We start from the raw sequence: 674,132 nt of genomic DNA on the forward strand, positions 1-674,132 counted from the left end.
TTGGCATCAGGGCCTGGAATCCACCGAACCAGATACCTGCAATTGCCATGTGCTTGACTTCAGTTTTTTCTACGGACAGCCCCTTACAGACTGAAACCGCAAATGCATCCATTGATAATCCTGCTGCTAATAATAGTAATTCAATAATTCCCATAGTTTCCTCCAAAAATTGTTCAAAAAAAGACTCATGTATAGAGTGATCCCTATACATGAGTCTCGTTTTTTAAGATAAGCCAGACCTTGCGGTCAGTATGTTGACGTACCACACAGATGTGCAAACTACTCCCTCACAGTTTTTTTATAATAACCTAATTCTACCAGCTTGTCAAGATTTTATTTTTTTAATGACTTCCTGAATGTCATGGGGCAGAGGCGCTTCTACGGTCAGACGTTTGCCGGTTACCGGGTGGTTAAAAGATAGTTTGTAGGCGTGCAGAGCCTGTCTGTCTAGGAGCCATGGAGCTTCTCCTCCGTAAAGATAATCTCCTACGAGAGGATAACCGATGTGGGACATATGGACTCTGATCTGATGTGTTCTGCCAGTTTCCAGCAGCAGCTCCACCATGGTGTAACCCTTGCCCTTTGGAAAAGACTCCAACACTTTGACGTGGGTCACAGAAGGGTATCCACCTTCCAGCATGACGCCGCGAGCCACATTCTCCGGATCTGGGCGGCCGATAGGAAGATCGATTGTAAATGCGTCTTCCTTGACAATGCCGTTTACTATGGCTATGTAACGTTTCTCTATGGTGTTTGCTTTCATCTGTTTTGTCAAGTCATCTTGAGAATGGGAGTTTTTGGCCACGATCAAAAGACCAGTCGTATCCATATCCAGACGATTGACAAAGCGAATTTTAAATGTCTGTCCTGTGTCTTGCATATATTTCATCAAGCCATTGGCAATGGTGTGAAGGGGATGTCCCTTAGTCGGGTGGACGATAACGCCTGGCTGTTTATTTAAGATCAACAGGTCATCGTCCTCAAAGACTGGATAAATAGGTATATCTTCCGCAGGGAAATCACTTTTTTCTTCTGGCAGCTTAATGGAGAGAATGTCGCCGATTTGAGGCGTAATCCAACCGGCAACCTCCTCGCCGTTTAAAAAAACCAGATGTTGGTACTTCAATTTTGTCAGCAGCCTGGATGAAAAGCTGAATTTTGTCCGAAGGAGCCCTTTGACAGGAACTCCTTCGTCTTCTTTAGTCACTGTGTATTCAAATTTTGCCATAATTACCTTTCTAGTTTCAAAAAATTGGGGCAGCTCCATTTGCAGTCAGCCCTGAGCCAATCGAACTTCGTCTGCACTCGTTCTCTTAAAGAGTGATTGCATAAGGTCTGTCCATCGATTTCTTACAGAAATCGGGACCAGAACCATTATACGACTAGCGCCTGACCACTCATTCTTTTCGTGGGGCGCTAAAGCATAAGGTCTGTCCATCGATTTCTTACAGAAATCGGGACCAGAACCATTATAAAAACTTGCTCTTTACCTTGGTCCAGAAATCGTAATTCTCAAAACGCATCAAATTGACTTGAATATCGGAAAAAGAAACCTCGATTTCCTTGATGTCCTCGTATTCTATAGAAAAACCATCGTAGACGACACATATCTTGTGCTTTGAGTCGTCCATATCAGGTACGATTCCTAAAGACAAATCTGACGGCAGCATGATGCTGGAAGTAAAAGACCGGTAAGCCGTAGTATTCATCGGAGCAATGGGCGTCACCTGCAGAATACTTAGCCGCGGATCCACGATGCTTCCGCCTAGTGAATAGTTATATGCCGTACTGCCGGCCGGTGTTGCAATTAAAAGTCCGTCACCGCTGAATCGTTCGATAAAACTGCCGCCGATAGAAATATTCAAATGAATAGAGTAGGTGGAATTTGCTTTGATGAGCACTTCGTTCAGACCTACATGCTCATAAATGGTTCCTCCGGCGTTGACCTTTATTTTAACTGTAGAGAGCTGCTGAATAGAGTATTTACCCTGGGTGTAGTTAAAAATGAAGTCGTCTAACATGGCCGGCATGATTTCCTGAAAGAATCCTAAATGACCTGTGTTGATACCGATGATGGGCATCGTAGGAAAATGGAATTCGTGTATGGTATGCAGGAAGGTGCCGTCGCCGCCGATGCAGACCAAAAGGTCCGCGTCATCACTGTAAGAGGACAGTAAAACAAAGCCGGAATTATCCAGCTTTTGTTTTAACTTCTTTTCTGTTCTCTTTGATGTTTCGCTATCGTTAGCGTAAATAAATATTTTTTTACTCATAACAATCCCATATTACAATAGTTTTTCGAATTCATCAACCAGCTTTTTAAATGTTTCCATTGCCATGACGACAGGTTCTTTGCTGCTCATATCAACTCCTGCTATTTTGAGCAGCTCAACAGGATAGTCGCTGCTGCCGGTCTTTAGGAATTCTTTATAAGCGTCACGGGCTGGTGTTCCTTCTTCTAAGATTTTCTTGGAAATTGCTGTTGCGGCTGAATAACCGGTTGCGTACTGATAGACATAGAAACCTCTATAGAAATGAGGAATTCTCGCCCACTCGTATTTGATATATTCATCTTCTGCCAGAGCAGGACCGAAGTAAGCACTGTTCAGCTTGCCATATTCTTCAGACAGCCACTCTGCGGTTAAGCTGCCGCCTTCTTCCACGTATTTGTGTGTCATGTTTTCAAACTCTGCAAACATGGTCTGTCTGAACAGCGTAGTGCGGAACTCTTCGATATACATGTTCAGAATATACTTGCGCATGTCTGGATCTGTCTCTTTTTTCAAAAGGTGCTGCATTAACAGAGATTCATTGACGGTAGAGGCGACTTCAGCTGTAAAGATGGAGTGATCCCCGTAAGTGAAGGGCTGGGATTCCCTGGTATAGCTGGAGTGCATAGAGTGTCCCATTTCGTGAACCACGGTGAACACATCTTTTAGGGTATCTGTATAGTTGAGCAGGATATATGGAAAACTGTCATAAGAACCGAAGCTGTAAGCGCCGCTGGTCTTTCCTTCGTTTTCATAGACGTCAATCCAGCCTTCTTCTACACCTTGAGAAAGTCGCTGAATATATTCTTCTCCTAAAGGAGCTAAACCTTCTTTCATAATCTCAATCGCTTCTTCGTATGGAACGACACGCTTTGGAACTTCCACAAGAGGAACGTAAACGTCATACATCTTCAGCTCATCTACGCCTAGAACCTTCTTACGAAGTGCAGTATATTTGTGAAGGACAGGCAGATAATCATGAACGACAGAAATCAGATTATCGTAAACTGATTCCGGGATATTTCCACTGGAGAGAGCCGCACTTCTGGCAGATTTGTAATGTCTGATTCTTGCACCGACCACATCAGTCTTTACGTTATAATTATAGGTTGCCGAGATTGTGTTCACAAGAGATTTGTATGCTTCATAAACGTTTGAAAATGCAGATTTTCTGACATTTCTATCATGGGATTCCATAAAAGAAATGTAGTTTCCATGGGTGACTTCTACTTCGTCGCCATCTTCGTCAATAATGGTGCCGAACTTGATATCGGCGTTGTTGAGCATAGTGAAGATGGTATTGGTGGCGTCTGTCACTTCGCTCATCTGTGCTAATAAGTTTTCCTGCTCTGCAGGCAGTACGTGTTCTTTTTCGCGCAGAACGTCTCTGATGACGAATTCATACTGAGAGAGCGCCGGCTCTTCTTTGATATAAGAGAGCAGTGTTTCTTCTGAAGCAGACAGCAGCTCTGGCGTAAAAAAACTCATTGATGCGGCGACCTTGGCGATGATGGTATTCATCTTGTCGTGCATACCTTGCTGCTTTGCGACCCGGTTATCTTCGTCTAGTTTCATCCTGGCAAAGACGTAGGCCTTCTCTAGTTTCTGCCATATTACATCTTTCTCCTGTAAAGCTTCGGCCAGGGTGCTGGCGCTTTCTGTCAGCTTACCCTGATATTTGGCAAAGTACTCGGTCAAGGTCAGAGCCTCTTCAATATCGCTTTCCCAATCAGCATCATTTTTGTACATTTCTTCGATGTTCCACTTATATTTCTGATCAATTTCACTGCGGTTTTTTAATTTCTTGTTTCCCATTTTTACCTCCTGTAGTATAATGGTTTCACGATCCTACGACGTTGTCGCAAAGTAGAAACCATTGAATCATGACTTCCAATCGTATATGCAAAGGAATCGTCATGGTATAATGGTTTCACGATCCTACGACGTTGTCGCAAAGTAGAAACCATTGAATCATGACTTTCAATCGTATATGCATAAGGAAAGACATGGTATAATATTAATCTAATGACTAGTATAACACAAAACTGAAAGGAATAACATAAATGGATAATAGACCGATTGGTTTTTTTGATTCAGGATTGGGTGGTCTCACAAGCATTCCCCATATCATGAAACAATTACCCAATGAAAAAATCATTTTTTTCGGCGATACAGCCAGGACGCCTTATGGCTCAAAATCACCAGATACCATCAGACAGTTTACCATGCAGATTGGAGATTTCTTGGTAAAAAACAATGTCAAGATGATTGTCATCGCCTGTAATACGGTGAGTGCAACCTGTTTGGAAGACCTTCGCAAAGCATATCCGGATATTCCCATTATCGGAGTCATTTCGCCTACGGCCAAGGTTGTGGCTAAGGAATGTGAAGACGAAGATCACATCGGTATCATAGCCACAAAGGTCACCATCAAAACTAATGCATACGAAAAGAAAGTCCATGAGAAACGCCAGGGGCTTCAGCTTTTTTCAAAAGCCTGTCCGGCTTTCGTGCCTCTGATCGAAGAAGGCATCATCAAAAACGACATTATGGATCTGACGATCAAATATTATCTGGATGATTTTATCAAAGCGAACAAAATCAATACTCTCGTTCTGGGCTGCACTCACTATCCTTTGATTGGTGAAAACCTGCGGCGTATTTATCCGGGACTCAAGATAATCAGCTCTTCTAAGGAGGTCGCGACGGCGGTAAAAATAGAACTGGAGAAGAGAGACATGTTTGCAGAAGAAACGCAGCTGAAGAATGTATTCTATGCCAGCGACCTTTCAGAGAACTTTGTCAACATGATTCAAAACATACTCGGTAAAGAAGAAGACGAACTGAACATTAAATTCAAGAATTTAGATATATAGGAGATAAAAATGGACAGAGATGAACTATTTGCCCTGTTGGACATTGAGACAGGAGAAGACTTCCAATACTTTGAAAACTTTGCGGACTTTGTTGAGAACGAAGGCGCGATTGATGAGGATGCGATTTACGAACTTGTACGAGAAATCGATATGAAGACTTTTGCAGAACTCTGTGAAAGCTACTTTTACGAAACCTTAGAAAATATGCCGGGAGATCAGATTGACGCTTATAATTTGGTGGAAAATATTAAAAGGGTTTTGGTCGGATTATCAGAAGCAGTCAGCAAAGGGGAAGAGAACGCTGATATAAAATTAGCCGACGAGCTGAATAAATTCAGACTGTGGTTTTCAGCAGACAGTGAAGTGGAGTGCCGGAATGTGGCAACTAACGAGGTGGATTATATGCCCGTAAGAGATGCACTGGCACTTTCTCGTCTGGAAAAACTGGAAGGTGATGAATACCGTTACGATTTTACAGATGCTCTCGAATATGAGCTGGAAGAATATATTATGACTTATGGTGATTTAGCTGATGCGACAAATGATTAACATTTTTTGTACCTCCTGCATATGATAAATATACAAAGATATGGAGGTACTATATGGGCGAATTCAGAAGCGATTGCTGCGATCCTAAGCCGGATTGCTGCTGCAGACCTCAGAATGATTGCTGCAATGACGGCAACAGCATATGGGGAATACTTATTTTATTAGCTGTCCTTTATTTTCTGTTTTGCGGGAATAACGACAGAGGCGGCGGCCTCTTCGGAGGACTGTTTTAATCAAAGAGAAGCAAGCGTAACGCTTGCTTTTCTTTTTGTACAATGATAGAATTGAAATAGTAAATTTCGGTAATTCATAGAATATGGAGGAGGTGTCTCATGGAGCGTTTGCAAATGGATGACAGGAACACGTACAAAATCGGACTGATCAGCGTGTTATGCTGTAATACTTTTTGGGGATTTCTTCCTATCTACTGGCAGGCCTTAAAACCCATTGACTCAGCAGTCATTATCTTTTACAGAATCGCACTGATGTTTCTCGTATGTTTCGCCGCCTGTGCATTTCGTACAAATATAAAGGAACTGTTTAAACCCATGTTTGAGTCAAGGAAAAAGCTGTTCGTTTATGTGGCTGCAGGCATTGTCATTACCTTGAACTGGAGTCTGTACATCTGGGCAGTCAATGCGGGCTATGTGATACAGACTTGTATGGGATACTTCCTGGAACCTCTGGTAGTCTGCTGCTTTGGGGTTGTTTTTTATAAGGAAAAGGCAAACAAATGGAAAAAAATCTCCATGATCTTTGCTTTTTGCGGTCTCATGGTCATGATTATCGGTTATCGTGAGATACCATTCATCGCTTTAGGGTTGGGGCTTTCTTTCGCTATTTATTCGGCTATCAAAAAAAGCGTCTTCCTGAATCCTATTCAGTCGCTCTTATATGAGACGCTGTTTCTTACGCCTATTGCCTTGATTGTCATTGTATATCTCGAAAACAGCGGCAATGGCGCCTTGGAGACTGCTGGAGGATTTAAATTCTTTCTCCTCATGTTTGCAGGACTGGCTACGGCGATTCCCATGGGGCTCTTTTCCTTTGCAGCCAACAAATTACCCTTGATTACACTGGGGTTATGTGAATATATCGCGCCGTCGATTACGCTGATATTGGGTATCTTCCTCTTTAAAGAACCCTTCGATCTCATTCAATTCAGCGCTTTCGTAGTCATTTGGATTGGGCTCATTTTCTTCACGTATGGTGAATTTGCAGATATGAAAAAAACGTAAAGCAGGAGGAAAACATTGAAAGAAAAAAAGTTGAATTATTTTCATGTAGCTGTCATGTATGTCGGCACCATTATGGGTGCCGGTTTTGCTTCTGGCAGAGAAGGCTGGCAGTTCTTTGGAATTTTTGGTCAAAAAGCTTACATCGGTATTGCCCTGGCAGGATTACTGTTTATGGTATTAGGTATGATGGTAAGCTATATCGCAAGAAGCCTGAAAACCGACGATATGGGTAAGGTGATTGTCTTCACCGACAATCCTAAAATTACCAATGCCGTTGGTTATTTCATGGCAGCTATTCTCTATACCATCATCATTTCCATGTCTGCCGCCGGCGGCTCTCTTTTAAACCAGCAGTTTGGCATCAGCAAGGCAGTCGGCGGCGCGATGATTGCCGTTCTTGTCATTCTCACAGTTTTGGGTAATTTTGACAGAGTATCAAAGGTTTTTAAGCTGATCATTCCGGTGCTGTTCATCATCGATATCGGCTGCTGCTTTTTGGTCATGGCATCTGATATCGAGCAGAGTGGGGCGACTTCTGGCTTTCCGCCCAGCGCAATGGCGCCTAACTGGTTTATCGCGGCGATTTTATTTATTTCCTATAATATGTTGGGCATGATTCCTATCATTGCAACTTCTTCCATACAGTCAAAAGACAAGAAGAACGCCATTTTGGGTTCTGGATTGGGCGGTGTTTTGCTGGCTTTTCTGACTTTAGTTTTGGTTTTTGCGCTGCAAAAGGACATGGCCTACACCCAGAGCATGGATCTGCCGATGTTAGCTTATACCTCGAGAATTTCCAAAGTGGTCAATCTCCTCTTTGGCTTGGTGCTCTTTGCTGCTATTTATTCGGCGGCTACCAGTACGTATTTTGGTTTTTCCACCAAAATCAAAGAGTCGCCAAAGAAAAAGTACATCATCATAATCGGCGCCTGTATCGGATTTATCTGCGGGTTGACCGGGTTTAAGACCATTGTCGCCTATCTGTATCCCGTCGAAGGGTACATCGGTTTTGCGATTATTTTGATGATTGCTGCCAATTTTTTCAGAGTCTATAAAAACAACGCTATGGAGAAAGAAATGAAACATGATAGTGAAGCCTTCCAAAACTTTGATAGCTATGACCGTTTTGCATATCCTGATGATATCGTGAGGGTGACTGCTGGGTTTGGCGGAGAGGCGCTGCTCGTCTTCGGCAGTGAAAAAACAGCGCTCTACGACTGCGGTATGGCATATTGTCATGACCAGCTTCTCAAAAATATCTCTGCTGCATTGCAGGCAAGAGGCAGAGAGAGATTGGATTATGTGCTGCTGTCTCACACGCACTACGATCATATCGGTGCGCTGCCATATATCACAAAGAGATGGCCTGAGGTTGTTGTCTGTGCTGCAGCCAAGGCAAAGTCTGTCTTTAAAAGTGAAGGGGCAAAAGGGACAATGAAACGCTTAGGAGAAGCGGCGAGAGATGAATTCTCTGCGTCTAAGGCTCCTGTCAGTGTAGATGGTCTGCGTGTTGACCGGGTGGTAAAAGATGGCGACCAAATTTCCATCGGCTTTGAATATTTTGCAGTTTTGGAGACGCCGGGCCATACTGCCTGTTCCATGACGTATGTGCTGGAGCCCGCAGGTATCATGTTTACATCGGAGTCAACGGGCGTACTGAAGAATCCGCAGTGCGTGGAGACCTCTGCTTTGAAAAGCTATCAGGATACCATCGTTTCTGCGGAGAAGTGTAAGACCTATCATGCGAAACAGATCATATGTCCTCACTTTGGTATTTTCCCAGAAGGCTTTGTCGATGCATACTTCGATATGTACGTAAAGTTTGCAAAAGAAGAGAAGGACTTCATTCTTTCACTTGCTTATGAAGGATACACTTATGAGGAGATATTGAAAGAGTATGAGAAAAAATATTGGACTGTTCAGCGAGGCAAGTCACAGCCCAAACCGGCTTTTTTAGAGAATGCAAAGCATATCATCGGACATATAGTCGACACATTTGGTCCAGATAATGGAAAGACTACCAGTGCCGAGTAGTTTATGATATGATAATTACAAATATGAATGGAGGTATGGAAGTAAAATGTTAGATTTATTGATAAAGAACGGACAATATCCTGACTTTAGTGAAGGACGAATGAAACAGGGCAATATAGGAATCACTGATGGAAAGATTACATATATAGGGCCAGAAGAACCAGACACAAAAGAAGGCCTTGATGCCCGTGGCAAAGTGGTTTCCCCTGGATTTATCGACATCCATATGCACGAGGAACACTTTGCGGAGGAAGGCGAGCATTACGTCATCGCCCAAATGATGCTGGAAATGGGTGTAACCACGGCCGTAGGCGGAAATTGCGGTATGCAGAATCAAAATCTCTCCTACTTTAAAGAGGTACTGGACAGGCTTGGCGGCAGTCCAGTTAACTATATCATGCTGGCTGGTTATAACACTTTTCGTTATGAGCTAGGCATCGGTCGTTATGAGACTGCCAGTCAGGAACAGCGAGAGACGATCAGGAACCTGCTGCAGAGGGAACTGAATGAAGGCGCTTATGGCATTTCTTTCGGTATTGAATACGATCCGGGAATTACCACAGAAGAAATTCTCTATGCCATCGGCGTAACGGAAGATCCAAATCTGCTGGTTTCTGCTCATTATAGGGAGGATTGTCTGCAGCATATCAATCCAGTCCAGGAGATGATCGAGATTGCTGAAAAAATTCCGATGAAGTTTCAAATTTCCCATCTCTCCAGTTGTTCTGCCATGGGGCTGATGCAGGAGTCTCTTGACGCCATCAATGAAGCCATGAAGAGGAATCCTAAATTAAATTACGACACTTACCCTTACAACGCGTTTTCCACTCATATGGGGTCGGCAGTCTTTGAAGATGGATGTATTGAAGGCTGGCACAAGGACTACAGCGATATCCTTTTGACAGATGCTCCATACAAAGATATTCGCTGCACAAAGGAAATCTTTGAGAAAGTGCGAGAAGAATATCCGGACATGTTGGCAGTCGCCTTTGTTATGAATGAGGAAGAGATTGCCGCCGCCATCGCCAATCCAAACGGTATGGTCGCCAGCGATGCGATTATCAATAACGGCAACGGACATCCGAGAGCGGCAGGAACATTTCCAAGAGTCCTCGGAAAATACGTGAGAGAGGATAAGGCGCTTCCATTGATTGACGCCATCAGAAAGATGACTTTAGAACCTGCGAAACGAATGGATCTTGACCAGAAAGGCAGAATAGAGTTGGGGTGTGATGCAGATTTGACCATTTTTAACCCAGATACGATCATAGATGGCGCAACTTTCTCTAATCTGCATATTCAGCCAGAAGGGATTGAAGCCGTATTTATAGATGGAAAATTGGCTTTGAAGAATAAAGTCACTATAAATAACAGACTGGGCAAATATATAGCCTATAGATAACTCGTAAGAACTAGAATATTAGATTGAGATGAAACGCAAAGTATTTACTGTCGAACATAAAATGCTTTGCGTTTTTAAGTGGAGATAAATCATAGTGCATAATTATTCACGGTGGCGCATGTAATTTAGGGTCGCTGATTAACCATAAAACATGAGCGCAAGAACCATATATTGTTTAAGTAAATATTAGAAAACTAATCCTTTTGGATTGTGTAAACACGTGGGTTCGATTGGAAATTGTACAAATTATCTGACTGTTTTTGTAGATTTTTAAACTGTATCCTTATTTACTTTTTTGTATAACAGGAGTATAATAAAACCGTTATTTTGATATTTGGTCGAATATGGTCAGATATTGTTAGTTATTTATTTTTCTCACAGATTCGACAGACAACTGTCGTTGAACTGAGAAGGTGGTCCGAGTATTCGGACTGATAAGGAGGTATTATTAATGGAAGAAACCAAGAAAAAGAAATTTGCGGTACCTCATGTCTATATCCTGTTATTTGCACTCATTGCAATTTGTAGTATTTTGACTTACATCATTCCAGCAGGATCTTACGACATGATGATGGTGGATAAGCGTGAGGTAGTAGATGCATCTACTTTCCACAACGTGGCGCAGACGCCAGTGACTTTGATGCAGTTCCTGACCGCAGTACCGAGAGGTATGATCGAATCCGCACAGATCATCTTCTTCATCTTTATCGTCGGCGGAACGATGGGTGTGCTTCAGGAAACCAGATCTATCGAGGCAGGCATGGGAAGGTTGATTAAGGCGATGAAAAACGCGTCGATTTTAATCATTCCAATTGTTATGTTGTTCTTCTCCATCTGCGGTTCTGTATTTGGAATGTGTGAAGAGACCATCCCGTTCATTCCAATCTTCGTATCGCTGTGTATTGCCATGGGCTTCGACTCCATAACTGGTGTAGCCATCGTGTTCTGCGGCGCGGGCGCAGGTTTTGCAGGTGCCTTCATGAATCCGTTTACGGTTCAGGTTGCACAGGGCATCGCAGAACTGCCGCCATTATCCGGCATGAAATTCAGAATCGTCATGTACGCATGTTTCGTACTTCTGGCAATCGCATTTGTCATGAGATATGCAATCAAAGTTAAAAAGAACCCGCAGTTATCTTCAATGCATGCTTTTGACCAGACGAGAGAAGACGGCGTGGATTTAGACGATCTGCCAGCTTTCGGCGGAAAAGAGAAGGCGATTCTGATCATCTTCGTAGCAGCCATCGTTTTGCTGGTATACGGCGTCATCAAATGGGGCTGGTACATGAATGAAATCGCAGCCCTGTTCCTGGGCATGTCCTTCATCGTTGCCGTCATCGCTAGAATGGGCTTCAACAACTATGCCAACGTACTTGGTAAGGGCATGGCTGATATCGCCTCCGGCGCTTTGGTTGTTGGTTTCGCAAGAGGTATTTTGGTTGTTATGACAGACGGACAGATCTTACATACGATTCTTCATGCGGCTGCAGAAGGGCTTTCCAAGCTGCCTTCCATGGTTTCCGCTGTCGGCATGTACATCTTCCAGTGCTTGTTGAACTTCATCGTTCCATCAGGTTCCGGTCAGGCTGCTGTTTCCATTCCAATCATGGCTCCACTGGGAGATTTGGTAGGTGTAACTAGACAGACTGCAACGATTGCGTTCCAGTTAGGAGATGGTATTTCCAACATCTTCACGCCGACTTCAGGTTACTTCATGGCTGGACTTGCCATCGCAAAGGTACCTTGGGCGAAATGGGCAAAATGGATTCTGCCGTTAGTTGGACTTCAGTATCTGCTTGGCGCAATTTTCGTAGTCATCGCGCAGGCAATGCAGTTAGGACCATTCTAAACAAAAATGAGACGACTGAAAAATGGCATATTGTTTCGATATGCCATTTTCTTTTAAAGAGAGAAGGGTATTATGAACTATCATGAATTAAAGGAGAGAATTTATTCTGAGATTGAGAAGAACAAAGCGGAATTGACAGCGCTCAACGACGATATTGCAGATCACCCTGAAATTTCAGGAGAAGAATATGAAACATCAAAGAAGATTGTCAAGCTGCTAGATAAGCACGGATATCACACAGAGTATCCGTTCGCCGGTTTAGACACGGCTTTTAAAGCAGTATACGGAGATAACAATCATAAATACAAGATCGCGATTTTGACAGAGTATGATGCGCTGCCGGAAATCGGCCATGCCTGCGGACATTGCCTCAGCGGTTCCATCAGCGTTCTATCAGGCCTTGCAACAAAAAATCTGCAGGACGAACTGGACGCAGATATTCACGTCATCGGCACACCGATTGAAGAAACAGACGGCGCGAAGTGTACCATGGTAAAAAAGGGCGTCTTTGACGACTATGATATGGCGATTATGGTGCATCTGTACAATTCCAATATCGTAGCGCCAACACTGCAGGGATTAGCTTCCTATATGTATCAGTTTCACGGAAAAGCTGCTCACGCCTCCGCGGCTCCTTGGGACGGTGTAAACGCTTTCAACGCGGCACAGCTGATGTTTCACGCGGTGGACATGCTGCGGCAGCACTGCAAACCCGATGCGCAGTTCCACGGAATCATCAGAAACGGTGGTGAAGCGCCAAATATCGTACCAGAAGAAGTGACTGCAGAATTCTATATCAGAGCATTAGATAAACATTATCTGCAGGAACTAGTACAGAAAGTAGACGATTGTGCCAAAGGTGCGGCCATCGCCACACAGACCACTTGGGATAAATATGCCACGGCAGAGGTTTATGATAATCTGAAAAAAAATCCGACAGGCGTTTCTTCTTTAGAAGAAGTCTATGACGAGCTTGCGATTCCTATCAATGGCGATTCTAATAAGATTTTTGGCTCCTCAGATGCCGGCAATGTCAGCTTCGCTTGTCCGGCATTTCATCCGTGTCTGCAAGTCGTCGACGCCGATACGCCGATTCATACCAGAGGTTTTGCTGAGGCGATGAAAACAGAAAGAGCGCACCAGGCACTTGTGACGGGCGCTAAAATTATCAGTCTGCAGATTGCAAAAATTTTCAGTGATGAAGATAAAATCAACAGATTGAAAGCTGACTTTGAAAGGGATTAGTCATGTCTTATATAGTATTCTTTTTGCCGCCGGTGGTAGCGGTAATCGTGTTGCTTGTAGCGATTAAAAACGGATTTAACAAGCAAGCCTTTATGGTATCGGCTGGAATCACCATGGTAATCAACATGTTCGCAATGCATAAATTGACTTGGTATGGGCTGCTCTGTACGCTGACCGTACCCCTTGCCGCAATCTACATTTTGATTTGCCTATGGCTTTCCATCAGAGAACGCCGCGGTGACAGAGAATAGGAGGCTGACAATGGGAATCTTCGGTATCATCATGATTCTGGCCGTAATACAGCTTTTTGCTGTAGGCTCTATTATTCAGAGAGGAAATGCCTCTCTAATTCCTAATTTCTTGCTGGAAAAGATCACGAATCTTCCGGAATACTGCCGCATATTCGGCAATCGCTTAATTTTATTGGCGCTGGTTGGAATTGCATGTGCAGTCATGTCCTTTACATCAGTAGAATTCAGTACTCGGCCAATTTTAATCTTTGGTCTGGGCATCCTTCTGGTCATTGTTCTTCTGATTTTGGACCACAAGAAGTTTACAAAGTGAAACCGGGCTGTCTCTTGGATTTTGATAACCTTCGACAGCATGAGTGCATAGGAATCTTTGATTCCGTCATGCACTCTTTTTTTATGCATTTTTAAAATCGGTTTACACAGATTTCACACAATTTATTTATCTTAGTGACAAAGTAGGGTCATGGAAATTCCTTTTTTTACCCCTATAATGAAGATGCAGACACAGGAAAGGGGACATTAAAATGACATACCAAAACAACTTTAAACGTTATGAAAAGAAATACTTGATAGATGAGAAGCAATACAGGGACTTAATCGCCTTGATTTATTGTAAACTGGAGTACGACAGATATAAAAAATACAAAATCTGCAATATCTATTTTGATACACCCCAGTTTGATCTGATCAGGGAATCCATAGAAAAACCACTCTACAAGGAGAAGCTCAGGCTTAGAAGCTATGGCACGCCTGATCCGGAGGACTTTGTTTTTCTTGAAATTAAGAAAAAGTTTGACGGCATCGTCTACAAGAGAAGAATTTCTCTGCCATATCTGCAGGCGGTAGATTACTGTATCAATGGGAACCAGCCAGAGACCCATAATCAGATTACCAATGAAATCGATTGGCTCATGTCGAAGTATCAGCTTTATCCGATGTTATATCTATCTTATGATCGGCTGGCTATGAGGGGGATAGAGGACCCGCAGCTTCGAATCACCTTTGACAGCAACATCATATGGAGGGTCAATCAGCTTGACATGACGAAGGGGGATTTCGGCAATGTCAAAATGCCGTCAGGACAGTATATCATGGAAATCAAGACTAACGGAGCGATGCCGCTCTGGCTTTCAGGTGCTCTGAATGAACTGGCAATCTATCCTAAATCGTTTTCAAAGTATGGGACGATTTATAAAGAAGAACTATTCCAAAACATGTTGTTAGAAGAAGGAGGATTTTGTTGTGTTGAATAGTGTTTTAACAACAGATGCTGGTCTGGCCAGTGTCACAGCGCTGCAATTTATGGAATGTACGTTAGCGTCCATCGTGCTGGGGGTATTTTGTGCAATTATCTATATGTATCGAAACCGCTATAATAAAAGCTTTGTCGTTACCCTGGCATTGATGCCGCTGATTGTACAACTGGTGATCATGCTGGTCAACGGAAATTTGGGCGCTGGCGTGGCTGTCATGGGCGCCTTCAGTCTGGTCAGATTCAGATCTATTCCAGGAACAGCGAAGGACATCGGCAGTATCTTCTGCGCCATGGCGGTAGGGCTGGCCACAGGTATGGGATACCTTGCAGCGGCCTTGGTATTCCTGGTTTGCTTCTCTATCGTCAACGTGATACTCAATATGAGTAAGTTCGGAGAAAGGAATCAGGGAGAGAAACAATTAAAAATTACCATACCGGAGAATCTGGATTATATGGGGATTTTTGATGATCTATTTGAAAAATATACCAAGGGTTATCAGTTGACACAAGTGAGAACTACCAATATGGGCAGTCTTTTTGAACTGACTTATACCATTAATCTCAAGTCCGAGCAGGAAGAGAAGCAGTTTATCGACGACATCAGATGCCGTAACGGTAATTTAAAAATCGTCTGCGGGTTAAACCCAGAGAACAAAGAAATGATATAGGAGTGTGCAATGAAAAGGATTGGAAAATATATCGCTTCTGTACTGCTGGTTTCCCTTTTGACGATCGGTCTGGCAGCTTGCGGCAAAGCAGAAAATAACAGTCAGTCTGGTGAAAACAGCGACGATACCATCATCTCGGGGAAGGTCGACGTAAAATATACGAGCAGAGATTTAGCAGGCACATGGCGGGAGGAGAACGCGACGAAAGTGAAGCTTTCTGGCGATTCCTATACCATCAAAGAAGCTGGCGTTTATGTTTTTTCAGGAACTCTGAAAGATGGGCAGATTATCGTAGAGGCTGGAGACACGGACAAAGTGCAGATAGTACTGAACGGAGTGGACATCAAATGTGCAGACGGTCCGGCCATCCTGATAGAGAATGCCGACAAAACGTTTATCACCCTGGCTGAAGGATCGGAAAACACAGTAGCCGATGGTAAAACTTGCGCGTCTGCTGAAGACCAGCCTTGGGGCACAATCTTCAGCAAAGATAATTTAACCATTAACGGATCAGGGAAGCTGGTGGTAAAAGGAAACTATAGACACGGCATCGTTTCCAAAGATGATTTGAAAGTGACCGGAGGTGAAATAGAAGTCACTGCCGTAAAAGACGGCCTGAGAGGAAAGGACAGTGTAAGAATTTACGATGGCAGGATTACAATTTCCGCCCAAGGAAATGGAATCAAATCTAATAATGAGAAGGATGAAAACAAAGGGTTTATTTCGATAGACGGCGGGGAAATCGACATAAAAGACGTCTCCAGTCAGGGAATGGAAGCCTATCAGGTGGCTCAGATGACAGGCGGCACGCTGAACATCGACAGCAGTAACGAAGGAATACAAGCAAAGAATATCTACATCAAGGACGGCACGCTCAACATCAATGCAGCAGATGATTGCCTAAATGCAGCGGACAGTCAGTCGACCGGATCGGAAGAAAAGCAGGACGGTGTAAATTTAGAAATTGTAGGCGGAATATTGAACCTGTCAACCACTGCAGGCGATGGACTGGACTCTAATGGCGATTTGACTGTCAGCGGCGGTACGACGATTTTACAGGGTTCTTCTGGCGGTGTAGAAGTGAATCTGGATTACAACGGAGAAGGTACCATCAGCGGTGGTACGGTGATCGGCGTAGGGAATACGCAGATGGCACAAAACTTTGGAGAGAACTCCACCCAAGGAGCAATTCTATATGGCGGCAGCAACTACAGTGCAGGCACCACCGTGACGTTAACCGATGCCGACGGTAAAGAGCTGGCTTCAATGAAAGCAGAGAGGAGCTTCTCCTGCGTGCTGGTCAGCGCACCAGGTATGATAAAAGGGGACACCTATAAATTGAAAATCGGTGATGACACGACAGAAGTCCAACTATCTTCAATCGTCGTAAGCGAGGGTATTTCCGGACAAATGGGCGGCGGAGGACGCGGCCCCGGCGGAGATAGGAACGGCACTCCCGCAGAGATGCCTGAAGAAGGTCCCCAGGGAAGACCTGATTAATTGAAAAAGAGTGGCAGTTTGCAGATTGACATGATAAAATATAGCTAAAATGTCAATGATTACATTAAAGGATACGAGATATGAAAAAGAAAATTATTTTCATCTTGCTGCTGACTGCCGTCGCTTTGTTCAGTTTCACAGGCTGTGCAGACGAAAACAGGGCGTATCAGGTCATAAAAAAGGATATTATGTTAAAAAACGAGGAGGGTACCTATACCAAAGCCCAGGTCATCGCTCCCTCAGACTTTGAAGAAAAAAGCTATCCTCTGGTGACCTTAAGTCACGGCTTTCGAGGCAGTATGGATACTGCAGGAGGAGAGACTCTGGCTGAGAACCTGGCAAAAGCCGGATTTGCCACCATTAGAATGAACTACAGTCACTACACAGACCAGGAGAAGGACGAGCAGACCGATCAGTATACCGTAGAAACCATGATTAGCGATCAGCTCCTTTGCATCGATTACATGATAAAAAACTATCATGTCGATCAAAGGAGAATCGGTTTATATGGCAGAAGCCTGGGCGGCAGAGTTGCCATGATTATGGCAAACGAAAACAGGGGCGAATATGATTATAAGGCCTTAGCCCTCATTGCACCGGCCGGCAATGAAAATGCGCTGCAATATTATATGGGTGGTGAAAAAAAGTGGCAGAAGATGAAAAGGGTGGCCGAAGAAAAGGGCAGTATTACCCACCAAGGCGTTGTGCTCACACCTGATTTCTTTCGCACCATAGAAGAGAACGTTCCTTCTCAGAGCGGGGAGAAATTCAAACATCCAGTGCTGGTCGTCTATAATACGGAGGATTATGTAGTGTTGCCAGAGACCAGCCTTGCATGTGCTAAAGCTTACAAAAATGCAGAGGTGACGAAAGTAACGTCTGAAAAAAGTCCCCATGGATATGAGATGAGTTTCAAACATTCAAAATTAAAAGAACAGCTGACAGAAAAAATCATTGAGTATTTCAGAAAAAATCTATAGGAAATACGTCCTCCGGATGACATTTCTTATGTTATAAATAAAAGGGCTTGAACCCTGTTGGTCACAGGATTCAAGCCTTTTATCATTTTAATAGATGATTATCTTCTTGGCTGCGGTCTCTTTGGTGGAGGACACTCGCATTCACATTCTTTTTCATCTTCGCAGTTCTGTGTATCACATTCTTTAATTCCTGCAGGGAACAGACTTGGGAATGTTGTGCAGATGGAATTTCTCTGCAGCGGCGCTTCTGCATAACCAGTAGACAGGACGCAGAGCTGAACAGGAACGACGATTTTCTTTTCGCAAGTCAGGCAGATTGCTACGATTAAATTACCGCAGACATTTCCATCTGGCTCGATGTTAAGATCTCTTCCAAAGTTGTTGGTTGCAAGTCTGGCTTCACAAGCGGAATTGCAGAATTCTGTAAAACGCGGCAGGAAGGCCGTGTCGATCGTGGAAGGCAGACAAATTTCGAAGAAATTAGTAAGTACCATCGGCTGATCTTTTGTCGCGATGTTGACATTTGCACAAACTGTGAAAATAACTTCGTTATTGCAGCTGTCGCAGAGGAGCAGATCCAGTTCGATCAGCACGTTTCCGTGGATACAAACTGTCTGTGTGCCGAAAACCGGCGTACCCATGCATTTTTCATCGCAGTCAGAAGTCTCTGCATACATGATTCTTTCTGAATATGTACCGTCAGCGCCGACTACGCTTAAGTAATTACCTTTCGCATCTTTCAGGAAGGAAGCTCCTGAAATGCTGGTATCCACATCCAAAGTCAAATTCTTTGGATCCTCGACATTTGTTGGATTGAAAAACCTCTTACATCTGATATCTATCACGCGTTTAATTCTGTGTCCGACAGGAATGCATGGCGTAAATACCTGATCGTTAAATGTTTTCATCCCCTGTAGGTTGAACTTCACAGCATCGAACACCTGCTGCACATAAATCGGCGCAGTGACAATGCTGCTCATGTCTCCGTCGAACTCACACAAATTACTGGCATTACAACAGTTTTGATAGAGGTCCGGTGTTACTCTAGTGCCAAAGCAACTCATAATTTTACCTCCTTGTAGGTTACATAATCTTTCGTGATTAGTATATGAATTAGAGAGTTTTTGTGTTACAATAGAATATTAAAGAAGTAAACAAAAAACTCTATATATTAGTATATGGCAGACCATGGTGAAAGGATAACAAAATGGACAGAGAAGATGAAAAAAAAGACGAAAAACTTTTAAATGACGAAGAAGAACGTCATGGAGCCAGGCATGCCAGCATAGCTATTCTTATCATCGTACTAGCTATTTTTGCTGCAATTGTTTTATTTAGTGGAATTCTGGGTAATTTTTTTGGTAAGAAGGCAGAAAATATCGTATTAATCATCATAGCCGTCATCCTGGCAGTTATGTTATATAAATCGAAGAGGAGTTAAAATCATTATGATCATCAATAAAAAATTAAACTCTGGCATCAGAATGGTATTGGAAGAGATTCCTTACGTCCAATCTGTCGCTATCGGAATCTGGGTCAAGACCGGAGCCGTAGATGAAGATGAAAAATACGCAGGTATTTCACATTTCATCGAGCATATGATGTTTAAAGGGACAACGAATAGAAGCGCCAAGAAAATTGCCGAAGACATCGACAGAATTGGCGGGCAGATCAACGCTTTTACCGGAAAAGAAGCGACCTGCTACTATGTAAAAGCCATTGACAGCAATTATAAGGAAGCGGCAGACGTTTTGATCGATATGCTGACCCAGTCTTTATTAGATAAAGAAGAAATGACAAAAGAGCGTCAAGTCATCTGTGAGGAAATCAAAATGACCCAGGATGCGCCTGACGATTTGGCCCACGATACCATTACCGCTATGATTTTTAAGGGAAATGATCTGGGCAAGTCTATCATCGGAACACCGACCTCCTTAAAGCGCATCACGCGCAGTGTTATGAGCAATTATTTTGCAAAAGAGTACACCAGGGATAACATCGTCATTTCCGTCTCAGGAAATTTTGATGTCGATGAAATCTGTGAGTACTTTGACGATAAGTTTATGGAGCTGCTGCCGTCGAAGGAGGAGAAGAATCCTGCCTTTGCGCCTTATGCACCTTCTTATAAGAGCATCACAAAAGAAATTGAGCAGTCTCACATCTGTCTTGCTACAAAGGGCATTCCTCTGGGCGATGACAGATATTATGCTTTCTCCATCTTAAACAACATCATGGGAGGCAGTATGAGTTCGCGGTTCTTCCAGAACATCAGAGAAGAAAAGGGGCTTGCTTATTCCGTCTATTCCATGAACGGAGCTTTCAGCGGCGACGGTTACTATAACATTTATGCAGGCGTCAGTCACGACAAAATCAAAGACGCCATCTGCGGCATCAGAGAAGAACTGGCCCTCCTTGACGAAAAGGGCATCAGTGCTGAAGAACTGGAGTCCTCCCGGGCACAGCTGAAGGCGGCCTACGTCTTTGGTCAGGAAAATGTAGCAGGCAGAATGTTTAAGAATGGAAAGAACACCATTCTCACCGGCAAGATCAGTACGCCGGAAGAGGTCGTCAAAGGATTCGACGATGTGACCATGGACGATATCGAAAATATGAAAAGGCTCATCTGTGACTTTTCCAGCTATTCTGCAGTGGTCGTATCAAAAAAGCATATTGAATTAAAGCGAATTATGAAGGGGGCCCTATGAAAATAAGAATTATCAGCAAAAGCGGGGTCATTCCCGAATACAAAACCTCTGGGTCAGCAGGGTTCGACCTGCCTGCCTATCTTGAGGAATCCATCACGTTAAAGCCTGGCGAAAGAAGACTGGTCCCCACAGGTATCTTTATGGAACTACCGCCTGGATATGAAGCCCAGGTGAGAGCGAGAAGCGGCCTTGCCATCAAAAACGGTATCGGATTAGTGAACGGTATCGGAACGGTGGACTCCGATTACAGAGGCGAGCTGCTTGTTCCCATGATTAACTGGGGGGAAAAGGATTTTACCATAAGAGACGGGGATCGTATTGCCCAGGTCGTCATTACCAAGTATGAGCAAGCCACGTTTGAGCTATCAGAGAGTTTAGACAATACAGAGAGAGGCGCTGGCGGTTTCGGACATACAGGAGTTTAATTATGCTGTATCGAGAAGATTTAGAAAAAAGAGAAGCGTTGTTAGCACCTTTGGCCTGCAGATCGTCTGCGTCCAAAGGCAGAGAAGTCTATGAAGAACCGTGTAAGTTCAGGACAGAGTTCCAGAGAGATCGGGATCGAATCATCCACTCCAAGGCTTTTCGGCGCCTGATGCATAAGACACAGGTTTTTCTTGCGCCGGAGGGAGATCATTATCGCACCAGGCTGACGCATACCCTTGAAGTCACGCAGGTTGCCAGAACCATAGCCAGAAACCTGGGTCTCAATGAGGATTTGACCGAGGCTATCGCCATGGGACATGATTTGGGCCATACGCCTTTTGGTCACAATGGAGAGATGGTGCTCAACAGCATCCATCCAGGCGGGTTTCGGCACAACGAGCAGAGTTTACGAGTTGTCGAGGTCCTTGAATCTACGCCAAGCAGAAAGGGAATGAATTTAACTTTTGAAGTAAAAGACGGCATTCTCAATCATACCGGGAGCCTGCCTGCTGCAACTTTGGAAGGGCAAATCGTAAAAATCAGTGATAGAATCGCCTATATCAATCACGATATCGACGATGCCATCAGAAGCGGCGTCATCTCGCTGGCGGATCTTCCTGAAGAACCCCTCGCGTTATTTGGCACGGGGCACAGAGAAAGAATTGACTGCATGGTCTCCAATGTGGTGACCTATAGCGATGGGAAAGACAGTGTGTCAATGGATGCCGAACATGCCAGGCAGCTGAATACTCTGCGGAACTTCATGTTTTCTAACGTCTATAAGAGTAAAAAAGTCAAAAAAGTAGAAGACTTGACAAAGGTAGAAGAAGTCATTGGCTCTCTCTATCACTATTTTCTAAATCATCCGCAAAAGCTGCCGGAAGATAATTATGAACAGCTGGAGCGGGACGGCATTCACGTTGTAGTGAAAGATTATATAGCGGGAATGACCGATAGATACGCATTAAATTTATATGCAGAAATAATTTTAAAAAAATAAAGGAAACACCTTTATCGTGTAGAATAATATTTTATAAGGGAAGTGGAAATGTTAATTTCCAAGGCAAAAAATCAGGAGACAATCATGGGCTTTTCTTTTTCGAATTCTACAATTGAAAATTTGAAAAACCAGATAAACATTATCGATGTAGTCGGACGGGTTGTCCCGCTGAAGAGGGCTGGCAGCAACTATAAAGGTGTTTGTCCATTTCATAATGAAAAGACACCTTCTTTTGTTGTTTCTGAACAAAAACAAATTTTTACCTGCTTTGGCTGCGGGGCTACTGGCGACGCCATCGAATTTGCCAAACGATATTATAACTTGGACTTCTCTGAGGCAGTAGAAAAACTGGCGGGTGAATATGGCATTTCTTTGGAGAAAAACACCTTTCACGACAATAGAGAAATCTATTACAAGGTTAACAAGCTGGCCGCAAACTTTTTCTATAAAGCTTTTACGGAAAAAGCCAACAAAGGTTATGCTTATATGAAGCGTCGAGACATTTCACCAGCAATCCTCAAAAAGTTCGGTATCGGTTACGCCGATGCACAGTGGGACAGCCTGTATAAATATCTGCTGTCACAGGGTGTTGACAAGAAAATCATGCTGGAACTGGGACTGGTATCAGAGAGCAAAGGCAAATATTATGACAAATTTAGAAATCGCGTGATTTTCCCCATCATCAATACCAGCGGCAAAGTCATCGGTTTTGGCGGCAGGGCAATTGACGCAGAGGATAATCCAAAGTACCTGAATTCAGCTGAAAGCAAAATCTTCCAGAAGAAATACAATCTTTACGGCCTGAACATTTCCAGGCAGAGCGTAGGAAAAGAGGGATTCATCATATTGGTGGAAGGGTATATGGATACCATCGCCCTTTATCAGAGCGGCATTGAGAATGTGGCAGCCTCCCTTGGAACTGCCCTGACAGAAAATCAAGCCAAATTGATCAAACGTTATACGAAAGATGTAATTTTGTCCTATGATGCTGACGGCGCCGGCAGAGCTGCCGCTCTCAGAGGTTTGGACATTCTGCGAAAAGAAGAGTGCAAAGTCAAGGTCCTGCATGTAACTGACGGAAAGGACCCTGATGAGTACATAAAGAAAAACGGCAAACAGGCATTTCTCAAACTGGTCGAAAATGCGCTCCCTTATGGCGATTATAAACTGGAATCAGCGAAAAAAGGCTTTGATTTATCGAAAGATGAAGACAAAATTGATTATATAAAAAAGGCCACGGATATAATAAGACAGTTAAGTCCTGTAGAACAGGAAATTTATATAAAAAAAACTGCAAAAGATTTGAAGATTGCCGAAGGTGCGATTAGAATGGAACTTTTAGGCAATGATAGTACTGAAAAAGCTTCATTTACTCCTGTTCGTGAGGAAAAAGAAGAAGTTTTGAATTCTGAAATCACACCGATTGAAAGGACTTTGCTGAAGGTAATGCTGACTGACGAATCATATATCAGCAGAATATCTGATTTTCCACAGATTCTGGAAAGTGATTTTGCCATTAAAATATTTGAAATACTAAAAGAAGAATACCTGAAAAATCAATTTATTGATTTGAACAAAATCATGGACGGCCTGACAAGTGAAGGCGCCGCCTGTCTTCAGGAAATTGTAGATGATGTAATCGTAGGAGGCAATGAAGAACAAGTATTCAACGATTGTATCAGAACCTGGAAAGACAAAAACTTAGCAAAAGAAGAACAGCGACTGATTAGCTTATTGTCTATGGCAGATGAGGAAGATAATCAGGAAAGAATAAGAGAACTGACAGATCAGTTAATGAAAGTGCAAAAAGAACGAAAAACCAATAGTAGGGGGATATAGAATGAGCACAGATGGAAAAAAAGAAGTTAACAATTTAAATGAAGCATTTGCCAACATGACTCCTGATCAGATCAAGAAAGAGTTGATTACACAGCTTGCCAAGAAAGCGAAAACAAAGAAAAATGTTTTAACTTATACGGATATGGCTGATTATCTCGATGCTTTTGATTTGGACAAGAATGTCGTTGACGAAATCTACGAATCACTTCTCGCAAAAGACATAGAAATTGCCAGTGAAACTGAACCTGAAGATTTTGCCAGCATTTTAGATGGCGACGACGATGACTTGGATGCAAATGAAGACGACGGCATCGTCGTTACAGAATCCGGAGAAATCGATATCGAGGCGACTCTGCCAAAGGGTATCGCAGTTGACGACCCAGTGAGAATGTATCTAAAAGAAATCGGAAAAGTTCCTCTACTAAGCGCTGACGAAGAAATTTTACTTGCACAGAAGATGGAAGCCGGCGACGAAGAAGCAAAGAAAAAGCTCTGTGAGGCAAACTTGAGATTGGTTGTCAGCATAGCGAAAAGATATGTAGGCAGAGGGATGCTCTTTTTAGACTTGATTCAGGAAGGAAATTTAGGACTGATCAAAGCCGTCGATAAATTCGACTACAGAAAAGGATACAAGTTCTCAACCTACGCCACTTGGTGGATTAGGCAGGCCATTACCAGGTCCATCGCAGACCAGGCGAGGACGATCAGAATCCCTGTGCATATGGTAGAGACGATTAATAAGCTGATTCGCGTTTCCAGACAGTTGCTGCAGACGTATGGAAGAGAGCCGACGCCGGAAGAAATTGCTAAGGAAATGGGCATTTCTGTAGATAAGGTGAGGGAGATTCAGAAAATCGCTCAGGAACCGGTTTCTTTAGAAACGCCTATAGGCGAAGAAGAAGACAGTCATCTTGGAGACTTTATTCCAGACGACGATGTTCCTGCACCGGCAGAGGCTGCCGCATTCTCTATGTTAAAGGAGCAGCTGGTAGAAGTGCTGGATACTTTGACCGAGAGAGAACAGAAGGTTTTGAAGCTGCGGTTTGGTCTTGAGGACGGGCGTTCCAGAACGCTTGAGGAAGTAGGCAAAGAATTCGACGTAACAAGAGAGAGAATCAGGCAGATTGAAGCGAAAGCACTTCGAAAACTTAGACATCCGAGCAGAAGCAAAAAGTTGAAGGATTATTTGGAGTAATTTTGATGAAGCTTAGTGAAAGATTACAATTGATCGCTGATGAAATCAATAAAGGAGAAACCATGGCCGACATTGGTACTGACCATGGTTTTTTGCCGTTATACCTGCTTGAAACAGGCAAATGTCCCCATGTAGTGATGGCGGACATCAGTTCGGGATCTTTAAAAAAAGCGGAAGACAACTGCAGGGCACTTCATCCTGAGCGAGAGTATAATCTGCGTCTGGGCAACGGCATCGACGTTTTGCAAGACGGCGAAGTCGATGTGGTAGTGATCGCAGGCATGGGAGGACTTCTGATCGCAGATATTCTGGAATGGAATCTGGCAAAAAGTCGTTCCATCAAGCGGTACATCCTGCAGCCGAGAAATCATGTGGGCAGACTGAGACATTGGCTCGCTGATAACGGGTTTCTTATTACAAAAGAAAGTTTAGTGAGGGAAGGAAAATTTATCTGCGAAATTTTGACAGTTAACAGCGGATTTCCCCAATCAAAAGAAGCAGCGCCGTACTCGGCTGCCTTCGATTATCCCGACAGTCTTTTGACCTTCCGAAACCATTTGACGAAAGAATACTTAGAAAGAAAACTGGAAATTGAAGAGAAAATATATAAAAATATTTCTGCGCACAGCAAGTCTGTAGAAACTGAGACAATCAGCTGCAGGGAAAGAATCAATCGATTGGAGCACTTGCTGGAAAAATTATATGACGAAAACCATGGCGCAGAAGCAAGCCTGTAGGAGAAAGAAAATGAAAAAGAATGAATTAATTAAAACAATCGAAGCTTTCTGTCCCTCTGCAACAGCAGAAGACTGGGATAACTGCGGTTTCCAGGTGAATTGCGGAAAAGAAGAGATTGCATGTGTGTTAGTTTCATTGGAGGTGACCAACGAAATTATTGACGAGGCTATAGAAGAGGGTGCGGATTTTATTCTCACTCATCATCCGCTGCTGTTCCAAGGTATCAAGAAGATAGACAATAACGATGTAATTGGAAACTATATTATTCGTTTAATTCAGAATCAGATTTCAGTTTACTCCTGCCATACAAGCTTTGATAAGCTGCCGGGAGGCAACAATGACTATATTGGAACACTGTTAGAGCTTTCCAACGTCAGACCCTTCGACAATGATAACGGGTTCTGCCGAAAAGGGAACACGCTCTTCGAAACCACTTTTATTGAAGTGGTGCATAAGGCAGCTGAATGCTTTGATATCGACGAAAAATACTTTAAGTGCGTAGGGGATCTGACCACGGCCATCGATACCATCGGTTGGTGCAGCGGTGCAGGCAGCGACTTCATAAAAGCGGCGGCGGCAGAAGGCTGCGACCTCTATATTACTGGCGATCTCAAGTATCATGAAGCGCAGTTGGCAAAGGAGATGGGCATTTGTATTCTCGATGCGGGTCATTATGGCAGCGAAAAAATCTTTGCAGAAAATATGGCCGATTTCTTACGGTCGGGCTGCAAAGATGATGAGATAGAAATATTGGAATCCATGACAGATATCAATCCGTTTATATAAAATAGTGGATTTTTTTTCTGAACTATGATAAAATTACATGGTTATGGGTAAGCCAGACAATCGCGTGCAGAGATGCATGAGGAAAGTCCGGGCTCCGCAGGGCAAGGATGCCGGATAACGTCCGGCGTAGGTAACTATAGGGAAAGTGCAACAGAAACATTCCGCCGAAACGGGTAATGCCGTGGTAAGGTTGAAATGGTGAGGTAAGAGCTCACCGGCGTCATGGAGACATGACGGCCGTGTAAACCCCATCCGGAGCAAGGCCAAAATGGGCACAAAAGGTGGCTGCCCGTCACCGCCCGAGAGGTAGGCCGCATGAGCGTGCAGTAATGTTACGCCATAGATAGATGATTGTCTAATACAGAACCCGGCTTATAGGCTTGCCCATACTACTTTAACGCCTCGGCGTTAGTCATATAAAGGAAAATTTAAACAATAAAAAAGGAAGTGAGGTTTGCGGATGACGACAGAAATTGACGACAAAGACAAAAACAATAAATTACAGAATGACAACGAAGCAGATAAAATGGGGACCGCCCCGGTCGGCAAACTCCTCGCATCTATGGCTTGGCCAGCGATTCTGTCTATGACTATCAATGCGCTTTATAACGTAGTGGACAGTATGTTTGTAGCTATGGTCAGTCAGAAAGCGCTGACTTCAGTGTCCCTAGTACTGCCGATTCAACTGTTGATGATTTCTCTTGCAATCGGAAGCGGTGTCGGTGTCAACTCTCTGATATCGCGGAGGCTTGGCGCTAAACGTTTTGACGAAGCTGATAAAGCAGCTGGAACCAGTATTCGAATTGGACTCTTTAACTTTATTATCTTCGCCTGTGTAGGCATTTTCCTAGCGAAGCCATTTATGCAATTATATACCGATGACCAGGAGATCTTTGATGGTGGTGTGACTTATCTGAAAATCATCACGATCTTTTGTTTTTTCAGCATGGTAGAGGTACAGCTGGAGAAAGTACTACAGGCCACTGGCAATATGATCGCGCCGATGATTATCAGCCTCAGCGGTGCAGTGACAAATTTGATACTTGACCCGATTTTAATTTTCGGTCTGTTCGGTGCTCCAAAGCTGGGAATCGCAGGAGCAGCCATTGCTACGGTAACTGGTCAGGCAGTAGCTTTATGTGTAGCGATTTTCATGGTGTTTAAAAAAGAGCACGACGTAAAAATACAACTGAAAGGATTTAAGATGGACTGGAAGGTTGTAAAAGATATTTACGGCGTTGGACTTCCTTCTATCATTATGCAGTCCATCGGTTCCGTCATGCTCCTCGGCTACAATGCAATCCTGGTAGCTTCACCGACAGCTGTGGCAGTGCTAGGCGTATATTTCAAACTGCAGTCGTTTATATTCATGCCTGTATTTGGTCTCAATCAGGGAGCCATGCCGATTATGGGATATAATTTCGGAGCCAAGAACAGAAAAAGGCTGATGCTGGTTTACAAGAATTCACTGATTACGGCAATCGTAATCATGACCATTGGTACGATTCTTTTTCAGGCTTTTCCGGGCGTCTTCCTAAAGATGTTCAGCGCAGATGCCCAGATGATGGAAATGGGTGTGCCTGCTCTAAGAATCATCAGCATCTGTTTTATTCCGGCCGCTTTCGGAATTATGACATCTACCCTGTTTCAAGGAACGGGACACGGTGTATATAGTCTAATGGGATCATTGATCAGACAGCTTATTGGAATTCTGCCGCTAGCATATATTATCTATCATATGGCTGGAATTACAGCATCCTGGGCATCTTTCCCATTGGCTGAAATTATCGGATTAATTTATTCAGCTGTGATGCTGAAGGTGTTATACCAAAAAGAAATAAAGACCTTGTAGTCACTCTTCAAGGTCTCTATCTTTTGAATCTTGTTTTACAAGATCATAAATCAAAGGATCTCTGATCAAATGTTTCCAACATGTATATGTGGCTTGGATAAATTTGGGATCCAGAGGGAATTCTTCCTCGATGAGAGGGCATTCATAGGGGAGCGCTGTGTCGTTCCACACGAGGGATAATACTTCGTTATCATCAATATGAGGGGTCAAAGGAAAGGTTCTGCATTGCATGGGCCTTTTTTCTCTAGGACAGATTGGCGGCGTCTTACAGCGTACGAAGTAGACCTTCCCTTTCCACGAGTCAGGAAAATCAAAATCTTCCGCTTTTTCGCTGCTCCAGTGAAGCCAGCTCTCATCGTGCAGATGCAGTTTATCTTCTCCCGGAAGCAGATAGATTCCCAAATCCTCATCATCATTGCCGCAGTTGCAGCAGGCCGCATTGCAGAGGTTCCCGCAGTCAAAGGGGACGGGGGATACTAGATCCAATAGTCTGTATATTGCTTGATAGGTGCTTTTTCTGATAGTGCTTTTTATCATTTTATGCTGATTCCTTTCTTGTGACAAGGTAATTATACCACATGCATACCGCTGAAAATGGAATTGAAGCATGTGATTCAATAGTTCTTTCCTTTCGACAACGTCGGAAGATCGTGGAACTATTATACCACATGCATACCGCTGAAAATGGAATCGAAGCATGTGATTCAATAGTTCTTTCCTTTCGACAACGTCGGAAGATCGTGGAACTATTATACCACATGCATACCGCTGAAAATGGAATCGAAGCATGTGATTCAATAGTTCTTTCCTTTCGACAACGTCGGAAGATCGTGGAACTATTATACCACATGCATACCGCTGGAATGGAATCGAAGCATGTGATTCAATAGTTCTTTCCTTTCGACAACGTCGGAAGATCGTGGAACTATTATACAATAAAAAGCAAATATATAGTGAAAAAACATAAAAATAGTGTTAAAATAAACAGGTTATTGGATTAACGGATTTCATGGAAAATTAATTAAGAGGTAAACGATGAAACTAGGAATTGATATTGGTTCAACTACAGTCAAACTTGTATTGCTGGACAATAATGATTCGATTGTATTTTCAAGATACGAACGTCATATGTCCAATGTGTTTGACAAAGTCAAAGAATTAATTGAAGATATGTACAGAGAATATGGAGATATAAGCATCAGGCCGGTTATCACTGGTTCTGGCGGTTTATCTCTGGCAAAGCTTCTCGGCATTCACTTTGAGCAAGAGGTCATCTCCTGCAGTAAAGCGGTAGAAGTTTTAATTCCCGAAACTGATGTCGCTATAGAATTGGGCGGAGAAGACGCAAAGATTACGTTCTATGGCGCTACGATAGAACAGAGAATGAACGGTACCTGTGCAGGCGGTACGGGCGCTTTTATTGACCAGATGGCGGTATTGCTGAATACGGATGCCGGCGGTCTCAATGAGGCGGCAAAGCTGGAAAAAATGATTTATCCCATCGCTGCCCGCTGCGGTGTCTTCGCCAAAACAGACATTCAGCCGCTAATCAACGACGGCGCAGCGATTGAGGACTTATCGGCTTCAATTTTTCAGGCTGTAGTCAATCAGACCATCAGCGGTCTTGCCTGTGGTCATACCATCAAAGGGAAAGTGGCATTCCTCGGCGGCCCGTTGTCTTTCTTGTCAGAGCTGCGAAAAAGATTTATTGAAACATTGGAATTAACGCCGGATGAGGTCATTTTTCCGGAAGATTCCAAATATTTTGTTGCCATCGGCGCCGCCATGTTGGCAGATCATCGAGAAAGAGTTTCTTTAAAGACGATTGTAGACAGAATGCAGAACGCTGACCAAGGGCAAATGGCAGAAACAAAACACATCGAACCTCTGTTTAAAGATAAAGAAGAATTCAATGCCTTTATGATGCGTCACAATCAGCATAAGATCAGAAGGAAAGATATTCGCAAAGCAAAAGAAGAGACTTTCCTCGGTATTGACGCTGGTTCTACGACTACAAAGGCGACATTAATAGACAGTGAAAAGAATTTACTCTATTCTTTCTACAGGAGCAACGAGGGAAATCCGGTGGAAGCGACGAGAACGATGCTGAAAGAGTTATATTCACAGCTGCCTGATAATGCGGTCATTGCCAATACCTGTGTCACGGGATATGGGGAAGGTTTAATTAAGGCTGCCTTCAAGGCGGATTTGGGCGAAATTGAGACCATGGCGCACTACAAAGCGGCAGAAGCCTTTTTGCCAGGAGTAGACTTCATTCTCGATATCGGCGGTCAGGATATGAAGTGCATGAAGATCAAGGATAATGCAATCTACAACATCATGCTCAACGAGGCCTGCTCCTCAGGCTGTGGTTCGTTTTTAGAAACCTATGCGAAGTCAGTCAATCTGGACCCAGATGCCTTTGCTGAAGAAGCCCTCTTTGCTGATAACCCCGTAGATTTGGGAACGAGATGCACGGTGTTTATGAATTCCAAGGTTAAGCAGGCACAGAAAGAAGGCGCGTCCATCGGTGATATTTCCGCCGGACTTTCCTATTCAGTCATCAAAAATGCCCTATACAAAGTAATTAAGCTTCGCAATACAGATGAAGCTGGTGACAAGATTGTCGTGCAGGGCGGAACATTTATGAATAACGCCGTCCTCAGAAGTATTGAAAAGATTATCGGAAAGAATGTAGTCAGACCCGATATTGCAGGTCTCATGGGCGCATACGGTTCCGCTTTGATCGCCATGGAGAACTACGTAGAAGGGACAGAATCTTCTATTCTGACCCGAGAAGAACTGGACGATTTTTCTGTAGAACATACCAATGGAAGATGCAACGGCTGTGAGAACCGCTGCATTCTGACCATCAATAAGTTCAGCGACGGATCAAAATTTGTCACGGGAAACAGGTGTGAAAAAGGGGCGGGCGGCGCACAGCATGCCAATAAGCTGCCTAATCTCTATGAATATAAATTCCAGAGACTGTTTGGTTACAAGCCGATTTCTGATTTTGATGCGACAAGAGGAACTGTGGCCATCCCCAGGGTGCTGAACATGTACGAGGATTATCCTTTTTGGTTCACGTTCTTTACAGAGCTGAAGTTCAGAGTGGTATTATCGCCGCCATCCAGCAAGGCGATTTACGAGATGGGTATGGAGACCATCGCTTCTGATACAGCCTGCTACCCGGCGAAGCTGGTCCACGGTCATATCAAGTGGCTGGTAGACAACGGAGAACAGTGGATTTTCTATCCTTGTCTGAACTACGAAAGAAACGAAGATCCTTCGGCCCCTAACCACTACAATTGCCCTATTGTCGCTACATACCCCGAGGTCATAAAGAATAACATGGATGATCTTTTCCAGGATAATCTGGTAAGATTTTCGCAGCCGTTCCTGCCATATGACAATGACCTGAGGTTGGCGGACGTTCTGACAAAGGATTTAAAGCCGAACCATATTTCTAAAGAAGAAATCATGCGGGCTGTATCCAAGGCGAGAAAAGAGCAGATCAGATTCAAAAACGATATTAAAAAGCAGGGAGAATATGCGCTGAAATATGCCAGATCACACGACAAGAAGTGTATCGTTCTTTCCGGCAGACCGTATCACTTGGATCCGGAGATCAACCACGGCATCGACAAGCTGATCAATTCCTTCGACATGGTCGTTCTGACGGAGGATTCTGTGGCACATATGGGTATACTGGAGAGGCCGATTCGTGTTCTGGATCAATGGGTTTACCACTCCAGACTTTATAAGGCCGCAGAATTTGTAGGAACCTGTGACGATGTTGAACTGATACAGCTCAACTCCTTTGGCTGCGGACTGGATGCGGTGACTACCGATCAGGTGGAAGAGATCTGTCGGAGCCACAACAAGTTATATACCGTTTTAAAAATAGATGAAGGCTCCAATTTAGGGGCGGCTAAGATCAGGATTCGTTCTCTAAAAGCCGCCATGGATGAGAGAGAAAAAAACGGTGTAAAGGCTGTTACCGACAGAAAACCTTACGAAAGACAAGTATTTACTGAGAATATGCGCCTAAAGTACAACATTTTGGTACCGCAGATGTCGCCTATTCATTTTACCTATCTGGAAGAAGCCATGAAAGCCTGCGGCTACAATGCGGTGCTTCTGCCTCCGGTTGACAAGAACTCTGTGGAAGAGGGCCTCAAGTATATTAACAATGACGCCTGCTACCCGACCATCGTCACCCTGGGACAGATCATCTCCGCTTTGAAATCCGGAGAATATGACCTGGATAAAACTGCGGTATTCATGTCGCAGACGGGAGGCGGCTGCAGAGCCAGCAATTACGTTGCACTCCTCAGAAAGGCGCTGAAGGATCTGGGTATGGAGCAGGTTCCAGTGGTGTCGTTTAATACGGTCGGGCTGGAGAAGAATCCAGGCTTTAAAATTACGCCGCAGATGGGTATGCGCCTGGCGGTCGGTGTTGTTTACGGCGACCTGATTATGAGGGTGCTTTATGCTACCAGACCTTACGAAAAGGTACCGGGGACCTGTCAGGCCATCTTAGACAAGTGGCACGACAAAATCGTCAGAAACGTAATCCACTTTAACAAGAGGGACTATTATGCAAATCTGAAGGGCATCACGGAAGATTTTGACCGGGTTGAGCGAACCGGGGAAAAGAAACCGAAGGTGGGGGTAGTCGGCGAGATTTTAGTAAAGTATCATCCAAATGCAAATAACAATATTGTCGATATCATTGAGTCTGAAGGCGGCGAAGCAGTCGTCTTAGATCTGCTGGACTTTTTCCTCTATGGAATGTACAGCAAAAAGTTCAACTACGAACGGCTGTCCGGCTCCTATAAGCAGATGTGGGTCAACAAGCTTGGCATCATAGCCGTTGAATGGCTGCGAAAACCCCTGCGAAAGGCGCTGCGGGAAAGTGAACATTTTGACGAGCCGTCTCACATTGAAGAAGCTGCTGAAGCAGCATCTCAGATCATTTCTATCGGTAACCAATGCGGCGAAGGGTGGCTGCTCACAGGAGAGATGGTAGAACTGATTCATAGTGGAGTTGAAAATGTCGTCTGCTTACAGCCGTTCGCTTGTCTGCCTAACCACGTGACGGGAAAGGGCATGATGAAAGCCATTAGAAAAATGAACCCCAAGGCAAATATTGCGGCCATCGACTATGATCCTGGCGCCAGCGACGTCAATCAGCTCAACAGAATCAAGCTGATGATGGCAACGGCCCACAAAAATATGATTGAAACAAAATAGATATTGTAGTATACTATTAAAGTTAAAAATACTAAAGAATAAGATAGGAGGTGTCTCCATGGGAAGACACGGTACAATTGCCGGCAGAAAAGCGGCACAGGATTCAAAGAGAGCTGCAATGTTCACAAAATACGCAAAAGCGATTACAGTAGCAGCAAAAGATGGTGGGGATCCTGAGTACAATGCCGGACTCAGAGTGGCAATCGAAAAAGCTAAGGCAATCAGTATGCCTAACGATAATATTCAGAGAGCGATCAAAAAAGGAACTGGAGAGCTGGGAGGAGCTTCATATGAGGAACTTTCCTTCGAAGGTTACGGCGCTGGCGGTGTTGCAATTATCGTTGACTGTCTGACAGACAACAATAATAGAACGACGTCGGCAGTGAGATCTACTTTTGACAAGCACGGCGGCAATCTGGGCACTCCGGGCTGCGTATCTTATATGTTCTCAAGAAAAGGCGTTCTCATCATTGAAAAAACCGATGAAATTGACGAAGATGTTTTGATGGAAGCTGCTTTGGAAGCTGGCGCTGAAGACATGATTACAGAAGAGGACAGCTTCACTATTTATACAGACCCATCGGCATATACCGACGTCTATCAGGCTTTGGCAGCTGCCGGTTATGCATTTGTAGAATCCGATGTGGAGTTCGTTCCATCGATGGAAAGTACACCGACTGATGAACACGATATCAAAAAACTGAAGAAATTGATCGAAGTTCTGGAAGACAACGACGATGTGCAGAAAGTACATACGAACTGCGCAATAGATTTGTACGAAGACTAATCCAATGGGGGTATTCTGCCAGTCAGGATATCCTCAAATTTTAAACCATATGTTTTAAAGAACGTATCTTGTGAATATTCTCTCCTTGCAGGCTTCATATGGAGATAAGAATCTTTGATTTTGTCATTTCCGCGTTTATATAAGTAGGTTTCGGAAAAAAAACATAAATTTACAGTGATATTTTCTTCAATATGTATTATAATATATTTAGCCTAGAGCATTCGTTAAGGATTCATAATTGAACCTACACTTTAACATCGGGAATCCGAGTTCATTCGGCCTATGTCAAGCCGCCAACTAGAGTGGAAGACAGAAGTCGGTGACAGGGTACCCACCTATCATTATGATAGGGCGTCAATTATATCCTGACGGTGCATCTGGGTTTTTAATTTTTTGGAAAAGATTGACGAATTGCTGAGAGATGTTATAATATTTCCAACATCTGAATGCGGCGTTGCCGCAAAGTAGCGTATTTTTGTAATGAGGTATAGCATGCAGCAATTAAAACCAGCAGAGATATTAGAAGTAACAATACAGTCAGGGGTCAACAGGGCAGCATACAGCTTTCGGCAGCTAATTATGCTCGGATTCCTTGCTGGTGCATTTATTTCATTAGCAGGGGCAGGCGCCAATATGGCAGGATTTTATTTTCTTGCCGATCCGGCAACTAGCGGTATTGGCAGAATGATATCTGGTATCATATTTCCGTCAGGATTAATCATGGTGTTTTTGGCAGGGGGCGAGCTCTTCACAGGAAATAATATGATGATTGCCGCCGTCTTAGATAAGAAGATTTCAATCAGTTCCATGCTTAGAAATTGGCTGGTTGTTTACTTGGCTAATTTAATCAGTTCTATGATAATCGCTTGGCTGATCGTTTACAGCGGCATGTTGAACGCTGGCGATGGTCTGCTAAACGAAGTCACAGTCGGCATCGCTGTATCAAAAGTTTCACTTTCCTTTGGACAAGCTTTTGTGAGAGCAATCTTCTGCAATTTCCTCGTCTGTCTGGCGGTTTGGATTGCAAACGGCGCTGATTCGACCATCGGAAAAATCTTTGGTATTTTCTTTCCGATTTTGCTCTTCGTTACCGCTGGATTTGAACACAGCGTTGCAAACATGTTTTCTATACCGATAGGTATTTTTGCGGATAGTGGTGCGACAGCAGGTTTAACCTGGACTGCCTTTTTGGTCAATAACCTGCTTCCAGTAACACTGGGAAATATCGCCGGAGGCGGTTTCTTTGTTACAGGTACATACTATCTGGCATATAAACGTTATGAAAAGGCATAGAGCCCCTGCGGGCCTGGGACCTTTTTATAAAATAAACTTCATAAAGGAGAAAACAAAATGAAAGGTAATCAACTTACCGTACGCGGCATGGTGATCGGTGTCATCGGTTCTGTAATCATCACTTGCAGTTCCATGTTTATCGCACTGAAACTAAGCTCGCTGCCATGGCCGATTATGTTCGTGGCACTATTTTCTATGTTAGCACTCAAAGCCTTAGGGAAGACCAATCTCAACGAGATTAACGTGACCCATACTGCCATGTCGGCAGGAGCAATGGTAGCAGGGGGAATGGCCTTTACAATACCGGGTATCTATATTCTCAACCCCGATGCCCAGGTCACCACGTGGCAGCTTCTCGTCATTGCCCTGGCAGGCGTGACTTTAGGGCTAATTTTTACAGCTTTGATTAGAAAGTATTTTGTTGAAACCAAAGAACTTCCTTACGCCATGGGACAGGCGGCGGCAGAAACGCTGCAAATTGGAGACGAAGGCGGTAAAAAAGCAGGCATGCTCTTCTCCGCCATGGGTTTGGCCGGAATTTTTGCAGTGCTGAGAGACTGGTTCTGCAAGATTCCAGTGACCTGGTTCAGCGATAAAATGCTGAAGTACGGCTCTTACGGTGGACTCTATATTTCACCGATGCTGGTGGCCATCGGTTATATCGTCGGTCCGATTTTCATCGGTGTCTGGTTTTTAGGCGCATTGATCGGAGATGTAGGCATTCTCATCGTCGGACAAAAGCTGGACTTTTGGAATTTGACAGAAGCCGCCAGTATCAAACAATCTTTAGGAATTGGCATGATGGTTGGAACCGGAGTCGGCATCCTGGTCAAAGGCATTCTTCCCAAAGCAAAGGAAATTTTTGGAGGTATGTTCAGCAAAGATCGGATTGGGGACTCTATCATTGCCATGAGATGGGCGCCCATTGCAATGGTACTCTTTGCTGCAATTTTGACTACCGTATGTAAAATGGGTGTCGTTGCTTCCTTTATTACGATTTTAGGTGTTTGGCTTGCTACCTCCATGTCAGCCCAGTGCGTAGGGCAGTCAGGTGTGAACCCGATGGAAATTTTCGGCATTATCGTTCTTCTTGCAGCAAAGGCTGTTACCTCTATCGGACAGACAGAGGCTTTCTTTGTTGCTGCAGTTGTAGCGGTAGCCTGCGGGCTTGTAGGCGATGTCATGAATGATTTCAAAGAAGGATACATATTGAAAACAAATGCAAAAGCACAGTGGATCGCAGAAGCCATCGGCGGTGTCTGCGGCGCATTCGTTTCTGTTTTCGTATTGTCGTTTATATTAAAGGCTTATGGGACGGGTGCCTTTGGCGGCGAGTTGTTCCCGGCAGCACAGGCCAGTGCCGTTGCTGCCATGGTGGGCGGTATCTCTAATGTACCGGTTTTCTGGGCTGGATTGATTATCGCCGCACTTCTCTACTGTGTCAACTTTCCGGTTATGACCCTTGGCCTAGGCATTTATCTTCCATTTTATATGTCTGCCACGGCCTTTATCGGGGGCGCCCTGCGATTTGTCACAGATAAATTCTTTCCAAGCTTTGAGAAAGAAGCCAAAGGGCAGATTATCGCCTCTGGTGTTTTAGGAGGAGAAGCCATTGTCGGTGTCGTCATTGCAATCATCATCGCATTGAAGGCGATATCATAAGAAGGTGATAAAATGAAAGATATAAATATCAGTGAGATTAAAGGTTTTCAAATCGGTTCTGCTGAAAATACAGCAGCAGCCACAGGTGTGACTGTAATTATCAGCGAAAGGGGCGCAGTCGCCGGCGTAGATGTTCGCGGCGGCGGTCCGGCAACTAGGGAGACCGACTTGCTGAAACCGGAAAATATGGTGCAGGAAATCAACGCAGTCACGTTATCCGGCGGCAGCGCCTATGGCCTCGAAGCAGGCTGCGGCGTCATGGAATTTCTCGAAGAGAAGGGCATTGGCTTTGATGTAGGCGTGGGTCTCGTACCTATTGTTTGCGGCGCTTCCCTATTTGATCTGGTAGTCGGTGACGGAGCTGTGCGGCCGGACAAAGAAATGGGACGTAAGGCCTGTGAAAATGCTTTTGCCGGCATCTTTGAAGAAGGAAATCACGGTGCCGGCACAGGCGCATCAGTAGGCAAATACCGAGGTCCTGACCGTATGATGAAGAGTGGACAAGGTGCATCTGCAATTGAAATAGGAAACCTGCAGGTGGGTGCAGTTTCTGCTGTCAATGCGCTGGGAGACGTTTTTGACGAGAAGGGAAAACAGATTGCTGGAATTCTGTCTGAAGATGGGAAGAAATTGCTGTCCACATCAGATATCATCAAGGAAGATATCATGAAGCAGTTCGATATATTTAAAGGGAATACCACGATCAGCTGTATTCTGACCAATGGCAGACTGACGAAGGCGCAGTGTACGAAGCTGGCAGCCATCGCCCACGACGGTTATGCCAGAGCAATAAAGCCTGTTCATTCTACGGCTGACGGAGATACCATCTTCGTCATGGCTACAGGAGAAATAGAGGTGAATTTTGACGCGCTTGCAGTTTTGGCGACAGAGCAAATAGCAAAAGCGATTCAAAATGCAGTGTATACAGCAGAGTCTGCCTATGGCCTGAAATCGGCCAGCGATTTTGCTTAAGCATATGATCTTGTAGGAAAAGGAGCGATATACCGAAAAAGGTGTATTGCTTTTTTTCTTTGTTGTAAAATCCGTCATTCTGCCTTATACTAATAGTTAGAAATTTAAAGGAAAAGGATTAGCAAAATGGGAAAAAGAATTGTCATTATTGACGGAAACAGTCTGATTAATAGAGCTTATTATGCGATGCAGCGTCCGATGATAACCAAAGAGGGGATTTACACACAGGGTATTTACGGATTTATCAATATGCTGACGAAGATACAGGATGACTATGCGCCTGACTATATTACCGTAGCTTGGGACCGGAAAGCGCCGACCTTCCGGCACGAAGAATACAAAGAGTATAAGGCTGGACGAAAAAAAATGCCGCCAGAATTGGCCATGGAGATTCCTCTGATGAAGGATATTTTGACAGCTATGAACATTGAGAATTTAGAAATTGACGGTTTTGAAGCTGACGATATTATAGGAACCGTAGCGCGAATTTCCGAAGAAGAGGGATTAGAGCCTCTGATTATTACTGGTGATAAAGACGCGTTACAGCTGGCTACAGACGTGACACAGATTCTCATCACCAAAAAAGGAATTTCAGAATTCGATCTCTACGACAGAGAGAAGATGATTGAGCGATATCAGCTGACGCCGGAACAGTTTATCGATTTGAAAGGACTGATGGGAGATCAGTCTGATAATATTCCCGGCATACCAGGGGTAGGCGAAAAGACTGGCATCAAGCTATTGACCCAATTTGGCAGCGTAGCTAATTTGCTTGCTAACACAGATCAGATCAGCAACGCAAAACTGCGGACAAAGGTAGAAGAAAATGCCCAGTTGGCTGCCATGAGCAGAAGACTTGCAACAATCAATCAATATGTTCCGCTGGATATAGAAATCAATCAGTATAAGGTGATGCAGCCAGATTATAATGCCTTGATTAACCTCTACGTCAAGCTGGAGTTCAACAGCTTTTTGAAGCGGCTTCACATCGAGGATAATCCGGAGATGTCCATGGACTTTGAAGATAGCGACGTTGAGTATCGTAAAACGGAAATCAGTGACCCGAAAGGACTGCAGTTTCTCAAGGAGCTGAACCAGAGCACGCCGGTTATTATCAAGGTGTTCAGCGACAATAGTCATATCGACGCACCGTCGATTTTTGGCATGGCGTTTTTGATAAATGATAATTATTATTATGTAAACCTTGATATGGCAGATATACTGGGTGAGCTCGTTGACCTGCTCAACGAAAAACGGCTAAAGATCATCGGTCATGATTTAATTAAGGACTATTATGCGCTGATGTACAAAGGCTTTACCGCTCCGGATACAGAGTTTGATACAGCCATTGCACAGTACGTCATTGATCCAACAAAGTCCAACTATAACATGAAAACCTTGGCTTTTGAGAACCTTCATTACGAGCTGAAAGATGAAAAAGAGTTTATGGAAGAGAGCGGGCAGATCGACCTGTTGGGCGGTAGCACTTCAAAATATATAGACTACGGTTTTGACTGGTGCCTAGCTGTCAAAAGACTGATGCAGCTGCAGCAAAAAAACCTTGCTGACAACCAATTGGAAAGAGTCTTTAAACAGGTGGAGCTTCCTCTGATCGAAGTGCTGGCGTCCATGGAAGTTGAGGGTTTTAATGTGGACAAGGCCACTTTGGAAAATTTTGGTCTTGTTTTAAAAGAGGAAATAGTACAGCTGGAAAAAAGTATTTACACCCTGGCAGGTACGGAATTTAACATCAATTCCCCGGCGCAGTTAGGCGAAATTCTATTCGAAAGGCTGGAACTTCCAGCCGGCAAGAAGACAAAACGAGGATATAGTACGAGCGCTGACGTGTTGGAGAAAATCCGCGATAAGCATCCAATTGTAGATATGGTACTGCAGTACAGAACCTTGACCAAACTGAACAGTACCTATGTGGAGGGACTGAAGCCGCTGATCGGAAAAGACGGAAAAATCAGAGCGCATTTACAGCAGACTGTCACTGCTACAGGGAGAATCAGTTGTACAGAACCGAATCTGCAGAACATTCCAATCAGACAGGATTTAGGAAGACAATTGCGGAAAGCCTTTGTTCCAGGCTGCGAAAACTGTACTCTTGTAGGCGCCGACTATTCACAGATTGAACTGAGAATATTGGCTCATCTTTCTGGCGATGAGAATCTGATTGACGCTTTTAACAATGGCGATGACATCCACCGAAACACAGCTGCCAGAGTGTTCAATTTAGATTACGATGCTGTAACGCCCCTGGACAGAAGCAGGGCCAAAGCAGTAAATTTCGGCGTCATCTACGGTATGAGCGGCTTTGGACTGTCTGAAGAACTGCAGATAACCAGAAAAGAAGCAGAAAAATATATTAAAGATTACTTTGATAAGCACCTTGCTGTTAAGAATTATATGGATGAACAGGTTGCAAACTGCAAGGCCAACGGTTATTCTGAAACGATTATGGGACGTAAGCGTTATATTCACGAAATCAATTCTTCTAATTATATGACCAGGCAGCTGGGCGAGCGTTTGGCAATGAATTCACCGATTCAAGGCAGTGCGGCGGATATCATTAAAATCGCTATGATCAAAGTGTATCGGGAGCTGACGGAAAAAAATTATCAATCAAAGTTGATTTTACAGGTTCATGATGAACTGATTATCAAGACTTATCAAAGTGAGATTGATGAAATTAAAGAACTTTTAGTCAGGAACATGGAAAATGCTATGGATTTGAAGGTGAAATTAGAAAGCGATTTGAACCAAGGGGATACTTGGTACGATTTAAAGTAATCACGTTTCAGCAGGAGAGAGTAAATGAAAGTAATAGGACTGACAGGCGGAATTGGCGCCGGTAAATCTACAGTGACGAACTATCTGAGGAAGCAAGGTTATCTCGTCATCGACGCCGACGCCATCGCCCACCAGATTACAGAAAAGGGCAGCCCCGCCTTAAAAAAAATCGCCCTCTGCTTTGGTGCAGAAGTTTTGTATGAAGACGGAAGTCTCAATCGGAAAAAACTGGCTGCTTTCGTATTCAGTGATGAAGAGAAGAAAAGACAATTGGAACAGCTTACCACGGTTGAGGTCGTTTACATTATCAAAACTCAACTCGAAGATTTACGCAAAAAAGGAAAACAGGATATCGTCTTTGTCGACGCACCGCTGCTCTTTGAAACTGGCGCAGACAAGCTGACAGATATGGTCTGGCTTGTAGACGCCGACATGGAGGCCAGAATTTCAAGAGTGATGGACAGAGATGGGACTTCAAGAGAAGCAGTCGTAAGCAGAGTTCAAAATCAAATGGACAGCAGTGAGAAAAAGAAGCTTTCGGCAGAAATTATTGATAATTCAAAGGGAAAGGAAGAACTCTACCAGCAGATAGAGTATTTACTGATGAGGTATGTTAAAAAATAAAGGGAAAAGAGCATATAGAGTATTAGATTTTTTACACGAACACGTTATCGCAATCATCATCGCAGTCGTTGTGCTGGCAGGAGTGATTTCCACCATTGCCATTGTCAAAGGCGATGTGAAGACGAGCTCTGAAAAAGAAAACAGTATCCAGTACGAGGAAATGAGTACGATTTACTTTGCAATGGATCCGGTAAAATCGCTGAATCCGCTGTCCTCACAGGATCGAGATGTATATTACATTTCGCAGCTGATGTTCAGCAGTCTGTTTAAATTAAATGAAAATCTGAACATAGAGCCAGATCTGGTATCTTCTTATACAGCTAATTCTGGCAGCGGAACCGTTTCTATCAAGCTGAGAGAGGACGCAAAATTCAGTGATGGATCAAGGGTAACGGCAGAGGATGTTCGCTATACAGTCAGCCAAATCCTCAGAATTGGGGATGAGAGTCCTTACTACGAATACGCATCTAAGATTGATTCTGTAAAAACCTCTGGCAGCTACAGCCTTACAATCACTTTTGAGAATCCTAATGACGCAGCTCTCGATAATTTGGTGTTTCCAATCGTTTCCAGCAGCAGTTATGATGACTCCGCTAACAAAATCGTCGGCAGCGGTCAGTATGCCTATGACAGCTACGACAGTATGAAATTATTGAAGCTGAAACCAAATACCTATTATTATGGCGGTGTGCCTCAGAACAGGATTCAGTTTAAAATCATTCAGGACAAGACAAAGACAACGGGTCTTATGACGACGGATGCAATTACAGCTTATGTCAGCACAGCGCAAGACGCAGATTCTGACGCTGAGGATAAAAAACTCAAGGTCACCAAGATTCCTTCCAGTGAACTTGAATATCTAGGTTTCAATTTTGATAACAAATACCTTGCAAAAAAAGAAGTAAGACAGGCCATTGCTCTTGCAATCGATACAGAATCTCTGATTCAAGATAACTATGGCGGTGCAGGCATAACATCAGATTCCGTCTATTTCCCAGGATTCCTAGGAACCGAGAATAAAGGGGATTTTTATAAGCAGGATCAGAAGGGGGCATCGGAACTCTTACAAAAATCCGGCTTTAAGGACTCAAACGAAGACGGCATTTTAGAAGACAGTAAAGGACGCGACTTTCAATTGACGATTTTGGTAAACAGCAACGATGGCAGCCGCAGCGACACTGCCTCCAGCATATCAGAAGCATTGAATCAGATTGGAATCAAAGCTTCTGTAAAGAAGGTATCCTGGGCAGAATATCGCAGTGAAGTGCGCAGCGGAGATTTCGATCTCTTTTTGGGCGGCTACCAATTCGATAAAAAATACGACTTAAGATCTCTGTTCAGTAAAAGTAATTACTTAGGCTACAAAAATGATCGGATTCTTGCCAGCGTAAAAAAACTGGAAACTTGTATTTCTGCGGAGCAGCAGAAAGAAACCTACGAGAAATTAAAAACTATGCTGCAGGAGGAACTGCCGTATTACAGCCTATGCTACAAGACTTACTCTTTTATTACCGTAAAGGAGTTTACCAGTACCGAAACGCCGACGTTCTTTGATATGTACCGCGGCTGTGATACATGGAAATGGAAAAAAGTAGTGGTGACAGAACAAAAAGATGACAAATAGAAAATTTTTTTCTATTTAGGTGTTTACAAAGTTTATTCCTTAGTGTATAATAATTTTCGCGGTCAGAAATTGGCTGACCGCGACGATATGCGGCTGTGGCGGAATGGCAGACGCGCACGGTTGAGGGCCGTGTGGGTAACACCGTGCTGGTTCAAGTCCAGTCAGCCGCACCAGAAGAATAAGTCGATTGCTTGATGGCAGTCGACTTATTTTATTTTGTCGAAGTTTAGAGGAAATTGTTGCTTTTCGTAAATTTATTAGATATAATATGAACAAGGACTAGCATTTTGTTACTCCTAGTTTAATTTTTACCATACGAAAAGAAACATCAGCTAGATTCAGCTGATGTTTCTTTTTAATTATAGTTTTAGGAACTTTATTATGGTATAATGAACACAATGATCTGACGGCATTGCCGTAATGTAGTGTTCATTGAATCATGACTCACGATTCTATTTCTAAAGGAATCGTCATGGTATAATGAACACAATGATTTGACGGCGTTGCCGCAATATGGCGTTCATTGAATCGTGATGTGCAATTATATCTTCAAAGGAGGCTTGAATGCAATATACCAGCAGTCAGGAACAGACAATTTACCGCAGTCTTGCGGGCCAGCTGCAGCTTGGATTTTTTCAAGATGGGGAAAGGTTTCCTTCCGTTCAGGATATCGCTTCCTATTATCAAGTTTCTTATTGTCCTGCACAGAGAGCGTTAAAAGCCCTTGAGAGAAACGGGCTGATTCAGCTTTGCCGCGGAAAAGAAACGGTCGTTTTAGCAAAACCTCATGAGAATTATTTAGATAGCCATACATTTCGGCGCCGTTTAACAGCCTTGATCGATTTAAGCCAAGCCCTTGAGCTGCTCTCGCCATGTATTTGTCTGCAAGGATTTTGCGCTATGGATCAAGACACCTATTCAGATTTCCTAACCAAAGCAAAACAGTCCAATCATCCAGCTAAACGACTTTATCAATCGTATGACCAGGCACTTCGATCCCTGGGGAACCAAACGATTTTAAGTTTATATTATGATATCGGCGCTTTTTTAGAAAGCAGTTTTCTGGATATCCTAACAGAGAAACAAGGCAAAGAAGCGGGCCAATGCTTCTTAGAATCTCTAACCAAGTCTCTATGCGACAGTCTGAAGGATTGTCAAGAACATCGTTACGACGCAGCAGAAAGAAGGCTGAATAAACTGCGAACACATTTCTTTCAAAATACAAAGCAGTATTTTGAACAATTGCAGAATAGATTTCACTGTGAAGAGCAGGAAACCTTCATATGGGAACCTCATAAAGGCCGGAAGAAATACTGTGATCTCGTTGCGATCGACTTAGTGTGCAGAATCAACGAAGGCAGATACCCTATAGGTGTTAAACTTCCAAGCAAGGCAGTATTAGCGAATCGTTATCACGTGTCTGAAATAACGATTCGCCGAACGATAGACTTGTTAAATCAATTAGGCATCACCAGGAATATCAACGGGATCGGTACGGAGGTCATTTCTACAGGAGACTTATCCTTGACAGATGAATTCAAACCGTTGATGATTAGCGAACATTTGCGGACCTTTTTGGAATCACTGCAATTGCTGGCGCTTACTTCAGAAGCCGTCATCAGTTATACATTACCGCATTGTTCAGCAAAATCACTGGAATCCATCACACATGCTATCAAGAATGCACCGACAAATCTAGGGTCCATGACAATGATTCACAGCGCATGCCTTCAAGTGGTTATCGACGACTGTCCAAACGCCGCGATACGTGAAATCTATGAAAAGATGCTGTTGCTGCTCCTGAACGGAAGTATCCTCAGGTTCAACGGCGAACAGCTCATCTCACAATGGACGGATGTTTATAAAGAACTATCGGACAGTTTTGATGCTGGCGATTATCAAAGCTTCGCAAAAGCTTATGGGCATATGGCGCAGCATACTTTTAGAGAACTGAAGGAGAGACTGAGAACAGAGGGCATGCATGAAGTAGAAAAGATTGCAGATTTGATCAATTCAGAGAGGAGTAGCTATGGAGACAATTATGCTGGAGGGAACAGATAATATCAGAGATTTCGGCAATACAGTAAACAGAGAGGGGTGTCGTATCAAACCAGGACGGCTCATTCGAAGCAGGCATCTTCATGCATTGACAGACAGTGACATTCTAATACTGAAAGAAAACTATCATCTGTCAGAGATCATCGACCTTCGTACAGTCACTGAGATGCAAGACAAACCGGATCGAGAAATTCCGGGGGCTTTCATGGCACAAATTCCTTTAATTGAGGAAAAAACTGTCGGCATCACCCATGAGGCTGCAACAGATCGAACTGCCGGAGAATGGGTACTGCCTGATATGACGCAGCTTTATCGCAGAATTGTAACCGATGACTTTTCTATCAGTCAACTGTCCAGGGCGCTGAAGAAAATTATAAGCTGTGATGACGGGGCAGTTCTCTGGCACTGCACAGAAGGGAAGGATCGCTGCGGCATTGTATCCGCTTTAGTTTTATCCCTGCTGGATGTTAGCCGCGAAATAATCTTCGCAGATTATCTGATAACCAACAAGACGGCAGCAAAGCGGGCAGAAGCCGTTATGCAGATGGTGTTGAAAAAGACGGGAAGTGAGGAGAAGGCTCTGGCAGTCCGTCAGGTCTTTCTTGCTGATGAGAAGTATCTTCAAGCAGCCTTTGATGCCATTGAAGAGCAGAACGGTTCCACATCAGCGTTTTTCAGCAAAAGTTTGAATATCAGTGCGGCAGAAAAGACACGCTTTCAAGAAAAATGCCTTATCAGATAAAATCAGCTTGAAAACACCTCATGGTTTATGATATTATATTCTATGTTGAAATGCGGACATAGTTCATTGGTAGAATATCAGCTTCCCAAGCTGAGGAGGCGGGTTCGATTCCCGTTGTCCGCTCCATTAGTTCTAAATGGAGTAAAATGTAAAAGAAGTATTGACGAGTCTTTCGCCTTATGCTAAAATACTATTATTGCGCCGGCGTGATGGAATTGGCAGACGTGCGGGATTCAAAATCCCGTGGTGGTAACACCGTATGGGTTCGACCCCCATCGCCGGCACCAAATTGATAATGCTTTAAATTAACATATTCTTAAACGCATTGTAGGAGGAAAAAATGAATCAATTAACAGTTCAGGTAGTTATTTTAGTTGTCTTTATCGGAGCTATGTATCTTTTGCTGATCAGACCGCAGAAGAAGAAAGAAAAGACGATTCAGAATATGAGAAACAGCCTGCAGGTTGGAGATGAAATTATTACAATCGGCGGCATCTGCGGAAAAGTCGTCAAGACCAAGGAAGACTCCATCGTAATCCAGGTCGGCGCAGACAAAGTCAAATTTGAAATGATGAGATGGTCTATCTCTTCTGTCGTAAGTTCAAGCAAATCTGCTTCTAAGTCAGAAAAAGAGGTTGAAGAAGAGACCAAGAAGGTTATGCCTAAGAGATTGAAGAAATCGGCCGATGACGAAGAAGAGACCATTCCTGAAGACGAAAAGTAAAAAAGTGATTGAAAATGAAACCCCTAAGTAGTTAGGGGTTTTTCTGTTTTTCTATTTTTAAACAGAAAAGTCTACATTTTCCTTGCCGAACCATTGAAAACGTAGTAGAATAAAGAGTAAAATAAAATGCCGTAACTATGGGCAAATTAGTGACTATAATAGAAGGTGAGAGGATTAAAATGAATTCAAAACTAAAGAAAATTTTGGCCAGCTTAGTTGTCATTGCGGTTCTTTTCGGCTGGTACGTTACCGTATTCGGTATCGGATCAGTCAATTCAATCAAAGACGTGATGAAATTCGGCCTTGACATCAATGGCGGTGTCTATGTCGTAATGGAGGCTGACAAAGAGGACATAGCTGATCTTTCAAGCCAGGAATTAGCAGAGGTTATGGAACAGACCAGAACTGTATTGAATAACAGAGTCAACGCCATGGGTATCTCTGAGGCTACCGTTTCCCTTGAAGGAAACAATCGTTTGAGAGTAGAGATGCCTGGTGTCGAGGACGCCCAGGAAGCCATCGACCAGATCGGCCGGACGGCACAGATGCAGTTCCTTTTAGCTGACGGTACTGTAGTACTGACTGGCAACGAAGTAAAAAACGCTGCCATCGATACAGACTCGCAAAACGGTGGTTACAAGATCAACTTAGAGTTCACTGCTGAAGGATCGGACAAGTTCGCTCAGGCGACAAAGAAAGCCGCCAGTCAGCAAGTTACAGTATCCAAGGCATTCCAAAAGGCAAATGTGCAAAAGAATGCGGTCATCATTATGCTAGACGATGAAATCGTAACCGCGCCTACAGTTGATCAAACGATTAATAGCACCACCTGTGAAATCACACAGAGAGGCGGCGGCTATTCCAAAGAAGAAGCTTCTACAACAGCTGCTCTGATCAGAGGCGGTGCGCTGCCAATTTCCCTGCACGAAGTGACATCATCTGTCCAGACGGCTACGATCGGCGTAGATGCCCTGAACAAGAGTGTCGTTGCTGGTATCATCGGTCTGGGACTGGTATTCCTGCTGATGATTCTGATGTATAACGTATTGGGACTTGTGGCAGACGTTGCATTGCTGCTCTACGTACTGATCGTACTTTGGGTCATGGCAGGCATGGGAAGCGTATTGACACTGCCTGGTATTGCAGGTATCATCCTGTCTATCGGTATGGCGGTGGACGCCAACGTCATCATCTTTGCGAGAATCAAGGAGGAAATTGCCGCCGGCAAAACCATTCGTGTTGCTGTAGACCAGGGCTTCAAACACGCTTTGACTACAGTCCTCGATGCACAGATTACAACATTGATCGCTTCTATCGTACTTTACGAGATTGGGTCCACTTCCGTAAAAGGTTTTGCGCTGACACTGATGATCGGTATCATCGTAAGTATCTTTACAGCCGTTGTCATTACGCAGCTGTTTATCAGCCTGCTTGCCAACAGCAAGACCTTTGCAAAGAATAAATTCTTTGGCGTCAACGAAGATGGAACGCCGAAGAGCATTATTAAGAAAGAGTTTAAATTTATCGGCAACAGAAAGATTTTCTATTGTATCAGCGCCGGTGTGGTTATTTTAGGACTGGTATTCTCTGTCGTAAGAGGATTCAACTATGGAATCGACTTTACAGGCGGCACCATGATTCAGATCAAGATGGGCAAGACTGTAGAGACTGAGGAAGTAAAGGAGACTTTGGCAAAATATGAGATGAAAGACTTGTCCGTGGTTCTGAGCGGTGACAACAAAGATGAAGTCATCATCAAGACGACTAACGCTCTGGGCAATAAAGCGAGAGCTGACGTCGTAGACTCCTTAGGCAAAAAGTTCGGTGTTAAACAGAAAGACGTGTTATCGTCAGAGGAATTCGGACCAACTGTCGGCCAGGAGTTGAAGACCAACGCACTGAAGTCTGTACTAATCGCGGCCATCGGTATGTTGATCTACATTATCTTCAGATTTAAGTCTTGGAAATACGGCGTATCATCTATCGCAGGTATATTCCACGACGTACTGATTGTATTAGCCTTCTATGCTATATTTAATGTTACAATTAATAATCCGTTTATCGCAGGTATTTTGACCGTTGTCGGATACTCCATAAACGATACTATAGTTATTTTTGATAGAATTAGGGAAAATAAAAAGATTTACAGGAAAGACACCAACGAGGTAGTCATCGACCGCAGTGTCAACCAGACATTGAACAGATCAATCATGACATCACTGACGACCCTGATTTGTATGGTACCGCTCTTCTTTATGGTTTCAACTTCCATTAGAGAGTTCGTATTGCCGCTGATGGTCGGCGTATTGGTAGGAACCTATTCCTCCATCTTCCTGTGCAGTCCGCTGTTCTACGAATTCAGCAAGAGTGAGGATAAGTCAAAATATCTCACTGCTCAGAAAGCAAAAGAAAAGAAGGAAGCAAAGACTTCAAAAAAGAAAAAATAGATCAATTCAGCAGGAGCATAACGATTCATGGAAACAAGAGCAAAATTTTTAGAAGAGATTACAGACATCAATGAAAATTATAACACCGACTTAATCGGCAGGGCTTTTGAAACAGCCAGAGGACTGCACGACGGGCAGCTCCGCAAGAGCGGAGAACCCTATCTGATCCATCCCATCGCTGTGGCCAAAATACTGGCCCAGCTGGGCATGGACGATGAGACGATTGTCGGTGGGCTTTTGCATGACGTCGTTGAAGACACAGAGTATACCAGAGAGCAGCTAGTTGAAGATTTCAGCGAAGAAGTTGCTCTTCTGGTAGACGGTGTCACCAAGCTGGGTGCAATCAAATTTGACACAAAAGAAGAAGCACAGGCAGAAAACCTGCGCAAGATGTTTCTCGCTATGTCGAAAGACATTCGTGTTCTCATCATCAAATTAGCCGACAGGCTGCACAATATGAGAACCTTGGAGTTTATGAGGGCAGAGAAGAAGCTGGAAAAAGCCAGAGAAACTCTGGATATCTATGCGCCCCTTGCCAGCAGACTTGGTATTTATACAGTAAAGTTTGAACTGGAAGACATCTCTCTGAAGTATCTACATCCAAGAGAATACGAAACACTGGAAATCGAAGTATCGGAAAAAAAAGAACAGAGAGTACAGTTTATCAATCAGGTTATAGATGAAATTAAAGAAGCATTAGATCAGATGAACATGCAGTACGACATTTCCGGCAGGTCTAAGCATCTATACAGCGTCTATAAAAAAATGGTCTTACAGCATAAACAATTAGACGAAATCTTTGATCTTACTGCCGTACGAATCATCGTAGAAAACGTAAGGGACTGTTACGCTGTGTTGGGACAGGTGCACACCATGTGGAAACCCCTTCCTGGCAGATTCAAAGATTATATCGCTATGCCGAAACCAAATATGTATCAATCCCTGCATACCACCGTATTAGGAGATAACGGCGAACCGTTCGAAATACAGATTAGAACTTATGAAATGCACCGGGTTGCTGAATACGGTATTGCCGCCCATTGGAAATACAAAGAGGGCAATACGAAGAGCGACCAAAATAACGAAGATATGAAACTGGCGTGGCTGCGCCAGACTTTAGAATGGCAAAAAGAACTCAATGATCCTAAAGAGTTTATGGAAACTCTGAAAATGGATCTTTTCTCCAGCCAGGTATTTGTTTTTACCCCAAAAGGAGAGGTCATCGACCTGCCTGCAGGCTCTACGCCTTTAGATTTTGCATTTAAAATCCATACGGCTGTAGGCTGTAAATGCGTAGGTGCAAAAGTCAATGGCAAAATGGTAACGATTGACCACACGCTGAACAACGGCGATATCGTAGAAATCGTCACATCTTCCAATTCCAGCGGTCCAAGCGTAGACTGGCTCAAAATTGCGAAGAGCTCCACGGCCAGAAACAAAATCAGGCAGTGGCTTAAAAAAGAAAACAAATCCGATGATGTTGCCAAAGGCAAAGATTCCTTGGATAAATATATAAGAAAAAAAGGCTTCGATCCGCAGCAGGTAGGAAAATCCAGCTATCTCTCCAAAGCAATGAGAGAAATGAATATCGCTACCATGGATGAAGTTTATGCCCAGATCAGTAAGGGCGGAACAGTTCTCAGTAAATATGCCAACCTCATCTTTGGTTACTTTGCAGAAGATAAGAGAATAGAACAGAGAAAAGAAGAGGAGAAGCAAAAGGCGCTTCTTGCTAACGACGCCAAAAAAGAAAAATTAGATCGCTCTCGAAGGGAAAATCCGGGTATCATCGTAAAAGGGGCAGATAATCTTATGATCAGAGTATCAAGATGCTGCAACCCAGTTCCCGGTGATGAAATCATCGGATTTATCACTAAGGGAAGAGGTATTTCCGTCCATAGAAAGGACTGCTCCAACATCACTTCGCTGCCAGAAGAAGAAAAGGCAAGATTCATCGACGTCGAGTGGGAGGATTTAAAGGTAGGCAAGGCCTATAATGCAGATATCTGCATCATTAGTACTGACAGAAAAGGAATGTTTTCCGATATATCAAGGGCTTGTGAAGACATGGACGTTCATATTTCAGGTGTTAACGCAAAGAGTGGAAAAGACGAAACCGTCAATATCACTTTGACACTTTCCATCTCCAGTACCCAGCAGATGCAGAAAGTGCTTCGAACCCTGAGAAACGTACCAGGCGTATCTAACGTTTACAGAGCAAAAAGCTAATAGATTTAGTCGTGAAAAAACGTGATAAAGAAAAGGAGTTAATGAATGAAGGTTTATAGATTTTTGACATGTCCAATTCAGGTAAATACTTACTTGGCATTCGACGAAACAAAAAAGGGATTTATCGTTGATCCGGGAGGCTACAGCGCACAGCTGACAGCAAAAGCAAAGCAGGAAGGCGTCTGCGTTGAATACATCATCCTGACCCATGGTCACGGCGATCATATCAGTGGAATTGCCGACTTTAAGAAGGATTTTCCCAATGTGAAGATCGTTGCTTTTGAGGCGGAAAAAGAAATGCTGCAGGATGCTAATCTTAATGAATCCATGGGCATCTGCGGTTATGCAGTAACCATCGATGCCGACATCTACGTAAAAGATCGACAGACTATGATGATTGGAGAAACAGAACTCACTTTTGTGCATACACCAGGTCATACAAAAGGCGGCATGTGCATCATTGCTCCAGGTTACGTCTTCAGCGGCGACACTTTGTTCAGAGCTTCGATTGGCAGGACCGATTTCTATGGCGGAGATTTTAACGAAATCATCAAATCCATCCGAGAGAGGTTGTTCGTTCTTCCTGATAACACCGTTGTTCTTCCAGGGCATATGGGCGAAACGACCATTGCTTATGAAAAGGAGCATAATCCTTTTGTATAGAATCAAGATATTGAACTTTGAGAAAAAATATTTGCTAGACGAGTTAATTAAAATTTTTTTACGGCCAGATCAATACGTGCTGATTGAAGAAGAGGATCAGGACGTAGATTTGGTGTTTAACGAAGAAAACTTTTCTGATAAGCAGTCGATATATAGACAGATTTACGATCAATTGTCAGCAGCGACTGGGAAAAGGCCGGAATGGGGAATTCTAACTGGAATCAGACCGGTAAAGCTCTGTGGGGAGCTTTACGAAAAAAATCAAGATGTAAAAAAAACGCGGGATATTTTAACATCTGAATATTATCTCAGCGAAGAGAAAGCACAGCTCATTATGGACACCTATCTTCATCAAAAGAACTTCTGCGGCGCAGCGCCAGATAGGTCGGCCGGTATCTATATTGGGATTCCTTTCTGTCCTACCAGATGTGTCTATTGTTCTTTTGCTTCAAATCAAGTTCCAGAAAGTGAGATTGTCAAATATCTTGCAGCATTACATAAAGAAATTGAATATACAGGCAGGCGAATGAAAGAGTGCGGAATTACACCCGAAACCATTTATATAGGCGGCGGCACACCGACCACTCTGCGCGCGGATCAATTAAAAGCCTTAATAGAGCAGATCAAAAACTTCTTTGATTTATCCAAACTCAAAGAGTTTACCATAGAAGCCGGCAGACCTGATACGATTACAGACGAAAAACTAGAGACAATCAAAAAGCAGGGTATCCAGCGAATCAGCATCAACCCCCAGTCCATGAAACAGCATACACTGGACTTGATCGGACGCAGCCATAAGCCGGAAGATATCACCAGCGCCTTTGCTCTGGCCAGCAGTTACCGGTTCCAATCTATTAATGCGGATATCATAGCCGGGCTGCCAGAAGAAAACACAGAAGACTTTATAAATACCTTAGAAGAGCTGATTGGTCTGAACCCGGAAAACATTACAGTCCATTGCCTAGCCGTAAAAAGAGCATCTAAACTAAAGGATATCGATAAAGATTTTCATTATAAACAAGCTGAGATTGTCGCCGAAATGCTGGAGGCAAGTCGTAAAATCCTCGGTGATGCAGGCTACATACCGTATTACATGTATCGGCAGAAGCACATGGCTGGTGCCTTTGAGAATACGGGTTACTGTAAAAAAGATAAAGATTGCATTTACAATATACGAATTATGGACGAACATCAGACCATTATTGCACTTGGTGCCGGTGGTATCACGAAGGTGTATTATCCGGCTGAAAACCGCCTGGAGAGGGTGGCTAACGTGACCAACTATCAAGAATATATAAATCGTATAGATGAAATGCTGGATAGAAAAGAAAAGAATTTATTTATGGAGGTATAAAAATGGCAATTATTGCACCAAAAGGAACTAAAGATACGTTACCGTCACAGGTGTACAAATGGCATTACGTAGAAAAAAAGTTCTCTGAGATTTGCGACAAGTACGGATTTAAAGAAATCAGAACCCCTGCTTTTGAGCATACAGAACTTTTTCAAAGAGGTGTAGGAGATACCACAGATATCGTTCAGAAGGAAATGTACACCTTCAATGATTATGCAAACAGAAGCATTACCTTAAAACCAGAAGGCACTTCTCCGGTCGCAAGAGCGTTTATCGAACACAAACAGTACGCGGAAGTACAGCCGACCAAGTACTACTATATCACACCTTGCTTCAGATATGAGAAACCGCAGTCAGGCAGACTGAGAGCATTCCATCAGTTCGGAATCGAAATTTTCGGTACGACCAACATGTTAGCCGACGCTGACGTTATCTGCCTGGGTTATGATTTCCTCCACGAGATGGGGATCGAGGACATTCAGCTGCGCATCAACAGCGTAGGCTGCCCAGAGTGCAGAAAAAAACACAGGGAAGCCCTGAGAAAGTTTTTAGAACCTGTCTACGATCAGCTGTGCAATACATGCAAGGACAGATATGAGAGAAATCCGATGAGAATTTTGGACTGTAAATCAGAAATTTGTCAAGAATTAGTAAAAGATGCACCGAACATGATCGACTATCTGTGCGATGAATGCAAAAGCGCTTTTGATGATGTACAGAAAAACCTGGATGCTATGGGAATCGAGTATGTCGTCGATCCTAGAATCGTCAGAGGTCTTGACTATTATACGAAGACGGCTTTTGAATTTGTAACCGACAGCAACGGAACCCAGGGAACCGTCTGCGGCGGAGGCAGATATGACCACCTGATTGAGGAAATTGGCGGACCGCCGATTCCAGGAGTAGGATTTGGTCTTGGAATTGAGAGATTAATTATGCTCATGGAAGAAAACAATGTGGAAATTCCAGAACCAGAACCTGTCAAAGCTTTTATAGCCGTCATGGGTGACGATGCGAAAGCATTTGGACTGAAGCTGCTGAGAGATCTGCACAAAAAAGGCGTAAAGGCAGAAATGGATACCCTGGCTAGAAATATCAAAGGGCAATTTAAATATGCCGATAGACTAGGAGCGCAGTACACCGTAGTCATCGGCGATAATGAACTGGCTGAGGGAGTTGTCGCAATCAAAGAAATGGCAAAATCCGAACAGCGTCAGGTAAAACTGGACGACTTACTAGAAGAATTAGCAAAATAATACGAATCACTCCTATCGAGCTAATGCTGGGGAGTTAAAGCATAAGGCCTTCCACAGTTTCGCTTGCGAAACTGTGGCAAGCGTCATTAAGGGAGCATAAAATGTCAGAGTTATTTAAGAGAACCCACCTGTGTGGGAATTTGAATATAAAAAACGTAGAGGAAGAAGTCGTACTCAATGGATGGGTTGCCAAACAGAGAAGTCTTGGCGGTTTGATTTTTGTAGATTTACGAGATAAAACAGGAATCGTTCAGATTACTTTTGACGATACTATTCCTAAAGAGGTCTTTGACCAGGCAGAAGCCCTGCGAAGTGAATACGTCATCGGAATTAAGGGGATCGTCAAAGAAAGAGCAGCAAAGAATCCCAATCTCCCTACTGGAGAAATTGAAGTCTTTGCCAAAGAACTGGTTCTCTATTCAGAATCCGAAACCCCGCCGATCTATATCAAGGACGACGACAATGTGGACGACAACCTGAGGCTGAAATATAGGTATTTGGATCTTCGTAAACTAAAAATGCAAGAAAATGTGCGTTTCCGTCACCAGGTAACTAAGCTGGCCAGAGACTATTTTGATGAAAACGGCTTTACAGAGATTGAGACGCCGATTCTCATTAAATCTACCCCGGAAGGTGCGAGAGACTACTTGGTTCCCAGCAGAGTAAATCAAGGACATTTCTATGCATTACCCCAATCGCCGCAGCTTTTTAAGCAGCTTTTGATGGTCAGCGGATGTGATCGCTATATGCAGATTGCAAAATGTTTTAGAGATGAAGATCTGCGTGCCGACAGACAGCCGGAGTTTACACAGATCGACTTGGAAATGTCTTTTGTCGATCAGGACGACGTCATCGAAATGCAGGAAGGATTTCTGCAGAGATTGTTCAAAGAACTGATGGATATTGAAATTAAAACCCCATTTCCGAGAATGACTTATGATGAAGCGATGGAACGCTTCGGCAGTGATAAGCCGGACACCCGTTTTGGTTTTGAACTGAAATCCATAAATGAAGTCGTAGCCGACACCGAATTTAAAGTTTTTGCTGACGCATTAGCTGGCGGCGGCGATGTTAGAGGAATCTGCATCGACGGTGGGTCTGCTAAATTCAGCAGAAAAGACATCGATAAGTTGACAGAACAGACGAAACACTATGGCGCAAAAGGTGTCGTTTGGATTCGCGTAGAAGAAAACGAACTGAAATCATCTGTCAACAAATTCTTCAGCCAGGAGCAGTTGGCAGAAATAGCGGCGGTCTTCGGCGCTAAGACGGGCGATCTGATTCTAATCGTAGCCGATAGAACGAAAGTCGTCTTTGACAGCTTAGGATTTCTCCGCAGACATATTGCAGGCCTCTTGGGTCTTCTCGATGACCAGCAGTTCAACCTGCTGTGGGTAACAGACTTTCCGATGTTCGAGAAAGACGACGAGACTGGTGAGCTGAAAGCAATGCATCATCCGTTTACCCATCCGAAGCAGGAAGACATCTCGCTTTTGGATACGGCACCGGAAAAGGTCAAGGCCGACGCATATGATATCGTCTTAAACGGCGTAGAACTGGGTGGAGGCAGTATCAGAATTCACGAAGGAGATCTGCAGGCGAAGATGTTCAAAGTGCTGAAGCTGACCGATGAGGAATGTCAGGAAAAATTCGGTTTTCTGCTTGAAGCTTTTAAATACGGCGCGCCGCCTCACGGCGGATTGGCCTACGGTCTGGACCGACTGGTCATGCTTCTCAGCGGTGAACACAGCATCAGAGAGGTCATGGCATTTCCTAAGAATCAGAATGCCCAATGCATGGTATGCGAGGCGCCAGGTCTCGTAGAAGAAGGACAACTTGAAGAACTTGGAATTAACTTGAGGTAAAAATGAGTGAAATTGGTATATTAGGCGGCACTTTTGATCCTTTTCATTTTGGTCATCTGTCTATTGCAGAAGCTGCCATCAAAGAATTTGATCTATCAGAAGTCATACTTCTGCCGACAAAGGTTCAGCCCTTTAAAATTGGCAGAGAGATGGCGTCAGAGGAAGACAGGGTTAATATGGTCCGCCTGATAGCTAAAAAGAATAAACAATTTCGTGTTTCTACTATTGAAGCCTATGGCCAGCGGGTTTCTTATACTTATAAGACCCTGAAATTACTGCAGAAAGAGTATCCAGATGATAAATTTTATTTTATCCTGGGCACCGATTCCTTTTTGACCTTAGAAGAATGGTTCAAAGGGAAAGAACTGCTGCAGGAATTTGCTTTCATCATCGGCGTCAGACCGGGATACAAGACAAGCGAAACGGAAGACACGGCGAAACGTCTCAAAGAGAGATATAATGCAGAAATTAAGATGCTGCACAATGAAATTGTGGAAGTATCTTCGACAGAGATCAAGAACAACATCAGATCTGGGAAGAGTATAAGAGATTTAGTCCCTTTACAAGTAGAAAGGTATATTGATGAACACGGACTCTATAAATAATTATATAGAAAAGAATTTCTCTGAAAAGAGAAAAGTCCATACAGAAGGAGTCAGAAGGACAGCCATCGCATTGGCGGAGAAATACGGAGCTGATGTCGAAAAGGCAGAACTGGCAGCTCTGTTCCACGATATGTACCGAGGTGTTTCAGAGGATGTACTGAATTATTATATCAAACATTTAGATTTAGATAAAAAATATTTGAACAACTGTAATCTTGCCCACAGTAAAATCGCCGCTATCATCATGAAACGAGACTATGGGATTGAAGATGAGGATATCATCAATGCAGTCAGTTACCACACGACGGGAAGGCCTGGGATGTCACTTTTAGAAAAGATCATTTACATCGCCGATGCCATTGAACCTAATAGAAACTATCCCGGTGTGGATGCACTGAGAGAAGCTGCGCAACACGACTTGGACGCGGCATGTCTTCTATCTTTAACTAGAACGATAGAATACGTACAGGGACAGGGAAATTATTTGGATCAGGATACTCTGCTTGCCAAAGATTATTTTATGAGATATAACACGAATGCCTGAGCCAGTCATAAGACTGGTAGTGTGGCCGGCTAAAGCCGGTGCGTTAAAGCATTATACGACAAAACGCAGCCAAATCAGAGATTTGGGCGTTCAAAGCATAAGGACTCTCCATCAATTTACCTTGTAAATTGGGACGAGCAACATTATACGACAAAACGCAGCCAAATCAAAGATTTGGGCGTTTAAAGCATAAGGTCTGCCTAGCTGTTCACGTAGTTCGCAGGGCAGAACCATTATACGACAAACTCCTAGCCAACTGAAGCTGGGGAGTTAAAGCATAAGGACTCTCCATCAATTTACTTTGTAAATTGGGACGAGTCCATTAAGGAGAGATTGAATGGATAATAAAAGTTTTGCATTACTGGCAGCCAGACTGCTGGACAATAAGAAAGCGACAGACGTTATCGTCATAGACATTATGGAAAAATCTTCTTTTGCCGACTATCTTGTCATTGCATCTGGAAATTCTGAAAGGCAGGTCAATACACTAGTGGACGAGGTGGAAGAACAGTTTGCAAAAGAAGGACTTTTAGTGAAGAGTATTGAAGGTAAAAATTCAGGATGGATACTCATGGACTTTGGCGATGTGATCGTCAATATCTTTACCAAAGAGATGAGAGAAAAATATAATATCGAAAAGGTGTGGGGCGACTGCAGCTTTTTAGATGTGGAGGAGTAAAAGAGCGATATGAACGAGAAGTATAATTTTAAAGCAATCGAAGAAAAATGGCAGAAATATTGGAAGGAAAACAACTCTTTTAAAACAGTTGAGGATACAAGTAAAGAAAAATATTATGTGCTTGAAATGTTCCCATATCCGTCAGGAAAGCTGCACATGGGGCACGTAAGGAATTACTCCATCGGTGATGTCGTAGCCAGATGCAAGAAAATGCAAGGATACAACGTCTTACATCCTATGGGATTCGACTCTTTCGGTTTGCCGGCCGAAAATGCTGCCATCAAACACGGGGTAGAGCCGAGCAAGTGGACTTGGGAAAACATACATGAAATGGAAAATCAGCTGGATCAGCTGGGGCTTTCTTACGACTGGGAAAGAGAAGTACAGACCTGCAATCCGGATTATTATAAGTGGATGCAGTGGATTTTTATCCAGTTTTATAACAAAGGACTCGCTTATAAAAAAGAAAATCCGGTCAACTGGTGTCCGAGTTGTCAAACCGTACTTGCTAACGAACAGGTGGTAGACGGCTGCTGTGAGAGATGTAAGACGGCAGTAGGAAAGAAAAACCTTTCGCAGTGGTACTTCAAAATTACCGATTATGCAGACAGGCTGCTGGACAATCTGGATACCCTGGATGGCTGGCCTGCAAAGGTGAAAACCATGCAGAAAAACTGGATTGGCAAATCCATCGGTGCTGAAATAGATTTTAAAATTGAAGATACTGACAAACTGATGAAAGTATTCACCACTCGTGCAGACACACTGTTCGGCGTAACCTATATGGTTATGGCTCCAGAGCATCCTTATGTGATGGATTTGGTGAAGGATACGGAATATGAAAAGCCCGTACTCGACTATCTCGATAAAGTGCAGCACATGAACGATATCGAGAGAACATCCACTACCAACGAAAAAACAGGCGTATTTATTGGGAAATATGCCATAAATCCGGTTAATGGCAAGAAAGTTCCAATTTTCATTTCCGACTATGTACTGATGGGATATGGTACTGGCGCCATCATGGCCGTGCCGGCTCACGACCAGAGAGACTTTGACTTTGCAAAGAAATTTGACTTGGAAATCATACCTGTTGTCAACTCCGAAGATCCGGAAGTTGACGTCAATAACCTAAAAGAAGCTTTTGATGCCGAGGGAACCATGATTAACTCTGGCAAATTTGACGGTCTCAATAACAGAAAAGCTATCGCCGCCATGATTGACTGGCTGGAAGAAGAAGGAATCGGCACGAAGACTGTCAACTACAGGCTGCGTGACTGGCTGATTTCCAGGCAGAGATATTGGGGAACACCGATTCCGATGATATACTGCGAAGAATGCGGCTGGGTACCCGAAAAAGAAGAAAACCTGCCGGTCATGCTGCCAACCGACGTCGAATTTACAGGCAAAGGCGAATCGCCGCTGACGACCTCAAAGACTTTTGCAGAGTGCACCTGTCCTAAATGCGGTAAGAAAGCGACGCGAGAGATGGATACCATGGATACTTTCCTGGATTCTTCTTGGTATTTCCTGAGATACTGTGATCCTAGGAATGAAAACGCGATCTTTGATAAAGAGAAAGCAGACTACTGGATGAACGTTGACCAATACATCGGCGGAGTTGAACATGCGATTCTTCACTTGATGTATGCTAGATTCTTCCAGATGGCGCTGCACGATCTGGGTCTGGTAAAAGACGAAGAACCATTCAAAAACTTGCTGACCCAGGGTATGGTAAACAAGGATGGAAAGAAGATGAGTAAGTCTCTGGGCAACGTTGTCAGTCCAGAAGAAATCATCAAAAAATACGGAGCTGACACAGCCAGATTATTTATTTTGTTCGCAGCACCGCCAGAAAGAGAACTCGACTGGTCCGATGCAGGCGTAGAGGGCAGCTACAGATTCCTCAACAGAGTATATCGCCTGGTCAGTGATTTCAATCAGAATTATCAGGGAGAAACTGAATATGAGATCAAAACTGACGCTGATAAAGAGCTGAACTATGTACTTAACACCACCATAAAGAAGGTAACTGACGATATGGGCGGAAGATTCAGCTTTAATACCGCAATCAGTTCCATTATGGAATTAGTTAATGAATTGTATAAATACAAAGAATTGGAAGAAGCAAACCAGGCCTTCATGAAAAAGGCAATCGATACTGTTGTAATGATTCTTTCACCATTTGCACCTCATATCTGTGAGGAAATGTGGGAAGCGCTTGGATACAATCAATCACTGACTGCTGTAGCATGGCCGTCTTATGATAAAGACGCGCTGGTAAGAGATACAGTGGAAATCGTGATTCAGATAAACGGAAAACTAAAAGAAAAGTTAAATGTTGCAAATAATTTGAGTAGAGAAGATCTGGAAAACATTGCTCTTTCCAATGACAAAGTACAAGCTTTGATAGCGGACAAGAATGTAGTAAAAGTCGTCGCTGTTCCTGGCAAGCTTGTAAATATCGTTATAAAGTAAAGGGGAGAACATGAGAGATTTTAATAGTAAAAAACCGCCTGTTAAAAAGGCCGCAGCAGTTAAGAAACCTCCTGCTAAGGAGCTTCAGACAAAACAAAAAGCAGAGAGAAAACCGGTGCCAAAGAAGAGCTCTGCTCGGCAGGCCAAGAAAGCAGATAACCTTAAAGTGATACCAATTGGAGGACTTAACGAAATTGGTAAGAATCTGACGGTTCTGGAATACAAGGATCAAATGATCTTAATTGACTGTGGCATGACGTTCCCAGAAGATGAAATGTACGGAATTGACGTCGTCATTCCAGATTTCAGCTATCTGGTGAAAAATGCTCACAAAATTTTAGGTGTAGTCATTACCCACGGGCATGAAGACCACATCGGAGCAGTGCCATATCTGTTAAAACAGATTAACGTTCCGATTTACGGTACTAGACTTCCTTTGGGATTGATAGAGAATAAATTGAAAGAACACGGCTTAAAAGCAAAGCTGAATACAATCAAAGCTGGCGATAAGTTTAAGTTGGGAGATTTTAAGATCGAAGCCATCAGAACAACCCACTCTATCGCCGACGCCATCTGTCTGTATATTCAGACTCCGGTTGCTTCGTTATTCCATACAGGCGACTTTAAAATTGACTATACGCCTATTGATGGAGAACCGATCGATCTGGCTAAATTCGCAGAAATCGGCAGACGAGGCGTAGATCTGATGATGGCAGACAGCACCAATGCTCTGAGACCAGGTTACACTGCCTCAGAAAAAGTGGTCGGAAAGACTCTGGATGGTATATTCAGAGAAGCAAAGAACAGAATTCTGATCGCTACCTTCTCTTCTAACGTGCACAGAGTACAGAAGATTATAGAGCTTGCTGTAAAGCACGGACGAAAAGTAGCTGTTTCAGGCCGCAGTATGGAAAATGTCGTAGCTCTGGCTGTGGAATTAGGATATTTGCACATTCCAGCAGGGGCATACGTAGAACTAAATAAGACGAGAAATATACCGGACAACGAACTAGTCATTATAACGACGGGCAGTCAGGGTGAACCGATGTCAGCGTTATCAAGAATGGCGAACAATGAACATCGTAATGTCAAACTGAAAAAAGGCGACATGGTTATTCTTTCGTCTACGCCTGTTCCTGGTAATGAAAAGACGGTGTCCAGCGTAGTGAATAAGTTATATGAGAAGGAAGTGGAAGTCATCTATAATGACATCGCTGATATTCACGTTTCGGGCCACGCTTGCCAGGAAGAATTGAAATTGATCCACACTTTGATCAAGCCAAAATTCTTCATGCCGGTTCACGGCGAATATAGACACCTGGTACAGCATTCTGTCATCGCAGAAAGCATCGGCATGAGAAAAGATAGAATCTTTATCTTATCTAACGGCGATCAGTTGACAGTGGACAAGCGAAATGCGGTTAAATTCCACAATGTAGTCAATGCAGAAGATGTTTTAGTCGATGGACTCGGTGTCGGAGACGTAGGAAATATTGTTCTTCGCGATAGAAAACTGCTCTCTGAATCAGGATTAATCATTGTCGTATCAGCAATTGACAGGGCTTCTGGAGAAATCATTTCCGGTCCTGACATCGTATCCAGAGGGTTTGTCTACGTGAGAGAAAACGAGGATCTGATCAATGATGCGAAGAAGATTGCACATCAGGCATTGGAAGACAGTTTGGAAGCGGGCAACAGAGATTGGAGCGGTATCAAAAACAGCGTCAGAGAAGAACTGCGGAAGTTCATCTTTAGAAAGACCAAGAGAAGCCCGATAATACTGCCGATATTTTTAGACGTATAAAATTGCATCGATTTTTCGTCTCTGGCTTTATCGTCTGAGAGACTTCGTTTCTCACGTACTAGTACGCTCCGAGACTCAGGCACTCGGCTCCTAGTCAGAGACAGAAAAGTCTATCTGCAATTAAAATATGATAAGTACAATTTTCCAACAAGAGCACAGGGAGGTACAACATGAACGTATACGATCAGGCTCACGGATTGGCAGCAGCTATCAGAGAGTCAGAAGAATTCAAACAGTATGACCAACTGAAAAAAGTAGTCGACCAAAATGAAGAGTTATCGAAGATGATTAAAGATTTTCAGTCGAAACAGTTTGAAGCCCAAGCTAAGCAGATGATGGGCGAGGAGTCTGCACCAGACATGAACCAGCAGATTCAGAACTTATATCAGATTATCGTAAAAGATCCGATGGCTGCACAGTATATGCAGGCAGAAATGAGATTTTCTCTGATGATGAACGATGTGTATAAGATTCTGGGCGAAGTAATGGGACTTGGCAATATAGGATAAGATGTGTTATAATGTTTCCGACGATATTGGCGGCTTTGCCGCAATGTAGGAAACATTGCAACACAAATTACATTATTTTATCTAATGGAAATTTGTGTTATAATAAAGGCATAATTTACAAAATTGCTGTATTACAGCGAGAAATAATATTAAATTAAAAGAAAGTGAGAATAGAGCGATGATTACTGCAGGTGATTTTAGAAAAGGTATTACTTTTGAAATTAATGGCGATCCACATGTCGTGCTTGATTTTCAGCACGTGAAGCCGGGAAAGGGCGCCGCTTTTGTCAGAACCAAATACAAGAACATACTGACTGGCGCTACAAGAGAAGAAGCATTCAATCCGAGTGATAAATTCCCTAAAGCACACATTGAGACAAAGGTGATGCAATATCTTTACAATGATGGAGAGCTTTACTACTTCATGGACAACGAAACCTATGAACAAGTACCTATCAGCCAGGATCAGGTAGAAGAAGCGATGAAGTACCTGAGAGAAAACGATGAAGCGACCATCAAATTCTATAAAGACAGTCCGTTCCTAGTGGAAGCGCCAAACTTTGTCGACTTGGTCGTTACTGAAACTGAGCCAGGTATCAAAGGCGATACTGCTACTAACGTAACAAAAGCCGCCACAGTTGAAACTGGAGCGGTTATACAGGTTCCTATCTTTATCGAAGAAGGTGAAAAGATCCAGATTGATACTAGAACAGGTGAGTATTTAGGAAGATCAAAATAAAGACCCCATCCATTTACGCTGCATAGCTGCAGACGTGTATCCGGGTCGATAATAAGCTGGAATATGCAAGACCTAGAAGGGACGTATTTTTGCGTCCCTTTAGAAATATATGAGGTAAGATATGAAGAAGTTGATGAAGAACAAACTTTTATTTGGACTTGTCTGTGTATTCATCGTAGTCGCAATCGCTGCTGCCGGCTGCATGATTTACATGAACAGTCTGGATAAAGCTTTTGACAGCAGCAAACCGGACACCATCAATATCACTATTGAGTCAGGTTCCACCACAGATGATATCGGCAGCCTATTGGAAGAAAAAGGAATTATAGAAAGCGCCACTGCTTTTAAGTATTTCTCCAAGTTTAAGAGTTATGATAGCAAATACCAAGCTGGAAATTATGCCCTTTCGCCAGCCATGAAACTTTCTGAAATAGCAGATATCATCATGAGCGGAAAGACAAACAATATGACTGTTACCATTCCAGAAGGTTATACCATCTATCAGATGGCGGACAAGCTGGCAGATGAAGGTCTGGTAGATAAGGAAAAGTTCAAGTCATTGCTGGTAAACGGAAAATTCGACTACGATTTCCTAAAAGGTGCCCAAAAGGGAAAGAATCATCTGGAAGGCTATCTTTTCCCAGAAACTTATACCATCGAATATAATGCTGACGAAAAGACAATCATCGAGACCATGTTAGATCAGTTTGGCGGCATCTTCAACGACGAATTCAAAAAACAGGCGGATAAACTGGGATATTCAATCAACGATATTATTGTCATCGCTTCTGTTATAGAGCGCGAATGTCAGGTAGACGAGGAGAGAGGCAAAGTTGCCAGCGTCATCTATAATCGCCTAAAAGAAGAGATGCCCCTGCAGATGTGTTCCACTGTGCAATACGTGCTCGGCAAACAAAAGGAAACCTTGACCAATGCAGACACAGAGATATCTTCACCTTACAACACTTATATCAATGCGGGACTTCCTCCAGGACCAATCTGCTGTCCAGGACTAGCTTCTATCAAAGCGGCCTTGTATCCTGAAGATACAGACTATTTGTATTTTGTTGTCAGCGATAAGCTGGATGGCACACAGAAGTTCTCCAGCGATTATAATCAGTTCCTGAAGGACAAGGACGCCTATTACAAAGCACTAGAGGGTCAGGAATAAATGAACATCACCAACGATTTAGTTACAGAGTATATCAATCACCGTTACCAACCTGTAAATGACAGATTGGATCAGCTGCGGCAGCTGGGTGAGCAGGACAATGTGCCCATTATACTAAAAGAGACGGAGACCTTTCTCAACATGGTCTTAGCCCTAAAACGACCGCAGAAAATTCTTGAGGTAGGAACTGCCATTGGCTATTCTTCTCTTTATTTTGCAGAGCGCTGCCAGAAAGCAGAGATTTACACGATTGAAAAGAACGAGTACGCTGTCAACTCCGCAAGACACAATATTGCCGCCGCTGGCCTTGAACACCGCATTCACTCCCTGTTTGGCGACGGACAGGAGCAGATTGAAAAACTGCGGGATCAGGGGGTTGACGGTTTTGATTTCGTGTTTATCGATGCAGCCAAGAGTCATTACAAGCGATTTTTCGATGCGGCGATTACCATATGTGAAAAAAACGCCCTCATCGTATCTGACAACATCTTGCAGAGAGCTATGACCGCTTCAGATAAATACGACACAAATGGAAAGCACAGGACAAATATAAAGAAAATGCGAGAATATGTGGATTATATTGTAAATGACAGAACACTGGATACCTCTCTTATGAGTATCGGCGACGGCATTGCAGTATCCATATACAGAGGTTAGAATGAAAAGAGAAAACTTTGAGCTGCTCGCTCCAGCGGGTGATTTAGAAAAGTTAAAAATAGCAATTATTTATGGGGCAGATGCCGTATATTTCGGTGGAGAGATGTTCAGTCTCAGAGCCGGCGCCGGAAATCTGTCTATTGATGAGATGAAAGAAGGCATCCGTTTTGCCCATGAAAGGGGAAAACGGTGCTATCTGACCATCAATATTTTTGCTCATAACGAAGATATCGGACCATTGACAGATTATCTGGAGCAAATAAAAAATATCGGCATCGATGCTTTCATCGTATCTGATCCCGGCATCGTCGATTTAATCCAGGAAATCATACCTGATGCAGAAATTCACCTCAGTACCCAGGCCAATATGACGAACTTTAGAACGGCCAGATTTTGGCACAAGATGGGTGTAAAGCGCCTCGTACTAGCCAGGGAGCTGACGTTTACAGAAATCAAGGAAATAAGAAAAAACATTCCTTCTGATATGGAAATCGAAGCCTTTGTTCACGGCGCTATGTGCATTTCTTATTCGGGCAGATGTCTTTTGAGCAATTTTATGATTGAAAGAGATGCCAATAGAGGAATGTGTGCGCATCCCTGCAGATGGAAATATTCTTTAGTTGAAGAAAAGCGGCCAGGTGAATATTATCCCGTAGAGGAAGATGAACGGGGAACATATATTCTGAACTCCCGAGATCTCTGCATGATCGAACATCTCGATAAAATCGTGGAATCAGGCATCATGTCTGCTAAAGTTGAAGGCAGAATGAAAAGCGTCTTTTATGTTGCAACGGTAATTCACGCCTATAGACAAGCCATTGATGCATATTTTGCTGATCCTGCCCGTTATGAATTCAAAGCAGAATGGCTTACTGAACTGAAAAAAGTCAGTCACAGAGAATTCACCACCGGCTTCTATTTTGATAAACCGACCAATCAAGACCAGAATTATCAGACCAGCGCATACACAAGGGAGTACTCTTTTGTAGGCATCGTCAAAAGTTACGATTCTGCAACAGGATATGCTGTCGTTGAGCAGCGGAATAAGATGACCCTTGGAGATGAAATCGAGGTCTTTGGTCCGGATATTCCGTTTTTTAAACAGGCTTTGGAATCGATGTATGATGCTGAAAGCGGCGAGCCGTTGGAGTCTGCACCACATCCACAGCAGGTTTTGAGAATTAAAATGGATCAGCCAGTGAAAGAGAATTATATTTTACGAAAAGCTATACGAAGGAGTGAGATCTAATGACATCCGACCCCAGTAATATACCTTTACAACTACAGATCATTTTCATTATCGTTTCTATCGTGTTGAACGGTATTACCGTGTTGTCCAATACTGCGATGAATACGGTCAGCAGAAACAAGATCAGACAGATGGCTGACGAAGACGAGACTGCGGCAAAGTTACAAGTACTCCTGGACAAACCGACCCACTATAGATTCACAAATCGTTTCCTTAGTTATTTATTTATCACCGTGGGTTTATTCTTTACCATCAGCCTGCCAAATTCCGATATCCTGTATATCGTGCTTTTTGTGGCGGCATTAATTACTTTCAGTGAATTCTTCACGCGTAAGCTGGCGCAGCAGCATAGCGAGTCCATCGCTTTAGCCTTTACCAGTACGCAGAAGTTTTTTGTCATCATTTTGACGCCTTTTGTCGCATTGCTGACTTTGCTGGCAAATATTTTCTTAAAACTATTCCGGCAAAAGACAGATATTGAATACAACGGCTATTCTGAGGAACAAGTCATGTCCATTTTGGAAGCAGGGCAGCAGAGCGGTGAAATCAAAGAAGAAGGCAAAAAGATGATCAACAGCATCTTTCAGTTCGACGACGAACTGGCATATGAAATCATGACACCGAGAACGGATGTATTTCTAATCGACATCAACGACCCTGCTGAAGAATATCTGGATCAATTGATGGAACTGAGATATTCCAGAATTCCAGTCTGTGAGGATGAAACAGATAATATTATTGGCATTCTTCACATCAAAGATTATTTGATCAAAGCCCGAGAGTCTGGATTCGATAAGGTGGATATCCGAGCAATACTGAGAAAACCTTACTTTGTTCCTGAAACAAAGAATATCGATGCGCTGTTCTTTGAATTGCAGATTGAAAAGCAGCATATTGCCGTTTTAATTGACGAATACGGTGGTTTTAGCGGTATCGTCACTATGGAAGATATCATTGAGGAAATCGTAGGAGATATTGACGATGAGTATGATGAAGAAGAGCATATCATCGATAAAGTTGACGATAATAATTATTATGTAGACGGAAATGTATCCCTTAACGATCTCAACGAGGAAGTGAATATTAACCTGGAGTCGGAAAACAGTGAAACCATAGGTGGATTTTTAATCGATATACTGGGTGAAATACCAGAGGAAGGTGACGAAAATCGAGAAGTGACCTTTGAAAACTACATTTTTACAATTCTTTCTGTCAAAGAAAGACGTATCGAAAAGGTCAAGATTACAATTGTTCAGGAATCCAGTGAGGAAGAGAAGGAGGAAAACGAATGATTTATTTCGTTATGTCAGCTTTACTAGTTGCATTTATCTACGTAAACCTTTTGGGATCGTGGTGGAAAAACATCAAGTACGTTCCCGAAGGGACGTATAAGGAAGCTCTTCAAAAATATAAGAAAATGGAACTCATTGAGAAAGGCGTTATTACAGCGATTTTAGTCGGCGTTGTCTTTTCAATGAAATATTTTACGGAGATTGCTACAATTTCTCTAGTGGCTATGGCAGTCATTCTTACTCTCGAATATTTCTTTGGAAAATACATAAGAAGAAATCTAGTATGCCCCAACTGTGGCGGCTCCATTTGGATCGGTAATTTTATCGTTATTATCAAACCGCTGAAGACCTGCTTCCATTGTGACTATCCGCTGTATACTAATGAGCCAAAGGAAGAAACAACAGAGACTAATGAGGATGAAGAAAAGTAAGAAGCTGACAATTGGAATATTAGCCCATGTAGATGCCGGGAAGACAACGCTGTCCGAAGGCATCTTGTATTTGAACGGCATCACCAGGTCACTCGGAAGGGTAGACCATGGTGATGCTTTTCTTGATACTTTTGAACTGGAGAAAGCACGCGGTATTACGATTTTTTCAAAGCAGGCAGTGTTTCCTTTAGGAGAAAAAGAAGTGACTCTGTTGGATACACCAGGTCATATGGATTTTTCTGCAGAAATGGAACGCACACTGCAGGTGCTGGACTATGGGATTTTGGTCATCAGCGGACCTGACGGTGTGCAAGGACAAGTCCAAACGCTGTGGAAGCTGCTCGAACGATATCAGATTCCAACTTTCCTCTTTATCAACAAAATGGATCAGTCTGGTGCAGACTTGACACACATCATGGAGGAACTAAAATCCAAACTAAGTGAACATTGTCTTCTTGCAGATCACAAGGATGAAATGTTTTATGAACAAGCAGCTCTCTGCGATGAAGCAGTTTTGGAGAAATATCTGGAGACAGGGGTGATTTCAGACGAAACAATTAGCGATCTGACGGCTTCCCGCAAGCTCTTTCCTTGTTACAGCGGTTCTGCTTTGAAAATGGAGGGTGTAAAAGAGTTCTTAGATGAATTTACCAAATATGCCCGCTGTCCATCTTATCCAGAAGCGTTTGCAGCTCGAGTCTTTAAAATCACCAGAGACCAGCAGGGAAACAGGCTGACTCATATGAAACTGGTCGGAGGCGATCTTCATGTCAAGGACGTGGTTGGCAAAAGCAAGATTAATCAGATTAGAATCTATTCCGGCTCTCGCTTTCAAAGTGTAGAAGCGGTTCAGGCAGGAACCGTTTGTGCGGTGACTGGCCTTGAGGATACCCGCATCGGACAGAGTCTTGGAACTTGTGAGCAGGAATTCAATCCGCTTTTAGACACTGTCCTGACTTATCAAGTACTGCTGCCGAAAGATTTCGATCAGCAGGCAGCTTATACTAAATTGAAGCAGTTAGAAGAGGAAATTCCTGAGCTTCATGTGTTGTGGAATGAAGAGAAGCGGCAAATACACATTCAAATGATGGGAGAGGTGCAGGGAGAAATCTTGAAAAACCTCGTTTCGCAGCGATTTGACATCGAAATCGGCTATGGAAGTGAAACCATCATTTACAGAGAAACCATTGCTGAAAAAGTAGAGGGCGTTGGACATTTTGAGCCGCTGCGCCATTATGCTGAAGTACATCTGATTTTGGAGCCTCTGCCGCAGGGAAGCGGCATGGTTTTCCAAACCACCTGCAGCGAGGATGATCTTTCACGCAACTGGCAGCATCTCATTTTATCTCATCTAGCCGAAAAACCTCACCGCGGTGTTCTGACTGGTTCAGAAATAACCGACATAAAAATTACTCTGGCAGCAGGAAAAGCCCACGTTAAGCATACAGAAGGGGGCGACTTTCGTCAGGCTACTTATAGGGCCGTCCGCCAAGGATTGTGCAAAGCCAAAAGTATACTCCTAGAGCCTTATTATGAATATCGTCTGGAAGTACCGACAGATATGGTAGGACGAGCGATGTCAGATATTCAAAAGATGCACGGCACCTGTAATCCTCCTGAGAATTTTGGTGATATGGCGATTCTGAGCGGAGATGCGCCAGTGGCGACGATGAACGGTTATCAGAAAGAAGTCATCTCTTACAGCAGAGGCAGCGGCCGTTTGTTTTGCTTCTTTAAGGGGTATCTGCCATGTCATAATACAGAAGAGATCGTCGATGTGACGGGCTATGATGCGAATCAAGACTTAGAGAATCCCTGCGGTTCTGTATTTTGTTCTCATGGAAGCGGTCTCACCGTACCTTGGAATGAGGTAGAACAGCATATGCATCTTCCAAGCTGCCTTCCTGCGCCTAAGGAATCAGACTGCGGCAAGACCGGCGACGGCATGGGCAGCAAACCAAGGCAATATAGTGATGAAGAGCTAGAGGCAGTATTTCGCATGACCTACGGCATCAGTAAACGAGAGCAGAACCGATTTAAGAAAAGCGCCCGGGTTATCAAGTCTTCAGAGACGGTTTCTGGACCGCGGATGAAAAATGCCTTCAGCGACAGTAAAGCAGAAAGCTGCCTGCTCATCGACGGCTACAATATCATCTTCGCCTGGGAGGCATTGAAAGAAATGTCTAAGGTGAATTTGGAAAGCGCCCGCAGCCTTCTAATCGAGGTGCTGCAGAATTATCAGGGATATACCAACGAGAAAATCATCCTGGTATTTGACGCTTATAAACAGCCGGGAAATGTCGGCAGTTCGGAAAGCTATGGCGATCTGACAGTAATCTACACCAAAGAAGGGCAGACTGCGGATCAGTATATTGAAAAATTTGTATTGGAGAACATTAAAAAGCTTCGCATTACGGTAGCCACCTCTGACGGGCTGGAGCAGATGATGGTCTTTGGCCAGGGAGCATTGCGAATGCCTGCCAGGGAACTGCAAGCAAGGATTTTGACCGTAAATGAAGAAATCCGCGAGAAGTATTTAGGGAAATAAAATGGAAAAAGAATTATTGGAATTAGTTGAGAGCGAAATTAATTTCCACGGAGAGTGTTCCTCTCAGATGATTGAAGAGCTGCTGCTCTTTTTTAAGGATAGAGAAGATACTGCAATTTATATCCCCAGCACAGGTTTATATGGATATATGCGAGTGAAGGAGTATTTATCTTTTTTTGCAAACTTGACAAATCACAGGAACCTGTTGGAACCAGCCATTGAATTCATGCACCTTTCTGACATTGGAACGATGAAGCTTTCGCAATGCACAGAAAGCCAAAAAGTCAGAGTTCTCATCGCCAGATTAATCCTGCTTGATTGTCATACGATCTTCATGATAGAACCTCTGCGAGACCTAGAGGAAGAGGCTATGCGAATGGTGGTGTCCTGGATGGCTAATGAAATAGAACACGGCAAGCGCATTATTTCCGTATCACCTTCCTTAAAAGAAGTCTGCCTTTGTCCCGGTCATCACTATTATCTCTCTGAGACAGGCATTAGGCTCGTCGATCAGGAAGAACCGTCGGACGATGAGGAAGGGGATTCCTTACTGCTTAACAAGCTGTCTGTGAAATCCGAGGGTAATATTTTCTTGTTTAATCCGGAGGAAATTGACTACATTGAAGCCAACGATGGCAAATGCTACGTCTATGTGAGAAAAGAAGGTTATGTATCACAGATGACTCTTGACGAATTGGAGCAAAAGCTGAAAAATTTTGGGTTCTATCGCTGTCACCGGTCCTACTTGGTCAATATACAAAAGGTGACGGAAATTGTCCGGTGGACGAGGAGTTCTTACTCCCTTCGGCTTGCAAACTACAAGGAATTCATGGTTCCCCTCAGTAAGGCAAAGATACAGGAGCTGAAAGATACCTATCAGTTCTAAATTCTCTGCACCGTTCACCACTTTTTTTGCACCATTCGTCAGTTTTTTATTGCGAAGGTGCTTTTTTTGCGTAAAATCATCAGTGAGAAAGGAAATTGGGAGGTAATAATTGAATGGAAACTATAATCAAAATAAGCAATCTATCAAAACGATTCAATGAGACTGTAGCCTTGGATAACTGCTCTTTTACTATCGAAAAAGGAGAGGTTTTCGGATATCTGGGACCTTCTGGCGCTGGCAAAACGACTACAATCAAACTGCTCAGCGGACAGCTGCACAGTGATCATGGTGAAATTGAAGTACTGGGCAAATCACCCTTCGATGACACAATAAAAGGAAAAATCGGCATCATGAGCGATAACAGCGGTCTCTATGAAAAGGCTACGGTTTATGAGAACTTAAAATTATTTGCAGAGATCTACAGATTGCCTGCTGAGAGAATTGATCAAGTCCTTCACGACGTTGATCTGTATAAAGCAAAGAAAAAACTGGTAGAAAAGCTTTCTAAAGGGATGAAGCAGAGATTGATCTTTGCCAGAACTATCCTGCACGCGCCAGAATTGCTGTTTTTAGACGAACCGACAGCAAACTTAGATCCATCCACGGCGGAGGAAGTCAGAGATTTGATCAGAAAGATGAAGGAAAATGGAACGACAGTATTTTTGACGACTCACAACATGGAAGAAGCAGATGAAATGTGTGATCGTATCGCTTTGCTCAACGAAGGCCATATTATAGAATGCGGCAGCCCTTATGAACTGAAGCTGAAGTACGCTAAGAAACAGGTACAGGTGACGACGAACCTAGGGAAAAAATCTCTGGCATTAGACAAGACCGCTTTAATCGATCACCTGCAGAGATGTGAGGATATTATCATGATACATTCTATAGAACCCAGCTTAAAGGAAGTATTTTTGACATTGACAGAGGAGGGAAGATAAGATGGGAATAAAATTACATGTGTTTCGGGCGCTATTTAAAAAGGACTTTAAGAATTGTTTTATGAATCGAAATGTATCGCTGATGCTGGCGCTGCCGATTTTGTTCGTTCTGCTCTATAAATTTCTTTTAAATGGAGGGGCAGATGAATCCTTCTCAGCTTACTATACGCTGTTGATGTGCAGTGTCCTGACCCTTTCTGTCATTCCATTGAACATTTTGGCAATGTTGATTTCGGAAGAAAAAGAGAAACATACTCTCAGATCTCTGATGATGGCGAATGTCAGCGGCGCTGAATTTATCTCCAGCAAGGCGGCAGTCTGTTTGATTTTGATGATGAGCGAAGGTATCATCATCTATCTCTTATGTGGTCTGGCGATGAACCTCATGGCTCTCTACCTGGGCGTCATTTTCATCGTTTCGCTGGCAATCATCATATTTGGCGCCGTAGTAGGCATTTCAGCAAAAGATCAGATGGCAGCGGGTACTCTGGGAACGCCTCTCATGATGCTCTTTCTGATACCGCCGGTGTTCTCAACCATGAATAATTTCTTCGAAAAGGTATCTGTTCTGGTACCGACCACATCCTTATACACGATTTACGGGGCGGTTTATAACGACCAGCCGCTGATGAGCAAAGACAATATCATAGCCTTTGGCGTGTGTCTGGCCTGGATTATCATCGGCATCGCCGCCTTTATGAGGATTTACAAAAAGAAGGGACTAGACGACTAGATATTTAATAATAAAAATGAGACGAATGAAAGAGCCTGCAGGAATAAGGGCTCTTTTGATTTATAGTGCATCTGCAATTTAGTGTGATGAATAGGATGACATGACAAGAGAAAAATGTTACAATGAAACTCGATGAAAGGGCAGTTATGATCATAGTAGACTATTCTATTTAATAAATCTCGCCGCTTTTCTTATTTACGGCCTGGACAAATGGAAAGCAAAGAAGGGGCGCTGGCGAATCTCTGAAATTTCACTTATATCGTTAGCTTTACTCGGCGGTTCTATCGGCGCTTTACTGGCAATAAAGGTATTTAAACACAAAACCAGACATAAGAAATTTACTATTGGAATACCGGCAATCTGCGTACTGCAGTTGTCACTGTTCATTTGGTTATATTATTTTACAGATATATAAGATATTTGGGAGGCATCATGTTATTTTATTTTTCAGGTACAGGTAACAGCGCCTATGTTGCAGAAAAAATTTCTCAAGTGACAGGCGAAACACTCTGTTCTATCAACAAAAAAATCAAGACTGGTGAGTCAGCGCCAGAGACTGCGGCTGGTGAACGGCTTGTCTTTGTGGTACCGACTTATGGATGGAGGATACCGCGAATTGTAGAGAACTGGATTCGCAGTTCTCATTTTCCGGGAAACCGGCAGGCATATTTTGTCATGACCTGCGGCAGTGATATTGGCAGCGCCAGTAAGTACCTGCAAAAGCTGTGCCGTGCAAAAGGTTTTGATTATAGGGGCTGTGCGGAAATCGTCATGCCAGAGAATTATATCGCGCTTTTCACAACGCCGGAAAGAGAAGAGGCATTGGAAATCATCAAAAGAGCGGAGCCTGCAATCGAAAGAGCTGCATGGGAAATCGCAAATGGTAGGATTCTTACCGAACCTGTTCAAACTGCTTCAGGTAAAATTAAAAGCAGTCTGGTCAACACGATCTATTATCCGACGATGATTCACGCAAAGAAGTTCTATGCCACAGACGCTTGCATCAGTTGCGGCAAATGTCAGAAGGACTGTCCGCTGAATAACGTCTCTATCGTCTGCGGTAAGCCGAAATGGGGTAAAGACTGTACACACTGCATGGCCTGCATCTGCGGCTGTCCTGCAGAAGCAATAGAATACGGAAATCATAGCAAAGGATTACCACGTTATCAATTTCCTAAATGAGATGACTAACTTAGTCTCAACGTACATCGGTCAGCGACACTGGAATGCTTGGGAAATTGTTGATATAAGGAGGAAATTCAAATTATGATTTTAGGACAATTGAAAGAGATCAAAGACTTAAGAAAGGTATGGCCTCACGAGGCACTGGATTTCACACCTTGGCTAGCCGAAGAAGAAAATCTTGCTTTGTTATCGGATACAATAGGCTTGGAAATTGCAGTGGATGAAACGGAATCCAGTGTCGGTGATTTTAACGTGGATATCTATGCAACCGAAACTGGAACGGATCGAAAGATTATCATTGAAAATCAGTTGGAAGATACCAACCACGACCACCTTGGTAAGCTGATTACCTATGCATCAGGCAAATCAGCAGACATCGTGATTTGGGTTGTCAAGCGTGCTCGGTCAGAACACAGGGCGGCAATTGAGTGGCTGAACAACCATACAGATGAGAATATTGCATTTTTTCTTTTGGAAGTTAAGCTGTATCAAATCGGCGATTCTGATATTGCAGTAAAATTTGAAGTCATTGAAAAACCCAATGATTGGACGAAAGAAATCAAACGTCAGACAAGCAGTTCCCCTACACTGCAGGCGAGATATGATTATTGGGTTGCCTTTAACGATTATGCTTTTAAGCATACCGCATTCGCTAAGTCTTTTAATAGAAGAAAAGCCAGCACTGATCACTGGATGACATTGAGTGTTGGCTCTTCAGCCTGCCATATCAGGTTGCTGCAAGTCAGGAAGGACAACAATATTATTGTAGAATGGAACATTACTGACGATAAAGACCTTTATCAGAGATTCTATACTCACAAGGCGGACATTGAATCAGATATGGGGATGACGCTGGATTGGAGGGAATTGCCGGATAAAAAGGCAAGCAGAATTTTGGTGACCCAAAATGCAGAGTTTAATAACAAGGATAAATGGCCAGAACAGTTTGATTGGACGATGGACGTTGCAGTAAAAATGAAAAATGCGTTTAAGAAGTATCTGTAATATGGAAGAAACCTACTTACAACGCTGCAAATAATCAGCTAATTCAAACATGGCTTTTACATTTAACACTCCGCCTGTCAGTACTTTACCTGTGAGGTTTGGATTTCTGACTGCACTGTATAAAATAATGTTTTTTAGCTCTGGGACAGATAAATTTGGCCTGTACGCTTTTAATAGTGCTGCTGCGCCAGCCACATGGGGAGCGGACATGGAAGTCCCATTCTGTGAATGATATTCGTCCTCTAAACCGAGACTCAAAATATTGCTGCCAGGTGCAGCGATATCGACACTTTCTACTCCATGATTGGAAAAGCGGGACAAAGAATCGTCCGGACTCGTCGATGCCACGGTAATGATATTATCACTGTCATAAGAAGCGGGATAAATGGGACTTTTGTCGTTATCGGTCCCGTCGTTGCCTGCAGAAGCGATAAACAGTCCCTGGTAATGATCGATTGCATATTTTAGAGACTGTGAATAAGAACGTCCGCCCCAGCTTGCGTTGAGGATGGAAATATGAAATAAATTTGCGAAGTTAATAGCCTCTATGGCGGATGCGATGTCTAGGCCAAATTTTAGTGCAGCGATCTTTACATTCCAGCAAACGCCAGCAATTCCGATATCATTATTCCCTACAGCGCCTATGGTCCCAGCCACATGAGTTCCATGCCCGTCCGTGTCCATAGGATTTCCATTATGATCGGCAAAATTCCAGCCATATGCTGGTCGTCCCTTCGGAGCAGACCACATATTCTGTCTGATATCTGGATGATGATAGTCAATACCAGTATCTATTACGCCAACAGTGATGCTGTCACTTCCTGTCGAATATTCCCACGCAGAGGTTACGCCGATTTTTTTCATACCCCATAGCTGCCCGTAAAGCGGGTCGTCAGGAATCACATGCAGAGTCTCCAAATAATCGGGCTCTGCATAAATAACATAGGGGATTGCTGATAATTTTTCAATTGCATGTACAACTGCCAATTTATCATTATTATTCAAATAAATTAGTAAGATATCTCCAACGTCGCTTTTATTTTCTGACCTCTCCAAGTGAAATATAACCTCGGCTTTTTCATAGTTAAGCTCGTCTAAAACTGAACGAATATCCCTTATTGCTATTTGGTTAGCAAAGTCTTTATGTAAGGCGACAATTACTTTTCCTACCTCATAATGATCATAATAAAAATTTTGATACAAGACATTTCCACCTCGTTTTCTATTAGTCCTATTTTATGAATAAAAGCTTTATATTGTTACCAATTTGTCGACGTAATCCGTCTTTTTTATCCAGACAAAATCGTTGCCGTCAATTTAAAACTGTGGTAAAATGCAAGTATATACTTGCACAGGAGAATAGTGATGGCTGATGAAACGAGAGAAAGAATCATGGATGCGACGATGAACCTAATCATGGAGCGAGGTTACTCTCAAACCACGACAAAAGACATCGCGTCAAAGGCCTGCGTTAACGAATGTACCATCTTTCGCAAATTCAAAGGAAAAAAGGATATCGTCCTGGCAGCTATGAAACTGCCGGAATGGAATCCGCAATTACAAAGGGAAGACTTTACAGCATACAGCGGTGATTTAGAAAGAGACCTTCTAAGCTTTTCACGCTTATATATGGAGAAGGTTACAGCTAAAATGGTCAAAGTATCCATTGGACTCAGAACACCAGAACTATTTGAGGATACTGCTGCCGAAATCGTGGCTGTTCCTGTTCTCTTTAAAGAATGTCTGATAGATTATTTTGATATGATGCAATGCCTTGAAAAAATGAAGCATGCGGATTCAGAATCTTTGGCTATGACATTCCTCGCTATGAATTTCGGTTTTGTTTTTCTAAAAGCTTCTTTTGAAGACCACTTATCCGTTTTGTCCAATGATGACTACATCAAAGCAAGTGTTCAGACTTTTGTACATGGAATTCTATAGACAGCGTAAGTGCATAACAGTATGCACTTATTTTTCAACCCGATATGCAAGTAATCACTTGCATCGAGAGGAGGAATCATGGTATATTTTGCAGTAACTATAAAAATCGAGGAAGACAGAGGGCGCGGCGAATATGACGAGTACATCTGTCAGGTCAAACCTATTGTGGAAAGGTATGGCGGCCGCTACATTATCCGTTCCGAACAAATTACGCCTCTTCATCCTGATTGGCGGCCTGATCGTTTTATTTTGATAGAGTTTCCGACAAGAGATGCCTACAATCATTGTTTTGATTCAGAAGAGTATCGTAAAATTGCCTGCAAGAGAATCAACTCAGTAAATAGTCAGGCCATCATCATCGAGGAGGATGTAAATGAAAATTTGTAATCAGATTCACCAAATTAAAATTGATTTCAATATCACAGAGGATATCAAGCGTTATGTTTATGCCTATCTGATTACTGGCACGTCCTGTTACTTAATCGACAGCGGCGTGTCAGGTTCTGAGGGCATCATCAAAGAATATATGGCTGGACTCGGCAGAGATATAGAGGAAATTAAGACGATTTTTCTGACCCATTCTCATCCCGATCACATGGGAGGCGCTGCTGCGATACAAGAACTGAGCGGCTGTCAAATCACTGCCGGAAGGGGAGAAAGAAAGTGGATGGAAGACGTCGGCTGCCAGTTCAAGGAGCGGCCGATCCCAGGCTTCTACAATCTGCTGAACCGTTCCGTCGCAATTGACAACCTTGTTTCTGATGACGTTGTATTTTCCTTGGAAGAGGGTGTGACAATCAATGCGCTGGAAACACCAGGACATTCTGCAGGATCTGTCAGCTACGTCCTGCAAAGTCCGGGTTCTGTTGTTGCCTTTATCGGTGATGTCGTGCCTGCACCAGGAGATGTTCCAATTTTTATAGAACCACAGCAAAGTATTGATTCTATAAAAAAACTGATCCATCTGCCCAAAATCCAGTGGTACTGTCCGGCATGGGATAAAGCATATACGGCAGCAGAATTTAGTCAATCTGCCGGGGAGGGAATTTCCATAATAGAGAAAATCACAGAAGCGGCAGAACAGATAAGCCGTGAGTATTTCGACAGAGGCGCGGAGGAGCAGGTTGCATTCGTAATCCAGAGACTAGGTGTTGAGCAGGCCAAAGTAAATCCACTCTTTAAAAGCAGCATATTGTCCTGCTTGCAAATGAATAACCGCAAATAAAAGAGCTCCTTTTATTTAGGAGCCCCTGCAAATTTAGCTTATTTCCTTCTCAGTTCTCACTGATTACGCTCTGATAAGCTTTTGTATCCTTATACAGTTCATCTTTTAATGGATTCAATTTGTTCTTTTTGATCTTTCTGAACTGATAGACTGCCAGCACCAGATTGAAGGCCAGGGCCAGGAAGCTGACGATAAAGAACATAGTCGGATTATGCGTCGTCACTACCGGTGCAATCCTGTCAGCAAAGCTAGGGAAGGTCATGATAAACATGGTCCAGAAGCCCAGAGTCTGCGCTCTGTGCTGCAGCCACATGCCTTTCTTGATGACAAATGCCGGAATAGTGCAGGACAACAGCAGTGCCAAGCCGCAGTAGAAGGAGTGGTCTGCAATGCAATTGTAGGTATAGGCGAAATTCCAAAGATCATAAGCGATAATCCACGGCCAGATCATATCAGGCCACATCATATCCCTGCGTTTTCCTTTGGAAGCATAGATTCCCAGCCAGCCGCAAATCGTCACGATATTCAGCAGACCGGCAATGCCGTTCATGATGTTCCAGGGGCCGGACATGACCCACAGATGGTTGATGTATTCACCGTCAAAGGCGCCATAAAAGAAGCATTGAAAATCCCTGAAAACAGCTTCTAAAATATTAAATGCCAGAATCAGCGGCGGAAAATAAAAGGCAAATTTGGACTTCTCCAGTTTTGGTATGTAACAGATCGCCATAAAGCCCAAACAACCGGCTAGGGCAGAATAGGTCTTGGCCCAGTTAAACCAGTTGCCCGTCCCGTATTCATTACCAGGTGCAGCCGTGGTCGGCCAAACTGTAACGGTTAAAATCAAGGGTAGTACCAATAACAAAATAAGTCCGAACCATTTGCTGGATCTGGCCAACTCATTAAAGGCCATCAATCCAAAGAGGACTGCACACCATATAGCCCAGCCCATGATATCGGTCTGTTCATATAAAATTCCCATAAGTTCCTCCTTACTTGCCTTCAATTGTATATAACATACAAACAACGAAAGGCAGTTTTAAATATAGCAGCAGTTACAGAATTAAATTCACCGAATCTAGTTCTGTAAAAATTATAGCCCTTATTTTCAGAAATGTCAATCATTTAAAAATATGCCGAAGTATGTTAAAATGTGAGGGAGAAGAATGATAGGAGATAAGTATGAAAGAGACTACAAGCAGAAAACAGCAGGCAATGGAAACTAGAATCAAGATTCTCGAAATCGCCCTGGATCTCTTTAAAGAAAAAGGAATGAATGCGGTGAAAATAACAGATATCTGTCAAGCTGCCGGCGTATCTGTCGGCGCTTTCTATCACCACTTTCCCTCAAAAGAAAGCATTATCGAAAGAGGGTATCAGAGTATTGACGCCTATATCGAAGAAAACATGAAAAATCGCACGTTCGCTGATTGTCAGGAAAAGATTCTTACGCTCTTCAAGGAGGCTAATTTTTTCATGGAGGAGTTGGGATGGAAGTTTATCGGTGACGTATACAAATATACCCTTTCTACAGGCAACAAATACACCCTCAGCACAAAACGATTTCCGTATCGATTTATTGAGCAGAGCCTAGAAGAGGGAATCTCATCCGGAGAATTCCACAAAGACATAAAACCTGCGCAGGCCGCAGAGTTTCTGATGAAACTGGTCAGGGGCATCACCTTTGACTGGTGCATCTGTGAGGGCAGCTACTCTCTAGTCGAAGAAGCAGGCAAAACCATAGAAATCATTTTGAGAGATTATATGGCGTGACCACTGCTATCTAAATAAAGGAGGAGAACATGTCAGATTTCTTGACAAAACTGCAGAATCAAAAACCCAAAATTTTATCGCTTCTCGCCTTTGGTTTTAGACTAGAAAACGGAAAATATCTTTACACAACCCGTCTTCTTGAGGATCAGTTTACACTAACTGTTATCGTAGAGCAAAATGGACAGTTCACGACAAGGCTTGTAGATAACGATTCGGGGGAACTCTACGTGTTACATGAGGTAGCAAGTGCCCAGGGCGCTTTTGTCGGAAGATTGAGAGAGGAATTTGAAGCAGTGCTGGAAAAAGTAAGCACGTGCTTTGAGATAGACGTGTTCCGAAGTCCCCAGGCTAAACAGGTCATTCAATATGTCCGCAGAGAATATCGAGACGAATTAGAGTTTTTGTGGCCTAAGTTGCCAGATAACGCCATATTCCGGCGGCCGGACAACAAGAAGTGGTATGCCGTATTGCTGACAGTTCAGAAAGAAAAGCTGGGTCTTGCAGGGACGGATAGAGTAGAAATTCTTGATTTGCGTATGGATCCAGCAGAGCTTGCCGATATCATCGACAAGGTCTGCTATTTTCCTGGCTGGCATATGAATAAGAAACACTGGGTCACCATCTGTCTGGACGGCACGGTGGATATTGATGAGATATATAGGCGCATCGACACAAGTTTTGATTTGGCGGGAAAATAAGCGTCCACCCTTATAAAGTAAATTCTCTGTCAGCAAGCAGCGCAAGGGTCAGACATATACGGCAGGGGGGTATGAGATGAGCATTCTATACAATAAAGTTAGGTTTTTTGATGCTTTTCTGGAGGTTTCGCGTAATATCGTGGCAGTGTGAGACACCATACCTTCGGGAAATAAGCTTAACTGCAGTACCGAAACCGTAAATACAATGCTTTCGGTTACTCTATGGGCTGCTGTCGATCTATGAAGTGGAAAAATCTATACAAAAAGTAACCAAAATCGGATGATACCCCCTGTTAAAGCATCATAAGGACAATCCTGTTACGCGAGACTGCTCCATTACACCCAAAAAGCGTAAGGCTATTGTAATCAGATATCATCTTGAAGATATTTTCTTTCAGATAACGCCTTGACACAACAGGTCTAATGAGTTAGACCATCTGTATAAGATGGTTCTAATGCATTAGACCTGTTTCTTAAAGCGGATCAAAAGGGAGGTTTTGTTTATGGATATACCAAAAATATTTGACAGCGAATACCGGTTCTGTCAAATTCTCTGGGCACACGAGCCGATAAAGAGCAGCGAACTAGCCAAGCTCTGTGCAGATCAGCTGCAGTGGAAAAAATCAACGACCTATACAGTAATCAAGCGGCTGACAGAACGCGGTGTCGTGAAAACGGAAAATGCAGTGGTCACGTCACTTGTCACCAAAGAACAAGTGCAGTGCGCCGAAAGCCATGAAGTCGTCGAGAAAACCTTTGACGGTTCTCTGCCGAAATTTATCGCAGCTTTCACCAGAAAGCAATCTCTTTCGAAGGAGGAAATTGCAGAAATCAGGGATATGATTGATTCATACCGGGAGGAGTGATATGACAGAACTGTTTGTCAAGATTCTGAACATGAGTATCACAGCCAGCTATTTGATCTTAGCTGTTCTGCTGCTCAGAATCCTTGCCAAAAGGATTCCCCAAAAGTATATCTGTCTCCTCTGGGTTTTGGCAGCCATCAGACTAGTTGTTCCGTTTGAACTGGAAAGCACAGTCAGCCTGATTCCCAGCGGGCGCACCGTTACCAAAGAGATTATGACTGACTATGTGCCACAGATTGACAGCGGTATTGCCACTATAGACAGCCGCGTAAATGCTGCCATGACCAATGCAGGCGCGGCGACAGCAGCCAGTGCAAATCCCATGCAAATCTACATGGGTATTCTTTCAATTATCTGGGTTGCAGGAATTGCAGTCATGCTGCTCCTCTGTGTGATTTCTTATGTCAGATTGGACTACAGATTGGTGAACGCCAAGCCGCAGCAGGGAAGGATTTACCGATGTGATGAGATTACAACGCCTTTTGTTCTGGGCATTTTTAAACCCAAGATATACCTGCCCAGCTCCATTGATGAGGAATTTGATTACGTCGTCGCCCACGAAGAGGTGCATATCAGACGTTTTGACCATGTGACAAAACCCCTGGCTTATCTGATCTTAATGCTCCACTGGTTCAACCCGCTGGTGTGGATTGGATTTATCATGTACTGCCGCGACGTAGAACTAGCCTGTGACGAAAGGGTAGTCAGGGAAATGTCTGTTGAGGAAAGAAAAGAATATGCAAGCGCCTTGCTGAATTGTTCCGTTAAGCAGTCAGTGCTGTCCATCTGTCCGCTGACCTTTGGGGAAATTGGCGTCAGGAGTCGCATTTCAAAGGTGCTACACTTTAATAAGCCGACAAAGGCAATCTTAGCTGTCACTGCAGCCATTACTGCTGTAATTGTCATCTGCTTTATGACCAATCCTTCCAGCCTGGCAACCTCTGGTATCAAGTTAGACGAGAATATGGAACAGGCTGTCGTCGATGGTCTGCTGTCAGAAAAATATGATGGAGACGGACCCATCGAATGCAGTGTAGAAGGACATGTTGTATTAGGAACAGAAGAAAAAGACGCTGTGACAAAAGTGTATGCCATCGTTTCTACTGCGAAGTATGGGTTTTTTGATGACAAGTTTTTAGAAAGAGGGGATTCAACAGAGACACCGGCGGTGATTCACCTGACGAAAGACAATGGAAAATACCACTTTCAAAAAATCGTGTACCCCAATGGTGGTACTGCTTATGAAAGGGCTTTGAAAGAGATGTTCCCTGAGAATCTCTATGAAAAAGCATTGAACAGTGAAGATTATTCTCAGCAGTTGGATGTGCAACGGAAAGCGTACGTCAAAGCATACTTGGACAAGATTGGCAGCAAAGCTGAAGTTGGTAAATTCGACGATTATAATAGATCCAACAATCTTGTTTTTTCTGACTTTCCAATACAGGCATTAGAATTATTATGGGAGAAATACAGTGATTACGACACCTGGCTGGGTTCTGGTGAACGGCTGATCGACGGAGTGCGCCACGTTTATCAAGTGTCCACTGATGGCAAGCGTACCATCACCTACCATCATTATCTAAAGGACAGTAACAAAACCCTCGAAAAAAGCATTGTAACGATTTTTACTAAGGGGAAGAAGGCATATATCGATTGCCTGCAGGAAGGCGCAAGAGACAGCGAGCACTACGAGATTGCCTTAAAAGATGACTACGTTTATCAGAGACAATGAATCAAAAAGAGAAGCGGATGTCCCATCAACTAACAAACGGCGTAAAGCATAATTTTTTCAATGCTTTACGCCGTTGATGGTAATCAATCAGATGGTTGCTTCTATTTTATTCCCACTTGAAAAATTTCAGTGAAACAGCGATGCAGACCAGCGCTACGACAGACATGCAGAGGAAGGGGATCAAGACATTTTCCGCAGGCAAGTCTAAAGAGGCGTTTTTGAGCAGTTTGATGCCCTGGGTCAGCGGCATCAGGCTGGCTGCTTTTTGCAAGGCTGTCGGCATGATTTCGTAAGGCAGCGTAGCGCCGGAGAAAACCAGCATAGGGAAATAGAGCACACTGGCCCAGACACCGGCAGTCTTCGTATTGGGAGCGATACCGCCGACCATGATGCCAATGCTGAACATGGACAAGGTGACCAACAGATAGTAAGCCAGAAATTTCGGCAGTGATCCCTGAAAATGGCAGTCAAAAAAGATTACTGCACACAAATAGATCAGCAGCAGGGAGACAAGGGCATACAAGGTGTAGATTGCCACTTGTATCGACAGAATCAGCAGGGGGCTGACCGGCGTCACCTGAAAACGCTTCAAAATCCTCTTGTCGCGATAATCGGATACCACCAAGGGAAGTCCCATGACGCCGCCGGCGCAGATAGAAATCGTAGCCAGTGCGCCGAACGACTGTTCCAGAAAAGTATAATCTGCGCCTGCAAAGGCCGGCTTGTCCCCGTAAAGCATGCCCAAAATCACCAGCACAACCACAGGCATGCAGATTGCAAATAGCAGCATATCCATACCACGCAGCGAAAGTTTTAGCTCTATCTTCATCATCGTTTTAAAGGTTTTCATCATTTTGTCCCTCCTCATCGGTAAACCATAAATAAACATCTTCGAATTTCTCATATGGACTTTGTCTGATTGCTTCAGCCACAGTACCATAGAAGACGATTTTTCCCCGCTTTAAAATACAGATCTGATCGCACAGAACCTCCACTTCGTCCATAAAATGTGAAGTGAGAAAAATCGTCAATCCCATTTCTTTTAAATCTGCGAGGATTTTCCAGACGTCTCTGCGGGATCTGGCGTCAAGGCCTGTAGTCAGTTCATCAAGAAATACTACTTCTGGCTTTGGAATTAAAGCCAGAACGATGAACAATCGCTGCCGCTGTCCGCCTGACAGCTCTTTGACCGGGCTTTTCAGCTTATCAGAAATGCCGAACTCTGATAAGAGTTCCATGAAATCAGTCGTACTCTTATAAAGTGATGCCGTAAATTCACAAAGCTCGCTCACAGTAATCTTATCTTGATACGCTGCCTCCTGAAACTGTACACCCACTTTTTGAAATATTTTCTTTCTCTGTTTATGCGGATCCATTCCCATAATCGAGACCGTTCCGTGATCAGCCTTTTTGGTGCCCAGAATGCACTCGATGGTCGTGGTTTTCCCTGCGCCATTGGCGCCCAGCAGTCCAAACACTGTGCCGCGTTTTACGGACAAATTGATTTCATCCACAGCGGTGTGCGAACCGTATTTTTTGGTCAGTTTTTCAACTTTAATCATGTCTTTCATATTTTAACCTCCATTCTTTGACAAGAAAGAGAATACCACCGATGAAAACATTGGTGGTAAAGTGGAGGGTTAATTAAATTTATCTTTCATATCCTTCAGCATTTCGATCATCGACTGTGCATTTTTTACTGCGTCCTTCAAGGATTCGATTAGTTTATCACAGGCTGTAATAATATTTGCCTCTTCATCAGGTGTATTGAGCAGCTCTCTGATATCTGCCTCTGGATCTCGCGATAGCTGCGAAAGCATGCGTAAAATCGATTCTAAAGAATAGTTTGCAACACGCAGGGTACGGATAATCTTTAGTCGCTGAATATCCTCGTCAGTATAGACCCGATAACCATTTTCTTTGCGTTTTACGGTGAGCAGGCCATTCATCTCCCAGTTGCGCAGAGTATCCATGGAAATTCCCAAATAGGCCGATACTTCTTTTCTTTTCATAAAGTGGACGTGTTCTGTCGCATCTCCGGCCAGAATCCGCTCAGTGATCTTGATAGCCGCCTCTGCCTGCAGTCTTTCCCGCCGAAGCTGTTTCAAATATGCTTCCGTTAATCTCAGGGCTTCGTCAAAATCTCCAGCTGCGGAAACTTTGACGATCTGAACGACTTTTTTACGCAGACCGTTCTGCAGAACCTCGATTTGAAAGGCAGTGCGTGCCAGTCTCAACTGCTCGATATGAAAGTCGGTAAAGACGCGATACCCATTGTGTTGACGCCTGGCTTTGGGTATCAGCCCTAATTCTTCGTATAAGCGGACCGTATTGGGGTGTATGCCAATCCTCTCCGCCACTTCTGATGTTCTATATGTGTTCAATTCTTTTACCTCCGTGCTTCTTAGAACAGTTTAACACAGATGGAAAGTCTGGTGTTATAGTGGATGGTTCTATTTTAACCAGAGAAAAATATTTTAAAAACCTAATCATATTTGCCTGTCCGCAGAATATGATATATGGAAAGGACAAGGTAAGCTTTATGAATCATTTTGAAAAAGTATTCCAATGCTTCCCACCAAAGATTCAGCATCAGATCAACAATTTGGATCAATGGACAAAGGAAGCCATTGAAGAAGTACGGGTGTACAAGGGCCGGGAAATTCAAGTATTTTCTGGCGGGAAAAGAATATCTTTGTCAGGCAGAATGGAAGGCAGCGATATTAATAATCTGTTAAATAATTTGATGAAATTTTCTTATTACGCCTATGAAGAAGATCTGGCAAAAGGGTTCATCACCATCGACGGGGGCCATCGGGTCGGCATCTGCGGAAAAGCTGTAATAGACAAAGGGAAGGTGACATTAATTCGCGATATCAGTTCTCTTAATATCAGATATTCAAAAGAAATTGTCGGATGTTCGGATACTTTGATGCATTTGATTATCAACGACGATAAAAGCCTCAATAATGTCCTCATCGTTTCACCGCCTAATTGTGGAAAGACCACTTTGATCCGTGATATCGCGAGAAACATCAGCACCAAAGGGTACAAGGTCGGCATCTGTGATGAACGGTCAGAAATAGCCGGCATGTATAACGGAGTCAGTTCCTATCACTTTGGCATGATGGTGGACGTACTGGACGGATGTCCCAAAGCGGAAGGCATGATCATGATGATTCGTTCCATGTCTCCCCAGGTCATCATCACTGATGAAATTGGAAAGAAGGAGGATGTAGCTGCAATTAAAACTTGTGTAAACTGCGGGGTCAAGGTGATTACGACAATTCACGGTAACGATGCTGGGGATCTTGAAAATTCGGAGATCATAGAAATCATAGATAATAAAACCTTTGACGTAATCATATTTCTCACCGATGATCCGACCGTTGGAACAGTCAGGGAGGTGCTGCGTGGTTAAACTTTTAGGACTGCTTATGGCCTTTGCCGCATGTACGACCATAGGTTTTTATAAGGCTTCAGAAATAAAGAGGAGACGCATCCTGCTTGTCGATTTCAAAGAGCTTCTCATACATATTTCAACGGAAATGAGCTATTTTAAGGAGCCGCTTCCGCAGATCTTTGAAAGACTGGCTGGTGAAGCATCCGATAATAAAGAGCGTACCATTTTGCTCAGAGAATGCCTTTCGACTTACAGCCTCGAAAATATGAATATAGCTGAAATATGGAAAACGGCTGTGGAGCATATATACAACGATTCATCTTTAACCAGAGAAGATATCTCCATCATGAAAAAGTGCGGGGATTTTCTTGGGCAAAGCGATTTCAGCAGGCAGCAGGAGCATTTCAGCTTACTGAACATGCAGCTGGACAGACAGGTTGAGGAGGCAGAAGAGTCCATCAAAACGAAAGGCAGAATGTATGGAAAAATGGGAATTTCTGTCGGGTTAGTCGTAGCAATTGTGTTTATATGAGACTGGGGACTAGCTGTAAGACACCCGCATTAAATTACAAGGTCTGCCTAACCAAATCAGAGATTTGGGACCAGGACCATTATACGACTTAATCCAACCAATCGAGCTGCGCATTTTCTGCTTGCTCTCTTGGGGATTGGCCGTCAAGTGCCACGGAGCAGAGCTCCTGCACTTTTGACCGGGGACCTACCAACGATTCCGCTTCACTGAATCGGGTTAGGTCTCCCAAAGCATAAGGTCTGTCCATCGATTTCTGGGAGACCTAGCCACATTTGCCACAGCAAATGTCAGGCAGGTCCCCTGTCAAGATTGCAGTGCTTTAGCACGTGGCAATCTACGGCACAGAAATCGGGACCAGGACCATTAGGAGGAAAAAAAGTGAATGTTAGTGTAATTTTTAAGATAGCCGGAATCGGCATATGTATCGCTCTGCTAAATCAAATTTTGATCAAATCAGGCAAGGAGGAAATGGCCATGATGACCACTCTGGCAGGCGTTATCATCGTTTTAGTCATCATAGTAAAAATGCTGGCAGAATTCTTTGACACGATCAAAGTCTTCATGCAGTTTTAAGACTTATGGAAATACTAAAGATAGCAGCGCTTGCCCTATGTGCCGTCATGATTATCGTACTGGTAAAAAATTATAAGCCGGAATTCGGAATTTTCGTCGCAATCGGTTGTTCTGTACTAATCCTGTACTTTCTCGTAGACAGTCTGAAATATGCGTTTTCGTATATGTCGCAGCTCTACGACAAGTTGGACTACGGAAAAACCTATTTCCCAATCATCATCAAAGTTCTGGCCATCGCGTACATAACAGAATTCACTTCCCAGCTCTGTAAAGATGCAGGAGAAAGTTCCATCGCATCAAAGGTGGAGCTGGCAGGGAAGATCATCATATTCTGCGTCGCAATACCAGTATTCATATCAATTCTGAATTTAGTAGAGCAGCTTTTATAGGTGAACAATGGATTTTGATGAAATAATAAAAGACCAAATGAAAAACGTAGTGGACCAAGATAACCTCGACTCGTTATCTGATTACGCCAGCAATTTGTCAGGCGGTATATCTGAACACTTTACCATAGACAAAATCTTGGAAGCCACTTTAAACGGGAAAAGCATATTTGATTCCCAGGAGATTATCACCAGTCTCAAAGAGCTTTTCTTATACGAGATGAAAAGCGCCTTAATCGTGGGCGTTGAAATATTGACCATCTGCATCGTCATCGGGCTTTTAAAAAACCTGTCTGGTTCCTTCAGCAAAAAAGGTGTCAGCGACATCGCCAGCTTGACTTGCAGCATCGTCATCATCGGACTTGCCATGGCCAACTTCAACACCATATACCAACTTACGATCGACTCTATGAAAACAATCGCGTATACGATGGATATTCTGCTGCCCATCTTAATCGCAATTCTGATTTCCATGGGTCAAGTGGCCTCAGGCACAATTATGAGCCCGCTGCTGCTGACAGCTGTAACAATTTTTCAGACCATCATCAAGAATATCGTTTTACCCGCAGTCTTCATCTCAACAGTGTTGTCGCTGATCAATTGTTTAACAGAAAAAGATTACGTAAACCAACTATCCAAATTTATAAGACAGCTGGCGTTGTTCGTCACAGGCATCATCATGACCCTCATGTCTGGAATTATTGCGATTCAAGGGCTTATCGCCAAGACGTCGGACAGTCTTTTGATCGGTACGGCGAAGTACTCTATCGACGAGTTTATCCCAATCGTCGGCGGATTCACAGCTGACACCATCGAACTGTTCATCAAGTGTATGGGCTCCATCAAAAACGTCGTCGGACTCTTTGGCATCATACTGATTGTGATATTGATCTTGACACCGATCATCAAAATCTTAGCCATTTCTGTAATCTATAAGGTGACCGCTCTGTTAATCGAGCCGATTGCATCGAAGAAACTATCAAATGGCATAGGAGATATCGGAACTTCTCTTGTAACAATGGGCGCAATTTTGTTCTTTGCATCGCTGCTCTTCATCATCTTTATCACGTCGATTATAAACTTGGGGGTAAGCTAATGGCAATTGTTACCGCGTGGGTCAAGGATATATTTATCATCATATTGTCAATAACGTTTATGGAAATACTGATTCCAGAATCAGCTATGGCAAAATATGTAAAATTTATCTTTTCTATCATCATTTTAGCAACAATTTTGTCTCCAATCAGTTATTTCTGTAATAAATAAAATTATTTTAAATATTTTTTTAGTGAGGATATTATGTTTGAGAAACCTGAAATTACAAAAGAGGGCGTAATGAAAATTGTTGTCGCTTTAATCATAGCGTCAATCGTCTTGTTGTCACTGAGCATTTTAACTGATGACAACGACAGCAGAAAACAGATTTCAGATGATGACGGAGCTACTGAGCTGTGCAGCATTCTGTCGGAAATCAAAGGTGTAGGTGATGTCAATGTAATGCTTCAATATAATGACAAGAACAATGTTACAGGTGTAATTGTCACCGCACAGGGCGCAGATGACCCTGTAGTAAAGACAAATATCGTCAAAGGCGTTGCCACGCTTTACGATATTCCGGTTTCCAGCGTAATGGTATTTGAGAAGAATCAGGAGGAAAAGTCAAAATGAAAAAGAAAGTCAAATTTGATATAAAAGGTTTTTTCAATAAAAAAGAAAATATCGCCATCATGGCAGTTGCAGTAGTATTCTGCGCAGGTCTGGTTATTACTAACGTCAAAGCAAACAACATACCTCTGCACGACGGAGATGTTTTAGTAGACAGCAAAAATGTAACCCAGGAAGATCCATCAGATAAAGATAATAATGCTGCTGGGGACGATGCTGATCAGCCAGCTTCTGACGGTAGTTCTTTCAGCGAGAAGAGAGCCAATTTAGAGCTGCAAAGAAATGATTTAATTGCTAAATACGACGATACCATCAAAAATTCCACCAACGACGCAGAAAAGAAGAACGCCGTACAGAAAAAGGAGAAACTGACCGAATACATGGAGCAGGAGGTCGCTGCCGAAAACAAAATCAAAGCAAAAAATCTGCCTGATTGTCTTGTCATCATATCTGACAGCACGGTTACCGTTACCGTCGACGAACAGAATCTGAAACAGAACATGGTAGCTAAGATCTGCAACATCGTCATGGAAGAGACACAGCGCACGGCAGACAAAATCGTCATCCAGAGCAGTTATTAAAACGTTGATAATTGGCAATAACAATGGTATAATGATTCCAGTAATCTAACGGCGTTGCCGCAAGGTTAGAATTAGATAGACGAGGTAGGTTATGGCCAATTTACAGGGTGAAGAGCTTGGAACGATCAAAATTTCAGACGATGTAATCATGGTATGCACTGCCAATGCAGTGTCAAAGATTCCGGGAGTCAGTGAATTGGCAGGCGGGCTTACAGAGAGTATCTCTAAGAATATCTTAGGAATCGACTCTTCCAGCAAGGGTGTCAAACTATCGAGAAATGATGCCGGCATCATTCTTGATATCTACATCATCGTAGAATACAAAGTAAAAATTCCTCAACTTGCCTGGGAGATACAGAGCAACGTAAAGAAAGAAATTGAATCCATTACAGATTTAAACGTACTAGAAGTAAATATACACGTGCAGGGTGTAAACCTGCCTGGAGAGGAAGACAAAAGATAAATGACAAGAACGGATGCAAGAGAATTTATGATGCAGGTTTTTTTCCAGATGGAAGCCTGCGGCGACTTTGATGTAAATAACAGAGCAACATATTTTAAAGACAACAACTTCAAAGCACAGAAAGAATACTGCCATGAGCTTTACTCTCTGGTCTGCAACAAGAAAGAAGAAATAGATCAAGAAATTGACAAATACAGCAAGAACTGGAAAGCCTCCAGAATGCCAAAGACAGACCTTGCCATCATCAGATTGGCCGCATGTGAAATTCTGTATTTGGAGAACATACCAGATGCCGTCTCTATCAACGAAGCAGTAGACCTGGCAAAAACTTACGGAACAGAAGATTCCGCAAAATATGTAAATGCTATTTTAGGTAAAATCGCAGCAAAAAGCAGTGATGCGGATGAATAGTCACTATTCCTTTGGCATCGATACCAGCAATTACAAAACTTCTGTAGCGATTGTCGACACAGAAGGGAATATCATATGCAATTTCCAAAAATATCTGGATGTAAAAAAGGGCGAGAGAGGGCTTAGACAGTCTGCCGCTCTTTTTCAGCATGTAAATAATCTTCCAGCGCTGGTGCAAGAAGCGTTTGACATGGTCAAAGAGCACGGCAAGATTGACTGCGTCTGCGTTTCTGAACGGCCTAGACCGCAAGCTGGTTCCTATATGCCGGTTTTTAATGCAGGCGTCTCTGCCGGAAAGATGTTGGCAGCAGCGCTTGATGCTGCCTATCTTGCATTTTCTCATCAAGAGGGACACATTGAGGCGGTAAAGCACGATTCACCGCTTAAAGACACAGAACGGATGATTTCTTTTCACTTTTCCGGCGGCACCAGCGAAGCGCTTCTCGTCGATGGAGAGAGCATTGAAATCGTCGGCGGCTCAAAAGATTTGGCCTTTGGACAGGTCCTAGACAGAGTAGGTGTGGCCTTAGGCATGGACTTTCCTTGCGGACAAGAACTGGATGAACTGGCAATAGGTCATCCTGCGCCCCAGCAAAATCTTTTGCCAAAGATCAAATGTCAGGACGGATATATCAATCTATCTGGTATTGAAACCAAATGTCAGAGAATGATAGACGAGGGGAAGGATATTGCTCTAGTTCCCATGCTCTTTCAGCGTCTGGGGCAGTCCATCGAGGATATGACCAAGCAACTCCGGGACAAATATGATATCAGAGATTTTCTGTTTGCCGGCGGCGTATCGTCCAGCAGTTACATCAAAAATATGCTGCATACAGACTTATCACAGCTCAATATCTGTTTCGGGGAGCCGGCATTGAGCACAGACAATGCGGTGGGAATCGCACGACTTGGAGGTAAAAAGATATGGCTTTAAAACCCATTTCTGTTTCACAACTAAATGATTATATCGGCAGGGTCATCGGTACGGATCCTTTATTGGGTGCAGTGGTCGTCAAGGGTGAAATTTCCAATTTGAAATATCACTCCAGTGGACACGTCTACTTCTCCATTATCGATGCAGCCAGTAAAATAAATTGCTTTCTGCCCAGAGAATATGCCATGCAGCTGCACTATCAGCTGGACGACGGGATGGAAGTCACCCTTACAGGCTCTGTCAACGTATTTAAAAAAAACGGTACCTACTCTATTTACGTAAAAAATGTAGAAGTATCCGGCGCCGGGAATCTTGCAATAGCCTTCGAAAAAATGAAAGAAAAGCTAAGCAAAGAAGGTCTTTTTGACCAGGCTCACAAAAAGCCTATTCCAAAATTCCCGGATAAGATCGGCGTTATCACCTCAAATACAGGTGCTGCCGTTCGAGATATCCTTAAAATTCTAAAATCGAGAAATAATCTTGTGGACATCGTAGTGTTTCCTGTCCTAGTACAGGGGGAAGCCGCTGCGGCAGACATTGCAGGGATGATTGATTATGTCAACGAACATTTTGGCGATATTGATACCCTAATTGTCGGAAGAGGCGGTGGGTCCGCCGACGATTTATGGGCTTTTAACGAAGAGATCGTTGCGCGAAGCATCTACGCTTCACAAATTCCCATCATCTCCGCTGTAGGACACGAAATTGATTTTACTATATCGGATCTAGTTGCCGACCTGAGGGCAGAAACACCTACAGCAGCAGCACAGCTGGCAGTTCCCGATACGATGCAGCTGAAAGAAAGGCTGCTGGACTTAAAAGAGCATCTTTATGTACAGCTCTCCAACAAGCTGATGTATAATAGACTCAGAATTGACAATTTGGCCGCAGAAATGCGCAGCCATCTCCACAGTCTGATTGTCCAGCGTCAAAATGAACTGGAAAGATATCGATTGGTATTGGAAGAGAATAATCCAAAAAAAATACTGGAAAACGGCTATTCCGTCATCACAGCAGAAAACGGACATGTCGTATCAAGCATCGGGGATCTGGCCTGCGGACAGACCCTGAGAGTGAGCCTGAAAGACGGCGATGCAAAATGTTTAGTTACAGAGATAGGAAGTGAACGTCATGAGTAAAGGAAAATTTGAAAAGGCACTAAGCGAGCTGCAGAAAATGTCAGAATCCATTAAATCGCAGGACACAGATCTGGAAGGAGCGATTAAGTGCTACGAAGAAGGCATGAAGTATTACGAGATTTGTAATGAAATACTGGAAACTGCGAAACAGAAAGTTGAAACATTTGAAGGCGAGGTATAAATGATGATGAAAGAAAATTATGATGAATACAAAGATATGATTAACGAACATCTTTTGGATTACATGCCTAGTATCGACACCAAGAGCAGTTCACTTTACGAATCAATGAAATATTCACTGACGGCTGGCGGCAAACGACTTCGTTCCGTGCTGCTGCTGGCGTCATGTGAATTTGCAGGCGGCGATGCAAAGGATGCGCTTGCCTATGCCTGCGCGATGGAATACATCCATACTTACTCCTTGATTCATGACGACCTGCCGTCAATGGATAACGACGACTTGAGAAGAGGCATGCCCACGAATCACAAGGTCTTTGGGGACGGTATCGCTACACTGGCAGGGGACGGACTGCTCACCACTGCCTTTGAATTGATGAACAAAGATATGTTCCTCTATTTTGACTGCCTTAAGGAATTAAAAAAGAGGATTAACGCCATCTATACCATTGCTACTGGTGCCGGCGTACGAGGCATGGTCGCAGGACAGGTATCAGATATTGAATCAGAGCACACCCAGTGTTCCAACGAGATGTTAGAATACATCCACTTAAACAAGACGGGGGCCCTCATCGTTGCAGCCGTTCGCGCCGGACTCTATCTGGGCGGCGCCAACGAAGACATGATGAAAGACCTGACTGTCTATGCAGAAAACCTGGGATTGTCTTATCAGATCGCCGACGATATTCTGGACGTCAAGGGGAATGAAGCAGAACTGGGTAAAAAGACGGGCGCTGATGCACAGCATGAAAAAGTGACCTATGTATCCCTCAACGGCATGGAGGCGTCAGAAAGAAAATTGAAAGAGCTGACGATGAACGCTGTAGAGGCGATTGAAAAATATTACGACAACGCAGAGTTTTTCAGGGAACTGGTCCTGAAACTTGCTAAGAGGACAAAGTAATGAGTAAAGAACTGACGCAATATGACTTTCCAGACGACCTAAAAAAGATGGACTTGAAAGAGATGGAATTGTTGTCATATGCAATTAGGGATTTTTTAATAGAAAAAGTATCGAAAACGGGAGGACACCTGGCATCCAACTTAGGTGTCGTGGAACTGACCATCGCACTGCACAAGGTGTTTAACAGCCCCGATGACAAGATGATATGGGACGTGGGACATCAGTCCTACGTCCACAAGATATTGACAGGACGCGCTGGCGAGTTCGACGGACTGAGGCAGATGAACGGAATCAGCGGTTTCCCAAAGGGGAAAGAAAGCCCTCACGACGCTTTTGATACCGGCCACTCCAGTAATTCTATTTCAGCGGCAGCAGGAATGGCTGCCGCGAGAGATCTGAAAGGTGAGAGGAACGAAGTCATCGCAATCATCGGTGACGGATCTCTGACGGGAGGCATGGCCTACGAAGGGCTCAACAATGTGGGCGCTTCAAAATCAAAGATGATTGTCATTCTAAATGACAACGGCATGTCGATATCGAGAAATATCGGCGGCGTATCTCAGCATCTTTCCAAGCTGCGCACGTCAAACGGCTATCTTCGTGTAAAGAAAACCATCAAACGTGCCTTAAACCGAATCCCTGTAATAGGAGACGACCTTTCTACAAATATCGGCCATGCAAAAGACAGAATCAAGTATGCACTGCTGTCAGGCGGTGTTATCTTCGAAGAACTGGGCTTCACCTATCTCGGACCCATCAACGGTCACAATATTCGCGAAACCATCGAAGTTCTGGAACTGGCAAAGCATGTAAACGGGCCGGTATTTATTCATGTTATGACGAGAAAAGGGCGGGGGTATCGGACGGCAGAAATCGACCCCAACAAATTTCACGGTATCAGTCCGTTTAATCCGGAAACGGGCAAAGTTTTGAAGCCTTCCGGCATGACATATTCTAAAGTTTTAGGCATGACAATAGAAAATTTAGCGGCTGAGAATAAGAAAATCACGGCTGTTTCTGCTGCTATGTGTGATGCTACAGGCTTGGGCGGCTTTGCAAAAAAATATCCGCGGCAGTTTTTTGATGTGGGAATTGCAGAAGCCCACGGCGTCACTTTTGCCGCAGGCTTGGCAAAATCGGGTATGAGACCGCTGGTAGCCATCTACTCTTCGTTTTTACAACGAGCCTATGATCAGATTATTGAAGACGTATGCATCCAGAATCTTCCCGTGGTCTTTGCAATCGACAGAGCTGGCATCGTCGGCGCTGACGGCGAAACGCACCACGGACTGTTTGACATCACCTATCTGACGTCTATGCCCAATATGACAGTTCTCGCTCCTTCTGACGGAAATCAACTGGCAGCAATGGTACGATACGCCTTTTCTTTAGACGGTCCTGTAGCAATCAGATATCCAAGAGGCGACTGTTTCTATGATCCAGAAGAGCAAATTACTTTTGATGGCAAAAATCAACGCATATTCGAAGGAAAGGACCTGGACATCTGGGCGGTAGGCAAAATGCTGCAGACTGCCCTGGAAACGAGAGAACAGTTAAAGGTGCAGGGTATTGATGCAGGCATCGTAGATGTAGCAGCCATCAAACCGCTGGATTTGTCCTGCCTGAAAGAAAAGTCAAAACTGGTTGTCACCATAGAGGACGGCTTGCTGGCTGGAGGATTTGGCGACAAGTTCATCGCTGAATCGAAAGTTCAGGAAGTTCTCACTTTTGGTTGGCCAGATCAATTTGTAGAACACGGCGACTGTGACGGTCTATACAAAAAATACGGCCTCGATGCAGACTCCATTACAGAAAGGATTTGTGAACATATTGAAAGAAAGGCTTGACGTTTTATTAGTAAAAAGGGGAATTTATCAGTCCCGGGAAAGAGCAAAAGCCTCAATTATGGCAGGCATCGTCTTTGTGGACGGCCAGAAGAGCGATAAAGCGGGGAACATGGTCGATACAGAGGCAGAAATCTTTGTGAAAGAAAACATCTGTCTTTATGTGAGCCGCGGTGGTTTAAAGCTGGAAAAATCCATCAGAGAATTTGACTTAAATATGCAGGACAAAGTCTGTATGGATATCGGCGCTTCTACTGGCGGTTTTACCGACTGTATGCTGCAAAACGGCGCTGTCAAAGTGTATGCCATCGATGTAGGCTATGGACAGCTGGATTGGAAGCTTCGCACCGATGACCGTGTGGTCAATATGGAAAAGTGCAATGTCAGATATCTGGACACTGACCTTATCGCAGAACCAATTGATTTTATCAGCATCGACGTATCTTTTATCTCATTGAAGCTGATCTTTCCCGTGGCAGCAAAAGTGCTGGCCGAAGATGGTGAAATCGTCTGTCTTGTAAAGCCGCAGTTTGAGGCAGGCAGGGAACAGGTCGGCAAGAAGGGCATCGTCCGCGACCGCAAAGTTCATGAGGAAGTGATCCAAAACGTGATAGAATATGCCAGGGAAAACGGGCTATATCCACAGGGGCTGACTTTTTCTCCAGTTACTGGTGCAAAAGGCAACATAGAATACCTTTTAGCCCTTTCCAAAATGGAAAAAATGAGTTATAATGTATGTTGTATACAGGAAATCGTTGCAAACTCTCACGCAGAGTTAGAATAATTTTATGTTTAAAGGAGACCGAAGAGAAATGAAATTATCAAACAAAGTAGAAGCTATGCAGTTTTCACCAATCAGAAAGTTTAATCCGATTGCGCAGAAGGCTAAAGATGCAGGTAAGAAAGTTTACCATCTGAACATTGGACAGCCAGACGTGGAAACGCCAGAATGCTTCATGGATGCCATCAGAAATTACGAAAACAAAGTAATCGCTTACGCAGAATCCGGCGGAATCACTGATCTGCAGGACGCAGTATCTGATTATTTCAAGACTTATGGAATGAACATTGGAAGAGAAAACATGATCGTAACAACAGGCGGTTCCGAAGCCTTGACTATGACTTTCCTTTCCATCTTAAATGAGGGAGACGAAGTTCTGATTGCAGAACCGTTCTACACAAACTATCATACTTTTGCTACTTCCGCTGGCGGCAAAGTGGTTCCTATCACAACAAAGGCAGAAGAAGGTTATCACTATGCGACGAGAGAGCAGATTGAGCCGCTGATTACAGAAAAGACAAAGGCGATCTGCTGCATCAACCCTGGCAACCCGACAGGAACTGTTCTTACAAAAGAAGAGATGAAACTGATCGGCGACATCGCCAAAGAGCATGACCTTTGGATCATCGCTGACGAAGTTTACAGAGAATTCGCTTATGACGGAAGAGAAGCCGTTTCTTTCGGACAGATTGCAGAAGTAGAAGACCGAGTGATCATCATCGACTCCGTATCCAAGAGATTCTCCGCTTGCGGCGCAAGAATCGGATTCTTGATTTCCAAGAACACTGATTTCATCGCAAACGTTATGAAAATCGCCCAGGGGAGACTCTGCGTATCCACTGTTGACCAGGTAGGCGCTGCCGCACTGTTCAGACTGCCAAAAGAATACTACGAAGAAGTAAAGGCAGAATACTGCGCAAGAAGAGACGTGGTTTACGAAGAACTGATGAAGATTCCTGGCGTTGTAGGACAGAAACCTGGCGGATCTTTCTATTTAACTGCTAAGCTTCCAGTAGACAACATAGAGGATTTCCTGATGTTCTTACTGACTGAATTTGACGATAACGGCGAAACTGTCATGTTCGCACCGGCCGAAGGATTCTACGCTACACCGGGCCTTGGCAAAGACGAAATGCGTATCGCATACGTTCTCAACCAGGAAGACATGAGAAGAGGCGTTGAGCTGATCAGACTGGGAATCGAAGCTTACAACAAGAGATAATTACAAGAACTACATAAATGTACCACTTAAAATCGCCTGCATGCAGGCGATTTTTTAATGGGAAAATTCCAAAAACTATTGACAAATCTCTGTAAAAGTATTATTGTATTAAATATATAATACAATAATACAGAGTGTCGGAAAGCGAGGTGCGCCATGAAGAAAAGTAAGACAAAAATTTTTATTCTCTTTGTCATCGCACTGGCGGTGTGCACATCAGTCTTCGCAGGCATATTTTTCTACAGCATCTGCAGCAGCATTCTTACAGATCGTCAGAACTTCGATGACCTGGACTGGACGGTCCGCCTCAATCAATATGAAGGTATAGAAGCCTTAGACACGAATCGAGAACTGTATATGGTCTCCACAAAAGACGACAAAAACTACCTCATCGATGGCCGTGGCAAGAAGGTTCCGTGGGAACTTGATTGCAAAGAAAACAGCGATATCCTGATTGCATTTTCGCAAGATGATAAATGGGGTTACAAGTATCCTGACGGAAAAATTGTCATTGCAGCAAAATTCGATGAAGCTTATGATTTTGACGACGGATATGCAAAGGTTTCAAAGAATGGAACAGATTATTTCGTCATCGATGACAAAGGCAGAACCGTCTTTGAGCCGGGAGAAAGAGCATCCGAACTTGAACAAATCAGTGGTAAGTTCTTTTTATTCTATAAAGCAAAGCATCGTTCAGTGATAAACGTGGAAACCGGTCAGGTTACAGAAGATGTGGGCTTTTATGATAGTTTTCACGATGCAGGGGAAGGTATGTTTGCAGCAAAAACTGACTTTGCCTGGGATGATGTGGAGCCAATGTTTTTGCTGAGCAGAAGTTTCAAACCGATGTTCAGCGGCCAGCTTTATAACCAGATCGGCAGTTTTGGGCAGGGACTGTGTTATGTTCAGAAGCTGGTAGGTGCAACGGAAGAAGAACACGAGGATTATCAGATAGAAAACGGCTACATGAATACAGATGGAGACATTGTGATTAAAACGGCAACAGCTATTTTCGGTTGTAAATTTGCTGAGGGAAGGGCGCTGTTGTATGAAGGAAAGCGGATCTGCTGCATTGATCAATCCGGCAGTGTATTATTTTCACTCAAGCCGGCAAAAACTTTAGAGAAGAAACTGGGGGAAGATTTTGAATACCGCTACTCCCAGTGTTATTTCCGAAACGGCAAAGCCATCGTCTATGACGGAAAATTCTACGGTCTGATTGACGAGGATGGTAATTGGGTGATTCAGCCCGTCTTTGACGAGATGACTTATGCTGGCACAGACAAGCTTCTCGTAGAGTACAAAGGGATGAGCGGAATGATACGGCTAAAGTGAGGTGAGAGAGATGTTGATGAAATCAATCGAAATGAATATCAGAATGATTCAAAATCCTATGGGAGTGTCCCTTACATTTTTCGTCCTTTTGGCAGCCTCCTGGACTTTTATGCCGCTGCTTGGACTTTTCGGCACCTTTTTTCTCCTTCTGGTTCCCGTAATCTGCAACTACGTTGCCTATAACCGTCTTTTCAACAAAAGTCTTTACGGTGAAGAAGCGGGCGTCTATGCTGCGCTGCCGCTGTCAGGAAGAGATATCGTCCTTGGAAAAGTTTTTGCCATGATGCTGTGGGAGACCGCAGCCTGGCCAATTTTTCTTCTTGGGATAATCGGTTCCTATCTGTACTCTGACCTGGGATTGATCAGAATGGGTATCGATTCCCTGCTCACTGAGTTGGTCTACCGGGGCGTCAGTCCGCTCACCATAGGGCTTCTGATCGGCGTCTCTACCGTAGCGCTGGCTTTCTACAGTTTCCTTAGCGGCGTATACATGCTTTGGTTCCGATTTGCACTCAAGAAGTTCACCCCGAAGCTGAGCAAAAAGGTGAAAGGGTTTTTCAATGTACTTCTAGCCTGTCTTGTGCTGGGAATCATCCGCTTGGGCACAGAGTATTTTGTTCAGGGCATATGGAACCTGGGAGTAGCGTTGTTCCTGATTCTGGCAGCAGTTCACATTTTGCTTGGGATCGCCGCCTGGAAGATGTACAGAGCCAGTGTCGCTTATTTTGAGACGGGATATAGTCCGATGTGAATAGGTGGTCCTGTGTTTGACCGCTGGTTATCTCGGCTTTATTATCAATGATAAGTTTCTCCTTCTAAGTGAATCTCAACGCTCACTCTGTTCACTTTTCCAGTCGCTGACGCTGCAAGAACTTACAAGACGATGATCCCTAGGATGGAGCTTTATTGAAGAAAGGGTCTCAGAATTTCGACACCGGAAGTGAGAAGTGAGATGTTTCAGAACTGAGACTTTCTGGAGCACAACAGTCCGGAGGCAGAGAGCATGTTACAAGCAAAGAATTCGGATTGCCCAAAGATGAGGTTTTAAACTACTAGTGAAATATCCTATGGATGAAGATGCTGCATTAGCCTTTATGGCGGACTATGATGAGAGGTAAACGTGGAATATTCTAAAGAAGATTTAGTTGAAGCGAAAAGACAGATTGATTCGACTCTGCACAAGCTGAGAGAAACTATAAAGACTTTTGAAGGGAAAGAAAACGCAGAGCGTTACAAATCTCAAATTACATTGGCAAGGAGAAGGGTAAAAGCCTTTGAAATCGCAAATTATCTTATTGAAGAAGAAATGAAATAACAGTTGCTGAGAAAGCAGGAAAGTATGATACCTTCCTGCTTTTGCGTTATCATTGATGACGTATACAAGCGACCCTTCCTGTGTTTGTCATACAAACCCCAACTTCTTTGTTTCATTAAAAGCGTAAATTGTGGTATAATGATTCCACAATCTTACGATTTTATCGCAAGGTAGGAATCATTGAATTATATGTTGCGATTGTATTTTCAGAGGAATGCACATAGTATAATGAACGCATCGATTCTGCAGCTTGCATCGAATTCTATAGCAATCACATCGGCATGTTCAGCAACGAAGTCTATGCGCTTTTCGAAAGAGGTGGTGTGCTTAAACTTTTAGAAGATGAATATGAAGATTTACATGGAATGAGCATGGAGTATATGATGCAGTTCATAGATGATTCTATATCACGGTTCTACGGCTATAGTGAAACAACCGCAGATTATAACAAAAGAAATTGGCAGAGATTTTGGCGCTGCTTTCTATACCACAGATATCAGAGATAAAACAATTCGCTGGGCGAAGAGAAAAGCTCGACTTTATTTCAAACAGACAAGACGCAACGTTGATTTTTACGTTTCTGTATATGAATGGGAACGGAATCCTTCACTGAACATCTTAGAATTTAATGATGCTTCAATGTAATGGCAGGAGCAACAATCATCAGAATGATTGTTGCTAAATATAACTTAACAGAAAAACAGGCGCTAAGAGACTTCTATGAGTCTGCGACAGGTGCGTCTCTGTCAGATGACGAAACTGGTTTATATGGTCAATCTCCCTTGTATATCTTAGGACTTTATATAGAAGAAAAGGAGACGCAACTTGACTGCTGACATTCTCTAGCTTATCCGTTATTATATGAATATTTTAAAGAAATACGAGAGATAAATTACAAGGAGGTACTATCATGGCTGAATGGAATGTATACTACGACAGCTTTTTCTACGCTGACCTGCAGGAGCCGAAGACGCAAAAATCCGGTGTGGAAATTTCTATCAACAAAGATTTCCTGTGGGGCGATGAGGAATGGAAGATCTTGTCCATGTACCTCTTTGACAAAGGACCAGTTTTTCACATTTGCAAGAGAATCAAAGATGAGACGATTCGTGAATTTTATGACAAATGGGGTTATTTGATGCAGATGGCAAAGGAAGACCGCCACAATGAAGTTTCCTTTGCAGAATGGGAAATGATGCGCTCTGACAGTCCTTATGGAGAAACCCCGTCTATTCACATCACAATTGATGGAAGCCCTGTAGATTCCGGACACTCAATGAGCGATGCTTGGATTCCCCTTTGTTATGATAACCCTGAACCTTGTGAAAACATGCCCCATATCCTAAGTCATTATTCACTGGAGGATTCTGACGGCTGGCTCATCATCCATGTGGAGGGCGAATGGCCAGAAGATTTCGCCAGCGTAGAGGACATCAGTCAAATAGAAGTTTCCCTGGTAGCCGAAGACGTTGATATATCTGGCCCTCATTTTTCGATCAAAGAAAATGAAACGGAAATCAAGTTTATCAGACCACTTACAGGCCAACAGCACACGCTGAAAATCCTGTCCAGCGAGCCAGCCTCCATAGATAATGATGAAGAAGATCGCCCGTGGCACAATACGCAACTGACCTATACCCTTGAACCAGATTTGTCGAAAGATATCTTTTCTGTCAGAGACTGTTCATATGGCGAGATAGGCGGCGTTGGCATAATACTTGACCGTGATGAAGAGGACGACGCTGTTCACACTGCGTTTTCCTCCCTTTATTTCAATCCACCAGAGGAAATCGAGTGGCGTATAGTCTTCCATGAGAAAATCAAAGAGGATCTCACCCTGACTTTACAAGCAGGCAGAGATTTTGGTATAATAAACACATGATCCTAACGACTTCGTCGCAAGGAAGTGTTTATTGAATCATGTGCTTCGATTCTATATTCAAAGGAATGCACATGGTATAGTCAAACGAAAGGTCCAAGAAAAGGAGTAAATAAACATATATGGCAAACAAATTATCCCCAATGATGCAGCAATATTTAGAAATCAAGGCAAACTATCAAGATTGCATTATGTTTTTCAGACTGGGAGACTTTTATGAGATGTTCTACGAAGACGCTATTGAGGTCTCGCGAGAATTAGAATTAACATTAACAGGAAAGAACTGCGGTCAAGAGGAAAGAGCTCCCATGTGCGGAGTTCCTTTTCATTCCGCAGATACATATATTGCCCGACTGGTGGAAAAAGGATACAAGGTTGCAATTTGTGAACAGACAGAGGATCCCGCCGCTGCAAAGGGCATCGTTAAGCGCGAAGTAATTCAAATCGTAACGCCGGGTACTGTGACTTCACAGTCTATGCTAAATGAAAAAGAAAACAACTATTTGGCATCTGTCTATATGGACAAAAACGGCATGTCCATTTCCTATTGTGATATCTCTACTGGCGAGTTATATACAACAGAAGAGACAAGCAGTATTGATATCTTTGAAGACGTGCTCAACGAACTGGTAAAAATAGATGCTAAAGAAATTATGATCAACGAGTCCTTTGCACTTCATTATGGAGAAGACGAAATCAAGGCTGTAACGGGCGGCTTTCTCTTCGTGATGAACGATTCCTATTATCAGCAAAAGGCTGCGGAGGACGCGATAAAAGCCCAATTCGGCGCTATCTCACTTACAAGCCTTGGACTGGCCGGCAGAGAGCTTTGCGTACTGTCTCTAGGCGCACTTTTAGCCTATCTTTTAGAGACCCAAAAACAAAATCTAAAGCAACTGACTCGCTGCCAGTTCTACGAAATCGGAAAACATATGTCCCTGGACAAAGCAACACTGCGCAATCTGGAGATTACAGAGACATTATATGATAAAAGAATACAAGGCTCCTTGCTGGGTGTTTTAGACAAAACCGGGACAGCCATGGGAAGCCGCAAAATGAAGCAGTGGCTCAGAGAACCGCTTAACAATGCCTCAGAAATCAATCTCAGGCTGGATGCCGTAGAGGAATTAACGCAGCAGCCTATGCTGGAAAACAATCTCAGAGAGGCCTTGAAACAGGTTTACGACTTTGAGAGGCTGACAGGCAGAATTGCCTCCGGCAATGCCAACGGCAAAGATCTCATCGCTTTGAAAAATTCTGTCTTCGTACTGCCGGAAATCAAAGGCGGACTTGCGTATTCCCAGTCTATGCTTTTGCAGCAATTATGCGAACAGATTCACGATCTTGCGCACATCTATGACCTCATAGACAAGGCCATCTGCGAGGATTCTCCTTATACCATCAAAGAAGGCGGCGTAATTAAAGAAGGATACTCTGAAGAATTAGACAACATTAAATTCTCTATCAAAGACGGCAAGCAGTGGATCGCCAACCTGGAAAATGCAGAAAGAGAACGCACCGGTATCAGAAATCTGAAAGTCGGTTTTAATAAAGTGTTTGGCTATTACATCGATGTGACTAAGTCTAATATCGATTTGGTGCCCGACGATTATATCAGAAAACAGACTCTGGTTAACAACGAACGTTACATTACACCAGAGCTGAAAGAAATGGAAAATCTGGTTCTCAATGCGGAAACGAAAATCAATCAGTTGGAATACGAGTTGTTTACTGAAATCCGTGCTGACATTCAAGGCTATATCAAAGAAATTCAGGAGACTTCTCAGGCTATCGCCCAGCTTGACGTGCTCTGTTCTTTTTCAAACGTAAGCAACAAACTAGGATATGTAAAACCGATGATCGACGAAAGCTTTGAACTACAAATCGAAAAGGGCAGACATCCCGTTATTGAACAGATGACAGGCGGCGGCATGTTCGTCTCAAATGATACTTACCTAAATAATACGGATACCAGCATGTTAATTATTACCGGACCGAACATGGCAGGCAAATCCACTTATATGCGGCAGACCGCTTTAATCGTCCTCATGGCCCAGGCGGGGTGCTTTGTCCCTTGTGAATACGCACGTATCGGTGTTGTAGACAGAATTTTTACCAGAATAGGCGCTTCAGATAATTTGGCCCAGGGACAATCAACATTCTTCGTTGAAATGAGTGAACTGGCATATATCCTGAACTGTTCCAATGAGCGCAGTCTGATCATCTTGGATGAAATCGGCCGCGGCACCAGCACCTATGACGGACTTTCCATTGCCTGGGCTGCTGTGGATTATCTGTGCAATGAGCAGGCACATATCAGGACTTTATTTGCAACACATTACCATGAACTGACCGTTTTGGAAGAACAGATCAAGGGGGTTCGCAACCTCAATGTTGACGTTTCAGAAGAGAACGGCAATATCGTCTTCCTGCACAAAATCATTCCCGGTTCCGCCAGCCGCAGCTACGGTATCCACGTGGCAAAGTTAGCAGGTATTCCGAACGCACTTCTTGAGAACGCTCAAAACAAACTGCACGGTCTGGAGGAGGGCAGCGTCCAAATTGAGATTACGGCGCCAAAGCAGGAAGAAATGCAGTTGGCGGCCGAAGAGCAGATTTCCTTCTTTACGCCGGGACCAAATCCAATCGTGGCGCGGTTAAAGGAGCTCAATCTCATGGAAATCACGCCATCACAAGCTATTAGGATATTAGAAGAATTAAAGGATGCAATCGATGATTAGAGTTTTAGAAAAGAATGTGGCAGATAAAATTGCTGCTGGAGAGGTCATAGAAAGACCTGTTTCTATTGTAAAGGAACTGGTGGAGAATTCTATCGACGCAGGAGCAGATTCCATTGTCGTCGAAATAAAAAACGGGGGAAAATCTTATATCAGAGTCACTGATAATGGCTGTGGAATTCCTAGAAACGAAGCAGAAGTCGCTTTTCTGCGCCACGCAACCAGTAAAATTGAAACGGCAAAAGATCTCAATGCCATTGAGACTTTGGGTTTCCGTGGAGAGGCGCTGGCCAGCATTGCAGCAGTCACACATACAGAACTGATAAGCAAGACAAAAGAGGAAAAAATCGGAATCAAGCTGCTGATTCACGGCAGTGAAGTCCTCGACAGCAGCGGTACAGGCTGTCCAGACGGTACGACGATTATCATCACTGATCTATTCTACAATACGCCAGCACGGCAAAAGTTCCTCAAATCTGACTCGGCAGAGAGCGGACAAATCATAGACTTCATGTCACAGATCGCATTAGCGTATCCAAACATCAGATTCCGTTTTATCAATAATGGGAATGTCACTTTTTCTACGACAGGTAAAGGTGACCTCCTCAATGCAATTCTATCAGTATATAAGCTGAGTGAATACAAGGATCTTGTCCCTGTAAGTCGCTGTGATGATTTAGGCAGCGTTACCGGCTATATTTCAAAGCCGTCCTTATCTCGTACGACTAGAAGAAATCAAATTTTCTTTGTTAACGGCAGAGTCGTTTCCAGCAAAGTCATTGAGAGAGGCGTAACAGAAGGGTATAAAGAACGACTCTTCGAAGGAAGATATCCAGTAGTCTTTCTGTTCATTCATACTGACCCTGAGAAACTTGATGTCAACATTCATCCCAATAAGAGAGAGGTCCGCTTTGACGATGAATACCAAATTGTAGAATTGGTTTCTACGGCTGTCAAAGAAGCCTTGGGTACAAAGGCCGCCGTCATCGAAGTGAAAAACGTCTTTAAGGACGAAACTGCAGCGCCGGTTAAAAGAGAAGATAGAGCAGAAAATCAAGTTGACATAAAACAGATATTGTCTACTAAACGAGACTTGCCTCAGGTGAAAGAAACGCTGGCGCCATACCAGCACCAAGCAGCACAGTCAGAATTGCAGCCGTCTGCAAAAAAAGAACATAAAATACCGCCAATGCAAGGTAAAACAGAACTATCCATCGAAAAGCCCTTTATGCAGCCTTTTGACTTTGATGAGTTAGAATTGACAGGCGCTATATTTGGTACCTATATCACGGCTGTCGACGGAAAAAACTTCTATCTGATCGATCAACATGCAGCTCATGAGCGGATTTTTTACGAAAAGCTGGTAAGTGAATATCTCTCCAGCGAAAAAGTGCGGCAGCCAATCTTGACTCCGATCATCATCGAAGTGCCTCTGTCTGTCAAAGAAAACGAATACGATTGGCTGGACTCCTTGACTGAGATGGGTTTCACGGTGGAAGATTTTGGTCAGAACTCATATGTTATTCGTGAAATTCCGACTTTTATGGAAATTACCGAGGCAGAGGATTTCGTCAAAGTCTATATCGACAATGTGACGGAGGGAACCAACCTGAACAATACGGTGGTCATCAACAAACTGATCACAAAGTCCTGCAAATCCGCCATCAAAGCCCATGACTACATTTCAATGGAAGAAATGAAGGCCCTCCTGGATCAACTGAAACGGTGTAAAAATCCGTTTTCCTGTCCCCATGGCAGGCCGACCTTTGTAAAATTTTCACAATACGAAATCGAACGAATGTTTAAGCGAGCATAAAAAATATGAAAAGAGAAATCATCGTCATCTGCGGCCCGACAGCCGTTGGAAAAACTGAATATGCCATAGAAACCGCTCTTCGGATGAACGGAGAAATCGTCTCCTGCGATTCCATGCAGCTATACAAATACATGGATATCGGCAGTGCGAAACCGACAGTGGAGGAGCAGGCACGGGTCAGACACTACCTAGTAGATCAGATCGATCCGGCAGAAGCTTTTTCTGCAGCAAAATATCAAACTCTGGCAAAGGCCGCCATCGAAGAAATCTTTGCCAAAGGGAAGACCGCTGTCATCGCAGGGGGCACTGGTCTTTACCTCAATGCACTTCTCTACGACATGGATTTCAGCGCGCCGCCGAGAAACGACGCTTACAGAGATCAGTTGTATAAGGAAGCGGAGGAATTTGGTCCCGCGTATCTCCACCAAAAACTGCTCTGTATCGATTCGGACGCTGCCGCAAGAATTCATCCCAACAACATCAAAAAAGTCGTTCGCGCTTTAGAAGCAGCAGAAGAAGGGGCGAAGGTCAAAGATTTTTCGAAAGATCTAACGCCAACCCAGGATTATAGCGCGGTTTTAGTCGGCCTCACGAGAAATCGCGGAGAACTGTATGACCGCATCAACAGACGAGTGGATATCCTCATAGAAAAGGGACTTTTAGAAGAAGTCAGAAACCTTCTGGCCAAGGGATTGACAGAGGCAGATATTTCTATGAAAGGTATCGGTTACAAGGAAATCATTGCCTACTATCACGGCCAGTATTCCTTGGAAGAGGCTATAGATCTGGTAAAGAAGAACACCCGCCACTACGCCAAGCGCCAGCTGACATGGTTCAAGCGATACAAAGATATGAAGTGGTTTAATATATCAGAATACGACAGTGATACAGACTGTCTGAAGGAGATCTTTCAATGGCTGGAAAAGAAGTAAGAATACACAACAAGAGCGATAAGCCAGACAACATTGTAAAAAAAGAGGCGCAAATTTTTCAGGAATGTGAGGAAATTGAAAAGGAACTGCCCAGATTTCTGAAAGGCTTTTTTATCTATTTAAAAGGAAATGTCCTGCCCATGTCCAGGCTGGCATATCTTCACGATATTCGTTTTTTTTGTAATTACCTGATTTCAGAAACGGATTTGACCGCTGCAAAACAGACTTCTGAAATTACCCTAAAAGAATTTGAAGACATAAAAGCAGTAGACATCAATATTTATCTGGACTATTGCAGAAAATATAAGGTAGAAACCGACAAGAACATCTATGTCTACGAAAACAACAACAAAACTCTGGCCCGTAAGAAATCCTCCGTATCAGTCATGTTCAAGCAGCTCTATCGCGATCAACTGATATCAAAAAACATCACTGACGGTTTTGATCCGATCCGCGTCCCAAAGGCAGGGGAAAAGGAGATCAAAGCCCTACAGGACGATGAGGTCATGATCATGCTGGATGCTGTTAGCAATGGGACTGGATTAACAAAGCATGAGTATGCCTATTGGCAGAAAACAAAGAAAAGGGATAAAGCCATTTTGATGTTGTTTCTCACCTATGGCCTGCGTCTTTCTGAACTGCAGCAGCTTAATGTATCCTCCTTTCATTTTTCACGAGGTGAATTTAAGATTTACAGGAAGCGGGGAAAAGAATCCACCATGCCTCTCAATGAATCGTCAACGGCTGCAGTAGAAGATTACCTGGCAAATGAACGTCCGGCAGAGGATACTTTGCTTGAGGAACACAGGGACGCACTATTTTTATCACTGCAGGGAAAACGAATGACCGACAGACAGATTCGTGAGTTAGTAAAAAAATACACTGCAATTGCTTTAAATACAACAAAAAAAGCGGGCTATAGTCCTCATAAACTTCGTGCCACTGCTGCTACCAGTCTAATCGGCCGTGGCAACTCTATCTACGATGTAGCAGCGCTTTTAGATCACGATCAGGTGACCACCACGCAGCTTTATGCACAACATAAACAAAATGTGAAACGAGATCTAGTCAAGGATATGGAGTGGGAGAAGGAAAGGACAGAAAAATGAAGAAAACAGACCTGAGAGGTATTCTGTTCCTCGTTTTCGCTGCCATGATCTGGGGATTTGCCCTGGTAGCACAGAAAGCAGGAACGGAGAATCTAGGGCCACTTACGTTTACAGGTCTGCGCTGTATGCTGGGGAGTTTATCTATGATTCCGCTGATTATCATTCTGGATGGAAAGAAAACACCGGAGCAAAAGGAGGCGGAACACAATCCAGCCATCCTGCTGAAAGGCGGAATGCTCTGCGGATTAGTAGTTTTTTCCTTCACAATTCTTCAGCAAATCGGTATTCAATACACAACCGTTGGAAAATCTGGTTTTATCACTGCGATCTATATCATATTAGTGCCTCTTGCCGGTTTGTTTTTGAAGAGAAAAGTTGAGAAGAGAATATGGTTCGCAGTTCTGATCGCCCTGGCCGGATTTTATCTGATGTGTATGAGCGAAGGACTCACTGCCATCAACAGAGGGGATATTTTGATGCTTATGGCTTCTGTAGGGTGCGCGGTGCATATTTATGCCATAGACTATTTTGTAAACAAAGTTGATCCTGTAAAGTTCTCCAGCCTGCAGTTCCTGATTACAGGAATAATCAGTTTAGTTTTGGCACTGTTTCTGGAGGATATTCGCTGGCAGAACATATTCGCAACAGCTGTGCCGATTTTGTATGCCGGTATCATCTCTTGCGGTCTAGGTTATACCTTTCAAATATTAGGTCAAAAATATGTAGAACCGGCTAAGGCCTCGCTGCTCTTAAGCAGTGAAACCATATTCACCATGCTGGCGGGTATGCTTTTCTTTCAGGAGATGCTATCGATTAAGGAATACATAGGATGCGGATTAATCTTCTTTGCCATTATTCTTTCACAAATCCAACGAAAATCTTAAGTTTTGCTTAAAGGTTGCCCGTACTTATTTACAAATCGATCAAAAGGATTATAATCATATATTGTAATATACATTAAATGGAGAAAATATGAACAATTATACAGACCAACTATTAATAAAAGATTTTGGAATCGAGAAAAAAGTATTAGAATTGATCAAGCAAGCAGAAAAAGAGGTTTTAAGCGAATATGAAGCCCTAGACGATATAATGGCTTATAATCAATATAAGGTTTTGTCAGCTTTGCAGAAGAATAGGATTGCCGACATGCATTTTGCTTGGAACACCGGATACGGGTATGATGATCCGGGCCGCGAGGCCATCGAGAGAGTCTACGCGGATATCTTCGGTACAGAAGCCGCCCTTGTAAGACCTACCATCGTAAACGGCACCCATGCGCTTGCCATCACTTTGATGGGCGTTCTCAGGCCCGGCGACGAACTGATTTACTGCAGCGGCGGTCCCTATGACACCTTAGAAGAAGTGATAGGAATCAGGGGAGAAGGGAAGGGTTCTTTAAAGGATTATGGCATTACTTACAAACAAGTAGAGTTACTGCCTGACGGCTCAATAGATTTAGAGACATTAGGGAAGACGATCTCCGATAGAACCAGAATGGTTTCTGTACAGCGTGCGACGGGGTATGGTTGGCGTAAATCTATTACTGTAAACCAAATCGAGACTTTGACGAAATTCGTCCATCAAATACGCGCAGACATCGTCTGCATGGCGGATAATTGTTATGGAGAGTTTTTGGATATCAAAGAGCCGACAAATGTCGGTATTGATGTGATGGCAGGCTCCCTAATCAAAAACCCGGGAGGCGGACTTGCCCTGACTGGCGGTTATGTCTGTGGACGCGACGATTTAATAGAAAAAATATCTTACCGAATGACTTGTCCCGGCATCGGCGGCGAGTGCGGGTTAACCTTTGGCCAGACCAGGTCCATGCTGCAAGGAATTTTTATGGCGCCAAAGGTGGTAAATGGTGCCGTTAAGGGTGCAATCCTCTGTGCAAAAGTCTACGAGATGCTGGGATATGAAGTTTGTCCTGGAACGAAAGATGATCGCAGTGATATCATACAAGCGGTAAAACTAGGTTCTCCGGAAGCCGTTGTTGCCTTTTGTGAGGGAATTCAGGCCGCAGCACCCATCGACGCACATGTTTCACCAGTTCCATGGGAAATGCCAGGTTATGAATCAGAAGTTGTCATGGCTGCAGGCGCTTTTGTGCAGGGTTCATCTATCGAACTCAGTGCGGATGCACCGATCAGAGAGCCTTATAACGTTTATTTTCAGGGGGGACTGACTTACGAGCATTCAAAATTTGGGGTTTTGAAATCAGTAAATCAACTGTACACAAAAGAGTTATTAGAGGATTTTTAGGTTTTACAGGATTAGAGGTGTATTATGGACAAAGAATTATTCAAGGACAATGCGCACCGTGCAAAAGATGAATTTGATGAATTAAAAGAAAGCGCACATCGTACGAAAGACGAAGTAAAGGCAAATATAAAAAGAGCCAAGAAGCTCAAGGTCGTATTATCCATACTGAAGTTGACAATCTTGGCGGGTATTGTAATTGCAATACCACTCTATGTTTACTTTTTCCAAAAAGACTTTCTCAATCAATTTAAATCCTTTGACGACATCATTGCTGTATTAAAAATGTACAAGACCCAGAGCATTTTTATCTATATCGGTGTCCAGATCATACAGATTGTCATCAGTGTCATTCCTGGTCAAGCATTTCAATTTGCCGCCGGATATCTGTACGGTTTCTTACCAGGATTATTATATTCGATTATCGGTGCCACCTTGGGTACACTGATTTCATTCTACTTGGCTAAACTGCTTGGGAAAGATGCAATCCACCTCTTCTTTGGCGAAGATAAGATGACATATTTCATCGATAGGCTCAATAGTAAAAAAGCCTATACCATCGTATTTCTAATTTATTTGATACCAGGGCTGCCGAAAGATATTGTCAGTTATGCTGCTGGTGTTTCAGAAATGAAATGCAAGCCATTTTTAATCTTATCTCTGATTGGGCGGATACCTGGTATGGCTGGAAGTCTTTTAATCGGCTCGCTATATATGAAACAACATTATATAGGTATGGGAATCATTGCTGTTCTCGCCGTCGTAGCCTTTATTATCTGTATCATCTTTAGAAAAAGGATCAGCAAATATTTAGACAAATTTTATGAGAAGATTGTAGATTGATTAAGAAAGGAAAAATAAAAATGAATGATGTAAAAGCAAACATTACCATGGACGATTTAGACAAAATCGATGTCAGAGTCGGCACCATTGCGTCTGTGGAGGACATGCCAAATTCTAACAAATTAGTGAAACTCATTGTGGATTTTGGTGATTTTAAGAGACAGATATTGGTAGGAATGAAAGGTGAACGTGATAATCCAAAGGAAATAGAAGGGCAGCAGGCACTCTTTGTGGTAAACCTGGCACCCAGAAAAATGGCAGGGGAAATGTCAGAGGGCATGCTCTTTGATATCGGCTATGAGAGCGGCATTATCCCAGTATTGGCACAGCCAGAAAAGCCAGTGCCAAACGGAACGAAAGTAGGATAGTTAAGTTAAAAAGTCCTTTGCATAAATGCAGAGGACTTTTTTAGTGTATGCAGAATTATATTGATTCACTGTGCGAACATTTGTTTATTTTTTCATTGACAAAGAACATTTATTCTGTTATTATATAGAAAACGAACAAATGTTTAAGAAGGTGAGAGAATGAATAAGAAATATAGAATTACATCCAAATTTAGATTTACAGCATTTTTAGTTGTTGCAATTCTTTGCATCTTTACAATCATAGGTACATTGACAGGAATCAATACAGTCAGCAGCTCCTCTATGAATCAATACAACCAAGTCAAAGTTGAACTTGGCGATACTCTTTGGGAAATTGCCTCAGAATATGGTCCTGCTGATATGGACGTTCGTCAAGTCGTTCATGAGATTTGTCAACTCAACGACATTACCGCCGGTCAGCTAGAAGCCGGTCAGAAGATCATCGTACCTGTATATTTATAACCTGCAAAAGGGAATTTTCTAAAACCGGCAAAACTAGCAGTTTTATGAATTAAAACTATGGGACAAGATATCAAACGCATATAAAAAATCGCTTAAAACGCAAAATAGAGCCTCGGTATTTTAGAGATTTCTATATTATAAAAGTGGAAATGATGGAGTCTAAGATTCCCATTTCCACACACTAAAATAGACAACACACAAATTTTTCCTATACAAATAAAACCTCCCAACTAGTTGATATAACAAGTCTGGGGGGTTTTATTTGTATAGACATAATTGAATGTGATTATATCTGCTGAGTTTAACATAACTATTCCCAAAATTATGTTTTTAGGAATAGTTATTGCGCTTCTTTTAGACGCATTAAATAGTATATCGATTCAGCATTCCTCTCTTTTCTTTGCTTCTAGTTTTAAATATTTTTTTTGTAATTGCTCTTTTAATACGACCTCTATAAATATTATATTTGTTGCTAATTTATATTTTTTATCATAACTCAATTCACTTGGATCATTGCGAAATGCTAAAATATCAGCTTTATCAATTGAAGTTAATGATGCTAAGATATCTTCAGTAATACCGCATTCGCACAGTAAATCTATAATGCCACATAGCCTATCATCTGGTGAGATAAACTGTATCATGTATAGGTTTTCTAATAGTACATGAAGTTTTAATTTTTCGTCAGAATCTAAAATTAAATTCGCCTTGTTATTGTCAGAATATTTTTTCTTGTGTTCTGACACATTAATAAGGTCTTCAGGTAGATTCTTATCTATTACTAAATCTTTAATTAGTTCTTCTAAAGATATACTGATAATTGGTTTCATATAACAGTCTCCTTTATAAATTTTCTTGGTTGAAAGATTACAGCTAAATTAATGTTTACATACACCAGCATTTAAAAAACAATACAAGAAACATTTGAGTAATTATAATTGTTTTCCGAATCTACATAGAAACCATGCACCTAATTCTATGGAAAATCATTCTCAGCACTTAGTAAGCATGTCTGTGCATCCTGCCCCCAATATGCGGGATTTATTTCTCTTTGCTCGCCTGTAATAGGTGTAAAATTAGGCGTCTCTGTAGGTGCCCTCATTGGAACTTTAACAGGGGCAAACGGTTTAGTAGAATCATATCAGGACGTGACATTCACGTATAAATACAAGCGAAGCGGATCTAATGATGGTGCTTATTGGCTATTCTACATGTTTGTAATAAACTCCTTGGAATTCAAGATATTCATAGTTTCCTAAAATGCTAAACCTAAATATGTTCTTATTTCCTCGCTTAACAACGTATGAATTCGTGTTATTTACAAATTGACTTTTTAATTTTCCATAGTCCTTGCTTGTATTTCTTATGGTTATTTTTTCTAGCTTCTCAATCACATTTGTATCCACTAAAGACGAATCTTTTACTTCTTCTGCTTCGATCTCTGTGGAACTTTCCATTAAGATCCTGTACTTATTATTATCTAAAACATCTTCCAAACTTAAAGGTCTATAGTAATACAAACTTAACAATAAAGTGACAATGAAAAAGATGGAGACAATTGTAGTGTATTTATCCCATTTCTTTCTTTTAATAGCAATAAATATGCATATAAGAACTATTACAATATAAGCTATTATTAAAAACTGATTTTTCAATATCATTTAATGTGCCCCCTTCGTTTTACCTGATAAAGCATATTCGTCAACTTAAATGCTCTACTTATCAAATTATGGTAATCTCATGCCCTTCCATCTTTATCTCCTGGATTAGATGGCCACCCACAGTTATTTAGAAAAAATCAAAATTGAAATGTTATTCTTTATTAATGCCAACTTTCAAATAATTCACACCACTTATCTTTAATCCACGAATCTTTACTATTATGACTTGTTTCAATCAATTTGTAGAGCTTGTCATATTGATCTTTATCCATATTTATGACCAAAAATGGTGCAACTTTTAATCCTGCCATCTTAGCAGCGCATACCCTTCTATTACCGTGAACAATAGTAAAATTTTTTCGTTAGGTATAACAACTATTTCTTTCATTATACCATCTTTTATTATACTTTCAATGAAAGCGGTAAGATCATCATTTTCATCATCATAAAGAATACTTTCGCTATCTAATTCTCATAAATCCAGTTCTAACATTTGCTTAGACTTATTTCTTAGAAAGTTAAACCTATTTTTCAAATAATATTGTAGCTATTTTTTCCCAATTTTGCAAGAAAAGGAACTGATACAACTTTAATATTCAAATACAAATTCTGTCAGTTTTAATTTTGTTCAACTATTAACTGCTGTAAACTGGTATTTTATATATAGGATTCATCCTTTTCTTTCGCAGGTTTATCTGCCAGCATCTTTTTGATTTCAAGCTCTCTGTCTTTCTCTGGTCACTCCGTTTTCTGAACCAGCATTAACAGGTTAAATTTGCAAAACTAACCTGTAAAACTTCTTCTGTTCACATTGCAATTCTTCTTAACCTCCTGTGTAATAGTAAAAAGACCTGGATAAATCCAGGTTTTTTTACTATTGTAGAGTCAACTGTAAGGAACATAGCCTGCTTCTATTGAGTCTGAATGCCAATAGGTAAGTGTTTACGAGTAATTTACTGATTTTCTTAATTTTAGTACAGGTTTTTTTTTCTGTAAAGATAATCGTAATATATGCTTATGCCATCGGCTTTGAAAAGACATCCTACAGCATAATAAAATATTGTTTTTTTCAAATGTAAAAGATATTTGATAGACAAAAGCTTCTAATTATGACAAGATATTAGGAAAGGAGCAGACTATGGAAATTGGAAAGAAATTAAAAAAAGCACGAGTACAGTCAGGATATACACAAGAAGAAGTTGCTGAGCAGCTGCAAGTTACAAGACAGACAATTTCTAATTGGGAAAATGAAAAGTCTTATCCAGATATTATCAGTGTCATCAGCCTGAGCGAAGTTTATCAGATCAGTCTGGATGAACTGCTAAAAGGAGACGATAGAATGATTAAGCATCTTGACGAGACAACTAATGTTGTAAAAAGCAATCGCAAGCTGCTATTTGCGGTCATAGTTAATATCCTGCTTATGGCACTGTTTGTCGTGATTAACATGACTTTACCTGAAAATAAATATATACTAGCGGGAAGTTTTAGCATAATCATGATCAGTACAGCCACCCTTTTCTACCAACTTATCAAGAAATTTTAGGAGGCAGCAAATATGAAATGGTACGAAATTCTATTATTTATCTCTATGTTTATCATTGCAGTCATTATTGTGTATCATATATACAAAATGACAGAGCTGGATGCAAGAAGTCGAGGTTTCAAACATCCTAAGCTCTGGGGACTCTTTGCATCAGGCGGGCAAAACGGAGAAGGCATCCTCTTGTACCTCATCGGTCGCAGGAAATACCCATCTGCAATGACAGAAGCGCAAAAGTCAGATATGGAGAAATACAAAAAAAATATAGGCATCAGTCTAGTCTTTTTGATCATTGTCTCCATTGTATTTGTCTGTATGATTATCTTTACCGAGTTATAGTAACAGACGTAATTTAGTATACAGCGAAAAACTAAAAATAAGGGAGGTGTAGAATCCCCCTTATTTTTAGTTAATCTTTTATTCTTCATCTAATATCAGACGTTGACCTACTCGAATATAAGCCGTTCCATATGGAGCGTTTAACAGCTCTGTAATCTCCGGATCATAATTGCAAATTGTGTTTAAGGCGTAGATACATGAATGGTCAGGATCATCCATGTATTCCTGACTCTCATCACCCGCAGTAAACCGCCATCCGCTATCCCAATCTCGATTGTTGTCAGGCTCTTCCCTATACATATAACCGACTTTTTCTCCATCAACGAGAATTCTATCTGTAGCAAGGCAGCCTTCTGCCCCGCTCCAAGCATCTAAAATAATCTTCATATCTTCAGATTTAATAAAAAACTCCTTTTCTGGAATCTGATACCATGAATTTCTCTGCCAAGCCCCATCTGCGTCGAGGAGATGGGAAATCAAGTCCCAATTGATATCAAAAAATCTCATTATTTCTTCATTGGCCCCCTGCTCTCTGAACATAAAATATGCGCAGCCGCAGAGACAACCTGTTGCATAGTCTTTCCAGGATTTGTAAAGATGAGCAGCGTTTTTGGCCATAGGTAGGACAATACTCCAAAATTCATCTTTTGTAATCAATTTTGCTGCATACCCCACCCTTAAAAGGCCGATGATTTCATTACAGTCCCAAGCGTAGAATCCGCCCTCCCCTGTTAAGTTATTAAAGTTTTTGCTATATTCCATGCAAGATTCAAAAAACGCTCTTGCTTCCTCATTTAATTCGCTGATGTCAAAGGCCGGATTGTTATTCCAAAAAGAGCGGAAGTCTGATAAATCATGATCCGTGCTATATAGCTGGTTACAGACGTCTATCAATGAGTCTCTGTCTGTAATATTGTAAATTTTATATAAATGTTCTCTGACGATTCCCGCTTTTTCTTCATTGCAAAGATACAGGTGCTCGTAACCCATGTGGATATCAATACCTGGTGTCTTTCTGCAAGATGATATGCCGCTGAGTAAAAGCGCAAATTCTTCTATTGAAGGCGAATTACTACCGGCATCAGGTTCCACATACGCATCTTGTTTAAAGGCTGTAATCCTAGTGACGATTTTTTTCGTAATATCTTTCATATTTTCTCCTCTTTCCTGTCTATGTTATGATTATATTAAATTTATTTTAAGTTCAACTTTTCCATTCGATACTGCAGCTTCTGGGGAGAAATAGACAATCTAGCCGCCACCTTAGCCAGTTTCCGATCCTGTTTCAAGGCTTCTGTTAGTATAAAAGATTCATAATTCTCCATCATCTGTTTTAAATTTACTCCATTCGTCGAAAGCATTTCTTTGATGGCTTCTGGTGAGAAAATAAGATCCTTTGATTCGACCGAATCCGCTTGAACAATTTCCTGCACGTTTCTGGCTGTTGCACCATCCTCCTCTATTTTCTGAAGTAAATCCTGAACCGAATCCAATGTTATGAAATCACTATCTTCCATATTAAAGGCGCTCTCTATCGTATTTTTCAGTTCTCTGACATTCCCCGGCCACCTCCATTTTGTAAATAGATGGAGAGTCATCTGCGTTAGTCCTTTGATATGTTTATTCATTTTCTGATTAAAGACTTTGATGAAGTGGTCTGTCAGTAGCAGTATGTCTTCTGGCCGTTCTCTTAACGGCGGCAGCATCAACTTAACAACACCAATTCTATAATAGAAGTCGGAACGGATTTTCCCTTTGTTTGTCAGCATTTCCGGGTTCTCATTGGAAGCTGATACAATTCGAACGTCGAATTTGATATCCTCCTTGCCTCCCACACGCCTCACTTTCTGTTCCTCTAATACTTTTAACAGCTTTGCCTGCATGGAGACATCCATGGAATTGACTTCATCTAAAAACAAGGTTCCTCCATCGGCTAGTTCAAAAAGGCCTTTTTTTGATTCTGCCCCAGTAAAACCGCCCTTTTCCGTTCCAAAGAAAAGACTTTCCAATAGATTAGAAGGAATTGCAGCGCAGTTTTGTGAAATAAAAGGTCTATTCTTACGACTCGAAAGGGTATGGAGCGCCTCGGCAACTAACTCTTTGCCCGTACCAGTTTCGCCGTAAATAATTGTAGGTGAATCATTTTTTGCGACTTCCCGCACAATGCGCTTCAGCCTGCTCATTTCTTCGTTCTGGGTCACAATATCGTCAAGAATAGAAAGATGGGGATTTACGTTTTCATCTGTGCCAATCTTCTTGCGATCGAGCAGTCTTGCTACATCAATAGCTCCCTGTATGGAACCGTCTTGATCCAAAATCGGATATGTCGTTGAGGAAATCGTCAACTGGAAATGATCCGTAGTCAAAGTCTGTTGCTGTCCGATGGTCACTTGACCGGTTTTCAAAGTTTTCATCACTGTGCTATTGTCGGCTGTAATTTCTTTATAGACATCGAGCAAGTATTTTCCTCTGACATTTTTGCCAAATTCTAACTCGTCAATACCAAAATTACGGCAAGGTTTATAATACTCAACAATTCCCTCTTTGTTCACAACCATCAATCCAGCGACAGAATCGCTGGATGAGATGATTCGATTCACTTCTTTCAGATAATCCATGTATTAGACCCTTTCCTCACATCGTTTTATTGCTGCTGTTCAAATAAACGTCGAAGCAGTTTCTCCGTTCCAAACATTCTAGTTACCGACAACAGTTTGTCATCGCTCTCTGTAAACGGTCGATATATTTCTTGTATCATTCCCTCATCCAGAGTATTGGAATCGATTCCATAGTAAACGCTGATTAAATTTGGTACCGTAAAATCACCGTTTAAGACGTTTCCGCCTACAAAAATAGTCAGCGGACTGTCCAATGCCAATTCTCTCGTTTTTCTATTCATCAGAGTTACGATATTGCCGCATGCATGACGCAAATCAATTTCCCGAATCAGTCCTACTAGACGGCCTGAGTTTGAAAAATGAACGACTCTGTCATTCACACGGTCAAATTCCGGCATGGTTAGAATGCCAAAACTTTCTACAGATGTTTTGATGCTTTCATAGGCCTGTCTTAAATGCAGACGAAATTCGCGGTTATCTATATCTCCAATCAACGCATATTCGACTTCGTCCAAAGCACTTGCAATAATGCCTATATCTGTCTCACAGATCATCAGAGAATGTGTCGGTGGATATAGTACTGCAGTAACTGGAATCTCCTCGTCTAAATTGTCTTGCAGCACAACGGTTCCTACAATTAATTCGAAAAGCCACTGGCGCAGTAAAGGAACCGTAAAAGCAGTATCCTCACTGGGATTGAGCAAAAAATCCTTAATTTTCATTTCGGCATCCGGATCTTCCATATGCTCCATCCATGCGCCACTCATGATATTTATTTCTTCTTCATCTACGAATTTAAGCAATTTCAACATCTGCTTATGATAAGGCTGGTCCTGATCTCTGATTTCTTTGTAAAAATCATGTTTCGAAGTCATCGTTCCACCTCCTCTACTCTGACTTTTTCTTTATTTTATCATAGATTGCAGAAAAACAAAAGAGTGCATGGAGAAAACCTCTCCTGCACTCTTTTACCTGTTTTATTTTTCGTATACTTTTTCTCCGCCCACGTAAGTAGCGGCAACACACACTTTGTCAATCTCTTCCGAAGGGACGCTCAAAAGATCATCACATAGCACGATGAAGTCGGCCTGATAGCCTGCCCTCAGCTGTCCGATATTTTTAAAGCCGGCCACACCTGCAGATGCTTTTGTATACAGTTTTACTGCCGTTTCAATATCTACTGCCTGGTCCTGACCGCAGTCTGTGCCATCGTAGGCTTTCCTCGTCACTGCTCCTTTAATGCAAGGGAATGGATCTGATGGAACTGCCCAGGAAGTTGCAGGCGCATCAGTGGAGAAACATAAGTTGACACCCTTTTCCAGCATTGTCTTTACTGGATATGTAGTCTTCGTTCTCTCTGGTCCCAAATTCTTCAGATAGCTTTCAATTTCTGCATAGAGGAAAATCGGCTGAGTTGCAAAAGCAAATCCCTTTTCGATTGTTTTTTCAATGGCCTGGTCTGATGGTTCCGTAATATGCTCCAGACGCAGATGCGGTGTATCGTCCAATGTCCATTTTTCTTCCTTATACACTCGATTGACCATTCTGTCAATTGTCTTGCCTCCCATGGCGTGCATAGAAAGCTGACAATGATATCTTTTACAGAAAGCGATGGCGCTTTCCATTTCTTCATCGGTAATCGTAGAGATTCCATATTCATCAGAATCAAGATAAGGTTCGTTCATCCACGCCGTTCTGCCAGATACGCTGCCATCACCAATCGTTTTGATGCCTGCAGAAAAAATCTGCTGATTCTTATCAAACTGCTTTTCTGGGATTCTGAAATCAGGATCATTGTGGAAATAATTCCACATATAATAGATGCCAACCTTCTGTTTAAAACCTTTTTCTGCAGCTGCATAATAAAGGGCATAATTATCTGAAGGATCCATATTTCCCATATCACAGATTGCGGTAATGCCCTGTGATAATAATAGCTGACCTAAATCTGCTACCAAATCCGCTTTTTGATCTTGTGTAAGTGGCGGAAGCAGATGATTTACCAAGTCTCTTGCATTTTCACGCAGCACGCCGGTCGGTTCCCCATTCTCGTCTCTATCGATGGCTCCGCCTTCTGGATCAGGTGTATCCTTTGTAACCCCTGCCATTTCCAGCGCTTTACTGTTGAGGCAGATGATATGTGCGCAGGTACGCAGCAAATAAACTGGTGAATCACTGCAGCCTTTGTCCAGATCATATCTGTTTGGCGAGCGTCTTTCAGCGAATTTACCTTCGTCATAACCCCAGCCTTTAATCCATTCTCCTGGTCCTTGCTGTGCTCTGACTTCTTTAATTTTCTCAATCAGTTCTTCAATGGAATGTACCACCGGAGGCAGACAGGATATCTGTTTGCTCATTTCGGCCAGCATAGCAGGATGCTCGTGAGCGTCAACAAAACCAGGCAAAACTCGCTTTCCAGCTAGATCAACTTTTTCGTAATCCCCTGCTGGCATGTCGACTTCTTTCCCTACCCAGGTGATGACCCCGTCTTCCACTATCATCGCTTCAGCGTACAGATTGCTGTCATCTGAAGTAAAAATTTTACCATTTACATATGCATTTCTCTTCGTACTCATGTTTCTTCTCCTTTCAACGATACTACTATATTAAGCAAAATTTATGTCATTGTCAAATTATCAATCTTTTTATCCAAATACTCTTTGTCCGTCAATATATGTCTGTTCCACTTTCACCTTGTCAATATCTTCTGGCGCAACTGTCAAAATATCTTCGCTGAGCACGGCAAAATCTGCATGATATCCAGCCCTCAACTGTCCGGCGTTTTTCAAGCCTGTGATAACGGCTGCATTTTTAGTATAGAGCTTGATTGCCGTTTCAATATCCACTGCCTGGTCCTGCCCGCAGTCCGTGCCGTCATATGCATATCTGGTTACTGCAGCCTTCAGACATGGGAATGGATCTGATGGAATTGCCCAGGAAGTCGCCGGTGCGTCAGTAGAGAAGCACACGTTGACGCCGCGATCCAAGAGCTTTTTGATCGGGTATGTCTTCTTGGTTCTTTCTGGTCCCAGATTTGCCAGATAGCTTTCTATCTCAGCGTAGAAAAAAATCGGCTGTGTCGCGAAAGCAAAGCCGTGTTCTACCGTCTTTGCGATTGCTTCATCTGAAGGCTCTGTCGTATGCTCAATACGAAGATGTGGTGTCTCATCGTCATTCCACTTTTCTTCTTTTGCAACTCTGTTGACAATACGGTCGATTGCCGCGCCGCCCATGGCGTGCATGGAATACTGGCAGCGATTTTCCTTACAGAATTTGATGGCGCTTTCCATCAATTCGTCAGAACACACAGAAATGCCGTATTCGTCTGTACTTCCGTAATATGGTTCGCTGACCCAGGCTGTTCTGCCAGAGAAACTGCCGTCTCCCACAGTCTTCAGTCCGGCTACATGAATCTGCTGATCGCCATCCATCTGTTCTTGCGGAATAACAAAGTCTTTGTTCTGCCAGTAGTAATCCCACATGTAGTAGATACCCACTCTCTGTTTAAACCCTTTCTCCTTTGCATTGATATAATATCCGTAGACATCGCCGTCGCTGAGACATCCGATATCCGCAACGCCAGTGATACCCTGAGATGCGAGAAGTTCACCTAAGTCAACGATTTCTTCAATTTTTTCTTCGTCGCTAGTCACCGGCAGTAAAGGTGTGATGAAGGATCTAGCATTTTCGCGTAGAACACCGGTCGGTTCCCCGTTCTCGTCTCTGTCAATCTCGCCGCCCTGCGGATCCGGTGTATCTTTTGTAATTCCTGCCAGTTCCAGTGCTTTGCTGTTGACACAGTTTACATGTCCGCACGTTCTGAATATGATAACGGGAGAATCGCTGCAGCCCTTGTCCAGATCGTATCTATTGGGCGAACGTTTTTCAGCCAGCTTGCCTTCATCATAACCCCATCCTTGAATCCATTCTCCAGCTTCCTGCTTATCTCTGACCTCTGCAATTTTTTGCTCTAAATCAGTCAGAGAGTTGACAACTGGCGGAAGGGCAGAAATCTTTTTGCTAAAATCAGCAAGCATGATAGGATGCATGTGTGCGTCTACAAAACCAGGAATGACCCGCTTTCCGTTTAGGTCCACTGTTTCATAGTCCCCAGCCGGCATTTCTGCTTCTTTGCCTACCCATTTGATTCTTTCACCTTCTACAAGCATCGCATCTGCATATAAATTGGCATCATCAGAAGTGAAAATTTTACCGTTTGTGTAAGCTGTCGCCTTCATTGTACTCATATGTATTCTCCTCTTTTTTGCTTTTATTTGATACTGATATATATAGCAAGAATCGTGCCATTATCTGAAAGTTCTAAAACCTTAAAGTCCAGGGAGTTTCATGGATTTAATTTTATCACATTATCAAAATAATAAGATTTAATCAAATTTTTTTGATAAATTAAAATTATTTTACCTAATATCCTTAAACCTGCGTAAGAAGGAACAGAAATGACAAGTTCCTGTTTATATGGTAAAATGTGCTTAAAATAAGCTTGATTGACAGGAGGAATACTGTATGATAATTTTAGAAACCCCTCGCACATACTTACGAAAAATACAAAGAGATGACTTTGAAGCCATTTGTTTTATCCTGCAAGACATAGATGTTATGTATGCTTGGGAGCACGCTTTTTCTGATGAGGAAGTGATCCAATGGATTGAGGAAAACATTATGAGATATGACAGAGACGGTTACAGCTATTGGGCTGTAATAGAAAAGGCATCTGATGAATTGATTGGAGTTACTGGATTAATTACAGAACAGGCCGATAATGAAGTCTGTATCGGAGTCGGTTACATTTACAACAAATCCTATTGGGGAAAAGGCTTTGCGATTGAAGCTGCTTCCGCTTGTCTTGACTATGCTTTTCATGTTTTACATCTAAATGAAATTACAGCACAAATCCGACCTGATAATGAAGCTTCAAGAAACGTGGCCGTAAAATTAGGAATGACTGTAAAGAAACGATATGTTAGACACTATAAAAATAAAGAGATACCACACTTGCTCTATAGCCGAACAAAATAAATGATTTCTGGGTTTCCCATAAAAACCCGTCATCCCTTCTGAACAATAAAAGACGGACATCAGCTTTATGCCGATAATCCGTCTTTGATTGTCACATGACGCCTGCCGTCTGTAATGTTTTAACTGTTACTTCAGTCTCTTTCTCGCCTGTACTTTCTCAAGGGCTGACTCATACAGCTCTTTTTCGTCCTCTGTCTCTGGCGTATATGGAGGAACCTTCTGTGGTTTGCCAGTTTTGCTCATGGCGACCATGGTAAAGTGGGCGCAGAGGGCTTTTTCAGGGCCATTGCCAGATTCCATATCCTCTGAATCCACGCGCACATAGACGTCCATAGAAGTATTCCCTACATAGGCGATGGTCGCCGTGCAGGTCACCAGTGCACCGACAAAGATCGGCAGATGGAAAATCAGCTCATCCACCCTGGCGGTCACGCAGTTGCATCTGGCGTATTTCATCGCGGCGGCTCCTGCAGCCGTATCCATGAATTTCATGATTTCGCCGCCATGAACGTTTCCTGCTACATTGGCCTGGTGCGGCAGCATGACCTGGCTCATCACCACCTGATATCTCGTATCCATAGGAATCACTTCCCTTCTCGTTCAATTTCTATTTAAAGTATTCTACTGCAGCCTTGAACATGCCGATGTCAAAGTCTCCCGGCACGTTCTTGTAAAGGCCAGCGCCTGTTCTCTCTGCGTGTCCCATCTTTCCAAAGACTCTGCCGTCTGGCGAGGTGATGCCCTCGATGGCGTAATAGGAGCCGTTTGGATTGAACTGGATATCGCTGGTTACCTTTCCGTCAAAATCCACGTACTGAGTCGTAATCTGACCATTCTCTGCCAGCTCCTGGATCAATTCCTCCGATGCGATAAATCTGCCCTCTCCATGAGAAATCGGCACTGTATAGATCTCGTCTGGTTTCGCATTGGCAAGCCACGGTGACTTGTTGGATGCGATTCTCGTTCTGACCAGCTTGGACTGGTGGCGTCCGATTTCGTTAAACGTCAGTGTCGGGAAGGTTTCGTCGATGTCCATGATCTTTCCATAAGGCACCAGGCCCAGCTTGATCAAAGCCTGGAATCCATTACAGATGCCGACCATCAATCCTTCCCTGTTATCGAGCAGGTCCGTAACCGCCTCTTTGACCTCCTGGTTTCTGAAGAAGGCCGTGATAAACTTGCCTGAACCATCTGGTTCGTCACCGCCGGAGAATCCTCCCGGTATGAAGATGATCTGGGATTCTCTCACCTTTGCAGCAAAGTCTTCTACAGATTTTGCCACGGCTTCTGCCGACAGGTTGTTGATGACGAAGATTTCCGGCTCCGCCCCGGCGTCTCTGAAAGCTTTGGCGGAATCGTATTCGCAGTTGTTTCCCGGGAATACCGGAATCAAAACCTTCGGTTTCTCTATACGTACCTTGGCATGGAGTCTCTCAGAAGTTTCATAGCTGAAAGTTTCCAATTTGTTATCAGCTGTCTCGATGTTGCAGCTGTAGATCGGCTCCAACTTATCCTCGTAAATTTTCTCGATGCCCGCAAGATCGATACGCTCGTCTCCGCGGACGATGGCTTTCTCGGCTGTGGTCTTACCTAAGTCGATGATATCTGCGCCGATGATGTTGTCAATTGCCTCGGAAGAAACCTCTACGACAAAGGCGCCGTAAGCGTATCCGAAGATTTTCTCAAGATCCACATCCTCGCTATATGCAAATCCGATCTCGTTACCCATGGACATCTTCAGCACTGCTTCCGCAGCACCGCCGTATCCTGGGGTATAAGCGCTGATGATGGTTCCATCTTTGATCATCTGATGAATCGCTTTGTAAATCGCTTTCAGAGACTCTGCCTTCGGCAGTCCTTCTTCATCATATTCAGGGATAAACATAAATACATTATTGTCAACTTCTTTAAATTCCGGTGAAATGATGTTGGCTACGTCGTCCGTGGTCACCGCAAAGGATACCAGTGTCGGCGGAACGTCGATGTCCTCAAAAGTACCGCTCATGGAGTCCTTGCCGCCGATTGCGGCAACGCCCAGTTCCTTCTGGGCCTTGAAAGCGCCCAATACGGCAGCCATCGGCTTGCCCCATCTCTTCGGATCCCGCATCGGCTTCTCGAAGTATTCCTGGAAGGACAGATAGACGTCCTCAAAAGATGCGCCTGCCGCGATCAATTTTGATACAGATTCCACCACAGCCAGGTAAGCGCTGTGGTACGGGCTCTTCTCAGCGATGAACGGGTTGTAACCCCAGGACATCAGGGAGCAGGTCGATGTGTGCTCCTTTTCCACGGCAATCAGGTTGACCATGGCCTGGTTGGGCGTTCTCTGTCTGATACCGCCAAAGGGCATCAATACCGTGCCCGCGCCGATGGTGGAGTCAAATCTTTCGGAAAGTCCCCTCTTTGAGCAGACGTTGAGATTGCCTGCAAGCGCCAGGTATTCATCGGTAAAGTTCTCTGCTGCTTGCTTGGCAAAATCGCCGTGCTTCGGGATTTCGATGTCGATGTGTTTCTCCGCACCGTTGGTGTCAAGGAACTCCCTGGAAATATTTACGATGGCCTTGCCGTTCCAGAAGATCTTCAAATAAGGGTTTTCCTTCACTTCGGCAACGACGGTGGCCTCCAGATTCTCTGACTCTGCCAGCTGGCAGAATCTCTCTACATCCTCTTTTGCGACGACCACTGCCATTCTCTCCTGAGACTCACTGATGGCGAGCTCCGTGCCGTCCAGGCCGTCGTATTTCTTAGGAACGGCGTTGAGGTTGATTTCCAGACCGTCTGCTAGTTCTCCGATGGCGACGGAAACGCCGCCTGCACCGAAGTCATTGCAGCGCTTGATCAGTTTCGAAGCCTCTGGATTTCTAAACAGTCTCTGCAGCTTTCTTTCCTCTGGCGCATTTCCCTTCTGCACCTCGGCACCGCAGCTTTCAAGGGATTCCAGGGTATGGGATTTTGACGAACCGGTCGCACCGCCGCAGCCATCACGACCCGTCCTGCCGCCCAGCAAAATGACGATATCGCTGTCGATCGGACGCTCTCTGCGCACATTCTCCGCCGGAGCCGCCGCGATGACCGCGCCGATTTCCATTCTCTTCGCAACATAGCCGTCGTGATAGATCTCATCGACCTGTCCGGTCGCGAGGCCGATCTGGTTTCCGTAAGAGCTGTAGCCGTTTGCCGCCGTCGTCACGATCTTTCTCTGCGGAAGCTTGCCCTTCAAAGTCTCGGATACCGGTTTCAGCGGATCTGCCGCACCAGTCACTCTCATAGCAGAATAGACATAGCTTCTGCCTGAAAGCGGATCTCTGATGGCGCCGCCCACACAGGTAGCAGCGCCGCCGAAAGGTTCGATCTCTGTCGGGTGATTGTGGGTTTCGTTCTTGAACAAAAGCAGCCACTGCTGGATTTCTCCGTCCACGTTTACATCGATTTTGACGGTGCAGGCGTTGATTTCCTCCGACTCATCCAGCTTGGAGAGTTCTCCTTTTGACTTCAGATATTTGGCAGCGATGGTGCCAATATCCATCAGGTTGACCGGCTTGGTCCTGCCCAGCTCCTGGCGAGTTTTGATATAATCCTCGTAAGTCGCCTGGACCGCCGGATCTTCGAATTTCACGCTGTCGATGGTCGTGTTAAAGGTCGTATGTCTGCAGTGATCGGACCAGTAGGTGTCAATGACCTTGATTTCCGTAATGGTCGGATCCCTGTCTTCTTTTCTGAAATAGTCCTGGCAGAACTTCAAATCGGCCAGATCCATTGCAAGCCCGTATTCTGCGAGGAATGCGGCAAGCTGCTCTTCGTTCATCTGGTTGAAGCCGTCCAAGACTGCCACCTCTGTCGGAATCTCGTAGTCCACCTTGAGGGTGTCAAATTCCTCTAGGGTTGCCTCTCTCGCCTCTACCGGGTTGATAACGTATTTTTTGATCTCGGAAAGCTGCTCAGCAGACAGACTGCCTTTGAGCATGTAAACCTTGGCGGTTCTCACAGTCGGCCTTTCCCCTTTTGAAATGATCTGGATGCATTCCGCTGCAGAATTGGCTCTCTGGTCAAACTGTCCCGGCAGATATTCCACGGCGAATACATGATCCGCTATAGAAAAATCCAAGGTTTCAGAGGCGATGTCAACCTGGGGTTCAGAAAAAACAGTGCCTACGGCATAATCAAAGAGACTCTTATCCAAGTTTTCTACATCGTAACGGTTGACAATTCTCAGCTCTTCAAGTCCATCAATCTGAAGGAGCTTCACAATTTCACTTTTTAAGGAAGCTGCTTCATGAGCAAACTCTCTTTTCTTTTCCACATATATTCTGTATACCATGATTTCTCCCTTATCTTTCAAGTGCTGCAAGTGCTTTCTGGCCGATATCTTTTCTGTAGTAAGCGTTATCAAAGCTGACCTTTTCAACGGATTTATACGCTTTTTCGATGGCTTCTTTGATATCCTTCCCTCTTTCTGTCACGCCGAGCACACGTCCGCCATTGGTCAGAAGCTTTCCGTCTTCAGATAGTTTTGCTCCGGCAACATAGACGTCCTCCACATCGTCAGCGATTTTGATCTCGTAGCCTTTCTCGTAGGATTTTGGATATCCGCAGCTTGCCATGACAACGCAGCATGCAGCATCTTCAGCAAAGTTGACATCGGCATCCTCCAGCGTGCCCTCCGCTACGTGAACCATGATGTCAAAGAGGTCGCTGTCAAGAAGCGGCAAAACGACCTGGGTTTCAGGATCGCCGAATCTGCAGTTGTACTCGATGACTTTTGGGCCGTCCTCTGTGAGCATGAGGCCAAAATAGAGACAGCCAGAGAAGGTTCTGCATTCCCTGTTCATAGCGACCATTGTCGGCAAGAAGATTTCTTCCTCACAGCGGGCTGCAATTTCTGCAGTGTAGTATGGGTTCGGCGCTACCGTCCCCATGCCGCCAGTGTTGAGGCCCTTGTCACCGTCCAGCGCCCGCTTATGGTCCATCGAGGATACCATCGGAATCAAGGTTTTGCCGTCAGTAAAGGAAAGGACGGAAACCTCTGGCCCTGTGAGGAATTCCTCGATGACCACTACGCTGCCGCTCTCACCAAAGACCTTGTCTTCCATCATGTCTCTGACTGCTTTTTTCGCTTCTTCCAGTGTTTCAGCGATGATGACGCCTTTGCCCAGGGCAAGTCCGTCAGCTTTGACAACGACTGGAATCTTGCAGGTATCAAGATAACAGAGCGCTTCGTCCATGTCGGTGAAGGTAGCGTATTCCGCCGTCGGGATGCCGTACTTTTTCATCAGATCTTTAGAAAAGGCCTTGCTGCCTTCAATGATGGCAGCGTCCTTATTTGGACCAAAACAAGGAATGCCCTCTGCCTGCAACAGGTCAACGAGACCCAGGACTAACGGATCATCCGGCGCCACGATGGCAAATTCAATCTTGTTTTCCTTTGCAAAATTTACGATATTTTCAAGGTCTTTGGCTCCGATGTCTACACAAGTCGCATCCGCAGCGATACCGCCGTTTCCCGGCAGTGCGTAGATCTCATCGACCTTTGGACTCTTCTTTATTTTTTTGATGATGGCGTGCTCTCTGCCTCCGCCGCCAACAACCATTACTTTCATTATGTACCTCCTAATGGAGTTGTCCCAATTCATGAAATGAATTGCTGGGAACTCCTTATGCTTTGGGAAACCTAACCCGATTTTATGAAGCAAAATCGCTGGCAGTTCCCCGGTCAAAAGTGCAGCGCTTTAGTGCGTGGCACTTCACGGCCGCGTCCCGCAAGCGCAGTTGAACGATCAGACGCTAGTCGAAAAGCTGTATATATCCTTCTATGCAAAACCAAACAAGTCCTAATTCGGACTATTTCAGATTTGCTGATTATATACATATCAACGAAAGTTCTGTCCTTCTATTAGTGGTGGAACAGCCTCATGCCGGTGAATACTGTCACCATGCCGTACTTGTCACAGACTTCGATGACATTATCGTCTCTCACGCTGCCGCCCGGCTCTGCGATATAGGATACGCCGCTCTTCTTGGCTCTTTCGATGTTGTCTCCGAACGGGAAGAAGGCGTCGCTGCCGAGGGAGACGCCGCTGATGGAATCCAGATATTCTCTCTGCTCTTCCTTTGTAAACGGCTCCGGTTTTTCTGTGAACAGGGTCTGCCATACGCCGTCCTGCAGGATATCCTCGTACTCGTCCCCCAGGTAGACGTCGATGGCATTATCGCGGTTCGGTCTGGTCACATCGTCTCTGAAAGGCAGGTTGATTACGATATCCGCCTGTCTCAGATGCCAGAAGTCCGCTTTGTTTCCTGCCAGTCTGGTGCAGTGGATTCTGGACTGCTGTCCTGCGCCTACGCCGATGGCCTGTCCGTCCTTTGCATAGGCGACCGAATTGGACTGGGTGTATTTGAGGGTGATCAGTGCGATGATCAGGTCGCGCTTCGCCTCCTCTGGCAGATCTTTGTTTGCCGTAACGATGTTGGTCAACTGATCCGGCGTAATCTTATAATCGTTTCTGCCCTGTTCAAAGGTGATGCCGAAGACCTGTTTCGTCTCCTGCTCCATCGGAACAAAGTCTGGATCAATTTTGACGATGTTGTAATTTCCCTTCTTCTTTGTCTTCAGAATCTCCAAAGCTTCCTCAGTGTAGTCCGGCGCGATGATGCCGTCAGAAACCTCACGCTTCAGAATCGTCGCCGTAACCGCATCGCAGGTATCGCTGAGGGCTACCCAGTCGCCAAAGGAGGACATTCTGTCCGTTCCCCTCGCTCTGGCATAGGCCGTGGCGATCGGAGAATCGTCCAGCCCTTCGATGTCATCGACAAAGCAAGCTTTTTTCAAAGTATCACTCATCGGTACGCCTACGGCAGCAGAAGTAGGACTCACGTGCTTGAAGGAGGTAGCTGCCGGCATGCCCAGACACTCTTTCAGTTCCTTCACCAGCTGCCAACTGTTAAAAGCGTCCAGGAAGTTGATATATCCCGGTCTGCCGTTCAAAATCTCTACAGGCAGCTCGCTGCCGTCGGCCATATAGATCTTCGCCGGCTTTTGATTGGGATTACATCCATATTTTAATTCAAATTCTTTCATGATTCTTGCACCTCCAATTACGAGTTCTTGTTGATCATTCTGTTAGTAGCCTTACCGGTTTCTAAATCCGCATAGCGTACATACAGAGAAATCTTGTTATCTGCATCCAGATGATTCCAGATTTCTGCTGTAAAGGCATCGATATCGTCAGGAATTTCCACTCTTTCCGGCTCGCCGCAGAAAGTCGGAAGGGGATTACCATCCTGTACATAGGTGTGGATAAAATGGCCCAGCCCGGCCAGTGCCGGATAATTGTAATAGTATCTGTTGCAGGCGGAGCCCTCCGCATCAGCGCTCTTGAGGATGCTCATCTTATAAGTCAGTTCCTGACCAAAGGTAAACATGCCGCTGATTCTCGGCGTCCAGTTGGGACCGTCCGGTTCAAAGCACCTGGTGTCCAGAGCCTCTTCAAAGGATTTTCCTTCCTGCAGGTGTTCATAGATGGTATCTGTCTGATCGCCGTTGGTCACGATTAACTTGTCCTCATATTTTCTCATCGGATAATAAATGATCAGAGACGGGTCCTCTACCTTTGATTCGTCAAAAGGTTTGATCATCACGTTCTCTCCCTCTTCCAAGAAGATTCGGTTTCTGCTGTTCTCACTTCTTCCCATGATGAAGTAAGCGCTGACAGCCTTCTTTCCGTCTTTCGATCTGCCCAGGACGATGCCTCTTCCCACATAGGAATTTCCCTTTACGGCAGTTTCCATTGTCTTTATTTCATAAACGTTCATTGGTTATCTTTCACCTCTCGCTAGTTTTTCACTGATTTCTTCTACCGCCTTCGGCAGCAGCACCCATTCAGCCTGTTCCATGACGCGGCGCTGCAGAGTCTCCGGCGTATCTCCCTCCAGAATCTCCACTGCCTTCTGCGCGATAATCTGGCCGCCGTCAGGAATTTCGTTGACATAATGCACTGTCGCGCCAGTCACTTTGACACCGTATTCCAAAGCCTTTTCGTGGACGTGCAGTCCATAGCAGCCCTTTCCGCAAAAAGACGGAATTAGGGACGGATGGATATTGATGATTCTGTTCTCATAAGCGCTGATAAACGCCGGGCTCAAAATCTTCAAGAAGCCGGCCAACACCACCAGCTCGATGCCCTCTTCCCTGAAAACCTGAAGCAGCGCCTCCTCGCTGGACATGACCACAGCCTTGATGCCGTTATCTTCTGCCCGCTGCAGTGCAAAGGCATTGGGATTGTTAGAAGCCACCAGAACAATCTCGCCGTTTTTGATCAGACCGCTGTTCTCTGCATCGATCAGCGCCTGCAGATTGGTACCGCCGCCCGAAACCAGGACGGCAATCTTTGTCTTTAGCATAGTTCCACGCCTTCCTCAGATTTTACCACACTGCCTAATATGTAAGCGTCTTCACCGCCAGCTTTCAGCACTTCCAGCGTTTTGTCCGCGTCTTCTTTCGCTACGATGACGGTCATGCCCACGCCCATGTTGAAGGTATTGAACATGTCTCTTTCCGGAATATTGCCTCTCTCCGCAATCAGTTCAAAGATCGGCAGGACTCTGACGTTCTCTCTTTTGATCTTCACGCCATAGCCCTTTGGCAGGCTCCTCGGAATGTTCTCATAGAAACCGCCGCCAGTGATGTGGGCAACGGACTTAACTGTAACCTCTTCAAAGAGCTTTACCATCGGTTTTACGTAAATCTTCGTCGGTGTCAGCAGCGTCTCGCCGATGGACTTGCCGCCCAGCGCTTCAAGCGGTTTTTTGATGTCTTCCTTTTCTACGTCCAGCACTTTTCTGACCAGGGAGAAGCCGTTGGAATGCACCCCGGAGGATGGCAGACCGATGATCACGTCACCCTCACAGATAGTCTCCTTCTTTAGGATTTTTGATTTATCGACAACTCCTACGGCAAAGCCTGCAAGGTCGTACTCGTCTTCTGGATAAAATCCTGGCATCTCCGCTGTCTCGCCGCCGATCAAAGCCGCCTCGGACTGGATACAGCCCTCCGCAACGCCCTTTACGATCATGGCGACTTTTTCCGGATAGTTCTTGCCCACCGCGATGTAGTCGAGGAAGAACAGAGGCTTGGCGCCGACACAGATGATGTCGTTGACGCACATGGCCACGCAGTCGATGCCCACGGTATCGTGCTTGTCCATAAGGAAAGCCATCTTCAGCTTGGTTCCCACGCCGTCCGTGCCGCTGACAAGAACCGGTTCTTTGATATTTTTGATATCTAGTTCGAACAGGCCGCCAAAGCCGCCGATATCGCTGGGAACGTTTCCGAACATCATGGTCTTTGCCACGTGCTCCTTCATCAGTTCTACTGCCTTATATCCTGCCGTGATATCTACGCCTGCCGCTTTATAGCTTTCACTGAAACTCTTTTCCATGACTAATTCTCCTCTTTTTCACTGATCTTCTTTTCGAATTTGTTCTTGATAGCGCTGCTGGGCTGCTCGGTGGGATATTCTCCGCTGAAGCAGGCGTGGCAGTAACCTTCTCCCGGTGCTTTGCCGATGAGCATGTTCAAGTGGTTTACGTCCAGATAACCCAGGCTTTCTACGCCGATGATCTTCTCTATTTCAGGAATCGAATGTTTGCAGGCGATGAGATTCTCTTTGGAGTCAATATCTGTTCCATAATAACAAGGGTTGATAAACGGAGGTGCCGATGACCGCATATGGACTTCTTTAGCCCCGGCTTCTCTGAGCAGCTTGACGATTCTGGCGCAGGTAGTTCCCCTGACGATGGAGTCGTCCACGAGGACCACTCTTTTTCCCCTGACGGTGTCTGCTACCACGTTGAGTTTGATGCGAACCTTGTCCTCACGCGCTTTTTGACCAGGTGCAATAAAGGTTCTGCCGATGTATTTGTTTTTGATGAATCCGATGCCATATGGAATGCCCGACTGTCTGGAGTAACCGATCGCTGCGTCAAGTCCGGAGTCAGGTACGCCGATAACCACATCTGCCTGAACAGGATGTTCCATGGCAAGGCAGGCGCCTGCCTTCAGTCTCGCTTCGTGGACGCTCATTCCTTCTACGACAGAATCCGGTCTTGCAAAATAGATATATTCAAAGATGCAGAGCTTCTGCGGCTGCTTGTTGCAATGGTCTTTGATAGATCTGACACCGTCTTTTTCGAAGATGACAATTTCGCCTGGTTCGATCTCTCTGACGTATTTTGCGCTGACTGCGTCCAGGGCGCAGGTTTCCGAGGCGATGATATAGGTTCCGTCCTCTTTCTGACCATAACAGAGCGGCCGCATCCCCAGCTCGTCTCTGACCGCAATCAGCTTAGAAGGCGACATGATAACCAGAGAATAGGCGCCGATCAGCTTGTCCATAGCTGAATCAATGGCCTCTTCGATGGAATCACTTTTGATTCTCTCCTTGGTGATGATGTACGAAATGACCTCCGTATCACTGGTCGTATGGAAGATAGATCCTTCTGCTTCCAGTTCCTGTCTCAACTCATGAGAGTTGACCAGATTTCCATTGTGTGCCAGAGCCATTCTGCCTTTGTGATGATTGACAACGATGGGCTGGGAATTAAGCCTGTCGCTTTTTCCCGTCGTCCCGTATCTGACGTGGCCGATAGCCATGTTGCCTTCGCCCAGCTCATCCAGGATTTCCGGTGTAAAGACATCATTGACAAGTCCTGCGTCCTTGTAATAATTAAAGACGCCGTCATCGTTGACTACAATGCCGCAGCTCTCCTGTCCTCTGTGCTGCAGGGCAAACAAACCATAATATGTGGTGCTGGCTACATTCTGTGTCTCATTGCCAAAAACGCCAAAGACACCGCATTCTTCTCTTAAACTGCTCATTTTTTCATACTCTCCCGTTTTATTCTCCAAGTAATCTCTTCAATATTTCCTGATATGCATCTTCTACGCCGCCCAGGTCTCTTCTGAATCTGTCTTTATCCAGTTTTTCGCCGGTCACTGTATCCCAGAATCTGCAGGTGTCAGGGGAAATCTCGTCTGCAAGAACAATGGTTCCATCTGTCGTTTTGCCAAATTCCAGCTTGAAGTCAATCAGCTCGATATTGGCGTCCTTCAGATATGCGGACAAAATTTCGTTTATTTTTAAAGCATAGCTTTTGATGACAGAAAGTTCTTCTTCTGTAGCGTATTCCATGGCGAGGATGTGGTAATCATTGACCATGGGATCGCCCAGATCGTCGTTCTTATAGCTGAACTCCAAGACTGGTCGTTTCATCTTGGTACCTTCAGAAAGGCCCAGCCGTTTTGCCAGAGAACCTGCTGCGATATTTCGAACGATGACCTCAAGAGGTATAATGCGAACCTTTTTAACAATGGTCTCCCGCTCGTTCACTTCTTCCACAAAATGCGTCGGAATACCTTCCTTTTCTAACATCTGCATCAAAAAGTTGGTTACTCTGTTGTTGATGGCGCCCTTGCCCATGATCGTGCCTTTTTTCAGACCGTTAAAGGCAGTCGCGTCGTCCTTATAGGAAACGATACAGAGCGTTTCCTCTGTCGTTCCATAGACCTTTTTCGCTTTTCCTTCGTATAATTGTTCCGTCTTCTCGACGCGCATAAGCTTCACCTCTTCTAATTTTTATTTATTACAGAATATTATATTTTTCCTCAATGTTCTTATTTTTAGCCAGAACTTTTTCAGCCGCCGCTTTTCTCTGGTTGTCCAGTTTTGATGCGATCTCCGCATCTTCGATGCCAAGCATCTGAATAGCCAGGAGAGCCGCATTCTGCGCACCATCAATCGCGACAGTTGCCACCGGAATTCCGCCAGGCATCTGCACTGTGGATAAAAGCGCATCCAGTCCGTCCAAAGTCGAAGACTTGACTGGAATGCCGATGACAGGCAGCGTGGTGCTGGCTGCAATAGAACCTGCCAGGTGCGCCGCTTTTCCTGCTGCTGCGATGATAGCGCCGAAGCCGTTTGTTCTCGCATTCTGTGTGAATTCTTTTACCTCTGCCGGTGTACGATGGGCAGAATAAACGTGAACCTCATAAGGTACGCCGAATTCCTCTAACGTGGTCATTGCTTTCTCTACTACAGGAAGATCGCTGTCACTTCCCATGATGATTCCGATTTTTTTCATGTATCTAACCTCCATAATGATGAAACAAAAAAACAAAAGTATATGTAGAATATCTTACACAATAAACTTTATCACATATACTTTTGGTGTCAATATTTGTTCAGTAAAATTCGCGTTTTTACCTTGTTTTAATTAAGTTTTTTCTCAAAATCCAAAGATATCACGAATTATATTCAAGTATACGGATATAATTGTTCGTTATTAATCTTTTTTCATGGATAACGTGTCTAAATAGCCCTGCATGATTAAAACCGCCGCCTGTTTATCAATCACTTCTTTCCTTTTTTTGCGGCTGACATCCGCTTCGATAAGGACCTTTTCGGCCATGACAGTAGTCAGGCGTTCGTCCTGCCATACAACGTCGACACCTTTCATTCCCGTACTTCTCATCTTGTTTTCCAACATGGTGCGGAACTCATAGACTTTTTCGGTCTGGATGCTGTCGCTTCCGTCCAGTTTTTTTGGCAATCCGATGACAATGGTGTCACACTCGTACTCTTTTACCAAATCCAGAATTTTTCCCGTGTCCTTGCGGATTCCCACTCTTTCCAATGTCATCAGTCCCTGGGCTGTAATACCCAGCGCATCACTCAAAGCGATACCTACTGTCTTGTCTCCGACATCAAGGGCTATTTTCCTCATATTTTCACCTCAGCATTCACACATTTTTCTTTCATAAAAATCAAGAACTCTTCAACAGTACCTTTTAAAAATCCGTCTTTATCGATTAACAGCACGAGCCCTTTGTCCATACCGATAATGAACAAATTTTTAGACTGCATCAAGGTCTTTACCTCTTCATATTTGATATTGGTCTTGCCCTGTGACAGGGTGTTGACTGCTAAGAGATGATCCTCATAAAAATGATTTATCGTCTCGATATCCCTGCCATGAACCTGGCGATTTTTCTTTGCTGCAAAAGACGCCAGCCGAATGGGTGTTCCGATTAGTCTGTAGAGTACGAATATCAGAGCCACTACGGCTGCAATGGTAAAGGTATACCAGTTTTTCACCACCGTTAGCACACCCAGAGCGGTAATGATGACTAGAGCGCTGTAGCATGTGTTTACAAAGCTCTTGTCCAAAGTCGCCCGCTTCAGTTGTAAATAATATTCATAAGTATACGTACATTGGTTCTCAAATATTGTAGTCATTTCCTGCCTTCCTAAAAAAACGGCAGGTTAAAAACAAATCGCCTGCCGTTAATTCTTATTCTTATTTTTTTAGATAATCCTTTAAGATTTCTTCTACCAAGTCGTCTCTATCAATGCGGCTGATCATCATTCTCGCATTGTTGTGACTTGTAATGTATGACGGGTCGCCTGAAAGAATGTAGCCAACCATTTGATCAATTCCATTGTACCCTCTCTCCTCCAAAGCGGCGTATACAGCCTCCAGGATTTCTTTTGTAGTTTTCTGTTGCGTTTTCGCTGCGTCAAACATAATTGTTTTTCTTTCCATGATAACGACCTCCTTTTTCCTAACTATAGTATACTATGATAAAAGTTCTTCTGCAACCTTAAATGCATCGGGAATTTTTGAAGAATCCTTTGCACCGGCCTGTGCCATGTCGGCCTTTCCGCCGCCGCCTCCGCCGCAAGCTGCAGCAATCTGTTTTATCATATTGCCTGCGTGTAAACCCTTTTCCAGCAAGTCGTCAGTAATGGAAACCAAGAAAGTAACCTTTGGTCCATTGACTGTCGCAAATACCATGACGATGCCTTTGTATGAGGCTTTGATATCATCGGACAGATTACGCAGATCATTTATATTATAATCCTTAAATTCCTTTGTCACAAGCTTGATATCGCCGACAACTTTTGCGGCCTCGACCATGTCGTCTACCTCTGATCCCATAGCTGCTTTTTTAAAGTCTTCCAACTCTTTTTTCGTATCCTTCAATTCCTCAACGACAGAAACAGCTTTCTGTGCTACCGCAGAAGGGTTAGACTTGAGGGCTTCTGCAATCTGTCTGATGGTGTCTTCTGCTTCAATCGTTTTCAAGAGCACCCCTGTGCCTGTCACAGCTTCAATTCGGCGGACACCTGAGGCCACACCTGCTTCACTGACGATCTTTAAGGCGCCGATTTGACCGGTATTTTCCACATGGGTTCCCCCACAGAGTTCAACGCTCCAGTTGCCGCAATTTACGACTCTGACCTGATCGCCGTATTTCTCACCAAAGAGGGCCATAGCGCCCATTTCCTGCGCTTCCTTCATGGATGTTTCGCAAGTCTTGACTGGTAGGAACTCTGTAATCTTCTGGTTAACCAGTTCTTCTACTTGAGAAAGCTGCTCCGGTGTAACGCCTTCAAAATGAGTGAAGTCAAATCTGAGCATATTCTCATTGACGCTGGAACCAGCCTGTTCTACGTGGGAACCGATCACATCACGCAACGCTTTCTGCAGGAGATGCGTCGCTGTGTGATTCCTCGCTGTAGCGTGACGCTTAAAGAGATTGACGCCACATTGCACTCTATCCCCTTTCTTTAGAGTTCCTTTTTCAATTAAAACTCTATGGGCATAAACCTCGTGTGATTTTTCTACAGAGATCACTTTCGCATGACAGTCTTCGGTAGACATAAAACCATTATCAGAAGCCTGTCCGCCTCCTTCTGCATAAAACGGTGTCTTATCTAGGTATACCGTCGCATTCTGATAGATGTCCGCACTGTCTGTCAGTTGTCCATCTACATCAATTGCCAGTACCTCTCCTTCGTCGTCTAAATGGTCATAGCCTGTGAAGAGGGTTTCCGGAACATCCACCGCAGTTGCAGCATTTTTCCATCCTTCTTCATCGGCAGATTTTCTGCCGGCTCTTGCCATCTCTTTTTGCTTCTGCATGTTGTCGTTAAAACCATCTACGTCAGCACTGCAGCCTTCTTCCTGCAAAATTTCTTCTGTTAACTCCAGTGGGAAACCATAGGTATCATAAAGCTTAAATACTTTCTCCCCTGCAAGAACTGTTTTTCCGTCTTTTTTCAGTTCGTCTACATATTCATGGATAATGGAAGTTCCCTGATCGATGGTTGCTGCAAACTTCTCTTCTTCGACGGATATGATTTTCTGGATATATTCTTTCTTTTCCTCTAGTTCCGGATAGGCGTCAGCAGATACTTCAATCACTTTGTTGGACAAGGCTACGAGGAATTTGCCATTGATGCCCAAAATTCTGCCATGTCTGGCGGCACGTCTGATTAATCTTCTCAGCACATAACCGCGGCCTTCATTGGAAGGTATGATGCCGTCAGCAATCATAAAGACCATGGATCTCAAATGGTCTGTGATGATTCTGATTGAAACGTCTGTTTTGGCGGCGCCGTCTTCGTATTTTACACCTGACATAGCTACTACACCGTCAAGAATGTGCCTGATGGTATCAACATCAAAGATGGAATCTACGCCTTGCATGATACAGGCCATTCTTTCCAGTCCCATACCTGTATCGATGTTCGGATGCTCTAATGGCGTATAACTGCCGTCTTCCTCTTTCGAAAACTGCGTAAATACGTGGTTCCAGAACTCCAGGTATCTGTCACAGTCACAGCCCGGTTTGCAATCCGGCTTTCCGCAGCCGTATTCCGGTCCTCTGTCAAAATATATCTCAGAACATGGACCGCACGGTCCCAGGCCGATTTCCCAAAAGTTATCTTCCTTCCCCAGTCTCACAATGCGTTCTTCTGGCACACCAATTTTTTTCCAGATTTCTACGGCCTCGTCGTCATCATAGTAAACGGTCGCCCAGATCTTTTCCTCTGGCATTTTCAAGCACTGGGTGATGAATTCCCATCCCCATCTTAGGGATTCCTCTTTGAAATAGTCGCCGAAAGAAAAGTTGCCCAACATTTCAAAAAATGTGCCATGTCTGGCCGTAATACCTACATTATCGATGTCGCCTGTTCTGATACATTTCTGGCAGGTCGTCATTCTCTTCGCCGGCGGCGTCTCAATACCTGCAAAGTACGGCTTGAGAGGAGCCATACCTGAATTGATAATCAACAAGGATTTGTCGTTCTGGGGAATTAGTGAAGCACTCTTAGCTGCATAGTGATCCTTACTCACATAAAAGTCCCTGAACATCTGTCTGATTTGATTTAAGCCTAGTTTTTCCATATATATTACTCCTTATATTACGATTGCCTGGCTTCAGCCGGAACGCAATCGGTCGTATTGTCTATCTCGCAATAATCATTAATTTTATCACAAATACCTAAAATTGTCTATTTTTATACCCTAAAAATAGCCTAAATATTCTTCTAAAGTGATATTCTGCTCGAATATCTCCTTGGCAGCTTTTTCTCCCACATATCTGATATGCCAAGGCTCGTAAGCATAGCCGGTAATCGCTTCTGTGTCTTTGCCGTATCTGACGATAAATCCATATTTGTGCGCATTTTTCCCAAGCCATTTACCCTCAGCTGTGTCGCCGAAACGCTCCAGCAAATCCCAATTTAATTCTTCACAGGAAACATCCAGGGCATAACCGGTCTGGTGTTCACTACGGCCAGCTTTGGCGCTAGTTCTCAGCGCCTGCTTTATGCCGTCTGTCCTGCACCAGTAGTCAAACAGAGAAGCCTGTAAGTCATAGTCCCTGTAAGCAGAGAGGACTTTGATGTCAAAGCCTGCCTTTTGTGCATCACGGTAAAGGTTCACATAAGCATCTCGAACCTCTTCCTTGGCTTCAATATCCACGATTGCCAGACTGCCCAGAGAAACCAGCTTTGACGGCACATAGCTGCTGCTCAGCCAATTCTTCTTATTGACCAGCATCAGAGCATCTTCAGGGTCGTTTTCTATGGCTTTCTTTACCTGAACCTCGGCTGCTTCCGACTTATCGCCATAAGATTTCTCTCCGTTTTTTAGCGTGTAGCTGCATACCTTGTAATAAAGTTTCTGACCGACTTTTCTGTTCGTGTCTGTATACTGACGCGCATCACCATCACAGGTCTTTATCAGTTCATAGGTTCCCTCTTTTGTATTGGACCGATATACGGCATATCCGTCAACATCCTTCATTGCCTCCCACCTGATAGAGACTTGTCCCGATCCGTCAAAAGAATGGACCTTGACTGCTGGAGGTGAAGCAGTGCGATGGAGCAAAATGCCGCAGAGAAGAAGAATACAGATGAGCACAGGCAGAATGATTAGTATAGTTTTTTTCATAATTATAACTCCTTATAAGTTTCAATAATATGTTCGATAGCCTTTTCCAGCTTTGTATTATTTTCTGTTTCAAAAAGATAGACTTTAATCTTTGCCTCCGTACCTGAAGGTCTTATGATGAATCTTGCGCCGCCCTCCAAAATAAATTCCACAACATCCGCCTTTGGCAGCCCTGTTTCTTCCATGTAATCTCTCTTTTTGAGAATTTTCCTGCCGCCGATGCTGTCATCGATTTCTCTCCTAAAATGATTCATCAAAGATTTCATGGCCATTGCACCATATGGCCCTTCGAAGAAATAATTTCTGGTCTTATCTCTGCAGGTGCCAAACTCCGCATAAATCTCTTGGAGACGTTCGATGAGATTTTTTCCCTGTGCCTTATGATACGCCGCCAGTTCTACTGCGATCATTGCTGAACTGACGCCGTCCTTGTCTCTGATGAAGGGATTGATCAGATAGCCGTTGCTCTCCTCAAAGCCGAAAAAATAAGATTTCTCTTCTCCCCGATTTGAAAGCGCTGTAATCAATTCTCCAATATACTTAAAGCCAGTCAACGTGTTGATGACTTGAAGTCCATATTTTTCTGCCATTTTTTCAATCAGCGGCGTTGAGACGATACTCTTAATGACAACTTGTCCCGGTTTTGCCTTTCGCCTCTGGCAGAGATAGTCAAAGATCAAAATTCCCAGTTGATTTCCAGTCAGCAGCACCTTCATGCCGTCATATAGCAGACAAAGACCGACTCTGTCACTGTCAGGATCGGTTGCAATAATCACGTCTCCTCCAATTTGATCTAAAACCTTGAAGCTTTCCGTATATGCTGTGATTTTTTCCGGATTCGGCGTAGGACATGTCGTGAAATTTTCATCAGGGTTCTCCTGCGATGGAACGACTGTCAGATTTTCAAAACCGATGTTCGCAAGCACTTGCCGCACATATCTGTTTCCTGCTCCGTTTAACGGACTATAGACGACAGATAAGGTGCTGAGTATCTTCTTTTGGCCAGACAAAAGAGAAAATGATGTGATTTTCGCAATAAAATCATCACATACCCATTCGTCTACGAATCTGATTCCTTCCTCACTTACTCTAATCCCCTCGAAAAAATCTAATTGGTCAATCGTCTCTGATATCTGGTCTGCTTCTTCTCCAACAATTTGATATCCGTTTTGATTGTATACCTTGTATCCGTTAAAAATCTTCGGATTATGGCTGGCCGTAATCATGATACCCATGCTGCAATGCAGTCTGCCTATAGCATAGGAGAGCAATGATACCGGCGCAATCTCCTGAAAAAGAAAGACCTCTATACCGTTTCCTCTCAGCGTCTTGGCTGTTTCCAAGGCAAAGATCTTTGATTTCTTTCTGCTGTCATAGGCGATGACGATAGACGGTTCACTGCAATGCGCATTCAGATAGTCTGCCAGCCCCTGCGTCGTCCTCCTGACCACGTATTCGTTCATTCTATTCGTACCAGCGCCGATAATTCCCCTGAGACCTGACGTACCGAATTGCAAATCAGTATAGAAGGAATCGATACGTTCTTCTTCGTTATCAGCCAGTTGTTCTAATTCCTGCTGCAGCTGTACATCCTTCACGGACTTTTCCAGCCATCGTCTGTATTCAGTATTTGCATAGTTTTTAATATCTTTTTTATCCATAAGATTAGTATACCATAAAAATCGAAATACAAAAAACAAAAATAGCGCTTTCGCGCTATTTTGCATCAAACCTAGAATGTGTCTTTGATGGTGCCGGCCATACGTGACATATCATGGCGCACATCGCCCATATCTTCAACTGTACGCTTTACATCCCTTGAGATCTTTTGCTTATCAGTCGGGGACATCCATTTATAAGCACAAAATCCTGCAGTTCCTGCAGCTGCCAGCATCACCGCATCTTTGATAATTCTGTTCATTAACCACACCTCCATCATATTTGATATGATTTAGTATGTCTGATACTCTCACAGATTATTCTCGTTTAACATGCTGGATAAAAGTGCCACTTTTGCCACCTCTTCTACGTATTTTGCTTTTAGAACCGTTTCGGCAATGGCCTCTCCCATGATAATCACACCGTGTTTTTCCAAGATTAAAACGTCTGTATCTTCTGAAATACCAGCAGTCACCTTTTCTGCCAGCTCGCGGCTGCCAGGTTTACCATAACCTATTACTGTTGTTTTGTCTTTATAGAAGACAGATTCCGTTACAACAGGCGGAATCTCCAACCCTTTTACTGCAAATGCTGTGGCATAAGTCGAATGTGTGTGTACCACAGAGTGTACGTCAGCTCTGTTTTTATAACATGCTATATGCATTGGCAATTCGCTGGAAGGTTTGTTATTATTAGGGTTATCCAAAATATTTCCTTCAAAATTACACACCACCAAATCGGCAAGGACAAGCTTTGCTTTTGAAATTCCTGACGGTGTTATAATAATATACTGTTCCTTCCTGTTGATTACACTAAGGTTTCCTGTCTTGTGCCTGCAATGACCTGAAAGCTCTATATCTTTTGACGCTTTTAAAAGCTGTTCTTTTAAACTCAGTAAGATAATACTGTTCATGGTTTATCCCCTCTCTATCTTTCTTGCATCGTTTTTGCTCTAAATATCTAAGCCGTCTACCCATTATAATGACGGGGAAGACAATATGCAATATTAGTTTGGGGACTATTTTCTATAAACTTTAGTATTAGTTTTTACATTTTACTCCGAAACAGAGGTGGATTCGATAAACCCTCCGCCAAATACGTAATCTTCTTTGTAAAATACAATAGATTGCCCTGGTGTAGCTGCTCGCTGCGGCTCATCAAAAACAGTGAGGATTTTCCCATCTGGTCGTTGGCTCACTCTCGCTGGTGCCGGCGTGGCAGCATAGCGAATCTTTGCCAGAACACGAAGCTCATCTCCAAAACCCTCCGGCAGGTCTGGCAGTGAATTTGCCGCGAAAAAGTTCTCCGAGGAAATAACTTCTCGTTTAAATAGGTCTGCATTATCCCCCAGAGTAACTTGATTTGTCTCTGGATCAATTGAGGTTACAAAGGCCGGTTTTCCCAAAGTAATACCGAGTCCTTTGCGCTGACCGATGGTGTAGTGAACGAGACCCTGATGCTCCCCTAAAAAAGCACCTTGTGAGTCTACAAAATTGCCTTTTTCCGCCGTCAATCCTCTGTTTTCGATATATGATACGTAGTTTTCTTTTTGTTCGTCTATAAAACAGATCTCCTGGCTGTCGGCTGTTTCCGCGTTCGGCAGATTATGGCTTCTGGCTATATTTCTTGTCTTTTCTTTGTCATCAAATTCCCCAAGAGGCAGTATCAGCCGAGATAACACATTTTGTCCCAGCCTGTAGAGCATATAGGACTGATCCTTTTTTTGATTTGCGCCCCTTCTGATGAAATATAGATCCCTTTCCTCATCATGAAAAATTCTGGCATAATGCCCCGTCGCAATATAGTATGCCCCTTTTTCTTCTGCTACCTGCAGCAATTTTTTAAATTTGATGCTGGGATTACAGATGACACAAGGGTTTGGCGTTCTACCCTGTAAATATTCACCGCAGAAATTGTTTATCACTGTCTGGTCAAATTCTTCAGAGACGTCCATTTTAACAAAGTCAATATCGAGCTTCTTTGCCAATTGGGCGGCAGCCTCGGCCCCTTTTAGATTCGTACCTAAGACGTCAAAATAGAAACCGATGACTTCCAGTCCTTTTTCTTTCAATAACAAAGCAGCGGTAGTGCTGTCCACTCCGCCGCTTAAACCTAATACTACCTTATTCTTCGATAATGTGTTCATGATCATCCTCATCTGCATCAGGGTCAAAGCCTGCAAGCCCTTCGTAAGTCTTGCCATTTTTCTGCGCATAATCGTAAATAGCAGATTTTATCGCATGGTCAGCGAGAACGGAACAGTGTACTTTCACTGCCGGAAGCCCGCCTAGTTCTTCAATAATCTGCTTATTGCTGATCGCCAGCGCCTCGTCTATAGATTTTCCAATAATCATAGAGGTAGCCATGCTGGAAGATGCGATGGCGCTGCCGCAGCCAAAAGTCTTAAACTTTGCATCGGTAATGACGTCGTCCTTCACTTTGATCTGAATCTGCATCATATCTCCACAGACTGGGCTGCCATATGTGCCAGTTCCATCAGGATTCTCAAGATCTCCTACGTTTCTTGGATTCATGAAATGATCCATCACTGTATCGTTATATAAACCCATTTTCCTACCAACCTTTCTCGCTGTTTACTGGTGACAATTCTCTCAGTTTTGTCACAATTTCTTTTAAGTTTTCTACTACGTAATCAATATCATCTTTTGTTGTAAAATCACCTACTGTAAATCTCACGGTACCGTGGATCATCTCTACTGGCACATCCAGTGCAGAGAGTACATGGGACGGCTCTAATGATTTCGATGAACAGGCTGACCCCGTCGATACGCTGATGCCTTTGTAATCCAAAAGCAACAGGATTGATTCACCTTCTATATATTTAAAGGTGATATTGGCATTGCCCGGATGTCTATGTTCCATGGTTCCGTTTACAAAGGTATCGGGTATTTCTTTGCTTACTTTCTCAATTAAATAATCCCTGACCTCTTTGCAGTGGCGAATATGCTCATCAAAGTTGGCTTCAGCCACTTCTGCTGCTTTGCCAAAGCCCACGATTCCAGCCATATTCTCAGTTCCTGCTCTTCTCCCCATTTCCTGGCCTCCGCCATGAATATAGTTTGAAATTCTCAGGCCCTTTCTCATATAAAGCGCTCCAATGCCCTTGGGACCATAAATCTTATGGGCAGACACGCTCATAAGGTCAATCCCCAGGTCTTTCACGTCGATGGGTACATTGGCCAGTGCCTGTACTGCATCTGTATGGAAGAGAATTTTGTGCTTCTTTGCAATCTGCGCCAGCTCTTTAATCGGCTCAACCGTTCCCACTTCGTTGTTTACATACATGATACTGATAAGAATTGTTTTATCAGTAATGGCGGCTTCTAAAGTCTCAGGCTTTACTGTCCCATCCGGTTCAACGTCCAGATATGTAACCTCATAGCCATTTTTCTCTAAAAACTGACAGGAATGCAGCAGCGCATGGTGCTCAATTCTCGTTGTAATAATGTGATTGCCTTTATCTTTTAATGCATTTGCTACACCAAAAACAGCCCAGTTATCAGCTTCGCTTCCGCAGCCAGTGAAATAAATCTCCCTTGGTTCTGCGTTAATCAGGTGCGCTACCTGCTCTCTTGCTTTATCAACAGCTTCTTTAGACTCTAACCCCATGGTGTAAAGACTTGAAGGATTGCCGAATTTTTCTGTAAAATAAGGAATCATTTCGTGTAAGACTTCTTCTTTGACTGGCGTCGTCGCTGAATAGTCCAAATATACTTGTCTCATGTGAATATGCTCCTTTGATGTTTATGTTTAATTTAATCTTCAAGTTTATATTATACCAATAATCTGTCGCCATTAAACAGTGAAAAATAAGTTTTTATATTTTTTTGAGTTGTGTAAGTTTCGTATTTTTTTGATTGATTTCTCCAGTAAAAAAGTACGAATGTTTCTCTTCTCTCGTATCATTGACACTTCTCATGACCCATCTGATTTCAGCTTTTCCTTTAATGATGCCATAGCTTGTCTTCTTACAAGATTTGATTTTAATTTTATAACTCACTACTTGATCTATATCAGTTGACTGATAGTTCTTCATAGCAGCTACATCATTTTTCAACAGTTTGCCTGATTCCAGCAGTTCAAGCTTGTCCCGTGATGCGTCAAAATCTCTTCTTCCATCGTAAAATTCATTGAGAACCTCCGTTCTCTGCGAAATTAAATTTTTCATTTCACGATTATAATCGCTGGGCCTGGCTATGATTCCCGCCGTCAGAAAAATGATGACGAGTACGCAGGCGTTTATCGCATATACTTTTTTCATAATAATCCCACCTTTCCCCTGCCTTCTATCATAAAACAAAGAAAGAGCGGAATTTGTAAAATTCTGCTCTTTTCTAATAATTAATTCAAATTTTCTTCAATTTCCACGACATGATCGCCTTTTTTGCGTCCTTCTGCCTCTTCTACGTCTTCCACAAATTCTATTTGTTCAAGCTGAGATCGCAGATTTGCTTTAAAAGAATCGATATATTCTCTTCTAAGAACTTGCTGCTCTTCTTTTTCTTCTTCGCTGAGTCCTTCAGACGTCTTTGCTTTTCTGGCTAACTCATTGATGCGCTCTACCTTTTCTTCCGTTATCATAGACACCTCCGTTTGCATTATAGCTTTATTAATTTATTCTACCATATTCCACTAGAAATAGAATCGAACGTCATGATTCAATGGTTCCTTCCTTGCAGGCAACATCGTAAGATATGGAACCATTATAACGTGTCCAATCCATTGAATTTTATATCGTAGGACACGTTTCAATGAACGCTTCCTTACAGCGAAGCTGCAAAATTGCTTGCGTTTATTATACCATGACGATTCCTCTGCAAATAGAATCGAACGTCATGATTCAATGATTCCTTCCTTGCAGGCAACATCGTAAGATTATGGAACCATTATAACGTGTCCAATCCACTAAATTTTATATCGTGGGACACGTTTCAATGAACGCTTCCTTACAGCGAAGCTGCAAAATCGCTTGCGTTTATTATACCATGACCTATCCAAATCTTAAAGAAAAAACGAAAAAATAACGGAATCAAAGATTCCTATTTCCACATGTCGCCCACAAGGGGCGAAGTTTTGCAAGGTACGTTAAGAATAAGAAAAAACTCCTTTCACCCACACAATAAATGAAAGGAGTTTATGGTTCTATGTTAATAATAATTCCTGGTTCCTTGTTTTCAAATTCAGTATTCCTTTAAGTAATCGGTTTATAATTCGTTCGGGGTTTAACGATTTATCCAACCTTTCTCTCTAGTCTAAGCTTGTCTGCTATAATAGCAATAAACTCTGAGTTCGTCGGTTTACCTTTATCATTTTTTACGGTATATCCGAATAAAGCATCTATTGTTTCAATTCTTCCCCTGTTCCATGCAACTTCTATCGCATGTCTGATAGCTCGTTCGACTCTGCTAGGCGTGGTATCATTCATCTTGGCAATCATTGGATACAATTCTTTCGTTACGGCACACAAGATGTCCATATCATTCACAACAATCGTTATAGCATCTCTCAAATATTGATATCCTTTAATATGAGCAGGAACACCAATTTCATGGATTAGGTTTGTAATCTCAATTTCTAAATCATTTTCTCTGATAATATCTTTATAAACTGTAGATTTTCGAAGGTTAAGCTGGCTGTTTGCATTGGTACGGATTCCTCCATCTCTGTTCATTACCTGCCTAACTCTCTTACCTAAAACGTCTGTGTTGATTGGTTTCACCAAGTAGTATTCAGCTCCCAGTCCAACAGCTCGTTGAATCATAGAGTCCTGACCTACTGCTGAAACCATAACCACACGGGGATACTTCTTCAGATCCATTGTGTTTAATGACTCAAGTACTCCAATACCGTCAAGATGCGGCATGATCAGATCCAGAATCAACACATCAACTTCATTTTCCTGGACCTTCTCCAGAGCCTGTAGGCCATCTTCTGCGACGAAACAGACTTCTATGTCATTTTGCTGGCAAAAATAATTTTGCAGCACCTCACAGAAGTCTTTGTTGTCGTCAACAATTCCTAACTTAATTTTTCCCATACGCATAATCCTCCCTCGGGACATTTTTCAAGAAAATTCATTTTCTTATGATATTATTTTACAATGAATTTCACTTTTTTTCTGCATGTATTTATCGCAATTTGTTTTTAAATTACTACAAATTCGAACATATTCGACAGAATGGTATCATTTATCTATTTCTTCTACCATCCACTCGGCAAAAATTCCGTATCCTTTTTGAGGGTTATTTACAAAAACATGGGTAACTGCCCCGATAATCCGGTTATTTTGTATAATTGGGCTGCCGCTCATGCCTTGAATAATACCGCCGCATGACGCAAGAAGTCCTTTATCGGTCACCTGAAATTCCAATCCCTTGCTCTCGGCTGAACTCTGGTGATGAATTTTCGTGATTTCAATCTTAAATTTTTCTACTGTGGTTCCGTCTATAGTCGTCAATATATAGGCATCGCCTTCTTCTATCTGTTCTTTTGATGCCATGACCATCGGCTGACTGGTCTCAAAACTCTGAGAATTATCAGCCTCTCCATAAATACCAAACTCGGTATTCTTTTCTATTGAGCCCAGCGGCTTTTGGAAATTGTAAATAATCCCGCCAATTTCTCCTGGCGTTCCTTTTGCGCCTGCCGTAATCTGATTTACCTTGGTATTAAGCAGACTGCCGTTTTTCGTCTGTAGCAGCGTGCCAGTCTCAGGTTCATAAATTCCGTGCCCTAAGGAGGCAAATTTATTTGTTTTTGGGTCATAGAAAGTCAGGGTACCGATACCTGCGATCTTTTCCTTGATCCAGAAACCTAATTTGTATTCCTTGCTGGACTTATCATAGTACGGTGTGATTTCATAATTGATGGGTTTTTTATTTCTCATCACAGTAATCTCCACCTTTTTGCCCTTGTCACCTACAATTTTTTCCACATCGGCTGGTCCTGATACCTTTTCTCCATTGACGGCTACAATCATATCACCTATCTGCGGCCCAGAATTATTCTCTACACCGACAATCAGAGCGCCTTTTACACTCATCTGAATGCCTACAGACTGTCCTCCGGGAATCAGTACTCTTTCAGAAACCACATTATCCGAGCCGGTAATCACCGACAGTTTTTCGGGAAACAGCACCCCGGCACATGCGACAAAAGCCAGGACACCCGCAAACAAGACTGCACATTTTTTCAGTCTGCTTTTCAGTTTTGAACTTTTAAAATTTACATCAATCATTTAATTTTAACTCTCATAATCCATCATTAATCTATTAAGATCATCTCTGTTTTCAACTTTGATACCCTCACGAAACTTTGCCTGGTCCCCCTGGGATAATGTCTCATAGACAATGGAAGTGCTTTCCAGTTCCGTAAGCTTTCCAGTTTCATCAGAGAAATAGATCTTTATAACATTATTATCGTATTTGACCAGATAATATGACTGATAAAATTTATCTTGGTCGTCATCATTTTGATCCTGATCTTGTACATCCGTTGAATTATCAGCGTCTGGACCCGATTGATTTTCTTCACTAACTTTACTTTCAAGATTTGTACGTTCCGCATCTTCTGCATTCTTATTGCTCAGTGCTCCAATCAGTATAAATACTGCAATAACCGCAATAAGTAATACGATACACACGTAAATCCAAGTTAAATTTCTTTTCTTCTGGCTGAACATATTATCACCTCTAAAGATATTCTTGCCAGATATATGCACTTTATACCAGGTCTGTCAAACAAATTTATAATGCTGAACAATCAAGTTGTGATTTTGTCTTTCATTTTCTCATAAGTTTTGTCTCCAATACCGCTGACATTCTTAATATCTTCTTTTGATGCAAAACGACCATTTTCGTTGCGGTATGCAATAATCTTATCTGCTGTAGCTGGTCCGACACCCGGAATTTCCTGCAGCGCCGTACTATCTGCTGTGTTAATATTAATTAAACCGCTGGCCGTCGTTCCTGAACTGATTGGTGAATCTACTCCTTCTCCCTTGGCAGGTATGACAATCTTTTCTCCATCACTGACAACTTCGGCTTGGTTAAATCCATCCTTATCTGCATCCGATGTCAAGCCGCCTGCCATTTTTATCACTTCAAACAACCTGGTTCCCTCAGTAATCTGATACACGCCAGGCTTCTTTACCTGCCCACTGATATCTACAAAAATCTCTGCCTTTTCAGTTTCTTCTGGTGTCAGCTCTGACGTCTCCGTGTTTTTTGTTTCTTCGGGCAATTGTATAGGAATTTCTTCTTTTTCCCCATTATGTCCAAAAAACACAACAGCGACAATCATGATCAATACGACTGCCGCTGCTCTTGCGATTTTCTTATGTTCCTTTAAGTAAGTAATATATACCTTCAGCTTGTCCATGAGTTGATCCATCATTCTGTACCCCTTTCCATATATGCACGATCTCTTTTACATAATTTTACATATATTCTATGGGGAAGTCAAGCTAAAATTGTAATTTACTGTCAAAGTTTATCTTTGTTCTCTCTACCTCTACATCGTACCGTTTGACGTCTAATCCAGTGTAGGTCAAAAATGATGCTATAACCTGTTCCGGGCTCAGATTAGAGTTGCTGCCTGAATCTAATTTCATATGCAACGTCAGCTTGTCACCTGCCGCCACAGCCATTTCTCTAATTTTTCCTTTAATATCTACCGAGACTATCTTTTTTGTTTTTTTCTGTCGCTTTTCTGCGATAATCTGTTCCTGATCCAGATAGCTTTTAATCAGTTCTGCATATTTCTCTCGATTGGAAGGTATGGGAAATACGACCTCATATTCTGCTTCTGTAACTGCAGAAGCCAGGGACTTGACTGGAGATTCGAGTTTTCGGCAATCCAGGAGTTCTACTCCCTCTGGTATGACACCTGCGAGACGCTCTTTGATTTCTGCTGGATCAAAGTCTTTTGTAGTCTCAAACTCTAAAAGTTCACACTTGCTGGTATAGCCTAACGATAGTGGCTGAGCGAACCCCATCTTAGGATGAGGATTAAATCCTTGTGAATGCTCTAACAAGATCCTGCTTCTTTTAAACGCTCTTTTAAACAGCCTAAGCATGTCCAAGTGTGATGTATATTTAATATAACCTTCCTTGGAAAATCTAATGATATATCTATTCATAAATGCCTCCCATTTTACAGTTCACCCTTCTGTTAATTCCACAGCCACTACAGCCGTATCTGCAGTCCTTCGTCGTCACTTCCTTCATTGCCTTTTCCGCTTCAGATTGTAGAAATTTTTTGGTAATGGAAGAATCGATGATATCCCATGGCAGCAGTTCATTATAGTTTCTTTCTCTCGTGGTATAGAACCCGACGTCTGTTCCTGACTGCATGATGGCCGTATTCCACTTTTCCAAATCAAAATGTTCCGACCAGCCGTCGAGGCGGCAGCCCAATTTATGTGCTTCTAACAAAAGCGCCGAAAGCCGCCTGTCTCCGCGAGCAAAGATTGCCTCGTAAGTACTGACAGCATCGTCGTGATAGTTAAAAGTTACGCCCTTTATCTTCAGTTTCTCGTGCAGATAATTGTGTTTTTTAGTAAATTCTTCTGTGCTGTCCTGGCGAACCCACTGAAACGGCGTGTGCGCCTTTGGTACAAAGTTAGAGACGCTGACAGTAACATTAAACCGCCCGGTGCGCCCGGATTGTCGGTAAATAGCGATAATCTTTCTGGCAATTTCCGCAATGCCGTCGAGATCTTCATAAGTTTCCGTCGGCAGTCCAATCATAAAATAGAGCTTAATATGTTTCCAGCCCAGTTCGATGGCCTGTTCTACTGCATCGTAAATGTCTGTCTCCGTGATTCCTTTATTGATAACATCTCTCAGTCGCTGGCTGCCTGCTTCTGGAGCAAAGGTCAATCCAGACTTTTTGTAGCCCTGTATTTCCTCTAAAACCTTAAAAGAAAAAGTGTCTAATCTAAGAGACGGCAGGGACAGAGATACATTCTGTTCTTTACATTCTTTCATTAAGTCAACAGCCAGCGACTCAAATTCTGAATAATCACTGGTAGAAAGAGAAAGCAGCGACAATTCCTCATGTCCCGTACTTTCAAGCTGTTTTCTGGCAAGATCCATAATCCTTCCTTTTGATCGTTCTCTGACAGGTCTATAAATCATTCCAGCCTGACAAAATCTGCAGCCTCTTGTACAACCTCTGAAAGTTTCTATCACAGATCTATCGTGAACCGTTTCAATCAAAGGTACGATGGGTTCTGTCGGAAAATCTATTTTTTCTATGTCATCAATTATGCACCGCTTCACCCTGTCGGGTGCTCCTTCAAAAGCCTTTTCATATGCTTTTATAGTACCGTCTTCGTGATAAATGACGCGATAAAAAGAAGGAATGTACACACCTTCATCGTCAGCAATCTCTTTCAGGAAGTCAGCCTTACTGACACCCCTGTCCTTTGCATTGATGTATCTTTTTATCAATTTGGGCAGGCTCTCTTCACCGTCCCCAATTAAAAACACGTCGATAAATTCAGCTAATGGTTCTGGATTAAAGGCGCAGGGTCCCCCAGCTATGATAATAGGATCAACTTCTGATCTATCCGTTGATTTCAGCGGGATTCCTGCCAATTCTAGCATGTCTAAAATACTGGTAAAGGACATTTCATACTGCAATGTAAACCCTAAGAAATCCATATCTTTGATCGGCGTCTTTGTCTCCAGAGTGAAAAGTGGCATCTGCTCCTCTCTCATGAGTGATTCCATATCAGGTGCCGGTGCAAAAACTCTCTCGCAATAAATATCATTTTCTCTATTTAAAATGTGATAGAGAATCTGCAGTCCCATATAAGACATACCGATTTCGTACAAGTCTGGAAAGGCAAAGGCAAACCTAGCCTTTACTTTTTCAGGATCTTTCATAACAATATTGGTCTCACTGCCAATATATCTGGCAGGTTTTTCTACTCGCTTTAGTAAATTGTTTAACTTTTCATTCTGGTTCATTTTTCAGCCTTTCGTAAATAAACTATCAATAGTTTGTCCGATCGATTCTTCTATGCACTTCATAAACTTCTGGGTTTCTGCTTTCTTTTGTAATATTCTTTTATTTACTTCTGGTCTGTTGCCCGCTTTATGAATGATATAGTCGATACGGTCATTCAGACCTACATATTGATCTTCTTTAACTAGTCTGTCTCCAAGGCAGACTAAATCCGTCTCATCTAGTTTATCAAAGTCATGAAAATCATACGTCATATGCACTCTGACTATCTCTGCTTCATCCTTGTAACCCAGGCTTTCCAAGATGTCCGCACCGACTTCCCAGTGTTTATCACTGACTCTGGCTACATCATGAACAAGGCCTGCACCTTTAATCAAATCGATATCCAGCGCAAAGCCTTGCTCGTTAAGTTTTCTGCCAATTGTGACAGCTGTATGACTGACAGCTTTGCAGTGACCGATCACATGCTCTGGCGTATGATATTTTTCAAATAACGCTTCACACTCTTCTTCTGTAATTCTCTTTACCATCAATTCACCAGCCTTTCAACTGCTAGTATACCATGACCTCCCTTTGGAAATATAATGGAAAGTCATGATTCAATGAACGCTTCCTTGCGGCAACGCCCTAAGATCGTGCGTTCATTATACCATGTGCATTCCTCTGGAAACAGAATCCCAGCACATGATTCAATGATTCCTTCCTTGCGATGAAATCGTAGGATCGTGGAATCATTATACCACAAATATACCAATGAAAATACAATCGAAATTTGTGATTCAATGAACGCTTCCTTGCGGCAACGCCGTAAGATCGTGCGTTCATTATATCACATATTCTCTTGAAGGTCATAATAAAATTCCTTGCCAGAATTTGTATCAAAGCTGCCAATGATTTCGCCTCGCTGCACTCTCTCTGATTCAAACACGCTGATGTCAGAAAGATTGCCATAAACAGATATGGCGTCTTCGTGTTTAATTTTCACATACAATCCCAGTTTGGCATCTCTTCCTGAGCTCAGTACCATGCCGCCAGCCACTGCATGTACCTGTTTAATTTCTGAGTCGGATTTTTCGTCCATCGGCTCGCCATATTTAGAAGAGGAGTTGACATCAGCTACTGCAGAGACGACCTTTGCCGGTGCATCCGCCAGCGCTGTAGACAATTCTTTTCCAGCAGCTTTTACATCTTCCAAATTCATCTGGTACATAACCTGTGCCTTTGCCTGGTCAAAATATTTTGCAAAAGTTTCATTTTTAATATTTCCGCCACAGACTGCCACTGTTGAGATTACCATGCAAACAGCAATCTGCCAGTACAATTTATTCTTATTCATAAAATCACCTCTATATAAAGTATTATATAGAGGTGTAAATTATGACATTCTGTCCAAAGAGCTATGGCGATTTGCCAGACAGAATTTATGCTGGAACTCCCCGAAGCTATGCTTCGGCTTGAGTTTGTCGTATGACATTCTGTTCAAAGAGCTATGGTGATTTACTGAATCGAATTTATCGATTAATATTCGTCCCAGTATTCAAATTCATAATCGAAAATTTTGATCGTATCGCCTTCTTGAAGACCCATTTCCAATAGTTTCTCAATGGCGCCTTTTTTCTCGACATACTTATAAAGATATCTCAAAGAACCCATATCATTAAAGTTCGTGGAGTCGAAGATCTTCTGCAGTTGTTTCCCTGTGAGTACGTAAACATCACCTTTTTTTGATGCATAGATTTCCTTAAAATCCGGATCCTTATCGTCCACATCAAAATCAAAATATTCATATTCCTCTTCTTGTTCAGGATTCAGCGCCGCTTTCTGCAGCTCTGCAGCCGCAGCTGCCATCAATTCATGGACCCCTAAATTAATCGGCGCAGAAATTGGAAAGACCTGATAGCCTTTTCCTTCGACGTACTCCTTAAATTCAATATATTTAGGATTGTCTTCATCAATCATGTCCATCTTATTGGCTGCCACCAGCATCGGTTTCTTGGCCACTCGTTCGCTGTATTCGCGCAGTTCATTGTTGATCTTTTCAAAGTCGTCAATCGGATCCCGGCCTTCACTGCCTGAAACGTCTACGACATGTATCAATATCTTCGTTCTTTCAATATGCTTCAAAAACTTTAATCCCAGTCCTAACCCTTTATGAGCGCCTTCAATGATGCCTGCAATATCTGCCATGACGAAACTGGTGTCAAAGATCTGTACCACACCTAAATTGGGTGCAATGGTAGTGAAATGATAGTTCTCAATTTTCGGCTGTGCACTGGTAGCGGTAGCTAAAAGGCTAGACTTACCCACATTCGGGAATCCCACTAGTCCCACATCCGCTATCATCTTCATTTCTAAAATGATACTTCTCTCTTTTGCAAAACCGCCGGCCTCTGCAAAGTTTGGCGCTTGTCTCACAGAATTCTTAAAGTTCGTATTGCCTTTACCGCCTTTACCGCCCTTTGCCGCAACAAAAGCTTCGCCGTCTTCCGTAAGATCCTTCATAACTAGACCAGTTTCTTCATCTATGACTACAGTCCCCATAGGCACTTTGATGACTAAATTCTCACCATTTTTTCCAAAGCGTTTTTTCTTCATGCCGTCCTGTCCGTTTTCGGCTTCGTACTTTCTCTTATACCTGAAGTCCATCAAAGTTCTCAAGTTTCTATCTGCCTGAAAAACAACGTCTCCGCCTTTTCCGCCATCGCCGCCGTCGGGACCGCCTTCCGGTACAAAAGGTTCTCTTCTAAAGGAAACACATCCGTTTCCGCCTTTGCCTGATTTTATATATATTTTGGCTCTATCTACAAACATGTCAGAACCTCCTTACGTTTTTAGTATGTGCAATAACTAACAGAAAAGCCCCTAAAAAATTTAGGGGCTCAAAGTTTTTATGCTTCTTTTGGATAAACGCTAACCTGTTTTCTAGTCTTGTCTTTTCTTTCGAATTTAACATTACCTTCAATCTTAGCAAATAATGTATCATCTCCGCCGATGCCTACATTATTACCTGGATGGAATTTTGTACCTCTCTGTCTAACCAAAATGCTGCCAGCACTAACAAACTGACCGTCTCCTCTCTTCACGCCTAAACGTTTGGACTCGGAATCACGACCGTTCTTAGAGCTACCTACTCCTTTTTTACTTGCCATAGACCAGACACCTCCTTGTTATTTCGTGGCTCTATAAGGGAATTATTTTAATGCTGCTTCAATTGTTTCGATGATGACAGCTTTTGTTGCCTTTTCATCTACTTCAATACCATGTTCATTGGCAAAAGCAATTAATTCGTCTTTTTTCATAGATGCTGAAATTTTCTTATCAGCTTTCGGTTCTTCAGTTGCTTCCACTTTAGCTTCTTCCTTGACAGGAGCTGCTTTAGGAGCTGAACCGTCTAATGATTCAATCTTAACCATTGTATATGGCTGTCTGTGACCCTGTTTCTTTCTGTAGTCCTTCTTAGATTTGTACTTGTAGATGATAACTTTCTGTCCTTTGCCGTTCTCTACAACTTCGCCAAATACTTTGGCTCCCTCCACGTAAGGTGCACCTACCTTAAGGTCTCCTTCTTTAGCTAAAACCAGTACTTTGTCGAATTCTACTTTTTCTCCAGCGCCGACATTTAACTTTTCAATTGTTAAAACGTCGCCTTCCTGTACTCTGTACTGCTTTCCGCCTGTTTCAATTACTGCGTACATATTCTATTCTTACCTCCTCTATCCAGTCTCGCCTTTTCAGGTAGCGTATGTACAAACGCTTTCTAAAACCTTTTCCGAGCGGTCTAACTCAATTAGTTTAGCACATCGGACGAGTATTGTCAAATGGTTTTACCGTGTCTTTTGTTTAATTTTTCAGTTATATGATTGGGCAGTTCAATTACGCTGGTAAGAAGATCTAAATCATCGTCATCAAAATCAGTCGTCATCCCCTCCATATACCATTTATCACCATACTTTATAAGGCATGGACCACTTATCTCGATGACTTTATCTTTGCTTATAGAGTACAATTCAAAACTTTCACTGCTGTTCTTCAAATTTATTTTCTTTGTTTTTTTACGATTAGCTATTGTTAGCAATTGCCCATATTCGCTTCGATTTATGCTTATGTTTCGATTATTCTCATCACCATCAGGTAATAGCCAAAAATCATAATGGTTCAAATCGTTGTAGTAGGCTTCTACTTTTAAACGATATTTTTCTGACGTAAACAAATTATAACTGCTATAAATCGGGAAGCCAGTGCTATTTGTTACCAGATAAACATTCTCTTTTTCATTTACATTAAAGATCCTGTCTATCAAACTGATTTCCGACATAATGTTAAAGATAATTTTCCTATCAGCCTGAAATGACTCTTTCCAATAAACTGTATCTTTATTTCCTAAATTCAAATTTATTTCTTCATATTTTTCTCCCTTATAATGAAAGGAAGTTTGTCCTGGATCCCAAACGATAAGTGTTCCTGTATCCACATAATTTCGTTCTCCAATACTGTTACTATATCGAATTAAAAGAAACGAAGCCGTAGGTAATAAAGTCAATATTATACCAATCAGAATAGTGGCTACACCTTTTTTCAAAACCCTATCAAGCTTTTTTTCCTTATACTCTTTTACAAGTAAGAAAAATGATCTGATAACAATTACTATGCCTGCTGTAAAAGCAATAAACAAGAATATCACAAAGGCTAAAACCTGCATTCAACATTCACCTCCAATTTTATCCTGCTTTTCATTTTAACACAGTTTATTATCAATTTAACATAGAAAAAAGCAACTTGCAGCCGAGTTGCCTAAACATGGCTGCATATCTGCTTTTTTCAATCATCCCCTATTTTTTTCTTGCTCTAACAGACTCCGTCAAAAGATATTCAATTTGACTGTTGATGGAACGGAAATCTTCATCTGCCCACCTGGATATCTCTTCCCACAGAGAGGGAGCGATTCTCAAAATGACTTGTTTCTTAGCCTTTTCATTCTGTTTGATGGATTTTTCCTTTTCCTTAATCTCTTTCTCCATTTGCTGCAGTTTTTGCAGCCGTAGCGTGAGTTCTCGCTCTTTATCCTCTATACTTTTATCTTTATCCATGAATCCCTCCGCTTTCTAATCCCCTGTTCCCTTTGAACTTAGTAGATGCTGCCGCTGTTGACGATAGGCTGGGTATCTTTCTCTGAACAGAGAACTACCATAAGATTGGATACCATAGCAGCCTTTCGTTCTTCATCAAGTATGACGACTTCCTCTTCCCCTAATTTATCGATAGCCATCTTCACCATGCTGACAGCACCGTCAACGATTTTTGCCCTGGCAGCGATGACTGCTTCTGCCTGCTGTCTGCGAAGCATAGCAGCTGCAATTTCTTCTGCATATGACAGGTGTGTAATCCTAACTTCCTGAATTTCTAATCCAGCAAACTCTACTTTTTTGCTCAGTTCTGTCTTCATGTTGTCCGCGATTTCCTGGGCACTGCCTCTTAAGGTTTTTTCTGTAGAGTTTTCGTGTTCCTCAGTCTGCAATAAGTCATATGGATACATCCTAGAAATATTTCTAATCGTTGAATCGGTCTGAATCGAGAGAAATTCGGTGTAGTCTTCCACGTTGAATACGGCTTTTGTCGGATCGATAACCTTCCAGATTACGACTGCGCCGATGATAACCGGATTTCCCATGACATCATTGACTTTCTGAATGCCATTATTCAGCGTTGTATCTTTCAATGAAATGGTCTTTTTCGCATTGACCTTAACTGAACCCGAACTTCCTCTGCGCCCCTTCTCCGTCTCCACAGATGCCGCTGCGGCTTTGGCTTTTTCCAAAGCGTTCATATAGGCTGGATTATTGTATGTTGCAAATGGATTTACATAATAGAATCCCTGCTTTAAAATTGTTCCGTAATAATTTCCAAACAGTGTCAATACCAATGCCTCATTAGGTCCTACCACCTTGAGACCTGCATACAATACCGGACAGATAATTGTGCCAAGAATTCCCACAACTAGCATCGCTACACCTGCAACTGTCGATCCGTCATTTAAGAAAAATGCGCCTAGGACGATCAGTGCGATGGCGGCAACAATACCAATTGTAATTAATATCAGCATCAATATTCCGTTAACCGGTCTTATTTCCTTTTGTGTGATCTGTTTCGTTTCCATGATAGTCTCCTCATTTCTTTCTCTAATTCGATATTAATATGATAGCAAAATAGTATCACATTACAATATGATTGTCAAGGGTTGGTAAAAAGAAAAACAGAATATACAAATGTATACTCTGTTCCTATCATAAACAGTATTTCTAGCGGCTGATAATCTGACAGCTTAAATAAAACTGACCAGTTCCTCCGCTTCTTTTCTTCTCGGGACTGCCGGAGATTCTCCCTCTGGATAACCCATTGCAATCAATGCTGCAACTTTTTGCCCCTCTGGCAACGAAATAGCACGAGCAACTTTCTCTTCGTCAAAGATTCCTAAAATAACAGTCCCTACCCCCTTTTCACAGGCGGCCAGACAGAAGGTCTGTGTGGCAATACCAGCGTCAAAGTGCTCCCATCTATCTTCTTTAGAAGTGGAATAGCTTCCGTCTTTTTCAAATCCAGAGCGTCCTGCAACATAAGTCACAGCTACCAGCTGTGGAGCACCGGCAATGGTTTTAGCGTTAAAAGTAAATCCCAGAACACATTCCTCTGCAATCTTCTTTTTTACGTTCTCATTTTCAACCACAATATATCTCGTAATCTGTGTATTCTTCCACGACGGCGCAAAGGCTGCTGCAGATACGATTGTCTTGATGACATCACGTCCTACTTTTTCTCCTCTAAACTTTCTGATACTTCTTCTCTCTGTGATACATTTGATTGTTTCCATTGATTTCTCCTAAATTTATGTAAGCATTTATTCGATGACTACACCGTCTTCATCGACTTGTAAATCAACGTCCTGTTCTGGAACTTCTTCTGGTTTCAGCGTCTCTAACAACTGTCCTTCAATCTTATCGAGAATACTAGGATTTTCCTCCAGCCATTTCTTTACGTTTTCACGGCCTTGTCCAATCCTTTCTCCAGCATAACTATACCAGGAGCCAGCTTTTTCAACAATTTTTTCCTCTACGGCACAGTCTAACACATCTCCGGCCTTGGAAATGCCCTGTCCATACATGATATCAAACTCAGCCTGCTTAAATGGGGGTGCCACTTTGTTCTTCACAACCTTGACCCTGGTTCTGTTGCCCAGCATCTGATCACCGCTCTTGATGGTCTCAATTCTTCTGACGTCAAGACGCATAGAAGAGTAGAACTTGAGGGCACGTCCGCCAGTCGTCGTCTCTGGGTTGCCGAACATAACACCGATTTTCTCACGCAACTGGTTAATAAAAATCACACAGGTATTGGATTTGTTCACAGTGCCGGCAATCTTTCTCAGTGCCTGTGACATCAATCTCGCCTGAAGACCGACGTGGGAATCTCCCATCTCACCTTGAATTTCCGCCTTTGGTACCAAAGCTGCAACAGAGTCGATGACAATGACATCCAGCGCAGCACTCCTCGCCAACATATCACAAATCTCCAGCGCCTGTTCCCCTGTATCCGGCTGAGAAACCAAGAGGTCATCAACCTGTACTCCCAGATTTCTGGCATAGACAGGATCAAGGGCATGTTCTGCGTCGATAAAGGCAGCCTTACCTCCCTTTTTCTGTGCTTCTGCAACAATATGTAATGTCAATGTGGTCTTACCTGAAGATTCTGGACCGTAAATCTCTACGATCCTCCCCTTTGGTACGCCGCCAACACCTGTAGCCAGATCCAAACTGATTGAACCTGTTGAAACTGTCTCTATATTCATCTGAGCAGCCCCTTCGCCCAGTTTCATGATGGCGCCTTTGCCAAACTGTTTCTGGATCTGGGCCATTGCGGCCTCTAGGGCCTTTTCTCTTTCGTCTTTTGCTGTACTCATTTTCCACCTCCGAAATGCGAACATCTGTTCTCGTTCAATCATACCTTATATCCTATAAAAGGTCAAGTCATTTATTGCGAATGTAAATAAATGGAATTAATTGTATTATATCTCGCTTTCCATAATCTGTCAAACACTCTTTTGTGCTAACATTTTGTTGACGATATCCAGCATATGCAGCACCGCATAATGCCTATTCCATTCTCGATTCACATTTCTCATTCTGATTTCTTTTACTTCCAATCTGTCGTCAAAAATACAACCGATGTATATCAGTCCTACCGGTTTTTCAGGCGTACCGCCTCCCGGTCCCGTAAGGCCTGTTACAGAAACACAAATTCGGCTTCCCGTTTTCTCTTTCAGTCCGCAGACCATTTCTGATGCTACCTGACTGCTTTCTGCCGTGTATTTTGACAGGGTTTCTTCTTTTACACCCAATTCTTGCATCTTTGCGTTATAAGTGTAGGTTACGAGGCTGCGGTCAAACACCTGGGAGATACCTGAAACACTTGTCAATGCGCCGGCAAATAATCCGCCAGTGCAGGATTCGCAGGCAGAGATGGTAATATTTCTATCGATTAATTTTTTGCCGACAACCTGGGCCAATTCCTCATCATCATAGCTGTAGATGTATTCGCCCACGCGGTCAGATATCTTCTCTATCACCTCATCTACCGCGGACTGTGCTTCTTCCAGGCTTCCCCGCTTTGATGCGATACGCAGGCTGCACTCGCCTTCTTTTGCATAGGTAGCAATGGTCGGATCCGACTGTGCATCGATCAAATCCAAAAGTTCCGTCTCCAGTGAGGACTCTCCAATGCCAAAGAGACGCAGCGTCTTATAAAAAATGACTGACGTCTGTAATTTTTCAAGATAAGGCCGTACACTCCGCTGCCACATCCTGGTCATCTCCCTCGGCGGTCCCGGCATGCAGACAACAGTCTTTCCACCCTCAGAGAGTGCAAAGCCTGGCGCACTGCCCGCATCGTTATCAAAGACCACAGCCCTTGAAGGCATCATCGCTTGTTTATAGTTGTTTTTGGTCATCGTTCTGCCGCGTTTTTTTGCTATTTCATGAAGGGCCTGGAGACTAGGCTCATGCATGACCAATTGATCATGGAGCGTCTCACAGACTGTCTCTTTCGTCAAATCGTCCTCTGTCGGTCCAAGTCCGCCTGTGGTGATGATGAAATCACAGTCGCGGAAAGCCAATTCTATCATCTCAGACAGTCTGCACGAATTATCACCTACCGTATAATGATACATAACGTCAAACCCCAGCAAATTGAGTTGCTGGGATAAATAGACGGTATTCGTATTTATTATCTGTCCAAATAAAACTTCTGTTCCAACACTTAAAATTGCAGTTTTCATCTTTACCTCCCCTATTGAGCAAAGACATTTTTATTCTTTGCTATGTATTCGATGCCCGAATACACCGTCATAATCAGCGACGCCCAGAGGAAAATCTGCGCAGCCAAATTGATGTAATAAAAAACATCGAGATCATCAATGGCTGCCGTCAAAAGCAAGAGAGGCACTGCAATCATCTGCAATACGGTTTTAATTTTGCCGCTCATGCCTGCAGCGATGACTGTCCCATCAGATGCTGCCACGGTTCTCATACCTGCAATGGCAAATTCCCTCGCCAGAATGACGATGAGCATCCAGCCTGGTACTGTTCCATCCTCCACCATGAGACAGAAGGCGGAATACACCAAAATCTTGTCTGCAAGCGGATCCATGATCTTGCCAAAATTGGTCACCAAATTATACTTCCTGGCAATTTTTCCGTCCAGCATGTCGGTGAAAGACGCTGCGATAAACAATACAAAAGCAAGAATATAATAGCCGAACATATAAGCCGCTATAAAAAACGGCACCGATATGATTCTGGCGATTGTCAATTTATTAGGTAAATTCATTTAGGAAACCTCCCGTCCCACTAGATCATAGTCAAAAGCGTCATCGATCAAAACCATTACAATGTCTCCTGGTCTATGTTTACGATCAGAAGTAAAAATGACCGAGTTATCAATTTCAGGTGCGTCATATCTGGTTCTTCCGATATAGCTGCCAACTGCGTCTTCTTCCTCTACAAGAACTTCCAATGTGCTGCCAATTTTTTCTCTATTCAGCTCTAAAGAAATATCTAATTGACGTCTCATGATTCCGTCCAAACGCTGTTCCTTGATCTCCTCGTCAATTTGATTTTCCATCTCTCCTGCCGCAGTATTTTCTTCCTGTGAATAAGCAAAGACACCTAGTCTTGCAAAACGCTCGCGTTCTACAAAATCAATCAGCTCCTCATAGTCCTCTTCTGTTTCACCAGGAAACCCGACGATTAAAGTCGTTCTGATATGAATATCGGGAATAGATTTTTTCAGCTTTTTGACAGTCTGATCAATGGATGCAGCTGTAGATCGTCTGTTCATAGCTTTCAGCACATGATTGCTGGCATGCTGAATCGGGATGTCTAAATAATTGCAGATCTTCTCTTCGCTGGCAATGGTCTCAATCAGTTCGTCGGTGATTCTATCTTCATAACAATACATCAGTCTGATCCAGACGATGCCTTCGATCCTGCAGAGCTTTCTGAGCAGTTGCGCCAATCTGTATTCGCCATACAGATCTTTCCCATAGTATGTCACATCCTGGGCAATGAGAATCAATTCTTTACAGCCAGCTTTTGCTAACATTTCTGCCTCTCTGATGATATCTTCTTCTCGTTTACTTCTGTATTTACCCCTAATTTTAGGAATTATGCAGTAAGCACAGATATTGTTGCAGCCTTCTGCAATTTTTATGGTTGCCGTATAAGGATTTTCATCCAGTTTTCTGACAGAACTCTCCAGAATATCAAGATCACAGCCGTTTCTGATGATTTGCCTCTCTTTGAGATCATCTAATAACTGGGGAAGCTGTTCATACTCATTGACGCCGATAAAGGCATCTACCTCCGGCATTTCCTCAAAGAGTTCATCTGCATATCTCTGCGAAAGACATCCTGAGACAATCAATTTTTTGCCCTCTGCTTTAAACTGCGCCATTTCAAAGATCCGATCGATAGATTCTGTCTTCGCATCATTGATAAACCCACAGGTATTTACTATTATGGCATCTGCTGCCTCTGGTGATTCCACCATCATATGATTATTTTTTTCTAATATACCTGCTGCCATTTGAGAATCATTAAAATTCTTTGGACAGCCTAAAGTCTCTATATATACCTTCATCCATTCTCCACTTCGTATTATTCATTTACTTCGCTTTTCATTTCAGCCAGTTCTTCTTCTGACAGTAAAACCTGTCTAGGACGGCTTCCATCCTGGGGACTGACAATACCTCTAGCCTCCATCATATCTACAATTCTTGCCGCCCTGTTATAGCCGATGCGGAATCTTCTCTGCAGCATCGATACCGATGCTTGTCCTGCTGCAACAACGCATTCGATGGCCTCTTGTAAGAGCTCGTCTGCATCATCGTCTTTTGACTGAGGCAGATTTCCCTTTTCTATGGTGTTCATTACATCTCCGGAATATTCTACTTCCTCGACTTGAGATTTGACGTGTTCTATCACGCTATGTACCTCACTGTCAGATACAAAGGTTCCCTGCACCCTGACAGGCTTGCCCATTCCCAGAGGATTAAACAGCATGTCGCCTTTTCCTACCAATTTTTCTGCGCCAGACATATCTAAAATGGTTCTGGAGTCAAACTGGGAGGACACGGCAAATGCGATTCTGGAAGGGATATTTGCCTTGATTACACCAGTGATTATGTCTACCGAAGGTCTCTGCGTTGCGACAATCAGATGCATACCCGCAGCTCTGGCCATCTGTGCCAGACGGCAGATTGATTCCTCTACCTGAGACGGCGCCGCCATCATCAAATCGGCCAATTCGTCGATAATGATTACAATCTGCGGCAGGACTTGGTCGCTCTCTCCCACTAAGCGCATGGTGTCATTGTAACTTTCCAAATCTCTTACTTGGTTTTCTGCAAATTTCTTGTATCTATCAGTCATTTCAGCTACTGCCCAGTTCAGTGCGGCGGCAGCCTTTGCAGGCTCTGTCACTACTGGAATCAGCAGATGAGGAATGCCGTTATAATTTCCCAGTTCAACCACTTTAGGGTCGATCAATACTAGTTTAACCTCATCAGGGTCCGCTTTATACAAGATACTGCTGATGATACTGTTGATGCACACACTCTTGCCGGAACCAGTCGAACCTGCAATCAGCAGATGGGGCATACCTTTCAGATCTGCCACGATCGCTTTGCCTGCAATGTCCTTACCGACGGCAAAGGTAATCTTGGAACTGGCGCTTTTAAACTCATTGGAGTCGATAATCTCTCTCAGAGTGACCATGTTGATCTTGTCATTCTCAACCTCGATTCCCACTGCAGCTTTGCCTGGAATCGGCGCCTCAATTCGGATGCTCTTCGCCTCCAGATTCAAAGCGATATCATCTGCCAGCCTGACGATGCTGTTTACTTTGACGCCTACGTTAGGCTGAATTTCATACCTGGTTATCGCTGGACCTTGGGTTACCTGTACAACTCTCGCATCTACATGGAAGTTTTTAAGAGTCTCTTCCAGCTTTGCCGCCTTCATCTTTAAGTCGATGTTGATGTTGCCCTTGTTTTTAGGCTGCGGTTTATTGAGCAAGCTGATAGGCGGCTTTTTATAATTGCCTGCCTTTTTGGTGATTGCGATCTCACCCGGCGCCAAAGTAATCGATTCGGCTTCCTTTTTAGATAGCTTCGCAGGAGGCTCCGTCATAACGACACCGCTGATTTCGCTGCTATCAAGACCTAACCCCTGCGCTGGCGACTCGCTTTTCACTTCCCCATCGAGACCAAAACCGTCTCCATAACTGACTTTACCTTCCAGTCCGAGAGATTTATCTTCCTTCTCAACTTTTTCTTTCTCGCTTTTATCAGCGCCATTGAAAAGACTGTCGTCATTCATATACTTCAGCACATTCGTCTTCTTATTCTTTGATGAAGGCCGATCTGTATTCTTTCCCAAAGGGCCTTCATCATCAAAAGGTGTAATGATTTTAATATCGTGTTTCCTTCCAGAAAACATACTGAGCTGTGAAGATTCTTCTCTGTGCGGCTCCGCTTCATAAACTGGTTCGGGGGCATAACTTTCTCGCATAGATCTCCGTTCCTCAGCTCTGCTGGATATCTTTTCTATGCCCCGGGAGAACGGCGTGTTGATGACGAGCAGCAGACATATGATGATGACTACGACAGAAAAGACATACAGTCCTACTCTGCCAATCGTCTTAATCAAGAATGTGCCCAAGGTCATGCCAAAGACGCCACCGCTTTCCAGTTCAATGCCATTCTCGTAAAACGCCTTGTAAGTATAGACCAGGTTATTGCTGTCGATAAACCTGCCCGAATTTAACAAACACAGCATTAAGAGCGCAAGAAAGACCAGTGCAAGGGATTTCCCTGAAAGATGCACTGTCTTATTTGCAAAAAGAAGAATTCCAAAACCTATGAGGTACCATGGAAGCAATAGACCGATCATTCCAAAGACACCTTTTAATGCATTTCCAATACTATTGCCAAGTTCTCCTGCCGCGTTAAACTGTACAGCGGCAAAAAGAAAGATACCGATTGCTATAAAAATTACACCCCATATTTCATCGATTACTCGTTTGTCTGCTTTTCTTTTCTCTTGTATTTCTTTTATCTCTGCTTTGGCTTTGCTATTGTTCGTATTGTTTTTGTTTTTTGACCCTGGCGGTCTGCCAGGTTTTTTCTTAGCTTGAGCCACTTTGTCTCTCGTTCCCCCTTTTTATTGCATTCCTCTAAAACGGAATACCTTTTATTTTGCAAAGAACACACCGTACACAACGGTGAAAATTCCCAGCACCCATACATAGTATGAGAAATAACTTAGTTTCTTATTTGAAACGATTTTGATCATCGTTTTGATAGCGAAAAAACCTGAAATGGCTGCTACTACGACACCGGCGGCAATTGGCCCCATCAAGGCCGGATCCGTTCCCGCTTTGATGGCATCTGGCAGTTCCAGAACTACAGAACCCAAAATTGACGGAATAGAGATTAAAAAGGCAAATTTGACTGCAAATTCACGCTTCAGTCCTGTAATCAAACCGCCTACCAATGTAGAACCAGACCTTGAAATACCAGGATAAATAGCCACTCCCTGCAGCAATCCGACGAAGACTGCATTTCTGAAGTTCATCCTCTCAATCCCTTTATTAGCTGAACTCATTTTCTCAGCCAAGAACATGATAAAGCCGGTAATGAGAAAACCAACGCCGATAGAAATTAACGACGTGTAAAGACCTTCAAAGAAATCATTGAGCAGAAGACCAATGATCGCTGTCGGAATTGTGGCCACGATGATCATAATTCCCAGTTTTCTCACTGGCCTCTCGTTGAGACGCAGTCCTTTACCAGTGCATAGATCCTTGATGGTGATTACCAGTTCTACAAGCAGTTCACAAATATCTTTCCAGTAGATGATGAATACGGAAATCAAAGTTCCCAAATGGAGAAGAACTGCGAACAGCAGGACCTTATCCCCCTCGACGTCAAAAAAATATTGCAGCAGCGCCAGATGGCCGGAGCTGCTGATCGGCAGGAACTCTGCAAGTCCCTGCACCAATCCCAGAATAATCGCTTCAATATAACCCAATCGTTTTACCCCCTACTTTATTTACTCTCTATGTATCCTTTTTCAACGAGTGATTCCGCACATAAAACAGCTCCGCCGGCAGCGCCTCTGACGGTATTGTGCGCAAGACCGATAAACTTGAAATCATAGATGGAATCTTCCCTCACTCTGCCGATGGTTACACCGAATCCATTTTCATAATCGACATCTAATTTTACCTGCGGTCTATCGTCTTCTTCCATGTACTTGATAAACTGCTTTGGTGCGTTAGGCAGTCCTGCTTCCTGTGGGAAACCTTTAAAGTTCTTTAGTTTTTCAATAAGCTGTTCCTTAGTCGGTTTCTTTCTGAACTTTACAAAGACAGCTGCAGTATGTCCGTTCAGCACAGGGACTCTCACACACTGACAGGTAATGACAGGTTCCTCCGCCTTTACAATCTGGCCGTCTTCTAAATGGCCTAAGATACGAAGCGGTTCCTGCTCGCTTTTTTCTTCTTCTCCCCCGATATAAGGAATGATGTTTTCTACCATTTCCGGCCAGTCCGCAAAGGTTTTTCCAGCACCTGAAATTGCCTGATAAGTCGTGGCTACGACTTCGTAAGGTTCAAACTCCTTCCATGCGGCCAATGCTGGTACATAACCCTGAATAGAACAATTCGGCTTTACGGCGATAAAGCCCTTCTTCGTCCCCAGTCTCTCTTTCTGATACTGAATCACATCAAAGTGGTCAATGTTGATTTCTGGCACTACCATCGGTACATCCGGCGTCCATCTGTGAGCGCTGTTGTTTGAAACAACTGGCGTTTCAGTCTTCGCATACTCTTCTTCAATTGCTTTGATTTCTTCTTTTGACATATCTACCGCACTGAAGACAAAGTCAACAGTCGAAGCGACAGCTTCTACATCTTTCACGTCCATTACTTCTATGTTCTTAACAGCCTCCGGCATTGGAGTGGTCATCTTCCATCTTCCGCCCACTGCTTCTTCGTATGTCTTGCCTGCGCTTCTTGCGCTTGCAGCGATTGTAACAACCTCAAACCAAGGATGGTTTTCAAGAAGAGATATGAATCTCTGGCCAACCATTCCAGTACCGCCCAAAATGCCAACTCTTAATTTTTTCTCTAACTGTCTCATAACGTCTCCTTTTAATCTATTTATTTATACAATAAATCATATCGTTATATTTTACCATTTATTCGTTGATTTTTCAACACATAAAAAGGACGAATAAGAAGAATCCTCCCTTTTCATCCTTAGATACTAATAATTAATTTAACTTTTCGCTCTTATCGCCTTTTTTGTATCCGAGTCCAACTTACTACACCAATTGACTACTTCTCTTCCGGCACTTTTCAAACCATCCAAGTTTAGCTTCAAGAATTCCAAAGAAGTGCACCCCGCAAATGCACCTTTTTGTAACCTTATCACCGTATCCGGCAGTGTAACTGTTTTAATACTTTGATTGTAGGCAAATGCATAGGCACCAATTATCGTTATCGGTTTGCCATTTATTTCACCTGGCACAGTTACTGACCTCTTACTTCCAACGTACTTTGTAATTTCGATATGATTAACAAACTCTTTATAGTCAAAATCTCTTGTCACTCCATGTTTGTAATAATTGGGAAGAACATAGCTATCTAAAAGCATTTCTGTCATATCCCCAAATACTGGACCGGTCAAAACCTGATGCATTCTTAAGTCACCAAAAAAATTAGCTTCAATGATTTCAGCCTCATTTTCATCGTCGACAGCAATATCCCATGAAACAACTTTGATTTTCGGAATACAGTAATGGGCTTTTTCCGCCATCTCTAAAACACTGTTGAAGCAAGGAACCTTGGTAAATCCTCCCTCACCTAATTTTATACCCGAAGGAAGTTCAGTAATTCTTTCTCTGTCAATATTCAATGCCCAAGGCAATACCGTACCATCCAAGTTAACGCCCAGCAAGCATCCTCCGTATTTGTAGTTATCCACTCTAGCATTAGGGCTGCCAATCTTGATTAATGCAGCGGCTGCGCTAAACTTTCCTTTATGCAAAACAGTAGTCAGCCGAACTGTATTTACTGTGCTTGGGTTAAGCTTAGCCATCTGCGGATGTTGTTTTATAGCCTTTTGCACCGATAGTTTACTTTTAGTCTTAAACAGTTTACGCAGCTCTTTTTCCGTTGCGTTGGCGAGAAATACTACTCCCTTTCCGCCTCCTTGTCCGCTTAATTTTACAACAATTTCTGTACCGCTTTGTAAAACGTCCAGGCAAATCCGAACAGCTTCACTCTTGGTAATATGTTCAAACTCACTGTTATAGTAGATGCCCTCTATTTTTCTAATAATCATCTCCGGTTGTTTCGCATTGCTCAGCAGCCTCGGTAAATACGCTTTAATTTGAAATGGAATAGCATAACGATCCGGAACTGTATTTGGACGTAAAAAATAAGAGTAGATATACTGAGGCAGATATCTGGGGTCAAAAACACCTGAACGATTATAATACGTCTTAAATGCCCTATAATCAATTTTTCCCAGAAACTCATATTTACGCCAAAACTCATCTATTTCCGCTATCTGTTCAGATGTCAAATCTATATCGCCAGGAAGGGCATATTCATCCTCACTCTTTTTTCTATTTGCGATTTCTCTTGCAGTTTCTTGGTTCTTTAGTTGCAAGTCCGTCTTTCTTGCTTCGTAATTGCAAAATTTTATATTGTTTAAAGTATTTATAACGTTTCTACTTTTCTTAAATAGTCCCATATTATTTCCTTTCTTTAGAATCCTTGCTTAGTATAGCCTTATTGTATATTTACATTATAAATAATCAATAGAAATCACAAAAAATTAACACAAATTTTACGATTCATCCTTTTTTCATTTAATTCCCACTTAGAGAACTATAATACATCAAATTATTTTGCAGTCTTAATCTTGAAAACAGCAGATCTTCTGACCTTGTACCGAAGTAAGCAAAAGTTAACAAATTATTTGCTTTATGAATACTATAAGAAAAGAGTAAAAAAAGTTTAAGAAAGGAGCAGCCTATGTCATTATTTAAAGGTTCCGGTGTAGCCCTGGTTACACCATTTAAGGACGGACGGATAGATTATGATGCGTTAGAAAGACTCATTGAATGGCACGTTGAGTCCGGTACTGACGCTATCATCTCCTGCGGTACTACAGGCGAGGCATCGACACTCACTGCCGTAGAAAAACTCTCTGTTATTGAATTTACCGTAAAGAAAGTTGACAGGCGTATTCCAGTCATTGCCGGAGCTGGCAGCAACGATACATCTCATTCCATGTATCTTTCTAAAGAAATCCAGTATTCCGGCGCTGACGGTCTGCTCGTTGTGACACCATATTATAACAAGGCCACCCAGCAGGGTTTAATACGTCATTATAATATGATTGCAGACTATACAGACCTGCCCATCATTCTCTACTCTGTAAAGAGCAGAACAGGCGTAAATATAGAACCGGACACAGTAAAGGAGCTTAGCAAGCATCCTAACATTATCGGGATCAAGGAGGCCAGCGGCGATATTTCACAAATTGCCCGTATCGCGTCCCTGACAAGTCGTGATTTTGACATATATTCAGGCAACGACGATCAGACAATTCCAATCATGTCTATTGGAGGCGTCGGATGTATCTCAACAGTCGCTAACATAATCCCAGCTGATTACCATCAAATGACCACCGATTTTCTTAAAGGAAGATATAAATCTGCGGCGAAGCTGCAGCTGAAAATGGTACCTCTGATTCGAGCAGTCTTTGGCGAAGTCAATCCAATTCCGGTCAAAGCAGCACTGAATATGATGGGGTATATCGAAAAAGAATACCGCATGCCAATGTGTGAGCCAACCAACGAGACGCTTTACTGGCTCTACGATGAAATGCTGAGATATGGAATTCGAGTATAACTAGAATCCCTTTGTCTATAATTGCAAGGAACTGCCTGCACGGCCGAACATCCGGCCGTGCAGTAAGCATTCATTTTAGAACGACAAAAAACCTGAGTGTGCGCACACTCAGGAAAAGTACTTTTTTTCTATAATCTTAAGCTTCTACAGCTTCAGCAACAACTTCCTTGCCGTCATAATAGTTGCAATTAGGGCATACTCTGTGTGGAAGTTTTGGCTCGTGACACTGTGGACAAATTGAAAGTCCTGGTAAAGATTTTTTCATGTTCGGGGATCTTCTCTTGTCTCTTCTAGCTTTCGATGTTTTCCTCTTTGGAACTGCCATTGTCTACACCTCCTCGTGCTTTTGGTTATATGAAAAGCATAACACTCTGCCCAAGAAGCGGTAACGCGAGATGTAAGGCAGAACTTATGCTGGAAATCCCCCAATTTTCCATTTGGCCGGATTTCAACGTACATATTTTTCGTCAACTCCTAAAGTATATACTTAAAACGTTAGAATGTCAACATCATTTTACTTTCTTTGCGATATTATATGTGTCTCTTGCAATCATCAGTTCTTCGTTAGTCGGAATCAAGAGAAGTTTTACTTTTGAATCTTCTGTGGATACGATGGTCTCTTTTCCTCTCACCTTGTTTTTGATCAGGTCAAGCTTGATACCCAGATTTCCGATATCGGTACAGATTAATTCTCTCATGTTGACATCGTTTTCACCGACGCCTGCTGTAAATACGATGGCGTCTACGCCGTTCATCTCTGCTATATACGCACCGATATAGAATCTAACTTTCTTAGCAAAGATACGAAGTGCCAGCGCAGCTCTTTCGTTTCCTTCCGCAACTGCATCTTCTAGGTCTCTGAAATCGCTGGATACGCCGGAAATGCCCAGAACGCCTGATTTCTTATTGAGAATTTCGTTAGCGACACCCTGCGGCAGATTCTCTTTCCTTCTGATATAAGTTACAATAGCCGGGTCAATATCGCCACAGCGAGTACCCATTACCAGACCTTCCAGCGGTGTAAATCCCATAGATGTGTCGATACATCTGCCGTGTTTAATTGCCGAAACAGACGCGCCGTTGCCCAAATGGCAAGTGATCAGCTTCAGATCGTTAATATTTACGTTAAGCATTGCGCCTGCTCTCTGGGCAACGTATTTATGTGAAGTTCCGTGGAATCCATACTTTCTGATTCCATACTTTTCGTAATATTCGTAAGGAAGCGCATACAGGTATGCTTCTGGCGGCATGGTCTGATGAAAAGCCGTGTCAAATACAGCTACCATCGGTGTGAACGGCATCAAATCTTTGCATGCTGCGATACCCAATAGGTTTGGCGGATTGTGAAGCGGCGCCAATTCAACGCATTCTTCTAATGCAGCGATAACAGCATCGTCAATCAAAACAGACTCTGCAAATTTTTCACCGGCATGTACAACCCTGTGTCCGACTGCGCCGATTTCGTCCATGGATTTGACTACGCCGTACTCTTCGTTCTGAACTGCATCCAAAACCTGCTTGATTGCATCTTTGTGGTCCTTCATCGGAACTTCTGTTTTGATCTTGTCCATTCCGATCTTCTCGTGAGTGATTACAGAACCATCCATTCCAATTCTTTCAACTAATCCTTTTGCCAGCAGAATTTCATTGGTCATATCCAGAACCTGATATTTCAGTGAAGAGCTGCCGCAATTTATTACTAATACTTTCATTCCAATCCTCCGTGTTAATATTTGGTATAGTGACCATAAGATTATACACCCAAAACATCGGTTAATCAAGGGGTATTTACAGTTTCATATATGGTTTTACAACAAAATCTGAATAATCATACAGGTCTTTTTTTGTGATGATATGATACAGATCAGAAGCGAGAATATCCTTTTCTAACGTTGCCTGTATCTCCTTGTAATCCGGCAATTCTTTATTGATATTGGTGATGATCGGCAGCGCAGCGCAGTCTCTTTTCTTCACTTCTTTGATGAACTTAGCGCCGATATTATCGAAAGCCAAAATGCGTATATATCCAGCGGCATTTGTGACTGTCGTTCTGTCGATGTCTAATAAAACCTGGGTCAGTAATCTGCAGATGCGGCTATAAGTATATGCCTTGGACTTAATCCTTTCTATAAGCTGCTCAGCAGTTGATGCATATCGGATTTCGTTTTTCAGCTTATTTCCCAGACCTTCCCCCGCAGAGAAGATTTCTTCCAACCGTTTGCTGTCAGTCTGCAAGATTTTCGCTGCCACCAGTTCCCAATAAGTTTTGTTCATCACCGCAAACTTCTGCGGATTTTCAGCCGTCAATTCCTTTCTTATCATCGAGGCGGACTGATGGTAGCCGCTGCCCTTTCGTTTGACGGTAAAGGGCTTCAAGGTCTTCAGCTGTTTCAGGTACTCGAGAGCTAAGATGTTATTTGGCTCACTGATCAGATTCGCATCAAAATCCGGCTGTAATTCCTCCGCAGCAATCTGTCGCGCCCTTGGATAAGAATTGCCCTGTTTCATCAGAGCCTGTATCTGGCAGTGCAGAACTTCATCATTCTCCTTTAAAAAGTCTGCTGCAGACTGCAGTTTTCTTAAGTTTCCATTTTCACTGCCAAAGGCCAGGTAATCGATACATCCAAATCCTTCCAGGACCTCAACCCCGCCCTTCGCAAAATATTCAGCACTATTACATGCAAAAATAGTGGGAAGCTCTACGACTAAATTTACACCCTTTTTGACGGCGGCCTCCGCCCGTATCCACTTATCGCTGACGGCAAAGCTTCCCCGCTGCATAAAATTGCCGCTCATCACAACGACGCAGACCTCAGAATCGGTCTGCTTCATGGCTTCTTCTATTAAATACTGATGCCCCTGATGAAAGGGGTTAAATTCTGCTATGATTCCTAAACTCTTCATGCGTTTATCATACCACAAAACTGCAGATTGAAAAAGCAAAGATTGCGCCGATGATTCCTTGCGACAGTTTCATCTTGCAGATTTGACCAAACCCGATATCACAATTTCTAAGCATACTCATAGATTGACCAGCAACAGATAGTCCTCCAAAGGTTATAATAAAAGATGCCAAAGTCGTCCGCAGTGTATCGCTGCAGCCACATACCATTAAGCTGTTGCAACCTACTGTCATCTCCAAAGCGCCTTTAACGATTGCTACGATTTCCGGACTATTGATAAACATGAAGATTCCTGAAAACTGCAATAAATCCGTGGCGATCATAAACATGACGATATATGCCAGGATAATTGCAATGGAGTGGAAGCTGTCGACAATTGCGTCGGTCAAGATGTTGTAGTAGCTTTCATTTCTCGCCACGTTGTTGCTCCGCAGCGGTTTTTTTGAAGCGGTCCCTAATCCGTAAAATACACAGTTGACGATAGCGCTTGCATAGTGGCTCACTGCCAGAATGACACCTAATTTGTGGGAGCCTAAAAACTCGACGCCGACAGCGCCAATCAAAAAGGCTGGCCCAGTCACCATGCTGTAACTGAGAATCCATTTCATCTGCTCTTTGTCGATCATCCCGTCTCGATAATAGTCGCCAGTAATTCTCGCTCCCATAGGATAACCCGATAGAAGGGCCATGGCAAAGGGATAAACCTTTGGTGAGATTCTATTGACGATACCGGTCTTTTTTAAGAAATTTGCCACGATGAAAAATGGCAGCAGTGTCGGTACGATTGAATTCAGCCACAGATTGATAGCCTCCTTAGATGCTGTAGCCGTGACCTCCGGAAATACCACCATGATCAGACAGCAGAGAATTGCTCCGCCGATTACTATTTTGTTTTTTCCAATAAATTTAAAACCCATAGTAGAGATTATTCTCTAACCATGGGTTTTATGTGTAAATTCGCCTGCTACTCTACTTTTCGCAGATTATCGATGATATTCCCCTTATTATAAATTCTGTCAACGACGTAAGCCATAATCGCTGCAAAGAGAACAAATAGTATTGAAACCGCCAAAGCCGGCAAAATTGTAAAATGATACTGTGAAAACCAGAAGCTGGCGGCGATGGATTTTATGGCTGTTACTGACAGCAGTCCGCTGACCAACGTCCCGCAGATCATGACGAGAACCATATAAGATACGCCTTCAAATATAAACAGCCTTCTCAGTTGTTTTCTCGTCATACCGATACTTCTCATCACAGCAAATTCATTCTGTCTCGCTATGGCTCCTGTCATGATGACATTGAGCAGATTCAGAAGACCGATGATTCCAAAAATCAAAGCCAGTATCATTCCACTGGCATCGTATGTGGCCGTAATGTCATTGAAATCCTGCTGGGCTTTCTGCTTTGTCATGACACTGATGCCATTATTTCGGCTATAACTGTCTACGTATTTCATCAGGGATGCAAAGTGATCTTCCTCTGCGTCAAAAATACAGTGAATAGGGTGTTCTCTCGTCTGCGGATATATTTTCAGAAACTGTTCAGCCGGCAAAATAACACTTTCATACCCACCGGAGCTGTAATCAGTCAATAGCTGGGTAGGCGCGCCCACCACTGCCATGACTGTGTATTCTCTCACAGTTCCTCCTATGTCGAGACTGACCTGATCACCCGCATGAAATTCCTGCGCCTCTTGATCGTACTCACCTTTGTCGCTCAAAAATCCAGCCATCAGGACATAGTTTCCCTTATTCATCTTCTCATAATCAACTTTCCCTTCTATCGTTTTCAAACGACGCAAAGCACGCTCGTCAAAACCAAAAAGTTGTCTGCGCGCATCAAATTCTTCAAGATTTTCTGATGCTGCAATTCCATTTACCGCTGTGATGCGAATCATTTCCTTTTTTTCCGCAGTTTCTTTGTCATAATCAACCGGGCGGTAATAGACGAAACCCAAATCTTTTACGCCTTCCTTTTCTTTGATGTCCGCTACAAATTTTGCAGGGACCACTTTTTCACTGTTGGCTGCAGATTTGCTCCATGCACTGCTAGACACGTTAAAGTCCGCAATCGCATCTCGGCGCACATAAGTCTCTTCGTCAAAGCACTGAGAGATGTTCATGACGCTGTTGAGCAGAATGATGGCGATGGAAATAGAGAGCACCACCAAAGCAGTCTTTCCTTTATTGCGGTTTAAGTTTGCAAGCGCCATAGAAGCAATTCGATGGCTCGAAGTCCGCCCCTTCTGTCTGTTCTTCTTGTACGTTTCTTTTTCCTGATAATGAAGCGCTTCCACCGGCGATACGCTGCCGGCAAGTTTCCCCGGCTGACTGCAGCTGATCCACACGGTTACAAAGGTAAAGACTGCAGCAGCCGCCCATACCAACAGACTCGGTATGACGAAGTCAGGCTCACTAAAGTTGGAACTCTTCATCGCAAAGACGAGCAGCAGATTTCCGACAAGCCATCCCAGTATAAGACCTGCAGGCAGACCCAGAATCAGCAGCTTCATTCCTTGTCTTCTCACCATGTATTTAATCTGTTTTGGTGATGCTCCTATGGTTTTCAGTTGTCCATACAGGCGAATGTCTTTCATTACAGAGATTCTGAAGATATTGTAGATAATCAAATAGCCTGCGGCCAATATCAGCAGAATACTGATAAAAACACTGAAGATGGTCCCTCCGTCGGCACTTTGTTGATAAAGATAACCCTGGCAGATATCATGGGCAGTCTCTCTGGGTTTCATTCCAGAGTCTCTTAATACCTGATCCAGATGTTTTCCCAAGTTGTCAGCTGCATCAAAGATTCCGCTTGCAGTATAAGTCTCGTCAGCACTTCTGTCATCTGCAAATGATTCTGAGATCAAGATTTGGGTTTTTTGTTCATATTTCTCTCCTTGCCAGATGCCGCAAAGGGTCATTTCTTCTTCTGCTATTTTCCCGTCGATCTCATATTTCAACACAAATTTTGTGCCGACCTTGTCTGAAATTCCAAGCTTGCGAATCACTTCCGTATCACAAGCAACTTCGTTTTCTTTCTTCGGCAGATTTCCCTTTATAAGCGTCTTATAGGTGTTATCCGCATAGTTCTCATCCGTCCACATCAGCTCTGCCGTAACGCTGGTTAATTCTCTGTTTTGTACGGTGCCGATGGTACGGCTCAGCCCCGCTTCAATGAAATCAGGGTGATTTTTGATTTTCTCCGCGTCACTTTTGGCCAGATAATTTACAGCAACCATGTACTTGTTTCCTGCCATTTTTAAAGACTGCTGATTGATTGTCTCTTCAGACCCTTGAAAGACCGTGGCAACAGCCATGAAAAGAATGGTTGTTAATATGATTGCCAGGACTGCAATTCTATTTCTATTTTTATTAGCCTTGAGGCAGCTTGCTGACAAGGTTTTGATAAATTTACGATTGTCGTTTTTTAATAACATCTTCCGCCTCCTACCGTTCCCTGTCTGTATTGATGATTTTTCCATCCTCGATGCGGATCATGCGGTCAGCAACCTGAGCGATTTCCGGGTTATGGGTGATCATCACCAAGGTCTGATTAAACTCTGCCATGGTCAGCTTCAGAAGCTGCATGACTTCCAGTGAAGTCTTGGAATCTAAATTACCAGTGGGTTCATCTGCCAAAATAATGGCCGGTTTACTGGCCAGAGCCCTGGCAATAGCAACCCGCTGCTGCTGTCCTCCTGATAGATTATTGGGAAGGTTAGAAAGCTTTTCTTCCAGATGTAATAAACGAACGATATTGTCGATGTATTCCTGATCTATCTTCCCTCCGTCCAATTCGATAGGCAGGACGATATTTTGATATACGTTTAAGATGGGCACCAGATTGTAATTTTGAAAGATAAATCCGATGTTTCTCCTGCGGAATACGGAAAGCTGCTCATCGTTCATCTTGGCAATTTCCTTCCCTCTGATGACGACACTTCCCGACGTTGGCACATCCAATCCGCCCAGCATGTGCAGCAGTGTAGATTTTCCGCTTCCTGATGTTCCAATGATGGAAACGAATTCCCCCTGCTCGATGGAAAGATCGACACCGTTTAAGGCTTTCGTGACATTGGGTTCGCTTCCGTAATATTTCTTTAATCCCGTCGCTTCTAATATATGACTCATTGACTTCATGTCCTTTCTCTTAGGTTGCATTCAGTATAGAAAAAAATTATCTCATTCTGTTCTCAAAATAATCACAGCATTGAGATAATCAAATTTGTCTATGGTTCTATAGGCAGATTGAGAGAAAAGAGAGAGCCGGTACCAGGTTTCGACCTCACTTCAATAAATCCCTTTTCTTTGGTGATGATTTCTCGCGCTAAATAGAGACCGATTCCTACGCCTTCCGATTCTGCAGCAGACGGTTCCCGATAAAACCGTTTAAAAATTTCCGTAATATGCGCGGCCTCGATTCCCCTGCCATCGTCCCTTACCTGGATTCTGACAAAGAAGTCTGTAGCACTGGCAGAAATTTTGACATTTCCGCCATTTCCGGTGTATTTCACAGCATTATCTAAAATATTGAACAAAGCCTCTGTCGTCCATCTCTTATCGAAATACGCGGTCAAAGTAGGATCACAATCTACAGAGATACCGATGTTTTTTGCCTCGGCCTTTAACGCGGCGTCACAGACGACTGCTTCAATGAGCTGGTACACAGATTCTTTCATCGGAGATACGTTGACAATGCCAGTTTCCAGGCGAGACATTTTAATCATCGCCTGAATTAGGAACTCCAGTTTATCAACCTGTTTTTCTGCATTGTGGAGAAACTCCATTCTGTCTTTTTCGTCGATATTTGGACGCAGCAAGATATTCTGATACGTTCTGATGCTGGCAATAGGGGTTTTCAGTTGATGAGATATATCAGAGATAGTCTTCTCAAGGTTTTTTTGATTTCTTTGACTAACCTCAGTTCTTTTCTGCATGATTTCATAAAGCTGCCGCATTCGGACCTGCACTCTGCCAATCAGGCTGTCCTCTTCTTCCTCAAATTCTATATCCTTTCTTCCGGCAATCATACCATCTAAACAATCTGAAAGTTTTCTCGAATAGGTCACGAAACAATATCTCGCATAGGCCATCATAACCACTGACGCAATAAAAAGCAGGCCTGCAGCGACTAATAAGAAGACTGGTATCATTTTTGCTGCCCCTTCCACTGATATCCCATGCCGTACATGGTTTTAATATACTGGTGTGTCTCGTCTTCCAGTTTTTTGCGAAGCCTGTTGATATTGACTGCAACAGCGTGTTCATCGACGAAATTTCCGACATTATCCCACAGCTTTTCTAATATCAAAGTTTTGGTCACCACCTTTTGATCGTTGGCAATAAGCAGCCGGAGCAGTTTGAATTCTGTAGGTGTCAACGTCAGAGCACTTCCTTCTTTATATGCTGTCAGGCCGTCAAAGTCAATTAGCAGATATCCGTCGTCATACAGACTTCTGCTATTTCCAGACTTTTGACCGCCTCTGCGGAAGACAGCTTCAATTCTCTTATGCAAAACGGCCATGCTGAAGGGTTTCGTAATATAGTCGTCGGCTCCACAGTCAAAGCCAGTGATTTCATCTGTTTCCAAGTCTCTTGCAGTCAGAAAAATGACAGGCAGATCACCTTCCGTTTTGACCGCCTTGCAAAAGTCGAACCCGTCTCCATCTGGCAGATTGCCGTCTAAAAGAAGGAGATCCACCTCTTGTTTTTCAAGCAGCGCCATGCCCTCGCCGAGATTTCTGGCCGAATACACCTGGTATCCCTCTGACCTCAGGTCATATGTAAGTCCTAAATTTAAATCCTTATCATCTTCAATTAACAGTATTCTCTTCATCCTTTTCTCCCAAAGCGTGATATGAAAAAAGGCAACAGAAAACTCCGCTGCCCGCTCTACCTTCAACTATTTATTCGTCCTCATCTTCTCTTCTGACAAATACGCCGTCCTGTCCATTCTGCGTCATATATGCCATCTCTTTGATTTCGTCTCTGTTGCCCTGCAGGACGCCGTTGATATCCTCAAAGGATTTCTCCAGGTTTGCATACATTTCGCCAAAATATTTGAGGTTTAAGTCATCCATCTTGGCCTGCATATCAAAAAGCATTTTGTCCACGTAATCATATGTACGCATTTTAAGAACTTTGGCGTAATCTTCTGCAGTTTTCTGTATTCCCTCGGCCATTTTCTGTGCCTTAAGGGTGATATCATCAGTCTCAACTAAATAGTCCGCCTGTTTTTTGGCCTCGATGATAATCTTTTCATATTCTGATTTCGCTTCGCTTAAGATTCTCTCTTTTTCATCTTTTACCCATTTTGCCTGTTGTACATCATCAGGAAGACTCAATCTGATTTCCCTTACAATTTCAAGCACTTCATTTGCATCTACCATGATCTTGCCGGTAAGTGGCAAGCCAGGGGCAGTGTCGACGATATCCTCAATCTCCTCTAATAATTCTAATACAGTCATCTTCTCCTCCTAATGGAGCTGCCTTAATTCGTGAAACGAATTGCTGGAAACTCCTTATGCTTTAAACGCCTAAATCTGTGATTTAGCTGCGTTTTGTCGTATAATGGTCCTCGCCCCGATTTCTGACAAGAAATCGATTGGGAGTCCTTATGCTTTAAACGCCTAAATCTGTGATTTAGCTGCGTTTTGTCGTATAAGCTAATTTGTATATTTTGCTTTGATCTCTTTGAGGATGATTTCAGGCACTAATCCGTCCACACATCCATTGAGTGAGACCACTTCTTTAATCATACTTGAACTGATAAAAGAATATCTTGGACTAGTCATCAAAAATACAGATTCTATGCCTTTATCAAAGAGGCAGGCGTTCATCTGTGCCATCTGTATTTCATACTCGAAGTCCGATGTTGCCCGAAGGCCTCTGACCACTGCGTCAAAGTGATTCTTATTCACATAGTCGGCCAAAAGTCCGTCAAAGCATTCAACAGTCACGTTATGTAAGTCAGCAGTGACTTCTTCTATCAGCTTGACCCTCTCTTCTTGCGTAAACAGCGGTTTTTTGTTTGGATTCACAATAACGCCGACGACTAATTCATCAAACATCTTCGACGATCTGGTAATAATATCCAAATGCCCGTTGGTCATAGGGTCAAAGGATCCTGTATATAAAGCCCTTTTTGTCATTCCTCATCCTCCGCTGCGCATCTGTAAATGCTGACCAAAATCTTACCGTATTTTCTCTCCTTGACCTTCGTCAAACGTCCGATCTGGTCGGGCACCTGGTCACGCACACCGTGTTCTGCTATTATTATACCGTCCTCTGTCAATAAATCAAGGGAATCTATCAGTTCCAGACATTTTTCATAGAAGCCCGCCTGGTATGGCGGATCGAGGAAAATGACATCTGCCTGTTCCTTGAGTTTGCTCAGGGCTTTGGTGTAATCGCCAGCAAGAACGACGGCCTGATCCTGGGCACCGCATTTCTCAATATTGGTTTTAATCAGATTCAGGCTTTCTCTGGAATTATCGCAAAAATAGCATTTCTTAGCGCCTCGTGATAACGCTTCCAAACCCAGATTGCCTGTTCCTGCAAAGAGATCCACACATACGGAATCCCAAATATCATTCATCAAAATATTAAAAATCGCTTCTTTTACTTTATCTGTCGTAGGCCTTACGTCTACGCCTATAGGAGTTTCTAGCTTTCTTCCCCTGTAATCTCCAGTAATAATCCTCATTATCTATCTCCGTTCATTTATAATTTCTCCTATGCCAATATCAGCCGTAACGACTTTACCCAAAAACTTGGCTGCCGTCTTGCTGCAATGTACTGGTTTTCTGGCATGAAAAGTGATGGTCAAATCTGCTTTAACACAAGCTCCAGGCTCCTCGTCTGGCTCCATGTCCCCAGACAATCCGCTGGGAATATCGAGTGCAGCTACATAAGCCTTCGAATGATTGATCCAAGTAATCATTTCGTCAGCAGGACTGCGGAGCTGTCCGTGAAAGCCTGTCCCATAGATGGCGTCGACGATAAGATCTGACTCCTGCATCTCAATTGCAACATCAGCTGTTAAAATTTGCACATTGGCCTGTATCAATTGGTAGTTTGCTTTTGCGTCATCTGCCTGCGGTTCTCCCTCTACGAGCACGACCTGCGTCTGTATACCCGCTTCATATAATTTCCTGGCTACAACAAATCCATCACCGCCGTTATTGCCTTTTCCACAAAATACCAAGGCGTTTTCAGTCTGCGGATGATGCTTTAAAATCGTTGAGAAGGCTTCAAATCCAGCATTTTCCATCATCTGATAATAGGAAAGACCGGCTTTGTCCGCAGCTGTTTCAAGTGCTTTCATTTCCTCACAAGTTACTACTTCTTTTCTATGTAAATCGTTCACCTTTGTCACCGCCTTCTAAACCAATAGTATACCATGAATTATAAAAGAATGCTATTAATTTGTCGTTCAAGAAACGAAAAAGGACCGTCTCAAAGTTAATTGAGACAGCCCCTTTAAGCAAAAAGTTTATTACAACTTCTTAATTAAGGAATTGGATTCCTTATTTTCCAGCTAACTGCTGTTCAGCCATTTCTACAAGCTTCTTAGTCATATAGCCACCTACATAACCATTCTGTCTTGCAGTCATGTTTCCCTTGTCAGCCTGGTCGTAATTTGAAAGACCAAGTTCATTAGCAACTTCTGTCTTCAGGTTGTTTAATGCTGGTTTAGCATTAACATTCATTTTCTGCTGTAAATTCATTTCTTTTCACCTCCTGTTTACGTTATTAATTTAACCCGATCGGAGATTTCTATGTCTTGTAAAATATGGATAATTTCTTCCTGCGTTATAGTTCTAATTTAATGTCTTCGCCGAACATTTTTCTGATCCGGTTTTTCAGCTTTTCATATTTTTGATTTCTTAAATCCGGGTCTTTATCTATAATCGCTTTGGCAGTGTTTTTCGCTTTTTCCAGAACGTCGCCATGACGGACCAGATCACTGATATGCATTTCAGGCAGACCGTGCTGTCTGGTTCCAAAAAGCTCACCTGGTCCGCGCAGTCGCAGATCAGCTTCTGCAATTTCAAAGCCGTCATTGCTCTCACACATAATCTGATTCCGTTCTTTTGCTACATCTGTTTCATTGTGGCAAATTAAAAAACAATAGGACTGATCGCTGCCGCGGCCTACGCGGCCGCGCAGCTGATGAAGCTGGGCCAGGCCGAATCGCTCACAGTTTTCAACCACCATAACGGTAGCATTGGGCACGTTGATACCTACTTCTATTACTACAGTAGAAACTAGCACGTCGATGTTGCCATCAGAAAATTCACCCATGATAAAATCTTTTTCTTCTTGTTTCATAGCGCCGTGTATTAACGCCACCTGAAAGCCGGCAAACTTCTGGCTCAACTCTTTATGCAGTTCCTCTGCCGATTTTGCATCAATCTTATCTGATTCTTCAATCAGCGGCGCTACCACATAGGCTTGTTTCTTTTCCTTCAACTGTTTTTTAACAAAATCATAGACCCTGTTTCTGTTCTCCATATCCGCCTGCATCGTTTTAATGGGCTGTCTGCCCCTTGGCATGGTCCTAATCTGCGAAATGTCCAGGTCTCCATAAATGATTACTGCCAAAGTCCTTGGAATCGGTGTAGCCGTCATAACTAAAATATTGGGGTTTTTGCCTTTTTTGGATAAAAGGCTCCTCTGGTTGACTCCAAATCTGTGCTGTTCGTCTGTTATTACCATTCCCAAATTCTTAAAAATTACGTCAGGCTGAATCACCGCATGGGTGCCCACAAGAATTTGGATTTGACCTATCGCCAATCGCTGCAGCGTCTCTCTTTTCTCTGCTGCTTTCATACTGCTGCACAAAAGGCCGACAGAGATTCCATATTTTTCAAAATCTGCTGTTAAAGACTGCACGTGCTGTTTGGCCAAAATTTCTGTCGGCGCCATCATGACGCTTTGATAACCATTTTGGGCCGCAGCATACATGGCCAACTCTGCCACCACGGTTTTTCCTGATCCGACGTCACCTTGTATCAGGCGATTCATAACCTTGTCCGCTGCTAAATCCCTTTTCATGTCTTCCCACACGCTTTTCTGGCCCGCAGTCAATTCAAAAGGCAGGTCTTTGATAAATTGGTCGGCGCAGTCAGCCTCGATGACAATTCCGCCCGTATCTTTTCGCGTCTCATTCTTAATATAAAAAAGGCCAGTTTCCAGCGTAAGAAGTTCATCAAAGATGAGTCTAAACTTACTTTCTAAAACTTGTTTTCCATCTTTGGGAAAATGAATATTCTCTATAGCATAGGCTGGACTTGCCAAACGATTTTCTGACACGACTTCATCTGGCAGCCATTCTTCCACTTGGGGATACAGTTCCTGCAGCTGTAATTGAATTTTACGCAGTTCATTTTGGGAGATACCGCTGATCTGCGGATAAATAGGAATAATTCCTCTGATGTCATTGGGGTCGCCGATGCGATGAAATTCGGGATGAATCATCTGTTTGCGGTCAAAGTTTTCTGAAACTCTGCCATAAAAAGAGTAATCCTGATTGACATTAAATAGATTTGCAATATACCTTCCATTGAAAAAAAGAATTTCCACGGTCCCTGTCTCATCCGACACCAAAAGTGTCAGAGGCGTATTCTTCTTGTATGGATTGCCGGAATACCGACGTGATAATACTTTACCGCTGATTAAGAATTCTTTACCTGGCTGCAGATCTTCAATTCTGGTTTCCTGTCGTCTGTCCTCATACTTTCTGGGGAACAAGTTCAACAGATCCTCCAAGGTAAAGATGTGGTTTTTTTTGAGAATCTCTGCTTTTTTCGGTCCAATCCCCTTCAGGCTGCTTACTTTATCATTCAGTTCCATATCTCTTCACAACCTCTAAATTTCTTCTCGCCACCTGCCTGGATTTAACGCCGGCAATTCTGATTTTGATTTGATTTGGTTTTTTCCCCTGTTTCTTATAAATTGTATCTGCCACATAATCACTGATATCGTTCGTGATATTTGCAATGCTTGTACCAAACTTTACGATGATATTGAATTCAATGTCCACGCTGTTTCCTTCAAAACTGCTCTCTACTTCTATGTTGCCTGCAAATTCTGAAAGATTGTATTTGCCGTCGTTGCCAATCTGGCGGCCTTTTTTTGTCGACGGCCATACTTTGCCCAGACAGGATTCTTCTTTAAAGCTGTCTGCAATTATTTGCGCAAAGAGCATGTTAGAAATGGTAATAGTCCCTAACTCTGTTTCTCTTGATAATGTCAAATCACTTACCTCCATAGATATATGAATCTATTTTAACACATACAGTAACAAAAGTGGCCTCTATTTCATAAAATATACAGGGTGTTTTTATGAATAATAATAGAAAGAGAAAACCGATATGTAAGTATAAAGAAGCCAAAGACATCGGATTCGTCCTCATCGTCTTCGGCATCGTTACGGTATGCGCATTTTTTCTACCGCCAAGAGCGTGGATTCTGCTATTGGGCGGCGTTCTGGTCCTGTGCGGCATCAGCCTGCTGCGTCACTACTAGGCAGCAGGCTGTTTTTTGACATACAAAACGATTAACCTATTGCGGAGAGGAACTAATATCATATCGCCGCAAAGCAAAATTCCTGCCGGTCAGTCATACAACATAATGCAGTCCTGACTATGTCCCGGTGTATAAACATATTTAAGCGTCCAGTCTCCAAGTCTGAAAACAGTGCCATCTTTCATTGGGACTCCTTTTATTAAGAAGGAATACGATCAGGAAAGAATCACATAAATTTCTACGCTCCACGATCCCTGTACAGTCACCTGTAAATTATTCTGTTCGGCTGTCAGTTGATGCACTTCTTTTCGTAGTCCTACAATCCGCTCTTTTTCTTTTCCATTGCACAAAAGCGCTTCTGCCAGTTCATCTGCTCTTCTCCCGATTTCGTCATCAATGAGCAGAATCACCTTTTTCTCTGTCGATTTATTTGACAGTTGATAATTTCGAGTTTCCATCTGTTCTGAAAATCCTTGGAACATGAAATGCTGTATTTTATGACTTTCCGTAAATTCCAGAAGCTGCGCAGTGTCTGTCGCTCCTATGGCAATCTGTGCCACTCGAGCTGAATCAAAATCGGTCACATCCCATTCCTTCCCCTTATAGAAGGATCGAAACTTGGATGGAAGACATCCCATAAAATCTTTAAACACCTTATTATAGTATCGGATTGAAGAAAATCCGCTGGATTCTGCAATACAAGTCAGAGTGTCCTCTGTATCTAAAAGCTGAATCACCGCATTGATCGTCCGATAATAATTTAAAATCGCATTGTAGTTCTTTTCCAGCTTTTTTGTGAATTCCTTAGACAGATAAGGAATGCTGAGATACTCGTTCTGTGCAATATCGTTGAGTGACATCCGCTCAGAAACATGTTCAATCATATAGGCACTGATTCGTTGGAACCGTTCCTTGCTGATATCCAGTTGGGCGCTTTCTGAAAAAACATGGCCGACATCATCAAATTTTTCCATGATCAGGTCAAGGATTTCCCCTGCCTTCTGCTCAACCTGCGAAAGAGCTTTCCCTTCCTTCATTGCAGTGACAGCCTGCACCGTCAATCTCGTAAGCAAATCGATATGCTTTTTTTTGGCCGGTACACCAAAGAAATTGCAGATATTACAGTTGTAGGTCACCCACTCAAAATTCATATTTGTTTTTTCAAGAAAATCTGAAGCAAAGCTAAAGTAGGCAACAGTGCAGGCAGGCTCGCCTTTCAACATAACAGGCTCTTTCACATTGAGTATTTCGGTCTGACCCGTCTCAAGAATCTGAGAACCGGCTACAGTTGTAAAATGCAGTCTGCCTGACAATATGATGATAATTGTAAGCTCTTTGCAGATATGAAATGGTGCTGATTTAATTTCTGCAACGCCGCCTTTGCACAGCCCCGGATAATTCAGCATTGGATACCTCTCCTTATATTCCTATAGTTTCCCTTCCTGCATAAAGATGTAGTTGGTTCCTGCAATCTCTTCGAATTCTTTCTCCGCTCTTTCTGAAATACAGTCAATCCGGCTTTCAATCTCCGCAAGACAGGCTTCCTCATCTACATTCAGCAAGATTTGGTCTTTGTAAATGATCTTTCCATCTACTACAGACAATATTACCTCATTACCCCGCGCGCTGTAAACAAGATTTGGAACAATATTTCTCATTGGTTTGGTAAATATCGGCTGCATGGTCAGCTTTTTCAGATCGACTGCAATAAAGTCCGCTTTTTTTCCACAGGCAAGGGAGCCAATCTCCTGATCCATGCCCAAGGCTTTTGCCCCTTCTATGGTTGCCATTCGCAAAACCTTCCAGGCAGGCATCACCTCTGGATCTTTCTTGGAAATTTTGTTGAACAGAGCCGCCAGCTTCATCTCGTTGAAAACGTTGTGGCAGTTGTTGCCCGGCGCCTGGTCGGAGCCCAGGGCAACATATCCCCCTGCATTTTGAAATGCCATAGACGGGCAGACAATGCCGTCGATAATACCGATGGAACCAGGACAGACAATCATTCCAGCACCGGATTCTGCTACGAATTCCGCCTCTTCATCCGTACAATCTGCAAGATGTACACCGATCAGTGACTCGTCCAGATAGCCGATTTCCTTAAGCCATTCCACAGGCCTTTTTCCGTATCGCATCATAATCTGTTCTGTTTCACGGGTTCCCTGCTGCAAGTGCATATGGATCTTGGTGTTTCTCTTCTTCGCTTCTTCTCGAACCTGCAATAAGAGTTCTCTGCTCATAAAATCCGCTCCCTGCGGACCGAAGAGAATTTTGATTCTCCCATGATCTTTATCATGCCACTTGTCGTACATGGCAATATTATTCTCCAGACTCCTTTTCCCTTTGTCTTCATTGAATTCGTACAGTTCTCCCGGATGATAGATACGCTCCTCCAAAGACCGTACCGTTTCAGTAATATTTCCACGGATTCCCGACTGATTTATGAATTTACATGCAGGCTCGATTCCTATAGAGAATTCACCGATGGTGGTAGTCCCTGCCTTGATTGCTTCCATAATCCCCAGTTTTACACTGGCATCAATATCTTCTTGTACCATGGCATTTTCAAAAGGCTGCAGCCCATAGAACATCCAGTTGTCTGTATCCTGTGCAAGCCCTCTGGCGATACAGATATCCACATGGGTATGGGCATCAATAAGCCCAGGCAATACTGCATGGTCAAAAAGTGCAAGGACTTCTTCTGCCCGGTAACTGTCTTCTGCAGCATCCGTCGGCACGAAATCTATTATCCTGCCTCGGTCAATAATCATCGCTGTATTTTCCAAGTAACCGACACCGTCCCCTTCCATGGTGAAGAGATGTCTTGTTTTTACAATCATGTCTACTGTTTTCATATCTTTATCCTTTCGGTTAAACCGTAATCATCAAGTGAAAAAGAAGAACCCTCCCCTAGGGCATTCCTGCTGGGGAGAGTTCCATGCCTTACTATAGAACTACGCCTAATACGCCAAATATCACTGTAGAAATGCCAAGCGCGGTAAAAGCATATGGCAGATTTGCCAGACCCATTTCCGCTGGCTGTACCTGTGCTGACTGTGAAGACATTACCAGTGCTTCTGAAGTAAAGGAGCAGGTTGCAGGACATACTGCGCCGGAAATCAATATGCCAAGCATCAACGGCATGCTCAAATCCATCTGCTCTGCCAGCTGAATCATAATCGGCATACACAATGCCGAGGTTGCCCAATAGCTGCCCATGATCCAGGATAACAGAGATATGATGATGAACATTACCGGCGGCACCATCCAGCCTGATAATACAGAAGATACTGCATTTACGACTAATTCTGCAAAACCGATATCAGAGCATATTTCGGTGAAGGTGAAGAGGATTAAAAGCAGCACCAGGATAAATACCATATCCTTTACGCCTTCTGTAATCGCATCTCCCACCTGGGATACTGTCATTTTTTTTGACAAGATCAGCATTGCACTGATAACTGCAACACCTATCAGCACTGCCACGAAGATATCACCTGTAAAATAGGCAATCAGGATGATCGTAATCATCGGTATCAGGAAAAATGCTACATTTCCTTCCTTGATGTCATCATCCATCACACCTACGCAGCCAGATTCAGGGAATACATCCCCAGTCTCTTCTGCCCTCTGATATGCCTTCTTCATCGGTCCGTATTTCGGGAAGATGTCCAAGGCAAGAAGCAGGATGATGACCATGAATATTGCCGGATAAACCATGTACGGAATTACTCTGACATACATCTGCAATCCTGTCAGTTCAGTTCCTTCTAAAAGTCCACTGTCAGAAATCAGACCGATGTAGTAAATCGCCCAGATTGAAATCGGTGCGAAAATACATGCCGGAACACCTGCGGAGTTTACTGTGCAAGCCAGCATAAGTCTTGGCGCTTTGTACTTATCCGTCAGATTACGCATAGAAGATGTCACAACCAGCGCATTCAGGTATTCATCAATAAAGACAATAAGTCCTAATATGAAAGTCGCCACCAGGCTCTTTTTTCTGTTATTGGCAAAACGACCAAGCAATTTGCCAAAGCCTATAGTACCTCCGGACTCAATCATCAGCCGGACAAAAATTCCCATAATAGAGGCTGCTGCCAGTACAAATGAATACGTATCACTGACCAAAGTCGTCAGAAGGCCGTTTGGCAGGTTAGTTAAAATATCTTTTGGTGAAACTAAGAGATATGCAAGGATCAATGTAACGATACTACTTTCCATAATACGTTTCGTCCAGACGATTAACACAATCAGAACGATCATAGGGATAATCGGGGTTATGGTTTGTAAAAATTCCATTTTCTTTCTCCTTCTTAATTAAAGTACCACATTGGTATACATTTTTTCTGCACTTTTCCTCGCTCTTTCCACAACCTCCTGCTCGTCAAGGGAAGTAAAGCGTTTTCCTTTTAGCAGCACTTTTCCATCTACTATAGTGGTATCCACATCTCTGCCGTTACCGGAAAAGATCATGTTCGTAATTGGATCTATAGCTGGAGTGAGATGCAAAGACCCTGTATCTACTACAACGATGTCCGCTTTCTTTCCAACCTCCAAAGAGCCGATTTCCTGATCTAAGCCAAGACATTTTGCGCTGCCCATGGTTCCCATCTTTAAGACATCGTATGCAGAAAGCACACCTGCGTCCAACGTATGCACCCTGTGAAGAAGGGCTGTCGCTTTCAGGCTCTCCACCATGTCCTGGTTGTTGTTGCTGGCCGCACCGTCAACACCAATGCCTACATTGACCCCTCTGCTGAGAAGCTCCGGTATCGGTGCAATTCCATCACCGAGGATCATGTTTGCAAGGGGCTGATGTGAAACATTGGTCTTTGTATCAGCCAGCTGCTGCTGTTCTTTGGCGCTGATCCAGATACTATGGATCATCATCGTTCTCGGAGAGAGGACGCCTAGAGAATGCATGTATTCCATGATGCCCATTTTATGAGCATTTTTTACAATAGTAAGCTCTCCAATGCTTTCTGCGGCATGACACTGGAACAAGGTATCATATTTTTCTGCCAAAGCGAAAAGTCCTTTGATGGTCTCAGCGTTACAATCAATAGGGGTGATTGGCTCTACTCCTACTCTGATCCGCCCGGTTTCTGTCAGATGGTATTTTTTGATACAGCTTTCCGTTTTTGCTAAAGCAGTTTCCGTATCCTCAATGGCTTCTGCAGGTACATCCGGATGGTACTTCATATTCTGTGTCGCCCGGCAGAGGACTGCGCGGATGCCGGTTTCTTTTGCCGCTGCTGCCATGCCGTCGAAATTCTCATCCTTCTGTACGATATAATGACTATCTGCAAAACAAGTCGTGCCTGTGCGAATCATCTCTGAAATGTTCAGTCTTCCTGCATTGTAACAGTCATCAAAATTCATCACCATGCTCATGGGATAAATGACCTTCGTCACCCAGTCATCCAGGTTTAATGTGCATCCGATACCTTTCATCAGGCTTTGAAACAGATGTGTATGGGAAGTTACCAGTCCGGGAAGAATCATCCCGTTCTCATATTCCATCAGCTCATAGGGGATATCCTCATACTTTCTGCTGGCTTCTTCTTCCGTTCCTACAAAATCAATTCGGTCATTTTTGGTTACGACCACACCACCGTCGATGATATCATCACCACTGTTGACAGTGACGACTTTACAGCCTTTCAGAAATAAATATCTGTCTTCCATCTTTCTGCTCCTCTCTATTTTTTCCATGCAGCCTGCTCCAGAAAAGCCTTCATCAGCCTATAGCCCGGCTCAATCTTCCTGATACTGGTAAACTCCAGGGGTGAATGGCTGATTCCTTTTTCACTGGGTACAAAAATCATATTTGTTCTGATTTTTTCTGCAATGATCTGGGCATCATGACCTGCTCCGCTGATCATGGTCATCACTGCGATTTTTTGGTCTTTCGCCAGTCTTCCCAAAGCAGACACATTCTCCCTATCCATGGAAGCCGGCGGATCCTGACATGCATACACCACTTTCGGGGTATATCCTTGGAATTGCTGCAGAAGCGCTTCGATTTTCGCCCGGGCTTCTTCCTGCAGCCTTTGACTGCCGGAACGGATATCAAAGGTCAGCTTCAGCCGGGCCGGTATGACATTGCTTTTACCCGGCTCTATCGTGATGTTGCCGATGGTACAGGTCAGGTCAGTTCCTTTTGTCAGTGCCCACCTGTTCAGCGCTGAGATAAAATCAGCTGCTGCAGGAACCGGATCTTTTCGCATATGCATAGGCGTAGTTCCTGCATGATTCTGCTCTCCGTGGAAATAGATATCTCCCGCAAAGATTCCAACAATAGCAGTGACGATACCTGCCTGCTTTCCTGTCTTTTCAAGGACACCGCCCTGTTCAATATGAAGCTCCAGAAATTGCTTGATATCGGACCTGGCCTTAGGAAGGGTTCCGTCAAAATATCCTTCTGCTTCTAATGCTTCTTTTAAAGAAATCCCCCGTTCGTCTTTCTCTGACAGGTCGTCCTCTCTCAATGTTCCTGTAATCGCCCGGCTGCCTGTATATCCGGTCAGGAATCGGCTGGCTTCTTCTTCACAGAGCGCTACAACTTCTAAAGTCTGTTCCGGCCTGCCTTTTTTCTGATACAAAGCCTTACCGGCTGCAATGGCTGTAATGATTCCCAGTGCGCCGTCATACCTGCCCCCATTTCTGACCGTATCCCGATGTGAGCCGGTTAAAACAACGTCTTTAGCATTGCCTTCTATTTTGCCAAACAGATTGCCGACCTGGTCGAAGTAAGTACAAAAGCCTGCTTCCTCCATCCACCTTTTCAAAAGGGCGGTTCCTTTTCTGTCTTCTTCTGTATAGGTGGCTCTCCAGTAGGTATTGTCTTCCTTAATCGCTGTCTGTCCCAGTTCATCAATGGCATCTTCTATCCATTTCAGTTCTTCTGTCACTGTACTGCCTCCTTTCGGTAATGGACCATCATTTCTACCATCCTGACCGCCTCTTCAATGCCGTCGATAACAGGAATTCCCGCTTTTGCAGACAATTCTTTTCCTCTTCCGGCAAAAGCTGCGCATCCCAGAATGACAGCATCTGCCCCGTCTTCTTTTCTGCAGGCTTCGATACCGCAAAGGATGTCCTCCTCTTTGGCAGAAACCGCTCTTTCAACAGTAGAATTTATATATCTGACAGATGCGGCATTTTCTCTGTCGCCTAAGTCCCGGATACTGCCAATCCACGGCGAAATATCACTTTCATCTCCTGATGCCAAAACAGAATATCTTCGTCCTTGTAATTTAGCAAAGATCGTACTGCTCTCGAAAAGCCCTGCTACGGGAATGTGAACCAATTCCCTTGCACCGCGAAGTCCAGGATCTGCAAAGCAGCCGATAATCGCTCCATCGTAGGCATCTTCTTTTTCCTGCAGTAGCTGTATGGAAGCCACCCCTGCCATTAATTCATCAAATGCCGTTACAATCGCCTGCGGCGTATTCTTACAGCAGATCACATCAATCTGAAGATGCTCATACTGTAACGGCTTGACTGCCTCCTCCAGGGTTTTGGTCACAAGGTCTGATGAATTTGGATTAATCAAAAGAATTCTCATTTACTTTACCTTTCGTACCGGTGCAATGAACCGTCCGCTGCCTTTTTCTGCAATAACTTCTTTTCCGTCATAAGCCTCTATTCCATTTACAATGGTCTTCGTGATTTTTCCCCGGACTTCCATCCCATTGTAGGGACTCCACTTCATCATCTGCTTCAGACTCTTGTCATCTACCGTCCAGATTTCTTCCGGATTCAGAATTGCAATATCCGCATCTGCGCCTACCGCAATATGTCCTTTTTGCGGATACAGGTTGTATCGTTTGGCAGCATTGGTACTGGTCAGGTCTGCAAAAGCTTCTATGGATAAGCCCCGCTTCATCACGCCTTCACTAAAGAAGAGCTGGCAGCAAAGCTCTACACTGGTCACACCGGCAGGCGTTTTAAAGATGTCTTCTCTTCCTTCCATCTTTTCTTCAACGGTGTAGGTTGCATGGTCGCTGCAGATCCAGTCAATCTTCCCATCAAAAATGCAGTCCCATAACTTGCTGACCTCTTCCTCCCTGCGAAGGGGCGGATTACAGATGCCAAACACGCCTAATTCAGGCAGCATGGTTCTGTTCAGCAGCAGATACTGCGGACAGGTTTCTACAGAGACATCGGCACCATTTCTTCTTCTATCATCCACAATGTTCACTGCGGCTTGCAGAGTGCAGTGGGCTATATTTACCTTGCATCCTGTCTCCTGTGCAAAGAGGGTCATTCTTGAAACCGCTTCGATTTCTGAAATCTCCGGCCTTCCGTCAGGATAATCTTCTGGTTTTGTCCTGCCCAGGCAGCGCATTTCGTTGGTGTAATAGTTTACGATATCGTTGTTTTCGCAATGAATTGCAAGAATAACGTCCTTGTCCGCCAGAAACGCCATCCTTTCAGTAATCTGTCCGTCGTCCAGCTTTGGAATTTCCGGTGAGTAAGTCAGAAATGTCTTAAAAGCAGAAGCCCCGCTTTCCATCATCTGCTTCATTTCGCCTTGATTTTTTTCCGAACATGCACCGAACAGCCCGAAGTCGACAACCGCCTTACTTTCTGCAATTTCCTTTTTTTCATTAAACGCTTTCAAGTTATCAGGAAGCGGGAAGGTCAGCGGATGTTCCAGCACGGTTGTAACACCTCCTGCTGCCGCTGCACTGGTCCCGGTATAAAAGTCTTCGCTGTTCGTCAGCCCCGGATCGTTAAAATGCACGTGAGGGTCTATAAAACCCGGCAGCACAAATTGTCCTTTGACATCTATTACCTTTTCAGCCTTATCTTCCTCACCGCTTTTTCCAATATGTACGATCTTTCCCTCTTCTATAAATACGTCTGCAGATAAAGTGCCCTCTTCTGTCACTACCCTGCCATTTTTTATTAATAAGCTGCAATTCATGTGGCTTACCTCCTTCTTGATTATCATTATAATCCTTCGAAATTTTCTCACAATGCAACTTCTTAACCTGGTTATGTCAGATTTTAACCTGTTCATGCTTCCCCTGCTATTCTCCAAATGTACGTTCCTCGGTAACGGACTTTTCCAATCCCAGAAAGGTTTCTCTTTTCTTCCTTTATTCTGCGCCTCTGTCTCCTGTCTGCAGTCACAGTTTGCTTCATTTTATATCGGTTTTTGTGCTACTTTACAGAACGTCATAAATATTAAAAAAGCCTCCACAAAAGGCAGCTCTCTTCCAATCTCTCATGGTTTGGTTCCTGCTACTGGGCGGTATCCTAGATCTATGCAGCATCAGTTTGCCGCATCACTACTAAGAGTAGTACTCATTTTTTGACAAACAAAAAACCCGCCATAGCAGCGGGTCTTGTTACCAAAATAATTAGATGGCACGGTTAATCTTGTTGGATCTGATGCATCTTGTGCATACGTTAGCTCTTCTTACTGTACCATTGTCGTTAATTCTTACAGTCTGAATGTTTGCATTCCACTTTCTTCTAGTGTGTCTGTTTGAATGGGATACATTGTTTCCGGAAACCTGTCCTTTTCCGCAAATCTCACATTTTCTTGACATCTACCGCACCTCCTTTAATATCATTAAGCATGTAGCATTTTTTCAAAATTTATTTAACATATTCATAACTCGTTCAGTCGAATGAACGATACTCATCATGTGCCTTTGAATGTCGCATCCTTGCACATGACTCAACAAGCGTATCCTTTCGGCAACGCCGTTTTAATCACAGCGTTTATTATATCATAGAATAGATCGCTTTTACAAGTTATTTTTGCATAATTTGGTTAGAAATTTTCTGCAAGAGCCGCCTCTCCGCGCTTCCAGGCTTCTTTCATATCAATTACTCTCTGATTTCGGCTGCCTCGGAAGGATAATGTCAGGTCTCTTTCAATGGATTCATACCTTCCATCGACCAAAAGATCTACGTAATCTAAAAGCTCACCCAAAGCCTCGTTATCTTCCGTCATTGCCTGGAGCTCCTCAAAAGTATACCCGGAATACATCATGATATGCAGATTTCTTTTCTTTATCGCTTTCGCCAAAGTCAAAAACCCCCTGGGCTGGCAGGCGGGTTCTCCCCCGCTGAAAGTCACGCCGTCGAGCAGAGGATTGTCGTCGATGGCCTGTAAAATCTTATCTGTCTCGCAAATATAGCCTCCGTCAAAATCGTGGGTCACTTTGTTGTGACAGCCCTGACAGTGATGTGGACAGCCTTGACAGAAGATCACGAATCGAATTCCCGGTCCGTCCACAATGGATTCCCGCACAACTCCGGCAATGCGGATACTTTCCTCTCGGTCTATCATAGCCTCTCAAATCCTTCCCCGATTCCGTGCTTTACTCTGTCTTTTTCTTCGCTGGTCTTGGCATCATTCCAATGATCCATCGTACCTACCAGATAGCCGGTGATTCGTCTGATTCTCTCGAAATCTTCATTACCGTCGCCCTCTCTTCTGCCACAGGCTGGGCACTGGTTGTCAATAATTCCAGTATAACCGCAGACAGGATCTCTGTCTACGGGGTGGTTGATGGACCCATAGCCGACGCCGCTCTCCTTCATACATCTGACGACTTTTTCGAAAGCGTCCAAATTCTTTAACGGATCGCCGTCAAGTTCTACATAAGAAATATGTCCGCCGTTGGTCATCTCGTGGAACGGCGCTTCCTTCCTAATCTTATCAAAGGCGTTGATATCGTAATAGACCGGAACGTGGAAACTGTTTGTATAGTAGTCTCTGTCGGTCACGCCGGGAATCACACCGTATTTCTCCTGGTCAATCCTTATAAATCTACCTGAAAGGCCTTCCGCCGGCGTACCGATCAGCGACCAGTTGAGTCCCGTCTTTCTCGCTTCCTCGTCCATCCGTTTTCTCATATACGCTACGATTTCCAGACCCAGCTTCTCTGCCTCCTCTGATTCTCCATGATGCTTGCCAATCAAAGCTTTCAGGCATTCTGCAAGTCCGATAAATCCGATAGTCAGAGTGCCGTGCTTTAGGACTTCTTCTATGGTATCCTCTGGGGTCAGCTTTTCGGAATCAATCCAGATCCCCTGTCCCATAAGGAATGGGAAGTTCTTTACTTTCTTCATGCACTGGATTCTGAATCTTTCATTGAGCTGTGCGATAGCGATATCGATGACATGATCGAGTCCATCGAAGAAAATATCCACGTCGCCTTTCGCTTTGATGGCAAGTCTCGGCAAATTGATGGATGTAAAGGATAAATTTCCTCTGCCATAGACGATTTCTCTAGCAGGGTCATGAACGTTGCCGATGACTCTGGTTCTGCATCCCATATAGGCACATTCCGTTTCAGGCTGTCCTGGTCTGTAATACTGCAGGTTAAACGGCGCATCTAGGAATGAAAAGTTCGGGAATAGTCTCTTCGCTGACACCTTGCAAGCCAACTTGAACAAGTCATAATTCGGATCCTGCGGATTATAGCTGACACCTTCTTTTACCTTGAAAATCTGAATCGGGAAAATTGGTGTTTCTCCGTTTCCCAGCCCCGCTTCTGTCGCTTCCATGATGCATTTCATCACCAGTCTGCCTTCCTGGGAAGTGTCAGTACCGTAGTTCAGAGAGCTGAACGGAACCTGCGCGCCGGCTCTGGAATGCATGGTGTTTAAGTTGTGAATCAAAGCTTCCATCGCCTGATATGTTTTTCGTCTGATTTCCTTATCTGCGAATTTCGTAGCCATTTCCTGCAATTTCTTCGCCTCTTCAGGTGAGGCAAATTTCTCCAAATGGCTAAGTTCTAGTTCTTTATAGTTATGATCCCATGCCATGCAAGGGTAGATGTTTTCTTTTTCTTCTATGTAGGCTCCAATCTTCTTTGCCTGTTCAATGCCGTCTTCTACATCGTACATGCATTCCAGCATTTTGCCCAGATTGGTCCAATATAACTTTTTATAGGACTTTCTAACGCCCGGAGCCATACTGAAATCAAAATTTGGTACCGACTGACCTCCGTGCTGATCGTTTTGGTCTGACTGAATGGCAATGCAGGCAAGTGCAGCATAACTTTCAATATCATTTGGCTCTCTCAGATGTCCATGGCCCGTAGAAAATCCGTTCTTTAGCAGCTCCAAAAGGTCAATCTGACAGCATGTCATAGTCAGGGTGTAGAAATCCATATCGTGAATGTGAATATCTCCATTCTCATGAGCTTTCGCATACTTTGGATTGATGACATACATCTTATAAAATTCCTTAGCGCCTTCGGAGCCGTATTTGAGCATGGTTCCCATAGCGGTGTTGCCGTCAATGTTGGCGTTCTCTCGTTTTACATCGTTATCCTTCGCTTCTTTAAATGTAAGATCCTCATAAATGCGCATCAGTTTGGTATTCATATCCCTCACTCTGGTGCGCTCTGCTCTGTACAGAATATATTCTTTTGCAGTTCTGGCGTGGCCGCTTTCGATCAAAATCTTCTCAACAGCATCCTGAACTTGTTCAACAGTAGGATAGGAATTGTGGCATACTTCCAGCAGATACAGTTCTACCTGTTTTGCTAGATATTCTGACATCTCATGGTCTTTTCCCCCCAGTACCTGAGCTGCTTTAAATATAGCCTGCGCAATCTTATCTACATCAAATTCCACAGTCCTTCCGTCTCTTTTAATAATCTTCATGATACGTTCCATTTAGTCTCTTCTCCTTCGTAACACACAATATATAGTACTTTTTCCAAATTATCCAAACAAATTATACTATCTTTACAAGCTTTGGTCAATATTGAATCTAATCGTTTTCATCGAAAAAGCTGGCTTATAATCAGCCAGCTTTAGTGATTGCATAGGTTTGCGGATTCGTAAAATATTATTAATTATTTTGTATGAATTTTGTCATAATATTCTGCCCTCAGCATGGATTTCAGCTGAAGATTGATATATTTTCCGTTTTTCTTTCCGGCATTACGCATCAGGCCTTCCGTCTGGAATCCAATCTTCTCGTATAATGCTGCAGCGGGTTTGTTCTTCTCAAAATGATCTATCGTGACTCTTTCCATGTGGAGATTGATAAACGCGAACTCTAAAACTAGACGAAGCGCTTCTTCGCCATAACCCTTTCCCCTTTGGTTCACATCTGCGATGTATATCCTGGTAATATCCAGGGAATCATCTGTTCTGTTGATCCTTGACAAAAAAATCTTGCCGATGGGCTTGTCCTGTGGCTTGAGGGTAATAGTAAACTGCAGCTTGGACGGGTCGAGGTTATTCCTTACGAACTCAGTAACCACCTGTTCGTAGGATCTCTCTTCATCCATTGTAAAGAACTCTGTAACCTGAGGCCATGTCTCCCATTCAGCAAAGTATTTGCAGTCGTCAAATACAGTTTCTCTCACAATTAAATTTTTTGATTCCATCTCGTTATCTCCCGTTCAAATCTTAAGATTATGTGAAGTTTCATAAAAACGCTACTAATTTCTTCACGATTATGTTATCATTATATATGATTTTTCATACAAAATAAATGATTATTTATGAATTTTACAAAAAAATTACAATAAAAGGAGATTGGGCAATGAAGAAGTTGACAACGATAGCTTTGCTATTTACCATGATAGGCTCTATGTTCCTTCTCTCTGCATGCAGTGAAGAGGAAGAAGATCTATCGTCAAAGATAGAGGAGAAAGTCGTCGCATACCAGACCGACCTTGAAGATTCGGCCAGTACCCTTACTTCTACAGAAGCTATTAGAGATTATCTTTCAAATTGGGCAAAATCAAAGGGAATTAAGTACACTGTCGACGACCATGATAATGTCATCATGAGCGTCAATGCAAGCAAGGAATACAGAGAAGCTGATCCAACAGTGATCATCTGTTCATATGATGCAAAACAGTTTGCAAACGGCATAGAACCGATGGCAATGGCTTTATATATTGCGAAGAATAACGAGTCTACAGGAAAGTTAGACGTCATTTTTACCAGTGAATCTGGACATGATTATGCCGGCATCAAGTCTTTGGACAACAAGTATTTTAAAGACAATTCCAACGTATTTTGTCTCAACGGAGGTCAGAAGAATATGTGGTCCACAAACACAGGCGCCAGATCTTCTTATACCTTTAGCAACAATGTAGCATATACCACTCCAAGAGGCGAAAAAGCCTATCAGGTTAAAATCAGCGGTCTGCCTGGCGGCATTCCCGACTCTAAGATTTCATCTTACCCTAATCCCATCAAAGAATTGGGAGATTTGTTAGCATATTTTAAGACCAACGCGCTGATTTATGAACTGGCGGATATTACGGGCGGAAGCAGTGGAAATCTCTATCCAAAATCAGCGTCGATGACAATCGTCATTGATGAGGATGATATCGACAAATTTGAGTCGAGAATGGAAACGGCAATCGAGAATTTTAACGACGATTATCTGGATGATTATCCCGATGTAACTTACACCTTTACTGAAGTGAAAGTGCCGGAAAATGTCGTGACAGAAGAATACCAGAACGAATTTGTCAGTCTCTTGTATACCCTCCTGGACGGCGTGTATTACAAGGATGACGACGACAATCTGATTTCTATCACAAGTATCGGATCTATTCACAGCAAGGATGGCGTTTACACTATTTCTGCCGTCGGCAACAGCCTATCCAAGTCCAACATGTCAGAGATTGACAACACCTATAAGACCATCTGCGGCTTGTCCGGTGTAAAATACAAGAAATATGACGAGCAGCCTGGATTTGCAAGCGATATGGAATCTGCCTTTGCCAAAGAAGTGTCCGCCGCTTTCAGCGATTATGCCGATGCCGATATAGAATTTAAGGATTGCGTGCCTGCTACCAATGCAAGCTATGTATATGAGCTAAACAAAAAAGCTAGTATCATCAATGTCACGGTCAATGAAGAACGCATGGAAAGATATACGGGCACCATCATCACTTTTATGATGAATCAGACACATACAGAAGTTAATGACTAAAAAGATAAACCCATCGGCTAAGATCAGTCGATGGGTTGTTTTTTATCCTTGCGAAGCGTCGCCCTTTTCGGGCGATATGAGTGCATTTGCACTCATTTTTTATACACACAATGACCGTCAATATAAGTTGCTTCTACTTGAACCTGCCCGATGGTGTCCTCAGGAACAGATAAGATGTCCCTGTCTAAAACGATAAAGTCGGCCGCAAAACCCTGCTTCAGCATGCCATTGTCAGCAAATCCCATTACATACTGGCCTTCGGCGGTATATAGTCTTATGGCGGTTTCAATATCTACCTTGTGATACTGCCCGCAGTCTGTACCGTCGTGAGCCTTTCTGGTTACTGCCGACTGCATGCAGACAAACGGATTAGATGCGTCGGCAAGAGGTGTAGCTGGTGCGTCAGTAGAAAATGCCAGACGGATTCCTGCAGTCATGATATCTTGAACCGGGAAAGTACTTTGTAGCCACTCCGGTCCCATATTTTCCATATAACGTTCAATTTCTGCATAAAGGAATACCGGCTGTGTTACAAAGGCGATGTCTGCAGCGGCCGCCTTAGTCAGTGCTTTTTCAGTCGGCATAGAGGCATGCTCGATCCGTGCGTGAGGCAGATCACTGTCCAGCCAGTCTTCAACTTCTGAGATGACATTGACTGCCCTATCGATCGCACTTTGCCCCATAGCATGAACAGCCAGCTGCGTATTGTATTTTTTACAAAACCTTATAGCACTTCGGATATGGTCCTCCGTACAGGTGGGAATTCCTTGCTCTCTTCCATCCCCTCCCAGGTATGGACGGTTACACCACGCCGTACGTCCTGAAATTCCACCATCAGCGATAATCTTGAGACCTGAGACCTTGACGGGCGCCTTCCTGTCCAACTGCTCCGGCTTGAATTGAAAATCTGATATATTCTTAAAAGATTCCCACATGTAGAATACACTGACTCTTTGCAGAAAGCCTCTTTCCCGTGCTTTCTGATATACATAATAATAATCTGTATCATCCAGGTTACCCATATCTCCTACCGCTGTAATGCCTTGTGAGAGGAGATGTTCAGAAAGCATGACCAGATTATCAATCACGGCATCCTCACTGTCTTTTGGCAGAATATCCGACAAAAGGAATCGCGCGTTTTCTCTCAGCACACCTGTAGGCTCCCCCTGGTCATCCTTCATAATCTCCCCGCCTTCTGGATCTGGCGTGTCTCTGTTGATGCCAGCCATTTCAAGGGCTTTACTGTTAATACATCTCATGTGACCACAAGATCTCAGGATGCAAACCGGTACATCGTCTGCTCCTGCGTCCAAGTCATATCGACTGGGAGTTTTTCCTTCTTTCAGCTTTCCTTCATCATAACCCCAGCCAAAGATCCAGGTTTTGGGTCCCTGTGCTGCCCTCGCCTTTTTTATCGCTTCGATCAGTTCTTCAATCGAATTGATGTATGGTGGTAGGCAGACGATCTGTCTCTGATTTGCAGCTAGCATGACGGGATGCATGTGACTGTCGATGATGCCGGGCAAAACCCGTTTGCCCTGCAGATCGACCACTTCTTCGTCAGTCGTATCCAGTTCAGCGGCTTCACCGATCCATGCGATCAGGCCGTCCTTAACGGCCATAGCGTCCGCATAGAGTTTTTTTTCATCGGAAGTAAAGAATTTTCCATTTACATATACCTGATCATAGTTTTTCATTTCTTTTCCTTTCTAAATCAGCTCGCTCTTCCTTTTCTGCTGGCTTTTTCACCCACATCACGAAGATAATATCTCGGGTCTGTAAAGAATTCATTTTTTAGTTCAACCACCTGACCGCTCATGACGATAAGGGCGATGAGATGTGGGAATAATGCGATTCCTAAAATCAGATCCAGGAATGCAAATATGGTGGAAAGATTCAGCACCGCGCCTAGGAATACGGACAGAACGAAAATTAATTTGCCTATTTTGGCAATCTTTGTTCCTAAGAAAAATTCACATTGTCTCTCACCGTAATAAACCTGTACGATCATAGTTGATACGACAAAGAACAACATCGCTACAGATACGATAATACCGCCGGTTTCATTTCCGAAAACACTCTGGAATGCCATTGTAGGCATTGCGGCAGCCTGCTCTGCCGGTGCGTCATTCCATACGCCGGTGCATAAAACAGTCAATCCTGACATGGTACAGATCATCAGTCCTGAAACGACGACTTCAAATACGCCCCAAAAACCTTGACGGACAGGATGGTCTGTTGTCGCAGCAGCATGACCCATTGCAGCAGATCCCATTCCTAAGTCTGTCGAATAAGCGCCTCTGGCAAAACCCCAGCGAATGGCTGCAGACACGCCGGCTCCCGCAAAACCACCTAGAGCAGCATGCCCGGTAAACGCAGATCTAAAGATGCTTGCAAAAGCGCCCGGAATTTCGGTTCCGTTAATGCCGATGACAATCAATGCGCCGATTAAGTAAAGGATAACCATGATAGGTACCATCTTGTCAGTTACGCTGGCAATTCTCTTGATTCCGCCAAAGGTAATAATACCGATTAGTACGGTCAGGATCGCACCTGTTACGATTGGATTAATGCCAATTGTTCCAGCGGATTGCACTGCAGATACGGATTGTGCCGAAATGGTAAAGGGAACGAAGAGCATCATGGTAAAGGACATCATCCATGCCATAATCTTACCAGCTTTTTTGTTCGGAAAACCTTTTGACATATAGTACATCGGTCCGCTGACATAGACGCCGTCTTCGTTTTTCTCTCTGTATTTTATACCTAGAACGATTTCACCAAATTTTACAATCATACCAATAAACGCACACATCCACATCCAGAATACTGCGCCCGGTCCGCCAAAGGCAATGGCAATAGGAACACCGACAATATTAGATGCACCGACGGTGCAGGCAAGCGCTGTGGCGGCTGCCTGAAATGGCGATACGGTGCCTTCGCCTTCCGATTTTTTAAAAATGCTGCCAAAGGTCTGCTTCATGATATAGGGAAAGTGTCTGAACTGTAAAAATCCGAGTCTTACAGAATAGACGATGCCGCATATGACGATTAGAATTAATAATGGGTATGCCCAGATCCAACTTCCGATATCGGCTACGTTGGTAAGAAAATTACTCATATGTTACCTCCTATGTGACGAATAATTGCATTTGATTGATCAATCTTCATTTACAAGATACATAATAGCAACAACTATGCCATTATTTCGCATGGTGAAGAGTTTTCAATCACTTCTTCGAATTTTCAGTATATTAAGAGTTCTCAGGTCGGCTTCATTTTCACCCGAAACAGGCAAAATAATTTGCCTGGAAAAATAATTTGCCTGAGTTAGAGAAAAAAATTTTTCTTTTCACGAGTATGGGTGTATAATTATTAGTACAATAAGGAGGTGTTATCATAGATATTTTCAGTAAAGAATTTAACGAATACATAGAAAATACTGCAATTCGGGAAGCATTTTCTGATGGAATCTTAATCACGGATCATAAGGGAATTATCCGATACATGAAAGCTTATACATCTGATATCATGCTTTTTGATGTCCACGATGCCATAGGGAAACATATTCTTGAGCTGTATCCAGACCGAAAGCCAGAAGAAAGCACTATACTCAATGCATTAAAAGGCCTCCCTACTCTGGGCAAAGAAACCATACAGACTGCCTTTAACGGAGAAACTTGTGTCTTTTTTGAACACACCATACCAATTAAAATCAGAGGTAAAATTGTTGGAGCAGTAAGTTTCGCCAAATACGCAGTTTCGTTTAAGCGAGAGCTTTCTGTCAAATCTCCAAATGATTTCCAAAAACCTTTCTATTGTCTGGAAGATATCATCGGTGACTCACTATTGATTCGGCAATTGAAAAACCAGATTGCTTCTGTCACAAAGACGAACTCCTCTGTGCTAATTTATGGTGAAACAGGTACAGGAAAAGAGTTAGTTGCCCAATCCATCCATTCAGGGGGTGAACGGCGCAATTCAATTTTTCTTTCACAGAACTGCTCGGCAATTCCCCTAAGCCTTTTGGAAGGACTTCTGTTTGGTACGGTCAAAGGCAGTTTTACTGGAGCAGAAGATAAAGCCGGCATATTTGAAATCGCCAATGGAGGAACGATTTTCCTAGACGAAATCAACTCTATGGATATGAGTATGCAGGCGAAAATACTCAAGGTTATCGAAGAAAAAAAAGTTACAAGGTTAGGGTCTAACAAAGCGATTCCCGTGGATGTGAGAATTATTTCAGCAATGAATGAAGATCCTCTGAATTGTGTCAGACAGGGACGTATGCGTAGTGATCTGTACTATCGAATTGGAACGGTTCTCCTGCGGGTTCCGCCATTAAAGGAACGCCCTGATGATATTCCCGTCCTTGTGAACTATTATATCGATCATTATAACAAAGAGATGGGAAAATCCATAAAAGGGGTCACTGATAAAGTCGCACTGAGTTTACGTTCTTACGACTGGCCTGGAAATGTGAGAGAACTGCGCAACGCTATTGAAGCCGCCTTTAACTTCGAAACAGAGGATTATATCACTTATGACCACTTGCCGCCACTGATGCCATGCAGCCAAAGCCCAATCTCCTTTGGCGGTTCACCGGGCAGCAATATTCAAATTCCATTAGTGCGTACTGGCCAAACCCTGACGCAAATGGTGGATTCTTATGAGAAGCGATGTATTGAAAATGAAGTAAGTCTGGCAAGCTCGCTCAATGAACTGGCATCAAATCTAGGCATATCAAGGCAAAGTCTCAGTTATAAATTAAAGAAGCACAACATCGTGCTTCCAAAATAAACAGTTGGTGTTCCAGCTCTTATTTGATTACAATTTTCATCACATCGCCCTGCCTGCTTTCAAAGCGTTCATAAGCAGCTTCGATTTCGGCAAGAGGATAAGTATGCGTAATCAAAGGCGTCGTATCAATTTTGCCGTCTGCAATCAAAGCAAGGGTTTCATCACAATCGCAGCCATCCACACCGCCGGTTTTGAAAGTGAGATTTTTTCCGTACATCTCTGGCAATGGGAGCACTTGTGATACCTCGTACATTGCAACTACAGTTACAATTGCATTAGGCCTTGCGTTTTCCCACGCCATACGGAACGTCTTTTCCGCCCCTGCAACTTCAAGCACCACATCGGCGCCGCCGTAGTCCGTGTTTTCTTCGACGCACTTCTGTAAACCTTCTGGCGCCACAGTCAGAACCTGGGGATAGTGTTCATTAACGAATGCACGCCTGGTTTGGTCCTTTTCGCAGAGAATGATTCTCTTCGGTTGTTTCAGCATCACACACAACAAAGTACAGATCCCCGTCGGCCCGCCTCCTAGAATCAGCACGGTATCTTCCGTTTTGATTTCAGAGATTCGTGTTGCCCAAAAACCGGTAGCAAGAACGTCTCCGACAAAAAGGGCCTGCTCATCGGTGACGGTTTCCGGAATTTTGTTCAGTCCCTGATCGGCATAGGGAACACGAACATATTCAGCCTGCCCGCCGTCTATGCGGCAGCCCAGCGCCCAGCCACCATCGGGATCGGTGCAGTTGTTGACAAATCCTCTCTTGCAGAAAAAACACGCTCCACAAAAGGTCTCTACATTTACGGTCACACGATCTCCCGGTTTCACCTTTGAAACACTGCTGCCGACAGATTCTACGACACCAACCATTTCGTGTCCTACCGTGACTCCAGGTACCGCTCTCGGCACGGAACCGTGTTTGATATGTAAATCGCTGCTGCAGATGCTGGAGAGCGTCACTTTGACAATAGCGTCCCTGTCGTCAAGCAGCTCCGGCTTTGCTTTTTCCAACAGCTCAAATCTTCCTTTTTCTATGTACGTATATGCAAGCATGATGACCTCATCCTTCTTTCTTTAAAGCGTAATCCATATTGTGTTCGATCAAAGCAATTCTGACGCCGTTGGGATCTTCCGTAAAGGTCATTCTGCCTACTAGGGTCGCAGCCGGCGGCATCAGAATTTTCCCACCTTTTTCTTCAATCTCCTTGATCGTTTCCTCCAGGTTGTCAACGTCCATTCCGATGGAATACAGACCCGTCGGAAATTGGCTTGACTGAATCAGTTCAATCATGGTTTCTGACGGACCCCGCATCAAAGTAATCTCCGTGTTTCCCGGCGGATGATAAACGCTGTCCACCTGGAACCCTAAAATATTGCAATAGTAATCGACAGATTCTTTCGTGTTATTTACTATCATGGTGATATATTTTGCTTTTACCATTGTATTTGCTCCTCTTTTCTCTATGTTCTTATCAGTCTACTATAAATCGATTGCGTTTTCAATAGCGCTTGATAGAATGCAGCCGCAGCAAACGCATGATAACATTTTTCGCCTTCATTTTCATTTTTTTGCTTGTTACTGGCACATTTTTCGATTATTGTAAACCAATCCGCCTTCAATTTTGAATTCTGGTGTCCTACTTGCGCAAAGGTGGTAAAAAATGCCGCTATATCAAGAGTATTCCTCTTTTTATCTGGCTACCTTTCATCGAATTTACAAAATATTTCATGATATGTAAATTTATGTATTGGAATCTAGCGTTTGCAAAGGGAGCTGCGCAAGTAAACTTAAAAAAATTAAAAATGAAGGCGGGAATGTAGGCTTAAGCAGCATTTTATGCCATCATGCCCAGTATTTTGGAAAAATGAAGGCGCACTCTTTTACTTTCATGCGTTTGCCGTGATGAAATGGAATCGATTTAAAAAATTAGAAGGCACTCCGATAGGGAACCTAGGGTTCCCTTCGGCGCCTGCTTTGCAGGCGGAACCCTCTTTAGGGCGGCGAAGAGATTCCCCTCTGCACACCCCGCTTTTTAATTCATAGAAATTGTAAGAACACAATTTTTTATGAATTAAAAAACAGCCATTTACTTGCAGGTGTGCTATACTGAGTAAAAATAAGACAATAGCGGGGATGGTGATCATATGGATCATAAAAATTTAGATTCGAATATTATTTTCAATGTCTTTAATGACATGTGCTGCTTTGTCATCACTGACGAAATAGGCCGTTATCTATATGCCAACCGGGCTTGGACCCAGACTATGGGTATCGACTTTGAAGATGACAACATTCATGGCCGTTTCGTAAACGAGATTATCAAAGATACCAAAATCGGACAAGCCTTAAAAGAAGACCGGACCATATCCGGATATTCCACCATCACCACTTGCGGAGGAAAGGAAAAGCGGGCTTTTTCTATCTATAATCCCATTCACGATTTGTCTGGAAAAATCATCGCTGGCGCCATTATCGCAATCATCACCGGTGAGAACGAAAACGATGTAGACAAGCTGATTGGGGAATTAAACTTTTATAAACAAGAGCTGTCTAAGTTGAGCGGTGCAAAATATCATATCGACAACATCATCGGTGCCTCCGCCGCCATCAAAAGGCTGCAGGAGGAAATCAGACGCGCATCAAAATCCAATTCAACCGTTTTAATTTTTGGTGAAACAGGCAGCGGAAAAGAGTTAGTAGCCCATTCCATTCACGCCCTTAGCTCTCGCAGAAACAAAAGCTTTATCAAGGTAAATTGTGCAAACATTCCCCATGAGTTAATGGAATCAGAATTCTTTGGATATGAAGGCGGCGCTTTTACCAGTGCAGATAAAAGAGGAAAATAGGCAAATTTGAACAAGCCGACAAAGGAAGTATCTTTCTTGATGAGATTAATCAACTATCCTATGACCTGCAGCCAAAGCTATTGAGAGTAATGCAGGAACGGGAATTTGAGCGAATCGGCGGTACAAAAAATATCAATATTGATGTGAGATTTATCGCCGCGACGAATATACCCCTCCATGAAATGGTAAAAAACAACCAATTTCGAGCTGACTTATATTATCGTCTCAATGTAGTACCGATTCATGTTCCCCCATTAAGAGAAAGGCGCGAGGATATCCCCCTTCTCATCGACGACATATCAAAGAAACTAGACGGAGAAATCGGCATTCCAGTCGATGAAATTCCTCAAGAAATCAAAGACAAGCTGATGAACCTGGATTATCAGTGGCCAGGTAATGTGCGGGAATTGCAGAATGTAATCGAGTGGGCAATCAACATGTCCTACGGAGAACCGATGAAATGGAGTCACTTTAATCAGTATTTCTCTCTGAAGACAGGCGCTGACGAAACAAAAGAAATGGGGCTCGGCAGTCTTGAATTGATAGAAAAGGATTTAGTCAGCCGTGCGCTGCTAAAACATAAGACAAAAACTGCCGCCGCAGCTGCTTTAGGCATTTCACGCACGATGCTCTATAAAAAAATAAAGAAATTCAATTTATAAAAACATGGAAATGACGGAATCAAAGATTCCTATTTCCACATGTCGCCTACTAGGGGCGACTCTTCGCAAGGTGCGTTCTTTGCCTTTTCGCCCCAGCTTTGGCTGGCCTGGCGAAACGGACAGCGAAAGTCGCGTTAGCGGCTGGAGGAGTGAGCGGAGCGAACAATGAAACATACGGAAATTCCTCTTTCGGACGATATTTCCTATGTTATAAAAACATGTAAACTCTGATTGACAAAAAGTGCAAACCTAAGTTTGCACTTTTTGTTTCATGTGTATATCAAATGTTGAAATTCTCAGTCTGAGAAGTTGGCACTAATTTTGCTATTTATCTCCTTAAAACAATGCTTCAGTATTTTAAAGATGAGGAGGAATCATGGAAAGAAATCAAAGAGAGATACAAGAAAAGCTGCAGGGTCTGATGGCAGAGGAAGGTTTTGACGCTCTGCTGCTCACCAGGCCGGAGTCTATACGTTATGCAACCGGCGTAACCAGCGCGTTCATGTATCTGAACATTCCAATCGGTAATGTAATTGGAATTGTTCCAAGGTTTGGCAATGCGGCGGTAGTCATGTCCGAGTTTGAAGGGAATGCAGCCAAAATTGACAGTCCGGAAATCGACATCTTAGGTTATCCTATTTTCGTATACATCGCGGACTTCGATGCAGAGGGACGGATCAAAGACTCTCAGCCAAATACGGACAAGGCCTTTCACATGGCTGCGGAGTTTATCAAGGATAAAATCGGCAATGTAAAAAAAATCGGTATCGAAAGGCCTATGTTCCCCTATGACAGGATGCTCTTTCTGCAGGACCAATTCGGCAGTGATGTGCCGCAGGATTGTACGCAGTTGCTCAAGGAGGCCACGAAATTTAAAACGGCCTGGGAAATCGAAGTGCTGCGGAAAAATGCCCAGGGCTCTCAGCGGGCCATGAGTTATGTCGCCAAACATACCGAAATAGGGATGGACGAGCAGGACATTTTGCTCCTGATGAATCAAGGCCTTGTCAACGAAGGAAAAGGATTTTGCTCTACGAGACAGTGTAATGTGGTCGGTGAACAGTTCTCCCCTATTTACCTGCCTCACACGTGCTACAAACTGAAAGAAGGAGATACGGTCCGCTTGGATGGAGGTATCAATTCTAACGCCTATTCCTCAGATATATCACGCACCTATTTCGTAGGCAAAAAAATCTCTGATGAGCGGCTCAAAATCTGGCACATTCTTCACAATACCTTTGAAAAAGTCTTTACGATGTTAGGGCCAGGTGTCCGCTTCTGCGATATCTTCAAAGCGGCTGAGGAAAATGTGAAAACCGTAATCCCGGAATACCATCGGGGCCACTTCGGTCATTCGGTTGGATGCTATGTTTGGTGGGAAGAGCACCCTACCATAAGCCGACACGATACCAGCTGCCTGGAACCTGGAATGGTTATGAATTTAGAAATTCCATACTATAGCAGTTACAATAATTCCTACAATTTTGAGGATACCTTCCTCGTAACAGAAAACGGAATTGACCGTTTTACCAGACACAGCGATGACATTTACTGGAGAGATTAGCATCGGATAGAAAGGAGTGAAATCAATGAGTAAAGGCGTATTAATCATCGTGCTTGTATATATCATCCTGCTTGCCTGCATCGGCATATATTTTAACAAAAGGAACAGAAACAACCGCGACTTCTACGTAACCAGAGACAGAATCCCCGGCTGGGCCATTGCAATCTCAGAAAGAGCCACGACCAGTTCCTCGTGGATGATGCTGGGCGGAACTGGTGCTGTCTACACCATGGGGATTTCGGGACTGTGGTTATTTTTCGGATTATATCTTTCCCTGATTATCTACTGGTTCTGGTTTGCAAAAGCATTTAAAAAGGAAAATGATTTAAACCCTCAGCTGACTCTGACCTCTTTCATTGCGGCCAGATGGGGTTCCCATGAAAAAATAATCCGTCTGCTCTGCGCTTTGATTATTGCAGTATTCTATATCATCTATGCAGCATCCAATCTGGTCGGGGCAGGCAAAACGGTCAACAGCCTCTTCGGTTATGATGTCGTTCCGACCATGATTGTCGTAGCCGTCATCATCACGGCCTATGCGGCCCTCGGCGGCCTGGGGTCCATCATCTACAACGATTTAATTCAAGCAGTCATCATGTGTTTCGCCCTGATCGTACTTCCAATCATCGCCTGGGTGCAGGTATTTCAAAACGGCGGATTCCTAGAAAACCTGTCTGCATCAGGCCCTGACTACATGGCTCTTTTTGGCGGACTGACTACAGGAAGTGCATTTCTGCTGGTATTTAACCAGTCCTCCTATATTTGGGGGAATTTCGGTATGGATACCATCACAAGAAAAATCATGGCCATTAAGAAAGAAGAAGATATCAAATCCGGCAGAGTCGCAGGTCTGGTAACAGGTTTCCTCTGGTACGGCGGCGTTTTTTCCATCGGCATCACAGGTCTTTGCCTATACGGAGCAGGTACCTTCGACGATCCTGAAACCCTATTCCCCACCATGGTAAATGATCTGCTTCCAAGGGGACTTTCTGTTTTAGTCCATTGCGGTGTAATCGCCGCCATCATGTCAACTTGTGCAGACCAGATATTAGCGGTGACTGGCGCCATTTCCGTGGACATCGTCCAGAAAGTCTTCAATGTAAATATGAATGAGAAAAAAGCGCTTATTTTCTCCAAATTATTGTTGGCCTCAGTCGGTGTCGCTACCTTCCTCTTTGCATTAAACTCCGGGGAGTTAGTAATGAACATGGTCAGCTTCGCATGGTCAGGTATGGGTTCGTCTTTAGGACCGGTGGTCCTGCTAACTATGCTCGATCGAAAAGCTTCCGGCAGCGGTATGATTGCCGCGCTGATTGCCGGCTCTGGCCTGACACTGATATGGGGAAAAATTTCATTTTTGACGGCCGTAGACGTGAAGTTCGGTGCGTTCTTCATCGCTTTGTTCGCTGGCATCCTCGTGAGCAGGCTGATTCCGAATAAAGAAGCTACTCGAAATCACTGCAAAAAAAATAACAAGGAATAGACCCAGCAAAAAACCTGTCCAGCTTTTGCCAGACAGGTTTTTATGTTCATTTATTGCTTCGCTAGTTTTTTCTTGTTGGCGATATCTGCAGCCGCTGTAAACAGTACGTCTGTAGAGGAGTTCAGCGCTGTTTCACAGGAGTCCTGAATGACACCTACGATAAAACCGACGCCAACGACCTGCATCGCGATGTCGTTAGGAATACCAAACAGAGAGCAGGCCAGCGGAATCAGAAGCAGCGATCCGCCAGCAACGCCGGACGCGCCGCAAGCGCTGACAGCCGCTAAAACACAGAGGATTACCGCAGTACCGAAGTCAACAGTCTGTCCCAGTGTATGGGTTGCCGCTAAGGTCAAAATTGCAATGGTAATGGATGCACCGCCCATGTTGATGGTAGCACCCAATGGGATTGAAATAGAATAGGTGTCCTTGTCCAGCTTCAGTTCCTCACAAAGCTTCATGTTGACAGGAATATTGGCAGCAGAGCTTCTGGTAAAGAAAGCTGTAATACCGCTGTCTTTAAGACATTTGAACACCAACGGATAAGGGTTTTGTCTCGTTTTGATGTAGACGATGATCGGATTCACGACCAGCGCGTCAAAGAACATCGCACCGACCAGCAGGAAGATCAGCTTGCCATAGCTGAACAAGGTTTCAATGCCGTTGGTGGCAATGGCGTTAAACACCAGACCCATAACACCTAAAGGCGCAAATTTGATGACCCACCTTACCACCTGGGAAACAGCTTCCGCTACATCAGAAAGCATGCTCTTTGTCGAATCAGATGCAAATCTCAGAGCAACACCCAAGAGCAGCGCCCAGGTCAAAATGCCGATATAATTGGCATTGAGAAGCGCGTCTACCGGGTTGGCGACAACATTGAATACCAGAGTCTTCAAAACTTCAGTAATTCCGCTAGGCGGAGTGATATCACTGGCACTTTCCACCAGCGTCAGATTTATCTTGAAAATAAAGCTGGCAATTACTGCTACACATCCTGCAGCAAAGGTGCCCACAAGATAGAGTATAATAATTGACTTCATATTGGTCTTCTGGCCGGACTTGTGTCCGGAAATCGCAGACATTACCAAGAAAAACACCAGAATAGGAGCCACTGCCTTCAAGGCGCCTACAAATAAATCACCCAGAATCGTAATCCCGGATACCTGTTCAGGAACCGTCAAAGCCAGGATAATACCGATCAGCAGACCGATAATGATCTGTTTGACCAAACTGATCTTGTTCCATGTCTTAAATAAATTTTTAATAAACATATCTATCCTCCAAATATTAATTTCGCAGTCAAACTTAATTATGCCATTTTTGGAGGTTAAAATCAATGATTATCTGTCAAGTTTCGTCATGTAAACTGTCATTTCGATCCTTGATAATCGGCATGGCGACTGCAATTAAAATAAGGAGGCAGCTGATGAGCTTCAATGCAGGCAGTCCTTCTCCCAGGAAGATAACGCCTGCAATCACACCAGATACAGGCTCCAGCATGCTGAATATCGCAGCATTCCCTGCGCCGATCAGTTTGACGCCGACGATAAGCAGTACATATGCAAATGCAGAATTTGCCACCGATAAAATGAACGTATACAGGAGTACCAACGGTTCTAGCGCATATACGATATTGCCCCTGGGCAGGTCGAAAAGGCTGACTGTCATTCCACAAAATATACACATGTAGAACATCGCTTTCATGGAGTCCATTTTATGTACAGAGGTCTGTTCGATTCCCAGTAGATAACCTGCGTAAGTAACGGCCGACGCTACGGCGAGGATGATTCCACTCAGAGCGAAGGAGTCACTGTTTCCCGTAGCCAAAGCGACGCCGCTGGTGGCTAGCATCAGTGCGATGATTTTCACTTTGTCTGGTTTCTGTTTAAAGAGCATCCATGCGAACAGAACCGTAAACATGGGGTATAAAAAATGCAGTGTTGTGGAAAGTCCCACGCCGATATAGTCATAGGCCGCATACAGAATATATGTTGTCGGCGCACTAAAGGCCACACTGATAGCGGCCAAGGTAACAAGCTCTCTGCGATTAATCCGCAGATCTATTTTACGGACCAGCAGCATGACCAGCAGAACGGGCACTGCCATGGTATTCCTATAAAAGGTCAGCGTCAGTGCGTTGCTCCCCATATCAAAGGTAATGCTGGCAAGAACTGGTGTAAGTCCGAAGACCAGAGCTGAGCAGATGGCACAGAGAGTGCCCTTTTTCACATCACTTTTCATTCATTCTCTCCATCACCCTTATGCATAAATCAGCTTTGCTGCATCGGCAGATTCTTTGGCGTCCTTCACATGGAAATCCGCACCGATTTCCAGGGCATAATCCTCGGTCAGTACTGCGCCGCCTACCATAATCTTACACTCAGGTGCTGCCGTCTTGAGTAATCTGATGGTTTCCGCCATACTGTGCAGCGTGGTAGTCATCAGCGCCGATAGGCCTACCAGCTTGACATCCTTTTCCTTTACTGCGTCTACAACCCTTTGCGGCTCTACGTCTTTTCCTAAATCTATGATATCGTAACCGTAGTTTTCTAAGATGACTTTGACGATATTCTTGCCAATATCATGAATATCGCCTTTTACGGTGGCGATGACGATAGTCCCTCTGGATACTTGTTCTGTACCCGCCGCCTCAATCTTCTCCTTGATAACATCAAAAGCCTGCTGGGCTGTAGAGGCACAGAGCATCAGCTGCGGGATGAAGGTGATCCCTGCTTCAAAGTCTTTCCCCGCCCGATCTAAGATGGGAATCAAGGTATTGTTGATCACGTCAAGCGGTTCTCTGCTATCCAGCTCTTTTTCTATCAGCTCTCTGCATTTGGCGCCCAGGCCGTTATTGATGGCGTATTCCACCTCGCTCTCCTGCTGAGGTTTCTCTGCAGAGGTTGGATTGCCCGATACCGTGCTGGTAACGACTTCTCCGCTGTAGTTTTTGATGTAAGCCATGGAGCCTTTATCGATGTTCATAATCAGCTTATATACGGCTACCGCCTGCATCATCTCTGCTGAACCCGGGTTCATAATCGGCAGGTCCAGACCACAGGTCAGTGCCATCTGCAGAAAATTGTGATTGATGATTGATCTGTTTGGCAGTCCAAAAGAGATATTTGACACGCCAAGGACCGTTTTTAATCCCAGTTCTTCTTTGACATACTTGATCGCCTCCAGTGTGCCGGCGGCATTTTCCTGTTCGGCAGAAACCGTCAGTGTCAGACAGTCGATATACACGTCCTTTCTGGGAATCCCCAAGGCAAGAGCTCTGCTTAAAATACGCTCTGCAATCTCAATTCTCTTTTCTTTCGTCGTTGGAATACCGTCTTCGTCCAAGGTGAGACCTACTACGGCAGCGCCATATTTTTTAACTAAAGGCAGAATCGAAGCCAAGGATTTCTCTTCGCCGTTGACAGAATTTACAATTGCTTTGCCGCTGTAAACCCGTAGTGCCGCTTCAATGACCTCTGGATCTCCAGAGTCAATCTGCAGAGGCGCATCGGTAATACCCTGCAGAGCCTTCACAATGTTTACAATAACACTTTTTTCATCTATTCCAGGGACGCCGGCATTGACATCCAATATTTCCGCTCCGTCCCTAATCTGGTCTGCTGCCTGCGTTAGCACATAATCCATGTCCCCATTTTTCAGTGCTTCCTTCAGCTTCTTTTTCCCTGTAGGGTTAATTCGTTCACCGATGATCCTCGGCTGGTCGATGATGATCGTCTTTTCTGGTGTACAGACAGCGGCTGGAATATTCGGATTCTGCCTGCAGTATTTTTTGCCCTCAAATGCCTCATGAATGGCTTTGATGAACGCCGGTGTAGTACCGCAGCATCCGCCTACTGCCTTGACACCGTGTGGAATAAGATCAGCAGTCAGCTTTGCAAACTGCTCTGCCTCCACGTCGTATTCCCCTGTGGCCGGATTTGGCAGGCCTGCATTGGCTTTCGATACGATGGGCAGAGTGGTCCATTTGGATAGTTCTTCTATCAAAGGCTTGAACTCCGCCGGTCCTAGGGAGCAGTTCATTCCGATAGCATCAACTCCCAGGCCTTCTAAAGTCAAGGCCATAGCACGCACTTCTGTCCCCGTAAAAGTCCTCTGGTTAGCCTCGAAGCTCATGGTCGCAATAATCGGCAGTTCTGCGTTTTCCTTTGCTGCCAGCACCGCCGCCTTCATCTCGTAGAGATCCGTCATGGTTTCAATGAGAATAACATCAGCATCACTGCCCGCTTCAACCTGCAGCTTGAAAATTTCGTAGGCTTCCTCAAAGGAAAGGCTGCCGTTGGGTTCTAGTAAGCGTCCGATGGGACCGATGTCGAGACCAATTTTCGTGTCCGTTCCTTCTGCTGCTTCTCTGGCATTTTTGACCGCGGCTTTCATCAGTTCCTCCACTGTATAGCCGCATCCCTCAATTTTGTACTTATTGACACCAAAAGAGCAGGTACAGATTATATCTGCACCTGCGTCGATATATGCCTTTTGAATTCTTTGCACCACCTGTGGATGGGTGATATTCAGCACTTCTGGAACACGTCCTACATCCAGATTCTCTTTCTGCAGCATGGTTCCAAAACCACCATCCAAAAAAATGAATTCCCGATTGGGAAATAAGTTTAATAATTTGTTCATACGCTTTCTACGTCCCTTTCCAGATTAATTTATATATTTTATACCATCTCAGCAGGTTTTTCAATCCTTGTTTGCTTCTATACGGGAAAAACTGCTCTAAAACTGGCAATATCTTCAATACATCGTACTCATCCCAATATCTACTTTTGCCTACTACTCTGCAGCCGGACACTGGATAATCGTCCGTCAAAGAATACGCCTATATCTGCAATAGACTTTTTCGTCGAGGCCACCAGTTCTTCTGGTGTCTCCCTGCAGTCATGGTCACACCACACAGTCAATGCTCCCACCAGAATATAAGTAAGCATTGCAAGATGATAATCGGTTATCTCGTCTTCTATACCCAGCAGCTCCATCTTTTCTTTCACCTGATCCAGATGACTTCTATGACAATTATAGATAATATCCGTCCTTCTCAGTCGAACGATCAACTTTAACAACTCCACATTTTTCATCCATTCAGAAAAAAATGCGGCCTGCATCTCCTCTATACTGCATTTTTTGAATGCTTCAGAAAACTCCTCAGCAAACAGTTCGCATTTATATGCCGCCACGTCCTCTAAATCATCAAACAATCTGTAGAACGTCGCACGACTGATGGTTGACGCATTGCATAGTTCTGTAATTGTCATATTTTCGAAATCGTGAGATTTCAAACACTCATCAAATGCATTCACCACCAGTTCTGCTGATTTTCTTGCTCTTTTATCATTCTTGATATGAAACATTCCTTACCTCTTTGTTTTAGACGTTGTGAAACTATTGTTTTATTTTATGTTTTATGATACATTCGTCTCATATAAAAGTCAAGACCATTATTTTATCAAAGGAGATATTAACATGAAAACGGTTCCGCTATATGAAGGTGCAGAAAAGAAAAGCTATTACAAGTTTTTGCGGGATATTGAAAATCTGACAGAAGAAGAAATCGCAAAAATTAAATCACTGAAGGGTGATCCATCGCTTCCGCCGGCATTTGCCGATCGGTCGATCATTCAAACAGAAAAATACACACCTGTGCCCGAAGGGGTATACATTATGAATAATGGCACCATCTTTGTGAGTGCAATTACCCCGATTCCCCGTATTACTGGTGAGATGCTGGAATGGTGGATGATTTGGCATCAGCTCGATCCCCTGCGTTATGCCCTTTGGAACCCCGAGGATCACTACGATGTAAGGGTATCTGATGAAGACCGCGCGCAGATTTTAAACACAAACATTCCTATTCGTCAGCGTATGTGGGGAATAACCTCCAATATATGTGAATCAATGACTGATGAAAAACCAGTTACAGGATCTCTTTGCTTCGTCGAACCTGACAAAGCGGGATTCGATAACAGTCTGATTGGAACACCAAAATGCAAAGCGATTATTGTTGCAAATAATTGTATGAATCTCGGACCTTTTAGATATCCGGTACTAATGTGTGAATGGGTTAGAGAAAATAATGAAGGTCATAACGAATGGGTTGTTGCCGCCTGGATGGGGCATGGCGTAAAAGATGGCAAAGATATGCATATTAAGCTGCCAAAAATGATTCTTAATAAGCTAGCGTCTGCTATGCCTTCTAAGTTCATCGTGCACAATCACAAGGAGGTCAGTCACCTCAACAAAATTCTTCCTGAGTTATATGCAGAAAACAAGAATAATTGGTCAGAGTAAATTAAAGGAGCAGTCGTATTGCCATTTTTGTCAATGCGACTGCTCCTTTGCCTTATCTGTTAAAACAACGATTTTACACTTTCGCTGATTCGCTTAGCGATGTATGGATTATTCATCGTATAGAGATGAACGCCGTCTACTCCTTGAGAAACTAGATCCACAATCTGGTTAACGGCATAGGCGATGCCTGCGTCTCTCATGGCTTCCGGCCTGGTCTCATATCGTGACATCATCTTTGTAAATTTGGCTGGCAGGCTGGCGCCACAGAGTGAAACCATTCTCTCTATCTGTTTCTTGTTGACCACCGGCATAATGCCGGCCTCGATTGGCACGTTGATACCAGCAATTCGCGCCTTATCCAGAAAGTCATAAAATAAATTGTTATCGAAGAAAAGCTGGGAAATCAAATGCTGGGCACCGGCATCTACCTTCTTCTTCAGATTTAAGATGTCCTCAATCTGATCTCTGCTGTCCAGGTGGCCTTCCGGATAACAGGCGCCAGAAATCCCGAAGTCATTTTCACTTTCTCTGATAAAGGTGATCAGTTCACTAGCATGCTTAAAATCTTCTTTTGGTTCTACATCCGGCACCAGGTCGCCTCTCAACGCGAGTATATTCTCCACACCGTTATCGTGTAATTTCTTCAATACCTGTGTCACCTCTTCTTTAGTGGAATTGACGCAGGTTAAATGAGCGGCAGATTCAATTCCATATCTGTGCTTGATGGCTGATGCGATCTCACAGGTGGAATTGTCAGCCAGACTGCCGCTGGCTCCATATGTAACACTGATAAAATCCGGCTTAAGATCCTGCAGCGCATCTAAGGTATTATAAATCGTCTCGATGGGATTGTCTCGCTTCGGCGGGAAAACCTCAAATGAAAATACTGTTTTTCTGTTATTAAATAATTCTGCTAATTTCAAATGTCTTACCTTCCTATTTTTCCTGATATGTGTTCTACTGAAATCTCTACCATGACAAATTTTTCTTCAGAACCCTTGTAGATTTTTTCTGTACTTCCTACTAATGATGGTGAAAGCCCTGCCAGCAATAGCCGCAGTGCCTCTTTTGTTTCTTCTTTTGAATTAATCACTCTGGCACGTCCGAAAACGACCACGCTGGTATACATGGTGTCCAGCTTCTCAGGTATTAACTCATATTCGGTCACGATGGTGAAAGAAACTTTTTCGTTTTTTCTGATTGCATCAATTTTGTGGCTTTCAGCAGAGGTACTGTGAAAGTATATCTTCCCTTCATCGTAAACGTAATTGATCGGCACACCATAAGGATAGCCGTCATCTCCGCATACTGACAGAACGCCAAAATCCTTTGATCGAAGCAATTCTTCAGCTTTTGCTATGTCGGTCGCTTTTTCGCTGCGTCTCATTTTTCTAAATATCATTCTTACACCTCATAAACTTTTCCATAAATAAATATTTATTATTTCTATTTTATATCTCATGACATATTTTTTCAATACTTTTCAGTCCGACAATAGGTATATTATATTTTTACATAGAGAAAATACTATTGCAAGCTTTTTATTGCAAAGGACATATTTCGGAAAGGAAAAGAAAAATGGATTTTAATAACAATAATGTAGAGATCCCTAATCTGGGTAGCGCTCTGGCAATCAACGCCCTTGACAGCATCCCCAATACAAAACCCGATGCAAAGCAAATCGTCGCTTTAGTTAAAAAGAGCGGCAGAATTACTGGATATCAGTTGTCAGATGGAAATATCGTCTCCAAAGAGCAAGGTGTCGCTCTGGCAAAGAGCGGTGACATCGCCGGTGTCGGTATCGCCCATAGAAAAGATACGGAATACCTGAAATCCATCCCTGATGGAACTGACGATAACAATCTGAGCAATCTTCCTACAGTATAGTCCGCCAGCTTTCAATCAACTGTTCAAGACGGAATCTTGCATTGGCAGGACTGGTAGACGGCAGTTTACCCGCATCAATACCTGTTGCGGGTAAAGCAAATCTGTCATACAAAGTCTTTGCCAAGGTTCCGTTTACATAGATTCGTTCAATCTGCGTCTTGCAAAGCAGTCCTGCAATATCGGCCGGAACTACATTCTTGATGGAACTGTCAGAAGAACCGATGATGTCGCAGCTTTCAATCACATCCCAGATGGCAATCTGATGGCGCAGCACTAAGGACTTTTTTTCTTCCACCGTCTGCGGCACTAACTCGCCACATAAAGCGGCAAGCACTTTCCAAAATCTGTTCTGCGGATGACCATAATAAAAATTGTTCGCTCTGGATTTAACAGAGGGAAAGGTTCCCAGAATCAAGACTTTCGAATTCTCATCAAATACAGGTGCAAAGGGCTGTTCGTGATGTTCATATTCTGCCATAATACCGAGTCCTTCCTTTTACTGAGATTCTATGAAATACATATTTAAGTCGACGCGGCCTTTAATTCCATTTACTTTACCGGTATGAGAATACTGCCACATCTTAAACGCATATGGATAGTCCGTCTCGTCAGCATAATGAGCCAGCCATGTATCGTATTTCGTTAAATATTCCAGATTCACATGCTTTTTCAGCCACTGTGGATTACCATAAATCATCGGCGTATAACCATTTCTGTCGATGACCTGGCAAAAAGCGTCCGCAATCTGTGTCTTTTCCTCTGCATTTAAATCCGTAATTCTATCAGCACCGTCGATGGGCTCCATATCAAACACCACTGGATATGTAATTCCCTTTCCCCTGATATGTCTGACCACAAATCTCGCTTCTCTGATCGCTTCATCAGTGGTCTTTGCCTGTGAGAAAAAGTAGACCCCTACATCTAGCCCCGCCTCCTTTGCTCCTTTGAGATGATCTTTAAACTTGGAGTCGAGCGCCAGGTCTCCATCTTCATCATAACCTCTATAACCCAGTCTGATGATGACGAAGTCAACACCTGCTGCTTTTACTTTTTTCCAATTCACCTTTTTCTGGTATACGGATACATCGATGCCCGTGACAGATTGATAGGTTCCATCGTCGTAATGTAAGAATCCGTCTTTTTTATAAACATAACTCATGTCGTATGGGTTTTCGTCAATATTCTGCCGAAGTCCTAGTCCGTCATAATTTCCCAAAACAATATAAAAAACCGTTACTGTACATACGAACATTGCAAGAGCTGACCCTATGACGATAAACTTTATTCTTGTCGAAATTTTTCTTTTTTTGGTTTTTCTCATGATAACATTCTAACATAAGTTCTTGGTCAATGAAAGAATATTTGACTATCCACTTTTTCTCATTTATTATAGGAGATAAGAGAGGTGCGCGTTATGATAGATTACAATCAATTATCACAGGAAATCATCCAATATCGAAGAGATTTGCATCAAATTCCAGAGCTTGGCTTTTACGTTTACAAGACCAGCGCTTATGTGCAGAACATCTTAGCAGGGCTGGCCTGTGAAGTGGAGCAGATCGTAAAAACAGGCCTGATCGCATATTTCGATTTTGGCAGAGAAGAAACCGTCGCTTTTCGCGCAGACATGGACGCCCTGCCAATTCAGGAGGAGACCGGCCTCCCCTATGCGTCCACCCACGAAGGCTGTATGCATGCTTGCGGCCACGATGGCCATATGGCAGGTCTCTTGGGGTTTGCCAGGGTTCTGGACGATTACAAGAGAAATAACGTCCAAATGCCTTGTAACGCCTTGCTGCTGTTCCAGCCGGCAGAAGAAACCATCGACGGTGCGCTTAGAATCTGCGGAACACATATCTTTGACCGCTACAACATCAAAGCAATTTTTGGATTGCATCTATGGCCCATGCTGTCAAAAGGTGAAATCGCCTCCCGCCCCGGTCCGATGATGGCAAAATCCACTGCCGTGGCAGTAGAAATTGAAGGAGTCAGTGCTCACTGCGGAGAACCCGAAAAAGGAAAGGACGCCTTGGAAGCCGCCTGCAAATTCGTCAGCGATATCTATACTTTCAAATCCCTTTATGTCCGCGATCGCTGTGTGCTGAAATTCGGCAAGATGCAGAGCGGCAATGTGAGAAATGCCATATCCCCGTTCTCCCGTCTGGATGGAACCATGCGGACCTTCCACGATGAAACCTGGGAGACCCTGGTCAATACCATGAAAAGTCTGGGAGAAGAAATCGAAAAGGTATACGGTGTTAAATTTGATCTGGATGTGAGCAAAAGTCACCCTGCCGTCGTCAACGACGAAAAACTGTACGCAGGCGTCAAGCCGGTGCTTTTGGATTTGAACTTCGTTGAATTGCGCAGGCCGGTTATGATCGCTGAGGATTTCTCTTTCTTTGAGCAGCAGATGCCGGGTGTATTCTTTTTCCTCGGAACGGGCAGCGGCATTCCTCTGCACAGCGACAACTATGACTTCGATGACAGCGTACTGATTGACGCAGTCATATTATTCGATACATTATTAAAGGGCGCTGACTAGCGCCCTTTCTCGTGCTTCTATTTTCTTACATAAATAGTCTTGCCGTCCTTGATCGTCTCAAGAACCTTGATGTCTTTCAGCTCCATAGCTTCTGTCTCCAGCGGATTTCGATCCAGTATGACTAAATCTGCCCGCTTGTCTTCTTTGATGCTTCCCTTGCTGTCCTCTTCAAAATATTCGTAAGCGGCGTTGATCGTCACAGCTTTCAGCGCGTCATACACAGATATCTTTTGATCTGCACCGATGACAGTTCCATTGCGGCTGATTCTGTTGACAGCACACCATACGGAATGCATCATATAGGGTTTTGTAACTGGCGTATCCTGATGGAAATTCACCGACAGGCCCCTATCCATAGCGTCTTTCACCGGACTGATATGATTTCCCCGCTCTTCTCCAAAATTCTTTACATGGATATCGCCCCAATAATAGACATGGCCGACAAAGATAGAAGCCACCATGTTCATCTCAGCCATGCGGTCCAATTGATCGTTGCGGGCTGTCTGACAGTGAATCATCACCGGGCGGAGATTGTCTTTATTGGGATTACTGCTCTTAGCCAAAGCACTTTCATATGCGTTTAGAAACTGGTCGCCGGCCGCATCTCCGTTGCAGTGTGCCAGCAGCTGCTGATTATCATCCACCGCCTGCAAGGCGTATTGATAAACTTCTTCATCCGGCATCCACGGATAGCCGCAATAATCTTCCTCGCCACCCAGATATGGCTGGCTCATCCAGGCAGACCGCCCCTGGGGTGAACCGTCGAGGACGACTTTGTACCCGCCTAACTTGAGATGTTTTTTGTAGGTTCTGTCCATTTTCGGGTTGTCTTTGATGACTTCCCGTCCGCCGTCGTTCATCAGCGGATAGGCCACTACGTCAATCTTTAAGGCACCCAAAGTATTGCTCAGCTTCAAAAGCTTCAGCGCCATTTTGTTGGTCGCACCGTCCTGCACAGTGGTCACACCGTTTTCAATGTAAACCTTCTGCATCCCTTTCATGATTTCCCGGATATTGACCTTCATTTTTTTCATGACGGTGCTCTGTACTGACAACATGCCAGCTTCTTCTAAATAACCGTCTGGTTCCTGTGAACCGTCGACCCTGCCGATTTTTCCGCCCTGAGGGTCTTCTGTACTGCTGTCGATACCGGCTAGAGCCAGCATCGCGCTGTTGACACAGCCCAGGTGTCCTGAGACATGCATAATCATAATCGGAATATCTTTGCTGACTTGATCCAATATTTCTTTTCCTGGATGGCTCTGTTCTTTCAAAAAGTTATGATCGTAACCGAAGCCAACGACGATATCTTTCGCAGTCATCTTCTTATCGACGATATATTGCTTCATGACTGTAATAATGTCTGCAAAAGAAGTGCACTCTGACAGATCAGCGCACAGGGCCATCTGTCCATTCATGGAAATATGTCCGTGGGCGTCAATAAAAGCCGGCATCAGACATCTTCCATTCAGGTTCTTCTTCTTCACGTTTTTATCTGCAGCATCCAAAACCTCTCTGAGAGTGCCTACCTTCTTAATCATTCCGCGTTTAACAAGGACCGCTTCCGGAACATCATTTTGATTTTCCATAGTTAGAATTGGTCCGCCATAATAAATTGTATCCATTCTTCTGCCTCCCCTCTTTATTCTTCCAATCAAAGGTCTTTTTACCCCATGTACCAGTTAATTTCATCACAATTAAATATACGATGCACAGACCTGCAAGAATCAGCATGGCTATCGTTGTTGAAAGATCGCCTGAAGCCATAGCCAACAGTACTAAGTAAACCGGTGTGGAAAGCAGCATGACCAAATTCATCAGGCCCAATTCTACAGCGGTAGAAGTCTTAAATTCCGGGTCTACAATGCGAACTAACGCGATGCCGCTAGGTACAGTTCCCGTTGAGGTTCCATAAAGACCAAGTGTTCTCTCAAAATCATTGCTGCCCCCAATGCGCTGCCCGAAGTAAAAGCACACAATGAAAGTGACAACGGTTATAATTAAGCTTTCAACGATAATCGGCACGACCCAACTGCCTAAAACCTGAAAACCTACAGCCATGAAAGCACATACGACTAAGTAATCAGCCGTCCAGCCAGTAATTTTTGTCTGCAGGACATCTTCCTGCAAAAAATCGATGTTCAGCTTTTTCATCAAAAACTTGACAATATAGGCTGCAATCATGCCGTTCATGAACATCAGTCCACTCATAGAAGATCCAATAAAGCCTGGAATCAGCGCAAATACTTTGGAGATGCCGACGGCAAAGATATAACAAAACCCGATCAGTGCAAAGTGAAAGCTGAGGGTTTCAATATTGCTGTTGCAAGTCGTATCTTTGACCATGTAGTTGGTCTGTTCTTCTTTCTTTAAATAGCCTTTTAGAATACTGCTGTCTATCGTTCCGCAGTTCTTGGCAATACCGCGGGATACCCCCAGCTTTGCCGCCGGAATGCCTACAGCAAAGGCAACGATAAAACCGATTGCGGCAAAGGTGACGCCCACCATAGCAGCATTTTCCCATCCGTAAGACTCATAGATGCTGCCGTAAGCCGCCGCCTGCCCTGGTCCCTGGGTAAAGGCGAAAGGAATCAAAGTTCCATAGATGGAAGCGATGTCAAACTGTCTGCCAATCAGATAGATGATGCCGAATCCGATTAAGGGCGTCAATGCATAGAGCAGACACCAGACGCTTCCCATACCCAGCGCGCCTTTCATCATATGCTTTGCTGTGTTCTCCTCGCTCTTCTTAGAGCCGGTCAGGCAGATTGAAATAAAGGAAATAGTAAACAGATGGTTCACTATATTGGTATACATCTCAGAGTCAGTTCCGATATTGAAATGGAATTGATCTGTCAAGTTCATAAAAATGAGACCGATGATGCCGGCAATTACGCTTGCTGGCACCAGCATATTGCGCAGCGCCGGAATTTTCGCTCTTAAGAGCGTACCGATGCACAAAGCCACGCTGGCAAGGCCAAAGGCTATCATAAAACTATTCATGTTATATCCTCCTAATTCTGTAATAACACCTATACTCTTACTTACAGAATAGCAGATATCAGTCTATGATCGGCAGCAGAAAACGGCCAAAACAGGAATAAATTGAATCAATAAATTCAATTTATTCAACATCGCTGAGCAGCGTCGCTGCGTTCATTAGATTGTCCAACTGTTCCAGAATCAGCTGTCTTTCAGAGACGACAACGTCCTGACGATCATTCCAAATCTCATCATAGAAGATATTAAACACTTCCCGCAGCTGGCTGTCACGTACTAAAAGAATATTCTTATCATAGTAGTCGTTTTCCAGCCTTAAATAGTTGACCGTATCTGAAAGGAACATACAGGGATTGGTAATATATCTGAAGTCGTCACTAAATCCGCCGCTGACCATCTTAACGTGCAAGTCCCGATGATCTAAAAACAGATTTTTTAAGTGTTCTAATTGTTTTTTTCGTTCCTTAGCATCTAAAACGATTTTTTTGTTGAAGAAGTCCAACTCACCGGACAGCATAAAGTTGGTGAGAGCTGAGTTGTAAATCATGATGAAAACGTCTTCCCGCTCAAAGATATTTTGTGCAATCAGATAAGCTCTTTCCGCTTCTCTTCGAGCCAGCTCTTCCTCTGGGAATTCACTTTTCAGCAGTTGGTCGAATAAATCTTTTGTGATAAACAGCTCCATCATATGTCCCACCAGCCATCTGTTATTTTGTTCTAAGAGCAGCTGCATATATTCACGCGTTTCAAGCATTGATCGCAGCGTAAGGCTGCTGAAAAGATTCTGATCTGGATTTTCATGGGCGATAATGTTGTCATAAATGCTGTGTCCGACTTCTTTATCCCTGCTGGATACGGTGCACAGAAACTGACCGCTGTCTGTCAACAGGCTGATTCCGGCATAATGCTTCATGATGGAAAACAGCAGTTTTCCTTTTGCCGCTTTACTCTGTGACAAGGTAAAATTTAGAAGAGAGTAATTGGTCAGCATGTGTACAAACAAAATCACATCATAAACAGAATGGCCATCCAGTTGTCCTATATCGAGAATAAAATGAAGGTGGATATCAGGTCTCTCCTTCTGCACTCTGAATCGATTATTTTCAATTCCCGCTAAAAGCAGCTTTGACATGTGGTCCATTGAAAACAAATCAGCTAATATGGCAATTTCCATCGGTTTGCTTGTATCTATGCCCCTTGCATAATCCTGCAGCAGCGGATATTGGCCTTCGGGTCTGATTACAACAGATGCGTTGTTGACATACTTTGCATAATCAAAATCTCCGACAGTCTCGTGATAGGCACCGAGAAGCTCTTTCTTCAAAGCATCCTGCAGCTGTTCATCATCGCTGGCATTATATTCTCTCTTGATTTCGGCAATGAAATCTTTGCTGCCATGATTGACAACCAAACCGCACACCACGTTTACAATGGATTCAATATTTTTTTTGGAGGGAACTGCTTTTCCAGAAATCCATTTACTGATATAGGAAACATCGTATTTTAGGCTTTGCGCCAAAGTAAAATTCTTGATGTCTGCTGACACTAAAAGTTGACCCAATCTGTTTCCGAAACGATTATTGTTCATGATTATCACTACCTAACTTCTTCCAGGCTGTCTCCTGTAAAAAATCACGCAGAAAATGAACGCCTGCTTCGATATCTTCTGCCCTGGTAAATTCTTTTTCATTGTGGCTGATTCCCCGGACGCTGGGAACAAAGATCATATTTGTCGGAAAGGCCTGCGCCAGGACTTGAGAATCGTGACCAGCCCCGCTGGTGATTTTCATGTAATTATAGTTGCCCTTTTGTGCAAGCAGATCCATGATTGTCACACCTTCTTCGTCCAGTGCAACCGGCGGTTCATCGCAAGGTACTGCGACAGAAATTTCAATGTCCCCTTCCAGTTCCTTCTTTAATGTCTCTATCATCGCCGCCGCTTCTTGTATCAGCTCCGCTTTTGGCGAGCGGATATCAAAGGTGAGCATGACTTCATCAGCAATGACATTGGTGTTACCCGGTTTTATGTTCAGCTTGCCCACGGTGCAGACAAGATCGTATTGATGACCCATCGCCCATTGATTCAGCCTATAAATAAACTCCGCTGCTGCCGGCATCGGATCCTTTCTCATATACATTGGTGTCGTTCCCGCGTGATTCTGATGGCCCTTAAAATATACTTCTCCGCAGAAGAGGCCTACGATTGCTGTAACGATACCGATTTGCTTCTGTTCTCGTTCTAAAACGCCGCCCTGCTCGATATGCAGCTCCACAAAACGCTCCAGGTCAGTTCTTTTATCAGCAAGAGCCTCCTTTAGATAACCAGAGCGCTTCATTGCCTCACCCAGGGTGATTGCATCATCGTCCAAATCTGCAAGCTCCCTTTCACTGAATTCACCGCACAAATATCTGCTGCCCAAGTAACTGGTAGGAAAACGGCTGCTTTCTTCTTCACAGAAAGCCACAACTTCCACGGTTTTTTCTGGCTTCCCCAGTTCTTCAGTTAAAGAAGCCGCCGCCTCTATGGCAGTGAGAACACCCAGCATGCCGTCATATTTACCGCCTCTTCTGACAGTGTCCCTATGAGACCCTGTCATCACTACTTCTGGACGATTGCCAGTAATACGGCCAAAGAGATTTCCCACTGCATCAGAATAGACTTCCATACCCTTAGACTCCATGTATTTTTTCAAGAGGGCGACTGCATTATCGTCCTCTCTCGTGTAAGTTCCTCTCCAGTACTCTCCGTCTTCTTTCACGGCAGTCTCAGCTATCGCTTCTACCGCCTCTGTTATCCACTTTGCCTGCTTATCCATTTGTACCTCCATATATATTAATTATACATTAAACTCTTCATCATCTTCCAGGAACACAACTCGATCCTGCAATGCACCTAATCTGATTTTTTCCGGATTTTCCGTGTGAATCGGGATGATCTTTTTCGCAGAGACCGTGTTAGCCGCTGCCCAAATCGCCTCTTCTGAAGCATGACCAGACGTATGCAGTTTTATAATATAACGGAAACCGCTAGTCAATTTTTCAATCGCCTGATGGTGTCTGCTCAAATATCCTTCGGACATAGCATAAATAATTAAAGTTTGCTCATTATGTTTTTCTCTGTACGGTTTCATGATTTCCGAAAAATCTTTTTCATTGCGCACTGCCATACAGAATCCGTCCTTTACTCCCTCCATCTCTTCAAAGTACACCCTGGTTCTATCAAAGCGGTAGAAGTCAGTCAGGGCAGCCCCGTATTCTGCCGCTGTTTCAAGTAAAGACATCTGATAGGCATCGCAGAGAAAGAGATTCTTTCTTTCCGACGCTTTATGAAATGCTGCCAGTCTGTCGATGTCAGTCGCTCCACACATGACAAAAACGTATGGATATCGCTCCATCAAAGTCTCCGCAGCTTCTGCCAAAAGGTATTCGCTGGTCACCACAGGGTTTGTATAGGATAAATTTGTCCCCTCCGTTATCATGACGTCGACTAACCCACGGAGCTTAGCAAGCCTTGGAATTACCATCTCACCCTTGACACCGTGGGTTCTGAAGTCTCCCGTATGGAGTACTTGTTTGCCATCGGCTTCAATGAGCAGCATATATGCGTCAAAAGCAGAATGATCTGTCAGAATCGGTGTTATTTTGATATCACCGATGGAAAAGGATTTACCATCTTCGTATTCACGAATCTGTTCAATTCGTGCAACGGAATCACTGTTTTTATGCGCTTGTGAAAGCAAAAATATTTTCTTTGCCGCTTTCCCCATATACATGGGGATTCCCTTAATCGCCTTGTCTAAAAGCCCGGTATGGTCACCATGATAATGTGTGAATAAGATACCGTCACAGTTCCGGTGTCCGATATAGGTCACGCCCTCTATTACCAAATTCTCCTTCGGCATTTTGCCGTTTCTATAGGGCAGTACAGTTCCAAAATCTATAATAATCCTCGTTTTTTCTGTCGTTATTTCAGTAATACAGCCTCCAATCTGATGAGTGCCGCGATAAATTTTAATCTTCAATTGCAAATACCTCCATACAACATTTTAGTCGGATATTTGCCAATTTATGACTCAATAAATCAGTTCTTTCTGACCTCTGACAATACAGCATACAGCGATTGCGGCACGATGGGTTTCGTCAAGTGGTAATCCATTCCCGCTGCAGTTGATTTTTCTCTGTCCTCGCTGTAGGCATTGGCTGTCATTGCAATGATAGGCACCTTTTCAGCGTCTTCTCTCTCTAGCTGCCTGATTGCTGCTGCAGCTTGCAGTCCGTCCATTCTCGGCATTCTGATATCCATCAATATCGCCTCATATTGATTTCTTTCAGATTGCTGAAAAAACGCTACTCCTTCTGCGCCATCCTTGGCATGATCTACAGCACAGCCCTGTTTTTCCAAAATTTTAATGGCAATTTCAGCGTTGAGCGGATGGTCTTCAACGAGCAAAATGCGCATGCCCTTGATACTTGTCATCTTTCCGCGGTTGACATCCTGTTTCAATCTAAATTCATCAATTCTCTCAAAATCAAGATAGACAGTAAACTCCGTGCCCAACCCTTTTTTGCTCTTCACCTCAATTTTGCCCTTCATCATCTTGACCAGGCTCTTAACGATGGTCATACCGAGGCCAGAACCCTCATAAATCGGCATCACTTCAGCGTTTTCCTGCTCAAAAGGTTCATACAGCTTATCTATAAATGCAGCGCTCATGCCGATACCGTTATCTTTTACGACAATTCTGCACTTTGAAATACTGCCTTTGCGGGCGTAACAATTACAGTTTAATTCAACTCTGCCCTTTACTGGCGTAAACTTCACCGCATTGGAAAGGAGATTGCTGAAAATCTGATGAATACGCATGCTGTCCGTATGGATATAACAGTCCTCAATTTCCTCTGTATCGACAATAAAGTCTATTTCTTTCTGCCGCGCCAGCACGCGTATAGGCTCCACGATTTGATTCAATAAGTCGCGCGAAAAGATAGTCTGCGGTTTTAAGGTTAATCCATTCTGCTCAATTCGGCTGACATCGAGAGTGTCGTTGATCAGACCCAGCAAATACTGTCCAGAATCGTTAATTTTTTTTAGATAATCTATTGCGTCGGCCATGCTTTCCGTTTCTAATCCAAGGTTGGAAAGTCCGAGAATTGCATTCATCGGCGTTCGCAAATCATGACTGATTCTGGAAAGAAATTCTGATTTCGCTTGATTCGCCTTTTCGGCATCTTCAAGCGCCAGTTCCAACAATTCCTGCTTGCGTTTTTCCTTTTTTACCACATCTTCTATATCAGCTCTTGTCAGCAGGACCATACCTGTACGTTGGTCGAGGTACATGAATCGCATCTGTTTTAAGCGGCTGTTTCCAAATCCATCCTCCATATGAAGCTCGATAGAAAAGGGCTGCTGCTCTTCCAATTTTTCCATCAGGCGACGAGGTGTCATGAGATCGTAAATGACGTCTCGTTCTGCTTCTGCAACAGTGCTGCAGAAAACTGGCAGCGCCTTTGAATAAACTCCCGTTGGCGCAAGGTCTGGTGTCGCGCTTTTTCCGGCCATAATAGAATAGCTGTCATTTTTTAAATAGATACAGGTGATTTCATCATATTCAAAGTGCATGATAGATTCTAAAATCATCTTCATCGTCATCTCACTTGAGATATCTGTATTGTAGAAAAAAGCGATGACATCTGAAGAGTTGAAACTCGTTACTAAACTTACATCAGTCTTAATCCACACGTAGTCCCCTGATTTTAGAACTGCAGCATATACTTCAGTCACATGATTGCGTCCGTCCGTGTAAGCCCGCATCAGACTCTGGGGTGACAACCTCTCATTGGCTTCATCTGACATGTAGTTTTCGGCTAAAAATGCCTTGGTCCTTTCCTTAAAATCCAACGCATCTTTGTAGTCTTCATTCAAAGCCAAGCCCAAGCCGCTGCGCATATCTTCCACCCGTTTCTGTGAGAGATTAATCCTGCAGCAAGATAAAATAAGATCTCCCATTCGTTCTACATAGGACAGTTCTTCTTCATATTTCCTCTTCTCAAGGTTTTCAAGTGTCGCATCATGACTGGCGCCGTAAGCTCTGACTGGCTGGCCGTTTTCATCAAATTCTACTGAATAGGTGATGTGTTCACACCACCAACTGTCATTTCGATCATCTCTCACCCAGAAGGTTCCTTCCGCTTTCGGTTCGCCCCGGATAACCTTTTCATACATTTGCTGAAAAGCCTTCACATCGTTTTCATATACGTAACCCTGTGCAATCAGCGATTCTGGCACATTATCGATGCGCTCGGAAAATCCGTGTTTTGCCATGGAGGTCGGGGATTGAATGATACAACGTTCCTTTATATCATATTCCCATACACTCATATCAGCGCCTTCAATTGCTATAGCCTGCTTCCTTTCACTTTCCTGCAGTTTTCGTTCCTTCTCTATAAGATCCGTAATATTATGGAATACACATTGGATCAAAGGACAGCCATCCTCTTCTCCAATTTTTTTACCCTGCATATGTACCCAAACGATACTTCCGTCACGGTGTTGCTTTCTGAAATTGATGTCTACGGCGGTATCTTCCTCCAACGCTTGTCTGACCCTGTTTACTACCATCTCTGTATCTTCGTGATATGTCAGGCTGGCAGCATCCTGCTTCATCAGTTCGTTGTATTCTTCAACGGTATAGCCGCTTAATGCTGGAACTCCATTGGAAAAATATACGGTTTCAAAGATATCTGATACTTTATAAATCGCCACTCCTCCCGCAATGGCGTTGATGATATTCTCCAGCTGCAGATTTGACAGCTGCAGTTTCTCCTCCATATCGTGCTCTTTTGAAATATCTGTATAAACGGCGATTAGGATATCCCGCTCACTGTCAATATCGGCTTTTGTGCCGACCTCGTGCATCCAGCTATACTGCCCGTCTTTTTTCCGCATTCTGTAGGTCACCGTGTAGTCATTCTTTTGCTGCAGCTGCATTGCTATGGAATCGGCAACCATACGTCTGTCTTGAGGATGGATGGCATTGCTAAGCTTTCCCTGGACAGCCTTCGATAGCTCTTTTTCCGTTTGAAAGCCTAAATGGGCCAGCATCATATCGTTAATAAAATAAATAGGGAATCCTTCCTCGAAATAGCAGCCGATGACGCCGCCTGCAATGGAGTTGTTAAAGAAATCCCTGATTGCTTTGTTTTCATATTCCTGGGTAAGAGAATAGGTCGCGCCCTTCTCCATACTGTCTGCCGGGTCAGAAACGGACATATGCAAATGCTTCAGCAGTGCCTTCTGTTTTTCTGTCACCGCAGTGGCTGAGATGCGATATATGATATCTTCCTCATCTCTCGACAAAACAAACCGCAAGTCTACAGTGCTGACGCCCCGCCCCAGTTTTTTCTCTCGTTCTTCCAGGTAATGAATATCAAAACAATCTGCGGAAGGAAGAATATAATCTTTCATATAGTTTTCTGCACAGCGAATGCCGTCGATACATCCCGTTGCTCCAATCCAAAAAACATCGTCTGCAAGATAGCTGCCTGCCTTTTTTAAATCGCGTTCTCTGTATATACTGTGCAAAAACGCCTTTAGGAGCGTTGTTGCTGAAAAGATTTCCATTCTGATTCCTCCGCTTCGTTTCCTGGTTCTCCCGGTCTAGTGCTACCGCTTTATTTTACTATATTCTGCTGCGGTGAGCAATGTATTCCTTTCTCCGGCAAAAAAAATCTCCTCTCCTCTTGACTTTTTTCGGAAAAGTGTTAAATTATATTATAGATTTAGCACTCGTTATTATTGAGTGCTAACAACGATTGTAAATTAAAATCGATATATACGGAGGCGAGATTATGGCAAAGAAACAATTTAAAGCAGAATCGAAGAGGTTATTAGACCTGATGATCAATTCCATCTACACCCACAAGGAGATATTTTTGAGAGAACTGATCAGCAACGCCAGCGACGCGCTGGATAAGCTGTACTACCAGAGTCTGCAATCAGGTGACACCGGAATCAAACGTTCTGATTTCCAGATCAACGTGGCGGCAGATAAGGACGCCCGGATTCTGACCATCAGCGATAACGGCATTGGCATGTCCAAGGAGGATCTGGAAGCAAACCTGGGCACTATCGCAAAGAGCGGCAGCCTGGCCTTTAAAGAGGAGCATTCAGATGAGGGCAAGGACAACAAAGAGAAGAAAGCTATCGACATCATCGGCCAGTTCGGCGTCGGATTCTACTCCGCCTTCATGGTTGCAGACGAAGTGGTCGTTACCTCAAAGGCCTATGGCAGCGAGCAAAGCTACAGATGGCAGTCTAAGGGAGCAGACGGCTATACAGTAGAAGAGGCAGAAAAAACCGGTCACGGCACGGAAATCGTCCTGCACATCAAAGAAGATACGGAAGGTGAAAATTACAGCAAATTCTTAGAGGAATACACCATCCGCAATCTTATCAAGCGCTATTCTGACTACATCAGATATCCGATTCAGATGATGGTGGAAAAACACCGTCCAAAAGAAGACGCAGAACCGGAAGAAGGAAAAGCCCCGGAGATGGAAACCTACATGGAACTGGAAACCCTCAATACCATGGAACCAATCTGGAAGCGTCAGAAGAGCAAGGTGAAACCGGAGGACTACAACGAATACTACAAGGGCAAGTTCGGCGACTACGAAGATCCTGTCAAGGTGATCAGAACCAGTGTGGAAGGCGTGTCCAGCTACACTGCCCTGCTCTTCATCCCCGGCCACACGCCGTATGACTATTACACCAAAGATTATGAAAAAGGCCTGCAGCTCTATTCTTCCGGCGTCATGATCATGGAAAAGTGCAAGGAACTGCTGCCGGACTACTTCAACTTTGTCAAAGGCCTCGTCGATTCCCAGGATCTGTCTCTGAACATCTCCCGCGAGACGCTGCAGCACGACAGACAGCTGAAGAATATCGCCAAGAACCTGGAGAAGAAGATCAAAAAGGAACTTCTCGACTTCCTCAAAGAAGATCGTGAAGGGTACGAAAAGTTCTTTGACAACTTCGGCAGACAGATCAAATACGGACTGTATGACGACTTCGGTATGCACAAGGAGGTGCTGGCTGATCTGGTCCTCTTCTACTCTTCCATGGAAAAGAAGCGGATCACCTTTGACGAATATATCGCCAAGATGGGCGAAGATCAGAAATACATCTACTATGCAGCCGGCGAGTCCATAGAAAAGATCGACATGCTGCCGCAGACCGAGTTCATCAAAGACAAAGGCTATGAGATTCTCTACCTGACCGACGAAATCGACGAATTCGTCCTGCAGATGATGCGCGACTACAAAGAAAAAGAATTTAAATCGGTATCGGCGGAAGACCTGGCAGAAGAAGGCTCCAGCGAACAGCAGGAGACCATCAAGAAAGCGGAAGAAGAGAACAAAGACCTCCTCGCATTTATCAAGGACTCCCTGGGAGATCAGGTGACGGAAGTAAAACTCTCCCCTCGCCTCAAAAATTCTCCGGTCTGCCTGACCACCAAGGGCGGCATTTCCCTGGAAATGGAAAAAGTTCTGAACGCCATGCCGATGGACCAGCAAGTCAAAGCAGAGCGGATTTTAGAAATCAATCCGGACCACGAAGTCATGAAGACGCTGCAGGAGGCTTATGCTGCCGGTGAAGACGGCAAAGAAAAGGTGAAGACCTACGCGAGCCTGCTCTACAATCAGTCCCTGCTCATCTGCGGACTGACCGTAGACGACCCTGTCAAATTCAGTGAGGATATCTGCAAACTGATCGTAAAATAAACCTGCAAAAACACAATCGCAAAGAATCCGTATATACGGTTCTTTGCGATTTTTTCATTTATTATTGATTAGATAAACAGATTGACATTGGCTTTTTCCGCATCGCCCAGATAGCTGGCGACGCCGGCCAGTTCCACACCGTCGATCAGTTCCTCCGGTCTGATTCCCATGACATCCATGCTCATGGTGCAGGCCACCAGCTTGACGCCGTTTTGTTTCGCCTGTTCCATCAGTTCTTCTAAAGAAGACACATTCTTTTTCTTCATGACGCTCTTCATCATCTTTGTTCCCATGCCCAGCATGTTCATATTGGAAAGCTTCAGCTTGCCTGTTCCCCTCGGCATCATTCGGCCGAACATCTTCTCCACAAAGGATTTCTTCACCTTGACGTAGGTGGATTTTCGCAGGGCGTTGAGTCCCCAGAAGGTAAAGAACATGGTCACGGGACGACCCATGGCGACGGCGCCGTTGGCGATGATAAAGGATGCCAGCACCTTATCCAGATCGCCGTCAAAGACGATCATGGTCTTTCCCTGTGGCAGTTCTGCGGCGGTCTGGCAGGACTGCTCAGTTGTCACCTGACTGCCCTTTCTGATGGTAACAATGTTCTCTTTCCCCTTGCGCTCTCTGCCTTCGAAGGTGTTTCCCGTCCGTTCACACCAGCTCTCCACGTCCTTTGCAAAGCCCATGTCAGTGGCGGAAACTTTGATGCATTCCCCCTCTTCCATGGCGTTTAACGCCTCGTTGACCTTCATAATCGGTCCCGGACACTGCAGTCCGCAGCAATCCAAAATCTTGATTTCTTTCTCAGGCACTTCCCTCACCTCTACTTCCGTCTGGTCCAATTCCTTATCAAATTCCTTTTGTTCTGGTTTACTATAATATGTTTTATAGAATCCCGCTCCTCCCGCAAGCACTCTGACGTCGTCAAAGCCGCTCTGCATCAGCATTCTCGCCTCATTATAGGATCTGACGCCGATGGCGCAGTAGGTGACGATGGTCTTGCCTTTTGGAAGTTCTTCCATCCTGTCTCTCAACTGTCCGAGAGGGATGTGAAGCGACCCCGGCATCTGCCAGACGGAGCGTTCCACATCTTCCGATACGTCCAGGACCACCATTTTGTCAGAAATCTCTTCCGGCATGACAAATTGAACCAGACCTTTGAGGATATTGTCGGCTACGAATCCCGCCATGTTGACCGGATCCTTTGCCGAGGAATAAGGCGGCGCGTAAGCAAGCTCCAGCTTTGCCAGATCTTTGACTGTTCCGCCTACTCTCATGACCGTCGCAATGGTGTCAATTCGTTTGTCGACACCATCCTGGCCGACGATCTGAGCGCCAAAGATTTTTCCATCGAGACCGAAGATCAGTTTGAGTGTCATTGGAATCGCCATCGGATAATAACCGGCGTGAGACTTCTGATTGATGAGCGCCACCTCGTAGTCTCTGCCTTTTGCAAGACCCATACCTTTTAGCGTCTTCTCATTGATACCTGTCGCTGCCGCTGTCAGGTCGAAGACCTGTGCCACGGAAGTGCCCAGGGAGCCGTCGTATTCCTCCATCTCTCGGCCCAGCCTGCAGATATTATTGGCGGCGATTCTGCCCTGTTTGTTGGCAGGACCTGCCAGAGGGATCATGACATCTTTGCCTGTCACCAGGTTTTCTACCTCGATGACGTCACCCACAGCCCAGATGTGCGGATCAGAGGTCCTCAGCGTCTTGTCGGTTTTGATGCCGCCCTTCTCGTTGAGAGAAAGACCCACCTCCTTTGCCAGTTGGCTGTTCGGTCTGACGCCGATAGAAAGGAGAACCATATCCGCAGCGATGGTTCTTCCGCTTGCCAGGTTAATCAGAATCCGCTCCCCTTTTCTCTCAAAAGAGCTGACCCCGTCGCCGAGACAAAGTTCTACGCCGTTCATATCTATGTTTTCGTGGAGCATCTGCGCCATTTCAAAGTCTATGGGCGCCATAACCTGATTCTGGGCCTCGACGATGGAGACGTGAATTCCCCGCTTGTGGAGATTTTCCGCCATTTCCAGACCGATAAAGCCGCCACCGATGACCGCCGCCGTCCTCGGATGCTCTGTATCGACCAAATTCCGAATTTGATCCGTGTCATCCACATTCCACAGCGTATAGATTCCTTCACTGTCGATGCCGGGAATCGGCGGTTTCAGAGGGGAAGAGCCGGTGGCGATGATCAGATCATCATAACCCTCCTTATACAGTCTACCGCCTTCGTCCCTGACTTCGACGGTCTGTTCCTCTCTGTTGATTTTCACCACTTCATTTTCTACTCTTACATCTATGTTAAACTTGGACCGCATCGCCTGGGGCGTCTGCACCAACAGCGACTCTCTGCTTTTGATCACGTCGCCGATATAATACGGCAGGCCGCAGTTGGCATAAGAGATATATTTTCCTCTTTCCAACATGACGATTTCCATGTTTTCATCTAATCTGCGAAGTCTCGCTGCCGCGGTAGCGCCTCCGGCTACACCTCCGATAATGACTGTCTTGCTCATGATACATCCTCCTCGTTATCAATGTAAGTTCATTCTACCTGTTTTTGCTGCGAAGTTCTGTAACAAAGTCACAATCACATAAATTTCCACATTTCGGGGTATAACTAAGCACTAGATCATCATTATCATTTGGAGGTAAACTATGTTAAAGAATAAAGTGGCCGTGATTACAGGCGGCACCAGGGGCATCGGCTATCAGACAGCAAAGACGTTTCTGAAAAACGGTGCAAAGGTTTTTATCTTTGGGACAAGAAAGGAAACTGTAGAGAAAGCACTGGAACAACTGAAAAAGGAGATTCCAAACTCAAATGCCGAGGGGATGCACCCCGACATTACAAATTTTGACCAGGTGCATAAAGCGATCAAAGAAGTGAAAGAGAAGGCAGGCAAAATTGACATTTTGATCAACAATGCAGGCATTTCGTCAAAGGATTCTTTCTATGAATATACGCCAGAGTCCTTCGAAAAGATCATGAACCTCAACGTGAAGGCGGTGTTCAACTGTGCCAAAGCGGCCGCACCCATCATGAAAACCCAGGGAGGCGGCGTCATCCTTTCTACCAGTTCTATGGTCAGCCTCTACGGACAGGCTGCCGGCGTCGGATATCCGACGTCAAAGTTTGCCGTCAACGGCCTGACAAAGTCTCTTGCCAGGGAACTCGGCAAAGATAACATCCGCGTCAATGCCGTAGCGCCGGGCATCATCGAAACCGACATGTTCAAATCCCTGCCAGAAGAGCTGCGGAAAAGCGTTACAGAAGGCATTCCACTAAAACGTCTGGGCGAGCCGCAGGATATTGCCAACGCCTTTCTCTTCCTCGCCAGCGACCTGGCCACTTATGTGAACGGAGAAATCCTCTCCGTCGATGGCGCTGCCATGGTGTAGGAGATTTCCCTAAGATGGAAAAAGTACACTGCATCTCATTTGAGAAGCAATGTACTTTTTATTTATAAGTAATTTGATAGGATTGTTAAATTCTAAACCCTCTTTATTGATTCTGCATCTTTACTTATGATTCTTTGATGATATGTTGTTCTGCCCGATAACCTGGAAATTATATGACTTTTTTGCCGTAATAAGATATAGCGACTTCATCGTATTGGGGATAAGCCCTATACTTATATCCTCAAATCCTGCCGTGTTTAAATATCCGCTTACTCTTTTTTTATCTGTAAAGGTGCCGCCATCTAATTTCTGCATTAACAATCCAAGAATACGATTGCTCATCCAATCTTCAAGTAACGGATCACCGATGATAATTCTGCCGCCTTTTTTAAGAACTCGATAGATTTCGCTGATCCCTTTGTTTTTTTCTTTCCAGTGATGTAACGACAGTACGGTAATAACCAAGTCAAACGATTCTGAAACAAAGGGCAGTTGTTCAGCACTTCCTTTCAAAAATGTTATATTGCCAGGCGAAAACGACTTGGGAATAGAAATATCAATAGCAGTAATGTCGCTACGCGGAAATGTCGCAGAAACCTCTTGCGTAAATACCCCATTTCCGCAGCCGACATCTAAAATAGTTTGCGGAATTGTCGATGAACAACTAATTTCATTTAAAACTGCATGATGTATCGCTCTCAATTTCTTCACCTCAATCTCTATTTCTGAATATCCCAAAGATCCGACAACTTCATATTTTTCATAGTACCCTAAACTGAATTTTATCTGCTCAACTCTAAAAAATATTCTCGGTTATCAAAATGACGAACTCCATCAACATGGGAAACTATACCATCTCTTTCATAAACGAAGCCAAGCTTTTCAAGCACCTTTGCAGAAGCAAGGTTTTCCTTTGCATGACTGCCAGCAATTCGTTTTATACCCAAATTGGCGGCTGCAAAACTGAGTATTGCCTGCATCGCTTCGGTGGTATATCCGTGATTCCAATGCGTTCTCATGATGTTATATCCGATTTGAAAATGTTGCCATCGTTCTTCCCAAATTAACCCACCAGAACCAAAAAGCTGCTCTGTTTCTTTCAATACAAATCCCCAAATGTAATTGTCATTTGGTAGAATATTTCCTATATCATCCTGTTTCCACTCAATTTCTTTCAGCCATTCAATTGTATCATCAATCGAATGGTGAGGAAGCCAACTTACATATTCTGCTACTTCCGCATCGCCCGTCCACCCATAATAAGCGATATCCGCATCTTCAAGTGTAAGCGGACGGAGAAACAAACGTTCTGTTTCTATAATATTTATCATCTCGGCACCCCTACAAATTCGAATTTGAATCGCAATTACATGTCAACGATTTTTCTAACGGTGTTCGCAGTTCTTATGGTCAGCTTGTCGCTGATCGCTGCACTTGCCGTCTTAGACCACCAATTCGTTTTTTGATACTCTTTTCGATGAAAAGACCAGAATATCGTTTCTTTGTAATCTTTTATCTTTTCCAATCCTTCCTTGGGCTCACCGATTTCATCAAATACATCAGAGAACACAGCCGGCGGCATCATAAAAATCAGATTATCATAGATTTCTTGATTGTCATCTCCCCACCAGTCCGGGGCATTGAGCAGTATATCTCTCAGTCTTTCCTGAGGGATAACAAATACAGGAATTTCAAAACCAAACTGTTCGTTTATCATTGTTTCAATCTGTTTTTTCAGCTTTTCTACGTCCTCTTTATCACTGGAAAAAATCACATTGCCGCTGTTCAGATATGTTTTAACCTCTTCAAAACCGAGTTCTTCGAATCCCTTTTTTAACTCCGCCATTGGAATTTTATTCTTTCCGCCTACATTGATCCCTCTTAACAATGCAACATATCTTTTCATATCCACAAACACCTCTTTCGACTTCTGAACGCTATTTTTTTCTTTTATGTCCGTAATATATTGCAACGGCGGCACACAGGTTCGCCGCACCTATTGCTATCCACAAAGCAAAGTTCATCCGAACACCCCTCATTCCGTAAACAGTTTTATTTCGGAAAACATCTTGTGCAGCTTATGCTCATCAAAAGGCAGATACTCTGCCACGGTAAAGCCGACCACGTCGGATTCCTCTGTGATAACCTTCAGTACCCCGGCTGCACTTTCCATCGTCATCTTCCCGCCGCCGGAACCATCGCCTGTCAGCTCTGGGTTGGCAAAGTAAGTCGAATGAAAGAAATGCTCATCTAAGACATCGATATCAAAATGAACTAATATGTGATCAAAACGGTCCATGAACGATCTGATTTCCTCCTCGGGCACAGATGCATTGTCCTGCACTTTGTAGTCTACGCCCATGTCTCTTAAAAAGTTCTCCTGATAGTCATGCAGCGGCTGCAGGCCTACATACATGATTTCATTCGGTTCAAAGCTTTTGTTCTTCATCTGCTCGCGAAGCTGTGACGCTCCATGTCCCAAAAGGGAGCCCAGCACCATGGCGTGAGCGTTGGGATAGCCGTCTTCTGTGGTGGACACGTCAGGATGGGCGTCGATCCAGACGATCCCTATATTTTCGTACACACCGTGGAGATAATCAAAAGGCGCAAGGGACACTAAACAATTTCCGCCGATGGTGATGATCTTGTCTGGCTTTTCTTTTTCTATTTTCACCTGGGCATCTGTGATTCCTGCAAGAACCTCATCCTCCGCAAAAATGCCGTTGCTGACGGTTTTCTCTTCACCGTCCGGAGGTGCAATTGACACCTGAATCAGAGGCTGGTTTTGATTTTCCGGCAAAATATACCGCAGCAGATTTGCTCCAAAGTAATAGGTTTCCAGTCCTCCGCTGACATGGTCCGGATACAATAATCTGATGGTTTTCATTTTCGATTCCTCCTGTTTCAATACAGATAAAAGGTTTATTCCATGCGCTCAGCATATAAATCAAAATTAACATGCCACTTGCCGTCATCTTTTACGACCACATCCTGCCAATGAAAACGCTTGTCCTCGATTTTGGCAAAGACCCATTTTCTTCTATCGTCCTCCGTATTCGTAAGGACGATTCTGTCACCCTGCTTTCTTGCCTCAAACCGCATGATTTTTCCGGTAAAGCAATATGCCACATCCCAGCCTCGTGTGTCAGGGTTAAAAACGCGCAGTGTTGTTCCATATTCAAAACCGGGCAGGACGATCACATCCTGTATCGCCATCCCTTCCAGCACCCATGAAAAATGCCATTCGCCTTTTCGCACAACGGAAGTGGTGTTGTCGATATAGTCGATTTTCCAGCTCCCGATCAGTTTCCCGAAAAAGTTGCATTCTTCGGGCAGTTCTTTATTCTTTCTTTCGCTTGTCAATGCTTCGATAAAGTTCTTCTTAGATGCATTCCTCCTCATATACAAAAGCGGATATGGATTTCCCTGTTCATCCTTTTCCGTTCTTTTATACACTTCAAACCCCATGTGTTCATAAAAGCCTTTTGCCAGGGGATTTTGTTCGTTCACCGCTAAATCGTCGATGGAATATTGCTCTATGCCGTATGTGAGAAGCGCTCTGCCTAAGCCTCTGCCCCTCTCCTCGTCAGATAGGAACAGCATCTCCAGGTGCTGTTCTGCAATCCCCATAAAGCCCACAGGGACTTGGTCATCATTTTCTATGATAATCAAGTGAGGGATTTCACTTAGCGCCTGCGGCACATATTTTTTGATATCCTCGATTTCAGCCTCTGACAAAAACAAATGTGTCGCCTTGACTGCGCTTTCCCACACACTTAACAGTTGTTCAATCAATGATGAATTTCTGTCCTTTACTTCAATTATCTTCATTTTCAATCCTCCATATCTTTTTCACCAGGCCGGTTTTCTCCATGGCTTCAGCCTCATAAAGGGCATCGTCTGCGATTTTAAACAGCCGTTCCAGACGCTCATCAATCCCTATACCATATTCAGTTGTTCGCTTATATCACGTCCACTGTACATTATCATTACGATACGCACAATTTGTTCTTCCGTGTAAGGAATATATAAAGCAACATAGTTATCTATCGGGAAAATACGTATACCTCTGCTATACCACGGCTCTTTTTCATAACGACGATATCTTTCCGGCAGTTCATTAAGGGAATGAATTGCTGTCCACAAACGATTCACTTGTTTCTCTGCATTTTTAGAAGAACCTAAGTCAAGTGCAATATAGAGAAAAATATTTCTTAAATCTCTGTCCGCCCTTTCTGTCAATTCAATCTGAAATTTCATATTTTAAAATCCTTACGCATTTCGGCAACAGCCTGCTCTAAGGGTTTCGTGCGTCCTGCCAAAATATCCGCATATCCCTTTTCAATTTCTTCATTTAGTTCTTCCTCTGTAAGTGCAGCCATATTAAGCGGCATTTCATAAGGAAGTCTGACCTCAAAGGGCAGTCCTTTTTTCAATACAATCTGTTTAAAAAACATATCAATCGCATTAGAAGTCGGAATACCAAGAGCAGCCAAAATTGCTTCCGCCTGTTCTTTTAAGTCCGGATCAATCCTTGCGTATACGCTTGCTGATTTTGCCATATAAATAACTCCTTTCACCAAAACACTTTTCTTCTTTCTGTGTTCATTATACTATTTTGTATTGATATAAGCAATACAATCTTTCGTGTATAATATTTTCACACATCTAATACCCATGAAAACAAAGCACCCTGCGTTCCCACAAGGTGCTTTCGCTCCATTATATGAATAATCCTCTTATTTATCTATTTTCTTTACCAGGCCGTTCTTCCCCATGGCTTTGGCCTCATAAAGGGCGTCGTCTGCAATTTTAAACAGCCGCTCCAGACTCTCATTCTTCTTTTTTGCGATGACTGCGCCCATGCTGCAGGATATCTTAAAGTTCTCTTCGTCTAAGGTCAAACTCTCAAGCAGCTTTAAAATCTCCTCGCATTTTCGCTCAATGATTTCATCGTCAAAGACGTTCTTCATCAGGACCACAAACTCATCGCCGCCAAAGCGGCCCACGATATCGTTGCCTCTAAAGGCCTCGTGCAAGATTTCTCCCACTTGATTTAACAAGCGGTCACCAACCTGGTGTCCGTACTTGTCGTTAACCTTCTTAAAATTATCCAAGTCGATAATCAGCAGCGCACAATGTGTGTTGTCAATCCTGGTCAGCAGATAGCGGCCGATTTGCGTCAGTGCAGTGGATTTGTTCAGCACCCCTGTTAAAGAATCCGTCATGGATAAACGCCTGTACGTCAGCTTATCGTAATTATCTTTACATCTCAATCTGAGAATGATGGCAGTCACCAGCATGCCAAAAGAGAGACCTGCTAACGAATAGAAAATATCTGCGGAAATAAGTACAGAATCTTTCACCATAAAAAGTGCAATGATGTATTCCACCTCTACGAGTATCATCGTCAAATAGATTCGAAAAAGGCTCAATACGAACGCTGCCGGCGTCACTACAAACAAAAGCGGAATAAAGGAGCTCAAAGTTTCCGGTTCGTAGAATACGTCGATTTTGATGATACATGTTGCAATCAGCAGCATATATACCATACAGATGTTTGCCACCATTTTGTCGTTTTTGTAGTGTATCGATTTCAGCTTTGTCGCTAAAAATATAAAGCCCACATTGATAATCGCCACTTGGAAGTGCTCCTGCTTCAGCACCCACGTCGGCAAGAGAATTTTGGCAAAAATCAATAATGTAATCTCTATGACAATGGTAAAAATGCAGATCCATATCAGTAACTGTAAATTTGTATTTGAAATTTCCTCCTTTGCAGTTGAAAAATATTTCCTCCTGATTTCCTTATTTTCTCTCAACACACATAACATTTTATTCATACCCAATTTGTAACGATCAGATCCTTTCTATCTCTTTTTCCTTTCCAAGAGACAGATGCACTCTGTATGTTTTGTTCCCGGAAAGTTGTCAAAGCATTTGACATATCTGACTGCGTAGCCTTCGTAAATGAATTGCTGCAGATTGATAGCCAAGGTCTTGGGGTTACAGGAAATATAGATGATCTGATCCACGCCGTAGCTGACAATCTTGTCTACTGCCTTGGTATTCATACCAACCCGCGGTGGGTCAACCACGATTACATCAGGTTTTTCTTCTCGTTCTTTCAGCACTTCAAAGACGTCGCCAGCGATGAAATTGCAATTTTCCAGACCATTCAGCCTCGCATTTTCTTTCGCGGCCTCTACGGCCTCTTCCACAAGCTCGATGCCCAGTACCTCTTTTGCCTTTAAGGCAAGCACTTGGCTGATGGTTCCTGTACCGCAATACAGGTCGAAGACGGATTTGCCTGCAAAGTCTTCGACCAGCGCTAAAGCTTCACTGTAGAGTCGTTCTACTGCCTCGACGTTGGTCTGAAAAAACGAAAATGCACTGACCTTAAACTGCAGGCCCAATATATTTTCCATGTAATAATCTTTTCCCCAAAGAATTTTCAGCTCTTCACAGGTCACTTTGTCGGCGATATTGTCATTCAAAGTTCTCAGAATTCCTCCGATATTATTCGTAAGTGGCAATTCTAACAACCCATTCACGTAAGCTTCTTCATCAAAACCTTCCTCACTTGAGGTAACGATGTTGACTAAAAGCTCACCGGTTCTGATTCCTTTTCTGACAATCAGATGCCGCAAAAGGCCTGTATGAGATTTCTTATGATAATGTTTATAACCCATCTCAACTGCAAAGTCTAGGGAAAACCGTAGGATTTTGTTGAAGTCCTCATCGACCAACTGGCAGTGGTCTACCGTGACAATTGACATGAAATTTTTCTTCTTATGCATACCCAGGCAAATCGGCCCATCCTTTACAAAATCGCCAAATGTATACTCCATCTTATTCCTGTATCTGTATCGATGTTCCTCAGAACAGCCCTCGATTCCATCAAAAATATCAGGATGAATGTCCTTTTCTGCAAAAATATTTTTTACTTCAGCCTCTTTGACAGCCAGTTGTTCTTCGTAAGGTACCCCTTGATAAATGCACCCTCCGCAAAATTCGTCGTGCTGACAGATATTAAAATTTTCCATACTTATCGTAAAACTCCTTTTTGAATTCTAAAAATCGATCTTCTTCTATTGCGGTTCTGATATTTTCCATCATCTTCAGCAGAAAATGGAGATTGTGATTGGACAGCAGCATAGCAGACAACATCTCGTCAGCTTTGAAGAGATGACGCAAATATGCTTTTGAATAATTCTTACAGGTATAGCAGTCGCATTCTGCATCCAGTGGTGCAAAGTCTTTTTCAAATTTGGCATTTTTGATGTTCACACGTCCATGACTGGTCATAGCCAGACCGTGGCGGGCAATTCTAGTCGGCAGGACACAGTCGAACATGTCGACTCCCCGTTCGACTCCTTCGAAGAGATAGTCCGGGCTGCCGACGCCCATCAGATATCTGGCTTTATCCGCAGGCAAATAATCGACGCAATCGTCAAGTACCTCTAACATCAGGTCCTTCGGCTCACCTACAGATAGGCCGCCGATGGCGTAACCTGGTAAATCCAGTTCGACGATTTCTTCTGCGCTCTGTCTGCGCAGATCCTTATACATACCGCCCTGCATGATGCCGAAAAGGGACTGCCGTTCAACATCCTTATGTGCGGCTTTACATCGTGCCAGCCATCTGGTCGTGCGTTCCAGAGAATCTTTGACATATTTTCTGTCTGCTGGATATGGTGCGCACTCGTCAAAGGCCATCATGATATCTGACCCCAGAGCGTTCTGTATTTCTATCGCCTTTTCTGGTGTCAGCATATGCCTCGATCCGTCGATATGGCTTTGAAACTTTACGCCCTCTTCTGTAATCTTACGCAGCTTCCCGAGAGAAAAAACCTGAAATCCGCCGCTGTCAGTGAGAATCGCCTTGTCCCAATTCATGAACTTGTGAAGACCTCCCGCTTCCCTAATCAGCTCATGTCCCGGTCGTAAATATAAATGGTAGGTATTTGACAGGATAATATTAGCCCCCATCTCCGCAACCTGTTCCGGCCGCATGGCCTTTACTGTAGCCTGGGTGCCCACCGGCATAAATACCGGCGTCTGGATATCGCCGTGGGGGGTGTGAACGATACCCCTGCGAGCCTTCGTCCTGCTATCGGTTTTCAGCAGCTCATAAGTAACCGCATGTTTCATAAAATAACCTCTCTATTCAAAATATTATTTTTGCAATAATTAACGGTACGTCATCTTAACTTTGACGTACCGTATATCTGTCATAAATTATACAATTTTGAGTCTCTAAAGTCAATATACGCCCCGATGCTTTTCCAGCAAACCTTCATATTCCTGTTGCAGACCGTAATACGTATGCAGAATAGGGCTGCAGTTTGTCGCAACTTCTGCTAAAATCTCATCAAAGTGTTCTTCTAAAATGGAGACAATTTCTCTGTTGATTTTTCCCGTCTCTGCCTGCTCTTGTAAGATGGATAAGGTCTTATCTTTTGAATAGGCTTCCTTGTAGCTGCGCGTACCTAACAGTGCGCTGACGATATCGGCGATTGCCACCACCTGCTCCTCCATGGACAGTTCTTTTTCTGTAAGTCCTCTCGGATAGCCGCTGCCGTCCAGTTTTTCATGATGACGAACAGCAATCTTTGTGATATCTGGAGCAATGGTGCCGCCCAGTATGTCTTCTGTAATACTGACATGGGAGCGCATGATTTTCATCGCCTGGGGGCTTAGTTTTCCCGGAAACTCTAAAATCTCAACCGGGATACCGATTTTCCCTAAGTCGTGGAGCAATGCCCCATAATAAATGCGCTGCACCTGGTCGTCAGACATGCCTATGATACGAGCTGTATTGGTACTGATACTGGTCGTCGTAATAGTATGGGTTACCGTATGCTGGCTGCGAAAATCAATCGCATAAATCATCATTTTCAAGTAATCTTCGCACTCTTGGCTGCTTAAATTTACCTGCGGCAGTATCGATTTTGGGGCATATTCTTTATTCAGATTCTCGAGGATAGGGTCGTGCCGCTGTGTCTCTAAAAACAGTTCTACGATTTCTTCCCGAAAACGTCTGCCCCGATTCCTTATCAGATAACTGTCAAGGGCCTCTTCGTCCGGTTGATAGAGCCAGAACATATCCACTCTGTCAGCTATATTTATAATCTGAGAAACTGTGGCAATTTTCTCTTCCACACCTTTCAGGCTTATCGCCGAAACGTGATGATAGAGAATGGCCTGCGCCCAATCCTTTAGTGGAGAAAAATGATAGAGAAACAGATATCCGTAAATGGAATGCTCCCAGATGTCCTGTGTCTCAAACTTTGCCATTTCGTTGATTTCTTCTGTCTTATAGGCTCCTACGTCGTGGAGCAGTGCAAGAAAGCAAATATCCTGCTTCTCTTTCTCTGTGAAAGTCCCATCTATATCCAGCATCCGTGAAACCAGATAAGCCACTCTTTTTCCATGGTCCACCAATCGGGGATCCACATGATTTAAGGTTCTCTGAATCAGTCCGCTTATATTATTGCTGTTTACCACTGAAGCCATCTTACTTTTTGCCCTCGCTATCTACAATTTAGACATATTTTATCATGCTAATTACAGTAAGTAAACAAAAACCTGCTCAAAGAGACCCGTATAAACTTTATATCATTCTTTTAAAAATCACTGAGATATCAAGATGTCAGTTAGAAATATGCATCTCATTTACTGTTAAAAAACAGCATCTGCCTGAAGACAGATGCTGCCTGTTATTCTGCAAAACATATTGTTTAATATTGATCCATCGCCTCTAATAACTGGCGAATATTTTTCTTACCAAACATAGGCTCCCCGTCATTGATGACCAAACACGGTACACTCATGACCTGATATCGGTCCTTTAAATCTGGAAAATGATTCAGGTCATAAACTTCTGCCGCAACAAATTCACTTTCTGCAGCAATACGTTGAGCTGCCGTTACCAGTTCCGGACACATCGTACAGGATAAGGAAATCATGATTTTCAGGTTCATAGGTTTTTCAATGGCCTGAATCGCCTCTTCTACTTCCTGGTCCAGAGCCTGTCCTGGTCCTGCCGCATTGTACAGTCCCAGCACAAAAGATGTGAATTCATGGCCGCCAGGTACGCCGTGGAAGGCGAGTCCGGTCTCCCTTCCGTCCTCCAGGCAGATTTTCACGAAAGGATAAGACGGATCTGTTCCCTGTTTTTCTATCTTTACAGAAAGTTTATCTGTCAAAGCAGAGAGAACCTCCATGTATTTTTGCAGTTCAGCAGAGATCGGCCGGTTGTCCAGATACAGTTTCAAAATCAAAGATCGCTGCATCTTTTCAAAGACGGCATTGAGCTGCTTTAGCATATCAGCCGTAAACAAGCTTTCGCCATCAGATAAATGTACTTCTTCCGTATCACGTTCCTCTGGCATCTTAGAAATAGGCGGCTGTGGAGCAATCCCTGTCTTCTTTTGCATGGCTGTTGCATAATGCTCCAGTTCTGTAGCTGCCAGGGCACCTTCACCAACTGCCGTTACCACCTGCCTCAGGCTTTTTACACAGATATCTCCGGCTGCGTAAAGGCCATCAATATTCGTTTTCTGGCGTCCATCTGTGAGCACATAACCATGTTCATCCAGTTCTGCAAGACCGCGCACCAGTTCCGTTGCCGGCTCATATCCGGCAAAGACGAATAGACCAAAAGTTTCTCCTGCCGGCGGTCTATATTCTGTTACTTCATCAGTTTTAAGGCTTCGATACCGCAGATAACGAAGCACTGTATCGCCGGAAACTTCTTCTACTTCCACATTCGGCAAGATAGTAATCTTTTCATGATTACGAGCCATGTCTGCCGTCGCCTTGGCACATGTAAAGTCGTCGCTTCTCATTAAAATGGTCACATGGCGTGCATATCTGGCTAAAAAAACACTTTCCTCTGCAGCCGCATACCCGCCGCCGATGACAAAGACTTCCTTGTCAGTAAAAAATTCACCATCGCAGGTAGCACAGTAGGCGACGCCATGTCCGCGGAATGCCTCTTCCCCTGAAAATCCCGCCAGCCTTGGTTTTGCCCCAGCTGCTAGTAGGACGCAGAAACAGGACAATTCTCCTCTGCTGGTCTTGACTGTCTTTATATCGCCGGAAAGTAATAATTCTTCTGCTTCGGCCATTAAGAATTCAACGCCAAAGTTATCTGCCTGCAGGCGCATGGTTTCTGTCAATTCCGGACCACTGGTCTTTTCTACCCCTGGATAATTGACAACATCTAAAGTCGTGGCAATTTGCCCGCCAAATTGTTCTTTTTCTACGACGATGACTCTGTGACGAGCTCTTGCTAAATAAAGGGCGGCGGTCAGTCCCGCAGGACCTCCGCCGATGATAACTACGTCATAGAAGTTTTCTTTCCTTTGATCGTTCATAAGCTTACAGCTGCCCCACCAGATCCAGGCTCGGCTTCAAAGTTTCCGCTCCTGGCTGCCATTTTGCCGGACAAACCTCATCCCCATGCTCGTGAACAAACTGGCTGGCTTGTACTCTGCGCAGCAGTTCGTCAGCATTACGTCCCACATTGCCTGCAGTAACTTCGTAGGCTACAATCTTACCCTCTGGATTGACGATAAAGCTGCCCCTTTCAGCCACACCGTCAGCTTCAATATATACTTCAAAATCTTTAGATAGGGCGTGAGTTGGATCCGCCAGCATCGGATATTGAATTTTTTTGATTTTTTCAGATACATCGTGCCACGCTTTGTGAACAAAATGCGTATCACAGGACACTGCATAAATCTCACAGCCGATGTTCTGAAACTCTGCATATTTATCTGCCAAATCTTCCAATTCTGTCGGACAGATAAAAGTGAAATCTGCCGGATAGAAGAAAAATACGCTCCATTTGCCTAAAATCTCTTCCTTTGTAACTGCTCTGAAATCACCATTTTGAAATGCTTGTACAGCAAAATCATTTATTTCTTTGTTAATCATTGACATAAATCAAATCCCCTTTTACTTTTTTTTAATCATCGAAGTTAGTATAACCTAACTCACGTATTTTATTATATTTTTTCAAGTCATTTTTGTCAATATCATATTCAGAAAAGGAAGAATTTACATAACGCTTTCTCTTCCACTCTAACAGCGCCGAATCGATAATGACTGCTACAGACACTGCATTATATCACAGCGCCCGACTACTGGATTTAGAATCCTGATATTTCTATTTTTCCGCGTTGCGAAAGAATACCTTTGCTGCCCCTGAAAATTCTTCTGCATTTGTAAGCATTGCCGGATGACCGCCTGTAGGAAATACTAATTGTTTTCCGCCAGGTATCTTTGTCTGCAGGTTTCCGTAAGTTTTTTTGATATCCATGACCCCTACAAATTCATCATCCTCCAAACTGACTGTTAATAATACTGGTATCTTCAATTGAGATAAATCCTGATGAAAAAAATGTTGAATCATCTGATGATGTCTGACGATGACATCGGTATCGTTATCAACCACCTTTTCCCAATCTTCACCATGACAGTATTCCCATAACTGACGTACAAATTTTTTCTTCTTCGTTTCCTCCCGCGCATGGGCAATGTTTGTTGTCCAAGCCTCTAGGGACTTCTCCCCTTCAAAACTATCAGCTATCACGCTGCAGACCAAATCTGGACGTTCTAGTGCCACGTTCAAAGCTGCTAAAGCGCCTCCGCTGGTGCCGATGAGATTGACTCTGCCATAGCGGCAGCTGGTGAGCAGCTCAATAACCTGCATCGCCTGGTCATACCAAAAATCAGTTGGAAACTGTTCCAATCTGTCAGAGCGACCATGTCCTAAAAAATCAATGAGAATCACCTTATAGTCCTCCTTGTACAGGTCGATAATTCCTTGAAACATCTTTGATGAAACGCTGTTACCATGTAGCAGCAGCAATGGGGTGCCTCTGCCGATTTCCTCGTAATAGATTTTTTTATCTGCATAATAAAAGTAAGCCATTCTGATTCCTCCTTTATCTTTGATAGAATTCATTATAACAGGAGACCCGCGGCTGCAATACCTCACCTTCTTTCTTACATTAAAAATGTGCCGTGAATCACGGCACATTTTCATTCTATTTTTCTTTTACGCAATATTCTCTGGATGCTTTTTTCCACCAAAAAATATTTATCGGATAACTGCTTTACGCTCATACCACTCTGGAAATCCTGGCAAATCTGCGCGTTGCGGGCAGCTAAAATCCCTCTAGTATCTGTATTTTCACCCCAGCACTTTTTGCTTGACTTCTTTTTAGGAATGTAGATGACTTCGCCCTCTACATATTCCTGTATCTGTTCTAAAAGCTCTGCAGGTAATGCATGAATCGATTTTCGACAGCTCATTATGCGCCTCCCAATTTTGTTTTATTAGGATTAGCAAAGGCTATTTGGATTCATAATTTAAAGCGGCGCCTGCCTCCAATAGACGCAGAAGACAACCGACACTGTTATATCGTAGTTAAATTATACTGCACAATCAGCCTTCGCTATGCACAATTTCTCATTCCCATACTAAGGCTCCTTTCACAATCTGATGACCCTATTATAGCATACTTTTCATATTTTGTATTTTAAATCAGGTTATTTCCCATTATACAGTTTATCTGCACTTCGGGCTTCTTGATCCGCCAGATCCTTCCTCTATAAATAATCATGAAGCGTTGAAAAAAGCTTTTCCGGCTCAATGGGTTTGGCCAGATGAGCGTTCATCCCAACTGCTAGGGCCGCCACTACGTCCTGTTCAAAGGCATTTGCAGTCATAGCGATGATTGGAATATCCTTAGCATCAGGTCTGCTGTCTGCCCGGATAGTTTTGGCAGCCTCATATCCATCCATTTCCGGCATCTGAATATCCATCAGGATGGCATCATAAGTCCCCGGAGCTGTGGATCGATATGCCTCTACAGTCAAGGCACCATCGCCTCTGACCACGACCTCAGCACCGCTCATTCGCAAAATTTCACAGATGATTTCGGCATTGACCTGATTGTCTTCTGCCACCAAGAAACAGCGGCCTGCGAAAAGGGTTGCATCCATTTTGTCCATCGTCTGCTGCACAGGAGCTACCCTCCGTTCATCGGCCGGAATGATCTCACCTTTCAGCTCAACCAGGAAGGTAGTGCCTTTTTTCAACTCACTATGTACCGTTATTTTTCCGCGCATAAGGTCTACTAATCCCTTGACTATGCTCAAGCCCAACCCTGATCCCTCTATACGGGATACCGCACGGCTGCGGACAAAGGGTTCAAAGAGATGCGCAAGTGTCTCTTCCGCCATTCCAATCCCTGTGTCGCTGACAGTGAAACGATAATATACATCTTTAGTATCTTTAGAAGGAAGTTCTTCTACCAAAAAACGAACCGTACCACCTTGGGGTGTAAACTTAACTGCATTTCCTAAAATATTGATGAGGATCTGGCTGATACGTAAGGCATCACCATAGAAATAGGGATTTTGTATCTCACAGAGCAGAATCTCATATTGCAGACCTGCTTGGTCAGCCTGTGGAGCGATGATCTCGCCTACCTGCTTCACCAGGTCTGGAAGATAAACATGCTCCCTGTTCAGCATAATCTGGTCTCCCTCAATCCGATTCATATCCAAAATGTCATTAATAAGGCTCATTAGATGGCTTGACGAGGCAGATATTTTTTGCAGGCATTCCTGAATGCGGTCAGGATCGTCAATGTTCACTTTGGCAAGCGTGGTCATCCCCATGATGGCATTCATGGGCGTGCGTATATCATGGCTCATTGCAGAGAGAAAATCGCTTTTTGCGCGACTGGCTTCTCTAGATATATCCAAGGCCCGTTCTATCTCTGCTTTTGCTGCCCGCTCTGTGGCCAGCATATCCGTCACATCGACCCGCACCAAGCAGACGGTTTTATGGTTCTGATCGCCCCACAAAACGTTGACTTGCTTGTATCGCAAAGCCTCTTCCGCCTGGTATGGCAGTACAAAATCAAATCCGCCTGGCTTTTCGTTCAGTTGCTCTATTAGTGTTTCAAGGCGGAATAAATTTTTTGCCGCTTCTTGGTCCGTCGCCATCTCGTAATAGCCTGTTATGTTGTCCAAAACTGCAGTATAGCTTTTTGCAGTATGAGGGGGCAGATTTTCCAGAACCATCTGCCTGGTGTACATGACAAGACCTCCCGTGGCAGTATCAATGAAGCAAGCTAACTCACAGGTATAGGCAACCACCCGAAGCAGCCGCTGCTGCTCCCGAATAGAATCGGTAATATCTGTTCTTGACAGACATATTCTGCCCAATCTCAAATCGATAGGTGAAACCGTTACATTTTTAGTTCGAACATCTCCCGCGTCATCAGTCATTGAAAAAGCAAAGGTATATACTCGACCCTGTTTCAGCCTCTCCAGCATTCGTTTAGAATCCAGATTATCCCGATATTGTTCCCGATCCCTGGGTACCACCCTCGATTCCAGCATTTGTGCCACCCTGCGTGAGTGGACACCTCGGTGCGGCGGAATACCGACAGCGTTCTCATCTTGAGACAGTATCGTATACGTGTCCCGTCTCAAGTCCACATCTACTACGAAATCATAACCGGTGACAGAGCGCTGATGGAGAATCCGATCTGCAACCACCTGTTCTGTGATATCTATGACCGTCAGGATTCCAGTGACATCGTCGCTGTCCGGTGTAGACACCATACTCATTTCAAATCTCACATACCTGCCAGTCTCTTCATCAGGAAACTGAACAAAGAAATCATTCATCTGCTTAGTCTCATCTCTCTCATAGGCTGCCAGCGCTGGAACTCGAAGATAAGTGCTGCAAAATATTTGCCGCTGTTTATCATCTACGATGAGAGTCGATAGACCAGTAAAAAATGCCTCGCGGACAGATCCGAAGGTCTCCAAAAGTCCTGCGCCAGTCTGGTCACTGATCTGTATAATTCGGTCTTGTGTGATGTTGCAGTGACCCGTTACTAAGACGTTGGGATCAGTCCTCTGATGATGCTGCAAAAGTAAATCATTGTACTGCTGTCGCACACGGGCGCGTTCTTCCCGTTCTTTCGTCATATCGTTATAAACAGAATAAATCTTCCGTTCTCCGCCCTCGTGCTCGATGAGAGACAGGGTATTCTTGACCCATACATAATCCCCTGAGCCTTTTAAAAGCCGATACTCGATCTCCCAATGGCTTTTCCCGCTGACAAGATATTTGCTAAGCTCCTGACGGACACTTTCCAAATCGTCCGGATGGACACCAGTCAAAGCGTCTTTCTGATACAATTCCCACGCCTCTTCCAGCGGCATTTCGGTTGTCGCTGCAAAGCCTTCTGAAATATACTCTGGGATAATGCTGCCATCCTTCTCATAGCGAACTACCGCCACACCGCCTGGAAGATTTCTCAATGTGTTTTGAAAGTATTGTTCCAGCCTCCGCTGTTCTGTTACGTCGCTGTAGACAGCGTATAGGAGTTCACCTTCATCAGAATCTGCTCTTCGAGACCCTTCAATATGAATCCATCGATATTCCCCCAGCTCATCGTGAAAAATTCTGCAAGTGTGCCGCAATAAATGGCCGCCATGGAGCAGGACGGCTAAGTCTCTTTCTAAGGCGGTACGGTCATCCTCATGAACACCGATAAAGGTCACCTGCTCTTTAATCTGAGCGATATGTGTATTGGTATACCCCAGCACCTCAAAGAAGGCGGGATTATGATACAGAGGATAAAGACGGCCCTGTTCTACACTGTAAACACACATGCCGCTGGGTATACTGTCAAGAACCGCTTTCAATTCATTTGTCAGCGTCATAAACGCCACCTCCTTTCAGTCGTCTTTGTAGATTCACAGTCCGTTGAAATTTTTTCTCAACAGGCCGGTAGAAGGCAGCGTATTTCTCGCCCAAAAACAGGCACGCTTCTTCAAAGTTGTCAACGCAACCTGCAAAAACCATATTTAGATATGCCATTTTCTATTCCTCCTCCCGGTCCAGGATAAAATCGTATAGGACCTGGAACAGCCGCTCCGGCTCAATTGGCTTCGCCAGATGCGCGTTCATACCAGCCGCCTTGCTCTTTTCGATATCGTCGTCGAAAGCGTTAGCGGTCATAGCGATAATAGGAATCGTCTTGGCATCGGAGTTGGTCATATGCCGGATGTTATTGGCTGCTGTCAGTCCATCCATCTGCGGCATCCGGATATCCATAAGAATCGCATCATACCAACCTGTTTCAGACTTACTGAACACCTCAATGGCTCGCAGACCGTTTTCCGCCGTATCCACGGCGAATCCCTTACTCTTAAGCAGCGCCACTGCCACTTCAGTGTTGATGACGTTGTCTTCTACTAAAAGTACACGGTGCCCGGCAAATTCAAAGCGGGGCTGCTTTCTCAGTGCTTCAATCTCATCTTTTTCACCCAGCGCTTTAGAGAAGGCTGAGACCAAGGACGTCTTGAACATGGGTTTGCTCATCAGCAGGTTAACACCGGCTAACCTAGCCTCGTGCTCGATAGAAGCCCAATCGTATGCTGTCATGATGATGATGGTGACCTCCGGCCCTACGATAGCGCGGATACGCCTAGCGGTCTCGATTCCGTCGATATCGGGCATTTTCCAGTCGATAAGAATCATATCGTAATGTCTGCCTGCTCCACACAGCGCTTGTACTCGTTCGATGGCTTTACGGCCGCTGCCCACCCATTCGGCGGTGACGCCTATCTCCTTCAGTGTAGCTACCGCACTTTCACACACTGCTACATCATCGTCCACCACCAGAGTCTTCAGCGCTGAAAAGTTAGGAGATACTTTTTTTCTGTTGTGACGAGGTAATTCCTCCTCTGTAACACCCAACTGCACGTCCACCGTGAATTCTGACCCGATGCCCTTGATAGATCGAACAGTGACGGTTCCGCCCATCATATCCACAATGTTCTTTGAGATGGCCAGACCCAGCCCGGTGCCGCCATACACGGCCGTGGTACCGATAGATTCCTGCGCAAAAGGTTCAAACATGTGCTCGATAAACTCTTCGCTAATACCGATACCTGTATCGTTGACGATAAAGCGAAGAGTGGCTCTGCCCTTGGCCTTTTTATGCGCTGCGGTGGAGAAGGTGACCTTGCCGCCTTCTCCTGTGAACTTGATGGCGTTGGAGAGAATGTTGAGCAGAACCTGCTGCAGCTTCATGGCATCTCCAATATAGTAATCATCTAATGTATGATCCACAATGCACTCATACTCCACTTCCTTTGCTGCAGCCTGTCCATAACAGATGGCATTCAGTCCGTTTATAAATTCCTCTGTGGGAATCTTCTCGTTTTTTAATAGCATTTTGCCGCTCTCTATCCGGCTCATGTCCAGGATGTCATTAATGAGGGAGAGCAGAAAGCGAGAGGAAATGCCAATCTTGGAGATACAGTCGGCGACTTGCTCCTCGTTGTCGATAGCTTGTGCAGCAATGGTACTCATACCGATGATAGCGTTCATAGGAGTGCGAATCTCATGGCTCATGCGAGAGAGGAAGTCCGTCTTAGCCGCATTTGCCTGCTCTGCAGCAGTCAAAGCAGTAGCCAGAGCTTCTTTTTGCCGCTGTTCCTGGCATAGGATGTCGGTCACGTCCGTGCGGGCGATACACACCCGACCCAACTCGCGGCTTATGTAAAAGACCTGGTACCGTTTGACTCGAGGATTTCCATGTTCATCCCTTACCTCTGCTATGAAGTTGTAGCTGCCATGCTCTGCTAGCTCACGTTGCATAAAGGTAAAATCAAGCTTTGCAAGGTATTCTTCTCCAGCAGCAGCATCCATAGAAGTGGCTGCAATCTCTCTAGCCTCTGCCTGAAACCGCCCTTTTGCAGGCATCATCGTTTCAGTACCTGGATGAAAAGAGACTACACGATAGGTATCGTGGCGGATATCGATATCAGATATCAGTTCGTAATCCAGTTTCGTTACTTTTCTCAGAAGCTGTTCTTGAATTTTTTGTTCTGTGATATCGATGGTATAAAAGAAGGCGATCACATCGCCACTCTCGGGATTTTGATGAAATCTGAAATTTGTCCTGCTCCAGAAATGATCCCCCTCGTTTCGTCTCCGCAGAAATTCAAAATGGAGTTCCGTTTTTCCTGAGGCAAAATCAGTCAGCACCTGTTCCTTATCCAGTGCAGTGCGGAGGTGATTCCCGTACTCAGTATTTGCCGCAGAAGCTGCCAGTCTTTGAATGGCCTGCTCATAGGTATCTCCCACCTTCGCGATGGAACAGTCGGCCGTAGATTGGTAACTCTCAACCCTGCCTTGTGTGACATTGATTCGGCCCTGGATACTTCCCTCTGAGGAAGCTGCCTGTGCAAAATAGGCCAACTCCTTTTCGTAGAGCTCCCTTACCAGTTCCTGCGCCAGTTTCTCGTCTGTAATATCCACAAGAAATCCGTAGAAATATGGCTCGCCGTCATCTCCAGGCATCACTTGTGCTTTTAGTGAAATCCACTTGATACTCCCATCTTTGCAGAGCAGTCGGTGTTCATTGCGTATGGTGTTCCCACAGCATTCGTTGGCTAACAACTTGTCCCGCACAGCGTTCAGGTCGCCTGGATAAATCACAGCCGCCATCTGGTTACCCAGCGCCCTGAATTCTTCTCTGGTATAGCCCAACAACTCGTATAATCCATCATTGGCATCTGCAACGGAAAAACAATCGTCGTACTTGACCCGGAACACTGCGCCGGGGATGTTGTTGTAAAGGTGCATGATTTCAGCCTGGGCCTTTTTCTGTTCCGTAATATCGATACACACTGAGATAATAGCTGGTCTGCCATTTTCTGCCGTGACTTCACGTCCCAGGTCATGAACCCAGATATAGGATCCATCCTGTTTTTTCATGCGGTACTCGACGATATATTCTCCGCGCTCCGCTATTTGTCTGGTTACCTCACCATCTACCAAGGCCCTGTCGTCTGGATGCATACAATTAGAGACCATGCCGGCGATATCGGCAACAAACTCCGCCTCGCTGGCGTAACCCAAGTACTTCAGCATTCGATTGTTGACAAAATAGAAAGGAAAACCGTCTTCAATATAACCGCCCATCATACCCCCAGGCAGAGAGTCGTTTAACAGTTCCTGCCGCTGCTGGACAAGCGTCTCCATCACCAAGGTTTGAGGATAATGCTCTTCGCCTCGCTGACTGCTGCTTGGTTCCGAAAACCACAATGTACGCAAGCGCCAATCCCCCAAACATCGTACCAGAGTAAAAAATCCCCTCAGACGCCACCGGTACTGTGTATTTTTTAGAATCATTCCCACAGACAGGTTGCGTGTATCTTCGTCAATTATCTGCTCCTGAAAGAGTTCAAGCTCTACAGAGAAAGGCTCTGGGATTTCCTGGATGTCACGCACCAAGTATTCCCGCATCTCCTGGGGGCTGTGAGCAAATTCATCCTCACCCGTACCTACAAAGCAGAATTCGTCACCTAAATAAGTGCAAACCTCCTCTGCGCAGCGACGTTCAAACCAGGCGCTGCAGAACGACCGAAAAGTCTCCCAAGCTGTCATTGTTTTCTTCATACTCTTCTCCTATTCATGGCCTGTACTCGTGACGTTTAGTGTCTTGCGGCCGGCAATTTATATCAATATTTATGACAAAATACATCTAAAATAAGCGTTTAAATTTAGAATACTTGATTTAATGCAGGATTTCAAGTGTTCATATTGAAATGGCAATGACATAATATCATCATTTTTCATGACATTTTGATTGAATAAATATTGAACTTAGACTATACTAAAACAAAAAGGGGAATGAGATTATGCAATTCTATGAAAAGTTAACATTTATAATGAATCTAACTCAAATATCAAATCGGGAGCTGGCTCAAGCGATTCACGTCGATCCCTCTGTCATAAGCCGCTTTCGCAACGGAAAAAGGGGGATACCGCGCAATCGGGAGCCTCTGCGCAATATGGCGTATTTTTTCGCTCTGCGCTGTGGTGGCGAATATCAAAGGCGTGCCTTGTCTGAGATGGCAGGCGTCAAACGTATTATCACTGCCAAGAAGGATCAGTTATCTGAGTTTCTCTTTCATTGGCTCTGTGGCGATAGCGATGAAGTGGATCGCTTTTTAAAAACCTTTGAATCCCTGACTATAGAAGGCATCGCGTCAGATGCCGCCGTGGATTCCAGCAATATTAGCCATAAGGGAAATTTTGTCTATTATGGAAATGAAGGAAAACGTGCGGCCGTTCGGGCTGCACATCAGCACCTGCTGGCCCAGAAAGAACCAGGTACAATCTATATCCTAGCAGATGAAACCGATGATTGGCTGATGGAGGACTATGGCTTTACTTCCAATATGCAGTCAGAATTATTGGCTTGCCTGCAGCGAGGCTTTCAAATCTGCCATATCATACCTTCGATCTATTCCAGCGACCAAATGTTGGAATCATTAACCAGGTGGATCCCCCTTTACATGACTGGCAGGGTAAGCGCTTACTTCTATCCCCATATCCGCGATCGCCTTTACAGGCATTCCATTATAATGGTACCTGATCAAATTGCCCTCGCTTCACATTCTATGGCAGGCCGACGTTCCAGCTATGCTACCATGCTGACTACGGACTCCAGGCTGGTCCAAGCCACAGAAGCCGAGTTTCAAGACTACTTATCCCTGTGCCTTCCTATGCTGAACACCTATTCTGAACCTCAGAAACTGTTTCAATGCTTTATGAGATTCCTCTCTCCTCATGGTTTCCGCATCCAGAAGTTGTCTTCCTTATCCGCTGTTACCGCGCCAATTGAGTTGATCCTTGACTCCATTGAACAAAGAAAGGATCCTGAGACAAAGCGGCTGGGCAGACTTTATCTTCAGGAGATGAAGAGGCTGGAGCAGGATCGGAATCAATACAACCTGATCGATATCGTACAATTGCCTACCGCAGATCAAATCCGCGCCGGCACAGTACCTATAACTGCAACCTGCGGTTCAATCGGTACCCTTTACTACACCCCGAAGACCTATGCCCAGCACTTAAAGAAGATTATCCGCATTCTGGAGACTCATGAGGATTATCATTTTGTTCCGCTGGAGGGGCAGAACGATACAGAAAGCAGCCTGATGGTGAAAGGGAATCACAGAGCGCTTCTGGTGCACAATTCTAAACCCTTTACAGTCTTTGAAATTTCCCAGCCTGAAATCGTCGCACTGTATCGGGAATACCTGCTCCGACTTGCGGAAAAAGTCGGCTACACAGGGATACATCGCTTTAAAATCAAGTCTCGGCTGCGAGAATTAATTCGGGAATTAGAGGGACAGTAAGTAAAAACGGACTAACAGTTTTTCAATCGGTTAGTCCGTTTTTGATATTATGAACAGCAAAATGACCGTTTTAATATACCCTGCCCGGGATAGATGCTGCCAGCGCCTAAATCTTCTTCAATGCGCAGCAGCTGATTGTATTTCGCGTTGCGTTCACTGCGGCTGGGTGCCCCTGTTTTGATTTGACCGGTATTCAGCGCAACGGCTAAATCCGCAATGGTCGTATCCTCTGTCTCTCCTGACCGATGAGAAGTGATTGCTGTGAAACCAGCTTTATGAGCCATGTTTATGGCTTCCAACGTCTCTGAAATGGTTCCGATTTGGTTTAGCTTAATTAAAATAGAGTTGCCACAATGGTCCTTAATTCCTTTGCAGAGACGTTTCGTATTGGTGACGAAAAGGTCGTCGCCCACCAGCTGTATTTTGCCGCCCAGTTCCTCAGTCATCTGTTGCCAGCCCTGCCAGTCTTCTTCGTCTAAGCCGTCTTCAATAGAAAATATCGGATATTTTTCGCAGAGAGCCTTCCAATGGGCAATTAATCCATCTGCGGTAAAATGCAGACCACTCTTAGGCAGCAGATACTGTCCTCTCTTCTCACACTTCCATTCGCTGGCAGCTGCATCAATGGCAAGGACAAAATCTTCTCCCGCTCTATATCCGCACAGGTTGATTGCCTCCAGAATATAGTTGATAGCTTCTTCATCACTGGATAAATCCGGTGCAAAACCGCCTTCATCTCCTACAGCCGTAGCTAGGCCTTTGGACTTTAAGAGGGTTGCCAAGCCATGGAACACCTCGCTGCACTGGCGCAGGCCTTCACGAAAGCTTTTGGCTCCTACGGGCATAATCATAAATTCCTGCACGTCTACCGTATTGGCCGCATGGGCGCCGCCGTTTAAGATATTCATCATCGGCACTGGCATCTGGTTTCCGTTGACGCCACCTAAAAAACGGTAAAGAGGCATTTGTAAAGCGCTTGCGGCGGCTCTGGCACAGGCGATAGATACCGCAAGGATGGCGTTTGCCCCCAAGCTCGACTTATCTTCTGTTCCGTCTGCCCTGATCATGGCCAAATCGATGGAGGAAAGATTATATGCATCCATACCAGTCAAGGTTTCACAAATTACGGTATCAATATTTTTTACTGCCTGCAGCACGCCTTTTCCGCCATACCTCTGCGGGTCGCCATCCCGTAGCTCCAGCGCCTCAAATTCACCTGTGGAAGCGCCGCTCGGCGCCGCACCTCTGCCCATGGTCCCATCTGACAGCCTCACCTGTGCTTCAACGGTTGGATTCCCCCTGGAATCTAAAATCTCGCGGCCTTTTACTGACTCTATCGTAACTCTATTCATAATGTACTACTTCCCCTTTCAAATTTCCTACAAGTTGTCTGTTTTTATTATATCCCCCTTGATCTCTGCTAAACCACTAGATGTAACGGAAGACACACCTTTGCATATACTATTTCATAGAGGAGGAAAACTATGAATACGCAATATCAATTAAGCGACGTCGCTAAAAATTACTTATCAGCATATCATTGCATCCTTGATGAAATGATCAAGGGTATGTCAATGGCTCCGCTGACTGACAGCATCTCGGGAAATTTTATCGTGCAGATGATTCCACACCACATGGCAGCCATCGAAATGTCACACAACATCCTCAAATATACGACCAATATCCCCCTGCAGAATATCGCATTAAATATCATTACATCTCAGACGGAAAGCATTGAAAATCTGCGCCAAGCGCAGGGATCCTGCAGTGAACTGAAAAACTGCGAGTTGGATGTACGTCTCTATCAGCATAGGGTCAACCAGATTTTACAGACCATGTTTCAGGATATGAGCAACGCCCGCGATACAAATAGAATCAACTGTGATTTTATGTGGGAAATGATTCCACATCACAGAGGCGCTGTAGAAATGTCAAAAAATGCACTGCAGTTCGACATCTGCCCGCAGCTAAAACCGATACTGGATGCAATCATTACCTCCCAGCAAAAGGGAATTCGGGAAATGCAGCATCTTTTAAAGTGCCTTGGCTGTTAATCCGTCACAATCCAGCACTTGATCTAAAAAATCCCTTGTGTCTTTTTAATTAAATTGAAAAGTATCAAGGGATTTTCTTATCGTCCTATTGTTAATACCACCGCACCATCGGCAGCTCATTATTAATTCCTTTTGTCATGAGAACTTGATGCAAGTCGATGACTCCATTGTGAAATGTTGCCGCACAGGATGCCAGATACAGTTCCCACATGCGCACAAAACGCTGATCAAACATGGCGGCAGCTTCGTCTGCGTGTTCTCTGAAGTTTCTCAGCCAGCAGAGCAGCGTTCGGTTGTAATGGAGTCTCAGATTCTCCACATCCTGGGTATGAAACCCTTCCTCAGACGCATAGGCGAGAATTTCTCTGAGGCTGGGTACAACGCCGCCTGGGAAGATATATCTCTTGATCCATGGATCTCCGGCGTGCTCTTTTAAGGCGCTGATAAAATGCAGCAGGAAAAGTCCGCCTGGTTTCATGACTTTATTTACACAATCTATAAACAGCGGATAGTGATCACGCCCTACATGTTCTACCATGCCCACGCTGACGACCCGGTCAAAGGCCATACCACACTTCGGCAAGTCTCGATAGTCCATCAGTTTCACCGTCAGCAGATCTTCAAGTCCTTCCGCGGCAATCCTTCGGTTACATTCTTTGTATTGTTCTTCACTGAGCGTGATTCCTGTGCCGCGGATTCCATACTTCTTCGCAGCTGTAATTAAAAGGAACCCCCAGCCGCAGCCGATATCTAATAGTGACATCCCCTTCTGCAGATGCAATTTCTCCAAAATATATTCAATCTTGTTCACTTGCGCTTGATAGAGGGTATCGTCTGTATGTTTAAAGTATCCGCAAGAGTAACTCAAAGTCTCATCCAGCCACAACTTATAGAAATCGTTACCGATGTCATAGTGACTACGCACTTCCTTCTCCTGATTTCGTTTCGTTGCCGCAGTGAAAATCAACTTTTTCAGCGCACTTTGATCTGTAGAAAATTTGTTCATCTGACCGAGAAAATGGTCGAGAGCCTCGTAGAGATCCCCTTCTATCTCCAGTTCCTGATCCATGTAAGCTTCACCTAGAGCCAGAGAGGTACTTCTTATCAGTTCTGACAGAGGTATCGACTTTTGAAATTTAACGGTGAAGGCTGGTTCCCCCTCTCCAATCAGATATTCTCTGCCGTTTACTTTTACGACAAACGGATTTTCATCAAACTTCCTTAAAAAGGATATCAGCACATTTTCTTCTAGCAATATAACTTCCCTTCTTTCTTCCATAATTGTGGTTATTATAACCATTTCTCAAAAATTCTATTATTTTCAGATAATTCACTTGACATTTTTAACTGTAACTTTTATAATTACAGTATAAACTGTTACTTTGCAAATTACAGATCGTCGACGATACGATTTTCCATGAACAGGATTCATGGTCAAAGGAGGAAGAAAATGAAACGATTATCCCTTATACTGGCTCTGGTGCTCTCCTGCGCCTTGCTGTTATCAGCCTGCGGCAACGGTACCTGTCCAATGGAGCGCAGAAACGCACAAAAAATGGAAAAGCAGGAAACCAGCAAAGCCTATCACAAGATTACTGCAGAAGAGGCAAAAGAAATGATGGATCAGGGCGATGTTACCATTGTCGATGTACGTACAGAAGAAGAATATGCCGAAAAGCATATTCCAGGCGCAGTTCTCGTGCCCAACGAGTCCATTGGAGAGGATGCGCTGGCAGAATTGCCAGATAAAAATGCCGTCCTCCTCCTTCACTGCCGTACCGGCATCAGGAGCAAAGAGGCGTCAGATAAATTAGTTTCCCTTGGATATAAGCATATTTATGACTTCGGAGGAATTGAAGACTGGCCTTATGACACAGAAAGTGAGCAAAGATAATGAATACGAGAGAACATGAAACCGTGAAAATGAGAGGAAGCGCCGATGTATCTTATCTTGGCCGCACCGTCGATGAGATGATTTGGGAATTTATGGAGCAAGAGGAAATCCCCGGTCTGACCCTGGCCATCGTCCAGGCACCCTATATTCCAAGAGTCGTAGGTTACGGCCTTTCCGACCCAAAGCAAAGGAGACTGGCCTCTGCTAATACCTTATGGCCTGCTGGCCCGATTTCCCAGGCTTTTGCTGCCGTGGCTGTCATGCAGTTGCACGAGGACGGAAAATTGCAGATGGACGACAAAGCCTCTCAATTTATTCCGCAGTTACCTGAAACTTGGCAGGAAATCACAATTCTGCAGCTGCTGCGCCACGCGTCGGGTCTTTCCGACTACAGGGCGTCAGAAGGCTTTGACCTTTTCAGACAGTGGTCTTTTCAAAATCTGGTCGATCTCGTCGCAGAAGAACCTCTGCAGTTTGTGCCAGGTTCTTCCGTCATACAGAGTGCAACGAACTTCCTGCTTCTGACAGAAGTCGTAGAAAGAGTCAGTGGAAAATCCTATCACGATTTTGTCACGGAACGCCAGATTGAATATCTCGGTCTTCGTCACACCGGCTTTTGCGAAGATCTGAAAGACTTTGTCTATGAGGACGTTTCCCTGACAGAGAACATCCATCAGCTATTTAAAAAAGATGGAACGTACATAGACCCGACCGAGCCTGCCGCCAGTTACGATGAGCAGGGCGAACCAGTGCCTCGGATCCCATCGTCAGTCCTGCGTGGATTCTCTGATGTCTGGGCTTCTGCCATGGATATATCCACCTGGGATATCGCCCTCGCGGGCGCAGTGCTGATCCACGATCCCGAAAACCGCGCCCTAGTCTATGCGCCGTGGCAGCTGCCTGATGGTCGGGAATTTCCTGCCGTTGCGGGATGGCAGTTTTACAAACATCGCGGCCTGATGGACATCAAAGGTTCTATACCCGGCTATTCGATGTTTCTCAGCCGGTTTACCGACGCTGCGGAACTGGTCTGCGTCACCCTGATGGCAAATAAAGAGGACGTGGATTTCACCAATCTTGGCAGACGCATCGCGGGCGCCTTTGGCGACCTGCTCTCGACCAATTACGACGACAATAAGCTCTACCTTCTGGAAGGACAGTTTTCCGTGGATGAAACAGTGCGCCAGCTGGAAGCGGAACTTGCAAAACGTGAAATCCCGGTGTTCGCCAAGTTCGACCACGCGCAGAACGCGGCAGATGCAGGTCTTGCATTGAGACCGACCACAGTCCTGGTCTTCGGTTCACCAAAGGTAGGCACGGGGCTGATGCAGGCAGATCAAAGCATCTCTTTGGAGCTTCCTCTTAAAATCTCTGTGTGGGAAGATGAAGCTGGCAGCACCTGGTTAGCATTTCCGCGGATTGCTACCATGGCATCGGACTACGGTTTAGCACAACATCCGGCAGTATCTAAAATGGAACAGCTCATGGAAGAACTGGTGCAGACAGCAGGAAATGCATATGCCAAATAGATGGCAAAGTGCGTTCTTTGATACGTATGACAAAAAAGGGGCTGCGAAAAAACAATCCCTAAACGAAACTCCTGTTTTATGATCGTTGTATCATAAAACAGGGGTTTTCATATTGTATACAAAAACCTAACAAAAAGCATTAAAAAGCCTGAATTTCCAAGGTTCCGCAGGCTTTTAGTGGTAAAATGTAAGTATGAAAAACAATTTGACCACTCATATTGTAGACCAAAGCAAGGCAGAATGCCAATGTATATTTCAGATTTTCTGGATATTTGTGATCCCGTTTTAATATTTGACGAATTCATGGAGGGAATTGATTTAAAAAGGTATTTAAAGGATCTGCCCAGGCACGATACAGGCAGGAAAAGATACAATCCCGTCAATATGTTGAAAACGGTACTCTTCGAATTCATGACAAGAGGATATCTGTCACTAAGGCAACTTGAAGACAGCTGCAGGGCAAATATCAGGTTCATGTATCTGATGGACAATGATACGCCATCCTACAGGAGCCATCCGGGATGAACGGTTGGCACGAATCACCGAGCTTTGCGATTTTCTCAGAGAGCAGCCCAGCGAGATTACCGTGTTCGATGAAAGCCTTGTCCGTAGGTTGCTACAGAAAATCACTGTATTTGAAAACCACTTTACGGTGGAATTCAAATCTGGCGTAAGTGTTGATATTGAAGGATAACCCACATAAACAAAGGCTCCTCACCACTGGAATATAACCGGTGATGGGGAGCCTTATTGTTAATCATCATTTGATAAATACCAGCCATGCTCACGATGAATGCTCGGCGCACATGGGATTTCGTCTCCCCAAGCTCTTCTCAACTCTTTATCAAATTTTCCAAGCAGGTTCTGTAAACTGCAAGCAGCTTTGAAATCATCTCCAGATGCGCAATAATCAAGTCTTACTTTTTCTCGTGCTGCATTAAGCTCTGCATCAGTTGCCTTTTCAAACCATCTGCTACTGTAGAGATTTGCTTTTTCGACTTCATCCTTCAGATTGTCCAGTAGTTCCATCATTGCATCTTTGTTTTTCAGACCCAGCACAATGGCAATAAGTGTAGGGATGCTTATTCCAATAAGAATGAGCTGTTTTTTATGTGCTTTTATCCAATCCATAATGCCTTTTTAGTCTTCGGTAACCCCTGGTACATCCTGTTTGTTTTGATTTTCTTTTTCCATTATACATTCCTCCTTCCGTTCTATAACAGTGCTTGTAAATTTTGCGATTTTATAAGGAATCACTTAATCTCTTTGACACAGCAATGATGGTCTCATTTTTGTGACGAGCAATAATTCTATTAAAATAGCAAATTGTATCATTATTTGCAAAACGATGGTCTACAATATTAATTCCATCTGACCCTTTTGCAATAAAAAGCAGGTACTTAGGCGATAGGGGAAATAACATTCCATTTGAATTTTTGTTTTCTACAGCACTTTTGTTTTCAAATGCTGGATTATCTGAAGTGATAAAAGCACCTGTGTCATCATATGTCTCAAACAAAATCATCTGGCACCCATTCAATGCTGCAGTCACAACATTATGATAAAATCCACCAGCCTTTTTGAAGAATATTTTATATAATTCAGAATACCATATTCCCGTCATTAACTCATCTACATAACCTTTTCCTTCTATAATTTCATCTTCAGAAGGGACGCCTTCATCAGTTGCGTGACACATTGATGAAAAGACCGGATATAATAAATTTTCTTTGATTTTTGTATATACCCCCATCGCATCAAATATAGGGTTTCTACACAGCATTATAAAAAATGAGCAAAGCATTTCATTTGCAATTTCAATAGGAATACATCTTTCGCTTTGGCCTATTGCAACTGGAGTCCCATTATGAACTGCATTCACAAAATTGTTATATGTATTTTCCCAGTTCTTTTCTAAGTAATTATCAAAAGCATCTTCAATGATATAACAATTCAATGCCTCTATTTGATTTTTTATAGCTGTTTTTTTTGCAACATTCCCATCATCATAATAGAATTCCCAATCATCAATTTCAAAAAAATGTTTATTTATACTCTTTTTGGTTTTAATTATACTGTATCCAATTTTTCCATATGCTGGTTTAGCAAAGCCTGTTCTCAGTAAATCATAAATCATAGAAACGAATTCATTTTTTACTTTTGAACACGACTTACAAATATAAGAATAGGAAAAATTTATTGTATAAAGATGAGGTTTCCAAAGAACTGAATTTCTGTTAGCACCTTCTCCAATATCAGAGCCATTAAATACATAAACTCCATCAAATTTCTTGTCCGGTTCTTTTGATGTTTCTACTTTGGTTTCCCATGCTTTCATATATACACGAGGAACAAAGTGTTGTCTCTTTGTAGGCATCTTTAAAATCCCTCCTTTTCATAATATCCAATCCACTACTTAAACTCTCTCTGACATCTAAATCACTGCTTCAATATCCGACATCTAAATTGGCACCTAAACTATACACACTTTTCCTTCTAGGGCAGTGTTGCCCTGTTTCTGCAAAGCATTATGTTTAGACCTCGGATTGAATGTTTTCATACTCCCGATAGCAAAAAAGACCTGAAATCATGCCTTTTTTACAGCTATTTACATGGCCTTAGACATCAGAACAACCGTCTCAACATGGCTTGATACCATGATTATGATGTCCGGTTATCGCGGTAGTAGCTGCTTGTTTACGGTAACTTACTCGAGGCAATTTTTCGTTTGCGAAAACATATCTATCTGCACTGCTTGTATCTATATTTATGTTCCTGAAAAAGAGTCTTCGTCGCCACCGTCTCAACTGCCATTTTCATCGTCTCAACTTGAACCATCCGGAAATTCGGGACAGTTGCTCCATCATTCAAATTTCTTGAATGATCCACTAACCATTCTTGTTGAACCACTCCTTTTCAGAACCCCCTCATCCTGTGATTGTCTCATAGCATATCGAACACCACTATATGATAATCCAACTTTGCCCGCCAGCGCTGTTGCCCATGAAGAAGTGTCTTTTCCATAATCATCGGTATATTGCCAAATCTTTTGACTGGCCATATAACTGCAAACCGCAAGTTCAGGAAGCACAACAAAATCTGGTCTGTCAAGTTTCGCTATCAAGTCCTCTATGTAAATCTTGCGCTGGGCAATTCCTTTTATGTCATTATTCAGTTCAAGTGTAAAGATTCGCATGATTCTCACCTGCCATTTACTATCTATAAAACGCCTCTCTTCTGTTTTTTATCTCAATGGGTTCACCAAGGTTTATTTTCACACAGATTGTTCCAATGATAAACGATTTTATCACAATCAAGTGTGATTTGACATTCTATGTGGAAAGGTGAGTGATTCATCCATATCCAGCATTGATACAGTACATCCCTATCGCTGTGATATTCATTGATGAATTCCAATTCCCACTTTCCACAGTTGATATTAGCCATTAATTGTTCAACGCTTAGGGATACTCTGTTTGTGCTTACCAATCGCCGGAAAATACGGTGCTCTTTGAAAATGTAAATGTCTGACACATCAAAATGAACAATCTGTACTTCTGATTTATCTGTTCTTACTGTATTTTTCAAAGGATTTCGTTCATCGTCGGAAGAAATCCAAAATCCGTCGTCAAAGATAAAAAGCAAATCACTCTTACGAATAGCCATAGCTGTAGCTCTGCAGTCATGTAACGATATCAAATCATTCTTATTTTCGTCTGAATTTCTCCACATTGTATCCCACCATCCGATTTCTCTTCTGTTCAGCTCCCCAGCAAACTGGGATTGATCAATCCAAAGCTACAAGGTCAGACTGTTCATAACCGTTATGCCCTTGCAATTGTTTTTTATATTTCCAACACTTAATTGCATCCTCTAAAGTTTTCCCTCGGTTGTCCGCAAAAAAAGCTCGGATATAGGTGTTATACTCAAATTGTTTATCAATTTGTGTCTTTCCTTTTTTCTTCTCTTCAAGGATTTGATCATAAGCTGCGATAGCTTCCTTATAAGTTTTTCCGGCATTGTTTTTCAACCATTTTTGAAAAGCCACATTAAATGAAAAGCTGCTTCCGATATGTTCTTTAAAAAATGCCCGATGCTTTTCCGAACAAATAAAATCAACTTCGATTATCGTATCTTCGCTAATATCGGATACTGTCATTACTTTTCGCTTTGCTTTTGAAGGTGCTTGAATTTCGCCGGTATCAAGAAAACAAGCAATTCTATCTGTTATTTGCAGCTTTCCACCAGAAACAGGCAGACCGTTTTTCCTGCAAAAGTCTACTAATTCTTCTTTCAAATAATAGAAATCACGAAATGTTTTGCTATCTAAATTTTTATCTAAAACAGGTCTTTCAGTCATCATGTTCCCCTTTTCAAATTCTAAGTTAACAAGTATATATTACGTATCAGCACTGAAACATGTACTATTTCTTGGGATATCTTAAATATCCTGTTTTCTTTTTTGATCCAGCATCTTTATACTTTCCAAATAATCCTTTTCCACACTGCTCAGCGTCTTTGCCTTATACTTTTTATACTCGGTCTGAGCCTTTTACATGGCCTGCAAATAACTGACCGTACCCTTTCCGGTGAGAAGATTTTCTCCTGTGGAAGTCAAAATCCCATCCAGATAACTCTTTGCAATCTTTGCTTCTCGCAGTGTCGGTTGTTTCCTTGAAAATGACATCAATCCCATGAAGTCTTTTTCCGCATCCGCACGATGATAAATTACCTCTTGATATGTTTATTCATCAGAAGCAGTATAGGCAAATTTTGCCCACACTGAATTTTTCTCCAATTCGCCTTCTTTGAATATATTTCTCACATGTTTTCCGATAACGCTTTTGTCCCTCTGAAATAATTCAGCCATCTGATCAATAGACAGCCACACTGTTTCATCATACATATTGACATCTATTTTGGTCAAACCATCTTCAGTCAGATAAATCAGCATTTTTCCATAATTGTCCACTGCGGTATCCCCCTAATTTTATCGTTTTACAGCAGCAATAAGCATTTGTATCATTCGGATTGATTTTTTGCCTGTTCTTCCAGCTCCAGCAAAAACTTATCATAATCAGACATGAATAATCGGTCTTGCACAATACGATACTTTTCGAACTCAGTTTCTGCATGAAGTTTTGCCTGCTCTGCACTGATCTTACCAGCGTCTGTCAGTATCTCGTTACCGTTAAATTCAAGAAAGCCGTCCAGCCGTTTTGCCCAGTCTTCCATGCTCATGGGAATCTGTCGTTCAGCCTGTAACTCCGCATAATCAAGGTACAAGTTTACAATTCTTTCCATATAGGACATTTCCTTATCACTCAAATAGTTCTTCGCAATTGACACATCTGTCTTGACAATTTTCCCATCTGGAGCAGCCTCCCAAGTAGTCAACCCCATATGTTTTTTCTCTGTATCGGCACGCTCCACAATCAACTCTGCTGCTGTGTGCCTGTGAACCGCCCAGTGCATTTTGTTCTGCACTGTCTGGAAAAACTGCCTAGTTGTCTTCGCATCCTTATCGTAATCAAAGGCTGTGGCATAGAGGTCTGTGATTTTTTGATAAAATTTACGCTCAGAAAGACGAATTTCACGGATATTCTGCAGCTGACGCTCAAAATATTCATCTGTGAACATATGCCCCTTTTTCAGCCGTTCCTTGTCCATCGTCCATCCCTGAATGGTGTAATCTTTGACGATTTGCCCTGACCACTTACGGAAACGGACAGCACGGTCATTATTGACCTTGAAGCCGACTGCAATAATCATCTGGAGATTATAATGCTTTGTACTATACTGTTTTCCATCGGCAGCAGTTATAAAGTATTTCTTTACAACTGCCTCTTCTATCAGTTCGTCATCATCAAATATCTTCTTAATATGCTGCCCGACGTTCTGCACTGACACATCATAAAGTTGCGCCATCATCTTTTGTGTCAGCCATATATTTTCATCTTCGTAGCGCATTTCCATACTGTCAGAACGATCTCCAACTGCCGCAACATAGGTCAAATATTCAGCCGCAGAGCTGTGTATCGTTATTTCCTCTTTTTTCTTTTTGGGCATGGCTGTCCTCCAATTCATCATCTTTTCTTTTCATAAATAATCTTGTCAACTGAAAAATCACTTGAACACCTTGTCCAACTCCTCAATCATTAATTCCGGCTGAAATATCGAAGTCTCACAATGTGCTTTTCCCGCGAAACATTTTATAACTGTATCCGGGTAGTTTTTCAGCATGAATTTTGCAGACTTCTTTGCCAACATTTCATTTGCGGCTGTTCCATGATAGAAATATATTTTCGTATTTGGTGTATCTATATTACTTGATAATTTGAAAACTGCAACGCTATTAATACAGTTTGAAATAGTAGTATCCGTCATATTGTCGAGCACCTGCAAAAAGTCAGCAAGATGTTCTTTGAAAATGATGTTATTGACCGCTTGCTTCAGCGTTTTCTTATCTCTTTTCTGCATTTTATGAGTGATATTCAGATAGAAACTAGTCATCATCTTTCTGACGACAGTGGGAAAAGATATAAGGGGCGTCCCATCAAAAAGTACATTTTCAATACTTAGTCTTTGATTCTGCCACAATGTCGCTGCTAGTACACCGCCCATAGACATACCGTAGATAGCATATACCTTTTCATCATAATGAGAAATATAGTAATCTTCAAGTACTCTAGCTTCCTCGGAAAACGAAATAAAATCTTCCTTGCAGTTTGGATTGTGCCCGGACATGATTGGAACGATGATGTGAAAGTCCTTTTTATAGTGTTCAATATACGGATTCCATATTTGATAAGGAGATTGAAACCCATGTATCAGGATGATTTTTCTGTTACATGGATCTCCGAATTCTAATATTTCCATTCAGTTACACCTCCTTATATTCTAACTTTATGAACAAGTATATTTTTCTTTCTGCCGCTTCATAAATGTTTCCAATCCATACTGACGAACAAACTCGCCTTTGATGCAGTCTTTGATCTTGCATTTACGGCAATGCTATCGTTCTGACATATATTTTTGTATTTCATCTGGAGTCAGTTTCCGTATCTGCGTATTTTCATATTCTCTGTATTCTCGAGTAATGAAAACAGGGACCATACTTTCACACGTTTTTCCTTTATTCTTTTTCAGATATAACTGCAATTCCTCGTTGTCCGCAAAGATTTTATACGATAGTCTGCCATTGTCACCTTTTATCTCGTAAATACCACATGGCTTTTTCATACTGTAATCAGCAGCACGCAAATACAATTTTGCAATTGCTAGTGACTTAAAAGGGAAATTCCACCGCTGCAATCCTCTCCTAGGATCATGTTCAATACAAATACACCTCCCACAGGTTCCGCATATGTACTGAGTATGATTTTCCAAGCAATCCATCGGATTCAACAATGGAGTTATTCTATTTTTATCAGCATAACATTCTATACACATATTTTCCTGGCACTCGCTGCGTTCCCTGTCATGAATGGAAATAATACCGCAGCATTTTGAACAGGCATATTTTTCTTTCTGCTGTTCCATAAACGCTTCTAACCCGTATTGACGAACAAACTCACTATTTTCATAAGGCTTGCCTGATATCTCTTGTTATAGCTTTTTTCAAGATTCTTTATCAGCTTACACGAATAGTCAGAACACTCGAAGCAATAGGACAGACCGTTGTCTCTAATGCAGTCTTTGATCTCGCATTTGCGGCAGATTATCCCTTCGCTATTTAACTCTCCGATAAACTGGAATTTTATTATATCTTCAAATTTCCATATACATGAATGAAATGCACAATTTCAAATATGATACTTGTTCCAAGTAATACCCAATTTTCTCTCCATAGACCGATACCAGCATAATATAACGGTGGTAATGCAACAAGGAAGAACATTATTACTCCAAATGACTGATGTCCGTTAAAATATAATCCCCAGCCAAAGAAATTAAGTAATAAAGAAATTATCATAATATAGAACCCGATTTTAGTAATCCCTTTTCCTATGCTTACCAAATCTCTGTTTTCTTGAACGAGGAAAATCATTATTGCTATGCACAAAGATCCCAGTATCTTTTCCGCAATATCTAAAATTGCCGATGATTCCTGCATATTCATAACTGGATTGCTTTCGAGCTTAAACAAAGGCATTGCCATATAAGGAACCTCCTGCAATGCAAAGAGGAGAAGTCCAAATATCCAAAATCCGAAATATTGATTTCCGCCGATTTTTATCCATTTAATCATTTTACTTTTATCCTCACAAATTCTAATTTCACGCTCTAACAACTTTTCGCAAAACTGGAAGTTGTAGAGTTTTTACCCTATGTTTCACTTGTACTTCCAATTTCAAGTAAATTCCCCTCTGGATCAGCTACATAAAAGTTGCGAATACCGAAAGGATATGTGATGGGTGCTCCTGTGGGAAGCTGCACACCCAACTTTAGCAGACTCTCATACTCCAAATCTACCTCGGCAAAATTGGATAGCCAAAGGGCGATTTCAAATGTCTGATTGATACCCTTTGGAAGTACATAATCTTCTCCTATCGCCTTTACAAATTCTTCCCTGCTATACATAAACAAGGACAATTCGCCACTTGCAGTTTCAAATTCTGCAAAAGGTCCGCCATTCCATTGAGTTTGAAAACCTAGTGTATCCCTATAAAATCGAACCATGTTTTCCATATCACCGACCAGCAGGCTTACACCTACACGTACATCTTTTCCATTCATTATCAAATCCTCCTCTACAAAATGCGATTTGTGAAAATCGCATTCCGACTATAAGGATTTTATTTTCCCGTTTAGTACCCTCACTTCTTCTTGCCTTTTTGTTCCAGCATCTTTAAACTTTCCAGATAATCCTTTTTACACTGCTCAGTGTTTTAGCCTTATACTTTTTATACTCGGTCTGAGCTTTCTCCATAACCTGCAAATGACTGACCATACCATTTCTCGTGAGAAGGTTTTCTTCGGTGGACGTCAAAATCCTGTCCAGATGCTTTGCCCAATCTTCCATTGTCATAGGAATTTCCGCCTCCGCCCAGTTCCTTTAGGCGGTCATCGTCCATCGCAAAACTTTTTTTGATATATTCTTTTAAGACATTCGTTGCCCAGATACGAAACCGTACACCACGCTGTGATTTCACACGGTATCCTACAGAGATTACGACATCAAGATTATATAATAGTCTATCGCTTATTCAACCTGTCTGCCGCCCTCTTTTTGAACTGTTGCAAATTTTGCAACAGTTGACTCTCGAGTCAGTTCGCCTTCTTCAAAAATTTTACTTGTCTTGAAATTGTGGATTTAGCTCCTGTAAATAATTCCGACATTTGATCAAGAGACAACCGCACCGTTTCATCCTGCATGCTAACATCTATTTTTGTCAAACCTTCTTCGGTCTGATAGATCAGCATTTCTCCATGATGATCCACTGTAACGTCCTCTTGATCTTCCCACCTCACAGCGGTCCCTTATCCCCTCAAAATTTTCACTCACTGAATCAGCATCGCATCCCCATAGCTGAAAAAACGATACTTCTCATCCACAGCCGTCTGATAGGCTTCCAGGATTTTTTCTCTATCGTAAAGAGCAGAGATCAGCATCAGAAGTGTGGACTTGGGCAGATGGAAGTTGGTGATCAGGGCATCCACCACTTTGTATTCATATCCCGGATAGATGAAGATTCCGGTGCTCCCCTCTCCTGCCCGAATCAGATTCTTACCAGAAGCTTCGTCGTGATAGGCCGCACTCTCCAAAGTCCTGGTGGACGTTGTCCCCACGGAGATGATTCTGTCCCCCGCAAGAATCGTCTCGTTGATGGTCTTTGCTGTTTCCTCATCGACAAAATATTCTTCAAAGTGCATATGATGGTCTTCCACGTTTTCGCATTTGACCGGACGGAACGTGCCGATTCCAACATGGAGCGTCACATAAGCCAGGCGCACGCCCTTGTCCTTGGCCTTCTGCAGCAGTTCTTCCGTAAAGTGGAGCCCCGCCGTCGGCGCTGCCACAGAACCTTCCTCTTTGCAGTAAACCGTCTGATACATATCCTTATCTTCTAAGGTGCTTTCCCGTTCGATATATGGCGGCAGAGGCATTTTGCCCAGTTCCTCCAGACGTTCCATGAAGATACCGTCGTAGTGGAACTCCGCAATCCTGGTGCCGTCCGGGCCGTAATCTAAGATCTCTGCCCGGAAATTGTCGCTGAAAGCAACGGAGTCCCCCGGTTTCAGACGTTTGCCCGGTTTGACCATGGTCTCCCATCGGTCCCCCTCCATTCTCTTAATCAGCAGAAACTCTACCTTTGCCCCGGTGCCTTCCTTCTCTCCGAAGAGCCTTGCCGGCAGTACCTTGGAATTGTTCAATACCAGGCAATCTCCTGGATTCAAATAGTCGATCACGTCGTAAAAGTGCTTATGTTCAATTGTCCCGTCCTGCCTGTCCAGAACCATCATGCGGCAGACGTCCCGCCTTTCCGATGGTTTCTGCGCAATCAGTTCCTTGGGCAGTTCGTAATCAAATTCATCGATCTTCATTCTATATGCTCCATTCTAATATCAAAATAGTTTTTCCTGGACAGCGTCTTCCTCTGGCTCAGCTTCGTCTTCTGTCCCAGGGAAGTCAAGTCCCATGTGCCTATAGCCGAGCTGGGACACCATCCTTCCCTTCTGGGTGCGGTACAAAAGCCCGGACTGAATCAAGTAAGGCTCGTAAGCATCCTCGATGGTGACCCGTTCTTCCCCAATCGATGCCGCAATCGTGTCGATTCCCACAGGACCGCCATTGAAGCGTTCAATAATCGTGGTCAAAATCTCCCGGTCGAGCCGTTCCAAACCCAGCTCATCTACGCCCAGCGCGGCCAGCCCCTTTTTCGTGATTTCTGCGTCTATAACACCGCTTCCGCGAACCTGTGAAAAGTCTCTGATCCGCTTCAGCAGCCTGTTGGCTACACGAGGCGTTCCGCGAGAACATTTTGCCATCTCATAAAGGGAGTCCGCGTCCGTCTCTATGTTGAGGAGTCCTGCAGACCGTCTGATGATTTCGGCCAGTTCCTCGTTGTCGTACAGTTCAAATTTGCTGATGACGCCAAAACGATCGCGCAGCGGTGCCGACAGGCTGCCCGCCCTGGTGGTCGCTCCGATCAAAGTGAATTTGGCGATGTCCAGTCGAATCGATCTGGCCGAAGGTCCTTTGCCGATGATGATGTCCAGGGCAAAATCCTCCATAGCGGAATAGAGCACCTCTTCTACAGAACGGTTCAGCCTGTGAATCTCGTCGATAAAGAGCACGTCATTCTCGTTGAGGTTGGTCAAAATCGCTGCCAAGTCCCCTGCTCTCTCGATTGCCGGACCGGAGGTGATTTTGATATCGACCCCCAGCTCGTTGGCGATGATACCCGCCAGGGTAGTCTTGCCCAGCCCCGGCGGTCCGTAAAAGAGCACATGGTCAAGGGGCTCTCCTCGCAGCTTCGCCGCCTCGATAAAGATCTTCAAATTCTCTTTGGCCGTCTTCTGTCCGATAAAATCCTCCAAATGCTGCGGTCTCAGTGTCGTCTCCTGTTTCTCCTCCATAGGCGCAGCGCTGGACTGTGTAATTCTCTCTTCACTCATAGTCTATCCCCTAAAATAAGTTTTTCAGTGCGTTTTTGATGTATTCTTCACAGGTCAGGTCTTCTTTCTTGACTTTTCCCACTGCGTCGGCAGCCTCGTTCTTGGTGTATCCTAAAGCGATGAGGGCTGCAACGGCTTCGCTTCGTTCGTCGCTGGCAGGGACGAATACATCGCTTTCGGCCAAGATGTCGTCATCAAAACTTCCCACCTTGTCTTTCAGCTCCAATATGACCCTCTCAGCAGTTTTTTTACCCACGCCGTTAGCGGCGGAAATTGCTTTCGCATCTCCCATGGCGATGGCCCGCTTCAGTTCCGATGGCGGCAGGGCACTCATGATGGACATACCTGCCTTGGCGCCGATACCGTTGACCGTGATCAGCAGTTCAAAAAGTTCCAGGTTCTCTTTGTCGGAAAATCCGTAGAGGCTGACGTCGTCCTCCCGCACGATCATGGAGGTGTACACCTTGACCTCTTCGCCTTCCAGATTCTTGTAAAGACTGGAATTGGCAGGGATGTTCACTTCGAAACCCATCCCTGACGCTGTCTCTATGATGACGGAACCGGAAAGTCCCGGATGAAAAATACCTTTGATAAATCTAATCATATGTTTCCTCTTAATCTTTACTTGACTTTCAATAACTTCCTTACTCGATTGCCCGCGGAATGGCCGTGACAGATGGCTGCCGCCACTGCATCCGCCGTATCGTCCGGCTTTGGCACTTCGCTCAGGTTGAGGACGGCTTTGACCATGGCCTGCACCTGCTTCTTGTCCGCCCGTCCGTAGCCCACCAGTGCCTGCTTGATCTGCAGGGGCGTGTATTCGCTGATCTCAAGTCCGCCGTTGACACACGCTAAAACAGCAACGCCTCTGGCTTGTCCGACCATGATGGCCGTCTTGGCATTGTTGTTAAAGAATAGCTCTTCTATGGCAGCCTCTTCTGGCTGATACTGTTCTATGATGGCCGTGAGCTGTGTATATAAATGCTGCAGTCTCACCGGCATCTCCATCTTGGCATCGGTGGTCACAGCGCCGTAGTCAACTACAGAAAAATGGTTCCCCTTCATGTCCAAAATACCCCATCCTAAAATGGCGTATCCCGGGTCAATTCCTAATATACGCATTCTGATCCTTTCTAACTGTAATGAAATTAAGTTATAGTATACCACAAGAACGTGTGTTTGTCCACAAAAGGCAGTATCCCAGAATTAATTTGGAATTATTTTACATACAATTATACATCATATGCAGAGGTAATGACAATTGTTAAAAAATAGCATAAAAAACAGCTATACGTCTGAATACTAGGCTTTTTGTATCCGCCATATAATATTTATTCTTTCTTTTTGATGTATACCATGGTATAATCATACATGAATTTAGGATTTGATTATACGGTTAAAGGAGAACATCATGCGCTATTCAAGACAAAACAAGATATTGGAACTTATAGCAAACAATGAGATAGAAACACAGGATAAACTGGCCGCTATGCTGAAGGCCGAAGGATTCGAAGTGACCCAGGCGACCATTTCCAGAGATATCAAGGAACTGCAGCTGATCAAGGTATTATCTTCTACTGGCAAATACAAATATGCCGTCAGCGCCAGGCAGGATGCCCCGATTTCTGACAGGTTCGTCAAGATTTTCAGAGAGACGATCACGTCCTTTGCATCCGCCCAAAATTTAATTGTAATCAAGACATTATCTGGCTGCGGCCCGGCTGCAGGCGAGGCGGTAGACTGCATCGGACTGCCCCATGTGGTAGGCTCTGTGGCAGGAGACAATACGCTGCTCCTCATCATCGACAAAGAGGAACACGTAGAAGAAATTATGGCTATCTTTAACGACATGTTAATCATGAGGTCAAAAGGACAATGATCAATCATATCAGTATTAACAATTTTGCTATTATTGAGAATACAGAAATCGATTTTGAAGATGGACTGAATATCATTACTGGTGAAACCGGCAGCGGAAAGTCCATCGTCATCGAAGCCATTAGCCTTGCTCTGGGGAGCAGGGCTGATTCTGCTTTTGTCCGTCACGGCGCAAGCAAAGCGGTAGTGCAGCTGGCAGGCGAGCTGAACGGAGAAGATATCGTCATCACTAGAGAGGTCTCTGCCGCCGGCAAGAATCTCTGCAGGCTTAACGGCCAACTGGTCACCTTGGGTGAACTGTCAGAGACTTGTCACAAGCTGGCCGACATCCATGGTCAGTACGACAACCAATCCCTTCTCAATGCGGAAAATCACATCCGCCTGGTGGACAGCTATCACGGGGATCAGATCAAACCTCTTCGCAGCGCCTTTGACGATGCTTACCAGAAGTATCACGAAGTAAAGTCAAAACTCAACAAGCTGCTGAACATGGAAGCTGATAATCTGAAAAAGATGGACTTCTACCGTTTTGAGAAAAGCGAGATCGACAAGGCGGACTTGACGCCCGGTGAAGACGAGGAACTGGCGGAGCGGATTTCCCTGCTGCAGAACAGCGAGAAGATCTTTGCCGGTATTGAAACGGCCTACGGCCTGCTCAACGAAGGTGAAGCCAGCGCCATGTCAGCATTAGGCGGCAGTTTGCGCGCATTACAGGGAATTGCCGAGTATTCCAAAGAGGTCTCCGCACTATCGGAAGAATTTGCCGATATGTATTATCGCATGGAAGACATCTCTTCTGCCCTGCGTGATATCAGGGAAAAGATCACCTTCACGCCAGAGGAGCTGGATCAGGCTATTTCCAGACTTGATCTCATCGAAAATCTGAAAAAGAAATATGGCAGCAATGTAGAAGAGATTTTGGCTTATCGGGACCGCATCAGTGAAGAACTGAATCAGATAGAGAACTTTGACGAGGTAAAAGCTTCTCTCGAAAAGGAAACATCTGCATGTTATGACAGTCTGAAGAAGCAGGCTGACCTGCTGACTGCCGCACGGCAAAGGAGTGCAGCTCAGTTGGAAAAGTCCATCGAGAAGGAACTCCACGACCTCAACTTTGGAGAAGCAAAGCTCGCCATAGATTTCCAAAAACCTGACGTGATCGGTCCTGACGGAAACGATCTTGTGGAGATTTTGATCACTACCAATAAGGGCGAACCCCTCAAACCTCTTGTCAAAATCGCCTCCGGCGGTGAAATTTCAAGAATCATGCTTGCCATCAAAAATATCACCGGCACTTACGATAATATACCGACCATGATCTTTGACGAGATCGACGCCGGAATCAGCGGTATCACCGCCAGTATCGTCGGACGCAAGCTCAGGGAGATTTCAAAGAACCACCAGATCATCTGCATCACCCATCTGCCCCAGATTGCAGCCAACGGTGACGCCAATTACCGCATTCACAAGGAATCCGATGAAAACAGCACCTACACCCATGTGGACAGGCTGCCGGAGGAGGAAGTGGTCGATGAGATTGCAAGGCTCCTGGGCGGCGAAAACATCACCGAGACGACCAGAGCCAGCGCGCGGGAACTCATTGCCTCCGCCCTGAAAAAGGGAGCCGCAAAGTAAACATAAGCTTTATCAAAAAATTCTCATACTCTTTCCCAGGAAAGAGTATGAGAATTTTAGATTTATGCTAACTCGTTTCTGGCTTCACCCTGAAAAAGTTGATCCAGAACAAAATTCCTGCCAATGCCAGTGCGCAGCCAAGTCCTGTGTAGAAAAAGCCGATAAACAATCCCGGCGCCAGGCCTGATGAACGAAGCCAGATACCCCCGCCCATCATGAAACACATGATGCAGTAAGACTTCAAGTCAAAAAAATGCCAGAGTGGCCGCTTCTCCTGTTCATAACCGAGGATTCGTCTGGAATGTTTGACGGACATCCTGTAAAACATCATGCCAAAGATGCAGAATACCGCCATGGACAGCAAAATATGGATCCAAGTAATTTGATACTGCATATAAGATAAAATGCCAAGCCTGGCTACATTGATGCCTGCTGCCAGCCAGACACATCCCGCAATACACAGCAGGGTTTTCTTTTTGACGTGAAATAAAGGGTATTTATCCATGATTCCTCCTAATTCTTTGCTAATCTCTTTAATGACAAGATGAACAGAATCAGTCCGGCTCCGGTAAAAATATGGCCGATTCCTGCAATCCCTGATATCGCTGCGTCTGCCCCTGAAGTAAGTGTCAGCCCCAGCACCTGCGTAATTCCCCGAACCGTCAGCATCACCGCCGTCAAGGGCAAGCCTACATTATACACTTTGAGAAATATACGGAACAGCTTCTGTTCCTTCAGATCCGTGTGAGATGCAAACAGCGCTGCGATCAAAAAAAGCACCATACCCAGCAGAAACAAATGTGTATGTACCTTTCCCAAAGCGGTAACGCCCGTGTATCCATTCCACTTGGTAAATTCTCTGTAAAAAACGCCTCCCGCCATGGCTGCGATGGCATAAACCAACGATAGATTCAAACATTTCTTCATCTTGTTACTTCCTTTCCGCCAACATGAACATGGTTCATATTGAACCCTTTGAAAGCCCGCCTGCTGGCGGGCATTTACTTCAGTATATGCTTCGGCGAATCATTTCGGTTAACACAGAACAGTCCTTCTGTTCTGCGAGAGCGGATAATAAACTCCTCTGTACAAAGTCAGCGAAATCAGACCTTGTGAAAGTGTCAGAAAATGCATCTCGCCGGACATTCTTATCGTCTTCCAGAACCTGAAGCAATCCTGCCCTCATATGAGAAAAATACTGTTCCATCATTCTCTTTGCTCGGCTTATGCCATTGCTGGCAAAGCTGATGGAATGGGCTGTAAAGAAATTAGGATATTGCTCAGTCCCTTTTTTTACACTTTTATAAATCCAATTCACATAGTCAGGAAAAGGCATGTCCGTCCTGCACTTGCCCTCTGTATGAAAAATATCCCGCCACACGCTTTCGATCGTCGACGTAACCAGTTCTTCTTTAGAGGAGAAATAATTATATAGCGACCCCAGAGCCACATCGCACCGTCTTGCGACTGCGCGCATGTTGATTGCCTGGATACCTTCCTCTGATACCATTTGTCTGCAGGTCTGCAGAATGGCCTCCTCTGAAGTTACTACCTTGTTAATGGAAACCACCTCCAATATGAACATCGTTCATTATAACACTTGAAAATATATCTGTCAATGGTGGCTGCCGCAGTTTCATTAGTACCCAAGGTCAGCACTATTTCTGACAGCTTGGACAATATGTACTGCTGCGTCCAGCCACCATCACACGACAGAGAGGTTCACCGCAGGCAGGACAAGGTTGCCCTTTTTTGCCATAAACCTGAAAGAAAGGTGTGCTACGGTATCCCTGTCCCTTCTCTTTCAGATATTCTTCAGGTGATATGCGATTTTGCTCAATGGCCCGCAGCAGCACCTGCGGTATCAATTCAGACAATCGCTGGCACTCTTTGGCTGACAGACTCGAAGCCGGTCTTTGGGGATGAATTTTTGATGCGAACAAAATCTCGTCACTATAGATATTGCCGATGCCTGTGACGATATGTTGGTCGAGCAGGCAGTCTTTAATCGCCCGGCTCTTGTTGCTCAAGGCATCTTGCAGATAGCTTCCGTTAAATTCTGCTGCGAAGGGCTCTGGTCCCAGCTTCTTGACACCAGAAAAAGAATCCTCTTCATCCTTTCCCAATAGCCACATGCGCCCAAAGCGGCGCATGTCGACAAAGCGCAGTTCCCTATCTCCTTCAAGCTTTAGAACTATATGAGTATGTTTCTCCAGGGGAAAATCTGGCGGTGCTACATACAGGCTGCCTGTCATACGCAAATGGATGACAATATAGTCTCCACTTTCCAGGTTCATGAGCAGAAATTTCCCTTTTCTGTCTATCCCTTGCACCCTCTGTCCTCTCAGCGCATCGCAAAAAGCATCAGCTCCCGGATGTGCAATTACCTGTGTGTGCAGTGCGATTCCCTCTAAAATATGCCGCCCCACAATTTGCGGCGCAAGCAGACGCTTTACGGTTTCTACTTCTGGCAATTCCGGCATGATCCTGTCCTCCTGTCTTTTTAATGAATGTAGCAGATTCTCACCAAAAAATCAAGAGGGATCGGCCTAATTTCGATTTACCAATTATTGAATCGGCTTGCTTTCACCCAGCTCCCTATATAGCTGTGGCAGGAAGCTTGCCAGATGAGAAAACTCTTCTACGTTGTGCAGTGCCAACCCCATCGGCACGAATTCAGGCACCTTGGCGCCTTCTGGCAGAACACAGACCGGCTGGCCTTTGATGATGCGGTATCCCAGCCAGAATCTGGTCCGCGATTCGATGCCGTCTTCTGTCTCTCTGTAATAATGCATCATGATGGCAGGCGTTTTCCCTGTCGGTCGGGCGCGGTTTTCCGTCAGCCCATACCCGCCTATGATGTAGGCATGCTGCGCTGCCAGAGCTTCTTTAGAAAACCCTAGTTCTTCTGTTGGACGGAAGTGAATCACCACGTCCTCCATTCCGCCGCCGATATCCTCCATGACAAAATGGACAACATCTGCAATCTTGTTTTCCACCGGAATATCTGGATTTAAAATTTTTTCACGGTCCTGATCTGAGACGGCTACAGACTGATGGCAGTATGGGTTCCAGATCCGATATCTTGCCTGTTCCAAGGGATGCCATGCAAACCACCATTTAATCATATCTAAAGTAACACTGGGAAATTTATTGTTGACAGCCAGATAGCCAGCGCCGTTTTCCATGATGCAGTAGCCTGTTTCCCCTTCCATATATCCCGGCTCCAGCAGCTTTGCCGCCTCCTGCGGATAGATGGCAAGGCCAGCGTCCATCGGTCCTTTTAACAGCTTTGCCATCTGCTCCGGGTTTGGCTTTGCCATTTGCCCTGTATAGTATTTAGCATAAGCCTTCTTGTTCTCTATTTCATTCAAAGGCATTGCCGTTTTTTCTTTCATTTCCATTATTCTGCCTCCTTATTTGGATATCTGTCTATCGGAAGTTTCATAGGCGCTACGACAAAGTCTGTGCCTTCCCCTGTCGGCGTCGCCGTGTACCATGTCAGCTCTTTACTGTGATCCGGATAGTCCTCTCTGAGGAACCACCCTCTGGATTCTTTTCTGTGAAGAGAGGTCGTAAAGAACAACTTCGCACAGAGCAGCATAGACTGAATTTCATTACAGCCAAAGAGGTCGTGGGCGGATTCTGCCTTCAGCGTCTCAAGTTCTGCCTGCAGCTTTTCGATTTCCGTCAAAGCGGCCTGCAGGCGTTCTTCTTTTCTATATAAACTGTTTTCCAGCGGCTGCATCACTCTATGAATCTTTGGCAAAAATTCCATCACTTTGACACTGCCGCCCTGCTTCATCGGCTTCATAAATCTTTCGTCGATTTTTGCCACGTCGCCTTCGTCAAAGGTGCATACCGGCGCATTCTTCACGTAGTCCGAAACGCTTCTGCCAGCGATACAGCCGGAATTCTGTGCAAATGCCAGTCCGCTTCCTCTGACTCTTCCCGGCGGCGGAGGCACTGCTCCCGCTGCGGCGCTGCCGCCGTAACAGATATCACCTGCCGCAAAGAGTCCATCGAGGGTCGTTTTCATATCCTTATCCACCATCAGGCCGGAAAACTCTCCAATCAGTCCCGGTACGATTTCGTCACTGGTCTGCTGGGAATAAGCGTTGAAGAAGAGGCTGCCCCAGAAAGTGTCTGCAAAAGGTCTGTGGAAATAATCATCGCAAGCCAAGGTGGTCATCAAATATGGCATCAGCGGATTTTCCTGCTGTCTGTAGTGCATAGGGCCGTTGCCCGCTACCGTCTGCTTATACCACTCCGCCAGAGAGTTCTGATCCACGTCCGGGTGCTCCCCTTGCGTATGTGCGAGTCCTACATTTTCACCTTTGTCGTTATAAAGGGCAAACTCTACGCCCATGCTGGATTCAAAATTCTGTAAGCTGATCCAGTTGTAGAAGGAACCGAATTCACAGTTTCGAAACTTTGCACCTGCTCTGAAAGCTGCCGCGAGCCCCTCTCCCCTTCCTGGAGACCACATCGGCATGATGCGGTAATTCTGAGAGCCCGTAGCAAGGACGACTGCTTTTGCCTGGAAAACCGTTTGACTGCCGTCATCAATATTGTATGCGACTGCGCCACTGATTTTCCCCTCTGCAAGCAGCAGATCCACGACACCGGTTCTATCGACAAACCTGATGCCAGCCTTCTGCGCGTACTTCCTCACATTGACCATGAAATCAAGGTCGATGGCAACCAATGTCCATGGGAAATGATCCGGCTCATCAAAAATGAACTGCCCGTTCTCGTCCTTTCCCTGCACCTGGGCCAGCCATTTCAACGTTTTAAAAGAACCGTCTTCTTTTTTGTCGATTTTCCCTCCTGACCATTTATCAAGCAATTCTACACCCCGATTGAGGTTTTCCGCATACTGCAGCTGCGCTTCCTGATCGTTGAGATAATCACCTATGTATTTGGTATGATAAGCCACATAGTCCTCTGGTTTCGCATCTCCCAGCATGGTCATAATGCCGGCGCCTCTGTTCGCCTTACCCGCATATCCCGCGGTATATTTTTCTACAACCGTAACTTCTGTCTCAGGATCTGCTTCTTTTGCCGTAATCGCTGCCGCCATTCCTGCCAAACTGCCGCCGATTACCAAAATATCTGTGTTGATTCTTTCAGCCATTGGTTTTTTCCTCCCTGTTCATTCTGCAGATATATTCCCTTGGGAACAGATAACTGTCGTAATCCGGTTCTACCTTGATCGCCCGTTTCGGACAGTTCAATTCACAGAACATACACTGCACACATTCTTCCGGATATTTGATGATAGGCCTCTTTGCAGCTTCATCCCATTTGATGACGTCGATAAAACACGCTTTGAAGCAAATCTTACAGCCGATGCATTGTTCTTTATTCACGATAATGGTATTCATAGACTTCCTCCTTTTTTTGTTTTTTACATTCCCTGTCTTCATTATATTGCTTCGAAGAATCCGCTTCATTTACAAAACATACAATTTTCAGAAAAATTCAGCTCTTTCTATTGTAACATTCTACAATATAGTGTACAGTAAACCTGGAGGTGAACCGATGAAAATAACGATGGATTTGATTTTTACCAGGCTGTTCATGGAGCAACCCCAGATGCGCTTTGATATATCCGCTTTAGATAAAGAAAAAGGCCTGACTGGCGTCAGACTGCTGCCAGTTGAGAAAATACATTTAAAATACGACTGTCTATACGTCTGTGATAATACCCACCCCATTATAGGCGATGGAATTCCCGAAGAACTCTATATTGTCTGTATTGATCCAAGTACAAAATCCACGATACAAAACAGCCGTCATATCTTTCTATGCAGTGAGATTGAAGTCGCACTCTTTTTAAACATCCTACAAGAGATTTATGTCTCATTCAAAGATTGGCATTCCCGATTAGAACGAATGGTCATAGAAAATGCCTCGGTACAGGAGATGCTGTCCGCATCGGAAGCGATGATTCAGGCTCCCATGCTGATTTACGACCCCAGCCTGAAAATCATCGGCGCAACAGAAAGCATTGAAATTAAGGACAAGATTTTCAATGAGGTTATCAGGCAGGGATATCTGCCCAATGAATACATCAAATTTTTTGAACAGGAAAAAGTATTTCTCAATTTAAATCGTCAAGGCGCTGCAGAATCTGCGCCTAAAGACTTGCGCCAACACAGGGATTACATCAGAATCATACAGACAAAGTCAGAAGTCTTGGGACACGGTGTGCTTTTGCTGCTAGATTCTGCCAACAGAAACTATCAGATCTATCTGTTTCAAGCGCTCTGTGACCTCATCCTGGACAATCTGAACCTGCATAACGCGCAAAATGCCGTATACGACTACCTTCTAACTGATATCTTAAATGGCGCGCTCAGAGATGAGACGGCCATCGCTGACAGAATCAAATATGTGGGCTTGTCCCTGCATGCTGACTATGTGCTGATGATGCTGAGATTTGAGGATAGTAACTCCGTTCCTGTGCGCTTCATCATCAACTCATTGGCAATGCTCCTTCCTTCGGCGAAAGTTTTTTCCTACGAAGGCGATATTCTCGCGCTGCTTCAACTTCACGACCTGTCTAAGGAAAAATATAGAGACCAGATAGACGGATTCTGGTCGATCATCAGAGAGGAATTGACGCAAAGACGTCTGCGCTGCAGCGTAAGTAAAAGTTTTGACCGCATTACAAAAATTACGACTGCATACCAGCAGTGCCAGGCAGCCTACGAACTAGAAACGGATCAGAAGGCGCAGCTGATACTATATGAAGATTACTGGCTTTCACATCTTTTTGAAACCTGTAGCAAGATAATCCCTTTAGAAAACTTCTGTAATCCTGTAATCAAACAGATCGCCGCAAAAAATCAGACGGGAGCGGCTTCTCCTCTGGAAATTCTGACGGCATACCTGGAGAGTGGCAGACAGTTAACCAGAGCGGCAGAAATTCTCCATATGCACAGAAACAACGTGCTCTATCACATCACCAGATTGGAAAAAGAATATAACTTGGAAATGGACGACAGCGACAAACGGCTGCATTTGCAGATTTCGCTAAAGATCTGGCAATATCTCAATGACTGCAAATAAAAAGAAGGTATCCTTGCGATACCTTCTTTTCTGTATTCCCGTTATTTGATTACAGCTTCATCTCCAAATCCCAGTTCTCTAAATTTGTATGTAAGAGCTCATGCGCTCTATGGGAGTTCGGTTTCTCCAAAAACTCGTCATACGTCATCTGTACTGCCGTGTTTTCGTGGGAGAATCTGAGCCCGGAGAATTTATCCAGACCGTAGAGGATTTCCCCCCTCGGAGAGGCATATTCACAGCCGTCATGTACCGGCTGACCGCCTCCGCCCACGCATCCGCCAGGACATGCCATAATTTCAACAAAGTCGTACTGGACTTCTCCTTTTTTGATTGCTTCCATCAGTCTTCTGGTATTGCCAAGACCACTAGCCACAGCCACCCTGACCTGGAGACCTTTGATTTCAAAAGTAGCCTCTTTCCAGCCCTTCATACCGCGCACACTTTTAAAGCTGTCTGGTTCCGGATTCTCGCCTGTAATTAAGAAGTAGGCGCTTCTCAGCGCAGCCTCCATTACACCGCCTGTCGCGCCGAAAATGACTCCTGCACCTGAACCTTCACCGAAGATCGGATCGAAGGATTCTTCTTTCAAATCGTCCGGCTGAATATTGTCCGCTCTGATCAAACGGTCCAGTTCTCTGGTCGTAAGTACCAGATCCACGTCTTTTCCGTGACCAGCATCGTCAACCTGATCAACATTGTGCTCGTATTTCTTTGACAAGCAAGGCATGATGGAAACAGAGAAAATCTTATCTGCATCGATGCCTAATTTCTGTGCGATAAAGGTCTTTGCCATTGCCCCGAACATCTGCTGCGGCGATTTTGCCGTCGACAGATTCTTCACATAATCTGGGTATTGTGTCTTGACAAATCTGACCCAGCCGGGACAGCAGGAAGTAAACATGGGCCAGCTATAGTCCTCTTTATGGGTAAATCGCTCGATAAACTCGCTGCCTTCTTCCATGATAGTCAGGTCTGCCGTATATGTAGTATCAAAGATATAATCGAAACCGATTCTGCGCAGAGCGCTTACCAGCTTGCCAGTGGTCGCCTCAGTCTTCGATATATCGATGCCTTCAGCCCACGCTGTTCTGATAGCGGGTGCAATTTGTACCATTGTTATCTTATCGGGATCTGCCAGAGCATCTCTGAGAAGACCGATATCGTCTCGTTCCCTAAGAGCGCCAACCGGGCAGTGCGTGATACACTGGCCGCAAAGAGCACAGTCAGCATTGGTAATCTTTTTATTATTGCCCACGCCGACAGAGGCCCGATAGCCGGAACCTGTGATATCCCAGATATTCAATCCTTGAATCTTATCGCAGATTTGAACACATCGCAGACATTTTACACATTTTGATGCCTCTCTGATAATAGGAAGGTCAAAATCCCAACGATTTACTTCATGAATATTCTTATATGGCTGTTCAATAATACCCAGGTCATTGGAAATTCTCTGCAAGGTGCAGTTTCCACTCTTGACACACTGCACACACTTACAGTCGTGATCTGACAGGATCAGTTCCACGTTGATGCGCCGCACTTCTCTGACCCTCGGACTGTTGGTGAGAATCTCCACCCCTTCTTCGACTTCTGTATTACATGCAGTGACCAGTTTTTCCATGCCTACTTTCTCTACAAGACATACCCTGCATGCCGCAATTTCATTGATATCCTTTAAATAACAAAGGTGTGGGATTTTGATGCCTACCTTCTCTGCCGCCTCTAAAATTGTAGTTCCGGCAGGAACGGATATCTTCTGCCCATCTATCTTTAAATTTACCATTTTTGCTCTCTGCCTCCTCTGAATGATCCATAGCCGCAAGTATCACATCTGAGACATCTTGCACACTCTGTCGATGATTCTTCTCTCGTCATTGGAAGTTCAACTTCACCAAAGTCCCCGCCACGTTCAGACGCATATCGCTCTTTCAGTTCAATTCTGCCTCTGGCCTTCTTATCCTGAATGAGAGGTGTTGGAATTTCTATATCCACCTCGATCTGATGATTATAGCCCAGATAAGTATCGATGTTAGCAGCCGCCACCTTGCCGGCTGCGATTGCGTTAATTACGGTAGAAGGACCGGTTACACAGTCTCCTCCTGCATAAATGCCCTGTACCTTGTCTACCACGTTAGACTTCTCCGTTTTGATGTTGCCTCTGAATACTGGAATACCATAGTTTTCAAAGAATTCCAGATCTGTAGCTTGGCCAATTGCAGAAATAACGATATCACAGAGAATTTTCTCTCTCGGCTGATCTGCATCCACCGGCCTTGGTCTGCCGGATTTATCTGCCTCTCCAGCAATCTGCGGCTGTACGTAGAGGCCTTTGACCTTCCCGTTTTTGTCCACGATGATTTCTGAAGGAGCCTTCAGCTGGAACAACTGACAGCCTTCCGCAATCGCTCCGTTTATCTCATCTGGCAAAGCGGTCATGTCATCTCTTCTTCTTCTGTATACGATACAGACTTCTGATGCGCCCAGCCGCTTTGCTGTTCTGGCTACATCCATCGCCACATTGCCGCCTCCGATGACTGCAACAGATCTGCCGTTGAAGTTCGGCATTGCATCGTCGCCGATCCCCCGAAGCATCTCTACGGCAGGAATAACACCCTTGGCATATTCGCCTGGGATGCCGATATCTTTGTGATTGTGGGAACCGATGGAAATATAGATTGCATCGTGATTCTCCTTGATCTTGTGAATCGTTTCTTCCGACTGCACATCATAGTCTGTCTTGAATTCCACGCCCGCAGCAGCAATGGCGTCGATATCCCACTGCAATCTTTCTCTCGGCAGTCTGTAGCTAGGAATACCGTATCTCAGCATGCCTCCTAGCTGAGTCCTCTTCTCATATACAGTGACCTGATGTCCCATGATGGATAGGAAATAGGCGGCTGACAATCCCGATGGACCGCCGCCAATCACTGCGATCCTTTTCCCGGTGTCATCCATTTTCTTTGGTACAGGAACGATTTCTGCGCAATTATCTACTGCATATCGCTTGATGCCTCTGATATTCAGCGGTGCGTCTATGATATTTCTTCTGCACTTTTCTTCACATGGATGTTCGCAGATCAAAGCACATACCGTCGGGAATGGATTATCCTTTCGAATCAGTCTGATAGCGTCATCATATCTGCCAGCATGGACAAGTGATATGTATCCCGGTACATCCACGCCGGCAGGACAGGCGCCTACACATGGAACAGACTGTCTCTGATTGATTACATTATCCGCACAGCAATGATTCAGAATATGAGATTCATAGTCCTCGCGGAATCCAGAAAGCCCTTTCAAAACCATGGTTGCCGCCTCTACACCGATGGCGCAGTCAGAAGACACCTGAATCGCTTTAGCTGTTTTTTCTAACTTCTTTAAGATTTTTAAATCAGTATTAGTGTCCATGGACAGGATTTCTTCAATCATGATTTGAAGCTGTCCTAAACCTACTCTGCAGGGAACACATTTACCACAACTCTGTGCATGGCACATTCTGAGAAAAGCTGATGCCATATCCACAGGACATTGACCTGCGGGACTGGAAATAATTCTTCTCTCCAGGTCTCTATAGAGACCCTCAACTGCCATCTGCGCACTGTCTTTCGACTTCATGTACAGTCTTTCCATTCTTTAATAAACCTCCAATCACAGCGGCACGTCGCCGCTCATAAAAACTATTTTTTCAGTATAGCATAATTCACCAAAATTTTGCACTTTTTGACAAAAATACAATGTATACTTTTAGTCCATCATACCATGACAAAACTTCCAAAAAAATGAACGCTTCCTTGTCAGCAATCTTGATTAAGATTGTGCGTTTATTATACCATGACGATTCCTTTGATTTTTTAATCGCAAGTCATGATTCAATGAACGCTTCCTTGTCTGCAATCTTGATTAAGATTGTGCGTTTATTATACCAAAAAGTTCAGAATATTAAAATTCTTACTTTTTTCATACTGAGTAACCACGAAGTAATAGACAAAAACAACTTAAATTCAGAAATTTCTTTTTTTGGAATGGCCGATTTTTTGTTTCCTTGTCTAATCTTGTCGCCTCTTTTTCCACATCAAAACTTTCCCTAAATTTAGCGTTTTCCACATCTTATGCACAATTATTTCCAAATTGTATACAATTTTTATCACAGGCCTATGTGGATAATTAAAATCGCTGTACTTAAGATATTACAAGGGTTACACGTTTTATCAGGCTTGTCAAGATGGAAGTTATCCACAATTTTATTCAAGTATTTCCAGAGAAGTTCACAATGTGATTTTTTTCAAGCTGTAGGCGACAATTCTATAGAAAATATTACGATTTACTGCAGTAAACCTCCCTTTTTCGTAATAATCGGCAAACTCATTTTGAAAAATATGCAGCAATGTTCGCAGAGTCAAACAAGTTCCTATGTCATGTTCGCAAAATCTGTCCATATCGGTTCTGCAAATCATATTTCTGACCGTCTTTCCATCATAGTTAAAGGTCACTGTATGTCGTGCGCCGTCTTTTATTAAGGCCTGTCCCCTGCCATCAATCAGGGAAAGAAACTCCACCTGCTCCTCTTGAAAGCAGTGCAAGCCGTATCTTAATGCTTCTTCTGAGGCGAAGTCACAATACCCCAATTCCTCCAAAAGAAGATCGAATCCTATCTCATGTTCTACATTCAATTCTCTGTCCGGCGGAGATACCCAGGATCTGAACTGCTCAAAGGGAATCGCTTCTTGATCAAAACAAAACACGTAGGGACCGTAACTATAATAAGTGCCATGTACTTCAAATAAAATCTTTTTAAGAATTCTATTATACCGATCTCTGTCAAATTCGTTCGCTTCTGACACCTCTCGCACCTGTCCTGGTTTTTTCCACATCTTTCCTTCTACGTAAACTACGTCTTCCGGCGACAAGTCGTGTTGATCGTCAAAATACGTATATAGGCGGTTCACACCTTCAAAAGCAACTTTTACCTTCTTTGGAATCATGTATGTCATCCTCCAAATCATCTATCGTGAGCAGTTATTCGGATATTTCATTACTAAAAATTATAATTATTTTATTATTGCATAAAAAAAGGCTATAGTAAAGCAAATTATCCTATAGCCACTTATTCTCTTAAAGATAATATCCGTTCTTTCCTTGCTGTTTTACCTGATACATGGCTGCATCTGCTGCCTCATACAGTTCTTCATATGTACTGCCGTCCTTTGGATAGCAAGCGATTCCAATGCTGGCTGACAATGTTGCCTTTTCCCATTTTGCTATTCGCGATAATAACTGCTCCGCCTTATGGCGTGCTGCCTGCTCACTGTCGGTATCAGTCATAAACACGATAAATTCGTCACCCCCTACTCGTCCAATCAAATCTTCGCTGCGAAAATTGTTCTTAATTTCAGATGTAAAGTGTATAAGAGCCTCATCTCCTGCAGCATGGCCGAGAGTATCATTGAGCGCTTTAAAATTATCTATGTCGATCATAAAGAGAAATCCATTTTTAGCAGAGACAAGACGATCCGCAATTTGATGATCCACCGCTTTTCTATTTAAGATTCCCGTCATAGAATCAATAGACGCTTTTTCAATCAAACGCTGCTCCTTTAGCCGCTGTTCCTGGATATCAGACAGCTTGCCTACAATTTTCCGGGCTTTCCCTTGCTCTTTTTCCAAGAGCTGTATTTGACAAAGCATCCAGCAATATGACCCGTTCTTGTCGACAAAACGGAGGTTGACACTGTGTATTTGACCAGTTGGCATCGCCTTGGCCTCCTTCAGCAGCTTTCGAAGCAGCACAGCGTCGTCTGGGTGAATCATCTCCATCGGTTCTTGTGGATTTAAAATCTGAAAAGCCCTATTCCCCTTACTGTGAAAGCGCTTTGTTATGTTAGATGTAAAAATCAATATATTTGAATCGCAGTCATACTCGAATAAGATGGTATCTGAAAAATAGGAAAGGAGATTGTAGTCAGCTGACCGATGTGATAGTCTACGTTTTTGTCGTTTTAATTTTTTCTGGTTTCTGTATATATGTTTCATTCTGCGTCCTCATCCTGCTCAACTAAAATCATGGTTTGTTGGTTAACATTATACTACTATAGACGATTTTTAGCAACTATAGACGCTTAATAATTCGTGCCATAGCGGATAAAATACTCCTATAGCATGGAGGAAAAAGTTATGGACAACCTATTGGCCCAAATGGGATCACGAATCCTGAAAAGAAGAAAACAGCTTAGAATGACGCAGGAAGAGTTAGCTGAAAAAGCAGGCGTCATGCCGCAGACTATTTCAACTGCAGAGCTAGGTAAGAAAGCCCTGCGCCCAGAAAACATCGTCCGCATCTGCACTGCTCTCGATATCAGCACTGATTATCTATTGATGGGAAAAATCAGCGAAGCATCACTGACTTTATTAGAAAAGAAAATATCTCAGTTGCCGCCGGAAAAGATCTGTCATTTAGAAGATATCATTGATAGTTTCATCGCGGCCGTTATAGAATAACAGTGATTTGCTGCAAAGAAAAAGCCACGCATAAAATGCGTGGCTTTACTAATCGTCATAAAAAGCTTGTAATCATTGAGGGTGATTAGCGTGTTGCTGGTACAACTTCCGGTAATCTTTCGCTCATCATGTTCATCAGGGCATCGGTGCAAGGCAGTTCCTCTACCATCTTTGCATCCTTTGCGACTGCGAACTTCGGCTCTACCGGTGTCAGAACACCGCCGAGAACCTCACCGATTTCAGCGTATTTGTAAAGTGGCAGGGTATCGTCCATTTCCCAAGAAATGTCCACCTCATCTTCAAAACCGAATTCCTCTTCAAATACGTGAGCAAGTTCTGCTGCGATCTCCCAGTTACTGAAATCAACGTCTTCGTCAATGACAGCTTCGACTGGAAGCAGTCTTCTCTCTGTATTGGTATATGTACCGTCTGTACTTGCAAATCCAGTGCCTGGCAGGAATACATCAGCCTTCTTTGCAGTCTCTGTCAAATAGATGTCAGAAACAGCCAAGAATTCTAATCCTGACAGATCAACGTCCTTTGGATCTTCACCGAAGATCATCAGACCTTTGACGCCCTCCATAGCTTCTGCTCCAGCGTGGATGCCCATGTCTACAAGACCCTGGGAGTTGTTCTTTGCTTTTACTTCCAGGATACCGTCTCTAGGCTTGCCGATGTGGCCGGACAGCAGTGCAATATCGGCAATCAGCGCCGCAGCTTCTTCTGAAACCACATTCTGCTGGAATACAAACATTGCCTTCTTCGCGCCTGCATAGAGTTCAGCGACAGCCTTGATTTCCTCGCAGACTTCAGCGTCAGCAACGGAAGCAGCGAAAGCATCGAAGCCTTCCACATTGGAAGTCTTGCCCATGTCGATCAGAGCCTTTGCCATTCCCTTAAGGAAGACTGTACTGTTATCTGTATCGATGACTTTTTCTGCAAATTCAAAAGCAGTCTGTGCTTCTGGCGTATTGATGGCAACAACCTTGACTCCTGCTTCTGCAGCCTGTTTAATCTTGTTCCATACGACAGCGTTTCTATTCTTAATGTAACCTGGTACGATGATGACGTCTGTACGCAGTAATTCATCAATCGTATTCGGTGATGCGTTTACTCCCAGCACATCAGAAAGTGCGTTGTGTCTTGCATTGAAGCAGAACGTTTTCGCACCGATTGTCTGGGCAAATTTCTTCATCGCATACGCTTCTTCGTTGGTATATCTGTCGGAAATTGCAACAGCGATAGCGCTATTACCGTGTCTCACTCTGACAGCTTCCATCTTCTTTGCAGCCATGACGATGGCTTCGTGATAATCAGTCATTCTGAAACCGTCACCGTCTTTGATCATCGGATCTACTGCTTTGCCCTCAAGGAGTGCTGCATCAAAGCCCCACTTCCCTTTGCCGCAGCAGATTCCTGCATTGACGACGCCTTCCTTGGAAGGATTTGCCTTGATCAGCATATCTCCATAGGATTCCAGATCCAGAGTACAGCCGACAGAACAGTAGGAGCAAGTCGTCTCCGTGATTTCTGTTTCAAGAGGCACTTCCTTCTGGATGGTCAGTCTCTCCTGCAGTGCGCCAGTCGGGCAGACGCTTACGCACTGTCCGCAGGATTCACAGCCTGACTCGCAGAGGGATTTTTCCATATTCGGTTTTACGACTGTGTCAAAACCTCTGTCAACAAGACCAAGAGCGCCGACCCCCATAACCTCGTCACAGACTCTTACACAAAGGCCGCAGAGGATACATTTGTTCGGATCTCTGACGATGAACGGATGGTCGTCTTCGAATTCGATCATGTTCTTATCGCCGGCAAGTCTCTCCGGTTTTACATCGTATTGATTTGCAAAGTCAATCAGCTTGCACTCGTAGTAATCGTGACATCCGCATTCCAGACATCTGGAAGCTTCAGCAACAGCCTGATCTTCTGTCAGCCCATCGTATACCACTTCGGAGAAGTTGTCTTTTCTCTCTGCAGCAGATAACTGATCAGCTTTCTCTCTGCAAAGTCTTTCTCTGTCTTCGAAGGTTTTCTCTGTTACATCGTCTCTTTCAACAACAAACGGCTTTTCGTAGCTGACAGCTTCACCGTTTAAGTAGGAGTCGATGACGATTGCCGCTTTGTTGGCATCTGCAATGGCCTCAATCGCGATGGAAATCTTGTCATTACCACAGTCTCCGCCTGCAAATACGCCTGGGATGCTGGTCATGAAGGTATCAGAATCGTAAGCTACAGCATTCTTTCTCGTCTTATCTACGTCAAATGGAGTCGCATCGACTGCCTGACCGATGGCCAGGATCATGGTATCCACATCGATGGTCTCTGTCTTTCCTTCTACTGGAACTGGTCTTCTTCTGCCTGAAGCATCCGGTTCACCCAGTTCCATCACCTGCAGTACCACTTGTTTTACGTGACCGTTTTCATCTTTAACGATTTCCAGAGGATTGGTCAGGTTCTTAAAGATTACGCCTTCTTCTTCACCTTCTTCGATTTCCAGTCTGTCAGCAGGCATCTCGTCTTTGGTTCTTCTATAGATGTTATAGACTTCTTTCGCGCCTAATCTGACTGCAGTTCTGCAGGCATCCATAGCAGTGTTTCCGCCGCCGACGATGGCAACCTTCTCGCCGAAGTCGATGTGCTCGTTTCTGACAACCTTTCTCAGGAAGTCGATACCGCCGATCACGCCTTCTGCATCTTCACCAGGGCAGCCGACACCTGTGGAAACCCATGCACCGATACCCAGCAGTACCGCATCAAAGTCATTCTGGATGGTTTCAAACGGCATATCTTCGCCAATCTTTGTGTTTGGCACGATTTCTACGCCCATAGAAGCGATGATGTCGATCTCGTCGTCGAGGACTTCTTTTGGCAGTCTGTACTCAGGAATACCATATCTCAGCATGCCGCCCAGTTTTGGCATCGCATCAAAGATGGTGACATCGTGTCCCTTCTGTCTCAGGAAATAAGCAGCGGAAAGTCCCATCGGGCCGCCACCGATGATAGCCACTGATTTTCCAGTCGGCTCATCGATTTCTGGAACAAAAGCGTCTTCGCTCATCATATCGTAGTCAGCAGCGAATCTCTTGAGGGATGCGATGCTGATCGGTTCATCGATCAAAGCTCTTCTGCAGTTGTCCTCACAAGGATGCGGACAGACTCTTCCGATGGAAGCTGGAAGTGGAATTTTGTCCTTGATCAATTCCTGTGCTGCTTCGAACTCTCCGTTGGCGATGAGGCCTACATAACCCTGACAGTCCGTTCCTGCCGGGCAGTTCAAAGAACATGGAGCCTTACAATCGCCGTTGTGGTTGGAAATCAACAGTTCCAGGTTGGTCTTTCTGGATTCGACAACACGGTCTGTGTTGGTCATGACTACCATACCATCAGAAACGGTCGTCGCACATGCCTTACAGAGTTTTGGGTTGCCTTCTACTTCTACTACGCAAAGTCCGCATGCGCCGTAGATGGTCGTTCTCTCATCAAAGCAAAGAGTGGGAATGAAAATGTCATTTTCTCTCGCCACTTCCAAGATCGTCTGTCCAGGAAGGCCGAATACTTCTTTGCCGTCTATATTCATTCTGAATTTATTCATTGTATTTCCTCCTCCCTACTTGATCTCAACAGCGCCAAATTTGCAGTTCTCTGCACACTTGCCGCACTTGATACATTTGTCCTGATCGATAACGTGCTTGCCCTTGACTTCGCCAGTGATGGCTTCTACAGGACATCTCTTCGCACAGAGCGTACATCCCTTACATGCGTCAGTGATTTCGTAAGTGATCAGTGCCTTACAGGATTTTGCTGTACATTTATGATTATAAATATGATCTTCATATTCGTTTCTGAAATATTTGATCGTCGTCAATACAGGGTTTGGCGCTGTCTGTCCCAGACCGCACATCGCACCGTCTTTGATCTTGGCAGCCAATTCCTGCAGCAGTTCGATATCGCCGTCTTTGCCTTCGCCGCGAGTGATTCTCTCGAGGATTTCCAGCATTCTCTTGGTACCGATTCTGCAGTAGTTACATTTTCCACAGGACTCTTTCTTCGTAAAGTCGAGGAAGTATCTCGCCATATCTACCATACAGGTGTTTTCGTCCATGACGATCATACCGCCGGAACCGACGATGGCGCCTGTCTTGTTGATATCTTCATAAGTTACCGGGGTATCGATCAAGGAAGCCGGAATACATCCGCCGGACGGTCCGCCCATCTGTACTGCCTTGAATTCCTTATCCTGCTTGATGCCGCCGCCGATACCGAAGATGACATCTTTGAGTGGCAGTCCCATCGGTACTTCTACCAGACCGCCTTTTTTGATCTTGCCGGCCAGCGCGAATACTTTGGTACCCTTGGACTGTTCTGTACCCATGGCGCCAAAAGCAGCTCCGCCGTTATCGATGATCCAGGAAACGTTGGCAAAAGTTTCTACGTTGTTAATATTTGTCGGCTGCTGCCAGTATCCCTTCGCTGCCGGGAATGGCGGTTTCAGTCTCGGCATTCCTCTTTCACCTTCGAGAGAAGCGATCAGAGCCGTTTCTTCACCGCATACAAATGCGCCTGCGCCCGCTTTGATTCTCAAATCAAAGTCATAGCCGCTATCAAAGATGTTTTTGCCCAGGAAGCCTTTTTCTCTGGCCTGCTCCATGGCGATCTCTAATCTCTTGATTGCCAGCGGATATTCAGCACGGCAGTAGATGATACCTTCTGTTGCGCCCATGGCAAAGCCGCCGATGATCATACCTTCGATCAGTGAGTGCGGATCGCCCTCTAACACGGATCTATCCATGAACGCGCCCGGATCTCCTTCGTCGGCATTACATACTATGTATTTATTCTTTCCCGGATTTCCCTTAGCGGCATTCCATTTGAACCAAGTCGGGAATCCCGCGCCGCCTCTGCCTCTGAGGCCGGAAGTTTTGATCTCCGCGATGACTTCGTCCTGGGTCATGGAAGTGACGACCTTCTTGGTCGCTTCGTATCCGCCTACAGCCAAATACTCCTCAATCTTCTCCGGGTTAATCAAACCGCAGTGTCTCAGTACAACTCTCTGCTGTTTTCCGATAAATTCCTTATCTTCTTCTGATATGGCGTATTCTTCAACAGGCTTTCCGCCTTTCAGATGTTCTTCTACTATTTTTTCTACCTTATCTGGCTGTACCTTGACATATCTCGTCATTTTTCCGTCGTCTTCATAGACATCGACGATTGGTTCCAGATAACAGGTTCCGACACAGCCTGTAAAATCGATTTCTACATTTACGGCCTGTTTTTTGATCTGTTCTTCAAATGCGACCTGGGTTTTCTTCGCACCGGTAGCGATACCGCAGCTTCCCTGTCCTATAATTACTTTCATCTTCGCACCTCCTAAGCTCTTTCTCTGATTTCAGCCAGGATCTGCACTACTTTATCTTTTGTTAGATTTCCGTAGGTCTCATCTCCATCGGCACTCTGAACCATCATGACAGGTGCAAGGGAACAGCATCCAAGACATGCAACGTTGTTCAGCGTAAATACGCCGTCTTCTGTCGTCTCGCCATCCTGAATACCAAGATATTCACAGACTGCCTCTTCGATCATCTCTGACCCGTTTACATGACAGGCAGTACCCTGACAAAGCATAATCAGATTCTTGCCGATCGGCTGCAATCTGAACTGGGCGTAGAAAGTGGCCACTCCGTAAATCTTAGCTGGTTTAATTCCTGTAGCTTCTGAAATATGGTTGATTGTGTCTATAGATAAGTATCCATAGATATCCTGCGCCTTCTGTAAAATTGTAATCAGACTGCCAGGAACTTTTGCGTACTTGTCCAGAACGGGCTGCAGTTCTTTGAACTGATCATTCTGGCATCCGCCACAGCAACATTTTTCACTCATTAATGTTTCCTCCTGCTTGCTATATTTTTCACTCCATAGAAACCATTCCGTCTCCGAAACTTACCTTCCATTATACTTACTTTCGTGAATAAAATCAATTGTTTTGTATAGTTATTTATTTGTCAAAGTCAGAGTTTCTGCGAATCTTTCATCAGGCGGAACCGCAGCCCAGTTTCCTGTACATTAAAAAGCCGGCAGCTTTCCATAAAGTGCCGGTTTTGATTGAAATTTCCAGGATAGTTACCGCTCCCCTCCGCAAAGAGCAAGTGCAGTCATGACAAAAATCCTGATACCATAAGAAAGTGATTTTTCATTGATATTCAGGTTGGCGCTGTGCAGGGTTCCCGTCACTGTCTCCTCTTGACCGCAGCCCAGCATGAACATGACCCCTGGCACTTCTTCCTGATAGTAAGCGAAGTCTTCCGAACCCATATGGGGCCGTTCAATGATATAAATATCATCCTCACTATCCAGTACGGCCTTAGCGGCTTCTATGGTGATCTTCGTCAGAGCCGGATCGTTGTTGACAGAAGGAAAACCAGGGATAAATTCGACCTCACAGTCTCCTCCCAAAGCCAAAGCAGTATGCTGCGCTATTTGATTCATCCTCTCCCGAATTCTTTCTTTGTCAGCTTTTTCAATACATCTGAGCATTCCCTTCATTTCCACACTGTCGGGAATTACATTGATTGCATCGCCTCCGCTGATCTGGCAGATGGATAGAGCTGCCACATCAAAAGGATTGACGTTATGACTCAGAATGGAATCCATAGCTGTTATGATATGAGAAGCGATGACGATGGCATTGACTCCGCTTTCAGGTTCTGAGGAATGAGCTCCTTTTCCGCGTACCCGAATGACAAACTCGTCGTCCGTCGCTGATAAGTACCCTGCCTTGATGCCGATGGTTCCGGCGGGAAGTTCTGGAATCATGTGGAGACCAAAGATTCCCTCGACAGGCGGATTCTTTAGGGCGCCGTCATGGATAACACATTTAGCGCCTCCATTGGCCTCTTCCCCCGGCTGAAAGATAAATTTAATGGTACCGCAATACGCATCTTTTAGCTGAGCGGCAAGTTGTGCTGTTCCAAGGAGAATAGCCATATGCCCATCGTGACCGCAGGCGTGCATGATGCCGGCCCGCTCCGACTCAAAAGGCAGTCCCGTCTCTTCCAAAATCGGCAGAGCATCCATATCAGCCCGAAAGGCAATGGCAGGTCCCGGTTTTCCGCTTTCTAAAGCAGCCGTTACACCTGTGCCGCCGACGTTACGCTTCACTTCATACCCCATAGCCGTCAGCTTTTCTGCGATAAAGTCCGCAGTGTCAAACTCCTCAAAACTCAGCTCCGGACAGCGGTGGAGATGACGTCTCCACTGCACCACCTCTGGCATATTTTCTTCTGTCAGTTTCTTCACTTTCTCTCTCATATCCATCATATAAACATTTCCTTTTTCGGTACCGACTATAGTGTTTCAAGTCTTGCCAGCAGGCTCTCTGTGTTTTCACAATTGGCATAGATAAATTTAATTCCCTGCAAAGCTCTGTCATGACGTTCCTGACTCATGGCATTCATGGCGTCTTCAATCATATCCACTTCGTATCCCAAATCGGATAAGTCTCTGATCGAAGTGCTGACACACTGGTCGGTATAAAAGCCGACTACAATGGTCTTTTTGATGTGCAGATTTCTTAAAATACGGTCGATGGGCGTGCCGACACAGATGCCGGAGCAGGTTTTGTTGAGTATGATTTCTCCCTCCAGCGGTTTTGCTTCATCGCAGAACTGAGAAGCCAAACCTCCCGGCGGATAAAACATGCCGGCAGACGCGTGCAGTCTTCCCGTATCTCCTGCATCAGGCAGCAAGGACTGAATCCGTACGTGAATCGGTCTGATACCCTTTTCTCTGCATTTAAGGAGAATCTTCTCGATGTTCTTTAAGGATTTGTCCGTATTTTCTTCCAGTTGATTCAGAACCGGCAGCAGCGGTTCTACTTCAACGCCCATGGCCTTGTAACCCTCGACAAAATATTCCTTTGTTACACACTTCTGCGCGTCGATAATCACCAATGCAGTATCCTCTGCGCCAACTTCCATCGGTTTGTTGTAAACACCTGATGCCAACTGCTGATAATACTGTGCCGTAAACTCGTTTAATGCCTTGTTGTAGTCCATTTGTATCCTCCTGTAATTGTACCTTTCTCTGAAAGAATAAATTTATTTGATATATATAAAGGATAGCAAATAACGTGCCAAAGATTTTTCCAGGTGTTTCAGGTATTTGCAGCTATGGGCATTATCATTGATTGCAATATATTGCAGCAAGTTCTTGCATTATTGCAAGAACTTGCAAATCTAAATATTTAACTTTTTACACTTGTAGTACAAGGTGCGCAGTGGAATGCCTAAATCGTTTGCAGCTTTGTTCTTATCTCCCTTATGGCGTGAAATAGCTTCTTCTATGCAGCGGGATTCTACCATTTCCAACGCTTCTTTCAAATTGTTAGGAAAGGTAAAGTTGGATTCTTTTTCTTGTGCTGTTTTTTTCCCGTTTCTCACATTTTCCCCACTGAGAGCGGACGCTATTTCAGCCTTCGTCAGAACGACGTCTTTCTCTTCCATATTAATCAAAGCACGGGACAGCACATTTTCCAGTTCCCGTACATTTCCATACCATTCTCTCTGCTGCAGCAAGTCGATTCCGTCAGGTTCAATTTCAGATATATTTCTGTTATAAAACTCGTTATATTGATTCAAAAGATATTCCGTAATCAGTCCGATGTCCTCTCTTCGCTCTCTAAGCGGCGGAATAAACAGAGGAAACACATTCAGTCTGTAATAAAGGTCTTCTCGAAAAGCTCCTTCTTCAATCATTTCCTCTAAAGGTTTGTTGGTAGCGCAGATTATTCTGACATCAACCGGGACGGTTTCAGTCGATCCCACTGGCATCACTTCTTTTTCCTGCAGCACGCGCAGAAGCTTGACCTGCATCCGGGAGGAAATGTCTCCGATCTCATCGAGAAACAAGGTTCCTCTGTCAGCTTCCTGAAACAGTCCTCGCTTTCCTCCTCTGCGCGCACCGGTAAACGCCCCTTCTTTATATCCAAAGAGTTCGCTTTCCAGCAGTTCCTCCGGCAAGGAGGAGCAGTTGATTTTGATAAACTTTTCGTTTCTTCTTGGGCTGTTGTTATGTATAGCATTGGCAAAGATTTCCTTACCGGTGCCGCTCTCTCCGCGAATCATGATAGTCGCCGGTGTCATTGCTGCAATCTTTGCTGTATTGACGACTTTCAGCAGTTCTTTATTTTTTCCGATGATGTCTTTAAAGCTGTACTTTACCTGGACTTTGCGCAGTTTCTGATTTAAACGATCCAGCTCCCTTTTCAGTCGGTTGATTTCAGAAAGATCGTGGTATACTACGATTTTTCCCGCCTGTCTATCATTGTGATATATGTACCGCTCGTCTTCCACAAGCTCTCTATTGCCTCGTTTGATCATCTTTTCGTAGTAAGGATTTCTGTATATGATTTCTCCCTCCACATTTTGTATACAGATGGCATCTGACGCAGCGTCAAAGAGAGGTTTCACATCTAATATGATTTCTTCAATCCTGTTCCAAGACATAAATGACTCCTTTGCAACTTTTTGCATTGTCTTTTCCAAAAGAAAGGAGTTATCTCCTTATAACTCCTTATAAAAACCGTTTTCAAGATGATTGTTCTTCCGTTTCAACTGGTAAGGCGGCAGTTTCCTTTTCTGCCAGCGGCTCTGCTTCCTTTTTTTTACTAGACTTTTTAAAATCGATTTCCGTCACAAATAACGCCGAAATCATGATGACTGCTCCCAGATAGGATTTCACAGTCAAAACTTCACCTGCAAAGAAAAAGGCCACAACGCCTGCAAACACAGGCTCTAATGTGAAAATAATGCCGACATGGGCGGCTGTCGTATATTGCTGTGCGATTGCCTGCACGATGAAGGCCAGTCCTGTACAAAAGATTGAGAGAAAGGCTACGCTGAGGAAGATGTGCGGCGAAGTCGGAAGATGTGGCTGCTCGAAGAGAAACGCAAGCACCAACATATACGCGCCCGTTACGCCCAACTGAAAAACCCCTAGTTGGAAGGCGTTTACCTTCTCATGGGACACCGCTTTTTCTGTTAAAATCAAATCGACAGCATAAGCAATTGCACCCACAATGCAAAAAAAATCACCTTTTAGATTACCCATATTAAAAGAAAAGTCATCTTTTAATGTCAGAAGCATAATTCCCACCAGACTCATGGTCACAGCGATGATGATTTTTCTATGAGGCTTCTTTCTAAATAGGATCATTTCTAACAGAGGTACAAAGATGACCGTCAAAGCGCATAAAAACCCCGAGTTCGACAATGTCGTATACTTTACGCCAAAAGTCGCACCCGAATAGACGAAAATCAGAACCGTGCCAATTAGAAAACTGTATTTCAGCGTCGTCTTGTTGACAGTTTTCAGTTTTTTATAGGCTAAAATGCCTGCCACGAAGAATGCGCCTAAAAATCGGTGGGCATTGAGGGTAAAGGAATCCATATCTGCTAAAGATACGTCAATCAGATAGTAGGAAATCCCCCAGCAAAGGGTTACCACGATCAGCATCAAATCTGCTCTTAGCTGTGTCTTCATATTGTTCCTTTCGTTTCTATCTCAAATACTTGCAATAAACATTTCCAAGGCCAACTGACCGTCTAGCAGTCCAGTCTTGATATTTCGGTCTACTTCGTAGATACCAGACAAAGTATGCTTCAGCTTTTCAACAGAATACTTATTGGCGTAAGGAATGAGCTTTTTAATTCGGTATTCACTGCCGCCCAGCTTCTTGTGCATTGCGGAAAGGTCTAAACCATCCTCTCTAAGCTGCCGGACAGAAAGCATCAGCTCAAACTGTGATACAATAGCGCCGATAATCGAAAATGGATCGCTGCCGGAGTGAAGCATGTTGTAGAGAATCTGGAATGCTTTATCCTTCTGATTGCTGCTGATTCCATCCAGCATATCAAAGACGAAGGTATCCAAATCTCCGCTGACAGTCCGCTCTATATCCTGCTCTGTTACCTTGCTGCCGTCGCTGTGCGCGATGACCTTCTGAATGTCATTTTCAAAATTAAAAAGCCTGTAATCACTCTCTTTGTTAAAGTAGCCCGTCGCCTCAATGAGCATTTGGAGGGCTCTCGCTGTAATTTCCACACCAGAAGTCTTAAATCGTTTCTTCGCAAAGGAAGAAAGCTCCGCCTTGTCAATCTTGTCGAAGTGATAGCATTGTGCCTTCTTCTTCAGCGCCGTCGGCAATATGGCAGAGGCTTTGATTTCCTCACTAGAAAAAATCAGAATCGTTTTGTCATTACTGCCAGCAGTATATTCTGCCAATTCCTTGATCTCTTCTTTGCTGTAGCCTTTAGCACTGTCGCTGGTAAGCGGTTTAAAGTTTCTCACCCACACCACCCTTCGCTCAGAAAACATGGAGAAGGTTTCACATGCTTCGATGACCTGACTGCAAGAGGCGTTTTCCTCATCAAGTATCACGTAATCCAAGGAAAGAGTGGCAGGATTTACATATTTTTTAACCAGCGTATCGACAGCCCATTTTACCAGATACTGTTCAATGCCGTACATCAAAATCACCTGGTCAATATTACCGGTCTTCAAATTCTCAGAAAAGACTTTAAAGCTATGTTTTACTGGTTTTTTGTACATACTGAAATTTTTCCTTTTCTATTAATAATGCCGACTGCTCCCGATTGGTCAGTCCTAAATACCATTATACCTTTTTTTCGCAATTTTTCAATGACCACATTGCTGGGATGACCGTAATTATTTTTGCCTACACTGATGACTGCCACGGAAGGCTTTACGGCATCTAAGAAAAGGTCGCTGGTACTGTAAGGGCTTCCGTGATGGGCAACCTTGAGGATATCAGATTTCAGGGTATCTGTGCCCTTATACTTCTCTACGAGAGCCTTTTCTCCCTCTTCTGTAATATCTCCGGTAATCAAAACAGATACGCCATGATCCTGAATTTTAAAAATCAGGCTGTTTAAATTCTCATCATCAATGTTGGGGTCTTGCTGCTGCGGCCAAAGAATATCAATCCACTGGGCATCGCCTAGCATAATCCGCTGCCCTGCTCTGCCTTTGGTCAAAACCTTTTTAACATCAAAGCATTCCGCCAATTGAGTCAGGCCCAGATAATGATCTGTATGCAGATGGGTTGCCGCCGCCAGCTGCACCTGTCCGATACCGTTTTTTAAAAGGTATGGCTTTAGAGTCTTTTCCCCAATGTTATAGTTGATATTTCCGCCTCCATCAAAGAGCAGGTTTTTGCCGTCATCGCATTTTAGATGAATACAGTCTCCCTGTCCCACGTCAACAAAGATAATACTGGCCTGATCAAAAGGAGTAAAACTTGCAAAAAAGGAAAAGATAACCATGGTAATCATAAAAACAGTTTGCGGAGCCAGCGCCTTAAAATCTTTTCGCTTGAGATAGATGCGAAAATGCTCTGAGGTTATTAAAAACACCAGTCCATAGAGCAGACATATTGTCCAAAGGGGCGGCGATACGATGTCAAAGGAAAACGCGCCTTCAGCTTCAAAGAAATGATTGACTTTGATTGCAAGAGTGCCCAAACCGCTGAGACAATCAGCCAACAGCGGAAAGAGCCTGCCAGTGACAATAAACCACAGATACCCGGCAATTCCAATAGGAACTAAGAGAGAAATCATAAAAATCACTGGAATGTTACACAATATACCTATAAAAGAAATATAGTTAAAGTTATATATCATATAGGGCATCAAACCTAATTGGACAGAAACCATAACAGCCAATGTGCTGCCCAGCTTTTTCTCTAATAGAGGTGTAAAAAAGGTCAAGGATAAAACTGCTAAAAAAGACATTTGAAAGCTGGCTCCCATGACTGCATAAGGATTGTCTGTGATGATAAACAGGGCCGCCGCTGCCAAAGCCGACGCTGTATCGTATCTGCGGTCCCACAAATTACCTAAAAGAGTGAGGGCAACTAAAAAGATGGCTCTGGTTACAGATACTGACCAGAGAGTCGCCGTCCCGTACAAGGCAAGCAAGAGACAGAAAATAAGTGCAGTCAAAAGCGATTTCCTTCTACCGTTGCATTTCTTGTACAGGCCGTAGAGAATTCCTACATGGAGACCGCTGACAGCGAGAACATGAGCTGTGCCGTTATGTTGAAACTCTTTGTAGATATCTTCATCCAGACTGGCTGTATCCCCAAAGAGAATACCTTTAATCAGTCCTTTTACCTCAGCGTCGATCTGCAGTCGTTCTATCATTTCCTCTCTATGGCTCAGAATAAACCGTTTGACTCTGTATGTAAGAGAGGGAGAATGCGATGTAACCTGGTAACGATTCATTACTGCTGTATAAAAAATTTTCTTCGTTTTTAGGTAGCGGCCGTAGTCAAAGGTTCTTGGGTTTCCAGACGGTTTTGGTTTCTCCACAGCTGCAGTAAAGGTGATTTCACAGCCGGTCAAATCCCAGTGGTTCACCAAAGGACGATAATAAGAGCAGAGCAAAAGCTCTCCGCCTACATCGCAGCGCAGTTTATATTTTTCCTCATCTAAGCGCTGCACTTCTACAACTGTGGCTGTCAGAGTGACGTTTTTGCCCATACATTCCTGGAGATGTCCCTGTTCTTCTGCATGTTGAGCAGAAAGCATTAAGACACATCCTGTGCAGAACGAAAGCAGGAGGCACAGTAAAAATTTCTTTTGTTTTGAAATTTTACAAAGCGTGATGAACAGAATGAAAGCTGCAGCGGGCAGCGCCCACAGGATTCGCCGGTCAATCCATTCCATTGAAACGATGCCTGCAATCATTAGAATTGCAATAGATAATAGTTTTCTTCTCATTTTGTCCTCAATCGGACACCTAACTCATATTTACATATTATACCATTTATTAAAAAGGTGCAACTTTTTCTTATAATTTTTACGAAACTCGGAAATATCGGTTAACTTTAGTGGTGTATTATGGTATAATAGTTCCGTTCATCTTTCGGCGTTGCCGCAAGGTAGGAACTATTGAATCATGTGCTCCGATTCTATTCGCAGCGGAATGCACATGGTATAATAGCCCCGTTCATCTTTCGGCGTTGCCGCAAGGTAGGAATACTAAGGAATTTTTCTTTAGGGAAAGGATTACAACAATAAATGCGTAGCGATAAAAGAAAAAATAAAAACAGATTTAGAAAGAGCAAGGAGACAGAGACATCCGTTGTCAGCGCAGACGGTACGGCCACTAAAAAGAGATACCGTCTGAATAAAAAACAGTTTTTTAAATTCCTGCTTGCATTGATTCTCGTTATGATTATCGGCGTGGCTATTTTTGTAGGCGTGGTCATCGCACAGGCTCCAAAAATCGATACCGATAAAATCTATGATATCCTGACTGAGAGTACTATAATATACGATGATAACGGCAACGAAATTGACACCGTTTACACCGAAGCCAACAGAAGCAATGTAAAATATGACGATATTCCCAAAAACTTAATCAACGCTTTTGTTGCACTGGAGGACAAGACTTTTTGGGATCACCACGGATTTAACTTCATCAGAATTTTTGGCGCCATCAAAGAAGCTGTTTTCTCTGGCGGCGATGTCAGTGGTACCAGTACAATCACACAGCAGTTGGCGCGAAATTTGTTTCTTCGCGAAACCATGTTTGACCATTCAATCAAAAGAAAAATCATCGAAGCATACTATACGATTATTCTTGAGAAAAATTTAACCAAAGAACAGATTATAGAAGCTTATCTCAATACGATCAACTTTGGCTACAACAGCAACGGCGTGCAAGCAGCCTCTCAGGCATATTTCTCAAAGGACGTCAAGGATCTGACCGTTGCTCAATGTGCAGCTCTTGCAGCACTGCCGCAGGCGCCGTCTCATTTTCAGCTCGTAGAAGTAGTCGGTAACGACGATGTTTCTACAAAAGATCAGAACATCATTAAAAGGACATCTAACGGGACTTACATAGCAAACGATGCCAGTAAGGAACGTAGACTTACCTGCCTGAAGTTGATGTTAGAGCAGAAATATATAACACAGGAGCAGTACGACAAGGCATCCAACAGACCTCTGAAGAAGATGCTCAATCCGGCCTATAACGGCGCCTCCACCGAAGCGGATTATTTTGCTGATTATGTCATCAAAGAAGTCATCAACGATCTGATGGAGAAAAAAGGCTGGGACTATGACAGAGCGTGGGAAAAGGTTTACAACGGCGGATTAAAAATTCACTCTACTATGGATTCGCAGGCACAGAAAGTCATCGAAAAAGAATTTGATAATGACGCCAACTTCCCTAATGCAGTCATCAACACCGACGGCAACGGAAATGTCATCAATAAATACGGTCAGGTCGTCTTATATGACTATAACGATTATTTTGACGAACACGGAAACTTTACCTTTAGAACGGATGAAATCGTCAAGAGAAAAGACGGCTCCATGATTATCCGCGCCAACAAGAGACTCAACGTCTACAATACAGAAGTCAATGGAGAAACCGATTATAGTATCGAGTTCAAGGATTTGTACGTATCAGAAAACGGCAGACCCTATTCCATCGCAGGCGGATACATCAATATACCACAGCAGTATAAGACCAAGAACAAAAAAGGCAATATCATTATTTCTGCAGACTTCTTTAAAGACGAACAGTACAAAGATTTCTTTATTTTTAACGACGACGGTACGGTAACCATTCCGGCCAAGTCTTACGAATTAAACCAAAAAGTCATCCAGCCGCAGGCTGCCATGACTATCGTGGAAAACAGCACCGGCAACATCAAAGCAATGGTTGGCGGCAGAAAAACGACAGGAAGGATGCTCTTCAACAGAGCGACTAGTCCGCGGCAGCCAGGATCTTCCATCAAACCTTTGGGTGTTTATTCGGCGGCAATTCAGCAGAGCGCGGAAGAAGCTGCCAGCGGTAAAAAGCATGCGTTCACTGACTTTGGAATCGACGAACAAGGAGCAGATCTATGGGGTAATTACCTGACGGCCGGTTCCATCGTTATCGATGAAAAAACGACCATCAACGGCAGTGTCTGGCCTCAGAATGCCGGCGGCGGTTATTCTGGACCACAGACCATGCGGTCTGCACTGCAGCAGTCCATCAATACCTGTGCAGTCAAGATTTTCCTGCAGGTTGGCGCGAATTATTCTGCAGATTTAGTTAAGAAATTTGGCATTACCACCTTGGATACGGAGGGGTCTGTCAGCGATTTAAACCCTGCGGCTTTGGCTCTGGGCGGCATGACGAATGGTGTAACGACACTAGATATGGCTAGCGCTTACTCCGCTTTCCCTAACAACGGTACTCGGAAAGAGACCTCGTCTTATTCGGAGGTTCTCGATAGCGGCGGCAAAAAGCTATTGACCAATAAGAGTTCCAAAACGCACCGTGTTCTGGATTCAGGTGTAGCCTGGATTATGACAGATATGCTAAAATCAGTAGTTACCAGTGGACTGGGTTCACCAGCGTCTATTTCCGGCGTTCAGGCAGGCGGTAAGACTGGTACTACCGATGATGAATTTGATATCTGGTTTGACGGTTTTACACCTTCCTACTCTGCTTCTCTGTGGATTGGAAACGACCAGAACTTCCAGCTGACCAGCATGAGTTCCTATGCGGCCAGTCTATGGGGAAAAATCATGAATCAGATCAGCGGAGCAAAGAGCGGATCGTACAAGGGTGTACCATCAAATGTAATCTATACTGGTGGAGAATACTACATCAGCGGTACACAAGGCGGTGCAAAATCTCTCAAGAGTTTAGAAAAAACCGTAACGATTTGTACGGAATCAGGTTATCTGGCTACGCCGGATTGTCCTCATACCGAGAAAAAGACTTACAAGACTTACGGTGACGGCGCAGAAGATGTACCAAAATACTACTGTAATATTCACAACAGCGATACAGACAAATATCCAATCAATCCAAACGACAAAACAAAACCGAAAGATCCGGCGAAACCACCTGACGAAGAGGAACCGGAGGAGCCGGATAATCCTGATGATCCAGGCGGCGACGATAAACCGCCAGTGAATCCTGATGATCCTAACAATCCGGATGTACCGGATAACCCGGGAGGAGATACTGGCGATAAACCAGCAGCCTAAAAAGAATACGGATATTATAAGAGGGTGCCATCAGGCACCCTCATTTTTAGTCATGTAGGAAATATCGATGAAAGCGATATTGACGGAATATCAAAGTCCGTCATTTCAACGTTTTTTATATATCGGTATTTTCACATCAATAGAATTTATATCTATCATAATTCTAGTAACGGTATCTGGTCTTTGGGTCGCTTCCGCATCGATGCCGTATAAGATCAATGCCAATTGATGACCCTCTGCTAAAGTATGGTCTGTGGGAACCATATCAAAGCTGTAGTGGTATATTCTGCCCGGCTCAATTTCTTCTTTGCGCCAGAGAGCAGATCTGTTCTGTGCGTTGAGCCAGCCACGTGAAATTACCTTAAATGCAGAAGGTTCTGCCTCGTAGCCGAAGGTGAATTCTCCATTTCCTGCCTCCACCTCTTCTGCAGTAATTCGTTTCTCCTCTCCTAAATCTACCAGCATGGCGCTCAAAATAGCGGTTGGCTTGTCAAGGCTTGCATCAAAGGAAACTTGCACCGCACCAGTGATACGAAGATCGCCCTCCCCCACTGCAATTGGATTCCAAAGAAACTTCAACCGATTCAGGTAATCCGCTTCTTCACTGAGAACAAGCTCATGCAGCCAGTCAGCCAGGTTGTCTTTTTCCTTGTCATAGACCGTCAGTGACAGGTCGTCTACAATAAGCCCCGTCTCTGCTTCTGAATCAATGGGGAAGGTTTCGTAAGACCAGCCAGCAGGCGGCCATGTGTCCGACGTCATCCAAAGCCCTTGATCCAAGTTGCTTTCAACTAGGACTTTTGCTTCCGCTTCAATGCCGTTATCAATTCCATAAAGATAGTGGTCCAGCCACCTTTTCATGATATCTAAAGTGGATGAGCCTTTCAAATTATAGATATAAACGTGTTCTCCCTGATGGAGCATCATCTTTCTCGGAATATCATATTTCTCCAGCGCTTTAAAGAATGGGATGCACTGGTTTGTCTTGACATTCCAATCGTTGATGCCGTGGATAATCAAAACCGATGCTTTGATATTGGAAACCAGATTTAAATAGTTTCGCTCATCCCAAAAACGGTTGTAATTGCCAGAGAGTCTGTCTTCCCCCTCTTCCAGCTTATGCAGCGCACGACTGTAAGCCTCCTTGACCTTCGCGTAATCTTCCGGATCTTTGGCTCTGCTGAAGCAATATTTAGCCAAAATATCCAAATCATCCCCCTGCCAGCCCAAGGCCGGCAAGTTGAGTCCGTTGCACCTGTAATAGTCGTACCAATTACAGATTGCAGCCTCCGGAATAATCGTTTTCAGGCCGGAAACGCCAGTGGCCGCTACGCCGATACACATCGTACCCAGGTAGGATTTGGCTGACATGGCTACATTACCTGTACACCAGTCCGCTCTGACTTCGATGTTATCTGTCTTGTTAGTAAAAGCCCTACATCTGCCGCACAGCCAATCGATGACTGATTTAAAAGCGAGAATTTCTTCTCTGGAACCTGTCAAGGTAAAGCCCTCTGAATCTCTCGTACCCAGGCCAGCACAAAACACAGAAGCGTAACCCCTCTGGTTAAAGTAGTCATAGACCTCCGAGATACACTCTAACTCCGGCTCTTGATTCGTCATGGCATGATCTGCAAAACCAACTGTCGTTCTGACCTGGGAAGGTCTGACTGCTCGAACCTCGCTGAAGTTAAATTTAATGTCTTCTTCCCGTATGTCTTGGTTCGGATAGACTTTGACCTCCCGGTTAACATCATGAGGAACATACCAGTCCTCATTGCAGCTCATCATGTATGGATTCGCCACATAAATCGCCGGTACCCTTGTACCCTGCATTGTCGTTTCCGGTCTTCTGATATAAACGGCAATGAGATCCAGTTTTCCGTCTCCATCTGTATCTACTGGTGTTTCAACATACACCTTCTCTAAAATGCACGCTCTTTTTCCTTCTATATTACTCATAACTGCCCTTCTTAAACTGCTATTTTTTTATCTTCTTAAGATATCTCATCCATATGCATACGAATACGACACCCAGAATCAACATTCCAATCAAAAACCCGAAATACTGTCTATATCCAGTCACGCCAGGATTTTGGTCGATGAGAATTCCCGCCAATACGGAACAGAAAATTTCTGGCAGATAACCGACAGTTGAAATAACACCTGCCGCTGTTCCAGAATACTTTTCAGGAATTGCTCCTTCATCCATCATCGCCCACGTCATAGCGTAGTTCACGTTATAGAATACATAAATTACGATAAAGAGGATCGTGAAAGCCGTAATACTTCCGGCATGGGTTGGAAGCAGCAAAATGCCAAGGGTGCCTGCCGCCATGATGATAAAGGAAATCAACAGCATTCTGCCAGTACCGATTTTGTCCGTTACATATCCGCCGCCAACACTGCCAAAGAGGGAAAACCATCTCTTTAAGGCTGCCAATGTAGCCGCAAAAGTAACGGTAGCCCCTAGTATTCCAGTTGCATATGGTGTAAAATAGTAGAGGGATAGGGTGAAGACATAATTGCAGAATGTAACAATGCCAATGATCCAGACTGCAGGTAATTTTAGCACTTCCCCTATTCCTTTAAATGAAATCCTTTCACTGGCTTCGATTTTATCGTCTTTTACGGTCAAGAAAGCCAGAACCCCCATCAAAACAGTCAGCACTGAATAGAATATGATGACAAATTTCATTCCCTGTGCTTGATTATCCATTTGACCAGCGCCAATTCTAAAGGCCGCTACGGCTGCCATAGCCATCAGCGCTGCGCCGATTCCTCTGCCCCCTTCAAAGAAACCAAAGGCTTTGCCTTGGTCGCCAGAACCAGACAGGATGCGAACCGCTTTGACGCATGCAGGCCAGAATGCGAACAGAGAACTGATGCCCCAAAACGCATATAAAGCGACAAGGGCGGCGAAGTTCAGCGGCAGCAGATGGATAAAACCACCGATTCCCGTACCAATCAGAGAAACGGATAGAATAATTCTCGTAGAAAAACGATCTGCTACGATACCGCCGAATAAATAGGAAATCATACCGAACACCCCTAGGACGCTTCCGAAGATCCCCATCTGTATGTTGGTAAGATGGTAAGTTTCTAAATAAACATCGTAATAATCGAAACGAAAATATGGCAAACCATAGATAATCGCCCCACCGAAGGCTACGATCAGAATTGCCAGAAAGTTCTTGGACATCGTTTCTCCCAGTCCAATCTTGCTAAGTATTTTACTCATTTGCTTTCTCCTTTAGATTTAATTTATATACTTCGGAATATTTCTTCCGCAAGTAGTCGATATAATATTGGGGATTAAGAGGCTCCTTTGTAGCGGCCTCCATGAGCTGATCAAAAGAATAGACTGCTCCGTACTGAAAGATGTGTTCGGCAAGCCAGTGGTTAATCTGGTCAAAATGGCCGCCAGCCAAGAGCACGTCGAAACTGCCGTATTCTCTCTCTATACTTGCTGTAAGCTGAGTCGCCGCGATATTGGAGACGAAATAGAGAGGAAAATAACCGATATAACCTGCCGCCCAGTGGATATCCTGCAATACGCCTTCCCTATCGTTTGTAGGTTTAATGCCCAGGTATTTCTCATATTTTTCATTCCAAAGCGCTGGCAAATCGCAGACTTTAATTCGTCCGTTTATCAAATCCTTTTCCAGTTCATAGCGAATGATGATATGGAGCGTATAGGTCAGTTCGTCCGCATCCAAGCGAATCAAAGATGGCTGCAGTCGATTTACATCTTCGTAAATATCCTGAAGGCTTGCCATTTCCAGTTCCGGAATGAGTCTCTTTAATTTTGGGTGAAAGTAAGACCAAAAGCCTTTGTTACGGCCAATAACGTTCTCATACAGCCTGCCAACAGCCTCTTCTAAAGCAAAGGAGGAAGCTTCTGCTAAAAAGGTTCCCAGCAGTTCCTTGCTGATGGACTGCTGATAAATACCTCTTCCGCCCTCATGAAGCACATTAAAAATACCCGCTTTTATATCCTCCTCATGGTAGGAGTTGACAATTCTCACATCTGCAGGGGAATTTGCTAAAATCGTCGGATGCGCTCCAATATCCACCCTGCCTGCACTAAATCGAAATCCTAATTCTGACAACATGGATTTCCATAAGGCCTGCTGCCTGCTGCCCTCAATCGGCGGCAGCTTAACTGGTTTCCTTCGAAAGTCGCTTTTCTGTATTTCCCTATTAAATCCGATAAGAAAGTTTTTCATTTCCGCTGTGAGTGCGTCGACTTTTCTTACAGTCAGATTCTCTTCGTGATAACCCAGCAGTGCGTCATAAGGATCTTCTTCGTACCCCCAGTACTCAGCAAAACGGATGAAGGTTTCCACAATTGATTCCAAATAAGGTTGAAAGATTTTAAAATCGGAAGCGTCCTTAGCCTCCTCCCAAACTTGCTCGGCAACGGCAATCAATTCAATGTAAGCCTGGTATTCTTCTTCTGGAATCTTGCTCACATAGACGGAATTTCTCTTAATTCTTTTGACCATGGATTCTGTTACAACATCATTTTCTTTATGTCCGTCAAAAAATTTGAGGAGATCGTTAAATTGATTACTGGCTAGGAGCTGATACTGTTCGCTGGCCATAAAAGACATGACTTTACTCCTGTATTCAATGCCATCCTTGGGCATATAAGTAATCTTATCCCAGTAGACCAGAGAGTTCATGGTGTACTTGATGTATTCAATTTTACTGATTAGTTCCTTAAATTCTCTTAAATTTGCTTCGTAATTCACGTGCCTGTCTCCCGCCTAATCGCTATTTTAAATTATACTGCGTAAAGAAAGGATGCAGTGTGTTGCCGCTGAAATCCTTTTTTACCAATAGTTCTTCTATTGATAAAGCTTCCTGCTCTGTCTTTTTGCGCTGTTTAACAATTGTCTCATTCTCAATCTGTTCCAAAAGTGCCAACAGAATTTTCGCCTCTCGTTTCGATTTTTGAAGATTGAACTTATGGCTTCTCACTGTAGCTGCGCTGATTCCCATTTCTTCACAAATCTGTTTATTATCCTTTTCCAGATACATTCCCGTAAGCACATCTTTCTGAATTTCGGATAGACCGTTGACCTGCTTGTCCAAGTCCAACAGTCCGTGAAAAACACCGCCATGTCTATCAAAAATATGCTCTTTCACTGCTCTTTCTGCAGTTACCGTTCTGCCCCGGGAGCGATACACAATTCCCTCCTCGTATACTTCGCCACAGAAAATACATGTACATGACTCTTCTTGTGGTGATTGGATATATCCAAGGGTTAATTCTTCTACTGTCAGCTCTTTAAATTCCATAGCATCTCCATTTTTCAAACAAAATCGCATATTGTTTATTAGTATCTAAACTTTAACACATTTCATTTGAATTATCAATATATAATATGCAGATTTCCAGTATTTTAGAGCAAAGCCGCGCATCTGGCTGCTGTTCTTTCAATCACTTTTCACGATAAAATAAAAAGCAAAAAATTTACCTTTCACAGGAAATTTTTTGCTTTCGGTTTAGATGCAGAACGAAAAGTCACTCCCCGGTGCATCCGTCCATTCTTTCTTTGAATTCTTGTACTCTTTTTTCTATGTCCTCTGCACCAAAGACTGCAGAGCCAGCTACGAAGATATCACATCCGGCGTCAGCCACTTCTCTGACATTATCCAGCGTAATACCGCCGTCTATTTCAATGACGAAATCATATCCCTTTTGCTTTCTCAGTTGATCTAATTGCCTGATTTTTTCCAAAGCAGATGGAATAAATTTTTGACCGCCAAAGCCGGGGTTTACTGACATCACTAAAATTAAGTCAGTCTCTGCTAATACCCACTCCAAAACAGACACCGGAGTTGCAGGATTAATCGCTACGCCGCACTTAACTCCTTTTGATTTTATATTTTGCAGTGTACGGTGCAGATGTACACATGCTTCTTGATGCACAACGATATAGGCCGTCTTCTCTGTGATAAAATCATCCAGATAATCATCTGGCCTTTCAATCATCAGATGGACATCATAAGGACTGATATGACACTTGTTCAGAGACTTCATCACAGCAGCGCCGAAACTGATGTTGGGTACAAAGTGACCGTCCATAACATCCACATGGACATAATCGGCGCCTGCCCTGCTGATCAGTTCAACCTGTTCACCCAATCGGGAGAAGTCGGCTGACAGTATCGATGGTGCTAATTTCTTCATAATCTATTCTCCATTCGCTGCTAATACCTTTTTCTTTTCTTGACTTCTTCTAAATTTGCAAGGTAAGATTCATATCTCGCTCTGTGGATGCGTCCTCCAGCCACTGCCTCCAGGACTTTGCATCCCGGTTCTTTCAAATGTCTGCAGTCATCGAACTTGCATTGACCTTTGTAAGCAGCAATCTCAGGGTAATAATCGGCTAGCTCTTCCGCTTCTGCTTCCAAAATATCAAAAGATGTAAAACCCGGTGTATCGAACACCATACCGCCGCCCAGGGCTTCAAATATTTCTACATGTCTGGTCGTGTGCCTTCCTCTGTCCGTCTTCTGGCTCACGGTACCTGTCTCCATGTTGGCTCCTGGAATAATCAGATTGGTAATCGTCGACTTGCCGACACCAGAAGGTCCTGCAAAAGCTACTTTTTTGCCTTCGATATAACGTAAGAGCTGATCTATACCCTTTCCAGTTTTTCCACTCGCACAGATGACGGGATAAACATCTCTATAAATATCTTGTATTTTTTTCAATTCTGCCTCAGAGACCAGGTCGCATTTGTTAATGCAGAGAATCGGTTCTATATCGCTTTGCTCCGCCATAATTAGAAACTTATCGATGACCGTAAAATTAGGTTTCGGTTTTGCAGCCGCAAAGACTACGATAAAATTGTCTACGTTTGCAATTGGCGGTCTGACAAAGTGATTTTTTCGGTTCTCAATGGAATTGATAACTGCATCGCCATCCGGCAGGACTTCGATGTCCACGTTATCACCTACGGCGAGAGTGATGCCCTCTTTTTTAAAAATTCCCCGCCCTCTTGCCTGAAGAAGACCAATCGCGGTTTTTACATAGTAAAAACCGCCGATTCCTTTGATAATCAATCCTTTCATACTTTGTTACCGTTAACCCTCATCTCCGTTGGTGTTTGCATCGTCACCGCCGTCGTCAGGTTCATCCGGTTCATCTGGCTCATCTGGTGGCACCACCACTGGCGCTCCCTTGCTGACAGTGATAGTAATAGTACTTCCCTTTTCTACTTTTGTTTCAGCACCTGGGTCCTGGTTAATGACGATACCTTTGGAATAAGTCGTACTTTCTGCATATTCAACATTGACTTTAAATCCGCTATTTTTCAGCTTTTTAGTCGCTTCTTCTACAGTAAGACCTGTCACATATGGAACTGTTTTTTCTTCTTTGTACTGTGAGCCATTACTGATAACGACAGTCACTTCCGTGCCGGCATCGACTTCATCGTTAGCGCCTGGACTCATTGCAATAATTGTCCCCTTCTCCTTATTACTATCGTCTTCCCGCACATCACCAAACTTGAGCCCGGCAGCTTCTAGGGCGGCTTTGACAGTAGATTCATCATACATGTTTCCAATTAAGTTCGGCACAATAGTTTTTTCTTTCCCCGAACTAATCCTAACGGTAATGGTGTCGCCTTTTTCAACTTTTTCGCCTTTCTCTGGCGTCTGATTCGCAATCTTACCTTCTTCTACCTCGTCACTAGGAACGTCCTCGCCCCTCTCTATCTTCAGCCCCATTTCTTTCAGTTCTGCTTCTGCCTCCTCATAAGTTTTATCAATTAGGTTTGGCGCTTTGAGACCACCGCCGATGATGCCCAAGGCGTATAAAACGCCGAAAACTGCCGCAATGACCACTGCTGCGCCGACAACAGAAGCGATAATCATCTTTTTCTTATTCTTATTTCCCTGCTTTACCTTGCTCGGCTTCGCTTTTACCTTCTTTGCAGGCTTTTCTTTGGATTTTGGCAGTACGTCTTCAACTTCTTTGCGCCGATTCATCTCCTGAAATTCTTCAACGTCTGAAGCTGCAAAAACAGAATTTCCTACCATTTTTGTCACAAACTCTATATTGTCCAGGTCTTCCAAAAACTCGTCTGCCGACTTGTAGCGGTTGGACTGATATTTGTCCGTAGCTTTCATAACCAGCTTTTCAAGGGCAGGCGGAATGCCGGGAACTAATTCAGACGGCGGCGTAATCTCATCGTTAATGTGCATCAACGCTACTTGTACTGGATTATCTCCGTCAAAAGGTACCTGACCTGTCAGCATCTCGTATAGAACGATGCCCAAGGAGTAAATATCAGAGCGCTCGTCCACGTAGGCGCCTCTGGCCTGCTCTGGCGAGAAGTAGTGGACAGAACCGATAACCTTGCTGGTTTCCGTAACCAGCGTCGAATCACTGACAGCCTTAGCAATACCAAAATCGGCCAACTTGGCCATGCCATCTTTGGTAATCATGATATTATGTGGTTTTACATCTCTGTGAATAATATGGTTGCGATGGGCTACACTCAGAGCGGAAGCGACTTGTTTAATCAGCTCTATAGAGGTTTTGTAATCCATAGGAGCCCGTTCCTGGATGATATCACTGAGCGGACGACCGTCAATTAACTCCATGACGATGAAATGTATATTTCCTTCTTTGCCGACATCGTAAACACTGACGATATTCGGATGCTGCAGTCCCGCTGCTGCTTGAGACTCACGTTTAAAATTCTCTACAAACTGTGCGTCTTTTGTAAACTCAGGACGCAGAATTTTGATAGCTACATATCGATTGAGCAGTCTGCATCTAGCCTTATAGACTACCGCCATACCGCCTTCGCCGATTTTTTCAATTAACTCATATCTACCTGCAAGTAATTTACTCATTTGACATCTTCCTCCGTAACTTTCAAGACTACCATAGTAATGTTGTCACTGCCTCCGTTTATATTTGCCATCTCTACCAGTTCATTACAAATGTCGGTCATGGATTTTTCTTGTTTGAGTGCTGCGACCAGTTGATCTTCTCCCACTTCTCCATAGAGACCATCAGTACAAATCAGTACGATGTCATCCAGTTGGATGGGCAGGGAGAAGAAGTCCGCATCGACCGTATAGTCTGCGCCTACTGCCCTCGTTATCATATTTTTATTTTCATGATTTACTGCTTCGTCTTCAGAAATAAGGCCTGCTTTCAGCAGTGTATTTACATAAGTATGGTCTTCTGTTATCTGCAACAGAACGCCGTCACGGAATACATATGCTCTGCTGTCGCCTACATTTACTATGTAAATGGTGTCATTTTGGACATATGCACATACCACTGTCGTCGCCATGCCCTTGTTCGACTCAAAGCGCTGAGATAATTCCAGAACTTTAAAGTTAGCATTTTTCATGCAGTCTTCAAAGTACTCCTGAACCTTTTCCACCGATTGAATTTCATTCAAAGGATGCGTTTCAACATAATTTGCAATTTCATTTACTGCAGTCCTGCTGGCTATTTCCCCCGAATTATTTCCACCGACTCCATCTGCGACGATGAAGACTTTATCTTTCTTCATAACAAAGCAAGCATCTTCATTATTACTGCGTCTCAGTCCTTTGTCAGTTTTGAAGCCAACCTCCATTTAAATCTCCTTTCAGCTGCCGCGTCTTCTCATCTTGCAGATGAAAAAACCATCAGTTTCGTCTACCCCAGGTAAAAGCTGTCTGCTTCTAACCAGTTCAAATTTCTTATGTTTGCGCAGAAACTTGCTTACAACTTCTGCATTTTCAATCTTGTTTACAGTACATGTACTATAGAGCAAAAAACCCTCTTTCTTTACATATTCACTCGCGTTCTCCAATATGTTCAACTGTTTTTCTGCCAGTTCCCTGCCCTCATCTTCGATCTCTCGATACTTAATTTCTGGTTTTCTCCTGATTACGCCAAGTCCGGAGCAAGGTCCGTCGACGAGAACTCTGTCTGCTGACTGAATCAGTTCTTCGCATAAAACCGTGCCGTCCTGCTCACCCGTCTCAATAATAGAAATTCCCAATCGCTGTGCTTCTTTTTTCAGAAGCTCCAGCTTGTGATCGTATATGTCAAAGGCCAAAACGCGGCCTGTATTTGCCATTATTTCAGAAATAGCCAAGGTCTTGCCGCCTGGCGCAGCACAGACGTCGATAATCGTTTCTCCGCTCTTTGGCGCCAAAATCTCTGCGGCCAAAATTGAGGATTCGTCCTGCACCGAGAAAAGACCATTTTCAAATTCTTCTGTATCCAGAAGCCCGCTGCCTTTTACGAAAAGAGCTCTTTCACTGAGCCGACCGTGTTCCACCTGAAAGCCTTTTTCTCGCAATTTTTCTGCCAGATCTTTTCGGCTTATCTTCAGACGGTTTACTCTGATCGAGACCTGTGGTTTACTATTGGATGCAGCAAGGAGCTGCTCCGCTTTTTCTAAACCGTATTGTTCACTCCAAAGTTTCACAATCCATTCAGCAAAGGAATATTTCAAAGACAGATATTCGATTGGATCTGTATCATAATCCGGCATTTCAAGCTGATCTTTTTTCTTCTTATATCCGCGTAAAACCCCGTTGACAAATCCATCTCTGCCCGGAACCAGCCTTCTAGCCATCTTCACAATCTCGTTCACTGCTGCATAGTCGGGAACAGAGTCCATGAAAATAAGCTGGTAAAGTCCCATACGCAGCAAGGTCAAGGTCTGTTTCTTCAGACCTTTGAGTCCTTTCGGTATCAACTGCTGCAAAATATGGTCAAGATACACTCTGTTTTCAATGACGCCGTAAACAAGCTCCCTGACAAATGCGGGAGAATCCGGCTTCAGTTCGCCAATCTGCTTATTCAGCTCAATGTTTGAATAAGCCTGATTGGTCTCCATTTCTAAAAGTGTGTTATAAGCTGTTTTCCGGTTGACATCCATACTCAATCACTCCTACCTCTTATAGCCAGGATACGCAGTAAGTTTGCTACCGCAACAGCCAATGCCGCTATATAGGTCATTGCTGCCGCCCGCAGAACTTTCTTTGATCCAACTATATCCTCCGGTGCAACTAACGCTAATTGTTCCATCTGCACAATTGCCCTGTGACTCGCATTAAACTCCACTGGCAGTGTAATCAGATGGAATACGATGATGGCGATAAACGCAATCACTCCTATGTTGAACAGCATGTTTCCCCAATAACTCATCTCGAAGCTGCCTGCTGCTAAAAGGACAATGCCGATGAGCAAAAGCGGCCATGTGAGCTTGGATGCGAAATTAACCACGGGCACAATGCCGTTTCTGATTTTTAGAGGAATATAACCCCTTGCGTGCTGTATGGCATGACCTGCCTCGTGACAGGCTACACTGACAGCGCTGACGGAATTAACGCCATATACATCCTCCGAAAGGCTTAAGACTTTTGTTCTAGGATCATAATTATCTGTCAGGCTTCCCCTGATCTGCCTGACTGCCACATCTCGAAGGCCGTTTTCGTCAAGGACTCTCCTTGCAGCCTCAGCCCCTGTCATATTCCGTCCATTTCTAACCTTTCCGTACCTGCTAAAATTACGTTTTACCATTCCCTGCGCAGCCATTGCAAAAATCATCGCTGGAATCAGTATAATGATACTTGTATCATAGTAAAAAAACATTTCAATTACCCCCTATTGGAGTTGCCCCAATTTACAAAACAAATTGCAGAAAACTCCTTATACCTATTTTATCCTAATAATGTATTTTTTTCAATCTTATTGCCCCTTAAATAAGATTTTACGTCTACTCTTTTTTTACCTGGAAGCTGAATCTCCGTGGCGCGCAGCAGGATGCCTCCGCAACAGATGTCAATGCCTGCATCAGATACGCCTACAATTGTGCCGTATTCTGCATCCGACTGTTGCGTTAGGCACTCTGCCCGCCAAATTTTCATCTGCTGATCTCCGTACTGACAATAAGCGCCAGGCCAAGGATCAAAGGCTCTGATTTGTCTTTCAATTTCTGTCGGCGTCTTATGAAAGTCTATTTTCCCATCCTGTTTTGCAATCATCCCTGCATATGTGGATAAGCGATCATCCTGCTTTTCTGGTCTGATTGCTCCCGATTCAATTTTCGGCAGGGTCTCTATTAGAAGGTCCGCTCCTAATTGAGCCAATTCATCGTGAAGCTGTTCGCAGTTTTTTTGCTCCACTGCAGTTTCCACCTTACTGAGCATGTCGCCAGTGTCAAGGCCTTCGCTCATCTGCATGATGGTTACGCCAGTCTTTTCCTCCCCTTGAAGAATTGCATGCTGTATAGGAGAAGCACCCCGCAGCTTCGGCAGCAGTGATGCATGAACATTGATGCAGCCGAACTTAGGGAGTTCCAGCACTTCTCTTTGTATAATCTGGCCATAAGCTACGACTACGATGACATCAGGTGCATAGTCTTTCAAAAGTGCTACCGTCTGCGCGTCTTTTTTAATTTTTTCCGGCTGCAATACCGCTATTTTATGAGCAAGAGCCAGTTCTTTTACTGGTGTAAATTGAACTTTTTTTCCCCTGTTCTTCGCTTTATCCGGCTGGGTAATCACATAACCGACCTCATAGCCAGCTTTGATGATGCCCTCCAGAACGGGAACTGCAAAGTCTGGGGTTCCCATAAATACGATTTTCATTCCTCTGTAATCTCCTCTGGTTCTCTGACATTTGTCGCTTTATCTGTATATAAAATACCATCCAAATGATCGTATTCATGGCACATGACCACTGCGTCCCACCCTTCAAAGTCATAGACTTGTTCATTACCATCTAAATCTAAGGCTTTGATTTTAATGCGCTCTGGTCTTTCCACAGTTCCAATCAGCCCCGGCACACTGAGACACGCTTCATCTCCCACCTGGGAACCTTCCTTCTCCAAAATGACCGGATTGACCATATAATAAACTCTGTCGGGTTCTGGTTCCGCAACGAACATTCTTCTCATGACACCGACCTGCGGTCCTGCGATTCCACATCCCATTTCCGCTCTCATGGTCTCCCTCATATCCTCCAGAGTGGTACGGATTCTATCAGTAACTTCTGTCACTTCTCTACAATGTTTTCTCAGTATTTCATCGCCTTCTAATACAACATTTCTAATTGCCATTCTTTTTTCTCTCCTATTCTAAAACGTACTATATGGATTCACATCTATTATCATGCTGCACCTGCGCTTTTGTCCTGTCAACATTTCACCGAAAGTATCGATATAATAGATATATTTATTTCTAAAACCTTTTGGGCATTTAATCAGGATATAATATCGGAAGCTCTCTTTTCCCTTAAAATTTGTGGAGAGCTTTGGTGCGAAGATGTTTTCTCCCTTGCCTTCTATTTTGCATCTTATCAGATATTCTTTACATTTTTCTGCCGTTTCAATCGCTTCAGTTTCATCCTCACTCGTAAATTCTACTAAAATCAGATCTGAAAAAGGCGGATAGTCCATAAATTCCCTAATTTTTATTTCCATATCAAAGAATTTTTTGTAATCGTGTTCTGCCGCCGTCGTCAGAGCAAAGTTGTCAGGTGTATAAGATTGGACAATGACAAGTCCTTCTTCTCCGCCACGCCCTGCCCGGCCGGCCACCTGGGTTACCAACTGGAAGGTTCGTTCCGTAGATCGGTAGTCCGGTACATTGAGACTGACATCGGCAGAGACGACGCCCACCAGTCCTACATTCTTAAAATCCAGACCTTTTGCTACCAGCTGTGTTCCAATCAGGATGTCTGTCCTTCCCTTTGAAAAATTGCCGATAATTCTGTTAATCTCTCGATTATTCTTAGCAGTGTCCAAATCCAGCCGCTCGATATTTTTGTCAGGAAACAGTTCTCTGGTAAATTCCTCTACCTTTTCCGTACCGGTTCCAAAATATTTGATATAGTGGCTGCCGCAGGTAGGACAACTGTCAGGTACGCGGAACTTTCTGCCGCAGTAATGACAAATTCCTGCATTTTCCCGCTTATGGTAGGTCAGAGAAATGCCGCACTGGGGACACTGCAAGACCTCTCCGCATTCGCGGCAGGAAATAAAAGTGGAATATCCTCTCCGATTTAAAAAGAGGATTATCTGCTTTCCTTTTTTCAATGCTTCCACTGACTTCCGGTATAGTCTATCACTAAAAATAGTGCGGTTTCCAGCTTTCAGTTCCTCACGCATATCTACCAGCTCCACCTTTGGCAGCGGCGTATTGTTATAACGCTGTTTCAATTCTATGAGATGGTAGATGCCTTCTCTAGCTCTCTGATAGGAGACAACCGACGGCGTCGCGCTGCCTAAAATCAAAATACCGTCAAAATACATCAGCCTCTTCAGTGCGATATCTACGGTATCATACTTGGGCGTCATATCCGATTTATAGGTCGCCTCATGCTCCTCGTCTAAAATGATGACGCCGATATTGTCTAAGGGAGCAAAGACGCCAAGCCGGGCGCCGATTACAATCTTCGCCTGACCTTTTCTAATTCGCATCCATTCGTCAAAGCGCTCTCTTTTCGTCAATTTGCTGTGAAGAACTGCGATATTCTCTTTGCCAAAACGTGCGATAAACCGGTCAGTAATCTGCTTCGTCAATGCGATTTCCGGTACTAACATAATTGCAGTCTTACCAGCCGCAATCACTTCAGCGATAGTCTGCATATAGACTTCCGTTTTGCCGCTGCTGGTAACTCCGTGAATTAAAAAGTTTTCCTGTCGTCTCTCTTGGACGGCCTGCCTGATCTGGGCTAAAGCCATCGCCTGTTCGTCCGTTAACTGTTCTATGACCTGTGGTTCCCCTGCCACATCCTTGTATGGCTCTTTTTCTTTGCCTTCTTTAGCCGGCTTGCCATTTGGCGCAAAACATTTGACGGCATCCAGGTACTTGATACCATAACGGCGTTTCATCCAGATGCAGGTATCCATAATCTCGCTGGTCAGTGAAATATTCCCATCGAGAGACTCAATTTCTTTGATAATGGCCGGATCACACTCCGGAACCACGTCATCTTGAAATACATAAGCGGACTTCAACTTATTGCCTCGGTTAAAGGGGACTTTCACAATATCCCCTTTCTTCACATCCAGTGAAGTTCCATAAGTATAGTAGGTGTCGGTATGCCTGCTGTTATTGTCAATTACTACATTTATGTATTTCATATTCCTCCGTCCTGCAGCCTAGAGCAGGAAAATATTGTGCTTCTTGCAATCGTTTATCATTTTGTCTGACCATACCGACGCCTGTACTTCTCCGATATGTGCTTTTCTGAGGAAAAACATACAGAGTCTGCTCTGTCCGATACCGCCGCCTATGGAATACGGCAGTTCGTCGTTTAAAATGGCTTGATGGAAAGATTGTGTTCTTCTGTCGTCGGCGCCTGCAAGAGTCAACTGTCTATCCATCGCTTCTGCATCGACGCGGATGCCCATAGAGGAAACTTCAAAAGCTTTTTCCAGAACGTCATTCCACAGGATGATATCTCCGTTTAACTCCCAATCGTCGTAGTCAGGTGATCTGTCATCGTGCTTTTGGCCTGATTTTAGTACGCCTCCAATTTTCTCGATAAAAACGGCGCCATGAGCCTGACAGATCAAATCCTCTCTCTCTTTGTCGGTTTTGTTGGGATATAGATCTTCTAATTCCTGCGTGGTGATAAAGTAGATTTCATTGGGAATCTCTGTTTGAAGATCTCTGTACAGCCTGTTGACGTAATCCCCCAGGTTTTTAATTGCATTATATATGGTGGTCACTGTTTCATGTAAATATTCTGTGTTTCTTTGGTCTTTTGTGATGACTTTTTCCCAGTCCCACTGATCCACATAGACGGAGTGCAGATTATCCAGTTCTTCATCCCGTCTGATGGCGTTCATGTCTGTGTAGATACCGTGTCCAGGTTTAATTCCATACTTTCCAAGAGCCATGCGTTTCCATTTTGCCAGCGACTGAACGATTTCCACTTCTCTTTCGTCCAATCCCTTTAATGTAAAGTTCACTCTTCTTTCAATCCCGCTCAAGTTATCGTTGAGTCCCGTCTTAGGATCAACGAAAAGCGGTGCAGATACTCTGCGCAGGTTTAAACCATATGCCAGCTCTTGCTGGAAATAGTCCTTGATTTTTTTGATCGCCCTCTGGGTCTCCAGGGAGCTGATCACAGGGGTATACTCTTTTGGTGTAATTAATTCTGACATGTGCTGTTCTCCTTTATATGACATTATCTTTTCGAGTATTCACATCCGCAGTAGTTTTGCCTATAGAGGCCATATTCCTTTGACAACTGTATGCTTCTTTGAAAACCCGCTTTCTTTTTAAAATCTATATCAAGAAATTCTACACTATATTCTTGTGCGAACTCTTTTCCTAATTGTGAAATTAACGTGTAGTTTTTGTGGGGACTGACTGTAAGTGTGGTAGCAAAGAGGCCAAAACCTAAATTCTTAGCTGTTTTTGCAGTTTTCGCCAGCCGCATCCTGAAACAAATCGTACAGCGTTTGCCGCCCTCAGGTTCATTACTGCAGCCGTCAGTCAATTGATAATAGACGTCTGGCTCGTACTCTCCTTCTAAAAAATGTATTTTGTGTTTGCCGCCCAAATGCAGATTGAAATTCTCTATGAATTTCACCTGGTTAGCTTTTCTTTTTTCGTACTCCTTTGAATCAGTAATGCAAGGATTATAAAAAAATACGGTAATTTCGTAATCCGGCGCCAATCGCTCTATGACCGATGTGCTGCATGGTCCACAGCAGCTGTGCAGCAATAGTGCAGGTTTCATCACTTCTTCCCCTGCTCCAGCAATCTCTGCCAGTGTTCTGTTTCTTTGTCCTACTTCACATTGACAATTCCACGGAGTGGTGGACTTCTTCGCCATATTTTCTGTCTCCTTTGCGCAAAATTATTTTTGTTACAGAGCGAAGTCCGCCGCCTCTTATGGCGCGGGGCATCCAGCATCTGTTATAACACTTTATTATACACCATATACAGCAACATGCGCAATATTCTATTTTAGTAAAAAGCACTGCGAGATACCTGTTTTTCAACGTTAATTAGAGATAGAAATTTTTTCGTTCTTAGTGGGTAATACGAAACTTTAGGTTGACAAAGGGACACTTGCTCTGCCCTAATTTCGAGGCAGATGAACCGCGCATACTGGACGTATGCAAAGTGAAGATAACGATGAATGTAGGGCAAACAAACGCTTTGCAACATGTTACCCCTTGTCAGCAGAAAGGATAGACAAGGGGTAACATAATATGCTAAAATTAGTATGAATATTACAAAAAGGGGTTTATCATGACGCAGCCAATTAACACAATTAGTTCTTATCTGAAACATGAGTTCGGCCAAAAAACCGTAAAATTAGCCATAGACGGCGGATTTACCTGCCCTAATCGGGATGGAAGCAAATCCTATGGCGGGTGTCTCTTTTGTTCTGAAGGCGGCGGAGGCGACTTTGCCTCTACAATAGAAAATCAGATTGATCTGTTATCTGAAAAATGGCCAAAGGCGAAGTATCTGGCCTATTTTCAAAATCATACTAACACCTATGCTCCCATAGAAACATTGCGAGAGAAATATGAAAAAGCGCTTAGTCACCCGTTGATTTCTGGCATCGCCATCGCCACACGGCCAGACTGCATCAACGAGGAAGTTTTGGACTTGCTCTCTGAAATCAACGAAAATCACTTTCTGTGGGTCGAATTGGGGCTTCAGACGATACATCAAAGGACGGCTGATCTGATCAACCGCTGCTATGCGTTATCTGTTTATGATTACGCTATCGAAGCCTTAAACTCACGAGGCATCAAAACCGTAGTCCATCTTATTCTTGGCCTGCCTGGCGAAACCAAGGAAGACATGATTCAATCGGTAAGATATGTCTGCGCTTCTGGAGCCTGGGGCATCAAGCTGCACCTCCTCAATGTAGTAAAGGGCTCGAGGATGGAAGAGGAATATCACGACTACAATTCCTTCCATTCCATCGAGGAATATGTGAATTTCGTCTGTGACTTGATTGAAATCATTCCTTCTGATATCGTAATCCATCGCCTGACCGGCGACGCACCGCGTAAGATTCTGATTACACCAGAGTGGAGTTACAGAAAAAGAACTATTCTCAATGGAATCACTGCTGAACTGAAGAGACGGGGCAGCTGGCAGGGATGCAAGGCATAGAAAGGAACATGGAGAAATTTATGCCTCATAGCAAAATTTCTCCATACTAAATTTAATCCATTCCACCCTAACCTTCTGTATAAAAAATGCTGACTACAAAGATTACAAACAAAAAGACTCCAAGAGCAACGTAATACTTACTGTTTTTCTGTTTCTTTTCTTCCTCTATTCTTTCCCTTTCACGAAACTGTTGTTCTAGGTCATCTACTTTTTCTTGACAGTATTTAATCTTCTTTGCAGAGTCTCTAAAATCCATAATAGGTTCCAATTTTTTGATAACTTCGAGGTAATCAATTTTATGTTTTGCACGATTAAGAAGTTCGCTGGCGGTACAATATTCGATTTCCTTTGCCTCAAATTCTCTGCGTGCTTCAATCACTCGCTCATATTCTTCTAGTCTGCTTCTCAGGTCTGAATTAGCAAAACGAATCGTTTTTTGATAATAAGGATTTTCTTTCAGAGTATATTTCAATTTTGATAATTCTTCTTCACGGCGTACAAACTGTGAAATCATAAGCTTGCCTAAATAAGCTTCTGCACATTCTGGATCCATATCGAGAACTTTTTCACAATAAATATCTGCACGTTCCCATTCTTCATCTTCTAAAAAAAGGAATGCTCTTTTTATTAACGATTCTGCTGTTGGCTGGCTGTGTATAACAGACTTTATCTTCATTTCATTGCTAGAATTCCGTTGCAGAATTTTTTGTATCCCATAAACAAGGTCCTGCATAAATCCAAGCTTAGACATATCCATGGCCTGTAAATGCGAAAATTCAACAGGTAAATCATATGGATTCATATCTCTATAAACAGGAATCAGCATTTTATCCGCTCCCTGCCTTATTAGCGCCAGATATCGGCTCCACTCATTTTTGACCCATGGAGAATTAAAATACTCTGCTCGTGTGCTAAGAACAATCATAATTTTTGCAGAGTTCAAAGCTGCAAAAATATAGGGCTCATATTCTATTCCCATTTTGTCGTCTAAAGTAATGCGGGAAAAGAAGACCTTGTATCCAGCTTCTGTCAACTCATGATATAATTCGGCAGCAATGACAGAGTCTTCTGAACGTCTTCCATCTGCGGACAGATCTTTGTAACAAATAAAAATATCAAATGGCTCCTCATTTTTGGATATCATAATGATGTTGTTCTGAATCTCATCAATTTGTTTCGCTTCAAATTCATAAATGGCTCTTTGTGATTTATCTGCATATTTTAATGCAGATGCATAGTCTGAATCAAGGAAGATGGATGTATATTGTGTGCGATTAATTGTTGGCACCCGTTTATGGCTAGAAGGATCTTCTACATATTCAATACCATACTTACACAAAACCAATGACCAATAACTTTCAGCATCCTTTGGGTCTTCTTTCAGAATTTCTTCGTAAAGCTCAGCAGCTTTGTCGTATTCATTGTTCCGCCTATATTGACCTGCACGGTCATAGAGATTATATCGCTTTTCATCACTAAGCTTAGGCAAGGTTTGTTTTGTTCCGCAGTAAGGACATACGGCAACGGTCATATTCTTCGTTAGCTCTAAGTCACCGCCACACATTTTACATTTAAAAATTTGCACTCTTGTGTACCTCCAATTTCATCACTTCAATAACCTGCATGCATGATTTCTCTCCAATATACGATGATACAGTGCTTCACAAGCATTTTGTGCGTTAGAAAAATCTTTGGCCTGAATATAATCGTATAGCGCTTTATACGTAACAGAAATTTCTTCTTCCAGTGTGACAAGCTTTTCACTGCTAACCGGATCGCTGTATTTACAGACGTTATATAATTTCTTTAATTCTTCTTTTAACATATCGTCAGATGTCATGTCATATAAGGTTTTTAAATAGATCGTTAAAGTTCTAATAAAAGAAGTATCCTCTTCAATATTATTTTCCACACGTTCTACATTTTTTTGTGCAAAATGGGAACTTATAAATATCAGTAGATAACCACCTAGAAGCAAAGTGCCCACAGTGACTGCAACCCAACTTTGAACAAAACCAGCGTACATAAAAAATAACCCTGAGATGAACTGCAATATTAAATAAGTGATACTAACATGAATTCTTGACAGACCCCAAAAAACTTTTTCTTCGTGATGTGCATACTTGAATGCCATGGAAAAATACAAAAACTGCATCATAATAGCAACCACAGTAAATACATACGCCGGCCAGAACGCCGAAGATTGTCTATGTGGGACAGCAAAAGCAATTACATTAAATAGGATGAGCAATATCAAAATGACCCCTATGCCATATTTGTCTTTTCTCATAAAAGCCTCCTATAATTCCTTGCCACATTCTGAACAAAACCTACCTCTTGCAACAACTTTTCCACAAGACGGGCAAACTATCGTTTCAGAAGCTTTTGATTCTATTTTTGTAAGGGCTCCATCAACAGCCCCGTCTAAACTCCTGTCTACTTCACTGCCAACACGAGTTACGTTATCTAGGCCAATTTCCATGCTTGTAAACTGACTCGAGGCCTCTTTAGCAGCTACAGTTTCAGCTACGTCAAAACCTCTCTCTTGTTGATAGGTATAGCCTTCCTGTAGTCTTTTTTTAGCAATAGCCTGTGACTCAATTATAATCTTTTCAGCTTCCGTCTGTTGATCAATAATGCCTACCTGTTGACGAAGCTTCGCCTCAGCAATATCAGCATATTGTCTAAAATACAGGTTTTTGAATTTCTCATACGAATCTTCCCCTTCAGGTCTTAAAACTGTTGTGACAAAGAAACGTTCTAAGGATATCCCATAGCTTGCAAAATCAGGTAAAAGGGCTTGTTGCAATGCGATAGAAAAATCATTTAAGTGTTCGTCAATCTGGAATAAATTAATTTTTTCTTCTTTAATTACCTTTGGAATGTAAGACTTAATTTTTGTCATCAAAAAAGGTCTGAAATAATCCATTAGTTCCTTTTGTCCGAACGTGCTTTCTGTCCCCACTAGATTCACTAAAACTTTCCTTGAATCATCAATGCGCAGACTCAATTCACCACAAGCTCCTATCTGTATCGGGAATTGATATTGTGGTTCTATAAATTGAACTTTACTATCCGTCCCCCATTTTATTCCCATTTGTTCTGTTCTATTTATAAAATAAATTTCGCAATGAAATGGAGTAATTGTTTCCGTTGTGTAATTCAAAAATTTTCGTACTAAAGGAATATTTTGATTTTCAAGCGTATGTCTGCCTGGACCAAATAAGTCGAGCGCCTCTCCGTTCATCATGAAGATAGCTTCTTGGGATTCATGGACAACTAGTTGTGTGTATGAATCGAAATCCTCTTGAGGATGCTTCCAAATTAATGTCTTATTATCACCTTCATATTTTATGACTGATGTGAATTTACTCATATTAAACCTCTATTCATCATAGAACAAAGGACGACCTTTTCTATAAAAGAGAAGATCGTCCTAATATAAACATTATCTTTTTATAGAAACCACAACTGAATATGGTCCGTATACGGTCTTATCATAGATACTATCTTTATATGCCCTGACTTTGTAGTAATACCGTTTTCCCAACGTCCTACCCTGATTCAAAAACCTGGTCGTCTCTGCAGGAACGGTCTTTACCAGCGTATAAGTTCCGGACTTGGATGTGGATCGGTAGACTTTATATCCAGTAATTCCTCCCACTTCTGTCCATTTTACCTCAATAGATTTCGTGTACATATTTTTCAGAGTCACCGTCGGTTTTTGTAACGTATGGACTGTAATTAACGGTGAATACTCATTACTGATAAACCGTACTCCATTAATCTTCTTGTACGGTGCCAATTTAAATTCATATTCCTTGCCCGCATATGACATTTTCTTGACAACCTCTGTGTTTCCATCTACATATACTGAGTTCCACTTTTCTGATGTAGTCTGTTTATATCTGAGTCGGTATCCGTCGGCTCCGTCTATAGCATCCCAATTAAATTTCATGGTCATATAGCCGCTGTACAAATCGCCTGTCAAAGTATTTGCTTCCCCAAAGGTGGCGCCTTTGATCACATCTGATTCTTTACTATATATTTTTTCACCCTTATATTCGTAATAAGCAGCTACCTTGTATTCGTAAATCTCACCGCGATACTTCATGGTCTTCGTCCAGGAGGTTCCATCCTTGACGGTGTTATAGGACCAGCTAGATGCGCCCGATTTTTTCCAGTATACTCTGTAACCAGTCGCTTTCGCATCTCCGTTCCAGGTTAAAGTGACCTGCTCATTGCTATCACTCTGCACTTTGACATTGGTCGGTTTCTCTGGAACGTAGGCATTATCATCGCCCTTTTCTCTGACTACAGTTACATAGTAATATCTTACTTTTCCAGAAGAGGAAGTTACTTTTACTGTCACTTTGTTAGTGCCGACAGCCAAATTGGTGTTTCCTGTAACTGTAACCTTAGCGTCATTTACGTTGGTTGTCGTTTTAATGGTAACACTGCTGGCGGAGACCTTCGTTTTCAATTTGTAGGAAGAAGTGAATCGATCAAAGGTTGCTGTAAGCGATTTCAGCGTATCCCCTTCATAAACCTTCAGCGAATCGAGATAGTTATTATTGTTTCCGCTTCCAGGTTCCGGACTTACCGATGCCGGCATGTTTTCGTATACCGGAATCTCAAATGTAAACGCTTCATCAAAGACACCCGCATCCTGATAGCAGGAAGACATGATGGATGACTCCGTAGCGGCAGAAAATACAGAAGTCGCATATTGATGCGTTCCTACGCTTCCTAATCCGTTGAGCACGTTATAGCGCGATAAGTATGCGGTGTATTGGTTATTGTCTAAAAAATTGTTAGCGATATAAATTGCACCGCCTTTTACTGCCTTCTCTAATGTATTCCAAGGTCTCAGGTAAGACTTTCCGCTTCCATCCGATCCACCTGCTGCATAGACCAGTCCTTTTGTCGCTGCACTGCCGTCTGCGCTGTCTGACGCACCAATGTTATAAGTATTGTAAACACCAGAATATTTCTTGCCGCCGTAAGTAAACGAATGACCGTCTATCATAAAGTCAGAAGATCCCAGCTCAATCCTCGTCTTAGCTGCCAGATAAGTCGGACTGATATTATAACTCTGTCCGCCGTATACTTGTTGAGCCGCCGCTACATAATACGCAGATGCAGAAGACGGCAAAGCAGTCGTCTTTAAAATAGATTTGACGATGTTCTCCTTCTGGTAAGAAGCATCATATGTATAAGGTTCAAACATAAAAATGGACGACTCTTCCAGCCAATTTCTCGGGTCCATGTAAAAAGCAACCGCATCTTTTGAAGCGGCAACCCAGTTAGCGCCATCCTTGCCTATGTAGGTATTTGTAGCAAAATTATAAGTTCCGCTTCTAACTTCTTTATACGCGTCAGGCTTGGAAATAGATACTAGGTTTGCGTTCACATTAGAAATCTGTTTTTCTAATGCCTCGCTCCAACTGTATCCAACCTTTTTGGCTCTGAAGTTCCAGGTCGGATGTTTTTGATGTAAAGCTCTCAGTGCAGCTCTGTAGCTGGTTGGAAATTCAGCTAATTGTGCCTCAAAATTCTTATTGTCGGAGGGTATGTCCGGCGGATTAGAAGCGCTGCCGGTATCCAGATTAAGATAGGATGCGGAAATATAATAATAAGATCCGTTTATATTCACCTTATACCAAGTAGACCCTCCTGAAGCAGCCGCTTTTAAGACGACTTTTACACTGTCGCCTTTTGATAGCTTCTTGACAGTTGAAAAGGTAGTTCCTGGTCCAGTTCTGACATTAGCTTCTTTCGTTATCTTTGCAGTTATGCCGGATGTATAACTGATACTAGTCAAATCAGAGCGAATATATCCGCTTCCATAAGCACTGCTCACATAGTACCAGATCTTCGTCTTATCACTGCTTCCTGACACTGTATATTTTTCCTCACTGATTGTTACTGTCGCATTGTAGGGCAACGTACATACAACAGAAGATGAAGTGGAATAACTGGATCTGACATTTACCCCATCTGATTCGCTAATCCTGCCTGACGCATTGGGCGCCGAAGCACCATATGATACGATAGTCAAGGTTATCAGCATCGTGCCTGTAATCAGTAAAACTAATAAAATATCTTTATAATTCAATTGTGTCTTATTCTTTATCATTTTGTCACCTGCCTTTATTTATCCGGTCCCAATCTACCGTCGTTATAGTGTTTCCTGCACAGAGTTACATACATATCGTTGCCGCCGATTACTACTTGCTCCCCTTGTTTGACAAATTTTCCATCTACGACTCTGGCTACCATGGTAGCCTTGCGGCCGCACCAGCAGATCGTTTTGATTTCCTCAATCTTGTCTGCATAAATCAACATATAATAAGAACCCTCGAACAGTTCGTTGCGAAAATCGTTTTTTAAGCCATAAGCTAGTACTGGAACTTCCAGACTGTCCACAATTTCAACAAGTTCCTGCACATGATGTTTTTTTAAAAACTGACATTCATCAATCAAAACGCAGTCGATCTTGTTTTTTTCATTCTCTCGCATGAATAGTTCTAGGATATTAGTATCATCCTGCACTAGCATAGCCTCTCTCTGTAAACCGATCCTAGACGTGATTACGCCTGTCCCAAATCTATCGTCGACAGCGGGTACCAGTGTCAACACGTGCTTTCCTCGTTCTTCGTAGTTATACGCTACCTTAATCAGTTCTATTGACTTGCCAGCATTCATCGTACTATATCTATAATATAATTGCGCCATTTGTCCCTCCTTTTGCCTAAGTTTAATTCTAAAGGAATTCACAGAGAAAATCAACCATTAACGTGCCGATTCAAAGACGAAGTTTCAGTAATATCTGGTAATGAAAGCTTGTACAACAAAAAACAACCCTTCGGACTTTACGTCTGCGAAAGGCTGCTTAAAAATAAATGGTGCCCAGACTCGGAATTGAACCAAGGACACGGGGATTTTCAGTCCCCTGCTCTACCTACTGAGCTATCTGGGCATACATGTGATATTCTTTTGTATAATGGTGGGCCATCGGGGACTTGAACCCAGGACCTGCCGGTTATGAGCCGGACGCTCTGACCAACTGAGCTAATGGCCCACATCTTATTTGTAATGGTCGGGGTGGCAGGATTTGAACCCGCGGCCCACTGGTCCCAAACCAGTTGCGCTACCAAACTGCGCTACACCCCGATATTTATGTATTCCGCAAGAACCCTTATTGGCAGGGGCAGAAGGATTCGAACCCTCGACACGTGGTTTTGGAGACCACTGCTCTACCAACTGAGCTATACCCCTGCGTAATGGCGGAGAAGATGGGATTCGAACCCATGCGGCCCTAATACGAACCCTAACGGTTTAGCAAACCGTCCTCTTCAGCCTCTTGAGTACTTCTCCAGGCTAAACGAGATCTTGCGTTATATAAATCGTTTAAAATGTCTGATGGCGGAGAGGGTGGGATTCGAACCCACGGTCCCTTTCGGAATCACTGGTTTTCAAGACCAGCTCCTTAAACCACTCGGACACCTCTCCAGTGTGGATTCAACTGTTATTTCTTTAAAAATGGTGACCCATCGGAGATTCGAACTCCGGACACCTTGATTAAAAGTCAAGTGCTCTGCCGACTGAGCTAATGGGTCATAATAATTGGCTGGGGTAGCAGGACTCGAACCTACGAATGACGGAGTCAAAGTCCGTTGCCTTACCACTTGGCTATACCCCAAAATCATCAAATAAATGGTGAGCCCACAGGGATTCGAACCCCGGACACACGGCTTAGAAGGCCGTTGCTCTATCCAACTGAGCTATGAGCCCACACTAAATTTGAAAAACTGGAGCGGATGATGAGAATCGAACTCACGCCATCAGCTTGGAAGGCTGAGGTTCTACCATTGAACTACATCCGCATAAAATGGAGCGGAAGACGAGATTCGAACTCGCGACCCTCGCCTTGGCAAGGCGATGCTCTACCCCTGAGCCACTTCCGCACATTCTTGAAAAAATTGGTCGAGGGAGATGGATTCGAACCATCGAAAGCTCAGCTAACGGATTTACAGTCCGCCCCCTTTGGCCACTCGGGAATCCCTCGAAATTATTTTTCAAACTTAGTCGTGTTATTTGATGAATTGGAGTTGTTCTTCCAACCTAATTATCTGTATTTTGGAGCTGGCGGAGGGAATCGAACCCCCAACCTGCTGATTACAAATCAGCTGCTCTACCGTTGAGCCACGCCAGCATATTATTGTAAAGTTTAAAATTGGCGACCTGGAACGGGCTCGAACCGTCGACCTCCAGCGTGACAGGCTGGCATTCTAACCAACTGAACTACCAGGCCGCATCTATGCTTTCCAATTTGCCGAACTGCTGTATTGCCGCTCGTTCCTCGCTCATTTGCGTGCTCAAGTACACGGCAGTTTGCTCTAAACTCGCGCGCCTTGCATCTCGGACAAATCTTCTGCGCATCTGTGAATGGTCACTGTTGAAAATGGTGGGCGTTATAGGGCTCGAACCTATGACCCTCTGCTTGTAAGGCAGATGCTCTCCCAGCTGAGCTAAACGCCCGCAGTGTCCGCTTCTTGAATGCTTGGCACGTTTATAAATTATATAACATTCTCTATGCTTTGTCAAGAAGTTTTTTAATTTATTTTCCGTGTTGTTTCGCTGCTCGTCTTCCTAAAGAAGTGAGCCGAAAACTATATTATCACATCAGTAATCTTATGTCAACATTTTTTTCAAATGTTTGGCAATCATTTTCTAACCTTGTCCAATCTGACAGATTCATTCACGATGACAGCCTTACCGCCAGATAAACTTGTGACCGTTTCTTTTAATGCTCCCGCACAAGATGGATCAATGACGATCTCACAGGTCACCGTATCGGCATAAACTATATTAGCAAATTTTACATCATAAGTAAAGTAAAAATTTTGTACTTTATTAAAAACACTGTAATCCATCCTGTATGTAACTGCCGACAGTTCCTTGACGTCACAAGGTCCGGCCACTTGAATTCCAAGCTTTGCGCTGCTTGTATAGGCGCGAACCAGACCGCCGGTTCCTAATTTGATTCCGCCGAAATACCGGGTAACTACTACCACAATATTGGTGATGTTTTCCTGAACCAGCATTTGAACGATGGGCGCCCCAGAGGTGCCCTGGGGTTCGCCGTCATCACTTGCCCATTGCACCTGAAACTTGTCTCCTATGACCATGGCGGGTACATTATGGGTTGCGTCTTTGTATTGTTTTTTAATGGCAGCAATAAAAGCGTCCGCCTCTTCTTTAGAGGAAACAGGCTTCACATGGGCAATAAATCTGGATCTTTCTATCGTCTGCTCTGCCAGTCCTTCTTCAAAAACCGTACTATATCGTATCATATTCCTTTAACCTCTGATAGTCTTCCTGATTCAGTTCAACATCAAAAAAGGTTCCCTCCTCCAGATATTCCATAGATTTGACCAGAGCCTTTTCACACAGATAGGAAGAGAGATCGCCTCTCGTATAGGGAATCATCAGCTTTGCACATACCTTATCAGCAAAGATTTTTTCTTTTATTTTATCAATTAGCTGGTCGATATTGATATTCTCTTTGGCAGAGACAAAAAGATTCTCTAAATTGGTCACAGGCGCCTGAAAATCGGGCACCAGATCTATTTTATTGAAGACCATGACCTTTTCCTTAACATCTGCGCCGATCTCTCCTAATACTTTATTGGTTACCGCAATATGAAAATCGTTTTCCTCGTAGGAGGCGTCCACGACGTGTAGCAGCAAATCAGCGTAGAGCACTTCCTCTAACGTCGCCTTAAACGCTTCCACCAGGCTGTGGGGAAGTTTACTGACAAAACCAACTGTGTCAATCAGAATAAATTCGTGATTGGTGTCCAGCTTGACACTGCGCTGCTGGGTATCCAGCGTGGCAAAAAGCATATCTTTTTCTGTGACAGCTTTTTCTGATTTGTCTACCACAGAAAGGAGCCTGTTCATCAGCGCAGACTTGCCTGAGTTCGTATACCCCACTAGAGCGACCACCGGAATCCCCGACTTTTCTCGCTTTGATCTCTGAACACTCCTCGTCTTAACCAGTTGGGACAACTCGCTTTTGATGTCTTCCATGCGTCTCTCGATGTGACGCCTGTCAGTTTCCAGCTTTTTTTCACCAGGTCCCCTGGTTCCAATTCCGCCGCCTAGACGAGAAAGAGACTTACCAAAGCCGGTAAGTCTTGGCATTCTGTACTTCAGCTGTGCCAATTCAACCTGTAATTTGCCTTCTCTCGAGTCTGCTCTGGCAGCAAAGATATCCAAAATCAAGATCGTCCTGTCTATCACTCTTACATCTATGGCGTCCTCCAGATTTCGAATCTGCATTCCTGTCAGCTCATCATTGAAAATGACCATATCCGCTTCCATATTTCTGACCAGTTCAGCAACTTCTTCTACTTTGCCCTTTCCAATCATAGTTGCCGTATTCGGCTTTTCCAGAACCTGGACGACCTTGCCCAGGACCTCGGCATTTGCAGCCTCGGCTAACCCGGCAAGTTCTTCCATGGAATAAGATATATCTTCTTTTCTCTGCAGGCCGACCAAGATCGCCCTGTATTTTTCTTCTGTTATAATCTCATTATTTTCATTAAATCTAAGCATGACATTAGTATACCACAGATTATTGATTCGTTGCATCCAAAATATTATTTTCCGGCACATTTACATAGCTGTCCGGCACCTCGCCGACGATGACAACTTCTGAAATCAGCATTTTGTTCTTAATTTTAAAATTCTCTGCTGAAAATGGCTGTAATACCCTGACGTTACTTTCTATCGTTATGTAAATTTTATACTTGGTCTGGTTAATCCCCTGACTTTCAAATTCTGTTTCAAAGTCGCAGTTCGTTACAGACAGAGGCATGATTTTTAAATTTACATTGAGGTAATCCGCCTCCGACAGCAGTTTGCTGCCCACTAATGTACCGTAAGACAGTTTTACTGTGCGAGGCTCTATATTGTCATATTTCTTCTGGAGGTTTACAGAAAACTCAGCTACCATCCTGTTGATCAGACTGGTGTTGGACTGCACCATTTGGACTTTATCGTCCTTCCCGCTCTTTATGATGAACAGATTTTCCTCATATTCCTTGCCCGAAAAATCCTCTTTGATAGTCTGATTGACGATTTCTGTAATCATACCCTTTGCTTTCAGTTTGCTCACAGCATCGATATTCGGCTCTATTTGCTGTTTAAATCCATTAATCAATAAAATACACCCTAAGCTAAAAAGAATCAGCGAAATCGTCAATTTTTTCCAAAATGAGAGTTTTTCATTTCTGTGTCGTCTCATAAAAAAACCTCCTGCTATAACATTCTATGTTAAGCAGGAGGTTTTTGTTATTAATTATATTTCAAAATTCTTAATTCCGTCTCTCAGAAACTCGTTCGTAATCTTGATTCTTGTGCCTTTCATACCCAGCGATCTGGATTCGATGACACCGGCGCTCTCCAGTTTACGGAGTGCGTTTACGATAACAGAACGGGTGATGCCAGATTTGTCAGCAATTTTGCTGGCAACCAGAAGACCTTCGTCTCCCTTTAACTCAGCAAAAATTTTCGTAACAGCGTCCATTTCGGAATAAGACAGCGTGGAAAGGGCCATGTCCACAGCCTCTTTCATTCTGATATCTTCTTCCTCATCCATGGCAATTCCTCTGGCAACTTCGATTCCGACTACCGTTGCGCCGTATTCGCAGATTGCGATATCCTCATCATCATAAGCCTTTTCCGCTCTTGCCAGCAGCAATGTTGCAATTCTGTTTCCGCCAAAGATGATTGGCACAATGGTATGATATTTACTTGCCATTGTGTATTCTTCTCCATAGTACATTTTGATGCTGTCATAGGTCAGATTCGCTTTGGTATCTGTAACCTGCAGGAATTTGTCATTGTACAGAGTAGGCAGAACTACCTTCTTTGTCTCCGGATCCACCACAAGGGGAGCCTCTTCTCCTGACTCATATTTTGCAGCGAGAACTTTTCCTCTTCTATTCATAATGTAGATGTTGGAATCAAGCATTTCGCTCATAATATTGCACAACTCATCAAAAGAGATATAACCAGCTGTGCTTTCAGAAAGCACCCAATTCAGCTTTCTAATTCTTGTTAATAATTTTTCACTCATATTTTACCTCAACTTTTTTAATACTAACTAATTCTTATTTGTATAGGGGTGTAATCCGCCTATAAGATATATCTGTCCACATCATCTTTGTGGATAGTATCCATAAATTTGCCTTGTACAAAGGCTCTATCAATGGTGATCTGCTCTTCTTCCATTTCTGGAATATCGAAGGAGATATCTTCCAGCAGCTTTTCTAATATTGTATACAGTCTTCTCGCACCAATATTTTCAGTCTGCTCATTCATAAGATACGCCATTGTGGCGATTTCGTCAATAGAATCTTCTGTAAATTCTACTTTAATTCCCTCGGTTTCCAATAACGCAATATGCTGTTTGATAATGGCGTTCTCTGGAACCGTTAAAATTTGAACAAAAGATTCCTTTGTTAAGTTCTGCAGCTCTACTCTGATTGGAAAACGACCCTGCAGCTCAGGAATTAAATCGGTCGGTTTTGAAGTATGGAATGCCCCTGCACCGATAAACAGTATGTGGTCTGTCTTTACCGGACCATATTTTGTGTTGATCACACTGCCCTCGACGATAGGCAGGATGTCTCTCTGTACGCCCTCTCTGGACACATCGGCACCAGTATGATAACTGGAACTGGAGGCAATCTTGTCAATCTCGTCAATGAAGATAATGCCGTTCTGCTCTGCGTTTTCCAAGGCTTCGTCAGTAACCTGATCCATATCCAGCAGGTTCTGCGCTTCCTGTTCTCTCAATATCTTTCTGGCATCTTTGACTCTGACTCTCTTGTTCTTCGTCTTCTGCGGCATCATGTCGCCAAAAATATTTCCGATGGCGATGCTCATGCCTTCGTTGCTCATGTCGAGCTGGTTGCCCTTTGGCGTGTCGTTGACTTCAATTTCAACAAACTGTTCCTCTAAGAGCCCCTGCTTCAACTGCTGTCTGACTTGCTCACGAGCCATCTCTATATCTGTCGGATCTACCTTCTTATCGTTTTCCTTCGCTTTATTCTCTTCATAAAGCTGTTTCTGACTCGGATAACCGCCGCTGTTCAAGATAAAATCAAACGGGTTGCTCGGTTTGTTTTCGCTTTTCTTTTTTTTGCCGCCAGGTATAATCGCTTCGATAATTTTTTCTTCTGCGATTTCTTCTGCAATATCATATTTTTCCTGTAGTCTTGACTGTTTGGTAATACGAATGGCCGCTTCCACTAAGTCTCTGACCATGGAATCTACATCGCGTCCCACGTAACCGACTTCCGTAAACTTGGTAGCTTCTACCTTGACAAAAGGCGCCTTCATCAGTTTAGACAACCTTCTGGCAATCTCTGTTTTACCGCAGCCTGTCGGTCCCATCATCAGAATATTCTTCGGTGTGATTTCTTCTCTCATCTCGTCAGAAAGCAGACTTCTCCTATATCTGTTTCGGAGGGCGATGGCCACAGATTTCTTTGCCTCATCCTGTCCGATGATATACTTGTCCAGTTCCGCCACAATCTCTTTTGGCGTCATATTCTGTATTTTACCTGCCATGTTTCTTCCCCCTTTATAACTTCTCTACCGTAATATTATCATTCGTGTACACGCAGATAGAAGAAGCAATTTTCAATGACTCTTTGACGATTTCTTCTGCATTCATCTCTGTATGATTAAATAAAGCGTTAGCCGCTGAATATGCAAAGTTCCCACCAGAGCCAATAGCTACAAAATCCTGGTCAGGAACGATAACCTCACCATTTCCTGATACGACTAGGAGATCATTTTTATCTACTACGATCATCAAAGCTTCCAGGCTTCTCATTCCCTTATCTGAACGCCACAGTTGGGCAAGGTCCACTGCCGCTCTCTTCAGATTGCCGCCGTGTTCCTCCAGTTTCTTTTCAAACTTTTCAGTCAAAGAAAAAGCATCTGCAACAGATCCCGCAAATCCGGTTAAAACCTGGTTCTTAAATATCTTTTTTACTTTTTTTGCCCCATTTTTCATAATGGCTGTCTCACCCATGGTGACCTGTCCGTCTCCGCCGATGGCTATATCGTCAGGGCCTCTTCTGACAGCGCATATTGTGGTTGCATGAAATTCTACCATTCTCTCTACCTCCATTATTCCTTTCAGGCTACTCTTTGTAGTCGCATTCAGCATTTGAGCAGGCAAGATTGCCTGCCTTTGTTTTTTTCTCTATTAAAAGTGCCCCACATTTTGGGCATTTTTTGTCGACCGGTTTATACCAATAAGATTGATCACAATCGGGATAGCCGCTGCAGCCATAGAATAGTTTCCCTTTTTTGCTTTTGCGGGCCACAATATCCTTGCCGCATTTTGGACATTTGACATCGATGGTTTTTACAATTGGTTTCGTATTCTTGCACTCCGGATATCCGGAGCAGGCGATAAATTCTCCAAAGCGCCCTGTTTTTAATACCATCGGCTTTCCGCACAGCTCACAGGTTTCGCCTGTTGGCTGGTCTTCCACTGTCACTTTTTCGATTGCATGGTCAGCGACTTCCAGCTCTTTCTCAAAGGGACCGTAGAAATCGCGAATAATCTTCTTCCATTCCAAATCTTTGATTTCGACGTCATCCAGCTTATCTTCCATCCCAGCAGTAAAATTGACGTCGACAATCTCTTTAAAATACTCTTCCATCAGTCCGGTGACCAAAAAACCCAATTCTGTAGGCACGAGCGATTTTTTCTCCCTTGTCACGTACTTTCTCTCCGAAAGGGTACCGACAATAGGCGCGTAAGTACTCGGCCTGCCGATATTCTTTTCTTCCAGTTCTTTGACTAAGCTGGCTTCTGTGTACCTTGCCGGCGGCTGCGTAAAATTTTGTTCGCCGCCGAGACCGATTAGGTCCAATAGCTCGCCTTTCTCTAAGGCTGGTAATATCTTATCTTTATCTTCATCCATACTACTCTTGTACACCCTCTGATAACCGTCAAACAAAAGTTTTGATCCCGTAGTCTTAAAAGTGTAGTCGCCGTTTTCTATTTCAACCTGCAGATTATCGAATTTTGCTGCCGTCATCTGACTGGCCATAAATCTGCACCAGATCAGCCTGTACAGTTTGAACTGGTCGTTGGAAAGGGAGTCTTTGATGGCTTCCGGCTCCAGTGAAATATTACTCGGTCTGATGGCTTCATGAGCGTCCTGAATATCTTTCTTTTTGTTGGAGTACACATTTTTTCCAAGATACTCTTTTCCATACTTTTCGTTGATAAAATCTGCAGCAGCAGCTTTGGCTTCTTCTGAGATTCTCACTGAATCAGTTCTCAGATACGTAATGAGACCGACTGTACCTTGTCCTTTGATTTCAACACCTTCATAGAGCTGCTGGGCAATCAGCATGGTCTTTTTCGTATTGAAATTTAATTTCGTCGAAGCCTCCTGCTGCATACTGCTCGTTGTAAAAGGCGCAAACGGCTTCTTCATACGCTCTTTTTGATTCAGGGCTGTAACAGAGTAACTTCCTGTATTCAACTCTGCTAATATTTTATCATTTTGTTCTTTATTTTCAACAACCAGCTTTTTCTTTTTATATTCCATCAGCTTGGCTGAAAACTTTTTGCCTTTTTTGAATTCGGCGGTGATCGTCCAGTACTCTTTCGGATCAAAATCCTTGATCTCTTTTTCTCGGTCGCATATAATTTTTAAGGCTGCTGACTGCACTCTGCCGGCAGATAAGCCTTTTCTGACCTTTCTCCACAAAAGAGGGCTGATCTGATATCCCACCAGTCTGTCTAAAACGCGGCGAGCTTGCTGCGCATCCACCAAATTCAGGTCAATCTTCCTAGGATGTTTGATGGCATCCTTAATGGAGCTTTTAATAATTTCGTTAAATACAATTCTGCAGGGTGTGTCCAGATCTATTCCAAGCAGGTTTGCAAGATGCCACGAAATTGCTTCTCCTTCACGGTCCGGGTCAGTTGCCAGATATACTTTTGACGCCTTTTTCGCTTCTTTCCTCAGTTCCTTGATGATATCCCCTTTGCCTCTGATGGGAATGTACTGTGGTTCGAAATCGTTCTCGATATCGATGCCAAGCTTGCTTTTGGGCAAGTCCCTCACATGCCCGACAGAAGCGATGACCTTATAGTTTGCACCAAGATACTTGCCAATGGTTTTGGCCTTTGATGGTGATTCCACTATGACTAATGTTTTTTTCGCAGTTGCCATTTTTCCTCCCGCACTCTTTCGTTATATTAATGTTACAATCCTATATTGTATTAGGATTATCAGAATTTTGCAACAAGAATTTTGCCTAAAGATGAAAAAATTATACCTTTCATTTCTAGAATTGTGATTATACCATTAATTTCCGATGGTTTTATGTTCGTTTTGTGATATATTTCGTCGATTGTCACTTCACCACAATTTTTGACCACTTCAAAGACCCTTCTTTCGTCCTCTCCCAGCTCTAGTAGATTATCTTCCTTTATATAGGGAGAAATATTCAAATCTAGGAAAATATCGTCTATTAAAATAAGCGGCGTCGCATTTTCTCGAATCAGTTTATTGGTGCCAAAACTGTAGTAACTGGTAATATTTCCCGGTACCGCATAGACGTTCTTTCCCTGCTCTTCTGCACACTCTGCAGTAATCAAAGCGCCGCTTCGGTTTGGCGCCTCCACCACGACCACACTTTCTGACAAAGCACTGATCAGCCTGTTTCTCTTTGGAAAGTCATATGCTTTGGCAATATACTCCGGTTCATGTTCAGATAAAAGCAGGCCCTCGCGGGCAATCTGCTGCTGCAGCTTTCGGTTTTCTGGCGGATAATAATGCTCGGTACCGCCACCTAATACGGCAATGGTTTTGCCGCCGGCCTCTAAGGCGCCTAAATGCCCTGCAGTATCGATACCCCGCGCTAAACCGCTGACCACCGTCACGCCGTTCTCTGCCGCCCTTTTTCCAATCGTTTTTGCTACTGTCTTTCCGTATTGGGTGCATTTTCTGCTGCCCACAATGGCGATACACCTGTTTTGCAGCAGTGTAAGATCGCCCTCAAAATATAATACACCGACGTCGGGCACGAAGTCTCTCAGAATTTGGGGAAAATTGTCGTCAGCCATCATAAGTTTTCCTTGCATTATAATTTCTCCCTATATTGCAGTGCTTCTGCCAAATGTTTCGTCTGGATGCTGCCGCCTCCATCCAGGTCGGCCACGGTCCTTGCCAGTTTTCTGACCTTCAGCACAGTTCGCGGATTTAATTGGTATTTTTCGTACGCCTGCTCCAAAATTTTCTTCTGCTCAAGACCGAGAAAGGCAAATTTCTCTATCAAATGATCGTCAAGCTGTTGGTTTAACACAATACTTTGATCTCTATAACGGTTACGTTGGATCTTTCGTGCAAATTCAATCTTTTCCTTCATTTCTTTTGAAGATTCAACCGTTTGACAGTTGAGTTCGTTATAGTTTACCGGCAAGAGCCTGATGTGCATATCGATTCTGTCGATAATAGGACCGGTGAGTTTTGCCTGATAACGGGTGATTTCGTGGGGACTGCATACGCACTGGTGTGCCACATCGCCATAATATCCGCATTTGCACGGGTTGGATGCCGCCACCAGCATAAAGTCTGCCGGATATAGATAGGTCTCCCCTTTTCGGACCAGAGAAATCTTTTTCTTTTCTAAGGGAAGGCGCAGCGTGTCGATGATATTCTTGTCAAATTCTCCGATTTCATCCAAAAACAGCACACCTTTATCCGCCAGTGTGATTTCACCCGGCCGCGGAATCGCGCCCCCGCCCAAAAGCCCTGCTGCTGTAATTCGATAATGCGGCTGCCTGAAAGGGCGCACACAGATATAGGGCTGACCCTCACTCAACAAACCAGCTACTGAATAAATCATCGTCGTCTCAATGATCTCATTGCGGTTCATCTTCGGCATGATGGAAGGAATTCTTTCTGAAATCATCGTTTTCCCGGTTGAAGGGCTGCCTACCATTAAAATACTGTGGCCGCCTGCCACAGCGACAGTAATCGCTCGCTTTATGTTCTCCTGCCCTTTGACGTCAGAAAAGTCTAAAAGTGTGTCTGTCGTTGACGGCAGATCAAAAGCTAAGGGGTCGTGAGAATAAGGTGCAATCGCACAGCTTAAATTAAAATGGTTCATGACTTCTGTTATGGATTCAACTGGCAGAAGACGGATGCCGCTCACTAGCGATGCTTCTTCTCTGTTGGCCTTAGGCAGAATAACGTTTTTTAAGCCCTTCTTTCTCAGGGCCGTGACCATGGGCAAAATGCCGTTACATTGCTTTACACAGCCGTCTAAAGACAGTTCCCCGATAAAGCCATATTCCTCTATATCACGATCAAAAAACTGTTTGGATGATGCCAGTATGCCCATGGTCATGGCCAGGTCAAAATGACTTCCCCGCTTACGTATTCCGGCTGGCGACATGTTGATTGTAATTCTCCCTCCTGGATACTCCAGTCCTGAATTACATATTGCAGAACGAATTCTCTCTCTGGCCTCTTTTACGGTCAAGTCCCCCAGTCCAACAATGTTCATCGCCGGCATCCCTTTGGCAATATCTGTTTCGACAGTAATAGGCACCGCATCGATGCCGTGCACTGCCGCTGAAATAATTTTTGACAACATCTTTTACTCCTCTCAAAATGCGTTTTCTATTTGATTGACCAGAAGCTCGATCACTTGGAAGGAAACGGAATTACGACTTCTCCCATGTGACTCCAAATAATAGGCCGCAGTCCTTCTTATATGCCTTTGCTTTTCACGTGTCACCGATTCGGCTGGCATTCCAAAGCGGACAGTCTGCCTGGTCTTTACTTCGACAAAAAATAGCTTGTCGCTTTTCTCTGCGATGATATCAATTTCTCCAGCTTTGCATCTATATTTTCGTTCTAATATCCGATAACCTTTCAGCATCAGAAGTTTGGCAGCAAAGTCTTCCCCTGCGTCTCCGAGGAAATTATTATTACACATCGTCTTCTCCTTTTTTACTTTTATGTAATTTATTGTAATTTATACATTTAATTTACTACATTTTACATTATATGTCAAGATGGTGGCGAACAAAAAACCAGGGACCATTCAAATAGGTCCCTGGTTCAAACTCTTCTTATTTGGCTTACAGCACAAAATTTTCTATCGCTTTTGCCACGCCGTCGTTATCATTCGTATCCGTAACATAGTTGGCCAGTGACTTCATCTCCTCCGACGCGTTACCAACTACAACTCCGATTTCAGCAAGCTTGATCATCTCAATGTCGTTAGGACTATCCCCACAGGCCATCAGCTCACGAGGCTCAACATCCAATCTTCTCATGAGAAACCGCAAAGCCTCTGCCTTGCTGGTATTGGCTCCTCCAATTTCAAAATTATGTTTAAAAGAGGAAGTCAGGGTAATGTCGTCAATTCTTTCTAAAATTCTCTGCCATTTTTCTTTGTCTTCTGCGAACTCAAAATTGATACTGATATTTTCAATTTGGTGTTTATTCTGAATCATATAATCCCAGATATGGGGAATTGGGTTGCGAGTATTTATGATGTAATCTGCGTCACGATAAGTGGAGCCGTTAGCAACTACGTCTTCATATTCAGCACTGTCGATATACGCCTTACCGCCTACAAAAGTTTCAATAGAAAAGCTAGTATTACGCAGTACCCTTACCACCTCTTCAACGGCATGAGGGGTCAGGTAATTCTCATAAATCGTCTTCCTCGTAGCAAGCTCTGTTATGTGAGCGCCATTAGAAGTCACAATATATTCTAGTCCCTCAATGCCAAAGAGTTGTGCGGGCAGCGACCGAAAAGTACGTCCGGTGGATACGACGATATGTGTCCCCTTTCTCATGGCGTTTTGAAATGCCGTAATGGTTCTCGGTGATATTTCTTTTTGACTGTTTAAGGTGGTTCCATCCAAATCCAGCGCCACCATTTTTATCTTTTTATCTTCCATTTCCATCCCTCAACGCTATAAATTCCGCATTATAAATTCTCACTTTTTTCATCGTACAGCCGTTATCATGACCGGGGTAAATCACAATATCATTTTCCCATTTGTTTACCACATCGCAGATAGAGTATTTCATGTCTGCCTCTGAACCGCCGGCCAGATCCGTCCTTCCCAAATCGGTGTCAAATATGGTATCTCCTGTAAAGCAAACTCGACTTTTTGCTGCCATAATGCATATGCTGCCTCTGGTATGTCCCGGTGTATGCAAAACCTCAAGGCTCTCGCCGTCCAGTTCAAAGGTGTCACCCTCTTTTAAGGTCTGATCCACCACGCCTTTATATACAAAGGCGTCTTCCTCGTGCATAAAAATGGGACACGCTAAAGCGTCTCTGATCGCTTCTGCTGCGCCGACATGATCGTGATGCAGATGCGTCAGCAGGATACCTTTGGGCGCTAACGCATTCTCTTTTATAAAATCGATAAACTTTCTTGGCTGGTACCCAGGGTCTATAATATAGCAATTTCCGCCTGTCTGGCCGTACAATACATATCCGTTGCTCTGCAGGCTTCCGCCTATAAATCTTTTAATTTTCAAAAATATTTCCTCCTTTAGAATCCTAGCGGCAACATGAATCACTTAATTCAATGAACGCTTCCTTGCAGCAACGTATTGCTGCGCAATACTCCTACGCTCGCCCAGCTCGCTTCGCTGTCCGTTTTGCCTTGCCGGCTAAAGCCGGGGCAAAAAGGCAACGCTGTAGGATCATTTGCGTTCATTATACCATGACGATACCTTTGAAACACAGTCGAATGTCATGATTCAATGGTTCCTTCCTCTCGGCAACGCCGTCTGATTCTGGAACCATTATACCAAATACCAAAACCTCTTGCAAATTCAAATGTTTTGAATTAGAATAGTGTAAGTGCTTATACGAAAATTTTGAAATTATAAAGAGGATATAAAGATGAATGTAGCTATTGTTGGCGCCGGCAAACTGGGTTTTAAGGTTGCGGAAGCCTTGCTGGGCGGGGATTATGCTATCACAATTATCGATAAAAATGAGGACGTGCTACATAAGCTGTCCCAGCATTTGGACGTGATGACAATCAATGCGGATGCGAAGGATATTTCTGTGCTCAAAAACATTAACATCAATACCTTTCATTATCTGCTTGCAGTAACCGATAATGACGAGACCAACATCGTAATTTCTGCTTTTGCTAAAAAGCTGGGCTGCAGACATGTCATTGCCAGAGTCAGAGAACCGGAATACATGAATCAATTTGATTTCATAAAAGAAACCATGCACATCGATTCTATCATCAATCCTGATTTGGCTATTACTGTTGAAATATACAAATATCTTGCCGAAAAGTATACCCTGAGCAACGGGATTTTTACTAGCGGAAAGATATCTCTGATAGAATTTCCATCCAAACGGTTTCCAAAATTAGTGGGCTGCAGCATTCCTGAAATCAAAGACTATCTGCCGAATATGCTGATCGCTGCAATTTCAAGAAATGGAAAAGTCATTATTCCCCATGGCGGCGACCACATACAGAATGGCGACTTTCTTTATGTCGTGGGAGAAAAGGATCAGATCATCAACTTAAATAAAAAAGTACACGAAAGAGGCAGATATACTAACCTCCAAAAGGTGATGATCATCGGCGGCGGTAAGACCGGATTTTATCTGGCAGAGAAGTTATCTGAATTCGGAGCTGCCGTGAAACTAGTGGAAAAGAGTAAGGCTCGCTGCCATTATCTTTCCACCCACTTAAATAACGTCATGGTTCTTCACAGCGATGGAACTGACATTTCCCTGCTGGAAGAAGAAAATATGAACGAAATGGATGCCTTTGTCACCGCTACAGGTTACGATGAAGAAAATCTGCTTCTGGCCTTAACTGCCAAACAACATGGGATTGCAGACGTTATCTCCAAGGTCAGTCACGAAAGTTACAAAGGCCTCATCGAACGCATGGGCGTAGATGTCGTACTGAATCCTTTAGATATTACCGCGAGCAATATCCTTCGGTTCATTCAGGGATCAAAGAAAATCATTTCTTCCCTTTTGATTCAGGGACAAGCAGAAATTATGGAAATCATCGCTCATTCTCATATGACCATGATTGGCGTCCCACTTGCAGAACTGGAACTTCCAGATGGCGTACTTATCGCTGCCATTCACAGAGGACAAGACGTGATCATTCCATCTGGAAAAACAAAAATCGAACTGCACGACAAAGTCATCATACTCAGCTTGCTCAGCGAAATTGGCGACTTGGAAAAACTATTAAAGAATAAAAACTAGGAGTTTGAAATGACAGTAAACTTTAATGGTGTCATAAGGATGATGGGAATTTTGTTTCTGGTACTGGGACTCTGCCTGATACCCTCCCTTATCGTAGCATTAGTCTTTCACGAAATGCTGGCGTTTAAATGCTTCGTGTTTACAATCTTACCTTGCTTTGCCATAGGTTTTATATTAATAAAATTATTTCGCCCTTCTCTGATTAAACTAAAGGCCAGAGATGGGTTTCTTATTGTGTCCTTATGCTGGCTGGTAGCCTCTTTGATCGGCGCATTTCCACTTTGGTTCTCTGGCGCGATACCAAATTATATCGATGCCTTTTTTGAGACCTGTTCGGGATTTTCTACCACAGGCTCCTCCATTCTCGCTGATATTGAGGCGCTGCCAAAATCCATGTTGTTTTGGCGTTCCTTCACCCATTGGCTGGGCGGCATGGGGATTATTGTCTTTGCCATGGCCCTGCTGCCGTCCATCGGAGTCGGCGGTCAGCTCATCGCCAGCGCAGAGACTCCCGGCCCAACCTTGGACAAAGTTGCCCCCCGCTTTTCTGATACGGCCAGGCGCTTGTATTTAGTATATCTGTTTTTTACTATTTTGGAGACACTGCTCTTACTTCTAGGCGGCATGAACCTATATGACTCTCTGGTACATACCTTCGGTACAGTTGGAACTGGCGGCTTTTCCTCCTACGGAGACAGCGTCGCCCACTTTTCCAGTCCGTATCTGCAATGGGTGATCACCATCTTCATGTTGCTCTGCGGCATCAACTTCAATTTGTACTTTGTACTGGCAAGAAGAGGGTTAAAGTCCATGATAAGAGACTCAGAATTAAAGCTGTATCTTCTGATAATACTTTCTGTCTCCGCTTTGATTGCAATAAACCTTTTCGCCACAGGCGTTTTTCACGATTTAGAAGAAGGAATTCGTACCGCAGTGTTCCAAGTGGTTTCTATTATCACGACTACAGGCTATGCTACTGCTGATTACGATATTTGGCCCACCTTCAGCAAAATGCTGATTTTCCTGTTAATGCTGGTCGGCGCATGCTCTTCCTCCACTGGCGGCGGAGTAAAAGTAATCCGGGTTTTGATATCGCTCAAACTGATCAGGCGTGGCGTATCTTTGAAACTGCATCCCAGACGAGTAGTTACCGTAACGTTGGGAAGGAAAGAAGTCCCGCAGGAAGTTTCCACCAATATCGCTAACTTTGTGTTTTTCTATATATTCGTGGTATTTATGGGCTCCTTTATCATCTCCTTTAACGGCTTTGATCTGATGACCACCATTTCATCTGTCATCACTTGTCTAGGGAATATAGGACCCGGATTTTCACTAATTGGACCGGTTATGAACTTCAGCGAATTCTCAGGTTTTTCAAAGCTGATCTTATCGCTGCTGATGATTGCAGGCAGGCTGGAACTATTCACATTTTTTATGTTGTTCTCACCGCACTATTGGAACTCCAATAAATCATGATAGAAATTAGAAGGAATCGGAAATGACATATAATCATCGAGTAATATTACGAACCATATCGGTCATCATGCTGTTTGAAGGGTGCGCAATGCTGATACCCCTAGTTTGTGCTGTCTACTATCAGGAGTGGGGTGCAGCGTCGGCATTTTTCTTCACTGCCATATGCTGTATTTGTTTTGGCATGACCGTATTCAAGCATTTGAGATACTATTCATTGAAGATCAAAACCAGAGAGGGCTTTTTCGTCGCCTTCATCTGTTGGTTTTTAGTATGTCTGGTAGGAACAATGCCCTTCGCCTTATCCGAATGCGGTTATTCTTATATTGACTGTATTTTTGAATCCGTATCCGGCTGGACAACCACTGGCGCCTGGGTAATCAATATCGACACCATGCCGCGCTCTTTAGTTCTTTGGAAGGCAATCAGCAACTGGCTGGGTGGCATGGGACTGCTTCTTCTGACGATCTCATTTTTTCCTATCCTTGGCGTACAGGGACAGAAAATGGCGGCGGCGGAAGTGCCTGGTCCTGATCTGGAAAAGATGTCTGCCAGAATCAGCGATACGGCAAAGCTCTCGTACAAAATTTATATCGCTATGACAGTGTTAGAATTATGCCTGCTGCTTCCCAGCGGTTTGACGCCCTTTGAGGCTGCCATCAATACGATGTCGACAATCAGCACCGCGGGGCTTTATAACCTAAACAATGACGTGGTCATTAATTTCACCCCTTATGTGAAAGCAGTATTCACCTTTTTTTCTATTGCCGGTTCCGTAAACTTTATGATGTACTTCTTTATTTCTGTCGGTAAATGGAAACGTGTCGTCAAAAATGTGGAACTGCGAACATATCTGGGACTCTTGACCGGAGGCTCCGTCATCATGGCAATTGTACTGACTGCAAGCGGAACCTATCACTCTTTTTTCAGCGCCCTTGGAGATTCCTTTGTTCAAGCTGTAGCATTCGGTTCTACTTCAGGTTTTGAAATAGCAGATATCAATGTATGGCCGACAGCCTGCAAAATTATATTGCTGGTCCTGCTTCTCATCGGCGGCTGTGGCAATTCAACCAGCGGATCCATCAAGGTCATACGTTTTATTGTATATTTTAAGCTGATCATAAGAGGTATTTATAAGAGAATACACCCCCACGCCATTAGGCCGATCATGATTCAAAACAAACCGGTCAGTGCAGAAAGCGCTTCTTCCATTACCGTGTTTTTGATGTTATTTTTCTCCATCTATATTTTTTCTTCACTGGTGCTGTCTGTAGAAAATCAAGACATGGAGACGACGTTAGCTGCTGCATTGGGGGCGATTACCAACAACGGTACCGGTTTTGGCAATATTGCCGGCGGAAATTTCGGTATTTTTTCCGCATTTGGCAAACTCTTTTCTGCAATCTTAATGCTTGCAGGGAGATTAGAGCTCTATGCCATCATTCTGCTCTTCTCCAGGTCTTTCTGGAATTCTGACAGAGCAAGATCCTAGCGGACTTTGTCTATCAATTTTTTAATCGTTTTATTATCAATCAACGCATAATTAAAATCCTCCTGCAAAACATATGGAAACAGGAGGATTATTTTATGACTGTAAAAGAACTGATGACTACAAGCGTATGCTTTTTAAAATCCGACGCTACAATTCCTGATGCTGCTGCTCTGATGAAAAAAAACAATATTGGCGTTGTTCCTGTCTGTGACAACAGAGGCTGCCTCCTTGGACTGATAACAGATCGAGATATATTAATTCGGGCCCTGGCTTTAGGCACCGGCAGTTTGGAACAAATAAAAGTTTCTGATATCATGACTGCCAGTGTTGTGACCGTCTCTCCAGAAATGAATATACATGACGCAGCCTGCATGTTCTCCAAGAGAAAAGTCCATCGCCTTCCCGTACTGGAAAATGATAGACTGGTCGGTATGCTCTCGCTGACTGACCTAGCTAAGAAAAAAATATTCTTAGCCGAAGTCGGCGATATCATGGGTGCCATCGCATCCAAAAAATAATAGTCCAAAAAGAGCGAAGAGCCGGAATAAAATTCCGGCTAATCTCTCATCTCCATACCCCTATTGATTTTAGTTTCCCCTGTTAATCATGACGATTGCCCCGATTATGGCAATAATCAAAAGAAAGAATGCAATTAAAGACACTGTTATAGTTCTTGTTATCATCTCTACTCCTTTTCAAGTTCATATATTATAGCTTCCCCTTTTGTACCTACATAATATTACTAATAGTAGACAGGGTCAATACCCTTAGACCAAAATTAAGAATTCTTAAGAATTGCATTCCAGTCTATTTCACTGACAATGGAAAAAAATTCACAAATCTGTCACGTAATATAGTTAAATACTTATTGCTTTGTTGTTTGAGATGTTTTAATATATCAATAGAAAGGAATGATGCAATATGACACAAAGAAGTAAAAACAAAAGTAATTTTAAGAAAGGGTCAGTAGAAATGCTGTTGCTTCATCTGCTGAAAACAGAAGGGGACTGTTATGGATATCAGCTGTCACAGCTGATTAATCAGAGATCAAGCGGCGTTTTGGTAATCCCAGAGGGATCCATGTACCCAACATTGTACAAGCTAATCGACAACAACTTTATCACCGATTACAAAAAAACCGTTGGCAAAAGAATGACTCGTGTATACTATCATCTCGAGGAGGCTGGTGAAAAGCGTTTAGAAGAACTTGTAGAAGACTATTTAGAAGTAACAGAAGCAATCCATAAAATTATGGACTTCCCAGTTGAGGAAGCAAAGAACTAAACAAAGAGATCAAATTACATGACAAAGGACTGCCTGTTGGCAGTCCTTTGTTTTCATTCTATTCTTTTACCATTGCAAAATCAATCTGACGATCTTCTGGACTTGCTCCAAGGACAACAATCTTTACCCTGTCCCCCAGAGCGTAGATTTTATGTGACTGTCTGCCAATGACACGATACTTACCTTCTTCATAATCATAAAAATCGTCTTTTAGGCTATCCAGTCTGACCATACCTTCTATGGTATCCGGCAGCTGTACGTAAATGCCGAAATTGGTCACACCACTGATAATGCCCTCGTAAATTTCTCCCACTTTGCTCTGCATATACTGAGCCTTCTTCATCTTCTCTACTTCTCGTTCCATCTCCTGAGCCGTCCGTTCTGTCAGGGAGGCAGTTTCCGAAGCGATTTCCGCGTCCTTTTTAAACTTTTTCAGAAGCTTTTCTGTGGTCTCGCCATTGATTGACGCCTTAATAATTCTGTGAATCATCAAATCTGGATATCGTCTGATCGGCGAGGTAAAGTGGCAGTAATAGGAGAAAGCTAAACCGAAATGTCCCGCACATTCAGTGCTGTAAAAAGCTTTCTTCATGGATCTGAGCATTACTGTACTGACAATATTCTCGTATGATTTTCCTTCTACCTGCTGTAAAATCTCATTGAGCAGCCGTGGGTGAATATTGTCAGGATTTCCGGCCAGATTAATTCCAAAGCCGGCTAAAAAAGCCTTCAGTTCTACAATTCTCTCTGTATCAGGTTTCTCGTGCACACGATAGACAAAAGGATATTCCATCCAGTAAAAATGCTCTGCGACCGTCTGATTGGCAGCCAGCATGAATTCTTCAATCAGTCTGTTTGCCGTACGGCGTTCTTCAATGCCAATTTCCACGGGGATTTCATCACGGTCTAAGAGAATTTCCGCTTCATCAAAATCAAAATCGAGGCTCCCCTTCTCTTTTCGTTTATTTCTGAGAATCTCTGCTAATTTTTCCATCAAAAGCAATTCCTCGTAAATAGAGGAGTACTTATCTATCAATTTCTGATCTTCTTTTTCTAAAATATCAGAAACATCGTCATAGACCATTCTCGCTTTGGAGTTAATGATACTTTCAAATATTTCGTGCTTGACTACGTTCCCTTCCTTGTCGATTTCCATCTCACAAGTTAAGGTCAGCCTGTCTACTTGCGGATTTAAGCTGCAAATGCCATTGGATAACACCTTAGGCAGCATAGGCACTACCCGAGAAATCAGATAGACACTGTTGCCGCGCTTGAGCGCTTCTTTGTCCAAATAACCATCTGCCTTGACGTAATGGCTGACATCGGCTATATGGACGCCCAACAGGAAATTTCCATTCTGTAATTGTTCTACTGATACGCCGTCGTCCAAATCTTTGGCAGTAGCACCGTCGATGGTGATGATCGTCTTGTTGCGAAGATCCCTGCGCCTTTCAATTTCTTCTCCAGTTATCGGTTCTTTTGAACGGGCCTTTGCCTCTGCATTTACCCTGCTGGGGAATGTTTCAAAGAGACCGTGGGCACGGATCAAAGACTTAATCTCCCCCCCGCTTTCTCCAAAACGAGAAATGACCTCTGTAATTTTACCCTCAGCACTGACGTTTTTTTCCGGATACTTGGTAATCTTTGCGACGACCTTATCGCCGTTTTGAGCATTTCTAAAATCCGATTTTCGCACGAATACATCGTCCGTATTTCTTTTGTCGTCAGGAACCACGAATCCAAATCGCTTATTTCTTTGAAAAGTGCCGACTACTTCTGTATTTGCTCTTTCGATTACCTTGTCAATAATACCTTCCTTGTTTCTAACCCAAAGGTACTTTGGCAGCAGATCAACCTCTACTGTGTCGCCATGCATGGCGCCTCCCAGGTTGCTCCTTCCAATAAATATATCTCCCCCTTCTTCCTGCCTTACAAAGCCAAATCCTGCTTTATTCTTATCCAATACACCGATTGCTTTTTCAATTTTTATCTTTGTTGTTTTCTTTCTCATACCTCTATTGTAAACCAAAATAGCCAAATTTACCACTAAATTCGCAAATGAAAAAACGCAGACAAGATCTGTCTGCGCTTTACACTGTCTTCGCATCTGAGACAGCCCCATGAAATTATTACTATAAAGTTGTCTTAGTTCCATTATCGGCAGTGTTTTTGCTGACGTCTCCATTGTTGTTGACGTTGTTCTTGACGTTATTGTCGTTTCTGTTGTTGTCGACACCGTCTTTGATGTCATCAGCAGCATCGCGGGCACCATCTTTGATGTCGTCGCCAAGATCCTCAGCACCCTTTTTCACATCATCTGCGCCGTTTTCTAATCCCTGTTCAACACTGTTCTGTTTGTCGTCAGGAATGCCATCATTGTTAGCATCTTTACTTCCGCAGCTTGTGAACACTAAAACTGTCACTAGTAATAAAGCCATTAGAAAAAATCTGGTCTTTTTCATTTTTAAGCTCCTTTCTTTTTTCTAATATTATTATCTAATTCTGCGCAAAAAATATGAAAGGTATTAATCGGTAATTTTAATTTAATAATGTTTTTTTACAATAATTTTTACGATTAGGATTTATGATTAATATAGTATCGTCCATAATATTCAAAAGTGTTTCTGCATCATTGTCCATCTTGTACGCCATCTCTTCATTGTATAGAGGAATTGCCTGATAAAAGTTTACTTCACTGCCATCTGGCATGCTGCAGATATTGGCAGTTTCTTCAAAATTTGCCGGATTAATCAGCATACAGCCACACAGCTGCGTGCTCTCATCAAAAGATTCCCCATTGTCCACAGTATGCCCCCATCCCAGCCAGGTATCTTCAGATATAGGCAGACGCGCTAAAACTTTTAACATTCTGATAGGCCAATACCATTTTTCATCATCGCTTTGCAGATTCCAATCCGGCGGCAGACAGACTGCCAGCTCAGCTCGTTCTAGCTTGTACTCAGCAAGTTCCTCTGGTACGTTCATCCAATGTGCCCCCATGCCCATGGTTACGAGAACATAATAATTTCTCTCCTCTGACGGTGGTATCATGCAGATGTCCACGTGTATATCCGGCGAGATGATTTCATGAAATACACTGTCAAAGTCTCCGAAGTTCTGCGTAATGTGATTTTCAATGACCTCCATCTCTTCTTCAGAGTACAACTCGGGATTATACTCCTGTTGTTCCATTCCCTCTTCGCGGAGGATCTCTTCCTTTGACATGTTTAGGAAGTATTGCGCATCGTCATCATCAGGATCAAGTTCCAAAGTGCGCGCAAAGGCAGCAGCAGCTTCATTAAAACGATTATCGAAATAACAGGCATACCCCAGCCTGTAATGCCACAACGGATCTTCTTGACCAATATCGCTCACCATTTGTAACAGCTGTATTGCCCTATCGTAGTCTCCCGCTTCTCCACGGTTATTGTATGCTCTGGCCAGATGGCAGATTGTCTCATAATCGTGCTCTTCCATGTCTTCAATGGTATCAATAATCTTCTGATATTCGTCCGTCTCATGCCAAATATTCAATTGCTCCAATAGTTTTTCTTCCATTGTTATCCCTCCGGGTATTGTATTTTCAAGTCTTTCCATTTTCCAGCTGTACATCTGACGTCAAAACAAAATTTCCATTCCATATGTATATCCGCACGAATCTGCCCTTCTAGGGTTAATCCCACCAAAAATACCAAATCGTCGACTTGGACAGGCAATCTGCTAGTTCTCCAATGCTGCAGTCTTCACCGCACTGATCTACTCTGTCCGGACAAAATGCATATTGCTCTAAAGCCAAATCCTTTGCTGCTTCTCTTTCCACTGTTTCCTGCGTATAAAACTCCAGCTGGTCATGGCTCAATGCAGCCGGAACGGCGCCATAGGTTTCATACCAATATTTTGATACAGCCATCAATTCTAAGGTATCGGGGCATTCGTTCCAGCCCCCAAAAGGCAGATAGGCATATATTTCCCATGGGTTCTCCACAGGTATACAGGCCAAAATCACAGGCGCTGTCAATCTCGTCTCATAGTTCCAATAAGAAAGAAATTGATGCAGAGGCTCACCGCCGGCGAACTCTCCCATGACTTCCTCTTCCCAATCAAAACCGTCTTCCTCCGCATCTTCTTTTCTTTCGCTGATCATACCGTCAACGCATTGTCCTCCATCAGGCAGGGTAAATCCCAGCATCTTTTTTCTGTAGGCGTCAATGACATCGTGATGGAGTACTTCCTCACTGCATTCACTCTCAGGATCACTGTTCATCAGAAGGCATTCCCAAAGTATTTCATCTGGAGTCACCAGGATTGGAAAGAAGCCTTCTTTTCTTCCCTCATCCAGCTTCTGAAGATATGTTTCTTTGATTTCATCGTCATCCTGCATTGGTGCAAGCACTTCACAATAGCAGTCTAAGTAGTCAATAAATTGCTGTATTAATTTTTCTTCCACGATATACCTCCTCCCTCCCGGTCTGTAAGACAGGATTCCATAAATATGTACTCGTTTTTGCAACAACGTCGTTAAGATCGTGTGTTCATTATACCATGTGCATTCCGCTGAAAATAGAATCGAAGCACCTGATTCAATGAACACTTCCCTGCAGCAACGCTGTTTATTCGTTGTGTTCATTATACCATGAATATTCCGCTGAAAATAGAATCGAAGCACCTGATTCAATGAACACTTCCCTGCAGCAACGCTGTTTATTCGTTGTGTTCATTATACTAGATTCGGTCTCAACTTACAATCGGTTGTTAATTCCATCTCTGGTAATAAAAAACGTGGAAATGACGGAATCAAAGATTCCTATTTCCGCATGTCGCCCGCAAGGCGCGACTTTGCTTCGGTACGTTCTTTGATATTCCTCATTTGACATGCCTCCATTGCTGCCTGGTCAAACAGGTAATCTGTTCCGTCCTAATATCTCCCATTAAAGGCCAAGGCTTGTCCTTTTCTGTGTGATGGAATTTAAAACCGCATTTCTCCTGAACCCTTTTAGATTTATCGTTCCCCTCAAAATAGCCACACCAGATGTTTCTAACGCCCAACCTGTCAAAGCCATATTGGATCAAAGCCTCCGCCGCCTCTGGAATCAGTCCTTGCCCCCAAAAGGGTACGCCAATCCAGTAACCCAGTTCCACATCGTCGGATCCGATATCCAAATTACTATGTTCACTGGACATGAGACTGATGCTTCCAACTGCTTCTTGCATTTCTTTTAGAACAACCGCAAAAGAATTCTCCGCTGACAATACGTCTTTGATAATTTCTCTGCTGTGATCCACGCTGGTATGAACCGGCCATCCAGCAATAGGTCCGACATTTGGGTCTTTCGCATATTTATATAGGCTCTCTGCATCACATTCTTCCCAAGGACGCAAAATCAGCCGCTTCGTCTCTAATATCATGTTTCACCCTCCAATTCCTTCGTTTTCTTTATCTGCCCTGTGTTCTTTACAGAACGGCCTCACTGATTAGAAGTTTACCATACCTTTCAAGGAAAGTCATGGACCCTTTATAAGAAACTAAATATTTTAGGTCAAATATAGCAGAACTGCGAAAGCACAAACACATCGTAGACGACGATGAACTTATTATCTTTCAACCGAACGAAAAAAGCCGCCCTGCAAGCAGGACAGCTTTTTTAAGATATAGGAAGTTGCGCTGTAAGCAAATCTGTATACCTCAAAGAACGTACCTTTCAAAGTGTGTCCATTTACGGGCGGCATGAGCGTCTAGGAACCTTTGATCCCGTCATGCACTCGTTTTATATATAGATTATTGAATGTCTGCAGGTGTTTGTTTCTGCTTTACATCATGCTTTGATAAAAAATTGATAAATGGCAGCATGCCAATCAGACAACCAACGATAGCGGGCAAAATCCAGCCTACCCCAAGATCAAAGAACGGCAATTTGGCAACCAAATCACCCATAGACCCTGTAGAAATTCCTGCTGTCTTCAAGCCGTCAAAAACACCGATCACAAAGGCAAAGAACATACCTAAAGCGTAAGCTTCGTGTTTACGGCCAATAACTTTTTTAGCAAATGAAAGCAGTACCAATGTAATTGCCGGCGGATATACCATCACTAAAGCCGGTAAGGTGAACGTAATCATCGTCGTCAGCCCAACGTTAGAAATAGCAAAGCTGAATACGCACACGCTGGTCAAAATCGCTCTGTAAGACAGCTTGGGAAATATTTCGTGAAAATAGTCCGAAAAAGAGGTAGCCAAGCCAATTGACGTAGTCAGGCAGGCTAGTAAAACTGCCAGACCGAGTACAGCGTTGCCGCCTGTTCCAAGAAGCCTGTACACCACAAAAGCCAAAATCTGTCCTCCATTTCCATACACGCCGTCTTCCATGGAAGTCTGTGCCCCGACAAAGCCCAGCGCAAGATATACCACGCCCAAGCCAATTCCCGCGAGAATTCCCGCCATCAAAGTGTATCTCACGATGCTCTTTGACTCAGTAACGCCCATATCCCGGATGGCATTGATGACGACAATAGCAAATGCCAAGGCAGCCAGCCCATCTAAAGCGAGATAACCTTCGACCATACCTTTAAAGAACGGCATCTCAGCATACTCGCCTTTCGGCGCGCCGATTTGGCCCACCGGATTGATTACGCTGACAATAAAGATAACCGCAATAGAAATCAATAGAATCGGCGTCAGAACTTTCCCCACAATATCTACAATTCGGCTGGGATTCAGACATAAAATAAAGGTAATGCCGAAAAACAATGCTGTAAAGACAACGGATGAAACAATGCCGGCCCCTTCTCCCAGAAAAGGAATCGCTGCAATTTCATAAGATACCGTTCCTGTCCTCGGCAGAGCAAACAGCGGCCCAATCAGAAGATAGATGGTCATACCTACGAATATGGAAAACTTTGGGCCGACCAGGCTGGCTAAATCGTCAAGCTTGGTTCCCACCAAAACAATAGCGGCAATTCCCAGTATTGACAGGCCTGCATCTGTAACCACAAACCCCAGCGTCCCCTGAAAGAAATTTTCACCGCCCAGATAACCCAGCATCGGCGGAAAAATCATATTTCCCGCACCAAAAAACATGGCAAACAGCATTAAAGATATTGAAATAATCTTTCCTGTGCCTAACTTCTCATGATTCAATTTTTCCCTCTCCTTTGATTGTCATATTCTAACAGAATACGACACGATAAAAATACGCAGATGTCTTAACATTCTGCGTATTTATCCTTCTAATTATTCAGCATCTTCTGCAGGTTCTTCAAATACAGTTTCATCTGCTGCATCTAAAGTTTCTTTGATGCTTAAGCTGATTCTCTTTCTCTCTCTGTCGATTTCTAAAATCTTGGCCTGGGCTTCCTGGCCGATTGAAAGTTCATCAGCAATGTTAGTCACTCTCTTGTGAGCAACTTCTGAGATATGAACAAGACCGTCTAAACCTGGCTCAAGTTCTACGAATGCACCGTATTCCTTGATCTGAACGACTTTTCCGCTTACTACCTGTCCAACTTCGTACTTTTCGTCGATGACAGACCATGGTTCTGGAATTGTCTGTTTCAGGCCCAATGAAATCTTGCCTTTTTCTTCGTTCATAGATAGAATCTTAACCTTTACAGTATCTCCAATCTGAAGAACTTCCTGAGGATGTTTCAGTTTACCCCATGAAATCTCTGAGATATGTAACAGTCCGTCGATTCCGCCAAGATCAACAAAAGCACCGTAATCTGTGAATCTCATTACTGTACCTTCTACGATATCATCTACGTGAAGGCCTTCCCAGATTGCAGCAATCTTCTTCTGCTTTTCTTCGTTGAGAACGATTTTGTGTGAGAATACAGCTCTACCTCTCTTCTGGTCAACTCTAGTCACCTTGACATCCAGAGTCTGTCCCATAAATTCGTCAGCGTTTTCTACAAACTTATCTGACAGCTGTGATAGAGGAATAAAGCCAGTAACTTCTTTATAAGCTGCAATAACGCCGCCGTTAACCTGCTTGACAACTTTTACAGTTATGATCGTTTTATTTTCAAGAGCTTCATTAATTTCATTCCAATGCTCATTTATTTCTAGCTTTTTCTTTGAAAGTAAGATTCCACCGTCTCCGTCATCAGTCTTGATAACCTTTGCCTGGATCTCATCGCCCTCTTTAAATAAATCAGTCAGTTTCTGTCCTTCCTCTAAAGTAATTTCTTCCACAGGAAGAATTCCGTCCTTTTTGCAACCCATGTTTACGATGACTTCTCTGTCAGTTACTTGATGTACTTTACCGTCAACGATTTCGCCAGTGCGAGGTAGTCTTAAAGACGCGTCGATTTCATCCATGAAATCTTCCATTGAATTTTTTTCGTTAGTGATCATTTCACTCATGTTAGCAATAACCTCCTTAATTACGCATTCAGGTGTTGAGGCACCTGCTGCAACTCCTATTTTATTACATTTTCGCAATTGTTTCAATGGTAAATCTTTAATATTTTCAATAAAAAAGGAATTATTGCAGTTTTTTTTGGAAATTTCGTACAATTTCCTCGTATTCGAGCTGTTTTTTCCGCCGACGATGACCATAGCCTCTACTTTTTTTGATAGCTGTTCACAGGATTCTTGACGTTCCTTTGTCGCATTGCAGATCGTATTGTTGATTTCCATCTCCATATTCTTCGATTTGACAACCTGAATTATCTCATCCAGCAGCTCCTTTTTTATGGTAGTCTGGCAGACAAGAAAAAGATTTTCTCCCATGATCGCGTCTGCTTCTTCTTTGGAGTTAACGATTAAGGCAGTATTATCACACCATCCGTTAATGCCTGTCACTTCGGGATGCGCCCGATCACCGACGATCACTATTTTCTTCCCCTGCTTATGGGCTTCATAAACGAGCTGATGAATTTTATTGACAAAAGGACAAGTTGCATCGACCACTTCAAGACCTTTTTTGGCTGCATCATCAAAAAAGCGTTTCGTCTCGCCGTGGGATCTGACGATGACCACATCACCCCTTTGGGCCTGCTCTGGCTCATAGATGATACCAACCCCCTGCGATGCTAAATGATCGATGACAAATTGGTTGTGGATCAAAGGACCACAGGTATAAATTTTTTTATCCTTGTTGTTGTATATCTGCTGTTCTGTCTTTTCAATTGCTTGTTTGACCCCAAAGCAAAATCCTGAATTCTCTGCTCTAATGATTTCTGCCATACTTTTCCTCTAGACTTTCTAAGAATTTTTTAAATGAACCTTCCGATCCATTGGCTGTCGGTTCGTAATATTTTACTTTTTCTTGGTACAGGTTGTCCGGCAGGTATTGCTGCTGCACATATCCGCCATAAGCGTGAGGATACTTGTAGTCTCTGCCGAGGCCCATCTCCTTTGCCCCTTTGTAATGGGAGTCTTTGAGATGATCCGGCACGTCATCGATTTTTCTTGACCTAAGATCTTCTTTCGCCTTTTGATAAGCCATAAAAGCCGCGTTTGACTTCGGCGCCGATGCCAGAAGAATCACTGCCTGGGCCAGGTTTATAGAAGCTTCCGGATAACCTACCATCAAAGCAGCTTGCACGCAGCAAGTGACAATAGAAATTGCAGACGGATAAGCCATACCGATATCTTCACTAGCCATGACCATCAGCCGGCGCCCCAGCATCTGTATGTCTGCGCCGCCATCTACCAACCTGGCGAAATAGTGAATCGCAGCATCCGGATCACTGCCGCGGACTGATTTTTGCAGGGCGGACAATAGATTATAACGATCGTCGCCCTTGTCATAGAAGCCAATTTTTCGCTGCATGGCTTCTGCAACCATCTCTTTCGTCATGGTCTCTGTCAAGTCCAGATTGTCGACGATAAAACCCAGAGTATCCAGTGAAACTCTGCCATCGCCGCCTGCCAGGTTGGCCAAAATATCCAAAGCCTCTTCATCGTACTGGATATGTAGATTGCCAAAGCCTTTTTCTGTGTCGTTCAGTGCACGAAGCAGCATCTTCTTAATATTGCCGTTGTCCAGCCGTTTAAATTCATAGATATTTCTTACCCGGCTGAGGATCGCGTTATTGATAGAAAAATATGGATTCTCCGTGGTGCTGCCGATGAATTTAATTACCCCTTCTTCCAGTGCCTTGAGGAGAGAGTCCTGCTGCAGCTTGTTCCATCTGTGAAACTCGTCGATATACACATAGGTCGTCCTGCTTTCTAAACCATAAAATCGCATTTTGGCACTTTCAAGCAATTCTTTCAGTTCCTTTGTTCCCGTCGTCGATGCATTGATTTCTGTAAAACTGCTGTCCATCTCTTTGGCGATGATTCTGGCCAAAGTCGTCTTTCCCGTACCCGATGGTCCGAAGAAAATAGCTGAATCAAAAGTTTTGTTCTTTATTGCATTATAAAGCAATGATCCTTTATACATAAAATGTTCTTGTCCGACAAAATCTTCCAGATTATCTGGCCTCATCCTCGTTGATAATGGTATCATGGGTGTTCCTCTTTCTCATTTAATCACGGTTATGAATACATCTGACACCTCACTAGAGTCTGTGTTTTTCAGTTTTTCTACTGCTTCGTCTTTGGTGCTCACGATGGGACTAATAACCTTGTACTTTCCGTCGATTTCTTTAATCTTAGAATCAATGCCTTCATCCTCTAACTTAGACACCAGCTCTTCTGCCTTTGCTTCTGTGCTGAATAGACCAAACTGAAGGGCATAACCCTTGTCTTCACTATCAGAACTGTCGCTGTCATCGTCTTCATTATCTTTAGCATTGTCCTTTTTTTCGTCCTGCTGCGCCTGAGACGTTTTCTTAGACTCGTCCTTATCCGCTGTATCTTCATCGTCCGTCGAATCACCGCTTCGGTCGAGTACTGCCGTCAATTTTGACGGGAGATCCAGTTTCAGAACTTCCGTATCGTACCCGAGAAGTGGAGCGATGACAAATCGAGCTGTCAAGTATCCGCATATTACCGCTATAATCATTATACCAATAATACCTAAGAATTTCATCCCAGAATTTCTTCTCTGGTTCCTGTACCTTCTGATTCTTCTTCTATTCACTTCGATGCCTCCAAAATTCTTTTATTATAACATGAATAATCCTTTGAGAATTTAATCTCTCGTCATGATTCAATGATTCCTACCTTGCGGCTGACGCCGATAGATTAGGGAATCATTACAGCATATGCGCCAAAGAAAAAAGTAGACATCTTCTCAAAAAAAAGTTATAATGAAACCGTATTAATTTAATCAGTCGAGTTCCCTATTTATGAATATCGATTTCCATTACTTTAATATAAATATTCATAGGAGGAAGCACGATGGAAGACAAGACTTTAATCTGTCAGGACTGTGGATGTGAATTCACTTTCACTGTGGGCGAACAGGAATTTTACAAAGAAAAAGGCTTCGATAATGAGCCGAAAAGATGCAAGGTTTGCAGAGACAAGAAAAAAGCTGAAAAAAGAAATTTTAGATAAGCTTAAGCAAAAGACTGCTTCTTCCGAAACAGTCTTTTTTGATGTTCATTTCACCCCGCAGAGGTAAACCTCCTTGCGCAGCTTCTCTAAGTGATGAATCACAGCTTTGCTGCCAAAGGTGTCCTTTCGGATAAAGGCTATTGCATCATCCAGGTATTCCTTACCCTCTTCATGGGCAGTTTCTTTCAATTCTTCCAAAAGAAACGCGATTTTATCCGCCATCGAAATGTCCTGCTTTTCTGGTATGAAGACTAACTTGGCCTGATGCAGCCCTTTTTGTACGAGGATACGATCCCTATTGATTTCGTATTCATTGGGAAAGATATAGTGGCGCTGTGCATCGTCTATGCCCAAAAGAAGCGACAATACGATACTCAAAATATCTTCTGTATCAATTTCCTTGAGACTGGACAGTTTACAGCAGCCCTCCGTCTGATAGCTGGCTATGACATTCTCCTCCGTTTTGATGAATGCCGCAGGTAAGAAGAGCTTGCAAGTCTTGAGGGTCAACATATCCATAATGTAGTTCTCTAGTTTGTGATTCTCATATATTATCTCAATGTTTGCAGTCATTTCAGACACCTCCGCACTTATAACAAGGGGTATACCCTTTCTTCTCTGCTTCCTCTTTTTCAATCTCAATATAATACTTATCTATCGTTCTGCAGCCTGAAAGATGATAAACCTCCCCGCTCGCACGAAAGCAGAATACGGGGCTGCCAACCAGGGCATCTTTTGCTTCGCACAATTTACACGGGGTATATTTTTTCTTCGTATCTTGTGATAAATATACCATTTGACAGTTAGACTTTACATAGGTGCAGCTTCGATTATGATACCGTTTTCCCCACTCAGGGAAGATATATACAATATGGGATTCCTTTTCTTCCTCGAACTCCTTCTTCTCTGCAGGCGCTTCTTTCTGCAAATGTCCGCTAAATGCTCTGGCTGTTATCTTTCCGTTATACGTAACAGAACTAAACAATCCTAAGGGATTTTTCTCTTGAAAGTTCACATGGAAGTCCAAGGATATCAAATGATCAATGCCCTTTGCCGTATAGAGATAACGATAAAAACTAGTCTGATACGTGTTGAGATTCTGATTTTCTTTATAAATTCTATGCTTGACGGCAGCTGGTAATGCGGCCGGATTCTTGCGAAAGGCAGTTTTAATACATTCCAGATGCGTTTCATCCGCTACGGCGTAATTTACATTTTCGCAAGTAGCGATGATAGGTATGATGGACATCAGCATAACCACAGCCATGATAAAAATTGGAATTACGATGACGGATTCCACAATATAACTGCCCTTTTTAGTATTCTTTAACCACAACATGTTCTACTCCGTTTACTTTCATGAGAAAGCGCAGGCCGCCGCTGTATTCCTTCAGGGAAAAAGTACGGTAATACAGGTACTTCATGTTAATCTGTATCAAATCCATAATCCGCAAAAGACGAACCCGCTCATCCACAGCATAGGTAAAGAGGCTGAGAAAATCTTCGTAGGTTTGGCCTTGATCCACTCCCGTATATACGTATTTATCACTGGTATTAGCAACGACAGAATCAAGGTCTATTGCCCAGGTGGCTTCACTTTTCATCAAAGGTACTTTGTGAAGATCAACTAATAGTTTATAGTCGTTAATGCTCTCGGCTAATGCCCATGCCGCCAGCAGCGCTTTTTGAGTTGCAATCGCTGCCGGACCCGGCGTCAGAAGCTGAGCCGCTGCCATAGCTTCTGCGCTTTTCTTTGGGTCTTTGTTAAGATAGACAAAGTTAAGGGCCTCCCTCACTGCAATGATTTTATTTCTTATTGATCTGGCGTTAGCGGCATCAGACGACTTTCCACAGATGATATACTCAATTTCATTCTGGAAAAAGGTCTTCCCTAAATCTTTAGAATTTGACTGCTCTTTGAAATATGCAAAGATGTATTGTTTTTCAAAGAGTTCGTCTCCTGTTTTTTTCATAACGTCTGCAAAGGAATCAGCATTTTTCAGCATGTCTGTTATTTTACTTACTGAAATGCTCTTCGATGAGCCGGACGAAGGCAAGTTCGACAAAATCACTTGATTGCGAATCGTCCCTGGTTCCAATTCTCCGGCAGACTCTATTTCTTTTGACGGCTTTATAAACTTCTCGGTAGCCGCTATGATTCCCGCCTTGATAATTTGCTTTTTCATTACATCTGCATTGGCAAGGGAATATTCGTATAAGCTGGAGGAAACGCCTTCGTAGTCTATGTATTTCTTCTCTTCAAAAGATTCCTTTGCATAGAAATCCAGTTTTTTATTGACATCCGATGGTAATCCATAAAATCCAAAGATGTTATAGCGTTTCTGTAAATTCAAATCATACTCTGCCAGTATGGAATTGCCCCAGACACTAGCAAGAGCATCTGTGGAACCATTGACTGCTATTTTTTTAGAAACATCTATAAAGATGAAGATCATGGAGACCAGTGTCACAAAGAAAATCATGACAAAAACCGTGACAGATCCCTTCCTCTTTTTGATATCTATTCCCTTGCTCATTGCATCATTTCTCCTGCCCGAATCAGATCTGCTTCGTTGATCCTATAAATTCTGCCCGCAAGTTTCTTACTCATGACCATGCTGACGACGCCGCCTATCTCCGATGAGGTTTCTTCTGTTTTATTTTCGATTTCGAAGATAGCCTTGCTGTACATCGCATCTTGTATCAACTGTTTGTGCAGACTGACTTGCGTGTTCAAGCAGGAAAAATAGTAAACGATCAATAATATCAGGCTCAAAATGGTCAGAATTAAAATCGGCAGCACCATTACCGCTTCGACGATTTCCTCACCTCTCTTATTCATCTCATCCGTTAAGTCCTTTAAAAGTATTATCGACAAACTCTGTGATCTCAGTTTTAAAAATCAGTCCTAGAGCCACTGCAAGTGCAATTAAGATAGCCACTTGGACTAATTCCATTCCTTTCTTACTTTTCAGCATTTCTATCCCTCCTATCTACATCTCCATTATGGCCGGCGCGGCCGTAATCAATATTAAAACTAAAAGCAATAAAGCCAGTGGAAAAGTCAGTTTTGTTTCGGCAATGCGACCCTTTTCCTCTGCAATTTTTTTTCTCTGGGTCCATAGAATATCACTCTCAGATTCCAGTTTTTCTGTCAAATTTACCCCTTTATATTGATTGTCGGTAATGATACTCGTAATTCTCGTGAATTCTTTGATTGCAAGCCGCTTTCCGTAATCATCCAATACTGTGACAAGGCTGTTGCCTGCCAGGGTTGATTTTTTCTTAATCTCTGCAATCATCTCTGTAAAAAAAGTCTTTTCGTCTTGTCGCCTTTCATACCCCTCTGCAATTCGTCCAAAAGCGTCATAAAAAATGAGTCCGCTGTTTAGAAGGAGCAGCAGTTGGTTATTAAAGCCAGGCAAAGATTTGCGGACGACCTCCGCTTTACGTTTCTCCAGGCTGTGTTTTTTCTGCAGGCTGTCTTTGTAAAGCAAAAACATGATTAGTGGAAAAAGCAAGCATGCTGCAAAGGAAGGTCTGTTCCTTTCTCTGTACCAAAGGATGTGCGTTCCATCCTCAAGACGGCTGGGAAGTCTGACTCTCTCCTCGCCGCTCTGTTCGAGTTCACTGGCAAGAGATTTAATTTGTGCCATAAGCTGTTCTTCCTCACTCATGCTCTCTGCCTTCCTGCTGGCGGCTTTTTCTTTGCCGGAAAGAGAGAGTATCAAGTTTTGCTCCGTTTGCAGGCTGCCGCGGACGGCTTTCACTTTCACGGGTACAGACAGAACTTCATCGGCATCTTCTCTAGCAATGGCTATAATCCGCCCATTTTCATCCGTGATATAACTGCCAGATCTGCTGAAAAAGCTGGCAATCTGTAGCACTGTTATCAGCAATACTGCTGCCAGAACGAGCAAGGTCGTTTTTCTATTATCTCTGCAAAATTTCAGAAATTCTCTCCATTTCGCTTTTATTTCAGACTTCAATGCTAGTAATCCTTTCTATCATAAAATAGGCGATAACGATTGCTGCAAGGGCCAGACTCATTAGAATTCTGCCTGCAGCAGTAGAGTACATGACCTGCAGATAGTCAGGAGACATGATTTGCAGGAAGAGAATGATTGCCACCGGCATAATGGTAATAATTCTTCCCTCATACTTTTTCTGCATAACCATGGCCTTAATTTCTCTTTCAATATTTATTTTTTCACCTATTACGGTTGCGGCTTTGTTGACTGCCGAAACCAGATTTCCGCCGGTCTCTCGGCAAGCTCTGAAAACTTCTGTAAAATCCTCTACATCTTCCAATGCGGCCCTTCTGGCAAAGTCCTCTATGACTGCAAGATCACTCTCGCCAGTTTCTTTCATTTTTCGGATCATATCCTTTACTTCACCAAGAAGTTCACTGTCGCCGCCGTAAATATCCCGCAGACTTTCTTCTGCTTCTTCAAGCGCCTCCGCCATATGCCTGCCTGTAGCTAAAGACGCTGATAAACTGTACAGCAAATCTCTGAACTGGAGCAGAAGTGCAGCTTTTCGTCTTTCTGCCAAATAGTCGCAATACATCTTTTCCGCTCTGTAATAGATCAGCGGATACAGCAACAGCGGAATAAAGGATGCGTAAAACACATAGCTGGCTCCCAGCACTGCACAGAAAAGTATGATAGAAAATCGCAGCCGTTCCTTTTTCGAAGGCCTATAGACGCTATAATCTGCAATCATCATCCATTCCCTTCAGAAGCAGTTTTCCTCTGCTGCGAATCCTGTTGCCTGTACTGACTAGCTCCATATCACCGTCCAGCGCAAATAACGGATTGAGAACATACTTTCCATTTTCAAAATCCAGCAGTTCTTGCACCTCGATAACTCTTCGATTGCCATTTTCCAAGCGGCCTAAATGTACCATGATATCGATCCCCTCCACAATCTGGGCTCTGATAGCGTCCATGGGAATTTGGGCTGACATCAAATACATCGCCTCCAGACGTCTGAGCATACCGGCTACAGAATTTCCGTGGCCAGTCGACATACTTCCATCGTGGCCAGTATTCATCGCCTGCAGCATATCGGCTACTTCTCGGCCTCTGACTTCTCCAACGATGATTCGATCAGGCCGCATCCGCAGGCTGGTCTTGATCAGCATATCCATCGAAATCTGCCCCTGTCCCATAGTATTCGCATTATGGCATTCCATCTGAACCAGATTTTCAATCCTTTCTAGCTGCAGCTCCGTAGAGTCTTCAATGACGATGACCCTTTCTTCCTGGGGAATATAGTCAGACAACGCATTGAGAAAAGTTGTCTTTCCAGAGGACGTACCTCCACTGACAAAAATATTATAACCGCATTCCACGAGAGTTTTGAGGAAATCAGCACACTCACGAGTCAGAGTACCATGTCCCACCATTTCATCGATGGTAATCCGATCTTTAGAAAATTTTCTTATAGTCAGAACAGGTCCGTCCACAGCAACGTTTTTGTAGACTGCATTGACACGAGAACCGTCTGCCAGTCTTGCATCGAGTATCGGATTCATTTCATTGATTTCCCTATGTACGCCGGCAGCAATATTTCTGATAATTTCTTCCAACTCCTCTGTGGAGTCAAAGCAGTCAAAGACAAAACCGATTCCATCGCTATCCTCAAAGAAAAAGTGATCCTTTCCGTTAACCATGATTTCATTAATAGATTCGTCATTGATATAAGGTTCCAGCATCCCCAGTTTGCTTCTAGTCTTAGCATACACCTTTTTGATCAGTTCCTCATACTCCTGCAGTTCCAGGTCATAGTCGTCGTCTAAGACTGTGTCTTCAATTAATTCCATGGCCTCAAGGGTCTGCAGATTATCGTTCAACGCTAGGATTTTATCTTTCACACATTGAATCTGCTCTTCTAATATCTCTTTATTTGTCTGTAACACTTTAAATATCCTCCGCAATTCTTTTCGCTATGGCTGCAATTTCAACGCCATAATTCCTCGACAAGTCAACGTTTAGTACCCCTTCTTTTTGGTCTAGCTGAACAGCTTCCGGGTCTTTAGAAATCCATATTTCTTCATCAGATTCTTGGCGCCAATCGTCTCCAGCAAAATTCTCTATGACTAAAAGCTTCGATCCGTCTGCTTTTTTCCTTATTGCCTGGGAAATGTTTTCATAATAAGCTGCAGGTTCATGATTCTGCCAGCGGTGAACAAATACGACTAGATTTGAATTTTCTAAGACGGTCTTATTCTCCCTGCTAAGATGGCTGCCTATGTCAAGCAGAAGATAATCGTACTCGCCCAGCCCATCCACTTTTTTTAAAAGTTGTGACATCAAGGCAGGTTTGATATCGTTAAAATAAGCGTTCATCACGCCGGTGTTTATGTAATCGAATTCCTCTTCCTTCGTGATAAAGCTCTCTAAGGGAAAATCTTTTCCGGTATCGATATAATAGAGCAGCTTCAGCAGACTGGTACTGCCATCACTTTTGAGATATTTCTTCGAATCATCTATGGGACAGAGATTCAGATAAAGAATCCGACTGCCATAGGTGCGATACAGCATCTTTGCTGCGGAAATGCATATCATTGTGGTCCCGCTCCCGCCGGCGTCAGAGGCAAAAGTCAGCAAGCGGCATTTACTTGTCCCTCTGTATTCCAGAACTCGACCTGTCATTTTAAAATAAATAAAAAGCAGGTCATCTATCAAGCTGCGGCTTTCCTCATATTGGAAAAGCCGATAGGGAGTGGCGTCTCGCTGTTTCAGTTCCTGATTCTGCACCAGCTGTACAACTTTCGGATTGTCACTTTCCCTAGACGACAGAATCATATCCAGTTCTTCTTTTGAATCCATATTGTTGATAAGAACAAAATGGATCGTCCTGCTTTCCCTGGCAAGTCCAATTGCCAAGGCTCTGGCAAAGACTCTGTCGTCGTGATAAATGCCTACTTTAATTATTTCCATATTCTTCCTCCTTTCTCTGAGGATAGAATATCATTTTTGTAAAAATATGTCAACCATATTTTTCTATTTTTTTAGTTTTTTGCTAGTTCTTTCAACTTTGCCAATGCGTCATTCAGCCCGCCAATTTCGTTGACTAGTCCCATTTTCACTGCATCTGGTCCGAAGAGAACGGTACCCACATCGTTAGACATGTTTCCAGTCTGGTTCATCTTTGCTTCTACGTCCTCTTTGACAGCGTTGGAATGCTCCACGATAAAATCTACTACGCGCTCCTGTGTCCTTCTCATATACTCGAATGTTGCGTCTGCCGTAATCAATGTTCCGCTGGTTCTGATCGGATGCATGGTCATAGTCGCAGTCTTTGCAACAAAAGAATAATTTGAGGATACTGCCAACGGAATGCCGATGCTATGACCGCCTCCAATGACCAGTGTCACTGTCGGTTTGGAGAGAGAGGCAATCAGCTCCGCTAAAGCCAGTCCTGCTTCTACGTCACCGCCTACGGTATTTAAAATCAGCAGCAGCCCTTTGATTTCTGGGTTCTCCTCTACTGCAACCAGTTGAGGGATCAGGTGCTCATACTTTGTCGTCTTGTTGTCAGTAGGAAGCGCCGTATGTCCCTCAATACTCCCTATGATATTGATATACTGGAAATCACTTTTAAAAGTACTGCCGGTTGACAACAGACCTAATTCTTTAATCAAATCTACAGATTCTGTATCTTTTTCTTCACCTGTACTCTTTTTTTCTTTTTCTTCACTCATATCTTTCGCCCTTTCATCGTAAAATTTAAGTATATTATTTGCAAAGGATGTGTGATTTATGCTGTTAAGCGAAATTGGCGATAAAGAAGTCATCGATTTGACGAAAGGAAGCCGCCACGGATCATTTTGGGACGCAGAAATGCTCTTTAACGAAAGCGACGGAAAAATTAAAGCGCTGCTGGTACCCAATCTTCAAGGAAAAAGCAGGTTCTCCAGTGCTCATGATACCATGCAGCTGCCATGGGAATCCATCGTAAAAATTGGCGAGGATATCATTATTTTCAGATCTTGATAAAAAAAAGATTGACAAATTCTAAAACTGGGTATACAATTCGTGTTAGTTGAAAAGTACATAAAATGATCTTCAGGGCAGGGTGAAATTCCCGATCGGCGGTATAGTCCGCGAGCGCTTTAGCGCAAGATTTGGTGAGATTCCAAAACCGACAGTATAGTCTGGATGGAAGAAGATAGAAACAAAAGTGATATGTTTTTGTTTACTTAATTTATTTGCTCTGGAATTTTTATATTTCCAGAGCTTATGTTTTTTGTAGAGAACAGTAATTTTTGTTATGACCTGCGATTCTTTTTAGACGAATTGACATGGTACATAGAACAATACCCGCCCTGAAACCCATCGGTTTCAGGGTATTTATTTTTGCAGATATATTTAGCCGGCATTTGCCGCCGCTGCACTTTGAAAATGCTCCCGCATAAGGAGGTACTGTCATGAGCAATAGAAAATACATGGAGCTGGCAATAGAGCTGGCAGAAAAAGCAAGAGGATTTACCAATCCCAACCCTTTGGTGGGCGCAGTTATCGTAAAAGAAGACCGCATCATCGGTCGTGGTTATCATGAAAAATACGGACAGCTTCACGCTGAGAGGAACGCGCTGGCCTCATGTACAGAAGATCCGAAAGGCGCTGTCATGTACGTCACCCTGGAACCCTGCTGTCACTACGGCAAGACGCCGCCATGCACGGAGGCGATCATCGCAGGTGGCCTGTCAAAGGTTTTTATCGGCTCGCGTGATCCTAATCCCCTCGTCAGCGGTAAAGGGGTCAAAATGCTCCAGGATGCCGGTATCGAGGTAACGACAGATTTTATGAAAGAGGAATGTGATGCTTTAAATCCGGTGTTTTTTCACTTTATCACCCATCAGACGCCCTATGTGGTCATGAAATATGCCATGACTATGGACGGCAAAATTGCCACCGTTACGGGAGCATCAAAATGGATTACTGGTGAAAAAGCGCGGGAAAATGTGCATAGAGACCGGCATCACTATGCGGCCATCATGGCGGGCAAAGGGACAATCATCAAAGACGATCCCCTGCTGACCTGCAGAATAAACGGCGGTAAACACCCCATCCGCATTATCTGCGACAGCCAGCTGACAATCCCTATTACTGCCAAGGTTGTCACTACCACCGCAGAAGCTGCCACCATCATCGCTACTTCCTGCAGGGATAAGGGCAGACAGCAGCCCTACATTGACCAGGGCTGCCGTATCTTAGAAATTCCCCTATCAGCAGATAACCACCTCTCCCTGCCCCATCTGATGAAAGACTTAGCTGCGGACGGCATTGACAGTATTCTGCTGGAAGGCGGCGGGGCCTTAAACTGGTCCGCTTTAGAGGCTGGTATCGTAAACAAAGTACAGACTTATATCGCTCCGAAGATTTTCGGCGGCGAAACGGCCAAGACACCCGTAGCTGGAGTGGGTGTTGCCCTTCCCAGCCAAGCATATCAGCTGGTCAATCCAAAATTCACTGCAATGGGCGACGACATTCTGATAGAAAGCGAGGTATTGCCATGTTCACAGGAATGATAGAAGAAATCGGCACCATAGGCGCCGTCAATAAAATCGCAGCTGCCGCGGTACTCAGTATTCAATGTCAAAAAATATTGGAGGACATCCGTCTGGGAGACAGCATCGCCGTCAATGGCGTCTGCCTGACCGTCACCTCCTTTGATGAAGCCGGTTTCACTGCTGATGTGATGCATGAAACCTTGAACCGGTCCTCTCTCGGTTGTTTAAAGCCGGGCAGTCACGTAAATCTGGAGCGGGCAATGGCTGCCTGCGGCAGATTTGGCGGACATATTGTCAGCGGTCATATCGATGGAACGGGAAAAATCACCAGCCTAAAGAGAGATGCCAATGCAATCTGGTATACGATAACATGTGAAAAACAGCTCCTGCGCTATATTATTGAGAAAGGCTCCATCGCCATTGATGGAATCAGCCTTACGGTAGCCAAGGTCACAAGGGAGACTTTCAGTGTTTCCATTATCCCCCATACTCTGACAGAGACCATCTTGTCAGAAAAAAAAGCAGGCGATACGATCAATTTGGAAAATGACTGCATTGGAAAGTACGTGGAGCGCTTTATGCAGTTTGGAAAGAACGCACAAGAAGAGAGCAAAATTACGGAAAATTTTTTAATAGAAAACGGATTTTAATAGGAGGTAACTATGAAGGATTTTAAATTCAATACCATCGAAGAGGCTTTAGAGGATCTGCGTCAGGGAAAAATCATCCTCTGCACAGACGACCCAGACAGAGAAAACGAGGGCGATTTCATCTGCAGCGCAGAGGCCGCCACCACAGAAAACGTAAACTTTATGGCCAAATATGGCAAAGGACTGATCTGCATGCCTATGGGCGAAGCAATCTGCCGCAAGCTCCAGCTTCCTCAGATGGTTGAAGAAAACACCGACAATCACAGCACTGCCTTTACGGTCTCCATCGACCATGTAGAAACGACTACCGGCATTTCTGCTGAAGAAAGAGGTTTTACTGCCAGAAAATGTGTCGATAAAGACGCAAAACCAGAAGACTTCAGGCGGCCTGGTCACATGTTTCCGCTACTTTCAAAGAAAAACGGCGTTTTGGAACGAAATGGCCATACTGAAGCAACGGTTGATCTGATGAGGCTTTCCGGCCTGGAGGAGTGCGGTCTCTGCTGTGAAATCATGAGAGATGACGGCACCATGATGCGCACGCCAGAACTGAAAGAATTGGCGGCAAAGCACGATATCAAATTCATCACCATCAAAGACCTGCAGGAATACAGAAAAAAACACGATCAACTGGTCGAATGTGTTGCCGTCACCAAGCTGCCGACAAAATTCGGAAGCTTTGTCGCTCACGGTTATGTGAACAAGCTCAATGGAGAACACCATATCGCCCTGGTCAAAGGCGACATCAAAGACGGAGAGGATCTGCTCTGTCGAGTACACTCCGAGTGCCTGACCGGAGACGCTTTCGGTTCTACTAAATGTGACTGCGGGCAGCAGCTTTCTGCCGCTTTGATGCAGATTGAAAAGGAAGGCAGAGGCATTTTGCTTTACATGCGTCAAGAAGGCAGAGGGATCGGCCTCATCAATAAGCTGAAGGCTTATGAACTGCAAGATCAAGGAATGGACACTTTAGAAGCCAACCTGGCGCTGGGTTTTGCCGGCGATCTGCGGGAATACTACATCGGCGCTCAGATATTAAAAGATCTGGGTGCGAAGACACTGCGTCTGCTGACCAATAATCCGCAGAAGATTTACGAACTGAAGGAATTCGGCATGGAGATTACCCATCGTGTACCGATTGAAATGCCGGCTACAACCCATGATCTCTTCTACCTGAAGACAAAACAAGAGAAAATGGGCCATATTCTAAATTATTAACGATGCCGGACGTCCCGGCGAAGGAGGTTTTTCAATGAAAGTATATGAAGGAAAATTAGTATCAAAAGAAATAAAGGTGGGCATCGTCTGTGCCAGATTCAACGAATTTATCGTATCCAAGCTGCTTGGCGGCGCTTTAGACGGACTAAAACGCCACGATGTCCACGAGGACCAAATTGAGGTAGCTTGGTGTCCCGGCGCATTTGAAATACCACTCATTGCACAGAAGATGGTAAATAGCGGGAAATATGACGCAGTCATCTGCCTGGGCGCCGTCATTAGAGGAAATACGTCTCACTACGACTTCGTATGCTCCGAAGTATCAAAGGGCATCGCATCGGTCTCATTGCACGCTGATATGCCCGTCATGTTCGGAATCCTCACTACTGACAACATCGAGCAAGCCATCGAGCGTGCTGGCACGAAAGCCGGAAATAAGGGTTACGACTGCGCAGTAGGCGCCATCGAAATGGTGAACCTGATCAACGAAATCGAGAGTTGATCTTCTCTTTAGAGAAGATGACAAGGAAGAAGATAATCCTGCTCGTCGATCAGTTCAACTTCTTTACAAGAACATATAATACCGCCGCTGCCTCTGATGATAGACTTTTCGTCAAAGAGTGAAAACTTCTTTGTCACGTCTCTCCAAGGGGCCGCGGCTTTATCGATTTCAAAAGGATGAAGTTTTCTTCCCGCAACGACGACAACATCAATTTCCCGGCAATTGCAGTCTCGCAAAAAACGCAGCTTTATGCCGTCACTTCGGTTTGCGAAATTCTTTACAAGTTCCATGATGACAAAATTCTCAAAATAGGCTGCGCTTTCTGCTCCATACATCAGTTCTTCCGGCGTCTTCCAATTAGAAATATAGGAACAGAGCCCCGTATCAGTAAAATACAGCTTCGGCCTACCGATCAAACGCGGTATTTCATCATTCTCATACGGTTCCAACAGATATATGACCCCTATATCAATCAAAAGCTGCAGCCATTTGGTAGCTGTCGGACAGGAAACGCCTGACGCTTGTGCCAGCCGCCTCACAGAAAGAACCTTACAGATGTTTACGGCGCAGGCAGAGAGAAAATCGCTGAATTCCGTAAGGTGTTTGACCTTTTTACTCTGCTGCACCTGATACATCAGCCCTTCGTAAAAGTAATGCCAAAAACGTTTTGTTTTATTTTTCTGTGAGATATCGATCATATCTGGCAGGCCACCCCGCCAAATGTGACGAAACGTCTCTGCAGAATTTTTCTTCGGCGCCAATCGTTCTCTAACCTTCATTTCGTCATAAGAAAAGTGGAGTGGCGCTTCCAAGGCAAGGTTCTTCTTCTCTCTCATTGACAAGCCATACATTTCTAAAACGACAACGCTGCTGCCCAGTATGTCCTTAGCGTCTTTTATAAAAGCTGCCTTGGGCGGACAAGCCAGCCAGAACAATCCCGACTCTTCACTCTGCTCGCAAATTTCTTTCATTTTATGTAGAATTGACGGTGCAAAATGTATTTCGTTGATGATAACGGGCGGTCTGAAAATCTCGAAGAACAGATCGGGTTCAGTATCCGCCAAAGTCCGCGGATGCAGATCATCAAGGGATACATAAGTGCGATTTTGACCTTGGGACAAGTGTTTCATCATGGTGGTCTTTCCAATCTGTTCCGCTCCCACCACTAAAACGACTTTGTATGTTCTATTTGCCTCAAGGAAACTCTGTTCAATACTCCTGGTGATATATTCCATAGCTCCTCCTTTCCATCTCTCTTCCAAAAGACCTTGTACCAGATATCTTATCCGGTACAAGGTCTTTCATGGTCTGTGTGTTGTAATATTATAAAGCGCGTCTATAAATTTCTAATACTTCATTACCTGTCAATGGGATGTATGTATCAGTAAACAATCCGTCCAGCTTATCCGCCATTTTCGACAGATTCTCTTCTCCGATGCCCACGTCAGCCAAAGTTCTTGGAAGTCCTAATTGCGCAAAGAAGGCTCTGGTCCGGTCAATGGATTCCTCTGCGATCTGCCGCGGTTCTCTTTCTGCGTCGATTCCCCATACGTTGATACCAAATTCGACGAATTTGTCTATGGTCGCCTCCGACAATACATATTCCATCCATACCGGAGTCAAAATGGCAAGTCCGACGCCATGGGTAATATCGTAAAATGCACTGAGTTCGTGTTCCATAGGATGAACGCACCACTGCACATCACTGCCATACGACAGAAGTCCGTTGATCGCCAGGCTGGAGGCCCACATCAAATTAGCTCTCGCGTCATAATCCTCTGGATTTTCCATAGCCGCAGGTCCATATTTAATACAAGTCTTCAGCACGGCCTCACACATTCTGGCCTGCAGAAAAGCGTCTTTCTCTCTAGTAAAATACACTTCAAAGACATGGCTCATGATATCCGCTGTACCGGCCGCAGTTTGTTTCTGCGATACGCTGTAAGTAAACTTAGGGTCGAGGATTGAAAACGCCGGTTTAATCAATTCACTGGCTGTATCCAGCTTATCGTTTTTATCCATATCGGATATCACTGCAAATCCATCCATTTCAGATCCAGTCGCAGCCAAAGTAAGAATGGTGACAATTGGCAATGCGTCTTTTATTTTGCTGCCGTCTAAGACCAGGTCCCAAGGATCCCCGTCATATTTTGCTGCCGCTGCAATCATCTTCGCACAGTCGATGGTGCTGCCGCCTCCAATTGCCAAAACAGCATCTATTTCTTTCTCCTTACATAACTTCGCGCCCAGAGCGACGGTTTCGATCCGAGGATTGGGATCAACACCTGACAGCTCAAAAAAGCTGACACCGCTCTCTCTCAAAACTGCCGCAGCCTTATCATAGATACCGTTGCCTTTGATACTTCCTCCGCCGTAAACCATAAGAACTTTAGTCCCAAACTGGGATATTTTTGAAAGCTTCTTAATCTGTCCTTTGCCAAAATAAACTTTCGTCGGGATCGAATAATTAAAGTTCTGCATATTGTCCTCCTCGATTAAATCAGCTGCAGTTCCGTCAGCTCTTTTAGAATTTCTTTCATTTCATCAGCTCGTTTTGTCTTTGCTGTGGTCGTTTTGATTGTTGGCTTATCAGACAAGTAATATTTCTTAACCATTTTATAAGCTGGCATACCGGCATTGATCTCTGTCATATCCTGATCAAATAACGCCTGCAGCTGTTCAAAGGTCATATCGTTTTCTGTCAGATAGTTCTTGTCGTAGACGACTTTTGCCCATAAAACGAAATCGTTGGCCTTTTCTCTGGTAAATACCATACTTTCCTCTACATAAGGAAGCACGTTAATCAAGTTTTCAATTTCTTCCGGAAAGACATTTTTTCCGTTCTTCATGACGATGACATTTTTCTTTCTTCCACAGATAAATAGATAACCCTCTTCATCAAAATAGGCCAAATCTCCTGTATAGAGCCAGCCATCCTTGATGACCTCGTCAGTCGCTTCCTGGTTGTCATAATAACCCAGCATCACATTGTCGCCGCGAACAATCAGTTCGCCGATGCCTTCTTCATTGGGTTCGAGAATCCTGCCCTCCACATTGGGCATCAGTTTTCCCGTTGAGCCAGGTTTGAGATAACGGTAAGTTTCGCTGGAAATGGTCGGTGAGGTTTCTGTCAATCCATAACCTTGAACGGTCAGGATGCCGAAGTCATTAAGCCCTTTTGAAACGACAGGGTCCAGGGCTGCTGCACCATTGATGATGAAGCGCATTCTGCCGCCCAATTGATCGATAATCGGTTTGAACATCCTTCTCCTAAGATTGATCCCCACCTTTTCGCTAGTCTGACAGACTTTCAGAGCAAACTGAATCTTACTTTCCATCCCTTGGGATTCGATGGCTTTGTTGATCTTCTTGTACATACTTTCCAAAAGAAGAGGTACACTCATGATAACCGATACGCCATATTCTTTCATGTTCATGGTGATGTACTTAAGTCCGTCGCTGAAGCAGTTTTTCATGCCCTGAGACAGGAAGGTCAAAAGACCTGACATTCCATAGCAGTGATGCAGGGGCAGAATCATCATATTGACATCGTCGGGAAAAAACAATTCTTCACAGTTCATGCCGTAGTTGCAGCTCATGAAGTTTCTGTGTGAGAGCATGACGGCTTTGGACTGCTGTGTCGTTCCTGATGTAAACAGAAGGAATCCCAGGGCGTCAGGATCAATTTCTGCGTCCAAATATCTTCTATCGCCATTCTCAACCAGCTTCTGCCCCATATCGATCAGGTTCATCATGTTCTCACCTTCTTGAGACGCAAAGTCCATGGCGATCAGAAGTGAAAGGTTTGTCGTCTGGTCCTTGTAAATCTGTTCAATCACTTTCGCTTGCTTTTTGTCGTAGAAGATAACTTCTGCATTGCTCCTGTTGAGACAGCTTTCCAATTCCTCCTTCTGCAGCCCTTTATCCAGAGGCACGACAACACCTACGCCGCAGCCTGCAGTAAAGTATGAAAGACACCAGTGATAACTGTTTTCACCGATCACGGCGATTCGTTTATCCTGGTAACCCTTTTCTATCAACGCCGTACCGAGATACTCCATGGTTTCAAACATGTTGGCATAGGTGGTATTGATATAGTTTACTTCTTTTGTCCCTTTATCTTTGATCTTGGTGACAAAGGCAACCTTGTCCGGATACTTTTCTGCGGAAGTTCGAAGCAGCTCACGCAGATCACGGAACTCATAAAATTTCTTTTCTAACTTATAATCTTTCATTGATTCAACCTCTGTGATATAAATTTACCCTTTCTTTCCATATTAATAGAGTACCATTTCCCAGGTGTGCTGTCAATTTTTATGCGGTAAATCATAGGTCTTCTTTGATAACAATTCCCAGAAGTTTGGCAAGTTCCGCCGCCTGATAAACGTTAACCAAGGCCCCCTTCAGCTCATTGCCTTCCGTTGAAACGCTGATTCCTTCGAGGATACAAGTAGTAAAATCCAGATCTTTTAAGGGCGTCTTAAAAAATTCCGTATTGATAAACTGTGATTGATCCAGCTTCATCTGCTTCAGAGAACAGGTTGCAAAAAAAGCATCGGACAAATCACTTTCCTTCACCTCACAATTGTTTAATTTGGACGAAGTAAAATTCACGTATTTCAGATTACATTCTGTAAATTCTGTATTGGAAATACTGCTTTCGCTAAAATCAGCACCTTTCATCTGGCAATTGCTGAACTTGCACTGATTCAGCCAGCTATGAGAAAAATTACAGCTGGGAAAGGTGCAGCCTTCAAAATACACATTTTTAAAGGTGCAGTTGTAGAGGGACACAGCAGTGAACATACAGTGATCGAAAAAGACATTCTCAAAGGTCAACTGCCCTAAGTCCCCCTCTTCCATGACATGGCCTTCTACTTTCAAATCGATGAGATCCATCTCCTCTTCTCTGCTATACCTTACGAAATTCTTGAAATCAACAGCCAGCTCCAATTCTGCCGGTAGATTTACACGTTTGATTCTAAATCCAGTCATTCTCTTCTCCTTAATCATCAAAGGTAATAAAACACCAGGCCCATTTCTCAGATCTGGTGTCTTTTTGATTTTAATCTTTCATATATGCAGTGATATCGTAGCAGGATATCAAGTATGCATCTTCCTTCTCCCATTGAAACGGTTCGATATGTACTCTTGTCCACACTTCATATTTCGGATTATAGACTTCCTTTACTTCCTCGTGGAGCAGCGGACAGCTAACACATGGCAAAGTCCTGCCGAAGAATGCCTCGTAGCAGAACATGCCTGGTTTAGCACTTGCATCCAGCAGCTTCGTCTTTTGATTCAAATATAATATTTTATAGTTGTTCTTATCTATCACATAGATGTATGCGTCCTGCATGTCCAAGATATTTCGCAGCTGGCTTACTATCCGATGATCTCTTTCCTGGGCTCTTTTCTTTTGCAAAAAAGTGGACAGCATCTGTGAAATTCTCGATAAGGTTCCCACCTCTTCCTTGGTCCAAAGCCTGGTTCCCGTACACTCGTCAAAGCCAATAAAGCCGACAAAGCTGCTGTTCTCCATCATTGCACACTGTAAAGTGGAACAAATATGCTGACGCTCAAATAAAGCGATCTGTGCAGGCGAAGTCAGCTTGCTGATGTCCCGGCAATAAAAGACGGCATCTTCTTTAAACAAGTCTGCATAGGAATCCAAATCTTCATATGACACATGCTGCAGCATCTCTTTTTCTGGCAAAATGCCTTCGCTGCACCATTCATAAGTATTATCACAGTACTTTCCATCGTCCGTGTTCTCGAAGATATAGGCCCGGCTCACTTCAAATCGTTTTCCGATAATCTCTAACAGCAGTCTGATGGCTTCATCCGTATCTTCAGTATCGTATAAAATTTGAAACACGTAGTTGACTAAATCTTCAGGCCCCGTCTCTGACACTCTCACGTCAGAGTCAATTGCCGCGCCCAGGCTGGAATTATGTATGTTGAGGAATCTTTCTCTGCCGTTTTTTTCATACATCGTGTAACAGTTCTTGCCACGATTTTTTGCATCGTATAGAGCCTGGTCCGCGGAGCCGTACAGCGATTGAAAATCAATGCCGTCCCGCGGATACATGGCGATGCCGATACTGCAAGTGACGGCAACACTCTGTTTGTCCTTTTCAAAAAGATGATGAAAAATATCAAGCAGCTGCTGGGCCTTTACCTTGGCCGCCTCTGCGGAGGAAATATTCTTGATAAAAATTGTAAATTCATCTCCTCCGATTCTGCCGACAACGTCACTTTTGCGAACGATTTTTTTCATTCCTGCTGCAATCTCTGACAACACAGCGTCACCAAAAAGGTGGCCACCCTTATCATTGACTAGTTTAAAATTATCTGTGTCGATCATAAACAGCGCGCTGTATTCATCTGGTTTCTGTTCCAGGTAATTCTTAATCTGTTTCTGCGTTTCCGCCCGATTATAAAGGCCTGTCAGAGCATCTCTTTCCGCACGCCTGCGCAGATTTTCAATCATTCGTTTCTCTTCATCAATATCTTGAATGACGCCGATTACTTTGTTCAGACATCCCCATTCATCAAATTGGTTGGAAATACGGATGCGGCACCACAGATAGTCCCCTTCTTTTTGCCGAATGCGAAGCTCCGTTGTCAGATACGGATTTCTGCTTTGTATCTCCAGTGACAATTTCTCCACTTTCGGCAAATCATCCGGATGAAGGTAAGGCAGCTGATAACAATCACTAAGCTTATAAATGCCCAGTTCATAGCCGAATTTTTCTTTCCAATGTGAGGAGCAAAGGACTTTGTCAGTAGTAATGTCCCATTCAAATAAAATATCGGAAGTCTGTTCCATGATCACACGATGACGGTCCAAAGTCAGTTCTAATGCTTCACGCGTGTTTTCAATCTCCGTCGTTTCGAGCATGATGCCTATAATCGTCTCCTGGTTTTCCGCATCTTTGACGATTCTGCAATGATCCAAAATCCATTTGTAACTGCCATCTTTACATAGAATACGATAATTTGAGGTACATTTGGAGCAGTTGGACAGCCTCTCCTCCAGCTTCATAATCACATCCTCTCTTTCAAAGGGATGTATCATCTCAAGGAGTCGGTTTTGAAACCGCATGGCAATCTCTTCACAAGAAAAACCCACCAAATCCAGAAATTCCTCATTGGTGTCTATCATAGTAAAATACTGATCGTTTTGACAATGATAGACACTGCCCGGTATATTCTTAAAAAAATCGTTTTTGCTTTTCAGCGGTATTGGTTTGTAATCCATTGCGGCCTCCTGCATAACGAATCGCTCCATTATGTTATGCTCATTCTAACCCTTTCAAGCTGAAATGGCAAGGGAGATTTCATGGAGATTTCGTATTTCATCAAAACTAAAATAACTTCTATTTACAGTTTATTATAATATTTTTCGCTTAAATATACAATAATGTTAATAATATATCGGAGCTGCAGTGAAAGGAATTCGCATCATGAATGATAAAGATAAGGCATTTGAACTAAATTATGAAGCAATAGGACGTAGAATTAGAACTGCACGTAAAGAAGAAAAATTAACCCAAGAAAATCTGGCCGAGAAGATGGATATTTCTGTTGCTCATGTCAGTGGAATGGAAAACGGAAACACTGGAATAGGCATTCAAACCCTTGTTAAAGCGTCCAATGTTTTACACGTCTCTGTCGACTGGCTTCTCCATGACAATCTTGATGAATACACAATTAATTTTGAAACAGAAATCAGAAATATTCTCAGCGGGTGCAGCGAAGATCAGAAAAAAGCACTATTAGTACTTTTGAAAAACAATCGAAAAGCGCTAGATGAATTAGCAGAGAAAGAATAGTACCAACACATAGGGGGCAGTCTTCTGATAAAAGGAGATTGCCCACGTTATTTTTTGCTATTGGACAAATGGACACCTATGGGATATAATTTTTAAATACGAAAAAATGTCGATTTATTGATAATTTTAGGAGGAACAAATGAAAAAAATAACAGCGGTTTTTCTAATTATAGTTTTGACTTTAGCCTTGACGGCCTGCAGTTCTGGAGGAGAAGGCAGTGAAACAGAAGAAACAGCAAAATCCTTTCCTATGACAGTGACCGACTACTTGGGAACAGAAATGGAATTTACCGAAGCACCACAGAGAATTGCTTCTCTATCGCCAAGCTGCACAGAAATCCTCTTCGCCCTGGGCCTTGGCGACCAGGTTGTTGGAGTTTCCAACTGGTGCACTTATCCGAAAGCGGCACAGAGCATCGAAAAAATCGGGGATACCAACAGCGGAAATGTGGAGAAGATCATTGAGCTCGAAGCCGATGTCGTCTTTGTATCCGGACAGACTGCGGCAGACTCCGTATCCGCTCTCAACGAAGCCGGAATTAACGTCTATTCTATCGGAGCTAAGGATTTGGACGGCATTTACAAAGGCATCACGGATGTAGGACAGATTACAGGCACCAGCGAAAAGGCAGCGGAAATCGTAGACGGCATGAAAAAAGAAGCAGAAGAGATAAAAACAGAATTTGCCAAATATGATACAAAAAGTGTCTTCATCGATCTGGGAGACTTATACTCCAGCAGCAAAGAAGATTATCTGGGCAATAGTTTAAATCTGATCAATGCAAAGAACATCGCGCTGAACTTTGACTACAGTTCTCCGCAGCTTTCTGCCGAAAAAATCATTGAAGAAAATCCACAGGTTTATCTCTGCTTCTCATCAGAGAAAGAATTTGTAAAACCGGACGGATTCGACCAGATCAATGCCTTTAAGAATAAAGAAGTGTATTTCATCCCTTACGAAGACCCTACCATGGACAAAATCACCAGAAATGGTCCGAGATTTTTAGAAGGTCTGAAAGCGCTGGGCGAACTGATTCATACAGGAAAGTTGGACGATTAATATGAAAAAAAGATGGATTGCTGCAGTCATTTTCTCTTTGCTGTGTGTAGCAGCAGTAATCTTAGTATGTACTTTTTTTGGTGCAGCAGATATCACGATCAAAGATACCCTCATCGTATTGACAAATAAGATGACGGGACTGTTGGAAACGGAAGCAGACGCCTTGGGAGCGAAGAATACAATTATATGGGATCTGCGCTTTCCGAGAAGTCTGCTGGCCTTTCTCGTAGGAGGGGCACTCGCTCTGTGCGGCGGTGTATACCAGGCAATTTTTAAGAATCCTATGGCTGATCCTTTTGTGCTGGGGATTTCCTCCGGCGCTGCCTTTGGCGCTACCATCGGTATCATTTTAGCCATACCCGCCAGCTTCCTGGGACTGAATACAATTTCTTTTTTCGCCTTTGGCGGAGCCATTTTGGCAATCTTCTTCGTCTACAATATCGCCAAAGTCGGAAAGCAGGCCAATACCACTTCCCTGCTGCTCTGCGGCATTGCTGTGAATCAACTGCTGACAGCAGTGATTTCTTTTGCCATGCTGCTATCTGCCAATCAGATGAAAAAAATATATTTCTGGACCTTAGGAAGCTTTTCCTCAAAAGGCTGGGATCACGTATTCAATGTGCTCCCCTATATCATAATCGGGCTGATCGTCATCTTCCTCTTCGCCAAGGAACTGGATATCATCGTACTGGGTGATGAGACTGCCATACGTTTTGGCATCGACGTGGAAAAAAACAAGAGGATTCTTTTCATCGTAACATCCCTGGTCATGGCTGCCTGTGTTTCTGTAAGCGGCATCATCGGCTTCGTAGGGTTGGGTTCTCCCCACATTGTACGTCTAGTCTGGGGACCAGCTCACAAAAAACTGCTGCCTATGTCTTTTCTTCTGGGTGGAATTGTCCTCTGTATCTGTGATACCATATCCAGAAGCATTATCGCCTCTGAAATACCAGTAGGCATCGTCACGGCCATCATCGGTGCGCCTTTCTTCATTTATCTGCTGAGAGCAAAGAATACAGAGGTGCTTTAATTATGGAAGAAATATTGAGATTTGAAAATGTTACCATCGGTTATAATGAGAAAGACATCATCAAAGACTTTTCCTGCACTGTAAAGCGGGGAGAGTTCGTATCTCTCATCGGGCCCAACGGCTCCGGCAAATCCACTTTGATTCATGCCATTACCGGTATTGTTGGAATCAGAAAAGGGAAAATCTACATAAACGGGAAAGATAACGAGAAATTATCAGCGAAGGAGCGAGCACAGATTACTGCCGTAGTCCCTCAGACTTTTCAGGCAAGCTTCGCTTTCAAAGCCAAAGAAATCGTCGCCATGGGCAGACATCCCTTTCTTAAGAGGATGCAGTCCGAAACGGAAGAAGATTACAAGCTGATCGACCAAGCCCTGGAGCAGACGGGAACCCTTCATCTGAGAGAGCGAAAAATCACTCAGCTCTCCGGAGGAGAACGGCAGCGAATTATTATTTCAGCCGCTTTAGCACAGCAGCCGCAGCTTTTAATCGTGGATGAGCCGACCAACCACTTGGATATTCAATATACCCTGGAAGTCATGCAACTGATGCAGAAGTTAAACCGGGAGCAAGGCATCACCATTTTCGCAGTCCTACACGATATCAACATGGCAGCCCGTTTTTCTGACAGAATTCTCGTTTTAAATGAGGGACAGAAAGTCAGAGACGGCAAAGTCAGTGAGGTCATCCGCGAAGAGGTGCTGAAACCGGTCTACAAGATCGACCTGGTCGTGCGGGAAAACCCACTGACAGGCGCTTCTGAAATCGTGCCCCTGCGCAGCAACAAGAGCGCACAGCGCAAGAGCAACGGAAAAAGGGTCCACATCATCTGCGGCGGCGGCAGCGGCAGTTATATCATCGAAGCCTTCCACAACAAAGGTTATGAAGTCAGCTGCGGCGTGCTGAATGTTGGCGACAGTGATTATGAACTCTGCAGATCCCTGGGTATCAAGACCATCGCAGAAAAACCCTACTGCGAGATCAGTGGCGAAGCATTCGATGAGAACCTGCTGGCAATAGAGTCTGCCGATTTGGTAGTTCTGACCGATGTCGATATCGGCAGAAGCAACCTGAAAAATATAGAAATTTTAGAACATCTCTCATCGCAGAATCTGTATATCGTGAGAGAAAACGCTTCAGATTATACAGGCGGTATCGGAGACAAGATCATCAACTCACTTCTCGCCGAAAAAAAGGCGATTTCTCTGACTAAAAAAGAGTTAATAGAAATTCTAAATAAATACTGAGATAGGTAACAGCCATTCAGGAATACAAAAAGCGGATGAAGTGTCGGTCACATTCACCCGCTTTTCTCTTTGAAAGATGTATCAATTTCCATTGCCAGACGGCAGAGTCTGCATGAGAGCAAAGAAATGCTCCAGTTCGCCGGTACTAAAATACGCATACCAGGCTTCCAGGGTGTTTGCTTCAAAAACGCCTAAACGCTCGATAATTTGTTTTGTCCACAGCAGACCGCCGGTGCTGCTGGCAGTAAGCAGGTTGTCGTCTGCTACTGATGGCTCATCTACATAAAAGTTCTGTCCTTGATAACCAGGTGAGACCATTTCAAGGAATCCTGGCCCATTGCTGGTATGGGGTCGCTGATCTAATAGCCCAAGACCCTCGAGGGCAGCGGTGGCTCCACAGATTGCGCACACGGCAGCGCCTAAAGAGAGAAACTCGTCTGCCTTTTTGATGATAGCGCCGTGTCTTTGATCGTTCCATGTATTTGCGCCCGGTAAGAGTAATAGGTTTGTTTCACTGACGACAATATCTCCAATTAAGCAGTCCGGTACGATTGTCATCCCGCCCATTGTCTTGATCGGCTCTTTTGAGTCGCTGACCGTTTTGAGCGATACACGCGGTGCACCTTCTTTAAAAATCGACCAGATTATAGAGAATGATTACTTCTATAATATTCTCTTCAGTTTTAGAAACAAATGTGAGTGTTTAGAGCCGTAAATAAGGCCTATCCCGTCTGTTATCATAGGCGCCATTTGCTTTCATGATCTTGTGCCAGCCCAGAATGTTTCCAATGGGGTTGGTCATATTAAGCAGCAGCGCCATCGGCTTAGAGATCGTATAAGGTTTGGCAAAATCTCTGACGTAAGTTTCGTCAAAAAAACCGCGTTCTTCATACAGCGCGCCGAATTCTGCAAATTTCTTTTCTAATTTACCGAATTTCTCCGGCATGATGGCAAGTCCTGCACATTCCCCTTTTACAACAGTTCCTAAATACTCATACTGCAGACGAGAAGCAAACCGTTTAAAAAAGCGGCCTGCGATTTCGCTTTCTGCACTTTCCGGATACCCCGACTGAATGATAAAACCGAGAGACTGCCCTTCTGACCCTTTCGGTAAGGCATACAGAAAATCTAAGGTTCTGGCGGGAATCGAATGAATGTAGTTAGGCGTGAAAAAGATGATCCGTTCAAACTGACTGACATATTGAAGCAGCTCCCATCGGTCTTCCTTATAGACTGATCGAATTTCACAGGGTTCTTTCATACCGCTGGCAAAAGCCTTTGCTAAAAAGTAACTGCCCGAGCTCTGCGTGTTCCCCTTAGGTGAACCATTTAATAAAATCGTCTTCATAATGAGGCCTCCTGAAACTGAGAGACATGTCCGATGCAGATCTCCTTTGAGTGGAATTGTTCAATTACTTTGTGTATGTAATCGTGTAAAATATGTCGATCCTCTTCCTCCTCAAATTCACATTCATAGTAGAACGCCATGGCGGGATATTTTGGATAGCGAGGCACATGCCAGGTTCCCCCTTTTTCAAAGATCGTATAAGGCAAGAAAAGTGGAATCATGCGGTCCAGCAGTGTCTTCAGCTTACTGCTGACAAATCCATTTTCTAATTTTGCGAAGATGATTACTTTGTCAGCGTTGATATAACTGCGGTAAAAATCCGCTAAATCCTCGTGAATGCAGATGCCTGGGGTTTTCCACCAGCAAGTCCAGCAGCCGATGCAGTCTGCAATATTTATTTTTGTCAGGTCAAAACAATTTGAATCCGGTATTCTGAAATCTCCAAATTCTCTTATCATCAGCGTATTCATTTTTTCTCCTATTCTAATGGCGCAGATACAATTATTGATAATTTCTGAGAAAAGACTCGAAGGCTGTAATCAGCAGCTTCTTCTCTTCCTCCTCTGATAAATGAAGCGAGCCTTTACATATCAGGCAGGCAATCCCGTGGGTGTAGAGCCAGACATGATAGAACAATTCTTGTGCCTGTTCGACACTCAAGCTGCTCAAAGACGCTACACTGTCCTCAATAAATCCGAATTGGTTGGATACTTCTTTCCCAATGGCATCTGCCGTAAAAAATCCCCATTCCATCAACGCGTTGAACAAATTAGGGTATTCCTTCGCGAACTGAATGTAGGCAAGACCATAGGTGAAGAACTTGCTGCGTTCAAAGGGATAGTCCTTCAAATACGCAATATACTGCGCATAAATTTGCGATACCGTTTCATTTCTCAGTTCCTCAATGGTGGCAAAGACCCTGAAAATCGGTGCGACAGAGGTTCCCAATTGAGAGGAAACACTTTTGGCTGATATGGCGGAAACCCCCTCCTTCTTTGCCACTTCCAGAGCAGCCTTCACTATATCATCTTTACTAGTTTTCACTTTTGGCGGCATATCTCTTCCTCCTTCAATATAAAATAATAGATGTTATATAACATCTATTATTTTATATTGAATATTCTGTTCTGTCAAGTAAATGGTCTTCTTCAGCTCATCTTTGTCAAAATCTGTTTCGGCTTCAACCGCATAACAGGGTATGATGCCAATATAACAGATAAAAGAAGAATACCGGTTCCAATGACATACACCAACAACAGATCCGAGAACGTGATGACAATTTGAATAGAGTCAAGGGTGTTGGTTAAGCGCTCTTCTGCTGTAGCCTGCTCAAATAGAGTATTACCAACGGTTTGTGCCATGAGTGAGCTGGTAAAAAAAGATAGCCCAAAAGACAATATTGCAATAGATAACATTTCCATCATATGCTGTAAGAGAATGCTGCCCTTGCTGATCCCCATTGCCAGCATCATGCCGATTTCTGGTATGCGGTTTCTTTCCCAGAGCAGAAGGATAACCGCTAGCAAAGAAATGCTGATGACAATCAGAATCGTTACAATCGTCGTCGTCAGATCTTGCAGGGCCGTCAGCTGCAGCCTCGCATTCCGGTAATCAGCATCCTCTTTGGCGATAGTGCTGTCTTTCCAGTTGACATTAGGAATTTTTTTAATCTTGGAGACAACGGTATCCAGCTGCGCTGGGTCTTCCACGCCAAAGTCACCATACTGATAGTGATTTTTTCCATCATCAAAATACAGCTGTGAATATGTCCCTTGATCAGTAAATCCGATATTTTCATACAGCAGCTCCGGCGGCGTCATTGCAGTAGATTCCATCTCTTCTGTCGGCGTAAAAATGCCAATTATCTGCACTTTCACCTGCCGATTCAAATCGTGCTCAGCGAGAATGATATGATCACCCAGCTTTAGTGAGTTTCTATCTGCAAAATCATCGCTGATTAAAATTACATTTTTATCTGATTGCAGAATGTGACACCCCTGAATCAGTTTAAAGCCTAATTCTGTAAAGTAGGCATCCTGTACAGAGCGGACTTGCGCAATGATTTTCCCCGTGTGTGCATCTCCTGCCAGTGGCTGAGCGGCGCCGTCCTCTTTGATTGCCAATTTACTGCCGTCTTCTCTGCGATACTCAGCCCGATAGTAGGAGCGGGCATTGAAGTCTGCCAAAACACCGGCAGTTTTCAAAATCCGCGCAACTGCAGACCCATCCAGGAAATCGTTCAGATGTGTAGCGTTGATGGTAAAGCCTCCGGTAAGTGCTTTGCGAATGTCAAGTGCCGCCTTGTCGCTGGCGGACTGGATTGACAGGCAGGTCAGCATCATCGTCGACATCATTAATAAAATTAAAAGCATTAATACGCTCTTCCCTTTTTTTCGGACAGTATACAGATATGCCCTTCTCCATAGATTCATCATTACACCACCATCCTAATTTGTCTTCGTCAGAATCTCCTTCGGAGAAAGACGCATCATAGGGATGCTGGACAGTAAAACTGCTGCGATTAAGAGAGGTATGCCAAAACTGCATACAAGCGCAAGATGCTGCGTCGTAACGATAACGCCAGTTTCCCCCAACATCCTTCCAATGCCTTCGGCAATCCATCTGCTGCACACATAGGCCAGCGGAATACTGCACAAAGCAAGCAACATGATTTCCAAAATATATTGAAGCAAGATGGAGATCTTCGTAATTCCAGCTGCTAACAATATTCCAGTCTCATGCATCCTGCTTCTTACCCACAGCGTGAGAAGCAATGTGACAATGCACATACTGATTGCGACGATAATTATCATCAACGTACGTATCAAGGAACTGATTTTCGACATGGAATCTCCTGCGCGTTCGTAGACCTCATCATTGGCAATGAGTTCGTAATCATCCCAATCAATCCCTTTGATATCTTGCACAGCTTGCATGATCCGTTCCAGATTTTTGGGATCATTCACATAAAAGTCGGTCAAATTGCAACTCTCTTCTAAAGAGTCCTTCCCATCAGAATAGTTTTTGTTCAATGTCTCCATAGACTTCATATCGGTAAACCAGTTGTAAGAGTAACCGCCATAGAGGTCATTTAACGTCATACTGTCCAAGCTATTTTGGGGATCTTCTTCATCAGCTAAAACCTCAAAAAGTCCGACGATGGTCAAAGTTACATATGGATCATCCTCCTGCGGATTAATAACCGCAGAAATCTTATCTCCCAGTTTTAGTCCCAGCCTTTTAGCAAGCTTATCACTGATGATAATCGTGTTTTGATCTGACTTTGTAATATGCCGTCCCTCTGTGAGAGCGATTTTTCTGTTTAAAAACCAAGCCGCATATTCTGTATTTGTACAGCTATTTCCCTGAAAAAGATTTAATGGATAGTCACTGCTATCTGGATCAACATCGTTATAATCATTTCTATATGGAGTTCCGTCCTCGTCATAGAAAGCCAGAACTGTGGGAAAATTAGCATTGTACGCCTTGATCCCATCTATAGACATGATTTTTTCTATCATTTTCTTAGACAGTGGTTTGGTTTCAGCAACGTTGCTGAAATTACCCGAACCGTCATTCTCAGAATCCCCCCACCGTTCCTTTGCTTTTATAGTAAAGCCTGCACCCGTCGTTCCCCGCAGTTCATGGGATTTATTGCGCTCTGCTTCCAGCGAAGCCAGACCGCATAATACGAGAGAAGCGATGATAAAAAAGATGAGAATCAGTAATAAACTTTTTCCCCGTTTCCTTATAACGTATAGAAAAGCACGTTTACTTAAATTCATATATATTATCCCCTTTTCTTAATTGGATGACCAGCCTGCACGTCATCCTGTTTCTGTTTAATATCTGTTCAGCACTTGCATATTTCCCTTGTGCAGCTTAAAAATAACGTCCGCCTGTTCTGCAAGTTCGTGTGAATGGGTTACCACCACCACGCACTTATTCATCTGGTGAGCACTCTGCTTTAAAAGCTCCACAATCTCAGCAGCCGTATTTTCATCCAGATTGCCGGTAGGTTCATCGGCCAAAATGACAGGTGCTTCACTGGTCAGAGCACGAGCAATTGCCACGCGCTGCTGCTGACCGCCAGAGAGTTTTAGTACGTTGCGCTTTGCTTCTTCTCTCGTCAGTCCCAGTTTTTGTAAAACGGGTAAGGCAGGCAGACGAGATGTTAAGGCTACGTTTTCCACCGGAGTAAGATAATCTATCAGATTGTAGCTTTGAAAGATAAATGAGACATGCTCCCTGCGATGTTTCATCAATCCATCCTGCTCAATATCCTGCTCTGCAAAATAGATCTTACCGCTTATGGGACTGTCTAATCCTCCCAGTAACGACAATAAGGTGGTCTTTCCACAACCTGACGGACCTAAAATCGCGTAGATTTTACCTGCTTCCAATTCTTCAGAAATACCTCTTAGTACCGGTTTTCCAGTTACATAAGCGTATTTCACGTTTTCTAATCTCATAATGCTCATAAATAAATTCCCTTCTTAATCTTTTTTAGTACATAAGAAACCATCCTCTTGTACTTGTAACAGTTTACATTCTACAAAAGGATGGTTTACCTATAGTTCTAATACAATTTACTTTTGATTTTGTTTGGCCTATTCGTCACAGACTCATTTCTCTTTTTAAGCAGCGCAGCGCGAAATAGAAACTGCCAGCGCACAGAAGGAATAATAAGATTACGATTCGCGCAAGCCCGTCCATATCGATTTCGCCTTGTAAGATTAACCCACGCAAGATGTTTATCACATGGGTAAAAGGATTGAGATTGACAGCTATTTTCAGCGGTCCAGTCAGGGTGTCCGCTGGAAACAAGGCTGTGCTGAGGAAAAATGCCAGCAGTACGATAGCGTTCATCACCGTTTCATAGATGACTTCATTTGGCAGGCGCAGACTGATTGTATAGGTCAGCCCCGCCAGGAAACATGCTGTTAAAAATACGATCAGTACGATCAAAAGCATGCCGGCAAATCCCGAAGCAATTCTCACAGAGAAGAAAAGACCTGCCCCGAATAGGATTCCTACCTCAAGAAAGGTACAGAAGACAGCCTCCAGAATTTGCGCCGTGATGATGGCTGCTCTCGGTACTGGCGCAATCAAGATACGATAAAAACTGCCCTCCGCTTTCATCAGGTAATTCATAATTCCTCCGCTGCTGCAGGCGCTGAAGGAGACCAAAACAACTAGACCGGGCAATATAAATGCGGTATAATTAGAAATTCCAGCGCCTTTCATGGTCTGCCCTGCCACTGCACTATACAATACCAGCCAGAGCATGGGCTGCAAAATCGTCATGACAATGGTAAATGCGTTATGATAACGCCATTTCATATTACGCCAAAGCAATGGTACGACACTCATGTCACTTCTCCCCTCTCGCAAGTTAAATGAATAAACACCTCTTCTATAGATGGTTCTACGATTTCCAGACCTTTAAACTGCAGTTTTCTGTTCAGCAAAGCCTCCGCTGTCTGCGTTAATGCCTTTTGTCTGTCTTCTATGGGAAATTGTGCTGCATTTTCCTTCCATCGCACCGTATCAACAGAAAAAATCTCAGGCAGGTGGGTCATTGCCGCTTTGGCAGAAATCCCATCCTCAAAAGACACTTTCAAGAAATTTTGTCTTAAGTACCTGCGCAAATCCTTTGGCCTTCCCTGGACAGCTTCCTTGCCGTCTCGGATAATGCAGATCCTGTCGCTGAGACTGTCAGCCTCCTCCAGATAATGGGTCGTCAAAAATATGGTGGTGCCGAAATCTCTGCGTATTTTACGCATCATTTCCTGCATAGCCTGTCGTGATTGAATATCCATGCCTACTGTCGGTTCATCCAAGAATAAAATCTTTGGATCAGACATCATATTGAGGGCGATATCCAGACGTCGTCTGATACCTCCAGAGTATGAATTTACAGGATAATCTAAATATCGTTCCAGGCCAAAGGCCTCGATCAAAGCTTTCATTCGCTGCTCCGCTTCCGGCTTTGGAACTTTGTGCAGACGGCTTTGAAACATCATATTCTCACGCAGGGACAAATAAGGATCAATGGAGGTCTTCTGTGCGACACAGGCAATCTTCGAGCGGATAGAAGACGCCTCTCTGCTGACATCCTTACCAAACAACGCTGCTCTGCCGGATGTGGGCAGAAGGTAAGTGGTCAAAATGTTGATCAAGGTTGACTTGCCGGAGCCATTCTGTCCCAGAAGGGAAAAGATTTCCCCTTCCTCTACTGTCAGGGAGAGACCGTTCAGGGCTTGTACCCCATTGTGATACTGCTTGGTCAAGTTTTCTACAGCAATGGCTTCCATCTCAGTCCTCCTCAATCGGAAAGAGAATTTCCGTTATGTATTTTTCCGGGTTCCCTTTGAGAATCATGCCTGGTCCTTTTATGAACACTTCTCTAAAAGGCATCTGTAGCCGCAGGTGATGCTCTGCCGCATAGCTGTCGATTCTCCCATAGGTGCGCTCCATCGTCTCATAGGAACCGATATGGGTCGCACAGAGCGCTTTGATACGCGGCATCTCTTTGACTTCAATTCCATTTCCCTTTGGTGTTTCCGCCGTGGGAACGCATAGTTCCAAAACACCTTGCTTTGTTTGGGGATCCATTTCGTAGTAACAGAAAAAAGGCGCCCCGTTTGTCTTTCCGCGGATCGATTTAAAGACCTCGGGAAAAACTCCGTTTGCTTCGTACGCTTTCCCTTGATAGCGCATATATGCTACGCGCATCGGTTCAACTTCCCTGATTTCTATTTGATCACTCATTTCTTTCCTCTCCTTCTTTTTTGATTGCAATCCAGACCTCCGTATGGCCTTTTCGATCTTCATTAATGGGATATACCTCTATATTGGGAAGTTCCGTGTAAGTGTAACCGGAAAAGGGCAGCCATTCTGTCAAAAAGCGCCGAAAAACACTCTGTACCGTTTCCTTGAAGTGGCCCTCGTTTTCAAACACGGCCCACGTTGCCGCAGGAATTTCAAGTTCATGCATGCCAGGTGGAACTGGCAGATCTGTAGCTGCCGCGATATAGTAATACATTTTGCCGCAGCTCTGATATTCTGTAATCCCCAAAATCACTTCCGGCAGCCGATTTGCAAATTGGCAGATTTCCTGAAAGCTGCCGCCCTGCAAAGTCTCCTCCCAGAATCCCGGCACCTTCTTTTGATTCTCTTCCATGTTATCCGTAAGCGGCGTTCTGATGCCGACCACTCTCATGGCTTCTTTTTCTTCAATTCTATATGGCATTGCGCTCCCTCCTGTAATCGCCACTGAAAATTTGATGGGCGGATATGCGTTGATCAGCCTGCCCCCGCCTTTCGCTGCGTTCGGAGAAATTCCGTGGACAGACTGAAACGCGCGGTTAAAAGCCGTTGGGGAGGTATAGCCGTATTTCAGAGCGACATCGATCACTTTGACATTCCTGTGCTGCAAGTCGAAAGCCGCCTGGGTCATGCGGCGGCGGCGAATATAGTCAGACAATGATATTCCAGCCACATAGGAAAACATGCGCTGAAAGTAGTTGGGAGAGCAGCAGGCGATTTCTGCCGCTCTTTCATAAGAAATTTCGTCGTCCAGATGTTCCTCGATATAAGCGATTGCATCGCTCAGATTTTTTAACCATTCCATGCTTCTTACCTCCTGAAACCATCATACTGCATATGACTTGTGATTTCCTCGCTTTTGGTGCGCTCTTTTGTAAACATTATTCTACCACAATCCGTCAGATACTAGCCAATCGGATAGAACAAAACCCGGCGATTTCCCTTGGGACGTTTTGCCAGCTATTACGTATATCTTTTTGATGGAAGATATTTTTTTCGAAAGGAGAAATCGAAATGATAAAATGTAAGAAGTTATTGACTGCTATTTTCGTTCTGGCGTTGATTCCCCTGTTCACCCTTCCGGTTTACGCTTCAGATAACGATGCGCTGAAGACTCTGCAAAAGGATCTGCAACAGGCAATTACAGTATCAGAACAGATTACAGACGCCTTGAACGAGGAAAAGCCTGTAGGTACGATAGCCAAAATGATTCGAAATATCAAAGAGATTGACACCTCCGTTCTGGGAGATCCGCAGGATGCGCCAAAGACCGGTTCTATGATAACTGGCACCGACTCTGCCGATTCGGTGCAGCAAATATTTGCAAAACTGCAGTTGGAACTGGCCAATGCGGCGAAGAAGAATGCCTCGGGGCAGATTGACAAAATCACCGCTCTTCAAAATGAGCAGAATCGCGTTTCACAATATCTGGAACAGGCTCGTAATCTGCAAACGCAGGCAAAAGACCAGCCTATCCCATTGCCGGGAGAACTGCAGTATTACATGGACGAAAAAGGACTTTCTTACCCGATGACGGCGTCTGGAAACTATACTGCTGAAGAGTTTGGCAAAGTCATCAGCACCCTGCAGTCTCATCTGGAAAAACTGGGCACTGACGTACAATCCCAAATGACAGCCGTACAGGATTTCATGGGTCAGTACAATTCCTATCTGGAAAGCGCCAATGCCTCGATGCAGGGCTCCACAAAGACACTGGATTCGGTATCCCGCGGCCAGAGTCTCTTTTCTTCGGAGGAGGGAGGCGTAAGCGCTGCACCAGTTGCTGTCAGCGTCTTAGCAGGGGTACTTCTGGGCATGCTCGCCATGTGGCTCATCATGAAGAGACGAATGAAAAAGCAGGATCAGGAGGAATCAGCATGACAGGTATTCAGGCGGCAGCGGCATTGATTTCCGTAGCCTACGGAGCCTTTGCCTGCCTGCGGCGGCGCCAGCCTTTGTTCTTTAAAATCCTGTTATACGGCATGATCAGTTACCTTTTCGGAACATTGTTCATCGCCTGCTATCAAGCAGTCCACGGAATCCAGCCTGCCGGATTTCACGTGGGCTATTTTGGTCATATCGGCTGTTATTTCTTTCTGCTCTCCTCCTACTATGGCGCTATGGATCGTCTGGCCGACGGCGGAGAAAAAGAATATCGCAGAATCAGACTGGCTGCAGCTATACCCCTGATCCTTCCCCTGGGGTTATTGACCCTCAATATGGCAAAAGCCGGCCTGACAGCCAGCCTTCCTTTTCTGTTTCTGGTCATTCCCATGACCCTGACTCTCTATTTTGCGGTCAAGCACCTGGTCTTTCCCGATGTGGAGCTGGGGATCATCCGCGTGATGCGGCCATACAACGCCTGTGCTGTTTTCTTCTGTATCACAGAACTGCTCAGTCAATTTGTTTTCTTTCCTGAGAGCGTGAGGCGGATTGCTACGATCCTCTCCTGTCTCCTGTTGGTTTTATTGCTGCCGCTAGCCGAAAAGGGGGTGCGCAAATGGTTTATATAGTTTTTTCCTGTCTAAGCATCCCTCTGCTCCTGATGCTCCCTTTGCTGGAATCCCGCTCCCGCTGGATCATCGGCTTCTTTCTGCTGGGCGCATTCACTGCACTGGCCGCCTATGAAATCAATACCATCGCCTTTCCGCTTTCGGGTCTGGACTCCCGCAGTTTCTCAGAGAAGATTCCGCCCATGGTGGAAGAGCTGCTAAAAGCTTTGCCGGTGCTCTGTTACGCCCTGTTATTGGACGACAGCCGGGGGCGGGTGCTTCCCATCGCCATGGCCGTAGGTGTCGGCTTTGCCGTACTGGAAAACACCGTGCTTCTGGTAGAATACCTGGACGGTGTCACCCTGGCCTGGGCGGTAGCAAGAGGTTTTTCCGCCAGCCTGATGCACGGTCTCTGCACGGTCAACATCGGCACTGGCATCTGTTATGTAAAAAAACAGAAAAAACTCTTCTATACCGGCACCTTTGGCTTACTGTCCATCGCAATCACCATGCATGCCCTCTTTAATCTGCTGATTCAATCTTCCTATGATTTGATCGGCATGATCATGCCTCTGGTCCTCTATGCCCTGCTCTACATATTGCAGAGAGGCAAGCGTTTGAAACTGCCATTCTTGTCTTATTAGAGCAAAACAGCCCGGGCGTAATGCTTGATCCAGCGTTACACCTGGGCTGTTTATGTTGTAAGAGCTATTCTTCTTTTTAAAATATTAATGTAAGCAAGGTACTAAGCTTCTAAGGGGTTTACCTCTCCCGCTTCAAAAGCTCTCACGGACTCGAACACGCATCTGCACATGTCGGAAACTGCTTCATCTGTATAGAATGCAGTATGCGGCGAGAGGATGACGTTCGGAAAACTTTTCAGAATGGCCATCTGTCTGTTAGAAATGACCTCTCCCGATCGATTGAGGAAATAAAGACCGGCTTCATCTTCCAGCACATCCAGTGCCGCACCGCCCACTTTGCGTGACTCAATTCCCTCGATCAATGCATCACTGTCCACCAAAGTCCCTCTGGCTGCATTGATAATCATACACCCGTCTTTCATGGTTTTGATCGCTTCGCGGTCGATCAAATGATAATTCTCTTTTGTTGCCGGCGTGTGAAGGGTGACAATGTCTGACTGTGCAAAGAGTTCTTCTAATGACACATATTCCGCCCTCTCTGACACCTCCGGATTTTGATAGAGATCGTAAGCCAGCATCTTGCAGCCAAAACCGGCAAGATGGTCGATTACGGTCTTACCGATTCTGCCGGTGCCGATGATACCCACTGTGCAGCCTGACAGCTCTCTGCCCATTTTGTTCTTAAAAGAATAGTCCTGCAGTTCCGCTCTTTTCATAATATGGGCAAATCTTCTGCAGACCATGAGCATCAACATAATGGTGTAATTTGCTACACTGTCAGGAGAATACTGTGAATGGCCGACACGAATACCCAGTTCTCTGCACTTTTGCAGATTGATGTGATCTGTACCGATGCTTCTGGTCAGGATATATCTGACGCCGTTATCGGCAAAGGCCGCAAGCATCTCGTCCGTACATTCTGACGCGAGAATAGAAACTGCTTCATGGCCTCTGACCATGGGAATGTTCTCCACTGTCTGATAGTCGTCATAACCCGTATAGTCGAATCCATATTCCTGTGTCAGTTGATCAAAGAAAAACTTCTCGTCATACTCTCTCAAATTATAAATAAATATTTTCACTCCAATCCACCTCTATTTCTCGCCAAACATGTGCTTTAATCGAGTAAGCCCTTCTCGTATTGTCTCTTCACTGGAAGCGTAGGAAAAACGCAGATAGCCCTCCCCGCTGTCTCCGAAAGCGCTGCCCGGTGTTGTGAGCACCTGCACTTGATCAAGAATCTTGACAGCCAGATCCTGAGATGAAATCCCAAAAGACTTCACATTTGGGAAAACGTAAAAGGCACCTCCCGGTTTGATGCAGGAAAACCCCTGTACCTGATTCAGACCTTCAACCAGGATATCCCGCCGTCTCTCATACTGACTGCGCATCCCCTCCACAGACTCCTGCGAACCTGTAATCGCCTCGCAGGCTGCTATCTGGCAGGCTGCTGTCACGCTGGAGCCCATGCTCTCCTGTAGCAGGGTCATCTGCTTTCTCACCTCCACAGGTGCCGCCACGTAACCGATTCGCCAGCCAGTCATGGCATAGGACTTCGAGAAGCTGTTTATGGTGATGACCAAATCTTTCATCTCCGGAATAGATCCGATGCTGAAATTCTTTTGTCCGTCGTAAATAATGGCTTCGTATGGTTCATCGGAAATGACGATCAAATTGTGTTCCACTGCAACGGCAGCAATCTGCCGTATATCCGCCTCTGTCAATACCGCGCCCGTAGGATTACACGGCGAATTCAGAATGATCGCCTTTGTCCTGGTCGTAATCTTTGCTTTGATCTCTTCTGCTGTCACCCGGAATCCATTTTCTTCACAGGTGGGTACGATGACTGAAGTACCGCCAGCCATGTGAATATATCCAAAGTAGTTTGGAAAGCACGGTGTAGGCACGATCACTTCGTCTCCTGGTTCCAGAATGGTCTCCATGGTCAGAAGGAGGGCCTGGCCTGCGCCGAAGGTGATGTGCAGGTTTTCTTCTGTCACATACTCCATCCCATTATATTTTCTCATCTTCTCTGCCAAAGCACTGAGAAGGGGCGCGATACCCTGGTTAGCGACATATTTTGTCCATCCCTCATCCAGTGCGTTGCGGCCGGCATTGATGATATTTTGCGGCGTCGGGAAATCTGGTTCTCCTAGGCCAAAGCTCAAAACATTGTCATACTTTGCAGCCAAGACTGTCATGGCCCTGATGCCAGAAGTCGGCATTGTCAGAGCACTTTTACTCATTTGCATCATTTTTATGTTCTCCTTTTGAAACGCAGAGCTGCCGGTTGGCAGCCCTGCTCCATTGATTCTGCTATTTTTCCTTTGGTAAAAAGTTAGGATCACTTGGCAGTTCTCCTGACAGATATCTGTCACGGATGCCCCGCCAGGTTTCGGTGCCAGGCCAGTTGAACTTGTCCGGATCAAAGATCGGATCCTTCCCTGCTTTTTTCTGTTCTTCAAAGTCCAGAAGCAGCTTTCTGGCTATCGGCAGACAAGTGATCAGGAAAATCATATTGCCCCAGGTGATCAAACCGATCCCCACATCACCAAAAGCCCATGCAGTCGTACTCTCAATGACACCTGCGTATACGACAAATGCCAGAAACAAGATCCTAAGCCCCATGGTCGCCCACTTTGGCGTTGTGCCTTTGAAGAAGAAAGTCAAAGTAGATTCGCAGTTGTACATCTGGTTCATGCAGGTAGTGAATGCAAAGAACACGAGAGCGATGGAAATGAATCCAGGCCCCCAGGAGAACACCGTGCCAATGGCTGCCTGAACCCATGGAGCGCCGGGATCTGCGTTTTCACCGAGGATGCTTGACTGAATCAAGTATTCGCCGGATTCACCCACACAGTTGAATACATTGGTCAGAATCATGATGATACCTGTTGCAGTACAGACAAACAGGGTGTCGATGTATACGGAAAACGCCTGAACCAAGCCCTGCTTAGCGGGATGTGATACTTCCGCCGCGCCGGCAGACGGCGTTGCTGTGGACATGCCTGTTTCAGAGGAATAGACGGCCCTCTTTGTTCCCCAGATGACCGCGCTGCCCAGTGCCCCGCCAAAGACAGATCCCGGTGTGAAAGCGGATTTGAAAACCAGTCCGAAAGCCGCCGGTACGCTGGTAATGTTCAGTGCCAGAATAATCAGCGCAACGATGATGTAGGCTGCTGCCATGACAGGCACGACGATTTCGGCAAAACGTCCGACTCTCTTTGAACCGCCGAAAGTAATGTAAGCGACAAGGGCTGCCATGACGACTGCCGTCACCCACACTGGAACGTTAAAAGAAGTGTTCAGCGCCTGTGCGCAGGCATTCGCCTGCAGGCAGTTTTGTGTCATAGCTTCTGCTGCGATGAATATGACGCCATAAATCAGGCCAAAGGCTCTGATATTGAACCGCTTGCCAAAATAGTAAGCGGCGTTGCCTCGATACTCTCCGTCCCTTACTTCCTTGTAAAGCTGTGACATAGAGCATTCAATAAAGGATGTCGCTGCGCCAAAGATGGCCACCATCCACATCCAGAAAAGCGCTCCCGGCCCGCCAAAGCAAATCCCTGTAGCGACGCCGGCGATATTGCCGGTTCCTACACGGCCGGCGATAGCCAGGCAAAAAGATTGAAACGAGGAGAGCCCCGTATCGGATGACTTACTGCCAAAAAGCATCTTTACCATGATTTTGATGTGCCTAAGCTGCGGAACCCGCAAAACGATGGTAAAAAGCAGCCCACCGCCCAGGCAGAGGATCGGTAAAGGTGTCGCCCACAAGATGTCGTTCAACGTGGTCACGATAGAATTAAACATAACTTAACCTCCTAATTAAATGATAATTGCTGGTACCAGATTGATAACGGACGACATAGAAAATAGCAATAAGCGTGCCAAAGGAAAGTCATTGACACGCTTATCATGCGTCTGCCTCAAGAATCCAGTTGCATTTACTGGATTAATAATTATTCAAAATATTTTTAATTCTCTCGGATTCGTTCACAAAGGAGGAAGATTATGTCATAAAGGCTAGAAATTTGGGCGATTCCAGATTGCATCAAAAATGCACCCCTGCATAAAACGTCTAAAACACAATGAGCGTGACTTTATTTGATGCCGGCAAAGAAGTATAACCCTTGTCAGTGCAAAGCAGGATAAGCTTTTTATTCTGCATAAAAGGGTGTAACAGTGGGTGCAACACTTGAATGCAATGAATTGTATTAAATCGCATATTTTTTTACAGCAATTTTCATTCAGCGCAAAATAAAAAACCACCGATACTATTGAATTTTCAACGTATTTCGATGGTTTTTCTATGGTGCGCCTAACAGGATTTCGTGTCCGCTTCGCAGCCACCGTTCTGCGGCTCCTCTTTCGGTCGCCTTGAACCGCTCGCTATTCGCAAGCTCCACCGGACTTGCGAACTTCACCCTCGCGCCTTTTCAGGTTCGAATCCTTCAATTCCTATGCGCAAAAAAATAGATAGGCAGGAGCCTATCTATTTTTGGTGCGCCTAACAGGATTCGAACCTGCGACCTTCACATTCGGAGTGTGCCACTCTATCCCCTGAGCTATAGGCGCATATTATTTTTTAGAGATTCAATGGATGCTTCCTCGCGACAACGTATGCTTCGCATACTCCTCCGCTCACGTTGTTCGCTACGCTGTCCGTTTTGCCTAGCCGATTGCGACGCTCACGGGGCAAAAAGGCAACACCGTTTTAAATCAACGCGTTCATTATATCACAACTTGCACAAAAAGAAAAGTTCACTTTCTAATACTTTTTAGATTGCCCTTTATTCTGTGTTCATTCAAGATGCTTCAATACCAAGCTGACGATCATCAGGTTTACTGCTGGCCATGTTACGCAGATTTCTTTAAAATAGCCATTTCTGTTATGCAATCCACCTCAAAACCTTCTGTTCTGCTTAACTGACTCCATATCCAGCCCTCTGTGTTACGCAGATTTTTCTAAAATAGCCATTTCCGTTATGCATTCCCCTTCAAAGTCTCTTGTTCTGCTTAACTGACTCCACATCCAGCCCTCTGTGTTACGCAGATTTCTCTAAAATAGCCATTTCTGTTATGCACGCCATCCAGGAGTCTCCTGTTCTGCTTAACTGTCAGGCAGCTGGAATATTTCTCTGTAACATCAATCCAAGGTTGGTCAAAAGAAAACTCCCATACCCGGCGGGCACAGGAGCCATCTTTTATCTTTTATCTAAATTTGTAAACAACTATGCACTTTGTTCGTCGGATTTAACCGCATTGTCCTTGATTAGGTATTTTTCCCACGGCATCGAAACATCTTCAGCTCTTCTTTTGTAGTTTTCCATAATAAAATCTCGCTGTTCCGCGCGGTTATATTCGATTCCCTTTAAAATTTTGTAAATTGCCTTCATATCTGACACCTCCCCCTTCACTTCTCTATTTGTCTTTTCTTTTTAATCATAGTATAATACTTTTATTAATACATGTAAAACGAGAATTTCCGCTATCAATTTACAGAAAAACTTTTACCCTGCAGGAGGGACTATGAATAATCCAAAATACAACGCATTTCTAAAGGTTGCAGAGATGGGCAGCATCAAACATGCCGCCGATCTTCTGGGCTATACCCAGACGGGTATGAGCTATCTGATCAACACATTAGAGGAAGAACTGGACATCAAGCTCTTCGTCAGAAATTATGGCGGTACCGTCCTCACCGCAGAAGGCAAGGAATTGCTTCCTTTTATCAAAGGCATCTGCAACATGGAAAATCGGCTGTACAACAAGGTCAACGAACTGAAAAACCTGGACTCCGGCCGCCTCACCATCGGGGCGCCTGCCAGCGTCCATATCAACTGGCTGCCTGGCATGATCAAAATGTATTCTGCACTCCACCCGGGAATCGACATCGAAATCAAGTGCTGTGACGACGCTAACCTTCTGGAAGAGATGATTTATGACGGCGACATCGACTGTGGTTTCATCATCATGCCGCCAAAGAAAAAAATCGAAACTGTAGAACTGATCGACGATCCCATGGTGGCAATTCTGCCTATGAATCATCCCCTGGCAAAAGCGACCTTTTTTCCCATAGATGATCTGGACAAGTATCCATATATCGACACCACAGTCAGTACTGATTTTGAAGTCCACGCCGTCTTCGCCAGCCACGGCAAAAAAGCCAATATTGCATACCGTCTGGACAACGAATTCAGTATTCTGTCCATGGTAAGCCAGGGATTCGGATTCAGTCTCTATCCCGAATTGCTGCTGAAAAACGTTTCTTTTCCTTTCATTAAAAAAAGGCTGGAGATTCCAGCCTTCAGAACCATCGCCTTTGCCATCAGATCCAAAGCGACGTCTTCCACTGCGGCGCTAAACTTCTTAGACACCGCACAAATATGGCTGCGGCTCAACGAAGGCCGCAGATGAATTCGTTTTGTGTTACAGACCCAGCCCGAAGTTCTCTTTCACCCTCTTCATGGTCTTGACAGAGATGGCGTTCGCTCTTTCAGCGCCATCCCGGAGGATCTCAAGCAGTTCGTCAGAATGTCTGATTTCTTCATATCTTGCTTTGATCGGAGCCAGGGCTTCTACGGTGACCTCGACCAGATCTTTTTTGAAGTCGCCATATCCTTTGCCATCGTATTCCTTTTCCAGTTCATCCAGGGATTTGCCGGACAAAACGCTGTAGATATTCATCAGGTTGCTGATTCCCGGCTTGTTTTCTACATCAAATTTAACAATACCCTCTGAATCGGTAGTCGCTTTCATGATGGACTTTTTGATTTTTGACGGCTCATCCAGCAGGGAAATTCTGCTGTGAATGTTCTCTGCGGATTTACTCATCTTCTGTGTTGGATCGTCGAGAGCCATAATCCGAGCGCCCTCTTTCAGATACCTTCCTTCTGGAATGACAAAGGTCTTTTTTCTGGTGTTATTAATTCTCGTCGCAATGTCACGGCAAAGTTCGATGTGCTGCTTCTGGTCATTGCCCACTGGCACCACGTCTGTGTCGTAGAGCAGGATGTCAGCCGCCATGAGAACCGGATAAGTGAACAGTCCCGTCGGCGCTGATTCCTGATTCTTGCTCTTAGCCTTGAACTGCGTCATTCTGGAGAGCTCTCCAGTATAGGAATTGCAGGTCAAAATCCAGGAAAGCTCCGCATGACCCGGTACATCTGATTGGACAAATACGATGGACTTCTTTGGATCCACACCTACTGCCAGATAGAGAGACGCCACGTCCAGGATGTGCTCTTTCAGTTCCTTGGGATCCTGCGGCAGCGTGATAGCGTGCATATCTACGATACAGTAGAGGCATTCGTGATCCTCCTGCAGCTCCACAAACTGCTTCAATGCGCCTAAATAATTGCCTAAGTGGATATTTCCTGTCGGCTGTACGCCGGAAAACACTCTTTTCATCTTTTTCCTCCCTAAATTAGTATCTATTATCAAAAATTCTCGTCGTTTTCTTTTCACTTCGAGGAAGTTCTCCCATGACGACGCCCATCGGCTTGATCTGCAAGCCTACCTTCGCCTTAAAAGCAGCGCCGACTTCCTTTTCGACAGCTTTTTTATCTGCCCCGTCTTCTGTTTCAAAGAACAGGGTCATGATGTCTTTGCCGTTCATGTGGTCGATCATCACCTGGTACTCACTGCTGACGCCTTTGACATCGCGGAGAACGTCCTCCACCTGTCCCGGATAGATGTTGACACCCTTGACTTTAATCATGTCGTCACTTCTGCCGATGATACGGTCAATTCTCGGGAACTTGGAGCCACAGCCGCACTTTTCAGGAATGATTCTCGACAAATCGTGAGTTCTGTATCTGATCAGAGGCGCGCCCTCTTTGCGCAGGGTCGTGATGACCACCTCGCCGATTTCTCCATCAGGAAGCACTTCGCCGGTCTTCGGGTCGATGATCTCGATATAGACAAAATCGTCCCAGTAATGCATCGGTTCGTCTTTGTGGCAGCTGATGCCGATTCCCGGTCCGTAGACTTCGGTCAATCCATAGATGTCGTAAAGTTCCACGCCCAGTTCATCTGCAATGCGATCTCTCATCTTGTCGCCCCAGCGCTCGGAACCGATGATGCCTTTTCTCAAATGAATTTTTTCTCCGATTCCTCTTTTTTCGATTTCTTCAGCCAGAAGCAGTGCGTAGGAAGAAGTCGCGCAGAGTACGGTACTCTTGAGGTCTACCATCATCTTCAGCTGCTTTGCCGTGTTGCCCGGTCCCATAGGGATGGTCATCGCACCCAGTTTTTCTGCGCCCAGCTGGAAGCCGATGCCTGCAGTCCAGAGTCCGTAACCCGGCGTAATCTGAATCCTGTCCGTGTTGGTGATGCCCGCTGTCTCATAGCATCTCTCAAACATCAAAGCCCAGTCCTCCACGTCTCTCTTTGTATAAGGGATGATAATCGGCGTGCCTGTCGTACCAGAGGACGAGTGGATTCTGACGATTTCCGTGTCAGGCACAGCCTGAATGCCAAGGGGATAGACCTCCCGCAGCTCATCCTTTTCTGTAAAAGGAATGGCTTCGAAATCGGCCTGTGTTACCAGGTCCTCTGTATTTAAACTAGCGAATTTCTTCTGATATAAATTGCCATCATACTGTTTTACCTTGTTGATCTGTCTCTTGATAAGATCGTATTGTTTGTCGTTTAACTGCATTGTGTTTACCTCTTTTCTGATATTCTTGAGTGGGTATGAGGCAATAAAAAAGCCTTTGCCCCATAACGATAAGGGACAAAAGCCATGCTTCTGCGATACCACCCTAATTCGCCTGCCCTCACAGGCAAGACGCACTCTGGACATACTAGCATATGTCATTCGATGTCACGGTCGAATCCCGTCTCCCCTACTCAGCGCTCCGCCTTTCGGTTTGCCCTCCCGAGTCCATTGGCTGCCACGTCCACTGCTGTAATCTCACCATCTACAGCTCTCTCAAAGCGACCTTTGCCAGTTACTACTCTCGGTCATCGGTTTTGATGTTTTCTATTCATTTCTATATTTAGGAATTCTAACACAGCTTTTTGGCAAAGTCAAGAGCAAAAATTGTGCTTTTGCGCTTGTCCTATATACCCCATCCCGGTATATTGACGTGTCTGAAACAAAAAAGTGCCTTAATTGTCCAATTTTCGTCCAAATCGGGCAGATTTGTCTATGCAGGGCAGATCAATTTGCCTTAGAGCCACCCACTGAATCACAAAAGAACAGAAAAACCACACAAAATAGTTCAGAATGATCTGTATATCCCTTTCTAAATCATAAATTCTTTCGTTTTCATTCTCTTTGACGCAGGCATACCCTGTAAAATTTATAAAAAGTGCCAGAATCGGCCTGCTTTTGACCCTTTTATGGCACTTTGCCCACTCTATGAGGAAACCCTGCCTACATAACATGCGCCAGAATCCGTATTGATTCTGGCGCACTCTTTCATTATGCATGTTCAATATCGGTGAACTCAGAAATTTCTCTGCTGATGGTGCACAGGTCATCCACACTGAGATTGTGAATATCTTCATGGCCAGTAATTCGAGCAAAGGTTCTCAATTCGTCCGCACTGATATTTAGGAAATTGGCAACTCTCTGCGCCGCAGCATCTTTTTTGAGGCGTTTACGCAGCTCCGGATCCTGGGTTGCTACGCCGACAGGACAGTTTCCGCTGCCGCAGATGCGATACTGCTGGCAGGCTGCCGAAATCAGTGCCGCAGATGCGATTGCCACTGCATCTGCACCCATAGCGATGGCTTTGGCAAAGTCTGCAGATACCCGCAGTCCTCCGGTGATCACAAGATCGATGTCACTTTGAACGGAGTCCAGGTACTTTCTTGCACGATGCAGTGCATAAACAGTCGGCACGCTGGTCGCTTCTCGCAGGAAAAACGGACTGGAGCCGGTAGCGCCGCCGCGTCCGTCAATCGTGATGAAATCAGGTTCTGCGAACACACAGAATTCCAGATCCTTTTCGATTTTACCCGCGGCGATTTTGATGCCGATCGGTCTGCCGTCTGAACGCTGACGAAGCTGGCTGACCAGATCTTTCAAATCTTCCTTCGAGTTGATGTTTGGAAATTTGGACGGGCTCTGCACATCCTTGCCCTGCTCCTTGCCGCGGATTGCCGCAATTTCGGCAGTCACCTTGTCGCCTGGCAGATGTCCGCCCATGCCCGGCTTGGTGCCCTGTCCGATTTTGATCTCGATAGCGTCCGCTTCCTTCAGATTTTGGTCGTTGACGCTGTAGAGATTCGGTACGTATTCGAAGATGTATTTGTATGCGGCTGCTTTTTCCTCCGGCAGGATGCCGCCCTCGCCGCTGCACATTGCTGTCTTTGCCATAGAGCTGCCCTTTGACAGGGCCTCTTTCGTCTCTTTGGAAAGCGCACCGAAGGACATGTGGGATATGTAGATCGGGCTTTCCAATACCATCGGCTTCGCCGCCTTTTTGCCGATGATCGTCTGTATATTGACAGGCGCATCGTCGTCGAGAGGCGGTGGGTTCAGCTGTGCGCCGAGAAGCAGGATCTCGTCCCAGTTCGGCATGGGCATCTGGGTACTCATAGCAGCATGAAGAGTTTCACCGGACACCGCTATATCGTGAATTTGATCCATGTAACGGCAGCTATCGTCGTGTCTTACAAAGGCCCCATCGTACGCCAGTTCACTTTCCGCTTTTTCCTCTGGTGCCGCTGCCGCTGGCTGTCCTCCGGTCACCGGATTGCCCTCATCGTCCTCGATCATTTCAAAATTGTCAACAGACGATCCACACATGAAACACGCGTCGATGTCGGCAATCTTCATGCCCTCTTTTTCTTCATCAAAGATGTACTTACACACTCTGCATTGATATTTTGCCATTATACGTCCTCCTCTTCATTTCTTTCTTAAGTTCCAGAGATTTTCTATATGATATAATGAACGCACAATCTTACAAGATTGCTCGCAAGGAAGCGTTCATTGAATCGTAATTCAGATTCTATTTTCGATAGTATATTTATGATACCACAGAAATGAATTCAAAACCATGAACGGTTGGTTATATATCTTTCTCAATGCTGGTAAAGCCTTTACCGCTGCCCCAGACCGTATCCACATGAAGTACAGTGACAAATGCCCCCGGGTCTGTCTGGGCCAGAAATTTTTTCAGCAGCATGCTTTCTCTCGGTGAGCAAAGCACTACCAGTTCCTTTTTTTCTTTTCCTGTAAACTCGCCAACGGTTTTTCTGCTGGAGACACCACGATCCAGGCTCTTCATGACGAACTCGATGGTCTCTTCCGCCTTCGACGTGATGATATCCACCTGGACGATTTTCGTCTCAAAACCGTACATGATAAAGTCCACCATCTTTGAAGCGATGAACTGGGTAACCAGGGCATAGAGCGCAATATTTCGACCGTAGATAAAAGCCGAAATGATGATGATGCAGGCGTCCAAAGCGAGGAGAATTTTACTGATGTCCACCTGGGGCATGAATTTCTTCTTGATGATCTTGGCGATGGATTCCGTTCCACAGAAAGCATAACCCCTCCAAAAGACGATTCCATTGCAAACGCCTGAAAAGACACCGCAGAAAATGGCAGCCAGAATCACATCCTTTTCTTCCAATAGTTTAAAATCAAAGAGTTCCAGCACAAACAGGATGGCCGGATACATGATTGTCACGACCAAAACCTTCTTCGCTTCTTTGATGCCGATGGTGGCGATGACGATAATTAGAATGACAAAAGCACCAGCATAATACATCAGAGAAAAATCAAAGCTGACATAGTACTGCATGATTCTCACGATACCCGTCAGGCCTCCGATGGTCAAACCGTTGGGAATCATTACGGCCGTAGTGGCAAAAGCGCCGATGGCGCAGGCTAAAATCAGAAAAAAATAATCAATGATTCTCTGTTTCATGGTTTCTTTCATATCCTATCCTTTCAAACACAACATTTCCAAAAATGTCTACGATCTTTACACAAATGAGACTTTTCTGAGATATAATTTTTTCGTAAGATGTCTCCAGTTCGCCTTTTGTTCTCACAAAGATGACTTCCGGCCGATGAACGCCGTCAGTATAGTGAAAATCGATACTCCAGCCTTCAACCATCTGCAGAGGATCCTCCTTCAGAACCTGTTTTACCTTATCCTTAGACTTTCTCTCAACAGTCTTGGACAGTCCCCGTTCCTTCAAAGAAACCAGACTTATTTTTAAGAGACGTTTATCAGAAGAAGGTATTTCTTCTTCTTTGACTTCTACGACTGCATCTATTTTTGACTTTCCTTCTGGTTTTAAATCAAAAACTTGAAATGATTCTTCCTGTTTAACCAATCTTTTTATGGTGCTTTCAATGGCCAGACTGCCCAGGTCGCAGGCGATAAACTTTCTGTCCATGTTACCCGCTGCCGCCGGCAGCGTACCGCTGCCACAAAAAAAGTCGGCGCAGATATCCCCCTCACGAGTACAGCTTTCGATTATCCGTGAAAGAAGCTGTTCCGGTTTCTGGGTGGCATAACCGGTTCGCTCTGCCGAAGTCCGTCCTACCATGTCTATGTTCCACACATCTTTCATATTCACCATGGTATACCAGCCTGCCTCATCTTTGTATTCTTTGACGCCTTTGAAGCGATAAGGTTTAAACTGTCTGTTGTAAGACTTCTCCTGCAGAGGATAGAATCGGTATTTCCCACTCTTAGCGTACACCAGGATGGTGTCGTGCTTTCTTGCAAAATGTTTCTTGCTGGTTCCGCCTGATTTATAAGTCCAGATGATCTCATTGACAAAATTCTTTTCTCCAAAGACCTCGTCCATGATCACTTTGGCGTAATGAACCACATGCCAGTCCAGATGCAGCCAAATCAGACCGTCATCAGCCAGCAAATCTTTCATCAGATAGAGCCTCACCGCCAGCATCTTCAGATATTCAGAAAGCCCTTTCTCCCATTTATCTCCGTATGCCAGATGCTTGATATTGGTATCTCCCGCTTTGACCACCGCATCGTAGTTAGATTTAGAAAAAAAGGGGGGATCGATATAAATCATCTGTATTTTACCCGCCATCTGCCGTTCATCGAGCAAAGTTTTCATAAAGGCTTTGTTGTCGCCGTGACAGAGCAAATTCCCGCTGCCAGGAGCCTCAGCGCCTACTTCCTCCGTGAGAATCAGCGGTTTTCCTATTACGTTTTTGTACTGTCTTTGACTTTCCCCTACGATCTTTGTAAATTCTCTTATCAGACTCATTCGCCTTACCTCTGTTTCCGCCCAGCAGATAACCTATTAAGTCCTCTCTGCCAGCTTTTTTCAGGGCTTTGATCACAGTGTCTCTATTTTCCCGCTTGTTATAGTGGATCAGCGCCCTCTGCATTTTTTTCTCTTCCATGTCCTTGGCAACATACACCGGCTTCATGGAAAAAGGGTCTTTTTCAGTATAATACATACAGGTTGCCAAAGTGGCCGGCGTGGGGTAGAAATCCTGCACTTGATCCGGCACAAAGCCATATTCTTTTAAAAACAGCGCCAACTCTACAGCATCAGAAAGGGTGCTGCCAGGATGAGAACTGATCAAATAAGGAATCAAGTATTGCTTCATTCCCAGTTTCTCATTGACCTTTCTGTATTCCTCAGCAAAGTCGATGAATACCTGCTTCTCCGGCTTGCGCATATAATAGAGTACTCGGTCAGAAATATGCTCCGGCGCCACTTTCAGGGTGCCACTGACATGGTGCTGACATAGCTCTCTCAAAAAAGTCTTGTCTCTGTCAGCCATGACATAGTCGTAGCGAATACCCGATCGGATAAATACTTTCTTGATTTTATCCAGGGATCTGACAGCCCGCAGCACTTCCAAATAGTCGCTGTGATCCACCTCCATGTTTTTGCATGGATGAGGGTAGAGGCAGTCCTTGTTCTTGCAGACACCGCTTTTTAACTGTTTCTTGCAGGCCGGTTCTCTGAAATTGGCTGTTGGACCGCCGATATCGTGAATATAACCTTTAAAATCCTTTTTTGCAGTCAGTTTCTCTGCTTCTCTGACGATGGACTCCTTGCTGCGGCTTCTCACCTGCCTGCCCTGATGATAGGTCAGCGCGCAAAAACTGCAGCCGCCGAAACAGCCTCGACTGGACACGATGCTGAATTTAATTTCTCTAAATGCCGGTATACCGCCTTCTTCTTCATACATAGGATGATACTCATCTTCAAAGGGAAGTTCGTAGATGTCATCCAGTTCCGTACTGTCCAGTGGCGGCTGCGGCTGATTCTGGATTACATATATCGTGTCCGTATATTTTTCCACCAGCCGCTTACCGTTAATATAGTCATTGCTTCTGTACTGCAGGGCAAAACTTTGACAGTAAGTCTCTTTGGAATCTACAATCTGCTGAAAATCGGGCAGACGCAGCGTATCCTCGTCCATATCGGGGCGGCTGCTTTTATAGCAAGTTCCTCTGATCCAGCAGATATCGCCGACGTCGATGCCTGACTCCAAAGCTTCTGCAATCTCCACAATCGTCCGCTCACCCATACCGTAAATCAAAAGATCCGCCTTGGCATCCAATAAGATGGATCGTCTCACTTTGTCGCTCCAGTAATCGTAGTGACCAAGCCGCCGCAGGCTGGCCTCAATGCCGCCGATTATGATTGGCACCTCTTTGTAAGCTTCTCTCGCTCTGTTGCTGTATACGATGACAGCACGGTCAGGTCTGCGCCCCGCTTTTCCGCCGGGCGCATAATCGTCTGCTTTCCGTCTGCGTTTAAAGACAGAGTAATTGTTGACCATGGAGTCTACTGTCCCACTGTTAATCAAAAACCCCAGTCGGGGTTTTCCAAAGCGCTTAAAGTCCTCCGCAGATTTAAAATCGGGCTGGGCCAAAACAGCTACCCGGTATCCCCTACTCTCCAGGAGCCTGCCGATGATTGCTGTGCCAAAGGAATGGTGATCCACATAACCGTCCCCTGTAACAAGGACGAAGTCCACCTGTTCCCATCCTCTCTCCGCCATATCTTCTCTTGTAACTGGTAAAAACATAGTGATCCTTTCCAAACAAACAAAGGGGCAGGCTTTGCCTGACCCTTGATTTTAAGGTTAATTCATTGTAACATAAACGAAATTCAATTGTCTCTTCTGAATCAGCCCGCTGACTTTCTGAGCGTCTTCACTGGATGCAATTTTCAGCTCCCCGCTCTTCAGACTTTGATAGAGCGCATCATAACTCTCCTGCTCAAAAGCTTCAAATCGTGAAGTTTTTAAGGCAAGGCCCACTGCATCCTCAGCAATGCCTAATACTAGATTCTTGCCACCAGTAAATACTCCATTGTAAAATGCTGCAAGTTCCGCCTGCACAGCAATCCCGCATTCTTTCACTGTCGAAGTAAGAACATTTTTAGACGTGGCATTCCGATCATAGCCGCATCCGATGACCTTTGCTCCAGCAATATCTGCCTCTGCTTTGACGGAATCAAAGACTTCATTTCCACAGGCGAATATCACCTCGGTTCCTTCTTCGTACCAGGTTTCCGCTTTCTTCTGAATCTTCGCAGCCGTATCGCCATCCTTCTTGTAGCTGTAGTTGACATCTACAGTAACGCCGATATCTTCCGCAGCATCATTGCAGCCTTGGATAAACCCATAACCATAGTTTTTCATCGATGCGGCGGCGCCGTCACCGATAAAGCCTAGAGATCTGTAGCCATCTTCTACGGCTGCATAACCAGCCAGATAACCCAGCTCATTTTCTGCAAACTTTACGCCGATCGCGTTGGTTCCCGTCTTTTGGTTTCCTTTATCATCTGTCGGATATCCATCGATCAGGAGAAAGGTCTTGTCCCCATATTTCTCCTGGGCAGTGTAGATTACAGGTTCAAATTCCTGGCCGCAGCAGGCGATCACTGACGCGCCGCTTTGAATGGCCTGATCAATCTGTTCTAGTCTGGCATCCGTTGAATCTTCACGAGGTTCATAATATTTATAGGTGAGGCCGTTCTCCTCAGCATATTCTCGCAATCCCTCCCAGGTACTCTGATTATACGCTCCGTCATCGATGGAACTGGACTGAGACGTTGTTATCATGGCAATTTCATAGGTACTGGTATTTTTCTCTTCTTTGCTGCAAGAAAAGAAGGTGACTACCAGTACAACACACATTACTAGTACGAATAGTTTCTTCATTTGCATTCCCTCCAAATTTAGCGTTTTAATTCTTCCCATTAACATTATAGTCTAAGACGCATTTATTTAAAAGGATTTTTTCTCTGGAGGATTTCTATGAAATTCTCGGTAATCCTGGCTGTCAATCCCCAGATAATTCTGCCGTCGATGTCATAGATTGGAATCTGCCAATCTCCGACCCGCCACTGATAGTCCCTGCCGATGCCGACTTTCTCATAGGGAAAGTTTTCATCGATGTCTGTAAAGATGTTTTCGCTGTGGACCTCCGGCGGGTTCTCTACAAACTGCTCCAAAGGCACCAAAAAAATCTCGTCAACCTCTTCGTGAGCCAAATTTGCCTGTTGATACACTTCGTAAGGAATAATCCCCATATAAGTGAATAGGGTATAGTTCGCATAACCGTAAAGAGTATCCCCTTGGCCGATCACCTCAATACGCTCTATTGGCACGCCGATTTCTTCAAAGGTCTCTCGTAGCGCTGTATCTCTCGGATTCTCGCCCCTTTCCACATGTCCGCCTGGAAAGCAAACCTCTCCTGGTTGGGACTGCATGTTCTTCGCTCTCACCTCAAATAATAGGTGCACCCGTCCGTCTTTCTCGACAAAAGGAACCAGAACAGAGAAAAACCTGTGTTTGCCGATGGGTCTTGCATCCCAATCCCTGTAGATGGCTCGAATGTTATCTAGTGTAAAACTCATATGCTTGTCTATAATCCCCCTTTATATAAATTAACATTATAAAAAACGTGGCCATACGTCCTTCTGACCATATTTCCTGAAGATTCCTGTTTCCACATGTCGCCCACAAGGGGCGACGATTCGCAAGGTCCGTTTTTTGCCGTTTCGCTCCAGCTTTAGCTGGCCTGGCGAAACGGACAGCGAAAGGCGCGTTAGCGACTGGAGGAGTGAGCAAAGCGAACGATGAAACATACGGAGATTCCTCCTTCGGACGATATTTTCTAGGAATTAAAAATAAGGGGCGGTAATCCGCCCCTATCCCTGTCAAGATAAATTAGTTAAGTACTTCATATTCTGAGAAATCCACACCAATCATTTCTTCTTTTTCTGCGCTGAGGCTTACTACGAAGTCCATTCCATAATTCTTTGAAATGACTTTCAGTCTGCCAAGGAATTCAGGAATATCTCCTAATGAAAAATCTGCATGCTTGAGAATACTATCGATGTAAACAGTCTCGATATCGTGATCGGAACTGATAATTCCATAAATAAAGCCGATATATTCATCACTGTTTGTGACGTGCTCGTATTCTTCCATGCAGACTACTCTGATCTTATATTTCAAATCGTACATCAATCTTGAATTCTTATTGATAAAGATAAGGCTTCCATTGCTCGTCTCCACCTGCTCGTTTGCAAGATCGATCATTTGTTTTGTTTTTCCTGTTCCTTTATGTCCCACCAATAATTTAACCATGATTATTGTCCTCCCGTTCTTTTGTATTATTGTTATTATACACTAACCCTGAATCACATTCAATGTTTTTTTAGATAAAATACAAATGGAAAAAAATATGCAGAGAAAGCCGTAAAAACTGCCTTCTCTGCAAAAAACATCCTAATGTGTATGGATTAAACGATACCGACATATGGCGCGATAGAAATGATGACTGCCGCAACCACTAGAATTGGTACCAGAATCTTCGCCCACTGCTTGATAAATACATTGTACGGTACGCCCGACATCTCACAGATACCCATGTTGGTGGATTCCGGATAATGTCCGCAGACGAAGTTGATGCCGCAGGTGAATACAGACAATAACACTGTCTGACCGCCCAGGGAACCAGCGCTGGAAGATGCAAACAGGGTGAAAGCCAGTACGCCGAAAATCGGCATGGTGATTCCCGCAACACCACTTGTAGACTGCAGGAAAATACCGATTAGCAGATATACAAGGATACCAGCAACGACAAAAGCCCAAAGCGGTACGCTGCTGAGAATGTTCTGGATCCAGTAGATAAACGTAATGCTCATACCTTCTTCACTGGAACCCATGAAGATAGAGATTCCTCTGGATGCAGCCAGTACCAATACTACGCCTACCAGGTCTCTTGCACCTTCTGCAAAGACAGATACGAATTGTTTTTCTCCCATTCTGTTGATCACGGCTACGACGATAGCGCCGATCAGCCATACAGTTGAAAATTCGTTAAAATACCAATCTCCGAACGGCATAAATTTGTCGGTTCCTACGAAGTTTCCGAGGAAGCTGCCGCTGATGGCGTTCTGCAGGCCATTGACGATGTCATAAGCTGTGCCGTCTCCCACAGGAATGGAGCCCCAAGGGATATAACCGATGATGCAGATCAGGATCATGATGATAAATACAGCCAGAGAGGCCTTGCGGCGTCCAGTCAGTTCTGTGTTTCCCGACTCTGTCTCTGCCAGAGCAGTATGCGTGTCCAGTCCCGCCACACAGGAGAGATCTGGATTCTTCTTTACTTTGTTGGCGTATTTGATGACAGAGAAAATACCCATCGCCAGCATGACGACAAAGAGCAGCAGTCTCAGAGTAATCCCGGAGCCAAGGGACAGCTCGTCGTTGCCGATGGCTGCAACGGCTGCACCGATAGAATAAGGGTTGACCACACTGGCCATGTTGCCGACGGTGGCGCCGATCAAAATAACCATCATACCGGTGACGACATCATAACCGGCTGATACAAAGAGTGGAATAATGACGATTGCATAAGCAGGAAGTTCTTCCCATGCTCCATAAACAGTACCCATCAAAGCGAACACGAACATCAGAATGGTGATGAGGGTGTTTCCTTTGAAACGTTTTACCAATCCGCCGATACCTGCATCAAGGGCACCTGTGCTGTTGAGCACAGCAAGAAAGCCTCCAGAAATCAGAATCGTAATGGCGATATCTGCAGCAGAGATGAATCCTTCGATTGGGGCTAAGAAAAAGTCCCACAATCCTACTGGATTTGTCCCCGCATTTTGTATAATGTTACCATCAGCATCGAAAGCTGCGTTGAAATGGATGATGTTTTCGCCAGCGTCATTGGTGGTAACCACAGACGTCGGTACAAACCAGGTCAAAACAGCGACAATCGCCAGGAATATCATTACGATTGTCAAAGCTGAAGGCATTTTAAATGTCTTTTTCATGATAGTTTCTCCTAATACATATATTTTTTCTTTTGTATGTTTTCTTATTTAGCAAGCTGGTAGATCGCCTCAAGGCAGATTTTCAGCCAGATTTCCAGGTTAGAAAGTTCCAGGCATTCATTGGCCTGATGCATGGTATCCTCCTGGTCTGGAAGCAGGCAGCCGAAAGCGACACAGTTATTCATGGTTCTGGAATAGGTCGCGCCGCCTGATGACATCGGCTGGCTTTCTGTATCTCCAGTAACCTTTCTGTAAGCTTCCATCAGCGTCGTCACCAGCTCAGAGTCCTTCGGTACGTAAAGGGAATTTTCCTTCGATGCAACTTCGTAGTGGTAGCCGCTGTTTTTCAGAGCAGCCTGTACCTTTTCCTCGATTTCTTCTATTGGTAAGCTGACAGGAACTCTACTGTCACAGTAGAGGTTCAGCTTTCCATCTTTGACAAAGATTCTTCCGATGTTCAACGTTAAAGCGCCGGAATCTTCATCAGAAACTGCGATGCCCATTTTTTCACCGTACAGAGAAGTTCCAAAATAATCGTTATAAAATGTAATAATTTCTTTGAGTTCACCCTCAACAGGCAGCTTAGACAGCAGCTGCATCATATAGCTGACAGCATTCTTACCTTTCTGCAGATTCATTGCATGAGCGCTGATTCCCTTCGTATGCAGGACCAGTTTGCCATCCGCAGCTTCATAAGCATAGATAGAAGGGTCTTCACTTTCTGAGATGGCTTTTTTCAACGCTTCTTCCATTTCCAGGGGTAGTGAAACCTTGGCAGAAGAAGGTACAGAGTTAAAGGCGCCGCCGCCTTCTATTTCGATATCTTCTTTGATCGGTCTTGTCAGTATGTACTGCAGCATCCCCATTTCCGCGTAGGTTACTGGAAACTCTGCGTCTGGTGAAAAGGCCAGGGTCGGAAGTTCCGGTTTTACTTCCTTCAGGTAATACTCCATGCATTTCCAATCGGTTTCCTCGTTGGTTCCGAGAATGATACGGATTCTCTTGCTCAAAGGCACATTTAAGTCCTTGAGTATCTTCATCGCATAAAGGCAAGTCAACACAGGTCCTTTGTCATCCAGAGTTCCTCTGCCCCAAATTTTTCCGTCCTTGATGAGGCCTCCCCACGGATCACTTTCCCAGCCGTCTCCAGCAGGAACAACGTCAACATGTCCTAAAATGCCGATGAGTTCTTCCCCTTCGCCATATTCGATGTGACCGACATAGTTATCGAAATTCTCGGTCTTAAAGCCCATCGCTTCACCCATTTTCAGAGCTTCCTGCAGGGCCTTTGCCGGACCTTCTCCAAAAGGCATTCCCGGCTTTGGTTCTCCTTCGACACTGTTAATTCTGCAGAGAACAGAAATATCACGAGCCAAAGGTTCCATGGAATCTTTAATTGCTTTTGTAAAATCCATAAAAATCCTTCCTTTTAATTTGTATAATCTAAAATTAAGACACAGAATATTTTATTTTTATTTCACCAATAATGCAAGTGAATTCGTTTAGAAATCCTTGGAAATTCAATATTTTAACTTTTACAACAAAAAAAATTGGTCAAATTTGTTCATTATCATAATTGAAAGTTTTTCGCAATTTATAAAATGCAGACAAAGTATAACTATGAGAGCCGTGGCTGCACAGACAAGATTGTCATTCTCTCTGAAAGAACTGTTTGGGAACAGCGGACACAAAAAGAACGGCAATATTGCCGTTCTTTTTGTGTCGTTATGGTCGTGCGTTAAAATCCATTGCAACCTGTGCGTAGAGCATGGCTCCTTTGATGAGAGCGCTTTCGTCTACGCAGAATTTGCCGGAGTGCTGCGGCCAGACAGCCCCGCAAGCCTCGTTTCCTACCCCGAGAAGCGCAACGGCTCCCGGAACCTGCTGCATAAAGAAGGCAAAATCTTCTCCTCCCATGGTTGCCTCTGCTGATACCGGGGCCTCTTCTCCCATAATTGTCTTTGCTGCTTCACATGCAATTGACGACATCATTTCGTCGTTTATCGTCGGCGGAACTAATCTGATATTCTCCACCTCTGCCTCTGCGCGGAATACCTTGGCAGTATCCTTCGCAATACTTTCAATTCTCTCTGGGAGCAGTTCCCAAGTCTCGTTGCTGAAGCAGCGAGAAGTGCCTTCCAAAACCGCATTTTCTGCTACTACGTTCCAGCGAGTGCCGACATCCATCCGTCCCACGGTTACGACTGCAGAATCTACCGGCGCAATTTCACGGCTGACAATCGTCTGCAGGTTATTGACGATGGCAGAAGATACCACTGCCGCGTCAATGCACTGATGAGGAGCTGCGCCGTGGCCGCCCTTTCCCGTGACACGAATCGTAAACTGATCGGCTGATGCCATTCTCGGTCCAGGTTCGCAGCTGATATGTCCTGCAGGAACGTCGGACCACACGTGGATGCCAAAGCAGCCGTCAACACCTTCTAAAGCCCCGTTCTCTATCATAGATTTTGCGCCTTTGGCGACCTCTTCAGCCGGCTGAAATGCCAGCTTTACGGTTCCGCACAGTTCTGATTTCATATCGTTTAGAATATGTGCTGCGGTCAGCATCATGGACGTATGACAGTCATGGCCGCAGGCATGCATGACTCCTTCGTTTTTGCTGGCAAAAGAATGCCCCGTATCCTCTTGTACCGTCAGGGCGTCCATATCTCCGCGAATCAAAATAGTCTTTCCCGGCTTTGCGCCCTTTATGGTGGCGAGAACTCCCGTTTCCAGACCGCAGGCTTTCCACGGCACGCCGATTTTGTCCAGTTCCTCTTTTACCACTTTGCTGGTGTTAAATTCAAACTCGCTGATTTCAGGGTTCTCATGAAAATAACGGCGTTTTTCGATTTGATAGTCGCTGTATTTGGCAGCTGTTTCTAAAATATTCATTTTATCACCTAATTTCGTTGTTATTTTAAATGCATAAGAGAACCACATCAGATGTGATTCTCTTAAATGTATAGAACTATTATAGCATTTCTGCGAAGAGTCCTGCAACAAAAACAGATGTAATCGTTACAGTCACGAATCCGCCCACTACCATGGATGGGAACATCTTGCTCAGCAGGTAAGCTCTCTCTTCCTCGTTAGCGCCCAAAGCATTACAGGTGGATTCGGTGATGATGGCATCACATGGGAATCCGTATAAAGCAGTCAGACCGTTGGCAAAAGCCAGAGGGAATGACATTCTCAATATTTTTGAGATGATGAATGCTGCGATGGCCATACCGACGACGCCGATGACGATCAGAATAACCATTGGTCCGATGATGCTCTTCAGCATTGCCGGCGTACAGTCTTTCAGCCCATCAAAGACATACATCATCAGAGCGAACATGGTGATCTGGAAAGAGTTAGCCCTATTTAACAGATTTGTGTCCAGGAATCCTAATCTCGTGAAGATGACACCCAGTACCAGTGCCCAGATAGCGCCATTGATGCCAGTCCAGCCGCCCATCATAAATGCAAACCAGGCGACGATCCCCAGCTTTAACAGCATGAGAACCGGCGTGTTCCACTTGTCAGGAACCTTTGGAATCAGCTTTTTGACATCGTCGTCGTTTCCAATGGCAGTCATGCCTACGTTGGCCATTTCTTTTCTATCTCTCTCTGTCAAAACCACTTCACCGCTGCGCAGTCCTTTTAAGAGGCGTCTTCCTTCTTTTTGAAGGCAGACGGCTGTCAGAGGGTAGCCGGCAAAACCCTGGATGCAGTACATAGCGATAGCAAATACTGCTGCAACCGGAAGACCTGCAGCCTTTGCCGCATCCTGCATAACTGTTGCCGCCACGATACCGCCGGTCAGAGGCGGCAGGCCTGCGATGACGTAAGCCTTGTCGATAAGTAGTGGACCTATGAAATATCCCAATCCGATCATCCCCGCAAGTCCGGTCAGGCAGACCACGATGGTCTTCCACTGTTCCATCAACTGTTTTAAGCTGATCACGGTACCCATATGGGTGATGAGCAGAAAAATACCTGTAGTTCCTGCGAAAACCAACATATTGGAATCTCCGATGACCTCCTTTGGCAGGATGGTCCAATATCCAATCAATAATACCACTGCGGTAACGAAAACCGAGGGAATCCATGCTTTCGTCAAGGTCGACACGATTTCGCCGATGACATAAACTGCCGCACAGATTACAAATGCTAGTACGAAATTATACATTCTTTCTTACTTCCTTTCTTAAATTATATATAGAATTATTCCAAAGTCCAGGCCTGCTCTCTGGCCGGCACCGAGCTTTTAAACATATTTAACCCTGCAGGAATTTCAGCGCTGTGCCGGTCATCACTGCCACGCCAGCCGGCATAGCTTCTTCCTTCATGGCGCACTTCGGATTGTGCAGAGAAACCAGATCACCTTCATGGCCTGCAAATAGGAGCATGTAAGCGCCTGGAACATCTGACATTTCTGTAAAATAACTGAAGTCTTCACTGAAAGCCTTCGGTTCTTCCAACTGCACGATTGCATCTTTGCCAAGGACTTCTTCTATGGCTGTTTCTGCCGTTTCGATTAAAGCCTTGTCATTATAACAGGCTGGATAACCGACCACGTGGTCTACTTCCACCTTGCAGCCGCTGAGCGTGCCAACGCCTTCTGCAATTTGCGTTACCTGCTCTTTGATTTGTCCGCGAACTGCATTATTGTAAGTGCGCGCTACGCCGGAAAACTTGGCTTCTGATGGAATCACGTTGACCGCTTCACCGCCCTGAATGGTACAGATTGGGAATACAACGGTCTCTAACGGATTGATGTAGCGAGATGGAATCTGCTGAAGCAAAGTGACCATCTCACAAGCCGCCAAAATTGGATCTTTTGTAGTGTGGGGCTCTGAGCCGTGGCCGCCTTTTCCTTTTACGGTTATGTTGTAAATGTCCACAGACGTAGTCAGAGGACCGGCATGAATGCCGATTTTACCGACTTTATCTTCGTCAGGGTATACGTGCATTCCAAATATGGCGTCTACCTGTGGATTCTCTAAAGCACCCTTTTCTACTAGTTCTTTCGCACCGCCTGGCATGGTATCCTCGCTGTGCTGGAAGATCAGTTTTACGGTTCCGGCAAATTCTTCCCGCTTCTGACAGAGTATCTTTGCCACGCCCAAAAGCATCGCTACATGCATATCGTGACCGCAGGCATGCATCATTCCCGGCACTTCACTGGAATATGGCAGGCCTGTCTCTTCTTCCACAGGAAGGGCATCGATATCGGCTCTCAAGGCGACGCACTTACCCTCTCCCTTGTTTCCATGAATCAAAGCGATGACAGCAGTAGGAACCGGACTATCAATCTGATCTACGCCGTATTCCTCTAATTTACTCCGAATCAGATCTGCCGTGCGAAATTCCTTTCTGCCAATCTCCGGATGTTTATGTATATCCCGTCTGAGTTCTATGACCTCAGACGAGTTTTCCATTGCTAACTTATGTATTTCCTTCATAGTTTTTCACCTTCCTTTTTGTTTACAGACACAATAATAGCATTTGAAGTTTGCAAAGGCAAGTATATTTTTGATAAAATTTTTAGAAATGAAACTTCAAAAAAGTCTGAATAATGCCCATGTCGCGGTAGTCTCAGTCATCGAGCAAAAAAGAAAGTTCTGCACAAAAAAGAGTCAATGACGAAAATCATTCACTCTATTCTGAAAATTGCTTATTTTCATTTGCTTACCTGCAAATTACAGTTTCTTTGACAGACGCAGCTGACCGCAGGCCGCATCGATATCCGCTCCCAGTTCACGGCGCACCGTCGCCGGAATGCCGCGCTGCTCTAAGATTTTCTGAAATTCCCCCGCTCTGCCCCTGCTGACCGTATCAAATCCCGACTCCGCCACTTTGTTCAAGGGAATCAGGTTGACATGACAGAGCATACCGCGCAGGATTTTGCACAGCCGTTCTGCATCGCCGTCCGAATCATTGATGCCGCTGACCAAGGTGTATTCAAAGGTGATACGGCGTCCCGTTTTCTCTGTATAAGCTCTGCAGGTTTCCAGCAAGATGTTCAGAGGATATCTTTTGTTCACCGGCATCATCGCCCCCCTGATTTCGTCAGTGGTTCCATGCAAGGAGATAGCCAGATTTACCTGGGGAAAATCTACAGCGAACCGATCTATCATGTCGGCCAAACCGCAAGTAGATACTGTGATATTGCGCATGCCGATATTGAGGCCGTTCTTGTCATTGACAATCTTTATGAATGCTGAAAGGTTATCGTAGTTGTCAAAGGGCTCTCCTGTGCCCATAACCACGATATGGCCGATTTTTTCGCCGGTGTCTGCTTCCGCTTCCATCAATTGAGAAAGAATCTCTCCTGGGCTCAGGTGGCGCTCTAAGCCGTTTCTAGTAGAAGCGCAGAAACGGCATCCCATTCTGCAGCCTGCCTGAGAAGACACGCAGATAGAATTCCCATATTTATACTTCATAAACACACTTTCAATGGTGTTGCCGTCTTCCAGTTCAAAGAGGTATTTTCTCGTACCGTCCGTCTTTGATCTTTGTACTTCAATCAGACTTAGCGTGCCAATATAACAGTTTTCGGTTAATTTTTCCCGAAGTGCTTTGGGCACGTTGTTCATATCGTCAAAGGATTTTACGCCTTTGTAGATCCACTGGAAAATCTGTTTCGCCCGAAAGGCTGGCTGGCCCATGGATTTGAGCAAGCCCTCCATTTCCGGAAGCTGCAGATTCCGTAAATTTATCTTTTCGTCCATAACTCTCCCTTGTCGTTCTATTTCATTATAGATATAAGCGTTTAGTATGTTCTGCGGTGCATCGTAATAGAAACTGCTGTTGGAATCATCGTTCTTATCACTGGCAACAGAATGGTATGCCTCCAACGGGGCCACTATCATGGACATCTTTTCTTCCTTTGCTATGCCCAGTACACCTCTAAATGTTCACTTACATTATCTTTTAGTATAGCAGAAAAACAAGATTTCTGCACCAAAAAAGTGGAATTTGCCATTCCATGCTGTCTGTGGCGGTTATGGCACATGTAATCGGATATTACATATGCAAGTGGTTAGATCGTCATCACGACGGCAATTAGCCCAAAAGAAAAGATCGGAGACTCACACTCTCCGATCTTTTTTAACTCCAGCAATTTTTAAGCTTCTCGCAGCTGTTAAAAATACAGTATCACGCCCACAGCCTTCTGTCAATTGCATATAAATGGATGTTCAAAGGCACGAAACGCTCTGCCTTCTTTCTATCAATCGATATTTTCTACATGAATAGCGCTGTTGCGGCTTTTGGCCATCTGCAGCACCTGGTCCACTTCGTCACGGCTGAACAGCAGACGTCTTGTCATCACATCCTTCAGAAAGTGCATGCCCTGATAGCTGCCACTGTTCCCTTCCAGATGGATATCCGTAATCTCTTCAAAGCCCCAATGAATGACGTGTTTGAACACGAAAAAATCATATTCCACCGAAATCCCTTCCTCTGTCGCATAGGTTTCTTTTCCGAAGACCACCGCCAGCAGCAGTACAACACCGATGATGGCTGAATACTTCACAGACGAAAAGATGCTCAGGGCGATGAGCGCGATACCTGCGATTACTGCCGCCACCCTGGTAGACTTTCGCAGCGCTTTGTCGTCATACGCTTTGATCTTAGCCATTGCGTTTCTCTGCCTTTCGTTTTGCTTTCAGTTCCCTGATCTCAGCCCTGGTCTTTCCGTCATATTCCTTGTATTTGATGCCGATACCCATATAGGAAATCACGATGGCCAGAACCGGGTTGATCAGATTCATGAAAGCATAAGGCATAAATGCCCAGTTGGACACGCCCAAAGTTGCAGACTGATAGGCTCCGCAGCCGTTCCAAGGGATCATCGGCGACCAGAGCGTTGCGCCGTCTTCCGTGGTTCTTGAGAGGAAACTCCTGCTCAGTCCTTTTTTATCAAATGCTTTCGTGTACATTCTTCCTGGAACCAGAATAGCCAGATATTGGTCAGTCAGAACGATATCGCAGAGGATACCGGTCACGATGGTACAGAGGACAAGACCGCCCACTGTTTTCACCCGTTTCACCAGGCCGCCCAGCAGCACTTCTACGAACCCGCATTTCTCTAGGACACCGCCGAAGAACAGGGCGAACATGATCAGAGAAATGGTCCACATCATAGAGTCGATGCCGCCTCTGTTGAGCAGATTATCTGCAACGGCATTTCCGCTTTCGATGGAAAATCCGGTCTGCAGGCCGCCAAAGACATCGGCAAAGGATGCCCCCTGGGCGGTCATGGCGACAATACCGCCGCAGGCAGCCGCCAAAAGGAGAGACGGGATTGCCGGAATCTTCTTCACTGCGCCGAAAATAACCACCAGTACTGGCAGCATGATCCACGGCGACAGATAGAAGTTATCGGCAATTGCATTCTGAATGTCCAGAGCCAGTGAGGCGTCGTAGCCGGATTCGTCGATGACCATGGCGCCTACGATGCCGTAAAGAACCAGTGCGATGAGAAATGACGGAATCGTCGTCGTCATCATAGCGCTGACGTGATCATACAGCGGGGTTTCTGCGCCGGCTGCCGCTACATTGGTGCTGTCAGAAAGAGGAGACAGCTTATCGCCGGTGTAGGCGCCGGAAATGACCATACCTGCAGCAAGAGCCGGATTGATACCCAGTCCCATGGCGATTCCCATCAGCGCCACGCCTACTGTTCCTGAGGCCGTCCAAGACGAACCGGTTGCCAGTCCCACGATAGCGGTCAGAACTGCGCCTACTACGAGGAAGGCACCCGGGGAAATCAAGTCTAGTCCATAATAGACCATGGCCGGCATGGTGCCTGACCATACCCAGGAGCCGATCAGCATGCCCACGCACATGATAATCAGCAGGGCTTCTACGGTCCTTCTGATGCTGTCAAAAGCGCCTGCGGCGATGTCCGCCCAAGTGTATCCGCACTTTACTGCAACTAGAGATGCGACAACGCAGGATGCCACAATAGGCATGTGAGGGTCCAGCCCCCATTTTACAGTGCTCAGTATAATGATGACCATCATAAAGATTACTGGAATCATTGCTTCCCAGACCTTTGGCAGCCTAGGTTTTCTTTCTTTTGCCATGATAATTCCTCCTAACAAATGTAATTCTAAATTAAGTAAATGAGTAAGTATATATATACGGCTTACGCCATATATAGCAAATCATAGTATCAGCTCCGGTCCGATTTCTTCTATCACCGGCAGCATCTGCGTCAGAGCCGTTTCCACCTGCTGGAGACCGAAGCGGACGTCTGCTTCCTCCATAGCGGTGGACATGCAGAACATCCCACGCTCCGCGTTGAATACGCCTTTGGTCAGCAGGAGCATATAAAGCAGCTTGTTCAGCTCTTCATGGGATGCGGCAACGTCTCTGTAATTACGCACTTCTTTATCTGTAAACAGAATATTGTAGATCGACCCTTCTCCGCTGACTTTCATGTTCAGACCGAGGCGGTGATAAATGTTTCTTACCTCTTCAACGAACAGCCGTCCCAAACCGTTGACATGATCGACTGCATCCTGATCGTAGCATTCCATAGCCGCCAACCCTGCCGCCATAGTCACCGCATTGCCGTTAAAGGTGCCTGAATGGTACATCTTCTTCCGTCTCGGATCGTACAGTTCCATAATTTCTCTTTTGCCGCCAAAAGCGCCGACAGGCGTCCCGCCGCCGATAATTTTTCCTAACGTGGTCAAATCTGGTGTCACACCGTAAAATTTCTGCGCTCCGCCCAGAGACAACCTTCCAGTGACCACCTCGTCAAAGATCAGAACGATATTGTACTGTCTAGTGACGTCTCTCAGGAAGGTCAGATATTCCTTTGTCGGCGTAATCTGTCCTGCCGAACCCATAATCGGCTCAATAATCAGGCAAGCTGTTTCCTTATAGTTTTCTTCTATGACCGTTCTAGTTCTCTCGATATCGTTAAAAGGCACGACCAAAACATCTTTCAGCGCATTAGCAGAAACCCCTCTGCTCTCAGGAATCACCTTAATCTGATCCAGCGAACCCGCTTTTTTGATATTGGGATCTACGCTGGCCTCAAATACATCTGTAGTGCCGTGATATCCGCCCTCTGTCTTGATGATCTTAGACTTTCCCGTAAAAGCTCTGGCAATGCGCAATGCATGCATATTTGCTTCTGTTCCAGAATTGGTAAATCGTACTAATTCCAACCCGGGAAAACGTTCTGTCAGCAGTCGGGCAAGACGAAGCTGCGCTTCAAACGGCGCTGTAAATGCGCTGCCTAAGGAAATCTGCTTCTGTACTGCTTCTACGGTTGGCCGATGGCCGTGGCCGTGAATGAGAGAGGTATAATTGTTCTGGAAATCCAAGAGCTTGTGCCCGTCCACGTCATAGAGATAGGGGCCGTTGCCTTTTTCGATAAAATTAGGGTAGGGCAGAAAAAAAGTAGCCGTCCGTGTATCGCCCCCAGGCAGAAACCTGCACGCCTCCCTGTATAACTCCAGTGACAAAGGCCGTCCCGCGGCATATTGTTCCTTCACTTTTTCCATGGCTTCTGTAAAGCGCTGATTCATCTTTAACACCTCCTGTTTTACTAATATTTATAGCAAAAACCGTGCCACAGCTTTCACCCTGTTGTTTCGTCGAAATTTTTCGATTTTTGCTATCTGCAGCATGAAATTTATTTCGCACTACCAAAAAACCGTGAAATTCATTTCACGGTTTTGGGTCTATCTTGTATTCGTTGATCTTGTTCCAAAGCTGCCTGGGGGTGATACCCAGGTTGCCTGCACATCTGGTCACATTGCCTCCGCTCTCCTGCAAAGCTTTCTCGATATACTGTTTTTCAAAAGCGGTTCGGGCTTCCCTGAGGGGCAGATTTTGATCGACGATCACGCCCCTTCTGCCCGACGCGACATGAAGGGAGACGGGCAGGTCCTCTGCTGCGACGACACCGTCTTCACTGAGGGCCACCATTCGCTCGATGATGTTCTTCAGCTCCCGCACGTTGCCGGGATAATCATAATTTAGCAGAACCGACATGGCGGAGTCCTCCACCTTGACGATCTTTTTCTTCTGCTCCATCTCGATTTTGCGCAGGAAGAAATCGATTAGGCCGGGCAGATCTTCTTTTCTCTCTCTGATGGGAGGAATAACCATGGTCAGCGTATTGATTCTGTACAGCAGATCCTCTCGAAATCTGCCGCTTGCAATCTCGCTCTCCGGCATTTTGTTCGTTGCGGAAATCAATCTCACATCCAGATCGATGGACTTGTTGCTGCCGATCCGTTCAATCTTCTTATTCTCTAAAACACGCAGCAGCTTCCCCTGCAGGCTCAGAGGCAGATCACAGATTTCGTCCAGAAAAAGGGTGCCGAAATTTGCCTCTTCAAACTTGCCGATTCGTTTTGCCATCGCGCCGGTAAAGGCGCCTTTCTCGTGACCGAACAGTTCTGATTCGATGACACCTTCCGGGTATGCCTGGCAGTTGATGGGCACAAAAGGCTCTTTGCAGCGGCCGCCTCTGCTGTGGATGTAGTTGGCGAAAACTTCTTTACCCACCCCTGACTCGCCCAGCAGTAATACGTTGATATTGGTATTCGCCGTCTTGTCACAGAGATCCAACAATTTGAGAAAAGTCTCGTTTTGGGACTGCAGGAACATATTTTCGCTGTTCTGGTTTTTCAGCAGAATATTGCTCTTCTCTTCCAACCGTTTCAGCTTTGCCAGCCGTTCGACTTTGATTATCAGTTCTTCCAGATCATTGCTCTTTACAAAATAGTCCTTTGCGCCGTATTTGATGGTGTCCACCGCGCTTTCGATGGAACCGTAAGCCGTCATAACGATGATATCCAGATCCAGGCTGCTGCCAGTCAGCTCCTTGATCAGTTCTTCACCGTCCATCTCCGGCATACGCAGATCGGTGATGACCAGATGGACTTCGTGATCTCTGACAAATTCTATCGCTTCCCGGCCGTTGGAACAGGCGTCTGTGTGATACCCTGCTCCGTCTAAAATCAAGGAAACCACCTTCTGATATTCTGGTTCATCATCCACGATCAAAATTCTGTATCCGGCTTTGCTATTCATCTTCTGTCCTCCTTGTCGGTATTTCAATATAAAAGGTCGTGCCCTCTCCTTCTGCGCTTTCTGCGCGGATATTTCCTCCGATCTGCTCCAGCTGCGAACTGATGATATAAAGTCCCAGCCCTGTGCCCTGTTCTTTATCTGTATAAAATGGATTGAAAATCTTCAAAAGTTTCTCACTGCTGACACCGCAGCCGTTGTCTCTGAATAGGATATGCACCGCGTCTTCCTCTGCGGCAGCGCGGATCTCAATTCTTCCCTGCCGTTCCACCTTTTCGAGAGCCTCGATGCTGTTGTTGAGCAAATTGATGATGATCATTTTCATCAAGTCCTCATTGAGATAGACGGGAACACTTCTTCCTGATTCCAGGCAATAGTCGCAGGTGATGTTCCTCTTTGTCATCTGTTCTTTTTCCAGTCGCAGAATGTTGCTGATCAGCTCGTCCAGATCCACTTCCTGACACTCGTCGCTGGACAGCTTGGAGAATTTCAGCAGACTTTCAATCAAGCCGTTAATGCGGTTGATCGAGTCGTTAATCACTGCCACAGCGTGCGTTCCATCTTCTCCGGTGCAGAAATTTCTGATCAGGTACATGTAGCTTCTGATTAATCCCAGCGGATTTCTGATCTCATGGGCAAGGCCCGCGGAAAGCTGCCCTACGGCAATCATCTTCTCTTCCTGGATATTTCTGATTTCGTTGATATACCTGCGGGTGCAGTCCTCTAGTATGTAAAGCCGCTTCTGCTCGTCGGTCAGGTCGATGGTCTTTTTGATGTAATAGTGCTGATCCAGCCGGAACACCTTTTCATCGTCTCTGTCAAAGAACCGCTGCAGCGCGCTGTTCTCTGAGACTGAAGTCTTCTGCAGCTGCTCCTTGGCTGCACCCGTAATCCTGCAAAGCTCCCGGTTGACCTCGTTGATGGTGCCATCTTCTTCTGCAATGATCAGCCCCCGGTCCAGGGTATCGATGATCAGCCGCAGCTGCTCTTTGCTGTGCAGCAGTTCCCTGGTCTTGTCCGTCACCTTCTTTGCCGTCGAAAGGTTCCATACGGTAAAGGCTACAAGAGAGATCAGGAAACTCAAGGCAACCTTATAAATAAAGTCCACTTCCTGCATATCCACCATCTCCGGCTCCAGAACCCCGAACCACTTGCTCTGGGTCTTCGCAATGAGATTTTTCTTTTTCATGGACAGGATTCCCTTATTGAAAGCGCTGAGCAGTTGTTTCTGTGATTTTTCTATAGCAATGCACACTTCTTTCCTTGAAAAGGAATACTTTAGGAACCTGTAATACTGATCCGTCCGTTTCTGATTCAGGTGGTAGGATATCTTGGTCTCGTCTCCGGCAACCACTTCTACCCGGTCGGTTTTCAGCATGTCCAGGGCCTGGTCAAAATCCTCCGCATAGACGATCTGGATGTTCTTATGCCCGTAAAGTTCCTTGATTCTGTCAGCAGAATCCGCCTCTGTCCGTTCTACGGCAATGCGCACATCTTTGATATCCTTGATATTCTGAAATGAAGATTCGTCTTTGACCAGCATCTTTCCGTGCATGATGTAAAGGGGTTCCGTAAAATAGTAGTCGTCTGCCGGCAGATCTCCTCGTTCAGCAATGACTGCCTGGAATTGTTTCTGCTGCAGCCCTCTCGCCAGAGCCTCCGTCCGCTCCAATTTAACGGAGATTGCATTTTCTACTTCTATGGAAAGCTGCGAGAGAAAATCAATCAAGATGCCGTCATTCTCGTCCTCCTCGTTGACAAAAGAGAGCGGCAGATCGTTGTACTTAACGCCGCAGACGAGATCCGTATCATTGAGGTAGTCTTGTTCTTCTTTCGTCAGTGCAAAGCTGTATTTGATAAAATCAATCCAATTCAGATTGTATCTGATCAAAACGTCCAGCGCCCCGGCAAAGGCCGTCACCAAAACACTGCCTGCAATCAGAAAGGCGAGTCCTCGTTTCATAATCCACCTGCTTCCTTGGGAAAATCTTATCCACAGTATAGCAGAAAACTCGGCTACCTGCATCAAAAAATCGTCACTTATTAATCCAAGTCTCTGGATTGGACAGCAGGGTCTGGACACCGTCAAGGAACGCCGAAACATGATAACCGTCAGCCACGGCATGGTGGGTAGTGATGGAATAAGGCATCAGACGTCTTCCATGGCGGGTGAAATATTTTCCTGCCTGAATCACAGGAAAATAACAATCGCTTTGTGCATAAGGGATCGGACAGTAGTGGGTAAATTCTATCCAGGGCACCATGCCGATCATACAGCTATTTGCCGGCGGCTCCTCCGGTTTCGCCAGAATACCGTGATTGTTTTTATACTGTTTCATATCCTCTTCATAATTCCGTGAAAATACTGCGAAACTGTCTGCATATGCAATCCACATATTTGACATGGTCTTATCATCTTCATGCAAAACAGCGAAAGACGGATGAAGTACATCGAAATATCCCAGTTTGCCGTCAACTGTGGTAATCCTGAATTCCTTCTGCATAGTTAGTTGTTTTAAAGTGGTATAAAGGTAGGCGGCAAAAAAGTGCCCCCCCTCCTGTTTGATCGCTTCATAAGTCTCTGTAATGTCCATCTCTACGGTCATGGAATAACCGGTGGGCAGCATTTTCGTAAAATAGTAAAAATACGGCTGTCTTTCCCAGGCTGTCATGTCAATGGGATGGAAGGTTTCGTTTATCTTTTTCATAATTTTATCTCTCCTTTGCAGCTAGTATACACAATCTCAGATGGAGAGACAATCAACGCTCCGTAGACAGCAGATTCACTGCATAAAAAATCCACCAGCCTCTTATGGCAGTGGATTTGAGAAATTTATAAAGCATATGTGCATCTCTTTTTAGTTTTATATTATACTAATATATAATCAAGTTGCATTGGTGTCGGCCGCAAAGACTAAACTTCGAGCCCCCGTACACACCACAACCATAGCAATTAAAAAAATTGCACAACCTCTTTTCTACTTACCGATTTCAAATCTTCCAATAATGGTTTTTCCGTCTTGTGAATACATGTTGAGCACTCTAACATCTACGTTGCTATAAGCAAGTGCCTCTTTGATTGTATGAGGTTCTTGATTCAAGTCTGATGCTTTAATATAGCCATATTCCCCGTTAGAATTTTCGACAAGTATTAAATCTGGTTCATCGGTTGCCTCAGCATTTTCAGGAATATTCGGACCATATGTCTCTCCAAACTCGTTAATGGGATATCCTCCCTTTCTTATCTCCTCTAGTGTAACGATTTTTAAACCATTTTCTTAATCCGAATCATTAACACTTACAAAAGGCTCATTGCTTTTATAGCCGTGTATCCCTATTCCACATGCAATAACTAATACAAATGTAATGCCTAGAAGATACTGTTTTTTCATAAGGGTTCCCTCCTCCCATTTGATTCTACATCCCTTTTTTGAAGCATAATAATATTCAGAATTTTCTTCATCTTTACTCATATTATCACTTTTTACGCTATTTGTCAATTTACACTGGGTCAAGAAGATTAAAAGTCTGCTTCATAAATGATAATGTTTTAAGTAGGTGAAAAGAAAATGCCCTATATATGACCCTGCTGGGAAACTGCATCAGATAGAAAATCATCTGAAATTCCTACTTCAAAATCATAAGTTATAATTCTTGTGGATATCTACAAATGACAACTACAAGTTAACAAAAAGCCTAGAAAACTTTTTTCACAGTTTTCCAGGCTTTACTTGCTCTTGTTAAATTCTCTCTACGCCGATTCCGGTCTTATGGCCGTTGAGGTCAAACTCACTGAGGCCGTCTTTCTTTTCGATGGCGACAGCAAGGGTTTCCTTCTTGATATAATCCTCGAATGCATCTACAGCCTTCTGTACGTCCTCATCCGCGTCTACGAAGATTTTGATGTTGTCCATCATCTCGTAATCTTCCTGTTTACGCATCTGCTGTACCTTGGAAACCAGCTCTCTTGCTAGTCCCTCTGTAGCCAGTTCAGGCGTAACCGTCGTATCTAAAATGGTGAACACGTTATTCTCCATGGCGACGGCAAAACCGTCTTTTGCGCTGATTCTCACATCGACAAAGTCCTTCTCGATGTCAAAGTCTTCGCCGTCCAGATTCAGAATCACCTTGCCTTCTGTTTCCATCTTGCCGACAAATTCAGCAGCATTCTCTTTTGCCAGGGCGCCGCCGAAGGCTTTGATCTTCTTGCCTAGGACAGGTCCTGCCACCTTGAAGTTCGGTTTCAGGCTGAAGTTCATGAAAGTATCCAGATCTTCTGCAAAGACCACGTTTTTCACGTTGAGCTCTTCCATGATGAGCGGCGTCAGATCTTCGATGGTTGCCTTGTACTTTCCATCGACCATGATCTCGGAAAGCGGCTGTCTAACCTTGATTCTCTCCTTCTCTCTGGTTCCTCTTCCCAGGGTGACCAGGGTTCTGACCAGATCCATTCTCTCCTCTACCTTCTTGTCGATGAGCGCTTCATTGGCTTCTGGGAAGTAGGCCACATGGACGCTTTCTTCGCCGGTCAGGTTGGTATAGATCTCGTCAGCCAGGAACGGCGCGATCGGAGCGATCAGCTTTGCTGTACCGACCAGAACTTCGTAAGTGGTCGCATAGACGCTCTTCTTGTCCTCTGTCATTTCTTCTGCGTAGAATCTTCTTCTCGCTCTTCTGATATACCAGTTTGACAGATCCTCCGCCACGAATTCCGTGATTGCTCTCACCGTCTTCATGTGGTCGTAGCTGTCCATATAGCCGGTCACGTCTTTGATCAGCTGGTTGTACTTGGACAGAATCCAGCGGTCAAGCTCCGGTCTCTTGTCGTAATCTACGGTCAGCTGATCGGCTTTGATGTCGTCCTGATTGGAGTAAAGCACGAAGAAGTTATATACGTTCTTCAGAGTGCCGAAGAACTTGCTGACCACGTCGATGAGGCCGTCCTCGTCGAACTTGGTCGGCGTCCATGCCGGTGATACGCTGAGCAGGTACCATCTGGTAGCGTCTGCCCCGTATTTATCAAAGAGCTCAAACGGGGAAACCGTGTTGCCCTTGGATTTTGACATCTTCTTGCCGTCTTTGTCCAAAATCAGGTCGTTTACGAGAACGTTTCTGTACGGCGCCTGACCCTTGATGAAGGTAGAAATCGCCATCAGGGAATAGAACCAGCCTCTCGTCTGGTCGATGCCTTCACAGATAAAGTCTGCCGGGAACAGCTTCTCGTCGAAGATTTCTTTGTTTTCAAACGGGTAATGCCACTGTGCGAACGGCATTGCGCCGGAGTCGAACCAGCAGTCCATGACTTCTGGAATTCTAGTCATCGGTTTGCCGCAATGTGGGCATGTGATGTGGACGTCGTCCACATACGGCCTGTGCAGTTCGATATTGGTGTCGATATCTTCGATGGCCTTCTCTGCCAGTTCCTCTCTGCTGCCGATACATTCCAGATGTCCGCATTCGCATCTCCATACAGGAATCGGCGTACCCCAGTATCTGGTTCTGGAAATCGCCCAGTCCTTCACTTCTGACAGCCAGTTTCCGAATCTCTTCTCTCCAACGAAATCAGGGTACCAGTTGACGGTGTTGTTATTCTCAACAAGCTTGTCTTTCAGCTTGCTCATTTCGATATACCAGCTTGGCTTTGCATAATAAACCAGCGGCGTATTGCATCTCCAGCAGTGCGGATAGTTATGCTCCAGCTTGGCTTTGCTGAAGATCTTGTCCTCGCCTGCCAGCCATTTGATGATGTCCACGTCCAGGCCTTCTTCCATAACAAAGCGGCCAGCCCACGGAGTTTCTGTATAGCAGCCTGTTTCATCCACCGGCTGCAGCATCGGAAGATTATATTTACGTCCGCACTGATAGTCGTCTTCACCGAATGCCGGCGCCGTGTGGACGATACCAGTACCGTCTTCAACGGATACATAGTCCATGCATGTGATAAAGAATGCTTTCTTATCTGCTTTGACGAAAGGCATCAGCTGTTCGTATTCGATGTATTCCAGGTCACTGCCCTTCATCTCATCGAGAACATCGTATTTGCCTTCGCACAGCACCTTATCCGCCAGCGCTTTGGCCACATAGAAGACATTGCCCTCTTCGTCGCCTGCTGTCATTTTCGCTTTGATATAGTCGATGTCAGGTCCTACAGTCAGTACTGTATTAGAAGCCAGGGTCCAAGGGGTTGTAGTCCATGCCAGAAAATATTCGTTTTCGGCATCCGCTCTCTTGAACTTGGCGACCAGGGTGTTGACTTTTACTTCCTTGTAACCCTGGGCTACTTCGTGGGAAGCCAGGCCTGTTCCGCATCTCGGGCAGTAAGGAAGGATCTTGTGACCTTCGTAGATCAGCCCTTCTTTGAAGAATTCCTTGAGAATCCACCAGCAGGACTCGATATAGTCGTTATCCAGTGTGATATATGGGTCATCCAAATCCACCAGGTAACCCATTCTCTCTGTCATCTCTCTCCACATGCCGGTGTATGTGAAAACAGACTCCTTGCACTTTTCGTTGAATTCCTTGATGCCGTATTTCTCGATATCCTGTTTGCCGCTCATATTCAGCTGTTTTTCCACTTCGATTTCTACAGGCAGTCCATGGGTGTCCCATCCGGCCTTTCTGTTGACCTGGAATCCCTTCATGGTCTTGTAACGGCAGATGGAATCCTTTAAGGTTCTTGCCATGACGTGATGGATGCCCGGCTTGCCGTTGGCTGTCGGCGGTCCCTCATAGAACACGAATTTGGGCTGGCCTTCTCTGGCCGTCACGCATTTGTGCAGCAGATCTTCCTCTTTCCACTGTTTCACCTGTTCATTCTGCACTTCTGCTACAGGTTTTTCTGATAGTTTCTTAAACATTTGTATCTCTGTTTCCTTTCCTCGTTCTTTTTGGCCTGACCCGATTTCTGAAAGAATCGATGGCAGGTCAAACGCCAGAAAATCCAAAATATTAATTTTGTGATTTCTACGGCAGGTTAGGGTATGAAAAAATCCCTAACCGAATTTGATTTCGATTAGGGACGATTAGTAACTTAACCGCGGTACCACCCTAGTTGCAAGCCTCAATCAAGGCTGCCTCTCATTAGCGCGCAGACTCCGGAGTGATATTCACATCTGCTTCACCGATCCTCTCTCACCATATGAGGATCTCTCTGTAAGGATATTACACAGGGCTACTGGTTCCTTCAACGTCTGAATATTGAATTGTCAATACTTACGTACCCAAATATTTTAGCACTTCTGCAGAGGTTATGCAAGTTTTTTTTAATATCAGCCACGGCAAACGCATGAAAAAACAGATAAGATAAATGAGCATGAACCAAGTAATCTGCCATAAATGCTCGTTTTTTGATCAGTTCAGGCACTTTTTGGGGAAATGCAAGCCTGTTTTTGGTTGATGAACCATAAAATGCAAAAAATCGCAAATGGACTAGAAACATATATAGTAAGAGGCTTCTGTATTAAAACATGTTTTTAAGCTTTATCCAGTCAAATTTGGGCTATTTTGTTCCCGGAAGAGACTGCTGAAAGCTGAAATCCGCCATAAATGCACGTAAAATTGTTCGTTTCAGGCACTTTTGCCGGATATAAAGCGAGGGGGTATATTTTAGGGCTTCATGTGTTTGCCGTGAATTTCTGTCTGCTTCTGTTACAGCGTGAATTTCTGCTTCTTTGACCAAAAGTAAAAGACGATTCCAAGGATACTCCAAATGACGAGACAAATTCTGGATTCAGGCGCCAAGTAAGAAGGCATACCTGGAAGAAGAAGCAGCAATACAAATAGCAGTGAGAATAACGCACCGACTATAGCCAACACTTTCAGCAACGGCTTTCGGTCTTGCGGGTTGGCTTTCAAAGTCCGCAAGGTCGCCAGGCAGGTATAACCGTAACCGATGGCCGCCCCGATCGATGACATATCTACGATCCAGCCCAGCACTTCTCGGCCAAACCACGGTGCGGTCAGGGAGATTGCCATAATAAATAAAATTGCGTTCTTCGGCGTTTTACTCTTCGGTTCGATTTTTCCGAACCAGGCCGGCAGGGCTTTCTCTCTGGACATGGAATAGAGCAGCCTGCTGGTAGCCATATAGAAACCGATGATACCAGAAAGCACGGCGCAGATCAGCGCGATACCCAAAAAAATGAGGCCTGCTTTGCCCATGATGAACTCCACCGCTTCACCCGTAGGCCAATCGTAACCTTCCGCCAGGAACCTTTCCCACGGCATCACAGACGCTGTTATGGTATTGATGGCGATATATACGAATCCACCGAAAAGGATGGCAAAGACCATGATACCGTTGGCTTTTTTAGGAGAGAAGTCAAACTCCTCTGCGGCCTGCGGTATGGAGTCAAAACCCACAAAAGCCCACGGTGCAATGGCAACGACAGCAACAATAGATGCCCAGGAGGATTTATCATCCGGATAAGCAGGCTGCAAGTTGGATAATTGAACGTGAGGATTGATCATTGCTCCAATTAACAAAATGAATACTGACGCGACCAGAGATAAGGCCATAACAGTCTGCATCCAGCCTGCAACGCTGATGCCTTTGATCGACAGAAAGGCGAATGCAATCAGTGCCAGGGATGCCAGGACAATTTCTCCTGCATAAATATCCCAGCCAGCCACAGAATATAGGTAGCCCACTTCCAGTACCCCGCCTAAGAGTTTCCTGCTGACAAGTCCCAGGGCCGTGGCGTTGAGAGGCACAATGGACAGATAGGATAATCCTAAAAACCAGCCGCAGATATAGGCATTTTTATGTCCAAAGGTCTTCTTCGTAAAAGTGTATTCTCCGCCTGCCACAGGATATTTTTGAACCATATAACCGTAGTTTAAGGCGATTGTAATCATAATCAAGGCGCCGATGGCCAGTCCAATGGCGGACCCCAGTGTTCCGGACTTTGGCAGAAAGGTGGTGCCGGGCATGACAAATGCGCCCCAGCCGATGATACTGCCCAGGGCCAGAGACCAGACATTTATCGGTTTTAATTTGCGTTCTAAGTTTAAGTTTGTCTCATTTTTCATTGGTTACTAACTCCTGATGATATTATTCGTTTTCAAATATTATAACATAAATTCACCTAAATGCTAAATTTAGGAAAACTTTTTATCAAAAATAGTTTGTATCATATATCATTTGTGGTAAAATCTAGAGTAACAGGAGGTGGAGGTTATGCAATTAGTATTATTAGGTCTCGTATTTGTAATCGGCCTTTTTATCTATTACCTATTCAGCACTAGAGGCGGTTCAAGTGATGATACCAAAGATACAAAGAAAGACGACGATTTGAAGAGAGAGGAAAACGTAATCTTCCTACCTGATGATCTGGAAAAAATAAAAAGCAAGCACAAGAAAAAATAGAAGCCAAAAAACACCGCTGCGCATATGATAACGCAGAGGTGTTTTTATGTCATATGGAATCAGACGAATTAAAAAATCATTTACAAAGGCTCTTCACATTTCTATTGAAGATCATCCGAAAATTGTCATCATGAGCGACTGTCACCGAGGTACAGGTACCTGGGCAGACAACTTTCTCAATAATAGACCAATTTACACGGCTGCATTAAAGCACTATTACAGCCGTAATTTTACGTATATAGAACTAGGTGACGGCGATGAGTTGTGGGAAAATCGCCGATTTTCTGATGTCTTTCATACCCATCGCGAGATTTACAGTCTCTTTCAGCAATTTCACGATGCAGGCAGGCTCTTCATGATCTTTGGCAATCACGACCGCATTAAGGAAAATTCTGCTTACGTTTGGAGAGACCTATCCGAAACGATTCCGTTCTATGAATCTATCATTGTAGACGGTCTTGACATTCCGCCGATCTGCATGTTCCACGGATATCAAGGCGACTTAATCAACGATCAGCTTTGGAAAATTTCGCGCTGGCTTGTCCGTTACCTATGGCGTCCGTTAGAAATTCGCGGCGTCAAAGACCCAACCAGCGCAGCCAAAAACTACACCAAAATACGCCATATCGAAGAGAATTTCATTAACTACAGCTGTCAGGAACGCTGTATCGTCGTTGCCGGTCACACCCACAAGCCAACCCTGATGAAAACAGACTGCGGCATGTATTTTAACAGCGGCAGCTGCGTACATCCAGAAGCGATTACGGCCATCGAAATTCAAAACGGCATCGCAAATCTGGTCAAATGGTCCATCTGTTCTGGCGCGGATATGGGTTTATATGTGTGCAAAGAAGTCATCGCCACACAAGAACTGTAGGCAGCTATAGGCCGCTTCCTGTATTCTAATTACCCTATCCCAGAGCCACATCCAAGGTCATCATGATGACAAAACCGACGGCAAAGCCGATAGTTCCAATGTTGCTGTGACTGCCTTCACTGGCTTCCGGAATCAACTCTTCTACTACCACGTAAATCATCGCACCTGCAGCGAAAGCAAGGATGTATGGCAATACTGGAGATATAAAATGAGTCAAGAAAAGAGTGATGGCGGCTGCAATGGGCTCTACTACCCCAGAGGCAGTTCCATACAGAAACGCTCTGCTCCTGTGCATTCCATTCTCACTCTTTAACGGCATGGACACGATGGCTCCCTCCGGGAAATTTTGAATGGCGATTCCCAGCGCCAAAGTCATGGCGCTGGCCATGGTAATATCGCTGTTGCCTGCCAGCATGCCGGCAAAGACCACCCCTACTGCCATACCTTCTGGAATATTGTGCAGGGTCACAGCCAGGACTAACATCGTATTCTTTCTCAGCTTACTGTCTCTCCCTTCTGGCGTATTACTTCCCAGATGGAGGTGGGGAATCGTCTTGTCTAACAACAGCAAAAACAAAATTCCCACCATGAGCCCTGCCGCTGCCGGAGCAAAGGCAAACTTACCCATTGACTCAGACATATCCATGGCCGGTATCAAAAGGGACCATACGGAGGCCGCAATCATGACGCCAGAGGCGAAACCCAGCAGAGCCTTCTGTATCAACGGTTTGATTTCGTTTTTTAATAAAAAGACGCAGGCCGCGCCCAAGGTCGTGCCTAGAAATGGTATCAATAGCCCAATAAAAGTCTGCATAGAACTTCTCCTTTCACTTCTTATTCTATACCACACCCCCGATATTCTATTCACGAAAAAAGAAGCTGCCACGAATCCGTGACAACTTCTCAAATTTATTTCAGTAATTCTTTTCTGGAAAGATTGATTCTGTTCTGGTTGTCGATTTCAGTTACCTTGACGGTGACCTTATCTCCAATGTTCATCACGTCTTCCACCTTTTCGACTCTCTCCTTCGCCATCTTGGAAATGTGCAGGAGTCCTTCTTTGCCTGGCAGGATTTCGATGAAAGCGCCGAAGTTCATGATTCTCATGACCGTTCCTTCGTAAGTTTCGCCTACTTCTACATCCTTGGTCAGAAGTTCAATCTGCTTTCTTGCCGCATTGGCGCCTTCCATGTCAGCGCTGTAGATGCTTACAAGACCTGGATCGTCTTCAGAAATATCGATCTTAACGCCTGTTTCTTCCACAATCTTGTTGATGGTCTTTCCGCCTGGTCCGATGACGATTCTGATCTTGTCAGGATCGATGCGCATTGTGATGCTTCTAGGGGCATATTTTGACATCTCTGCTCTCGGCTCAGGAATTTCTTCTAGCATCTGTTCCATGATATACATTCTGCCGATCTTTGCCTGCTCCAATGCCTTCTCCAGAATCTCTCTGGACAGTCCGTGGACTTTGATGTCCATCTGGATGGCTGTGACACCGACTTCCGTACCAGTCACTTTGAAGTCCATGTCGCCCAGGAAGTCTTCCATTCCCTGGATATCGCTCAAGATTGCCATTTTGCTGCTGCCGTCTTCTTCGACTCTTTCGATGAGTCCCATGGCGATGCCCGCTACCGGTCTCTTGATCGGAACACCGGCATCCATCAGCGCCAAACATGAGCCACAAGTAGATCCCATGGAAGTCGATCCGTTGGATGACAACACGTCAGAAACTACACGGATGGCATATGGGAATTCTTCAACAGTCGGAAGTACAGGAATCAAAGCTCTTTCCGCCAGAGCGCCGTGTCCGATTTCTCTTCTGCCAGGGCTTCTTGACGGTCTCGCTTCGCCGACGGAATAAGCAGGGAAATTGTAGTGATGCATATATCTCTTTTCCGTCTGCTCGCTGATGCCGTCGATGGTCTGTGATTCGCTGGCTGGCGCCAAAGTGCAGGCACTCATAACCTGCGTCTGTCCTCTCTTGAAGAGGCCGCTGCCGTGAACTCTCGGAAGCAGTGATGTTTCACACCAAATCGGTCTGATTTCGTCCAGCTTTCTGTTGTCCGGTCTGATTCCTTCGTCCAGAATCATGGCGCGCACACATTCTTTTGTGATATTATAGAGGACGCTGGCAATGTCTTTTTCATTTTCCGGATAGATGTCAGCAAAGTGTTCTTTTGTCTCCACTTCTACTGCATCCATATTGTCCAGTCTTTCCTGCTTGTCCTGTGTCTTAATTGCCACCTTCATCTTATCTACTGCGTAAGCTCTGACTGCTTCGTCGATTTCTTCAGGAACCTTGTAAAGCTCGATTTCCTGTTTCGGTTTACCTACTTCCGCAATGATTTCATCGATAAATTCAACAATTTTTTTGATCTCTTCGTGAGCAAAGAGGATGGCGTCCAGCATGATGCTCTCCGGCACTTCTTCTGCTCCGGCTTCTACCATCATGATGGCTTCTTTCGTTCCCGCTACTGTCAGATTCATCAGAGACTGCTCTCTCTGTTCTAAAGTCGGGTTGACGATAAACTGGCCGTCAATCATGCCTACGCGAACAGATCCGGTAGGACCCTCCCATGGAATATCAGAGATTGCCAAAGCAACGGAAGAACCGATCATCGCCATGATATCGGTTTCACAGTCCGGATCTACGGACATGACGGTAGCCACGACGACTACATCGTTATAGTATCCTTTTGGAAACAGCGGCCTCAGCGGTCTGTCCATCAGTCTGGAGCAAAGGGTAGCCTTTTCGCTCGGTCTGCCTTCTCTTTTTATAAAACCGCCAGGAATCTTTCCTGCTGCGTACATTCTTTCTTCGTAGTCACAACTCAGTGGAAAAAAGTCAATGTCAGGTCTCGGTTCTTTGGATGCTGTAGCAGTAACGCTTACAACGGATTCTCCGTAAAACAGCATTACCTGTCCATTCGCCTGTTCGCAAACTTTTCCGATTTCCAGCTGAAGTAGTCTCCCTCCAACTGCTGTTTTAAATGTTCTGTAATCTGTAAATCTCGCCATTATTAATAAACAACTCCTTCCTGTTTATTGTATTTTTCAATTAGGCTTTAACTATTTAAATAATAGAAAATCAATCTTTCCTATCATATCAAAAAAATAGCGGGGTTTTTGCCCCGCCAAAATTTTCAGTATTAATACTACTTTCTCAATCCTAAACGTGCAATCAATGTTCTGTATCTTTCAACATCAACTTCCTTTAGGTACTTGAGAAGGTTTCTTCTCTGACCAACCATTTTCAGAAGTCCTCTTCTCGAGTGGTGGTCTTTCTTGTGAATCTTTAAATGCTCGTTAAGATCATTGATTCTTGCAGTCAGAATCGCTACCTGTACTTCAGGAGAACCTGTGTCGCCTTCCTTTGTAGCGTAGTCTTTGATAATGTCTGCTTTCATTTCTTTCGTAATCATATTCTATCTCCTTTTCTTCATACGCTTCCACTGGGTTTTCGCCGGAGTGTCGATAAACTAAGTGAAAGTAATGTTTCAACCAGATAACTATATCATATTCATTATGTGATTGCAAGCTTTATTTTTCAATATTTCCGCCGATTTTATCGTGAAATGCCTTGGCTTCTCTGCAGTCTCTGACGATTTGTTCCGAAAGATCTCGAACGCTGTCGAATTTCACTTCATCACGGGTTTTTTCTAAGAATTCTACCTCGATATGTTTTCCGTAGAGTTCTTTGTCAAAGTTAAAAATATGCGTCTCAACATTCTTATTGTAATGACCCACCGTCGGTTTGATTCCCACATTTGTCACGCTGGGATATCTGACGCCGTTATAAGTACAATAGGTGACGTAGACGCCGTTAGGCGGTGTCACCATGGAAGGGTCGATGACCAGGTTCGATGTAGGAAAACCTAGTTTTCTGCCCAATCTGTTGCCGACGACGACCTCTCCGCCGATGGAATAGTGTCTGCCCATATAAGTCATACATTTCTCCACCTGTCCAGAGGCGATCAGAGTCCTAATCATAGAAGAACTGACAATATTGCCCTTGATTTTATAGGCGGACATTTCCGTCACGTCAAAGTCTTCCTCCAGCCCTACATTTCTGAGAACATCAGGATTCCCCTGTGCCTTATAGCCGAAATGATAGTTAAATCCGCAGAATGCAGCCTTCATGCTGAATTTGTCAAGGAGCAGTTTCTTGATGAAATCCACTGGCTCCATGGTCATAATCGCCTTGGTAAATTCGATATTAAAGAGATAATCTACATCGAGGGATTCTATGATCTGCGCCTTTTCTTTTCTGCTCAATATGTTTTTGACCTTCTTTTCTTTTGGCAAAAGATCTTTTGGGTGATTGGAAAAGGTGAATACCGCCGCCTTCAGATTCCTCTCTCTGGCTGTCTTTACCATCTGTCTGATCAATTCCTGGTGCCCCAGGTGTACGCCGTCAAAATTGCCCAAAGCAACAGCAGACGGTTCGATATCCTTTATTTCTTCCAGAGTCTCAAATATTTTCATTTCTACCTTACCTCACATAAAACACTTTGTCTGCCACCAATTTCTTATCATTATCATCGTAAAATGCAACACCCAAAAAGACCTCTTTGCCCTCGATCCGGCCAAAGACATTGTAAGCCTTCTTGTATTCTTCCCGCATGGGAAGACAAAAGGAACCGTCTTCATATTCCGGCCTTTTTACGATCTCACATTTATCCAAAGGCAGATGCCATCCGCTGGCAAATTGCACTGCGGCTATCTGATCTGCTACTACCTTGCCGAAATGAACCAAAGGTTCAAAGGTCTGCTGTAAACGCAACTCTATTTTTTCCAGGGACCATTCCTTTAGTGATTCTAAGTCAATAGCCGAAGCGATGTCAAAGATACCGCTTCTAGTTCGCACCAGACTTTTCAGCGTCCCCCCGCATCCGAGGAAATCACCTGCGTCCTGGCAGATCGTTCTTATGTAAGTTCCCTTTGAGCATTCTACGGTAAAAGTCACCGTCTTCTCTTCTGCAGACAGATTGATTTCCTCAATCTCCAGAGACTTGATGAATATTTTTCTGGTCTTGACCTCTACCTCAATTCCTGCCCTGGCATATTCATATAACTTCTTGCCGTTCACCTTCAGCGCCGAATACATCGGCGGCTTCTGGTCGATGACGCCGTGAAACCCGGCGAAGGCGGCTCTGACTTTCTCCTCGTCTACTTGGGAAGTATCAAAGCGCTCCAGCGTCTGCCCCCAGACATCCTGGGTATCTGTCACCACACCCAGCACCATGGTGCACCTGTATTGTTTCATATCCAGATCCAGATATTCCATGATACGCGTGCTCCTGCCAATACAAATAGGAAGAACGCCTGTAGCCATCGGATCCAATGTGCCAGTATGGCCGATCTTCTTGATGCCCAGAGTTCTTCTCATTACACTCACAACATCGTGTGAAGTCATATTCTGTGGTTTGTTGATGTTAAGTATACCTTCTGTAATCATAATTTCCCCAAGCTGTCCGTCATCTTTTCTGTAATCATATCAAAAGCTTCAGTTAAACTGCAGTAAAGAGTAAAACCAGCAGCTCTTTCATGTCCGCCGCCGCCCAAGCTGTACGCAATATCCGCCACATTGACTTTATACTTTGAACGCATACTGACCTTGATCTTGTCTGCCTCGGCTTCTTTTAGAAAGGCTGCGACCTCTACATTACTGATACTTCGCAGTTCCTCAACAACGCCTTCCGTCTCATCCATCAAAGCGCCGGTTTCAGTCAGCATCTCTTGGGTTACATAGGCAATCACTCCCTGTCCATCACAAACGGTAGTCAAGGTGTTCAAGGCGCGGTTTTTAATCAAAAGCTTCTCTATGCGGTTGTTCTCATAGAGTTCCACGCTGATTTCGTTAGAATCAATCCCCGTATCGTAAAGGGCTGCCGTAATTTCATGGGTTTCCTTGGACGTGTTTGAGTACTGGAAATTGCCGGTATCCGTGGTAATGGCAGCGAAAATTGCCCCGCCCATTTCTCGGTCAAGGGGGAGATCCATTGCTCGCAGCAGCTTAAAGATCAGTTCACCTGTAGCCGACGCCTTGCTGTCCACGTAATTATAGTCACAGTAAAACTCTGTCGTCCCATGGTGGTCGATACAGATGGTGATCGGACTTTGCTGAAATTTCTCTTTTCGTCTGATAAATCTGTCTGCATCACCGCAGTCGATACAGATTGATAAATCTGGTTTTTCCACGATGTTTTGATCTGAGGTACAATAACCTCTGTCAAGAAAAGCCAAGTTAGCTGGAATGTGATCTTCAATCAAAATGTAACATTCTTTGCCGAGATTCCGCAGGGCCCTGCACAATGCTGCACAAGAGCCCAGAGTGTCTCCGTCCATATTGATATGGGGAAACAGCAGAATCTTTTCCGCTTTTCTGATTATATTGCCGATTTCTTCAAAGCTGTTATTCTTCATGATCTATACCTAATTTGTTTATCACTTCAGAAATATGTCTGCCATATTCCATTGAAGTATCGATTTTAAACAGTAGTTCTGGAATGTGTCTCAGTTTAATCTGTCTGCCAATTTCCTTTTTAATCAGACCTTTAGCGCTTTTGAGACCTTCAATCACCTGCTCTTCTTCTTCTCGCTTTGCTTCCTCATCTTTACCCGCAGTCAGCACTGTGACGTAACAGGTTGCGTAGCTTCCGTCGGAAGTTACATCAACATCAGAAATGCTGATCATTCCTGATGAAAGTCTGGGGTCTTTGATTTCCCGTAAAAGCATCTCACTGATGACTTTGCGGATTTCTTCGCCCAGACGGCCTTGTCTATATCCTTTTCCCATCTTCTTTTCCTTTCGTTATTTCAAAATGGGGTTGACATACCGTCCTCTGTCTTTGGTTTTTTTGCCGTATTGAATGGCCTCAACCGGACAGCGCTGCAGACAGCCCAGACAATGGACACACTGCTGTTTTGTCCAAACCGGACGCCCTTCTTCCATCTGAATTGCTTCTACGGGGCAAATGGTCTGGCAGAGTCCGCATCCGATGCAGGAATTCTCTGCAAAAAATTTCTTCGTCCCACATTTGTCTTGATAAAAAGAATAGGCGATTTTGCTGACCGCTCCAAATCCAATACTCGAATGAAAACTCGTTCGAAAATGAAATCGGATCGCATCAATGCAGTGATCTATTTCTTTGTCGGCTCGCCGCAGAATCATTGTCTGCTCTTCCGGAAGAGGCATCTTATACATCAGGACGTAATTGCCAACCATTTTGATCTTATAAAATGCTCTAAAATGCACTTCTTTGCCTTTCAATGCTGCTTTAAACATACGGTCAACGGCGCCACAACTGCCTCCGTAGGTTCCAATCCCGCAGACATCAGGTGTTTCGCCAGTAAACTGTACTTTTTTGATAAACGCACTGACCAGGTTCGGAAGTCCATAGAAGTATACGGGGAAGATGAAGAAAACTTTTTCGTCATCTTCCACCTGGTACTTATATTCATTATTCCTCGTTGCGTCAGAAATATTTATGACCTGCCCGCCAAATTCGCGGCCAATCCTTTCTGCAACGTATTTCGAATTACCTGTAGCCGAAAAGTAAAATACCATTTCCTCCTGCTCCTTATCAGTTGCGCTCGATCTCCACCATGTGGAAGCATTCGATGATATCACCTTCTTTGATATCGTTATAGGCTTCAATGCCAATACCGCATTCGTAGCCTGTGGCAACTTCTTTTGCATCGTCCTTGAATCTCTTCAATGAGGAAATCTTTCCTTCGTGAATGACGATGCCATCTCTTACCAGTCTGATTTCAGCGTTTCTGACAACCTTACCCTCCTGTACGTATGCACCGCCTACGATGCCGACGCCAGGTACTTTAAAGGTACTCCTGATTTCAACTTTTCCGAGAATCTCTTCCTTGAATTCTGGATCCAGCATACCCTTCATAGCGTTTTCCACGTCGTCGATGACGTCGTAGATGACGCGGTAAGTCCTGATCTGAATATTGTCTCGATCAGCCATGGTCTGTACTGCCGTGCTCGGTCTGACGTTAAATCCGATGATAATCGCGCCGGAGGTTCCTGCCAGCATAACATCGGACTCTGTCACTGTACCGACACCAGTGTGAATGATATTTACTTTTACATTTTCGTTGTTTAGCTTTTCTAAAGACGCTACCAGTGCGCCGACGGAGCCTTGTACGTCACCTTTAATAATCAGGTTCAGTTCTTTCACCTCGCCTGCCTGTATCTGGCTGAACAGCTGCTCTAATGTAGAGCTTGCATTTCTTGCCAAAACTTCTTCTCTCAGCTTTTCTTTTCTATGCTCAGCGATTTCTCTGGCCATCTTATCTTCTTTTACGGCGTTGAATTCGTCGCCTGCCTGTGGTACGTCAGTCAAACCGAGAATTTCAACAGCTGTGGCTGGGCCTGCTTTTTTGATGGTCCGGCCCTTAAAGTCTGTCATCAGCCTGATTCTGCCTGAGCAAGTACCTGCTACGATACTCTGTCCGCTGTGCAAGGTTCCATTTGTTACCAGTAATGAAGCAACCGGACCTTTTGATTTGTCCAGACGCGCTTCAATGACAGAACCCATTGCCAATCTGTTCGGATTTGCTTTCAGCTCCATGACTTCTGCCTGCAGCAGAATCATCTCGAGAAGGTTGACAATGCCGTCCCCGCTCTTTGCAGATACCGGCACGCTGATTACATCACCGCCCCAATCTTCTACTAAAATTCCATGTTCTGTCAGATCCTGTTTTACCTTATCCGGATTTGCGCCCGGTTTATCCATTTTGTTGATCGCTACGATGATCGGCACGCCGGCAGCCTTCGCATGACTGATGGATTCAATAGTCTGCGGCTTTACGCTGTCGTCAGCAGCAACGACAAGAACTGCCATATCCGTTACGTGTGCACCTCTCGCTCTCATGGCGGTAAATGCTTCATGTCCCGGTGTATCTAAGAATACGATCTTCTGTCCATTGATTTTGACTTCGGAGGCACCGATATGCTGTGTGATACCGCCAGACTCAGAAGCTGTCACATTGGTCTTTCTGATGGCGTCAAGCAAGGAGGTCTTACCGTGGTCAACGTGACCCATGACGGTGATGATCGGAGGTCTTGACTTCAGATCTCCTTCTTCGTCTTCAAACAGCTCCAGGCCCTCTTCTTCTTGTTTCTCTTCAACTTTGCCAACAACTACGCTGAGGCCCAGATCTTCTGCAAGAACCATAACTGTATCCTCATCGACGTTCTGATTGATGTTGGCCATAATGCCAAGTTTCATCAAAGTCATGATGACTTTTGAGGTGGATACCTCTGTCTGTTCACAGAAGCCGGCAACGGTTATTGGCACATTCAGTACGATGGTGCCTTCCGGTAATGCTTCTTCCTCAATGGTCGGTTCCACTACAACCGGTTTTTGTTTTACATGTTTCTTTCTAGCCTGTTTTTCCAAAGATCTTCTTTCCAACTTTGCAAATTTATTTCTCTCTTTATCCGGCTTTTTCTTGCTGTCATCTCTTTTTGCAATAGATGGCTTCACTTCCATCTTTTCGCCCTGTGGTCTATCCTTGCGCTGACTGCCCGGACGATTGTTATTGCGGTCGCCGCTTCCGCTTGGACGGTTGTTATTATAACCTCCGCCTGAACGGTTATTGTTATTGCGGTCATTGCTGCCGCCGCGGTTGTTATTATTGCGGTCGCCGTAGCTGCCGCGGTTATTGCTGCTGCGATCGCCGCTTCCTCCGCCTGGACGATTATTGCGGTCGCCGCTTCCACTTGGACGGTTGTTATTGTAGCCTCCGCCTGAACGGTTGTTGTTATTGCGATCGCCGCTTCCTCCGCCCGGACGGTTATTGCGATCGCCGTTTCCGCTTGGACGGTTGTTATTGTAGCCTCCGCCTGAGCGGTTGTTGTTATTGCGATCGCCGCTTCCTCCGCGATTATTATTGTTCCGGTCGCCGTAGCTGCCGCGGTTATTGCTGCTGCGGTCTCCGCTTCCCCCGCGATTGTTGCTGCTGCGGTCGCCGTAGCTGCCGCGGTTATTGTTGTTGCGGTCGCCATGGCTGCGGTTGTCATTATGATCTGATCTATGCTCAGAATTTCTTGATGATCCCTCATGGGTTTTAGAATCGTTTGCGCTCTTATCTCCTGCCGATTTCTCTGCCGTTCTCGGAGCTGGTTTTGCAATCTCTTTTTCCGGCTGTTTTTCAACTGGCGCTGCAGCCTCTGCCTTTACGGAAGGGGCCTCTGTCTCTTCTGACTTTTTACTTCTGTTTTCCAGTTCCTCTTTGTTTACCACAGGTTTACCTACTGGCGGTTTATGCTTATTAGCGAGATATTCTGTATCCACAACCGGTTTGCCCATCGGCGGTTTTGGTCTGTTGGGCAGACCTGGTCTTACGGCAGCTTTCACCGTAACCCTCGGTTCCTCCTGTTCTGGATGATCTTTTTTCTTCGCTTCTGCTTTGACAATCTTTGTCTCTGTCTTTGCACCTTTAATTTTTACTATATCTGCATCAGATAGTACGCTCATATGACTTGATACACTGATCCCAAGCTGTCCTGCCTTCTCCTGCAGCTCCTTGCTCGACACATTTAATTCTTTTGCTAGTTCATGTACTTTTTTCGTCATTAGAACCCCTCCTTTTCTGATTGAATGCGGTCAATCTCCTTACAAATGATTTCCGCGAAATGCTGATCGGTAATTCCAAAAATACCTTTTCCTGTCTTTCCCGTAATCTGAGAAAGTTCATCACTGCTCCCGAAAATCCTATATTCCACGTTACTTTTGTTGCATTGCTGCAACATCTTTTTTACTGTATTTTCAGCCAAATCTTTGGTAAGAATCAGAAGTTTTACCTTCCTTTTTTCCATCATCATGATGCACGTGTTATAACCTGTGACCAGGTTCCTCGTTCGAGCTGCAAAGCCGAGATAGCTGAATACCTTATCCCTCATGTACAAGCTCCTCAAAGGTTTTTTCAATCTCACTCTGCGGAATGTCCGCCTCAAAATTTCTCTGAATCACTTTTCGTTTCTTCGCTTTTTCGAAGCACTCCTCGTCGTTGCACAGGTACATGCCTCTGCCTTTCGCTCTGCCGGTCAGGTCTACTGTCAATCTGCCTTCGTAACATGCGATTCTGATCAATTCTGATTTTGGTTTAGATTCCATGCAAGCCGCGCATCTTCTCATAGGAATGTTATTCTTCTTCAATTTCTATGACCTCTTCTCCTTCATCATCACCAAAGTATTGTGTGTGGCTTTTAATATCTATCTTCCATCCGCTTACTTTTGCAGCCAGTCTTACGTTCTGTCCTTCCTTGCCAATGGCTAGTGACAGCTGATAATCGGGAACGATGACGGTCGCGGTATTTTCCTCATCTTCTACGATTACCTTCTCGACTTTTGCCGGGCTCAGCACATTGCTGATCAGCTCTTCTGGATCTTCACTCCAGAAGATGATGTCAATCTTCTCACCGTTGAGCTCGTCGACGATAGCCTGGACTCTGCTGCCTCTTGTACCGACACATGCGCCCACCGGATCGACGTTTTCATCCTCTGTATAAACAGCGATTTTCGTCCTTGATCCCGCTTCTCGAGCGATGCCTCTGATTTCAACGATTCCGTCCTGTATTTCAGGAACCTCCAGTTCAAAGAGCCGCTTTACCAATCCAGGGTGAGATCTTGAAAGGAATACCTGCGGACCCTTTGTCGTCTTTTTAACGTCCATGATATAGACTTTCAATCTTTCGTTGACTTCAAAGCGTTCTCCCGGAACCTGTTCATTGGCGGAAAGGATACCCTCTGCTTTTCCCATGTTTACAAAAAGGGTATCGCCGCTTTTCCTCTGTACGATGCCGGTGACAATCTCGCCCTGCTTTGTGATAAAGTCATCGAAAATCATACCTCTTTCGGCTTCTCTGATTCTCTGTACGACTACTTGTTTCGCAGTCTGTGCTGCGATTCTTCCGAAGTCTCTAGGTGTAACCTGGAATTCGATTGCATCGCCAATTTCGTATCTGGGATCAATCTCCTGCGCTTCTTCAAGAGACATTTCGATCATATCGTCATAGACTTCTTCCACGATATCTTTTTTCATCAGAACGGCAATGTCGCCAGTCTCATTGTCGATATCAACTCTCACGTTCTGCGACGTGCCGTAGTTTTTCTTGTACGCTGACACCAAAGCTGACTCAATCGCCTCAATCAAAATGTCTTTTGATATGTGCTTCTCTTTTTCCAGTTCATCTATAGCTTCGATAAATTCTCTGTTCATTTGTCCTTTGCCCTCCTTAGAAAACCACTGCCAGGTTGGTTTTCGCAACCTGATCCAGCGGGAACATCAATTCTTTATCATCTTCATCTTTTATTACAACGTTTCCATCCACCAATCCGACCAAAACTCCTTCGTAGAGCTTCTTGCCATCTACGCCTTTGTACAGCTTTACTTCTACCAGCTTACCAGTAAATTTTTCGAAGTGTTTGGGCGTCAGCAGTTCCCGATCCATACCTGGTGAGGAAACTTCTAAATAGTAATTCTGTTCAATGGGGTCCAGCTCATCCAGCTTTTCGCTGAGTAACCTGCTGACTTTCTCACAGTCATCTGTATCCACGTAATCGTCTTCTGCCCCTTGCTTATCGATATACACTCTGAGAAACCAATCTCTTCCTTCTTTTAAGAACTCTACATTATAAAGTTCCAGTCCGTTGTCCGTCATAAAATCGAATGCAATCTCTTCTATGATTTCTTTTATCTTCTTTTTTGCCATCTATAAACCTTTCCTGCCTGTATAACCTTGCCTCATCAAAGACTTATGCAGTCTTACTTTCAGAGGTAAATTAGCCCTAACAAAACTGAAAGAGTGGGTTTTGCCCACTCTTTGCTTGCTTCAGTCTAAAATTCGTATACATATATAATAGCACAACTCAGCTGACGTGTCAAATGTAAGTTTTCTATGCGATGCGTTCCAAATCGGCTAAAGCTGGGGATCTCCGGCATGATTTGCATTTCGCCGGACAGAATATCATGGCGTAACAATCATAGGAGCGACTGAAACGTCTCTATAGACCTCTTTGCCTCTGACATAAACGAGACCAGGCTTCGCCTGTATATCCAGCGGATGCCGGTCCCAAATCACCACATCGCCGTCAAGACCCGTCTGCAGTCTTCCCTTTCTATCAGCAATCCCCAATATATCTGCTGGATTGCAGGTAATGCAGCGAATTGCATCGGCTTCTGAAAGTCCGTTTCTCAGATACATAGCGGCTAACCAGTTTAGTGACTCCTGAGGCGTTACGTTGTGATCCGTCGTAATGGCAACTTTTACACCTGCCTTGACCAAAACCGCTGCCGTATCAAAAGACTTATTGCGCAGCTCATATTTGGATTTGGAACCAAAGGTCGGACCCACAATGGCAGGATATCCTGATTTTTTTATATGATCCGCAATCAGATGACCGTCGGTACAGTGATCCAGTGTTGCGTTTACGCCAAATTCTTTGCAGATTCTGATGACCGTGCAGATGTCGTCGGAGCGGTGACAATGGGCCTTAATGGGCATCCGCCCTTCAATGACGTCCATCATCGCTTCCATTCCCAGATTTTTTTTAAAGTGGTCGCCTTTTCTTGCCGCTGCTTCTTTTTCCGCCTTATAGTCAACTGCGTCTTGCAGACATTGGCGGAGTAAAAAAGCGACAGACGCCCTGGTATTCGGCTGTTTGCCTTTGCGTCCAAAGTCTCTGGGATTTTCCCCAAGGGCGCATTTCATCCCTGCGTCGGCGACCAAAACCATATCGTCAGCGACTAAAGCGCCGTTATTTTCCACGATCACCGCGGTTCCAGCTACGACGCCGCCGCTGCCGAAACCGGTGCACATCGTCGTAACACCGCCAGTCAAACTTTCCAAAAACGCACTGTCGCCGGGATAAAAGGCATCGATGGCACGCATTTCCGGCGTTACCGGTTCGTTTTCACAGATGTCATCCCCTTCCCACTGGATACCCTCTTCATACATTCCGATATGAGAATGCGCTTCAATGAGCCCTGGTGTTATAAAACAACCTTTTGCATCTAAGACTTCTCCGCCCTGCAGATTTTTTCCGATTTCGACGATTTTCTCAGATTCTATTCTGATGTCCAGGGCTTCAAAGGTCCCTCGCTGTTCTATAAATATTTGGCCATTCTTTATAATCATCTCTTTATTCATTCCTTTTTTCATTCATTCTCATACATGACGCAGGCAACCTGGTGTTCAGGCCCTATATCTGTTAGCCTTAAGTCCTTCTGTGTGCATTTTTCACCGGCATGGGGACAACGCGCTGCAAACCGGCAGCCTGGTTTCGGATCGATAGGACTTGTGATTTCTCCTTTGATCAATTCGCGCTTTTTGTTTCGATAAGCAAGATCCGGAATCGGAATCGCACTGAGCAGCGCCTTTGTATAAGGATGTTTCGGATCGTCAAAGAGTTGATGGGACGGTGCATATTCGACTACCTGACCCAGATACATGACCGCTATATGGGTAGAAATGTGCCTTACTACGGAAAGATCATGGGTGATGAACATATAAGTGAGTCCCATGGAATCCTGCAAGTCCATCATCAGGTTCAACACTTGTGCCTGAATCGACACATCTAAGGCGGATACCGGCTCATCGCAGACGATAAAGCTGGGATTCAGCGCCAAGGCTCTGGCTACGCCGATACGCTGACGGCGGCCGCCGTCCAGTTCATGAGGATAACTGTTTGCAAGTCTTCTGGCAAGACCAACAGTATCCATCAGCTCCAGAATTTTCCGGTCCTTTTCTTCTTTATTTTTATAGATATGATTTACCTTTAGCGGTTCTTCAATAATCTGGCTGACAGATAGCCTGGGATTTAAGCTGGCATAAGGGTCCTGAAAGATAATCTGCATTTCGGAGCGCATTCTCTTCATCTCTGAGGTTCCCAGTTTTTGAACGTCTTTGCCGTCGAAGAAAACACTTCCTCCTGTAGCAGGAAGAAGCCGTAAAATGGTCCTTCCCAACGTGCTTTTTCCGCAGCCAGATTCTCCTACAACGCCCAAGGTCTGGCCTTTCTCAATGCTGAGATTTACATTATCCACTGCGTGGAGCATTCCTGTACCTGTTTTAAAGTACTTCTTCAAATCCTTTGTCTGAATCAGTGGTGTTCCCATAATTATAGCTCACCTGCCTTTGTTTTGTCGTAGAGATGACATCTGATCGAGTGGGTTCCCTCTGTAAATACCGATGGTAATTCTGTCTTACACTGTGCTGTGCAGTGGGTGCATCTAGGATGAAATTTGCATCCGGCAGGCAGATCCATCGGGTCGGGCATCAGACCGTCAACCGGCTTCAGGCGCTTGGAATTCCCCTGCAAACTCGGCAAGGAGCCAAACAGCCCCTTTGTATAAGGATGATGAGGCTTGTCAAAATCAAAGATATCAAAGACAGAACCTATTTCAATGATTTCACCAGCGTACATGATCGCCACGCTGTCACACATCTGGCATACGATTCCCAGGTCGTGGGTGATCATAATCATAGACGTGTTTAACTCTTCTTTCAGTTTTCCCATCATATCTAACACCTGATTTTGAACAGTGACGTCCAGGGCAGTCGTCGGTTCATCAGCCAGAAGAAGCATCGGATCACATACCAGCGCCATGGCGATCACGACACGCTGCTTCATGCCGCCAGAGAACTGATGAGGATATTCATATTTTCTGGAGGCCGGAATCCCTACTAACTGCAACACACTGTCCACTCTGTCCTCTACTTCATCTGCCGAAAGATCCAGGTGGTGCGTTTCGATAGCTTCTGCAATCTGATCCCCTACTGTCAATACTGGATTTAGTGATGTCATCGGATCTTGGAAAATCATACTGATATGACTTCCCCGAATATCCCTCATCTCATCTTCCGAATATGCAGTTAGATTTTTTCCTTCGAACTCAATTTTTCCTCTGCTGATGTTGCCCACCTTCTTGGGCAAAAGCTTTAGAATTGCTAAGGCAGTCGTCGTCTTACCAGCGCCTGTTTCTCCTACCAGTCCAAAGGTTTCTCCTTTTCTGATCTGAAAGGATATCCCGTTCACCGCATAAGAAGTCCCTTCACTGGTATCATACTGTACGTATAAATCCTCAACTTGCAGGAGAATATCTTTTTTGTTGTCTTCCATATGTATGTCCTCCTTAGTCTTTCAAGGTCGGGTCTATGGCGTCACGAAGCGCGTCACCCAGTAAATTTAAGGCCAGCACGGTTATTACGATGGCCAGACCCGGAAAGATCACTTGATGAGGGAAATAACGAATCTGAGCCTGCGCTTCGCTGAGCATTGCGCCCCATTCCGGAGCAGGCGGCATGACACCAAGACCGAGATAGCTGAGGCCAGACGCGGCAATAATCACATAACCGACTCCCAAAGTGGCCTGCACAATTAAAGCGGCCAGAGTATTGGGGAAAATATGCTGCGCCATGACATGGGCGTGACTGCCGCCCACTGCAATGGAGGCTTCGACGAATTCATTATCCCTGATAGACAGAACTGAAGAACGAATGATTCTCGCATAACCGGGAATATCTCCTATGGCGATGGCAATGATCAGGTTGGCAAAATTAGGTCCCAAAGCGGACACGACTGCGATAGCCATCAGGGTAGATGGAATTGCAATGAATACATCGGTTATACGCATGATAACCCCATCTATTTTGCCGCCGAAATAGCCTGCGATACACCCGAGGAGACTTCCCACGGATAAGCTGATGATCGTGGCGGAAAAACCGATGAAAAGAGAATATCTGGCGCCGTACACAATACGATTGAAGATATCGCGGCCAAGATCATCCGTGCCAAAAGGATGGGCCGCAGAAGGCGTCTGCAATTTGTTGGGGATATTCATATTGACCACTTCTGTTTTATAATCCAGGAAGAGCATGCCGTAAATACACATCAGCACGATAATTCCTAAAAGCAGCAGTCCGATTATCGTCTTGTTGTTTCTGATAAAACGATGACCCACGTCCTGCCAGAAGCCGCGGCTTTCCTGCACTTCCAGCGCCAGTTCCAGGTTTCTAGCTTTGCGATTGAACATGACGAATCTCCTTTCGCTTTGATTTGCGGGATTTACTCTTGAATCCATACTGCGCTTTGATTCTCGGGTCGATATACGCATAGGAGATGTCGACCACCAGTGTGATTAGACTGAATAATAAGGACATAAATAGTACGCATCCCATTACTAATGGCACGTCCTTAGAACGAACTGACAACAGTGTCAGTGTACCTACGCCAGACATACCGAATACAGTTTCTGTAATGACTGATCCGCCCAGCGCCCATCCAAAGTTGACGCCCATGGTAGTAACCACCGGCAGCAATGCATTTCTGATTGCATGTTTCCAGATAATCTTATTTTCCTTGACGCCCTTCGCTCTTGCCGTCCTCATGTAGTCCGACCGCAGTGTTTCCAGCATGCTGGAACGAGTCATTCTCATAATCTGGGCAACTGAAAGCAGCGCGACTGTAAATGCCGGGAGAATGAAACAGGCAAAAGAGTCCGAGCCGGTTGCAGGAAGTATATTGAGCCCCACTGCAAATACCAGCATCAGCAGCATGCCCAGCCAGAAAGATGGCATCGCTGTAAAGATCAATGCCACAATCGTAAGGACGTTGTCCGCAATGGAATTTTTCTTAATTGCGATGTAAACTCCTAAGGGGATTGATATGACGGCAGTCAGGAATATATCCAAAACTGCCAGCAATAATGTGACCGGAAATCTTTCACCGATTTCACTGATGACGCTGCCGCCCGTTCGGTAGGAGGTCCCCATATCTCCCTGAAAAAGGTCGATCATATAGTTCACATATTTTACCGGAAGGGGGTCATTGTATCCCAACTCGTCATTGAGCTGGTTAATGGCCTCCTGGGTAGCACGCTCTCCCAAAATAAGCCGGGCGGGATTGCCCGGCGTCAGTGAGATAATGGTGAAGATGATAATCGAAATACCTATCAGTACAGGTATCATCAACCCGATTCTTTTTAATATATATTTATACATACTGTCACTCCATTAGTAAAAGTTAAGCTGACTGCATAGATTTCGTTTACTTCCATGCATAGTCGTAGACATAGTAGAGGCCGCATGGAGGGATTTTAACGCCAGTCAGGTTTTCATTATGTGCAACTGCGTCTACTCTCCAGTATAGAGGAACGTAAGGCGCCGCAGTCTGTACGATCTTTTCTAATTCAGCGTAGATTTCCGCTCTCTTTTTCTGATCTGTTTCTGTACGTCCTGCTGCCAGTAAGCCATCTGTTTCTTTGTTTCCAAATCCTGTATAGTTGCCTGCCATATCATCCTTTTTGTACAAGGAATAATAACCGACATCTGGATCCATGACCATATAAGACCAACCCATTATCATCATTTCGTAGTCCAAATTTTCCAAGTCATCCCAGAACTTCCCGGTCTCGATGATATCAATCGTCAGTTCAATGCCGATTTTAGACAAATCGGACTGAATGATCTGCGCATGTTTGCTGCGGTTTTCTGGAATGCTGATCGATAATTTGAATCCATCCGGGTACCCGGCTTCTTTCATTAATTTCTTCGCTTCCTCTACGTCATACGGCAGAGGATCAAAATCAGGATCATAGCCTAAAACGCCCTCAGCAATAAAGGTATTGGTCGGCACACCGTAACCGTCTAACGCGCCGTCGATTAAGTTCTGCTTGTTAATACTTTTCGAAATCGCCTGGCGCACTCGTACGTCGCTGAGCTTGTCCACATTCGTGTTCATGCCGATGAAATAAAACGCCGAAGATGGGTCCTCTAATAAAGTGATTCCCTTTTTATCTTTCATGGCTTTAATATCTGCAGTCGCTACATTGAGGGACATGTCGATTTCTCCGCTTTCTAAAGCCAGTGCCGCCGTGCTGGAATTAGGGATGATACTGTAGGTCAGATTCTTTATTGCAGGCGCGCCCTGATAATAGCCGTCATATGCTTCAAATTCGATCTTGTCGCCCTGCGCCCATTTCTTGAATTTATAAGGACCGGAACCGATCGGGTTCTTTGCCATATCGACCTCTCCATCCTTGTAAAATTCCTCCTTTACTACCTGCGAATAGGTGGTACACAATGCCAAAAATGGCGCATAGGCATATTGCAGCGTGACCTTCACTGTTTTTTCATCAACTGCTTCTACCTTCTCGATGAAATTCATATAAGGACCGGTATAGGAGGACTCCACTGCAGCCTCCAGCGAATACTTTACATCCTCCGCTGTGATAGGATCTCCATTGTGGAAGGTTGCGTCTGTTCGCAGAGTAAAAGTGTACTCCAAACCATCGTCCGAAGTCTCCCACTTGGTTGCCAGTGCGGGAACAATTTCAGAATCGTTGTTCATGCGAACCAGCGGTTCATATACATTTGATAAGATTGACATGGTCAAGGTATCATTCACGCGAAGCGGGTCCAATGCCACAGCATCAGAATCAATACCGATTGTCAGAGAATCCTTTGCTTCTCCGCCGCCCTCGTTGCTGCCTCCACAGCCTGTGACTGTGAACAGAAGAACCACAACAATTAATAATGCGAGAAATTTCTTTGTTTTCATATGTTTCCTACCTTTCTTTAACGATTTATCGCAATAAAGTAATAACTTTTTCGTATCCCTTCATGTTTTTATGGATACTGTACCGGCTGTCATGCCGCAAGCAAATACGTAACTATTATAAATATCAGTTATATAGTATTAGTTTTTATAATACTCAAAATATATTGACAAATAAAGTACCAAAAGCATTTTAAAAATTGTCTTTAAGTAGTCCAAAATTCCAATTTTTCTCTGCGCACCCCGCTTTTTTGTTCATAGAAAATTTGTAAGAACGCGATTTTCTGTGAATCAAAAAAATGCTAAGCCATAAATTTAGGCTTAGCATTTCTCTTTTCATCTTATTCTTCCTGTCAGGTTATCTAATAAAACTTGTTTGTACCTTTTGGTTTTCAGGCGTTGTAATGCCTTTCTCCCGACCAGCTTCAATACAGCGAAGCAGCCAGGCCATATTCGAGGCGATATTTCTCATCGTCTGCAAACCTTCCAAATCCTGCTTCACTTCCTCTGGTTTATTTCCGTGAACCATATTCCAATAGGTAGATGCGACCACTGGCATCTGATTAATCGTAAAATACTTGTTCAGTACGTCAACAGAAGCCGTAGTCCCCCCTCTTCTGGCCGAGACGATTGATGCCGCCGGCTTGAAGGCAAAGGCCTTTGATCCTGCATAGAAAACACGGTCCAGAGCAGACAGAATTCTGCCGCTTGGATGTGCGTAATAGACCGGGCTGCCGAAGATAAATGCATCGGCCTGCTCTGCCTTAGTGATGATTTCATTCACCATGTCGTCGTCAAATACGCATTTGCCTCCCAGCTCAGAACATTTGCCGCAGGCGATGCAATCCCGGATAGGATCCGTGCCGAGGTGTAGGATTTCACTCTCTATCCCTTCCTTTGTCAGTGTATCTGCAATCTCGCTCAGCGCGGTAAATGTACATCCCTTCTTGTGGGGACTTCCGTTGATCATTAAAACTTTCATATTTCAGACCTCCATTTCTACCTATCATTATATGTTCATTTATTATGTTTATCAATTGAATTGTTTTCGGAATCTCATAGGTTCAGCACATTCTGCGGCTTCGCCTGCTCATTCAGAAATATGTGTTCTATGGGCGCAAGTGTGATACCGATGGTCTCATGCAGGACGTCCTCTATCGTATCCACCGCAACGACCGTCATCTGCTCCCTGATCTCTGGTGGTAAGTCCTTCAGATCGCTGACATTATCTCTCGGAATTAGTACTTTTGTGATACCTGCTCTCTGGGCGCCTAACATCTTTTCTTTTAAGCCTCCAATAGGAAGCACTGCGCCTCTCAAGGTAATTTCTCCTGTCATAGCCAGCTGCGGATTCACCCGTTTGCCAGTGAATAGTGAAGCGAGAGCTGTAAACAAGGCAATTCCCGCTGACGGTCCATCCTTCGGTACGGCGCCGGAAGGCACGTGAATATGAAGATCCCGTTCTTTAAAGTTAATTGAATTAAGCGGGAGTCTCGACTTGAGAAGGCTGAGGGATATCATCGCCGATTCCTTCATCACGTCTCCCAATTTACCAGTCAGAGTGACCTGACCGCTGCCTGGCATATCGGTTGCCTCGATAAAGAGAATCTCGCCGCCTGCCGGAGTCCAGGCCAACCCGGTTACTACTCCCGGAGGATTTTCCTGCTGTGCCCTGTCGTGACGAGCGATCTGATGCCCTAACATTTCCTCCAAATCCGCTTCTTTGACTTCATAAGGAAGCTCTGTTTCTTTCAGAACAATTTTTTCAGAGACTGCTCTGGCAATGGCCTCCAGTTGTTTTTTCAGGCCGCGAACGCCTGCCTCCCGGGTATAGTCCTCGATCATTTTCCGTACTGTCGTCTCTTCAATAATCAGCTGCTCTCTCGTTAAACCGTGATCTTCTAAAACGGCAGGGAAAAGATGATCTTTTGCAATATGAAACTTTTCTTCTGCAGTATAACCTGAAATCTCTATGGTTTCCATTCTGTCAAGCAGCGGCTCCGGAATGGATTCCAGGGTATTTGCCGTGGCGATGAAGAATACGTCTGATAAATCATAAGGCAGGTCCAAATAATGATCGGTAAAAGTGTTGTTCTGTTCAGGATCCAGGACTTCCAGCAAAGCGCTGGCCGGGTCGCCGCTGAAACCGCCGGTCATCAATTTGTCTACTTCGTCCAGTACCATGACCGGATTGGTGGTACCCGCCTTTTTTATACTTTTTAAAATATTACCTGCCATGGCGCCGACGTAAGTTCTCCTATGACCGCGGATCTCCGCTTCATCGCGGATGCCTCCCAGACTCAGACGGACATACTGTCGTTCCAGTGCCTGCGCAATACTTTTTCCCAAACTGGTCTTTCCAGTTCCCGGAGGACCTACCAACAGCAAAATGGATCCCTTTTTGTCTTTTTTCAGCTGCATCACAGCCAGATGCTGCAGGATGCGTTCCTTGACCTTTTCTAAACCATAATGCTGTCGATTGAGAATCTCTTTTGCCTCTGTCAAATCGATCGGCAAAGCCTCTTCTTTTTTCCACGGCATCTGCGTCAAAAAGTCCAGATAGCTGCGAATGACATTTTCTTCTGCACTGCCCTGTCCAAGGGATTCCAGTCTGTTCAATTCGTTCAAAGCCGCTTCTTCTACTTCCTGCGGCATAACCGCAGCTTCAATTTTGTTGCGGTAATCATCATTTTTCTTTGCATTTACCGTTTCCCCTTCATTCAGTTCCTCCTGAATTGCCTTCAGCTGTTCGCGCAGCACTTGTTCGCGATAGATACGGTTCGCTTTTCTGGAAAACTTCTCATTGATCTGAATGCTCAGTTCGATAGATTCTTTCTGTTTCAGCAGATAATCCATAAAACGCAGGCACCGTTCCTTTAGGGAGTCAGTCTTGAGGAGTTCATAGCGCTCTTCCGCTGATAAAGGCATGAACTGACTCAGGTATGTAATCATGGTATTGATATCCTGAATGCCGCCCACCACTTTGCGGTAGTCGTCTCCGTTTTGCAGATTCTCACAAATTTCAGAAACGGTCCTGCGGAAATAGCTGAGCATTTCTTCCTTGCTCTTATCATCCAAATCGTCCGACTCCGGATCAATGTGGTAATCAACCAAAAATCCTTCCTTTTCTTTCAAAAGAGATTCTACGCAGATGCGATCCAGAATTTTTACTTCTAAGAAATCCCCCTTTTCTCCGCTCTCTACCCGCTTTGTCAAAAAAGACACGCCCAGATTGCAGAAATCGCTGATGCTCAATTCCTGGTTGCCCAAAGGCTGTTTAAACGGCAAAGCGACGGCGACTTCCTCACTTGCCAGTTTTTTCAGCAGCAGATTGTCGTGCTCGCCCAAACGAATTACGGTCGTGACGCCAGGCAATAACACGGTGTTAAATACGGGAACTGCAATTGCCCGCTTCAATTCTTTTCTATCTTCCATCGGAAAATACCCCCTTAAATGAATGTTCGTTTAACTATACTTCTAAAAAAGCGGGATACTGAATTTTCTCATTTGTGTCCCGCTTCAGTGGCTTACATGTAATTAAAACTTCTACAGACCATCCTAAATCAAAATGGCCTCCTGCACGATTTGTATCATTTCCTCCAGCAGCGCTTCTTGTTCCCTTCTGCTCTTATGGTTATCCGCCGCGATCGTTTTCACTGGTGAAAAAATCAGAGCAGATAGAATCTCATCGCTGTAGGGCTTGACAATGTGCGCTTCTTTGAGGCTGGAAAGCAGCTCGAAAATATGGCAGATGCCTTTTTTGCCAGTGCATTGATTGGACAACGCCGGACAGCCTGAGAATTGTTCTACAAAACTAAAAGCCTCCTGATGGTTTACCATATAGGCGTAAAACTCACGAATCAATGTTTCGACTAGCTGAGAGCCGTCCATATTGGGCCGGACCCTTGCCAATAGATAGTCGTACACCTCTTCTGAATATTCCAGATAGATATTTTGCAGCATATCCTCCTTGCTTTCATAATAAATATACACGGTTGCCGGAGACACTTCTGCCTTTCTGGCAATCTTTGAAATGGAAGTGCCATGAAAGCCTTCTTCCAGCATCAGTTCTATGACAGCGTCTTTAATCCGCCTCTCTTTTTCATCATCTCTCCGTCTCATATATACACCTCTTAAATGTATAATAAACGTTCATTCATTTATTGTCAAGAATTATTCTCTTGATCTGTTCCAAACTTTTTGGTATTCCTCCCGCTCAATACCAGGAGCTTTATCGTAATTCCCACAGTAGATCGCTTCGAATTCTTCACCTCTCGATTCATTTAAATTTCAAACTGCCACTTTTTCAGAAAAGTGACGAATTTTTTCACTGCCGGGGAGGGGTTTGCAGATTTCCCATAGAGTAAGCCGATCATTCTATAGCAAGGCAGATCTAATTCCGCAATTTTGATGTCCTCGTGGTTATTCCGCAGCACCAGATTTGGCAGCAGGCTGATGCCGAAACCTCTTGATACCATAGAAATGACGCTGTTATCATCGACGTAAGTATTCTGTTTCTTCGGCTGTATGTCATAATCAGAAAGCAGACGTTCCACATCATAGTCGTTTCCGCAGGTGGAACAGATGAAGGGTTCCTCTTCAATTTGACGCAGGGGAAACTTCGCGCCCGCTTCTAAGGGATATTCTTTCGGCAGACAGGCGAAAAATTCATCTCGCACCAGCGGAATGAAATCGTCCCGCAAGATCATATTGCTCGTAATACAGACGTCAATGGTCCCTTGGTCGAGCCACTGATACATCTTGCCGTCGCTTTCCTGTATTTCAAAAGATATCTCCGGATACTTCCGTTGGAAGGATACCATGACATCGGGCAGCCATGTTCTGATGACGCTGGCAATGGCCGCCACTCTGATGATAGAGGCTTTTTGCTCTAAGATCAGCTCTACTTCCGTCTCCAGCTTCTTGTCAATTACCGCCAGTTCTTTAAATAGCGGCATCAGTCTCTTGCCTTCATCCGTCAGTTTGATGCCAAACTTGCCTCTCTGCAAAAGCGTAATCCCAAGCTCGCTTTCTAAAGATTTCATCATGTGGGACAATCCCGCTTGTGTATATCCCAGCTTTGTTGCAGTTGCAAGGAGACTGCCGTTCTCTACTGCCTGTATCAGCACCTTCACTTTATTAACATCCATTATATTCACCCTATCTATTAAAATCTGTTATACATGTATAATAATAAAGTCTCTTTCATAAGTCAACAGATTGTAGTAAAATTAAAGTATATTCTGAACATTATCAGTCACACATAATGAAAAGTTTTTAGGAGGAATTTATTATGTATAATCAAACTATGTACGAACTGGGCAGTCAGCCTTCCATCATCCGTGAACTCTTTGCTTATGGCCTTCAGCAGGCAAAAGTGGTAGGGGCAGAAAACGTTTTCGACTATACGCTGGGAAACCCAAGCATTCCGGCGCCAGCGAAAGTAAATCAGTCGATCAAAGATATTTTATCAGACACTGATTCCATTGCAATTCACGGATATTCTATGGCAGGCGGTTTTGACAGCACAAGAGAAGCGATTGCAAAGAACTTGAACGATCGTTACGGTACAGATATCAAAGCTTCTAACCTGTATATCACTTGCGGTGCCGCACCTGCTCTGATTTCCGCAATCAAAGCGCTGCTGGCTGACGAAAACTCAGAAATCATGGTAGTCGCTCCATTCTTCCCTGAATATCGTCCATTCATCACCAAGAACGGCGGCAATTTAGTAGTCGTGCCTGCAGACAAGGAACAGTTCCAGATTGACCTGACGAAGGTAGAATCTTTGATCACAGAGAATACTCAGGCGATCATCATCAACTCTCCAAACAACCCGTCTGGTGTCGTCTACACAGAAGAGACGCTGAAAGCCCTTGCAGATATCCTTACAAAGAAGGGTGAAGAATATGGACACCCAATTTATATCATCGCTGACGAACCTTATCGTGAACTGGTGTATGGGGACGTAAAGGTCACTTTTATCCCAACCGTTTACAAGAATACGATTGTCTGCTATTCCTGGTCAAAGAGCCTGTCACTGCCTGGCGAACGTATCGGCTATGTCTGTGTCCCTGATCAGTGTGACCATGCAAAAGAAATCTATGACGGCGTGTCCGGCGCTGCCCGTGCTAACGGCCACGTCTGCGCACCTACTTTGATGCAGATGGTAATTGAACGCTGTGTCGGCGAAATGCCTGACCTGAAAGCATATGATGAGAACCGTACGCTGCTCTATGATGAGCTGACAAAGATGGGCTACAAATGTGCAAAACCTGACGGCGCCTTCTACCTATTCGTTGAGGTTCCTAACGGAGACGGCATGGCATTCTGCCAGAAGGCTAAAGAAGACCACAACCTGTTAGTGGTACCAGGCGAAGGCTTTGACTGTCCGGGATACATGCGTCTTTCCTACTGTGTATCCAACGCGATGATCAAAAGAAGCTTGCCTGCATTCCAGAAAATGTACGAGGCTTATAAATAAAAAAATGCAGGCCGTTGGATGTCCATCGGCCTGCGTCTTTTCATCTTGTAATTTATTGTTGCGTGCTAAATTTCATCTTTGCTGCATCGATTTTTTGCTGTTCGACCTGCTCAGTTGGGTACCAGCCCTTTGCTGCCATTGTGCTGTAGATGTTATCCTGCATGCATAATGCTTCGTTTAAGGCACCGTTAAAAGCCTGGTGCACATTTGCTGTCGAAGATTCGATTGTTCCATGCATGAATAAGTCACAAACGCCCTTTTCCAGCAAAAGGATATCTTCCATTACATTCTTGTCATTCATTTTAAATTCCTCCTCATGCTATTAAAGTAAGCCATAAAAATTTTGAAAAATCTGCTGATGCTTTTGCGCCATCTGCTGTACACAAGCCTTTAGTTCTGCGTCCTGCAATTGATTAGCAGCTTCCTGACACTTGGTCTGAAAAAATTGTTCATGGCCTAGTGCGTCTGTCACGTATAATAATTCTTTTGATGTCATAATTCTGCCTCCCTATTTTTAAATTACAAACATAGTTTGAGGCGATTTGCCACCTTATATACCTGGTAAAGATTCAGACTTTATTTCATGTTTTTTAAAAATGCTTTATAACCTCGCACGGCTTCATAGATATCCGCTTTGCTGGACACCTCCATCGGTGCGTGCATACACAAAATAGCCAGACCGCTGTCGATGACTTCCATGCCGTAATTTGCCATGATCCAGGCGATCGTTCCGCCGCCGCCGGCATCGACTTTGCCCAGCTCTGCCGTCTGGAACATGACGCCTGCGTCGTCCATGACCTTTCGAATCTGAGCCATATATTCCGCATTGGCGTCGCTGGAGCTTCCCTTTCCACCTGAACCGGTGTACTTGTTGAACACCAGGCCCTTGCCGAAAAAGGCAGAGTTCTTCTTCTCGAAAACATCTGCGTAGAGCGGATCATAGGCTGCACTGACATCGGAGGACAACATCTTGGAGTCCTGCAGACAGCGGCGCAGGGAAATATCCGAAGTGTAGCCGCAGAGCTGGAGGACTTCCGCGGTGGCGTTCTCAAAGAAACGGGACTGCATGCCGCTGGCGCCGTAGCTGCCGATTTCCTCTTTGTCCACCAAGATGCAGCAGGAGGTTCTCTTTGGCGTCGCTTCCATTTCCAAAATCGCCATCAAAGAGGTGAAAGCGCAGATGCGGTCGTCCTGCCCATAGGCGAGAATCATGCTGCGGTCAAACCCCAGATCCCGCGCCTTCCCTACGGGCACGATCTCCAGTTCCGCCGACAGAAAATCATCCTCTGTCATATGATACTTCTCTTCCAGCAGCTTCAGCATATTGGCCTTGACAGCGTCTTTTTCCTCGTCCGCAAGGGGAACACTGCCGATGAGCAGGTCCAGGTTCTCGCCTTCAATAACGACCCCCGCCTTCTTTTCCATCTGTTTCTTTGACAGATGAACCAAGATATCTGTAATGGTGAATACCGGATCCTTGTCGTCCTCTCCGATGTTGACCACTTCTCTGCTTCCGTCCTTCTTGACGATGACGCCGTGAATGGCCAGAGGAATAGTCACCCACTGATACTTTTTGATGCCGCCGTAATAGTGGGTATCCAGATAGGCAAGACCATCTTTTTCGTAAAGCGGATTCTGCTTGATGTCGATACGCGGGGAATCGATATGCGCACCCAGAATATTCATGCCATGTTCCAGAGGTTCTTCTCCAATATGGTAAAGGGCCAGCGTCTTCTCATTGTAGACCGCGTAGACTTTGTCGCCAGGGTTCAGCCTTTTGCCCTCTGCGGCAAAATCTTTCAGGTGCCTGTACCCGGCTTCTTCCGCCATCTTGATGGAGAGCCGCACACATTCACGCTCTGTTTTGCCGATGTCGATGCAGCCTTTATAGCGCTCTGTTACCGTCTCCATCTCTTGCAGTTGTTTCTCTTCGTAAATTTCCCATAAGCTTTTTTCGTTCATATTGATATCAAGTTCCTTTCCAAGTCTGATATCTATATTGTACCACTTTTTTGGTAAAAAAAGCGTTTAGTTTGTTTTTTCTTTTCGTATCAGCCTTTGATAATTTTCGAATCCACGGGTAATCTCTGCATCAGGTCCGCCAGTCATTTTGCTGACGACGAACAAAGCGATGGTGCTGGCAATCCAACCTGGGAATACCTCAAACAGATAATTTGACAGTCCTGAATAAAACCAGATGATGACGACAATCATGCCGACAAAGATACTGGCTACAGCGCCCTTATAATTGATTTTGTTCCCATAGAGGCTTGCGATTACTGTCGGGCCGAAGGAAGCGCCCAGGCCGGAAGCCGCAAACATGGCGATGGTGTGCACGCTGCCGCCGTTAAAGGCCAGATAATAAGCCAGCAGAGCGATGGCGATCATAGCGATTTTTTCTATTTTGACCACTTTGCGGTCGTCTTCTATGTGCATATACCGCTTTATGACGCTGCCGCCAAGGGACGCTGTCGCTACGATCAGATAAGCGCAGACGGAGGACAGAATCGCTGCCATGACTGCCGCAGCCATCAGCGCAAAGATCGCGTTGTTAAAATACTTTTCCGATAGAACCAGGAAAACCTGTTCCGGATCTTCGATATCCGGGATGATCGCTCTGCCTGCAAGACCGATCATGGATGCGCCGCCCAGCGCTGCACAGCCCCAGATTGTGGCAATCAATGCGGAATCTTTGATTTCTTCCGGATCCCTGATTGCCATGAGTCCGGTCAGTGCGTGAACCATGCCCGGATACATGAAGCCGATGCCTAATCCGCCAGAAACCAAGACAATGATCTCTACGATATCCGTTTTGCCAGATAAAAATTGAAACAACTGCGGATCCTGCTGCACTACATTTTGCGCAATTTCACCAAAACCGCCATAACTGAAAATGGCATAGAGAGGCACCAGCAGCAGGGCGATGAACATCAGGGAACCCTGGATCAGATTGCTCCAGCTCACCGCCATGTAGCCGCCGAGAAAGGTGTAGAATGCCACGATGACAAGCCCCACGGTGACTGCAATGGTAAAGTCCACGCCGAATGCCGCCTGTATCAGTTTGCCGCAGCCGATCAGTTCCCCCGATGAATTGATGATCATCAAAACGACGATAGATAGTCCTGAAATCAGTCCGACGATGCCCTTTTTGTCTCCTGTCCGCTTTTCAAAATACTCGACCACCGAGACCGTATCATAGGTCTCCGTAGCGATACGCAGCCGTTTTGCCAAAATAATCCAGTTGAACAGAGAGCCGCCCATCCAGCCGATCAAGGTCCAGACGACGCCAAAGCCGTAGGTAAATGCCAGTCCCGGCATAGCCAGAAGCATCCATCCGCTAGTCGATGAGGACTGGGTCGAAATCCCGGCGATCCACTTATTGTTGCTTCTTGCCGCCAGGTTATATTCAGAATAAGACTTCGCCTTCTTTGAGGTGTACACACCGATGCCAAGCAAGACGGCAAAGTATAAGATCAATACGATAATTCTTGTAGCCATAAGAACCTCCTATCTTTTCAAAAAGTTCAGCAGCGCAATTAGAAAACCGCCCCAGAGGGGAGCAGTAAAAATAACGATTGTAAATCCTCCTGGCATGATGTTCCCTCCAATCTTACTTGCATTCATCTCTTACGATGGGGATTAACGTTTTCAGCAGTTCCTTCCAGATTCGCTCTCCTTTTTCCTTCGTCGCCAAAGTGGCTTTCCAGAGGCTGCCGCTCTTTGTGGTGAATCTGTCTTCTATTGGCAGTACATCGTAGAAGGTGCATTGCTTTGGTCCATCGTCTACGGCTCTGTCCATCATCACCAGTTCCGGTGCAATGTGCAGCAAAATGGCCGTCTCGAACATGGCGGCGTGTTCTACGCCCCAGCCTGGAAATCCGTCGGGATAGAGAAATTCCATGGTTTCCTCGTCAAAGCTGTCAAAGGGCGTCTCCATAATCAATACTTTGATGTCACTGCGCGTACCACGTTCCGTCGCTCTGAAAGCCGCCTCGTAGAGAAAGTTGGAATTTTCCATATGCCAATTAAACAAGACGACCTTCTTGAAACCGTGTCGGATAAACTCCCTGATCAGCTCCTCTACCTGGTGGATGAAGGTGATTCCTCCAATCGATGTCGTACCGACGAAGCCCTGTCCGCCCCCGCTCTGCGGTCTGGAATTGGTTCCGTAAGCCACTGGCGGTGCCACCAGCATATCAGTTTTTTCGGCGATAGCAAGGCATAGTTCTGTCGGGATCAGGAAATCTGTAGCCAGCGGCAGATGATATCCGTGCTGCTCCACAGCCCCCACAGGAATCATGATGCCAAAACCGCCTTCCACAGCTTCCTGCACCTCCGGCCAGGTCAGTTCCCACATTTTTTTCGTTCTCATCAGTTTACTCCTTTCCAGTTTTTCTATTGAGATTATTTTAGCACCGACTGATTTCTAAAATATTCTAAATTCCACATGTAAAATTAGAAAAATTAGAAATTAAAAAAATCACCGGCTTGCGTTCAATCGGTGATTTTTTTTAATCAGCTTATGCTGCCTTCAGTTTTTGCAATATCGCATCGTGCAAAATCCAATTGCTGTAGACTGCAGTCCGTGCGTCTGCATAAAATTCATTAGCATTTTTGTACTTTAGGAGATCGTGAATTTTATTCATCCGATACCGTACCGTGGTCTCGTGGATGAATAACTTCTGGCACACGGCGGCGTAATCACCGCCAGATACAATAAAAAGTTCCAAAACCCGAACCAGGTCCAGCTTGTTTTCGCCATCATACTGCAAAATCGGTTCATAAAATCTACGCCAGAATAATTCCAGTAAAGGATCGTTTTTCATCTCTAAGAGCAATGCGAAAGTCCCCAAATCATCATAACCACAAATAGGTTTTTCTGAAAATCTGCCGAAGGCCTCTGCATAGATGCTCTCCAGAATTGCCGTCTTTACACATTCCAGATTGGTGTGGCAGCGGCTGATGCCTACATGATAAGAGACAAAGGAGTGTTTCACTTTGGCAATAAACCCTTTTTTCTTTCTGTCAATTGCAGCTTTGTCGTCGGATGAGGCGACATAGAGAAGTCCGCTAAAGAGCGGCAGCAAAAGGTCGCTTTGATCGATTTTGAAAATATTACGTGATATCACTTCTTCTGTCGAAAGGTAAACCGCCTGCATGTTTTCTGCCAGATCAGGGATGATATCCAAAATATGCTTGCGAATGATCTCTTCGCTCAGATTACTGCTGAGAATCCGCTGAAGATTTGCGACGTGAACCTGCGCAATCTCGTCTTTCAAAATAAGGTCGATAATGCTGTAATTCAGCGCAGTAAAACCATAGTCATCATCGATTGCGATGATCGGTATGTGATAAAGGTCAGCTCTGCGCAGAACTTCCTCATCAAGAAAAGGAAGTACCTCTTTATGTGTAATCAGCCCGCTGCCCTTCGTCCTGCGCATAAACTCAATTTCCTCATACAGCTTTTCCTTATGCCCCTGGAACACATAGAGTTTCGACACGTAAAGATCTCCCGGCCTGACCACTTCATAACAGTAGTCTGGATGATCGAGAAAAGGTTTTTCAATTGTTGCAATTCTGCGCACTGTCTTATTCAGCCCTCTGCTGCCCGCTGCTACTACTGCGTCCGCTAATTTGTTTATGTGCAGAATATCGTTCACTGTAACTGCCATCATCATCCTCCATTTTCTTTGTCTGCTATTGAAATATTTTCTTGCCAACAATTCTACACTAAGTTCAGAATTTTGCAAATATATTCACCTTTTACATACCAAAAATTGGAGTAGTGCTGTATATTGAATCCGTTGATATAATAGTAGTGTCCTCCTAGTTATAGATAACGAGGACATGTGTGTGTATGGACACCCGATCTTTCACTGTATTCGGGTGTCCTTTTATTTTTTGCAGTGATCAAGATGTGAAAGAGAATACAGGCTTTGAACAGGATCTTATGTTGGCAGAAAATATATTGGAGTAAAGGCAAGACTATATAATTCAGCCGGCGTAATAAAAAAAGAAACCGGTCAATAATACGGCAGACGGCTAAACAGACAAGGGTTTAAGGCAACATGTACGAAAAGGGACGAAAACATGGTGCAGCAGCTGGCTGGAGGACAAACCCGAGTGCTCATCTACTTCACTGTGGAGGAAGCGATGGGCTGCGGCCACAACAAGCGGAAAGGGGTAGCCTTTTGGCAGAGAGAACGAAAAGAAAACAGACAAAAGGATATCCCTTTCCATTACTTGCTGACTAGTACTTCTCTGGAACCCGAATATAAGCTACATTACGAAACTTATATTTTTCTACCATATGCTTCTTCATACGACTCAAATTGTAACGGTAACAATCTGCTATGCCATCCGCAAAGGAATCTGCATTACCTTCCCTTAACTGCTGAAGTGCAAGAATGACTTGCTTGTTGAGATGTGAAAGTGTATGTTTTTTGGACTGATAATAAGCAAAATGGTGCCCCCATTCAAGAAGATGATTGGTTTCAGATAAGATAACATATAAAGGTTCTAGCGTGGTATGTTTCATTATGGCTTCCAAAATATCTGCCAAATAAACAGAGTCAGAAGAAGTAAATCTATCTGCCAACTCGTCCAGTTCTTCACTAGTAAACTGTGGGGCTGCAGCTAAAGCGGCCGGGCGAATAATTAGCACCATTAGCTGCAGAGCGTGAAGGTAACGCAGTGATTTTTCTACATATCCGGAATTAAGAGCCAACTGATGAAGTTTCGTACTATCGGGTTCTATAACGATAGTGCCTTTACCGTTTAATGTCTTTACGAAACCTCTTTGTTCGAGTTCTGACAAAGCCTTTCTGACCGTGGATATAGAGACATCATATTGGCTGGCCAATTGCTTCTCATATGGAAGAAACATTCCAACAGAATACTCTCCAAGACCGATTTTTAGATTCAGGTCATCAACAATCTTTGAATAACAATAATCCTGACCACGCATGGGATTCCACGAAAACTTCAAACCAGTTTGTGAGGGACATTTTGGGGTGATCTCTGACAGGTAATTTATCGTATTCTCAATGAAATCCGTAAGTTTCTGATACATATTTGAGAGCAGTTTGTACTTTATGAGTGGATCATCGCCTTTTAAAATATCTGGAATGACATTTGCTACAGATACAGCTTCCTGTAAAGAATGCTTAGAGAAATAGGGGCACTCTTCTGTAAAGAATGTAAGTTTATTATAAAGGCCGAACGTAGAATAGAGTTCGCTGAATAGGGAATTACCACCTATTCTCAATATATCATATCCTAATTTAGAGGGAGGACGCCATCCACCAGCGGCAGGTCCTAAACGCAATGCTTTCACAGCCTGTTTATAGTGAGGCAGTACCTCCACATCACACCCCTGCAATGCAAAAACCAAAAGGGAAGGAAGTATTAGAGCAAAAGTTTGATATACCTGTAAGATCCCTTCTTTTCGTTTCAAAATCTCAAAAACTGTGTTTGAGGAATTACAAATATCTTTTGTTGAAACAACAATCGGTGCAAGGCGAGGCTGAATATCAATCAATCCTTCCTCCCTCAAAGCGTCAAAAACGCGGTTAATCGTATATCTGCTTACATGGAATTGTTCGCAATACATCCTTGAGGATGGCAAGGCATTTCCATGAGGTATCTGCCCATCCAAAATGCTCTGTTTAATTTCGTTATATACAAACGAAAATTTTGTTTCTTGTGGTTTCATAGCTCGTCTCCTATCAGTCAGATTATATCATGATGAACTTATTTTGTCAGCATGAAAAGCGTAAACCTATTTGCACACCTTACCAATATGAATATTGTCAGCATGTAAGGAGGACATTTATAATAAAAAGGTAAAATTAATAGAAAAAAGTTTGAGTATCGTGGAAAAGCAAAAATCAGGTGACCATATGTTTTCTAAACGAGGAAGAAGGCAGCCAGACAACATATAAAATGGAGGAATTGTGATTATGAATCTAAAAGATTGTTATATAAAATTCGTGGAAAACAGTAAAAAAAAGAATTCTACAACGCGTTTTCTAATATGCAGTTTCATTGGACTTTTGATCTTTAGTATTATTATTTTCAGTCTGCTCGGAGTCTATATGAGCCGAAAAAGTAAAAATACTGTTTATGAAATTGGGAATATTTATATGTCTGGAATGAATGAACAGATGTCCAGACACTTTGAAACTGTGATTAAATTACGTTTTGATCAGGTCAGCGGCGTTGTTTCTGTTGTCTCAACAGAGAACAAAGATAGGGCGAATCTATATGAAGAACTTGTATACAGGGCGCAGGTCAGGGGGTTTGATTATTTAGCGCTTTGTTCTGCTGAGGGAGATTTTCAGACACTTTATGGACAATCCATACAGCCACTTAATCCAGAACCTTTTGTTGAAGCATTATTACAGGGGGAACAACGAGTCGCCGTGGGTGTTGATGCTGATGGAAATGAAGTGGTATTGTTTGGCGTTGGTGCAGCTTACCCGATGCACAATGGAGATAGGAGCACCGGCCTGATTGCAGCCGTTCCCCTTGAATATATTACCGATTTTCTTTCCTTAGAAAATGAAGAGCAGCTGATGTATTATCATATCATCAGGCCAGATGGCAGCTTTGTAATACAGAACTCCAACACAGAGTTACAGTATTTCTTTGAGCAGCTGCAAAAGCAGCTTGATTCTACAGCAAATGAGTTATCAGTAGAAAATTCTATTAAAGAGTTTGGTGTTGCACTAAAATCTCATCAGGAATTTGCTACGACATTTGAAGTAAAGGGTGAAGAACGGCAAATATACGGTATCTCATTGCCCTATTCTGAGTGGTATTTAGTATCGGTAATGCCTTATAGTATATTGGACGATGCCATAAATAATCTGAGCAGCCAGCGTATGTTCATGACATTATTGTCCTGTGCTTCTATTTTGGTCATTCTGACACTGATTTTTCTTCGGTATTTCTCCATAACTCGTTCTCAAGTACATGAATTGGAGATGGCCCGGCAGGCGGCTCTTGAAGCGAACAAAGCCAAAAGCGAATTTTTAGCAAATATGAGCCATGATATCCGTACACCCATGAATGCAATCGTGGGCATGACTGCCATTGCCACAGCCCACATAAATGACCGGAAACAGGTACAGAACTGCCTTAGAAAAATCACATTATCGAGTAAACATCTATTAGGACTGATCAACGATGTTTTGGATATGTCTAAAATCGAAAGTGGAAAATTAACTTTAACAACAGAACAGATTTCATTAAGGGAAGTTGTTGAAGGAATTGTTAATATTATGCAGCCACAGGTTAAGACAAAAAAACAAACCTTTGACATACATGTTGAAAATATCTTAACAGAAAATGTGTGGTGCGACGGTGTCCGCTTGAATCAGGTTTTACTAAATCTCTTATCAAATGCAACCAAGTATACACCGGAGAGCGGTTCGATACAATTATCCCTTTCTGAAGAAAAATCTCCGAAAGGTGACAATTATGTCCGCATTCATATCAAGGTCAAGGATAACGGAATTGGTATGTCGCCCGATTTCCTGAAAAAAATATATGAATCCTATAGCCGCGCGAATGGAGCCAGAATACATAAAACTGAGGGCGCCGGTTTGGGAATGGCGATTACTAAGTACATCGTGGACGCAATGGAAGGAACCATTGATATAAAAAGTGAACTTGATAAGGGTACCGAATTTCTTCTCACATTTGATTTTAGAAAAGCAGTTGCCGAGGAGATGGATATGGTTCTTCCTTCATGGAAAATGCTGGTGGTTGATGATGACAAATTGTTATGTGAGACAGCCACGGACGCACTAAAATCAATTGGAATCAAAGCGGAATGGACATTAAGCGGAGAAAAGGCAATAGAACTGGTAATCCAACATCATCGAAAGAGAGATGATTATCAAATCATTCTATTAGATTGGAAACTGCCAGGCATGAATGGGATTCAGGTTGCAAAAGAAATTCGGCGTAAATTGGGAGATGACGTACCGATTCTGCTGATTTCTGCATACGACTGGAGTGAATTTGAAGCGGAGGCCCGTGAAGCGGGAATTAGTGGTTTTATCTCCAAGCCCCTTTTTAAATCCACTCTGTATCATGCTTTGCGACAGTATATGGACATTGAAACAGAACATGACCAGACATTGAATCAAAATATGAATCTATCCGGACGTCGTATTCTGCTTGCCGAGGATAATGAGCTTAACTGGGAGGTGGCAAGAGAATTGTTATCTGACTTGGGCGTAGAACTGGATTGGGCAGAAGATGGACAGATCTGTCTGGATAAGTTTCAAAAATCATCAGCAGGGTATTACGATGCCATTCTGATGGACATACGGATGCCGCATATTACAGGATATGAGGCCACAAAGGCAATTCGGGGGATTAATCATCCCGATGCTTTATCTATCCCAATCATTGCTATGAGTGCAGATGCTTTTTCAGATGACATCCAGCATTGCCTGGCGTGCGGTATGAATGCCCATATAGCAAAGCCGATCGACGTTATAGAGCTGACCCGCTTATTAAAAAGATATCTAGTATGATTCTAGTCCTGAAAAGCGCGTGTCCGAAGGCACGCGCCTTTATATTTATCACCAGTCCTCACCCTTTCGTATTTAGGTGCAGTTTTTATATCAGAACCTTGACAAACAGCAGGCAATTCGTTAATATCAGCATTCAAGGCCGCATCCCTTTGGCATTTGTTTTTGCGTTTAAGACCTTTTTAGCACTTTCCAAATCTTCTGCACAAAGAAAAGGACGCAATCTCAACGACTGCGCCTTTTCCTGCGATATTTAATTAAGAAAGAACGTTCAAAAGAAATTATTTTCTGTAACCCTATCTCCTTTTGACACTTTTAGTATAACAATCTTTTGTGACGTTTCTGTTAAGAAATCTTATCGCTTTGGTGTCAATTTTTATCATCATATCGACAACAATGAGACAAGCCGGTACGATCTTCTAATCGTTCCTCAGCCTTTCTACAATAGCCTCTTTGCTCATTCTCCGGTAGTTATAAATGGGCACCGCAACAGCAATTAAGGCCATCAGCGGCAGACAGACGAAGCTGGCAGCAAGGCTGGGATGGTAGTTGAAGAAAAAAGCTCTGCCGACGGTGTTTAAAATCATCGGCCTTGCGATGGCCATGCCGGCTGTATCTGCCAAGAGAACTGCTGTCAAAAGATAGATCAATCCCTCTGTAATCAGCATCTTTCTGATTTGTTTCTGTGTCTGCCCCACTGCCTCTAACAAGGCAAGCTCTCTTCTTCTGGCCATAATTGTGACAGAGGAAGTGTTGAAGAAGTTCAGCAGTCCGATTACAAACAGTACTGCCGACAACAGTCCCAAAATCATATAATATTTCTCAGCAAATCCTCTGCACTGATCCAGAACCGATAATCTGGATTCCACATAAAGCGACGGTCTTATCTCTTTGGTACGTTGGGTCAGCCACTGGTCATAAGCCTTTTCCTTCCCATCCTTTACATCGATCCCCGCCATCATTGCATTCCTGCTGCCGCCTAAGGCGGTATATTCTGACACGGGCAAATAGAAAGAGCAGTCGAAGATGGTCTCTATGGCGCCAAATCGATAAGTCAAATCATAGGGCATCCATCCTATGGCGAGCACCGTATACTCCTTGCCCTTTTCCAGTTCCAAGGTGATCTTATCTCCCGGATCATAAAAAGTACCGAAACCCTGAACCAAATCGCTGACGATGACATAGTCTCCTTTGGCAAATTCTTCATAAGACGGCCCCGCTTCTATAAACTTCATCTTTTCATATGCCTCCCGGTTAAGGCCCATGACATGGGCCACAGCTTCTCGATTCTCCAGATACTTTTTCTCCTTCTCCAGCTCATAACCATTAATATATTTTTCTTTCTCTGCCTGATCTATAATCTTCTTTAAATTCCCATAGCCCTTGTCGTCCAGCGGATACGTGATGTTGTCGTTATAGATCAAAGCCACCTTTTCCGTGTCTTTTTGAGCAGTAACCTCATCAATAAATTCCGGCGACACCGCATGCATATTAGATGAATAAGCGCTGTTCGTGATTCCAGATACGTCAAAATCATAAGAAGCGTAAATGTTCAAAAACTGATCGTAATCGAAGCTTTTGGTGAGAGAATAGGATGCATTGAGAAGCGTCATGGGCAGCGCCAATGATATGACCACCAATACAGCTCTTTTCCATGAGCGCTTCATATTGCTGAATGCCATGGTAAATGGCGTAATCTTACCTGTCTTCTTGCCGGACTTCTTATGCTTTTCCTCCAGATTCATCCTCACCGCGTCCACAGGGGAAACCTTAGCTACGATACGAGCTGGCATCTGACATCCGATATAGATTGTCAAAGCAGCAAAAGATGCTGAGGCGATAAATATCAGCGGATTGATCGAAGGCTGCACCGTAATCACACCCATGGCCGAATTATCTGAAAGCAGGTACGGCGTCATAGCCAGGCCGATAAAATACCCGATTGCCAGTCCCAAAGGGATTCCGATGACGGAAAGGGTCAGGGCCTGCCTGCGGACGATGGATTTCAACTGTCTGCCAGTTGTCCCGATGTTCTTCAGCAGCCCGTAAGTCCTGATATCGTTATTGACTGAGATGCGGAAGATGTTGTAAATAATCAGGTAGCCGGAAGCAAATATTATCAGCAGCAAAACGAGAACTGAATCAAAGGGAAAGGAATCTTCTGCAAAGATATCGTAGGCAGAATTGGAATAAATTCTACCGTACGTATCGCTGATGTGATACTTCTTCTCCATTTCATTGACGATATCGGTTAGGTGAAAGGTATCCTCACACCAGATATACAGCGTGTAAGCTCCTTCCGTTTCCTTTTCACCGAGGGATGGGGCTGCAGCCTTTGACATTTTATCCTGGCAGAATGCCTTGGACACCCACGCATTCTGAACGGTGGAAAGAGGGTCTCCTTTCCAGTATCCGCTGAGGACAAACATCTGCGACACCTTTTTTCCGCCAAGGGTATACTGCAGCTTCACTTTCGTTCCCACTTTTCGAGGCAGATCCAGAATATCCAAGGTGATAGTGCTCAGAGCGATTTCATCGTATTTCTCGGGCATCCTGCCTTGAGTGGGAGTGCAGAGGACCGCTTCTGCCCCTTTTTTATCGGCATATCTCATCTCGGTAGCCGAGTTTACGAACTGCTCATTGACAAGCTGCGAAATCATGATGCTGCAGCCAAAGGCCGCTATCTTCTCATCTTTGGCAACTTCCGTAAACTTCTTATAAGTCAAATTCTCCGCGGTAATATGACTTTGATTCACGTTCATTCGAAATTCCTGCTGCTGTGTGGACTTCATCATGGACAACAGGGCTGAAAATAGCGATGTAAACATGACGGTAGTCATGATAATCGCAATGATCGCGATGAGGTTCCTTCCTTTATTGACCTTCATGAAGCGATTGGCAACACTGTGAACAGTCTTTTTGCTGTCTACTTTAATCATGGAATTCACCTCTGCTTACAATCTGTCCATCCTCGATACGCACGATACGATCCGCCATCTGGGCGATTTCCTCATTATGGGTGATGATGACCATGGTTTGGTGGAATCGCTGGCTGGTCACCTTGAGCAGACCCAATACATCCTGACTGGTTTTGCTGTCCAGATTTCCCGTAGGTTCATCCGCCAGCAGGATAGCTGGCTTTGCTGCCAGAGCCCTGGCAATGGCAACTCTTTGCTGCTGTCCGCCCGAAAGCTTATTGGGAAGCCTGCGCAGTTTATCCGACAGTCCGAGGATCTTAATTATTTCGTCGGTATAGGCAGTATCCGCCTCTTTGCCATCGAGTCCAACAGGCAGCAATATATTTTCTTGTACGTTCATCATGGGAACTAAGTTGTAATTTTGAAAGACAAAACCGATATTCCGGCGACGAAAGATGGTCAGCTCGTCATCTGTCATTTCAGATAGTTCATTTCCATCTACCATTACGCTGCCGGCCGTCGGTTTGTCCAGACCGCCGAGCATATGAAGCAGGGTTGATTTTCCACTGCCGCTGGTTCCAACGACTGCTAGAAACTCCCCCTTCTCCACCGATAGATTCACACCATCCAGTGCGTGAACTTCTGTTTCACCTCTGCCATAAACCTTCGTTAATTCTCTCGTCTGTAAAATAATCATGTCGAACCTCCCAAAAATAGTCTGCATTGTTATTACAATACAGACTATATCGTATAAAAGTATCAGGCTGGTTTCTTAAATATCACACTTTTGATATATTTATTTATATTCGGGCAGAAATACAGAGAAACAGGACCCTTGACCGGGTTTTGAAGTCACTTTAATATAACCGCCTTCTGATTCTATGATTTCGCGGGCTAAATACAGGCCCAGGCCGACGCCTTCCTGCTCTGCCGCTTGTCTGCTGCGATAGAAGCGGCCAAAGATTTTCGGAATCTCTTCTTCTTCCATGCCGAAGCCATCGTCCTTAATATCGATACGGGCAAAGAGCTGGTAAGCGGTAAGAGAGATTTCTACTCTGCCGCCCCTTGCTGTATATTTAATGGCATTGTCCAAAATATTAAAGCAGGCTTCTCTCGTCCACTTGAAATCGCACAGAGCGGTTAGCGATTTCTCTCCCCGCTCAAAAACTAGGTCGATGTCCTTGTCCACTGCTTTCTGCCTGCCTTGCTCACAGACAGATTCCATCAATTCCCAGAGATCATTTTCTTTCGACTGGGTTTTTATGATACCTGTTTCCAATCTGGATGTTTTGACGAGAGATTTCAGTAAAAAATCCAGCTTTTCCGCCTGTCTTCCAATGGCTTGTACTTTTTCTTCCTGCGCAGTTCCCGCCAGCTCTTCCTCTAGGAGTTGACTGTAAATCATGATATTGGAAAGTGGTGTAACAGTCTGGTGAGAAATATCAGAAATCAAAGTCTGAATCCTTCCTTTTTGCTCCTGCAGATTTTCTTCGCTGAGTATGCTGTCAGCGAGAAACCGTTTCATAGAGTTTTCTATGGAGGAAATCATACTTTCGTCTATCAGCTGCGGCTGAAAACGACCATTGCCGGCGTCCTCCAGCATCTTTCCCAAACGCTGCAGAAGCCTTTTCTGACGATGTCTTAGGTAGAACACACCTGCCAAAAGCGCAGCGATGATAAAAATAGAGAGAATGTGGATTACGCTCATTTCAATTTCCTCTTCAAAACTCTCGCAGCAATCAATATGATGATACATGGCACCAGAAATTCAATACATCTGAATATGACGTAATAATAAAACGGCAGAGCATACATCAGATATTTTTCATAGTCTACCCAAAGGCTGACACCAAATCCAACAATGAAAAGAACACATATTATATATAAGAGCTTCGGATAATTTTCTCTTTTCATTTTCTTCCTCCTTCCATATTCTATTGAAAACAATAACCAATGCCATATACAGTTTTGATATGCTGCGGTTCTGCTGCATCCTCGCCTAATTTATCGCGCAGTCTTTTAATCGTTACTGTCAGAGCGTGGCCGTCGACGTATTCGCTGTCTCCATCCCACACACCATCGATCAAAAGTTCTCGCGACACTGTCTTACCCTTATTTTCAACCAAAATGCGCAGCAGCTTCTGTTCTGTCTTGCTTAATTCTACGGTCTGTCCCTTGACGCTGAAAATCATCCGCTCAAAATCAAAGAAAAAGTCGCCTTCGGTTATGACCTGGGAATCTGCCTTGCGTAGCTGGACCCCGACCCTGGCCCGCAGAACCATAAGGCTGAAAGGTTTCGTAATATAGTCGTCTGCACCGGACTCCAGTCCAGTAACGATATCCGTTTCCATATTATTCGCCGTCAGCAAAATGATCTTAGTCCGCCGGCCGGCGGACTTGATCTCTCGCAGAAGATCCAGACCGCTGCCGTCCGGGAAGTTGACATCCAAAATAAGCAAATCCGGGTTCGCTTCTTCCACGGCCGTCCTCGCTTCTGTCAAAGTATAGCTTTGCAAAAAGTTTCTTCCTTCCTCTCGCAGGCTTAATTTAATGCCTTCGTTCAGCTGTCTGTCATCTTCTGCAATTAAAATCTTTATCATGATAGTTCCTCTCTCGTATACCTGTTGTGTCAATACCATCTTACAGGAAAAATCAGATTTGTCAATTGCTCAAAATCGGTAAGAAAGACAAAGTTCAATAAATGGATACGCCTTTACACGAAAAAGCTCCGCATCTCTGCGGAGCTTTTTCGGCGATATTTAATTAAGAAAGAACGTTCAAAAGAAATGATTGTCTGTAACCCTATCTCCTTTTGACACTTTCAGTATAGCAATCTTCTGTGACGGTTCTGTCAAGAAAAGTTATCGCTTTGGTGTCATTATCTTAATGATTACCTTTATATTTCTTATTATAAACAAGTTTTACACCCGCAAGCCCTGCACCTGATAACAGCAACATAAGCAAAGCAACCATAAGAGGCGTATCGTCTCCAGTTTTCGGGGTTTCGGCCGACTTTGGTTTATCCTCCCTTGTTGCCGGCTCAACAGGCAGATATTCACTCGGCGGTAGCACTGGATTATCAGGATTACCTGGATTACCAGGAAGTAATTCGTCTGGCGGTAATACCGGTTTGTTCGGTGTGTCTGGAACATCTGGCGTATCTGGCGGTGTTACTGGTACGCCAGGTGTATTAGGAATTAACTTATTGGTAATCGTCCATTCACTTCCACTTCCTGAAACACTGCTTTCATAGGTACCTGCAAGACTGTCTGTATCCTCTTTCACCGTATATACATAATCATTTTCCGCTTCGTCCTTTACCGGCTGGTTAGTGAAAAGAACTGATTCCGGCCACACTCCAAGAGAATTAGGCTTTATGGTAATGAAGCTGATTCGTTCGCCATTGCGATACAGCCATACCTTGATAGAATCTGGACGTTTGTTGCCACTGTTATTTTGATCTGACCAAACTTTCTTAACAGAGATATCCACTGTCTCTGTCGTATTCTCGCCAATAGTCACATTGCCATTGCTGCCGATGCCGCCGCCATTCTGCTCGGCCTTATTTCCCGTTATGAAAACCTTTGCTAAAGCCTCTGCTCCTGTCGCATCAGGGCTGCCAGCTTTGCAGTCTGTGTGTGCATGAATGGATGAAACATTGTGAAGCTCATTGATTGCAATTTCGTCCCCATTATCATCTTTCCAATGGTACAATCCTCCTCCCAACATATATTCAGAAAGAAAGGCATGGGATACACCTCCCACATAAGTATCCCAAACGAGAATATCTTCGGCATCTGTAGCTTCGTTTTGATAAATAGCGCCGCCATTGCTTAAATACAGATTAAAATTGGATGTCGGGCAGTTGGCGATACCGCCGCCTGAAACACCTGCTGTATTATCTCTGATAACTGTGTTATAGAGGTTTAGCTGACCGTTGACAAAAACTTTGCTGCTGTCAAAGTTTTCTCTTCCGCCATTGACGTAAATACCGCCTCCGCCAAATTGGCCGCTTTTGCTGCGGTTGTTCGTTATATATCCTGCGTTGATTGTCGCTTCGCAATTGCATTGTACGAAAATGCCGCCTCCAGTATTTCCCGATGTGTTTCCATCTATATTCCCGCCATTCATGACGAAGCTATTTTTTATATCGACAAACGCAGAATTAATGCTGCCCAAAGATATGCCACCACCAAAGTGGTCGCTTACATTATCTTTGATCGTACCGCCGTTCATGGTGAGGGTTGCGCCATAACCCAGCATGATTGCACCGCCAGCACTTTGATTAATCATTCTGCTATTTTCTGCCGCCCTGTTGTTTTGCATAGTACCCGCATTCATTGTAATCGCTCCACCGTGGGAGTAAATTCCCCCTCCCAGAAGTGCTTTACAGTTTTGAATCGTACCGCCAGCGATATATAGATTTCCGTTATTGTAGATTGCACCGCCGCAAGTGAAGCTGCCGTCGTTTTTCGTTGCGTCATTATTTTGTAGTATTGCATTCTCTAAAACCTTCAGTGTCGACGATGGGTTTACTTTTACCAGGGATGAAGTTCCGCTGGTATTCATCTTACTGGAGCCATCCAGAGTAATATCTTTTAAAGTCAAAGTACCTGAACTGATGCCGACCAGATTTCCTGTAAATCCGGGATAACGCTGCAAGGTTCCATCCAAAGACCATATGGCATCAGAACGAATTTCGACTGTACCAGTGACATAGATTATTGATAATTGTGCATTAGCGTCCAAAACTTCCTTTGCCCGTTGGAAGGACTTTACCGGGGTTTCAAGAGATAGTCCTTCATTTTTATCATCGCCGCTTTTGCCATTGAGATAGACGCCTTTTGCGCTAGTCTTGTGCAGTACGATATTCCCTCCGGCAGCGATGACCGAAACAAAGTGATTGGTAAGACCTTTTATATTTGTCGTGGCGGCAATATCATCTCGATTGCAGCCTTTAACCAGATTTAGATCTGAAGTCGCCGCTGCACCGTTAAACTGTGCTAAAGTCCCGCTGTTCAATGTAAGCTCTAGGGAGTTTACCGAAAAATCTTTTCCAGCGGTAATATATTTATCTTTTCCCAATTCTATCTGTAACGTATTTGCTTCACCATCGATTACCATGGTTTTTCCCTGATGAATGATGGAACCTGATGTGATAGACCCGTTAAGTTGAAAACATCCCTTATTCTTAATGACACCGATAAATTTGCCATCGCCTTTTATTTCTAATTTCGCGTCTTCTCCAATATTAAAGAGTCTGCCTGATGCTCTGACAGTGCAGTCATCAAAATCTATACAGATATTCTTACCCTCTATATCTATGGTTTCACTATTAAAACTAGTGCCGTGATTATCCTCACTACCAGCAATAAGAAAAATGGTGTCTCCGCTTTTGGCCGCTTTAACAGCCTCAGCAAGACTGGTATATTTAATCTGACCAATCTGCGCCACATTGCGTTCTATAAACGCGGTGTATGCCCTTGCCGCCTCGCTGGTTCCACGCAGTTCTCCGTTCTCGGACGTGTTTGATACCTTCTCTTTCCAGACATAATCAGCAAAATTATTTTCGCCGTCCTCCATCTGACTAGCTGAGAGCACATCCACATCTGCATTATACTTATCACTTTTTTCTATATACAAATCATCGCCTCCGCTTTTCGCACTGGTGATGTTATTATATAGAGCGCCTGATTTCATAATCAGATTACCACTTTTGATGTAAAGACCTCCAGTGATAGCTGAAGTTCCTTCACTACGGTTGTCTTTTACAACGGTATCCGTTAGTTTCACGGTAACATTCTTTGAAACATTAGACAAGTCAATTCCGCCTACTTTTGATGTAAGATTATCATTTATCTGGCAATTATTGAAATTAGCCTTCCCTACTTTAACGGAAACTGTCGTTTGAACACTACTATTTTTTGAAATCAGACAATTTCTAAAATTCTTGCTGCCCCAGCCCGATAACATTAAGATATCACTCATGGCGCCATCATTGGATTTATTTTGAGAAAAACTGCATTCATCGGCATCTAAATCATAATCAGACAGATAATATAATGCGGCGCCACAATCAGCAGTGTTTCCTGTTATCTCTGCATTGTTTAATTTAGGGATTACCCCATTGGAACCGATATATAAGCCGCCACCATAGCTACTGCGGTTTCCTTTTATAGCAGTGCTGTCGATGGAACATACTCCCTGATTATAGATACCGCCGCCGTAATAACCTCCTCTGTTATTGCCGATTACAGATTTCTCAATTTCCATAACGCTGCCGGTGTCCATATAGATACCGCCGCCCATACCTCTGTCATATCCCGAATTTGTCACCTGATTATTTTCAATGACCAAATTTTTGCCTATCAATTTTCCGTTATACAAGCTGATGCCGCCGCCATAATCAGGAGACGTATTTCCAGATACTGTACTATCTTCTAAATAGAGCGTACCCCTGACCAGAATACCACCGCCGTAACCGCTGGTAGCCGCGTTCTCTGTCACAGAAAGATTCTCTCCATGCAATTCACCCTGACTATATAAATAGATGCCGCCGCCGAATTTTCCTTTGCCGCCAGTGATCGTACCATTTTTAAGATTCACATTTCCGCTGTGAACCTCATAAGTACTGCCTGACGCGCCAGTGATCGTTTGATTCTGCATGTCCAGAGTATAGCTGACGCCTTTAGACGAAATTGACTCATTTACATCTTTATAAAGCAAAATCGTTTCACCGTTTTTTACAGCGTCAATCGCTGCCTGCAGGGTTTCATATTCAGCAGTACCGATTATTGCTACGGTATTCTCAGAAACTTCCGGCAAGGATGTATCATCGGTTACTTTGTCACCGTCAGCTTTATCATCGTTAACGCCGGTTTCCTCTTCATAACAGACTGCCGTATGGTGATGTGCTTCTTGCTCCGCCTGACCGCAGTTGTACTCTTCGCCTTTGCAATAACAGTCTTCGGTATGTACATGGTTTGCGGCCCCGTTCGATGAAACCTCTTCCCTTTCGCTGCAGATTAGCTCTCCTCCTAGGCAAATACAAGCCTCTGTATGAGTGTGTCCATCAGTCTCTTCCCGACCGCAAATCGGACGTGATTCACCTCCCGAAGCTTCTTCATAATCGGCAAAAGCCTGCACCATCAACGTCGAAAAGACTAGGGTCAGTGCCAGAACGACAACTAATATTTTTCTTAAATTAAACAAATTATATCCACCTTTCTATTTATCGAATAACATATCGCCATATGAATGGTCATTTATCTCTTAATATTTTACAACCCCATCTGCTTCAGTGACAGTACCTCTTTTGCACCATCAACGCCAATTTTACGCAAGCAAAACGTATTTACTGATAACTTTAGCTTTTAGTCAGCATACGGAAATGAAAAAGTCCCTCATCTATAGAGCATTGAAACAAAGCGTCCCATTTGTGCGCATAAGCCTGTATACTTTTAAATCCATATCCGTGACCGGCTCCACGTTCTGAAATAGGCAGACCTGTAGTAGGAGAAATTTTGATACTGCCTTCAAATGTATTAGAAACATCCAGAATTAATTGGCTTTTAACAGGATAAAGTTGCAGCCAGATGTGACGTTTTGCAGAGTCAGCAATGCGCTTTGTTCCATTAAGTGCATTTTCTAAAACATTTGCTACCACCGTCGCAAGTTCAAATTCGTTGATGGAGTCGAAATTGCATGGTAGACTCACTTCAATATCAAAGGTGATTCCCTCGTCTTTCGCTTCTGCCGCAAAGCTAGAAATAATGCCGTTGACAACCACATTTTCACAATATCGCATTCGTAAAGTCCCTTCTGCGTCACCCTCGTATTGATTAAATATTTCATATATTTTCTCCGTTTCGCCATCTTCCAAGCAAGATAAAATCATTCTGCTCATATGGCGAAAATCATGGCGAAGCATGCACATTTTTTCTTCTGCCTGGCGAGCCGCCTCTATCTGATGGCGCAGTCCGTCTGCATAGATTTCCAGAAATTGATTGTTTTCTTCGAGTTCACTGTCTGATCTCTGTTTCGATAACATTTTGAATATGAGGACATATGTAATTGCCATGAGAAACAGCAGAAGAATCATCGTTACACTGTTCTCTAACGTTCTCTGTGCATTTGGCGGCCATTCCTCTCCTAACAGATAATAAATGACATAAAACAAGGACGGAATCAGGCATAACGGGCCCCAGCCATTTGTTTGCATGTCCATTTCCATCTTGTAATCGTTACAAATCAGACGGTTTAAAGCAGCCAGAGATACCCCGTTAGCCACAATCAAAAGGAAAATCGCTATAAGACCAGAATGAAGATAAGTCCATGCCAAAACGCAGATCACATTTCCTATGCGGATGTAAGCAGACGCTGTAATACCTGTAAATAACGCTCGAAAATCCCGATATGAGCACAGGAACACCGCGGTGACCTGGACCAGCAAAATATTGGCGCATCTTGCAAATGTAGAGAATAAAAGACCCTGGTTCTGAAAATATTGCACATACTCTATCGTCCCGGTTATAAATATGCTGACAAGCATCAGGCAAACCGTCGACTTTTTCTTAAATCTCAGCGGAAGGAAGAAATAGAGAAAGAGAAAGAAAAAGACCGTGGATAATCTGGACTGACAGAAAATAAAACAAGATAATGTCATAACATTTTCCCTCCCCGCAAAACAAACTCCATATATTTATTTTTGACCAGAGATAGATGTTTACGGCTAATAGGAATCATTGCTCCGTCATCCATTGTGATTTTATCTGCATGCAGGGTATCAATATGATACAAATTTACGCAATAAGACTTATGCACCTGTACAAAATAAGACATATTTAAAAGTGGAGCTACTGCGTCCTCAAAAGAACCTTCCCGTCTCACGCCAACAATTTTTTTCCCGTCACGCAAAGAAAAGAACACTTCTCTCACGTCGTTTTCAGCATACATGATATTACTGATTGTTACAGATGTGAGGGTCCCATAACCTTTTACAATCATCGTCGGACTCCTTTTGTTTAAAAAGAGCGAATAAGAAAAATCAAGGGCAGACCATAGTTCTTCTTGCTGAATGGGTTTTGTCAGATAACGAATTGCATGCAAACCATACGCCTCGAATGCATATTCTCTATAAGAAGTTATGTAAACGATGGCAGCCTCCAGGTCCCGCCTCCGAATCGCATTTCCAAGTTGGATTCCCGTTACCTGCGGCATGATAACATCCAGAAGGTATAAGTCAAAACTCCTTCCGTTATACAAAACTTCTAGAATTTCACCTGAATCAGAAAAAATTGACAAACTGCCTTCTTCTGGGTGAAACCGGTCAAGCCATAGTTTTACTTCTCTCATTAAAAGCTGTAGATCTTTTTCATCATTGTCACAGATTGCTATTGAAAACATTCTTTCCTCCTCATCTTTGAAATTGATGATCAAGAACATACAACACACCAAAACATACGTATTAATTATATAATCAAGTCCTTTCACAAGATATTGTCAATTTTGCTCTGACACCGCCATTTTTGCACAAAAAAACTGCCGCAGTCTGAGAAGTTGACTCTCATTGATGCAACAGTTTCTTACTATACGATATTAAAAATTCATTAGTTTACCGGCTAAAATGAGGATACCAGCCAGAATGCAGGCGATGCCTGCCAGCATTTCCCGTCTGCCAATTCGATTGGCATAGGCTTCCTCGTCCATCTCTTTCCGCTTCTTGTCGACAAGGTTTTGTACCATATCATACCGCTTCTTCACCTTAATCATATATCCGGTCACTGTAAAAATAACGCCAAGCACTAAGAACAATATTCCGATAATCAAAGTTCTTCCCTCCATATCTCATTCAATTAAAACAACGATAACTGGTCCGTTTCAGGCAGGCCTTCAAATACACCGTGTGTTCGCAACGCTTCCACAGCGGTTTTGTTCAGTTTAGAACGATGTACTGCCTCTTCAATGGTTCCAAATGGTTTTTCCTCGTAAGCGTCGGCAAAGGCCTTTGCCGCTGTATCTCCCACGCCGTCAAGGGCGACGAATGGCAGGAGCACTTTTCCTTCGTCGGACCAGAACTTCAACGCTTGGGATTTTCCCAGTCGGGCCATTGCGAATTCGTAACCTCTGGAATACATTTCGTAAGCGACTTCCAGGATCAAGATATCACTCTGCTCTTTAGCTGTCGCATTGTTACCCATGGCATTAATCATCTCGATGCGGTCCAGACAGGCCTGGGGGCCTTTGAGGATTGTATCCGCATCAAAGTTTGCCACTGTACTGGTAAAGTAGGTCGCATAGAATTCTACTGGGTAATATACCTTATACCAGGCCATACGGAAAGACATCATCACATAAGCCACCGCATGGGCACGAGGGAACATGTACTGGATTTTAATACAGGAATCTATGTACCAGTCAGGAACGCCGTGTTCCTTCATCACTGCCAGCTGCTCATCCTTCAGCGGCCTGTTCTTACGAACGTCCTCCATGATCTGGAAAGAAGTTTTGTTTTCAATCCCCTTCAGAATCAGGTAGTTCATAATGTCGTCTCGGGTGGAGATCACTTCTCTCATGGTAGCGACTCCGGATCGGATATAATCCTGGGCGTTGTTCAGCCACACGTCTGTACCGTGAGAGAAACCGGATATACGGACCAGGTCCGCAAACTTGTCAGGTTTCGTGTCGTCCAGCATCTGCCTTACAAAACCGGTGCCGAATTCCGGGATGGCGTATGAGCCATGGGTAAATTTATAATCCGGATCTTTAATGTCCAGGGCTTCTATTCCGTTAAAAATCGAAAGCACCTTCCTGTCCGTCAGGTCAGCCTTCATGGGGTCGATGCCTGTCATATCCTGCAGCTGTCTGATCATGGAAGGAATGTTGTGTCCCAGGATATCCAGCTTCAAAAGGTTCTCATCGATCTTATGATAGTCGAAATGGGTGGTGATAATGTCTGACTTCACGTCGTTGGCCGGGTGCTGCACCGGACAGAATTCATAGATTTCATGGTCATCCGGCACGATGATAATGCCGCCCGGATGCTGTCCTGTCGTTCTTTTGACCCCCGTGCAGCCCTGGGTCAGTCTGTCCGCCTCAAATTTATTGATCGGCCGGTTGAACTCATCTGCAAACTTCATGACATAACCATACGCGGTCTTATCCGCTACAGTGCCTACCGTGCCAGCTTTAAATACGTTCTTTTCCCCAAAGATTTCACCAACATATTTATGTGCTGTCGCCTGGTATTCACCGGCAAAGTTCAAGTCGATATCCGGCTCCTTATCGCCGTTAAATCCTAGGAATGTAGCGAATGGAATTGTGTAGCCGTCTCGGTGCATCGGTGTTGCGCATTCTGGGCAGTCCAATTCCGGCATGTCGATACCGCAGTCGTAGAGTTCCATGTCTCCCCATATGAGTTTTTTGCAGTTCGGACAGATATAGTGGGGTTCCAGCGGATTTACTTCCGTAATGCCTGCCATGGTCGCTGCAAAGGAAGATCCTACGGAACCTCGGGAGCCTACCAGATAACCGTCTTCCATGGATTTGTGCACCAGCATCTGCGCCGAAACATACATGACTGCATAGCCGTTGTCGATGATGGAACTTAGTTCCTTCTCCAGACGTTCGCCAATCCGATCTGGCAGAGGATCCCCATAGATGCTGTAGGCTTTTTCCATGCAGGTCGTACGCAGAGTTTCTTCCGCACCTTGAATTTTAGGCGGGAACTTTCCCTTTGGCACCGGCAAAATTCCTTCATCAATCATATCTGCAATCTTGTTGGTGTTTTCGATTACGACTTTATAAGCCGTTTCTTCCCCTAAATAGCTGAATTCCTCCATCATCTCGTCAGTCGTTCTCATATACAGACCCTGACCGTTTTCGGCATCCTTGAAGCCCATGCCAGCCATCAGAATATTCCTGTAAATCGCCGACTCCGGCTCATCATAATGCGCGTCTGTAGTTGCAACTACAAGTTTTCCCATTTTGTCAGCCAAAGCGACGATCTGCCGATTGTGTTCTTTCAGTTCCTCTTTACCTGAAACCATACCGTTATCGATCATAAACTGATTATTAATTAAAGGCTGAATCTCCAGATAGTCGTAAAAAGATGCAATCTCTTCAATTTCCTCCTGGCTCTTTCCTCCCGCAATAGCGCGGTAAACCTCGCCGGCTTCGCAGGCAGAGCCGATAATCAGTCCCTCTCGATGTTCTTCAATCAAAGATTTTGGCAGCCGCGGTCTCTTATAAAAGTAGTTGAGATGAGAGTAGGATACCAGCTTGTATATGTTTTTCAGGCCCTCTTGCGTCCGCGCCAAGAGGATTATGTGATTGGTCGGCTTCTTCTTAAAATCGATGGTGCCGTCAGCATTGTGACAGTCGCTGTCGTCAAAGACATAACCTTCCATGCCGTAAATGATATTGATATGAATCGGATTGTCTTTATTGCCGGCAAGCTTTTTGGCCGTCTTGGCGGCATCAGGGAAGCTCTGTACAACACCGTGGTCTGTAATCGCAACGGCTGGCTGCCCCCAATAGGCTGCCGTCTTTACCAGATTCTCCACCTCGTTCAATCCATCCATGGCGCTCATTTTCGTATGAGCGTGCAGCTCTACTCGTTTTCCGCCTTCAAAGGTGTCTTCTCTCTTTTTAATCTTGCTCTTATTGATATCCTTTAACATGACGACGAGGCAGTTGTCATATCTATCCCACTCCGTCTCACCGCGGACTTTTATGTAGTCTCCGCTTTTCAGCAGAGAATCGATTTCGTCCCACTTATTATTAGAGCAAAAAGCCTTCAGACAGACAGATGTCTTTTTGTCGGTTATCAAAAGAGTCACTAGCTTTTTTTCATTCTTAATCGGCCTTGAATCTTTCTTAAATAAAATACCTTCGACGATCACCACCCCTGAGTCTGCGGACAGACTGGAAAGTGATACAGATTGTCCCATGATATCTTTTCCCATAATGCGGTTTCCTTCGGCCGGCGCCTCTTTTTCTCTTCGTTTCCAGCCGCCCTTCTGCTGACCGCCGCCAAATCCGCCGCCCTGGCTATTTCCTCCGCCGTCAAAAGCCGGCTTGTCCGGCTGGCTCTTGCGTACTTCTGCTGCAGCTCTTGTGGCTGCTGCAAGGGACGCTTTGATATCCGACTCCTCAGAAGCTTTCCAGCTTTCAGCGGCTTTTGAGTAAACCTCTTCGTCGTTAAGGAATGTAACCTGGGTGTTGATGCCAAAATTATCGTTTAGTAACTGTTGGAACAGATGGGCTACTTTTTCGTTGAGCTGTTCTGTAGACAGCTTTCCTAAAGCGTAAATCTTCAGATGCTCGCCATCAAAAGTAAACTTATCTGTCTGTATCGTCTTTGTAATGGCCGCATATTTTCCGTTGATAATCTCAATCATATGCGGTATGAAGAGCTTGACAGTCTCTTTCTCATCTAAAATCATATCAGCATAGATGTACTCAAATTTTACATCGCTGAGATGATCGATGGAATGAAGTATGATGCCTCGCAATTTCTCCATATCCAAGGAAGGCATGATAAAATTGAGCCGTAGTTTGATAGTCAGTACTCCCGTCTCTTTTGAAATCACAGCCTCTGTAATGTCATAATGATATTCACCAGTTTCGTGGTTGCCGATTCCCTGCCAGTTTATATGTTTGTCAATTAATTCTCTCATTTTCCCTCTATCGCATTCATCAATTCGTCTACAATGTCTTTTTCTTCTACCGTCTTCACTATTTCACCCTTGGAGAAGATAACGCCTTTGCCTGTCCCTCCAGCTACGCCAAAGTCTGCTTCTTTTGCTTCTCCTGGTCCATTTACGACGCAGCCCATAACAGCCACTTTCAGCCCCGGCCTTATGTCAGCCGCAGATAAGCGCCGCTCCACCTCTTCGGTCAGCGCTTGCAATTCCACTTTGGTTCTTCCGCAAGTCGGGCAAGAGACCAAATCCACCTTCGGCGTTCGACAGCCTGCCGCCTCTAAAATCTCCTGTGCATAGTAAACTTCCTCTACGGGATCTGCCGTTAAGGACACTCTCATGGTATCACCAATTCCTTCCAGCAGCAACGATCCGATGCCGATGGCAGATTTCACTTTCCCCCTCTTCAGCGTTCCCGCTTCTGTGATGCCGATATGTAAGGGATGCTCCGTCTTTTCGGCCACCAGCTTATGTGCTTTGTAATTCATCAAAACATCTGATGATTTTAAGGAAACCACCAGATGATCATAACCCATATCTTCAATAATCTGCACATTACGCAGTGCACTTTCGGCCAGTCCCTCTGCAGTAACACCGCCATTCTTATCAAGAATGTCTTTCTCCAAAGAGCCGGAATTCACGCCGATTCGGATGGGAATATTCCGCTCTCTGGCAGCGTCCACGACAGCTTTGATCCGATCCCGGCTGCCGATATTTCCCGGATTGATTCTGATTTTATCTGCTCCGGCTTCCATGGCGGCGATTGCCAGTCGATAATCAAAATGGATATCGGCTACCAGAGGAATTTCCACCTGGGAACGTATTTTCTGCAGTGTCCAGGCGCTTTCCATGTCAGGAATTGCAATTCTTACAATATCGCAGCCCGCTTTTGTGAGTTGGTTAATCTGGGCCAGCAGCGCCTCTTCATTCCGCGAATCCACATTGGTCATAGACTGGATGGATATCGGCGCGCCGCCTCCGATATAGACATTTCTGCACTTTACTTGCTTACTCATGTAAATAACCTCGTTATATCATTCCACGTTGCAAATACCATCAACCCCAGCAGCAGAACCATACCTGCCGCGTGGATTTTCCCTTCTAAGTCGTCGCTGATCATTCTGCCCGTAATCATTCTGATGAAAACAAAGAGAATACGGCCTCCGTCCAGTGCAGGTATAGGCAAAAGATTGAGGATTGCCAGATTCAAACTCATCAGCGCAATCAGATATCCGAAATAGGATATTCCGTAATTGGTCGTTTCACTGACCATGGTCACCATGCCAATCGGGCCAGCGATTTCAGAACTAGGAACTGCTCCCGTTATCAGCTGTTTGAGCATATCAAACATCATAACCGTCATATTCCAGGTTGCCTTTGCGCCATTTTTGGCAGCAGTAAAGACATTGTGACTGATCTCCGGCGTAATACCAACTATATATCTGCCGTCGTCACCCTTTTGCGGGTTGGCGTTAAGTGTCAGTTCCTCGCCATTTCTATCCACTGTAATCGCCAGTGATTTCTCTGATTTTCCAATAGCGGCAGTCAGATCCTGCCAAGAGTTGATCTCTGTATCGTTGACGGCCAGAATCTTATCACCTGTTTCCAGTCCCGCCTCATACGCAGGGCTGGCATCTTGTACTTTGTCAATAGACGTGGTCGCACTGCCGACGTAACCCATGATGATAGACAGCACTAATATTGCGATAAGCACATTCATTCCAGCGCCAGCCAGCAAAACGGAAATCTTGGCCCACCAAGGTTTGTTGCAAAAAGCTCTGTCGTCGTCAGAGGCTTCATTCTCCGCTTCCATGGCGCAATAACCTCCGATGGGAACCAATCTGATCGCATACAGGGTCTCTCCTTTTTGCCTTTTATAGATTGCCGGTCCCATACCGAAAGCAAACTCATTTACCTTTACACCCACCGCTTTTGCTACCACAAAGTGGCCCAGCTCGTGTGGAAAAATTAACAGTACAAATAAAATAATTGCATAAACAATTGTCATCCCATAACCTCTTTACGTATTATTTGATCGATTTCGATAATATCATTTAACCCTAAATTATATGAAGGCGTGTGAAGTTCTAGTATTTTTTCTATGTTCTTTTCAATATCGACAAAGGAAATTTTTCCCTTTAAAAATTGATCTACCAAAACCTCGTTGGCCGCATTCATGACTACAGGATAGCTGCCCCCTGCTTCTGACGCCGCATAGGCCAGTTTGATACAGCCGAACACGTCTGTATCCGGTTCCTCAAAGGTCAGATTTGCCCCTTCCTGAAAGAAGTCTAAGCTTCTGCCTTCATAGGGAATCCTCTCTGGATAACCTAGGGCGACGCTGATAGGAATTCTCATATCGGGCAATCCCATCTGTGCAATCACAGAGGTGTCCTCAAACTCGACTGCCGAATGAACGATGGACTCAGGATGGACGAGAACCTGAATATCAGTCAATGGCACATCAAACAGCCATCGAGCTTCAATCACTTCTAATCCTTTGTTCATCATGGTTGCCGAATCTATGGTAATCTTCCTGCCCATGGTCCATTTCGGATGCTTTAACGCCTGTTCCAACGTCACTTCTTCTAGCTGCTTTCGGTTATATCCTCGAAAAGGTCCGCCGGAAGCGGTGAGCAAAATTCTTTTAATCCTCTTACCCTGATTTCCCTGCAGACACTGAAAAATTGCGCTGTGTTCACTGTCTACGGGAAGCAGCTTGACGCCAGACTTGTGAACCGCATCCATCACCAACTCTCCGCCTGCAACCAAAGTCTCTTTATTAGCCAATGCGATATCCTTGCCGGACCGGATTCCTCGATAGGTCGGCACCAATCCACGCATTCCCATCAAAGAATTGAGGAGAATTTCACTATCATCCTCTGCAGCAGCAATCAGTCCCGTCTCACCGTACATGACCTCTAACTTTGGATATCTCTTTGCCAATATCAAAGCATCTGTCTCATCGGCCGTCACAACCAAACGGGGCGAAAATTCTTCTATCTGTTTTGACAATTCTTCGATGTTTTTCCCGCAGGTCAGTGATGTCACTTTAAATCGATCCCTATTTGCTCTAATCACATCCAACGCCTGGGTACCGATAGAACCTGTACTGCCGAGTATGGCCACTTTCTTCATAAATCTATTATCTCCTAAATATTTCAATTCACGCATCTTTTTAGAACCGCTGAAAGGTCAGAAACACTGAATCATTATCTACATTATATTACCAAAGGATGATGACGATATAATGAACGTCTCCGATCCTCCGACATTGTCGCAAGGTTACGTTCATTGAATCACGATTTTCGTTCTATTTTACAGAAGTATAATCGTGATATAACAGTTCCTTCCGATCTTACGACGTTGTCGCAAGGTCGGAACTGTTGAATTGTAATCTCAATTGTATTATAAGAGGATGATTACAATATAGTAATACACCACTGGGGCGGTAAACAGAACGCTGTCGAAACGGTCCAGGATGCCGCCGTGTCCAGGTATCAGATTGCCATAATCTTTAATCCCCATTTTCCGTTTATATGCAGATGCAGTCAAATCTCCGCACTGAGAAAGGATTGCGCCGATGAAACCAATCATCACACAGTGTAGCCAAATCATCGGAACGACAAAATATCCAAATAAACCGCAGCAGATGACGCTGCCGATGGTGCCTCCCACTGCTCCCTCGATGGTCTTTTTGGGGCTCAGATTTGGGCATAACTTGTGTCTTCCCAGGAAAAAGCCAGTAAAGTATGCAAAAATATCGGTACAGAACGCTGATAAAAGAACTAGCCAGATTAAAATTGAGTATTCCTGTGTCTGATCCACCAATACCACATGGTAAGAGAAAAACACCACATAGATAATACCTAACATGGTTGCCATACCGTCTTCTAACTTTCTCTCGTTAATCTTAAATATATAGATGGAGCTGGCCATGATGCTGGCAGCCAGCCACGCCAAGATAAATTCGTGATACTGCGGCCAAAAGCCATTAATCATATAGAGCACGAACATGCTCACATATGCAATGGGTTCCGAAGGATGAATATCCATCGCTTTAAAGCCATTAAAGAATTCTCTGATGCCGACTAAACCTACAAAGATACACATGGCTGTCAGCCAGTAGCCACCCAGATAAACTAACACCAGAAGCGGCACCATACACAGTCCTGAAATAATTCTCGTCTTCATATTATTTACTTCCTTCCCCCAAACCTGCGATCTCTTTTCTGATATTGTTCAATCAGCTTTTCGTATTCCTGCGGCGTAAAATCCGGCCAGAGAACATCCGTAAATTCAAATTCGCTGTAAGCGCTCTGCCACAACATAAAATTAGACAGACGCTCTTCTCCGCTGGTTCTGATAATCAAATCCGGGTCTGGAATATTACCGTTCTCATCGCCGGTATACAAGTACCTGCTGATAATCTCTTCCGTTATCTCAATGTCCTCGGTGAGTCTACCCGTTTCCACGTCTCTTTTAATATTGTTTACAGCTCTGACGATTTCTGCCCTGCTCCCATAATTGAGCGCTATATTAAACTGGAGTCCTGTATTATTTCGGGTGGTCTCCAGTGATTTTTCAAGTCTATCTACTGCTACCTTAGGAACTACCCTGTAGTCCCCAAGTATTTTTACTTTCACGTTATTCTGATGCAGTTCCGCTAATTCGCTGTCTACATATTTAACTACGAGCTTAAAAATGCCGCCTACTTCGTCTTGGGATCTTTTCCAGTTCTCCGTGGAAAAAGCGTAGACAGTCAAGTATTTCACCCCAAGGATATCGGAGGCTTTGACAATCTCCTTCATTGCGAGCATGCCCGCATTATGCCCCGCCATCTTCGGCAGGCCTCTCTTTGCTGCCCACCTGCCATTGCCGTCCATGATAATGGCTATGTGGGTCGGAATTCTATTTTTATCTATCATATGTCCCTCATAACTTGAGGGCTATCTCAAATACTGAGACAGCCCCTTGATTGTAGTTTGTTCAATTACTAATAGAAATTATACGACAAACTCCTTTTTAAGCAAAACTTTTGGAGTTCAGAATTCATTCTGCCTCGCCAACCGCCAGCGGCTCTCTGGGCTGAATACTATACTTCTAAAATTTCCTTTTCTTTTGCTGCAACGATGTCGTCGATATCCTTTACAGCTTTTTCTACGGTCTTCTGCACTTTGTCTAATTCCTTCTTCAGATCGTCTTCTGTCAGTTCGCCGTCTTTTTCTTGTTTTTTGAGAGCGTCATTGGCATCTCTTCTGAGATTTCTAACAGCGACTTTTGCTTCTTCGCCCATCTTCTTCGTTGTCTTCGTCAGTTCTTTTCTTCTCTCTTCTGTCAACTGCGGAATCCCCAATCTGATGCACTTTCCATCATTGGACGGGGTGATACCGATGTCAGCGACGTTAATTGCCTTTTCGATGTCGCCAATTGACTTTGGATCAAAAGGTGCTATCATCAAAGTTCTAGGGTCAGGTACGGAAATATTAGAAAGGTTCTTAAGCGGTGTCGGGCTTCCATAATAGTCTACCATGACCTTATCTAATAATGCCGGATTTGCTCTTCCTGCTCTGACTGTGTTCAAGTCCTCTTTTAATACGGAAAGACTCTTTGTAATCCTCTCCTCTAAGCTTTTGTGTGAATGACTCATGTTTTCTCCTCCTACTTAATTATCGTACCAATTTTCTCACCATATACAGCTTTCAGCACATTTCCTTCTTCAGAAATGCCGAAAACATGAATAGCTATGTTGTTATCTTTACATAATGTCGCTGCCGTCAGATCCATCACCTTCAAATCTTTCTCCACCACTTCCATGTGGGTCAGTTCATCAAACTTGACCGCATCTGGGTTTGTTTCCGGATCATCGGAATAAACTGCATCGACCTTCTTTGCCAGCAGAATGACATCTGCATCTATTTCTACAGCTCTTAAGGCTGCAGCTGTATCAGTTGAAAAGAACGGGTTACCTGTTCCTGCCCCAAAGATGACCACATCTTTATGCTCAAGCTGGCTGATCGCCTTTCTTCTCGCATAAGGTTCTGCAATTTCTCTCATTTCGATGGCAGTTTGGACTTTGGCCTTGATGCCCACTGCTAGAAGAGCATCCTGCAGGGCCAAAGAGTTCATTACTGTCGCCAGCATTCCCATGTAGTCTGCCGTAGCTCTGTCCATATCTTTGCTTGTCCTGCCCCGCCAAAAGTTACCACCGCCAACTACGATAGCAACTTCTACTCCGAGATCGTGGATTTCTTTGACCTGTCTGGCAACCGTTTTCGTCATTTCTTCGTTGATTCCAAATTTACCTTCACCTGCGAGAGCTTCCCCGCTTATCTTTAGAAGAACGCGTTTATACTTAGGTTCCATTCTATTCTCCTTTATATATCGTAAAATTGTAGAACAATTATACCATGTGCATTCCTCTGAAAATAGAATCGAGGCACATGATTCAATGAACGCTTCCTTACAGCAAAGCTGTAGGATCGTCTGCGTTCATTATACCGTGACAATTCCTTTGAATTTAGAATCGCATGTCACGATTCAATGGTTCTTACCTTGCGACAACGTCGTAAGATTGTAGAACCATTATACCATAAAACCCATATTGGGTGAAATGGTTTTTTCAGAACAGAAAGGTTTGTTTTTCTGTTCACAGCAATCAGACTTGAAACCGATCACGCACCCTCTTTTAGACGGAACCCTTTGCCGGAACTTAATATATTTTAGGCCCTCTTCTGTGTAAAAGACTTGGACATAATCACATGTAAAACTAGGTGTCTACAGCAAAATCAGCAATTTAAATGCCTATCAACGTCGCATTATGGCAAATTCCCCTATTTTTTGTAGGTCATTTTGACATAATAAATATAGAAGGAGTGATTTTATGGATGAGAACAGATTAAAAGAACTTCGTACAAAAAAAGGACTCACTCAGCTGCGGGTAGAAACAAAAACTGGCATTGATCAATCGGATTATTCAAAGATGGAGAACGGCATACGCTACCCTACCATGGAACAGGCCATTGCTCTTTCGAGACTTTACGAAACCAGCATCGACTACATCTATCATCTCACCGATGATCCCAGACCTTATCCGCGGGTGATCAGAGAAGACGAAGACGAATAAACAGGAGTTATTACGAAAAAAATGTAATAACTCCTGTTTATTTTATTTGATCTTAATCCAGCCCTGTTTTTTCATAGCCTCTTCCGTACTGACTTTACCGCCTTTCGCCTCCTTCAAAGCAGTGTTCACAGAAGGCATCCAGCTCGGCGAAATCTTTGAAGCGTTATTGTTGGTATTATTGCTGAAATACCAGTTTCCTTTTACATAGCAGACACTGGTTGATTTGTGATACGTCTCTTTATCTCCGCCTTTTTTCATGGTATCGTAATCTGTTTGCGTTACATAATAAGGGATCACAGTCTTACCATCCTCAGAATAATACGGAACTACTTTATAGTTCTTACTCTTATACGCTTCAAGAGATTTTTTCAAACTCTCCACATCGCCGCCTTTACCAGAATTCATATCCTTTATCTGCTTTGCCAAAGCATCCAAATCCACGCCGTTGAGCAAATCTGCCATATTCACATCCTTTGCGAATTTCAGATACTCATCATCATTAAAAAATGCTTCGACAATTTTTCGATTACTTGTTAATCCAGTTTTGTCCATCAGGTCTTCAACCGCATCGATGAGATTGTCGATGATCGACTTGGATCCGCCATCGCCTCCACTGCCATCACCATCATGGTAACTGCATTTAATTTGAAACCCCTTGTCAAAGCTTCCGGTACAGGTATACTTCCCTTTTGATGGACAAACTGCCTCATCTGTTTTTATGTATTGATCTAAGACGTCCTGGTTGAGCTGGTCAAGATCTCCGGACATATAGTCAGCAGCCAGATGATGCTTCAGCGAAGTTCTGTTAGCCTCACAGACTGTCGCCCTTGCCTCCTTCTGTTTGCCAGTAAAAATCACAATCGACACTGCTACTAAAATAGCGATGATGGCGACTACGACCAGTAATTCTGCCAGGGTAAATCCCTTATTCCTATTGTTTACCATAATGACTTTCCTATTTTTTCTGCTCATTCTAAGCCTAAATTCTTCACGAGTCTTACCAAAATTTCCGTTCCAAAGGCTGTAGCACCTACTGGGATTCGCTCGTCTGCAGCATGGGCCAAAGCTGTAAAGTTATAATCCTCTGGCAGCTTCATCGGCGTAAATCCGTAGGTCTGTATACCCAGCTTCGACAGAAATCTGCCGTCCGTCACTCCGCTGAGTACAAAAGGAACTGGTTTAGCCTCGGCCTCTTTCTCTATCAAAGTCTGCGAAATCACTTTGTACAGACTCATGTCGATTTTACTGGATCCGGGATTATATTCCACCACTTCGATTTCGTAATCTGACCCGATCAAATGCTGTACGTCAGCAATCCCTTCTTCCATAGTGCAGCCAGGCACCAGACGCAAATCGCATTCGAAGGAAACGGCCGAAGGGATGACATTGATGGCGTTTCCGCCGCCGACAATCGTTACGTTGGCGTTGTTATGCAGCAGCGGATCAAAAAGTTCCCCTGCAGAACCCAAAAGCTTCAGAGTCTTGTCCGTCTTAGCCGGTTTTAACAGCCGCCTGAGAACTTTGCCCTGAATGCCTCCCATAATGTCAGCAAACCCCTCAATCATCAAAGTTGCTGCCGGCGTAATCCGCACAGGCAGCCTTTCCGTGGACAGCTTGATGATGGCTCTGGCCGCCTTTTCCATCGCTGTATTGTGATGGGATAAAGAGCCATGTCCTCCTTCACCCTTTGCTGTCACTTTGATATGAGAAAACTGTTTTTCTGCTACCATGACAGGGTAAATCTGCTTTCCTGCCACATGAAAAGTAAAGCCGCCAATCTCACCGAAGGCCCACTTTATGCCGGCAAAAATATCAGAATGCTGATCTACCAGATAGGACGCCCCAAATTTTCCCGTTCCTTCTTCATCGCTGACGAAAAGAAATCTTACGTCAAAAGGTAGTTGCAGATTTAATTCTTTCATCTGCAGTGCCAGTCCGATAAACATGGCTACCTCGCCTTTCATATCGATGGCGCCTCTTCCCCATATGTAACCGTCTTTGATTTCCGCTCCAAAAGGATCACTGGACCAATCCTGATTATCCACAGGTACCACGTCCACATGGCCATAAAAGAGAACTGGTGGTTTTTTGTGGTCTGAAGCAATCCCGGCAGGGATGCAGGCATAGAGATTCGGCCTTTGGTCATCTAACGCGATGACTCTGTTTTCTATGCCTGCCTCATCAAACAGATTTTTAATATACGTTATACATGGCCGCTCTGGGTAAACGCCGCTGATGGTATTCATCTTGATCAAATCACAGAGAATCTGATCAGTCCTTGAAAGTTCCATTTTCGTCTCCATCTATCTTAGTTTATGTTGTTAATATATTCTACAGCCGCAAGCGCTGCTACAGCTCCATCAGCTGCCGCAGTTGCAAGCTGCCTTACCTTTTTGGTTCTGCAATCGCCGGCAGTAAAAATACCAGGCGTTCCCGTCAGGCAGTCTTCCCCTGCCGTTACATATCCTTTGCCATCCAATCTGGCAACGTCAGCAAAATCCTGATTATCGGGCATCTGACCGATTGCGACAAACACCCCCTGAACCAAAAGCGTGATGGTTTCCTCGGTTTTGACGTTCTTTACTTTCAATCCGCTGATCATCGTGTCGCCTACCAGCTCCACAGGTACGCTGTCTAAAACAAATTCTACATTTTCCTTCTCGCGGAGCCTTTTGACGTTAGCCTCTTCGCCTCGGAACTGATCCCTTCTATGAACCAGATAAACTTTATCCGCAATTCCGGACAAAACCTCCGCATCTTCCAAGGCAGTATTGCCGCCGCCGATTACCGCTACGTCACGTCCGCGGAAAAAAGCGCCGTCGCAGGTTGCACAGTAGGATACGCCGGCACCAGTATATTTTTCTTCCTGCTCAAGGCCCATGGGTCTGTTCTTAGCGCCAGTAGAAATAATAACGGATTTCGTCTCATAGACTGCGCTTTCCGTCTTTACTTTTTTATATTGACCAGCGTCTTCAATGCCGACAGCTTTTTCATATACAATTTCAGCGCCCAGTTCCGTCGCCTGCTCATAGAGATTTGTAGCGAGCTCCAGTCCCGATACTCTCTTAATGCCTGGGTAGTTTTCCACATCTGGCGTATTGATAATCTGGCCGCCAAAACCTTTTGCGTCTATCAAAAGCGTTTCTTTTCCGGCACGCTGCCCGTAGATTGCGGCAGAAAGCCCTGCCGGTCCTGCTCCAATAATTACGATATCGTACATCCTTACATCACTCCTCTTTTAAAAATACTCATCATTTCCCTGGTCAGGCTGAACCCATCGTCATCAACTGGCATCTCATCCCGCTCAAACCACTCGGCTGTAGACAACTCTTTTTCGTCCATGGTAATGGTATCATCTCCATCTAAATCGCAGAAAAAGCCTAGTAGCAGGTTACAGTCTGTTCCCCAGGGCTGACTTTTGTAATATCGAATATTCTTTACTTTCAGACCCACCTCTTCCATTACCTCTCTGGCGACGGTTTCCTCAGCGGTCTCGCCGATTTCTGTAAAACCTGCAATTAATGCGTATTTTTTATATACCCTGCCATTATACTTTGTAAGCAATATTTTGTTTCCGTCGATAACGCCCACGATGACTGCCGGTGCGATCTTTGGGAAGATCATATTTCCGCAGGCGTTGCATCGCAGCATCCTCTCTGTGTGGTCATGTTCCAATTCCTCTCCGCATCTGCCGCAGTACTGGTTGTCTCGATACCATTGATAGAGATGATATGAGGTCGCAGCAGCAAAGGCCAATTCCTTCCACTCAAACTTTCGCAGATTTCTTGTAGATTCCCACTCATATTCTGTAAGCGGCTCCACTTTTTCCACGATTAAAAAATATCGTTCCTCATTGATACGAAACAGATACTGCATCTTATGTCCGGCAAAATCGACTGCCTTTGGAACAATCAAAGTTCCGTCCGGGGACTTTGATACCAGAATTTTATCTCCATCAAAGCAGAAGACGTTGTCCTGTTCTCCTGCCTCTATTTCTTCAAATTCGTTGTACAATTTTTTTTCTCCTAAGTCTTGAATCATATTACACCTCTGACCAATATATTATTTACATTACCGATTATTTTATCACAAAAATATGAATTCGTATAGATATTGTGATACGGCAAAACCATATCATTTCCGCATTGGAAGAGGACAACAAAACGGCGTCAATTTCTGCGGCGTATTCTCTGCAGTCGCCGTAGTATTTACTATTAGTTTAAAGGCGTCGCCGCCCTATGACAAGTTGTTTTTTGCATTATAATTCTGAAAGCATGCTTCAAAAATGGTAATGTCTTAAGGCAGCGAAAGGAAAACGTCCCGAGATAACATCCTGTTACGATAAGGTTACGCTTTTTGGGCACATCTGCACATTGTCGCGTAACCGTATCACTGTCAGAAGGCTTCAACAGGGGGGTATATCTAATCCCGGTTACTTTTCCTATCAATTCCTCTGCCACAAAAGCCGTTCGCACTCCATAAAAGTAACCGAAAACAGCATATCCATGGATTCTGCAGGGAATCATGTCTTATTTCAAGGCATATTTCGGGATATAGCGTCTGATACCGCCGCAGCGTTACGCGAAACCTTTGTGGCAGCATCAAAAAACCTAACCTTATTGTAAAGAATGCCCGACATATACCCCCACCCTGTATATCTCACCCCAAACAATCGCAGCATCTGTACCAACATAAAAGGATGTCGCATTGCAGTTTTTTCATCTGCAATACAACATCCTTAAACATGTGCGTAGTATTTTATTCAGTTATTTAGCGGTTCTGATCGCCTTGCTCGACCACTTGGTATAAACTTTTACACCGTCGATCGTTCTGACGCCTCTCACCTTGTAGTAGTATCTCGTGCCCTTCTTCACCTGCTTCGTGTTCTTGTAGGTCTTCTGGGTCCCGCTCTTTGTGGTATAGAACGCCTTGGTTCCATATCCGCTGTTTTTCTTCGTCGACCTGAACACCTGGAAGTAGTCCACCTTGTATCCGTAGCTCTTCTTCCACTTGATGGTGATGGAGCCCTTCTTCGCAGTGGAAGAGGCCTTGAGCGTCGTGGCCTTCACGCCTGCCTTCAGTCTGTCATTCTTCGCCTTTTCCTGTGCTTTGATAACCTTGTCTGCTTCTTCAGCAGTCATGATAGCATAAGCGGAGAAATGCCCTGTGTTGAAGGTATAAGTGCCGTCAGCGTTCTTAGTTCCAGCTACCTTCGTATAGTTGCCTTTCTCGTCGATGTATACGCATACGACTTCCTTGTCCTTCAGGGCTGCCGGAAGTGCAACCGTCACCTTCACGCTGCCGCCCTTGAAGTCGGTGACGTTCCCATTGTCTGTGACGACCTTCAGCTCCACCTGGACCTGGCTGTCGTCTTCCTTGACCTTGTCGACGACGATGGTGACGTTGCCCGTCTTTGCCTGGTCAGCCACAGCTTCTGCCGCTTTCTGATCCAGTACCACTTCCGCAGCGTCGGTCCTGATGACCACGTCTGCGTCAGTCTTCTCGACGATGGATTTGACGGTCTCTGCCGGCAGGCTGACTTCCGCAGTCTTGGCATCCCCCTTTGTCGTCGCATCGACGATGACCTGTTCGGATTTGTTTTCAACTGCCTTGTCGACAATCTTGTCAGCAGTGGCCTTGTCCACCGTGGCAGTGGCCTTGCCGTCTGTGCCGGTTGAGGTCTCCACGTCTGCAGTCGTCGTCTTGTCACCAGGGTTGCTGGTTACGTTGTCATCCGGTGTCGGCGTTGGTGTCGGCGTTGGGGTTGGTGCAACAGATGACTCGACATATACTCCATCAGCATCCTTGGTCCACGTATTCATACCGGAAGAATGCGAAGGAGCCGGTTCACCTTCTGCTAATACTATGTATTCATTTCCTTTTAGGTACTTTGCATATCCTTCAGCTGGAACATAATCTGTTGGATTTGAAGAGAAGGTACCGCCAGTGATTGTAGGATTGCATGGATATTCGTCATTAACCGCTACGCTTCCAGCAAAGTTCCCTCCAGAAATCTCAAGTTTACCACCCTTTTTGGTGCCAACGCCGAAAGCAAATAAATTACCTGTACCGTTGTAAGCTGTAAAGGCTCCGCCACTGATTGTAAATTGTCCGTTGTCTGCAGTCTCATCAAGATAACCGTTTGCAAGTACTCCAGATGCGTTTTCATCAGATATTGTAAAGGTTCCACCTTTAATCGAAGCCGTGTTCCAATTCAAAATGGTCGGTCCGCTGGTATTTGAGAAACAGCCGTCCTCAACAATAAGAATACCATAATCATCATTTTTTACGGTATTCATTCCGCCACTTAATGTGCCAGTGAGAATTGTTAGCTTACACGGAGCATTGCCATAATAAGTTTCCCCACTGTTCGCAAATCCGTTATCAATTCCACTTGATCCTGAGTGGTCTTGCTGGATTGTTGCACCATTAATGGTCATTGTTCCAATATTTTTTATGACATACCATGTATTTCCGGTGAACTTTCCTCCATTAAGTGTAGCTACGCCAGCTTTATCATTAAATACTGCTGCTTTCCCCGCTACGTTATTAATTATGCTGCCAGTTCCATTCACAGTTAAAGTTCCTCGATTAATAATCGTGTGGTTAGAACTACCTGTAATATTGTGACCAGCCAAATCAATGGTTACGGTTTTTCCTTCTTCAATAGTAATGTCTTTTGTGACGTCTTTCAGCAAGACAATTTCGCCACCAGCTAATACAGCCTCAGATAACGTATCATAATGCGTTGTACCGATTGCAGCTTCGTGGCTACAACCGGATCCGCCATCACAATCTGTGGCAGTTTCCGCAAAAGCCATCATCGGCATGTAACACATGACCATGATCAATGACATCAGCACGACAGCGGTTTTTTTCATTTTTGTTTTCATCCCCTCATTCCTTTCTTGATTAAAATATTTATTTTACGCGCGTAGTCACGCGTGAAATACAAATCAGATGTTCAGCGGAGCACAGTTTTTCTCTTCCAAGAATAGATTTACCCGCAGTACGTCGCTGATCTTTCTGTTGATGCAGATGACAATCCAGACATCCCTGGCGTCATGAGGATTGATGGTCTGTTTGCCTCCCAGCATCAAAGCTTCGTTGAGCTCATCAAAACTCATCTCTGCTGCAATACAGAGCGCGATGATTTTATCTCTGCCAGGCATCTTCTTGATGCCGCTGGTAATGTTATAAACGTAGTTCCGGTTTATCCTGCTGTTCGCGACAATCTTTGCTAAAGGAAGACCTTTTTCCTCCGCTTTATGGTTTAAGAATTCAAAAAAATATTGAAACTGTGCGTCTCTATGATTTTCCTGTATAAAACGTCTGCCATCTTCCTCGTTTCTGAGACTGCTGAGTTCATCTGCCAACAATTGAAAATCGTTCACCCTTTTCACATCCTAATTTAATTTTGTTCTTAGCCTGTTTATATTTTATCTTACCTAAAAATAGATTTGGCGTGCCGCCGGCACAAACGGCCGATAAAATTATGAATTCCAAGGTTTTTACGCACAAAAAGACCATCTTCCTTCTGAAGATGGTCTCATTAAAATACCTCATATGACGAATATCAAAGGGGCAGCAGAATATTTGATTTCACTAAGGAATCCAAGTAGTCTTGAATGCTGTCTTTCTGATAAAAGTTGGACGGCGTGTAAGTACTGTTCAATTTATGCGCGATATCAAAATACCACTGGCCGTTATAACAAATTAAGCTGGTAACGCCGTGCTTGTGACCAGCTGCCGCATCGGCGCCGAAGTATTTATCGTACTGCTCTTTCGTCGTGTAATAGGTGATTACTTTGTTCTGCTCTTCTGCACTGCTGACCACATAAGGCACTAAGTAAAACGTCGTATCCCTGTAATCCTGCAGCGTTTTTCGATACTTTTCTTTGTCATTATCCTTTAAGTATCCGTGCTCTATCATCTTTTCCAATATCGTCTCAATGACCGAATCCGTCAGAATTCCATTCGTCTTACCAGGTACAATATAGTTCTTGCTGGTTTCTGATTTCGTGTATTCATTGAGAATAAAGTCGTTGCTCTCGTGGCCAGTATAATCATTCTCCATGTATTTGGATACGGAATCCGCCAAATCCTTCGCAGCCTTGTTATTGGCATTTTCCGCTCCCGGTTCCATACCATCGTCGTGATAGGTACACTTAAAGGTGACCATGTCCGACTCTACCTTTGCGGCGTAAATCGTGCCGCCTGACGGACAGCGAAACTCCTCTATATAGCCTTCGTCTAACAGGTAAGAAATGATTTTTTCTGAAGCAGCGCTGTTTAATCCGCCTGTACCGTACTCGGTTTCCCAGTCCACATGTTCCGTCATGGAAACGATGACCGTTCCATGCTGCATACTTGCCTTATTGTTCTTGCAGACGGTCTCCTTTGCCTCTGCCGTTCGTCCAGTAAAAATGACGAGAGAGACGGAAACCAGGATGCCAATCAAAGCGACTGCAACCAATAATTCTGCTAATGTAAATCCGCTGTTATTCCTTTTCATACTTCCTACTTCCGTCCCTGTTTTTTCGTACAACATCTTCTATCGTTCCCAACATTCTTTTTAAGTCTAACGGTTTTGCCAGGTGTGCATTCATGCCTGCATTGAAACACCTTTTGACGTCCTCTTCGAAGGCGTTTGCCGTCATAGCAATAATGGGGATCGTTTCGGCCTGTTCATGGTTACTGGCTCTGATTTCTCTTGTCGCCGTCAGCCCATCTTTCACAGGCATCTGTAAATCCATCAAAATAGCGTCGTAGGTTCCTGGCGCAGAAGCCAGGAAGTGATCCACAGCAATCTGTCCGTTCACTGCTGTGTCGAATTCCATATCGCCCATTGTCAGAAACTCCGCTGCAATTTCTCGATTCAGGTCATTATCCTCTACAAGCAGAAGCCTCCATCCTTTTGTTCCCCGTGTCTGACCGCTATGCTCCTCTACAAGCGATCCGTCAGTTCCGGCAGACTCCAGAGCTGCGTTAAGACGTCTGGGAAAGAGAGGTTTTTTGATAAAATGTTTCGCATCGTCAAACTGATCCCCTTCCATAATTTCCGACCAGTCGTAGGCGGATATGAAAGTCAGGGGAGAGTCAGAGCCAAAACGCTGCTCTATTTCCTTCATCAAATTGACCCCATCCAGTTCCGGCAAGTTCCAATCTGCAATGACAGCCTGATAGCTCCGTCCTTCTGCAAAACCTCTTTTCAGCAAAGCAAGGGCTGTATTTCCATCCTCTGCCCAGTCGACGGTTATGTCTGCAGCACCCAATACAGATGCTGCATCCTCACAGACGACAGCATCCCCGTCCGCCAGAAGGATTCTCATGCCTTTCAGTAGTTCCATCCACGTCTGCGGCGCACTGTCATCTATTTTTAAGTCCAGATGAATGGCAACCTCTGTCCCAAGACCGACTTCACTTTCTATGGTTATGGTCCCCTTCATCATCTTAACGATATTGTAGACGATGGATAAACCTAACCCTGTGCCGCCCTCTTTGATGTGTTCCTCTGTCTGTTCCTGCTCGAAGGGATTGCCTAAATGTCTTTCGATAAATTCTTTAGACATACCGATGCCGTTATCTTTTATCAGGAAAGTCAGGTTTGCATAACCGTCCTTTTGTCCGGGGTTTTCGGTAATTTCTAAAGTAATCCTTCCGCCGTCTTTCGTATATTTCACAGAATTGCTCAGAATGTTGATTAAGATCTGATTTAACCTGGTCCAGTCGCCGATCAAAGTATCATTCCAAAGCTTGTGGATATGAATCTCAAAACCATGGCCTTTCCCATCGGCCTGTACCCTGATGATATTTACAACATTATCTATTAAATCAGATAAGTAGAAGCTCTGATTGTTTAAGGTGATTTTGCCGCTTTCAATTCGGGAAAGATCCAAAATGTCGTTGATAATGTTCAAAAGATGCAGGGTGGAAATTTTAATCTTGCTGATGGAATCCTTAATTTTTAGCGGGTTCTGCAGATTTCGTTCCATGATTTCAATCATTCCTAAAATAGCGTTCATCGGCGTTCTGATTTCATGGCTCATATTTGACAAAAACTTTGATTTTGACCTGTTGGCTTGTTCAGCAGTATGAGCGGCCAACCGCAGCGATTCCTGCACGCGTACGTTCTGCGTGATATCTTCCCAGTAAAACATGTATTTTTTCTTCCCGGCTATGACGATGTCTGACTTAATCGTAAAGCGGATGACCCGTGTTTCGCCCGTAACGGCATGAACCAATTGAAGCTGCCAGGATTCATCTGCATCGATGCGGCGCTCCATAATTCTTTCATAAAGCAGAGGAGACGCCAGATCACAAATCTCCTTGAGAAGCTGAGGGTTCTGTATGTATTCTTCGCTGTCTCTGCCCAAAATCCTTTTACTATTGCGAAATACTTTTTCCAGCTGATGCCGTTCTAAATCAAAGATACACAATACGGAATCACTTTTCTCACTAAGGGCGTCGAAGACGGCATTCTCAAGCTCGTTTTTCTCTGCCTGATTTCGTTCTGCCTTTCGGCGTCTATATAAAATATAAATCGCACCTGTGATAATTAAGATTGATAAAATCATAGCCAAGATGATAATCGCTTTGATTAAAGACAGCACATTATCTGATTCGTGGCTGATCACATCGGAAGGAATGCAGCCGCACAGATACCATCCATGATATCCTTCCACCGGCATGTAAAAATGGTAGCTGCCGTCCTTTTTTGCCTCTAAATAAAAGGATTCCGTCTGTTTCATGTTCTTATCGATTTCTGCAGTCTCATCTGACAGATGAAAATCTCTCAGAAACTGATCCAAATCGGTTTCCTCTATGTCATTTTGCTCCCAATTGAGGGTGCTTCCAATCATAGACATATTGGAAGTATCCAATATATAAGTAACGCCCTGTTCCACATAGGCTTCAAGTCTTGCGCTGATACTGTATTTTTCCACCTGCACGCCCACATAGAAGGTGCCCTTCTCCTTACCGTTCTCTGCCATCGCATAGGTTATGGCAGTCATATAGGTATCTTCTTTGTCTTTATAAAAGGGTACAAAACCAAGTTCGCCTTCTTCCGTATCTGTGGTTTGAAAAGGAAGAGACTCTGCAGATTGCGGTTTTCCATCCTGGTCGTAGCCCTGTCCATTTGGACCCAAAAAAATAGCATAAGAGAAGTCGTATTCTTTTATAAACGAGTTCATAGTCTTGACGGCATCTTCTTTGTCATCCCACTGGATATAGTCGCCAAAGCGAGTTACGGCGCTCTTATCGGATAAAATGCCTGATGTCAAAAGGTTCTCCGCCTTTCGCACCGCAGTTTCAGCGCTTTCTATCCCATTCGATTCAATCTCTACTTTTACGTGATGCACCATTAAAACCGCAGCGACAATCATCATACACAAAATAAGAATGAAGAGAGATTCAAATACCTTTACTTTTCTTGAGCGGCGATTAGTTGTTTTCATATTCATTCACATTCTTTTCATCAATGATAAAAGACTCGACAAAATAGGAGGGTTTCAATTTATCTCCTGCCAGCATCTTGTAACATAGTTCTCCGCAGATTTTTCCCCAGTCACCGTAATTTTGGGCGGAGATGGCCTTCACTTTTCCTTCTTGGATAGCTCTGATAGCAGAATCCTGTCCGCCAGTTCCATAAATAGCAATCTGATTTTCTCGTCCCTGTGCTAATACCATGCTGTGCAGCATCAGGCAAAGATCGTCGTTAAAGCCCCATATGACATTGATCTGCGGATATTTCTTCATAATTTTTTCTCCGGCAGGGAGTACGTCATCATAGGTACTGATATCGGCGCCATATATCATTTTGATGTTGCTGCCTGCAAGCGCTTCTTCCAACCCCCTGGTTCGATCTTGAATTGAGTTGGCCAAAGGATTTGTAAACACGGCAAGAACAGCGCCCTGCGGATAATCTTCTTTTATGCGCTCTCCAATCATGGTACCCAATTTATAGTTGTCGCCGCTGACAAACGTCTCTATATACTGATCGGCCTTGACTTTTGAGTCAAAGCATATGACTTTGATTCCTGCTTCGCGGCATTTTTTCAAAGCTGGTTCTATCGCCTCTGCATCCACTGGGTTTAGAAACAGCACTGCAATGCCCTGGTCGATCATCTTTTCGATTGCCTGTATCTGTGTCTCATTGTCCAGCCTGCCATCTGCGCTGATCAATTCATCGCCATTCCCATTGACAATCATCTCCAATTCGCTCTTTGCAACGCGAAATGCCGGGTCTGTCATATCCATGGCAGTAAAGCCAAATTTCCGGCTCGCTCCCTTGGACTCATCACTCTCTCCACATCCACAGGCCACGAATATGAAAACGATCAACAAGACAGCGATGCCTGCTTTCTTTTTTACCATACCGCACTCCTCAAACTGGTTTCTCGATACATACCTTGTATTTTATCACACTACAGTACAGGCAGTCAAACTGCATTGCCGCCGTCTTCACTCTCTTTCGCAGATTTTAACATGAATTATATCGCCCGGCTGTTTTCCGATTATCTGACGGATGTCTTTGCGAATGCCGATAATATGACAGGGCGTCTTCATTCTCACTAAACTGCCGTCATACGGTTGGCCATCGAATTCCTCATGAACCTTAACCCTTCCCTTTCCGAACTCCGCTTTTACATCATAAGGGAATTCTACATATGCGCCGTCTATATCCGGCACTTTTTGAATCTCCGCATCAAATTCATAAATTTTTCTGTTCATATCATCTCTCCACATCATTTTATTTTCCCTGCCGAAACCAGTTCCTCCAAAGCGGAATTGCTTCACTGGTACGCTTGGTTCGGTCAGGCTGAGCGGTCCAGCGTATCCGGGCAGGCTGGAACGGCTATTTCATTGCAGGCAAAACCGTGGGCCAACTCAGATTATTGAAAATGTAAGGTGCGCCTTCTCCGGCATAAAATCAGAAGTCCGACAGATCCACATCCAGCTGATTTAATCTCGCCAAAGTGCTTACGACGGTAAAAATAATGACAGCGCCCAGATTGGCTGTGGTATTGTCTTGGTCAAAACGGGGTGAAATCTCACAGATATCAAAGCCTCTCACCTTTCTGGTTCTCAAAATATGTTTGATAATCGGTAGAATCACCTCCGGGTCTACGCCGAGGGACTGGGTCGCGCTGACGCCAGGGGCAAATGCCGAAGAAAAAACATCGGTACAGATGGTGATATAAAAAGAATCGCAGGCATACATAAAAGCATCGACCTTCTCCAGAATTGAGGAATAGTTGGTATTTTGAATATCCTTTGCCAAGATATAGTCTACATTCAGCTCCCGTGCAATCTTAAACAGCTGAACTGTGTTGCTGTGCCGCTGTATACCTAGGGGCAGATAGTGATATGCCATCCCTCTTTCATAGCATATATCAGCAATCTGGCTGAACATGGAACCGGAAGATCTCCCCTTGTCATATGGCCTGAGGTCAAAATGGGCATCAAAATTGATGATTCCAATATCGGGTCTTCCCTCTCTGAGGCTTTGATCGGCCAGCTGCCCCTGAAAATGACCGAATGTCGTTTCGTGACCGCCGCCTAAGATCAGCGGAAACAGGTTGAGGGCTAAAATTCTTTCAACAGCGATGCCTAAAAGACGCTGCCCCTCTTCCATGGATATCTCGTCACATTGAATATCGCCTGCATCATAAAGCGCAACCTCCTGTGTAAAGGCACATGGAAGATTTGCCATCTGCCCTCTGATAAAGCCTGGCGCCAAGGCCGTACCCGCCCTGCCCTTATTTCGTTTTACGCCTTGATCGCTGCAGAAACCGATAAAGGCAAAGCCTAATTTTCCATCAAAGGCCACAGTCTCTTCGTTAAGATTCAGCGGTCTCACCCACTGATGCCAGCGAAAGGCATCATAATCTGTGGTGCTGTCAATCCTGCCTTTCCAGTATTCCATACCGCTGGTATAATTTTCTAAAAACATAAAAACACTCCTCTATCAAGTCTATTGTGTGCTACGAAAGCTCAATGGTTATATATAAATTTTGTCTTGTCCAGGTAAAGGGCGCCTTCTATCTGATACTTTTCAAAGGCGTCCACATAACCGCGAGAGTCGTTGTCATATACCCTTCCATGGCTGTCTTCGTATTCAAAGGTGATGGAATTGATTGCTCTCTGCAGAGCCTTCAGGTTGGAATCATCCTTTAGCTGAATGATTACCACATACCCCTCTTCCTCCTCATAGTTCCCATAGAAACGGTACAGCTTTGCGAAATCCCCTTTGGTAAAATGGCTCAAATCCGCCGTCGTGTAAACATGAACCAGCATAAAATATTGATTTTCCAACATATCTGTAAAAGTAGTTATCTCGTCAGGCAGATAGTATGTCTGATAGGCTGAATCCGTCAATGTGACATCTAAAAGGTCTGCATTTTTAATTCCAACAAAAGACTTGACTGTATGGACAATGTTTTCATAGTTTTTGTCGCTGTACACTTTGCCTGTCTCCTGCAGATATACGCCGCGAAAGGTTTCCTTACCAGCTGTAATATCCCCTGCCAGATTTCCTGTCGTCTTTCTTTCACTGGGTACGCCAAAAAGAGGATTATAAATCGTGTGTGTTTCCGCCCGGATATTTTTGACTTTTGTATCTTGTCCATACTGGAGGATTGCTTGATTTATAAAATCGTCCTTCTGTTTAGAAACCAGGTCATTCGCCTTTTGTTTTTCTGTGCTGCTCATACTGCAGCCTACAGCCAGCACAGAAAATATGATTAACGTAAAGACAACTCCAGATTTGAGAATCTTATTCTTTAATAGACGTCCCTTTGGCTTCCATCGCATATCAGTTCCACCCTTTCCCTACGGTTACTTAATAAAGTATAGCACAAAAGTTTGTTACTTACCAACCTATTAGATGTAGGAATAGTTTAACCCCCGGCTTCACGAATACTTCCAGCGAAACCGGGGGTTATATACTCTATTTTAAGGTCGTGTACAAGTAGAAAGAGATTACACTAGTTCTCCCGCATCGGCCTTGGCCTGTTCTTCTGGCGTCATCTTGGTTATAGTGATGCCGATAAACGCCATCAATAGTGTTACGACTGGCATAGCGTAGTTAAACACTGCCCACGGCAGATAAGTACCAGCGGTGACACCCAAGGTTGCTGCGATATACATACCACAGGTATTCCAAGGAACTAAACAGGAAGTGACCGTACCGGCTGACTCCAAAGCGTTGGATAATGATTTCGGATGGAAACCGGCTTTTCTGTAAGCGCCTGCATACATTCTTCCTGGAACTAAGATAGAGATGTACTGTTCTGGCATGACGACGTTTGAAGCAATGCAAGTAGCCTCTGTTGCAGCGATAAGTCCCGGACCACTCTTTACATACTTTGTAATCTTGTTGATAATGACTTCCAGCTGCCTGGTTCCCTCCATGATTCCGCCGAACATCATAGCAATGATGGTCATCAGAATGGAGGACGCCATACTCATCAGGCCGCCAGTCGTAAGTAAATCATCCAGCGCTTTCAGCCCGCTATTGCAGGTAAATCCATTCCTTGCGACGACCAGGATATCTCCGAAGCTAGCGCCATGATGCAGCAGTTCTAAAGTATCATGGTCAAAAATTGCTACGTTGCTCTGGAAGATCGGGGCCAGAACTGCGCCTACGATGACGCCCAGGGTGATTCCCGGAATTGCCGGCACTTTAAGAGCAATAGCCAGAATAACCACTAACGGCGGCAGCAGCAGAATTGGATTGATATTGTAGGTGGCCTGCAGGCCGTTTATCAGCTCAGACACCTGCGACGTATCCACATTATTAGATGCGGCGTGCATAAATCCGTAAATGCCAAAGAATGCCAGAGCAATCACATAGGCGACAAGCGTCGCTTTGATCATGTACTTTACGTGTGTAAATACATCTGTTCCAGCCATGGCGGGAGCCAGATTGGTCGTATCTGACAGCGGGGATAATTTGTCTCCAAAATATGACCCGGACAGAATCGCACCTGCCGTCGGACCGATCGGCATACCCAGACCGGCCGCGATACCCATCAGAGCCAAACCCATGGTTCCCATAGTCCCCCATGAAGTGCCGGTAGCCAGGGATGTAATCGAACAGATCAAAACGCTGGCTACTAGAAAGACAGATGGTGATAATAATTTAAGTCCGTAATAAATCATCGTAGGGATGGTGCCCGACAGCAGCCATACGCCTACCATCATGCCAACAATCGTCAAAATCAAGATTGCCTGCATAGCCCGGGAAATACCCGTGACCATCATTTCCTCAATTGCTTCCCACTTGTAACCTAATCTGAGTGAAATCAATGCAGCAATGATTACGCCAATAAACATTGGGATATGGGGATCCACTCCAAAAATAATAATTCCGATAGACATTACAGCAATCAGTCCCAGGAACGACACAATCGCCTCCCAGAAATGAGGCGCTCGAGGCTGTCTCATCTTCGTTTCCTTTTCCATAATTTCTCCTCTCTACTACGATATAAGGTAGGTTCATTGAATCATGAATTGCAATTGCATGTTCAAAGATATATTCATGAATCAATGATTTCCTTTCAATATATTAAACAGAATTGCTTTTACCATCTAAACGCAGTAAATTCATACTTTAGGTTAGTCTATAAAAATACAACTAGTGCCTATTATTTAGAGGGAATCTTCTATTTATTTAGGAAATAATGGAACGAACACTTTTAAATCCGCCTTTTGCACAACAAAAAACGGTTCTATAATAAATGTTGGGGTTAGCTGAAAAGCATCCCCAGCATTTCTTGTAAAAAAATGGAGTATGAGCACATTCTACGTTACACTTAAAGCGATGAAACCAAAATGAAACGAGGTGTGTCATACTCATGAACCATTGTACAGAAGATCCGTCAAAAATGGAATCACAACTTTTACAGGCAGTCACAGGCCTGAAGGGCGCCATCTTCGAGGATATCTATGAAGCCGGGCAGCAGACGCATATTGTCATCCGCATGGAACGCAGGACCCATCCGTGCCCCGGGTGATCTCCATTGATGAGTTCAGGGGCAATTCAGGCGGGCACAGGTACCAGTGCATCCTGACGGACCCGAAGAAAAAACGAGTCCTGGACGTGCTGCCCAGCCGCAGGCAGGACGAACTGTGCCGCTATTTCGGACAATTTAAAAACCACAGCCAGGTTAAGATACGTGGTCATGGATCTGAGCAGCTTGTTCCGGGAGACTGCCCGCAGATGCTTTCCAAAAGCTGAAATTGTGGCTGACAGTTTCCACGTGGTACAACAGGCAACCAGGGCCATGGAGAATGTGAGGAAACGAGTACAGAAGGACTTAGCGAAAGGGCGGCGGAAGTATTTCAAGCGTTCCAGGAATCTGCTCCTGAACAGCTGGAACAGGTATCCCCCATGCTCTCCCTCTCAAAAGGCCTCGCCGCCGCATACTACCTGCTCAACCAGATGTAATGGGGTCATGGGCTCCAAAGACGTGCATGAGGCAAAGAAATGGCTCTCTGACTGGTTCATGGCAGTAAATGCGGCTGATGTCGAGGAGTTTACGGAATGTGCATGGACATATGCGGACTGGATGGAAGAGATCCTAAACATATTTAGGACAGGATTGAGCAACGCATATACCGAAGGGTGCAACAACCGCATCAAGGTGATAAAAAGAAATGCCTATGGGATGCGCAACTTTGAGCGGTTCAGGAAAAGGATACTGCATTGTATGTCGTCTTAAGGTAACAAAACAGGGCAGCATGTGCTGCCCTGCAGAATTGTTTTTTATGTGCTCTACCCCAACATTTGACATAGAACCTTTAAAAACCCTTGAATCACTGAAATTCAGTGTATTTAAGGGTTTCACAACAAGAGTATTCATATTAGTTCTTTGCAGCAGCCATCTGTTATGCTATTTCTGAGCTGCAGCTACCTGCTTCTGTGTGAATCCCAAATTTTCGATTTCACCATCCCGTTTTGGTTTCTCTGCGTTTCTTACGGGCGATGGTGTTCGTTTTCCTCAATCTATTCTATCCTGCATATCCTTTGTGTTCTCCGTACTATCACTTACACTCGTTATAATTTGTACTCTCAGAGCGCAAATTAAAATAACACATTCGGCATATGTCCCAGCTAAATGTGTCATTTCTCATATGTGTTCTATTTTCACAGCCTGTTTTCTATTCCGATCAGGTCAGCTATTCAGCCGATTTTGAAAGCAGCTAATTCAGGTAATCATTATCTGATTTTAATCTTTCAATTCGGCAAGCAGTTCTATCAGCCATCTATAAACCCGCTGTGCAGACGCAATTTCTAATTTTTCCTGCGGCGTGTGTACATCAAACAGGTTAGGCCCTGTAGAAATCATATCCATATCCGGATACTTTTCCTTAAAGAATCCGCATTCCAGTCCGGCATGAATAGAAATAATTTCAGGTTCCTTTCCATAAATCTTTTTGTGCAATTCAACTGCTTTATCTCGCAAAGGCGAATCTTCACAGAAAGCCCATTCAGGATAGTCGCTGCTGAATCCGATTTCTGCATGAGCGCCATGAGCAAGCGCTGCCATCTGATTACACATCATCTCTTTCAGCGAACGCACAGAACTTCGGATTGAACAGGTAACCGTTAATTCATTCTCATCGCAGCGAAGAATTCCGATATTATTTGAGCTTTCTACTAAATCTTTCAGATGCATACTCATGGTCTGCACATTGACAGGAAGATTCAGAAGCAGCATCAGTATGTCCTGCAGTACCTCTGCTGTCAGAACCTTGCAGTTTTCTTCCCTGTTCCACGGCTCCAGAGAGAGTCTGACATTTTTATCGGAAGCTGACAGTTCATCTCGAAAAACTGTGTCAAATTCTTCTGTCAGTTTTTTCAGAGCATCGGCGTTCTCAACCAGTAACACCGCCTCCCCATAATCCGGAATCGCATTTCCTTTACTTCCGCCTGACATTGTACTCACACAGATTCCCAATCTCGTCTCAGCTGCATAAAGTACTCGTGCCAGCATACGAATCGCGTTCCCGCGCCCCTTATCAATTTCTACACCGGAATGTCCGCCGCTAAGTCCTCGCAGTATCAGCCTGAAGCACTGCCAGTCTGAAGGCGCATCTTCCCATTCGGCTTTTCTGCGCAGCACAGGTGTTACACCGCCGGCACAGCCAATAGTATAAATGCCTTCCCACTCGCTGTCCAGATTAATCATCCGCCTTCCCTTCAGCCAGGAAGGAGATAAATGGCTGACACCATCCATACCGGTCTCTTCATCGGTCGTAAACAATGCTTCCAGCGGCGGATGAGATAAATCCGCACTGTCTAGAATCGCCAGAGTCATTGCCATGCCTATTCCGTTGTCGGCACCCAGTGATGTACCTTCCGCGCTTAAAAATCCGTCTTTTTCCACAACCTTTAACGGACTTTGATAGTCATGGCTGCTGTCGTCACTCTTTATGTACACCATATCTGAATGGCTCTGCAGCACGACAGCCGGCGCCTCTTCATAGCCGGAAGTTCCCGGCTTTCGGATCACGACATTATGTACCTCATCCGTTACTGCTTCCAGCCCCCGCTCTTCCGCAAAGGAGAGAAGATACTCCGCAATTTCTTTTTCATCGCCTGAATCTCTCGGAATCTCCGTGATCCTGCGGAAAAAGCTGAATAAATTTCCGTTATCCATTACGCGCCAGCCTCCTCATCTTCTTCCCCTGGCAGGGGCATACGGCCCTGACCGGCAAGTACGGTTTTTCCCAGCAAGGCATTTAAGATAACATATGCGATGGTTCCTACCAGAATACTGTCGAAGCCTGCACTGAAGAAACTGAAGAACAGTCCTACAACAGAGCCGATTGCCCAAGAGATAATTCCAATCCAGTTGATGCCTTTTACTCTATACCAGTTTTCCGGTTTCGCTTTTCCGAAAATATAGTAATCCGCAATCATAACGCCAGCTACAGGAGGCATAATTGCAGAAAGCACATTGAGAAATGCGGTCAGAGAATTAGCAAGACCGGTAAGTGCCATCGCAATTCCGATTACTCCTGCTATCAAAGTCACGCGAGGGCGAAGTTCTTCGCGGAAGTTGCCTATTTTCATACATGCCATACCTGCCACATAAGCATTTCCGGTATTGGTTGTCCATGTTGCAAGTACCAGAATCATCATACTGATAATAGGAAATCCAATATTTACAAACATCTGTGTAATATCAGACTGACCGGTTGTAACACCCATGATTCCGCCGATGGTCACCATAATCACACCTGCAGGCAGAACACCGAAGAAGGAAGCTTTCAATGTATCTGCGCGGCTTTTGGAATACCGGGAATAGTCCGAAGAAATTACTACACTGACTGCCATGCCTCCGATACAGATAGAAACAGCACTGGTCATCGTCATCGGTTCCGCAGGTGTATATGCCATCAGCTCAGACATCCCCATAAGGTTAATACCATGTATCGCACCATATGCGCAGGTAATTACCAGAAAAGGCACTACTGCATAGTTGAGTATTTTCATGAAAGAATACCCTGTTACAGAGGTTGCCAGCATAATTGCGCCCCACAAAATGCATCCTGCCCACTGTGGAAATCCGATTCCGAAAATATGCATCATCGTACTGAATGCTGCAGCACAGGTCGCAGTCTGCACACCAAACCAGCCGATACTGGACACAAATGAAATAACACTGATCACATAGCTGGCGCCACTGTCTCCAAAAGTCTTAGTGGCGCACATCGCCGAAGGCAGCCCCAGATCGCCGCCGATAATGCCGGTTAAAGTCATCAGTCCACCGATCAAGCTGTAAGAAATGACAGTTGCAATTACAACCTGTGAGATCGTCAGCCCATCAGCTAAGGTTCCGCCGATCATAAGACTCGGAATACAGATCAGAATACCGATCCAGATAAAAGAAATACTCCACCAGCTTTGTTTTTCACTTTCTGTTACACGGGCCAGCGCTCTTTTTTCAACGCTGAGCACTTTATTTTTCTTTGCCATTGAGTTATCCTCCTGTTCTATTATTATACTGCAGTATTATCTTTGTTTTCAGTCTGCCATAAATTCCGCACTTTCTTTCTCGGCGGCATATAGGTAATGCGACTGTGATAAAGATTCATACGTACAAAGGTTTCCAGCATTACCAGAGCTGCCTGCCCAGACTCAATGACAGGAACTCTGTAACCTTCTGCATTCAGTGCTTTTTCTACTTCTTCTTTTACTCCTGCCATCGCAGTGCATCCGAGAACGATGGTTCCGGCACCATCCTCCCGGATCGCCTTCTTGCTTTCCTCTGTAACTGCTTTAATCAAAATGTCCAGTTCTTCCAGGTCCAGTACCGAAATATTGACATGACGAACTTTCGTGAAGCGTTTTTCCAACCCATATCTTGCAATTTCGCCTTCAATCATCGGCACGACTTCCGGCAGCACCGTAACAACACTGATTTTGTCTGCAGTGCCTAAAGCATAATATGCAATCGGTTCAAAGCCTCCAAAAACAGGAATATTGACTGCCTCCCGCGCCGCACGAACGCCGGGATCCCCGAAGCAGTTGACAAAAACTGCATCATATCCTGCATTTTCAGCTTCAACACATTTCAGGGCTACATTGGCAGCTGCAAGTGCTTCGTCAAATTCTCCTTCAATACTGCTGGGACCGTAATCCAGATGCCATGTATCCATTTCCGTATCAGCGAGCAGATATTTTGCAATGTAGTCATTCATTTCCTGTGAGCCGAAACCGGTATTGATAATCGGCGGCAAATTTAATATTTTCATCAGATTACTCCTTTCATTCCTCTGATTAGTAGCGGACCTGTTCTCCTTTATAACCGATGGTTTCTAGGAACGGAGCCCAGCAGTTCCATCCGTCCTCAGACATATACCAGGCATTCGGAGCCGGCATTGCAAGTACAAGAATATTCTGTCCTTCTTCCAGCTCAGCATTTGTAAGTGGGCATCCTGTATCGAGATTCAATGTGCAGATTAAATCCGGTACAGTAAGCAGTGCTTCATCTCCTTCATAAGCCACAAGATTTTCATTCTGATAATCAATTCTGAACTGTCTGCCTGCGTATTCTCCGATTCCTTCGTAATAGGTTCTGCCGTAATCGAATCCCTTTTCTACGGCAAGCTCGTGCTTGGTCAATTTTCCCCGCCACAGCTCCCTGCATTCAACCGTTTTGCTGATCTCATCGCTGACATCAAGGTTCTTCTCTATGGCATCAAGAAGAATATGACCGACTTGCAGCGCCTTTGTATACGCACCCGGAACAAGGAATTTCTTCATCTGTTCTTTGCTTGTTATCCAGCCGGCAATTCCCATCACCATATCAAATGCCACACAGACATTTCTGCAGAGATTTTCAAGACCGACTGCATCATAAGGATCTACAGGTTCTGCAATTACTTTGTCACCTTTTCCGTTTGACATCACGCACGGTGCCGTTGCAAGACCGTTTATCGCAAAAGGTGTTGTATTCAAGGCGGGTACTGCTCGTCCGCAAGGATCCACATCCACAAACGGCGCGTCACATTCCATAGATGTCAGCATTGGAACAAAAGAATTTCCTGCACCGTATTCAATCGGAAAGACATTTGTCAGCCTGCGATTCATGAATGCCGCCTTTTCCTTCAGTCCTTCATAAGCAGTCACAGATTCAACCAGAAAGTCTGTGCCGCTTTCTCTGAATTTCACTGGAGAACCCATACCAGCAAGTACCCCTGCGAAAGTATCATCTTCCATTTCGTCAACGGAAATCATTTTAACTGCAATTTCATGCTTTTCAGCATAAGTGTTTAAGTAATAAAGTCCGTGGGCAAGTGAACCGCCGCCGCCTGCGCCCATCAGTGCCGTTGCATAAATAATTGCTTTTGCATCGCGTTCATTTAGAATTCTCATTTTTAACCCTCCTATGATATCGTAAATTTTAAGTTTCTAATTATATACACTTCCTGTATCTAATCAGGAAACGCACCTATTTTTGCTCCATAAATCCGATTGCTGTATCCCATCCGAACCATATACTCAAGTGAAGTGACGCCTGCTTTAAGCGGTTCAATCACCTGTATATGAATTCCGTTTTCATGCAGTTCTGCCTTAAGCGGCTCAATCATGCTGCACATTCCCGTGCAGCCCAGTACCGCAGCGCCGACCTGTTCCTGCTCTAATTCTCTGCAGCATTCAATCAGGCGGTTCAGCAGGAGTTTATGATTAGAAAGCTGAAGAACGCTCAGATTTACATTCATTATTTTGTAAATTCTGTCTGCGGTTTTATACTCATAAACTTTTCTGCCTTCAGATAAAAGACCATATTGGTCTGTCGATATAACAGCCAGACGGTCTGCCAGCATGGATGCAAATAAGACGGAAGGTTCATAAGGTCCCAGCACCGGAATATCAGAAAACTCCCGTGCTGCGAGTACCGCGGGATCATTGAAACAGTTAATAAAAATCCCCTGTACACTTTCTTCCTGTGCTCTTGCCACTATTTTTAAAACCTCTGCACCATTTATAATATCCTGTGTTTTATTCTCAAGTGCCGGAAACCCTGATGGAATATTCTCAAACTCCAATATTGTATCCGGCAAAAGAAATTCCGATAAATACTGCTGCCAGGCCTTTATCTGCTCCTGACTGATTCCAACTGCCGGGTTGATAATTTTCAGTTTCATATAAAAATTTCTCCTCTCTGCGCTGTATTTCTAACGGGCATTTTTGCTCCAACTTTCAGTCAATACATTGCCGCAACAATTTGATTACAGCTTACCTTTCACATTTAAAATTATACGATTTTACGGATAATTCTGTATATGTTGTTTCTGATAAACCTGATGATTCTTTTTTAGCTAAAAAAACAAAAGAATGATAATTGCGATATTAAGAAAGAAGGATTATAATAGAATACAATCCTGTACAATAATCAGAATTAGGACGGTGGAAATTTATGAGTATTACTGTAGCTGATTGTCTGAAGCTTCCTTCACTGAGAGAAGCAAAAGTCATCGCAGGAGCAGGCGGAATTAACCGAGATGTCTCATGCGTATCAGTACTGGAACATGTAGATTTATTTATGTTGGAACAGGAAGGTTTTTTTCTTGGCAGCCAGATTATCATCAGCGCACTTACATCTATTAAAGACGATATCGAAGCACAATGTAAACTGATTCAGCTTCTGTCTGATTCCGGAGAAGTCGGACTGATTCTGTATTATGTCGGAATTTTTGTCAAAGAAGTCAATCCAAAAGTAATAGAAATTGCAGATAAGCTGGATTTTCCTCTTATTATGATGCCTCCGAACCGCTATAATCACCGTTACAGTGACTTCATCTCTGAAGCAATGCGTATAATAACTGACAATCAAAGGCAGGAAATCAGCATCGTCCCAAATATCATCAATCAGATTGTTCATCTGAAAGCTCATAACCGAAATATTGAGACTGTTCTTCGTATCCTGAGCGACCGGCTTCGCTGCTCACTGCTTCTTGCAGACCGGAAGGGAAATGTCTGCGGATTCGCCCCTTGGCCTTTTGGCGCGGAATGGGATGAACAGAACCTGAACTCAATTGTTGAGCTTCGTCTACGAAACCCGCACTTCAGTGAACCTGTTGAAATGCATATTAACGGCATGGATGCAAAGATTTACTGCGCAACCCTTGATATCGAAAACCAAAAAGGATATTTCATTGCCGGCATCGACGAAGGCAGCACACTGAATACTGCTTATTTACCGCAGATTGCTGAAACACTGCTGCTCGTATCAACAATCTGGGAGAATACATTTAAGAGAGCAGATACCGACATACTTCTAGAGGCGATTTTAAATAACCGACCTGCCGAAATGGAGCGCATAGCCCAATCACTTCATTTGGATATCAGCTCTTTTGACACTATATGGATTCTCTGCAGAAAAGAAAAGAAGCAAGATGCAGAAGACAATATGGGCTGGCTTGCAGCAAAGCTGTCTGCCTTTCTCAAGGGTAATGAAAAAACAGCGCTCGTCGATGTATTTAAAGACTATGTTGTCGCATTTATTGATGCGGCCAATAATCCATTTGCTGAATTTCCACAGGAATTTATAGACGAAGTTCTCTGCGATGAGCAAAAAGGTTTAATCCTGTGCAGCAGCACATGGCACGATCACAAATCCACAGAGGAAGTATGTTCGTCCTTCCTTTTAACAGAAGAAAATATAGAGACTGCATGCAAAATATTCCCATACCAGAATGTTTTCACCTGTCACGGCCTGTACTTCGTAAAAACCTGCCGTGAAATTCTGGAAAGCAGTGAGACAGATCTCAAGACCGCAACAAAGATACTGCAGCCTCTTTTAAAAGATTCTGCAGGCAGAGATGTTCTGGATACACTTACGGTTTTTTTACTTGACTGTCAGGGAAATATTTTGGAAACTTCCAGCCGATTGTTTATCCATAAAAATACGGTAAAATATCGTATAAAAAAATCAGAGAGGCTGCTTGGAATAGATCTTTTAAAAATGCCCGAAGTCATGAGTCTGTATACAGCCCTTGCTCTGTCAAGACTTATAGAATACTAATACACCACTGTAAAGCTTTAAATGAATGGTTTAGGCAGAAAACATAATTAGCAACAATTAAGAAAACAGGCATCTCTCTGATTTTCATTCAGCAGATACCTGTTTTTTTATGATTCTATATGTCCTCTGATTCTTTAATAATCACATTGCTGAAAAACCTGTTTTACCACCGTATGATTCTTTTATATATATCTTTTCAGCATACTGCAAATGCGCGCACTGTCAATTGCCCAGATTTTTTATGGAATAAAATGCGAAAAGTGGAACCGATTGTTTCTTCCATGCTTGTAAAAAAACTGCTCTTACATTTCTAATACGATTCATTCTGCTTTCATCTGCCCTGTCAGAAACAGAATCCCGTTAAACGCAAACACTGTATAAGAAACAGGAATGTCAAACAGGTAATGAACCACTCTGCCAACACCGGTTGAACTCCCGATCAGAATTCCGGACGTCAGCACAAAAGCCACAATTCCAAAAGCCGCAACAGCAAGTCCCGCAAAGGTCCCTATATAACTGAGTATCATTCTTTTCATCGTCGTTCCCTCTCTATCACAAAATTATAGTAAATTACAGAAGGATTATGATAAAGAACGTGCTCCCAAATTTGATTATAAGCATTCCGTTCTCCTATGGTGTATGAAAATGATTGCAATCTGCAGCAGCCGATTGCAGGCAGTGCTGCATAATGAAAGTCAGAATTTGATTCAAAAATCTTGTCCGTTATCTTGACAGAGGACCAGTCCCCAAAAAACTCCCAATTGCCCCAAAAACATGGTAATTTGTGATAAGTTATGACACCCTAATTTTTCGCACTAAAAAACCCTTGAATCGCTGAAATACAGCGTATTCAAGGGTTTTGGAACTAAATCATTCAGATTAGATTAGTTCTTTGCAGCTGCCGCAGCCTGCTGTGCTGCTACTTCTGCTGCGAAGTCTTCTTCTTTCTTTTCGATTCCTTCGCCTACTTCGTATCTAACCATTTCTACAACTTTCATTGATTTGCCGATCTTCTCAGCTTCTTCATCCACGTACTGTGCAACAGTAATGTCACCATTCTTTACGAACTTCTGGTCAACCAGGCATACTTCTTTCAGGATCGCCTTGATTTTTCCAGGGATGATTCTGTCGAGAAGTTCTTCTTTCTTTCCTTCATTGAGAAGTAACTGTCTTGCGATTTCTGTCTCGGAAGCCAGCCAATCCTGATCTACCTGCGTTTCATTGACAAACTTAGGATTCATGGAAGCAACCTGCATAGCTACGTCCTTCCCTACTGTCTCGATTTCAGCAGCAGTCGCTTCTGTTTCGATACCGACGAGTACGCCGATTTTGCCGCCGCCGTGAATATATCCAGTGTAAACGACACCTTCTGTATCCATCTTCTCAAATCTTCTGATGTTCATGTTCTCACCGATCTTGGAGATCTTGTTTGTCAGAGCATCTTTGACAGTGCCTTCGTCACCGTACGGCATTTCCATGAAGCAATCCATACAAGGATTTTCTTTTTCGATGACTTTCTTTGCCAGTGTATCTACGAATTCGATGAACTCAGGATTCTTAGCGACAAAGTCTGTCTCAGAATTTACTTCAATAACAGATGCTGTCTTATGGTCGTCAGAAAATGCGATCTGAACCAGACCTTCTGCTGCAATTCTGCCAGCCTTCTTAGCAGCCTTCGCTAATCCTTTTTCTCTCAGTTCTTCAACAGCTTTATCGATGTCGCCATCTGTCTCAACTAATGCCTTTTTGCAGTCCATCATGCCTGCGCCAGTCATTTCTCTCAATTCTTTTACTAATTGTGCAGTTACTGCCATAATTCTTTCCCTCCTAATGGTTCTCGCCCCAATTTACGGAGTAAATTGCCAGGGAGACCTTATGCTTAAATCCTCAAAAGAGCCAGCGATATGCGATGCTCCATTGTTTGAATTTGTCGTATCTAATTGGTAGTTTTTATCATTAAAACGATTCTGCGTCTGCAGCAGCTTCAGCTGCAGCCTCTTCTACTGCTTCTCCTTCAGCTGGACCTTCATCAAAACTCTCGCCCTGGTTTGCTTCGATAACAGCGTCAGCCATTCTGCCGGCAATCAGTTTCACAGCTCTGATTGCGTCGTCGTTGGCAGGAATGATGTAATCTACATCATCAGGATCACAGTTAGTATCTACAATTCCAACGATAGGAATACCAAGAATTCTAGCTTCTTTTACTGCAATTCTTTCTTTCTTAGGGTCCACGATGAATAATGCGCCTGGCATTCCCTTCATGTCTTTAATTCCGCCTAAGAACTTTTCTAATCTATCGTGTTCAGCTCTCAGTTTAATTACTTCTTTTTTGGAAAGCTTCTCAAAAGTTCCGTCTTCTTCCATCTTTTCGATGTCGTTCAGTCTTTTGATTCTTCCGCTGATTGTCTTGTAGTTGGTCAGCATTCCGCCCAGCCATCTTTCGCTTACAAAGTACTGTCCGCATCTTTTAGCTTCGTCAACGATAGCATTCTGCGCCTGTTTCTTTGTGCCTACGAAAAGGATTGGCTTTCCGCTTTCTCCAACTTCCTTCATGAAATCATATGCTTCTTCGATTTTCTTTACAGTCTTCTGTAAGTCGATGATATAGATTCCGTTTCTCTCTGTAAAGATGTAAGGAGCCATCTTAGGGTTCCATCTTCTCGTCTGATGTCCAAAGTGTACACCAGCTTCTAGTAATTGTTTCATTGAAATTACTGCCATTTTGTTTCCTCCTGGTTTAACCTTCCACTCGGTCTCGCGTGCATAAAACCGCATCTCTCGTGCGGCACCACCTAGCAAAACAACCGGGTGTGCAAATTTGAAATAATAAATGTTATTAAAAAATATCGGCTCAAGGACGAGCCGACAATAATTATATGCTATTTTGCTTGAAATTGCAAGCTTTTTTCTCACTTTATCGCTGTTTTTTTCAAATATAGTTTGTATCGTTGTCTAGTTTTGATAAAATTCTGCCTGCCTAAACCAAAAGTGAAGCCGTTATCAAAGTAAATCGTCTGATCCGTCATAGAGATCACCTTCTCCAGGTTGATATAACAACCCTTGAGACAACAGAAAAAACGACTGTCGAGGAGCGGCTCTACATGTTCCATACGTTCATAAAAATCATACTCTTTTTCGTCGGTAACAATACGCAGTTTCCGTTTATCCTTCATGACCATGACTACATCACTTACTCTGACTTTTGCTGTTTCTTTTCCGCAGATGATTGGAATATATTTTTCTTCGTTCATACTTCATTTCCTCCTTTTATCATTTAATCCATTCTCTACCTAAATTGTAAAATAGTAGTAGAAAAAAATCTAAGGGAGTAAACCTACTTTTTCCAACAAAATGCGACATCAGTCGACAAAATATTACTATTTGCCGTAAAATCCTGCCAACAAAAAAGCGGCGTCTGTATAAATATATTGATTACAGCATGCCGCTAGCTTTGTATGATTAAGGTCCGTTAACCTTCCATCTCTTCTATATTCTCGCGCTTATATGTGATCAGGTCTTCTGCAATTTCGTGGGCAGCGATGGACACCGGTTTGTTGATCTCACAATCTGTCAATACAGGTTTTCCATCGATGATGTCCCTGGCCCTCTTGGCAGCCATGACAACGATAGTATATCTGCTGTCGGCTTTCTTTCTTATTTCATTGATTGATGGGTATAGCATTAAACTTCCTCCTTGTACTTTTCAATAAGTTTGTAAATACTCTGAGACACGCGCGAATGTTCTGCCATAACGATGGCTTTCACTCTTGCTACTGCCTCTTCTAAATCACCATTGACAACACAATAGTCGTATTTATCTATGTATGATACTTCCTTCAAAGTCTGGGATAGCCGCAGATTGATGGCTTCTTCTGTCTCTGAACCGCGACCTGTAATTCTCTTGCGAAGTTCTGCCATAGACGGTGGCAGGATAAAGATAAAAATCCCATTGGGGTAGGCTTCCTTCACTTTAAGGGCTCCCTGGATATCAATCTCCAAAACCACATCGACGCCATTGCTCAGCTTTTCTATTACCTTTTCTCTAGGGGTGCCGTAAAAATTGCCGTATACTTCAGCATACTCAAGAAAACCACCCTTTTCTATCTCGGTCAGAAAATCCTCTCTCTCTGTAAAATAATAGCTTTTGCCATCAATCTCACCAGGTCTTGGATTCCTGGTCGTCATAGAAACAGAGATCTCAACCTTGCTCTCCTCTACAAGCCTCTGGCAAATCGTTCCTTTACCAGCGCCTGATGGGCCTGATATAATAAATAGTTTTCCTGAATGTTCTGCTTTATCCATTGTTTTCTCCTCAAAGCTGTTGTTGCGTTTCAAACGGAGCGAAGCTCCTTGCAGGCTTCCCTTGTCAAGGACCAGGGCAGCTTGCGGCAGATGCAGGGCGCTTCAGCACTTCCGGCGTCTGTCATATGAGTTAATATTATAGCATTTTTCTTCCGTTACTTCAAGAATAATCAGCCGGAATTATTCGATATTTTGTACCTGTTCTCTGATTTTTTCTATTTCAGCTTTGACTTGCAGCATCAAATTGGTAATTTCGATATCATTAGCCTTTGATCCGATGGTATTTGCCTCCCTGTTCATCTCCTGTACGAGGAAGTCCAGCTTTTTGCCGTCAGGCTGGCTGCTCTTAGAAATGATGGATTTCAGTTGATCCATGTGGCTGTTGAGCCGGGTCAGCTCTTCCGTGATGTTGCACTTATCTGCAAAGATTGCCGCCTCCACCAAAATTCTGTCTTCAGGAATGGCCACGCTGCCTCCGATGAGTTCTTTGATTCGCTCTCTGAGCTTCTCAGTATAAGCCTTCGGTACCAGGTCTGCTCTTTCTTCAATTTGGTCAACCAGCCCTTTGATGATATCCCCGCGCATGACCAGATCCGCCGCTAGTTTTTCTCCCTCTATGCCGCGCATTTTCTCTAAATTTACACATGCTTCCTTTACAGGAGCTAGGATGCATTTCGTCATCTCTTCTTCGTCATCTACATCCGGTATGGATTTCAACACGTCTGGCATTCCCGCCAGCATCTGCAGCGAAATATCTCCCGATACATCAAAGCCTTCCTGCAGTGCGCGCAGATTGTCAAAATACTGCTGAGCAACCATCGTATTTAATTTGATATTCACATCGTTTTCAGTCAGGTTTTCCACCATAATTGAGACGTCCACCTTGCCTCGTTTGATTTTTTCTTTGACTGTAGTCTTGATCTTGTCCTCAACAAAGGAATACCGTCTGGGCATTTTTACTGTTATATCAGAATATCTGTGATTTACCGACTTTATTTCAACGATTATGTTCCTCTTTCCGTCATTATATTCGCTTCTTCCGAAGCCAGTCATGCTTTTTATCATCTGTGGTTCTCCAATCTTTTATACGTTACCTTCGTCAACGGAAGGCAATGATAATACATATATTTTACCACAAATCGCGGTCGTTGACAAATCAATACGAATAAGGGTACAATAGAAAATATCTAAAAAAAAGAGAACATCGTGGAAGAACTCACCACCATCGAATGAAAGGAACTCAATTATGGCTTTTGACGGAATCATCACCTGCGCTATGGTAAAAGAGCTGCAGAACAAGATTTATTTAGGCAAAATAGAAAAAGTTTATCAGCCGGAAAATGATGAGCTTGTTTTTCATATACACACCAAAACCGGTAACGTAAAGCTGTTCGCCTCCGTGGGAAGCGCCCACGCCAGGCTGCATTTTATCGAGGAGAACCCAAAGAATCCCCCTGTCCCTCTGGCGTTCTGCATGCTGCTTCGCAAACATCTGCAGGGCGGCAGAATCGTGGAAATTTCTCAAAAAGATTCTGAACGGATCATAGAAATCTCTCTCGAAACCCTCAACGAACTGGGATTTAACGTATCTAAGAAGCTGATATTCGAAATCATGGGCAAGCACAGCAACATCATTTTAGTCGACATGACTACAGGGAAGATTATCGACAGCATCAAGCGGGTCTCCATCGACGTCAACAGGGTTCGTCAGGTGCTGCCAGGCAAAGAGTACGAGTATCCGCCGGTCCAAGACAAAATTCCCTTCAAAGTCATCACGGCAGATCAGCTGGGAGCCATCGATGCGAACAGCAAAGCCATTCTCTCTCAGGTCGGCGGTATTTCTCCCGCCATTGCTTGGGAGTTGACAGCGAAAAAAGACCGCTATGGATTTCTGCAGCAGATTCTCGAATCTATCGCCAGCGGCACCTTCGTGCCGCGCGTCTATCTCGACGAAAAGGACGTTCCGCAGGAATTCCATATCACGGACCTCACAGAATACGAAGACGCAGCCAGGCGCATGGACTTTCAAACCTTGAGCCAATGTCTGGCTTACTACTTTGACAACAAGGCATCCTCCAACAGAGCCAGACAGAAGTCTCACGATCTGGTTAAATCGGTCACCACCACTTTGGACAAATTGTATCTGAAAAAACAGCGTCTTTCAGAGGATCTATTGAAGGCCGAAAATTCAGAGGACTTGCGGCTCTACGGGGAGCTTTTGACTGCCAATATGCACTTGATCAAACCTGGCGATAAATCAGTAGAAGTCGTCAACTACTATGACAATTCCACCGTGAAGATTCCCCTGGATGAACGTCATACGCCGGCAAAAAACGCGCAGCAGTACTTCAAACGTTACGGGAAGGCAAAGACGGCAGTCAAGGAGAAGCAGATTCAGCTAGAAGAAGTAGACGATGATATCAAGTATTTAGAATCCGTTCTAAGCTATTTAAATAATACTGATAGCATCGAAGAGATTGAAGCCCTGCGTACGGAACTCATTGAAACGGGATACATCAGGCGCAGAAAAACCACCTTCAAAGAGAAAAAGTACAAGCCCCAACCCCACAGATATGAAACTACCGACGGATTCACCGTACTGGTGGGCAGAAACAATAAAGAGAATGATTATCTAACCCTAAAAACTGCCTCAAAGGCAGACATTTGGTTTCACACCAAAGACATCCCCGGCTCTCACGTAATCGTGCAGACTGACGGCAAAGAATTGTCTGAGAGCGATATCTTCGAGGCCGCAGCGATTGCCGCTTACCACAGTAAAGGACGCACTTCCGAAAACGTTCCGGTAGACTACGTGGCAGTCAGATATGTCAAAAAACCTGCCGGCGCAAAACCAGGCATGGTCATATTCACCAACAACAAGACAGTCTGGGTGAATCCCGGATTGCCAGAATAATAAAAGGAAAAACGGCTTTTGATAGAATCATCAGCCGTTTTTTGCTTTTATTTACAGTAAATTATTTACATTAGTTTGTATTCCTTTTATAATAGTGTTATACCATATATTTACAGAAATATTCTTATTCGTCATCATAGAAAGGAATTGCACATGCTTATCAATGACAGCATAAATACGATTCAATTGCCGTTGAAAAAAGACTTAATGTTCAGCCTTATCATGAATGACCAGGCACTCTGCAAAAGTCTTCTTGAAAGAATACTGCCAGCAAAGAAAATTCGAACCCTTCAAGTCTGCGAAGGCTCCAATATGGAAATACAGAAGACCCTCTTCACTGGAATCATTTCAAAGACCGTCCGCCTGGATGTGCTTTTTGAGGGGGACGACTCTTGGTATGATGTCGAAATGATGGATTCATCCAATCTCTTCATGCCCGGGTAAAGGAGTTCAACGCTTCGCTCCCCCAGGAGCGGGGCTCTTTACGCTGTCCGTTTCGCCTTGCCAGCTAAAGCTGGGGCGAAAAGGCAACACGTCTGAATGGAGGCGGAGACTGATGACACTAGATGAACAGATGCGACTTGATCGTGAAAAAGCTTTTGATGAAGGCAAAATCCAGGAAAAGATAGAAACTGCTCGTCGAATGAAGGCGGAGGGAATCGAGACAGTCCTGATATGCTAAATCACAGGACTTGCCATTGAAGAAATCGACAATCTATAGTCAATTTTACAAATGAAAAAGCGTAAGACGGTTATTCTTATAATTGCCTTACGCTTTTTCTTTCCCTTATTCTGCCGCTGCCTTTCCGATGACTTTTGTCTCCAGAAACAGGCGTGTACCCTCGCCGCCGGCTAAATCATAATAGTCTTCAAAGACGGCCAGCTCTACTTTGATGCTGCCTTCAGCGCCCTGATCTACCGCTTTCTGGTAAGCCCTTTCTTCAGCAATTCTCTTTGCTTCGTCCAACGCTTGATCATAATATTCGAAGGTGACGACTTCAGCACCACCTGTCACCATAAAGTTTCCAAATCCGCCCTTATATGCACACGGCTCAATTTTTACCGCATATTCAGATACAATGCTGCCGACTGCCGCGCCGATGGCGTTGGCAACTTTTGCATATTCAGGTATGTCGGCAGCAGTTCCAAGCAAATCAGATACATCCTTAAGGAAGATTCTCGTCGGCGCACCGATGCCGATCAAATTGATTTTCGCAGCGAAGTCAGCTTTCAGAAATTGAAAACCGCCTTTTTGCCTCGATGATTCGAAGATATACCTGGTCAGCTTTTCCATTGCTGCTCTGTTGGCAGGCGAAGGCTCTTTGCCAGTTTCATATTTCATGAAGATCCTCACCAGATTGTCGTAAAGCCTGCACTTTGCCAAGTCATAGATGCTCTGACAGATCTCTTCTGCCGGCTTTCTCGTTACAATATGTAAATAGTCAATTCCCATCTTTGAGGCCTGCACATTATAATCTGTATAATCGCCATAGAGATGCATCACATCTGTCGGCGTCACGCCGCAGCGAATGATAACCCCTTCGTCTTCCAACCGCTTCGTTTTAAAAATATAGGGGCTGACACCGACCGCTTCTGCCGCCTCCTCAAAGATCAAAGGACCGTTTGCCAACGCTTCCACCAGTTTTCTCTCACCAGCCGTGTATTTTTCTATATTCTCAGGCTCATTGAGAAGCATAAAAAACTGGTTGGCAGGATAACTGTACGCCGCATAGGTTGACACCAAATTGTGAAGCTTTGTCACCATCTCAGGATGTTTTGCCGCCGCCATACAGAGCGGGACCACTCTCCTCTTGTCCAAGTAAATCTGATTATCCTCATATTCCACGGCGCTGTCTCCGCCTAAAGCAAAGGTATCAATGGTTACACCTTTGACCATGGTCTGCCATTCACCGATGGAAATACCTGCTGCGCTGGTTATGGGCGCACCGTTTTTGACCAGAGCCACGTCACTGGTCGTGCCGCCCATATCCACAATCAGCGCGTCCTTTTGACTGGAAAGCTCCATTGCGCCGATGATGCTGGCCGCCGGACCGCAGAGCAATGTCTCAACAGGTCTGCTCACAGCGTATTCCCTGCTCATAATGCTGCCGTCGCTTTTGACCACCAATATTGGCAGCTTCAGACCCAGTTCCTCTAAAGAACGGTCGATAGATGCAAAGAATGCGTTCATTACAGGAAGCAGTCTGGCATTGAGCAAGGCAGTGGCGCCTCTTTTTTGCACGTTGATTTCCTGATAAAGGTCATAGCCTCTCACACATGGAACGTCTAGTTCCTCTTTGATAATCTTCTCTGCCAGCAGCTCGTATTTCCCGTCATTGTATTTCGGATTCATCTGCACCACAGCGACACTGTCAAATTCACAAAACATTTCTCTGACGTCTGCCCGAAATCGTTCCCAATCGGGTTTCTTTTCCTCGCCAACTGTTTCTGATGCGTCACCTGGCAGAAAATAAATTTCAGAGACGGGCGGCAGTCCATAGGTTCCCTGCATTTTCTCCACAAACGCAGGTTTCACGCCGATAAAAACCAGTTTTGCCCGACCGCCTTTACCTTCCACGCAGGCGTTGGTCGCCAAGGTCGTGGAGAGGGAAATGTGCTCTGCTTTCTTCAATAACTCCTGATCCAGACAACGCAGCGCTCCCAGAATTCCCACCTTCAGGTCTTTTTTCGTGGTGAGGGTTTTTCCATAAGATAAGACCTGATGACTGGCCGCATCATAGATGACAGCGTCTGTACAGGTGCCGCCAGTGTCGATACCGATTGCAATCATATTTTCCTCCTTCAAGTCAAAAAGCGTTCTCAAGAAAAGTATCCGAAGAACGCTTAAATAGATCGATATTATTTCTGGTATTTGCCGTAATTCTGGGCTTCTTCAACGATCAGTTTTGCCATATCAAAGTTCAAAGCTGACGGATATTCACAGCCAGTCGCCAAAATAAATCCGCCGCCTTTGGCCAAACCATCAATCTGGTTTCTGCATTCCTCTCTGACCTGATCCTCTGTGGCAGCTAAAAGCCAGCCCGGTTCAATCATACCGATAAATGTGGTCTGGTCGCCGTACTTTTCCTTCATCTCCTCCATCGTCTTGCAGTCAGGCGGGAAATGATCCAATGAAAAAGCAACCGGCTGCATCCTCTTTATCTGTTCTTTCATATAGAGACCTTCTCCGCAGTTATGTACCATAACCATGGCGCCGTGATCTCTCACAGTCTGTGCCAACTCTTCTACGAGAGGGCCTTCCACCTTATCCCACATCTTAGGGCTGAGAATTGTCTTTGATGAATATAAGGTGTCAAACATAATCGCGTGGCAACCAGATTCAATCAATGCAATGGCAAACTCCTTGAGGGTTTCTGTAATGTTGTGCAGAGCCTGGTTCATCTTGTCAGGGCATTTAATCATGTCATAGAACATCTGCTCCTGGCCTCTCATCATGCTCAGTACGCCCAGGGGGCCAAATACGAAGCCGATAATCGGTTTTTCCTGCCCTCTCGCTTCATAGAGCTTCTTCGCCAGCTCTATGTGTTCGCTCATTCTAGGTGTTTCTCTAGGATCGATAATCTCTACCTTGTCATAATCATCTTCACTTTTAAGCAGTCTGTCATCCATATCTGGATGTGCCGCGTTTTTCGGGCTGTAAACCACCTTCTGCCCCCAGTCTGCCGCTTCTACAGAAAGGTCAATCAAAGTGCAAATTGCGTCGACACCGATTTCGTCCGTTGCTCTAATGATGGATTCTGCACATTTGTCCACATCCTTGGACCATTCTTCGTAATCAATACCGAGGGTCTGCATGGATACGCTGTTAATTAACGGATATACTGGCACCCTGTCAGGTTCCTGATGGTTTAATGCCATTGTAACTCTCTCTATGGAATTCATAATTACCTCCTAAAAAAACAATTTTACTTTTATTTGATAATTACAGTATATCCGTCCCCATTAGAAAAGAATATGAAAAATTTCCTGATAATTATGAATATATTTAGGCAATTTCCTTAGTATTAGACTAAATCTAATACTACTTCAATTCAAGCCTCTTTTTTTGGTCATTTTTTTGTTTTATTTTTGTAATCTTCTAATTTTCTCCCTGATTTTTAACATTTTCATATCAGTCTCTGCGATGGTATCCGCGCATTCCTTCAACTCAGTCATTATTTCATCTGCATTGTCGATATCCTGTTTGTATTTCATCTGATGTTCCAGGCTGGCCCAGAAGTCCATAGCCACAGTTCGAATCTGCACCTCAACCCGCATCGGTCTCTTCTCATTGGAGAAAAATACGGGTACTTCCACGATCATATGATAACTTCTGTATCCGTTTGGTTTGGGATTCTGGATGTAGTCTTTGACTCTGATTAACTTAATATCGTCCTGTTGAACCAGCATTCTCGCAACTTTGTAAATATCATCTACAAAAGAACAGATGACCCTGATTCCCGCAACGTCATTAAGATTCTCTTGAATCGATCCTAAAGAAATGGCGTCTCCCTGTCGCTTTAATTTTTCCAAAATGCTGAACGGTTTTTTTCTTCTTGACGATACCGAAGAAATTGGGCTCTGTTCTGCCAGCAGAGATAACTCGTCATTGAGAATCTCCAGCTTCGTCCTCACTTCTCTGATAGCGGAATCATATCGCATCATCAAAACGTCAAACTCTTCCAATATCTTCAATGTTTCTTGCGGATCATCAGGAAGCAGTTCCTGCATCAGTTCCTTGGTTTTTTCCTCATTTATTGCTCTCATTTCCCGTCTATTCCTATTCTAAAATAAATTCAATGATCTTTGCTATAACTTCATCGCCGGTAGTCTCTGGACCGCCATTATGTATTTCGTGGCAGTAACCCGGCCACTCGATATAAGTAAATCCTGCTGTACCAGACAGACGTCCTGCGACTGCTCTGCTCCCCTTGATATCGCAGATTTTATCCATATCACCGTGCATCAGCAACAGAGATTTTCCTTCTGCACCGCGGTTATCCTCGTTTACGCCCGCTGCAATGGCATTGCCAAAGTCGTAACAATCCACGGCACACCTGAGGGAAATTTTATCGTGAACCAGCGGGTCGTCGTGATAAGGTCTGACATATTTCAAATTCCCCAAATCTTCTTCCGGAAAGGATGAAGCGATGGTCTTTTTCGGAAACACCTTCGAAGCAGCCTTCACGCAGGTATACAGCGGCCCAGGAATCTGCATTACCAGCTTGATCCAAGGTGCCGACACGATATACTTCTGCGGCACATCGTTTTTTCTGCCGACGGCTCGATAATGTAAGCAGATGTTGCCGCCCATGCTGTGCCCATACAAGATCAGCGGAAGCCCTGGATAAAGCTCCTGCGCATACTCGATCAAAGCATCTACATCTGCTAAAACTTCTTTTCGCGGCGCAGTATCGCCTCGTACACCGCTGGAAATCCCGTGCCCTCTCAGGTCCATTGATAGCACGGCGATTCCCTTCTCTGCCAGTTTCTTTGCCATGCGTTGGTATCTTCCCGCATGCTCGCCAATTCCGTGAATCAAGCACATCACATAGGACGCATTGTCACAAGGAAAATGATAGCCAGTGACGGCACGTGCTCTCTTCTCGAAAGCAAAATTCTCATACATGATTACAAGCTCCTTTACAAAAAAATACTAAATCGTTACAAAAAAAGTTCAAAAACGAACAGATCAGATGATTTCCCTTGCATTCCCCATACAACAGGATTACAGTAACTATACGAGATACAGCCGTGCACCATAGAAGGAGGGTCCTGCGTAATGAAGAAGAATTGTTCACTCTGCGGAAACATCTATCACAACACCGTATTTAAAGGCGGATACGTATGCGAAGATTGTATCAAGTTCGTCAAACATATCCAGGATTGACAACATTTTCAGTGAATTTGTGTACCCTTAGTCACTGAAGGTAAGCTATCACTACAGATTATTTGCCGACACCTACTCATAACATTTTTTTAATCTGTCATAGATTGTAGAATATCAAATACGAAGCGCACGGTTTTGTATCATCAGAGGCTGTTATGTCAGCCTCTTTTTTTCCTTCGATTGGTATTTCTCGCCATCTTTTCCCGATTGATTCGTTTACGCGTCTTCGGCTTCATGATGGAGTAGCCGAACTTACCGAGAGGCTGCCTTTTGAGACCAAAGTATTCGCCATGGTTGTAACTGAGCATCCCTGCTTCATCCAGGCAAATTCGTCCCTTTTCGTCAAAGAGCTTCTCATCTGCGTGAACCTTGACGATTTCTGCAATAAACATATCGTGAGATGGATATTCTTTGACTTCCAGCACCTTACATTCTAAATTTACCGGGGACTCCAAGATCATAGGGCAAGAGACGATTTCAGCCTTTTCCTGATGCAGTCCCGTCTCTTTGAATTTATCCATATCACGGCCTGACTTTACGCCACAGAAATCAGTTGCCTTGGCCAAATTCTCTGTGGTCAGATTAATGACAAATTCACCGCTTTTACTGATCAGCTGGTGAGAATGTCTGCTCTTTCTGACAGAGACATAGGTCATGGGAGGCTCTGAATTGATGATGCCCGTCCAGGCGATGGTGATGATATTTCTTTCATTATCGCTGCCGCAGGATACCATGACCACTGGCAGAGGATTCAGCATCGTTCCTGGTTTCATTGCTCTCTTTGTCATAATCTATTCCTTTCTGAGTCCTGTCAATATCGTTACAAAATATTCCGGCAGAGGACTGTCAAATTCCATGTAAACGCCGGTTCTAGGATGTACAAAACCCAGGGTTTTAGCGTGAAGCATCTGTCCTTCTACTGGAACGGTCTGTTTTTTCGGCCCATATAGCAGATCTCCCACCAGAGGATGTTTGATGTAAGCCATATGAACCCGGATTTGATGAGTTCGTCCTGTTTCCAGCTGCGCCTCAATCAGGGTATACTTGCCGAAACGTTCCAGCACTTTATAGTGGGTGACTGCATGCTTGGCATTCATATTCGTAACAGCCCGTTTCAACCGATTTTTCGGATCTCTCCCTAGGGGTGCATTTACGGTGCCTTCGTCTTCTCTTATATTGTGATAGACCAACGCTTGATATCGCCTGGTGATGGAGTGCTCCGCCAGTTGTGCAGACAAAGATTCGTGTGCCTTATCATTTTTCGCGATCATTAAAAGTCCGCTGGTATCCTTGTCAATTCTGTGAACGATGCCGGGACGTATCACGCCGTTGATAGAAGACAGTCTCTCTCCGCAGTGAAACATGACCGCATTAACCAGAGTGCCCGTATAATTGCCTACTGCCGGATGAACGACCATTCCCCGCGGCTTATCGACCACCAGTAGATCCTCATCCTCATATACGATGTCGATGGGAATGTCCTCCGCTTCTATTTGCAGGTCGACAGGTTTCGGTATCGTAATCTCAACCAGATCGCTGGCAGCTACCTTGTATTTCTTAGATGTGCAGGGCTTTCCGTTTACCAGAATGTTTCCCTTTTCAAAGAGTTTCTGAATAAAGCTTCTCGACGTATCCGGTAAAGACAAAGAGAGCACGAGATCAATTCTGGTGCCCTTCTGTTCTTCTTCGATATAAAATTGATATTTTTCTTCTTTCTCACTCATGTTTTTTTAGCCTGTCACCTGCTAGAATATAAACGATAAACAGTGCACAGCCAAAAGTCACCGCGATATCAGCAATATTGAATACTGGTGGAAAAATGCTGAAATCAAACATATCGGTAACCTCACCAAAAGCAATGCGATCGATCAGATTGCCGATTCCGCCTGCGATAATCAGGGTCCAAGAAGCGTAGAGTGTCCAGTGTTCCCCTCTATGGCGGTGCAGATACCACAGCGCTGCAACGATACCTGCAATTGGAATGACGACCAGCAAGAGTCGCTGTCCGCTCATCATACTGAAAGCTGCGCCACTGTTTCTTATATAAGTCAGCCGAAAAAAATCTCCCAAGATGCTGATAGAATCGCCTACATGCATTGTCATTCTGATCACCGCTTTGGAGACTTGGTCCGAGGCGATTACCAGGGCTGCAGTCAAATAATATTTCATATAAATCACGGGGCAACTGGTGCCCCGCCTCCCATTAACTTTTTATTGTGCGACATACACCATCAGATGATTCTCGTCTTTGTCAAATCCTCTTTTACAATGGTCTTTTTCGGTTCTTCTTGTTTCCCCTTGCCGAAATCCTCCATCAACATATCCTCAAAAGATTTTTCATCAATTACCATGGTTTCGCCTTTCAAAGGAATCCTGACCTCTGGAACTGGAGGAACTGGTTCCTTCATCACGGATGCCTGCGTCGGTACCGTTTTCTTCACCGGTTCGTCCATAGAAGCCGGCAAAAAGTCCCTTTCTAAGTCAGCCAGCAATTCTTCACTGGAGCCGTCCAGTTCATTGAGCTCATCCTCCAATATTTGTTTATATCTGCCCCGGAATCGGGTGATTTTATCTTTCAGCTTCGCTCCCTCCTCTGTCAGCTTAGAGATGGATTCTTTCGCATCTCTCTGCATGACATCGGCATCCAACTGGGCATTTTTGATGATAATTTCTGCTCGCTTCTCCGCACTTTCTGAAATATCCCTCATCAGTTTTTTGGCTGACTCCAGAGTATTCAGCACAGAGGTCTCTGATTTTTTGTACTGATTCAGATCACTTTCCAAACTTTCAACTTTTGCTTTTAAACGTTCATTCTCTGCGAGAAGTTTCTGCAGATCAAGAGTAATTTCATCCAGAAATTGATCTACTTCGTCTGCATTATATCCTCTCATTGCTTTGGCGAATTGTTTGTTTTCTATCTCAAGTGGCGTAATCATAGTATATCCTTTCGTTTACAGTGCAAACATTATCAATATCCGTATTATAATTCTTGAAATGATTTCTATTGCAATCATTGCCAGCATCGGAGAAAAATCTACCGGCCCTGTATTGAATTTCATCAATAACTTACGAAACGGCGCTACCACCGGATCAGTAATCTTGGCCAGAAATTGGTATATTCTGCCTGCTGATGAGTATGGATTATACGCAACAAAAAAACTCATCACACACATGGCAATCAGAGCAAAAGAAATTAACTGTGCAAATAAGTTAATCGCTCGAATTAAAACGTATATCACCTGTCAATTACCTCCAAGGACTTTTTTCATCGGATGAGAAATCAAAAGCAGTTCTCTCATCCTGAGAAGAAGAAATATCCACATTTTCTGGTGCGAAGATGAAGATATTGTTCGCAACCTTCTGCACATTTCCATTCAGAGCATAAGTCGCTCCACTCATGAAATCAAAGATTTTTCTCGCAACCTCTGTTTCCAGTTTCTCTAAATTAATTATAACCGGTCTTCTGCCTTTTAAACTGTCCACTAATTTCGGGCATTCTTCGAAAGCTTTCGGCTCAATTAAGACCAGTTTAAAAGCGCTGGTGTTCGTAACAGAAAAGCGCTTTTCAGAGGCTTTTGAAGAGCTGCTGCTCATAGGCGGCTTCGGCTTCTTTTCTGTGGTCACCGTATCGCTGACATAAGAGCGTCTCGGCTCTTTCGCTATTTTTTCTTTTGCTGCGTTGACTTCTTCCTCTGTAATCATTTCGTCATCGTCAAGCTCTTCTATACCGATTACTTTTTTGATTGATTCTGCAAAACCCATAACTTTTTCCTCCCCTAGGTATCACTTTTCTTCTTTGCGGTAATCTCTATACCCGAAAATGGCTGTTCCGACTCTGATCAAATTGGAGCCTTCTTCTATGGCTGCCTCAAAGTCATTGGTCATTCCCATTGACAGATACTCAAAATCTACCCTGTCACTCTCTTCATTAACGTATTTGTCATATATTTTCTTAACTTCTGCAAAATATTCTCTCGCATCGTTGGGATCTTGTTCAAAAGGTGCGATACACATCAACCCTTTTATTTTAATATTCGGGCACTGCTCTGCAATGTCTCTGATCAGCTGATCAGTTTCATCTGTGGTAATTCCAAACTTGGAATCCTCTTCTGCCGAGTTTACCTGAATTAAAATGTCCATGGTCAAATCGTGCTGCTGGGCTCTCTTGTTAATCTCCTTTGCCAGATGGAGGGAATCAACAGAGTGAATCAGACTCACCTTGTCGATAATGTATTTAACCTTGTTGGTCTGTAGATGACCGATTAAATGCCATCTCACCGGCTTCACTCGATCAAATTTGTCCATAATTTCCTGTACTTTATTTTCCCCAATATCGGTAATCCCTGCGTCAATAGCTTCATTCATTTCCTCTGGCGTATGAAGCTTCGTTACAGCAACTAAAAGGACATCGTCACCAGTTCTGCCTGATTTTTCAGCAGCCGCTGCCTTTAATTCGTTAATATACTCGATATTTGATTTAATTGACATTTCTACACCTGCCTTCATAAATTTTATTATAGCATTATTTTGGTTCCTTGAGAACCACATCGTAAATCTCTATGGTATCGTATGTCTTATCTGTCTCTTTATCATAGAAATAGGTATCTTTCACTAAAGACTTTTCACCGTCGCTGACGATGACTTTGATGGGAACAAAATAATAATCGTTGGTCTTGTTCTTCACATAAACCCCTTGCATCCCTTTTTCTTCAGTAATACTGCTGTTTTCAATAATTAAACCCTTGCCGCTGTCTGTTACAAGGGAGATATCAGCTACTCTCATCCTGGCGAATTTCTCATAATAATAGTCAGTCACTAAAATGACTCGCCCTTTGCCATCCTGTTCATCGGCTTTGTAAACCTTGGCTCTGACAAAATCGTCTTCAAATTCCACGGTCACTTCTTGATCTTTTGTGTAACGGCCCAGATTCTTTTTATCGATGAAGCAGACGATGTACCATTTGGTGCGGTCCGCAACTTTGAATACAGGCTCGCCTTTGGCGATGGAGTTTCTCGCAAGATCCAAAACGTTGTCCTGACTCAATTTGCTGAAATACTCGTAAGTACCATTTTCCATATTGTCCGGTCTGATCTTCCCTTCGTAGCCGTCTGCATAATAGCTGATGACACCGCCTTTTGCTACAGAAAAATCGCTGGTCGATACAGCGTCTCCCCCCAGCCTGGTCAGCATGTCCGTATATTTGGCAGACACTTCGCTTTCTGAACTGCCGGTCACTTCCATGACGGTTGTCCCAGCACGCACTAAGGTTCCGCCCTTGATGTAACGATTTGCCTTACCGCTTGCCGCTGAGACGTAAACCTGCTCGTCTCTGACCAGATATCCTTGCGTCTCGTCGGCCACTTTCAGTTCTCCGTATTCTACGGTATAAGAGGACACCAATGCCCCCGTCACTTTTGGTATAATATATATAATTATGTACAGCGCGATTAAGGCTATTACAAAAATTAATATTGGTTTTTTTCTAAATTTACTCATAAAATTATTTTACATCATTTTAATACTTTTTCCAATACCTTATGTTCATCTTTTGTCAGTTTTTTACTGTTCTTCACAAACTCTTCAAATAAATCCGGCCTCATTTCCCTGGTCAGGCGCAAAGACTGTTCAAATTTCCAAAGATAAATCAGTTTATGATTGCCACCGACCAAAATCTCCGGCACATCCATACCTTCATAACTTCTCGGTTTCGTGTATTGCGGATATTCCAAGAGGCCCGAATAAATGGATTCTTCTGTGGCAGAATCTTCGCCGGCCAATACGCCGGGGATTAAGCGGGCTACAGTATCGATCAGGACCATAGCTGGCAGTTCGCCGCCTGTTAAAATATAGTCTCCAATCGAAACCTCCTCCATATCAAAGTGATCCAAAACTCTCTGATCGACCCCTTCATAATGGCCGCAGAGAATGGTTAGCTCTTCTTCTTCTGCCAACTGCTGAATCTTTGTCTGGTCAAGAATATTGCCCCTCGGAGACATGTAGAGAATCTTTTTGCCTCTCGCGTCGATAGAGTTCAGGGCACCAAAGATGGGATCTGCCATCATGACCATGCCGGGACCTCCGCCGAAAGGGTAATCATCGACCTTTTTATGTTTATCGTTGCTGAAATCTCTGATATTGATAAAGTTGAATGTAATGATGCCTTTCTCGCAGGCTCTGCCCAGGATGCTGCCAGTGACGGCTGTGAACATCTCTGGGAAAAGAGTCAATACGTTAATCTTCATCTTCAATCATCCCTTTTATTAAACGCACTTTTACGTATCCCTTTTCAAGGGATACTTCCTTTACAAATTCTGAAACGACGGGAATCAGAACCTCGCCGCCTTTTGCCAGCCTGACCACATATAGGTCCTGTGAGGATGGCTGCAGCACGTCTTTGATGGTTCCTAGAATCTGATCCTTCTCTTCATCGATGACGGACAGGCCGATCAGATCTCTTATATAAAAGGTATCCTCTGGCAGCTCAAGAAGATCATCCTCTGTAATAAAGATGTCCTTGTTCTTCATGGCCTCCGCCGCGTTTCTGTCGTCAACGCCAGAAAGCTTCAAAATCACCATCTGCTGCTGATACCTGACTTTTTCAATTTCGTATTTCTTATCTTCGACAAAGATTTGTTCCAGTTCTTCGTATCTCTCTCTGTAACCGGAGTAATTGTAAACCTTCACTTCACCTCTCAGGGCAACGGCGTTTACGATTCTCCCAATCTTAATTTTTTCCATTTTTCTCCTATTATATTTGAGGCACATGAAAATACCAAAGTAAATCCATGTGCCCTTGCTCGTAATACTATTCGTCTTCTGAGACGATTTCTACTACTACTTTTTTGTTTTCTTTTGTTGCGGCTGCTTTGACAACAGTGCGCAGTGCTTTTGCAATTCTACCCTGTTTGCCGATCACTTTTCCCATATCGTCAGCAGCAACTTTTAGCTGCAAAACGCTGCCATGTCTGTCATGCTCTTCTGTCACAACCACATGCTCCGGATGATCGACCAGTGATTTTGCAATTGATTCAACTAATTTAGTCACGTCGTCTCACCGCTTTCTTACTCAATGATGCCAGACTTCTTGAAAAGACTTTTAACAGTTTCTGTCGGCTGTGCGCCGTTTTCTAACCATTTTTTAGCCTTTTCGTCGTCGATTTTGATTGTAGGCGGCTCTACTAGTGGGTTGTAGTAACCGATCTCTTCGATGAACTTTCCATCTCTTGGTGTACGAGAGTCTGCAACAACTACTCTATAGAAAGGCTTTTTGTGAGCACCCATTCTCTTTAATCTGATCTTAACCATTATATTGTTCCTCCTTTTATCATTTTTCTTATCTTAAACTCAGTCACTTACTGAATTATTAGCTTAAAACAAACCTCTGAACATTTTGTTTCTCTTCATCGCTTTTGGATTAGAGAACTGTTTTACCATTTTTTTTGTCTCTTCATATCTCTTGATGAGATTGTTGATCTTGCTGACCGGCTGTCCGCAGCCCGCCGCGATTCTCTTTCGTCTGCTGGCATTGAGCAAGTTGGGCTCCTGCCGTTCCTCCCGGGTCATTGACTGAATGATGGCCTCCATCTGGCGAAATTCTTTTTCGCTTTCTGCAAGGTCCACGCCCTTCATCTGTGCCGGACTCATTCCCGGCATCATCTCCAAGATTTTGCCGACGCCGCCCATACTCTTGACCTGGCCCATCTGATCCAGGAAATCTTCCAGAGTGAACTGATTTTTCTTCAGCTTCTTTTCTAGCTTCTCGGCCTTCTCCTGGTCAAAAGAGGCTTCTGCTTTTTCTATGAGAGAAAGCATGTCTCCCATCCCCAGGATTCTGCTGGCCATTCTTTCAGGATGAAAAGGTTCTAACGCGTCGAACTTTTCGCCCATACCCATAAACTTAATCGGCTTACCGGTTACCTTCTTGGCGGAAAGCGCCGCGCCGCCTCTGGAATCGCCGTCCATCTTGGTCATGACAATACCGTCGACACCCAGCTTCTCGTTGAAGCCTTTGGCGACGTTTACTGCATCCTGACCGGTCAGGGCGTCAACCACCAACAGTATTTCATGGGGTTTTACGGTTCCTTTGATGTCCACAAGTTCGTCCATCAAGGCTTCATCTATCTGCAGTCGTCCGGCCGTATCGACAATCAATACGTCAAAGCCTTTTTTCTCAGCTTCTCGCTTGGCCTCTAAGGCGATCTTTGCCGGTTCCCTGCTGTCTCTTTTGGTAAATACAGGCGTGTTAACCGACTTACCCACCACTTCCAGCTGGTCGATGGCCGCCGGTCTATAGATATCACAGGCGCAGAGCATCGGTTTTTTACCGCTCTGCTTCAGGTAATTCGCCAGCTTTCCGCAAGTCGTCGTCTTACCTGTACCCTGCAGACCGACCATCATAATGGTAGTAAATCCTGACGGGGAATAGGTCAGCTTGCTGTTAGTGCCGCCCATCAAGTCAACTAATTCTTGATTTACGATCTTGATGATCTGCTGTGCAGGCGTCAGACTTTCCAAAACCTCTGAACCCAGACACTTCTCTTTCACGTCATTTACAAATTCTTTTACAACTTTGAAGTTGACGTCTGCCTCCAAAAGCGCCAGCTTGACTTCCCGCATCGCATCATTGATATCGGCCTCTGTCAGTACGCCTTTGCCCTTCAGCTTTTTAAATGCACTCTGTAATTTATCGGATAAATTTTCAAATGCCATGCTACAGCCTTTCCAGTCCGTTGATAACGGACTTAATCTCTTCTAAACCATCTACTAATTCTTGATTTCCATTATATTTCCGGGCCAGCTCCAAAAGCATGGAGTCAATCTTGGCGATGACCTCGTTTGACTGCATCAGCTTAGATACAAGACCCAGTTTCTCTTCGTATTCTTTCAGTGATTTCTCCGCAGATTTCAGCGAATCGTGAACAGCTGCTCTGGAAATTCCAAATTCCTCTGCAATCTCCGCCAGAGAAAGGTTCTCCTCGTGATAAAGTTCCATCACTTCTTGTTTCCGCTTTGTTAGAAGCTGTCCGTAAAAATCGTACAAAAGACTGGCTTCTGTAATACTGTCCATCATCTTTTTTCCTCTTCTGTTAAGCAAAATTCCTTAACACCATGATACTTTATCATACATTGCTCAGGCTGTCAAGGATTTTTGCTTTACATTTTTATTGCTTTTCTCCCCAAAACATTGTATAATGACTATGTTCGTCCATGAGACAGGAACAATACACAGGAGGCAATTTATGAGTTTATTACGAAAGTTTAAAATAATGCATATGCGGATCAACGGCTTCTACGGCGGTAAAGCCCGCTGGTGGCTCAATGCAAAACAATATGACGAGAAATATAACCAAAATTATACGGAAAGAGAAAAAAAGTGGGCATACAAACACGGTTTTTTACCTTCTGTCGTGGAAAGATATGGTATCAACGACGATAATTACGAGGATTTTATTTCTCTCTATGATTATTGTCACATTTTCCCCGTCAACGATATCTTTAGAAAGTGGATCAACGACAGAGTAACTACAAGAGACGTATTAAAGCCTTTTGCAGAATATCTGCCCAGACAGTATTTTCAGCTTTATAAGCGCGACTCTGACGTTCAGATCATCAAGCTGCTGGATTGTCCTGACGAATATGAGGATACCTACGAAGGAATTCTTCAGTTGATTCAAGACAAAGGAAAGCTGTCTATTGCAAAAACCCTCGGTACGAATTTCATCACTCTCGCTTATGAGAATGGTCAGTACGCCATAGATGATGAAATCGTCTCTGACGAAGAACTGATCAATAAGATTATCGATAGCTTGGGAATTCTCGTTATCATGGAATATGTCGAATGCGGTCAAGCTACCAAAACAATTGAGCCAGGCAATGCAAACTACTTGAAACTAATCGTATATAATAAATATGGAGACAATCCGAAAGTCGGACAGGCTTATCTCAGTATCAACGCCTCTAAACAATACAGCAATCATGAGTTCTTTTATGCAGAAGGCACTACCTCTATGGGTAACGAAGAAGATTTAGACTCTAAATCTGACATGCAGGCAAAAGACACGGAAATTGATCAAGACGACGACACGATCGGCAGAAACTTCATGGAAAATGAAGTCGTCCTTCCTTTGCAGGGACAGCCTCAGAAAGTGACGCGAAGAGTGTTTGTACCGATATGCCTGGAAGACGGCACCTTTGATGGCGGTAAACAATTACAAGGCAACCGCATTGCTGAAATAACAACCCACCCGACCACTAACGCACCTTTAAAAGGTCAAATCGGTAATTGGAACGAGATTTTAAATCTGGTTGAAAAGATAGGAAAATTCATTCCACAGATTGAATATATGGGAATCGATGCGATTCTCACCGATGACGGAATCAAAATGGTTGACTTTGCCGCACATCCAAGCTATCCGCAAGTAGTTGGATTTAACGAGGAAATGACGGATTACCTAAAGCTGAAGGTAAACCTGACGAAGAAGGAAGCTGCAAAATGGGCGAATAAGAAGAAGAACTTCAAGAAAAAATCAAATACTTTTATGTGGATCAGATTGACCAGATTTCTATGCCCTCCTAAAATGCGTCCTCTGATATATAAATGGTGGCATATTACCATGTGGGATGATTTGTTCTCCAGAAATGGCGTTTCTCTCAAAGAGAAACGTTGGGCTTATAAACACGGCTTCTTATCCTACCGTTTAGAGCAGTATGGAATTACTGAGGACAACTACAAGGATTTCATTTCCGATTATGATTATCGTTATTTAAGACACATCAATAACAAATACAGAGTATGGCTGGAAGACAAGATCACTGTCAAATATATCTGCAGTGACTACAATCAGTTCTTCCCGCAGTACTATTACCATATCTCCGTCAGAAACGGTCAGAAGCGCATCATACCGCTGATGGACTGTCCGGAGGGCTTTGGAACTGATTTCGAAGACATATTCAGATTGGTTGAAAAAGTAGGCGTCTTAGCCTGCAAGCCGCAGAGAGGTTCACAAGGCGAGGGTTTTTATAAGTTTTCTTATCACAACGGAAAATATTATCTGAACCACAAAGAAAGTTCAAAAGACGAAGTATACGAAATACTCAACAACGAGGAAAGCCAATATCTGATTACAGAGTATATTCAGATGCACTCTTCTCTGAAAAAGATCTATGACGGCGCGGTGAATACGCTGAGAATCATCGTCTTCAAAAAAGATGGCAAGACGCCTGAAATCGGCAACGCATACATGCGATTCGGCTCTTCAAAAACAGGCGCTGTCGATAACATGGGCGCAGGCGGCATGTTTGTGCAAGTGGATATTGAAACAGGAAGATTCCACAATGGAAAGATTATTACAGAGAATAACATCTTGCCATGCTCCCACCATCCTGATACGGGAGAATTGATTGAAGGTATTCTGCCAAATTGGGACATTGTAAAACAAGGCGTCATCGATTTAAGCTATGCAATGCCTCAATTGGAATATTTAGGCTTCGACGTAGCGATTTCAGAGGACGGCATGAAATTGCCTGAAATCAACAGAGCGCCTGGTTACCCTAAAATTGAAAAGTTTACACCGCTGACAAACGATTATCTGCTATACAAGTTAGAGCAAAAGAGAAAGAAATACAACGTTACACACTATACAAAAAAATAGCCCTGTAATAAAAGCATTGAAATAGTTTGTTTATGAAAACACTTCACCTGAATATTCAGTGTGAGGTGTTTTTTTAAACATTATTTTTTTCCTGTTGTAAACCACACGGAATTTGTTTACAATACTAATGAGTGAATTTTTTTAGGAAAGGTATGGAAATGAATTTAAAACGAAATAAAATATCATCAGCAGCTATCATATTGGTACTAGCTTTAATTATATCCTGTATCCCCTTTGATTCTGCCTTTGCTGCAATTCAAGAAGTTGATACACCGACCCGGACAAATACCTTCAGTTCCAGCAACACTTCTACCAGTGAATATTGCAAAGGAACGATTGAGGGCAGTAAACTGCATATTCAGCTGCGGACAGTAGTGCCGTCTGTGCAGTTCCGCGTTGCCCTCTATGGCGTCAATCCAAAAACCGAAGTGAACAATCCCGGCATTTATGTTACAGCACAGTATATGGGCAGTTCTTCTATGGGTAAGTCAGTTTACGGATTCGAATATACTTTAGATTTTGCCGATATAGAGGTCCCTGATGGCGAGTATTTTTTATATATATCGCAGTTGAAAAATTACGCTGATACCTATGAAACAATACCGAGTAAGGGCGCTTTATACAAGAATCTCCCTATCATCATTGAAGATGGAATGCCATCGATTCCAAGATACGATGACATCATCGAAGAGAATGCTTCTGTGCAGAAAAACAGCGGACTTGCTCCCAGTGAATATCTCGATAAGTCTATGGAAGACGTTCGTTTCCTATTTGTCGATCCTAAAACAAATGTCAGAGAAGATATGAATAGTGAAAAAATCAGCTATATCAAGCGATTATCTGATAAAATTACGACTGGCACATATAACGACTATGATAAACTCATAAAAATCTACGAGTATGCTGCAGGAAACTTCTATTATGATACGGTGGCCTTTTCTACCCATTCATACCAGTATGCGAATCCTTACCAGAACATGTACAATCGTGAAAATAAAATCGCCAGCGCAAACAGTGATAATCAAGGACGGGTAGCAACGACATGCCAAGGCTTTGCAGGCATCTACCTGGCCCTGGCTAGAGCACAGGGAATCCCTACCAGACTGGTATATGGTCATCGAGCCAGCGCACCAACATATAATTGGAATACCGAAGGCGATTTAACTACTCGAGATCACTGGTGGGCCGAATCTTATGTCAATGGCAGATGGATTTTCGTCGATCCCACTACTGGCACCAACAATCGTTGGAATAAAACGACAAATGCCTGGCAGTATTACGGTGTTACCAATTACACTTATTTCGATCCTTCCGATGAACAGTTTGCGGTATCCCATATTTCTTTCAATGTGTACAGAAATAATTTTGTGGGATATTTAGTGTCGAACAGCAACGAAATAAAGAAGCTGACTACTTTCCTGGAGACGAGTGCAGGCGGTGTAACCAACGGTAAGCTTTTGAACAAGGACTACGTTAAATCCAATAAAAAGACTTGGGGCGACGGCGTTATAAACAACTTCTATGGTGATGGAAAAGGAAGAATTGCCCGCATCAGATGGAACGGATTCGGCCTGAATGGCGACGCAGATTTTTCCAGCTTCAGCAAGATGAAATATCTATATTTGAAAGACAATCATCTCACCTCGCTAAATCTTAGGAATAACACTGAAATGAGAAAGGTTGAAGTGCAAAACAATCAGATGACGACCATAGATTTAACCAATTGTAAAAAACTAACTTCAGTGCAAACAATAGGAAATGAATTACAACAGGTCAAAATCTATGCCAATAAGCGTAATACGACCATTACTGCTGGTGAGAATGGATATATCTATATCACTTTTGATAAATCAAAGAAGTACAAGCTGAGAACATTCTTTCAACCGGATATCGGTTACAAGGTAGGCGGTTTTTACAACACCAAGGGAAAAAAATTGACATCTCTGAAATCTTACTCTATGAATCCAATAACCAAGACTTATAACGTGGTATTCGAGTTAGATCCTGATAGTTTTAAATATGAGCTCAGCATAGGAAATAATGCGGAACAGTACAAGGAATACAATAAGGCGGCACAAAAACGTCTGAGAGAATTAGGTTACTATAACGGTACAGAAGACGGACTCTTTGACAGTGAAATGAAATCTGCCGTGGAAGAATTCCAGACAGCCTTTCATATTGAAGTGACGGGCGTTATCGATGAAACAACTTGGTCCATCCTATTTGATCCTGATCCACAGCCAATTGTAGATGATAATGACGATAAACCTGGCGAGGAAGACCCGACAGATGCTGATCAAGATAAAGAAAAAGACAACAGCCATCAGCCGGCGACAAAGGATGCCGACGTAAAAACGAAAGAAGATGCTGATAACGAAGAAAATGCTGACAACACAGCAGATACAGATGAATTAGTATAATTTTATAAGGCCATAAAAAACGGACAGGTCGGTCGCTAAATTCTTGCGACAGTTCTGTCCGTTCTTTTTATAACCTGATTTTCCTACTCGTCGACTTCTTCATACTCCAAGCTGTCAGGAGTATTGGGACCTTCCTTGATAAAAGTACCTTCCAGCTTACAGTTAGGACATTGACCAAATTGCTCTCCTGCCACGTCCAGCAGGTCAATCGCGTATTTAAATTTCTTTCCACATTTTGGACATGCATAATACATATAAAAAGCTCCCCAAGTCATCTGTTCTCCTCCTATTTCTGTATCGGTGACAGATATGTCACTGTAAATTGATTATTCTCTTCCATCAGTTTCATCAGCTGGTCATACTCTGACTTCGCACTGCTTTCGTCGGTTGAAGTTTTGCTTTCCAGCCAGGATAAGAACGTAGTCTTTGGCTTATATTCCATTGTCTGCAAATCGCAGTCTTCCAGCTCGTAGGTAGACTGCATATCTCTGACTGTATCTTCCAAGGTGCCTACTTGATCAATTAGGCCGTTTTCTTCTGCCTGTTTTGCCGTATAGATTCGGCCGTCAGCTAATTTTTTCACGGTTGAAAGCTTCATGTTGCGTCCTTCTGCGACGATGTCGACAAACTGGTCATAAGACTCATCTACAATGCTTTGGTAAATTTCCCTCTGTTCTTTCGTCAACGGATTTACAGAACTGCCCATGGCTTTGTTATCACCTGATGTGATGGTCACAGTCTTAATTCCCATCTTCTCTAAAAATCCTGAGATATCATATACGGTACCGATGGTCACACCGATGGATCCTGTAAGAGTGTTTCTGTTTGCAAAAATTTTGTCGCTGACAGATGCAATATAATACCCTCCAGAAGCTGCCGTGGATTCCATATAAGTGTAGACTGGTCTTCCTGTCTCCTCCGCATATTCTTTAATCTGCAGATACAGCTCATCTGTGGCATAAACACTGCCGCCCGGCGTATCGATGCTGAGAATCAAGCCCTTGTTATAAGAATCATTTTTCATCTGTTTGACGCGGGCCATAAGCCACTGTTGATTGTAAGTATCTGACGTGCCGCTTTCTTCTGTTATGGTTCCATGCAATGCAAGCACTCCTATGTAATCGCTATTATAGTCATAGTCATCTTCTGCCGTACCGAGCATATTGTTGACACCCATGTTGCAGCTGACGCCAAGGATCACAATCGCGACAGCGATAATCAAAAAAATGATCAGGCCTTTCTTCCAACTGCTGAAACCCTTTTTACGGGCATTGCCTTTATATAGCTGGTCAGGATCGTAGGTGTTCACCTGACGATTTTCCTGTCCTTGATTTTTATCATCGTACATCTCTTCCCTACTCCTTCAATTAATTGAAATTCTAACGATATTCATTGTATCATTTTTGTTGAAATTTGTAAACGGCTGTCGAAAGAATGACAATATATACCGAAGCAATTGAGATTATCGTTGACAGTGTACTAGTCAATATAGTACACTTAAGACAGAAAAGGAGGTCAGACTATGTTTCAGATAGATATGACCAGCCATAAGTCTATCTATGAGCAGGTCGTCGATAATATCAAGGAGCTGATTATGACCGATGTCCTTGCACAGGGGAGCAAGCTGCCATCAGTCAGAGAGCTGTCGAGAGATCTGACGATAAACCCCAATACGGTCCAAAAAGCTTATCGAGAATTAGAGCGTGAGGGTTTTGTCTATACCACTGCCGGCGTAGGTACTTTTGCTTGTGACAAAACTAAATTACGACCTGATCCGCGCCGTATCGAAGAAATTGAAAAAGAAATTCTATCAGCATTGAAAGCCCTGCAGTATTTGGGACTTAGTCATGAAGAAGCAAAGAATATCGTCATAGCGGTAATTGAGGAGGATAGAAAATGATTTATGTGCAAAACCTGAGTAAAGCCTTTGATGGCTTTCCTGCGCTGACTGATTTAGACCTTTGTGTGCAGAAGGGGTCAATCTATGGTCTAATCGGCACAAATGGCGCTGGAAAAACCACAATCTTACGTCTGCTCGCAGGTGTTTTAATTCCTGACAGAGGTAAAATTTTAATAGACGAGACACCTGTATTTGATAATGAAGAACTCAAACAACGCATCAGCCTCGTGTCAGATGACCTGTATTTTCCCGCCGGCACATCACTTTTTGATATGGGAAAATTCTATCGAGATATTTACATCGGCTGGAATCAAAAGAAATTCGAGACTTTGATTGCCCTCTTTGGTCTCGACGATAAGAAAACGATCCGCAGCTTTTCTAAGGGCATCAAAAAGCAGGCAGCCTTCACCCTTGCCCTATCCACATCGCCAGACTATTTGTTTTTGGACGAACCGATAGACGGTTTAGATCCCGTTGCACGTAAGCTGGTCTGGAAACTGATTGTTGATGAAGTCGCCGAGAAGCAAATGACCGTTTTAGTCTCTTCTCACAATTTAAGTGAGATGGAGGGAATCTGCGATTCCATCGGCATCATCAGCAAAGGCCGTATGCACCTCGAGAAAGAACTGGACGCCATGAAGAGCAAGATGAACAAAGTACAGGTTTCTTTCGGTACCAGCGGTTGTCCTGACAGCGTACTGCAAAACCTGCATATCCTGCACCAGGAGAGCAAAGGCTCAGTGGAACTGCTGATTATTCATGAAAAAGCTGCCAGAATCAGAGAAGTCATTGAAGCCGAACAGCCTCTGCTTTTCGACCTGCTGCCACTGACATTGGAAGAAATATTTATCTACGAATTGGGAGGAGAAGACGATGAAATCAAAAAAATCCTTTTGTAATCTATCAGCAGTGCTGGTGTCCAGAAATCTAAAACAATTCTGGCTAATACCATTTGCAGCGTTCCTCGCCTATTTTATCAGAGGTATTCTGCCGCTCATCGTAAAATCGAGCAGCTACGAGACGCTGCGTTATCTCACCAATGACGTTCTCTCAAATCACGACTACGTCTATCTCGGCGTATTGATGGTACTCCCTATTTGCGCCTCAATCGCAGTCTTTTCTTACTTACATGGGAATGCGCCAGCTACTGCCATGCACGCCATGCCCTTTTCAAGAAAGAAATTATACCGCTCCAGCGTGGTTTCGGGTATGATCATGATTGTTTTGCCCATATTGCTCATAGGGCTGTGCTACGCCGTTTTACTCCGCGGTGACGTTTATGATTTGGCCCCAGAGATCCTGCCTTCCTGGATCTTTCGGACATTTGTTTCCACATTTTTTGTCTATGCGGTTTCAACCTTTGCTGCAGTAGTGGCAGGCAGTGTGGTAACCCACATTCTGCTAGCCATGTTTTTTAATGGCCTTCTGCCGATTACGATTTATCTCGTCAATCGATTCATGTCAGCCTTTCTCTTTGGTTACTCCAATTCACCGCTGGCAAGCTATATCTTCTCTCCTGTCAGCTTTGAGCGGAATAATTATATCTCCATACTCTACGATGGTTACACGATGCTTACATATCTCGCCTATTTGCTCGTAGCCTTCCTATTAATATGGTGTTCTGCCGCGGCTTATCGACGGCTTCCTTTGGAGAAAGAAGGAAACGCTACAGTAATTACATGGCTGGGAGAAATCATCTGTGTCCTTTTCGCCTTTGTCGCTACCATCATCTTCGATTTTTTCATCATCAGTTGGGGCGGTGAAATAATCAACCTGCCTCTGCTTCTGATTGGTTCCCTCATCGGCTCTTTCCTCTTTTATATCGTCGCCAGGATGATTTTGGAAAAAAGCCTTGCAGTATTCCGCCTCGCCGCATTGAAAAAATATATGGCCGTCCTCGCAGCCCTCGTCCTCTTTTTCGGGCTGACCGTCTTTGATTTGACTGGCTATACGACCAAAGTGCCCGAAGCCGGTACCATAGAATCGATCGCATTAGACGATCCGTTTCCACTCATCGGCATGCCTGAATATCTTTCAGATAATGAGGTTGTTTTAACAAAAGAAGAGAACATTGTTAATTTAACGAATTTCCATCGTCTGCTCGTAAAAAATAAATCATATCTGACGAAGGAGACCGAAAACACGTATTTCTTCGAAATCAGTTATCATTTAAAGGACGGCAATGAGATAAGGCGATTTTATTCGGTTCCTTTAGAAAACAAACTCGGTTTAATAGATGCCTATCGCAAGATATATGAGAGCAGTGAATACAAGCAGTCAGCCCTGACCTCTATTCAAAATGAACAAGCTTCGGACTTCCAGCTTCTGGACAAAACCGGTGAAAAGCTGATCATGAAACTGCCTGATTCCTTTGGAGATAAGTTCAAAACGGCACTCATTCAGGACGTCGAAGGGATGACCTTGGAAGATGCAATGGTAATCCAAACTGATTCATATCAATACACTTTGCAATACAAAGCATTTTATCCTGGTGTCCAGAGTGAAAAAGAAGAAAAGATGTTCAATGTTTATGCCGAGATCTATCCGCATATCAATAAACTACTGGCAAAGGAGTTGTAATCCTGCCAAAAATAGATTAAGCTGAAGATAACCAATGACTGAAAGGACATCACCTATGACATACGATTGTATCATTATCGGCGCCGGCGCTTCTGGTCTGTTTTGTAGCGCAACTTTTGCAAAAACAGTGCACGGCCTAATATTAGAAAAGACAAAACATCCCGGAACCAAGCTTTTGATGAGCGGCGGCGGTCAGTGTAACGTCACCCATGACGGCTCCATCAAAGATTTTGTGGGGTGCTATGGCAAAAATGGCAGTAAAATCAGAAGCTGCCTTTATAAGTACAATAACCAGCATCTCAGAGAATTTCTTCACGACGGCGGCGTAGATACCATAGCGAGGGAAGACGGTAAAGTCTTTCCCAAATCAATGGCTGCCTGTGATATTTTGAAATTGCTGCTATCTAAAAGCCAAAAAAACGGCTTTGCGATTCAATATGAAAGCCCTGTATCCCATATCAAAAAAACGGCAGGAGGATTGTGGCAGGTCACTGCAGCAGAGAAGACTTATCTATGCACGCACCTAGTTATAGCAACTGGCGGCTGTTCCTATCCAACGACAGGCTCTGACGGCTCTCTGTTTCCCATCCTGCGGAAAAGTCTTGGTATTGAAATCGCACCCCTGCATCCCGCTCTCTCCCCTGTCAACGTGGCCGATTATCCCTATCGTGAAATTTCCGGAGTTTCCTTTCGGAATGTATGTCTCTCCGTATGGAGAAATGAAAAGAAAATGGCAGAAGCTTCTGGCGATCTGCTTTTTACCCATGACAATCTATCCGGTCCCCTAATGCTGAATCTCTCCAAAGAGATTCGTCAAGGAGACACGATAAAACTGAATTATCTTTATCCTGAGGATAAAAATACCGTCATAGAGAAAATAAGCGCTGCCTTAAAAAACAGCAGAGGTAGTCTGCCCAAGCTCTTATCTAAAGAGCTCCTTCTTCCAAAGAGCTTTCTACAGCTCGTGGCGGATAGGTCAGGAAATCGGACAAAGGAAATTGCGGCGAATTTGACAGGAGATACCTTTTTAGTTGCCAGCGTTGCCGGATATAATAAGGCCATGGTTACATCTGGCGGCATCTCTTTGACAGAAATCAATTCTAAACGTATGGAATTGAAGAGATATCCTGGTCTTTATGCAATTGGAGAGGTCTTGGATATCGACGGTTTTACTGGCGGCTACAATCTGCAGTTTGCATATTCGTCAGCCAGGGCTGCAAGCAGCAGCATTACAGAGGGATTAGGAACCCGACGAGAAGACTAGATGTTTTCGGTAATCGTGATAAAGGCGTTTTCATCTAAAGCGTGAATGATAGCGTTCATCTTTCCAATCTGAAATCGATTGACTACCAGATAAACCATCGTCTTTTCCTCGTTGGAATAATATCCCTTGGCATTAATTAAGGTGATGCCCGTCCCAAATTCCTCAGAGAGAGCATTGCAGATTTCCTGCTCTTTGCTCGTAACTATGATGGCCGTCTTATCCCTGTCTAAACCTTCAACGATGAAGTCGATGGTTTTGAGGGCAGCCATATAAGTGACGATAGAATAGAGCGGCAAAATCCAGTTGCTTTTGATGATGCCAATGATAACATAGAGTACCACATTGTAGCACATGCAGAAAGTCCCCACAGTAATGCCTAGTCTCTTTGCAAAGATTACAGCCATAACTTCAATGCCGTCTATGGCTCCGCCAAAGCGGATCGTCAATCCACTGCCGACGCCGGAAATCATACCGCCGAACAAAGCGCACAAGAATAAATCCTGTTCCGCCAACGGCGATGCGATGCTGACGTTAACCGGCAATATGTTGATAATGAGAAAGGATACGATGGAATAGACTGCCACTGCATACAGAGAATAAATCGTAAAAACCGATCCCTGCTTTTTCATCCCGAATACAAATAGTGGAAAGTTCAACAGGATTAAGAAGATTGACAGTGTCATAAAGTCAGGCGTCATCTGTGCGAAAAGCATCGAGGTGCCTGATATTCCGCTGTCATAAAGATTTACTGGTGCTAAAAACATCGTTACACCGATTGCATTAATGATTCCTGCAATCGTAATAACTAAAAAATTAATAATAGATAATTGATCCAATATCTTTTTCATATTTCACCCCCTTTATTTTCATCTATTTACATTGTAACATACCTATGTGAACAGCCAAAGGAGGAATTCGTATACAATATTCGTCATATCTTGCGATACCGATGCTTAGAAAAAAAGAAGCCGCAGATACTTGCGTTTTATAACGCAGTGCTGAGCGGCTTCTTACTTTATTAATTCTCTTCTATCGGTTCACAATCATCTAAGTCTACAGGAACAATTATATTTTTTGCATCCTCCAGGCTGTCCTCTGGTACATAGAGTTCAATGGGTGCCGTGGTGTTCTGTCCCATAAAGATTTCAATGTAGTTACTGGCGCCCTCATACTTCTTTACACAAGGAATCCCTTCGCCCTTCAGCTTTGACTCCAATAAGTCCGCCTGAAAGCTGTCATTTACCGTACACAGGTAAACGCCGTCCCTCCACGGTTCATGCTCTCTCTTCTTTCCAAACATGTTACACCGCTTTCGACTTTACTTCTTCAACTAATTTATCAATAAATTCATCTACTGACATCGCTCCCAGCTCGCCCACCTTGGTGGAACGAACAGAAACCAAGTTGGCCTCCGCTTCTCTTTCACCGATGACGCAGATGTAAGAAACTCTTTCATTTCTCGCTTCTCTCAGTTTGTAACCGATCTTCTCATTTCTGATATCCAGTTCTACTCGAAGACCCGCTTCTTCACACTTGGCTGCAACCTCTTTGGCATAGTCCGCAAAAGTCTCCGCTACGGTCAATAATTTTACCTGAACCGGCGCTAGCCACAATGGGAATTTACCCGCAAAGTGCTCTGTCAAAATACCAATAAATCTTTCAATTGATCCAAAGATCACGCGGTGAATCATAATCGGTCTGTGCTTCTCATTATCAGACCCTACATATGTGAGATCAAATCTCTGCGGCATCTGCATATCCAGCTGAATCGTACCGCACTGCCAAGTTCTGCCGAGGGAGTCCTCAAGATGGAAGTCCAGTTTTGGTCCGTAGAATGCACCATCGCCTTCGTTAACCACATACGGCACGCCAACTTCCTGCATGGCTTCACGCAGAGCCTCTTCTGCCATCGCCCATTCTTCGTCAGTACCCATAGAATCTTCCGGTCTTGTGGACAGTTCGATATGGTACTTAAAGCCGAACATGCTGTACACGTCATCGATGAATTTTGCCACTCCGACGATTTCATCTTTGATCTGTTCCGGCAGCATGAAAATATGCGCATCGTCCTGTGTAAAGGTTCTCACTCTCATGAGGCCATGCAGCGCGCCTGACAGTTCGTGCCTGTGAACCTGGCCCAGTTCACCGATTCGCAGCGGAAGATCTCTGTATGACCACATCTTACGCTTATAAGCTAACATGGAACCTGGACAGTTCATCGGTTTGATGGCATAGTCCTGGTCGTCAATTTTTGTAAAATACATGTTATCTTTGTAATGATCCCAGTGGCCGGAAGTTCTCCAAAGCTCCTCATTGAGAATCAGAGGTGTCTTGATTTCCTGGTAACCTCTCCTTCTGTGTTCCTGCCGCCAGAAATTTTCAAGTTCATTTCTGATAGTCATGCCTTTTGGCATAAAGAATGGGAATCCCGGACCTTCTTCGGTCAGCATGAACAGATCCATCTCCTTGCCGATTTTACGATGATCTCTTTTTTTCGCTTCTTCCAGGCGATTGATGTATTCATCAAGTTCTTCCTGTGAAGGAAAACAAGTACCATAGATTCTCTGCAGCATCTTGTTGTGCTCGTCGCCTCTCCAATAGGCGCCTGCCACACTCATCAGCTTGACAGCCTTGATCTGTCCTGTGGATTCCATGTGTGGTCCTGCGCAGAGGTCAACAAAGTCGCCCTGCTTGTAGAAGGAAATAATCGCATCTTCCGGCAGATCCTGGATTAGCTCTACTTTATAATCTTCATTTCTGTCCGCCATATATTTGATGGCTTCTTCTCTAGGCAGTTCAAAACGTTCCAGTTTGTGGTTCGCTTGAATGACCTTCTTCATTTCCTTCTGAATCTTCAAGAGATCCTGATCGGACAGCTTATGCTCCATATCGATATCGTAATAAAATCCATTGTCGATTGCAGGACCGATTGCCAGTTTTGCATCAGGCCATAAATTTTTAACAGCCTGCGCCATGATATGGGAAGTCGTATGTCTATACTTTAACTTGATATCTTCGTCTTCAAAATTGATCTTTTCCTTTGCCATTTTTTATCTCCTATTCTCTAACTTTCTTAATTATTCACTCTGTGATGTCGTACCGCCACCGTCATCCGGCGTTGGATCTGGTGTTGGAGTCGGTTCTGGATCCGGGGTCGGATCCGGCGTTGGTTCTGGATCTGGAGTCGGTTCTGGTTTCGGTTTATTAGAATTACCGCCAGAGCTGCCGCCACTATTGCCACTGCCTCCGGAAGAACCGCCGCTGTTTCCACTGCTGCCGGAATCGCCGCCGCTGCCGTTAGGTCCGGTATTCTGATCTGTATTTCCGGTATTTCCGTCGGTGACATCCTGTGTCGGATCAATTGGTTTTGAATTCGATACAGAACCATCAACAATGCTGATTATTTCATTACTGATCGTAGTTACCGTTTCAGACGGTTTGTAATCCTTTTGTCCAAAGACCTCCTGATGCAGCTTTGTCGTATTATCTGCCAGGTTATCCGGGAATACATAGGAAACGCCGTCGATCATTCCACCAGTGATATCATATGGCCAGCCTATGCTTTCTTCAATCTTAAAATTAGTCAGCCTTGCTGCCAATCCCAACATGTCACTATTGCCCAGATTTGTCTGTGCCTGCGGCAGCAAAAGATCCAAAAGGTCATTTAGTTCGCCGAAACTCATTTTCTTCACTTTGTCGAAGACTTTTGTGAGAACAGTCCTCATGCGCTCTGTTCGCTTGAAATCATCGCCGACACCCTTCCTTATCCTACCATAAGAAACGGCCTGAACACCTTCCAAAGTCTGTTCGCCAGCTTTTTCCACCAGCTTATAGTCCTTCTTTCCAATATTCTCTGCGGTTTGAATGGTATACTTGTTCAACTGCGGAATTTCAAAATCCTGCACGTCAACTGTGATACCGCCCACTTGATCTACCAAATCCGCTACGGCTTTAAAGTTTACGACCACAAATTTGCTGATATTCATATCCATGGCCTGGTTTAACGCTTGAATGGTCATCTTCGGGCCGCCGATTCGATTAGCGTCAGTAATCTTATTATAGCTGTCATTTTCGCCCATCTTCAAATAAGTATCTCTGTATACCGATATCAGTTTGACCTCACCGGTCTCCTCTTTGATACTGAGAATCATGATTGCATCCGCACCTGAGCCTTGAATGTTTTTCATGTCTCTGCTGTCTACCCCTAGAAGCAGTATGTTGATGTAACCGTCTACATCCACACAGGATAATTCTTTTTCGTTTAATCTCACGCGGTCCAACAATCCCAGCTTTGCAAAGACATAGCTGGCAACTCCGATTGCAACAATCAAGATGACGGTCAGGCCGATCAGAATGCCCTTCTGCCAGCCTCTGAGTTTACCAAACCAACGTCCGAATCGTTTAAAAATATTGCCTTCGTATCTGTTGTTGTGTGCGAAGATTTCTTTTCGACGTCTTGCCATAATATTCTCCTATCCTAAAACTTTATTGCTGCCTTTTTTCTTTTTTGCCGCTACTTCCTTATCTACCATGTCTTCATAAAACTGTATGGCATCTTCAATATCGCCGTCATAAACCAGCTTTCCAGCTTTCATGACGATTCCTCTTTTGCAAAAGCTTTTGGCAACATTTGTTGAATGGGTTACGAATAAAAATGTCACTTCTCCACCGCCGACGATTTCGTTTATCTTTAGATTACATTTGCGGCGGAATTCTTTATCTCCGACGCTAAGTGCCTCGTCCACGATCAAAATCTCAGGCTTTATGTTTGCATTGATTCCAAAGCCCAGTCTGGCTTTCATACCGCTGGAATAGGTTCTGACTGGTTGGTCGATATAGTCGCCTAAGTCAGCAAATTCTATAATTTCGTCTTCCAGTTCGCGAATTTCTTCATCGCTGATGCCCAGCAGCTGGCCGCGAAAGAAGATGTTCTCTCTGCCAGTAAAGTCCGGATCAAAACCCGCTGTCAGCTCCAACAGGGCGCTGACTCTGCCGTCCACGATGATTTCTCCCTTGGTGGGATAGGTGACGCCAGTAATCATCTTCAGTATCGTGGATTTTCCTGCGCCATTCCTTCCGAATAAGGCTACGGATTCACCTCTCTCGACGGTAAAAGAAACCTCGTTAATCGCTTTCTTAATCTTCGGTTTCACTCGCTTTGAGAAAATAGCCCTAAATCTTTGTTTATCGTTCTTAAATAATTTATATACCTTCGTCACATTTTTAAACTGTATCGCTATATTATTCATAAAAATTCCTTTTCCCCTTATAATACATCCGGAACGTCTTTCTTCAGTTTTTTGTATGCCCAAACTGCCAAGACAGCCATCACCAAGAGAACAAGGACATAATTCCTCAGTTCTACAGGGTTTTCCCAAAACCACTCTTTATAGACAAAGCAGTCTCTGTAGCCGTTAGTAACCAGCGTAATAGGGTTAAACATCAGTATTTTACGCAGTATGATCGGTTTAACCTCCTGGGCGTTATACAATATGCCCGACAACCAGAAAAGCGCTGTCGTCAGCGATTTTACCAAATTGAGAAAGTCTCTGCTCATGGCCGAAAGCACCGATGCAAACAGTCCCCAAGTAGTAAAGAATAAAAACATCAGAAGCATGTAAAACGGGAGCTGTAAATAGTAGATATCCGGCATGTACCCAAAGCCCATATAAATTAAAATGACGATGGTCAGCAGCCCCATATGGACAAGAAACAAGGACATGCTGACAAAGGTCGGTATGGTGCAGATCGGATATTTAATCTTCGTTACGAGATAGGTGTATCTCCGCAGTGAGGCCGCACCGCCTGTAATCATATCCCTCATATAAAACCAGGGAATCATACCTGCAATAAGCCACAGAAAGAACGGATAGCCCTCTACCGGCTTTCCGTGCCGCAAACCGATGGTAAAGGCAAACCAGAAAACAAAAATTTGTATGGCCGGCCTGATCAGCGCCCAGGCCCAGCCCAGCGCTGCACCCTTATAGGTTTTAATGATATCTGACTTTGCAAGCTTAAAAAGCTGTTTTCTATAATCAATATGCGCTTTTAGTATCTCTTTTAATGTCTCCACTTAATTTCCTTTCCTCTCACTCTTCTCGTAATCCTCAGGCGAATTAAAATCTCTCGTACCGTCCTCCATATAGACATACTTTCCTGCAATTTTCTTTTCGTCAAAGGACATTCCCATAAATGACTGGTAAACCTGCCACCCTATGCACTTCTTTATTTCCCCCTGTAAAAACAATTCCCTCACACGGTTTACGTGATATTGAAAAATCCTTGCATCTTTGACTTTGACGGCAACGATTGATTTTTCATTGCCAAAAAACATCAGATCGTCGGTTTTTGTGCTGACGATAGATTGAATCGCCGAATCGGAATAGAAGGTATCTCCATAGAGAAAGCAGACGTTATTCTCAATCAACTCCGTGGTAAAACGGTCTATTTCCAGCACGTTATTGACAGGCTCATGGCGTCTTGCACCTTCGACCTCATATCTGGGATCGTGGGATGTGATGATAATTTCACAGCCTGCATCAAAGAGCCGGAGCAGTCTGACTGTTCTTGTGAGAAGTGTTTCCCCGCCGACTTCGATAAAGTGCTTTGGTATATCGTGATAATTATTCCACCGGGTGCCTTTTCCATCAGCCATGATAATGTATTTCATTGGTAGTCTCCTAACTCGTCATTTATTTCTTGATTACCTTATGATAGCGGTAAAAGTCACCTAATTCGTCGTTTCTCTGACCGCCCCAAAGCTGAATGATATTCACTCCTGAAGACGTGTTAGCTTCTATAATACAGATATTGCCGTCTTCGGTTACCAGGATATCCCAAGCGATAAAGTGCATGTAAGGCATGTGATCTGCCAGCTCCAGGATTTCTACCTTGATGGTTTCCCAGTTTGGAATGACAGCGCCTTCAATGGGTGCGCCCGAGTCCGGATGTACCTTGTACACATTTTTATTGTGCAGGCATCTGGCTTCACTTAAGACGCCCGTCTCTAAATCGATTTTCGCAACCAGACCTCCCCTGCTGCCGTTATCCACCGGTATCGTAGCCGCAGTGCCGATTCTCTGTACTGCAAAGAAAACCTTAAATTGGTGGGTGTGTATGTCTCTCAGGGTAATCAGCCTGATGGTATTTACAGTCTTATCGTAGATATTGTCAGAGTACTGATGCTGCTTCATAGATTCGCAGATAAACCAGTCATCCCTGCCCTGCAGGAACTTGACAAAATCTGCTTCGGAATATTCATCTCTGTCGACAAAGATTTTGCCGTCCTCATAGATCAAAATGTTAACACCATTTCCTTTACCGGCACCGTATGGTTTGATGAACAGCTTGCCCTTTTCCTTCAGCAGGGTGATAGCGTCTTCGTACTCCATATGTTTGCTGTCAAAGCTGGTGAGAAAACCATGATTCTTAATCATGTAACTTGCGGGAACTCTGATGTATTGCTGCAAAATTTCTGCCGCCGCAATCTTGTTATTGAGCAGAAAGTCGAATGGTTCATTGATGTACCTCGAACGGTACCAATCAAACTCAGAGAGGTATTCGCTCTTGTCGTTGTGATCAAAATCATAAAGCATCCACTGATCTGCAAGAAATCCGCCGCAGACGTTTGCTCTGATCTTCTTCCAGAAAGGACATTTAAAATTATTTTTAGCAAAGACAATCCTTCTCCAATAAAGGATGAATAATTTCAATTTTTTGATATATTTTTTTGCCAATTTAAACATGCTTTTTCTCTTCCTTATGCTAGATTTCTGATGATGAGTTCTGCCAGCTTTCTGGTCGAAGTCCCTAGTTCTTCCGGCAGATATTTTGTCCGATATTCATCCAAGGCCTGCTGATTGTACTTGCCTGATTCCAAATCCCGAATCAGCTCGCCGGCGTCTTTAAAAGCACAGCCAGGCATGGATTCAAATGGGTTGACGTTGATGCCATTCTTTTCTGTATATTCCTCATAGTCGTAAAGATAGTAGTAAGTCTTTTTGCCCAGAACGGCTCCTTCTACTGCAATAGCGGAATAATCCGTAATCAGGTAGTCGCAGACAGCCAAAAGATCCACCGCCTTAAAGTCCGGGCAGAGCAATACACCGTCTCGTTTACATTCTATCTTCTGATTAGGATGCCCCTTTACAATCAGTATATATTTATGGAAATCAATTTCTTTTAATAAATTTTGCCAGTTCAGCTCCATATTTCTTCTGAAAGTTGGCGCATAGAGTATCACCTGCTTTTTGCTGAGTTCAGGATAAGCCTTCAGTGCAGCTTTACGGTTTGCTTCCTCACTCTGCAGTAAATGGTCGATTCTCGGCAGTCCAATGTTGAGCAGCTTATTTTCCGTCGTATGGAAAGAGGCGCAGTAATATGGATTCCATGCCTTACCGCCTGCAATGATGATGTCGTAGTTCTCGTGCATGTGCAGCAGCTTTGCAATCTGCTCTCCTCTGCCCGATTCTTTGCCGAGGGTCTGATAGCCGGATTTCTTGATTTTGCCGATGGCATGCCACATCTGAATCACAGTCAGCTTGTCCTTATGATGTAGCAGGGATACTGCCGGCCAATAGGCATCCAGCACGCAGACTCTGCTGGTAGCCAGATGATACATGCTTTTCAGCGTGTCCGCCGCAAAGCCGACGAGTCCACTTTTGCTGTCGTCTAAACGATTGCAGATTGCTATGATTTGAACATCTGGATTCTGTCGCAAGAGTTCTTCTTTTAACATAGAAAAATCCAGGCTCAGTTCATCAGACTGCCTGCTCAAAAACAATACTTTATTCTCTTTGCTCGGGAAAAGTTTTAGAATCCCGTATAATATCATCAGACAAAATTTGCCTATATTAATTACAAAACTCATATTTCAATCACCTGAACATAACATTCTGTTCAGTCAGCCGCAGAGCAGCTTCTTTGGCAGAATTTATGCTGGAAACCCTCGAAGTTCACTTCGTCCGGGCTTCTTCGTATAGTATAATAGTTTACCATAACTATGGTTTTTTGTAAAGAAAACACAAAGTCTTTCGGCTATATTTTACCATAGTCTTTCGCTGATTGAAAGTAATACTTGAAAGCAAAAGCCGCCCGGTCTTACGGAACGGGCGGCTTTTGCCGAACATGCGATAGCTCTATTCTATTTTTCCCCCTTTAGATTTTCAAGGGCTGCAAATCGTTTTTTATCAAGCTTTCATTAATTTTCACTACGTCGTGCTTTCTGGTGTTAATCGCTACCGCAATTCTCACGTCTCTTTCGTCTTTGGGATTCAGTCTGCAATAGCCTCCAATTTCTAAGGCCTTGTTGGTCTCCTCATAGTTCATACATGCGCCAATACATAATGCTATGATTTTGTCTCTTCCCGGATTTCGTTTCACGCCGCCTGTTATATTATAAACGTAGTTTCGATTTACTTTACTCCTTGCAACCACTTGACTCATGGGTATTCTTTTGGCGTCAGCAATTTGATGGAGGTATTGATAAAAATACTTTATTTCGCCATCTTCTTGCTGGCAGCACAGGTAATCTTCAATCTGCTCATCGGTTTGCAGGGCTTTCATAGCCTTTTCTAAGTTTTTGGTATCACTATCCATTTTTCCTCGCCGCAATCAGTGTGCCGGCGATAAAGACAATACCGAATGCCAGTGAGACGGTAGACCAGATTTTTAAATCTGCGTAACTCCCTGCATTGACATAACCGATGACTGCCCCTGCCAGATAAAAGCCTCCTGCTGTGAAGGCTCCGCCTTTTCCGCCTTTTCTGGTCACCATGCCGACAATGGCTGCGATAACCATGCAGATACCCAGCATGAGTCCCGCTGTACCTCCCAATTCTCCATTTTCCTGTAATGTATTGCTAAAGCCAGCCGCGCAGGACTGCAGTGCGATAATGACAAATAGTATCATGGAGATGATGCTCAATATCAATTTTGTTGTTTTCATGTCGTGTTCCTTCCTTTCTATGATTTACAAGTACATCATAGCGAATGATGAAGTAAAAATGTCGTGCTGACAGCAAGAAAAATTTTTTCGGCTTGACTCAATTGTCAGTTACACCGCACAAGTTACGCAGATTTTCCAGAATCGTAGTGATTCGTTATGCAAATGTGGTCGGCAGCCCCTTATTTGATTAACTGCCATGTCTCCAGACAGCGGCTGCACAAAAAAAGCACCCGCATCAGGGTGCAATCGCGTCTTTATTTATAGAGCGGTATCATACATTAATAGGTTCAAGCCCATACTCGTCTAAGATCAAATTGATCTTCATCACGTCGCCTGCGCCGCTGTTGATGCCTACTGCAATGCGCACGTCCCGCTCGTCCTTTGGATATAGAGGCGCAACATTTCCAATCTCCAAGGCTCTCTGGGTTTCGCTGTAGGACATCCTCGCACCGATGCAGAGGGCCAGAATCTTGTCCCTGCCAGGCTTTTTCTTATCACCATTGAGGATGTTATAGACATAGTTCTTGTTGACCCCGCTGCGGGTGATGACTTCGGCCGTCGTCAGTTCCTTCTTTGCGATGATCCAATTGAGATACTCATAAAAGTAGGCAAAGTCCGACTGACTATGTTTCTCTATAAACTGATCTGCCTCTTCACTCTTATGTATTTTTTCCAGCGCCTTTGACAAGGTCCGTGTCGTATCTTTCTCCATAATCTCCCTCACAAATATGTTCAACTTCCTGTCCATATGTTACAATACCCTTAGAGAGAAATCAAGAAAAAAGGAGAAAGCGATGTCTTTAGAAAGTGAATTCACCCTTTCTTTTTATAAGGAAGTTGCAGTCATAAATGAAAAACACCAGGTTTCTTTGGTGCAGCACGTGGAGTCCCGCAAGCTTTATGTCAAGAAGATGGTGTCTCCTCATAATCTGGAAATTTATCAAACCCTCGAAAGAGAACACTTTGCCAGCATTCCGGCAATCAAAGAGTTGATCGAAGAGGACGACCGTTTGATCGTCATAGAAGAGTATATTAACGGTCAAAACCTTGAGGAAATCCTGGCGCAGCGGCTGTTTTCTGAAGAGGAAACCAGGCGGATTCTCATGGATCTGTGCCAGATTCTAAAGCCTCTTCATGAATATGATCCGCCGATTATTCACCGGGATATTAAACCGTCCAATCTCATACTGGACAGTCAAAATCACTTGTTTCTCATCGATTTTGACGCGTCAAAGAACTACAATCCTGACAAATCAAGGGATACTGTTTTAATGGGAACAGAAGATTACGCCGCGCCAGAACAGTATGGTTTCCTGCAGTCCAGCGAAAGAACTGATATTTTTTCTGTCGGCGTACTGGCGAACAAAATGCTGACTGGTGTGCTGCCGTCGGAAAGCAGGCCGGTCGGGCCTTTTCAGAGTATCATTTCCAAATGCCTGTCCATTGACCCGCAGGATCGGTATCAGACCGTAAGCGTTCTAAGGACAGCCATAGAAAAAACCGGTCAGAGTTCTCGCGCTCTGCCCGGTTTTCGAAAAAAATCGCCTCGCAATATGGTACTTTCTGTTATTTGGTATCTTTTTATCTGTTGTTTTTCCCTTACTCTGCAGATCAGCGATGAAAAAGGAATTCCACTTGCAGGATTTACCCTCTATTTAAATCGAGCTGCCATTGTCTCATTCCTTTTTCTTTGGACGCTGTACTTTGCCAACTATCAGAACTTCAGAGACAAATTTCCCTTTAAGAGAAAGGATCAGCTCCTTTTAAATCTGTTTCGAATAGCTGTCGGTGCATTTCTCCTGCTTGCCATACCGGCCTGCATCGTCGCAATCATAGAGAGTTTTCTCTAAATGCACGTTCCCTATTTTAAAGGGGATTTTGGTGTGAAAATCAGCGATACAATATATCCAAAGGCGATTGCAACTGCGATACCTGCGGCGGAGTCTTTGACCGCCCCAGTAATTGCACCGAGGAAGCCTTCCTTTGCTCCTTCCATAGCCCCTTTGGCCAGAGTATAACCAAAACCTGGCAGTGGTACGCTTGCCCCTTGATGCGCCAAATTGATTAAAGGTTCATACAGCCCCACTGCCTGCAGAACCACGCCCGCCACCACAAAGATAACGAGAATTCGCGGTGTAGTCAGTTTGGTCGTGTCCATCAAAATCTGACCGATCACACAAATCGCTCCTCCGATTAAAAATGTATATACATAATCCATTGCTTTACCTCCTAATGGAGTTGCCCCAATTTGTTTTGCAAATTGTTGGCAACTCCTTATGCTTTAATAGTTAACACGTCTCCAGAACCACCCCGTGAGCGATACCAGGAATGCTCTCACCCTGGAACGGACTGAGGGTAGAAAGCATAGCACCAGTAGAAACCAGCAGAACTTTGTTCAGTTCCCCTTTTCTCATTCTGTTTATAATATTACCGCAAAACACTGATGCTGAACAGCCGCAGCCGCTGCCGCCGCCGTGAACGTCCTGCTCTTCCCTATAATACAGCATAGTTCCGCAGTCATCGTACCTCTCTTTTACAGCGTTAGCGTCCAGCCCTGCATCGATGAGCAAATCTGTAGCGATATCTTTACCGATATAACCCAAATCGCCAGTGAGGACGAGGTCGTAATAATCAATGGTCCGTCCCGTATCTTCTAAATGATTTAAAATTGTATCTACTGCCGCCGGTGCCATTGCACTTCCCATCTGATTGGCGTCCTTTACGCCTGCGTCGATTACTTTTCCTATGGTACCGCAGTCAACTTGGATGTTGCGCGGATTGACGATCTTCTGCTTATCATCTACACTGCCGATTTTCGACAGGTCGACCATCTGATCTGACACAAGCATAGAGCCTGCAGCCGTTGCTGTCCACTGTGCAGAAGGCGGTCTTTGATTGCCATGTTCCACAGGCATTCTGAACTGTCTTTCAGCTGTACAGAAATGACTGGATGCGCCGACGATGATGTTATGGGCAAAGCCTCCGTCGGTAAGCATAGAACCCAGCAGCAAGGACTCCGTCATTGTTGAACACGCGCCATATAAGCCCAAAAACGGCAGGTGCAGATCACGTGCCATAAAAGAGGACGACATAATCTGATTGAGTAAGTCGCCGCTCAGTACCAAGTCGATATCTTTTTTATCTTTGCCAGATTTCTGCAATGCCAGCAGCATGGTCTCCTTGAGAATTTTACTTTCCGCCTTCTCCCATGTCTTTTCGCTAAAAGTATCGTCATCCAAAATCAGATCGAACCATGATTTCAGAGGTCCCTCGCCTTCTTTCTCTCCGCCTACCGCTGCCGAACCGATTACGTAAGGGCCTTGTGCAAAATTCACGGTTTGTTTTCCTAATTTCTTTTCTGCCATAATCTATGCCTCCTTAAAATAACCCGATAATCCAGTAAATCACACCCACGATAGTCGCAGACGTGATACCGCAGACTAAAACAGGGCCTGCGATACTGAACAGTTTTGCTCCTACGCCCAGAACCGGACCCTCTTTTTTAAATTCGATTGCCGGAGCAACCATAGAGTTTGCAAAACCGCTGATTGGAACGATAACGCCAGCTCCCGCAAATCGGGCAATACTGTCGAAGACTCCAAATCCAGTCAAAAGCTGCGCTAATGCTACGATTCCAATTGTAACGTATATAATAGCATCTTTTTCGGGCAAGCCTTTTCCAACTAAAAAATTACTCACATAATAGGCAACTGTGCATACTAAGCCGCCGACAATAAAGGCTTTGAGGCAGTTTGAAAAATAAGTAGGTTTTGGAGTAAACTGCTTGGAATATTTCTCATATGCTTTCGCCACATCTTTCTTTTTTACTTCTTGTTTATCCACTTTCATCACCTCCGGGATTTATTTCTTTAGTATTCGGCAAAATCTAATTTTTATGCCTGCAATCATCAAAATGTACCGTCCTTAGAGCAGTATGTATCTCCATCTCTAAAACAAACTAGTCCTATTTCGGACTAGTTTGTTTTGTCTCAAATAGATATACACGTGTTATTGAAATCAAAAATGCCGCAAAAAAGCGGTGAAAAAGTACCGCATATATGCTATCATAACTTTTGTAGCGTGAAACATAAGGAGGTATACAAAATGCAAAAGAAAATTATCCTGGCATCTTCTTCGCCAAGACGAATTGAAATGATGAAAAAGCACGGCTTTGATCCAGAGATCAGACCAGCAGATATAGATGAAACACTTCCGGCAGGAATTGGCATGCGAGACGCCGTTTTGTTTCTGGCGTTAAAAAAAGCGTTATCAATTGAGCAATGTGCAGAAAAAGGCTCTGTTATTATTGCCGCCGACACAGTTGTTTATAAGGACGGAATCATGGGAAAACCAAAAGACAGGCAGGATGCCTTTGAAATGCTTTCAAAAATTAGAAACACCAGCCACTTCGTGGCGACTGGCGTCGCTCTGATCGCGGCTGGCGAAAATTATAAAAAAGTATTTTGTGACGTTACAGAAGTATTTTGCAGGGATTACACCGATAAAGAAATCAACGACTATCTCGATACAGCGGAACCCTACGATAAAGCTGGCGCCTACGCTATCCAGGGGATTTTCGGTAAGTACATCGACCATTATAAAGGTTCTTTTGATAACGTAGTCGGTTTTCCGTGGGAATTAATTGAAGAAGAACTGCAGCATTTTTAAGAGCGGTCTTTTTCTTCGACCTCGGTAACGATATTGATCCATTTTCGACTTTTGAACCGCGGCATGCAGACAAAGGTACGCACTAAATCGCCAACTTCAATGAGCAGCATGGTCAGAGGCAGACTCAGATGGAATACCAATACAGAGATGTATGCCAGAGGCACCATGATAAACATATTGCAGAAAATTTCCAGTTTCATGCAGAACAGCGTATCACCGCCGGCTCGCAGAATTCCCACAACATAAATGTAACCAATCATTTTCGGCGTAATCGTAATGGCCATGGTAATTAAAGTGATAATCAAAAGACGGTTGGTTTCTCCGCTGAAGTTGTAAATCGATGCCACTGGTTTGCTGAGCACGATCATCAATAACGTCATGACACCGTTTAAGATCCATACCAGCTTGACGGCCCGCTTCCCATTGTGAAAGGCGACATCCTTGTTGCCTCGGCCAAGGGTTTCTCCGATCAGCATGGCGGTAGCATTTCCCACGCCAAAATACACTGATTGCAGCATTTCACAGATGACATTGGCCACTTGTGCGACTGCCAGGGCCGACGTTCCCAGTTTGCCATAGGCCGCAAAGATCAAAGCGACTGATGCAGCCCAGCATCCTTCGGTGAATACCACAGGTATGGCTGTACGCATCACTTTGATAAACAGCTCTTTGCCAAAGCCGAAGATCTTTGCCGGAGACGCTTTGAAAGGATGCTCTTTACGCGTATACACATAGATCAGAAGTGCTGCCAGTTCAAAGACTCTGGCAATCAAAGTTGCGACAGCGGCTCCCTGTACCCCCATCTGCGGGCAACCTGCTTTACCAAATATCAAAAGGTAATTGAGCACTGCGTTGACGCATAAGGCTGACGCGTTGATGATCGTCGGCACGGTCAGGTTTTGTATTGCTCGGCTGTTGTAGGATATGGCTCCCGAAAAACCTGAAAATACGTAGGAAAAGCAGGCGATTCTAATGTAATCCACGCCAAAACCGATTACTTCCTGATCCTGGGAAAACAGTCCGATAATCTGTGGTGCAAAAAGATAAGCGACAACAGATACTATCAGTGCAAATAAAAAACCGACAATATAATCGATTCCTAGTAGCTTTCGCACGCCGTCAATATCCTGCGCGCCCCAATATTGCGCCGTATACACTGCCGCTCCACTATAAAGTCCAAATAGTGATACCGTAAAGATGAAGTAAACCTGATTGGCCGCTCCCACGGCTGCCAATTCCTGTTCGCCCAGCATCCCAATCATTAGGGTGTCAATCAAGTTCAGGCCGATGCTGATCAGATTCTGAAACACGACTGGCACGCCGATGAAAATCATCTTTTTGTAGAAGATCTTTTCGTCTGTTATTCTTTCCATACGTTCTCCCTCATACTAAAGTCTTAAGAGTTATTTTATCATATAAAAACCGACTTTCCAAGATGGGGAAATTCTAAAATTTTCCGGATTTTTTGAAATAAATACAGATATTGCTTTTGGTTGATGAGAGATTTTTATATGTTGGCCTGTATTTTGACAGAGTTATAAATAGAAAGCAAAAAGTACTGCCGAGCTCTCGCCCATTTGCAGTACTTTAATCGCTGATTGTTTTTATGATTCCGGATTTGATTTTAACGATGGGTATAGAAAGCCCTTCTTTATTTCCCAAATAGTATTATCAAATCCTTTAAAAGTTGATAATCGCTTGTAGTCATCTATGTTGAGGACATAAGTCACACCTGGTTCCCCGGTGCCGCTGCGATACATGTAGCAGTTTGCATTGTCCTCTAAACTCTCTCCGTTAACAAAAGGATTGGCATTCAATAACAGAGAATTGTCATATGCCAGTTCAACTGCATGGCAATTTTTGACCGTGCCGGATACATTTGTCACCTTTTCATGCAGACCTGCAAAAGTATATAACGTCGCAAAACCGACATTGAAGGTGTTCCCATTGGATAATACGGCATAGGAGTTAACTATCTTAGATTCACCTGATATCTTTCCGACAAAACCGCCAAAATAGGTGTGAAAGCTTCCTATGCCAACGAATGAAGTCTTGGTCCAGGAATCTTCGACTTTTCCTGATTGGTCCATTAAGCCGATCAGACCGCCAATAAAGCAGTTTTGTGGATTATTGACTTGATAAGTAATTTTCGCATTTGCTGAAGAATTTGAGATTTCTCCCGAATTATCTCCTACTAGTCCACCTACGTTAATAGTCCCCGGCGTTCCGCTCAAGTTCACTCTCAGTCCGATATTATCATTTACGGATGTATAGTGACAATTGCTGACTTTTGCGCCGACTGCCACATCGCCAATCAGACCGCCGATATCACCTGAATAGCTGACGGAATTTACGAGATTCATCGTGACATCAGAGAAGCAATTTTGAACTTCTCCAGAAAGTTGGCCCGTCAGGCTGCCGATCTTGTCTGTAGTAATATTGTCGGTCGTTATCTTCCCATGTAGGTTCACATAGGATACCGTAGCGCCAGAGCCAATCCTTGTAATCAGTCCCGTCTTCCCTGCGGAAGTGATATTTTGTTCGAACTCGTCTATATCATAACCTTTTCCACCTTCATGGAATGCATTGTAGGTGCCCAAGAAGGCTTCTCCGCCAAAAGGTTTAAAATTGGTATCGCCGTTTTTGTCTTTCATCAGTTTGATATCGACAGTCTGCTTATAGTTACAATTCCGATACGTCTCCTGATAGGAATTCGACGCCACATTTCTCAGCTGCATGTTTGTTCTCACCTGATATGGAACTGTATGACCTAAAGCCGTTTCACTGTTTGCACTGATCGCTCCTGCAAAATCGGGATTAAAGTAAAATGTAACGTCATCCCCTTTGCTGCCTTTTGTTTTCCAAGTGAGAAATTTAACGATGCCGGTATCTTTATCTCTCAGTGTGTCAATTTCGTTCATCTTGACTTGATAATAATGATAGGTCGTCGTTTCCTTGTCATTCAATTTAATCTCAACTGTTTCCGGTTTCGATTCAAGGTACTTCGTCGGATCCCCGTTCTTAAATAATCCTTCCAGCTTTCCGTCGTCTTCCTCTGCTGGAATCAAAATTCCGTAGCTATAGGCCGTATCGTTAACGTTGACCCCCTTATCCCTGGTAAGGGCATCTTTCCTGTTGATTATCGTCTTTCCTTCGTCGTTTTCATCAGCGCTGACAATATACCAGAAATCTTTATCCTTTATCTCCTCCCGGTAGGCGAAAGCTCTGGCACTTGATGCTTCCTCCTCAGCAGGTTCCTGCCAGTCTCCATAGTGGACTCCCTCTGAAGAGGTATCGTCGGTCAGCTTGAGTCCAGTTTTATTCACCGTCTTAAAGGGATAACTTTTATCTGTCAGATAAGAATCCATCGGATGCGTAGTTATGGCAGCATTGTTCTTCGGCATTTCGATATACGAATAGGCCTTGATCGCTCTCACATTGGCATGGGTGGAAGCCGAAACTAAATCGTCTTTATTGATTCCCTTCAAAAAATAGCAGTCTTTAAAGGTATCTGCGCTTTGACTGTAGCCGATAAAGGCTCCGACATAAGCGCCCGTATCGCCGTTCACCAGTCCTGTTGCATAACAATTCTCATAGGAAGCACTTCCTATACGCTGTTTTCCTACTAAGCCGCCGGCAGAACCAGTGATCTTCTCGCTTTTATCATCTGCAACGTATACAGAACAGGTGCTGTAGCTGTTTACGATTTTGGTATTGCTGCTGCCATTGATTTTACCAATTAGTCCGCCTGCACTATCCACGCCATAGATATTGTAATCTGTTTTGACTGTAGATTTGTATTTGCCCTTTTCTGTCTGCCCGCCGCTATAACTATTAGAGATTCTGATTTCTCTGCCATCGCTTTTCATCTCGCCGATCAGCCCGCCGGCATCTCCTGCATAGTCGGCATCAAGACGAGCGCCTTTCGCGGTAATCTTTGCATTAGCGGCACAGTCGCTGACAACGGTTCGTGTCCCTGTATACCCTATTAAACCGCCCGCATTTCCTCTCGTAAAGTTTGATGTAATGCTGCCTCCAACTACTAAAACATTTGAAATTCGGAGCCCGGTCACATTTCCACTTTTTGGGTTCTGCATTTCGGCGACTAAAGCAGCCGCATTTCTCTCTGCCGTTACATCAAAGTTCTCTAATACCAAGTTTGAGATTGCAAAGTTCGTCTGGCAATACCTTATCAATGCTCCGTCAACCTTGCCCTCGCCACTGGAATCCTGATGGCTGTCTTGGTTCTTATTGTCGATATATACATTAGAAATCCTATGCTGATAACCGTCGTATTCATAAAGCAAGTCATTTTTAATTCCATAATAGCTGCCGTCCGCCAGCTTTTCAGCATTGACCGCATCTTCCTTCAGACCAAATTTATAGACAGACTTCCGATTCTCTACATTCTTGCCGAAAAATTCGTTCCAGTCCATATCTCTGGTCTGTTCGGCTCTCTTTACAAGGTACTCCGGCTTATACAATATCTTCGTGCCGTCTTTCACTGCATTGGTATTCTGCGGCAGCTTTGAAACGCCCGGGTCCAGGTTCTCCAGATGCCTTAGATATCCAATAGAAGCGATGGCCTGTTTTTTGTTCTCCTTTGCAGCATCTGCATCCTTCTTCACTGACTCAAACAGGCTGTTGGTCATGCCTTCTGCTTCTCTTACAGTGGCCAGAGCCGTCGTGCTGGCGCTGACAACCTTTACGACAACATCCTCGCCAGGCATCAAGGTTGGAAAGATGTCAGCAAAATGCCCTCCCGGCCTCGTAATATCGTCCAGAGTCATGGTATATTGTAATCCTGTTTTCTTATCACTGCTGGCCGCGTCCTTTAACTCAATCGTATCAACATCCCACCAGAGATTCTTCTTGACCTCTTTTTTTGTCGGAACAATTGACGGGTTATCACTGTCTGTCAAATCCAGCGTGAACTTCTCTTCGTTGCCGCTTTCCTTTCCTTTTACGATCAAAGTCAGATGCGTTTGCAGCGTGCCTTTATTATCCGTCGTTTTGTTAAAATAGTTGGGATCGATAACGGTAATCTTCAATGTATCCTTGTTCTCAATTTCCATTCTAAGATCTGCTGTCTCACCAGACAATAGATTTCCAGCCATGGCGCCGCCGTAGTATCCGATGATACCAGCATCATAATCTCTACGCGTATGCCTGCCGTCTGCGGTATCCTTTCTGCCGTCTTTTCTGTCAAGGGCGGTGATATCTATGTAACTGAAGTTGACGTCATTTTCGGCATAAAAGACGCCATATACGGTAGCCGTCTTTACATTGTATTCGATGATGTAATTCCCATCAGCTCTAACAGTCTCGTCAATGGCGCCAAAAGGAAGCATATACTGCAATATGCTTCCTTCCAGATTCCCCACCGTGCTATCATTCACATTGTATTTGATATAATAATAGTCTTTATTGGTTGACGGCCAGGCAATTCCATCAGGTACGTCAGAGGGCTGAGATGGGATCAAGGTGCCTAAGGCGTCTTCGTTTACAGAGGTCTCTGTAGTGTCTAAGGCATCTTTCCGATACCGTTTTAACTCTCCTGACGCATCTGCCTGCGTCAAGTGATTCTGCGCCGCAATAAAGATTTCCTTTGCCGTTGTGTCCATTTCTGTCAGCTTCATATTCTTGTAATATTGAAGGATGCCGACCATGGTAATGGCAAGAAGAATGATGGAAATAGCCAAGGCCACTAAGGTCTCGGCAAGGGTGAATCCATTCTCGTTATTTAGTTTTTGATGTAGTTGTCCCCTCATCTTTATTCTCTTCCAATCCATCTGTGGTATTTGCATTGTACATCGTCTCAAAGAAGGTGACGGTCATGCTGACACTGACTGAGCCAGAACTGATGCCTTCACCAGAACTGGTATTGATACTGATATTTCTGATGAGACATCTGTATTTACAATCATGCAGTTTTTCAATGATAGATTCTGCAGTACTGTAACTGCCCGCAGTAAAGCTGATGTTGATATCTCTGCGCACTGCATCCCCATCTTTGATCGCCTGGTTAAAGTCAAAGTTATAAGTTGAAGCAGCACCAAAAATATCGTTCAGCGCGCTGATCTCATTTTTGATATTGTTGTAGCTTGCAACGACACTGCCGGTCTTCGCTTTTGTATTCTTCATCTCAGATTTCATATCCATGATGCTCTGCGCCTTGGCCTGCTCAATCAAAAGCTCTGTTTCCATATCCTCAGTGTTGTACTGCTTTATCGTTTCATCGACGTATTTGATGATAAATTCATAGTAGACGATTCCCAGGAGCAGTACGCAGAGAACCAGCAGCAGGATTTTTTCGCGGGTCGTAAATTCACGGCTCATCATTACTGCTCACCTCCCTTTGGTACGAAATTAATAATCACAGTAGCTGTCACCAAAGCGTTGGAGTCTGTGTTAGTGCCTGCTGTAGAAACTGTTACAAAGGAAACGATATCGTCGTCTTCCAACGAGGCGACAATATCAGAGACGGTTTTTAGCCTGATATTATCAATAGTCAAAGTCGCAACGTTGCCTGAAATCTCCACGGACTGAATTTCAGACTTGGAAATTACATTTCGCTGGATTGCACGCATCATGGCCATACGATTCTGCTCTATCTTTTCTTCATCGTTAAGATAGCCGTTTCCATAATGGCTGTATTCTTCTCGCACCTGATCATATTTCTCATTTGACGCTCTCAGCTGATCGATTTGTGTCTGCATCTGTGTATATGCCTTTTCCGCGTCATATGCCTCAGCCAGTTTATCAACGACCAGGAATTTGACGAACAATGCAAGGACTACTGCGAATATCACGAAGAGGATGATTTGAAACTTGGGGTCTCTTACGCTGTTATCCCGCATTAACAGGTTGATGGAAGTCTTATCTGGATATCTTACTTTGCCAATGGACTTGTTGAGTTTACTCACAAATAACACCTCCTATTCCCATGTGATGCCTAAGGCCTGCGGCCCCATCAATATCTTTGTCGTATCTTCATATTTATCGGTCAGCAGCTGATCTAGGCTCACCACATTTACTTCTGTCGCTCCTGCAATCGCATCGACCAAAGGTGTAATCAGAGAGCCTCCGCCGCAATAATAGAGGGCGTCCAGTCGGTTATCCGGATGATTGAAATTATAGAAATTCAGAACTCTCATGACTTCGATTGCCATCTGGCTGTATATTTCCTCACAGCCAGTATCGTGAAGAATGTCATCTTTGTTTGTCTCTTTATAAATTCGTGCAATATGTTCTTCTATATTGCGGGTTTCGGCAATATAGAAGTCTATTTCTTCACAGCCTGCCTCCATTACACGAGTAATCTCATATTCACCTTGGGTAAAGAAATAGAGTTTCACTGTTTTATGGCCGATATCCAAGACTGCATAATCCCCCGGTTCTTTTACCGCGTTAACCTCTTCATAATCTTTGATGATGTTACGTATGGCAGAATAATCCGGGGCAATCAGCGTAAGGCGCAGGCCTGCACGGCGAAACAGAGTCTTATACTGGTTGATTGTTTCTTTCGGTGCCGCTACCGCCATCAGCTCCATCTCTGTAAGATTTCCGTCTGTATCCGAAGTCTTGTTGATAACAGCATAGTCGTAGAAATATTTATCTTTATCCTCTGTTATGTAATCATGAAACTCATAAGGCAGGTTGACTTTTAATTGGTCTACCGTCATAGCCGGCATGACCACGTGTTTGGTATAAACTAGTTTTTCTGGTATTACGACTGCCGCATTTTTCACAGAAATCTTGTTCTCTTTGATCACCTCTTTTATAAACTCTGCCATAGCCTCCCAGGATACAATTTCATCTTCCTGTACCAGGTTGTCAGGCAGGTCTGCGGTAATCAGCCGCTCTAAATTGTAATCAGAACAGATTGCAATTTTTAGACGGCAGTTGCCAATTTCAATACCTAATATTTTCTTTGCCATATTTTTTCCTCTTTTATCTATAATCTTCTGCCCAAAGAGCCTTGACCATTTGCGCTGCAGAATTTATTCTGAAATGAAACTTGCGGTATAAGATGTCTCTTGACTAGATAAACAGTCCCAGATACCAATTTACAACATCATTTCCCACCAGAAGGCTGATGAAAGCCGCCAGGGAAATTGCCGGTCCAAAGGGAATTCGCTTTTGTCCCATAAACAGAACGAAACCGATTCCGATCATGCAGGATAGGATTAGGTTGAAAAGTCCCACCCACGGACCCAAATATAGTCCTGTCATAAAGAACAGTTTGATATCGCCTCCGCCCAAGCTTTCTTTTCCCGTCACTTTATCAAACAGCAGCGACAAAAGCAGCATTCCTACGCCAATGGACAGTCCTCCTGCCAAACCTGAAAGAAGTTCCCCTTTCCCTTCTTCAGCGAAGGTCAGAATGCCAAAGTACCATACGATCCCCGCAATAATAAAACGGTCGGGAATGAGGTAGGTTTCCAGGTCCACCAGTGACAAAGTCATCAGAATACAGGCTAGGCCGCAAATCCACAAGGTCTGCAAGGATAAACCAAAGCGCCATGCCGTGAGAAGAAATGCCGCCGCCATCAGCAGTTCTGCCGCCACATAGCGAGGTGAAATCTTCTCTCTGCAATATCTGCATTTTCCTCTCAGAAAAAGGAAACTGAATACCGGCACTAAATCCGCCGCTCCCAGCGGATGCCCGCAGACAGCGCAGTGACTTCTTCCTTTCAGTACACTTTCGCCATGGGCGATACGCCACGCCATGCAGTTGATAAAGCTGCCGAAGACAGCGCCAAAGATTCCCATCACGACAAATATGTAAACTGTTAAAAACGTGCTTTCCTCTATTATCACGATCGTTTGTCTCCTTCTGCCTTGGTTTGTTGAAAGTCCTTACAGGGTCTACGATGAAAGCGAGTTTTTTGATCCATTTTGCTGTCCCGGTTATTTCTCTCCGTTATTATCACATATGTCGTCATAATAACTTCGATTTCTACTGCAGAGAATTGTGCAAAATCTATGAAAAACTCGCAGAAAGCACAAAACCATTGTAGATCCTTTGCTTATTTGCGTGCAAATCTTTCTTGGTCTTTTGATGGAACCCAGCTAAGATAGATTTTGTCCTCTTTCCCCTGCACTTTAATAACCATCGTATTTTTCTTGCCCTTGTATATTTCATCGCCGATTTTCATCTCTGTGTATTCGTTATAACCGGCTAAGTTGTCAGCAAAGATTTTTCTCTTCACGGCATCGTAATACCCGGTGGTGTATCCGTCCTTATCCATGTGTCTGCAGGGTTTGTCAAAACTGCCTTCGCAACCGTTAATGACACAGCCTGCCGTACTTAGATTCATTGTTGCGACGGACTTTGCCGCATTGACCTTGAGGCTGTCGTTGCCTCTAGCCATGCTGTTGTGGTAGTAGAGAATACCTTTGTAAGCCGCAAAGACTGCAATGAGACAGATTCCCACAATACAGAAAAACTCCAAGCGTGAAAGGCCTTTGTTATTATGTAAAATTGACATAAAAGCTCCTTATTTCAGTAGATGCCAATACAACTCGACATTTGCTTTGCCACCGCCAGAAGAAGGTGTAATTGTCACGGTAATAGCATGATTATTTATGCCGCTCCCCTGCTTTTCAGTCTGATTGTATCCCTTTATACCACTGGTAGATTCTGTATTCGGGTCAATCATGGTACCACTATCTGCATCGTAGAATTTATAATATCCGGACTCTTGATCAGATTGCATGTAATCCGAAATTGCCGCCTTCGCTGCCCGCTCATTGGCAAGGTCAGTATTCTTCCTCGCTTCATCAAGTTTCCCAGTAAAAATAGGAATGGATACCGTGACTAATATTGCAATAATTGCTACCACTACTAAAAGTTCTGCTAAAGTGAAACCTTTCTTGTTTTTGTATATACTTACTCGCACTAATATACATCCCCTTACTATTAAATCAAAATATTGCATTACGACCTTTATTATTGAACTGCCTCAAACCATCTAATGATAATTTCTTCTCTATCTACTAGAATAACCGCATCAATCATAAAACCTTTGTATGACCTTGTTCCATCATAGTTAAATAGTTGTTTATCTGTATTAGTATAACTATTTCCATTAGGGTAATATGTAGTCCCTGCATCCTTTTCAGTTCCTTGTCCATATGGCTCCCCATAACTTCCATCGCTAACGAATATTCCTTTATCTGCATCAAAAACCGCGGTATACTGTCCAGGTGTATTGCTTGCCCATGAGTCTTCATAGTCTCCACTCAAGAACGCCTCTGTCGCAGCTGCCTTCGCTGCTCTCATATTAGCGACATCTGTTGTTTCCCGAGTTTCTTCTAGTTTCCCTGTAAAGATAGGAATCGATACTGCTATTAGGATTGCAATAATAGCAACCACAACTAATAACTCTGCAAGGGTAAAACCCATTTTATTCAATTCTGCTCGTCTTTTCATATGCAAATCCTCTTTTAAAACAATGATAAATTATTTGACTCTTTCCGAAAAACCAACTATGGTGACCTTTTGGAAAAAAACAAATAATGGAGAGAAGCCGCAACCCCACGGCTTCTCATATTCATTATTATTTATTGAAACCACGTAGTAGTAATTTCTGGTTTCCTATCTTCACCAGTTCCTGTTCCTGGCGCGACGGTCACAAGAATAACTTTACCCTTGTTGGTACTAGACTGTCCATATCCTTTTACACTAGGAGAACCGCCATTGTAAATTTTGACGGTACCATTTTCTGCATCATACTCATATTTTACAGTACTCGTTGTGTCAAGATTTTCATTCTGTAGATATTCACTTACTACTGCAGCTTTTGCTGCTCTAACGTTAGCAGCATCAGTGCTTTTCTTTGCCTGATTCAGTTTCCCAGTAAAAATAGGAATGGATACTGCTACCAGAATAGCAATAATTGCAACAACGACCAGTAATTCTGCAAGGGTAAAACCCTTCTTATTTAACTTTGTTTTTAATACGTTTCTCATTTCAATCATATCGTCTTTCCTCCTCGTATGTACATACATTTTCTATCTCAAGGGCATTGGGGTTAAACGCCCTCTGATACTATAATAATTATTCATCGGTCTTGCAAGACCTAAAATTTACCAATAACAGATTTCTTCTAAATCAGCTCATACATGGTAAACATCGGCAGGTAAATCGAGATAACAATGAATCCAGCAAAAATTGCCATCACAATCAAGATGGTCGGCTCCAGCTTGGAGATTGCTTTCTCCGTCGCGTGTTCCGCCTCATTGTCAAAATACGAACCTACCGTTACAAGTGTCTCATCCAATTCGCCAGTATTTTCACCGATGGCGCACATTTCAATCAAAGTCTTGGGGAAATATTTGCTCTGCCGCATGCACTCGCCCAGTTGTTTCCCTTCTTCAATCCTGCCGCTCATCATGGAAGTTTCCAAGCTGAGAACATAATTGTCCAAAACCTTGGCGGTGATATCCAGTGATTGATGCACTGACAAACCGGCGCTCATCAATGCCGCCATGGTATTGGCATATTGACTGGCTCCATTAAGCAGAGCGATCTTTCCAATCACTGGAATTTTCAGCTTTACCTTGTGCCAGAAGACCCGCCCTTTCTCGGTGTTAAAAATGATCTTTAAGGCGACAGCCAGCGCAATCAAAGCGCCAATGATATATAACCAATACTTGCCGAAGAAAGTGGACATCGCTATCATTACTTTTGTAATACCCGGCATCTCTCCATCTAAATCAACAAAAGTTTCTGCCAGGGACGGCACTACCTTGGCCATGACGATAATCAAAACCACGATTGCCACACAGATGACAAAAATCGGATAACTCATAGCCCTCTTAACTTTCTGACTGGTTCTGTAAGTTTTTTCATAGTACTTTTCCAGCGTTTCAAAAGAGTGTTCTAAAGTACCAGAGTGCTCGCCAGCTCTGACTGTTTCAATAAAGGTGATGGGCAGCTCCTTGCAGTTCTTTTCGAAACTCTTTGCAATACTGTTACCTTCTGCCACATCGTCAGCTGCGCTGAAGAGCATCTTCCGCAGCCGCTTATCCTGCGTCTGCTCTGCAATCATCTCCATACATTTGGATATCGATACTCCCGATTTAAGGATAATTGCGAACTGAGAACACATGACAGAAAGAGCTTTTGTATTGATTTTGCTATGCCCTACTTCCATCTGCAGAATGTCGTTAATCCCGCCTTCTTTTACGGGCGTTATCTTCGTTACTATGGGGCAGGTCGCTTTAATTTTTTCCACTGCGGCATATTCGTCCACAGCCTGGACGACACCCCTCGTCTTAACGCCATCTTCCGTAACGGCTCTGTACTGATAAGTTACCAAACCCGCCTCACATCCTTTCTTCTAAGTTTCATCTATCTGATGCTCACGTATTTTTTCATGTACTCTTTATCGTTGCAGGCCTCATAGGCAATCTTTGAGGAAATACTACCCTCTTTGACCATTTTGATGAGGCAATTATCCATGGTCAAACTCCCTTCAGAAGCGCCAGATAACATGGAAGACATCATCTGCGGCGTCTTTCCTTCTCTGATCAAATTCTTAATCGCTGGCGTTACAACCATAACCTCGCAGGCCGCTACTCTGCCCTGACCGCTTTTGCGGACGAGAAGCTGTTGAGACAACACAGCCTTCAGCGTCGTGGATAACTGCAGTCTAATCTGCTGCTGTCTTGCGGCTGGGAACACACCAACCATACGATCGATGGAATCCGGCGCAGAGTTGGTATGCAGTGTAGCAAAGACCAGATGTCCCGTCTCGGCCGCAGTCAAAGCCGTTTCTATTGTATTAAGGTCACGCATCTCACCGATCAAAATCACATCGGGGTCCTCTCTGAGGATTGCGCGCAATCCATCGTCATAGCTCTCTGTGTCCTTGCCGATTTCCCTCTGGTTGATGATACATTTGTCTGGATCATAGAGATACTCAATCGGATCTTCTAAGGTAATGATATGATCCGTCCTCGTGTGATTGATCTGGTTTAAAATCGCTGCCAGAGTGGTCGACTTACCACTTCCAGTCTCACCAGTTACTAAAATGATGCCCTTTCTGTAGGAGGGAAAATCACTGACTACTGGCGGAAGACCCAACTGCTCCAACTTTGGTATCTGATTGCTCAGGATACGCAGGGCTGCCGATATGCTGCCCTGCTGGCGAAAAAGATTGATTCTGATTCGCTCTCCTGCAATGGTTCTGGCCAAATCCAGCTCGCCGATATCCTCTATTTTGCTGTATAACTTACCAGCTAGTTCACTGGCAATTTTCTCACAAGTATCATGGGTCAAAATCTCTGGAAAGAGATCGATCAGCTGCCCATCTTTCCTGCACTTTGGCGGCAAACCGGCCACCACATGCACGTCTGAAGCACCCAGTTCACTTGCATGCTTAATATATTCTTCAACTATCATTCATATCCTCCAGATTAATCCAATAGACTTACCGTTCTACAGACCTCTTCTACAGTCGTAACGCCCTTTTCTACCAGCCTGTCAGCATTGTGTACCATAGACACAAAGTCCGTCTTCGATACAATCTGACGCAGCTCCTGTTTATCACAGTCCTGCGTAATACACGATCTCAGTTCATCGTTAAAGGTCAGAATTTCAAATACGCCGATTCTTCCTCTATAGCCGCTGTGAAAACACATCGGACAGCCCTTTCCGTGGTAAAACTGCCTGTCATCACTACTCAAATCGATACCTGCCATATCGCACAATTCCGGGTCCGGCAGATAGGTTTCCCGGCAGTTATTGCAGACTTTCTTTACCAATCTCTGGGAAATGATGCCTCTGATGCCTCCAGCGATGAGATAAGGTTCAACCCCCATATCCTTCAATCTGTCGATTGCGGATACGGCATCCTCTGTATGGATTGTAGAGATCACCAGATGACCTGTCATAGCAGCTCTCATTGCGATTTCTGCCGTCTCACCGTCACGGATTTCCCCCACGGCGATGATGTCCGGATCCTGACGCAAAATTGCCCTCAGGCCGCTGGCAAAAGTCAGGCCAGTCTTCTCGTTAATCTGTACCTGCGTCGCTCCGTCAATGTTGTATTCCACCGGGTCCTCTAACGTAATCAAATTGGTGGACTCGCTGATCAACTCTTTGATAATAGTATACATGGTAGAAGATTTGCCGCTACCCGTTGGGCCCACGATCAAAATCACACCGCTGCTGTGCTTTAATAATCGGTCCAGTTTTTTGGAGTCGTCATCCATGAGGCCGATTCCCTCCCGGTCTAACATCTGTTCATCTCTCGCCAAAAGTCTGATAACGATCTTTTCACCGAAAATTGTCGGCAGCGTAGACATACGAAGGTCGATGTTCTTACTCTTCAGCCTTAGTTCGCTGCGGCCATCTTGTGGTATGCGACGTTCGGAAATATCCATTCTGCCCATTACCTTCAAACGGGAAATCACGGAATCCTGAAGATCTCTTGGTATCTGCAGGATATTGTGCAGACTCCCGTCTATTCGCATTCTCACATTCATATTGCCGCTGCTCGGTTCAAAGTGAATATCGCTGGCGTCTTCTGTGACAGCTCTCTCGATAATGGAGTTGACCAGTCTGATGGTAGGCGCGCTGTTTTCTTCTGTATCAGCAAAATCCATGGTAGCCTCGTCCGGTCTGAATCCTGACTCTGCCCGCATCTGCGCCATGGCCTTTGCCGCACCCTCATTTCCATAAAGGGCGCTGGTCGCGTGTTCTACTGCATTCTCTGAAGCAATCATCGGGATGATTTTTTTCCTCGAAGTAGCGCGAACTTCTTCTACCGCCATAAAATTCAAAGGATCCTTCATCGCCAGGTATAAAGTGTCCTTTACAACCTTTACCGGCACGACGCCGTGTTTCTTGGCAATGTTCTTGGGAATTTGCTCTACCATTTCCGGGGAAATAGTCACTTTGGTCAAATCGATAAAATCGATGCCTAGCTGCATTCTCAGCGCTTCTATCAGCTGTGCTTCTGTAATGAAGCCGTTATCTATCAAAACTTTTCCCAAACGGTCTTTCGACTGTTTTTGAAGTGCGAGCGCTTCACCCAGCTGTTCATCCGAAATCAGCCCTACTGATGTCAATACGTCTCCAAGTCGTTTATGTTTCATCTAAGGTTCCTTCCTTTAGTTGATTGGTTTTACTTTGATTTCCTGTTGCAGGAACTTCTGATTCTCTTTGGTGGCAATGGTTATGGTAGCAGTAAACAAATTTTTATCTTTATCGTATTGATATGTAATCGTCGGCGTCAATCTGCTGGTCATGGTCTTGTCGGTCAGCAGTTGCGTAGAAGTTCCTCCTAGATTGCAGACTAAAATTCCCTTTTTACCACTAGTCCCATCGCCATCTTCAAACCATATTTCATATCCGCGAATCCCGCTGGTAAATTTTGCTGGCGATGTTCCATCATCATTGATGTACTTGCTGAATCGAAATTCGTCTGTTACTTTGGTAATCGTCGTGGAGAGAAGGGTCTGCGCTTCTGCCTTTAAGGTAATCCTCTCATAAGCATTTTTTACTACCATGACGCCGCTGCCCAGTATGACGATAATCAGGCTCAGAATCATCACTACCATCAGCATCTCAGAGATGGAAAAGCCTTCTTTGTTTTTCATCCGCGCCCTCATCACTTGCTGCCCTCGTGTTTTTCGTATGACATCAAACCGGACTTCTCGTCGTGATAAATATCAATTTTAATCTGTGTATTCCCCTTTGCTCCCGATATGGTCAGTTCTTGATTGGATAATATGCCATCCTGTTTTTCTTCCATGGCGTTAACCCCGTTATAAATCTTTGTAATCTTTGCATCTCCTTTTTCTATCATATGAGTAGACGCATAGATCAGAGAAGACAACATAAGCATCCCTACTGCTGAAATTAAGATTGCTACCAGAACTTCTGCCAGAGATTCTCCGTTGTCTTTTTTTATTTTTTTATAAATAAACTGCATTCAATCACTTCCTAATCAGCCCTTGTCAATGGTGCACTCGTTCCAATAAACATGGATATCCTCCCGTTTAACCTCCACAAGTTTGCCGTCTTTTTCTTCTTCGTATCGAGATGTTCTTCTGTTCACGATGGCCTTGGCGGTCAGTTTGCAAATATATTTTTTCGATTTTTCCATGCTGAATGTAATCTCAATTCTATAATCGTCCGTCATAATAAAATTCGCAATTACTTTGCCCATCACATCCGTTAATGTCTCGCTGGAAGGATAGAAGGTAAGCGTTTCTCCCGACTCCGCCTTTTTTCTCTCATAGATTTCTATAACTGCGTCTATGAGAATCTTTTTAATCTCACTGTCCGGCACTGCTGTATAGGTTGGAGAGCCGCCATCTTCTGTATAAGCCTGAAACTCCTGCCCTTCAATTTCTTCCCTCATAATCTGGGCAGCCGAAGTTACGGAATAAAAAGACTGCTCCGTCTCCTTTAATCCACTGATTCTGCCTGCTGCGGCACTTCCCGCCGACAGAATGATTGAACCCGCCAAAGCACATAACAAGAAAAACAGCAACGCTAACAGTATTGTCGCACCTGAATTAGAACGTATTCTGTTTCTCAGCATTGCTATTCACCTCTTCTGTATCACTACTTACATTTGTCTTACTTTTATCCTATAATATTATATCAAACAAACAGTTGATATTCAATAACGAATGCTATGACTTATAAATTGTCTTCCATCTTTGCCGTGTCTCTTAGCATGACAAGGGTTTTGACAGATAGATACAAAAAAGGAGCTGTCGCTCCAGTTGATCGAATTCATCAATCACATTTGCAACAGCTCCTCGCAAATACTTTATTTTGCTTTTACGCTGACCTTTGCCCATTGTCCATAGGTAGTCTTTCCATTGACTTTACTGATTGGTCTTACTCTATAATAGTAAGTCGTTCCTTTTTTTAGGTTCTTGGTATTGGTAATGCTAGTTTTAGTCGTATTCTTGTTCACATTCAAAAAACCTTTCGCTGAATACTTGGATTTCTGAACCTGATAGCCGGTAATCTGTCCTTTTGGTTTATTCCAGGTCAGTTTGACCTTGCCCTTTGAGGCAGATGCTTTGACAGTCAATTTGACCGTGTTGACGGCCTTCTCGTTTTCGAACATCTTCAGGATGCCCTTCATCACGCCGTTGACCATGACATCCTGGCCCTCAGGCGCTTTGTCGACCATCTGCGCGGTTGCCGAAGTTTTGAACAGCAGACCTTCACTCGCCTTCCACAGACGATATTCGTTGGTCGCTTTATCTTTGATCTGCAGATTGGCAGGATCGACGCCAGCCGCTTCTAAAATCTTGGCCGCTTCTTCGTGGGTGTAGTAGACTTCTTTTACATCTGGCAGTTTGTTGTTCCACTTACAGCCTTTATCAGATGAGAGATCGTGATTCGGATCGTAAGCGGAGTCTTCGCTGCTTCCGCCGCTATATACTTCGATGGTATATGGGTGGATGCCGAACTTGCCATAAGCATAGTCAATCAGTTCCGAATAAGTCGGATAGTCGTGATAGGACTGCTTGTAGTAGAAGTTTCTCTGAGTTCCCTCTGCGATGGTCTTTGCCATTTCTTTTGCAGTCTGATCCATGTACTTGATGTCGTTCATATCGTCCAAATCTTTATGGGCTTTTCGATATCCCCATGGATACAATACGCACTGAATTCCAGTATGTAAGGTTGCCAGACAGGTCATGTTCGGATGTGCTTTAATGAAATTCTGTACGGCCTGTATTTCTGGTTCTGTTGCAGGTGCTTCTCCTTCTGAATCCATGACGCCATCCTCTCCCCACAGATAATCAAAGGTACGGTTCATATCGATATTGCTGCCTTTTGGATCGTTGCCCAAAATGCCGTCTTTGTTAGCATCATCACTTTCGCGTCCTGCAGAACCTGTTACAGTCTTTGCAGCATCTACTGCAGAAATATCAGCGATATAGCCATCGCCGTCGATATCCTTGTAGTTGTCGTTAAATGGAATGCCATCACCATCATGGTCTGTAGGCTTCATGTTTTGACGAGTGTTCCAGATAAAGGATTGTTCATATCCATCTGGATTGATAACCGGAATTACATATACGATGTAATTCTTTAATAGAGTTTTTACCTTGGTGGTTCCAGAGTTTTCGAGGAGATACCAGGCGCTGTACATGGCACTGGAAGCACTTTCTCTTTCTCCGCCATGAATATTGCCGAAAACGGTTACTTCTGTCTTCTTGGATTTTGCTACTGACTGATCCGTAATGGTCATGCAGTATAGCGGTCTGCCCTCATGGGTCTTGCCAATCGTCTCCAGCTTACTCAACTTGCCATATGCTTTATTCAAATCCTTAAGCTGTTTCCCGAGTTCATCGTAGGTATAGCGATGGTTCCAGTCAACCTGTACCTTAGCTTTGGCACCGTCAAGCGACGTGACTTCAGTCTTCGTCGCTGCGCTAGCAAAGGTTGTACCTAATATCATAGCAAGCACTGTGCAGATGACTAGGATTTTTCTAAAGCTCTTCTTCATCTCATCCTTCCTTTCTTTCATATCCAGCGGGTTTCGCTTTACTATATTAACGCGTTATTGCGTTAATATTTCAACGTTTTCGCCCATTTTACAACTTCTATGATAGCACTTTGCTGTGACGCAGTCAACAAGTTATCTGATAATTCTTTTTATTCTGTATGTTAATTGTGCTGCAGTTTTCAAGGTATTCATTCTACCCGAATGGCAGCTATATAGGGGATAGGGGTATGTAGTGAACAGTTGGTACGATAAAGTTAGGTTTTTTGACGCTGTCTTACAGGTCTCGCGTAACCACATGATAGTATACGAAGTCATTTTCATCAAAACAGCCGTGATTGCTTACAGCATCTGTAAATATGCGGCATGTAGTTACTTTTATGGATTGCATACGGCATTTTAGACACTGAAATTCATGAAAAAAATAACCGAAATCAGAGATACTCCCCTGCTAATGCTCCAAAATCATAATTCAGTTACGCAGAGAATGCCTGGATATAGCAAAAAACCTAACTCTATTGTAAAGAAACATGCGTTTGTGGTATAAAAGGCCCCTTGACTTTTCATTCAGCATTATGTAAAATAATTACAGTAAATATTTTACATATACACATACAGCAAAGGAGCACTTATGAAACTAACAAAGGTCAAATACCCCATTACCAACCCCCTCGTCTTTGCCATTGTCATGAAGGACGCCGAACTCTGCCGCGAGCTGATTGAACGCATCCTGCCCGGCCGCAAAATCAGTAAGATCCGTTTCCCTGAGCCGCCCTCATCGGAGACGGAGAAGACCATCATACCAGGACTCTACGCAAAAAGCGTCCGCCTGGACGTCCTGTTTGAGGACGGGGAGTCCTGGAACGATATCGAAATGCAGGTCCAGAAACAGTCCTACCTGCCCCTCCGCGGCCGTTACTACCATGCCGCCATGGACATCAACCAGCTCCACGCAGGCGCAGAGTATACAGAGTTGCGCCCTTCCTTCGTCATCTTCATCTGCACCTTCGACCACTACGGTATGGGCGAGCCTGTCTATTCCTTCGAAAAATATGATGTCAAAAAATCCTTGCCATACGGTGACGGAACATTTACAATAATCTTGAACACAACCTGTCCAAAAGAAAAGGTTCCGGAGCCCCTGAGGGAGTTCTTCTGCTATTTGAGCAGCCAGGAGACAGAAGGCGACGACCCCTTCATCGGCCAGATCCACCAGATGGTGGAGGACCTGAACGGCAGAAAGGAGATCGAACAGATTATGACACTTGAAGAGGAACTGAATGTGCGTTACAGCATCGGAAAAAAAGAAGGGCTAGAACAAGGACTTGCAGAAGGACGCGAAGAGGGACTTGCTGAGGGCAAAAAAGATGCTGCCTTTGACACTGCACGCAAGATGAAGGCTGACGGTCTTGACGACGAGATCATTTCCAAATACACCGGTCTGTCTAAAGAAGCAATCGAAAAATTGTAGTCAATCATTCCAATCAAAAAGTGCCAGACAAGCTGGCACTTTTTTAATTCAATTGATTATTTTGTGGAAGCGTCGTACATTTTTTCTGCATTATCCCATTCGTCGATAATTGCAGGAATCACTTTGTACAGATCTCCAACGATTGCGTAGTCAGCAATTTCCATGATAGGAGCATCAGCATCTTTGTTGATCGCAACGATGATGTCTGAAGTCTGCATACCAGCTAAGTGCTGGATTGCGCCGGAAATACCGCATGCAAAGTAAATTTTAGGCTTAACAGTCGTTCCTGTCTGTCCAACCTGGTGGGAGTGGTCAATCCATCCAGCGTCAACAGCTGCACGAGAAGAACCTACAACTCCGCCAACCTTGTCAGCGAACTTCTGAATCAGTTCGAAACCGGAAGCATCGCCAAGTCCTCTTCCGCCGGAGCAGATGATTTCAGCGTCAGTCAGGGAAACTAATTCCTTAGCTGATTTTACGATTTCAACAATCTGCGTTCTGATGTCAGCAGCAGTGATTTCAGGTTTCACGTTGATTACTTCACCAGTAGCGCCTTCAACCTTGTCTCTCTTCTGCATTACGCCTGGACGTACAGTTGACATCTGCGGTCTGGTCTTAGGGCAGATGATGGTAGCCATCAGGTTACCGCCGAATGCAGGACGAGTCTGCTTGATTCCAGTTGATGGATCGTCTGGATCCAGTGTGGAAGTATCTAATGTAGTATTCTTCTTAGCGAAGTCTATGTAGCTGGATACTTTTACGTCCAGTCTTGTACAGTCAGCAGTCAGACCAGTGTTGCATCTGGCAGCAATTCTTGGAGCCAGGTCACGACCGATATGAGTAGCGCCGTAAAGAACGATTTCAGGCTTATATTCGTCAATCGCCTGCTTGATTACTTTTGTATAACCATCAGTTGTGAAGTTCTTCAGTAATGGATCCTGAATCATGTAAACTGCTTCAGCGCCATATGCGAAGCACTCTTCAGCCAGGTGGTCGATTCCGTCACCAACTAATAAAGCGCAAACTTTTGTATCTTCACTGATTTCTTTTGCCAGTCTGTATCCTTCACCGATCAGCTCAAGAGCAACGTTCATTAATTTTCCGTCTCTCTGTTCAGCGAATACCCATACATTCTTGTATGCGGAAAGATCAACTGCAGCTTCCTGTGCTTTTTCTTTGATAGCGCCAAACTTACAAGCAGTTAAGCACTGGTTACAGAATGAGCACTTTGCATTGACTTTTGCAATCTTGCCAGCTTTGTTGCCGTCATATGGTTCGAATTCGAAGGCATCGTAAGGACATGATTTGAAGCATAGTCCGCAGCCTATACATTTCTCTTTTAATATTTCAATAGCCATTGTTATTCCTCCTCCTAAATTAGATTACGTGCTTTCCTTTTAAGTTGATTAAAAGATTGTCAGCGATTTCTTTTTCAGTATCTCCTTCGATTGTAACGCCCTTGCCCTTTGGAGCAGGTGTAAATGATCTGAATACGTTTGTAGGAGAAGCTTCCAGACCTACTGTAGTGAGGTCAACTTCGATGTCCTTCGCGTTCCAAGTCTTCATTTCTTTGTCAGCGAAGATCCCTGACATGCTCATATATCTAGGAGTGTTCAGTTCTTTGATTGCTGTCAGCATGCAAGGAGTCTGAAGTTTGATCAGTTCATAACCATCTTCTAACTGTCTCTTAACAGTGATATCCTTCATGTTATCAGCAATCTCGAATTCCTCAACATATGTAACCTGAGGTAAGTCTAATTTTTCAGCAATCTGTGGTCCTACCTGGGCAGTATCTCCGTCGATTGCCTGTCTTCCAGCAAAGATCAGATCGAAGTCGCCAATCTTTCTGATTGCTGCTTCCAGAGTGTTTGATGTAGCCCATGTATCGGAACCACCAACTGCTCTGTCGGATACGAGTACGCCTTCATCAGCTCCCATTGCTATACATTCGAATAGCAGATCGTTAGCCTGAGGAGGTCCCATAGTAACAACTGTAATATATGTATCAGGATACTTATCCTTAATCTTCAGTGCTTCTTCTAAAGCGTTTGCATCGTCGTGGTTTAAGATGCTTGGAACGCCGTCTCTGATCAAAGTACCAGTTTTAGGGTTAATTTTGATAACGTTTGTATCTGGTACCTGCTTTGCGCATACGATAATCTTAAATGCCATTTCTATTTCCTCCTACTATCTTATTTTTTGAAAGTCGCACCAGCGATTACCATTCTCTGAACTTCTGAAGTTCCTTCGTAAATCTCAGTAATCTTAGCGTCTCTCATCATTCTTTCAACTGGGTAATCCTTCGTGTATCCATATCCACCGTGGAACTGAACGCACTTCGTGGTTACTTCCATTGCAGTTTCAGCAGCAAACAGTTTAGCCATTGCAGCAGCTTCACCGTATGGCAGGTGTTTGTCTTTCAGGTCAGCAGCCTTGTAGATTAACAATCTTGAAGCTTCGATCTTTGTCTTCAGATTAGCCATCTCGAACTGCAGCGCCTGCATCTGTGATAATTTCTTGCCGAACTGTTTTCTTGCCTGCATGTATTCAACTGTAACGTCAAATGCACCCTGTGCGATACCTAGAGCCTGGGAAGCGATACCGATACGGCCGCCGTCAAGAGTTGACATAGCAACCTTGAATCCGTCTCCAACCTGACCTAAGATTCTGTCCTGAGGGATTTCACAGTTCTGGAAAATAAGTTCAGTAGTAGAAGATGCGCAAATACCCATCTTGTCTTCTGTTTTACCAATTGAGAAACCTGGATCGTTCTTCTCTACGATGAAAGCACTGATTCCGTGGTTTCCTTTTTTCTTATCTGTCATAGCCATTACAACGAAAACGTCAGCATATCCGCCGTTAGTGATGAATACCTTTGCTCCGTTTAAGACCCATTTATCTCCAACTAATTCAGCTCTTGTCTGCTGTCCGCTTGCATCTGTACCAGCGTTTGGCTCTGTCAGACCGAAAGCACCTAATTTTTTACCGGATAACAGGTCTGGCAGATATTTCTGTCTCTGTTCTTCGTTACCCCAGTTGAAAATAGGCCAGCAGCAAAGTGAAGTGTGTGCTGAACAGATTACGCCTGTGGATGCGCAAACTCTTGATAATTCTTCTACAGTGATTGCGTAGGAGATGTGGTCTCCGCCTGCTCCACCGTACTGAGTTGGGAATGGAACACCCAGCATGCCAAACTTGGCCATCTTTTCCACAGTTTCTTCTGGAAATCTGTGTTCCTGGTCAATGTCTGCAGCTAATGGTTCAACTTCGTTAGTGGCAAATTCTCTTACCATTTTTCTTACGAACTCTTGTTCCTTCGTTAGTTGAAAGTTCATGTAAATGCCTCCTTAAATTATAATAACGGTCCCCTCATTGAGAGGATGTTTTTTTAACCGCGTTATACCATACTGTTTTGTTTGTTACAAAAATAACAGCATACATATATAGTAAACCACTTTTGAATCCTTTTTGCAAGTCATTTTTGCATTTCTTGCAAGAAAATGTCGAATTCAGTGACTGAGTTACTATCGACTCACTATTCAACCATTTTTTGCCTGATATTTTCCAAGGCCTTCTTTTCGATTCTCGACACCTGCACCTGCGAAATTCCCATCAGCTTGGCGATTTCCTGCTGTGTCATGTCCTTATAATAGCGCAAAATAATAACCTGACGTTCACGAGCTTTCAGGTTTGCGATTTCCTTTTTAATCATGATGCTGTCCAGATTGTTCTCAGGAGAAGCCTCGCTGTAATAGGCGTCGTATTCTTCCTCCACCAACTGGTTGTCAAGGCTTGCTACATTAGACAGAGCTGACGATGCCTCCATGATCTCTACAACATGTTCCGGGGGCAGATTCATCGCTTCAGCCACTTCACTGATCCTCGGCTGGCATCCATTTTTTTTACAGAGTTCATCCTGTACTTTCTTCAGCGCATAGATTTCTGACTTCAGGCTTCTGCTGGTTTTGATCTTTCCGTTGTCCCTGAAAAAACGTTTGATTTCCCCAATAATCATGGGAACAGCATACGTGGAAAACATCACGTCATATTCAGGTTCAAATTTATACACCGCTTTTAGCAGTCCCATATATCCGATTTGTATCAGATCGTCTGTCTCGTATTCAGAGGATAAAAATTTCAGCGCGATTTTTTTCACCAGACCTGTGTTCTGTTCTATAATCAAAGCCTTTGCTTCTTCGTCACCCTCTTGTGCTTTTCTAATTAGTTCATATGTATCTTCCTTTGGGACCGGCACATACTTATACGCCATAATAAGTATCCAGATATTTGATCAAAGTCACCGCTGTTCCCTTATCCGGCTCTGACTCTACAAATACTTTGTCTACGAAACTCTCCATAACAGTGAAACCCATGCCGGACATCTCCCGGCTTTCCTCTGTGGAAAACATCGGTTCCCTAGCCTTTTTGATGTCGCGGATTCCCTTGCCATAATCGGTAATTTTGATGTAAACCTTATCCTTATCCATGGTTTTCAGTTCCATTTCAATCTGTCCTGTACCTTTTCTCTCATATCCATGTATGATTGCATTGCTTACAGCCTCAGATACAGCCGTTTTAATCTCCGTCAGTTCCTCCAGGGTAGGGTCGAGACTGACGCAGTAAGCGCTGACGACTGATCTGGCAAAACCCTGGTTTTCTGGCAGCGCTTCAAATTCCAGTTTTACAATATTTCCTTCCATCTCTTCCTCCTAATTCTCTGTTTCTTCGTATTTCATCAGGGAGAAAATACCCGACATGTCTAAAATCTGCTTGACTAACCTGTCCGCGTTACGGATTGTCACAGTTCCTCCCAGTTCACCTACCTTTTTATATCTTCCGAGGACAACGCCTACACCGGAACTGTCCATAAAAGTCACTTTTGAAAAGTCCATGATGAGATTTTTCGTTTCGTAAAGTTTTATCTCATCATCTATGTCATTCCTGATTTTTTCTGCGACATGATGGTCGATCTCACCTGACAGGCAGACCACCAACGTATCGCCTTTTATATAAAAAATTGTATCCATAGAAAAACCCCCTTTCCTCTATTATAATCCCGGTTCGAAGCCTTGTCTTTAAGAGAAAATGGGGGTTTTGTACTAATTTTGTCGAATCTGGACAATCTCTTCTGATGCCACGGCTGCTTCTACCAGCTGGTCAACATCCAATTTACTTTCGGATTCTATGATCCGATCCAGCTTCGGTTTCGTCGACGGGTGCTTCGGCAGGAACACGGTACAGCAGTCCTCGTAAGGCTGGATGGAGGTCTCGAAAGTGCCGATTTCTTCCGCCTTGTCCATGATGTCCACCTTATCCATGGCGATCAGTGGCCGCATGACAGGCATTTTGACACAGGCATCCGTCACCACCAGAGCTTCTGCCGTCTGGCTGGCAACTTGTCCCAGGTTTTCACCTGTAATCAGCATCATGCCGCCATTCTTTTCAGCGATTTTCTCTGCAATACGCATCATGAAACGTCTGACCAGAATCGTAGTCTCTTCCTCCGGACAGTTCTGCACAATCTGCTCCTGGATCGGCAGCAGGTTGATGACGTGCATCTTGAAATTACCGCAGTAGGAAGCGACGATCCGCGCCAGGTCTTCCACTTTCTCCTGCGCCCGCTGACTAGTGTATGGATAGGAATGAAAATGAACTGCTTCGATGAGCATGCCCCTTTTGGCCATCATCCAGGCTGCCACGGGGCTGTCGATGCCGCCGGACAAAAGCACCATGCCTTTTCCGTTGGTTCCGAGAGGAAGCCCTCCAAAGCCAGCAATTTTCTGCTGATAAATGTAGGATTTGTCGTGTCTCACGTCGACGAAAAGATGCACGTCAGGATTGTGAACGTCCACTTTGAGCACTTTGCAGCCGATCAAAACCTTAGCGCCGATAATTCTGCCGATTTCCGGCGACTTGACCGGGAAGTTCTTGTCCGCTCTCTTCGCCTCCACTTTGAAGGTCTTGATTCCCTTGGTCTCAATCAGATCCAGCATATATTTGACCGCTTCTTCTCCGATGGCGTCCAGATTGCTCGGAGCTTCTACCGCCGGGCTGATGGACGCTACGCCAAAGACCTTGCCGATCTGTTTGAGGAGCTGCTCTCTGTCTATGGACTTGTCCGCCCTGACGTAGATCAGTCCCTCATGGCGGCGCACATCCACACCGGCAAATTGTTTTACGTTCTTTTTGATTCTCTCTACCAACATGCGCTCAAAATATGGTTTGTTCATCCCCTTGAGCGCCACTTCACCGCACCTGACGATGAAAATATTCTGTTCGTTCATTGCTCTACTCCTACTTCTCCTACCCTATGGGGGTATATATCTTTTATATTTTAGATAAAATGCCTAAAAGGCGATTTTTTACTCAATTATGGCAGATTGCGGTGAAACGCCGCGGTTGACGCAGCTAAGCATGGCAACTCCATTATACGACACGTTCCAGACCGGCTAAAGCCGGGGAATGTCAGCATAAGGTCTGTCCATCGATTTACTGCGTAAATCGGGACCAGACCATTATACGACTATCGCCTAGCCACTCCCTCCGCTCGTGGGGCGATAAAGCATAAAGCGTTCCCATCAATTTGCTGCGCAAATCGGGACCAGACCATTATACGACTATCGCCTAGCCACTCCCTCCGCTCGTGGGGCGATAAAGCATAAGGAGTTCCCATCGATTTGCTGCGCAAAGTGGGGCAACTCCATTATCTAAACGACCCCAATCTGCGGAAGCGCTTCACTGCCGTTTTGACTTTTGCTATGACGTAATCCATCTCTTCTGTGGTATTGAACTCGTTAAAACTAAATCGAATGGCACCTTCGATTTCCTTGTCCGAAAGACCCATAGCGGCTAGGACGTGGCTACCGCCCTTCTTATTGGAAGAGCAGGCGGATCCAGTGGAAACGAAGATCTGATCCTGTTCCAGCGTATGGAGCAAAACTTCACCTCTCGTCCCCAGAAAAGAAATATTCAATACCGATGCAGCGCCATCCTCGGGGCTGTTAACCCGGATGTCGGAAATCTGGTCGCAGATTCCCGCTAACAGATAGTTTCTGGCTGCCGCCATTTTTTCCATACGTCCGTCAATATCACTCATGGCGATCTGACAGGCTGCGCCAAAGCCGATGATGCCCGGTACGTTTTCAGTACCCGAGCGCATGTGGCGCTCCTGGCCGCCGCCGACGATGAAAGCCGGCAAGTTGACGCCCTTTTTAACATAAAGCGCGCCGATACCTTTTGGGCCATGAATCTTATGAGCGCTGACAGAAATCAGGTCCGCTCCTAAACCCTGCAAGCTAATTTTCCCAAACCCCTGGACAGCGTCCACATGAAGAATAGACCGCCCCTTGAGCCTGCTAATCTCTTCCACAGGCATGATCGTTCCCGTCTCGTTGTTTACCGCCATGATGGAAATCAGCGTAGTCTGATCGTCTATGGCAGCACGCAGCTGCGTTGTATCGAGACGGCACTGATCATCCACCCCGATATACGTGACGTCAAATCCTTCTTTTTCTAATACCTTGCATGCCTCCAGGACAGCGGGATGCTCGACCTTTGAAGTGATAATCTTCTTGCCTTCCCGTTTCTTTGCCTGCGCGATACCGTAAAGGGCCATATTGTCACTCTCCGTACCGCCGGAAGTAAAGACAATCTCCTCTTCCTTCGCCCCTAAAGCACTAGCCAGGTTCTGTCTTGCGGCTCTGATTTTTTTCTCTGAGGCCAGTCCCAAAGAGTGAAGGGCAGAAGGATTGCCATAGAAATCATCCATCGCCTCTTTCATCTGTCTGGTAACTTCATCGTATTGTCTCGTAGTCGCGCTATTGTCCAAATATACAAACATATTTCTCACCTATATTATTACATTAATCCATTTTTTACTCAGATATCTTCTATACTCAATAATCGCTTTGAGCAGATTTCCTGCAGCGGCAACCGCAATACAGAGGTGCAGCGGCAGGTGGAAAACAAGCACACTGACATAGGCCAGTATCACTTCTATTCCCAGATTGCAGGAAAGCTCGACTGCCATGCAGAACAAAGTGTCACCGCCGGCCCGCAGAATGCCGCACTGCACGGCGTAGGCAATCATGCGGGGTATCATGGTAAAGGCGAAAACGCCCAGTGCCAGCATCAGCATGGTCGTGGTCTGCTCGTCGAAGTGATAGATGGAAGCTATGGGTCCCCTTAAAGCCAAAATCATCACAGTCATGATTCCTGTCAGAAGCCACTGTACTTTCATGTATTTCTTCGTATTCTCATAAGCCAGCGCTGTTTCCTTCTGCCCCAGAGTTTCTCCCGTCAAAGCAGCTGACGCGTTGCCAAGTCCAAATGATGCACACTGACAGAAAACGCAGAGAACGTTGCTGACTTGCATCACAGCCAGAGCTTCTGCACTGATTTTACCATAAGCTGCAAAGGTTAATGTGACACCTAAGGACCATCCACCCTCACTGACGACCACCGGCATAGCAGTCCTCATGACACGACGGAACAGGTCTCTGCTGAAACCTTTAAACTCCGAAAGCTTTCCGTGGAACGGATGATCTTTGTCAACGCACAGATAAATCACAAGCGATGCCAGTTCAATGATTCTGGCGATCAGTGTAGCAATCGCAGCTCCTCGCACGCCCAAAGCAGGTGCACCAAAATTTCCGTAAATAAGGATATAATTTAAAAGCGTGTTTGTCAAGATGCAGCAGATATTTATAATCGTCGGCACCTTGACAATCTGCACCGATCTGGAGTTGTAGGAAATGACAAAACTGACAGCGACAGTCAGATAGGTAAAGGAGGCGATTCTGATATACTGTGTCCCAAGGCGAATTACTTCCTGCTCTTCTGCAAAGAGGCTGATAATCTGCGGAGCAAAGAGCTGCGCCATAATCAGAGTCACCAATGCTGCTGACAGACCGACAGTAATGTCCATACCGACAATGCGCTTAATATTCTTGTAATCCCGCGCCCCGTAATACTGAGCCAGAGGAACTGCCGCCCCGCTGAAAAGACCGAATAGCACCATTTCATAAATAGAGTATACCTGATTGGCAGAACCTACTGCGGCCAAGGGCAGCGCTCCCAAACGGCCGATCATGATATTGTCTACCAGATTCAACCCCACGGTAATGAGATGCTGTATGACGATTGGCACAGCCAACAATAACAATCTCTTATAATACGATGTGCTTTCCTTAATTCTGTTTTCCATATACTCCTCAAATTGAACAAATAACTCCCCACGTTACATGGGGAGTTAGATTTCTTGTTTACAGCCTACTTCGCGTAGTCGATTGCTCTTGTCTCTCTCACTACATTGACTTTAATCTGTCCAGGATACTCCAATTCAGATTCGATCTTTTTGGAAATATCTCTAGCCAATAAAACGATACCCTCGTCGTTCATCTCTTCTGGTTTCGCAATGATTCTAATCTCTCTGCCTGCCTGGATTGCAAAGGACTTATCTACGCCTTTGGTCGTATTCGCGATCTCTTCTAATTTCTCCAGTCTCTTGATATATGCATCGAGCGTTTCTCTTCTTGCGCCAGGTCTAGCTGCTGAAAGGGCGTCTGCCGCTGCAATCAATACAGCTTCCATGCTCTTCGGTTCATAGTCGCCATGGTGTGCGGCCATGCCGTTTATCACAGCTTCTGATTCTTTGTATTTCTTCAATACCTGAATACCGATGTCCACGTGTGTACCTTCGTATTCGTGATCCAAAGCCTTACCGATATCGTGTAAAAGACCCGCTCTCTTGGCCAGTTTGACATCAAGTCCCAGCTCTCCAGCCATAAGTCCTGCCAGATGTGCTACCTCTACAGAATGCTTTAACACATTCTGTCCGTAAGAGGTTCTGTATTTTAGCCTTCCTAAAAGCTTGACCAACTCTGGGTGAAGATTGTGAATGCCCACTTCGAAAGTCGCTTGTTCACCTTCTTCTTTAATGATGGCGTTGACTTCTTTTTCTGCCTTTTCTACCATTTCTTCGATTCTTGCCGGATGAATTCTGCCGTCGACAATCAATTTCTCTAAAGCAATGCGTGCAATTTCTCTTCTCACCGGATCAAAGCCCGATACAATCACTGCTTCTGGCGTATCGTCGATGATCAGATCTACGCCTGTCAAGGTTTCGATTGCTCTGATGTTCCTTCCCTCACGACCGATGATTCTTCCCTTCATCTCATCGTTAGGAAGGGCGACCACAGATACGGTACTCTCAGCAACGTGATCTGCCGCGCATCTTTGAATTGCGCCGGTGATGATTTCTTTCGCCTTCTTGTCAGCCTCTTCTTTAGCTTTTGACTCGATGTCTTTGATCATCAAGGATGCGTCGTGTCTGACGTCCTTTTCAATTTCATCCAGTAAAAGCGCCTTCGCTTCGTCTGCTGTCAAACCGGAAATCTTTTCTAATTCCTCGATCTGTCTTGCGACAAAACCTTCTAATTCTCTTTTTTTCTCTAAAATTTCGTTTTCGTGTCTTGTAATGCTCTCTTCTCTTTTTTCGATGTTTTCCAGTTTTCTATCAACTGATTCTTCTTTTTGAATTAACCGTCTTTCAGAGCGTTGTATTTCCGCCCTTCTTTCTCTTACTTCCCGCTCAACGTCGGTTCTCATACGATGAGCTTCTTCTTTTGCTTCTAATGTAATCTCTTTCTTGATAGTCTCGGATCTATTCTCAGCGTCTAGTATTAGATTCTTAGCTTTTTGTTCTGCGCTTCCAATAGCCTTCTCGCCAATGTTTTTTCTTAATATATATCCGATCAATAAGCATATGGCTGCTACAACTACAATAATTATAATCCATATTATTGGAGACATTAAAGCACCTCCTTTTCTATTAAGTTGTCCTAAAACATCAGTAGATAAATGTTTTCTGTGTTTTCCTACTTTGTTTAAAGTGGAGCAGTGCTCCTGGCAAGCCTCTCTTACCCGAAGGCTAAGATGCTTGCAACAGATGCCAAAAGCCAGTGATGGAATCTACCGCCTTTCGAAGCGGTCATTCGGCGTCTGTTATATTTTCAAGGTATTTTTTAAAAAAATTTCGCATTACATAATTAAATCTTGATATATTCGCACAATATATATTATAATGTTGCAATAGACATAATGTCAAGAACAAGAGGGGAAAACTATGAACAATTTTTCAAATTTAATTAAAAACGTTGATAAAGCCATGATCATCGTCATCGGTCTGCTGGCGGCTACCAGTATTCTGATGATTGGCAGCACACAAATTAGTACAGGCTTCTTCAGCCGTGATGTCATTGTTCAGATTGCAGCTTACATACTGGGGACAATCGCCATCTTCGTCATCCTATCATTTAACTACAGCATGTTCTCCGGGTTAGAGAAATATTTGTACATCTTGTCATTAGTGCTGTTGCTGATGGTTTATATCCCGGGATTGGGTATGGAACAATTTGGCGCCAGATCCTGGATCAATCTGAGGGTTATCACCATCCAGCCATCTGAAATCGTAAAAATTCTGTTTATCCTGATCATGGCCGGATATCTCAACGAACATCGGGACGACCTATACAATTTTAAGGGACTGATCAAAGCCGGCATCGTGGCCGCACCGATTATCGTCATCGTCCTTAAGGAGGACCTGGGAAGCGCGCTGGTTTTTGCCGCCATTTGGGTCGTGATGATCTTCTTCGCTGGCATCAACCTGAAGGTGTTCGCAAAGTTCTTCGCTCTGGTAGTCGCTGCCGTGCCCGTAGCCTACGTGTTTATGGCGGAGTACCAACGAGAGCGTATCGAAGCCTTTCTCCATCCAGAAAACCTGGACTTGTCAGGCAATTACCAGGTATGGCAGTCAAAGATTGCCATCGGCTCCGGCGGTGTGTTCGGCAAAGGCCTGTTTAACGGCACGCAAAAGGAATTGGATTTTATTCCGGTCCAAACATCAGACTTTATTTTTTCTGTCATCGGTGAAGAGTTAGGCATGATTGGTGGACTAGCTGTCATCGGTCTATTTACGATCTTGCTTGTACGCATGGCCAATATTGTCAGGAATTCTCTGGATTTCTATGGTGCTCTGGTTGTGGCCGGAATCATCGGCATGTTCGCCTTCCAGATCTTTGAGAACATCGCTATGACCATCGGACTGATGCCGGTTACTGGTATCACCCTTCCATTCCTCAGTTACGGCGGTTCTTCCATCATCTCCAATATGCTGGCTCTGGGGCTGGTGTTAGATGTTGGTATGCGCAGTAAAGGAATTAATTTTTAAAGGACATGAAAAAGATACTGCTGGGCAAGCAGTATCTTTTTTGAAAAATAAATGATTTATATCAAAGGAACATCTGTGATTCTAAATGTATTCCCTTGCCGGCGTAAAACTCATCAATGGCTTCATAGAAAGCATCGAGACAATCCCAATCTGCATTCGGACCGATATCGCATTTCTCATATTTCTCTTATTACTCATAGGTTTCTCCTAATCACAAAATATTTGATTCTTTCTATATATAGCTTAAGTCTTGTATTAGACTTAATCTGATACAAGACTATTTTATCATTCGTTCCATACTCTTTCTAAAAAAATGATTAGAAGATTTGGTAAAAAATGCGGGTCTGCAAAGTAAAAATCCCCCTGGATATTCCAGAGGGATAATTGTTTGCTCGCTACGCATTTAAAATTCGATCTGTGATTTTGTCGAAGTTTTCCTGTATATAAGTACCATCTTTCAGCACGATAGGCACGCCTAGATTGGTTGAAATCTGAATGTTCTCGTCAAATTGAATTACGCCTGCAAGAGGCGGACGCATAATCGTCGTGATTTCACGCAGCCGCGGCGCAAATCCGGATGACATCATTTCCGCAATGACCTTGTTGAGAACGACATAGCGGTTCTTAATCCCCAGCTTCAGCAGCTCACGATCCAAAGTATCCGCGTCGCGCAGGGCTGAATACTCGGGCATGGTGACGATGATAGCTTCATCTGTCCCGGCCGCAGAAAGGACCAGGCCGTCGTCGATGCCGGAAGGCGCGTCGATGATGACATAATCATAGGTGTTCTTCAGCTTCTCACACAAAACCTGCATGTGCAGCGGTGTCAAAGTTCCATCGTCTCTGGACGGTGAAGCTGCCATGACGTATAACTCTTCAAAGCGCTTATCCTTGATCAAAGCCTGCTTGATGCGGCATACGCCGGTCAGAACATCGTACACATCGTATACTACATTGTTTTCGAGTCCAAAATATAAGTCAAGATTTCGCAGGCCCAGGTCCAGATCCAGTATTACCACGCTGTTTCCTCTTTTTGCAAGAGTCGCACCAAAATTTGCTGCAAACATAGTCTTTCCTGTCCCGCCCTTCCCAGACGCAATTAAAAATACTTTGCCCATTTCTTCCTCCAATCAATTATAGCTATCGTCTTTTTTATTGTACTTTGTTCGTTCCGTCGATGTCTGTCTTCGTAGTCTTTACTTTCTTGTCGCCATAGACGTTCAGATAGTCGGCGATGATATCTTTTGCAACTGGCGCTGCTGAGGATGAATATCCGCCCTGAATCAGCAATACGGCTACGGCAATCTTCGGATTATCCGCCGGCGCCATAGCAATGGTCCAGGCGTTGTAGTCATAGCCGCCTTTTCCACTGTCAATCATACCCTGGGTAATCTTGTAATTGCTGGCCTTGATGACAGCGTCGTCAACAGTCTTGTCCTCAGTTGAGTATCTCTCTGGTTCTTCTTCCATCATCTTTTCCATAGTCTTTTTCACCTTGGACCAGGTGACAGAAGTTCCGGCAGCGGCGTTGAGCGTGCCGAGACGGTTCTTGACATACTTCACTTCACTTGCAGGCTGCTTGATAGCCTGGTATTCCGCCGTTCCGGTCTTACCAGCTACCTCCACCGGGAAGTTGCCGAATACGCCTGAAAGGGTACCGCTGGAGCATACGCGCTTCATGCCTTTGATGACTTCATCCAAAGTTCCGGCCTTTAAATTCAAATCTGTAGCCTTGTCTTTTTTCGTTGCACCTTCGCCTTCCACGCCGGCCACAACGCTGACCTGATTTCTGACGCCGTTGTTTCCTAAGGTCGCCACGTAGTTAGCCATCTGCAGCGGCGTATAGGCGTTGTCGCCCTGACCGATAGACAGGTTAAACTGGTCACCGGTGGTCCATTGAGCCTGAATAAAGTAGTCGAATTTAACTGTAGATGCTACGTTCTCAATCTGATCCTTCTTGACGTCAGTCTTTTCCTTCAGCAGTTGAACCACTTCTTCGTAATCCGGGTTGTCCTTCGTCCAGCCGGAGATGGTCTCCATATTTTTCTTCAGCTTGTCATAATCGTCCACGACTGCAGCTGGGAAAAGTTTGTGCGCGTTGATATACAGATAATTTTCCACACCGATTTCATAGGTTTCCAACTTTGTCTCTTCAGAAGCTAAGTCATTGGTAAATTCCCCAATTTCGATGCCCGTCTTATCTGCCAGACCGAACTGCTTGGCGGTATTCAAAATCTTGTCTACCGTGATTTTCTGTGAATAACCTAATGATGCGCCGGTACCCCAGTCTTTTCCTGTTGCAATGCAGAAGAAGTAATAGTTACAGGAGTTTCCGATACCCCACTCCAGGGTTTCGTTGCCGTGGGTGCCGCCATAGTCGTTCCAGGCGGAACAGGCGAACTCTCTGTCGCCGTATTTGATAACGCCCCTGTCAGTGATATAGCGATTAGGATCTAAGCCGCATTCCAAAGCGGCAATGGCTGTAATCGGTTTAAATGTGGATCCTGGAGCGATGGAAGTCCTGGTCGCATTATTCATCAGCGGTCTCGGCGCCAGATAGTCTCTCTCATTTTCCGGCTGCACCGACTCCCAGGCCTTGGTGGAGATGCCGTTTGCAAAGATATTGGGATCGAAATCAGGATAGCTGGCCATAGCCAGAACATCGCCTGTTTCTATATCACTGGCAACGACAGCACCGCTGCTGCTGTTAGCCGCACTGGCGATGGCCCTCTTTAAAGCCTGTTCCGCCGTCTTCTGCAAATCTAAATCGATGGTCAGATAGACGTCCGAGCCTTTTTCCGCCTCTGTTTCTTCTAAGGTTTCCACGTATTCACCGCTGCTGTTGACCTTGATCTTGCGAATGCCCGGGGTGCCGTGGAGCTTTTCCTCCAAAGCAGCTTCAATGCCGTCTTTACCAATCAAATCGCTGGCGCTGTAGCCCTTTTCCACATACTCCTTCGACTCACTCTCTGAAATGGAACCCATGTAGCCGATAATATGGGCCGCTGTGTTTTTGTTTGGATAGTACCGCTTCGTCTCAGAAGAGACTTCCAGTCCCGGAATGCCCGACTCCTCGATGTAAGCGATGGTTTTTTTGCTGATATCAGATGCAACCTTGATCGGGATATACCGTGTAAATCCATTGGTCGCAATCTCGTTTCTAATGATAAAAATCTTGCGCGCTTCTTTGTCGCTGAGAGATTTATCGATTTCATAGTTCTTTCTCAGCTTTTGGAAGCAGGCTTTGGCCGACACGCCTTTTTTTATTTCGTCTTTTTCAAATCCAAACTTTTCGAGAAACGCTGCCAGTTCGTTATCGTAAGTGTATGTCATACTCTTGACGGAAATAGGCGGATCCAGATTGTATTTGGTCTGCAGCGTTTCCATAGCAGTATAACGCTGTTCGGGATTGGCCTCACTGTAGTCAACTTTGTATTTGATACAGAGTTTGCTGAAGGCCTCCTTCGCCGACAGATTATCGGCAAAGCCCTGTTTTCTCAGCCATGTTTTGATTTTCTCTTTATACGTATAATAATATGTTCCGGAATCGGTGATTTTGATTGGAAAATTGTCGGTATACTTATCGCCGTTTTTAATCAGTAAATTAATCAGCTTCAGCGAGGATGAATTGATTTCTTCCGTACTCAAGGCGCTGGCGTTGAAGTTTACGGTAAAAACCTGCTTGTTCAAGGCCAGTGCATTCCCGTTCCGATCGTATATATTTCCCCTCGGAGCAGACGTCTGAATCGTCTTCGTATTCTGATCAGAAGCTTTCGCTGTCCAATCGTCATGCTGCAGAACAGTGACGACAAAAAGCCTTATGGCTAAAATAGCCATAAGGACAAAGATGATTGCCACAATCTGCCGATATCTCGAATTGAATAGTTTTATATTCTTGTTCATCTAAAATACCTATCTCTTCTGTGCTTAATAACCCTTTTAATTAGTACGAAATAAAGTATCGCTGCAACAACTGTATTGAACAGAAGCTGCCAAGGCAGAGACTTCATCGCGTATAGATAACTGTATGGACTGCCGATAAAATAGTAGACCAGCCAGTAAACAGATGCATACATCCATGTTGACAAAAGCATCGTAATCAATGCGTTGATAAAATTTTCTTTGTTTGCAAACCTTTTCAATAGTAGTACCGCCACCCCTACTGCTACCAGGGAAAATGCACCCGGACCTGCGTACATACCATAGAACAAATCGCCGGCAAGGCCAAACACCAGCCCAAAGAAAATCCCTATTACAGTTTCATCATATAGAAACGTCATGATGACAGTGAGGCAAAGAATCAGATTCACATTCCCACCAAATGCCGGAATCAAGTTGTGGAAAAAAGGCTGCAAGATAAATGCCGCTAAAAAGAGTATGAACCCCTGCCAGTACTTCATAGAATCACCGAAACTTTCTGCAGCGATTTAAACTCTACGGAAGGCTTGATGGTCACCTTCTGCAACTGTGCATTGCTGTCATATTTCACTTTTGTTACTTTTCCGATTTCAATTCCAGCTGGATACATACCCATGCCGGAAGTGATGATCTTGTCACCTTCGGAAACCTTGGCTTTGTTGTCCAGCATAAATCCGGATAGTTTGCCGTCAGCAGAACCTTCGACAACACCGATCAACTGCAGATTTCCAGAAATCTTAAAACTGATTTTGCTGGATTCGTCGATGAGAGAGGTTACTTTCGCCCAGCCTTTTCCTACAGAATTCACTCTGCCGACCAAGCCGTCACCGCAGATGACGATACTGCCCTGTTTGACGCCGCTCTCACTGCCGCAGTCGATGGTAAAGATATTCATCCAGTTGGTTCCATCCATGGAGACCACATCGGCAGAGACCAAATCCCCTGCTCCGTCGATGCCCTTATAGTTGAGCACCTTTGATAGTGCTTTCAGTTCTTTCAGTTCATTCGCTGAAAGAGTCAGGCTGGTCACCTGCTGTTTTAATTCTTCATTCTCTTTTTTTAGTTGTTCGTTTTCATTTTGAATCCGTTTATATGAAAATATACCCGACACATTATCAGAGATGCCCCCTGCAACCTTTGAAACCGGTTTTTCAACGACAGAATACACGCTGTTTAAAATATTTGTAAAGATATTCCCCCTGCCGCCAGACGCAACGGAACCGACCAGCACCACGAGGCTGATCAGGATAATTGCCAAAAGAAAACTGATTAACTTGTGATTTTTAATCCACTTCATACCCTACTTTTCCTATCTTCTATTTATACTCGTTGCATAAATTTTCAACTTTTCAATATCGTTGAGACTCATACCGGTCCCCTGTGCTACAGCTTCAAACGCATTCTCTGCAATTCTGGCTTTCATACCGGTTCTCTTTTCGATGACCATGTCTAAATTATGAATCATGCCGCCGCCTCCCGAAAGGATCATTCCATTAGAAGCGATATCGGCAGCGATTTCTGGCGGAGCTTTTTCGATGGTTGACTTGACGCCGTCGATGATGATGTCGATGGATTCCTGCAGTGCAATCATGATATCACGGTTGGACACTTCCAGGGTCTTTGGCAGTCCGGAAATAATATCCCTGCCACTAGCTTCTACCGATTCTATGATTTCATCCCCATTTTCATCGATATCCAGACAAGCGGAACCTACTGCAATCTTCAGATGTTCTGCCGTTTTCTCTCCGATCAGAAGGGCATGTCTTTTTCTCATATATTGAATAATCGCATCATTGAATTTATCCCCAGCATGCCTGATAGAGGAACTGGCCACGATACCGCCCAAAGCGATGATAGCAATGTCAGTGGTTCCGCCGCCAATGTCGGCAATCATGCAGGCAGTAGAACTGTCAACGTCCAAACCAGCGCCGATTGCTGCCGCCATAGGTTCTTCCAGTATGTAGACCTCTGATGCGCCCATCTGTCTGACAACTTCTTCTACGGCTCTCTTTTCAACTTCTGTTACACCGCTGGGCACGCCGACGACCACTCTGAAGTTTTTTACTTTGTTAGCTGACACCGCTTTCTCTATAAAGGCTTTCAGCATGTCCGCAGTTCTGTCAAAATCAGAGATGACTCCGTCCTGCAGCGGCCGCACCACATCGATATTGCTCGGCGCTTTGCCAATCATGTCTTTCGCGTCAAAGCCGACAGCCAGAGTGACGCCTCTTCTCCTGTCCATGGCAATGACAGAAGGCTCGTTGAGCACGATACCGCTGTCCTTTATGTAAATCAAGGTATTTGCAGTCCCTAAATCAATTCCCATGTCCTTTGCCGAAAATAAATTAAACATTCTATATTACCTCCAAAATTTCAATAATGCTTAGTCGATGAGATCCATTTCTCTCATGCTTGAAAATTTCCCATCACCGATGATGATATGATCCAAAACTCGGATTCCCAATAGTTCCCCGCTGTCAGTCAGTCTTTTGGTCGTCTGTATGTCTTCCTGACTGGGACTGGGATCTCCGCTTGGATGATTGTGAACAAAGATGACAGCAGCAGCGCTTTTCCTGATTGCCTGACTAAAAACTTCTCTCGGGTGAACTACCGTGCTGGACAGTTCTCCCACAGAGACTTCATCTACGGTGATAATCTCCCCCTTTGCGTTGACGAGCACACATCGGAAGTGTTCTTTCTTCATGTATCGCAGTTCCTCCATGAACATTCTGGCAACATCGTCAGAACTCTCAATGGAGACTTTTTCAGTTACGGGAGAGGCTGCTATTCTCTTCCCCAGCTCAATGGCCGCCAAAATAGTGCACGCCTTCATTGTTCCAATCCCGTCCACTTCCATCAAGTCTTCCAAGGAGCTTTCGCCTAGCCTGCCAATCCCTGTCGGGCATAAAGCAAGCACATCTTCTGCCAGCCTGATGGCTGACTTGTTCTTGGTGCCTGTATGAATAATCAAAGCCAGTAATTCAGAATTCGTTAATCTTCCTATTCCTAGTATGCACGCTTTTTCAACAGGTCTTTCATTTTCTGGCAATAATTTTATCTGCATTTTCTTCCTCCATGCGAATAAAATTTGCCACACCCTTACAAAATAACAGTTTTTGAATTAATCGCAAAATATCACGTTAAATTATATCATTATTTGTCTTTTCTTACAAGCAAAAGACCTTAATATTTTTCGCTTTAACGGGCAAAATAATACAGTAAAAACAATTTAGGAGGTAGTTAATATGAGTTGTAATGCTAATTCACACATCAAGTGCACAGTTACCCAGTGCAAAAACCATTCGAAGGATACTGACTGTTGTTCTCTTAACAGCATCACAGTTGGAACCCACGAAGCAAACCCTACAATGTACGAGTGTACAGACTGCATGTCATTTGAACTGAAATAGGTCCATGCCGTTTTTTAGGTAGCCATGCACTTTACCCCTTCTTCTCGCATATAGTTTATAATTCGAAGAGGGGGTTACATATATGAGCAGTTCCTTTCCACTGCCACTATCCGAAAATGAAGAAAAAGAATACGTAGAGCTGATGGAAGCTGGCGACCCCAACGCGAAAGACGTCCTAATAGAGAGAAATCTCCGTCTCGTCGCTCACATTGCCAGGAAATATACCGGCCCTAATACGTCCCAGGAGGATTTGATTTCCATAGGTACCATTGGGTTGATAAAAGCAATCAATACATACACAAGTAAAAGAGCAGCAAGGCTTGCAACTTATGCTGCCAGATGCATAGAAAACGAAATACTGATGAGTATCAGGACTTCAAAGAAGAATAAGCAAGAAGTATCTATCAGTCTGCCAATCGGTATTGACAAAGATGGAAACGAAATCAGCTTTAACGATATTCTCGGTACCGACCCTGATGAAATCGTCGACAATCTGAACTTAAAATTTCAGGTTCGCGAGTTATATGGAGTCATCGACAAAGTGCTCTCGCCCCGAGAGCGAGAAATAATAAATCTGCGCTACGGTCTTGATGGTCAAGGTCCGAGGACGCAGCGTGAGATCGCTGCCTCCATGGATATCAGCCGTTCCTACGTATCCAGAATAGAGAAAAAGGCTCTGTCAAAGCTCCGATCTGAGCTGGAAAAATATGAATAAGTAATCAAATGACGCCCCAAGTTCTGAATATAGCCAGAACTTGGGGCGTCATTGTATCAAGTTACCTTAACATCCTCTTCCTTCTGCGCAAAAGAGTAAATGCGTATTAGGAACTATCGTCTCTCTAAATCAATAAAGATAATTTACAATTTCTTCAAAGACTGGCAGTGCAGAACTGCTTCCTGTTTTTCCATTCTCAGCAATGACCGTCACGGTATATTCTGGATTTTCGGCTGGAAAATATCCTGTAAACCAGCCGTGCACAGTTTCGTTATTTCCGCCGCCTGCTTCCGCAGAGCCTGTTTTTCCGGCTGCTGTCACATGGGTCTGACTGCCGGCAGCGGTACCTTCCACCATGACTCTTTCCATCATTTCACCGACTTCTGTAGCAGTCGCTTCAGTTAAAACTCTCTGCCCCGCATCCTCTTCATTTTGCTGGCTCATGATGACGGATAAATTGTGATCAATTCCTTTGTTCGCGATGATGTTGGTCATCTTAGCAATCTGTATCGGCGTAACTAAAAGACTGCCCTGGCCTATGGATAAATTGGATAAGCCGCTGTACTCTCTTTCACTTTCATCTGGGAAACTGCCGGCTTCTTCATCGGGAAATCCCGCTATCGTTGTCTTTCCAAGACCCATGCGGCGCGCCATCTCGATGATATTTTCAGAGCCGGTCTTTTTGCCTAGCTGGGCGAAATAGCAGTTACACGACTTTGCAAAGGCCTGGCCCAGATCTAAGGTACCGTGGCCATCCTGTTTTTCTTCACAGATTAAATCGACGCCGTTTATGGTCACTTTCCCTTTACAGTCAAAGGTATCATCCATTGAGATGCTGCCGCTCTCAAGGGCAGCTGCCGCTACGACGATTTTGAAGACAGACCCTGGCGGATATAAACCTTGTATCGCTTTGTTGATTAATTCGCCATTTTCAGAAGTCAGATAGCTGTCCAAGTGGTTGGGGTCAAATACCGGTGAGCTAGCCATAGCCATAACCTGTCCAGTCTTAACCTGGAGTACGACAACAGCGCCTGAAACATCGTTATCGTTGAGAATCTCTTCTACTTTCTTCTGCAGATTTGCATCCACTGTGGTCACCAAAGCAGAAGGATTTACTTTATCTCCCGTCCCTTGTTCAGTTATTCCAATGCCTTTGATTGGCTCACCAATACCATTTCCCATCATGGATACGACTGCTGGAGAAGAGGCCAGACGGTCCTGGAACATTTTTTCCAGGCCAGAGACGCCTGTGCTGTCAGAATCGTTTAGATATCCGATCAGATGTGCCGCAATTTGATTTTCATCATATCTGCTGCTGCCGCAAAAAACATAAGCGCCAAAATCATTGACCAGTTTTTCATTGACGTAACGATCAAATTTCTGTGCCTTATATACTACGTAATTGTCCCCTTTTGTACCCGCAATTTGCCCGCCAATCTGGCTGATTAAGGTTTCCATCTTCACAGTACAGTCTTTTTTATTCAGTAAGTAATAATAGCTGGAGCAGGAGTCAGTCAGCCTGACAAGATTTCTGTCATAGATTGTTCCTCTGGCATCCTCACTTCGAATTTGGATAGCATACTGTCCCTGGGCGCCTTTCTCAAGCTCTTCATGACACATGACCTGAATATAATACAGTCTGCCACAAAGGCCTGCTAAAACGACAATGCTGAGTATAAATACGATTCTGACCCTTTTCTTCATAAAATCCTCCCAAACTCTCCGTGAAATGAAAAACTCTAAAGATATTTTTACCTTCAAAGGCTTTTGTTATACACGACATTCTGCTGCATACTCGATGTATTCTTTCTCATCTTTTCAAAACTGATTTCATCTACAATTATTTACTGTAATATATTTACAATACATGATAGAAAGGATCGATACAGATATATGGAGAAGAACAAGGAAAGTATACAGTTCACAATCAAGGAGGATCTCATGTTCAGTCTCGTCATGCAGGATATGGATTTATGCAAGGGACTTATTGAAAGAATTTTACCATGGAAAAAAATTTGCGAACTTCAGTTTCCAGAATTATGACAGCAAAAACAACTTGCCATACGGAGACAGTTCCTTTAAAATAATAGTAAATACAACGTGTTCAAGGAAAAACACACCCCTCGAGCTGATACCTTTTTTCAATTATGTAAACGATATGGAGGTGCCGGAGAATGATACATTCATCCACGCACTTCATTGCCGGGTGGAAAATTTCAATACTTCAGAATAGAGGCGGAGACTGATGACACTGGAAGAACAGATGCGGCTTGATCAAGAGAAATCTTATGCCGAGGGCAAGAATGGGGGGTTTGTCGAAGGCAAGAATCAGAGCAAAAAAGAAGTTGCCTTGAAAATAAAGGCTGAAGGAATTGGACCGTCTTTGATATTAAAAATTACTGGTCTTTCCATGGAAGAAATTGAAAAGCTTTAGCCTATCATAAAACGAATATCATTCAAAATAAAAAGCGTAGGAGCCTGTTTCAGATATCACAGTCCTACGCTTTTAAACTGATTCAATGCAAGGCAAAACGCCTGACATCTGTTATAACCGGGCAACAACGTCACAAAATTCTACAGTCTATGCATAAATAAGCCGCTGCCGATCTTTGGTTCAAACCAGGTGGATTTTGGCGGCATGATTTCTCCATGGTCTGCGATGTTCATCAGCTCCTCCATGGACACCGGATATACCGCAAATGCCACTTTCATATCCAGGGTCGCTCGCCGTTCCAATTCCTTTAAACCTCTGATTCCTCCCACAAAGTCAATTCGCTGATCTATGCGCGGATCTTCAATTTTAAGAATCGGCGCCAGAAGGTTTTGCTGTAAAATAGAAACGTCTAGTGCGCCAATGAGATCGTCAGGGATGATTCGTTCTTCGCAGACCAGCTTATACCAATGGCCTTCCAAATACATGGAGAATTCATGGATTGCGTCAGGTCTGTACGGCATGCTGCCTTCATCGGTAACCGTAAAGCCTGCCTCAGCGATTTTTTGCAGAAACGCTTCTTTTGTGTATCCTGCCAAATCTTTGACGACCCTGTTATAATCGTAGATGCGCAAATCCTTGTCTGGAAAAATCACTGCCATAAAAAAGTTAAACTCTTCCTCTCCAGTATAATCCGGATGCTGCTCCCGTCTCAGTTCCCCCACCTTACATGCCGATGCGCTTCTATGATGTCCGTCAGCAATGTAGAAGTCCGGCACCTGATCGAAAAGTCCGCAGAGAGATTTGATTAAATCGTTGTCATCAATCACCCATAACGTATGGCCAACGCCGTCTCTTGAGACAAAATCATATTCTGGCTCTCGTCCCTGTATATAGCCTTCTATCAATGTTCTAATTTTCAAATTATCCCTATATGTCAAAAAGACAGGCTCCGTATTCGCATTACAGACATCGAAGTGATTGATCCTGTCTATCTCTTTTTCCACTCTTGTAAACTCATGCTTCTTAATAATGTTATTTTCATAATCGTCGATGCTGACGCAGCCAACGATTCCTGTCTGATGGCGTCCATTCATCTGCTGCCTGTAGATGTACAGAGCAGGCCTCTCCTCCTCGATAAAAACGCCGCTGTCGAGGTTCTCTTCGATATTCTGTTTTGCTTTCTCGTAGACCGACTTGTCATAAGGATCTTTCATCTCCGGCAAATCGATCTCTGCTCTGCTGATATGCAGGAAACTGCATGGATTGCCTGCTGCCATCTGCACGGCTTCTTTCCTATTCATGACATCGTAAGGCAGTGCGACTACCTTGTCTGCTCTGTCCTTTGCCGGCCGCACTGCTTTAAATGGTTTGACTACTGCCATAATTACTTCATCTCCTTACAAATATATTCTATGACTTCTTCTATGGTCATGTTCGTCGTATCTACTTCTATGGCATCCTCCGCCTTTCTGAGAGGCGTGATTTCTCTGGTCGAATCGTTATGGTCTCTGTCCGTAATATCTGCCAAAACCTGATCGTAGTTCACTTTTTGCCCTTTTTCTATCAGTTCGTTATATCTGCGTTTGGCCCGTTCCTCAGGCGATGCGGTAATAAAAAATTTGTATTCCGCATCTGGGAAGACGACGGTACCGATATCCCGACCGTCCATGACTACGCTCTTTGCTCGTCCCATTTTCTGTTGCAGGTCCACCAGCTTCTCCCTGACGATACCTACTGCCGAACAGCTGGAAGCCTGTTTTGATATTTCCGGTGTACGAATCAAGTCATTGATTACCTGGCCGTCCAAGATAATATCCCCTTTGGAAAAATCAATTTCAGTCGTATCCAAAAGTCGCTGTATGCCTTCCAAATCATCGACATTGATACCCTTTTTCAGCATCTTATACCCGATGGCCCGATACATCGCTCCTGTATCGATATAGTCGATACCCAGTCTCTGTGCTACAGCCTTTGCAATGGTACTTTTACCCGCTCCGCTAGGTCCATCTACTGCGATTCTAATCATATCTTCCATCTTCGTCTCCTATTTGTTACCGATCAATTTTTCGATTTCTTTGATAAAAGTATTGACATCTGTGAACTGTCTATACACTGAAGCAAATCTTACATAAGCCACTTCGTCTACCTTTTTCAACTGATCCATAATCAATTCCCCGATAAAGGTGCTGTCAATTTCTTTTTCCATCATATTGTTGAGACCACGTTCGATTTCATCGACAATTCTCTCAATCTCAGCCATAGATACCGGCCTTTTTTCGCAAGCTTTGACGATACCGTTCATCACCTTTCCGCGGTCAAAGGCTTCCCTGCGGCCGTCCTTTTTTATAATCATAATGATAGATTCTTCTACTTTTTCATATGTGGTAAAACGCTTGCCGCAGCTTTCGCAGCCCCTTCTCCTTCTGATGGCATGTCCTTCCTCCGTCGGTCTTGAATCAATTACTTTCGTATCTGGATTTTCACAATATGGACATCTCATTTTGTCCCTCCCGTTGTTTATCTACAAGTAAAAATTGTAATATTCATTATTGTACTACATATTGTGTTTATTTTCCACAGAATTTATCAAAACGTATCTAAATCTACTAAGACTACATCATCGCCGATGGTTCTAATCCTGTCCCATTTTATGACGAAATCATCTTCTCTGCTGCCAAAAAATCGAAAGATACCTTTTTCTGCCGGTATTACAATACCATCGATGGTCCCCGCTTCCAAATTCACCTCTATATCGTAAATAAATCCTAAGCTTCTTCCATCGTGAATATTGATCACTTCTTTGTTTTTCAGTTTGTCCGTACTCAGCATTCCTTGTCCCTCCATCCTATCGTTCGTATACAAGAATATATATATTCGCCGGTCAAAGGGATTATGCATCGATACTAATAAAAAGTGGCTGTCCCCACTCCTCTGCACACCCCGCTTTTAAATTCATAGGAATTGCGTTCTTGCAATTTCTTATGAATTAAAAGAGCCGTACTTCTTTTGTTAAAGTACGGCTGTCAAATGTTACGCGCTGATTTTCATATGTGCTTCTTTCTCAAAATATTCTTTTGTTTCTTTTGCGACAACGCCGCTGAGCGCCACGAGGGCGATTAGATTAGGAATTGCCATCAGGCCATTGAAGATATCTGCAATCGTCCATACCGCTTCTACTGTCAGGAATGGTCCAATCAAAACCGCTAGTATGTAAATCCATTTATAGGTCATAAGCACATTCTTTTTCTTTCCTACCAGATATTCCAGGCATCTTTCTGAATAATAGTCCCAGCCGAGAATCGTAGTAAAGGCGAAGAATGCCAGACAGAGCATCAGAACGAAAGCGCCCGTGCTTTGACTCCAAGGCAGACCCTGTCCAAAAGCGTAAGCAGTACATTCTGCCCCTTCCAGCCCCTGATCCATAGCGCCGGTCATAATCAAAGTAGTACCGGTCATCGTACAGATGACGATGGTATCGATGAAGGTTCCTGTCATAGAAATCAGGCCCTGTCTCACCGTGGTCTTAGTCTTCGCCGCTGCAGCCGCAATCGGCGCACTGCCGAGACCAGCTTCATTGGAGAAGATACCTCTGGCAACGCCCTTCTGCATTGCTACCATCATAGCGCCCAGCGCTCCGCCAGCCATAGCTCGAAGTCCAAAGGCGGATTTGACAATTTCGACAATTGCAGCCGGAAAATCCTTAATGTGATAGATGATGATAGAAAGACAAATGACAACATACATCACTGCCATAAATGGCACGATAATGGTCGTCACGCTGGAAATACGTTTGATGCCGCCGATGACGACCAAGGCTGTAGCAACTGCCACGACTACTGCCGCCGCTACCGTTGCAATGGAGTACTCCCCGCCAAACAGGGAAATCATGTGCTGGCTGTCAGGGTCAGCAAAGTTCTTTACAGCAGAAGCGATTCCGTTAACTTGTGTAATGGTGCCGATGCCCAAAAGGCCTGCGCCTACACCAAAAATCGAAAAAAGCTTAGCCAGCCATTTCCAGTTGGCCCCCATTCCTTTTTCGATGTAATAGAAAGGACCTCCCAAAGCATGACCTTCTTCGTCTATGGTCCTATATTTTACGGCTAAGAGACCTTCTGAATACTTGGTCGCCATGCCAAAGAATGCTGCCAGGATCATCCAGAATAGGGCGCCTGGTCCGCCTGCCGCTACTGCCGTAGCCACGCCTACGATGTTACCTGTACCGATGGTGGCCGCCATTGCTGTACAGAAAGCGCCGAAGCTGGTGACTTCACCCTCCGCTCCTTCTTCATTGGTCAGCATAAATTTCAGGGCTTTTCCCAGTTTTCTAACCTGGACCACTTTCACTCTACACGTCAAAAGGATACCTGTACCCATAATTAGTACAATGAGCGGTATGCCCCAGACAAAATCGTCAATACTCTTTAAAACTTCTGTTAAATTCATTCTTTCATCTCCTCTTGGTTTCAATATTTCGCTGTACCCGTTATCGGCAGTAGATCCAAATTCGGGCAAAAGTAAAAGCCGAATTATACAATTCGGCTCTAGAGAGATGACATAAGCTATTTAGATTAACTATTGGCTCTGTCCTCTTTGCCTGAGATATCACGTATGGGGTGCTTATGCCCATTCGCTTAAACCTTCGGCGACCTTGCGGTACTCTCCAGAGAGTTAGTTTGTCTTACCAGATCTTTACAAATCAAAAAGACCAAATTGTCTGAAATACAAACTAACGTAAAAGAGTGTATCATACAATTTGGTCTTTTGCAACAAATTTCTCTAATTTTTTTGTGAATTACTTGCTTACTTCTTTTCCATAGTCCATGACTTTATCCATGACTTTGTTCAGAAGAAGGGAAGTTCTATAGCCTTCCTGCTCACAGTATTCTTCAATGGTCATCTTGAACTGTTCTTTGAAAGTCTTTTCTGTGTAACCTGAACTCTTCATAAGATTTTCCATATAATCTTCGTATTCCTTGTCAGTCACTTCCAGACCTTCTTTTTCAGCGATATAGTAGCAGACCATATCGTTGAGAACTTTTTCTTTTGCATATTTCTTGACGGTCTTGCTGAATTCTTTCTCTGTATAACCTACAGCGTCGAGATAATCTTTCCATTCATAGCCGTAGTTTTCTGCCGTCTGCTTGAATGAGTTCGTCAGATTCTCTATGGTAGCTTCTAACTCTTCCTCTGGATATTTCTTGACTTTGGATTTATCAATAATTTTTTCCCACAGTTTCTGTTTAGTCTCAGTCTCTGCTTTAGTCGTCTTTTCTTCAAGAAGCCCCTTCTTTACTGACTTTTCATAGTCTTTAAGGTTATCATACTCGCTGTTCTTCTTTACAAAATCCACATTGTATTCTGGCACTTCTTCAACCTGCTTGCTGTTGATCGTTACTTCGAAAACGACATCTTTTCCCTGCAGGTCTTTTTCAGAGTAATCCTTCGGGAAGGTCAGGTTCAGTTTGACTTTTGAGCCGACCTTTTTTCCAATCAGTCCATCGGTAAAGCCGTCAATAAATGGTGTCTGACCAATGGTAATGCTCTGATTATCAGCGCTACCTTTATCGAAGGTCTTTCCATCAACTTTTCCCTCGTAGGAAATGTCAATCGTATCACCATCTTTAACAGTTCCAGACTTGAGAGTCTTCGTCTCTGCTTTTTCTTCCAGGTTGCTTTTAATCTTGTCCTGCACCTCATCATCGCTGACTGACACGGAAACCTTCTTGTATTCCAATCCCTTGTAGTCGCCTACTTTTACATATTCTGAAAGGTCATAATTGTACAATTTGCTGCCGCATCCCGATAATAAAAACAGGGAAGTCAGGCAGAGTACTGAAATAAGGCCTATTGAAAAAAATCTTTTCTTCATACGTTATCCATCCTCTAATCTTTAATACTTTTATCCGTTACCAGACTATCTCATTCTAACATGGGTTTTTCCCATTTTCAAATATTATGTCAATATTTCACATAAAATACACAATCATTTAAGAAATTATGGTTGGTCTACCGGCACCGCGTCTGACAGAGACTCCTGCTTAACAGCTTTTTTCGCTCTCTTGCGCTTTCTGGAGATACCCGTTACCGTGATGTACACCAGCATCAAAACAGTAGCGAGATAAGGGACAGCTGCAGTCAGGTCCGAAGGAACTCCTACAGACTGCAGTCTGATACCCAATGCCTGTAAAAAGCCAAACAGCAGAGCTGCGCCGAATACTTTTGGCGGATTTGCCATGCCGAAGATGACGCAGGCAAATGCGATAAATCCGCGACTAGCGCTCATACCTTCAGTAAAGCTATTCAAATATCCTAGAGACAGATGAGCGCCTGCAAGTCCGCAGAAGATTCCACAGAGGATGCTGGCAAGGAACTTCATCTTGACCGGGCTGACACCTGCCGTCTCCAGCGCCTCCGGATGTTCGCCCGCAGCTCTCATCCAAAACCCATAAGGTGTCCTGTAAAGGAATATCCATACGGCGAATACCAATAGCCAAGACAGGTATACGAACAACGAATGACCACTGATGATTGGTCCGATGAACGGTATCTCTTTAACCAGCGGAATCTGAATAGCAGGAAGTCCTATGATTTCCTTTGTAACCCATGTTCCAGTTTGTCCGTAAACTGTACGAAGCAGAAAGATTGTCAGTCCGCTAGCAAAAGTATTCAGAGTCATCCCAATGATGAATTCATCACTCTTCAGCTTAACCACAAAGAGGGCGAAAAAAAGTCCTACTGCAATGCCTACTAACACTGCAAATAGCACTCCCATCGATGCACTGGCAAACATGAAGCTGAATGCTACAGCAAAGAAGGCCCCCATAAGAAGCATCCCCTCCATTCCGATATTCATGATGCCTGCATGCTCTGTAAACAGACCACCTAGTGCGGCAAGAATGACAGGAGTCGCATTACGTATGGTGTTTTGAAATAGTCCCACACTAAATATTGCTGCTAATTGTTCCCACATTTGATTCAGCCTCCTTTCTCGCTTTTGCTTTGGCTGCCTGCTGCATTCTCTTATTGGTAACCCAGACAGAAATACCCTTCTGTGCCGCCATCAAAAAAATAATGATGGAGAAGATAATGTCATAAATCTGTGAAGAAATTCCCACAGTCATGTCCATCATAGTTGCACCTGTACTCATGATACCAAAGAAAAGACTCATAATGATGATTCCAATCGGATTGTAGTTCATAATCATAGCAACCAACATACCGTCAAAATAGAATTCGTTGCTGACTGAATCCGACATTTGGCCTTGGTATCCATAAATCAGCAGCATACCTACAAAGCCACAGATCGCACCTGAGGCCACCATAGAACCTACCATAATCTTGCCACCTGGAAGTCCAGAATATTTAGAGAAGCGGAAGTTTTCACCTGTCACTTTCATCTCCAGTCCTACGCTGGTTTTTTTCATCACGTACCAGATAAAAAAGGTAACGATTGCCCCTGCAATGAATCCTGTAGATAAATTTGAAGCAGTAATTAACTTGCTAAAATTCAGTGCATCTGGCAAGTAATCAGTTCCCTTGCTTACCGCTACAGAGTTGGACTTCCACGGACCGTTGACCAGATAAGTACATACTTTGATTGCTACCGTATTGAGCATGATCGTAGTGATGACTTCACTGACTCCTAATTTTACCTTCAACATGGCAGGAATCCAAGCATAGAAACCACCGACAATCACGGCAGAAAGGAATGAGATGACGATAACGATAGGCACAGGAAGGTTTGAAAACCAAAGGCCAGTCATTGTAGCCGCCAATGCGCCAAAGAACAGCTGTCCTTCACCTCCGACATTGAAGAGTCCTCCACGTGCGCCAATAGCCGTTGCAAGTCCCAAGAGGCAAAGAGTCATGGACTTTTCAATTGTATTGCCTATAACACGAGGACTTCCTAGCGCGCCGTCTAACATTGCACCATATCCCTCAATTGGATTGAAGCCTGTCACAAGCATTATGACGGCACCAATCAACAGAGCGACAATAATACTTGCAGCTAGGGATGCAATATATTTTGTATCTATTTGCTTTAGAAGTCTCATGCCTGTTCACCTCCTATTGCTGCATCGTGAGAACGGTCTCCTGTCATGTAATAACTTATATCCATCTTGTCGATTTCACCTGCCGCAAATTCACCCGTTATCTTTCCCTCGTACATGGTGATGATGCGGTCACTGAGACGGAATATTTCGTCCAGATCCGCACTGGCAAGAAGTATCGCACAGCCTTCATTTCTTTTATCGATGATGCTCTGATGAATGAATTCGATAGCGCCTACGTCGACGCCTCTGGTTGGCTGAGCGATAATTAGAACTGGCGTATCGAAAGAGAATTCCCTCGCTACGACCACTTTCTGCATATTTCCGCCAGAAAGGGAGCCCACCTCTGTATCTATCCCCGCCCCTCGAATATCAAACTTCTCGGAAAGTTCTCCAGCATATCTGGCTATAGAAGACTTCATCAGATGAATCTTATATTTTGAAAAACTAGCTTTTCGTTCTTTTCCTATAATCAAATTTTCTGTAATTGTGGACGTAGAAGATACACCTGTGGAAATTCTGTCCTCGGGAATATGAGCAAGGCCTAAATCTCTGATTTGTCCTGGATTCATACCATTAATCTTGCTTCCCTCTATAAAGGTCTCGCCAGAGAGAATCCCCCTCATACCGGTGATAGCCTCGAGAAGCTCACTCTGACCGTTGCCTTCAATCGCAGCGATACCTAAGATTTCTCCAGAATGAACATTCAAACTTACACCTCTTACAGCTAGTAAACCACGGTTGTCTGCTACTTGTAAATCTTTAACTTCAATTTTTACATCACCCTGGGTTCCTCTCTTTTCCATCTTATCAAAGAGCACATCACGGCCAACCATCATGGAAGCCAAAATTTTTTCATTGACATCCTTGGTATGCTCCACGCCAACTAGCTTACCTTGGCGCATGACGCCGACCCTATCAGAGATGGCCATGACCTCATAGAGCTTATGAGTAATAATAATAACAGTCATGTTCTTTTCTCGGACGATCCTTCTGATAACGTTAAATAATTCCTCTGTTTCCTGCGGAGTCAAAACAGCCGTAGGCTCGTCCAAAATCAGAATGTCCGCCCCTCTATACAAGGTTTTAAGTATCTCTACCCTCTGCTGCAGTCCGACACTGATTTCCTGCACTACAGCTTTAGGGTCCACCACCAGTCCATAATCGTTCACTAAATCCTGAGTGGCCTTTTCGGCAGCCTTTAAGTCGTAAAACACCTTGTGCTTTCTCGGTTCCTGGCTTAGGGCAATGTTTTGTGCCACAGTAAAGGAAGGTACCAACATGAAGTGCTGATGCACCATGCCTACTCCATTTTCGATTGCCTCACCAGGAGTGTGTTTCTCCATCTTCTTTCCTTTAATATAAATATTTCCATTGGTCGGTGTGTTGATACCATAGAGAATGTTCATCAGGGTACTCTTCCCAGCACCGTTTTCTCCTACTAAGGCAAAGACTTCGCCCTTTTTGATATCAAAGGACACGTTGTCGTTTGCCAGTACGCCTGGAAATTGCATAGAAATGTTTTCAAATTTTACTATTGTGTCTTGCAAAGTCATTCCCTCGCATTTCTTAGTTTTATTTTTGTCACAAAACGAAGGCGCAGCGTATATTACGCCACGCCTCACTTAATGAATTGCTTAAGTTATTGTTTGAGTACCGTGTCAACCTTGATAGTTCCATCCTGAATCTTCTTGCTCTGTTTTTCAACTTCCTTCATGATGTCTTCAGGAACCAATACTTTCTGGTCTTTTCCACCGTAAGCTACTGAAATATAGTTACCGTCCATACCTGCATAGAATACCTCTGCACCTGGCCATGTGGATTCATCTTCAGCATAGTTCTTAACTAAATTGATAATAGAGTTTCCGACTTCTTTTACCATGGAGCAAAGAATATCATCAGCATAATCCGGCATTTCCACTCTCTGATCCTTGTCAACGCCTATGGCCTTGATGCCAAGTTCTTTCGCTTTGATAATGACGCCATTGCCTGCTCCGCCAGCTGCACAGAAGATAATGTCAGCACCTTGGGCTGCCAAAGCCTGCCCACATTCAGCACCTAGGTTAGTGTCAGTCCAGTCATTGGTGTAGTTCTTAACAACTTTTACTTTTGGGTTAGCAGCTTTAGCACCTTGCTTGTAACCAACATAAAAGTCATTGATGACAGCAATATCATTTCCACCGACAAATCCGATCACATCACTCTTGGTCATTTTTCCTGCAACATAACCCACCAGGTAAGATCCTTCGTTCTGTTTGTAGGAAATACAAGTCAAGTTATCATATTTTGACAGATTGTCAGAAACATTGTCGACCCATACGAACTTAACCTTTGGATAATCCTTTGCAACAGACTCAATCATGTTCAACTCTGAGCCTACTGCAACAACCATATCAGAATCTTCTGCAGCGTTTCTTAAGCCCTGTTCGAACTGAGTCTTGTCGTTGTTACATTCTACGATGTTTGTGTCAAATCCCTGTTCGCTTAAAGTGTCCAAACCAGCCTTTGCTGAGTCGTTAAAGGACTTATCTCCAAGCTTTGTTGATATAACACCAGTTACCTTCAGACCTTTGTCAGCCTTTCCAGCATCTCCGCCAGCTTCTTTGTCGTCTCCCCCGCAGCTTGCCATAAACAGTGACATTGAAAGCACCATTACAGCAACCAGGGTCAATGAAATAAACTTCTTCATTTTCATCCTCCGTAAAATCATAATAGCTATAAAATATCTCTCCTCAGATTCTATCACATTGTCATTTTATTATCAACAAAATTCAGTTAATTATTCTAATGTTCTAATTACTGTTGAGAAGTGAAAATCGAGAAAACTCAATTCATGACAATCGCTGGAGAGGATAATCGGACACTGCAGCAGATCAATTTCTTCCAACTGGTCTTCAGCACTTCCTATATTCCTAAATTACCTTACTTTTAAAAATAACGTATGTCCCTGTAGTTTATGTAAGGGAACAGATCCGGAAGATGAATGAAAAATACCGTGTTGGTAAGGTCTCTTTCCAGTTAACTTCTAATTTCAATGAACCGGATTGATAAGGTATCTGCACCCAATTGACTAAATATTGACAATATCTTTCTTCTGGACATGATTAGTGGTCTTAATCTGAAGAAATTCTTTCATAAAATAACCAATGACAGGAAGAACACCTTTGATTGTTTTACCATATCCCGATTCCTTACTTACGCCAGAATTCTGGATCCCAGATCAGAACATGCTACTCAGGACCACTTTGCTTCCTACTACGCTCCCCTAAGTTTAATTATCAGCATAAGTTCTGTCTCCTCAAGGCGCTGGCTCTTTCTCGCAAACCAAGACACAATAAACTGCAATGCCAAGGCCAACAATGACTGTCATTACAATAATTCGTACATGTATGTCAGTGATTATGAGCGTGAGCTTTTCAATATGGCCCCCATCTTGAGGCGTTAAGTGAGTTGAAGGAAAGGTACATAAGGTTACAAAAAATATGCAGGAGATCCTGACGGTACACGGACAGCTCTGGGAGATATTATCAAAATTTACAGGCATTCCGAATATATCATATTTGAAGAAATCGCTATTGTGCTAAGTACAGCGGCGCAGTCATCAATTCCTTTGTTATGACTGGACGTATGGAATCGCTGAACCGTGTCTTGAAGGATATCAAAAGAAGTGCACAGAGATATAGCAGCTTCGGTCACATTCGGAATACATTCCTCTATGCTATGAGACCCGATGTTGCCATCCTGGCCTGCCTAAAACCCGTCACTGAATTGAAACAACATACCGGTAGAAAACGCGGAAGGTATAAAATTGGAAACCCTCTGCATCTTAAGCAAGATTCATGAATCTCATTACATGAAATAGGAAGCCTCAATATTTACATTGAAGCTTCCTAAGATTTCTGTTTCCTAATATCAAGACTCCCAAGTCAGCCCACCAACAGGCTTGGATAACCCGAGCTTTTATTTCTTGCCAGCCAACTTAAGAGACAACTTATAAACCTCTGATATTTATCATAAGCTTGTTTAATTGCAACATGCCTTATTTAACCGACAACTTTTTATAATCTACTAACTGGGGTTCCTATTGCATCTCTGTAGATAGGACCAGCAGTTGTTGCGACTGTAATTTTCTTTACACCTATATTAACCTTCTTAGCTGAACCTGTGTACATTTTTTTGTCATCAACAAGTGACTTTGAAGCAGATAGTCCAATAATATCCATTTTGTCTTCACTTAACACTATTAAATTAGTGTTTCGAATTTCTATGTCAGCTTGATATCTTACTAATATAGGTTGCGTACATTTTATTCCTAAATCAAAGGTTATGTATGAGCCTTTCCAGCTTTTCACTTGAAAATAGCCACTATATACTGCTATGGAAGAAGGGGTAAGACCACCAGTCACATGCAAGTCACCCTCAAACAAAGGGATAATTGTTTGCGTGCCACCATTCTCTAATAAATCAATCGTGATTTCCATATTGGCATCAGCCGTAATAGAATTTTCATCTATAAGAATAGGGTAACCCACAAGATTGTCTTTTTGTGTGTCTGTATTACCAAATGAAACACAAGTCATGCCTAAAATTAGAGTAACAGACATCAATAATGCTATAATTTTTTTCATTATTCATTCCTCCTTACTGTATAAGTCTATAGACTTTATCTATCAGGTCTTGGACTTATTTTTCTTTATATCCAATTAGTAGTAAATTTCTTTGTTTCCTGACTTTGAAACGCTCTTTACCTTTCACATTCATAAGCATCACTCTCTTCACTATACTATAGACAATATTTTTAATTTTCTTAATTATATAATAATTTATATGTTATGTCAATCAAATTTTAGACACTTTGTTTAATTTTTCTAAATATTATTTTAATAAATTGCTAAATTGTATTAATATAAGGCTCTATACTTATTTAGTATTTAGAAATAATTGTGTAAATATATCCACAATGCTATTATTAAACTAGTTTGAATTAAACAACAAAAGACCATGTAAAAATGCTTAATTATCAACATTCCTATGTGGTCTTCTCTTACAAGTTCTACAGATGTCGTACTTTTATTATATTATTTAATTTTATATCTTAAAGTATTTTTATTCCCCTTTTTAGCTTTTTCCCCACAACTTAATAACTCCTTCAAACCCAAAATCCAGGCAATCCAAGTCATGACAATCGCTGGAGAGGATAATCGGACACTGCAGCCGATCAATTTCTTCCAATAAAAAATCCGCCGGGTAAGGTTTTGTCCGGTGACCTCTCGCCATGGCGCCGGTATTGATTTCGAAAATCGGCTTGCTGCGAGCCACCTCTCTCAGCGCTGTAAGCGCCGCTTCCCTGTACCACGGTGCGCCTTCGTCAAAATACTTGTACCCTTCGTTGAACTTGGTGATCAGGTCAAAGTGTCCGACGATGTCAGCCCTGGTCTTTTCCACTACATCAGCCAAAGTTCCGTAATAGCTTTCCACATAGCTTCGATAATCGCCGCCAAAATACTGTTCCACGACGGCGGCAGTGATTTCTTCCGTATAATCCACAGGCAGGTACCTGTCCCCCGCTTTTACATAGTGCAGCGACCCGATGACATAGTCATAGGGGTAGTCGTCTCCGTCGCCAAAATAGTCTCGCTCGATGCCCATATAGATATCGACCTGCCCTTTATATTTCTCTTTCAGCGCCAAAACCTCCCCGCGGTACTTCTCTGTGTCAGTAGGACTCATACAGAAATCCGTATCAAAAGAGGAGTATTCGTGCCCGGAAAATCCCAACGCACGAAAGCCCAGGGCGATGGCACGCTGCACCAAAGCCTCAGGGCTGTCTTTTCCGTCGCAGTAATAAGTATGGGTATGCAGATTTACATTTCCCTTTGGATTTAGTAATATCATTTTGTCATTTTCTCCTGTTTCACTTTGTGGTCGATGATGTGGCGGCTTTCCAGCTCTCCCATCACATCGTCTACGCTGATGCCCATTTCCACCATCAGCACCATTACATGATACATCAGGTCGGCAATTTCGTAAACAGTTTCTTCCTTATCGCCCGCCTTGGCAGCGATGATGACCTCTGTGGATTCCTCTCCGATTTTCTTGAGGATCTTATCCATGCCCTTCTCAAAGAGATAGGTCGTGTAGGAGCCTTCCGGCATTTCCGCCTTTCTGCCTTCCAGCATCTTGTAAAGTGACTTTACACTGAAATCCGACGGCAGTTCGCCCATGACCGGGTAGTTGAAGCAGGAATCCGTGCCCAGGTGGCAGGCGGGGCCGTCTTTGTTGACCATGACCACTAGAGCATCTCTGTCGCAGTCCGCCGTGATGCTGACGATGTGCTGGTAATTGCCGCTGGTTTCCCCTTTACGCCAAAGCTCCTTTCGGGATCTGGACCAGAAACAGGTCTTCTTTTCCCGAAGACTGATTTCAAGGCTCTCCCTGTTCATATAGGCAAGGGTCAGCACCTTTTTTGATTCCGCATCTGTCACGATAGCGGGGATCAGCCCCTTTTCGTCAAATTTTAACTCTTCAATGTTTATCATGATTATATTCCGCCTTTCCGCGAAAGACGCCAACGCGTCACGAAACATATTGGCGAACTTCCGCTTTAAAATCTATTTTCTTCCCGCTTCTTATACCCTATATGGGTATATGCTCTTTATCTTTTAGAAAAAATGCCAGAAACGTCGAATTTTTTTGCGTTTCTGGCGGATTTGACCAGCTATACGCAGCAATGCTGTCGCCTGTGCGTCATATCCTGCCGTCTGAAATCCAAAAAATAACAGAAAAGATAAATATAGGTTTGCTTTTTCATCAAATCGTCTCTACGCCCCCTCTGTTTGCTCATCACTGCGCAGCATACCCCCACCAAATCAATAAAAATCCGCCAAAAAAGGTCGTTTTTTTTGATTTTATGGCAGATTGGGGGATGGAGCGGCAGCCATGGAAGCTCAGGGCAACTCCATTATACGACGCGTTCCAGACCGGCTAATGCCGGGGAACGCCAGCATAAGGTCTGCCTTGCTGCTCGCTCTGCTCACAGGGCAACTCCATTATCTGCGCACGTGAATGCCCTCTGCCGCCAGCGCCGCCTTCAATTCGTCAATCGAAACTTCTCCAAAGTGGAAAATCGATGCGGCAAGGCCCGCGTCGATGTCGGGGATTTCTCTGAACAAGTCGATGAAATCCTGGATGCACCCTGCCCCGCCGGAGGCGATGACCGGCACCGACACCGCTTCATTGACAGCTTTCAGCATTTCTATGTCAAACCCCTCTTTGACGCCGTCTGTGTCGATGCTGTTGACGACGATTTCCCCTGCGCCAGCAGCCTCTCCTCTTTTGATCCATTCTATGGCATCAAGCCCCGTATCTTCCCTGCCACCTTTGGCAAAGACGTGATAGGCTCCGTCCACTCTCTTGACGTCCACGGAAAGCACGACGCACTGATCGCCGTATTTCTTCGCCGCCTCGCCGATCAGTGCAGGATTTCTGATGGCTCCGGAGTTGACCGAAACCTTATCTGCCCCGCATTTGAGCACTCTGTCAAAATCTTCTATCGTATTAATCCCGCCCCCAACGGTCAGCGGAATAAAGATCGTAGATGCCACTTCCTTCAGAATATCCGTAAAGAGCTGCCGTTCCTCAAAAGATGCGGTAATATCGTAAAACACCAGCTCGTCTGCGCCGTTCTCGCTATAGTATTTGCCCAGCTCTACCGGTGAAGAAACGTCAGAAAGGCCTTCAAACTTGACGCCTTTCACCACTCTGCCATTTTTCACATCCAGGCAAGGGATGATTCTCTTGGTAATCATTTGTCCGCCTCCTTTGATTGTACGATGGCCTCCGCCAGGTCGATGTCTCCGGTGTAAAGGGCTTTGCCGATGATGGCTCCGTAAACGCTCATCTCTCTCAGCGCCAATACGTCGCCCATGGAAGATACGCCGCCTGAGGCTACGATCTCCACAGGATATTTCTCAGACAGTTCCTGATAAAGCTGCCTGTTGGTTCCCTCCATGGCGCCGTCCTTCGAAATGTCCGTGCAGATGATACAGCTGACGCCGTCCTGGCACAATTTAGCAAAGATTTCGTCTACAGAAATCTCCGAGACTTCCGTCCAGCCGTGAATCGCCACGTTTCTGCCGGATATGTCCACGCCAACGGCGATCCGGCTGCCGTATTTACTAATCACGCGAGACGTAAATTCCGGATCTTTCACCGCGATGGTGCCGAGAATGACTCGGTATACCCCCACATCGAGATATTTTTTGATTGTTTCCTCATCCCGGATGCCGCCGCCGATTTCCACTTTGAGGCCGCTCTCCTGCGCCAGGCGTTTTACGGTCTCAAAGTTCGGCGTTTCGCCGTCTTTCGCGCCGTCCAGATCCACGACGTGCAGAAACTCCGCCCCCGCCGCCGCAAACTTCTTCGCCGCCGCCAGAGGGTCCTCTCCATAGACGGTCATTTTATCGTAATCCCCTTTTAGCAATCTCACGACCTTGCCGTCCCGCAGGTCGATTGCCGGAAAAATCTTCATAATGTAATAAATCCTTTCAATATTTTCATGCCCACATCTCCGCTCTTCTCCGGGTGGAACTGGACGCCGTAGACGTTGTCCCGAGCCACTGCCGCCGTCAGCTCCGCGCCGTACTCTGTCGTCGCGATGACAGAATCCTCACAGTTCGTACCAAAATAAGTGTGGACAAAATAGACAAAATCGCCCTCTTCAATATACTTAAACAGCGGGCTCTTTTCTTTCCCCTTCGGAAACCGCAGAGAATTCCAGCCGATGTGAGGCACCTTGTAATCAGAGGGCACCACGCCTTCCATGGTGACGATATCGCCTTTGATCAGCCCCAGCCCGTCGTGTTCTCCGTACTCGTAGCTCTTTTCGAATAGAAGCTGCATGCCCAGGCAGATGCCAAGGAGAGGCTTTCCCGATGCCGCCTGGGCTGTGATCACCTCCGCCAGGCCGCTGTCTCTCAGTTTTTCTGCCGCATCGCCAAAAGCGCCCACGCCAGGCAGGATGATTTTGTCCGCTGCCCTGATTTCGTCCGCGTCACCAGTAAGCACGACCTCGGCGCCGATGCTCTTAAAAGAGCTGTATAGAGAAAAGATATTGCCTACGCCGTAATCTACAATTGCAATCATTACAAAACACCTTTCGTCGAAGGGATTTCTCCCTCGTATTCTTCGTTGATTTTCACTGCTTTCGCCATGGTCCTGCCAAAAGCCTTGAACATGGCTTCTATGATGTGATGGGTATTCTCCCCGGCCAATTCTTTGAAATGGAGGGTCACTGCCGCTTTTCTCACGAAGCCCAGGAAGAACTCTTTGACCAGCTCCGTATCGAAATCCCCCACCTTTGCCGCGGGTATGGAAACGTCAAATCCCAGATAATCCCTGCCGGAGATATCCACTGCGCACAGCATCAGAGTTTCGTCCATGGGAAGGATGATGTCGGCATAGCGTTCGATGCCCCTCATATCCCCCAGGCTTTCCGCAAAAGCGCTCCCGAGGACGATGCCCAGATCTTCCACACTGTGATGATAATCCACCTTTACATCCCCCTTGCAGGTCACCGCAAGATCAAACCGCCCGTGCCTTGCAAAGAGGGTCAGCATGTGGTCCATAAAGCCGCATCCGGTGTCAATCTCGCTTTTTCCACTGCCGTCCAGATCTACCTTGAGACTGATATCCGTCTCCGCCGTCTTTCTCTTGATTTCACTCATTCTCATCCGATCACCTCTTCTATAGCGCCCAGGAGCAGGTCCATCTCCTCCCTGGTGCCGATGGTAATTCTGTTGTACTGGCTGATCTTTTCCGAGTCAAAGTGGCGGATCAAAATCCCCTTCTCGCGGAGTTTTTGATAGAGCTCGCCCCCATCCATTTTCTCGCATTTCGTGAATAGGAAGTTGGCTTTTGACGGAACCACCTTGAATCCCAGCTCCACCAGCTTCTCCGCAGTATAGCTCCGCGTCTCAACGATCTTCCTGCAGTTCTCTCTGTAATAGTCGTTCTCCTCGATGGCGGCAATGCCCGCCGCGCAGGTCAGACGATTGACATTGTACGGATTGGTGGAGAATTTGATCTTCTCCAGGTCTGCGATCAGGCCTTCCGATGCGATGGCAAAGCCGAGACGCGCCCCTGCCATGCTCCTGGACTTGGAGAAGGTCTGCACCACCAGCAGGTTGTCGTATTTGTGCACCAGCTCTACCGCGCTCTCCGCGCCGAAGTCCACATAGGCCTCGTCGATGAGGACCACGTTCTCCGGATTGGTTCTGACGATTTCCTCAATCTCGTAGAGAGATAAAGCTTTGCCCGTCGGCGCGTTGGGATTGGCAATGACGATCATCTTGTTCTGGCAGACGTAATCCTTTGGATCGATGGAAAAATCCTCTTTGAGGGGCACTTTCGTATACTTCAGATTGTAAAGGTCTGCGAACACCTGATAAAACCCGTAGGATATTTCCGGAAACAGAACCTCCGTCCTGCCGCCCGCAAAGGCCATGAAGGCAAAATTCAGGATGTCGTCGGAACCGTTTGACACGTAGATGTTGTTCTTCGTCATGCCATACTGCTTCGCCAGCGTCTCTTTGAGACCCGCGCATTCCGGATCGGAATACAGTCTCAGATTTGCAGCCTCTCTGCTGTTGATCGCCTCTAAGACTTTCGGTCCCGGCGGATAAGGCGACTCGTTGGTATTCAGCTTGGTCAGCACCGTGTCCTTTGGCTGTTCGCCCGGCGTATAACTCTCTAATTTTCTATATCTTTCATTTAAAAACTTACTCATTGTCTATTACCTCATTATTAAATCTGTGCTGCAAGGCCGTCTCTGATCTTTTCGACGGCCCTGGTCTTGAACTTGAAACTGGCTTTATTTGCAATCAGTCTGGCGCTGATGGGCACGATGGTGTCGATCACCTCCAGATTATTCTCTTTCAGGGTTTTGCCGGTCTCCACGATGTCCACGATGACGTCGGAGAGTCCCAGAATCGGCGCGATTTCGATGGAGCCATTCAGCTTGATGATGTCGATGTCTCGGCTCTCCTTCTCATAAAAGTCTCTTGTGATATTTGGAAACTTGGTGGCGACTCTGAGGGTGCGTTCCGTATGATCGCGGAAGTCTCCCTTTGCCGCGACCGCCATGCGGCACTTGCCCAGGTGCAGATCCAAAAGCTCATATACATCCGGTTCGTATTCCAGAAGGATGTCTTTGCCTGCGATGCCAATATCCGCAGCGCCCCGCTCCACATAGATGGTCACGTCAGAAGGCTTCACCCAGAAGTATCTGACGCCCGCTTCTTCGTTCTCAAAGATCAGCTTCCTGTTGTCCTCTTTGATAGAAGGGCATTCATAGCCTGCTCTTTCGAACATGTCGTAAACTTTCTTTCCCAGCCTGCCTTTCGGCAGCGCCACATTAATCATTTCGTTCAAGGATCCGTACCTCCCCGTTTTCTATCTTCATCAGGCTTCTGTAGGTCAGTTTGCCTGGAATCTCTTTTTCCACCAAAACGGTACTGCCGCTGTCTCTGATGGCCTTTGCTTCTCTGAGCACCTGACTGATGTCAGAATCCTCATCATAAAGAAAGACCACATCGAAGTCATACATTTTCTCGTATGGTTCGAGACGGTCCAAAGAATCGAGGTATACGGCAAAGCCCAAGGCGCCTGCCTTCTTTCCCATGCGTTCCATCAGTTTGTCGTATTGACCGCCTGAAAGAATGCTGGTCGGAATGCCGTTGACGAAGCCTTTGTACAGCACGCCGCTGTAGTAGGTCATGTCGTTGACGATGGAAAAGTCGATGTTGATGTTCCTCGCAAGCTTGTTGGCTGCCAGGACACTGCAGATGGTGTCAAGCTCGTCGAGAGCCTCTTTCGCACCATTTGTCAGGTTCAGCTTTTTCAGCTCGCTGATGACTTTTCGATAATTTCCGTATGTAGATACCAATACTTCTAAGGATCGTTCTATATGATGGTCGATTGTATGGGCATGGCAGATTTCATGAATTTCATGAAGGTTCTTTTCGCCGATGCACTTTACAATCTTCTCTTTGATTTCGTCTTCCAGTGGATGAAGCAGCGCTTTGATCAGTCCCATATGGGAAATTTCCAGCACGTAGTCGCTGCTGATAGTGGCAAGGCTCTTAGCTGCCAGTAACGTGACTTCGCAAATATGGTAGAGGTCGATGTCGCCCATGCACTCGAGTCCCGTCTGCAGGATCTCTTTGTACGAATGGACACTCTTTGATGCACGATAAATATTCTCACTGTAGTAAATTTTCTCAACATATCCCGGGACATGATGATAGTTCTTTACGATAGAGAGGGTTAGATCCGGTTTCAGCGCCATCAGTTTTCCTCCGGCGTCGTTAAATGTGATGATGCTGTCAGATGCGATAAAATCTTTGTTTCTGACGTAAAGCTCGTATTCCTCGAACTTGCCCATCTTGAACTGGGTGTAGCCGTATTGCTGGTACAGCGCCCGAAGCTCAAAGGTGGCTCTTTCATCACTTTTCATTAATTTACTGTTGATTCTCATATTCTTGCTCGAACTCCTTTCGTACTTTACCATAGTAACATATTAAAGCAATAAGTCAACACAGCTTCCCGATTTTTCTTGTTCTTTTTTTCGTGCATGCAAAGGGGGGGCTCCGGGGGTCAAAGGGGGGGGGCGTTACGCAGTTTCGCCTATTTTGTCCGTTTTTACTACGCATCCTGTTTCCGCACGCCGTCCTATGCGTAACCGGCCTGTCCCTGCAAAGGGTGTGTTACGCAGATTTGGCTGTTTTGACCTTTTTTGCTACGCATCCTGTCTCCGCACGCCGCCCTATGCGTAACCGGCCTGTCCCTGCAAAGGGGGCGTTACGCAGTTTCGCCTGTTTTGTCCGTTTTTACTACGCATCCTGTTTCCGCACGCCGTCCTATGCGTAACCGGCCTCTCCCTGCAAAGGGTGTGTTACGCAGTTTCGCCTGTTTTGTCCTGTTCAGTTACGCATCCTGTCTCCGCCCGCTGCCCTATGCGTAACCGGCCTGTCCCTGCAAAGGGGGCGTTACGCAGTTTCGCCTGTTTTGACCTGTTCCGTTACGCATCCTGTCTCCGCCCGCTGCCCTATGCGTAACCGGCCTGTCCCTGCAAAGGGGGTGTTACGCAGATTTGCCTGTTTGAGCCTGTTCCGTTACGCATCCTGTTTCCGCACGCCGTCCTATGATTAGCGCCTATTAGGAAAACACACTGTCAAAGGGGTTCGTAGCGGGGGTTAGCCCGCTACTGCGGTATCTTCCGTAGTGTTAATTTCAATGTACTCTGCAATCTTGTGGAGCTCGTCAGCAAATTTGAATTTCACGCTGATATTGCCGTTTTCATAGACCCTGATATAGTCCACAAGCTCAACCAAAATTTCACGGTTGAGGGCTTCGATGTTTTGATACTTCATAAAGGCTACCAGTGCGGGATGCTCGTTGTCTACACCGTTTGCCAGTTCTGCGCGTTCAGCGTTCAGCCGGGTAAGCACCGCGGAAATATCAGAAGTCTGCCGTTCATAGTCAGCCTTCATATCCCGGTATTCCTGCTGGGTGATTTCACCGTCTTTCCAGTCCTGATAAAGAGATTGCTTGTAGCGTGTTATCTTTGTCAGTTCCCGCTCTTTTGCAGCTATCAGATCGTCCAGTCGGTAAGACTGGCTTTTTTTGATTGGAGCGGAATTGATCTGCGTGACGATTTCCGAGTAGGAAACAGCCAAATGTACCTGATGCTGTACAGCGAACAAAACAGCAGCCTCCAGCCGTTCATGCTTGATTGAGTGCATGGTGCAGGCTGTCCGGGAACGGTTTTTGTAGGTTGAGCAAGAATAATATACATTGTTGTTCTTGCCAACGCATCGGGTAATGGCCCGCCCGCAATCGGCACATTTCAGAAAACCGCTGAATAAATGTACCTCACGGCCTTTCGGGGAAGTACGGGTATCACGCTGTAAGAGAGCCTGTACCTTATCGAAAGTTTCATAGTCGATAATGGCCTCATGCGTTCCAGCCACTTCCACCCATTCCTCACGGGGAACGGCTTCAATCTGGTGTACCTTGTAGCTTTTCACCCGGCTCCGACCTTGGGCTAAATCCCCGGTGTAGGTCGGATTAGTAAGAATGGAGTGGATCATGCGGGCTCCCCACATAGGATCGTCATACCCTCTTGTCGAAACAGGCAAGCCCTTTTGTACCTTATAAGCCGAGGGGCTCGGTACGCCGTGTTCGTTCAGGTACAACGCGATAGCACGTTTTGATGACCCTTGAATAAGCATTGTGAAAATGAGTTTGACATTTTCAGCAGCATCGGGATCAACAATCAGTCTGTGCTTGTCCTTTGGGTGCTTTACATAGCCGTAAGGAGCAAATGCTCCGATATACTGGCCATTGCGCCGCTTGTAATCAAATACCTGCCGGATCTTTTTGGAAGTCTGATAGCAGTAATTATCGTTCATCACGTTTGTAATGGGAACGATGATATTTGAAACGCTGTCGGGGTTCTTGTAGCTGTCCACATTCTCAGCAAGGCTGATAAAGCGAACACCCATTTGAACAAACAGGTTATCGATCAAACTTCCGGCATCGCTATAATTTCGTGCGAAGCGGGACAGGTCTTTTACTATAACGCAGTTGATTTTACCACTCATGACATCCGCCAAGAGCCGTTGAAAATCTTCACGGTTGGCGTCCGTTCCAGTATGACCATCATCCACATATTCCGTGATGCTTTCAAACTCGTCAATGTTGCGTCGGTAAAAATCGTTCAGTAGGTCACGCTGGTTCTTTACGCTGTTGCTATCGTCTTTTCCTTTTTTCAAATCTTCCTTTGAAAGCCGGATATAGATGCCCAGCCGCCAGCGGCGGATTGTGTAAGAGGGAGAGAAACTCTGCTGATACCCTCTGTTTTTTGCTCGTGCCATTGTTCCTCCTTCCCTATCACATTACACTTATATTATAACTCTGTCCGGGGAGGACAACAAGGATGCCTCCACTTCGGGACACTTTGTCTCGAAGAAGCAAAACGAGCTGTAGCCGAAGTTACAGCCCGCTTCTTTGCCGCAGCAGGAAATCTGTCAGCTTATCTTGGAGAGATGGCCCGCTTTCAGCAAATTCAATTTTCACGCCAACGCCACCGATGCAAAAGCAGTATGGATTTTTGACAGTCTGCAAAAATCGAGAGATGCGCTCCTTTCGGGAAAGCGCATTGTCAAAGGTCATACCGCTCACATCAGGCAGGGACTCGGCAGCCACCGCGCCAATGTCAACGCTTCTCATTTGTTCAAGTTCCTGTGTAGTTAATTTCACGGTAAACCTCCTTCGCAGATTGATAGAACGCCTCCCGCCGTTTGGTGGGGAAACGCAACAGACCAGCACCACCGGGATGCTGGCCTGTTGCCTTACTCCACCTTGGGACACTTTGTCTCGAGGTTTATTATAGTTTTTGAATATTAGAGAGCGCCGTACATATTTACTTGGCCTGTCCAAAGACAATCGTTATTTTCTGTGCGGCGCTCTCAACGCAAGTAAAGCGACAAGCCCGGAGGAACAGGCAGCCAACCTGTTCAGCGCCGGATCATGGCCTTGGGATGGCCGGGCCCATTTACAGTGTTGGTGTTGTTCGCTCAATCTCTTTTGGGAAATGTCACCGCGCACCCACCGTTTGGCTCCCCGTACTTACTCAGGGTTGCCGTTATTCCCTTGCGTGAAGAAGAAAACCTCCTCTCATAAACCGAGACATTTTTTCATCAATTCCAAGTGGGTTAAGAAGAAAAAATCAAAAAATTTTTTTCATGCGTTCAAGGCCACGCTTGATCGACTGGCGAATAGACTCCTCATGTACGCCCTCGGCCTCGGCAATTTCCTTAATCGACTTGCCAAGAATGATATGTGCGTCAATTCTGCGGCCTTGGATCTCCGGCAGAGAATTGAGAGCGTTCCACAGACGAAGAAAGTTTTCCATTCGTTCAAGGAGCTCCTGCGGGGTCGGCTCATGCAGGCAAGCGGAATATTCAATCCCGTCATCGCAGTCCAGAGAATACTGTGCCTTGTGCCGGGAAAGCCGCCGCTGGTAGGCCATTTCATAGCGGGCATCGGCCTTGAATACCTCGGCCACCTCGTCAGAAACTTCGATAAGCTGATCCTGCGTGTACCAATAATAAAAATCTTTCAAATTGATAGTAGTCATCGTAAAATCCTCCATTTCAGTTTGTTCGGGGTTGGTCGGAAACGAAATGGAGTAACGGCGGAGAACGGCACCGCACCTCGGGACACTTTGTCTCGAAGTCTGGAAAGCAAAATGCGCCTGCGCGACACAAGGCCGCACAAGCGCATGAAAATATATTATCGGTTATGTACTGTTTAATTTCATATTCAAAGCCGGACTGCTCCGATGGAGGGGCTACGCTTTTTTTAGCTGGTGCAGATCACGCGAACAATGAAATACTAAAATGGACACGGCAAAATAACCTCCAATCGGCTACCGTGTCCCTGCAAGTCGTCATTGGTTTGTGTAGACGCAAAGAAACGGCGGCTCTGATTTTTCAAAACCGCCGTTAAGGTAATAACTTAAAATAAGCGCACAAAATCACCTGCCCCAACCAACGGTTTTTTTCTTTCCCCGTAGTCGGGGCAGGTTTATACGCTATGTAATTATTCTTTCGTGACTAATTCTTTCAGCCGTTCATAGGTTTCTGCGCTAATATCATGTTCAATCCGGCAGGCATCAGCCTCCGCCGTTTCAGGATCAACACCTATGGATATGAGGTGCTTTGTTAAAAAGCAATGGCGTTCGTAGATTTTTTCAGCCACATCCAGACCACGTTCGGTCAGGTGTAGATAATGTTTTTCGTCTGTTGTCAGAAAGCCGCCCTCCCGTAAAGTTCCTACTGCGTAACATACGCTGGGTTTTGAAACCTCCATATACCGGGCAACATCCACGGAACGCACCATACCGAGCTTCTTTTGAAGTATAAGCACGGCCTCCAAATAATCCTCTCCGGCAGTATGAAGTTTCATAGGCAGCTCCTTTCGTCATTAAGCAAGACTCCAGCCAGCCGCACTCTTTCGGATATTGACAAAATCCTGATAGATACCAGGCTGTTTCAAAAGTTCCTCATGGGTTCCTTGCTGTGCAATCTGGCCGTTGTCTATAACTAAAATCTGATCGGCGTTCTGGATGGTATTTAGGCGGTGAGCGATTACAAGCAGGGTCTTTCCCTTCACCAATTCGGAAATAGCCTCCTGAATATAGCTTTCATTGTCCGTATCTACACTTGCGGTAGCTTCATCCAAAATGACAATAGGCGCGTCTTTCAGAATACAGCGGGCAATCGAAATACGCTGTTTTTCACCGCCGGAAAGTGTTGCACCGCCCTCACCAACCACCGTTTGGAATCCGTCGGGCAAAGCCATAATGAAATCATAGCAGCGGGCTTTTCTGGCAGCCTCATAGACTTCTTCTTCCGTGGCATCCGGCTTTCCCATGATGATATTGTTGTAAATGGTGTCCTGAAACAGATACACGCGCTGGAATACCATGCTGATCTGATCCATCAATTCCGACAGAGGTACATTGCGAATATCCACGCCCCTTATCGTCACATTGCCGGATTTTACATCCCAAAGTCGCGCCAGCAAGTTTGCAATGGTGGACTTACCGCTACCGGACGGTCCAACCAGCGCTGTCATAGAATTTTTCTTCATGGCAAAACTGATATGATGCAGAACCTCTTTATCCTGATAAGCAAATGTAACATCGTTGAACAGGACTTCCGGCTGTCCCGGCTGTGCCTGAGCCGGAATATGCTGCTTGCCGTTGTCGGAAAGTTCCGGTTCATCCAATACCGCTTCAATACGATCAAGGGCAGCATTCATCACGGTCAGTCGGGTTGCTTCTCCATAAAGAGCTTTCAGAGGTCCAAAGAGATCAAAGACAAACAGCAGCACGCCCAAAAGATAAGCCAGGGAGAGTACGCCTTCCTGATGTAAAAAAACGGATAAACCGAAGATAGCGGCAATACCCACGCCATAGAGAATGTTTAAGCCAGTGGTCCACGGTGTCATTTTCTGCTCAAACTTCGTATTGACATCCCTTGATTTTTTGAAGTTTTCCGTTAATTCGTCAGATTTTTCTCCGAGCAGATTGTAACTTTTGATAACCCCAATTCCTTCAGCAAAAGACAAGACCGCATCCGTCAAATTCTCGCTTTGGTTTTGACGCCCGACAGCCTCCTTGAAGGAAACCTTATTCATATATTTTGCAACCAGTGATGCCAGCAAGGTAATGATTACCGCAATCAGCCCAAGTCTCCAATCCAGTACGAACATAAAAACAGCTAAAACCAAAGTAGACAGCATATAGCTCATCATGTTGCCAATGGTACTCATAGAAACTTCCTCAATGAATACCATATCCGTACTGAGAACAGAGCTGATTTTGCCAATATTCCCCGATGTAAAGTAACCCATCGGCATTTTTCTTAAATGATTTCCCAACTCCATCCGTTTATCAGCAAAGATCATAAATCCAGCGGCACTTTGCAGACGGTCGCTCAAATAGTGAACCACTGTCTGAACCACTACAACAGCTAATAATCCAAGTCCGACAAACAGACAGGTCTTTCCAGTCAGCGTATTATCAGCAAACCCGGCCAAGACAATAAACGCCATGAAGATCGGCATTTTGGAGAGAATGGACTCGACAAATGCACATAGAAATGCAGCCTGAATACGGCTTTTATACCTCCCGGAGAGGTTCAGGATTCTTGAAATCAATGCAAACATTTATCTTCCCTCCTTTGCAGTAGATACTTTCCACTCGGCGCTGTCCTGAGCCGCTTTCCACAACTTTTGGTATTCTGGGCAAGCTTGAATCAGCTCCTGATGTTTTCCGGTTGCCACCATCTTTCCGTGATCCATAACGCATATTTGATCTGCGTTCATTATAGCGGGAAGTTTGTGAGCGATAACTACCAAGGTTTTTCCCTTCACCAGCTCCGCAATAGCAGCCTCCATTTTTTCCTCATTTTCTGGATCAGCATAGGCCGTGGCCTCGTCAAGCACTACAATCGGGGCATCCTTCAATATTGCCCGCGCCAGGGAAATTCGCTGGCGCTGCCCCCCGGAAAGCATTTTCCCCGCATCGCCCGCCATGGAGTGAATACCTTGCGGCAGCTTTTCCAGAAACTCCATACACTGGGCTTTCTTCGCCGCCTCCATTACTTCCTCATCGGTAGCATCCAAACGTCCAAGACGGATATTTTCCAGCAGGGAGGTGTTAAACAGGTACTGATCCTGAGCCACATAGGAAATGCGGCTGTTCAATGCCTCCAGGCTCATATCACAAAGTTTCTGCCCGCCGATGGAAATGCTCCCTTTCTGCGGGTCATAGTAGTGGATCAACAGTTTTGCAAGGGTGCTCTTGCCAGAACCGGATTCACCAACCAGGGCAGTTTTTTGTCCTGCTTTTGCCACAAGGGTAATATCGTGGAGGACTTCGTTTTCCGCTATTATCGGTTTCCCATCTGGGCCAGGCTGTGTCGTCTGATACGCAAAGGAAACATGATCGTAAGAAATGTTAAAATCCTGTCCGTGGAAATCATCCTCAGCAGCTTGCAGCGGTGCCGCATTTAACATCTGTTCAAGTGCCGTGATCTTATAATTCAGATTCGGAATCGTCTCCATAAAGCCCAGTGCTTTCAGGAGAGGAATCCCAATGCTGAGGGAAAGGCAGAGGACTAAAATCAAATCAGGTAAAGTGCTTATGCCACAGAGAACAAACCATGCCCCAAGAGGCAAAGTCAGAATAACAGTGCAGGGCAGCAGACTTCCGTATATCGCCATCCAGGGCCAGGCGGCCTTATACCATGCCAAGGTATAATCCCGATAGTCCGTTACATCCTTGCGGAAGTTCTCGTAAGATTCACTCTCCCGGTTGAAAACCTTGACAACCTCCATACCATTGATGTACTCAATGATCGTGTTGTTCATTTTCTGTGCAGACTGATAGTAGGGACCCATGCGCTTCATTCCAACAGAGTACATAATGACCATGGAGAGCAGGCTGATCGGGATAGAGGCCAAAGACATAAGAGCCAGTTTCCAGTCCGCACAAAACATAGCAACATAAATCACCAGCGGGATCAGCAAATTTGCGATACCCTCCGGGACTGAATGAGCAAGGAGCAATTCCAAGCTGTCCACATCATCGACAAACAGCTTTTTGATTGTCCCTGTCCCTTTTTCCTCCACAATGCCAAGGGGAAGTTTCTCAAACTTCTCTTGCAGAGATACCCGCAGCCGGAACAATGTGTTATATGCTGCTTTATGAGAAATTGATAATCCCCATCCATATAAAACCGCCTGCAAAACAAGACAGATCAAAACCCCTATAACACGCAATAAAACAAATTCTGTCTCAACAGAATCGCCCATAACCAATGGTGAAATGACCTGATAGGCCAGCACAAAAGGCAGGACGCCCATAAGAACGCTGACCAGTACAACGACCGTGGCCACATACATATTTTTCTTATATGGCCCTGCGTACTCAAAGATTTTTTTGAACATAAGCCCTCCTTATATTGGCCGTACTGTCTGTGCTTCAAAAACAAGAGGCCGCCAAAGTAAAGCGGCCTCTTATCATTATCTTTCTGTCCAGTCAAGGCGGCCCTGACATTCATAATTTCTAAAATTCACTGGCGGATTCGGAAAAAATCCAAAACCTTTTTACTGCCGGATTCGTCCAATGGATAGCTTTCTTTTATTTGCCCTTTTTCCATATGGACTACATACGAACATCCCGCCATCACCAACTCCGGATCATGCGTAATAACAAGAAGCGTTTTGCCCTGATCCGCGAGTGACTTCAAACTACGCGCAACTTCCCGCATATGTTTGAGATCAAGCCCGCTGGTTGGTTCGTCAAACACAATGATCTCCCGGTTACTCACAATGGCAGACGCGATCGCTACCCGCTGTTTTTGCCCGCCGGAAAGAGAAAGCGGGTGCCTGTCTTTATATTCCAGCAGATCAAACTGTTTAAGGATTTTATCCACAACAGTTTCATCCTTGTTGTCCATGCTCAGAAGCACTTCATCCGTCACGCTTTCGGTAAATAGCTGATGGCTGGTATCCTGCATTACCATGTAGCAATGTTTGAGCCGGGCTTTCCAATCAAGGGTTTTCCCGTCAACCTGCAAAAGGCCACACTTCTTTTCCAGTCCGCAAATACAGCGGGCCAGAGTAGATTTTCCAGCGCCATTCAGACCGATAATGGCAATCGTTTCTCCAACAGGCAGTTCTGCACTCGGAATATGGAGGCTTTCCGGTTCCCGCTTTTTATACGCAAAGCAGAAATTTTGAAATTCCATCTGTTTAGCTGTATGCGCCTGATACTGATTCGCAGGCTTCAACTTCGAGAGAGAAAACGGCCGCAGCCCCATTTCTTTTCGAGTGCCATCCGATAAGCTGTCAAATTCAGCAGGCGTGTATTCCCGTTCAATCTCCCCATCTTTTACATACAGCACACGATCTGCAAGATCGTGAAGGTAGTAAAGGCGGTGTTCTGCGACCAGAATTGTTTTGCCCTGCTTTTTCCAGAGGCTCAGGACCTGCCGCAGGTCATCAATAGCAGCCATATCCAAATTAGAAGATGGTTCGTCCAGGACCATAATTCCCGGCAGCAATACACTTGATGAAGCACAGGCTATTTTTTGCTTTTCGCCTCCGGACAGAGCAAACACGCTTCGCCCCATCAAATCTTCAATATGATAATCGGAAACTGTCCGGTCAATCCTTTTCAGGATATCCTCCTGAGGATAGCCTAAATTTTCACAGGCAAAGGCTAATTCACTATCCGTATCCACGTTGAAAAACTGACTTTTGGGATTCTGGAATACAGATCCCACCATAGCAGCCAAGTCATAAAGCGGCGTATCTGATACGCTTTTTCCGTCCAGAAGGACATCGCCCTCTAAATTGCCCTCGTAATAATGAGGCACCAGCCCGTTTACCAAACGGGTAATCGTTGTTTTCCCACAGCCGGATTCTCCCGTGAGTAAAACAAATTCCCCTGTGTTTATGGTGAGATTGACATTTCTAATCCCTCCGCCGCTGGATTCTTCACCATAAGAAAAAGAAACATTTTGAAAATCTATCATGGCAAAATCCCTCCTGCGGAAATTATCGGGGAAGCAATCGCCCAAAACACTACAAAGCAACAAAACAAGATCAGCACCACATCGGCAAAATTGAATTTAAGCTGGCAAATGTTTGTGCGTTTGACAGGAGCGCCGAGGCCACGGGTAATTGCCGCAGCGGAAAGTTCCTCACCGATTTTCACGGAGCAGGTAATCATCGGGATCAGCTTATACTCCAATATTTTTGAAGATTTTTTCCCTCCAAGTTTAATCCCACGCATTTTCATAGCATCACTGATTGCTTCTGACTCCTGAAAGACAGTTGGAAAGAAGCGGAACATGACCGTTAAGGGGATCGTCACTTCTTTAGGCATATGGATTCTTTCCATGCCGGAAATCAATTCACTGACCGTTGTTGTTTTCACTGCATAGGCAGCAATCGCAACACTGGGAAGGATTCGGCAGAAGAATCCTGTTGTAAACAGAACGAGGAAATTCAATATTCCCGTAAGGTGCGGCAAAACATAAATTTGAACAGCATAAAAAGCAGAAAACACAGCAATATAGCCCACAGCTTTTGCACATTGTTTCGAGGTAAGCAGCAATATAGCCGGAACCGTACAAAGAACAAGGCGGATCAGCCCCATAGCTTCTCCGCCTGTTCCACCCATGACAAAAATGCTTATGATGAAGATGAGCAACAGTTTTGTACGCGGATCGAGCCGTAACCCTTGTTCTGTTTTTTTGCTGAGCAGAATTTCCCGCGCCATTATGCAATACCGGCACGCTGGAAGTGCTTTTTGCAAATGGCTTTCCCAATCACACCTCCGACAAGGCCAAACACAAAGCAGGCAACCAGCAGAATAGGCGCAATCCACATAGGCATATATGTATTAAGGGTAGCTGCATATTCAGCGCCGTATCCTTCAGTCAACATTACCATATAGCTTTCACGGTTCAGGAAAATGGGAGCAAAGTTGCCAAACACCCAGATGCTGAACACGCCGCAGGAAAGAACTGTGCTCTTTGCACTTTTGTAGTCCGCCTTTTTCAGGATCACGTCGGCCAACAGGCCGCCAACGAGACCAGTTACCATAGTAAGATAGCCGTTGCCGAAGAACACCATGATTAGGCCAATCAGGAAACCCATGATTGCAGTCATCCCGAATTTTTTAGCCTTTGTAACATACAGCATATAGGGGATGCCACCAATCAAAGGGCACAGCACCGCCATCAGCGGAATAAAAATGGGGATAAAGCCAAGCATCGCCACCAGCATAACAATCACGACATAGATGACGGTGTAGATGCCGATAGTAATTAAATCTTTTCCCTCAAGCCGGGAACTTTTTTTCTGGGAACTCATACCAGTATCCTCCTTATCTCTGAGAAAATGAAAATGCGATGCGGTTAATGTTCTCTAACCACATCGCAAATTGTACCAATTCCCGTTGTTACATCCAACCCAAACCCGATTTCATTCTACCCAAAATCGGTATTTTTTTAGGTTTAGCCAATCGTATTTTCATCTTTATAGTTCTTGGGTATTACTCCATATTTCTTTTTGAACGCAGCCGCAAAGTTGCTTGGTTTTGAATATCCAACCAGCGTTGCAATCTGGCTTACGTTCAAGTCGCTTTCCAAAAGTAGCCCTGCTGCCTTTTCCAGTCTTTGATCTATGATGTATGCGTGAACCGATGTCCCAAATAAAGAATTAAATCCCTTTGTCAGCTTGGAAACACTAATATTAACCTTTTTTGCCAGTTCCTCACAACTCGGCGCAAAAGCAAGCTGGCTGTCGATGATTCGCTTTGCCTCGGTAATTGAATCCCTGTCACTTTTAGAAATGCTGATATAGCTCGATGAAAGAATACTGAGTTCCAATACTTCACTCAAATACACGGACAGCAATTCAAAGACCTTACTTTCCAGAAATAAATACCCTAAACCGCCCCGGTATTGCGTAAAATCTTTTACCTCCGCAAAAATATGTTCCATATACGGGGTGATACTCACTTTTGAAATGCCAGTCAATAACTTTTTCTCATAAGCATCTATCTCACTATCTTCAAAGTAGTCACTCAAAATTTTGTGGAAATAGGGCATGGGAATTTTTATATTTTTGAAAAGGAAATCTGTCTTTCCGGAATAACACAGGTATTCCATCTTACCATGTCCTCGATAAATACAGGATTCGCCCTTCTGTATGCTGACACTTTGACGCGCATCTGCAATATTCCACGATACGCCATCATTGAAGCAAAATAGAAGTTGAATATAATCTTCGCAGCTTACCCCTTGCACATTCATATCTGAAAAATAATTCATTTTCCAGTCAGATACAACCGCTCCTTGCTTTGTAACAACCTGCGAAATCTGGCCCGTTCCCATATCAGCCGGAATATCTATTGTCACTGTCTGCGGAGAGTTGGAGAGCAGATCGTGGTACAGCTTCGTCATATATTGATTTGTCATCGTGCGCCCTCCTTTCTGGGTTAGCCAAGGCTAAGCATATAATACTTTATATTTTGATGGCAGTCAAGGTAGGGTCGCCAATCGTTAAAGTGAAATTAAATAGTCAGTAATATGAAATACAAAGTCGTTCAAATAATATCACATGAAATGTAAAATCATATCAGGTGATGTTATGAAGATAGAACGAGATGAAAGACGCTTTGATTTTCACGATATAGGGCTCGCCATCAAGCGGGCAAGAGAAGCCAGCGGCATGACACAGGAGCAACTGGCCTATATTGTTGACCGCGCTCCGCGTACCATTATGTATAATGAAAATGATGGTCAGCATCCAAGCTTCAACACCTTTTATCAGATGGTCACAATGTTTGATATATCGGTGGATCAATACTTTTACCCGTCCCAAAATAGCGGGAGCGAGTGCAGAAAGCGGATTGATGCCATGTTGAACGCCTTGGACGAAAGAGAATTGAAAATCGTTGAAGCTACAATCCAAGCGATGAAAGCATCGAAAGAAACGGAGGAAACGTAAAAGAAAGCGTAACCTCCGTTTTTTTGCGCCATGTTGCGGGTTGCGCGTTTTGGCAAGCAATTCGGGTGTGGCCACACTCCGAAATTTTTGCAGGGCACAGGGCCCGCAAAAATGCTTGTTGGGGAGCTCCCCAAACCCGCTGTACTTCGGGACAAATTGTCCCAAAGTCCCGGTGCGCTGCACCGTAGTCTGCGGCCCGTCACTATCGTTCCTGTGCCTTATTCTCACGCTCGTCCGTTATGCCGAGCAGATGATCAATGTTCGCTTTTATTGCCACGGCCTCCCGCATTTGCCGCTGGGCATCCCGGTATTCTGCATAAAGCTCTTTCTTTTGTCCCGCCAGCTCACGGCGGGATTTTTTTAGTGCTTCAATCTTAGGGAGCTTTGCGCCGTTCAGTATGGTGTTCATGGTATCCTTTGCCGCCCGGTAAGTGGCAAGCTCTGCTTCATGCTGGGCCAGATACTTTTTACTGTACCGCACAGCCTTGTACCCATCGAACACCGGGCGGGTCTTGGCATAGTCCACCGTGGCAGCCATCAGCTCCGAGGTTTTGGAAAGGGCCTCCTCCGTTGTGCGGAGCTCGTCAGACAGCTTGTGAAAGTGATCCACAGCAGCCTCGGTGCGGGCCGTCAGCGCCGCATAGTCTGTCAGATGATGCTCCTGCAAATACTGGAGCGCGGCAGCCATCTGTTTTAGGTTGTAGACCTTGGCCCATCGTTCATAGGCCGGGCCTTTGCCCTGGGCCATACGCTCTTGAATGTCGATGATAAGATTAACTCGCCGTGGCGGAACCGTGGGCTCCTCTGGTAGTTCAGGGAGCGGACGTTCCCCAGCAATTACCGTCTTGATGTCCTCCGGGTCAAATCCGGCTCCCAGTGTAGAAGCCCGGAGCCGGGTCGGTTTTTCCTGTCCGGGCGCAAGGAATGAGATGACACCGCCGCGCCCCTGTTTTACGGCAAAGCCGGACTCCTCCATAAGACGAAGAAAGTCGGCAAAGTCCGTGGGCTTTTTCTCCAAAGCGGCGAGAACAGCCAGCCGCACCCGCTGCTTGGCAGAGGGCGGCTTTTTCCCGATCCACTGTCCATAGTGGAGAAAACGACCCTTGCTGTGCTGGCACGGATTTTGGATAACAGACAATTCATGTTCGATGCACACGCGGTCAGAGAGCCGCCGCAGGGCAAAGGACGAACCAATGAAATTATGAAATTTCCGGGAGCGGTCAAAGGCCGTCGCATTGAAATAAATGTGATTGTGGATATGGGCCTTGTCGGTATGCGTACAGACGAAGAACTGATACTTTCCCTTTGTCCAGCGCATCGCCGTTTCATAGCCGATACGGTTTGCTTCTTCCGCCGTAACCTCCCCGGGCAGGAACGCCTGCCGGATCTGAAAGAACAGGGCCCCGCGAGATACGGCCCGGCCTGTCTCTGCAAGGTATTGACTTTTTACCAGAAGAAACTCGGCGGGAGCCGTGTTCGGATCGCAGAGATAGGAAGATACGGCTCCCAGCTTTTCCGGGTTCAGGCCATAGGTGAAACGATCCTCCATCGTTTGAATTGCACTTTTTCCCGCCGCTGTTTTATAAGGGCGGATGTAGGTGGTCGCCGTAAAAATCCCTCCTTCCGGCAAACAGTATTTTTACTTTGGGACACTTTGTCCCGAAGTAGAAAAAGCCGGGGAGCGGTATCAACCACTCCCCGGATGGGTCAGAGCTCTACCAGCGCGGAGAGCTGTTTCAAGAGATCAGACAGCGGCCCCCACAAAGCGGCATAGTCCCGCTGCAAAGCCGCGAGTTCTTCGGGATAAATCGCGCCGTAGGTGTTGGCTTGAATTGCCACTTGGTTCAGATTGTTGGAGCAGCGCCGCTGGAGCGAAACCAGCTCACGAACAGGCGAAAGGTCAACATGAAGCACATACCCACTCAGGGCCATTTTCCGCATATAGGCTCCCATATTACGGATGCCAGCCTCCGCCATACGTTCTTGAATCAGAGCCTGCTCCGCCTCCGACACCATCACATGAAGATGGATCGGACGGCGGCGTTTCTTTGTCATCGCTCCTCACGCTCCCGGCTGCGGCAGGCGCGGGGCGGCTCCTTTACCTTATCCAGCGGCTTTTCCTGTTCGTCTGCCGGAACAGGGTGCGGCAAATGAAATTCACGGTGCAGGCGCAGCACCTCCAGTACAGACAATTCCTGTTCACGTTTCTTTTCCATATACGCACCTCCTTATCTATCGCCACGGTCAGGCTGCCTCCGTTGGGGAGCCGGAGCCTCCGAGCCGCGATCTGCCTCCGCCAACTTTGCCGCATTTTTCATCTGCTCGGCAATCGGACGGGGCCTGTCGGGATTATCAGGCGCAGGACGCAGCTCATAGTCGGATGCCTGTTTTTCCGTTAGCGGGCGGGTATAGGTAAGATAGCCCCAAGCCAAGAACGAGCCATTTTCCACCGGGATGCGCTGATCGTAATTGAAGATTTCATCCGGCTTGTTATAAGGCGGCTTCGGGAATGTCCCGATGTCCACAGGCCGCTGGGTCGAATAATACTTGTAAAGGCCGGGAGCCTCGGTCTGCCTGATCCCGACGTTATAAATACGCTGATAGTCCTGCACCCGGTCTGTGAAATCCTGTTCCATCGCGGTGCGGTCATTTCCATAGTGACCCCATTCATACTGCCGCTGGCCGTCCTTGTCATCATAGCAGGCCCATGTGACATAGCGGGATGGCGCGGTGGGATGTTCGCCCAATGCAAATCCTCGTCCATTTTCCAGCATGACCGCCTTCAAAATGGCGTAGCCTTGATTTTTGTCCATAGTACACCTCCCATCATCGAGACATTTCTTTGTTTTCTCTTTTCACAAACGGCTGGAGCTGATAGGGGCTTGTACCGTCCTCGGGCCGCAGAAAGTCTATCCGGGCCGCAGCACGGATGGCGTTCTGGTTAAGCTGCCGCTGCCATGCCCCTTGGCTGGGAGCCCACTTAAAGCCGTTGCTTTTCAGTTCCTGCCGCTGATTGGCATCGGGCTTTTCCTCAAAAATAAGCTGCAAACGATTTTCAGCCTCGTTGATTTTTGCCTCGCCTCCGGGGAATGTCCAGCCTGCAAACTCGGAGCGGCTGCTCAGTTCCTCAATGCGCTGGCGCACACGGCGGATGTTGGCGTTGTTGTTGGAAAGCAGATAGGCGGGGTATGGCTTGCTTTTGTCCAAGTGCCATGACTGCGCCATATCTGCTTTGAGCTTTTCGGCCTGCTCCGGCGTAAGCTCCGGGCAGCCGTCCAGCGTTTTGTGTTTCCGAAAATACGCATTGACCGCCTTCATGGTGGCCTGCAGGGACTCCAGCCCCTCCAGCTTTTTTGTCAGCTTTTCCACGGCCAGATCGTCATCCGCGCTGATCCCACCCATTCCAACAGAGCGGATTTTATCAAGCAGCTTTGAAATCTCCGCATACTCTCCATAGTTGCGATCCCGGGCGGCGTTCTGCTTGTGCTTTTTTGTCACAGGGAAATTGCCGCCCCCGGAGATCAGAATAGAGGGCGCCCGGGCATCAATCACATTGCGTTCATTCAGATTTTCCGCAAGTTTCCGGGCATAGCGATCCACCAGAGCGTCAATCTTACCGTGGTACATGGGATCGACACGGGCTTTCTGGCGTTCCGCCGCTGCATACGCTTCATCGACCATTGCCCGGTAGCTCGCCGTAGCGGAGCCCGGTTGATAGTCGGAAAAGCTGTTCATATCCTTTGCCCGCTTTGCGGCTTCTTCATTGATCAGATAATATTTCGGCATAGTACCTCCTTCCACAAAAGCCGGAACTTTGGGACAAATTGTCCCAAAGCCCCGGCAGCTAAAATGTTGACAGCATCTCACGGAAACAGGGCCGGACATAGAAACATACACCTCCCGCAGAAAAGGGCCTTAAAAAGCCTTGTCATAAGCGGGTTTAGGCTGGCCTAATTGTCAACACATCAGCCCCGTTTTTTCCGCATATATTCCCGCTGCTGTCTGCGGTGTGCCGCCTTTGCACAGGCCGCCGAACAATAGGTTTGCCGTCCATCAGGAGCCACGGCTCTGCCACATACCGGGCAAGCCTTGAAATCCGGCCTTGGCCCCTCTGTCAGCAACGCAGCCTCCAGCGCCGGATCAAGGGGCAGAACTGCCTCGCGGAAGTAGCGGCAATAAGTCCCCGTCCAGCATTTCCCAAACATATAGCACTCGCAATCCAGCGGCAGGCAGCCGCAGTCCCGGTCATAGTTGGCACACCATTTTGACACCAGCCTGCGGATTGCCGCTTTTTCCGTCCGGGTCAGTTCTCGGCCCACAGCATCACCTCCCGTTGCCCGGTGGTTTGAGCTGCTCCCGGTAGCAGAACACGCAGCCGATCCCGCGCCAGTAAGGGCAGCCGTCACAACGGGAGCCCTTCGGCGGCAGGCTGGGCGGCACACCCTTAAAGTAGCTTTTTTCTTTCATAAATCCCTCATAGGGGTTGTTAGTAAATCTCATTCATTATCCTCGCTTTCGGTATCGTCCTCGTCCCAAGGCGGCCCATCGTCCTCGGGATCGTCATAATCAGCCAGTTCCTCACTGTAATCCTCTTCGGGTACAGCAGTTTTTTCATGCTTCGGGCGGTAGATTTTCAAGTACCAGCCTGCACCGCCGCCCAGAACAGCCACTGCCAAAATCAGCAGAAGCGTCCCGGTATTACTTTTCTGCTGGGGCTCGGGTTCCGGCTCCTCCACAGGTTCCGTCACCGGGGCGGGTTCGGGAGCTGTGCCAGCACACTCGGTCATGTTGACCGCGCAGACCTCGCAATCCGTATGGATGGCTCCGGGCGCACATTTTTCTGTGCAGGAGCAGGCCGGAAGCTCTCCGCCAGCGGCCTCCAGTGCCGCCAGCAGATCGGCTTCATCCACCATGTTCAGAAAGTAGGTGTGATACTGTTCGCCGTCCTCATCCACAGGCTTGTCATAATCAATGACAATGTAAAAGGTGTTGCCGCCGCTGGTTTCCACCGTGATGAACTGTTTGTTGGTTGCAGCATCATAGAGCAGATCGCGGGTCACAAGGTTTCCATCCTCCGAAAAGCCCTCGCCCGGGGTAATGGTAGGTGCAGGCTCCGGGGCCGGAGTTTCTTCCACAACAGGCGGTTCCTCATTCCCACTGTCCGAATAGGCGTAGGCTGGAATCGCAGAGCCGCATAAAAGAACGGCGGAGCAAAGCCCCGCCGCCAACATACGAAAGTGTTTCATATTCAGTTTTCCTCCTTCTTTTCTTCTTCGGACTTCGGGACACTTTGTCCCAAAGTGCCGCCATCCTTCAGTTTCTCAAACAGCAGCGGGAGCTCCGTAAGGGAAATGCTCATGCCGCGCACAATGTCCACGATCTCGCTGTTTTCCGCCTCCAGCTTTTTCTGCTCCAGCTCCTTGAGCCGGGCCTGCTGTTCACTGATTTTGGCCTTGACCTTATCAATCTCGGCCTGAATTTTCATGCTTTTGGTAGTTGCCATTTCAAAACCTCCTGTCACGGTAAACGCCCGTAGGCGTAAAAATGAGATTGCCAGTAGCTTGTATTCAAATTTGTGTAGCCGATGGGATCTCCGCAATGCAGCATTTTTCCGTCACCGACATAAATCCCGCAATGGCTCACGCCCGGCGTGTCATAGGTGCCTTTGAAGAACACCAGATCACCGGGTTTGGGAGAGCTGGTCGGCGTACAGATGTTATAGAGCCCCTGGGCGCCCAGCCTGCCCACATTCCAGCCGGAGTGATTGATGACCCACGAAACGTACCCCGAGCAATCAAAGGAAGTGGCAGGGGAACTGCCTCCCCACACATAGGGATAGCCGATGTATTTCTGCGCTTCGGCAAGCATTGCAGCAAAGGTTTCATCGTCCAGATATTCTCCGGGCACTTCGTAATCACCGGGTTTCCCGGTAATGTACTTGTTCACATAGGGAGAATCCGGGAACAGATCGGGGCGATTTCCCAGCGTTGCCATATAGATGGCATATCGGGAAAGCTGATCCTCGCCCATAACGTACACAGGTACATGGGACAAATCAAAATTTTCCAACGTGACCGTACAGATGTAATAATCGTAAGGCACCTGATAGATGTCCGTATGGGAGTTGCCGTCCTCGTCCGTCCATGTGTCGGTTTCCGTGCGATACCGGGTTTCCACCACCACATCCTCGGTCAAAATGTACTGGCGGTCAAAGAGCATTTGCAGCGTTCCCTGTACCTCGCCTATTGTCCATTGTCCCTCATGGAGCGCACACAAAAGAGAAAGCAGCACATAGGGATCATGTTCGATTTCGTCCAGATCGAAGTGGTATTCGTCATAGTCATGGGTGCTTTCATAGGTGTCCAGATAATGCTGTAAATCATCTTCCAGCGCACAATAGGCGGCTTCGGCGGCCAGCATATCACGATCCTCGCAAGGATAGGTGCTGGCTCCTAATGCACCGGCCCCAGCGTTCCCCAGCATAAGCATGGTAGAGGAACAGGACTGCATAGCAAACAGGAGTAACACACAGAGCACCGCAATCACGGCACCTGCAGGATGACTCTTGACAAATTCCACTGCCCGGGCGGTCAGGCGTTCTGTGGCTGTGGCAGTTTTCCCCGCCGCAGCCGCGCTCTGCTTTGCAGCCTCCTTTGCCTGCTTGCGGTATTGCCGCTTCTGCCAGTAGCGGGTAAGGGCATTTTTCGTCAGCTCCGGGTGCTCCTGTGCGGCGGTGTGAAAATGGTAGTCCGCCGTGTACTTGGTATAGCGGGCCTCGGCCTTGCGTACCACTTTTGCCGGATGTTCCCGGACTTTACGGCGCACAAAGCGAGAGCCATGCCGCAGCGCGGTTTCTCCCACAAGCTCAGAACGGTGTGCGCCTTCCGTGCCGACATTTTCCTGTTCCACTTCAAAAATCTTGCCATGCACGAAGCTGTGAACGGAACCGCTGGCAACACGGCCTATGCGTTTTACCGGGCCGGGCTTTTTCGGCGGCTTTTGTTTTGCCAGCTTCTCCCGGGCCTGTTCCAGTTTTTCGCCTTGGGACTCCATACGGAGCTTTGCTGCCGCAGCCTGTTCTTGCTGGCTCTTTTTGCGGAACTTGGACTTTGGGACACTTTGTCCCGAAGTGTCGGAAGCCTCCGGCCCGGACTGCTCCTCGTCAGGGGCGTGGGCGGTCTGCGACCAAGCCTCCTCCTTGGCCTTATTCGTTTTTCGTTTCATTCTTCATATCCTCCGGGCGGGTAGTCAGCAGGTCATAGATTTCTCCGCGAGGGAACCGATCCACAAACGGGATGGTCACATTTCCATAGAACAACAGCCCCTCGCCGGAATTGCTGTGTGTGATATAGGAAAGCTGGTGCTCGGAAATACCGAGCTGTTTTGCCAGAATGGTACGGTCACTCTGCGCCTGCGAAAGCAGAATCATAAAATCCGTGTTGTCCAGAATGTTCTCGATTTCACGGCTTGCCAAAAGGTCTTTGACGTTCTGCGTCAAAGCAGACGGCACACATCCTTTTTTACGCAGCATTTTCCAGACCGCCACAAAGTAGCTGGCTGTCAGTGGATCACGGAGCAGAATGTGAAACTCGTCAAAGTAGCACCAAGTTGCCGCGCCCTCGTGGAAGTTCTGATCCACCGCCTGCGAAACAAACTCATTTGTGATGTGCATTGCAATCTTTCTAAGGTTTTCGCCCATGTTTTTCAGAACGATGCACACCACACGGCTGTCCGTCTTGACGTTGGTAGGATGGTTAAAGAGATTGAGGGAGCCTGTGCAATAAAGCTCTAAGGCAGTTGCCACGCGCCGGGCTTCGGGCTCCGGCTGGCGTAAGAGCTCTTCGTACAAATCCTGCAACAGCGGTGTTTTTGCAGTTTCCAGTCCGAGCGCCTGTTCCCGGTACACCAAACGCACACAGCGGTCAATGACCGTCTTTTCAATGGGCTGCAAGCCTTCCTTGCCGCCGACCACCAGCTCGCATAGGGACAAAAGAAAATCCGCCTTCATGGAAAGCGGGCTTTCTCCGGCGGCCATATTGAGCTCCACATCCATCGGATTGAGATGGTGCGGGCTGTCCGGGGCAATCTCGATCACCTGGCCGCCCAGCCTTCGCACCAGGAGCGCATATTCGCCCATCGGGTCAACCACGATGATCCGATCCTGCGGGATGGTAAGAAATACATTCAAAAGCTCACGCTTTGCGGCAAAACTCTTGCCGGAACCCGTAGAGCCCAAATACATCCCGTTTGCCGATTTCAGCTTTTTGCGGTCAGCCATGATGACATTGTGGGAAAGTGCGTTCATGCCATAGTAGAGGGCCTGCCCAGCCATGCGGAGCTCCCTTGTCATAAAAGGAATAAAGATGGCTGTGGAGCTGGTGGTCATACCGCGCTGGATTTCTACCTCGTTGTAACCAAGGGCCAACGAGGAAACAAAGCCCTGTTCCTGTTGCCAGTCCAGACGGCGCAGAGCGCAGTTGTATTTCTGCGCGATACCGCCCACGGTAAACACATCGTTTTCCAGCCGCTGGCGGTTAGGAGCAAGGTTTACCACCGTAAAGGTCAGCAGAAACATTCGCTCATTGCGGGATTGCAAATCAGCCAGAAGTTCCGCTGCGTCCTTGCTGAATGTAATCAGGTCAGGGGGAAGAATATCCGGGTCATAGCCGGAGCGCACAGCCTTTCTCTGTTCCTCCACTTTCATTTTTCCGATGTCCGAGATTTTCCCCTTGATGGTCTTAATTGCCTTGAGCTGATCCACGGTCTGAATGTGCATGGTCACGGTCATTTCCGCATCCAGCTCCAAGATTTCCGCCAGCAGCTTATCCGAAAGCTCCGATGCCATAATCTGCAAGTAGGACACCGCGCCCCAATACTGGCCGATACGGAATGTGCGGGACTGGCGGAAGTCGAGACTGTCCGGGGCAATAAAGTCTTTTGTGCCAAGCCCGGTCTGCGGGATGTCTTTCCACGAAAAGCGGAACGGCTCGCGGCTCCCCGGGGGCATCTGGCTATGAAGCAGCGCAAGGCGGGCCCGCCCGTCCATCGGCTCCGAGGGAACGCCCAGCCGCTTAAAGTTTCCCATGACATCGGCCTCCACACGCTCCAGACGGGGCCGTGCCTCCGCAATCCCCTCGGCGGGTATGCCAAAGGTGATGTATTTTGAGCGTTCAATGCCGTTGTTGCTTTTGGCAATCTGATTTTTCAGCATCCCGGTAAACTCGTCCCTGACGCTGTTATAGTTGTCATCCGCTTTCGGGATATTGACCTGATAGCGGCTGCGGGAATGGGAACGGCGGTTGATAAAGGAAAGCTGGAACGGCAGCGAGCTGTCAAAGTAGTTGAGAAATGAGCTCCATCCGCTGAATATGGCGGTCTGATCCTCGGTGGATGCCACGGAGTAATTGATGTCCTCATATTCCACGGTTTTTGTATAGAGCCCACCCGGGAGCTTGCACACACCGTCCGGGTGCATGGACAGATACGGGATTGTCTGCTGGGCAGACAGGGCCGCCCGGCCTTTACCCTTGGCGGCGGCTCCGTTTTTCTTCTTTGTGTTTTTCAATCACATCCTCCTTTCCAGCGCCCGGCCCGGCAAAGGGCGCATAAATGTTTTCGGTTCGGTAGGCCCTGATCCCCGGCCTTAGAAACTTGGCCCGGATGATGTTTCGCACAACCTTTTCAAAGGGCAAGCCGTCCTTTTCATACATCGCCAGCAGGAACGCCGGGAGCATAATTCCCAGCATGAGAAACATCGCCCCGGTATTGCCGAGGGTGCCACGGGTCAGCAGATAGGCCGGAATCCCCACTGCGCCCGCGCTGCCGAAGCAGACAAGCTGGCGTTTGGTGAGGTTGAAAGCCATCTTTGTTTTGATTTTGGATAAATCGTTTGGTACGTTTACATAGGGCATAGATCACACTCCTTTCTGTACTTCGGGACAATGTGTCCTAAAGTCCGGGATGGTTGGTGTTACTTCATTTCCCCATACAGCCCAGCCGGGCGGGGTCTGCCTGGCAAAGAGCTCCACGCGGGGCAGATCGCCCATCAGGGAAATGATTTTGACGCGGGCCTCGTCCGGCTTTTTGCTGTGGGCCTCAATCGGGGAAACGATAAATTGATGGATGTTGGCAGCCTGCCGCTTCGGGTGGCCCTTGGTTGCCAGCAGGCAAATTTCTGCATTGCCTCTTGTCCAGAAGCCAAGGCCGTAAAACCAGCTATCCGCCTTCTTGTTCTTTTTCAGCCAGACAAAAGCAACGGATTTATAGTTGAAGCCCCAAGCCTCGATCAGCCGGAGCGCCTCCGGGAGCTGCGGGAAAGTGGCCCATAAAAAGAGTGCGCTGTCCGGGGCTGCAAGATCAGCCACAGGCAACGCACATAGCTCCTCAATGCTCATAGTGGGATAATGGTTTTCCGCCGCGCCCTGTACTTTCTTAGCCGAGTAGCGCCACGGCGGGTCAGCGTAAATGATAGAATACTGCTGGATAATTACACTCCTTTCTCGCCAGAACTTTTTGCCGCCTGCGCCGCACGAATACGCTCACTGGCAGCGGCATAAAAGGCCGGGGCCGTTTCAAAGCATACAAAGCGGCGTTCTGTGTTGATAGCTGCAATCGCGGTTGTGCCGGAGCCCGCGCAAATGTCCGCGACCAATTCGCCGGGGCGGGTATAGGTGCGGATCAGATACTCACAAAGCTCCACGGGCTTCTGTGTGGGATGGATGCCGCCGGACACCGTAGGCACAAAAAGCACATTTCCGGGATAACGGCGGCCATCGTTGGACTCCGAGCCCTGCCGTTCAAATTTTCCATAGTTGGAGCTTGTACCACTTCGGGAATGAACGCGGGTATATGGCTTGCCGTAAGTAAACTGCGGATTGTAGACCGGGGACTTCTGGTAAAACACCAAGATGTTCTCGGACTTTTTCAGTGGAGCCCGGTTTGCATTGAGAAAGCCCGTTCCGCGCTCTTTGTACCAAATCCACTCATAGCGGAGCATGGCGAGGTTGGATGCGCCCAGCACCTTGTCAAAGGGGCACTGTGCGAAAAACAGCACTGCGCCATTCGGCTTGACCGCCCATTTCACCGCCTCCCACAGCTCCGGGAGCGGCAGGGGCACATCCCAATAATTCCGGGTTGTGCCGTAAGGCGGATCAGTCAACAGCATATCCACGCTATGTTTGGGCAGGGAGCGCAGGCCCTCAATGCCATCCATGAGAAACAAGCCCTCCTTCGGGACACTTTGTCCCAAAGTGCGGCTATCGGTCATTACGGGCCTCCTTTGCCTTGGCAGGCGCAGGCCGGGCAGCGTTTTCTTTTCCCGCTTGCTTTGCAGCCTCGGCCATCTGCTCCTTGATCGGGGCAGGCCGTACCGCCTGGGCCCGTGCAACAAGCTGTTCCACCGCCGCATGATACGCCTCCACACCAGCCGCGTTAATCCGTTCCTGTGTGGCTCGGTCAGGAATCCGAACCGTAGCCCGATATCCCGTCCGGCTGGCAGGATCAGGTTTAGAGGGAGCGCCGAGGAAAATCCCGTTTTTCCCATCCACAACCTTAAAATCGTCGATGACCACACCGCCAAAATTGACGCTGGCGAAGCCGATCAGTTTTCCCTGCGGCTCAATCGGGCGGACAGATACCGTGATCGGAACAACCGCCTCCTGCAAGACAGCATCTGTCCGCATTTTTACTGCCTCATCAATGCTAACGCCCTTGACTTCTGCAAGCTCCGCGATGGGAGCATCAAACAGCCAGCGCCGTTCCTCCGCAGCAATCTGCTCCGGGGTCAGCAATACATCGTCTTTCTTACTCAGATAAAATTCCTCCTTTCCGCTTGCCGGAGCAGGCTGGGCGGGGTCGTCCATCAACTCTTTTCTTTGCAGGACGGCCTCTGTTTCCGCCATAAAGCGGTAAGCGTCTGCCTCAGTAAACTCCTCCGGCATTTTTCCGTTCCATAAGCGCGTTCCGTCTGCCCCGTATCTTCTCGGCATAAGCACCACCTCCTGTTAATGAGCGCCAAAGATACGCTGGGCAATGCTCCCGGTCTTAAAGAGCATGAAGCAAAGCAAAACCGTGTAGCCCACAGTTCCCCAAATTGCCCCGATGGGATCGCCGCTTGTTGCGATGCCTTGAATGAGCACCGCGTAAATTGCAACACATACGAGGATCAGCAGCCCTTGAAAGCCTACGGCAAACAGGGACTTGATGTAGTTCTGCCCGGTGCTGCCAAGCTCCCGGTTGGAAAGCGTAGCAACGGGGATGGGGGCCAGACTGGTCAGCAGATAGATTTCCAGCATCCTGCCATACACCAAAACGAAAATGATAATCCCCATCGCCTTCATCGTAAATCCAATGAGCGCAGACTGCAGCCAAAGCCCCAAAAGCGGCCCTAAGTCCATCGCCTCCAGCGAGGTTTCCAGTTCGGCAAGCATATCCGCCGAAACATCGGTAGAGCCTTGAATCAGCCCGCCTGCCTGCGCGATAACGCTCTGCGATACATCGAACACGGCCATGACGATATTGAATGTGTTTGACAGGATTAAGATTGCACAGGCCGTTTTGAACATCCATTTATAGAGGTTCGCAACGTCAACCTCGTGCATATTGTTCTTTTCCAAAAGCATCTGTATGAGCTCATAAGTGGCAACAAAGGTCAGCACCATTCCGGCAATCGGCAGGATCACCGTTTCGGAAAGCTGTCGGATCAGGGAGAAAACCCCGGCGTGCCACGCCGCCGGGGTAGTCCCTACCTGTGCCGCAATCTCTCCGACTTGGGTATTGACGGTATCAAAAAGCCCTTCGAGGTTTCCCATGATCCCGCCAATCAGAAGCTCTTTGAGCCAGTTTGTGAGCCAGTCGGTGAGAAAATCCATAAGCGCCTACCTTAAAACAGGCCAGACAGCAGAGGGATCAGTGTGGTGCCAATGACGATGATGCCGCCGCCCGCCATGAGCTGCTTCATGCCCTGGGACTTGGAGCCCGGGTTATCCGAGCCGTAGCCCTCCAGCAGATTGACCACACCCCATACGCCAAGGCCAGCGCCGAGCGCGATAACGAGGGTCTGTAAAGTGTCGATTGCAGATGAGAAAAATGCCATATAAGCCTCCATTTCTCCGGGATTTTCCCGGTAACAAAAAAGCCGCCCATGCAGGCGGCAGGTTACAAACTTCGGGACACTTTGTCTCGAAGCGTTTATGCAAAGGCGTCTGGATCGTCGATGTCATCATAGTTGAGGATGTCCTCGTCCTCTTCCGTGAGTGCATCGTCCGGCACAGCCACCTCATACATCGTACACGCCTCGTTCAGCCCGGGCCGCCTGCGGCGGTTAATGAGCCTGTCGAGGTCAAAAGCGTTTTTCTGTTTATCGGCCTCCGCCGTATAACGGTAGTTCGGATGCCGTTTCAGATCATACTTGGGAGAGAAGAACGGGGGCAGGCCCCGAAGCTGCAAAATACATTTGTCTCCCGGCATGGTTGCAAGCTCGGCTGGGGTCATCAGTTCCCGGCCCAGCCGCTGGGTGTTTTGGCTGTAGCTTTCCGACTGGCCACGGGAGCGGCTGTCGGTCTGCATACTGATTGTGGCTTTTCCCAGCCAGTTCTCGGAGATTTCCTTGATAGTGCTGGCTTCGCGGCCACCGAGGAACACCACGCTGTCCATGTTGCCGAGGATTGTCTCGGCGTGCTTATCGTAAATGGCCTTGCACTGTGCCAACTGTTGATACAGCAGGCAAAGACTCACCTCGCGGGAGCGGATAACCGCGACCAGCTTTTCGAGCTGGGGCACCTGTCCCGTGTTGGCTGCCTCGTCCCACAGCACCCGTACATGGTGCGGCAGGCGGCCACCGTGAACATTGTCCGCCCGTTCACACAGGAGGTTGAACATCTGCGAAAATGCAAGTGCCACTAAAAAGTTGTAGGTCTGCGTGGTATCGGAAATGATGAAGAATACCGCCGTTTTCCGATCTCCGATGCGGTCAAGCTCCAATTCGTCATAGGCCATGACCTCACGAAGCTGCGGGATGTCAAAGGGAGCCAGCCGCGCACCGCAGGAAATCAAAATGCTTTTTGCCGTCTTGCCGCTGGCCAATTTGTACTTTTTATACTGTTTGACCGCGAAGCAATCCGGCTTGCGCTTTTCGAGCCCGGCAAACATATAGTCCACCGCGTTCATAAAATCCTCGTCATCCTCCTTGACCTCCATGCCAGAAATCATATCCACAAGGGTGTTCATGTTCCGATCCTCGGCAGGCCCCTCGAAAATGATGTAGGCAATCAGGGCGCAGTACAAAAGCGTTTCCGATTTCGTCCAGAATGGATCGCCTTCCTTGCCTTCGCCCTTTGTGTTGGAAATCAGGGCATCCACGAATTTCAGAATATCGGCCTCATTGCGGATATACGCCAGCGGGTTATAGTGCATGGATTTTGAAAAATCTATGCTGTTGAATACCTTGATTTTGTACCCGCGTTTTTGCAGGAAACCCCCGACCTGTCCCAGCACACCGCCTTTGGGATCGACCACCACATAAGAGGAATGAGCCTGTAAAAGCTGGGGCGTGAGCCAGAAGCGGGTTTTGCCGGAGCCGGACGAGCCGATAATACAGCAATTCAGATTTCGGGCATTTGCGGGAATTTTCGGGCGGGTATTCATCGTGAGAAACTCCGTCCCGGTCAAAATCACGTTGTTTTCAAACTTCGGATCAACAAACGGTTTGATGTCTTTTTCCGTTCCCCACCGGGCGCTGCCGTATTCTGCATCCCGCCGAAACTTCTTAGCGTTCTTGCTTTTGAAATAGATCAGCAGCCGGAAACCAACGGCTCCTACAATACCGATAAGCCAATCCAGCGGGGCAAGACCGGGTGCAAAGTCAGCAAAGGCCGGGCCAATCGTCTGGCCCAGCCCGATGAGCTTATGTGCAAAATCGTTACCCGCCGCCAGCCGGTAGGCCGTTCCCAGCTTGAGGAACGCCCACAGGATGAACAGATAGGGAATGTTTGGAATGAGATATTTTCTGATCTTATCTGTCCTCATGGGCCACCTCCTTTGCACGTTCTTTCTGTTTCGGCTTTTCTTTAGAAAGCTGATCCGCCGCCTGTTGCAGTTGTTCTCGGATGGGAACACGGTTCGATTTTGCTTTGCTTAACACTTTCCGGGAATACTCAGAAAAGCAGGCGGTCATTGCGTCTGCCTGTCCAGCCTTGAAAAACAGCAGGTATTTGTCCGGCCCGGTTTTATAGAACGCATAGTCTACATTCCATTTCCGGGCCACGCGGTCAAAGGACTTGGCATCCCCGGATAGCTCGATGCTGTTTGTGGATGTACCGTGTGCCATGAGCTTTCGCACACTTTGCTTGCCGTGTGGTGTTTGCCGCCCACGGTATGCCTTGTGGATCTTCCGGCCCACCATACCCAGCACATACGCCAGTCCCCGCGCCGTCAGCTTGGTTGTTTTTACAGATATGGCTATCGTGCGCCGGGAAATATCTTCATCAATCAGTTACACCGCCTCCTTTCTTGGGACAATTTGTCTCGAAGTGCCATCACCGATCTCCACGGTCTTTTTTCTGCATTTGACGGTAGCCCTCCAGCGAAGAACCGTCTATGATTTCCTGATAGGCCGCCATTTGCTCCCGGATAGAGAGCTTCGGGAAAGAAAACACCTTATGCTCCTTGGGAATATCCTGCAAGCCGTGATACACTTCCACGAAATGATCGCTTTCTTTGACAATATAGCCGCCCGGGGCAAAATGACCGTTTTCGTGGATGCAGGCATCCCGGCCATACGCCTCATAATCGAAATACGGTTTTACCTGATCCGGCACATCCAACATTTCCAGATCGTCCACATAAATACGCCCCAGCGTTTCCTCATCGGATACGCCGGGGTAAAAGCCGTAACAGTCCAGATTTTGTGTCAGATTGATGATGTCCCGCACCGAAGAACAGTGATCGCCGCTGTCGAGGACGGCCTCCAGTGTTTCCAGCTCCGATGAGGTAAGCTCGGAAAGCAGGCAGGCCAGATGATTAAGCTCGTCCAGATTTTCATACTCGCTCAAATGGTCATAGAGCCCCAGCACATCCCCATCGAAAGAGGTAATAAAAATTTCCTGATAGCGGACGCCATCCACGCCGATCCGTTTCAAAAGAGCCTCCACCTCCTGGGCGGTTGTGGGAAATTTCAGTGTTTCACCCACAAGCTGGCCCTCGCTGTACTTTCCGGCGTTGGTAACGTAGGCTTCAAACAGGGTTGCCATTAGCGGCGGCCCTGTCCCTTGACGGTCAGGATGCCCTCAAGGGTTGTTGCCGTAATTCCCAGCCGCTGGGCCACGGCAATATCATTTTTCATGGCTTCGGTCATACTGTGCCCGCAGACAACCAGCACATGAGAACGGCGGAGCAGGTCACGGCTCATGTCGATGCCGCTTTTATGCTCCTCGGGAACAGCATCATTGAGAAACAGGGGCAAGTACAAAGGCGGACAAATAGGAGAAAAGCCTGCCTCATACACGGTGCGGCAATACTGCGCCGCCAGTTCTGCGTTTTCGCTATCGCCGCCGAGCCATGCAGCGGTGATATAAGCAAGGGGTCGTTTCATCGTTCATACCTCCGATATTTTAATAAGAAAGTTCAACCCAAACCCCACGCCCTTTCCCAGTCTTGGGAAAGGGGGCGGCTCTGGAGGATATACCCCCGCCGCTTGCCGGGGAAATAGCACAGCCGGGGCAGACCGTCAAGGGCGAGCCGCCGAAAACGGCGGTGCGCTGCACCCTTGACGGCCCACTCCCGGCTGTACTAAAAAACAGGCGGCGACGGGGGATATATACCACCAGAGCCTCTGCGCGAGGGCGGGGCCCTCGGGACAAAGTGTCTCGAAGTTGTTACTTGTCAAGTTCCTGCTTTTTCGGGGCTTTTGCCAGCTCCGGCGGCTGTTTTTCTTTCCAGTCATCCAGCAGGGACATAATCTGTTCTTTCATTTT

General features: G+C 44.4%; 624 protein-coding genes, 19 tRNA genes, 2 other RNA genes, 3 pseudogenes and 2 riboswitches (1 of these 650 running past the window's edge). Of the genes and pseudogenes, 176 read left to right on the plus strand and 472 right to left on the minus strand.

The features are described from left to right. The 4 genes from BN6539_RS18530 to pepF all read right to left on the minus strand — a co-directional run. Positions 1-154: the 5' portion of a manganese efflux pump MntP gene (locus tag BN6539_RS18530; protein WP_067541745.1), read on the minus strand. It extends 407 nt beyond the left edge of the window; the window shows 154 of its 561 coding nt (coding positions 1-154); its start codon is at positions 152-154; the stop codon falls past the left edge of the window. A gap of 171 nt (positions 155-325) precedes the next feature. Continuing rightward, positions 326-1,228, minus strand: coding sequence for an RluA family pseudouridine synthase (locus BN6539_RS18535; RefSeq protein ID WP_067541747.1), 903 nt, complete (start codon positions 1,226-1,228; stop codon positions 326-328). Positions 1,229-1,469: 241 nt separating this feature from the next. Continuing rightward, positions 1,470-2,273 (minus strand): NAD(+)/NADH kinase, encoded by an 804-nt coding sequence (locus BN6539_RS18540; protein WP_067541749.1) that lies wholly within the window; start codon positions 2,271-2,273, stop codon positions 1,470-1,472. Positions 2,274-2,285: 12 nt separating this feature from the next. Further along, positions 2,286-4,085, minus strand: coding sequence for an oligoendopeptidase F (pepF, locus tag BN6539_RS18545; RefSeq protein ID WP_067541751.1), 1,800 nt, complete (start codon positions 4,083-4,085; stop codon positions 2,286-2,288). A gap of 248 nt (positions 4,086-4,333) precedes the next feature. Between pepF and murI the strand changes: the two genes are divergently transcribed. The 14 genes from murI to BN6539_RS18615 all read left to right on the plus strand — a co-directional run bounded on the left by murI (position 4,334) and on the right by BN6539_RS18615 (position 18,117). Beyond that, positions 4,334-5,146, plus strand: a complete 813-nt coding sequence (murI, locus tag BN6539_RS18550) for a glutamate racemase (protein ID WP_067541753.1) — start codon at positions 4,334-4,336, stop codon at positions 5,144-5,146. 9 nt (positions 5,147-5,155) lie between these two features. Further along, on the plus strand, positions 5,156-5,695 hold the full coding sequence (locus BN6539_RS18555) for a hypothetical protein (RefSeq protein WP_067541755.1): 540 nt from the start codon (positions 5,156-5,158) through the stop codon (positions 5,693-5,695). Between the two features lie 53 nt (positions 5,696-5,748). Further along, a complete protein-coding gene (locus tag BN6539_RS18560) occupies positions 5,749-5,928 on the plus strand; it encodes a hypothetical protein (RefSeq protein WP_067541757.1) in 180 nt (59 codons plus the stop codon). A 99-nt stretch (positions 5,929-6,027) separates the two neighbouring features. Further along, complete coding sequence (gene rarD / locus BN6539_RS18565; protein WP_067541759.1) at positions 6,028-6,933, plus strand: EamA family transporter RarD; 906 nt, start codon at positions 6,028-6,030, stop codon at positions 6,931-6,933. A gap of 15 nt (positions 6,934-6,948) precedes the next feature. Next, a complete protein-coding gene (locus BN6539_RS18570; protein WP_067541761.1) occupies positions 6,949-8,967 on the plus strand; it encodes an MBL fold metallo-hydrolase in 2,019 nt (672 codons plus the stop codon). Between the two features lie 46 nt (positions 8,968-9,013). Then, positions 9,014-10,369, plus strand: coding sequence for an amidohydrolase family protein (locus BN6539_RS18575; protein WP_067541763.1), 1,356 nt, complete (start codon positions 9,014-9,016; stop codon positions 10,367-10,369). A gap of 451 nt (positions 10,370-10,820) precedes the next feature. Then, entirely contained in the window at positions 10,821-12,218 is a 1,398-nt protein-coding gene (locus BN6539_RS18580; RefSeq protein ID WP_067541765.1) for a YfcC family protein, read from the plus strand. A 72-nt stretch (positions 12,219-12,290) separates the two neighbouring features. Further along, positions 12,291-13,463, plus strand: coding sequence for a M20 family metallopeptidase (locus BN6539_RS18585; RefSeq protein ID WP_067541767.1), 1,173 nt, complete (start codon positions 12,291-12,293; stop codon positions 13,461-13,463). 2 nt (positions 13,464-13,465) lie between these two features. After that, entirely contained in the window at positions 13,466-13,714 is a 249-nt protein-coding gene (locus BN6539_RS18590) for a hypothetical protein (protein WP_067541769.1), read from the plus strand. A 10-nt stretch (positions 13,715-13,724) separates the two neighbouring features. Next, positions 13,725-14,027, plus strand: coding sequence for a hypothetical protein (locus BN6539_RS18595; RefSeq protein WP_067541771.1), 303 nt, complete (start codon positions 13,725-13,727; stop codon positions 14,025-14,027). Between the two features lie 211 nt (positions 14,028-14,238). Beyond that, positions 14,239-14,967 carry a polyphosphate polymerase domain-containing protein gene (locus tag BN6539_RS18600; RefSeq protein ID WP_067541773.1) on the plus strand — a complete coding sequence of 243 codons (729 nt, stop codon included), beginning with the start codon at positions 14,239-14,241 and terminating at the stop codon, positions 14,965-14,967. Next, complete coding sequence (locus BN6539_RS18605; protein ID WP_330385107.1) at positions 14,960-15,637, plus strand: DUF4956 domain-containing protein; 678 nt, start codon at positions 14,960-14,962, stop codon at positions 15,635-15,637. The genes BN6539_RS18600 and BN6539_RS18605 overlap by 8 nt, the downstream gene beginning before the upstream one ends. A gap of 9 nt (positions 15,638-15,646) precedes the next feature. Next, on the plus strand, positions 15,647-17,137 hold the full coding sequence (locus BN6539_RS18610; RefSeq protein ID WP_067541777.1) for a carbohydrate-binding domain-containing protein: 1,491 nt from the start codon (positions 15,647-15,649) through the stop codon (positions 17,135-17,137). Between the two features lie 80 nt (positions 17,138-17,217). Next, complete coding sequence (locus BN6539_RS18615) at positions 17,218-18,117, plus strand: alpha/beta hydrolase family protein (RefSeq protein ID WP_067541780.1); 900 nt, start codon at positions 17,218-17,220, stop codon at positions 18,115-18,117. Positions 18,118-18,215: 98 nt separating this feature from the next. On the opposite strand, the gene BN6539_RS18620 is transcribed toward BN6539_RS18615, so the two are convergent. Further along, positions 18,216-19,181, minus strand: a complete 966-nt coding sequence (locus BN6539_RS18620; protein ID WP_067541782.1) for a hypothetical protein — start codon at positions 19,179-19,181, stop codon at positions 18,216-18,218. Between the two features lie 143 nt (positions 19,182-19,324). On the opposite strand from BN6539_RS18620, the gene BN6539_RS18625 reads away from it, so the two are divergent. The 10 genes from BN6539_RS18625 (at position 19,325) to BN6539_RS18670 (ending at position 28,658) form a co-directional block, all read left to right on the plus strand. Continuing rightward, positions 19,325-19,558, plus strand: coding sequence for a hypothetical protein (locus BN6539_RS18625; protein WP_067541784.1), 234 nt, complete (start codon positions 19,325-19,327; stop codon positions 19,556-19,558). A 7-nt stretch (positions 19,559-19,565) separates the two neighbouring features. Beyond that, entirely contained in the window at positions 19,566-20,822 is a 1,257-nt protein-coding gene (locus tag BN6539_RS18630; protein ID WP_067541786.1) for a M16 family metallopeptidase, read from the plus strand. Continuing rightward, the gene (gene dut, locus BN6539_RS18635; protein WP_067541788.1) at positions 20,819-21,247 is read left to right on the plus strand and encodes a dUTP diphosphatase; all 429 of its coding nucleotides are present in this window, start codon (positions 20,819-20,821) and stop codon (positions 21,245-21,247) included. Before BN6539_RS18630 ends, dut begins: the two co-directional genes overlap by 4 nt. A 2-nt stretch (positions 21,248-21,249) precedes the next feature. Then, entirely contained in the window at positions 21,250-22,248 is a 999-nt protein-coding gene (locus tag BN6539_RS18640; RefSeq protein ID WP_067541790.1) for a deoxyguanosinetriphosphate triphosphohydrolase, read from the plus strand. An 84-nt stretch (positions 22,249-22,332) separates the two neighbouring features. Next, on the plus strand, positions 22,333-24,087 hold the full coding sequence (gene dnaG, locus BN6539_RS18645) for a DNA primase (protein WP_067543540.1): 1,755 nt from the start codon (positions 22,333-22,335) through the stop codon (positions 24,085-24,087). Positions 24,088-24,142: 55 nt separating this feature from the next. Beyond that, complete coding sequence (gene rpoD, locus BN6539_RS18650) at positions 24,143-25,282, plus strand: RNA polymerase sigma factor RpoD (protein WP_067543542.1); 1,140 nt, start codon at positions 24,143-24,145, stop codon at positions 25,280-25,282. A 5-nt stretch (positions 25,283-25,287) separates the two neighbouring features. Then, positions 25,288-26,019 carry a tRNA (adenine(22)-N(1))-methyltransferase gene (locus BN6539_RS18655; protein ID WP_067541792.1) on the plus strand — a complete coding sequence of 244 codons (732 nt, stop codon included), beginning with the start codon at positions 25,288-25,290 and terminating at the stop codon, positions 26,017-26,019. 10 nt (positions 26,020-26,029) lie between these two features. After that, positions 26,030-26,806, plus strand: coding sequence for a Nif3-like dinuclear metal center hexameric protein (locus tag BN6539_RS18660; protein WP_067541794.1), 777 nt, complete (start codon positions 26,030-26,032; stop codon positions 26,804-26,806). Between the two features lie 44 nt (positions 26,807-26,850). Then, positions 26,851-27,197: RNase P RNA component class A (gene rnpB, locus BN6539_RS18665), an RNA gene on the plus strand. 69 nt (positions 27,198-27,266) lie between these two features. Then, on the plus strand, positions 27,267-28,658 hold the full coding sequence (locus tag BN6539_RS18670) for an MATE family efflux transporter (RefSeq protein WP_067541796.1): 1,392 nt from the start codon (positions 27,267-27,269) through the stop codon (positions 28,656-28,658). On the opposite strand, the gene BN6539_RS18675 is transcribed toward BN6539_RS18670, so the two are convergent. After that, the gene (locus tag BN6539_RS18675; protein ID WP_067541798.1) at positions 28,659-29,195 is read right to left on the minus strand and encodes a hypothetical protein; all 537 of its coding nucleotides are present in this window, start codon (positions 29,193-29,195) and stop codon (positions 28,659-28,661) included. A gap of 498 nt (positions 29,196-29,693) precedes the next feature. On the opposite strand from BN6539_RS18675, the gene BN6539_RS18680 reads away from it, so the two are divergent. The 40 genes from BN6539_RS18680 (at position 29,694) to BN6539_RS18870 (ending at position 76,469) form a co-directional block, all read left to right on the plus strand. Further along, complete coding sequence (locus BN6539_RS18680) at positions 29,694-33,917, plus strand: 2-hydroxyacyl-CoA dehydratase (protein WP_067541799.1); 4,224 nt, start codon at positions 29,694-29,696, stop codon at positions 33,915-33,917. A gap of 58 nt (positions 33,918-33,975) precedes the next feature. Continuing rightward, positions 33,976-34,704, plus strand: a complete 729-nt coding sequence (locus tag BN6539_RS18685; RefSeq protein ID WP_067541801.1) for a YebC/PmpR family DNA-binding transcriptional regulator — start codon at positions 33,976-33,978, stop codon at positions 34,702-34,704. 206 nt (positions 34,705-34,910) lie between these two features. Continuing rightward, positions 34,911-35,092: non-coding RNA, 6S RNA (gene ssrS / locus BN6539_RS18690), on the plus strand. A gap of 104 nt (positions 35,093-35,196) precedes the next feature. Further along, positions 35,197-35,997 (plus strand): formate/nitrite transporter family protein, encoded by an 801-nt coding sequence (locus BN6539_RS18695; RefSeq protein WP_067541802.1) that lies wholly within the window; start codon positions 35,197-35,199, stop codon positions 35,995-35,997. A 57-nt stretch (positions 35,998-36,054) separates the two neighbouring features. Continuing rightward, the gene (locus tag BN6539_RS18700; protein WP_067541804.1) at positions 36,055-37,659 is read left to right on the plus strand and encodes an OPT/YSL family transporter; all 1,605 of its coding nucleotides are present in this window, start codon (positions 36,055-36,057) and stop codon (positions 37,657-37,659) included. 12 nt (positions 37,660-37,671) lie between these two features. Continuing rightward, entirely contained in the window at positions 37,672-38,631 is a 960-nt protein-coding gene (locus BN6539_RS18705; RefSeq protein WP_067541805.1) for a P1 family peptidase, read from the plus strand. A gap of 126 nt (positions 38,632-38,757) precedes the next feature. Beyond that, a complete protein-coding gene (gene polA, locus BN6539_RS18710) occupies positions 38,758-41,427 on the plus strand; it encodes a DNA polymerase I (RefSeq protein WP_067541807.1) in 2,670 nt (889 codons plus the stop codon). Positions 41,428-41,451: 24 nt separating this feature from the next. Continuing rightward, positions 41,452-42,051: a dephospho-CoA kinase gene (gene coaE, locus BN6539_RS18715; RefSeq protein WP_067541809.1), complete on the plus strand. Its 600-nt coding sequence runs from the start codon at positions 41,452-41,454 to the stop codon at positions 42,049-42,051. Beyond that, positions 42,038-43,675: an ABC transporter substrate-binding protein gene (locus BN6539_RS18720; protein WP_067541811.1), complete on the plus strand. Its 1,638-nt coding sequence runs from the start codon at positions 42,038-42,040 to the stop codon at positions 43,673-43,675. Before coaE ends, BN6539_RS18720 begins: the two co-directional genes overlap by 14 nt. Positions 43,676-43,764: 89 nt before the next feature. After that, positions 43,765-43,848, plus strand: a tRNA-Leu gene (locus BN6539_RS18725). A 391-nt stretch (positions 43,849-44,239) separates the two neighbouring features. Then, the gene (locus BN6539_RS18730) at positions 44,240-45,736 is read left to right on the plus strand and encodes a GntR family transcriptional regulator (RefSeq protein ID WP_067541813.1); all 1,497 of its coding nucleotides are present in this window, start codon (positions 44,240-44,242) and stop codon (positions 45,734-45,736) included. Next, entirely contained in the window at positions 45,705-46,475 is a 771-nt protein-coding gene (locus tag BN6539_RS18735; RefSeq protein WP_067541815.1) for a tyrosine-protein phosphatase, read from the plus strand. Before BN6539_RS18730 ends, BN6539_RS18735 begins: the two co-directional genes overlap by 32 nt. A 52-nt stretch (positions 46,476-46,527) precedes the next feature. Further along, positions 46,528-46,601 (plus strand) — tRNA-Gly (locus BN6539_RS18740). Between the two features lie 74 nt (positions 46,602-46,675). After that, positions 46,676-46,762, plus strand: a tRNA-Leu gene (locus BN6539_RS18745). A gap of 53 nt (positions 46,763-46,815) precedes the next feature. After that, a complete protein-coding gene (gene yajC, locus BN6539_RS18750; RefSeq protein ID WP_067541817.1) occupies positions 46,816-47,199 on the plus strand; it encodes a preprotein translocase subunit YajC in 384 nt (127 codons plus the stop codon). Between the two features lie 179 nt (positions 47,200-47,378). Continuing rightward, entirely contained in the window at positions 47,379-49,646 is a 2,268-nt protein-coding gene (locus BN6539_RS18755) for a protein translocase subunit SecDF (RefSeq protein ID WP_067541819.1), read from the plus strand. A gap of 27 nt (positions 49,647-49,673) precedes the next feature. After that, the gene (locus BN6539_RS18760) at positions 49,674-51,875 is read left to right on the plus strand and encodes a RelA/SpoT family protein (RefSeq protein WP_067541821.1); all 2,202 of its coding nucleotides are present in this window, start codon (positions 49,674-49,676) and stop codon (positions 51,873-51,875) included. Between the two features lie 45 nt (positions 51,876-51,920). Further along, positions 51,921-52,538: an MBL fold metallo-hydrolase gene (locus BN6539_RS18765; protein ID WP_067541823.1), complete on the plus strand. Its 618-nt coding sequence runs from the start codon at positions 51,921-51,923 to the stop codon at positions 52,536-52,538. Next, positions 52,531-53,892 (plus strand): coproporphyrinogen dehydrogenase HemZ, encoded by a 1,362-nt coding sequence (gene hemZ / locus BN6539_RS18770; RefSeq protein WP_182435508.1) that lies wholly within the window; start codon positions 52,531-52,533, stop codon positions 53,890-53,892. The genes BN6539_RS18765 and hemZ overlap by 8 nt, the downstream gene beginning before the upstream one ends. Before the next feature lie 2 nt (positions 53,893-53,894). Next, positions 53,895-55,148, plus strand: a complete 1,254-nt coding sequence (gene hisS / locus BN6539_RS18775) for a histidine--tRNA ligase (protein ID WP_067541827.1) — start codon at positions 53,895-53,897, stop codon at positions 55,146-55,148. Between the two features lie 101 nt (positions 55,149-55,249). After that, positions 55,250-57,013 (plus strand): aspartate--tRNA ligase, encoded by a 1,764-nt coding sequence (aspS, locus tag BN6539_RS18780; protein WP_067541829.1) that lies wholly within the window; start codon positions 55,250-55,252, stop codon positions 57,011-57,013. Between the two features lie 2 nt (positions 57,014-57,015). Continuing rightward, positions 57,016-57,618 (plus strand): nicotinate-nucleotide adenylyltransferase, encoded by a 603-nt coding sequence (gene nadD, locus BN6539_RS18785; protein WP_067541831.1) that lies wholly within the window; start codon positions 57,016-57,018, stop codon positions 57,616-57,618. Continuing rightward, the gene (gene yqeK / locus BN6539_RS18790; protein ID WP_067541833.1) at positions 57,596-58,162 is read left to right on the plus strand and encodes a bis(5'-nucleosyl)-tetraphosphatase (symmetrical) YqeK; all 567 of its coding nucleotides are present in this window, start codon (positions 57,596-57,598) and stop codon (positions 58,160-58,162) included. Before nadD ends, yqeK begins: the two co-directional genes overlap by 23 nt. 337 nt (positions 58,163-58,499) lie before the next feature. After that, entirely contained in the window at positions 58,500-58,841 is a 342-nt protein-coding gene (rsfS, locus tag BN6539_RS18795) for a ribosome silencing factor (RefSeq protein WP_067541835.1), read from the plus strand. Positions 58,842-58,850: 9 nt separating this feature from the next. Continuing rightward, positions 58,851-61,319 (plus strand): leucine--tRNA ligase, encoded by a 2,469-nt coding sequence (gene leuS, locus BN6539_RS18800; protein WP_067541837.1) that lies wholly within the window; start codon positions 58,851-58,853, stop codon positions 61,317-61,319. Positions 61,320-61,329: 10 nt separating this feature from the next. After that, on the plus strand, positions 61,330-63,123 hold the full coding sequence (locus tag BN6539_RS18805) for a ribonuclease J (protein ID WP_082907614.1): 1,794 nt from the start codon (positions 61,330-61,332) through the stop codon (positions 63,121-63,123). 170 nt (positions 63,124-63,293) lie between these two features. Continuing rightward, the gene (locus BN6539_RS18810) at positions 63,294-63,632 is read left to right on the plus strand and encodes a YlbF family regulator (RefSeq protein ID WP_067541840.1); all 339 of its coding nucleotides are present in this window, start codon (positions 63,294-63,296) and stop codon (positions 63,630-63,632) included. Positions 63,633-63,810: 178 nt separating this feature from the next. Then, complete coding sequence (gene efp / locus BN6539_RS18815) at positions 63,811-64,371, plus strand: elongation factor P (protein WP_067541842.1); 561 nt, start codon at positions 63,811-63,813, stop codon at positions 64,369-64,371. Positions 64,372-64,492: 121 nt separating this feature from the next. After that, positions 64,493-65,542, plus strand: coding sequence for an endolytic transglycosylase MltG (mltG, locus tag BN6539_RS18820; protein WP_067541844.1), 1,050 nt, complete (start codon positions 64,493-64,495; stop codon positions 65,540-65,542). Continuing rightward, complete coding sequence (locus tag BN6539_RS18825; protein WP_067541846.1) at positions 65,543-66,199, plus strand: O-methyltransferase; 657 nt, start codon at positions 65,543-65,545, stop codon at positions 66,197-66,199. Between the two features lies 1 nt (position 66,200). Further along, on the plus strand, positions 66,201-67,448 hold the full coding sequence (locus BN6539_RS18830; RefSeq protein ID WP_067541848.1) for a peptidase U32 family protein: 1,248 nt from the start codon (positions 66,201-66,203) through the stop codon (positions 67,446-67,448). Then, positions 67,448-68,740: a hemolysin family protein gene (locus BN6539_RS18835; RefSeq protein WP_067541850.1), complete on the plus strand. Its 1,293-nt coding sequence runs from the start codon at positions 67,448-67,450 to the stop codon at positions 68,738-68,740. Before BN6539_RS18830 ends, BN6539_RS18835 begins: the two co-directional genes overlap by 1 nt. Beyond that, positions 68,737-69,171: a hypothetical protein gene (locus tag BN6539_RS18840; protein ID WP_067541852.1), complete on the plus strand. Its 435-nt coding sequence runs from the start codon at positions 68,737-68,739 to the stop codon at positions 69,169-69,171. Before BN6539_RS18835 ends, BN6539_RS18840 begins: the two co-directional genes overlap by 4 nt. After that, positions 69,158-71,719 (plus strand): translation factor GTPase family protein, encoded by a 2,562-nt coding sequence (locus BN6539_RS18845; RefSeq protein WP_067541854.1) that lies wholly within the window; start codon positions 69,158-69,160, stop codon positions 71,717-71,719. Before BN6539_RS18840 ends, BN6539_RS18845 begins: the two co-directional genes overlap by 14 nt. A gap of 1 nt (position 71,720) precedes the next feature. After that, the gene (locus BN6539_RS18850) at positions 71,721-72,605 is read left to right on the plus strand and encodes a LytTR family transcriptional regulator DNA-binding domain-containing protein (protein WP_067541856.1); all 885 of its coding nucleotides are present in this window, start codon (positions 71,721-71,723) and stop codon (positions 72,603-72,605) included. A 113-nt stretch (positions 72,606-72,718) separates the two neighbouring features. Beyond that, the gene (locus BN6539_RS18855; RefSeq protein ID WP_067541858.1) at positions 72,719-73,546 is read left to right on the plus strand and encodes an ABC transporter ATP-binding protein; all 828 of its coding nucleotides are present in this window, start codon (positions 72,719-72,721) and stop codon (positions 73,544-73,546) included. Between the two features lies 1 nt (position 73,547). Continuing rightward, complete coding sequence (locus BN6539_RS18860; protein ID WP_067541860.1) at positions 73,548-74,279, plus strand: ABC transporter permease; 732 nt, start codon at positions 73,548-73,550, stop codon at positions 74,277-74,279. Positions 74,280-74,451: 172 nt separating this feature from the next. Next, on the plus strand, positions 74,452-74,694 hold the full coding sequence (locus tag BN6539_RS22020) for a DUF1294 domain-containing protein (protein ID WP_074038168.1): 243 nt from the start codon (positions 74,452-74,454) through the stop codon (positions 74,692-74,694). Between the two features lie 17 nt (positions 74,695-74,711). Further along, complete coding sequence (locus BN6539_RS18865; RefSeq protein WP_067541862.1) at positions 74,712-75,461, plus strand: EFR1 family ferrodoxin; 750 nt, start codon at positions 74,712-74,714, stop codon at positions 75,459-75,461. A gap of 84 nt (positions 75,462-75,545) precedes the next feature. Then, positions 75,546-76,469, plus strand: coding sequence for a DUF4268 domain-containing protein (locus tag BN6539_RS18870; protein ID WP_317869843.1), 924 nt, complete (start codon positions 75,546-75,548; stop codon positions 76,467-76,469). Between the two features lie 12 nt (positions 76,470-76,481). Here BN6539_RS18870 and BN6539_RS18875 read toward each other — a convergent pair whose 3' ends face one another. Beyond that, positions 76,482-77,474: a S8 family peptidase gene (locus BN6539_RS18875; RefSeq protein WP_207645113.1), complete on the minus strand. Its 993-nt coding sequence runs from the start codon at positions 77,472-77,474 to the stop codon at positions 76,482-76,484. 360 nt (positions 77,475-77,834) lie between these two features. Here BN6539_RS18875 and BN6539_RS18880 point away from each other — a divergent pair, with 360 nt between their 5' ends. From BN6539_RS18880 to BN6539_RS18890, 3 genes are all read left to right on the plus strand, one after another. Beyond that, positions 77,835-78,410: a TetR/AcrR family transcriptional regulator gene (locus tag BN6539_RS18880; RefSeq protein ID WP_067541867.1), complete on the plus strand. Its 576-nt coding sequence runs from the start codon at positions 77,835-77,837 to the stop codon at positions 78,408-78,410. Between the two features lie 78 nt (positions 78,411-78,488). Beyond that, positions 78,489-78,797, plus strand: coding sequence for a DUF1330 domain-containing protein (locus tag BN6539_RS18885; protein ID WP_067541869.1), 309 nt, complete (start codon positions 78,489-78,491; stop codon positions 78,795-78,797). Then, positions 78,784-79,635, plus strand: a complete 852-nt coding sequence (locus BN6539_RS18890) for an MBL fold metallo-hydrolase (RefSeq protein WP_067541871.1) — start codon at positions 78,784-78,786, stop codon at positions 79,633-79,635. Before BN6539_RS18885 ends, BN6539_RS18890 begins: the two co-directional genes overlap by 14 nt. A 49-nt stretch (positions 79,636-79,684) precedes the next feature. On the opposite strand, the gene BN6539_RS18895 is transcribed toward BN6539_RS18890, so the two are convergent. After that, entirely contained in the window at positions 79,685-80,617 is a 933-nt protein-coding gene (locus tag BN6539_RS18895; protein WP_067541873.1) for a DUF5692 family protein, read from the minus strand. 200 nt (positions 80,618-80,817) lie between these two features. On the opposite strand from BN6539_RS18895, the gene BN6539_RS18900 reads away from it, so the two are divergent. From BN6539_RS18900 to BN6539_RS18915, 4 genes are all read left to right on the plus strand, one after another. Further along, positions 80,818-81,408, plus strand: coding sequence for a TetR/AcrR family transcriptional regulator (locus BN6539_RS18900; RefSeq protein ID WP_067541875.1), 591 nt, complete (start codon positions 80,818-80,820; stop codon positions 81,406-81,408). A gap of 29 nt (positions 81,409-81,437) precedes the next feature. Further along, the gene (locus BN6539_RS18905) at positions 81,438-82,106 is read left to right on the plus strand and encodes an MmcQ/YjbR family DNA-binding protein (protein ID WP_067541877.1); all 669 of its coding nucleotides are present in this window, start codon (positions 81,438-81,440) and stop codon (positions 82,104-82,106) included. Positions 82,107-82,609: 503 nt separating this feature from the next. Further along, positions 82,610-82,972: a BlaI/MecI/CopY family transcriptional regulator gene (locus BN6539_RS18910; protein ID WP_067541879.1), complete on the plus strand. Its 363-nt coding sequence runs from the start codon at positions 82,610-82,612 to the stop codon at positions 82,970-82,972. A 1-nt stretch (position 82,973) separates the two neighbouring features. After that, the gene (locus BN6539_RS18915) at positions 82,974-84,704 is read left to right on the plus strand and encodes a M56 family metallopeptidase (RefSeq protein ID WP_067541881.1); all 1,731 of its coding nucleotides are present in this window, start codon (positions 82,974-82,976) and stop codon (positions 84,702-84,704) included. Between the two features lie 106 nt (positions 84,705-84,810). On the opposite strand, the gene BN6539_RS18920 is transcribed toward BN6539_RS18915, so the two are convergent. The 3 genes from BN6539_RS18920 to BN6539_RS18930 form a co-directional block, all read right to left on the minus strand. Next, a complete protein-coding gene (locus BN6539_RS18920) occupies positions 84,811-85,557 on the minus strand; it encodes an ABC transporter permease (protein ID WP_330385108.1) in 747 nt (248 codons plus the stop codon). Continuing rightward, positions 85,541-86,275, minus strand: coding sequence for an ABC transporter ATP-binding protein (locus tag BN6539_RS18925; RefSeq protein ID WP_067541883.1), 735 nt, complete (start codon positions 86,273-86,275; stop codon positions 85,541-85,543). Before BN6539_RS18925 ends, BN6539_RS18920 begins: the two co-directional genes overlap by 17 nt. Before the next feature lie 69 nt (positions 86,276-86,344). Next, positions 86,345-87,088 carry a MerR family transcriptional regulator gene (locus tag BN6539_RS18930; protein ID WP_067541885.1) on the minus strand — a complete coding sequence of 248 codons (744 nt, stop codon included), beginning with the start codon at positions 87,086-87,088 and terminating at the stop codon, positions 86,345-86,347. Positions 87,089-87,246: 158 nt separating this feature from the next. Between BN6539_RS18930 and spoIIIAA the strand changes: the two genes are divergently transcribed. The 33 genes from spoIIIAA (at position 87,247) to yneA (ending at position 114,781) form a co-directional block, all read left to right on the plus strand. Continuing rightward, positions 87,247-88,125 carry a stage III sporulation protein AA gene (spoIIIAA, locus tag BN6539_RS18935; protein ID WP_067543551.1) on the plus strand — a complete coding sequence of 293 codons (879 nt, stop codon included), beginning with the start codon at positions 87,247-87,249 and terminating at the stop codon, positions 88,123-88,125. After that, positions 88,118-88,639 (plus strand): stage III sporulation protein AB, encoded by a 522-nt coding sequence (locus tag BN6539_RS18940; RefSeq protein ID WP_067541887.1) that lies wholly within the window; start codon positions 88,118-88,120, stop codon positions 88,637-88,639. Before spoIIIAA ends, BN6539_RS18940 begins: the two co-directional genes overlap by 8 nt. A gap of 378 nt (positions 88,640-89,017) precedes the next feature. Then, positions 89,018-89,212, plus strand: coding sequence for a stage III sporulation protein AC (spoIIIAC, locus tag BN6539_RS18945; RefSeq protein WP_067541889.1), 195 nt, complete (start codon positions 89,018-89,020; stop codon positions 89,210-89,212). A gap of 5 nt (positions 89,213-89,217) precedes the next feature. Beyond that, positions 89,218-89,601, plus strand: coding sequence for a stage III sporulation protein AD (gene spoIIIAD / locus BN6539_RS18950; RefSeq protein ID WP_067541891.1), 384 nt, complete (start codon positions 89,218-89,220; stop codon positions 89,599-89,601). 37 nt (positions 89,602-89,638) lie between these two features. Further along, entirely contained in the window at positions 89,639-90,694 is a 1,056-nt protein-coding gene (locus BN6539_RS18955; RefSeq protein ID WP_207645114.1) for a stage III sporulation protein AE, read from the plus strand. Then, the gene (locus BN6539_RS23515; RefSeq protein WP_082907617.1) at positions 90,694-90,864 is read left to right on the plus strand and encodes a stage III sporulation protein AF; all 171 of its coding nucleotides are present in this window, start codon (positions 90,694-90,696) and stop codon (positions 90,862-90,864) included. Before BN6539_RS18955 ends, BN6539_RS23515 begins: the two co-directional genes overlap by 1 nt. 33 nt (positions 90,865-90,897) lie before the next feature. Continuing rightward, on the plus strand, positions 90,898-91,266 hold the full coding sequence (locus BN6539_RS18960; protein WP_067541895.1) for a hypothetical protein: 369 nt from the start codon (positions 90,898-90,900) through the stop codon (positions 91,264-91,266). After that, positions 91,263-91,844 carry a SpoIIIAH-like family protein gene (locus BN6539_RS18965; protein ID WP_067541897.1) on the plus strand — a complete coding sequence of 194 codons (582 nt, stop codon included), beginning with the start codon at positions 91,263-91,265 and terminating at the stop codon, positions 91,842-91,844. Before BN6539_RS18960 ends, BN6539_RS18965 begins: the two co-directional genes overlap by 4 nt. A 91-nt stretch (positions 91,845-91,935) precedes the next feature. Further along, positions 91,936-92,307 carry an Asp23/Gls24 family envelope stress response protein gene (locus BN6539_RS18970; protein ID WP_067541899.1) on the plus strand — a complete coding sequence of 124 codons (372 nt, stop codon included), beginning with the start codon at positions 91,936-91,938 and terminating at the stop codon, positions 92,305-92,307. Next, positions 92,308-92,718, plus strand: a complete 411-nt coding sequence (gene nusB / locus BN6539_RS18975) for a transcription antitermination factor NusB (protein WP_067541901.1) — start codon at positions 92,308-92,310, stop codon at positions 92,716-92,718. It abuts the gene before it with no gap. Continuing rightward, a complete protein-coding gene (locus BN6539_RS18980; protein ID WP_187375542.1) occupies positions 92,711-93,652 on the plus strand; it encodes a tRNA (adenosine(37)-N6)-threonylcarbamoyltransferase complex transferase subunit TsaD in 942 nt (313 codons plus the stop codon). The genes nusB and BN6539_RS18980 overlap by 8 nt, the downstream gene beginning before the upstream one ends. Then, a complete protein-coding gene (gene xseA, locus BN6539_RS18985) occupies positions 93,643-94,791 on the plus strand; it encodes an exodeoxyribonuclease VII large subunit (RefSeq protein WP_067541905.1) in 1,149 nt (382 codons plus the stop codon). Before BN6539_RS18980 ends, xseA begins: the two co-directional genes overlap by 10 nt. Then, complete coding sequence (gene xseB / locus BN6539_RS18990) at positions 94,784-94,972, plus strand: exodeoxyribonuclease VII small subunit (protein WP_067541906.1); 189 nt, start codon at positions 94,784-94,786, stop codon at positions 94,970-94,972. Before xseA ends, xseB begins: the two co-directional genes overlap by 8 nt. Then, positions 94,973-95,872 (plus strand): polyprenyl synthetase family protein, encoded by a 900-nt coding sequence (locus tag BN6539_RS18995; RefSeq protein WP_067541908.1) that lies wholly within the window; start codon positions 94,973-94,975, stop codon positions 95,870-95,872. It begins immediately after the preceding gene. Further along, positions 95,872-97,719 (plus strand): 1-deoxy-D-xylulose-5-phosphate synthase, encoded by a 1,848-nt coding sequence (gene dxs / locus BN6539_RS19000; RefSeq protein WP_067541910.1) that lies wholly within the window; start codon positions 95,872-95,874, stop codon positions 97,717-97,719. Before BN6539_RS18995 ends, dxs begins: the two co-directional genes overlap by 1 nt. Next, a complete protein-coding gene (locus tag BN6539_RS19005) occupies positions 97,703-98,500 on the plus strand; it encodes a TlyA family RNA methyltransferase (RefSeq protein ID WP_082907690.1) in 798 nt (265 codons plus the stop codon). Before dxs ends, BN6539_RS19005 begins: the two co-directional genes overlap by 17 nt. A 28-nt stretch (positions 98,501-98,528) precedes the next feature. After that, complete coding sequence (locus tag BN6539_RS19010; protein WP_067541912.1) at positions 98,529-99,719, plus strand: pyridoxal phosphate-dependent aminotransferase; 1,191 nt, start codon at positions 98,529-98,531, stop codon at positions 99,717-99,719. 156 nt (positions 99,720-99,875) lie between these two features. Continuing rightward, on the plus strand, positions 99,876-101,054 hold the full coding sequence (locus BN6539_RS19015) for a WG repeat-containing protein (protein WP_067541914.1): 1,179 nt from the start codon (positions 99,876-99,878) through the stop codon (positions 101,052-101,054). A 16-nt stretch (positions 101,055-101,070) separates the two neighbouring features. Continuing rightward, entirely contained in the window at positions 101,071-101,805 is a 735-nt protein-coding gene (locus BN6539_RS19020; RefSeq protein ID WP_147363149.1) for a hypothetical protein, read from the plus strand. A 369-nt stretch (positions 101,806-102,174) separates the two neighbouring features. After that, positions 102,175-102,369: a hypothetical protein gene (locus tag BN6539_RS19025; RefSeq protein ID WP_067541918.1), complete on the plus strand. Its 195-nt coding sequence runs from the start codon at positions 102,175-102,177 to the stop codon at positions 102,367-102,369. Between the two features lie 254 nt (positions 102,370-102,623). Beyond that, positions 102,624-102,875, plus strand: a complete 252-nt coding sequence (locus BN6539_RS23520) for a DUF3791 domain-containing protein (protein ID WP_276326631.1) — start codon at positions 102,624-102,626, stop codon at positions 102,873-102,875. Further along, the gene (locus BN6539_RS23525; RefSeq protein ID WP_067541920.1) at positions 102,766-103,014 is read left to right on the plus strand and encodes a DUF3990 domain-containing protein; all 249 of its coding nucleotides are present in this window, start codon (positions 102,766-102,768) and stop codon (positions 103,012-103,014) included. Before BN6539_RS23520 ends, BN6539_RS23525 begins: the two co-directional genes overlap by 110 nt. Next, positions 103,014-103,205, plus strand: coding sequence for a hypothetical protein (locus BN6539_RS19035; protein ID WP_067541922.1), 192 nt, complete (start codon positions 103,014-103,016; stop codon positions 103,203-103,205). Before BN6539_RS23525 ends, BN6539_RS19035 begins: the two co-directional genes overlap by 1 nt. Before the next feature lie 74 nt (positions 103,206-103,279). After that, entirely contained in the window at positions 103,280-104,251 is a 972-nt protein-coding gene (locus tag BN6539_RS19040) for a hypothetical protein (protein WP_067541924.1), read from the plus strand. Between the two features lie 119 nt (positions 104,252-104,370). After that, a complete protein-coding gene (gene mutS, locus BN6539_RS19045) occupies positions 104,371-106,989 on the plus strand; it encodes a DNA mismatch repair protein MutS (RefSeq protein ID WP_067541926.1) in 2,619 nt (872 codons plus the stop codon). Then, positions 106,982-108,802, plus strand: coding sequence for a DNA mismatch repair endonuclease MutL (gene mutL / locus BN6539_RS19050; protein ID WP_067541928.1), 1,821 nt, complete (start codon positions 106,982-106,984; stop codon positions 108,800-108,802). The genes mutS and mutL overlap by 8 nt, the downstream gene beginning before the upstream one ends. Before the next feature lie 5 nt (positions 108,803-108,807). Then, entirely contained in the window at positions 108,808-109,734 is a 927-nt protein-coding gene (miaA, locus tag BN6539_RS19055; RefSeq protein WP_067541930.1) for a tRNA (adenosine(37)-N6)-dimethylallyltransferase MiaA, read from the plus strand. After that, the gene (locus tag BN6539_RS19060; RefSeq protein WP_067541932.1) at positions 109,716-110,843 is read left to right on the plus strand and encodes a tyrosine-type recombinase/integrase; all 1,128 of its coding nucleotides are present in this window, start codon (positions 109,716-109,718) and stop codon (positions 110,841-110,843) included. The genes miaA and BN6539_RS19060 overlap by 19 nt, the downstream gene beginning before the upstream one ends. Beyond that, entirely contained in the window at positions 110,840-111,727 is an 888-nt protein-coding gene (locus tag BN6539_RS19065) for a DMT family transporter (RefSeq protein WP_067541934.1), read from the plus strand. Before BN6539_RS19060 ends, BN6539_RS19065 begins: the two co-directional genes overlap by 4 nt. 88 nt (positions 111,728-111,815) lie before the next feature. Further along, positions 111,816-113,111 (plus strand): methionine gamma-lyase family protein, encoded by a 1,296-nt coding sequence (locus tag BN6539_RS19070; RefSeq protein WP_067541936.1) that lies wholly within the window; start codon positions 111,816-111,818, stop codon positions 113,109-113,111. Between the two features lie 24 nt (positions 113,112-113,135). Next, positions 113,136-113,951, plus strand: coding sequence for a TVP38/TMEM64 family protein (locus tag BN6539_RS19075; protein WP_067541937.1), 816 nt, complete (start codon positions 113,136-113,138; stop codon positions 113,949-113,951). Between the two features lie 20 nt (positions 113,952-113,971). Then, on the plus strand, positions 113,972-114,319 hold the full coding sequence (locus tag BN6539_RS19080) for a tRNA-binding protein (RefSeq protein ID WP_067543557.1): 348 nt from the start codon (positions 113,972-113,974) through the stop codon (positions 114,317-114,319). 159 nt (positions 114,320-114,478) lie between these two features. Then, entirely contained in the window at positions 114,479-114,781 is a 303-nt protein-coding gene (gene yneA / locus BN6539_RS19085) for a cell division suppressor protein YneA (RefSeq protein WP_067541939.1), read from the plus strand. Positions 114,782-115,161: 380 nt separating this feature from the next. Here yneA and BN6539_RS19090 read toward each other — a convergent pair whose 3' ends face one another. Both BN6539_RS19090 and BN6539_RS19095 read right to left on the minus strand, forming a co-directional pair. Further along, positions 115,162-115,611, minus strand: a complete 450-nt coding sequence (locus BN6539_RS19090) for an HTH domain-containing protein (RefSeq protein ID WP_067541941.1) — start codon at positions 115,609-115,611, stop codon at positions 115,162-115,164. 372 nt (positions 115,612-115,983) lie between these two features. Next, positions 115,984-116,442 (minus strand): hypothetical protein, encoded by a 459-nt coding sequence (locus BN6539_RS19095; protein ID WP_067541943.1) that lies wholly within the window; start codon positions 116,440-116,442, stop codon positions 115,984-115,986. A 1,138-nt stretch (positions 116,443-117,580) separates the two neighbouring features. Here BN6539_RS19095 and BN6539_RS19100 point away from each other — a divergent pair. After that, positions 117,581-117,988, plus strand: coding sequence for a helix-turn-helix domain-containing protein (locus tag BN6539_RS19100; protein ID WP_067541946.1), 408 nt, complete (start codon positions 117,581-117,583; stop codon positions 117,986-117,988). Positions 117,989-118,000: 12 nt separating this feature from the next. Beyond that, positions 118,001-118,324, plus strand: coding sequence for a hypothetical protein (locus BN6539_RS19105; protein ID WP_067541949.1), 324 nt, complete (start codon positions 118,001-118,003; stop codon positions 118,322-118,324). A 78-nt stretch (positions 118,325-118,402) separates the two neighbouring features. Here the strand turns inward: BN6539_RS19105 and BN6539_RS23030 are convergent, their stop codons facing one another. The 5 genes from BN6539_RS23030 to BN6539_RS19130 form a co-directional block, all read right to left on the minus strand. Continuing rightward, a complete protein-coding gene (locus tag BN6539_RS23030) occupies positions 118,403-119,476 on the minus strand; it encodes an immunity protein Imm33 domain-containing protein (RefSeq protein WP_067541951.1) in 1,074 nt (357 codons plus the stop codon). Positions 119,477-119,517: 41 nt separating this feature from the next. After that, the gene (locus BN6539_RS19115) at positions 119,518-120,942 is read right to left on the minus strand and encodes a sigma-54 interaction domain-containing protein (RefSeq protein WP_074038141.1); all 1,425 of its coding nucleotides are present in this window, start codon (positions 120,940-120,942) and stop codon (positions 119,518-119,520) included. A 26-nt stretch (positions 120,943-120,968) separates the two neighbouring features. Beyond that, the gene (locus tag BN6539_RS19120; protein ID WP_067541954.1) at positions 120,969-121,817 is read right to left on the minus strand and encodes a hypothetical protein; all 849 of its coding nucleotides are present in this window, start codon (positions 121,815-121,817) and stop codon (positions 120,969-120,971) included. A gap of 102 nt (positions 121,818-121,919) precedes the next feature. Beyond that, positions 121,920-123,518: an amidohydrolase gene (locus BN6539_RS19125; RefSeq protein WP_067541957.1), complete on the minus strand. Its 1,599-nt coding sequence runs from the start codon at positions 123,516-123,518 to the stop codon at positions 121,920-121,922. Between the two features lie 69 nt (positions 123,519-123,587). Continuing rightward, positions 123,588-125,189: an amidohydrolase gene (locus tag BN6539_RS19130; RefSeq protein WP_227142388.1), complete on the minus strand. Its 1,602-nt coding sequence runs from the start codon at positions 125,187-125,189 to the stop codon at positions 123,588-123,590. 277 nt (positions 125,190-125,466) lie between these two features. On the opposite strand from BN6539_RS19130, the gene BN6539_RS19135 reads away from it, so the two are divergent. Beyond that, the gene (locus BN6539_RS19135; protein WP_067541960.1) at positions 125,467-125,979 is read left to right on the plus strand and encodes a GNAT family N-acetyltransferase; all 513 of its coding nucleotides are present in this window, start codon (positions 125,467-125,469) and stop codon (positions 125,977-125,979) included. 126 nt (positions 125,980-126,105) lie between these two features. Here BN6539_RS19135 and BN6539_RS19140 read toward each other — a convergent pair whose 3' ends face one another. The 46 genes and pseudogenes from BN6539_RS19140 to BN6539_RS19365 form a co-directional block, all read right to left on the minus strand. Then, positions 126,106-126,558 carry an acyl-CoA thioesterase gene (locus BN6539_RS19140; RefSeq protein ID WP_067541963.1) on the minus strand — a complete coding sequence of 151 codons (453 nt, stop codon included), beginning with the start codon at positions 126,556-126,558 and terminating at the stop codon, positions 126,106-126,108. A 28-nt stretch (positions 126,559-126,586) separates the two neighbouring features. Beyond that, positions 126,587-130,297: a phosphoribosylformylglycinamidine synthase gene (locus BN6539_RS19145; protein ID WP_067541967.1), complete on the minus strand. Its 3,711-nt coding sequence runs from the start codon at positions 130,295-130,297 to the stop codon at positions 126,587-126,589. 10 nt (positions 130,298-130,307) lie between these two features. Further along, the gene (purD, locus tag BN6539_RS19150; protein WP_067541969.1) at positions 130,308-131,576 is read right to left on the minus strand and encodes a phosphoribosylamine--glycine ligase; all 1,269 of its coding nucleotides are present in this window, start codon (positions 131,574-131,576) and stop codon (positions 130,308-130,310) included. 293 nt (positions 131,577-131,869) lie between these two features. Continuing rightward, a complete protein-coding gene (locus tag BN6539_RS19155; protein ID WP_067541972.1) occupies positions 131,870-133,054 on the minus strand; it encodes a phosphoribosylaminoimidazolecarboxamide formyltransferase in 1,185 nt (394 codons plus the stop codon). 17 nt (positions 133,055-133,071) lie between these two features. Next, on the minus strand, positions 133,072-133,788 hold the full coding sequence (locus BN6539_RS19160; protein ID WP_067541975.1) for an IMP cyclohydrolase: 717 nt from the start codon (positions 133,786-133,788) through the stop codon (positions 133,072-133,074). A 3-nt stretch (positions 133,789-133,791) separates the two neighbouring features. Next, positions 133,792-134,376, minus strand: a complete 585-nt coding sequence (gene purN / locus BN6539_RS19165; RefSeq protein ID WP_067541979.1) for a phosphoribosylglycinamide formyltransferase — start codon at positions 134,374-134,376, stop codon at positions 133,792-133,794. Beyond that, positions 134,370-135,413 (minus strand): phosphoribosylformylglycinamidine cyclo-ligase, encoded by a 1,044-nt coding sequence (gene purM / locus BN6539_RS19170; protein ID WP_067541982.1) that lies wholly within the window; start codon positions 135,411-135,413, stop codon positions 134,370-134,372. Before purM ends, purN begins: the two co-directional genes overlap by 7 nt. Before the next feature lie 2 nt (positions 135,414-135,415). Beyond that, positions 135,416-136,852 (minus strand): amidophosphoribosyltransferase, encoded by a 1,437-nt coding sequence (gene purF / locus BN6539_RS19175; RefSeq protein ID WP_067543566.1) that lies wholly within the window; start codon positions 136,850-136,852, stop codon positions 135,416-135,418. 19 nt (positions 136,853-136,871) lie between these two features. Then, the gene (gene purC / locus BN6539_RS19180) at positions 136,872-137,588 is read right to left on the minus strand and encodes a phosphoribosylaminoimidazolesuccinocarboxamide synthase (RefSeq protein ID WP_067541985.1); all 717 of its coding nucleotides are present in this window, start codon (positions 137,586-137,588) and stop codon (positions 136,872-136,874) included. 28 nt (positions 137,589-137,616) lie between these two features. Further along, positions 137,617-138,114 carry a 5-(carboxyamino)imidazole ribonucleotide mutase gene (purE, locus tag BN6539_RS19185; protein ID WP_067541988.1) on the minus strand — a complete coding sequence of 166 codons (498 nt, stop codon included), beginning with the start codon at positions 138,112-138,114 and terminating at the stop codon, positions 137,617-137,619. A gap of 201 nt (positions 138,115-138,315) precedes the next feature. Further along, positions 138,316-138,756 carry a Holliday junction resolvase RuvX gene (gene ruvX / locus BN6539_RS19190; RefSeq protein WP_067541991.1) on the minus strand — a complete coding sequence of 147 codons (441 nt, stop codon included), beginning with the start codon at positions 138,754-138,756 and terminating at the stop codon, positions 138,316-138,318. Continuing rightward, positions 138,753-139,268 carry a YcxB family protein gene (locus BN6539_RS19195; RefSeq protein ID WP_067541993.1) on the minus strand — a complete coding sequence of 172 codons (516 nt, stop codon included), beginning with the start codon at positions 139,266-139,268 and terminating at the stop codon, positions 138,753-138,755. The genes ruvX and BN6539_RS19195 overlap by 4 nt, the downstream gene beginning before the upstream one ends. Before the next feature lie 61 nt (positions 139,269-139,329). Continuing rightward, positions 139,330-139,575 carry an IreB family regulatory phosphoprotein gene (locus BN6539_RS19200; RefSeq protein ID WP_067541997.1) on the minus strand — a complete coding sequence of 82 codons (246 nt, stop codon included), beginning with the start codon at positions 139,573-139,575 and terminating at the stop codon, positions 139,330-139,332. Between the two features lie 33 nt (positions 139,576-139,608). Then, entirely contained in the window at positions 139,609-142,227 is a 2,619-nt protein-coding gene (alaS, locus tag BN6539_RS19205) for an alanine--tRNA ligase (RefSeq protein WP_067542000.1), read from the minus strand. A gap of 120 nt (positions 142,228-142,347) precedes the next feature. Next, positions 142,348-143,277 carry a M15 family metallopeptidase gene (locus BN6539_RS19210; protein WP_067542003.1) on the minus strand — a complete coding sequence of 310 codons (930 nt, stop codon included), beginning with the start codon at positions 143,275-143,277 and terminating at the stop codon, positions 142,348-142,350. A gap of 2 nt (positions 143,278-143,279) precedes the next feature. Further along, positions 143,280-144,938: a phospho-sugar mutase gene (locus BN6539_RS19215; RefSeq protein ID WP_067542006.1), complete on the minus strand. Its 1,659-nt coding sequence runs from the start codon at positions 144,936-144,938 to the stop codon at positions 143,280-143,282. A gap of 71 nt (positions 144,939-145,009) precedes the next feature. Next, positions 145,010-145,198, minus strand: a complete 189-nt coding sequence (locus BN6539_RS19220; protein ID WP_067542009.1) for a hypothetical protein — start codon at positions 145,196-145,198, stop codon at positions 145,010-145,012. A 48-nt stretch (positions 145,199-145,246) separates the two neighbouring features. Continuing rightward, complete coding sequence (locus tag BN6539_RS19225) at positions 145,247-145,849, minus strand: class II aldolase/adducin family protein (RefSeq protein WP_067542012.1); 603 nt, start codon at positions 145,847-145,849, stop codon at positions 145,247-145,249. Positions 145,850-145,990: 141 nt separating this feature from the next. Further along, a complete protein-coding gene (gene mnmA / locus BN6539_RS19230; protein WP_067542014.1) occupies positions 145,991-147,082 on the minus strand; it encodes a tRNA 2-thiouridine(34) synthase MnmA in 1,092 nt (363 codons plus the stop codon). After that, the gene (gene nifU / locus BN6539_RS19235) at positions 147,060-147,506 is read right to left on the minus strand and encodes a Fe-S cluster assembly scaffold protein NifU (protein WP_067542017.1); all 447 of its coding nucleotides are present in this window, start codon (positions 147,504-147,506) and stop codon (positions 147,060-147,062) included. The genes mnmA and nifU overlap by 23 nt, the downstream gene beginning before the upstream one ends. Positions 147,507-147,510: 4 nt before the next feature. After that, positions 147,511-148,680: a cysteine desulfurase NifS gene (nifS, locus tag BN6539_RS19240; RefSeq protein ID WP_067542020.1), complete on the minus strand. Its 1,170-nt coding sequence runs from the start codon at positions 148,678-148,680 to the stop codon at positions 147,511-147,513. A 94-nt stretch (positions 148,681-148,774) separates the two neighbouring features. After that, positions 148,775-149,218: a hypothetical protein gene (locus BN6539_RS19245; protein ID WP_067542023.1), complete on the minus strand. Its 444-nt coding sequence runs from the start codon at positions 149,216-149,218 to the stop codon at positions 148,775-148,777. 80 nt (positions 149,219-149,298) lie between these two features. Then, complete coding sequence (locus BN6539_RS19250; protein WP_082907620.1) at positions 149,299-149,538, minus strand: DUF896 domain-containing protein; 240 nt, start codon at positions 149,536-149,538, stop codon at positions 149,299-149,301. A gap of 649 nt (positions 149,539-150,187) precedes the next feature. Continuing rightward, complete coding sequence (gene spo0A / locus BN6539_RS19255; protein WP_330385110.1) at positions 150,188-150,994, minus strand: sporulation transcription factor Spo0A; 807 nt, start codon at positions 150,992-150,994, stop codon at positions 150,188-150,190. 147 nt (positions 150,995-151,141) lie between these two features. Further along, positions 151,142-152,194 carry a SpoIVB peptidase gene (gene spoIVB, locus BN6539_RS19260; RefSeq protein ID WP_082907621.1) on the minus strand — a complete coding sequence of 351 codons (1,053 nt, stop codon included), beginning with the start codon at positions 152,192-152,194 and terminating at the stop codon, positions 151,142-151,144. A gap of 6 nt (positions 152,195-152,200) precedes the next feature. After that, on the minus strand, positions 152,201-152,638 hold the full coding sequence (locus tag BN6539_RS19265; protein WP_067542032.1) for a hypothetical protein: 438 nt from the start codon (positions 152,636-152,638) through the stop codon (positions 152,201-152,203). Between the two features lie 80 nt (positions 152,639-152,718). Continuing rightward, positions 152,719-153,351, minus strand: a complete 633-nt coding sequence (locus BN6539_RS19270) for a helix-hairpin-helix domain-containing protein (protein WP_082907622.1) — start codon at positions 153,349-153,351, stop codon at positions 152,719-152,721. Positions 153,352-153,421: 70 nt separating this feature from the next. Next, positions 153,422-154,096, minus strand: coding sequence for a TIGR03936 family radical SAM-associated protein (locus BN6539_RS19275; protein WP_067542035.1), 675 nt, complete (start codon positions 154,094-154,096; stop codon positions 153,422-153,424). After that, a complete protein-coding gene (locus tag BN6539_RS19280; RefSeq protein WP_067542038.1) occupies positions 154,089-155,933 on the minus strand; it encodes a TIGR03960 family B12-binding radical SAM protein in 1,845 nt (614 codons plus the stop codon). The genes BN6539_RS19275 and BN6539_RS19280 overlap by 8 nt, the downstream gene beginning before the upstream one ends. Before the next feature lie 3 nt (positions 155,934-155,936). Beyond that, complete coding sequence (locus BN6539_RS19285; protein ID WP_067542041.1) at positions 155,937-156,461, minus strand: HD domain-containing protein; 525 nt, start codon at positions 156,459-156,461, stop codon at positions 155,937-155,939. 299 nt (positions 156,462-156,760) lie between these two features. Then, the gene (locus tag BN6539_RS19290; RefSeq protein ID WP_067542044.1) at positions 156,761-157,267 is read right to left on the minus strand and encodes a M23 family metallopeptidase; all 507 of its coding nucleotides are present in this window, start codon (positions 157,265-157,267) and stop codon (positions 156,761-156,763) included. Between the two features lie 182 nt (positions 157,268-157,449). Next, positions 157,450-158,742 carry a GTPase ObgE gene (gene obgE, locus BN6539_RS19295; protein ID WP_067542047.1) on the minus strand — a complete coding sequence of 431 codons (1,293 nt, stop codon included), beginning with the start codon at positions 158,740-158,742 and terminating at the stop codon, positions 157,450-157,452. A gap of 77 nt (positions 158,743-158,819) precedes the next feature. Then, the gene (rpmA, locus tag BN6539_RS19300) at positions 158,820-159,080 is read right to left on the minus strand and encodes a 50S ribosomal protein L27 (protein ID WP_067542049.1); all 261 of its coding nucleotides are present in this window, start codon (positions 159,078-159,080) and stop codon (positions 158,820-158,822) included. Between the two features lie 240 nt (positions 159,081-159,320). Further along, positions 159,321-159,626, minus strand: a pseudogene (rplU, locus tag BN6539_RS23035) (50S ribosomal protein L21); the annotation flags it as partial. Positions 159,627-159,745: 119 nt separating this feature from the next. After that, positions 159,746-160,630 carry a hypothetical protein gene (locus BN6539_RS19310; RefSeq protein ID WP_067542055.1) on the minus strand — a complete coding sequence of 295 codons (885 nt, stop codon included), beginning with the start codon at positions 160,628-160,630 and terminating at the stop codon, positions 159,746-159,748. A gap of 130 nt (positions 160,631-160,760) precedes the next feature. Beyond that, entirely contained in the window at positions 160,761-161,018 is a 258-nt protein-coding gene (locus tag BN6539_RS19315; protein ID WP_317870569.1) for a hypothetical protein, read from the minus strand. Between the two features lie 38 nt (positions 161,019-161,056). Further along, entirely contained in the window at positions 161,057-162,085 is a 1,029-nt protein-coding gene (locus tag BN6539_RS19320) for an SPFH domain-containing protein (protein ID WP_067542058.1), read from the minus strand. Between the two features lie 165 nt (positions 162,086-162,250). Next, complete coding sequence (locus BN6539_RS19325) at positions 162,251-162,796, minus strand: nitroreductase family protein (protein ID WP_067542061.1); 546 nt, start codon at positions 162,794-162,796, stop codon at positions 162,251-162,253. Between the two features lie 27 nt (positions 162,797-162,823). Next, the gene (gene recA, locus BN6539_RS19330; protein ID WP_067542063.1) at positions 162,824-163,882 is read right to left on the minus strand and encodes a recombinase RecA; all 1,059 of its coding nucleotides are present in this window, start codon (positions 163,880-163,882) and stop codon (positions 162,824-162,826) included. Between the two features lie 129 nt (positions 163,883-164,011). Then, entirely contained in the window at positions 164,012-165,256 is a 1,245-nt protein-coding gene (locus BN6539_RS19335; protein ID WP_067542066.1) for a competence/damage-inducible protein A, read from the minus strand. 11 nt (positions 165,257-165,267) lie between these two features. After that, a complete protein-coding gene (gene pgsA / locus BN6539_RS22655) occupies positions 165,268-165,807 on the minus strand; it encodes a CDP-diacylglycerol--glycerol-3-phosphate 3-phosphatidyltransferase (protein ID WP_067542069.1) in 540 nt (179 codons plus the stop codon). Continuing rightward, entirely contained in the window at positions 165,808-167,118 is a 1,311-nt protein-coding gene (gene rimO / locus BN6539_RS19345; protein ID WP_067542072.1) for a 30S ribosomal protein S12 methylthiotransferase RimO, read from the minus strand. Between the two features lie 17 nt (positions 167,119-167,135). Beyond that, positions 167,136-169,679, minus strand: a complete 2,544-nt coding sequence (locus tag BN6539_RS19350) for an FtsK/SpoIIIE family DNA translocase (RefSeq protein ID WP_082907623.1) — start codon at positions 169,677-169,679, stop codon at positions 167,136-167,138. A gap of 51 nt (positions 169,680-169,730) precedes the next feature. Further along, complete coding sequence (locus BN6539_RS19355; RefSeq protein ID WP_067542075.1) at positions 169,731-170,570, minus strand: undecaprenyl-diphosphate phosphatase; 840 nt, start codon at positions 170,568-170,570, stop codon at positions 169,731-169,733. A 17-nt stretch (positions 170,571-170,587) separates the two neighbouring features. Beyond that, positions 170,588-171,682 carry an aspartate-semialdehyde dehydrogenase gene (asd, locus tag BN6539_RS19360; protein ID WP_067542078.1) on the minus strand — a complete coding sequence of 365 codons (1,095 nt, stop codon included), beginning with the start codon at positions 171,680-171,682 and terminating at the stop codon, positions 170,588-170,590. A 138-nt stretch (positions 171,683-171,820) separates the two neighbouring features. Next, the gene (locus BN6539_RS19365) at positions 171,821-173,302 is read right to left on the minus strand and encodes a sugar-transfer associated ATP-grasp domain-containing protein (RefSeq protein WP_067542081.1); all 1,482 of its coding nucleotides are present in this window, start codon (positions 173,300-173,302) and stop codon (positions 171,821-171,823) included. Positions 173,303-173,586: 284 nt separating this feature from the next. Here BN6539_RS19365 and dapA point away from each other — a divergent pair, with 284 nt between their 5' ends. Then, positions 173,587-174,468: a 4-hydroxy-tetrahydrodipicolinate synthase gene (gene dapA / locus BN6539_RS19370; RefSeq protein WP_067542084.1), complete on the plus strand. Its 882-nt coding sequence runs from the start codon at positions 173,587-173,589 to the stop codon at positions 174,466-174,468. A gap of 136 nt (positions 174,469-174,604) precedes the next feature. Here the strand turns inward: dapA and rpmF are convergent, their stop codons facing one another. The 15 genes from rpmF to BN6539_RS19445 all read right to left on the minus strand — a co-directional run bounded on the left by rpmF (position 174,605) and on the right by BN6539_RS19445 (position 188,636). After that, positions 174,605-174,793, minus strand: coding sequence for a 50S ribosomal protein L32 (gene rpmF, locus BN6539_RS19375; RefSeq protein ID WP_067542087.1), 189 nt, complete (start codon positions 174,791-174,793; stop codon positions 174,605-174,607). A 184-nt stretch (positions 174,794-174,977) separates the two neighbouring features. After that, positions 174,978-176,180, minus strand: a complete 1,203-nt coding sequence (locus tag BN6539_RS19380) for an acetate/propionate family kinase (RefSeq protein ID WP_067542091.1) — start codon at positions 176,178-176,180, stop codon at positions 174,978-174,980. A 76-nt stretch (positions 176,181-176,256) separates the two neighbouring features. Further along, positions 176,257-177,372, minus strand: coding sequence for a tRNA(Met) cytidine acetate ligase (locus BN6539_RS19385; protein WP_074038143.1), 1,116 nt, complete (start codon positions 177,370-177,372; stop codon positions 176,257-176,259). Between the two features lie 7 nt (positions 177,373-177,379). Further along, a complete protein-coding gene (locus BN6539_RS19390; RefSeq protein ID WP_067542097.1) occupies positions 177,380-178,288 on the minus strand; it encodes a hypothetical protein in 909 nt (302 codons plus the stop codon). Between the two features lie 47 nt (positions 178,289-178,335). Then, entirely contained in the window at positions 178,336-180,813 is a 2,478-nt protein-coding gene (locus BN6539_RS19395) for an ABC transporter permease (RefSeq protein ID WP_067542099.1), read from the minus strand. Positions 180,814-180,823: 10 nt separating this feature from the next. Continuing rightward, on the minus strand, positions 180,824-181,507 hold the full coding sequence (locus BN6539_RS19400) for an ABC transporter ATP-binding protein (RefSeq protein ID WP_067543581.1): 684 nt from the start codon (positions 181,505-181,507) through the stop codon (positions 180,824-180,826). A 98-nt stretch (positions 181,508-181,605) separates the two neighbouring features. Beyond that, positions 181,606-182,529: a sensor histidine kinase gene (locus BN6539_RS19405; RefSeq protein WP_067542102.1), complete on the minus strand. Its 924-nt coding sequence runs from the start codon at positions 182,527-182,529 to the stop codon at positions 181,606-181,608. After that, positions 182,526-183,212, minus strand: coding sequence for a response regulator transcription factor (locus BN6539_RS19410; RefSeq protein WP_067543584.1), 687 nt, complete (start codon positions 183,210-183,212; stop codon positions 182,526-182,528). The genes BN6539_RS19405 and BN6539_RS19410 overlap by 4 nt, the downstream gene beginning before the upstream one ends. Before the next feature lie 70 nt (positions 183,213-183,282). Further along, positions 183,283-183,843, minus strand: a complete 561-nt coding sequence (locus tag BN6539_RS19415) for a hypothetical protein (RefSeq protein WP_067542105.1) — start codon at positions 183,841-183,843, stop codon at positions 183,283-183,285. Positions 183,844-184,041: 198 nt separating this feature from the next. Continuing rightward, entirely contained in the window at positions 184,042-184,527 is a 486-nt protein-coding gene (gene coaD / locus BN6539_RS19420; RefSeq protein ID WP_067542108.1) for a pantetheine-phosphate adenylyltransferase, read from the minus strand. Then, positions 184,524-185,081, minus strand: a complete 558-nt coding sequence (gene rsmD, locus BN6539_RS19425; RefSeq protein WP_067542111.1) for a 16S rRNA (guanine(966)-N(2))-methyltransferase RsmD — start codon at positions 185,079-185,081, stop codon at positions 184,524-184,526. Before rsmD ends, coaD begins: the two co-directional genes overlap by 4 nt. 3 nt (positions 185,082-185,084) lie before the next feature. Beyond that, entirely contained in the window at positions 185,085-185,744 is a 660-nt protein-coding gene (locus BN6539_RS19430) for an NAD(P)H-hydrate epimerase (RefSeq protein ID WP_082907625.1), read from the minus strand. A gap of 160 nt (positions 185,745-185,904) precedes the next feature. Then, positions 185,905-186,105: an alpha/beta-type small acid-soluble spore protein gene (locus BN6539_RS19435; protein ID WP_067542114.1), complete on the minus strand. Its 201-nt coding sequence runs from the start codon at positions 186,103-186,105 to the stop codon at positions 185,905-185,907. 85 nt (positions 186,106-186,190) lie between these two features. Beyond that, on the minus strand, positions 186,191-188,233 hold the full coding sequence (recG, locus tag BN6539_RS19440) for an ATP-dependent DNA helicase RecG (protein ID WP_067542118.1): 2,043 nt from the start codon (positions 188,231-188,233) through the stop codon (positions 186,191-186,193). After that, on the minus strand, positions 188,220-188,636 hold the full coding sequence (locus BN6539_RS19445; RefSeq protein ID WP_067542121.1) for an Asp23/Gls24 family envelope stress response protein: 417 nt from the start codon (positions 188,634-188,636) through the stop codon (positions 188,220-188,222). Before BN6539_RS19445 ends, recG begins: the two co-directional genes overlap by 14 nt. A gap of 89 nt (positions 188,637-188,725) precedes the next feature. Here BN6539_RS19445 and BN6539_RS19450 point away from each other — a divergent pair, with 89 nt between their 5' ends. Further along, positions 188,726-188,908: a hypothetical protein gene (locus tag BN6539_RS19450; protein ID WP_067542124.1), complete on the plus strand. Its 183-nt coding sequence runs from the start codon at positions 188,726-188,728 to the stop codon at positions 188,906-188,908. A 215-nt stretch (positions 188,909-189,123) separates the two neighbouring features. Here the strand turns inward: BN6539_RS19450 and BN6539_RS19455 are convergent, their stop codons facing one another. From BN6539_RS19455 to BN6539_RS19505, 11 genes are all read right to left on the minus strand, one after another. Continuing rightward, entirely contained in the window at positions 189,124-190,314 is a 1,191-nt protein-coding gene (locus tag BN6539_RS19455) for a helix-turn-helix transcriptional regulator (RefSeq protein ID WP_067542127.1), read from the minus strand. A gap of 21 nt (positions 190,315-190,335) precedes the next feature. Then, a complete protein-coding gene (locus tag BN6539_RS19460) occupies positions 190,336-191,760 on the minus strand; it encodes an amidohydrolase family protein (RefSeq protein WP_067542130.1) in 1,425 nt (474 codons plus the stop codon). 91 nt (positions 191,761-191,851) lie between these two features. Next, positions 191,852-193,207, minus strand: a complete 1,356-nt coding sequence (locus tag BN6539_RS19465) for a Na+/H+ antiporter NhaC family protein (protein ID WP_067542133.1) — start codon at positions 193,205-193,207, stop codon at positions 191,852-191,854. Positions 193,208-193,225: 18 nt separating this feature from the next. Beyond that, entirely contained in the window at positions 193,226-194,623 is a 1,398-nt protein-coding gene (locus BN6539_RS19470) for an amidohydrolase family protein (protein ID WP_067542136.1), read from the minus strand. After that, positions 194,611-195,822, minus strand: a complete 1,212-nt coding sequence (locus tag BN6539_RS19475) for a M20 family metallo-hydrolase (protein WP_067542138.1) — start codon at positions 195,820-195,822, stop codon at positions 194,611-194,613. Before BN6539_RS19475 ends, BN6539_RS19470 begins: the two co-directional genes overlap by 13 nt. Further along, the gene (locus BN6539_RS19480; RefSeq protein ID WP_148484509.1) at positions 195,819-196,466 is read right to left on the minus strand and encodes an aspartate/glutamate racemase family protein; all 648 of its coding nucleotides are present in this window, start codon (positions 196,464-196,466) and stop codon (positions 195,819-195,821) included. The genes BN6539_RS19475 and BN6539_RS19480 overlap by 4 nt, the downstream gene beginning before the upstream one ends. 12 nt (positions 196,467-196,478) lie before the next feature. Then, positions 196,479-197,843 (minus strand): allantoinase AllB, encoded by a 1,365-nt coding sequence (gene allB, locus BN6539_RS19485; RefSeq protein ID WP_067542142.1) that lies wholly within the window; start codon positions 197,841-197,843, stop codon positions 196,479-196,481. A 439-nt stretch (positions 197,844-198,282) separates the two neighbouring features. Further along, positions 198,283-198,474, minus strand: a complete 192-nt coding sequence (rpmB, locus tag BN6539_RS19490; protein WP_067542145.1) for a 50S ribosomal protein L28 — start codon at positions 198,472-198,474, stop codon at positions 198,283-198,285. Between the two features lie 227 nt (positions 198,475-198,701). Continuing rightward, the gene (gene nrdG / locus BN6539_RS19495) at positions 198,702-199,223 is read right to left on the minus strand and encodes an anaerobic ribonucleoside-triphosphate reductase activating protein (RefSeq protein WP_067542148.1); all 522 of its coding nucleotides are present in this window, start codon (positions 199,221-199,223) and stop codon (positions 198,702-198,704) included. After that, positions 199,220-201,565, minus strand: coding sequence for an anaerobic ribonucleoside triphosphate reductase (locus BN6539_RS19500; RefSeq protein ID WP_067542151.1), 2,346 nt, complete (start codon positions 201,563-201,565; stop codon positions 199,220-199,222). The genes nrdG and BN6539_RS19500 overlap by 4 nt, the downstream gene beginning before the upstream one ends. 182 nt (positions 201,566-201,747) lie before the next feature. Continuing rightward, entirely contained in the window at positions 201,748-202,287 is a 540-nt protein-coding gene (locus tag BN6539_RS19505) for a GNAT family N-acetyltransferase (protein ID WP_067542155.1), read from the minus strand. Between the two features lie 158 nt (positions 202,288-202,445). Between BN6539_RS19505 and BN6539_RS19510 the strand changes: the two genes are divergently transcribed. Further along, positions 202,446-203,855: a zinc-binding metallopeptidase family protein gene (locus tag BN6539_RS19510; RefSeq protein WP_067542158.1), complete on the plus strand. Its 1,410-nt coding sequence runs from the start codon at positions 202,446-202,448 to the stop codon at positions 203,853-203,855. A gap of 92 nt (positions 203,856-203,947) precedes the next feature. On the opposite strand, the gene BN6539_RS19515 is transcribed toward BN6539_RS19510, so the two are convergent. Both BN6539_RS19515 and BN6539_RS19520 read right to left on the minus strand, forming a co-directional pair. After that, positions 203,948-205,552: an amidohydrolase gene (locus BN6539_RS19515; RefSeq protein WP_067542161.1), complete on the minus strand. Its 1,605-nt coding sequence runs from the start codon at positions 205,550-205,552 to the stop codon at positions 203,948-203,950. 17 nt (positions 205,553-205,569) lie between these two features. Continuing rightward, positions 205,570-206,976 (minus strand): alanine/glycine:cation symporter family protein, encoded by a 1,407-nt coding sequence (locus BN6539_RS19520; RefSeq protein ID WP_067542165.1) that lies wholly within the window; start codon positions 206,974-206,976, stop codon positions 205,570-205,572. A 326-nt stretch (positions 206,977-207,302) separates the two neighbouring features. On the opposite strand from BN6539_RS19520, the gene BN6539_RS19525 reads away from it, so the two are divergent. Then, the gene (locus tag BN6539_RS19525; RefSeq protein WP_276326632.1) at positions 207,303-208,655 is read left to right on the plus strand and encodes a sigma-54 interaction domain-containing protein; all 1,353 of its coding nucleotides are present in this window, start codon (positions 207,303-207,305) and stop codon (positions 208,653-208,655) included. A gap of 19 nt (positions 208,656-208,674) precedes the next feature. Here the strand turns inward: BN6539_RS19525 and BN6539_RS19530 are convergent, their stop codons facing one another. Both BN6539_RS19530 and BN6539_RS19535 read right to left on the minus strand, forming a co-directional pair. Further along, positions 208,675-209,706: an alcohol dehydrogenase gene (locus tag BN6539_RS19530; protein WP_067542173.1), complete on the minus strand. Its 1,032-nt coding sequence runs from the start codon at positions 209,704-209,706 to the stop codon at positions 208,675-208,677. 7 nt (positions 209,707-209,713) lie between these two features. Then, positions 209,714-210,094, minus strand: a complete 381-nt coding sequence (locus BN6539_RS19535) for a VOC family protein (RefSeq protein ID WP_067542175.1) — start codon at positions 210,092-210,094, stop codon at positions 209,714-209,716. 704 nt (positions 210,095-210,798) lie between these two features. Here BN6539_RS19535 and BN6539_RS22190 point away from each other — a divergent pair. From BN6539_RS22190 to BN6539_RS19550, 4 genes are all read left to right on the plus strand, one after another. After that, entirely contained in the window at positions 210,799-211,500 is a 702-nt protein-coding gene (locus tag BN6539_RS22190; protein WP_082907629.1) for a sigma 54-interacting transcriptional regulator, read from the plus strand. Continuing rightward, positions 211,497-212,162, plus strand: a complete 666-nt coding sequence (locus tag BN6539_RS23140) for a sigma 54-interacting transcriptional regulator (RefSeq protein WP_082907630.1) — start codon at positions 211,497-211,499, stop codon at positions 212,160-212,162. Before BN6539_RS22190 ends, BN6539_RS23140 begins: the two co-directional genes overlap by 4 nt. Before the next feature lie 376 nt (positions 212,163-212,538). Beyond that, the gene (locus BN6539_RS19545; RefSeq protein WP_067542178.1) at positions 212,539-213,726 is read left to right on the plus strand and encodes a M24 family metallopeptidase; all 1,188 of its coding nucleotides are present in this window, start codon (positions 212,539-212,541) and stop codon (positions 213,724-213,726) included. Between the two features lie 25 nt (positions 213,727-213,751). Further along, positions 213,752-215,209: a sodium/proline symporter gene (locus BN6539_RS19550; RefSeq protein ID WP_067542180.1), complete on the plus strand. Its 1,458-nt coding sequence runs from the start codon at positions 213,752-213,754 to the stop codon at positions 215,207-215,209. A 50-nt stretch (positions 215,210-215,259) separates the two neighbouring features. Here the strand turns inward: BN6539_RS19550 and sstT are convergent, their stop codons facing one another. The 4 genes from sstT to BN6539_RS19570 form a co-directional block, all read right to left on the minus strand. Beyond that, positions 215,260-216,477 (minus strand): serine/threonine transporter SstT, encoded by a 1,218-nt coding sequence (gene sstT, locus BN6539_RS19555; protein ID WP_067543590.1) that lies wholly within the window; start codon positions 216,475-216,477, stop codon positions 215,260-215,262. An 82-nt stretch (positions 216,478-216,559) separates the two neighbouring features. Continuing rightward, on the minus strand, positions 216,560-217,453 hold the full coding sequence (locus BN6539_RS19560) for a DMT family transporter (RefSeq protein WP_067542183.1): 894 nt from the start codon (positions 217,451-217,453) through the stop codon (positions 216,560-216,562). 18 nt (positions 217,454-217,471) lie between these two features. Next, positions 217,472-219,856: a homocysteine S-methyltransferase family protein gene (locus tag BN6539_RS19565; protein WP_067542186.1), complete on the minus strand. Its 2,385-nt coding sequence runs from the start codon at positions 219,854-219,856 to the stop codon at positions 217,472-217,474. A gap of 140 nt (positions 219,857-219,996) precedes the next feature. Continuing rightward, complete coding sequence (locus BN6539_RS19570; RefSeq protein ID WP_067542189.1) at positions 219,997-220,584, minus strand: TetR/AcrR family transcriptional regulator; 588 nt, start codon at positions 220,582-220,584, stop codon at positions 219,997-219,999. A gap of 112 nt (positions 220,585-220,696) precedes the next feature. Here BN6539_RS19570 and BN6539_RS19575 point away from each other — a divergent pair, with 112 nt between their 5' ends. Further along, entirely contained in the window at positions 220,697-221,521 is an 825-nt protein-coding gene (locus tag BN6539_RS19575; protein WP_067542192.1) for a DAPG hydrolase family protein, read from the plus strand. Positions 221,522-221,580: 59 nt separating this feature from the next. Here the strand turns inward: BN6539_RS19575 and metF are convergent, their stop codons facing one another. Continuing rightward, complete coding sequence (gene metF / locus BN6539_RS19580; RefSeq protein ID WP_067542195.1) at positions 221,581-222,444, minus strand: methylenetetrahydrofolate reductase [NAD(P)H]; 864 nt, start codon at positions 222,442-222,444, stop codon at positions 221,581-221,583. Between the two features lie 5 nt (positions 222,445-222,449). Next, on the minus strand, positions 222,450-222,923 hold the full coding sequence (locus BN6539_RS19585) for a pyridoxamine 5'-phosphate oxidase family protein (protein WP_082907631.1): 474 nt from the start codon (positions 222,921-222,923) through the stop codon (positions 222,450-222,452). 176 nt (positions 222,924-223,099) lie between these two features. Between BN6539_RS19585 and BN6539_RS19590 the strand changes: the two genes are divergently transcribed. Continuing rightward, on the plus strand, positions 223,100-223,408 hold the full coding sequence (locus BN6539_RS19590; RefSeq protein ID WP_067542197.1) for a DUF3892 domain-containing protein: 309 nt from the start codon (positions 223,100-223,102) through the stop codon (positions 223,406-223,408). Here BN6539_RS19590 and BN6539_RS19595 read toward each other — a convergent pair. Together BN6539_RS19595 and BN6539_RS19600 are read right to left on the minus strand one after the other, a co-directional pair. Further along, positions 223,398-223,886: a DNA-deoxyinosine glycosylase gene (locus BN6539_RS19595; RefSeq protein ID WP_067542199.1), complete on the minus strand. Its 489-nt coding sequence runs from the start codon at positions 223,884-223,886 to the stop codon at positions 223,398-223,400. The genes BN6539_RS19590 and BN6539_RS19595 overlap by 11 nt on opposite strands. 18 nt (positions 223,887-223,904) lie before the next feature. Further along, positions 223,905-224,729, minus strand: coding sequence for a glycoside hydrolase family 25 protein (locus tag BN6539_RS19600; protein WP_067542201.1), 825 nt, complete (start codon positions 224,727-224,729; stop codon positions 223,905-223,907). A gap of 93 nt (positions 224,730-224,822) precedes the next feature. On the opposite strand from BN6539_RS19600, the gene BN6539_RS19605 reads away from it, so the two are divergent. Further along, positions 224,823-225,953, plus strand: coding sequence for a M20 metallopeptidase family protein (locus BN6539_RS19605; protein ID WP_067542204.1), 1,131 nt, complete (start codon positions 224,823-224,825; stop codon positions 225,951-225,953). Positions 225,954-225,970: 17 nt separating this feature from the next. On the opposite strand, the gene BN6539_RS19610 is transcribed toward BN6539_RS19605, so the two are convergent. The 6 genes from BN6539_RS19610 to BN6539_RS19635 form a co-directional block, all read right to left on the minus strand. Next, the gene (locus tag BN6539_RS19610) at positions 225,971-227,578 is read right to left on the minus strand and encodes an amidohydrolase (RefSeq protein ID WP_067542207.1); all 1,608 of its coding nucleotides are present in this window, start codon (positions 227,576-227,578) and stop codon (positions 225,971-225,973) included. Beyond that, positions 227,526-228,956, minus strand: coding sequence for a sodium/glutamate symporter (locus tag BN6539_RS19615; RefSeq protein ID WP_197492897.1), 1,431 nt, complete (start codon positions 228,954-228,956; stop codon positions 227,526-227,528). The genes BN6539_RS19610 and BN6539_RS19615 overlap by 53 nt, the downstream gene beginning before the upstream one ends. Positions 228,957-229,077: 121 nt before the next feature. Continuing rightward, on the minus strand, positions 229,078-230,541 hold the full coding sequence (locus BN6539_RS19620) for a helix-turn-helix domain-containing protein (protein WP_067542211.1): 1,464 nt from the start codon (positions 230,539-230,541) through the stop codon (positions 229,078-229,080). Further along, the gene (locus BN6539_RS19625) at positions 230,531-231,769 is read right to left on the minus strand and encodes a M20 family metallo-hydrolase (protein ID WP_067542214.1); all 1,239 of its coding nucleotides are present in this window, start codon (positions 231,767-231,769) and stop codon (positions 230,531-230,533) included. Before BN6539_RS19625 ends, BN6539_RS19620 begins: the two co-directional genes overlap by 11 nt. A 21-nt stretch (positions 231,770-231,790) precedes the next feature. Beyond that, entirely contained in the window at positions 231,791-232,975 is a 1,185-nt protein-coding gene (locus tag BN6539_RS19630) for an MBL fold metallo-hydrolase (protein WP_067542217.1), read from the minus strand. A gap of 59 nt (positions 232,976-233,034) precedes the next feature. Then, complete coding sequence (locus tag BN6539_RS19635) at positions 233,035-236,574, minus strand: PAS domain-containing hybrid sensor histidine kinase/response regulator (protein WP_067542220.1); 3,540 nt, start codon at positions 236,572-236,574, stop codon at positions 233,035-233,037. A 227-nt stretch (positions 236,575-236,801) separates the two neighbouring features. On the opposite strand from BN6539_RS19635, the gene htpG reads away from it, so the two are divergent. Further along, complete coding sequence (gene htpG / locus BN6539_RS19640) at positions 236,802-238,736, plus strand: molecular chaperone HtpG (RefSeq protein WP_067542223.1); 1,935 nt, start codon at positions 236,802-236,804, stop codon at positions 238,734-238,736. A gap of 68 nt (positions 238,737-238,804) precedes the next feature. Here htpG and BN6539_RS19645 read toward each other — a convergent pair whose 3' ends face one another. After that, positions 238,805-241,261 carry an FAD-dependent oxidoreductase gene (locus tag BN6539_RS19645; protein ID WP_067542226.1) on the minus strand — a complete coding sequence of 819 codons (2,457 nt, stop codon included), beginning with the start codon at positions 241,259-241,261 and terminating at the stop codon, positions 238,805-238,807. Between the two features lie 142 nt (positions 241,262-241,403). Between BN6539_RS19645 and BN6539_RS19650 the strand changes: the two genes are divergently transcribed. Continuing rightward, positions 241,404-242,147: an SDR family NAD(P)-dependent oxidoreductase gene (locus tag BN6539_RS19650; protein WP_067542229.1), complete on the plus strand. Its 744-nt coding sequence runs from the start codon at positions 241,404-241,406 to the stop codon at positions 242,145-242,147. A gap of 120 nt (positions 242,148-242,267) precedes the next feature. Here BN6539_RS19650 and BN6539_RS19655 read toward each other — a convergent pair whose 3' ends face one another. From BN6539_RS19655 to BN6539_RS19740, 18 genes are all read right to left on the minus strand, one after another. Next, a complete protein-coding gene (locus BN6539_RS19655; RefSeq protein WP_182435518.1) occupies positions 242,268-242,858 on the minus strand; it encodes a class I SAM-dependent methyltransferase in 591 nt (196 codons plus the stop codon). A gap of 71 nt (positions 242,859-242,929) precedes the next feature. Next, the gene (locus BN6539_RS19660; protein WP_067542235.1) at positions 242,930-243,478 is read right to left on the minus strand and encodes a GNAT family N-acetyltransferase; all 549 of its coding nucleotides are present in this window, start codon (positions 243,476-243,478) and stop codon (positions 242,930-242,932) included. A 35-nt stretch (positions 243,479-243,513) separates the two neighbouring features. Then, positions 243,514-244,053 carry a DUF1697 domain-containing protein gene (locus BN6539_RS19665; RefSeq protein WP_067542238.1) on the minus strand — a complete coding sequence of 180 codons (540 nt, stop codon included), beginning with the start codon at positions 244,051-244,053 and terminating at the stop codon, positions 243,514-243,516. A 129-nt stretch (positions 244,054-244,182) separates the two neighbouring features. Further along, the gene (locus BN6539_RS19670; protein WP_082907634.1) at positions 244,183-245,034 is read right to left on the minus strand and encodes an arginase family protein; all 852 of its coding nucleotides are present in this window, start codon (positions 245,032-245,034) and stop codon (positions 244,183-244,185) included. Between the two features lie 35 nt (positions 245,035-245,069). After that, the gene (locus BN6539_RS23255) at positions 245,070-245,978 is read right to left on the minus strand and encodes a GNAT family N-acetyltransferase (protein ID WP_330385112.1); all 909 of its coding nucleotides are present in this window, start codon (positions 245,976-245,978) and stop codon (positions 245,070-245,072) included. Positions 245,979-246,086: 108 nt separating this feature from the next. Further along, positions 246,087-246,407, minus strand: coding sequence for a type II toxin-antitoxin system RelE/ParE family toxin (locus BN6539_RS19685; protein ID WP_067542241.1), 321 nt, complete (start codon positions 246,405-246,407; stop codon positions 246,087-246,089). After that, entirely contained in the window at positions 246,404-246,709 is a 306-nt protein-coding gene (locus tag BN6539_RS19690) for a type II toxin-antitoxin system RelB/DinJ family antitoxin (protein WP_067542244.1), read from the minus strand. Before BN6539_RS19690 ends, BN6539_RS19685 begins: the two co-directional genes overlap by 4 nt. A gap of 177 nt (positions 246,710-246,886) precedes the next feature. Further along, positions 246,887-247,990 (minus strand): GGDEF domain-containing protein, encoded by a 1,104-nt coding sequence (locus BN6539_RS19695; protein ID WP_067542248.1) that lies wholly within the window; start codon positions 247,988-247,990, stop codon positions 246,887-246,889. A 27-nt stretch (positions 247,991-248,017) separates the two neighbouring features. Continuing rightward, complete coding sequence (rlmD, locus tag BN6539_RS19700) at positions 248,018-249,193, minus strand: 23S rRNA (uracil(1939)-C(5))-methyltransferase RlmD (protein ID WP_067542251.1); 1,176 nt, start codon at positions 249,191-249,193, stop codon at positions 248,018-248,020. Further along, positions 249,180-250,301, minus strand: a complete 1,122-nt coding sequence (gene tgt, locus BN6539_RS19705; protein WP_067542254.1) for a tRNA guanosine(34) transglycosylase Tgt — start codon at positions 250,299-250,301, stop codon at positions 249,180-249,182. The genes rlmD and tgt overlap by 14 nt, the downstream gene beginning before the upstream one ends. Before the next feature lie 111 nt (positions 250,302-250,412). After that, positions 250,413-251,666, minus strand: a complete 1,254-nt coding sequence (locus BN6539_RS19710; RefSeq protein ID WP_067542255.1) for an HD-GYP domain-containing protein — start codon at positions 251,664-251,666, stop codon at positions 250,413-250,415. 224 nt (positions 251,667-251,890) lie between these two features. After that, the gene (locus BN6539_RS19715; protein WP_067542258.1) at positions 251,891-253,531 is read right to left on the minus strand and encodes an FAD-dependent oxidoreductase; all 1,641 of its coding nucleotides are present in this window, start codon (positions 253,529-253,531) and stop codon (positions 251,891-251,893) included. A 4-nt stretch (positions 253,532-253,535) separates the two neighbouring features. Continuing rightward, the gene (gene ahpC, locus BN6539_RS19720) at positions 253,536-254,099 is read right to left on the minus strand and encodes an alkyl hydroperoxide reductase subunit C (RefSeq protein WP_067542261.1); all 564 of its coding nucleotides are present in this window, start codon (positions 254,097-254,099) and stop codon (positions 253,536-253,538) included. A gap of 226 nt (positions 254,100-254,325) precedes the next feature. Further along, a complete protein-coding gene (locus BN6539_RS19725) occupies positions 254,326-255,093 on the minus strand; it encodes an alpha/beta fold hydrolase (protein WP_067542264.1) in 768 nt (255 codons plus the stop codon). Positions 255,094-255,203: 110 nt separating this feature from the next. Then, positions 255,204-255,476, minus strand: coding sequence for a CD3324 family protein (locus BN6539_RS19730; RefSeq protein ID WP_067542267.1), 273 nt, complete (start codon positions 255,474-255,476; stop codon positions 255,204-255,206). A 297-nt stretch (positions 255,477-255,773) separates the two neighbouring features. Continuing rightward, positions 255,774-258,917 (minus strand): hybrid sensor histidine kinase/response regulator, encoded by a 3,144-nt coding sequence (locus tag BN6539_RS19735; protein ID WP_067542270.1) that lies wholly within the window; start codon positions 258,915-258,917, stop codon positions 255,774-255,776. Then, entirely contained in the window at positions 258,901-259,074 is a 174-nt protein-coding gene (locus BN6539_RS22505; protein WP_156524189.1) for a hypothetical protein, read from the minus strand. Before BN6539_RS22505 ends, BN6539_RS19735 begins: the two co-directional genes overlap by 17 nt. Positions 259,075-259,077: 3 nt before the next feature. Continuing rightward, positions 259,078-262,668, minus strand: a complete 3,591-nt coding sequence (locus BN6539_RS19740) for a response regulator (RefSeq protein ID WP_067542273.1) — start codon at positions 262,666-262,668, stop codon at positions 259,078-259,080. A 272-nt stretch (positions 262,669-262,940) separates the two neighbouring features. Here BN6539_RS19740 and BN6539_RS19745 point away from each other — a divergent pair, with 272 nt between their 5' ends. Then, positions 262,941-264,416: a hypothetical protein gene (locus BN6539_RS19745; protein ID WP_242869436.1), complete on the plus strand. Its 1,476-nt coding sequence runs from the start codon at positions 262,941-262,943 to the stop codon at positions 264,414-264,416. A gap of 47 nt (positions 264,417-264,463) precedes the next feature. Here the strand turns inward: BN6539_RS19745 and eno are convergent, their stop codons facing one another. After that, positions 264,464-265,768 carry a phosphopyruvate hydratase gene (gene eno, locus BN6539_RS19750; RefSeq protein ID WP_067542278.1) on the minus strand — a complete coding sequence of 435 codons (1,305 nt, stop codon included), beginning with the start codon at positions 265,766-265,768 and terminating at the stop codon, positions 264,464-264,466. Positions 265,769-265,900: 132 nt separating this feature from the next. Here eno and BN6539_RS19755 point away from each other — a divergent pair, with 132 nt between their 5' ends. Then, the gene (locus BN6539_RS19755; protein ID WP_067542281.1) at positions 265,901-266,470 is read left to right on the plus strand and encodes a DUF305 domain-containing protein; all 570 of its coding nucleotides are present in this window, start codon (positions 265,901-265,903) and stop codon (positions 266,468-266,470) included. Between the two features lie 91 nt (positions 266,471-266,561). Here the strand turns inward: BN6539_RS19755 and BN6539_RS19760 are convergent, their stop codons facing one another. Next, entirely contained in the window at positions 266,562-267,749 is a 1,188-nt protein-coding gene (locus BN6539_RS19760; RefSeq protein WP_197492908.1) for an SAM-dependent methyltransferase, read from the minus strand. A 171-nt stretch (positions 267,750-267,920) separates the two neighbouring features. Here BN6539_RS19760 and BN6539_RS19765 point away from each other — a divergent pair, with 171 nt between their 5' ends. From BN6539_RS19765 to BN6539_RS22035, 4 genes are all read left to right on the plus strand, one after another. Next, the gene (locus tag BN6539_RS19765; protein ID WP_067542287.1) at positions 267,921-268,364 is read left to right on the plus strand and encodes a rhodanese-like domain-containing protein; all 444 of its coding nucleotides are present in this window, start codon (positions 267,921-267,923) and stop codon (positions 268,362-268,364) included. Next, positions 268,364-269,893 (plus strand): serine hydrolase, encoded by a 1,530-nt coding sequence (locus tag BN6539_RS19770; RefSeq protein ID WP_067542290.1) that lies wholly within the window; start codon positions 268,364-268,366, stop codon positions 269,891-269,893. The genes BN6539_RS19765 and BN6539_RS19770 overlap by 1 nt, the downstream gene beginning before the upstream one ends. A gap of 246 nt (positions 269,894-270,139) precedes the next feature. Beyond that, on the plus strand, positions 270,140-270,418 hold the full coding sequence (locus BN6539_RS19775) for a transposase (protein ID WP_067542293.1): 279 nt from the start codon (positions 270,140-270,142) through the stop codon (positions 270,416-270,418). A 4-nt stretch (positions 270,419-270,422) separates the two neighbouring features. Beyond that, positions 270,423-270,587, plus strand: coding sequence for an integrase (locus BN6539_RS22035; protein ID WP_074038144.1), 165 nt, complete (start codon positions 270,423-270,425; stop codon positions 270,585-270,587). A 59-nt stretch (positions 270,588-270,646) separates the two neighbouring features. Here BN6539_RS22035 and BN6539_RS19780 read toward each other — a convergent pair whose 3' ends face one another. The 20 genes and pseudogenes from BN6539_RS19780 to ruvC form a co-directional block, all read right to left on the minus strand. Then, complete coding sequence (locus tag BN6539_RS19780) at positions 270,647-271,024, minus strand: hypothetical protein (RefSeq protein ID WP_067542296.1); 378 nt, start codon at positions 271,022-271,024, stop codon at positions 270,647-270,649. 112 nt (positions 271,025-271,136) lie between these two features. Continuing rightward, on the minus strand, positions 271,137-272,270 hold the full coding sequence (locus BN6539_RS19785) for a DUF4238 domain-containing protein (RefSeq protein WP_067542299.1): 1,134 nt from the start codon (positions 272,268-272,270) through the stop codon (positions 271,137-271,139). A gap of 486 nt (positions 272,271-272,756) precedes the next feature. Continuing rightward, positions 272,757-273,089: a carbon-nitrogen hydrolase family protein gene (locus BN6539_RS19790; protein ID WP_067542302.1), complete on the minus strand. Its 333-nt coding sequence runs from the start codon at positions 273,087-273,089 to the stop codon at positions 272,757-272,759. A 62-nt stretch (positions 273,090-273,151) separates the two neighbouring features. After that, a complete protein-coding gene (locus tag BN6539_RS19795) occupies positions 273,152-273,559 on the minus strand; it encodes a hypothetical protein (RefSeq protein WP_207645116.1) in 408 nt (135 codons plus the stop codon). A gap of 121 nt (positions 273,560-273,680) precedes the next feature. Continuing rightward, positions 273,681-274,256 carry a DUF6434 domain-containing protein gene (locus tag BN6539_RS19800; RefSeq protein WP_330385113.1) on the minus strand — a complete coding sequence of 192 codons (576 nt, stop codon included), beginning with the start codon at positions 274,254-274,256 and terminating at the stop codon, positions 273,681-273,683. Positions 274,257-274,445: 189 nt separating this feature from the next. Continuing rightward, the gene (locus tag BN6539_RS23260; protein WP_330385114.1) at positions 274,446-274,589 is read right to left on the minus strand and encodes a hypothetical protein; all 144 of its coding nucleotides are present in this window, start codon (positions 274,587-274,589) and stop codon (positions 274,446-274,448) included. Between the two features lie 48 nt (positions 274,590-274,637). Continuing rightward, positions 274,638-274,865, minus strand: coding sequence for a hypothetical protein (locus BN6539_RS23265; RefSeq protein ID WP_330385115.1), 228 nt, complete (start codon positions 274,863-274,865; stop codon positions 274,638-274,640). A 50-nt stretch (positions 274,866-274,915) separates the two neighbouring features. Beyond that, on the minus strand, positions 274,916-275,962 hold the full coding sequence (locus BN6539_RS19810) for a virulence RhuM family protein (protein ID WP_067542311.1): 1,047 nt from the start codon (positions 275,960-275,962) through the stop codon (positions 274,916-274,918). Between the two features lie 57 nt (positions 275,963-276,019). Then, positions 276,020-276,772, minus strand: coding sequence for an alpha/beta fold hydrolase (locus BN6539_RS19815; protein ID WP_067542314.1), 753 nt, complete (start codon positions 276,770-276,772; stop codon positions 276,020-276,022). 135 nt (positions 276,773-276,907) lie between these two features. Next, positions 276,908-277,435 (minus strand): hypothetical protein, encoded by a 528-nt coding sequence (locus BN6539_RS19820; RefSeq protein ID WP_330385116.1) that lies wholly within the window; start codon positions 277,433-277,435, stop codon positions 276,908-276,910. Between the two features lie 8 nt (positions 277,436-277,443). Then, a complete protein-coding gene (locus BN6539_RS23350) occupies positions 277,444-277,677 on the minus strand; it encodes a DUF3795 domain-containing protein (protein WP_334292982.1) in 234 nt (77 codons plus the stop codon). Further along, positions 277,656-278,144 carry a hypothetical protein gene (locus BN6539_RS19825; protein WP_067542317.1) on the minus strand — a complete coding sequence of 163 codons (489 nt, stop codon included), beginning with the start codon at positions 278,142-278,144 and terminating at the stop codon, positions 277,656-277,658. The genes BN6539_RS23350 and BN6539_RS19825 overlap by 22 nt, the downstream gene beginning before the upstream one ends. A gap of 77 nt (positions 278,145-278,221) precedes the next feature. After that, positions 278,222-278,632, minus strand: a complete 411-nt coding sequence (locus tag BN6539_RS19830) for a VOC family protein (protein WP_067542320.1) — start codon at positions 278,630-278,632, stop codon at positions 278,222-278,224. Positions 278,633-278,744: 112 nt separating this feature from the next. Then, complete coding sequence (rhuM, locus tag BN6539_RS23355) at positions 278,745-278,924, minus strand: RhuM family protein (RefSeq protein WP_369907407.1); 180 nt, start codon at positions 278,922-278,924, stop codon at positions 278,745-278,747. 10 nt (positions 278,925-278,934) lie between these two features. Beyond that, positions 278,935-279,102: pseudogene (gene rhuM, locus BN6539_RS23580) on the minus strand (RhuM family protein); the annotation flags it as partial. Positions 279,103-279,163: 61 nt separating this feature from the next. Next, positions 279,164-279,337 carry a hypothetical protein gene (locus BN6539_RS23055; protein ID WP_242869438.1) on the minus strand — a complete coding sequence of 58 codons (174 nt, stop codon included), beginning with the start codon at positions 279,335-279,337 and terminating at the stop codon, positions 279,164-279,166. A 60-nt stretch (positions 279,338-279,397) separates the two neighbouring features. After that, positions 279,398-280,441 carry a tRNA preQ1(34) S-adenosylmethionine ribosyltransferase-isomerase QueA gene (queA, locus tag BN6539_RS19840; RefSeq protein WP_067542323.1) on the minus strand — a complete coding sequence of 348 codons (1,044 nt, stop codon included), beginning with the start codon at positions 280,439-280,441 and terminating at the stop codon, positions 279,398-279,400. A gap of 21 nt (positions 280,442-280,462) precedes the next feature. Beyond that, positions 280,463-281,515, minus strand: a complete 1,053-nt coding sequence (ruvB, locus tag BN6539_RS19845) for a Holliday junction branch migration DNA helicase RuvB (protein WP_067542326.1) — start codon at positions 281,513-281,515, stop codon at positions 280,463-280,465. A gap of 10 nt (positions 281,516-281,525) precedes the next feature. Further along, on the minus strand, positions 281,526-282,119 hold the full coding sequence (gene ruvA / locus BN6539_RS19850; RefSeq protein WP_067542329.1) for a Holliday junction branch migration protein RuvA: 594 nt from the start codon (positions 282,117-282,119) through the stop codon (positions 281,526-281,528). A 17-nt stretch (positions 282,120-282,136) separates the two neighbouring features. Beyond that, positions 282,137-282,637 (minus strand): crossover junction endodeoxyribonuclease RuvC, encoded by a 501-nt coding sequence (ruvC, locus tag BN6539_RS19855; RefSeq protein WP_067542331.1) that lies wholly within the window; start codon positions 282,635-282,637, stop codon positions 282,137-282,139. A gap of 289 nt (positions 282,638-282,926) precedes the next feature. Between ruvC and BN6539_RS19860 the strand changes: the two genes are divergently transcribed. Together BN6539_RS19860 and recN are read left to right on the plus strand one after the other, a co-directional pair. Next, a complete protein-coding gene (locus tag BN6539_RS19860; RefSeq protein ID WP_067542334.1) occupies positions 282,927-283,394 on the plus strand; it encodes an arginine repressor in 468 nt (155 codons plus the stop codon). Further along, positions 283,391-285,028, plus strand: a complete 1,638-nt coding sequence (gene recN / locus BN6539_RS19865) for a DNA repair protein RecN (RefSeq protein WP_067542337.1) — start codon at positions 283,391-283,393, stop codon at positions 285,026-285,028. Before BN6539_RS19860 ends, recN begins: the two co-directional genes overlap by 4 nt. A gap of 67 nt (positions 285,029-285,095) precedes the next feature. Here the strand turns inward: recN and BN6539_RS19870 are convergent, their stop codons facing one another. The 7 genes from BN6539_RS19870 to BN6539_RS19900 form a co-directional block, all read right to left on the minus strand. After that, on the minus strand, positions 285,096-285,533 hold the full coding sequence (locus BN6539_RS19870) for a hypothetical protein (RefSeq protein WP_067542340.1): 438 nt from the start codon (positions 285,531-285,533) through the stop codon (positions 285,096-285,098). An 8-nt stretch (positions 285,534-285,541) separates the two neighbouring features. Continuing rightward, complete coding sequence (locus tag BN6539_RS19875; protein ID WP_067542348.1) at positions 285,542-285,955, minus strand: DUF2871 domain-containing protein; 414 nt, start codon at positions 285,953-285,955, stop codon at positions 285,542-285,544. Between the two features lie 79 nt (positions 285,956-286,034). After that, positions 286,035-286,613 (minus strand): TetR/AcrR family transcriptional regulator, encoded by a 579-nt coding sequence (locus tag BN6539_RS19880; protein WP_067542351.1) that lies wholly within the window; start codon positions 286,611-286,613, stop codon positions 286,035-286,037. Between the two features lie 73 nt (positions 286,614-286,686). Further along, positions 286,687-287,511, minus strand: a complete 825-nt coding sequence (mutM, locus tag BN6539_RS19885; protein ID WP_067542354.1) for a bifunctional DNA-formamidopyrimidine glycosylase/DNA-(apurinic or apyrimidinic site) lyase — start codon at positions 287,509-287,511, stop codon at positions 286,687-286,689. Between the two features lie 84 nt (positions 287,512-287,595). Continuing rightward, positions 287,596-288,432 (minus strand): DAPG hydrolase family protein, encoded by an 837-nt coding sequence (locus BN6539_RS19890; RefSeq protein ID WP_242869439.1) that lies wholly within the window; start codon positions 288,430-288,432, stop codon positions 287,596-287,598. After that, positions 288,432-290,165: an FAD-dependent oxidoreductase gene (locus tag BN6539_RS19895; protein ID WP_067542357.1), complete on the minus strand. Its 1,734-nt coding sequence runs from the start codon at positions 290,163-290,165 to the stop codon at positions 288,432-288,434. Before BN6539_RS19895 ends, BN6539_RS19890 begins: the two co-directional genes overlap by 1 nt. After that, positions 290,158-290,415 carry a 4Fe-4S dicluster domain-containing protein gene (locus tag BN6539_RS19900; RefSeq protein ID WP_067542359.1) on the minus strand — a complete coding sequence of 86 codons (258 nt, stop codon included), beginning with the start codon at positions 290,413-290,415 and terminating at the stop codon, positions 290,158-290,160. The genes BN6539_RS19895 and BN6539_RS19900 overlap by 8 nt, the downstream gene beginning before the upstream one ends. Positions 290,416-290,572: 157 nt before the next feature. On the opposite strand from BN6539_RS19900, the gene BN6539_RS19905 reads away from it, so the two are divergent. Further along, positions 290,573-292,105, plus strand: a complete 1,533-nt coding sequence (locus BN6539_RS19905; RefSeq protein ID WP_067542360.1) for a PucR family transcriptional regulator — start codon at positions 290,573-290,575, stop codon at positions 292,103-292,105. 49 nt (positions 292,106-292,154) lie between these two features. Here the strand turns inward: BN6539_RS19905 and BN6539_RS19910 are convergent, their stop codons facing one another. The 4 genes from BN6539_RS19910 to BN6539_RS19925 all read right to left on the minus strand — a co-directional run bounded on the left by BN6539_RS19910 (position 292,155) and on the right by BN6539_RS19925 (position 298,135). Continuing rightward, a complete protein-coding gene (locus BN6539_RS19910) occupies positions 292,155-293,888 on the minus strand; it encodes a [FeFe] hydrogenase, group A (protein ID WP_067542361.1) in 1,734 nt (577 codons plus the stop codon). After that, the gene (locus BN6539_RS19915; RefSeq protein ID WP_067542362.1) at positions 293,882-295,735 is read right to left on the minus strand and encodes an NAD(P)-binding protein; all 1,854 of its coding nucleotides are present in this window, start codon (positions 295,733-295,735) and stop codon (positions 293,882-293,884) included. Before BN6539_RS19915 ends, BN6539_RS19910 begins: the two co-directional genes overlap by 7 nt. Before the next feature lie 635 nt (positions 295,736-296,370). Next, positions 296,371-297,087 (minus strand): hypothetical protein, encoded by a 717-nt coding sequence (locus tag BN6539_RS19920; protein ID WP_067542363.1) that lies wholly within the window; start codon positions 297,085-297,087, stop codon positions 296,371-296,373. A 130-nt stretch (positions 297,088-297,217) separates the two neighbouring features. After that, positions 297,218-298,135, minus strand: coding sequence for a sensor domain-containing diguanylate cyclase (locus BN6539_RS19925; RefSeq protein ID WP_067542365.1), 918 nt, complete (start codon positions 298,133-298,135; stop codon positions 297,218-297,220). A gap of 141 nt (positions 298,136-298,276) precedes the next feature. On the opposite strand from BN6539_RS19925, the gene BN6539_RS19930 reads away from it, so the two are divergent. After that, entirely contained in the window at positions 298,277-298,600 is a 324-nt protein-coding gene (locus BN6539_RS19930) for a helix-turn-helix domain-containing protein (protein WP_067542368.1), read from the plus strand. Between the two features lie 85 nt (positions 298,601-298,685). Here the strand turns inward: BN6539_RS19930 and BN6539_RS19935 are convergent, their stop codons facing one another. The 9 genes from BN6539_RS19935 to BN6539_RS19975 form a co-directional block, all read right to left on the minus strand. Continuing rightward, positions 298,686-302,195: an FAD-dependent oxidoreductase gene (locus BN6539_RS19935; protein ID WP_067542371.1), complete on the minus strand. Its 3,510-nt coding sequence runs from the start codon at positions 302,193-302,195 to the stop codon at positions 298,686-298,688. Between the two features lie 15 nt (positions 302,196-302,210). Beyond that, the gene (locus BN6539_RS19940; protein WP_067542373.1) at positions 302,211-303,959 is read right to left on the minus strand and encodes an NADH-ubiquinone oxidoreductase-F iron-sulfur binding region domain-containing protein; all 1,749 of its coding nucleotides are present in this window, start codon (positions 303,957-303,959) and stop codon (positions 302,211-302,213) included. 11 nt (positions 303,960-303,970) lie between these two features. Continuing rightward, on the minus strand, positions 303,971-304,480 hold the full coding sequence (gene nuoE / locus BN6539_RS19945) for an NADH-quinone oxidoreductase subunit NuoE (RefSeq protein WP_067542376.1): 510 nt from the start codon (positions 304,478-304,480) through the stop codon (positions 303,971-303,973). 240 nt (positions 304,481-304,720) lie between these two features. Next, entirely contained in the window at positions 304,721-305,917 is a 1,197-nt protein-coding gene (locus BN6539_RS19950) for a M20 metallopeptidase family protein (RefSeq protein WP_082907637.1), read from the minus strand. A gap of 26 nt (positions 305,918-305,943) precedes the next feature. After that, positions 305,944-306,654 carry an isochorismatase family cysteine hydrolase gene (locus BN6539_RS19955; protein ID WP_067542379.1) on the minus strand — a complete coding sequence of 237 codons (711 nt, stop codon included), beginning with the start codon at positions 306,652-306,654 and terminating at the stop codon, positions 305,944-305,946. A 180-nt stretch (positions 306,655-306,834) separates the two neighbouring features. Beyond that, on the minus strand, positions 306,835-308,103 hold the full coding sequence (locus BN6539_RS19960) for a sigma-54 interaction domain-containing protein (RefSeq protein ID WP_182435521.1): 1,269 nt from the start codon (positions 308,101-308,103) through the stop codon (positions 306,835-306,837). Positions 308,104-308,185: 82 nt separating this feature from the next. Further along, positions 308,186-309,139 carry a DMT family transporter gene (locus BN6539_RS19965; RefSeq protein WP_082907638.1) on the minus strand — a complete coding sequence of 318 codons (954 nt, stop codon included), beginning with the start codon at positions 309,137-309,139 and terminating at the stop codon, positions 308,186-308,188. Between the two features lie 21 nt (positions 309,140-309,160). Next, positions 309,161-310,207, minus strand: coding sequence for a DNA polymerase III subunit delta (gene holA, locus BN6539_RS19970; protein WP_067542389.1), 1,047 nt, complete (start codon positions 310,205-310,207; stop codon positions 309,161-309,163). Next, positions 310,189-312,399, minus strand: a complete 2,211-nt coding sequence (locus BN6539_RS19975; RefSeq protein ID WP_067542391.1) for a DNA internalization-related competence protein ComEC/Rec2 — start codon at positions 312,397-312,399, stop codon at positions 310,189-310,191. The genes holA and BN6539_RS19975 overlap by 19 nt, the downstream gene beginning before the upstream one ends. A gap of 300 nt (positions 312,400-312,699) precedes the next feature. On the opposite strand from BN6539_RS19975, the gene BN6539_RS19980 reads away from it, so the two are divergent. Beyond that, a complete protein-coding gene (locus tag BN6539_RS19980) occupies positions 312,700-315,678 on the plus strand; it encodes a transglycosylase domain-containing protein (RefSeq protein ID WP_067542398.1) in 2,979 nt (992 codons plus the stop codon). Between the two features lie 105 nt (positions 315,679-315,783). Here BN6539_RS19980 and BN6539_RS19985 read toward each other — a convergent pair whose 3' ends face one another. The 15 genes from BN6539_RS19985 to BN6539_RS20055 form a co-directional block, all read right to left on the minus strand. After that, the gene (locus BN6539_RS19985) at positions 315,784-317,640 is read right to left on the minus strand and encodes a Xaa-Pro dipeptidyl-peptidase (RefSeq protein WP_067542400.1); all 1,857 of its coding nucleotides are present in this window, start codon (positions 317,638-317,640) and stop codon (positions 315,784-315,786) included. A gap of 19 nt (positions 317,641-317,659) precedes the next feature. Next, positions 317,660-318,919, minus strand: coding sequence for an MFS transporter (locus BN6539_RS19990; RefSeq protein WP_067542402.1), 1,260 nt, complete (start codon positions 318,917-318,919; stop codon positions 317,660-317,662). Next, entirely contained in the window at positions 318,912-320,435 is a 1,524-nt protein-coding gene (locus tag BN6539_RS19995) for a carboxypeptidase M32 (RefSeq protein ID WP_067542405.1), read from the minus strand. The genes BN6539_RS19990 and BN6539_RS19995 overlap by 8 nt, the downstream gene beginning before the upstream one ends. 22 nt (positions 320,436-320,457) lie before the next feature. Then, positions 320,458-320,985 carry a helix-turn-helix transcriptional regulator gene (locus BN6539_RS20000; protein ID WP_067542407.1) on the minus strand — a complete coding sequence of 176 codons (528 nt, stop codon included), beginning with the start codon at positions 320,983-320,985 and terminating at the stop codon, positions 320,458-320,460. A 226-nt stretch (positions 320,986-321,211) separates the two neighbouring features. After that, a complete protein-coding gene (gene rpe, locus BN6539_RS20005; protein ID WP_067542410.1) occupies positions 321,212-321,880 on the minus strand; it encodes a ribulose-phosphate 3-epimerase in 669 nt (222 codons plus the stop codon). Between the two features lie 20 nt (positions 321,881-321,900). Beyond that, positions 321,901-322,767 (minus strand): ribosome small subunit-dependent GTPase A, encoded by an 867-nt coding sequence (rsgA, locus tag BN6539_RS20010; protein ID WP_067542413.1) that lies wholly within the window; start codon positions 322,765-322,767, stop codon positions 321,901-321,903. A gap of 12 nt (positions 322,768-322,779) precedes the next feature. Continuing rightward, positions 322,780-324,558 (minus strand): Stk1 family PASTA domain-containing Ser/Thr kinase, encoded by a 1,779-nt coding sequence (pknB, locus tag BN6539_RS20015; protein WP_067542420.1) that lies wholly within the window; start codon positions 324,556-324,558, stop codon positions 322,780-322,782. Then, positions 324,555-325,298: a Stp1/IreP family PP2C-type Ser/Thr phosphatase gene (locus BN6539_RS20020; RefSeq protein ID WP_067542423.1), complete on the minus strand. Its 744-nt coding sequence runs from the start codon at positions 325,296-325,298 to the stop codon at positions 324,555-324,557. The genes pknB and BN6539_RS20020 overlap by 4 nt, the downstream gene beginning before the upstream one ends. 12 nt (positions 325,299-325,310) lie before the next feature. Then, entirely contained in the window at positions 325,311-326,597 is a 1,287-nt protein-coding gene (gene rsmB / locus BN6539_RS20025; RefSeq protein ID WP_074038146.1) for a 16S rRNA (cytosine(967)-C(5))-methyltransferase RsmB, read from the minus strand. Positions 326,598-326,599: 2 nt separating this feature from the next. Continuing rightward, the gene (locus BN6539_RS20030) at positions 326,600-327,313 is read right to left on the minus strand and encodes a zinc metallopeptidase (protein ID WP_067542429.1); all 714 of its coding nucleotides are present in this window, start codon (positions 327,311-327,313) and stop codon (positions 326,600-326,602) included. Positions 327,314-327,381: 68 nt separating this feature from the next. After that, entirely contained in the window at positions 327,382-328,311 is a 930-nt protein-coding gene (fmt, locus tag BN6539_RS20035; RefSeq protein ID WP_067542432.1) for a methionyl-tRNA formyltransferase, read from the minus strand. After that, the gene (gene def, locus BN6539_RS20040) at positions 328,308-328,781 is read right to left on the minus strand and encodes a peptide deformylase (RefSeq protein ID WP_067542434.1); all 474 of its coding nucleotides are present in this window, start codon (positions 328,779-328,781) and stop codon (positions 328,308-328,310) included. The genes fmt and def overlap by 4 nt, the downstream gene beginning before the upstream one ends. Positions 328,782-328,799: 18 nt before the next feature. Continuing rightward, a complete protein-coding gene (gene priA / locus BN6539_RS20045) occupies positions 328,800-330,809 on the minus strand; it encodes a replication restart helicase PriA (RefSeq protein ID WP_067542437.1) in 2,010 nt (669 codons plus the stop codon). Positions 330,810-330,827: 18 nt separating this feature from the next. Further along, positions 330,828-331,838: an aspartate--ammonia ligase gene (gene asnA / locus BN6539_RS20050; protein WP_067542440.1), complete on the minus strand. Its 1,011-nt coding sequence runs from the start codon at positions 331,836-331,838 to the stop codon at positions 330,828-330,830. Positions 331,839-331,861: 23 nt separating this feature from the next. Beyond that, positions 331,862-332,515, minus strand: a complete 654-nt coding sequence (locus BN6539_RS20055; protein ID WP_067542443.1) for an epoxyqueuosine reductase QueH — start codon at positions 332,513-332,515, stop codon at positions 331,862-331,864. A 422-nt stretch (positions 332,516-332,937) separates the two neighbouring features. Here BN6539_RS20055 and BN6539_RS20060 point away from each other — a divergent pair, with 422 nt between their 5' ends. Next, on the plus strand, positions 332,938-333,819 hold the full coding sequence (locus tag BN6539_RS20060; protein ID WP_067542446.1) for a TIGR01212 family radical SAM protein: 882 nt from the start codon (positions 332,938-332,940) through the stop codon (positions 333,817-333,819). 67 nt (positions 333,820-333,886) lie between these two features. On the opposite strand, the gene BN6539_RS20065 is transcribed toward BN6539_RS20060, so the two are convergent. From BN6539_RS20065 to BN6539_RS20220, 32 genes are all read right to left on the minus strand, one after another. Further along, positions 333,887-335,404 carry a toll/interleukin-1 receptor domain-containing protein gene (locus tag BN6539_RS20065; RefSeq protein ID WP_148484510.1) on the minus strand — a complete coding sequence of 506 codons (1,518 nt, stop codon included), beginning with the start codon at positions 335,402-335,404 and terminating at the stop codon, positions 333,887-333,889. A 21-nt stretch (positions 335,405-335,425) separates the two neighbouring features. Next, positions 335,426-336,109, minus strand: coding sequence for a hypothetical protein (locus BN6539_RS20070; protein WP_067542454.1), 684 nt, complete (start codon positions 336,107-336,109; stop codon positions 335,426-335,428). Positions 336,110-336,118: 9 nt separating this feature from the next. After that, positions 336,119-337,195 carry an SPFH domain-containing protein gene (locus tag BN6539_RS20075; RefSeq protein ID WP_067542456.1) on the minus strand — a complete coding sequence of 359 codons (1,077 nt, stop codon included), beginning with the start codon at positions 337,193-337,195 and terminating at the stop codon, positions 336,119-336,121. Positions 337,196-337,267: 72 nt separating this feature from the next. Beyond that, entirely contained in the window at positions 337,268-339,958 is a 2,691-nt protein-coding gene (locus tag BN6539_RS20080) for an SH3 domain-containing protein (protein WP_067542458.1), read from the minus strand. Positions 339,959-339,972: 14 nt separating this feature from the next. After that, a complete protein-coding gene (locus BN6539_RS20085; RefSeq protein ID WP_067542461.1) occupies positions 339,973-340,557 on the minus strand; it encodes a thymidine kinase in 585 nt (194 codons plus the stop codon). A gap of 168 nt (positions 340,558-340,725) precedes the next feature. Continuing rightward, a tRNA-Phe gene (locus BN6539_RS20090) sits at positions 340,726-340,801 on the minus strand. A gap of 25 nt (positions 340,802-340,826) precedes the next feature. Next, positions 340,827-340,903 (minus strand) — tRNA-Ile (locus BN6539_RS20095). A 15-nt stretch (positions 340,904-340,918) separates the two neighbouring features. After that, positions 340,919-340,995: transfer RNA gene (locus tag BN6539_RS20100), tRNA-Pro, on the minus strand. A 29-nt stretch (positions 340,996-341,024) separates the two neighbouring features. Beyond that, positions 341,025-341,100: transfer RNA gene (locus tag BN6539_RS20105), tRNA-Trp, on the minus strand. Between the two features lie 6 nt (positions 341,101-341,106). Then, a tRNA-Ser gene (locus BN6539_RS20110) sits at positions 341,107-341,199 on the minus strand. Positions 341,200-341,245: 46 nt separating this feature from the next. Next, positions 341,246-341,334, minus strand: a tRNA-Ser gene (locus BN6539_RS20115). Positions 341,335-341,365: 31 nt separating this feature from the next. Further along, a tRNA-Lys gene (locus tag BN6539_RS20120) sits at positions 341,366-341,441 on the minus strand. 8 nt (positions 341,442-341,449) lie between these two features. Continuing rightward, a tRNA-Gln gene (locus BN6539_RS20125) sits at positions 341,450-341,524 on the minus strand. A gap of 15 nt (positions 341,525-341,539) precedes the next feature. Further along, a tRNA-Arg gene (locus BN6539_RS20130) sits at positions 341,540-341,616 on the minus strand. An 18-nt stretch (positions 341,617-341,634) separates the two neighbouring features. After that, a tRNA-Gly gene (locus tag BN6539_RS20135) sits at positions 341,635-341,708 on the minus strand. 6 nt (positions 341,709-341,714) lie between these two features. Beyond that, a tRNA-Gly gene (locus BN6539_RS20140) sits at positions 341,715-341,789 on the minus strand. Between the two features lie 16 nt (positions 341,790-341,805). After that, positions 341,806-341,890: transfer RNA gene (locus BN6539_RS20145), tRNA-Tyr, on the minus strand. A 72-nt stretch (positions 341,891-341,962) separates the two neighbouring features. After that, a tRNA-Thr gene (locus tag BN6539_RS20150) sits at positions 341,963-342,037 on the minus strand. 22 nt (positions 342,038-342,059) lie between these two features. Further along, positions 342,060-342,136: transfer RNA gene (locus tag BN6539_RS20155), tRNA-Asp, on the minus strand. Positions 342,137-342,287: 151 nt separating this feature from the next. Next, positions 342,288-342,363, minus strand: a tRNA-Val gene (locus BN6539_RS20160). Positions 342,364-342,548: 185 nt separating this feature from the next. After that, positions 342,549-343,178 (minus strand): YigZ family protein, encoded by a 630-nt coding sequence (locus BN6539_RS20165; protein WP_067542464.1) that lies wholly within the window; start codon positions 343,176-343,178, stop codon positions 342,549-342,551. Continuing rightward, complete coding sequence (gene hflX / locus BN6539_RS20170; RefSeq protein WP_067543614.1) at positions 343,165-344,445, minus strand: GTPase HflX; 1,281 nt, start codon at positions 344,443-344,445, stop codon at positions 343,165-343,167. The genes BN6539_RS20165 and hflX overlap by 14 nt, the downstream gene beginning before the upstream one ends. Positions 344,446-344,464: 19 nt before the next feature. Continuing rightward, positions 344,465-345,136 carry a sporulation protein YunB gene (yunB, locus tag BN6539_RS20175; protein WP_067542472.1) on the minus strand — a complete coding sequence of 224 codons (672 nt, stop codon included), beginning with the start codon at positions 345,134-345,136 and terminating at the stop codon, positions 344,465-344,467. Positions 345,137-345,190: 54 nt separating this feature from the next. Next, the gene (codY, locus tag BN6539_RS20180) at positions 345,191-345,970 is read right to left on the minus strand and encodes a GTP-sensing pleiotropic transcriptional regulator CodY (RefSeq protein ID WP_067542475.1); all 780 of its coding nucleotides are present in this window, start codon (positions 345,968-345,970) and stop codon (positions 345,191-345,193) included. 59 nt (positions 345,971-346,029) lie between these two features. After that, positions 346,030-347,469 carry an ATP-dependent protease ATPase subunit HslU gene (gene hslU, locus BN6539_RS20185; RefSeq protein WP_197492899.1) on the minus strand — a complete coding sequence of 480 codons (1,440 nt, stop codon included), beginning with the start codon at positions 347,467-347,469 and terminating at the stop codon, positions 346,030-346,032. A gap of 13 nt (positions 347,470-347,482) precedes the next feature. Beyond that, positions 347,483-348,022, minus strand: a complete 540-nt coding sequence (hslV, locus tag BN6539_RS20190) for an ATP-dependent protease subunit HslV (protein WP_067542477.1) — start codon at positions 348,020-348,022, stop codon at positions 347,483-347,485. A 28-nt stretch (positions 348,023-348,050) separates the two neighbouring features. Next, positions 348,051-350,108: a type I DNA topoisomerase gene (gene topA, locus BN6539_RS20195; protein ID WP_067542480.1), complete on the minus strand. Its 2,058-nt coding sequence runs from the start codon at positions 350,106-350,108 to the stop codon at positions 348,051-348,053. A gap of 59 nt (positions 350,109-350,167) precedes the next feature. Further along, the gene (dprA, locus tag BN6539_RS20200) at positions 350,168-351,022 is read right to left on the minus strand and encodes a DNA-processing protein DprA (RefSeq protein WP_067542483.1); all 855 of its coding nucleotides are present in this window, start codon (positions 351,020-351,022) and stop codon (positions 350,168-350,170) included. Further along, entirely contained in the window at positions 351,022-352,539 is a 1,518-nt protein-coding gene (locus BN6539_RS20205) for a YifB family Mg chelatase-like AAA ATPase (RefSeq protein ID WP_067542490.1), read from the minus strand. The genes dprA and BN6539_RS20205 overlap by 1 nt, the downstream gene beginning before the upstream one ends. 12 nt (positions 352,540-352,551) lie before the next feature. Further along, positions 352,552-352,884: a YraN family protein gene (locus tag BN6539_RS20210; RefSeq protein WP_067542492.1), complete on the minus strand. Its 333-nt coding sequence runs from the start codon at positions 352,882-352,884 to the stop codon at positions 352,552-352,554. Positions 352,885-353,029: 145 nt separating this feature from the next. After that, the gene (locus BN6539_RS20215; RefSeq protein WP_067542495.1) at positions 353,030-353,860 is read right to left on the minus strand and encodes an HAD family hydrolase; all 831 of its coding nucleotides are present in this window, start codon (positions 353,858-353,860) and stop codon (positions 353,030-353,032) included. Continuing rightward, on the minus strand, positions 353,850-354,452 hold the full coding sequence (locus BN6539_RS20220; protein WP_067542498.1) for an MBL fold metallo-hydrolase: 603 nt from the start codon (positions 354,450-354,452) through the stop codon (positions 353,850-353,852). Before BN6539_RS20220 ends, BN6539_RS20215 begins: the two co-directional genes overlap by 11 nt. 370 nt (positions 354,453-354,822) lie before the next feature. Here BN6539_RS20220 and trkA point away from each other — a divergent pair, with 370 nt between their 5' ends. From trkA to BN6539_RS20245, 5 genes are all read left to right on the plus strand, one after another. Continuing rightward, positions 354,823-356,172, plus strand: coding sequence for a Trk system potassium transporter TrkA (gene trkA, locus BN6539_RS20225; RefSeq protein WP_067542501.1), 1,350 nt, complete (start codon positions 354,823-354,825; stop codon positions 356,170-356,172). Between the two features lie 9 nt (positions 356,173-356,181). After that, a complete protein-coding gene (locus BN6539_RS20230) occupies positions 356,182-357,648 on the plus strand; it encodes a TrkH family potassium uptake protein (protein WP_067542504.1) in 1,467 nt (488 codons plus the stop codon). Positions 357,649-357,670: 22 nt separating this feature from the next. Beyond that, positions 357,671-359,137, plus strand: a complete 1,467-nt coding sequence (locus BN6539_RS20235) for a TrkH family potassium uptake protein (protein WP_082907642.1) — start codon at positions 357,671-357,673, stop codon at positions 359,135-359,137. Positions 359,138-359,232: 95 nt separating this feature from the next. After that, positions 359,233-359,655: a CBS domain-containing protein gene (locus BN6539_RS20240; protein ID WP_067542514.1), complete on the plus strand. Its 423-nt coding sequence runs from the start codon at positions 359,233-359,235 to the stop codon at positions 359,653-359,655. A gap of 403 nt (positions 359,656-360,058) precedes the next feature. Beyond that, positions 360,059-360,421: a PadR family transcriptional regulator gene (locus tag BN6539_RS20245; protein WP_067542517.1), complete on the plus strand. Its 363-nt coding sequence runs from the start codon at positions 360,059-360,061 to the stop codon at positions 360,419-360,421. A 58-nt stretch (positions 360,422-360,479) separates the two neighbouring features. Here BN6539_RS20245 and rnr read toward each other — a convergent pair whose 3' ends face one another. The 9 genes from rnr to BN6539_RS20290 form a co-directional block, all read right to left on the minus strand. Next, positions 360,480-362,432: a ribonuclease R gene (rnr, locus tag BN6539_RS20250; protein ID WP_182435523.1), complete on the minus strand. Its 1,953-nt coding sequence runs from the start codon at positions 362,430-362,432 to the stop codon at positions 360,480-360,482. A 121-nt stretch (positions 362,433-362,553) separates the two neighbouring features. Beyond that, positions 362,554-362,883 carry a hypothetical protein gene (locus tag BN6539_RS22665; RefSeq protein ID WP_067542522.1) on the minus strand — a complete coding sequence of 110 codons (330 nt, stop codon included), beginning with the start codon at positions 362,881-362,883 and terminating at the stop codon, positions 362,554-362,556. Between the two features lie 76 nt (positions 362,884-362,959). After that, the gene (locus tag BN6539_RS23275; protein WP_067542524.1) at positions 362,960-363,979 is read right to left on the minus strand and encodes a suppressor of fused domain protein; all 1,020 of its coding nucleotides are present in this window, start codon (positions 363,977-363,979) and stop codon (positions 362,960-362,962) included. Between the two features lie 115 nt (positions 363,980-364,094). Then, positions 364,095-364,868 carry a DUF4253 domain-containing protein gene (locus BN6539_RS20265; RefSeq protein WP_067542526.1) on the minus strand — a complete coding sequence of 258 codons (774 nt, stop codon included), beginning with the start codon at positions 364,866-364,868 and terminating at the stop codon, positions 364,095-364,097. A 416-nt stretch (positions 364,869-365,284) separates the two neighbouring features. Continuing rightward, positions 365,285-365,827 carry a GNAT family N-acetyltransferase gene (locus tag BN6539_RS20270; RefSeq protein ID WP_067542529.1) on the minus strand — a complete coding sequence of 181 codons (543 nt, stop codon included), beginning with the start codon at positions 365,825-365,827 and terminating at the stop codon, positions 365,285-365,287. A gap of 370 nt (positions 365,828-366,197) precedes the next feature. Further along, complete coding sequence (gene brnQ / locus BN6539_RS20275) at positions 366,198-367,553, minus strand: branched-chain amino acid transport system II carrier protein (RefSeq protein ID WP_242869441.1); 1,356 nt, start codon at positions 367,551-367,553, stop codon at positions 366,198-366,200. Positions 367,554-367,646: 93 nt separating this feature from the next. Further along, positions 367,647-369,602 carry a bifunctional 4-hydroxy-3-methylbut-2-enyl diphosphate reductase/30S ribosomal protein S1 gene (locus tag BN6539_RS20280; RefSeq protein ID WP_067542532.1) on the minus strand — a complete coding sequence of 652 codons (1,956 nt, stop codon included), beginning with the start codon at positions 369,600-369,602 and terminating at the stop codon, positions 367,647-367,649. Continuing rightward, on the minus strand, positions 369,586-370,872 hold the full coding sequence (locus BN6539_RS20285) for a replication-associated recombination protein A (protein WP_067542535.1): 1,287 nt from the start codon (positions 370,870-370,872) through the stop codon (positions 369,586-369,588). Before BN6539_RS20285 ends, BN6539_RS20280 begins: the two co-directional genes overlap by 17 nt. Before the next feature lie 15 nt (positions 370,873-370,887). Next, positions 370,888-371,448 carry an SPOR domain-containing protein gene (locus tag BN6539_RS20290; RefSeq protein WP_067542538.1) on the minus strand — a complete coding sequence of 187 codons (561 nt, stop codon included), beginning with the start codon at positions 371,446-371,448 and terminating at the stop codon, positions 370,888-370,890. 260 nt (positions 371,449-371,708) lie between these two features. Here BN6539_RS20290 and BN6539_RS20295 point away from each other — a divergent pair, with 260 nt between their 5' ends. Then, a complete protein-coding gene (locus BN6539_RS20295; protein WP_067542540.1) occupies positions 371,709-371,867 on the plus strand; it encodes a zinc-ribbon domain-containing protein in 159 nt (52 codons plus the stop codon). Positions 371,868-371,912: 45 nt separating this feature from the next. Here BN6539_RS20295 and BN6539_RS20300 read toward each other — a convergent pair whose 3' ends face one another. The 10 genes from BN6539_RS20300 to BN6539_RS20340 all read right to left on the minus strand — a co-directional run bounded on the left by BN6539_RS20300 (position 371,913) and on the right by BN6539_RS20340 (position 379,578). Next, positions 371,913-372,440, minus strand: coding sequence for a DUF6382 domain-containing protein (locus BN6539_RS20300; protein ID WP_067542542.1), 528 nt, complete (start codon positions 372,438-372,440; stop codon positions 371,913-371,915). A gap of 1 nt (position 372,441) precedes the next feature. Beyond that, positions 372,442-373,206: a hypothetical protein gene (locus tag BN6539_RS20305; protein ID WP_067542545.1), complete on the minus strand. Its 765-nt coding sequence runs from the start codon at positions 373,204-373,206 to the stop codon at positions 372,442-372,444. After that, positions 373,184-374,404, minus strand: coding sequence for a DUF5702 domain-containing protein (locus BN6539_RS20310; protein ID WP_067542547.1), 1,221 nt, complete (start codon positions 374,402-374,404; stop codon positions 373,184-373,186). The genes BN6539_RS20305 and BN6539_RS20310 overlap by 23 nt, the downstream gene beginning before the upstream one ends. Beyond that, positions 374,401-374,709, minus strand: coding sequence for a hypothetical protein (locus BN6539_RS20315; RefSeq protein ID WP_067542549.1), 309 nt, complete (start codon positions 374,707-374,709; stop codon positions 374,401-374,403). The genes BN6539_RS20310 and BN6539_RS20315 overlap by 4 nt, the downstream gene beginning before the upstream one ends. 1 nt (position 374,710) lies before the next feature. After that, the gene (locus BN6539_RS22040; protein ID WP_074038149.1) at positions 374,711-374,845 is read right to left on the minus strand and encodes a Flp1 family type IVb pilin; all 135 of its coding nucleotides are present in this window, start codon (positions 374,843-374,845) and stop codon (positions 374,711-374,713) included. 15 nt (positions 374,846-374,860) lie between these two features. Next, positions 374,861-375,856, minus strand: coding sequence for a type II secretion system F family protein (locus BN6539_RS20320; RefSeq protein ID WP_067542551.1), 996 nt, complete (start codon positions 375,854-375,856; stop codon positions 374,861-374,863). Next, positions 375,846-376,595, minus strand: coding sequence for a type II secretion system F family protein (locus tag BN6539_RS20325; RefSeq protein WP_067542553.1), 750 nt, complete (start codon positions 376,593-376,595; stop codon positions 375,846-375,848). The genes BN6539_RS20320 and BN6539_RS20325 overlap by 11 nt, the downstream gene beginning before the upstream one ends. Then, the gene (locus tag BN6539_RS20330; RefSeq protein WP_067542555.1) at positions 376,576-377,790 is read right to left on the minus strand and encodes a CpaF family protein; all 1,215 of its coding nucleotides are present in this window, start codon (positions 377,788-377,790) and stop codon (positions 376,576-376,578) included. The genes BN6539_RS20325 and BN6539_RS20330 overlap by 20 nt, the downstream gene beginning before the upstream one ends. Before the next feature lies 1 nt (position 377,791). Then, positions 377,792-378,814 (minus strand): P-loop NTPase family protein, encoded by a 1,023-nt coding sequence (locus BN6539_RS20335; protein WP_067542558.1) that lies wholly within the window; start codon positions 378,812-378,814, stop codon positions 377,792-377,794. A 71-nt stretch (positions 378,815-378,885) separates the two neighbouring features. Next, positions 378,886-379,578: a ClpP family protease gene (locus tag BN6539_RS20340; protein ID WP_082907646.1), complete on the minus strand. Its 693-nt coding sequence runs from the start codon at positions 379,576-379,578 to the stop codon at positions 378,886-378,888. Between the two features lie 58 nt (positions 379,579-379,636). On the opposite strand from BN6539_RS20340, the gene BN6539_RS20345 reads away from it, so the two are divergent. From BN6539_RS20345 to ribH, 5 genes are all read left to right on the plus strand, one after another. Then, entirely contained in the window at positions 379,637-379,870 is a 234-nt protein-coding gene (locus tag BN6539_RS20345) for a YlmC/YmxH family sporulation protein (protein WP_067542560.1), read from the plus strand. Positions 379,871-379,934: 64 nt separating this feature from the next. Beyond that, a riboswitch (FMN riboswitch) is annotated at positions 379,935-380,051 on the plus strand. A 253-nt stretch (positions 380,052-380,304) separates the two neighbouring features. Next, entirely contained in the window at positions 380,305-381,408 is a 1,104-nt protein-coding gene (gene ribD / locus BN6539_RS20350) for a bifunctional diaminohydroxyphosphoribosylaminopyrimidine deaminase/5-amino-6-(5-phosphoribosylamino)uracil reductase RibD (RefSeq protein ID WP_067542562.1), read from the plus strand. Continuing rightward, positions 381,393-382,040, plus strand: coding sequence for a riboflavin synthase (ribE, locus tag BN6539_RS20355; protein WP_067542564.1), 648 nt, complete (start codon positions 381,393-381,395; stop codon positions 382,038-382,040). Before ribD ends, ribE begins: the two co-directional genes overlap by 16 nt. 12 nt (positions 382,041-382,052) lie before the next feature. Further along, positions 382,053-383,258, plus strand: a complete 1,206-nt coding sequence (locus tag BN6539_RS20360) for a bifunctional 3,4-dihydroxy-2-butanone-4-phosphate synthase/GTP cyclohydrolase II (protein WP_067542567.1) — start codon at positions 382,053-382,055, stop codon at positions 383,256-383,258. Positions 383,259-383,292: 34 nt separating this feature from the next. Then, entirely contained in the window at positions 383,293-383,760 is a 468-nt protein-coding gene (ribH, locus tag BN6539_RS20365; RefSeq protein WP_067542569.1) for a 6,7-dimethyl-8-ribityllumazine synthase, read from the plus strand. Between the two features lie 8 nt (positions 383,761-383,768). On the opposite strand, the gene BN6539_RS20370 is transcribed toward ribH, so the two are convergent. The 5 genes from BN6539_RS20370 to BN6539_RS20390 all read right to left on the minus strand — a co-directional run bounded on the left by BN6539_RS20370 (position 383,769) and on the right by BN6539_RS20390 (position 391,024). After that, positions 383,769-384,995 carry an ATP-binding protein gene (locus tag BN6539_RS20370; RefSeq protein WP_067542572.1) on the minus strand — a complete coding sequence of 409 codons (1,227 nt, stop codon included), beginning with the start codon at positions 384,993-384,995 and terminating at the stop codon, positions 383,769-383,771. Positions 384,996-385,083: 88 nt separating this feature from the next. Continuing rightward, positions 385,084-386,241, minus strand: coding sequence for an iron-containing alcohol dehydrogenase (locus BN6539_RS20375; protein WP_067542574.1), 1,158 nt, complete (start codon positions 386,239-386,241; stop codon positions 385,084-385,086). 14 nt (positions 386,242-386,255) lie between these two features. Beyond that, positions 386,256-387,995, minus strand: a complete 1,740-nt coding sequence (locus BN6539_RS20380) for an AMP-binding protein (RefSeq protein ID WP_067542578.1) — start codon at positions 387,993-387,995, stop codon at positions 386,256-386,258. A gap of 91 nt (positions 387,996-388,086) precedes the next feature. Further along, the gene (locus tag BN6539_RS20385; RefSeq protein ID WP_182435525.1) at positions 388,087-388,755 is read right to left on the minus strand and encodes a pentapeptide repeat-containing protein; all 669 of its coding nucleotides are present in this window, start codon (positions 388,753-388,755) and stop codon (positions 388,087-388,089) included. A 70-nt stretch (positions 388,756-388,825) separates the two neighbouring features. After that, positions 388,826-391,024 carry a sensor domain-containing diguanylate cyclase gene (locus BN6539_RS20390; RefSeq protein WP_067542583.1) on the minus strand — a complete coding sequence of 733 codons (2,199 nt, stop codon included), beginning with the start codon at positions 391,022-391,024 and terminating at the stop codon, positions 388,826-388,828. 205 nt (positions 391,025-391,229) lie between these two features. On the opposite strand from BN6539_RS20390, the gene BN6539_RS20395 reads away from it, so the two are divergent. The 4 genes from BN6539_RS20395 to BN6539_RS20410 all read left to right on the plus strand — a co-directional run bounded on the left by BN6539_RS20395 (position 391,230) and on the right by BN6539_RS20410 (position 394,935). Beyond that, entirely contained in the window at positions 391,230-391,598 is a 369-nt protein-coding gene (locus BN6539_RS20395; RefSeq protein ID WP_067542585.1) for a helix-turn-helix domain-containing protein, read from the plus strand. 139 nt (positions 391,599-391,737) lie between these two features. Then, positions 391,738-392,658 carry an ABC transporter substrate-binding protein gene (locus tag BN6539_RS20400; protein ID WP_067542588.1) on the plus strand — a complete coding sequence of 307 codons (921 nt, stop codon included), beginning with the start codon at positions 391,738-391,740 and terminating at the stop codon, positions 392,656-392,658. 1 nt (position 392,659) lies between these two features. Then, positions 392,660-393,688, plus strand: a complete 1,029-nt coding sequence (locus tag BN6539_RS20405; RefSeq protein ID WP_067542590.1) for a FecCD family ABC transporter permease — start codon at positions 392,660-392,662, stop codon at positions 393,686-393,688. 2 nt (positions 393,689-393,690) lie between these two features. Further along, the gene (locus tag BN6539_RS20410) at positions 393,691-394,935 is read left to right on the plus strand and encodes an ABC transporter ATP-binding protein (protein ID WP_067542592.1); all 1,245 of its coding nucleotides are present in this window, start codon (positions 393,691-393,693) and stop codon (positions 394,933-394,935) included. A gap of 81 nt (positions 394,936-395,016) precedes the next feature. On the opposite strand, the gene BN6539_RS20415 is transcribed toward BN6539_RS20410, so the two are convergent. The 11 genes from BN6539_RS20415 to BN6539_RS20465 form a co-directional block, all read right to left on the minus strand. Continuing rightward, a complete protein-coding gene (locus BN6539_RS20415) occupies positions 395,017-395,583 on the minus strand; it encodes a DJ-1/PfpI family protein (RefSeq protein WP_082907647.1) in 567 nt (188 codons plus the stop codon). A 55-nt stretch (positions 395,584-395,638) separates the two neighbouring features. Continuing rightward, on the minus strand, positions 395,639-396,283 hold the full coding sequence (locus BN6539_RS20420; RefSeq protein WP_067542594.1) for an NADPH-dependent FMN reductase family protein: 645 nt from the start codon (positions 396,281-396,283) through the stop codon (positions 395,639-395,641). Next, complete coding sequence (locus tag BN6539_RS20425) at positions 396,280-396,753, minus strand: flavodoxin family protein (protein WP_067542598.1); 474 nt, start codon at positions 396,751-396,753, stop codon at positions 396,280-396,282. The genes BN6539_RS20420 and BN6539_RS20425 overlap by 4 nt, the downstream gene beginning before the upstream one ends. Positions 396,754-396,784: 31 nt before the next feature. Beyond that, complete coding sequence (locus BN6539_RS20430; RefSeq protein WP_067542601.1) at positions 396,785-397,339, minus strand: TetR/AcrR family transcriptional regulator; 555 nt, start codon at positions 397,337-397,339, stop codon at positions 396,785-396,787. Between the two features lie 92 nt (positions 397,340-397,431). Further along, on the minus strand, positions 397,432-398,655 hold the full coding sequence (locus BN6539_RS20435) for an ABC transporter permease (protein ID WP_187375545.1): 1,224 nt from the start codon (positions 398,653-398,655) through the stop codon (positions 397,432-397,434). A gap of 75 nt (positions 398,656-398,730) precedes the next feature. Then, the gene (locus tag BN6539_RS20440) at positions 398,731-400,068 is read right to left on the minus strand and encodes an ABC transporter permease (protein ID WP_067542604.1); all 1,338 of its coding nucleotides are present in this window, start codon (positions 400,066-400,068) and stop codon (positions 398,731-398,733) included. A gap of 57 nt (positions 400,069-400,125) precedes the next feature. Continuing rightward, complete coding sequence (locus BN6539_RS20445) at positions 400,126-400,764, minus strand: ATP-binding cassette domain-containing protein (RefSeq protein ID WP_067542607.1); 639 nt, start codon at positions 400,762-400,764, stop codon at positions 400,126-400,128. 136 nt (positions 400,765-400,900) lie between these two features. Further along, complete coding sequence (locus BN6539_RS20450; RefSeq protein WP_067542610.1) at positions 400,901-401,656, minus strand: ABC transporter permease; 756 nt, start codon at positions 401,654-401,656, stop codon at positions 400,901-400,903. Then, positions 401,653-402,600, minus strand: a complete 948-nt coding sequence (locus tag BN6539_RS20455; protein WP_067542613.1) for an ABC transporter ATP-binding protein — start codon at positions 402,598-402,600, stop codon at positions 401,653-401,655. The genes BN6539_RS20450 and BN6539_RS20455 overlap by 4 nt, the downstream gene beginning before the upstream one ends. Position 402,601: 1 nt before the next feature. After that, entirely contained in the window at positions 402,602-403,057 is a 456-nt protein-coding gene (locus BN6539_RS20460) for a GyrI-like domain-containing protein (protein WP_067542616.1), read from the minus strand. Next, complete coding sequence (locus tag BN6539_RS20465) at positions 403,050-403,919, minus strand: AraC family transcriptional regulator (protein ID WP_067542619.1); 870 nt, start codon at positions 403,917-403,919, stop codon at positions 403,050-403,052. The genes BN6539_RS20460 and BN6539_RS20465 overlap by 8 nt, the downstream gene beginning before the upstream one ends. Before the next feature lie 209 nt (positions 403,920-404,128). On the opposite strand from BN6539_RS20465, the gene BN6539_RS20470 reads away from it, so the two are divergent. Genes BN6539_RS20470 through BN6539_RS20480 form a run of 3 tightly spaced genes read left to right on the plus strand, consistent with a single transcriptional unit; the run spans position 404,129 to position 406,250 of the window. Next, positions 404,129-404,995 carry a hypothetical protein gene (locus tag BN6539_RS20470; RefSeq protein WP_067542622.1) on the plus strand — a complete coding sequence of 289 codons (867 nt, stop codon included), beginning with the start codon at positions 404,129-404,131 and terminating at the stop codon, positions 404,993-404,995. Beyond that, positions 404,992-405,627 carry a permease gene (locus tag BN6539_RS20475; protein ID WP_067542626.1) on the plus strand — a complete coding sequence of 212 codons (636 nt, stop codon included), beginning with the start codon at positions 404,992-404,994 and terminating at the stop codon, positions 405,625-405,627. Before BN6539_RS20470 ends, BN6539_RS20475 begins: the two co-directional genes overlap by 4 nt. Continuing rightward, positions 405,615-406,250: a PrsW family glutamic-type intramembrane protease gene (locus tag BN6539_RS20480; RefSeq protein ID WP_067542629.1), complete on the plus strand. Its 636-nt coding sequence runs from the start codon at positions 405,615-405,617 to the stop codon at positions 406,248-406,250. Before BN6539_RS20475 ends, BN6539_RS20480 begins: the two co-directional genes overlap by 13 nt. Positions 406,251-406,351: 101 nt before the next feature. Here the strand turns inward: BN6539_RS20480 and BN6539_RS20485 are convergent, their stop codons facing one another. The 5 genes from BN6539_RS20485 to BN6539_RS22515 form a co-directional block, all read right to left on the minus strand. After that, the gene (locus BN6539_RS20485) at positions 406,352-407,332 is read right to left on the minus strand and encodes a D-isomer specific 2-hydroxyacid dehydrogenase family protein (protein WP_067542631.1); all 981 of its coding nucleotides are present in this window, start codon (positions 407,330-407,332) and stop codon (positions 406,352-406,354) included. Between the two features lie 12 nt (positions 407,333-407,344). After that, positions 407,345-408,505: a pyridoxal phosphate-dependent aminotransferase gene (locus BN6539_RS20490; RefSeq protein WP_067543629.1), complete on the minus strand. Its 1,161-nt coding sequence runs from the start codon at positions 408,503-408,505 to the stop codon at positions 407,345-407,347. Between the two features lie 61 nt (positions 408,506-408,566). Next, positions 408,567-410,063: an alanine/glycine:cation symporter family protein gene (locus BN6539_RS20495; protein WP_067542634.1), complete on the minus strand. Its 1,497-nt coding sequence runs from the start codon at positions 410,061-410,063 to the stop codon at positions 408,567-408,569. A gap of 689 nt (positions 410,064-410,752) precedes the next feature. Next, positions 410,753-410,828, minus strand: a tRNA-Arg gene (locus BN6539_RS20500). Positions 410,829-411,484: 656 nt separating this feature from the next. Further along, on the minus strand, positions 411,485-411,649 hold the full coding sequence (locus BN6539_RS22515; RefSeq protein WP_156524190.1) for a hypothetical protein: 165 nt from the start codon (positions 411,647-411,649) through the stop codon (positions 411,485-411,487). 133 nt (positions 411,650-411,782) lie between these two features. Here BN6539_RS22515 and BN6539_RS20505 point away from each other — a divergent pair, with 133 nt between their 5' ends. Beyond that, positions 411,783-412,670: a LysR family transcriptional regulator gene (locus BN6539_RS20505; RefSeq protein ID WP_067542637.1), complete on the plus strand. Its 888-nt coding sequence runs from the start codon at positions 411,783-411,785 to the stop codon at positions 412,668-412,670. Positions 412,671-412,682: 12 nt separating this feature from the next. On the opposite strand, the gene trpS is transcribed toward BN6539_RS20505, so the two are convergent. From trpS to BN6539_RS20630, 24 genes are all read right to left on the minus strand, one after another. Next, positions 412,683-413,663 (minus strand): tryptophan--tRNA ligase, encoded by a 981-nt coding sequence (gene trpS, locus BN6539_RS20510; RefSeq protein ID WP_067542640.1) that lies wholly within the window; start codon positions 413,661-413,663, stop codon positions 412,683-412,685. A gap of 16 nt (positions 413,664-413,679) precedes the next feature. Continuing rightward, positions 413,680-414,915: a phenylacetate--CoA ligase family protein gene (locus BN6539_RS20515; RefSeq protein ID WP_067542642.1), complete on the minus strand. Its 1,236-nt coding sequence runs from the start codon at positions 414,913-414,915 to the stop codon at positions 413,680-413,682. Between the two features lie 768 nt (positions 414,916-415,683). After that, positions 415,684-417,102, minus strand: a complete 1,419-nt coding sequence (locus BN6539_RS20525) for a glutamate synthase-related protein (RefSeq protein WP_067542648.1) — start codon at positions 417,100-417,102, stop codon at positions 415,684-415,686. Positions 417,103-417,280: 178 nt separating this feature from the next. Further along, positions 417,281-418,147, minus strand: coding sequence for a YitT family protein (locus tag BN6539_RS20530; protein WP_207645117.1), 867 nt, complete (start codon positions 418,145-418,147; stop codon positions 417,281-417,283). Continuing rightward, on the minus strand, positions 418,128-419,471 hold the full coding sequence (locus BN6539_RS20535) for a DNA methyltransferase (protein WP_067542654.1): 1,344 nt from the start codon (positions 419,469-419,471) through the stop codon (positions 418,128-418,130). Before BN6539_RS20535 ends, BN6539_RS20530 begins: the two co-directional genes overlap by 20 nt. Further along, entirely contained in the window at positions 419,368-421,257 is a 1,890-nt protein-coding gene (locus BN6539_RS20540) for a YgiQ family radical SAM protein (RefSeq protein WP_067542657.1), read from the minus strand. Before BN6539_RS20540 ends, BN6539_RS20535 begins: the two co-directional genes overlap by 104 nt. A 57-nt stretch (positions 421,258-421,314) precedes the next feature. Continuing rightward, the gene (locus BN6539_RS20545; protein WP_067542660.1) at positions 421,315-422,397 is read right to left on the minus strand and encodes a BMP family lipoprotein; all 1,083 of its coding nucleotides are present in this window, start codon (positions 422,395-422,397) and stop codon (positions 421,315-421,317) included. Positions 422,398-422,459: 62 nt separating this feature from the next. Further along, positions 422,460-423,095, minus strand: coding sequence for an NUDIX hydrolase (locus BN6539_RS20550; RefSeq protein WP_067542664.1), 636 nt, complete (start codon positions 423,093-423,095; stop codon positions 422,460-422,462). A 313-nt stretch (positions 423,096-423,408) separates the two neighbouring features. Then, positions 423,409-423,831 carry a hypothetical protein gene (locus BN6539_RS20560; protein WP_067542670.1) on the minus strand — a complete coding sequence of 141 codons (423 nt, stop codon included), beginning with the start codon at positions 423,829-423,831 and terminating at the stop codon, positions 423,409-423,411. Positions 423,832-423,986: 155 nt separating this feature from the next. Then, the gene (locus tag BN6539_RS20565; protein ID WP_067542673.1) at positions 423,987-425,534 is read right to left on the minus strand and encodes a YfcC family protein; all 1,548 of its coding nucleotides are present in this window, start codon (positions 425,532-425,534) and stop codon (positions 423,987-423,989) included. Between the two features lie 44 nt (positions 425,535-425,578). Then, entirely contained in the window at positions 425,579-426,949 is a 1,371-nt protein-coding gene (gene pepV / locus BN6539_RS20570) for a dipeptidase PepV (protein WP_067542676.1), read from the minus strand. 310 nt (positions 426,950-427,259) lie between these two features. Then, positions 427,260-428,429, minus strand: coding sequence for an amidohydrolase (locus tag BN6539_RS20575; protein ID WP_067543633.1), 1,170 nt, complete (start codon positions 428,427-428,429; stop codon positions 427,260-427,262). A 79-nt stretch (positions 428,430-428,508) separates the two neighbouring features. Further along, positions 428,509-429,711 (minus strand): hypothetical protein, encoded by a 1,203-nt coding sequence (locus tag BN6539_RS20580; protein ID WP_067542679.1) that lies wholly within the window; start codon positions 429,709-429,711, stop codon positions 428,509-428,511. Positions 429,712-429,799: 88 nt separating this feature from the next. Beyond that, positions 429,800-430,987: a M20 metallopeptidase family protein gene (locus BN6539_RS20585; RefSeq protein ID WP_067542681.1), complete on the minus strand. Its 1,188-nt coding sequence runs from the start codon at positions 430,985-430,987 to the stop codon at positions 429,800-429,802. Positions 430,988-431,224: 237 nt separating this feature from the next. Next, a complete protein-coding gene (rlmN, locus tag BN6539_RS20590; RefSeq protein WP_330385117.1) occupies positions 431,225-432,403 on the minus strand; it encodes a 23S rRNA (adenine(2503)-C(2))-methyltransferase RlmN in 1,179 nt (392 codons plus the stop codon). 353 nt (positions 432,404-432,756) lie between these two features. Then, on the minus strand, positions 432,757-433,167 hold the full coding sequence (locus tag BN6539_RS20595; RefSeq protein ID WP_067542697.1) for a hypothetical protein: 411 nt from the start codon (positions 433,165-433,167) through the stop codon (positions 432,757-432,759). Next, positions 433,160-434,617, minus strand: a complete 1,458-nt coding sequence (nhaC, locus tag BN6539_RS20600) for a Na+/H+ antiporter NhaC (RefSeq protein WP_067542700.1) — start codon at positions 434,615-434,617, stop codon at positions 433,160-433,162. Before nhaC (BN6539_RS20600) ends, BN6539_RS20595 begins: the two co-directional genes overlap by 8 nt. A gap of 81 nt (positions 434,618-434,698) precedes the next feature. Then, a complete protein-coding gene (locus BN6539_RS20605) occupies positions 434,699-436,075 on the minus strand; it encodes an aspartate aminotransferase family protein (RefSeq protein WP_082907650.1) in 1,377 nt (458 codons plus the stop codon). Between the two features lie 142 nt (positions 436,076-436,217). Further along, positions 436,218-437,591, minus strand: coding sequence for a sigma-54-dependent transcriptional regulator (locus tag BN6539_RS20610; protein WP_067542703.1), 1,374 nt, complete (start codon positions 437,589-437,591; stop codon positions 436,218-436,220). Beyond that, positions 437,584-439,551 (minus strand): ATP-binding protein, encoded by a 1,968-nt coding sequence (locus tag BN6539_RS20615; protein ID WP_067542706.1) that lies wholly within the window; start codon positions 439,549-439,551, stop codon positions 437,584-437,586. The genes BN6539_RS20610 and BN6539_RS20615 overlap by 8 nt, the downstream gene beginning before the upstream one ends. 73 nt (positions 439,552-439,624) lie before the next feature. Continuing rightward, a complete protein-coding gene (locus BN6539_RS20620; RefSeq protein ID WP_067542709.1) occupies positions 439,625-440,296 on the minus strand; it encodes a chloramphenicol acetyltransferase in 672 nt (223 codons plus the stop codon). A 570-nt stretch (positions 440,297-440,866) separates the two neighbouring features. Then, positions 440,867-441,061 carry a hypothetical protein gene (locus BN6539_RS22520; RefSeq protein ID WP_148484513.1) on the minus strand — a complete coding sequence of 65 codons (195 nt, stop codon included), beginning with the start codon at positions 441,059-441,061 and terminating at the stop codon, positions 440,867-440,869. A gap of 267 nt (positions 441,062-441,328) precedes the next feature. Then, positions 441,329-444,445 carry an isoleucine--tRNA ligase gene (gene ileS / locus BN6539_RS20625; RefSeq protein WP_067542712.1) on the minus strand — a complete coding sequence of 1,039 codons (3,117 nt, stop codon included), beginning with the start codon at positions 444,443-444,445 and terminating at the stop codon, positions 441,329-441,331. 790 nt (positions 444,446-445,235) lie between these two features. Then, on the minus strand, positions 445,236-446,618 hold the full coding sequence (locus BN6539_RS20630; RefSeq protein ID WP_067542715.1) for an APC family permease: 1,383 nt from the start codon (positions 446,616-446,618) through the stop codon (positions 445,236-445,238). Between the two features lie 148 nt (positions 446,619-446,766). Here BN6539_RS20630 and BN6539_RS20635 point away from each other — a divergent pair, with 148 nt between their 5' ends. Together BN6539_RS20635 and BN6539_RS20640 are read left to right on the plus strand one after the other, a co-directional pair. After that, positions 446,767-446,955, plus strand: a complete 189-nt coding sequence (locus BN6539_RS20635) for a hypothetical protein (RefSeq protein WP_067542718.1) — start codon at positions 446,767-446,769, stop codon at positions 446,953-446,955. Between the two features lie 46 nt (positions 446,956-447,001). Then, positions 447,002-447,832 carry a metallophosphoesterase gene (locus BN6539_RS20640; RefSeq protein ID WP_067542721.1) on the plus strand — a complete coding sequence of 277 codons (831 nt, stop codon included), beginning with the start codon at positions 447,002-447,004 and terminating at the stop codon, positions 447,830-447,832. Between the two features lie 34 nt (positions 447,833-447,866). On the opposite strand, the gene BN6539_RS20645 is transcribed toward BN6539_RS20640, so the two are convergent. The 23 genes from BN6539_RS20645 to BN6539_RS20755 form a co-directional block, all read right to left on the minus strand. Beyond that, the gene (locus tag BN6539_RS20645) at positions 447,867-448,646 is read right to left on the minus strand and encodes a ZIP family metal transporter (RefSeq protein WP_067542724.1); all 780 of its coding nucleotides are present in this window, start codon (positions 448,644-448,646) and stop codon (positions 447,867-447,869) included. A 95-nt stretch (positions 448,647-448,741) separates the two neighbouring features. Continuing rightward, a complete protein-coding gene (locus BN6539_RS20650) occupies positions 448,742-450,853 on the minus strand; it encodes a polyribonucleotide nucleotidyltransferase (RefSeq protein WP_067542727.1) in 2,112 nt (703 codons plus the stop codon). Positions 450,854-450,990: 137 nt separating this feature from the next. After that, positions 450,991-451,257, minus strand: a complete 267-nt coding sequence (gene rpsO, locus BN6539_RS20655) for a 30S ribosomal protein S15 (RefSeq protein WP_067542730.1) — start codon at positions 451,255-451,257, stop codon at positions 450,991-450,993. A gap of 118 nt (positions 451,258-451,375) precedes the next feature. After that, complete coding sequence (locus BN6539_RS20660) at positions 451,376-452,320, minus strand: bifunctional riboflavin kinase/FAD synthetase (RefSeq protein ID WP_067542733.1); 945 nt, start codon at positions 452,318-452,320, stop codon at positions 451,376-451,378. A 7-nt stretch (positions 452,321-452,327) separates the two neighbouring features. Continuing rightward, the gene (gene truB / locus BN6539_RS20665) at positions 452,328-453,293 is read right to left on the minus strand and encodes a tRNA pseudouridine(55) synthase TruB (RefSeq protein ID WP_067542736.1); all 966 of its coding nucleotides are present in this window, start codon (positions 453,291-453,293) and stop codon (positions 452,328-452,330) included. Further along, positions 453,290-454,261, minus strand: coding sequence for a DHH family phosphoesterase (locus BN6539_RS20670; protein ID WP_067542739.1), 972 nt, complete (start codon positions 454,259-454,261; stop codon positions 453,290-453,292). Before BN6539_RS20670 ends, truB begins: the two co-directional genes overlap by 4 nt. Next, positions 454,251-454,634: a 30S ribosome-binding factor RbfA gene (rbfA, locus tag BN6539_RS20675; RefSeq protein ID WP_067542741.1), complete on the minus strand. Its 384-nt coding sequence runs from the start codon at positions 454,632-454,634 to the stop codon at positions 454,251-454,253. Before rbfA ends, BN6539_RS20670 begins: the two co-directional genes overlap by 11 nt. Before the next feature lie 15 nt (positions 454,635-454,649). Beyond that, positions 454,650-455,405: an EFR1 family ferrodoxin gene (locus BN6539_RS20680; protein WP_067542744.1), complete on the minus strand. Its 756-nt coding sequence runs from the start codon at positions 455,403-455,405 to the stop codon at positions 454,650-454,652. A gap of 16 nt (positions 455,406-455,421) precedes the next feature. Further along, complete coding sequence (infB, locus tag BN6539_RS20685; protein WP_067542747.1) at positions 455,422-458,436, minus strand: translation initiation factor IF-2; 3,015 nt, start codon at positions 458,434-458,436, stop codon at positions 455,422-455,424. Beyond that, positions 458,436-458,762, minus strand: coding sequence for a L7Ae/L30e/S12e/Gadd45 family ribosomal protein (locus tag BN6539_RS20690; protein ID WP_067542750.1), 327 nt, complete (start codon positions 458,760-458,762; stop codon positions 458,436-458,438). The genes infB and BN6539_RS20690 overlap by 1 nt, the downstream gene beginning before the upstream one ends. Continuing rightward, positions 458,752-459,018, minus strand: coding sequence for an RNase P modulator RnpM (gene rnpM, locus BN6539_RS20695; protein WP_067542753.1), 267 nt, complete (start codon positions 459,016-459,018; stop codon positions 458,752-458,754). Before rnpM ends, BN6539_RS20690 begins: the two co-directional genes overlap by 11 nt. Beyond that, complete coding sequence (gene nusA / locus BN6539_RS20700) at positions 459,005-460,081, minus strand: transcription termination factor NusA (RefSeq protein WP_067542756.1); 1,077 nt, start codon at positions 460,079-460,081, stop codon at positions 459,005-459,007. Before nusA ends, rnpM begins: the two co-directional genes overlap by 14 nt. A 16-nt stretch (positions 460,082-460,097) precedes the next feature. Beyond that, positions 460,098-460,574, minus strand: a complete 477-nt coding sequence (locus tag BN6539_RS20705; protein WP_067542759.1) for a ribosome maturation factor RimP — start codon at positions 460,572-460,574, stop codon at positions 460,098-460,100. Positions 460,575-460,829: 255 nt separating this feature from the next. Further along, on the minus strand, positions 460,830-462,023 hold the full coding sequence (locus BN6539_RS20710; protein ID WP_242869442.1) for an amidohydrolase: 1,194 nt from the start codon (positions 462,021-462,023) through the stop codon (positions 460,830-460,832). After that, complete coding sequence (locus BN6539_RS20715) at positions 462,020-462,979, minus strand: ABC transporter ATP-binding protein (protein ID WP_067542761.1); 960 nt, start codon at positions 462,977-462,979, stop codon at positions 462,020-462,022. The genes BN6539_RS20710 and BN6539_RS20715 overlap by 4 nt, the downstream gene beginning before the upstream one ends. Before the next feature lie 2 nt (positions 462,980-462,981). After that, positions 462,982-463,983 carry an ABC transporter ATP-binding protein gene (locus BN6539_RS20720; RefSeq protein WP_067542764.1) on the minus strand — a complete coding sequence of 334 codons (1,002 nt, stop codon included), beginning with the start codon at positions 463,981-463,983 and terminating at the stop codon, positions 462,982-462,984. Between the two features lie 13 nt (positions 463,984-463,996). Next, positions 463,997-464,896 carry an ABC transporter permease gene (locus BN6539_RS20725; protein WP_067542767.1) on the minus strand — a complete coding sequence of 300 codons (900 nt, stop codon included), beginning with the start codon at positions 464,894-464,896 and terminating at the stop codon, positions 463,997-463,999. Next, complete coding sequence (locus BN6539_RS20730; RefSeq protein WP_067542770.1) at positions 464,877-465,863, minus strand: ABC transporter permease; 987 nt, start codon at positions 465,861-465,863, stop codon at positions 464,877-464,879. Before BN6539_RS20730 ends, BN6539_RS20725 begins: the two co-directional genes overlap by 20 nt. 46 nt (positions 465,864-465,909) lie before the next feature. Next, the gene (locus BN6539_RS20735) at positions 465,910-467,421 is read right to left on the minus strand and encodes an ABC transporter substrate-binding protein (RefSeq protein ID WP_067542773.1); all 1,512 of its coding nucleotides are present in this window, start codon (positions 467,419-467,421) and stop codon (positions 465,910-465,912) included. A 355-nt stretch (positions 467,422-467,776) separates the two neighbouring features. Continuing rightward, entirely contained in the window at positions 467,777-468,400 is a 624-nt protein-coding gene (locus BN6539_RS20740; RefSeq protein WP_067542776.1) for a flavodoxin family protein, read from the minus strand. Positions 468,401-468,474: 74 nt separating this feature from the next. Continuing rightward, the gene (gene lon, locus BN6539_RS20745) at positions 468,475-470,853 is read right to left on the minus strand and encodes an endopeptidase La (protein WP_067542779.1); all 2,379 of its coding nucleotides are present in this window, start codon (positions 470,851-470,853) and stop codon (positions 468,475-468,477) included. Between the two features lie 123 nt (positions 470,854-470,976). Further along, on the minus strand, positions 470,977-471,540 hold the full coding sequence (locus BN6539_RS20750) for a TetR/AcrR family transcriptional regulator (protein ID WP_067542783.1): 564 nt from the start codon (positions 471,538-471,540) through the stop codon (positions 470,977-470,979). Positions 471,541-471,701: 161 nt separating this feature from the next. Beyond that, positions 471,702-472,568: a LysR family transcriptional regulator gene (locus BN6539_RS20755; protein ID WP_067542786.1), complete on the minus strand. Its 867-nt coding sequence runs from the start codon at positions 472,566-472,568 to the stop codon at positions 471,702-471,704. A 143-nt stretch (positions 472,569-472,711) separates the two neighbouring features. On the opposite strand from BN6539_RS20755, the gene BN6539_RS20760 reads away from it, so the two are divergent. Beyond that, positions 472,712-473,902: a pyridoxal phosphate-dependent aminotransferase gene (locus BN6539_RS20760; protein ID WP_067542789.1), complete on the plus strand. Its 1,191-nt coding sequence runs from the start codon at positions 472,712-472,714 to the stop codon at positions 473,900-473,902. A gap of 52 nt (positions 473,903-473,954) precedes the next feature. Here the strand turns inward: BN6539_RS20760 and BN6539_RS20765 are convergent, their stop codons facing one another. From BN6539_RS20765 to BN6539_RS20790, 7 genes are all read right to left on the minus strand, one after another. Next, positions 473,955-474,203 carry a spore coat protein gene (locus tag BN6539_RS20765; RefSeq protein WP_067542792.1) on the minus strand — a complete coding sequence of 83 codons (249 nt, stop codon included), beginning with the start codon at positions 474,201-474,203 and terminating at the stop codon, positions 473,955-473,957. A gap of 21 nt (positions 474,204-474,224) precedes the next feature. After that, positions 474,225-474,398: a hypothetical protein gene (locus BN6539_RS22670; protein WP_182435529.1), complete on the minus strand. Its 174-nt coding sequence runs from the start codon at positions 474,396-474,398 to the stop codon at positions 474,225-474,227. Between the two features lie 80 nt (positions 474,399-474,478). Beyond that, positions 474,479-475,864, minus strand: a complete 1,386-nt coding sequence (locus BN6539_RS20770; protein ID WP_067542795.1) for an aminopeptidase — start codon at positions 475,862-475,864, stop codon at positions 474,479-474,481. 66 nt (positions 475,865-475,930) lie between these two features. Continuing rightward, on the minus strand, positions 475,931-477,400 hold the full coding sequence (locus BN6539_RS20775) for a sodium/proline symporter (protein ID WP_067542798.1): 1,470 nt from the start codon (positions 477,398-477,400) through the stop codon (positions 475,931-475,933). A gap of 112 nt (positions 477,401-477,512) precedes the next feature. Further along, positions 477,513-478,274, minus strand: coding sequence for a creatininase (locus BN6539_RS20780; protein ID WP_067542801.1), 762 nt, complete (start codon positions 478,272-478,274; stop codon positions 477,513-477,515). Between the two features lie 148 nt (positions 478,275-478,422). Continuing rightward, the gene (locus tag BN6539_RS20785; protein ID WP_067542804.1) at positions 478,423-479,574 is read right to left on the minus strand and encodes a PucR family transcriptional regulator; all 1,152 of its coding nucleotides are present in this window, start codon (positions 479,572-479,574) and stop codon (positions 478,423-478,425) included. Positions 479,575-480,152: 578 nt separating this feature from the next. Then, positions 480,153-481,616 (minus strand): GntR family transcriptional regulator, encoded by a 1,464-nt coding sequence (locus BN6539_RS20790; RefSeq protein ID WP_067542807.1) that lies wholly within the window; start codon positions 481,614-481,616, stop codon positions 480,153-480,155. 247 nt (positions 481,617-481,863) lie between these two features. Here BN6539_RS20790 and BN6539_RS20795 point away from each other — a divergent pair, with 247 nt between their 5' ends. Further along, on the plus strand, positions 481,864-484,452 hold the full coding sequence (locus BN6539_RS20795; RefSeq protein WP_067542810.1) for a hybrid sensor histidine kinase/response regulator: 2,589 nt from the start codon (positions 481,864-481,866) through the stop codon (positions 484,450-484,452). 416 nt (positions 484,453-484,868) lie between these two features. Here the strand turns inward: BN6539_RS20795 and BN6539_RS20805 are convergent, their stop codons facing one another. From BN6539_RS20805 to pyrH, 17 genes are all read right to left on the minus strand, one after another. After that, complete coding sequence (locus tag BN6539_RS20805) at positions 484,869-487,388, minus strand: ABC transporter permease (RefSeq protein WP_067542816.1); 2,520 nt, start codon at positions 487,386-487,388, stop codon at positions 484,869-484,871. After that, positions 487,381-488,064 (minus strand): ABC transporter ATP-binding protein, encoded by a 684-nt coding sequence (locus BN6539_RS20810; protein WP_067542819.1) that lies wholly within the window; start codon positions 488,062-488,064, stop codon positions 487,381-487,383. Before BN6539_RS20810 ends, BN6539_RS20805 begins: the two co-directional genes overlap by 8 nt. Positions 488,065-488,163: 99 nt before the next feature. Then, positions 488,164-489,075, minus strand: a complete 912-nt coding sequence (locus tag BN6539_RS20815; RefSeq protein ID WP_067542822.1) for a sensor histidine kinase — start codon at positions 489,073-489,075, stop codon at positions 488,164-488,166. Further along, positions 489,072-489,281: a hypothetical protein gene (locus tag BN6539_RS20820; protein WP_067542825.1), complete on the minus strand. Its 210-nt coding sequence runs from the start codon at positions 489,279-489,281 to the stop codon at positions 489,072-489,074. Before BN6539_RS20820 ends, BN6539_RS20815 begins: the two co-directional genes overlap by 4 nt. Before the next feature lie 20 nt (positions 489,282-489,301). Further along, on the minus strand, positions 489,302-489,967 hold the full coding sequence (locus tag BN6539_RS20825; RefSeq protein ID WP_067542828.1) for a response regulator transcription factor: 666 nt from the start codon (positions 489,965-489,967) through the stop codon (positions 489,302-489,304). Positions 489,968-490,250: 283 nt separating this feature from the next. Continuing rightward, positions 490,251-494,579 carry a Cna B-type domain-containing protein gene (locus BN6539_RS20830; RefSeq protein ID WP_067542831.1) on the minus strand — a complete coding sequence of 1,443 codons (4,329 nt, stop codon included), beginning with the start codon at positions 494,577-494,579 and terminating at the stop codon, positions 490,251-490,253. A 154-nt stretch (positions 494,580-494,733) separates the two neighbouring features. Beyond that, positions 494,734-496,032 carry a sensor histidine kinase gene (locus tag BN6539_RS20835; protein WP_067542833.1) on the minus strand — a complete coding sequence of 433 codons (1,299 nt, stop codon included), beginning with the start codon at positions 496,030-496,032 and terminating at the stop codon, positions 494,734-494,736. Next, entirely contained in the window at positions 496,029-496,772 is a 744-nt protein-coding gene (locus tag BN6539_RS20840; protein WP_067542836.1) for a LytR/AlgR family response regulator transcription factor, read from the minus strand. Before BN6539_RS20840 ends, BN6539_RS20835 begins: the two co-directional genes overlap by 4 nt. A 192-nt stretch (positions 496,773-496,964) precedes the next feature. Next, the gene (locus BN6539_RS20845; protein ID WP_082907655.1) at positions 496,965-497,195 is read right to left on the minus strand and encodes a hypothetical protein; all 231 of its coding nucleotides are present in this window, start codon (positions 497,193-497,195) and stop codon (positions 496,965-496,967) included. 26 nt (positions 497,196-497,221) lie between these two features. Further along, the gene (locus BN6539_RS20850; protein ID WP_067542842.1) at positions 497,222-501,046 is read right to left on the minus strand and encodes a PolC-type DNA polymerase III; all 3,825 of its coding nucleotides are present in this window, start codon (positions 501,044-501,046) and stop codon (positions 497,222-497,224) included. Then, entirely contained in the window at positions 501,043-502,086 is a 1,044-nt protein-coding gene (gene ispG, locus BN6539_RS20855; RefSeq protein ID WP_067542845.1) for a flavodoxin-dependent (E)-4-hydroxy-3-methylbut-2-enyl-diphosphate synthase, read from the minus strand. The genes BN6539_RS20850 and ispG overlap by 4 nt, the downstream gene beginning before the upstream one ends. Further along, positions 502,083-503,078 (minus strand): RIP metalloprotease RseP, encoded by a 996-nt coding sequence (gene rseP, locus BN6539_RS20860; RefSeq protein WP_067542848.1) that lies wholly within the window; start codon positions 503,076-503,078, stop codon positions 502,083-502,085. Before rseP ends, ispG begins: the two co-directional genes overlap by 4 nt. After that, the gene (locus BN6539_RS20865; RefSeq protein ID WP_067542851.1) at positions 503,075-504,208 is read right to left on the minus strand and encodes a 1-deoxy-D-xylulose-5-phosphate reductoisomerase; all 1,134 of its coding nucleotides are present in this window, start codon (positions 504,206-504,208) and stop codon (positions 503,075-503,077) included. The genes rseP and BN6539_RS20865 overlap by 4 nt, the downstream gene beginning before the upstream one ends. 270 nt (positions 504,209-504,478) lie before the next feature. Further along, entirely contained in the window at positions 504,479-505,264 is a 786-nt protein-coding gene (locus BN6539_RS20870) for a phosphatidate cytidylyltransferase (protein WP_067542854.1), read from the minus strand. A gap of 5 nt (positions 505,265-505,269) precedes the next feature. Then, positions 505,270-505,998, minus strand: a complete 729-nt coding sequence (locus tag BN6539_RS20875; protein ID WP_067542857.1) for an isoprenyl transferase — start codon at positions 505,996-505,998, stop codon at positions 505,270-505,272. A 167-nt stretch (positions 505,999-506,165) separates the two neighbouring features. Beyond that, positions 506,166-506,720 (minus strand): ribosome recycling factor, encoded by a 555-nt coding sequence (gene frr / locus BN6539_RS20880; RefSeq protein ID WP_067542860.1) that lies wholly within the window; start codon positions 506,718-506,720, stop codon positions 506,166-506,168. 11 nt (positions 506,721-506,731) lie between these two features. After that, positions 506,732-507,436 (minus strand): UMP kinase, encoded by a 705-nt coding sequence (gene pyrH / locus BN6539_RS20885; RefSeq protein ID WP_067542863.1) that lies wholly within the window; start codon positions 507,434-507,436, stop codon positions 506,732-506,734. A 517-nt stretch (positions 507,437-507,953) separates the two neighbouring features. Here pyrH and BN6539_RS20890 point away from each other — a divergent pair. Continuing rightward, positions 507,954-508,196, plus strand: a complete 243-nt coding sequence (locus BN6539_RS20890; RefSeq protein ID WP_067542866.1) for a helix-turn-helix domain-containing protein — start codon at positions 507,954-507,956, stop codon at positions 508,194-508,196. A 42-nt stretch (positions 508,197-508,238) separates the two neighbouring features. Here BN6539_RS20890 and BN6539_RS20895 read toward each other — a convergent pair whose 3' ends face one another. From BN6539_RS20895 to nhaC (BN6539_RS20955), 13 genes are all read right to left on the minus strand, one after another. Continuing rightward, on the minus strand, positions 508,239-509,141 hold the full coding sequence (locus BN6539_RS20895) for a competence type IV pilus major pilin ComGC (protein WP_067542869.1): 903 nt from the start codon (positions 509,139-509,141) through the stop codon (positions 508,239-508,241). Positions 509,142-509,164: 23 nt separating this feature from the next. Beyond that, entirely contained in the window at positions 509,165-510,487 is a 1,323-nt protein-coding gene (locus BN6539_RS20900; RefSeq protein ID WP_187375547.1) for a M20/M25/M40 family metallo-hydrolase, read from the minus strand. 17 nt (positions 510,488-510,504) lie between these two features. Next, complete coding sequence (trxB, locus tag BN6539_RS20905) at positions 510,505-511,416, minus strand: thioredoxin-disulfide reductase (protein ID WP_067542875.1); 912 nt, start codon at positions 511,414-511,416, stop codon at positions 510,505-510,507. 2 nt (positions 511,417-511,418) lie between these two features. Continuing rightward, entirely contained in the window at positions 511,419-512,210 is a 792-nt protein-coding gene (gene nudC / locus BN6539_RS20910) for an NAD(+) diphosphatase (protein WP_242869443.1), read from the minus strand. Positions 512,211-512,962: 752 nt separating this feature from the next. Next, positions 512,963-515,089 (minus strand): hypothetical protein, encoded by a 2,127-nt coding sequence (locus BN6539_RS20915; protein ID WP_067542881.1) that lies wholly within the window; start codon positions 515,087-515,089, stop codon positions 512,963-512,965. A gap of 63 nt (positions 515,090-515,152) precedes the next feature. Further along, the gene (locus tag BN6539_RS20920; protein ID WP_067542884.1) at positions 515,153-515,590 is read right to left on the minus strand and encodes a hypothetical protein; all 438 of its coding nucleotides are present in this window, start codon (positions 515,588-515,590) and stop codon (positions 515,153-515,155) included. A gap of 182 nt (positions 515,591-515,772) precedes the next feature. Next, positions 515,773-516,711 carry a type II secretion system protein gene (locus BN6539_RS20925; protein WP_067542888.1) on the minus strand — a complete coding sequence of 313 codons (939 nt, stop codon included), beginning with the start codon at positions 516,709-516,711 and terminating at the stop codon, positions 515,773-515,775. After that, positions 516,698-519,655, minus strand: coding sequence for a hybrid sensor histidine kinase/response regulator (locus BN6539_RS20930; RefSeq protein WP_187375549.1), 2,958 nt, complete (start codon positions 519,653-519,655; stop codon positions 516,698-516,700). The genes BN6539_RS20925 and BN6539_RS20930 overlap by 14 nt, the downstream gene beginning before the upstream one ends. After that, positions 519,642-520,574: a substrate-binding domain-containing protein gene (locus tag BN6539_RS20935; protein ID WP_067542894.1), complete on the minus strand. Its 933-nt coding sequence runs from the start codon at positions 520,572-520,574 to the stop codon at positions 519,642-519,644. The genes BN6539_RS20930 and BN6539_RS20935 overlap by 14 nt, the downstream gene beginning before the upstream one ends. A gap of 87 nt (positions 520,575-520,661) precedes the next feature. Beyond that, positions 520,662-520,931 (minus strand): DUF1905 domain-containing protein, encoded by a 270-nt coding sequence (locus tag BN6539_RS20940; RefSeq protein WP_067542896.1) that lies wholly within the window; start codon positions 520,929-520,931, stop codon positions 520,662-520,664. A 199-nt stretch (positions 520,932-521,130) separates the two neighbouring features. Then, positions 521,131-522,153, minus strand: coding sequence for a formimidoylglutamase (gene hutG / locus BN6539_RS20945; RefSeq protein WP_067542900.1), 1,023 nt, complete (start codon positions 522,151-522,153; stop codon positions 521,131-521,133). 41 nt (positions 522,154-522,194) lie between these two features. Continuing rightward, positions 522,195-523,013 (minus strand): hypothetical protein, encoded by an 819-nt coding sequence (locus BN6539_RS20950; protein ID WP_067542903.1) that lies wholly within the window; start codon positions 523,011-523,013, stop codon positions 522,195-522,197. A gap of 168 nt (positions 523,014-523,181) precedes the next feature. Continuing rightward, positions 523,182-524,666 (minus strand): Na+/H+ antiporter NhaC, encoded by a 1,485-nt coding sequence (gene nhaC / locus BN6539_RS20955; RefSeq protein ID WP_067542907.1) that lies wholly within the window; start codon positions 524,664-524,666, stop codon positions 523,182-523,184. 392 nt (positions 524,667-525,058) lie between these two features. Here nhaC (BN6539_RS20955) and BN6539_RS22525 point away from each other — a divergent pair, with 392 nt between their 5' ends. Then, positions 525,059-525,217, plus strand: a complete 159-nt coding sequence (locus tag BN6539_RS22525) for a hypothetical protein (RefSeq protein WP_156524191.1) — start codon at positions 525,059-525,061, stop codon at positions 525,215-525,217. After that, positions 525,214-525,925, plus strand: a pseudogene (locus BN6539_RS20960) (ISL3 family transposase). Before BN6539_RS22525 ends, BN6539_RS20960 begins: the two are co-directional and overlap by 4 nt. A gap of 507 nt (positions 525,926-526,432) precedes the next feature. Here BN6539_RS20960 and BN6539_RS20965 read toward each other — a convergent pair. The 5 genes from BN6539_RS20965 to BN6539_RS20985 are packed head-to-tail and all read right to left on the minus strand — an operon-like array spanning position 526,433 to position 531,863. After that, a complete protein-coding gene (locus tag BN6539_RS20965) occupies positions 526,433-527,866 on the minus strand; it encodes an aminoacyl-histidine dipeptidase (RefSeq protein ID WP_067542913.1) in 1,434 nt (477 codons plus the stop codon). Beyond that, positions 527,866-529,188, minus strand: a complete 1,323-nt coding sequence (locus tag BN6539_RS20970) for a cytosine permease (RefSeq protein ID WP_067542916.1) — start codon at positions 529,186-529,188, stop codon at positions 527,866-527,868. The genes BN6539_RS20965 and BN6539_RS20970 overlap by 1 nt, the downstream gene beginning before the upstream one ends. 23 nt (positions 529,189-529,211) lie before the next feature. After that, positions 529,212-529,967: an aspartate/glutamate racemase family protein gene (locus tag BN6539_RS20975; protein WP_067542919.1), complete on the minus strand. Its 756-nt coding sequence runs from the start codon at positions 529,965-529,967 to the stop codon at positions 529,212-529,214. Positions 529,968-529,992: 25 nt separating this feature from the next. After that, entirely contained in the window at positions 529,993-531,090 is a 1,098-nt protein-coding gene (locus tag BN6539_RS20980) for a DUF917 domain-containing protein (protein WP_067542922.1), read from the minus strand. Between the two features lie 59 nt (positions 531,091-531,149). Further along, a complete protein-coding gene (locus BN6539_RS20985) occupies positions 531,150-531,863 on the minus strand; it encodes an aspartate/glutamate racemase family protein (protein WP_067542925.1) in 714 nt (237 codons plus the stop codon). 272 nt (positions 531,864-532,135) lie between these two features. Here BN6539_RS20985 and BN6539_RS20990 point away from each other — a divergent pair, with 272 nt between their 5' ends. Next, positions 532,136-533,743, plus strand: coding sequence for a PucR family transcriptional regulator (locus BN6539_RS20990; protein WP_067542928.1), 1,608 nt, complete (start codon positions 532,136-532,138; stop codon positions 533,741-533,743). A gap of 320 nt (positions 533,744-534,063) precedes the next feature. Here BN6539_RS20990 and BN6539_RS20995 read toward each other — a convergent pair whose 3' ends face one another. From BN6539_RS20995 to BN6539_RS21025, 7 genes are all read right to left on the minus strand, one after another. After that, the gene (locus BN6539_RS20995) at positions 534,064-534,279 is read right to left on the minus strand and encodes a YitT family protein (RefSeq protein ID WP_067542931.1); all 216 of its coding nucleotides are present in this window, start codon (positions 534,277-534,279) and stop codon (positions 534,064-534,066) included. Positions 534,280-534,627: 348 nt separating this feature from the next. Continuing rightward, positions 534,628-535,557, minus strand: a complete 930-nt coding sequence (gene tsf, locus BN6539_RS21000; protein WP_067542934.1) for a translation elongation factor Ts — start codon at positions 535,555-535,557, stop codon at positions 534,628-534,630. A gap of 142 nt (positions 535,558-535,699) precedes the next feature. After that, the gene (rpsB, locus tag BN6539_RS21005) at positions 535,700-536,464 is read right to left on the minus strand and encodes a 30S ribosomal protein S2 (RefSeq protein ID WP_067542937.1); all 765 of its coding nucleotides are present in this window, start codon (positions 536,462-536,464) and stop codon (positions 535,700-535,702) included. Between the two features lie 188 nt (positions 536,465-536,652). Then, positions 536,653-536,994: a LytTR family transcriptional regulator DNA-binding domain-containing protein gene (locus tag BN6539_RS21010; protein ID WP_067542940.1), complete on the minus strand. Its 342-nt coding sequence runs from the start codon at positions 536,992-536,994 to the stop codon at positions 536,653-536,655. A 218-nt stretch (positions 536,995-537,212) separates the two neighbouring features. Further along, a complete protein-coding gene (gene rpoZ, locus BN6539_RS21015; RefSeq protein ID WP_067542943.1) occupies positions 537,213-537,425 on the minus strand; it encodes a DNA-directed RNA polymerase subunit omega in 213 nt (70 codons plus the stop codon). Beyond that, complete coding sequence (gmk, locus tag BN6539_RS21020) at positions 537,425-538,045, minus strand: guanylate kinase (protein WP_067542946.1); 621 nt, start codon at positions 538,043-538,045, stop codon at positions 537,425-537,427. Before gmk ends, rpoZ begins: the two co-directional genes overlap by 1 nt. 180 nt (positions 538,046-538,225) lie before the next feature. Further along, positions 538,226-539,110, minus strand: a complete 885-nt coding sequence (locus BN6539_RS21025) for a YicC/YloC family endoribonuclease (RefSeq protein WP_067542949.1) — start codon at positions 539,108-539,110, stop codon at positions 538,226-538,228. A gap of 181 nt (positions 539,111-539,291) precedes the next feature. Between BN6539_RS21025 and BN6539_RS21030 the strand changes: the two genes are divergently transcribed. The 3 genes from BN6539_RS21030 to BN6539_RS23150 all read left to right on the plus strand — a co-directional run bounded on the left by BN6539_RS21030 (position 539,292) and on the right by BN6539_RS23150 (position 541,641). Next, the gene (locus BN6539_RS21030) at positions 539,292-540,959 is read left to right on the plus strand and encodes an Rqc2 family fibronectin-binding protein (RefSeq protein ID WP_067542952.1); all 1,668 of its coding nucleotides are present in this window, start codon (positions 539,292-539,294) and stop codon (positions 540,957-540,959) included. Between the two features lie 222 nt (positions 540,960-541,181). Further along, positions 541,182-541,403 (plus strand): hypothetical protein, encoded by a 222-nt coding sequence (locus tag BN6539_RS21035; protein ID WP_207645119.1) that lies wholly within the window; start codon positions 541,182-541,184, stop codon positions 541,401-541,403. Between the two features lie 112 nt (positions 541,404-541,515). After that, the gene (locus tag BN6539_RS23150) at positions 541,516-541,641 is read left to right on the plus strand and encodes a hypothetical protein (RefSeq protein ID WP_276326628.1); all 126 of its coding nucleotides are present in this window, start codon (positions 541,516-541,518) and stop codon (positions 541,639-541,641) included. A gap of 105 nt (positions 541,642-541,746) precedes the next feature. Here the strand turns inward: BN6539_RS23150 and BN6539_RS21040 are convergent, their stop codons facing one another. The 18 genes from BN6539_RS21040 to ylxM form a co-directional block, all read right to left on the minus strand. Further along, entirely contained in the window at positions 541,747-543,750 is a 2,004-nt protein-coding gene (locus BN6539_RS21040) for a hydantoinase/oxoprolinase family protein (protein ID WP_067542958.1), read from the minus strand. Positions 543,751-543,818: 68 nt separating this feature from the next. Continuing rightward, a complete protein-coding gene (locus BN6539_RS21045) occupies positions 543,819-544,862 on the minus strand; it encodes a uroporphyrinogen decarboxylase family protein (protein WP_067542961.1) in 1,044 nt (347 codons plus the stop codon). 180 nt (positions 544,863-545,042) lie between these two features. Beyond that, entirely contained in the window at positions 545,043-545,726 is a 684-nt protein-coding gene (locus tag BN6539_RS21050; protein WP_067542964.1) for a GTP pyrophosphokinase, read from the minus strand. Positions 545,727-545,739: 13 nt separating this feature from the next. Next, on the minus strand, positions 545,740-546,588 hold the full coding sequence (locus BN6539_RS21055; protein WP_067542967.1) for an alpha/beta fold hydrolase: 849 nt from the start codon (positions 546,586-546,588) through the stop codon (positions 545,740-545,742). A 419-nt stretch (positions 546,589-547,007) separates the two neighbouring features. Next, the gene (locus tag BN6539_RS21060; protein ID WP_067542970.1) at positions 547,008-547,637 is read right to left on the minus strand and encodes a flavin reductase family protein; all 630 of its coding nucleotides are present in this window, start codon (positions 547,635-547,637) and stop codon (positions 547,008-547,010) included. A 3-nt stretch (positions 547,638-547,640) separates the two neighbouring features. After that, on the minus strand, positions 547,641-548,573 hold the full coding sequence (locus tag BN6539_RS21065; RefSeq protein ID WP_067542973.1) for an RluA family pseudouridine synthase: 933 nt from the start codon (positions 548,571-548,573) through the stop codon (positions 547,641-547,643). Then, positions 548,566-549,018 (minus strand): signal peptidase II, encoded by a 453-nt coding sequence (gene lspA / locus BN6539_RS21070; RefSeq protein WP_082907658.1) that lies wholly within the window; start codon positions 549,016-549,018, stop codon positions 548,566-548,568. The genes BN6539_RS21065 and lspA overlap by 8 nt, the downstream gene beginning before the upstream one ends. A gap of 62 nt (positions 549,019-549,080) precedes the next feature. Then, positions 549,081-549,785 carry a DivIVA domain-containing protein gene (locus BN6539_RS21075; RefSeq protein WP_067542976.1) on the minus strand — a complete coding sequence of 235 codons (705 nt, stop codon included), beginning with the start codon at positions 549,783-549,785 and terminating at the stop codon, positions 549,081-549,083. A gap of 15 nt (positions 549,786-549,800) precedes the next feature. Continuing rightward, on the minus strand, positions 549,801-550,088 hold the full coding sequence (locus tag BN6539_RS21080) for a YggT family protein (RefSeq protein ID WP_067542979.1): 288 nt from the start codon (positions 550,086-550,088) through the stop codon (positions 549,801-549,803). A 7-nt stretch (positions 550,089-550,095) separates the two neighbouring features. Beyond that, a complete protein-coding gene (locus BN6539_RS21085; RefSeq protein ID WP_067542982.1) occupies positions 550,096-550,611 on the minus strand; it encodes a cell division protein SepF in 516 nt (171 codons plus the stop codon). Positions 550,612-550,632: 21 nt separating this feature from the next. Next, positions 550,633-551,337 (minus strand): YggS family pyridoxal phosphate-dependent enzyme, encoded by a 705-nt coding sequence (locus BN6539_RS21090; protein ID WP_067543648.1) that lies wholly within the window; start codon positions 551,335-551,337, stop codon positions 550,633-550,635. A gap of 34 nt (positions 551,338-551,371) precedes the next feature. Then, entirely contained in the window at positions 551,372-552,346 is a 975-nt protein-coding gene (locus tag BN6539_RS21095; RefSeq protein ID WP_118335284.1) for an HlyD family efflux transporter periplasmic adaptor subunit, read from the minus strand. A 14-nt stretch (positions 552,347-552,360) separates the two neighbouring features. After that, the gene (gene trmD / locus BN6539_RS21100) at positions 552,361-553,092 is read right to left on the minus strand and encodes a tRNA (guanosine(37)-N1)-methyltransferase TrmD (protein WP_067542988.1); all 732 of its coding nucleotides are present in this window, start codon (positions 553,090-553,092) and stop codon (positions 552,361-552,363) included. After that, on the minus strand, positions 553,082-553,588 hold the full coding sequence (gene rimM, locus BN6539_RS21105; protein WP_067542991.1) for a ribosome maturation factor RimM: 507 nt from the start codon (positions 553,586-553,588) through the stop codon (positions 553,082-553,084). The genes trmD and rimM overlap by 11 nt, the downstream gene beginning before the upstream one ends. 67 nt (positions 553,589-553,655) lie before the next feature. Then, a complete protein-coding gene (locus BN6539_RS21110) occupies positions 553,656-553,895 on the minus strand; it encodes a KH domain-containing protein (protein WP_067542994.1) in 240 nt (79 codons plus the stop codon). A gap of 17 nt (positions 553,896-553,912) precedes the next feature. After that, entirely contained in the window at positions 553,913-554,158 is a 246-nt protein-coding gene (rpsP, locus tag BN6539_RS21115; protein ID WP_067542996.1) for a 30S ribosomal protein S16, read from the minus strand. A 60-nt stretch (positions 554,159-554,218) separates the two neighbouring features. Beyond that, on the minus strand, positions 554,219-555,559 hold the full coding sequence (gene ffh / locus BN6539_RS21120) for a signal recognition particle protein (protein ID WP_067542997.1): 1,341 nt from the start codon (positions 555,557-555,559) through the stop codon (positions 554,219-554,221). A gap of 1 nt (position 555,560) precedes the next feature. Beyond that, entirely contained in the window at positions 555,561-555,920 is a 360-nt protein-coding gene (gene ylxM / locus BN6539_RS21125; protein ID WP_242869444.1) for a YlxM family DNA-binding protein, read from the minus strand. Between the two features lie 169 nt (positions 555,921-556,089). On the opposite strand from ylxM, the gene BN6539_RS21130 reads away from it, so the two are divergent. Together BN6539_RS21130 and BN6539_RS21135 are read left to right on the plus strand one after the other, a co-directional pair. Then, positions 556,090-558,501, plus strand: coding sequence for a sugar-transfer associated ATP-grasp domain-containing protein (locus BN6539_RS21130; RefSeq protein ID WP_067542998.1), 2,412 nt, complete (start codon positions 556,090-556,092; stop codon positions 558,499-558,501). Positions 558,502-558,659: 158 nt separating this feature from the next. Then, positions 558,660-560,921, plus strand: coding sequence for a peptidoglycan-binding protein (locus tag BN6539_RS21135; RefSeq protein ID WP_067542999.1), 2,262 nt, complete (start codon positions 558,660-558,662; stop codon positions 560,919-560,921). Positions 560,922-561,004: 83 nt separating this feature from the next. On the opposite strand, the gene BN6539_RS21140 is transcribed toward BN6539_RS21135, so the two are convergent. Further along, positions 561,005-561,196: an excinuclease ATPase subunit gene (locus tag BN6539_RS21140; RefSeq protein ID WP_067543000.1), complete on the minus strand. Its 192-nt coding sequence runs from the start codon at positions 561,194-561,196 to the stop codon at positions 561,005-561,007. Between the two features lie 11 nt (positions 561,197-561,207). Continuing rightward, positions 561,208-562,269 carry a signal peptide peptidase SppA gene (gene sppA, locus BN6539_RS21145; RefSeq protein ID WP_082907662.1) on the minus strand — a complete coding sequence of 354 codons (1,062 nt, stop codon included), beginning with the start codon at positions 562,267-562,269 and terminating at the stop codon, positions 561,208-561,210. Positions 562,270-562,443: 174 nt separating this feature from the next. Between sppA and BN6539_RS21150 the strand changes: the two genes are divergently transcribed. The 4 genes from BN6539_RS21150 to BN6539_RS21165 are packed head-to-tail and all read left to right on the plus strand — an operon-like array spanning position 562,444 to position 566,665. Continuing rightward, positions 562,444-562,821 carry a GntR family transcriptional regulator gene (locus BN6539_RS21150; protein ID WP_067543002.1) on the plus strand — a complete coding sequence of 126 codons (378 nt, stop codon included), beginning with the start codon at positions 562,444-562,446 and terminating at the stop codon, positions 562,819-562,821. After that, positions 562,818-563,720: an ABC transporter ATP-binding protein gene (locus BN6539_RS21155; RefSeq protein ID WP_067543005.1), complete on the plus strand. Its 903-nt coding sequence runs from the start codon at positions 562,818-562,820 to the stop codon at positions 563,718-563,720. Before BN6539_RS21150 ends, BN6539_RS21155 begins: the two co-directional genes overlap by 4 nt. After that, complete coding sequence (locus tag BN6539_RS21160; protein WP_067543008.1) at positions 563,695-565,401, plus strand: hypothetical protein; 1,707 nt, start codon at positions 563,695-563,697, stop codon at positions 565,399-565,401. The genes BN6539_RS21155 and BN6539_RS21160 overlap by 26 nt, the downstream gene beginning before the upstream one ends. 55 nt (positions 565,402-565,456) lie before the next feature. Further along, a complete protein-coding gene (locus BN6539_RS21165) occupies positions 565,457-566,665 on the plus strand; it encodes a BaiN/RdsA family NAD(P)/FAD-dependent oxidoreductase (protein ID WP_067543011.1) in 1,209 nt (402 codons plus the stop codon). On the opposite strand, the gene BN6539_RS21170 is transcribed toward BN6539_RS21165, so the two are convergent. From BN6539_RS21170 to BN6539_RS21225, 12 genes are all read right to left on the minus strand, one after another. Further along, on the minus strand, positions 566,662-567,513 hold the full coding sequence (locus tag BN6539_RS21170; RefSeq protein WP_187375551.1) for a YitT family protein: 852 nt from the start codon (positions 567,511-567,513) through the stop codon (positions 566,662-566,664). The genes BN6539_RS21165 and BN6539_RS21170 overlap by 4 nt on opposite strands. A 170-nt stretch (positions 567,514-567,683) precedes the next feature. Then, positions 567,684-567,965: a putative signal transducing protein gene (locus BN6539_RS21175; protein ID WP_067543014.1), complete on the minus strand. Its 282-nt coding sequence runs from the start codon at positions 567,963-567,965 to the stop codon at positions 567,684-567,686. 1 nt (position 567,966) lies between these two features. Further along, positions 567,967-569,712, minus strand: coding sequence for a threonine--tRNA ligase (thrS, locus tag BN6539_RS21180; protein ID WP_067543017.1), 1,746 nt, complete (start codon positions 569,710-569,712; stop codon positions 567,967-567,969). Between the two features lie 30 nt (positions 569,713-569,742). Continuing rightward, positions 569,743-571,128, minus strand: a complete 1,386-nt coding sequence (locus BN6539_RS21185; RefSeq protein WP_067543020.1) for an LCP family protein — start codon at positions 571,126-571,128, stop codon at positions 569,743-569,745. A gap of 9 nt (positions 571,129-571,137) precedes the next feature. Further along, on the minus strand, positions 571,138-571,914 hold the full coding sequence (locus tag BN6539_RS21190; protein ID WP_067543025.1) for an ABC transporter ATP-binding protein: 777 nt from the start codon (positions 571,912-571,914) through the stop codon (positions 571,138-571,140). A gap of 17 nt (positions 571,915-571,931) precedes the next feature. Next, on the minus strand, positions 571,932-572,738 hold the full coding sequence (locus BN6539_RS21195) for an ABC transporter permease (protein WP_067543028.1): 807 nt from the start codon (positions 572,736-572,738) through the stop codon (positions 571,932-571,934). Further along, a complete protein-coding gene (locus BN6539_RS21200) occupies positions 572,739-573,335 on the minus strand; it encodes a 2-C-methyl-D-erythritol 4-phosphate cytidylyltransferase (protein WP_067543031.1) in 597 nt (198 codons plus the stop codon). A gap of 22 nt (positions 573,336-573,357) precedes the next feature. Then, positions 573,358-574,410, minus strand: a complete 1,053-nt coding sequence (locus BN6539_RS21205) for a sugar-transfer associated ATP-grasp domain-containing protein (protein ID WP_067543034.1) — start codon at positions 574,408-574,410, stop codon at positions 573,358-573,360. Positions 574,411-574,424: 14 nt separating this feature from the next. After that, positions 574,425-575,534, minus strand: a complete 1,110-nt coding sequence (locus BN6539_RS21210; protein ID WP_067543037.1) for a CDP-glycerol glycerophosphotransferase family protein — start codon at positions 575,532-575,534, stop codon at positions 574,425-574,427. Between the two features lie 287 nt (positions 575,535-575,821). Continuing rightward, positions 575,822-576,262, minus strand: a complete 441-nt coding sequence (locus BN6539_RS21215; protein WP_067543040.1) for a hypothetical protein — start codon at positions 576,260-576,262, stop codon at positions 575,822-575,824. After that, positions 576,255-576,611: a hypothetical protein gene (locus tag BN6539_RS21220; protein ID WP_067543043.1), complete on the minus strand. Its 357-nt coding sequence runs from the start codon at positions 576,609-576,611 to the stop codon at positions 576,255-576,257. Before BN6539_RS21220 ends, BN6539_RS21215 begins: the two co-directional genes overlap by 8 nt. Before the next feature lie 271 nt (positions 576,612-576,882). Continuing rightward, positions 576,883-577,323 carry a hypothetical protein gene (locus tag BN6539_RS21225; protein ID WP_067543046.1) on the minus strand — a complete coding sequence of 147 codons (441 nt, stop codon included), beginning with the start codon at positions 577,321-577,323 and terminating at the stop codon, positions 576,883-576,885. Between the two features lie 82 nt (positions 577,324-577,405). Here BN6539_RS21225 and BN6539_RS21230 point away from each other — a divergent pair, with 82 nt between their 5' ends. Further along, entirely contained in the window at positions 577,406-578,461 is a 1,056-nt protein-coding gene (locus BN6539_RS21230) for a serine/threonine protein kinase (RefSeq protein WP_067543049.1), read from the plus strand. Positions 578,462-578,472: 11 nt separating this feature from the next. Here BN6539_RS21230 and spoVAE read toward each other — a convergent pair whose 3' ends face one another. From spoVAE to spoVAC, 3 genes are all read right to left on the minus strand, one after another. Next, complete coding sequence (gene spoVAE / locus BN6539_RS21235; protein WP_067543051.1) at positions 578,473-578,829, minus strand: stage V sporulation protein AE; 357 nt, start codon at positions 578,827-578,829, stop codon at positions 578,473-578,475. Between the two features lie 70 nt (positions 578,830-578,899). Beyond that, positions 578,900-579,976: a stage V sporulation protein AD gene (gene spoVAD / locus BN6539_RS21240; RefSeq protein ID WP_067543054.1), complete on the minus strand. Its 1,077-nt coding sequence runs from the start codon at positions 579,974-579,976 to the stop codon at positions 578,900-578,902. 13 nt (positions 579,977-579,989) lie between these two features. Then, a complete protein-coding gene (gene spoVAC, locus BN6539_RS21245; RefSeq protein ID WP_330385118.1) occupies positions 579,990-580,454 on the minus strand; it encodes a stage V sporulation protein AC in 465 nt (154 codons plus the stop codon). A 261-nt stretch (positions 580,455-580,715) separates the two neighbouring features. Here spoVAC and BN6539_RS21250 point away from each other — a divergent pair, with 261 nt between their 5' ends. Then, a complete protein-coding gene (locus BN6539_RS21250; protein ID WP_067543060.1) occupies positions 580,716-581,279 on the plus strand; it encodes a Maf family protein in 564 nt (187 codons plus the stop codon). Here the strand turns inward: BN6539_RS21250 and BN6539_RS21255 are convergent. The 17 genes from BN6539_RS21255 to BN6539_RS21335 all read right to left on the minus strand — a co-directional run bounded on the left by BN6539_RS21255 (position 581,276) and on the right by BN6539_RS21335 (position 599,776). After that, the gene (locus BN6539_RS21255; protein WP_082907666.1) at positions 581,276-582,652 is read right to left on the minus strand and encodes an MATE family efflux transporter; all 1,377 of its coding nucleotides are present in this window, start codon (positions 582,650-582,652) and stop codon (positions 581,276-581,278) included. The genes BN6539_RS21250 and BN6539_RS21255 overlap by 4 nt on opposite strands. A 231-nt stretch (positions 582,653-582,883) precedes the next feature. After that, positions 582,884-587,050 carry a type II secretion system protein gene (locus BN6539_RS21260; RefSeq protein ID WP_067543063.1) on the minus strand — a complete coding sequence of 1,389 codons (4,167 nt, stop codon included), beginning with the start codon at positions 587,048-587,050 and terminating at the stop codon, positions 582,884-582,886. Beyond that, the gene (locus tag BN6539_RS21265; RefSeq protein ID WP_067543066.1) at positions 587,019-587,621 is read right to left on the minus strand and encodes a hypothetical protein; all 603 of its coding nucleotides are present in this window, start codon (positions 587,619-587,621) and stop codon (positions 587,019-587,021) included. Before BN6539_RS21265 ends, BN6539_RS21260 begins: the two co-directional genes overlap by 32 nt. Further along, on the minus strand, positions 587,621-588,205 hold the full coding sequence (locus tag BN6539_RS21270) for a hypothetical protein (protein WP_067543069.1): 585 nt from the start codon (positions 588,203-588,205) through the stop codon (positions 587,621-587,623). Before BN6539_RS21270 ends, BN6539_RS21265 begins: the two co-directional genes overlap by 1 nt. A 12-nt stretch (positions 588,206-588,217) precedes the next feature. Beyond that, complete coding sequence (pilM, locus tag BN6539_RS21275; protein ID WP_067543072.1) at positions 588,218-589,219, minus strand: pilus assembly protein PilM; 1,002 nt, start codon at positions 589,217-589,219, stop codon at positions 588,218-588,220. Positions 589,220-589,322: 103 nt separating this feature from the next. Next, entirely contained in the window at positions 589,323-590,102 is a 780-nt protein-coding gene (locus tag BN6539_RS21280; RefSeq protein WP_197492900.1) for a prepilin peptidase, read from the minus strand. 209 nt (positions 590,103-590,311) lie between these two features. Then, on the minus strand, positions 590,312-590,773 hold the full coding sequence (locus tag BN6539_RS21285) for a hypothetical protein (RefSeq protein ID WP_067543075.1): 462 nt from the start codon (positions 590,771-590,773) through the stop codon (positions 590,312-590,314). Positions 590,774-590,782: 9 nt separating this feature from the next. After that, positions 590,783-591,223, minus strand: a complete 441-nt coding sequence (locus BN6539_RS21290) for a type II secretion system protein (RefSeq protein WP_067543078.1) — start codon at positions 591,221-591,223, stop codon at positions 590,783-590,785. A gap of 11 nt (positions 591,224-591,234) precedes the next feature. Continuing rightward, positions 591,235-591,717: a type II secretion system protein gene (locus BN6539_RS21295; RefSeq protein ID WP_067543081.1), complete on the minus strand. Its 483-nt coding sequence runs from the start codon at positions 591,715-591,717 to the stop codon at positions 591,235-591,237. Between the two features lie 131 nt (positions 591,718-591,848). Then, a complete protein-coding gene (locus tag BN6539_RS21300; protein WP_067543083.1) occupies positions 591,849-592,265 on the minus strand; it encodes a type II secretion system protein in 417 nt (138 codons plus the stop codon). Positions 592,266-592,393: 128 nt separating this feature from the next. Then, entirely contained in the window at positions 592,394-593,608 is a 1,215-nt protein-coding gene (locus tag BN6539_RS21305; RefSeq protein WP_067543086.1) for a type II secretion system F family protein, read from the minus strand. A gap of 32 nt (positions 593,609-593,640) precedes the next feature. Next, positions 593,641-594,693 carry a type IV pilus twitching motility protein PilT gene (locus tag BN6539_RS21310; RefSeq protein WP_067543089.1) on the minus strand — a complete coding sequence of 351 codons (1,053 nt, stop codon included), beginning with the start codon at positions 594,691-594,693 and terminating at the stop codon, positions 593,641-593,643. Between the two features lie 14 nt (positions 594,694-594,707). After that, the gene (locus BN6539_RS21315; protein WP_067543092.1) at positions 594,708-596,390 is read right to left on the minus strand and encodes a GspE/PulE family protein; all 1,683 of its coding nucleotides are present in this window, start codon (positions 596,388-596,390) and stop codon (positions 594,708-594,710) included. 15 nt (positions 596,391-596,405) lie between these two features. Beyond that, the gene (locus BN6539_RS21320; protein WP_067543096.1) at positions 596,406-596,894 is read right to left on the minus strand and encodes a type II secretion system protein; all 489 of its coding nucleotides are present in this window, start codon (positions 596,892-596,894) and stop codon (positions 596,406-596,408) included. A gap of 11 nt (positions 596,895-596,905) precedes the next feature. Next, on the minus strand, positions 596,906-597,229 hold the full coding sequence (locus BN6539_RS21325) for a type IV pilus modification PilV family protein (RefSeq protein WP_067543100.1): 324 nt from the start codon (positions 597,227-597,229) through the stop codon (positions 596,906-596,908). Between the two features lie 15 nt (positions 597,230-597,244). Continuing rightward, positions 597,245-597,844, minus strand: a complete 600-nt coding sequence (locus tag BN6539_RS21330) for a hypothetical protein (protein ID WP_067543103.1) — start codon at positions 597,842-597,844, stop codon at positions 597,245-597,247. 234 nt (positions 597,845-598,078) lie between these two features. Next, on the minus strand, positions 598,079-599,776 hold the full coding sequence (locus BN6539_RS21335; RefSeq protein WP_067543106.1) for a M14 family zinc carboxypeptidase: 1,698 nt from the start codon (positions 599,774-599,776) through the stop codon (positions 598,079-598,081). Between the two features lie 628 nt (positions 599,777-600,404). Here BN6539_RS21335 and BN6539_RS21340 point away from each other — a divergent pair. Beyond that, a complete protein-coding gene (locus tag BN6539_RS21340) occupies positions 600,405-601,244 on the plus strand; it encodes an Rpn family recombination-promoting nuclease/putative transposase (protein ID WP_067543109.1) in 840 nt (279 codons plus the stop codon). Between the two features lie 56 nt (positions 601,245-601,300). Here BN6539_RS21340 and BN6539_RS21345 read toward each other — a convergent pair whose 3' ends face one another. The 10 genes from BN6539_RS21345 to rny form a co-directional block, all read right to left on the minus strand. After that, positions 601,301-602,602 carry an electron transfer flavoprotein subunit alpha gene (locus BN6539_RS21345; protein ID WP_067543112.1) on the minus strand — a complete coding sequence of 434 codons (1,302 nt, stop codon included), beginning with the start codon at positions 602,600-602,602 and terminating at the stop codon, positions 601,301-601,303. Between the two features lie 19 nt (positions 602,603-602,621). Then, positions 602,622-603,416: an electron transfer flavoprotein subunit beta gene (etfB, locus tag BN6539_RS21350; RefSeq protein ID WP_067543115.1), complete on the minus strand. Its 795-nt coding sequence runs from the start codon at positions 603,414-603,416 to the stop codon at positions 602,622-602,624. A 20-nt stretch (positions 603,417-603,436) separates the two neighbouring features. After that, positions 603,437-604,579, minus strand: coding sequence for an acyl-CoA dehydrogenase (locus BN6539_RS21355; protein ID WP_067543118.1), 1,143 nt, complete (start codon positions 604,577-604,579; stop codon positions 603,437-603,439). Positions 604,580-604,779: 200 nt separating this feature from the next. Further along, positions 604,780-605,514 carry a sigma-70 family RNA polymerase sigma factor gene (locus tag BN6539_RS21360; RefSeq protein WP_067543121.1) on the minus strand — a complete coding sequence of 245 codons (735 nt, stop codon included), beginning with the start codon at positions 605,512-605,514 and terminating at the stop codon, positions 604,780-604,782. Further along, complete coding sequence (gene spoIIAB, locus BN6539_RS21365) at positions 605,504-605,944, minus strand: anti-sigma F factor (RefSeq protein ID WP_067543124.1); 441 nt, start codon at positions 605,942-605,944, stop codon at positions 605,504-605,506. Before spoIIAB ends, BN6539_RS21360 begins: the two co-directional genes overlap by 11 nt. 9 nt (positions 605,945-605,953) lie before the next feature. After that, on the minus strand, positions 605,954-606,271 hold the full coding sequence (gene spoIIAA / locus BN6539_RS21370; RefSeq protein WP_067543127.1) for an anti-sigma F factor antagonist: 318 nt from the start codon (positions 606,269-606,271) through the stop codon (positions 605,954-605,956). Between the two features lie 72 nt (positions 606,272-606,343). After that, a complete protein-coding gene (gene thiI, locus BN6539_RS21375; RefSeq protein WP_067543130.1) occupies positions 606,344-607,528 on the minus strand; it encodes a tRNA uracil 4-sulfurtransferase ThiI in 1,185 nt (394 codons plus the stop codon). 419 nt (positions 607,529-607,947) lie between these two features. Beyond that, a complete protein-coding gene (locus tag BN6539_RS21380; RefSeq protein WP_067543133.1) occupies positions 607,948-609,084 on the minus strand; it encodes a cysteine desulfurase family protein in 1,137 nt (378 codons plus the stop codon). Between the two features lie 9 nt (positions 609,085-609,093). Next, positions 609,094-610,449 carry an MATE family efflux transporter gene (locus BN6539_RS21385; RefSeq protein WP_067543136.1) on the minus strand — a complete coding sequence of 452 codons (1,356 nt, stop codon included), beginning with the start codon at positions 610,447-610,449 and terminating at the stop codon, positions 609,094-609,096. A 65-nt stretch (positions 610,450-610,514) separates the two neighbouring features. Next, on the minus strand, positions 610,515-612,056 hold the full coding sequence (gene rny, locus BN6539_RS21390; RefSeq protein ID WP_067543139.1) for a ribonuclease Y: 1,542 nt from the start codon (positions 612,054-612,056) through the stop codon (positions 610,515-610,517). Between the two features lie 313 nt (positions 612,057-612,369). Between rny and rodA the strand changes: the two genes are divergently transcribed. Then, positions 612,370-613,473 (plus strand): rod shape-determining protein RodA, encoded by a 1,104-nt coding sequence (gene rodA / locus BN6539_RS21395; protein WP_067543142.1) that lies wholly within the window; start codon positions 612,370-612,372, stop codon positions 613,471-613,473. A 395-nt stretch (positions 613,474-613,868) separates the two neighbouring features. Here rodA and minD read toward each other — a convergent pair whose 3' ends face one another. The 6 genes from minD to radC are packed head-to-tail and all read right to left on the minus strand — an operon-like array spanning position 613,869 to position 620,455. Beyond that, the gene (gene minD, locus BN6539_RS21400) at positions 613,869-614,591 is read right to left on the minus strand and encodes a septum site-determining protein MinD (RefSeq protein WP_067543145.1); all 723 of its coding nucleotides are present in this window, start codon (positions 614,589-614,591) and stop codon (positions 613,869-613,871) included. Positions 614,592-614,625: 34 nt separating this feature from the next. Continuing rightward, entirely contained in the window at positions 614,626-617,376 is a 2,751-nt protein-coding gene (locus BN6539_RS21405; RefSeq protein WP_067543148.1) for a penicillin-binding transpeptidase domain-containing protein, read from the minus strand. After that, complete coding sequence (gene mreD / locus BN6539_RS21410; protein ID WP_067543151.1) at positions 617,373-617,873, minus strand: rod shape-determining protein MreD; 501 nt, start codon at positions 617,871-617,873, stop codon at positions 617,373-617,375. Before mreD ends, BN6539_RS21405 begins: the two co-directional genes overlap by 4 nt. Then, positions 617,870-618,688, minus strand: coding sequence for a rod shape-determining protein MreC (gene mreC, locus BN6539_RS21415; RefSeq protein ID WP_067543154.1), 819 nt, complete (start codon positions 618,686-618,688; stop codon positions 617,870-617,872). Before mreC ends, mreD begins: the two co-directional genes overlap by 4 nt. A gap of 12 nt (positions 618,689-618,700) precedes the next feature. Further along, positions 618,701-619,744 (minus strand): rod shape-determining protein, encoded by a 1,044-nt coding sequence (gene mreB, locus BN6539_RS21420; RefSeq protein ID WP_067543157.1) that lies wholly within the window; start codon positions 619,742-619,744, stop codon positions 618,701-618,703. A 30-nt stretch (positions 619,745-619,774) separates the two neighbouring features. After that, positions 619,775-620,455, minus strand: coding sequence for a RadC family protein (gene radC / locus BN6539_RS21425; RefSeq protein ID WP_067543160.1), 681 nt, complete (start codon positions 620,453-620,455; stop codon positions 619,775-619,777). A 181-nt stretch (positions 620,456-620,636) separates the two neighbouring features. Here radC and BN6539_RS22045 point away from each other — a divergent pair, with 181 nt between their 5' ends. Both BN6539_RS22045 and sigK read left to right on the plus strand, forming a co-directional pair. After that, the gene (locus tag BN6539_RS22045; protein WP_074038153.1) at positions 620,637-620,801 is read left to right on the plus strand and encodes a DUF1540 domain-containing protein; all 165 of its coding nucleotides are present in this window, start codon (positions 620,637-620,639) and stop codon (positions 620,799-620,801) included. Positions 620,802-620,883: 82 nt separating this feature from the next. After that, complete coding sequence (sigK, locus tag BN6539_RS21430; protein ID WP_067543164.1) at positions 620,884-621,516, plus strand: RNA polymerase sporulation sigma factor SigK; 633 nt, start codon at positions 620,884-620,886, stop codon at positions 621,514-621,516. A gap of 129 nt (positions 621,517-621,645) precedes the next feature. On the opposite strand, the gene BN6539_RS21435 is transcribed toward sigK, so the two are convergent. Further along, a complete protein-coding gene (locus tag BN6539_RS21435; RefSeq protein WP_067543167.1) occupies positions 621,646-623,220 on the minus strand; it encodes a peptidoglycan D,D-transpeptidase FtsI family protein in 1,575 nt (524 codons plus the stop codon). 541 nt (positions 623,221-623,761) lie between these two features. Between BN6539_RS21435 and BN6539_RS21440 the strand changes: the two genes are divergently transcribed. Beyond that, complete coding sequence (locus BN6539_RS21440) at positions 623,762-623,950, plus strand: hypothetical protein (RefSeq protein ID WP_067543170.1); 189 nt, start codon at positions 623,762-623,764, stop codon at positions 623,948-623,950. Between the two features lie 140 nt (positions 623,951-624,090). Here BN6539_RS21440 and BN6539_RS21445 read toward each other — a convergent pair whose 3' ends face one another. The 30 genes from BN6539_RS21445 to BN6539_RS21595 all read right to left on the minus strand — a co-directional run bounded on the left by BN6539_RS21445 (position 624,091) and on the right by BN6539_RS21595 (position 656,570). Then, on the minus strand, positions 624,091-625,332 hold the full coding sequence (locus BN6539_RS21445) for a DUF1015 domain-containing protein (protein ID WP_067543173.1): 1,242 nt from the start codon (positions 625,330-625,332) through the stop codon (positions 624,091-624,093). Between the two features lie 2 nt (positions 625,333-625,334). After that, entirely contained in the window at positions 625,335-625,985 is a 651-nt protein-coding gene (gene cmk / locus BN6539_RS21450; RefSeq protein WP_067543176.1) for a (d)CMP kinase, read from the minus strand. Positions 625,986-625,994: 9 nt separating this feature from the next. Continuing rightward, positions 625,995-626,450 (minus strand): transcriptional regulator NrdR, encoded by a 456-nt coding sequence (gene nrdR / locus BN6539_RS21455; protein ID WP_067543179.1) that lies wholly within the window; start codon positions 626,448-626,450, stop codon positions 625,995-625,997. 86 nt (positions 626,451-626,536) lie between these two features. Beyond that, on the minus strand, positions 626,537-626,779 hold the full coding sequence (locus BN6539_RS21460; RefSeq protein WP_067543182.1) for a PRC-barrel domain-containing protein: 243 nt from the start codon (positions 626,777-626,779) through the stop codon (positions 626,537-626,539). A gap of 201 nt (positions 626,780-626,980) precedes the next feature. After that, positions 626,981-628,393, minus strand: a complete 1,413-nt coding sequence (locus BN6539_RS21465; RefSeq protein WP_067543185.1) for an alanine/glycine:cation symporter family protein — start codon at positions 628,391-628,393, stop codon at positions 626,981-626,983. Positions 628,394-628,521: 128 nt separating this feature from the next. After that, positions 628,522-628,624: riboswitch (glycine riboswitch) on the minus strand. Between the two features lie 118 nt (positions 628,625-628,742). After that, the gene (gene tig, locus BN6539_RS21470; RefSeq protein WP_067543188.1) at positions 628,743-629,819 is read right to left on the minus strand and encodes a trigger factor; all 1,077 of its coding nucleotides are present in this window, start codon (positions 629,817-629,819) and stop codon (positions 628,743-628,745) included. Positions 629,820-629,945: 126 nt separating this feature from the next. Beyond that, a complete protein-coding gene (locus BN6539_RS21475) occupies positions 629,946-630,920 on the minus strand; it encodes an ABC transporter permease (RefSeq protein WP_067543191.1) in 975 nt (324 codons plus the stop codon). Next, complete coding sequence (locus tag BN6539_RS21480) at positions 630,892-632,004, minus strand: ABC transporter permease (RefSeq protein WP_067543193.1); 1,113 nt, start codon at positions 632,002-632,004, stop codon at positions 630,892-630,894. Before BN6539_RS21480 ends, BN6539_RS21475 begins: the two co-directional genes overlap by 29 nt. Beyond that, a complete protein-coding gene (locus BN6539_RS21485; RefSeq protein WP_242869445.1) occupies positions 632,001-633,515 on the minus strand; it encodes an ABC transporter ATP-binding protein in 1,515 nt (504 codons plus the stop codon). The genes BN6539_RS21480 and BN6539_RS21485 overlap by 4 nt, the downstream gene beginning before the upstream one ends. A gap of 128 nt (positions 633,516-633,643) precedes the next feature. Further along, on the minus strand, positions 633,644-634,690 hold the full coding sequence (locus tag BN6539_RS21490) for a BMP family ABC transporter substrate-binding protein (protein WP_067543199.1): 1,047 nt from the start codon (positions 634,688-634,690) through the stop codon (positions 633,644-633,646). 1,369 nt (positions 634,691-636,059) lie between these two features. Then, on the minus strand, positions 636,060-636,629 hold the full coding sequence (locus BN6539_RS21495; RefSeq protein ID WP_067543202.1) for a hypothetical protein: 570 nt from the start codon (positions 636,627-636,629) through the stop codon (positions 636,060-636,062). Positions 636,630-637,119: 490 nt separating this feature from the next. After that, positions 637,120-637,896: a histidinol-phosphatase gene (locus BN6539_RS21500; protein ID WP_067543205.1), complete on the minus strand. Its 777-nt coding sequence runs from the start codon at positions 637,894-637,896 to the stop codon at positions 637,120-637,122. Then, positions 637,893-638,540: a bifunctional phosphoribosyl-AMP cyclohydrolase/phosphoribosyl-ATP diphosphatase HisIE gene (hisIE, locus tag BN6539_RS21505; RefSeq protein WP_067543208.1), complete on the minus strand. Its 648-nt coding sequence runs from the start codon at positions 638,538-638,540 to the stop codon at positions 637,893-637,895. Before hisIE ends, BN6539_RS21500 begins: the two co-directional genes overlap by 4 nt. A 510-nt stretch (positions 638,541-639,050) precedes the next feature. Then, positions 639,051-639,809 carry an imidazole glycerol phosphate synthase subunit HisF gene (gene hisF, locus BN6539_RS21515; RefSeq protein ID WP_067543214.1) on the minus strand — a complete coding sequence of 253 codons (759 nt, stop codon included), beginning with the start codon at positions 639,807-639,809 and terminating at the stop codon, positions 639,051-639,053. Next, entirely contained in the window at positions 639,806-640,531 is a 726-nt protein-coding gene (gene hisA / locus BN6539_RS21520; RefSeq protein ID WP_067543217.1) for a 1-(5-phosphoribosyl)-5-[(5-phosphoribosylamino)methylideneamino]imidazole-4-carboxamide isomerase, read from the minus strand. The genes hisF and hisA overlap by 4 nt, the downstream gene beginning before the upstream one ends. Next, positions 640,528-641,145, minus strand: a complete 618-nt coding sequence (gene hisH, locus BN6539_RS21525) for an imidazole glycerol phosphate synthase subunit HisH (protein WP_067543220.1) — start codon at positions 641,143-641,145, stop codon at positions 640,528-640,530. Before hisH ends, hisA begins: the two co-directional genes overlap by 4 nt. Continuing rightward, positions 641,145-641,732 carry an imidazoleglycerol-phosphate dehydratase HisB gene (hisB, locus tag BN6539_RS21530; protein WP_067543223.1) on the minus strand — a complete coding sequence of 196 codons (588 nt, stop codon included), beginning with the start codon at positions 641,730-641,732 and terminating at the stop codon, positions 641,145-641,147. The genes hisH and hisB overlap by 1 nt, the downstream gene beginning before the upstream one ends. Next, positions 641,729-642,787, minus strand: coding sequence for a histidinol-phosphate transaminase (hisC, locus tag BN6539_RS21535; protein ID WP_067543226.1), 1,059 nt, complete (start codon positions 642,785-642,787; stop codon positions 641,729-641,731). Before hisC ends, hisB begins: the two co-directional genes overlap by 4 nt. Before the next feature lie 17 nt (positions 642,788-642,804). Beyond that, entirely contained in the window at positions 642,805-643,422 is a 618-nt protein-coding gene (hisG, locus tag BN6539_RS21540) for an ATP phosphoribosyltransferase (RefSeq protein WP_067543665.1), read from the minus strand. Beyond that, positions 643,415-644,515: an ATP phosphoribosyltransferase regulatory subunit gene (locus tag BN6539_RS21545; protein WP_207645120.1), complete on the minus strand. Its 1,101-nt coding sequence runs from the start codon at positions 644,513-644,515 to the stop codon at positions 643,415-643,417. The genes hisG and BN6539_RS21545 overlap by 8 nt, the downstream gene beginning before the upstream one ends. A 739-nt stretch (positions 644,516-645,254) precedes the next feature. Beyond that, positions 645,255-646,937, minus strand: coding sequence for a recombinase family protein (locus BN6539_RS21550; protein ID WP_067543234.1), 1,683 nt, complete (start codon positions 646,935-646,937; stop codon positions 645,255-645,257). 118 nt (positions 646,938-647,055) lie between these two features. Beyond that, positions 647,056-647,322, minus strand: coding sequence for a DUF6870 family protein (locus tag BN6539_RS21555; protein WP_007884026.1), 267 nt, complete (start codon positions 647,320-647,322; stop codon positions 647,056-647,058). A gap of 469 nt (positions 647,323-647,791) precedes the next feature. After that, complete coding sequence (locus BN6539_RS21560; RefSeq protein ID WP_044964933.1) at positions 647,792-648,202, minus strand: sigma-70 family RNA polymerase sigma factor; 411 nt, start codon at positions 648,200-648,202, stop codon at positions 647,792-647,794. A gap of 464 nt (positions 648,203-648,666) precedes the next feature. Next, positions 648,667-649,032, minus strand: coding sequence for a metal-dependent transcriptional regulator (locus BN6539_RS21565; protein WP_005601651.1), 366 nt, complete (start codon positions 649,030-649,032; stop codon positions 648,667-648,669). An 18-nt stretch (positions 649,033-649,050) separates the two neighbouring features. Continuing rightward, a complete protein-coding gene (locus BN6539_RS21570) occupies positions 649,051-650,799 on the minus strand; it encodes an ABC transporter ATP-binding protein (RefSeq protein WP_067543237.1) in 1,749 nt (582 codons plus the stop codon). Beyond that, complete coding sequence (locus BN6539_RS21575) at positions 650,800-652,584, minus strand: ABC transporter ATP-binding protein (RefSeq protein WP_009249997.1); 1,785 nt, start codon at positions 652,582-652,584, stop codon at positions 650,800-650,802. 125 nt (positions 652,585-652,709) lie between these two features. Then, complete coding sequence (locus BN6539_RS21580) at positions 652,710-654,176, minus strand: ABC transporter ATP-binding protein (RefSeq protein WP_005601656.1); 1,467 nt, start codon at positions 654,174-654,176, stop codon at positions 652,710-652,712. Beyond that, entirely contained in the window at positions 654,173-654,925 is a 753-nt protein-coding gene (locus tag BN6539_RS21585; protein WP_006428309.1) for an energy-coupling factor transporter transmembrane component T, read from the minus strand. The genes BN6539_RS21580 and BN6539_RS21585 overlap by 4 nt, the downstream gene beginning before the upstream one ends. Next, positions 654,925-655,521: an MptD family putative ECF transporter S component gene (locus BN6539_RS21590; protein ID WP_005601664.1), complete on the minus strand. Its 597-nt coding sequence runs from the start codon at positions 655,519-655,521 to the stop codon at positions 654,925-654,927. Before BN6539_RS21590 ends, BN6539_RS21585 begins: the two co-directional genes overlap by 1 nt. A gap of 143 nt (positions 655,522-655,664) precedes the next feature. Further along, positions 655,665-656,570 carry an AraC family transcriptional regulator gene (locus BN6539_RS21595; RefSeq protein WP_330385119.1) on the minus strand — a complete coding sequence of 302 codons (906 nt, stop codon included), beginning with the start codon at positions 656,568-656,570 and terminating at the stop codon, positions 655,665-655,667. A 232-nt stretch (positions 656,571-656,802) separates the two neighbouring features. On the opposite strand from BN6539_RS21595, the gene BN6539_RS21600 reads away from it, so the two are divergent. Further along, positions 656,803-657,162, plus strand: coding sequence for a helix-turn-helix domain-containing protein (locus BN6539_RS21600; RefSeq protein WP_054754179.1), 360 nt, complete (start codon positions 656,803-656,805; stop codon positions 657,160-657,162). Positions 657,163-657,364: 202 nt separating this feature from the next. Here the strand turns inward: BN6539_RS21600 and BN6539_RS21605 are convergent, their stop codons facing one another. From BN6539_RS21605 to BN6539_RS21695, 21 genes are all read right to left on the minus strand, one after another. After that, positions 657,365-658,711 carry a relaxase/mobilization nuclease domain-containing protein gene (locus tag BN6539_RS21605; protein WP_187375564.1) on the minus strand — a complete coding sequence of 449 codons (1,347 nt, stop codon included), beginning with the start codon at positions 658,709-658,711 and terminating at the stop codon, positions 657,365-657,367. Between the two features lie 158 nt (positions 658,712-658,869). Further along, positions 658,870-659,217 (minus strand): plasmid mobilization protein, encoded by a 348-nt coding sequence (locus BN6539_RS21610; RefSeq protein ID WP_003020363.1) that lies wholly within the window; start codon positions 659,215-659,217, stop codon positions 658,870-658,872. Then, the gene (locus tag BN6539_RS22675; protein WP_014080207.1) at positions 659,214-659,378 is read right to left on the minus strand and encodes a hypothetical protein; all 165 of its coding nucleotides are present in this window, start codon (positions 659,376-659,378) and stop codon (positions 659,214-659,216) included. Before BN6539_RS22675 ends, BN6539_RS21610 begins: the two co-directional genes overlap by 4 nt. A 12-nt stretch (positions 659,379-659,390) precedes the next feature. Further along, a complete protein-coding gene (locus BN6539_RS21615) occupies positions 659,391-659,975 on the minus strand; it encodes a defense against restriction DarA-related protein (RefSeq protein WP_003020359.1) in 585 nt (194 codons plus the stop codon). A 13-nt stretch (positions 659,976-659,988) separates the two neighbouring features. Next, a complete protein-coding gene (locus tag BN6539_RS21620; RefSeq protein ID WP_067543247.1) occupies positions 659,989-660,948 on the minus strand; it encodes a hypothetical protein in 960 nt (319 codons plus the stop codon). Between the two features lie 179 nt (positions 660,949-661,127). After that, positions 661,128-661,481 carry a cysteine-rich VLP domain-containing protein gene (locus BN6539_RS21625; protein WP_067543249.1) on the minus strand — a complete coding sequence of 118 codons (354 nt, stop codon included), beginning with the start codon at positions 661,479-661,481 and terminating at the stop codon, positions 661,128-661,130. A 4-nt stretch (positions 661,482-661,485) separates the two neighbouring features. Continuing rightward, positions 661,486-661,662, minus strand: coding sequence for a hypothetical protein (locus BN6539_RS22680; RefSeq protein WP_014080211.1), 177 nt, complete (start codon positions 661,660-661,662; stop codon positions 661,486-661,488). Beyond that, on the minus strand, positions 661,659-662,408 hold the full coding sequence (locus BN6539_RS21630; protein WP_067543252.1) for a DUF4366 domain-containing protein: 750 nt from the start codon (positions 662,406-662,408) through the stop codon (positions 661,659-661,661). Before BN6539_RS21630 ends, BN6539_RS22680 begins: the two co-directional genes overlap by 4 nt. A 2-nt stretch (positions 662,409-662,410) precedes the next feature. Next, a complete protein-coding gene (locus tag BN6539_RS21635; protein WP_014080213.1) occupies positions 662,411-662,665 on the minus strand; it encodes a DUF4315 family protein in 255 nt (84 codons plus the stop codon). A 14-nt stretch (positions 662,666-662,679) separates the two neighbouring features. Then, a complete protein-coding gene (locus BN6539_RS21640) occupies positions 662,680-664,071 on the minus strand; it encodes a C40 family peptidase (protein WP_330385120.1) in 1,392 nt (463 codons plus the stop codon). 295 nt (positions 664,072-664,366) lie between these two features. Beyond that, on the minus strand, positions 664,367-666,727 hold the full coding sequence (locus BN6539_RS21645) for a VirB4-like conjugal transfer ATPase, CD1110 family (protein WP_187375553.1): 2,361 nt from the start codon (positions 666,725-666,727) through the stop codon (positions 664,367-664,369). After that, on the minus strand, positions 666,684-667,073 hold the full coding sequence (locus BN6539_RS21650) for a PrgI family protein (protein ID WP_015563852.1): 390 nt from the start codon (positions 667,071-667,073) through the stop codon (positions 666,684-666,686). The genes BN6539_RS21645 and BN6539_RS21650 overlap by 44 nt, the downstream gene beginning before the upstream one ends. 3 nt (positions 667,074-667,076) lie before the next feature. After that, the gene (locus tag BN6539_RS21655; RefSeq protein WP_067543258.1) at positions 667,077-667,649 is read right to left on the minus strand and encodes an MT-A70 family methyltransferase; all 573 of its coding nucleotides are present in this window, start codon (positions 667,647-667,649) and stop codon (positions 667,077-667,079) included. Next, complete coding sequence (locus BN6539_RS21660) at positions 667,649-668,428, minus strand: DNA-methyltransferase (RefSeq protein ID WP_067543262.1); 780 nt, start codon at positions 668,426-668,428, stop codon at positions 667,649-667,651. Before BN6539_RS21660 ends, BN6539_RS21655 begins: the two co-directional genes overlap by 1 nt. Continuing rightward, positions 668,418-669,149, minus strand: coding sequence for a septation protein SpoVG family protein (locus BN6539_RS21665; protein ID WP_067543265.1), 732 nt, complete (start codon positions 669,147-669,149; stop codon positions 668,418-668,420). Before BN6539_RS21665 ends, BN6539_RS21660 begins: the two co-directional genes overlap by 11 nt. Before the next feature lie 15 nt (positions 669,150-669,164). Next, on the minus strand, positions 669,165-669,971 hold the full coding sequence (locus BN6539_RS21670) for a VirB6/TrbL-like conjugal transfer protein, CD1112 family (RefSeq protein WP_456318619.1): 807 nt from the start codon (positions 669,969-669,971) through the stop codon (positions 669,165-669,167). A gap of 71 nt (positions 669,972-670,042) precedes the next feature. Continuing rightward, on the minus strand, positions 670,043-670,255 hold the full coding sequence (locus tag BN6539_RS21675) for a Maff2 family mobile element protein (protein WP_044963257.1): 213 nt from the start codon (positions 670,253-670,255) through the stop codon (positions 670,043-670,045). A gap of 95 nt (positions 670,256-670,350) precedes the next feature. Then, positions 670,351-672,186 (minus strand): VirD4-like conjugal transfer protein, CD1115 family, encoded by a 1,836-nt coding sequence (locus BN6539_RS21680; protein ID WP_067543268.1) that lies wholly within the window; start codon positions 672,184-672,186, stop codon positions 670,351-670,353. Continuing rightward, positions 672,173-672,652, minus strand: a complete 480-nt coding sequence (locus BN6539_RS21685) for a PcfB family protein (RefSeq protein ID WP_330385125.1) — start codon at positions 672,650-672,652, stop codon at positions 672,173-672,175. The genes BN6539_RS21680 and BN6539_RS21685 overlap by 14 nt, the downstream gene beginning before the upstream one ends. 43 nt (positions 672,653-672,695) lie before the next feature. After that, positions 672,696-673,409 (minus strand): antirestriction protein ArdA, encoded by a 714-nt coding sequence (locus tag BN6539_RS21690; protein ID WP_067543274.1) that lies wholly within the window; start codon positions 673,407-673,409, stop codon positions 672,696-672,698. Beyond that, positions 673,409-673,750, minus strand: a complete 342-nt coding sequence (locus BN6539_RS21695; protein WP_003020223.1) for a DUF7768 domain-containing protein — start codon at positions 673,748-673,750, stop codon at positions 673,409-673,411. The genes BN6539_RS21690 and BN6539_RS21695 overlap by 1 nt, the downstream gene beginning before the upstream one ends. Positions 673,751-674,132 lie beyond the last annotated feature (382 nt).

Origin of the sequence: Emergencia timonensis, from assembly GCF_900086585.1 — a bacterium.
In the GTDB taxonomy this organism is placed as follows: Bacteria; Bacillota; Clostridia; order Peptostreptococcales; family Anaerovoracaceae; genus Senimuribacter; species Senimuribacter timonensis.

Excerpts from the sequence above, each read along its gene's own strand:
- BN6539_RS19570 (WP_067542189.1), bottom strand. The coding sequence starts at position 220,584 with ATGTTTCATATCAAGAATGATAAAAGAGCAAGAAAATCAGCAGAACTG.
- BN6539_RS19270 (WP_082907622.1), bottom strand. The coding sequence starts at position 153,351 with ATGATGGATCAACTCATGGACAAGCTGAAGGTATATATTACTTACTTA.
- BN6539_RS19145 (WP_067541967.1), bottom strand. The coding sequence starts at position 130,297 with ATGGTATACAGAATATATGTGGAAAAGAAAAGAGAGTTTGCTCATGAA.
- rsmB (WP_074038146.1), bottom strand. The coding sequence starts at position 326,597 with ATGGATGTCAACCGGAAAACAGCTTATAACACACTTTTAGAAATGGAG.
- BN6539_RS20525 (WP_067542648.1), bottom strand. The coding sequence starts at position 417,102 with ATGGCAAAATATCAATGCAGAGTGTGTAAGTACATCTTTGATGAAGAA.
- BN6539_RS19390 (WP_067542097.1), bottom strand. The coding sequence starts at position 178,288 with ATGGGTTTTAAATTTATTGGAAAAAACAAAATAGTAATCGGCGGAGCA.
- spoIIIAD (WP_067541891.1), top strand. The coding sequence starts at position 89,218 with ATGGAAATACTAAAGATAGCAGCGCTTGCCCTATGTGCCGTCATGATT.
- nifS (WP_067542020.1), bottom strand. The coding sequence starts at position 148,680 with ATGAGACAAGTATATTTGGACTATTCAGCGACGACGCCAGTCAAAGAA.
- def (WP_067542434.1), bottom strand. The coding sequence starts at position 328,781 with ATGGCAATTAGAAATGTTGTATTAGAAGGCGATGAAATACTGAGAAAA.
- BN6539_RS18555 (WP_067541755.1), top strand. The coding sequence starts at position 5,156 with ATGGACAGAGATGAACTATTTGCCCTGTTGGACATTGAGACAGGAGAA.
- BN6539_RS20505 (WP_067542637.1), top strand. The coding sequence starts at position 411,783 with ATGAATAATCCAAAATACAACGCATTTCTAAAGGTTGCAGAGATGGGC.
- BN6539_RS20790 (WP_067542807.1), bottom strand. The coding sequence starts at position 481,616 with ATGAAACCACAAGAAACAAAATTTTCGTTTGTATATAACGAAATTAAA.
- BN6539_RS19275 (WP_067542035.1), bottom strand. The coding sequence starts at position 154,096 with ATGAATAGATATATCATTAGATTTTCCAAGGAAGGTTATATTAAATAT.
- BN6539_RS19515 (WP_067542161.1), bottom strand. The coding sequence starts at position 205,552 with ATGAAAAACTATGATCAGGTATATGTAAATGGAAAATTCTTTACTTCC.
- BN6539_RS22680 (WP_014080211.1), bottom strand. The coding sequence starts at position 661,662 with ATGAGATTTACTAACAACCCCTATGAGGGATTTATGAAAGAAAAAAGC.
- BN6539_RS19090 (WP_067541941.1), bottom strand. The coding sequence starts at position 115,611 with ATGAAACCAATTATCAGTATATCTTTAGAAGAACTAATTAAAGATTTA.
- BN6539_RS18970 (WP_067541899.1), top strand. The coding sequence starts at position 91,936 with ATGGCCAATTTACAGGGTGAAGAGCTTGGAACGATCAAAATTTCAGAC.
- BN6539_RS18595 (WP_067541771.1), top strand. The coding sequence starts at position 13,725 with ATGGGAATCTTCGGTATCATCATGATTCTGGCCGTAATACAGCTTTTT.
- BN6539_RS20445 (WP_067542607.1), bottom strand. The coding sequence starts at position 400,764 with ATGAGCATTATGAGATTAGAAAACGTGAAATACGCTTATGTAACTGGA.
- BN6539_RS21565 (WP_005601651.1), bottom strand. The coding sequence starts at position 649,032 with ATGAAACTTCATACTGCCGGAGAGGATTATTTGGAGGCCGTGCTTATA.
- BN6539_RS20835 (WP_067542833.1), bottom strand. The coding sequence starts at position 496,032 with ATGACATTATCTTGTTTTATTTTCTGTCAGTCCAGATTATCCACGGTC.
- BN6539_RS20690 (WP_067542750.1), bottom strand. The coding sequence starts at position 458,762 with ATGAGGGATAAGGTATTCAGCTATCTCGGCTTTGCAGCTCGAACGAGG.
- BN6539_RS19890 (WP_242869439.1), bottom strand. The coding sequence starts at position 288,432 with ATGGAAATGAAAGAAAAAACGGCAATGCCTTTGAATGAAATAGAGAAC.
- BN6539_RS19915 (WP_067542362.1), bottom strand. The coding sequence starts at position 295,735 with ATGGAAAGACTGTACATGAAGTCGAAAGACAGTGCGCAGATGGCAGTT.
- BN6539_RS18895 (WP_067541873.1), bottom strand. The coding sequence starts at position 80,617 with ATGGGAATTTTATATGAACAGACCGATATCATGGGCTGGGCTATATGG.
- nrdR (WP_067543179.1), bottom strand. The coding sequence starts at position 626,450 with ATGAGATGTCCATATTGTGAAAATCCAGATACGAAAGTAATTGATTCA.
- BN6539_RS19070 (WP_067541936.1), top strand. The coding sequence starts at position 111,816 with ATGAACAATTATACAGACCAACTATTAATAAAAGATTTTGGAATCGAG.
- BN6539_RS21045 (WP_067542961.1), bottom strand. The coding sequence starts at position 544,862 with ATGAATTCCATAGAGAGAGTTACAATGGCATTAAACCATCAGGAACCT.
- BN6539_RS20670 (WP_067542739.1), bottom strand. The coding sequence starts at position 454,261 with ATGAAGAATAACAGCTTTGAAGAAATCGGCAATATAATCAGAAAAGCG.
- BN6539_RS20210 (WP_067542492.1), bottom strand. The coding sequence starts at position 352,884 with ATGTGTAATAATAATTTCCTCGGAGACGCAGGGGAAGACTTTGCTGCC.
- hisB (WP_067543223.1), bottom strand. The coding sequence starts at position 641,732 with ATGAGAATGAGTGAAATCAAGAGAAAGACGGCGGAGACGGATATCAGT.
- BN6539_RS18560 (WP_067541757.1), top strand. The coding sequence starts at position 5,749 with ATGGGCGAATTCAGAAGCGATTGCTGCGATCCTAAGCCGGATTGCTGC.
- BN6539_RS19770 (WP_067542290.1), top strand. The coding sequence starts at position 268,364 with ATGAATACGAGAGAACATGAAACCGTGAAAATGAGAGGAAGCGCCGAT.
- BN6539_RS18720 (WP_067541811.1), top strand. The coding sequence starts at position 42,038 with ATGTTAAAAAATAAAGGGAAAAGAGCATATAGAGTATTAGATTTTTTA.
- BN6539_RS20735 (WP_067542773.1), bottom strand. The coding sequence starts at position 467,421 with ATGAAAACAAAGAAATTTCTCGCATTATTAATTGTTGTGGTTCTTCTG.
- BN6539_RS20755 (WP_067542786.1), bottom strand. The coding sequence starts at position 472,568 with ATGGATGTTAATAAAGTGAAGGTGCTGATACAGGCAGTAGAGAACGGC.
- BN6539_RS21060 (WP_067542970.1), bottom strand. The coding sequence starts at position 547,637 with ATGACAAAGAGAGCAATGAAACCAGGAACGATGCTGAATCCTCTGCCA.
- BN6539_RS18630 (WP_067541786.1), top strand. The coding sequence starts at position 19,566 with ATGATCATCAATAAAAAATTAAACTCTGGCATCAGAATGGTATTGGAA.
- BN6539_RS18620 (WP_067541782.1), bottom strand. The coding sequence starts at position 19,181 with ATGAGTTGCTTTGGCACTAGAGTAACACCGGACCTCTATCAAAACTGT.
- BN6539_RS19860 (WP_067542334.1), top strand. The coding sequence starts at position 282,927 with ATGCGCTATTCAAGACAAAACAAGATATTGGAACTTATAGCAAACAAT.
- BN6539_RS19895 (WP_067542357.1), bottom strand. The coding sequence starts at position 290,165 with ATGGCTGAAAGAATCAACACAGATATTTTGGTAATCGGCGGCAGTTTG.
- mnmA (WP_067542014.1), bottom strand. The coding sequence starts at position 147,082 with ATGAACACATTATCGAAGAATAAGGTAGTATTAGGTTTAAGCGGCGGA.
- BN6539_RS21155 (WP_067543005.1), top strand. The coding sequence starts at position 562,818 with ATGATTTATGTGCAAAACCTGAGTAAAGCCTTTGATGGCTTTCCTGCG.
- BN6539_RS20340 (WP_082907646.1), bottom strand. The coding sequence starts at position 379,578 with ATGAGTGAAGAAAAAGAAAAAAAGAGTACAGGTGAAGAAAAAGATACA.
- BN6539_RS20055 (WP_067542443.1), bottom strand. The coding sequence starts at position 332,515 with ATGGCGAAGAAGTCCACCACTCCGTGGAATTGTCAATGTGAAGTAGGA.
- BN6539_RS20405 (WP_067542590.1), top strand. The coding sequence starts at position 392,660 with ATGAAAAAAAGATGGATTGCTGCAGTCATTTTCTCTTTGCTGTGTGTA.
- BN6539_RS19590 (WP_067542197.1), top strand. The coding sequence starts at position 223,100 with ATGGATTTTAATAACAATAATGTAGAGATCCCTAATCTGGGTAGCGCT.
- BN6539_RS22665 (WP_067542522.1), bottom strand. The coding sequence starts at position 362,883 with ATGAAAAAGACCAGATTTTTTCTAATGGCTTTATTACTAGTGACAGTT.
- BN6539_RS20205 (WP_067542490.1), bottom strand. The coding sequence starts at position 352,539 with ATGTTGTCAAAAATTATTTCAGCGGCAGTGCACGGCATCGATGCGGTG.
- cmk (WP_067543176.1), bottom strand. The coding sequence starts at position 625,985 with ATGGAAGATATGATTAGAATCGCAGTAGATGGACCTAGCGGAGCGGGT.
- BN6539_RS18965 (WP_067541897.1), top strand. The coding sequence starts at position 91,263 with ATGAAAAAGAAAGTCAAATTTGATATAAAAGGTTTTTTCAATAAAAAA.
- BN6539_RS19745 (WP_242869436.1), top strand. The coding sequence starts at position 262,941 with ATGAATCTAACTCAAATATCAAATCGGGAGCTGGCTCAAGCGATTCAC.
- BN6539_RS21320 (WP_067543096.1), bottom strand. The coding sequence starts at position 596,894 with ATGAAAAACAAAGAAGGCTTTTCCATCTCTGAGATGCTGATGGTAGTG.
- spoIIIAA (WP_067543551.1), top strand. The coding sequence starts at position 87,247 with ATGAATCATTTTGAAAAAGTATTCCAATGCTTCCCACCAAAGATTCAG.
- BN6539_RS18580 (WP_067541765.1), top strand. The coding sequence starts at position 10,821 with ATGGAAGAAACCAAGAAAAAGAAATTTGCGGTACCTCATGTCTATATC.
- spo0A (WP_330385110.1), bottom strand. The coding sequence starts at position 150,994 with ATGGGAAAAATTAAGTTAGGAATTGTTGACGACAACAAAGACTTCTGT.
- BN6539_RS19710 (WP_067542255.1), bottom strand. The coding sequence starts at position 251,666 with ATGGCTTCAGTGGTAAACAGCAATAATATAAGCGGACTGATTCAGAGA.
- coaD (WP_067542108.1), bottom strand. The coding sequence starts at position 184,527 with ATGACAAAAAGGGCTTTATATACAGGATCCTTTGACCCTATGACCAAC.
- BN6539_RS20650 (WP_067542727.1), bottom strand. The coding sequence starts at position 450,853 with ATGGCGAGATTTACAGATTACAGAACATTTAAAACAGCAGTTGGAGGG.
- BN6539_RS18575 (WP_067541763.1), top strand. The coding sequence starts at position 9,014 with ATGTTAGATTTATTGATAAAGAACGGACAATATCCTGACTTTAGTGAA.
- BN6539_RS19905 (WP_067542360.1), top strand. The coding sequence starts at position 290,573 with ATGAAAATAACGATGGATTTGATTTTTACCAGGCTGTTCATGGAGCAA.
- ruvB (WP_067542326.1), bottom strand. The coding sequence starts at position 281,515 with ATGAGTGAAGAGAGAATTACACAGTCCAGCGCTGCGCCTATGGAGGAG.
- BN6539_RS20975 (WP_067542919.1), bottom strand. The coding sequence starts at position 529,967 with ATGAAAATATTAAATTTGCCGCCGATTATCAATACCGGTTTCGGCTCA.
- ylxM (WP_242869444.1), bottom strand. The coding sequence starts at position 555,920 with ATGATGGACAGTATTACAGAAGCCAGTCTTTTGTACGATTTTTACGGA.
- BN6539_RS19610 (WP_067542207.1), bottom strand. The coding sequence starts at position 227,578 with ATGGATACAATTTATTATGGCGGACCAATTCTAACTATGGAAAATCAA.
- BN6539_RS19990 (WP_067542402.1), bottom strand. The coding sequence starts at position 318,919 with ATGAGTAAAATACTTAGCAAGATTGGACTGGGAGAAACGATGTCCAAG.
- BN6539_RS19335 (WP_067542066.1), bottom strand. The coding sequence starts at position 165,256 with ATGAAAACTGCAATTTTAAGTGTTGGAACAGAAGTTTTATTTGGACAG.
- BN6539_RS23150 (WP_276326628.1), top strand. The coding sequence starts at position 541,516 with ATGACACTAGATGAACAGATGCGACTTGATCGTGAAAAAGCTTTTGAT.
- nhaC (WP_067542700.1), bottom strand. The coding sequence starts at position 434,617 with ATGGCAAAAGAAAGAAAACCTAGGCTGCCAAAGGTCTGGGAAGCAATG.
- BN6539_RS20985 (WP_067542925.1), bottom strand. The coding sequence starts at position 531,863 with ATGAAACTGAAAATTATCAACCCGGCAGTTGGAATCAGTCAGGAGCAG.
- BN6539_RS20565 (WP_067542673.1), bottom strand. The coding sequence starts at position 425,534 with ATGAAAAAGACATTTAAAATGCCTTCAGCTTTGACAATCGTAATGATA.
- sppA (WP_082907662.1), bottom strand. The coding sequence starts at position 562,269 with ATGTACGATGATAAAAATCAAGGACAGGAAAATCGTCAGGTGAACACC.
- nrdG (WP_067542148.1), bottom strand. The coding sequence starts at position 199,223 with ATGATAGACCGAGAGGAAAGTATCCGCATTGCCGGAGTTGTGCGGGAA.
- alaS (WP_067542000.1), bottom strand. The coding sequence starts at position 142,227 with ATGGAAAAACTAGGCTTAAATCAAATCAGACAGATGTTCAGGGACTTT.
- BN6539_RS20335 (WP_067542558.1), bottom strand. The coding sequence starts at position 378,814 with ATGGAAATAATTAAAGTAGGCATTTATCACGACGACAGAGTCTTTGCC.
- rnr (WP_182435523.1), bottom strand. The coding sequence starts at position 362,432 with ATGAGAAAGAAAACAACAAAGATAAAAATTGAAAAAGCAATCGGTGTA.
- BN6539_RS21580 (WP_005601656.1), bottom strand. The coding sequence starts at position 654,176 with ATGATAGATTTTCAAAATGTTTCTTTTTCTTATGGTGAAGAATCCAGC.
- BN6539_RS19015 (WP_067541914.1), top strand. The coding sequence starts at position 99,876 with ATGAAGAAAAGTAAGACAAAAATTTTTATTCTCTTTGTCATCGCACTG.
- BN6539_RS19650 (WP_067542229.1), top strand. The coding sequence starts at position 241,404 with ATGTTAAAGAATAAAGTGGCCGTGATTACAGGCGGCACCAGGGGCATC.
- rarD (WP_067541759.1), top strand. The coding sequence starts at position 6,028 with ATGGAGCGTTTGCAAATGGATGACAGGAACACGTACAAAATCGGACTG.
- BN6539_RS20420 (WP_067542594.1), bottom strand. The coding sequence starts at position 396,283 with ATGAAGACGATTTTATTAAATGGTTCACCTAAGGGGAACACGCAGAGC.
- BN6539_RS21550 (WP_067543234.1), bottom strand. The coding sequence starts at position 646,937 with ATGGCACGAGCAAAAAACAGAGGGTATCAGCAGAGTTTCTCTCCCTCT.
- BN6539_RS19925 (WP_067542365.1), bottom strand. The coding sequence starts at position 298,135 with ATGAAACATATATACAGAAACCAGAAAAAATTAAAACGACAAAAACGT.
- BN6539_RS20240 (WP_067542514.1), top strand. The coding sequence starts at position 359,233 with ATGACTGTAAAAGAACTGATGACTACAAGCGTATGCTTTTTAAAATCC.
- BN6539_RS18705 (WP_067541805.1), top strand. The coding sequence starts at position 37,672 with ATGAAAGATATAAATATCAGTGAGATTAAAGGTTTTCAAATCGGTTCT.
- BN6539_RS21295 (WP_067543081.1), bottom strand. The coding sequence starts at position 591,717 with ATGAAAAGACGAGCAGAATTGAATAAAATGGGTTTTACCCTTGCAGAG.
- BN6539_RS21660 (WP_067543262.1), bottom strand. The coding sequence starts at position 668,428 with ATGACCGATAGCCGCACTTTGGGACAAAGTGTCCCGAAGGAGGGCTTG.
- BN6539_RS20925 (WP_067542888.1), bottom strand. The coding sequence starts at position 516,711 with ATGAAAAGGAATAACAGCGGATTTACATTAGCAGAATTATTGGTTGCA.
- BN6539_RS18730 (WP_067541813.1), top strand. The coding sequence starts at position 44,240 with ATGCAATATACCAGCAGTCAGGAACAGACAATTTACCGCAGTCTTGCG.
- BN6539_RS19385 (WP_074038143.1), bottom strand. The coding sequence starts at position 177,372 with ATGAAGAGTTTAGGAATCATAGCAGAATTTAACCCCTTTCATCAGGGG.
- BN6539_RS21480 (WP_067543193.1), bottom strand. The coding sequence starts at position 632,004 with ATGAGACTTCTAAAGCAAATAGATACAAAATATATTGCATCCCTAGCT.
- nadD (WP_067541831.1), top strand. The coding sequence starts at position 57,016 with ATGAGTGAAATTGGTATATTAGGCGGCACTTTTGATCCTTTTCATTTT.
- BN6539_RS19660 (WP_067542235.1), bottom strand. The coding sequence starts at position 243,478 with ATGATAAATATTATAGAAACAGAACGTTTGTTTCTCCGTCCGCTTACA.
- rodA (WP_067543142.1), top strand. The coding sequence starts at position 612,370 with ATGAACAATTTTTCAAATTTAATTAAAAACGTTGATAAAGCCATGATC.
- BN6539_RS22670 (WP_182435529.1), bottom strand. The coding sequence starts at position 474,398 with ATGACATCAAAAGAATTATTATACGTGACAGACGCACTAGGCCATGAA.
- BN6539_RS19830 (WP_067542320.1), bottom strand. The coding sequence starts at position 278,632 with ATGAATGGAAAAGATGTACGTGTAGGTGTAAGCCTGCTGGTCGGTGAT.
- BN6539_RS21605 (WP_187375564.1), bottom strand. The coding sequence starts at position 658,711 with ATGGAGGATCGTTTCACCTATGGCCTGAACCCGGAAAAGCTGGGAGCC.
- BN6539_RS20680 (WP_067542744.1), bottom strand. The coding sequence starts at position 455,405 with ATGGTATTTTACTTTTCGGCTACAGGTAATTCGAAATACGTTGCAGAA.
- BN6539_RS21440 (WP_067543170.1), top strand. The coding sequence starts at position 623,762 with ATGACACTGGAAGAACAGATGCGGCTTGATCAAGAGAAATCTTATGCC.
- BN6539_RS20285 (WP_067542535.1), bottom strand. The coding sequence starts at position 370,872 with ATGATACCATTATCAACGAGGATGAGGCCAGATAATCTGGAAGATTTT.
- BN6539_RS20410 (WP_067542592.1), top strand. The coding sequence starts at position 393,691 with ATGGAAGAAATATTGAGATTTGAAAATGTTACCATCGGTTATAATGAG.
- BN6539_RS19435 (WP_067542114.1), bottom strand. The coding sequence starts at position 186,105 with ATGAATTTACAGCAGAAAATGAATGTTAATGCTAAACCAGCATTAAAC.
- fmt (WP_067542432.1), bottom strand. The coding sequence starts at position 328,311 with ATGAAAATCGTATTTATGGGAACCCCAGACTTTGCAGTTCCCGTTCTG.
- BN6539_RS19115 (WP_074038141.1), bottom strand. The coding sequence starts at position 120,942 with ATGGATTATCTGAAAGAAGTGAATCGAATCATCTCATCCAGCGATTCT.
- BN6539_RS21250 (WP_067543060.1), top strand. The coding sequence starts at position 580,716 with ATGCAAAAGAAAATTATCCTGGCATCTTCTTCGCCAAGACGAATTGAA.
- BN6539_RS20750 (WP_067542783.1), bottom strand. The coding sequence starts at position 471,540 with ATGAGACGGAGAGATGATGAAAAAGAGAGGCGGATTAAAGACGCTGTC.
- BN6539_RS20165 (WP_067542464.1), bottom strand. The coding sequence starts at position 343,178 with ATGATACGATATAGTACGGTTTTTGAAGAAGGACTGGCAGAGCAGACG.
- BN6539_RS21620 (WP_067543247.1), bottom strand. The coding sequence starts at position 660,948 with ATGCCGAAATATTATCTGATCAATGAAGAAGCCGCAAAGCGGGCAAAG.
- xseA (WP_067541905.1), top strand. The coding sequence starts at position 93,643 with ATGGCTTTAAAACCCATTTCTGTTTCACAACTAAATGATTATATCGGC.
- hslV (WP_067542477.1), bottom strand. The coding sequence starts at position 348,022 with ATGGTAGAATTTCATGCAACCACAATATGCGCTGTCAGAAGAGGCCCT.
- BN6539_RS21140 (WP_067543000.1), bottom strand. The coding sequence starts at position 561,196 with ATGACTTGGGGAGCTTTTTATATGTATTATGCATGTCCAAAATGTGGA.
- ruvA (WP_067542329.1), bottom strand. The coding sequence starts at position 282,119 with ATGATTAGATTTATCAAAGGTATTTTTCATCCGGGACTTTCCGGTTCC.
- BN6539_RS20400 (WP_067542588.1), top strand. The coding sequence starts at position 391,738 with ATGAAAAAAATAACAGCGGTTTTTCTAATTATAGTTTTGACTTTAGCC.
- rpe (WP_067542410.1), bottom strand. The coding sequence starts at position 321,880 with ATGAAGAAATTAGCACCATCGATACTGTCAGCCGACTTCTCCCGATTG.
- purE (WP_067541988.1), bottom strand. The coding sequence starts at position 138,114 with ATGAAAAAAATCGGAATCATCATGGGAAGTGACAGCGATCTTCCTGTA.
- BN6539_RS19535 (WP_067542175.1), bottom strand. The coding sequence starts at position 210,094 with ATGGTAAAAGCAAAATATATCACCATGATAGTAAATAACACGAAAGAA.
- frr (WP_067542860.1), bottom strand. The coding sequence starts at position 506,720 with ATGAGTCATTCACACAAAAGCTTAGAGGAGAGGATTACAAAGAGTCTT.
- BN6539_RS20060 (WP_067542446.1), top strand. The coding sequence starts at position 332,938 with ATGACGCAGCCAATTAACACAATTAGTTCTTATCTGAAACATGAGTTC.
- polA (WP_067541807.1), top strand. The coding sequence starts at position 38,758 with ATGGGAAAAAGAATTGTCATTATTGACGGAAACAGTCTGATTAATAGA.
- rpsB (WP_067542937.1), bottom strand. The coding sequence starts at position 536,464 with ATGGCAGTAATTTCAATGAAACAATTACTAGAAGCTGGTGTACACTTT.
- BN6539_RS21040 (WP_067542958.1), bottom strand. The coding sequence starts at position 543,750 with ATGATTGCAATCGGTATCGACACTGGCGGCACCTGTACAGACGCTGTC.
- BN6539_RS19815 (WP_067542314.1), bottom strand. The coding sequence starts at position 276,772 with ATGGAAATATTAGAATTCGGAGATCCATGTAACAGAAAAATCATCCTG.
- BN6539_RS19320 (WP_067542058.1), bottom strand. The coding sequence starts at position 162,085 with ATGGAAACGAAACAGATCACACAAAAGGAAATAAGACCGGTTAACGGA.
- rsfS (WP_067541835.1), top strand. The coding sequence starts at position 58,500 with ATGGATAATAAAAGTTTTGCATTACTGGCAGCCAGACTGCTGGACAAT.
- BN6539_RS18735 (WP_067541815.1), top strand. The coding sequence starts at position 45,705 with ATGGAGACAATTATGCTGGAGGGAACAGATAATATCAGAGATTTCGGC.
- BN6539_RS21665 (WP_067543265.1), bottom strand. The coding sequence starts at position 669,149 with ATGCCGAGAAGATACGGGGCAGACGGAACGCGCTTATGGAACGGAAAA.
- BN6539_RS19825 (WP_067542317.1), bottom strand. The coding sequence starts at position 278,144 with ATGATTAAATGGATAAAAATCGGCGGAAATCAATATTTCGGATTTTGG.
- BN6539_RS22040 (WP_074038149.1), bottom strand. The coding sequence starts at position 374,845 with ATGCTGAAAAGTAAGAAAGGAATGGAATTAGTCCAAGTGGCTATCTTA.
- BN6539_RS20725 (WP_067542767.1), bottom strand. The coding sequence starts at position 464,896 with ATGTTCAATCGCAAAGCTAGAAACCTGGAACTGGCGCTGGAAGTGCAG.
- dprA (WP_067542483.1), bottom strand. The coding sequence starts at position 351,022 with ATGCAAGGAAAACTTATGATGGCTGACGACAATTTTCCCCAAATTCTG.
- BN6539_RS19690 (WP_067542244.1), bottom strand. The coding sequence starts at position 246,709 with ATGGCAAAATCAGCAAGCGTATACGCAAGGATTGATCCGGACTTAAAA.
- BN6539_RS21360 (WP_067543121.1), bottom strand. The coding sequence starts at position 605,514 with ATGGCGTATAAGTATGTGCCGGTCCCAAAGGAAGATACATATGAACTA.
- BN6539_RS20795 (WP_067542810.1), top strand. The coding sequence starts at position 481,864 with ATGAATCTAAAAGATTGTTATATAAAATTCGTGGAAAACAGTAAAAAA.
- BN6539_RS20895 (WP_067542869.1), bottom strand. The coding sequence starts at position 509,141 with ATGGTAAACAATAGGAATAAGGGATTTACCCTGGCAGAATTACTGGTC.
- mutL (WP_067541928.1), top strand. The coding sequence starts at position 106,982 with ATGATTAGAGTTTTAGAAAAGAATGTGGCAGATAAAATTGCTGCTGGA.
- BN6539_RS18700 (WP_067541804.1), top strand. The coding sequence starts at position 36,055 with ATGAAAGGTAATCAACTTACCGTACGCGGCATGGTGATCGGTGTCATC.
- BN6539_RS18840 (WP_067541852.1), top strand. The coding sequence starts at position 68,737 with ATGATTTATTTCGTTATGTCAGCTTTACTAGTTGCATTTATCTACGTA.
- spoIIAA (WP_067543127.1), bottom strand. The coding sequence starts at position 606,271 with ATGGATACAATTTTTTATATAAAAGGCGATACGTTGGTGGTCTGCCTG.
- BN6539_RS20710 (WP_242869442.1), bottom strand. The coding sequence starts at position 462,023 with ATGAAAAAAGGAATGAATAAAGAGATGATTATAAAGAATGGCCAAATA.
- BN6539_RS20585 (WP_067542681.1), bottom strand. The coding sequence starts at position 430,987 with ATGAAGGAAATACATAAGTTAGCAATGGAAAACTCGTCTGAGGTCATA.
- BN6539_RS19585 (WP_082907631.1), bottom strand. The coding sequence starts at position 222,923 with ATGATATTTAGAAAAATGAGACGCAGCGAAAAAGCGACCGACATAGCA.
- allB (WP_067542142.1), bottom strand. The coding sequence starts at position 197,843 with ATGAATTGCAGCTTATTAATAAAAAATGGCAGGGTAGTGACAGAAGAG.
- BN6539_RS19930 (WP_067542368.1), top strand. The coding sequence starts at position 298,277 with ATGGACAACCTATTGGCCCAAATGGGATCACGAATCCTGAAAAGAAGA.
- tgt (WP_067542254.1), bottom strand. The coding sequence starts at position 250,301 with ATGAAACATGCGGTTACTTATGAGCTGCTGAAAACCGATAGCAGGACG.
- BN6539_RS21230 (WP_067543049.1), top strand. The coding sequence starts at position 577,406 with ATGTCTTTAGAAAGTGAATTCACCCTTTCTTTTTATAAGGAAGTTGCA.
- BN6539_RS20215 (WP_067542495.1), bottom strand. The coding sequence starts at position 353,860 with ATGGAAGATAAAAAGATAAAAATGGTGGCGCTGGATTTGGATGGAACC.
- hslU (WP_197492899.1), bottom strand. The coding sequence starts at position 347,469 with ATGGCAGGTAAAATACAGAATATGACGCCAAAAGAGATTGTGGCGGAA.
- mreC (WP_067543154.1), bottom strand. The coding sequence starts at position 618,688 with ATGAAGTGGATTAAAAATCACAAGTTAATCAGTTTTCTTTTGGCAATT.
- BN6539_RS20825 (WP_067542828.1), bottom strand. The coding sequence starts at position 489,967 with ATGATAAAGATTTTAATTGCAGAAGATGACAGACAGCTGAACGAAGGC.
- BN6539_RS20540 (WP_067542657.1), bottom strand. The coding sequence starts at position 421,257 with ATGTTTTTACCAGTTACAAGAGAAGATATGGCGGAGAGAGGATGGGAA.
- dxs (WP_067541910.1), top strand. The coding sequence starts at position 95,872 with ATGAGTAAAGAACTGACGCAATATGACTTTCCAGACGACCTAAAAAAG.
- BN6539_RS20480 (WP_067542629.1), top strand. The coding sequence starts at position 405,615 with ATGGTTTATATAGTTTTTTCCTGTCTAAGCATCCCTCTGCTCCTGATG.
- BN6539_RS20640 (WP_067542721.1), top strand. The coding sequence starts at position 447,002 with ATGTCATATGGAATCAGACGAATTAAAAAATCATTTACAAAGGCTCTT.
- BN6539_RS21260 (WP_067543063.1), bottom strand. The coding sequence starts at position 587,050 with ATGAGGGGACAACTACATCAAAAACTAAATAACGAGAATGGATTCACC.
- rsmD (WP_067542111.1), bottom strand. The coding sequence starts at position 185,081 with ATGAGGATTATTACTGGAGATTACAGGGGAAGAAAGCTAGAAACTCCT.
- BN6539_RS19730 (WP_067542267.1), bottom strand. The coding sequence starts at position 255,476 with ATGAGCTGTCGAAAATCGATTCATGCATTACCTGCAGAGCTTTTAGAA.
- trpS (WP_067542640.1), bottom strand. The coding sequence starts at position 413,663 with ATGAAAAGAGTGTTTTCCGGCGTACAGCCGACAGGAAATATCCACTTA.
- BN6539_RS20740 (WP_067542776.1), bottom strand. The coding sequence starts at position 468,400 with ATGAAAGTTTTAATGATCAACGGAAGTCCCCACAAGAAGGGATGTACA.
- BN6539_RS18695 (WP_067541802.1), top strand. The coding sequence starts at position 35,197 with ATGCAGCAATTAAAACCAGCAGAGATATTAGAAGTAACAATACAGTCA.
- BN6539_RS19105 (WP_067541949.1), top strand. The coding sequence starts at position 118,001 with ATGAAATGGTACGAAATTCTATTATTTATCTCTATGTTTATCATTGCA.
- BN6539_RS18755 (WP_067541819.1), top strand. The coding sequence starts at position 47,379 with ATGAATTCAAAACTAAAGAAAATTTTGGCCAGCTTAGTTGTCATTGCG.
- BN6539_RS20545 (WP_067542660.1), bottom strand. The coding sequence starts at position 422,397 with ATGAAGAAACTATTCGTACTAGTAATGTGTGTTGTACTGGTAGTCACC.
- BN6539_RS18675 (WP_067541798.1), bottom strand. The coding sequence starts at position 29,195 with ATGATAAAAAGCACTATCAGAAAAAGCACCTATCAAGCAATATACAGA.
- BN6539_RS20280 (WP_067542532.1), bottom strand. The coding sequence starts at position 369,602 with ATGGCAGAAATCATTAGAGCAGAGAATTCAGGATTTTGCTTTGGGGTC.
- BN6539_RS21035 (WP_207645119.1), top strand. The coding sequence starts at position 541,182 with ATGAATGACCAGGCACTCTGCAAAAGTCTTCTTGAAAGAATACTGCCA.
- BN6539_RS20580 (WP_067542679.1), bottom strand. The coding sequence starts at position 429,711 with ATGTATAATTTCGTACTAGCATTTGTAATCTGTGCGGCAGTTTATGTC.
- BN6539_RS20840 (WP_067542836.1), bottom strand. The coding sequence starts at position 496,772 with ATGTTTTCAATAGCAATCTGTGACAATGATGAAAAAGATCTACAGCTT.
- BN6539_RS20900 (WP_187375547.1), bottom strand. The coding sequence starts at position 510,487 with ATGGAACTTTCAAGGACTGATCAGATTCTCTGTGATTTGATCAAGATG.
- lspA (WP_082907658.1), bottom strand. The coding sequence starts at position 549,018 with ATGAAATATTATTTGACTGCAGCCCTGGTAATCGCCTCGGACCAAGTC.
- BN6539_RS21030 (WP_067542952.1), top strand. The coding sequence starts at position 539,292 with ATGGCTTTTGACGGAATCATCACCTGCGCTATGGTAAAAGAGCTGCAG.
- BN6539_RS20020 (WP_067542423.1), bottom strand. The coding sequence starts at position 325,298 with ATGGAGGTTGGCTTCAAAACTGACAAAGGACTGAGACGCAGTAATAAT.
- BN6539_RS21255 (WP_082907666.1), bottom strand. The coding sequence starts at position 582,652 with ATGGAAAGAATAACAGACGAAAAGATCTTCTACAAAAAGATGATTTTC.
- BN6539_RS20515 (WP_067542642.1), bottom strand. The coding sequence starts at position 414,915 with ATGCAGTTAAACGACAAACAATACGATCTTATCAAGAGACAGATCAAC.
- ribH (WP_067542569.1), top strand. The coding sequence starts at position 383,293 with ATGAAAGTATATGAAGGAAAATTAGTATCAAAAGAAATAAAGGTGGGC.
- BN6539_RS21675 (WP_044963257.1), bottom strand. The coding sequence starts at position 670,255 with ATGGCATTTTTCTCATCTGCAATCGACACTTTACAGACCCTCGTTATC.
- thrS (WP_067543017.1), bottom strand. The coding sequence starts at position 569,712 with ATGGCAAAGGAAAAGATCAATTTTGAAGACGAAGATATCAAGTTAAAG.
- BN6539_RS20610 (WP_067542703.1), bottom strand. The coding sequence starts at position 437,591 with ATGAATAGCAAAGCCGGATACAGAATTTTGATCGTGGATGATGAACCA.
- leuS (WP_067541837.1), top strand. The coding sequence starts at position 58,851 with ATGAACGAGAAGTATAATTTTAAAGCAATCGAAGAAAAATGGCAGAAA.
- BN6539_RS19550 (WP_067542180.1), top strand. The coding sequence starts at position 213,752 with ATGAGTAAAGGCGTATTAATCATCGTGCTTGTATATATCATCCTGCTT.
- BN6539_RS19010 (WP_067541912.1), top strand. The coding sequence starts at position 98,529 with ATGAAATTATCAAACAAAGTAGAAGCTATGCAGTTTTCACCAATCAGA.
- BN6539_RS21085 (WP_067542982.1), bottom strand. The coding sequence starts at position 550,611 with ATGGGTTTTGCAGAATCAATCAAAAAAGTAATCGGTATAGAAGAGCTT.
- BN6539_RS20765 (WP_067542792.1), bottom strand. The coding sequence starts at position 474,203 with ATGAATGACAAGAATGTAATGGAAGATATCCTTTTGCTGGAAAAGGGC.
- BN6539_RS22190 (WP_082907629.1), top strand. The coding sequence starts at position 210,799 with ATGGATCATAAAAATTTAGATTCGAATATTATTTTCAATGTCTTTAAT.
- BN6539_RS21445 (WP_067543173.1), bottom strand. The coding sequence starts at position 625,332 with ATGGCAGTAGTCAAACCATTTAAAGCAGTGCGGCCGGCAAAGGACAGA.
- rpmF (WP_067542087.1), bottom strand. The coding sequence starts at position 174,793 with ATGGCAGTTCCAAAGAGGAAAACATCGAAAGCTAGAAGAGACAAGAGA.
- BN6539_RS21300 (WP_067543083.1), bottom strand. The coding sequence starts at position 592,265 with ATGATTGAAATGAGAAACGTATTAAAAACAAAGTTAAATAAGAAGGGT.
- pyrH (WP_067542863.1), bottom strand. The coding sequence starts at position 507,436 with ATGGAACCTAAGTATAAACGCGTTCTTCTAAAGATAAGCGGGGAAGCT.
- BN6539_RS19415 (WP_067542105.1), bottom strand. The coding sequence starts at position 183,843 with ATGACTGTATTAGAATTATTAGAGGAGATTGAGGATATCGTCGACACT.
- rlmD (WP_067542251.1), bottom strand. The coding sequence starts at position 249,193 with ATGGAAAATTTTAATATCTGTCAGCACGACGAATTTTGCGGAGGGTGC.
- BN6539_RS19280 (WP_067542038.1), bottom strand. The coding sequence starts at position 155,933 with ATGAACCAGAATGAAAAGTTAAACAATTTACTAAAGCGAGTAGAAAAA.
- BN6539_RS20300 (WP_067542542.1), bottom strand. The coding sequence starts at position 372,440 with ATGACTGCAAACATTGAGATAATATATGAGAATCACAAACTAGAGAAC.
- trmD (WP_067542988.1), bottom strand. The coding sequence starts at position 553,092 with ATGAAGATTAACGTATTGACTCTTTTCCCAGAGATGTTCACAGCCGTC.
- BN6539_RS20455 (WP_067542613.1), bottom strand. The coding sequence starts at position 402,600 with ATGGAAGCCATTGCTGTAGAAAACTTGACCAAGCAGTATCACAATGGG.
- BN6539_RS19800 (WP_330385113.1), bottom strand. The coding sequence starts at position 274,256 with ATGATGACTGAAAGACCTGTTTTAGATAAAAATTTAGATAGCAAAACA.
- BN6539_RS20775 (WP_067542798.1), bottom strand. The coding sequence starts at position 477,400 with ATGGCTACAAGAATTATCGTATTGATCTTATACTTTGCCGTCTTGCTT.
- BN6539_RS21090 (WP_067543648.1), bottom strand. The coding sequence starts at position 551,337 with ATGTCAATTAAATCAAATATCGAGTATATTAACGAATTAAAGGCAGCG.
- BN6539_RS18905 (WP_067541877.1), top strand. The coding sequence starts at position 81,438 with ATGTCAGATTTCTTGACAAAACTGCAGAATCAAAAACCCAAAATTTTA.
- rhuM (WP_369907407.1), bottom strand. The coding sequence starts at position 278,924 with ATGACAATGGAAGATTGGGCAAAGCATCTGGACAGGATTTTGACGTCC.
- BN6539_RS18805 (WP_082907614.1), top strand. The coding sequence starts at position 61,330 with ATGAGAGATTTTAATAGTAAAAAACCGCCTGTTAAAAAGGCCGCAGCA.
- BN6539_RS19980 (WP_067542398.1), top strand. The coding sequence starts at position 312,700 with ATGCGTAGCGATAAAAGAAAAAATAAAAACAGATTTAGAAAGAGCAAG.
- hisG (WP_067543665.1), bottom strand. The coding sequence starts at position 643,422 with ATGATTAATGTGGCGCTGCCGAAAGGCAGGCTGGGAAAGAAAGTTTAC.
- BN6539_RS20475 (WP_067542626.1), top strand. The coding sequence starts at position 404,992 with ATGACAGGTATTCAGGCGGCAGCGGCATTGATTTCCGTAGCCTACGGA.
- spoIVB (WP_082907621.1), bottom strand. The coding sequence starts at position 152,194 with ATGATTGATGTAAATTTTAAAAGTTCAAAACTGAAAAGCAGACTGAAA.
- BN6539_RS19600 (WP_067542201.1), bottom strand. The coding sequence starts at position 224,729 with ATGAGAAAAACCAAAAAAAGAAAAATTTCGACAAGAATAAAGTTTATC.
- BN6539_RS21345 (WP_067543112.1), bottom strand. The coding sequence starts at position 602,602 with ATGGCTATTGAAATATTAAAAGAGAAATGTATAGGCTGCGGACTATGC.
- BN6539_RS18585 (WP_067541767.1), top strand. The coding sequence starts at position 12,291 with ATGAACTATCATGAATTAAAGGAGAGAATTTATTCTGAGATTGAGAAG.
- hisF (WP_067543214.1), bottom strand. The coding sequence starts at position 639,809 with ATGATTACCAAGAGAATCATCCCTTGCCTGGATGTGAAAAATGGCAGA.
- spoIIAB (WP_067543124.1), bottom strand. The coding sequence starts at position 605,944 with ATGGAAGGAAATATTGTAAAACTGGAATTTGAAGCGCTGCCAGAAAAC.
- BN6539_RS18855 (WP_067541858.1), top strand. The coding sequence starts at position 72,719 with ATGGAAACTATAATCAAAATAAGCAATCTATCAAAACGATTCAATGAG.
- spoVAD (WP_067543054.1), bottom strand. The coding sequence starts at position 579,976 with ATGGCAGAAAAGAAATTAGGAAAACAAACCGTGAATTTTGCACAAGGC.
- BN6539_RS19400 (WP_067543581.1), bottom strand. The coding sequence starts at position 181,507 with ATGAGTCATATATTAGAAGCGACGGGATTAAAGAAATATTACGGAAGC.
- BN6539_RS21630 (WP_067543252.1), bottom strand. The coding sequence starts at position 662,408 with ATGAAACACTTTCGTATGTTGGCGGCGGGGCTTTGCTCCGCCGTTCTT.
- BN6539_RS18680 (WP_067541799.1), top strand. The coding sequence starts at position 29,694 with ATGAAACTAGGAATTGATATTGGTTCAACTACAGTCAAACTTGTATTG.
- BN6539_RS21215 (WP_067543040.1), bottom strand. The coding sequence starts at position 576,262 with ATGGATAGTGATACCAAAAACTTAGAAAAGGCTATGAAAGCCCTGCAA.
- BN6539_RS19060 (WP_067541932.1), top strand. The coding sequence starts at position 109,716 with ATGGCTGGAAAAGAAGTAAGAATACACAACAAGAGCGATAAGCCAGAC.
- BN6539_RS20970 (WP_067542916.1), bottom strand. The coding sequence starts at position 529,188 with ATGGCAAAGAAAAATAAAGTGCTCAGCGTTGAAAAAAGAGCGCTGGCC.
- lon (WP_067542779.1), bottom strand. The coding sequence starts at position 470,853 with ATGGAAGATAGAAAAGAATTGAAGCGGGCAATTGCAGTTCCCGTATTT.
- BN6539_RS23525 (WP_067541920.1), top strand. The coding sequence starts at position 102,766 with ATGATTCTATATCACGGTTCTACGGCTATAGTGAAACAACCGCAGATT.
- BN6539_RS21170 (WP_187375551.1), bottom strand. The coding sequence starts at position 567,513 with ATGAAAAAGATATTGGATCAATTATCTATTATTAATTTTTTAGTTATT.
- BN6539_RS19955 (WP_067542379.1), bottom strand. The coding sequence starts at position 306,654 with ATGGACTACAACAAGGCATTAAACGAGTTTACGGCACAGTATTATCAG.
- BN6539_RS19620 (WP_067542211.1), bottom strand. The coding sequence starts at position 230,541 with ATGAACAATAATCGTTTCGGAAACAGATTGGGTCAACTTTTAGTGTCA.
- pgsA (WP_067542069.1), bottom strand. The coding sequence starts at position 165,807 with ATGAATTTACCTAATAAATTGACAATCGCCAGAATCATATCGGTGCCG.
- pknB (WP_067542420.1), bottom strand. The coding sequence starts at position 324,558 with ATGAGTAAATTACTTGCAGGTAGATATGAGTTAATTGAAAAAATCGGC.
- BN6539_RS19755 (WP_067542281.1), top strand. The coding sequence starts at position 265,901 with ATGAATACGCAATATCAATTAAGCGACGTCGCTAAAAATTACTTATCA.
- BN6539_RS19215 (WP_067542006.1), bottom strand. The coding sequence starts at position 144,938 with ATGGATAAAAAAGATATTAAAAACTATGCAAATACTGAATACAGACGA.
- BN6539_RS20715 (WP_067542761.1), bottom strand. The coding sequence starts at position 462,979 with ATGGGAACACCACTGATTCAGACAAAGGATTTGAAGAAGTACTTTAAA.
- BN6539_RS19520 (WP_067542165.1), bottom strand. The coding sequence starts at position 206,976 with ATGAGTAATTTTCTTACCAACGTAGCCGATATCGGAAGTTGGATCTGG.
- BN6539_RS20450 (WP_067542610.1), bottom strand. The coding sequence starts at position 401,656 with ATGAGTGTCGTACCATTGCTTTGGCGTAATATGAAATGGCGTTATCAT.
- BN6539_RS19125 (WP_067541957.1), bottom strand. The coding sequence starts at position 123,518 with ATGAGTACGAAGAGAAATGCATATGTAAATGGTAAAATTTTTACTTCA.
- BN6539_RS20245 (WP_067542517.1), top strand. The coding sequence starts at position 360,059 with ATGACACAAAGAAGTAAAAACAAAAGTAATTTTAAGAAAGGGTCAGTA.
- BN6539_RS20295 (WP_067542540.1), top strand. The coding sequence starts at position 371,709 with ATGGAAGACAAGACTTTAATCTGTCAGGACTGTGGATGTGAATTCACT.
- BN6539_RS22675 (WP_014080207.1), bottom strand. The coding sequence starts at position 659,378 with ATGGAAAAGAAACGTGAACAGGAATTGTCTGTACTGGAGGTGCTGCGC.
- BN6539_RS19380 (WP_067542091.1), bottom strand. The coding sequence starts at position 176,180 with ATGAAAGTATTAGTAATAAATTGCGGCAGCTCTTCACTGAAATATCAG.
- BN6539_RS20995 (WP_067542931.1), bottom strand. The coding sequence starts at position 534,279 with ATGAAAAGAATGATACTCAGTTATATAGGGACCTTTGCGGGACTTGCT.
- BN6539_RS18540 (WP_067541749.1), bottom strand. The coding sequence starts at position 2,273 with ATGAGTAAAAAAATATTTATTTACGCTAACGATAGCGAAACATCAAAG.
- rbfA (WP_067542741.1), bottom strand. The coding sequence starts at position 454,634 with ATGGGAAAAGGATATAGACAAGGCCGTCTGGGCGAAGAAATCCGCAAA.
- BN6539_RS20080 (WP_067542458.1), bottom strand. The coding sequence starts at position 339,958 with ATGATAAAGAATAAGACACAATTGAATTATAAAGATATTTTATTAGTT.
- BN6539_RS20965 (WP_067542913.1), bottom strand. The coding sequence starts at position 527,866 with ATGGATAACGGAAATTTATTCAGCTTTTTCCGCAGGATCACGGAGATT.
- mltG (WP_067541844.1), top strand. The coding sequence starts at position 64,493 with ATGAAGAAGTTGATGAAGAACAAACTTTTATTTGGACTTGTCTGTGTA.
- BN6539_RS19965 (WP_082907638.1), bottom strand. The coding sequence starts at position 309,139 with ATGAAGACACAGCTAAGAGCAGATTTGATGCTGATCGTGGTAACCCTT.
- pepV (WP_067542676.1), bottom strand. The coding sequence starts at position 426,949 with ATGGATTTTACAAAAGCAATTAAAGATTCCATGGAACCTTTGGCTCGT.
- BN6539_RS20395 (WP_067542585.1), top strand. The coding sequence starts at position 391,230 with ATGAATGATAAAGATAAGGCATTTGAACTAAATTATGAAGCAATAGGA.
- BN6539_RS20780 (WP_067542801.1), bottom strand. The coding sequence starts at position 478,274 with ATGAGAACGAAAAAAATGTGGGAACTGACCTGGCCGGAGGTGCAGGAA.
- BN6539_RS19960 (WP_182435521.1), bottom strand. The coding sequence starts at position 308,103 with ATGTCTTGGAACAGGATTGAAGAAATCATATTAGATGTGAAACCTCTC.
- BN6539_RS19765 (WP_067542287.1), top strand. The coding sequence starts at position 267,921 with ATGAAACGATTATCCCTTATACTGGCTCTGGTGCTCTCCTGCGCCTTG.
- BN6539_RS21405 (WP_067543148.1), bottom strand. The coding sequence starts at position 617,376 with ATGAACAAGAATATAAAACTATTCAATTCGAGATATCGGCAGATTGTG.
- BN6539_RS19775 (WP_067542293.1), top strand. The coding sequence starts at position 270,140 with ATGTATATTTCAGATTTTCTGGATATTTGTGATCCCGTTTTAATATTT.
- BN6539_RS18925 (WP_067541883.1), bottom strand. The coding sequence starts at position 86,275 with ATGAAAGACATGATTAAAGTTGAAAAACTGACCAAAAAATACGGTTCG.
- BN6539_RS20535 (WP_067542654.1), bottom strand. The coding sequence starts at position 419,471 with ATGAGTCTGATAAGAGAATTTACAAAGATCGTAGGGGAAAGTCAAAGA.
- BN6539_RS20465 (WP_067542619.1), bottom strand. The coding sequence starts at position 403,919 with ATGGAATGGTTAAAAAATCTGAGCGATGCAATCGCTTATATCGAGGAA.
- BN6539_RS22505 (WP_156524189.1), bottom strand. The coding sequence starts at position 259,074 with ATGGCATATCTAAATATGGTTTTTGCAGGTTGCGTTGACAACTTTGAA.
- BN6539_RS20495 (WP_067542634.1), bottom strand. The coding sequence starts at position 410,063 with ATGTTTAATTCTATCGTGACCACGTTGAACGACATCTTGTGGGCGACA.
- BN6539_RS20430 (WP_067542601.1), bottom strand. The coding sequence starts at position 397,339 with ATGCCGCCAAAAGTGAAAACTAGTAAAGATGATATAGTGAAGGCTGCT.
- BN6539_RS21065 (WP_067542973.1), bottom strand. The coding sequence starts at position 548,573 with ATGAGTGAGAAAGAAGAAAAATATCAATTTTATATCGAAGAAGAACAG.
- BN6539_RS20075 (WP_067542456.1), bottom strand. The coding sequence starts at position 337,195 with ATGAGTAAATTCACATCAGTCATAAAATATGAAGGTGATAATAAGACA.
- BN6539_RS20345 (WP_067542560.1), top strand. The coding sequence starts at position 379,637 with ATGCTGTTAAGCGAAATTGGCGATAAAGAAGTCATCGATTTGACGAAA.
- BN6539_RS20785 (WP_067542804.1), bottom strand. The coding sequence starts at position 479,574 with ATGGCAGTTACAGTGAACGATATTCTGCACATAAACAAATTAGCGGAC.
- ahpC (WP_067542261.1), bottom strand. The coding sequence starts at position 254,099 with ATGTCAATGATTAACAAAGAAATAAATGATTTTGCTGTACAAGCATTT.
- BN6539_RS21460 (WP_067543182.1), bottom strand. The coding sequence starts at position 626,779 with ATGCTGAGTACGGACAAACTGAAAAACAAAGAAGTGATCAATATTCAC.
- BN6539_RS19365 (WP_067542081.1), bottom strand. The coding sequence starts at position 173,302 with ATGGGACTATTTAAGAAAAGTAGAAACGTTATAAATACTTTAAACAAT.
- BN6539_RS19530 (WP_067542173.1), bottom strand. The coding sequence starts at position 209,706 with ATGCTTGCATATACGTACATAGAAAAAGGAAGATTTGAGCTGTTGGAA.
- BN6539_RS23515 (WP_082907617.1), top strand. The coding sequence starts at position 90,694 with ATGGCAATTGTTACCGCGTGGGTCAAGGATATATTTATCATCATATTG.
- BN6539_RS20030 (WP_067542429.1), bottom strand. The coding sequence starts at position 327,313 with ATGTTTTTTTACTATGATACAAGTATCATTATACTGATTCCAGCGATG.
- BN6539_RS20070 (WP_067542454.1), bottom strand. The coding sequence starts at position 336,109 with ATGAGAAAAGACAAATATGGCATAGGGGTCATTTTGATATTGCTCATC.
- yneA (WP_067541939.1), top strand. The coding sequence starts at position 114,479 with ATGAATAAGAAATATAGAATTACATCCAAATTTAGATTTACAGCATTT.
- BN6539_RS21615 (WP_003020359.1), bottom strand. The coding sequence starts at position 659,975 with ATGGACAAAAATCAAGGCTACGCCATTTTGAAGGCGGTCATGCTGGAA.
- BN6539_RS20560 (WP_067542670.1), bottom strand. The coding sequence starts at position 423,831 with ATGGTTAAATTATTGGTGGGACATAAAGGAACAGGAAAAACAAAACAA.
- coaE (WP_067541809.1), top strand. The coding sequence starts at position 41,452 with ATGAAAGTAATAGGACTGACAGGCGGAATTGGCGCCGGTAAATCTACA.
- BN6539_RS19505 (WP_067542155.1), bottom strand. The coding sequence starts at position 202,287 with ATGGAATCAAAAAATTTAATTGTGAGAGAAACTGTATTTGACGACTGC.
- BN6539_RS20770 (WP_067542795.1), bottom strand. The coding sequence starts at position 475,864 with ATGAACGAAAAAAGCTTATGGGAAATTTACGAAGAGAAACAACTGCAA.
- BN6539_RS18655 (WP_067541792.1), top strand. The coding sequence starts at position 25,288 with ATGAAGCTTAGTGAAAGATTACAATTGATCGCTGATGAAATCAATAAA.
- BN6539_RS19225 (WP_067542012.1), bottom strand. The coding sequence starts at position 145,849 with ATGAACAGTATTATCTTACTGAGTTTAAAAGAACAGCTTTTAAAAGCG.
- BN6539_RS21265 (WP_067543066.1), bottom strand. The coding sequence starts at position 587,621 with ATGATGAGCCGTGAATTTACGACCCGCGAAAAAATCCTGCTGCTGGTT.
- BN6539_RS21500 (WP_067543205.1), bottom strand. The coding sequence starts at position 637,896 with ATGATATTACTAAATCCAAAGGGAAATGTAAATCTGCATACCCATACT.
- ileS (WP_067542712.1), bottom strand. The coding sequence starts at position 444,445 with ATGTTTAAGAAACTATCAGAAAAACCTGTAGCAGAAGTGCAGAATGAA.
- BN6539_RS20270 (WP_067542529.1), bottom strand. The coding sequence starts at position 365,827 with ATGATATTAGAGACGAAGCGGCTGATTTTGCGTCCTTGGGAAGAATGT.
- BN6539_RS18920 (WP_330385108.1), bottom strand. The coding sequence starts at position 85,557 with ATGATGAAAACCTTTAAAACGATGATGAAGATAGAGCTAAAACTTTCG.
- BN6539_RS20865 (WP_067542851.1), bottom strand. The coding sequence starts at position 504,208 with ATGAAGAAAGTGGCCATACTCGGCAGTACAGGTTCTATCGGTACCCAG.
- mutM (WP_067542354.1), bottom strand. The coding sequence starts at position 287,511 with ATGCCGGAATTGCCAGAAGTAGAAACCGTAAAGCGTCTGCTTGCGCCG.
- BN6539_RS21680 (WP_067543268.1), bottom strand. The coding sequence starts at position 672,186 with ATGAGGACAGATAAGATCAGAAAATATCTCATTCCAAACATTCCCTAT.
- recG (WP_067542118.1), bottom strand. The coding sequence starts at position 188,233 with ATGGAACTGAATGATAAAGTAAGCAGCCTGAAGGGGATTGGACCGAAA.
- BN6539_RS18590 (WP_067541769.1), top strand. The coding sequence starts at position 13,466 with ATGTCTTATATAGTATTCTTTTTGCCGCCGGTGGTAGCGGTAATCGTG.
- radC (WP_067543160.1), bottom strand. The coding sequence starts at position 620,455 with ATGCAGATAAAATTATTGCCAGAAAATGAAAGACCTGTTGAAAAAGCG.
- BN6539_RS20575 (WP_067543633.1), bottom strand. The coding sequence starts at position 428,429 with ATGAATATTTTAGAAACAGCTGCCAAATACAGCGACTATCAAATCGAA.
- BN6539_RS19735 (WP_067542270.1), bottom strand. The coding sequence starts at position 258,917 with ATGACGCTGACAAATGAATTGAAAGCGGTTCTTGACAGTATACCCAGC.
- BN6539_RS20645 (WP_067542724.1), bottom strand. The coding sequence starts at position 448,646 with ATGCAGACTTTTATTGGGCTATTGATACCATTTCTAGGCACGACCTTG.
- BN6539_RS19625 (WP_067542214.1), bottom strand. The coding sequence starts at position 231,769 with ATGGATAAGCAGGCAAAGTGGATAACAGAGGCGGTAGAAGCGATAGCT.
- BN6539_RS22045 (WP_074038153.1), top strand. The coding sequence starts at position 620,637 with ATGAGTTGTAATGCTAATTCACACATCAAGTGCACAGTTACCCAGTGC.
- BN6539_RS20595 (WP_067542697.1), bottom strand. The coding sequence starts at position 433,167 with ATGGCTAAGATCAAAGCGTATGACGACAAAGCGCTGCGAAAGTCTACC.
- truB (WP_067542736.1), bottom strand. The coding sequence starts at position 453,293 with ATGATTACAGAAGGTATACTTAACATCAACAAACCACAGAATATGACT.
- BN6539_RS20940 (WP_067542896.1), bottom strand. The coding sequence starts at position 520,931 with ATGAACAGAAAAATTTATGAATTTGATGCGGAGATTCAAAAAGTGCCG.
- rpmA (WP_067542049.1), bottom strand. The coding sequence starts at position 159,080 with ATGGCAAGTAAAAAAGGAGTAGGTAGCTCTAAGAACGGTCGTGATTCC.
- BN6539_RS20370 (WP_067542572.1), bottom strand. The coding sequence starts at position 384,995 with ATGGAATATATCACCAGGAGTATTGAACAGAGTTTCCTTGAGGCAAAT.
- BN6539_RS21310 (WP_067543089.1), bottom strand. The coding sequence starts at position 594,693 with ATGATAGTTGAAGAATATATTAAGCATGCAAGTGAACTGGGTGCTTCA.
- BN6539_RS20935 (WP_067542894.1), bottom strand. The coding sequence starts at position 520,574 with ATGGTAAAAAAGAAAGCAGGCATCGCTGTCTTGTTGATCGTTTTCATA.
- BN6539_RS19315 (WP_317870569.1), bottom strand. The coding sequence starts at position 161,018 with ATGGATAAAGATAAAAGTATAGAGGATAAAGAGCGAGAACTCACGCTA.
- obgE (WP_067542047.1), bottom strand. The coding sequence starts at position 158,742 with ATGTTTGTAGATAGAGCCAAAATATATATAAAATCAGGCAAAGGCGGA.
- BN6539_RS19880 (WP_067542351.1), bottom strand. The coding sequence starts at position 286,613 with ATGTTCATATTGGAGGTGGTTTCCATTAACAAGGTAGTAACTTCAGAG.
- BN6539_RS18535 (WP_067541747.1), bottom strand. The coding sequence starts at position 1,228 with ATGGCAAAATTTGAATACACAGTGACTAAAGAAGACGAAGGAGTTCCT.
- BN6539_RS18915 (WP_067541881.1), top strand. The coding sequence starts at position 82,974 with ATGACAGAACTGTTTGTCAAGATTCTGAACATGAGTATCACAGCCAGC.
- rlmN (WP_330385117.1), bottom strand. The coding sequence starts at position 432,403 with ATGTCCATGATAGTGGCCCCGTTGGAGGCATACCATTCTGTTGCCAGT.
- BN6539_RS19020 (WP_147363149.1), top strand. The coding sequence starts at position 101,071 with ATGAAATCAATCGAAATGAATATCAGAATGATTCAAAATCCTATGGGA.
- BN6539_RS20325 (WP_067542553.1), bottom strand. The coding sequence starts at position 376,595 with ATGATGATTGCAGATTATAGCGTCTATAGGCCTTCGAAAAAGGAACGG.
- BN6539_RS21435 (WP_067543167.1), bottom strand. The coding sequence starts at position 623,220 with ATGAAGAAAAGGGTCAGAATCGTATTTATACTCAGCATTGTCGTTTTA.
- hisC (WP_067543226.1), bottom strand. The coding sequence starts at position 642,787 with ATGAGTAAGTTTTTAAATGAAAGATATAGAAAATTAGAGAGTTATACG.
- BN6539_RS21695 (WP_003020223.1), bottom strand. The coding sequence starts at position 673,750 with ATGAAACGACCCCTTGCTTATATCACCGCTGCATGGCTCGGCGGCGAT.
- BN6539_RS21380 (WP_067543133.1), bottom strand. The coding sequence starts at position 609,084 with ATGTTTGTATATTTGGACAATAGCGCGACTACGAGACAATACGATGAA.
- BN6539_RS19500 (WP_067542151.1), bottom strand. The coding sequence starts at position 201,565 with ATGGAACGTATCATGAAGATTATTAAAAGAGACGGAAGGACTGTGGAA.
- purN (WP_067541979.1), bottom strand. The coding sequence starts at position 134,376 with ATGCTAAAGACAAAGATTGCCGTCCTGGTTTCGGGCGGCGGTACCAAT.
- BN6539_RS18995 (WP_067541908.1), top strand. The coding sequence starts at position 94,973 with ATGATGATGAAAGAAAATTATGATGAATACAAAGATATGATTAACGAA.
- BN6539_RS19900 (WP_067542359.1), bottom strand. The coding sequence starts at position 290,415 with ATGAATACCATTATCGTGAATAAAGAACAATGCATCGGCTGTAAGATT.
- BN6539_RS19920 (WP_067542363.1), bottom strand. The coding sequence starts at position 297,087 with ATGATTCCAAAGAAGGTAAAAGTTGCTTTTGAAGGTGTGAACCGCCTA.
- BN6539_RS19950 (WP_082907637.1), bottom strand. The coding sequence starts at position 305,917 with ATGATGGATATGAGAGAGAAAGTGAAGAAACTGACAGAAGAAAATATG.
- BN6539_RS20440 (WP_067542604.1), bottom strand. The coding sequence starts at position 400,068 with ATGAATTTAAGTAAACGTGCTTTTCTATACGTTATAAGGAAACGGGGA.
- BN6539_RS20490 (WP_067543629.1), bottom strand. The coding sequence starts at position 408,505 with ATGATGCAAATGAGTAAAAGTGCTCTGACAATGCCGACTTCTGGCATC.
- BN6539_RS19160 (WP_067541975.1), bottom strand. The coding sequence starts at position 133,788 with ATGAACGTTTATGAAATAAAGACAATGGAAACTGCCGTAAAGGGAAAT.
- ruvX (WP_067541991.1), bottom strand. The coding sequence starts at position 138,756 with ATGAGGAAAATAGCCCTTGATGTCGGAGACAAGACAGTAGGTATCGCT.
- BN6539_RS19510 (WP_067542158.1), top strand. The coding sequence starts at position 202,446 with ATGAAGAAGTTGACAACGATAGCTTTGCTATTTACCATGATAGGCTCT.
- dut (WP_067541788.1), top strand. The coding sequence starts at position 20,819 with ATGAAAATAAGAATTATCAGCAAAAGCGGGGTCATTCCCGAATACAAA.
- BN6539_RS21330 (WP_067543103.1), bottom strand. The coding sequence starts at position 597,844 with ATGCTGAGAAACAGAATACGTTCTAATTCAGGTGCGACAATACTGTTA.
- BN6539_RS21475 (WP_067543191.1), bottom strand. The coding sequence starts at position 630,920 with ATGTGGGAACAATTAGCAGCAATATTTAGTGTGGGACTATTTCAAAAC.
- BN6539_RS18880 (WP_067541867.1), top strand. The coding sequence starts at position 77,835 with ATGGCTGATGAAACGAGAGAAAGAATCATGGATGCGACGATGAACCTA.
- BN6539_RS18600 (WP_067541773.1), top strand. The coding sequence starts at position 14,239 with ATGACATACCAAAACAACTTTAAACGTTATGAAAAGAAATACTTGATA.
- murI (WP_067541753.1), top strand. The coding sequence starts at position 4,334 with ATGGATAATAGACCGATTGGTTTTTTTGATTCAGGATTGGGTGGTCTC.
- BN6539_RS18910 (WP_067541879.1), top strand. The coding sequence starts at position 82,610 with ATGGATATACCAAAAATATTTGACAGCGAATACCGGTTCTGTCAAATT.
- BN6539_RS19455 (WP_067542127.1), bottom strand. The coding sequence starts at position 190,314 with ATGCTGAATTATCCGGGGCTGTGCAAAGGCGGCGTTGCAGAAATTAAA.
- BN6539_RS21160 (WP_067543008.1), top strand. The coding sequence starts at position 563,695 with ATGAAATCAAAAAAATCCTTTTGTAATCTATCAGCAGTGCTGGTGTCC.
- BN6539_RS21095 (WP_118335284.1), bottom strand. The coding sequence starts at position 552,346 with ATGAGTAAATTTAGAAAAAAACCAATATTAATTTTTGTAATAGCCTTA.
- BN6539_RS21225 (WP_067543046.1), bottom strand. The coding sequence starts at position 577,323 with ATGGAGAAAGATACGACACGGACCTTGTCAAAGGCGCTGGAAAAAATA.
- BN6539_RS20390 (WP_067542583.1), bottom strand. The coding sequence starts at position 391,024 with ATGGATTACAAACCAATACCGCTGAAAAGCAAAAACGATTTTTTTAAG.
- BN6539_RS18870 (WP_317869843.1), top strand. The coding sequence starts at position 75,546 with ATGATTTTAGGACAATTGAAAGAGATCAAAGACTTAAGAAAGGTATGG.
- spoVAE (WP_067543051.1), bottom strand. The coding sequence starts at position 578,829 with ATGGATTATGTATATACATTTTTAATCGGAGGAGCGATTTGTGTGATC.
- hisA (WP_067543217.1), bottom strand. The coding sequence starts at position 640,531 with ATGAAGATTTTTCCGGCAATCGACCTGCGGGACGGCAAGGTCGTGAGA.
- BN6539_RS19100 (WP_067541946.1), top strand. The coding sequence starts at position 117,581 with ATGGAAATTGGAAAGAAATTAAAAAAAGCACGAGTACAGTCAGGATAT.
- BN6539_RS20620 (WP_067542709.1), bottom strand. The coding sequence starts at position 440,296 with ATGAAAAAGATAAACGAAACCTTCCATCCCATTGACATGACAGCCTGG.
- BN6539_RS19595 (WP_067542199.1), bottom strand. The coding sequence starts at position 223,886 with ATGGCAGAATATGAACATCACGAACAGCCCTTTGCACCTGTATTTGAT.
- BN6539_RS20375 (WP_067542574.1), bottom strand. The coding sequence starts at position 386,241 with ATGCAGAACTTTAATTATTCGATCCCGACGAAAGTTTATTTTGGCAAA.
- BN6539_RS19035 (WP_067541922.1), top strand. The coding sequence starts at position 103,014 with ATGGCAGGAGCAACAATCATCAGAATGATTGTTGCTAAATATAACTTA.
- nusB (WP_067541901.1), top strand. The coding sequence starts at position 92,308 with ATGACAAGAACGGATGCAAGAGAATTTATGATGCAGGTTTTTTTCCAG.
- BN6539_RS20890 (WP_067542866.1), top strand. The coding sequence starts at position 507,954 with ATGGATGAGAACAGATTAAAAGAACTTCGTACAAAAAAAGGACTCACT.
- purD (WP_067541969.1), bottom strand. The coding sequence starts at position 131,576 with ATGAAAGTAATGGTTGTTGGCGGCGGAGGCAGAGAGCACGCCATCATC.
- BN6539_RS21560 (WP_044964933.1), bottom strand. The coding sequence starts at position 648,202 with ATGACTACTATCAATTTGAAAGATTTTTATTATTGGTACACGCAGGAT.
- BN6539_RS18615 (WP_067541780.1), top strand. The coding sequence starts at position 17,218 with ATGAAAAAGAAAATTATTTTCATCTTGCTGCTGACTGCCGTCGCTTTG.
- BN6539_RS20805 (WP_067542816.1), bottom strand. The coding sequence starts at position 487,388 with ATGATTAAAGTAGACAGCAAAAAGACTGTTCACAGTGTTGCCAATCGC.
- BN6539_RS21075 (WP_067542976.1), bottom strand. The coding sequence starts at position 549,785 with ATGATTACGCCACTTGAGATAGAAAACAAACAATTCGCCAAAGCAATG.
- BN6539_RS21290 (WP_067543078.1), bottom strand. The coding sequence starts at position 591,223 with ATGCAATATTTTGATTTAATAGTAAGGGGATGTATATTAGTGCGAGTA.
- hisH (WP_067543220.1), bottom strand. The coding sequence starts at position 641,145 with ATGATTGCAATTGTAGATTACGGCGTAGGCAATATCTTTTCTCTATAC.
- BN6539_RS21575 (WP_009249997.1), bottom strand. The coding sequence starts at position 652,584 with ATGTTCAAAAAAATCTTTGAGTACGCAGGGCCATATAAGAAAAATATG.
- BN6539_RS20930 (WP_187375549.1), bottom strand. The coding sequence starts at position 519,655 with ATGAAAACAACTAATCGCCGCTCAAGAAAAGTAAAGGTATTTGAATCT.
- BN6539_RS18900 (WP_067541875.1), top strand. The coding sequence starts at position 80,818 with ATGAAAGAGACTACAAGCAGAAAACAGCAGGCAATGGAAACTAGAATC.
- BN6539_RS19975 (WP_067542391.1), bottom strand. The coding sequence starts at position 312,399 with ATGAGAAGAAAACTATTATCTATTGCAATTCTAATGATTGCAGGCATC.
- rpmB (WP_067542145.1), bottom strand. The coding sequence starts at position 198,474 with ATGTCAAGAAAATGTGAGATTTGCGGAAAAGGACAGGTTTCCGGAAAC.
- BN6539_RS20990 (WP_067542928.1), top strand. The coding sequence starts at position 532,136 with ATGAGTATTACTGTAGCTGATTGTCTGAAGCTTCCTTCACTGAGAGAA.
- BN6539_RS20530 (WP_207645117.1), bottom strand. The coding sequence starts at position 418,147 with ATGAAACAGAGAATCATTGATTATTTTTTTCTGATTTTAGCCTGCGCC.
- infB (WP_067542747.1), bottom strand. The coding sequence starts at position 458,436 with ATGACGAAAAAAGTACATGAACTAGCAAAAGAATTAAATGTGTCGAGC.
- BN6539_RS21385 (WP_067543136.1), bottom strand. The coding sequence starts at position 610,449 with ATGGAAAACAGAATTAAGGAAAGCACATCGTATTATAAGAGATTGTTA.
- BN6539_RS20425 (WP_067542598.1), bottom strand. The coding sequence starts at position 396,753 with ATGAATACGCTGATGATAAGAGAATTTGGAGATTTCAGAATACCGGAT.
- BN6539_RS23030 (WP_067541951.1), bottom strand. The coding sequence starts at position 119,476 with ATGAAAGATATTACGAAAAAAATCGTCACTAGGATTACAGCCTTTAAA.
- BN6539_RS20310 (WP_067542547.1), bottom strand. The coding sequence starts at position 374,404 with ATGAGCAAGGGAATAGATATCAAAAAGAGGAAGGGATCTGTCACGGTT.
- BN6539_RS19635 (WP_067542220.1), bottom strand. The coding sequence starts at position 236,574 with ATGGAAATCTTTTCAGCAACAACGCTCCTAAAGGCGTTTTTGCACAGT.
- BN6539_RS20000 (WP_067542407.1), bottom strand. The coding sequence starts at position 320,985 with ATGGAATTTAAAGAGCTGACAGTAGAAGAATTAACCCTTGGATATATC.
- rpsO (WP_067542730.1), bottom strand. The coding sequence starts at position 451,257 with ATGATTACGAAAGAAATGAAAGCAGACATTATCAAAGACTACGCTACA.
- BN6539_RS18850 (WP_067541856.1), top strand. The coding sequence starts at position 71,721 with ATGGAAAAAGAATTATTGGAATTAGTTGAGAGCGAAATTAATTTCCAC.
- rimM (WP_067542991.1), bottom strand. The coding sequence starts at position 553,588 with ATGGAAAAAATTAAGATTGGGAGAATCGTAAACGCCGTTGCCCTGAGA.
- BN6539_RS19135 (WP_067541960.1), top strand. The coding sequence starts at position 125,467 with ATGATAATTTTAGAAACCCCTCGCACATACTTACGAAAAATACAAAGA.
- pilM (WP_067543072.1), bottom strand. The coding sequence starts at position 589,219 with ATGGCAAAGAAAATATTAGGTATTGAAATTGGCAACTGCCGTCTAAAA.
- BN6539_RS21610 (WP_003020363.1), bottom strand. The coding sequence starts at position 659,217 with ATGACAAAGAAACGCCGCCGTCCGATCCATCTTCATGTGATGGTGTCG.
- BN6539_RS18610 (WP_067541777.1), top strand. The coding sequence starts at position 15,647 with ATGAAAAGGATTGGAAAATATATCGCTTCTGTACTGCTGGTTTCCCTT.
- BN6539_RS18865 (WP_067541862.1), top strand. The coding sequence starts at position 74,712 with ATGTTATTTTATTTTTCAGGTACAGGTAACAGCGCCTATGTTGCAGAA.
- BN6539_RS20315 (WP_067542549.1), bottom strand. The coding sequence starts at position 374,709 with ATGAATAAGAGAGGTGAGGAAATCGTCGAAGCGGTAATGGTGCTGCCG.
- rpoD (WP_067543542.1), top strand. The coding sequence starts at position 24,143 with ATGACTCCTGATCAGATCAAGAAAGAGTTGATTACACAGCTTGCCAAG.
- BN6539_RS18825 (WP_067541846.1), top strand. The coding sequence starts at position 65,543 with ATGAACATCACCAACGATTTAGTTACAGAGTATATCAATCACCGTTAC.
- BN6539_RS21325 (WP_067543100.1), bottom strand. The coding sequence starts at position 597,229 with ATGCAGTTTATTTATAAAAAAATAAAAAAAGACAACGGAGAATCTCTG.
- BN6539_RS19760 (WP_197492908.1), bottom strand. The coding sequence starts at position 267,749 with ATGGAAGAAAGAAGGGAAGTTATATTGCTAGAAGAAAATGTGCTGATA.
- BN6539_RS21130 (WP_067542998.1), top strand. The coding sequence starts at position 556,090 with ATGAGTTTATTACGAAAGTTTAAAATAATGCATATGCGGATCAACGGC.
- BN6539_RS19785 (WP_067542299.1), bottom strand. The coding sequence starts at position 272,270 with ATGCCTACAAAGAGACAACACTTTGTTCCTCGTGTATATATGAAAGCA.
- BN6539_RS19310 (WP_067542055.1), bottom strand. The coding sequence starts at position 160,630 with ATGCAGGTTTTAGCCTTTGTGATATTCTTGTTTATTGCTTTTACAGCA.
- BN6539_RS21135 (WP_067542999.1), top strand. The coding sequence starts at position 558,660 with ATGAATTTAAAACGAAATAAAATATCATCAGCAGCTATCATATTGGTA.
- BN6539_RS20870 (WP_067542854.1), bottom strand. The coding sequence starts at position 505,264 with ATGAAGACGAGAATTATTTCAGGACTGTGTATGGTGCCGCTTCTGGTG.
- hisS (WP_067541827.1), top strand. The coding sequence starts at position 53,895 with ATGGCAATTATTGCACCAAAAGGAACTAAAGATACGTTACCGTCACAG.
- yunB (WP_067542472.1), bottom strand. The coding sequence starts at position 345,136 with ATGAGACGACACAGAAATGAAAAACTCTCATTTTGGAAAAAATTGACG.
- BN6539_RS20630 (WP_067542715.1), bottom strand. The coding sequence starts at position 446,618 with ATGAAAAATGAGACAAACTTAAACTTAGAACGCAAATTAAAACCGATA.
- holA (WP_067542389.1), bottom strand. The coding sequence starts at position 310,207 with ATGTACAAAAAACCAGTAAAACATAGCTTTAAAGTCTTTTCTGAGAAT.
- xseB (WP_067541906.1), top strand. The coding sequence starts at position 94,784 with ATGAGTAAAGGAAAATTTGAAAAGGCACTAAGCGAGCTGCAGAAAATG.
- BN6539_RS21590 (WP_005601664.1), bottom strand. The coding sequence starts at position 655,521 with ATGAGTTCCCAGAAAAAAAGTTCCCGGCTTGAGGGAAAAGATTTAATT.
- pepF (WP_067541751.1), bottom strand. The coding sequence starts at position 4,085 with ATGGGAAACAAGAAATTAAAAAACCGCAGTGAAATTGATCAGAAATAT.
- BN6539_RS19040 (WP_067541924.1), top strand. The coding sequence starts at position 103,280 with ATGGCTGAATGGAATGTATACTACGACAGCTTTTTCTACGCTGACCTG.
- BN6539_RS21650 (WP_015563852.1), bottom strand. The coding sequence starts at position 667,073 with ATGCCCTATGTAAACGTACCAAACGATTTATCCAAAATCAAAACAAAG.
- BN6539_RS20360 (WP_067542567.1), top strand. The coding sequence starts at position 382,053 with ATGAAGGATTTTAAATTCAATACCATCGAAGAGGCTTTAGAGGATCTG.
- BN6539_RS22520 (WP_148484513.1), bottom strand. The coding sequence starts at position 441,061 with ATGAGTAAAGATGAAGAAAATTCTGAATATTATTATGCTTCAAAAAAG.
- BN6539_RS19870 (WP_067542340.1), bottom strand. The coding sequence starts at position 285,533 with ATGGATAAATACCCTTTATTTCACGTCAAAAAGAAAACCCTGCTGTGT.
- BN6539_RS20615 (WP_067542706.1), bottom strand. The coding sequence starts at position 439,551 with ATGAAACGAGGACTCGCCTTTCTGATTGCAGGCAGTGTTTTGGTGACG.
- ffh (WP_067542997.1), bottom strand. The coding sequence starts at position 555,559 with ATGGCATTTGAAAATTTATCCGATAAATTACAGAGTGCATTTAAAAAG.
- efp (WP_067541842.1), top strand. The coding sequence starts at position 63,811 with ATGATTACTGCAGGTGATTTTAGAAAAGGTATTACTTTTGAAATTAAT.
- BN6539_RS20235 (WP_082907642.1), top strand. The coding sequence starts at position 357,671 with ATGACATATAATCATCGAGTAATATTACGAACCATATCGGTCATCATG.
- BN6539_RS20085 (WP_067542461.1), bottom strand. The coding sequence starts at position 340,557 with ATGGCGCAATTATATTATAGATATAGTACGATGAATGCTGGCAAGTCA.
- BN6539_RS18830 (WP_067541848.1), top strand. The coding sequence starts at position 66,201 with ATGAAAAGAGAAAACTTTGAGCTGCTCGCTCCAGCGGGTGATTTAGAA.
- yajC (WP_067541817.1), top strand. The coding sequence starts at position 46,816 with ATGAATCAATTAACAGTTCAGGTAGTTATTTTAGTTGTCTTTATCGGA.
- BN6539_RS21490 (WP_067543199.1), bottom strand. The coding sequence starts at position 634,690 with ATGAAGAAGTTTATTTCATTGACCCTGGTTGCTGTAATGGTGCTTTCA.
- BN6539_RS21355 (WP_067543118.1), bottom strand. The coding sequence starts at position 604,579 with ATGAACTTTCAACTAACGAAGGAACAAGAGTTCGTAAGAAAAATGGTA.
- BN6539_RS18810 (WP_067541840.1), top strand. The coding sequence starts at position 63,294 with ATGAACGTATACGATCAGGCTCACGGATTGGCAGCAGCTATCAGAGAG.
- htpG (WP_067542223.1), top strand. The coding sequence starts at position 236,802 with ATGGCAAAGAAACAATTTAAAGCAGAATCGAAGAGGTTATTAGACCTG.
- BN6539_RS19075 (WP_067541937.1), top strand. The coding sequence starts at position 113,136 with ATGGACAAAGAATTATTCAAGGACAATGCGCACCGTGCAAAAGATGAA.
- priA (WP_067542437.1), bottom strand. The coding sequence starts at position 330,809 with ATGAAATACATAAATGTAGTAATTGACAATAACAGCAGGCATACCGAC.
- BN6539_RS21600 (WP_054754179.1), top strand. The coding sequence starts at position 656,803 with ATGAAGATAGAACGAGATGAAAGACGCTTTGATTTTCACGATATAGGG.
- BN6539_RS19820 (WP_330385116.1), bottom strand. The coding sequence starts at position 277,435 with ATGGAACAGCAGAAAGAAAAATATGCCTGTTCAAAATGCTGCGGTATT.
- BN6539_RS20820 (WP_067542825.1), bottom strand. The coding sequence starts at position 489,281 with ATGAAAAGAGAAAATTATCCGAAGCTCTTATATATAATATGTGTTCTT.
- BN6539_RS19450 (WP_067542124.1), top strand. The coding sequence starts at position 188,726 with ATGAATAATAATAGAAAGAGAAAACCGATATGTAAGTATAAAGAAGCC.
- BN6539_RS18660 (WP_067541794.1), top strand. The coding sequence starts at position 26,030 with ATGAAAAAGAATGAATTAATTAAAACAATCGAAGCTTTCTGTCCCTCT.
- BN6539_RS19935 (WP_067542371.1), bottom strand. The coding sequence starts at position 302,195 with ATGAATAAATTCAGAATGAATATAGACGGCAAAGAAGTATTCGGCCTT.
- BN6539_RS19325 (WP_067542061.1), bottom strand. The coding sequence starts at position 162,796 with ATGGAAACAATCAAATGTATCACAGAGAGAAGAAGTATCAGAAAGTTT.
- BN6539_RS18845 (WP_067541854.1), top strand. The coding sequence starts at position 69,158 with ATGAAGAAAAGTAAGAAGCTGACAATTGGAATATTAGCCCATGTAGAT.
- hutG (WP_067542900.1), bottom strand. The coding sequence starts at position 522,153 with ATGTTTTTAGAAAATTATACCAGCGGTATGGAATACTGGAAAGGCAGG.
- trxB (WP_067542875.1), bottom strand. The coding sequence starts at position 511,416 with ATGTACGATATCGTAATTATTGGAGCAGGACCGGCAGGGCTTTCTGCC.
- BN6539_RS19715 (WP_067542258.1), bottom strand. The coding sequence starts at position 253,531 with ATGAACGATCAAAGGAAAGAAAACTTCTATGACGTAGTTATCATCGGC.
- BN6539_RS21205 (WP_067543034.1), bottom strand. The coding sequence starts at position 574,410 with ATGTTTAAATTGGCAAAAAAATATATCAAAAAATTGAAATTATTCATC.
- BN6539_RS21545 (WP_207645120.1), bottom strand. The coding sequence starts at position 644,515 with ATGAAAAGTGATGAAAGAGCCACCTTTGAGCTTCGGGCGCTGTACCAG.
- BN6539_RS19200 (WP_067541997.1), bottom strand. The coding sequence starts at position 139,575 with ATGGAAAGAAAAACAATTATGTTTGACGCAGCGAAAACGCAACAGAAA.
- BN6539_RS21495 (WP_067543202.1), bottom strand. The coding sequence starts at position 636,629 with ATGAAAAAAATTATAGCATTATTGATGTCTGTTACTCTAATTTTAGGC.
- BN6539_RS23275 (WP_067542524.1), bottom strand. The coding sequence starts at position 363,979 with ATGGAAGAAAAACTATTGGAGCAATTGAATATTTGGCATGAGACGGAC.
- BN6539_RS20810 (WP_067542819.1), bottom strand. The coding sequence starts at position 488,064 with ATGATTATTTTACAGACGAGAGAATTAACGAAGGTTTATGGCAGAGGT.
- yqeK (WP_067541833.1), top strand. The coding sequence starts at position 57,596 with ATGAACACGGACTCTATAAATAATTATATAGAAAAGAATTTCTCTGAA.
- BN6539_RS19810 (WP_067542311.1), bottom strand. The coding sequence starts at position 275,962 with ATGCCCAAAAAGAAAAAAGAGGAAATAACGATACACAGCTCTGCGGCT.
- BN6539_RS21210 (WP_067543037.1), bottom strand. The coding sequence starts at position 575,534 with ATGAGTTTTGTAATTAATATAGGCAAATTTTGTCTGATGATATTATAC.
- BN6539_RS21670 (WP_456318619.1), bottom strand. The coding sequence starts at position 669,971 with ATGGGAAACCTCGAAGGGCTTTTTGATACCGTCAATACCCAAGTCGGA.
- BN6539_RS19250 (WP_082907620.1), bottom strand. The coding sequence starts at position 149,538 with ATGATAACGGAAGAAAAGGTAGAGCGCATCAATGAGTTAGCCAGAAAA.
- hflX (WP_067543614.1), bottom strand. The coding sequence starts at position 344,445 with ATGCTTAGATTTAATGAAAATAATGAGATTATAACAGAAGAAAAATAC.
- BN6539_RS18955 (WP_207645114.1), top strand. The coding sequence starts at position 89,639 with ATGAAAAACGTAGTGGACCAAGATAACCTCGACTCGTTATCTGATTAC.
- BN6539_RS19065 (WP_067541934.1), top strand. The coding sequence starts at position 110,840 with ATGAAGAAAACAGACCTGAGAGGTATTCTGTTCCTCGTTTTCGCTGCC.
- BN6539_RS19410 (WP_067543584.1), bottom strand. The coding sequence starts at position 183,212 with ATGAAGAGAATACTGTTAATTGAAGATGATAAGGATTTAAATTTAGGA.
- BN6539_RS21010 (WP_067542940.1), bottom strand. The coding sequence starts at position 536,994 with ATGAACGAAGAAAAATATATTCCAATCATCTGCGGAAAAGAAACAGCA.
- BN6539_RS18980 (WP_187375542.1), top strand. The coding sequence starts at position 92,711 with ATGAATAGTCACTATTCCTTTGGCATCGATACCAGCAATTACAAAACT.
- asnA (WP_067542440.1), bottom strand. The coding sequence starts at position 331,838 with ATGTCAGAATTAATTACACCAAAAGAGTATACCCCTGTGATCAGCTCC.
- BN6539_RS19220 (WP_067542009.1), bottom strand. The coding sequence starts at position 145,198 with ATGAACAGAATTATCAAAGATGCGGTGATGCTGGCAGCTGCAGGAACT.
- BN6539_RS20230 (WP_067542504.1), top strand. The coding sequence starts at position 356,182 with ATGACAGTAAACTTTAATGGTGTCATAAGGATGATGGGAATTTTGTTT.
- BN6539_RS20915 (WP_067542881.1), bottom strand. The coding sequence starts at position 515,089 with ATGAAAACAAAAATGAAAAAAACCGCTGTCGTGCTGATGTCATTGATC.
- purC (WP_067541985.1), bottom strand. The coding sequence starts at position 137,588 with ATGCGCGTCGAGAAGACGGAACAATTATACGAAGGAAAAGCGAAAAAG.
- BN6539_RS20980 (WP_067542922.1), bottom strand. The coding sequence starts at position 531,090 with ATGAGAATTCTAAATGAACGCGATGCAAAAGCAATTATTTATGCAACG.
- BN6539_RS21050 (WP_067542964.1), bottom strand. The coding sequence starts at position 545,726 with ATGAGAGCAATAAATGAGGAAAAAACCAAGGAACTGATGCAGGAACTG.
- BN6539_RS20470 (WP_067542622.1), top strand. The coding sequence starts at position 404,129 with ATGATAAAATGTAAGAAGTTATTGACTGCTATTTTCGTTCTGGCGTTG.
- BN6539_RS21285 (WP_067543075.1), bottom strand. The coding sequence starts at position 590,773 with ATGTCAATTTTACATAATAACAAAGGCCTTTCACGCTTGGAGTTTTTC.
- BN6539_RS18640 (WP_067541790.1), top strand. The coding sequence starts at position 21,250 with ATGCTGTATCGAGAAGATTTAGAAAAAAGAGAAGCGTTGTTAGCACCT.
- BN6539_RS20660 (WP_067542733.1), bottom strand. The coding sequence starts at position 452,320 with ATGAAAATATTTGAGACTCTGGAAGAAATAAAGGATATCGAACCGTCT.
- BN6539_RS19645 (WP_067542226.1), bottom strand. The coding sequence starts at position 241,261 with ATGAGCAAGACAGTCATTATCGGAGGTGTAGCCGGAGGCGCTACCGCG.
- etfB (WP_067543115.1), bottom strand. The coding sequence starts at position 603,416 with ATGGCATTTAAGATTATCGTATGCGCAAAGCAGGTACCAGATACAAAC.
- BN6539_RS19395 (WP_067542099.1), bottom strand. The coding sequence starts at position 180,813 with ATGTTATTAAAAAACGACAATCGTAAATTTATCAAAACCTTGTCAGCA.
- minD (WP_067543145.1), bottom strand. The coding sequence starts at position 614,591 with ATGGGCAAAGTATTTTTAATTGCGTCTGGGAAGGGCGGGACAGGAAAG.
- gmk (WP_067542946.1), bottom strand. The coding sequence starts at position 538,045 with ATGGATAAAGCAGAACATTCAGGAAAACTATTTATTATATCAGGCCCA.
- BN6539_RS19460 (WP_067542130.1), bottom strand. The coding sequence starts at position 191,760 with ATGAAAACAGTAGACATGATTGTAAAAACAAGACATCTCTTCACCATG.
- tig (WP_067543188.1), bottom strand. The coding sequence starts at position 629,819 with ATGAAGAAAAGATTTTTTTCAATAGGCCTTATTTCAGTACTCTGCCTG.
- BN6539_RS21570 (WP_067543237.1), bottom strand. The coding sequence starts at position 650,799 with ATGTTTGCATTGATTTCAAGAATCCTGAACCTCTCCGGGAGGTATAAA.
- ruvC (WP_067542331.1), bottom strand. The coding sequence starts at position 282,637 with ATGCGTATATTAGGAATTGACCCGGGATACGCCATTTTAGGATGGGGT.
- BN6539_RS19725 (WP_067542264.1), bottom strand. The coding sequence starts at position 255,093 with ATGGCTTACTTTTATTATGCAGATAAAAAAATCTATTACGAGGAAATC.
- recA (WP_067542063.1), bottom strand. The coding sequence starts at position 163,882 with ATGAGTACAGCAAAAGACGAAAGAGAAAAGGCCCTAGAGGCCGCAATG.
- BN6539_RS18890 (WP_067541871.1), top strand. The coding sequence starts at position 78,784 with ATGAAAATTTGTAATCAGATTCACCAAATTAAAATTGATTTCAATATC.
- BN6539_RS20720 (WP_067542764.1), bottom strand. The coding sequence starts at position 463,983 with ATGGAAGACAACAAAAAAGATATTCTCCTGCAAGTTGAGGATTTATAC.
- purF (WP_067543566.1), bottom strand. The coding sequence starts at position 136,852 with ATGAGCAGTTTAAGAGAAGAATGCGGTGTCTTTGGCGTTTTTGGCAAT.
- purM (WP_067541982.1), bottom strand. The coding sequence starts at position 135,413 with ATGGAAAAGAGTTTCAGTGAAAGCTATAAAGCGGCAGGCGTAGATATC.
- BN6539_RS19670 (WP_082907634.1), bottom strand. The coding sequence starts at position 245,034 with ATGAAAACCATCAGATTATTGTATCCGGACCATGTCAGCGGAGGACTG.
- BN6539_RS19985 (WP_067542400.1), bottom strand. The coding sequence starts at position 317,640 with ATGAGTAATATAGAAGGAAAAAGAGCGTGCATTTTAGAGAAGGTGTAT.
- BN6539_RS19155 (WP_067541972.1), bottom strand. The coding sequence starts at position 133,054 with ATGAAAGAATTTGAATTAAAATATGGATGTAATCCCAATCAAAAGCCG.
- ribE (WP_067542564.1), top strand. The coding sequence starts at position 381,393 with ATGTTCACAGGAATGATAGAAGAAATCGGCACCATAGGCGCCGTCAAT.
- BN6539_RS19465 (WP_067542133.1), bottom strand. The coding sequence starts at position 193,207 with ATGGAATTTTTACAAACCATAACCCCGATTATCCCTATGATCGTTCTG.
- codY (WP_067542475.1), bottom strand. The coding sequence starts at position 345,970 with ATGAGTGAAAAATTATTAACAAGAATTAGAAAGCTGAATTGGGTGCTT.
- BN6539_RS19575 (WP_067542192.1), top strand. The coding sequence starts at position 220,697 with ATGAAAACGGTTCCGCTATATGAAGGTGCAGAAAAGAAAAGCTATTAC.
- BN6539_RS20815 (WP_067542822.1), bottom strand. The coding sequence starts at position 489,075 with ATGAGCGTAATCCACATTCTCTCTATTTTTATCATCGCTGCGCTTTTG.
- BN6539_RS22525 (WP_156524191.1), top strand. The coding sequence starts at position 525,059 with ATGAACCATTGTACAGAAGATCCGTCAAAAATGGAATCACAACTTTTA.
- dnaG (WP_067543540.1), top strand. The coding sequence starts at position 22,333 with ATGGGCTTTTCTTTTTCGAATTCTACAATTGAAAATTTGAAAAACCAG.
- BN6539_RS19265 (WP_067542032.1), bottom strand. The coding sequence starts at position 152,638 with ATGTTCAGCCAGAAGAAAAGAAATTTAACTTGGATTTACGTGTGTATC.
- nusA (WP_067542756.1), bottom strand. The coding sequence starts at position 460,081 with ATGAACAGAGAATTTATCGAAGCTATAGATGAACTGGAAAAAGAGAAG.
- BN6539_RS19245 (WP_067542023.1), bottom strand. The coding sequence starts at position 149,218 with ATGAAAAAAGTATATGCGATAAACGCCTGCGTACTCGTCATCATTTTT.
- BN6539_RS20760 (WP_067542789.1), top strand. The coding sequence starts at position 472,712 with ATGTATAATCAAACTATGTACGAACTGGGCAGTCAGCCTTCCATCATC.
- BN6539_RS19740 (WP_067542273.1), bottom strand. The coding sequence starts at position 262,668 with ATGAAGAAAACAATGACAGCTTGGGAGACTTTTCGGTCGTTCTGCAGC.
- trkA (WP_067542501.1), top strand. The coding sequence starts at position 354,823 with ATGAATGTAGCTATTGTTGGCGCCGGCAAACTGGGTTTTAAGGTTGCG.
- BN6539_RS20635 (WP_067542718.1), top strand. The coding sequence starts at position 446,767 with ATGCAATTAGTATTATTAGGTCTCGTATTTGTAATCGGCCTTTTTATC.
- BN6539_RS18760 (WP_067541821.1), top strand. The coding sequence starts at position 49,674 with ATGGAAACAAGAGCAAAATTTTTAGAAGAGATTACAGACATCAATGAA.
- BN6539_RS20385 (WP_182435525.1), bottom strand. The coding sequence starts at position 388,755 with ATGACTGGATTTAGAATCAAACGTGTAAATCTACCGGCAGAATTGGAG.
- sigK (WP_067543164.1), top strand. The coding sequence starts at position 620,884 with ATGAGCAGTTCCTTTCCACTGCCACTATCCGAAAATGAAGAAAAAGAA.
- BN6539_RS23260 (WP_330385114.1), bottom strand. The coding sequence starts at position 274,589 with ATGGGATTGATGTCATTTTCAAGGAAACAACCGACACTGCGAGAAGCA.
- nuoE (WP_067542376.1), bottom strand. The coding sequence starts at position 304,480 with ATGAGTGAAAAATGTTGCTGTGGCGGATGCCAGAATGATCAGTTCAAA.
- BN6539_RS21055 (WP_067542967.1), bottom strand. The coding sequence starts at position 546,588 with ATGTATGAGAATTTTGCTTTCGAGAAGAGAGCACGTGCCGTCACTGGC.
- dapA (WP_067542084.1), top strand. The coding sequence starts at position 173,587 with ATGTCATTATTTAAAGGTTCCGGTGTAGCCCTGGTTACACCATTTAAG.
- BN6539_RS19685 (WP_067542241.1), bottom strand. The coding sequence starts at position 246,407 with ATGAAATTTCAGATTGAATTGACAGAAAGGGCGGACAGAGATTTAAGA.
- BN6539_RS20460 (WP_067542616.1), bottom strand. The coding sequence starts at position 403,057 with ATGAGTGATCAAATAGAAATCAGGGAAGTTGAACCGATGCGCGTAGCA.
- BN6539_RS21200 (WP_067543031.1), bottom strand. The coding sequence starts at position 573,335 with ATGAAATACATTATCATGGCTGATGGAAAAGGCACCCGGTGGAATAAT.
- BN6539_RS19120 (WP_067541954.1), bottom strand. The coding sequence starts at position 121,817 with ATGACTTCGAAACATGATTTTTACAAAGAAATCAGAGATCAGGACCAG.
- BN6539_RS19910 (WP_067542361.1), bottom strand. The coding sequence starts at position 293,888 with ATGGTAAATTTAAAGATAGATGGGCAGAAGATATCCGTTCCTGCCGGA.
- BN6539_RS21185 (WP_067543020.1), bottom strand. The coding sequence starts at position 571,128 with ATGGCAAGACGTCGAAAAGAAATCTTCGCACACAACAACAGATACGAA.
- topA (WP_067542480.1), bottom strand. The coding sequence starts at position 350,108 with ATGGCAACTGCGAAAAAAACATTAGTCATAGTGGAATCACCATCAAAG.
- BN6539_RS19210 (WP_067542003.1), bottom strand. The coding sequence starts at position 143,277 with ATGAAAAAAACTATACTAATCATTCTGCCTGTGCTCATCTGTATTCTT.
- nhaC (WP_067542907.1), bottom strand. The coding sequence starts at position 524,666 with ATGGAAAAGGAAACGAAGATGAGACAGCCTCGAGCGCCTCATTTCTGG.
- tsf (WP_067542934.1), bottom strand. The coding sequence starts at position 535,557 with ATGGCAGTAACTGCACAATTAGTAAAAGAATTGAGAGAAATGACTGGC.
- mreB (WP_067543157.1), bottom strand. The coding sequence starts at position 619,744 with ATGTTTAATTTATTTTCGGCAAAGGACATGGGAATTGATTTAGGGACT.
- mreD (WP_067543151.1), bottom strand. The coding sequence starts at position 617,873 with ATGAAGTACTGGCAGGGGTTCATACTCTTTTTAGCGGCATTTATCTTG.
- rseP (WP_067542848.1), bottom strand. The coding sequence starts at position 503,078 with ATGACAATTGTTTATGCAATTATTTTATTTGTACTGTTAATTTTTCCA.
- nifU (WP_067542017.1), bottom strand. The coding sequence starts at position 147,506 with ATGGGTTTATATAACGATACAGTGATGGATCATTTCATGAATCCAAGA.
- BN6539_RS19095 (WP_067541943.1), bottom strand. The coding sequence starts at position 116,442 with ATGATATTGAAAAATCAGTTTTTAATAATAGCTTATATTGTAATAGTT.
- BN6539_RS20435 (WP_187375545.1), bottom strand. The coding sequence starts at position 398,655 with ATGCTTTTAATTTTATTAATGATGTCGACGATGATGCTGACCTGCCTG.
- BN6539_RS19290 (WP_067542044.1), bottom strand. The coding sequence starts at position 157,267 with ATGAATAAGAATAAATTGTACTGGCAGATTGCTGTTTGCATGGTAATC.
- BN6539_RS20950 (WP_067542903.1), bottom strand. The coding sequence starts at position 523,013 with ATGCGATGGAAGCCAAAGGGACGTCTATTAAAGAATAAGATTCTCAAA.
- BN6539_RS21315 (WP_067543092.1), bottom strand. The coding sequence starts at position 596,390 with ATGAAACATAAACGACTTGGAGACGTATTGACATCAGTAGGGCTGATT.
- BN6539_RS19940 (WP_067542373.1), bottom strand. The coding sequence starts at position 303,959 with ATGAAAGTAATTATAGGACAGGGAAGCTGCGGTATCGCTACCGGTGCG.
- BN6539_RS19565 (WP_067542186.1), bottom strand. The coding sequence starts at position 219,856 with ATGAACAAATTATTAAACTTATTTCCCAATCGGGAATTCATTTTTTTG.
- rpoZ (WP_067542943.1), bottom strand. The coding sequence starts at position 537,425 with ATGCTATACCCATCAATCAATGAAATAAGAAAGAAAGCCGACAGCAGA.
- BN6539_RS19545 (WP_067542178.1), top strand. The coding sequence starts at position 212,539 with ATGGAAAGAAATCAAAGAGAGATACAAGAAAAGCTGCAGGGTCTGATG.
- BN6539_RS18625 (WP_067541784.1), top strand. The coding sequence starts at position 19,325 with ATGGACAGAGAAGATGAAAAAAAAGACGAAAAACTTTTAAATGACGAA.
- BN6539_RS19470 (WP_067542136.1), bottom strand. The coding sequence starts at position 194,623 with ATGGAAAAAATAGAGAGGAGCAGAAAGATGGAAGACAGATATTTATTT.
- BN6539_RS18685 (WP_067541801.1), top strand. The coding sequence starts at position 33,976 with ATGGGAAGACACGGTACAATTGCCGGCAGAAAAGCGGCACAGGATTCA.
- BN6539_RS20850 (WP_067542842.1), bottom strand. The coding sequence starts at position 501,046 with ATGAGAGAATTAATTGACAAACATATAAACTGGCAGGGAATCGGCAAC.
- BN6539_RS18860 (WP_067541860.1), top strand. The coding sequence starts at position 73,548 with ATGGGAATAAAATTACATGTGTTTCGGGCGCTATTTAAAAAGGACTTT.
- BN6539_RS18960 (WP_067541895.1), top strand. The coding sequence starts at position 90,898 with ATGTTTGAGAAACCTGAAATTACAAAAGAGGGCGTAATGAAAATTGTT.
- rny (WP_067543139.1), bottom strand. The coding sequence starts at position 612,056 with ATGTCTCCAATAATATGGATTATAATTATTGTAGTTGTAGCAGCCATA.
- BN6539_RS23255 (WP_330385112.1), bottom strand. The coding sequence starts at position 245,978 with ATGAAGATAATTGAAGTAAAGGACAGAAATTCATCATTGATTGAACAA.
- miaA (WP_067541930.1), top strand. The coding sequence starts at position 108,808 with ATGAAAAGAGAAATCATCGTCATCTGCGGCCCGACAGCCGTTGGAAAA.
- BN6539_RS19560 (WP_067542183.1), bottom strand. The coding sequence starts at position 217,453 with ATGAAAAGTGATGTGAAAAAGGGCACTCTCTGTGCCATCTGCTCAGCT.
- BN6539_RS20875 (WP_067542857.1), bottom strand. The coding sequence starts at position 505,998 with ATGATAGATAAAAATAGAATTCCGACCCACATAGCCATTATCATGGAC.
- BN6539_RS19665 (WP_067542238.1), bottom strand. The coding sequence starts at position 244,053 with ATGAAAAGATATGTTGCATTGTTAAGAGGGATCAATGTAGGCGGAAAG.
- BN6539_RS19080 (WP_067543557.1), top strand. The coding sequence starts at position 113,972 with ATGAATGATGTAAAAGCAAACATTACCATGGACGATTTAGACAAAATC.
- BN6539_RS18670 (WP_067541796.1), top strand. The coding sequence starts at position 27,267 with ATGACGACAGAAATTGACGACAAAGACAAAAACAATAAATTACAGAAT.
- BN6539_RS21150 (WP_067543002.1), top strand. The coding sequence starts at position 562,444 with ATGTTTCAGATAGATATGACCAGCCATAAGTCTATCTATGAGCAGGTC.
- BN6539_RS22515 (WP_156524190.1), bottom strand. The coding sequence starts at position 411,649 with ATGAAGGCAATTTACAAAATTTTAAAGGGAATCGAATATAACCGCGCG.
- thiI (WP_067543130.1), bottom strand. The coding sequence starts at position 607,528 with ATGAACGAACAGAATATTTTCATCGTCAGGTGCGGTGAAGTGGCGCTC.
- BN6539_RS19875 (WP_067542348.1), bottom strand. The coding sequence starts at position 285,955 with ATGAAGAAATGTTTGAATCTATCGTTGGTTTATGCCATCGCAGCCATG.
- BN6539_RS19285 (WP_067542041.1), bottom strand. The coding sequence starts at position 156,461 with ATGGTAAAGAGAATTACAGAAGAAGAGTGTGAAGCGTTATTTGAAAAA.
- BN6539_RS21165 (WP_067543011.1), top strand. The coding sequence starts at position 565,457 with ATGACATACGATTGTATCATTATCGGCGCCGGCGCTTCTGGTCTGTTT.
- BN6539_RS20380 (WP_067542578.1), bottom strand. The coding sequence starts at position 387,995 with ATGAAAGATTATAAGTTAGAAAAGAAATTTTATGAGTTCCGTGATCTG.
- asd (WP_067542078.1), bottom strand. The coding sequence starts at position 171,682 with ATGAGACAGTTAGAGAAAAAATTAAGAGTTGGCATTTTGGGCGGTACT.
- BN6539_RS20305 (WP_067542545.1), bottom strand. The coding sequence starts at position 373,206 with ATGTTGTGGTTAAAGAATACTAAAAAGGGCAGTTATATTGTGGAATCC.
- BN6539_RS21585 (WP_006428309.1), bottom strand. The coding sequence starts at position 654,925 with ATGGCGCGGGAAATTCTGCTCAGCAAAAAAACAGAACAAGGGTTACGG.
- BN6539_RS21485 (WP_242869445.1), bottom strand. The coding sequence starts at position 633,515 with ATGCAATTTCCAGGCGTACTGGCAAACGACAACGTGTCCTTTGATATC.
- BN6539_RS18765 (WP_067541823.1), top strand. The coding sequence starts at position 51,921 with ATGAAGGTTTATAGATTTTTGACATGTCCAATTCAGGTAAATACTTAC.
- BN6539_RS19780 (WP_067542296.1), bottom strand. The coding sequence starts at position 271,024 with ATGGATTGGATAAAAGCACATAAAAAACAGCTCATTCTTATTGGAATA.
- BN6539_RS19790 (WP_067542302.1), bottom strand. The coding sequence starts at position 273,089 with ATGCGAATCTTTACACTTGAACTGAATAATGACATAAAAGGAATTGCC.
- BN6539_RS21465 (WP_067543185.1), bottom strand. The coding sequence starts at position 628,393 with ATGAATTTAACAGAAGTTTTAAAGAGTATTGACGATTTTGTCTGGGGC.
- BN6539_RS19695 (WP_067542248.1), bottom strand. The coding sequence starts at position 247,990 with ATGAATAAAATGTTATGTGTGTTGAGAGAAAATAAGGAAATCAGGAGG.
- recN (WP_067542337.1), top strand. The coding sequence starts at position 283,391 with ATGATCAATCATATCAGTATTAACAATTTTGCTATTATTGAGAATACA.
- ispG (WP_067542845.1), bottom strand. The coding sequence starts at position 502,086 with ATGAGTAAGCAAGTAAAGTGCAGAAATGTCTATATCGGAGGCGGCGCG.
- BN6539_RS18835 (WP_067541850.1), top strand. The coding sequence starts at position 67,448 with ATGACATCCGACCCCAGTAATATACCTTTACAACTACAGATCATTTTC.
- BN6539_RS21340 (WP_067543109.1), top strand. The coding sequence starts at position 600,405 with ATGAAACTAACAAAGGTCAAATACCCCATTACCAACCCCCTCGTCTTT.
- BN6539_RS21690 (WP_067543274.1), bottom strand. The coding sequence starts at position 673,409 with ATGGCAACCCTGTTTGAAGCCTACGTTACCAACGCCGGAAAGTACAGC.
- BN6539_RS20605 (WP_082907650.1), bottom strand. The coding sequence starts at position 436,075 with ATGAATCAGCGCTTTACAGAAGCCATGGAAAAAGTGAAGGAACAATAT.
- rimO (WP_067542072.1), bottom strand. The coding sequence starts at position 167,118 with ATGAAGGTATATATAGAGACTTTAGGCTGTCCAAAGAATTTTAATGAT.
- BN6539_RS19615 (WP_197492897.1), bottom strand. The coding sequence starts at position 228,956 with ATGAATAGTTTTATGATAGCCTTTGGCCTTGCCAGCGTGGCTTTGTGC.
- BN6539_RS20705 (WP_067542759.1), bottom strand. The coding sequence starts at position 460,574 with ATGGCAAAAAAGAAGATAAAAGAAATCATAGAAGAGATTGCATTCGAT.
- hisIE (WP_067543208.1), bottom strand. The coding sequence starts at position 638,540 with ATGATAAACATTGAAGAGTTAAAATTTGACGAAAAGGGGCTGATCCCC.
- BN6539_RS19130 (WP_227142388.1), bottom strand. The coding sequence starts at position 125,189 with ATGAGTACAATGAAGGCGACAGCTTACACAAACGGTAAAATTTTCACT.
- eno (WP_067542278.1), bottom strand. The coding sequence starts at position 265,768 with ATGAATAGAGTTACGATAGAGTCAGTAAAAGGCCGCGAGATTTTAGAT.
- rsgA (WP_067542413.1), bottom strand. The coding sequence starts at position 322,767 with ATGAAAGGATTGATTATCAAAGGAATCGGCGGTTTTTACTATGTAAAA.
- BN6539_RS21190 (WP_067543025.1), bottom strand. The coding sequence starts at position 571,914 with ATGAATAATATAGCGATACAGTTTAAAAATGTGACGAAGGTATATAAA.
- queA (WP_067542323.1), bottom strand. The coding sequence starts at position 280,441 with ATGAAGATCGATGAATTTGATTACGAACTGCCCAAGGAACTGATTGCG.
- BN6539_RS21025 (WP_067542949.1), bottom strand. The coding sequence starts at position 539,110 with ATGATAAAAAGCATGACTGGCTTCGGAAGAAGCGAATATAATGACGGA.
- BN6539_RS21335 (WP_067543106.1), bottom strand. The coding sequence starts at position 599,776 with ATGAAGAAGAGCTTTAGAAAAATCCTAGTCATCTGCACAGTGCTTGCT.
- BN6539_RS19140 (WP_067541963.1), bottom strand. The coding sequence starts at position 126,558 with ATGGATACGAGATATCAGGTGGTGATGAGCCAGGTCATGCTGCCGCAC.
- BN6539_RS19605 (WP_067542204.1), top strand. The coding sequence starts at position 224,823 with ATGATAGATTACAATCAATTATCACAGGAAATCATCCAATATCGAAGA.
- BN6539_RS21220 (WP_067543043.1), bottom strand. The coding sequence starts at position 576,611 with ATGAAAACAACAAAATTGATATTGAGCATCATCTCCATGATACTATTT.
- mutS (WP_067541926.1), top strand. The coding sequence starts at position 104,371 with ATGGCAAACAAATTATCCCCAATGATGCAGCAATATTTAGAAATCAAG.
- ribD (WP_067542562.1), top strand. The coding sequence starts at position 380,305 with ATGAGCAATAGAAAATACATGGAGCTGGCAATAGAGCTGGCAGAAAAA.
- BN6539_RS19795 (WP_207645116.1), bottom strand. The coding sequence starts at position 273,559 with ATGGCTATTCGTAAGAGTGATTTGCTTTTTATCTTTGACGACGGATTT.
- BN6539_RS21175 (WP_067543014.1), bottom strand. The coding sequence starts at position 567,965 with ATGTTTGGAAAGAAGAGAGAGCATGAACCGTGGAGGGACGGCGTTTAC.
- aspS (WP_067541829.1), top strand. The coding sequence starts at position 55,250 with ATGTCAGAGTTATTTAAGAGAACCCACCTGTGTGGGAATTTGAATATA.
- BN6539_RS19195 (WP_067541993.1), bottom strand. The coding sequence starts at position 139,268 with ATGACTACAATATTTGAGAACCAATGTACGTATACTTATGAATATTAT.
- BN6539_RS18885 (WP_067541869.1), top strand. The coding sequence starts at position 78,489 with ATGGTATATTTTGCAGTAACTATAAAAATCGAGGAAGACAGAGGGCGC.
- BN6539_RS21635 (WP_014080213.1), bottom strand. The coding sequence starts at position 662,665 with ATGGCAACTACCAAAAGCATGAAAATTCAGGCCGAGATTGATAAGGTC.
- BN6539_RS20730 (WP_067542770.1), bottom strand. The coding sequence starts at position 465,863 with ATGTATAAATATATATTAAAAAGAATCGGGTTGATGATACCTGTACTG.
- BN6539_RS20550 (WP_067542664.1), bottom strand. The coding sequence starts at position 423,095 with ATGAGTTTTACACTAGATAACATTCGAGCCATCTACAGGGATTGGGAT.
- BN6539_RS19405 (WP_067542102.1), bottom strand. The coding sequence starts at position 182,529 with ATGATACCAGTCTTCTTATTAGTCGCTGCAGGCCTGCTTTTTATTGCG.